The organism is Herbaspirillum sp. Her4, assembly GCF_057961335.1.
Genome location: NZ_CM176330.1, coordinates 4,055,166 through 4,972,722, shown reverse-complemented (window position 1 = coordinate 4,972,722; position 917,557 = coordinate 4,055,166). Strand labels below are relative to the sequence as shown.

The window sequence follows — 917,557 nt, the reverse complement described above, 5'->3', positions numbered from 1 at the left end:
CTTCAACGATGTCAAGCCGCTGTTCGAACTGATGGGCAAGAACATCACCCTGGTCGGCGGCAACGGCGATGGCCAGACCACCAAGGTCGCCAACCAGATCATCGTGGCCCTGAACATCCAGGCCGTGGCCGAGGCCTTGCTCTTCGCCTCCAAGGCCGGGGCCGATCCGGCACGGGTGCGGCAGGCGCTCATGGGCGGCTTTGCTTCCTCACGCATCCTGGAAGTACACGGCGAGCGCATGGTCAAGCGGACCTTCGCGCCGGGCTTCCGCATCGAGTTGCACCAGAAGGACCTGAACCTGGCCCTGCAAGGCGCCAAGGCATTGGGCATCAGCTTGCCCAATACTGCCGCGGCCCAGGAGCTGATGAACGCCTGCGCCGCCAATGGACTGGCGGGGATGGATCACTCGGCGCTGTGCCGGGCGGTGGAGATCCTGTCCAATCACGAGATCGCCAAGGCCTGAGCGAATGATGATGTCAATGTGAAGTGAGACTGCGTGTATTTCGCCTCGGCTTCACTTCACATCCCGTTCGGACTGAGTAGCCGCGCATGCGGCGTATCGAAGGCGCACAGACGACTGCGCGCCTTCGATACGATCCTGCGGATCTACTCAGTCCGAACGGTTTTTTTGTATCCAACCAGAACAAGAGGATTTCCATGCGCCGACTACGCCAGGCCAAAATCGTCGCCACCCTCGGTCCCTCCAGCGCCACGCCGGAGATGATCCGTGCGCTCTTCGACGCCGGGGCTGACGTATTTCGTTTCAACTTCAGCCACGGCAGCCACGCCGATCATCACGCGCGTTACCAGATCGTGCGCCAGGTGGAGCGCGAAGTCGGCCGCCCCATCGGCGTGCTGGCCGACCTGCAGGGACCCAAGCTGCGCATCGGCCAGTTTGACGGGGGCAGGGCAGTGCTGCAGGCCGGGCAGGTGTTCACCCTCGACCGTGATGCCTCTCCTGGCGACCAGCGCCGCGTCTGCCTGCCCCATCCTGAATTGTTCGAGGCCATTCAAGCCGGACAAAGCCTGCTCATCGATGACGGCAAGCTGCGCCTGCAGGTAGAAGCCAGCGATGGCCATGCCATTCGCACGCGCGTGGTCAATGGCGGCGTGGTCTCCGATCGCAAGGGCGTCAATGTGCCCGATGCGGTCTTGCCGATTCCCGCGCTGACCGCCAAGGACCGCCGTGATCTGGACTTCGCGCTGGAGATGGGCGCGGACTGGATCGCGCTGTCCTTCGTGCAGCGCCCCGAGGATGTGCTGGAGGCGCGGGCGCTGGTGGCGGGCCGCGCGGCCATCCTCTCCAAGCTGGAGAAACCGGCCGCGCTGGAGCGGCTCGATGAGATCGTGGCAGTGTCGGACGCCATCATGGTGGCGCGCGGCGACCTCGGTGTGGAGCTGCCGCCGGAGTGCGTGCCGGGCACGCAAAAGCGCATCCTGCGCGCCTGCCGCCAGCAGGGCAAGCCCATCGTGATCGCCACCCAGATGCTGGAGTCGATGATTGCCGCGCCGGTGCCGACGCGCGCCGAAGTCTCGGATGTGGCCAGTGCCATCTATGATGGATCGGATGCGGTGATGCTGTCGGCCGAGTCGGCCAATGGCAGCTATCCCTTGCAGGCGGTCACGATGATGGACCGGGTGATTGCGGAGGTGGAGAAGGATCCGCTGTATCGCACCCTGATGCAGGCCCAATACGCCACCCCCGAACGCAACCGGCCCGACGCCATCTGCGCGGCGCTGCGCGACGTCACCGGCATCCTCGGGGCCAGCGCCACCGTGACCTATACCAGCTCGGGGCATACCAGCCTGCGCGCGGCGCGTGAACGTCCCGCTGCGCCCATCCTCTGCATCACGCCGCAACTGGCCACGGCGCGGCGGCTGGCGCTGGTGTGGGGCGTGCATTCCACCATCAGCGAAGCCGTGCATGACGAGCGCCAGATGGTCAGCGCGGCCTGCCAGGCGGCGGTGCGTGAAGGGTTTGCGCGCCAGGGAGACCAGATCGCGATCACCGCGGGCATGCCCTTCGGGCAGCCGGGCAGTACCAATCTGTTGCGGGTGGCGGAGGTGTGGGGGTGATTGTTCCGGATGCCCGGCACGACAATGATGAAGCCGTCCAGTGATTCACCGGGCGGCTTCATGCTGTTCTCCGTCGTGGCAGAGTCAGGAATGAAAGCGGTCTTCAGCGCGCCGCCTGCGCCAGCTCCAGGGAAAGACGATTGTGCCGCTCCAGCACCGCCCCCAGGTCAATGGTGGTGAGCTGTCCCTCGCGCACGATCACGCGGCCGTTGATGATGCTGGTGTTCACGTTGGCCGGGGTGCAGAAAACGAGTGCGGCCACCGGATCATGCAGTGCGCCGGCAAAGGCGATCTGGCGCGTATCGAACATCACGACGTCGGCCGACATGCCGGGCTTGAGCGCGCCGATGTCGTCGCGATTCAATACCTTGGCACCGCCCAGGGTGGCCACTTCCAGCGCCTGCCGCGCGGTCATGGCGTCGGGGCCGAAGCCGACCCGTTGCAGCAGCATGGCCTGGCGGACTTCGCCCAGCATGTGGGCACTGTCATTGGACGCACTGCCGTCCACGCCCAGGCCGACCGGTACGCCCGCATCCAGCATCTTGCGGATGGGCGCAATGCCGGAGGCCAGCCGCATGTTGGAACAGGGACAGTGCGCCACGCCCGTGCCGGTGCGGGCAAACAGGTCGATGCCATGCTCGTCGAGCTGCACGCAGTGGGCGTGCCAGACGTCGTGGCCGACCCAGCCGCAATCTTCGGCATATTCCGCCGGCGTCATGTTGAATTTCTCGCGGCTGTAGGCAATGTCGTTGACGTTCTCGGCCAGGTGCGTGTGCAGCGATACGCCATAGTGACGCGCCAGGTCGGCGGCCTCGCGCATCAGGTCGCGTGAGACCGAGAAGGGAGAGCAGGGCGCGACCACGATGCGCTGCATGGCGTGGCGCTGGCTGTCGTGATACGTCTCGATGAGGCGTTGCGTGTCCTTCAGGATGGCAGGCTCTTCTTCCACCACGCGGTCCGGCGGCAATCCACCCTTGGACTGGCCCACGCTCATGGCACCCCGCGCTCCGTGGAATCGCATGCCGATCTGGGCAGCGGCCTCCAGGCTGTCGTCCAGGCGCGTCTGGTTGGGATAAATGTAAAGGTGGTCGCTGCTGGTAGTACAGCCCGACAGGATCAACTCGGCCATGGCCGTCAGCGTCGATACCCGGATCATCTCCGGCGTCAGGCCCGCCCAGATCGGATACAGATTGGTCAGCCAGTTGAACAGCTCGCCATTCTGCGCGCTGGGGATCGCACGCGTCAGGCTCTGGTACATGTGGTGGTGCGTGTTGATCAGGCCCGGGATGACCACGTGATGGCTGGCATCAATGACCTCGTCCGCCTCTTGCGGCAGATCTTCCGTCTTGCCGACCTGCTCGATGACCTTGCCCCGGATGTAAAGCGCACCATCGGCGATCTCTTCACGGCCCTCGTTCATCGTGACCAGGACGCGCGCGTTCCTGATCAACAGCGTCTTGCCTGTTGCTTGCTCTTGCATGATGTTGGACTCCTTCTTGGCTTCCTTGTTGATGTGTTTGACTTGCGGGTCGGCGCAGGTGACAGGGGGGAGTCCCTTTCTTGCCCTATTAACGACTGCGACGGGTGGGGTTGTTGGGAGGGTTTAGGTCCGGTTAATGCTGGTTTTGTGTTGCGTTAAGGTTTGCTTAATGCTGGTGTTTTCGTGTTGTTGAGCTTTGGGTAGTCTGCACGGAATTTCTTCCTGCGCTCTAGCTTAATTACTTTCTCTCTCCGGGCGGAACGGAGCGCCGGGAGCGGCCCGGCAGCCGCTCACTTTTCTTGTCTCGCCAAGAAAAGTAAGCAAAAGAAGGCGACCCCAAAGAGCCAGCCCTCCTGCGGAGGGTCCCGCCGCAGCGAAGCGAAAAGTGGGAAGGATAGAGTCGCTTCGCTCCCACTATCCTTCTGATCCACTTTTCGCTCCGCTGCGGCGGCTGGCCCTATGGGGCCAACACCAACTCGGGCTCGCCTGCGGCATCGCCCTTGTCTTGCTCGCCTGCGGCTTCGGTCGTACTCGCCTGCGGCTTCGTCCGGACCTGTGCTGCAAATTCCCGTTCGGACTGAGTGGCGGCACAGCCGCGTATCGAAGACGCGCAGAACGCTAAATCATATAAATCATTAACGCTTCGCCTCAAAACTGCGCAGGAAATCCAGCAAAATCTGCCCCGATACCTCCGCATCATCCGCCGTCATCGTCTCCAGCGGATTGTGGCTGATGCCTCCATTGCCACATCGCGTAAACAACATGCAGACATCCGTCAGCTTGGCTATCGCCATCGCATCATGCCCAGCCCCCGACGCCAGCTCAAACGGCGTCACGCCGGCACGCTCCGTCGCGGCACGCAACTGATCCATCAGCCACGGCGCACACGGCGCAGCCGCTGCGCTCAAGGTCTCCTCCAGCTTGAAATCAATGCTGCGCCGGCCACAGATCTCCTCGATCTTGCCCAGGATGTCCTTCACCGCCGCCATACGCACCTCATCCACCGCCGCACGTATGTCCAGCGATAACTGGCACGCACCCGGAATCACGTTCGTCGACCCGCGCGGTACCTGCAATTGCCCCACCGTGCCCACCAGCGCCGCATGCTGATCCTGCGAACAACGCTGCTCCACATAAAGGATGATCTCGGCCGCCGCTGCCGCCGCATCCTTGCGCATGTCCATCGGCGTGGTACCCGCGTGGCTGGCCACTCCCTTCAACTCCACCAGATAGCGCGAACTGCCCGCAATCGAAGTGACAATGCCCACCGGCAAATCACGATTGAGCAATACCGGTCCCTGCTCGATGTGTACCTCCACATAGCCCAGGATGTCGGCCGGATCACGCGCAATCTGCGGGATGGCCGCAACATCATGGCCCGCCTGGGTGATCACCTCGCGCATGCTGATGCCATCCTTGTCCTGCAGGTCCAGCAGTTTCATGTCGAAATGGCCGGTCACCGCATTGCTGCCCAGGAAGGTGCTCTTGAAACGCACGCCTTCTTCTTCCGAAAATCCAATCACCTCGAAATGGAAAGGCAAGGTCTCGCCACGTTCATGCAAATGCTTCACCACCGCAATGGGCAGCAAGATTCCCTCGCGCCCATCGTACTTGCCGCCATTGCGCACCGTGTCGTAGTGCGAACCGGTGAGCAAGGTCCTGGCCTGCGGATCCGTGGAAAGATAACGCCCCACCACGTTGCCCACCGCATCGATATGCACATGCATGCCCGCCTCGCGCATCCACTGCGCAATCTGCTGGGCAGTACGCTGGTGCGTCTCGGTGAGATAAGTACAGGTGAGCGCGCCTTCGTCTTCCGACAGGGCGCCGATTTCTTCAGCCCACTGCATCACCGTGGCCCCCATCGCCGGGCGATAGCCCAGCAGGTCGTTGATGCGCATCTCGGCAATGCGGCCGATCTGGCGCAGGGCTTCACGCACTTCGTCTTCCGGCTGGTTGCGCAGGCGGCGCGCAAACGTGGCGATGATCTGCTGGCGCGTCAGGCCCGCACCAGTAGGACCCTTCACCGCCAGGATGAAGGGAAAACCGAACTTCGCGTTGTAGTCGGCATTGAGCTGTTGCAGCCGGGCAAATTCTTCCGGGCTGCACAGGTTCAATCCAGCCTTGGCCTGCTCACCCGTGGACTCGGCCGTCAGCTCGCCGGCAATCGCGGCGCGGCCAGCCAGTTCGGGGTGGGCGCGGATCAGGCCCAGTTGCTCGGCGCGGCTGGCGTCGGTCACGACCTTGTGCAAGGCCAGCTTGAAGGCGGTGAGATTGCGGAAGGGACGCTGCAGCGCCGCCCGCTCGGGAATCCAGGGAGAGTGCTCGTAAATGCCGTGCAGGGCGGCGATGAAGGCCGAAGTCTCGGCTGCGTTCAGGTGTTCCAGTGTCGTCGTCATGTGCTGGCCGGTCGGCTCGCCGCCGGCTCCCTCGCTGTGTTCATGGGTGATGCCGCAAAGCCGACGCCGACATCCCTCATGAAAATCAGGATTGTCGGCACCGATTGTTGTCTGCGGCTGTCGTCTCACGGTCTGCGCCAAAGCCCGCCCGGTGCGGTCTGCAGCGCAGATGAGACTTTAAAACATCTTGGCCCGGATGGCATCAACGGTTTCATCTGGGCCCTATGCGCAGCGGCATATCTCACCGCACCCGCTTCAGTGATCCGAACTCTGCGCCGCCGCGACCGCATAGCGGGCCACGTCCTCTTCACTGCCCCGGCCATTGAAGAACAGGTTCAACCCGACCGCCATGGCCGAGGCCAGCAGGATGCCGCTGTGGAAGATGGTGCCCAGCAGATGCGGCATCTTGTCGAAGAAGGTCGGCGCAACGATGGGGATCATGCCCACGCCAATGCTGATGGCGACGATGAAGAGATTGTTGCGGTTGCCGTGGAAATCGACCTTGGACAGGATCTTGATGCCGGTCGCCGCCACCATCCCGAACATCACGATGCCGGCACCGCCCAGCACGAATTGCGGAATCGACGCGGCCACGTGCGCCATCTTGGGGAACAGGCCAAACGCAATCAGGATCACCCCGGCCGCCACACAGACGAAACGGCTGCGAATGCCGGTCACGCCCACCAGCCCGACGTTCTGCGAGAAGGAGGTATAGGGGAAGGTGTTGAAGAGACCGCCGATCACCGTGCCCAGGCCATCCACGCGCAAGCCGCTGGCCAGCGTGCGGTCGTCGATGCGGCGGCCGACGATGTCGCCCAGGGCCATGAACATGCCGGTCGATTCGATCATCGTCACGATCATCACCAGGCACATGCTGATGATGGAGGCAATGTCGAATTGCGGCAGCCCATAGTGAAAGGGCTGGATGAAGGCGAACCAGTCCGCCGCATCCAGCCCGTCAAAGCTGATCTTGCCCAAGGCAAAGGCAATCACGAAACCGACCACCATGCCCATCAACACCGATATGTTGGAGATGAACCCCCGCGTGTACTTGGTGATGAGCAGGATCGAGACCAGCACCACCGCCGCAATCGAGAGCGACAGCGGCGAGCCGTAGTCGGGATTGGGGACTTTCACGAAGACCCCGTCGACCAGCTTGCCGATCACCGGCTGTCCACCTGCGGCCCAGTTGATGCCCACGCCCATGAGCGAGACGCCGATCACCGTGATGACAGTGCCGGTGACCACCGGCGGAAAGTAACGCATGAGCTTGCTCATGTAGGGCGAGGCGAGGATGCAGAATACGCCCGAAGCAATCACCGCCCCGTAGATATGCAGGATGTTCAGCTGCGGATTGTTGGCCATGGCCACCATCGGCCCCACGGCGGCAAAGGTCACGCCCATCATGACAGGCATGCGGATGCCGAATTTCCAGAGGCCGGCGCTCTGGATGATGGTCACCAGCCCGCAGCAGAACAGGTCGGCACTGATGAGGTAGGCGATCTCGGACTTGGGCAGGTTCAGCGCACCACCGATGATGAGCGGCACGGCAATCGCACCGGCATACATCACCAGCACGTGCTGCATGCCGAGGGCAAAGAGCTTGAATACGGGTAGGCGTTCATCCACCGGATGGCGAGTGGCTTGCATGGGATTGTCTCCTGGTATTTTTTATCGATGGAACCTGGCATGTGACCGCGCCGCCGTGATCATTCTGAGAGGGTGACGTGCCTTGCCGCTTGAAGGTGGTTCCGGCCCAGTACCGTGCTCCGCGTCTTGGTGGGGCTTGTGTGCGGATGCCGGTCTGATGCTGGCGATACTAATGCAATCCGGGGAGTGCGATATATAAGCCCCGGCATACCGGCTGGCGCGCCGCCGATATATGCCGGAATGCCCGTTTCCTTTGCCGGAGCGGCCCGGCACCGCTTCAGGCGCGGCCCTGCGCCATCATCTTGGCCGCCGCGCTGACCTGGGCGCGCAGCCATTTGTGCTCGGTGGCCTGGTGCACCCGCTCGTGCCACAGCTGGTAAAAACGCAGCGGCGGGAACTTGATGGGTACCGTATAGCTTTTCAGGCCCAGGAGTTTTTCGTAGAAGCTGGCGAACTGCTGGCCGGCCGTCAGCACCAGGTCGGTCTGCGCCACCATGTAGGGCAGCATGCGGAAGTGCGCCGATTCCACCACCACATTGCGATGCAGGTTCTGCTTTTCGAGGAAGGTATCGATGGTGCCGTGATAGCCGGGCAGGATCTGCGAGGGCGCGGCGTGCGGCAGCGAGAGATAGTCCTCGATGCTCATGGCGTCGCGCGCGGTGCGCTTGGCGTAGGCACAGTCGGCGCGCATCAGGCAGACGATGGGGTCGTCAAACAGCTTTGACAGGTGCAAATGCGCAGGCGGCTCGTCCCAGTTGGCAATCACCAGGTCCAGTTCCCCGTCCGACAGCAGGCGCACGTAATCGGTATCCGGACCCAGCGCGTGGATGACGATGCGGCTGCGCGGCGACTCGCGCCGCAGGCGGGCGATCACTTCGGTGAAGAAGGGCGTGTTCATGTAATCGGGCGCGGCGATGTGGAAGGTACGCTCTTCCTCCTGTGGCACGAAAGCAGTCTTGGGCACGAACAGGCGCTCGGTTTCGTCGAGGATGCGCTTGGCGGGTTTCAAGAGGCTCTCGCCATGCTGGGTCGGCACCATGCCGCGCGCGCCGCGCACCAGCAGCGGGTCGCCGGTCAGTTCGCGCAGCTTGCGCAGCGAGGCTGAAATCGAGGGCTGCGGCTGGTTCAGTTTCAGGGCGACCCGCGATACATTCTTCTCGCAGAGCAGGAGATAGAGGATGCGGATGAGGTGGATGTCGAGATGGTCAGGCAGCCTGGACATGGGAATGTCTCCGGGGTCTTGTGGTGCGGGGCAGGTGACGGTTTTTCGTTCACTCTGGGGCGGCTGCATCGGGGGCAGGCGCATTATCGTTGTCTTGTGCCGGGCCGGCTCGGGCGGCGGCCTGGCGTGATGCGAGCGCAAGCGTCCCACATCCAGGGGGCATTTTTGTATATCGTCATTCGTATGTCAAATATACGTTGATGACCATGTTTTGCGTGACCCTCACGTTTATCTTTCCTGCAACCGTCCCGCATCAGCAGGATGGCCAAAAAAACAGATGGCATCAGCCATCGGGTCGTAGCGGCAGCACGACGGGAGACCAGCCAGGGCGCCATCAAGGCGCCTGCGCTTCCCGGCGCGCGGGAAGCCTTCACTCCACTCATCCAGTTGCAGCCTTGGTACACGCAGGGCGGTGGGAAGACTTCCATGGCGGCCCATTCCTGAGGCAATGCCTCGCCTGTCCGGAGTAGGTCGCGGTGGCGGACAGCAATCCTGCGTGGGGAAGACATGGAAGCACTCCTGGTTTCATATGGCATCGACTGGGCCAACCTGCTGGTCCGCTGGCTGCACCTGATCACGGGCATCGCCTGGATCGGTGCCTCGTTCTATTTCGTCTGGCTGGACAACTCCATCCGCCCGCCCAAGCCGGGCAGCGACCTGGAGAAGAAGGGCGTCTCCGGCGAGCTGTGGGCCGTGCACGGCGGCGGTTTCTACAATCCGCAAAAGTATCTGGTCGCGCCGGCCGAGCTGCCGGAAGAACTCCACTGGTTCAAGTGGGAGGCCTATGCCACCTGGATCACCGGTGTGGCCATGCTGTTCATCGTGTATTACTTCAATGCCTCGGCCATGATGGTGGACAAGTCGGTGGCCAACCTCACCGGGCCGGAAGCCGTCGGTGTGGGCATCGGTACCCTGGTGCTGGGCTGGATCGTCTACGACCTGCTGTGCAAGTCGCCGCTGGGCAAGCGCGAAGGGCTGCTGGGGCTGGTGATGTTCGTCTTCATCGTGGCGGTGGCCTATCTGCTCACACACCTGCTGTCGGGCCGCGCGGCGTATATCCACGTGGGCGCGATGATCGGCACCATCATGGTGGGCAATGTGCTCATGGTCATCATCCCCGGCCAGCGCAAGCTGGTGGAGGCGATGAAGGCCGGCCGCTCGCCCGACCCCATCCACGGCCGCAAGGGCAAGCAGCGCAGCGTGCACAACAACTACTTCACGCTGCCCATACTCTTCATCATGATCAGCAACCACTATGCGATGACCTACACGCATGCCCATAGCTGGCTGGTGCTGGCGGCGATCATGGCGGCCGGTGTGCTGATTCGTCACTTCTTCAATTTGCGGCACAAGGGCAAGGTGTCGGTGGGCTATCCCCTCGCCGGTGTGGCCTTGCTGCTGGCGGTGGCCGTGGCGATTGCGCCGCGTCCTGTCGCACCTGCTGCATCGACTGCACCTGCTGCCTCCGCAGGTGAGGGCGCAGCGCCGGTGGCGGCTGCCGCACCGGACTTTGCCCGCATCCAGGCCATCGTCACCCAGCGTTGCGCCAGCTGCCATTCGGACAAGCCGACCCAGGCCGGCTTCGCCACCGCACCAGCCGGGATGATGCTGCAAACGCCCGAGCTGATTCATCAGCACGCGGCCAAGATCTTCCAGCGCGCCGTCCAGACCAAGGACATGCCGCTGGCCAACATGACCCAGATGACCGATGCGGAACGCACCGAGCTGGCCGCGTGGTTCCAGGCTGGGGCCAAGTAATCGCACCCGATTCCATCAGAGAGCACACATGCAACCCATTACCATCGACGGATTCAACCTCACCGCCGCGCAAGTTGTCAGCGTGGCTCGTGCGCCTCACCTGAAAGTGGCGCTGGCCGATTCTTCGCGTGCCGCCCTCAAGCAAAGCCGCGACTACATCGAATCGACCTGGATGCACGATGAAGCGCCCATGATGTACAGCTTCAATACCGGCGTGGGCCTGCTCAAGGACACCCGCATCAAGGTCGAGCATATCGAGCTGTTCCAGACCCAGCTGATCCGCGCGCACAGTGCGGGCATCGGCGAGCCGTTTTCGGAAGAAGTCAGCCGCGCCACCATGCTGCTGCGGGCCAATGCGTTCGCTTCGAATTATTCCGCGCCACGCGTGGAAGTGGTTGATCGCCTGCTGGCTTTCATCAATGCGGGTATCCACCCGATCATGCCGCAGAAGGGATCGGTGGGTGCTTCCGGCGATCTGGCGCCGCTGGCTTATCTGGCGGCGGCCATTGCCGGGTTTGATGAAGCGGAAGTGATGTATCAAGGCCAGCGCATGCGCGCCACGCAGGCCATCGAGCAGGCCGGCATTGGTCCGGTCAAATTTGATCTCAAGGCCAAGGATGCCTCGGCCCTCATCAATGGCTGTACTGCCTCGCTGGCGGTCGCCATCCTCGCCGCACACGATGCGCGCCATCTGCTGTCCGATGCCTGCCTGTCACTGGGGCTGACGCTGGAAGCGATGCGCGCCGAAATGTCGGCTTTCGATCCACGTATCCAGCAGGCGCGTCCGCATGCGGGGCAGATCAAGACGGCTGAAGTCATCCGCAACTTGTTGAAGGGGTCCACGCGTACTACGCATGAAGCGCGTGCAATACAACTGCCCGATGAATTGCGCCGTACCGATATTCGCTACACCGCGCGCATTCAGGATGTGTATTCGCTGCGCTGCGCGCCGCAAGTGTATGGTCCGGTATTCGATGCGCTCGACTACATCGATACCATCATCGAGAAAGAGACCAACTCCGCCACCGACAATCCGCTGATCTTCAACAAGGAAGACGGCGAAGGTTTCGAAATCATTTCCGGCGGCAACTTCCACGGCCAGTATCTGGCGCAGGCGATGGACTTGCTGGCCATGGCCATCACCGATCTGGGCAGCATCTGCGAACGCCGTATCGCGCGCCTGATCGACCCCACCCTGTCGTGGGGATTGCCGCGCAACCTGATGAGCGGCGTGCGCGGCGTCAACACGGGCTATCCGGTGGTGCAGTGTTCCATGAGTTCGCTGGTGATGGAAAACCGCACCCTGTGCATGCCCGGCAGCGTCGACAGCATCCCTTCCAAGGGCAACAGCGAGGACCACATTTCCAACTCGACCTGGTGCGCCCGCAAGGCGATGACGGTGGTGCAGAACACGCAATACATCGTCGGCGTGGAAATGCTGCTGGCGGCGCAGGCGCTGACCATGACCGAGAACTTGCTCAAGGACTTCAAGCTGGGGCAGGGTACGCAGGTGGCCTATGAGGAGATCCGTCGGCAGATTCCGGCTTGCCTGGATGGCGATCGCTGGTTCCACGACGACGTGCAGGCCGCGCATGGCTTCGTGGTCAGCGGATCGGTGCGGGAGGCGGTGATCGCTGCGATCGGGCGGTTCGTCTGATCCCGCACTGGCTTGCATGAAAAAGGCCGTCCGGTGCAATGCCGGACGGCCTTCGTCTTTGGCGTATCGGGATACGCTAATTTAAAAACGATATAAAACAAATAAACAATTTGGCGTAGTCAGACCTCCGCCCACTGCCGCAGCAGGTTGTGATAATGCCCGGTCAGTCCCACCACTTCGTCGGTATCCCCCAGTTTTTGCCGCAGGCCGACGATGTTGCGGTCCAGTTCGAAGAGCATGCTGCGCTTCCAGTCGTCGCGGATCATGCTCTGGGTCCAGAAAAAGGAGCACACGCGCGCCCCGCGCGTGACCGGTTCCACCCGGTGCAGGCTGGTGGAGGGATAGACGATCATGTCCCCCGCCGGCAGTTTCACTTCATGGGTGCCATAGGTATCGACCACGACCAGTTCGCCGCCATCGTATTCGTCCGGCTCCGACAGGAACACCGTGGTCGAGACATCGGTACGGATGCTGCCGGCCGCATTGGGCAGCATGCGCACCGAGCCATCCACGTGCAGGCCGTAGTGTTCGCCGCCTTCATAGCTGTTGAACAGCGGCGGCATGGTCTTTTTGGGCAGCGCAGCGGCAAAGAAGAGGGGATTCCCGCGCAGTGCTTCCAGGATGATCTCGCCGAGCTGGAATCCCAGCGGCGAATGTTCCGGCAACTGCCGGTTGCGCTTCACGCGCGCCCCCTGGTCGCCCACCGTCGCGCGGCCGTCCACCCAGTCGGCGCGCTGCAGTTTGGAGCGGATGTGGCTGACCTGTTGCGGGGTCAGGAGCTGGGGGATGTGCAGCATCATGATGGAATTCTCCTGTAGCGAATGAAAAAACCCCTCCGCACGGGAGGGGCCGTCAAGTCGCCGATCGCTGGCTCACCGGAGGGGTCACGAACTCTTGCGAGTCAGAGCACAACACCCGGTGAGGGCTTCAATGCCAGGGGCAGGATCAGAACTTGAAGTTGGCGGTCAGCGCCACCGAACGCGGCGTGCCTGGGGTGTAACGATAGCCGCTCTTGTTGATTGCCGCTACGTAGTCTTTATCGAAAATATTGTAGATATTGAGCTGTAGATCAACGTTCTTGTTCACGATATAGCCAACCATGCCATCGAAGACCCAATAGCTGTTGGCGTACTTGGGCGTACCGACCGCACCATCGGTGCCGCGCAGCAGCGAACTGACGTAACGTGCACCACCGCCGACGGTGAAGCCCTGCGGCAGGCGATAAGTGGCCCACGAAGTGAAGGCCTGCTTCGGCGTATAGGCAAGATTGTTCTCGCCGGCGGCCGTGGTGATGGCACCGCTGTTCACCTTGGTATCCATCCAGGTGTAGCCCGCTGCCAGCGACAGGTTGCTGGTCACGTCACCGGTCACGCCCAGTTCGATACCCTGCACGGTCTTCTTGCCGGTCTGGAAGTACTGCAGCGAGGTCGGATCCTGCTCGACTTCATTGGTCACTTCGGTGTGGAACAGGGCCGCCGTGAGGGCCAGCTTCTTGTTCATCAGATCCCACTTGGTGCCCAGTTCGGAGGTCTTGGTCTTTTGCGGGGCGTAGTTGCTGTTGGCCGCGCTGTTGGCCGAGGCCGACAGGGCGAAGTTGCTGCCGCCCGGCGGCTGCTGGGAGGTGGCGTACAGGGCATAGATGCTGCTGTAGTCGGTCGGCTTGTAGATTGCGGCCAGCTTCCAGTTGAACAGGTTGCCCGAGGTCGACAGGTTGGTGATGGTGCCGGCGGCGTTGGAATAGTACGTGGTGCGGTAATGGTCCTCGCGGATGCCGGCGTTGATCGACCACTGGTCGTTGAACTTGACGGTGTCGAACAGATAGGCCGAGACGGTGTCGGTCTTGCCGTCGTTGTAGCCGGTGGCCGTCATCGTGTAGGTCTTGGGGTCGTTCGGATTCGGGTTGTACAGGTTGGCCACCGACAGCGTGCCGCTGCGGGTGAAGGACAGCGCGTGCTGCTTCTCCTGGGTGAATTCGACACCGCCCACCAGCGTGTGCTTGAGGCTGCCGGATTGCAGATCGGCCGTGATGTTGGTCTGGTTGGTGATGATTTCGTTGCTCTGGTCCTTGCGCGTCGGGTTGGAGCGCGACAGGGTCCAGGCCGAGGGATTGCTGGCCGACGGCGTGACCAGGTTGGCCGATGTACCCATGAAGGCGGTCAGCAGGTAATCCTGGCTGGTCTTGGCATAGCGCGTGGTGTTCTGCAGCTTGACGTTCTGCGAGAAGTCATGCTCCACACGCGCCGTGAACATGTCGGCGGTCACCTTGTCGTAGTCGCTCGACAGGCCGTAGAAATTCGACGAGTTCACCCGCGCCGCGCCGCTCAGGAAGGAGCGCGAGGCATCCGGCGAGGTATAGCCCGGCAGGCCGATGGTGGGCACGCCGCCATCGGGCACGTTGTCCTGGTCGATGTGCAGATAGTTCAGGAACACGCGGGTCGGGCTGTTCAGGCCAAAGGCCAGCGAGGGCGCCACGCCCCAGCGGTCGTTCTTGACTTCATGGCGGCCGGGGACGCCGCTGTCCTGCTTCATCACGTTCAGGCGCATGGCGATGCCGCGCTCTTCATCGATCACCTTGTTCCAGTCGGCGGTGGCGCGCTTCTGGTTCCAGCTGCCATAGGTGGCGGAGGAATTGAAGAAGTTGTTCATCTCGGCCTGCTTGGTGACCATGTTGATCGAACCGGTCGGCGAGCCGCGTCCATTGTCGGTGCCCGCCGGGCCCTTCAGGACTTCCACTTGCTGAATGTTGAACATGTCGCGCGAGATCGAACCGAGGTCGCGCACGTTGTCCACGAAGATCGCGCTGGAACTGTCGAAGCCGCGCATGTAGATGGCGTCGCCGGTGTTGGTAGTACCGTTTTCGCCGAGGAAGAAGGTGCCGACGCCCGGGCTGTTGCGCAGGGCTTCGGTCAGCGTGGTGGCGCCCTGCTGGTCGATCAGCTGCTTCTTGATCACGGTCAGGGTCTGCGGGGTGTCGACCAGCGGTTGGCTGTACTTGGCCGAGGAGGCCTTGTCGGCCTTGTAGTCCGATTCCTGGGTGGCGGTCACTTCGACCTTGGGCAGGGCGGTGCTGGTCTGTGCGTGCACGCCCACGGCCGGCAGCAGCAGGGCGCCGGCAACGGCGGCGGACAGACGGGTCGAAGCAAAGGCAGGCTGCGCGTGCTTGCGGCTCTTGATGTAACTCATGGCAGGGTTCCGAGAGAAAATGTTGAGAGTTCTCTTGGCTGGCTATGAGTCGAACGGGCAATCGCATGGTCTGGTGAGACCTGGCAGGCTCCGCCGTAATGGCTGGCGAGATTGTAGTTTTTGTATCTCGTTGATATCGCAATGTTTCAAATTGCTACGAGATTTTTACAATTATAGCCACGGTTCCAAATAAAAGTGATTCTTATTCTAAAAATTTCTGTTCCCTGATCGTCTGCTCTTGGTCTTCCATTCAGAACATCCCGCGCAAAGCCGCACCGCATCCGGGAAGGCGGACGGGGCAAGCCGAAACTACATTTGTTGCATAAAAAACACGAAGCCTCACGGCAGTGCGCTGCGTGATGCAGTGGGCTGGTCGTGAGGGAGGTGTGGGAGCAGTTCAGCGGTGGCGGCAGAACGCCGCCACCGCCGGGCAGGAGATCAGAAGCGGAAGTTGCCGGTCAGCGAGACGGCACGCGTGCCGCCCGGTGTGTAGCGATATCCGCTCTTGTTGATCGCAGCGGCGTACTGCTTGTTGAACAGGTTGGTCACGTTGAACTGCAGCTCCACGGTCTTGTTGATGGCATAGCTGGCCATGGCATCGACCAGCCAGTAGGCGTCGGTCCGGGTGGGCGTGCCCAGCGCATTGCTGTCGGTGCCGCGCAGCAGGCCGTCGGTATAGCGCAGGCCGCCGCCCAGCGCCAGGCCCGGTGCCGCGCGCCAGGTCGCCCAGGAGGTAAAGGACTGGCGCGGGGCGTAGGCCAGGTAGTTCTCGCCGTTGGCGGTGACCACGCGTCCCTTGTTGACGCGGCTGTTCATGCGGCTGTAGCCGGCGGTGAGCGAAATGTCCCGGGTGAGCTCGCCGGTAACGCCCAGTTCCACCCCTTCGGTACGTTTCTCGCCGATCTGGAACCAGGTGTCGGCCAGCGTTCCCGGCTCGATCTCATTGTGCACGTCGGTGCGATAGAGCGCGCCGGTGACGGCCAGGCGGCGGTCGAGCAGGTCCCATTTGGTGCCGATTTCGGCGGTACGGGTCTTTTGTGGCGCGTAGTCGGGGTGGGAGGGATTCCTGCGGCTGGCACTGAGGGCGAGATTGTTGCCGCCCGGCGGCTGCTGCGAACTCGCCAGCAGGGCGTAGACGCTGCTGTAGCCGGTGGGCTTGAAGACGGCTGCCAGCTTCCAGCTCAGCAGGTTGCCCGAGGTTTTCAGTGCAGTGGCGGTGCCGGAGGCGATGCCGTCGAAGGAGGTGCGGTAATGGTCCTCGCGCAAGCCCAGGTTCAGTGACCAGCGCTCGCCGAACTTGAGCGTGTCCAGCACGTACAGCGCGACGGTATCGATCTGGCCCTCGTTGCGGCCGGTGGTCTGGATGCTGACTTCCGATTCGTCGAAGCGGGGATTCGGCTGGTACAGGTTGGCCGGTGGACGGAATCCGTCCACCGTGAAGGCCAGCGCATGCTGGCGTTCGCGCGTCAGTTCCAGGCCGCCAACCAGGGTGTGCCGGATCGTGCCGGTATTGAACTGCGCCGTGGCATGGGTCTGGTTGCTGAGGATCTCGTTGGCCTGGTCGCGCCGCGTGACGATGTTGCGCGCCAGTAGCCAGGTGGTGCGGTCAGTGGCCGAGGGCGTGCGGATGCCGGACTTGTACTTGCCCCGGTCGCTGCCGGTGGCAATGAAGGAGGCCAGGCGGTAATCCTGGTCGGTGCGGGCGTAGCGGGTGCTGTTTTCCAGCTTCAGGGTGGGCGAGAAGTCGTGCTGCACCCGCAGGGTGTACATGTCGGCGTTGACCCGGTCATAGTCGTCCACGTGGCCATAGTAGTTGCTCGGATTCACCTTGGGCGCGTCGCCAATGAAGGGACGCGCCGGATCCGGCGAGCGATAGCCGGGCAGGCCGAGGGTGACCACGCCGCCATCGGGGACGTTGTCCTGCTGCATGTGCACGTAGTTGAAGAGGATGCGGGTGGGGCCGTTCAATCCCCAGGCCAGCGACGGCGCGAAGCCGTCGCGGCTGCTGTGCACCTGGTGGCGGCCGGGTACGCCGCTGTGTTGTTTCATCAGGTTCAGGCGCAGCACCAGGCCCTGATCGGGGTTCAGTACCTTGTTCCAGTCCACGGTGGCGCGCTTCTGGTTCCAGCTGCCATAGGTGCCGCTGGCGCTGACCGCATCGGCCAGTTCGGGCTGTTTGGTGACCAGGTTGACGGAGCCGGTCGGAGAACCCCGGCCGTTGTCGGTGCCCGCGGCTCCCTTCAGGACCTCCACCTGCTGCAGGTTGAAGACGTCGCGCGAGATCGCGCCAAGGTCGCGCACGTTGTCCACGAAGATGGCGCTGGAGATGTCGAAGCCGCGCATGTAGATGGTGTCGCCGGTACTGGTGCTGCCGTTCTCGCCGAGGAAGAAGGTGCCCACGCCGGGCGTATTGCGCAGCACCTCGGTGAGCGTGGTGGCACCCTGCTGTTCCATCAGCGGACGCTTGAAGACCTGCAGCGTCTGCGGCGTATCCACCAGCGGCTGCGTGTACTTGGGGGAGGCCGATTGCTCGGCCTTGTAGGGCGATTCCTTGACGGCATCGACCTGTACCGAAGGCAGTTTGCCGCCAGCGGACTGGGCCTGGGCGGTGACTGCCGGCAGCAGCAGGACGCCCGCCAACGCCGCCGACAGGCAGCAGCTGGATGAGGCAGGAGAGGGCGGGGAAGAGGGGTGCTTTTTGCTCTTGATGAAGCTCATGTCAGGTTCCGAGAGTAAGGGTGGCGAAATCTCTGGGCTGGCGATGAGCGGTGTCCGGGACGATATGAAGCTTTGTGAAAAAAGCGGGATGCGCGTCCGGACGGGGGCTGGCGGTCAGATGTCAGGGGAAATCCGGCCGGCGATGGCGACGTGCCGGGAGCGGATCCGGCTGAGTATAGGAAGCGGGGAGAAAAAAAGAACTCCTGCAAATTTCGATTTTTTGCAGGAGTTTTTGAAGATTGAAATTTGTATCGGAAGCTCGATTTTTTTCAATCAGGAGCGGCCAACTCCTTGGCGCAACGGGCGGCTTCCCGCTGCCGGAGGCGATCAGAAGTGATATTCGGCGCGCACCATCGGTGTCTTGGCCAGCGAGCCCGGCACGTTGCTCGGGTTGCCGAACTTGTTGCGCCAGTACTGGTATTCCAGACCCAGGCGCAAGGTGTTCTTGCCCAGTCCCATGGCCGTGCCGAGGTCGTACATGAGCTGTCCGTCGAAATTCAGTTCGGGCGCAGTCGACCCGCCGAACTCGTTCCTGCCCTTGGCGGCGATGTAGTTCAGGTAGCCCTCGAAGGCCCATCCGCTGCCGCCCAGCGGGATCCCCCAGGCCAGGTTCAGCATCGGGTGCGTGTCATAGGTGTAGCGGCTGCTGATGCCCTTGGGCTGGTTGCTTTCGAACAGCGCCAGCACGCTCACGTTGAGAAAACCCGGCACATCCATCATCAGGGTCGGGCCGACCACCCACATGCGTTTCTTCGAGGCATAGCTGTTGTCGTTCTTGGTGTTCCAGTCGAAGCCCAGCGTCAGGCCCACCCCGCGCGCCGGTCCGAAGGACAGGTCGCGGCCGCTGATCTTGCCGATGTCCAGCGTATGGCGATAGGTGACATAGGCTTCCTGGGCATTGTCATCCTTGCTGTCCGACATCAGCAGGTCGACGTTGAGGAAATTGGTGCCGTACTTGTAGCCGCTGGCATGCTGGAAGTTGACGATGTTCTTGCTGATGTCCTGCGTATTGAAGGGCTCGGCAAACTTCGTGCCGTAACGGTAGCCGATCGAGTTGTCGGCCCAGTCGGCCGCCATGGCGCTGCCGCCGGCCATGAGCAGGACGCCCGCGAGCGTGCCGTGCAGGCGCAGGGATGGAATGGGCATGGTGTCTCCTCCAGTGATGGATGTTGTTTGATATAAATGATTTAAATGATTTAAATGATTGCCGCGCCGGGCCCGTGCTGGTATCTGCGGTCCGGATGTCGGCTCCGGTTTGGCAGGGGGCTGCGCGGTAAGGCATTATGTCCGCTGCATCGATGGCCGGTATAAGCGTACTCGTATAGGGTTCGGCGGGCGGCGGTATATCATCGGCGCTCACGATCACTCATCCATTACACAGCGAAAGGACAGCAACATGGGCAAACTGAGCACGCACGTGCTGGATATCACCAAGGGCAAGCCCGGCGCGGGGGTGAAGCTGGCGCTCTATGCGGTGACTGGCGGCGGCAAGACGCTGCTCAAGCACGCCGTCACCAACAGCGATGGCCGTTGCGATGCGCCGCTGCTGGAAGGCGAGGCGCTGCAGCCCGGCAAGTACGAACTGGTCTTTGCGGCCGGTGATTATTTTGCGGAACAGGGCGTGAGCCTGCCGGAACCGCGTTTCGTCGACGAAGTGGTGATTGCCTTCGGCGTGGCCGATGCCTCGCAGAACTATCATGTGCCTCTGGTGGTGTCGCCGTGGGCTTATTCGACTTATCGCGGCAGTTGATGATGCGCACCTGATTCATCTCTCGAATCGATGAATGAAAAATCCGGCCTTCGCGCAAGAAGCCGGATTTTTTTATTTCCGCAAAAGGCGGCGCAGGCGTGGCGATGCGCAATTCACCCGCGGCTTCTGGTGGCGTGACCGGATGTTGTGCGTGAAGGTAAAAGGGCAAGGATCAGCGCAGCGTGTTTGATGTGGATTAAGGGACGGAGGACGGAAATCGGGTCCAATCACACCTCCTCTCTGTTGTATTTGCGGGCTGCGGCAATATGTCGCAGCCCATTTTTTTTGTTGTTCGCTGCCGCTAACTGCTTGTGCCAAAAGGACTTTCTCCGGATCCGCAAGCCGCTCTTGCCGGACGGCAGCACGGCCACGAGATTGCAGCGCACAGGCTGCGTGATAGATTGCGCCGATGAAAAAACAGGGAGTGCGAACGTCACGGCGGTCGCGGGTGCGGCTGCGCGCGCTTCCCTCACAACACCAAGAAAAGCCAGACATCCTCGCCATGAACACGCTGCCTGTTTGCTCCTCATTGTCTCCGTCTTCGCCGGCTTCTGCCGTCTCCCGTCCGCTTCGCCTGCATCCCTTGCTGCTGGCCGTGCTCTGCGCCTGGAGCGGCAGCACCCTGGCCCAGCAGGCCGCCGCCAGTGACGGCAGCAGCGAGGCCGCCACCCTGCCCACCATCGAAGTGCGCAGCAGTGGCTCGGTCGCGGAGCGCAAGCAACTGCCGCAGACCACGGCCAGCGTCACTGCCGATACCGCTGCCAACAGCATCAACGTCACCGACAGCTCGGATGCGCTGAAGTATCTGCCCAGCCTCTCGGTGCGCAAGCGCTACATCGGCGATACGCAATCCCCGCTGGCCACTCGCACCACGGGCGTGAACGCCAGTGCGCGCAGCCTGATCTATGCCGACGGCATCCTGCTCTCGGCGCTGGTGAACAACAACAATGGCAATGGCTCGCCGCGCTGGTTCATGGTGGCACCGGAAGAGATCGAGCGCATCGACGTGATGTATGGACCGTTTGCGGCGGAGTATCCGGGCAATTCCTACGGTGCGGTCACCGAGATCACCACGCGCATGCCGCAGCAGTTCGAGGCCAGCATCAAGGCGCAATATGCGCAGCAGGATTTCAGCCAGTACGGCGCGTCCGGTACCTATCGCGCGCAGGAGTACAACGTCGGGTTGGGCAATCGCAGCGGGGCGCTGGCCTGGCGCTTCTCGGTCAATCATCTGGACAGCTACTCGCAGCCGGTGACCTACATCACCGCCACCAGCCTGCCGGCCGGCACTACCGGCGCGGTGCTGGCGCAGGATCGTACCGGCAAGAACCTGTATGTGCTGGGGGCCGGCAATCTAACCCATACGGTGCAGGACACGGCGCGGCTGAAGGTCTCCTACGACTTCACGCCAGCGCTCACGGCCACCTATACCCTGGGCTTCTGGCAGAACCAGGCCAGCGCCAATCCGCAGAGTTTCCTGAAGACCGCCAGTGGCGCCACGGCCTACACCAGCGGCTTTTCCAGCAACGACGTGGACCAGCAGCAATGGATGCAATCGCTGGAATTGCGCAGCAAGACCGGGGGCGAGTGGGACTGGCAACTGGCGGCGTCGACCTTGTCCGCCTCGCGTGACCTGACGCGCACCTCGACGGCCACCTTCCCGGCCGGCCAGAGCGGCGGGGCCGGCACCATCGCCGATGCCAGCGGCACCGGCTGGAGCACGGTCGATGCCAAGGGCATCTGGCGTCCACAGGGCAGTGCCCAGGTCATCAGCTTTGGTGCGCATGTGGATCGCTACACCCTGGCCACGCCGACCTGGAACACCAGCAACTGGATCAGCGGTGGCAACGGCACGCTGGCCTCCGACTCGCGCGGCAAGACCGAGACTTCCGCGCTGTGGGCACAGGATGTGTGGCGCTTGTCGTCTTCCCTGAAGGCCACGCTGGGCGCACGGTACGAATGGTGGCGTGCCTTCGATGGCCGCAATGTCTCGACCTCAGGCAGCACCGTCTTCGCGGTGAACCAGCCGGAGGTCAGCCACAGCGGACTCTCGCCCAAAGCCTCGCTGGCCTGGGCCCTGGCGGACGACTGGGTGACGACGCTCTCCACCGGCCGCGCGCTGCGCTTCCCGACCGTGGGCGAGCTGTACCAGAACGTGCTGCTCAATGGCGTCTATCTGCAGGCCAATCCCAACCTGAAGCCCGAGAAGGTCTGGTCCACCGAACTGGCCATCGAAAAGCAGTTGCAGGAAGGGCAGGGCAAGTGGCGCGTTTCGCTGTTCGAAGAGCGGGTGTCGGATGCGCTGATTTCGCAGAGTTCCACCATCGGCAGCGGTGTAGCCTCCTTCACGCAGAACGTGGATCGCACCCGCCAGCGCGGCATCGAGGCGGCCTTCGAGCGCAACGATCTGCTGGTACGCGGTTTCTCGCTGAACGGCAGCGTGACCTGGGTCGATGCCCGCATCCTGGAAAACAAGGGCTATGTCGCCACCACGGCGGGCGCGACCTCGGTGGGCAAGCGCACGCCCTACGTGCCGGAATGGCGCGCCACGCTGGTGGCCAGCTACAAGCCGGATGACCGCTGGACCTATACGGTAGCAGGGCGCTACAGCGGGCGGGTCTACGCGACCGTCGACAATACCGACATCAACACGCACACCTATCAGGGCTTCGATGGCTATACCGTGTTCGATGCCCGCGTGCGCTATCGCATCGACCGCCACTGGAGCGGTGCGGTGGGCGTGGACAACCTGACCAACCGGGATTACTTCCTGTTCCATCCCTTCCCGCAGCGCACGGTCTTTGCCGAACTGAAATATGACTTTTGATGACGGAGGCCGCTGCTGTGGCTGGGTGGCCGGTTGGCCGGGCAGGCCGGAATGAATCCGGCTGCCGGATGAGGTGAGTTGCAGGGAGATGCGGGCGCGGCGTGGACTTAGCTGCCGCGGGCCTTCTCGATGGTTTCGCGGGCCGCTTCCATGAGGGCGGCAGGTTCGGGGGCGTTGGATTCCAGGTAGGAATTTTCCAGCGTGACCGAGAGATTGCTCATCTTCTCCGACAATTCCGCCAGCGCCACGCTGAGCTCACACATCAGGGCCGAGATGTTTTTGGGTGACTGCGTCATTACGTTTCCTTTTCAGATGTCGCACCTTGGCGGCCTGTCCAGGGCGACGAAAAGGGGAAATTCATCGCGCATCAAGCCGGTGCGTACCAATCGATTACGTCGTGAGCTTTGGCTATTCTAAGCCATGCCGGATGCCGGTACGACTGTACCTTGGTCTAAAAGTGCGACAAAAAGTGAAACTTTCTTCATCCGTGTTGCACGGTGGATATGAAGATGGGCCTGCGTTGCCGTCAGGTCATGCTTTGGGCTGCATCATTGCCAGGAAGTCATCGCGGTGGTCTCAGCGCGCGCGCACTGCAAGCACTACCAGTCCCGGCACGGCTTGCTGCATTTCGACGCGCAGGCTTTCTTCACGCACCAGCAGCACCTCCAGGCCCGCCGCTTGCAGGCAGTGTTCGACATAACTGCGCTGGTGGCGGAAGCGGCCGCTGGGATGGAGCGTGTAGGGTGCGGCGTGTTCTTCACCAGCCAGTTCCACCGTGAAGATCAGATGGCCCTGCGGCTGCAGGGAGCGTCGCGCCGCTGCGAAGAAGGACGCCAGCTCCCCGCAGTAGATCAGCACGTCACAGGCGGCGATCAGGCCATAGCGTGCCGGATGGGCTGCCATCCATTCCACCACGTCCGCCTCTTCCAGCGCCGTGTACTGCGGGTGTTGCGCGGCATGACGCAACATGTTGGGGGAGAGGTCCACACCTTCCAGTGCCATTGCGTAAGGCGCGAGGACCGGCGCACACAGCCCGGTGCCGCAGCCGGCGTCCAGCACCGTACTTGGCGTCATCTCCGGCAGGAAGGCGTTGAGCAGCATGCCCAGCACTTCCGGTCCGCGATAGTCCAGGTGGCTGACCAGGTTGCTGTCGAAGTGATCGGCATACTCGTCGAAGCGACGCACGATGTAATCGCGCGGCACGCTGTGGCTGGGCAGACCCGCGTACGCCGCATGCATGTGGCTGGCGATGGGGTGGCTTGGCTCTTCCTGCAGCCACTGGCGGCAGACTTGCGCCGCTTCTTCCATCCGTCCCAGGAAATAGAAGGAAATGGCCAGCAGCTCGCGTGACTTCCCCTCATGCGGAGGCAGCACGAAGGCCAGGCACTGGTAACGCGAACTCTGCATGCGGTCGCCTAGCGCAGCGTAGAGCTCGGCCAGCTGATGCAGGGCTGCAAGGCAATGCGGATCCCGCAGCAAAGCTTGCTCGCAGGCAGCGATGGCGGCCTGCGGCTGATGTTGCGCCCGCCGTGCGGCGGCCAGGTTGGTCCACAGCTGGGCATCGTCGGAGTGCAAGGCCAGGGCTTTTCCATAGGCCAGCTCCGCCTGGTCGAAGCGCCCGCAGGCGAACAGGACGTTGCCCAGATCATTGCTCCAGTCGGTATCGGGCGGGCTGGTGCGCGCGGCTTCGTGCATCAGCGCCAGGCCTTCTTCGTGCCGTCCGCACTGGTGCAGCAGTACGCCCAGGTAGTGCTGGGCCGGGGCGTACTGCTCCTCCATGGCGAGGACCAGGCGATAGTCCTCCTCGGCAGCTTGCAGGCGGCCCGCTGCATGGTGGTTGAAGGCCGAAGTGAAGCTTTCTTCAATCAGCTCTTCCAGGACCCCGGTAGACGGCATGGGTTCGCTCCTTCTCTTGGTATCGGTCATGCGGGGTGAATTCATTGACTCAACGCGGCCAGCGGAGGAAGTGGCAAAGCGGGACTGCCGTCCGTGTCGGCCAGCATCACCGCTGCCGGTGCGGTCAGCGTGAACACCGCCACCGACGCCGTGAGTGTGGCCGCCCGTTCGGTCAGGGCATCGGCGGCGGCAGCGGTCTGTTCGACCAGGGCAGCATTCTGCTGGGTCGCGCGATCCATCTCGGCGAGGCTGAGGCTGACCTGGGAAATCCCCTCGGCCTGCTCACGCGTTGCCATCGCAATCTCGTTGACGGTGGTCATGACGTTGCCGAAGGACTGCACGATCTGCACGATGGCCTGGTCGGCCTCCTTGACCTGTTGCGCAGCTTGGTCGACTGAACCGATCGAGGTGGCGATCAGGTCCTTGACTTCGCGAGCGGCCTCGGCGCTGCGCAGTGCCAGCGAGCGCACTTCCGATGCCACGACCGCGAAACCCCGGCCCTGGCTGCCGGCACGGGCGGCTTCGACCGAGGCGTTCAATGCCAGGATGTTGGTCTGGAAGGCGATGCCGTCGATCAGGCTGACGATGTCGGAAATGCGTCCCGCCCCGGCGGTAACCTGGGCCATCGCCCCGGCGATGCCGCTCATGACCTGTCCGCCGCGCTCGGCATCGCTGGCGGCAGCAGCGGCCAGCGCGTTGGTGCGCTCGGCATTTTGTGCATTGTTGCGCACCGCACCGGAGAGCCGTTCCAGTGTCGCGGCGGTGGTCTCCAGCGTGCTGGCCTGGGCTTGTGTGCGTTGTGCCAGTTCGCCGTTGCCTTGGGCGATGTCGGCGGCCCCGTGATGCAGGTCCCGGGTCGCTTCGCGAATGTCGCCCACGGTACGGGCCACGCCATGCTGCATGCGCTGCAGAGCCGCCAGCAGGACGCCGATTTCATTGCCGGAGATGCCTTGCACCGCCTGGCTCAGGTCGCCATCGGCGATCCGGTCGAAATGGTCGGCTGCGCGTTTGAGCGGCTGCAAGAGCAGGCGATCAAACAGCAGCCAACAGATCGCGATGAGCAGGACCGAGGCCGCCAGCATGGCTACCGCCAGCAGTGTGGCCTGGTCCGAGCGGCGTTCGGAGGCCAGGCGCAGGCCATCCTTGACCTGTTCCGCATGCTGGATCACGGCGCGCAGCGTGGCGGCGAATTCGCGGTCGGCGGCTTCGGCGCTGACGGTGGCGGCGGCGTAGTCCTCCAGCGATACGTCATAGAGGGCGACCTCGCGCAGGTTCAATACCTTGATGTAGCTGTCGTAGGCGGCCGAAACACGTAGCGCTTCCGGTTCGGCCAGTGCCGATGGCGTCAATCCCTGACGATAGCCATCGAAGGCCTTGCGTGCGTCCTTCAGGGCTGCCGAGGCGCGCCGGCTGTAGTCGTTGGACTTGATTTCATCGCCCTTGACCAGATTGATGTAGGCATTGTCCATGTTGATCAGGGTGTTCAGGAACAGCCGCTCGGTGTCATGCAGCGGCTGGATGTGGCGGTCCGAGAGTTCGATCAGCGCGGCGGTGGCGCGGCTGGCCGAGCGCGCACCCTGCCAGGCCATGCCGGCAGCCAGCCACAGCGCCAGCGTCAACAGTCCCAGTACCAGCATCAGGCCGGTACGCAACTTCATTCTGGTCAACATGATGCTTTCCTCCCCGTGATCAACGCAGTCCCAGGCGCCGGTCCAGCGACCAGGCACCGCCACCGCGCGCTATCAGGAGCAGCAGCAAGCCGGCCCAGGACAGGTGCGTGGGCCAGGCATCGGGATAGACGAAGATCTCGATGACGGTGGTCATGCCCAGCAAGGCCAGGGCAGCGCCCCGGGTGCAGAGGCCGAGGATCAGCAGCAGCGGGAAAAAGTGTTCCGCATAGGTCGCCAGGTGTGCGGCCAGGTCGGGCGGTACCAGCGGCAGTTGGTATTCCTCCTGGAACAGGACATAGGTGCTGTCCTTGATGTCAAGGAAACCGCTGACCTTGGTACGGCCCGAGAGGAAGAAGATCGCTGCGATCGCCACGCGGGCGACCAGCGTCAGCACGTTGTCGCTGATCACCCGCGTGGCCAGGTCGGCGGCGCGCGACCACAGCGAGGGAGAGGGCTGCACGTCGGCAGGCAGGGTGGCGGGCTGGTTCATGGAAGTCTCCGTTCAGTGAAACGAGGAAAAGGCATCGGCCTGGATCAACTGGCCCAGCATGGTGCCGATCTCCAGGCCGGGCTCCCGGGCCAGCGCCTGGCCGGCAGCGCTGGCGATGCCGCAGCCATCGCGGCAGGCATCGAGAAAGCGTGATGCGCCCGCACTCAGCGGCTGCCATTGCACCTGGCCGTGCGGCCGCGTGAGCAGGGCTCCTTCGCCCTGCCATTCGGGGGCGATTTCTGTGTCGTCAGCATCGCTGCGGTTGATGCTCCAGATGGTGTAGACCGGATGCTGCGGATCGTGATGCCAGCGGCTGGCGGCATGCGGTACCAGCCTGATGTCCTGGCCGGCGGCCAGCGCCGTGTGCAGGGCCGACACGTCCAGCAGCGGGTCGTCGGCGGCCAGGTGCGCTTCGGTCCAGCAGCGGTCCAGGGTGGCGACGCCCGGCAGGTAGGGCAATTCCCGTGCTGCTTCCAGCGTGCCAAGGAAATCGGCAAAGCCCGCCCCATAGCAGATGAGGCTGGCTTCTTGTGGCAAGTGCTCGCGCACAAAGGCCTGCGCTGCAGACTCCATCCACGGGCTGCCGACCAGCCGGTGCACCGCCGGATAGTTGGCCAGCAGTGCGTCGACGCAGCCCTTGAAGACGGTATTGCGATAGACCGCGAAGGCCGGTTGCGCCAGCAGCGCGGCAACGCCTGGGTCGTCGCTCTGCCCGTTCAGCAGGGCCTGCAGGAAGCTGGCGTAGTAGCGATGGTCGGGGGCATTCATGCGGCTTGCTCCTCGTGCGCGGCAACTGCCGGGTGCAGCAAGGTGCCGGCCATGTTGCGCTCGGTCAGCAGCACGTCGAACGCGGGTACGTTGCCATCCCGTTCGATCAGGGTGGGACGCTCCCCGGTGCGTGCCAGCAGATGCGCGTAGAGCTCCCAGACCGCTGCTGCCACCGGGGCGTCATGGGAATCGACCAGCAGGCCGGGCAGGCTGGCATCGGCACTGTGGCCGGCCAGATGGATTTCGAGAATGTCATCGAACGGCAACTGGTCCAGGTAGTGGCGCGCATCGGTGCCGAGATTGCAGGCGCTCACGTGCACATTGTTGACGTCGACCAGCAAGCCGCAGCCGGTCCGGCGCACCAGTTCGCGCAGGAAGTCCGGCTCGCTCCAGCTGTGCTGCTCCATGTGCAGGTAATGCGACGGGTTCTCCAGCGCGATCCGGCGCTGCAGAACATCCTGGGTGCGGCTGATGTTGTCAGCCAGGCGTGCCAGTGTGTCGTTGGTACGCGGCACCGGCAGCAGGTCGGGCAGGTAGTGGCCGCCGATGCGCGACCAGGCGAGGTGTTCGGAGACCAGCACCGGTTCGATGCGCGCCACCAGTTGTGCCAGTTTGCGCAGATGCAGGGGATCGGGCGCGTCGGGCCCGGCCAGTGACATCGACACCCCGTGCAGGGCCACCGGATGCTGCTCCCGGATCGCCTGCAGCCATGCCAGGCGGGGGCCGCCGTCCATCAGGTAGTTTTCCGGATGGACTTCGAACCACAGTCCCGCTGCCTTGCAGGCCAGCGCTGCATCGAAATGCTGGGGTTTGAGACCCAGGCCGGCGGTGAGGGGTGACGTTGTCATGGCCGATGGCTCCGGAACGATCAGACCGGCTTGAGCGAGCCCATGCCGCGCGGAGTCTTGATCGAGGTGCAGGTGCCGGCCGGGACGTTCTTCCAGGCATTGCCCTGGTAATCCATCTTGGCGGTGCCGGCGCAGGTGGTGCCTTCACCGGCCTTGCAGTCGTTCTGGCCGGCCATGGAGACGCCGTAGCACTTCTCGACGGCGGTCTTGTTCATCGGTTGCTTGTCTTGGGCCATGGCGACGCCGGAGGCGAGGGTGGCGAGGGTCAGTGCGGCGGTGGCGACGAAGTGGTTCATGGTGTGCTCCTGAAAATGGATGAAGTGGAAGATGACACTGACCGGCGTTTCGCTTGCTGCTGCTTTGCGTCCGATCTGCTTGTTAATTCGCAGGGAGTGGCTGGCCGGTTACAGCGTGATGAAGATTTTTTGAAAAAATTATTTTTCGCGTCTGCTGTAACCGCAGCGCTGTTGTGAACGAATACAAAAGAGAGCGCGCCATTGCGCAGTCCGCCCGCAGGGGCACTAAGGGGATGTGAATGAAAACGATGGAACTGGTCAACATGCTGGCAACCGGAACGGGCGAGCCCCCCGGCCCCGTCCAGCGCAGCCTGGTGCGCAACGTGGCCGCGCGCATGGCGGTGGCGCTGGCCCTGGGCCTGATGGGTGCGGCCATGCTGCTGGCCATACTCTATGGGGTGCGCAGCGACCTGCGTGAACTGTTGCAGCAGCCGCTGTTCTGGATGAAGGTCTCGTTCCCGCTGGCGGCCTTGCTGGCCGGGCAGCTGGCGGCTTCGCGCCTGGCCCTGCCGGGCATGCGCATGGGGCTGGCTCCGGCGGCAGGACTGCTGCTGCCACCGGCCCTGCTGTGGCTGGCCGGTGGCAGCTGGCTGGCCCTGGCTCCGCCTTCGCAGCGTCTGGACCTGCTGCTGGGCAGCAGCTGGGAAGTGTGTTCGGCCAATGTGGCCTTGCTGTCGCTGCCCACGCTGGCCAGCATGCTGTGGTTCCTGCGCGGGATGGCCCCCACGCAATTGCGTGCCGCCGGTGCGGTGGCCGGATTGGTGGCGGGTGCCCAGGGCGTGCTAGTCTATTCGCTTTATTGCGTGGAGATGGCGCCGCCGTTCTGGGGCGTCTGGTATGTACTGGGGGTGGCGCTGCCGACGGCGGCCGGCGCCTTGTGCGGCCCGTGGCTGCTTCGTTGGTGATCGGGTGGCATGCCCATGACTGAAAGTCCATTCCTGTTGGCGACTGGCGGACCGGCCGTGCCGGATGAGGTGGCCGGCCGTCCTGGCAAGCCCTCGCATCCCGCCGAGGAGCGCCTGCGCATGCTGCTGCTGGCCGGTCTCGACGGCGACGCCGTGGCCTATCGCCAGTTTCTGGCCGAACTGAGCGGCCGCCTGCGTGCCTTCCTGCGCAAGCGCCTGGTGCATCTGCAGGATGACGTCGAGGATGTGGTGCAGGAAACCCTGCTGGCCATCCACAACGCCCGCCATACCTATCGCCCCGATCAGCCGCTGACGGCCTGGGTGCATGCCATCGCGCGCTACAAGCTGATGGACTTCCTGCGCGCCCGTTCGCGCCGCGAAGCCTTCAACGACCCGCTGGACGAAGAGCACGAGCTGCTCACCACCTGTGACGATGAACCGGCGCAGGCGCGGCGCGATGTCGGTGCGCTGCTGGAGGAACTGCCCGACAAGCAGCGTTTGCCGATCGTTCACGTCAAGCTGGAAGGCCTGTCGGTGGCCGAGACGGCACAACTGACCGGGATGTCGGAATCGGCCGTGAAAGTCGGCATCCATCGTGGCCTCAAGGCCCTGGCCCTGAAGATCCGGGAGAAACTGCAAGCATGAAGACTGAAGACCTTATTTCGATGATGGCCAGCGGCGTGGCACCGGTGGACCGGCGTTTGCCGGTCAAGCAGATGGCCCAGGCCCTGGTGCTGGGCGGCTTGGGTTCGCTGTTGCTGATGCTGAAGATCTACGGGCTGCGTCCCGATCTGGCGGTGATGCTGGGCGTGCCGCTGTTCTGGATCAAGCTGGCCTTTCCCACGACATTGGCCGTGGGGGCCATGCTGGTGCTGCGACGCCTGGTGCGTCCGGGATTGCGCGTGGGTGCCAACTGGGCGGGCATCGCCCTGCCTGCCATGGCAGTGTGGCTCGGTGGCGCAGCCGTGTTGCTCAGTGCACCGGTAGCCCAGTGGCTGCCGCTGCTGATGGGGATCAGCTGGCGCAGCTGCCCGTTCAACATCGCGCTGCTGTCGATTCCACTCTTCATCGGCATCTTCTGGGCCGTGCGCGGCATGGCCCCGACCCGGCTGCGCCTGAGCGGTGCGGTGGCGGGCCTGCTGGCCGGTGCCACGGCGACCATGGTGTATTGCCTGCATTGCCCGGAGATGGGCGTGCCGTTCTGGGGAATCTGGTATTTCCTCGGGATCCTCATTCCGGCAGCACTTGGCCTGCTGCTGGGTCCGCGCCTGTTGCGCTGGTAAGTCCTGGAGAGATTGAGCATGAGCGTGATCCATACCGCATTCGTCGCTGGTCTCAGTGGAGGCTGGCGTATCCTGCGCGTCGACGCCGTGGTCGGCGAATCGCTGGCAATGGCGGGAAGGCTTGCCGTCGCCGGTCCCGGCGAGGCGCAGTCCACCGCTACGCCCGGCGTGCAGTGGCGCCTGGACGGTGCCACCGGTCATGCGCGTTATGCCACGCGGCACGAACTCGATACGCTGGGCGCGGTGCAGCAGGGCCTGGGGCGGCCCGAGGCACGCTGCGCAGCCCTCATCCCGATCCGCAAGAACCCGGCCTGGTGGGCGCTGGCGCAGGATGAGCGCCGCGCGATCCTGGAGGAGCAGTCGCACCACATCGCCATCGGGCTGGAGTACCTGCCACCGATTGCGCGCCGTCTCTACCATGCGCGCGAACTGGGCCAGCCTTTCGATTTCCTGACCTGGTTCGAGTACGCGCCGGAACACGCTGAAGCATTCGAAGAGTTGGTCGCGCGATTGCGCCGGAGTGCCGAATGGCAGTTCGTTGATCGCGAGGTCGATATCCGCCTGGTCTACGATGAGCCTGCCCGACAAGGAGCTGCCGGATGAATCTGCTTTCACTGTGGCAGCGCGCCACCCGCAACAAAGCTGCGCGCCAGGCGGCGCATGACGAGCAGCTGCTGATGAGCCTGTTCCTGTTGGCCTGGGCGGTGGAGGCGCGCGATCCCTATACCGGCGGGCATTTGTGGCGGGTGGCGCGATTGTCGCGTCTGCTGGCGCATTCCGCCGGACTGCCCGCGGAGCAGGTGGCCCGCATCACCATCGGTGCCTTCCTGCATGATCTCGGCAAGATCGGCATCCCCGATGCCGTACTGGGCAAGAAATCGCGGCTGGATGAGGCGGAATACGCGGTCATCAGGACGCATCCCGAGATCGGCCACCGCATGCTGGCGGGCCACCCGCTGGCAGCCCTGGCCGAAGAGGCGGTGCTGCTGCATCACGAAACACCGGACGGGCGGGGCTATCCCTTCGGACGGCGCGGTGAGGACATCCCGCTGGCTGCGCGCATCGTCGGCATCTGCGACGCCTTCGACGCCATGACCAGCACGCGTCCCTATCGCAGCGGGATGCCGATTGCACGGGCCATGGAAATCATCGAGGGTGAGCTCGGCAAGCAGTTCGATGCCGAGTTGGGACGCCGCTTCATCGGCCTGCAGGCCGATGCGGAACTGGCCCACATCGTGGGCCACAGCGATGAGGGCATTCCTCTGCAGCGCTGCCTCTCATGCGGCCCGATCATCGTACGGCCCCGGGAAGCCGTGGCCGGCGATACGCTGTACTGCCCGGCCTGCCATAGCGAATACACCATTGCTCCCAATGAGCAGGGCCTGCTGGCCAGCGGCAAGCAGGATACGGCGCGCGCACTGGCGGTGGCACCCGACTCCGGGCTGATCAGCCGGCTGGTGGGGGAAAGCCGCGCCGCCCTGCCCTGAATGGCGTCCCCATGAAAAAAGCCCGCATGAAGCGGGCTGGTGGTGCGCAAGGCAAGAGGGCTCAGAAGGTTTCCCAATCTCCTTCATCGTCGCCCGCAGGCAGGCGCGACGGTTTGCCAGCGGGCTTGGCTGCGGGAGCGTCGGCCTTGGGCGCGGCTGCTGCAGCGGGTTTGGCCGGGGCGGCCTTGGGTGCTGGAATGGTCGCACGTGCCGCCGGAGCCGCCGCCGGCTTGCGCGGCGCAGCGCTCGGCGACGCGGCAGGTGCCGGGCGTGCGGCCGGCTTGACCGCCGCCGGTGCAGCCGCAACGGTGCGCGCCTGGCTGCCATCAATCTGGAAGCGTCCGACCAGACCGGCCAGGGTGGCCGCCTGATCCTGCAGCGATTGCGCCGCAGCGGCGGCTTGCTCCACCAGGGCGGCGTTCTGTTGCGTCCCCTCATCCATCTGCGTGATCGCACGGCCGACTTCGGCGATGCCGGCGCTCTGTTCCTGGCTGGCCGAGCTGATTTCCCCCACGATGTCGGTGACGCGGCGCACGCTGGCCACCACTTCGGTCATGGTGGCACCGGCTTGTTCGACCAGCTTGCTGCCGATATCGACCTTGGCCACCGAGTCATCGATGAGGGACTTGATCTCCTTGGCGGCCGAGGCCGAACGCTGAGCCAGTGAGCGCACTTCCGAGGCCACCACCGCAAAGCCGCGCCCCTGCTCGCCGGCGCGCGCCGCCTCTACTGCCGCGTTGAGCGCCAGAATGTTGGTCTGGAAGGCGATGCCGTCGATCACGCCGATGATGTCGGCAATCTTGCGCGAGCTGTCGGTGATGCCTTCCATGGTCTGCACCACCTGGCCGACCACGCTGCCGCCCTGGATCGCCACTTCCGATGCCGATTCAGCCAGCTGGTTGGCCTGGCGCGCGTTGTCGGCATTCTGCTTGACGGTGGCGGTCAGTTCTTCCATGGCCGAGGCGGTTTCCTCGATGGAGCCGGCCTGTTGCTCGGTGCGGCTCGACAGGTCGAGGTTGCCGCTGGCGATTTCCTGGCTGGCAGTGGCGATGGTGTCGGCCGAGGTCTTGATGTTGGCGATGGTACTCAGCAGCGAATCGCGCATGCTGCGTACTGCGTAAAGCAGGCTGCTCCGGTCGCCCGGTGCGGTGTCGATGTTGGGGGTGAGGTCGCCTTGGGCGATGCGGTTGGCGACCTCGGCCGCCTTGGCCGGATCGCCGCCGATGGTGCGCAGGATGCCGCGGTTGATCACGATCACCAGCGCTACCAGGGCCGCCGCCACCACGGCAAAGAGGATCGCCATCTGCGTCAGGGTGCGCAGGAAGGCGGCGTTGATGTCATCCATGTACGCGCCGGTGGTCAGGTTCCAGTCCCAGGGCTGATAGGCGATCACGAAGGAGGTCTTGGGCACCGGTTCGGCCGCCCCGACCTTGGGCCACAGGTAATTGACGAAGCTGCCGCCGGGCTGGCTGCCGGCCTTGGTGATCTCGACGAACAGGTTCTTGCCGGCCGGATCCTTGAAGTTGGTCAGGTCCTTGCCGTCAAGTTCGGTCTTGATCGGGTGCATGATGATGATCTGCGCCGAGGTGGAAATCGAGAAGTAGCCGTCGGTGCCGTAGCGCAGGCTCTTCACGGCGGCTTTGGCGCGTTTTTGCGCTTCTTCCTTGGTCAGCGCGCCGGATTCGGCCAGCGCGCCATAGCCCTTGACCATGGACAGCGCGGTCTGGCCGATGTTGGTGAGGTCGTTCTTGCGCTCTTCCAGGCGCACATCGCGCACCATGACGGCGCTGAAGATGGATATCGCCAGCAGTGCGATGAGGCTCAAACCGAGTGGCAGCCACAGTTTTTTACTGAAGGACAACTGGCCCATGATGATATCTCCCATTGTGTAGAGGCGCTCGCTGGCATCGTTGTGCCGGGACGATGGCACCTGGCCTGGCGGGCCGGGTACATCGCCTTGCGTGAGCTTGTTGTTGCTAGGTCAAGTAGTGTGCACGGGCGTTTACGGAAGAAATGCGCGCGACCTTGTCACTCTACGCCGCTGTCGTTGTGCTGAATGGCGGAACAAGAGGCGCAAGGGCATTCATTTTATGAGTTGGCTTGTGCTGCAACGCTTGTTTTCACTGTCCCGCTGCGCGCCTGAGGCTGTACCACAGCTGACCGACCCACTCGCGCAGGGCGTAGCTGGCCAGCTCCAGGTTGCCGGCGCGCGGCAGGTAGTCGGTCAGGCGCGGGCGCGACCGCCCGGCGAACACGGTCGGCGCGGCCTGCACCTGCAAGCCGGTATACGCAAAGACGCGCATGGCGCGCGGCATGTGGATGCTGTCGGTCACCAGCAGGATGCGTTCGATGCCGTCAGCCTTGAGCATGGCGGCGGAATAGCTGGCGTTCTGGGCGGTGGTATCGGCGCGCGTTTCCTGCCAACGCACCGGCACCCCGAAGTCGCGCTGCAGGTTGCGCGCCATCAGCGCGGCTTCACTTTCGGGCGAGCCGTCGGGGCTGCCGCCCGTGACCAGGAGCGGCAAGCCGGTGTGGCGCGCCAGATAGGCCGCGTATTGCAGGCGCTTCATGCCGATGGCGGTGGAGTCATCGCTGCCGCCGTATTCCGGTGCCTGGTCGATCCGGCCCGATCCCAGGACGACGATGGCTTGCGCATTGCCGGCGCCGGCCAGTGGAGCGTATTGCGCTTCCAGTGGCCGGATCACCCACAGGGCACCGATCCGCGTGCTGAGTACCAGCAGGATCATGGCCCCCAGCAGCATCAGCGCCAGGCCTGTGCGGGGTGCGCGACGGCGTAGCCAGAACCCGGCCAGGCACATCAGGAAGGGCGAGACGGGCGGCAGCAGCAGGCTGCTGGCCAGGGCGGAGATCAGGACCGGCAAGGACATGGACATGGGCGGCAGCAAGGGAAGACAGCCCGGCATTGTGCGCGATTGCGTCCGCTTCGGCCAGCCTTGCCGGCAGGCCGATTTGCCTCGCCGCAGGGAATCCCCCAGAATGCGGGATCGCAAAGGGAAGGGCGCATGCCCCGGAGAATGCCGTGATACGACTTGTCTTGTTATTGCTGGGTGCCGATTTCATCCGCCGCAACTGGCATGCACTGGCCGTGGCCGGTCTGGCCTGGGGCACCATCGGCGTCTCGCTGATCATTGACGCGCTCGATGGCGTGCTCAATTTCCCGCTGACCCTGTTCGGCTATCTGCTGCTGGTGGAAAGCCTGGTGACCTTGTGGGTCGCCAACAGCGGCATGGGTGCCCAGAAGACCCTGCGCTATGCCAAGGGCGGGCTGTTCCTGCTCATCGCCGTGCTGGTCATTACCCAACATCAGGCCAGCAACATGGCGCTGGCCATGCTTTTTGGCATTGCCTTCACCATCGGCGGCTCGCTGCAGATCACCTCGGCGCTGGTGGTGCGCTTTCCGCGCTGGCGCATGGCCATGTTCGGCGGGATCGTGCAGATTGCGCTGGCGATTTTTTTCTTCCAGCCCTATCCCACCCATTACAAGGGCACGGTGCCTTACTGCATCGGGCTGGGCCTGGTCTTTGGCGGCTGGAACATGATCTGGCTGGCGCTGCGCAGCCGCATGCTGCCGCAGCAAGCCTCGGCCGATGTGCTGGTTGCGCGCAACAGCGGCGATGACCGCCCGTTCGATGCCGGCTTGCATGACGGTGCGCCGGACCTGCAGGCGCAACTGGGTGCCGGGACGCCGGCCCCGGCAAAGCCGCCTTCCGGAGCACAGCCCCCGCTGACCGTGCACGTGTGGACGCCCGCCGGCAGTGCCAAGGGCCCCGCCCGGCGGCAGCCGCTGATCGACCGCTACATCGCCGCCGTCGACAATCAGGGCGTCATCTCGACCGGCCATGCGGCGCTGGAAATCCTGCCCGAGCTCTACATCAGTCTCTATCCGGCCGAAGAAATCGACCGCTCGCCGGACCAGTTCGCCCGCCTGCTGCGGGCCACGGCCGACAATGACGTCAAGGGCCGCTACCTGACCGACTACCGCAGTGAAGCCGCCGCCTGGTGCGAATCGACCGAGAAGATCGTTTTCCGTGATTACCGCCGTCCCTCGCTGGACCGCTTCTGGCAGCACTACCGCCAGACCGAGATCTACAACCTGACCTATCGCAACTGCTCCAGCACCGTGGCGCATGCGCTGGAGGCCGCGCTGGAAGGCGTCATCGGCGGACGCGACCGGCACTGGTTCAATGCGGTCAGGATGATGTTCACGCCGGAGATCTGGGTCGCCAGCCAGATCCGCAAACGCGCCGTGACCATGGCCTGGACCCCCGGCATGGTGCTGGACTATGCCCGCGCGCTGCGCGCCGTGGTGCATCCGCGTCCGCTGTCCTGGGCCGCATCGCTGCACCTCGCCCTGCGCCAGAGCCGCCGCCTGCGCAAGGCCTGGCGCACCGCGCGCCGCCAGGCCGACGTCAATTCCACTCTTCTCGACAAACCATGACGCTTCCCCTCCCGGTACAGGAACACTGGATCGACGCCGCTGACGGCACCCGGCTGTTTTGCCGCGACTGGCTGCTGCCCGGGGCCACTTCGGCCGTGCAGATGGTGCATGGACTGGGCGAGCACGGCGGGCGCTATGCCGCGCTGGCGCACTTGTTCAATGCGGCGGGTTGCTCGGTGCGCATCTGCGACCATCGCGGCCATGGCAATTCAGGAGGGCGGCAGGGCAGCCTGATCCAGCCGGATGACTTGCTGCGGGACCTGAAGCAGACCTTCGATGACTTCAGCCGCCGCACCCAGTGTACGCCGCTGCTGTTCGGCCACAGCATGGGCGGGCTGGTGGCGGCGCGGTTTGCCACTGGCGGTTTCAGTCCGGTGCGGGCACTGGCGTTGTCCTCGCCGGCACTGGCGCTGGATCTGTCGGGCTGGCAGCGGCTGCTGCTGAAGGTGTCGTCGGCCATCGCGCCGGGGCTGGCCCTGCCGACCGCCTTGCCGGCCGAGCGCATCTCGCACGATCCGCATGAGGTCCGGGCCTACCGGCAGGACCCGCTCAACCACGGCAAGATTGCGCCGCGCATGCTCAATTTCATGCTCGATGCCATGCACCATGTGGCGCGCGATGCCGCCCAATTCACGCGGCCGGTGCTGTTGCAGGTGGCGGGAGACGATGCCTTCGTCGCCCCGCGCGGCAGCCGGGCCTTCTTCGAGGCGTTGCCGGGCGAGCGCAAGACGCTGCACTGGTATGCCTCGGCCTATCACGAGATCTTCAACGAAGAAGCCGGGCTGCGCGAGCAGGCCATGCACGATTTGCGGGAGTGGCTGGGGCAACTGCCGCCTGCGAAGTAAAAACCGGACAAAGCAGGCGGGATGGAAAGATGAACGCTGAAATCAGCGTGAAGAAGGGTTCAGGATTTAACCTGAAATTACGCATGTAAAGCGCCGTGACGGGCTCCGCCAGGAGCCGATCCGGCGCTTTTGTTCATTCAGGGTTGCCCGCTGGGAACGTTGATGAACTGGCAGCGGCTGTCAAAGCCGACGAAGCCGGGCGCGCAGGCGCAGCCTTGCACGGCCAGCAGCAGGGCGGAGGCGGCGAGGAGAGAGGCAAGTCGCTTCATGCTTCACTTTCGTTGCGTTGGCAAAGCTTGCGAGTGTAATGCGCTGCAGCAGCTTTGCAAGTGAGGCCGCGACCTGACATTTACCTGCAGGCGGCTACCAACATTGCACCAGGGAACATCACCCAGATATCAATAATGATGATAATGGTGCAATTTTGCGCCAGAATGGTGCGGATCATGCGGCCGATCCGGACCAAAAGAAAAAGCGGCTTGTCAGCGTTGCAACGCGACAATGACCGCTTTTCAGAACTGCTCCGGGATGCCAGCGGGTCTCCTTGGGGAGACCGGCGATCACCCGGCCAGGAGGCTGCTTACTTGACCGAAATCAGGTAGCGCGCGACCATGGCGCCGATGAGCAGGGTGTACGGGAGGATGTCGGCGACGATGTTCATGGTGAGCTCCGTGAGGAAGAAATTGATCTGTTGCATTGCAATATATTCGCTTCACGGGCGTGCTTCCACTTTTGAATCCCAATACCAGTTATCTGATTTGTGAATAATGTCGCCTTGCGTCGTCAGCGGCGTCCGGATTTAAAAAATATTTCCTTTTAAATCAATGGCTTGATAATTCCGTCTGGCCAGAAGCAACCAGCCCCTGTGATACGGTGTGTCGTCCGCACCACAGGGGCTGAAGTGTAAAACTGCGCAATCCGGCGCAATTTGTTGCGTCGGAGGATCAGGCTTACTTGGCCAGTTGCAGGTTCAGGCCGCGCAATTCGGTACTGATCTGTATCTGGTAGCTGCCGCCCTGGGCGACTTGCAGGGTCAGCTTGTCGGTGGTCGGCCCGGCATTGCTGCCCAGGCTGTTGACGCGTTTGACGCTGAAATCGTAGCTGCCGGGCTTGAGCCAGATCGACAAGCGCTCGCCACCGGCGATCTGGGCCAGCACGACATCGTTGATGGCCAGTTCCAGCATGTCATTGTTGAGCAGGCCGGCGGCGCGCGTGAAGCTGATCTGCGACAGGCCGGCGGCCTGTTCGGTCATGCTCTTGATGTAGACGCGGGCGGCGGGGATATCGCCGCTGGCGGTGCGCTCCACCGGGGTGGTGCAGGCGGTCAGCGCCATGAGGAGGGTGAGGCTGGCAGCGAGGGACTTGATCATGTTCTTCTTCCTTGTGGGCGTGTTCAATGCGGTGCTCAGGAGCGAGAGGCAGACGATAGCACGGCTGGCTGCCCGGTCAGTTGCAGCAGATGTTGTTCGATGGCGAACACGTGGCGGTCTTCGGCGCCCAGGTCGCGCAGGGCCTGGGCCAGCTTGAGCAGGTATTCGCTGTTGCGGCCGCTGGGACCGACCGCACCGGCGATCTGGCGCGCGATCTCCAGTTCGCTGGCCGGGCCGGCGAAGGCTTCATTGTCTTCGGCGGCGATGTAGATCAGGCCTTCTGCTGCCTGGCCGTCCTCGAAGCGCATGGTGGTGGCCAGGCGCAGATAGCCGTTCTTTTCGCGATGATCCAGATGGGCAAAGACTTCTGGCGTGATCAGGTAAGCCATGCCGGCACAGTCGGCGCCTTCTTCAGGCACCAGGGTCACGACCCGGCCCGGTGCCTCGGCAGTGCCGCGGTGATCGTGCGAGCCTTGCCAGAAGCGTCGCGCCCAGCCGGTGATGTGGGCCGGACGGCGTTCCAGATAGGGGAAATCGGCCTTGAAAATGATGGAGCCGTAACCGAACAGCCAGACGCTGGCCTGGTCATCGAAACGGCGCATCTGGCGGTTGATGGCGATGGTGTTGACGGACATGGAGACTGAGCAGGGCGACGGCCGGGCGTCGGAAATTTGCCATTATAGAGGGGAACGGGCAGGCGTTTTTGAGCGAAAACTTTCAGGGATAGTCATCGAATCCTGAACTTTTGCGCATAAAATGCAGCCTGCCGGCCCCCTCTGCTGGCCGCAACGGTCCATGCGGCGGCGCTGTCCGCCTGCCCTTGGGAGGGGAGTGCGGCCATCCGGGGCCTCATCCGAATCTTCAGGGGGAATATCATGCGTGTCGTTGTCATGCTGCTGACGCTGGTCGTCGGTGTTGTGCTGGCCGGTTGCGAAAAGACCGACTTTGAAAAGAAATCCGAATCCGATGCCAATGCGCGCCGGATTTTCAATCTCAAGAAGGAGTCGTCCAAGGACTGAACGCGGCGATTTCCCAAAGAAGAACAGCAGGCACGCGGCCTGCTGTTTTCATTTGCGCGCGACGGATGGTTTCAGTGATGCGCGGCGACCGGGCCCTGCGGAGCGCGCAGCGCCTCGGCACATTCATGCACCAGCGCCGGTCCCTGGTAGATCAGGCCGGTGTACAGCTGCACCAGTGAAGCGCCGGCATCGATCTTGGCGCGCGCATCGGCACCGCTGAAGATACCTCCCACCCCGATGATGGGCAGGGCGTCGCCCACTTCTGCCTTCAGGCCACGGATCACCTGGTTGGACAGTTCCAGCACCGGCTTGCCCGACAGGCCGCCGGCTTCTTCCCCATGCGGCATGCCTTGCACGGCATCGCGGGTGATGGTGGTGTTGGTGGCGATGACGCCATCGATCTGGTGACGCAGCAGCGCGTCGGCAACATTCTTCACTTGCTCCATATCCATGTCCGGCGCGATCTTGAGCACGACCGGTACGTAGCGGCCATGGTGATCGGCCAGGCGGCGCTGGGCCGACTTCAGCTGCGACAGCAGGGAATCCAGTTCAGAGGCCCCCTGCAGCTGGCGCAGGTTCTTGGTGTTCGGAGAAGAAATATTCACCGTCACATAGCTGGCGTAGGGGTAAACCTTTTCCAGGCAGGCCACGTAATCCTCGGCGGCGCGCTCGATGGGGGTATCGGCATTCTTGCCGATATTCAGGCCCAGCACGCCCTGACGTTCCTGGTAGAAGCGCGAGGATTGCACATTGGCCACGAAGGCATCCACCCCGCCATTGTTGAAGCCCATGCGGTTGATCACTGCGCTGGCGGCCGGCAGGCGGAACATGCGCGGCAGCGGATTGCCCGGCTGGGCGCGCGGCGTGACCGTGCCGACCTCGATGAATCCGAAGCCCAGTGCGGCCAGGCCGTCGATGTAGGCGCCGTCCTTGTCCAGCCCGGCGGCCATGCCGACCGGGTTGGGGAAGGTGATGCCCATGACGGTACGCGGATCGGCGGCCGGCTTTTTGGTGACGAAGTCCGTCAGACTGTAGCGCGCGGCACAGCGCAGGGCAGGCAGCACCAGATGGTGCGCGGTTTCAGGTTCCAGAGAAAACAGCAGCGGACGCGCGAGCGCGTAGAGGAATTTGTCGGACACGATGGGACGATCAGGAAAGAAGGGGCCAAAAAACTGCCGCTATTCTAACGCGTGCCACCGCCCATTCCCTGCCTTGGCGGCGTAGTTGCCCCCAATTTGATCCCGCTACCCCTGTTTTTGCAGACGTTGCGCCACAAAGGTGAAGCTTGCTTCAGCCTTCCAGCAGGCTCCATTCCCCTTCATGGAGGGCTTCCAGCGGCTGGTAGTTGGTTTTGTAGGCCATTTTCTGGCTTTCCTTGATCCAGTAGCCGAGGTAGACGTAGGGCATCTCCAGCTGGCGCGCCTGTTCGATCTGCCACAGGATGTTGTAGGTGCCGAAGGACGCTGCGGGCAGGTCGGGATCGAAGAAGGTGTAGACCGAGGACAGGCCGTCATTGAGTACGTCGATGATGCTGACCATGCGCAGGGTGCCGTCAGGCTCGCGGAATTCCACCAGGCGGGTATTGACCTTGCTCTGCAGCAGGAACTGCGCGTACTGATCGCGGCTGTCCTGATCCATGCCGCCGCCGGCGTGGCGGGCGCACTGGTAGCGCAGGTAGAGCTCGTAATGTTCGTGGGCGTAGGTCAGGTTGGTGACCAGGGTTTGCAGGCCGCGATTGCGTTCCCAGGCACGGCGCTGGCTGCGGTTGCGTTCGAAGTCGGCTACCCGGATGCGTACCGGGGTGCAGGCATTGCAGCCGTCGCAGTAGGGGCGGTACGTAAAGATGCCGCTGCGGCGGAAGCCGGTCTTGACCAGTTCCGAGTACACATCTGCATTGATGAGATGGGAGGGGGTGGCCACTTGCGAGCGGGCCTGCTGGTCATCGAGATAGCTGCACGGGTAGGGCGCGGTTGCATAGAACTGCAACGTGGAGAACGGCAAGTCTTTGAGATGCGTCATGTGCGTCCTGTCCTGTCTTGCGGGAGGCCGGCGGCGAGGTCTCTGCTGCCCCGTGCGGTCCCTGGAGTCAGGTTCCAATTTACACCATTTTGATGGCCGCAGTGAAGAACCGCGCCAGGCTCAGTCGCGTCGGGCCGACGGGATGCCGTGCTCCAGCAGGTTCAGCGGTTCCCAGCCACGGATCTGCGGCCACTGGATGGCTGCGCGCAGGTGGCGCAGGAAGTCGCTGCGGGGGATCGGGCGAGCGCCCAGCGAGGCCAGGTGCGAGGTTTCCTGTTGGCAGTCGATCATCTCCACGCCGTGGCTGCGCAGGAAGAACACCAGATGCGCCAGCGCCACCTTGGAGGCGTCGCTCACGCGGGCGAACATGGATTCGCCGTAAAACATGCGTCCGATGGAGACGCCATAGGCCCCGCCGACCAGTTCGCCGTTGAGCCAGACTTCGGAGGAGTGAGCGTAGCCGGCGCGATGCAGGCCGGTGTAGCCTGCCATGATCTCGGGCGAGATCCAGGTGCCCTGTTCATGGCGGCGCGGTCCGGCGCAGCCTTGCATGACCTGTTCGAAGACGGTATCGAAGGTGACTTGCCATAGGCCGTCGCCGTGGCGGCTGCGTTCGATGCGGCGCAGGGTCTTTTTGAGGCTGTCGGAGACGGCGAATTGATCGGTGCGCAGGACCATGCGCGGATCGGTACTCCACCAGAGGATGGGCTGGCCTTCGGAGAACCAGGGGAAGATGCCGTGGCGATAGGCTTCCAGCAGCCGCTGCGGCGACAGGTCTGCGCCGGCCGCCAGCAGCCCGGCCGGGTCGGCGAGGGCGCGGGAGACATCGGGGAAGGGCGTATCGAGGTCCAGCCAGGCGATCATCCGCGTGCTCCTGCGGATCAGATCATGCGGCGGCGGATGTCTTCGGTGTGCAGCGTGAAGCTGCCTTCACCGTTGCGCACGTTCTTGAGATCGGCAAAGAAGGCGCGCAGGGTGAATTCCACCGTGGGGAAGGCGATGTCCTGCCAGGGGATCTGGTCTTCTGTATAGAGGGCCACTTCCAGGCTTTCGACACCGGCCTGGTAGTCGAGGTCGAGCAGGGTGGCGCGGTAGAAGAGGTGGACCTGGTGTACGTGGGGCACGTTGACCAGGGAGAACAGTTCGTGCAGTTGGATGTGTGCGCCGGCTTCCTCTTCGGTTTCGCGGCGGGCGGCGTCTTCGGTGGTTTCGGCGTTTTCCATGAAACCGGCCGGCAGGGTCCAGTAACCGAGGCGCGGCTCGATGGCGCGCTTGCAGAGCAGGACCTTGGTTTGGCCATCCTGATCCCAGACGGGGATGGAGCCGACCACCAGCTTTGGATTCTGATAATGGATTGCACCGCAGTTGCCGCACACATGGCGCAGCCGCGTGTCATCGGGAGGGATCTGCAGGGAGACTGTGTGGCCGCACTCGGAACAGAATTTCATAGAGGCTCGGAAGGTGTCTGTCTATATATATAGTAGGGAAAGGCCCTTGGTGCATTTTCTTGCCGCGGCGACGGGGCGTTGGGACGCTGTCCTGGACGGCTGCGGGAAGCTGCAATGCGGTTAGGAGTGTATCACTGTAAAAAGATTGCAGAAAATGTTTGCATTCCGATTTTACCTGCCCTATAATTGTTTTCTTCAGACGCGGGGTGGAGCAGTCTGGCAGCTCGTCGGGCTCATAACCCGAAGGTCGTAGGTTCAAATCCTGCCCCCGCAACCAGTTTTAGAGACATGCCGCTAGAAGCTAGTAATAGTTTCTCAGCGGCATTGTTGTATTCAGCGTAGATATTCTCGCCTTCGGCGACGACATCGATTTTCCCATAGAGCTCGGCTACCAAAATGCGCGCCTGCTGCACGTCAGCGGCCAGGGCGTTTTCCAGGTTGACCATAGTCTTTTTGATCCTTTCCCCGATTTCTCCTGCAGACGGCCCGTCACTGCCGGCCCTTGGCTTGCTCGCCGCCAGTTGGCCGCGCTCGGCCTCGGCCGCTCGCAGCCGGTCCGCCAGCGCCTGAGAGGCACCGATACTGGCGATCGCATCCACCAGCCGCTGAATTTCCCCGTCCAGCTCCTTGCGCCGGCCCGCCGCCGCTGCGCCGTCGGCCGCACTGCTGCGCTGACGCTCGGCGATGATGGCCTGCACCTGGCGTCGCAACTGTTCCTGCGCGGCCGGCGACAGCAGCTCATCCCGCAAGGTGTCCAGCAGGTTCTTGTCCGCGGTCTCCCGCTTGAAGTGAATGCCCTTGCACACCGCCGGCCCGCGATCCTTCCGGTTGGCGCAGCCGTACAGCCGGGAATTGATGGCCACGATGGCCCCGCCGCAATAGGGGCAGGCCATCAGCCCACCGAACAAGGTCCGCACCGGTGCCCCCTGCTTGCGACCAGGCAGCCGGCCATCGATGCGTTTGCGCACGGTCTGCCACAGCTCGTCATCAACGATGCGCAGCTCGGGCACCTCGATTTCTCTCCATTCCTCACGAGGACGATCCACCCGCTGCCGCTTGCCGGTGTCCGGATCCTTCACCCACTGCGAGCGGTTCCATATATAGAGGCCCTGGTACAGGCAGTTGTTGAGGATCCCACTCCCCTTGTTGGGCGACCCGTAGATGGCCGATACCACCCACGTGCTCGCGCGCGGGGAGGGTACTTTACGGGCGTTGAGCTCATGGGCGATGCGTTGCACGCTCCAGCCTTCGGCGTAGCGCGTGAAGATCCAGCGCACCCAGCCGGCCTGAACATCGTTGACCTGGTACTTGCTGCCGAGGTCGTCGCGCACGATGTCATAGCCGTAGGACTTACCGCCAGCGGCATAGCCGCGTTCGACCTGGCCGGCCTGGCCACGATGCGTCTTGTGCCGCAGATCATCGAGGAACATCTCATTGATCAGTCCGCGCACGCCCCGCATGATCTTGCGACCACCCATGCGGCTGTCGTAGCTGTCGGCCACGCCGATGATGACGATACCGCGGTGCTCCAGGCGGCGCACCAGTTGCTCTTGCTCCACCTGGTCACGTGACAGACGGTCCAGGCCTTCCACGATCAGCACGTCGAAACGACCGTTGAACGCATCCATGAGCAGCCGCGCGCCGCCAGCACGCCGGGCTACCGGCGTGGAGCCGGATACCCCGTCGTCACTGTAGCGCTGGGCCACTTCAAGCTCTTCACGGTCGGCGCGCCGGGTGCAGATGGTGAATTGATCCTCGATGGAGGCCTCGCGCTGCTTGTCGGTGCTATAGCGTGCGTAGATCGCTGTTTTCATGGTGCTGAATATAGAGTGCTTTTTCGGTTTCATCGTCGCCGGATATTTCCGGCGCCTGCTGCAGAACGTCGTTTGCCACTTGCTCAGCCAGCATTCGGAGAAGCTGGCCCCAGGCGGTAGGATTTTTAATTGCGAGCATCCATTCTCCCCCTGTCGATAATGTTCGCGCTGTAGTCGCTCAGGCACAGACGTCTACCTTCGCAGTTCGGGCTATTGCGGCGCACGTCTCCCGCATCATCGCAAGTGAGGATGTCTGCCAAGGGCACGCCACGGAAGAGACCGGCCGGCTCGTTATCCAGCTCCACCCAGGCGAATCGCTCGCCGTTGCCCAGGTGCTGACGAATGACCGACACATAGCCCGCCAGCACGCCATCGTCAGGCGTGTTGAACGTAATGCGGTCGAGGGTCTGGGGTGGCTGCATCACGAAGTCACGCGACTGGTTGGCGGTGGCGATCACATCAAATTTCACGGGTGCATTCATTGCTTCTTCTCCTTGGTTGCCGTAACAGAGCACACGCCAAAGCGATCGACGGCGGCGGCGATCACGTCGCAGCTATGGGCTGCGATGGCGGTGTAGGAATGGCGTGCGCTGGCGGTGCGCACGACGACACGAAACGCGGTCATGGGGCGTTCCCTTTCGTTGGGTTGGGATCAATCGGAAGTTCTGTCACATCGAGCCGGCCGGCCCGCCAGTCGGCGACCTGGCGCGGCGTTCCACGGCGCGGCGATTTATCCGGCACCGGCACCACGCGCGGCCATGGGCATGCCTTGATTGCGTCCCATGAGGCCAGGGCCTGGCGCTGTTCGTCGGCGGTCATAGCTGGCCCTGGCCATGTCGGCATCTCGTCCACCACCGGTCGAGGCCAGGGACATGCGCCCAGGGCGAGCCAGGCATGATCGATCTGGGCGGCTTGGTCGGGCTTGAACATGACCGGCGCTGGTGATGTCTTCGGCTCGAAGGACACATCGGCCGCAAAGTCAGGCCCGGCGGGCTGCGTACAGTTATTTACACGAGTCCAAGGGAACCCCGAACCCGCCGATGCGCGGGCGTCGTGCCCTTGAACTGGTGTCCATGTATGCCGAACGGATTTAAAGACCACCCCGATCATCTGGCGACACTGGACGCCATAGGGCATTACGCGTTCACACTCTTCATAGCGGCCGGTGACAGTCTTGGTTTCTTTCGCCAGGGTGACCATCAGATCGTCGCGCTTCACGATGGCACCGCCTTGGGCACGCAAATAGCTGGCCCAGCATGCACGCTTCTCGCCTTCGACCTTTTGCACTGCATCCCAGGCAGCGGCCATCGCTGGCGGTGCCTCTTGCACCATGTCTGCTGGCACGCGGCGCAGCTCGCGCCAGACGCTCACAGGAGCACCTCCCCACTGCTGGAACTGCCGAATGCCCCAGCGGGCGGCCCAGGCTTCTACGCGCGCCGATGGCGTCAGCTCATAATCACCGGCCGTGTCAGTGGTCACCACGTAGCCTTCCTTTGTCTTGTGGTCGGCCACGCCGTCAATGTTTTTGGCTACATACTTGGCGATGTAGCCGGCGGCGCTGCCCTTCGACCAGTCAATGCGCTTCACGTCAAGACGGCGCTTGAATGCGCCCGGCTCGCCACGGTCCGCGCGCCAGGCATAGCGCTTCATCACGCGTATAGCGCGGCCGGCCACGTCCTTGACGTGTGGGGTGGTGTAGCCCGGCAGAGCGCGCACGAACACCAGCATGTGCCAGTGCGGGCATCCGTCGTGATGCGGTTCGGCAATACGGAAGCCGTACAGTCCGATGCCGCGCCGTGCCAGCGCCGAGCGCGCCAGTGCAGTCATCTTGCCCAGGTACTTGTTAGCCGTGCGCGGATCGGAGCCGTCATATTTAGGATTGGGCTTGCCGCTATGTAGCGTTGCGTGAAAGCGGGACGGACAAGACCATGTGAGGAACAGGCCTTCGTCCTTGCACTCGCGGGCAATGGTTTCAAAGCCATTGATGCGCAGCATGAGCTCACCGCGCCGAATGGTTTTATTGGCGTTGGTCTTCTCGGCCAGTTCTGCAATGCTGAATTCCTGGCCAGCCTCGTTGCGCACCATCGTCGCTTCCAGGGCGGCCGCATTGCGCTTGTTCTGCGCCAAGCGCGACAGCACCGCATCATTGCTGGCATAGGGCTCACCGTGATAGTGGACATAGCCCAAGCGGATATTCCCGCCCTCGAAGGCACGGCCAACCACCTTACGCAGTTGCCGCCGCCACCAGCGTGGGTCCATTACCCGCGCGATGATGGCGCGCAGGTCATCGTCGTCCACCTCTGGCACGTCAATGCCGTAGTCGCTGCATTCTTGCTCGATGATGTCGCGGGCGTGCGTGTCCGAAATCGCCTTCCAGAGCATCTTCTTGACGTTCTCGGCGGCCTTCTCGGCAGTGGCGCAGATTTCGGCGTCATCCTGCGAAAGATCAATTCCAGCGGGTACATACTGGTCAGCGAAGTCGCGAACGAAATCGAGGGCGACCGGCTCGAAGATCCGGCGCCAGTGCCATACCGACATGAGCTCAAGCGCCTGGCTAACAACGCGGCCGCGCCACTTCAGCGGGATGCGTTCCAGTTCGCTGGCAAACTGAGGAGAATCGAGAAAGGCCTTGTGCTGGCGTCGCGTCTTCGCATCGACTTTTCTATACTGCATTGAGGGCTCTTTCGTAGGTCGAGATTGCGCGCAGCACGGCATGGCGCATGGCCAGGCGTTCGGCTTCGGTAAAGGAGTGAATGGGGGATTCCCAGCGGTCCGCCGAGAGTCCTGCCAAGGCCAGGATGTGCCGGCGCACCGGCTTGGCAGTGGCCGCCCAGGAATAGGCGACGCCGATCTGATGGTTTGGCCGCTTGCGTGTGCGCAGCAGCATCATGGCCTTTTCCAGCTCGGCTTTTGCGGCCTCATCACCCGGTGGTGTCGGCACCTGTGCCGCACGCTCGCGCAGCAGATCCGTGGCAGGGCGGAACGACGCATGATCCTTGATACGGGCGCAGCGCATGTTCAGCCTTTCACCCAGCCTAGCGCCGACAGCACGGCCGGCGCCAGCAGCAGCAAGCCGGCAACGAAGTAACTCAGCAGGCTACGCATCACCATTCCCCGAGCAGACCATCAATGCGCTGCAGGCGCGCAGCGAGTCGGTTCGAAATGACATTCTTGCCTTCCCAGATGACGTTCCAGCGCACCTCGTCGATGAGCGCGGCCTTGTGCATCAGCATGCGCTGCGCGCAGCGGAATTCCTTCAGATCCTCATCCATTCGAAGCCTGGTCAAGGTGAGTGCGTTGATGGCTTTTTGCTGATCGGTAATCTTGGCCATGATTTTTTAGGGTGAGCGAATCCCGCGTGCGCCATTCGGCGCACGGCAGGTATTGATTTATCGGGAGTGGGGCGACCGCTTAGACGGTCGCGAGATCTAGCGTCATCTGGTTCTTGGCGGCCAGAAATGCACGCGAGGAAATCGGAATACGCACTTCTGGATTCGGCATGGCCGACATCGACACCGTGCGCGAGACTTCAAGCGTTGCCACGAAGGTATGGCCGCACTCGACGTTCTGACACTGGTACGTGATTTCCTTCATCATCGACGACATGGTGCGGCTCTTAGCCGCGCGCACCGGGCTTTGGCAGTGCGGGCATGGCAGGCTGATTACGCGCATGGTTTGGACTTTCCCCCAACGGGATAGAGCGCCCGGCCCCTGCCGGTGATACGCCTCACGCCGTTTCGTACCGCTGTTTTTACGAGCCATTCCAATGCCTGATCGATGGACTCAAATCCCTCGCGCTGACGGATCGACTCAAGAATTTGGCGTTCACCATCGGATAGCGAGATTTCGTTCTGAGGCATTTTCAGTTACTCAATAGTTGCTTATTCATGCCTTGGTTTAGAACGTCGCGTGGGCTACGCTTTCACCAGTGCCAGATGCGAGGATTTCGGCAGCTTGGCGCATAGCGAGTTGTCGCAGGATGGTCGCAGCAGCTTCGCCTTGATAGTGAGCGAGAGATTCAACGATTGCTTGCTCGTAGTCATCGAGACTGAGCATGTGGCGATGTTTTCTGACACGCTTCGGGTCTGGATACATGGCTTATCCCCTGGCTGTTCAACGGTGGATTTCTTGTTCGTAAGCTTGAATGCCTTTCAGCACCATGAGGCGGAGAAAGGACGAGCGAGTTCGATGGTCTTGAACCGCATAAGCGGATACCTTTTTCGCCTCGTGAGAATCGAGACGAGTGGTCATCACCACGGACGCGACATCTTTCGCGGCCGATACGTCAAGATCATTTCTTTGCAGCAAGGAAATGGCATGTGTAGACATAGGGTAAAATTTGTATACGTCACTTAGCAATGACGTGAATATAGTGGACATAAATCCACATGTCAAACAAAAAGTTGATAAATGTCAGACTTCAAAACACGTCTAAAAGAAGAGCGAAAGCGTCTTGGTCTTAACCAAGATAAGTTCGCTCAGATCGGCGGGGTATCAAGAGACACTCAGGTGAACTATGAAAGCGGCCTCCGCGTCCCCGACTCTGATTATTTGGCAGCCATTGGCGCAGCCGGTGTCGATATCCAATTTCTCTTCTCAGGCTTGACGAAGGAAGATCAACTAAACGTCAAGGAACGAGATCTCTTGACCGTAGCCAGGCAACTCAGTGACGAGAGTTTTTCGGCGGTAATGGCGTTAGCTATGAGCCTTGCGCCAAACGTCCACAAAATGTCACTTGATCTTACCGATGATGAACAAGCTCAACTAGAAATCATGTCGCGTGAGAGCGGCTTATCCGTGGGGGAGATAATTCGAACAATGGTTCTTGAGCAGGCAAATGCGGCTCCAAAATCGGAATCAAGCAATCGCCCACAAGTAACTGTCCATGGAAAAGTCGGTCAGCAAATCAATGGTGATTTCCATGGAACGTTGCACGGTCCAGTTATGAGGAAGAAGATCGTAAAGAAGAAGTGAGGAACGTCGACATCTATGGACTGATTTCGATTTTGGCGCAAGCTGGGGAGCAGCGCTAATTTATTCCGATTTGGTGCACAGTTGTGAGTAAACCACCAAGTGTTTTAATTAGGTTTTCAATGTCAGAAAAAATAGAGGCATCAGGCGATATTGGGCAATTTATCGGGGGTAGCTTTCATGAGGCACCACGATTCAAGAACGTGGTTAATTTGAACTTAAGCGATCTCAAAAAGGAAGCGCAACGAATTACCGAGTACCAACGTAAAAGAATCAATGTGCTGGTCAAGGAGTGGGCAGCGATATGCGGTGATGAAGAGATTGAAATCTATAAGATTTTCATCACTGATTTTGGAATCAGATATTTTCGCGAACTGCCCATCGAGCACTACATGACAGTTAAGAAAACATTGGAAGAATGGATTGCTGCAGGCGTGGCCAAATCCAGTATCGTTCCTGCTGTCCCTGCTGTCCCTGCTGTCCCTGCTGCATCTGCTGTTCCTGCTGCATCTGCTCAGGAAACTATCCCGCTTTCGACTGAGCCAGTTCAAGCTTCGATCGGATGTGCTGCCTGCAAGGAAAAAGATGCATGGTTCTCTCGCTCGCTGCGAGTGATATTTGCGCTGGCGACATTAGTTCTTCTCCTCGCCGCATCGTGTGCGTGGCTGCTGTATCAGATGCCTGCGCCTAATGATGCAATGGATGCCAATGCCCATTGCATCTATGACGGCAAGCCGTATTCGGCTGGCAGCATAATCAAGGCAGCCGATGGATTGCTAAGCCAATGCATCGCTGCGACAGACGGCCGCTCAATCGCCTGGTCACTTGCTAAGTGAGTGCAATCAGCAGCGGAAATCTCATCCGGTGCTGATCAATCTTGATTGTTCTCTGCGATGATCTCGCGGACCTCTTTGATTTTTGCCCACTCCAGGGCTGCAGCACGGTTGGCACTTTGCTTGGTGGCATAGGTCCGTTTCAGCGTCTTAGCGTTGTCGGCCTTGCCTGCCAGCTCGGTGCCCTTGTTGTTTTTCTTCTTTGCTTTGTCATGCCAATCTGCCTTCACTCCGGTGATGCCTTCCTCCGGATCGTGATCAAGCTCGCGCTCTGTATCGGCTTCCTCAGATTTGGTCTCGAACTCAATGCGCGTGGTAAAACCGCTGCCGCTGATGGAATGAGTGACGGTCTTCGATAGCCATTCCGTGGCGTCAATGTCTGCCTTAAATCCGGATACCACCACGGGCGACTGCGGCATGATGCTGGCATCACCAAGCGCCAACTGCATTTCGAAGGTCGCAAGCCCACGTTCAATGCGCTGCCACTCGGCGACAGCTGCAGTGCGCGCATCGGCCTCATTAGCAAAGGTGGTGCGCAGGCGCTTGCTGTTACCGGCTTGGCCAGCGACGACACTACGCCGCCGCCCATACTTCTCATCCATCCAGAACGCGCGCACGCCGCTGTAGGCGTCCGATTCTGAGCTGTGATATCGATGCTGGTCCCCCAGCGCACGCACCACCTTCACCACCGGTAAAGGCTTGCCGCTGGCCGTACGGCTTTCATTGATCGGCATGAACAGCAGCGTGTCATTTTTCACTGTGGCGACGGCATCATATTTCTTGCCCAGGCGGCGCAGTAGCGCGGAATCGCTTTCATGCGTCTGATCCAGGTGCTTGATGGCGATGCCGCGCAACCCGCCCGAAATACCCGACGCCAGGCCATTGCCGGTGGCGATGGCGTCCACCACAGCACCGAGCGTAGTTTCATGGAAACTGCGGTCTCGCTGCTGCCGAAAGGCATCGATCATGCTGGCCGACCTGGCACGGATGGTGAGCCGATCCGGCGCACCACTGTGCTCTATTTCAGAGACCACGAACGCGCCCTTGTCGACCAGCGGCGCCCCCAGCCAGCCAAGCGCAAAATTCAGCTTGGCGCCCTTGGGCGGTATCTTCAGCTTGCCGTCTGAATCGTCCAGCTCGATGTCCAGTTGATCGGCTTCATCACCCCGACACTCGCGCAAGGTGATGCTCATGAGTCTGCCCGAAACGGGGCGGCTGATATCCTTATCCTCGATGACGATGCGGAAGGCGGGTGCGGTGGTGGTCATTTGCCAGCTCCGCCGAACGCACCGACGATGCTGCCGACCGTGGACTTGACGCCGCCGATGGCGCTCCCGACGACATCGCGTGCCTTGTCGGCGATGCTGTTGGTGATGCCGTCGATGTCGACCATGTTGCGCAGATCCGAGATATCGCCCAGGCCCAGCGACGACAGCACGCTATCGTCAGTGCGTTTCAACTTGATGGTGAATTCGATGCGCTTGGCATCGCCGTCGCCATCCAGCACCGTGCGCCCCTCGTCCATGCTCTCGATGACGTAGGAGCCATAGATACGCCCGGTTCCCTGGATCAAGAACCAGCTCTTACCGGTATCGGCCATTAGGCGCAGGGCATCCAGCGAGAAGGCGCTGCCGGTCAGCTCCGGTGCGATCCAGCCCGACAAGGTAATGGTGTCATCCCCCTTGCCGGTGAACTGCACCGCGTCGCGCCGGCCCACGCGCGCATTGCTGGCGAACTTCCATTGCGTCTGCCGCTGCAGCTCTTGATAGGCCAGCGTGGGCAGGCTGAAGACGAACATTCCCAAGACCATCATCATGACGTTTTTCCTTAATCCCAATCTGCAAGGTTCGAGCGCTGGCGCGACGCCTTCATGCGGTCGCGACGGTCCAGCTCGGCGGCCACCGCGCGGGCGATGGTTTGCTCATCCATGCCGGGGGTCGGCTGGATGATGATTTGCACCGTGTCGCCCTGATAGACGACCGGTTGCGCAGCGCCGCCGCTGATCGGTGGCCGGCTATCGAAGGCCATCGCCGGCACGCTGCCCGCGCCAATGGCCACGGCCGCGCCAGCGCTGGCCAGCTTGCCCGCCAGGCTGCTGACCGTAGACAGCGGCCCGTCCTGACCACGATTCAAGCCCACGGCCAGGCCTTGCATGGTGTAGTCGCCCAGCTCGGCAAAGACCCGGCTCGGGCTATGGATGTCGAGCTTTTCCTTGAACCAGCCAATGACACTGGCCCCGGCGCCCAGCACCGCATCCTTGACGGCGCCGATGCCGCTGGTGATGCCATTGACCAGGCCGCGCAGGATCATGGCGCCAAACTCGGTAAATTTAGCCGGCAGCTCAACCCCGAACCAGCTCAGTACGCCAGCAAACGCCTGGTAGAACAGGCCCACCGGGGACCAATTCAAGATCAGCGCGCCCACGCCGGCCAAGCCGCCCGCGAAGGCGCCGCGTACCTGCTGCCACAGGTTGCCGAAGAAGCCGGCAATGGGTTCCCAATTGCGGTACAGCAGATAGGCAGCGGCAGCGATGGCGGTCACGGCCAGGCCAATGGGATTCATCAGGAAGATCCGCCCCAGCCACATGAAGACCGTGCCGACGCCGCGCAGGATCGGCATGAGCAAATTCCCCTGCAGCCCGATCTTGGCGAACAGGACGTGCAACATGGCATAGGGACCGATGATCGAGGCCAGGGCGAGCATCAGCGGCCCCATCACCACCATGATGGCGGCGATGGCACTGAAGGCCACAATCATGGCCTTGGCCGTGGCTGGATTGCGCTCCATGAAGCCGGTCAGCGCCTGGACGGCATTGGCGGCCATCTGCAGGCCAGAGGCGTAGAGCGGCAGAATCTTGGTGCCCAGCTCCAGTTTCAAGTCCGCTACCTTGGACAGGGCTTCCAGTTCCTTGCCGCTGGCCGTGTCCCGCCCGAGCTTGTCGAGCTCGTCGATATTGGCGGCGCCCCGGTTCAATTTCTCGTTCTTGTGGATCTGCGTGCGCTGCTGGTACATCGTGGAAAAGAGCTGCGCGGCCGTGCGGTTCGAGAAGATCCCGCCGATGGCGTCGAGAATTCCCTTTTCGTCCGTGATGCCCTTGCTGGCCAATTGCGGCAGGAGCACTTTCTCCATCCATTCGAATTGATTCTCGCGGAACAGATCCGCGCCCTTGATAGCGCCAGGATTGAGGAACGAGACCTGGCCGGCCTTGTCATGCTTGACCTTGGATTGATCGCCGATCAGGCCCAGGTCCGACAGCATGGCAATGGAACGCTTGGTGGTGCGGCCCTGGTACAGGTTTTGGTAAGCGCTCATCATCGAGGTGCCGACCCGGTTGCCGCCCATTTCCTGCACCAGGGATTCGAGCTGGTAATAGAAGGCTTCATCCTTGATGCCCTTGGCCGCGATACCGCCGGTCTTGATCAGGTTCAACCACTCGCCCGGACCGACCCGGCCGCCCGTGGCAGTCAGCACCTGCTGCACCATATTGGCCTGCTTGGAGAACGTACCAATGTCCTTGGTGCCGTTGCGCATTTCGATGACCTTGAGCATGTCCATGAACTTGCGCTCGTTCTCGGCGCCTTCGGCTTCCCCATAGAAGGCGTGATTGCCGAATTTCATCTTGGCCATCATCGGCGCGACCATTTCGGCGTGGTGCGTGTCACCAAAGGCCGTGATGCCGTCGCGCAGCAATTGCAGGTTGTCGAGCTGGCTGGTGCCGTAGGTTTTCATGTCGCGCGCGAACTTGATCGCCTCGGCCGTGGCCGCCGGCCCCAGGCCGAGCGCACGCACACGGCCGTTCTCGGTTTCGTAGTGTTTCGCCTCTTTCAGGCCGGCCAGCACAGGGGCGCCCATGGCGGCGCCGCTGGCCGTGGCGCCTACGCCGGCGGCCGCCAGGCCGCCCGCCGTGCTGCGCAGCTTGTCGGCGCGCTGGCGCGCGCTGGCCATGACCTGCTGCTGACGATTGCTGGCAGCCAGCTTCTTTTGCTGGGCGGCCAGTTCGGTATTGGTGGCGGCAATGCTGTTCTTGAGCCAGGTCTGCGCGTTGGCAAGCTGGCGCGAACCAACACCCGCATCGGCCAAGCGCTCGCGCAGCGCACGATACTGCGTGCCTTGCCGCTCGCTGGCTTCCTGCAGGGATTTGACGCTGCGCACGGCAGCATTGAATTCACGCGTCATGGCGCGGGTCGGGTTCTCTACACCCTTCATTCGGGCTGCCAGCTCGGTCACACGCTGCTGCGCGGTGGCCAGCTCGGCATTTGTCTTGCGCATGCCCTGGTGCAGGTCGCGCAGGCCGTTGAGGTCGCTTTGTTGCTTGTTCAGCTCGCGCAGGCGGTCGCTGGTGTCCTTCAGTGCCTTACCGGTGTCTCGGGCACCGCCGGCAATCTTCTTCAGCGGGGCGGTGATTTTCTCCATCATGGAGAACACCACCTGCATTTTCAGTTCATTTGCCATTTACTCCGCCCCGCTTCTTACTCGGGCGCGCTCGCGCCACTTCATGAGGTCTGCCAGTTCCAAGTCCTCCATCGCGGCCGGTGGCCAGTGGAATACCGTCGCGATGTCGGCCATGGCGTCTTCTACTTCGATTGGGAGACCAAGGCGCGGTCCGCCTTCGGTGCCAAAAAAACAGAGACCTCCATGCCGCACTTGATCAGGTCGGCCGGATCCATGGCGGCGACGTCGAACTGCGTCAGGGTCGGCTCACTGATGCGCGGCAACACCACCTGCAGGGCGCTCACGTTCATGTTCATGAGATCCATCAGGCTGACGCCGCGCAGGGCACCGGACTTGGGCCGGCGCAGGGTCAGTTCGCTGATTTGGGTATTGCCGCGCGTCAGCGGTTCGTCCAGCTCGACAACAACGGTTTCGATTTTGGGGGCGGTTGCGGTGGTCATGATGTTTCCTTGTCAGATTGGGAATTGGGAGAGACAGGCGGCGAGATGCCGCCTGGCCATTACAGGCCGATGGCCTTGCGGATGTCGGCGCGGCGATCTTCGCCGCCGACGATCTCGATGCCGTTCATGAAATCGAAATCGAACATCACTTCGTTGTCGATGGTGAGCTTGTAGGCGCTCAGGGGCATGCTGAACTTGTGCGAGGTGTCGTCGCCCACCTTGGCATTGCCCATATCCACTTCTTTATAGCGACCGCGCACGGTGATTTCCACCGCCTGCACGGAGCCGTCATCGTCGTTCTGGTATGCGCCTGCGAAGCGCAGTTGCACGGCGCCATGGGACTTGGCCGCGTATTGCTTCAGTGCTTCTTTGACCAGGCCGCCGGCGGTCCACTCCAGTTGGATGGCTTCTTGGCCCAGGTCCACCGAGACCGGACCGGACATGCCGCCCGCGCGGTATTCCTCCATCTTGCGCGACAGCTTCGGCAAGGTCACCTCCGTGGCCATGCCGGCAAAGCTGATGCCGTTCTCGAACAGATTGAAATCCTTCAGTTTGTGGGGCATGCCCATGTCTTGCTCCTATGATGTGAGGACGGGAGACGGCCGGGCGTGCCGGCCGGCTACCCATTAGGCGGCGACGCGCGCGGCGAAGTCGGCCAGGTATTGGTCGGTAATGCGCTGCTGGAACAGCAGGTTCTCCAACGGTGGCACGGGCGTGTAGCCGTAGTCGATGGTCAGCTTGCCGGCCTTCAAGGTGTCCTTGTCGTTGAACTGTTCATCAAACCAGGCTTCACCGTCGATGAGGTAGCCGCTGGCCTTCAGGGATCGGAACTTGGCATTGATGCTGGCCACCAGATCCTTGACGAGCGAGGGCGTCATCGGCAGGTCCGCAAAGACCATGTGCGCTTCGGCAATGGTGTCGGCCAGCACCTGCGCGGTGCGGGTGTAGTTCTCGAACGGGAAGTAACCGCCCTGGATTTCGCAGGTGCGCGAGCCCCAGAAGCGATAGCCGCTCATGTTGATGAGGGTAGTGACTTCCTTGGCATTGAGCACGCCCGCATCGGTGGCCGGGTCCTGCAAATCCCAGAACACGTCCCGGCTGATGCCGGTCGGGCCGTTCACCACCACGTTGGAGAGGGTTTTGTGCCAGCCGGTCTGCTCATCGATCTTGGCGCGCAGACCCAGCGCATAGGCCACGGCCGAGATACTCACATCCGCGTTCGAGGTGGTGTCCCACGAGACGAATTCCGGCCAGATCAGCATCACCTCACGCTGGCCAAACTCTGCACGGTAAGCCGTGGCGGCGACCACCGTGGCGCAGTTCCAGCACGATGCGTAGACGAACGCGCGCAGGGTCTGCGCCAGGGAGGCCAGTGCATTGGTGACCGCCTTTGTATCCAGTCCCGGCGCACCCAGGATGCGCGGCTTGATGCCGAGCTTGGCTTGCGCCGCCAAGAGAGCCTTGGAACCGGTATAGCGGCCCTCCGCCGAGACGCCGCCAATGACCAGGCTGGTTTGCTCGGCTTCGTCGTCGCCTTCGGCCACGCGCACCAGCACCACCAGGGGTTTAGCTTGTGCCGCAATGGCTTCCAGCACGCGGCGCATGGTGCCGCGCTTGCCGGCCTTGGCTTGGGCCGCGACAACATTGGTAATCAAGACGGCCGTGTCCAGCGGGAAAGCGTCTGCATCGGCATCGTCGGCGGTGACGATCACGCCGATGACGGCGGTAGAAACGGTGCGGATGGGGCGTGTTCCCTCGTTGATTTCGATGACACGCACGCCGTGGTGGTAATCGGCTGCCATGGTGGCTTACTCCTCAGAAAAATAGGGTGGAATGTGACTGCCTCAGTTCAGGCTCTGCAGCTCGTCGCGGAGGGCGGACGCAGCTGCCTCAAGTTCCGCCACGCGGGCCTTGTCAGCGTCCGTCCCAGTACCGGCGTAGAGCGCGCGAAGCGGGCGCAAACTGGCCGCGTCGATCTTGTCCAGCTCCGCGAGAATGAGCAGGCGGCGGACAGGCGCGGCATTGTTCTCGGTCAGTTCGGCTCGCCCGGCGGCATTGATCGTGATGGCCTTGCCTTCTGCTTGTCCGCTCAGAAGGTGTGCATATTCTTCGTCCGTGACCTCAACTGCATCGCTAGGGATCGCACCGTGAATGCGCGAGTCGAGAAAACCTGACGTTTGGGAGAAATATTTCATGTGGGCTCCTATCGACCGATGGCGAACCAGGTCATGTTCGTATTGGCGCTACTGGAGAAGGCATTAAAGCCGGTGAGGGACGACGAATTGACTGAGACGACGCCAGTCGAATAGCCGTTCGAGTTCGAAATCATGAGCGTGAGGAGCGAAGTCGGAAAAGCGATTGGAAACGCCCATCCCGTGGCGGCGCCGGCGGTGGACGAGACGTATCCCGTCCCCCATTGCAGAATGAGACCACCGAGCCAGGTCGGAAACATGAAATAGCCTCCAGCCACGCTGTAATAGGAAGAAAAGCCAGCGCGCAGCTTCTTGGGCGTGACGATAGTGGCGTCATCTGTGCCGGCCGTGACCTGTGCTTGCGTCGCGATCTTGGCCGCGCCCATCACCGCCTCGGTCGCCTGCACCAGCTTCTTCGCAATGGCCTTGAATACCTTCAGCGGGGTCATGGTCTTGGTGTCGTCGGTGCCGGCCTCGGCTTCATCAGTCGTTGCCAGCTTGACGATGCCTTGATTGGCTTCTGCTGCCGCGCCCAGCAGCGTTACCACCTTCTCACGCGTCACCACGTATTGCGGATGAGGATCGGCCTTTTGCTCATGCGCGGTCACTGCGTCGTCAGCGTACTTGCGCGTCGCCAGGACCACAGCAGGATCAATCTTCAACTCAACAGCGGCAGTGCTTGCCACCAGTAGGACGACGCGTACCACCTGATCTTTGCCGGCACCATCGGCCAACAGCGGCTTATAGCTGGGCGGGCAGTTCGCCACCGCGCACAGGTTGCCGGCATCATCGAAGATGCCGATTTCGCGCACCCACCAGCCGCCGACGTCGGCCGGCAACACCTGCTCGATGATGATCTGGCTGGGATTTTTCGGATCTTTGTCGAGGGTATTGATCGGGGCGCGGCGCTGCTCTTTGACAAGCGCGGTCTGCTTGCGATCCGGCGCCGGCACGACGCCGTTACCGTCGCCCACAGCCATGTGCGTGAGCTTCAGTGGAATGCCCAGCGCCAGGGCATTGGCGATTCGGGCCTCGCCGATCTCGGTCGGAATAGAAAAATAGGTGCTCATGGGTAGATGCTCATGATTTCAATAATGTGGGTGGCGCAGCCGATGAATGGCCCGCCGGCGGTCTCGATGCTGTCAGGGGACCAGGGATAGACCGTGACGGCCTCGCCAAACTGCGCGTATGCGCCCACGTTGATCTGTCCACGGGTCTCCAGGTGGATATGCAGCCCGGTCAGATGGCGGGATAGCGGCTTGGCGTCGTCAATGAGGCGTTCCATTTCGAGGAACATTTCATCGGTGATACCCGAATCAAGAACGCCGACCTCAAGAGCGAAGGTTCCGCGCGGGCCGCGCGGTTCGGTTTGCCACCATTCACTGATCTTGATGATGTAGCCCAGGGACTCGACCACGCCGCGCACGGCAGCGATGGTGCCCTTGTGCTGGTGGATATAGCGGGCGGCCTTGATCGTACCGCGCTTGATGGCCTCGGGCCAGGTATCGTCCCAGCGATCCACCGAAAAGGACCAGGCCAGGAAGGGCAGCAACTCCGCCGGGCAACGGTCGGGATCCCACAGCAGACGAAGCGGCACCGGTGTGTCGGCCAGGGCGGCGCACGCACGCGCGAGCGCACGCTCCAAGGGCGTGGTATTGGGCGGCAGGGTCGGGACCGGGTTATACATCGTCCACCTCTTCCAGCACCTCGGCGGTGATCCTGATGCCGGTGCAGCGTGCCGCCTGCGTGCGCCCGCACAGGATGTCCTCCGCTGGCGATTTCACGACGACATTGCGCACGCCTTCGACCTTCAGCGCAGCCACGTAGGCATTGCGATAGACGCTATAGCCGAGCGGGCGCAGCGGCTTGGAGATGGCGGCCGCGTTCGACCGGGCGGCGTTCAGAGCGATGGGCGCCTCTGGACCTTTCTCGACGTACACCACCGCTTCCAGCTCGTAATCCGTGACCTGGCCCTGTACTACCGAGACCAGATCGCCCAGGGGCCGGACATCCTCGGCCGATAGTGCGGCATCGACGGTTTGCAGCAGGTCAGCCGTCGCCTGCCAGTCATCCGAGTTCGCCAAGACGGCCACCACGACTTCGCACGGTGCCGGGCTGACGGCGCGCGCGTCCAGCACGCGGCCGTCAGCACTGCGCGCATGGAATTCATAGGCATTGCGCGGGCCGGCCGTCGAGAGCGCGTCAGGCGCTTCCTGAATGCGCAGGCGGTACGCATCGTCGCCTTCCATTACCTCGGCTACCGGTGGCGAGGCGTCCGGATCAGCCTCGACCAATACCAGGCGTTTGACGTTGGTATTGGCGCCGATCTGGTCGAGATCTGCTCCGATGGCAAACGACAACATGACTGCCTTGGCGGCATCGTTGACGCGGTTGCGCAGCAACAGCTCTTGATAGGCGTTCTCCTGCAGCAGCTTGGTGGCCGGTTCAGACTCCAGGGACAGCACATTGGCAGCGGCCTCGCGCTCGTCTTCCGGCAGCAGCGTCAGCACGGCCGCCTTGCGACTGGCCAGGATGGTTTCGAAGTCCAGGGTTTCCAGCACTTGCGGTGCCGGCAGCAGGGACAGGTCGATGGGCGAGCTCATTGCGTCGTCCCTTCACGGACCTGCACGGAGAATTCAACAGCGGTGCCATTGGTCACGCCCTGCAGGACCACGGAGACTGCGCCGCTGGCGTCCCGGTTGAGGTTCACCGACGAAAGAGAAATGCGCGGCTCCCACAGCGTCAGGCGATAGGCCACGGCCGCATAGATGCGCATGATGGTCACGCCATTCAGGGGCTGGTCGATCAGCTCGGGGATTTCCGATCCATAGGCACGGCGGTAGATGCGGGTGCCCAGCGGCGTCATGAGGATATCGCGCACGGATTGCCGGATGTGATCCAGCAGCGATAGGCTGCTGCCGGTGGATGCATTCATGGCGATCATGGCAGCGGCGCTCCCGACTTCTCATCGCCGCGCTTGATCTCGCCGTGCGGGTGATTGCGCAGGCTGATATTGCCGGCCTTCACATCGCCGGTCGCGTTCACCTCGCCATCGATGACCATTGCGGCGCCACTGTCACCGCCCTGGACCTTGGCGCCATTGTTCAATGCGCTGAAGCCTTCCACCACCAGATTGCCCTTGATGGTCACATTGCCGGTGCAGGTGGTTTGTGGCGCGTCGGCGGTCACCGCATCGGCTTTTACCAGGGCTGAGCTACCAGCCGGCAGGATGGCCGACAGTGAGTGCTTGCTGAAATCGTAGAGCACCACGGCACCATCCGGGTAGTGGATGGCGCGGATGTTGAGGGAGGTTTGCGGCGCGGGCGATTCGGCCGAGAACAGGCCGGCCAGCACTTTACCTTGGGTCAGATCGCCATTGGGCGAGAGGACGATGACTTGCTCGCCGATGGATGGCGGGCACCAATCGATGACATCACCAGCACGCAGCGCGATCCACTGCAGCCAGGTGGTGAGCAGGGAGGGTGACAAGCGCACGCGCACCTTGTCCGCGTTGATCTCGGCAATTTTGCCGGTGCGGATCAAATTGGGGATGGTGCGAACGAGTTCGGAGAGGTCGGGCGTCATGCAACCCATGTTGCCGGATCGCGCGTGGGAAGGCACGCAATGATGGGTTGATAACGGCCTATCTGACTAAGCGGGAATCTCGTTCGAAGATTCCCCGCTTAGTAAAGAGTTTTTATGGCGGTGGTGGCGGGCCAAATTTTCCGCCCGAGAACTGGTCGTCTATTGCCGGAAACTGTTGATCGAAAAGGAGTTTCTGTTCAGCAGAGAACATTCCGTAAAGTTTTCGAAGAGAAGAGAGCTTTCTTTCTAAATCAGTTAGATGTCTCTTGGAGATAGCAAGCTCGCGCTCAGTGCGTTCAATTGCTGCAAGATTACTGACAGGTGCCTCCGGGCGAGCGGCATCTGGTTTATATGATTGGATAAAGATAAGCCATGCCGCCTTTTGCTTCGTCGTCAGTTTCAGCTTTTCTTGTAGTTCGACTTGTCTTTTAAGGCGAATTTCATCCTCTTTTCGTGGGTCATACCCGCCGGGAGGACGGTTGTCGAGACTCTTACCGTTGTCTTTGGGAGGAGCTGGTGGCTGCTGAGCATATGAATTCGATCCGAGTATCGAGAACAGTGCACAGAAGCACAAGAAATGCCCGGCGGATTTTAACTTCGCGGAAAACATATGAGGTTGACTCCCAGTTCTTGATACGGAAAGTTTCAGCATACAGGGAACACCTAGTCCATCACAACTTATCGTATTGGGCTGAAACATTCAATCCACCATCAAAATCGATGTCTATCTCCGATTGCGTTGGATTTGAGCCGGATTATATTTTGATACCCGATTAACTTGTTCAAAGAGAACATCTAAGGTTTATTGGCAAGATGACGCAACAGGCTTTCTCGCAACAGCGTTCCGTCAGCACGATTGAAGCCCAATAGGGGGCGGGCTGGATACTTGTAGCTTGGGCCACGCGGCGCTACCTTATCCGGCAGACCCTCATGATGTACGCGTGCGATACGCGCCACCTTGCCGAAAAAGCCGACCGATGCCTGATGGGCGTCTGCCTGGACTCGCAAGAAGGTGTTCGTCCGCAGCTTGTTGAACATCGCTGCCTTCTGCCTCTTGATCCGACCAGACTTGCCACGCAACTCCTTGCGGTTCTTGCGCGCAGGATAGGGCGTGCCATCGGGCGCTACCTGCTGGGCGATCAGGCGCGCATGCTCGCGGCGTAGATCATTGGCCACCTGGCGCACCAGCTGGCGCCGTTGCGTCGGCTGAACCTTGGCGATCAGGGCACCGGCCCATTCTTCCAGGCGTTGCAGATCATCACTCATGGCAGCCTCGGCACGTCCCATTCGGCCAGCAGGCTATCGCCCTGGTAGAGCTGCCAGAAGTCATCAGCGAATGGCGGCGTGAGATGAGGCTCGGCCACGTGGATGATCTCCAGCCGCCCGCCGTCCTGTCGTTTCACGATGGTGCGTTCCGTGAGCGCCAGCTTGATCGACAGATCGAGCGAGTCCGCGCTATTCATGTCCACTTCGAAGCGGATGGCCTTCTTGGCATTTTCCGGGTTGGCAAAGGCTTCTCGCTGATGTACCCGCATCCAGGCCAGTAGGGGAACGAACACCAGATCGAGGTCCAGGCCAATGTCGGTCAAGATCAGGTTCAGCACATAGTCATACTCGAAAGATAGGCCGGCCGTGCCGGTCGCACGCGAGCCGCCCTCATCGATGAAGATGTGCAGCTTGTCCGGATTCTGCGCCAGATCCTTAATGGCCTTGCGTAGGTAATCCCGCAGGTTATTTGGCTTGTACATTCAGTTTCTCGCGCAAGGCGTTGTAGGCATCGATCAGGGCATTGCTTTGTCGGATGGCGTCATCGCCTTCGCTGGCGATGTCGTCAAGAAACTCTGCTGCCGCTGGCGTAAGTTCGGCTCGCGCTTCTTGGCCAGCTCCGCTGGCAGTGCTGGTATCTGTGCAACTGGCCCCGGGGGGCACTGCAGCGAGGACGGGGACTGACAGCCGGATAGCGCCGCTGCGCACGCCAGCAATAAAGGTATCTTTTTCATGGCGGGCAGAATCTCTCTCTTGGGTGAGCTTGTCGGTAATGGCCTGAATAGCATCGCGCGCGTTGCGCTCGGCCTTCAGCACCTGTTGCGTGCGTTCGGCCCTGGCGTCCGCCGCTGCCTGACTGGCCACAGCAATACCGGCCTTCAGCTGGTCAATGTCGGCATTCTTGCGCCATCCCTGGATGGCCCAGGCAGATGCAAAGGCCACCGCCAGCAAGCCGACGCCGAGCCCGGCACGCAACCGGGTGCGCCAGGCATCGGTCAGCGTCATGCCAACACTCCGCCGGCATCCAGGAAGGCCAAATGCAGCTCCTCGCTGGTTTTCAGGGTCGGCAGCACGATGGCTTCGCCGCCTTCCCGCGTAAATGCCTTTTCGAGATCCACATAGCGATGCTCGAACTGCCCATAGCCGGCACCCGGCAAGGACGCCCAGATGTTTTTGCATTTGGCGATGGCGTCGGCCAGGCGGCCGGCGTCGATATCAGGTAACGCCCGGCATTCCTTGATCTGCTGCAGGGCGATGGCGTCTTGCACCTCCGGCCCGAACCCGGTCAGCCCGAGCTGCTTGCGATAGATATCGTAGTAGCGCATCAGCAACTGATAAGCGCCGGCCGCCGTGGACCAATTCTTGATGCGAGGAATCCAGACGCGCACGCGCGGGTGGTCGGCGTAGCTGGTGAAACGGGTGCGGCCGACGATCTGGTCATAGCCGCGGTCGCGCGTGGTCGGCGAATTGGACGTGCCTTCAGAGAAGCGCAGCATGCCCAGGAAGGCGCGGCGGTTGTCGGTAGCGTTCACAGCGTTTCCTTCACGTCACGCGCCAGTTCGGCAATGTCCTTGCCCTGGCGGCGCTGGAACCACAGCGCCACGGCCCGCGTAATCCACCAGGCCGGCGCGCCGACCATCAGATCGACCGGCTTCGGCCCCAGCACGGCGGCAATCGTCGGCACATGCTGCAGCAGCACCGAGAACGCCAGGTCGCCGAACATGATGGAGAAGGCGCCAGCGCATGCCAGACGCACCACGAATTCCTTTTCGTTGAACGAGCCATCGGCATTGCGCGGGGGCAGGACGATATAGAGCAGCGCGGCACCGACCATGCCGAGCACGGCCTTGATGCCGTAGATTTTCAGGATGGCAGCGATGCCACCAGCGGATTCTGCTGCCATAACGTGGTTTCCCCTTGTCAGTGTTTTCGTATTCATGTTGTCAGTCCCACAGGCTGATGCTGTCTTGTACGGTGCTGGGCGCTTCTACTGCAGTGGGCAGCGTGACCATCGTTCCCGCTGGCAGCACCGCCCCGAAGGCGGCCAAGGATGGATTGAGCGCTAACGCTTGCTCCACATAGCCGCTACTGGCGCCCAGGTAGCGAAACACCAACGCATCGAGCGTATCTCCCTGCTGGCTGCGCACCTGCATCAGATCAGCTCCACGGTCGCATGCGTGCGCCCGAGAATGTCGTTGATCGCCCAATGGCCGTTACGGCGCTGCACGTCCGGCGCCGTGTCCATCCATTCCATGTTTTTCTTGTCGGTCAGCGCACTCGCGGTGGTGTCGTAGTCGCGATAGCTCTCGAAGATGTCAGCCTTGGCGAAGCTGTAGACTGCCCGGCGGTAGTGCGCGATGTACTGGCTTTCACCGTCCACCTTGAGCGCGGGCACCTCTTCCAGCTTCTGGATGCCACTGGCCAGGTGGCCCGCCTGCCATTCGCGCAGCAGCCGATTGGTGGTCAGGATCGCGTCCACCAAGGCCGGGCGTAGGCGCGCGTCCGTCACCGTCGAATCCAGCCGCATGGCGTCCCGCATGGCCGGCATGCTGATGTCGGGGAAAAAGCCGTCATTGGTGATGGCCTTCACATCGGCCGGCACGGTTGGCCCTGCCGTTACCGGCACCTCGTCGATATAGCTCATGGTCTTGAAATATGTGGGGGGCGGTGGCCGAGACATCCGACGAACAATGTCGCTTCCGTCTCGGGCCGCCCCTGCGCCGTGGGGTGCTCTTTACTTGACCGGTTCGGCGAACTTCTTGAGTCGCCGCTCCAGCCGCTCGATTTCCTTCTTGACGCCGGCCGCCTGGTGCAGCTCGCTCGCACGGGTGAGGTGCTGCAGCGAAGCCGTGGCACGGTCAGCCGTGGCCGCCGTGATGTTCTCGGAATCCACCTGATTGACCAGCTCCAGCAGGGCCAGGCCCAGCGCCTTATGCACCTTGGCGCGCGCTTGGTCGGGCGTATCGGCATTGCCGGTCATGGCCAGTACCTGTTGCAGGATCTCGGCCGCGCGGGCCGGGTCATCCTTCAGCTTGCCGCCCAGGCTGGCACCGGCGAAATCGTCCTGCAGCAGCGTGGGCAAGGTGCGGTTGTAGCGATCCGGCAAAGTGAACTTGTGTTCCAGCGCATAGGCCGAGAGCTGCAGGGCGCGCTCGTAGTCGCCGACATCGATGTGCCACACCAGCACATTGACCAGCACTTCGTCGTGGGCGCCACGGCCGCCCGACAGCACGCCATCAATCCAGTCCTGATAGGCCGGCAGTAGGGTGGCCTTCATCTCGATCTTGCGTTCGATGGATTGGATGTTGGACAGCGTGCGCCGGTCCTCATGCAGCTTCATCAGCATCAGCTCATAGGCGCTACCCGTGGTCACGCCGCCCGGCTCGCCGGCGGACGCCGCCAACTTGCCGAGCATGCGCTCGCGGTGGCGCGCGGCGGGAGACAGGCGAGACATCAGGCACCGCCCGCTGCCGCATCCTGCAGCACCACGTTTTCCACCAGGGCGGCCAGGCCCTCGTCCTCGATCACATAGGCGTCGTTCGAAGACTCGTAGTTCTCGATGCGGTCGGCCTTCGGTTCGTCCACCACGCGACGGCGGCGGCCGCCGTTCTGGAAGTAGATAGACAGGTTGTCCAGGCGGGTAATCAGCATGGCATTGGCCGGGAAGGACGGCACGCGCACTGCCGGCAGGCCGCCGATACGCTTCTGGCTGATGATGATGTCTGCGGCCAGGGTCTCAGTCGGGGCCTTGTCCTTGTTGATCAGCGGGAAATACTTGTCGTGCAGCAGTTCACGGCCGACGATGACCACGAGGCCCGTATCGTCCTGATACCACGGATCCAGATTGGTCACCGCGTCATACACGGCAGCATCGAGGTTCGCGTAGTCCGCACCGGCACCACCGCCGATGATCACCTTGCCGGGCAGGTCCTGGCCGACCAGGCCCATGACGCGCTGTGGAGAGTTCTCGCGGATCTGTTGCAGCCAGCCCTTGTTCACGTCCTGCAGCAGCGGATACTGGGTCAGATTGGTATCGGCCGCGACCTTCACGCCGTTGAAACCGATCATGATGCGGTCCAACGCCTGGCGCTTCAGGATCGCATTGGCCACGCGGGTCTGGAAGTCTTTGAACTTGGCCCAGGCATCCAGCTTGGCATAGGTGATGTGGGTATCGAAATTGGTTTTCTCGCAGCGATAGCGGGTATTCGTCATGGCCGACGCATCGCGGGTGCTGCGGCGCTTGTCGCCGCGCGTATCGGTGCGGCTGGCGATGGGGCCGGACACGCCCAGGCCGATTTTCTCGCCTTCCAGCTCATCCACGCCGATGATGTTGATGCTGCCCAGGAATTCGGACGATTCCTGCATCTTGTCTTCCAACTTCTGCTGCACGCTCGGATCCACCGAGAAGGTGGCATGGACGGCACCGCCGGCAACATCGTTGAGCGTCGCCAGGCGCGAAGTGTAGGCGTTATAGGCGGCGCGGGTCTGATTCTTCATGTGTTCTGCTCCAGTGAAATGCGGAAATGGTGTACTTGGTCGGCCGGCAGCTTAGAACTCGGTCTGCACGGTGCCGCTGTTGCCGCCACCGGTGGCCGGCGGGCGCTGTACGTTGCTCTTGTCGGTCAGGTTGATGGTCTGGCGGAATTGCTCGGCAGCGGTCGATTCGTCGCCCACGCGCTTTTCCAGCTTCTCCAGGCGAGCCACAGCTTCGGCCACATCCTTGCCCGCCTGCGCGGCGGATTGTGCGAACTCGCCGACCTTCTCAGCCACGGCGGTCATCGCGGCAACCACATCGGTATGCTGGGCATCGGCCTTCTTCTCGCCGCCGCCGATGCGGCTGAACAGTTGCTTGATGGTCTCGGCCACGCTCGGGCCGTCTTCTTCGAATTCGAGCTTGGCCTCGATAGCTTCAGAGAACAGGTTCTCCGGCTTCAGCTTGCGGGGAGTGAAAGGCGAGGCCTTCGGATTGGTGGCCGAGAACTGCAGAATCTCGGTGCCCAGGCTCGCGGGGCTGTCGGTCACGGCCAGGCCGACCAGATAGGAGCTGCCGGTATCCGCAAACTTGTCGGCCAGCTCGATGCTGGTGAAGATCTTCTGGCGATCCTTGTTCATGGCGATCAGCGCAGGCGTCGGCTCAATCTGAGCGAACAGGGCCAGGCGCTTGCCGTTCTCGGTGTCGACCTCTTCGGCCTTCAGCGCCAGCACATCACCGTAGGCCTTGAACGGACCATCAGGAAGCAGGCTGCGCAGGTGTTCCACCCACACGCGAGCGCCGTAGGTCTTCACGTTGTAGCTGTCGGCCATTTGTTGGATTTGCTCGCGGCTGATGCTACGGCCGTCGGTGGTCGCGCCTTCGGTCGCGACGCGGAAAAATTTGCTCTTGGTTGCCATGAGTTTTCGCGCTCGTTATCGGTTGATCGGATAACGTCATCTTCTGCCGATGGGCGAAATGCATCAATCAAGTGAGGGTTGAAAAGGGGGATAGCGACTCGGCAAAGTCCCCGCTACGCGCGCGCGCCGCCTACGCTTGCGGCATGTTAGAAATTCCAGAAGACATCAAGGACAACATCGACCAGGCGACAGAGCCTCGGCACGTTGCGCGCCGGCTCTACTTCGAGGGCTGGCGCATCTCGTCGATTGCGCGCCATCTGAAGATCAAGCGATCTACCGTCAATAGCTGGAAGCACCGCGATGCATGGGAAAAGGTCTCGCGCCTTGAGCGCGTAGAGATTGCCCTTGAAGCGCGCATAGTGCAACTGATCGCCAAGGAAGTAAAGGGCAATGGCGAGTACAAGGAGCTTGATGCGTTGATGCGTCAGCTTGTGCAGGCCGCACGCGTGCGCCGCTACGAGCAGCCGGGCGGCAATGAGACTGACCTTAATCCCAAGATCGCCAATCGCAATGCCGGTCCGAAGAAAAAGCCGGTGCGCAACGAGTTCAGCGAAGAGGCGCAGCAGCGCATCGTCGAGGCATTCAACGATTCGCTGTTCGACTACCAAAAGGTCTGGTACCGAAACGGCAGTGAGCGCACGCGCATCATCCTGAAATCGCGCCAGATCGGCGCAACGTGGTACTTCGCGCGCGAGGCGCTGATTGATGCGATCCAGACCGGGCGCAATCAGATTTTTCTGTCGGCCTCGAAATCGCAGGCGCACGTCTTCAAGCAATACATCATCCAGTTTGCAAAGGACGCGTGTGGAGTGGAGCTATCGGGCGATCCTATTGTGCTGCCGAACGGCGCGCACCTGTATTTCCTCGGCACGAACGCGAGAACGGCCCAGGGCTATCACGGCAATTTCTATTTCGATGAATTCTTCTGGACGCACAATTTCACCGAGCTGAACAAGGTCGCGTCCGGCATGGCCTTGCACAAGAAGTGGAGAAAGACCTACTTCTCCACGCCTTCGGCCACCACGCACCAGGCCTATCCATTCTGGACCGGGGAAGCATTCAACAAGCGCCGCGCCAAGGGCGAGAAGGTCAACATCGATGTGAGTCACAAGCGGCTGTCGTCCGGCTTCACCGGCGAGGACAAAATCTGGCGGCAGATCGTCACGATCATGGACGCGGCCGCCGGTGGCTGCGACCTGTTCGACATCGATGAACTGCGCGACTTCGAATACTCGCCGGATCAGTTCGACAACCTCTTGATGTGTAACTTTATCGACGATTCCGCGTCGGTATTCCCGCTGGCCGACTTGCAGCGCGGCATGGTTGATTCGTGGGTAGATTGGGACGACTACAAGCCGTTCACGGCACGCCCATTCGGCCATCGCCCTGTGTGGATCGGTTATGACCCGTCCTTGACCGGCGACAGCGCAGGCTGCTCAGTGATTGCGCCACCGCTGGTCCCCGGCGGCAATTTCCGCATCCTTGAACGCCACCAGTGGCGCGGCAAAGATTTTGCGGAACAGGCCGCGCTCATCAAGGAAATGTGCGGCCGCTACAACGTGCAGTACATCGGTATCGATACCACTGGGATGGGCGTGGGCGTCTATCCGCTGGTGAAGCAGTTCTTCCCCGGCGCCACCGCCATCAGCTACTCGCCCGAAGTCAAAACGCGGATGGTGCTGAAGGCACAAAACATTATTCGCAGCGGCCGCCTGCAGTTCGATGCCGGCTGGACGGACATCGCGCAGTCCTTCATGGCCATTCGCAAGATCCTCACGCCCAGCGGGCGCGCTGTCACCTATGACGCCGGTCGCTCGGAAGAAACCGGCCACGCTGACTTGGCCTGGTCGGTCATGCACGCCCTCGACTATGAGCCCTTCGAAGGCACCACCGCTAACAACACCTCTTCCATGGAGTTCTTCTGATGAAACACAGAGCACGCCGCCCCGCGGCTGCATCCGACAACACCCTGCCGGCCAAGGTAGAGGCAACGCCGCCAGTCGTTGAGGCATTTTCTTTCGGCGACCCGTCACCCGTGCTGGAAGGCCGCGACATGCTTGCCGATGTTGAGTGCTACCGCAATGGCGATTGGTACGAGCCGCCCTTGAGCATGGTCGGTCTGGCCAAGTCCTTGAATGCCAGCGTCCACCATGCCAGCGCGATCTGGTGCAAGGTCAATATCCTGGCGTCGACCTTCCAGCCGTCCGCCGTCTTGTCGCGCGGCGATTTCACGCGCCTGGCATTGGACTTTCTGCTGTTCGGCAACTGCTACGCCGAGCGGCGCGAGAGCATGACGGGAAAGCTCTTGAACCTCAAGCCGGCATTGGCCAAATACACACGCGTCGGCGTAGAGCCAGGGCGGTATTTCTTCGTCAATGGCTGGCGCGATACCTACGAATTCGAGCGGGACGGTATCTGGCACCTGCAGGCGCCCGACATCAATCAGGAGGTGTATGGCGTGCCGCAATACGTGAGCGCGCTGCAGTCAGCCTGGCTCAATGAATCGGCCACGCTCTTCCGCCGACGCTACTACCTCAACGGCTCGCACGCGGGCTTCATCCTCTACATGACCGACACCGCCAGCAACGTCAATGACGTGGACAAGCTGCGCGAGGCGATGCGCAACAGCAAAGGGCCGGGCAACTTCCGCAATCTGTTTGTGTATGCACCAGGCGGCAAGAAAGATGGCTTGCAGATACTGCCGGTTTCCGAGATCGCGGCCAAGGACGAATTTTTCAACATCAAGAACTGCACGCGCGACGACGTGCTGGCCGCGCATCGCGTGCCGCCGCAATTACTCGGCACCATGCCTAACAACACTGGCGGATTCGGCGATGTGACGAAGGCCGCCGCCGTCTTCGGCTGCAACGAGATTGAGCCTTTGCAGGCGCAGTTTCTTTCCTTGAACGAGTGGGCTGGCCAAAACGTAGTTTGGTTCCGCCCCTATCAACTTCCGACCAATGAGGGCAAATAACCATGAGCGATCACGCAGATAACGCTGACAACAAGATCTATCGTACTATCGCCGCCGGCCTGGCAGTCGCCCGACGCGCGCCAGCTCTTCAGCCAGACTGCCGCTGCCATTTCTGTGATGAGGTGGTGTCGCCGGATTTGCTGTTCTGCAATATCGACTGCCGTGATGACTATCAGCGCGAGAAAACTGCCTTGCAGCGAGCCGGCCTGAGCAGCAGGTGAGTCAATCGGTAGAAATAAAAAGGCCGCGCAGCAAATGCTACGAGGCGAAGATGCAAGCGTAGGGGCATCCTGCGTTGCATTGGGGAAGCCCCCGAGTAGGGGGCGTCAGAATGTAGCATATTGCGGCCTATTTCGCATTTCTAAATGTTTTTCAAGTCCTTGATTTAGCTGGTGCAATGAAATAGATTGAAATTTCCTCCTCCAAATCAGTGTGGTGGTTTGGTTTAAGCCCGCCTGCCAACCGGTAGCGGGCTTTTTAAGTGTTTTAATGCGCCCACGGTTGAGTTTATGCAGAGTGTCGAGTGAAGATTCAACAGTCCGGGGCGCCTGATTAGGAAGTTGGATCGGCTTGGCTAGGATGGGCGACGCAGACGCGGTTGCGTCCCTCTCTCTTGGCGAGGTATAGCGCATTATCGGCCGCATTGAGCACATCCTCCACGCGTTGATGCTTTTCGCGATCCAGGGTCGCGACGCCAATACTGATGCTTATCGCCTGCAGTGGGCTGGCTGAGTGAGCGATCCGCTGGCTGTATATTGCCTCGCACAGCCGCTGGGCCATCAGCAACGCGCCCTGTTCATCGGTCTGCTCCAGCAGCACTATGAATTCCTCGCCGCCATAACGTCCTGCGCAGTCGTTCTGTCGCTGCAGGTTTTTCCGTAGCACTGTGGCTACGGCTTGCAGGACTGTGTCGCCCATTTCGTGGCCATAGGTATCATTGTAGAGTTTGAAATAATCCACATCGATGAACAGCAACGAGAAGCCCGTAGTGGGACTTCGCTTGCTACGTTGCCAGGCGGCCAGCAATACTTCATCTAGGGCACGCCGGTTCAGCAGGCCCGTTAGGCCATCGTCACGGGCTTGACTTTCAAGTTGCTTCTCGGACGCTATACGCTTGCGTAGCTCCCCTCGCACAAGCAGGAGTAGCAAGCCTGCCAATGCTGCGAAGATGAGCAGCAACAGCAGCACGGAGTTGAGTGTGTCGTACCAGTTCTTGAAGATGAGCCTCTCGGCGCGCCCGAGGAGGACAACCAGAGGCGCATCCGGAATGCGCCGAAACGTGTAGAGACGCGTCACCCCATCGTTAGTGGAGCGCGCGAAAAAGTTGCCGTCATTCTCGGAGAGCATTGCCTTTAGACGCTGAAAATTCGGTCTATTGCTGATTTCTCGACCGATGACGGATGCGCTGTAGGGTACCCTCATGTAGGTCACACCGTCGTCCGAATACAAGGAAATCACGCCGTCTTCGCCTAATGTTAGCCCCGTGAACAGGTCGAGGAAATACGCCATGTCCAGTGCCATCACCACGACGCCGTTGAAGGATCCATCCTCGCGCGTGAGACGCTTGGACAGTACTACTACGGGCAACTCATTGCCTAGATTGGCATTGATCGGGCGCGAGATGAAAAGCCCAGCATTGACACGGTCTCGATGAACTGCGAAATAGGCGCGCTCGGAATAGTTAATGATGACCTGAGGCGAGGTAGACCGACGTGACGTAACACGTACGTAGCCATTGGCATCTAAGACGGCGAGAGCGGTGATATGACGGGCAGTGTCTGTGCTGCCGAAAAGGTAGACATAACGCTCCTCCTCAGTTGCGAGTGTATGGCTCAGTGGATGTTCATAGCGGTACGCTAGCGTGTCCATGGCCAGCGAGAGGACCTCCATATTGCGAGAAATGGCGCGCTGGACGATGAGCGTGACATTGTTGGCCTCAGTTACCGCCGATATGCGGGCCTGCTTGTAACCTTCATATAGCGAAGTACCGCAGATGGTTAGGACCATCACGATAACGATGCCCAGGATGACCGCTAGATATTTTTTCAACTGCCCCATTTTATTCTCCCCAAGAATACAAATGCAATTTACCCAACTTTCCCAGCAACGAAGTATTTCCATTGGGAAATTTAGATGTCTCATAACGGGCGGTATGTGACAGTTTGTGAGCTTGTAGCCTCAAGGAGGCGCTTCCCCCTATTGCCATAAAGATATTGCTAGATTAGCAGGATCTGGGGATCTGTTACACAACGATGCGAGAGAGGTGGAGAGGACGAAGGGCGCGGACAGGACAGGGCGGCCGGTAATCAGGAGCAGCTGTAATGGATTGCAATACTGTTTATAAATACAGTGGCGATCAACTTCGCAGCCTGCGCGCGCGGTTGCCCCCACCCCGCGCCTGCTCGCTACATTGGTCGGTTTTGACTCAAAATTGCGCCAAGAGCCGGAGCCCGCCTGGTGGTGCTTAGCGGGCAGTTAGAAGGTGGTCTAATTTGACGCATTTTGATGCACCATCGCTAGACTTGGGAGAAATGTGCGATCATCGAAAATTGCTTGATTGAAAATACCTGGTCCCTATTTTTCGGACCCCCAATATTGAGAGGTGATGATGGCTAAGGCCGTTAGCAAAGAGGGCGCTAAAAGCTTGTCTGCCAACGTACTGGCAAACGATGGCATTTTTATGGAAATACCCTTGGATGATTTGCTCTTGGATGAAAGCAATCCTCGATTTGGCAAACAAGCTGGTAATTTTCGAGGCCAGGAAAAGGTGCTTGACTACATCGTCGACAATTTCGGCGTAGACAATCTATTGTCATCGCTTTCCATCAATGGCTTCTTTTCGGCGGAGCCGCTGATCGTATATCCGGATGGTCACGGCAAATACATCGTTGCGGAAGGTAATCGAAGACTTGCAGCTTGTTTGATATTGGCAGGCGATAAGCGTGCGGTAAACCAGCCTGCGCGCGTTCGAGCATGGAGCGGTCGAGCTAAGAACGCGTGGTCTAAAACTACTAAGGTCGCCGCACGGAAATACGAAGGTGCCGAAGCTGCTGCCAGGTTACTTCCGTACCTTGGCGTTCGACACCTCGTGGCGTCTCAGCCTTGGGATTCGTACGCAAAGGCAAAATGGATTTCCGATGTGGTTGAGCGCGAGGAAATGACCATCGAGCAAATTAGCGAAGTCATCGGTGATAAAAACCGTACTGTCGAGCGCTTGCTAGAAGGATATAACTTTGTAAACCAGATTATTGACGCCGGTAAATTTAACCCCAAGAACAGCGTCCGACGGGGAAGAGGAAGTAATCCCGATTTTCCTTTTTCTTGGGTCTACACGCTTTTGGACACAGCCGGTGTGCGGGCATGGCTGGAGCTCGGGGATCGCAGTACAACGAAAAAAAATGTTCTGAAGGCTGCCAAGATTGAAGATGGTGCCAATACGCTGCGATATCTGTTAGGGGATAGCAGTCAGGGCAAAAACCCCGCTATTACGGATTCCCGAGAGATTGGCTTGCTTGCTTCGGCTATCGGTGACGAAAGCAAACGTGCGCTGTTACGTGAGGGTTATTCAGCTTCCGAAATTGATCGGCTTTCGATGCCAGCCACTGATCTTCTGGTGGATTATTTGAATAAATCATATGCAGCATTAACGCAGATCCATGGTCTCCTTTCCAGTGGGAAGCTCGACAAGAATGACGCGATGAATCATATCCAAAAGGTTAAGCAAATCGAAGCGCTGGCTAAGTCGATTGTTCACACGATTGTGGAATAAGAAATGACGCGTGATACTTTTTCATGGGACAAGCGGCATCAGTTGTTGTCAGTGGCAATAAATGCCGATCAATCAGAGAGAGCTGCAATTTCGTATGGAACAGCCCCAGCATCAGCCGGCATTGAAGATGATCGAATCGGCGGGACGTTCGATGACGCTTTGATTGACGGCAAAGACGATGGAGGCGGTGACTGGATTGAGGGGGAGAAATTGGTTGAGGTGGCCAGCGGTGATACTCTGGCTGAGATTCAACGACGAGCAGATATTTTAAAGGATGCATATCCTTTTGAAATTGATGGGAGTTCTTTGCGCTATCGCGGCAGTCATACGGGGATGTACGAATTCTGCCTGGCCGTTACCCTAGCGCCGGATATTCGGAGTAAACCTCTCAACCGACTTCCAATGAACTTCGAACTGGTCATGTCGGAGGTGGTTCGGAGCTATCTTGGTACTCCCGCACGGTCGTATAGGACCGGCTGGCCGCCTCACGATGAGAAGTTACGGCCTAAGAAATTTAAGGCAGTGATGAATCGACTTCATGAGCAATCGGGGGAATGGTGGTGGAATCCGGAAGAGCCAAATCCAGATGATCCAACGCATGTTCAGGCGAAAGATGAGGGAGTCGATTTTGTGGTTTGGTCGCCGATGGACGATGCAAGGCCTGGGCAGGTTTTTATTGTTGGTCAATGTGCTTGCGGCGACGACTGGGATACGAAGCTAAATGATGTCGAGCCAGCGAAACTATCGAAATGGCTGAGACCAGTTACGGCCGCAGCTTTCTTGAGGGCTTTCACTGTGCCTCGACACATTCCTGGCTATTACATATTTAGGGAATGCAATACGCGAGCCGGTGTGACCTTCGATAGAGCCCGAATTGCAATGATCGCGGAGTCACCGCCAAACCGTTCTTTTTTCGCGTCACAGAGTAAATCGCTCAAGCTAGACAATGATATCAAGCTCGTAATTCCAGACTACGAGCATGTCGCTCGTGCGGCATAACTTCGAAAACGCGGTTAGTCCCAAATTGCCGGCAAGTTGCCGGCAACTGCAGCAAACAAAGGGGGCGGTACTGCGTTTCCTACGACTCGATATTTCATGGCGAGAGATACGGAGTCTTCATTAGGAAACACAAAATCGTTTGCAAAGCCTTGCAGGCGCGCCGCTTCTCTGTACGAGAAACGCCGAGCTCTGCCTTCTCTCTCGAACTCCCATTTGTCAGTATGAATGCGTCGCAGAGGCGGGCTTATTGGATGTAAGGGCATATGCCGCATATGGCTTACGATTGTCTTCGATATTTCCGTCCAGTCACGACGGCGATTCCGTGACAAGTAGTACCAGTGGAAAGGGTCTTCGCAAAATTCGCCCGTCGGCCATTCTGGCAATCCTTGGAGAGCATTGCGAATGGAAACAAATGGAACCTCATCGGTACCGTGTGTCGGATCGGGAAATTCGTACCATGTATCGAAATCGCCTCTGATACCTACAATCAAGATTCTCTTACGCTCTTGTGGTACCCCATAATCGTTGGCGTTGAGTTGACTCCACGTGACGTTATAACCATGGGGGCCCGTAGACCTAAACAGATCGATCTGGTCTTTAAGCAGATGTGAATAGGTCGAACTCTTCATTCCAGAAACATTCTCGACAATGAATGCTTTCGGAAGGATTTGGTCGAGCGCTCGGACGAACTCCCGATAGAGATAATTGATTTTCCGATCAGCTTGGCGAGCCCCACCTTGCGAGAAGCCTTGGCAAGGGTAGCAACCGACGAGCAGCTCTGCAGCCGGAAAGTCTTTTATTTCGGTGATCGATCCCAACCGGTAATCGGTCTCGGGATGGTTAGCTAGATATGTGTCGCGAGCATAGGAAATGACGTCATTCGCCATGACGACATCGAATCCTGCTTGGATTAAGCCGGCGTCTGAACCGCCGCAACCAGTAAACAATGAAACAGCAGTGGGCATCTTGATCCTTTGTAAGCCCCATATTATAGCGATCAACGGAAATTTGCCGAAAGTTTCATCCGAGAAAATTAATATTATGACAATATTGCTCTGAACCGGATCTATGGAGGAAAGTTGACCTACATTTCGAAAGACAATCAAGCTTTGCTGTGGAGTAAATTGCCCAAAGGACTGGGCACTAAGTTAGCTTCGCTCGTTGTCTCTGAATAACAAATCCCGCCCCCGCAACCAGTTTTAGAGACATGCCGCTAGAAGCGATCAAAAGCTTCTCAGCGGCATTGTTGTATTCAGCCCAGACATTCTCGCCATCGGCGACGACATCGATTTTCCCATAGAGCTCGGCCACCAGTATGCGCGCCTGCTGCACGTCAGCGGTCAGGGCGGTTTCGAGGTTGGCCAGTGTCTTCCGTATCCTTTCTCCGATTTCAGCAGCCGATGGCCGGCCCGGCCCTTGGCCTGGTCGCCGCCAGCTGCGCCTGCCCGAGCGCAGCAACAAGTCTTCATCCATTGGCTGTTAGTTTTGCTTCTGCTTACTGCCTGCGTCAGTAGAGACAGAAAAAATTGCAGGCAATGCGTGCTACATCGAAGGCAAGGCATACACGAGTGGCAGTTTCATAAGGATAGATGGCGGTCTGATCAACGAATGCATATACGACGCGACCATCAGCAAATCATTGTGGTCCAAGCAGCGATAGTAAATCCAAGCTGCTTCCCGAGATGATCTCCCTGCTTTCCTATCTTCGCGCACTCCAATGCAGCGCGACTTTTAGCGCCTATCCTTGGTAATCAATTGGTGTGTCTTGACGTGCAGGCATTTGATATGTCACGTCATGAAATGCAAGATGTCTCGGAAATTGAAGCGTTTAAATCTTGGAACGCCTTGCAGATTTCAGTTGTAATAAAAATGCGACAGCACGAAACAGAGCGGCAACCTAGCCATTGCATGATGTTTTCCATGGCCCAGCGATTGACGGGGCCACTACCTGACCAGGAGAAAACCATGCGCCGCTTTTTGATTGCTATCATGTTGATGTTCTCGTTGAATGCATACGCAGCCGATCGTTACGATGGCATCCCTGAGCGTTTCTTGTCTCTGTATCAATCTGGAAAGCCGATGGAAGCGCTGGACTACCTCACGAAGACATCTCCCTATGCGAAGGAGCTTTCTGACCAGATCCGGAGTCTGCGCGAAGTGGTTAAGACCTACCAACAGTCAATGGGGAAGTTCGGTGACGCCGAGATGATCTCGGAACGCACCATCGGCACCCGTTACGTCTACATGAAGTACATGTTGAACTATGAACGCCAGCCTGTTCTGTTTGAGCTGACTCTGTACCGCTTCAAGGATCGCTGGGCTCTCCAGAATGTCTCTTTTAATGCCAACTTCAACGAGGAGATTGCACGCGAGTCGAACGCTACAACGGCGAAGTAATGTAGATGAGGTTGTAAAGGCCAACGATGATTTAGAGGAAAACCCCTGCTGGAGTTTTCCTCATTTTTATTCTTGATGAATCTTGCTTGTTTTCCGAGATGATCTCGCGGACCTCTTTGATTTTGGCCTGATGTAGAGCCGCGGCACGTTTCGCACTTTGCTTTATGGTGTAAGTTCGTTTGAACGTTTTCATATTGTGGACCTTGCTAACCAGCTCAATGCCCTTGTTCTTCTTTTTGGCTTTGTCCGCCACTCCGCTTTCAAGCCGGTGATGCCTTCCTCTGGATCATGATCGAGCTCGCGCTCAGTGTCGCCCGGTTCGGCTTTTTTCTTGAACGCGATGCGCAAAGTAAAGCCGTTTCCCGTGATGGAATGCGTGCCGGTCTTCGACCACCATTCCGTAGCATCGATCTCTTCCTTGGGATCAGAAACTACTACAGGCGACTGTGGCATGATCCTGGTAACACCTTGAGCTACCGGTCAGATTTTCCTTCGACCCGATTGCGACCGTTCGCTTTGGCTCGATAGAGATGTTGATCAGCCTCAAAGAGCAGGTTCTCGGTCGAGATGTTGCTGGCAATCTCCAAGGTGGACACGCCGATACTGACGGTGATAGTCCCGAAAGAAGATCCATTGTGTGGAATTGCGAGATCTTGGATTGCTTGTCTTAGTCTTTCACCAAATATCAAAACATTATTTGGAGACATGCCAGGCAGAATGCATACAAATTCTTCCCCTCCGTATCTCGCGGCCAATTCATTCGTCGATTGAATCAATGCGCTGATCGTGGCCGCTACGCGTTTTAAGCAATGATCTCCTTGTATATGCCCGTATAGATCATTGAATGCTTTGAAATAATCGACGTCGATAAGAACCAAAGAAAAAGGAATGTTCTGTTCTAGCGCACGTTGAAGCTCTCTTTTAAACACCTCATCAAAATAGCGTCGATTCGCTATTTGGGTCAGGTCATCGGTAATGCTCAGCAAATAGATTTGCTTGTTCAGCGCGAGCAGTGAGGCTTCAGTACGCTTCCTTTCAGAGATATTTCGAACGATAGAGCAATTAAATCTTCTTCCTTCAAATTGAACCAGGCTTGCATTCACTTCAATTGGAATAATCTGGCCAGATTTGTTCCTGTTGGTCGTTTCCAGACAAACGGTCTGCTTTATCTCAAGCTCCTTCCAATGATCTTTCCAGCGTACCTCGTCAAAGTCTGGATCAATATCACAGACCCTCAATTGACTTAGCTCTTGAGATGTATAGCCTAAAAACTCTGTGGCAGCCTTATTGACGAATACGTAAAATCCGTCTTCGTCGAGCCAAATAATCATGTCGCTCACTGCGTCAATTGAATATAACGCTAGCTCGGCACCAAGTTCCGTTAATGTCGATCTCATTTACTTATACGCCTTGATGCCTCTGAAAGGCTGCCGGGAAAATTGGGTAGTCGACATTATATTTAATTTCTTTGAGACATCCTTCGCTCCAAACAGCGGAATAAATGGCTTCATTATGGCCGTTGACCCTCAGTGAAGTGCTTTTCGCCTCGGCAGGTTCTTTTTCGTTTCTTGGAAATGTCTGTGTCAGTCGTTTCCCCGCCTCGGCTGGAAGCCCGGAGTCGCTGCCGCCGCCGTCAAAGAGAAGGGCCCTGGTGCACCTGAATCGCCTCCCCGCGGCAAGCAGCCCTCTTCGTGATAGCATCCGACACATTATTCACACCAAGGAAAGCCGCCCATGTCAGAACTGGAACAAGACCCCTGGATCGTCCGTGCCGAAGAGTTGAAGACGCAAATGGAATCCCTGCTGGTCGCGCAGCTGGAAGAATATGAAAAGATGACCGCCAAGCTCGAACAGTGGAAGCAGAATCCCGGCGGCTCCTGGCTCACCGAGGCGGATTACCAGCCTTGGCAGGAAGCCCTCAAGAAGCTCGAAGCCGCGCAGCGCGAATTCGATGGCCACATCAGTACGCGCGTGAAGAAATAAGCATCACCTCGCCCGCCCATCGCGCGGGCACAAGAACAACGCCGTGAGCACTGAAGCACACGGCGTTTTTTCTTTCCGCTCAGGAGGTTCCAGCTTCTCCATCCGCCTCCCCTGTGCCTGCACTTGCATTGGAAGTCGAAGCTGAAGCTGAAGCCGAACGCCTGCGCCGCCGCTTGCTCCAGCGCCGCGCACGGTCCACCACCACCTCCATGAACTGCTGGGCCGTCTCGGGTTTGAGCAGATATTCCACGGCTCCGGCTTCCAGCAAGGCAGGCATCTCCGGCGGATAGTCACTGTCCGGAAATACCACGATCGGCACCGCACGCGTGTCGCGGCCCGCCTTCATGGCCTGGATGAAGTCCAGGCCGTTGTTTTCCATCATGCCTGGGTCCAGAAAGATCATGCCCGGCAGCTGCATCTCGCCATCCGCACGGCGCTGCAACAGTCCCTCGATGGCCGCGTCTGCTTCGTCAACCCACTGCAATACACAATGAAAATTGTTGCGCCAGAGCGCAAAGCGCGCCAGCTCTACTGCTTCGCCGTTCGACTCAATCATCAGTATGATCGGCGGTTTCATGGTCTAGTCCTTCTCTTGTAGTGACCCTGATCACCATTCCTGTGCCGCGGGAATCCATGCTGGCCTCTGCGGGCGCTTCTCCGGGCACAAAACTTCATCTGCAGTCTGACAAAAATGCGAAAAAGCTCCTAGCAGGAAATTCCTGATAAGCGCTGTTGTCACTGTCTGCAAGACGGTTGAGCGAGTTTCAATTGGCTCTGGAGGCAAATCCTTGCCGGCGGGCATCCAGGCCTCTGCCGTCAAGATCCTTCATCTCCCCAACCCCTATCTGCATTGCGGTGTAAGCTAAACCTTCATTGGCACGCCAGCGAACCCGGTTGCATCATGCAGTTCCTGTCAGGTGAGATTGTGAAAATCGGGGAATTGATCAGCGCGGGCACCGTTTGCCTGGACCGGCCGCTATGCCAGCATGCGCCCGCCGTGGCACGCCGCTTGCTGCACTTCTGAGGGAACATGCAGCCTGCTGTCCTGTTGACCGCTGGCCCGCCGTTCCGGATTTGAACAGGCACACCATCATCATGAATGCACCACTGACATCAGCCGCCGCGCAACCGACCGAGGCGACGCTGGACATCCTCAAGACCCTCATCGGGTTCAACACCATCAGCCGCGAATCCAACCTGGGCCTCATCGAATGGGTCCGCGATCTTCTCGAACGCCACGGTGCCACCACCCGCCTGACCTATGACGCCGAACGGCGCAAGGCCAATCTCTTTGCCACCCTGGGCGATACCGGTCCCGGCCGCTTCGGTACGGTCTTCTCCGGACATACCGATGTAGTGCCGGTCAAGGGACAGAACTGGGATACCGACCCCTTCGTGGCGCATGTGGCCGATGGCAAATTGTTCGGCCGCGGCGCTTGCGACATGAAAGGTTTCATCGCGGTCTGTCTGGCGCGCCTGCCGGCCATCGCGCAGGATCGCCTGCACACACCGCTGCACTTTTCGTTCTCTTACGATGAAGAAGTGGGCTGTCTGGGGGTGCGCGAATTGCTGGCTGACCTGCAGCAGAACGACATCAAGCCCACCGGCGTCATCATCGGCGAGCCCACCATGATGCAGCCCGTGATCGCGCACAAGGGCAAGCGCTCCTATCGCTGCTCGGTGCATGGCCATGCGGCGCACTCGTCCTGTCCGCACCTGGGCATCAACAGCATCGACTATGCGGCCATGATGCAGCTGAAGATCCGCGAGATCGCGCTGCGCGTGCGCCATTCGGAAGCGCAGGATTACGACTTCGACGTGCCGTATTCCTCCATCGTCACCACGCTCTCCAATGGCGGCAACGCGCCCAACATCATTCCGGACAAGGCCGAGTTCGTCTTCGAACACCGCTTCCTGCCCGGTATCGATCCCGCCGGGGTGTTCGACGAAGTGAAGCGTTATGCAGAACAGGAAGTGCTGCCGCAGATGCAGATCGAAGGTGCGCAGGGGCGCATCGAATTCGAAACGCTGACGGCCTATCCGGGCATGAGCACGTCGCCCGATGATCCGCTGGTGAGTTCGGCACTGCGCATCCTGGGTAGTGAACGTGCGCGCAAGGTCGGCTTCGGCACCGAAGGCGGGCTGTTCGGTCAGGCCGGCATGCCGGCGGTGATCTGCGGGCCGGGCGACATCATCCATGCGCACAAGCCCAACGAGTTCGTGACACTGGAGCAATTGGCCCGATGTGAAAGTTTCTTCGACAACTTCGTCGCTTCGGCGCATCTGAAGGCGGTTTGATCGCTTCAGCATCTTCGCCGGAATGAACAAAGGCGCTTGCCCGTGAGGGTCAAGCGCCTTTTTTCCGGAGCGGGGAAGAGTCAGGCCGGAGCGCGAACGCGCTTGTCCAGCGAGGCCGAGACGGCCACCGTCACCAGGCCCAGCAGGGCGAAGACCGAGCCGATCAGGGGCAGGTCGGTCAGCGGCAGGCCAGCCGAGATCGCCAGTCCACCGACCCAGGCGCCAGTGGCATTGCCGAGGTTGAAGGCCCCCTGGTTGAGGGTCGATGCGAGGTTGGGTGCGCCGCGTGCGGTGTCGAGCACGCGGATCTGCGCACCGGGCACCACCGCAAAGGCGAAGGCCCCCCAGGCGAACATCGTTGCCAGCGTCGGCCACTTGTAATGGCTGGTGAAGGAAAACAGCCCCAGCACGATGGCAATGCACAGGAACACGCCGCACATCACCGGCATCAGTTTCCAGTCCGCCAGCTTGCCGCCGACCAGGCCCCCCACGGTGATGCCCGCACCGAAGAGCAGCAGCACCCAGCTTTCTTCACGGGCGCTGAAGCCGGTCACGTCCAGCAGGATGTAGGCGATGTAGGTGATCACGCTGAACATGCTGATCGAGGCCAGCGTCGAGGTCAGCAGCGACAGCTGCACGCGGGTATCGATGATGGAGCGGAACTCCTGGAAGATATTGCCGGCCTGCATGGGGATCTTCTTGGGCAGCATGGTCCACAGCATGACGGCGGCCAGCACGCCGATGCCGGTCACCACGCCGAAGGTGGAGCGCCAGCCCGCCGCATGGCCGAAGGCGGTGCCCAGCGGCACGCCCAGGATGTTGGCCACGGTCAGGCCGGTGAACATCAGCGCCACTGCCTGTGCGCGCTTCTGCGGCGTCACCAGTTCTGCTGCCACCACCGAGCCGATGCCGAAGAAGGCGGCATGGCAGAAGGCGGTGACCACTCGCGCCACCATCAGGAACGGGTAATTGGGGGCCAGCGCGCACAGCACATTGCCGAGGATGAACAGGCACATCAGCCCTACCAGCGCCTGCTTGCGCGGCCACTTGGCAGTAAGGATGGCGAGGATGGGCGCACCGGCGGCGACGCCCAGGGCATAGCCCGAGACCAGCATGCCGGCGGCCGGAGCCGTGACACCCAGATCAAGCGCAACGTCGGGCAGCAGGCCCATGATGACGAATTCAGTGGTGCCGATGCCGAAGGCGGCAACGGCGAGGGCAAACAGGGGCCAGTTCATGCGCAGTCCAGGTGGAGGGTGGAGAGGAGGAGGGCGCGGCCAGGGCAGACCGCGCAAAGCCGCAAGTTTACCGTTGGATGGAAATCGCTGCAGGACTCAAGCCGGATCGGCCGCCAAGGGGCGGCCAAACCAGCTCTTCAGGAAGGACATCAGCGCGCCATATGCCGGCAGGAAGAACAGCAGGCTGATGGCGATCTTGAAGCCGTAATCGACCAGCGCGATCTCCACCCAGTGCTCGGCCATGAAGGGATCGCTGCTGCGCCAGAAGGCGATGGAGAAGAAGGCGATGGTGTCGCTGGCATTGCCGAAGATCATCGATACCGACGGTGCCAGCCACCAGTGGCGCGAAGCCCGCAGGCGATTGAACACCTGCACGTCCAGCACCTGCCCCAGCACATAGGCCATGAAGCTGGCCGCCGCGATGCGCGCCACGAAGACATTGAAATGCGCCAGCGCGCCGAAGCCCTGCCATTGGCCCATGTAGAAGAGAGCCGAGATGCCGTAGGAAATGAACAGGGCCGGCAGCATCACCGCGAAGATGATGCGGCGGGCCAGTGGCGCACCGAAGAAGCGCACCGTCAGATCGGTCGCCAGGAAGATGAAAGGAAAGCTGAAGGCGCCCCAGGTGGTATGCAGCCCGAAGATCGAAACGGGCAATTGCACCAGGTAGTTGCTGGAAGTGATCACCAGAAGGTGGAACAGGGAAAGCCAGGTCAGCAGCGCGGCATGGCGGCGCAGGTCGAGAGTCGTCATATGAACCTTTTTGATGAATGGGGGCGAGGGAACCCATGGAATACGTCCGGCCGCCGCGCGGGCAATGGCCGCCGAAGACCGGACAGAAGGGGCAGGATTTTATCACAAGGCCCGGTCCCGGCCCTTGAGGTAAACTCTTGCGCTTTTGGGCAGGTGCAATGAACAGCAAGAAGGCAACCCTGATCGGTTTGAGCGCCGTGCTCTTGTGGAGCGCCATCGTTGGCCTGATCCGCGGCGTGAGCGAACATCTCGGTGCCACCGGCGGCGCGGCAGCCATCTATACGGTGGCCTCGCTGATCCTGATGGTGGCGGTCGGTTTCCCGCGCCTGTCCAGCTTCCCGCGCAGGTATCTGGTGTGGGGCGGCGTGCTGTTCGTGGCGTATGAACTGTGCCTGTCGCTCTCGATCGGCTACGCCCATAGCGGCCGCCAGGCCATCGAAGTGGGGATGGTCAACTACCTGTGGCCGACCTTCACGCTGGTGGCGGCGATTCTCTTCGGCGGGCAGCGCGCGACGCTGCTGGTGGTGCCGGGCTTCATCCTGTCCATGCTGGGTATCTGCTGGGTGCTGGGCGGCAATCAGGGCCTGGATCTGCCGGTCATGCTGGCCAACATCCAGGACAATCCCCTGAGCTATGGCCTGGCCTTCATCGGTGCGCTGATCTGGGCGGCCTACTGCACCGTGACCACCCGCATCGCCGAGGGCAGGAACGGTGTGACCCCTTTCTTCATGCTGGTGGCCTTGGCCTTGTGGGTGAAGGTCCTGCTGGGCGGTCATGCCGCTGAACTTTCCTTCAGCGTGCCCGCGCTGGTCTATCTGCTGCTGGCGGCTGCCGCCATGGGGCTGGGTTATGCGGCCTGGAATGTGGGCATCCTGCACGGGAACGTGACGGTGCTGGCGGGGGCTTCGTATTTCATCCCGGTGTTGTCCTCGGCACTGTCGGCCGCGCTGCTGCGTGCGCCGCTGCCGCCGTCGTTCTGGGTCGGCGCGGCGCTGGTGTGCGCCGGATCGATTCTGTGCTGGCGTGCCACCTCCGCAGGACGCAGAGAGGCGTGATCTCCCGATCTGATCCGCAGAGTTCACTGCCCCGGCATGCTGCCAACAAATTTTTACATCTCATGGGGCTTTCCTGACGCCGTTGTCATCAATGCGTAACGGCGAGGTCATCTTGACTGCCTAGACTCCTGCTTTTTTCAGAGCAAGGCCGCGCGACGCGGCAAGAGTCATGCTGTCATCCCTTCCTCTTTCTCCACAGCGCACGGTACCCGGTGCGGCCATGCTGCGCAGAGCGCAGCCGGCGCTGCTGGTGCTGGCTGCGCATCTGGGCTTGCTGTGGCTGGCCACGCAGATGCACGCCTTGCCAGCGTCCACCGCCAAGCCACCGGTACCGCCCACCGTGATGCTTGCGCTCTTCGAATCCGCACCGCAGCCGCCCTTGCCTGCGACATCACCGCATCCGGCAGCCCCCGTGCGCACCGTGCCATTGCGGCCGGCACCCATGCCGCACACCCGTCAGGCCGTGGCACCCGCGCCGGCCATGGTCACTTCTGCTGATACGTCATCTGCGCCATCTGCTCCTTCCTCGCCAACTGCTCCAGCGTCTGCGCCCGAGGCCGCCGCTGCCCCGGTGACGCCGGTCGCCCCGATGATCCGCCCGCCCGTCATTACCAGCGGCGTTCAGTACCTCACTGCACCGCAGCCGGTCTATCCCGCTGCGGCCCGCCGTCGCGGCGATGAAGGCGAGGTGCTGCTGCGCGTGCTGATCGATGCCCAGGGCGGGGTGGAGCAGATTGCACTGGAACGCTCTTCCGGCATCGCCAGCCTCGACCAGGCCGCGCGCGAGGCCGTCCGGCGCGCACGCTTCCAGCCCTATGTGGAGCAGGGCAGGGCGCTGCCTGCCTATGTGGTCGTACCGATCAAATTTCAATTGACGCAGTAACCCCGAACGAAAGGAATCAGCAATGGATGCAAGTCCCTACGGCCTCACGGCCCTGTGGTCGCAAGGCGATGTCGTCACCAAGGCGGTGGCGCTTCTGCTGACGATGATGTCGATGGCCTCGTGGTATGTGATCGTGACCAAGGCCCTGCAATTGTGGCGCTACCGTACTCCGGCGCACGCCGCAGGCCACGCGTTCTGGGAGGCCGGTAACGTCGCCGCCGGCATCACCCTGCTGGGCCGCGACAATCCCTTTGCCGCGCTTGCCAGCGCCGGCCAGGGCGCAGTCGATCATCACACCACGCACCAAGGGCAGTTGCAGGATCGTCTGCCGGTCAGCGAGTGGGTCACGCTGTCGCTGCGCCAGGCCATCGATGAAGCCTCGGCCAGCCTGCAGTCGGGCATGGCGGTGCTGGCCTCGGTCGGTTCGACGGCTCCCTTCGTGGGCTTGTTCGGCACGGTCTGGGGTATCTACCACGCCCTGGTTTCCATCGGCAGCAGCGGCCAGGCCAGCATCGACAAGGTCGCCGGTCCGGTCGGCGAAGCGTTGATCATGACGGCGCTCGGGCTGGCAGTGGCCATTCCCGCCACCTTTGGCTACAACGCGCTCCTGCGCGGCAACAAGAGCATCCTCGCGCGACTGAACAAGTTCGGTTTCGAACTGCATGCGCTGTTTGTCACCGGGGCGCGCGCCGATGCCGCTTCGGTCGCGCCGGAACAGGCCCCGGCCCTGCGCCTGCGCACGCGGGGAGCTGCATGATGGGCATGGGTTCCCTCTCCGATTCGGACGATGACTTCAATCCCGAGATCAACACCACCCCGCTGGTGGACGTGATGCTGGTGCTGTTGATCATCTTCATCATCACGGTCCCGGTCATGAACAACGCCGTCAAGATCGACCTGCCGCGCGCCACCGCCCAACCCGATACGCTCAAGCCGGACAGCATCAACCTCGCCATCGATGCCGACGGCAAGACCTTCTGGAATGACGAACCGGTCGATCAGGCGCAACTGCAGGCTCGCATCAGCAAGGCAGCCTCCGCACCGCAGCCGCCGGAACTGCATCTGCGAGCAGCCCGCACCACACCCTACGAAAAAGTGGCACAGGTGATGGCCATGGCACAGGCAGGCGGGCTGGCCAAGATCGGTTTCGTGACTGATCCACGGCCATGAACCCGATAGCGACCCGATAAAAAAAGAAGACTGGCCGGCATTGCCCGGTCGGCCCATTGCATAGCCAAATCAACTCCCTCTCTCTCCACATCCACTGCGAGTCCGACATGAATTCCACACGCATTGCCCGTTTCCGTCCGTCCACCATGCGCCGTGCCCTGCTCGGCGCCGGCCTCCTGCTGGGCAGCGCCGGCCCGCTGATGGCGCAGGCCGATGACAGCGTGCTGCCCCAGATCACCGTCACCGACAGCGCCGACAAGAAGAAATTGGCCGAGAAGGTCAGCAGCGGTGCCCTCGGAGATCGTTCCGAACTGGAGACGCCGTTCTCCACGCGTGCGGTCAAGAGCGACGAGATCGAAGACCGCCAGGCCACCTCGCTGGCCGAGGTGCTGAAGTACGACGCCAGCGTCAGCAACAACAGTCCGGTCAATGGCACGCACCCGGCCACCATCTCGGTGCGCGGCCTGCGTCTGGATGATCTGAACGGCTACAAGATCGATGGCCTGGCCAACATCAACCGCGGTACCGAAATGCCGCTGGAGATGTTCGAGCAGGTGGAAGTGCTCAAGGGCTTGTCCGGCTTCATGTATGGTTTCGGCTCGCCGGGCGGGATCATCAATTACGTCACCAAGCGCCCGACCGATGACACCTTTTTTGCCACCGATCTCGGCTATGCCAGCGGCGGTACCTGGAAGGAACATGTCGATGCCGGCGGGCGCTTTGGCGAGGACCAGCGCTTCGGTTACCGCGTCAACCTGGTCAACGAAAGCGGCGATACCGAGGCCGACCACGGCAGCATCAACCGCCAGTCCATCGGCGCATCCTTCGATGCCCGCCTCACCAGCGACCTGACCGTGCGGCTGGATGCCATCTACCAGCGCCGCATCGCCACCGGCGGCACCGATGTCATCGTCAGCGGATTCAGGATTCCTTCGCCGCTGGATGGCACGACCCGGCTCTACAGCAATGGCTCCTTCACCGATGTCGATTACCGCCTGGTGACGCTGAGCGCCGACTACCGTCTTTCGGATGACTGGAAGGCCAGCGTCGCCGTGCGTCACTCCGAATCGGTACGCATCTACAAGAAGGACCAGTACTACATCACCAGCAACAGCGGCAATTACCGTGACCGTGTGACCTCGGAATACCACTGCTATGAATTCAACGAAGCGCAAGCCATGGTGCAGGGCAAGGTGCGCACCGGATTCCTCCAGCATGAGCTGGTGTTCGGCGCGATGGCGCAGAACCTGCTCTCGACCTCCTCGGTCAATACGCCCAAGCCTTACATCGGCACCGGCAACCTGTATGCGCCGACGATCTACTCGGCCGACAGCGTCAACTACAGCGGCGGCACGTATCGCGATGAAAAGACCACCCAGACCGCGCTCTTCGCCAGCGATACGATGAAGTTCGACGAGCGCTGGTCGGTACTGGCCGGTGTGCGCTATACCAACTACATCGATACCGCCTACAGCACTGCCAACACCACCAGCGCGCGCTTCACCGCCAATCCGCTGAGCCCGACGGCAGCCGTGATGTACAAGCCGCGCGCCGATACCACGGTCTACGTCAGCTATGCCGAAGCACTGGAGCAGAGTGCCTCCGCACCGACTACTACCGTCAATGCCAACCAGACCTTCGCGCCGATCAAGAGCAAACAGGCCGAAGTGGGCGTCAAGACCGAGCACGATGGCTGGAACGGCAGCCTGGCACTGTTCCGCATCGAGCGCGGCTCGCAGTACATCAACAGCGCCAACGTCTACGTGGCCGATGGCCAGAGCGTGTATCGCGGCGTGGAAGCCAATGGCTCGCTGCAGCTCACGCGTGATTTGAGCCTGGATGGCAGCGTGATGGTCATGGGCTCGGAGATCACTCATGCGGCGGCCGCGGTCAACGGCAAGCGTGCCGTCGGTGCGGCCGATATGCAGGCCGGGGCGCAACTGAGCTATCGCGTGGCGGCCTTGCCGGGCTTGCAATTGCATGCCGGCGCGCAGTATGTCGGCACCATGGCGCTGGATTCGGCCAATGCCAACATGCTCTCGCCGTACAGCCTGTTTGATGCCGGGCTGAACTATCGCACCCGCATCGGTGGCCACATGACGACCTGGAGCGCCAACATCACCAACCTGGCCAATCGCAAGTACTGGACCTACTATCAGGAAACCTACCTGAACGTGGGTGCGCCGCGTACCCTGAACCTGAACGTGCGCGCAGACTTCTGAGTGCCAAGGTTTTCCTGATTCGGAAAGGATGAAACAACATGATCGGTGGCCTGTTCTCCAATCAGCCCGCAAGGGCCTGTGTCTGGCTGACCGGCTTGCTGCTGGCCGCCAGCCTGGCGCAGGCCGCCGATCGTGATGATCGCCAGACCAAGACCCCCTACGCACCACGCCAGACGATGGCCAGCCTGGAGCCGGTTCCGCCTGGATATGAACCGGTGTTCACGCAACTGCTGGCGCGCCATGGATCACGCGGCCTGACAGGGATGAAATCCGATCTGGCCTTGTATCGACTGTGGCAGCAAGCCGAACAGGAGGATGCGCTGACCCCGTTGGGCCGCGAACTGGGACCGGCCTTGCAGGCCATGCTGCGCGCCAACTTCCTGCTGGGGGCCGGGGTGCCAGGCATCAGCCAGCCCGGCTATGGCAACGAGACCCGGGCCGGCTTGCAGGAGCATGCCGATCTGGCGCACCGGATGGTGCAGCGCCTGCCCGGCTTGTTCGATCAGGCCGGCAGCGCCGGGCGCGCGGTGGTCGTGGTCAGTTCCGGCAAGGATCGCGCAGTGGACAGTGCCGAGGCCTTCACCCGGGCGCTGCTGGTGGTCCGCCCTGGTCTGCGCGACCAGGTGCAGGGGCCGTCCAGCGATGCCTATCTGCTGTATTTCCACCGTTTGCCCAAGACGCCGCCGGCAGAGAACTCCGGCGCGGATGCTCAGCAGGCGCTGCGCCTGCAGACCTGGCGCGACAGCCAGGCCTACCAGGCTTATGCCCGCAGTCCGGCCTTACAGGCGCAACTGGCCCGCATCCGGCAGGATCCGCGCTTGCAGGAGGTGGCCGATGTGGTCCTGGCACGGCTGTTCAAGCCGGATTTTCTGAGCCGGCTGGGGCAGGGGAGATACCGTTTCAGCAACAGCGGCACGCTGACATTTACCAGCGCCGATGGCCGTTACACCAACACGCTGACCGGCGATGGCCGCAGCGTGATCGGCAACGGCTTGCAGGCCGCCTGGGCGCTGTATGACCTTTATGCCATCAGTGCCGGCATGCGCAGCGAACTGGAGCAGGCTGGCAGCGATGTGAAGGAGTTTGAACGATTCATGCCGCCGTTGGCGGCGCAGCGTTACGCCGAGGCTGAAGATGCTGAAGACTTCTACAGCAAGGGGCCGGGCATGGTGGAGCAGGGCGATGTGACCTGGCGCATGGCGCGCATCCTGCTGCAGGATTTTTTTGATGAGGCCGATGCCATTGAACGCGGTCAGCGCCGCCATCTGGCCAAGCTGCGGTTCGCCCACGCCGAGATCGTGATCCCGCTGGCTGCGCTGCTGGGCCTGCCCGGCGCATCGCAGCAGGTGGCTGAGCGCGAACCCTATGCCCCGGCCAGCAATGGCTGGCGTGGTGCGCAGATTGCGCCGATGGCTGCCAACCTGCAATGGGAAATGTTCGCCAATGCCGCAGGCCGCACCGTGGTGCGCCTGCTGTACAACGAAGCGGAGATGGATTTCAAGCCGGACTGCGATGCTGCGCGGCTTTCGCCGGGCAGCCATTACTACGACTATCGCGCCTTGCGGGCCTGTTACGGATCGGCCCGCAAGGCCGAAGAGCACAATCAGAACTGATAGCTCACGCCCACCCGCAGCACCGGATACAGGTTGTAGCCATGCACCTTGTCGCTGAGCTGGGCGTTTTCGGCCGCCACGTCGGTGGCCAGGCGTGCGCAGATTGCGGCGGGGGCGTTGCAGCCGGAGTTGCTGACCGAAGTCGAGGCATTGCCCTGGAACATCACGCCCAGGTCGGCCGTGAAGCCCCAGCCCGGCTTGGCCGGGGCGACTGCGTTGCCCCAGCCCAGGCCCACGTAGGGCGCGAACTTCTTGAAATCGATGCGGCCATCGACCTGGCCTGCCTGTGAAGCGGTATAGACGTTGCCATTGATGGTATAGATGCCGTTGGCCTTGGGTTTGCCGGTGGCGTCGATCTTGTTGCCGTTGTAGACCACGCCGCCGGAGAGACGGAAGCCGTTGTCGAACGGGAACCAGTCCAGCAGCGCATCGAAGGTGCGCAGCTTGGCTTTGGCATCGTAGTTCACATCATTGGTGCTGGAGTTGAAGGAATAATCAAAATAGTTGACCCCGAAGCGGGCATTGAGCTGTTGCGCCAGCGGCACGCTCAGGTGGACGCCCACGCCGGTAGTGCCGAGTTCGCCACTGAGGCCGAGATTGGCGGCCTGGGCGGTGCTGCCAAGGGCAGCCAGGCTGATGAGACAAGCGCAGGAAAGTTGGAAACGGTGCACGAAGAAATCCCCCGGGATTGAAGATGAAAGACGGTCAGATGCCGTCCATCGCAGCCTAGGGTTTGGCGCATCGCTCTGTAAAGCGCGACAATACCGAAATGCAATCAAAAAGCGGCAGGACGAAGACGCCGCGTGACATTGGCACCACAGACGGCGGTTTCAGGCTTGCTGTAGATGCCACTCTGGCAACAGGTCCTGCCCCTTTGATGCACATCAATGCGGTCCTGCAGTGATCTGTCTATTCTGCAAGCTCCAGTCAATACCAGCTCGCCCGGTGGGCTCGCGGCCCAGCGCATGTGCGCGCCGCGTCAGTCCGGCGTGGCAGCCGGCCAGGAGCATCGCATGCAAGTCGCCCATCCGTCCATCCTGCATCCATCCGCCAGTCTCGCCGGCATGAACAAGGCCGTCCTGCGCAAAATGGACCAGCGTGGTCCGCGTTACACGTCCTATCCCACGGCAGATCGCTTTTCGAGTGACTTCGCCGTCACCGACTACCTGCATGCGGTCTCCGACCGCCGCAACATGAGCGCCTGGCGGGCGCTGTCGCTGTACCTGCACATCCCGTTCTGCGACACCATCTGCTATTACTGCGCCTGCAACAAGATCGTCACCAAGAACCGCGCCAAGGCCGCGCTCTACCTGAGCTACCTCAAGCGCGAGATCAGCATGCAGGGCTCGCTTTTCTCCGGCATGAACCAGGTCGAGCAGCTGCACTTCGGTGGCGGTACGCCGACTTATCTCTCGGACGAGCAGATGTCGGACCTGATGAACCATATCCGCCACAGCTTCACGCTGGCTCCGGATCACGTCGGTGAGTATTCGATCGAGATCGATCCGCGCACGGTGTCGGTGGCGCGTGTCCACAAGCTGCGCGAGCAGGGCTTCAACCGCATCAGCCTCGGCGTGCAGGATTTCGATCCGGAAGTCCAGCTGGCGGTCAATCGTGTGCAATCCGAAGAACAGACCCTGCAGATCATCGCTGCCGCGCGTGAAGCCGGCTTCCGCTCGGTCAGCATCGACCTGATCTACGGGCTGCCCAAGCAGAACGTGATGTCGATGTCGCGCACGCTGGCCAAGGTCATTGCCGCCAGCCCGGACCGCATCGCTGTCTACAACTATGCGCACATGCCGGCGCTGTTCAAGACCCAGCGCCAGATCAAGGAAGAAGACCTGCCCAGCGCCGACAGCAAGCTGGACATGCTCTCGCTGTGCATCCGCCAGCTGACCGGCGCCGGTTACGTCTACATCGGCATGGATCACTTCGCCAAGCCCACTGACGATCTCGCCATCGCCCAGCAGCAGGGCCGCCTGCATCGCAATTTCCAGGGCTACTCCACCCATTCGGAGACCGACCTGGTCGCGTGCGGCGTCTCGGCCATCAGCGCCGTGGGCGGCAGCTACAGCCAGAATGAAAAGACCCTGGACGGCTATTACGCCCGCCTGGAAAATTCCACGCTCCCCATCGCCCGCGGCATCCAGCTGGGCATGGACGACGTGCTGCGCCGTCTCATCATCCAGCGGCTGATGTGCAATTTCGAGCTGTCGATCAATTCGCTGGAGATCGCCTATCCCATCGTCTTCCGCGAATACTTCGCACCGGAGATGGAAAAGCTGAAGCAACTGGAAGAGGACGGCCTCATCAATATCGAACCCGAATGGATCACGGTCGAGCCCAAGGGCCGTCTGCTGATCCGCAACATCTGCATGGTGTTTGACCGCTACCTGAACCAGGACCGCGAAAAAGCCGCAAGCCAGAACAAGGACACACCACAGCGTTATTCGCAGACCGTGTGAGCGGGGCGCGTCGATGAACCTGCTGCCGATCTTCCTGGTAGGCCTGATGGGCAGCGTCCACTGCATCGGCATGTGCGGCGGCATCATCGGTGCGCTCAGTTCAGCCGCGCCGCCGCGTGCCCCGGCGGTCGCTACCCAGGCGCTGGCCATGGCCGCAGCGCCGGGGCGTGCTGCGCATCGCATCATTCCCCTTCATGTCGCCGGCTCTGCCCAGGTCCAGGCCTTCGGGCAGGATCTGGTGCGCGTGCTGGGCTACAACCTCGGTCGCCTGTCCAGCTACGCGCTGGCCGGCGCACTGGCCGGCGGCATCGCCGCCGGCCTGCTGCGCGGTGCCGATGTGCTGGGCTGGCTGGCACCGGCGCAGACGGTGGCCTACGTCATCACCAATCTTGTCCTGATCCTGCTGGGGCTGTACCTCACCCAGTGGTGGAGCGGCCTGTCCCGCATGGAGCAATGGGGTAGCGGTCTTTGGTCCCGACTGCGTCCCCATGCAGCGCGGCTGGTGCCAGTGGATACGCCGGTCAAGGCGCTGCTGCTGGGCAGCCTGTGGGGCTGGCTGCCGTGCGGGATGGTCTACAGCGCCTTGCTCACCGCCCTCATGGCCGGCAGCGCCGTGCAAGGCGCGCTGACCATGCTGGCCTTCGGGGCGGGCACTTTGCCGGTGCTGCTGGTGGCCGGCATGTCCGGTGCACGCTTGCGCCAGTTGGCTACGCGCCCTTGGGTGCGGCGCAGCGCCGGCGTGATCGTCTTGGCCTTCGGGTTGTTGGGTTTGCTGCGTGCCGCCGAGATTGGCGGCCTGGGCATTGCGCGCGGCTGGATCGACGTGTTCTGTGTCAGTCCGGTGCACGGAGGATGAGCATGCACAACGACGGGAGTGATGCGGCGAACCTGTGTTTCCATTGCGGCCAGACGGTGCCGGCGGGGGAGTCCTGGACGCTGGACATTGGTGGGCTCAACCGGACCCTGTGCTGCGTGGGCTGCCAGAGCGTGGCCCGGCTCATCGTCGAGAGCGGATGTGAAGATTTCTACCTGCGGCGGACCGTTCCCTCTGCCCGCATCGATCCAGAACAGTTGCTGCCGCCAGAGCTGGCCCTGGTGGATCTGCCCGTGCAGACAGCCGATAGTGAAGTTTCTGACGCAGGGGACCACGCGCAGGAACTGGTGCTTTCCATCGATGGCTTGCGCTGCGCCGCCTGCGTCTGGCTGATCGAGAAATACCTGGCCCGGATGCCCGGCATCGACATGGCCGAACTCAACGTGGCCAGTGCGCGCCTGCATATCCGCCGCGATCCTGCGCGCTGTTCTACTTCCACCATCCTGCGCGGCCTGCACGGCCTGGGTTATACGGCCTATCCCTTTGATCCGCTGCGCCAGGGCGAGCAGGCGCGCCGCGCCGGCCGCCGCCTGTTCCGCCAGTTGTTCATCGCCGGGCTGTCGATGATGCAGGTGATGATGTATGCCATCCCGGTCTACATGACGCATGAAGGCATCGATCCCGACATGATGGCGCTGATGCGCTGGGCCAGTCTGTTCCTGACCATTCCGGCGGTGTTCTATTCGGCCTTGCCGTTCTTCACAGGTGCCTGGGCAGGACTGCGGGCGCGTGCGCCGGGCATGGACCTGCCGGTGGCGATCGGCATTGCTGCGGCCTTCACCGGCAGCGCCATCGCCACCTGGCGCGGCGAGGGCGAGATCTGGTTCGACAGCGTGAGCATGTTCATTTTCCTGCTGCTGGCCAGCCGCTACCTTGAGACTGCCGCGCGGCGCAAATCGGCGGCCGCGCTGGAGCGCATGCAACAGGCTTTCCCGGCGTCGGCGCTGGTACTGCGCGGGTATCCGCTGCAACGTGAGACGACGCTGGTGGCCGCCAGCCAATTGCAGGCCGGTGACGTGATCTTGGCTCGCCCCGGTGACACCATCGCCGCCGACGCCTGTCTGCTCGAAGGCGTGGCTGAACTGGACCTGGCGCTGCTGTCAGGCGAAAGCCGTCCGCAAGCTTTCCAGCCCGGTCAGGAAGCGGCCGGCGGCGCGGTCAACCTGAGCCAGCCGGTGCTGCTGCGCGTGGTGCGCACCACGCGCGAGAGTACGCTCGCGGCCATTACCCGTCTGGCGGAGCAGGCCGGACAGGGCAAGCCGGCACTGGCGCAGTGGGCCGACATCGTGGCCTCGCGCTTCGTGGTGGCCTTGCTGCTGCTGGCGGCGATCACTTTCATTGCCTGGCATCTGATCGATCCGGCGCGCGCCTGGGCTACCGCGATTGCGGTGCTGGTGGTGTCCTGCCCTTGCGCGCTGTCGCTGGCCACGCCATCGGCCCTGGCTGCCGCCACCGACCGCCTGCTGCGCGAAGGCACGCTGGTCGTGCGCGGCAACGTGCTGGAGACCTTGCAGCGTGCCGATACCATCCTTTTCGACAAGACCGGCACGCTCACGCAAGGCCGGCCGCAGATGACGGCGTTGTGGAGCTGCATTCCCCAGGCGCAGGCCCTGTCGGTCGCCGCCGCCATGGAGCGCGGCAGTCTGCATCCGCTGGCCAAGGCGCTGGTGGAGGAGGCCGACCGTCGCGGCAGTGCAGCTTGCGACGTCGCCGAACTCGGCTCCGTCACGGGGGCGGGCATGCACTGTCTCATCGACGGTGTTCCGTATCGCCTGGGCGCGCGCCGCTTCGTGGCCGAGATCGCAGGAGAATCCATGCCTGCCGAACTGAACCAGCCCGCTGCGGCAGCGGCCGGTTCGGTCTATCTGGGCAACAGCCAAGGTTGGCTGGCGCGCTTCGACCTGGCCGATGCATTGCGTGCGGATGCCGTGGATACCGTGGCTGCGTTCCGTGCGCAGGGTTTGCGGGTGATCCTCCTGAGCGGTGACCAGCCCGAGGTCTGCGCCGAGGTAGCAGCGGCCGTCGGTATCGACGAAGTGATCGCCGGCTGCACGCCGCAACGCAAGCTGGAGGTGGTGCGCCAATTGCAGCAGGGCGGGGCGGTGGTGGCCATCGTCGGCGATGGTATCAATGACGCCGCCATGCTGCGCGCAGGCGATGTCTCCTTCGCGATGGGCAAAGGTGCGGCTCTGGCCCAGGTCAGTGCGGATGCCGTCATCATGAGTGATCGCCTGTCGGCCGTCGCGCAATGTGCGCAGATGGCCCGCCGGACCATGCGCATCGTGCGCCAGAACCTGGTGTGGGCCAGCGTCTACAACTTCCTCGCCATTCCGGCAGCGGCCTTCGGGCTGCTTGATCCGTGGATGTCGGCGGTGGGCATGTCGGCCAGTTCGCTGCTGGTGGTCGGCAATGCACTGCGCCTGAGCCGTGCCACGAGCGCGGCACGGCAGATGCCGGCAAGTGCTCCAGCGGTCCAGCCAGCGCTGGCGGGAGGGGCCTGATGGAAGCGCTCTATCTCCTCATTCCACTCAGTACCTTGCTGGTCTTCCTGGCGATCTGGGTGTTCTTCCGCGCCTCCGACAGCGGTCAGTTCGATGATCTCGAAGGACCGGCCATGCGCATCCTCCACGACGACGACATTGCCCCGCAGCAGGACCGGCACGATCCCGCCTGAGCTGCTCTCGCGCCTGCCCGTTCGTGCAAATAACGCCGCAATTGCCTGCATTTTTCTTTGGCTCTCTTTCCACTTGATACACGTCAATGCCCCCCGGAGGCTTGCCCCGTAAGCTCGTATTGAACAGTACTCAACAAAGTGGGGAGAGTTTCGTGAGCAAAGAAAATAGCTACAACTACACGGTTGTGCGCCAATTCACCGTGGCGACCATCCTGTGGGGCGTAGTCGGTATGCTGGTCGGCGTGATCATTGCCGCCCAGCTGGCATGGCCCGAATTGAACATGGGGATTCCCTGGCTGAGCTTCGGCCGGCTACGTCCCTTGCATACCAATGCAGTGATCTTTGCCTTCGGCGGCTGCGCGCTGATGGCAACCTCGTATTACGTCGTGCAGCGCACCTGCCAGGTGCGGCTGTTCTCCGACTTCCTGGCGGCCTTCACCTTCTGGGGCTGGCAGCTGGTGATCGTCGGTGCAGCCATCACGCTGCCAATGGGACTGACTCGCGGCAAGGAATACGCCGAGCTGGAATGGCCCATCACCATCCTGATCGCCGTCGTCTGGGTGGCCTACGCCGTGGTGTTCTTCGGCACCCTCGTCAAGCGCAAGGTCAAGCACATCTATGTGGCCAACTGGTTCTACGGTGCCTTCATCATCGCCGTGGCCATCCTGCACATCGTCAACGGCATGACCATGCCGGCCACGCTGACCAAGTCGTACTCGATGTACAGCGGCGCACAGGATGCCATGATCCAGTGGTGGTACGGCCACAACGCGGTGGGCTTCTTCCTGACCGCCGGCTTCCTGGGCATGATGTATTACTTCATCCCCAAGCAGGTCAACCGTCCGGTCTATTCCTACCGCCTGTCGATCGTGCACTTCTGGGCACTGATCTTCACCTACATGTGGGCCGGTCCGCACCACCTGCACTACACCGCATTGCCTGACTGGACCCAGTCGCTGGGCATGGTGTTCTCGCTGATCCTGCTGGCACCGTCCTGGGGCGGCATGATCAACGGCATGATGACCATGTCGGGCGCCTGGCACCAGTTGCGCACCGATCCCATCCTGAAGTTCCTGGTGGTCTCGCTGTCCTTCTACGGCATGTCCACCTTCGAAGGTCCGATGATGGCCATCAAGACCGTCAACGCCTTGTCCCACTACACCGACTGGACCATCGGCCACGTGCACTCCGGTGCCCTGGGCTGGGTCGGCTTCGTCACCATGGGGGCGATGTATTACCTGATCCCGCGCCTGTCCGGCAAGACCCAGATGTGGAGCAAGGACCTGATCGAGATCCACTTCTGGGTCGCCACCATCGGCATCGTGCTCTACATCGCCGCCATGTGGATCGCCGGCGTGATGCAAGGCCTGATGTGGCGTGCAGTCAATGCCGACGGCACCCTGACCTACAGCTTCGTCGAAGGGGTCAAGGCAACCTACCCGTATTACATCATTCGTCTGATGGGCGGCCTGATGTACCTGTCCGGCATGCTGGTGATGGCCTACAACACCTGGCGCACCATGCGCGGCACCGAACTGGCTGTCGCACCGATTCCTGCCGTGACCAACGCTGCGCACTGATTGGGGGAAAGTATGAAGTTTTCGCATGAATGGATTGAGAAGAACCCCTGGCTGCTCATTGGCCTGGTGCTGCTGGTGGTCAGTGTGGGTGGCCTGGCCGAGATCGTGCCGCTGTTCTTCCAGAAATCGACCACCGAACCGATCGCCGGCCTCAAGCCTTATTCGGCCCTGCGCCTGGCTGGCCGCGACGTTTACATCCGCGAGGGCTGCTACAACTGCCACTCGCAGATGATCCGCCCGCTGCGCGCCGAGACCGAGCGTTATGGCCACTACTCGGTAGCCGGCGAGTCGGTCTATGACCACCCCTTCCAGTGGGGTTCCAAGCGTACCGGCCCGGACCTGGCCCGCGTCGGTGCCCGCTACAGCGATGAATGGCATCGCGCCCACCTGCACAACCCGCGTGACGTGGTACCGGAGTCCAACATGCCGGCCTACCCGTGGCTGGAGCAGGCCAAGCTGGACAACTACGACATCGTCTCGCGCATGAAGGCATTGAAGCGCATCGGCGACCCGTACACCGAAGAAGACATCAAGAATGCCCCGGCCGAACTGGCCGGCAAGACCGAACAGGATGCGCTGATCGCCTACCTGCAAGGCCTGGGCATCCTGATCAAGGCGGAGAGATAAGATCATGATTGAAATGTTGACCGACCCACGCAGCCTGATCACGCTGATCAGCTTCATCACCTTTGCCGGCATCCTGTGGTGGACCTATGTCGGCCACAAGCCCGCTGATTTCAAGCAAGCCGAGATGATCCCCTTCGCCGACGGCGACATCGGCCAGCCCGCTGCCGACAGCAGCGACAAGGAGGTGCGTCATGGCTGATTTCACCAGTGGTTTCTGGAACATCTGGATCATCGTCCTGACCGTGCTGGGCATCGCCGGTTGCGCGCTGCTGCTGTGGCAGCAGTCGAGCTGGAAGGTCAAGAAGGGCGACCAGCCGGTTGCCGGTTCGACCACCGGCCACGTCTGGGACGACGACCTGACCGAACTGAACAACCCGCTGCCGCGCTGGTGGATGTGGCTGTTCTACATCACCATCATCTTCTCGGTGGGCTACCTGATCGCCTATCCGGGCCTGGGCAACCTGCCCGGTACCCTGGGCTGGCGTTCGACCGGCGAGCATGATGCCGACGTCAAGCAGGCCGAAGCCAAGTACGGACCGCTCTTCGACAGCTACCTCAAGAAGGACCTGAAGGTGGTGGCCGCCGACCCGCAGGCCCATGCCATCGGCGAGCGCCTGTTCCTGACCTACTGCGCGCAGTGCCACGGTTCGGATGCGCGCGGCAACAAGGGCTTCCCCAACTTGACCGACAACGACTGGCTGCATGGCGGCACGCCCGAGATCATCAAGGAAACCATCCTCAAGGGCCGTCACGGCGTCATGCCGCCCATGGCTGCGGCGGTGGGTACCGACAAGGATGTCGACAACGTCGCCAACTATGTGCTGAGCCTGTCCAATTCGGCCCATGATCCGATCAAGGCCGAACTGGGCAAGTCCAAGTTTGCCGCCTGCATGGCTTGCCACGGCCCTGGCGGTGTGGGCAACCAGGCCCTGGGCGCGCCCAACCTGTCCGACAAGATCTGGCTCTATGGCGGCAGCATCGACACCATCAAGGAGACCATCAACAAGGGCCGCGACAACACCATGCCGGCGTTTGGCGAATTCCTCGGTGAACCCAAGGTGCACGTACTGGCGGCCTATGTCTGGAGCTTGTCCAACAAGCCCAGCAATGCGGAGGCCAAGTAGGCCCCGATGAGCAGTTGAACCCGCGCCGGGGCCGACGCAGACACAGAGTTGCGCGGCCCCGGCGTTCTTCGTGATGGCCATATCGGCCGCGCCCGGCCAAGGGGCGCATGACAGAGAGCGAAAGCAGAGCAGGCAAGACCATGAACAAGGCCGCAATGACACCCAGGCAGGGCAAGGAAGGGGACCCGCCACCCGAGGCAGGAACGCAGCAGGATTTGCCGACGAAGGAGAGCAAGGATGAATACGCCGTCATCCGCATGTATGCCGCGCGTGAACAGATCTACCCGCGCGAGATCCAGGGACGCTTTGCCAGCCTGCGCTGGCTGTGCGTATTCCTGACGCAGCTGGTGTTCTACGGACTGCCGTGGATCAACTGGAACGAGCGCCAGGCCGTGCTGTTCGACCTGGCCTCACGCAAGTTCTACCTGTTCGGCCTGGTACTGTGGCCGCAAGACTTCATCTGGCTGGCCGCGCTGCTGATCATCTGCGCCTTCAGCCTGTTCCTCTTCACGGCCATCGCCGGCCGCGTCTGGTGCGGCTACGCCTGTCCGCAGACGGTCTACACCGAGATCTTCCTGTGGATCGAACGCCGCATCGAAGGCAACCGCAGTGCCCGCATGCGCCTGGACCGCCAGCCCTGGTCGTTCGACAAGCTCTGGCGCAAGTCCGCCAAGCACCTGGCCTGGGGCGGCCTGGCCCTGTGGACCGGCATCAGCTTCGTCGGCTACTTCTCGCCGATACGCGAGTTGCTGCCGGAAATCGGCCAGTTTGCGCTGGGCCCGTGGGAGAGCTTCTGGATCGCCTTCTACGCCTTCGCCACCTATGGCAATGCCGGCTGGATGCGCGAGCAGGTCTGCAAGTACATGTGCCCCTATGCCCGTTTCCAGAGCGCCATGTTCGACCGCGACTCCCTGATCATCACCTATGACAACGCCCGTGGCGAGCCGCGCATGCCTGCGGCCAAGGCCGCCAAGCTGCAGGAGGGACGCAAGGCGGGCGATTGCATCGACTGCACCATGTGCGTCCAGGTCTGCCCGACCGGCATCGATATCCGCCAGGGCCTGCAATACATGTGCATCGGCTGCGCGGCCTGCGTGGACGCCTGTGACAGCGTGATGGACAAGATCGACCGTCCGCGCGGCCTGATCCGCTATTCCACCGAGAACGCCATCGAGCAGGGCTTCTCGACGCCGGAAATCCGCCGCCGCCTGTTCCGTCCGCGCATCCTGATCTACACCGCCATCCTGGGTGCGGTGATCGCGCTGTTCCTGGGCTCGCTGGTGGTGCGCACGCCGCTGAAGCTCGATGTGATCCGTGATCGCGGTTCCATGGGCCGCGAGGTGGAGGACGGCATCATCGAAAACGTCTACCGCTTGCAAGTCATCAACACCGATGAGCGCGGCCATCGCTATCGCATCAGTGCGAGCGGCATCGAAGGACTGACCGTCGATCCGGCCGGCCCCATCGAACTGGCCGCCACCCAGACCCTGATGGTGCCGGTGCGGGTGAGGGCGCCGCATGGAGCGGGTGAGTCCGGCTCCAACAAGATTCATATCGAATTGCAGGCAGAGGACCAGCCGGCGCTGCATGTCAGCGAGAAGGCCGTGTTCCTGGTGCCGCGCCGCTGAGTGCGGCAAGCGTTGCAACACACGTGAACCAAACTTCATATCGAGAGGAAACCATGACCACCATCTCCCCCAAGCTTGGCAACACCGCTCCCTGGTACCGCCACCGCTGGCCCTGGCTGCTGATGTCCGGCCCGGCCGTAGTGGTGGTAGCGGGGATCTTTACCGCCTGGCTGGCCATCTCGCGGGCCGATGCCCTGGTGGCCGACGATTACTACAAGCAGGGCAAGGCCATCAACAAGGACCTGCGCCGCGATCATGAGGCGCAAAGGCTGGGCGCGGCCATCGGCATCGCCTATGACCCGGCCGCTGCCGTGCTGCGCGGCCGCCTGCAGCTGCGCCAGGTGCCTGCCGTCGGCGAAGAGGGCCAGACCCTGGTGCTGAACCTGGTGCACCCGACCCAGCCGGCCAAGGACCGCACGCTGCTGGTGCGTCCGGCCGCCGATGGCAGCTTCTCGGTACCGCTGGCGGAGATGGAGCAGGCACGCTGGCGCCTGGTGGCCGAGGACAGCAGCCATCGCTGGCGCCTGCACGGGTCCTGGGTGTGGCCGCAACAGCGCAGCATCGAAATGAATGCGGAGGCCTACGCACCGGCCGAATAATGCGCTAAGCTGGAGTGAAGCCGGCTTCAAGACCGGCCATCTTCGGATGAAACTTCATGCGTCAAGGAGACAGCCATGCGCAAACAGCAACGCAATCTTGCCATCGTGGTCTGGGTGGCTTTCCTGATGGCCATCGCGGCCGAGGGCGTGTTCTTTTCCCTGTTCAATCCCGAGGAGCTGGCCATGGTGTCCGGCCACGAATGGGAAGCGCTGGGCGCCTATACCGTCGGGTTCTTCTGTTTCTGGGGAAGTTTCGCCGTCTGCGGCCTGCTGGCCGTGAGGCTGACGCGTGCCCTGCCGAGAGAGCGCTTACGTCATTACGTCCAGGGCTGAACGCCCTGGAACGCTTCAATCAACACTGAATTGACTTGGGTTGGCTTGAAGTCGGTGCTGCCACCAATTTCAAGCCTGCAAGCCTTCAGCTGGCTGCTCGCGCGGTAGCTGCTGCCGCCGGTGCCGGTGTGCAGGCATCGACGCCGGCCGCCAGGCGCTTGAGCGCGGCCAGGTCCACCACTTCCACATCGCGTTGTTCCACCGCCAGCAGGCCTTGCTTGCGGAACTTGGAAATCAGGCGGCTGATGCTTTCGATGGTCAGACCCAGGTAGTTGCCGACGTCCTGACGCGTCATGCGCAGCTGGAAGCGCGTCGAGGAATAGCCGCGTGCGGCATAACGTGAAGACAAATTCACCAGGAAGGCAGCAAAGCGCTGCTCCGCACGCATGTTCCCCAGCAGCATGATGACGTTCTGTTCGCTGGTGATCTCGTGGCTCATCATGCGATGGAAGTGACGCAGCAGATGCGGGATCTGGCCGAACAACTGTTCCAGGCGGGCAAACGGGATCTCGCAGACTTCACTGTCCTGCAGGGCCACTGCATCGCATTGATGCTGCTCGGTGCTGATGGCATCCATGCCCAGCAGTTCGCCAGGCATCTGGAAACCGGTGATCTGGCGGTCGCCGTCGAGGTTTTCCTGATAGGTCTTGAAATGGCCCACACGCACGGCGTAGAGCGCGGTGAAGCGGTCGCCGATACGGTACAGGAAGTCATCGCGGGCGACCTTGCGGCGGCCGATGATCTTGTCCAGGCGTTTCATGTCGGATTCATCCAGGCCCATGGGCAGGCACAGCTGGTGCATGCCGCAGGCGGTGCAGCTGCGCAGCGCAGAGCTGGCGGCGGCTTCGCGCGCGGCAGTCAGCGGCGAGCATTGGGTCAGGGGCGCGGCGGCGTTGTTGGCAGCGGCGAGCGAAGTGGAGTGGCAAGGCTGGTTCATACGATGTTCCCGGCGGACTTGTGGCAATCGAATGACTCGATTTTAAGTGCGCGGAACGTGATAGGCAGCACAGTATTCCCGAATCAGACGGCATTTCTTGTCCCAGATCAAACTTGGTCCAAGTAGGCGCCCGAAAGGGCGGGCAGGCTTACCGTGTGATGGCGGATTTCACCTAAAAACATCAGAACTGACGGCCAATGACGACGGCTGACAGTACGTGGAAGAGAAGCGGCCTTGATGGGGGAAAGTGGGCGGTATCGCGGGGTTACCGGGGACCCGCGAATGCCCCTCCATGCGACCGTCTTGTTGTTGAAACTTCAGAACCTTCGTGGCTTCCTGAATGGGGCTGCCTTGGCTTATGTTCAGGCTTCTGCCGTAGGCTTGCTCATGTCCGGCAATGGCAGCGGAGTGCTGGTCGGGCGGCCACGATAGTCGGTCCAGCACAGGCGCTTGAAGTCATACAGCTTGCAGCGGCGCGCCGTGTCGAAGTACCAGCGCCAGGAGAAGCGCTGGATCACGATACGGCCGGGCAGCATGGTTTCCAGTTTCTTCTGGGCTTGCTTGAGGCGATACAGCGGCACGCTCATGTCCACGTGGTGCGCGGTGTGTTCCATGATGTGATGCAGCAGCGAACCCCAGTAGCGGCCAAAGGTCAGGTGCACGGTAGTGGAAACGAAGGGCTGCGCAGCGGCCCAGGTGATCTTGTCTTCATACCAGGCCACCGAGGTATGCGTATGGTGCACATACACCACGAAGCCGATCATGGCCTTCCAGAACAGCAGCGGAATCGCAAAACCGGTCACCAGCAGGGTCCAGAAGGATTGTTCAGTCGCCTGCGCGGCCCAGGCCAGGCCGGCGATCCAGACGACGGCGACGGCGGTCACCAGTACGCCATCCCACATGAATTCGGCGCGGCGAGTGGGCATCTGCTTCTTCGACGGGAAGTACATGCGCTTCCACCACATGTCGATCATGTAGTACAGGCCGGGACCGAAGCCGCTGCGGTAGATGCGCTCCAGGCGCTGACGCCAGCGCGGCAGGGCGCGGAATTCTTCCAGCGAGCGCGGCTGCCAGACGAAATCAAAACCCTTCAGGTTGGTATAGCCGTGGTGCACCACATTGTGACCGACTGCCCACAGGCTATAGGGCGTGAGCGAGGGCATGAACAACAGGCGGCCGAGCCAGGTATTGAGCTTGCGGCTGGGCGTGAAAGCCTGGTGGCAGGCATCGTGACCGAGGATGAACAGGCGGCCGATGATGAAGCCATTGACCACGCCCAGCGCGATCTTGGCCAGCAGCCACGGGGCCCAGACGATGGCCGCCAGGCTGGCACCGAACAGGCAGAAATCCAGCACCGACAGTGCCAGGGCGATGGCCGTGCTGCGCTGGCTGATGGGGATCACCCAGGAGCGGATGATCTTGCGATGGGGCATCGGCGCGCCGGGCGCGACCGGGGTATTGGGGTGCGAAGTCGTCGACATCGTAATTAACCTCTTCCTACTATCAAACGGTGGACGGGCGGAGCATGCCGCAGGAGACTGCTCCAGCTAACGCTGCAAGGGCGGATGGCGTTGCAAGAAATGGCGGCCGGGAAACCGGTGGCGGGGACGTTAGCGCGGATCCCAAAAAACAACGCGACCGGTCATCATCGATGACGGATCGCGCCGTTTGGGTGCGGCAAGAATACCTTAGAAACGGTAGCCCACGCCAACGCCGATCAGCCACGGGTCGATCTTGACGCTGGAAATCTTGGCGCCGGAAGCAGTCTTGACGTCGCTGGAGATCTGCACCTTCTTGATATCGAAGTTGATCAGCCAGTTCTTGTTGATCTTGTAGTCGGCACCGATCTGCAGGGCACCGCCGACGCTGTTGCTGTCCAGTTGCAGGCCGTTGGCCAGATCCACGCCGGAGATGCGGGTGTAGTTGATACCGGCACCGACGTAGGGGCTGAAGACTGCTTCAGGCATGAAGTGGTATTGCAGCAGCAGGGTTGGCGGCAGGTGCTTGAAGGTACCGATCTTGGTGCCGTCCAGACGCACGTCCTGCTTTTGCGGATAGGTCAGCACCAGTTCGGCGGCGATGTTCGGGGTGAAGAAGTAGCTGATGTCGAGTTCCGGAATCACCTTCTCGTTGATGGTGATGCGGTCCGAGGCGCCGGTGCCGCCGACCGGGTCGGACTTGTTTTCCGGGCTCAGATCAACGGCACGCACGCGCACCAGCCACGGGCTTTGCGCTTCTTGCGCGAACACGGGAGCAGCGGCGAAGGAGGAAGCCAGAGCGGCAACGGCGGCAGTGATGGTGACGATTTTTTTCACGGTGTTTTACCTGTCGAGTGAGGATGTCCGAAAGGTACGCGTGAAGCTTTCTGCAGGCTTTGATGCCGATCAAGCGCGTGGATACATCGGGCAAAAATGCCCTCGCAGGCGGGAACTTGCCACGCAAAAACGACACAAGCCCCGGCCTGCTTGAACAGGCTGGGGCTTGGTGTGCAGCGTGGCGGATATCCGGATCGCTATCAGGATATCCGCCTGTGCGCGGGGATTCCGCTTACTCCTTGTAACGCGCTTCGCGGGCCAGCTTGGTCAGGTTTTCCGGATCTTCGAAGGCCTTGTAATAAGCGTTCAGTGCCGGGGCACCGCCGAGGTGGGCATACAGCACGCGCTGGCCCTTGAAATGGCCCTTCTTGGCCATGTCGATCAAGCCATCGATGGATTTCCCTTCATACACCGGATCGGTCAGCATGGCTTCCATTTCGGCGGCGGTACGGATGGCGGCGATGGTCTGCTCGCTCGGCAGGCCGTAGGCCGGGCCGCTGTAGTCGGGGATGATCTCGATGTCGGCATCGCGCACCACCACGCGCTGGCCCCCCTTGGCGGCGATCAGTTCGCTGGTGTCGTTGGCGATCTTGGTGACGGCGCGGCGGGTCATGGCTTCATCGTCGGCGGTGTCGATGCCGATCACGCGGCGGCGCTTCTCCTGGGCGGCGAAACCGACCACCATGCCGGCCTGGGTGGAACCGGTACAGGTCGCCACCACGATGTTGTCGAAGAAGATGCCCAGCTGCTGTTCCTGCATCGCCACTTCGTCGGCGAAGTTGGCATAGCCCAGGCCGCCCAGCGGGTGGTCCGATGCGCCGGCCGGAATCGCATAGGGCTTGCCGCCCTTGGCGCGCACTTCTTCCAGGGCACGGGCCCAGGTGTCCTTCTCGGTGGTGGAGTAGCCATAGCCGCCCATGATCGGGTTGCCGCCCATGATGCGGGTCAGCAGGATGTTGCCGACCTTGTCGTAGACCGGATCATCCCATTCCAGCCAGGTTTCCTGCACGGTATAGGACTTCATGCCCACGGCGGCAGCGGCCGCGCAGACCTGGCGCGTGTGGTTGGACTGGATGTTGCCGATCGAGACCAGGGTGTCGCAGCCCTTGGCCAGGGCATCGGCCACCAGCCATTCCAGCTTGCGGATCTTGTTGCCGCCGAAGGCCAGGCCCGAGGAGACGTCATCGCGCTTGGCCCACACTTCCACGCCCAGCATGGCGGACAAGCGTTCCAGCTTGTGGATGGGGGAGGGGAAGAAGCCCAGGGTCTTGCGAGGGAAGAGTTTGTCGAGTGCCAGCATGGAGTGCTCCGGTTCAGTTGGATGGTCGAAAGGGGTCCGAATCTGGTTCGATTCATGGTGAATCGCCGGGATCAACTTTACGCCGGAGGATTAAAATGGTGCTTCCGAATTTATGGCATGATTCGTGATGAAAAAGCGATGTAAATTATTTCATGCAAAGAAAATTGCGATAAACAAGATTTAAGAGAAAGATTCATCATGTCACTGGACCGCATGGACAAGCGCATCCTCAAGGCGCTGCAGAAGGACGGCCGCATCGGCAATGCCGAGCTGGCCAAGAAGCTGGGCATGAGCGCCACCGCCTGCTGGAACCACACCAAACGGCTGATGGATGAGGGCTATGTGAAGGAAGTGCGCGCCATCCTCGACCCCGAGAAGCTGGGCCTGCCGGTGCTGGTGACGGTGGGCGTGGTGCTGGACCGTTCCACTCCCGAAAGCTTTGCCGAGTTCGAGAAAGCGGTGCGCGAGATCGCCGCCGTGCAGGAGTGCCTGCTGCTGGCCGGGGAATTCGACTACTGGATCAAGCTGCGCGTGAAGGACCTGCAGGCCTTCAACCGCCTGCACGCCAATACGCTGCTGCGGCTGCCGGGCGTGCGGCAGTTGCGTTCATTCTTCGTGCTCAACGAAGTGAAGAACAATCCGGAACTCGTGGTGGAATGAGGACTCTGCGTTCCTTTCACGCCCACCCTATACTGCATCTTTTGTCTTCACCCTCAAGGATCTGCTGATGACCACTTCTGCTCCTGCCACCCTGCGCGGCCTCTATCCTCCCATCGAACCGCATGACCACGGCCTGCTCGACGTCGGCGACGGCCACCAGGTCTACTGGGAAGTCTGCGGCAACCCCAAGGGCAAGCCGGTGGTCTTCCTGCACGGTGGCCCCGGTGGCGGTTGCGGTCCTTCGCACCGCCGTCTCTTCAACCCGGAGAAATACCGCATCGTCCTGTTCGACCAGCGCGGCTGTGGCCGCTCGCTGCCGCATGCCAACCTCGACGCCAACACCACCTGGGATCTCGTGGCCGACATCGAGCGCCTGCGCGAACTGCTGGGCATCGAGCGCTGGCAGGTCTTCGGCGGCTCCTGGGGCAGCACGCTGGCGCTGGCCTACGCGCAGACCCATCCGCAGCGCGTGACCGAACTGGTCCTGCGCGGCATCTTCCTGTTGCGCCAGGCCGAGCTGGATTGGTACTACCAGGAGGGCGCTTCGTGGATGGTGCCGGATCGCTGGGACGAATTCCTGGCCCCGATCCCGGCCGCCGAGCGCGGCAACCTGGTGCATGCTTACCGCAAGCGCCTCACCGGCGACGACGAAGCCGCCAAGCTGCAGGCCGCGCGTGCCTGGAGTCGCTGGGAAGCCAGCACCATCACGCTGGTGGCCGATGAACGCCTGATCGATTCCTTCAACGATGCGCAATTCGCGCTGGCCTTTGCGCGCATCGAGAACCACTACTTCTTCAACAAGGGATTCATGGAGGAGGGACAGTTGCTGGCCAATGCCTCGCGCCTCGAAGGCATTCCCGGCGTCATCGTGCAGGGCCGCTACGACCTGGCCACCCCTGCCAAGTCGGCGTGGGACCTGCACCAGGCCTGGCCCGGTTCGCAATTGCACCTGATCGACAGCGCCGGTCATGCTTACAACGAACCCGGCATCCTCGATCAGTTGATCGCGACCACCGATCGATTCGCCGAACTGTGATGCCATGGCGGTGAACGCGGCCAGCGATCTGGCCGCGCAGTCTGTCTGACGCTCTCCTTTGCGGGAGCGTTTTTTTTTACCTGTTCGTTCGTTTCAGCTTTTCTTGCGGCTGCGTTTGGCGGGTAGCTCATCCGTTGCTGCGGCTGGCACAGGGGCGTTCGAGGAATACACCTCTTCCAATTCAGCCAGCCGATGGTTGAGTTTACCCAATACAGTGGTCAGCGCTCCGATTTCCTCTTGGCTCAGGGCAGCGAACAGTCCGTCGACGAAGGTTTTTTTCACCGGCTCCGAGGCCCGCAGCACTTCTTTTCCCGACGCTGTCAAAGCGATGTATTTGACCCGGCGGTCAGTGGTGTCGCCATTGCGCTGGACCAGTCCGTCGCGCTCCAGGGCATCGATGGCCTCGGTGATGGTGCGCGGCGCGAAGCCAAAGGCCGTGGCCAGGTCGGCCGCGCGCACCGGGCTGTTGCGTTCGATGTGGCCGAGCATCTTGTTGCGCGCCAATGAGGCTCCTTCGCCGGCCATGAGCTTGTCCAGCGTGCGGTGCGAGCGGATGTAGAAGTCGCGCAGCGCCTCGGCGGCACTGCTGCTGTCATCGTTTGTAAAGCCTGTAGACATGATTTTTCCAGATACCATATCATATGGTACCTCATTATTTTCCCCGTTCGGTTGGGGAAAGCTGTATTGACCCCGTATTGCCACTGTATTGGTGCTGGCGCGCGAAGTGTATTGCTCCGTATCAATACAGTGTTGCCCAGTGTATTGATTCAGTTAGCAGCCCTCCGCGCCCAGATATTAGGATAAAAAAGATGACCGACGCCACACCCAGCAACACACCGAGCACTGCAGAAGCCAGTCCCTCCCGGCCGGATGCCTCCACCAACGGCAGCAACAAGAACAACGCTCCCAAGAAACGCATGAGTCCGCGCGCCCGCTTCATCCTGCGTACGCTGGGCTTGCTGGTGCTGGTGATCGTGGCGGCCTGGGTGCTGTACTACCAGTTCCGCGGCAAGTATCTGGAGAGCACCAACGATGCCTTCGTCCAGGCCGACAGCGTGACGGTGTCCTCCAAGGTGACCGGCTATGTCGACCAGGTGCTGGTGGCGGACAACCAGATCGTCAAGGCTGGCCAGCCGCTGGTGCGCATCGATGCGCGCGATTATTCGGCGCAATCCGCCCAGGCCAAGGCCCAGATCGACGCCGCCAGCGCCAGCGAGGAAGCTGCCCATGCCCAATTGGCCGAGCAACAGGCCGCCATTGCGCAGGCCAAGGCCCAGCTTGCCTCAGCCGATGAAGATGCCCGCTTCGCTACCGCAGAAGTGGAGCGCTACACCCCCTTGGCGGCCTCCGGTGCCGAAACCCGTGAACGCCTGACCACCCTGCGCAACCAGCAGGCCCAAGCCCGCAGCACGGTCGCCGCACGTCGTGCTGCGCTCGATGCGGCGCAGCTGCGCGTACGCTCGCTGCAGGCCCAGGTGCGCCAGGCGCAGGCCCAGGGCGAGACGGCCAAGGCGCAATACGATGCTGCCAGCGTCAACCTCGGCTATACCGAGATCCGCGCCGCCGTCGATGGCCGCATCGGTGACAAGCAGGTCCGCGTCGGCCAGTTCGTCTCGCCCGGTACGCGCATGATGACCGTGGTGCCGACCCGCTTCTACGTCTCGGCCAATTTCAAGGAAACCCAGATCGGCATCATGCGCATCGGCCAGCCTGCCATCATCAAGGTCGATGCCTTGCCGGGCGTGGAATTCCACGGCCATGTGGAAAGCCTCTCGCCGGGTACCGGCGCCCAGTTCTCGCTGCTGCCGCCGCAGAATGCCACCGGCAACTTCACCAAGATCGTCCAGCGCGTGCCCGTGCGCGTGGCCGTCGATGCTACGCCGGAAGAAACCCGTGCCTTCGTGGCCGGCCTGTCGGCGACGGTGGAAGTCAACACCATCGCGGCCAAAGATGAATTGCGTGAACTGCGCGAACGCAACAGCGAGACCAACGCCACCCGCAAGGAGTCGCAGTGAGCGGCGCGGCCCCCGCCCAGCCCATCGGGCAGGGCGCCCAGCCGGAGAAAGCCGATGCCTCCGCCTGGCTGGCGGTTGCGGCCGGCACGCTGGGTGCGCTGATGGCCACGCTGGATATCTCCATCGTCAATTCCTCGCTGCCCACCATCCAGGGTGAAATCGGAGCTTCAGGCACTGAAGGCACCTGGATCGCCACCGCCTACCTGGTGGCCGAGATCGTCATCATCCCCATGTCGGCCTGGCTGGAACGGCTGCTGGGATTGCGCGTGCTGCTGCTGACGGCGGCCAGTCTCTTCACCTTGTTCTCGGTGCTGTGCGGCCTCTCGACCACGCTGCCGATGATGATCGTGGGCCGGGTCGGACAGGGTTTCACCGGTGGCGCGCTCATTCCCACCGCCATGACCATCATCGCCACGCGCCTGCCGCGTTCGCAGCAGCCGGTCGGCAATGCCCTGTTCGGTGCGACCGCCATTCTCGGTCCGGTGCTGGGGCCGGTGATGGGTGGCTGGTTGACCGAGAACGTCAGCTGGCACTATGCCTTCTTCATCAACCTGCCAGTGGGTGCGGCCCTCATCACCTTGCTGCTGGTGGCCATTCCCTATGAACGTCCCAAGTTCGAACAATTGGCTGAGGCCGACTGGTTCGGCATCGCCGGACTGGCACTGGGGCTGGGTGGGCTGACGGTGGTGCTGGAAGAGGGCGAGCGCGAGCAGTGGTTTTCCTCCCCGGATATCCGCTGGCTGGCGGCCACCTCCGTACTCGGCTTCATCCTGCTGGCCATCGGACAGGTGCGCGCGCGCCATCCTGTGATCCAGCTGCGGCTCTTGCGCGACCGCCAGTTCGGTTCCGTGGTGATGATGGCCATGATCGTCGGCGTGGCGCTCTATGGCACGGCCTACGTGATCCCGCAATTCCTCTCCGGCATTGCCGGCTACAACTCGCTGCAATCGGGCTGGATCGTGCTGCTCTCGGGCGTGCCGATGATCCTCATGATGCCTTTCACGCCCTTGCTGATGCGGCTGGTGGATATCCGCATTGCCGTGGGCACCGGCTTCCTGCTGCTGGCCACCTCGGCCTTCATTGAGACCGACCTGAGCCCGCTGTCCTATGGCGGCTCCTTCGTGGCCTCGCAGCTGATGCGCGGGGTGGGCACGGTGCTGGCGATGCTGTTCCTGAATCAGGCGGCGATCCGCTCGGTGCCGCCGTCGCAGGCCGGGGATGCATCCGGCCTCTACAGTGCCGCGCGCAACCTGGGTGGCTCGCTGGCGCTGGCAGCCATTGCCGTGATCCAGGACCAGCGGCTGTGGCTGCACAGCCGCCGCCTGGAAGAAAGCCTCAACGCCAATTCCGACCTGGTGCAGTCCGGCATCGCCGCGCAAGCCCATCTGCTGGGCGGGCAGGATGTGGCAATCCAGCTCATGGGCGCGACCATCCAGGCGCAGGCGCTGACCATGACCTATGCCGACCTGTTCTGGATGCTGGGCGTGGCCATCCTCTGCGTGACTCCGCTGGTGCTGTTCCTGCGCCCCTTGCCGACCAATGCCGCACCGGTGGCTTCTCATTGATGATCAACATGGACAAGACTTCCTCTTCCTTCCCGGCCGTGCGCCTGATCGCGCTGGCGGCCGCCGCGCTGCTGGCCGGCTGTTCCGCCCTCGGACCGGACTACGCCGGCCCGCCCGAAGCCGCCCCGCAAGCGGCACACAGCCAGCAATTCGTCCGCGGCGGCGACAGCGCCAATAGCGCCGCGCCGATCAATCAATGGTGGCAAGGCCTGGGCGACAGCGAACTGAACAGCCTCATCGAGCGCGCCCTGCAAGCCAATCCAAATCTGGGCGTGGCGCGTGCCCGTCTGCAGCAATCGCGTGCGGGGCTGGCGCTGGAACAGGCCAATGCCGCCCCCAGCGTCGGTGCTTCGGCCCTGGCCGGACATGCGCGCCTGCCGCCGGCCAACCTGGGCGCGCTGACCGGCGGCTCCAGCTCCGGCAATGGCTCGCCGACCAGCGCCAATCTCTACAGCGTGGGTTTTGATGCGAGCTGGGAGATCGATCTTTTCGGTGCCCGCCGCCGCGCGGTGGAAGCGGCCACGGCCACGGCCGATGCGGCGCAGGCCTCGCTGGCCGATGTGCAGGTGAGCCTGGCCGCTGAAGTGGCCAATGCCTACATCAGCCTGCGCGACCGCCAGCTGCGTCTGTCGCTGGGCCAAGAAGCGGTGCAGGCGCAGGAGCAGATGCTGCAGCTGACCGGGCAGCGTGTCGAGCGCGGCACGGCCTCTTCGCTGGATCAGCTGCGCGTGCAGAACCAGCTTGATGCCAGCCGTGCCGACCTGGTCCCGCTGCAGGCCGAGCGCGATGCCTACCTCAACCAACTGGCCACGCTGCTGGGACAGGAGCCGGGCACGCTGGACAGCGAACTGGCGGCCACAGCCCCCGTGCCGCTGCCGCCGCAGCAGGTGGCGGTGGGAGATCCGGTCTCGCTGCTGCGTCGTCGTCCTGATGTCCGCGCTGCTGAACGCACGCTGGCCGCCGATACGGCCAAGATCGGCCAGGCTGAAGCGGCGCGCTATCCGAGCCTGAAGCTGTTCGGCGTGATCGGGCTGGGTGGAACACATCCTTCGGACCTGACGCGCCTGGATGATTTTGCGGCGCTGGGCGCACCCATGCTGAGCTGGAATTTCCTCGACTTTGGCCGCGCCAAGGCACGTGTCACGCAAGCAGAGCGTTTGCGCGACGAGGCCGAGATGAAGTATCGCCAGTCCGTGCTGGAAGCCCTGCGCGATGCCGAGGATGCGCTCTCGCGCTTCCGCTATGGCCGGGTGAGCGTGGCGACCATCGCGCGTTCCAAGGTCTCTGCCGACCGTGCGCTGGTGTTGGCGCGGCAGCGTTATCAGGCGGGTACCGGGACGCTGATCGAAGTGCTCGACACCACGCGGCAGCAGATCACCGCGCAGCAGAATCTGTTGCAGGCCGAGGCCAATCTGACGCGCAGTTTTGTGGGAATTCAGAAGGCGCTGGGGCTGGGGTGGTCGGAGGAAGCGCTCTGACATGCGGCAGCCGATACGGGTGATGAGCCCCGTATCAGCCACCTCCGTTTTCTCCGTTTTCTTCACATCGCCGCAGGCTGCAATGCCTGCGGCGATTTTCTTATCCGCTCTTTTGCTCGGTGCCTTTGCATGGACGGCACTGACGCTTCTTCCTTTTGGCAGTGACCCGCAGACGGGTTTCGCGCGTCATCCTCCCTTCGGTCGCCCCCTCACCTGAGGTACGAAGCTTCACCTCCCTCCGGCCAGAACAGCACCAAAAGACAATGTCCAGAAAGACCTTGTCCCCCGACAATGCGCCCCTACAAAAGCCGGTCCGAACCGGCACCAAGGGGCGACGACAAGAAGGACGGGGGACGGGTTTGCCTTCCCGATGACCCGGCCAATTCCAAAAGATCGACCGAGGAAGGGAAGATGAAACACAAAAAGAAGCAGGACAAGTCCGCCTGCACCACGCCGCCCGCCGGCTTGCGCCTACACCGTCTCTGCACCGCCGTACTGCTGACCCTGAGCCCGGCCCTGAGCCTGCCCGCTGGCGCCCAGAGTTTCGTCAACTACGATGGCAGTACCACCACCGACGCTGCCGCCGCCCTGGCCAGCTGGACAGGCAACAAGGAATTCCAGACCGATTGGGGGCTGGGGGCCATGAATGCCCAGTACGCCTACGCGGCCGGCTTCTCGGGCCTGGGCATCAAGCTGGGCGCGGTCGATTCCGGGCTATTGCTGTCCCACGCCGAGTTCGTCACCCGCAACGTCAAGGCCTTGGCCGTCACCGGCACCTACGCCAATGACGGTTCGCAATATCAGGACGGCAGCCAGGCCTGGAAAGCAGGGGACGCCTTCAGCACCACCGGCGCACTGAGCAAACTCAACGACAAGCACGGCAGCCACGTCTCCGGCACCATCGCCGCGGCCAAGAACGGCGCGGGCATCATGGGGGTAGCCTTCGCCAGCGACTACCACATCACCAATACCAACGGCACCGACAGTTCGGTCTATGGCGTGAACGTGGACTACAACTACTTCAAGGCAGCCTACGGCAACCTCGCCAATGCCGGTGTGCGGGTCATCAACAGCAGCTGGGGCAGTGCGGATTCGCGGGACGACTTCGGCAGCATCGGCGGCGTGGCCGCAGCTTACGAGCGCCTGCAAGGCGGTAACAAGAAAAGCTGGCTGGACGCCGCCGCCGATGTGGCCAAAGAATCCAACACGCTGATGGTCTGGGCGGCCGGCAATACCGCCAAGGCCAACGTCAATATCCGCTCGGCACTGCCTTACTTCCGGCCGGAACTGGAGCAGAACTGGATCGCGGTGGCCGCCATCAACGCCAGCTCGGTGCTGCCCAGCTTCTCCAACCAGTGTGGACTGGCCAGGTACTGGTGCGTGTCCGCCCCCGGCTCGGCCATCACCAGTCTGAACATCAATTCCGACACCGACCTGGTCAACGCCTCCGGCACCTCCATGGCCGCCCCGCACGTGACCGGCGCACTGGGGCTGCTCATGGAGCGCTATCCCGACCTCGACAACCAGGCCATCCGCACCATCCTGCTGACTACCGCCAAGCATCTGGGCAGCGGTCCGGCGGACGTGCCCAATGCCATGTTCGGCTGGGGCGTGCCGGACCTCAACAAGGCCTTGAATGGTCCGGGGCAACTGCTGGGCGTGTTCAACGCCAACATCGCCGCCGGCCGCAGCGACACCTGGAGCAACGACATCTCCGAAGCCGCGCTGATCCAGCGCAAGAGCGATGACCGTGCCCAGCTGGCAGCCCGTGAGGCCGCCTCGCCGGATGCCCTGCAGGCGGCCGCTGCCAGCGCGGCGGTCCAGATCGCATCGAATGTGGAGAGCGGCTATGGCCAGGCCATGACACTGGTGCAGACACGCGCGCAGCGCAATGCCACCTTCCAGGCCAGCAAGAAGAAAGAGGACAACACTGCCTTCCAGCAAGCCGACAAGGCAGTCGCCGCCAATCCGCTGGCAGCGGCGCTGCTCAAGCAGTCCGGCAGCGGTCCCACGCTGAGCAAGGAGGAGTTGATGGCCAGGCTGATCGCCGCAGATCCGGCCACGGTGGCGCTGGGCGACTATCACGCCCAGGCCACCTATCTCGACGCCGCCCGCAAAAAGACCGATGCCGATTACGTCGGCAGCCTGGTCAAGACAGGCGAGGGCAGCCTCACCTTGTCGGGCAACAACAGCTATTCGGGGGGCACCCGGCTGGAAGGCGGCACGCTCGGCGTGGCGTCTTCCACCGCGCTGGGTACCGGCCCGCTGGCCATGTCCGATGGCACCACCTTGCGTGCGGCGGCCGACCAACTGGCCTTGGGCAATGTGGTCAGCGTCAGTGGCGAAGGGCGCTTCGATACCCAGGCTTTCACGCTGACGCTCAATGCCGGCATCGCCGATGGCCGCAGCAGGGGCAGCCTGGTCAAGCAGGGGGAAGGGACATTGCACGTGCTCGGTCCGCTCAGCTACAGCGGCAACACCACCATCGCCGCCGGCACATTGAGCGTACCGGCCTTCAGCCTGACGGCGGACCAGACCCTGACCGTGGCCGTGGCCAGTGCCAGCCAATACGGCAAGCTGGCAGTCACCGGGGCGGCCAGCTTTGCGCCCGACGCGCACCTGGCCGTGGATGTCTACAAGACCGCCAGTCTGGGAAGCGGCCAGACACTGGCCGGCGTGGTCACGGCCGGCAGCCTCACCGCACCGCGCCTGAATGTCACGGACAATTCCCTGCTGTTCGACTTCAAGCCTGTGGTGTCCGCTACTGCGCTTGACCTGAACATCGTCGACGCGAACAGCATTCAGCAGGTCGCCCAGGCGGTGCTGACGCCGGATGCGGGGGGGACACCGACCCCTGCCATACAAGCAACGGGCACGCAGCCGGCCGCTACACCTGCTCCGCCCGTACAGCCAACGAACACGGATGCGTCCAGTACACCGGCTTCAACCGTACAGGCGACCAGCACGCAGGCGTCCAGTACACCTGCGCCAGCCGTACAGGCAACTGGCACACCGGCATCCACTGCGCCAGCGCCAGCTCTACAGGCAACTGGCACACCGGCATCCACTACGCCAGCGACAGCTGTACAGGCAACTGGCACACCGGCATCCACTACGCCAGCGCCAGCTGTACAGGCCACGAGCACTCAGGCGTCCACTCCACCTGCACCAGCTGTACAGGCCACGAGTACTCAGGCGTCCACTCCACCTGCACCAGCTGTACAGGCAACGAGCACTCAGGCGTCCACTCCACCTGCACCAGCTGTACAGGCAACGAGTACTCAAGCATCCACTGCACCGGCTCCAGCTTTACAGGCTACGACCACCCAAGCGTCCACCACGCAAGCTCCAACTGGTCCGGCCGCAAATAAACCAGTACCGGCAGCGCCAGTGGCACCGGCATCCTCACCAGCAGCACCAGCAGCACCAGCAGCACCGGCGGCACCGGCGGCACCGGCGGCACCGGCGGCACCGGCGGCACCGGCTGCAGCATCGGCAGCACCCGCAACCCCTGCAGCAGCATCACCGGCTCCAGCGCCCGCCCCCACAGTGCGCCCCTCGGCCACACTCATCGCCGCCGCCACGGCCGCTGCACGGGTCGCCCCGGTACTGGACCGCCAGATCCGGCAGCCCTCCACGGCGGACATGGCCCAGGTGGTCACTGCCCTGGGCCGCATGCCCGACCCGGAAAGCCTGCTGCGTGCCGCCAGCCAGACCCTGCCCAGGGACGTCAGTGCCAGCGCCATCCGTGGCACCATGGCGTCCCTGAACCGCGTCATCGCCACCCGCACCGAGAGCGGCAACATGGGCAGCGCAGCTGCAGGCAGCGGCGTGTCCTCAGGCGAGGCAGGCGGCGACCGCCAGGTGTGGATCATGCCCTTCGAGTCGCGCACCAACCAGGGCGACCGTGGCGGCGAGTCCGGCTTCAGCGCCAGCACTTCGGGCCTGGCCGCCGGTGCCGAGATGGAGTTCGACAGCGCACGCGCCGGCCTTTCCTACGCCTATGCCAGCACCAGTGCCAGCGGCAATACCGCCATCACCGGCACCGGCAGTCGCAGCCGCATCGAGTCCAACATGGTGGCCCTCTACGGCAGCTTCCCGCTGGGAGAGATATCACTCGGCTGGCAAGCCGACCTAGGCCGCAACGGCAACCGCCTGGACCGCCAGATGCAGTTCGGTGGCCTCAATCGCATCGCCAGCAGCCGCTTCCAGAGCTGGCATGCGCATTTGGGCACGAACGTATCGTTCACGCTGCCGCTGAGTGAAGCAATGAGCCTGGTACCTGCCCTGCAGCTCGACTACACCCGCCTGCAAAGCCCGTCCTACGCCGAGAACGGGGCAGGGGACCTGAACCTGTCGGTGCAGGGCAAGCGCAGCCAGGCGCTGTTGCTTGGCACGGCGGCGCGTTTGAATTACGCGCTGACGCCAGGTTCGCAGATCAGTACCTACCTCGGTGCCAGCTATGACGTCATCAACGATCGCGATGACCTGGTGGCCACCTATGCCGGTGCGCCGGGCCAGTCCTTCACCACGCCCGGACCCGCTCGCTCGCCGTGGTTGTTGAAGGCGGGTGTGAGCTATCGCTTCAAGCTGGTGGAAGCGGCCGACATCTTGCTGCGCTTCGATGCCGAAGGCCGCAGCGGTTTCATCAACCAGTCGGCGGCGATCAAAGCCAGCTGGCGCTTCTGAGCGATGCAGTGACCTGCTGAAAAGCTGAAAGAAGAAACAACGCGGCCGCTCCTGTAGCGGCCGCGTTGCGTTGTTGCGTTTTACAGGTCCTTGCTCAATTCCGCGACCAGATAATCCAGGAAGATCTCGACACTGCGCGGCAAGGTCCGTCCGGCCAGCGTCTGTACTTCCACAAAACGGCCATCGGTCGGACAGTCGCGGATCGGCCGCATGGTCAGTTCACCGCGCTCGATGCGGTAGCGCACGGTGACGTCGCCGGTGATGGAGAGCGCGTCGTTATCGAGCACGTAGTTGTGCAGCGACTGGATGTAATTGCTGGTCATCACCGGTTCGATCACCACTTGCTGGCGGCTGCAGGCGATGTCGAACAATTGCCGCAGCGTCGTGGTCGGGTCGGGCAGGGCCAGGGGATAGGGTTTGAGCTGGCCCAGCGACACATGGCGGAAGCGCGCCAGCGGATGATCGTTGCGCATCACCAGCGCAATGGGGCCGGGCTGGCGGTGCACGACCTTGATCTCCGGCTCGGGCAGTCGTGCGAAGGTCAAGCCGATATCGGCATTGCCTTCGCGCACCTGGCGCGACACGACTGCCGGCGCGCCCACGAAGAGCTGGAACACGAAGCCCGGATATTTTTTCTGGAAAGCGTTGATCAGGCGCGGCAGGAAATCGATCGCAAAACCTTCCGAGGCCGACAGCCGCACACGCCCGCTGCGCAAGCCTTTCAAGGCCTGCAGGTCGGCCACCACGCGGTCGGCTTCAAGTGCCATCTTGCGCGCATGCGCGGCCAGCATCTCGCCACCCGCCGAGAGCACCATGCCGCGTGGACGGCGTTCAAACAGAACCGTATCGAGCGTTTCTTCCAGGCTGCTGATCTGGCGGCTGATGGCCGAGCTGGCCACGTTGAGGCGCTGCGAGGCTTCGCTGATGGAACCGCAGCGGACTACTTCGAGAAAGTAGCGCAGCGCGGTGTCTTGCAGTTGCTGTGATTTCATCCGGTGACTCCTTCCGTCCTGACCAAGGCTGACCGGCACTTTACCCGGTCGGTGCAAATAATTTCGCGCTTTATTTGGTGCGTGCTTCACGGCTTTGGTGCAGTGCTTGCGGGCTGGGCGCGCACTGCGATGCTGCACCTGCTCCACGCCCCGCAGCCCAGCAGCGATGCGGCTTTTGCCAGGGTGGTCTCATTGTGGTGCAGCATTTTTGCGTTCTGGATTCGGCAACGCAGGCTTAGAAATTTGATGATTGTGGCATCGATAAATCCTAGCCTAGTATCAGCCCCGACGTCGCGATTTTTTCTAAATTGTCTTATTCGAACGAAGGGGCAGGAATGAACGCACTACCGAAATCCCTCATGCGCTGGTCACGTTGCGCGGTATTCATGGCGGGGGCCATGAGCGCGATGGCAGCCCATGCCGGCAAGGCCAACGACACCCTCATCTACGCTTCCGACAGCGAAGTCGAGAACATCAGCCAGTACCACAACAACCTGCGCGAAGGCGTGATCCTGGCGCACCTGATCTGGGACACCCTGATCTATCGCGATCCCAAGACCAACGAGTACAAGCCGCAACTGGCCACCGCCTGGAAGTGGGAGTCGCCCACTGCGCTGGTGCTGGATCTGCGCCAGGGCGTGCAATTCCAGAACGGCGACAAGTTCAGTGCCGACGATGTGGTGTTCACCTTCAACTACGCCGTCTCGCCGGAATCCAAGGCGGTCACACGCCAGAACACCGACTGGATCAAGAGCGTCGACAAGCTGGGCGAGTACCAGGTCCGCATCAACCTGAAGGGGCCGTTCCCCGCTGCCCTCGAATATCTGGCCGGTCCGCTGCCGATCTATCCGGCGGCCTACTTCAAGAAGGTCGGGCTGGAAGGATTTTCCAAAGCTCCCATCGGTACCGGTCCCTACAAGGTCACCAGCGTGATCCCGGGGCAGGGCGTGACCCTGGTCAAGAACGGCAACTACTTCAAGGACAGCCCGCAAGGCCAGCCCTCGATTGGCAACATCAAGTTCGTGGTGATCCCCGATCCGGAAACGCGTGCCGCGCAGCTGATGACCGGGGCCATCGACTGGATCTGGCGCGTGCCGCCCGACCAGGCCGATTCGCTCAAGACCAATCCCAAGCTGACCGTGCAGAGTGGCGAGACCATGCGCGTGGGCTTCATCACCCTGGATGCGACCGGCACCTCCGCGCCCAATTCTCCCTTCAAGGATGTGCGCGTGCGCCAGGCGGTCAATCACGCCATCAACCGCAAGGGCTATGCCGAGAACCTGATGCGCGGCGGCAGCCAGCCGGTCTATACCGCCTGCTTCCGCACGCAGTTCGGCTGCGACAGCAATGCCGCCATCAAGTTTGACTACAACCCGGCCAAGGCCAAGGAGCTGCTGGCGGCGGCCGGTTATCCGAACGGCTTCGATACCGACATCTACGCTTACCGCGAGCGTGAAATCGCCGAAGCCATCATCGGCGACCTGCGCAAGGTCGGCATCCGCGCACGGCTGCATTACATGAAGTTCGCGGCCCTGCAGACCGAATACCGCAGCGGGAAGACACCCATGAGCTTTTATTCATGGGGCTCCTTCTCCATGAACGATACCTCGGCCTTTGCCGGAGTCTACTTCAAGGGCGGGGCCGATGACATCACCAAGGATCCGCAATTGCAGCAGTTCCTGCAGACCGCCGATACCTCCATCGATCCGGCTGTGCGCAAGGCCAATTACACCAAGGCGCAGGAACTCATTTCCAAACAGGCTTACGTGGCACCGATGTTCTCCTACTCGACCTTCTATGCCTTCAATGCGCAGTTGAAGTTCCAGGGATATCCGGACGAGTTGCCGCGCTTCTACGAAGCCTCCTGGAAATAAACCCGGTGGCGCACGCCCTGCGTGCGCCGCTCCTGACGTCATCCGCCCAGCTTTTGCAAGGAAGGATCGCCATGTTGATCTACCTCCTGCGCCGCCTCGCCATCGCCTTGTGCGTGGCGCTGACGGTGTCCGTCGTCAGCTTTACCTTGCTGCATCTCTCCGGCGATTTGGCGGTCTCCATCGCCGGGCCGGAAGCCACGGCGGCCCAGGTCGAATCGGTGCGTACCCAGTTCGGCCTGGACCGCCCGCTGACCACGCAATACGTGGACTGGCTGGGCCGCGCCGTGCAGCTCGACTTCGGCAAGTCCTTCTACTTCCAGGGGCCGGTGATGGAAATGATTTCCGAACGCCTGCCCATCACCTTCAAACTCGGCGGCAGCGCCTTGCTGCTGGCGATCCTGACTGCCATTCCATTGGGCGTGCTGGCGGCGCTCTATCGCGATACCTGGCTGGATCGCACGGCGCTGCTGATCGCCGTGGTGGGGCAGGCCATGCCCAGCTTCTGGTTCGGCCTGACGCTGATCCTCCTCTTCGCCGTCACCCTGCACTGGCTGCCGGTGGCCGGCAACGAGAGCTGGCAGCATTTCATCCTGCCGGCCGTGGCGCTGGGCTACTACGCCATGCCGGCCATGATGCGGCTGACCCGCTCGGGCATGCTGGAGGTGCTGGGCTCGGACTACATCCGCACGGCGCGCGCCAAGGGGCTCTCCAAATCGAGGGTGGTGTTCAAGCATGCCCTGCGCAATGCGGTCATCCCGGTGGTGGCGCTGGCGGCAGTTGAGCTGGGGTTCATGCTGGGGGGCTCGGTGGTCATCGAGTCGGTCTACTCGATGCAGGGCCTGGGGCAACTCGCCTGGGACGCCATCTCGCGCAACGACTATCCGGTGGTGCAAGCCGTGGTGCTGATCATCGCCATGTTCTATATCGGCCTGACCTTCCTGGCCGATGTCATCAATGCGCTGCTGGACCCGCGCATCCGTACCCGCTGATCTTGTCTGGAGACGACATGAGCGTTACCTCATCATCCACTTTGCCGCCCCCTGCCGTGTTGAGTGCGGCCTTGCCACCGCTGCCGGCATGGCGCCGCAAGCTGCGCCGCCTGCTGGGCCATCGCGGCCTGGTGCTGGGGGCACTGTTCCTGGCCATCATCGTGCTGGCGGCCATCTTCGCACCGCTGCTGGCGCCGCATGATCCCTTCGAGCAGGATGTCACGGCGCGCCTGATCCCGCCGGTGTGGCAGGCCCAGGGCAGCTGGGAACACATCCTCGGTACTGACAAGCTGGGGCGCGACTATCTCTCGCGGCTGATCTTCGGTGCGCGCGTCTCGCTGACCATCGGCATTGCCGCCGCGCTCATCTCGGGCCTGATCGGCACCACCCTGGGCGTGCTGGCCGGTTACTTCAGCGGACGTACCGATGCCGTCATCAGCTATCTCATCACCACGCGCCTGGCCATGCCGGTGGTGCTGGTGGCGCTGGCCATGGCCTCGCTGGTCGGTGGCTCGCTGAAGGTGGTGATCGTGCTGCTGGGGCTGTTGCTGTGGGATCGCTTTGCGGTGGTCACGCGCTCGGCCACGCAGCAATTGCGCGATGCCGAATTCATCGCGGCCGCCAAGGCCATCGGGGCTTCGACCCCCTACATCCTGCTGCGCGAGATCCTGCCCAACATCATGGGTGCACTGATCGTGGTGGCGACGCTCGAAATGGCCCACGCCATTCTGCTGGAGGCCACGCTGTCCTTCCTCGGACTGGGCGTGCAGCCGCCCACGCCGTCGTGGGGCCTGATGGTGGCCGAGGGCAAGACCTACATGTTCTTCAAGCCCTGGGTGATCGTCATTCCAGGTGTGGCGCTGGCGCTGCTGGTGCTGGCGATCAACCTGGTCGGCGATGGCCTGCGCGATGTCAATGCGCCCGACGGCCGCAACTAACTGAGGGTTCACGCAAGGAGCACACCATGAGCATATTGCTGGACGTGAAGAACCTGAAGGTGGACCTGCCCACCGAAAACGGCATGCTGCATGCCGTGCGCGGCATCGATTTCCAGGTGCGCAAGGGAGAGATGCTGTGCCTGGTCGGCGAGTCCGGCTGTGGCAAATCCATGACTTCGCTGGCCTTGATGGGACTGCTGCCGCGCAAGGCGCAATGCAGTGCCGACCACATCCTCTTCGATGGCGCGGATCTCAACACCATGAGCGAGCGGCAGCGCATGCAGTTGCGCGGCAAGCGCATGTCGATGATTTTCCAGGAGCCGATGACGTCGCTGAACCCCGCCTATACGCTGGGCAACCAGCTTTGCGAGGCGATGCTGCAGCAGCCGGGCGTCACACGTGGCGAGGCACGCGAACGTGCGCTCTACCTGCTGCACCGGACCGGCATCAGCAACGCCGAAGACCGCCTGCGCCAGTATCCGCACCAGCTCTCCGGCGGCCTGCGCCAGCGCGTGATGATCGCCATGTCGCTCATGTGCAGCCCGGACCTGATCATCGCCGACGAACCCACTACCGCACTGGACGTGACCATCCAGGCGCAGATCCTGCGCATGATCCGCGAACTGCAGCAGGAGTTCGGGACTGCGGTCATCTTCATCACGCATGACCTGGGCGTGGTCTCGCGCATCGCCGATCGCGTGGCCGTGATGTATGCGGGGCAGGTGGTCGAAACCAGCGGCGTGGCGCAACTCTTCGCGCAGCCGCGCCATCCCTATACGCGCGGCTTGCTCAATTGCATCCCGGTGCGCGGCAAGACCTTGCCGGGCAGCAGGCTGCAAGCCATTCCGGGCGTGGTGCCCAGCCTGGTCGGGCAGGTCAGCGGCTGCGCCTTCCGCAATCGCTGTACTCTGGCCGACAGCGGCTGCGAACAGGATCCGCCCATGGTGCAGCAGGGCAGCCCTGCCTTGCCGCATGAGGCGCGCTGTTTCAAGCTCGATGTGCCGGTATCGGCGATGGAGGTGGCAGCATGAACACTTTGTTGAAACCACGGCCACCGCTCGACGATATTGCGCTGGAGCTGTGCGCCTTGTCGAAGGTGTATCCGCTCAAGCGCGGGCTGTTCCAGGCACCGGGTGAACTGAAGGCGGTCGATGACGTGTCGCTGCGTCTTTATCGCGGCGAGACGCTGGGCCTGGTTGGCGAGTCCGGCTGCGGCAAGAGCACCCTGGCCAAGATGCTGCTGGGCCTGCTGGCGCCGACCTCGGGCAACGTGCTCATCAACGGCCAGGAGGTCGATCCGACCGAGCGTCGCGCGCATGCACGTCACATCCAGCCGATCTTCCAGGACCCGTATTCGTCGCTCAATCCGCGCAAGACCGTGGGCGAGATCGTCGGCCTGCCGCTGAAGCTGCATGGCATCGGCAACGCTACCGAGCGCAATCGCCAGGTGCGCCAGATCCTCGATCTGGTGGGCATGCCGGAGCGCACCCACACGCAATATCCCAACCAGCTCTCCGGCGGCCAGCGGCAGCGGGTGGCGATTGCGCGGGCACTGATCCTGCGGCCCGACATCCTCATCTGCGACGAACCGACCTCGGCGCTGGATGTGTCGGTGCAGGCGCAGATCCTGAACCTGCTGCTGGATCTGAAGGCCGAGTTCGGGCTGACCTACCTGTTCATCAGCCACGACCTGGGCGTGGTGGAGCACCTGGTGGACCGGGTGGCCGTGATGAACAAGGGCAGCATCGTGGAATTGGCCTCACGTGAACAACTCTTCAGCGATCCCCAGCATCCGTATACCCGCATGCTGCTGGCCTCGGCGCTGACGCCCGATCCGGGCCTGGGTATTCCGGCGCTGGCGGCAGCCGCCTGAACACATGAACCAAACTGAAAAAAACCAAGGAGCAGCAGCATGAGCAGAGCACAAGCCATCGCCGGCGTACAGGCTTACTTCGACGACGGCCGTTTCATGGAAACCCTGAAGCGCCGCGTGGCCATCCGTACCGAGAGCCAGGAAGCGGCCAGCCTGCCCATCCTCTACGACTACCTGCGGCAGGAGATCACGCCTTATCTCGTCACGCTGGGATTTGACTGCGAAGTGATCGACAATCCGTTGCCGGGCGGCAGTCCCTTCCTGATCGCCGAGCGCATCGAGGAGGGGGCCGCCTTCACCTTGCTGACCTACGGGCATGGCGACGTGGTGCGCGGCTATGACAATCAATGGCGCGCCGGCCTCTCGCCGTGGGAGATCGTGGTCGAGGGCGAACGCTGGTACGGACGCGGCATCGCCGACAACAAGGCCCAGCACACCATCAACCTGGCCGCGCTGGAAGAAGTCATGAAGGTACGCGGCGGCAAGCTCGGCTACAACGTCAAGCTGATCCTGGAAATGGGCGAGGAAACCGGGTCACCCGGCCTGAACGAAGTCTGCCGCCAGTATGCAGAGCGCCTGAAGGCTGATCTCTTCATCGCCTCCGACGGCCCGCGCGTGAACGCTCCCACGCCGACCATGTTCCTGGGCTCGCGCGGCGGCTGCAACTTTGATCTGACCTGCCATCTGCGCGACGGCGGCCATCACTCCGGCAACTGGGGCGGCCTGCTGCGCAATCCTGGCGTGCGCCTGGCCAATGCGATCGCCTGCCTGGTCGATGAACGCGGTGCCATCCGCGTGCCGGCGCTGCTGCCGGATGCCTTGCCCAACAGCGTGCGCAAGGCTCTGGCCAGCGTCAAGCTGGGCGGCGGCCCCACCGATCCGGAGATCGATCCGGATTGGGGCGAGCCCGACCTCACGCCCGCCGAGCGCGTCTTCGGCTGGAATACGCTGGAAGTGCTGGCCTTCAAGACCGGCAATCCGGAGGCGCCCGTCAATGCCATTCCGGGGCGTGCCACGGCGCATTGCCAGATCCGTTTCGTGGTGGGCAGCGATGATGCGCATTTCATCGAACACATCCGCGCGCATCTGGATGAACACGGCTATGACGATGTGCAGGTGACGCTGTCGGGCGTGCAGTTTTCCGCGACCCGGCTCGATCCGGATGATGAATGGGTGCGCTGGGGCCTGGCCTCGTTGCAGGAGAGCACCGGCAAGACACCGACCTTGCTGCCCAACCTGGGGGGCTCGCTGCCCAACGATGTCTTCTCCGAGACCCTCGGCCTGCCGACGCTGTGGGTGCCGCACTCCTATCCGGCCTGCTCACAGCACGCGCCCAACGAGCATATACTGGCCAGCGTGTCGCGCGAGTCGCTGCAGCTGATGGCGGGCCTGTTCTGGGACCTGGCCGAGCAGGGCCGCGATGTGCTGGCGCGCCGCCCATCCCCCACGGAGAAACAATGAGTCACCCGCATGAACACGCCCTGTGCGAGGTCGCCGACCTGCACGATATCCACGACGAAATCACCGGCATCCGCCGCCATCTGCACCAGCATCCCGAACTGTCCTTCGAGGAAGTCGATACCGCCGCCCTGGTCGCCGCGCGCCTGGAAGAGTGGGGCTTTGCCGTCACCCGCCACATCGGCGGCAACGGGCTGGTTGCCACCCTCAAAGCCGGCACCAGTGCCCGCAGCATTGGCCTGCGCGCCGACATGGATGCCTTGCCCATCCACGAAGAAACCGGCCTGGACTGGGCCAGCGTGAAGCCCGGTGCCATGCACGCCTGCGGCCATGATGGTCACACCGCCATGCTGCTGGGCGCGGCCAAGCACCTGGCCCGCACGCGCCGTTTTGACGGCACGCTGCACCTGATCTTCCAGCCGGCCGAGGAAGCCGGCTTCGACAGCGGCGCGCAGAAGATGCTGGCCGATGGGCTCTTCCAACGTTTTCCCTGCGATGCCGTCTTCGGCATCCACAATCATCCGGGCGTGGAAGCGGGCACGTTCATGTTCAGGAGCGGCCCCTTCATGGCCGCCTGCGATACCGTCAAGATTCGCCTCACCGGGCGCGGCAGCCATGCGGCACGTCCGCACTTGTCGGTCGATCCGGTGGTGGCCGCAGCCAGCCTGGTGATGGCCTTGCAGACGGTGGTCTCGCGCAATGTCGATCCGATGGAAACGGCGGTGGTCACGGTCGGCAGCCTGCATGCGGGCAAGGCGTCCAACGTGATTCCCGAGTTCGCCACGCTGGAGTTGAGCGTGCGCTCCTTCAAGCCCGAGGTGCGCGCATTGCTGGAAGAACGCATCCGCTGCTTGGTAGCGCTGCATGCCGAGAGCTACGGTGCGCGCGCAGACATCGAGTACCTGCGCGGCTATCCGGTCCTGGTCAACAGCGATGCCGAAACCGAATTCGCCCGCAGCGTGGCCGAGGAACTGGTGGGGGCGGACAAGGTGATCGCGCCCTTCGGTCCGATCGCCGGCAGCGAGGACTTTGCCTACTTCCTGCAACAGCGCCCGGGATGCTTCTTGCGCGTGGGCAACGGGCAGGGCCAGCCGATGCTGCACAACGCCGGCTACGATTTCAACGATGCCAACATCCCCGTGGGCGCCGCCTTCTGGACCCGGCTGGTGGAGCGCTGGCTGCCCGTCAACGCGGTCTGAGCGGGGCGTCGGGCGGCTTATGCGGCAACAGCATAAGCGCATGACGAATGCTTCGTTTTCAGCAGATGCGTGGCCGGGTACATTGAGGGCGTCTCCTCAGACGTCCTTGGACTTGGACAATTCGAGCCTGAACCCGCCATGCGCAAGCCTGGCGGGTTTTTTTTCGTCTGTTTCCCTGCGGCAGGCCGGCTTGAAATCCACGTAACTTTTAACGGTCATGGAAGAGCTTGATGCGCCGCAAAGCCAGATGGTTGCTTGCTGTCGAGCTGGCAAGCCGCGTTGCGGGATCAGGAATTCCCCGATGTTCGCAGTCACGTTGGGCCACTACCATGGGAACCAATGAAACACGGTCTGTGCTCCGGACCCCCGACCATACAGTGGGGTCGTGACTGGCACGCAAGACCTTGACCAAGTATCTTGCCTGTGGAGCCAGCAATGCATTTCGTTACCGAATCCGTACCGGGTGAAATCACCCTGATGTTCATCAGTTACCTGGTCTTCTGCACCGTGCTGATGTATCTCTTCGTCAAGACCGACAAGGAGTGGGGCAGCCTGGAAGTGTCGCTGGATGACATCGGCCAGCGCGACCAGCAGATCATGGCCGCGGCCATGCGTTACGTAAAGGTGGATGCCGAAGACCGTTCGCTGTTCGACAATGGCCTGACCCGGCCGTCGCTGCAGCACTGTGCACAGTATCACGATGTCGATTGCACCTGCTTCATGCAGGCGCCGAAGAAGCCGGATTGAAACCCAGGAGAGACGTGCCTGGGGGCGAGGGAGTGCAGGGGAAGTGAAGTGAGGGGGAGTGAAGCAGCAAAGGCAGTACCGTTGCGTGGCATTAGGGGTAGTGCCCGCAACAGCAGCAAGTATCCGCAGTAGCAGTGAGCAGTAAGCTTCAGTTGTAAGCAGTACAGCAGTGAGCCAATGTCGTTTCGTTTTGCAATTGATTTGCAGTGCGTACCAGCAGTTGAAGTAGCCGTAGAAGTAGTAGCAATAGTAGTAGCAGTAGAGTTTTGCGCAGTAAACATGTCTTGAGGGTGGAACGGCAAGTCGTGAAGCCGCTTTTGTTCCAAAGCGCGTCACGCAACGGGAGTGTGCAGTCCGGCACACCCGTGGAGCGGCCTAGCGGCTTGCCCGTTCTTTTCCATGAGAAAATAGCGCCCATGCAAAGCTCACATTCCTCCGCGCAGAACCTGCGCCCATTGATCCCCCTGGCCGATTACCAACGCATCTTCCGCGTCATCCATTCCGTGCTGCACAGCGTGGAAGCGGACATCCCGGCTGCCAGTTTCTTCTTTTCCGTCACCGCCGCCCAGATCCTCAAGAAGTTCTACAAGCGCAATGCCTTCCCGGTCGCCGGTGCGGCCTTCTACCTGATTCGTGAAGATGGCGGCGGCGCGCTGTCCTTTGGTTCACTGGGGGAGGACGGCCAAAGCGTCACCAGCCACCAGGATGCTTTCCACGCCTGGGTGCAGTGCGACGGCTATGCGCTGGACTTCATGGCACCGCTGTTCCAGGAACTGCTGGTTTCGGCCGGCCACCCGCTGCCGGTACCGCGCCAGATGTTCCAGAAAGACCTGCAGCGCATGAGCGCGGACGTGCAGACGCTGGCCAAGCCGGGCGACTTCTACCTGGCTTCCAACCTGGAACTGACGCGCGAGCTGCTGCAGCAGTTCATGGCCAAGAAGGCACTGACCAATCTCTCGCAACTGTGCCTGGAATGGTTCCGCAAGCCGCCCAAGGCGATGCCGGACGACCTGGCCCTGCAAGGCGCCGATGGCGAAGTCTCGCGCATCAAGCTGCAGGCCACGGCCATCGAAGGCGTCTGGTAAGACGTTCGTCGTTTTTCTTCAGCAGTTTCTTCAGGGAATGTCATGGAGGCGGACGCCTCCGAGAGGAGGGTGTGCTGGACAGATGTCCAACACACCATGCGATCATGCATATCGGTTGCATGTACCGCACTAGGGTTCACACTATAGTTCGTCGTTATGACGGCTTCATGACATTTTCGGTATCACTTTCGGTATCACTTTTCTCCCGGCCGCTGCCGCTCTCGCTTTTTCCTTCATATCCCCTGTGCACTGTCATGGCGCGGTCATACGCGGCCACTAGACTTCAACACGTCTCCTCTGACCCTGTGCAGATGTTGTTGCCTGCGATGCGAGCGCGTCGCAGGCTTTTTTCTGCGGGTCAGCCAGTTTCTCCCAGCTTCATGCTTCACGCCCAGGCCGGACAGTGGCGTCGTAACCCGGCAGGTCGCACACGTAATGGAAGCCGCGGTCCTCCCTTCCCGTCAGGCGCAAGCTTGTCGGTGCGCGGCGCGGGGTGCGTCCCTCCCTTCCGGGCAGGCTCCGTCAGCGGGGCCTGCCCATCGCTTTCTCCTTTCCCCGCCTCCCGCTTTGCCCGCCGATTGCCCATCTGCTGCCCTGGTGGTGAATTCCCTTTGCAATCAACGACTTGATGCGCTTACCCAGCGCTTTTCCACAGGCTTGCTCCCAAAAAATGTGGATATCCATGCAAGGGCTGCAGGCCAACAGGCGTTGCCCGTCTCGTATCATTTTTCATAAAACCCTTAACAATCAATGGCTTGAGTGGCTTGTCCAGTGCTTTTCCACAGGCTTGCTCCCAAAAAGTGTGGATATCACCCCGCTCGGCCAGTCTGGGCGCGGCTTTGCGGCGGACGGACTGGTGCGCCAAAAAACTGCCCGGGTTTGCATCTGAAATGGTTTTTCCTTTGTAATCAATTACTTGGATCTCTTGTCAAGCGCTTGTCCACAGGCTTGCTCCCAAAATGTGTGGATATCCTGCCGGAAGCGCCTGGCGATGCCGTATTTCGAGTCCGGAGCAAGCTGAAAAGCCAAGGTCGGGCGTATTTGGGTGGTCTTTGCCAGCCGCAGTTGCGTTAATGAAAAGTTGTTTGGAATCAACGGCTTGAGTGGCTTGTCAAGTGCTTCTCCACAAGCTTGCTCCCAGAAAATGTGGATATCCTTGCAGGTCCTGCAACGCTTATCGGGTCTGCCGGGCTGCCCGTTTTTTGCCTGCTGCTGCCTCGGCTAAGGAAAGTCCTTTGCAATCAAGACCTTGCCTGACTTGCCCAGCGCTTCTCCACAGGCTTGCTCCCAAAAAATGTGGATATCCGCTCAAGGGACGGGGACAAGTCAGGGCCGCGAGATGGGCGGAAGGCGACTGCACCATTTCTGCGCGCTGCCGAGGCGGGAGGGAAAAGTACTGAAGAATCAAGGGCTTGGGTGGCTTGTCAAAGCCTTGTCCACAAGCTTGCCCCCGTAAAATGTGGATAAGGCCTGCGCAGGGCAGGCCTTGGAGGAGGCAGAGGAGAAACTGGGGATAAGCCGTCGGGCGACGACTCAGCTCTTGTCCGGCGCGCTGTAGGGTTCGACGCTGACCGCTTTCATGCTGTAGCTGGATGCGCCCATGGAAGAATCCGAGCGTTCCACCTTGAGCACGCCGCTGATCCACACCGCATCCATGGTGCGCACATTCTTGACGGCCTTGGCGCTCTTGACGTGAATGATCTGGTTGGCCGGCGGTGGCGGCACGTGAATGCAGGCACCGAAGTAGGGGACCAGCAGGAATTCCTTGAGTGCCTCGCCTTCCCGGTCCAGGGATACCACAAAGCCGGGCAGGCGTACCGGCTTGCCTTCCATGGCCGGGTCGACCGGGGCATCCTTCCAGTATTTCTTGGCCTTCCACAGCGCCGCATCGGCACGCGGATCGTCATCGGTCATCTGGTCCAGTTTCAAGCCCTTGAAGGGGGCCATCGGGTCCCAGTCCTTGGGGATCAACGATTCCCAGGCGATCTCCTGGAAGCCGTTCACCATCTTGCCCGAGGCCTGGTAAGGCTTTTCGGTCACGGTGGCACTTTGCTGCAACTGGTCGCCGACCTTGTAGGGGCCGTTGGATGCGTCCGCCACGCCCGGCACGGTGCTGCCGGCATCGGCGCGTGCCGTGACGGCGGGGACCGCGCCGGCCAGCGCGGCAGACGTCGCCGCGGCTGCGCTGACCGCTGCAGGCGCGGCCGCCGGGGCCGCGTGGGCGTTGACTTGCGAGAGCAGGCGCACGCCGAGCCCGGCCCACAGGCCGGCGACCACGATGCCGCCTATCCAGTAAAGAGTCTTCATATCATGGCTTCCAGATCAGAGTCTTGGTGTCAGGCCGTCCGACAGGCTCAGGCGATACGCGCGCCAGGCCGGCAACAGGCTGGCCACCAGTCCGGCCAGCACGGTCCAGAGCAGCAATTGTAATTCGCCTGCCGCCGGCCAGGCGGGATGCAGGGTAATGCCGAACTGGTCAGCCAGCATCGGCCCCAGCACCCAGATCAGTCCGCTCAGCAGCAACAGCCCCGCCAGCACGCCGCACAGCATCACGCCCAGTCCCTCCACGCACAGCAGCCACAGCACATCCAGCGGACGCGCCCCGACCGAGCGCAGGATGGCCAGCTCGCGCCGCCGCTCGCCCAGGCTGGCCAGGATCGCCGCCACCAGCCCGGCCAGGCCGACCACCACCACCATGCCCGAGACCACCAGCAAGGCGTTCTCGCCGATACCGACCACGTCCCATAACTGGTCCAGCGCCACGCCCGGCAGCACGGCCATCAAGGGCTCCTTGAAGCCATCGCCATCGGCAATGGCGCGCTGCACGGCGAACACGCGGGCGCGGCTCTTCAGGCCCACCAGGACGGCGGTGATGCTGGTCGGCGTCAGGTTGAATTTCTTCACGAATTCGGCCGGGATATGCACCCCCGGCAAGGGCGCACCGCCTTCCCAGTCAAGGTGGATGGCCTGCATGCCATCCAGGCCGATATGTACCGTGCGGTCCACCGGGGTGCCGGTGCGGGCCAGGATGCCGACCACCTTGAAGGGTTTGTCGGCGTGCTGGGTCAGCCCGAGACCACCCATGCCATGGGCCAGGACGATGACGTCTCCGAGGTGATAGTGCAGCTTGTCGGCCACGTCCGCCCCCAGCACGGCATCGAAGACGCCGGCAAAGGGCTGGCCTTGGGCCAGCTTGAGCGACTGGCCGCTGCCATAGCGGAAATGGGCGAAGTAATCGCCATTGGTGGCCAGCACCGGGAAGCCGCGATGTGAATCGCCCAGCGAGATCGGGATGGTCCAGGCCACCGCCGGATTGCGCGCCAGGGTCTGGGCACTGTCCCAGCCCATGTTGTTGGTGGCCCCGCCGATGCGGAAGATGGCGTACAGCATCAGCTGGATCGGACTGGTTCGCGCACCGACCACCAGGTCCGTGCCGGACACCGATTGCGAGAACCCGGCCCGCACTTCATGGCGTACCCGTTCGATGCCGAGCAGCATGGTGGTAGAGAGGGCAATGGCCAGCAGCATCAGCCCCAGCGTGAAGCGCCGGTTCCAGGCGCTGCGCGCGGCCAGTCGCAGGAGCAGCTTCATGCTGCCTCCTCGGGACGGGCGGCCTGGTTCAACTGTTCCAGCGCGATGCGGCGGTTGAAGCGTTCGGCCAGGCGCTGGTCGTGGCTGACGAAGACCAGTGCTGCGCCGCTCTGCGCACATTCGCGCTGCAGCAGGTCGAGGAAGGCTTGCTGGCGGTCACTGTCCAGGGCCGAGGTCGGTTCATCGGCGACGATGATTTCCGGACGGCCGATCAGCGAGCGCGCGGCGGCCACGCGTTGCTGCTGGCCGATGGAGAGTTGGGTCACGGGGCGCGTCCACAGGCCCGGTGCCAGATCCAGCGCCGCCAGCAGGGATTGCGCCACGCCCTTGAGATCGGCCCCTTGCTGGCCGGCGCGCTCCCTGCGGTAGGACGAGAACTGGCAGGGCAGCAGCACGTTGTCGAGGATCGACAGGTAAGGCAGCAAATTGAACTGCTGGAAGATGAAACCGATGTGATCCACCCGGAAGCGGTCCCGCCGCGCTGCAGAGAGGCTGTGCAAGGGCTGGCCCAGGACTTCCACGGTGCCGGCTTGCGGCACGATGATGCCGCCGATGGCGGCCAGCAGGGTGCTCTTGCCGCTGCCGCTGGGGCCGCTGACGAAGACATGTTCACCAGCTGCGACCTGGAAATGCGGCAAGGCCAGCGCCGGGTGTGTCTGGCCGGGCCAGGTGAAGCGCAGGTCGCGCATGGCGATGGCGGCGGCCGGGGAGGGGCGTTCAGGGAGAGTCATGACAACATGAAGGAAAAGCGCAGGAGTGACGAGGCAGAGGGGCCGGGCCGATCATAGCGCCGCTGCCTGTCATTGGGCTGACTGGTTGCCGGGGCAGGTGGCCCCGGCGGGTCGTCGCATCAGTTCAGGGGGATCAGGGCGCTGCCCGGCACCAGTTGCACCGCACCTTGCTTCTTGGGCGTGGCCAGTTGCACGTCGATGCGCTGGAAGCCGGGGAAGGCGGCAAACAGGCCGCTCACATCCACCGTATTGAGTGCGCCGGGGGTGGCGCAGACCAGGGTGAAATCGCCATCGAGGTCGGCATGGCCATCGCTGGGGGCGGGCTCGCTGCTGGCGGGCGTCTTCTCACCCAGCAGGGCCGGTGTCAGCACGGCCGACTCCAGCTGCACTTCGGCCGGCTTGCACTGGGCGGCGGCATCGGTGGCGAACATGCGGTTGACCTCGCGCAGGTTCTTGACGGCGGCGCGCACGGTGTCCTTGTCCTTGCCGCTGCTGGCGGCGTGTTCGAAGCCGACCAGGTTGATCAGCGGGCTGTCCAGGTGCAGGGTCAGGGTGTTGCCTTCCAGGGCCACGTCCAGCTTGCCCACGCCGTGCACGTGCGCGGGATGGTTGCCATGATGGTCATGGCCTTCATCGGCGGCCAGCGCAGGCAGGCTGGCCAGGGACAGCAGGACGAGAGGAATCAGGCGCAACGATGGACGGGATCGGAACATGGGCGGCTTCTTTCTTGTGCTTGTTGTAAAGAGAATTTAAGGGGGGCGGCAAACCGGCAACGCAAGGAAACAGACTGCAAACCAGGGCAGAAGATCCACCCTCAGAGCGGCATTGTGCCCCGGACCACGGGCAGATTTGCAGCGTTGTTACATTCTGCAACAGGGTTGCATTATAATGCCTGCTTTTCCTGTTTCTGCAACTCGGTTGCGCCAACGGGCAAGTGTGCTCTTCCCGGCCTTGCTGGCCGCCTTGTCCGGTGCCCGTGTTGCTTCTTCTCAGATTGCCTGCCGTGTCGTTTCTCTCTCGATTCCTGTTGAAGCAAGGCGTGCTCGCCAGCCCCTGGTGGGAGCGTGTGCTGGCCGTTGTGCCCGTAGTCCTGCTGCTGTGGCTGGGCGTGCACTGGGCCTTGGGGGAGGGCTGACATGGACGCTGCCATCTCGCTGGACAACCTCACCGTCAGCTATCGCCGCCATCCGGCCCTGCACCATGTCAACGGGGCCTTTGCGCGTGGTTCGCTCACCGCCATCGTCGGTCCCAACGGGGCCGGCAAGAGCACCCTGCTCAAGACCATGCTGGGGCTGGTGCGCTGCAATGACGGACGCGTGCATACCCATGTCGATGCACGCCGCATCGCCTACCTGCCGCAGCAGGCCGAGATTGACCGCAGCTTCCCCATCACGGTGATCGACTGCGTGCAACTGGGTTACTGGCAGGCCAAGGGCAACTGGGGCGGCATCGACGCCCCCATGCGCCAGCGTGCGGTGCAGGCGCTGGCGGCAGTCGGGCTGGACGGCTTTGCCGGCCGCCCGGTGTCCAGCCTGTCAGTCGGGCAGTTCCAGCGCGTGCTGTTTGCCCGCATCCTGCTGCAAGATGCCGAGGTGATCCTGCTGGACGAACCCTTCAATGCCATCGACGCCCGCACCACCGGCGACCTGCTGCGCATCATCTCGGCCTGGCATGCCGAACGTCGTACCGTCATTGCGGTGCTGCACGACCACGACCAGGTGCGCCGCGCCTTCCCGCAGACCTTGCTGCTGGCGCGCAATGTGGTGGCCTGGGGCGAGACGGCCGAGGTCATGTGTGAAGAAAACCTGCAGCGCGCCCGCGCCATGGCCGAGGCGGTCGATGAGCATGCCGGCGTCTGCGAGGTGAGCGAGGCGGAAGTGCTGGCCTTGTCGCGCGTGCATGACCATGCGCATGAACATTCACATGGGCATCCCCACGCGCACCATGCCGCCAACCCGGGAGGCCAGGCATGAGCGTACTTTCGACGTTGCAAACGCTGGCCATTTCCCCGTTCCTGGAATTTTCCTTCATGCGCCGCGCTTTGGTGGCTGCTTTTGCCCTGGCGCTGGGCAGCGCCCCGCTGGGCGTGCTGCTGACCCTGCGCCGCATGAGCCTGTTCGGCGAGGCCCTGAGCCACGCCGTGCTGCCGGGTGTGGCGGTGGGTTTCATCTTCTTCGGCCTGTCGTTGCCGGCGCTGTCCATCGGCGGGTTTGCCGCCGGGGTGCTGGTGGTGGCCGTGGCCGGCTGGATCAGCCGCCATACCGAACTGAAGGAAGACGCCAGCCTGGCTGCCATCTACGTGGTGGCCCTGGCGCTGGGCGTGATCCTGATTTCTCGCCACGGCACCCAGCTCGATCTGCTGCACATCCTCTTCGGCAACGTATTGGGCGTGGACAGCGAGGGCCTGGTACTCATTGCCGGTGTGGCCAGCGCCAGCGTGCTGGGCATCGCCGCGCTCTATCGCGGGCTGCTGCTGGAGAGCTTCGATCCTTCCTATATGGCCGTGGGCGGCGGACGCAGCGGCGGCGCGATCTACCAGCAGGTATTCCTGATGCTCGTGGTGATGAACCTGGTCGCCTCCTTCCAGACCCTGGGCACCTTGATGGCGGTCGGCCTGATGATGCTGCCGGCGGTCTCGGCCCGGTTGTGGCACGACACCTTGCCCGCGCAGCTGTGCAACAGCGTGTTGCAGGCGGCGCTGGCCGGGTATGCGGGGCTGCTGATCTCGTATTACGCCTCGGTGCCGTCCGGCCCCGTCATCATCGTCTGCGCGGGCGTGCTGTATGCCGCTTCGCTGTTGTTGGCCCCGCGCGGCTGGCTGCCGCGCCTGTTGCGGCGACCGCACCTGCAGGCCTGAGACTTCACTTTCTCCTGTCTATTGCTGATTTCTTCTGCTTCTCTTTTTCCGGAGTATTCATGAAACTGTTTCGTCCTCTCTCTGTGCTGCTGGCGGCCCTGGCCGTGGCGGCGAGCCTGCCGGCGGCCGCTGCCGAGCGCATTCCGGTGCTGGCCAGCTTCAGCATCCTGGGCGACGTGGTCGCCAATGTCGGCGGTGAGCGCATCGCCGTCTCCACCCTGGTCGGTCCGGATGAAGATGCGCACGTCTTCCAGCCCGCCCCGGATGACATCAAGGCGGTCTCGCGTGCCAAGCTGATCGTGGTCAATGGCCTCGGTTTCGAAGGCTGGATGGAGCGCCTGGCGCAGTCGGCCAATTACCGTGGCCCCATCGTGGTGGCTTCGGCCGGCATCAAGCCGCGCGAGCGCGTGGGGGAGGACGAGGACGATCATGCCCACGGTGCCGGACATGAACATCACGGCAAGGACGACCCGCACGCCTGGCAGGATCCGCAGAACGTGATCGTCTACACCCGCAACATCGTCACCGCCCTGGCCAAGCTGGACCCGGCCGGTGCCGAGGTCTACCGCAAGAATGGCGAGGCCTATGTCGCCAAGCTGCAGGACCTCGATGCCTGGGCTGCACGCCAGTTCAGCCAGATCCCGGATGCCAAGCGCAAGGTCATCACCTCGCATGACGCCTTTGAATACTTCGGTGCGCGCTACAAGGTACGCTTCCTGGCTGCGCAGGGCGTGTCTACCGACAGCGAACCCAGCGCCCGCGAGGTGGCTTCGCTGATCCGCCAGATCCGCAGCGAGAAGATCAAGGCCCTGTTCTTCGAGAACATGAGCAACCCCAAGCTGCTGCAGCAGATCGCCCGCGAATCCGGTACGGCACCGGGCGGCAAGCTGTACGCCGATGCATTGTCGAAACCGGATGGTCCGGCACCGGACTACCTCTCGCTGATGCGCTACAACATCACGCAATTGCTGGAAAAGATCCGTCTCAACTGAGGCGCGACAAATCGCGTATGCTGGTGGCCCCGCGCCGTCGCCCTGGCGGCGCCTGTCACCTTGCATAGGAGAATTCCCGCATGAGCACCGTTACCGTCGTCGCCATCATCACCGCCAAGCCCGGCCAGCGCGAAGCGCTGCTGGCCATTGCCCGTGCCAACCTGGCCGCCGTGCGTGCCGAGGAAGGTTGCATCGAATATGGACTGGTGGTGGATGTGGATGGCTTCGGCCCGAACCAGGCGCCGCTGGGGCCGGATACCTTTGCCTTCGTCGAGAAGTGGAAGGACGAAGAAGCGCTGAAACTGCACTTCACCCTGCCGCACATGACCGACTATCGCGAGAAGTCCAAGGACCTGATCGCGGATCGCAAGGTGCATGTGCTCAAGTCGGCGGACTGATCCCCGCCGCGTTTGTCCCCGCGCCCGGCGCGGGGGCGGACTCCCTCAGTATTCGCCAGGAAAATCCGCCGGCCAGGTCTGCTGCGGATCGAACGAAGACGCTTGGCCCATCTGCTTCAACCACGTGATGAAAGTCTTCAGTGCCGGATTGGTGTCGGCGCTGCTGCGATAGAGCATGTGGTAACCCTCCCCGTGCAGCACGATCTCCGGAAACAGCCGCACCAGCCGGCCTGCGGCCAGATCGTCATCCACCAGCGCCAGCGTGCCCATGCCCACGCCTTGGTCAGTAGCAGCCGCCTGCAGGCTCAGGAAGGAATGTTCATAGACCGTCCCCGGCATCTTGCGCCGCACCGCCACCCCGGCTTTGCCCAGCCACTGCGACCAGGCCGCTGAACGGCTGGAGAGGTGAATCAGCGGTACCTCCACGAAATCGCGCGGGACCCGGATCGGGTGCGTCTCCAGGAAGTGCGGCGAGGCCAGCGGTACCGACACGTCATCCAGGAAGCGCACGCAGTCGTAGCCGCTGCGCTCCAGCGGGCTGCGCCAGATGATGACGTCGAAAGGATCCTTCACATCCTCGAAATACTCCGACATGGTCGTGGTGACGCGCACCTCGATCCGCGGGTTGTCAATCTGGAACTGCGACAGGCGCGGAATCAGCCAGCGCATGGCCACCGAGGGCGCGGCGATCAGGCGCACCACGCGGCTCTTGCCGGCCAGGGACAATTGTTCGGCCGCCAGCGCAATGCGGTCCAGGCTGGCTTTGACCTCGGCATAGAAGGCCAGGGCCGCTTCTGTGGGTTCCACGCCACGCGACTGGCGTAAAAACAACGGTTGTTCGAAATACTCTTCCAGCGTTTTGATCTGCTGGCTGACCGCGCTATGGGTGATGAAAAGTTCATGGGCCGCCAGCGTCAGACTCCGCGTCCGGACTGCCGCTTCGAACACCTTGAGGGCCTTGAGCGGGGGTAAGGATGAAGACATGCTGTAAGAAAAACTTATAGTGGTGACGGAAAATGTTGCTTTGCAAAAGCCGGGGGCGACCTTATTCTTCAATCACCCAAACGTCAAACAGAAGGAATTCATCGTGAACAACGTCAGTATATTGGCAAAAGATGCCGGTTTTTCTAACAATTTGCGCTCTCTGGTCGAGCTGGTGAAGTTTGCTGTCCGGCAAGTCATCGCCGCCCATGCCCTGAAGCCCGTGCGCAACGATGCTACCGACCTGCATGACGCCGCCTACTTCGAAGGCGTGACCGACCACTTCGAGATGGAAGTGCGCCTGCGCCAGCTGGATCACAGCCACCTGCACGCCGTCTGGAAGCTGCAATCGCAGATCTGAATGCCGATGCGGCCAGCTTGATGGCAGCCCCCGCAGCAATGAAGTACCGCAGTACCCGGCAGGACCAGGCCCGATGCGCCTGAAGAACGACGAAGAAGAGACCGGCTCCGCATGCCCGGAGCCGCAGCAGGCAGCCAGCAGTCGCCCACATAGGCAGACCCTGCCCGACGCATCTCCGTAGTACCCGTATTACCCGCAACGGTGGCCTGATGGCCGACAGCACCCCCAACATGGCCAGGTGCACGCTGCGTTGAACACCCCCGATCCCCGCTGCTGCGGGGATTTGTCGTTTACGCGTGTGTTTCCTGAAAAGCCATGCCGTCTTGCCCGCTCCTGACACTTTCCTCTTAACAAAAATGACATCGCGCGGTAGTGGAGCACTGCTATATTTGTCGCGGGGAAAAGAAATATGTTGCTGTTCATGCAGGTTCCGCTTCATTGCTTCTTACAGGGGAGTTCGCCATGTTGTCTTCACTTCGTGCCCGGCTGATCGTCATTTGCGTACTGATCGTGGCGGTGGCCATGATCGTTCTCAGTGGTGCCAACATCTACACCGTCCGCAGCGATACGTTGGAGGGCATTTCCACCCAGACCCGCCAGCTCACCGAAAGCTACGCCGCCAACATCACCGAGTGGGTGCGCAGCAAACGCATCATCACCGGGGCCATGAAGCAGGCCTTGAAGCAAAGCGATGTCCTGCCCATCGTCGCGGCGGCCCAGGAGGCCGGTTCCTTCGATGATGCCTACATCGGCTATCCCGACAAGCGCATGCTGGCCCTGCACCCGATGCCGGCCGGCTACGATCCGACCGCGCGGCCCTGGTACAAGCAGGCGGTCGATGCCGGCAAGCCGGTACTCACTGCCCCCTACGTGGACGCCACCACCGGCAAGCTGGTCGTGACCTTCGCCGAGCCGGTCAGCGACAAGGGGACCCTGCAGGCCGTGCTGGGCTCGGACGTGCAACTCGACAACGTGGTGCGCACCGTGGCCGGCATCAAGCCCACGCCATCCAGCTTCGCCTTCATCGTCGGCAAGGATGGCCTCATCATCACCCACCCCAACAAGGAGCTGGCCCTGAAGCCGGTGTCGGCGCTGGACCAGAATCTCTCCGCCGCCTCGCTGGCCGGGATGAAGCAGGGCGCCAGCGCGACCATCGGCGGCGTACCCTATCTGCTCTTTACGCAACCCATCGACAACACTGACTGGTCGCTGGTGGTGGCGCTGGATTATCGCGAGGCCACGCATGCGGTTGGGGCGCTGATGGCGCTGGCGGTGATTCTGGCCGTGGTGGCCATCGTCGCGGCGGCATTGCTGCTGAGCTACACCATCACGCGCCTGCTGCGCCGCCTGGGCGTGGTGCGCAATGCGATGGAAGAAATCGCGTCAGGTGACGGCGATCTTACGCGCCGGCTCGATACCAGCGGCAAGGATGAACTGGCGCAAATTTCCCGCGCCTTCAATCACTTTGCCGACAAGATCTCGCGCACCTTGCTCGATATCCGGCGCGCCAGCGAGTCTGTGAAGGTTTCTTCCAGCGAAATCGCCAGCGGCAACATGGACCTGTCCGCCCGCACCGAGCAGCAGGCCGGTTCCCTGGAAGAGACCGCATCGGCGATGGAAGAACTCACCTCCACCGTGAAGCAAAACGCCGATAACGCCCGCCAGGCCAACCAGCTGGCGGTGTCGGCCTCGGATGTGGCGGTGCATGGTGGCACCGTGGTGGGCCAGGTGGTCAGCACCATGAGTTCCATCAATGAGTCTTCCCGCAAGATCGTCGACATCATCAGCGTCATCGATGGCATCGCCTTCCAGACCAATATCCTGGCCTTGAATGCTGCCGTGGAAGCGGCGCGTGCCGGTGAGCAGGGGCGCGGGTTTGCGGTGGTGGCGTCGGAAGTGCGTTCCCTCGCGCAGCGCTCGGCCACGGCCGCCAAGGAGATCAAGCAGCTCATCGATGACTCGGTGCAGAAGGTGGAAGCGGGCAGCCAGCTGGTGGCCCAGGCCGGTTCGACCATGGATGAAGTGGTCTCCAGCGTGCGCCGCGTGACAGACATCGTGGGTGAGATCAGTTCAGCCAGCCAGGAGCAGAGTGCCGGCATCACCGAAGTGGGCAATGCCGTGACCCTGATGGATGAGGCGACCCAGCAGAACGCCGCGTTGGTGGAGGAAGCAGCGGCAGCGGCCAAGTCCCTGCAGGAACAGGCGGCTCACCTGGCCGCCGTGGTGGCGGGCTTCAAGCTGGATGAAAGCGGCGGAGCCGCACCGATCACGCCGCCGCCGGTTCATCATGCGGCCCCGCCGCCGGCTGCAGCAGCCCGTCCGGCACCGGTCAACATCACGCCCAAGCCGGCACCGCTGAAGGCCAAGCCCGCCAGCAAGCCTGCGCTGCCGGCCGAACCGGCTGCGCCTGCCGCGCCCAAAGCCGCACCGAAAGCACCGCCCAAGAGCGGTGGTGGCGACGACTGGGAAGAGTTCTGAGCGAGGAAATGGAAGCGGGCCGCCTCAGGCCCGCTTCTTCAGCAGCTGCATGGGCGCAAACAATTGCTGCATGCCGCTGTGCTCGATGAAGCTGAGGTTGTAGGGATGCTCGGCCACCGCGCGCGGGAATTGCGCTACCAGCGGCAGGCCGCTCAGCTGCTCGGCGATCTTCCCCCACAACACCAGCGTGGGCAGGTTTTTTTCCTGTGCCTGGCCATGCTCGGCCAGGGCGCGCAATACCGTTTCAAAGAAGGGCTTCCAGCCCTTGGCATCCTTGAGCGGAGCGATGTGGCTGCGGAACACCAGGCTGGCATTGAGCAGCAGGAAGCCTTGCGCCGTCAGGTTGTCCTGCAGCTCGGCCAGGGTCTGGATGCTGCCTTCCACATCGGCCTGGGCCTGCGCCGCAATGCCGGCCAGCGCATCGCCACTGGTCTGGCCGGCCTGAAGTGCGCCTTCGGCCACCAGCAGCATCTTCATGAAATTGCGCAGCGAGGTCGCCCGATTGACCTGCTTGGACAAGCCCTTTTCCGACCACAGCGAACCCACCGCGCCATCCATGAAGCACACACCGGTGGCACTGGCCGCGCGCGGATAGGGGCCTTCGCCCACCAGCACGTAGCGCACCTGGTCCATGGGCTGCGCGAAGGCTGCGAACAGGCGGCCTTCGGTGGGCAGGTAATCGTCCTGCGCCAGGGTAGGAAGATAAGCGGGATCGGCTTGCTGGATCGCCTCCATGCCGGCGCGCAGGGCGGCATGCCAGGAGGGGTGGGCGGTTTGGATCAGGTCGAGCAGGGGAGCGGGGAGGGCGGAAACGGAAGACATGGAAAATGAAAGGGAGGCACGGCCGTATGAATGAAGTGGCGGCATTGTATACCGCCCGGCCGGCCTCCCCGCAGGATCAGGCGACCGCCGAATCGCTGCCCGATGCACCGAAGAGCTGCTGCTTGAGCAGCTGCAACTGGTCGCGCGCTGCGGCGGCCTTTTCGAACTCCAGGTTCTTGGCGTGTTCCTGCATCTGCTTCTCCAGTCGCTTGATCTCCTTGCTGATCTGCTTCTCGCTCATGGATTCGTAGTTGCGCTTCTCCTCGGCCACCATCATTTCGGTGCGTGCCTGGGCCGGGTTGAAGACGCCGTCGATCAGTTCGCGGATCTCCTTCTTGATGCCGGTCGGCACGATGCCATTGGCGGCGTTGAAGGCCAACTGCTTGGCGCGGCGGCGCTCGGTTTCGCCGATGGCCTTGTGCATGGAATCGGTCACCACGTCGCCATAGAGGATGGCCATGCCGTTGAGGTTGCGGGCCGCGCGGCCGATGGTCTGGATCAGGCTGCGCTCGGAACGCAGGAAGCCTTCCTTGTCCGCATCCAGGATCGCCACCAGCGAGACTTCGGGAATGTCCAGGCCCTCGCGCAGCAGGTTGATGCCGACCACCACATCGAAGGTACCCAGGCGCAGGTCGCGGATGATTTCCACCCGTTCGACCGTATCGATGTCGCTGTGCAGGTAGCGCACCTTGATGCCGTTGTCGGAGAGGAATTCGGTCAGCTGCTCGGCCATGCGCTTGGTCAGCGTAGTCACCAGCACGCGCTCGTCCTTGGCGATGCGGTCGTTGATCTCCTGCATCAGGTCATCCACCTGCGTGGTGGCCGGACGCACGGCGATGATGGGGTCCACCAGGCCGGTCGGGCGCACCACCTGTTCCACCACCTGGTCGGCGTGGGTGTTTTCATAGTCCGCGGGCGTGGCCGAGACAAAGATGGTCTGGCGCATCTTCTTCTCGAATTCGTCGAACTTCAGCGGCCGGTTGTCCAGCGCCGAGGGCAGGCGGAAACCGTAGTCCACCAGGTTCACCTTGCGCGCACGGTCGCCGTTGTACATGCCGTTCAACTGGCCGATCAGCACGTGCGATTCGTCCAGGAACATGACGGCGTCCTTGGGCAGGTAATCCACCAGCGTCGGCGGCGGGTCGCCCGGCTTGGCCCCGGACAGGTGGCGCGAGTAGTTCTCGATGCCCTTGGTGAAACCGATCTCGGTCATCATCTCGATGTCGAAGCGGGTGCGCTGTTCCAGCCGCTGTTCTTCGATGAGCTTGTTTTCCTTGCGGAAGAATTCCAGGCGCTCGGCCAGTTCTTCCTTGATGGTCTCGATGGCGCGCAGCACGGTCGAGCGCGGCGTCACGTAGTGCGAACCGGGATAGATGGTGAAGCGCGGGATCTTCTGGCGCACCCGGCCGGTCAGCGGATCGAACAGTTGCAGGCTGTCGATCTCGTCGTCGAAGGTTTCGATGCGCACGGCCAGCTCGGCGTGTTCGGCCGGGAAGACGTCGATGGTGTCGCCGCGCACGCGGAAGGTGCCGCGGCCGAAATCGACTTCGTTGCGGGTGTACTGCATCTGGATCAGGCGGGCGATGACGTCGCGCTGCGAGACCTTGTCCTTGGCGCGCAGGGTCAGGATCATCTGGTGGTATTCGTTCGGGTTACCGATACCGTAGATGGCCGAGACGGTCGCCACGATCACCACGTCGCGCCGTTCCATCAGCGACTTGGTGCAGGACAGGCGCATCTGCTCGATGTGCTCGTTGATCGAGGAATCCTTCTCGATGAACAGGTCGCGCTGGGGGACGTAGGCTTCCGGCTGGTAGTAGTCGTAGTAACTGACGAAGTATTCCACCGCATTGTGCGGGAAGAATTCGCGGAATTCGCTGTAGAGCTGCGCCGCCAGCGTCTTGTTGGGGGCGAACACGATGGCCGGGCGGCCCAGGCGGGCAATCGTGTTGGCCATGGTGTAGGTCTTGCCCGAGCCGGTCACGCCCAGCAGGGTCTGGTAGAACAGGCCGTCATGCACGCCTTCGACCAGCTTGTCGATGGCCGCCGGCTGGTCGCCCGCCGGGGGGAACACCTGGTAGAGCTTGAAGGGCGAGTCGGGGAAGGTGACGAACTTGCTCTCGTCCAGCTCGGTATTGATGGGGGTCAGTTCAGCCATGGTCTGGGTTGCCTTTGTCGCGCGGGTTCCGGTGTGCCGCCACGGTGCAGGAAGAACCGGCAAGGTCCGCAAGCGGGGCATTGCACACAGGCAAGGTGGAGGCGTGAATATTGATCAAATGCTGCCGGGATGCTGAAGTTCAAGACACAATCTGCGCCTCCGCAGCCGGCAAAACCGGACGCAAAGGCGCGTCAGGAGCCAGCTCATCCACTGGGCCTGACGGCCTGGCGCGGGGTGGGTGCAGATCGGGGTTATGTCGATAGAACATGGTGTCATGCAGATTCAGCAGGCAATTGGGCCTGTCTGTGTCTGTGATTGGCCATCCACATTTGTTAGAATGCAGTGTTGCAAAAAGGTGCACATCCGAATCTCTCCCTGTGCACCCATTTCCTTCTGCAGCGCTTTGTTGCAGCTAACTTTTCATGTTATCACGATGAACGCACCTGTCTCCGCCTCCCTGTTTTCCGCCATCGAAATGGCGCCGCGCGACCCCATTCTGGGCGTGACCGAAGCCTACAACGCCGACCAGAACCCGGCCAAGACCAATCTGGGCGTGGGCGTGTACTACGACGACAACGGCAAGGTCCCCCTGCTGGAATGCGTGAAGAAAGCCGAGGCGGAACTGGCGGCCAAGCTGGCCCCGCGCACCTACCTGCCCATCGACGGCCTGGCCACCTATGACCGCGCGGTGCAGGAGCTGGTCTTCGGCGCCGGCAGCGCCGTGGTGACCGAGAAGCGTGCGATCACCGTGCAAGCCTTGGGCGGCACTGGCGCGCTGAAGCTGGGTGCCGACTTCCTCAAGCACTTCTCGCCGGCCGGTACCGAAGTTTGGATCAGCGACCCGAGCTGGGAAAACCACCGCGCCCTGTTCGAGATGGCAGGCTTCAAGGTCAACGCCTATCCGTACTATGACCCGGCCACCCGTGGCGTGAACTTCGCCGGCATGCTGGACGCCTTGAAGACCATGAAGACCGGCTCGGTCGTGCTGCTGCACGCCTGCTGCCACAACCCGACCGGCGCCGACCTGACCGACGACCAGTGGACGCAAGTCATTGAAGTGGTGACCTCGCGCGGCCTGGTTCCCTTCCTGGACATGGCCTACCAGGGCTTTGGCGACGGCATCGCCGAAGACGGCCAGGTGGTGCGCCGCTTCGCCGAAGCTGGCGGCCCGCTGTTCGTGTCGAACTCCTTCTCCAAGTCCTTCTCGCTGTATGGCGAACGCGTGGGCGCATTGTCCATCGCCGCAGCCAGCGCCGAAGAAGCCGCCCGCGTGCTGTCGCAACTCAAGCGCGTGGTGCGTACCAACTACTCCAACCCGCCGATCCACGGTGGCCAGGTGGTCGCAACCGCCCTGGCATCGCCCGAACTGCGCAAGCTGTGGGAAGACGAACTGGCCGAGATGCGCGTGCGCATCCGCGAAATGCGCCAGCTGCTGGTGGCCAAGCTGAAGGAAAAGGCGCCCGGCCATGACTTCGACTTCGTCATCAAGCAGCGCGGCATGTTCTCCTATTCGGGTCTGACCAAGGCCCAGGTGGATCGCCTGCGCAACGAGTTCTCCATCTATGCCGTCGACACCGGCCGCATTTGCGTGGCTGCGCTCAACACCAAGAACATCGACGTGGTGGTCGACGCCATCGCCAAGGTGCTCTAATTGGCATGCGCGGCCCCGTCTTCGGAGGGGCCGCGCAGGGCGCTTTCTCCTATGAAAAAATGCGCCTTTCCCTGAAAAAAGTTTTGACATGAAGTAAAAATCGCGTCATAATCTTTTTCTCAGCTGTTCCCTGATAGCTCAGTCGGTAGAGCGACGGACTGTTAATCCGCAGGTCCCTGGTTCGAGTCCAGGTCGGGGAGCCAAAGAATGCGAAGGCCTCGCAAGCAATTGCGGGGCCTTTTCAATTAGTGTGAGGCTGGTGTTTTGGTCTCGTACGAAGGGCGGCAGGGCTATGCCGCCACGATGCAGAACGATGTAAAAAATTTTCGTTTTACACTCTGGTAAATCTGAAAAAAATCGTTCATAATCGCGCCCTCAATTGATCCCTGATAGCTCAGTCGGTAGAGCGACGGACTGTTAATCCGCAGGTCCCTGGTTCGAGTCCAGGTCGGGGAGCCAGAATACGAAAGCCTCGCAAGTTTCTTGCGGGGCTTTTTTGTTTTTGGCTTCGTATCTTGTGATGCTCACGCACTGCGCTGGAAACGAGCACAGTTGAGCTGGTTTTTAGCTCACCAGATAAATGCTTCGCCTAGCGTGTCTTCATCTCGTAGCAGTCGCTACCGGCCTTTTCCGTTTCACTTCCTGTCAATTAAACGCTGCTAGAATCGGCATCCCCCGATCAGCCAGGACTTTCCCATGAGCGACCCCATTCGTCTGACCCAATACAGCCATGGCGCCGGTTGCGGCTGCAAGATTTCGCCGCAGGTGCTGGAAGTCATCCTGGCCGGCAGCGGTGCCCAGCATCTCGATCCCAAACTCTGGGTTGGCAATGCCTCGCGCGATGACGCGGCGGTCTATGCCATCGATGAAGAGCGTGGCGTGGTCTCGACCACCGATTTCTTCATGCCCATCGTCGATGATCCCTTCGACTTCGGCCGCATCGCCGCCACCAATGCCATCAGTGACATCTACGCCATGGGCGGCGATCCGCTCATGGCCATCGCCATCCTCGGCTGGCCGGTCAACGTGCTGCCGCCGGAAGTGGCACGCGAAGTCGTGCGCGGTGGCCGCGCCGCCTGCGACGCGGCCGGCATCCCGCTGGCCGGCGGCCATTCCATCGATGCCCCGGAACCCATCTTCGGCCTGGCCGTGACCGGCGTGGTCGAGAAGCGCCACATGAAGCGCAACGACACCGCCAGTGCCGGCTGCCTGCTCTACCTCACCAAGCCGCTGGGCATCGGCATCCTCACCACCGCAGAAAAGAAGGGCAAGCTGCGCCCTGAAGACGTCGGCACCGCGCGCGACTGGATGTGCCAGCTCAACCAGCCCGGCAGCCGCTTCGGCAAGCTGGCGGGCGTGGCTGCGATGACCGATGTGACCGGCTTTGGCCTGCTGGGCCATCTGGTGGAAATGTGTGAAGGCAGCGGCGTGAGCGCACGCATCCAGCACGCGCTGGTGCCCAGCCTGCCGGGCGTACCTTACTACCTGGCCGAAGGCTGCGTGCCGGGCGGCACTGGACGTAATTTCGAGAGCTACGGCAGCAAGATCAGCCCGCTCAGCGAAGCCCAGAAGAATCTGCTGTGCGATCCCCAGACCAGCGGCGGCCTGCTGGTGGCGGTGCGGCCCGAAGCCAATCCGGAATTCCTGGCCACCGCCGCCGCCCTCGGACTGGAACTGGCCCCCATCGGCGAACTGGTGGAACGACAGCGTTACGCCGTAGAGGTGCTTTGATGGCCGATCTGCAGCCCAGCCGCGAACTGTTCCTCAACGATACGCCCATGCTGGATGCTCGGGCACCGGTGGAGTTCGGCAAGGGTGCCTTTCCGACTGCGGTGAACCTGCCGCTGATGAACGACAGCGAGCGTCATCAGGTCGGCCTGCGCTACAAGGAGCAGGGCCAGCAGTCCGCCATCGAACTGGGTCATCAACTGGTCAGCGGAGCGGTGAAGGACGAACGGATTGCGGCCTGGGCGGCGTTCGCAAAAGCGCATCCGGAAGGCTGCCTGTATTGCTTCCGCGGCGGCCTGCGCTCGCAAATCACCCAGCAGTGGTTGAAGAGCGAAGCCGGCATCGCCTATCCGCGCGTGGCCGGCGGCTACAAGGCGCTGCGCCATTTTCTGATGGAAGCCATCGACCAGGCCTTGGCCGAGTGTTCCTTCGTGGTGGTGGGCGGCATGACCGGCTGCGGCAAGACCGACGTGCTGCTGCAGCTCGACAACGCGCTGGACCTGGAGGCTTGCGCCAATCATCGTGGCTCCAGTTTCGGCAAGCGCGCCAGCCCGCAGCCTGCGCCCATCGATTTCGAACACCGTCTGGCCATTGCCCTCATCAAACTGCAAGCGCAGGGACATCACTGGTTTGCGCTGGAAGACGAAAGCCGGCTGATCGGTGCCTGTGCCTTGCCGCTGGCCTTGCACCAGCGCATGCAGAGCCTGCCCATGGTGTGGCTGGAAGACAGCAGGGAAGGGCGCGTGGAACGTATCCTGCGCGATTACGTCAGTGGCCTGTGCGAGGAATACGTGGCGCTGGATCCGCGCCACGGGTTTGAACGCTATCGCGCGCATCTGCTTGCTGCATTGGGCAAGCTGGTCAAGCGCCTCGGCGACCAGCGCTACCGCCGCCTGCTGCAGATGATGGAAACGGCGCTGGCGCGCCAGGAACAAGACGGCGTGGTCGACCTGCACCGCGCCTGGATCGATGCCTTGCTGGCGGAATACTACGATCCCATCTATGCCTTCCAGCGGGAGTCCAAGCGCTCCCGCCTGCTGTTCGCAGGGCAGCAGACCGAGGTGGTCGGCTTCCTGCGCCAGTATCGGCCCTGAATCAATTTACAGCAGGACCACCGCCACCAGCCCGCTGACCACGCCGATGAGCATGGTCAGCAGGGTGACGGTCGTGAGTACGCGCGGCGTGAAGGATTTGCGCAGCATCAGCAGCGACGGCAGGCTGATGCTGGGCAGGGTCATCAGCAACGCCACGGCCGGCCCCACGCCCATGCCCAGCGAAAGCATGGATTGCACGATGGGGATCTCGGCGGCCGTCGGAATCACGAAGAGCGTGCCCACCACCGCCAGCGCCACGATCCACAGCAGGCTGTTGCCCATGCTGGCATCGACCTGCGGGAACAGCCACACCCGCGCCGCGCCCAGCGCCAGCACCACCACGATGTAGACCGGTGCCGTGGTCCAGAACAGTTGCCACAGCTTGCTGCCCCAGCGGACCAGGAAATGACGGCCATCGTCCATCGGTTCATATTCTGCGGCGGCCACCGCATCGAGGGCGGCCTGCGGCAGGGTCTCGGTCTGCGCCACACGTTGCGCGATAAGCGACACACCCACTACCAGCAGCACGCCGGCCACCAAACGCAGCGCGGCAAAATGCCAGCCCAGCACGAAGCCCATGAACACCAGCGTGGCCGGATTGAGCACCGGGTTGGCGATCCAGAAGGCCAGCGCGGCCCCGACCGACACCTGCTGGCGGCGCATGCCCGCCACCACCGGTGCGGCGCAGCAGCTGCACATCATGCCGGGCAGGGCGAACAGGCCGCCACGCAGGGTCGAGCCGAGGCCGGCGCGGCCGAACACCCGCAGCAGCCAGTCGCGCGGCACCAGCACCTGCACCAGCGAACCCAGCAGCACACCCAGCACGGCGGCTTTCCAGATGGCCAGGAAGTAGACCGTGGCATATTCCAGCGCAGCCGACCACGGGGCGGCGGGCGCATTGGCCAGGATGGAGGCGCCAATGCTGTGCTTGTCGGCGGCCACGAAGGATTTCAGGTAGTAGGGGGACCACTTCACATAGTAAAGGCCGATGGCCGCCACCAGGATGAACAGCAGCGGCTTGAGCCAGGCAGAAGAGCCGCGCGAGGCGGAGGATGAGAAGGTCATGGGAAGATCTGGTGGTAAAGAATCGTGGGAGAGCAGGAGAGTGCGCGCATGATACCTGCCGCGCGCCACTTCGTCAGTGCGCCAGAAGGACATGTCAGACAACTGCGGCGCCCCCTGTCACCGGCCTGAAGTGCAGATTCCTTCACATTCAACGCTTGCGTCCGTTTCGTGTCCTGTTATACTGCGCTTGCTGTTGTATGACGTCTTATAACAATCACCCCAACACACAACAATACGCCAAGAGACACTGCCGGCAAGTCCCGATGCCAGTCCGCCCGCGTTCCTGCGGCGGCGCTTCGGGGCCGGCCAGGCGGAGCGGATGGCGAGAGACCTGGAGAATCCAATTGGCGCAAAGCAACACCCCCAGCGGGGCAGCGGCCGGCAAGCCGACCCATATCCGCTACCTGATCCTGTTCCTGCTGTTCGTCGTCACCACCGTCAACTACGCTGACCGTGCCACGCTTTCCATTGCCGGTTCGGCCATGAAGACCGAGCTGTCGCTGGACCCGGTCACCATGGGCTACATCTTCTCGGCCTTCAGCTGGGCGTACGTGCTGGCCCAGCTGCCGGGCGGCTGGCTGCTGGACCGCTTCGGTTCCAAGAAGATCTACATGTGGAGCATTGCCCTGTGGTCTTTCTTCACCTTCCTGCAGGCCGGTGTGACGTGGATGAGCACGGGTGCGGCCGTGATCGCGCTGTTCCTGCTGCGCTTCATGGTGGGCCTGGCCGAAGCGCCGTCCTTCCCGGCCAATGGCCGCATCGTCGCGGCCTGGTTCCCGACCAAGGAACGCGGCACCGCCTCGGCCATCTTCAATTCGGCACAGTATTTCGCGGCCGTGATCTTCACGCCGCTGATGGCCTGGATCGTGCACACCTACAGCTGGCATCACGTCTTCACCGTCATGGGCGTGGTCGGCATCCTGCTGGCCATGGTCTGGGGCAAGATCATCTACAGTCCCAAGGACCATCCGCGCATCAACCCGGCTGAACTGCAGCATATCGAATCCGGCGGCGGCCTGGTCGACATGGACAACAAGAAGGTCGCAGCCCCTTCCACCAAGGGCAAAGGCTACATTCGCCAGTTGCTGTCCAACCGCATGCTCCTGGGCGTCTACATCGGCCAGTACTGCATCAACGTGATCACTTACTTCTTCCTGACCTGGTTCCCGGTGTACCTGGTGCAGGAGCGCGGCATGTCCATCCTCAAGGCCGGTTTCGTGGCCTCGATCCCGGCGGTGTGCGGCTTCATCGGCGGCGTCGTCGGCGGCCTGATTTCGGACCGCCTGATCAAGAGCGGCATGTCGGTCACCTGGGCGCGCAAGATCCCCATCGTGGGCGGCATGCTGTTGTCGATGACCATGATCCTGTGCAATTACGTCGATGCGCAGTGGATGGTGGTGGGCATCATGGCGCTGGCCTTCTTCGGCAAGGGCGTGGGCGCGCTGGGCTGGGCAGTGGTGGCCGATACCGCGCCCAAGCAGATCGTGGGCCTGTCGGGTGGCCTCTTCAACATGTTCGGCAATGTGGCCGGCATCACGACCCCGATCGTGATCGGCTATATCGTCAAGGAGACCGGTTCCTTCTCCGGTGCGCTGGTCTTCGTGGGCATCAATGCACTGGTGACCGTGATCAGCTATCTTGTCATCGTCAAGGAAATCAAGCGCGTCGAACTCAAGGACGTCTGATCCGTTTTACGGGCGGCCGCTGTTGCAGTGGCCGCCCTTCATTTGAATTGCAGCATTCTGTCGCATGGGACTTAGCATGAGCACCGATACCGCCGCCAGCCAGGCATTCACACCGCGCTACATCATGATGAACGACACCGACAATGTCGCCATCGTCGTCAATGACGGAGGCCTGCCTGCCGGCACCGTCTTCCCCGATGGCCTGACCCTGGTCGACCGCGTGCCCCAGGGCCACAAGATCGCGCTGCGCGATCTCAAGCAGGGCGAGGCCATCGTACGTTATGACGTGGCCATCGGCTACGCCGTGCGTGACATCCCCAAGGGCAGCTGGATCGAGGAATCGCTGGTGCAGATGCCCCCGGCGCGCGGTCTCGACAACCTGCCCATCGCCACTAAAAAGCCGGCCCCGCAGCCGCCGCTGGAAGGCTATACCTTCGAAGGCTACCGCAACGCCGATGGCTCGGTGGGCACGCGCAACCTGTTGGCCATCACCACCACCGTGCAATGCGTGGCCGGTGTGGTGGAGCATGCGGTCAAGCGCATCCGCGCCGAGCTGCTGCCCAAGTATCCCAATGTGGAAGACGTGGTGGCGCTGGAGCACACCTATGGCTGCGGCGTGGCCATCGATGCGCCCAACGCCGGCATCCCCATCCGTACGCTGCGCAACATCAGCCTGAACCCCAACTTCGGCGGCCAGGCCATGGTGGTGAGCCTGGGCTGCGAAAAGCTGCAGCCCAACCGCCTGCTGCCGGAAAACATGATCCCCATCCACAAGGCCGGCGAGCCCTATGTGGTCTGCCTGCAGGATGCGGAACACGTCGGTTTCAACTCCATGATCGATTCCATCATGAAGATGGCCGAGGCGCGCCTGACCGAACTGGACAAGCGCCGCCGCGAAACCTGCCCGGCCTCGGACCTGGTGGTAGGCGTGCAGTGCGGCGGCAGCGACGCCTTCTCGGGCGTGACGGCCAACCCGGCAGTGGGCTTTGCGACCGACCTGCTGGTGCGCGCAGGCGCCTCGGTGATGTTCTCGGAAGTGACCGAAGTGCGCGACGGCATCGACCAACTGACCTCGCGCGCGGTCAACGAGGAAGTGGCCCAGGCCATGATCCGCGAGATGGACTGGTACGACAATTATCTGAAGCAGGGCGGTGTCGACCGCAGCGCCAACACCACCCCCGGCAACAAGAAGGGCGGCTTGGCCAACATCGTCGAGAAGGCCATGGGCTCCATCGTCAAGTCCGGCTCCAGCCCGATTTCGGGCGTGCTCTCGCCGGGCGACAAGCTTCAGCAGAAGGGCCTGATCTATGCGGCCACGCCCGCCTCCGACTTCATCTGCGGCACCTTGCAACTGGCGGCCGGCATGAATCTTCATATCTTCACCACAGGCCGGGGTACGCCGTATGGCCTGGCGGCCGTGCCGGTCATCAAGGTCGCGACCCGCAATGACCTGGCGCGGCGCTGGCATGACCTGATGGATGTCAACGCCGGGCGTATCGCCAGCGGCGAAGCCACCATCGAACAGGTCGGCTGGGAGCTGTTCCAGCTGATGCTGGACGTGGCCAGCGGCAAGAAGCGCACCTGGGCCGAACAGTGGAAGCTGCACAATGCACTGACCCTGTTCAATCCGGCGCCGGTGACCTGATCCTTCCTTGGGGCCCGCTTGCGGGTCCTTTTTTTGTTCCATCGTCATGACAACAACAAGATGATTCGCCAGGAGACCGCATGAGCAACACCCTTTCTTCACCTTCTTCCCGCTTCGCCACCTTGATTGCCACTTCAGTCCTCAGCCTGGCCGCCGCGCATGCCGGTGCGGCCACTGTCGCCTACGTCTCCAATGCGGACAGCCAGGACATCTACGTGCTCCGGCTCAATGGCGATGGCAGCGTCAACCTGATCGACAAGGTCGATACCGGCAGCACCGTGATGCCGCTGGCCCTGAGTCCCGATCACAAATTCCTCTATGCCGCGCTGCGCGGCCAGCCGTATTCGGTGGTGAGCTATGCCATTGATCCCGCCAGCGGCAAGCTCAAGGCGCTGTCCAAGGTGCCGCTGGCCGACAACATGGCCAACATCGCCACCGACCGCAGCGGGCGCTACCTGCTGGCCGCGTCCTACTCCGGCAACAGGATCTCGGTCAATGCCATCGGGACGGACGGTACCGTGCAGGCCCCGCCGCTGGCGGTGATCCCGACCGGGAAGAACGCGCATTCCGTGCAGGTTTCTCCTGACAATGCCTTCGTCTTTGCCAGCAACCTGGGCAGCGACGTGATCCTGCAATACCGTTTCGACCCGGCCACCGGCACGGTCACGCCCAACAGTCCGCCGTCGGTCGCCACCAAGGCCGGTGCCGGGCCGCGCCATTTCGTGTTCTCGCCGGACCAGCGTTTCGTCTATTCGACCAATGAGCTGGACGCCACTGTCAACACCTACGCCTACGATCGCCAGTCCGGCACCTTGACCCTGCTGGCCAGCGACTCGGCCTTGCCGGAAGGCTTCAAGACCAGTGAACCGCTGGCGGCCGCCGACTTGCACCTGACGCCGGATGGCCGTTTTCTTTATGCCACCGAGCGCGCCTCCAACACGCTCAGCGCTTATCGCGTGGACCCGGCCAGCGGCAAGCTCACCCGCATTCTCAACATCCCCACCGAAACCCAGCCGCGCGGTTTCAACATCGATCCGCAAGGACGCTACCTGCTGGCCGTCGGGCAGAAGGCCGGGCTGACCAGCTATGCCATCGACCGCGACAGCGGGGCGCTTACGCCGGTCTTCCGCTACACCTTGGGACGCAATCCGAACTGGGTCGAGATCATCGACTTGCCCGGCGTACGCTGATACCTGAAGGGTTTTGCTTCACCCTCAGAAACCTCAATATGTTGTTTTTCGGGCTTGCCGAATGTCATTTCGGCAAGCTTTTTCACATCTGTGCCCCGCCATATGAATCAGGCTTGATCCAGGACAGCCGGCCCCGGGTGTTGCCGGTGCACAATGCGAAAACGGACATTTGCTGACTGCCCTAACCGGGAATTGGGGGAGTTTTGGTGGGTTTGCCGCCGATATGAAGCGCGACGCGGTGTTGTATCGTCTGCGCCATGTTGTTCATTTCACTTGTTGTATCAAAATTAAGCGGAGAGAGGGAATGCGAAATCTGACGGTTCGCTTCAGCCTGATGAGCGCGCTTGCGCTGTTTTCATGCATGATCGTAGTGGGTGCTGCAGTGGGCATTTTTGCGCTGGGCCGCGCCAATGAGGCTACGGAGTACGTGCATGAGATTGCCGAGCACGTCATCGTCATCAATGACGCCTACAAGGACACCACCCGTACACGCTCGGCGCTCACGCGCGCCTATGCCAACCAGAAGGAAAAGAACGATCCTGCCGTCACCGAGGCTGCCCTCAAGAGTGCCCAGACGAGCTACGAGCGCGGCCTCAAATTCGTGGACGAGTTCAGCAAGTTGCCCGATCTGGCCGGCGAGGAGCCGGCGGTCAAGATGGAGCTGATTGAATCGGCGCGTGCCCTGTCCGATTTGTTGGCCAAGGCATCCAGCCAGTTGAAGGCCGGTGACACCGGTGCCTACTCCGACCTGAACGACAAGCAGATCAATCCGGCCGGTGGCCGGTTCTCCAAGGCGCTGGATGCATTCCAGAAACGCGCCATGGAACTCAACGACAATGCGGCCAGCGAGCGCACCCGTGAATACAACATGGTGGTCTGGATGGTGATTGCAGGTCTGATCGGCGCCATGTTCCTGGTGATCGGCGTGCATTTCCTGCTGCGCAACATCGTCTTGACGCCCCTGAACCGCGCCGTGCATCTGCTGGATCTGGTGGCCAATGGCGACTTGACCACCAAGGTGGACGTCCACAGCAACAACGAGATCGGCCGCCTGTTCTCGGCCATCCGCAGCATGCAGCAGGCACTGCTGACCACGGTCTCGCGCGTACGCAGCAGTTCGGACAGCATCGATACCAATGCCAAGGAAATCGCCGCCGGCAACATGGACCTGTCCTCGCGCACCGAGCAGCAGGCCAGCTCGCTGGAAGAAACCGCGGCCTCCATGGAGCAGCTGACCGGCACCGTCAAGCAGAACGCCGACAATGCCCTGCAAGCCAACCAGCTGGCGCATTCGGCCTCCTCCACCGCCAGCAAGGGCGGGGAAGTGGTGTCGCAGGTGGTCGATACCATGCAGGCCATCAATGAATCCTCGCGCAAGATCGTGGACATCATCAGCGTGATCGACGGCATCGCCTTCCAGACCAACATCCTGGCGTTGAACGCCGCGGTGGAAGCCGCCCGTGCCGGTGAGCAGGGCCGCGGCTTTGCCGTGGTGGCTTCGGAAGTGCGCTCGCTGGCCCAGCGTTCAGCCGCCGCCGCCAAGGAAATCAAGTCGCTCATCGATGCCTCTGTGGAGAAGGTCGAGGCCGGCAGCCAACTGGTCGAACAAGCCGGGGCCACCATGGGTGAAGTCGTCACCAGCGTGCAGCGCGTCACTGACATCGTTGGTGAAATCGCCGAAGCCAGCCGTGAGCAGAGCACCGGCATCGAGCAGGTCAACCGCGCCATCACCCAGATGGATGAAGTGACCCAGCAGAACGCCGCGCTGGTGGAGCAAGCGGCCGCTGCGGCCCAATCGCTGCAGGCCCAGGCCACCAATCTGGTCGGCGCGGTCAGCATCTTCAAGATCGATGCGCATCAGGTCGCCAGCCCGGCGGCCAAGCCGCGCCCGGCACCGATGGCACCGCCGCCGGCCCCGGCTGCGCCCGCTGCGCCTGCCTTGAAGCCTGCGCCGCCCGCCCCCGTTGCTGCTGCACCGAAGGCTGCTCCCAAGCTGCCACCTGCCAAGCCGGCCAAGGCCTCGCCGCCTGCGCCGGGCAGCCGCATCAAGGACGATGCACAGGATTGGGAAGAGTTCTGATTATTGGTGCTTCCCTTCACGAAAACCTCCGTCGCTCAGGCCACGGAGGTTTTTTTTCGGCCAGGGCCTGCACTTTCTTTCATATCGCCCAAAAAGGGAGGGGCCGCAGCTGCCTGCGGCCCCTCCCTCGGGTACTGCCGATCAGATCAGCCCGTCTTTATTGCGGACCCAGCTTCTTGATCAGTGCAGCCAGTTCTTCGTGCTCTTCCGGCGTGCAGTCGGTCAGGGGCGTACGCACCGGTCCGGCATCGTGGCCGACGATCTTGGCACCGGCCTTGACGATGGAGACGGCATAACCGGCCTTGCGGTTGCGGATGGCGAGGTAGGGCAGGAAGAAGTCATCGATCAGCTTGCCCACGGTGTCGTGGTCTTCCTTGGCGATGGCCTGATAGAACTCGACGGCGGTCTTGGGAATGAAGTTGAAGACCGCCGAGGAGTACACCGGCACGCCCAGCGCCTTGTAGGCGGCAGCATAGACTTCCGCAGTCGGCAGGCCACCCAGGTAGGTGAAACGGTCACCCAGCTTGCGGCGGATATGCACCATCGGTTCGATCTCGCCGATGCCGTCCTTGAAACCGATCAGGTTGGGGCAGCGGTCAGCCAGGCGTTGCAGGGTCTCGGCATTGAGCTTGCAGACTGCACGGTTGTAGATGATGACGCCGAAGTTGACCGATTTGCAGACCGCTTCCACGTGGGCGGCGATGCCGTCCTGGCTGGCTTCGGTCAGGTAATGGGGCATCAGCAGGATGCCGTGGGCACCCAGGCGCTCGGCTTCCTGGGCGTAGGCGATGGCCGCGCGGGTGGAGCCGCCGGCGCCGGCGATGATGGGCACCTTGCCGCGGCAGGTGTCGACGGCGGTGCGGATGATGTCCGAATATTCACCGGGGACCAGCGAGAAGAACTCACCCGTGCCACCGGCGGCGAACAGCGCGCTCGCGCCATAGGGCGCCAGCCATTCCAGACGTTCGATGTAGGTCTTGGGGCGGAAGTCGCCTTGCTCGTCGAAGTCCGTCAGCGGGAACGACAGCAGGCCGGAAGAGAGGATCTGTTTGAGGTCTTGGGGTGTGTACTGGGACATGGTTTCGCTCGACGCCGTTAGGAATGGGTTGGAAAACGAGGCAAATAGGATGAATGTTGTCTCTGATCTTCTTGTATCCAATTAGGATATCAGTCATCGTACAACATAAGATTTCAGAAAGCCAGTACTTTGTTGTGATGGTTTGCGCAGGGTGGAGGGCGGGATTTCCGGCCGGCCGGGCCGAGGAGATCGTCGGATGGCGGGGGCTTGCTGAAGAGGGGGGAGAACGGAAGCGGCCGATCCGTGCAGCACGGACCGGCCGGACTTGCGCGGGATCAGGCGTTGCCGGCGGTGCCCGATTCAGCTTCCTGCTGCGCGCGGCGCAGGCGCTCGCGGCTGTTGGTGAGGTGATTGCGCATGGCGGCGCGGGCGGCTTCAGCATCGCCGCGGGCGATGGCCTCATAGATGTCTTCGTGCTCGCGCTGTACCCGCTCCAGGTAGCTGGCCTGCTGGTCATGCGCCAGCTCGGCGGTATTGATGCGCTTGCGCGGGATCACCCCCATGCCGAGATGGCTGATGATCTCGATGAAATAACGGTTGCCGGTGGCATTGGCGATGGCGAAGTGGAAACGGAAGTCCGGGCCCACGGTGTCGCCGCCGCTTTTCTGGTTGGCGTGGAACAGGTCCAGCGCCTCGCGGACTTCCTGCAGCTGGGCATCGCTGCGGCGCGATGCGGCCAGGCCGGCGGTTTCGGTCTCCAGGCTGATGCGCAGCTCCAGCAGCGCCAGCAGGTCGCGCATGGTGGTGATGGTGGCCGGGTCGATGTTGATGTTGGAACCCTTCTTGACCTCCAGCACGAAGGTGCCGATGCCGTGCCGCGTTTCCACCAGTCCGGCTGCCTGCAGGCGCGAGATGGCTTCGCGCACCACGGTGCGCGAGACGCCCTGGGTCTGCATGATCTCGGATTCGGTGGGCAGCTTGTCGCCCGGGTTGAGGCTGCCGTTGGAGATCATTGCGGTCAGCGCCGCCACCACTTCCTGCGAAAGGCTCTGGGGCTTGCGGCGCGGGCGCAGCAGCGGGTTGGGGGTATCGCTTACATCCATATCGTTTTATTTCTCGGGAGCGCTGGCAGACCGGATTGTGAATGGTTGTGATCGGTCCGCATCAGGCGGGGTGAACATAGTCGCGCCATCTTACCAGATCGATAAGCCGCCACGACGCCAGGACCAGCCGTAGCCGTGAGAGTAGCGCACTTTGCGCAAGAGGTCAGACAAGTTTCAGGTGAATTTGTCGACGGCTTGCGCCAGGCCGGGTTTTGGCCGATATGAAGGAAAAGGCAGGGTACCTGACAGAATTACTCGGGTTTGCTATACTTGACTCAAATATTCGGGAATTCAGGGTAACCGGCCCCGCCGGTGCATTTGTTTCTGGAGCGAACTTCATGCGTCTTACCACCAAAGGCCGTTTTGCCGTGACTGCGATGATTGACCTGGCTTTGCGCCAGGGCAAGGGCCCCGTCACGCTGTCGGCCATCAGCGAGCGCCAGGAAATTTCTTTATCATATCTGGAGCAGTTGTTCGGCAAGTTGCGGCGTCACCAGATCGTCGAGTCCGTGAGGGGGCCCGGCGGTGGTTACAATCTCGCCCGCAAGGCGGCTGACGTGTCGGTCGCCGACATCATCATCGCGGTGGACGAACCCCTGGATGCAACCCAGTGCGGTGGCAAGGAAAATTGCCACAGCGCGGCGCATCCGGGCGGCGCACGCTGTATGACGCATGAGCTGTGGTCCACCCTGAACGAGAAGATGGTCGAGTACCTGGATTCGGTATCCCTCCAAGACCTGGTGGACCAGCAAAAAGAACCCAAGGCGGCCGAACACCGTGCCGCCGACTCGCAGAGCGTGGTGGTGATGCACCGCCCGCAAGCCGCAGCCTGATTTGGAGCAAGGACCTTATGAACGCACCCCTGGAAAAAAGCCTGCTGGAGACCATCAAGGCTCCGCACTTCCCGATCTACATGGACTACTCGGCGACCACCCCGGTCGATCCGCGCGTGGCCGACAAGATGATTCCCTACCTGCGCGAGCAGTTCGGCAACCCCGCTTCGCGCAGCCACATGTATGGCTGGACCGCAGAGAAGGCCGTGGAAGAGGCGCGTGAAGAAGTGGCCAAGCTGGTCAACGCGGATTCGCGCGAGATCATCTGGACCTCCGGTGCCACCGAGAGCAACAACCTGGCCATCAAGGGCGCGGCGCAGTTCTACAAGTCCAAGGGCAAGCACATCATCACCGTCAAGACCGAGCACAAGGCGGTGCTGGATACCTTCCGCGAGCTGGAACGCGTGGGCTTCGAAGCCACCTACCTGCAGCCCCAGGACAATGGCCTGGTCACGGTCGAGCAGATCGCTGCCGCCGTGCGTCCGGATACCATCCTGGTGTCGGTCATGCTGGTGAACAATGAAATCGGCGTGATCCAGCCGGTGCCGGAAATCGGCGAGTTCTGCCGCTCCAAGGGCATCATCTTCCACAGCGACGCCGCCCAGGCGACCGGCAAGGTCAAGATCGACCTGGAAAACTGGAAGGTCGACCTGATGAGCTTCTCGGCTCACAAGAGCTACGGCCCCAAGGGTATCGGTGCGCTGTATGTGCGCCGCAAGCCGCGCGTGCGCATCGAAGCACAGATGCACGGCGGTGGCCACGAGCGCGGCCTGCGTTCGGGCACCCTGGCTACCCACCAGATCGTGGGCATGGGTGAAGCCTTCCGCCTGGCGCGTGAAGAAATGGACAGCGAACTGTCCCGCATCCGCGCGCTGCGCGATCGCTTGGCCAAGGGCCTGCAAGAGATCGAAGAGACCTACATCAACGGCGACATGGATCATCGCGTGCCGCACAACCTGAACGTGAGCTTCAACTACGTGGAAGGTGAATCGCTGATCATGGCCATCAAGGACATCGCCGTTTCGTCCGGTTCGGCCTGCACCTCGGCCAGCCTGGAGCCGTCCTACGTGCTGCGCGCCCTGGGCCGCAGCGACGAACTGGCGCACAGCTCGATCCGCTTCACCATCGGCCGCTTCACCACCGAGGAAGATATCGATTTCACCATCCAGCTGATCAAGAGCAAGGTCGGCAAGCTGCGCGAGCTGTCCCCGCTGTGGGACATGTACAAGGACGGCGTGGACCTGTCCACCATCCAGTGGGCGGCCCACTAAACCAGGATTCTGCCAGCCATCGCCAGCAGCCGCAGCAGGGCAGGGGCGATGGCCGAAACCATCATCTAGGGAGCAAAGAACATGTCTTATTCCGAAAAAGTACTCGACCACTATGAAAACCCCCGCAACGTCGGCGCCTTCGAAAAGGGCGACGACACCGTAGGCACCGGCATGGTCGGCGCGCCGGCCTGCGGCGACGTGATGAAGCTGCAGATCAAGGTGGGCGCGGATGGCGTCATCCAGGATGCCAAGTTCAAGACCTACGGCTGCGGTTCGGCCATCGCTTCGTCTTCGCTGGTGACCGAATGGGTCAAGGGCAAGACCCTGGACGAAGCCCTGTCCATCAAGAACACCCAGATCGCCGAAGAACTGGCCCTGCCGCCGGTGAAGATCCACTGCTCGATCCTGGCCGAAGACGCCATCAAGGCTGCCGTGCAGGACTACAAGGCCAAGCACGGCGAACAGCAGCAAGCCGCCTGAGCGGCTTGACGGGCAGGACAGCAAGGCCGTTTTCGATTTCGTAAGGCAAGCATCATGGCAATCACGTTGACAGAGAAGGCAGCAAAACACATCAGCCGCTACATGGAGCGCCGTGGCAAGGGCATCGGCCTGCGCCTGGGTGTGCGCACCACCGGCTGCTCCGGCCTGGCCTACAAGCTGGAGTATGTGGATGAACAATCGTCCGAAGACACCGTCTTCGAGTCGCATGGCGTGCGCGTCTTCGTCGATCCCAAGAGCCTGCCCTACATCGATGGTACCGAGCTGGACTTCGCCCGGGAGGGACTGAACGAAGGATTCAAGTTCCAGAATCCGAACGTCAAGGATGAATGTGGCTGCGGCGAAAGCTTCCGCATCTGACCTGGATCTTCAGTTTCTTGTCGATGCCGTCGTACCGGCTTTGTGGTGCAGGCGGCCCCAGTGCTTAGCCGGACCGTGATAGCCCTGTGACAGCCTCGTGATTGCTCCCTGCGGGGCCGACCTGGTCACCGTCCGCCGTCCCTGATGTGCCAAGCCTGTTGCAGTCCGACAGGCTTTTTATTTTTCAGCCATGCAAAACCACTTCGATCTGTTCCAGCTGCCGCAACGTTTCGCCATCGACCAGAAGGCGCTGGAGCAGGCTTTCCACAGCGTGCAGGGCCAGGCGCATCCTGACAAGTTCGCACACGCCAGCGATGCCGAAAAGCGCGTGGCCATGCAGTGGGCCACACGTGCCAACGAGGCTTACCAGACGCTGAAGAACCCGTTGAAGCGCGCCCGCTACCTGTGCGAACTGCACGGCGTAGACCTGCAGACCGAATCCAACACCGCCATGGCCCCCGCTTTCCTGATGCAGCAGATGGAATGGCGCGAGACGCTTGACGACGCCAAGGCCGGCAAGGACATCGATGCCCTGGAACAGCTCAACACCGAACTGCTGACCGAGAAGAAAGCCGAGATCGCGCGCATCGAAGCGCTGCTGGATGCGGGTGACTACGCCGGTGCCGGCAAGCTGGTGCGCCAACTGATGTTCCTCGACAAGTTCGGGGCCGAGATCGGCGATGCCTTCGCCCTGATCGAAGGCTGACCGGAGACCCATGATGCCCGATCTGTTCCTGTTCCTGCTGGCCGCGATGACGCTGACCCTGGCACCGGGTCCGGACAACATCTACGTGCTCACGCGCGGCATCGCCCAAGGGCGCAAGGCCGGGCTGGTGGCTGCTGCCGGGTTCTGTTCGGGACTGATCTTCCATACCCTGCTGGCCGTGCTGGGCTTTGCCGCCCTCATCAAGGCTTACCCGCCGGCCTACCACGCGCTGCAATACGCGGGTGCCGCCTATCTGGCCTATCTGGGTGTGCGCACGTTGCGTTCGGCTTCCAGCGGCATCGCGATGTCGGCAGACGGGCAGGGCGCTGCTGCGGTCCCGCTGCGCCGCATCTATTGGCAGAGCGTGCTGGCCAATATGCTCAACCCGAAGGTGACGCTGTTCTTCATCGCTTTCCTGCCGCAGTTCGTGCAGCGCGAGGCTGGTCATGAAGCCCTGCAGATGCTGATATTGGCGCTGGTGTTCATTGTTCAGGCCTTCGTCATCTTCAGCGCCATCGCGCTCTTTTCCGGTGCCGTCGGTGCGGTCTTCCGCCGTCGCGCTTCCGCTTCCGTTCATCTGAATCGCCTGGCAGGCTGTGCCTTCATCGGCCTGGGCATCCGGATGGCCTTACCCGAATAACGGCGAGTCACTTCGCCCCAACGCTCCACGACGAGTCCACACCTTATGGCTTTACTGCAGATTTCCGAACCGGGCATGTCCACCGCGCCACACCAGCGTCGTCTGGCCGTCGGCATCGACCTGGGCACCACCAATTCGCTGGTGGCGACCGTACGCAACAGCATTCCCGAAGTCCTGGCCGATGATGACGGCCGCGTGCTGCTGCCCTCGATCGTGCGCTACCTGCCCAACGGCCATGCCAACATCGGCTACAAGGCGCAGGCCGCGCAGACCATTGATCCGCGCAATACCATCGTCTCGGTCAAGCGCTTCATGGGCCGTGGCCTCAAGGACATCGCCCACGCCGAGAACATGCCCTATGACTTCCAGGACCAGCCCGGCATGGTGCAGATCAAGACCGTGGCCGGCGTGAAGAGCCCGGTGGAAGTTTCGGCCCAGATCCTGGCCACGCTGCGCCAGACCGCTGAAGATGCCCTGGGCGACGACCTGGTGGGTGCCGTCATCACCGTGCCCGCCTACTTCGACGATGCCCAGCGCCAGGCCACCAAGGACGCGGCGCAACTGGCCGGTCTCAATGTCCTGCGCCTGCTCAATGAACCGACGGCGGCCGCGATCGCCTACGGCCTGGACAATGCCTCCGAAGGGATCTTCGCGGTCTATGACCTGGGTGGCGGTACCTTCGATATTTCCATCCTCAAGCTCACGCGCGGCGTCTTCGAAGTGCTGGCGACAGGCGGCGATTCGGCCTTGGGCGGGGATGATTTCGATCATCGCCTGTTCTGCTGGATCAGCCACGAGGCGCAACTGCAGCCGCTGTCGGATGAAGACACGCGCCTCCTGATGGTCAAGGCGCGCGAAGTCAAGGAGCTGCTCTCCACCAAGGATGAAGTGCAGATCGATGCCGTGCTCAAGTCCGGCGAAGAAGTGCACCTGTCGATTACCGCCGCACAATTCAACGAGATCACCCAGCACCTGGTCGCCAAGACCATGGCCCCGGTCCGCAAGGCCCTGCGCGATGCCAGCCTGACGGTGGAAGACGTGGATGGCGTGGTGCTGGTCGGCGGTGCTACCCGCATGCCGCACATCCGCCGCGCGGTGGGCGAGTTCTTCAAGACCAATCCGCTGTCCAACATCGACCCCGACAAGGTGGTGGCGCTGGGTGCGGCCGTGCAGGCCAATCTGCTGGCCGGCAACCGTGCGCCGGGTGACGACTGGCTGCTGCTGGACGTGATCCCGCTGTCGCTGGGCATCGAGACCATGGGTGGCCTGGCCGAGAAGGTCATCCCGCGCAATTCCACCATCCCCTGTGCCCGCGCCCAGGAATTCACCACCTTCAAGGATGGCCAGACCGCCATGGCGATCCACGTGGTGCAGGGCGAGCGCGAGCTGGTGGCCGACTGCCGTTCACTGGCCCGCTTCGAGCTGCGCGGCATTCCGCCGATGGCCGCCGGTGCGGCGCGCATCCGCGTGACCTACCAGGTCGATGCCGATGGCTTGCTGGCGGTGTCGGCGCGCGAGATGACTTCGGGGGTGGAAGCCTCCATCACCGTCAAGCCTTCGTATGGCCTGGGTGACGATGAAATCGCCCGCATGCTGCAGGAATCCTTCAGCTCGGCCGATGAAGACATGCAACGCCGCGCCCTGCGCGAAGAACAGGTCGAAGCCGAGCGCATCGTCCTGGCCACCCGTTCGGCCCTGCAGGCCGATGCCGCGCTGCTGTCGGAAGCCGAGCGCGTGGCCATCGAAGCGCAGATCGACGCCGTGACGGCCGCCGCGCAAGGTGCGGATCACCTCGCCATCAAGGCGGCGGTGGATGCGCTGGCGCATGGCACGGAAGAATTCGCCGCACGGCGCATGGACCGCAGCGTGCACGCCGCGCTGGCCGGCAAGAAACTGGACGAAGTCGCGTAAGCGATGTCGTCACCCCGAATACTGTAGACACGATAGACAAGACACGAGAGCCACCATGCCCCAGATCGTCATCCTCCCCCATCCGGTCCTTTGCCCTGAAGGCTCGGTGATCGATGCCCCCGCCGGCAAGACCCTGTGCGATGCACTGCTGGACAGCGACATCGACATCGAGCACGCCTGCGAAAAGTCCTGCGCCTGTACCACCTGCCACGTGGTCATCCGCGAAGGTTTCGAGACCCTCGGTGATCCGACCGACAAGGAAGAAGACCTGCTGGACATGGCCTGGGGCCTGGAAGCGACGTCCCGCCTGTCTTGCCAGGTGGTGCTGGGCGAAGACGACCTGACCGTCGAAATCCCCAAGTACACCATCAACCACGCTTCGGAGAATCACTGATCTTCCGAGGTTTTCGTTCGGTGCCATGGCACCGGGGAGACTGACATGAAATGGACTGATACCCAGCAGATCGCCGAGGAACTCTACGACAAGTTTCCCGAGGTCGATCCCAAGACCATCCGCTTTACCGACCTGCATCGTTGGGTGATGGAGCTGGAGGGGTTTGAGGATGATCCCAATCGCTCTGGCGAGCGCATTCTGGAAGCCATTCAGGCGGCGTGGATTGCCGAGGCTGAATGACTCGGACAGCTGCTGTAAAAGCGAAAAACCGCATCGATTCGATGCGGTTTTTTCACGTTTGACGTATCTGCGATCTCTGCAAAATATCAGATGAAGAGATCAGAAATCCCTCTTGCCCCCGTAGTGTATTGTGGAAAAATTTTCTCCAATGCCTGATCCGGGATGCGCATATGCCGCTCTGACAGCGCACACAAGACCGCGCGAAAATCGGTCGTGATCGCCAGATCGCGCCCTTCGTTCAAGGCCGTCTGATTCAGCCCCGGCCACTGACCATAAATCTTGCCGCCGCGCAGATTGCCCCCCATCAGCCACATCGCATTGCCGTGGCCATGATCGGTCCCGCCGTTGCCGTTCTCCTTGAAGGTGCGGCCGAATTCGGACATCACCACGATCACCGTGTCATTGAAGGCTGGCCCCAGTTCACGCGCCAGCGTGGCCAGGCCCGTGGCCAGCGGCGACAGACGTCCAGCCAGTTGGCCGGTCCCGTTGCCTTGTCCGATGTGCGTATCCCAGCCCCCCACGGCCAGGAAGGCCAGGCGGATGCGCGGATCATGCCGCATCAGCCGGCCCAAGCGTGCCGTATCCATGGAGAGGCCATTGGGCAGCGGCGCGCCGTTGTTGGCCATCTGCTGCTCCTGGCTGTTGATCTCGGCCATGAGCTGCTTGCGCGCGGCCATGCCATCGCGATAGGCCTTGCCCAGCGCATCATCACCGCCATACAGCGGATCGAAGACCTGGCTCCAGCGCGGCTGGTCAATCATGCTCGGACTCGTGGCATCGCGCCCGGTCTGCAGATTGGCCGCCACGTTGTGGCCGCTCAGGATGCGCGGCGTGGCGCTGCCGACGTTGATGGCCTGCAGAGGCGACTCGGCCGGCGGCAGGTAATCCATCACCCGGTTGAGCCAGCCATCGCGCGTGCTGTGCTGGCCGGGTGTGCCGGTTTCCATATAGTCCTGCGCTTCGAAGTGCGAGCGCGAGCCATCGGGCGAACCCGATGCATGCACGAAGGCCAGCTGCCCGCTTTCCCAGTACGGCATCAGCGGCTGCAGCGCCGGATGCAAACCGAAGTAACCGGTCAGGTCCAGCGCGCCGTTGGCCTGGCCGGGACGTGCCACCGCAATGGTCGGACGCGCCTGGTAGTACAGCGGATCGCCATGCGGCACCACCACGTTGAGGCCATCGACGGCCCCGCGCAGGAACACCACCACCATGCGCGGCGCACCGTCACCCTGGGCATGCGCGCGCGGGGCAGGGGAGCCGTAGGCCACCTTGCCGGGTGTGTGGTTGCTGCGGCTGATGGTCTGGTCACCGGTCGGCACGACAGCACAGCCGGACAAGCCGATCGGCACCAGGATGGCGCCGCTGCCGGCAGCGCCCAGATAACGGAGAAAATGGCGGCGGTTCATGCTGGCCTCCAGCGGTTAGCGTTTCATGAAATCGGGACTGCCCAGGACCAGGCCGGCACGCTGGTTCTCAGGTGCGGCATTGATCTGTGCGGCGGTGGCCGGCGTGATCGCCGGGCCGAGGGTGCGCAGCAAGGCCGCTGCGTCCAGCGGCGGCGCCTCCGTATTGGAGGGCGCAGGCGCGCCTTCCACGCGGGCGATCGGTGACTTGCCGCTGGCCAGGTTGCCGGCCAGATTGATCCGCCGCAGCAGCGCGCCGGGATTGAGCCAGGCCGCCTGCGAATACTTGTAGCCCTCGGGCGTGAGCCAGCCGTACAGCGGCATGCCGAATTGCCCCAGTTCGCCATTGACCGGCTTGGGATTTCGCACCGGAATATCACCCGCGCGCAGGGCCGAGACCACGAACTGGTACGGCGTCTTGAATTGCGTCTGGTAATTGCTGCGGGCCCAGAATTGCGGACTGTCGAACAGGGTCTGCAACACGGCCCGGATATCGCCATGGCTGGCCAGGAATTTCTGCGCCAGCTTGTTCACCAGCGCCGGATCGGGTTGGTCGGCGACGAAGTATTCCACCAACTGGGTCGAGATGAAGCGTGCCGTCGACGGATGATTGGCCAGGATGTCCAGCGCCGCTTCGCCTTCCTGATAGCCGCTCGCCTGCAGCGGTTTGCCGAGGAAGATCTTGGGGCCGTTGTCATGCCGTTGCGCGGCGAAGCGGAAGGGCGAGGCACCGGCCTTCATGGCGTCCACATCGATGGTCCAGCCGGAGAGGATGCGCGCCAGCGTGATCACGTCGGCCTGCTGATATCCGCCATTTACGCCCAGCGTATGCAGCTCCATCAGCTCGCGTGCATAGTTCTCGTTGAGCCCCTTGAAGCGGCCGCGCGCACCGGGCGTGCCGGCACCGCTGGAGAGCCAGTTGTCGAGGTAGTAGAGCATCGCCGGATGATGCGCCACCGCCCCCAGCAGATCGCGGAAGTTGCCCAGGGCATAGGGGCGGATGGCGTTCTTTTCATAGTCGCCCACCCAGTAGCGCACCCACTCCTTGCCTTCGAAGACGTTGAAGTGATTGGCCCAGAATTCCGTCATGACTTCTTCCAGCTGGCGCGGGCTTTCGCTGGCCTGCAGCAGCCGCGCCATGTGGAATTGCGGCGTCAGTTCGCGCGGCGCGCGCTGGCGCGCGGCCTGCTGCTCTTCCTTGCTGGCGCTGCGGTCGAAGGAGGGCGGGCCATAGTCGACGAACAACTGTGCCGGCGTCATCTGCAGCCCCGGCAGCGCCGCCAGGCGCGCCTGCAAATCATCGGGCAGGGGGATGCGCTCTGGATGCAGTTGCTGGTCGATGTAGCGTTTTACGCCCATGCGCTCCACCTGCTCCAGATCGCCGGGACGCGGCCCATAGGCGAGCCGGTTGAGTACGTGCAGGGCGCGCTCCTGTTCCGACAGCGGGGCACTGGTGGAAGTCGGCCCAGCCGCCTGGGCCTGCCCCAAGGTGCAGGCAACCAGTGCCAGCATCAGCCAGGCTGAACGTGAAGGAAAAAGCTGCTTGAAGGGCGCTTGCATCGACGAGCCTCGCGAGGTCGAAAATTGGGGAGAACAGCTGCAGGCCAGTATGGTGATGGACTTGCACGCGGGCTGTAATAAAGTGTAATGCGCGGGTCTGGCCGCACCGCGATCCCGTGCTGCTGCGGCCGAGCGCCACTGTAGCGCAGCAAGCATTGTTCTTCATACAGGGTGTTACAAAGCTGACGCCTTCGTCAGCTTCCCGCAAGCGCGGTAAAGTATAAAAATTCTGCGATTTGTCACTGTTTTTCAGACGATTCTTATGCGCCGGAAGGCGGCGCTCGACCACAATAACGCCTTCGTCAGCGGCTGCATCAGAAGGGGGGCTGATGATGCACCGCAGCGGCTTCACATGATCAGAATACGAGGGGATAGCGCATGACATGGACCTTGGCATCGGCGTTGCGCATCGCGCTGCTGGACGACCACGCCGTGGTGCGTTACGGCCTGGCCAAGCGTCTGGCCGAGGAGCCGGATTTCACCGTGGTCGGCGCGTTCGCCACGAGCAAGGAGCTCATGGCAGCCCTGCGCGCCTCGCCGGCCGATCTGCTGCTGATCGATTATTCGCTGGGCAGCAATGACATCGACGGTCTCAACCTGATCCGCGCCTTGCGCGTGCGCTTTCCGCGTTCCAAGATCCTGGTGACCTCGGCCCACAGCAGCCCGGCGACGGTGGCCATGGCGATGAAGGCGGGGGCACGCGGTTTCGTCAGCAAATCGCAGGAGCTGGCCGAACTGATCCTGGCCATCCGCACCATCAGCCGGGGACGCGAATATCTCAACAGCACCATGACCCGCGAGCTGGCCATCATGCAGGCCGCCGAAGCGGCCACGCGCAGCCAGCCCGAAGTACGCCCGCCGCGCCGGCGACCGCGCGGCACCGACGTCTCGCCGGACTCGCTGTCGGACATGCCCAGCCTGTCGCCACGCGAACGGGAGGTCCTGCGCTGCTGCCTGGACGGCATGTCGGTCACCGACATCGCGGAAAAATTCGCACGCAGCGTCAAGACCATCAGCGGGCAGAAGCAATCGGCCTTCCGCAAGCTGGGCGTGCGCAGTGACAACGAACTGTTCAAGATCGAATACCAGATCAAGGAGCTGTAAATGCCGCACCAGAGGGAAAGCGCCACTACCGGGCAACGTGAACCGGCCGTGCTGCTGGTCGATGATTCCGTCACCATTCGTTACGCCATCCAGAACCGCCTGCAGCGGCTCGGCTGCCAGGTCGATTGCGTGGCCGATGGCGGCAGCGCATTGGCCGCCATCCGGGCGCGGCCCTACGGGCTGGTGCTGCTGGATTGCTTCCTGCCCGACATCCCCGGTCAGGAAGTCGCCCGCCAGGTGCGGCAGCTGGAACAGACGCAGCGCCAGCGTCCTTATACGCCGCTGATCGGCATTTCCGCCGAAACCGATGCCCTGCATGTGCAGCGCTGTCTGGACAGCGGCATGGACGGCATGCTTCCCAAGCCCCTGCAGACCCAGGCCATCCGGCGCCTGCTGGCCCTCTGGTGCGATCTCGACAATGAAGAGGATGGCCAGGCCATGACGCCTGAACAGGAATATGGACAGGATCTGGACCGGCTCTTCCTGCAAACCACCCGCAACGATCTGGCGGCGCTCGAACAGGCCAGCCTGCAGGGCGACAGAGGAAGGATGGTGCAGCTCGCACATCGCATGAAGGGAGCCGCCCTGACCATGGGCCGGCTGGAATTGGTGGCGCTGCTGGATTGCGTGGAAGAAGCGCTGCGCGCCGAGGCCGATGGCCAGGCCGCCATCAGCCTGCTGCTGCAGTCGCTGGCCAGTGCCCTGCAGGCGCGCAGCCTGCAGGCCTGATTCCGTCAGCTTCGTTCAGGCACCCGCCCACGGCAGGCCGGCCTTGCACCAGCCCTCGATGGTCTTGCGGTGGCCGTTGGCGTCCTTGTTGCCTTCAAAGCCTTCCAGGATATCGAAGCACTGCGTGTAGCCGTTTTCCGTGGCCAGCTTGGCGGCATGCTTGGAACGCACGCCCGAGCGGCACAGGAACAGCAGCACTTCACCGGGCCGGGCGACTTCCTGCAGTTGTTCGAGGAACTGCGGATTGGGCTTGCCCTCGGGGTAGAGATTCCATTGCACGGCCAGATGCTGTCCGGACGGGATCTGGACCACGCCGACCCAGTCACGCTCGGCGCGGGTGCGCACGTCGACCAGCTTGATGGCGGGATCGGACTGCAGCAGGGCCAGGGCTTCCTGCGGGGTCACGGCACCGGCATAGGGCAGTTGCCCGTCGGTCGCGCGTTGGGTGGCAGTGCTGAGAATCGAATCGTTGCTCATGGGTAAAGCCTCTGAAGAAGAAAGAAGCGCGTACAAGGAAGCGCAGGAATGCCGGTGAAAGCCCCTGAAGCGCAACGAAGCCAGTGAAGGCAATGTGCACCCAGGGGAGATGATTTTAAACAATATAAACAGTTAGGCAATTTTCCCAAGCTGGTGCACGCATGGCAGTTCATCCGGGGCTGCCCCAACACGGCGCATGCGCTATAGTGGTGCAATTCATGTCCAAATTCACGGATATGCATTTTATTGGTGCATTATTGGTAAATTGCACTAAAATAATGCATATCTGCAGTGCCTCTGCACCGCGTGCAGCGCCCCAACTGGCGCGTCCTCCCTAAAAACTTCCATTATTGGCGCACCCGAAAGGTTGGTGGCATGGAATCTGCTATCATCCGCGACTGAGTTCGGCGCAAGACCGTTGTATCAAATGCAAAGATCCAGTCGCAGAAAACGGCTCAACACCCCAATTTATACTACTTCCTCGTTTTAGGAGATTCGCATGGCAAGGACGGCCGCAGAGGTTTTGAAGATGGTGAAGGACAACGAAGTCAAGTTTGTCGACTTCCGTTTCGCTGACACCCGTGGCAAGGAACAGCACGTTTCCGTGCCTGTTTCGCATTTCGACATCGACAAGTTCGAATCCGGTCACGCCTTCGACGGTTCGTCGATCGCCGGCTGGAAGGGTATCGAAGCCTCCGACATGCTGCTGATCCCGGACCCGAACACCGCCAACATCGACCCGTTCATGGAAGAGACCACCCTCTTCATGCAATGTGACGTGATCGAGCCGTCCGACGGCAAGGGCTACGACCGCGATCCGCGCTCCATCGCCAAGCGCGCTGAAGCCTACCTGAAGTCCTCCGGCCTGGGCGACACCGCCTACTTCGGTCCGGAACCCGAATTCTTCATCTTCGACGGCGTCCGTTGGGGTGCCGACATGTCCGGTTCCTTCGTCAAGATCGACTCCGAAGAAGCTTCCTGGAGCACCGGCGCCAAGATCGAAGGCGGCAACTCCGGCCACCGTCCGACCGTCAAGGGCGGCTACTTCCCGGTTCCCCCGGTCGACAGCTTCCAGGACATGCGTTCGGAAATGTCCCTGATCCTGGAATCCCTGGGCATCCCCGTCGAAGTGCACCACCACGAAGTCGCTGGCGCTGGCCAGAACGAACTGGGCACCAAGTTCTCGACCCTGGTCGAGCGCGCTGACTGGACCCAGACCCTGAAGTACGTGATCTGGAACGTCGCCCACACCTACGGCAAGACCGCAACCTTCATGCCCAAGCCGCTGGTTGGCGACAACGGCTCCGGCATGCACGTGCACCAGTCGGTCTGGAAGGATGGCAAGAACCTGTTCGCTGGCGACGGCTATGCCGGCCTGTCCGAGTTCGCGCTGTACTACATCGGCGGCATCATCAAGCACGCCAAGGCCCTGAACGCGATCACCAACCCCGGCACCAACTCGTACAAGCGTCTGGTCCCCGGCTTCGAAGCTCCGGTCAAGCTGGCCTACTCGGCCCGCAACCGTTCCGCTTCGATCCGTATCCCGCACGTGGCGAACCCGAAGGGCCGCCGCATCGAGACCCGTTTCCCGGATCCCCTGGCCAACCCGTACCTGTGCTTCTCGGCCCTGCTGATGGCCGGTCTGGATGGCGTGCAGAACAAGATCCACCCGGGCGAAGCTGCCACCAAGGACCTGTACCACCTGCCGCCGGAAGAAGACAAGCTGATCCCGACCGTCTGTGCTTCGCTGGATGAAGCCCTGGAGCACCTGGACAAGGACCGCGAGTTCCTGACCCGTGGCGGCGTGTTCACCGACAGCATGATCGATGCCTACATCGAGCTGAAGATGCAGGAAGTCCAACGCTTCCGCATGACCACGCACCCGATCGAATTCGACATGTACTACTCGCTGTAATCGAATCCGCATCCGGAGAAAAAGGGGAAGCTTGCTTCCCCTTTTTTTATGCGCGGCGTGCCGCCTGCTGCAGGGCAGTGCGCCCGAAAATTGCTAGTCAAAACAGATCCAGTACAACATCCGCCGCGGCAAGCCTTTGCAAGATGCAGCCAGACCGGCACGAGACGACATGACCCCAGGCATCAAGAATCCTCCCATGAAGACACCGCTCCCATCCCTCGATGGCCTCGACCTGCTGGCCTCGGCCGTGATCATCCTCGATGCCAATGGCGGCATCGTCTACGCCAATGCCGCCGCCGAGAACCTGCTGGAGAGCTCCTTCAAGGTGCTCTCGCAGCAGAAGCTCTCGGAGCTCTTCCTCAATGGCAAGGAGCTGACCGCGCTGTTCTACCAAGCCATCGAACACCAGTTCGCCGACAAGCGCCTGGACCTGGTGCTGGAGCGTGCCAACCGCGAGCCGCTGCAGGTCCACACCATCGTCACGCCCCTGGACAGCACCGACTGGCCGGTGCTGCTGGAGCTGCGCGAGAACGTCCAGCAACTCAAGCTGGACCGCGAAGAGCGCATGTTCGACCAGAGCCAGGCCAACAAGGAACTGATCCGCAACCTGGCCCACGAGATCAAGAATCCGCTGGGCGGTATCCGTGGCGCCGCCCAGCTGCTGGAGCTGGAGTTGCCCGAGCGCCACCTCAAGGAATTGCGCGAATACACCCAGGTCATCATCAAGGAAGCCGACCGCCTGCAGACCCTGGTGGATCGGCTGCTGGCCCCGCACCGCCACCCGCACATCGTGGGCGACGTCAACATCCACGAAGTCTGCGAACGCGTGCGCAGCCTGGTGATGGCCGAATTCCCGCAGGGGCTGACCATCAAGCGCGACTATGACCTGTCGATCCCCGAATTCCGGGGCGACAAGGAGCAACTGATCCAGGCCGTCCTGAACATCGTCCACAACGCTGCGCAAGCGCTGGCCGACCGCATCCGTGCCGGTGATGGCGAGCTGATTCTGCGCACGCGCGTCTCGCGCCAGGTGACGCTATCCAAGGTCAGATACCGGCTGGCACTAGACTTGCATATCATCGATAACGGTCCGGGCATTCCTCCCGACATCCAGGAAAGAATCTTCTATCCGCTGGTGTCGGGTCGCGAGGGAGGCAGCGGACTGGGGCTGACCCTGGCGCAGACCTTCGTGCATCAGCACATGGGGGTCATCGAATGCGACAGCCGGCCCGGTTGTACCGATTTCAGAATACTTATACCGCTGCCGTGAGCATGGCCGCAGGCGGCGCGCCAAAGCCGAGTGGATGCAGAGCATCCGGTCCACCAAGGGGGCTGCGGACAGGGCGTCAGAAGCGCCGTGGATCGCGGGAGCATTAACAGCATGACCAACGCAGGAAGAAGTTATTTATGAAGCCAATCTGGATTGTTGACGACGACGAATCGATACGCTGGGTGCTCGAAAAAGCCCTGGCCCGAGAAAATCTCGCCACGCAGAGTTTTTCCAGCGCACGCGATGCGATGGCAGCCCTGCAGAACGGCACGCCGCAAGTGCTGGTGTCCGACATCCGCATGCCCGGTGCCTCCGGCCTGGAACTGCTGCAGACCATCAAGGCCAAGCACCCCGGCATCCCGGTGATCATCATCACCGCCTTCTCGGACCTGGATTCGGCGGTCTCCGCCTTCCAGGGCGGCGCCTTCGAATACCTGGCCAAGCCCTTCGACGTCGACAAGGCGGTCGAACTGATTCGCCGCGCGCTCGACGAGAGTCTGCGCGAAACCGACATTGAGCAGGGTGCAGCCCAGACTCCCGAAATCCTCGGCCAGGCACCGGCGATGCAGGACGTCTTCCGCGCCATCGGTCGCCTGTCGCAATCCAATGTGACGGTGCTCATCACCGGCGAATCCGGTTCCGGCAAGGAGCTGGTGGCGCGTGCCCTGCACAAGCACAGCCCGCGCGCCAGCCAGCCGTTCGTGGCACTCAACACGGCGGCCATCCCCAAGGACCTGCTGGAATCCGAACTGTTCGGCCATGAACGCGGTGCCTTCACCGGCGCGCAAGCCATGCGCCGTGGCCGTTTCGAGCAGGCCGAAGGCGGCACGCTGTTCCTCGATGAAATCGGCGACATGCCGCTGGACCTGCAGACGCGCCTGTTGCGCGTGCTGTCCGACGGGCACTTCTATCGTGTCGGCGGCCATCAGTCGCTGAAGGCCAATGTACGCGTCATTGCGGCCACTCACCAGAACCTGGAGCAGCGTGTACGTGAAGGTTTGTTCCGGGAAGACTTGTACCACCGCCTGAACGTGATCCGCCTGCGCCTGCCCAGCCTGCGCGAACGCAGCGAAGACATTCCCATCCTGGCCCGCTACTTCCTGGCACAGAGCGCGCGCCAGCTCGGCGTGGAAGCCAAGCGCCTGTCGCCGCAGGCGATGCAGTTCCTGTCGCAGCTGGAATTCCCCGGCAACGTGCGCCAGCTGGAAAACCTGTGCAACTGGATCACCGTGATGGCCCCGGGCCAGACGGTCGAGATCAAGGACCTGCCGCAGGATCTGGTGGAAGAACGCGTCCATGCACCGCAACCGGCGCAGACCGTTTCCGCGCCCGCCTCGGCGGCTGCCGTGGCCGCACCGGTGGCGTATGCCGATCCGGCGTCCGCCGCTGCACCGGCGGATGCGGCGGCCGGCAACTGGATCTCGCTGCTGGAAGTGGAGGCGGCGCAGATGCTGGCCTCCGAACAGCCCGAGGTGATGGACATCCTCGGTCGCCAGTTCGAAGCAGCGCTCATCAAGATCGCCCTGAAACATACCCACGGCCGCAAGAACGATGCTGCCGTGCGCCTGGGCATCGGCCGCAACACCATCACCCGCAAGATCCAGGAACTGGGGATCGGCGGCGCGGAAGACGACTGATCCGCAGCGACACCATCAAGCAGGGGAGGTCTGCCCGCGTGCCGCCGCGTGGGCAGCATCAGCAAGGGGAAGAGGCGGCGGCCAAAAAAAAGGAAATGGCCTGGATCGCGAGATCCAGGCCATTTTTATTGATGCTGCTGATAAACGATTTATAAAATTTAAATCATTTGGTCAATTCAGCAAGAGGGGCGCGTTCACATGGCCAGGCGCGGCATGTGCGGCTGGCCATTGGTCGCCAGAGCGGGCGTGAGCGGTGCAGCCTGCAGGAGCTGCGCATCGATGCGGAACACCGAGGCCGCCGCCGTCAATTGTTCGGCCTGTTGCATCATGGCCTGGGCGGCAGCAGCGGCCTGTTCCACCAGGGCGGCGTTTTGCTGCGTGACCTGGTCCATCTGCAAGATGGCTGCATTGATTTGCGTGATGCCGGCGCTTTGCTCTTCCGAAGCATGCGCGATGTCGCTGATGATGCGGGTGGTATCGACCGAGGCGCGCATGACTTCGGCGATGGTGCCGCCGGCCTTTTCCACCAGCGTCGTGCCGCTCTGGATGCGCCCCACAGAGCCTTCGATGAGTCCCTTGATTTCCTTGGCGGCACTGGCGCTGCGCTGGGCCAGCGCGCGCACTTCGGTGGCCACCACGGCGAAGCCGCGGCCGTTCTCGCCGGCGCGTGCCGCTTCCACGGCGGCATTGAGGGCCAGGATATTGGTCTGGAAGGCGATGCCTTCGATGACGCTGATGATGTCCGACATCTGGTGCGAGCTGACGGCGATCTCGCGCATGGTGCTGACCACTTGCGCGATTTCCGTTTCACCACGGCGGGCCACATCGGCACCGGCACTGGCGACGTGGCTGGCCTTGCGGGCGTGGTCGGTATTCTGCTGCACGGTGCTGGTCAGCTGTTCCATGCTGGAGGCAGTTTCCTCCAGTGAAGCAGCCTGCTCTTCGGTGCGCTGCGAGAGATCGGTATTGCCCTGGGCGATTTCGCGTGCGGCCACGTGGATGGCACCGCTGGCCTGCTGGATCTGGCCGACCAGACCGGCCAGCTGTTCGCGCATGGTCATGAGCGAATGCATCAGGCTGGCGCGGTCACCCTTGCGCAGTTGCAGTTGCGCGCTCAGGTTGCCGGCGGCGATCTGGGCCGACAGCCACATCGCTTCGGCCGGCTCGCCACCCAGCTGGCGCGTCAGGCGGCGGCTGATCAGCAGTGCGATCAGCAGGCCGATCAGCGCCGATGCCAGGGTCAGGCCGATGATCAGCATGCGGCTGCCGGCATAGGCTTCGCGCGCGCTGGTGGCGGCCTCGGCGACGCCCTTTTCGTTGACGGTGATGAGACGCTGGATCTGCACTTCCATCGCCGCGCGCAGCGGGAAGAGCTGGTCTTTCATGATGTCCACGGCCTGCTCCTGCTTGCCTTGCTCAAGGGCGGCCAGCATCTGCTGGCTCACGGCCAGGTACTTGGGCAGCAGGGCCTGCAGCTCGTCGTAGGCGGCTTGTTCCTCAGACGTATGGATGAGCGGACGATACTGGTCGGCGGCGCTGGTGTAGCGTCCCAGCGAGGCGGTCAGGCGCGTGCGGGCATCCTGCATGCGCTGCGCATCATTGGCGGTGAGCGCACGATACTGGGCCAGGTTGAAGGCGCGGATCTCGGCCTGCATGGTCTTGGCCGTGGCGACGCTGGGCATGAGGTTGGTCTGCACTTCGTTGAGCTGTGCGTCGACGGTATTGAGTCCGTACCAGGCCGCCGCACCGAGCACGGCCATGAACAGGATCAAAACGGAAAAACCCAACATAAGCTGGGTGGCAACTTTGGTCTGTCTGAAATTCACGATATCCCTCAGGGGCTGGCCTGCCGCCACTGACGGCAGACGAAGGGTGGATGATGATTCCGGCGCAGGCGCAAGGCCTGCAAGGGAGAGCGGCAGTGCCGTCAGGATGGGCTCCGGGGGAAGCGCTCTGAACTTTAATGGCAGTCTTGCCCAAATTCAAGATGAATTTGACGAGGTGATGCCAAACGGAAACACTCTTTCAATTATGCTTATCAATGCATAAATATGGATTGGCAACAAGTTGACCGAAGTGCCACCGCAGCTCGATCAAGATTGACTAATTGCGTAGTGCGCACCCGATGACCAGTCCCTCAAGAAAAATGGCCAGGATCGGGGGATCCTGGCCATTGGGCGGCTGTGCCATGTACGGATCGGCAGTCGCTGCAGCAGCGCCTGCCGATCCGTTCAAAGGCGGTAAATGATTTATATCATTTATCTGTTTTTGGTCAGCGCAGGCGCAGCACGAAACGTGCGGCCAGCGTGGCGATCAGACTCAGCACTGCGCCGAAGATGACGAAGTAGCTCACCGACAGCTTGTTGCCGGTGAAGTCGATCAGCCAGGTGATGATGAGGCCGGCGAAGCCGCCGAAGATGGTGACGGCGATGTTATACGCCAGCGACATGCCGGTGCCGCGCGTGGCCACCGGGAAGATGTCGGCCAGCAGGGCCGGCATGGAGGCGAAATACATGGTCATGAGCACGCCGATGACGGTCTGCAGCAACAGCAGTTGCAGGAAGCCCGGCGAGTTGGTCAGGAACACGAACATCGGATAGGTCAGCACGATGTACAGCGCGCTGCTGGTGATCATGAAGGGCGTGCGGCCGATCTTGTCGGACATCGCGCCCACCAGCGGCGAGCCGATGAACATGATCAGGCCGGCCACCGACATGGCGGCAAACGAGGACCAGGCCGGCAGGCCCAGCTGCTTGACCGCATAGGTCGGGATGTACAGCGACAGGTACACCGAGACGGTCGCCATGATGACGCTGCCGGCACCGATCAAGAGGCGCATCTTCTGGTGGGCGAAGGTATCGCGCAGGGGTGCATCGGTCTTTTCGCTGGATTCCTTGAACTCGGGTGCTTCATCCAGATGGCGGCGGATGTAGATGCCGGCCGGTGCGATCAGCAAGCCGAAGATGAACGGCACGCGCCAGCCCCACGAGGCCAGTTGCTCAGGTGTGAGCATGTTGTTGAGCACGGCGCCGAAGATGGCCGCCAGCAGCAGGCTGATGCCCTGGCTGGCCACCTGCCAGCTGGAGAAGAAGCCACGGCGATGCGGGGCGTGTTCCACCAGGAAGGCGGTGGAACTGCCGAACTCGCCACCGGCGGAGAAGCCCTGGATCATCTTGCCCAGAGCGATGCCGGCCGGTGCCAGCAGGCCGATGCTGGCGTAGCTGGGCATGAAGGCGATCATGGCCGTGCCGACCGTCATCAGCATGATGGACAGCATCAGCGCCGCCTTGCGGCCTGCGCGGTCGGAGTAGGCACCCAGCACCACCGCACCCAGCGGGCGCATGAAGAAGGACACGCCGAAGGTGGCGAAGGTCAGCAGCAGCGAGACACTGTCATCGCCGGTCGGGAAGAACTGCTTGGCGATGACCACGGCGAAGGCGCCATAGATGAGGATGTCGAACCATTCGAGCGCATTGCCGATGGAGGACGAGATGATCGCACGCCGCGCTTGCGGATGCGTGGTGCCGGCGCCAGGCGCCGCGGTGTTGCTGGTCATGGAGACTCCCTGATGGATACGTGGATGGAGGAGCAGCACGCCGTTCTGACCCTGGCGGAGCAGAAGGCTGCCTGGCTGTGTATGGATGGTTGTGGGCTCCCTGTGACGGCCGGGGCCGTTACAGCGGGCGAGGATAGGCGGCGCGATGCGGCACTGTCAAGGCGCAGTGCGGGGGATTATCAGGAGGCAGGACGCACACCTGATTTTGCGAAATCATTTTCTCGTTTCCAGTGCCTGCAGCCTCATGATGGCTCCCTGTTCTGCGCTTCCGTTTCCTTGAGCTTGCGCCACAAGGTCGTACGGCTGATCCCGAGATGGCGCGCAGCCGCGGCACGGTTGCCACGGAAGCGGCGCAGTGCAGCTTCAATGGCGTCAGCGTCGGGGACGATGTCGGACGTGGTCAGCTCATGGGGGGCCACCACTTCCGCCGTGTTTGACAGCAGCGGCTGCGCCATCCCCGCCAGTTCCGGCGCCACCCGCTGGATCAGCGCGGGTGTCAGCGCCTGCAGCGGCTCTGCGGCCAGGAACAGGGCCAGCCGTTCCATCAGGTTGCGCAGCTCGCGCACATTGCCCGGCCAGTCATACGCGGCCAGCAGTGGCGCACAGCGCAGCAGCTCCGCGCCCAGGTTGGCGTGCGGCCGCGCATCCAGTGCCGCCAGCGCATGCTTGAGATGCCATTCAGCCAGTGCGGCAATATCCTCGCGGCGCGCCCGCAAGGGCGGCAACTGCAAACGCAGTACGCTGAGCCGGTAATACAGGTCTGCGCGAAAACGTCCTTCACGCACCCGCGCTTCCAGATCGCAGTGGGTGGCGCTGATGATGCGCACCTGGACCGCAATGGGCCGCGTGCCGCCCACGCGCACGACTTCGCGCTCTTCCAGCACGCGCAGCAATCGCGTCTGCAGTGGCAGCGGCATCTCGCCGATTTCATCGAGCAGCAGCGTGCCGCGATGGGCCGCTTCAAAGACACCGGCCCGTCCGCCACGGCGCGACCCGGTGAAAGCGCCTTCCTCATAACCGAACAGTTCGGATTCCAGCAGCGATTCGGCCAGCGCGCCGCAATTGATGGCCACGAAGGGGTGGGCTGCCTGGGTCTTGCCCTGCATGCGCGGATGAGCACGATGGATGGCTTGCGCCGCCAGTTCCTTGCCGGTGCCGGTCTCACCCTGGATCAATACGTTGGCCGGCGAGCGCGCAAAGAGCGTGATCGACTGACGCACCGTTTCCATCACCTCAGAATCGCCTCGCAGATCCTTGAGGTGATGCCGTGCGCGCAGGCTGTCGGCCACCGGCAGGCTGGGGCCGCGCGTGCTTTCCAGTTGCGTCAGCCGCGCCAGTTCCAGCGCATCTTCAAAGGCCTGCCGCACCGTGGCCGAGGAGTAGAGGAAGATCCCCTGCATCCCCGCTTCCTCGGCCAGGTCGGTGATGAGCCCGGCCCCGACCACCGCCTGCACGCCGCCGGCCTTCAGTTCCTGCACTACGGCGCGCGCGTCTTCTTCGGTGGCATAGGTGCGCTGGGCAATGTCGAGTCCGAACATCTGCTGGAATTCGGTCAGGGCCGGCATCGCCTCCTGATAAGTGACCAGCCCGATGCGCGGGCTGATCTGGCGGGCACGGGCCAGTGCCTGCATCACGTCGAAGCCGCTGGCGCGCGCCACCACCACCGGCACCGGGAGGCGGCTCTTCAGATAGGCACCGTTGGAACCGGCCGAGATCACCACGTCGCAGCGCTCGCTGGCCAGGCGCTCGCGGATGGCGCGCACGGCCTCGTCGAAGCCCAGATGTATGGGCTCGATGTCGGCCACGCCGTCGAATTCCAGCGTGATGTCGCGGAAGAGTTCGGAGAGGCGCGACACGGACACGGTCCAGATCACGGGCTTGTCGGCCAGGCGGTCAGCGGGGGCAGGGCGTTTCATGGTGGGCGTTCGCGGCGTTTCGGTGAAACGTTAATGTAACACTGGTGAAACGGCCAGGGTTGTGGAACATCAACCCGACAGAAGGCGGGTACGCCCGGAGAGCGCACCGGAAGGGAAGCCTGCCAGCCTTGTCCGGCGCTGGTTTCAGACGATATGAAGGTTTTTTCATGCCTTGCGCCATGCAATGCTGCACTGCGATGGCACGGCCGTTGCAATGGTGAACGCACATGTCGCAGGACGGGTGTGATGCAGCCCCGCCCGCCGCAGTCAGGCAATCCCGACTTTCCGTATTCCAACCTCATCGAGAAGGTGTCCACCATGGCTCTCCACTCCGCAGGCGCAGCGTTCCGCCAGGCCGTCCAGGAAGAATCCCCCTTGCAAGTCATCGGCGCGATCAACGCCAATCACGCCCTGCTGGCCAAGCGTGCCGGCTTCCGCGCGATCTACCTGTCCGGCGGCGGCGTGGCTGCGGGTTCGCTGGGCCTGCCTGACCTGGGCATCTCCAACCTGGATGACGTGCTCACCGACGTGCGCCGCATCACTGACGTGTGCGACCTGCCGCTGCTGGTGGACGTCGATACCGGCTTCGGTGCCTCGGCCTTCAACGTGGCGCGCACCGTGAAGTCCATGATCAAGTTCGGCGCGGCCGCCATGCACATCGAAGACCAGGTCGGCGCCAAGCGCTGCGGCCATCGTCCCAACAAGGAAATCGTCACCAAACAGGAAATGGTGGACCGCATCAAGGCCGCCGTCGATGCCCGTACCGATGAGAACTTCGTCATCATGGCGCGCACCGATGCGCTGGCGGTCGAAGGGCTGGACGCCGCCATCGAGCGCGCCGTGGCCTGCGTCGAAGCAGGTGCCGACATGATCTTCCCGGAAGCCATCACCGACCTCGCCATGTACAAGCAGTTCGCCAATGCGGTGAAGGTGCCGATCCTGGCCAACATCACCGAATTCGGCTCGACGCCGCTGTTCACCGTCGACGAATTGAAGGGCGCCGATGTGGGCCTGGTGCTCTATCCGCTCTCGGCCTTCCGCGCCATGAACAAGGCCGCCGAAAACGTCTACCAGGCGATTCGCCGCGACGGCACCCAGAAGAACGTGGTCGATACCATGCAGACCCGCATGGAGCTCTATGACCGCATCGATTACCACAGCTACGAGCAGCGTCTGGATGCGCTGTTTGCCCAGCAGAAGAACAAGTAAAACATTACCGCAAGACCGAATACCCCCTTCCGATAATCAGTTTCGAGCCAATACAGACTACGAGGAGAACACGATGAGCGATCAGCAAGCCCCTGGTTTCAAGCCCAAGAAATCCGTTGCCCTCTCTGGCGTGACCGCCGGCAACACCGCCCTGTGTACCGTCGGCAAGACCGGCAATGACCTGCACTATCGCGGCTACGACATCCTGGACGTGGCCGACAGCTGCGAGTTCGAGGAAATCGCTCACCTGCTGGTGCACGGCAAGCTGCCGACAGCGGCCGAACTGCGCGCCTACAAGGCCAAGCTCAAGGCCCTGCGCGGCCTGCCGGCCAACGTCAAGGCGGCACTGGAATGGCTGCCTGCCGCGTCGCACCCGATGGACGTGATGCGCACCGGCGTCTCGGCACTGGGTTGCGTATTGCCCGAGAAGGATGACCACAACACCCCCGGCGCGCGCGACATCGCCGACCGCCTGATGGCGTCGCTCGGTTCCATGCTGCTGTACTGGTACCACTACAGCCACAATGGCAACCGCATCGAAGTCGAGACCGATGACGATTCCATCGGCGCGCACTTCCTGCACCTGCTGCACGGCGAGAAGCCTTCCGACGCCTGGGAGAAGGCCATGCACACCTCGCTGATCCTGTACGCGGAACACGAATTCAACGCCTCCACCTTCACCGGCCGCGTCATCGCCGGCACCGGTTCGGACATGTATTCGGCCATCACCGGTGCCATCGGCGCACTGCGCGGCCCCAAGCACGGCGGCGCCAATGAAGTGGCCTTCGAGATCCAGAAGCGCTACGACAACCCCGACGAAGCCGAGGCCGACATCCGCCGCCGCGTCGAGAACAAGGAAGTGGTGATCGGTTTCGGCCACCCGGTCTACACCATCTCCGACCCGCGCAACAAGGTCATCAAGGAAGTGGCGCGCAAGCTCTCCAAGGAAGCTGGTTCGACCAAGATGTTCGACATCGCCGAACGCCTGGAAACGGTCATGTGGGACATCAAGAAGATGTTCCCCAACCTGGACTGGTTCTCGGCCGTGTCCTACCACATGATGGGCGTACCGACCGCGATGTTCACGCCGCTGTTCGTCATTGCCCGCACCTCGGGCTGGGCGGCGCACATCATCGAACAGCGCATCGACAACAAGATCATCCGCCCCTCGGCCAACTACGTGGGACCGGAAGACCTGAAGTTCGTGCCGATCAGCAAGCGCAAGTAAGACCAAGCAAGACGAAGTGCCCGCGCAGTTGAGTCATCAGCGGATGGCGCGGGCATGAGGGGCAAGAGAGGGAGAGGGAGCAGCAAGAAGAAGGAAGCGGCGGCCGGCGCGTGTCGGCCGCCGCATTCCCCGGGACAGTGGCAGTGCGCAGGCAGATTTGTAACAAGCGTTACATGTGGTCGAGTCAGATGCAATAACTTGCTAAGATGCGGTCGGATCTTTTTCGCCCCCGCGTCCACCCCTGACTCTCCATGGATCATCCGATGATTGCTGCCATCGTTTCCCGCCGTCTTTCCGCATTGCCCCTGACTTCCTTCGCACTGGCCGGTGCCGTGGCTGTTGCCCTGTCCGCCTGTTCTTCCACGCCCGTGCCGGTCACCGAGACCAAGCCGGTGCTGCCGCAGCTGCTGCAGTCGCCCGCTGCCACACAGCCGAGCTGGGCCACGCAATTGAAGACCGGTGCCTTCAGCTGCGAGATGGGCAACAAGGTGGAAATCCGCATGGATGGCCGCGTGACCGATGGCGTCACGCTGGTGTGGAAGGGCAGCAGCTACATGATGAACCCGGTCAGCACCTCGACCGGTGCAGTGCGTCTGGAGAACAAGGGCGAAGGCCTGGTGTGGATCCAGATCCCGTCGAAGTCCATGCTGCTCAATTCCAAGATCGGGCAGCAGCTGGCCAACGACTGCCGCACGCGCTGACAACGCAGCGCCGCGCCGTCGTGCAGGTCTGACGTCGGCGCGTTCTTTCCACCTCGCATTTCCTCCTCCCTTGTCATGCCGATGGCGTCTTGCTGTCGGCATCGCTCCTGCTTGATTTGAATCATCGAAGACCGCTGATGCAAGCGGCGGATTCAGCCCCTCGTAAGATTCAGGTGCAAGACTGGTTTCATCGTCGCATGAGGGCCACGCATGGCAAACAGGTTTTTGCCCATGCACCAGAGCCACGCGACCATCGGCCTGCAAGGCACGCTGCGCAAGGCCGACAGCGGTTTTCAATTCGAGAGACATGAGGAGACGTCATGCAATACGAGGATTTCTATCGCCGTTCCATCGAGCAGCCTGAAGCCTATTGGGCAGAAGAAGCGCAGCGCATTCATTGGGACAAACCGTTCACCCGCACGCTCGATTATTCCCGCGCACCGTTTGCGCGCTGGTTCATCGGCGGCACCACCAATCTTTGCCACAACGCGGTGGATCGCCATCTGGGCGAGCGGCCGCATCAGGCGGCGCTGATCGCCATCTCCACCGAGACCAACACCGAACGCGTCTACGACTTCGCCGAGCTGCATCGCGAAGTGCAGGCCATGGCCGCCACCATGCTGTCGCTGGGCGTGCGGCGCGGCGACCGCGTGCTGATCTACATGCCGATGATCGCCGAGGCGGTCTTCGCCATGCTGGCCTGCGCCCGTATTGGCGCGGTGCATTCGGTGGTGTTCGGCGGCTTTGCCTCCAACAGCCTGGCCTCGCGCATCGATGATGCGCAGCCGACCCTGATCGTCTCGGCAGATGCCGGTTCGCGTGGCGGCAAGGTGATCCCGTACAAGGGTTTGCTCGACGAAGCAATCAACCTGGCGCAGCACAAGCCGCAGAAGGTTTTGCTGGTGGATCGCGGTCTGGCGGAGATGGCGCGCACGGCGCAACGCGACGTCGACTACGCGCCCTTGCGTGAACAACACCTGGACCAGCCGGTGCCGGTGGCCTGGCTGGAATCGAATGAAACCAGTTACGTGCTCTATACCTCCGGCACCACCGGCAAGCCCAAGGGCGTGCAGCGTGACGTGGGCGGCTATGCCGTAGCGCTGGCCTCGTCCATGCAGCACATCTTCTGCGGCAAGCCGGGCGAGACTTATTTCTGCACCTCCGATATTGGCTGGGTAGTGGGCCATTCCTACATCGTCTACGGGCCGCTCATTGCGGGCATGGCGACGGTGCTTTATGAAGGCTTGCCGATCCGGCCCGATGCGGGCATCTGGTGGAGCATCGTCGAGAAATACAAGGTCACGCGCATGTTCTCCGCACCGACGGCCATCCGCGTGCTGAAGAAACAGCCGGCCGAATGCATGGAGCGCTACGACACGTCTTCGCTCAAGGCCCTTTATCTGGCCGGCGAGCCGCTGGATGAAACGACGTCGAGCTGGATCTCGGGCGCGCTGAAGGTGCCGGTCATCGACAACTACTGGCAGACCGAATCGGGCTGGCCCATCATCTCGATTGCCAAGGGCATCAGCGACAAGCCGACGCGCCTGGGCAGTCCCGGGGTGCCGATGCCGGGCTATCGGCTGGCCATCCTGAACGAAGCGACCGGCGCGCCTTGCGCGGCTGACGAGAAGGGCGTGGTGGCCATTGAAGGCCCGCTGCCGCCGGGCTGCATGCAGACCGTCTATGGCGACGATGAGCGCTTCGTCAACACCTACTGGCGCAGCCTGCCGCGCGAGGTCTACTCGACCTTCGACTGGGGCATCAGGGACCAGGACGGTTACTACTTCATCCTGGGCCGCACCGATGACGTCATCAACGTGGCTGGCCATCGGCTGGGCACGCGCGAAATCGAGGAGAGCATCTCCAGCCATCCCAACGTGTCCGAAGTGGCCGTGGTCGGCGTGGAAGACAAGCTCAAGGGGCAAGTCGCGATTGCCTTCGCCATTCCCAAGCAGGCCGATGCGATTGCCACGCCCGAGGGGCGCCGTGCGCTGGAAGCGGAAATCATGGGCGTGGTGGACAAGCAGATTGGCGCAGTGGGCCGCCCGGCGCGGGTGTTTTTCGTCAGCGGCTTGCCCAAGACGCGCTCGGGCAAGCTCCTGCGCCGGGCCATCCAGTCCATCTGCGAAGGACGCGATCCGGGCGACCTGCCCACCATCGAGGATCCGGCGGCGCTGGAGCAGGTGCGGGCGGTCATCAAGGACTGACTCGCAATTCCATCATGAAGGCACGGCGTCCCTGCAGCGGAGCAGGGACGCCGTGCCTGGCGTAATTTGGTTACACTGACGGCTTTCGCTTTTCCACGATTGCGTCCCGCCCATGTCGCCCTCCATCCGCCCGGCCACCGCTGCCGATGCTCCCGCCCTCTGCGGCATCTACAACCATTACGTGCAGACCACCGTGATCAGCTTCGAGACCGAAGCGGTCAGCGTCGAGACCATGGCCGCGCGCATTGCCGATGTGCAGGCTGATTTCCCCTGGCTGGTCTTTGAAGAGCAGGGCGAGGTGCTGGGCTATGCCTATGCCAGCAAGTGGAAGCCGCGTGCGGCTTACCGGCACTCGGTGGAGAGCTCGGTCTACCTGCGCCACGATGCGGGCGGACGCGGCATTGGCAAGCAGCTTTATCGCGAACTGATTGCGCAGTTGAAGCCCCTGGGCGTGCATCTGGTCATCGGCGGCATCGCCCAGCCCAATCCGGCCAGTGTGGCGCTGCATGAGAGCGTGGGCTTCGTGGCCTGTGGCGTATTTACGGAAGTGGGTTACAAGATGGGACGCTGGATCGACGTGGGATACTGGCAACTCAAACTGCAAGAGGCCCAATGATGAGATCGACCCGAGCCGCCAGCGCCATCGAGCGCCTGAATGAACGTACCGAATCGCGCGAGTACTCCATGCTGCGCACCTCCGATGAACGTTTCATCCTGACCCGGCGCGTGGCCGGGCAGCCGCTGGAGAAGCTCAACGAGGCCATGGAGCTGGATGATTTCGTGCGCTTCGTCAACGCCCAGGGACCGCAGAAGGCCAAGCGCGTGAGCAAGCTGGATGTGCAGTTCGAGAAGAACATGCGCAACAAGAAGGAACAAACGCCACCTGAAGGTGGCGTTGAATAGTCTCTGGTACGCGCTTCAATGAAAAACGGCAAATGATATAAATCATTTGCCGTTTTTTTATGTCTGGCGGCGTGGGCGCTTCAGTCTGCGAGGGTGGCGATCACCGGTGCGTGATCCGAGGGTTGTTCCCACTTGCGCGGGACCTTGTCGATCACGCAGGCGGTGCAGCGCGGCACCAGTTCTTCGGACAGCAGGATGTGGTCGATGCGCAGGCCGCGGTTGAGGCGGAAGCCCATCTGGCGGTAGTCCCACCAGCTGTACATCTTTTCCGGTTGTTCGAAAAGACGATAGGAATCCGTCAGGCCCAGGGCCTGCAGCTTGCGGAAGGCTTCACGTTCCGGTTCGGAGACCAGCACCTGCCCTTGCCAGGCCACCGGGTCGTGCACGTCGCGGTCTTCGGGGGCGATGTTGTAGTCGCCCAGCAGGGCCAGGCGCGGGTTCTTCGCCTTTTCCTGGGCCAGCCATTCGTGCAGGGCGGCCAGCCAGCTGAGCTTGTAGGGATACTTTTCGGATTCCAGCGACTGGCCGTTGGGAATGTAGGCACAGACATAGCGCACGCCTTCGATGGTGGCGGCGATGATGCGCTGCTGTTCGTCGGGGAAGAGCGGGTTGTTCTTGACCACGTCGTTCATCGGATGGCGCGAGAGGATGGCCACGCCGTTGTAGGTCTTCTGGCCTGAGAACTCGACCAGGTAGCCGGCGGCGGCGATCTCGGCTGCGGGGAACTTGTCGTCGGTCAGTTTGGTTTCCTGCAGGCAGAGCACGTCGACCGGGTTTTCTTCCAGCCATTTCAGCACTTGCGGCAGGCGGACCTTGAGGGAGTTGACGTTCCAGGTGGCGATTTTCATGGGGACAATGCAGTGGTGAATCGGAGGCGGGCCGTGCGCATCATGGCCGATGCGTCGTGGACAACGGGCGACATCTTACCGCATTCACCAAGGCGGCAGGTTGGACGAGGTCGGCCGAGACCGAAGACTTCCCCCAAAACAGAAGGGGAAGGCCCTCGCAGACATTCCCCTTCGTTGTGCCATTGCCGGCCCGCAATCCGGGCCAAGCAATCAGATCCCGAGCATTACGCCGGCATCATCTGCGCATTCATCTGCACCTTGTCACCCTTGTCACCCGCCTTGCGACGACGATAGGCCGCGAAGCCGATCAGGCCCAGGCCGCCGATCATCATGGCGGTGGTCGAGGCTTCCGGGACCGGTGCCACGCTGATGTTGCCGGCGAAGCTGCCGCCCGCCGAGCCCAGCACGGTGCCGGCCACCGACAGGGTGTACAGGCCGGAAGTCAGGCCATTGGTGCGCAGGCTGAAGATCTGCAGGTCACCGCCGGACAGTTGGGTGCCGGTGTAGGTCTGGCCGTTGCCGCTCAGGGTGAAGCTGCTGATGCCCACGCGCGAGAGGCCGTCCAGGGCGATCGACACCATGGCCGAGGAAACCGACGCGCCGGCACCGCCGATGTTGAAGGTGAAGTTCTCCAGGAAGGTCTGGCCAGTGGTGCCATCGCCGAAGCGGGCGTTGAAGGTCGACGTGGCGTCGGTCCACACCAGCGTGCGCGTACGCTCCAGGTCCGCGGCGCCAGCCGAGGATGCCATGGCGACGAATGCGGACGCGACAAGGAAACTGCTCAACAGTTTTTTCATAAAAGACCTCTTTCCAGTTCGATTGATTGGTGGGTATTCGATTGGTATTTGATTGCGAAAGCACTGCAAGGGGGATAGCGATCCGACAGGTTTTTTTATTGGTGTTGGCGAGGCCGGAATCCTGTCTCTGTTTGTGATATTTGTTCATCGAGACGGAGTGAGAATAATGGAAAAATGCTAACGTTAGCAATAAATTATTACGCTTTTCCTGTCTCTCCTGTTGTGATGTAGGAATCCATGAAGCCGCGCCGGTAAAGGGTTTCCGACGAAGTATGGATTCTCTTGAGGCAATTAATTTGGATGCGGAAACTAAGTTTTTAGGGAAACATGAACTCCTTCTCATGAGCTGAAAAACAGGACGAAATTTGCGTCAGAAAAAGTGACGCATGAACATATTCGGGAACTATTTACGCAAGGGAAGCGCGGCCGTAATGCTGAGGATCACGCGAAAAAAATTCGCAAGGAAGTCCAGCTCATCCGTAGAGAAAAAGTGCGCTGTGCGCAGAGCGCGCTTAAGCGGAACTTGACGGCCCTTGACTACACCACAGCGCGGGTGCAGTAGCGGCAAGCGAGGACATCAGAAGACAACGAAGAGAAGAAGAGAAGAAGAGAAGAAGAGAAGAAGAGAAGAAGAGAAGAAGAGAAGAAGAGAAGAAGAAAAATCGGGAGAGCAGGTACGGCAGCGCCGCTACCTGAAGCCGGGCAACGCGCCGGCTTCGGGCAGGGAGGAGAAGTGGCTTACTTGAAGCGATAGCTGACCGCCACGATGGCGGTGTCATCGGTGTGGCGGCGCACCAGCGGACTGTCGGCCACCGCGTTGTCCAGCCATTTGCGGCGCAGGTGCAGGTTGAGGTGCCAGTCGCCGGTCAACGGGACATCGGCGGCCAGGCCCAGGGTCGGGCTGGTGGAGGCACCGGCGCTGTACTGGCGCAGGCCGCTGGCGGCCGCTTCGCTGGAAGTGACGCCGACGAAGTAATCGTTGTAGCTGCCGCTGCGGTATTCGACGCCGAGCTGCGGATAGAGGGTCACCGGACCCAGGTCGATCTGGGCCGCATAGATGGCCTCGGCCAGGGTGCCATGCGACTTGTTGAAGTCACGGAAGACGTTGAGGAAGAAACCGCCGATGGGCGTTTCCTGATAGGTGCCGATGCCGAGCGGAATCGGATCCGAACGGCGCTGCAGGCCCCGCTGGGCATCGAAACCGTCCAGGCTCACGCGCCCGGCCAGTTCCAGATAGCCGTAGCCCATGCGCACCGTCTTGACGCCGAAGGTGTCGAGCCGGGCAAAGAAGCGCCCGTAGTCGGCATAGGCATAGGGCAGGACGTGGTTGCTGCGGTCGGCATCGGGGCCGTTGCGGTCGACGCGGTAGACGCCTGCGCCGATGTCACCGGTGAGACGGTCCTGCAGTTGCAGGGGATCGGACGTGGCGGTCGCGGGAGCGGCTTGCTGAGCCAGAACGGGGAGGGCGCAGCAGGCCAGCGTGAGCATGGCGAGTATGTTTTTCATGATGGGCAGTGGAGTGGGGGGAGCAAGCGGCATTGTAGCGGTCAGCGGGGCGCTGCGGCATCCGCTCACGAAAATGGCCTGCCGCGCAGGCAGGCCATGGCTGTCATGGGCAATTGGCGCCGGACGCAGGCGGCCCGGCACGGTTCAGTGCATCAGGACTGCTGCAGGGTCGGGTAGTCGGTATAGCCTTCCGCACCGCCGCCATAGAGCGTGGCCTGGTTGATCTCGGCCAGCGGTGCGCCGGCCTTGAAGCGTTCCACCAGATCCGGATTGGCGATCCACGGGCGGCCGAAGGCGACCAGGTCGGCAAGATTGCGGTCGCGTGCCTTCACGGCCATCTCCAGGTCATAGCCATTGTTGGCGATGTAGATGCCCTTGAAGAGATCGCGCAGGATCTGCAGGTCGAAGCCACCTTCGACTTCGCGCGGGCCGCCGGTGGCGCCCTCCACCACGTGCAGGTAGACCAGCTTGTAGCGGTTCAGCTGCTCCACCACATAGCTGAAGAGGGCCTTGGGATCGCTGTCGGCGATGTCATTGGCCGGGCTGATGGGCGACAGGCGGATGCCCACGCGCTCGCTGGGGATCACCGAGGTCACCGCTTCCACCACTTCCAGCAGCAGGCGGGTACGGTTCTCGATGCTGCCGCCGTAGTTGTCGGTGCGCTGGTTGGTCTTGTCACGCAGGAACTGGTCCAGCAGGTAGCCGTTGGCGGCGTGGATTTCCACACCATCGAATCCTGCCTGCAGGGAGAGTTGCGCAGCGATCTTGTATTGCTCGACGATGGCGGGCAGTTCAGAGGCATCCAGTGCGCGCGGTTCCTCGAAAGGCTTGAAACCGCTCTCGGTGAAGGCATTGCCTTCCGGCTTGATGGCCGAGGGCGCGACCGGCAGCGCGTTGCCGGGCTGCAGGTCAGGGTGCGAGATGCGGCCCACGTGCCACAGCTGCAGGAAGATGCGGCCGCCCTTGGCGTGGACGGCGTCGGTGATCTTCTTCCAGCCGGCCACGTGCGATTCGTTGTAGATGCCCGGGGTCCAGGCGTAACCCTTGCCCTGTGGCGAGATCTGGGTGGCCTCGGCGATGATCAGGCCGGCACCCGCGCGCTGGGCATAGTATTCGGCCGCCAGTTCGGTAGGCACGTCGCCCGCCTTGGCACGGCTGCGGGTGAGCGGCGCCATGACGATGCGGTTCTGCAATTGCACCGCACCCAGTTGCATGGGCTTGAAGAGGTCACTGTGAAGATGGGCATTGGTATTGGCGTTGGTCATGCTGATCCTTTCTTGTTGGCATTCGTTGGGATGAACTGCGTCGACCTTGCTACCGACCACGGCGGGGGCGGCAGTGTTCCGGAAAAAGTTCACAGTCTAGAGGGGAACGCGCAGCCTTGCAGGCGGTCGCTGCGGCTTTGCTGGTCAGCAATGTTCAGCGTGAGACCTGGTCCAGCCAGGGCCCCAGGCGGGTCTGCGCATCCTGGCGCGCAGCACGGTTGGCCTCGACCGACTGGCGTGCACGGCCCGGGTCGTCGAAGTCATGCGTGGCTCCCGCATAGAGCGTCACCACCGGCGGCGGTGCCTGGCGCAGGCGGATGGACTGGCGCAGGACGCGCTCGCAGGTCAGCGGCGAGACTTCCTCGTCGGCGCTGCCCAGCAGCACCTGCATCGGTTTGTCGAACTCGGGGTGGGACGACAGCAGGGCCTGCTTGCCGCATCCCGGATAGAACACCAGCGCGGCGGCGAAGGAGGGCGCATCGTCCGCCGGCCGCGCAGCCTGGCGCTGCATCACGTTCAGTGCCGTGCTGCCGCCATTGGACCAGCCTTGCAGCATGATGCGGCGGACATCGACTTCGCTGCGCGTGGCCAGCCATTGCAGCGCTCCTTCCGCATCCAGCGGCCGAACGGTGAGTTCATTGACGGCGGCGCGTTCGGGCGCACCATGCGTATGGCGGCCAAAGCCATGGGCCACGCCGCGCGGCCCGAAACTGTCCACCAGCAGGACCACGTAGCCGCTTGCCAGCCAATAGCGCGTCCAGTCCAGATGGCGGGCGGTCAGCGTGCTGGCATCGCAGGGCGAGGGGATGGCCGGGCCGATCTGCGTGCATGCCGCATTGACGCGGGAGGAATACAGGCCGGCGCGCCCGTGCAACAGCACGATGGCCGGATGCGGGCCGGCACCGAAGGGATCGTAGAGATAGCCGGTGAGGGTGGTTTTACCGTCAGATGAAGGAAAACGCACGGTCTGTGCGGGCGGCATCGGCGCGTCTTGCGCCATGGCCGGTCCCGGCAGGATCAGTCCAGGGCTGGCAACCAGCAGTAAAAAGATGAAAAAAAACCACCGCAACACGGCGTGCTGCGGTGGTCTTGCCAGGGCGGCGTCCGGGGCGGTCCGCGACAGGAGAGTGGTCATGGCGTGGCCGGTTCCGTCTCCGTGCCGCAGGCCCATCAGGCGCGTGCCGACTTGGCGCGCGCCTGGTTGAGCAGCCAGGTCGTCAGCAGCGGCACCGGGCGGCCGGTGGCGCCCTTGGCCGCGCCGCTCTTCCAGGCGGTGCCGGCGATGTCCAGGTGGGCCCAGGTGTACTTGCGGGTGAAGCGCTCCAGGAAGCAGGCTGCCGTCACGCTGCCGCCGGGCTGGCCGCCGATGTTGGCGATGTCGGCGAAGTTGGACTTCAACTGCTCCTGGTAGGCGTCCTGGATCGGCATGCGCCAGGCGGTATCGCCGCTTTCCTTGCCGGCCGCCAGCAGGGCGTTGGCCAGCTGGTCGTGGGTGTCATCCTCGCGGGTGAACAGGCCCGTGTTGTGATGGCCCAGGGCCACCACGCAGGCACCGGTCAGGGTGGCGATGTCGACCACGGCAGCCGGCTTGAAGCGTTCCACATAGGTCAGCGCGTCGCACAGGATCAGGCGGCCTTCGGCGTCGGTGTTCAGGACTTCGATGGTCTGGCCGGACATCGAGGTGACGATGTCTCCCGGCTTGGTGGCGCGGCCCGAGGGCATGTTTTCGCAGGTCGGGATGACGCCGATGACGTTCAGTTTCAGGCCCAGTTCGGCGATGGTACGGAAGGTACCCAGCACCGAGGCGGCACCGCACATGTCGTACTTCATCTCGTCCATGTTCAGACCCGGCTTGAGGGAGATGCCGCCGGTGTCGAAGGTGATGCCCTTGCCGACCAGCACCACGGGTGCATCCTTGGCCTTGCCGCCCAGGTGCTTCAGGACGATGAACTTGGGCGGCTGGTCGCTGCCGTTGGTGACCGACAGGAAGCTGCCCATCTTGAGCGCTTCGAGCTGCTTGCGCTCCAGCACTTCCACGCCCAGCTTGAATTCCTTGGCCAGTTTCTTGGCGGTCGTGGCCAGGTAGGTCGGGGTACAGACGTTGCCGGGCAGGTTGCCCAGTTCCTTGGTCAGTGCCATGCCGTTGGCCAGCGCCACGGCCTCGCCCAGGGCGGCCTTGGCGGCAGCGCCTTGCTCGGCGGCGACCAGCAGGGTGATCTTCCTGACGCCGGTGGGCGCCGGGTCCTTCTTGCTCTTCATCGTGTCGGAACGATAGACGGCGTCACGGCCGGCCAGCACCACGGTGCGGATGGCCCAGTCCAGGCCACGGCCCTTGATGCCATCGAAGGGCAGGGCCAGGGCGGCATCGTCACAGCCCAAGGTGGCCAGGGCGCGCACCAGGCCGCCGCTGGCAGCGGCAAAGTTCTTGTCAGCGCCCTCGTCTTCGTTGCCCAGGCCCAGCAGCACGATGCGTTCGGCGGCGATGCCGGTCACGCCGCGCAGCAGCAGGGTCGAGCCCGGCTTGCCGGAAATGTCGCCCGACTTCAGCGCGGCGCTGATGGCGCCCAGCTTGTCGAGGGCACCGGCGGCCTTGGACAGCTTGCGGTTTTCATAGATGCCAACGACCAGTGCGCCGGTCTTTACGCCCGTCAAGGCGTTTTTTGCGTCCAATGTTTTTGTGCTAAAGTCCATCGTTCGTCCTTTATATGAATTACTTGGCGATTATAGAGCCCATTTCGTCGCGACGCGCGCATGAGTTCTGTCAGGTGAGCCAGCCTCGCACACGATGCCGGGCACCGGCCATCCCTACAACGATCCCGACACCAGAAACCAAGCCAGCATTCCCATGATTTTCCAACGCGCCCTACGACGCGAACTGACCAGCACCGCAGGTGGGGTCTTCACTACGCTGTTCACCATCACGCTGACGGTGATGCTGATCAAGATCCTCGGCCAGGCCGCAGGCGGCCAGGTTGCGTCGCAAGACGTGCTGGCCCTGATCGGCTTCCAGTCGCTGAACTACATGCCCATCATCCTGATCCTCACCGGTTTCATCTCGGTGCTGCTGGTGATGACGCGCAGTTACCAGGATTCCGAGATCGTGGTCTGGTTCGCCTGCGGCATGTCGCTCACGCGCTGGATCGGGCCGGTGATTCGCTTCGGCTGGCCCATCGTGGCCCTGGTGGCGGCGCTGTCCTTCGTGGTGACGCCCTGGGCCAACGAACAGAGCAGCGAATACCGCAGCCGCTTCGAACAGCGCGAGGACATCGCCCGCGTCTCTCCCGGCAAGTTCCAGGAGTCGGCGGCGGCCAACCGGATCTTCTTCGTCGAGGGTATTTCCGGCGATGCCTCCAAGGTGCGCAACATCTTCGTCAATACCATCAACGCCGACGGCAAGAACAGCGTGGTCGTCGCCAAGGAAGGCGAGACCCAGATCGATCCTGATGGCGAGAAGTTCGTGGTCATGAACAAGGGCCGCCGTTACGATGGCTCGCCCAGCCTGCCGGATTTCCAGATCGTCGATTTTGAACGCTATGGCCTGCTGATCGGCAACCAGTCGCAGAGCGCCGCCGGCGAACGCTCGGCGCGCGCCTTGCAGATGAAGGAACTGCTGGCCAAGCAGGACGGCTATGCGCGCGGCGAACTGCTGTGGCGCATCGCCCTGCCGCTGATGGCGCTGGCGCTGATGCTGCTGGCCATTCCGCTGTCCTTCGTGAACCCGCGTGCCGGCCGTTCGCTGGGGCTGCTGGTGGCCTTGCTGCTGTTCGTCGTCTACTCCAATACGGTCAGCGTGTTCCAGGCTTCGGTGGCGCAGCAGCGCATGAGTTTCGTGATGGCCTGGTGGCCGGTCCACCTGTTCGTGGTGGCGCTGATCGTGGGCATGTTCGTCCTGCGCCTGAACATCAATCATCCCTATCACCCATCCCGGATGTGGAGCCGAGTGCGCCGCGCCCTGACGTTCAAGCGCGAGGCCTGAGATGAGAGTCATCCAACGTTATTTCACTGCCGAGATCACCCGCTCGGTGCTGTTCGCACTGGCGGCCTTCCTGGCGCTGTTCGCCTTCTTCGAGATGATGGGCCAGCTGGAGCAGGTCGGCCGCAATGGCTACAAGCTGCAGCAGGCGGTGTTCTATGTGCTCATGGGCTTGCCCGGCAATGTCTATGAACTGATGCCGACGGCGGTGCTGATCGGTACCATCTACACGCTCTCGCAACTGGCGGCGCGCTCGGAATTCACCATCATGCGTGTCTCCAGCATGTCCACCGGCATGGCGGCCAAGGTGCTGCTGCGCATCGGTGTGGGCTTTGCGGTGCTGACCATCGTGTTCGGCGAACTGATCGCGCCCAAGGCGTCCGAGTGGGCCGAGAAGCTCAAGCTGCAGGCGCAGGGGGCATCGATGTCTTCGCAGTTCCGCTCGGGCATGTGGGCCAAGGACGTCATCAAGGACAACGGCCTGGAAGGCAACGTCACCGGCAGCCGCTTCATCAACATCCAGACCGTGCAACCGGATGGCCGCATCGAAGGTGTCAAGCTGTACGAGCTCGATACCGACTTCCACATGGCGCGCATGGTCGTGGCCAAGGATGGCATCTACGAGGGCAATCATCAGTGGCTGCTCAACGACGTGGTGCAATCGGACTTCGTCGGCGGCAAGGACCGCAAGATCACCGAGCCGGTCAAGACCGTGAAGCTGCCGCAGCTGAAGCTGGTGTCGGAAGTGACGCCGGAAATTCTCTCGGTGCTCTTCGCCGATCCGGACCGCATGTCGGCTTATGACCTGCTGGCCTACACCAAGCATTTGGAAGCCAACAATCAGCGCACCGACCGTTACGAAATCGCGTTCTGGAAGAAGATCGTTTATCCGCTGTCGATCTTCGTGATGCTGGCGCTGGCCTTGCCGTTTGCCTACCTGCATTTCCGTGCCGGTGGCGTGAGCCTGAAGATCTTCACCGGCATCATGATCGGCGTCTGCTTCCAGCTCATCAACAGCCTGTTCTCCCATCTGGGTCTGCTCAATACCTGGCCGGCCTTCATGACCGCAGCCTTGCCCAGCCTGCTGTTCATGGTGCTGGCCATTGGCGCGCTGTGGTGGGTGGAACGGACCTGAGTCCGTCCTGCGATTTCGTTTATTTAGCCTGAAAGACTGCTGCACATCATGAGCCAAGCCACCTCCCAAAGCCTGATCCTGTTCGCCCACGGCGCTCGCGACCCTGCCTGGGCTGCGCCTTTCGAGCGCCTGCGCGCGCTGACGCAGGCGGCCATGCCGGGGACCAGCGTGGAGCTGGCCTTTCTGGAACTGATGCAGCCGGACCTGCCGACCGTGGCGGCGCGGCAGATTGCCGCCGGCAGCCGGCGCGTGACTGTCATTCCGGTATTCCTGGGGCAGGGCGGCCACGTGCGCCGTGATCTGCCGGAACTGCTGGAGCAATTGCGCCAGGCGCATCCGGGTGTGGACGTGCGCACCGTCGCTGCAGTTGGCGAGGATGAGGCGGTGTTGCAGGCGATTGCGGCGTATTGCGTGGGGACGGTCAATAGCTGATCCGGCGGTCAGCACTCCTGGATGCGACGATGGCCCGGAAACGGGCCATCTTTTTTTGCCGGGGCGTGAGCGCTTCAGAACAGGCGAGCGCCGTTGGGCACGGCCTGGTCGGGCTTGAACAACACTACCTCGCCCTGGGCGTCAGGAAAGCCCAGCGTCAGGACTTCCGACATGAACTTGCCGATCTGACGCGGCGGGAAATTCACTACCGCCGCCACTTGGCGGCCGACCAGTTGCTCCAGCGTGTAGTGGGTGGTGATCTGGGCACTGCTCTGGCGCACGCCGATGCCCGGGCCGAAATCGATCTTCAGTTTGAACGCAGGCTTGCGTGCTTCAGGGAAGGCGTCTGCGGCGATGATGGTGCCGATGCGTATATCGACCTTGAGGAAGGCCTCGAAATCGATGGCAGCAGCTGCAGGGGCGGCAGGGTCGTGGAGCAGGTGCATGAGCTTCAGTCCCGATCCGCCAGCGCCGGCCCGATCATCACCAGCACCGGCCCGCTGCAGGCCTGCAGTCCGGCTTCCAGGCCGGCCAGTTGCAGATGGTAGATGTGCTCGTCAGGACGGCTGCAGTTCTCCACCACCACGACCGGCGTATCGGGCGCATGGCCCAAAGCCAGCAAGCGCTGCGCAGTGGCCGTGGCTTCGCGTCCGCCCATGTACTGCACCAGCGTATCGCCATTGGGCATGCGCACTTCATCCGGCTCATCCACGCCCGTGCTGGAAGTGAACAGCGAGACGCTGCGCGCAATCCCGCGCCGCGTGAGCGGACGCTTGGCGGCGGAGGCGGCTGCCAGTGCGGCAGTAATGCCGGGGACGATTTCGTAAGGGATGTGGTTGGCTTCAAGCGCCCGCATCTCTTCATCGGCACGGCCGAAGAGCATGGGGTCGCCGCCTTTGAGGCGCACCACGCGGCGGTACTGCTGCGCGGCTTCGACCAGCTTCTGGTTGATGACGGGCTGGGCCGTGGAACGTTGGCCGCTGCGCTTGCCAACCGACACCTGCACGGCGTGCGGGCACAGGGCGAGGATCTCTTCGGTGACCAGGGCATCGTGCAGCACGATGTCGGCCTGCGCCAGCAGGCGCGCAGCGCGTACCGTCAACAGGTCAGCGGCCCCGGGGCCGGAGCCGATCAGCCACACCATGCCCGGATGCTCCGGGCTGGGGGCGGGTGAATCGGAAGAAGGTGAAGTCGCTGCCTGTTGGGTGGCCATGGCCTGGTCGAAGAGACGATTGCGGATCGAAGGAAATTCAGTCGATCCGAATCATACCAGCGGCCACCGTCTGGTGGCTCACTTCGTCGATCAGGATGAAGGCACCGGTGGCACGGATGTCCTGGTAGGCATCGGCCGCGATGGGCTGCTGCACGTTCACGCTGATGCGGGCGATGTCATTGAGCTTGAGCGTATCGGCGGGACGGCGTTCCTGGGTGTTGATGTCCAGCAGCGTATCGACCTTGGCCACGCGCGCCGCCACCTGCTTGGTGGTGTGCTTGAGCCAGTACTTGCGGCGCAGGTCCAGCGGTTCTTCGGAGAGCCAGCACACATCCGCGTTGACAGTCTTCAGGATGGTGGAGGGCTGTGCCTCGGCTGCCAGCAGGTCGCCGCGCGAGATGTCCAGGTATTCGTCCAGCAGGAGGGTCACTGACTGGCCGGCCGTGGCCGATTCCAGTGAACCGTCCAGGGTCTGGATGTCCTTGACGGTGGCGCTCTGGCCGCTGGGCAGCACTACCAGCTTGTCACCCTTGGCCACCTTGCCGGCTTCGATGCGGCCCATGTAGCCACGGAAGTCATTGGCTTCATGGCCGTTGTGGCGCGCCACCAGCTGCACCGGGAAGCGGAAGGCTTCCTCGTGCGCATCTTCATACACCGACAGCGACTCCAGCAGGGTGATCAGCGTCGGACCCTGGTACCAGGGCATGCGCGCGCTGGCCTCCACCACGTTGTCGCCGGCCAGCGCCGACAGCGGGATGGGGTGCACATCCTTCAGGCCCAGTTGTTGCGCGAACTGCTGGTAAGCGCCGACGATGCGGTCATAGACGGTCTGGTCGTAGTCCACCAGGTCCATCTTGTTGACGGCCACGATCACGTGCTGGATCTGCAGCAGATGGGCGATGGTGGAGTGGCGCTTGGTCTGGGTCAGCAGTTCCACGCTGCCATCCTCGCCCAGCTTCACCTTGGACACGTCCACCAGGATGATCACGGCGTCGGCAGTCGAGGCACCGGTCACCATGTTGCGGGTGTACTGCTCATGGCCCGGGGTGTCGGCGATGATGAACTTGCGCTTGGGAGTGGCAAAGTAGCGATAGGCCACGTCGATGGTGATGCCTTGCTCGCGCTCGGCTTCCAGGCCATCGGTGAGCAGCGACAGGTCCACCGTGTCGCCCACGGTACGCTTGTGCTTGGCGCGCGAAATGGCATCGAGCTGGTCGGCGAAAATGCCCTTGCTGTCGAACAGCAGGCGGCCGATCAGGGTGCTCTTGCCATCGTCCACGGAACCGGCGGTGATGAAGCGCAGCAGGCCGCGTTCGTGCGGTTGCGCGGAGGCCTGGGCCAGTTGTGCTTGGGTTGCGGCGGCGTTCATCAGAAATATCCTTCCTTCTTGCGTTTTTCCATCGAGGCTTCGGACGTCTGGTCGTCCATGCGGGTCGCGCCGCGCTCGGTAATCTGGGTCACTGCGGTCTCGGCGATGATGGCTTCCACGGAAGCGGCATCGGAAGACACCGGGCAGGTGCAGGAGATGTCGCCCACGGTACGGAAGCGCACGACCTGCTTCTCCACGGTCTCGCCTTCGCGCGCCGGGGTGAGGTCGGTGAGCGGCACCAGCAGGCCATTGCGCGGAATCACCTCGCGCTCATGGGCAAAGTAGATCGAGGGCAGGGCCAGCTTTTCGCGGGCGATGTACTGCCACACGTCCAGCTCGGTCCAGTTCGAGATGGGGAAGACGCGCATGTTCTCGCCCGGATGCACGCGGGTGTTATACAGGTCCCACAGCTCGGGGCGCTGGGCCTTGGGGTTCCATTGGCCGAATTCGTCGCGGAAGGAAAAGATGCGTTCCTTGGCGCGGGCCTTTTCTTCATCACGGCGCGCGCCGCCGATACAGGCGTCGAACTTGAATTCTTCGATGGTTTCCAGCAGCGTCACGGCTTGCGCGGCGTTGCGCGAATCGGTTTGCGGGTTGCGCAGGCGCACGGTGCCGCGCTTGATCGAATCTTCCACCGAACGCACCACCAGGCGCTCTCCCAGTTCAGCGGCGCGGCGGTCACGGAATTCGATGACTTCCGGGAAGTTGTGGCCGGTGTCGATGTGCACCAGCGGGAAGGGGAACTTGCCGGGACGGAAGGCTTTCTCGGCGATGCGCAGCAGCACCACCGAGTCCTTGCCGCCGGAGAACAGCAGCGCCGGGTTGCTGCACTCGGCCGCGACCTCGCGCATGATGTGGATGGCTTCCGATTCCAGCCAGTCGAGGTGACGGTTGCTGGCGTTGTCCAAAAAGAGGGTGTCTACCGCAGTGTTCATGCCGGACCTTCCGATGCGTTGCTTGTTGTTGCTTTGATTGAATTCTGGTTCAGCTCGCTGCATGCGCCTTGATGCGCACCAGCTTGCCGTCGACCACGTGCAGGCCGCATTCCTTGGAGTCGGGGTTCTCCCACCACCAGCGGCCGGCGCGGATATCTTCACCGGGCTGGATGGCGCGGGTACAGGGCTCGCAGCCAATGGACGGGTAACCCTGGTCGTGCAGCGGGTTGTAGGGCACGTCGTTGGTGCGGATGTAGTCCCACACGTCCTGTTCCGACCAGTCGGCCAGGGGGTTGAACTTCTCCATGCCGTGGGCTTCGTCCCGTTCCTGCACGTGCAGCTCGGCCCGCGTAACCGATTGCGCGCGGCGCTGGCCGGTGACCCACGAGGCCTTGCCCTGCAGGGCGCGATTGAGCGGCTCCATCTTGCGGATGTGGCAGCACTCCTTGCGCAGTTCCACGCTGTCGTAGAAGGCGTTGGCGCCGTGCTTCTGCACGTAGGCTTCCACCGCCTCAGGCTGGGGACGATAGGGCGCGACCTCGTAATCGTAGGTCTCGCGGATGCGGTCCAGCATGCCTACGGTTTCCTTGTGCAGGCGGCCGGTTTCCAGGGTGAAGATGCTGATGCGATCCTGCAGCTGGCCGCGCAGGATCAGGTCGGTCAGCACCATGTCTTCGGCCGCCAGGCTGGAGGCCAGCGCCGCCGGGGCGTACTCGGCGGCGATGCGTTCCAGCGTGGCCTGGGTCTTGGCGATGAGTTCTTGCAAGCCTGGGGTAGCCATGGGCTGTCCTTCCTTCTTCACGATCGCGCCTCAGTCAGCGGTCTGCACGGTTTCGCGCTTGACGCGGCGGAACAGCGGGTTCTTCTCATCCCAGGAGGTCTGGTACTTTTCGGAGAAGTCGGTCAGGCCCTTGACGGCATCGTGGATGTTCTTGTCGGCACGCACGGCGAAGGCGTCGAAGCCCACGCGCTGCATGTAGAACAGCTGGTCGCGCAGCACGTCGCCGATGGCGCGCAGCTCGCCGGTGTAGCCCAGGCGGGCACGCAGGTTGTAAGCGATGGAATAGCCACGGCCATCGGCGAACTTGGGGAAGTCCACGGCGACGACCGTGAAGCTGTCCAGCTGGCCCTTCAGTTCTTCCGGACGTTCATCGCTGGCCAGCCAGACGCCGATCTCGGCGCGCGACTTCAGGGCCTCGCCCTGGGCCTGCCACACCTTCAGCGGCACGATCACGCGGCCTTGCGGCACGGTCACGGTGTCTGCGGTCTCGCCTTCAGCCAGGCGCAGGACGGTCCAGTCGTCGCTGACGACGGTCTTGTTCTTGATGATTTCAGGCATTTGCGTCTTCTCCTGCGACATACTCGGCCGAACGGATCGGCGTTGCGTAAACGAACTCCTTGAACGGGGTCACACCGATGCGGCGCACGGTGTCGATGAAGCGTTCTTCCTCGGTGCGCTGCTTGACGTACACCTGCAGCAGGCGGTCGATCACGGTCGGCATCTGGGTGGCCGAGAACGAGGGGCCGATGATCTTGCCGATCGAGGACTCGTTGCCCTGGGCGCCGCCCAGCGACACCTGGTACCACTCGGAACCATCCTTGTCCACGCCCAGGATGCCGATGTTGCCCACGTGGTGGTGGCCGCAGGCGTTGATGCAACCGGAGATGTTCAGTTCGATGTCGCCGATGTCATGCTGGAAGTCGATGTTCTCGAACTTCTCGGCAATGGCCTGGGCGATCGGGATCGACTTGGCATTGGCCAGCGAGCAGAAATCGCCGCCGGGGCAGCAGATGATGTCGGTCAGCAGACCGATGTTGGGCGTCGCCAGGCCATGCGACTTGGCGGCCTTCCACAGGGCATACAGGTCGGATTGCTTGACGTCGGCCAGCACCAGGTTCTGTTCGTGGGTCACGCGCAGTTCGCCGAAGCTGTATTGATCAGCCAGGTCGGCCACGAAGTTCATCTGGTCGGCAGTGATGTCGCCCGGGGGTACGCCCGGCTTTTTCAGCGACAGGATCACGGCGGCATAGCCGGCCTGCTTGTGCGCCTTGACGTTGCGCTTGATCCAGTTGGCGAAGCCACGGTCTTCGGCCTTCAGGCGTTCGTATTCCGCATCCATGGCCGGCAGCGTTTCGTAGGCCGGATCGGTGAAGAACTTGGCCACGCGCTGCAGTTCTTCTTCGGTCAGGGTGGAAGGGCCATCCTTGATCTCGGCCCATTCTTCTTCCACCTGGCGCGCGAACTCCTCGGGGCCGATGGCCTTGACCAGGATCTTGATGCGCGCCTTGTACATGTTGTCGCGGCGGCCGTACTGGTTGTAGACGCGCAGGATCGCTTCCAGATAGGACATGGCGTGCTTCCAGGGCAGGAAGTCACGGATCACGCTGCCCAGGATGGGGGTGCGGCCCATGCCGCCGCCCACCAGCACGCGGAAGCCCACTTCGCCGGCTTCATTCTTGATGACGTGCAGGCCGATGTCATGTACCGCGGTCGCGGCGCGGTCTTCGGCAGCGCCGCTGATGGCGATCTTGAACTTGCGCGGCAGATAGGCGAACTCGGGGTGGAAGGTGCTCCACTCGCGGATCAGTTCGGCGTAGGGGCGCGGATCGACGATTTCGTCGGCGGCCACACCGGCCAGTTCGTCCGAGGTGGTGTTGCGGATGCAGTTGCCGGAAGTCTGGATGGCGTGCATTTCCACGCTGGCCAGCTGTTCCAGGATTTCAGGCGACTCTTCCAGCTTGATCCAGTTGAACTGGATGTTCTGGCGGGTGGTGAAGTGACCATAGCCGCGGTCGTACTTGACGGCGATCTCGGCGAACTTGCGCAGTTGATTGGAGGCCAGCATGCCGTAGGGAATGGCGATGCGCAGCATGTAGGCATGGCGTTGCAGGTAGAGCCCGTTCTGCAGACGCAGGATGCGGAATTCGTCTTCGGCCAGCTCATCGGACAGGCGCCGACGCACCTGGTCCCGGTATTGTGCGACTCGCTCTTTGACGATCAGGTGATCGTATTGGTCATAGCGGTACATCTTGTCTTCCCTGTTAACGTCTTATGGGCGACCGGATCAGGGTGCGCCCGATTGAAAATGAGCCTACCAAATCAGCTTGACTGCAACGCTCGTCAGCGTAATGGCCAGCAGGCCGCGCAAGAATTTCTCCGGCACCGCTCGCGCAGCGAGCGATCCGATGGTGATGCCCGGCACCGATCCCAGCAACAAGGTCGCCAGCAGTTCCCAGTTGATCGAACCCAGCCACCAGTGGCCCAGCGCCGCAATCGCGGTCAGCGGCACGGCATAGGCAATGTCGGTGCCGGCAATCTCCGCCGGAGACAGGCGAGGATACAGCAACACGAGCAAGGTGGCGCCGACGGCACCGGCACCGATGGAAGAAATCGTCACCAGCGTGCCCAGCAGGGCACCGGCGGCGATGGTGGCGTTGGCGAGCGTGGCACCCTGCAGCTGGCGTTGCGGATGGGCATTGAGCCAGGCTTGCATGCGTGCGCGGAACAGCAGGGCCACCACGGTCAGGAACACCGAGATCGCGATCGAATAACGGATGGTCAGGGCGATGCCGTCGCTGACGGCGCCGAAATGCTTGAGCAGCAGGGTGGTCACCAGCGCAGCGGGCAGGGCGCCATAGGACAGGCGGCGCACCACATCCCAGCGCACCGTACCCTTGAATCGGTGGGCCAGGGTGCCGGCGGTCTTGGTCGCGGAGGCAAAGGCCAGGTCGGTGCCCACGGCCACCGAAGGATGAATGCCGAACAGCAAGGTCAGCAGCGGTGTCATGAGCGAGCCGCCACCGACCCCGGTCAGTCCGACCAGCAGTCCTACGGCAAATCCGCTTACTACATAAGAAACAGTCATAACACCTCGCCCATTAGTCTGCGAATCGTAATAAACTTATGTTTCAAACCAAACTACATAGTATTTATTTGCTTATATACGCCTTTGGCATATGGAAATGCGCCAAACGAGGCAGGTAAGGCCGGTGAGGCCAGCAAGGCAGGCGCGGTGCGCCGCCATACCAGGTAGAAGCGAAGGAATTCCCTCATGAATCTTCATCAATTCCGTTTCGTTCGTGAAGCGGTAAGGCAGAACTTCAACCTCACGGAGGCCGCCAAGGCTCTGTATACCTCGCAGCCCGGGGTCTCCAAGGCCATCATCGAGCTGGAGGAGGAGCTGGGCGTGGACATCTTCACGCGCCACGGCAAGCGTATTCGCGGCCTGACCGAGCCGGGCCGCGCGGTGCTGCGCTCGGTCGAGCTGATCATGCAGGAAGTGGATGGCCTCAAACGTATCGGCAAGGAATTCGCCGCCCATGACAGCGGCAGTTTCACCATCGCCACCACCCACACCCAGGCGCGCTATGCGCTGCCCAAGGTGGTGCAGGCCTTCACCCAGAAGTATCCGAAAGTGCATCTTTCATTGCTGCAGGGCAATCCCAAGCAAATCACCGAGATGGTGCGCAACGACCAGGCAGACATCGCCATCGCCACCGAGGCGCTGGCCTCAGGCGAGGGATTGGTCTCGCTGCCTTGTTATCAGTGGGAGCATGTGGTGGTGGTGCCGCCGGATCACCCCTTGCTGCAGTCCAGAAGCCTGACGCTGGAAGAGATTGCCGGCAATCCCCTGATTACCTACGATTCCGCTTTCAGCGGCCGCAGCAAGATCGACCATGCCTTCTCGCTGCGCCAGTTGAAGCCTGACGTGGTGCTGGAGGCCATCGATGCCGACGTCATCAAGACCTACGTGGAGCTGGGCATGGGCGTGGGCATCATCGCCGGCATCGCCTTCGATGCCGAGCGTGACCGTGGCCTGCGGGCCATTCCGGCCGGCCACCTGTTCGGCACCAATGTCTCGCGGGTTGCCTTGAAGCAAGGTGCGTATTTGCGGGGATATGTCTATACCTTCATTGAATTGCTGGCACCGACCCTCAATCGCAAGCTGATTGCGCAGGTCATGGAAGGCGAGAAGGACATGTATGAACTTTAAGGCGTAAGGCCCGGCGCCGAGCAGTGCGCCAGGCCTGAAACAAAACGGCCGGATCCTTGCAGATCCGGCCGTTTGCGTTTGCAGCGCTGGGCGGCAATCTTATGCCACCGCCGTGCGCTCCAGGTCGCGGCAGCCATCCAGCAGGAAGGACAGGCCCACCACCAGCACCAGTTCACCTTCGGCCGAACGGGCCGTACCGGTGATGCCGGCAGTGTGGATTGCGGTCAGCGGCTTGATCACGAGATCGGCCGTGCCTTCCACCGATTCCACGCCCAGGATGTAGGGGTGGGGAACCGCCATGACGATACCCACTCGCTCATTGCCCGGCTCGTAGCCCAGCACGCCGGCCAGCGAATTGACCGGCAGCGGACGGCCCTGGTCGCGCAGCACCGGTGCGCCACCGACTTCGTCGAAGGTTTCCGGCAGCTCGACCACGCGCTCCACCACCGCCATCGGCAGGGCCAGCGGAGCACCGGCGCAGCGCACCAGCATGGTCGGGATGATCGACAGTTCGATGGGCAGGCGGATCGAGAACTTGGTACCCTTGCCGATGGTGGATTCGATGCGGATGGTGCCGCGATGCTTTTCCACCGCCGTCTTGACCACGTCCATGCCCACGCCGCGTCCGGAGACGCTGGAGGCCACTTCCTTGGTGGAGAAACCGGGCAGGAACACCAGCTGCAAGGCTTCGTCGGAGGTCAGCGCCTGGTGTTCGTTGATCAGGCCCTTGGCCAGCGCCTTGTTGCGCAGCATGTCCGGGTCCATGCCCTTGCCGTCATCGAAGACTTCGATCATGACGCTGCTGCCGGCCTGCCAGGCGTTGAGCGAAATGGTCGCCTTGTTGGGCTTGCCGGCCGCGGCGCGGTCCACTTCGATACCGTGGTCCAGCGAGTTGCGCAGCATGTGCACCAGCGGGTCGTAGAGGCTGTCCACCACCACGCGGTCGACTTCGGTTTCGGCACCGGTGATGACCAGGTCGACGTCCTTGCCGAGGTCCTTGGCCAGTTCGCGCACCAGTCGGGGGAATTTCTGGAACAGGCGGCCGACCGGCTGCATGCGCGTGGACAGCGTGGCGCGTTGCAGTTCGCTGGAGTAGCGCGAGGCGCGGCCCAGGGTTTCGGCCAGGGTCGACATCAGGGCCGCAGCGGTCCCTTCGAACTTGAACTGCTGCAGCTTTTCCAGCAGCACGGCAGCCTGGTTGGCGGCCTGCACCGATTCGCCGGCCACTTCCAGCAGGGCGTCCAGCTTGACGGCATCGATACGGATGCTTTCTTCCTTGGCCCCGCCAGGGGAATCGGTGGCGCGGCGATTCTGCTGTGCCGGCGCGGCGGCCTTGGGCTCGCCATCGGCTGCGGGCGCGGCAGGCGCGGCAGCAGCGGGTGCCGCTGCGGCAGCAGCCACCGGGGCCGCCTCGGCGCTACCCTCCGCGACCGGCGCGGCAGCCGCACCGGGCACCAGGGCCTGGTAGAGGGCGGGCCAGTCCAGTTCGCCATTCTTCATCACGCTGGCACTGCCATCGACGCTGACGGCGGCCACTGCAGCGGCGGCTGCGGGCGCGGCCACCGGTGCTGCGGCTGCCGGGGCAGGCGCTGCTGCCGCTGGGGCAGGGGCCGGCGTGGATTCGCTCTTGCCTTCGATGGCCTGGGTCAGGATGTCCTTCAGTTCGGCCGGCATCGAGGCCAGGCTGTCGGGTGCGGCACCGTTGGACAATTCGGTCAACTGGTCGGCCACGAAGCCGCTGGCCTGCAGCGCTGCTTCGATGGCCAGCGGCGTGACCGGGGCCTTGCCGGTGCGCAGCGCATCGAACAGGTTTTCGGTCAGGTGGCAGGCCGACACCATGGCCGGCAGGTTCACGAACCCGGCGCCACCCTTGATGGTGTGGAATGCGCGGAAGACCGCGTTGAGGATTTCAAGGTCATCAGGATGTCGTTCCAGCGTCAGCAGGTGCTCTTCCACGTTGGTGGCGAGATCCAACGCTTCAACGACAAAATCCTTGAGCATTTCGTCATCCATTAGAACCCCAGGCTATCGAGTAAGTCGTCCACATCGTCCTGACCCATGGCGGTGCCGCCCACGGAGGGGCCATTCATCAGGGTTACCGGTTTTTCCGCATCGATCTGCGCCTTGACTTCCGGCGGTGCATTGTCGCGCAGCAGTTGCGCCAGCTCGCGCTCGGCGGAAGCGGTGATGGCCACGATCTTCTTGATCAACTGGCCGGTGATGTCCTGGAAGTCCTGGGCCATCATGATTTCCAGCATGCGCGCCTTTTCCGCCTCGGTCGATTCCATCACCGAATTGGAGAACTTCTGCGAGTCGCCCGCCAGTGCCTTGAATTCCTCGATGTTCATCTGGCCGGCATACAGCTTGGTCCAGCGCGCGTTGATGTCCTTGGCTTGCTCCTGCAGGCGGTCTTGGGCCGGCATGCCGGAGTCCAATGCATTGAGCACCTTGTTGGCGGCCTGCTCGGTGAGGGTGGCGATGTGTTCCAGACGGCTCTGGGCGTCGCCGATCTGCTCGGCCACGTCGGTCAGCGAGCGGTCGTAGCCGAGTTCGCGCATGGAGTCGTGCAGCAGGCGCACGATACCGCCCAGGCGTTCGTACATGGGCTTGTCGCTCTGGTCCTCCTGTTCGCCTGCAGCCGCTTCTTCGGTGCCGGCGGCGGCGGGGGCGGCGGCAGCGGCAGCCGGTTCGGCAGTCATGCCCGGTAGCGTCTGCGAGGAAATTTCGTCAAACAATGCTTCCAGATCAACGTCGTCGCTCATGATTACTGATTCTCCCAACAAAGGTGTGCGCTCGTCGGCGCACTGCTGTGCAAAGTTGCCCGTAGGCGGATCTAATGCGTCGTTCCGGGAGGCACAGCCACTACCACCGCCCCGATATCAGACAGATATCGGCAGCCAGAGGCAGTCTCTGAAGGCCCGCAGACCACGACAACGTTCAGGATGACAGTGAGGCCGGCCGACCACGCAAGGGTCCGCCGGTCGACGATGCCATGGCGCCGAGTATAGGACCGCTTGGCGTGATCTCATCGGCCAAACAGCGAGTGAAATCCCCCATTTGTTTCAATTTTTCGGCCCCACCACAAAAAATTGGCAAGAACCGCGATTCAAATGTTTTTTGATAGAAAAATCGAATTTTTTCTATATATCACTGCTGAGGATGGATTTTATCCGGCTTTTTCCTGAAAGCAATTGCGGCTGTCCCGCTTGTGCTGATTTACATCATCTGGGTGCTGCGGCTTGTGGCGTGTACGCCGCACGCCTACAATGGCGCGGTTTTGGTGCCCGCCGGCGTGTCCTCGCCGGCAGTTAAACGGGAAACACGCGCCAGGCCGCCTGCAGCCAGCAGGGCGGTCAGCCAAGGTGTACTGCCCCCGCAACGGTAACCAGGTGCCGGCGACGATGTGACGATGCGTCACGTCTCGCCGGCGAGACCTCTTCCACGCCACTGTGTTTTTGCGCGAACGTTCACTTCGCCACATGGGAAGGCCGATGGTCATGCCTGCAGTCCGGAGACCGGCCAGAACAGGAGGAGCCCGCACAACCAATACTGGTGCGGTTTTCCGTTGATTGCGGCCCGCGGGGAGGCTGGCTGCACAGATTCTTGACCTGATTTTTCATGCATATCGCTTATTTCCAGGCCCGCTGTGGCGGTCCTCGCCCCCGTATTGCCCTGCGCACTGCCAGTGCGCTGATTCTTTCGGCTTTCGCTGCCTCGACCCACGCCGCCGATACCAGCCAGCCGCTGTCGGCGGTAGTGGTCTCGGCCTCGCGCTTCCCCAATGATCCGGCATTCCCGCCGGTCGCTGCCACCGTCATCACCGCCGAGCAGATCCGCGAAGCCGGCATCGACAACGCCAACGAAGCCATCCGCAAGCTGGGCGGCGTCTACGGGCGCCAGAGCCTGTCCGGCCCGCGCGACTTCCCGCTGGACCTGCGCGGCTTCGGCACCAATGGCGACCAGAACATGGTGGTGCTGGTCGATGGCGTGCGTATTTCCGAGAATGAACTGGCCACGCCGCTGCTGTCGGCGATCCCCATCGAGACCATCGAGCGCATCGAGATCGTGCGCGGCGGCAGCAGCGTGCTGTATGGCAGCGGCGCTACCGGCGGCACCATCCAGATCATCACGCGCCGCCCGCAGGCCAATACCGTGCGCGGAACCGTGATCGGCGAAGTCGGCAGCAACGGTCAGCGCGCCGGCCGGGCAGCGGTTTCGCGCGGCTGGGACAACATGTCCATCGACGCCAGCTATGCCAAGTCGCATGCCGACAACTGGCGCGACAACAGCAAGTCCGATCAGGAAAATTTCAGTACCACGGTGCAGTGGTTCGCCAGCGACTGGCGCTTCGGCCTGCGCGCCAACTTGTCGCGCGCCGATTTCGGCCTGCCGGGCAGCCTGAGCCAGGCGCAATATGACGCCAATGCGCGCCAGACCAGCAAGCCGCTGGATCACGGCTCCTATGACAATGACAGCATCACCGCCTTTCTGGAGCGCCGCTTCGGTGCCTTCGACGTGGCGGCCGAGCTGTCGCATCGGGAGAAGATTTCGCGCTCCACCTATGTCAGCAGCGGCTCCACCGCGCAAGCCAACATCCGGACCACCCAGTTCTCGCCGCGCCTGCGTCACGTGCTCGACAGCGGCCTGTGGAAGAACGAAGCCATTGCCGGTGTGGACCTGGCCGAATGGAGTTCGGCCACCAATGCCAGCTATGGCAACAGCGATGCCTCCCAGCATTCGAAGGCGCTGTACCTGCGCGATGAAATCGAGTTCGACCGCAACGCCCGCCTCGCTGCCGGCGTGCGCCGCGAGCAGTTCACCCAGCAGAGCGATTCCGGCGCCTATGGCCGCACCAGCGCCGTCAATGCCTGGGATCTGCAAGCCAGCTATGCGCCGCTGCCGCTGCTGCGCGGCTTCGTCAAGACCGGCCAGAGCTATCGCCTGGCGACTGCCGACGAGAACGGCTTCACGGCCTTGCCCAGCGGTGCGGTCCTGAAACCGCAGGTCTCGCATGACCTGGAACTGGGCGCGACCCTGGGCCATACGGCGCGCCAGGTGACGCTGCGCTGGTTCCGCCATCGCGTGCGCGACGAGCTGTATTATGACCCGACCGCCAACGGTGGCTTCGGGGCCAACAGCAACCTGGCCCCCACCCGCCATCAGGGTGTGGAACTGGAAGGCCGCGTGCAACTGACCGAGAGCTTGGGCTGGAGTGCCACCTACCAGCACATCAATGCGCGTTTCGAGGAGGGCGACAACAGCGGCAAGCAACTGGCGCTGGTACCGGCCAATACGCTGTCGACCCGCCTGAACTGGAAGTCCGGACAGCAAAGCGCCGACGTCGGTGCACGCTGGGTGGACCGCCAGCGCATGGGCAACGACTTCGCCAACACCTGCGCGCGCATGCCTTCGTTCACTACCTTCGATGCGCGGTATGCGGTGCGTGTCAGCGCCTGGGAATTTGCCGTCACGGGGACCAATCTGGCTGATCGCAAGTATTACTCGCAGGCGTATGACTGCAGTGGCGGGGCGGTCTCGGGCATCTATCCGGAGGACGGACGGGCCCTGAAATTCACCGCCCGCTACGACTTCTGATGCTGACCTGATCCTGGCCCCGATGCGACGTTACCTGCCTGTGCTGTGCACCTTGCTGCTGCTGTCCCTGCTGGCCTTGTCGGCGGCGGTGCTGTGCGGCAGTACTGGCTGTTTGCGTCCTTCGGCCTCCGCCGACCAGGTGGCGATGCTGCTGTCGCTGCGCGTGCCACGCGCGCTGACCGCCTTTGCCGTGGGCGGCGCGCTGGCCCTGTCGGGGGCGCTGATGCAGGTACTGTTGCGCAATCCGCTGGCCGATCCCTATGTATTGGGCTTGTCGGGCGGTTCGGCGGCCGGGGCCTTGCTGGCCATGCTGGCAGCCCTGCGGCTGGGCTGGCCGGTACAGGCCGTCACCGCACCCGGCGCCTTGCTGGGCGCGGGGCTGGCGATGCTGCTGCTGTTCGGGCTGGTGCGCCCCTCGCTGCGGCATCTGGCGGTGTCTCCCTTGTTGTCCAGCCAGCGCCTGTTGCTGACGGGTGTGATGCTGGCAGCGGGATTCGGTGCGCTGATTTCGCTGGCGCTGTCGATTGCGCCGGATGCGCAGTTGCGCGGCATGGTGTTCTGGCTGATCGGCGACCTCGACGATGCGCGCCTGCTGCCGTTGATGGCACCGGTGTTGCTGCTGGCATTGCTGTGGAGCTGGCGTCATGCGCCCTCGCTCAATCTGCTGGCACGCGGCGATGCCTTTGCGCAGTTGCTGGGCGTGCCGGTGATGCGGCTGCGGGTGATGCTGCTGTGTGTGGCGGCCGCGTGCACGGCCAACGCCGTGGCCATGGCAGGGACCATCGGCTTCGTCGGACTGGTGGTGCCGCATGGCTTGCGCCTGCTGGTTGGCAATGACCAGCGCCTGCTGCTGCCGGCCTGTGTCCTGGGCGGCGGGGCCATGCTGACGCTGGCGGATTTGCTGGCGCGTACCGTGGCCGCACCGGTGCAACTGCCGGTGGGAGTGATCACGGCACTGGTGGGCGTGCCAATGTTCCTGTGGCTGCTGGCGCGGAGCCGCCCATGACGAATATGACGCATTCTTCAGTGCCCGTTCTGCAAACCCGCCAGCTGGCGGTGTGCGCGGGTGAGCGTGTCCTGCTGCAGGCGCTGGACTGGCAGGTGCGCGCGGGTGAATTCTGGTGCGTGCTGGGGCGCAACGGGGTCGGCAAAAGCAGCCTGCTGCATGTACTGGCCGGCTTGCAGGCGGCGCATGCCGGCGAGGTTCTGCTGCAGGGAAGGGCGCTGTCGTCCTTTTCGCCGTCGCAACTGGCCTTGCAGCGCGGCCTGCTGTTGCAACATCAACAGGATGCGTTTTCGCTGCCGGTGCTGGATGCCGTCATGGCGGGCCGCTTTGCCCATGGCGATGGCTGGGGCGGGCCGGAGAAGGACAGCGCGCTGGCCTTGTCCGCCCTCGGACAGGTCGGCCTGTCCGGCCTGGCGGGGCAGGATCTGTTGCGGCTGTCCGGCGGGGAGCGCCAGCGCGTGGCGCTGGCGACCTTGCTGGTGCAGGCTCCCGCGCTCTGTCTGCTTGATGAACCGACCTCGCATCAGGATATCGCGGCCCAATTGCAGCTAATGCAATTGCTGCAGGAATGGGCGCGGGAGGGCAGAGCCGTGGTGGCCAGTTGTCACGATATCAATCTGGCGCGGCGCTTTGCCTCGCATATCCTGCTGCTCGACGGCAGCACCGCGCACGGCGGCCCTGCGGAAGCCATCCTGCAGCCTGCAGCGCTGGAGGCGGCATATGGATGCCGCTTCTTCCCGGTCGCGAGCCCGGACGGTGTGGTGTTCGTGGCGAGCCAGGGTGAGCAGGAGAAGCGCAAGGTTTGAAGGAAGCTTCGTATTCTCATCTGCTGATATGTTGTATTTCGGCAAAAAATCTCAAAAAAGTTACTTAAAGGTACTTTACCAAGATTTACAAGTTCTCATCCCTCGATATAATTGCCGCCGGGGAATGCCCTGACAAAGTTTTGACAATTATTTGGGAAGATCAAGAATGAACAAGAATATCGCAGCAGCAGTTACAGCAATCGCAGCAATGATGGCCGCCGGTTCGGTGGCAGCGCAGACCGTTGACAGCGGCGTGTACATCGGCCTGGAAGGCGGCGTCGCCACCATCAGCAGCATCGCTACCCCGACCAACGGCGTGAAGACCTCCGAAACCAACGAAACCGGTGCCCTGCGCGCCCTGGTTGGTTATCAGATCAACAAGAACTTCGCGATCGAACTGGGTTACTTCGCCACCGACGACTTCAAGCAAGACGGTACCAACCGCACCGGTACCGTGCGTTACAACGTCAAGGCTGACGTCAAGGGCGCCGATCTGTCCGTGATCTACAAGTTCACCGAATTCGTGCCGGGCCTGTATCTGAAGGCGGGTGCGACCCGCTCCAAGGTTTCCCTGGAACTGAGCCAGCCGTCCGGCACGAGCTCCTTCTCGCAAACCGGTACCGGTTACCTGTACGGCCTGGGCTATGAGTTCGCCGTGGCGAAGAACGTTGGCATCAACGTTGGCTACACCCGCTTCGAAAAGCTGGGTGGCGAAAGCGACAACAAGATGAATCTGTACTCGGCTGGCGTGAAGTACAAGTTCTAAGCTTTACCTGCAGTTTTGCGGGTCTTGAAATCCCTCCCTGGTGGAGGGATTTTTTTCGTTCGCGCGATCCACTGACGATTTGTCTTCTCGCTGCTGGTCTAGCAGGCTTTCCCTGATGATCCCATCAAGGGCAGCGCCAAACTTTCTTCCATTCCCGAAAAGCTTTTGGAGTGACATCGAACTCCGTCGACAAAGCAGTTGAACTTTGGTGTCAGACAGCCATGACAGCCTTGTTGCTCATTAATATCGCGCCGGCTTTCCGGTTCCTCTTTCTGGATCGGATGGCAATCTCCGCGCCGGTCTGGTGCCGTTGCGGATCTGTCAAACATGCACTTACTTTGTCGGGGTAATGATGAGCAAAATCAAATTGCTGGTGTCCGGGATGATGCTGCTGGTGGCTACCGCTGCATCGGCGCAGGCGGTCAAGGCCGAGCGGGGATTCTATGTGGGCTTGGAAGGCGGGGCCGCCACTTACGATACCGATATCGAACGCGACCGTGATGTCCGCGAGAACAATGATGCCGGCCTGGTACGACTGGGCGTCGGATATCAGTTCAATCCCAATTTTTCGGTGGAGGCTGGTTATTTCCGGATCGGGGATGCAACGCTGGAATATCGCGACCGATTTTCCCGGGATTTTTCCAGCGGCGGTGTGAAGGGCTTCGATCTGCTGGCGACCTATAAATTCACCGGTGGATTGCCAGGCGTGTATCTCAAGGGCGGGCTTACCCTGGCAACGCTGACTGAGAACGGGTCATATGAATTCAATGATGGCTACACGTCATCGGTCAGCCATACCCGTGCAAGCGAATCGGGAGCCGGCTATCTGTTGGGGCTGGGCTATGAGTATGATGTGACCAAAAGTGTCAGCCTCAACGGCGGTTATACCCGCTATCAGAGCCTGGGCGGCAATTCCCATGCTGACGTCAATCTGTTCAGCCTGGGCCTGAAATATCGCTTCTGAATACCTTCAGTCTGAAGCCGCACATCCCTCCTCGTGAGGGATGTTTTTATTGAGCGCTTGTTGTTGCTTGCCGTGCCTGATCCAGCTTCCCGCACACTTCCTGCGCCGCCTCCAGCACCCGTGGCCCGGCGCGGTTCAGCCAATCCGCATTGACGGTATGGAGCTGCCCGTCGCGCACGGCTCGCAGGCGGGGAAAGGCCTTCCAGCGCTCCAGCGGCTGGTCGCGCGCATCGCCTGCCGTGAGAATCACTTGAGGGTCTGCTGCCAGTACCGCTTCCACACTGACCGTGGGTGCCAGTTGCGGCAGATCGGCGAAGATGTTGCGCCCGCCGCACAGGCGCAGCACCGACGACACCATGTGCTGGCCGTTGAGCGTCATCAGAGGCTGGCTCCAGATCTGATAGAACACGCTCACCGGCGTACGGCCGCGATATTGCGCTTCCAGCTGCTGCCAACGCGCACGGAAGGCAGTCGCCGCCGCTTGGGCGGTGGCCTCGGAACCGGCCAACTGGCCCAGTCGTTCCAGCGAAGTAGCGATCATGCCGAAATCGGCCGGCTGGCTCTCGAAGACGGGAATGCCCAAGCTGCGCAGGCGCACCAGTTGCAGGGGTTTGTTGCCGCTGTGCCAGGCCACGACCAGATCGGGCTTGAGGCTGGCGATGCGCTCCAGGTCGAGCGCGTTGTAGCCGCCCAGGTTGGGCAGCCGGGCAGCTTGCGGGGGATAGTCGCTGTGATTGCTGACACCGACGATCTGCTCGCCGGCGCCAGCGGCGTACAGCAGTTCGGTGACATGCGGCGCCAGGCTGACGATGCGCCGCGCCGGTTGGGGCAGGGTGACGTTCTGGCCCAGGTCATCCTGGACGGTGATGCTGGCGTGAGCCGCGCCGGCCGCCAGCAATCCGGTAAGGGAGAGCAGCCAGGCCGCCAGCGCACGCATGGATCAGATTTCCAGGTTGTCGATCAGGCGCGTGGCACCCAGCTTGGCGGCAGACAGCACGACCAGCGGCGCCCCTTGTTCCATGTCGGCTGCTGAAGGCGGCTGCAAGTCGATGCGCTTGCGCACGGCCACGTAGTCCGGCTTCCAGCCACGGCCGGCCAGGCGTTCCATGGCCAGTTGCTCGACCAGGGCGACGTTGTGCTGGCCGCCGCGCACTTCGTTGGCGACGTCGTTGAGCACCTTGTAGAGCAGCGGCGCTTCGGCGCGTTCTTCGGCCGACAGGTAGCCGTTGCGCGAGGACAGGGCCAGGCCGTCGTCGGCGCGGTAGGTTTCGGCGCCCACGATTTCGGTCGGCAGGGCGAACTGGCGCGCCATGTTGCGCACGATCATCAACTGCTGGTAATCCTTCTTGCCGAAGACGGCGACGCGCGGCTGCACGCAGGAAAACAATTTCATCACCACGGTGGAGACCCCGGTGAAGAAGCCGGGACGGAATTCACCTTCCAGGATGTTGCCCAGGTCATTGGGCGGCTGCACGCGGTATTCCTGCGGTTCCGGGTACATATCCTTTTCGGTGGGGGCGAAGAGGACGTAGACGCCTTCCTTTTCGAGCTTCTCGACGTCGGCCTGGAAGGTGCGGGGATATTTGTCGAAGTCCTCGTTGGGGCCGAACTGCAGGCGGTTCACGAAGATCGAGGCCACCACCGGGTCGCCGTGGGTGCGCGCCAGGCGCATCAGGGACAGATGGCCTTCGTGCAGGTTGCCCATGGTCGCCACGAAGGCGGTGCGCAACTGGCCGCGCAGGTGGTCGCGGAGTTCTTCGATGGAGGAAATGATTTTCATGCGGATTCTCTGGTTGCGGGCGGACCGTCGCGTGGCTTGTCGCTCAAGCCTGCGCAGCCCGGCCCCGGTTGCCGGTCGGCTGCGCCCGCTCAGCTGGGCGAGTACGACAGTCTGACATAGATGGGCGCGAAGGCTTCGGCCTGGGTGATTTCGATGAGCGTTTCCTTGGCCAGTTCGAGCAGGGCGATGAAGTTGACCACCACCACCGGCACCCCGCGCGAGGGATCGAAGAGGTCCGAGAACTCGACGAAACGCGCCGACTGCAAACGCCGCAAGATGCCCGTCATGTGCTCGCGCACCGACAGTTCTTCGCGGCTGATGTGGTGATGCTGGGTCAGCTTGGCGCGCTTGAGGATATCGGCCCAGACCGCCTTGAGGTCGTCGATGTCGACCTCGGGCCAGCGCGTGACCACGGTCTGCTCGATGTGGACCTGGGTGCGCACGTAGTCGCGGCCGACTTGCGGCAGCTGGTCCAGCTCCTGGGCGGCCAGCTTGATCTGTTCATATTCCAGCAGGCGGCGCACCAGCTCGGCGCGCGGATCTTCCGGCTCCTCGCCGGGCTCGGCCTTCTTGGCCGGCAGCAGCATGCGCGACTTGATCTCGATGAGCATGGCGGCCATCAGCAGGTACTCGGCGGCCAGTTCCAGGTTCTGCTTGCGGATCTGCTCGACGTATTCCAGGTATTGCGCGGTGACTTGCGCCAGCGGAATGTCGAGGATGTTGAAGTTCTGCTTGCGAATCAGGTACAGCAGCAGGTCCAGCGGACCCTGGAAGGCTTCCAGGAAGACTTCCAGCGCATCCGGCGGGATGTAGAGGTCATTGGGCAGCTGGAACAGCGGTTCTCCGTACAGGCGTGCCAATGCCACGCCGTCGATCACGTCGGGCGTGGTGTCCTGCTGGCCTGCGGGGGTGATGTCGATGGCGTCGGCGCTGGGTTCCGCGCCGGGCTGGCCGGCGGGGTCCAGGCCACCTGCTTGAACCGTCATGCGAACAGCTTAGTGGCTCTGGTAAACGTAGGGCTGCTGGGCCACGCGCGAAGCCTTGTCACGGGCGGACTTGTCCAGGTCCAGCGGTTCCTTGTCCCACAGCAGGGCGCGGCCGGCGCGTTGGGACTCTTCCAGCTTCGGGTTCTTCGTCTTCAGTTCGTCGATGAACTGGGTGATTTCAGATACGTAGGTGGTCTTTTTTCCGAAGAGCATGATATTTTCAGGCCAAATGTTACACAGAAGCCGTATTTTACCTTGTCTTCATCAGGGATAATCAATTACCTATGCGTGAACCCATCTTCACCCGCCTGCGTCGCCACGCCGGTCATTTCGGCGCTTTGCTTGTCGCTCTGGCCATGTTTGGCTGCGACCGCAACGGCAATCCCATCGAGGAGTTCGGTTTGGACAAGTTGCAAAAGGGTGTTTCCAGCGAAGCCGACGTGCGCGGCGTAATGGGCCAGCCCGATACCGTCTGGGAAGACGGTGGCGGGGCCAAAACCCTGGAATACCCCAAGGGACCGGAAGGCATCCGGACCTGGATGTTCCGTATCGGGGCCTCCGGCACGCTGATCGACTACACGCAGGTGCTGACGCAGGAACATTTCGACACCATCCGTCCGGGTATGACAACTGAGCAGATCCGCCGCGAATTCGGCCGGCCGCGCAGCGTGGTGCAGTTCACCCGCAAGAACGAGGAAGTGTGGGACTGGAAGTATCACTACGTGCACGAGGACCGGCTCTTCAACGTGCATTTCGACATCACCACCAAGCAGGTCGTGCGCACCTCGATTTCTGAAATCTCGGGCCACTGAAGCGCTGCGGGTTCAGCGTATCCCCGCCCGCATGAACGACTGCACGAACTGCCGCTGGAACAGCAGGAACGCCAGGAGCAAAGGCGCAGAAGTCATCAGCGTGGCCGCCGTGATGATGGACCAGTCCACCCCCTGGTCGGTGGAGGAGAACACCTGCAGCCCCACCGTCAGCGGGCGCGATTCCACTGAATTGGTCACGATCAGCGGCCACAGGAAGTTGTTCCAGTGGGTACTGACCGAGACCAGCCCGAAGGCGATATAGATCGGCTTGGCCAGCGGCACATAGACCTGCATCAGGATCTGCCAGGCCGAGGCGCCTTCCACGGTTGCCGCTTCATCCAGCTCGCGAGGCACCGTCTTGAAGGTCTGGCGCAGCAGGAAGATGCCGAACGCCGAGGCGAAGTAGGGCAAGCCAATCGAGAGGATGGTGTCGCGCAGACCCAGCAGGTTCATGGTCTGGTAGTTCTCCACGATCAGGATGTCGGGCATCACCATCAGTTGCAGCAGTACCAGCATGAACATCACATTGCTGCCCCGAAAAGTGAAGCGGGCAAACGCATACGCGGCCAGCGTGGCCAGCACCAGCTGCGCCGCCAGGATCATCGTCACCAGCAGGAAGGTGTTGAGGAAATAGCGTGGAAACGGCGCGGCATGCCAGGCGTTGGCAAAATTCTGCAGCGTCAGCGGCGCATCCGGCACGAAGCGGGTGGCGTAGGCGGCCGGATGGAAGGCCGTCCACAGCGCATACAGCAGCGGCAGCAGCCACAGCAGCGCCAGCACCCAGGCAGAGACGGTTTCCAGCGCGCGATGGCGCTCAGCGAAGGGTGAGGTAGGCGCGATCATTGATAGTGGGTCCTGCGGTCAAGTACACGAAACTTCACCAGCGCAATCAGTCCCAGCAGGGCCAGCAGCACTACCGTCAGGGCTGCGGCGTAGGAAGAATCCCAGAAGGCGAAGCCAACTTCATAGATGTAGTACAGCAGCAGGGAGCTGGCATTGTCCGGCCCGCCCTTGGTCATCACCACGATGTGGTCCACCAGGCGGAAGGCGTTGATGAGCGCATTGATCAGCACGAACAGCGTGGTGGGCATGAGCAGCGGGAACTGCACGCGCCAGAAGTATTGCCAGCGCGACGCCCCTTCGAGTGCGGCGGCTTCGGCCAGCACCGGCGAAATCTGCTGCAGGGCGGCCAGGTAGAAGATCATGAAGAATCCCGCCTCCTTCCACACTGCCACCACCATCAGCGCACCCAGCACGGTCTGCGGATTGCCCAGCCAGTTGTGCGAGGGCAGGCCCAGCGCGCCGGTGATCTGCTCCAGCAAGCCATATTGCGGCGTATAGAAGAACAGCCAGATATTGGCCACCGCGATCATCGGCAGCACCGTCGGGGTGAAATAGGCCAGGCGCAGTATGCCGCGCCCGGCCAGTTTCTCGTTGACCCACAACGCCATCAGGATGGCCAGGGCGATGGCCAGCGGAATGGTGCCGAGGGCGAACCAGAGGTTGTTGCACAGGGCCTGCCAGAACACCGGATCCTCCGCCATCAGCCGGTAATTCTCCAGCCCGACGAAGACCGACGGGCGGGCTCCCTTGGGCGTGGAGAAGAAGCTGTGCCAGAGCGTGGCCAGCGCCGGATAGTGCGTGAAGGCGATCAGCAGCACCATGGCCGGTGACAGCAGCAGCCAGGGCAGCACGGAGGAGGGCAGGCGTTTCATCGGCAGGCCTTGTGCAACGGACCGCGCTTAGCGGCCGTAGGCGCGCAGGATGCGCTCGGCTTCGCGCTGGGCATCCTTCAGGGCAGCCTCCGGGGTCTTGGTGCCGGACAGCGCTGCCTGCAGGTTGTCGTTCAAGGCCTTGGTCACACGCTGGTTGTCGTGGGTAGACAGTTCAGCCACGCCATACTTCATCTGCTCGCGCGCCACGTCGGCGGCCGGGACGTCCTGCAAATATTTCTTCATTTCCGGGGTATCCCAGGCATCCTGGCGCGGGGCCACATAGCCGGTGGCAATGGACCACTGTGCCGCGCGTGCCGGCTCGGTGGCGAAGCGGATGAACTTCATGGCGGCCTGCTGCTCGGCCGGCGAAGTCTTGTTGAAGACGTAGAAGTTGCCGCCGCCGGTGGGGCTGCCCGGATGCTTGATGCCGGGCAGCATGGCCACGCCGAAGGGGAAGCTGGCGTTGGTGCGGATGTTGGTCAGGTTGCCGGTGGTGGTCCAGACCATGGCAGCCTTCTGCTCCAGGAAGTCCTTGGGCGTGGTGCCCCATTCGATGGAACCGGCCGGCATCACCTTGTCTTTTGTGGTCAGGTCGACCCAGTGCTGCAGGGCCTGCACGGCGCCCGGCTTGTCGAAGTAGGTCTTGGTGCCGGCGCTGTTCATGAGGATCGTGTCATTGGAAGCGGTCATGGCCTGGAACATCCAGTAGCCGAAGCCGGTGGAAGGAATCTTCACACCCCACTGGCTGACGTTGCCGGCGGCATCGCGCTTGGTCAGCTTCTTGGCGGCTTCCACCATCTCGTTCCAGTTGGCCGGGGCCTTGTCGGGGTTTAGGCCGGCTTCCTTGAACAGGTTCTTGTTGTAGTACATCACGATGGTCGAGCGCTGGAAGGGAATGCCCCAGGTCTTGCCTTCGGTCTGGCTGTTTTCCATGAAGCCCTTGTAGAAGCCGTCGATCCACTTCTTGTCTTCGGCGCTGCTGGCCAGGCTGTCGATGGGGACGATGGCGTTCTCGTCGATCAGGGTGAAGAGATCGGTCGAGAGCAGCACGGCCAGGGTCGGCGGGGTGCCCCCCTTGAAGGCGGTCAGTGCCTTGACGATGCTTTCCTGGTAGGTGCCGGCATAGATGGCCTTGACCTTGATGTCGGGATTGGCCTTCTCGAAATCGGCCACCATGCTGTCGATGGTCTTGGTGACCGCACCGCCCACGGCGACCGGGTAATAGAAGCTGATCTCGACCGGATTGGCGGCCAGCACCGGCGCACAGAAAGCGGCTGAGACAGCCAGGGCGGCCAGGGACTTGAGGAAGGTTCTACGCATGATGCATCTCCATGAGGTGGATGGGTTGGCTTGCTGCGGAAATCGTTTTACGGATCAGGACCGGCGCAGGCCGCTCTCCTGTTCGAAGAAATACTGGTCGCGGGCATCCCAGGCCAGGTGAACCGTTTCGCCCGCGTTGAACCGGTGTTGTCCGGGCGCGCGCACCAGCAGCGAGGCGCTGCCGATGCGCGCGCCGATGATGGTGTCGGCACCGAAGTATTCGACCGTTTCCACCTGGGCGGACGCAGTGGCCTCGCTGGCCGCTGCCAGGCGGATGTGTTCAGGGCGCAGCCCGAGTTGCAGGGGTATTTGGCCGAGCTCGTGCAGCACCACGTCGCTGCCGACAATGGCCAGGCCTTGCGCATGCGCTTGCAGGGGCAGCAGGTTCATCGGCGGCGTGCCGATGAAGCGGGCGGCAAAGGCCGTGGCCGGCTGGGCGTAGAGATCGGCGGGCGCTGCGTCCTGTTCGATGCGGCCTTCGCGCAGCAGGATCACCTGGTCGGCCATGCTCATGGCTTCGGTCTGGTCATGGGTGACGTAGACCATGGTCATGTTCAGCTGCTGCTGCAGGGCGCGGATCTCGCGGCGCATTTCCTGGCGCAGCTGCGCATCGAGGTTGGAGAGCGGTTCATCCATCAGGCACACCGGCGCATCGGCGATGATGGCGCGGCCCAGCGCCACGCGCTGCTGCTGGCCGCCGGAGAGCTGCGCCGGGCGGCGCTCCAGCAGGTGCGACAGGCCGAGAATGTCGGCCACGCGCTGCAGGCGCGACGCATGGCCTGCACGCGGCTCCTTGCGCACGCGCACGCCGAAGAGAATGTTGTCGCGCACGCTCAGGTGCGGGAACAGCGCATACGACTGGAACACCATGGAAATCTTGCGCTGCGCCGGGGGCAGTTGCGTGACATCGCGGCCGCCGATGTGGATGCTGCCGGAAGTGGGTTTGTCCAGTCCTGCGATCAGGCGCAGGGTGGTCGACTTGCCGCAGCCGGAAGGCCCCAGCAGGACGGTGAATTGTCCCGATTTGACCTCGAAATCGATGTTGCTCACCGCCTGGGCTTGACCCCAGTGCTTGCAGACGCCCTGCAAGGAGATGGCTGCCATGCTGGTTTCCTCGTGGAGATGTGATCACGCCGCCGCGCCGCTGCGGATCTGCTCCACCAGCAGGCGCGCGCTCGGTTCGTCGATGATCAGTTCGTTGATGAAGCCGCCGCGCAATGCAGCTTTGAGGCCCGGCAGCTTGCCGGTGCCGGAGACCACGCACAGCGAATGCGCGGCGCGCGCAAAGCATTCCATGTCCGGGCCGCTGTTGCGGGCATTGAAGGCCACATCGCGCCAGGAACCATCGGCGCGGAAGAAAACCGTGGCGATGTCGCCGACCAGGCCTTCGTCGCGCAGGATCTGGCGTTCTTCTTCACCCAGATAGCCAGCGGTATGGATATAGCTGCCGGTGGCCTCCGCCCCGATGGAGAACAGCAGGATGGAGGCGCGTTCCTGCAGGTCGCGGATGGCCTTGATGCTCTTTTCTCGCCATAAAGCCGTGCGCGTTTCGGGATAGTCGAAAAAGGCCGGCACCGGCAGGTGATGGGCGCGCGCACCATAGTTCTGCGCAAAGCGCGAGACGATGGATTCGCTGAAGCTGTTGATGAAGCTGGCACCGCTGCCGGAGCCATTCAAGGCGACCACGTCCACGTCATGCACATGGCGCGGCAGCAACTGGTCGGCGATCTGTGCCACGGTCGTGCCCCAGGCCAGGCCGATGACGGTGCCCGGCGTGACCAGGGAATTGACGTAGGCAGCAGCGTGGCAGGTGACCCGCTGCAGGGTTTCCTTGTCGGTAGCTGCCGCCGCCACCGGCACCACCTGGATCGACCGCAGCCGATAGTGATGGGCGATGGCCGCTTCCAGGCTGCCGGAGACCTGCTGCGGATCGTGTACGCGGATTTCCACCAGGCCACGGTCCAGTGCGAAGGACAGCAGGCGTGAGACGGTCGCGCGCGAAGTACCGATTTCGCTGGCAATCGCGGCGGTGGTCATGTTCTGGAAGTAGTAGAGCCGCGCTACGCGGACCGCCATGTAGGCAGTTTCCTGTCTATCCCCTTGGGCCATTGTTGTTGTGCTTACCAGTGAATGTGAACTTTTGGCGCATGCCCTCGGACTGCCCCCCGGCAGTCCAGGCGGACTGGGCCTCCTGACAACGTTTTCACGATGGTAGCGAGCGATTGTTACCGCTTGATGAACAAACGTTCCAATTTGCCGGGATGGCGGGGAGGCAAAAGAAAAGCGACGCACCAGGCGTCGCTTTCAAGAGGGATCACAGGACGAGAAACATCAGTGCCGCATCACGCGCCGCATCACGATGGGCGGGGCTTCCTGCGGATTGGCGCGGGTGTATTCCAGTTCCGGCGCGATCTCGAAGCCGAAGGCGGCATACAGGTCTACCAACTGCACCTGATCGGTGCGTACCGCCAGCCGCAATTCGCGCACATCGGCTGACTGGGCACGATGGATCAGGGCTTCCATCAGGTGCTGGGACAGGCGTTCACCCCGGAACGCCGGGGCGATGCCCATGCGGCGGATTTCCCAGACATCGCTTTCGGTGTCCAGAGGCAGCCAGCGCACCGAACCGGCGGGCGTCTCGCCACTGAGCAGGATGAAGGCACCGCCATGCTGCAGGTCTTCCTGCACATGGTCGGGTGCCTCGCGATGGCCCGAGGAACTGGGCGCAACCTTGTTGGCCCAGCTGTGACGGGTCAGTTCGGCGATCAGACTGGCATCTTCCGAGGTGGCTTCACGTATCACCAGGTTCATGACGTTCTTTCCTCCTGCACAGGCAATCGGCGGCGAATGCCTCAGCGCACGCGCATGCCCGGCTCGGCACCCGGCCAGGGGTTGAGCACATAGATGCCCGGATTGGCTTTCTCGTCCTTGGCGGAGGCGGCCAGCACCATGCCCTCGGAGACCCCGAACTTCATCTTGCGCGGCGCCAGGTTGGCCACCATCACGGTCAGCTTGCCGACCAGTTCTTCCGGCTTGTAGGCCGAGGCGATGCCCGAGAAGACATTGCGGGTGCGGCCTTCACCGACATCCAGGGTCAGGCGCAGCAGCTTGGTGGAGCCTTCCACCGCTTCGCAGTTGACGATCTTGGCGATGCGCAGGTCGACCTTGGCGAAGTCATCGATGGAGATTTCCGGCGCCAGCTCTTCGATGGCGCTTTCTGCCGCTGCGGGTGCGGCTGCAGGCGCTTCCGGCGCTTCGAACAGGGCATCCAGCATCTTGGGATCGACGCGCTGCATCAGGTGCGAATAGGCATTGATGACGTGGCCATCGGCCAGCGGCACGGCCACATCGCTCCACTGGAAGGGCTGGACCTGCAGGAAGGCTTCCACCTGGGCGGCCAGTTGCGGCAGCACCGGCTTGAGGTAGACGGTCAGGATGCGGAAGGCTTCCAGCAGGCGACTGCAGACTTCGTGCAGTTGCGCATCCTTGCTGCTGTCCTTGGCCAGTTCCCAGGGCTTGTTGGCGTCCACGTAGGCGTTGATGGCGTCGGCTTGCTCCATCACCAGGCGCAGGGCCTTGCCGTATTCGCGCTGCTCGTAGAGGCTGCGGATCTCTTCAGCCACGCCTCGCAGCTTGACCAGGAAGGCATCGTCAGCGGTGGCCCACTGGGTGGAAACACGACCTTCGAAGCGCTTGGCGATGAAACCGGCAGCGCGGCTGGCGATGTTGACGTACTTGCCGATCAGGTCGGCGTTGACGCGGGCGACGAAGTCGTCCGGGTTGAAGTCCACGTCTTCCACCTTGGCATTCAACTTGGCGGCGATGTAGTAGCGCAGCCATTCCGGGTTCATGCCGATATCCAGGTAGCGCAGCGGCGAGATGCCGGTGCCGCGCGACTTGGACATCTTCTCGCCGCTGACCGTGATGAAGCCGTGCGCGAACACGTTGGTCGGCGTCTTGCGGCCGGCGAACTTGAGCATGGCGGGCCAGAACAGGGTGTGGAAGTAGGTGATGTCCTTGCCGATGAAGTGATACTGCTCGGTCTTGTCATCGGCCATGAAGGCGTCGAAGTCGCGGCCGGTCTTGACGAAGTAATTCTTCAGCGAAGCCAGGTAGCCGATGGGCGCGTCCAGCCAGACGTAGAAGTACTTGCCCGGTGCGTCCGGGATCTCGATGCCGAAGTAGGGCGCGTCGCGGCTGATGTCCCAGTCGCCCAGGCCGCCTTCGCCGTCCAGCCATTCGCGGGCCTTGTTGGCCACTTCCGGTTGCAGGCGGTTGCTGTCCAGTGCCCATTCGCGCAGGAAGGCCACGCACTTCGGATCCGAGAGCTTGAAGAAGAAATGTTCAGACGACTTCATCACCGGGGTTGCGCCCGAGAGGGTCGAGTAAGGATTCTTCAGGTCGGTCGGCGAATAGACCGCGCTGCAGTTCTCGCAGGAGTCGCCGTACTGGTCCTTGGTGCCGCACTTGGGGCATTCGCCCTTGATGTAACGGTCCGGCAGGAACATGTTCTTCACCGGATCGTAGAACTGGTCGATGGTCTTGGTGGAGATCAGCTTGGCCTCGTCGCGCAGGGCGCGGTAGATCTCCTGGGACAGTTCGTGGTTCTCGGGGCTGTCGGTGGAGCTCCAGTTGTCGAAGGCGATGTGGAAGCCATCCAGGTACTGCTTGCGGCCGGCGGCGATGTTGGCCACGAACTGCTGTGGCGTGATGTTGGCCTTTTCGGCGGCGATCATGATGGGCGCGCCGTGGGCGTCGTCGGCACCGACGAAGTGCACCTCATTGCCCTGCATTCGCTGGAACCGGACCCAGATATCGGCCTGGATGTATTCCATGATGTGGCCGATGTGGAAAGCGCCGTTGGCGTAGGGGAGTGCGGTCGTGACGAAGAGTTGGCGAGGTGCGGAAGTGCTCATTGGCGATACGGACGATGCAAGTAGGTTAAGGCGCGTGCGCGCCGAAAAAGCAAGAAAGCTGCAAGAAAACTGCCATGAAAGAGGGGCATTCTATCAGTCAGAGGGCCTTGGGCGCAGTAGTTGCTCCATTGCAATCAAAGTGAAGCTTTGTGCAAGGGTGGTTTGATTGCCGCACAGGGCGGCCCTGGCGCGATTGGTTTAGACTTGCGGGTTCTGAGCAAGGAGAACCAATGAGCATTACCGTGGAAGAGATCAAGGCGGCCCTGTTGCAGGTGATCGACCCCAATACCGGCAAGGACATGATCCGTGGCAAGGAAGCCCGCAACATCCGCGTCGAGGCTGGCCGCGTGCTGCTGGATGTGGAGCTGGGCTATCCGGCGGCCAGCCAGATTGCACCTATCCGCCAGCTGGTCGAAGAGGCGCTGGGCAAGCTGCCGGGCGTGACCGCAGTCGAGGCCAACGTCTACTTCAAGATCGTGGCGCACGCGGTGCAGCGCGGCATCAAGCTCAAGAGCAACGTCAAGAACATCATCGCCGTGGCCTCGGGCAAGGGCGGGGTGGGCAAGTCCACCACGGCGGTCAACCTGGCGCTGGCGCTGTCGGCCGAGGGCGCGCGCGTGGGTATCCTGGATGCCGATATCTATGGTCCTTCGCAGCCCATGATGATGGGCATCTCCGGCCAGCCCGAGACCAAGGATGGCAAGACCATGGAGCCGCTGGAAAACCACGGCCTGCAGGTCTCGTCCATCGGTTTCATGATCGATCCGGACGAGCCCATGGTCTGGCGCGGCCCCATCGTCACGCAAGCCCTGCAGCAATTGCTGGACCAGACCAACTGGCGCGACCTGGATTACCTGATCGTCGACATGCCGCCGGGCACTGGCGATGTGCAGCTGACCTTGTCGCAGAAGGTGCCGGTCACCGGTGCGGTCATCGTCACCACCCCGCAGGACATCGCTCTGCTGGATGCCCGCAAGGGTTTGCGCATGTTCGAGAAGGTTGGCATCCCCATCCTGGGGATCGTGGAAAACATGAGCATGCACGTCTGTTCCAACTGCGGCCATGCCGAGCCCATCTTTGGCGTGGGCGGTGGCGAGAAGATGTGTGCGGACTTCGGCGTGGACTTCCTGGGGGCCTTGCCGCTGACCATGGAGATCCGCCAGCAGACCGATTCCGGCAAGCCTACCGTAGTGGCCGATCCGGATGGCAAGGTCGCCGAGATCTACAAGGCCATCGCCCGCAAGGTGGCCGTGAAGGTGGCCGAGAAGGCGCGCGACATGACCAGCAAGTTCCCCAGCATCGTGGTGCAGAACGACTGATGTCCGCCCCGGGGCGGCCAGCCGGCATGGCGTGCCGCCCTGCAAAGGCGTTAAAATGACGCCTTTCCGAATTCCTTTGCTTGACCGATGGCCGGCCCTGGCATTCCAGGACCGGCCTGATTTTTACTCGCTATCATGACTGCCACTCAAGTTCGTACCCGTTTCGCTCCCAGCCCCACCGGCTACCTGCACCTGGGCGGTGCCCGCACGGCGCTGTTCTCCTGGGCCTATGCCCGTCGCTTCGGCGGCACTTTCGTGCTGCGCATCGAAGATACCGACGTTGAGCGTTCCACCCCGGAAGCGGTGCAGGCCATCATCGAGGGCATGCAGTGGCTGGGGCTGGAGCATGACGAAGGTCCGTTCTACCAGATGAAGCGCATGGATCGCTATCGCGAAGTGATCGCCCAGATGCTGAAGCAGGGTACGGCCTACTACTGCTACTGCACCCCGGAAGAAGTGGAAGCCATGCGCGAGCGCCAGCGTGCGGCCGGCGAGAAGCCGCGCTACGACGGCACTTGGCGTCCCGAGCCGGGCAAGACCTTGCCGGCGATCCCTGAAGGGCGCAAGCCGGTGGTGCGTTTCAAGAATCCGCAAGACGGCGAGGTGAGCTGGAATGATGTGGTCAAGGGCCCCATCACCATCTCCAACCGTGAGCTGGACGACTTGGTGATCGCCCGTCCGGACGGCACGCCGACCTACAACTTCTGTGTTGTGGTGGATGATTGGGACATGAAGATCACCCACGTCATCCGTGGCGACGACCATGTGAACAATACGCCGCGCCAGATCAATATCCTGAAGGCTCTGGGCGGCACGCTGCCCGAGTATGGCCACGTGCCGATGATCCTGGGGGCGGATGGCGAAAAGCTGTCCAAGCGCCACGGTGCGGTGAGCGTGATGGATTACCCGGCCCAGGGCTATCTGCCTGAGGCCATGCTGAACTATCTGGCGCGCCTGGGCTGGAGCCATGGTGACGACGAGATTTTCTCGATGCAGCAGTTCTGCGAATGGTTCGACCTGGATCACCTGACCAAGGCGCCGGCGCAATTCAATCCGGAAAAGCTGAACTGGCTCAACAACCACTACATCAAGCTGGCCGACAACGCTCGCCTGGCGGATCTGGTCCGCCCGCTGCTGCAGGCACAGGGTGCGGTATTCGAAGGTGCGCCTGATCTGGCGGCCGTGATTGCTCTGCTGAAGGATCGCGCCAATACCGTCAACGAGATTGCGGCTGCGGCGCTGATGTTCTATCGCCAGCCGGCCCCGGATGCGGCCCTGGTGGCCCAGCACATTACCGAGGCGATCAAGCCGGCGCTGGCTGACTTTGCCCAGCGCGTGGCGACGGTGGAGTGGAGCAAGGAAGCGATTGCGCCGATGATCAAGGAAGTGCTGGCTGCGCACGGCATCAAGATGCCACAGCTGGCGATGCCGTTGCGTTTGATCGTGGCGGGGCAATTGCAGACGCCGGCCATTGACGCCGTGCTGCAATTGTTTGGCCGTGAGGCTGTAGAGGCACGCTTGGCGGCATATCTTTGAAAAAAAGAAATTATTTTTCAAAAAGCTGTTGTCTTTTGAAAAGAGGTATTGCATAATCTCGCTTCTTCGCAACGGGGGTATAGCTCAGCTGGGAGAGCGCTTGCATGGCATGCAAGAGGTCAGCGGTTCGATCCCGCTTACCTCCACCAGCGACCCGCAGATGTTTGGCGGTGATATTTCAGGTGAAGCTTGAAGTGTAGAAGTAAGAAGTAATGTGAAGTACCTGCTTGTCCCCTTCGTCTAGAGGCCTAGGACATCACCCTTTCACGGTGAGTACGGGGGTTCGAATCCCCCAGGGGACGCCAGATTTTGATATCTGCGCTGTCACCCAGCAGGCAGCGCAGGTATGTAGCGGTACAGTGTCCCCTTCGTCTAGAGGCCTAGGACATCACCCTTTCACGGTGAGTACGGGGGTTCGAATCCCCCAGGGGACGCCAGGTTGTGAGGCAGTCCGGTTGCCGCCGGATTGTTGGAAAGTTGAAGTAGTCTGATTGATCAGGCTACCTTGAGGTTGGATAGTCCGGAGTTTGGGACTTTTCCTTTCGCAGGGGGTATAGCTCAGCTGGGAGAGCGCTTGCATGGCATGCAAGAGGTCAGCGGTTCGATCCCGCTTACCTCCACCAGCGACCCGCATGGAAATGTGGGGTGAATTGGCGGAAGAGCTGATTCGAGGAATGTTGTAGTTGTGACCGTTTTGTCCCCTTCGTCTAGAGGCCTAGGACATCACCCTTTCACGGTGAGTACGGGGGTTCGAATCCCCCAGGGGACGCCAAATAAAAAAGCCCGCGCAAGCGGGCTTTTTTGTTTGGTGGCACCTAGCGATGTGCTTGAGCACATCGCGGGGGGGATTCGAAAGGTTTCGCTTGCAAGCGAAACCGGGCCCGCGGCACGTGGGCGAATCCCTCGCTCGCGCAGCGAGCGTTAGAGGAATGTTGAGCGCGCACCTGAGGCGATCCAAGCCAACCCAGTCAACCGAAAGCCCGCGCAAGCGGGCTTTTTTGTTTGGTGTGAACCATCCCAATTTATTTGACACTCTTTCGATGAGTGGATGGGGTGTTAGGTGGAGCAAGGCTTACGGCAAGGCAACGGGATTTCAGTTGGACATATAGAGGGAGCTGAAGCAGGTAGAAAGCGCGAGACGATGTGCAGGCAGGCGCAAAAGCGTTACTTAAGGGTGGATCGACGGTATTTGTAAAGCGTCCAAAAATGGCTCGCAGGATTGGACCGATTCGCGGGGGGCAGGCAAACACGGCCAGATTATGCCAACCAGACCTAACAAGTCCTTAGCGCCGCAACATTGCATCGAGGGGCGGGGCTTATCCTGATCCTGCCTCCGAATCTGGCTCAGGCATCTAAGATGGTTGCCCAATCGCTAAGGATTAAAAACTAGGAGAGGTTTCATGCCGCCTTGAAATGCAAAATGCTCGACGTGGTGCACCGAGCATTTATGTCGCAGAAACCCTGCAAAGCCATTTTAGGACTGGCCCCTACTTTCCTTTCGCAGGTGGCTTATGAACAGGTAATGTCGGATGCTTGGGCTTCGTGGGAGGATTTACATGGTGTCTACGATCATCTTGTCCATCTTCTCGTTTTGGTTTTGGTCCTGGTTTTATGAATGTTGACATCATAGCTCCCGAATAGTAACGACGTTATGGTCAATACGTAGCGTACAAGTGGCTTATGCAAGTACCACAAACCGGACGCCCTATCTCAGCGGCATTAGCCCGAGCATATGCCTCGGACTGACATGCAAAGACAGTTTGCGCCGATTCTTGCTTTTTCATCTTCTTGCAAATTGAATAAACAGGAACAGAGCATTTGCCAGGCTCCGTCATCTCCCCTTCGAACAAATGATATTCGTGAGTATCACGACGTTTATGCATTGTATAAACAGCCATATCACATCGCCTCCGTTAAAATATCTAGGCCAACTTGCGCAATTATTAGAAGTGAAAAATGAACAAAAAGTCAAGCTTGTGGTTTGATAAATAGATGCAATGCGGAGCGTTGCTGGTAGGGAAATTTTTCAGATTTTTTTATCGTCTGACGAATCAGCTATCAGACCAGGGACCTCTTCTGATAAATTCTCTTTATTGCTATTTAGCCATGAGAGAGCGATATGCCGATGAATTATGAGCAATATCAAGAAGAAGTTACGGCGGACATCGCGGATGTTTTAGCGAATGCACAGTGCCAACCAATTTTGTTTATTGGCTCCGGATTTACTAGGAGGTATGCCAATGGGCCAAACTGGCGAGAGCTCCTGTCTTCGCTGGCTAATCAATGCCCTGTCATTGAGAAAAATTTTGCTTACTACATGCAAACTTATGGAAATGATCTTAAGAAGATCGGATCTGTTTTTGCAGACGCTTACCGAGAATGGGCTTGGGGAGATGGAAAGAGTAACTTTCCTGAGGAATATTTCACTACACAAGCACCCAGTGATATTTTCTTGAAGCACGCAATTGCTGAACTTTTAAAAAATATTGGCCCGGATACAAATGGCTCTTATGGTTCGCCGGAGTTAGATGCGGAAATCAAAGCGCTTAAAAATATAAGCCCGCATGCGATCATCACGACAAATTACGACGAACTAATAGAAACGCTCTTTCCAGATTATGAGCGCGTAATCAGTCAACAGATTATGCGAAAAGGCTACCTGTCAATCGGTGAAATTTTCAAAATACACGGGTGCCGAACAGTTCCGTCATCAATCGTGATAAGTGAGGCGGACTATACGAGATTTTCTGAAGACCACAAGTACCTCAGCGCAAAGCTATTGACATATTTCATTGAGCATCCGCTCATCTTTATTGGATATAGGGCGGACGATCCTAATATCAAATCGATTCTTTACGATGTAGATCGAATGGTGCGAGCTGAATTTCAGCTAGTACCTAACATTTATATATTAGAGAGAAATGAAAAAATAAATGATGAGTCATATCCGGCGCGTGACAAAGTAATCTCGGTCGCAAACGATGTAAATATTCGTATAAAAAGCATCTCCGCATCATCATTTGAATGGGTTTTCAACGCTTTTGGGCAAGCAGGAAACCTAGAGAAAATAAATACAAAATTACTCCGTGCGCTCATGGCGAGATCAGTTGAACTGATTAGAACGGATATTCCTAAAAAGCATGTGGAAATCAATTTTGAACAACTTGAGCACGCTGTGGATTCTGGCGAATCTTTCGCCAAACTATTCGGCGTGACTTCATTGTCAGATCCATCAAAAGTTAATCTCAGCTACAAATACACGCTTACAGGAGTAGCGCAACAATTAGGTTTCAAAACATGGCACAAAGCAGATGAATTAATAACTCTGCTAAAAGATGAAACTGGTTTTGATATGAAATCAACTGACACGAAATACCATATCAAACTAAAAATGGGTCACGCTTCCACCTCTATGTTTCATAAATATAGCGATGCGGCGGTTGATCTTTTACGCAAACTAATGACCGGAAGTGAGTACGAATTAGACTATGAACCGGTAGATCCAGAGCAAGTCATGAAGCAAGCAATGTGATGCAATAAAACATGAAGCCACAAAAAATTGTGAGGTTTTTATCTCACCTAGCGATGTGCTTGAGCACATCGCGGGGGGGATTCGAAGGGTTTCGCTTGCAAGCGAAACCGGGCCCGCGGCACGTGGGCGAATCCCTCGCTCGCGCAGCGAGCGTTAGCCTACGATTGAGCGCGCACCGAACGCAATCCAAGCCAACCCAGCCAGCCGAAAGCCCGCGCAAGCGGGCTTTTTTGTCTGCTGGCACCTAGTGCATTTGTCTCCCCAGTAACATTTTCCCCCCGGCATTTTGCGCTATCCTCCCGGCAAACCTCACCGCAGGAGCCTTCATGACCGCAGCCGCCCATCTCGACATCGACCCTCGTGGCCTGGCCACGCTGACCCTCAACCGCCCTGATGTCCACAATGCCTTCGACGATCAACTGATCGCCCACCTGATCGACCTCATCAACGAGGCGCGTGACGACAAGCGTACTCGCGTCCTGCTGCTGGCCTCCACCGGCAAGTCCTTCTCCGCCGGTGCCGACCTGGCCTGGATGCGCCGCATGGCCGACGCCTCGCGCGAGGACAATCTGCGCGATGCCCGCAAGCTGGCACTGTTGATGGAAACCCTCAACAGCTTCCCGGCACCGACGGTGGCCAAAGTGCAGGGCGCGGTCATGGGTGGTGGTGTCGGCCTGGTCTCCTGCTGCGACATCGTGGTGGCTTCCGAGGCGGCCTTCTTTGCGCTTTCCGAAGTCAAACTGGGCCTGGCTCCGGCGGCCATCAGCCCGTACGTGATCGCCAAGATGGGCATATCGCAGGCGCGCCGCTTCTTCGTCTCGGGCGAGCGTTTCTCTGCCGTCCGCGCCGCCGCTATCGGCCTGGTGCATGAAGTGGTGCTGGCCCAGGAACTGGATGCCAAGGTCCTTCAAGTGATCGATACCTTGCTGGCCAACGGACCACAGGCCATGCGCGCCGCCAAGCAACTGGTACAGGTCGCCAATCCGCTGCAGTTCACGCCTGAACTGGCGGAATATACGGCCGGCGTCATCGCCGACCTGCGCGCCTCCCCGGAAGGGCGGGAGGGCCTGCGCGCCTTCCTCGAAAAAGACGCCCCGGCCTGGACACGCGCTTCATCTTCAGCAGGATAAACATGAAATCCATGCACGTAGCTATCGCCGGTGCCGGTCCGGCCGGATTGGCCATGGCGCTCTACCTCAAGCGCGCCGGCCATCGCGTCACCTTGCTGGAGCGCTTCGTTACGGCCGCGCCAGTCGGTTCCGGCCTTATCCTGCAGCCCACGGGACTGACGGTACTGGAAGACCTGGGCTTGTTCTCGCGCATCGCCGCGCTGGGCCAGCGCATCGACCGCCTCTACGGAGCTGATGCCCGCAGCGGCAAGACGGTGCTGGATGTGCGGTATGACGCGGTGCGCGGAGGACGCTATGGCATTGCGGTCCATCGTGCGGCCCTGTTCGGCGTCCTGCAGGAAGCGGCGCAACGGGAAGGGATCGAAGCCGAAACCGGCCATGAGATCAACGGCCTGGAACAGGGCAGCGCAGGTGCCAGCCTGAGCACTGCGGATGGCCGCCGCATCGGTCCCTTCGATCTGGTCATCGATGCCAGTGGTGCCCGTTCGCTGCTGCGCCGCCACGCGCTCAATACCTGCGAGCCGAAGCGCCTGCCCTATGGTGCCTTCTGGGTTTCCTTGCGCGCCCGGCCCGGCCTGTCGTTCGGTGTGAATTCGCTGGTACAGCGCTATCGCCGCGCCAGCACCATGATCGGGGTGCTGCCCATCGGTCGCCCGAGGCTGCAGGATGATCCCATGGTGGCCTTCTTCTGGAGTACCAAGCCGGACCAGGTGGAGCAGCTCAAGCAACGAGGGCTGCAAGCATGGAAGGAGGGAATTCATGCGCTGTGGCCGGAATGTGAACCCTATCTGGCCCAGATCGATGGCTTCGAACAGATGACGCTGGCGCGCTACGGCCATCACACCCTGCCTTCGCCCTATGGCCAGCGGCTGGCCATCATCGGCGACGCTGCTCACTCCACCAGCCCGCAGCTGGGGCAGGGGGCCAACATGGCCTTGCTCGATGCACGAGCGCTGATTCATGCCCTGCAGCAGTCCGATACGCTGCAACAAGCGCTGCCGCGCTATGCCGCCTCGCGACGCCGCCACGTGCGGACCTTCCAGGCGATGTCGGCGATGTTCACGCCGTTCTACCAGTCCGATTCGGTGTGGTTGCCCTGGGTGCGCGACCAATTGGCGGCGCGCTTGTCGGTAGTGCCGCCCGCACCGCAAATGTTGGCGCGGATGGTGGCCGGCACGTTGGTCGATCCCTTCACGTCGATTGGCTTGCAGGAGCGCGACTGGAACATGGCACCCCAGCCCTCGGCCCTGGGCTGATCGCGTTCAGCCCGGGAAGACGTTTTCCTTCACTTGCGCTCTTCGCGGCAGAACAGGCGGCCGCGGCGCTGGCAGCGTTCGCGTTCCTCGGGCGTCATCGCTTCCCAGCGTGCCTGCATGAAGCGGCGCTTCTCATGCCAGCCGCCATGCCGCCCGCGGAAACCGCCGAACAGCACCCGGCACAGCACCAGCAATCCCAGCGCCCGCCAGAAGCCGATCTCGGCTACGCCCGGGAAGATCGGCGGCATCACCCAGTTCCACAGCAGCATCACCACCACGCCCAGCACCGGCACGCACAGCAGGCACAGCAGGAGTTTCACGCCCCAGCGGCGCGGATCACGCCCGCCACGGAAGCCACGATCGCGGCGCGCCGGGGTGGGGGGATTTTGAGGCATGTCGTTCTGTTCCATTACATCTCCAATTCGTCATAAACCGCCTGCAAGCGCTCGCGCAGATGCAGGACTGCATAGCGCTTGCGCGCCAGCAGGGTATTGAGGCTGGTGCCACTGGCAGCAGCCATTTCCTTGAAACTGAGGCCATCGAGTTCGTGGGCAATGAAGACCTCGCGCTGCGCTGGCGGCAATTCGTCCAGTGCCGCCTGCAGGGCCTCGATCAGCGCCGCACGCGCATAGGCCGCTTCCGGACCGCCATCGCTGGCCGGCAGCACCAGGTCCAGCCGCCAGCTGTCTTCGCCACCCTCGACTTGCTCGATGTCGTGCGCCTCGGGCAAGGGCTCTTCCTTCTTCTTGCGGAAGCGGTCGATGATGCGGTTGCGTGCCACCCGGAACAGCCAGGCGCTGACCTGCTCGATGGGCTCCGGCAGGCGGTAGGCCTGGACGAACTCGTAGAACACTTCCTGCAGGATGTCTTCGGCCTCGCCGGCGTCCGCCACCCGGCGGCGGATGAAGCCGCCCAGCCGGCTGCGTTCGCGCATGACGGTGGCGGTGATCTCGCGGTCCTGGTCGCTCATCGGGGAGAGGGTGGAAATGGGCTGCATGCCCTGAAGACGGTTGTTCTCAGGGCATATTGTGGCTCGGCAGGAAAAAATGGGGGGAAACTGCGAAGGGGAAATGAAGAAACAAGCAAAACCAGCGCGTTTGCGCGGGGAGCCATGGCCCTGCAAGCCGCTCCCCGCCTGAGGGTCCAGCCCTTACAGTTCGATGCGCGTGCCCAGCACCTGCAGGAACTGCGCCAGCCACGCCGGATGTGCCGGCCAGGCCGGGGCCGTGACCAGTTTGCCGTCGGTGATGGCGGCATCCACGGCGATATCGGCGAATTGCCCGCCGGCCAGCTTTACTTCCGGCGCGCAAGCCGGATAGGCCGAGACCTTCTTGCCTTCCAGCACGCCCGCCGCAGCCAGCACCTGCGGACCGTGGCAAACGGCGGCGATGGGCTTGTCAGCCTTGGCGAAGGCTTGCACCAGCTCGATCACCTTGGGGTTCAGGCGCAGGTATTCCGGGGCGCGGCCACCGGCCACTACCAGCGCGTCATAGCCTGCCGCGCTGACATCGTCGAAGCTGGCGTTGAGGGCGAACTGGTGGCCGGGCTTCTCGGTATAGGTCTGGTCGCCTTCGAAGTCGTGGATGGCGGTTTTGATCTTGTCGCCGGCTTTCTTGCCAGGGCAGACCGCGTGCACAGTGTGGCCGACCATCTGCAGGGCCTGGAAGGGCACCATGGTTTCATAATCCTCGGCGAAATCACCGGTCAAGAGCAGGATTTTCTTTGCAGCCATCGTCATCTCCTTGGGATAAGGCCGCCGGCGCGGGGAGGGACCGGGCGGCCGGGTTGAAACACATCTTGTTGCGGGCTCGCTTGGGCAGGATTCACTCCAGCCAGCGCATCCGGCGCGACTGTCCCATCAGGAAGTCGCGGTTGAGCTCCACGCAGTCGCGCAGGTAGCTCCACAGGGCTGATACCCGCGCCACATGGCGCTGCTCGCTGGAAGCCACCAGCCAGAAGGTGCGGGTGATGGCGATCTGTTCGGGCAGTACCGGCACCAGCTCGTCGGACTGCTGCGCCAGGAAGCAGGGCAGGATCGCCAGCGCGCGGCCGGCGCAGGCCGCCGTGTATTGCGCTACCACGCTGGTGCTGCGGAAGGCCCGGAAAGCGTCGGGTGCCACCGTATCCTTGTAGCGCAATTCTTCACTGAAGACCAGGTCATCGATATAGCCGATGAAGTTATGTTGCGCCAGGTCATCCATGGTGTGAATCGGCGCGTGCCTGTCCAAGTACTTACGTGAAGCATAAAGCTTCAGGACATAGTCGGACAGTTTTGTGACCACGTAATTACCCGACAGCGGCCGTTCGATCGACACGCTGATGTCGGCCTCATGCTTGGACAGATTCACGAAACGCGGCATCGGCAGCATGTCCACCGTGATGTGGGGATTGCGGGCACAGAAATGCGCGATGTGCGGTGCCAGCACGAAGGTGCCGAAGCCTTCGGTCGCGCCTAGCCGCACCTGGCCGGAGAGCTTGCTGTTGTGTCCGCCCAGTTCTTCAGTGGCGGCATAGAGGGTGCTTTCGACCTGCTCCGCATATTCCACCAGCCGGTAGCCGTCGGCGGTGAGCTTGTAGCCGTGGTTGTTGCGGTCGAAGAGCTGGCTGCCGACCTGCTCCTCGAAGCGCTTCATGCGGCGCGAGACGGTGGAGTGGTCGATGCCCAGCTTCTTGGCGGCATCCACCAGGCCCTGGCTGCGGGTGAGTTCGAGAAAGATCCTGAGGTTGTCCCAGTCCAGCATGTGGTCTCCATGGTTGCATCGCCGCCGATGTGCATCAATGCAAAAGCGTTTTGTCTTTGTGGTTATTGTATCGATAAATACGCACATGCAGAATAGCGGGGCCGTGATGCCGCCCGGGAAGACAGAGGCGACAGACGGCAGGAGACAACGGCAAGACCCGGCGTCCATGAACGCGGGCAGGTCCGACAACAATCACAAGATCAAGGAGACAAGATGTCCAAGAACGCTTTCAGCCGTTCCCTCACGGCTGCGGCCGTGGCCTGCACGGTGTCGCTGGCCACCACGGCCATGACGGCCATGCCCGCTCGCGCCCAGGATGCCAATACGGTCAAGATCGGCGTGCTCACCGACATGTCCGGCCCCTACTCGGCCATGGGCGGCCAGGGTTCGGTGGTGGCCGCCAAAATGGCGGTGGAAGACTGCCTCAAGAATGAATGCAAAGGCATGAAGATCGAGATCCTCTCGGCCGACAACCAGAACAAGCCCGACGTCGGCGTGACCCGCGCCCGCGAATGGCTGGACCGCGACAAGGTCGAGGCCATCGCCGATCTCACCAATTCCTCGGTGGCGCTGGCGGTGCAGAAGCTGATCAAGGAAAAGGGCGGCATCGCCATGTACAGCGGCCCGGCCACCGGTGCGCTGACGACGGCCGAATGCGCCACCAACGGTTTCCACTGGATGTTTGATACTTACTCGCAAGCCGCCGGTGCGGCAGCGGCGCTGACCAAGCTGGGCAACAAGTCCTGGTACTTCGTTACAGTGGACTATGCCTTCGGCCACTCGCTGGAGAAGGATGCGTCCGATGTGGTCAAGGCCAATGGCGGCACGGTGGTGGGTTCGGTGCGCCATCCGCTCAATGCCTCGGACTTCTCCTCCTTCCTGCTGCAGGCGCAGGCCTCCAAGGCCCAGGTGATCGGGCTGGCCAATGGCGGCACCGATGTGGTCAACGCCATCAAGCAGGCCCGTTCCTTTGCCGTCGGCGGCAAGGACCAGCGCCTGGTGGCGCTGCTGGTGTTCCTGTCTGACGTACATGCGCTGGGGTTGGAGGCCGCGCAAGGCCTGGTCTATACCGATGGCTTCTACTGGGATTACGACGAGCAGACCCGCGCCTTCTCCAAGCGCTTCGAAGCGCAGTTCAAGAACATCAAGCCGACCATGGTGCAGGCCGGTGTCTATTCCAGCGTCTACCAGTTCCTGAAGGCGCGCGCGGCCGCCAAGACCTCGGACTGGAAAGTGGTGGCGCAGAAGATGCGAGAAATTCCGATCTCCGACGCCGTCATGCGCAACGCCTCCATCCGTCCGGATGGCCGCGTGATCCACGACATGTACCTGTACCAGGTAAAGACCCCGGCCGAGTCCAAGGCCCCGTGGGATTACCTGAAGCTGCTGTCGGTGATCCCGGCCCAGCAGGCCTTCCGTCCGATGGACGCGGCCTGCCCGCTGGTCAAGCAGTAATGCCTGTGGCCGGGAGCTGCTCCCGGCGTTGCTCTCCCCATCCTGTTCACCTCTTCTCAATGGAAATTGCAATGAGCCAAGCCAACATCCCCAACGTTCCCCTGTACCTCAACGGTGAAAAGGTGCAGTCCACTTCCAAGGAGTGGCGCGACGTGCTGAACCCGGCCACCCAGGAAGTGGTGGCGCGCGTGCCCTTCGCCACCAAGGAAGAAGTCGACCGGGCCGTGGCCAACGCCAAGGAAACCTTCAAGACCTGGCGCAATACTTCACTGGCGCAGCGCATGCGCATCATGCTGAAGTTCCAGCAACTGCTGCGCGAGAACATCGCCCCGCTGGCCGAAATGATCACCCGTGAACACGGCAAGACCCTGCCGGACGCCGAAGGCGAAGTCATGCGCGGCCTGGAAGTGGTGGAGCACGCCTGCTCGATCACCTCGCTGCAACTGGGCGAACTGGCCGAGAACGTCGCCGGCGGCGTGGACGTTTATACGCTCTACCAGCCGCTGGGCGTGGGGGCGGGCATCACCGCCTTCAACTTCCCGGTGATGCTGCCTTGCTTCATGTTCCCCATCGCCGTGGCCTGCGGCAATACCTTCGTGTTGAAGCCCTCCGAGCAGGACCCGACTTCCTCGCTGTTCCTGGTCGAGCTGGCCAACCAGGCTGGTCTGCCGCCGGGCGTGTTGAACGTGGTGCATGGCGGTCCGGACGTGGCCAACATGATCTGCGACCATCCCGATATCAAGGCGGTGTCCTTCATCGGTTCCACCCATGTCGGCACTCACATCTATCGCCGCGCCAGCGAAGCCGGCAAGCGCGCCCAGTGCATGATGGGCGCCAAGAACCATTGCATCGTCTTGCCCGATGCCCCCAAGGACCAGGCCATCAACAACCTGCTGGGCGCGGCTTTCGGTGCGGCTGGCCAGCGCTGCATGGCCAATTCGGTGGTGGTGCTGGTGGGTCAGACACGCGAATGGATTCCCGAGATCGTCGAACGCTCCAAGGCCATGAAGGTCGGACCGGGTACCGACCGCAAGGCCGATGTCGGCCCGCTGGTCTCGAAGGCGGCCAAGGAACGGGTCGAACGCCTCATCGCCAGCGGCGTGGAGCAGGGCGCCAAGCTGCTGCTCGATGGCCGCAATTGCAAGGTGGCCGGCAGCGAGAACGGCAACTTCGTGGGACCGACCCTCTTCACCGGCGTCAAGCCCGAGATGGACATCTACGCCCAGGAAATCTTTGGCCCGGCCATGTGCATCGTCGAACTGGAAACCCTCGATGAAGCCATTGCCTTCATCAACGCCAACCCCAACGGCAACGGGACTTCCATCTTCACCAGCTCGGGCTATGCGGCGCGCAAGTTCCAGAACGAGATCGACGTCGGCCAGGTCGGCATCAACGTGCCCATCCCCGTGCCGGTGGCCTACTTCAGCTTCACCGGTTCGCGTGCGTCCAAGCTGGGCGACCTCGGCCCCAACGGCAAGCAGGCCGTCACTTTCTGGACCCAGACCAAGACCGTCACCGCCCGCTGGTACGCGCCCGATGAAGAAGCCGGCCAGGTCAACACCACCATCACCCTGAAGTAAGGAGAGCAGCATGAGCGCCAACATCGTCTTCATCGGCCTGGGCAATATGGGTTTGCCGATGGCGCAGAATCTGGTCAAGGCCGGTTTTTCGGTCAGCGGACACGACCTGGTCAAGGCCAGCGTGGACAAGCTGGTGGAGGTCGGCGGCAAGACCGAGGCCGACTCCATGGCGGCCGTGGCCAAGGCCGACGTGGTCATCACCATGCTGCCGGCCAGCCGTCACGTGGAATCGCTCTACCTGGGCGATGCCGGGGTGCTGGCCTCGGCCAAGCCGGGCGCGCTCTTGATCGACTGTTCCACCATCGCTCCGGAAGCGGCGCGCAAGGTGGCGGCAGCGGCCAAGGCGCGCGGCTTCGAGATGCTGGATGCGCCGGTCTCCGGGGGCACCAACGGGGCGACGGCAGGCACGCTGACCTTCATGGTGGGCGGCAGCAAGGAGGCTTTCGAAGCCGCCCAGCCTTATCTGCAGAAGATGGGCAAGGCCATCTACCATGCCGGTGAAAGCGGCAGCGGCCAGACCGTCAAGGTGTGCAACAACATGCTGCTGGGCATCCTCATGATCGGGACGTCGGAAGCGATCCGCCTGGGCATGGCCAATGGCATGGATCCCAAGGTGCTGTCGGAAATCATGTCCAAGAGCTCGGGGCGCAACTGGACGCTGGAAGTCTACAACCCTTGCCCCGGCGTGATGGACACGGCGCCGGCCTCCAAGGGCTATGCGGGCGGATTCGGCGTGGACCTGATGCTCAAGGACCTGGGGCTGGCCGTGGAGAATGCGCTGGCCACCAACTGCGCCATTCCGCTGGGATCGACGGCACGCAATCTGTACGACATCCACAGCATGAACGGGGCAGGCAAGCTGGACTTCTCCAGCATTTTCAACATGCTGGGCAAGGCACAGTAAATCCGTATCACTCAGGCAGTAAAAAGGGACAGCCTCTTGCGGGGCTGTCCCTTCGTTTTTCTGCGTGCTGATGTGCAGCTTATTTCTTCACTTCATCCTCGATGTGGGCCCGGATGATATCGGCGAAGTTGGCATCGGCCGTAAAGCCCAGCGCCTTGGCGCGCTTGGCTTCGAAGGCACCGGGCCAGGAATTGACGATGCGTTTGATGGCTTCGTCTTCCTTCCATTCGATCAGTTGCACCACTTCCTTGCCGGCGACCTGTTCCAGGGCCTCGACCATGTCCTTGACGGTCACGCACAGGCCGTCGATGGAGAGGAAGCGGGCCAGGCCCAGGTCAGCGCCATTGATTTCATGGCCGTGGATCAGGTTGGCGATGGCCTGGCGCGGCGACATCAGCCACATGCGGGTATCGGGCGTGACCGGGCAGACCGAAGGCTGGCCATTGAGTGGCTCGCGGATGATGCCCGAGGCGAAGCTGGAGGCCGCCTTGTTGGGCGCGCCCGGACGCACCGAAATGGTCGGCATGCGCAGCGCACGGCCGTCAATGAAGCCCTTGCGCGAATAATCCTGCACCAGCAGTTCACCCATGACCTTTTGCGCACCGTAGGAGCTTTGCGGCATCAGCAGGGTGTTGTCGGGGACCACGGCCGGCAGTTCGCCGCCGAACACCGCCACTGAACTGGTGAAGACCACGCGTGGCTTGGTACCCAGGGCACGGGCGCGCTCCAGGATGACGCGGGTGGCATCGAAGTTGATCTTCATGCCCAGGTCGAAATCGGCCTCGGCGTGACCGCTGACGATGGCGGCCAGGTGGAAGATGGACTGCGTCTCGGGCGTGATGACGCGCTCGATCACGGCGGCGTCGGCGATGTCGCCGGTGACGGCTTCGATGCGCGGATCAGTGAAACCCTGGGCCGGAACCACGTCCAGCAGGGTGATGCGCTTGATCTCTTGCGGCTGGCCGTCGCGGCCGGTCAGAGTGCCGCGTTGCAGCAGCTGGCGCGCCAGTCGGCTGCCCAGGAAGCCGGCGCCGCCGGTAATGACGATATGCATGTGTTCTCCTCGTGATCTGTCGTCGGAATAGGGGGATATGAACGCTTGAGCGAAACCCGTGCAGCGCATTATAGCGGAAGTTGTAATACAACTTTGAGAATATGAAGCGGAAGTCACAAAAGCCGATGCCTGCGCGGTATCATGCGCGCCATGAAGACATCCTCCTCCTCCAGGCCGCAGGCGTCGGCGCTCGCCTCCATGGCCGCTGCCGCGCGCGGCAAGACCACGCTGGCAGACCATGTCACCAGCGTACTGGCACAGCAGATCCGCAGCGGGGAATTCGCCCCGGATACACGCTTGCCTTCGGAGATGGAGTTGACCGAACGATTTTCGGTGAGCCGCACGGTGATCCGCGAAGCCATTTCACGCTTGAAGTCCGAGGGGCTGGTCGGTTCGCGCCGGGGCAGTGGCACGGTGGTGCTGCCGGTGACGCAGGCCACGCCCTTCCGGCTGGACCTGAATGTGGATGATGGGCGCGACTCCATCCAGGCGGTGCTGCGGGTGATCGAACTGCGGCGCGGGGTGGAAGGGGAGATGGCTGCCCTGGCGGCGCAGCGCCGCACGCGCGCGCAGAACCTGGCGATCCAGCAGGCCTTGCAGGCCATCGATGCAGCGGCTGCGGCGGGGCGCGATGGCGTGCAGGAGGATTTCGCCTTCCATGCTGCCATTTCCAATGCCTCGCACAATCCGCTCTACACCTCGCTGGTGCAGTTCCTGAGCCAGTTCCTGCATGCCGCCATCCGCGTGTCGCGCATGAACGAAGCGCGCAGCAATGAGTTCGTGCAGCAGGTACGCGCCGAGCACGCGGCACTGGCGCAAGCGATCAACGACGGCAATGCCGAGGCCGCGCGGGCAGCGGCCTTGCGCCATATGGAGCAGTCGGCCCTGCGCCTGCAGGCGGCCGACAGGGCCTTCTGGGCCAGCGCGGAAGGACAGGCGGCGGCGCGGGACCTGGCGCGGGTGAGGAGTGGAGGTTGAGCGGGACAGCGGGCAAACTGTCTACCCGTTCGCCCTGAGTAGACGCGCAGCGTCGTATCGAAGGGTTCACTGGCCGTGAAACTGCGCTGCGCCCCGTCGGCGCGCCTTCGATACGCGGCGATGCCGCTACTCAGGACGAACGGTCAGTGGATTGCCCGGCAAACAGGTATTAAACAGGCATAAAAAAACGCTGCACCAGGCAGCGTTTTTTTATTGGCATCGGCAGACGATCAGCCGCGCACGACCTTCTTGTACTCGTTGGTGCGGGTGTCGATTTCGATGTCGTCATCCTGGCTCACGAACAGCGGCACCATCACGGTGATCTGGTTGGCTTCGATGGCGTTTTCGATCTTGGCTTCCTTCAGGACGTTGCCCGAAGTGTTGCCCTTGACGGCCGGTTCCGAGTAGGCAACCTTGCGCACGATGGTGGTCGGCATTTCGACCGAGATGGCCTTGCCGTCGTAGAAGACAGCTTCGCACTGCATGCCGTCCTTCAGGTAGCCGATGGCGTCGCCCATGTTCTCGCCTTCGATTTCGTACTGGTTGTACTCTTCGTCCATGAAGACGAACAGCGGGTCAGCGAAGTACGAATAGGTCACCGGCTTCTTGTCCAGCACCACGACGTCGAACTTGTCGTCGCCACGGAAGACGCTTTCCTGCGGGCTGTTGGTCAGCAGGTTCTTCATCTTCCACTTGTAGGTGAAGCCGGTACGGGAAGAACCGTTGACGTCCGAGCGCAGGACGATCATGGGCTTGCTGTCGACCATAATGATGTTGCCGACGCGGATTTCTTTTGCAAATTTCATAGCGATGTGTCGTGAAAAGTAGGTTTTTTCAAACTGTCAGTAGCCCACTGGTAAAACTTCTAAAACTTCACCGCAAGCCCACGTACGATTGAATTCCAAACTGCGTTAAAACGGTAGCCCGCTATTTTAACCCATTTTCCGTGCTCTTCCACTCTTCCAGGGCGAGCCGGCGGGCGAAGCCGAGCAAATTGTCCATCCAGTCGCCATTTGCCAACAGCTTCTTTACCCATTGTTCAGCCTGGCCCGACAATGCCGGCAGCTCGGCCTGCAGCGTCTGCCACGTTGCCCGCCAGTCGAGGTCGCCCGGATAAGCGCCATTCCAGGCCCGGTTGAGATCGGTCACGGCGGGCGTGGCCGGGTCGTAAATCTTCAGGAAGGCGTTGAGCTTGGTGTGGTGCAGGTTCTTGTCCTGGTGATAGATGTTCCAGACGAAGGGGCGGCCGGCCCATTGGGCGCGTGCGAAGGAATCTTCACCTCGCACGAAATTGAGGTCGCAGCTCCACAGCAGGCGGTCGTAATCGGTCTGTGCCACGAAGGGCAGCACACGTACCGTCAGTGCGCCCTGCGTGGCCACCGTACCGGCGCGCATCGGTGCGTTCAGGAAAGCCTCGACCTCCGCGCGGCCTACGCCTTCCGGCACGAGGCAGGTGACCGCGTGGGGCGAGGCTTGCCAGGCTGCAAACAATTCGGCAATCGGGGCGTAGTCGTAGCAGAACAGAGAGACCTTGCAGGCCTGCGCTTCGGCCGCGGTCACGCCCAGCCCGGCCAGGAAAGCCGGGCCTTCATTGTTGGCCAGGAAGGCCTGTCGCCGGGCTTGCAGGTCGGCTTCGAAGCTGAGCCCGCCGGTTCGTTCATTGAAGCCGGGGAAGAAGAAATACTTGGTCAGCTTCAGCGAGCGATGCGGGGAGGGCAGGGTGTGGCAGCCTTCGACCCAGGGTTCGGCGGACAAGCCTTCCAGGTTGAACCAGACGGGCTTGGGCGAGCGCTGCGCCATGGCTTCCACATAGCCGGGCGGGATCTCGCAGCCGAAGAATTCAATGACGATATCGGCCACATCGTCCGCCGTGAACTGACCGTCCTGGCCACGCCAGTGCTGCACCGTCACGCCGCTGACCTCTTGGGTATCGGCCAGCGTGTCCACCGTCGGCCAGATGCGCCGGAAGCTCACCAGGTCATCCACCCACAGCCGCACCGCGAGCCCGTGCTCATGTGCCAGCTGCCGCGCCAGGCGCCAGCAGATGCCGATATCGCCATAGTTGTCGACGACCTTGCAGAACAGGTCCAGGGAGCGCAGGGGATTGGGGTGGGAATTCATCGATATGCAGGAAAATGCGGATGCAGGCCGCATGATACCGGCTTGGCGCAGGGACCGACGAAGCGAAATGAACAACACAGACAAATTTTTTCAAATTAAATAGCTTGCAATTCAATTTTGAGCGGTTTAATATGCAACACATGGACAAGACGCACACCACGAATCTCCCGGACGCACTGATCGACGAAGCCCTGCTTCTCGACAACCAGTTGTGTTTTGCGATGTATTCGGCGTCGCTGGCCATGACCAAGGCCTACAAGAAGATCCTGGCCCCGCTGGAGATCACCTATCCGCAATACCTGGTGATGCTGGTGCTGTGGGAAAAGGATGGCGTCACGGTCTCGGAACTGGGCACGCGCCTGTTCCTGGATTCTGGTACGCTGACACCGCTGCTCAAGCGCATGGAAAGCATGGGTTTGCTTCACCGCAACCGGGATGCGGGCGATGAGCGCCGGGTGGTCGTGAGCCTGAGCGATGGCGGCCGCGCGTTGCGTGAGAAGGCCAAGGCCGTACCGCAGCAGATGAGTTGCATGCTGCCGGCGCTGGACCAGATCAAGGCGCTGGTGGTGGAGCTGAAGCAGGTCCGCAAGGGCCTGATCGATGCCGAAGATGAATGAAAATGTAACAAGCTTTGTGTTTTATATTGTGCGCAATAATATAGGTAATTATTTATATCGTTGATGCAGCCGAACTGAATAGCGCAACCTCAGCAACACCAGAAACATCAGCAAGACCGCAAGTGAAGCAGCAAGAGATTGGCAAGCCAGTGATGACCAAAAGTGAATCTTTAGGCATCACATCCCTCGAACGAAACCCGTCAAGGGTGACGACAACCTGAACTTTGAAAGGAAATACCATGCCTTCGAACAAGATTGAAAAAGCCCTGTACACCGCCACCGCTACCGCCACTGGCGGCCGTGAAGGTTCGGCCAAGTCCTCCGACGGCGTGCTGGACGTCAAGCTGTCGACCCCCAAGGAACTGGGCGGCGCCGGTGGTAACGGCACCAACCCGGAACAGCTGTTCGCGGCCGGTTACTCGGCTTGCTTCCTGGGCGCGCTGAAGTTCGTCGCCGGCCAGGCCAAGGTGGCTCTGCCTGCGGATGCCAGCATCACCGGCAAGGTCGGCATCGGCCAGATCCCGGGCGGTTTCGGCATCGAAGCTGAACTGAACATCTCGCTGCCGGGTATCGACCAGGCCGTGGCGCAAGATCTGGTGAACAAGGCCCACCAAGTGTGCCCGTACTCCAACGCCACCCGTGACAACATCAACGTCACCCTGAACCTGGTGTAATGGCTGGGTTCGGCTTCCTGCCTGATCCGGGCGGGAAGGCGTAAAAAATCGCCGCTGCGACCTCTGTCCCAGCGGCGATTTTCATGGGCGATCAGGAAAGATCAGACCGCGCCGCGTGTCTCTACATACAGCGCATAGAGAGAGTGGCTGCTCGCCATGAACAGACGATTTTTCTTGGTGCCGCCAAAGACCAGGTTGGGGCAGCGCTCTGGCAGATGGATGTGGGCGATGGCTTTGCCTTGCGGGTTGAATACGCGCACACCGTCGAGTTCTTCAGCCTTGGCGTCCAGTGCGCCGTTGCTGCCCCAACCGCACCACAGGTTGCCATCCACGTCGATCTTGAAACCATCGATCCCGCCAGGGCCGTTGGCATCGATCACCAGGCGGCGGTTGCCGATGCGGGTGCCGTCACTGCTCATGTCGTAGGCCCAGATGACGCGGCTGGGCGTGGCGCGCGATTCGTTGATGTAGAGGATCTTTTCATCCGGAGAAAACGCCAGGCCGTTGGGGCCGGCGAGTTGGTCCGTGATCAGCGAGACCTTGCCACTGCGGCCGTCGATGCGATAGACCGAGTGCGGCAATTCGGATACCTGCTTGTCGCCTTCCCATTCCCCGGCGATGCCGAAGGGCGGATCGCTGAACCAGATCGAGCCATCGGATTTGCAGATGATGTCGTTGGGCGAGTTGAAACGCTTGCCATTGTAGTTGTCGGCCAATACCGTGATGCTGCCGTCGTATTCAGTGCGGGTCACGCGACGGGTGAGGTGTTCGCAGGCCAGCAGGCGCCCCTGGCGGTCACGCGCCAGGCCGTTGCTGTTGTTGGACGGCTGTCGGAATACCGAGGTCGTGCCAGTGGTTTCATCCCATCGCATGATGCGGTTGTTGGGAATGTCGGAAAAGAGCAGGTAGCGTCCGTCGCCAAACCAGACCGGCCCCTCGACCCAGCGAAAACCGGTGGCCAGCCGTTCCACACTGGAACTGAACAGGCGGTACTTGAGGAAACTCTTGTCGAGTACCTCCACGCTGGGATCCGGATAGCGCTGGCTGGGAATGAACTCGCCATTCTGGGCGCGGCCGCTGATGGCGGTGGCTGCCAAGCCAAGCCCGGCCATCAAGGTTGTACGACGAGTTGGGCTAAAATTGGCTGAAGTGTTCTTGTTGTGCTGCGACATCGAAGTCTCCATGGACAGGGATGGTCGTTCCACGTCAACGCGACGAGGGCGATCCAGAAAGCCTAATGGCGGGGAATCGAGGAAGACAGCGTCGCCCGGGGCGGGCTACTGGCGCTGGTGGACATCTTCCCTGGCGCGGACCTGTCAGTGCAATAGTCCGTTCTTGTGGTAAGACATCGTACATCATGGATTGCCATTTGACAATCCGACTGCCGAATTGACAAAGGAGGGCCCGCGGCAGCGAGAGCGCGACCGCAACGGGCGCGACAGCCAGGCGGGGACTGACTCAGGCCTGCCCAGCCGGCTGTCTCACCACCTGTTGCAGCAAGGTACGGGCGACGCAGCGATGGAAGGGCATAATCGCCGCCAGGTAGGCCTTGCCCAGCAGGCGTTTGGTGCGCACTACGGTAGTCACGGTGAGCCACTGGTCGTCGTCTGCCGACTGGCCGGTGGCGGCCGGCGACTTTTCGACGCACAGCCGGAAATCCAGGTGACGGTCATCCATTCCCATCACGACCCTGGCCGGCTCGGCCAGCAGCAGGGGAAACCCGGCCGGCCCGCCGCCATGGTCGCCGGCCTGCTTGAGGCCCAGCGGTGCCATCAGGCGATCACGCAAGCGTATCAATGCGCTGACCCAGGCAGGCTGGGACGCCATCATGCGGGCTGCGATCTCGGTCGTATTCAATTTGGCCAGTTGTGGCGTGAGGCGGATGCGGTAACTGTCGGCAAAACCGGCACCTGGCAACAAGGCCCAGTGGCGCGGCGCGGGCGCGACTTCTTCGGTGTGCGAGGCGGGGGAGGCAGGCATGATGGTCTCCAGGCAAGTTGAAAAAAGGCCGGCAGCGACGCTGCCGGCCTTGCTCCTGCGATCACTCGATCATGTGATCACGTGAGGATGCGATCCCCCGAGCCTATCTGCCGTTGCGCCGCTGCTTTTCCGCCGCACGGGCGCTGGCGAAGCGCTCGTGGGTTTCCTCGGCCTTGCGGCGGCCGAAGGCATAGTTGGCTTCCAGCCACATGACGTTGATGATGCCGAAGGCTAGGGCCAGGCCGATACCGAGTATCCAGGCGAAATACCACATGATGTTCTCCTCGTTGCAGTTTGCGATTGCGCGTAATCAATACGCCGTGTGTTCGTTCTCGTGAATGTCCTTGGCCGTGACCTTGCCCTTGACCACGCGATAGACCCAGCCGGTATAGACGATGATCAGCGGCAGGAAGATCAGCACCATCCAGAACATCAGGCCCAGGGTCTTGTGGCTGGACACCGCATCCCACAGGGTCAGGCTGCTCTTCGCATCCAGCGAAGAGGGCATGACGAAGGGGAACAGCGACATGCCGGCGGTGAGGATGATGCCGGTCACCGACAGGCCGCTGGCGATGAAGGCCAGGCGGGCACTGCGCACCAGCGCCAGCAAGGCCGCCAGTACCGCACCGGCCACGCCCAGCGCCGGGAACAGCTTGGTCACGGGCCACTTGGCGTAGTTGTCGAACCAGGCACCGGCGACCACTTCCACCGTCTTGGCCAGGGGAGTGAAGGCGCTGTTGGCGTCCGGCATGGAGGTGATGCGATAACCAGGCATCTGGGCTACCCAGAAGCCGCCGGCCACGAACAGCAGCACCGTCACCAGCGCCGCACCGATGACGGTCTTGCGCGAACGCTCCCCCACGGCGGCCTCGGTCTTGACGAAGGCGAAGGCCGCGCCGTGCATCAGCAGCATGGCCACCGACAGCAGACCCGCCAGCAGGCCGAAGGGGTTCAACAGGGCAAAGAAGCTGCCGGTGTATTCGACCCGCATGGTGTCGTCATAGTGGAAGGGCACACCCAGCAGCAGGTTGCCGAAGGCCACGCCGCAGATCAGGGGCGGCACGAAACCACCGATGAACAGGCCCCAGTCCCAGGCATTGCGCCAGCGCGGATCGGCCACCTTGCTGCGGTAGTCGAAGCCCACCGGACGGAAGAACAGCGAGAACAGCAAGACCATCAGGGCGATGTAGAAGCCCGAGAACGCCGTCGCATACACCAGCGGCCAGGCCGCGAAGGTGGCGCCGCCGGCGGTGATGAACCAGGTCTGGTTGCCCTCCCAGGTGGGGCCGATGGAATTGATCAGGATGCGGCGCTCGGTGTCGTTCTTGCCGGCGAAGGGCAGCATCATGCCCACGCCGAAGTCGAAGCCGTCGGTCAGGGCGAAGCCGATGATGAGTACGCCCACGAAGGCCCACCAGATCAGCTTGAGTGTTTCGTAATCGAAGATCATTCTGCTTTCCTCATTTCTTCTGGTGGCTTAGTGGCTGCCGGCATTGGCCGACGGATTCAGGGGCGGCGGCAGGACATCGCCGGGGCTCTTTTCATGACCCTTGGTTTCCCAGTAGTACTGGCCGGTATGCAGGCTGCTCGGGCCCAGGCGTGCGTACTTCACCATCAGGATCATCTCCACCGCCAGCAGGAAGGTATAGAACAGGATGAAACCGGCCAGGCTGAAGTAGAGGCTGCCCGGCTGCAGCGAGGAGGCCGACAGGTGGGTCGGCAGGATGCCGGCAATGGTCCAGGGCTGGCGGCCATATTCGGCCACGATCCAGCCGAGTTCAGCAGCGATCCACGGCAGCGGGATCGAGATCACGGCCAGGCGCAGCAGCCAGCGTTGCGGCGCCAGCTGCTTCTTGGCCAGGAACCAGAACGAGGCGGCGAAGATGAACAGGAACAGGAAGCCCAGCGCCACCATGCCGCGGAAGGACCAGAACAGCGGTGCGACCTTGGGGATGGTGTCATTGACGGCCAGGCTGATCTGTTCGGGCGTCGCATCGACGACGTTGTTGGTGTACTTCTTCAACAGCAGACCATAGCCCAGGTCCTTCTTGAGCTTGTCGAATTCCGCGCGGGCTTCGGGGGACTTGTCGCCCGCCTTCAGCTTGGCCAGCGCCGCATAGGCCAGCATGCCGTTGCGGATGCGCGCTTCGTGTTCCTTCTTCAGATCCTTGATGCCCAGCACCTGCGTATCGGCCGAACGGGTGGCGATCAGGCCCAGCACATAGGGAATCTTGACCGCGTAGTCGGTGCGCTCTTCCTTGTCATTGGGCAGGCCGAACAGGGTCAGACCGGCGGGAGCGGGGTGGGTATCCCACTCGGCTTCGATGGCGGCCAGCTTGACCTTGTTGACTTCACCGGCGGTGTAGCCCGATTCGTCGCCCAGCACGATCACCGACAAGGTCGCGGCCAGGCCGAAACCGGCCGCCACCGCGAAGGAGCGCAGCGCGAAGGCGGTATCGCGGGCCTTCAGCAGATACCAGGCCGACACGCCCAGCACGAACATGGAAGCCGTCACGTAACCAGCGGCCACGGTGTGCACGAACTTCACCTGCGCCACCGGATTGAAGATCACGTCGGTCATGCTGACCAGTTCCATGCGCATGGTCTCGAAGTTGAATTCCGCGCCGACCGGATTGTTCATCCAGCCATTGGCGATCAGGATCCACAGCGCCGACAGGTTCGAGCCCAGCGCCACCAGCACGGTGACGATCAGGTGCTGCTTGCGCGAGAGCTTGTCCCAGCCGAAGAAGAACAGGCCGACGAAGGTCGATTCCATGAAGAAGGCCATCAGGCCTTCGATGGCCAGCGGAGTCCCGAAGATGTCGCCCACATAGTGCGAGTAATAGGACCAGTTGGTGCCGAACTGGAATTCCAGTGTGATGCCGGTGGCCACGCCCATGGCGAAGTTGATGCCGAAGAGCTTGCCCCAGAAGCGGGTCATGTCCTTGTAGATCTGGTTGCCGGTCATGACATAGACCGACTCCATGATGACCAGGATCCAGGACAAGCCCAGGGTGAGGGGGACGAACAGGAAGTGATAGAGCGCCGTGACGGCAAACTGCAGCCGTGACAGCGAGACGACTTCATCGATGGGAACCATGTTGTGTTACTCCGTTTGTTGTTTGGCGGACAGGTCTTGGGACTGGTACTGCTGTTGTGCGGTGGCTGGCTGCGGCGTGGTGAAAGACAGCATGCGCTGCTCCACGCGCTGTACCGGCATCTGCATGTGCTTGGCTTCGGGATGGGCGAAGAAGGTCTTGGCCAGCACCGTAATGAGGGCAATCTTGACCACCAGCAGCAGGGTGATCTCCACCCCCAGCGGCAGCTGGGTCAGGCGTGGCCAGCGCCACGGGCGTTTGCGCAAGGATGTGGTGAGTTGCATGCGGATTACTCCTTTTCGTTGCTGCTGCCGCCGACGCGGAACTTGTCGCGCACGTCCAGCAGCTTCTTGACCTTGGAACCCATCTTCATCAAGGACACCAGCGTCTCCGGCGAGAGGCGCTGCACATCGTCGAACCAGGAACTGGAAAGTTCGATCAGTTCATACATCTCGCGCATGCGCTTTTGCACTTCCTTGTCATCCTTGCTGCCGGGCGCTTCCAGCAGGGCGTCGCGCAGCATGGAGAGGGTCGGCTCGATTTCGCGGCGGCGGCGTTCTTCCAGCAGCACCTTGAAGATGTCCCAGATGTCGCCCGGCGGTTCAAAATATTCACGGCGGTCACCGGGTTTGTGCAGCAGCTTCACCAGCCGCCAGGACTGCAATTCTTTCAATCCCATGCTCACGTTGGAGCGCGAAAAACTGAGGTACTCGGCGATCTCGTCAGCATTGAGCGCGCGCCCGCAGATGTAGAGCAGGGCATAGATCTGGCCTACGGTGCGATTGATGCCCCAGCGGCTGCCCATCTCGCCGAAGTGGCTGATGAAGCGCTGCATGAGCGGGCTGAGTACGTTGTTTTCCATGTCGAAGTCTTTCGAAATTTCAGTAATTACTGAAATTTAAAGCAATTGCTTGACCCATCGCAATGTCACGCACCTGTGTATTTGCTGATAACAGTTATCACGGATGAGAATGACGCGCGCCCGGCGCGCAAGGCGCGGGCGAGGGCCGTCTGCAGGCTCAGAGACTGACAGGGGTGAAGGCGCTTATTAACGTCTCTTCATGACGACATCGCGTCTTGTGAACTTCCCGGTTTCACAAGGACGCAGCCCTGTTCAGCATCATGTTGCGCTGCATGAACGTATTTTCACGCTTTCCTACAAAGCCAGAAGGATTTGGCTGATAGGAAACCTGATGCGGATCAAATAAGGTGCATTTGCAGCTCAGCCGTAGCGTGGAAAGGGGTTGGAAAACGACATCTCCGCCACGCTACAGGTGAAGTACTGAGTGCAACTGAGTACGACTGAGTGCAAGCGTCCACCGGGTTTCTTCACCTCGGTGGCGAAGGGCTGGCGGGCTGGGGTTGCCCGTGGCGCACGCATGCTGCGTCCTCTTTTTCCAAGGATGAATATTTATGCTGGGTTTCGATTTCCGCGTGGCCAGGATCGTCTGGACCGTCTTCCTGGTGGCCTTGCTGCTTTATGTCACCTATACCATTTCGGCCACCGTGCTGGTGCTGGTGTTTGCCGTCTTCTTCAGTTACCTGGTCTATCCGCTGGTGGAGCAGGTCGAGCGCGTGCGCCCGGCCAAGGTGCCGCGTGCGGTCTCCATTGCGGTGGTGTTCGTGCTGGCCATCGGTATCGTGGCAGCCGTGGCGACCATCTTCGGCGCGCGCATCCAGGAGGAAGCCCTGCGCCTGTCCGAGCAACTGCCGGCGCTGCTGCGTTCCAATGATGCGGTGTCCAAGATCCCGTTGCCGGGCTTTGCCGAACCGCTGCGCGCACGCATCCTCGGCTTCATCCGAGACCAGCTCGCCAACGGCACCGACCAGGCCATGCCGCTGGCCAAGCAGTTCGGGGTGGGCGTGATGCATGCGGCCAGCAACCTGATCTACCTGGTGCTGGTGCCGGTGATCAGCTTCCTGCTCATCAAGGAAGCGCCGGCCATGCGCGATGAAATCCTGTCCTGGATGAACCGTTCCAACCGCAAGCTGTGGGATGGCATCATCAAGGATCTCGACGTGCTGCTCTCGCGCTACGTGCGCGCGCTGCTGTTCCTCTCCATTGCCACCTTCGTGGCCTACAGCATCGCCTTCTCGCTCATGGGCGTGCCCTACGCCATGCTGCTGGCGGGCCTGGCGGCGGTGCTGGAATTCATTCCCTTTGCCGGTCCGCTCGCCGCCAGTGCGGCTGCCCTGGTGGTGGCCGGCTTCAGCGGCTATGACCACTTGCTGTGGCTGGTGGGCTTCATCGTGGCGTATCGGGTGTTCCAGGATTACGTACTGAATCCTTACCTGATGAGCGAGGGCGTGGAAGTGAGCCCGCTCATGGTGATCTTGGGCCTGCTGGCCGGTGACCAGCTGGGCGGGGTGGCGGGCATCTTCCTGTCGGTGCCGGTGATGGCAGCCTTGAAGATCATCTTCACGCGTGCCTCGGCGGCCCAGAAAGCAAGACGTGCGGCCGAAGCCCGCGAGGCTGAACTGGCGGCCCAGGCCGCGCAGGAAGCGCTCAGGTCGGCAGAGGTGGCGGAACCTGCAACTGTCCCGCCTGCGCTGCCGCCGACGGGAAGAACAAGCTGAAGCGAATCCAGCCCGGCTGCGGACATTCGACCGCAGCCGTGCCGCGATGCAAGGCCATGATGGCCTTGACGATGGCCAACCCCAGGCCGTTGGATTCGGTAAAGGCGCTGCGCGAACGGTCGCCGCGATAGAAACGGTCGAACATGCGCGCCATCGCATGGGGCGTGACGCCTTCGCAGCGGTTGTCCACCAGGATGCGGCTGCCGCTGGCGTCGTTCTCGGCCTGGATGCGGATGACGCTGTCGGCCTCACCGTAGCGCACCGCATTGATGACCAGGTTGTTCACTGCCCGCCGCCACATGTCGCGGTTGGCGTGGCAAGTACCCTGGGCCTGCAGTTCGAAGCGCAGGCCGCGTTCGTCGGCGATGCCTTCGAAGTAATCGGTCACCTTGCCCAATTCTTCATGCAGGTCCAGCGCGCTGCATTCCACGGCCAGCGTCGCATGGTCGGCTTGCGCCAGGAACAGGATGTTCTCGACGATGCGCGAGAGCCGCTGCAATTCCTCCACATTCGATTCGAGCAATTGTTCATATTCTTCCAGGCTACGCCGTTGGCCCAGGGCCACCTGGCTCTGGCCCATGAGCACGTTGATGGGCGTGCGGATCTCGTGGGCCAGGTCGCCGGAGAATTGCGCCAGGTGGTCGTAGCCAGCCTCCAGCCGGTCCAGCATGGCATTGAAGGAGAGCGCCACGCGCCGCAGTTCGGAGGGCATGCCGTCCTGCTCCAGGCGGGTGGAAAGGCGGTCGGGCGTGATCTGGGCGGCGCGCTGGCTCATCGCTTCCAGCGGCTGCAGCCCGCGCCGCAGCAGCAGGAATCCCAAGAGCGAGGTCAGCAAGATGGCAGCGCCCGCCGCACCGGCAATGCGCCAGCGGTAGCTGTGCATCATGCGGCTTTCCTGCACCATCACATAGGCGGCCACGATCTCCACGCGGTCTCCGCCTGCACCACCCTTGCCCACATCGGCCAGTGCCGAGACCCAGCGTACCTTCACGCCATCGGGGCGGAAGCTGGTCTGCAGGCTGGCCGAACTGACCGGGCGGCCCACCGGAAGCGGGGTCATCTCAGGCGGCTGCAGATGATCGGGATTGCTTTGGATGAAGGGCGCTTCACCCTGACGGCGAAAGATGCGCACATCCTGCTCATTGCCCATCATGCTTTCGAAGAGGGCCGGGCGCTGCTCCATCTGCTCGACGTTGTAGAGGTCGTGCATCAGGTTGCGGAAGTGTTCCACGCGCCCGATCAGGGCCTGGTCGGCCCGTTGCGACAGGGCGACCCCGGCCGCGCGATCCAGGTAAAAGCCCAGGCCGGTGACCACCAGCGCAGTCATCAATGCGAACAGGGCGGTGACGCGGGAAGTGAGGGTCCAGCCGTGTACGGGTGTGTCACCGGCGTTCATGGGTTTTCCGAAAACATGTAGCCGACGCTGCGCACGGTGTGGATCAGTTTCTTCTCGAAGGGCGCATCGATCTTGGCGCGCAGGCGCTTGATGGCGACATCGACCACATTGGTGTCGCTGTCAAAGTTCATATCCCAGATCTGCGAGGCGATCACGGACCGTGACAGTGCCTCGTCCCGGCGCTTGATGAGCAGGTGCAGCAGCATGAATTCCTTGTTGGTCAGGGCAATATGAATGCCCTGGCGCGTGACCTTGTGGCGCACGTGGTCCAGCTGCAGGTCGGCGATCTCATAGACCTCGGCCTCGCGCGTGACGCCCCGGCGCAGCAGGGTGCGGATGCGCAATACCAGTTCAGTGAAGGAAAAGGGTTTTACCAGGTAGTCGTCGGCCCCCAGCTGCAGGCCGCGGATGCGGTCTTCCACCTGGTCCTTGGCGGTCAGGAACAGCACCGGCAGGTCGCGCTTGCTGCGCAGTGCGCTCATGACCTGCCAGCCATCCAGGCCGGGCAGCATCACGTCCAGCACCACCAGGTCGTAGTCCTGTTCCAGTGCCATGTGCAGGCCGTCACTGCCGGTGCGGGCGAGGTCGACGGCGTAGCCGGATTCGCGCAAGCCTTTGCGCAGGTAGTCACCGGTCTTGGGGTCGTCTTCGATTACCAGGATGGCCATGCTGTGGGAAACCGTGTTTGGTGGAATGGACGGGAAGCGCCGCTGCAAAGGCGGCCCGGATCGGAGAGAATGAACCGGAAAATGCACTCGATTCTAGCAATGGAGGGATTTTTCTTCATGACAAAATTGTCATCAAAATGCCACCCGCGCGTCACCGCGCCGCTTTTACCATGGCATCTCATCGGCGAGGTCCAGGCCTTGCCTCCGCTTTGCATTCACTTCCTTTTTTGCCGGAGCGCACCATGCTGATCAAGATTCGTCCCGACCAGATTGACATCCCGACCGCCTCCGAGATCACCCCGCGTGATCTCTACCTGTCGCGCCGCAGCTTCATGGCGCGCGTGGCGGCCGGTGCCGCCCTGGCCGGCGGCATGGGCGCGCTGCCGCAGGCCTTCGCCCAGCAGGGCAAGAAGCTGCCGGCCCAGCTCAATAACGCCTTCGCGGTCATGGACAAGCAGACCGCCTACAAGGACGCCACCAGCTACAACAACTACTACGAGTTCGGTACCGACAAGGCCGATCCGGCCAAGAATGCCGGCAGCCTGAAAACCAGCCCGTGGACCATCGACATCGAAGGCGAGGTCAAGAAGCCCATGACCCTGGACCTGGATGCCCTGACCAAGCTGGCCCCGCTGGAAGAGCGCATCTACCGCATGCGCTGTGTGGAAGGCTGGTCGATGGTGATCCCCTGGATCGGCTATTCGCTTTCGGCGCTCATCAAGAAGGCCGAACCCACGGGCAATGCCAAGTATGTCGAATTCGTCACCCTGGCCGACAAGAAGCAGATGCCGGGCCTGTCCACCCCCATCCTGAACTGGCCGTATCGTGAAGGTTTGCGTCTGGATGAAGCCAATCACCCGCTCACCCTGCTGACACTGGGCATGTACGGCGAAGTGCTGCCCAACCAGAACGGCGCGCCGGTGCGCATCATCGTGCCGTGGAAGTATGGCTTCAAGTCGGCCAAGTCCATCGTCAAGATCCGCTTCGTCAAGGAAGAACCCAAGACCGCATGGAATCTCTACGCTCCGCAGGAATATGGCTTCTACTCCAACGTCAACCCCAACGTGGACCACCCGCGCTGGTCGCAGGCCACCGAGCGCCGCATCGGCGAAGACGGCTTCTTTGCGCCCAAGCGCAAGACGCTGATGTTCAACGGATACAACGACGTGGCCAGCCTGTACACCGGCATGGACCTGCGCAAGTTCTTCTGAGGATCGGATCAGGCATGCAGCTCGCTCCGGCCGCCTTGCGCAATCTCAAGCCACGCGCCGTGACGGGGCTGTGGTGGCTGTTCCTGGCCCTGGCCTTTGTTCCGCTGGGGCGGCTGGTGGTGCTGGGTTTCACCGGCGGCCTGGGGGCCAACCCGCTGGAATTCATCACCCACAGCACCGGCGACTGGACCTTGTATCTGTTCTGCATCACCCTGGCAGTGACGCCCCTGCGCAAGATCACCGGGCTGAACTGGCTGGTGCGCATGCGCCGCATGCTGGGGCTGATGGCGTTTCTGTATCTGTGCCTGCACTTCACGACCTTCGTCTGGTTCGATCACTTCTTCGACCTGGGCGAGATCTGGAAGGACATCGTCAAGCGGCCCTTCATCACCGTGGGCGTGCTGGCGCTGCTGCTGTCGATCCCGCTGGCCATCACCAGTACCAACGGCATGGTGCGACGCCTGGGCGGCAAGCGCTGGCAGGCCCTGCACCGGCTGGTCTATGTGATCGTGCCGCTGGGCGTGCTGCACTACTGGTGGGACAAGGCCGGCAAGAACCTGATCGCCCAGCCGCTGTTGTTTGCGGTGCTGGTCGGGGTGATGCTCGCTTTGCGCCTGCTGTGGCGGCGCAGCGGCGCATCGGGCACGCCGGGAAAGCCCGTGCGGCGCTGAATGCTTCATATCTTGTGCGTTTGACCTGATCGTCCTAGCCGATTTTCTGATTTTTCCCTGCCCTGTCGGAGCCTGCCATGTCCCTGTTCAAACCTGCCGTCCTGGCCTCTGCGGCCAGCCTTTGCCTGGCGCTGGCCTGTGCTTCCACTTTTGCTGCCGAAGCGGCGGTGGCGGTGCCCGCTCCCAGTGGCAAGGCGGTGCTGGCTTCCACCGCCAACACGGCCACCGTGGTCCTCGCGGGTGGCTGCTTCTGGGGTGTGCAGGGGGTGTTCCAGCATACCCAGGGCGTGTTGCAGGCGGTGTCCGGTTATGCCGGCGGCAAGGCCGATTCGGCCACGTATTCCATGGTCAGTTCCGGGACCACCGGGCACGCCGAAGCGGTACAGGTGACCTACGATCCGCGCAAGATTTCCTATGGCCAGATCCTGCAGATCTATTTTTCGGTGGCGCATGACCCGACCCAGCTCAACCGCCAGGGCCCGGACCATGGCACGCAATACCGTTCAGCCATCTTCACCGCCAGCGACGAACAGGCCCGGGCCACCCAGGCCTACATCGCCCAGATCAATGCCGCCAAGGTCTTCAGCGCTCCCATCGTGACCCAGGTGACGCCGCTGCAAGGTTTCTACCGGGCCGAGGATTACCATCAGGATTACGCCACGCTGCATCCGAACCAGCCCTACATCGCCTACAACGACCTGCCCAAGATCAGCAACCTGCAGAAGATGTACCCGGCCATCTATCGTGCCGATCCGGTACTGGTGTTCAAGCGCTGACGCAGTACTGCGGCAGGGATGAGACAATACGCGGGTTTGTCTCATCCCGCCTGCCATGAACGCCACTCAATCCCTGCGCCTCGCCCTCGACCATTTCCACCAGGATGATTACGCCGCCGCCGAACAAGTGCTGTTCGGCTTGCTGGAGACCCATCCCCGGCACAAGGATGCGCTGCAGCTGCTGGGCAGCGTGGTGGCCGCGCAAGGACGTTTCGAAGAAGCCGCCCTGGCCTGGCAGCAGGCCTTGCCGCTGGTCGACCCCGACAGCGAGGAAGCGCTGGCCCTGCGCTATCGCCTGGGGCGCGCCTTCTACGAGCAGGGGCGATATGAAGACAGCTTCCTGCTCTATCGCGACCTGATCGAGGCGGGGCATGAACGTCCCGAGTTCTTCGTCGCCGCCTCGGCCGCCTTGCAGGGCATGTCGCCCTCCGGCAAGAACGATGGCCAGGCGCTGGCCTTGCTGGAAGAGGCACTGCGGCGCAATCCCGATGTTCCCGATACCTGGCACCGCAAGGCGCGCCTGCATGATCGCGCCGGCCAGTGGGAAGCCGCACGCGAATGCCTGCGCCAGGTGCTGCTGCGCTTCGATGATCGCGCGCAATACTGGCTGGATGCAGGCCTGATCGAACATGCCTTGGGTGACTACGAGGAAGCGCTGCATTATTACGATCGCGCCCTCATTCTCGACCCTGACCTGGTGGATGCCCACGTCAGCCGTGGCACCACGCTGGCGCGCCTGCGTGACCACGAGGAAGCCATCGACAGCTTCCGCCGCGCCCTGCGCATGGATGGCAAGGACGCCGATGCCCATGTCAACCTGGCCTTGTCGCTGCTGGTGCTTGGCCGGCTGGAAGAGGCTTTGCCGCTCTACGAATGGCGTTGGGAAGGACGCGGTGCCGATCCTTATCGCCACGCCGCCATCCCGCCCTGGAACGGCGGCAGCTCGCTGGCCGGCAAGCGCATCCTGCTGTGGGCCGAGCAGGGGCAGGGCGATACCATCCAGTTCAGCCGCTACGTGCAGCAGATCGTCGAGGCCGGGGCCGAGGTGGTGTTCGAGGTTCCGGAAAGTTTGTTCACCCTGATGCAGGGCTTGCCGGTGGCCTCGCGCATTCAGCTGGTGCCGACCGCAGGCGCCTTGCCCGCGATCGATTATCAGTTGCCGCTGATGAGCCTGCCGCTGGTGTGCAATACGGCGATGGACAACATCCCGGCACCGGTGCCTTACCTGAACGTTCATATCGACCTCAAGCGGCAGTGGGAGCAGCATATCGACGCGCTGGCACCGCGTGCGCCGGGGCAGGTGCGCGCAGGCATCATCTGCTCCGGCAACCCCGGCAATGCCAACGATGCGCGCCGGTCCATTGCGCTGGAGCGCTTTGCGGCTCTGGCCAAGGCGCGTGACGGGGTGTCCTTCTTCATCATCCAGCCCGATCTGCGCACCGCCGATGCGCAATGGCTGCAGCAGGCCGGGCCGCAGTGGCATGCGGTAGGGGAGGGCATTCGCGATTTCGCCGATACGGCCGCTGCGCTTTCCTGCATGGACCTGGTCATCAGCGTCGATACGGCAGCCGCCCACCTGGCCGGCGCGCTCGGCGTGCCGGTCTGGATCGCCTTGCCCTATGCACCGGACTGGCGCTGGTTCCTGCAGCGCCATGACTCGCCCTGGTATCCGACGGCACGGCTGTTCCGCCAGCAGCGTGCGGGCGACTGGGATGAGGTCATCACCACCTTGCGTGCCGCCTTGGCGGTAGCGTCGTTTTCTTCCTGAGCGTGCCGGAACCCGTGCAGCGCTTCCGGCTGCAGACGTTCTTGGCAGGGTCTGCAGCTGTTCTTCATTAATCTTTGTAGTGTTTCTCGAATTATTTCGAGGTCGTATGAAGATTTCTGCACCATCGGACAATTCGTTCCCCCCCGTCCTTTCCGCGATCATCCAAGCCAATTCTCGTCACCCGTCATCGCAGCCGGCCGGCTGCCCTGCCGCCTTTGCGGCTGCTGCCCGGCCAGTGTGCAGGTGCGTGAAGTACGGCGCCCGGCGCCGTCTTCCCGCCTGCCGCGAGACCTTCCTCCCTGGACGAGATCAACCTGAAATGAGCGCAGATGAACGACATCCTCCCCCTTGGCGGCGCGTGCGGCCCGCAGTCTTCCTCCACCTTGCCGCGCCCGCGCTGGCCCAACCGGCTGGCTGCCGTGATGGCGATGTCACTGGGCTTGTTGAGCCTGCCGGCGGGCGCTGTCAGCCTGGGTGATCTGGTCAAGCAAGCCGCTTTCAACAATCCCGCCGCGGTCGCTCGGCAACGTGCCGTCGACGCCGCTGCCGAAGGTATCTCGTCGGCCAAGTGGCAATTCTTCCCGACACCGTCCATGTCGGTCGAACGCGCCGGCGTGACCAGTTCGCGCGACATTTCGTACAACGGCGACGATACCGTGGTGACCCTGCGCCTGCAGCAGACCCTGTGGTCCGGCGGCCGCCTGACGGCCCAGCTGGAACAGGCCGGACACAATCATGAATCTGCTGGCGAAGCCCTGCGTGAACAGCGTTTCCGCCTGGCCGAGCAGGTCATTTCGCAATACAGCCTGTGGGTGCGTTCGGATCTGGCCACCGAGGCCAATCAGAAGAATCTGAAAGCGCTGGAAGATTTCCTCGCACAGAGCCAGCGCCGCGAGAAGGAAGGCGCCGCTGCGCGCGTCGACGTGACGCTGGTGCGCGGCCGCCGCGACCAGGCACTGACCGACCTGCTGGGAGCCAAGGCCAGCCGCCAGTCGGCGCGGCTGCAACTGGAACAACTGGTCGGCCTGCCGCTGAGCGATGAAGAGCTGCGTGCCGATGTGGCGAAGATGTCCGTCAGCGAGGATCTGCCCGCACTGACCGAGAGCATGCTGGAGAGCAGCCCGCTGCTCAAGCGCCTGCGCGCTGATGCCAAGGTCCAGGAGTCGGCCATCCGGATCCGCAGTGCCTCCTACTGGCCCGAAGTCTATGCCCGCCTGGAGCACCAGCGCGGCAACTTCAGCGTGCCTCACACCCCCAATGCCAACCGTGCTTTCATCGGCATGCAGATGCAGCTGGGGGCCGGCCTGTCGCTGGGTTCGGAAGTGGCCGCCGCGCAGGGCCGCTATCAGTCGGCGCTGCTGGCCGTGGATGCGGCACGGCTGGAACTGATCTCGCAGATGGCCGCCACCTACACCGAGTATCAGCAAGCCGAGGCGCGTGCACGCAATCTGGAAGACGTCGGCGTATCGTCCGAGGAGGTGCTGGCTTCCTATACCCGCCAATATCTGTCGGGCCGGCGCTCCTGGCTGGACGTGATGAATGCCGCCCGCGAAGTGGTGCAGACCGATCTGCAGAAGGCCGACGTCACGGCCATGATCATCGCGGATGGCCGCAAGCTGCAATTGTGGGCGTATGGCCTGGACCAGGTACGCTGACCATCAATCCCGTGCGCATCCGGTGCGGTGCGCACGGCGACCGCAAGGGGAACTGCGGCAGGGGGGGAGCATGATCACCAAAGCGCAGTTCAAGCGCGCCATCGAGCGCGAGGAATTCAGAGTCGTCTATCAGCCCATCGTGGTACTGGCCGACGGCCGCTGTGCTGGCGCGGAAGTCCTGGTGCGCTGGCAGCGCGAGGACGGTGCACTGTTGCCGCCGGACCGTTTCCTGGCTGCGGCGCAGCGGCACGGCTACCTCAATGCCATCACCGACCGGGTACTGCAACAGACCGTCAGCGACCTGGCCCCCACGCTGCGCGCTCATCGCTGCTTGCATGCGGCCGTCAATATCCCGGCCCAGGATGTCAACAGCGGCCGCATCCTGGAGGTGCTGGATGCCGCGCTGGACGGCACCGGTATCGTGCCGGCCCAACTCTGGCTGGAAATCACCGAGAGCAGCAGCATGGAAACCCTGCCGAGCCGCGAGACGCTGTCCCGGGCGCGGGAGCGGGGGCATCTCATTGCGCTGGATGATTTCGGGACCGGCTATTCCTGCCTGCGCTATCTGCACGAACTTCCATGTGATGTGCTCAAACTGGATCGTTCCTTCGTCATCGGCATCGGCACGGATCACGAGCATCCGGTGCTGGCCTGCATCATCGACCTGGCCCGCAAGCTCAAGCTGAAGATCGTCGCGGAAGGCGTGGAAACGCCGGTGCAGGCGCGCTATCTGGAGCAGGCCTGCGTTGACTATGCCCAGGGCTGGCATTACGCACGGCCGATGCTGGCCGCTGAATTTGCGCGCTATTGCGATCGGGCAGCGAGCCCGGCGGGTTCGCCACTGTCGCCGCTGTCGTTGCACGCCGCGGAATCGCCGTTGTCTTCTCTCGCGGCTGGCGGCTCCGCGGAGGCCGTGGTGGTGCCGGATCTTCAGTCCTCGCACTGAGCTTGCGCGGGCTGTGCGCACAGGCGTCCTTTCCTGTCTGGTCTTTCCTCTCCGTTGCTGTTGATGTCGTCCACTCGACGTTGCCTTCGATAGTTCATTCCGTCTGCACCATCAGACAATTTGTTAAGCGCAAAATGTTAGATAAAGTTAGTACGGCGTCGATGTTAATGGTCTGGCGGAGACGCTGTCACCAGTGCTGACTGATTGTCGGTGATCAGGTGGCGAATGGCACCAAGCTCCCCTCGGGTTCAACATGATTCGAGGGGAGTTCTCTTTTGTGTATCCAGATATGAAGAGGCTTTCCAGGATCTTCCGTATTTCTTTGATCCTCGCGAAAGTGGTCCTGGATTTTCTCTTCACTCGTCGACAGGAAGGGCGTCCATCGTTCCAGAGTGAGGTTTGTTCTCTGATCGACTGAAATCGTCATTTACTTAGTTTTTTCGAGACTACAAATATGTCTGAAATGAACTAAAGGACAATTAAATCTTTATATATTTTCACAGATCATTAGGCCCATTGACGATCTGCCGCAGCGCCTGATTCCGGACGAGATCTCCCTCGGTTTTGCCCGCTGTTGCTGAGATGGCAAAGCAGCAACGATGACGCATCCCGGTCATTTCTGGCATCGCGCGACACATCGTCCGAGGGGTTCTCTCCCGTTTTTCGCTCTCACTGTCGATCAAGCCGAGTACGTCCGCATCGTCCGCATCGTCCGAATACGCGCCGTCGACAGTCCTTCCCCTGAAGGAAGGCCGATCGTCGCGACTGATATCAAACCAAACGAATCGCCATGAGAAAGAATATTCATTCCTGTCCCAGTTCGCCCCCCGTTGCCGGTGCGGTGCGCCGCGCTGCGGCCAGCAAGATGTCCGGCGCAGGCTGCACGGGCCTGTATCCAGCTGCCTTGCTGGTTTCCCGGGAGGCCTGTCATGAGTGAACTGGCGTCTTCCTTGTCATGGGCCGTGATGACGGCAGCGCGACGCCACGGTGTGGTGATCGACAGCGTCCGGCTCAATGCCGCCATCACCCAATCGATGGTGAAAAGCGGCGCAGCGGCCATCGACATCAACAGCCTCTGCGCTGCCCTGAGCCTGTCCAAGTCGCAGCATCTGGCCAAGCCGGACCGCGCGCAGCTTCCCATGCTGGGCGTGGTGCGCGAGCGCGGCTGGGGTGTCATCGCCGACCAGCGTCCCGATGGCCGCTGGATTTTCATCAGTGAAGAGGGCCATGCTTTGGTCAGCGACAGTGATCTGAGCGAAGGCGCCTACAAGCTCGATTTCGCCCCGCTCGGCAACAAGCCGGACCAGCACGGTTTTGAACGCGTCTTCAAGGAAGCGCTTGGCGAATACCGTCCCATCATCCTGGAAGTGGTGATTGCCTCGGTGGTGATGAGCGTCATCGCGCTGGGGGCCTCGGTCTTCTCGATGCAGGTCTATGACCGGGTCATTCCTACGCACGGCGTGGCTACGCTGATCGTGCTGGCCATCGGCGTCTCGCTGGCCATCGTCTTCGAGCTGGGCATGAAGTTCGCGCGCTCTCACATCATGGACAGCGTGGTCTCCGGCCTCGATGCCAAGCTCTCGCAGGCGCTCTTCGAACGCTTGCTGTCGGTCCGGGTGGACCAGTTGCCAGGTTCCGTCGGCAGCCTGGCCGGGCAACTGCGCGGATATGAACAAATTCGCTCCTTCTATACCTCGCAGACGCTGTTCACCCTGGTCGACCTGCCGCTGGGCCTGCTGTTCGTACTGGTGATCGCCTTCATCGCCAGCCCCTGGATGGCGCTGGTGCCGACCGTGTTCGGGCTGGCGGCCATCGGCATCGGCTACCTCTCCAATCGCAAGGTGGTACGGCTGGCCGACAAGAGCGCGGCGGCCTCCAACCTCAAGACTGGCCTGCTGGTGGAGACGGTGGAGGGCGTCGAGACCATCAAGTCCGGTTCCGGCGGCTGGAAATTCCTCTCGCGCTGGATCGACGTCAGTGCCGAGTCCATCCGCAGCGACATGGCCATGCGCGCCATCGGCGACCATGCCGGCTATATCGCTGCCATGCTGCAGCAACTGAGCTACTCGACCACCGTCATCGTCGGCTCCTTCCTGGTCATCAACGGCCAGATCACCATGGGAGCGTTGATCGCCTGCTCCATCCTGGGTGGCCGCATCCTGGCCCCGGTGGCCATGATTCCCGGCCTGATGGTGCAGCGTGCGCATACCAAGGCCACCCTGGCCGGACTGGAAAAGATCTATGCCCTGCAGACCGATCAGGGCAACGAGCGCCAGCTGACCCCGGACAGTCTGCGCGGCGAGTTCCGTGTGGAAGAGGTGAAATTCACCTATGCCGGCAGCCTGCTCAATGCCATGAGCATTGACCAGCTGAGTATCCGTGCCGGGGAGCGCGTCGCCATCCTGGGACCGATCGGTGCCGGCAAGTCCACCATCCTGCGCCTGCTGTCCGGGCTGTACCGGCCCCAGCAGGGCCGCATCCTGATCGATGGCCTGGACATGGCCAACATCAACCGCCTGACGCTGAATCAGCACATCGGCTATCTCCAGCAAGACCACCGTCTCTTCGTCGGGACCCTGCGCGAGAACCTACTGATCGGCCTGCCCGATCCCGGCGACGAAGTGCTGCGCCAGGTGATGGAGCGCACCGGCCTGCTGCGCCTGGTCTCAGCCCATCCCAAGGGACTGGACCTGCCGATCCAGGAGGGCGGGCGCGGCCTGTCCGGTGGCCAGCGCCAGCTGGTGGCCTTCACCCGGCTGCTGCTGTGCCGGCCTGACATCTTCCTGCTCGATGAACCCACGGCCTCCATGGATGAAGACCTGGAGCGTCACTGCCTGGGCGTGCTCAATGAAGAAATCAGCGGTGGCCGCACGCTGGTGGTGGTTACCCACAAGCCTGCCTTCCTGCCCATGGTCGAACGCGTGATCGTGGTGGTGGGCAACCGGATCGTGCTCGACGGCCCGCGCGATGCCGTCCTGGCCCGACTGCGCGGTGATACCGCCAGTGCGGGGAATGCCGTCGTCGCCTGAGGTTCGCCATGACCATGAGCTTGAAAATGAATAAACCCGATCCCCATCACTCCCTGGTCTCGGCGCGCTGGATGTTGCGCCTGTCCATGCTCAGTGTCTTGCTGCTGCTGGTCTGGGCCGGCCTGAGCCACATCGATCAGGTCACCCGCGCGCAAGGGCAGGTGATTGCGGTCTCCCGTACGCAGTCGGTGCAGGCCCCTGATGGCGGACCCGTCAAGCAGATCCTGGTGAAGGAGGGGGAGGCCGTCAAGCAGGGGCAATTGCTGATGGTGCTGGAGCAGGACCGTATCCAGACCTCCCTCAACGACAGCCGCGCCAAGGTCGCAGCGCTGCGCATCAGCCTGGCGCGCCTGAACGAAACCTTCATCAAGCACTTTGAGTGGAACGCCAGCCTCGAACAGAGCTTCACCATTTCCTCTGCGGCCGTGGAAGGCTTGTCGGAGTCCAACCGCATGGCGTTCTATCGCGTGGTGGCAGTGCGCAATCATCTGCTGTCCATCGGCGTCCCGGCCGCGCGCATCCGCCAGCGTATCGAACCGGTTCCGGCAGCACGCCAGTCCGGCACGGAAGGTCTGGAAATCCGTATCCAGAAGACCGAGTGAGGAGGCCCGATGTCAGATGCCGCAAGTTCCATCGAGGACGCCCTGATGGGCAAGACCACCTATACGCTCGACGTGATGCAGGCCGGCACCGCCTTGCGCAAGATTCCCATCGAGACCATCCAGGACGTGCGCAGTCTCGGCATCGACCTGTTGCTGGTGCTGCGCAGCGGTGGCCAGATCCTGTTGCGGGAAGGTGCGCTGGATGCCCTGGTCAATCCGGACCGGCGGCTGCAGTTCAGTGATGGCGTGCTGACCCTGCAGCAGATCTTCATGCAGAGTGAACAGTTCGACTTCCTGCATCAATCCGGATCCGCTACTGGCGCGGAAGTGCCGGCGGCCGATGTGCATGTGCCGCTACCGCCGCAGCCGATCGTGGTACCTGGACCGGCGTTTCCGTTCGGAGGCTGAGCATGGACGCGCCCATCGACAACGCGCCGCCCCAGACGACGCCTGCTGCCAAGCAAGCCATCGGCGAACGCCTCAAGGCCACGCGTCAGCTGAGTGGCCTGAACCAGCGCGACTTCGCCAGCCGGCTGGGCACCTCGGGTGCCTACATCAGTTGCGTCGAGCTGGGGCACAGCATGCCCGGTGGACGCTTCCTGCGTTCGCTGCACCGGGAGTTCGACGTCAACATCAATTGGCTCCTGACCGGCCTGGAGCAAGAACTGCCGCCGCGCCATGGTTTTCACATCAAGGTGCTCATTGGTGACTACGTCCGCGCATCGGAGCGCGGCAAGTCGCTGGTCATGGCGGTCGCGAGCTTCCTGGTAAGCCGGCGCGGCTGAGAGCGGTCGCCGGTTACGCCCCCGCTGCTGCCGTCCGGCGGGGGTGTCACTGGTTCGGCACGGGGCTGCTGGCCTCGGCGCAGTCGTGGGGACGGGGATACGGGCGGCTCACGCGGGTGCGTCCGTTCAGAGGAGAAGACATGTTCAGTGAAGAAATCGGGGGGAGGATCAAGGAGATCCGCCTCGCCCACGGCCTGAGCCAGCGCGAGCTGGGTCAGCGCCTCAATACATCGACCGGCCACATCAGCTGGCTGGAAGCCGGCAAGGCCATGCCGGGCGGGGAGCTGCTGTTGCAGCTCTACCGCGAATTTGCGGTCGATCTCAACTGGCTGCTGACCGGCAGCGAGCCGGACGTCCTGCCGCAGGAAAGCGATTCGGACGTCAGGCTACTGGTCGACCATTACTGCCGCACGGACGTGCAAGGCCGCGAGATCATCCGCACACTGGCCAGTTACGCCGGCCGCACTGCGGCCTGAGCGATCTGCATGGCCGCTGCGCAGATACCCCGCTCGGAGGGGCGGTCAGCCTCCCGCTGCGTTGGCCGGCGACGCATGTGCTGCGGCCGCGAGGATGGCGGCGCGCGCCTGTACGTCGCGGTTGAGTCGCCAGACCAGTACCGAGGCCAGCAGCGTGGTACCGACGATGACATAGCCGACGACGTCGAAATGCTGCAACCGGCCATCGGCCCCCAGCGTGACGATATGTCCGGCCACGATTGAGGCCACACCCCCCGAGAGCTGCTGGATGGAGGCGCTGATGGCATTGAAGGAACCGCGCTGGGTAGTCGCGGGGACCGAAGAGACCAGGGCCTGGAATGGAATCATGCGCGAGAAGATGCCCAGGAACAGGACGGCATTGACCAGCACGATCATCGGTACCGTCACCGGTCCCAGATGCGTGTAGATCAGCACCATGATGATGGACAGTACGGCACCGAAGACGAAGACCCGGAACTTGCCCACCTTGTCGGCCGCGCGTCCGATCAGCGGACCGAAGGCGATGGTGCACAGGCCGGTGACCAGATAGACCGTCGGCAGGTGATGCAGGTCGATGCCCAGGTTGCCGACCAGATAGGCGCTGCTGAACGGCATGAGCATGAAGCCGCCCGTCATCAGCAGGGCCGTGGTGGCAAACGCGGTCAGGTAGCGTGGCTCGGTGATGGTGTGGTAGAGGTGCATCCACGCCGTGTGTTCCTGCTTGAGCTTGAGGTGCCCGTCCACCGGTTGCATCTTGAAGCTGACCACGATCCCGCCCACTGCGCCCAGCGCGGCCATGGCCAGGAACGGGACATGCCAGTTCCAGGTATTGGAGAGATAAAGCCCGATCGGAATGCCCAGCACCTGGCTGGCCGCGAAGGCCGTCTGGATGATGCCCATGACGCGTCCCCGCAGCTGCGGCGCGAACAGATCGGTGGCGATGGCCAGCGTGATGGAGCCGATCACGCCCCCGAACAGGCCCGTGACGATACGCGCGATCAGCAGACTTTCAAAACTCTGCGCCAGACCGCACCACACGGTCCCCAGCACGAAGCCGGAATAGAAGAACAGCAAGAGCCGCTTGCGGTCGAAGCGGTCGGCAAAACCGGCCGTGAGCAAGCCCGAGGCCCCGGCGCTGAAGGCATACGCCGATACCACCAGCCCGAATTGCTGCGGCGTGATCTGCATGGCGGGCATGATCACGGCACCCAGGGGCGACATCAGCATGAAATCGAGAATGACCGCAAATTGCAGGAAGGCCAGCAGACCGACGACGGTCTTCTGGTAGCGCGTGAACCCCGCCGGGGCGGGCGGACTGGCAGGTTGGCGGGGAGGATGCTGACTCAAAGTGACTCCTTGGCGGATGGTCTTGTTGGCTTGTTGAAATCTTGGCCGGCGAACCGGCTGCTGCGTCGCGCCTCGCTAACGATGGCAGGCGGCCGTGTCGTCGCTGACGAATGAGCGGCCGCGATATTGTGCCATTCACAGGCGGGCGGACGATCGGACCAATGCAGCAGGCCGGCTGGGCTGGGTTGCAAGAGTAGGTGCAAGACTCGGCCAAGGCAAGCCGCTGATGTAAAGACCGCACAAAGGGTCAGGAGGTTGTGTTCAGCTTTCCTGGCGGCACCTCAATGAAGAAGGGCGAGGCCCGCTCCGCCGGCCCCGCCCTCAAACTGCTCAATCTGCTGGCCGACAAGGGCCTGCAGGGGTTGCTCTGGACTTCAGGCCAGAAACTTCACCTGTCCCTTACTGCTTGAGCAGGCTGCACCGGGAATCCGCCACACTGGTGAAGGCTTGTTCACCTGGGATGGTTTCCAGCAGCTTCAGGTAATCCCAAGGCTTCTTCGACTCGGCCGGCGACTTGACCTGGTACAGATACATGTCGTGGATGTTGCGCCCGTCGGCGCGGATGTAACCCTTGTTGTAGAAGTCATCGATGCGCGTCTTCTTCAGTTGCGCCATCACCTTGGTGGCATCATCGGTGCCGATGGCCTCCACCGCCTTCAGGTAGGTCATGGTGGCCGAGTAGGCGGCCGCCTGGTGGGTGCTGGGCATTTTCTTCATCTTCTGGTAGAAGCGCTCGGCAAACTTGCGCGAGGGCTCGTCCTTGTCCCAGTACCAGCTGTCGGTCATCATCAGGCCCTCGGCATTGGCCAGTCCCAGCGCATGGATGTCGTTGATCACCATCAGCAGACCTACCAGCTTCATGGTCTTGGTCACCCCGAATTCCTTGGCGGCCTTGATCGAATTGACGGTATCTTCGCCCGCATTGGCCAATCCCAGGATCTGCGCCTTGGACGCCTGCGCCTGCAGCAGGAAGGACGACAGGTCCGAGGATTGCGGCGGATGTTTGATCGACCCGACGACCGTGCCGCCATTGGCCTTGACCACGGCACTGGTGTCATTGGCCAGCGAATGGCCGAACGCATAGTCCGCCACCAGGAAGAACCAGGATTTGCCGCCCTGCTTGATCACCGCACTGGCCGTGCCCTTGGCCAGCGCCACCGTGTCGTACTCATAGTGCACGGTGTAGGGCGTGCATTCCTCGTTGGTCAGGCGGGCGGTCCCGGCGCCGATGTTGATGTAGACGCGCTTCTTCTCGGCCATCACCTTGTTCATCGACAAGGCCGTGGCCGAATTGACGCCGCCGATCAACATGTCCAGCCCGCGTTCGTCAGCCCATTCACGGGCGCGGGTGGCGGCGATGTCGGCCTTGTTCTGGTGGTCCGCCGAGAGTATCTCGACGGGTTTGCCCAGCACCTTGCCGCCATAGTCGGCGACCGCCATGCGGATGGCTTCCAGCCCGCCCAGTCCATCCGTATCGGCATAGGGGCCGGACATGTCGGTAATGAAGCCGATGCGTACCGCGTCATGGGATACCTGGGCCATGGCCGGCCCTGCAAAAACGCCTGCAATGGCACAGGCGGCTGCCAGCCTGCGCAGCGTGGTCGATGGGATCATGTGCTTGTCTCCTCGTTGTGATCGGCCGCTGGGCGGCTCGGGTCGTTCTGTTTTTCGTGCTTCAGCGGCGGCGTTCGGCCAGCAGCGATCTGGCGTAGTCCACCCGGACGTCGTGGCCAGCCACCATCTGCTGCACCAGCCAGTCCATCTCATGCGGTTCGGCCCCGGCGGCCAATGCGATGTTGCGCGCGTGCAGTGCCATGTGGCCGCGTTGTATGCCTTCAGTCGCCAGCGCGCGCAGCGCGGCCATGTTCTGCGCCAGCCCCACCGCCACGGCGACCTCGGCCAGCTCCTGCGCCGATTGCACGCCCAGGATCTTCAAGGCCGCCCGTGCCGCCGGATGTGTCTTGGTGGCACCACCCACCAGGCCCACGGGCATGGGGATTTCCAGCGTACCGACGAGGTCGCCATCGGCGGCAATTTCCCAGTGCGTCAGCGAAGTGTAGCGGCCATGGCGGCAGGCGTAGGCGTGAGCCCCGGCCTCCACCGCGCGCCAGTCATTGCCGGTGGCGACGATGACCGGATCGATGCCGTTCATGATGCCCTTGTTGTGGGTGGCGGCGCGGTAGGGATCGACGGCCGCAAATTCATACGCATCGACGATGCCATCAATGACTTCCTCGCCACTGTATGCGCTGGTGGCCAGCACCTGGGCAGAAACCTTCACCCTGGCCCGCGCCAGCCGCAGATCGGCCAGGTTGGAGAGGATGCGCAGCCGCACCTTGCCGCCGGTGATTTCTTCGATATGTCCGGCCACCGCTTCGGCCATGGTGTTGACGGTATTGGCGCCCATTGCATCGCGTACGTCGACGATCAGGTGCGTGACCACCATGGCACCGCGCCGGGTATCCGGGAAGACATGCACTTCGACGTCGCGGCAGCCGCCGCCCAGCTGGTTGAGCAACTGATCGCGGCTGTTGGCGATGTCGATGATGGCCTGGCGGTCCTTGAGGATGGCCAGCCGCGCGCCGTGCGGATCGGTCACCCCGAGCAGCTGGATCTGGGCGCGCATGAGCGGCGTGCTGCTGGAGGTCTGGAAGCCGCCGCAGGCGCGGACCAGCTTGGCCATGAAGGACGCTGCCGCCACCACCGAGGGCTCTTCGACCGCCATCGGTACCAGTACATCGCGGCCATTGAGCTGAAAATACCCGGCCACACCCAGCGGCAGCTGGAAGGTGCCGACCACGTTTTCAATCATGCCGTCGGCCGTGGCCAGCGGCAGGCCTCCGGGCTGGCCCAGCAGGATCTGCTCGGACTCGCCCAGCCCGGCCAGGCGCGCAACCTCAGCCAGGCGTTGCGGCGGGGTCAGGCTGCGGAATCCGGGCAGGCGCGAATCGGTCGCGGAGTGTTTGTCACTGTGCATGCGGTGGTCTCTCTTTTCGTCGTTATATGAAGATCTGGAATGGGCGGCAGGCTGCGCGCCCCCCGTCCAGCGCTGGCAGAATAGCAAGGGTGTACCATTGCGCATGGGTACAGTTGCTGCCAACAGCAGGGCAACTGTACCCAGGACAATCCCTTTGCATTGCAGCAAGTCCCGACGACGCGGGCCGGGCGAGCGAGTACCTGCCTGCTTTTTGGAGAGTCTTATCCGTGACCATCCCCCAGACACTCACCCAGACCCTGGTTCAACTGATCCGTCGCCAGATCGCCGAGGGTGCGCATGCTCCCGGCAGCCGCCTGCCGTCGATCCGCGAGCTGGCCGCCCGGCATGGCTGTGCCAAAAACACCATCGTCAACGTGTTCGAGGAATTGACGGCGCAAGGCGTGGTCGAGCCCCGGCGCGGCTCCGGCTTCTTCGTCTGCGCCACGCCGCCGCGCCCGAAGGAAGAAGAGGAGGGCAGCCTGAGCCGCGCCATGGACGTGGTCTGGCTCATGCGCGAGCAGTTGAAGCACGACCCCGGCCATCTGCGCCTGGGCGATGGCTTCCCGCCGGTGGAATGGCTGCACGATGTGCGGCTGGACAAATTCCACCAGAAGGTGGTGCGCACCGGCATGGGTGCGCTGTTCGGCTACGGCAGCCGCTTCGGCTACCTGCCGCTGCGCCAGCACCTGGTGCAGAAGCTGGCGCAGCATGGCATCGAGGCCGCCACCAGCCAGATCGTGCTGACCCACGGGGCCAACCAGGCGCTCGATATCGTGATCCGCAATTTCATCCGCCCCGGCGATCGCGTGCTGGTCGATGAACCGGGCTACTACATGTTGTACGGCAAACTCAAGCTGTCCGGTGCGCGCATCATCGGCATCCCGCGCCATGCGGACGGGCCGGATATCGAGGCCCTGGAACGCGAACTGAAGCTGCCCGGCAAGCCGCCGCTGTTCTTCACCCAGTCGCTGGCGCACAATCCCACGGCCTCGGACACCTCTCCGCACAAGGCGCACAAGATCCTGCAACTGGCCGATCGCCACGATGCCCTGATCGTGGAGAACGATGCCTTCGCCGACTTCAAGCCGGCTACCGCGCCGCGTATCGCCACGCTGGACCAGTTGCGCCGCACGCTCTACATCGGCAGCTTTTCCAAGTCGGTGTCCGCCGCGCTGCGCGTGGGCTTCATTGCCTGCCACCGTGATCTGGCCAGTGACCTGGCCGACATCAAGATGCTGGTCCACATGAGCAGTTCCGAATACTGCGAGCGCACGCTGGACGTGATCTTGTCCGACGGCCACTTCAGCCGCCACACGGCGCGTCTGCGCGAGCGTCTGGCGCACGCCACCGACGCCGCCTGCCACCAGCTGCAGCAACTGGGGGCAGAGTTGTTCTGCGCGCCTCAGCAATCCATGTACCTGTGGGCGAGATTTCCCGCTTTTACGGATGCCCGGCCACTGGCGCAGGCCCTAATGGCGCATCACGTGGTGCTGGCTCCGGGCAGCATCTTCCATGTCGACCCGGAACACAGCGTGCCATGGTCCCGCTTCAATGTCGGACAGCTGTCGGACCCGCGATTTGCCGCCGCCATGGCCAGGTTGCTGGATCAACAAGCTTGAATTCCCGCATGCTGGGGCAATGCCGGCATGGTTTCCGCGCCGTCGGGAAGAGAACCGCCATTGCCCGTCTGTTCGGGGCTTAGTTGTCTTGTTCCACTTGCCCTCGCGTGCCATAGTGCTGGACGACGGCAGTCGGGGACTGCCGTGCTGACAACAATAATCAAGATGACATTGCGAAGTCCTCGCCCGGAGGCTTCGCTAGGGACGGAAAAGACATGAATATCCTTGGCAACATGAATATCGGCAAGCGCCTGACCTTGGGCTTTGCCGTGATCCTCGCGTTTTCCGCCATCGTGGCGGGTATCAGCCTGTGGCGACTGGAGCAGGTGTCGACGGCCACGCGCGAGATGATGAACGATCCGCTCAAGACTGAACGCCTCATGGGCGACTGGTATACCAACCTGACCGCCGGCATTCGCCGCACCCTGGCCATCGCCAAGAGCAGTGATCCGTCGCTGGCAGCGTATTTCGCGGAGGAAGCCGCGGCCTCCACCAAGAGTTCCTCGGAGTACCAGAAGCAGGTCGAGGGCTTGCTGGTCACCCCCGAAGAAAAGGCGCTGTTCCAGAAGATCGGCGAGCAGCGCAAGGTGTACCTGTCGTCGCGTGACCAGATCGTCAAACTGAAGGCGGCAGGCAACGTGGAAGAGGCCATGCGCCTGCTGGACACCGTCTTCGTGCCCGCCGCCGCGACCTACCAGAAACTGATGCGCGAGATGGTCGACATCCAGCGCAAGGATATCGACGATACCGCCAAGGAAATCGACAACATTGCGGCCCAGAGCCGGATCCTGATTGTGGTGCTGGAGGGCCTGATCCTGTTGCTGGGCATCGTGCTGGCGCGCACCCTGACGCTGGGTATCACCAAGCCGCTGCAGACGGCGGTGGTGGTGTCGCGCAAGGTGGCCGAGGGCGACCTGGCGACCCAGGTGCAGGTGACCTCGCGCGACGAAACCGGCCAGCTGCTGCAATCGCTCAAGGACATGAATGACAGCCTGCGCGGCATCGTCGCCAATGTGCGCACCGGCACCGATACCATCAGCACGGCCTCGGCCGAGATCGCGGCCGGCAACCTCGACCTGTCCGGGCGCACCGAACAGCAGGCCAGTTCACTGGAAGAAACTGCCTCGGCGATGGAAGAACTGATCTCCACCGTGCGCCAGAACGCCGACAATGCGCGCCAGGCCAGCCAGCTGGCGCAATCGGCCTCCAGTGTGGCCGAGCAGGGCGGCGGCGTGGTCAGCCAGGTGGTCGATACCATGGGGGCCATCAATGCCTCCTCGCGCAAGATCGTGGACATCATCAGCGTGATCGACGGCATCGCCTTCCAGACCAACATCCTGGCACTCAACGCTGCCGTGGAAGCGGCGCGCGCCGGGGAACAGGGACGCGGCTTTGCGGTGGTGGCTTCCGAAGTGCGCTCGCTGGCCCAGCGTTCGGCCTCGGCGGCCAAGGAGATCAAGGAACTGATCAACGATTCGGTGGAGAAGGTCGGCGACGGCAGCCGCCTGGTCGAGCAGGCCGGCGTCACCATGCAGGAAGTGGTCAGCAGCGTGCGCCACGTGACCGACATCGTGGCCGAGATCAGCGCCGCCAGCGCCGAGCAGACCAGTGGCATCGAGCAGATCAACCTGGCCATCACGCAGATGGACCAGGTAACCCAGCAGAATGCAGCGCTGGTCGAGCAGGCTGCGGCCGCAGCGGCTTCGATGCAGAACCAGGCGGGACGGCTGGCGCAGATGGTCAGCGTGTTCCGGATCAATGAGGGCGAGACGCTGGTGCGGCGCGAGATCGACGTCACGCCGGCCGGCCCGACGCTGCCGCACTGAGTGGCTGCGGACCCATGACAAACGGCCCCTCGCGGGCCGTTTGTCATTCCAGCGACGGCTGCGGCGTCAGGTCTTCAGCGCTTTGAGGGCGGCCTGATAGCCCCACCAGCTGGCTTCTTCAAACAGTGAAAAACCGGAGAGGTCGGCATGCGCGAAGAGGATCTTGCCGTCTGCCTGCTGCAATTTTCTCAGTCCGGCATTGCTGCGGAAACCGGGCGTGGGGATCGCCATCGCATGTGCCCGCAGCGTGATATCCACGCGCTCCACCGCAGCACCGAATTGCCAGCCATACGCCTGCTGCAAGTCTTCCATGGCCAGTGCCAGCAACTGGGCCGGCGTGGCCTGGTCCATCCAGCGCCGGGCCTGATCCGGGGCCAGATGCGTCAGCGCCACATAGGAGGTGAATACCGTCTGTTGCGGCGGATGGACGCGGATATCCTGATGGGTCGAAACGACATAGCCCAGGCCCGGTTCACGCTGGACCACGTTATCCCAGGACAGCGGTGCCTCGGGTTTTTCCTTGGGGAAGCGCTTGAGCAGGAAGTTGGCCACCAGCCACGGCGCGCGGGCCGGCAGGTGCTGCGCGGGATCGAAGCCCAGCGTGGCCATGGCCGGTGTGATGCGCGCCGCGACGAACAGCGGCATGGCGCAGACGGCCTTGCGCGCGCGCAGCAGGAAGCTGGTGGCCTGGCCATCGCGCAGGACCATGCAAAGCGCTTCGATTCCACGCGAAGTTTCTTGCAGCTGCAGCACCGTGCCGGGGCGGCGGCGCGGGCCGATGCGGCGCGCCAGTCCCTCGGCCAGCGGCTGCAAGCCACCCGGCCAGGTCAGCCAGGCGCCGTCGGCGGCATTGGCCGCCTGGCCGCTGCGGCTGCAGAAATAATGCAGGCCGGCCCAGGCCGAGACCTGGTCGTAGCGTGCGCCGTAGTCGTCACGGCAACCGTAGTTGGCCAGCCAGTGCAGGGCAGGGGAGCGATAGCCTTCCTGCTCCAGCCATTGCCGCATGGTGATGCGGTCCAGCGCCAGCCAGCGCGGGTCATCCGAGGCCTGCGCGGACGGCAGCATGAACGCGCGCCGGCCCCGGGCATCGCGGCTGGCGCGCAGGCTGTCCATGCTGCGGTTGAAACGATCCAGCTCTTCCTGTTCGCCCGGCTGCAAGGGCGGCAGCAGGCCTTCGTACCAGTGCCCGTCGACCAGCAGCCGTTCATCCGGTGCGTGCAGCAGATAGCGTTCGTCGTAATAGGGGCGCTCGGCCTGGGCGTCACGCAGGATCACGCCCAGGTCGGCGAGAATTTCGCGCACGTGCAGGCATTCCTGTGAGGGCAGCGGCAGATAGTGGGCCCCGGTCGGGCAGGCGTATTCACCGGCCTGGCCGTAGCGTGCCCCGGCGGCATTGCCGTCGGCTTCCGGGCCGTCGATCACGAGAAAATCCTGATGGCCCGAGCGTTCCAGCTTCCAGGCTGCGGTCAGGCCGGCCACTCCCGAGCCGAGGATGGCGATGTCGGTCTCGATGATCTCCGAAGGGACCGGCAGGCGGCCGGGATGCCTGGCCAGATCGCGCAGGAAGTGGCCTTCCGCGCGGCCCGGTGTGCGAATGCCGGGATCGACTTCCCGCCATTTCTGCAGGACGCCGCCCGCGCCCAGCGTGGCCGCGCCCGCCGCCACCGCTGCGCCCAGAATGAAGCTGCGCCGCTGCATCAGCGCACCACCTGATGCCAGTCCTGCTCGAAGTAGCGCACCAGCGACTGGTTGTTGAGCCGGTTGGGCTCGACCTCTACACGCGGCATGTCGGGCGGGAAGCGGAACATCTCGGCCGTGGTGGCCCCGTTGAGATAGCGCATCGGCTGCGCATAGGTGGTGGGTGCAACGTAGTCACGCTGCGGCGAAGCCAGGATGAAGCCCCATTCACCGAAGGATGGTACGTAGAGGTGATAGGGATAGGTCTTCCATTGCGCCTCGCGCAGCGTGGCGTCGATGGACCAGTAGGCATGCGGGGCGAAATAGGGCGAAGTCGCCTGCACCACGATCAGGCCATTGGCCGAGATGTGCTTCTTGAGCACGCCGTAGAACGGCACCGAGAACAGTTTGCCCAGCGCAAAGCTGGAAGGATCGGGGAAGTCGACGATGGCCAGGTCGAAGGTCTGCGTACTGTTCTGCAACCACACGGCCGCATCGGCATTGATGACCTTCACGCGCGGATCGGACAACGCGCCCTTGTTCAGCGCCACCAGTTCCGGACGTTGCCGGAAGGCTTGCGTCATCGCCGGATCGAGATCCACGAGCGTCACCTCCCGGATACCGGGATGGCGCAGGATCTCGCGCAGGGCCAGTCCGTCGCCTCCGCCCAGCACCAGCACCGACCGCGCCCAGGGCAGGGTGGCCAGGGCCGGATGCACCAGGGCTTCGTGATAGCGGTATTCGTCACGTGAAGAAAACTGCAGATTGCCATTGATGTAGAGCCGCAGATCATCCTTCCAGCGGGTGATCACCAGGCGCTGGTAGGGGGTGCTGGTGGAATAGATGACTTCATCGCCGTACATGCCGTGCTCGCCCCATTGCACCAGCCGGTCCGAGGCGGCAAAGCCGGTCCCCAGCAGGAACAGCACCAGGCAGGCCCGCAGCAACTGCCGCTGTGCCTGCTGCAGTTCGGCGCGGAAGACGTAGATGGTCCACAAGCCCACGGCCACGTTGCTCATCCCGAACAGGAAGCCGGTGCGCGTGAGGCCCAGATGCGGCGCCAGTACCAGCGGAAACAGCAGCGACACGGCCAGTGCACCCAGATAGTCGAAGGTCAGCACCGTGCTCACCAGCTCGCGGAAGGCGGTCTGGCGAGCATTGAGGGCGCGCATGACCAGCGGCACTTCCATGCCCACCAGTGCGCCGATCAGGAACACCACGCTGTAGAGCAGGATGCGAAAAGGCGCTGCCGACCACGAGAAGGAGAGAAACAGCAGCGCCGCCGAGAGGCCGCCGATCAGTCCCACCATGATCTCGATGTCCACGAAGCGCGCCAGCACGTCTTCATCCTTGACGTATTTGGAGACATGCGCGCCCACCCCCATGGCAAACAGATAGCAGCCGATGATGGTGGAGAACTGCAGCACCGAGTCCCCCAGCAGGTAGCTCGACAGTGCGCCTGCAATCAGTTCGTAGGCGAGGCCGCACGAGGCGACCACGAAAATCGACAACACCAGTATTCTGTTGATCATGAATTTTTTTATGGCTTAATATGCGGGTCTTGATGCCACCACGCGAGAATCGTTTTGCCTGCCATCCTCAACTACGCGCTTCATCTCTTGCTGGCCGCTATTCTATTGGCGGTCTTTTTCAAGGTATATACCTGGGTCACTCCTTATGATGAAGTCTTGTTGATCCGACAAGGCAACCGTGCTGCGGCGATGTCGCTGGGAGGCGCCATGGGCGGCTTCTCGCTCACCATCGCCTCCTCCATCCTGCATACCAACGATTACCAGCAATTCTTTGCCTGGGCAGCCGGTGCGCTGGTGGTGCAACTGCTGGCTTATCTGGTGACCACGCGCGGACTGCGCATTTCACGCGAACATATCGAAACCGACAATGTCGCCTTCGGTGGCCTGATGGGCACGATCTCGCTGTGCATCGGGGCCATCAATGCGGCCTGCATTTCCTGACCTCTTCGTTGTTCATCCTTCATCCCCCCGGAGTACCGCATGAATCTCGGATCATTCATCAAGAAGCAATTCATCGATGTCCTGCAATGGAATGAGGACCAGGAAGGCGTGCTGGCCTGGCGCTATCCGATGCAGGATTTTGAAATCCAGAATGGTGCCACCCTGACGGTGCGCGAATCGCAGCTCGCTGTCTTCGTCAACGAAGGGCAGGTGGCCGATATCTTCACCCCCGGCAATTACACGCTCACCACCCGCACCCTGCCGGTGCTGACCAACCTGAAGAATTGGGACAAGCTGTTCGAGTCTCCCTTCAAGTCGGATGTCTATTTCTTCAGTACCCGCCTGCAGACTGGTCGCAAGTGGGGCACGCCGCAGCCGATCACGATCCGCGACAAGGATTTCGACATGATCCGCGTGCGTGCCTTTGGCATGTACTCGTATGCCCTGTCGGATCCGCGCGTGTTCTTCTCGCGCATCAGCGGCACCCGCGAGGTGTACACCCGCGAAGACTTTGAAGACCAGCTGCAGGGCATCCTGCTCTCCACGCTGGCCAATTCCCTGGGCAATGCGCAGAGCGCCTTCCTCGACCTAGCGGCCAACCAGACCCTCATGGCCAACACGGTGCGCGACGCCATGGCCCTGAGTTTTGCGCAATACGGCCTGACGCTGGACCAGTTCAACATCGCCAGCTTCAATCTGCCGGATGACCTGCAAGTGGCGCTGGACCAGCGCATCGCGGCCGGCATGAAGGGCGGGCTGGATGCCGCCAAGGCCGCCGGTTATGCGCGCGTCCAGGCGGCCGAGGCAATTCCGATTGCGGCCGGCAACGAAGGTGGCCTGGCAGGACTGGGGGCTGGATTGGCCACGGGCGTCTCGATGGGGCAGGTCATGGCCGATGCCCTGGGGACTGGCGCAGCGGGTGCTCAGGGCCACGCCGCCGCCGCTCCTGCGGCCGCCGCCGGCCCGACACCCGCGGAGCGGCTGGGCCAGTTGAAGCAGTTGCTGGATCAAGGCCTGATCAGCGCCGCCGATTACGATGCCGCCAAAGCCGAGGTCCTGAAGAAACTGATCGGCTGAAGGTGCGCCTGCATTTTCCCCACATGCTTCCCGCCGGCAGGCGGGCCTGCGCCTGCCGGCGCTTCTCTGGTTGACTCATGCAGACAGCAAGCTGCCCCAATTGCGGGGCACCCACTGAATTCAAGTCGCTGGCCTCGGTCATGGCGGTGTGCAGCTATTGCCGCACCACCGTCTACAAGGACGGCTCGGCTGCCCACACGCTGGGGCAGGTCTCCGAGGTGCTCGACGATTATTCGCCCATCCAGATCGGCACCAGCGGATTCATCGAGGGCCAGGCGTTCACCGTGGTCGGACGCATCCAGCTGCAATATGACGGCGGCTTGTGGAACGAATGGGCCCTGCAGGTCGGCGATGGCCAGCAGGAATGGTGGCTCTCGGATGCCTCAGGGCTCTATACCGTGACCCGGCGCACCGCCGGCACGCAAACCTGGCCGCGTTTCGACGAACTCAAGCCGCTGACCCGCGTGGAGATCGGCGGCATCCCTCATGTGGTGGGCGATGTGCGGACCGCCCGTTGTACCGGCGGCCAGGGCGAACTGCCGCTGGGGCTGCGTGACGGATGGCAGGCGCGCGTAGCGGACCTGCATGTGGCGGATCGCTTCGTCACGCTGGATTTCTCCGATGAAGAAGTGCCGGTGCTGTACCAGGGCAAGAGCGTCACGCTGGAATCGCTCAAATGTGAATTCCTGCGCGACGACGATACCGTGCGCGCCGGGAGCTATCGCTATCAGGGCAAGCTGGGGTCGATGACCTGCCCCTCATGCGGCACCGCCATTCGCTTCCTGCCGCGCCAGACCGAACACCTGGTGTGCCAGTCCTGTCACAGCCAGATCGCACTGACCGGCGTCAAGGCCGAGGTGGTGGCCGCACAAGAGAAGATCGCGGCGGCCGCGCTGACGCTGGAACTGGGTACGCAGGCCACCATTGCCGGTGCCAGGTTCGAAGTCATCGGTGCCATGCGGCGTACCGATGATGACGAGCAGTGGACCGAATACCTGCTGCACAACGAGCGGCGCGGCTTTCTCTGGCTGGTCGAAGCCGACGAGGGCTGGAGTACCGCGTCGGTGCTCCAGACCTGGCCGGACATGTCGGGTGCGGATGGTGTCACGCAGGGCCGCTTGCGCCTTCCCTTGCAATACGAATTCGAGGCACGGGTCACTTATGCGGTCGGTGCCTTCAACTGGAAGGTATCCGTGGACGACGTCACGCGCGTGCTCCAGTACGGCAAAGGGAGCAAGAGCATGACGCTGGAAGTGACGGCAGAGGAAGCCACTTGGTCCGAAGCCAAGCCGGTCTCGCCCGACCAGCTCAGGGCCTGGCTGGGCAAGGAAGTCGCGTCCGAGACTGCGCGCGCTGCACCGGGCATGTCCTTCATGACCCTGGCGCACGTGATGGCGGTCCTCTTCGTGATCCTGAATTGCATTCCCATTCTTGGCTACGATCATTTCTGGAGTGGCCTCATTACCTTGACCCTGATCTACGCCCCGGCCTACAAGCTCGACGGGAATGATTTCTGATGAAGATCCTCTTCGTGCTCTACGCCTTGTTCATCATCGCGATCTCGACGCTGTACAACTGGGGCTCGACCAGCTTCTCCAGTTCGCGCTCGTCCTCCGGCAGCAGCTGGTCGTCCTCCAGTTCGGGCGGATCCTGGGGCGGCGGAGGTGGGCACAAGTGAGCGCCAACGCCTTCCCCGCCCGTGGCCAGCATCTGCTGGCCGATCTGGATGGCATCGACGCTGCGCGTCTGTGCGATCCCGTGGCGATCGAATCCCTCTTGCGGCAGGCGGCGGCTCATGCCGGGGCGACCGTGCTGCAGGGCCATTTTCATCACTTCGGGCCGCAGCAGGGCGTCACCGGCGTGCTGTTGCTGGCCGAATCCCACCTTTCCATTCATACCTGGCCGGAAGCGCGCTTTGCTGCGCTCGACATTTTCCTGTGCGGCGCATTGCAGGTGGAACAGGCGCTGGAGATCATCGTGGCGGGGCTTCAACCTGAACAGCTGCATCGCCAGCTGATCGAGCGTCAGGTACGCCTGCTGCCGATGGCGACGTGCGCCTGACATATCACGGGTATTGATCAGGGTTGCAGTAGTCACGCTGCAAACCAGGCTGGGCGCGGTTCCGGCGATGATCGACAAGGCCGGAATTTCGTTGGTCAGGCCATTTTCTTTGTCTTAAGATGCGCGCTTTTCATTCTGCCAAGCGTGAATCATGTGGACTGTCACTTGCCCGTCCTGCGAGAAGTTCGTCGAATTCCACAGCCTGGCCTCGACCATGGCGGTGTGCGTGTACTGCCGCGCCGTGGTCGACAGGCGCAATCAGAAGACCCGTGGCGCCTCCAGGGTGCCGGCCCTGGCAAAGGGCGCCGGTCCGCTGCCGATCGGCCGAACGGGCTGCTTCGAAGGGCGCGCCTTCAGCATCGTGGGACAACGCCAGTGGCGAGCTGGCGCGCGTGTCTGGAACCAGTGGTGGCTGAAGATGCAGGGCGACTCGCTGGAATGGCGCTTGCTGGAATCCGGGGGACGCTACGCCATCGTCTCCCGGGTCGATCTTGAGCAAGCCTTGCCGAGATTCGATCAACTCAAGCCACGCATGCGCGTGAAGTTATTCGACCGAAGCTGGGTGGTCAGTGCGGTGCGCGATGTAGCTTGCAGCGGTGGCGAGGGCGAATGGGCCATGACCCGGTCTGCTCGGCAGCGCGCGCGCATGGTCGATCTTGAGGCGGGCGATGGCGTCCTGATGCTGGACTATTCGCTCGGCGATACGCCCGTGCTTTATCTGGGAAAGCGGATGGCGCTGGAGGCGCTGATCAGTCTGCCTGAGCGCGCCGCACAACAGGATTCCGTTCCCTCGCACGGTGTGGCCACACATCCGTCGAGCGAGGACATCGAACTGAGTCCGATGGGATCGGCGCATACGTCGGTGGTGTGCTACCTGGTGATGACCCTGGGATTTTACTGGGCCAGCGACTTCATCTGGAGCATGCGCCAGACCTGGGTGTTCCTCCTGACCTTGGCCGCGGTGTATCTGCCTGCGCGCTTGCTCAAGGCGATGGGAGAAAAAGGGCAGGCCCAATCCGTGCTGCGAGGCTACGCGATCTATGCGGTCATCGTCACGTGCGTGGCCCTCGTCCATCAAATGATTCAGGCAGAGGAAGAGGACTACTCAGTCTCCTCAGGCAGTAGCTGGGGCGGCAGCGCGGGACACAAGTGAGCCGTCAGGGATCAGAGGCGCTGCTTCCAGTAGTCCGGCTGCGCATAGGCGTGCCGCAGAAAATCCACGAAGGCGCGAATGCGCAGCGGCAGGTGCCGACGCTGCGCGAAGACCGCATAGATGGAAGGGGCCGGGGCAGCGAATTTGTCCAGCACGGTCACCAGTTCGCCGGCCTCGATCGCCGCACCCACCTCCCACATCGAGCGCCAGGCCAGGCCACGCCCGGCCAGCGCCCAGTTGTGCAGCACCTCGCCATCATTGCAGACCATGTTGCCGCCGACCTTGTAGACGCTGACCTTGCCCGATTGCTTGAGCGTCCAGCCGCGCTGGCTGCCTTCGCTGCTCATGGCCAGGCAGTTGTGGCGCACCAGCTCATCAGGACTGGCCGGCGTGCCGTGACGGCGCAGGTAGGAGGGCGCAGCGACGATCACCCGATGGTTCTCGGCCAGCTTCACGCTCACCAGGTTGGAGTCGGTCAGGGTGGCGATGCGGATGGCGACGTCGATGCCTTCCCCGATGACGTCGGCGATGCGGTCGTTCAGGTTCAGCGTGAGGGTGACATCGCGGTGCTCGGCCAGGAAGGAGGGGACCAGCGGTGCCACGTGCTGGCGACCGAATCCGGCCGGGGCCGAGATCAGCAGTTGCCCGCTGGCGCGCGCGCTGCGTTCGGACACCGCCGATTCGGCATCTTCCAGGTCGGCCAGGATACGCTGGCAGTCTTCCAGGAAGGCCGCGCCTTCGTTGGTCAGCACGATCTTGCGCGTGGTCCGCTGCAGCAGTTTCACGCCCAGGCGCTCCTCCAGCGCATCCAGCCGCCGGCCTATCATGGCCGGGGCGATGCCCTCGGCGCGGGCGGCCGCCGACAGGCTGCCCCGGGCGGCTACCTCTGCAAAGGTCGAAATCTGCTTGAACTGGTCCATGCCTGCACTCTCCAAACGCCTGAAAACAGGCGGCAAAGCCGCGCCGGAACTGGTGCGGCGGGTTGCAGCCATTATCGGCTCACTTGTGACTAAAACGCAAAGATAAATTGATAAAAGCTTTCACTCATATCGATTTGGTTTAAATATACTGCGTACATAAAGTGTCTGATGCGATGCAAAAAGCTGCACGGTCTCAGGCACAATCATGAAAACAAGATCACCCAGTCCATTTTTCTTTTTGAGGAGTCCAGCATGACGCAACTGAAGCTGCCCACCGGCATGGAAATCTCCGGCGAGATCAAGCCGGGTTACGAGAACGTCCTGACCTTTGAAGCCCTGTCGCTGGTCGCCAAGCTCTCGCGCGCCTTCGAAGGCCGCCGCCAGGAGCTGCTGGCTGCCCGTGCCGAGCGCGTCAAGCGCCTGGACGCCGGCGAGCGCCCCGACTTCCTGAAGGAAACCGAATCCATCCGCAGCGGCGACTGGAAGATCGCTCCCATCCCCGAAGCCCTGAAGTGCCGCCGTGTGGAAATCACCGGCCCGGTCGAGCGCAAGATGGTCATCAACGCCTTCAACTCGGGCGCGGACAGCTACATGACCGACTTCGAGGATTCCAACTCCCCGGTGTGGGACAACCAGATCAGCGGCCAGATCAACCTGTACGATGCGATCCGCCGCACCATCTCGCTGGAATCGAACGGCAAGAGCTACAAGCTCAACGACAAGATCGCCACCCTGGTGGTGCGTCCGCGCGGCTGGCACCTGGATGAAAAGCACGTCACCCTGGACGGCAAGCGCATCTCCGGTGGCATCTTCGACTTCGCCCTGTTCCTGTTCCACAACGCCAAGGAGCAGCTGGCACGCGGCGCCGGTCCGTACTTCTACCTGCCCAAGATGGAATCGCACCTGGAAGCGCGTCTGTGGAACGACATCTTTGTGATGGCCCAGAATGAAATCGGCCTGCCGCAAGGCACCATCAAGGCCACCGTGCTGATCGAGACCATCACTGCCGCCTTCGAGATGGAAGAAATCCTGTACGAGCTGCGCGAGCACAGCGCGGGCTTGAATGCCGGCCGTTGGGACTACATCTTCTCCTGCATCAAGAAGTTCAAGAACGACAAGGACTTCTGCCTGGCCGATCGCGCCAAGGTCACCATGACTTCGCCCTTCATGCGCGCCTACGCCCTGCTGCTGCTGAAGACCTGCCACAAGCGCGGTGCCCCGGCCATCGGCGGCATGAGCGCGCTGATCCCGATCAAGAACGATCCGGAAAAGAACGCCATCGCCATGCAAGGCATCATCAACGACAAGCGCCGCGACGCCACCGACGGTTACGACGGCGGCTGGGTGGCTCACCCGGGCCTGGTCGAAGCTTCCATGAAGGAATTCGTGGCCGTGCTGGGCGATAAGCCCAACCAGTTCGAAAAGCAGCGTCCGGACGTCGAGGTCAAGGCGGCCGACCTGCTGAACTTCCAGCCCGAAACCCCGATCACCGAAGCCGGCCTGCGCTACAACATCAACGTCGGTATCCACTACCTGGGTGCCTGGCTGGCCGGCAACGGTTGCGTGCCCATCCACAACCTGATGGAAGATGCCGCCACCGCCGAAATCAGCCGTGCCCAGGTGTGGCAGTGGATCCGCAGCGCCAAGGGCAACCTGGAAGACGGCCGCAAGGTCACCGCCGACATGGTGCGCGCGATGATTCCGGAAGAGCTGGCCAAGGTGAAGCAAGTGGCAGGCGATGGCCCGACCTATGACCGCGCCGCCAAGATCTTTGAAGAAATGTCCACTTCCGAGACCTTCGCCGAGTTCCTGACGCTGCCGCTGTACGAAGAAATCTGATTCAGATCCGCTTCAGCGCAAATGAAAATCCCCGCCACTCGCAAGAGGGCGGGGATTTTTTTGATGCGCATCGCTTCACTTCATCAAAGCGAAGGACGAAAAAAATCCCCGACGAGTCGGGGATTTTTTTTTCAGCTTGAAAGCTTAAGCAGCCGGAACGATGTTCGAAGCTTGCTTGCCCTTCGGGCCGGTGGTCACTTCGAAGGAAACGCGTTGGTTTTCCTTCAGGGACTTGAAGCCATTCGACTGAATAGCCGAGAAGTGAGCGAACAGATCTTCGCCACCTTCATCGGGAGTGATGAAACCAAAACCCTTTGCATCGTTGAACCACTTGACGGTACCAGTTGCCATTACGGACTCCTAAATTTAATTGATTGGGGCTTGCGCCCGGCTCTTTATCGTTACTCGGGAGGAATGACAGCGAAGAACCGCACTACCAGCTCGAATCCTAACGACGCGACGATTATACTCATTAAATCGAGAATGCAAGCCATTTTCGGTACGAAACTTCCATTAAAAGTTTTAATGGCTGATTCTGGTGCTTTAGATTTCTTTCAGTGCCGGGAAATGGTGCGCAGAACCGGCTTCAATCCCTTGTCTGGTGCGGGTTTCGGCGTGTCAGTGAATGTCCTACGTGCGCTTGTCGGGAACTTTCTGACGCCGCTTTTCAGCCGTTTTGCCGGTGGATCAGCACAACCGCTTCGGTCGCAATCCCTTCTTCACGCCCCAAAAAGCCCATTTTTTCATTGGTTTTGGCCTTGATATTCACTTGCCCTTCAGAAATCCCGAGGTCGGCGGCGACGTTGGCCACCATGGACGGGATGTGCGGTGCCATCTTGGGCGCCTGGGCGATGATGGTGGCATCCACGTTGCCCACGGCGTAGCCGGCGGCGGCCAGGCGCTTGGCGGCTTCGCGCAGCAGCACGCGCGAGTCGGCTCCCTTGAATTGCGGATCGGTATCGGGGAAATGGCGGCCGATGTCACCCAGCGCGGCTGCACCGAAGAGCGCGTCGGTGATGGCGTGCAGCAGGGCGTCGGCATCCGAATGGCCCAGCAGGCCCTTTTTGTGCGGGATGGTGACGCCGCCCAGGATCAGCGGGCGGCCTTCCACCAGCGCGTGGCAGTCATAGCCCTGGCCGATGCGGAAAGGGAAGGGGGAAGAAGCGTTCATGCGTGCGGACCTTTCAGGAAGAATTCAGCCAGCGCGGCGTCCTGCGCCAGCGTGACCTTCAGATTGCGGGGGCTGCCCTCCACCAGGCGCGGACGCAAGCCCAGCATCTCGATGGCGCTGGCGTCGTCGGTGATCTCGCCCAGGCGGCCTTGTTCTTGCGCCTGATGCAAGGCGCGCTGCAGCAGGGCATAGGGAAACATCTGCGGGGTCTGTGCCGCCCACAGGCCGGCGCGCGGCACGGTCTCCTGCGAGCGGGCAGGGGCGCCGCCATCGCCGCGCTTCAAGGTGTCGACGACCGGCACCGCCAGCAAGCCACCGATTTCATCGTCTGCCAGGGCATCCAGCAGGCGATCCAGCAGCGGCGCGTCCAAACCGGGGCGGGCGGCATCATGAACCAGCACCCGGTCGGCATCGGCCACCCGGTCACGGATGGCGTTGAGGCCATTGAAGACGCTGTCCTGGCGCGTTGGCCCGCCTACCCGCAGGATGCTCACGCGTTGCAACAAATCTGGCGTCATCACGGAGTCAATCCAGCCATCCTCGGCACTGACCACCACGAAGGTATGGGCGATCCGTGGGTGGTCCGCGAAGGTCTGCAGCGCATGCAGCAGCATGGGTTTGCCTGCCAGCGGCATATATTGCTTGGGGATCTGGACGCCCATACGCGCGCCCACGCCTGCGGCGGGAATGAGCGCAAAGTGGCGGGGCGGGGAAGAAGCGGACTGCGAAGGGTTCATGCCATGCACCTGGCCCGACGCCCGCCTGGCGGCGGCTTGCGATGGGGCCTTCGTTTATAATGAGAGGCTGAATTCTAATGCCAATCCCTTGCAAGCGACCGGCATTTTGCGGCGCTGCCAGCATGGCCACCGCGGCCGGGCCTGCGCCGTTGCCTTGCTCGAATCAAGTCCAAACCAAGCCGATCCTCCCGATCCTGATGTCTTTCGACCCGAAAAAAAGCCTGCCCAAAGCAGGTGTGCGTTTCCAGCCTCCCGCCGTGCACGGTTCTGCCGATGCCTATCTGCTGGCCCAAGCCGCGCTGGCCCTCAAGGCCGAAGGCCGCATGCTGGCCGTGGTGGTGGCCGGGGCCACCGATGCCCAGCGCCTGCTGGCTGAAATCCCATGGTTCCAGCCCAAGGAAGGCGAGCGCCTGCGTTGCCACCTGCTGCCGGACTGGGAAACGCTGCCCTATGACGCCTTCTCGCCGCACCAGGACCTGGTCTCCGAACGCCTGGCCACGCTCTATGAAGTGCAGTCCGGCCAGTGCGACCTGCTGATCGTGCCGGCCACCACAGCCTTGCTGCGCATGGCGCCGCCGCAGTTCCTGGCGGCCTATACCTTCTTCTTCAAGCAGGGCGAAAAGCTCGATGAGGGCAAGCTCAAGTCCCAGCTCACCCTGGCCGGTTACACCCACGTGGGCCAGGTCATGTCGCCGGGCGAATATTCAGTGCGCGGCGGGCTGATCGACATCTTCCCCATGGGCTCGGTGCTGCCCTATCGCCTGGACCTGTTCGGCGACACCATCGAGACCATCCGCACCTTCGACGCCGATACCCAGCGCTCGCTCTATCCGGTGCCCGAAGTCCGCCTGCTGCCGGGCCGCGAATTCCCCATGGACGAGGCCTCGCGCTTGGCCTTCCGCAATCGCTGGCGCGAGGTGTTCGAGGGCGATCCGTCGCGCTCGGCCATCTACAAGGACATCGGCAACGGCATCGCCTCGGCGGGCATCGAATACTACCTGCCGCTGTTCTTCGAAGAGACGGCCACGCTGTTCCAGTACCTGCCAGCCAATGCCATGTTCGCCACCGTCGGCGACATCGAACAAGCCATCAAGCGCTTTTGGAGCGATACCCGCTCGCGTTGGACTTTCCTTCACGCCGACCGCGAGCGCCCGGTGCTGGAGCCGCGCGCCCTCTACCTGGACGACGAAGATTTCTTCACCCTGCTGAAACCCCACGCCCGCTGGGTGCTCAAGACCGATGATGCGCCTTCGGCCATCTCGGCGCCGCTGCCCAATATCGCCGTGAACCGCCGTGCGGAAGACCCGCTGGTCAACCTGCGCAGCTTCCTGCTCAAGGGGGCCGAGCGTGTGCTGATCTGTGCCGAAAGCAATGGCCGGCGTGAAACCCTGCAGCAGTACTTTGCCGAATACGACCTGCATCCGGCGCTGTGCGATGACTGGAATGATTTCCTCTCCGGCAATGAGCCGCTGATGCTGGGCGTGGCCCCATTGCATGCCGGCTTCGTCACTGCCGGCGGCCTGGCGCTCATCACCGAGACCGAGCTGTACGCCGGCAGCGGCCGCCGCGTCGGTAGCCGCAAACAGCAGGCCGCCACCGATGTGGAATACATGGTGCGCGACCTGTCGGAGTTGAAGATCGGCGACCCGGTGGTCCACAGCAGCCACGGCATCGGCCGCTACATGGGCCTGGTCAGCATGGACCTGGGGGAGGGCGAGACCGAGTTCCTGCATCTGGAATACGCCAAGGAGACCAAGCTCTACGTTCCGGTGTCGCAACTGCACGTGATTTCGCGCTACTCCGGTGCATCGCCGGAAGATGCACCGCTGCACGCACTGGGCTCCGGCCAGTGGGAAAAGGCCAAGCGCAAGGCCGCCCAGCAGGTGCGCGATACGGCCGCCGAACTGCTGAACCTGTACGCCCGCCGCGCGCTGCGCCAGGGCCATGCCTTCCAGTATTCGGCGCATGACTATGAAGCCTTCGCCGACAGTTTCGGTTTTGAGGAAACCGCCGACCAGGCCGCCGCCATCAATGCCGTCATCAAGGACATGACCGGCGGCAAGCCCATGGACCGCCTCATCTGCGGCGACGTCGGCTTCGGCAAGACCGAAGTGGCCCTGCGCGCCGCCTTCGTGGCGGTGATGGGCGGCAAGCAGGTCGCCATTCTCGCGCCGACCACGCTGCTGGCCGAACAGCATGCCGCCACCTTCGCCGACCGCTTCGCCAACTGGCCGGTCAAGATTGCCGAACTGTCGCGCTTCCGCACCGGCAAGGAAGTCACGCAAGCCATCAAGGGCCTGGGCGATGGCACCATCGATATCGTCATCGGTACTCACAAGCTGCTCTCCGATGAAGTGAAGTTCTCGCGCCTGGGCCTGGTCATCATCGATGAAGAACACCGTTTTGGCGTACGCCAGAAGGAAGCCCTGAAATCGCTGCGCGCCGAGGTCGATGTGCTCACGCTGACCGCCACGCCGATCCCGCGTACGCTGGGCATGGCGCTGGAAGGCCTGCGCGATTTCTCGGTGATCGCCACCGCGCCGCAGAAACGCCTGGCCATCAAGACTTTCGTGCGCGCCGAGCAGGAATCGACCATCCGCGAAGCCTGCCTGCGCGAGTTGAAACGCGGCGGCCAGGTCTACTTCCTGCACAACGAAGTGGAAACCATCGCCAACCGCAAGGCCGCGCTGGAACAGCTCTTGCCGGAAGCGCGCATCGGTATCGCGCACGGGCAAATGCACGAACGCGACCTGGAGAAGGTGATGCGCGACTTCGTGGCGCAGCGCTTCAACATCCTGCTCTGTACCACCATCATCGAGACCGGCATTGACGTGCCGACTGCCAACACCATCATCATGCATCGCGCCGACAAGTTCGGCCTGGCGCAGCTGCACCAGTTGCGCGGCCGCGTCGGCCGTTCGCACCACCAGGCCTATGCCTATCTGCTGGTGCAGGATGTGCAGGGCTTGTCCAAGCAGGCGCAGCGCCGGCTGGAGGCGATCCAGCAGATGGAGGAACTGGGCAGCGGCTTCTATCTCGCCATGCACGATTTGGAAATTCGTGGTGCCGGCGAGGTGCTGGGCGACCATCAGTCGGGCGAGATCCACGAGATCGGTTTCCAGATGTATTCGGACATGTTGAACGAAGCCGTGCGCGCCCTGAAGGATGGACGCGAACCCGACCTTGCCGCACCGCTGTCGACCACCACCGAGATCAACCTGCATGCGCCCGCATTGCTGCCCAACGACTTTTGCGGCGATGTGCATGAGCGCCTGTCGCTCTACAAGCGCTTCGCCAACTGCGAGAAGGCCGACGCCATCGACGCATTGCAGGAAGAACTGATCGATCGCTTCGGCAAGCTGCCCGATGCCGCCAAGGCCCTGATCGAAACGCACCGCCTGCGCATTGCCGCCAAGCCGCTGGGCATCATCAAGATCGATGCCCATTCCGAAGCGGCGCTGCTGCAGTTCGTTCCCAACCCGCCGATCGACGCCATGCGCATCATCGAGCTGGTGCAGAAGAATCGCCAGGTCAAACTGAATGGCCCCGACAAGCTGCGCATCACGGCCAACATGCCGGACCTGAATGCCCGCGTGCAGCAGGTCAAGGCGACCATGAAAGCACTCACCGGTTGAGTGCTTTTCTGGCCGCGCTACAACGAATCCCATCGCACCCATGAATCAACAGAACAACATGAACCTGATCCTGCAAGCCCCCAAGCAACACGCCGTGCCGTCTTCCGCCATCGAGTCCATCGCTGCCCTGGCCGGTGGCCGCGCCGAGCGCATTGCAGACGACCGCGTACCGGATGCCGATGCTTGGCGTGTGGCTGGCGTGAGCCAGAGCGATGCGCTCAAGGCCAGCATCGATGCGGCTTGCCTGCAGGCGCGCCTGGACTATGCCTTCATCGACGAGGGCCGCAAGCTGTCCGATTTCCGCCTGGTGGCCATGGACATGGATTCCACCCTCATCACCATCGAATGCATCGACGAGATCGCCGACATGCAGGGGTTGAAACCGCAGGTGGCCGAGATCACCGAAGCCGCCATGCGCGGCGAGATCGAGTTCAACGAAAGCCTGACCCGCCGTGTGGCATTGCTCAAGGGGCTGGACGCAGGCGCGTTGCAGCGTGTCTACGATGAGCGCCTGCAATTGTCGTTGGGCGCGGAAAACATGCTCAAGGCAGTGCAGGCCGCCGGCCTCAAGACGCTGCTGGTCTCAGGCGGATTCACCTTCTTCACCGACCGCATGAAAGCACGCCTGAAACTGGACTACACCCACGCCAACACGCTGGAAGTGGCCGACGGCAAGCTCACCGGCAAGGTGGTCGGCGGCATCGTCAATGCCGACGAGAAACGGGCGACAGTGGAACGCATCTGCCGCGAGATCGGTGCCGAACCAAGCCAGGCCATCGTCATGGGCGATGGCGCCAATGACCTGCGCATGATGGGCATCTCGGGCCTGTCGGTGGCCTTCCGCGCCAAGCCGGTGGTGCGTGCCCAGGCCAGCGTGGGCTTGAATTTTGTGGGCTTGGACGGCATCTTGAACCTGCTGGCCTGACGTCGGGGCCGGCTTCCCCCTCATTTCAGGAGACGCGATGAACCAGGAACTGGTATTCGACCCACAGACCCAGACCGGCCGTGACCTGGTCTGGTGGCTCTACCTGGCGCATGCCGCCTGCCTGGTGTTTTCGCTGGGCATGCTGTCGTGGCTGCCCCTGATCGTCAATTACCTCAAGCGCGGCGACGTGCGCGATACCTTCCTTTACACCCACCATCGCTGGCAGATCCGTTCCTTCTGGTGGTACCTGTTCTGGCTGTTCGCCGGCGGCGTGCTGTGGGCGACGGTGATCGGAATCCCGGTGGCGATTCTGGTGTTCTCGCTGGCCTGGATCTGGAAAGCCTACCGCCTCATCAAGGGCTTCCTCGACCTGCAGGACAACAAGCCCATGCCGGTGTGATCCCGCCGATCGGCTGACGCACTCAAACGGCACCTTCGGGTGCCGTTTTTATTTCCTTCGGGCAAAGAATCATTGCGCAAGGGATAATAGTGATATTGAAAGATTTCAATGATAATCTCGAAGTATTACTAGGCCGCACTAATCCGCAACCGATCGCACTAGATGGCCCGGGTTAGCCACAGGCGAACTTTCGTTCATGCGCACCTCACGAAGGCGCGCCAGGGCGGGGTGCTCATTCCAAAGGGGGAAAACTGCGCATGAAGAACTGGACGATCAAGCAACGCATCCTCGGGAGCTTCGGGCTCATCCTGCTGCTGATGGCACTGATGGCCGGGATTTCGGCGGTCAACCTTGGCCACATCGAGAAGGGGGCGACGGCGCTGCGCAACGACTCCACCCCCGGTCTCTACTACAGCACCCAGATCAACGCTGCGTGGTACGAAAACCTGCTGATGACCCAGCAGATCATTCAGATCGATGCCAATGATGCCGAGCGCCAGGCTGACCTGGCACTGCTGCGCCGCAACGCCGAACGCCTCGACCGCTTGCAGGAAGATTACGACAAGACCATCTTCAGCGATGCTGACCGCAAGCTCTTCGAGCAATTCAAGGAGACGCGGCAGAAGTACCGTGCCGTCGTCAGCGAGGTGCTGAAGATGGACTTCAGCCAGCGCGCCCCGATCGACAAGATCGTCAACGAGCAGATTCGTCCGCAATGGCGTACCGGCTATCAACTGACGCAGCGCATGGTCGAGACCAACAAGGGCATCGCCGACGACGCCGCCCAGCGCATCGGCGATGCCGTCAACTCGGCCCAGTTCACCCTGATGAGCGCGCTGATGGCAGCGCTGCTGGTGGCGCTGGTGTGCGGCTTCTTCCTGATGCGCGCCATCAACGAGCCGCTGCAGAAGCTCATGGGCCTGCTCGACATCATGCGCTCGGGCGATTTCTCGCGCCGCGTGGCGCTGGACCGCAAGGATGAGTTTGGCGTGCTGGGCAACGGCTTCGACCGCATGACCGATGAGCTGACCGCGCTGGTTTCGCAGGCGCAGAAGTCCTCGGCACGCGTGGCGACGTCGGTCACCGAGATCGCCGCCACGGCCCGCCAGCAACAGGCCACCGCCGCCGAAACGGCCGCCACCACCACCGAGATCGGCGCGACCTCGCGCGAGATTCACGCAACCTCGCGTGACCTGGTGCGCACCATGAATGAAGTGTCGGTAGTCTCTGAACAGACTTCGGCGCTGGCCGGCAGCGGCCAGGCGGGCCTGACCCGCATGGGCGACACCATGCAGAACGTGATGGATGCGGCCGGTTCGGTCAGCGCCAAGCTGGCCATCCTCAACGAGAAGGCGGGCAACATCAACCAGGTCGTGACCACCATCACCAAGGTGGCCGACCAGACCAACCTGCTGTCGCTGAACGCCGCCATCGAGGCCGAGAAGGCCGGCGAACATGGCCGCGGCTTCTCGGTGGTGGCCACCGAAATCCGCCGCCTGGCCGACCAGACTGCCGTGGCGACCTACGACATCGAAGTCATGGTCAAGGAAATTCAGTCGGCCGTGGCAGCCGGCGTGATGGGCATGGACAAGTTCTCCGACCAGGTGCGGCGCGGCATGCAGGATGTGCAGACCGCCGGCAGCCAGCTGTCGCAGATCATTGCCCAGGTGCAGGCACTCGCACCGCGCTTCCAGATCGTCAACGAAGGCATGCAGGCCCAGGCCAGCAGCGCCGAGCAGATCAACCAGGCGCTGGTGCAGCTCTCCGAAGCGGCCCAGCAGACCGTGGAGTCGCTGCAGCAATCGAGCCAGGCCATCGACGAACTGAACGTGGTCTCCAATGAATTGCGCAATGGCGTCTCGCGCTTCAAGGTGACGGACTGAGCGCCGCACCTGTCCCGCCCAGCGTGCTCATGAGCCAGTCCCTGCATCTGCTGTTTTCCCTGGGGGAAGAGCGCTATGCCTTGCCCACCGCCGAGGTGGCAATGGTATTGCCGCTTTCCCCCTGCAAATCGCTGCCCGGCGCACCCGCATGGGTAGCCGGGCTGCTGCCGTATGGCAGCGGCCACGTGCCGGTGATCGACCTGTCCATGCTGGCGCTCGGTCATCCCGCTCCGGCGCGCGTGAGTACGCGCCTGGTGCTGGTGCATTACCGCCACGCGCAGGCGCTGCCGGTGCTGCTGGGCCTGATCCTGCCGCAGGCCACCGACACGCTGCGCCTTGATCCGGCCCACTTCACGCCGGCCGCCGTCCGCAATGAGGGGGCGCCCTACCTCGGGCCTGTCATGCCGTATCAGGGCGGACTGCTGCAGCGGGTGCAAGTGGGCGACCTGCTCGACCCGGCTACGCGCGCCTTGCTCTACCCGGAGGTGCCGGCATGAAGAGCCTGCCGCTGATCGCCGACAAGCTCAAGGCCGTCATGGGCCTGGACATGGCCACCGTCGGCAGCAGCCTCATCGAACGGGTGGTGCGCGAGCGCATGGCGGCGCTGGGCATCGCGGACGATGGCCACTATCTGGCACGGCTGCAGGGGTCGGCCGCCGAGTTGCAGGCCCTGATCGAACTGGCCGTGGTGCCGGAGACCTGGTTCTTCCGCGACCGTGAAGCCATTTTCGCCGTGGCGCGGCTTGCGCGGGAGCGGCTGCTTTCGCAGCCCGATGTGCCGGTGCGTATCCTGAGCCTGCCATGCTCCACTGGCGAAGAACCGTATTCGGTCGCGATGGTCCTGCTGGAGGCGGGCGTCATGCCGTCGCAGTTCGTCATCGACGCTTACGATATTCGTACCCGCTCGCTGGAGATCGCGGCGGCCGGTGTCTATGGCCGCAATTCCTTCCGGGGACAGGCCCTGGGTTTCCGGGATCGCCATTTCATGACGGTGGAGCAGGGCTGGCAACTGCAGGAAGCGATCCGGCGCCAGGTGCGCTTTGCGCCCGGCAATCTGCTGGCACCGGATTTGCTGCGGCAGGCTGCGCCTTACGATTTCATCTTTTGTCGCAACGTGCTGATCTACTTCGAGCGCGAGGTGCAGCGCCAGGTGGTGAGCCTGCTGGAAAGCCTCATGAAACCGGATGCCGTGATCTTCGTCGGCCCCGCCGAAGGCGGACTGATGCTCAGTCCGCGTCTGGAGTCGGCCGGCATTGCACTGGCCTTCGGTTTCCGCAAGCGCGTGGCGGTGGAGAAACCGGCCTGGCGCGAGACGGTATTGGCAGCAGCGCAGCCGCTGTTGGCTGCGCCTGTTCCGGCACGCCGGGCGCGTCCGGCCGCGTCGGCGTTGGCCGCTGACTCAGGAATCAACGCCTTCGCTGCGCCCGTGCCAGCACCGCTGTCAGCAAGCAGCCAGCCCTTGCTGCAGCGTGCCCGCTCGCTGGCCGATGCAGGGCAGTTCGCGCAAGCCGCTGCCTTATGCGAACAAGCGATCGAAGAGCAGGGGCCGAGCGCAGACGCTTTCTATCTGCAGGGACTGATCCACGATGCCGGCGGTGATGCCGGGCAGGCCCAGCGTTGCTACCGCAAGGTGCTGTATCTGGCACCGCAGCACCAGGCGGCTTTGCTGCAACTGGCCGCCCTGCTGCAGGCGCAAGGTGATACCGCCGGAGCCGAGCGCCTGCGCCAGCGCGCCAGCCGTGTGACGACGACCGAGGAGCCGCATCATGGCTGAGCCGACGCTGACCCCGCCGCACGCGCCCCTCGAGGATTGCTGGAACCGCATCGGCACCAAGGGCGACGGCAGCTGCCCCGAACTGGCGCATCACATCCGCTGCCTGAACTGCCCGACTTTCGCGCGTGCCGCCTTGCAGCAGCTCGATCGGGTGGCGGCATCCCGCGAGGTGGCGCAGCAGTGGGCGCGCGCTGGTGCGGCCGAGGAAGATCAGGAAGATCGCAGCGTGCTGGCGTCGGCCCTGGTGGTGCGCATTGCCGGTGAGTGGCTGGCGATTGCCACGTCCGTGGTGCAGGAAGTCGCCGGGAGCCGGCCCCTGCACAGCTTGCCGCACCAGCGCAACACCGCCATTGCGGGCGTTGTGAACATTCGCGGCAGCCTGCGCATCTGCGTCTCGCTGGCCCGGGTGTTCCAGCTGCCCGATGACACGCCGGCCCCGCATCTGCTGGTGGCGGCGCATGAAGGGCAGATCCTGGTGTTCCCGGTGGAAGAGGTGGCCGGGGTTCATCGCTATGCAGCCGAAAGCCTGGCCCCGGTGCCGACCACGCTGGCCCAGGCGGCCATCCAGTACACGCGCGGCATGGTGGAGTGGCGCGGTCGTCCCATCGGCCTGCTCGACCACGAATTGCTGTTCTACGTACTCAACCGGAGCATGACATGAGTACGCCCGATCTGAGCCAGATGTCCATGCTGGACCTGTTCCGCTTCGAGGCGGAAAGCCAGATTGCCCAGCTCAATACCAGCCTGCTGGCGCTGGAGCAGCAACCGACGGCGGCCGAGCATCTGGAAGCCTGCATGCGTGCCGGCCATTCGCTCAAGGGCGCAGCCCGCATCGTCGGCCTGGAAACCGCCGTCAAGGTAGCCCACGTGCTGGAGGACTGCTTCGTCCTGGCGCAACAGGGCAAGCTGCGGCTGGAGAAAAAACATATCGATGTGCTGCTGCGCGGGGCCGATCTGCTGGGACGGATCGCCTCGCCACCGGACGGCGACGAAACCTGGGTCGACCACGCCGGCAGCGCCGAGGTACAGGCTTTCCTGCAAGCCTTGCCGGCCGTGATGAGTGGTGCGGATGCCGATCCCTGGCCTGCGCCCTCGGCCGCACTGCAGGAGGCCTTCGCCGCCGAGGCGGCCCCGCAGCCACCAGCGCCGGCACCGTCGACCGTAGTGACGGAGCCGCCACAATCCGGAGCAAGCGCGCCCATCGTCAACCAGACTGCTGCCGCGCGCGCCGTGCGCGTCAGTGCGGACAGCCTGGACCGGCTCCTGAGCCTGACCGGCGAATCGCTGGTGGAATCGCGCCGCCTGAAACCCTTCTCGGCCAGCATGCTGCGCATGAAGCGCGTGCAGCGCGAGGCCGTGCAGGCACTGGACCTGCTGCAACAGAAGCTGGCCGCCAGCCAGTTCGACGAATTCGCCCAGACTACGCTGGCCGAATTGCGCGCGCTGATGCAAACCAACCAGCAACTGCTGGGTGAACAATTGATTGCGCTGGATGCCTTCGACCGGCGTTCGGTCAATCTCTCGCAACAACTGTATGACGAGGCGCTGGCCTGCCGCATGCGGCCCTTTGCCGATGGCACCGCCGGCTTTGCGCGCATGGTGCGCGACGTCGGCAATGCGCTGGGCAAATCGGTGCGGCTGGACATCAGCGGCACCGCCACCCAGATCGACCGCGATATTCTTGAAAAGCTGGAAGCACCGCTCGGCCACCTGCTGCGCAACGCGGTGGACCACGGCATTGAGGACGGCAGCACGCGCCGTGCGGCCGGCAAGCCGGAGCAGGGTGTGGTGCGGCTGGAGGCAAGGCACAGTGCGGGCATGCTGTTGATCGAGGTGGCCGATGATGGTGCGGGCATCGATCTGGACGCATTGCGCCGCACGGTGGTGATGCGCGGCCTGGCGACCCAGGACATTGCCGAGCGCCTGTCGGACGCCGAATTGCTGGACTTTCTGCTCTTGCCCAGCTTCAGCCTGCGCGAGACCGTCACCGAGATTTCCGGACGCGGGGTCGGTCTTGATGTGGTGGCGGACATGCTCAAGCAGGTCCGCGGCACGATCCGTATCACCACACGGCCGGGGCAGGGCAGTCGTTTCCTGCTGCAGTTGCCGCTGACGCTGTCGGTGATTCGCAGCCTGCTGGTGGAGATCGCCGGTGAACCTTATGCGTTTCCGCTGGCCTACGTAAATCGGACCTTGCGTTTGGCGGCCGAGGCCCTGCAGACCCTCGAAGGCTACCAGCACTTCAGCCACGCCGGCCGTCAGGTCGGCCTGGTCAGTGCGCACCAGGTGCTGCAACGTGGCCAGTGGCGCGTCCGAGACGGCAGTGTCTGCGTGGTGGTGATCGGCGAGGAGGAACACAGCTACGGCATCGCGGTCGATGCCTTCCTGGGCGAGCGCATGCTGGTGGTGCAACCGCTGGATGCACGCCTGGGCAAGATTCCCGACATCCTGGCCGGTGCGCTGATGGAAGATGGCGCGCCCTTGCTGATCCTGGACGTGGCCGACTTGCTGCGCACGGTGGAAAAGCTCACCGCCTCGGGACGGCTGCAGACGGTCGACGCGGATCCTGCCGGTGCGGCGGCCGTGGCGGTGCGCAAGAAAGTACTGGTGGTGGACGATTCACTCACCGTGCGCGAACTGGAACGCAAGCTGCTGACCAACCGGGGCTATCAGGTCACGGTGGCAGTGGATGGCATGGATGGCTGGAATGCCGTGCGTGCCGAGCATTTCGACCTGGTCATCACCGATATCGACATGCCGCGCATGGATGGCATCGAGCTGGTCACCCTGATACGCGGCGCGCCGCAATTGCAGGCGCTGCCGGTGATGATCGTGTCGTACAAGGACCGTGAAGAGGATCGGCAGCGTGGCCTGACAGCCGGGGCCGATCATTATTTCACCAAGAGCAGTTTCCATGATGAAAGCCTGTTGCAGGCGGTCATGGATTTGATTGGAGAGGCGACAACGTGAAGATCGGCATTGTCAACGACACCCCCATGATGGTGGAAGTGCTGCGCCGGGTGATTGCCGAGAGTGGCCGCCACGAATTGATCTGGATCGCCCGCGATGGCGAACAGGCGGTGCAGATGTGCGCCTGGCAGTTGCCCGATGTGGTGCTGATGGACCTGCTCATGCCCAAGATGGATGGCGTGGAAGCCACCCGCCGCATCATGCAGGACACCCCGTGCCCGATCCTGGTGGTGACCTCCGACATGGACACCAGCGCCGCCAAGATCTATGAAGCCATGGGCTATGGCGCGCTCGATGCCACCCAGACCCCGGCGCTCATCGGCGCGGCCGGCAAGCGCGATGCGGCGGCGTTGATCGAGAAGATCGACCAGCTCGGCTGGCTCAGCCCGGACGACATGGCCGCCCCCGTGCGCCTGCCGCTGCGTCCGCTGGCCCCGAATCTCCAGGGCGACCTGGCTCCGCTGGTGGCCATCGGGGCGTCGGCCGGCGGACCGGCCGCGCTGTCGGCCCTGCTCAAGCAGGTACCGCGTGAATTCCCCGGCAGCATCGTGATCGTGCAGCACATCGATGCCGCCTTCGCGCCCGGCATGGCGCAGTGGCTGCAGCAGCAGTCGGTGCTGCGCGTGCGCCTGGCGGTCGAAGGCGATCTGCCGCGCCGGGGTGAAGTCCTGCTGGCGGGCAGCAATCATCATCTCGTCTTCAAGGAGGGCAGCCGTCTCGCGTATGTCGCGGGCGCGCCTACGGATGTCTACCGGCCCTCGGTGGACGCGTTTTTCCATAGCATCGTGCGCCATTGGGATGGCAAGGCCACCGGCGTGCTGCTGACCGGCATGGGCCGCGATGGCGCAGCGGGCCTGAAGGCCCTGCGCGACAACGGCTATCACACCCTGGCGCAGGATCAGAAGAGCTGCGCCGTCTACGGCATGCCCAAGGCCGCCGTAGCGCTCAACGCCGCCGTCGATGTGCTGCCGGTCAGTGCCATGGCGGCACGGCTGCAGGCGCTGCTGGCCGGGGCGTGACGCAACTGAAATGAAGGAAAGCATGATGAGTTCGGTGCAAGCAACCGACACCCCGGGTGGCGGCCCCGTATTGCCCGCCGACGACTACAAGATCATGGTGTTGCTGGTGGATGACCAGGCCATGGTCGGGGAGGCGATCCGCCGCGCCCTGGCCAGGGAAGAGAACATCGACTTTCACTTCTGCACCCGCGCCGATGAAGCCCTGGCCGTGGCCGAGAAGACCCGTCCCACGGTGATCCTGCAGGACCTGGTGATGCCGGGCGTGGATGGCATGACCCTGGTGCGCCAGTACCGTGCCAGCGCGGTGCTGGCCAACGTGCCGATCATCGTGCTGTCCTCGCGCGACGATGCCGAAATCAAGCGCGATGCCTTCGCCGGCGGTGCCAACGATTACATGGTCAAGTTGCCCGATGTGATCGAACTGGTGGCGCGGCTGCGCTATCACTCGCGCTCCTACATCAACCTGCTGCAGCGCGATGCGGCCTACCGCGCGCTGCGCGAGAGCCAGCAGCAGCTGCAGAAGAGCAATTTCGAGCTGCAGCGCCTGACCAACACCGATGGCCTGACCGGCATCGCCAACCGCCGCTATTTCGACGACTACCTGGGCGCTGAATGGCGCCGCGCCCGGCGTGACGGACTGCACCTGTCACTGCTGCTGATCGACGTCGATTTCTTCAAGCTGTACAACGACAACTATGGTCACGTCGCCGGCGATGCGGTGCTGCGCCGGGTCGCGCAAACGCTCGATGAAAGCATCCAGCGTCCGGCCGACCTGTCGGCCCGTTTCGGCGGCGAGGAATTTGCCATGATCCTGCCGCGCACGTCGCTGGAAGGAGCGCAGGCCCTGGGCCAGAAGCTGTGCCAGCTGATCGAGGCGAACCAAGTCCAGCATGAGCGCTCCAAGGTCAGTGCCTGGCTGACCGTAAGCATCGGTGCGGCTACCATGGTACCGGCACCGGAGCAGGACATCCGCGAACTGATCGAGATGGCCGACCGCCGTCTCTACCTGGCCAAGCAGCAGGGCCGCAACCGGGTGGTCTGGCAGGATGGCTGAACGGACAAGACAAAAAAGGCAGCGCGCGTCGTCTGCGCGCCGGCCACACGATAACGACAAGGGAAGGAAACCAGCATGCGCATCATCGCCAGCCTGGAAGAACTGAAATCGCTGGCAGGCCAGGAAGTGGCCACCAGCGAATGGATTGCCGTCACCCAAGAACAGGTGGACCGCTTTGCGGAGGCCACCGGCGACCATCAATGGATCCACGTCGACCCTGAACGCGCGGCCCGCGAGCTGCCCTACGGTGGCACGGTGGCGCACGGATTCCTGACACTGGCGCTGCTGCCGCGCCTGCTGTCGGAATCCATCAGCCTGGGGCCGGATGTACGCATGCTGCTCAATTACGGCCTGAATCGCGTACGCTTCCCGGCACCCCTGCCGGTGGGCCGAAAAGTGCGCGGCATCATCCGCCTGGAATCCACCGAGGACATCCCCGGTGGCGTGCAGCTGGCCTGGCGCATTACCGTGGAATGTGAAGGGTCCGACAAGCCCGTTTGCGTGGCGGAATTCCTGGTGCGCCGTTACTAGGCGAATCGCTCCACCTGACTGCGCGCATCCTCGCAGAAGCTCATGCAGAGTGTGGCCTGATGGCATCGTCCTTGCCTGCCAGCACGGTTATTCATGCGGGGCTGGAGGAGAAACTGCCACGCATTGTCATAAGGTGCTAATGTCCATCCATACAGCGGCGCATCCGGTGTCGCCGCTGCGTCCTTGCCGATCCTGTTTCTCATGATGTCAGAACGCCCGCCCGTACAGGTTGACGCCGATGCCGAGTTTTACCGGAAGGCGCTCGCCTTCAACAACCTGACGCTGTCCTACATTGCCCGCGGTGCGCCGCTGGAGCAATTGCTGGACCGCATCGCCAGCGGTTTTTCGGGCAGCTATCCGCAACGTGCGCTGGCCATCTTCCTGTTCGATCCCCAGGCCCGCCGCCTGCAAGTAGGTGCCGCCCCGCGCGTGGCGCCGGTTTTCCTGGCCGAGCTGACGGCGCTGGCGGTGGACGATCCCGACACCCCGCAGTTCTGGCATGCCCTGACGGCCCTGGCGGCACGCCATGAACGCTCCCTGCTGGAAATGCTGCCGCTGCGTTCCTTCGCCGGCGGGGTCGCCGGCATCCTGACCATCTGCGCCGCCAACGATGCGCCGGGCGACGCCTCCCATCTGGAGCAGGCGTACCGCGACACCGTGGGCGCGGCCGTGTCGATGGCCATGCTGGCGATCGAGCGCTCCCTGGTGCCGGTCCATGCGCGGGTCAAGAGCGATCCGCCCGGCGAGGCCGACGAGCGCATGGCGCTGGCCATCGAGGGTAGCGGTACCGGCATCTGGGACCGCAATGCCGTCACCGGCGAGATGTATTATTCGCGCGGCTGGAAAGCCATTCTCGGCTACGAGGACTGGGAGCTTTCCAGCCATCTGCAGGATGCCTACCAGCGCATTCACCCGGATGACCTGCCTTATGTGCAGGAGACCATTCGCCAGCATTTCGCCTCCCGTTCCGATACTTACCAGGTCGAGCACCGCATCCGCTGCCGCGATGGCAGCTACAAATGGATCAGCAGCCGCGGCAAGGTGGTGGCACGCGATGCCGAGGGCAATGCGCTGCGCATGATCGGTACCACCACCGACATCACTGAGGTGCGGCGACTGACCGAGAAGCTGGCCAAGAGTAGCCGCATGCTCGATTACCTGACCAGTGAAATTCCCGGCATGGTGTTCCAGTTCCGCGTGCCCCCGGGCGAGCGGGGTTACTTTACCTACGTCAGCGAAGGCGCGCGCGAAACCTACGGGCTCACCCCCCAGCAGTTGCTGGAAACACCCGTCATCATCGATACCGTCATTCATCCTGAAGACATGCCGCTCTATGAAGCGGCGCGTCAGGCGGTGCTGGCCGGTGCTTCGCACTGGATGCTGGAGTTCCGCGTGATCACCCCCGGCAACGGTGTGCGCTGGCTGCGCGGCCAGGCACGGCCGCGCCGGCTGGAGGATGGCACGACGCTGTGGCATGGCTTCATCAGCGACATCAGCGAAAGCAAGGCCTTCGAACTGGAACTGCAGGAATTCGCCCTGACCGATTACCTTACCCAGCTGCCCAACCGCCGTTTCTTCATGCAACGCCTGCAGGAAGAGTACAACCGCCTCCAGCGCGGCGTGCTCGACACGGCCGCGGTACTGATGTGCGACCTGGATCACTTCAAGCGCATCAACGACAGCCTCGGTCACGCCGTCGGCGACCAGGTCCTGAAGCATTTTGCGCAAGTGCTCAGGAGCCAGCTGCGCAAGACCGACACCGCCGGACGGCTGGGGGGAGAGGAGTTCGCGGTGATCCTGGCCGGCGCCAATCTGCACGCCGCGGCCGAATTCGCCATGCGCCTGCAGGCCAGCTTTGCCAGCCAGCCGATGCTGCATGAGGGCAGGGAAGTGGAGGTGACGCTGTCGATCGGCATCGCGCTCATGCAAAGCGATTGCGCCGGCCAGGAGCAGGTCCTGCGCGCCAGCGACGATGCCCTTTATCGCGCCAAGGAAAAAGGGCGCAACCGTTTCGAGTTTGCGCCCTTTGCCTGTCCCTGATGCGGTTGCCGCAGGCGGGCCGGATAGCCGCCCGCGGCAATGTACGATCAGCGTTTCTCGTACTGGCTTTTTCCGAACAGCAATTCCTTGGCCTTGTCATCGTGCAGCGGCTTGCGCTTGTCGGCCAGCACGGTCACGCCGCGCTGCACCGCCGGACGTGCGCTGATGGCATCGAACCAGCGCTGGACGTTGGGGAAGTCCGCCAGATCGATGCCCTGGTTCTTGTGCGAACGGGTCCACGGGAAGCAGGCGATATCGGCGATGGTGTAGTTCTCGCCAGCCAGGTAGGCGTGCTGGCCTAGCTGTTTGTCCATCACCTGGTACAGGCGGCGCGCTTCGTTGCTGTAGCGGTTCACGGCGTATTCGATCTGCTCCGGCGCATACAGGCGGAAGTGGTGCGCCTGGCCCAGCATCGGACCGAGCCCCCCCATCTGGAACATCACCCATTGCAGCACTTCATACTTCTCGCGCACGGTCTCGCCGAGGAAGCGCCCGGTTTTGCCAGCCAGGTAGATCAGGATGGCACCGGACTCGAACAGCGAGATCGGCGCACCGTCCGGACCATCGGGATCGACGATGGCGGGGATCTTGTTGTTGGGCGAAATCTTCAGAAATTCGGGCGTGAACTGGTCACCGGCACCGATATCGATGGCATGCGCGGTGTAGGGCAGGCCGCACTCCTCCAGCATGATGTGAACCTTGTGGCCGTTGGGCGTAGCCCAGCTGTAGACGTCGATCATGGCGTTCCTTTTTTGCGTGTCGTGTTGAGGGGGGAAGTCACGTTACGGAAAATATATAAACGATTTGCGCACCAGTCGTGTTACAGCTTGGCCAGCCGGTCCAGCGCCAGTTGCAGCGTCTCATCCTTCTTGGCGAAGCAGAAGCGCACGATGCCCGATTCCCTGGGCGTGTTGTAGAAGGCCGAGACCGGAATGGCGGCCACGCCGATTTCACTGGTGAGCCACTTGCAGAAGTCGGCTTCGGACTGGTCCGAGATGGCGTCGTACTTCACGCACTGGAAATAGGTGCCTTGCGAGGGCAGCAATTCGAACCGGGTGTTGGCCAGTCCTGCGCGGAAAAGGTCACGCTTCCTCTGGTAAAACGCCGGCAAATCCAGGTACGGTGCCGGGTTCTTCATATACTCGGCCAAGCCATACTGCACCGGCGTGTTGACGGTAAAGACGTTGAACTGGTGCACCTTGCGGAATTCGGCAGTCAGCGCAGCGGGGGCCGCCACATAGCCGACCTTCCAGCCGGTGACGTGATAGGTCTTGCCGAAGCTGGAATTGATGAAGCTGCGCTCAGCCAGCTCCGGATGGCGCGCCAGCGATTCATGCGGTTGGCCATCGAAGACCATGTGCTCATAGACTTCGTCGGAGAGGATCAGGATATCGGTGCCGCGCACGATGTCGGCCAGCGCGGCCACGTCGGATGCGCGCATGACGCTGCCGGTCGGGTTGTGCGGGGTGTTGACCATGATCATGCGGGTCTTGGGCGTGACCGCTGCGCGGACCTTGTCCCAGGGGATGCTGTAACCCGCCGCGCCCACTTCCATCTGCACGAACACCGGCACGCCACCGGCCAGCTCGATGGCCGGCACGTAGCAGTCATAGACCGGCTCAATCACGATCACTTCGTCACCCGGATGCACCGCGCACAGCACCGAGGTCAGGATGCCCTGGGTGGCACCCGCCGTGACGGTGATCTCGGAGACCGGATCATAGCGATGGCCGTAGAGCCGCTCCACCTTGTCGGCGATGGCTTCGCGCAGCGGCAGCACGCCGGCCATGGGCGGGTACTGGTTCAGGCCGTCCTGCATGGCGCGGGTGACCGCATTCACCAGGGCCGGGTCGCAATGGAAATCGGGGAAGCCCTGTCCCAGGTTGACCGCGCCTTTTTCGCTGGCCAATGCAGACATGACGGTGAAGATGGTAGTGCCCACCTTGGGCAGCTTGGTGACGATGTTGGGGGTGCTCATTGCAGCGGGCTCGTTCTTGTGATGATCGCAAGCCCGCTATTCTAGCCGCATTCGCGGCGACCTTCAGGTGGCCGCATCAAGGAAGGCGTCGGCACGCCAGAGCTGGGGCGGTACGATGGCAAACAGGCCGCGCTTGACGGTGCGCTTGCCGAGCTTCAGGACGGCCTTGTCCTTGCTCACCAGCACGTGGGCCTGGCATTGCAGCGCCAGTTCGAGGAATTTCTGGTCGTCGCGATCGGTGCAGATGGGCAGGCCGAAGGTGTTGACCTGGGCCAGCGGCAGACACCGCAGCAGGCGGTCGAATTCAGCGCAGATTGCGGGTTTGGTCTCGGCAGTGACCGGCAGATGCGGATAATCCAGCACGGCCAGCCACTCGCTGCGGCAATCCTCGCGGGTGTAGGCCTCCACGGTCCCTTGTTCCAGCGCGGACTGCAGCGCCGCCCAGCGCGGATCGCGGAAGACGAACAGGTCGAGGCAGACATTGGTGTCCAACACCACCCGCTGACGTCCGGCGGGGACGTCAGCGGGTGTGCCGGAGGAAAAGGACGGTGCAGGGGAGAGAGAAGGTGTTGCCTGGATGCTCATTGAATTGAAAACTAGTTGTCGATGCCACGTTGTCCGGGTGGCGGCGCTTCCTGCTTGCCGAAGAGCTCGCCACCGGCTTCGAGCGCATCATACCCCTGATCGGTGACGCGCCAGAAATTGTGCATGTCGACCGCCGCCAGGCCGCGATCATAGAGCAGGCGCAGATGATGCAGGATCACCTCCGGGGCCACCTGGCCGGGCAGGGCACTCTGGATCTTTTCCACGTCGCCGTAGAGGGTACCGAAGGATGCCAGTTGCTTCAGGATTTCGCCCATGAGGGCTTTGTCGCGTTTCATGATGTCCTCCTTGCCGATGGCCGGCGGGATCAGGCGGGCAGCCTGTGCAATTCGTCTTGCTTGTTCACCATGGACAGCGAAATGCCGGCAAAGTGCCGACAGACTGCCCCTGCAAGAGCACCGGTTGACTGCAACAGTGCGCTCCTGACAGCTTGCATGCTGCCAGTCTTGTTGATTAACGGCAAGTCCGCTGTCCAACTTGAACAGGCCTCCATCCCCCGGCCGGCTCAGAATTGTTCCCAGTCCCCCTCCTCCGCGGACGGGGCCTTGGCCGCCTTGCCGGCCTTGGGTGCAGGGGCGGCTGGCAGTGCCGGTGCCGCTGCGGCTGTGCGGACGGCCGGCTTGGGTTGCGGCCGGGGCTGCGGTTTGGGCGACAGTGCAGCAGACCGCGCAGCCACCGGGGCCGCCTGCGCGGCGGCATGGGCGCGCTCCAGCTTGAACACGCTCACCAGTTCCGACAGCCTGCCCGCCTGCTCCTGCAGCGAGCCGGCCGCTGCGGCGGCCTGTTCCACCAGCGCGGCGTTCTGCTGGGTCACCTCATCCATCTGGGTGATGGCCAGGTTGACCTGCTCGATGCCATTGCTTTGCTCGGAACTGGCGGCGGTGATCTCGCTGACGACGTCGGTGACGCGGCGCACGCTGGCGACCACTTCGGTCATGGTGCTGCCGGCTTGCTCCACCAGGCGGCTGCCGGTATCGACCTTGGCCACGGAATCATCGATGAGGGTCTTGATCTCCTTGGCGGCGGCCGCCGAGCGCTGCGCCAGCGAGCGCACCTCGGAGGCCACGACCGCGAATCCGCGGCCCTGTTCGCCCGCGCGGGCCGCTTCCACGGCGGCGTTCAGCGCGAGAATGTTGGTCTGGAAGGCAATGCCGTCGATGACGCTGATGATGTCCACGATCTTGCGCGACGAAGCATTGATCGCCCCCATGGTATCGACTACCTGCGACACCACGCTGCCGCCCTGGGTCGCCACATCGGAAGCCGAATGCGCCAGCTGGTTGGCCTGGCGGGCATTATCGGCATTCTGCTTGACGGTGGAGGTGATCTCTTCCATGGCCGAGGCGGTTTCCTCCAGAGAGCTTGCTTGCTGCTCGGTACGGCTGGAGAGGTCGAGATTGCCGCTGGCGATTTCGCGGGAGGCGGTATTGATGGTGTCCGTTCCTTCACGAACCTGCGTCACGATACGCAGCAGGCTGTCGTTCATGGCCTTCAGCGAGCCCATCAGGCGGCCGGTTTCGTCACGTCCGGCAGGCTGGATATGTACCGTCAGGTCGCCTTCGGCCACCCGCTCGGCCACGTGCATGGCTTCCTGCAAGGGGCGCGAGACGATCCGGGCCACCCAGGTCGCCAACAGCAGGCCCAAGCCGATGCAGGCGGCCAGCAGTACGCCGATCAGCAGGCGGGAATTTTCATAGCGGACCTGGGCATCGTGGTCCGTCTTCTCGCTGGCGTCGATATTGATGGCCACGGCCTTGTCCATGTTCTCGAACAAGCGCAGGTAGACCGGCGTGATCTGTTTCATCAGCAGCTCGCGTGCGGCATCGGTCTGTTGCCCGCGGACCAGTTTGGCCAGCTCCTGATGCTGTTTGGTGAAGACTGCCAGATCGCTCTTGATGGCCGTGAAATAGGTACGTTCGTCGGGCATGTTGACCAGTGGCTCGTACTTGTCGAGCGCCTTGTTGAGCCCGGCCAGCATGTCGCCGATGATCTTTTCATTGGCTTCCACGTTGGCCTCGTTGCCGGGCAGCAGGTGCTGCAGTTGCACGGTGCGAATGCGGGCCAGTGCCACCTTGGCTTCCAGCGGATAGCGCACGCTGGGCAGGGAATTGGTCGCAATCTCGGTGGACGCATCGTTGACGCGCGAGAGTTGCACGATGGAAAACACCCCCAGCACGCCGGTCAGCAGCAGGATGGTGGCGAAGGTCAGGAGCAGCTTGCGGGCGATGCGCAGATCGTAGAACCAGTTCATGGCGTTTCCTTGGTGTGGGATCAGATGGGATGCGGCGCGGCAATGCAGGCGGGGGCTCGGGCGATGGATGGCGGGCAGAGGCGGATTGCCATTTACGTCCAATGCTTCAGTGTAGGAGCCGGGTGCCAGGGATCAAAGCCCCAATAGCCGGGGTTTTGTTGTCCAAATTTTCATATCGGCTCCAAACCACGCTACCGCACGCAAGTGCCGCGCTTTGGGTATGATGGCGGCCACCTTGTCCCAACCTGATCATTGGATGAACGCCTCATGCTGATTGTTTTGTCTCCCGCCAAATCGCTGGACTACGACACGCCGCCCACCACCGACCTCCACACCACACCGGCCTTCGTGCCGCGCTCGGCGGAACTGATCGAGGTCCTCAAGACCAAGTCGCCGGCCGAGATCGGCAGCCTCATGGGCATCTCCGACCAGTTGTCGGTGCTCAACGTGAACCGCTATGCCAGTTGGTCGCGCAAATTCACCACCAAGAACGCCAAACAGGCGGTGCTGGCCTTCAACGGCGATGTCTACGAGGGGCTGGATGCGGGCTCGCTCAAGGCCAAGCAGCTCGACTACCTGCAGAACCACGTGCGCATCCTGTCGGGCCTGTACGGCATGCTGCGTCCGCTGGACCTGATGCAGCCGTATCGCCTGGAGATGGGCACCAAGCTGGCCAATCCGGGCGGCAAGGATCTCTATGCCTTCTGGGGCAACGAGATTACCGAAGCGCTCAATGACGAACTGGCGGCACAGAAGACGCCGGTGCTGGTGAACCTGGCTTCGGAGGAATACTTCAAGGTGGTCAAGCCCAAGCTGCTCAAGGCGCAGGTGATCTCGCCCGTGTTCGAGGACTGGAAGGGCGGCAAGTACAAGATCATTTCCTTCTACGCCAAGCGGGCGCGCGGCCTGATGGCGCGCTATGCCGCCGAGAAGAACATCAGCCAGCCGGAAAAGCTGAAGGCCTTCGACGTCGAAGGCTATGCCTTCGCGCCGGAAGCCTCCAGCGAGAGCAGCTGGGTGTTCCGCCGCAAGCTGGAAGGCTGAGCGCGCTGTGGCAGAAAGCAGGCAGGCTGCCTGCCTTGGCCAATAAAAAACCCTCGCCATCTGCATGGCGAGGGTTTTTTATTGGAGCTTGTCGCTGAGGCTGCCCGGATTACCAGACCTTCCACCACGGCTTGGCCTTCTGCTTGGGGCCGCCGTTGTACCAGGGGCTGTTGGGGTAGGTGGCCTGGATGATGCGTTCGGTATCTTCCTTCAGCTTGGTCTGGCCCAGGGCTTCGTAGGAGCGCATCAGGATGAACAGCGCCTCTTCATTGGCCGGGGAGTCCGGATACTGCTTGATGGCTGCCTGCGCACGGTTGGCGGCCGACACGTAGGCACCACGGCGGAAGTAGTAGTTGGCCACGTGGACGTCGTACTGGGACATGGCATTGACCAGGTATTTCATGCGGGCAATGGCGTCCGGGGTGTACTTGCTTTCCGGGAAACGTTCGGCCAGCAGCTTGAACGAATCGAAGGCGTCACGCATGGCCTTGGGATCGCGCTCGGTATTGTCCTGGTCGGTGAAGGTGTCGAAGATGCTGGTGCGATCATTGAAGTTGATCAGGCCACGCAGGTAATACATGTAGTCTACATTGGGGTGGTTCGGGTGCAGCTTGATGAACCGGTCCACCGCAGCCAGGCCTTGTGCCTGCTCGTTCTGGCGGTAGTAGGCGTAGGCGATGTCCATCTGCGCCTGCTGGGCGTAGGTGCCGAACGGGTAGCGCGATTCCAGCTTCTCGAAATACTTGATGGCCTTGTCGTAGCCGCCGGCATTCAGTTCATCCTTGGCTTCCGAGTATAATTTCGAGGCAGACCAGCCGACCGTCTCGTCTTTTTGTTCCGGCAAGAGGCCGCAGGCGGTGAGCGAGAGGGCAAAACCGATGATGAAGAACTTCAATAAGATTTTGTGCATGACTCTTGTGTGCTTGTCTGGGACTATCAGTTGTGCATGGCGCTGAGCGCCTACCCGAGCCGGCTGCATCGATACCCGAAATACAATCAACCCGATCCGGCGATTATAGCTGATGTCACGTAAGAAACCCCTTCCGATTACAAATGGCGATGAGCCTGTAAAGACCGACCTCCCGCTGGAGGACGATTTCGATGACGGCGAGCAAGCCGGCGACGAAAGCGTCTCCGGCCTGGAGCCCCTGAGTTTCCGCCTGGATGACGAGGTCATCGGCCAGCGGCTGGACAAGGTTCTGTCCGGCCTCATGCCCGAATTCTCGCGCAGCCGCATCCAGCAATGGATCGAAGACGGCCACGTCACCGTCGACGGCGCGCCCGCCAAGGGCAAGATGACCATGCTGGGCGACGAGCTGGTGGAGGTGGCACCGCAATCGGTGCCGGCCGACCAGCCCTATGCCCCTGAAGCCATGGCGCTGGACATCCTGCACGAGGACAAGTCCATCATCATCCTCAACAAGCCTGCCGGCCTGGTGGTGCATCCGGCGGCCGGCAACTGGAGCGGCACGCTGCTCAACGGCCTGCTGCATCATTGCCCGGGCCTGGCCAACGTGCCGCGCGCCGGCATCGTGCACCGGCTGGACAAGGAAACCAGCGGCCTGATGGTGGTGGCCAAGACCCTGGCCGCGCAGACCGACCTGGTGCGCCAGTTGCAGGCACGCAGCATGAAGCGCCAGTATCTGGCCCTGGTGTGGGGGCTGCCGCAGCTCTCCGGCACCATCAACGCGCCGATGGCACGCCATCCGCGCGACCGCATCAAGATGGCCGTGTCGCAAAGCATGCGCGCCAAGCCGGCGGTGACCCATTACCGGCGCCTGGCCACCGGCGAGATCGACCGCAAGCCGGTCAGCCTGGTGCATTGCCGCCTGGAAACCGGCCGTACCCACCAGATCCGCGTGCACCTGCAGTCGCTGGGTTTCGCGCTGGTGGGCGATGCGCTCTATGGCAAGCAGCACCTGGCCTCGGTCTTCCCGCGCCAGGCCCTGCTGGCCGGGCGCCTGGGCCTGGTGCATCCGACCTCGGGCAAGTTCCGCCAGTGGGCCGCGCCCTTGCCGGCGGATATCGAAGCCCTGCTCAAGAGCGCCAACATCGATCCGGCCCTGGCGGTGATCCCCGAGATGAGCGAGGAAGCCGATCCGGTCCTGGGCGACTATGACGAAGACGATGACGACTATTGAGCGAGCCCGTCCATGGAATTGCTGATCCCCGACTGGGCTGCGCCTGCCAACATCGGTGCCCTGACCACGCTGCGTGCAGGGGGCTTCAGTCCCGCGCCGTATGGCGACGGGCAGGGCGGGGGCGGCCTGAACCTGGGCACGCATGTTGACGATGACCCGGCGCTGGCAGCGCGCAATCGTGCGCTGCTGCGCCGTTTGTTGCCGTCCGAACCGGCCTGGCTGACGCAGGTGCATGGCGTCGCCGTACTGGACGCCGCCGCATTGCCCGATCAGCCCACGGCAGATGCCTGCATCAGCAGCACGCCCGGCGCGGTGTGCGTGATGATGACGGCCGATTGCCTGCCGGTGCTGTTCTGCGACCGCGCCGGCACGGTGGTCGGCGCGGCCCATGCGGGTTGGCGCGGACTGGCCGGCGGCGTGCTCGAAGCCACCGTGGCCGCCATGCGCGCGCGCGGCGCGCAGGACATCATCGCCTGGCTGGGGCCGGCCATCGGGCCGGAACAGTTCGAGGTCGGTGCCGAAGTGCGCGAGGCCTTCATTGCGCAGCAGGCAGCAGCGCAACATGCCTTCCGCGCTTATCCGGGCCGTCCCGGCAAGTACCTGGCCGACATCTATCAGCTGGCCCGCCAGCGGCTGGCCAGCATGGATGTGCATGATGTCAGCGGTGGCGGTCTGTGTACCGTGAGCGATCCGCGTTTCTATTCCTATCGGCGTGACAAGACGACCGGGCGCATGGGCTCGTTGGTCTGGCTCAAATGACGATGGCGGCTCTGCGGAGCCGCCATTTTTCTTGATGCCTCACGGGTGGCGCTGCAAGGCATGGATCAGTTCGCGCGTAGGTCCCGGCAAGCCCTCCAATCCGCGCACGCAGATGAGCAGCTGGCGGCGGCTCCAGCCATCGGTGAGCGGGATGGCGCGAATGTCCATGTGTGCCGCGCAGTCCTGGGCCGCCGTCGCCGGAATCACGGCCACGCCGACCTGATGCTCCACCATCCGGCAAATGCCGTCGAAGCTGCGCAGCCGCACGCGGTATTGCAGACGCCGCCCGGCACGCGTGGCGTGGCCGGAGAGATGCTGCTGCAGGGCGCTGTCGCCCGACAGCCCGACGAAATCCTCTCCCAGCAATTCGCTGAAGGCCAGCGACTTGCGGCGTGCCAGCGCATGCTTCTTCGATAGCACCGCCACCAGATGATCCTGGCGGAAGGGATAGGTCTGCAGCGGCCCGCTATCCGTGGAGTCGGCGATGATGCCGACATCGGCCACCCCATCGACCACCGCTTGCACCACTTCATAGCTCAGTTTTTCTTCCAGTTCGATATCGGTGTGCGGATGGCGCGCGAGGAAGCGCGCCAGCACCTCCGGCAGGAACTCGGTCATGGCCGAGGTATTGCACAGCAGGCGGATATGGCCTTTCAAGCCTTGCGCATACTGGCCCAGTTCATCGCGCAATTGTTCCATCTGCTGCGCCATCATGCGCGCGTGGTGGGCCAGCGCGCGGCCGGCATCGGTGGTCTGGACGCCGCGCCGGCCGCGCTCCAGCAAGGCGGTGCCCAGAGCATCTTCCATGTTGCGGATGCGCGCGCTGGCCGAGGCCAGCGCCATGTGGGCGCGTTCGGCCCCGCCAGTGATGCTGCCGCTTTCCACGATGTGCAGGAAAAGACGCAGGTCGGAGAGTTCGAAGCGATGGCTCATCGGCGTACGGGGTCCGGAAAGGAGTGGTCGCGAGATATTGTGCCTTCGGCCAGGCCGAAGGCTGGCTAAGTGTATTCCACATTTCCAGCGCGGGCGAGGACTGGCAGACTGGAATCCCTGATCTTCCGCTGCCTGCCATTCCCGGCCATTTTCCTGTCATGCCCAGCCTGCTTTCCCTCGTCGACATGAATGCCACCATGCTTGCCATGAGCCTGGCGGTATTCCTGCTGGCCGGTTTCGTCAAGGGCGTGATCGGTCTGGGCTTGCCGACGGTGGCGGTCGGATTGCTGAGCCTGGTGATGCCGCCGGTACAAGCGGCGGCCTTGCTGATCCTGCCGTCGATGGTCACCAATGGCTGGCAGCTGGCCACCGGGGGCGCGTTCCTGATGCTGGCAAAACGCCTGTGGACGCTGCTCGCCGGCGTAGTGACCGGCACGCTGGCCGGTGCCGGCTTCATGCGCGGCGATGGTGGGCGGCATGCCATCGTGGTGCTGGGCGTAGCACTGATGCTTTACGCGCTGGCCGGTCTGGCGGCGTGGACGCCCACGGTGCTGCCGCAGCGGGAACGCTGGTGGTCGCCCGTGATCGGTCTGGCCACCGGCTTGGTCACGGCGGCCACCGGCGTGTTCGTGATTCCGGTCGTGCCCTATTTGCAGGCGCTGGGTTTGCCGCGTGACCAGTTGATTCAGGCGCTGGGCTTGTCCTTTACGGTCTCCACGCTGGCCCTGGCCGTCAACCTCGGGCAGGGCGGAGCCTTCAGTGCAGGCGTAGGCTGGGCCTCGCTGATCGTGCTGGTGCCAGCCTTGTTGGGCATGGCCATCGGTACCCGCGTGCGGACCTGGGTGCGTCCCGCTACCTTCCGTCGCTGCTTCTTCATCGGCTTGCTGCTGCTGGGAGTGCACCTGGCCTGGCATCTGGTCGATCTGACGGGAGCAGCGCGATGAGCCTCGGCCCCCTCCATCCCTGCGGCTGGCAGATCGAAGGCCCCAAGCAACGCCAGGCCAACGAGGTCCATGTCTATGCCTGGCTCGATGGCAGCATGATCGCCATGCTTGATTGTGAGTTACGTGACAGTGGCGGGCTGAAGTTACGGATGGCCTATGTCTCGCCCCCCTGGCGCGGATCGACCGTCTTGCGCGACATGCTTGCCGTACTGAAACCCCGCTATCGCCAGATTGCCCTGCGACGAGTGGCGCGGCACTGAGGGGATGGTGGACGTTTTGCTGAGTTTTGCTGAACGCTCCCCCGGCATGATGCAGTGCGCAAACCGGCACGCTGCGCGGGCTGCGGACTCACGATGATGGTGCGCGATGATCCCGTTTTCTAAGTTTTTGGAAGAGACCCTGGATGTGCGCCGGCTCATGCAGCGGGATCGCGCGGCGCCTCGTCCTTGATGATAGACTCGCGTTTAACGGAACTGTCATCTTTGATTTCTTCCTTGCGCTCAGCTGTCAATTTCTTCATCTTTTGACGATTCCGCTTGCGTTGCGGCGTACCCATCAGGTATAAAACGATGGTCAGGGGAATTATCCCGTACAGCAGGAAAGTGGCGACGCCAGCGACCGCCGACTGTTCGGTGATCGACATCATGAAGACGACGTAGAGCCATGCGATAGCGACGATGACCATGGTGAAATGCGCGTCGAGACAAACCGTAACGATACGCGAAAATTGCAGATCCGAGCATGAACAAGCAGAATCCGCAGCAACCTTCTCCCGATGTATCCGCGTTGCTGGCACAGATGTCCGATCCGAAGTTCTGGACCTCGCTGCAGTCCCAATTCCAATCCCAGTTCGAGCAGTTCAAGTCGCATTTGCCGCCCATGCCCGCGATGGCGGGGATGCCGCAGATGCCGGGCTTCCCCGGCGGCGCCATGCCGCCCGGTGCGGGACAGATCGATCCAACGGTTCTGCTCAAGCAGCTCGGCGAGCACGGCGCGACGCTCGATCCTGCCGATCTGGTCCGCCTGCAGCAGGACTACACCCGCGAATTCGGCGAGCTGTGGCAATCCGTGCTGGCTGCGAAGACGCCCGCCATCACTGATCGCCGTCTTTCCGCGCCGGCCTGGCAGGAACATCCTTACTTCGCGTTCCAGGCGGCAGCCTACCAATTGAATTCGCGCTTCCTGCTGGCGCTCGCCGATGCGGTCAAGGGCACCGAGAAGGTGCGCCACAAACTGCGTTTTGCGGTGCAGCAGATGATCGATGCGATGTCGCCTGCGAACTTCCTCGCCACCAACCCGGTGGCCCAGCAAAAGATCCTGGAAACGCGCGGCGAGAGCCTGACGCAAGGCATCGCCCAGTTGCTGGCCGACCTGCAGAAGGGCCATATCTCGCAGACCGATGAGACCGCGTTCGAAGTGGGTCGCGACGTCGGGGCCAGCGCCGGTTCGGTGATCTTCGAGAACGAACTGTTCCAGCTGATCCAGTACGCGCCGTTGACCAAGACCGTGCACGCGGTACCGCTGCTGATCGTCCCGCCCTGCATCAACAAGTTCTACATCCTCGACCTGCAGCCGCAGAATTCGCTGGTGCGCTATACGGTAGAGCAGGGTCACACGGTGTTCCTGATTTCCTGGCGCAATGCCGATGCCGCCGTCGAGACCGCCACCTGGGAAAACTACGTGGACGACGCCGTGGTGCGCGCCATCCACATCGTCCAGGAGATCAGCAAGCAACCGCAGATCAATGCCCTCGGCTTTTGCGTGGGCGGCACCATCCTGTCCTGCGCGCTGGCGCTGCTGGCTGCGCGTGGTGAAGACCCGGTCGCCAGCCTCACCTTGCTGACGACCTTCCTCGATTTTTCCGATACCGGTGCCATCGATGTCTACATCGACGACATGCAGCTGGCCCTGCGTGAGCAGATGATTGGCAAGCGCGGCCTGATGGCCGGGCGCGATTTCGCCAGCGCCTTCTCCAGCCTGCGTCCCAACGACCTGCTGTGGAACTACGTCGAATCGAATTACCTGAAGGGCGAGAAGCCCAGCGCCTTCGACCTGCTGTACTGGAATGCCGACAGCACCAACCTGCCGGGTCCGATGTTCTGCTACTACCTGCGGCACATGTACCTGGAAAATGCGCTCAAGGAGCCGGGCCGCCTGACGGTCGGCGGCGAGAAGATCGACCTGCGCAAGATCAGCGCGCCGGCCTTCATCTACGCCTCGCGCGATGACCACATCGTGCCCTGGAAATCGGCCTACGCCTCGCTGGACCTGATCAATGCCGGCAAGCGCAGCAACAACCGCTTCGTGTTGGGCGCCTCGGGCCACATTGCCGGCGTCATCAATCCGGCGTCCAAGAACAAGCGCAATTACTGGGTCAACGACAAGTCCAAGGCCGGCAGCGATGCCGATGCCTGGATTGCTGGCGCGACCGAGCATCCCGGCAGCTGGTGGGGCGAGTGGGCGACGTTCCTGGCCAAGCAGGGCGGGCGCAAGGTGGCCGCACCCAAGGCGCCGGGGTCGACGCGCTACAAGGCCATCGAACCGGCGCCGGGCCGCTATGTGAAGGCCAAGGCTGACCAGCTGGTGGGCTGACGTGAATCTGCCAGCCGGCCAGGAAAGACCACAGAAGCCGGCGGCATTGATGAAAAGAGGGCGGGGACCCTGACGGGCCCGCCGACAGAGAGAGACGGCCAGCAGCGCATCCGCGGCGTTGCCGGGCCTGACAAGACAAAGGAGCCTTCTTCGCAGGAAGGACTTCCACCAATGCGGCGCACAGCAGACGCGAAAGAGGGGGGGCAGGGCTTACCCCAATAAATCACCATCCCTATAGGAGGCAACATAATGAGCAAGCGTATCGCATATGTGACCGGCGGCATGGGCGGCATCGGAACCGCCATCTGCACCCGTCTGTGCAAGGACGGCTACACCGTGGTGGCCGGCTGCGGCCCCAATTCCACCCGCAAGGACACCTGGCTGGCGACCATGCGCGCCCACGGCTATGACATCCACGCATCCGAAGGCAACGTCTCGGACTGGGAGTCCACCAAGGCCGCCTTCGAGAAGGTGCGCGCCGAGATCGGCGAAGTGGACGTGCTGGTCAACAACGCCGGCATCACCCGCGACGGCCAGTTCCGCAAGATGAGCAAGGGTGACTGGGACGCCGTCATCGACACCAACCTGAACTCGCTGTTCAACGTGACCAAGCAGGTCATCGAGGGCATGTGCGAGCGTGGTTTCGGCCGCATCATCAACATCTCCTCGGTCAACGGCCAGAAGGGGCAGTTCGGCCAGACCAACTACTCCACCGCCAAGGCCGGCATCCACGGCTTCACCATGGCGCTGGCGCAGGAAGTGGCGACCAAGGGCGTGACCGTCAACACCGTCTCGCCGGGCTACATCGGTACCGACATGGTGCGCGCGATCCGCCCGGAAGTGCTGGAGAAGATCGTCTCCGGCATCCCCGTCAAGCGCCTGGGCGAGCCGGAGGAAATCGCCTCCATCGTCGCCTGGATCGCTTCGGCTGAAGGCGGTTACGCCACCGGTTCGGACTTCTCGCTCAACGGCGGCCTGTACATGGGCTGATGCCGTCCTCGACGGCCACGCACGCGGCAGTGCCGCAAGCGTGGCCGTTTTTACGTGTGCCGCAGGCTGGGATTTTGTCAGTCTGGCACGTCAGAGCTCCCCTTTTGCCGCTCTTCACCCCTATAATGGCTTGCGTTGCTGCCCTGCAAAACGCAGGCGGCAGACGGCAGAAGAGTGAAGAAGCAAGGAGAGGACAGCGCAATGTCCCGGACGCCCGCGGGTGAGGACTGCATCGAAGCCTCCCGCACCGCTGCAAACCAAGGCCGGCAAGACGGCTGCAATGAGAGAGAGACTGGACTTCAGATGACTACTGCAAAAAATTCGGCAGATCGCTTGATCAAGAAATACCCCAACCGCCGTCTTTACGATACCCAGACCAGTTCCTACATCACGCTGACCGACGTCAAGCAACTGGTGCTGGACAATGAGGAATTCACCGTGGTCGACGCCAAGAGCGGCGATGACCTGACCCGCAGCATCCTGCTGCAGATCATTCTGGAAGAAGAGTCGCACGGTGTGCCGATGTTCTCCAGTGGCGCGCTGTCGCAGATCATCCGCTACTACGGCCATGCCATGCAGGGCATGATGGGCAACTACCTGGAAAAGAACATCCAGACCTTCATCGACATCCAGAACAAGCTGGCCGAAAATTCCAAGGGCTTCTACGAAGGCAAGCCCTTCAGCCCCGAGATGTGGACCCAGTTCATGAACGTGCAAGGTCCGATGATGCAGGGCATGATGAGCAACTACATCGAACAGAGCAAGAACCTGTTCATCCAGATGCAGGAGCAGATGCAGAGCCAGACCAAGAACATGTTCGGCACCTTCCCCTTTGGCGCGCCCGGCACGCCGCCGGATCAGAAGAAGTAGGCGGCCTCCCGGCCCCTTCAGCAAACGGCCCCGCGCGGGCCGTTTTGCTTTTGTGGCGTCGCCGCCCGTCCGGACCAGCCAAAATCGGGCGCAATCGGGCGGACGATGTACAATAGCGCCCTGATTTTTAAAGCATTTTTCGCTGTTTCCCGTATTTTCGGCCGTTTGCGGCCCGTCTCACTGAGCCTTCTGCCATGTCCAACCCGTCTTCTCCCGCCACCCCGGCCCTGCCCAAGGTCGGCTTCGTCTCCCTCGGCTGCCCCAAGGCACTGGTCGATTCCGAACAGATCCTGACCCAGCTGCGTGCCGAAGGCTACGATACCGCCAAGTCCTATGACGGTGCCGACCTGGTGATCGTCAATACCTGCGGCTTCATCGACGCCGCCGTGCAGGAGTCGCTGGGCGCCATCGGCGAAGCCCTGAACGAAAACGGCAAGGTCATCGTCACCGGCTGCCTGGGTGCCAAGAAGGATGCCGACGGCGACGACATCATCCAGAAGATCCACCCCAAGGTCCTCGAAGTCACCGGCCCCCACGCCGTGGGCGAAGTCATGCAGGCCGTGCACAAGCACCTGCCCAAGCCGCATGCGCCCTTCATCGACCTGGTGCCGCCGCAGGGCGTCAAGCTGACCCCCAAGCATTTTGCCTATCTGAAGATTTCGGAAGGCTGCAACCATCGCTGCAGCTTCTGCATCATCCCCTCCATGCGCGGCGACCTGGTCTCGCGTCCCATCGCCGATGTCATGCTGGAAGCCGAGAACCTCTTCAAGGCCGGTGTGAAGGAATTGCTGGTGATCTCCCAGGACACCAGCGCCTATGGCGTGGATGTGAAGTTCCGTACCGGTTTCTGGAACGGCAAGCCGATCAAGACCCACATGACCCAACTGGTCGGTGCCCTGGGCGAATTGGCCCAGCAGTACGGCGCCTGGGTGCGCCTGCACTATGTATATCCGTACCCGCACGTGGACCAGATCATCCCGCTGATGGCCGAAGGCAAGATCCTGCCCTACCTGGACGTGCCGCTGCAGCATGCCCACCCGGACGTGCTCAAGCGCATGAAGCGCCCCGCCAATGGCGAGAAGAACATCGAGCGCATCCAGGCCTGGCGTGCCCTGTGCCCGGACATCACGATCCGCTCCACCTTCATCGCCGGCTTCCCCGGCGAGACCGAGGCCGAATTCGAGTACCTGCTGGACTTCTTGAAGGAAGCCGAGATCGATCGTCTGGGCTGTTTTGCCTATTCCCCGGTGGAAGGCGCGACCGCCAACGACATCGCCAACCCGGTGCCGGAAGAAGTGCGCGAAGAACGCCGTGGCCGTGTCATGCAGCTGCAGGAAGAGATTTCCAAGAAGCGCCTGCAAGCCAAGGTCGGCAAGACCCTGCGCGTGCTCATCGATGAAGTGGACCGCAATGGCGGTACCGGCCGTACCTATTCGGATGCGCCCGAGATCGACGGCGTGGTCTATGTGAAACCGCCTTTCGAACCGCACCGCAAGCTGGAAGTGGGCCAGTTCGTCGACGTGCGCATCACCGCCGCCGACGCCCACGACCTGTGGGGCGCAGCTGAGTGATGCGAGCGCTCCTGATGGCGCTGGTGCTGTGCAGTGCCAGCGGACTCATGCCGGCGCGGGCCGCAGCATCCGGCCCCGCTGCCAATGCGCCTGAAGGTTCGCTGCAGCAGACCCTGATGACGCACGCCCTTGTGCTGCGCGGCCAGATCGACGGGCGCGACATCCAGCTCTCGCTGCAGCCCAAGAAGAACGAAGATGGCCTGGAAGGGCGCTATTTCTTCTTTGGCGGTTCGCCCGAGATTCTGGTGGCCGGAGAGGTCGATGGCGATGACCTGCTGATGGAGGAATCGGTCAACGGCAAGGATGTGTCCGGTCAATGGGAAGGGCACCGCCAGGGCCAGTCCATTACCGGGACCTGGTCCAGCGCCGATGGCAGCATCAGCAAGCCCTTCGCCTTGCAGTTGCCCTGACGCTTGCCCGGCAGCGAAGGCCAGACTGCGGCGCTGTACGGGCGATATGAAGCTGTGTTCACGCTGTTCTGCCATGCCCGCCATTTCTCGGGCTTTTCCGGCCGCTTCTGTTGCTTTCGATGTGAACAAGCTGCGCGTATAGTGAGACCTTTGCGCCCCGTTCCTGGGGCGCGATCGTTTCCAGAGGCAGACCCGTGTCCGATTCCAACGCTACGTCCCCCGCATCTTCTCTTCCGCTTGATCCCCAGACCGCCCTGGTCCACAGCAGCTACCGCGCTCCGGACGGCTTTGAAGCCTTCCCGGTCGGCATCCATCACGCTTCCACCGTGCTGTTCCCCAACGTGGCCGCCATGCGTTCGCGCGACTGGCGCGAAAAGCTGGGCTATACCTACGGCCTGCACGGCACCCCGACCAGCTTCGTGCTGGAAGCGCGGCTGGCCGAGATCGAGGGCGGCACCTATTGCCGTGTCACCCCCAGCGGCCTGGCGGCCATCGCGATGGTCAACTTCGCCTTCCTGAAAACGGGAGATGACGTGCTGCTGCCGGATAACGTCTACGGCCCCAGCAAGGACCTGGGGCAGTGGCTAGAGCGTGATTTCGGGATCACCGCACGCTTCTACGACCCCATGGTCGGCGCCGGCCTGGCCGAGTTGATCCAGCCCAATACACGCCTGGTGTGGACCGAAGCACCCGGTTCGGTCTCGATGGAAGTGCCTGACATCCCGGCCCTGTGCCGTGCCGCGCATGAAAAGGGCGTGCTGGTGGCCATCGACAATACCTGGGCGGCCGGCATCGCCTTCAAGGCCTTCGAGCACGGCGTGGACATCGTCATGCAAGCGGTCACCAAGTACCAGTCCGGCGGCTCGGATGTCCTCATGGGCGCGGTCATCGTGCGCGACCAGGCCCTCAACGAGAAACTGGAACTGGCCCACATGCGCCTGGGCTTCGGCGTGGGCATGGACGACGTCTACCTGGTCCTGCGCAGCCTGTCCTCGATGCGCCTGCGTTTCGAGGCCCACGATGCGGCCGCGCGCAAGGTCGCGGCCTGGCTCAAGCAACGCCCGGAAATCGTGGCGGTGCTGCACCCGGCCTTTGAAGATTGCCCAGGACACGCCCACTGGAAGCGCGACTTCACAGGGGCGGGCGGTCTGTTCTCGGTGATCTTCGATTCCCGTTACAGCGAAGAGCAGACTGACCGCTTCGTCGACAGCCTGCAGCTCTTCAAGATCGGCTACAGCTGGGGCGGTGCCCACAGCCTCTGCGTGCCCTACCGTATGCGCGGCATGCGCCACCAGTGGCAGCGAGAAGGCGTGCTGGTGCGCTTCAACATCGGGCTGGAAGCCCCCGCCGATCTCATTGCCGATATCGAGCAGGCCTTGAGCAAGCTCTGAGTGGCCAGCCCTGCTCGGCTGCCGGTGTCGGCAGCGGGGCAGGGCGCGTCTGATGGCCGACAAGGTTCAGTTTGCACAAAAGAAATTGAATAAAGGTAAATGCTGCATCTGTTTATCGTTTTGCCGCACTTGGCAGCGTCATAAAATGGTAGCAATTCTCGATACGGTGGCTTCTCGACGGTCTTTGACGTTGCGCAAAAATCATCAAAGCGGGTAAATATATGCAAGTTTTCTGGGTGTTCTTGCTGAAGCCATCTACAGTGAACTGCCCAAAAAACTGGATGAGCTAGTCGTCCCCAAGCAACAAGACGGCGTTTGGCATCGAATATTTACAACTTATTTTGTTGCCTGGAAGACAATTTTCTTTTGTCATTTCAACCAGGAAACCTTTTGATCAGGAAATTCCTGATTGGCGCGCAAAGTCACGAGCCTCCTCGCTCTTTGGCTGCCAGAATGGAAATCTTCACCAATATCCCGCAGTCGTGTAAGACGGAAACCTACAAGATGCTCGGGCTTCTCTCCGTCTAAAAATACCGACCAAGTCTAATTTCCCGCCTGTCCTGCCCCCCTCAGAATTGGCTTGCAGTCAAGTAAATGTAAGCGATTGTAAGCAGCTCGATGCAGCGTTCAGCCGCGTGAGCCGTAGGAAGTACTTACCGAGGTGGGGTGCAAATGAATACCAACGACATGATGGCGGAGATCCGCGATGCCAACCTGAGCTATCTCATGCTGGCGCAGCAAATGATCCGTTCGGACAAACCGACCGCAATCTTCCGTCTGGGTATCAGCGCCGAGATCGCCGATCTGATCGAAGGCTTGTCCAACGTGCAGATCATGAAGCTGGCGGCGACCAACATGATGTTGACCCGTTTCCGTTTCGACGACGGCGCCATCCTCGGCATGCTGACCAACTACAACAAGGACAAGAGCCTGGCGCAGTCACACGCAGCCATCCTGATGGCCTGCCAGCCCGGCGAGCAAATTTCGTAAAACAACAAGACAAAAAGCATGGCCGGCGCGGCCAGAGACAGTCAACGCGCCGGAGGGGAAGACGTTCTACAGAGTTATTCAGTTTCGGTCTTGCATTCATGCCTGAAAGTTCGCCCGCCCGGGGCCGGCGAATTGGGGTCAGGCAGTTTTATTACGAAATCACCGGGGGGTTGCACCATGGCTAAAAAGAGCGTTGTGACAGAGGCGCAGGAAATTCAGTTGGCCATTGAACTGATCAATCTGGGGGCACGCCTCCAGTTGCTGGAATCGGAAACCTCGCTGTCGCGCGAGCGACTGCTGAAGCTGTACAAGGAATTGAAGGGTGTCTCGCCGCCCAAGGGCATGCTGCCGTTCTCGACGGACTGGTTCATCACCTGGCAGCCCAATATCCATTCTTCGCTGTTCATCAACATTCACCGCTACCTGATCGAGCATGCCCGCATCAGTGGCATCGAGGCCGTCATGAAGGCCTACAAGCTCTACCTGGAGCAGGTCGGCTACAACGATGCCGGCGAGCCGGTGCTGTCGCTGACCCGTGCCTGGACGCTGGTGCGCTTCTTCGAAAGCAAGATGCTCATGACCACGCCCTGCTGCAAGTGCCACGGCCACTTCGTGGTGCATCGCCTGGACCTGCATCAGGACTACCTGTGCGGCCTGTGCCACATGCCCTCGCGCGCCGGCAAGACCAAGAAGGCCAAGGATGCGGTCATCATGGGGCTGGTCGAAGGCGCCATGCCTGTTGCTGCTTCCGCGCCCCTGGGCACCGAGCCGGTGCTGGCCGCCGTGGCCTGAGCCGGAACAGGGATGTACCGATGCCTTGCTGCTGGCGAGCAGCAGGGTGGTAATGGGCCAGGGTGTTCAACCAAAAAAGAATAAGGCCGATTGCCTCGATGTCCGAACCTGAGAATCACCCCGGTGCCGGGCGCAGGCCCCTGTGGCAGGCGCCGGCCATCCAGGCCTTGCTGCTGTTCGTGCTGGGCCTGATTGGTGCCAACGTGCTGGACGTGCTGTTCCAGCGCGCCGGTCTCGCTCCTCTTTCCCCCCTCCAGACTTCCCTGCTGCATGGCGTGATCGCTGCGCTTCTGGCACGACTGCGCCGCATGGCCGCGTGGTGGTGGCTGATCCTGCTGGTGTTCCCGCTGGCGGCGTTGGGCGTGGGTCAGTTGCACCTGCCGTCGTGGGTGTTCCTGGCGGTGTTCCTGTTCATGCTGGTGCTGTTCTGGTCGACCTTTCGCAGTCAGGTGCCGTTCTACCCTTCCGGGCAGAGTGCCTGGGATGCCGTGGCGGGTCTCTTGCCCGAGGGGCGGCCGATCCGTTTCATGGATATCGGCAGTGGCCTGGGCGGTGCCGTCCTGGACCTGTCGCGCCGCCGGCCCGAGAGTGAATTCACCGGCATCGAGATTGCGCCCTTGCCGTGGCTGGTGAGCCGGCTGCGGGCGGCACTGGCGGGCAATCGCTGCCGCTTCGTGCGCGGCGACTACCTGCTGCTGGATTTTGGTGACTATGACGTGGTGTTTGCCTATCTGTCACCGGCGGCGATGGAGGCGCTGTGGCACAAGGCGCGCGCTGAGATGAAGCCGGGGACACTGCTTCTGAGCTACGAATTTCATATCCCCGGTACCACTCCGGATGTGGTGGTCGAACCGGAGCACGGGGGCAGGGTGCTGCACGGATGGCGCATGTGAGGCGACACAGGTAAAGAGACCCTTTACAGGGGCTGCGAGACGCGACGTATCAAGTTTGCGCCAATTCAGCCGTAAATCGAAAAGGAAGGGCGTTTTTCGGATATGTATTCCCCCATTTGCTTGACTGGAATACCTGTAATCTGACGAACGTGAAAATACACTCAACGCCACAGGGACGGGAGTAGGCACTTGCTAGTCATCATTGGATATATCGTGGTCATGGGGTCCGTCTTCGGCGGCTTTGCCCTGTCGGGCGGCCACCTGGGGGCACTGTTCCAGCCACTCGAACTGCTCATGATCGGCGGCGCCGCGCTGGGCGCTTTCCTGGTCGGTAACAACAACAAGGCCATCAAGGCCACCATGAAGGCTTTGCCGACGGTCTTCAAGGGCAGCACCTACACCAAGGCGCTGTACATGGAACTGATGGCGCTACTCTTCGAGATCCTCACCAAATCCCGTAAAGAGGGTTTGATGTCGATCGAAGGCGACATCGAAGAGCCGGAAAGCAGCCCCATCTTCAGCAAGTACCCTGGCGTGCTGGCGGACCATCACCTGATCGAGTTCATGACCGATTACCTGCGCCTGATGGTGTCGGGCAACATGGATGCGTTCCAGATCGAAAACCTGATGGACAACGAAATCGAGACCCACCATCACGAGGGCGAGATTCCGGTGCACTGCATCGCCAAGCTGGGCGACGGCATGCCGGCCTTCGGTATCGTGGCGGCGGTGATGGGCGTGGTGCACACCATGGAGTCGGTGGGTATCCCTCCCTCCGAGCTGGGCATGCTGATCGCGCACGCGCTGGTCGGTACCTTCCTCGGTATTCTGCTGGCCTACGGTTTCGTGGGCCCGCTCTCCAGCTTGCTGGAACAGAAGCTGCACGAATCGACCAAGATCTACCAGTGCGTGAAGGTGACGTTGCTGGCGAGCCTGAATGGCTATGCGCCGGCACTGTCGATCGAATTCGGCCGCAAGGTCCTGTTCTCGACCGAACGTCCGACCTTCCTCGAACTGGAAGAGCACGTCAAGCAGGCCAAGGGCAAGTAAGCGGTCGGCAGGCCGGCCAGGGGAGGCCGGCAGGCAGGGCGATTCACACAGACATCAGTATTGAAGCAGGAGCACAGGCATGGCCGACGAAGGTCTACGTCCCATTATCGTCAAGCGGATCAAGAAAGGCGGCGGGGGTCACCATGGTGGCGCCTGGAAGATTGCGTACGCCGACTTCGTGACCGCGATGATGGCCTTCTTCCTGCTGATGTGGCTGCTGGGATCGACCGCCAAGGGCGACCTGAACGGGATCGCCGAATACTTCAAGACGCCGCTGAAGGTGGCCATGGCCGGCGGTTCCGGCAGTGGTGATGCCAACACGGTGCTGCCCGGCGGCGGCAAGGATCTGACCCGCCAGGACGGCCAGCTGCGCAAGGGCGAGAACGATGTGGTCTCGCGCAAGCAGAACCTGAAACAGGCACAGCAGGAGCTGGAACGCGCCGAGCGCACCCGGCTGGAAGAACTGAAGTCGCGCCTGGAAAAGGCCATCGATTCCAATCCTACCTTGAAGCAGTTCAAGAACCAGCTGTTGATCGACATCACCTCGGAAGGCCTGCGCATCCAGATCGTGGACGAGAAGAACCGTCCCATGTTTGCCCTGGCCAGTGCGCAACTGCAGCCCTATACCAAGGAGATCCTGCATGAGATCGGCCGCACATTGAACGACGTGCCCAACAAGATCAGCCTGTCCGGCCACACCGATGCCACGCCTTATTCGCGCGGCGAGAAGGGCTACAGCAACTGGGAACTGTCGGCTGACCGCGCCAATGCTTCGCGCCGCGAACTCATTACCGGCGGCATGGACGAATCGAAGGTGCTGCGGGTGGTGGGCTTGTCCTCGGCGGTGCTGCTGGACAAGGAAGATCCGTTCAACCCGATCAACCGCCGCATCAGCATCATCGTCATGAACAAGAAGGCGGAAGAACTGGTGGAAAAGGATAGCGGCTCGTTGAACGTCCCCACCGATGCCAGCGATGAAGATGTGCAGCAAGGGCTGAGTGCGCCGGCCAAGAACTGATAACAGATGCCACGCCGGCGCGGGTGCGCGCGGTTTGCCAATGAAGCAGAAGTGTTCCAATTGAACAGGGGAAGAGAGCCGGATATGCCGACCAAGACCATGCTGCAGGAGCTCAAGCGCTTGTTGCTCGATACTGCCAGCGGCGGCAGCCGCCAATTGACGGAAGTGGAGTCGGACCTGGTCCAGACCAACATCCTGCTGGGCGAAGCCATCGGCAAGCTGGGCAACAGTTTCATGGAGCTGCATCGCGCGGTACAGATACAGCAATCCATCCTGGAAGGCCTGATGAACGGCAGCGGTCAGTTCGACAGCGCGAGCATCGATCAGCTCAAGGCCACCCAGGGCGAAGTCAGCCACTACGTCAACGCGGCCGTGACCGGCTTGCAGTTCCAGGACATGACCAGCCAGCTGCTGGAACGCATCGTGCGCCGCGTGATCGGCCTGCGTGAAGCGCTGGGGGTCCTGAGTGCGAACAGCTTCGAGATCGTCCCCGAGCAGGGCCAGACCGACGAAGAGGTCAAGGAATTGCTGGCCAGCACGGTGCAGGCGATTGAAGAGCGCCTCAACATGCTCGATACCGGGCTCTGGAAAGCAGTGCGCCAGACCCGCATGGAAAGTGGCGACATCGAGCTGTTCTGATCGGTGGCTGGCTGAGTGGTACAAGATTGAACTAGGTCATTCCGGCCTTGGCTGGGCGTTAGGTCGGTGGCCAAGGGTGCGGCATAATGCATACGCGCATGAGCCTTATTGAAGAAACAGGGAGTAACGATGTCCAAAACGATTCTCGCAGTAGATGATTCCGGGTCACTGCGTCAGATGGTGGTATTCAGTCTGAAAGCTGCGGGTTACAACGTGACCGAGGCGGTCGACGGGGTGGACGCGCTGGAAAAGGCCAAGACGCATACCTTCGACCTGGTCCTGACCGACCAGAACATGCCGCGCATGGACGGCCTGACGCTGATCCGCTCCCTGCGCGAGCTGACCAGTTACGCACGTGTGCCCATCCTGATGCTGACCACCGAGTTCAGCGACGAGATGAAGGCCAAGGGCAAGGCCGCCGGTGCCAATGGCTGGCTGGTCAAGCCCTTCGATCCGCAGCGCCTGACCGAGGTGGTGCGCAAGGTGATCGGCTGATCGTTTGCCGGGACAAGAAGATACGTACTGCATCCAGCATGGAGCCCAGGCATGAGCATTGATATGAGCCAGTTTTTCCAGGTCTTTTTCGACGAGGCCGAGGAAGGCCTCGCGGAAATGGAAAAGCTGTTGTTGGCCGTCAATGTGGCGTCTCCCGATCCGGAGGACCTCAACGCGGTGTTTCGTGCCGCACATTCGATCAAGGGTGGTTCGTCCACCTTCGGCCTGACCGATATTGCCGAAGTCACACACGTTCTGGAGTCGCTGCTGGATCGCATCCGCCAGGGCCAGATGAAGCTGACCTCGGAACACGTGGATGCCTTCCTGGCCGCCAAGGATGTGCTCAAGTCCATGCTGGACGGGCACAAGCATGGTGCCGAGGTGGATCAGGACGCGGTCGGCAATGTCCGCATGCTGCTGGAGGAATTGTCCCAGGGCCGGCGTGCCTCGGCTGCGCCGAAGACGGACGCGGCGGCGCCCGCCGGTGCCGTGGTCGGACCCGGCGGCGTTAGCCGCTACCGGCTGGACATGCCGGAAATCAGCGACAAGGATGCCGAGGCCCTGGCCGACGAGCTGGCCATGTTGGGCAAGCTGGAGAAGTCCAAGTCACCCGAGGGGAAGTGGATCTTCATCCTTGATACGGCCGAACCGATCGATGACGTGGTCGCCATCTGCGCCTTCATCGTCAACGTGGCCGATCTGAAGGTGTCGCAGGCCGTCGATCCTGCCCAGGGCAGTGACGAAGAGCGCGGTTATGGTTTCTTCGACAATTTCGTGACCCAGGAAGAGCGTGAACGCGCCCAGGGTTATGGTTTCTTCGACAACCACACCGCCATCGAAGACAAGGAACGCGAGCAGGGTTACGGCTTCTTCGCTCCCTTCGTGCCGCTGGACATCAGCGCCAAGAAAAGCGAGGGTGACGCCCATGCGAATGGCACCGCCGGCACTGGCGGTCACGGCAATGGCAACGGTAACGGCAACGGCCATCACGACGACGGCCATCTGCAGGGTGACCACGGCGGTGAAAAGAAAGCGGCCAAGGGTGGCGGCGGACAGGAATCGTCGTCGATCCGGGTCAGCATCGAAAAGGTCGATCAGCTCATCAACCTGGTCGGCGAACTGGTGATTACCCAGGCCATGATCGAGCAGCGCGTTGGCAAGCTCGATCCCATGCATCACGAACATCTGCTCAACAGCGTCAGCCAGTTGAGCCGCAATACCCGCGATCTGCAGGAATCGGTGATGTCGATCCGCATGATGCCGATGGATTACGTCTTCTCGCGCTTCCCGCGCATGGTGCGCGATCTGGCGCACAAGCTGGGCAAGCAGGTCGAGTTCGTCACCCACGGCGCAGCCACCGAGCTGGACAAGGGCTTGATCGAGCGTATCGTCGATCCGCTTACCCACCTGGTGCGCAACAGCATCGACCACGGCATCGAACTGCCTGACGCGCGCCGCGCAGCGGGCAAGGGCGAGGCAGGTGTGCTGGCCTTGTCGGCCGAGCACCAGGGCGGCAACATCATCATCGAAGTCACCGACGACGGTGGCGGCCTGAACCGCGACAAGATCCTGGCCAAGGCCAAGCAGCAGGGCATGCCGGTCACCGACAGCCTGACCGATGCTGAAGTGTGGCAGCTGATTTTCGAGCCCGGCTTCTCCACCGCCGAGCAGGTGACCGATGTCTCCGGGCGTGGCGTGGGCATGGATGTGGTCAAGCGCAACATCCTGGCCATGGGTGGCGCGGTGGATATCCGCTCCAGCAAGGGCTTCGGCACCACCATTTCGATCTCGCTGCCGCTGACGCTGGCGATCCTGGACGGCATGTCGATTCGCATCGGTGAAGAAGTTTACATATTGCCGCTAGGATATGTGGTTGAATCTTTGCAGCCTTTGCCGCAAGATATCAAAGAGATTTCCGGTCAGGGCCAGGTGCTGCGTGTGCGCGGTGAATATCTGCCACTGATCCCGCTTTATCAGATTTTCAACATCGAGCCTTCATTTACCGATCCTTCGCAAGGATTGGTGGTCATTTTGGAGTCAGATGGTAAAAAGGCGGCACTTTTCGTGGATGACCTGATCGGACAACAGCAAATCGTTGTGAAGAACCTGGAATCCAACTACCGAAAGGTCGCCGGCATTTCCGGAGCTACCATTCTGGGCGACGGCGGCGTTGCCCTGATTGTCGATGTGGCAGCCTTGCTGCGATCCAGCCGCCAATTGAATGACGAATCTGTATTTTCCTGATTTTTAAAGGGCCTCAACATGTCTGACACTGCAACCAAGAATCTTTCCGGCTTCGGCGAAAAGACCGACAGCAACGGAAACGAATTTCTCGCCTTCACCCTGGGCAAGGAAGAATACGGCATCGATATTCTGAAGGTTCAGGAAATCCGCGGCTACGAAGCCGTGACCCGCATCGCCAATTCGCCCGACTTCATCAAGGGCGTCGTGAACCTGCGCGGCATCATCGTCCCCATCGTGGACATGCGCATCAAGTTCCAGCTCGGCGAGCCGACCTATGACCAGTTCACCGTCGTCATCATCCTGAACATCGGCGGCCGCGTCGTGGGCATGGTGGTCGACAGCGTGTCCGACGTCATCACCCTGACCCAGGAACAGATCAAGCCGGCACCGGAGATGGGCACCACCTTCGACTCCGACTACCTGATCGGCTTGGGTACCCTGGAACAGCGCATGCTGATCCTGGTGGACATCGACAAGCTGATGTCCAGCGCCGAAATGGGCCTGATCGAAAAGCTGGCTGCCTGAGTCTTTGAGTCTTTGAGGCTCTGCAGGCCGGCAGTACGGGATCCGGAGGAGACGCAGTCCGGATCTGGCGTCCATCGTCATTCGGTACCGCAGGAAAAGCGGGCATCATAGCCCGATACAGAAGAGAAAAAGGCATCCGCCGTGTGGTGGATGCCTTTTTTATGGGTGCTTTTCAGCGCCTGTGAAGCTTTAGGCGCGCCGGCCATGCCCGGAATCGCGCGTCCTGCCTCCCGGCAGGACGTTTCTTCATCTCTCAGTGGAAATGCTCGACCGGAGGAGGCGTATCTTCCGGCATTTCCGCGTGCACCAGTTCACCTTCGCGGTCAGGGAAGAGCGGTGCGCCACAGTCGTCGCAAAACTCCATGGTGAAGCGTTCTGCATGATGCTTGATGTGCACGATGCCGCATTCGCGCAGCACCGTCAGGATCTGCTGCAGCGGGCTGGTGGGGATGCCTTCCAGCAGACCGGCACCGGTCGGGATCATCATGGGCAGATCTTCGCCACTTTCCTGTTCATACAGCGGCCAGACCGTGCCATAGACCACGGTCGGATCGCCGCCGATGGAAAAACCGATGCGGTATTCATCGATCTGGCCATTGATGTCCTCGGAGAAGCCGCCGATGCTGGCGTGCAGTTCGGAGGAGGAAATGTCCAGGGTCTGCGTCAGGAAGTAATCGGCGGCGCGGATGGAGGCCGGGCGAATGCGCTTGTCGGCCTCGCGGCAGCCGAAGAAATAGGCTTGCGGCAGCAGCAGTTCGACGCTGCAGCCCGGCAGCAGGCGCGTGAAGAGCGGGGTGGCCTGCTGGGTCCAGGCTTCGAAGGCGGCCTCTTTCCGGGCCGAGAAGTGGCTCTGCTGTTCGCTTTCCTGCCAGTGGAACAGGGCTTCGCCGGCCGGCACCACCACGGCGGCGATGACGTAGCGGGTATCGGCCAGGAAGGCGGCAGTGGGCGGCTGTTCACCGCGCAGCTGCACCGGGCCGGTCTTGAGGGCGGTCTGGCCCATCTGGCGGGTCAGGGCGAAGACGTCGGCGTGTACGCGCGGCAGCTGCTCGATCGAGAACAGGCTCGGTGCCAGTGCCAGGCGGGCCTCCTTGGCCAGTACGTGGGCATGCAGGTGCGCGCCGATGGCGGTAAGCAGCTCGCCGCCGATGGGGCCGGAGGCGATGGCAAAGCGGGTCCAGGCCAGCACCGGCAGCACCAGCAGCTGCACGTCATAGTCCTGGCCTTCGTGTTCCAGCGAGGTGGCTTCGCTGCCGGCCTCGACGGCTTCGATCAGGATGTCGTAGGCATCCAGGTCGGCCTTGAAGAGATGATCCAGGGCAGCATCGATGAGGCCCTGCTGGCCGGCCCGCAGCAGCTTGTTGAGCAGGGCGTCCAGGGGTTTCAGCCAGGCGCGCTCTTCGAGCCGGCTGGAGGCCTGCGCGATGGCTTGCGCAAAAGTCACCAGATGCTGGCTGTCGGCAGAAAGCTTGGAGGAGGAACGTTTGGCGGGACGACGCATGTAGGCTATCTGTATCTGTGGAAACGAAACCGCCTATTGTAGATGATTTGTCAGTCCTGTCAGCCGCCGCGGCCATTGCACAGCGCCAAGGGGCAATAAAAAACGCCGGACGAATCCGGCGTTTCTGTACTGCAGGGGACTACGGACGCTGCTTAGGCTGCGAGCAGATGACGCAGCACGAACGGCAGGATGCCGCCATGCTTGTAGTAGTCCACTTCGATCGGGGTGTCGATGCGCAGCAGCAGCTTGACTTCCTGAGTCTCGCCGTTCTTGCGATGGATCACCAGGGTGGCTTCCTGTTGCGGCTTGATCTCGCCTTCCAGGCCCTTCAGGTCGAAGCTTTCTTCACCGGTGATGCCCAGCGACTGCACGCTGTCGTTGCCCAGGAACTGCAGCGGCAGCACGCCCATGCCGACCAGGTTGGAACGGTGGATACGCTCGAAGGAACGTGCGATCACGGCCTTCACGCCCAGCAGCTGGGTGCCCTTGGCAGCCCAGTCACGGGAGGAGCCGGTACCGTACTCTTCGCCACCGAAGACCATGGTCGGGGTACCTTCAGCCACGTACTTCATGGCGGCGTCGTAGATCGACATTTCTTCACCGGAAGGCTGGTGAATGGTGATGCCGCCTTCAACGCGCGAGCCGTCTTCCTTGGCCGGAATCATGAGGTTCTTGATACGCACGTTGGCGAAGGTGCCGCGCATCATGATCTCGTGGTTGCCGCGGCGCGAGCCGTAGGAGTTGAAGTCCGCCTTCAGCACGCCATTGGCTTGCAGCCACTTGCCGGCCGGGCTGGATTCCTTGATGGAACCGGCCGGGGAGATGTGGTCGGTGGTGATCGAGTCGCCGAACACGCCCAGGGCGCGGGCACCGCTGATGCCGGTGGCAGCAGCCTTGGGCTCTTCGCTGAAGTTCTCGAAGAACGGCGGCTCGGCGATGTAGGTCGAGCTCGGCCAGTTGTAGACTTCGCCCTTGGCGACGCCCTTGATGGCTTCCCACAGCTTGCCGGGAGCGCCCTTCACATCGGCGTAGTTTTCCTTGAAGGTCTTGGCGTTCATGGCGAACTTCAGCAGCTTTTCGATCTCTTGCGAGGTCGGCCAGATGTCGCCCAGGTAGACGTTCTTGCCGCCCTTGCCCTTGCCGACCGGTTCGGTCATCAGGTCACGGGTGACATTGCCGGCGATGGCGTAAGCCACGACCAGCGGAGGCGAGGCCAGGAAGTTGGCGCGGATGTTCGGGTGGATACGGGCTTCGAAGTTGCGGTTGCCCGACAGCACGGCGGCCGCCACCACGTCGTTCTTGACGATGGCTTCGTTCATGGCCGGGGTCAGGTCGCCGGCGTTGCCGATGCAAGTGGTGCAACCGTAGGCGGTCACGCCAAAGCCCAGCTTTTCCAGGTAAGGCAGCAGACCAGCCGCTTCCAGGTACTTGGTCACCACGCGCGAGCCAGGCGCCAGCGAGGTCTTGATGTGCGGGGCCACCTTCAGACCGGCTTCCACGGCCTTCTTGGCCAGCAGGCCGGCTGCCAGCAGCACGCTCGGGTTGGAGGTGTTGGTGCAGGAGGTGATGGCGGCGATCAGCACGTCACCGTTGTGCACATCCACGCCGTCGGCGTTCTTGTAGGACGCGGTCAGGTCTTCGGCCTTCTTGTTGAAGCCGTTTTCAGCGGTCGGCTTGGTGAAGAGGTCGGAGAAGGTCGACTTGACGTTGCCGATCTCGATGCGGTCTTGCGGACGCTTCGGACCTGCCAGCGATGGGGCAACGGTGCCCAGGTCCAGCGAGACTTCCTGGGTGTAGTCGATCTGGCCGGCCTTGGGCACGCCGTACAGGCCTTGCGCCTTGAAGTAGGCTTCGAAGGCGTCGATCTCGGCCTTGGTGCGGCCGGTGCCCTTGAAGTAGTCGATGGTGGCGTCGTCAACCGGGAAGAAGCCCATGGTGGCGCCGTATTCCGGGGCCATGTTGGCGATGGTGGCGCGGTCGGTCAGCGACAGCGATTCGGTACCTTCACCGAAGAATTCGACGAACTTGCCCACGACCTTGGTCTGGCGCAGCAGTTCGGTGATGGTCAGCACCAGGTCGGTGGCGGTGACGCCTTCGCGCAGCGCACCGGTCAGGTTCACGCCGACCACGTCCGGGGTCAGGAAGTAGACCGGCTGGCCCAGCATGCCGGCTTCGGCTTCGATACCGCCCACGCCCCAGCCGACCACGCCGATGCCGTTGATCATGGTGGTGTGGGAGTCGGTGCCGACCAGGGTGTCAGGGTAGTAGACACCGGTCTTGTTGTGCACGCCGCGTGCCAGGTATTCCAGGTTGACCTGGTGCACGATGCCGAAGCCCGGGGGCACCACGCCGAAGGTGTCGAAGGCTTGCATGCCCCACTTCATGAACTGGTAGCGCTCGTTGTTGCGCGAGAATTCCAGCTTCATGTTCAGGTCCAGTGCCTTCTTCTCTCGGAAGTGGTCGATCTGCACCGAGTGGTCCACCACCAGATCCACCGGGACCAGCGGTTCGATGTTCTTGGGGTTCTTGCCCAGCTTGCTGGCGACGTTGCGCATGGCGGCCAGGTCGGCCAGCAGCGGCACGCCGGTGAAGTCCTGCAGCACCACGCGGGCCACCACGAAGGGGATCTCATCCACGCGGGCGGCCTTGGCACCCCAGTTGGCCAGTTGCTTGACGTGTTCTTCGGTGACCTTCTGGCCATCGCAGTTGCGCAGCACCGATTCCAGCACGATGCGGATCGACACCGGCAGACGCGAGATATTCACGCCCAGCGACTTTTGCAGGGCGGGCAGGGAGTAGAACTTGCCCTTCTTGGAACCGGAAATCGGGAATTCCTTCAGGGTGTTCAATGTGTTGCGAGACATGGCCTCTTCTCCTTAATTTGGCAATTTAGTGATGCTAGCTAGTCGAATCCGGTTTGCGCTGCAATGGTGAACTGCGGGGTGCTGCCTGATTCTGTGATTCTGTGTTGCTTGATACGCGATGAGCTGGCGGTTGCCTGCCGGCTCAGTTCTTCTGGGGTGCCGCGGCGACGGTGGCTGCCGGTGCTGCTTCGGCGGCCTTGATCTGCTCGGCGTTCTTGCATTCATTGGCCAGTTGCTGGCCCTTCTTGGAGTCCAGCAGCAGGCCCTTGGCCGGGATACCGATCCAGACCAGGCCCATCTTGCGGTTTTCGAAGCGGTTGGCGCCGGTGGTGGTTTCCACGCGGGTCAGGCGGTGGATGCGCTTGTCCCAGCGGATGGCGATGTGCTTGTCGTCGGCTTCGTTCTTCCAGATGGTCAGCTTGTGCCCCATTTCGCACTGGAAGTCGGCCGACAGGGTGCCGCCCAGTTCGGGTTCGCTGTCGTCATCTTCGGCGTCGGAAGAGAACGGCATCTTGGCGGCGGGGGCTGCTGCAGCTGCAGCAGCGGCCTTCTTGGCCGGCGCCTTCTTGACGACCTTTTTCTTGGCCGCCGGTTTGGTATCGGTTTCAGCGTGCGCCGCAGTGATGCCGGCGGTGGCGAAGAGGGCGCCCAGCAGGGCGATGAGAGTCAGGTGCTTTTTCATGGACGTCGGTCGAAACAAGTTTACTGCGTGGTTGAGGGGGAGTCGCCGCGGGCGAACCAGGGTGCAGTCTCCGGCGGCAGCGCGGTGCCGGTGGCGTGCGCGCGTTGCAGGATACTCCAGTAATAGCGATAACTGGCGCGGTCGTGCAGGTTGCCCTGATGCTGGATCGGGCCCCACTGCACCGCCTGCGCCTTGAGCAAGATCTGTGCCGCCAGGTCGGCTTCTTCCGTGGCCGGGGACATGGCCTGCACGATCGGGCGAATCTGGTCCGGATGGATGCTCCACATCCGGGTATAGCCAAACTCCTGTGCCGCGCGGCGCGCATCGTCAGCCACGGCGGCGGGATTCTTGATGTCGGTGGTCACGTTGTGCGACGGCACCTTGCCGTGCGCATGGCAGGCGGCAGAAATTTCCAGCTTGGCGCGGCGCACCAGCGGATGGTCGAACTGTCCGGGCGAGCGCATGGCGCTGCCGGGAATGGCGCCGTAATGGGCCGACACGAAATCCATCACCCCGAACGACAGCGACTGCACTTGGGGCAGGGCGGCGATCTTGCCGGCGTCGGCCAGGGCAGCATGGGTCTCGATCAAGACCTGCACCGGCAACTGCGCACGGCCGGCCGCATTGGCGGCACGGTTGATGCTCTCCAGGGCACGCAGCACGTCCTCGATGCCTTCAGGCTTGGGCAACATCACGTAAGCCAGCTCGCGCGCAGCGGCGCCGCAGATGATGGCCACGTCCTGCTCGAAATGCGCATGGCCCACGTCATGCAGGCGCGCGCCGATGCGGCGGTGGACATTGCCGGGGCCGGTGATGAGCGAGGCGACCAGTTCGGCGTGCGCGGCTTCATTGCCGGCGGCAGCGCCATCTTCACAGTCGAAGGTGATGTCGAACAAGGGACCGAGCTCCTGCTGCAGGGCCATCGACTTGCGCATCAGCTTTTCAGAGCCGGCGTAGTGATCGCACACCGGAAGCGAGACCGGTTGCTGGGCACCTGGGAACAAGACCTGGGAAGGATGCATTGCTGCGATTGAGAGCGGGGTAAGGTTGTCGGAACGGGTGATGTCACGTACTGCAATACGGCGATGCTGCAAAACGATCGGCGCGGCAGCCGGCAAGGGCCGCCGCGCCGTGGTCAATTAGCCGACCAGATGCTTGACGCCTTCGCGTTCTTCCAGCAGTTCCTTGAGCGTGATGTTGATGCGCTCTTGCGAGAACTCATCGATCTCCAGGCCCTGGACGATCTTGTACTCGCCGTTTTCGGTGGTCACCGGGAAGCCGAACATGGTGCCTTCGGGGATGCCGTAGGAACCGTCGGACGGGATACCCATGGTGGTCCACTTGCCGTTGGTGCCCAGCACCCAGTCACGCACGTGGTCGATGGCGGCATTGGCGGCCGAAGCGGCCGAGGACAGGCCACGGGCTTCGATGATGGCGGCACCGCGCTTGCCGACGGTGGGCAGGAACACGTTCTTGTTCCATTCCTGGTCGTTGATGGTGTCCTTGACGGAAGCGCCATCGGCGGTCGCGAAGCGGTAGTCGGCGTACATGGTCGGCGAGTGGTTGCCCCACACGCACAGCTTTTCGATGGCCGAGACCGGCTTGCCGATCTTGGCAGCCACTTGCGACAGGGCGCGGTTGTGGTCCAGGCGCAGCATGGCGGTGAAGTTCTTGGCCGGCAGGTTCGGGGCCGACTTCATGGCGATGTAGGCGTTGGTGTTGGCCGGGTTGCCGACCACCAGCACCTTGACGTTGCGGGATGCGACTGCGTCCAGTGCCTTGCCTTGCACGGTGAAGATCTGGGCATTGGCTTCCAGCAGGTCCTTGCGCTCCATGCCGGGGCCACGGGGACGGGCACCCACCAGCAGGGCGATGTCGGCATCCTTGAAGGCGGTCATCGGATCGCTGTGGGCGGTCACGCCAGCCAGCAGGGGGAAGGCGCAGTCGTCGATTTCCATGATGACGCCCTTGAGCGCCTTCTGAGCCTTCTCATCAGGGATTTCCAGCAGTTGCAGGATGACCGGCTGGTCTTTGCCCAGCAGGTCGCCGTTGGCGATGCGGAACAGCAGGGAGTAACCGATCTGACCGGCGGCGCCGGTGACGGCAACACGCATGGGGGCTTTAGCCATGTTGAATCTCCAAAAGAGGTGATGAAAAAAAGCATTCAGACTGCAGCGAAGCGCAGCTTGCGGTCGCGTCGCGCAAGGCGCGGCAGGGCCGTGTAGCGGTGGCTTCTGGTTTGCGCATGAAAATGCGCGACTTCCTCGAATTCTTGTTAGGCCGCCATGATACCGTCGAAAACGCAGCGAGTCAGTTGGTTTCGGACCGGGCTCTGCCGACAAATCAAAAACCTGTCAAACTTGTGTTCTGCCTGCAGAAAACCACCGCATCGGAATGATCTTGATGAGAGCGATTCTCGTTATCGTCTACTGGCCGGTACATCGCTTCCTGCCTGCCTTGCGGCTCTTCAGGTTGCTCGCGAGTGTAGGCTTGCGAAAGACTGCTGTCAATCAATATCTTATGTCTTATATAAGACATATTATTGCCTAGTTTTTGCTGGACGCCGGAAGGAGTTTTGTGGTGAAATTCGAGGTTATGAGCTCGATCCTGCCCAATTCAAACAACGTCGACGCGCACGCCGCGGGGGCGGGTGTTGCCAGTCCGGCGCCCACCTTCAGTCCGTTGTACCAGCAGATCAAGGCGCTCATCATGCAGCGCCTCGAAGCCGGTGAGTGGAAACCCGGTGAGCTCATTCCCAGTGAAGTCGAACTGGGCAGTCGTTTCAAGGTCAGCCAGGGCACGGTGCGCAAGGCCATCGACGAACTGGCAGCCGAAAACCTGGTGGTGCGCCGCCAGGGCAAGGGAACCTTCGTTGCCACCCACCACGAGACCCAGGCGCAGTTCCGCTTCCTGCGGCTGATGGCCGACAGCGACGAGCCACAGCGTCCCGAAAACAAGATCATAGAAGTCAAGCGCGTTCGCGCCTCGGCCGAAGTGGCCCGTCAGCTCGACATGAAGTCGGGTGACTCCGTCATTTTCATTCGCCGTGTCAAGTCCTTCAACGGCACTCCCATCATCCTCGAAGACATCTGGCTGCCTGGTGCCATTTTCAAGGGGTTGACGGCCGAGCGCCTCATGGAATACCGCGGGCCCTTGTATGGCCTGTTCGAGTCCGAGTTCGGCACGCGCATGATCCGTGCCGAAGAACGCATCCGTGCCGTCGGGGCGGATCCGGATGCCGCAGAGTTTCTGGGCGTAACGCCCCAAACGCCGTTGCTGAGTGTGGAGCGGGCTTCATTTACCTATGGCGACAAGCCGGTGGAAATGCGGCGCGGTCTGTACCTGACGACGAATCATCATTACCAAAGCGAGTTGAGCTGAGCAAACCGAAACCGGTCATGATCGGGTGCTGGCGGGTCCTGCCTGCCCAGCGCAGAAGGGCTGGTGTCAAGCCTTTTCGGCATGCTGCGAAGCGCAATAAAAGTTGATGGTGATTTCGAAAATCGGCGAAAATTGCATGATTGTTTTAAACTGAGGAGAACCTTGTATGTCTGAAGCCGCTAAACCACAACGGCCGCAATTTCGTAACATACACCTAACCCAAATTGCCGGCTATCGCATGCCTCTGGCAGCCATCGTCTCGATCATGCACCGCATCAGCGGTCTGTTCCTGTTCCTGATGCTGCCTTTCATCCTGTTCCTGCTGGACAGCAGCCTGCTCTCGGAAGGTACTTTCGCCTATCTCAAGGGCTTCGTCTCGGGCTGGTTCGTCAAGCTCGTCATCCTGGCACTTTCCTGGGCCTACCTGCATCACTTCTGCGCCGGCATCCGCCACCTGATCATGGACAACCACGTTGGCCTGGACAAGGACAGCGCACGCAAGTCCTCGGCAACTGTCCTGGTGGTCAGCATCGCGCTGATGATCCTGGTCGCATTGAAACTGTTCGGAGTGTTCTGAAAATGGCTGATAACAACATCGGACCCAAGCGCCTGGTCGTTGGCGCCCACTATGGCCTGCGTGACTGGCTGGCGCAACGCGCGACCGCCGTCGTGATGGCCGTCTACACCGTCATCCTGCTGGTGTGCTTCTTCACCTCGACCAACTTCAGCTACCAGGGCTGGGCGGCGCTGTTCTCGCATCAATGGTTCAAGGTGGCCACCTTTGCCGTGTTCATGGCGCTGTTCTTCCACGCCTGGATTGGCGTGCGTGACGCGCTGATGGACTACGTCAAGCCCGTTGGCACCCGTCTGGTCCTGCAAGTTGCCACTATCGTGTGGCTGATCGGTTGCGCTGGCTACGCTGCGCAGATTCTCTGGAGAAACTAATCGTGGCTGCTATCAAATCCGCCATCACTACCCGCCGCTTTGACGCGGTCATCGTCGGCGCCGGTGGCTCCGGCATGCGCGCCTCGCTGCAACTGGCCGAAGCCGGCCTGAACGTCGCTGTCCTGTCCAAGGTCTTCCCGACTCGCTCGCACACCGTGGCTGCCCAAGGCGGCATCGGCGCTTCGCTGGGCAACATGTCCGAAGACAACTGGTACTGGCACATGTTCGATACCGTCAAGGGTTCGGACTACCTGGGCGACCAGGATGCCATCGAGTTCATGTGCCGCGAAGCACCGAAGGCCGTCTACGAGCTGGAACACTTCGGCATGCCCTTCGACCGCAACCCGGACGGCACCATCTACCAGCGTCCCTTCGGCGGCCACACCGCCAACCTGGGCGAAAAGCCGGTGCAGCGTGCCTGTGCGGCCGCTGACCGTACCGGTCACGCGCTGCTCCACACCCTGTACCAGCGCAACGTGCGCGCCAAGACCCACTTCTTCGTGGAGTGGATGGCGCTGGACGTGATCCGCAACGAAGAGGGCGATGTCCTCGGCGTGGTGGCGCTGGAAATGGAAACCGGCGAAATCATGATGCTGCACGCCAAGACCACCCTGTTCGCCACCGGCGGTGCAGGCCGTATCTGGGCGGCATCGACCAATGCCTTCATCAACACCGGTGACGGCATGGGCATGGCCGCACGTGCCGGCCTGCCGCTGCAGGACATGGAGTTCTGGCAGTTCCACCCGACCGGCGTGGCCGGTGCGGGCGTGCTGATTACCGAAGGCGTGCGCGGTGAAGGCGGCATCCTGATCAACAGCAACGGTGAACGCTTCATGGAGCGCTATGCGCCGACCCTGAAGGACCTGGCACCGCGTGACTTCGTCTCGCGTTCGATGGACCAGGAAATCAAGGAAGGCCGCGGCGTTGGTCCCCACAAGGATCACGTGCTGCTGGATCTGCGCCACATCGGTGCCGACACCATCAAGAAGCGCCTGCCCTCGATCCTGGAAATCGCCCACAAGTTCGCCAACGTCGATGCGACCAAGGAGCCTATCCCTGTCGTGCCGACCATCCACTACCAGATGGGTGGCATCCCCACCAACATCCACGGTCAGGTGGTCGCGCCCAAGGGCGGTTCGATGAAGGAAGTGGTGCAGGGCATGTACGCCATCGGCGAATGCGCCTGCGTCTCGGTGCACGGCGCCAACCGCCTGGGTACCAACTCGCTGCTGGACCTGGTGGTCTTCGGCCGCGCAGCTGGCAACCACATCGTCGGCAGCCGCCTGCAGGACCAGAGCCACAAGCCGATCCCGGCCGGTGCCCTGGACCGCTCGCTGGAACGCATCGCGCACCTGGAAAGCAGCACCGGTTCCGAGCGCGTGCAGGACGTGGCCAACGACATCCGTGCCACCATGCAGAAGTACTGCGGCGTGTTCCGTACCGATGCCCTGTTGAAGGAAGGCGTTCAAAAGATCATGGAACTGGATGAGCGTCGCAAGCACGTCTCCTTCAAGGACAAGTCCAAGGTCTTCAACACCGCCCGCGTGGAAGCGCTGGAACTGGACAACCTGATCGAAACCGCCAAGGCCACCATCACCTCGGCCGAAGCCCGCAAGGAATCGCGCGGCGCCCACGCGCAAAGCGACCACGAGCAGCGCGACGACGTGAACTGGCTCAAGCATACGCTGTGGTTCTCCGAGGGGAATCGTCTCGACTACAAGCCGGTCAACATGCAGCCGCTGACCGTCGAGACTTTCAAACCTAAAGCACGTACTTTCTAAGAGGTCGCAACATGACTCGCACCCTGAAATTCAAGATCTACCGTTACGATCCGGACAAGGACGACAAGCCGTACATGCAAGACCTGACGGTGGAGCTGAAGCCCACCGACAAGATGCTGCTCGATGCCCTGCAGCGCATCAAGTCCGACGTTGACGATTCCCTGGCGCTGCGCCGCTCCTGCCGCGAAGGCGTGTGCGGTTCCGACGCCATGAACATCAATGGCAAGAATGGCCTGGCCTGCATCACCAACCTGAACGAACTGACCGAACCCATCGTTCTGAAGCCGTTGCCCGGCCTGCCGGTGATCCGCGACCTGATCGTGGACATGACGAACTTCTTCAAGCAATACGACTCGATCAAGCCCTACCTGATCAACGACAGCATCCCGCCCGAGAAGGAGCGCCTGCAGTCGCCCGAACAGCGTGAAGAGCTCGATGGCGTCTACGAGTGCATCCTGTGCGCCTGCTGCTCGACCTCCTGCCCGTCGTTCTGGTGGAACCCGGACAAGTTCGTCGGCCCGGCCGGCCTGCTGCAAGCCTACCGCTTCATCGCCGACAGCCGCGACGAAGCCACCGGTGCGCGCCTGGACAACCTGGAAGACCCGTATCGCCTGTTCCGTTGCCGTTCCATCATGAACTGCGTCGATGTCTGCCCCAAGGGTCTGAACCCCAACAAGGCCATCGGCAAGATCAAGGAACTGATGGTGCGCCGTTCGGTGTAAGCCGGATCGGCGTGTTGCCTGCCAGACCCGCCGTCCATGGCGGGCGGCAGCAAGGGGGAGCAGGGCTGGAAGCGGCTTCCCCGACCGGTTCCTTCGGTTTTGGTCCGGTTGAAGTGAATGGAAAGACTAGAAATGAGCGAGTTCATGACTGAACAGCGTCACCAGGATGATCCGGCCAAGCGGGCGCGACTGCGCTGGCGTGCGCGCCGCGGGCTGCTGGAGAACGATCTGATCCTCACCCGCTATCTGGATGCCAACGAGGCCCAGATGAGCGATGACGAGGTGGATGCCTTCTCGCGCCTGATGGACCTGACCGACAACGACCTGATGGACTTGCTGCTGGCCCGCAAGGAGCCGGAAGCGGCAGTTGACCTGCCCCAAGTGCATGCGTTGCTGAAGAAACTGCGTACTGCCTGACTGTTGCACGAATATTGCGCCTGGCCACAAGCCAGACCGATTTTGCCCGATCGCGGCCTGTTTCCACTCGCCACCCGGCGCATCTGAACCACGATGACGCCCGGCTTGCGGTCGCGGCGTTTGATTAACGGTTTCACCATCCCAGCAAAAGGAAAAGCTATGTCCAATACCGATATCAAAGCTACCCTGTCGTTCTCCGACGGCTCTCCGTCCGTAGATTTTCCTATCTACAAGGGCAGCATCGGCCCTGATGTGATCGATATCCGCAAGCTCTACGGCGCTACCGGCAAGTTCACCTATGACCCGGGCTTCATGTCCACCGCTTCCTGCAACTCGTCCATCACCTACATCGATGGCGACAAGGGTGAACTGCTGTACCGCGGCTACCCGATCGAACAGCTGGCGGTGAACTGCGACTTCCTGGAATCCTGCTACCTGCTGCTGCACGGTGAACTGCCCAACGCCACCCAGAAGGAAGAATTCGTCAAGACCGTGACCCAGCACACCATGGTGCACGAGCAGATGAACTTCTTCTTCCGTGGCTTCCGCCGCGATGCGCACCCGATGGCGGTGCTGACCGGCTCGGTGGGCGCACTGTCGGCCTTCTACCACGATTCGCTGGACATCTCCAACGCCAACCACCGCGAAGTCTCGGCGATCCGCATGATCGCCAAGCTGCCGACCCTGGTGGCGATGGCCTACAAGTACAGCATCGGCCAGCCTTTCGTGTACCCGCGCAATGACCTGTCCTACACGGCCAACTTCATGCGCATGATGTTCGCCAACCCGTGCGAAGAGTATCAGGTCAACGAAGTCCTGGTGCGCGCACTGGACCGCATCCTGATCCTGCACGCCGACCACGAACAGAACGCTTCGACCTCGACCGTGCGCCTGGCCGGCTCCTCCGGCGCCAACCCGTTCGCATGTATCGCCGCCGGCATCGCCTGCCTGTGGGGTCCTGCCCACGGTGGTGCCAACGAAGCCGCCCTGAACATGCTGGAACAGATCGGCTCCGTCGAAAACATCCCCGAGTTCATCAAGCAAGTGAAGGACAAGAACTCCGGCGTGAAGCTGATGGGCTTCGGTCACCGCGTCTACAAGAACTACGACCCGCGTGCCAAGCTGATGCGCGAAACCTGCTATGAAGTTCTGAACGAACTGGGCCTGCACGACGACCCGCTGTTCAAGCTGGCCATGGAGCTGGAAAAGATCGCCCTGGAAGACGACTACTTCGTCTCCCGCAAGCTGTACCCGAACGTCGACTTCTACTCCGGCATCGTGCAGCGCGCCCTGGGTATCCCGACCTCGATGTTCACCTGCATCTTCGCCATGGCCCGTACCATCGGCTGGATCGCCCAGTGGAACGAAATGATCTCGGATCCGGAACAGAAGATCGGCCGTCCGCGTCAGCTGTTCGTGGGCTCGCCGCGTCGCGACGTGACCCCGATCGACAAGCGCTGATTGGCGGATGTTGTCCGTCTGCCTTGTCGGACGGACAACTAAGGCATCGCAACGCCGCGTTTCCCGTCTCCCGGGAGTGTGTGGAGGGGGGCAGCGAGGCCCGCGCAGCAAGGCTTTGCGGGCGGGCGTTGGCGGGCGGAAACGCCCGTTGCTTCATGTTTCAAATAAAAAAGCGAATCCCTTAGGATTCGCTTTTTTATTTGATATTAGGAGATATAATTCCGATGCGCTGACTGGATGACGTACAGAAGTTCAGGTAGACAAGGTCCTTCCCCCACAACTTGATGCAATCCGCTAACCGGTCAGGCCGTGTCGCGGAAGGTGTAGAAACCCGCTAATCTCGCGAAGCGCGAAGAAAGGTGAGCAAATGACAAAGCTCTACGAGCAATACAACATCAACTCCTACCTGTTCGGTGGGAATGCTCCGTACATCGAAGAACTGTACGAAGCCTACCTGAACAATCCCGGCTCCGTCCCTGACAACTGGCGTGCTTACTTCGACGCCGTGCAACACGTTCCCGCCACCGACGGCTCCACCCGTCCCGATGTGGCCCACGCTCCGGTGATCGCTTCCTTCGCCGAACGTGCCAAGCAAGGCCCGATCCGCACCGTCATCGCTTCTGCCGACTCCGACATGGGCCGCAAGCGCGTCGCTGTCACCCAGCTGATCGCCGGCTACCGTGACCTCGGTTCCCGTTTCGCCAACCTGGACCCGCTGCAACGCCAGGAACGCCCCAACATCCCCGAACTCGATCCCTCCTTCTACGGCTTCACCGATGCCGACATGGACATCGTGTTCAACATCAACAACACCTACTTCGGCCCGGAAACCGCTTCCCTGCGCGACCTGCTGCAGATGCTGCGCGACACCTACACGCGCTCCATCGGTGCCGAGTTCACCTACATTTCCGACATGTCGGAAGTGCGCTGGCTGGAAGAGCGTCTGGAGCCGACCCGTGCCGTGCCCAGCTTCTCCTCCGAGAAGAAGAAGCACATCCTGGAGCGCCTGACCGCTGCTGAAGGCCTGGAGCGCTACCTCCACACCAAGTACGTCGGCCAGAAGCGCTTCTCGCTGGAAGGCGGCGAGTCCTTCATCGCGTCCCTGGATGAAACCATCCAGCGCGCCGGTGAAAAGGGCGTGCAGGAAATCGTGATCGGCATGGCCCACCGTGGCCGTCTGAACGTGCTGGTCAACATCCTGGGCAAGACTCCGCAGGAACTGTTCTCCGAATTCGAAGGCCGTCACGCTGACGACCTGCCGGCCGGTGACGTCAAGTACCACCAGGGCTTCTCCTCGGACGTGTCGACCCCTGGCGGCCCGGTCCACCTGTCGCTGGCCTTCAACCCGTCCCACCTGGAAATCGTCAACCCGGTGGTCGAGGGTTCGGTCAAGGCGCGTATGGATCGCCGCGGCGACAAGGATGGTTCGCAAGTGCTGCCGATCCTGGTGCACGGCGATGCCGCCTTCGCCGGCCAAGGCGTGGTGATGGAAACCCTGAACCTGGCACAGACCCGTGGCTACGGCACCGGCGGTACCGTTCACATCGTCATCAACAACCAGATCGGTTTCACCACTTCCGATCCGCGCGACTCCCGTTCGACCCTGTACTGCTCGGACGTGGTCAAGATGATCGAAGCCCCGGTGCTGCACGTCAACGGTGATGATCCGGAAGCCGTCGTGTTCGCCACCCAGATCGCTGTCGACTACCGCATGAAGTTCAAGAAGGACATCGTGGTCGACATCATCTGCTTCCGCAAGCTGGGCCACAACGAGCAAGATACCCCTGCTCTGACCCAGCCGCTGATGTACAAGAAGATCGCCCAGCACCCTGGTACCCGCAAGCTGTACGCCGACAAGCTGGTGACCCAGCAGACCATCCCCGCCGATGGCGGCGAAGAGCTGGTCAAGGCTTACCGCGCTGCGATGGATGCCGGCAAGCACGCCATTGATCCGGTACTGACCAACTTCAAGAGCAAGTACGCCGTCGACTGGCTGCCGTTCCTGAATCGCAAGTGGACCGATGCGGCCGAAACCGCCGTGCCGCTGGCTGAGCTGAAGCGCCTGGCCACCAAGATCACCTCGGTGCCGGAAGGCTTCAAGGTGCACTCGCTGGTCGAGAAGGTCTTGAACGACCGCGCCGCCATGGGCCGTGGCGAAATGAACCTGGACTGGGGCATGGGTGAACACCTGGCCTACGCCAGCCTGGTTTCTTCCGGCTATGCCGTGCGCCTGACCGGCCAGGATGCCGGCCGTGGCACCTTCACCCACCGTCACGCCGTGCTGCACGACCAGAACCGCGAACGTTGGGATGCCGGTACCTTCATCCCGCTGCAGAACGTGGCTGAAAACCAGTCCACCTTCACCGTGATCGACTCGGTGCTGTCCGAAGAAGCCGTGCTGGCCTTCGAATACGGCTACTCGACCGCGGAACCGAACACCCTGACCATCTGGGAAGCCCAGTTCGGCGACTTCGCCAACGGTGCCCAGGTCGTCATGGACCAGTTCATCAGCTCCGGCGAAGTGAAGTGGGGCCGTGCTTCGGGCCTGGTGCAGATGCTGCCCCACGGCTACGAAGGCCAGGGTCCGGAACACTCCTCGGCACGTATCGAGCGTTACCTCCAGCTGTGCGCCGACAACAACATGCAGGTCGTGCAGCCCACTACCGCTGCGCAGATCTTCCACCTGCTGCGTCGCCAGATGATCCGCCTGTTCCGCAAGCCGCTGATCATCATGACCCCGAAGTCGCTGCTGCGTAACAAGGACGCCGGTTCGCCGCTGTCCGACCTGGCCAAGGGTTCGTTCCAGACCGTGATTCCGGAAGTCGATGAAACCATCGACGCCAAGAAGGTCAAGCGCATCGTCGCCTGCTCGGGCAAGGTGTACTACGACCTGGTCAACGCCCGCAAGGAACGTGGCCAGGCTGATACCGCCATCATCCGCGTCGAGCAGCTGTATCCGTTCCCGCACAAGGCCTTCGCGGCCGCGTTGAAGCAGTTCCCCAACTTCAACGAACTGGTGTGGGCACAGGACGAGCCGCAGAACCAGGGCGCATGGCTGCAGATCCAGCACAACATCTTCGAGAATCTCTCCGAAGGTCAGAAGCTGGCCTATGCAGGCCGCCCGGCCAGCGCCTCGCCGGCCGTCGGTTACTACGACAAGCACTACGCACAGCAAAAGGCGCTGATCGAAACCGCCTTCGCCAAGCTCAAGGGCTTTGTGCTGACCAAGTAATCATCGATGCAAACGGGACGCGCTGCGAGGGCAGTGCGTCCCTGTTTCCATAAGAACGAAATCACCCGAAAATCGGAGAATCCTGAAAATGGCTCAAATCGAAGTAAAAGTCCCGCAGTTGTCGGAATCCGTTGCCGAAGCAACCCTGCTGCAATGGCACAAGAAGGTTGGCGAACCGGTGGCCCGTGACGAAAACCTGATCGACATCGAGACCGACAAGGTCGTGCTGGAACTGCCCTCGCCGGACGCCGGCGTGATCACCCAGATCATCAAGGCCGACGGCGCCACCGTCGTGGCCGGCGAAGTGATCGCCATCCTGGACACCGACGCTTCCGCGCAAGTGGCCCCGACCGAAGTCAAGGCTGCCCCGGCACCGCAATCGACCAACGAACCGACCCCGGTTGCCGCTCCCGAGCTGGCCTCCAAGGGCGACGTCGCCATGCCTGCCGCTGCCAAGCTGCTGGCCGACAACAACCTGTCGACCTCGCAAGTCACCGGCACCGGCAAGGATGGCCGCGTGACCAAGGGTGATGTGCTGGGTGCCCTGTCGGCTCCCGCCGCTGCACCTGCTGCCGCTGCCAAGCCGGCCCTGGCGCAAGTTGCTGCCCCGGTCAAGGCTGGCCTGGAAAGCCGTCCGGAACAGCGCGTGCCGATGAGCCGCCTGCGTGCCCGCGTGGCCGAGCGTCTGGTGCAATCGCAATCGACCAACGCCATCCTGACCACCTTCAACGAAATCAACATGCAGCCGGTCATCGACCTGCGCAACAAGTACAAGGACAAGTTCGAGAAGGAACACGGCGTCAAGCTGGGCTTCATGTCCTTCTTCGTCAAGGCAGTCGTGCACGCCCTGAAGAAGTACCCGATCGTCAACGCTTCGGTCGATGGCAATGACATCGTCTACCACGGCTACTTCGACATCGGCGTGGCCGTCGGTTCGCCGCGTGGCCTGGTGGTGCCCATCCTGCGTGATGCGGACCAGATGTCCATCGCTGACATCGAGAAGAAGATCGGTGAATTCGGCCAGAAGGCCAAGGACGGCAAGCTGTCCATCGAAGAACTGTCGGGCGGTACCTTCACCGTCTCAAACGGCGGTACCTTCGGTTCCATGCTGTCGACCCCGATCATCAACCCGCCGCAATCGGCGATCCTGGGCATCCACGCCACCAAGGAACGTGCAGTGGTTGAAAACGGCCAGGTCGTGGTCCGTCCGATCAACTACTTCGCGCTGTCCTATGACCACCGCATCATCGACGGCCGCGAAGCCGTCCTGTCGCTGGTCGCGATCAAGGAAGCCCTGGAAGATCCGGCCCGTCTGCTGCTGGATCTGTAAGCAACCGGCCATCACGGCGTGAGCGAGGCGCTGAACGGCCCCCAGGCATTCAGCGCCTTTTTGCATCCGCTTTGGACCAAGAGATCAAAGCGGATGCGCACAACGAATCAGGAATACACACATGAGCAAGAATTTTGACGTAGTCGTCATCGGTGGCGGCCCCGGCGGTTACATCGCCGCCATTCGCGCAGCGCAACTGGGCTTCAACACCGCCTGCATCGACGAATGGAAGAACGAAAAGGGCGGCCCCGCACCGGGCGGCACCTGCACCAACGTCGGTTGCATCCCCTCCAAGGCGCTGCTGCAATCGTCCGAACACTACGAACACGCCAGCCACGGCTTCGCCGAGCACGGCATCGAAGTCAAGGGCCTGGGCCTGAACCTGGAAAAGATGCTGGGCCGCAAGAATACCGTGGTCAAGCAGAACAACGACGGCATCCTGTACCTGTTCAAGAAGAACAAGGTCACCTTCTTCCACGGCCGTGGCTCCTTCGTCAAGGGCGATGCCAATGGTTACGAGATCAAGGTCGCCGGCGCTGCCGAAGAAACCATCACCGCCAAGCACGTCATCGTGGCGACCGGTTCGAACGCCCGCGCATTGCCGGGTGCCGAGTTCGATGAAAAGCTGATCCTCTCCAACACCGGCGCACTGGCCATCTCCGAAGTGCCGAAGAAGCTGGGCGTGATCGGTGCCGGCGTGATCGGCCTGGAAATGGGTTCGGTCTGGCGTCGCCTGGGCGCGGAAGTGACCGTGCTGGAAGCCCTGCCGACCTTCTTGGGTGCCGTCGATGAACAAATCGCCAAGGAAGCCCACAAGCTGCTGACCAAGCAAGGCCTGGCGGTGAACCTGGGTGTGAAGATCGGTACCATCAAGGCTGGCAAGAACAGCGTCTCCGTGGAATACACCGATGCCAAGGGCGAAGCCCACACCGGCGAATTCGACAAGCTGATCATCTCGATTGGCCGCACCCCCAACACCATCGGCCTGAACGCCGAAGGCGTGGGCCTGAAGCTGGACGAGCGCGGCTTCATCGCCGTGGATGGCGACTGCAAGACCAACCTGCCCAACGTGTGGGCGGTGGGTGACGTGGTGCGCGGCCCGATGCTGGCGCACAAGGCCGAAGAAGAAGGCGTTGCCGTGGCCGAGCGTATCGCTGGCCAACACGGTCACGTCAACTTCAACACCATTCCCTGGGTCATCTACACCTCGCCGGAAATCGCCTGGGTCGGCAAGACCGAGCAGCAGCTCAAGGCCGAAGGCGTGCAGTACAAGGCCGGTACCTTCCCGTTCCTGGCCAACGGCCGCGCCCGTGCGCTGGGCGATACCTCGGGCATGGTGAAGTTCCTGGCCGATGCCAAGACCGATGAGATCCTGGGCGTGCATATCGTCGGCCCGATGGCTTCCGAGCTGATCTCCGAAGCCGTGGTGGCGATGGAATTCCGTGCGTCGTCGGAAGACATCGCCCGTATCTGCCACGCTCACCCCTCGCTGTCCGAAGCGACCAAGGAAGCGGCCCTGGCCGTGGACAAGCGCGCATTGAACTTCTGATGCGCGATCAGTGCGACAATACGGGTCGCCGACGCCCGGCCAGCCCCTGGGGCTGGCAGCGTCCGAGTTGCCCGCATAGTGCGCATTGAGATGCCAACCCAATGGGCGAGCCTGGCTCGCCCATTGTCGTTTTACAAGACCACACCATGGATGTCCGTCAATTCTACGAACAGTCGCTGTCCCAGCGCGGTTATCAACCTGATGAAGCGCAGTTGCGCGCCATTGAGCGGCTGCAGCGCGCCTATGAGGAGTGGGTCGCCTACAAGGCCCAGCGCGCCTCCGCCTTCAAGCGCCTGATCAGCCGCCCGGCCGTGCCGCGCGGCGTCTACATGTGGGGCGGGGTAGGGCGCGGCAAGTCCTTCCTGATGGACAGCTTTTATTCCGTGGTGCCGGTGGTGCGCAAGACGCGCCTGCACTTCCACGAATTCATGCGCGATGTGCATCGCCAGCTTGATGAACTGAAGGGAATTTCCGACCCCCTCGATGAAGTCGCCAAGCGCATCGCCAAGAAGTATCGCCTGATCTGTTTCGACGAATTTCACGTCTCCGACATCGCCGATGCGATGATCCTCTACAACCTCTTGAAGGGGCTGTTCGATCACGGCGTGTCCTTTGTGATGACCTCCAACTATGAGCCCAGCACGCTCTATCCGGACGGCCTGCACCGCGACCGCATGCTGCCGACCATTGCGCTGCTGCAGGAAAAGCTGGACGTCATGAACATCGATGCCGGCATCGACTACCGCAAGCGGGTGCTGGAGCAGGTGAAGGTGTACCACACGCCCCTCAACGCCAAGACCGATGAAGAATTGCGCACCGCCTTCGCCTCCGTGGCCGAGGCGGCTGATGAAGATCCACGCGTCCACATCGAGGCTCGCGAGATCCGCGCCCTGCGCCGTGCGGGCAGTGCGATCTGGTTCGACTTCGCTACGCTGTGCGGAGGCCCGCGATCGCAGAATGACTACCTGGAACTGGCCAGCCGGTTCCAGACCGTGATCCTGTCTGGCATTCCGCGGATGTCCGCGGCCATGTCTTCGGAAGCGCGCCGCTTCACCTGGCTGATCGATGTCTTCTATGACCACAAGGTCAAGCTCATCATGTCCGCCGCGGTGGAGCCGGACGAGCTTTACACCGTCGGTACCCTTTCCAACGAATTCCACCGTACTGTTTCACGTATCATTGAGATGCAGTCGAAGGAATACCTGGATGCGGATCGCCGCTCGATTGCCGACAGCCTCTCCTGAACAACCACCTGATGAACAAGAAATCCATGCAAGGTCTTTTTGCCGATGCCAAAGGCGTCACTTCTTCCCTGTGCGGCCTGATGCTGGCCTTGGCCGCCGGTGCCAGCATGGCGCAAGGGCAGGCATCGGCCAGCGCCACGTCCGGCGCACAGCCGGGACGGATCCAGGCGCAAGCCCAGGGACAAGTCAGCCCGTCCGATGCCGGTGCGACACCACAGGCTGCTCCTGTTGCCCCCGCGCCCGTCATGAGCCGTGAACGCTTCGACGAACTGGAAGCGCGTGCGCCGATTGCGCAGCGTTATCCTGCCGGCTCCATCAAGTCCGACGAAGCGGCACAAAAGGCGCTGGATGAAGCCGCCGAAGACCGGCAGGTGGCCGAACTGCGCTACATCCTTGATCAGCGTGCCTGCTATCCCAAATTCCTGGTCTCGGACTGCCTGGAAGCCGCGCGCGACCGCAAGCGCCTGACCGACAAGGGCATCAAGGCGGTGGAGTACGAGGCCAAGGTGTTCCAGCGCCAGGCCACCGTGGACGACCGTGATCGTTCACTGGCCGAGCAGCGCGCCAAGGACGAGGAAGATTCCGCCCGCCGCCTGGCCGACCAGAAGCAGAAAGAAGCCGATTCCGCCCGCAAGGTCCAGGAAAGCCGCACCAAGAACAGCGAAGTCCAGCAACGTATCGACCAGAACAAGAACGTGCCGGCCGATTACCGTGTGCGTCAGCACGAGGCGGAAGTCCAGCGCCAGCAGGCTGAGGAAGCCGCGCGCGCACCGTCGCGCGCCGCCAACGCCGCCGAACGTCAGCGCCGCATCCAGGAAGCCGAGGAGCATCGCCTGGAAGTGGAGCGCAAGAAGGCCGAAAACGAGCGCGAACGTGCAGAGCGCAAGCAGAAGCAACAGCAGGACCAGCAACAGCAGCAATCGCAGCAGCCCGCCGCCAAGTAAGGCGTTCTGACGCTGGCCCCTCCGTCCGCAGGCCCATGCCGATTTGGCGTGGGCCTGCGGGTGCATTACACTAGCAAGCACATCAGCAACCAGCCGCCATCATGACCAGTACGCATCGCGAAGACATCCAGCGCCGCATCATCGAACTCGAAGTCGAGCACCGTGATCTCGATAGCGTGATCGACATGCTCATCCGCGATGCCCGTTCGGAGGACCTGCAACTGCGCCGCCTCAAGAAGCGCAAGCTGCAACTGAAGGACCACATTGCGCTGCTGAAGATGCAGCTGGTCCCCGATATCCCCGCCTGAGCCCCGCTGCGCGCCTGCTCCTGCTGGCGAGCTTCTCGAAATCCGCGGTCCACGTTCCTGTGTCCTTCATGCGAGTCGGGGGTAGGCTGCCGACTCCGCGTAAAATAGCGCCTTGTTCCCAATGACGTGCAAGATGCGCCGGTATCGCCGATGCCTGCGCCACACGTGTTCTTCTACAGGCTTGCCGCAGTGACAGCTCCCGAAGCCCCCGCCCACAACGCCGACAGTCGCACCGCTCCCGCCGGGACGGAGGGCGCTGCCCCCGAAGAACCAGGTCTCCATGATGCCGAGGTCGAGCGCCTGTTCGGTGAAGGCGGTCCCTTGGGCGGTGCCGTTGGCAGCTATCGCCCGCGTCATGCCCAGACCGAGATGGCCAAGGCCATCGCCGACGCCATCGCCAATCAGGGTACGCTGATCGCCGAGGCCGGTACCGGTACCGGCAAGACCTTTGCCTACCTCGTCCCGGCCTTGCTGTGGGGCGGCAAGACCATCGTCTCCACCGGCACCAAGACGCTGCAGGACCAGCTCTTCAATCGTGATATCCCCACCGTGCGCAAGGCCTTGCATGCGCCCGTCTCGGTGGCGCTGCTCAAGGGGCGCAGCAATTATGTCTGCCACTTCCACCTGGAGCGCACCCTGCAGAACGGCCGCCTGACCGCGCGCGAGGATGTGGGCTACCTGCGCGAGATCTCGCGCTTCGTCAAATCCACTTCCTCCGGCGACAAGGCCGAGCTGACCAAGGTGCCGGAGACGGCTTCGGTATGGAATCTGGTGACCTCCACCCGCGATACCTGTTTCGGGGCTGAATGCCAGTACTACCAGGATTGCTTCGTCATGAAGGCGCGCAAGGAAGCGCAGCAGGCTGATGTGGTGGTGGTCAATCACCACCTGTTCTTCGCTGATGTGGCCCTGAAGGACACCGGCATCGCCGAACTGCTGCCCTCGGCCAATACCGTCATCTTCGACGAAGCGCACCAGTTGCCGGATACGGCCACGCTGTTCTTTGGCGAGACCATCTCCACCTCGCAGATTCTCGAACTCTGCCGCGACGTGCTGGCCGAAGGCCTGTCGCACGCCCGCGATGGCGCTGACTGGGCGCGCCTGGTCGCTCCGGTGGAGCGCGCGGCACGCGATCTGCGGCTGGCTTTCCCGGAAGAATCGGTACGCCTGGCGCTGAACCAGATTGCGCCTTCCAGCGCCTTCTTCCCGTCGCTCGACACGCTGAAGGACTGCATGGACGACATGATCGCCGTGCTCGAAAAACAGGCCGAACGTGCCGAGACCATCGAGCAGTGCCGCGACCGTGCCAATGAATTGCTGCGGCAGCTGGAAAACTGGGGCACGCCCGACGAACTGGCCAAGATCCAGGCCGAAGCCGCCGCCAAGGCAGCGGCCAAGCCCGCCGACAACAAGCGAGCAGGCGAGGGTGAGGAACAGGAAGATTCGCCCGCGCAGAAACCCTTCTACGTGCTCTGGGTGGAAGCCTTCCAGTCCTCGCTGCAGCTGCACCGCACGCCGCTGTCGATCGCGCCCATCTTCAACAAGCAGCGCGAGGGTACGCCGCGTTCATGGATCTTCACGTCGGCGACGCTGGCAGTGAAGAAGGATTTCAATCACTACGCAGCCCAGATGGGCCTGTGGAATGCCCCTGCGCAATCCTGGCCGAGCCCTTTCAATTATGCCGAGCAGGGGCTGCTGTACGTACCGCAGAACCTGCCACAGCCGAATTCGTTTGAATACACCGATGCCGTCATCGATGCCGCACTGCCGACCATCGAGGCCGCCGGCGGCCGCTGCTTCTTCCTGTGCACTACGCTGCGTGCAGTCAATCGTGCAGCGGAGCGGCTGCGTGCCGAGTTCGAGGCGCGCGGCCATGATTTCCCGCTGTTCGTGCAGGGCGAGGCGGGACGTACGGAGTTGCTGGACCGTTTCCGCGCTGCGGGCAATGGCGTGCTGATCGGTAGCCAGAGCTTCTGGGAAGGCGTGGATGTGCGTGGCGACGCACTGTCGCTGGTCATCATCGACAAGCTGCCGTTCTCGCCACCGGATGATCCGGTGCTGGCGGCCCGTATCAGCGAAATGGAAAAGCAGGGCCTGAACGGCTTCGTGCACCATCAGCTGCCGGCGGCCATCATCAACCTGAAGCAGGGCGCGGGTCGCCTGATCCGTGACGAGGGCGACCGCGGCGTGCTGATGATCTGCGATCCGCGCATCATCACCAAGAATTACGGTCGCCGTATCTGGCAGAGCCTGCCGCCCTTCAAGCGCACCCGCGAGCTGGAGGTGGTACAAGCCTTCTTCCGCGAGCAGGATGCACGCCGCGCCGCTGCCGCCGCCGGCGAGGACGCTGCGGCGGAGGGTTGAGATGGCAGATCACACCTCGCTGGTGCCGGTGCGCGCCTCCGAACTCGCCCTGGGCCGCCCCGCGCCCTGGCCGATCTACAACGATGCCGGCAAGCTCCTGCTGGCACGCGGTACCTTGATCGACACACCGGATCAACTGGCCGGGCTGATCGAAAACGGTCTCTACCGCAATGCCAACTGGATTGCCGAGCCGGATACCGAATCCGTACCGTTGCCGCAGGCACGCGACGTCTTGCGCAAGAAGCAGGGTGGCAAAAAACCTTTGAAGCCCTCTGCGGCAGTGCGCGGCCAGGAAACCGTGATCACGCTTGACGAGGTGCGCTGGCAGATCGGCGATACCTTGTGGCTGCAATTTGCCGACGATGCCGCGCAGCGCTATGCGGTGTCATTGGTGGGCTGCTTGCCCAACCGCAGTATCCTGGTGACAGCGCCACAAAAGGAGGGCAAGCAGCTCTTCGTGCGGGAAGGCCAGGGCTTCGTGGTGCGCGCCCTGACCGGTCGCCGCGCCTATGCTTTTGCGGCGCAACTGCTGAAGTACCAGCAAACTCCTTTCGTTTACCTTCATGTCTCCCTGCCCAAGGAGGTACGTTCCACCGTCATCCGCCAGGCCACCCGCGTGCCTGTCGGGGCGGAAGGCTATCTCGCGGTGGATGGCAGCCAGCCGCTGGCCGCCAGCGTGATCGACCTCAGTTTGGCTGGGGCTTCGCTGGTGGCGACCTCGCTTTCCGGCAAGGTGGCGGCAAAGAAGGGCGTGACGGGCCAGCTGCGTTTCGTGGCCTCGGTGGCGGACCAGCAGTTGCCGCTGGAACTGCCGGTGGTCCTGCGGACGGTGGAGTCTTTGGGGGAGGCCGATTTCCATCAGTACGGGGTGGAATTTGCGCAACTGACGGTGCGCGACAAACTGGTGCTGTCAGCCTATGTCTATCAGGAACTGACGCTGCAGGAATAGACGACGCAACAGGGCAGGAGAATGTCAGGAGGAGGGGCTGTCCAAAGCTCGGCTTCGGTTAAAATTCAGGCCATGAAAATCCTCATCAGCAACGACGACGGCTACCTGGCACCCGGCATCAATGCCCTGGCCGAAGCCCTCGCACCGATCGCCGACATCACCGTGGTGGCCCCCGACAGCAATCGCTCGGGCAGCTCCAATTCCCTGACGCTGGATCGCCCGCTGTGGGTGGAGCAGGCCGCCAACGGCTTCTACTATCTCAATGGCACGCCTTCGGACTGTGTCCACGTGGCGCTGACCGGCTTGCTCAAGGAGCGTCCTGACCTGATCGTCTCCGGTATCAATCAGGGCCAGAACATGGGCGACGATACGCTCTATTCCGGCACGGTGGCGGCGGCGACCGAGGGTTTTCTGTTCGGCATTCCTTCCATTGCGTTTTCGCAACTCCACAAGGGCTGGGGCGAGCTGGAGTCGGCCGCACGCATCGCCCGCGAGATCGTTGAGCGCCGCTTCGACAGCCTGCCCAAGCCTTACCTGCTCAACGTCAACATTCCCAACCTGCCGTATGCGCAGATCAAGGGCTGCGTGGCAACCCGTCTGGGCAAACGCCACATGTCCGAGCCGGTGCACAAGCTGACTGACCCGCATGGCCGGGACCTGTACTGGATCGGCCCGGCCGGGGCCGCCAAGGATGGTGGCGAGGGCACCGATTTCCATGCGACGGCCAATGGCTACGTCTCCATCACGCCGCTGCAGATCGACCTGACGCACACCGCGCAACTGGACAATCTCAAGAAAGCGCTTGCATGAGCGACAAGCCCAGCCGCTTTCCGCTGAGCCTGTCCTCGGTGGTCGACAAGAAAAAGACCGCCAACGCCGGGCGGGATGCGGCTGGCCGGCCTCAGGCCACGACCCAGACGGCGGCCAAGAATGCCGCTCAGTCATCGCAGCGTGCGGCCTTGAAGCCGGTGCAGCAGGGCCTGGCCCAGGCGCTGCGTCCGCCGCCGGCACCACCGCGCGCGCCGGTAGCGCCGGCCCAGCCGCTGCTGAGCGCCGCGCCGGTGCCGCGCACGGCCGTCAGGAACGTCATGACGGTGACCCAGACCAATGCTTCCCATCATGCCTCGCCGCTGGCCTCGGAAGCGGTGCGCAAGGCCATGGTGGCGCGCGTGGCCAAGCAGGGTGTGGCCGATGCCAAGGTGCTGGCCGCGCTGGAGGCAGTGCCGCGCCACATGTTTGTGGAACCCGGCCTGGCCAGCCAGGCCTATATCGATGCGTCGCTGCCGATCGGCCATCACCAGACCATTTCGCAGCCCTACATCGTGGCGCGCATGATCGAACTGATGCGCCAGAATCGCCATGGCGGCCGCCTGGACCGGGTATTGGAGATCGGCACCGGCTGCGGCTACCAGGCCGCCGTACTGTCGCGGGTAGCAGGCGAGGTGTATTCCATCGAGCGCATCAAGCCCTTGCATGAACTGGCCAAGACCAATCTGCGTCCCTTGCGCGTGGCGAACATCCGCTTGCATTACGGAGATGGTATGCTTGGCCTGCCGCAAGTTGCGCCGTTTGATGGCATCATCCTCGCGGCGGCAGGTCTCGAAGTGCCGCAGGCCCTGCTGGAACAGCTCGCCATTGGCGGCAGGCTGGTAGCGCCCGTGGGCGAACGCCAGCAGGTGCTGGAACTGATTGAACGTGTCGGCCAGCGCGACTGGCGCCGTACCACCCTGGAACAGTGCCATTTCGTGCCGCTGCGGCCGGGAACGGTGTAGGTCGGAAAAGCCCGGCATGAGCAGGACGCAATGAGCAAAACCGGCGGATATCAGGTCCGCCACGCATCATCGAACAGGGAACGGGCGGCAACAAGCACAAGCATCCAAGCCGCGGGTCGATGAAAAGAGCGGATGGGCAGGCGAGGGGGCCGCATTTCCCTGATGAACTTCTGGCGCTGGCTGCGTGTCAACTAGCGTCGTACAAAATCTAACGTAAGAGCATGAAGAAAATTCGTTTGGCTGTATTGGGCAGTGTCGTCAGTTTGCTGGCCGCCTGCGGCTCGACACCGAATCAGCAGCCGGCGCCCGTCGTCGAGCGCACGTCGAGCACCGCCAAGCCGGCCGATGCTGCTGCCGCTCCGGTGGTGCCGGCCCCGTCGGGACGTGGCTATTACACGGTCAAGAAGGGCGATACCCTGTATCGCATCGCCCTGGACGTCGGGCAGAACTGGCGCGACATCGTCGCCTGGAACAATCTGACCAACCCGAACGACATCAAGGTCGACCAGGTGCTGCGCGTGGCGCCGCCCGATCGTGCCGGTCCGGCCCAGACGGCGACCGTGGCTGCCGCGCCGGGCGCAGGCCTGGATGTGAAGCCGCTGGGTGCACCAGGCGCCGCCGCACCGGCTGCAGCACCGATGGCCTCGGGCAGCAACAAGACTGGTCCGCGCGGTGACAAGCGCGCCTACTCGGAAAGCGCCCTGGCTGAACTGGAAAAGCCTGATGCTGCACCGGCAGCCGCACCTGCTGCAGCCCCTGCGGCTGTCGCCAAGCCGGAAGCGCCGCATGCAGCGGACAAGCCGGCGGCAGCCAGCCAGGCGCCGGTCGCCAGCGATGATGAAGGCGTGACCTGGATGTGGCCGGCCGACGGCAAGGTGATCGGCACCTTCGAAGGCGGCAAGAAGGGTGTGGACATTGCAGGCAAGGATGGCCAGGCCGTGCTGGCAGCAGCCGGTGGCAAGGTCATGTATGCCGGTAGCGGCATTCGTGGCTATGGCAACCTGGTGATCATCAAGCACACCAACAACTTGTTGTCGGCCTATGCCCACAACAAGACCATCCTTGTCAAGGAAGGCCAGGCGGTGATCAAGGGACAGAAGATCGCTGAAATGGGCAAGTCCGACAGCGACAGCGTCAAACTGCATTTCGAGATCCGCCAGCAGGGTAAACCTGTTGATCCTTCAAAATACTTACCGCCACGCTAGCGTATGACAAGCAATCGCCGCGATCACTTGCCAGACCAGGGCCCTCGTGAAGAGGATATGGACGATCCCATCGAGGAGATCGATGAACCGGAAGTGATTGACGGCGATGCTGCCGAGCAGCCCCAGGAGGCTGCCCCGGCCGAAGGCGTGGACGAGCTCAAGAAGGTGCTTGCCGCTGAACTCTCCACCGACACCACCCAGCATTACCTCAACAAGATCGGTGCCAAGCCGCTGTTGACGGCGGCCGAAGAGCTGCATTTCGCCACCCAGGCCAAGGCCGGCGAATTCGAGGCGCGCCAGAAGATGATCGAGCACAACCTGCGGCTGGTAGTGTCAATCGCCAAGCACTACATCAACCGGGGCGTGGCCCTGCTGGACCTGATCGAAGAGGGCAACCTCGGCCTGATGCGCGCCATCGACAAGTTCGAGCCTGAGCGCGGTTTCCGCTTCTCTACCTACGCCACCTGGTGGATCCGCCAGAGCATCGAGCGCGCCATCATGAATCAGGCCCGTACCGTGCGGCTTCCCGTGCATATGGTGCGCGAGCTGAACCAGATTCTCCGCGCAAAATATCACCTCGAAGCGCAGCAACGTGACGGAAGAGACGCCAGCGCCGAAGACATCGCGCACCTGGTCGACCGCCCGGTGGAAGAGGTGCAGGATGTGCTGGCCCTGTCCGAACATGCAGCCTCGCTGGACACCCCGCTCGATAACGACCCGCAGGCCAGCCTGATGGATCTCTTGCCCAGTGCCGTCGAAGAGCATCCGGACACCCGTGCCGAAAGCCAGGAAATGGCCTTGCTGATCCGGGAGTGGCTCAAGAGCTTGTCCGAAAAACAACGTGTAGTGGTGGCCCGCCGCTTCGGCTTGGACAACGACGATCCCTCGACGCTGGAGCAACTGGCGGGCGAGATGGGCATCACTCGTGAGCGTGTGCGCCAAGTGCAGCAGGAGGCTTTGGTCAAGCTCAAGCGGCTGCTGACCTCGCGCGGCGTGAGCCGCGACGCGTTGTTCTAGGGCGCTTCCTCTATATTGCAGTGGTTTTCGCGGGCCGGCGCGGTCCGGATGCGCTTGCTGCTTCCCTCGCGGTCCCGGATCGCGGACAATACCGCTTTTGTTTTCGGCAGCGGGCTTCGGTCCTACCCTGTGGTTTCCCTCATGCAACAAGACATCATCATTGAAATCAAGTCGCTCGACATGGACGGGCGCGGCGTTGGTCATCTCCAAAACGAGGATGGCACGCAAGGCAAGGTCATCTTCGTCGAAGGCGCGCTGCCGGGCGAGCGGGTCAGTTTCCAGTCCTATCGCAAGAAACCCAAGTGGGAAGCGGGCGTGATGACCACGCTGCATAGCGAGTCCTCGCTGCGGGTGAAGCCCAGGTGTGACTATTTCGGCACCTGCGGCGGCTGTGCCATGCAGCATCTGGAGCCGTCGGCCCAGGTCGCCATGAAGCAGCGCGTGCTGGAAGACAACCTCTGGCACCTGGGCAAGACCAAGGCCGAGGTCATGCTGCGTCCCATCTATGGTCCCACCTGGGGTTATCGCTATCGCGCCCGCATCTCGGTGCGCCACGTGGCCAAGAAGGGTGGGGTGCTGGTGGGCTTCCATGAAAAGCGCTCGTCCTTCATCGCCGATATGAAGACTTGTGAAATCCTGCCGCCCAATGTGTCGGCCATGCTGGTGCCGCTGCGTGAACTGGTGGCAGCGCTGTCGATTCGTGATCGCATGCCGCAGATCGAGCTGGCCGTAGGTGAGGGCGACGATGGCAACAAGGTTACCGTACTGGTGTTGCGCATCATGGAGGCGCTGAGCCCGGCCGATGAAACCCTGCTCAAGACCTTTGCCGACGAGCACAAGATCGAATGGTGGCTGCAGACCAAGGGACCGGATACGGCAGCGCCATACTATCCCACCGAATCGCGCCTGCAGTACACCTTGCCTGAATTCGGTATCCGCATGCCGTTCAAGCCGACCGATTTTACCCAGGTGAATCACCAGATCAACCGCGTTCTGGTGGCCCGTGCGCTGCGCCTGCTGGATGTGCAGCCGCAGGATCGCGTGGCTGACCTGTTTTGCGGCTTGGGTAACTTCACGCTGCCCATCGCTACCTTGGCACGCGAAGTGGTCGGGATCGAAGGCAGCACGGCCCTGACCGAGCGCGCACTGGACAATGCCAAGGTCAATGGCGTCGATGCCAAGACCAGTTTCTATTGTCGCAACCTGTTCGAAGCCAAGCCGGAGGATTTCGTGGCGCTGGGCAAGTTCGATCGCATGCTGATCGACCCGCCACGCGAAGGTGCCATGGAAGTCTGCAAGGCCCTCGTGGAATTGCCATCGGAACAGCAGCACCTGAAGCCCAAGCGTATCGTCTACGTCTCCTGCAACCCGGCCACGCTGGCGCGTGACGCCGGCATGCTGGTGCATCTCGGCGGTTATGCGCTCAAGTATGCTGGCGTAGTGAACATGTTCCCGCATACGGCCCACGTGGAATCCATCGCCGTGTTCGATCTGCCCGAGTGAGGTCGAGGGCGGCAGACGAAAAAAATGCCGGCTTGCGCCGGCATTTTTATTTCATTTGAAGCAATATTCGCGAGATCAGTCTCGGTTGCCGCCAACGATGCCCAGGATGGACAGCAGGTTGGCAAAGACGTTGTAGACGTCCAGGTAGATCGCCAGCGTGGCCGAAATGTAGTTGGTTTCGCCGCCGTTGACCACCTGTTGCACGTCATACAGGATGTAAGCCGAGAAGATGGCGATGGCCACCACCGAGATGGTCAGTTGCAGCGCCGGCAGGTGCAGGAAGATGTTGGCCAGCGAAGCCACCAGGATCACCAGCACGCCTGCGAAGAGCCACTTGCCCATGCCCGAGAAGTCACGCTTGGAGACGGTGGCGATGGTGGCCATGCCGCAGAAGATGATGGCGGTGCCGCCAAAGGCCGTCATGATCAGTCCGGCGCCGTTGGAGAAGCCCAGCGTGTACTCGATCAGGCGCGACAGCATCAGGCCCATGAAGAAGGTGAAGCCCAGCAGGAAAGCTACACCCCAGCCGGTATTCTTGGTCTTCTCGATCGCGTAGAAGAAGCCGAAGGCGATCGCCAGGAACAGCACGAAGCCGATCATCGGGCTGGCGGCAAACAGGCTGAAATGCATCTGCACGCCCAGCCAGGCGCCCAGCACGGTCGGGATCATCGACAGCGCCAGCAGCCAGTAGGTGTTGCGCAGAACGCGGTTGCGGGTGGCCAGACTCGTGGTCGAGTGGCCGAAGGTCGTGTCCAGTTGATTCATATGTCCTCCGAAGCGTTGAATGCGAGCCAGAGAATAGCACGATGGCTCACTGCTAAGACAAGTCTTCCCTCGCTCTGGTTCGAGATGCGGGCACTTTATGTGAGGCCGTTATCTCGCGCATCCTGGCTGGTTTCAATGCGCTACTGCCCGTATGCCGTGTCAAAGCAGGTGAATTGACATGATATCTGATGGTTTCATGCTAAAATACAAGGTTCATTGAATTAACAATTATTGGCTTTAAGCCTTTATTTTTATTGGAGTTTTTCTCATGGCAATTGAACGCACCCTGTCGATTATCAAGCCTGACGCCGTCGCCAAGAACGTGATCGGTCAGATCTACAGCCGTTTCGAAAACGCCGGCCTGAAGGTCGTCGCTGCTCGCATGGCCCAACTGTCGCGCGCTGAAGCTGAAGGTTTCTACGCTGTTCACCGTGAGCGTCCTTTCTTCAAGGACCTGGTGGACTTCATGATCTCCGGCCCGGTGATGATCCAGGTGCTGGAAGGCGAAGGCGCCATCCTGAAGAACCGCGACCTGATGGGCGCAACCGATCCGAAGAAGGCTGAGAAGGGCACCATCCGCGCCGACTTCGCCGACTCCATCGACGCCAACGCCGTGCACGGTTCGGACGCTGAAGAAACCGCCAAGGGCGAAATTGCCTACTTCTTCCCGGCGCTGAACGTTTATTCGCGTTAATCTGTTCCTGTTTTTCATCGGTCTTCCGGGCCGGGGCGGAAACCGGCGCTGCAATCCCTGTCGCGTCTTTCTGCCTTGGTCCCGACCGCAAGCATCATGACTACAGCTCTCACCAATCTGCTGGATATGGATCCCGCGCAACTCGTCGCCTACTGCGGCGAGTTGGGTGAGAAGCCGTTTCGTGCAAAGCAGTTGCAGCGATGGATACACCAGTTCGGCGTGTCTGATTTCGATCAGATGACCGACCTGGCCAAATCGCTGCGCGACAAGCTGAAGACCCGCGCCGAAGTCCGTGCGCCGGCCATCATCAGCGACCATACCTCCACCGATGGCACACGCAAGTGGCTGGTCGACGTGGGCCAGGGCAACGCGGTGGAAACCGTGTTCATTCCTGAAGAAAACCGCGGCACGCTGTGCGTTTCGACGCAGGCGGGCTGTGCAGTGAATTGCCGCTTCTGCTCCACCGGCAAGCAGGGCTTCAACCGCAATCTCACCGTGGCCGAAATCATCGGCCAGCTGTGGATGGCGGAATTCGAATTGCGCAAGACCAAGGGCATCGAAGGCGGCCCCAAGGGTGAGCGCCAGATCACCAACGTGGTCATGATGGGCATGGGCGAGCCGCTGCTCAACTTCGAGCCGACCGTGACCGCCTTGCGCCTGATGCTGGACGACAATGCCTATGGCCTGTCGCGCCGCCGCGTCACGCTCTCCACCAGCGGCGTGGTGCCGATGATCGACAAGCTGTCGCAGGAGTGCCCGGTGGCGCTGGCTGTCTCGCTGCACGCGTCCAACGATGTGCTGCGCGATTCGCTCATTCCGCTCAATCGCAAGCACCCGCTGCGCGAGCTGATGCTGGCCTGCAAACGCTATCTGGAATTCGCGCCGCGCGACTTCATCACCTTCGAGTACTGCATGCTCGATGGCGTCAATGACACCGACACCCATGCGCGCGAACTGGTCGCGCTGGTGAAGGAAGGCGAGACCGCCATCCCCTGCAAGTTCAACCTGATTCCCTTCAATCCCTTCCCCGAGTCGGGCTTGAAGCGCTCGCACAATCCGCGCATCAAGGCGTTTGCGCAGATCCTGATGGATGCCGGCATCGTGACCACCATCCGCAAGACCCGTGGCGACGACATCGATGCCGCCTGCGGCCAGTTGGCCGGCGAAGTGAAGGATCGTACACGGGTGCAGGAACGCATGCAGAAAATGGCCGAATACCAGGCCAAGTTCGGCAAGGACTTTGGCCGCATCGTGGAGATCTCCGGGTGACGGCAGGGTGGTCCCATGTCCTTGCTGGTCCTGCGGTACCAGCCTTCGCCGCCACGGCGAGGGATCAGCTGCCGCTTTTTACAGAATGGGTAACGGGGGCGTCGATGTTGCGCTGGGGCGCAGGCATCGCACGTCCTTTTTGTGTTTTTGCTGAAATGATCGTCCGTTCTGCCGTTATGGTTCAGGATGGGCTGAAGTTGTCGAATTTCCCCGGAGGGACGCGGCAGGAGCCGCGCAGGGACGCTCCAGAAGAATCCGGCCAGGGCCGGCTAAAAAAAGCTTTTCCATGTGGAGCATTTGATGAGTGATCAACAAATGAACGAAATGTCGTCGCAGCAACCGCAAGATCCTGGTCCATCGTCCCCGGCCCAGGTCTTGCCCGGCGCCGCGCTGGCGGCAGCGCGTCAGAAGAAGGGCTGGACCATCGAGCAGGCAGCCAGCCTGGTGAAGCTGGCCCCGCGCCAGATCCTGGCGATCGAAGCGGATAACTACGCAGCCTTGCCCGGCCTGGCCGTCGCGCGCGGTTTCGTGCGCAGCTATGCCAAGGTGCTGGGGCTGGATGTGAATGCCGTGACGGCTTCCTTGCCGCAGGAGTCGGCCGTGCAGCAGCGCGACCACATCGTGCCGCAGCACCAGCTCTCCACGCCGTTCTCGGAAGGTCCGCTGCCGGCCATGATGATGAGCACGCGCGGCAACAGCTCGGCCTTGCCCATCGTCGCCGGTGTGGTGGTGGTCGCCCTGTTGGCAGGCGCGGCAGCCGTGCGCTGGACTGAACTCGGTGCCAATGTGCCGCAGTTGGCCTTCCTCAAATCGCATCACGAGGAGGCAGCAGCAGCGTCGGGCACCTCTCCGGATGCGCAGAATGTGCAGTCGGCCGAGACCGCTTCTTCCACCGAGACACCGGTGAATGCCCGCGTTGAAACAATCACGTCCGCACCCGCCGAGGAGCCCGCCAAGCCTGCTGCTCCCGTTGCGGAGGCACCTGCACCGCTAGTTCAGGCCCCGGTGGCGGCCAAGCCGGAACCGGTCCAGGCCGCCACGCCGGCAGCCAGCCAGCCGGCATCCACGCCGGCCCCGGCGGCTGTGTCTGCCGCATCGGCTGCGCCCGCCCAGATGGCCTCGACCACTGTCCCCAGTGGCCTGAACATCGTCAACAGCAAGGATTTGCTGCGCCTGACCTTCCGCGAGGATTCCTGGGTGGAAATCCGGCGTGCCGACAAGAGCACCGTGATTTCGCGCCTGCTCAAGGCCGGCACCACCGAGACCTTTGATGTCTCGGACGCCACGACCCTGATCATCGGCAACGCCGCCGGTGTTGACGCCAGCCTGCGCGGCCAGCCGCTGGACCTGAAAACCCCGGGCGGCAGCAATGTTGCACGCCTGAACCTGAACTGAGTCGACTGCCATCATGTCTTCCTTCCCGATCGCCTCCGGGCCGCTGGCCCGCCGCAACAGCCGCCGCGTGGTCATCAGCCATGGGGCGCGCGAGATCATCGTGGGTGGTGGTGCCCCGGTCATGGTGCAATCCATGACCAACACCGACACTGCGGATGCCATCGGGACGGCCATCCAGATCAAGGAACTGGCCCGGGCCGGCTCCGAGATCGTGCGCCTGACCGTCAATACGCCCGAGGCCGCCGCAGCCGTGCCGGCCATTCGCGAGCAGCTCGACCGCATGGGCGTGGATGTGCCGCTGGTGGGCGATTTCCACTACAACGGCCACACCCTGCTGACCGACTATCCGGAGTGCGCCCAGGCGCTCTCCAAATACCGTATCAATCCCGGCAACGTGGGCAAGGGCGCCAAGCGCGATACCCAGTTCGCCCAGATGATCGAAGTGGCCTGCAAGTACGACAAGCCGGTGCGCATCGGCGTGAACTGGGGCAGCCTGGACCAGGCGCTGCTGGCGCGCATCATGGACGAAAACGCCGGTCGTGCCGAGCCGTGGTCGGCCCAGGCGGTGATGTATGAAGCCTTGGTCACCTCGGCCATCGAGAACGCCCAGCGCGCCGAGGAGCTGGGCATGTCGGGTGACAAGATCATTCTGTCCTGCAAGGTTTCCGGCGTGCAGGATCTGATCGCGGTTTATCGTGAGCTGGCGCGCCGCTGCGACTACCCCCTGCACCTGGGCCTGACCGAGGCCGGTATGGGCAGCAAGGGCATCGTGGCCTCCACGGCGGCGCTGTCGGTGCTGCTGCAGGAAGGCATCGGCGACACCATCCGCATCTCGCTGACCCCCGAGCCGGGCGGCGACCGGACCAAGGAAGTGGTGGTCGGCCAGGAAATCCTGCAGACCATGGGCTTGCGCAAGTTCACCCCGATGGTGATCGCCTGCCCGGGTTGTGGCCGCACCACCTCGACCGTGTTCCAGGACCTGGCCGACAAGATCCAGACCTTCCTGCGCGAGCAGATGCCGGTCTGGAAGGGCAAGTATCCCGGCGTGGAAGCCATGAACGTGGCCGTCATGGGCTGCATCGTCAATGGTCCCGGTGAGTCCAAGCACGCCAACATCGGCATCAGCCTGCCGGGCACCGGCGAGTCGCCGGCGGCACCGGTGTTCATCGATGGCGAAAAGAAGATGACCCTGCGCGGCGAACGCATCGCCGAGGAATTCCAGAAGGTGGTGCTGGAGTATGTCGAATCGCATTACGGTCAGGGCAGCCATTCCTGACCACCGTGGAGCCCGCCACCATAGGGCGTTGCGGGCCATGCAGTACACTTGCGCTGGTGCGTCGCACGAAAGATGCGTCAGATACCAGTTTCCAGAAATGAAGTAAAAAGTAAAAACTCCGGGTTTCGGTATGTCAGAACAAAAGAAAGTCGAAAAAATCGTTGGCGTCAAAGGCATGAATGACATCCTGCCGGCAGACGCCCCGTTGTGGGAGCTGTTCGAGAACACGGTGCAATCGGTACTCAAGAGCTACGGTTTCCAGCAGATCCGCACCCCCATCGTCGAGCCGACCGCGCTGTTCGCGCGCGGCCTGGGCGAGGTGACCGACATCGTCGAGAAGGAAATGTATTCCTTCACCGATTCCATGAACGGCGACAACCTGACTTTGCGCCCGGAAAACACCGCCGGCGTGGTGCGCGCTGCCCTGGAACACAACCTGACCTATGACGGTCCCAAGCGCCTGTGGTATGTCGGCCCCATGTTCCGCCATGAGCGTCCGCAGCGCGGCCGTTATCGCCAGTTCCACCAGGTCGGCGCCGAAGCCGTGGGTTTCAGCGGCCCGGACATCGATGCCGAACTGATCATGATGTGCCAGCGCCTGTGGGATGACCTGGGCCTGTCCGACATCCGCCTGGAACTGAACTCCATCGGCAACGCCGAAGAGCGCAACAAGCACCGTGCCGACCTGATTGCCTACTTCGAACAGCACAAGGACCTGCTGGACACCGACGCCCAGCGCCGCCTGCACGCCAACCCGCTGCGCATCCTGGATACGAAGAATCCTGCCATGCAGGAGATGGTGAACGCCGCCCCCAAGCTGCTGGATTACCTGGGTGAAGAATCGCGCGCGCACTTCGAGGGCGTGCAGAAGATCCTGCGCCACAACAACATTCCCTTCACCATCAACCCGCGCCTGGTGCGCGGCATGGACTACTACAACCGTACCGTGTTCGAGTGGGTCACCGACCAGCTGGGCTCGCAGGGCACGGTCTGCGGCGGTGGACGCTACGATCCACTGATCGAAATGTTCGGCGGCAAGCCGACCCCGGCCTGTGGCTTCGCCATGGGCGTGGAACGCCTGCTGGAGCTGATGAAGGCCAATGGCGAGCAGTATGCACCGAACCAGTGCGACGTCTATCTGGTCCATCAAGGCGAAGAAGCACAGTTGCAATCTTTCGTTCTGGCTGAACGTTTGCGGACTGCCGGGCTCGATGTTGTGCTACATTGCGCATCGTCCAATGGTGGTGGTTCGTTCAAGGCGCAGATGAAGCGCGCCGACGCCAGCGGTGCTGCCTTTGCCGTGATCATCGGTGAAGACGAGCTCAAGGCCGGGACTGCCACCGTCAAGCACATGCGCGAAGGCAATGCCGAGGAAGGGCGTGCCAACCAGAGCAACATGGCCTTCGACGGCGTGGTCGACTACATCGTGGAACAGATCGTCGGCGATCACGACCATGATCACGACCACGTGCACTATCACCCCTGAAGACCCGTCCACCTCGACCGTCAACTTATCTAAACGCAGAGTTACATGGCATACGATCTCGAAGAACAAGAACAGCTTGATTCCATCAAGGCCTGGTGGGCGAAATACGGCAACCTGGTGACCTGGGCGCTGATCATCGCGCTGGCCGCCTACGCCGGCTGGACCGGCTGGAACACCTGGCAGGGCCGCCAGTCGGCGCAAGCCTCGGTGCTCTACGAAGAACAGCAGAAGTCGCTGGCAGCCAAGGACAATGCCAAGGTGCAACGCGCCGCCGCCGACATCCAGGACAAGTTCAGCGGCACCGCCTACGCCGAGATGAGCGCCCTGGTGGCAGCCAAGTCGGCCTTCGATGCCAATGACCTGGAAGCGGCCAAGAAGCAGCTGCAATGGGTGATCGACCACGGCCGTGGCAAGGAATACAAGGCCATCGCTGCCGTCCGCCTGGCGGGCGTGCTGCTCGATGCCAAGGCGTATGAGGAGGCGCTGAAGGTGCTGTCGGGTGACTATCCCGCGCAGTTCGCCGGTGCCATTGCCGACCGCAAGGGCGATGTGCTGGCCGCCCAGGGCAAGCGCGACGAAGCCCGCAGCGCCTACAAGCTGGCGCTGGAAAAGAGCGACGCCAAGGATCCGGGTCGTCAACTGATCCAGATCAAGCTCGACGCCATCGGAGGCGAAGCGCCCAAGGCCTGAGGCCGGCGCTCGCGCCACTGAAGAATGCTCCGGGTCCCGGTTCGCTGTGGCGCACCGGTGGCCTGGCGGGTTGCAGATGCAACCCCGAATTGAATCGCAATCCCACCGCGAATCCATCCATCGCTTAGAGGAAACAGAATATGCGTAGTGTGACAGCCACTGCTGCCAAGGCAACATCCTTTGCTCGATCCCGTAGCGCCTGCAAGCTGGCGCTGAATGTGGCCGCCATGGCGGCTGTGGTGGCCTTGTCCGGCTGCTCGCTGTTCTCCAGCAAGAAAGATCCGAATCCGCCGGCCCCGCTGGTCGAATTCACCCAGAAGATGCGCGCCCAGGCTGCGTGGACGGTATCGGTCGGCAAGGCCGGCAGCTACCAGTTCAGCCCGGCTTTCGCCGCCGGCAGCGTGTTTGCCGCCGCCAATGATGGCACCGTGGTGCGCATCAACGCCCAGAATGGCCAGACCCTGTGGCGCAGCCGTGCCGAAGGCAACCTGACGGCTGGTGTCGGCAGCGATGGCAGCACCGTGGTGGTGGTGGCCGAGAAGGGCCGTATCCAGGCCTTCGATGCCGCCTCCGGCAAGCCGACCTGGAGCGCTCAGGCACCCAGCGAAGTACTGTCGGCTCCGGCCGTGGGCGAGGGCCTGGTGGTCATTCGCAGCATCGACAACCGCGTGACCGCGTATGATGCCGACAATGGCAGCCAGCGCTGGATGGTCCAGCGCAACGTGCCGTCGCTGACCCTGCGCAATGCGCCGGGCATCGTGATCGGTTCGCAGACCGCCTTCGTGGCCCTGCCGGGTGGCCGTCTGTCGGCCCTGGCACTGAACAACGGCGGTCCGCGCTGGGAAGTGCCGGTGGGCGATCCGCGCGGTACCACCGAACTGGAACGCATCTCCGACGTGTCGGGCGTGCCGGCGCTGGGTTCGCGTGATATCTGTGCGGTGTCGTACCAGGGGCGTATCGGTTGCTTCGATTTGCTCAACGGCAATGTGCGCTGGATCAAGGAGTTTTCCAGCGATGTCGGCGTCAATCTGGATGACGCCTACGTCTATGCGGCCGATGTCAATGGTGCCGTCACCGAGTTCGCACGCGATACCGGTGCCGTCATCTGGCGCAACGACCGCCTGAAGAATCGCCAGCTGTCCAGCCCGATCGCAGTGGGCAAGGCGGTGGCGGTGGCTGACTTCCAGGGTTATATTCACTTCCTGTCGCGGGAAGATGGTGCCTTCGTGGCCCGTCTGGCTACCGACGGCAGTGCTGTCCAGGCGCCTCCGGTTTCGACCGGCTCGTCTGTCGTTTTCCAAACCAAATCAGGAACCGTGGTCTCCGTCGTCGCTGAATAAGTGACGAACGACCCCCAAGAAAAGAAATGAAACCGGTAATTGCACTTGTAGGCCGTCCCAACGTCGGCAAATCGACGTTGTTCAACAGGCTCACCCGCAGCCGCGATGCGCTGGTGGCGGACCTGCCCGGCCTGACGCGCGATCGTCACTACGGCGAAGGCCGGGTCGGCGAACGTCCGTTCCTGGTGATCGATACCGGTGGCTTCGAACCCGTCGCCAAGGACGGGATCATGTATGAGATGGCCAAGCAGACCAAGCAGGCGGTGGTCGAGGCCGACATCGTGGTGTTCATCGTCGACGGCCGCCAGGGATTGACGCCGCACGACAAGACCATCACCGACTTCCTGCGCAAGTGCGGCCGTTCCGTGCTGCTGGTGGTCAACAAGTCCGAAGGCATGAAGTACACCTCGGTCACCGCCGACTTCTATGAGCTGGGCATGGGCGATCCTTACGTGATCTCCGCTGCCCACGGTGATGGCGTGGCCGACCTGGTGGAAGAAGCCCTGGATCAGGTCGACGCCCAGCGCGCCCAGGAGCCCGAAGCCGAGGAACCGGCCGTGCGCGGCACCAAGATCGCCATCGTCGGCCGTCCCAACGTGGGCAAGTCGACTTTGGTCAATACCCTGCTGGGCGAAGAGCGCGTGATCGCCTTCGACATGCCGGGCACGACCCGTGATTCCATCGAGATTCCCTTCGAACGCGAAGGGCGTCATTACACCCTGATCGACACCGCCGGTATTCGCCGCCGTGGCAAGGTCTTCGAGGCCATCGAGAAGTTTTCCGTGGTCAAGACCCTGAAATCGATTTCGGACGCCAACGTCGTGCTGCTGCTGCTGGATGCGCAGCAGGATATTTCCGAGCAGGATGCCCACATCGCCGGTTTCGTGCTGGAGTCTGGCAGGGCGCTGGTGGTCGGTGTGAACAAATGGGATGGCATGGAAAGCGACCAGCGCAACCAGATCAAGATGGATCTGGAGCGCAAACTGAATTTCCTTTCCTTCGCCAAGTTCCACTTCATTTCAGCCCTGAAGTCGACCGGCATCGGTCCGCTGATGAAGTCCATCGACTCGGCCTATGCTGCCGCCATGGCCAAGCTGAGCACCCCGCGCCTCACGCGCGCACTGGAAGAGGCACTGGAACACCAGCAACCGCGCCGCAAGGGTTCGATCCGCCCCAAGCTGCGCTATGCTCACCAGGGTGGCCAGAATCCGCCGGTGGTGGTGATCCACGGCAATGCACTGGAAGCCATCGACGACAACTACAAACGTTATCTGGAAAAGCACTTCAGGGAAACTTTCTCTCTGGTGGGCACTCCACTGCGTATCGAGTTCAGGTCGGGCAAGAATCCTTTCATCCGGCAGGAAAAATAATCGTAAATCCTGCTATTCGATCAATGTTTTTGGCGTTGGAGCCAAAATCGTTTAAATTGAATAGCATAAAGTTGGTCAAGCACTTGATTTTCCTTGAAGTGCCTCCAAGTCCTAATCACAACAACACCGTGGAGCTGCCATGAGCAACAAAGGGCAATTGTTACAAGACCCATTCCTGAACGCATTGAGAAAAGAGCACGTTCCCGTCTCTATCTATCTGGTCAACGGCATCAAGCTGCAAGGCCATGTGGAGTCTTTCGATCAATACGTGGTCCTGCTGCGCAACACCGTTACGCAAATGGTTTACAAACACGCCATCTCTACCGTCGTGCCTGCACGTGCGGTCAACCTCAGTCTCGAATCCTCGTCCGACGAATAATGGTCTACCTGGCCGGCTTGACGCCGTGGGCATTTTGACATGCGTGCCGCGTTAGTCGGCTTGGACTTCGGCAAGAACGATTTCGCCGCTAGTCTGGATGAGCTCTTCCTCCTGGCAAAATCGGCTGGTGCGGAACCGGTGATCACCATCACCGGCCGCCGTGCCAGTCCGGATGCCGCTCTCTTCGTTGGTACCGGCAAGGCACAAGAAGTCGCTGACGCCGTCGCCGACCTCCAGCTCGAACTGGTCATTTTCAATCACGCTCTTTCACCGGCCCAGCAACGTAACCTGGAGCGGGTGCTGAAGGTGCGTGTGCTCGACCGTACCAGCCTGATCCTCGACATCTTCGCCCAACGGGCCAAGAGTCACGAGGGCAAGGTGCAGGTCGAACTGGCCCAGCTGCAGCACCTGGCGACCCGCCTCATTCGCGGTTGGACCCACCTGGAGCGGCAGAAGGGCGGTATCGGCCTGCGCGGTCCCGGTGAAACCCAGCTGGAAACCGACCGCCGCCTGCTGGGCGAGCGCGTCAAGGCGCTGCGTGCGGTGCTGGCCAAGCTGCGCCGGCAACACGCCACGCAGCGCCGAGCGCGCGGACGCAGTGAAACCTTCTCGGTCTCGCTGGTGGGTTATACCAACGCCGGCAAGTCGACCATCTTCAACTCGCTGGCCAAGGCCGGCGTGTATGCCGCCAACCAGCTTTTCGCCACACTGGACACGACTTCCCGTCGCGTCTACCTGGGCGAGGTCGGGCATGTGGTGATCTCGGACACCGTGGGTTTCATCCGCGAACTGCCTCACCAGCTGGTCGAGGCATTCCGGGCCACCCTGGAAGAGACCATCCACGCCGACTTGCTGCTGCATGTGGTGGATGCTGCCAGCCCGGTGCGCATGGAACAGATCGAGCAGGTCAACCTGGTCTTGAAGGAAATCGGTGCCGACCACGTGCCGCAGATCCTGGTCTGGAACAAGATCGACGCCGCCGGTCTGGAACCGACGGTCGAGTATGACGAGTATGGTAAAATCCAGCGGGTTTTCGTCAGTGCCAAGTCTGGTGCTGGCCTGGATCTGCTGCGCGAAGCGATCGCCGCTTCGCTCAAGGCCGCCTTGGAGGCCAGGGGTCGCAGCCGTTCCCAGCCAGTCGATTCCGAAGACATGCACGCTTGAGCCGTTCGAGGGGACGGTTCGTTGCACGTTCCTGGCGCGCATTCCTCCTAGATTCTCTTAATCCATCACTTCAGCCGGAACGCAAACGCATGCTTGTGTCTTTATTCAGGAAAATCGGTGTCAAGTTTTCGTTGAACGACCCCCAATGGGGACGTGGTTCGCAAAACGACAACCGCGAGAATCAGAATAACGGAAGTAACGGCGACAAACGGCCCGAAAAACCGTCCGGCAACAACGACGGCCCGCCTGACCTCGACCAGCTCTGGCGCGACTTCAACCAGCGCATCGCCGGCCTGTTGGGCCGCAAGGGCGGTGGCGGTTCCGACGGCGGCAACGGTGGCGGCGGCTTCAATCGTGGCGACGTCAAGGGCGCCGGCATCGGCGTGGGCGTGATCGCCGTGATCGTGGCCTTCCTCTGGCTGGCCAGCGGCTTCTTCATCGTGCAGGAAGGCCAGACTGCCGTGGTCACCACCTTCGGCCGCTACAGCCACACTACGCTGCCGGGCTTCAACTGGCGCTGGCCGTATCCCATCCAGGGCCACGAGATCGTCAACATGTCGCAGGTCCGTACCGCCGAAATCGGCTACCGCGGCAACGTACGCAACAAGCAGCTCAAGGAATCCCTGATGCTGACCGATGATGAAAACATCATCGACATCCAGTTTGCCGTTCAGTACAAGCTCAAGAATGCCGCCGAATGGCTGTTCAACAACCGTGACCCGGATGATTCCGTGCGCCAGGTTGCCGAAACGGCCATCCGTGAAATCGTCGGCCGCAGCAAGATGGACTTCGTTCTCTACGAAGGCCGTGAAAAGGTGGCGCTCGACGTGAGCCAGCGCATGCAGCAGATCCTGGATCGCTACAAGTCCGGCGTGCAGATCACCAACGTCACCATGCAGGGCGTGCAACCGCCTGAACAGGTGCAAGCCGCCTTCGACGACGCCGTCAAGGCCGGCCAGGACCGTGAGCGCCTCAAGAACGAAGGCCAGGCCTATGCCAACGACGTGATCCCGCGCGCCTCCGGTGCCGCCTCGCGCCTGCTGGAAGAAGCCGAAGCCTACCGCTCCCGCGTGACCGCCAACGCCGAAGGTGATGCCTCGCGCTTCACCCAGGTGCAGGAAGCCTATGCCAAGGCCCCGGCCGTCACCCGCGACCGCATGTACCTGGAAACCATGCAGCAGATCTTCGCCAATACCACCAAGGTCATGGTCGATGCCAAGAATGGTCGCAACCTGCTGTACCTGCCGCTGGACAAGCTGATCCAGCAAAGTGCCGGCGACGCGGCCCCGGCCAGCGGCAAGGCCCCGGCATCGTCGACCGTACAGCCCTCGGCGGGCGCGGCGTCCACCACTTCGACTGCAGGAAACGACACTGTGTATTCTTCCGAGCTGATGCGAGATTCGAGAAACCGCGATCCCCGTGATGCGCGTGATAGGGAGGTGCGCTGATGGGCCGCCTCGTCACTTCCGTCATCGTCGCCGTCGTGGCGATCTGGCTGGCTTCGTCCACCATCTTCGTGGTCGACCAGCGTTCCTCGGCCATCGTCTTTGCCCTGGGTGAAGTCAAGCAGGTCATCAGCGAACCCGGCCTGCACTTCAAGCTGCCGCCGCCGTTCCAGAACGTGATGTACCTGGACAAGCGCATCCAGACCCTGGATACCCCTGACGCCGACCGCTTCATCACCGCCGAAAAGATGAACGTGCTGGTGGATGCCTACGTCAAGTGGCGCATCGTCGATCCGCGCCTGTATTTCGTCAGCTTTGGTGCCGATGAGCGCCGCACGCAAGATCGCCTGTCGCAGATCGTCAAGGCTGCGCTGAATGATGAAATTACCAAGCGCACCGTGCGCGAAGTGATTTCCAGCCAGCGCAACAACGTCATGGATGCCATCCAGGCTCGGGTGGCCAACGAAGCCAAGCAGATCGGCGTGGAAGTCATCGACGTGCGCCTGCGCCGGGTGGACTACGTGGACCAGATCAACAACTCGGTGTTCGAACGCATGAAGTCCGAACGTGTGCGAGTCGCCAATGAGCTGCGTTCCACGGGTGCTGCCGAATCCGAAAAGATTCGCGCTGACGCCGATCGCCAACGTGTGGTGATCCTGGCCGAAGCCTATCGCGAATCCGAAAAGATCCGTGGTGCCGGTGACGCCAAGGCTTCCCAGATCTACGCGCAGGCCTTCGGCCAGAACCCGGACTTCTACAAGTTCTATCGCAGCCTCGAAGCCTACCGTGCCAGCTTCAAGAACCGTCACGATGTGATGGTGGTGGATCCGAGCTCGGAGTTCTTCAAGTACTTCAAGGGAGTCGGCGGCGGCAATACCAGCGCTGCGAAGAAGTAAAAATCCGCTTATCAGGCGATAATGTGAACAGTTCTGCGCCGCCGCGTATTTCCGGCGGGCAGGGCAAACCGGATGGATGCCGCTGGTAAAGGGCATCTTTCCTTTTTTGGTCGGACACAATGTGCCAGGGTGCAATTTTCCCGGTGTGCAAGAAGAGGGGCGGCAGGCATTCCCGGACCGCCCCGATTGTTCGTCTGGGCGGCTGCTTCTGATCTGGCTGTCCGAACCACGCAAGTACGCAAACCGTTTTTTTCTGCTTTGACTTTTGTTTATGCCTAACTGGCTTCTTCCCGAAAACATCGCCGATGTCTTGCCCTCCGAAGCGCGCAAGATCGAGGAACTGCGCCGGCGCCTGCTCGACAATTTCCGCCTCTATGGCTATGAAATGGTCATGCCGCCGCTGCTGGAATACCTCGAATCGCTGCTCACCGGTGCCGGCCAGGATACCGACCTGCGCACCTTCAAGCTGGTCGACCAGCTCTCCGGCCGCACCCTGGGCGTACGCGCCGACATGACCACGCAAGTGGCGCGCATCGACGCCCACCTGCTCAATCGCGCCTCGGTCACGCGCCTGTGCTATGCCGGCAGCGTCCTGCATACGCGCCCGACGGGCTTGCACGCTACCCGCGAACCGATCCAGATCGGTGCCGAGATCTATGGCCACGCCGGTATCGAAGCCGACGCCGAGATCCAGGAACTGGCCCTCAATTCGCTGGCCCTGGCCGGCATGCGCACCATCCGCCTGGACCTGTGCCACGTCGGCGTGCTGCGCGCCATCATCGCCAACGATGCGGGTGCCAAGCGTGACGAAGCCCAGCTCTTCGGGCTGCTGCAGGCCAAGGATGTGCCGGGTCTGAAGGAAATTACGGCCTCCTATCAGGAAGGCACGCGCGCAGCCTTGCTGGCGCTCCCCAACCTGTACGGCGACATTTCCGTCATCGCGCGCGCGCGCATCACCTTGCCGGCGCTGCCGGGCATCGGCCAGGCGCTCGACGAGCTGCAGGCCGTAGTGGAACTGGCAGCCGGCCATGAAGGCGCGGCTGTCACCATCGATCTGGCCGACCTGCGCGGCTATCATTACCACAGCGGCGTGATGTTCTCAGCCTATGTGCCGGGCCTGCCCAATGCGGTGGTGCGCGGCGGCCGCTACGACCATGTGGGTGAAGCCTTCGGCCGTGCACGGCCGGCTACCGGCTTCTCCCTGGACCTGCGTGAACTGGCACGACTGATGCCGGGCGCAGAACGAAAACGCGCCATCCTCGCCCCTTGGGGCAGGGACGCCGGTCTGCGTGAGAAAATAGCGCAATTGCGGCAAGCGGGAGAGATCGTGATCCAAAGCCTTCCCGGCCACGAACACGATCAGGACGAATTCGATTGCGATCGCGCACTCGATTTCAGCAATGGAAACTGGATTATCAAAAACTTGGGTTGAGTCATGTTACAGAACAGCAATGCAAAGAATGTCGTCGTCATCGGTACGCAATGGGGCGACGAAGGTAAGGGCAAGATCGTCGATTGGCTGACCGATCACGCCCAGGGCGTGGTGCGTTTCCAGGGCGGCCACAATGCCGGCCACACGCTGGTCATCGGCGGCAAGAAGACTGCGCTGCAACTGATTCCCTCGGGCATCATGCGCGAAGGCGTGGCTTGCTACATCGGTAACGGCGTGGTGCTGTCGGTGCCCGACCTGCTGCGCGAAATCGACAAGCTCGAAGCCGCCGGCGTGGAAGTTTGCTCGCGCCTGAAGGTGTCGGACGCCTGTCCGCTGATCCTGCCGTATCACGTGGCGCTGGACGTGGCGCGTGAAGCGGCCCGTGGCGTGGACAAGATCGGCACCACCGGCAAGGGCATCGGTCCGGCCTACGAAGACAAGGTGGCCCGTCGCGCCATCCGCGTGGCTGACCTGCTGAACGAAAAGCGCTTTGCCGAAAAGCTGCTGGCCAACCTGGATTACCACAACTTCGTGCTGACCCACTACCTGAAGACCCAGCCGGTGGACTACCAGAAGACCCTGGACGATGCCCTGGCCAACGTGCCGCGCATCAAGCCGATGGTCACCGATGTCTCCAGCGACCTGTACGCCATCCACAAGGCCGGCGGCAAGATCCTGTTCGAAGGCGCGCAAGGCAGCCTGCTGGACGTGGACCATGGCACCTATCCGTTCGTCACCTCCAGCAACTGCGTGGCCGGCAATGCCGCCGCCGGTGCGGGCGTGGGTCCGGGCATGCTGCACTACATCATGGGCATCACCAAGGCCTACACCACCCGCGTCGGTTCGGGTCCGTTCCCGGCTGAACTGCCGACGGACGCCGGCACCGGCAAGCACCTGGCGTCGGTCGGCCATGAATTCGGTACCGTCACCGGCCGTGCGCGCCGCTGCGGCTGGTTCGATGCCGCCTTGCTCAAGCGCTCGGTGCAGATCAATGGCGTCTCCGGCATGTGCCTGACCAAGCTGGACGTGCTCGATGGCCTGGAGTCGCTGAAGCTGTGCACCGGCTACAAGCTCAACGGCAAGACCGTGGACATCTTCCCGGTCGGCGCTGAAGAAGCCGCTGCCTGCGAGCCGATCTACGAAGAAATGCCCGGCTGGTCCGAGACCACCGTCGGCGCCAAGACGCTGGACGCTCTGCCGGCCAACGCCCGCGCTTACATCAAGCGCATCGAGGAACTGGTGGGCGTGCCCATCGACATGATCTCCACCGGCCCGGACCGCGAAGAGACCATCGTCCTGCGCCATCCGTTCAAGTAATTCACCACGCAATCGCCCGCAAGGGCACAAGGCACTACGAAGCAATCAACAATATGAAGATCTCTGACGACAAAGACCTCTGGGTCTCCTGGGACGACTACAACCGCCTGATCGAACGACTGGCATTGAAGGTCTACGAATCCGGCTACCAGTTCGACCAGGTGCTGTGCCTGGCGCGCGGCGGCCTGCGCCCGGGTGACGTGATGTCGCGCATTTTCGATGTCCCGCTGGCCATTCTCTCGACCAGCTCCTACCGGGAAGCGGCCGGCACCATCCGCAGCTCCCTGGACATCGCCAAGTACATCACCATCACCAAGGGAACCCTGGGTGGCCGCATCCTGCTGGTGGACGACCTGGTTGATTCCGGCGTCACCCTGCAGAAGGTGATGGTCCACCTGAAGGAGCATTACCCGTCCGTCACCGAGATCAAGAGTGCCGTCCTTTGGTGGAAGGCCTGCTCGGTCGTGGAACCCGATTTCCACATCGACTACCTGCCGACCAATCCCTGGATTCACCAGCCGTTCGAAGAATATGACGGCCTGGGCCCGCATCAGCTGGCGGCCTGGATCAAGAAGGGTGCCTGATCGTTCGCTTTGGTTTGATTGAAGCTGATGTCAGACGTGAAAAGAGCTTGCCGCGGCAAGCTCTTTTTTTCGTCTGTTGATGACCGGTGCAACGCTTCAGGACCACGGAATGATCTTGCGTTCCTTGAAGGTATCGAAGAGTTGATAGAACATCTGCTCCGTCTCCACATACTCGTGAAAGCCCAGGCGCCGGGCCTTGCTGCCATCGCCGAACATGTCGTAGTCCCACGAGAACACGAAGTCGGCAAATTCCCATGCCGACAGTGAAGCATAAGGATGCTGCTTCAAGCCATGTGCTGTGACGATCCTTTCCCACAACGGCGCCTTGTCCGCCATTACCTCGGCCAGTTTCAGCGGCAGCGGCGTGCCCACTTCCATGCCGAAATAACGGGCGATCTTCGGCCACATCTCGCTCCAGCGGAACAGGTCGCCATTGCCGATGTTGAAGGCCTGGTTGGCAGCCGCTTCGGTGGTGGCGGCCCAAACGGTGCCCTTGGCCAGCAGGCGGGCATCGGTCATTTCGACCAGCTTGTCGTAAGCCCCCGGTTTGGCGGGAAAGCGCAGCGGCAGCCCCAGCGCCTTGCTCATGCAGGCATACAGCGCAATGGCCAGCGCCAGGTTCATCGGGTTGCCCAGGGCCGCGCCGCCCACGACCGCCGGACGCGGTGCCGACCAGCTCCAGCAGCGGCCTGACTCGACGCGCCGCTGTTCCAGCCAGCGCTGCTGGTCGAACATGAACTCGGGCGGCATGAACTGCGCTTCGCTTTCGCGCGCCGGCGTCTTGAAGGGACCGAGATGGCCGCCATAGACCTTGTAGCCCTGCATCAGGCTGATATGGCGCAAGCCGGGCGCGTGGGCTTCCACCGTCTGCACCGTGTTCTGCAGCATGGCCAGGTTGGGGGCCACCAGTTCGCTCCAGCTGGGGCGATGCTGATAGGCCGCATAGAACACGTGGGTGACGTGTTCCAGCGGGGCCAACTGGTGTCTGGCATCGCTGGCGTCGAGCAGATCCACGGAAACGTGGCGCAGTCGTTCCTGCTTGCGGTGCTCGCCACCCCGGCGCGACAGGCCGATCACCTCCCACTGCGGCAGGGACAGCAGGTGCGCGATCAACTGGCTGCCGATCACGCCGTGGGCGCCCACTACCAGGGCGGTCTGGCGCTGCGGCGGGGAAGTGCTTGGGGTCTGGGTCATGGCGGGCTCCGTCAATCAGATGGGGGTAGTCCGTTCGGTACGGGTCAGCGCGGCCGGTCGTGCATCCATCTTCCAGCTCACCAGGGCCACGGCAATCCCTGCCAGCGGCAGCAGCGCCGCCACGTAAGGCACCGCATGCAGGCCCGGCCCATGATCGATGGTCACGCCACCCAGCCAGGCACCCGCAGCATTGCCCAGGTTGAAGGCCGCGATATTGGCCGAGGAGGCCAGGTTGGGCGCACCGGTCGCCTTTTCCAGCACGCGCATTTGCAGTGGCGGCACGGTGGCGAAGGCCGCCATGCCCATCAGGCCCACGCCGATGATGGCGGCGATCTTGTTTTCATTGGTGAGCCCGAACAGCACCAATACCACCGCCAGCAGCACCAGGCTGCCCAGCAGGGTGGCCATGAGCTTGCGGTCAGCCAGCTTGCCGCCGGCCAGGTTGCCGATCACCAGTCCCAGGCCGAACAGCAGCAGGATGGGCGAGACCGCCGAGGCCGGGAAACCGCTGATGTCGGTCAGGATCGGGGCGATGTAGGTGAAGGCCGCGAACACGCCGCCAAAGCCCAACACCGTCATCAACAGCCCCAGCATGACCTGCGGACGCATGAGCACGCGCACTTCCTTGCCGAAGTCGGCTTCTTCACCGCCTTGCGAGCGCGGCACCAGCACGGCGGTCGCAGCCAGCGCGATCACGCCGATGACGGTGACGGCCCAGAAGGTGGCGCGCCAGCCATAGATCTGACCCAGCCAGGTGCCGAAGGGCACGCCCAGCACGTTGGCCACCGTCAGGCCGGTAAACATCAGGGCGATGGCCGAGGCCTGCTTTTCCTTTGGGACCAGGCTGGTGGCGACCACCGAACCGACACCGAAGAAGGCACCATGGGCGAAGGAGGCCACCACGCGCCCGATCATCAGCGTGGCATAGCCCGGCGCGATGGCGCAGGCCAGGTTGCCGATGACGAAGACCACCATCAAGGCGATCAGCAAGGTCTTGCGCGGCAGCCGTCCGGTGGTGGCCGTGACCAGCGGGGCGCCCACGAACACGCCCAGCGCATAACCGGTTACCAGCAGACCGGCCGAAGAGAGGCTCACGCCCAGGTTGGTCGCTACTTCCGGCAGCAGGCCCATGATGACGAACTCGGTAGTCCCGATGGCGAATGCGCTGATGGTCAGCGCCCAAAGTGCAATTGGCATGGCAATCCTTCCAGAATGAGGAGTAATGAGGGTTTCCGGCTGCCGAACCCGAAATGGAGTCGCAGCGATGTGAAGGATTGTGCGCGCAGTCTTTGTTGAGAAAAATGCCGTTACAATCAAAGAATATTTGATCCGGAGTCAACAATGAGCATTCAGTCCGAGGAATTGCGCACCTTCGTCGCGGTCGTGGAGGCCGGCACGCTCTCGGCTGCGGCCGAAGTGCTGGAGCAGACCACGTCCGGGGTGAGCCGCGCGCTGTCGCGGCTGGAGGAGAAGCTGGGCGCGAGCCTGCTGACCCGCACCACGCGCCGTATGGAGCTGACCGAAGAGGGCGAAGCCTTCCTCGAACAGGCGCGCGCCATTCTGGCCGCCATGGAGCAGGCCGAAGACACGGTGCGCATGCGCACGCGCAAGCCGGTCGGGAAGTTGCGCGTGGATGCGGCCGTGCCTTTCATGCTGCACTGTGTGGTGCCGCATGTGGGCGCTTTCCGCGCCGCCTATCCGGAGATCGAACTGGAGCTGACCACCAATGACCGCTTCATCGACCTGGTGGAGCAGCGCGCCGACATCGCCATCCGCATCGGCGAGCTGCAGGATTCCACCCTGCATGCGCGGCCGCTGAGTTCAGCGCGCCTGAACATCGTCGCCAGTCCCGATTACCTGGCCCGCTCCGGCGCGCCGGAGTCGGTAGAAGCGCTGGAGCAGCATCAGCTGATCGGTTTTTCTCAGCCCGACAGCCTCAATCACTGGCCGCTGCGCCACACTGCGGGAGACCGCTATCAGGTGCGTCCGGCGATTCGCGCCTCGAGCGGCGAGACCATTCGTCACCTGGCGCTGCAGGGGCAGGGCATTGCCTGCCTGTCCGACTTCATGACCGCGGCCGACCTGGCGGCAGGCCGCCTGGTGCGCCTGCTGGATCATTACGATAGCGGCTTCCGCCAAAAGATCTCGGCGGTGTACTACCACAACACCCAGCTATCGCGCCGGATCAGCTGTTTTCTGGATTTTTTGCAATGCAAGCTGTAAATCGGAAACGTTTTGCCGTTATTCCAGTCTGAGCGCCAGCACTGCCGCAAGGGGGAAGGATCCTGTGGCTGTCATCACGACAAGATTGATCCGGAGAGAACAAGATGAAGCACACGGAAAACGGCATGGCCACAGGCCGTCCATCGATCGCGGCGATGTGCCGCGCACCGCTGCAAGGGCTGCTGCTGGCCGGAGCGGCCTTGCTCAGCCTCGGCACGGCCACGGTGCTCACCGCACCGGCTGCGCATGCGGCCAATGCCAGCGTGCTGTCCTTTTCGCCGCAGGGCGAAGTGCAGCGCATCCGCCAGGTGCGCGCGCGCTTCTCGGAATCGATGGTCAAGTTCGGCGACCCCAAGGCGGCCTCGCCCTTTGATGCCGATTGCGCCATCAGCGGCACGGCACGCTGGGCCGATGACAAGAACTGGGTCTACGACTTCGAACGCGACTTGCCACCCGGTACCCGCTGCAGTTTCAATTTGCGCGCGGATGCCCGTTCCGTCGCCGGCAACACGGTCAGCGGCAAGACGCGCTTCCAGTTCAGTACCGGCGGCCCGGCGGTGAGCCGCGTCGAACCCTACAGCGGCGCACAGATTGCGGAAGACCAGGCCTTCATCCTGTTCCAGAACGGGCCGGCCACCGAGGCTACCGTACGCGACCATCTGTATTGCGAAGCCGAAGGCATCAATGAGCGCATCCCCACCAAGGCCGTCGGCGACGCTGATCGCAAGGCCTTGCTGCAGCAGTTCGCCAAGGGCTCGGACCCGGCGTCGGTTACCATCGTGCAGTGCCAGCAGCGCCTGCCCAACGAGGCGCACGTGAAGCTGGTCTGGGATCGTGGCATTGCCGCTGCCAATGCGCCTTCCATCGTGACCTCCAAGCCGCAGGTCTTCAATTTCCAGGTGCGCAGCGAATTCGCCGCCAGCCTCTCGTGCCAGCGCGAGAATGCCAACGCTGCCTGCTCGCCCATCCTGCCGGTCATCTTGTCGTTCTCGGCCCCGGTGCCGCGCAAGCTGGCCGAGCAGGTGGTGATGAATGCCACCACCGGCAAGATCAAGCCCACGCTGGAAGGAGACAAGGACGAAGCCGTGCGAGAGCTGCGCTTCAAGCCGCCGTTCCCGGAGAAATCCGACTTCACCATCAGCCTGCCTTCCGGCTTCAAGGATGAAGATGGGCGCACCCTGGCCAATGCAGGGGCCTTCCCGCTGAAATCGGCGCTGGCGGATTTCCCGCCGCTGGCCAAATTCCCGGCCGCCCCCTTTGGCATCATCGAGCTCAACGCTGATCCCACACTGCCGGTCACACTGCGCCGCGTGGAAGCCGGGCTGCTGGTGCGTGGCAAGGACGGCCGCGCCATGCCAGGCCAGGTCGCCGACCTGAAGGTCGATGGCGACAAGGCCGTCATCGCCTGGCTCACGCGCCTGAACAAGTATCACGAGAAGTGGGGCGATCCGAAGAAGGTGGATACGCGCAGCGTCAGCCTGCTGGCCAAGGAACCCGGTGCGAAGAAACTCGATCTTCCCGCACAGAAGGACGCGAAGGAGGGCGAATGGCCCTTTGAAGTGATCGGCATTCCCCTGAAGGATCCGGGCTTCTACGTGGTAGAACTGGAATCCCAGAAGCTGGGCGCGTCGCTGCTGGGCAAGCCGCAGCCGATGTATGTGCGCACCAGCGCGCTGGTGACCAACCTGTCGGTGCACGTCAAGCTGGGCCGCGCCAATGGCGCCGTCTGGGTAACCCGGCTGGACGATGCCAAACCGGTAGCAGATGCCGAGATCCGCGTCTCCAATTGCGACGGCACCCAGCTCTGGCAGGGCAAGACCAACGCCAGCGGCGTGGCCATGATGCCGGTGCTGGAAGATGCCTGCGTGAACCGCGGCTACAGCGCGGAGAACGCCGACAAGATCAGCGGCCTCTTCGTGAGCGCGCGCAAGACCGACGAGAAGGGCCGCCAGGACATGGCCTTTGCGCTGACCTCGTGGAATGAAGGCATCGAATCCTGGCGCTTCAATTTGCCGACCGACATGGACAAGTCGGCCACCACCCGCGCCACTACCATCTTCGACCGCACCCTGTTCCGTGCCGGCGAGACGGTCTCGATGAAGCACGTGATCCGCACCGAGACCATGCAGGGCTTCGGCCTCATGCGCAAGGAAGACCTGCCTACGCGGGTGCGCATCAGCCATCTCGGTAGCGGCCAGCAATACCAGTTCGCGCTGAACTGGCGCGGCAACAAGAGCGCTGAGACCAGTTTCACCCTGCCCAAGGAAGCCAAGCTGGGCAGCTACGAGGTCGTGCTCGACCAGGGCACGGTCGATCCCGCTGCCAGCAGCAATGCCAATGGCCAATCCGATGACGGCGACAATGAAGCAGGCTATGGCCGAGGCACCTATGTGACCGGCAGCTTCCGCGTCGAGGAATTCCGCCTGCCCCTGATGCAGGGACGCATTACGCCGCCCAAGGGTGCGCAAGTGGCCATCAAGGAACTGCCGCTGGATCTTCAACTGAACTACATCAATGGCGGTGCCGCCGCCAACCAGGCGGTGCAGGTGTCGTCGCTGTTGCGGTCACGTTCGGTCAACATCGCTGGCTACGACGGATTCTCCTTCGATGCGCCGCGTAATGACGATGACAGCAATGCTGATGACCAGAAGATCGTCGCCGACAAACTCGCCGTCACGCTCGACAAGAACGGTGCCGGCCGCGCCGTCATCGGCAAGCTGCCCGCGCTGCAGCGCCCGCAGGAACTGCTCACCGAGATGACCTACAGCGATCCCAATGGCGAAGTGCAGACCATCTCCAACGTCACGCCCTTGTGGCCGTCGGCGGTGGTGGTGGGCCTGCGCACCGGCAACTGGGTTTCGGTGAAGAAGAAGCTCACGCTGACCGCCGTCACGCTCAATACTGCAGGCCAGCCGCAGGCCGGTGTGCCGGTGGAAATCCGTGGCCTGGCCCGCAAGACCAATTCGCACCGCAAGCGCATGGTCGGCGGCTTCTACGCTTATGAAAACGACGAGAGCAAGCAGGACCTCGGCAAGCTTTGCTCTGGCAAGAGCGACCAGCACGGCATGTTCACCTGCGATACCGAATTGTCCGAAGCGGGCAATGTAGAGCTGATTGCCAGCGCCAAGGATGGCAATGGCAATGCGGCTGCCGCCCGTTCCTCGGTGTGGGTCACCGGACGCGGCGAAGTCTGGTTCGATGGCGAGAACCAGGACCGCATCGACATCCTGCCCGAGAAAAAGAATTACCAGCCCGGCGAGACCGCCAACTTCCAGGTCCGCATGCCGTTCCGCTACGCTACCGCGCTGGTCGCGGTGGAGCGTGAAGGCGTGATCGATACGCGCGTGGTGCAGCTGTCCGGCCAGGACCCCACCATCAGCGTACCGATGAAGGCCGAGTATGGTCCCAACGTGTATGTGTCGGTGTTGGCCGTGCGCGGCCGCATGCGCGAGGTGCCGTGGTATTCCTTCTTCATCTGGGGCTGGAAGGAACCGATCAACTGGTGGCATGAATTCCGCGAATACCAGGGACCGGGCCCCATCGTCGATCTCTCCAAGCCGGCCTGGAAATTCGGCATCGCCGAAGTCAACGTGGGTGACGCGGGCCATCGTCTGCAAGTGGCCGTCAGTACTGACAAACCGGCTTATCCCATCCGCGCCACGGCCAAGGTCCAAGTGCAAGTGAAACTGCCCAACGGCAAGCCCGCCGCCGGTGGTGAATTCGCCCTGGCCGCCGTCGATGAAGCCCTGCTGGAACTGCAGCCCAATGGCAGCTGGGATGTGCTGCGCGCCATGCTGCAACGTCGCAGCTACGGCGTCGAAACATCAACGGCCCAGATGCAGGTGGTTGGCAAGCGCCACTACGGCAAGAAGGCCACGCCCGCTGGCGGGGGCGGTGGCCGGGCGCCCACGCGTGAACTGTTCGATACCTTGCTGGTATGGAAGCCCAATGTCACGCTGGATGCCGAGGGCCGGGCACAGCTGGATGTGCCGCTCAATGATGCGCTGACTTCCTTCCGCATCGTCGCCATCGCCGAGAATGGCATCAGCGATTTCGGCACCGGCAGCATCAGCATTCGCTCCACGCAGGATGTGCAGGTCATCTCCGGCCTGCCGCCGCTGGTGCGCGAGGGCGACAACTTCAACGGCAGCGTCACCGTACGCAATACCACCACGCACGATATGACGATCAAGGTCGCCGCGCGTGCGCAAGGTGGTACTGCAGCGGGCGCGCTGACACTGCCTGAACGCGAGGTGAAGATTGCAGCCGGACAGTCTGCCGAAGTCATGTGGCCGGTGCAGACGCCGGAAGGCATCAGCCAGCTGGCCTGGGAAATCAGCGCCCAGGAGCAGGGCGGCCAGAAAGCGCGAGATGCGATGAAGTTCACCCAGCGCGTCGTCCCCGCCGTGCCGGTCACGGTGCAGCAGGCCACGCTGTTCCAGCTGGACAAGAGTGCCGCCATCAACGTCGCGCGACCCGCCGACAGCCTGCCGGGACGCGGTGGCCTGGCGCTCTCGCTCAAGCCCAGCCTGGCCGGTGGCAGCGATGCGCTCACGCGTTACTTCGTCAACTATCCCTTCGCCTGCCTTGAGCAGAAGACGTCCAAGGCCATCGGCCTGCGCGATGAAGCGGCATGGCAGAAGATCGTGGCCGACCTGCCGACCTATCTGGATGGCGATGGCCTGGCGTATTACTTCCCGCCCAGCGACAGTGGCGCGCGCCGCGGCAGCGATACGCTGACGGCCTATCTGCTGGCTGCCACCAACGAAGCCGGCTATGCCATCCCGCAAGCCAGCCGCGACAAGATGCTGGATGGCCTCGCGGCCTTCGTGGAGGGCAAGGTGATGCGCGATTTCTGGTCGCCGCAAAAGGATCTGGACGTGCGCAAGCTGGCCGCCCTGGAAGCGCTGTCGCGCTACAACCGTGTGCAACCCGCGATGCTGGGTTCGATCCAGATCAATCCCAACGTCTGGCCCACCTCGGGCCTGCTGGACTGGATCGGCATCCTGCAGCGCGTCTCTGCCATCCCCGAGCGCGACAAGAAGCTGGAGCAAGCCGACCAGATCCTGCGTGCCCGCCTGAACTTCCAGGGCACGCGCATGGGCTTCTCCAATGAAGAGGGCGATTACTGGTGGTGGCTCATGAGCAGCGCCGATGCCAATGCCAACCGCCTGATCCTGCTGGAGCTGAACAACCCGGCCTGGCGCGAGGACATGCCGCGCCTGATCGCCGGTGCCATCGGCCGCCAGCAGCGCGGTCACTGGAGTACCACCACGGCCAACGTCTGGGGCAGCCTGGCGCTGGAGAAATTCGCTCGCAAGTTCGAATCCGAACCTGTTACCGGCACCACGCGTGCCACGCTGGAGCAGAACGGCACCAGCACCGCCACCCAGAGCCTGGCCTGGAGCGGTGCCGCCAACGGCGGCAAGCTGCAGCTGCCCTGGCCGGAAGGCAGTGCGCAGGGTGGCAGCGTGCGCCTGACGCAAGAGGGCAACGGCAAGCCCTGGGTGACCTTGCAGAGCCTGGCAGCGGTCCCCTTGAAGCAGCCTTTTGCGGCCGGCTATCGCATCACCCGCAAGGTCGAGGCCATCGAGCAGAAGCAGGCCGGTGTATATACACGCGGCGATGTGCTGCGGGTGACGCTGGACATCGACGCGCAAGCCGAGATGACCTGGGTCGTGGTCAGTGATCCGGTGCCGGGCGGTGCGACCCTGCTGGGCTCCGGCCTGGGCCGCGACTCGGCCATTGCGCAGGGCAAGCAGGAGGCCCCGCGTGACCGTGGCATGGGCTCGCTGGCCTATGAAGAGCGCAGCTTCGAAGCCTATCGCGCGTATTACGAGGCCATGCCCAAGGGCCGCACCAGCATCAGCTACACGGTGCGCCTGAACAATGCGGGTGAATTCAATCTGCCGCCCACACGCGTGGAAGCGATGTATGCGCCGGAAATGTTCGGTGAAGTCCCCAATGGCAAGCTGGTCGTGAAGGCGTCGCAGTGATGCGCTTGACCGCAGGCACCCTCCGGCCCGGCGCGCTGGTTTCGATCAGCGCGCTGGTGCTGGCTCTGCTGATGCCCACCGCAGCCAGTGCCGTGCCATCGTTCAGCGAAGTACAGCGCGACTTCCTGCCGTCGGAAGCCAGCCTGCTGGACCGCAACGGTGAGCTGTTGCAGCGCATGCGCGTGAACATGGACGAGCGCAAATTGTCCTGGGTCAAACTGGAAGACGTATCCCCGGCGCTGCGGCATGCCCTGGTGGCCTCCGAGGACCGGCGTTTCTACCAGCACAGCGGCATCGACTGGAGCGCTGTAGCTGCCTCGGCCTGGGGCAACCTGTGGAATACGAAGACACGCGGTGCCTCCACCATCACGATGCAACTGGCGGGTTTGATCTATGACGATCTGCGTCGCAAGTCCGGTGCGCGTTCGCTCACGCAGAAAGTGTCGCAGGCGTGGATTGCACAATCGCTGGAGCGGAACTGGCGCAAGGACCAGATCCTGGAAGCCTATCTCAACCTGGTAGCCTTCCGGGGCGAGCTGGTAGGCGTGCATGCGCTGTCGCGCGTGATGTTCGGCAAGCATCCGAGCGGACTCGACCAGGGCGAGGCGGCCATCGCGGTCGCGTTGATCCGTGCGCCCAATGCGACGCCGCGCCGCGTGACCGAACGCGCCTGCGCCATTCTCAAGGAAGAGGGCGCAGGCGAGCAGTGCAGCGGCATGGATGGCCGCACCGAGCTGGCGTTGGCGCGCGTGTCCGCCAAGCGTGATTTGCCGGGGACGAGCGATTCACCGCAGCTGGCGCCGCATCTGGCCCGCAAGCTCTTGAATGCACCGGGGCAGCAATTGCGTTCCACGCTGGATGCGCCCTTGCAGCGCTTTGCCACGCAAGCCCTGCGTCATCAACTGGCCGGACTGGCCGAGCGCAACATCGAGGATGGTGCCGTCATCGTCATCGACAATGCCACCGGCGAGGTGCTGGCCTGGGTCGGTTCCAGCGGCCCGCTGTCGGCGGCGGCCAATGTGGATGGGGTGGTGGCGCAGCGGCAGGCGGGCTCGACGCTCAAGCCTTTCCTCTACGAACTGGCCATCGAAAAGAAATGGCTGACGGCCGCGTCCCTGCTGGATGATTCTCCGGTCAACCTGGCCACCTCGGCCGGGCTCTACATTCCGCAGAACTACGACAAGCAATACAAGGGTCTGGTGAGCCTGCGCACGTCGCTGGGTTCCTCGCTCAATATCCCTGCGGTGCGCACGCTGGTGATGGTGACGCCCGAGCGCTTCTTCCGGCGCTTGCAGGCGCTGGGTTTCAACCTGCGCGAGAGCGGTGATTATTACGGCTACAGCCTCGCGCTGGGCAGCGCCGACGTCACGCTGGCCAATCTGGCCAATGCCTATCGCGTGCTGGCCAATCAAGGCCGCTACACGCCCTTGCGCACCCGGCTCGATGAAGCGCGCACGCCAGCGCGTACCACGCAGGTGATGGATGCCGATGCGGCCTACATCGTCGGCGACATCCTCTCCGACCGCAGTGCGCGCGCGCGCACCTTCGGCCTGGAGAATGCGCTGTCCACCCGTATCTGGACGGCGGTCAAGACCGGTACTTCAAAGGACATGCGCGACAACTGGTGTGTCGGCTATTCCTCGCGTTATACCGTAGGGGTATGGGTCGGAAACGCTTCCGGTGCGCCGATGTGGGACGTGTCCGGCGTGACCGGTGCGGCACCGGTGTGGCAGGAAGTCATGCAATATCTCCATGAACGTGGCCGCAACGGCGCACGCGAAGCGGGCAATGGACCACCCGCCAAACCGGCTGGTGTGCAAGCGCAGATGATCCGTTACGAGCAGGATGTGGAAGCAGCGCGCACCGAATATTTTTTACCGGGCACCGGCCAGGCCGAGATCCGCCTGGCGCATGCGCGCGATATTCGTCCCGCCATCACTTATCCCACCACAGGCATGCTCGCAGCGCTGGACCCCGATATCCCGCCGGCGCGTCAGCGCATCCGCTTCCGCGCGCAGGGCGCGCCTGCGGGCAGCCGCTGGATGCTCGATGGCAAGCTGATGCCGCAGGAGGTCATGCAGGCGGGCAGGGTACAGGCGCAGAAGGTGGCGGCCAACTTCACGGCCGCTGGGGAAGAAGCCTTGGACTTCGACTGGATGCCCTGGCCCGGCAAGCATGTGCTGGTGCTGCAGGACAAGCAGGGCAAGGCGCTCGATAGCGTGCGCTTCGAGGTCCGGGGTGCAGTAGTGCGCAATGAGCCCAAGGCAGGCGGGACGGCGCGCAGATAAAGCGCGCGACTGCGTCCTGCACTGATCGTTGTCGAGCCATTTCTAGCGCTTGCTGCCCCGCTTGCCGGTCTGCAGCAGTTCGCGCATTGCCTGCAAAGGCAGTTCGCGGCTGCGGCCCCGGCGCAGCACCAGGGAAAACTGCGACTGGTAGCCAAACTCGGAAGGCAGCAAGACTTTCAATCGTCCCTGCTCGACCCATGACTGCGCATAGTGCTCCGGCAGATAGCCGATGTAGCGGCCCGAGAGGATCAGGATCAACTGCGCTTCCATGCTTTCCACTGTGGCCACGCTGCGCTTGAAACCGTGCCGGCTCAGCTCGGTCTGGCTCCAGTAACTGCGGCTGACCACGCTCATTTCCGAGACGGCCGAGGCGCGCAGGTTGCGCTGCTGGAAGCAGGGGTGCCGGTCGCTGCAATACAGCCACTGCTGCTCGCGGTAGAGCGGCTGATAGATCAGGCCATTGGCCTTGGCGGGGAAAAAGCCCACCGCGATGTCGAGTTCATTGTCCAGCAAGCCCTTCTGCAGTTCGTAGGGGCTGCGGATGAGCAGGTTCAGGTGCATGCCCGGAAACTTGCTGGAAAACATCCCGATCGCCTCCGCCATCGGCAGGGAGGGATCGGTCACCGTCGTATCGAGCACCCCTATCGTCAGCGTGCCGCCCAGTTCGCCCTTGAGCGACTGGGTATAGCGTTCGAAACTGTCCACCTCCCCCAGCACACGCAGCGTTTCCGAGAGCAGCAGTTCTCCCTTGTCCGTGAGCGCGAAACCACCCCGTCCACGCCGGCAGACGGTAAAGCCGACATCGCTCTCCAACTGGGCCATGTAGGTGCTGATGGCCGAGGTCGTCAGGTTCAGCTCCTGCTGGGCCCGGGCGAATCCTTGGTGGCGGACCACTGCGGCGAATATGCGCAGCAACTTGAAATCGATGCCTGGGGTCATGGATAAATCGTCTTTGCATGAAGGAGGGCGGCGCGTTCAGTGCCCGAAATCAGTTTCGAATTCTAACAACTTATTATTTGATTACAGCTATCTTTTGATAACTATCGGCCATTGTATATTCGCTTCGTCGCAGCCTGCTGTTGCTGCCAGAACAAGGGTGATACGCAATGTCCAAAGTCTTCCACCAGCCCCAAAGCGGCAACGACATGCCGCGCTTTGCCGGCCGTTCGACCATGATGCGCCTGCCCGCGATGGACAGCGCCGAGGGACTGGATGCGGCCTTCATCGGCGTGCCGCTCGATATTGGCACCTCCCTGCGCGCCGGGACCCGCTTCGGTCCGCGCCAGATCCGTGCGGAATCGGTGATGATCCGCCCCTACAACATGGCCACCGGTGCCGCACCCTTCGATTCCCTGTCGGTGGCCGACATCGGCGACGTCGCTATCAATACCTACAACCTGCTCGAATCGGTCCGCGTCATCGAAGAAGCGTATGACGGCCTGTTGGCGCATCCCGTCATTCCGCTCACGCTGGGCGGCGACCACACCATCACCTTGCCTATCCTGCGCGCCATTGCACGCAAGCATGGCCCGGTGGGCCTGGTGCACGTCGATGCCCATACCGACACCAATGACGACATGTTCGGCGAGAAGATCGCCCATGGCACCACCTTCCGCCGCGCCGTGGAAGAGGGCTTGCTCGACTGCAAGCGGGTGGTGCAGATCGGACAGCGTGCGCAGGGCTACGCCAGCGGCGATTTCCAATGGGGTGTGGACCAGGGTTTCCGCCTGGTGCAGGCCGAGCAATGCTGGCATCGTTCGCTGGCGCCGCTGATGGAAGAAGTACGCGCCCAAATCGGGACCGGTCCGGTTTACCTGAGCTTCGACATCGACGGCATCGACCCGGCCTGGGCACCCGGCACCGGCACCCCCGAAGTGGGCGGGCTGACTTCCATCCAGGCTCTGGAAATCGTGCGTGGCTGCCGTGGCATGAACCTCGTGGGCTGTGATCTGGTGGAGGTCTCGCCTCCCTATGACGTGAGTGGCAATACCTCGCAGCTGGGCGCGAACCTGCTCTACGAAATGCTGTGTGTGCTGCCCGGCGTGACCTACCGCTGAGAGGCCGGCCATGGAGCTGAAGATCATTCGCAGCGGCTGGGGCATGCAAGAACCCTGGAGCCGCTGCGTGGCCGAACTGCGCGAGGCCGGCTGCAGCGGCCTGGAAGCGCGCCTGCCGATGGCGCTGCAGGAGCGGCGCGCATTGCGCGACCGCCTGCAGGCCGAGGCGCTGGATTACATCGCCATCGTCTTCAGTGGCGTGGACGTCGTTCCGCGCCAGGCCGACCGGCCGGAGGTGCATTTGCAGCACCTGGCGCGCGCCTTCGATGCGGCGGCGGAACTGCAGCCCCGTTTCGTGAACCTGCTGGCCGGCAACGACCGCTGGCCCTTGGCGGAACAAGTCGATTTCCTGGGACGGGCGCAGGCCCTGGCCGATGATGCGGGCGTGCCTTGCAGTTTCGAAACCCATCGCGCCAGTTCGCTCTACAGTCCCTGGATCACACTGGACATCGTGCGCCAGCTGCCCCGGCTGCGCTACACCGCCGACATCAGCCACTGGGTCGTGGTCTGCGAGCGCTTGCTGGATGACCCGCTGGATGACCTCACGCCCTTCCTTGAGCGTGTACACCATGTGCAGGCGCGCGTGGGCTATGCGCAGGGGCCGCAGGTCCCCGATCCGGCCGCACCCGAATACGCGCTCGAGCTGGCGTTTCATCAGCGCATCTGGGAGACGATCTGGTCTTTCCAGCACGCCAGCGGCTATGCCACCAGTACGCTCACGCCGGAGTTCGGTCCGGACGGCTACCTGCATCTGCTGCCCTATACCCGCAGCCCCGTGGCTGACTTGTGGCAGCTCAATCGTTGGATGGCGCAGCAGGAGCGCGCGCATTTTGCACGCTGGTCACAACAGCATGGCATCGGTTCTTCGTCATCAACGCAGTCGTCTTCTACCGCAGGAGTTTGAACATGCATACCGGACAGCGCAATTTCACGGCCTTGCCCGTGATCGATATCAGCGGCCTTTATCGCGACGAGCCGGCACAGCGCCAGGCGGTTGCCGATCAGCTGGGAGCGGCGGCGCGCGAGGTCGGATTTTTCTACATCACCGGCCACGGGATCGATCCGCAGTTGATCGCCGGCCTGCGCGAGGCCAGCCGCGCGCTGTTTGCGCAGCCGATGCCGTGGAAGATGCGCTATTACATCGGCGATGCCTGGGGCCACAAGGGCTATGTGCCCGAGGGCGAAGAGGTCTATTCCAAGGGCCGGCCCGATCACAAGGAAGCCTTCGACATCGGTTTCGAGGTGCCGGATGACCACCCGCTGGTACTGGCCGGCACGCCCCTGATCGGCAACAACAAATGGCCCGAGCTGCCGGGTTTCAAGGAGGCCGTCTCCCGTTATTACGAGGCGGTGTTCGCGCTTGGCCGCACCTTGTTCCGTGGCTTTGCCCTGGCGCTGGGCCAGCCCGAGGATGCCTTCGAGTCCCTGGTGACCTGTCCGCCCTCGAAGCTGCGCCTGATTCATTATCCGGTCGACCTGGAAGCGGTCGATGCGCCCGGCATCGGTGCCCACACGGATTACGAATGCTTCACCCTGCTGCTGGCCGATCAGCCCGGCCTGGAAGTGATGAACGACCAGGGCGCCTGGATCGACGCGCCACCCTGTTCGGTGGTCGGCGAGGAAGCTTTCGTCATCAATATCGGCGACATGCTCGAAGTGATGACCGCGGGCGCCTTCCCCGCCACGTCGCACCGCGTGCGCAAGGTGCAGCAGGAACGCTATTCCTTCCCGTTATTTTTCGCCTGCGACTATCACACGCGCATCCGCCCCTTGCCGCAATTTGCCAGCGGATCTGAAGACGCGACCCGTTACGGTGAGCTGTCCATCGGAGAACACATGTATTCGCAGGCTCAGCAGACCTATACCTACCTCAAGCGCAAGGTGGAAGCAGGCGAGTTGGCGATGTCTGCGGACGCATTGAAGCCCGGCAGTTTTGGTTATACCCGGCCCCGGACGACGGCCGGTCATTGAGATCTCGTCCACATTTCTTTTTTAGCCCGCTTACAGAAGGAGTTCCGCGCCATGACCTACACCGCCCGCCGCATTTCGTTCAAGCGCAACCTGCTCACGCTGGCCCTGTCAGCCTTGCTGCCGGTAGCAGCGTCCGCGCAGACTATGGTCCCCGGCCAGCTCAAGGTCGGCATGGAAATCACCTACCCCCCTTTTGAATCCTGGCAGGGCGACAAGGTTGTCGGTTTCGATCCGGACATCGCCGAGATGCTGGGCCGGGAATTGAAGCTCAAGCCTTCCTTCATCGATACCAAGTTCCCCAGCCTGATCCTGGGCCTGGGCGGTGGTCAGTTCGATGCGATCATTTCCGGCATGTACATCACGCCCGAGCGCACTGCTCAGGCTGATGCCATTGCCTACGGCAAGACCGGTGCGGCCATCATGGTGGCCAAGGACGGCGGCGTCATGCCCAAGAGCGAAAACGACCTGTGCGGTCTCAAGGTCGGCCTGCAAGCAGGGACCAGCTGGGTCAACGCCTTGAAGAAACTCTCGGCCGAATACTGTGTGCCCCAGGGCAAGCCCGCCGTGGCCGTGAGCGAATTCCCGACCGCGCCGGAAGCCTCGCAGGCCCTGCTGTCGAAGAACATCCAGGCCCAGATGGAAATCGCCGGTGCCGCCAAGATGCTGGCCGAGCGCAGCAAGGGCCGCATCGTCATCAGTTCGCCGGCACTGGTGTATCCGCAGACGCTGGGCATCTACGTCAAGAAGGGCAATACCGTCCTGTACCAGGCTTTGCAGAAAGCGTTGGCAGCAGGCCATGCCAGCGGGGAATACGCAGCCCTCATCAAGAAATACGATCTTGAGCCCGTGGCGGTAGCCAAGTAACGTCGACCTTGAACCACCGGGAGCTCTCGCATGGCATTGGATTGGTCGTATTTCTGGTCCCTCTTTTCAATGGGGATCTTCTGGCGCGCGTGTCTCACGGTGGTCGAACTGGGTTCGCTGGTGTGGGTACTGGGCATGGTGCTGGGCTTCTTGCTGGCCTGCGCCCGCACCTCCGGCACGCGCTGGATCAACTGGGCCGCCGGGCTGTATATCTGGCTCTTTCGCAGCCTGCCGCTGCTGGTCGTGGTGGTGGTGGTCTTCAACCTGCCGCAAATTTTTCCGCTGACCCGCGCCGTTGTCGGTGATCCCTTCTTTGCCGGGCTGGTGGCCATGGTGCTCACTGAGGCCGCCTACATGGCCGAGATTCACCGCGGCGGCCTGCAGTCGGTCGCCCGTGGCCAGCGCGAGGCCGGACGTGCGCTGGCCTTGAGCCTGTTCGGCACGATGCGGCTGATCGTCATTCCGCAGGCGTTCCGGATCGCCTTGCCCACGCTCATCAACGAATATGTCACCATCATCAAGCTCACCTCGCTGGTATCGGTGATTTCCCTGCCCGAGCTGCTGATGACGGGCCTGCGGCTGTATTCGCAGAATTTCCTGGTGATGGAAACCCTGCTTGGCGTGGCCGTGTATTACGTGTTGCTGGTGACGCTCTTCAGCACGCTGCTGGCTTGGTTCGAACGCCGGCTGGATCTGCAGAAGCGCCGTCCCGCAACCCTGGTCGAGGCCGACTGCGCGGTCTTGCGCAAGCAGCTCGGCAGCTCGCCGGTCGCGCCGGCGGCCAGTCATGCTGCAGGCCAGCCGAGCGCATTGGAGCTGGTCAACATCCACAAAGCGTACGGACCGCATCAGGTGCTCAAAGGAGTGAACCTGAGCGTACGCAAGGGCGAGGTGATTTCCATCATCGGCCCCTCGGGTTCTGGCAAGACCTCGCTGATCCGCACCATCAATGCGCTGGAAAAGATCGACCAGGGCGAGATCATTATCTTCGGTGAAGGCTATATCAGCGCCAATGCCTCGCTCGACAGCAGGCTGGTGCGCCATGGCATCGGCCGCATCGGGATGGTGTTCCAGGGATTCAACCTGTTCCCTCATCTGAGCGTGCTGGAGAACGTATTGCTGGCACCGCGTTACCATCACGAGCCGGCCGATCCGGCGCTGCGCCAGACCCGGGCCCTGCAACTGCTGGACAAGGTGGGCCTGCTGGCGCACCAGCACAAATACCCGCACCAGCTCTCCGGCGGCCAGCAGCAACGGGTGGCCATTGCCCGGGCGCTGGCCATGTCGCCTGACGTGATGCTGTTTGACGAACCGACCTCGGCACTGGACCCCGAACTGGTCGGCGAGGTCCTGAAGGTGATTCAGGATCTGGCCCAGGAGGGCATGACCATGGTGATCGTCACGCATGAGATGGACTTTGCGCTGACCATCTCGGACCGCGTGCTGTTCATGGAAAACGGCCTGGTCCAGCTGGATGCATCGCCCCAGCACATCCGCCAGGCAACGACTACCGACGCCGCGACGCTGCGCGTGCGCCGCTTCATGGGATTGGACGCTTGAGATGACGATGACTACTGACGAACTCAGCCTGCGCCGCGACCTCGCCGCCGCTTATCGGCTGGCCGCGCTGTTCGGCTGGGACGACACGCTCTACACGCATTTCTCGGTACGGTTGCCGCGTGCAGCCCATGCCGCACCGGAGGATGACCGCTTCCTCATCAATCCCTTCGGGCTGATGTTCGATGAAGTGTGTGCCAGCGACCTGCTGGTGGTAGATCTGCAGGGGCGCGTGGTATCGGGCAAGGCTGATTACAACGTCGCCGGCTTCACCATCCACAGCGCCGTACACATGGCGCGCGAGGATGCCCACTGCGTGCTGCATACCCACACGCTGCCCGGCATGGCCGTGGCGGCCTGCGAGCAGGGGCTGCTGCAGCTCAACCAGATCAGTACCGAGTTCCACCAGCGGGTCGGCGTGCATGCCTATGAGGGCGTGGCCTTCGATCTGGATGAACGTACACGCATCCAGCAATCGCTGGGCAACAACATCGCCTTGCTGTTGCGCCACCATGGCCTCTTGTCAGTGGGGGCCACGGTGGCCGATGCATTTGCGATCATGTTCTACCTCAATCGCGCGTGCGAGATCCAGATGGCTGCCGCGCAAATGGCCACAGTCGCCGGACCGGTTACCGAGATTGCCGCGCACTTGAGCCAGCACGCCTGCGAGCAGCTGCAAAGCGTCGAACATGAGCGCCAGATCCTGTGGCAAGCCTGGCTGCGGCGCCTGGACCGACTGGATCCTTCCTACCGCGACTGAGGGCCACGCCATGCCGACCTTGTTGATTTGCAGCGCGACCGATGACCTCAGCGACCTGCACGCGGTGTTTCGTGAAGAGGCCGCGCGCCGCATGCCGGAGCTGCAAGTGCGGCTGTGGCCGGACCTGCCCGATGCGGGCGATGTGGAGGCGGTCGCCGGCTGGTATCCGCCGGCCGGGGTCATCGAGCGCTTGCCCAATCTGCGCCTGATTTCTTCCATTGCAGCCGGAGTCGATCATGTGCTCGGCGCTGCGCGGGCTCACCCTCTTGTGCCGGTGTGCCGCATCGTTGATCCCGCGCTGGCGGCAGGAATGGCCGAGTACGTCTTGTGGGCCGTGCTGTATTACCACCGCGCGCTGGACCAGGCGCTGCAGCAGCAGGTACAGCGTGTGTGGAAGATCCCGCCGCAAAAGCCGGCGCATCAGACCCATGTCGGCCTGATGGGGCTGGGTGCTCTGGGGAGCCATCTGGCCGGGGTGTTGCGAGGCCAGGGTTTCACTGTCAGTGGCTGGTCACGCTCCGTGCATCACATCGATGGGGTAAGCACCTATGCCGGTGACGATGCGCTTCATGCATTCCTGCAGGCACCCGATATCGTGGTCTGCCTCCTGCCGCTGACCGATGCCACCCGCAAGCTGCTGGGGCGCGACGTATTTGCGGCGATGAAGCCGGGTGCAGCGCTGGTGCATTGCGGCCGCGGAGAGCATCTGGTGGAGGACGACCTGCTGGAAGCACTGGACCGGCAGCATTTGCGCGGGGCGGTGCTGGATGTCTTTGCGCAGGAACCGTTGCCCGCATCAAACGCGTTGTGGTCGCACCCGCGCGTGGTGGTCACGCCGCATATGGCGTCGAGTGCACAGCCTGCGGTGATCGTCGGACAGATTCTGGACAACGTGCAGCGGGTACGCAGCGGGCAGCCTGTGCTGAATGGTGTTGATCGCGGTCTCGGGTATTAGGGCCCACCGGAAAGCTGCCTCACCTGAATACGTGAACATGCAGTCCATGGGCCGGCCTGCGCCCATGGACCCGGCAACATCACTCAGGGTTGCGGAATCAATTGCGGCGACACCTGTTGCGCATGAGCCGCAAACAGGTGTTCGGCATCCAGTGGTAGCAGATAGCCTTCCTGCACCAACTTGTCGCCAGCGGCCTTGATCTGCGCGGCATAGTCTGCCCGGCCATGGTAGCGCTGGTCGAGTGCAGGCCGGGGATCACTGCTGCTCCTGCTCGCACCACTCACGGCGAAAGGAATTGCGCTGCCCAGCGAAGAACAGGTTTCCCCTTGCGCGTGGCCGCCGGCGCGCAGGTTCCATCCCGTGTAAGTAGCCAGTGGTACTGCCACTTCCGGCTGGGCGATGCCGCCCAGCTCATTGCCATCGGCATCAACCTTGGGCACCAGAATGCGGTAGGGCCGCGTCACATCCACGACCGGGATGGCGTTGCGATAATCGGTGACGGCCAGCGGATTGTGGATGCCGCTGTAGGCCAACTGCAGTGGGGTTGGCGTGACTGTCCCTGAGGAGTCGGCCAGTGGTACCAGTACGTTGTCCAGTGCAGGGAAACCGATCGAGGCCTGGTCCGGCGTGACCGCCGTGCCGTTGGCCACCGTGGGGTAGCGCGAGGGTGGCGGCAACCGGTCTTTCGCCAGCCAGTTTTCCATCGCCGGAATCATGGCGCGCAGCACGGGAGCCTGCGTTACGGGGCTGGCCGGGAACTGGCACATGCTGTCCTTGCCGTTCCGCTTCACCACGCCATTCCTGATGCCGGCTCCGCCCGCGTGCTGGGTGCCTGAGATCAGGTAGTAGCGCACGTTGTCCGGCAAGACCAGATCCTTGCCCGCGCCGTCGGTCACCACCAGTGCACCGCGTCCTCCCCACCATTCAAAACTGCCATCGATCTGCATGATCTTCGGGCAAGTCGCGCTGGCAGTGCATCGCTTGAGCAAGCCGTCGGTCGCGCCACTGACGGGATCTTTCATCACGTTGTAGGCGAAGGGAAACTGGTCGCCCGGCATCCAGTGTTCTTCATGGCCCTTGGACCAGCGGCCTGGCTGGGAAAAGCGTTCATTGATCCAGGTGCGGCGTCCGCCCGGGATGATGGCCATCATGCCGTCGAAGACCTTGTTGCCCTGCGCATTCTTGTTGAATCCCATGTAGAGGAAGTCGCGCATGAAGCGGCCCGACTGTGAAATACCTTCACCGATAGTCAAGTCAACATTGCGCTTGTCGCGCGCCGTGCAGGACTGTTGGTCGACGCAGGCGGCGTTCTTCATATCGTTGAGGGGATTAGCCGTGCCGCTGGCATCGGCAGGCGCATCGCGCAGGAAGCTCACCAGGTCGCGGACCGCGGCAAAGCCGATCGCCATCACCTTGGGATGGGTGGCGGGATAGACGAAGCTGTAGATGCTGCCCTGGTCGGCGGGCACGGCCCCGCCTGCGGGGCCGGGGACTGCAGCGGGCGGAGTGAAGACCACGTTCACGCTGCCGTCCGCCTTGGGTTCGTAATGCCAGTCGGTCACCGGCGCAGAAGGAGCCTGGTAGTCCTGCTGGCCCTGCGCATTGCGCCAGGTCTGGCGCACGGTGAAACTCACTTGCGATTTGTCACGCAGGGAGGCAGGTGCGTACGAGAGTTTGAATTCGTTGTGTCCCTGATGAAAGTCGGGGATGTATTCTTCGCGGCTCAGACCGGTGATGGCGGAACCATCCTTGTTCGTGACCACCGGGAATTGTGTGCCCAGTGCGCCGTCGATGGCCGCGCCGGATTGCTTCAGATCACCCTGCCATCCACTCCAGACGATGGTGTAGCCGGCGCGCAGCAGGGAAGGGTAGGTGTCGCCGGGAGCCGGGCCGTTGCGCAGGGATTTGCCGCCGATGAAGAATTCCTCGGCCAGCTTGCGGCCGCGATTGGCCACGTCATAGAAGAGCACGCGACGTGCCTGGGTCGCCGACTTCGGACGCAGGATCACGAAGTCGGTCGTGTAGGAAACGTAGCCATGGGCGTCTCTGGGGGCCTTGTCGAGATCGGTGATGCTGGCATTGTCCGGGTGAAGCGGATTGAGCTTGCCGTGCACGACGCCCGAGATCAACTGGTAGGGGCCGGCCGCACCGGCTGGCGTTGCGCCACCGAAGGCATCGGCGGTCTGGGTGATTTCAAGCTGGTCGATGTAGCCGGACGGCCTGGCTGGTGAGTTGGCGGCGAGCGCCTGTCCCGTGGCTGCCGTGCCAGCTACGAGGGCCAGCAAGGTGAGGGTGGTTTTCATGGTCTCCGTAATTTTGTGGGAACGAGGAAGACCAAGCCTACCGCAAACTGGGATGACGGGTTTTATCGCTAACGCCAACGTCAATCCAATGAGGAAGCGATTTATGGATGAGCTGGGAATACAAAGTTGCTTCAGCCATTTCACGAAGTTGGTCCCGGCAAACCGCTGATGCCTGCCGGATCGCATATACCTCCCCTGCCACCGCCTCCCGGTTGGATTCCCTCGAAGCGGAAATAGGCAGCCCCGCCTGTTATTGCAAAGCGGGAACTAGTTCCCTCCGTCCCTCTCAAAGACGCACGCGCCATTTCCCCATGGCACGTAACAAATAATTAAGAAGCCTCACGTCGGATAACTCAGTTGCAATCCTGCGGCCTTCGCAGGGATGGCACGTTTGCCGAAGCATCCATTCGCATATCTTCGTTCCTGTAAGTCGATAGTGTTGCTGCATGGATATTCTGCGCGTAATCAGCATGCCAGCCCCGTCATCAAGCGCCGTGCTCGTGTGCCGATGTCGTATTGGAGATAAGCTTGAACGACCAACTCTCAACTGAGCCGATGAATGGCCACGCCGCACTGGCAGCGCCATGGGACGGCGTGTTGCAGCAACTGCATCGCGAGATTGATCAGCGTGGCGACGGCCGGTGTTTCGTCTGGGTTGACCCGGCCCAGGGCGAGCCCGAACTGGGAGAGGTCGACCCCGGCCTGCGCGTTAGCGTACCGATCGTGCATCCGCATTACGATCAGCGCTTCGCCCCCTATCTGGTGCCATTGAATCTGAACCGCTTCGGCGACGATTGTGTTTTCGCAGCCAGCATCGAACTCGCTTGGACGGCATGGAGCACGCCATTTCTGATGGCCCGCAGAGGAATGCCCATCAGTGGCTGGATCGTCAGTGACCTGGGTGCGCGCGAGGTTGCCGCGTATTGGGGAAGACACTGCTATCTGCATTTCGTGCATGGACGGACGCACCTTTTGCGTTTCCATGATCCCGGCGTGCGCGAGATGCTATGGCAGGACCTCGACGCCCGGCAGCGCGCCTTGCTGCTGCGCCCGGTAAACGCGGTCTTCTCATTGAACCGGCATCAGGCATTGGAGTCCTTCAGTGCAGCCTCGACGCCGGTCGCAGGGCTGGGTGCGGATGCATCCAACCGCCCTGATGAACAGTTGCAGCTCAGCGAGCAGCAATGGCAAAAGGTGAATGACTATGCCACCGTGCACGCCGCTTGGACCTATCTGCTGGGCGAAAACCTGGTCGGCCGTGATACCCCGGTTACCGAAGCCTTGCGACATAGCCTGGGCGCTGCTTCTTCTTATGGCGTGACGTCGGCGGACGACCGGATGCTGTTTCTGGTCTGTGGCTTGCGCTATGGCATCGGCTTTCACAATCACGTGCGCATGGCCGAGGTCTGGCGGCGCACCGCCAGCGGCGAGTCGCTGGTCGATGCCATTGAAGCCGTGTCCGGCCGCCCCTTCGAGCAACTGTCCAGCTATCTAATTGATTGAGTGATCGTCATGGCTTGCACCAACCCTCAACATCCCGACTGTCGAAACTGCAACAAGGATGGACTGGCGATTCTTCCGGTCCGTTATGCTGTCGTCCCGCTCAACATCCCGGGCGACATCCCGGCACCGCTGGGCAACAAGGTCACCAGCACCGCGCTGACGAACTACAAGTATGTGTTGCGCACGTTGCGCGCGGGTTTCGTCTACTTGTTCTATGAGCGCCACCCCTCCAACATCACCATCAAATGGGAGGCCTATGCTGTCTCCCCCGAGGGGACGTTGTGGAAGCGGCCCTCTCACCTTTACCCGGAGCCGGTCGCCACGGAACCAGTGTGCTCCCGAAGTGGTGACAATATTCCCGCATCAGTGATTCACATCGAGAAACCTGCCAAGTGTGGCCGCGTCTGGATAGCGTTTTCACAGCATGCATGGAGTGAGGCCACCTTCAAGGCTTTTGCCAACGACATCAAACTGCGCGATCAGCGCATGCAGACCTTTATCCCCAAGCTGTGGGTCAGTCAGGGTGGCTATCGTCACGGCATGGTCGCCACCGAAGGCAACGTGCAGAAGGTGCTCGAATACAACCCGGCCTATTCGCCCGACCTGCTCAATGAGAAGACCGCCACCGGTGTATTCGGTCGTAAGAACGGCACCTATGACCACGCAAAACTTCAGGCCAATACGACGATCCATCGATCCTTCAGCCGCAAAGACCAGGCCAAGCCCCTGGTGGCCAAGATGGAAGAAATCTGCACCCACGGCAAGGGCGAGAAATACAAGCCCATGATCATGGGCGTGTGGGACGCGCTGGGCATTGGTGTCGAACTCAACAACTTCCGCAATGAACCAGCGGGGTGGATGCATCGCTACAACACCGAGCTTCCGTTTCAGATCGATGGCATGCTGACCATCAGCAGTCTGAAGGATCTCCTGGAAAATCACGCAGGTGCCGTCGTCGATCGCAATGCGGATCTGGCCAGGCAGCGCGCGCAGCAGCATGACTTTGCCAAGGAACGGGCCGATGCCCAAAAGCTGCCCGCCGAGGCCAGGGCAAAGCGTCTCAAGGCAATCGAGGTACAGGAGTACGTGCAGTCCAAAGGCGTCGAAGTGGACAACGTCTACGAGAACCGCATCATGCACGCCACCATGCTGCCCGACGCCGCGCGCGACAAGGAGTATGCCCAGATCAAGGCCGATGCCGATACGGTGGTGACGTCGCGTGCCGCCTACAGGAAAGGCCGCGTTGAAAAAGCCTGGCCGCCGTATGCGGAGAAACTCGACATGAAGGCCTACGAGACCTTCAAGAAGAATTTCGAAAGCTTGCAGGATGAAGCCACGGCCCTGATCGAAAAGCGCACCGCCGACATGCTCGCGTGGATGCAGTCCCGGCATTTCCTGGATGGGCTGCGGGAGTACCACGGCGACGATATCCAGGATGCCGTCGCTTTCGAATCGCATGTCAGCGAAGTCACATTCCTGTTGAATACGACCAAGAGCGGTCGCGGCAAGATCGAAGAATGGGTCAATGATCTGCAGATCGCGGAATCCAACCTGATGTACCGTCTGTTGAGCATGAACCAGGATGCGGCGCGAACCGAAGTCTCGCAATTCCTGACCCAGGCCGAGACGTTCAGGAGCGAGCAGACCGCAGCCACGGTATGGAACTGGTATGCGTATATCCAGAAGTCGATGAAGGCCATCGCGGATTTATACAAGAAAGCGGCAGGCGTCTATAACGCCAACGAAAAGGCAAAGGCCGGTACCAACGTGGCTTTCAACGTGAAGCTTGAGCCCTACCGGCAGTTCGGCATCGACAAGACGGCCTCCACCTTCGGTGATTTCATCTTCAAGAAATTCAGACTCGACGGCAAGATGGCCGACATGGCCTGCGAGAAGATCATCCAGAGCTGGTTTGGTTTGCGTGCGGGTGTGGAAGTGGCTGCGGCGGGTGCGCTGGCCGATGCGCAGGCGCGTTATGCCATGAGCGGTCGGCTTGACATACTGGAGCGCGTGCGTGCATCCAAGAACCCGCTCTCGCCGGAGGTTCCTGAAAAGGAAACGGTGTCGTCCAGGACGCTCAAGCGTGACTGGGCCGCCTTCCGCGATTCAGAGAAGAGCGCCAGTGCCATGCGTGATGCACGCATGGCGTTGGTGGTGTTGCTGATCGAGAGCGGGAATTTCGCGAAGATGATGCATGACTGCATTGAGAAAGGAGATAGCAAGAGTCGGGCTGGACTGGCAGCTTCTTCGATGACGATCGCTAGCGGCGTCATTGATATCTGGGGGGTGGCGGTCAAGGAAATGCAGACGGCGAATGCGACGTCCTATCAAGTGATGAAGTTGGGTGGTGCGGGCTTAAGTGTTGCTGCGGGAATTATTGGTGTGGTCTTTGATTTCCAAGATATGCAAAAGGCAGGTAGCAGAGATCAAGCGGGAATCTATATGCTCTACTTGGCCAAAATCATTTTTGGTGTGGCTAATATTTTGGCGACTGGGGTCTCAGCCTTTACATACGCTGCGCCTGTCATTTTGAGATTGGGAGGGCGCGCAACGGTTGCGGAGGCGCTAGATCTGGCGGCCACTAGGGCTGCGTCTGTTATTGCTTGCCGAATCCTCTTTATGTCAGCAGGGATGTGGATTGGTGCACTCGTATTTGTTGTGCAGGTGGCTATTTGGGTCTTGAGCGATGACGATTTGGAGACTTGGTGCACGCTATGCGTTTTTGGTACAAAAAAGGGGGCTCAGGCCGCTTACAAGGATGCGGCCAAGCAACGTGATGAACTAGGTAAGGCATTGATCTCAGTAGGAGTTGGTTGATGGAAAAATACTTGCAAACGCCCGGGCAACAAGATGGCTTGATGAAAATAACCGGCACGATAAAAGGTTATGTCAGCAAGAGGGACGAGGCCAGCTTTGTCTTGACCAGGAAAGACAAAACCGGAATGGGTATGGTCGCTGTTGCGCTGGCAGCCACGGGCATTGGAGGGCAGGCGATCGGGACTGCCTCTAACGCCGCCAATATGCAGGAAGAGGCAGACTATGTGGAATTTGAGCTCGATGGGCGACCTGTCAAGGGCTGGCTATGGCGCAGTCCCTTCAAGGAAGGGGATGCGGTAGATGCAGTTGTCACTTGGCAAGGAGCGCATTTTGAGTTAGTGGCGCTTGCCAATCCAGGGGATAGAGTAATCGCGCTTTATCCACATTGTGTAAGAGGAAGACGTGCTTTTTATGCATTGGTTTTTCGCTGGTGGTTTATTTTTTGCGGAATAATCACGCCAGTCAGCACGTCTCTTCTTATTTGGTTGTCCGGTTCTTACAGATATCTTTTTTCGCTGCCTTTTTGGGGAGCATGGGCTGGAATAGCGCTAGGGTGGACCTTCGTTATTTTCATGTTAATGCGCCAATGGATCCCTTTCGGCAAAGCGGCGCAACGTGTCTTTTCAGTGTTGGGCTTGAAAGACCCATCCGGTGTTGATCTGAAGAAAACCACCCGGTCGCAACGCAAGCCGAGCGATCCGCCAGAAATGGGCGCGTTCTTCTTTCGTTATTAAATGAATTTGAAATGCCTTCTATGGAAAAAAACGCTGCATGTCAGGTAACGCTTGGCCAGGTTGAAACCGGCGAACTGATCATGATCAGCGGAACAATCCGGCATTACAGCTGCGAGCGAGGCGAAGCGAGCTTTGTTCTCACGCGCAAAGACAAAGCCAGGATGGGCATGGTCTCCGTTGCCTTGGCTGCGGCAGGAATGGGCGGGCAGGCGATCGCGACTGCCTCAAACGCAGGCAGTCTGCAGGAAGAAGCCGACCACGTTGAATTCGATCTGGATGGCAAGAAAGTCAGAGGCTGGCTATGGCGTAGCCCATTCAAAGAGGGCGACATCGTTGATGCTGCTGTTGTTTGTCAAGGGGAATATTTCGAGCTGGTCGCACTGGCCAATCCTGCTGACCGGACGATTGCCTTATATCCGCACTGCGTGCGAGGGCGGAGCGCCTTCTATACGTTGGTTTTTCGTTGGTGGTTTATTTTTGCCGGCATATACCCCGCTATTTTCTCCTTTCTTTTCTATTCTTTCGAACCATTTAAACGCTATCTCTTTCAACTTCCTTTTTGGCTTTGTTGGGGAGGTCTGATAGCAAGTGCAACCTTTGTTATTTTCATGCTGATGCTGCAATGGACGCCATTTGGGAAAGCGGCGCAACGCGTATTTTCTGTACTGGAATTAAGAGATCCATCAGGCGTCGACCTTAAAAAGACCTCCAAGGCACAACGCAAACCGGGTGATCCGCCAGAGATGGGCGCATTCTTCTTTCGTTATTAAATGAATTTGAAATGCCCTCTATGGAAACAAACGCCCCATGTCAGATAACGCTTGGCCAGGTTGAATCTGGCGAGCTGATCAAGATCAGCGGCACGATCCGGCATTACACCTGCGAGCGAGGTGAGGCGAATTTCGTTTTGGCCAAAAAAGATAAATACAGAATGGGCATGGTTGCGGTTGCTCTGGCAGCCACCGGCATGGGGGGGCAGGCCATAGGGACAGCGACGAACGCGTCACGGATAAATGAAGAGGCTGATTTTGTTAGCTTCGAACTCAATGGAAAGCGGGTGAAAGGCTGGCTGTGGCGAAGTCCATTTTCTGAAGGTGATGATGTGGATGTAGTGGCCGTTTGGCAAGGAGACTATTACGAACTCATGGCCATGGCAAAGCCCTCCGAAAGGCTTATTGCTTTGTATCCGCATTGCGCACGTGGAATAGGCGCTTTCTATTCGTCGGTGTTGAAATGGTGGTTTGCGTTTGCGGTATTGTTCGGGCTTGCCTCAACGGCAGTAGCGCTTTGGGCAGTCGGGCGACCAGAATTTATCTTTGGTGAAGATTTTTGGATAACTGGGGCAGGTGTGGTAGCTGGTCTAAGCTTCGTCACTTTTATGCTGGCGAGACAATGGGCTCCATTTGCCAAGACATCGCAGCGAATATTTCAGGTACTTGGATTGCCCAGTCCGGCCTCTGTTGATTTGAAGAAGACAAGTAAGGCACAACGTAAGCAGGGCGATCTACCAGAAATGGGGGCATTCTTCTTCCGGTATTGAGCAAATCAGCATCTCGCCGGGCGCCATTCACATGATGGTCGAAAGCCCAGTCTGGAGGCTTCTGCCCTCCTGAAGCGGAGGTTTTCTATTTCAAGTACTGAAGGATCAGAAAATAGCGACTGATAAAAACTGGGCAAAGCGTTGATCGCAGTAGGAGTCGGATGATGGATCAGTACTTGGAAGTGCCAGGCCAAGATAATGGCCTGATAAAGATAAGTGGTGAAATAAGAAATTATGTCAGCGAAAGAGGTGAGGCTAGTTTTGTCTTGACCAAGAAAGACAAGACAGGAATGGGTATTGTCTCCGTAGCCTTGGCTGCGGCAGGCATGGGAGGACAGGCGATAGCGACTGCTTCAAATGCGGCCAGTCTGCAGGAAGAAGCCGACTACGTGGAATTCGATCTGGGCGGCAAGAAAGTCAAAGGCTGGCTATGGCGGAGCCCATTCAAAGGAGGCGATGTTGTCGATGCAGCGGTTGTTTGGCAAGGAGAGTATTTCGAAATGGTCGCACTTGCCAATCCAGGTGATCGGACGATAGCGTTATATCCGCATTGCGTTCGAGGACGGCGTGCCTTCTATGCGTTGGTTTTTCGCTGGTGGCTTATTTTTGCTGGTGTATATCCAGCAGTTTTCACCTGTCTTGCATTTTCTTTCGGACGTTTGAGCCGGCATTTTTTTCAGCTTCCTTTTTGGCTTTGTTGGGGCGGTCTTGTTGTAGGTATAACCTTTGTTATTTTCATGCTGATGCTGCAATGGACGCCATTTGGGAAAGCGGCGCAACGCGTATTTTCAGTACTGGGATTAAGAGATCCATCAGGCGTGGATCTAAAAAAGACTACCAAGGCACAACGTAAGCCGGACGATCCGCCAGAGATGGGCGCGTTCTTCTTTCGTTATTAAATGAATTTGAAATGCCCTCTATGGAAACGCGCGCCCAATGCCAGGTAACGCTTGCCCAGGTTGAAACCGGCGAGCTGATCAAGATCAGTGGCACGATTCGGCACTACACCTGCGAGCGCGGCGAGGCGAGCTTTGTTCTCACGCGCAAAGACAAAGCCAGGATGGGCATGGTCTCCGTTGCCCTGGCTGCGGCAGGCATGGGAGGACAGGCGATTGCGACTGCCTCAAATGCGGCCACTCTGCAGGAAGAAGCCGACTACGTCGAATTCGATCTGGGCGGTAAGAACGTCAAAGGCTGGCTATGGCGGAGCCCGTTCAAAGAAGGCGATGTCGTCGACGCAGCCGTTGTTTGGCAAGTAGAGTATTTCGAACTGGTCGCACTGGCCAATCCTGCTGACCGGACAATTGCGTTATATCCGCACTGCGTGCGAGGGCGGCGTGCCTTTTACATGCTGGTTTTTCGTTGGTGGTTTATTTTTTCTGGAATATTTTCTCCTGCGGCCATCTTATTCGTTTTTCTAGCGTTCGGTTTTAATCGCATTATTTTTAAGTTCCCATTTTGGCTCGCATGGGGGGGGCTTGCATTTTTTTGGACCTTTATTATTCTCATGCTGATGCTGCAATGGACCCCATTCGGTAAAGCGGCGCAACGTGTATTTTCCGCGCTGGGATTAAAAGATCCATCAAGCGTATATCTCAAAAAGACCACCAAGGCACAAAGCAAGCCGGGCGATCCGCCAGAGATGGGGGCATTCTTCTTCCGGTATTGAGAAAATCAACTCCTCGCCGGATGCCATTCATATGGTGGCCAAAAGTCCAATCTGGGAGCTGCTGCCCTCCTGAACTTGGTGCTTACTATTTCAAGTATTAAAGTGACAGAAAATAGCGACTGATAAAAACTGGGCAAAGCGTTGATCGCAGTAGGAGTCGGATGATGGATCGGTACTTGGAAACGCCAGGCCAGGCAGATGGCCTGATAAAGATCAGTGGCGAAATAAAAAATTACGTCAGTAAGAGAGATGAAGCCAGTTTTCTCCTGACCAAGAAAGACAAGACAGGAATGGGCATGGTCTCCATTGCCCTGGCTGCGGCAGGCATGGGAGCGCAGGCAGTCGCGACTGCATCAAACGCGGCCAGTCTGCAGGAAGAAGCCGACCACGTTGAATTCGATCTGGATGGCAAGAAAGTCAGAGGCTGGCTATGGCGTAGCCCATTCAAAGAGGGCGACATCGTTGATGCTGCTGTTGTTTGGCAAGGAGAGTATTTCGAGCTGGTCGCACTGGCCAATCCTGCTGATCGAACGATTGCGCTATATCCGCACTGCGTGCGAGGGCGGCGCGCCTTCTATACGTTGGTTTTTCGCTGGTGGTTTATTTTTGCTGTCATATTTCCGACAGTTGTCGCCTTTCTTTTCTTTTCTTTCGGACGTTTTAGCCGACATCTTTTTCAACTTCCTTTTTGGATTTTGTCGGGAGGGCTGATGGCAAGTGCAACCTTTGTTATTTTCATGCTGATGCTGCAATGGACGCCGTTCGGTAAAGCGGCGCAACGTGTATTTTCCGTGCTGGGGTTAAACGACCCATCAGGCGTGGATCTAAAAAAGACTACCAAGGCACGACGTAAGCAAGGCGATCCGCCAGAGATGGGCGCATTCTTCTTCCGCTATTAAATGAATTTGAAATCCCCTCTATGGAAACAAATGCCCCATGCCAGATAATGCTCGGTCAGGTTGTGACCGGCGAGCTGATCAAGATCAGCGGCACGATTCGGCACTACACCTGCGAGCGCGGCGAGGCGAGCTTTGTTCTCACGCGCAGAGATAAGGCCAGGATGGGCATGGTCTCCGTTGCCCTGGCAGTGGCAGGCATGGGAGGACAGGCCATTGCGACTGCCTCAAATGCGGCCAGTCTGCAGGAAGAAGCCGACTACGTGGAATTCGATCTGAATGGAAAGGAAGTCAAAGGTTGGCTATGGCGTAGCCCATTCAAAGAGGGCGATGTCGTCGATGCTGCGGTTGCTTGGCAGGGGGACTATTTTGAATTAGTCGCACTCGCAAAGCCATCTGACCGAATGATTGCACTGTATCCACATTGTGTACGAGGGAGGCGTGCTTTTTACACGCTTGTATTCCGTTGGTGGATAGTTTTTGCAGGAATATTTCCACCTGCTTGCACGTCTTTGATCATCTGGGCGTCAGGATTTAATGATTTCTTTTTTGAGTTTCCGTTCTGGGCAACATGGGCCGGTTTTTCGGCAGGTTGGACTTTTATTATCTTCATGCTGATGCGGCAATGGATCCCGTTTGGTAAAGCTGCGCAACGCGTATTTTCAGTACTGGGATTAAAAGATCCATCAGGCGTGGATCTCAAGAAGACGACCAAGGCGCAACGCAAGCAAGGCGATCCGCCAGAGATGGGCGCATTCTTCTTCCGTTATTAAATCAATTTGAAATACCTTCTATGGAAACAAACGTCCCATGTCAGGTAACGCTTGGCCAGGTTGAAACCGGCGAGCTAATCAAGATGAGCGGCACGATCCGGCATTACACCTGCGAGCGTGGCGAGGCGAGCTTTGTTCTCACGCGCAAAGACAAAGCCAGGATGGGCATGGTCTCCGTTGCCTTGGCTGCGGCAGGCATGGGAGGACAGGCGATCGCGACTGCTTCGAATGCGGCTAGTCTGCAGGAAGAAGCCGACTACGTGGAATTCGATCTGGGCGGCAACAAAGTGAAAGGCTGGCTATGGCGTAGCCCATTCAAAGAGGGCGATATCGTAGATGCGGCGGTTGCTTGGCAGGGTGAGTACTTTGAGCTGATTGCAGTTGCAAAACCAGCGGATCGGTTAATTGCTTTATATCCGCACTGCGTGCGAGGTCGGCGTGCTTTTTACGGATTGGTATTTCGATGGTGGTTTATTTTTGCGGGAATATATCCTCCAGTATTCACTTTTCTTTTGCTGTGGCTCGGCGGAATGACAAGAGCTCTTTTCAAGCTTCCGTTCTGGATATCTTGGGGTGGATCTGCGGCAGGTTTCACCTTTGTCATATTTATGCTGACGCTTCAGTGGACTCCATTCGGAAAGGCAGCACAACGCGTATTTTCCGTTCTTGGATTAAATGATCCATCAGGCGTGGATCTCAAAAAAACCACCAAGGTACAACGCAAGTCGGGCGATCCGCCAGAGATGGGTGCATTCTTCTTCCGGTATTGAATGCGCCCAGAACACAAAAGTCCGACTGACTTTCGTCAATCGACCTTTTCTATTTTGCTGCCCACGGAGGACCTCGGTCACGTCCCGCGACCCCGTCCGGCCGTGCAAGGCCGGACTTTCTCGTCCCTCCCGCAAAGCGCGCAGGCGCTTTGCTCGTGTGCCCCAAAACGCAAAAGGCCGGTTGATTTTCATCAACCGACCTTTTTTGTTTTGGTGCCCACGGAGGACCTCGATCACGTCCCGCGACCCCGTCCGGCCTTGCAAGGCCGGACTTTCTCGTCCCTCCCGCAAGGCGCGCAGGCGCCTTGCTCGTGGACCCCAAAATACAAAAGGCCGACTGACTTGCGTCAATCGACCTTTTCTATTTTGGTGCCCACGGAGGGACTCGAACCCCCACACCTCGCGGCACATGGACCTGAACCATGCGCGTCTACCAATTCCGCCACGTGGGCCTTCTGCAAATGCGTTCAAACTGCATTGCTTGAAAGAGGCTGCATTCTAAGCGACAACTTTTAAGTTGTCACCTATTTTTTAAAGTTTTTTATTCCAAAAAAACTAATAAAAAAATCGACGCTCAAGAGAGAAGAAGACCCCTGAAACCTAACAAATTGAAAAAGTGACTTTTGAATAAAACCACCAAAAAATTACACTATTTTCTGACCGAAGAAACGCAAAAGGTCGGTTGATTTTCATCAACCGACCTTTTATGTCTGGTGCCCACGGAGGGACTCGGTCACGTCCCGCGACCCCGTCCGGCCTTGCAAGGCCGGACTTTCTCGTCCCTCCCGCAAGGCGCGCAGGCGCCTTGCTCGTGGACCCCAAAATACAAAAGGCCGACTGACTTTCGTCAATCGACCTTTTCTATTTTGGTGCCCACGGAGGGACTCGAACCCCCACACCTCGCGGCACATGGACCTGAACCATGCGCGTCTACCAATTCCGCCACGTGGGCCTTCTGCAATCAGCGGTGACTTGCTGTGCTTGAAAGAGGCTGCATATTAAGGCCTATCAGGCTGATGGTCAACACCTAATTGAGAAATTTTTTATTATTTTTTCTCCAGCCCCGCCACATGCAACAGATCAAGCGCATCAGCCCCCCAGATAAGCCTCCACCACCTTCGGATTGCCCAGCAGATTCGCACCGCTATCCTCCAGCACGATCTTGCCCGTCTCCAGCACATAGCCGCGTTGCGCAATGCGCAGCGCCTGGCGCACGTTTTGTTCCACCAGCAGCACCGTCATGCCGGTCTTGTTGATCTCCTGCACGATGCGGAAGATTTCCTGGATGATCAACGGGGCCAGCCCCATCGACGGTTCATCCAGCAACAGGACCTTGGGCTTGGCCATCAGCGCACGGCCAATGGCCAGCATCTGCTGCTCACCACCCGAGAGATTGCCCGCCAGTCCGGCCGCACGGTTCTTCAAGACCGGGAAGAGGGAATACACCCACTCCAGATCACGCGCCACGCCGTCCTTGTCCTTGCGCGTATAAGCGCCCAGGGCCAGGTTCTCTTCGACGGTCAGCGTGGTCAGCGTCGCACGGCCTTCGGCCACCTGCACCACGCCGGATTCGACGATGCGGTGCGGCGACATCTGCAGCAGATCCTGCCCGTTGAGCAGCACACGGCCACGCTGCGCCTTCACCAGGCCGGAGATGGCCAGCAGCGACGTGCTCTTGCCGGCACCATTGGCACCGACCAGCGCGGTGATCTCGCCTTCGTTCAGGGAAAGGCTGATGCCCTTGACCGCTTCAATGTGGCCATAGGCCACCGCCAGGTCCTCGACCTGCAGAATGGGTTGCTTGTTGCCGCTGGCGCTCATGCTTCTTCCTTGCCGAGATAGGCCTCGATCACTTCCTGGTTGTTCTTGATCTGGTCCGGGGTGCCCTCGGCGATGATCTTGCCGAAGTTCAGCACAGCGATGCGCTCACACAGGCCCATGACGAAACGCATGTCATGCTCGATCATGAAGATGGTGAAGCCACGCGCCTTGATGTTGACGATCTCGCTCATCAGCTCGGTCTTCTCGGCCGGGTTCATGCCAGCCACCGGCTCGTCCAGCAACAGCAGCTTGGGTTTGGTCGCCAGCGCACGCGCGAACTCCAGCTTGCGCTGCTCGCCATAGGACAGACTGTCGGCCAGCATGTGCGCCTTGTGATCCAGGCGCACCCAGGACAGCAGTTCCAGCGCACGTTCACGGGCTTCCTGCTCGGCACGGCGGAAGCCGCCGAGATTGAAGAGCATGCTGGCCACGCCATAGTTCAGGTGCTCGTGCATGCCGACCACCACGTTCTCCAGGAGCGTCATTTCCTTGAACACGCGGATGTTCTGGAAGGTGCGGGCAATACCGCGCTCGGTGATCTTGTGCGGAGCGACGGCACCGATGTCGTCGTCATTGAAACGGATGCTGCCGGAAGACGCGCGCAGCAGGCCCGTGATGAGGTTGAAGACCGTGGTCTTGCCGGCACCGTTGGGGCCGATCAGGCCGAAGATCTCGCCTTCCTTGACGTTGAAGTTCACACCCTGCAGCACTTGCAGGCCGCCGAAGTTCTTGCTGATGTCGTTCAGTTGTAAAAGCATTACTTCACCTTCTTCTCAGCGTTGCGGCCTAGGAAGGCGCGGATGCGGCGCGGGTCCCAGATGCCCTTGGGCAGGTACAGCACCACCAGGATCAGGATCAGGCCATTGATGGCCAGGCGGAAGTCCTTGAAATGACGCAGCACTTCCGGCAGCAGCGAAAGAATCGTCGAGCCGATCATCGGACCGATCAGGTTGCTGGTGCCACCGAAGACGGCCATGGTCAGGATGTCGACCGCGTTCTCGAAACCATAGTTGTTGGGGCCGATGGTGAAGGTGAAGTGCGCGTTGAGGCCACCAGCAACACCCGCAATGGCAGCACCGATGACGAAGGCCAAGAGCTTGTAGCCGGCCACGTTCACGCCCATCAGGCGCGCTGCGACTTCATCTTCCTTGATGGCCTCGAAGGCGCGGCCGGTCTTGGAGCGGCGCAGGCGGGCCAGCGCATAGATCGTCACGCCCAGCAGCAGCACGATGTGCCACCACTCGGTGATCGGCGGCACGCCGTTCAGGCCCATCGGGCCACCGGTGATCTCCAGGTTGAGGACGATCACGCGGACCACTTCGCCAAAGCCCAGCGTGGCCATGGCCAGATAGACGCCCGAGAGGCGCAGCGTCGGGATGCCGATCACCAGCGCCACCAGCGAGGGCAGCACGCCGCCGGCGGCCAGCGCGATGGGGAAGGGCATGTCGAACTGCATTGTCAACAGTGACGCAGTGTAAGCACCGATGCCCATGAAGGCCGCATTGGCCAGCGACAGCAGGCCGCAGGACAGGGTGACGTAGATCGAGAGTGCCAGCATGGCGTTGACGCCGATGCTGAAAATGACTGTGTTGTAGGTGGCCCAGAAGCCATCCCACCATTCCATGAAGCCCATCTTATGCCTTCCTTTCCAGCACTTTGCCAAACATGCCGGAGGGTTTTACCAGCAGGATCAGGAACAGGAGGCCAAACGCCACCGCATCGCGGAAGTCGCTGGAGATATAGGCCACCGTCAGCACCTCGGCAAAGCCGAGGAAGAGGCCGCCGATCATGGCGCCACGGATATCGCCCATGCCGCCCAGGATGATGACGGCGATGCCCTTGTGCAGCATCGGCTGCCCCATGAAGGGCGAGATCGCATTGAAGGACACGCCCACCAGCACGCCGGCCGCACCACCGAGGGCCGCAGCGGCAAAGGAGGTCAGCAGGAACAGGCCTTCGACGTTGATGCCCAGCAGGTAAGCCGCCTTGGGCGACTCGGCGATGGCGCGCAGCGCGCGGCCGAGCTGGGTCTTGCGCATCACGCCCAGCAGCACCACCATCAGCACGAAGGCGATCACGATGATCGCCACCTGCACTGCGGTGATGTGCAGGTTGCCCAGGCTCACGCTGTCTTCGGGGATGGTGCCCTGGGGGAAGCGCTTGTTCTCGGCACCGAAGATGCCCTGCGAGATGTTGGTGATCATGATGGCCACGCCAATGGTGGCGATCATGGGGATCAGGTGGGGCGCATTTCGTTTGCGCAGTGGCTTCAGGACCAGCACGTCGATGATGAGGCCGAGGGTGCCGGTGGCCACCATGGCCAGCAGCAGCGCCACCCACAGGGGCAGGGCCATCTGCTCCACCAGCAGCAGGGCGGCATAGCTGCCCAGCATGAAGATGGCGCCGTGCGAAAGATTGATCACGCCCAGTACGCCGAAGACCAGCGTGAATCCGAGCGCGAAGAGCGCGTACACGCTGCCCAGCGAAAGGGCATTGATGAGCTGTTGTTCTAACATTGGAACCTGCGATAGGTGATGGGAGACCATGCGCCGCGCCAGCAAATTTGCACGACCGTGCATGCTGCGCGGGGCCCTCCCTCGTTGCGTCGTAGTGCCGGGTTCAACTCGCCCGCGTCATGCGGCAGTTGGTGGTTCCCCGTTCCGGCCTGGCGATTTGCTTCATATCCCCTCCCAGGCGGGCAGCCGGCGGCTGTTGCCGGCTGCGCCCGGGTGAGCGTCGCTTGCGGGTGGCTTGCCGGTTGCCCGGCAGGCCGCCCAGCCAGCGTCACACGGCGTGCTTACTTCAGCAGGACGAACTTGCCGCCCTTGGCGATGTTGACGATGGCTTCCTGGTCCGCATCGAAGCCGACCTGCTTGCCTGCCACCGCCGGTGCTGCGCGGAAGGCGAACTTGCCGGTGGCGCCGTCGATCTTGACTGCCGGCAGTGCAGCGCGCACGGCGTCGCGGTCCTTGGCCAGGTTGCCGGAGAGCTTCACGCTCTTGATCGCATCGGCCATGATGTACATGGCGTCATAGGCTTGCGCGGCGAACTGGTCAGGGTCGGAACCGAACTTGGCCTTGTAGGCGGCAATGAACGCCTTGTTGGCCGGGGTCTGGTTCTCGGCCGACCACGGGCTGCCCATCAGGGTGTTGTCGCCGGCATCCTTGGCGATCTCGAACAGCTTGGGCGAGTTCAGGCCGTTGCCGCCGATGAAGGGCTGCTTCATGCCCAGCGCGCGGGTTTGCAGGATGATGTTGGCGGCTTCTTCAGCCAGGCAGGAGCAGACGATGGCGTCCGGGTTGCCGGCCTTGATCTTGGTCAGCTGGGCCTTGAAGTCGACGTCGCCCTTGGCATAGGCCTCGGTGGTGGTGACGGGGATCTTCTGCTGTTCCAGGGTGGCCTTGAAGACGTCATAGCCGGACTTGGTGAAGGCGTCGTCGTTGCCGTAGATCACGGCGACCTTCTTGATGCCGAAGTGCTTCACGGCCGCCTTGACGGTGACGGGCAGCACGTCGGCTTCCATCACGGAATTGCGGAAGGTGAAGGGACCCATGGCAGTGATGCCGTCAGCGGTATTGCTGGTGCCGAACACCACGACCTTGGCGGCGTTGGCGATCGGGTCGGCAGCGAAGGCCGAGTTCGACAGGGTGGGGCCGAAGACGGCCAGTACCTTGTCCTGGAAGATCAGCTTCTTGAAGACGTTGATGGCTTCTTCCTTCTTGCCTTGTTCGTCTTCTATCACCAGGGCCAGCTTGTCGCCGTTGACGCCGCCCTTGGCATTGATTTCTTCGGAAGCCAGCGTGAAGCCGTTCTTGATGGCCACGCCATACTTGGCGGCCGGGCCGGTCAGGGCTTCGGCCACGCCCAGCTTGATGTCGGCGGCCAGCGCGGCCGAGGACAGGGTGGCACCGATCAGCAGGGCCGGAATGGTCTTGAGCATGGTATTGAATTGCATCGAGTTCTCTCCTCAGTTAGATATTGTAGAAATCGTCCGCATCACGGAGCGCCGTGCGCAACAGCGCGGCGCGACGTCATGTGGCGATTCCTTCATCGAGGATGATGCAAAAGACGCCCGGGATGGCCGGGACTTGTGCTCCATCCTCTGAAGACCGTTGTGTGGTCTCTTTCGATACAGCTGCCACAGCATACCCGAAAAGGCAGGCTGCGCCAGCGATTACAACCCGCTGCAACGCGCCCGGGTAGGGCGCGCCACAGCGGCATGCGAATGTCGTCCGGCCGGCGGACGAGGGTGGTGCGAGATGGTACTTAGTTCAGTTCCTTGCGCAGTTGCGCAATGGCTGCACGCACCTGGTTGGGTGCGGTGCCGCCGATGTGGTCACGTGCGGCCACCGAGCCTTCGAGCGTCAACACGGCAAACACGTCGTCACCGATCAGCCCGGAGAAGGCGCGCAGGTCGTCCAGCGACAGGTCGGCCAGGTCGCAGCCCTTGTCCACGCAGGTCCGCACGGCGTGCGCCACGGCTTCGTGGGCGTCGCGGAAGGGCAGGCCCTTCTTGACCAGGTAGTCGGCCAGGTCGGTCGCCGTGGCGTAGCCCTGCAGGGCGGCCGCGCGCATGGCTTCGGGCTTGACGCTGATGCCGCGCGCCATGTCGGCGAAGATGCGCAGGGTATCGGTGAGCGTGTCGACGGTGTCGAACAGCGGTTCCTTGTCTTCCTGGTTGTCCTTGTTGTAGGCCAGGGGCTGGCCCTTCATCAGGGTCAGCAGGGCGATCAGGTGGCCGTTGACGCGGCCGGTCTTGCCGCGCGCCAGTTCGGGCACGTCCGGGTTCTTCTTCTGCGGCATGATGGACGAGCCGGTGCAGAAGCGATCCGCGATGTCGATGAAGCCCACGCGCGGGCTCATCCAGATCACCAGCTCTTCGGACATGCGCGAGATGTGCGTCATCACCAGTGCAGCGGCGGCGCAGAATTCGATGGCGAAGTCACGGTCCGAAACGGCGTCCAGCGAGTTGCGGCACACGTCGTCGAAGCCCAGGGTCTTGGCCACGCGCAGGCGGTCGATCGGGAAGGTGGTGCCGGCAAGGGCAGCTGCGCCCAGCGGCAGGCGGTTGATGCGCTTGCGGGCGTCGATCATGCGTTCGGCATCGCGGCCGAACATCTCGACATACGCCAGCACGTGGTGGCCGAAGGTGATCGGCTGCGCCACCTGCATGTGGGTGAAGCCCGGCAGGATGGTGTCGGCGTGCTGCTCGGCCAGGTCCAGCAGGGCCAGGCGCAGATCGCGCAGCAGGCCGATGATGTCGTCGACCGCACCGCGCATGTAGAGGCGGATGTCGGTGGCCACCTGGTCATTGCGCGAACGGCCGGTGTGCAGGCGCTTGCCGGCGTCGCCGACCAGTTCGGTCAGGCGCTTTTCGATGTTCAGGTGGACGTCTTCCAGGTCCAGCAGCCATTCGAACTGGCCGGACTCGATTTCACCCTTGATCTGGGCCATGCCACGCTGGATCTCGGCGTAATCGGCCGCGCTGATGATGCCCTGGTGGGCCAGCATCTCGGCGTGCGCCAGCGAGCCCTGGATGTCGACCTGGGCCATGCGGTTGTCGAAGAACACCGATGCGGTATAGCGCTTGACGAGATCGGAGACGGGTTCAGAAAAGCGAGCCGACCAGGCTTCGCCCTTTTTAGCAAATTGGTCTGTCATATAGGGAATTCCGGAGAATGGGCGATTATAGCAAGCACAACTGCGCCAGGCCACGGCCATGCAGCCGGAAATGCTGCGGCACGCGGATTTTTCGCATTTCATCACCGGACTGTCGCACGCTTTTTTCATCCGTTCCCAGCGGGTGGTTTGGAAAAGCTTTTCTCGACATCAAAGCAGGCAAAGTTTCCGGATGGCATCATTTTTGCTTGTTGTTTTTGCGCAAGCTCTGCTGAGACCCTAAAAAGCCGTGGGCTACTGACATTTGCTGACGCTATACTCAGGGTGCGATGACTTATCCGGGGGAAGTTCTGCAGGTTTCCGGAGAAGATCAGGGCTGCCAGCCACGGCGCAGCCAGGATGATGCCGGCACCGGCCGGTGTCGTGGGGGCATCGTCCAGCTGCACAATGCCAAGGGGGTGGTCCTGTCAAGCGCTCAAGCGAGATGTATGGGGGTCGTCTTACAGGAGAGAAGCATGAATTTGGAAGCACTGTTTCAGCAGCAAACTGCCTTGCCGAGTATTCCCAAGGTGGTGCAGGAAGTCATCGAAAGTTTCAACAACGAATCGGTCTCGATTGAAGAGATCGCCAAAAAGCTGGCCGCAGATCAGGTCCTGAGCGCGAAGATCCTGCGCCTGGCCAATTCATCCTATTACCACGTCTCGCGCACCATCGGCACCGTCGATGATGCGGTGCTGATGCTGGGGTTCATGACGGTTCGTACGCTGGTGGTAAGCACCGGCATGGCTGGCAGTTTCAAGAAGCTACCCGGCGTGGACCTGAAGCTGTTCTGGCGCTACAGCCTCGATACGGCCATCGTCGCCAAGTGGCTGGCCAAGCAGAAGCAGGTCAAGCTCAATTCCGATTTCGCCTTCACGGTCGGCCTGATGCATGCCATCGGCCAGCTGGTGATGCACGCCGGCATGCCCGAGCAGGCGTTGGAGGTGGACAAGGTCGCCGGTCCCCTGGATGCGCGCCGCCTGGATGTGGAGCGCCAGTCCTTCGGCTACGACTTTGCCGATGTGGGTGCCGAACTGGCACGCCGCTGGCGTTTCCCGGACGAGTTCGCCAAGGTCATCAAGGCCTTCCCGCAGCCGCTCAAGGGCGAGTTCGATCCCTTCGCCGCGGTCGTCCACCTGGCCGCCTGGCGCGCCCGTGCCGAGGAAAACAAGTACTCGGCCGACGAACTGGAATCGACCTTCCCGACGGAAGTGGCCGCCAAGCTGGGGCTGAGCCTGTCCACCTTCACCGAGGACATGCCGCCCCTGGCCGAACTGGGCGAGGGCATGCAGGAACTGATTTCCTGAGCGGCCTGATCCGCCGCAACAGGGCAGGCCGGAGAGCGCCGAAGTACGGTGGTTTCCGGCCGATGTGAAGCAAAAGGACGTAAAAAACGACAATGCCGGCTCCCGCAAGGGGCCGGCATTGTCGTTGGTGAAGGGTACTGTCAAAACCCGGGAGGCGCGTGGCCGGCCCGGAGTCTCGGTGTTTCCTCAGTAATTCAGCTTGGCGTCCAGGAAGTTGAGCATGGAGCGATACGCCTGGCTGCGCGCATCCGGGTTGCCGCCGCTGGTGACGCCTTCGCCGCGCTTGCCCACGCCGGCCACATCCATGCGCACGTGCACCGGCAGGCCGGGCGCGTCGAAGTCGTGATAGGTATCGGGATAGAGGCGCAGAGCGATCTCCGTGTCGCTGCCCTTCATCTTCTCTTCGATGGCTTCGCAGGCCTGGGGCGGCGTCCAGTCATCGTTCTCGCCCATCAGGATCAGGAGCGGTGCGGCCGGTTTGAAGGGCTCGCTGGTCTTGGCGTACGGGCGGCAATCCGGATAGAAGGCCACGGCGGCGCGCGGCTGGATCTTGCGCACGGCGACGTCGGTTTCGGCCAGGTTGATCGAGGCCAGCAGGGTCGACGCGCCATGCGACCAACCCAGCAGGGCGATGCGCTTCACATCCACATCCGGCTGCGAAGTCACCCAGTGCAGGGCGGCCTGCACGTCATAGCGGCGGTTCATCGCGCTGACTTCGCGCTGGGCTACGGTGTCCTGGCAGGTGGAGCGGCGGCCGCGCGGGGTGAAGCTGTCCGGGAACAGCACGTTGTAGCCGGCGTCGCTGAGCACGCGTGCCATCGCCAGGTGGCGCGGCGTGAATTCCCCCTTGCCATCCTTGACCATGCTGTACAAGCCGCCGCAGCCATGCAGGGCGATCACGGTCGGTGCCGGGCCCTTGGTGGTAAGCGACTTGCGTGCCTTGATCCAGACGCCATAGAGCGCGGTGGCCTTGCCGCCCTTGCTGTCCACGCTGGTGAGCGAGACGCGGCGTGCTTCCAGTGGTGGCGGCGGTGCCGAATTGGGCGCGGCCTGCGCCCAGGAGCCGATCACGGCCAGCGATGCTGCAATGCAGAACGCAGCCAGCGGTTTTCCCCAATGTCGCATGATGTCTGATTCCCCGTAGTGATGCCCAATCGTTGCCCGACGGCCTTTCCCGTCAACGGGGAAAATGGTCGCTGAAGCAATAAGCTTCACGGATTGCAACGACTGTATGTATTTGAATTCTTCAGCTTGTATTTTACAAAAGCGAAGCGTCATGCGGCAGGGAAGATGCGTTTTTGCGGTGCAAAAATCTGATCCATCACAAGAGCGCGCCTGCACCTGTGCGTCGCCCGCAACAGCTTGTCGCTTCGTCAAATGTCATATGAGCCATCTGTTATCGGCATGCAAACGCTGAACTTGAGACGGGGCGTCTCTGATACGTCATGCTTGTCAGTGCAGGAGGAGGGGAGGCTGGTGCGCCCGAGTCAGCATCGGGCGCGCCGGCCGGTCGCACGATGCTGCCGGGAACTTTCATCCGTGGCGGCATCGTGCCGGACGATCTCAAAGATCGATATTGAGGGTGATGGCGGCGTTGCGGCCTGGTTGCGCGGCGCGCTGGAACAAGACGGATTGCGAAGTGGTCAGGCCGCGTACCGTGGCGTAGTCCCAGTATTTGCGATCGGTCAGGTTGTAGATGCCGGCGTGCAGTGTCACATGCTGGTTCAGCTTCCAGTAGGTCGACAGATCCAGCAGCGCATAGCCAGGTACGTTGACGTAAGCGCCGCTGGTGGAATAGACCGAGACGTCGTCGGCGCTGGCACGCTTGGATTTCACGGCCGTCATGATCAGGCTGCCGCCGTAGCGGGCGCCGGGATCATCATAGGCCACACGCACGGTGCCCTTGGCGGGTCCCACCGAGTTGACCGAGCCACTGACACCGGCGTCATTGCGCGAACGGCCGGCTGATACTCCGGCGCTGCCCCCCAGGCTGTAGCTTCGCAGCGCACTGGCATAGGTCCCCAGGCGCAGTTGTGCGGAGACTTCTGCGCCGTAGATATCGACGTTGGCGATGTTCTGCAGGCGATATGCCAGCGACGTGCCGCTGTAGGTGGTGGTCTGGTAGTCGATGAAGTTCTTGTATCGTGTGTAGAACAGCGAGCTGTTGAGGGTCAGGCCATCGATCAGCTCGCCCTTGGTCCCGAGTTCAAAGGCGTCGCTGGTCTCGTTCTTCAGGTCGGGATTGCCGAGGATGGCGTACAGGAAGGCCGAGCTGGCGTAGGTCGAGGAATCATAGGTTCCGGTTTTTTCTGCGGCAGTGGCCACGCGTACCCCGCGGCTGTATTGGGCAAAGAAGTCATAGCTCGGTGTGAGCGCATAGGCAAAGCGCAGGCTGGGGGCAAGCAAGGCCGTATGGTCTGTGCTGACCTCGCTGGCGGCACTGCCGACGTTGGCCAGGTAATGGCTCAGGTCGCCCGGCCGGGTTTGCCAGTATTCAGCTCGCAGGCCCGGCGTGAGCGTGGCGCGTGGAGAGAGGTGCCATTCGTCGCGGACGTAAGCCACCAGCTTGTTCGTGCGCGTCTGTGCCATGCGGTCCTTGCTGTAGGGATAGCCGCTGACCGAATTGCCGGTGGCGTTGGTGATGCGCGCTTCGGTCCAGGGACGCTGCTCGTCCGTGCTGGTGAAGGACAGGCCATAGAACAGTTCGTGCGTTCCCATGCGCTTGCTGGCGTCCGCGCCCAGTCCGACGCTGGTGGTGGCCAGATAGGTGTCGATGTAGCGGGTATAGCTGTTGGTGGAATTGGCAGCGATGGTGTAGTCCTCTTTCTTGCTGTCCTGATAGAAGGCATGTACGCGCAGCTTGTCAAAGGCGGCGATGCTGCCAGCCGCCGGGGTGTATTCATCCTCCACTTGCAGGCGATGACGACGGGTCGTGGAGTACTGCGTTGCACCGGCCGGATAGGCGCTATAGGTGCTGCCGTCAAGATAGCGGTTGTCGGCACGATCATAGAGGTCCAGTGTCACGCCCAGCTTGTGGTGCGCCAGCCCTTCATAAAACGCCTTGAACAGCACTGCGTCGGAATGCCAGTCGTCACGGTTCGCATCGCTCACGTCCTTGGACCGGGTCAGTGCGCCATCGCGATTCGAATACAGGGCCAGCAGTTTCCAGTCGCCCATCTTCTGTGCCGTGGTCAGGGATTCTGCCCAGGCCTGGTCAGCGGAGGTGTAGCCGAGTTTGGCACCGAGATAGCTGTTCTTGCCGTCGCTCAGATAGTCGTCCGGCGATCTGGTCTGGAAGGAGACGCGTCCGCCCAGGCCGGTGGCGCCATTTTCGCCGGAAGACGTGGTCCCCGAGATGATGTCGACGCGACGGAAGACCTCGGGGTCGATATAGTCGCGACCGATACCCACCCCTGTGGCCTTGAGCCCATCCGGCAAGGGGACGGCCGCTGGCAGCTCGATACCGTCGATATCCAGTCCGACCCGGTTGCCCTCGACGCCACGGATGTTGTAGCCCGAGGTGCCGCTGCCGTCCCACAGGTTGGCGGCTCCGCTCAGTGCCGAAGGCGCGCTCACGAGAGGCTGGTAGCGGATCACGCCCGCCATGTCGGTGACCCCCGCATTCTGCAGGTCATCGGCGCTCAGGGATGTGCTGCGGGAGGCCCTGTCTGCTGTCACGCTGATCGGTGGCAGGGCGCTGTCGCGGCTGGCGTCCTCTGCGGCGTGAGCCGGGCTGATCATGAGCCCGGCCAGTGCCAGGTGGATGGAGATGGTCAGGACCCGCGGAACGGGACGCGCCAGGTTTTGCGCGGTCGTGCTGCGCGCGATTGCTGCAATCATTGCTTCCTCTTCTAGTCTTGTGTGCGCCGTCGGTATTGGCGGTGCGGCGGCGTGATGGGTCGTCGACTGGCTGACGCTGTCTTCATCGATACCGGCGGGTGGACTAGAACAAGTGGCTGGCTAAATCTAAATCAATTCATCTCTCGCAGAGAGGTCGCGATTTTAAAATTAAGTTTTTGCAAAGGCAACGCAATTGATAATCATTTGCAATTAGAATCTGCTGGTCCGAGTCGGGTGTGTCCACGTCGGTTTGTTTTTGATCAATCGTCCACGTCATGACTACTTCCACTTCACTTGCCATCCCTGCTTCCCCGTCCACCTCAACCGAAACCGTTCCCGTTCCTGCTGCCGCCCCGGAGCTGGATCGCGCCGCGGCGTTGAAAGAGGCTACCCGCGCGGCCCACGAAGCGCTGGATGGGAGCATCATGCGTTTCAACCCCTTCGCATCGCTGCAGCGCTATGGCGGCTTCCTGCAGATGCAATACGCGTTTCATCGCGATGTAGCAGCCTTGTTCGAGGATGCTGCCTTGAACCGTCTGTTTCCAGATCTGCAGGCACGCTCGCGGCTGGCACAGGTAGCGGCCGACCTGCAGGACCTGGGCTTGCCGCTTCCGGTGCTGTCGGCGCCGGTGTTTTGCGCGGATCGTTTCTCCCTGCCTGTGGCCATCGGCTGGTTGTATGTCGAGGAAGGATCCAACCTCGGTGCGGCGTTCCTCTACAAGATGGCGGCCGGGCTGGGCCTGGATGGCAACCGCGGAGCGCGCCACCTGGCGCCCCACCCGGAAGGCAGGGCCCCGAGCTGGCGCGGTTTCGTGGCCCAGCTCAACGCCATTGAGCTTGACGCGGTCGCGGAACAGCAGGTGATCCAAGGGGCGAGCGCTGCGTTTGCGCAGGTGACCTCGTATGTCGGTCGGTTCTGCCGCGCGCCACTGACGGAAAATGCGACGTGACCGGGGGCACGACCGAGGCTGAACCGAAGCGCCTGACTCGTCACAGACTGGTGGCGTGGGCCTGGCTGCTGTTGGCCTATGCGAGCCTGGCGGTGGGTGTCATCGCCATTTTCATCCCGGGCTTGCCTACCACGGAATTCATCCTGCTCTCGGCATGGGCTGCCAGCCGTGGTTCGCCGCGTCTGCAGCGCTGGCTGGAGCAGCATCGCCTGTTTGGTCCGATGATCCACAACTGGCGCCATGGCCGTGCCGTGACGATACGTGCCAAGGCGACTGCCTCACTGACGATGACGCTCTGCCTGATCATCATGGCGTTGACCATCCAGCGCCGCTGGATCCTCCTGTTGGCGGCGCTGGGCATGGCAGTGGGGGCCGCCTGGATGTGGTCGCGTCCCGAGCCCGGTGGTGCGGGCACCGACGGGTCCAGAGACTGACAATGCGTTGAATCATAAAAAAATCCCCCGTTACGCGAAGGTATCCGGGGGATCGGGGCCCGTCCCTGATGATGGCAGGTCGGTCCCGTTGCGCAGCGTGAGGCTTCGCCGGCAGGCGTTGCAGTTTAGCCAGTATTGCGCAAGCCGGCGGCCACCCCGTTGATGGTGAGGTGGATGCCACGCTGCACGCGTTCTTCCGGCGCACGCTTCGCTGCAGCCGTAGCGCGGTGGCGCTTGATCAGCTCGACCTGCAGGTGGTTCAGCGGATCGAGATAGGCGAAGCGGTTCTTGATCGAGCGCGCCAACAGCGGATTGCCGGACAGGCGTTCCTTGGTGCCGGTGATGGCCGAGAGCACGCTGCTGGTACGTTCATGCTCGCCGGTGATGCGGCCGAAGATCGTGGTACGCAGCTTGCGGTCCGCCACCAGTCCGGCGTAGCGCGAGGCCACGGCGAGGTCGGTCTTGGAGAGCACCATGTCCATGTTCGACAGCAGGGCGGCGAAGAACGGCCATTCCTTGCACATGGCGCGCAAGGTGGCCAGGCGTTTTGCGCTCTCCTTGGCGTTGCCGGCTTCTTCCAGCCAGCCCGCGACCGCGCTGCCGAAGCCATACCAGCCCGGCAAGAGCAGGCGGCACTGGCCCCACGAGAAGCCCCAGGGAATGGCGCGCAGATCCTCGATGCGCTGGGTCGCCTTGCGCGAGGCCGGGCGCGAACCGATGTTCAGTTGCGCGATCTCGGCGATGGGCGTGGCCGCGAAGAAGTAATCGGTGAAGCCCGGGGTCTCGTACACCAGGTTGCGATAAGCGCGATAGGCACGCTCCGACAGTTCTTCCATGACGCGCTCGAATTCGGCCAGCTTCCTGGCTTCCTTGCCATCGGTGGCGGCGGGCATCAGGCTCGCTTCAAGGGTGGCGGCGACCAGCAGCTCCAGGTTGCGGCGGCCGATTTCCGGATTGGAGAACTTGGAGGCGATGATTTCACCTTGCTCGGTCAGGCGGATCTGGCCGTTGACCGTGCCCGGCGGCTGCGCCAGGATGGCCTGGTAGCTCGGACCGCCGCCACGGCCGACGGTGCCGCCACGGCCGTGGAACAGGCGCAGCTTCACGCCGGCTTCATTGAACAGTTCCACCAGCTGGTTCTCGGCCTTGTAGAGTTCCCAGTTGGAGGTGAGGAAGCCGCCATCCTTGTTGGAATCCGAATAGCCCAGCATCACTTCCTGCAGCTTGCCGTGCTTGGCGATCAAGCCCTTGACCTGCGGCAGGGTCAGCCAGCCGCGCATGATCTCGGCCGCACAGCGCAAGTCGGGAATGGTCTCGAACAGCGGAATGACCATCAGCTCCAGCTCGTGCAGCTGGTTGCCTTCGATGTGCAGCAGCCCTGTTTCCTTCTGCAGCAGCAAGACTTCCAGCAGGTCGGACAAGGTCTCGGTGTGCGAGATGATGTAGTTGCGGATCGCGCGTTCGCCATAGCGGCGGCGAATTTCGCGCGCGGCGCGCAGGATGGTCAGCTCGGAATTGGTTTCGTCGGCGTACTGCAGGTAGGGCGAATACAGCAGGCGCGGCTTGGACAGTTCACCCAGCAACAGGGCGATCTTGCGTTCTTCGGTCAGGCCCGCATAGTCGGCCTCGACCTGAGACTTGGCAAACAGCTCGGCCAGCACGCGCTCGTGCACGTCGGAGCTCTGGCGCATGTCCAGCGTGGCCAGGTGGAAGCCGAAGATTTCCACGGCACGCTTCAATCCGGCCAGGCGCGGCTTGACCAGCGCGGCACCGTGGTGGGCCTGCAGCGAGGCCACCAGCACCTCCAGTTCGGCCACGCATTCGGCCGGGCTGGCGTAGGGCGCAGCGGCGCCGATTTCCTGGCGCAGGATGTTGACCACGCCCAGCGAACGGGCCGTGGCGGCCAGGCGCGCGTAGATGCCGATGAGGGCACGACGGTAGGGTTCGTCGGCGCGGTGCTCGGAGTGGTCCGGCGAGGCATCGGCCAGGGCCAGCAGTTCCGGGCTGGCCGCGACCATCAGGGTGGAGATGGACATCTCGGCCCCCAGCGTGTGCACTTCGTCGAGGTAGTAATCGAAGATGGTGGTGGACTGGCGCTTCAGCGCATGCTGCATGGTGGCGGCATTGACGTTGGGGTTGCCGTCGCGGTCGCCGCCGATCCAGCTGCCCATCTGCAGGTAGGGCGGCAGCTCCACGGCGCGGGTCTTGGCGCGCGAGGGGAACTGGCTGTCGATCTCGGCTTCGATGTCGTCATACAGCGCCGGCAGTTCGCGCAGGAAGGTGATGCGGTAGTAGGAGAGGGCGTTCTCGATCTCGTCGGCCACCGTCAGCTTGGTATAGCGCAGCATGCGCGTCTGCCACAGCGTGGCGATGCGTGCGCGCAGCAGTTCGGTGTTGTGGCGCAGCTCGCGCGGGGTGAGCGGCAGGTCGCGTTCGGCCACCAGGCGGGCAATCTCGCGCTCGGCATCCAGGATGGACTTGCGCTGCACTTCGGTCGGGTGGGCGGTCAGCACCGGAGACACCAGGGCTTCCTTCAGGAAGCTGCGCACTTGTGCGCCCGAGACGCCGGCATCATCCAGGCGCGACAGTGCATAGGCCACGCTGCCGGGCTGGGCTTCGGAACCGGCCAGCAGGTGCGCGCGACGGCGGCGGTTGTGGTGCTGGTCTTCGGCGATGTTGGCCAGGTGCGAGAAATAGGAAAACGCGCGCACCACCGAATTGGTCTGGTCGCGGGTCAGTTTCTTGAGCAGCTTGTCGAGCTCGGCACCGGCCTTGGCATCGGATTCGCGGCGAAAACGCACGGCGGTCTGGCGGATGGTTTCCACCACCTCGAAGACTTCATCGCCTTCCTGTTCCCGCACGACTTCGCCCAGCAGGCGTCCGAGCAGGCGGATGTCTTCCTTCAGGGGCGCATCCTTGTCGGTGCTGCGGGCGGGTTTGGTGACGGTCTTGCTGGCCGGGCTGCGCTTGGCGGCAGTGGTGGCGCGGGGCGTGGAAGGAGTGGAACGGGCACTGCGTGGTGTTGGATTTTTAGTCGCCATGATCAACGGTTGCTGCGGTTTTCGGAGGAGAAAGTCGTGCTTGTGGATCGGATTGCCGTGGGTGTGCGTGCTAGAATTTGCCTCGTTTTTGGTGTGCGTCTCGCTTCTGGTCGCTGTGATCGATGTGCGTTGCTGCTTGCCCTCGATCGCTTTTTTAATCGTATTGTTCAGTCTGGATGCGCCGGTCTCCTGCTTTCCTTGTCTCCTCGGCCGCGGGTGCCACGACTGAATCGGAAAGCCCGTCTTGAAAGAATTTCCTCCTTCCAACATCGTCATCGTCTCGCGTGAAAGCCGCCTCGCCATGTGGCAGGCCGAGTACGTGCGGGACCGTCTGGCCGCATTATATCCGCAGTGCAGCATCAATATCCTCGGAACCACCACCCGTGGCGACCAGATTCTTGATCGCGCGCTTTCCAAGGTCGGCGGCAAGGGCCTGTTCGTCAAGGAACTGGAAGTGGCCATGGCCGAAGGCCGCGCCGACCTCGCCGTGCACTGCCTGAAGGACATGCCGATGGACTTGCCCGAAGGCTTCGAGCTGGCCGCCATCCTGGAACGCGAAGACGCGCGCGACGCTTTCGTCTCCAATGACCATGCCTCGCTGGACGCGCTGCCCGATGGCGCCATCGTCGGCACCAGCAGCCTGCGCCGCCAGGCCATGATCGCCGCGCGCTATCCGCAACTGGTGGTCAAGCCGCTGCGCGGCAATCTCGATACCCGCCTGGCCAAGCTGGATCGTGGCGACTACGCTGCCATCATCCTGGCCGTGGCCGGCCTGAACCGCCTGGGCCTGAAGGCGCGCATCCGCTCCTTCCTCGATCCCGAACAAAGCCTGCCCTCGCCCGGGCAGGGCACGCTGGCCATCGAGATCCCCGAAGGCCGTGACGACATCAAGCGTCTGCTGGCCCCCTTGCACGACGAGCAGGCAGCCGTGGTCTCGGCAGCCGAGCGTTCGGTCTCGCGCATCTTCGGTGCCAGCTGCCAGATCCCGCTGGCGGCCTACGCCACGCTGGACGGTGACCGCCTGCACCTGCGCGCCATGATCGCCACCCCCGATGGGGCACAAGCCGCTGCCGCTGAAGCCGAAGGTTCGCCGGATGCGCCCGAGGCGCTCGGTGCGCAAGTGGCCGAGCTGCTCAAGTCGCGCGGTGCCGATGCGATTCTGGCGGCCTGCAAGGCCCAGGCTGATGCCGCTTCGGCCTGAGACAGCTGCACCGTTGCCGGTGGTCGTGACGCGGCCACTGCAACAGGCCGGCGGCTTTGCCGAGCGCGTGCAGCAGCTGGGCCGGCGTGCCGTGGTATTTCCGCTGCTGGCCATCGGCCCGGTCGACGATGACAGCGAACTCAAGGCCACGCTGGCACGCCTGCACGACTTCGCGCTGGTGGTCTTCGTCAGCCCCAATGCCATCGATGCCGCCTTTGCCCATCTGCAGGGCTGGCCGCGTGATGTGCCCATCGGCATCGTTGGGGAGGGCAGCAGGGTGGCCTTGCGCGGACATGGCGTCGATAGCGCCAACGCCACCATCTACGGCCCGCAGCGCGCCGACAAGATGGATTCCGAGGAATTGTTCAAATCCCTCCCGTTGGAACAATTGCGCGGCAGGCGTGCTCTGATCGTGCGCGGCCAGGCCGGCCGCGATTTCCTGAGTGAAGCTTTGCAACAACAGGGCGTGGAAGTCGAATTCCTTACCGCCTACCGTCGCCTGGCCCCCGAACTGAACCCGCAAAGCCGCCTGCAACTGCTGGATTTGCTGGACGGTGGTGCCGACTGGGTCATCACCAGTTCCGAGGCCTTGCGCAATTTGCTTCACTTGGCAAGACTAGCCGGGGGCGAGGAACGTGTGGTAAAACTGCAACGACAACGCATCGTCGTCTCTCACCACAGGATCGCCGAGACCGCGCGGGAGCAGGGTTTCGTGCAGGTGGTCCTGACCGGGTCGGGAGATGAACGCCTGCTTGCCGCCCTTGTTCCACCCGCTCCCTGAGTGGCCGCGTAATTTGCCGCGTTACAATCCAGCCCATGAACGAACAGCAACCCACTCCCCAATTGCCGGAGCCTCAACCGCAAGCCAGCCACAGCGCTGGTGCTGCGGCCCCGCAGGCGTCCTATACCTTCACTCCTCCGGATGGCACGGCCGTGCTGCGCCGCCGCCAGCGTGCGCAGACCATCGTGCTGCTGCTGGTCATCGCCGGCCTGGGCGCACAGTGGTGGGTCTCGCATGCCGAACTGCGCGACCTGCGCAGCGAAGTGGCGCAGCGCCTGCAGAATGGCGACAACAGCAGCAATGAACTGAAGGGCGTGCTCAAGGCCGTGCAGGAGAGCACCAAGGAACTGCAGTCCAAGGTCAGCGTGCTCGACAGCAAGCAGGCCGAGTCCCAGAGCCAGCAACTGGCGCTGGAACAGATGTACCAGGACCTCAACAAGAACCGCGACGACTGGGCCCTCTCCGAAATCGAGGAAGTCCTTTCCACCGCTGACCAGCAGCTGGAGTTGGCCGGCAACGTGCAAGGCGCGCTGATCGCCCTGCAGAATGCCGATAAAAGCCTGTCGCGTTCGGACAAGGCGCAGTTCATCGCCATCCGCCGCGCCATCGCGCGTGACATCGAACGCCTGAAGGCCCTGCCGACAGTGGACATCGCCGGCATCGCCGTGCGTCTGGACAGCGCCATCGGCCAGGTCGACAACCTGCCGCTGCTGGTCGATGAGCGTCCGGTGGAGTCGGCCAGCGAGCCCAAGCCGCAGCCGGTGAAAATCGCTGCCGCCGAGAAGCCTGCCGCCAAGGGCGATGCCGCCCATGCCAAGACCAAGGCCGAAGCTGCGCCTGCCGAAGCGTCTGCCTGGTCGCAATGGCTGGCCGGTGCCCGCGAAACCTGGCGAAGCATGAGCACTGAAATGTGGTCCGAGCTGCGCCAGCTGGTGCGCATCCGCGAAGTGCAGACGCCGGAAGCGATCCTGCTCTCGCCGGGCCAGGCTTACTTCGTGCGCGAGAACCTCAAGCTGCGTTTGTTGAATGCACGCCTGGCGCTGCTGTCGCGCAACGAGTTCGCCTTCCGCAATGACCTGTCCTCGGCCCAGGACACCATCGCCAAGTATTTCGATACCCGCGCCAAGCAGGTCCAGACCACGCAGGCGCTGTTGAAGCAGGTGCAGGGCAGCAATGTCTCCATCCAGTTGCCCACGCTGGCCGAAAGCCTGAACGCGGTGCGCAACTACAAGGCCCGTCCGTGAGCCGCTGACGGGAACCTGATATGAAAATACTGCTCTGGCTTCTGACCCTGTTTGCCTCCGCCATCGGCCTGGCCGTGCTGGCGCGCTTCAACCCCGGCAATGTGGTGCTGTTCTATCCGCCGTACCGGATTGACCTGTCCCTGAACTTCTTCATCTTCGCCGTGCTGGCGGTGTTCCTGACCATCTACGTGGTCATCCGCGCCATCCGTCTGACGCAGAAGCTGCCCGGCCGCGTGATCGCCTATCGCCGTGCCAAGCGCGAGAATGAAAGCAACAAGGCCCTGCGCGATGCCCTGAAGGCCTACTTCGAAGGCCGCTTCGGCCAGGCCGAGAAGTCCGCCACGCGCGCAGCCGACCTGCCCGACAACGCCGGCATCGCCGCCCTGATCGCCGCCCGCGCCGCGCATCGCATGCGCCAGGGCGACCGCCGCGACATCTGGCTGGCCAGCACCGAAGTCGATCCGACCTTGAAGGCTGCGCGCCTGATGACGGCGCTGGAACTGCAAGTGGACGAACACCACTTCAAGCAGGCGCTGGAAACGGTGGAAGAGTTGAACGCCAATGGCACGCGCCACATTCAGGCCCTGCAATGGGCGCTGAAGGCCAACCAGCAAGCCAAGAACTGGCCCGAAGTGCTGCGCCTGGTGCAGACCCTGGACAAGCGCAATGCCCTGCATCCGGCCTTGTCGAACCGCCTGCGCGAGCTGTCTTACGATGCCTTGCTGTCGGACCGCTCGCACGATGCCGAATCGATTCGCCTCTTGTGGAATGGCGTGCCCGGCGTGGACAAGCTCAAGCCCTACATCGCCGCACGTGCCGCCCACGCCTTCTCCAGCCGTGGCCTGCATGACGAAGCGCGCAGCCTGCTGGAACGCGCGCTGGCCGCCGACTGGGATATCCGCCTGCTGCGTGCCTATCGCGAATCGACCGCCGAAGCCGGCTCGCCGGCCCTGCTGTCGCAGATCGAGCATTGCGAATCCTGGTTGTCCAAGAATCCGACCGATGCCGAACTGGCGCTGACCCTGGGCATGTTCTGCCTGCGCCAGAAGCTGTGGGGCAAGGCCCAGCGCCATCTGGAACAAGCCCTGTCGGACGCCATCGAACCGCGCACCGTACGCGAATCGCACCTGGCCCTGGCCCAGCTGCACGAGGCGCTGGACCAGCCGGATCAGGCCGCCGGCCACTACAAGCAATGCGCCCTGGCCACGGCCATCCGCTGAACTTGTTGCGCTGGTGAATGACCAAGGCGGAAGCGGCGCAAGCCCTTCCGCCTTTTTCATGTGCGCTGCCGGGCACTGTCATGTTGGCGTAAGTTGCACCGGCCAAGATGCCGGTCTGAGCCTGAATGCCGCTATAATTGCCGCTTTCCGGTGTTTGGCATGCCAGAACTGAGCATTAAGCCCCGTTTAATGCTCATTGCATCGGGCATTAAACAAGATGCCCTTGGCGCTGCCGGCCCGAAAACCGCTTTTCGTTTCTTTCCCTAGTGAGAATCCCATGAGCCTGAACAACGTCCCCGCTGGCCGCGACCTGCCCAATGACTTCAACGTGATCATCGAAATTCCGATGAACGCCGATCCGATCAAGTACGAAGTGGACAAGGACACCGGCGCCATCTTCGTCGACCGTTTCATGGGCACTGCCATGCACTATCCGTGCAACTACGGCTACATCCCCCAGACCCTGTCGCAAGACGGCGACCCGGTCGACGTGCTGGTGATCACCCCGTTCCCGCTGATCCCGGGCGTGGTGGTGCGCTGCCGTCCCATCGGCGTGCTGAAGATGGCCGATGAATCGGGCATCGACGCCAAGCTGCTGGCCGTGCCGGTCGACAAGATCCTGCCGATCTACACCCACTGGCAAAAGCCGGAAGACCTCAACGAACTGCGCCTGAACCAGATCAAGCACTTCTTCGAACACTACAAGGACCTGGAAAAGGGCAAGTGGGTCAAGGTCGAAGGCTGGGAAGGCCCGGACGCCGCCCGCGCTGAAATCCTGGCCGGTGTGGAAGCGTTCAAGAACGCCAAGTAATTCCCCGTCAGCAAGACATAAAAAATCGCCCGACAGGTTTGCCCCTGTCGGGCGATTTTTTACGTCGATTACCAAGACCACCGTTCGGACTGAGCAGGCCCGAACGGGCCGTATCGAAGGCGCTCCGTCAGCGGATGTCCGCCGCAGTCTCGTCTTCGATACGACGCTGCGCGTCTACTCAGTCCGAACGGTGGGGGCGTGCGCAGTGCAAGAGCAAAAACTTAGTCCAGCTTGGCCGCGTGCTCGCGGGTAGCGTGGAAAGTGATCTCCGGCCAGCGTTCCTGGGTCAGGCGCAGGTTCACGCCCGAGCTGGCCAGGTAAGCCAGGTTGCCGGCTGCATCGATGGCCAGGTTGGCACCGGCCGAGGACTTCTCGAAGTCGGCCAGTTTCTTCTTGTCATCGCAACTGATCCAGCGCGCGCTGCTGATGCTGGTGCCTTCAAACACCGCATCCACGCCATATTCGTTGAGCAGGCGGCTGGCCACCACTTCGAACTGCAGCACGCCCACTGCGCCCAGGATCAGGTCGCTGCCGGTGACGGGCTTGAAGACCTGCACCGCGCCTTCTTCGCCCAGCTGCTGCAGGCCCTTGTGCAACTGCTTGATCTTGAGCGGATTGCGGATGCGTGCCACGCGGAAGAAGTCCGGGGCGAAGTAGGGAATGCCGGTGAACTGCAGCATCTCGCCTTCGGAGAAGCTGTCGCCGATCTGCATGTTGCCGTGGTTGGGCAGGCCGATGATGTCGCCGGCATAGGCTTCTTCCACCTGTTCGCGGCTGGAGGCCATGAAGGTCACCACCGAGGACACCTTGATGTCGCGGTTCAGGCGCAGGTGCTTCAACTTCATGCCGCGTTCGAAGCGGCCCGAGCACACGCGCAGGAAGGCGATGCGGTCGCGGTGCGCCGGGTCCATGTTGGCCTGGATCTTGAAGACGAAACCGGAGAAGGGCTCTTCGGTCGGCTTGACCTCGCGCACGGTGGCGTCGCGTCCGCCCGGACCCGGCGCCCAGTCCAGCAGCGCATCAAGGATCTCGCGCACGCCGAAGTTGTTGATGGCCGAACCGAAGAAGACCGGCGTCTGCACACCGGCCAGGAAGTCTTCCAGGTTGAAGGGGTGGGAGGCGCCATGCACCAGTTCCACTTCCATCTTGAGCTGTTCGATTTCCAGCGGGAACATCTCGGCCAGCTTGGGATTGTCGATGCCCTTGATGATTTCCACGTTGCCGTTGGCGCGTTCTTCACCGGCCTTGAAGAGCATGATCTCGTCACGCAGCAGGTGATACACGCCACGGAAATTCTTGCCCATGCCGATCGGCCAGGTCACCGGTGCGCACTGAATCTTCAGCACCGACTCCAGCTCATCGAGCAACTCCAGCGAATCGCGGGTCTCGCGGTCCAGCTTGTTCATGAAGGTGATGATGGGCGTATTGCGCATGCGGCAGACGTTCAACAGCTTGATGGTCTGTTCTTCCACGCCCTTGGCGGCATCGATCACCATCAGCGCCGAGTCCACGGCGGTGAGCACGCGATAGGTATCTTCCGAGAAGTCCTGGTGGCCCGGGGTATCGAGCAGGTTGACCACGTGGTCGCGGTACTCGAACTGCATCACCGAACTGGCCACGGAAATGCCGCGCTGCTTTTCGATTTCCATCCAGTCCGAGGTCGCGTGGCGGCCGCTCTTGCGGGCCTTCACGGTACCGGCCAGCTGGATCGCGCCCGAGAACAGCAGCAGCTTTTCGGTCAGCGTGGTTTTACCGGCGTCGGGGTGGGAGATGATGCCGAAGGTGCGGCGGCGCTTGACTTCGCGCGCGATCAGGTCGGACGAGACCTTGGTGGCGGCGCCGGACGCGCTGGCGTTGTCTGCATCAGCGGCCTCAGGAGCGGTGGCGGCGACTTCGGGGAGTTCGTTGCTGGGTTCTTGCATGGCGGATCGGTCGGGGTGGGAGCCCGGCGGAACGCGGCCCCTGGCGCGGCTGGACGATCCAACCCGCTTGGCCTTGAGCGGCGCGCACTGTTCCTTTGACAAGGAGGCGGCGCACGCCCTGTTCCGACAGCTCTGGAAAACCCGAGATTATAACTGAAGCGGCCCGCTTGCCCGCATGTTTGCCGGGAGGCAACGTGCGCGCGGCGGGCCGCTCAGGCGATCACTGGCGGGGCAGAGGCGTTGCAGGATCAGGAGCGTTCATCACGGCGATCCTCGCGCCGCTGATGGGCGTCGCGCTGCTGGGCCTGCTGCTGGCGCGCCTGCTGTTCATGCTGCGCGGCCTGATGTTGCTGCTGTTGCTGACGGACTTGCTCCATCTGGCGATGCTGCTGCTCGCGCTGCTGGTTCATCATCTGCTGCTGGCGTTGCTGCTCCTGTTGTTGATGCTGGCGCATCTGCTGCTCACGCTGTTGCTGCTGCAATTGCTGTTGCTGCATCTGCTGCTGGCGTTGTTGCTGCTGTTGCACCTGTTGCTGGCGCTGCTGCCACTGGCGTTCCTGGGCCTGCTGCTGTTGGCGCTGCTCCTGCGCTTGCTGATCGCGCTGGTGTTGCTGGTCGCGGATCATCTGCTCACGCTGGCGCTGCTGGTCATTGGCCTGCTGTTCACGCTGGCGTTGCTGATCGATGGCCTGGCGCTGGCGGAATTGATCCTGCTGGGCCAGTCGCTGCTGCACGTTGTCGGCCACCGGCAGCGGACGCGGCGTATTGGCCGGGAAGGGCTGGCCCGCTTGCGGTTGCGGACCATGTCCATTCCACGGCGGCACGTGCTGCGCCTGGACCAGGTTCTGTGCCTGCGGACCGGCCAGCGGACGCTGTCCCGGCGGCGGGGCCAGCGCAGGGGCCGGTTGCTGCGCAAAACGGCCGCCGGCGTAACGCGGGTCGTGATGCCACACCACCGGCCGCTGGTTCATGCTCACGTTGCGGTTCACGTTGATGTTGTTGTTGACGTAGCGATTGTTGATGACGTTGGTGTTGTTGACGTTGTTCACGTTGGTCACATTGGTGACGTTGTTGATGCGTGTCTGCGTCACCATCACCTGGCGCTGGCGCCAGTCGGGACGCGCATCGCCAAACACCGCACTCATGACGCCAATGCCCACCCCGAAGCTGATGCTGGCCGAGAAGCCCGGCTCATAGCTGGGCGGACGATAACGCGGCGGTGGCGCCCACACCACCGGCGGAGCCGATGGCCACCACCAGCTGCCATACACCACGGTCGGGTTGTAATACGGCACGTAGACCACCTGCGGATTGACCGGCACGATCTCGATCACTTCATCCTGCACCACCACGCGCTGCTGCGGGCTGGATTCCAGCGTGCCGGCGATGCGGGCGCGTTCGCGCAGGTTCTGTACCGTATCCATCACCGAGGGCTGCTGGGCGAGGAAGGCCTGTCCCAGCTGCTGGGTCCAGTCGAGGCGATCATTGAGCATGGCCAGCACCGAGGGGAACTGCACCAGCGCCTTCACGCTGGGATCCCACGGCATGGGGGCCACGGCGCGCGCCAGGCCCTCGCCCTGCAGACCGGGTCGCGCTTCGACGAAGCGCTGGGCCTGCACCACTTCCAGCGGATAGGTCGAGGCCATCAGCACCTGGGCCAGCAGCGAATCGGGATAGAGCGCCACCGGGGCCAGCATCTGGTCCAGCTGTTGCTGGGTATAGACGGGCGCGGGCGGCGGTGCATAAGCGGTCTGCGCCTGCACGGGCAGGCCCGAGACCAGAGAGAAGACCAGGCAGGTGGCCCAGGCCAGGGATGTCTTGTTCACGTTGTTCTCCTTGCGCGATGGCGTGCACCCGGAAGAGGAAAAACAAATTGCCAGGTCCGGCGCACTGAGGTGAGCCTATGGTCTGCCAGCTCGGAGAGACGAGGTGTAACGGAATTGCAAGCGATGTTTCAGCGCCGGGTCGGCTGAGCCTCGCGGGTTGCCGATGGGAAAGCCTTGCGCAAGGCAGGGGAGCCTGTGGCATCATGAATGGCCACGGAACAAATCTCATCAACGGAATCGATCAATCGAGCGGTTTTCATGCTTCGCGCAGATCAATCGCCACGCTTCCTTGCACGCGCTGCAGCGGCCGGACAACCAGGGCCGGCGTGCCTTTTCTTGTTGAAGAGAAACGTTCTAAACAGTTTTCGCAGTACCCGCAGTACGTACCAAGGCAAATTTTTTACGACAACAAGCCATCAAGCAAGGAACGACCATGAGCCATCACCTGATCTGGCGGCGCGATGATTTCCTCATCGACACCGATCCCGACCGGCTGGACATCCCCCTCATCCACGACGTACTGACCCATTCGAGCTGGTCTCCCGGCATCGACCTCCACACCGTGCGCACGGCGCTGGCCAACAGCCTCTGCTTCGGCCTCTATCGCGGCAAGCAGCAGATCGGCTTTGCCCGCGTGGTGACCGATCACGCCACCTTCGGCTACCTGTGCGACGTCTTCGTCGTCGGCGATCTGCGCGGCCAGGGCCTGGGCCGCTGGATGATCGAATCAGTCAACCAGCATCCCACGCTGCAGAAACTGCGGCGCGTCATGCTGACCACATCTACCGCGCCGTGGCTGTATGCCAGCTGTGGTTTCGAGGCCATCAATCGCGGTGACTTCGTGTGGCATATCTCGCGTCCGGATATCTACAAGCAGGGCGTGCAGCAGTAAACCGGCATTCCCGGTCCAGCGGAGCGCAGGGTGGCTCCGCTGAGTTTCCTTGCCGGTCTTCGCTGGCTTTGCCAGTAAACTTAGTTTTTCAGCGCTTTCCCTTCCTTGTTCCTCTCTCGCTTCGCGCCAGACGATTCCTGCGGCGTGCGATGCGATGGCTTCGCCGGTCTCCTCCTTCCGTTTCCCTTCCTAATTATTTTTCTTCCATTCGCCTTGTAAAAAGGGCGTCTCCGGGGCATGCAACTTAGTTTTGATGAAGACTTGATCCAGTTCCGGTCGCAATGGCTCAAAGATGATCCGCATCAAGAAGCGGCCAGATGTGAATTTTCATCATTTTTTGCAGACTTATAATTTTGGCATTCATTCATTTCAGCTCATCGACCCGCTGCGCCATGCTGCGCACCCACGAATCCTGACCATGACCATTGCCAACAAACTCCGTCTGCTTCTGCTCGCCGTCGTCCTCGGCCTGGCCAGCCTCACCGGCTTGAGTATCTATCACAGCAACCGCATTGCCGATGCTGCCAGCTATTCGTCGTTCAACACGGTCCCCAGCCTGCTGGTGCTGGGGGAGGCGGGTGAAGCGGTCTTCCGCATCCGGGTTGGCATCTGGCGCTATGCCGCTGCCACGGATGCCGCCACGCGCGCCAAGCTGGAGAAGTCCATGAACACGAACCGCGACAAGGTCATCGCCGCCTTCGACCGCTACGAGAAGGAGGACCTGTCGGACGCCACCGACCGCCAGCTGCTGCAGGCGGACCGTGATGCCTTCGCCGATTACGAGAAGAGCCGCCAGGCCGTCATCGCCCTGGGCGCTGAAGGCAAGACCGAGGAAGCCTTGCATGCGGTCGAGCACCAGGTGGTCCCGCCCGGTGACAAACTCATCAACGCCCTGACGGCCCATCGCCGCTACAACGAGCAGCTCGGCCAGCAAGGCGTGCAGGCGGCGCAGTCCAGCCTGCGCTCGGCGGTGGTTCAGGCGGTGTTGATGAGCCTGGCCGTGTGTGCAGTGGTAGCGGTGGTGAGCCTGCTGATTTCGCGCACCATTTCCACGGCACTGGGGGAGGCCATCATGACGGCCCGCGCCATTGCCACGGGCGACCTCAGCACCCGCATCCGCCGCCGCGCCAATGACGAAGTCGGCCAGTTGATGCAGGCCATCCAGCAAATGAGCGACAGCCTGGTGCGCATCGTCAGCAACGTGCGCAACAGTGCCAACACCATCGCCACCGCCACGGCGGAAATCGCCGCCGGCAATCTTGACCTGTCGGCGCGTACCGAAGCCCAGGCCGGTTCCATCGAAGAGACCGCGTCGGCCATGGAGCAACTGACCGCCACCGTGCGCCAGAATGCGGACAACGCCCAGCAAGCCAATGTGCTGGCGACATCCGCCTCCAGCGTCGCTACCGAGGGTGGCCAGGCGGTGCAGCAGGTGGTGCAGACGATGGACGAGATCAATGCCTCCTCGCTGAGGATCGTGGACATCATCAGCGTGATCGACGGCATCGCGTTCCAGACCAATATCCTCGCGCTCAATGCTGCCGTTGAGGCGGCGCGTGCGGGCGAGCAGGGACGCGGGTTTGCGGTAGTGGCGGCCGAAGTGCGTTCACTGGCCCAGCGTTCGGCTGCGGCTGCGCACGAGATCAAGGAACTGATCGATGATTCGGTCGGCAAGGTGGAGAGCGGCAGCCGGCTGGTCGCACAGGCAGGCGAGACGATGCAGCACGTGGTCGACAGCGTGCGCCGCGTGACTGACATCGTTGCCGACATCACGGCCGCCAGCGCCGAGCAGAGCGATGGCATCGTGCAGGTCAACCAGGCCATCGGTTTGATGGATCAGGCGACACAACAGAATGCGGCGCTGGTGGAGCAGGCGGCTGCGGCCTCGCAGTCGATGCGGGAGCAGGCTGCCGGCCTGGCCGAAGCGGTGGCGGTGTTCAAGCTGGCGCATGAGGTGCAGATGCTTGGAGAATCTGAAGCGGACCGTAGCCGAGCCAGCAAGTCCTTGGCTGGCGAGTTGCTCGCGTTGCCCCGCTGATCAGGCGAATGAAAAGAGAATGTGTTCTGACCGAAGCCCCAATCTGATGAGGGCATCCTGGAGAGTCAGGATGCCCACTATTCCCCAACGTATCTCGCAGATTTGATTTGAACAGGCCCTAGGATGCGAAATCATCTAGCCGCGCAATGCGCGATCCAGCCAGGTCAATGCGAGACACCAACTTGGCCAGACAATCTGAGAAGCCCGCACTCAAGGCATCGGAATTTCGCATTCTCTCAACAAATTCCTTCGCCATTGGCAATGCCGCTTTCCACGCTGCGTTCGAGACATCATTGTTGATGTTCAGCGTGAGTTCGCGCACAGGCAAACCACCTCCCGAGGTCGGCGCAAAGGCCATGCAGGTCATGTCGTACGCTGGGGCAATCAGATAAGGACGCCCGTGCTCGGCCATGAACGACAAATTTCCTCCATGCATGTCGGTGTTCGCGATCAGCGTCCCGAACACCCACAGCACTTCCGTTTGTGTCACCGCTTGGTGCTCGACGACGCCCTCTCGCGCCAGCGCACGCACTACCTGAGGCCAGTTACCTGCGCTGCCGACGAACTCAGCATCCAGTGCTTGCAGTGAGAACAGTGCTCGACGGCCAAAAGGCCCCACCCGATCGAAACGGCGCACTTCCAAAAAGCGTTGAGTCCCGTGATCAAGCACAGCCGAACGCGCCGCAGCGATCCCATGATCGTGCAAGACTTCCAGGGCAAGATGCTCAGCCAAAAGCAAATCTCGCCAGCGCTCGCTGATCAGTGTCTCGGTAAGTGCCGTGAACTTGACAATGACATGCGCCGGACCTGCATCACACTCGGCGTACGTCGTGAACTTGGGTTGTTCGCCGCCGGCCGACGAACCGTAATGCTCACCACGCGTTGCAGCGGCGGCCAATTCAGCATAGGTCTGCGCCTTCCCCTCCTGCGAGACGGGTTGCGGATCCGGGGCGTTGACGAAATGGTCGCGGGCAGTCTGACCCAGCAAAAGATTGCCCGGCAGGTCTTCACCGTGCAGCAGCAAAGCGCGCATGACATGGCTATCGTTCCAGTCGGTCAATCGGGCAGGCAGGCCCATCTGAACCCCATGTTGCAAGTTATAGGCGCGCCCCAGGTAGCCCTGCGGCCGCATGTCAAAGAGCCACCATGGCAGGCCATCGGTATGCAAATGCGTCCCGTCCGATTGCGCCATCACGAAACCTTCGGGGTGTACTGGAATGAGCGTGCCGAGCTCTCGCAGCTGTCCACCGGGCGATACCCGATAGACGGAGGCTTCCAAATCTTGGCGCGTGGTATCGCGCAATGCATATTGAATAGATCGAGCAGCGCCAAATGGAATCAAATCACCCTCCAATGTCCGCAGGGCTCTCGACAAGGTCGGTTGGCTCACGCCAAGCTCAGTCATCAATTCACGGGCTGTTCGCACCCCTCGCCTCAGATGGACGCGGGCGCGATCTCCAAGCTCAGCAGCAGCGTTTGCCATAATGAATGAATAGATAATTGAATAAATAAATGGTAGCACAAAGAGGGTAGCCCTGTGCCGCCTCAACCTTCGTCAGCGCAAGCGTCTGTGCCTGACGCCCGTCTTCTGCCGACGGTCAGCAGTGGTCATGAGATGTGAGCGTTGGTGATCCTTAGTTGGGCTAAGGTTCGTGCTGCCCGTTTGGGCAAGCATTCTGCAGTGACCCACTCATGCGCCCAGGAGAGCCGAACATGACCATTGCCAAGAAGCTGTACCTTCTCATCATCGCCGTCATTGCGGGCCTGTGTGCGCTGGCGGCCTTGAGCATCTACCAGAGCTACCGGGTGTCGGCGGCAGCCGGTTATTCGACGCACAATACGGTCCCCAGCATTCTCGCTCTGGATGAAGCGATCGAGGCGGTTTACGCGATACGGCTGAATGTGGCGCGCTACTTCATCGAGCCCACGACCCGGGACAAGATTTTCCCCGTCCTTGAGTCACTGCATGAAAAGGTGCAGGCCGCCTTTCTCAAGTTCGAGAAAGAATGCATCTCCGACGCGACTGACGCAACGATGCTGGAGCAGGACCGTGCTGCCTTTGCCGATTACGAGAAGGCACGACACCAGACCTTGGCCCTGGTCGAGACCGGGCAGCCGTCCGAACTGCAGCGCGCGCGGGAAGAGCTGCTGGTCCCCGCCGGCAACCGATTGATGAAAGCCCTGATCGAGCACAAGCAGTACAACGCTCAACTGGGCCGCCAGGGGATGGAGAATGCGGCTTCCATTCTGGAATCGTCCATCGTCATCATCGTTGGCGTCAGCCTTTTGATCGGCACGCTGGTGGTGGGCTTGAGCCTGCTGCTGGTGCGCATGATCGCGACTTCGCTACGCCACGCTACGCATGTGGCCGAAGCCATTTCCCGCTACGACCTGACCAGCAAGATCGAACACGCTGCCCGTGATGAAATCGGCCATCTGATGCAGGCGCTGGGCCGCATGAACGACAGTCTGCGCAAGATCATGGGTGGCGTGGGTGACAGCACTGGCACGATCCAGGTGGCCGCGCGTGAAATCGCCACCGGCAATCTTGACCTGTCTTCCCGCACCGAATCGCAGGCGGGCTCGCTGGAAGAGACGGCCACCGCCATGGAGCAACTGACCGCCACCGTCCGCCAAAATGCGGAGAACGCGCGCCAGGCCAGCGAACTGGCGATCTCGGCCTCGGCCGTTGCGGCCCAGGGGGGCAAGGTGGTGGATGAAGTAGTGCTGACCATGGAGGCCATCAATGCCTCGTCGCTGAAGATCGTGGACATCATCAGTGTGATTGACGGCATCGCTTTTCAGACCAATATCCTGGCCCTGAATGCAGCGGTGGAGGCAGCGCGTGCAGGCGAGCAGGGGCGCGGTTTTGCGGTGGTGGCCTCGGAGGTCCGTTCGCTGGCCCAGCGTTCGGCCACGGCTGCCAAGGAGATCAAGGAACTGATCCAGGATTCGGTCGACAAGATTAGTGCCGGTGGCCGCCTGGTCACGGAGGCGGGCAGCACGATGGCACAGGTGGTGACGAGCGTGGGGCGGGTCACCGATATCGTCAGCGAGATCAGCGCGGCCAGCACTGAACAGAGCCAGGGCCTGGAGCAGATCAACCAGGCCATCGGGGCCATGGATGAAGTCACGCAACAGAATGCGGCGCTGGTGGAGCAGGCGGCTGCGGCCTCGCAATCGCTGCAGGAGCAGGCGGTGCAGCTGGCGGGTGCGGTGCAGGTCTTCAAGCTGGATCGTGAACGGGAGCTGGCCATTGACCTGGTGTCCGGGGAGACTATCCCGGAGCGGGCTGCCGATCTGCTGCTGGTGGGTGGGCGCGTGCAGGCTTGAGGGCGAGAGGGACGCTTGGCGGCGTCCCTCTTTTGTTTCTTCTCTTTCTCTTCTTTCTTTTCTTCAGGGCGACGGCAATGTCGTCTTGAGTCACAGCGTTTTCACTTCTCCGAAATGCCTTCGGGCTTAAGTATTTGCTGCGATTGATTCCAGCGGTCGAACAGGTCCGTAAATTCATTTCCTGTCGCTGACTTGCACACCATCCCGTTGCCGGAACAAGAGCAGAAAGGGCTGTTCTCATTTTTTCCTTCCACCACTTTTTGTGTATAGACGTTCCGTAGAAAATCGCTGGGCGAAGTTTGTGGCGTTATCGGAAGACATTTTTCGCTTTGATCGCTGAAATTAGTTCCGCTTTTGCTGACTGGATATGGCGAGGGGTAAGCAGACTTAAAGCCTATTGCGGCGCTTTTTTCGTAAGGACGATGGTGACCAGTGTTCGCGGTGGAAGGCAAGGCCGGAACCTATTTCTGTCAAACCAGTCTTTTCCCATATTCCGAGAAATTCACTAAGAGATGTTTGAAGTGGTGCCATTTGGTGAGGAAGCCGCTGAGTGACCCAGATACTTTCTCGGCCCAAGCTATGCTTAAGCTGATTTGGAAAAGGTGCGTGCTGAATGTCAGAAAAAGATAAAGTCCAATCGCGTACAAACAACACGGAGGGCTCCTGTAAGGAGTTGCGATGCGACTGCGACACCATGTGGTCTCTAGTTCAGCAGAAATGCACTATGCGAATGTGCCAATTGAGGGGCGCGCGTACCGGAAGCCTATTGGAAAAATTTAACGTACGCGCGCGGCGCATATCAGCGACCTATGCCCGTTTTTACCTTGAACTGGAGGAAGGATGTAACGAAGAACTCAAGGGGCGATTCTATTGGATGGCTTTAGGTGCATTTGCCAGCAAGACGGTAGCCTGCTCGCTGGAACTCTTGCGTGTGCAAATGCTCCCTTCCGTATTTGATGGGCTGGGTAAAGGAAACTTTTGGCTCTTTCAAGATATCGCTGGCTGGCATTGGTATTACACGCTTTATCGTAACTCCGTCAATCCGTGTTTCGAAGCGAGAGATGCATCTTCTTATCTTCACCCTGTGCAACTCCAAGTGGCGAAATATCCATGGAAGGACAAAGCTCTAAAAAAAATAAAAAACATGAGGATTTCGGCGCATATCAAGCTGGCTTTCCAGAAAGTGGAAGAGTTTGAAAGTGAAACGAACGTTTTAAAAAAGGCTTCTATTCAGCTCGCTAATCTAATGGCTGTTGCAGACCATGAGCAGCGAGAAATTTTACAACCTCTGATTTACGATGAGCGGTGCTTTTCTGGGTGGGTCGCAGCACAGCGGTCGATATGGCTTAATTGGGCTAGTCCCAAGCTCAGTCTTGTTTTTTCTAGCGCATGCGACACTCGCGAAGCGCATCTTGAATCGTTGGCCAGCGACGATACTGTGTTGGAAGATGTGGAGAGTCGTATGATTTGGATCAAGCGCGCAGCCGATAGCTTTCATTCCCTGATGCAAAACAAGTCCCACTACATAGAGGCGGAGTTGCTGTCCATGGCCGGCTGGGTAACGATGGAAGACAGGCAGCCACCCCTAATGACACCACCCCAGCTTCATCGCCCATAATATCTACCCAATGCCACGCTCATTTTTGTTAATCATCGCGATATTTTTTGCACTACCACTACGCGGCTACGCGCAAGGAAACGGAATGCTGATGCCATCGAATATAACGATTCAGGTGAATGACCCTGTTGATACTTTTATGCGGCAGGCTCCATCGGCGATCAAGATTCTGAAACAACCGGCCGGCTTGAACTTCTATGTCCTGCAATGGGGGAAATCCCAGCTTGGCAAGGTGAGTATTCAGTTCGGTTCCAGGTCTGTTGATATTGCGGACGTCCGGCTGCTTCAAGGTGAGGAAAATCTGGATTTCCCCGAAGAGCACATATCGAACTGGAAAATTTACCTGGGACTTTCAAACGGCAGCGAGTTAAGTCATGAGCAGGCGAAGAAAAAGATCTATGCGCTGTTGAATACCCTTGCTGGCAAGGGCTGGCGTAACTTGATCGACCCGGATGATCCTCGCTTGGTCGGGCGAGAACGGTTCGAGTATGTGATCAATCACTCGCCGGCCAGCGGTCTGAACATTGACTATGTGCCCACGATGGATGAATGGATGAGGCTCGAAAATCTTAGCCACTGGTCGTTTCATGCCGACGGCAGTTTCTTGACGGTCACAATGCAGCGGGATCAGGACGCGCTGGACATGACGAAACCCGGTCATTACATTTTGGTATTGAATCTTATGGGTGAGAGCGAGGGCTTTCGTGCTTATGTCCCTCCCAAGGCGAAAACGCAGTGGCGCAGCGAGATTGCGCCCTTGTGGAAGGCATTGCATGAGCGGCGCATTCAACGAGAGGCACAAGCTCGCAGGGAGGGGAAAAGAATCGATGCGGCCTACCAAGATCCGCCACTTCCCGGGCGTTGAGCGCACAACTCAAGTCCGAATGATGGTTTGCTGGTGAGCAGCTTGCTTCACAGGCATTGTAAGAAGAGGGACGCGACGCAACGTCCCTTTTATTTTTCTGTGCTTCAACACCGAATCAGAGATATCTCGCCGACGGCGATGCCGTGCTTCGGTGAATGGACCTCACTTCTCCGGCATGCCTGACGAGTGATGGCTGGTGATCAGCCACTCCCTGCCATTCCATTCATAGGTAAAGCTGTAGCGTGCATGTACGACCTGGCCGGTAGTGCCGAAGGTGAAGCTCTAGAGGCCGGCATCGATCGCGGTGTTGCAGCCTATCCAGAGCCAGCGCTGGTCGATCTTGCCTACCGGTTTGTTGTGGAGGAAGTGTTCGAAATAATCGATGCGCTCTTCGTTGGTGAACCGGGGCTTGTTGGACACGGTGGGCAAGAGCAGGGCGCGCGGGGCGTAGTTTTCGGCGACGGCTTCGGGATCGAGGGTTTGCAATGACGCATTCCAGCGGTCGAAGAGGGCGGCGATTTCTTTGCCTGTGGTTGATTTGCAGACCACGCCGGTGCCGGGGCCGGCGAAGGGCAGATCGGGAGCGGGGCTGCTCGACGGGGTCGAGGCGCAGCCGGTGAGGATGAGTGCCAAGGCTGATGCGGAAAGGACTGTTTTCATTTTTCCCCCTGTTAATTTTTATGTTCAGGTGTTCCGCTGAAGATCGCTGACCGGAGTTGGCGTCTTCAGCGCTGGCTATTTTAAGCGGCGGGATTGGTTTTTGCTGAGAAATCGTCAGTGCTTCGATGCAGCGCCTGATTGCAGGAGAGTCATGTAGGAAGGGGGGGGGCGCGGTTGTTCTTTCGCTCAACGAGTTTTACGACACAGCTGTCTCGCATGGTTCGGAGACTGCATGTGCTCAGGGTAGCGGGGCAACGGGATCGCGATATTTTCGGTCGATCTCCATCCCGCGTGCGATCGCCGCTGCCTCGTTTGCAGCACGCTCGTTTTCCAGTTGCTTCAGCGCCGCAGGGAGCAAGCTTCTCCATCGCAGTCTATCCTTCGGAGCAACATAAGCGCGAAAGTGTTCGTTGCGACCCGTCAGCGCAATGAGCAGTAAATAAACGTGAGGCTGTTTTGCATCCGCCTTTTCCTTTCCGCGGCGCATGGACACGGTCAGGAATGCATCATTTCCTTGGAAGGACCAGTGACTCATGTCTTCCAGTGCCATCCACTCCTGCAGCGTGGGTTCGTAATCGACGTTGAGGTTGCTGGCGGATGACTGATGGATGACATAATCGAAGCGCTCCTTGCCCGTCAGACGGGGATCATCGCCGTCAATGAGTGGCGTCCAGCCCTTGGCCGCAATGCCCCGAAGAAATGCGTAAACCGTTTTCCTGGCCTGGTCATCGCTGATCTGTGGCATTGCCGAAACGTCGGCAATGATGTTCCATGAGGTGATGTTCTCCTCGGGGAACCAGCGATCATCTGCACCTTGCAGGGACCTGACATGGGGCACTTCAATCGATTTCTCGCCTTGATCGATGAGGACTTTCCCTAGCTTGGGTGGCTTCCAGCTGAGAGTATGGAAGTTGACGCCGGGGGGATTCGTGACGGTCTTGAGCGCAAGCGGGGCTTGCTTGCGCAGTGTTTCCATCACGATGTTGGGAGCGATGCGGACAATTTCAGGCGCCGATGCGGCGGTCTGCCCTCGCGCCACCATTGGCGAGATCGTCATGAGCAGGCAGAGCAAGAATCCGCGCGGAGACATGTTCATCATGGTTCGGGTGGCCTTCTTGAGCGTAGCACCTGATCGCAAAGGGGATAGCTGAGAACTGAAACTGGCCTGCCCTGAGGGACTCGAACCCCCGACCTATGGCTTAGAAGGCCATTGCTCTATCCAGTTGAGCTAAGGGCAGTTCGGCGTGGCTGGCGGTGATGCTGCGCCGATGCGCTACCGCCAACGATCCAGAAAAGAAAACGGGCTGTCACAGACAGCCCGTTTTTGATGAGTGGTCGGAGTACAAGGATTCGAACCTTGGACCCCCTGGTCCCAAACCAGGTGCGCTACCGGGCTGCGCTACACTCCGAGAAGCGAGATAATAGCAGCATCTCTTTCAAATGGTCAACAAAGAATGCAAATTCTTCAAACAAGACCCTAAGCCGCCGTCTCCCGCTCCCGTGCTTCGGCCTCGCCCTGCACCCTGATCTCCACCATCAGCTTCTTGATCTCCGGCACGCACGAGCCGCAATTGCCGCCCGCTTTCACACACGCCGTCACCTGGCTCACCTCCGTCAATCCCTGCGCACGGATCGCATTGCAGATGGTGTTGCGTCCCACACCAAAACACGAACACACCGTCGGCCCGGCGTCAGCACCTTTCTCAATCGGCTGACCCACGAGCAGGCCGACGCGGTCAGCTTCTTCCAGCTTCTCCTTGGCAAACAGTCCCGCCAGCCACGAGCGCGAGGGCAGGTCAGGGCGCGCCGACATGAACAGGCACATGTCGATGCGATCATCCACCACATGCACCGCGCGATAGCTGCCATCGCTCAGGTCTTCATACTCCAGCCAGTCCGCATCATCGGCCTGCACGCCCAGCAGCCCCCTTGCCCACGCGGTGTGGTCGCTGATGTGATTGCGGCCGGCCAGTTCATATCGCACAAAATCCCGGCCCTGCACGCGTGTCCAGTGAGTGATGTCATCCAGATCCAGCGCATGGCGCGTGAGGATGAAGCCATGCCAGCCCACGCGGAATTCTTCGATCGCCACCGGCGTGTGCTTGAACTCCGGCTCGCCCGAGACCGGATCGACCACCGGATTGACCACCGCACCCACACGCGCATCGGAGGCCGACTGCCCGTTCCAGTGAATCGGCACGAACACATTGCCGCGCGGGATGCCGCCACCATGCTGCACGCGCGCCACCATCGCGCCCCAGCGGCTGCTGATGCGCGCCAGACCACCTTCGCGCACGCCATACAGCAGCGCATCCTGCGGGTGCAGGTCAATGAAGGATTCCGGAATATGGCTGGCCAGCGTGGCCGACTTGCCGGTGCGCGTCATGGTGTGCCAGTGATCGCGCACGCGGCCGGTGTTGAGGATCAGCGGGTAATCCTCGCAAACGGCGTGGCCCGGCGTGCGCGGTGCGGTCGGTACAAAACGCGCGCGCCCATCGGCGTGGGTGAAACGATGATCTTCCAGGACGCGTGCCGTGCCGCTGATGCTGCCATCAGACAAACGCTGCACGGGCCACTGGATCGGTGCCATTGCGTCATAAGCGGCCTTGTCCATCCCGGTCAGGCCGGAGAGATCGAAGATGCGGCGTGCGCGGTGTTCACCTGCTGCATCGGCCTCGCCATTGCGATGCGCAGAGAGGCGCGCGTGTTCATCAAAGATCGCATGCGGGCCGTCGAAATCAAATCCCGCAAAGCCCATGCGCTGCGCGACCTCGCAGATGATCTGCCAGTCACCGCGTGCCTCGCCCGGTGCCGTGAGGAAAGCCCGTTGCCGCGAAATGCGGCGTTCGGAATTGGTCACCGTCCCATCCTTCTCGCCCCAGGCCAGCGCCGGCAGCAGCACATGGGCCAGTGCATTGGTATCGGTTTGCGTGATGACGTCGGAAGACACCACCAGCTCGCACTTCTGCAGCGCCCGCTGCACCAGGTCGGCATCAGGCAGGCTCACCAGCGGATTGGTGGCCATGATCCACACCGCCTTGATGCGGCCTTCCTCGATGGCGCGGAACATGTCCACCGCCTTGAGGCCCGGCTTGTCCACGATACGCGGGGATTGCCAGAACTCCTGCACGATCTCGCGATGCAATGGCTGGTCGAGGTCCATGTGCGCGGCCAGCATGTTGGCCAGTCCGCCGACCTCGCGTCCGCCCATGGCATTGGGCTGGCCGGTGATGGAGAAGGGGCCCATGCCGGGCTTGCCGATGCGGCCGGTGGCCAGGTGGCAGTTGATGATGCTGTTGACCTTGTCGGTGCCGACCGAGGATTGGTTCACGCCCATGGAAAAACCGGTGACGACTTTCTCGGTCTCGGCAAAGGCTTCGTAAAAGTCCAGCAAGTCCTGCAGATCCACCTTGCAGATGCGCGCTACCGTGGCGGGATCGGCGCACTCGGCATCGGCCACTGCCAATGCCTCGTCGAAGCCATTGGTGTGCGCGGCGATGAAGGCGTTGTCCCGCAGGCCGCGATGGGCGAGGTAACTCATCAAGCCATTGAAGAGCCACACATCCGTGCCCGCCTTGACGGGCAGGTGCAAGTCCGCCAGTTCGCAGGTCGCGGTGCGGCGCGGATCGATCACGATCAGGCGCAGGGCAGGGCGGGTCTCCTTCAGTTTGGCGATGCGCTGGAAGAGGATGGGGTGGCACCACGCGGCATTGGACCCGACCAGCACGATCAGGTCGGCCAGCTCCAGGTCTTCATAGCAGACCGGCACCAGGTCTTCACCGAAGGCGCGCTTGTGGCCGGCCACCGCCGAGGACATGCACAGCCGCGAATTGGTATCGATGTTGGCGCTGCCGATGTAGCCCTTCATGAGCTTGTTGGCGATGTAGTAGTCCTCGGTCAGCAATTGTCCCGAGACATACAGGGCCACGGCGTCCGGACCATGTTCGGCGATGACGGCAGAGAACTTGCTCGCCACCTGGTCCAGCGCCTGATCCCACGATACCTGTTGCAATGCGCCCTGCGCATCGCGCACTTGCGGATGCAGCAGGCGGCCATCCAGATCCACCGTTTCGGCGAGGGCCGAGCCTTTCACGCACAGGCGGCCGAAGTTGGCCGGATGCTGCACGTCGCCCTGTACGCCAATGCGGCCATCCTCCTTGAGCGAAGCCGTCACGCCGCAGCCCACGCCGCAGTAGGGGCAGGTAGTCGAGGTGGTGGCCACGGCCAGGGCCAGCGGGGTCTGTGCAAGATTCATTGGTATCCTCTGTTACTAATTGCCGTGGTCGCCGCAATGGCTAGGCAGCATGCTGGCACATGGCCTGTCCAAACGGCAGTTCGCGCCGGAAGGCGCTGATGTCCCGTCCACTCTGGATCAGGTCGAAGTACCACGGTCCGTCTTTGACATCACCATACAGCACCGCACCGATGAGGCGCGAGCCGCGCAATACCAGGCGCTTGTAGATGCCGCGTCGCGGGTCGCGTACCACCAGATCTTCGGTATCTTCACCGCCGATGAAATCGCCTGCCGAATACAGATCCACGCCGGTGACCTTGAGCTTGGTCGCCGTGGCCTGCTGCACATAGCGGCGATGGCCGGCACCGGCCAGATGCGCACCGCACACGCGCGCCTGGTCCCAGATCGGGGCCACCAGTCCGAAGGTGGCCTTGCGGTGCTGCACGCATTCACCCACGGCATAGATACGCGGGTCATAGGTCTGCAGGGTGTCGTCAACGATGATGGCGCGCTCGCAGTGCAGGCCTGCCGACTTGGCCAGCGCAATGTTGGGGCGCACGCCCGCCGTCATCACCACCAGGTCGGCCGGAATACTGCTGCCATCCTTGAAGCGCACGGCGGTCACGCGATCCGGGCCGACGATTTCGTCCGTATGGGCGTTGAGGAGGAAGCGCAGGCCCTTGTCTTCCAGCGCTTTCTTGAGCAGGGCGGCGGCGGGCTTGTCGAGCTGCTGGTTCATCAGCGCATCCGTCACATGCACCACCGTCACGTCCATGCCCTGGCGCATCAATCCATTGGCCGCCTCCAGCCCGAGCAGGCCGCCGCCGATCACTACCGCATGGCGATGCGTGCGCGCGGCTTGCAGCATGGTGTCCACGTCCTGGATGTCGCGGAAGGCGATCACGCCCGGCAGTTGATGGCCCGGCACCGGGATGATGAAGGGTGTGGAGCCGGTGGCCAGCAGCAGGCGGTCGTATTTCACCGCGAGGCCGGATTGCGCGTGGACGGTACGCTGGCGGCGGTCGATCTGCACCACCGGGTCGCCTGCATGCAGGGTGATGCCGTGTTCGTCATACCACGCGCGCGGGTTGAGCATGATGTCATCGATGCTCTTGTCACCGGCCAGCACCGGCGAGAGCATGATGCGGTTGTAGTTGCCGTGCGGCTCGGCACCGAAGACGGTGATGTCGTAGAGATCCGGTGCGAGCTTGAGCAATTCCTCAACCGTGCGCATGCCGGCCATGCCATTGCCGACCACCACCAGCGAGGGCTTGGCGGTCGTCATCTCAGCCACCGATCCAGACTTTGCCTTCATCGATGCGCGCCGGCCAGGCGGGTACCGAATTGGCAGGTTCTTCCAGGCATTGCCCGGTGGTGAGATCAAAGTGATGCTTGTAGATCGGTGAGGCCACCACGATGCGTTCGCCCAGGTTGCCCACCAGGCCGCGCGAAAGCACGGCGGCCTGGGCGTTGGGATCGTAATTGCCGATGGCGAAGACGCGCGGCTGCGGCTCGCCCTGGCTGCGGTCGATCACGTGGAAGATGGCTACCTGCTGGTCACCGATCAGCGCGGCCACGCCCGTGTTGGGGACGATCTCGGCCAGTTCGCAGACGGGGGTCCAGTGCTTGATTTGTTGGTCGCTGTGCATGCGGTGCTCCTGATGGTTGTACGGCGGGTGCGCCTTCGATACGCGGCGTTGCCGCTACTCAGGACGAACGGTTCTTTGTCCATTGACGCCCGTTCGGACTGAGTAGTCGCGCAGCGATGTATCGAAGGCGCGACTACGGCCGGATATCACACGGTCTCGACGACGACCGGAATATCGAGCAGCTTCTTCTCGGCCACCGTGGCCGGACGGATCTGGCCGCGTTCCTCGACGAATTTGATGTTGCCATCGGCCGCCTTGCTGTTGACGAAGTGACGGAAGCGCTTGCGCGTTTCCGGATCGGTGACGGCCTTCTTCCATTCGCACTGGTAGGTGTCGACCACGCGCTGCATCTCGGTTTCCAGCTCGGCGGCGATGCCCAGCTTGTCCTCGATGACCACGCTCTTGAGGTAGTCCAGTCCGCCTTCCAGGTTCTCGCGCCAGGTGCTGGTGCGTTGCAGGCGGTCGGCCGTGCGCACGTAGAACATCAGGAAGCGGTCGACGTAGCGGGTCAGGGTTTCTTCATCCAGGTCGGAGGCGATCAGTTCGGCATGGCGCGGCTTCATGCCGCCATTGCCGCAGACGTACAGGTTCCAGCCCTTGTCGGTGGCGATGATGCCCACGTCCTTGCCCTGCGCCTCGGCGCATTCACGGGTGCAGCCGGAGACGCCGAACTTGATCTTGTGCGGCGAACGCAGGCCCTTGTAGCGGTTTTCCAGGCGCACGGCAAAGCCCACGCTGTCGCCCACGCCATAACGGCACCAGGTCGAGCCGACGCAGGATTTGACGGTGCGCAGCGACTTGCCGTAGGCGTGGCCGGTTTCGAAACCGGCGGCGATCAGTTCTTCCCAGATATCCGGCAGCTGGTCCACGCGGGCACCGAAGAGGTCCACCCGCTGGCCGCCGGTGATCTTGGTGTAGAGGCCGTATTTCTTGGCGATCTGGCCGACCGCGATCAGGCCATCGGGCGTGACTTCGCCACCGGCCATGCGCGGCACCACCGAGTAGGTGCCATCCTTCTGGATGTTGCCGAGGAAGTAGTCGTTGGAATCCTGCAGGCCGGCGTGTTCCTTCTTGAGCACGAAGTCGTTCCACAGCGAGGCCAGCACATTGGCCACCATCGGCTTGCAGACATCGCAGCCCAGACCCTTGCCATGCTTGGCCAGCAGTTCATCGAAACTCCTGATCTGGCCCACGCGCACCAGGTGGTGGATTTCCTGGCGGGAGTAGGGGAAGTGTTCGCAGACATGGTTGTTGACGGCCAGGCCCTGCTTCTTCATCTCCGCCTTCATCACCTGCGTGACCAGCGGCACGCAGCCGCCGCAGGCGGTGCCGGCCTTGGTGCAAGCCTTCAGGTCGCCAATCGTCGTGACACCCGAGGCGACCGCTGCACACAGCTGGCCCTTGGAGACATTGTTGCAGGAGCAGATCTGCGCCGATTCCGGCAGGGCGTCCACACCCAGGCCGGGTTTGGCCTTGCCGTCGGATTGCGGCAGGATCAGGAATTCCGGCGACTCCGGTAGCTCGATCTTGTTGAGCATCATCTGCAGCAGGGTGCCGTATTCGGCGGCATCGCCCACCATCACCGCGCCCAGCAGATGCTTGCCCGATTCGGAGACCACGATCTTCTTGTAGATCTGCTTGCGTTCGTCGGTGAACTGGTAGGAGCGGCTGCCGGCTTCCTTGCCGTGCGCATCGCCGATGCTGGCTACGTCCACGCCCATGAGCTTCAACTTGGTGCTCATGTCGGCACCGTTGAAGGCCGGCACTTCGATGGCGTCATCGCGGTGCGAGAGCAGGTGCTTGGCCGCAGTGCGGGCCATGTCGTAGCCGGGAGCGACCAGACCAAAGATCTTGCCGTTCCACAGGGCGCATTCACCGATGGCATAGACGGCCGCGTCCGAGGTGAGGCAGCTGTTGTCGATGACGATGCCGCCACGGTCACCGACCTTCAGGCCAGCCTGGCGCGCCAGTTCGTCACGCGGGCGGATGCCGGCGGAGAAGACGATCATGTCGGTTTCCAGGTGCGAGCCATCTTCGAAATTCATGCGATGGGTGTGCTGCTTGCCATCGACGATCTCGACCGTGTTCTTTTGCGTATGGGCGGTCACGCCCAGTTCCTCGATTTTCTGGCGCAGGATGCGGCCACCGCTTTCATCGACCTGCACCGCCATCAGGCGCGGCGCAAATTCGACCACGTGGGTTTCCAGCTTCAGGTCACGCAGGGCCTTGGCGCATTCCAGGCCCAGCAGGCCGCCGCCGATGACCACGCCGCTCTTCGAACGGCTGCCGCATTCCAGCATCGCTTCCAGGTCTTCGATGGTGCGATAGACGAAGCAATCCTTGCGCTGGTTGCCCGCCACCGTCGGCACGAAGGGATAGGAGCCGGTGGCCAGTACCAGTTTGTCATAGGACAAGGTCTCTTCTGCGCCGGCCACGTTGACCACCACCTGCTTGCGTTCCAGGTCGATGTGCCGCGCCTTGGCGTTCAGTTTGAGATCGAACTGCACCGGGCTGCGGCCGGCGTCGAAGAAACCGGGTGCCACCAGCGACAGATCTTCCGCGCTCTTGCCTGCAAAGAATTCGGAGAGGTGCACGCGGTCGTAGGCCGGACGCGGTTCTTCACAGAGGATGGTGACCTTGAGGTCGCCTGCGCCGCTCTCGGCCAGGCATTCCAGGAATTTGTGGCCGACCATGCCGTGGCCGATGACGATGATGTTCATGGGTGCTCTCCTCAGGCTGCAACTTTGCTGTCGGCCAGGGCGGCATCGCCGCTCTTGTCCGACGCGGTGAAACGGATGGCCACTGCGCACAGTGCCGAAATGGTCACCAGCACGCCCAGCATCGACAGCGTCTGCTGGGTGTTGCCCAGGCCCTTCATCAGGAAGCCCGCGGCCACTGCACCGACGTTGCCACCGGCACCGATGATGCCGGCCACGCCGCCGAGTGCCTTGCGGTCGATGAAGGGCACCAGCGCATAGGTCGCGCCGCAGGCCATGTGGGTGAACAGGCCGAAGCACAGCATGGCGATGACGGCGGCCACCACGCTGCCGGCATGGGCGAACCACAGCAGGCCCAGGCCTTCGCCCAGCATCATCACGAAGAGCAGGGTGGCGCGGCGGTTCAGGCCGCCACGCAGGGCCACCTTGTCGGAGATGTAGCCGCCCAGGGCGCGGGCAAACAGCGCCAGCAGGCCGAAGCTGGCGGCGGCGATGCCGGCCGACTCCAGCGAGAGCTGGAAGTGGTCCACATAGTAGATGGCGGCGATGTTGTGAATGAAGATTTCCACGCCGAAGCAGGCACCGTAGGTGATGAAGAGCATCCAAACGCGATAGTTGGCGGCCGCTGCACGGAAGCTGGCCCAGCCGCCGCGCTTGCCGCTTTCGATGGTCACGCCGGCGGCGCGCAGTTCGTCATAGTTGCCTTCCGGGCAGTCCTGGGTAAAGCGCCAGTAGAGCGCGGCCATCACCAGCATCAGCACGCCCGGCACCAGCAGCGCCGCACGCCAGCCCCAGCCTTGCGAGACGCCCAGCATCAGCATGGCGGCCATCAGCAGGGGCATCACGCCCTGTGCCACGCCGCCGCCCGCATTGCCCCAGCCGGCCGTGGCCGCATTGGCCGTGCCGACCACGTTGGGAGCGAACATGACCGAGGTGTGGTACTGGGTGATGACGAAGCTGGCACCGACGGCACCGATGAGCAGACGGAAGAACAGGAAGCTCTCGTAGCTCTGCGCGAAGGCCACGCCGATGACCGGCACGGCACCGGCCAGCAGCAGCCCGGTATAGGCCTTGCGCGGACCGAAGCGGTCGCACATGGGGCCGATGATGAGGCGCACCAGGATGGTCACGGCCACGGCGGCGATGTTGATGTTGGCGATCTGGCCGGGGGTGAGGTGGAATTCCCCCTTGATGACCGGCATCAGCGGCGCGCAGGCGAACCAGGCGAAGAAGCAGACGAAGAAGGCCATCCAGGTCAGGTGGAAGGCGCGCATCTGGGGCGTGCCCAGGGAGAACAGCGCGATACGATTGGATTTGCTCATGTCGGGGTCCCGTAAAAACAAAAAGGCGCCCGCTCGAATCCGAGGCCTTGCCTCGTTTCAAGCGGACGCCATTGTCCGTATGCATTGCAGATCCATCGTTAGATCGGCATCAAAGTGGTGGATCGTCCTTGATCCTGATGGACATTGAGCAAAGGCCGTGCCAGCCGCAGGGTTTTGGCGGGGAGGCAGCACGGGCGCGGTTTTGCGGAGTGGAAGGCGGAAATGAAGTGCGGCAGTAGCGCGGGACCCGATCACCGATATATATCATTGCATGATGTATTCGAGTGCAGTCTGCGCGTTCGTGGTGCAGTGCATCGTTGCAGTGCATGAGGGGTGACTGGGGGCCTGGGTTTTCCCCTCTTGCCGAACGGCATCAGTCTTCTTCGCGCGCGCTGATGTCGGCGCGTTCGTCGTCGGTCTTGCGCAGCCATCGGCGGTGCAGGAAGTGTTCCAGCGGACGGCCTACGACGAACAAGGTCAGGATCAGACCCGTCGCCATCAGCGCCACGCGCCACCAGCCGGCGCCGCAGACGATGCCCACGGCAGCGGTCACCCAGATCGATGCCGCCGTGGTCAGGCCGCGTACCTTCTCGCTGCGCTGTTCATGGATGATCACGCCCGCGCCAAGGAAACCAATGCCGGTGATGACACCCTTGGATGGCACGGCTGACCGCATCGCGGCTATGCACATCGGACTCCAGCGAGAAGTCCATGGCGGCCATCGTGACCAATGCCGATCCCAGCGCCACCAGGCCCAGGGTCTTCATGCCGGTCGGCTTGCCGCGCAGGTTGCGGTCGATGCCGATGACGCAGCCGATGAGCATGGCGAACAGGAGCCGGTAAAAAATTTCCAGATGATCGGTCATGGACAGGCGCGGGCAGTGAGCGAAGGCGACATTGTACCCTCCCGCCACGCGCGTTTTCACCGTCGAACGACTGCTGGCTGCAGCCATAAAAAAGCCCCGTCAGCTTCGACGGGGCAAATCATGCATGGCGGGAGGCATGAAGACTTCGCCATGCTGCGCTCAAGCATCAAACAACAGGAAACTACGGAGACAACAGAAACAACTACACAACGAAACAACAGGAACTACGGAGACAACAAAAGCTGGAAAAGGTCATCAGAGTATCTGAGTCATCTGCGCATTGCTGCGCAAGCGATCAGGAGCCCGAGCCGCCGGCGCCACCGGTGCCGCCGCCATTGCCGCCCGGCGAGGTGCCCAGCGGGCCGTTCTTCGAGTCAGTGGTATTGGCGTTGTTGCCGGAGCGGGAATTCTGGCTGCCGCTCTTCATCGACTTGTCCATCGCCTTGTCCGACTTGTTGTGGCTGCGCATGCTCTTGCCGGAAGAGGAGCTGCCCGACTCAGTGGCGCTGTTGTTGGGCGTGGTCTGTGCGCCGGTAGCACCTGCTGCGCCCGAGCCAGCACCTGCTGCGCCCGAGCCAGCACCTGCTGCGCCCGAGCCAGCCGCGCCGGAACCGGCTGCACCACCGCTGGCACCGCCGGCATTCTGTGCGAAGGCGCCGGTGCTGAAGGCAGCCACTACCAGGGCAGTGCCGAGGAATTTCAGGGTCGGTTTGGACATGGAGATCTCCTAAGGTTGTTGTGGGGGGCGTCCCGCCATCGCGAGCCGTTGGAGCCATACTAGGTCCTGCGCCGAATGCGGGCAGTCGGACGCTGTTTCAATCGCGTGTCGGTGCTTTCGTACCGGGATGACGGCGCTTGTTGTTGAGCCACGCAGGTCAACGCGCCGTTTGGAGGTAAGGTTCAGGAGGCTTTGACCTCAGGGCAGGGTCTGCCGCAACTCGCTGGGGCTGATCCCGTAATGCTGCCGAAAGCGCATCGCAAAGCGCGAGGGCGAGTCATAGCCGCAGGCCGAGGCAATGTCGGCGATGGGCAAGGACGAGGCCTGCAACTGGTCCAGCGCCAGTCCCAGCTGCACCTTGTCCAGCAATTCGCGGAAGCCGGTCTGCTCGCGCGCCAGCCGCCGCCGCAGGGTGGAGACGCTGCAGTGAAAAGCTTCGGCCACGCGCTCCAGGCTGCGTTCTTCCGGGGCCAGCATCAGCAGGTGCTGTTCGATGTGATGGCTGATGGCGTCACCGCGCTCGCGCAGCAGGCCGCCGATGGCGCCGCGCAGGCTCAGGGCCAGCAGCAGGCCTTCGGCTGCCTGGCATTGCAGTTCGCTGGCGGCTTCTTCGCGGATGCAGTCCTGCAGATGGCGCCAGGCGCGCAGGATGTCGGCATCCTGCGCCACGCTGCTGACCGCGCTGGCATCGCGCGCCTGTACGCCCTGGCCGGGATAGTGCAGGCGAAAACGCTCGATCAGTGCCGGCGGCAGGGACACCATGTCGGCCGCATATTCGCCGCCCTTGGGCAGGTTGGCGACATTGACCTGGGTACCGGCGGCGATGAGCACCAGCACATCCTGCCCGCACAGCAGATGGCGATGGCCCCATTGCATGCGCTTCTTGCCCTGGCGTACGTGGCAGATGCTGGCCAGGCCGATGAAGACCTGGCGCAACTGCTGTTCGTGCCGGGCGCGGATGCGTGTCAGCGTGGGGCGGGTGCCATGGGCGAAGGGCAGGATGGCGATGTCACTTTGCATGCGGGAATCAGCGTCCGTAGGTGGCGGTCAAGCGGGCCTGGCCGAGGGCCGCGCCGTTGAGGAAGAAGCCGAGCATAGCACCGCTGGCTTGCGCATCCAGTGGCAATTTTTCGGTGTTCAGTGCCCAAATGACGAATTGATAGCGGTGCGGCTTGTCGCCCGCTGGCGGGCAGGCACCACCGTAGCCGCTGCTGCCGAAATCGGTACGGCCCTGGATGGCACCCGCGGGCAGGCCGCGGCCCTGGGCATCGATGCCGGCCGGCAGGCTGGTGGTGGAGGCCGGCAGGTTGAACACGGTCCAGTGCCACCAGCCACTGCCGGTCGGGGCATCCGGGTCATACACGGTCACGGCGAAGCTCTTGGTGCCGGCCGGGGCGTTGGACCAGGACAACTGCGGCGAGCGGTTCAGGCCGCTGCAGCCGAAGCCGTTGAAGACTTCCGCGTTCGACAGCGCCTTGCCATCCTGGATGTCGCGGCTGGTCACGGTGAAATCGGCAGCGTGGGCCGACAGTGCAGAAAACGTCAGGGCCAGCGTGGCTACGGAAAAGCGGAAAAAGGACATGAATGCGCTCCGGTCAAGGTTGAGGAGCGCCCATGGTAGAGGGCCGGCAGCGGCGACATGGTGCAGAAAACGTCAGCCTCGGTGCAGAAAGCGTCAACGCGCCCAGAGCCCTGCGTGCCGCGTTGTCAGAACAGGTTCAGCGAAATCAGGAAGTCCAGTCCCTGGAACAGTTCGACATAGCGGCTGGCCGCCGATTCATTGATCACGATGAAGCGGGTGAAATCGAACAGCGCCGGTTCCAGCTGCGCGTCGATGGCTTGCTGGGCCGCGAAGCTGGCGTAGCTGAGGCCGAAGCCGTAGAACTGCTGCTTGAACTGCGGATTGAGATTGGCCTCGTCGACCGGGTGGAATTTCATGACCAGCCGCGCATGCTGGCTGGCCACCAGTGCCTGCATGGTACGCAGCGAACTCATCAGGCCATGCAGGTTGCGCTGGGCCTCTTCGCTGTGCTGGCCGCAGCGCGCCACCATGTTGATGATATTGGGCAGGAAGCACAGCCAGTGGCGCTCCGTCTCGCGCAGTCCGCCCTGAGGTTCGAGGCTGATCGTGCGTACCTGCGGCAGGCCCGCAAAGGCTTGCGGCGAGACCCGGTAGGCGCCGCCATATTTCGGGCTCTGCGCATCGAACCAGATGGCGGGCATCGCATTGACCTGCAGGACGGCTTGCGGTGTGAGGCCCAGGCGCTGCATCAGCACGGGTTTGGCTTGCAGCATGTGCAGCAGTGCGGTGGCATCGACGGCGGCATTTTGGGCCGGTGCGGCCAGCAGGGGATTGCAGGAGGTGTTGCCTTCTTCCAGGTAGCACACGGTCTGCACCGCTGCCGCCAGCTTGAGCAGCTTGCCCAGCAGGAAGCCGGTGTGCGGCACGAAGATGCGCAAGGGCGTGAAGGTGGCAGGCAGGGCCGCCACCATCCCCTCCAGAAACGCCACGGTGCGTGCCGGATCCCAGATGCCGTCGTCGATGACGCTGACGTAGGGCCCCTCCCATTGCATGCCACGTCCGCAGACCACCAGCGGCGCGCGCACTTCTCCCTCGCGCTGCAACTGCCGGGCGATGGAATAGGTGATGGGGCTATGCAGGTAGACGATGTCCATGGAAGAGCAATGGCGCGGCCGGAAACGCGCGCCTGATGAGGCCAGGGCGGGATGATGGCCGCCTCGGCCTGGCTGCACCATGGGAAGATGCTTCACAAACGTAACGGGATGTAACGAGAGGCGCGCTCGGTTTCAGCGTGGACGCAGCGCCTCTACCAGCGCATCGGACACGTAATGCGGTCCGTCGAAGAGCCAGACCCGATACCCGCGATAGTGCTGCAATTGCGGCGTCAGCTCCTCCACGGTGGCACTGCGGAATCCGCCTCCGGGTTGCGGGCGGAAGGCCTCGGCGATGATCCGCACCCGCGCCGGCCCCAGCCGCTGCGACAGCACCTGCACGTAGTGCAGCGCCACCTGCGGCTCGCGGGCATAGACGCCGACGCCATCCTGGAAGAACACGCCGACATCCGGCGGCAGCCAGCTCAGCAAGCCGGCGGCCAGTGCTTCGGGCCCCACATTGGCACTGTCGTAGACGCTGATCCACAGCGGTCGCGGCAACTGGCCGAGCAGCTCGCCCAAGCGGGCTGCCTCGGTCCAGGTCGGATCGATCTCCACCGGGAAGTACCAGCCGCTGACCTTGAGCGGCGTGGACAATCTTGCCAGCCTGGCCGATTGCGCGATCAGCTGCGGAAGGTCGGCGCGGGCCGCAGCTTCATCGAAGCGGCCGGCCAGTCCGAGGATCACCTCCTGTGCCCATGGTTCGCGCGCAATGCGCTGCCAGTCGGGCAGGCGTGGCACGGTCGGCAAATCACTGCCTGCAACAAAGGCCTGGCCATCGACTGCGCTCCATTGCACCAGCAGGGTTCGCGCTCCCAGTTTTTGCCACTGGCCGCGTGGTTCGACGGTGGCATTGTCGGGCTGCCAGACGATGCCCTCGATCTCGCCCTGCGCTTGCGCGCGCAGGTCACAGCCGGCGCAGGCGGCCAGCAGGCACGCCGAGGCAGCGGCCAGCAGGGCGCTACGCCGCAGCGGGGAGGGCAAGGGTGCCGGTGGCATGCACTTCATGGGAGGACCTGCGGTTCACGAGGACTCAGTAGGACAGCGTGGTGCTGAAGAAGAATCCCTGCGCCCGTTCATCGCCGCCGACGCGCCAGCGATACTGCAGCGACAGGTCCACATAGGAACGCGGTGCATGATAGCGATCGCCCCGGAACCAGTAACGCAGGTTCACCCCCGGACCCATGCCGATGGCGGTGCGATGGGTATTGAGCGAATTGAAGTCGGCGTTCAGGCTCAGATGCGGGAACAGCACCAGCTGATCGCTCACGCTGTCGAGCCGGAAACTGCGTCCGGTCTGGACCGAGGCCAGACCATAGGTCTGCGGATTGCGCAGGTAGCGGCCGACCTCGCCATACCATTGCGTGGTCCACCAGTCAGGGCGATCCACTCGCAGGTCGGTACCGATGCCATCGGAATAGGCCAGCTGCACCAGCCAGTCGGCGGCGGACTGGCTTCCCAGCGGGATCAGCCGTCCCAGCGACAGCACCAGGTTCTGGCTGGCCAGCGGCTTCCAGCGCGCGCCTACGGTGGCTTGCGCAGTCTGCGTGCCAGTCGCACCGCCGGACTGGTCCTGCAGAGTCTGGAACACGCGTGCGAACAATTCGACCGGACGGCCGCCCTGATAGCCGAAGGGCCGCCAGTAGGCTTCCGCTCCGGCCTGCAGGGTGCTGTCGGTGGCGGAGGCACCGGGACGTCCGCCATTGCCGGCGCTGGGGCCGCCGCCGTTGTGCGTGAGCGAGGCGATGAAGCCGCCGCTGCGATCGATGGTGGAGATGCTGCGACGGGTATCGAAGCGCTGCTGCGGCGTCTGCTGCAGGCTGCCATCGTTGGCACGGTCGACGCTGCGCTTGAACCAGCCCAGCGCGGCGTCATCGTCACCGGCATCGATGGCGGCATACCCCGCATCGGAAAGTGCGCGGGCGGGAAGGGTGCCGCCCGCATCGGCTCGACGGAAGGCGTCCCGGGCAGCGGGGGCATCCCCCGCCTGGGACGCCAGGTAGGCCAGTTGCAGATCATCCAGTCCATCCAGCGCGCCGCCATCGCGCGCGGCGAGGAAGCGTTCACGGGCTTCGCGTGGATGACCGGTGCGGGCCAGCAGCGCGATCTCGGTCTCGACCGGCAAGCCGCCTTGCGCCAAGGCCGCCTCACCATCGGCGCGGGCACCCGCGCTATCTCCCAGTTGTGCGCGCAAGGCAGCGCGCCTTGCCAGCAAGGGGCCATCTGCACCCTGTGCCTGCAGGGTGGCGCTGATGGCCTGCTCGGCTTGCTGATCCTGTCCACCAGCCTGCAAGGCATCGATCAGCAGCAGGCGGTATTCGGCATTCTGCGGTGACAGGGCTACGGCCTCGTTAGCTGCTTGCGAGGCCTGTGCGTACTGTTGCTGCTGCATCGCCTGGTAGCCACGTGTGGCGGCATCAAAGCCGGCATCGCGCGCTTGCGCGCCAAACGTCACGTGGCAGGGATTGACGTTTTCTGCACCATCGCGGCTGCAATCCAGTGCTGGCACGGGGTACTGGCGCGACGATACCGACGGGTTGCGCTGTTCGGCACCGAGCGCCGCCAGCCGATAGCGTCCCAGTGCCTGGGTGGCCTGCTGGCGCGTCAGGCGCAAGCGCGCAGCTTGGCGTGCATCGATTGCGGAGGCGAGCGTGTCGGGATCAAGATCGTTCAGCACATCCAATGCCGCCTGCGGTTGTTGCATGGCCAGTTCGGCATCGGCCTGCAGAATCCCTGCATCCAGTTGTTCAGCGGCGCTGCTGTCGCTGGTTGCCAACCGGCGTGCCTGTGCGAAGTCGGCGCGGGCGGCATCGGCCTGGCCCAGACGCACGCGGGCATAGGCGCGCAGCAGCAGCGGGCCGGGCTGGCGTTCGTCCATGGCATGGGCTTCGTCGGCGGAGCGCTCGGCCTGCGCGATCTGCTCGTTGTGCAGCAGGGCTATCACCAGCATCAGGCGATATTCCATTTCCTGCGGTGCCAGTGCCACGGCCCGGCGGGCAGCGTCCAGCTCGTCCTCTGCGTGGTTGTCGGCCTGTGCCCGGAAGACTTCGGCCGCTGCCATGGCGGCGCGTTCGCGTTGCAGTTCCAGCTGGCGGCGCAGCAGCGGGCGTTGGTCCGTGACGTTGTCCGCGCCTTGGGCCAGTACTTCGCTGGCGCGGTCGTAGTCATGGGTCTCGATCAGCGCATTGCCCAGCAGCAGCCAGTAGGCGGTATTGCGCGGGGCGGCTGCCACGGCCTGGCGTGCCAGCGTGACGGCCTGCTCGTAGCGCTTGCCATCATAGGCGCGATAGGCGGCAGCTGCGGCCGCATAGCCGGGGTCGCGCGCCGTGCCACGCCTGGCGCTCATTCCGGCGTGCTGCTGTTGGCGCAGTTCGCGCAATTGACGGCGCAAGGCCATGGAATCCGGGCGCAGGCGTATCGCTTCCTGCAGTTGCGCCTGCGCCTGCCCGAACGCACCGCGCGCCGCCGAGGCATAGGCCTGCTGGGCCAGGCGATAGGCCGGGCCGGACAGCGGCAGTTCCACCACCGCCGTTTGTGCCAGCGCCGTGCCGGTGGTGGCAGCAGCACCGCTGACCAGCAGCAGGAGCAGCAGGGACAAGGTCTTGTTCTTCATCGTGTCTTCTTGTTTTGGTGATGAGGGCGGGGCTCAGGCAGGCTGGCCGCCTTGTGCCAGCCAGTCGCGCTGACGCCGTACCGCCTCTTCGATGGCCTCGCGCGAGATCACGGCTTCATTGACCAGGTAGTCGCCGATACGGCCATGCAGGTCGGGACGATAGCGCTGCATGGCCGCATCGAAGATCGGGCGCGACAGCAGGCCGCTGGCGATCAGCAGGTCGCCCAGCAGCGGGACGCGTGCTTCGGTGCGGGCCGGGTCGAAGGCATTGTCCTGCCCGCGCAGCAGGCGCAAGCCGGCAGCGATCTCGGACTCGCGCGCCACCATGGCGAAGGGGGCGCGGCCCAGGACCGCTTCCAGCTCGGCCCGAGCGGCATCGGTCAGCGCACTGGCCACGGCCACCCGCGCCATGCCCTGGTCGGGCCGGCCTTCCTTGCCGGGGCCGAGGTAGAGCGTGCGCAGGCGGGCGCAGATTTCCACCGGCAGTTCGCCCGCATGGCGTTGCACGCGTTCCCGCGTGAGGCTCACGCGCGGCAGGCCTTCTTGATAGGCCAGTGCTTCGGCCAGGGTTTCTTCATCCAGCCAGCCATGGCTGACCATGACGGTCCCCAGCGGCAATTGCGTGCGGCGCTGTTCCTCCAGCGCCATCGACAGCGTGGCCTCGTCGACTGCCTGCCAGGTCCGCAGCAGGTCACCCAGGCGCAGGCGCACGCGGCTGGCGATGCCATCCGTGGGGAAGTCGTGCATGGTCTTGTCCCAGGCCAGTGCGCGGCCCGCGAACAGGTACAGCAGGAACAGCCGCCACGCGCGCGCCACGGCCATGAAGTTGACGAAGTTGGCCACCACCATGCGCGGCAGGGCCATCAGGCCGTGACGCCAGCCGTACAGCTCGGTGGTGAAATAGAAACGGTGCAAGGCACGATTGAGCATCGCCAACGCATTGAGCGTGAGCACGGTGCGCCACCAGCCGTCACCGGCCAGCAGGGGAGGGTAGAACACGTCCCACCACTGGAAAGTGGTGGCCGCCGAAAACAGGATGAACTGCAAGGCCAGTACATAACCCAGCATGCTGACGAAGGCCGTGACGACGCCCTTGCGGTCATGCAGCAGCAGATAGCGTGCCGCCAGCGAGCCGCGCCACTCCATCTGCTCCCAGCTCTGCAGGCCGATGCCGATGACCCAGCGCGCCTTCTGGCGATAGGCCTGTGTGAAGGTGTCGGGGAAATATTCGCGCACCGCCAGCGGCATTTCCAACGTGCTCTCGGCCACCTGCTCGCGCTTGCCGAAGAACCAGGGTTTGCGGCGTACCTTGAACTTCACGGGGAAGCGCGCAAAGATGGTCTGCATGCCCATCTGCGAGAGCTTGGTGCCGACCTCGTAGTCTTCCGTCAGGCTGGACACGTTGAAGGGCTCCCCATCGGAGGCCTGCATCAGGCCATGCAGCGCCTTGCGCGAGAAGCAGGTGCCGACCCCCGCCGAGGGTACCAGTCCGGCCACGCTTTCGCGCACCATCATGTCCTTGGCATGGCTTTCGGCGAATTCGTCCATGTAGGTACCCGCCACCAGTTCAAACCATTCGCGCTCCAGCGAGGCTACCGGCAGCTGGATCATGTCCTTGCGCGGCAGCAGGTAGTTGAAGAACTTCAGTTCCATCGGGTGCAGCACGTCTTCGCTGTCGTGCAGGACCACACCGGCGAACTGCATGCCCAGTCCGGCTTCGCTGGCGAAGATGGTCTTGACTACCCAGTTCAGACAATCGGCCTTGCAGGTCGGACCGGCATGCGGCACTTCCACCCGGTGCAGTTGCTTGTAGCGCACCCGCATGCGCTCCACCTCGTCAATGGTCTCGCGGTCGTTGACGTAGGTGCCGACGAAGATGTGGTAACGCCGATAGTCCAGCACGGCCACCATGTCCTCGATCATCTGCGCGATGACGTCCGCTTCCATCCAGGCCGGCACCATGATGGCGATGGGCTGCTCATCGCGCTGCCGCAGCTGTTCCACCGTCAATGGCGTGCGCACGCGCTCGATGGTGAACCGGCGCCACAGGCGGCGCGACCAGTACCAGAGGTCGAAGAACAGGTCGTCCAGCGCCGACAGCAGGATCAGCAGGGCCACCACGGCCGCCGCAATTTCCAGTGCCGCGTAGTAGTTGGCGAACAGGAAGTTGAGCTGGGCCGTGGCATTGGCTGTGGTGAACATGCGCCGTCCTCAGTCCTGGCCGGCGTCGCGCGGCGTCGCCTGGGCTTGCTTGCGCTGGGCTTCCTGCTCGGCCATGCGACGGCGGCGCGTGCGGCTGGCCAGGATCAGCAGGAGAATGAACAGGCCGATGATGGTCAGCGGCACCACCCACCACAGGATGTCCGGAATGGTCAGCGAGGGGGCGTCCTGCACCGCATCGCGGCCGCTGGCGTCATTGGTGTCGATCTCCGCCAGCAGTCCGGTCGAGGAGACGGCTGCCACATTGCCGGACGACAGCGCAAACGGTTTGGCCACCAGCGGCCGTTCCTTGCCCACGCTGTGCCAGACCACACCTTGCTGGCCGTTGGTCTTGGCGACCTCCAGGATGCCGAGGCGGTCGAAGCCGGTGACGTCGAGCATGGGCTTGGCGCTGCTGTCATTCATCACCAGCGTATTGCCCTTGACCTGCACGATGCCCTGGGCATCCTTGAAGGGCAGGTCAAACGCCAGGAAGCTGCCCGAAGGAGCGGCCTCCTTGCCGTCGTCCACCACGGTCATTTGGGTGCGGTCGGCGGGCAGGCCGGCGCTGGAGGCGACCATGATGACGCGCTGCAGGCTGGCCGGCACGTCGTCCAGATAGCTGTGCGGCACCAGCAACTGCGCACCGGCGGCGAAGCGGCGGACCATGCCGGTGAAGTTGGCTTCGTCCTGGGCCTTGTCCAGTTTCAGGTGGCTGGATCCCAGCACTGCCACCGGGAAGGCCTGGGGCGTTTCACGGCAGTTGTCGCTGGAGGGCTGGCGCACGAAGGACACGCGCAGCTGGTTCTGTGCAGCCAGCGCACCCGGCGGGATGCGCGCGATGATGCGCTCGCGCTGGCCGTCGGCCTGCAGGCTGCGCGCTCCCAGCAGCACATCGTTGAGGAACACCGAGGCCACCGGCGGCGTGCGCGTGGCACCCGGCGCGGCCGAGACATCCAGTACCAGTTCGGACGGCAGGCGGCCGTCGCTGGCGACTTCGGCGATATCGAAGGACGCACTCCAGTCGGCGCGGCTGAGCACATCGATGCTACCCGGCGCACCGCCCAGGTTTTTCAGCAGGATGAAGTCTTCACCCGTCACCGGCTTGTGCGCCGTGCGCGCCACCAGCGAGGCGGCACCGCTGATGTTGCGCCAGTAGCGGTCGAACATCTGTGCAAAGGCGGGGCCGGACTGCGCACCCGCCAGGATCACCGGATGGCCGAAGGCTGACGACAGCCGCAGTTCACCTGCCTGCAGGCTGGCGGACTGCGGCTGCACGCGGGCGCGCCAGGCGCTGAAGGCCGGCATGGCTTCGGGCGCGCTGGCCTGCACCTGCTGCTGCAGGGCGTTCATGGCGCTGTCGATACCGGAGAGCAGCGCTGCATCGGCCACCACGATGTCGGCCCGCACCTGGTTGCGACCCAGGGCCAGCAAGGCGCCGACTTCGGCGGGATCCTTCAGGGCATGTTGGCCGCTGCCCTTGAGCGCGGCAAACGCGGCAATGCCGCGCAGCCCATCGGGTACGTTGAGGCGGCTCAGGTCGATCACGTCACCCACGCGCGGCAGCACCGTCACCGTACTGTGCTTGCCCGCGCGTTCCAGCGCCACACCGATGCGCCAGGCGCTGTCGTAGCTCTGTGCATCCAGCTGGCGTCCCGCCACCATGATGGAGGTCAGGGCCGGCAGCGCCCCCCAGGCGGTGCGCAGGTCGCCGATGGCGCGGCTGTCGTAGCGGTAGCTGAAGGAGGAATCGGGATTCACCTGCAGCACGTTGCCGGGCGTACGCGGGTCGGCGCATTGCGACAGGCCGGAGAGCATGGTGGTCCAGTTCACGCCCATGCGCACGAATCCATTGGCGCGAGGCGCGCCGTCGATGCCCAGCGCCAGGCTGGCATCGCCCTGATCGGCCGTCATCGCACGCGCCGCGACCGGATAGGTATCGATGGCCACGACCATGGTGGTGCGGCCGCCGTCGGCGCGCAGATACTTTGCGTCCAGTTTCAGATTGGCATCCGCCAGCGGCACATTGGACGGCACCGGCAGATAGAGTTCGCGGCTGCTGTCATTGGACGCCAGCACCAGCGGCGAGGTAATGCCCAGTGAGGCCAGGGTCTCGCGGCGCTCGATCCAGGTGTCGTCAGTCAAGGTGCGGAAAGCGTCAGCGGCGGCGTTGTTGCCTGTGGGGGCGGCCAGCAGGACCGGCGAAAAGCCGGCGGCAAGCACGGCGACGGCCAGCGTCATGAACATCGGCGTTCCCGCGGCCAAGCGCAGGCGGCGCGCAGCCGCTGGCTGGGGGTGGTGGCGTGCAATCATCAGATTCCTGTCGCAAGAGGGACCATCGGTCCGCGTAGTCCGGACCTTGTGGCGTTTCGTTGAATTGTTTGTTGTTCGGTTGCGTGGCTCGGTTGCGTGCGGTAGGAGCGGAGGGAGGTCAATTTGGTTGCATGTTCGATATCACTCTTTACACCTTGCAGCACGCGGACACTTTCCTTGTGTCCATTTTTCCGTGATTTTTTGCTTGAAATGGCGAGGCAGAAAAACTAAGTATTCAGGGCGATTGCCGTCTGACATCGCCCGGAGGGGCGCATGGGAAAAGGGGCGCTGCTGGCTGATTTCGCCTGAGGAGAAAAGGCGGGGTAACGCAACACTGACAAGGATGTTTGTGAGAATTCCCTACATCAGGGGACGTAAAAAATATTTTATATTGTTTGATTTCACTCGGTTCTGGCCGGGAAAACTTTCCATAAAAAACTAAGTAAACGGGGCGACGACACAAATCGCAACGTCTCGCCGCCCATGGCTTGCGAATGGATGAGTCAGGCGGAGAAGGGCTGGAAGTTGCGTCCGAGAATGGCATCGACGATGCGGGCACAGGCCTGTCCGTCGCCATAGGGATTTTGTTTGCGTGCGAAGCTGCGCCAGAGCCGGTCTTCGCTCAGCAGGGTGGCCACGGTATCGATGATGCGGCCGGTATCGGTGCCGACCAGTTGCACGGTGCCTGCGGCCACGGCCTCGGGGCGTTCGGTGACGTCGCGCATGACCAGAACTGGCTTGCCCAATGCCGGCGCTTCTTCCTGGACGCCGCCGGAATCGGTGAGGATCACGTGGGTGCGCTGCATCAGCCGCACGAACTGCAGATAGTCCAGCGGCTCGATCAGATGCAGGTGAGGCAGGCCGGACAGCTCCTGCATGACGGGGCCGCGCACGTTGGGATTGAGGTGCACCGGGTAGACGATCTGCAGGTCATCGCGTTGCGCCAACTGGGCCAGTGCGCGGCAGATCTGCAGGAATCCGGTACCGAAGTTCTCGCGCCGGTGGCCGGTGACCAGCAGCAGGCGGCGTTCGGGCAGCAGCGATGGCAGGGCGGCATCGAGCTGGGCGCGAAGCCCGGCATCGGCATCGATGCGGGCCACTGTCATCTGCAGGGCATCGATGACGGTGTTGCCGGTGACCACGATTTTTCCCTGCAGGTTTTCTGCTTCGAGGTTGCGGCGCGACTGCGCGGTGGGGGCGAACATCAGGTCGCTGACCACGTCGATGGTGCGCCGGTTCATCTCTTCCGGCCAGGGCTGGTGCATGTCATGGGTGCGCAGGCCGGCCTCCACGTGGCCGACCGGGATGCGCCGGTGAAAGGCCGCCATGGCCGCCACCATGGCGGTGGTGGTATCGCCGTGGACCAGCACGCGGTCGGGCCGGGTCTGCTCCAGCAGCTGGTCGATGCCGGCGAAGAGGCGCGCGGAGAGGCCGTTGAGCGTCTGGTCCGGCACCATCACATCGAGGCTGTGATCGGCCTCGATGGCGAACAGCTCCAGTACCTGCGCCAGCATCTGCTTGTGCTGGCCGGTGGCGCAGACGATGGAGTCGATGGCGGGCTCGGCATCGAGGGCCTTGACCAGCGGTGCCATCTTGATGGCTTCGGGGCGGGTACCGAAAATCGACAGTACCCGCAGAGGGCGGCTGGGCGTGGCGTGGTCCATGATGCTCCAGTAAAGGCTGCGTGAGCGCGCCTGTTTCAAATCGTGGTGGTGACCGGCGTTGGGCTGTTCTTGTTGATTGTTGGCATCAGCTTGGTGCGCGGAGTGGTGGGGCCATCCGATAAGCAGAGACAGCCCGGGATGTGGGACAAGACCTGCGAAGATTTGGTTCTGGCGGCACGGCGAGGCTTGGACGGAGCGTACGCTTATCGTCATTGCGCCCGGGCGAGCTCGGCTGGTCCGGGCGCAGGACTTACGGTGAGGGGGCGGCGAGATAGTTGCGGCGCTGCCGCTGGTGGCGTATTGAGAGCAAGTGAATGACACCCCTGGAGCGGGCATAGAGCACCAGGGTATCCTTCATGACGTACTCTCGTACCTCCGTGTGGCGGGCCAGTCTGCCCAATTGCCGTTCGAGGAGGCGCAGAGCGCTGTGGACTTCGGTTGATTGCCCGGCGCCGCCTTGAATCAAGGGGCGGAGCTGCGGAAAACTTTCCAGATTGGGGATGACGGTCGCGATCAGTTCATCCAGCAGCTGGTCATAGGCATCGGTTGCCTCATTGGCGTCGAGGAAATCCTCGATCTGCGCCAGCCCGCGAAGGAAATACGTCGTGACCTCGACCCGATGCGGGACGGCCACCTTGCACCTCAGCGCGTGGTCTTGGCAGTGCGGCGGCGTTTGAGGCCGTTGAGGGCGGTGCGGGCATCGTCCACATGACCGGCCGCGACATCGGCCAGCCCGGCGCGGGCATCTTCAATGGTCAGCAGGTGCAGGTGCTCCCGCTCCAACTGATGGTAGTAATCCAGTCGCTCCGCATCGATCAAGGCGACGTAGCTGACGCCGTTCTTGGTAATGATTTTCTCTGTGCCCGCCTTGACCTGATCCGCCAGTTCGGAAAGTTGGGCCCGGGCTTGCGTCAGCGTAATCACGTCAGTGGAAGAAAAGGCCATCTCGGACCTCCTAAAATGATGTACAGATTCCTGTACAGTATAGAGGCCTGCCTTGCTGGGTGCTTGTGTGCGCATGATGTCACTCCTTGGGTGGGAGAGGCGCATGCGCGCGCAAATTGCCTGGTCTGGCAGCGACATCGTGAAATCAATCCGCTTTCCTCGCATTTTTTGATTGTCTGCCACTTCCATCACCATTGGCCGCCCATGAACCTCACCCCCCTCGCCATCCTCCTGGTCTTCCAATGCCTGGGCGAAGGCACCGCGCAATTGCTGGGCCTGCCCATTCCCGGTCCGGTGATCGGTATGCTGCTGTTGCTGATCGCCTTTCTCTCTTCTTCACGCCTGGCGCAGCTGATGGAGCCGACCTCATGGGGCATCCTGCAGCACCTGTCGCTGCTGTTCGTGCCGGCCGGCGTCGGCGTGATTGCCGCTGCCGGCCAGCTCAAAGGCGATCTGCCGGCCATCGCGGTGGCGCTGGTGGTGAGCACGGTCCTGGCCATCGGCGTCGGCGCGCTGGTGACCAATGCGGCGATGAAGCGCTTCTCTGCGGCTCGCCAGCCGGATCACGATGAGGAGCCGCACTGATGCACGGCCTGGCCCGTCTGACCGATGTCTGGGTCTACCTGGCGGCCTCGCCGCTGCTGGGGCTGACGACCACGCTGGTGGCCTATCTCGTGGCACTGTGGATCTACCGGCGGCTGGGTTACCACCCGCTGGCCAATCCCGTGCTGATCGCCATCGTCATCGTGGTCAGCATCCTGGGCATCACGCATACGCCCTACAAGACATATTTCGAAGGCGCGCAATTCGTGCATTTCATGCTCGGACCGGCCACGGTTGCGCTGGCCATGCCGCTCTACAAGCAGTGGCACAATTTCCGCCGCGCAGTGCTGCCGCTGATGCTGGGGCTGGCCGCTGGTTCCGTGACGGCCGTGGTCTCGGCGGTCGGGATCGCCTACGCCATGGGGGCCTCGCGCGACATCGTCATTTCCATGGCACCCAAGTCGGCCACCACGCCGATTGCCATGGCCATCTCGGAACGTTTCGGCGGCCTGCCGTCGCTGACCGCCGTGCTGGTGATCTGCACCGGCATCCTGGGCGCGGTCCTGGCACGCTACGTCCTCAACTTCCTGCGCATCGAGAGCCATCCGGTACGCGGCTTCGCGCTGGGCGTGGCCTCGCATGGCATCGGTACCGCGCGCGCTTTGCAGGTCAGTGCGGAGATGGGGGCCTTTGCCGGATTGGGCATGGGACTCAATGGCGTCTTCACCGCCGTGCTGGTGCCGGTGCTCATGCCGCTGTTCCTGCGCTGGACCGGAAATTGAGAATGAACTAAATAATTTAAATTTAAGTTACTTGCTTCGGGCACCATGGCGGTACCTTGAACTGCTCCACCAGAAAATCACGCATGCGCTGCACCTTGGGCGGCAGATGCGTGCGGGTCGGGTAGAGCGTATGCACCACCAGCTGCTCGCCGGTGCTCCAGCCTTCAAACAATTCCACCAGTTCACCGGACTGGATTGCCGCGTTGACGATGAAGTCCGGCTGGATCGCGATTCCTTGGCCGGCCATGGCCATGGCACGGCAGGTAGCGCCATTGTTGACGTAGACGGTGGAGCGCACGCGCACCGTGCAGGTGTCGCCGTGCTCATGCTTGAAATGCCACTCATCGCCGCCGTTGCGGTAGCTGTAGGAGATGAAGGGATAGTCGCGCAGTTCCGCCGGACTCACCGGCGTACCGTGCCGCTGCAGGAAGGCCGGCGAGGCGCAGGCAATCATGCGCACCGGTGCCAGCGGCCGCGCCACCATGCAGCTGTCACCGAGGGTACTGATGCGGATGGCCATGTCGAAACCTTCCTCAAGCAGGTCGATGGTGCGGTCAGACAAGGTGATGTTGAGCGTGATCAGCGGATTTTGCTCGGTGAACTTGCCCCATAGCGGAGCCAGTTGCTCCACGCCGAAATCCTGCGGAGCGCCGATGCGCAGCCGTCCGCAGGCCTGGTCGGAATTGAGCCCGACTTCGCTCTCCACATCCTGGATGGATTCCAGCAATTCCTTGCAGCGCGAGAAGTAGACGCGGCCCTCATCGGTCAGCGAGAGTCGCCGCGTGGTGCGGTGGAGCAGGGGGATGCCGAGGAACTGTTCCAGCTCCGAAACCTGCCGCGAGACCGCCGGTTTGGACTGGCCGGTCACCTCCACGGCGGCCACGAAGCTGCCGCTCTCGACCACGGCGACAAAGGTTTCCATCGCTTGCAACTTGTCCATGGCTGCCTTCCGATCCGCAAGAAAAATACCGGTCAGATTGCCACAGCAGCGTGCGCCTGCCCATGCTACGTTCGGATAATGGCGCGTCCGGAAAATTCGTTCATCGCACCGTGGCGGCCCACGCCACCACTTCGCCCGCCAACCGCGCCGAGGCGCTGCCAAAGGCGCTGACCACCTCCGGCACCTTGCTGCCGGCCACCGCTTCCACCACCGCAAAGCGCCGCGCCGCCAGTTGCTGGCGCGTGGCGGTGTCGACCAGTCGCGCGTCATAGACGATCACCACGCTGGGCGCGCCGTTGCGATATTCCGTCTGGAAGGCGTTGAGTGCGCCATCGAGTTCGACCTCGGCCGCGATGTTGGCATTGTCGCCGGACAGGCGCGGGAAACGTCCGTCGGCCTGGAAGGCATCCAGCAGGCGGTCGCGCAGCAACTGCGGTGCCGGATCACTCCAGCGCACGCCGGCATAGGACTTGACCACGTCGCCTTCAGGCAGCACCAGGATGCGTTCGCTGTCGATGCTGCGACTGGCCGCCGGAGTGGCGATGCGCAGCGCGCGATAGGGCGTGCCGGTGCTCGCCGCATGGGTCGAAGCCAGTGGCGGCAGGCGATAGACCGCCAGCGGATCGGACTTGGGAAGAATCGAACACGCGGTCAGGGCCAGGCTGGCGGTCACCAGGGCGGTGCGCAGGAGCGGGGTCATCATGGTTGGAATTCCTGAAGATTGTCTTGGCCCAGCAGGTAGGCACCGGGATTGCTTTCCAGCTTGCGGCTGATGGCCCGCACCGAGGCCAGGGTACTGCGCAGTTCGGTAATGGCCGGCCCGATCTCCGCCACGCCCTGGGCACCGTTGTTGAGGGCGGCCTGGTTCTGCTGGATCAGCTTTTCGATCTGCTGGCTGCTGGCCGCCAGCGAACGCATGGCTTGCTGCAGGTTGCCCATGGCGTCATTGCCGCGTGTGGCCAGCAACTGGTTGGCCGACTGCATGGCCAGATTGGCCTGGCGCGCCGCTGCCGCCAGTTCCTGCATGGCGGTGCCGACGTTGCCGCGCTGGTTGGCCAGGGTATCGGTCAGCTGTTCCAGGTGCGCCAGGGTCTGGTTCAGGCGGCGGGCGTTTTCCGGCGCCAGGAACTGTTTGGCGTTGAGCAGCACTTCATTGACGTTGGAGAGCAGGTCCTCGCCGTTGGAGAGCAGCGCCGACAGCGGCGAGGGCGAGGCGATGATGATCGGGTCATTGCCATCCTTGGACTCCAGCCGAGGACTCTCGGGCGAGCCATTGGTCAGCTGGATCAGTGCGGTGCCGGTGATGCCGGCCAGGGCCAGCTTGGCGCCGGTGTCTTCCTTGATGGGCGCCTTGCCGGTCACACGGATGCGGGCGCGCACCTTGCGCGGGTCGGCCGGGTCCAGGCTCAGGCCGACCACGTCGCCCACCTTGATGCCACTGTACTGCACGGGGCTGCCGCGCGAGAGCCCGCTGACCGCCTCGTTGAAGATGACCGTGTAGTAGTCGACGTCGCGGTCCTGGCCGACCTTGGTCAGCCACAGGCAGAACACCAGTGCCGCCAGGGCGACCAGGATGGTGAAGAGTCCGATGAGGACGTGATGGGCACGCGTTTCCATTAGGCGTTTCCTTGATGCGTTGGGGTGGCCGAAGCACGCAGTGCGGCCTGGCTGGCGGCCCGTCCGCGCGGGCCCTGGAAGTATTGCCGTATCCACGGATCATCGAAGGCCGCCACGGCCTCGATGCGGTCGGCCACCAGCACGCGCTTGGCCGAGAGCACGGCAACACGGTCGCAGATGGCATAAAGGGTGTCCAGGTCATGGGTGACCAGGAACACGGTCAGACCCAGCGCATCGCGCAGGGTCAGGATCAGGCGGTCGAAGGCGGCGGCGCTGATGGGGTCGAGGCCGGCGGTCGGTTCGTCCAGGAACAGGATGTCCGGATCCAGCGCCAGCGCTCGGGCCAGCGCGGCGCGCTTGATCATGCCGCCCGAGAGTTCTGCCGGAGTTTTGTCACCGGCGGCAATGGGCAGACCGGCCAGCGCCAGCTTCATCGCCGAGACCCCACGCGCCTCATCGGCATCGAGTCCGCCGTATTCGGTCAGGGGCAGGGCGATGTTTTCCAGCACGGTCAGCGAAGAGAACAATGCGCCCTGCTGGAACAGCACGCCGAAGCGACGCTCATACTGCGAACGAGCTTCGGTGGACAGTGCAGACAGATCCTGTCCGAACACTTTCACCTGTCCGGCCGCAGGACGTTGCAAGCCGACGATACTGCGCAGCAGGACCGATTTGCCGGTACCGGAACCGCCCACTACGCCCAGGATTTCACCGCGCCGCACCTGCAGGTCCAGCTGGTCATGGACCACTTGCGGTCCGAACTGGTTGCGCAGACCGCGCACGTCGATGATCGCTTCGACGGCCTGATCGTCGTGCGCCGGGGTCACCATCCCATCTCCATGAAGAACAGGGCCGCCAGTGCATCCAGCAAAATCACCACGAAGATCGACTGCACCACGCTGGAGGTGGTGTGCTGGCCCACCGACTGGGCGCTGCCGCTGACCTTGAAGCCTTCGTTGCAACCGATGATGGCAATCACGAAGGCAAACAGCGGTGCCTTGACCATGCCCAGCACGAAGTGGCGGATGCCCACATCCTGCTGCAGCAGCGAGAGGAACATGGTCGGGCTGATGTCCAGCGACAGCGCACACACCATGGCCCCGCCGAAGAGGCCCGACATCATGGCGATGAAGGTGAGCAGGGGCATGGAGATCAGCAGCGCGATGATGCGCGGCAGGACCAGCAGGTTGATCGGGTCCAGTCCAAGGGCGCGGATGGCATCGATTTCCTCGTTGGCCTTCATTGAGCCGATCTGCGCCGTAAAGGAACTGGCGGTGCGCCCGGCCATCAGGATGGCCGTCAGCAGCACCGCGAATTCGCGCAGGAAGGAGAAGGCCACCAGGTCCACCGTATAAAGGCTGGCGCCGAAATCGGCCAGCACGGTCGCCCCCAGGAAGGCGACCACGGCACCCACCATGAAGGTCAGCAGGGAGACGATGGGGACCGCGTCCAGCCCGGTCTGTTCCACCTGGGCCACTACGCCCGTAAAGCGCCAGCGCGAAGGACGCCAGAACGAGGCCGCCAAGGTCTGCAGGCACAGTCCGGCAAAACCCAGCAGGCCGCGCGAACAGGCGCGCAGGTTGAGGGTGGCCACGCCGGCCCGTTCCAGCATGTCGGTAATCCAGGCCTGCGGCGGCGGGGCGGCCTTGGGCATGGCGATCGCCTTGGCCTCGGCAACTGCGGCCAGCAGGCCGCGCCAGGCGCGCGGCAGATTGCTGTCCTCGCCGGTCTGGCGCAAGGCTGCGGGCACGCCCAGCAGATCCACCAGCAGCTTGGCGCCCACGGTGTCAAAGGCGGTCAGTGCAGAAAACGTCAGCACCAGCTGATCGTCTACCGCCGGCCGCTGCTGTGCGATCTGGTGCGACAGCGCGCGGTAGTTGCGCAAGGTCCAGTCGCCTTCCACGTGCAGCACAGGCGGGCTGGACGGTTCGAGGCGGAAGGTGGCGGCGTTGTTCAAATCAGGTCAGGCCAGCGAGGGCAAGGTTGGAAGAGGGCAGTGTACCGAACTTGCGCGCCACTGCGCAAAAAGCGTCAGCGGGCCGCCGCAAGTATGGCATGGGCACCAGCTTCGCGCCAGCCGCAATGACCCGCGCGGGCACTATCCCAAGAGGTAATTGCTGCGGGGGGAAAGGGGCTCCTACCATGTGCATTCCCTGGACCCGGCCAGTGCCATTCTCCTCCCTCCACCCGGCAGAAAGCACCCGGGATGATTTGACGTTTTCTGCACCATGCCGCGTGCGGCACGCTTCTCATGAAAAAACTCGTCTTCACTCTTTCCGCCCTGGGGCTGCTCAACGCCAGCCAATGTGCCCATGCCCAGACTTCCGGCGTCACCGTCTATGGCGTCATCGACATGAGCCTGGTCTATGCCAGCAAGGTCGGTGTCGGCAACAACAGCCGCGTCAGTGTCGACTCCGGTGACGCCATGGCTTCGCGCATCGGCTTTCGCGGCCGCGAGGAACTGGGTGGCGGACTTGCGGCCATCTTCCAGCTGGAAAACGGATTCTCCGCTGACGACGGTGCCATGGCCACTCCGGGCAGCCTGTTCGACCGCAAGTCGGTGGTCGGCCTGAGTGGCCATGTCGGCACGCTGACCATTGGCCGCCAGACCGACTATCTGGAAGAGATCGGCCTGCAATACAGTTCCTTCCAGATTTTCGGGGGTGGGGGTGTGCGTGCCGGTCACTTCAACAGCCTCGATCGCCTGACCGGCGCACGGACCAGCAATTCGCTGCGCTTCGATACGGCCGACATCGATGGCTTTACCGGCAGCCTGTTCTACGGCTTCGGCGAGGTCGCAGGAACGACTTCGGCGGGACAAGCCTTCGGCGTCGGGGCCAACTATCGGCGGGGTAATGCGGGCATCGGTGCCGCTTACTACCAAAGCAAGCTGGCCGCGGATACGCCGCCGTCCAGTGCCGGTGATACCGACCTCAAGACCTTCACCCTGGGGGCCAGCTACCAGGCCGGTCCGGCCAAGCTGTTCGCGGCCTGGTCACAGGTGCGCCGCCCGACCCAGCAGCCGCTGGCGGCGAGCGGACTGGTGGCCATCACCAGCGCTACCCGCGCCAATGTGTTCGACGTCGGCGTGGATTACGCGATGGACGCCAAGCTGCACCTGCTGGGCAGCGTCATCCATGACCGTGCCGATCTGTCCCGTGCCAGCGGTGGTGCTACGCGCGGACACACCACGCAGCTCAATGTCGGCATCGACTATTTCTTCAGCAAGCGCACCGATCTCTATGCCATGGCCAGCCGCCAGTCGGCCAGCGACGTGCTCAATCCCGGCGTCATCAGCGCGGCCTATTCGTCGGCACCGGCGGACGACAGCAGCCAGAATGTCCTGCGTATCGGGCTGCGGCACAAGTTCTGAGAGTGCCGAAAAACATAGCCGAAAACGGCAAAACAGCCTCCGCAGTGCGGGGGCTGTTTTGCTTTTGAGCGGTGCAATCCGGAGACATCACGGGCAAAGAAAGGCTGCATGCGGGAAGAGAGCGCAGTCTGCGCGCGCCGCAGGACCTCGTCCGGCGCGCAGGTTTGCCAAATCGGGCTACGCCGCTGCGGGAAGGGAACGCAATAATCCATCACACCCGTTCCACACCGACACGTTCCGACCATGACCTCCACTCGTTTCCGTTCCCGCCTGCTGCGCAAGGCGGTCTTGTCTACGCTTTCCGTAGCCGGCCTGGCCACTGCCTTGCTGGCGCCGCTGCCGGCCGCCGCCCATGGCGCGGCCGCGCACATGTTGCCGCTCAAGAAAACCCTGGAAGATTTCGGCGCTACCGTGCGCTGGGATGCCTATGCGGGGCTGTGGACCATCCAGCGCAACAGCGTGACCGTACGCGTCAAGCCGCGCGCCACGACCGCGCTGGTCAACGGCCAGAGCGTGAAGCTGCCGGTGCCGCTGGTGATGAAGAACGGACAGCCCTATGTCTCCGACGAATTCATCAATACCGTCTTTGCACCTAGCCTGGACAAGACTTTCCAGATCGAGGCGGTGCCGCATCCGCTGAACCCGCTCAGCGCCGATGAGATCAATGCCACGCTGGATGTCTTGAAGGCCAGCGGCCGCTGGCAGCCGTCCTATCGCTTTACCGAAATCACGGTGGCCGAAGCGCCCAAGGAGCAGGTCTGGAAATTCGCCCTCGGCGAACGCGGACAGACCTTTGCCCGGCGCGCCGATTTCACTTTGCTAGATGGCAGCCAGGTGATCGAAGGTACGGTGGATCTGGGCCAACGCAGCGTGACGCGCTGGGAGCCCAAGACCGGCGTGCATGGCATGGTGCTGGTGGATGACTTCGCCACCGTCCAGAATGCGATGGAAACCAGTCCCGACTACGCCCAGGCGCTGGCCAAGCGCGGCATCACCGACATCAAGAAGGTGGTGGCCACTCCGCTGACCGTGGGCTACTTCGGCGGCAAGGATGCCTTGCAGGAAAATGCCCGCCTGCTCAAGGTGGTCAGCTACCTGGATGTCGGCGACGGCAATTACTGGGCGCATCCCATCGAAAACCTGGTGGCGGTGGTCGATCTGGTGCAGAAGAAAGTCATCAAGATCGAAGACAACGGCGTGATCCCGGTGCCGATGAAACCGACCGGCTACGACGGCAGCGGCCGCGCACTGGTGCCGCCGCCCAAGCCGCTGGACATCAGCGAGCCCGAGGGCAAGAACTACACCATTACCGGCAACACCCTGCGCTGGCGCAACTGGGAGATGCACTTCAAGCTGGATTCGCGCGTGGGGCTGATGTTCTCTACCGTCACCTACAACGACCACGGCAAGAAACGCCAGATCATGTACGAGGGTTCGCTGGGCGGCATGATCGTGCCTTACGGTGATCCGGACGTGGGCTGGTATTTCAAGGCCTACCTGGATTCGGGCGAATACGGCATGGGCACGCTGACCTCACCCATCGAGCGCGGCAAGGATGCCCCTGACAACGTGGTGCTGCTCGATGCCACGCTGGCCGACACCAGCGGCAAGCCGCGCACCATCCCGCGCGCCGTTGGCGTCTTCGAACGCTATGCCGGTCCGGAATTCAAGCACCAGGAATACGGCCAGCCCAATCTGTCAGTGGAGCGGCGTGAGCTGGTGATCCGCTGGATCAGCACGGTCGGCAATTACGACTACATCTTCGACTGGGTCTTTGCCGAGAATGGGACCATCGGCATCAATGCCGGCGCCACCGGCATCGAAGCGGTCAAGGGCGTGAAGTCTTCGACCATGCGTGACGCCAGCGCGGCCGAGGATACCCGTTACGGCACGCTGATCGATCACAACATCGTCGGCACCACGCACCAGCACATCTACAACTTCCGTCTCGATCTGGACATCGACGGGGAAGGCAATTCGCTCACCGAAGTTGATCCGGTGGTGTTGCCCAACACCCGGGGCGGCCCGCGCAGCAGCACCATGCAGACCGTGCAGCGCACCGCAGAGACCGAGCAGCAGGCGGCGCAGAAATTCGATGCATCGACCATTCGTTTGCTGAGCAACCCGAACAAGTTCAACAAGGTCGGCAATCCGGTCTCTTACCAGCTGATCCCGTATGCGGGGGGTACGCACCCGATTGCCAAGGGCGCCAACTTCTCGCCCGATGAATGGCTCAACAAGCGTCTGAGCTTCATGGACCGCCAGCTGTGGGTGACCCGCTATGACCCGCAGCAGCGCTTCCCGGAAGGCAAGTATCCGAACCGCTCGCACGAGGACACCGGCCTGGGTGCCTTCGTCAAGGACAACCAGTCCATCGTCAACCAGGACGATGTGGTCTGGCTGACCACCGGCACCACCCACGTGGCGCGTGCCGAAGAGTGGCCCATCATGCCCACCGAATGGGTACACGTCCTGTTGAAGCCCTGGAATTTCTTCGACGAGACGCCCACCCTCGGCCTGAACAAGAAGAAATAAGGCTTCCCCAAGCCGGCAAAGCTTGACCGTCCGTGCTCCGGCCCGACGGTCTTTTTTCACAAGGAGACTCCATGCATATCGCATCCAACATCATCGGCGGCCAGCTGCGCACGGGCAGCCGCCTGCTCGATTCGCACAATCCCGCCACCGGCCAGGTCATGGGCCGCTTCCCGCACTCCGATGCCATCGAGGTTGCGGCAGCGGTAGCCGCCGCACGCCGGGCGCAGCCGGGCTGGGCAGCCTTGTCACTGGCGCAGCGGCGCGAGCATCTGCAGCGCGTGGCCGATGCCATCGCTGCCAATGCCGAACGGCTGGCCACGCTGGTGACACAGGAACAGGGCCGTCCGCTGGGTGGCGTCGGTCCGGATCAGGTGCCGGGCTCGCGCTTCGAACTGTGGGGCTGCGAGGCCTGGACGCGCGCCACGGCCAGCCTGGAACTGGCCCCGGAAGTGGTCTTCGAGGACGAGACCCGGCGCGACGAACTGCATCGCAAGCCCTATGGCGTGATTGCCGCCATCGCACCCTGGAACTGGCCGCTGATGATTTCCATCTGGCAGATCATCCCGGCGCTCTACACCGGCAATACGGTCGTGCTCAAGCCCTCCGAATACACCAGCGTCTGCGGCCTGGAACTGGCGCGCGTGATTGCGGAAGCACTGCCGGCCGGCGTGCTCAATACCGTCAGCGGCGATGGCAGCGTGGGCGCCCTGCTGGTGGAGGATGCGAACGTCAACAAGATCATGTTCACCGGATCCGGTGCGACCGGTGCGCGCATCGTTGCAGCGGCCGCGCGCAACCTCACGCCGACCACCATGGAACTGGGTGGCAATGACGCGGCCATCGTGCTGGAGGATGCCGATCCCAAGGCGATTGCGCCGGGCCTGTTCTGGGGCGCCTTCCTCAACATGGGCCAGACCTGCGCCTGTGCCAAGCGCCTCTACGTGCCCGATGCGCTGCATGACCGGATCGTGGCCGAGCTCAAGGCCATCATTGCGGCCACGCCCATGGGCGACGGCTTGCAGCCCGGCATCGCCATGGGGCCGGTACAGAATCCCATGCAGTTGAAGAAAGTGGCGGCGCTGGTGGACAGTGCCCGTGAAGAGGGCGCCACCATCGTCTGCGGTGGCGTGCTGCCGGATGGAGCGGGCAATTTCTATCCGCTCACGCTGGTGACCGAGATCCGCGATGGTGCGCGTCTGGTGGACGAGGAACAGTTCGGGCCGGTGCTGCCCATCATCCGCTACAGCGATCTGGAGCAGGCCATCGCCAATGCCAACCGGCTCGACGTCGGCCTGGGCGCGTCGGTGTGGAGCAGTGATACGCAGCGTGCTGCCGAAGTGGCTACCCGATTGCAGGCCGGGACGGTGTGGGTGAACCAGCACGGCATGGTCCATCCCATGGTGCCCTTTGGCGGCAACAAGCGTTCGGGTTGGGGTCTGGAATTTGGGCAGGAGGGATTGAAGGGTGTCACGCAGCCGCAAGTGATCAGTTTGAGAAAATAACCGTACGGTGTTGTATCAAAAAAGGATATCCGCGGATATCCTTTTTTTGTGGCAGGCGCGATGTGATACCCGCGCGTCCAGGATGGAATGTTCAGCGCGTCACGCTCGCCTCCAGCTTGGCCTGCCCGCCCTTGCCATAAGCGATCGGCCGTTCGGCGCGCCCATCCTGCAATTCCAGCGTGGTCAGCGCATCGCGTGCCACAGCCTTGATGCGCCATTGCCGTCCGTCGTCCTCGCTCACCAGCAGCGCACCGGAGAGCGAGCTTGCCATGACCTGATTGCCTTCGCTGCGCAGTGCTGTGATGGAGCCGCTGGTGGGCGAGGCCAATACCTGCCAATGCTGCCCGCCATCCTCGCTGCGCAGCAGCTTGCCGCCCAGGCCACCAACGATGATGGCCCCGGAGGCAGTGACCACGCCGCTCCACAGCGAAGCCTTGCTGCCCGTGGCCAGCGCCTCCCAGTGCTGGCCGCCATCGGGCGAGCGATACAGCACGCCTTGCTCGGCCGCGACGAACAGCGCGCCATCGCGGCCGGGGAAGATGCGCAGCAGGTTCAGGTCGCCGCGCTGCTGGCCCGGTGCCGTGGGCAGCTTGACTTGCTGCCAGCTCTTGCCGCCATCGCGCGTATGCAGCAGCAGCGACCACAAGCCGGCCGCCCAGCCCTCATTGGCATTGGCAAACCAGACCGAGAACAGTGGCTGGTCCACGCTGGTGTCGCTGCGCTGCAGGGCCCAGGTCTTGCCGCCATCGGCGGTGTGCAGGATCACGCCGCCGTGGCCGGCCGCCCAGCCCTGCTCGGTGCCGGCGAAACTGACCGAGGTCAGCGTGGTATCGACCGGTACCTTGTCGGCCTGGCGATAACTGGCACCGCCGTCGTCGGAGAGGATGATGTAGCCATAGGCGCCCACGGCCACGATGCGGCTGCCGGCACGGGTCGCGCCCAGCATCATGTTGTGCAGGGCATGCGCATCGGAGCGCGCCGGTGACAGCGTGACCGCTGCGCCGGCCTGCGCGAATGCGCCATGGGAGACGCCACCGGCCAGCAGGGCCAGCGCCAGCGCCACAGAATGTTTGCGGAAATAGATCATGACTCGTCCTTGCGATCGGTAATCAGTGCGCCAGGGCGCTGTTGAGCTTGATGGGCGACTTGCGCGGGAACATCTTCTCCAGCACCACTGCAAAGGCGGGCAGGGCGGTCATCGCCATGACCAGGTTGACCAGGAACATGAAGGCCAGCAGCTTGCCCATGTCAGCCTGGAACTTGAGGTCGGAGAAGGACCAGGTGGCCACGCCGATGGCGAGCGTGATGGCCGTGAAGATGGTGGCGATGCCCACTTCCTGAATCGCGTTGTGCAGCGCCTGTTCAATGGGCAGGCCGGCGGCCAGATGCAGTTGCAGCCGGTTGTAGATGTAGAAGGCATAGTCCACGCCGATGCCCACGGCCAGTACCATCACGGGCAGCGTCGCTACCGTCAGGCCGATCTGCAATTGCTTCATGAAGGCGTAGCCGATGAAGGTGGCCACCGTCAGCGGCAGGCAGCAGGCGATGATGGCGCGCCAGTCGCGATAGACCGCAAACACCAGCAGCACGATGGCGCCGTAGACATAGAGCATCATGGGCAGCTCGGATTTTTCCACTTCATCGTTGACGGCCGCGATCACGCCCGCGTTGCCGGCGGCCAGGCGGATTTCCAGTCCGGCCAGCTTGTGCTGGTCGCGATAGGCCTTCACCGCCTGGATCACGCCATTGATGGTGGCAGCCTTGTGGTCGGCCAGGAACAGGTGGCTGGCCAGCATGTTGCAGTCCTTGGAGAGGAAGCCGCGCACACGCCCGATCTCCACCGCCAGCGCGGCATAGTTGGCGGCATCCAGCGGCACCGTGAACATGGCTGGATTGCCCTCGTTGTAACCCTCGTTATAGATCTTCATCTGGTCGGCGAAGGAGCTCACGGACAGCACGCCCGGCACGTGCCGCATGACCGTATCGAACTGATCCTGATAACGCCCGAAGCTGACGTTGTCGCACGAATTGGAAGGCGTCGACAGGATCACCGTCAGCCAGTCCAGCCCGTTGCCGTAATTGTCCGCGATCCAGCGGGCATCGCGGTTGTAGCGTGCGTCGGCATGCAGTTCAGGTGCGCCCGGCTGCAGCGTGCCGACCAGGCGGTCATGGCTGTACCAGGCCGAGCCGGCCAGCACCAGCAGCGTGATGACCACGATACTGCGCGCCACGCGCGGCTGTGCCGAGCGTGACAGCACGGCCAGCCAGCGGCCTCTGGCCTGCTGGGCGCGCATGGCGCTGTCGGCATAGGTCTTGCCGACCTTCAGCAGCGAGGCCGCCAGCGGCAGCATGACCAGGTTGGTGATGATCTTGTAACCCACGCCGATGGATGCCGTGATGGCCAGTTCGCGCACCATCGGAATCGGGATCATCACCAGCGTGACGAAGGACACCAGCGCCGTCACCAGCGCCAGCACGCCCGGAATGAGCAGGCCCTTGAAACTGGCGCGGGCCGCCGCTTCGCAGGACTGGCCGCCGGCGATGCCGCGCACGATGGTATTGATCTGCTGCACGCCATGCGAGACGCCAATCGCAAACACCAGAAAAGGCACCAGCACCGCCAGCGGATCGAGCCCGTAACCGAGCAGGCGCAGCGTGCCGAACTGCCACACCAGCGACACCAGCGAACAGGCCACCGGCAGCAGCGTGAAGGGCAGCGAGCGGCAATACCAGTAGACCGCGATGGTAGTCAGCAGCAGGGCCATGGCGCAGAATTTGAGCACGCCTTCGGCACCATCGGCCACGTCGCCGATCTGCTTGGCAAAGCCGATGATCTGCACTTCGAAGTCGGCGTTCTCGTATTTCGCGCGCAGGTCGTTGAGCAGTTTGTTGTAGGCCAGATAGTCGACCTTGTCACCCTTGGCATCGAACTCGTTGATCTCGGCCACGATCATGGCGCTGTCCTGGTTGCGCGAGATGAGGGTGCCGACGAAGCCCCCATTGACGGCCGTATTGCGGATCTGTTCGATGGTCTCCGGCGTGAGCGCCGAGGGGATCACGGTGCCCGGGATGACGGGGTCGGCGCGGAAACCCTCCTCGGTGATCTCGTTGACGAAGGTGTTGGGCGTCCACAGCGACTGCACGCCGAGCCGGCTGATGTTGGGCAGGAACATGACGGCCTGCGTCATCTCGGACAAACGGGTCAGTCCCTCCCTGGTCCAGATGCTGCCCTTGCGTGCGCGCAGCACGATGTTGAGGCGATTGGCCCCGAGCACGTCATCGCGGTATTGCTTGAAGGTGTCGATGTATTCGTGATGGGTCGGCATCTGTTTTTCAAAGCCGGCGTCCATGCGCAATTGCAGCGCGAAATACGACAGCACGGCGGTGAAGGCCAGCAGCAGGGCCAGGATGGGAATGCGCAGGCGGAACAGGCTGGCTTCGAGTCTATCCAGACTGAACAGGGAAGGGGCGTTGGCCATGGTGCGGTGGTCTCGGGTCGGAGTTCAAAAACGCGGGCCGCCCGCAGGCGGCTTCAAGCAAAACGGGATTGCACGTCAATGCGCCCGGACCGTGGAGGGCCCGGGCGCGCGGCCTCAGAAGTTGCGGCTGATGGTCATGCCATAGAAGCTGCGGTCACGCAGCGGTTGATCGAACACGCTGGCTCCGCCCCAGAACTTGGCGAAGTTCAGCGCCACCTGCCACTTGGCCGGGTTCTGGGTGAAGGTCACGGTGAAGTTGGCCATCTTCGCGCCTTCCATGAAAGTCGCCGTGGCATTGGGCGTGCGGCCCTTCACGGCATGGAAGAAGTAGATCTCGGGGATGACCTGCCAGCCCGGGATCACCGAACCATCGTAGACCCAGCTGAAGTCGAAGTTGTAGCCATACGAAGTCGCGCTGCCCACGCCGGATGTATTGCCGCCATTGGCCAGCGTGTTGCTGGCATTGGCCGTGGTGTCATAGCCCCAGCCCCACAGGCCCGCAGCCACCGGGATGCCGCCATACGCGTTCTTCAGGTTGGGATACTTGATGGCCACCGCTTCCACCATCAGCGTGGCGGTATCGGCCCCCAGGGTTTTGAGCACGGCACCGTGTTCGCTGGGGGTCAGGCTGAGCATGCCGGTGATGGCCAGCTGGTATTTCTCGGTCTCGATGTAGCACTTGCCATTGGTCTGGCACAGGCCGCCATTGGCGTTCTGCACCGAGCCGTTGAGCGAGACCGCATCCTTGGGCCGATACGACAGTTCCGTGCCGATGGCCCAGTTGCCCAGCGGGAAATTGGCCGAGAGGCCGACCATCTTGCGGTCTTCCAGATAGGAATAGCCCAGGCCGCTGGCGGTATTGGCGGTCGATAGCACGGGCGACTTGTCGTGGTAGTTCATCACGTACAAGCCGAAGTTCACATCGGCACCGGGCGGCGTATAGCGCAGGGCCACACCATATTGGCCGGTGGAGCGCGGACGGCCGGTGACCGGCACACCCAGCGCATCGGCACCGCTGCCCACGGTGGCGGTCGACCAGTAGCTGCCCACGGGCGGGAAGTAATTGCTTTCCCAGCCTTGCTGCACATAGGTTTCCACCGAGAAGCCACGGCCCAGGCCGGTGGCGAAGTTGACCATGGGGGCGGGCAGGATGGCTTCCTTCAACTGCGTGCCCGGATTGGACAGGCGCATCAGGTCGATGGCATTGGTCTGGTTGATGCCGCCCGCGATGAAAAGGCTCTCGCCCCAGTTCACCACCTGATTGCCGACGCGGATGCGGGCGCGTTCCTCGCCCAGGTCGAAGGACTTGCTGACCCACAGGTCCAGCAGGCGCACCTTGGAATGCAATTCATTGGTGGCGTCATCCGACAGCGCACGGCCGGTGGTATTCGCTCCGCTGATGTTGCCGGTGCTGCGAGTGGCCGAGTAATCACGCAGCCAGCTCACGCGGCCCAGGAATTTCACGTCTTCCGGCATGTTGAGCAAAAGCTCATGGGTGCCTTTGAGATAGGTGGTGAAGCGGTCGCCCCGGTTGTAGTTCAGGTCGCCCTGGTCGTTGAGCGAGGACAGCGCATCGGCGCAGCCACCCGGTGCACTGGGGCCGGAGGCGGCCGCTGCACTGCCGCCGCTGCTGCCGATGATCAGGCCGCAGGATTGCTTGCTGGCGCGCACGCCCACACCCAGCGAGACCGTGGAATCGAAATTGCCGGACACCGTCTCACCCTCGAAGGTGATGGCCTGTGCCGCGCCACTGCACAGCGTGGCGGCGGCCAATGCGATGACTCTGGTTTGCAGATGATTTTTCATTGTTGTTCCTCTCCCGTTGCGGATGCCGTCTCAGGACCGCTCAGCGATCGCTGATGGCACGCAGGTTGTCGGCGCTGTAGAAGCTGGCCTTGGCGCGCGGATTGCCCTTGCCGTCGACTTCCCAGGCCATGTCCTTGCCGGTGCCGGCCGCGTGCAGGTCGAACACGTAGCGGCCTTCGGCCAGGTTGTATTGCGCGAAGCCGGCCTGGTCGCAGCTGCCGGTCTCATAGACCGGGATCACATAGGCTTCGCGGTGCTTCCACAGCTTGCCTTGTGCGTCGTAATCATCGGCGGCGACCAGGTTCCAGCTGTCCTCGTCAACATAGAAAGTGCGCTTGGGCGCGAGGTGGCGCACGCCGGCCTTGACCGTGGCTTCCACCACCCAGACGCGGTGCAGCTCGTAGCGGCGGGCGCTTTCGGCGATGGACTCGTCACCGGCCACGTCTTCGAACTTGGCCTTGAAGTCGGTGGCACCGAAGCTGCCATACGGCACGTACATTTCCTTCTTGCCGACCAGCTTCCAGTCGAAGCGGTCGATGGTGCCGTTGAAGACCATGGGCTCATCCAAGGTGTACTGGTTCTCCATGCCGATCTGCGGCGAGTCGTAGGCGTAGGAGGGCATACGGCGCACGCGGCGCTGGCCGGGGAAATAGTAAAAAGTTTCGCCGCCGGCCTGGTTGAGGAAGGTGGTCAGCGACAAGGCTTGTCCGGCCAGCGCCGTGGGCGAGTTGTAGGCGAAGTAGGTGTAGTACTCCACCGGCGGCAGGGTCGAGAGATTCACGCTGCCCTTGGCGGCCCAGGGGAAGAACATGGTCTGCTGCGACCCCGCCTTGATCCATTCGCTGCTGCCCTTGCGCGGTGAGACGGCGGTGATGGTGGACTTCCATTCCAGGGCCACACCGCGATAGCGCATCTTGCTGTTGTACATGACCTCTTCGCCGCTCTTGGGCACGGGGAAGGGAATGCCCGGCACCACCGCCTCGGCCAGGCTCCAGCCATCGGCACCGAGCTTGGCGCTGGTGTTCTTTTTGGTGTTCTCCACCACGAAATCGGGAGCGCTGCAGTAGCGGTGGCTGGGATAGACATCCATCTTGTACCCCTTGATCTGCTTGATCAGTGCGACCTGGCCGGCGCTGAGCTTGCTGGCGTACTTGTCGACGTTGGAGGCATCGATGGTCTCGGTTTTCTTCTCGTCCTTGTACTTGAAGAAATCGCGGCGCAGCTTGCCGTAGGACCAGCCGGGCAGGACCACGTTGTCTTCCTTCCAGTCCGGCACGCCGTTGCCGCCGGCTTTCTCGCCGCCCAGCGGCGTGAGGCTGCCGCCGAGGTCGGCGGGCGTGGCGGCCTGCGCGAACGTGGCAGCCAGCGCCAGGGCCATGGCGCTCATGTGGATGACCTTCATTGCTGTTCTCCCTTGTTGTGATGCGGGTGTGCGTTGGCCGGATGCGCTGCCGCGCAGTCCGGATGGCGGACCGCTCCCAAGGCGTGGAGGCCTTTCCTATTGCCACAACCCGTTCGGGTTGCGTCTCATGTCTGACAAAACGCTGACAGAGTGGAAAATTGACTCGCTTATGGCGTTGTCCTGAATAGGTGGTTTTTTGGGAGCAGTGGACGAGGGAGAATGTAGAAGGGGCCACCTCGGTACTGTTAGCCGCTTTTAGCAATTTTCGGGAGGAACGCCCGGAGGGGATGGTGCAAAACCAGACGGCCCCGCTGTAATCGGCTTTGAAAAAGGCTTGCAGGGCGAGGCTGACCGATTTGTCCGGCAGGATGTTGAGGGGCGAAGAATGGAGCGGATTATTCCCTTGTCGTTGAATTGACCTGTGACAAAAACAAGATTGTTGCCGGAAACAATATTAATCAACCAACTGGTCGGTTTTATCGCGAGAAAAGCTCGTATTTTGAGGCGGACTTGCCCGGAGCACGCGCAGATGGTGATGCGTGCTCCGGGTGCAAATGAGAGTGGACGATGGAGGAGGTGGACCAAGACAGGGCAGCTTTGCCAAAAATGGCTAGACCTCTGCCCCAAAATTGCCCAGGGCAGCGGCACAGTCCATATTGGTAACGGGCGTTACCAATGCGGACTGTGCCGGCAGACTCAGGATTGTGCGGCCGTTTTGATGACCGTTTCCGAAGGCAGGACGCCGAACATCTTCTTGTATTCCGAGGCGAAGCGGCTGGGATGGTTGAAACCGCACAGGGCGGCCAGGTTGCCGATGGTGTCGTGGCCGCGTTCTTCGCCACTGCGCCGCTTGATTTCGCGATGCGCCGCGTTCAGGCGCAGCGCCTTGAGGTACTGCAGCGGCGAGATGTCGAGCCGTTCCTCGAAACAGTATTGCAGGGTGCGGCGGCTCACGTGGGTGGCGCGGCAGACATCGAGGATGCCGATCTCCTCGCCCGCATGCGTGCGCATGTAGTCGATGGCGTTCTGCACGATGCGTTCGCGCCGCTGGCGCGAGGGCAGGGTCGATTCCAGTTCGTGATGGCCCTGGTTCAGCGAGAGCGCCAGCGCCACGTTGCTGATGGCAGTGGAAGCCAGCGCACGCGGGCTGATCGGCCGCGTGGCCTTGCCCGCTGGCGTGTTGAGGAGATCGAAGGCGACCGAGAAGTAATGGCGCAGCATGCCCGCCGTGGCTGCGTCGAGCTGCAGCACGGACAGGTCCAGCCATTTGCGCACGCTGGCTTCATCCTGCTCGTGCAGCTGCGACAGGAACAGCTCGCGCTGCACCGAGATGCCCAGCAATTCGATCGGACCGTTGGTGCGGATGTGGTGTGCCCGGCTGCCATCGAGCACGATCAACTGGTCCTGCGTGAGCGGCCGGCCGTTGAGCAAGTGGCCTTGGGCGCTGGTGTTGCAGATGCCGATGACCATCTGCTCGGGCGGCGGCACGATGCGTTCGTGCAGGGCGGTGTTGGTGGTCTCGCGGATGAAGCAGAACTCGTCGGTCTGCACCATGGCCAGCGCGCCGACGAAACGGCCACTGCCCAGTTGCTGGTACTCCTGCTCCCATCCGGTGAGCGTACTGGCTTGCTGGTCCACATCCGAAAACTGTTCGGCGTGAACGGAAAAATGGTCGGCATGCATGGCGCGGGCTCCTGTTGTTTTGTGTCAGACGATGCAAATTTCGCACCAGCCTGTCAAACATCCGGAAACGGCAAGCAAGACGCTCATCGGCGCCGCAAAGCAGGTCTGCGGGCGGCGAGGGGCAGGATGATTGATTTCCGTCTCCGTTGTCTCGGAGCACCTTCGAGGGTGGCTCTCGGACTTTCAATTTTTTTCGCCAATCTACTGAATCACAGGGTAAAGCACAAGGGCGCATTCGTCACATTGGGATTCTGGAGTATTGCGGCGGGCAGAGCATTCGTGGTAGCGCGGCGATGTGTCTCAAAAATGAAAATAAGCTCGCTTCGTTCTGTACCTAGGTGAAGTTTCGTGCGCGCCGTCCACGGACAGAAAGCTTCATATCGTTTCCGCTTGATCTTTTTGATTGGCGCTGCATGTCGCATGGGGCGGCGCTTTTGCGCGCTGCGTCGCGGAAAAAACTTTCATTTGGCCTGCAAGCCGCATGGGGCGGGGACCGCCATTTTCAGCGGCATGGCGGCCCTTTGGTGCGATTTACGGGGAAGCTGTGCCGGGGTTGAATTGCCACGGGGCAAAACTGTTTTGTCTTTCAGCAAAAGTGGCCGGGTTGACACCATGTGTCGTCCGCCGACGGAAGCTGCCCTGGGGAGGGCAAGCTTGCAGTGACAACAGAGCTGCGGCATGTCGCCGCGCCGGTCGCTGCGCACCCCGGACCACGAAGGGAGGAAAGACGGACGTTTTGCCCCGCCTCCACGCATCGGCTGCACTCCGTTCAGGGAAAACAACATGAAAACAATAAACGAACACCGCAAGGATATCCTGCCTGTCATCACGCTGGTGACGCCCGAGAAGCTGCTGGCGCACCTGTCCGGCAAGACGCGGGCGGCAGCGCCAGCGGTCCGCGTTGCAGCTGGCGGCACGCCTGTGCCGAAGAAGGCGGAAGCCGTGGCGATGAGCCCGGCCGAGTTTGCCGTCAGGGGCTCGGACAACGCCGGCCTGCCATCGCGCAGCTTGCTGTGGGAGGCATCTTCCACGACGAGCACGGGCAGCACTTCCGCGCCGCTTGCTGCGAGCAAGGCTGCGGGCAGGAGCCCTGGCCCGATGCCTGGCGAGTCCAGACCGCTGCCGCCGCCGCCTTCATCTCTTGCGTCGGTGGACGTCACTGAGGCTGCAGTGGCGCATGGGCTGCCCGAGAAGACGGCGCTCACAGCGGGTGCGATCTCTGTCGCATCTACCCAGACGGCCGGCGGCACGGCTGCCGGGATGGCCGGCGCACCGGCCGCCACCGCCGCTGCCACGGCCACTTCCACGCCATCCCTTGCGGCGCTGGTGGCGCTGTCGCTGGCAGCCCCTGCGCCCAGGAGCGTGCGGCCCCCGGCCATGTCCCCTGCGGTGCTGGCACCCGCCTGTCCGGTCGCGCCGGCCCCGGTGTCGGTGCAGACGGGTCAGCCGGTTCCGGTGTATGTGCCGGTTCTGTTGGATGGCCAGGTGATGCTCTGTCCCATCGATCTCTACTGCCCCGCGCTCATGCCGCTGGCAAGCTTGCCAGCAATCATCACGCGCGGCACCACCACGGCACCTGCCAACGCATCGGTCCCAGTTCCTGCCGCCGCGTCCGCACCGGAGGATTCTTCCAATGCGCCCGCCGTTTATCGCAAGGCGGGCCGCTTCGATCCGGGCAGCTTCCTGCCGCAGCAGGCCTTCAGCGAAGGCCACGTGAGCGAGGCCGATTCCAGGAATGAGGTGAGCGATCGCAGCTGGCGCATTCTCGATGCGCGTCTGCAAGGCGTGACTGCGGCTCAGCTCGCAGCGTTGGACGGCAACCGGGATGGAGAACTCAGTGGCGCGGAATTGTCCGGCCTCATGGCCTGGTCCGATGCCAACCAGGACGGCATCGGCCAGCCCGGCGAGATCAGCGCGCTGGCCGATGCCCTGCAGCGAGTGCAACGCGATGCACTGCGGGCCACTGATTACGGCATCTTCACTGCCGGCAATGCGCGCTTGCAGGCCAGTGCCGCCGAGGAGAATCCGCCGGTCCCGTCCAGCAACTACCGCACCCTGCGCGACAACGACAACAGCATGCCTGTGCCCGGCGGCGGGGTGATCAATTTCCGGGCCAACCAGTTCAAGATCGTCAGCAGTGCGCCGGGTACTCTCATCGGCACCGATGGCGCCGACCTGCTCAGCGCCAGCAACAACGGACTGGACTACGCGCTGGGCATCGATCCGGCACGGCTGACCACCCTGCTGGCCGGTGACGGCGACGACAAGGTCTTTGGCCGCAACGGAGCCGACATCCTCTGGGCAGGCAATGGCAACGACAGCGTCAACGGCTTCGGCGGCAATGATCGGATCTATGGCGAAGACGGCGATGACCAGCTTTCCGGCGGCGAAGGTGACGATCTCATCGATGGCGGTGCGGGCAATGACAGCATGTTCGGAGGCTGGGGCAATGACAGGCTGCATGGGGGCGATGGCGATGACACCCTCATGGGCAACGATATCGGCAACGCGTCCCTGTTCGGATTGACGGTCCTTCCCTCGGACGACGATGTGATCTTCGGCGGAGCGGGCAATGACAGCCTGATGGGCAATGGGGGCAACGACCAGCTCCGGGGCGGCACCGGCAACGACAAGCTCTATGGCGGCGAGGGCAATGACCAGCTCCATGGCGAAGAGGGGGACGACCAGCTGACCGGGAGCAATGGAGACGACATCCTCTACGGCGGTGACGGCAATGATTACCTGGTTGGCAGCGACATCCGCGCCAACTGGCTGGAACCATTGCCGGCCAGCGTGGTGGGCAATGACAAACTTCATGGCGGCGCCGGCGACGATACCCTCATCACCGCCGGAGGCGATGACTATCTCGATGGCGGGGCCGGCAACGATCACATGGAAGGCGGCAGCGGCAACGATACCTACGTCGTCAGCAGTCCCGGCGATGTGGTGCTGGAGCGCGACAACGGCGGCTACGATACGGTGCTGGCCGGCAGCAGCTATGCGCTGACCGAGTTCGTGGAAGAACTGCATCTGCTCGACGGTGGCAACTACAACGCCGGTGGCAATGGCCTGGACAACCTCATCGTGGGCAACAGCCAGGACAACGTCATCGACGGCGCTACTGGTGCCGATACCATGATCGGGGGCAAGGGCAGCGACAGCTATTTCATCGACAACCCCGGCGACAAGGTGATCGAACTGGCAGGCGAGGGTATCGATACCGTCTACTCCCGCATCAGCACTACCCTCGGGGAGCACGTCGAGAATCTGGTGCTGCTGGACGCGGGCACACCGCAGCGCGCCAGCATGGACGGCAAGCCGGTGCTGGTCTATGGCGCGCCGCATGACTACCACCTCGACTACGACCAGGGCGGCGATATTGCGGGTTACGACGGCACCTGTGGCGAGGCCAGCATCGCCAACCTGCTGACCATCGCCGGACAGTCCGTCAGCGAGCCCGATGTAGTACGCCGCGCGATCCAGATGGGCTGGTGCACGCCCAAGAATGCCAGCGGCATGGGAGGCGGCACGAATGTCTACGAACGCAGCAAGATTCTGGACAGCTATCACATGGCCCACCAGATGTTCACCAGCTATGAGGAGCAGAAGCTGCTGGATGCCCTGCAGGCAGGCCGAGGTGCCATCATCGGCGTGTGCTCGTCACGGCTGTGGGGGCATGGCGACAACGGCAGCCCGGTACGCAGCGATCACGTGATCACGCTCACCGGTGTGGTTTGCGATGAGGCCACGGGTGTTGCGCAAGGCGTCTACATCACCGATTCCGGCCAGGGCAATGCCAGCGACATGTGCCGTTTCCTGACCATGGAGCAGCTGCGTTACGCGGCCAATGTCGACGGCGCGAATGCGCTCATCACGGTGGCACCGATCAAGATGACCGACGCCAGCCTCAACGGCAGCGGCAATGCGCTGGACAACCAGCTGGTCGGCAATCGCGGCAACAACATTCTCACCGGCGGCCGTGGCGACGATACGCTGGCAGGCCAGGCCGGCAACGACACCTACGTCTTCAGCCGCGGGGATGGCCAGGACCTGGTGGCCGACAACGATGCCACCAAGGGCAACCTGGATACGCTGCAGTTCACCGACATCAGGCAGACCAACCTGTGGTTCCGGCACGTGGGCAATGACTTGCAGATCGACGTCCTGGGCGGACAGGACCAGATCACCGTCAAGGACTGGTACGTCGGTGGTGCAAGCGGCAGCGACAACCACATCGAGCGCATCAGGACCGCCGAGGGTTACACCCTCTACGACAGCGATGTGGAAAAACTGGTGCAAGCCATGGCCAGCTTCGCGCCGCCGGCGGCGACCCAGACCGAGTGGCGCAGCGGCGATTCCAGTGCGGACCAGGTGCTGTTGACCGTGACCCACTGAGCCCGGACCCACGGTCTTTCAAGGCGGCCTGCAGCAGGGCAGCGGCCGCCCTTGACCCACCCTCCTCGAAGCAACCCTCTCGGAAATCCTATGAACCAGACGGACCACGACCCCGGCCAGGCGGGGACGGACAGCGGCTTGCTGTGCCTGATCATGCTGGCCAAGCTGCACGGCATCGCAGCCGATGCCCGGCAATTGCAGCACCGATTCGGCCGCCAGCCCTTCAACGTGCAGACCATCCTGCTGGGCGCGCGCGCACTGGGCATGAAGGCGCGCGCCATCCGCCAGCAAGCGGCCAGGCTGGAGCGCACGCCGGTACCAGCCATTTGCGTCGATCACGCCGGACACTTCTTCGTGCTGGCCAAGATCGACGCCGCGCCTCAGGAGGCAGCGGGCGCGCCCTTGCGCATCCTGATCCAGCGGCCGGGGCAAGCACCGCAGGTCCTCACGCGCAGCGAATTCATGGCGCTCTGGGGCGGCCAGGTGATCCTCATGACCAGCCAGGCCAGCTATGCGGGCGAGTCCTCGCGCTTCGATTTCACCTGGTTCATCCCGGCCGTGGTCAAGTATCGCAAGGTGCTGGCCGAGGTGCTGCTGATCTCGCTGGTGCTGCAGATCATCGGCCTGGTGACGCCCCTGTTCTTCCAGGTGGTGATGGACAAGGTGCTGGTCAACCACGCCATGATGACGCTCAACGTGATTGCGGTCGGCCTGATCGCCGCCACCATTTTCGAAGCCCTGTTGACCGGGATTCGTACCGCCATCTTCGCCAAGGCCAGCAGCAAGATCGACGTGGAACTGGGCGCGCGCCTGTTCGCCCATCTGCTGAGCCTGCCGCTGGCCTACTTCCAGGTACGCCGCGCGGGTGACTCGATTGCCCGCGTACGCGAGCTGGAAAACATCCGCAGCTTCCTCACCGGCAATGCCATGACGCTGGTGCTGGACCTGATGTTCTCCTTCATCTTCCTGGCGGTGATGCTCTGGTACAGCGTGCCGCTGACGCTGATCGTGCTGGCTTCCATCCCGGTCTACCTGCTGTTGTCCCTGATCTTCACACCGGTGCTGCGCGCACGCCTGAACGACAAGTTCAACAAGAGCGCCGAGAACCAGTCCTTCCTGGTGGAGACCCTGACCGGCATGGACACCGTCAAGGCCCTGGCCGTGGAGCCGCACTGGCAACGCAAGTGGGACCAGCAGCTGGCCGGTTATGTCGCCGCCGGTCTCACCACCACCAATATCAGTCTTGTAGCCAATGGCGGCGTGAACCTGGTGAGCAAGCTGGTCAGCGTGGGCATCATGTGGATGGGCGCGCTGCAGGTGGTGGACAACACCCTGACCGTGGGCGAACTGGTGGCCTTCAACATGCTGGCAGGCCAGGTGGCGGCGCCGATCCTGCGCCTGGCGCAGCTGTGGAACGACTTCCAGCAGATCGGCATTTCCATGAGCCGGCTGGCCGATGTGCTCGATGCGCGCAGCGAAGTGGCCGGCCAACGCACCCGCCTGCCGCGCGTGAGCGGTGCGATTGCGTTTGAGCGCGTAAGTTTTCGCTATCGTCCCGAAACGCCGGAAGTCATTCGCGGACTGACGCTGCAGATACAGCCGGGAGAGGTGATCGGCATCGTCGGCCGCTCCGGCTCCGGCAAGAGCACGCTGGCCAAGCTGGTGCAGCGGCTCTACGTCTGCGAGAGCGGACGCGTGACCGTCGATGGGCAGGACATCGCCATCATCGACACCGCCTCGCTGCGCCAGCAGATCGGCGTGGTGCTGCAGGAGAACACGCTGTTCTCGCGCTCCATCCGCGACAACATCGCCCTGGTCGATTCTTCCGCGCCGATCGAGCAGGTGATCGCCGCCGCCAAGCTGGCCGGAGCGCATGACTTCATCTGCGAACTGCCCGAGGGCTATGACACGCTGGTCGGCGAGCAGGGCAGCGGACTGTCCGGCGGACAGCGCCAGCGCATCGCCATTGCGCGCGCACTCATCAGCAATCCCGGCATCCTCATCTTTGACGAGGCCACCAGCGCGCTGGACTACGAATCCGAAAAAATCATCCAGGACAACATGCGCCAGATCTGTGCCGGGCGCACCGTGCTCATCATCGCGCACCGCCTGTCGGCCGTGCGCGATGCCGACCGCATCGTGGTCATGGAGCGCGGCAGCGTCGTCGAGAGCGGCAGCCATGAGGAATTGCTCATGCTGCCCGACGGCATCTATGCGCATCTGTGTGCGCTGCAGGCCGGCAAGCCATTGCAAGGGGAGACACCATGAGTCTGCATCATCGTTCCCGGGCCTGGCTGGCGCTGTGGCAGCGCTATGGGCGCGTACTGCGGCATGCGTGGCGCCAGCGCGATCCGCGCAAGAGCGGCTTCTACAACGAGCAGGAAGCCGAGTTCCTGCCGGCCGCGCTGTCGCTGCAGGAATCGCCCGATTCGGCCAGCCTGCGCTGGACTGCGCGCCTGCTCATGGCGATGGTCTTGCTCACGCTGCTGTGGTCGCTGGTGGGCCACATCGACATCGTGGTCAACGCTACCGGCAAGGTCATTCCCTCGGCCCGGATCAAGACCATCGCGTCCATCGAGGTGGCCAGCGTGCGCGACATCCTGGTCAGGGAAGGACAGCGCGTGCGGGTCGGCCAGATCCTCATGGAACTGGATGCCACCAGCAGTGATGCCGAACGCGACAAGGCCGCCGATGCCTTGGCTCAGGCGCGGTTGCAGGTGGCGCGCGCGGCGGCCATGATGCAGGCGGTGCAGGAGCTGCAGGCGCCGCAGCTGACGGAGGTTGGCGGCGCAGGCCGTGCGCAGCGGGAGTCGGCCGAGCGCCAGTTGCAGGGGCAGTACCAGGACTTCCGGGCGCGACTGGCCCGGATCGATGACGAGATAACGCGCTATGCAGCGGCCTTGCAGTTGGCCAGCGCGCGTGCCGCTGATTACAAGGAGCTGATGGCCGACAACACTGTCTCGCGTCATGCATGGCTGGAGAAGGAGCAAGCGAGGGTGGATCTGCAAGGCCAGTTGAGCGAGGCCCGCAACCAGCGCACCGCGCTGCTGGCGCAGACGCAGAAGGAAGCCCACGACAGTCGCATCGAAGCCGAGAAGATCATCGAATCCGCACAGCAGGACCAGCGCCGCGCCGAAGAGCGCAGCCGCCTGCTCACGCTCATGGCCCCCGTCAGCGGCACCGTGCAGCAGCTGGCCGTGCATACCGTGGGCGGTGTGGTGGCGGCGGCCCAGCCCTTGATGCAGATCGTGCCGGAGGAGGGCGACATCGAGATCGAGGCCTGGCTGGAGAACAAGGATGTCGGCTTCGTGCGCATCGGGCAGGAGGTCGAGGTCAAGATCGATGCCTTCGACTACACCAAGTACGGTACCGTCCCGGCGCGTGTGGTGCATGTTTCGCGCGATGCCATTCAGGATGAGAAGAAGGGCCTGGTCTATTCCGCGCGCATCCTGCTTTCCCGCAACAGCTTGAATGTCGATGGACGCAGTTTGCCGCTGTCGGCCGGGCTGGCCGTCAATGTGGGTATCCGGACCGGCAGCCGGCGCGTGATCGAGTATGTGCTGTCGCCGTTGATGCGGCATCAGAAGGAGGCTTTGCATGAGCGTTGATGACTCTTTGCGACCGCGCCATGCGGTAACGGCCCTGATCCTGATGGTCTCGCTGCTTGCGGCACCGGCTGGTGCCGCCCCGCCTGCGCGCTTCGATCCCTTGCTGGCACGCCCGCCCGAACTGGACAAGGGAAAAATACTGCCCGGCGACGACCGGCCAACGGGCTGCGCAACCAGCCCCTTCACGCCGGGCAAGGTGCTCACGCTGGTCGATGCGGTGGACCTGGCGCTGTGCCATCAGCCCCAGGTACAAGCCTCATGGGCCGCGATCAAGCTGCAGTCGTCGCAACTGGGCGAGGCGCGTGCAGCCTACCTGCCCACTCTCGGGGCGGGTGTCGGCCAGTACCGCGAGAGCGCCACGTCGGACCAGGGCAGCAGCAAGCGCTCGATCGGCACGCTGTATGCGACGCTGACCTGGCGCCTGCTCGACTTCGGCGGGCGCAGTGCCAACCAGCGCGCGGCCGATGTGCTGCTGCAGGCGGCCTCGGCCAGCCAGGACGCCACCCTGCAGAAAGCCATGGGCAATGCCGTCAGCCTGTATTACGACGCCCACAGCGCGCGCGCCGCACAGCAGTCGCGCGAGCGCAGCCTGGCGCTGGCACGCCAGATCCTGGAGGCCGCCATCAAGCGCGAGCAGCGCGGCGTGGGTGCCCTGCCTGAGACCTTGCAGGCACGCACCTTCGTGGCCAGGGCCGAGCTGGAACTGGCGCGCGCCATCGGCCAGTACAAGCGCAGCGTGGTGATGCTGGCCGTGGGGCTGGGTTTGCTGGACGAGGCGGGCGACGTACCGGTCATCACGTTGTCCTCGGAGACGGAGGAGGATCCGCTCGGGCTGGAGCAGAACCTGCCGGGCTGGCTGCAATCGGCCCGGCAGTATCACCCGGCGATCCTGGCTGCACGCGGGCAGGTGGAGGCCGCCCGCGAGAAGGTGAGAGTCGCCGTGGCCGACGGCCTGCCGACGCTGGACATGACGGCCAGCCGTTACATCAACGGCCGTCCGAACCAGCCCGGCAGTCGCGGCGATCGCGATACGGTGGTCGGACTGAACCTGACCATCCCGATCTTCGATGGCTTTGCCAACGGCTACAAGGTCGATGGCGCGCAGGCCCAACTGGAGATGCGCGAGGCCGAGCTGCGTGAAGTACAGGCGCAGGTGCTGGGCGACATCGCCACTACCTATGCAGAGGCGACCACCGCCTTGCGCAGCATGGCCTCTGCACGCGGCCTGCTGGAAGCGGCGCAGCGCTCGGTAGAGTCGGTGCGGCGCAAGTACGACACGGGTGCGGCCGATATCGTGGAGATGCTCAACGCCCAGACGGCCCTGGCCGATGCCGAATTGGAACGCATCCGTGCGCTGGGAGAGTGGCGCTCGGCGCGATTGCGCCTGCTGGCCAATGCCGGCGAGATGGGGCGGGTCAGCTTCACCAAGGCCGCACGCCGGTGAGCGCGCGCGACCGGTGGCGCAGGCGAATCAGGTTGCCTGGCCTGGGCGCGCTGCGCGGCGCCAGGTCTGCCAGCCGACCAGCATCGACAGCGCTGCGCCCAGCGCGAACACCAATCCGGAGGCGGTGCGCTGCTCGATGGCCAGGGTCAGTACGGTGGGCATGAGCACCACGCCGATGAATCCGGCAAACACGCACAGCCCGGTGGCCCGGCCCACTTGGGCGCGCGGCACGAGGATGGCGATCTCCGAGAACAGCACGCCATTCCAGGCCACCACGGCCACCCCGAGCGCGGCGGCGGCCGCATGGAACATCAGCACCGGTGTGGGCGCAAAGGCCGACCATGCGAGAATGGCAAAGCCCAGCGTGCCCAGCAGGCCGGAGACGGCCAGCATGCGCAGCGCCGGCACGCCGCGGTCAACGCAGCGGCCCCAGATCAGCCGGAACACCACGCCCACGAGATTGAACAGCGTCAGCAGCATGGCGGCCTGCTCGATCGACATCTGCTGGAAGCCGTGCAGGAAGGGCAGCAGCATGGCAATGGCAGTGACCTGCAAGCCCGAGAACAGGAAGGCCACCAGCGTCAGGATGCGCAGTGGCGGATGGCTGCGCAGCAGCGACCAGACGCTCTCTGCGGATGCCGCGCCTTTGCTGGCTGCCGGGGCCGGGTCGAGGTCTTGCGCCGACTTGCTGTTGAAGGCGATCGCACCGAGCAGGCCGATCAGGCCCGGCGCCACGAAGGCCCACAGCAGTCCGACGTGCTGCGTCATGACCGGCACCAGCAAGGCCGCCAGTGCAGCGCCGGCGGGGACGCCGCTTTGCCGGATCGAGAACAGCAGGCTGCGGTTTTTCAGCGGGCCGCTCTGGCTGAGGAAGTAGGAACTGGCGGGCGTGATGCCGCCGTAGCCCATGCCCATGAGTACGCTGCCGGCCAGCACCCCTGTCACGTGGGTGGTCGCGATGAGGAGCATCCCCAAGGCGCAGAGCGCCAGGCACCAGCGGCTGGCCTGGAATGCGCCGAGACGATGGACGCGGTTGCCGAACCAGATCGATGAGCAGGCCGCCGCCGCGTAGAGCACCGCCGTGTAGACCCCGACCCAGCGGACGGAAATGCCCAGCGTCTCGGCCAGCAGGGGCGAGATGGTCAGCACGGCGGTCGCGGCAAAGGAGGTGGCGATCTGGATGGCGGTCAGCAGGAGCAGGGCGGTGAAGGGATGCATGGACAAAATCGCGTTACCGGACTGGCCGGAAAAAATAAGGATGCCTGCGCTTTCCCGCACGGCAAATCCGTTGCGGCCAGGCATCAAGACCATGATTGTAGGAAAAGACACGCGTTCATGCTTTTCCTGATAGTGTCGGACAGCGGAAGCCTGATAGCCTGAAGCCGGGACGCAGTGACAGCAGAGGGCCGCAGCGGAGCGCGAGGCTCCCCATCGCCACGCATCACCACGCATCACCACGCATCACCACGCAATATCAGGCGATATCAAGCGATATCAAGCAAGACGGGGAGCACCAGCCAGAGCGCTTGGCTCACTACAGCACGCGCAACAGCGGCGGGGAAGGGGAAATGCGATTTCTCAACAAACATCACCAGTGGAAGATCGGGCAGCTCATCGCGGGCGCGCTGATCTGTTTCCTGGGCTGCCTGGCGGCGTTCGGCGCGGCCGGTTTTTTCTGGCTGCAGCATGACCTGGAAGAGAAGATCGTGCAGCCGCTGCTGGAGCGCGAACTCAATCGCGTGCTGGAGGGCTTCCGCTCCGAGTACCTGGCGGGCGGGGTGTTCATCAAGCAGATGCAGGGCCTGATGCTGGAATCCTCGATCCCCTTGCATGGCGATCTGCGTTCGCTGGCCCGCTTCATCGAGTCATTGGCGCGCCGCGAGAATGCCGAGGAGCCGCGCTTTTCCTACATCCAGTTCGGCAACAACCGTGGCCAGCTGATTGCTGTCAATCTCAAGGGCTACGGCAGCCTCGACTACTACCTGCAGGATGACGCCCATCCCGGCCTGCAACACTTCGACCAGCGCCCCGACGGCGAGCACCTTGCGCCGTTGTCCGTCACGCCCGACTACGACGCCCGCCAGCGTCCCTGGTATGTGAATGCCACCGCCGAATGTCCACAGGTCTCCGCGATCTACTTCAGCATGGGAGCCGATGCGCAGTGGAATGCGTCCATGACTTGTCCCGTCAATCGCTCGCCGGAAGATCAAGGCGTGATTGCCGTCGATCTCTCGCAGGCGCGGCTGCAGCATCTGCTGGATGCGGCAGTCCAGCAGTCGCTGGTGGCGGGGGTCTTCATCGTCGATGACAATGAACGTGTATTGCTGCAATCGGACCGCCTCAGTGCCGCCGACAAGCGCTTCCTGATCGACCAGCCGCCGGGCAGCCGCGCGCGTTTTACCGAACTGGCCATTGCGCGCCTGGCGGACCGTTCGCGCATGGTCAATCTCAAGACCGATGCCAACGGCAAGTTCCTGATTTACCAGCAGCCGCTGTCGAAGATCGACGGCGCACCCGCTGAACTGGCCGGTTACCGGGTGCTGGTGATTTCGTCCCGCTCCGAACTGCTGTCGGTGTTCGATGGCATCTTCTGGATCAGTTGGGTCGCACTCGCGGTCATGCTGGTCGGCGGCCTGGTGCTGATCCGCCTGTATCGCGGCAGCATCACTTCGCCGCTGATGCGTCTGCGCCATCAGGCCGAGCAGGTGGCTTTTCGCGAGGCCAGTGGAACGCATCGCTTCGATCTGCTCTATCCCAAAGGCTGGGCCATCGAGGAAATCGTCTCGGTGCAGGATGCCGTCGAGCGCATGGCCGGCAATCTCTACAGGCTGTATCACGAACTGCGCGACAAGGTCGACCGCGATCAGGAAAGCGGCCTCCTGAGCCTGATCGGCGCAGCCGAGCGGCTGGAGCAGAGCGCGTGGGAACAGGCCACGGTCTGCATGGTGGAGATCAACAACTATGTGGTCCTGGCCGATACGCTCAACAAGGTCGCGCTGCGTCACCTGTGGCAGAGCCTGTGCCAGCAGGTGTCTCCTGTGTGGGGTGACTTTGCCGCCCAGCGGCTGGTCCGCTGCCGCTACAGCGAAAGCCGCATCGCCGTGGTGATGCTGGGTGCGCCTGTCGACCATGAAGACATGCTCATGCGCCTGCGCAGCAAGTCCGAACTGGTGCTGTCGACCGGTGGGGCGGAAGAGGTGCGCGTATTCCTGAGTTTTGGCGTGAGTATTTGCGAACAGCGCAGCAAGGCCGCCATGGAAAAGAGCCTGGCCAATGCCGCCATTGCATTGCGCCAGGCGCAGCAGCCGGGCGGTGGCGGTTACTGCGTGTTCCAGCCGGCCATGCTGGCGCGCGAAGAACGGGTGCAGGCGCTGTTGGCGGCCATGGATGCCGCCACGCTGGAGGCTGAGTTCAGCATGGTCTACCAGCCCATCTGCGATCTGCGCAGCGGGGCGCTGCACGGCGTGGAGGCACTGATGCGCTGGCACTCGCCGGCCTTCGGCGCGGTCTCGCCAGCCGAATTCATTCCGCTGGCCGAACGCAGCGAGCGTATTTCGCAGCTGGGTGCGCTGGCCTTCCGCAAGGTGGCGGCCGATGTGGCGCAGTGGCAGGCGCTGGGCATCCTGCCGGAAGGATTCACGGCGCACGTGAATGTTTCGGTGCGGCAGGCGATGAACGTGCACTTCTTCGAACAGGTGCGCGACATCGTTCTCAATGCCGGCGTGGCTCCGCCGATGATCACGCTGGAGCTTACCGAGAGTCTGCTCATCGATGACTCGCATCATCTGCAGGCGCAGTTCCGTCAGTTGAGCACGTATGGGTTCGGACTGTGCCTGGATGATTTCGGCACTGGCTATTCCTCCTTGTCGACGCTGCACAATTTTGATTTCAACTGCGTGAAACTGGATCGCTCCTTCATCCTGCGCGTGAGCGAAGAGGGGTGCGCCTCGTCGCTGCTGCCGGCCATCATCGGCATCGCGCGCTCGCAGCAGATGGAGTGCGTGGCCGAAGGCGTGGAGACCGAGGAGCAGGCCGAGCTGCTGCGAGGCATGGGCTGTGCGTTCGTGCAGGGTTATCTGTTTGCGCGGCCGATGGCGGCGCAGGCGCTGGTGGTGTGGATAGGTACTCGGGACCGGGCGTGAACGCCGTTATCCGGTTGAGTCGATTGCCGGAGTATTTCAGCGATCTTTGGCGGCAGGCGGTAGCGGCTGACGTATGACACGCGGCCGCTTTTTTGGCAGGCAAAGGTTCGTCATGTCTTCCTGGGGGATCTGGATCTGTGCTTCATGGCGTCGGTGCCGCTGGCGCAGGTGATCGCGCGTTTGCAGGAGAAGGGCTGGCCGATCATTGAGGGGCCGGTGTTGCGGACGGGGGCGATGCATGGATGAAGTTCGAAACGATCTTGCCCGGCAACGCTGATGCGGCATCATCGTTCAAGCGGATACACACAGTCCGCCCGGCAAGGCTCCAGAAAAGAGGTGCGCACCGACTTGACCAGGCCGATGTAATCCGAGCGTTTGTTCCTCGTGTAGACGATGTGAATGGCCTCGCCATACGGCCTGGGCTCGAGATCCCAAGCCCAGTAAGTCTTGCCGTTCTCCGCCTGGAAGAGGAAGAACTGCCCGGTCTTCGGAAGCTCCACAGGTTGACGCAGCGTTCTGGTCAGCAGCGCACTCTGGCTGCGCAGCACCCTGCTCAGGCGCGCATGCGCCGGTCCGGGCAGAACACGTCGTGCCGCCCTTCCATTTTCGCCCGATTCAGCTTCGCCGCGCAGCGACGCGTCCAGCGCGGGTGGCTCGTCGCCCATAGCCAGAAAATGCCAGTAGATGTATCCGAAGTAATAGCCCTCCCTGCCGAGACGCCATATCGAGGCCGACTCTCCCGTGTTATCAATATCGCCCTCGGCGTCGGCAAAAAATGCGGCCAGACCGGCCGGCCAGAAATACTTGTGCGGCCATTCCGCCGTGACGAATGCGTCATTTGTCTCCTCGCTGCTCATCCGCTTTTGCAAGGCCTTGCAGGCGGGATGCCGACAACGCTGATCAGTCGTGATCACGGTCTTCATGGAGCAGACGGTACGCATCCGATATCGGCCATTCGCCTCTTTCTCGAACTGGTGGATATTGAGCCCCTCGTGGTCACCGTTGACGGTGGAGACGAGGTAATTGATTCCTTCGAAGCGCACGAAATAGGGCGAGAGCAGAACGCCATTGTTGACGCTGCCCTTGTCGATCAGGCGCTGCGATTGACCGTCCTCCTGCTTGCCGAGCTCAAAAAACTGGATGAGGGCAAAGCGTCCTGATCCATTCACGTTCCAGACGTACAACTCATCAACCCCGTCATTATCCGCGTCCACAAGGGCAGCGCCGTTGTCATAGTCGGTCCAGGAGAGCAGATCAATGTCAGAGCGATCGATGAGGGCTTTTTCCACGGCATTGGGTTCACGTGCCGGGTTCGGCAGCGTGGGATGCCGGGGGTCTTTGAGATACGGGGTGAGTGCCGCGCAAAGATTGTCTGCCGATGCGGCCCATGCTGGCGCAGAACTCGCCAAGAGGAAGATCAGGCAGATGATTTTTCTTGTTAGTGAATTCGCTGGTGACATCGGGGCGAGAAACGAGGTGGGATGACGTTGATCAATGGGTGACAGGTTGAACTGTAGCAGCCCGATGTTCACTTGTCGTTACCCGATATCAGGATCGGGAGTGGTATCAAAACTATGGCCTGTTCACATTCAGTCTCCGAAAGCGAGAGCTGGTCAGGTGTGGTCTGTCTAGGCGCGGCCACGCGTCGTAGCGCTGTTGCGGCGACGATCTCCAACAACGGCAGGCGACCCATCCCACGTCTGCATATGAAATGAGCTCTAGAGATATGAACGCGGTATTAAGTACTAAGACGTTTTGAAATTCGGATGAATTTGCCGGCATAAATGGAAACGGGCCCATTCGGGCCCGTTTCCATCATGTCCTGGCGGAGGCTGTGTCCGCTAAGGTTTTGTACGGGGATGTCCAAGGATGTTCTGTAATTGGTTGATTATAAACATTTATGTATCCTCTTGTTGTCCAGGTTTGTCCGAGGATTTCTCTTGAAATCCATTGCTTTATGTGGGCACAATGTGGGCAGACTTTACGTGAGGGGAAGTGAATTGTGCCAAAGCGAGCCAAGGAATTAACTGCGCTAGCCGTTAGTAAGATAAAAGAGCAAGGCCGGCATGCAGTGGGCGGTGTTGATGGGTTGCATTTGCGTGTTTCATCCGGCGCGCGAGCGTGGGTGCTGAGGATTCAAATTGGCGATAAGCGCCGAGATCTAGGGTTGGGAGCATATCCTGCGGTCTCGCTCGCAGAAGCACGAGACCTCGCACGGGACTACCGGAAGAACGTACAAAACGGAATTGATCCGTTGGCTCACAAGCGTCAGCTGAAAATCGCGTTACGCAGCCAGCAGGCTAGCGAAAAAACTTTTAAGCAGTGCGCGGAAGCCTATATTGAAGCTAAATCTGGCGAATGGAAAAATCCGAAGCATCGCCAACAATGGAGTAACACGCTGGCCAGCTACGCCTACCCGTATTTGGGTCAGCTACTTGTCTCAGAGGTCGATTTGCAGCATGTGTTGGAGTGCTTAGAGCCAATCTGGAAGACCAAGAATGAAACAGCAAGTCGATTGCGTGGCCGAATAGAGGCAGTACTAGATTTCGCTACGGTTCGGAAGTATCGATTCGGTGAGAATCCGGCTCGTTGGAAGGGCCACCTAGATACTATATTGCCAGCACCCTCGAAGGTGCAGAACGTGAAGCATCACGCCGCGATGGCGCTGAATGATGTCGCAGAATTTTTCGCAAGGCTGCGCCAAAAAGAAGGTTTGGGCCCAAGAGCTCTGGAGTTCTTGATCCTGACGGCTGCAAGATCAGGTGAAGTTCGTGGCGCTACGTGGGCAGAAATTGATCTAGAGAACCGGGTGTGGATCGTGCCAGCAACTCGCATGAAGGCGAGGGTGGAGCATCGTGTACCGCTCTCAGATGACGCTGTCGAATTGCTCGGAAAGCTACCTCGTTTAGCTGACTCTCTACTGGTCTTTCCTTCGCCGCAAGGCAAGCAACTTTCTGATATGACTTTGACCCAATTGATGCGACGTATGGAGGTTGCCGCCGTTCCCCACGGCTTTCGCTCCACATTTCGAGACTGGGTTGGCGAGCGGACATTCTATCCGCGAGAGCTCGCCGAGCAAGCTCTCGCCCACACGTTGGAAAGCAAGGTCGAGGCAGCTTATCGGCGCGGAGATGCATTAGGTAAGCGACGAGTGATGATGAACGATTGGGCGAACTACCTGAAATTAGTGCCGAATCGCTGAATATGCGCCGTCCGCTCTGTGATGATGACGTGCATTTGAATAGATCCTTCCTCATCTCTTACGAGTAATAAAGCTCCACCTGTGGCGCCGGACACGTCTTCGTCGAGACCGATCGCTTCAAACTGGATGAACCGCACTACAACAACGGCCGCACCGTGCCCCTGAGGTAGGTGAAAGCATGGCCGCGAAGCGGCGTGGAATGTCTCGCTGCTGGTGGCCGTGCCGGCACGCTATCACCTGCTCAAGCACAAGCGGATTCCGTTGGAAGACCTGCTGCAATTCCCGCCGGTGGTGGGTGATCTACAGGCGTGCGAGGGCACGCGCGGCAGATCGAGCGCCTGTTGCGTCGCTCCGAGCGCGAACCCCTGATCGCCGAGCGTGTGGCCTCTTTCGATTTGATGATGGTGGTGGTATCGGCGGGCTTCGCCCTGGGCCTGGCCGGTGCGCCGGACATCGCGGCAAGCCGAGAACTTGGCGTTGTGGCCCGGCCTTTGGCTAGGCGCCTGATGCCACCGAAATTCTGAAGGTGCGCGGTGCATATTTCGGTCACTACTGGACACCTGGTTCAGTCTGAACTGGACACTCAGATCGGAACCAGGTGGACATTGTGACGGAAGTCTGGACAAGCAGCCGGCAACACAAGCATTGAAACGGCCACATGGACAGTTCTTTGGCAACGTGGACTTATTTAGACTTCAGCAAGTGACTACTTGCCGCGCAGTTTTCTCATTGACTCCCCTTTCAGCTGGATCTTGTAAGCCTGATGGACAACACGGTCCAAGACCGCGTCCGCTATTGTCGGGTCCGGGAAGAAACCACGCCAATTTTCCACTGGATACTAGCCGGTGATGAGTACTGATCCCGTACGTGAACGCCTGTCGACCACGTCCAGCAGCACTTGCGCAGCTGCGGGCGTCATCTCTCCCATTCCGAAGAAGTGTGATGTTGCATCGAATACTGACCCGGAATTTGCATCGAATCTTGACCCTCATGAATTTCTATTATTGTGCAGTTGGCCGGTTATTTGATTTTCCTTTTTTGATGTCACGCGTCGAACTATTTTTAAAACGATAGCTGTCATTGCCAGTTTCGACTATGTGGCAGTGATGAGTAAGTCTATCTAGAAGTGCGGTCGTCATCTTAGGGTCGGCGAATACCGATCCCCACTCTCCAAAACCCAAATTAGTAGTGATAACTAGGCTGGTTCGCTCATAGAGCTTACTAATGAGGTGGAATAGTAAAGCACCACCAGCTTGACTAAAGGGAAGATAGCCCAGTTCATCTAATATCACCAAATCGGTATAAAGAAGGCGGTTCGCGAGATGACCAGGGCGGCCTTGCTGTTTCTCCTGCTCAAGAAGATTGACGAGCTCAATCGTGGAGAAGTATCGAACTCTCGCATCATGATGCTCTATTGCCTGAATCCCGAGAGCACTTGCAAGATGAGTCTTTCCGGTTCCTGGGGTAATCCCCCCATTTCTAACGTTTGCCAGAAGTAGAAACGTCAAGCAGCCATGGCCAGCCGCTGTTTCGGGGTAAATCCGCCCAAGGCCATGTTAGGGCGTTCATGGTTGTAGGTCCACATCCAGTTGCTCGCAAATTGCTGAACGTGCTCCAAATCATCCCACTGATACTGAGATAGCCATTCATAGCGCACAGTCCTGTTGAACCGTTCCACATAAGCGTTCTGCTGCGGCTGGCCCGGCTGGATGTACTGCAGCTCAATGCCCGTTTGCTGTGCCCACTGTGTAATTGTGGTACTCAGGTACTCCGGGCCGTTGTCGCATCGAATGGCGCTGGGTTTACCGCGCCATTCGATGATTTGCTTCAGGCTACGAATCACTCGCTCCGATGGTAGCGAGAGATCCACTTCGATGCCCAGTGCCTCTCGATTAAAGTCGTCGATCACATTGAACAAGCGGATGCTTCGCCCATCTGCAAGCTGGTCGTGCATGAAGTCCATCGACCAGGTCTGGTTGCAGCCACTAGGTACAGCAAGCGGCCTAGGTACTTCGCGGACCAACCGCTTGCGCGGTTTGATACGCAGGTTCAACTCCTGTTCGCGATAGATACGGTAGACGCGCTTATGATTCCAGCCAAAGCCACGGACGTTGTGCAGATACAGGAAACACAGACCAAAGCCCCAACTGCGGTGGTTATCGGTCAGTCGGAGCAACCAGTTTGCGATCTCTTCATTCTCTGGCTTACGCTTGCTGATATAGCGATAACAGGTTTCGCTTACCTTAAACGCCTGACAGGCAAGCTTGATCGGCACACCACGTTCTTCAACAACGCGCTTGGCCATCTCGCTGCGACGAGATGGCCTTACCAGTTTTTTTCGAGCGCCTCTGCCACAATCTCGGCCTTGAGCTTTTCCTCGATGTACATTTTGCGCAGCCGGGCGTTCTCCGCTTCGAGCTCCTTCATGCGCGCCATCATCGATACATCCATGCCGCCGTACTTCGAGCGCCATTTATAGAACGTCGCTGTACTGATGCCTAGTTCGCGGCAGATGTCCGGAACACCAAGGCCTGCTTCAACACGCTTGATCGCCTCGATAATCTGGCTGTCTGTGAACTTCGATCTCTTCATTTGTAGAACTCCTCTGTGAGAATATTCTACTTCTGGCGGCGTTGGTTTTAAGGGAGGATTACCCTGGGCCACCAACGAAAACGATGTTTTGCCGTGACTCCAAAAAATTGCAGGTATGGAGTTTTCGGATTAATGCTTCATTAACTTCGCTGACACTAAAATCGAAACCGTTCAGGTCTCGGTAAGCTGGAAACTTAGCTATCTTCATTTGGTAAGCCAGCGATCGAACTTCTCGTTCAGAAATTTCTGCCTTGACCAAATCCGCAAGAAAAGGAAGTGCAGCGTGGAATGCGGGAGATTCTTGCGACGCCAAATCTGCAATGGCATGTGCCATTCCTCGTAGTTTGAGAATGCGAAACATCTCCAAAATTGCCTCAGGCTGCGTCGACATGATCATCCTCCTTCGTTCTCAAGGTATCGTATCTTCCAACGTCGGCTGCAGGCTCTATACTTAGTTGTAGTGCTTGTGGCGCAGTAATCTTCGGGGCTGGAGCTCCATCCAAGAGGCGACTAAGAACGTTAAGCACGATTTGCTTCGAGGGCGCCCCGCTTGCCAACGCCGTTTCAACAGCGGATAAAACAGCTTTCTCATCGTGGAACATAACCAAGGCCAGGATCTCCACCATTTCTCGATCTCCTCCCGGCCTTTTAAGCAAGATTGTTTGCATTTCTTTGAACGCCGGCGGAAGTTCGGAAAATGGCGCACCATTACGCAGAGCGCCGGGCTTTCGCTGTAAGACAGCGAGATAGTGCCTCCAGTCATAAATCGTCTGCCCGGGGCCATGATCACGATTGATAACTCTAACGTGCTCCGCAATCGTTTTCCCCTCGGCTATGAATAGCAACCGGTCTGCATAAATACGCAGACTTACTGGCCGATTCGCGAATGACGAAGGAACGCTGTAGCGGTTGCGATCGAGTGTAACCAGACACGTCGGCGAGACACGCTTTGACTGTTCGACGAAGCCGTCAAACCTTTTCCCCATGGCCAAAAGATGCGGTCGCTCGGCTTCCCATACAGACCACACGCTTTCGTCTAATTCCGGGTGTTTGATTCCCCTCCATAGTCGCTTGCACTCCTCAGCCAACCATTGATTAAGGGAATCCAACGTGGGGAACGATGGTACCTTTTGCCAAATCCGGCTTCTGCTATCCCTGACATTTTTTTCAATCTGCCCCTTTTCCCAGCCGGACGCAGGGTTGCAGAACTCGACGTCAAACAAATAGTGATTGGTCATGGCTAGGAACCGTGCGTTCACATCTCGTTGCTTACCTGTCCGCACTTTATCAACGGCTGTTTTCATGTTGTCGTAAATGCCACGACGGGGCACCCCGCCCAGTACATCAAATGCATGTGCATGTGCATCGAAGAGCATTTCGTGAGTCTGTAGCAGATAGGCCCGGAGGAAGAAGGCTCGGCTATGACTAAGTTTGAATTGCGCAATTTGCAGCTTTGTACGTTCGCCGGCAATGACAGCCCAGTCCTCGCTCCAGTCGAACTGGAAAGCCTCTCCAGGGGCGAACGAAAGCGGAATGTATGTTGATTTGCTCGCAGAATTGACCCTCTCCAATTGACCCACCTTCCACTGCCTTCCAAAGGCAGCCACACGATCGTACGACCCCTCGTATCCCAGTTCTTTCAGCTCCAGGAACATCTGTTTCAGGGTTCGTCTTTGCTTTCGAGATTTGGCTGCTTCAGCGGTTAGCCATGTGGATAGCCGAGGTACGAATTCATCGAGCGAACTTGATGATTGCCTTGTGGGATAGGACGGTTCAACTGCTTCCGATCGAATGTATCGTCGAACCGTGTTGCGGGAAATGTCGAGCCTGCGGGCGATTTCCCGAATTGAGATGCGGTCTCTGATGTACCAGCGTCGAATAATTCCACGTAGGGCCACGTCTATCACTCCGTTCTCCCGCTCGCAGTCATGAGCAGGATTGTGGTCTAAACATGGGTCAACTTAGGGTGCAAATTTCCTGGATAAGTGGGTCAGTTTTCAGTGCAATTCAACATGGGTCAATTGGCATGCAATTGACCCATATGCACCTCACAAGAGCTTACAGGGCAAAGCTTTCCGCGCGGTTTCATGTCTTTCGAATGCAAATGGGATGGCATAGTTGGCAGATGCGATTTGACCCACCAACGTTATTTGGAGGAAGACCACATGTCTGAGAGCCGGTTATTCAATGTTCATATGGATAACGTCTCTTTTTGGCGGAGGCTGTGTAAAAACGTAGAATTTTTGAATTGACGAAAAAAACGACTTCTCAGATCGATCGCTATTCAATTTTCTCGATGATGGGAAGGGTTTCCCTATCTATGATTTTTCGCGAATTTGTGTTTTCACACAGCCTCGGCCGATTGCGGGCATCATGAGCGATAGGCCATCGGTACGAAGTAGTTTTTTGGGTCTTCTGCTGTCCAGGTCGACTGAACTAGAAGCGCCCACGTCGCCGAACTAGGTGTTCACCATCACTGAAATACGCACGCGGCGGCGTGGTGTCATGGGAGATTGGCTGGCGATGCTTGCCACGGCAACGCGGGCCTACAGTTGGCTGATCTCGGCCTGCACAGCAGTATCAGCCACCTCGGCATGACGAATGAACGGACTGTAGACCGGTGCATTCGGCTTCAAAGCCTGGCCGTCAGTGAAATCCTCATTTCGATTGAATGGAACCGAAGGCCAATCTGTCCAGCGGGCCAGCTTTGCCTGATATTCAAGGGACTGTTGTGTCAATTGATCCCGTTGGCGGTTTTCTTCGTCTGCAACCAGCCCTCCCCGAACGCCATAGATTAAATGCGGCTCAAGGACATCAAAGCCGACGTAATGCAACGAGTACATCAATGGCCAGAGCATCAAACGCATGTCGCCGTCACGTCCATTCGCCGCGCAGGCTTGCATCGACGCACCAGCGGTGGAAACGAGCAGTGCTTTTTTCCCTCGCATCGAGCCGTCTTCATGCCGCATATCACTTTTGTACAAGCCGCCGTAGACGAACACACGATCCAACCAACCCTTGAGAATTGCAGGCGCACCGAACCACCAAAAAGGGAAATGGATGACCACGGCATCGGCTCGCGAAAGCAGACTGATATGACGCTCGACTGTGCTGGGTAACCTCTTCATGTCCCAGTGATGGCGCTGCTCCTGCATAGCGTCGAACTTGTCAACATCCTTTCTGGTAGAGTAGTGCCAATCGGCCTCGCGGGGGTCGAAATCTTCACCATACAGATTGATCAAGGTGGCCTCATGGCCTAGATCAAGCCACGTTTGGCGCGTTTTCTCGGCAAGATGGGCATTCAAGGATTGTTTCTCTGGATGTGCTAGAACGATCAGTACATGCATGGCGGGGCTCCTTATGAATATGCCGCAATGCTGTACTCGAACGTTCCTTCTGACAATTACGCACTTTGAGGCAACCACGATGGCTTGTCCGGGCGATGTCTATGCGAGCAACTGCTCTGCGCGCGATGCGCTTGCATTGATCTCGGGGAAATGGGTGATGCTGATCCTACCGGCTCTAGCTGCCCGGCCCATGCGAAACGGGGGAGTTGCTTCGGCGTATCGAAGGCATCTCACAGAAGGTGTTGACCCAGACACTCAGGCAATTAGAACGAAATGGCCTGATCGAGCGATTAGAGGTGGTGGCGAAACCAGCCCATGTCGAGTATCGGCTGACCGCTGTTGCCTGCTCTTTAGTCGACACTCTGGCTGCACTTGATCGGTGGGCAGAACACCATTTTCCAGAGCTGGACGCAGCGCGGGAGCGCTATGACGACGTACATTCGGCCGAGTAGCCAATGCGTCGGTGCTGGCAACGCGGGCGGTGCGCTGTCAGTCGAACCTGTGCAGTAGGACCGTCGATTTCTTGGAAAAACGGCAGCTTGTCTTCAGATCATCCAGGACATTGTTCCCAGCACCGATTGGCAAGCCCAGTCAGAAAGGAAACAAGTTCTCAGCGATGAAGTCCACAAATGCTTTGATTTTCGGAGAGAAGTGACGGCCTGAAGGCCACAGCACATGGAAGACGATGCTTTCGTGGTTGTACTCGTCGAGCACGGTAATTAGCTTGCCGCCTTACAATTGCTGGCGCACTGCAATCTCTGGAAGGCAAGCGATGCCCAGCCCTTGCTCGGCAAAACATAGCTGAGGATCGAGCGTGTTGGTCCCCATGCTGATCGGCAATTCAATCGCCGGTATATCAGTGGTGGGTGTGACAGGCCACGTGTCCAATTTTCCCGTACTTGGGAAGCGATACAGCAAACACGCGTGACTGGTTAGATCGGCAGGCTTGTGCGGAACGCCGGCCTAACTGAAATAGCTTGGTGTGCCGACGATCACTCTGCGGCAGGAGCCAAGACGCCGCGACAGCAATCGGGAATCACTAGGCTCACCGGTGCGAATCACCGCGTCGAAGCCCTCGTCAATGACGTCTGCCAAGCGATCCGAATATTCGAAGTCCAGTTCAATGTCTGGGTAGAGCCGCTTGAACGTAGCAAGCTTCGGCACAAAAAGCGTACCGAGCGACGGCAGGCTTATCCACCGGCTGGCGACGGTAGACTGGCGCCACACATCGCCACCCCAATCGGGATATCCTGGCTGATAGGGCCAGGACGGCGTGTATTCGTCCTGCAGGATGGCGGCGTCAAGCCCATCAAGCTGATGACGATCTTGAACGTCGAGGCTGGCGTGAAGCGCTCGGCGCATTCGCCGCTCCTAAGGACAGGGCCCCGCTCGGACGCATCGGCTACGATCGTGCATATCGTCCGTGCTGAAGCCGCCCTCGAGCAAGCCAGATATATGCACGCAAACTGTTTCAGCGTTACAAAAAGAACTTGCAAAAGGTCTCGGGTCCACGCATGCATTGAAATATGACCCACTGGAGGCAATGTCGATGCGACTCAACCGGCATTGACAGGTTCGACTCAAAGGCTCCTGCAGCTAGTCGAGAATTGCTTCATAGTCCTGTTTGCTTGCATGATGAAAGGTGGCGATTTCGTCCCAATGAAGGGACATGAGCATTCCGTGCCAATCAATAAGTAGACGAAGAATGGAAAAAATACAGATTGAGTTCATGCTGGAAAGTGATCGACTGAAGGCACAAGAGAATATTGATATTTGGTCCACAGACTATTTGCTAAAGAAGGAATTCTCGAAGAGCAGAAATGAAAGAGTATCCTTTTTTTCCCCATGGCCGTTCTATAGAAGTCGGATGTCGGTGCTGATCCGCGAAGGAATGAGTTTTGAACGGCGCAAAGAAATATTTCCTAGCGAGTTTGACCTGGGAAATTTTCGTGACGTCGCCGCTGAAAATCAGTCGTACGCCGCATTATTGAGAGACATAGAGGGTGTCGGAACATCTTCTGAGCGCGGCAAGAAGTTGGAAATGAGGCCTCAAGAAAAATTCGACACCATTGTTGAACGCATTGAGGAATTCACCGGAAGAACCATTGAGCAACATTTTGAGACCGATAAGAGCATTGTTCTCAAAGTCATAAAATTGCTATCGCAATTCTCAACGCAACGATACTCGAGGTTAATGCAACTCCTCGAACCACCAGTGCCGGAAGGTAACTTTTCGCTTTCATTTCGTACTCATTCTCCCTTTGTAGGGAATCAAGAGCAGAGTTGGATGATCGGAGATCTAAAAGCAAGACTTAGTGCAGAGCTCAGCGATGATTTTTTTCTTGGGCTGGAGAATCTAACCTCTGAGGTCTTCGACCGCATCACTGTTCTGGCTCAGGCGGTCTCCGATTTTGCTCTGGCAAGTGGGATGCCGGCCTCTCAGCAACTAGTGATGTACCAGCAACTTGGCTCTCTCATCACCGAATTGGAGATCTTTGACTATGAAGAGCCGGACGCGACCTATAGGCTTCGTTTGGATGAGGAACTGTTCTTCCATATGCACACGCTCGAACATGCGCATTTTGCCGTAGGTTATCGGCGGTTGATTAAGCAGGCAATTCCTCCGGAGGGCATCAAGGCAGTACCACGCGAAGTTGATGCACTGTTGAAGCGCGTTTGGGCAGAAGAAGATGCGGACTCGAATGCACCCGTTTTCCTCTTGATAGACACGGCGGATTTGCTGAGTAGTATTCGCGACGATGTTTTAATTATTGTCAGCAAGACTCTTGGCTTTGACGTAGATAGGAAGAGCTATGCCAAAAATATTATCAAGGCCCAGCACCTTCTGATCAATTTCTATATATCTCGCTCGAAAGGGCTTGCGATTGACTTGAGTAGAACAGCTACCTCCTTTCGGTATTGCATCGCCGCAGTTGCGGCAATCTATTTCACCGCCAAACGGGGAGGTGAGCTACAGCCCTGGTGGTTAGGACGTGAGGGAGCGAAGAGCCCGTTCATCGGCCCGGCCAACAAGAAGACCTGGCTTGAGGTCAAATACGGTAAGGACGATATCTCTGAGGAACACCGGCTCATTTGGGAAAACAGGTTTGAATGGTTTTCTCGCGCCCTTACGGGCAGTTCTGCATTGGTCGAAGCTGAATTGGAATTCAAGGCAATCTTGGTCGACAAAGTATGGCGGCTCTATTCCACGCGGAACATCAACTTCGTTGAACAGGGATTCGAAAACATGGGATATCTTGTCGACGCGTTTTTGCCCTATTTTTTGACTCAAACGCAGCTAAGAGGATAGTTATAAAAGTTTCCATTTTGAAACCTTATAAATTCTCCACTCTGCATGTAAATTTGCTTAGGTCATCCTATTTGTGTCCAACCGGAACTACTTAGGTTGGGGTATACATCTAGGAGAATTTAGTGAACGCAAACAAACCTCTTACCTATCGCGGCGCCCAAGTGGATGCAATGTTGGGCATCAGCAGGTCTACCCGCTACGCCCGTCAAGACCCGAAATCCAAACAATACGATCCGTCCTGGCCCTTACCCGTCAAGCTTTCAGAGCGCTCGAGGGGCTATCTGGTGAGCGAAATTGAGGCATGGCTCGCGGCCCGTCCTCGTACCCGTTCTATCTAAGGAGAGTGTCATGCTTAATGATCTCCCTCCTGACGTCCCTCTTGACGCCATTCCCCCTGCGGCAGGTGATGTCGCTCTTGCTTTGGCTCGAGGTGGCGCTTCACCAGATATGACAGCTCTCATTGCAAATGTTGCTGTCCCGGGTTTGTCCCATGCTGTTGCCACTACTCGGTGGCCCAATGGTCAACCTATAGGGCTTAGCCTCAGTGGGAAGCTGTTGGCTCCTTCTAGTTCAGGTAAGTCTTTGCTGCAGAAGCATTTTTTGGGCTTCGCGCAACGTTACATTGCCGAAAAATACGCAGAGGAGCTCAGTACGTTTTTTATGTCCGATGTTGATCGGAAGTCATTTTTTGAGGCACTCAGCGACTTGCCCGTTTCGATGCTGGTATGCGATGAGGGTGATCAGTTGCAAGATTTGTTACGACATCCAGGCTCACTGGCGAAATTGATCAGCGGAGAAACAATCCGTTATGCGCGGACGTCGACAGGGCGCTTGGAAATTCCGTCTCCTGAGGTCGTTCTGCTTGCCAGTGAGCAACCTGAGATCTTTGAATTACACCGCCATCAATGGATTGGGGGCGTCGGCTTGGGAAATCGCTTTCTCTGGGCCTTCTCGGACGGTCCAACACCTGGCACACCTATGCACGACATATGGATTCCGCCATCGGTGGAAGAGCGCTTCAATCGAAGAGTTGAGGCCAGTATTGACCATACGGTAGATGCGTTGCGTTCTGGCAAACGGCCTGAAATGGTGCTCACGGATAAGGCCGCAAAACATCTTGCGGGCCTGAGCTATAAGTATCAACAGAGCAATACCTCAACGGTTCTTGGATATATCCGGCGTCATCCAGAACGGACTCTACGGCTCGCCGGCGCATATGTTGCATTTGAGAAGGGGCCGGGCGCAGATATCTCTTGCGAGATGATCGAACGTGCGGAGGCTGTTGATGACTATTCGATCTGGTCATTCACACAAATTGCCAACCCACGCCCCAAGCCGACACAAGTTGAAATCGATGCACAGATTTTGGAACGTGCGCTTATTCTTGGTTATCGAGATACGAGCTGCTGGAGATTCCCTCACGCTCAGTTGCGTACGTATGCCATTAATCTGGGGCTGACTGCGGGACGCTTTGGAAAGGCGTTGGCTCATTTGGCAGTTAATGACGTGCTTACTGTGACTATCCGCCGCAAGGCCACTTGGGTTGAAATGAATCTCCGAAATCCTAGGCTGCGCTTCGACTAACAATTCCCGCTCCTGCGAACCAGGGCGTCCCGGCATGCCGCCGGGCACCCCGTGACCTCAAATTGCCATAGTGGAGAGTTTGGGTACAAATCTTTGTACGGTAAGCCTTTGCGATCGATTTTATGGCATAGCCGTTTTTTGGTCGGGAGACCTTGGTTTGCGTGAGCAACTTTTTGAAAGGCGGTGGTTGATGCTGTTGGGAAAGTGTTCACTAAACGCGGCGTAACTTGATAGTGCGTACCGAATTCGAAAAACCCCGGTTTTCGGGAGGTTTGAGCAGCCCATTTCCAGGGAAATGGCTCATTAAAAAAACTATCGAATTATGGATTTTAATAAGATTAAATAGATAAATATATAAGGAGTATGAGCTCGTACCGATAGAGCAAGAGCTTCTCATAAATACGAGCTGATGCTCCTGATGAAGGAGCATAGATGACTGACTTGTTTGCAGTGGATCCCTACTACGTGTTCGATGAACGGGAGTCCCTCAATTTTGAGATCAATGGTGTGGTGGCCGAGTCTGGCCCCCATAGTGTGTTAAGCGATAGCTTGATTGCGATTCCGGACCTCGCCAAATTCATGCAGTTGGTTCTGGACACGAAGGAGGTTGCATTCGTCTTCCAGCAGATTCGAGGGCGACGCTACATGGAAAGGAAGTTGCCTCTGGCACATTACTTCCCTCAGTTCTATCGCGTTCCATATCTCTACTCATTGGGGCTGGAATACAGTCCTGAGATCCAGTTGCTGGTGGATCATTTCAATGAGCATCGTATCAGCGAGTGTCTTTTCAACAGTCCGTCTCACTCTGTGTATGACGACAAGAAGGAGGGGGATGTTTTTAATGAATTCATCGAGTTTTTGCGCATCAAGGCAAAGGAGAACGATACTAAGAAGAGACTGAGGGACTGGCATAGAAACCCGGTAAAGCAGGCTCAAAGGGCTCGCCGCTATACCAATTCGCTGCTGAGGAAGTTTGCCAAGCTTTTGGTGATTCGGGTAGATCTTTACTTCCGGGAAACTAGTCTGGAGGATCAAAAGGCTAGGGAAGCGGCCGTTGTCAGGTTAGACCGCGCTGCGTCGATTGAGCGTGGGGACTGGATGGGGCGCGAAGATGCCGCTCAAGATGCAGAAGCAGATCAGTTCGCCCGAGTAAGTATTCAGAGAGCGGTTGCAGATCAAAAAAAATTCATCCAAAAAATGAAGGGTAACGCGACCTTCAAGGCGAAGGTCGGACAAATCCGGAAGACCGAATGGTCGTCTTGGGGCGGCTACCATTTCCACTGGGTATTTTTCTACGACGGTTCGAAGGTCGACAACGATTACCTGATTGCCAAGCGTATTGGTGAGCATTGGGAAAAGGTGACAGAAGGGCGTGGTTTCTTTCACAATTGCAATCAATCCCCTTCGCGGTACAAGAACCGTGGCATTGGTATGGTGGAATATCACGACAAAGAAAAGGGCGAATATTTGCACAATGCTATCGCGTACTTAGCAAAAAAAGATCAGCTTGTGAGAGCGAAAGAGCCTGGTGGTCGCAATTTTCAAACTGGCAATTTGGAAGAGCCGTCAGGTCTTGGACGTCCGCGTAAAAAACGTAAATAGTAGTGAAAAGGCAGGTGACGTGTAATGCGCCATCTGCCTTTTCCAGATTTGATCGCGATATAGTGAATATTCGCATCAAAACTTCCACCGATTTGCATCGCAACCTTGTCATCTGATCGCATGACAAACAGGTCGTTTCGGCTGGCTCTTCGCGCGATTCATATCCCAGTTTTTCAAGTCTAGGAACATCTGTTTCAGGGTTCTTCTTTTCTTCCGTGATTTGACTGCCTCCGCGCTCAGCCAGGCGGAAAGTCTAACCGCCGCCACGACATTCGGCGAGATGACCGGCAAGTAGCTGGCGGGCGCCCGGATGGCCGACAGCACCAAGGCGATGCGCAAGTGGCGCAAGGGAAAGTTTTTGGCACATGTAAGTTTCTAGCTAAAAACGACGAGCCTCATGAAGTTACTGAACTTTTCTTGCCTCCAGTAGAGGACGTATAGGGTTGACGGTCGACTTGAATTACAGGGTATTCAATGAGAGATTTCGACAGGGTTAAGTGGGTACTCAACCCCGCTTCACTTTAGTCATCTACGCAATTGCGCTTTTTTGGCCGCCTCTGGCAGGCTCTGTCGGCTGCGTATCGTCCGTAGATTTTGAGAAGATCTAGGGGCTAAATAAATCGTTACACTTCTCTGGTAATCAGGAATTATATGTTGCAAGTAATCAACTGATTTATTAGAATTTTTTTACTAAATTCACAACATGAATTCTCGTGATTCATATCAAAAAAACGATAAAGTTGCTGCTGCCTTTTCGGCGTTACAGACTGAAGGTGTCGCATCGTCTATTAGATAGTCTGGGTGGCGTATCTCGCTTCCTTATGCGCGCGCTAGATAAGCAACTGTCATCTGAGCAGCTTGCGGAGGTGACTGGTTTGTCGCCGCAAATATTGCTGCAACAGTTGCGTTTCCTTGAACAGCATGGCTTTGTGGCCATCACCGGAGAAGGCGAGGCACCCACGTTGGCAGAACGCGGAGCGCGTATGGTTGAGGTGGAGAACATGCTGTGCGGTTTCGATCCGGAGGTGTGGCTCGATTCGTTCACGCTACGCCGTAAGGATATCCATCTGCTGCTCACATCCGAACCCGAGTTGTTGCTGCACATGCCCGACAAAGCCGACTTCGACGATGCCTCCATTCTGACGTTGCCTGAAAGAAAGTACAGTTATCGGCATTTCGATGAAGCGGGTCGGCTGCGCAGGCTGATGGAGCGGGACGTACTCGGTGCCGTCCTCGAATATCACTGGCCCGAGGCTGCCGCGCTGATTGGCGAAGAGATGGAGCATTGGGAATATACCCTGCAAGGCCAAGGGGATGATGGCTCAAGGCGATATCTGCCAGTCGCGTATGCACCGGACGAGTTCCGTCTGCGACCGCACGGCGGCAACGCCGATGAGCGTGTATCGCTGCCGCCGCTGTTGCTACCAGTGCTGGGATTAACTCACCGCTATACTCGTGCCGAGGGCTTTCCGTGGGAGGTGCCGGTGCCGCCAGCGACTACACTATATCTGGAGAGGCTGAGTCACGAGACGCTGCAGAGATTTGTGCCTGCTGCCCCAGAAAATGCCATGGATAGTGTGGCCATGCCCGTTTCTGCCTGCGTGAACGGCCCCTTGCCCGAGCAGTTGCAGGGAGTGGTTGTGCCACCTGGGCTGTCGGCGGTGCTTAGCGTTAGCTTGCACCATACCTTGTGTCATATGGACCACCTCGAACTTAGCCGGCAGATGCAGAAGTATCACGACATTCGTCTGTTCTCGTCCAACTATCGCCATAATGAAACGGAACCTGCATGATCGCCGTCGATATCTTTGCCGACATTTACGGACTGGACGACACGCAACGCGAGCGCAGTCACCGCGTCGCGGGCGCGTCGAAGTCACTGTTCATGATGGCACGTTCAGGGGCGTCAGCCGCTAGTCCGATGATTTTTGTTGATGCTGCCTTGGCCACGTTGGACGCTGTGGGTGCCTACGCACGTTATTGCCAAGCCAAAGAGGTTACCGCACAACTGAATGCGGAAGCCGACAAGCTAGGTGCTTTGCTGGGGGAGTTGCACAAACAACTGAAGATGAAGGCGACTGTGGCCGAAGTGCAGTTCACCCAGGCATTGCACTCACTACGCCTTCGCTTGCAGCAGCAGACGCTTGAAATTGAACTGAGCCAAGAACGCTTCAGCAGCTTCTCCCTCCAGATCAAGTTATTGGGGCAGGCCATCGCCAAGCAACGGCTCAACGCCGCGCCTAATTGCTTGCCATTGTTGCAGCTTGAAGCCGCCTATTATCAACTGGTTGACGCGCAGTTGCAGACCGCGCTGGACCTGATCAAGGAGTGAGGAATTGTTCATGAAAAAACCTACGCCCAAAAATACTCCGCGAACCAAGGACGGAGATGGAAAGATCCCGGCTCAGACGCTAAGCAAGATACTCGACGTCGGCAAGGTCGCCTTGACAACTGGCGACAGCATTGTGGGGTTGTTCAAAGAAAAGGAGCACACCAAGCAGGTATTGGCCGAAGCGGCTGCCAGAGTCGCGGAAGCGCAGGAGGTCACTAAACAGACAGTTGTGAATGCCAGCATCCAGATCACTGACATCCATCGCTCGCATCACGAAAACGTCATGAGGCACGAACAGGAGATGGCGAAGCTGCAGGGGCAGCGGGAAGACGCCCGTGTACGCAATCGCGCTAGCGAGCGCCTGCTCGACAAGCTTTTGGACGAACCGGGCAACAAGGAAATACTGGCCGAAGAGTACCGCGCAACGATTACTAGCGACAAGAAGCCCTGATCTATGGTGCCGTTTTTTATTGCCGGTGCGGTCGTGCTGGGGGCTACCGCGCTGGCATGGCTGCTTGACGAGGAAACCAAAGAAGAACGCAGCCTGCATGATGGCTTGCGCCGTCGCAATGCCGATTTGCGCAGCCAGTTATATTCCGAGCCGGGCGAGAGCGCAAAGGCGCTAGCGGTGCGCCGCAGGCAAGCTGCGTTGACGCTGGCGACGAACCAGCGCGCATACTGCGACGGCTACCGGCGCAGACTGGAGGAACCAGCGCAGGAATTTCGCGCGCTGGCCGCCGCGCTGCAGGCAGATTTGGCCGACAGCTCGATAAGTCCTTTCCGCCGCAACTCGCTGCGCCTGCTGCAGGCGCGCCTTGAAGATACGCGCAACCGACTCGAAGCCTACCAACGTTATTGCGACTGGTATGGCGAACAGATGGACCGGATGCTGGCCCGCGACCGCTACGACAGCATCTTGTCGTTTCCCGATCCGCAGTCGCGCTTGCCGGAAAACTGGTACTACAACGGCAAAGTCGCACTGGCATCCGTGGCCGAGCTGACCGGCATGCTCAACAGCTACGGACAGAGCTTGAAGCTCCAGACGGAGCAGGTCGGCGAACAGCAATACAGCGACGCCAGGCAGCGCGCACTGATGCTGCAGTATCCGGATCAGGAAGCAATACCGGTGCAGATGAAAGGAGGGAAGAATCCTCGTTACTTCAAGGGCTGCATATTGCGCGGCGCGCTGCATGTCGAGCACATCCTTGAGAAACTTCCGTGCAGCGCTTTTGTGGAACGTACTGTCTCCGGCAAGAACGGCGACGGCTATATCGTGCGTTGCTACCCCAGCTTCTATCCTGTCGATAAGCAGCAAAGCCTGAGCGGCGGCATCATCGCTTTCCTGCCGCGCGCGGAGGCCAGTTTCCCCGGCAAGCGCTACAACGCGGGCGCGCGGTTGCAGGTGTATCCGCATTATTTTGATCTGTTGCTGAGCACCGACGCAGTGACTGTAACCGAGCAGGTGGAGTCGCTGGAGCTAGGTGGCGGCAGCGCCGCCCCGGTGTTCCTGCATGTGGATGGCGCCGAGCATGACCTGCATCCCTTGCTACAGGAGCCCGATGCGGTCTGGCAACTGCGGGCCTACATGGATGCCGCATGTGGGGGATTGGTTACCCTGCAGTTCGGTGCGTGGCAGATTGCTGCCGAGGTTTGTGAAAAGGACAACCAGCTGCGGGTGACAGGCCTGAACCGCACTGGCGTTGACAGTGTGCGGCTGGATCAGTTGCCTTTTTCGATACGGCTGATCAGCGCCGATCTGAAGGACAGTGTGTTTTGCGATGGACTGCAGTTCCACAAGTTCCTGCAGTTCTGTCGGCAGCAGTCGTTGTTTAGAGGAGACGAAGCAGCAAGGAAGGCCTCCGGAAAATTTTTCGAGCGCTGGAACAAAGTCACGGAATTTCTGATTGACGAGGAAGGCTACCGCAGCTTTTCCCTGTCGCCGCAGGCGGAGCCGGCAGAATCTGAATGGGACTGTGCGTGTCCGGTCCACCTGCACGACATATTGCAGGATTTGATCGACGATACACAATCGCTACCCCGCTTGTATCTTGAAGAGTGCTACGCGAACCGCAGCGGAGAACGTCGGTGGCTGCAAATTGGCGAGGTGGAGGGCTTGCCGGAAACGCTAGGTGGGGGCGTGTTCCGTCTGTCGCATAAAGGCATCATGCGGCCGACGCCAGAGCAAGGTTATCAGTCGGTGGCGCCGGCCCAAGTCCGGCTACGCTTCCCGAACGGCGGCGACCTCGCTAATCTGGGGCGGCAGAAGCGAGCGTTGCAGGGATTCATGGGCGGACGGTTGTTGAACCGGACCTTACAGCAATTGTTGCTGATGCCGCAGCGTTACGTCCCGGAACCCGACCCTTACTGGACCGCGCGCATTGCCGAAGGCTTGCAATGGCAAAATTCCAACTGGGCCGACCCGGCCAAGGCGACGACCGCCAAGCGGGTGGTGGAACAGGCGTTGGCCGAAAGTAATCTATATTTGATCCAGGGGCCGCCGGGAACCGGCAAGACGACCTGTATCGTCGAGTTGCTGCACCAGATATTTGAGGCCCATCCCGACACGCGCGTGCTGGTGGTTTCGCAGCAAAATACGGCAGTGGACAATGCGTTGCACCGATTCCTGGAGCGCTATCCAAAAGCTGTCGGCAATGTGCTCCGCATCGCCAATAAGACGGCCAGAGTGCTATCGAACCTGCAGCATGTGACAACCGAGGCTATTCTCAAAGACTATCTCGAGGACCGGCGCGAGGACGAGCGTCTCTCCCGCCTTGACATGCCTGCTCGCGCGGAATGGATACACGCATGGATAGACACTGTGTACCGTCCGCAAAACCGCGAGCCGTTCGACGCTGAGTTGAGCGAACTGTTGGTCGGCGGTTACAGGCTGGTCGGCGCAACCTGTGTTGGACTTGCGTCGCGCCGTCACGGGATGGACAGATTGACGTTTGACATCTGTATCATTGATGAGGGCGGTCGTTCGACAGTACCTGAGTTGTTGATACCTCTGATGCGGAGCCGCAAGGCGATCATAATCGGCGACCACTACCAACTGCCTCCAAGCATAGCAAGTCGGCTGCAAGAGCCTTCCGCTAAGGAACATTTACCATTCCTGGAGCAGACTTTTCTCAAAACCAGTTTCTTTGAGCATCTTTACGAGAACCTGCCGCCTCTTTGTCGAGGGCGGCTGGTCGAACAGTACCGCATGGTCGAGCCCATCGGCGATCTGGTGGCAGACTTGTTCTACAGCCACGGCGGAGAGCGCGGCCTGTTCAACGGGAAGCAGCATGACCGAGGTGAATTTCTAGATCCGGTGCATACGCTACGCTGGATTAACGTCGATGCGGGAATGCAGGAGAAAGAGAATGGTGTCGGTCCGAGTTTGTTCAACCGTGGCGAGGCGCAGACCTTGGTGGATTTTCTTTTGTCCGCGGCACGCAAGCTGAACCATCGCAAAAAACACCTTGGCAACGCTTTTCTGCGCAAAACGGTGGCTGTGATCACCCCCTATGGAGCGCAGAAACGCTTGATCAAGGACTTGCTGGCCAAGCATGCCACCATCGAACAGATGATGCAGGTGGATGTCGATACGGTCGATAGTTTTCAAGGAAGTGAAGCCGATATCGTGCTTTACTCAACCGTGCGCACTCACGGCAATATCAACTTCCTATTGGATCGACAGCGTCTCAATGTGGCTTGTTCGAGGGCGCGGGAAAATCTGGTGTTTTTCGGTGCCACAAAATTTCTGCGTGAGCGCGAGGCACGCAGCAAGAAGTTCTTGTTCAGCACGATCATGGAACGCGCAAAATACGACCATGGACCATCCACGATTTCAGACAAGCCGCAGGCACGTCATGCGCAGACAGCGCGTAAGCGCACCTAAGCTGGATGGCCAGGGTGCATACCAAATCCGCAGGCACTAAGGCTTTCTATTGGGGCGTGCGGTAAGTTTGACATCAACGCTTACGTTATCCGCTTTTGAAGTGAACCCCTCGGGCTGGACCAAGGCCCGGAGATGAAGTGAGACGCTTGTCGATCTTCTTAGGAGGAGCGACATCATGGCATCACGAGGTCCATATCGGTGGCACAGCTCGCAATTCAAGATACAAATCTGCAGCGATATCCGCAGTGAATCGCACCGGCTGCACTAGACACTTTCCAGTCTGTTGAAATACTGCTGTTCGAACTGTACCGGAGAGACGTTGCCGCTATAGGAATGGCGACGTTTGGGGTTGTAGAACATCTCGATGTGGTCGAGCACATCTGACCGTGCTACGTTACGGTCAGCATAGATACGGCGCTTAATGTGCTCACGTTTCAAGAGCTGGAAGAAGCTCTTTGCCACTGCATTGTCGTGGCAGTTGCCGCGCCGGCTCATGCTGGGCACCAGATTGTGCGACTTCAGGAATGCCTGCCAGTCATGACTGCCCTGGTCTGAGTGCACAATGACCTTCTGCTCCGGATTCCTGTGCCAAACTGCCATCAGCAAAGCATCCATTGCCAAGTTGCGGTCAATACGCGAGCCTATCGACCAGCCAATCACCTAGCGTGAGAACAGGTCGAGCACCACGGCCAAATACAGCCAACCCTTGTGAGGGCGGATATAGGTGATGTCCGTAACCCATGCCCGGTTCGGTGCCGGCACATCGAACTTCTGTTGTAGATGATTCGGGGCAATGACTGCCGGCTTGCCATAGCGCCCCGCACGACGGCGATAGCCAGTCTGGCACTTGAGGCCTTCTGTGCGCATCAGGCGATAGACCCGATGCTTGCCACAACGCTCACCCAAGTCGCGCAGATCGGCCGTAATCTTGCGATAGCCATAGACCCCGCCAGATTCAAGCCACGATTGCTTGATGAGTCCCAGGAGTCGCCGGTTCTCCTTGGTCCTCTCGGATTCCGGTTGTGCCTTCCAAGCGTAGTAGCCGCTGGGATGGACGCGCATTACGCGGCACATCGTGCGAACGGCATGCTGGGGTTCGTGAGCCGGGCCTGTACATAATTTTGTGTAAACGGACTATTGGCAGGAAACTGTCGCCTTGTCCGGAGCCACAATGAGCAAAAAGAAACACGACGTACCAGAAGAATTACTGGCTGGATTGCTAGCCAATTACAAGAATCCCGAAGATTTAATAGGTGAAGAAGGCCTGTTGAAGCATCTCACCAAGCTGGTGGTGGAGCGAGCCCTGGAAGCCGAACTGAGCGAGCACCTGGGCCATGAGAAGCACGGGAGCGTAGCCAATGAGTCGGGCAATACCCGAAACGGCAAGAGTCGCAAGACGCTCAAGGGCGAATTTGGCGAGTTGCCAATCGAAGTTCCTCGGGACCGTCATGGCAGCTTCGAACCGAAGCTGGTAACCAAGCATCAGACGCGCTGGGCCGATTTCGACGACAAGATTATTTCGCTGTATGCCCGTGGCATGACAGTAAGAGAGATTCAGGCGCACCTGGAAGAGATGTATGGAACCGAGGTGTCACCCAGCCTGATTTCATCGGTCACTGACGCCGTTGTCGATGAAGTCAAAGCCTGGCAAGCCAGGCCATTGAATCCAATTTATCCCATCGTTTATCTGGACTGTATCCATGTCAAAGTGCGTGAAGGAACGGTGCGAGTAAAAGCCGTCTACCTGGCCATCGGCATCACCATGGACGGTGAGAAGGAGGTGTTGGGACTGTGGCTAGCGCAAACGGAAGGCGCCAAGTTCTGGCTACAGGTTGTCACTGAGCTGCGTAATCGGGGTGTGCAAGATATCTTCATCGCTTGCGTTGACGGCTTGAAGGGCTTCCCGGATGCCATCGAAGCTGTGTTCCCGAAGACCACGGTGCAGCTGTGTATCGTCCACATGGTCCGGCATAGCTTGAATTACGTCTCATGGAAACGACGTCCGGAGGTGGCGGCTGACCTACGATTGATTTACCAGTCGGCAACCGCCGAAGAGGCCGAACTCCGACTCGGTGAATTCGAAGAGAAATGGGATGCAGAGTATCTGCCTATCGGCCAATCCTGGCGGCGCAACTGGCCACGTCTGATTCCGTTCTTCGACTTCCCACCAGAGATTCGAAAGGTCATCTATACGACCAATGCCATCGAGTCAGTCAACATGAGTTTGCGCAAGCTGACTAAGAACCGGGGCTCGTTCCCCAGCGATGAGGCGCTGATTAAACTCTTCTTCCTGGCCCTGCGCAACATCAGTAAAAAGTGGACGCTGCACATCCGAGATTGGAAAGCTGCACTGACTCGGTTTACTATCCAGTTCGGTGAACGTATCTCTATGAATTAAACGAAATCCCGTTTACACAAAAATTCGGACACGCCCGTATGAGGGCGAGTCAGATCGAGATCATCGGTGCGATCGATTGGACCCCAGACCACGTGGAGTAATGCTCTTCTTGTTGCTCACGCACGGCGCCCGCCGCACGGGCTCGTACCTCAGGAGAGAACTTGCTTGATTTCTTGTTCATGGCTCTATTCTCTCAAGAGCCAGAGCCTCCTAAAAATCCGAGGCGTTTCAATTCAATCCAAATTCAATGACTTGGTTGCTTCTTGGAAAAATCTGAGTTGGTTTGATGGCAGCTTTGAAGGCATTCAATAGCGTTTAATGTCACCCGAAATACTTGCGGCATTGGTGATGAAGGCTGTGAAATTCTGAGATATGATTTCTACGCAGGGGAGTCAGAAAGGCGCGAAATTGGCTCTGATACTAACTCAAATGAAAGAGCGTCATGGATCCGGTTTCAATGATTCTGGCATTAGCACTTCAACATCCAGAAGTCGCAACACGAGCGGCTAATACGTACAACACGCCCGGCCAAATAGACAGCACGAAGCTAGAGGTCAGCATCGCAGATTTCGCGATGCAAACTTTGAACTGCTATCACCGCACCGCCAGGTTTCGCGGCGTGGATGTAGCTGCTGTGCCCTGGGCAGAACAATCAAAGTTTGGCGCTCAAGCGTCGGCTGTACTGCGAATTAGCTTCACAGGACTCAGCAACCAACCTTACCAAATGATCGTCGCTGCGATGGCCAATCAAAGGAACTATCGAACCTTTGTAATTGGAGAGAACTCATTGGTGCCATACAACAAGCGGTGTCCTTTGGAAAACTGGACTTTTGCTGGCTGACAGTCAACCTGCGGTTAAACGACGGACATCTTAGAGATACAGACCAAGAATGCTGTGCAAATTCGGTGGAAAAACACAGAGGTGTTGATTTGCGAGAGCATTTGACCCAGTTTGAGTGGCAAGTGCCAAGGCCCGAGCGAGGTGGAAGATCATGGTCCGGAGTCAAGTGCTCACGAAAATAAACACCGTTGTTTCTGTACCTGAGAAAAACTCCTCCTTCACCTCAGAAAACTCCTCTTCAGACTCCTCAAAGAGCCCATTGGCCAATCCTGCCTTTGCAGCTAAGTCCAGTGCCATCTGGTCAAAGCCGGCTTCCATTCGCCGCTGATGCAGATCCCACTTGCTGAATAGCCCCTTCCAAGGCAATTCCCTCCCGGATTGTCAGAGCCACGTAGTAGATCGGCGTCCGGTGCGATTGCGCGGTGCTCTTTCCGCGCAGTCTCAGTTCAAGCGGTAAGGAGGCAAGCAGACCACCCGAGACCGCTCGGTAGTACTGCAGCCTGGCGGTCAGGGTACGGATACTGTTGTGCAGAAGCGTAAGGACGAGCAGTCTCTTTCGAAGATTGCAGAAAACTTGTTAATTAGGGGAAAAGCACTGTGTGCAAATTGGGAAAGTTGACAAACTTAAGAAAATGCACAAAAATGTAGTTGACGTTTGTCAAAATGTGCACAAAAAAGGAGCCTACGTTGATTCCTTCCCCCGCTACTTTTCATCCGCAATTAACCGTTGAGCGCTTGGCAATAATCGGGAAATTATTACTTGAAGAACTGTCTGGTATCGAATCAACGCTTACGAGTGAAGTAGATGACGGTTACACAAGAGGTTGCTCTACTTTTGGTCGACAAAAAAATCGAATCAAACTCGTAGCAAGATCGGGCAAATATGATTGGTTGACTTTGGCTAATTTGGGACATGATTTAGTTTTTAAAATTGGCGGTATTCCATGTCGTTTTAGTAATGACGATCCTGAAAAGCCTCACAAATTTGCCGTCTTAGCTGCTAATGTCCATCAAGTTTCCTTTTTTGAGGAGACGGAGGTCGGACAGCCATGTCGCTTTTGTTTCGTGATCGATCGTGGCGCATCGGAAAATGAAGATGCGCGGGTTGTTTTTCTGGGTTTTGATGAGCAAAACACGGTTCGTTGCCGTTGGGAGTCTGATCGGGTGCGCACTCTGCACGATACTGCGCCTCATATTCCATTGCCTGCAGATATTCCAAGGCCCAGTATCCTTCCGAAGAAGGAGTCTAATAATGTCGCACAATCCTTTGGGTCATGAGCATTGAATTTATCGGTTCTAATTTACGTCTAGCACGCTTATTTAATGGCCTTTCTCTTCAGGAACTAGGCGATAGCATCGGGTTATCAAAGCAATTTCTAAGTCGTCTAGAGGCGGGTGTTGGTGAAAGTCCGAGCCTAGCCTTAGAAGCAAATTTGGCGAATGAACTCGGGGTTTTCCCCGAGTTTTTTCATTTCGTTGATCCCATGCCGATCACTGATGAACAGTGCCATTTCCGTAAGCAACTGACGACAAAAGTCAGCCTTCGGCAGGTTGCAAGAGCGAAAGGCGAAATGCTTAAAAGATTGGTCGGGATTTTGGATTCGCAATTGGATCTACCTACCTATAAATTTACCGAATACGAGCCTATTGAAAATGAGGCAATCGAACTAGCGGCAGAACGGGCTCGTGTCGATTGGGGCTTGGGTTTCGGCCCCATTTCAAATATGGTTCGAGTTGCCGAGGCAGCAGGGGCCGTAGTGCTGCGACTTCATGAAATGGCTCCTGAAATTGATGCCATTTCGTTTGCAACGAGGCGTCCCGTAATCGCATTAAATGCTGCGGGAAAATCGGCTTGTCGGGAGAGATTTGGTATCGCCCACGAAATTGGACATTTGTCTTTGCATATAGGCATACAAACCGGAGATCGCTTGACAGAGCAGCAAGCCAATCGATTCGCGAGCGCTTTTTTAATGCCGCGAGCGACTTTCGTGGCAGAGTGCGCTAGAGCACATCGTGGCACCCGATTTTTGAATTGGACAGTCTTGTCTGAGGTGAAGCTGCGATGGGGGGTCTCTAAGGCAGCCATTCTCTATCGAGGACGTCAACTTGGCGTCTTTTCGGAAGAGCAGTACAAATCTGGTGTTGTTACGTTAAATCGACATGGTGAGGCACGCGGTGAAATTGAGGATTCTCAAGTTCCCTTTGAGGAGCCAGAGGTGTTACTGGAAGGGATGAGGGTTTTGGAAACTACATGCGCGATGCCGAAGGTTGCCATTGGGCGGATGATGAATGTTCGCCCACAGATTCTAGATAGGCTGCTACAAGCGTCTACGCCAAAGCAAGTGCCTCTCCCAATGAATGTTGTTAGCTTATTTTAAGGCTACTTGGCCTCGTAAAGAGTAAGGTTCCGTCCCGATCAGCTTCCGCGGTGGAGAGTCGGTGATGGAGGCATAGGCAAAATATCCCTTATATTGTTTCCTATCCACGCTTTACTCAAACAGCAATTTTGTCTGGTGTACTTTACTTTACTGGCTCGTCAATAAGCGTGTGAGCTATCGATGCTGATTGACTCTTCCCTCTAGCAATTTCATGGTCGCATCGTGGAATCCGGATGCCTACCTGATACCCCTATAATGGGGAACTCTTTAAATTGCACTTGGTTAATATGCTTAATTCACTATACATTTCGAATTTTCGGTCACTGCAAGATTTCGAGGTCCAGAATCTAGGGCGCGTCAATCTTATTGTTGGTACCAACAATTCAGGAAAGTCTACGGTTTTAGAAGCATTGAGAATCTTTGCAGGTAATGCCAACCGCCGATTGCTTGAAACATTGGCGTCTGAGCATGATGAAAAAAGCCGACTGAACGGGTCCGAGTCAGAAGAGCTGGACGCAGAATTACCGTTTGCGGCCTTCTTCACCGGACGACAGTATCCAAGTGACGAATCCTCCATGATTGTCATTGGGCAATCAAAAAATGATCCGCAAGCCTTGCGTGTTCGACATGGATTTCTTCGAGAATCAGAGGAAACAGTCGAAATCGATGGCGAAACAATCACGAGGACGGTTCGTCGACCAATTAGCAAGGATGAGGCGTTTTCCTCTACCGATGCCATAATTTCTCAAGCCTTGTTTATTTCAAAAGGCCCTCATACTTATCGTCTTCGATTTGACCTATCAGAATTTCGCATCCGAAACACATCGGCAGACCTATCGTCGATAGAGATGCCTTGCGGTACGGTTCCGACCCGCTTTGTGACCATTGATGAGCTTGCCGCCGAATGGGATCGAATTGTTTTGGGTGAATATGAAGCCACGGTACAAAAGGCCTTAAAAATAATTTCCCCTGATATAGAAAACTTGGCTTTTGTCGATGCACCTAGCGAGACACGTCGCAAGAACACTAGATACGCCAAGGTTCGTCTTAGTTCGGCGGCAAAGCCTGTCCCTCTGAGTAGCATGGGCGACGGCGTTATGCGAATTTTGCAGTTGGTGCTTAAAGCGTATTCGGCTCAGGGCGGACTACTTCTCATCGATGAATTCGAAAATGGATTGCACTACAGTGTCCAAGACAAGGTCTGGCAGATGTTATTCACAATTGCCGAAAAATTTAACATTCAAATTTTTGCTACGACTCACAGCAGAGATTGCATCGAAAGCTTCTCAAGAGTTGCCATCGATATGAAGAAAACAGAAGGAGTGTTATTCCGAATGGGGCGAAGTGTTCGCGAGGAAGACCATGGCAGGATTATTGCGACCGCCTTTGATGAAGATCAGTTGCAAAATATTACCCAGGCTGATATCGAGGTTCGTTAATGGCTGCTACTCAACGTATTCTATTGGTCGAGGGGAAATCTGACGAGGCTTTCTATGGTGAGATTTGCAAGTCAAGGGCGTTAAGCCTTGATATCAAAGTAGCTCCTCCCAGGCTCGTAGGTGGACGCTTCAATAGCAAAGAAGGCGTTTTTCAATTATTGCCAACACTGCTTAACCAATTTTATGACGGGCGTTTAGAAAGACTAGGTGTTGTCCTAGATGCAGATTATAAGGTTGAGCATGGTCTAGGTTATTTTGAGACTCTGGAGCGTATGAAGTCTATCGTCGAGCCATATGGCTTCGTGTATCAAAACCAGGCGGGGATTGCTGGCTCAATATTCCGTAGCAAAGATAACTTCCACGATATCGGTCTATGGGTAATGCCTGACAATCAGAGCGAAGGCATGTTGGAAGACTGGATTAAATCTGGAGTAATTGCAGGTGAGCAATCTTTGATGGCGGCTGCAATACAGGCGACACAATCCGTGCAGCCCAAGAAATTCAAGCCAATTCATAGCACCAAAGCGGAAGTCGCAACTTGGCTCGCTTGGCAGGACAAGCCTGGTAGAGGATTGGAGTATTGCGCGCAGGCGAATCTGCTAGATACAAGCGCTCCGCAGTTCTCCAAATTTGCGGGGTGGTTAGGGCACGTTTTTTCGTGATAAAAATCTGATATTCGAGTTGCTCGATCGCATGACAAACACGCCGTTTCGGCTGGCTCTTCGCGCGATTCGCTGAATACCGGAATGCTGTCGAGCGTGTGATAGCTCTCTCATGTAATCCCTTGTGGGGCAATGGTTCAATGCCTGTCCTCGACCTGTCCGGCTAGCCGGCCTCTGGCCGAGCATGAGCGACCTGGGCCAGGCCATCCGCCACCAGGTGCTGGGCTGGGTCGGCGTGCCCGACTGCGTCGGCATAGGTGCCACCAAGACGCTGGCCAAGCTGGCCAACCGCATCGCGAGAAGCAGCCACAATTCGCCGGCGTGTGCGACCTGTCCAGCCTGCCGCCGGCCGAGGTCGACCAATTGCTGGCAAAGATTGAACTGGGCGATGTCTGGGGCGTGGGCCGACGCATCACCGAGCAGCTCGCGCGCCTGCAGCAATTGGCTTTTGAATCTCAGACTGATCAAACCGCCTTGATGCCACTTATCGATGATTTAGAAGCCGTTGCTGAAGAGGCGAAATAGTCCGAAATCGGCCAGAAGCGGATTCCTGTAGACGATGCTAGGAGGGCGGCGCACCAGGTCCGCTATCGGCCAGAAGCGGACGCTGTCACTGGCTGAGTTTTGCCACACACTTGTACTGCGTCCGTGAAGAACCTAGCTGCCCAATCAAACCGAACCCAGCATGCGTGAATTTCCTCCGATTGATCGACAGGCTGAGATGGCCGCATCTCAGACAGTCTTCTTCACCGATGCAGAATTTGAAGGACGACCAGTACGAACGAGTCGCGCGAACTATCTCGCATTCTTATCGATGCGAGGGACGGAGGTGGAAGGCGAAGTCAACAAGCTTCGGGCGATGTTTGCCGAGTACCTGCCCGAGGTGCTTGAGCGAGACGTTATCTGCCTGCTGACTTCGAGGAACTGGCGCAACCACAACATCGCCTGCGCTGCTATAGCCGCCGGTTTCGTTACTGATAGCTCCCTTGAGGCACTGTGGAAATGCATCCATGATGGAAGTTGGACGTCCCCCCAGTTGGTTGCCACTGCCGCTTATGTCGATTCAAGCTTTTCGGTGAAGGCGCTTCATCTGTTGGCTGACGACTCAACCTATTTCAAGTCGCTCGTCCCTCTGGCAGCAATTTTCGCTGCAGAGCATGACGTGACAAGCCTGCAAATCTGTCCAGTGGCAGCCATCGTACAAAAGGCCCGCACGATCGACCGGGATAACTCGGGAGCGATTGGCACACATTGGTTAGCGAATCTGCGAACAGTTTTCGGTTTAGATTTCAAACGATGGGCATGAACGATTGCTTCGAAGTTGCATTCGGGGGGGGGCCGCACGTCCGCAATCGGCCAGAAGCGGACCTTAGTCGCCAGACTTGCTTTTGGGTAATAAGCCTGTTTTTCAGCTTATTCTGAAGGGTAGATAACGGACAAATCCCGCCCCCACGCCCATCAACCACCTTCGCATGATTTGCGGAGATGCATACTGGATTCCACATCCGGCCACCCCGATTTTTCTTTGAGCTGAGATGTCTGCTATCGGCCAGAAGCTGCCGTTCGACGAATGATTTCTGAACGGATCACTGACGACAGCTATTGACCAGATGCGCTATTGTAAAAGGTCAACGCAAAGGCCGAAAAGCGAGACTTACATCCCCTGTAGTCGGCAGCGGTAACTCCCTACTTCTCATGACACATTCATCACTAGCCACCGATGCAGTAGCTACGATTTCAATCGAAATAGAGGCTAATGGACCTAATGGTGATCTGAAAGGTAGCCTCATGCTGCCACCGGGCAGCACGGATGTAGCACTCATCATCCCCGGGTCCGGCCCCATCAACCGGGACGGCAACAGTATCCTAGGGATAAGAGCTCAGCCATACAGGCTTTTGGCCGAAGGGCTGGCGCAGGAGAGAATCGCCAGTGTCCGCACCGATAAGCGGGGAATGTTCGGTAGCCGCCAGGCGATTGCCAACCCTAATGGAGTAAAGCTAGACGATTACGTCCAGGACACGCGGAATTGGGTGAGCGCCATTCACCAACGGACGAGCAGCCAACGTATCTGGTTGATAGGACACAGCGAGGGTGGTTTGATCGCGCTCGCCACCTTGGCTACACACATTCCGTTCATCTGCGGACTAGTTTTGATCGCCACGCCTGGCCACCCCCTTGGAGACGTATTCAAGCGACAGATCGCATCGAACGCCGCCAACGCGCCTATCGTCGACGCAGCGATCGAGGCGATCGACATGCTGGAAGCAGGGCAAAATATCCGGCTCCAAGCACTGCCGCCCTCCCTGCAAAAGTTATTTCATCCGGAGGTGCAAGATTTTTTGATCAGCCTTTTTGCCGTTGATCCTGCAAAGCTCATCGAAAAAATTCAAGTGCCAGTGTTGATTGTGCAAGGGGAGCGTGACCTTCAGGTAGAGATGGCAGATGCCGAGCGACTTAAACAGCATCATCCATCAGCTAGCTTGGCAGTTTTTCCTGATGCAAATCATCTGATGAAACCGGTCGCAATTGATGATAGGGCCGCCAATCTTGCAACCTACTCGGATCCTGATCTACCCTTGGTGCCAGACTTTGTAAGGACAATTTCTCAGTTCATATCAAACAGGCTCTGATGAGTCCGCAATCGGCTAGGCTCAGACTTCTGACGCTTCGTTCTTGCCATCCACTCATCACTCTGCCTCAGTTGATTGCAGTTAAAGTGTCCGAAGCATCTCCTCGATATGCAATTACCGACATTAGAGGAAAGAAACTAATGCGTTTCTCTATCTCTTGGTTCGTCTACATCCTGCGCATATGAGAAAGAAATATACTCAGCAGCTTTACGCAATCTTCGTTTGAAAATCTAATGTCTGGTAGGAGCTCCTTATATGGCTTGTTCGGATTATCTACAACCCACGACAATGAACGAACAAAGTCTTCCTTTTGCTCGCCAACAACCCGACTTAAATAGTCAGGGCGTAGGTATCGGATCAAGGATTTTTTCTCTTCATTTACTTCTGAGATATGAAATGTGAAATAGAGAATTATGCGAAGGAAAGGGATCACCTCGTCCGGGATAGCTGAATTATTTTCCATATTCTCAATTAGTCGTAGGTTGGAGCCAGTGGAATCTGGTTCGCATTAGAACGCCTCTGTTCGGTTGATTTGCGAGAAATTGCCCCACGGTGATTTTGTCGGTCCCAAGATCAGGCCAAGGTGGCAGACAGTGGCACCAAATCAAGAGGTAATGCAAATCAGCAGTCCGCGAGTCATAACTGCAGCCAAGCACTCATCGATGGCCTGGTCCTTTTACCCTGGGGAAACAAGATTTTCGAACATCTCATCAAGAACAGAATTAGCGCTAATCATGTCAGGTTTCTTAAACTAATGTAGCGATGGGAAGCTTAAGCAATATCGAGAACAGACCTTCAGTTAATTTTGGCTGCAGTTGGCCAGAAGTGGCCCTTGTGCACAAAAACTGCGCCGCGAATTCCGGCTATTCTTGTGGGTGAAAATAATCCTGTTTTAGCGATCGGAACAAGCGAACGTTCCGGGATGCCGCGAGAGTCTGAAAATGTACGAACTTTACGGTAATCCCCCCATTTCTAACGTTTGCCAGAAGTAGAAACGTCAAGCAGCCATGGCCAGCCGCTGTTTCGGGGTAAATCCGCCCAAGGCCATGTTAGGGCGTTCATGGTTGTAGGTCCACATCCAGTTGCTCGCAAATTGCTGAACGTACTCCAAATCATCCCACTGATACTGAGATAGCCATTCATAGCGCACAGTCCTGTTGAACCGTTCCACATAAGCGTTCTGCTGCGGCTGGCCCGGCTGGATGTACTGCAGCTCAATGCCCGTTTGCTGTGCCCACTGTGTAATTGTGGTACTCAGGTACTCCGGGCCGTTGTCGCATCGAATGGCGCTGGGTTTACCGCGCCATTCGATGATTTGCTTCAGGCTACGAATCACTCGCTCCGATGGTAGCGAGAGATCCACTTCGATGCCCAGTGCCTCTCGATTAAAGTCGTCGATCACATTGAACAAGCGGATGCTTCGCCCATCTGCAAGCTGGTCGTGCATGAAGTCCATCGACCAGGTCTGGTTGCAGCCACTAGGTACAGCAAGCGGCCTAGGTACTGCGCGGACCAACCGCTTGCGCGGTTTGATACGCAGGTTCAACTCCTGTTCGCGATAGATACGGTAGACGCGCTTATGATTCCAGCCAAAGCCACGGACGTTGCGCAGATACAGGAAACACAGACCAAAGCCCCAACTGCGGTGGTTATCGGTCAGTCGGTGCAACCAGTTTGCGATCTCTTCATTCTCTGGCTTACGCTTGCTGATATAGCGATAACAGGTTTCGCTTACCTTAAACGCCTGACAGGCAAGCTTGATCGGCACACCACGTTCTTCAACAACGCGCTTGGCCATCTCGCTGCGACGAGATGGCCTTACCAGTTTTTTTCGAGCGCCTCTGCCACAATCTCGGCCTTGAGCTTTTCCTCGATGTACATTTTGCGCAGCCGGGCGTTCTCCGCTTCGAGCTCCTTCATGCGCGCCATCATCGATACATCCATGCCGCCGTACTTCGAGCGCCATTTATAGAACGTCGCTGTGCTGATGCCTAGTTCGCGGCAGATGTCCGGAACACCAAGGCCTGCTTCAACACGCTTGATCGCCTCGATAATCTGGCTGTCTGTGAACTTCGATCTCTTCATTTGTAGAACTCCTCTGTGAGAATATTCTACTTCTGGCGGCGTTGGTTTTAAGGGAGGATTACCCAAGGACTGCGCAGCAAAACCAGTAGCCGTAAAACTCCTGCGTCAAGCTGATGGGATATGGCACGTTGCCGTCATGGTCGTGAAGTAGGATTTTTGTACGGGCACGGCGACCTCCTGGCGTGCCCGTATTTATGTTCCGAGTTGGAGGTCACTGCTTGCTCGCTAAGCCACCGATGGCTGGCTACTCAATCGGCCATTAGATGGTGCCAGACGCCGCCAGAAGGTGGCACACCTATTTTGCCATTAGCTGCCTCTGCCGTTCGCCAGTTGCTGGCAACCTTAAATGCCAAATGATGGCTCCTCTAATCGGCCACTTGATGGCCTCCTTAAACGGCCATTCACTGGTACCGCTAAAAGAAGAATACGTGGCTCACTTACGGCCAATATTCACTGGCGCAGGTGTGCACATGGTGGGGCGTGTGAAACGCAATTGGGTGGTGCAGCTAAATGCAATTGGGTGGTGCACTTATTTGCAATTAGGTGGGGCGTTTGAATTGCAACTGCATGGTGCTTTTAAGCGCAACTAGATGGGGCAAGTGGGTGCAAATATTCAAACCATTTCGGACTGGACCTTGATCCGGATCGTTTAGGGACATCAGGACAGATCATCGCATTTGGCCGTGATGAAGACACCAAGCGCCTTCTTGCCACATCCTTTGAGTCCTTTGTTGAGGACACGATTCTGTGGTTGGGGCTCGCCACATGGGATGGAGAATGCCTTGAGGCCCCCGTTGCGTGCTGATCTGGAAATTTGCATAGTCCTACATCTGCGTTTCTGAAGTAGGCATGAATGGCTGCAATCGGCCAGAAACGGACATTCTTAGCCAAAAAAATAAATAGTTAATGAGATATGAAAAGAGAGAGCCGCAATTTGCGGCTCTCTCTTTGTGGACTCAATTGCAGTTGCGGAGCTCCTGGAAATCAAAATCCGCCAGTTTCGCCCATCCAATCGATTTTCCCGCGTTCGGATTGCTACCATCCGCGCCTGGTACTTCCGCCAGTTGCACCAGACCATTGGCTTGATTGATCACCTTGAAACCATCGAGCTTCGTGAGGAGGCTGCTGGCGCTTTTGACGTCAGCGGCACTATAGATAGGGATGGGTTTCTTGAGCTTCATATTGCCATTCTTTTGAATCTCGTACTTGGGAAACACGCATTGACCAACACTATTGGCAGCGAACGTATTCAATGAGAGCAGCGCCAGGGCTGCGGTTGCGAACAGCTTTTTCATAAAGATCTTTCTTATTGATGAGGGAAGGGAGTTACTTGCGGCTCGCCATACCGGCGAGATACATGTAGCGAGAAGCTGTGGATTCGTACAGGCACATCAAGTTGCCATTGCAGTAACCGTCCACCTTGTTACCCCAAGCAGCCTGATCGTTTTGGAGCTGCTGCTTTTGTTGTGGAGTGAGCTTGGGCGAAGTCATGAGGAACTGATAGTTCTGCTTGATCAAGCTGACATTAGACTCAATCGCGTTTTGGTAGCAGTTTTGCTGCTCCCGACGCGATGGCCGGCTATCACAATAGCCATTGCCGGCAAGTGTCGCAGACGAGGCCATCAATAGGGCTACCAGCATGGGTGCTGAAGTCTTCATCCTGGAGCTCCTCAGTTCATCGTACGGATTGCCACCAGGATCAAGAAGATACCCAGCAGCACGTACTTCGATTGCTTCGGAACCGTCTGCAGCTTGCCCTCCTTCTCGAAGTAGATGTCGCCTGTGAAGGCGATCAGGAGCGTGATAGGCATGAAGATGATGGCCGACAGGATGACTAGCCAGCGCTTGCGATACCAAGGTACTTGGTCGTAGGAGGTGTAGGCGCTGGTAGTGGCAGTCTGGTTGGGCGCACCGCATTTAGGGCATGCAGGTGCGGTTTCGTGCAGTTGTTGTTGGCAGTGCGGGCAATTCACAAAGTTAGACATGGTTTTCCCCTAGTTGGAATGAAATGGCTTTACGAGCCGATCAGAACGAGAAAAGAGACGGTGGCTACAACGATTGCCGTCACAGAGATCCCTTTACCGGGTTTCTTTTGTTGCAAATTAATGGCTCCGGCGGTCAAGGCCACGAACGCTATGGCGCAGCCTCCGACGAGTTGATCGTGGTCGAAACGGTTCACTTGGATGGCGCAGATGGCCGCGAAGATGGCCGAGACGATGCTGATGATGGCCAGCCAAAGTGAGCCGCTGGCGGCTCCAGTCGTTTGCGTTCGAGGAGCCCCGCAATGTGGACAGAGCGGGGCGGTGTCGTGGATTTCCTTACCGCAGCCGCGGCAGAAGACCATTGGCATTTCTGCTCCTATAAAAATGGCAATAATGCCAATTTATGTGATGTTTATAGTTACATTGTAACTTTAAAGTTCCTATTTTAATCCGAAACATGGGCTGATCATTACGCAGGTGCGTAAAAGGTCACATATGGATGAGATTGAAAGAGCTGCGCTTGTCAAAGCTGTGGGAAAAGCAATTGCAGCGAAGCGGGTTGATAACGGTCTCTCCCAAGAGAACGTCGCCGAGATTTTGGGAATTAGCCGCGAGGCAGTGTCCCGAATGGAAACAGGCGTTGCGATTCCATCCTTAGTAAGGTTGGCTGAGCTCGCGGAGATTTTTGGATGTGCCATAGAGGAGTTGCTGACGGAAGCTTCGAACCGCAAGCTTGATCAAGCTAAGCACATCACAGAGCTGTTGGAGGACCTAAGTCAGGAGAAGCGGGATCTATTGCTTAGTGTCATTAAGCAACTGATCTCCGGTTTCTCGGAGAAGTAAGCTCATGAAGATTGGGAGACCTTTGCTTTAATTTTTTGGCTTAGTCTCGGTAGTTCCGCCCCAGAAAAAAACTCCTCCCGCACCTCCGAAAACTCCTCCTCAGACTCCTCAAATAGTCCATTAGCCAATCCCGCCTTTGCAGTTGAGTCCAACGCTATCTGGTCAAAGCCAGCTTCTATCCGCCGCTGATGCTGCTCCTTAGCTTGCTTTATCGCGTCCACTAGCGAGATTCCTTCCCGAATCGTCAAATCCACGTAATAAATCGGCGCCCGATGCGACTGCGCGGTACTCTTTCCGCGTAGCCGCAGTTCCAATGGCAATGAGGCCAGTAAGCCACCCGAGACCGCCTGGTAGTACTGCAGCCTGGCGGTCAGGGTACGGATACTGTTGTAACCGGTCGTGCGGAAGATGAAGGTACCCAGTTCATCGGCGGCGTCGATTTGCACGTTCAAGCGACCATAGGGTTTGCACTGGCCTTGACCAAACTCACAAGTATCTGGGCCGGAGCAGGGTAGGGAGCTTACGCCCTCCGAAGTCAGACGTCGGCAGTGCATGCCATTGCCAGTGCACAGCGGCCGGCCAGCATGCCGATCAAAGAAGCAATAAGAGGCGCGCAGGTTGAGATCGGGCTCGCTGAACATGACGGTGACCGGAATTGCGCGCAGCTTCTCGGCAGGTGATGCCTTGCGATAGATGGCATCCAGCGGGTGCGGTGCCCAGCCATCATGCGTCTGTACCTGGCTCGTGATGGTGAATTGATCGTCTTTCTCAGGTACGCGGCGTCCGTTTTTCTCGACCATCTTGCCTATAGAGATTCGCCCTAAGACGGGCGGCGTGATGCAGAGACCTTTAATCATGAGTGCTCCATAAGCGAAAGCCATGCATCCGAGGATGCTTGGCTACTAGGGGTGAATAAGAAAGCGGCGGCTGCCGGCCTTGGGCGAGAGGTAGGATTTGACTAGGTCCGGGTGATCCGCTTGCAGCCGGTCCGTATCGAGCTGGGCACCATCCTTGCTGCGCTTCCAGCTCACCGAACCCGTTTCGAAAAGCGCTCGGCTGGAGCTGCCCATCATTTGCTGGATGGTTTGCTTCAGCTGCTGTTCAACCTTGTCGCGGGTCGCAATCTCTTCCCGGATGGCCTGCAGGTCGGCAAACACGGCCGATATAGGCCGGTTGTCGCGGAAGTCCGCCACATCTCCGTAGTCGTGCGGGTAAAGAGATCGCAAGGCACGGTCGGCTGATTCCGATCCATCGGCCGGCGGCTGAGTATCGGTTTCCACGTAGTTCCAGAATTCCCGCTCGAGCTTGATGAGGCCATCAATCATTTCCTCATCGCGCTCGATGCGGTGAATCCGGATCTCCTGCCCACAGATCAGAACACAAACGTCTGCCGCAGCTTTGCCGGTAACGGCCAGCTGGTGCTGCACTTGGCATTGCACGTATTCCGGGACACCTTCGCGCCAAGCTCGGGCGCCGTACTCGCCGGCGGTTTTGCACTCTAGGATCTGTACGTCGGGGGCACCTAAAATCTCGCGATCGATATTGGCCAGCATCCATGCCTTGTCTGGATCAGGGTGTTGGAGGACGGCATTGATCTTGCGTACCTTATTCCCAGTTTCGTGGGTGTAGTGCGCGGCGACAATGGGCTCCAGAAGGCTTCCCCAATAAGTGGGACTAGTCCGATCGCCCGGATCCTGCTGTGGCAGCATATGTGACCGGCCGGTCTTGATCATCCACAGTTCCAGCATGGATTGATGAGGATTTAAGCCAATGGCCGCCGCGGCATCTGAACTGCCAATCCCGCGACGGCGTATCGAGAGCCATTCTTCCCGTGAGAGATCGTGCGTTTTAACCAGGCGTAAGGCGGCCCGCCCAGGCCGCCGTGTCGACGGTACGGTTGTAAAAGACATGGAATTCCTTTCGAGAAAAGAAAAGCCCGGGCACTATGCCCGGGCATTATGTCGCAGAGAGGTTGGTCAGCTAATCAGGGAAATTGCCTGATCGAAGGCCTCGCTCTTGAGATTGGCGCCTGTACCGAACCAGGCTGAATCGAGTCGATAGTCGGTACTCCTGGCGCGCCGCTCGTGGTCGACGAACTCGGTAACCGCGTTCAACAATCCGAAAGCGGTCCCTTTGGCGGAGGCCAACTCGGCGCCGCGGCCATGGCCCGAGTAGAGCTCAAGGACCTTCTTCACGGCGCGCTCATTGGTGAACTTGGCGGCTGGATCGGTTAGCAGCGCTGAGACAAATGCCTCGGCTTCAGTGCTCTTGACCTTGCGCTCCGAAAGCTTTTTCATCTGATAGATGAAGTCATCCCAAGAAGCCGATGATAGACCAAGCTGGCCTTTGACCACCTTCGGATCGAAGGTGGTGGAGTGGGGCACTTTGACTGCTGCGTTACCGCCTCTGAGCGCGATGGCCAGGGTGTTGTTGCACACCACACGAATGCTTGTGAACTGGGCGGTGGTGGCGAGCGTGCCGTCGCATCCAGTGGCCAGCAGCAGGTAGCCGTTCATGGTGTCATTTCCCTTAATGTTGGCCGACATGTTCGTCTTGGCTAAAGCCCAGACTTTTTTGCCACCTTTCAAGACCCCTGCCGTTTCCAGTGTGAATCCATGGGCTTTGGTCAGATCCCGATAAAACTCCAGCACATCACGAGGTTGGACAACCTGGAAACGCTGAGAAACGACGGACAGAGCTGCACCGGTATCGGAGCGATAGAGCACCTTCTGCTCGTCGAACGGCACATGGGGGGCGCCCTCACTTGGTATGAAATAGACAGGCGATTCCTGGATTTGCCACTCCATGCCGGCTTGCTTGGCCCAGACGGAAATGGGGGACTTGGCAGACAGCTGATTGCCCAGGCCGTGCCAAGGTGTTTCATTGGCATAGGCCATGGTTTCGATAAGATGAGCCACGAATTACTCCTTATAGACGTGTTTATACCTGCCGTGAGGCATAGCGAAAAAGAGAACTGCAAGAATTAGAGCGGTTCGGTCTCGTCAGAGAACGAATGTGCGCAGTCGGCGCATTGATAAGTACCCAGTATGGTGCGGTCTACCATCTGGCCTAGCTTGGTCCCCGCGATGCAGCCGGCAGTCCCGCCGGCCAAGGCACCGATGATGGCCCCTGCAACGCTACCGACTGGCCCAACGATGGCTCCGACCACTACGCCGGTCTCTGCTCCCGCCCAGGCATTGGATAGCCCGGCAATGGCACCCGCAGTCGTTCCGATGATGCTGCCGGCACGTTCACCTGCGCGTTGTAGATGAATGTTGGGAGACCGGCAGTGAGGACATGTAGCGGTCATGGATCATCCTTGTGCTGCGAGAATGATTGTCATGAAGAGGGCATTGCCGAGCAGGCTAAGAATGAGAATGACACGAAGAATTGGCATATAGGCTCCAGATGAAATGGCGATAGAGTCGGCAATAATGTTCCGATCTCACTGGAAGAATATGAGGTTGAGATTTTTTATAATCCAATTAAGACCGTTCGCTTCAGCAAACAGTGGAGGGCGGTTCAGGTGGTAAGGAATAAGTCTGGTAGCAATCAATTCCCGTCATGCTTTCTATTTGCTGGCGCCAAGTTGTGGACTTGACGTGACAGCAACTTACAGTTTCATGTATCGTAGAGTTCCAAAGATAGTTGTGCCAATGCTATGTTTTTGACTTAGACGCTAGCATCCGGGGGATGCATTGCTCAAAATTCCTAAGTCATAGGACCCCATTGTGCATATTGACCACCGTCTATTTGCCGGATCTTTTGGGTTTCGGTGGCCACGCTTTCGAGGGATGGTGCGGGTTGCCAACAGAACTGTATTAATAGAAATTGCCCTCTGGGGGAGAGGATCATAAATGAATAGTCAATCGCTGCTGGACGGCGTGCCAGGATCCGTCATTGCGACCGGCACCTTCCTGACGTTATTAGTATTAGCTTTCGTTTTGATCTTCATGGTGCCCGGAATCCAGCACTGGCGTCGACTGAAGGGCGTCTTGAAAAGGCTCTCTCAACTGGGAAATGATGCAGCACTTCCAGAGCTGCGGAAAGTATTTGATCAGGACAAGGCCTTGACGCACCTATGGAGTGAATACCAAGAATCATTGCACCTTCAGCAAGAAGAGCGCGATGGTCAACTTGTCGTCAGGGCCGCACGAGCTACGCTTCCGGCTGAGATGTTCTTCAACGCTCAGATCGTCGTTGATAGCCGTTTGCGGACAGAGTTTTTCAAACACCTTCCGGGTTTGTTCACCGGTATTGGGATTATTGGTACGTTCAGCGGCCTTATCGATGGTCTACGTGCTTTCAAGGTCAGTGAAAATGCTGCCATGGTACGGACCAGCCTCGAATCGCTCATGCACTCGGTTGGCGAAGCGTTCCTCGTCTCTGCAGCCGCCATTTGCGCAGCAATGATCGTAACCTTTATCGAAAAGCTGCTGCTGGCGTCGCTCTATCGATATACCGACGAAATTGCCCATGACATCGATGCACGATTCGAGTCGGGTGCGGGAGAGGAGTATCTCTCGCGCTTGGTCAAGGCCTCGGAGGAATCCGCCAGTCAGTCCAAGATCTTAAAAGATGCGCTCGTACAGGAATTGGGCGAGCTGTTGCGTGAACTGACGGCCGCGCAGATCGCGGCGAGTGCGAAGTCGGCTCAGGAGCAAGTAGAGGCCACACGACTTGATAATCAGGCGCTAGGAAAAACTATCGCCGAAAGCATTCACCAGAGCCTGAAGGCTCCCTTAGAGGACATCGCCAATACCGTCAAGACCGCAAGCGGAGACCAGAGTGCTTCTGCCGTCAGCATGCTGCAAGATGTGATGGTGAGCTTCAGTCAGCGGCTCAATGATCTTTTCGGCGGGCAGATCTCCGGTCTAAGCGATTTGAATCAGCAGACGGCGCGAAGCATTCAGGATGCGGTCGGGACGCTGCAGGCACTCGTTTCTAACATGGAGGCATCCAACCAGCGTTCGGCTGACGCGATGGCAGAACGGATGGCCCAGGCGGTCGAAAAGATGGAGACGCGGCAAGAGGCAATGAATGCGCAGTCCGCTGCTTTCGTGGAGCAGATACGTCAGCTTGTGGCCAGCTCGCAGTCGGAAACGAATCAGCGTCTTCACGCCACGCTAGAATCGATCGGCACGCAAATGGCCTCCATGATAGCCCACCTCAACGAATCACAGACTCAGGTCTTCGAAAGCAATCGTGCACGCGAGCAAGCGATGTCCGACCGGGCAAGCGAGGCTGTGTCTGTGATGTCCCACTCTATTGATTCGGTGGTCAAGGAGCTGGGGGACGCGATCGCGAAAATGACGCAGAGTGTTGCTACCTTGAGCAGTGCTACCTCAACGTCTATCGACAAGCTCAATACCGGCGCTGAGATGTTGGGGGCAGCCTCGCGTAACTTTGCGGCCGCAGGCGAGCGCGTGTCCGGTGTGCTGGAGCAGACGGCCATTGTCTCCGGCAAACTGGTCGAGAGCTCCGGAGCGCTGACAAGTGGGTCGTCAGCGCTCCAAGAGGTCCTGAGGGACTATCGTCTCCAGCGTGATGCGATAGGCCATCTGGTGACTGAACTCCGCAGTGTCGTTGAATCCGCTCATCGGGAGGCCTCGCTGACTGCCGACGTGCTCTCACGTATTGAGGGAGCGGCAACGCGCCTGGGCAACGCGCAAAAGATGGCGGATGAGTATCTTGACGGCGTCAGCAAAGTGCTGGGCGAGGCGCACAACTCATTTGCTACAGAAGTGACCAGGACCTTGAACAGGGCAAACACCGAGTTTCATTCGAAACTCACGCAGGCTGTCGGATTGCTGCATTCTGCCGTTGGAGAACTGGAAATTACGCTCGCATCCATGGGCAATCTGACTCCTGCGCGAGGTTAAGCGATGATGGGGCCGAAAGTTGTCATTAAGCGAGGCAGCCGTGACGAAGCGGAAAAACCCTTCTGGATTTCCTTTGCCGACTTGATGACTGCACTAATGGTGCTATTTCTCGTCGTCATGGGCGTTGCTTTGCTGGCCGTAACCAAGAATGTGACAGAGCGTGAAAAGAAAGAAGAAAGGCATCGCCAAGACATCGAGCGCATTCTGGATCGCTTTGAGCAAGCGGCCAAGCGCCATCAAGGCATCAAGATCGACCGTAGCCGTAGCGTGATCGATTTCGGTGAGCGGGCCCGTTTTGTCAAGGCTCGATATAACCTCACTGCCGAGCAAGAGGCTGTGCTCCGCCAGTTCGTTCCGGAGATTCTGAGCCTGGCGAACGACGACTTGGGACAGCGCGTGCTCAAACGTGTGGTCGTCGAGGGCTATACCGACAAGACCGGTAGCTACCTGAGCAATTTGAACCTGAGCTTGCAACGCAGTCAGAGAGTACTGTGCACGATGTTTGCAATGACCGGCCCAAGCTTGCTTTCCGAGGAGCAGAAGGAGAGCGTGCGAAGATTGTTTCTTGTTGGGGGTTATTCGTTCAATGCCGCCAAGGATACGGACGATGAAAGCCGTCGCGTAGAAATGCGCATTGAGTTTCTTGGGGTAGACGAGGCACGTCCGGAGTCCCCGCGGCAAGCGGCCAATTTCGGTGAGTGTGCTTTGCAATGAGTGCACTTGCCCATCTCGCCGCGTTATTACATCCGGCCCTGGAAGAAGGGGGGCGGTTAATGAGTGTGGACTCTGGCATCGACGACATCATTGCCCAGATGACGACGAAATCAAAATCACGTAAATCCGGCCATGTCGTGGACGACCATCTGCTCTACACCGTCAAGCAATTCTGGGATAGCCAGGAGGTGAGGTCTTTCCGGGATGCGTACTTGCTGTCGTGGGGACTTTGTCTGCCACACCGGCCTCAGGGAGCATGTCTTCTAGAAGATCAACCTCGCTTGCAAAAGGTCCTGGACGGCATTGATGCGTGGCGAGAAAATCCGCGGGCGTATCGGCGTTGTTACCAAGGATTAGTCAAGAGTTACTTCACTTACGATGGGCTGGCAGAAAGCACACCAGCCACGGGAATGGCGAATTGGAAAAAACTGCGGAATTACTTGCTGGATCGGAACAGTCTCGTCAAGGACAAGTCCCTCAATCCGGAATGGGTCGATACCGCCCTGGGCAATAGACAGTTGTTCAGTGATCGTCCGTGCGAGCCTTATGTTGAGGCTCTGTTGCGCGGAGATAGCAGAGCGATCGATCACTTGTGCGAGCAACTGGGAATCAACAAAGCATCGTGGTTTCTTCGTGAGCTGGTCCTGGCGCAGGTTCAGGCCGCCACTAAGCTCGGACACGCGGAGTTCCAGGCCTTGCTGCCTCGCCTATTGGCGCTGCTCGGCACAAACCAGGTCTTACGTGACCGAGGCATGGTCATGGTGTTGGATCGGTACGTCGAGGTTCCAGGGATGGTGTTGCATCAGGGTCTGAGGGATCAGGCTGTCGCGTGGTGGGGTAATCCATGGTTGTCATCTCATGAGACCGAGTGGGGCGGTGTAACTCCTGCTGCGCGCGCCATGGTTGTTGATTGGCTCAAGCTCGATCTTATCGAGACCTTCTTTACGAAGTTGGCGGAAGACGGTTTCGCTGATCCTCGGCGGATGAATTTCTGGAAGCGCTACGTCAAGGCGATTGATGATATTGAGTTTGCGTTAGGTTCGACAGCACGGAATTCGAGGGAGCGGGACATGGTTTTGTTGCGCCACAAGATGAAAGGGCTGTTGTGTGACCTGGATGCCAATGGCACGAACAACGCGTTCATTATGCGAATGGGGCCGTTGGTCGCTGTTGAATTCAGCGGACTCGGGAATGCATTTTATGGATACGATGCACGTAAATCCGTGCCCTTCGATACCTCCGAGCTACTCCGGCTGGATGTCAACGGGCAGAACTCGCTCAAGCACAGGGGAAAAAGTCTTCTAAGGATGAGCCATAAAGATGGCATTCACAACTGGAGTAAATGGGAGGAGATGTTCGCCGCGACTCTCCGTGCGGAATTTGGGATCACCCCTTCTGTGCCGACAGCGAGCGGAGGTCGCACTGCGCGCGACTCTACTCGGGTAGAAGAAGTCGACCACTTGAAGCAGGACTATTCATCGTTCGCCCTCCAACGTTTGAAAAATAGGTATGGCTTCCAGATTGAGGACAAGACGTCCCGTGGCGGCAATCTTTGGGTCTTGACTGATACAGCCAATGAGAAGGTCAACGCCACGTTGACGCACTGGGGATTCCACCACAAGCCTGGAAAAGGCTGGTGGAAGTAAGGGGAAACATGTTCAAGCTATTCAAGCAAGCAAAGGCCCAACCATCCACCGAGGCGCGTTGGGCTCGGAAACTGTCAGCGGTCGGCGTGATGTTGACTGCGGGTTCGTCGAGCAATGATGGCGTCTCCATTGAGAGTCCCGTATTGTCAGGATTTTTGACGCAGCTCGTGGATGACGGTTTTGCTATCGAGCACGAGGGTGGCTTCCTGCTGGGATGGGACGCGTTGTACGCGGCGATGAGTCAGCCTAACTACTGTGACTTGCAGTTACTGCTTCAACTTCCGGACTTCGCGACGGTTCGGCCATCTCTGCGCAGCAGTCATGCCTTGACGGATCCACATTTCACCATTGCATTGGCTGGGTGGTCCCGTGAAGATGGGACCCAAATTCGCTTCGAAGTCATGGGCCCCTTGTTGGACGATGGTCGAACGCAGTCACTCATGTCACCTGCGCAGTGGCTGCTGTTCAAGGAGGTCGTTACCTTTGCCCGGCGCGCCGATGCAGAGCGAAATGAGCTGGTCCATCGTCAGACATGGGGACGCATCCGCCAATTGGCGATCAATGCCAATGCGATGTTGGACGATTTTCTCTATCGCTGTGTGGTCTTGACGCCAGAGAAACTCCATATTGGATTGCGTCGCTCAGACACTGTGGCAGACGACAGTGTCATCGAGATTGAGCCCGGCTTTGACGGAGTTCCTCCCAATTGGCTTGACATGTTTGATCGGGCGCGTGAGGTCAAGGATCGATATGACATCAACACGACAGAGGGCGTCCTCCAGGTGTTGGTCACTCCCGCGGTGCGCGCAGTGCTGCAGGAGATAAAGCGGCTACCGGGGCGACGTGTGGCAGGAAGTCGCGCACAGGCTTTTATACTGAATCCCTATGCGGCGCTTGGGCAGGACGCAGTGGATGTCATCGAAGAAGCACAATTCGAGAAGGCGAGGGAAGACGCCGGTATCAGCTATGAACGGTTCACTCCGATATTTGAGCGCGATGGAACTGGTTATCCCCTGAAGGCGGGTTTGCTCATCGAGACTGCAGATCGCGGAGGCCCGATCGCGTCCGAGACTCAATGGCTGACCGAGCAGCAGCTCGCCGAGTTTGGGGCCGCCCTCCATAGGGCGATGACATTGGATTTCCAACTCCTTGCTTGGGATGGTTATGACTTGGTCGTGGATGGAAATGCAGAACAGCACTACCGAGATCTGAAAGAGGCGTTGGAGCGCCGGCAAGTCTCTTCGACCTTGGTGTCTTATTCTCAAGTGTATGACTTGAGCGGCTATTCCGCCCGTATTGAGGGTATCGGTATAGAGAAGCCTTACTATTCGCCTTACATTGCCAAGAGGCAAGAAGAAGGCGAATGGTTCCCCGAGAATATAAAGCCTGTGATTGTCGTCACTCCGAAGGACGGTGGTGATTCTGTTGCTGTTCCGACCAGCAAGACTGAGATCGAGAAACTTAAGAAGGACTTGCAGGCAGCGCACGCAGCCGGTTCTTCTGAAATTTCCGTGCCGTGGGGTGGCGAACCGCTATCACGGGATGAAGCGCAGAGGATCATCGACATCTTCGACGCGCTGTTCAAGGATATCGAGGCCGGCAAACCTATCGATACAGGCACAGCGGCCGGATCAAAAGGAAGCAAGCCGCTTGTCAAGAAGCAGCTCATGCTGCGAGCGAATATTCAGTCTCTCGACTACGAAGAAATGCGGCGAGAGGCGCTGCAGGCGGTTCCCAAGGAGCCGCGATTGCCGAATGGGATTCGGCCGGAATATTCGCTGCTGCCGCACCAACGGGCCGGATTGGCCTGGCTGCAGCATCTCTTCGGCTTGCAGGCGGAGTATCAGGTCCGAGGTGCCGTGCTGGCGGACGATATGGGATTGGGCAAGACATTTCAGTTGTTGGCCTTGATGGCATGGCTGCTGGAACGCGACCCGAACATGCCGCCCATGTTGGTGGTTGCACCGGTATCGCTGCTGGAGAATTGGGCTGAGGAGGCCGATAAATTCTTCGTACCTGGCGCATTGCCCCTGCTGACTGCCTATGGCGATAGACTGAGTGAACTGCGTGTGCCACGTTCGCAGATTGACCAGCGCTTGCTGGCGGAAGATGGGTTGGTGAAGTTTCTGCGTCCAGACTGGATAGGGCAGGCCAAGGTCGTATTGACTACTTATGAGACCTTGCGCGATCTGGAATTTTCGTTTGCTGCGCAGAAGTGGTCACTGATGGTATGTGATGAGGCGCAACGCATCAAGAATCCCGCCGCTATGGTAACGCGGGCGGCCAAGAAGCAGAACGTCGCATTTAAGATCGCATGTACGGGCACTCCTGTCGAGAACACATTGGCCGACATGTGGTGTCTTTTCGATTACGTGCAACCGGGATTGTTGGGAGCGCTGAATGATTTTGGTGAACGCTACCGAAAGCCAATCGAAGCGAAGACGGACGATGAAAAAGCACGAGTGGAAGAGCTACGCTCCAAGATCGAGCATCAGATTCTAAGACGTCTCAAGGCTGATGTGGCTTCTGACTTGCCGCCAAAGATCATTGTTGAAGAATGTCGCAAGCTCCAATTGTCGACTGTCCAACGAAATCTCTATGCAAAAGCCATTGATGGCTTCAAGAGACGAGCGGACGCTGGCGCGGTCTCTCCTTTCAAGAATCATCTCGGTCTGCTGCACTACCTGCGCTTGATCTGTACGGATCCTCGTCCTCATGGGCTCAACGTCTTCAAGCCGGAGCCAGTCCAGGAGTATCGCGACAAAGCGCCAAAGCTAGATTGGCTGATAAAGCAATTGAAGGACATAGAAAGCAAGGCGGAAAAGGTCATCGTCTTCTGCGAATTCAGAGAAATACAACGTCTCCTTCAGCACTATATCGAAGTCGAATTTGGCTTCCGGCCTGACATCATCAACGGCGACACCAGCGCCTCCGCAAGTCATGTAGACAGTCGCCAGAAGCGCATCAAGGCGTTTCGGGACAGGAAAGGTTTTGGCGTCCTTATTCTGTCTCCTGTGGCTGTCGGATTTGGCGTCAACATTCAGGCGGCAAATCACGTCGTGCATTACACCCGTACTTGGAATCCGGCCAAGGAGGATCAGGCGACGGACCGCGCATATCGCATTGGCCAGACCAAGCCAGTCTACGTCTACTACCCGGTGGTTCAGTCAGACGACTTCGTTACGTTCGATGTCAAGCTTGACCATCTTCTTGCTTATAAGCGAGAGCTAGCGGGAGACATGCTCAATGGCGCAGGGGATGTGAAGCCTGGTGATTTCAATATCGCGGATGTTGTGCCAAGCGCGGACGCAGCCGAGATTGATGAGCGCGTTACGCTGGATATGGCGCTAAGGATGAGTTGGCAGCACTTCGAGTGTTTGACGGGCGCTTTGTGGCGGAAAAAAGGATATGACTGCTACCGCACTCCTGGAACCAGTGACAACGGTGTGGATGTCGTTGCGCTTCTAGGAAGCAAAGGACAATTGCTTCAGGCTAAGACCAGCGGGACGGATGGTACGGCACTTGGATGGGATGCAGTCAAGGAGGTTGTTGCAGGGGAAGCCTTCTATCGGCGTCGACATCCGCATGTCGACTTTGACAAGCTTTGCATCACCAACCAATTCTTCAATCGCCAGGCGCATGAGAACGCCATGCTCAACGGCGTAGAGTTGCTGGAGCAGCCGCAGCTCTTGCAATTGCTGAAGGCCCACACTGTTACGTTGCTTGAGGTTGAACGAATTCTGTATGCCGAATGGCAGGTATCAGAAGATAGTGCATAGTACGCTCGCACATTATGCGGCTGCTAGCCGCGCAAGAATATTCGGCGCAGCTAATTATTTTTTGGTCGTGGCGGAATATCGTCTGGTTTATCGATATCGATATCGAAATCGTAAGCAGCTTGTTCAATCTTCTTCTGTACCCTCTTAAAGAAGCGATCGGGTACTGATGGACTCACAGAGCGGGCATCTGTTGATTTGCTCGCAGAATTGACCCCCGCCATCTAACCCACTTTTCACTACCTTCCGAAGGCAGCTACGCGGTCATACGCCCCCTCATATCCCAGTTCTTTCAATTTGTTTAAGGGTTCTTTTTTGCTTCCGTGATTTGACTGCCTCAGCGCTCAGGCAGGTGGAAAGTCTGGCCGTGGCGTTTTTTTTAAGGAGATCCAACTCCATCGTCAGCTGGCCTACCTTCCGTTCCAACGCGGCAATATGTGCCTCGTACTCTGGAACTGTCGACGCAGCAGCATCTTCTGCATCCAGTGCACCGCAATCAAACTGCCCTAGCCACATCTGCATGAGATTGGCCGACAAATTATGGGTCTTGAGCGCCTCGTGTCGCCCAATCTTGCCGCTGCGAATATCGCTGCAGATCTGTATCTTGGATTGCCGGCTGTGCCGCCGATAGGGACCTCGTGAGGTCATGATGTCGCTCCTCCTGAGACGGCTCGACAAGCGTATCACTTCTTCCCAGTGCCTGGTCCAGCCCCAGCGGTTCACTCCATAAATGGGTCAGTTTTCGACGCAATTCAACATGCAGAGCCTAAACGCGAATCGGAGCACGGGAGGATGCGGCTGGAGAGTCAAAAATACATCTAGAAAGGTGCGCTGGAGTCGCAACTGAAACATTACAGATTTAAGCCTCCGCTCTACCTCTTCTGAAACGGAGGGGCATGGAGCGGCTGATAACCGGTACGTTCGCAAATGGAATCGAGATGCTAAAATTAAAGCTTGGCTTTACTCAACGTACTGCGGGTGCAGAGGGGCAGAAAGGTCGCCAATAGCGTCATTTTTATCACCATTCTGACGATTTTTTCGCTGTCGCTATCCGTTCGCTGGCATGACACATGCCCGATGCGATTGACTACGATCAGTCTACGCCAGTAAGCCGTCGGCTGGGCTAGTTTGGGTTCGATGGATGGTGTCGCAGGAGGTAGTCAGCAAGGTTGACTGCTTGGTGTGGTGATCGTAAGAAGACCATCTGGTCAGGGTTGGGGTGTAGTCGGGATTCCGGTTTAGAGGCTCCATAAAGCATACTTAATAAAAAGCAAAGGCTAAAGAAGTGAGTGACCAGTTTTTCAAACAGCCTATTCTTAATTCTCCTTACGGCTATCCGTCTTTGCATTGGGAGCTCGATGAGAAGGGGCAACCTACACAGCAAATCGTCGAATCACGTCGAGCATCGAGCTTCATTAGTCCTATTCCTAAGCCGCGCCGTCATTATGGTGAGCAGACGACTTTGGCGCTGGATGAGGTCGATAACCTTTCTGACGACGGCCAGCGCTACCGCCACTCTGAGCTGATCAATTCGGTACGGCGCGAGGTAGATGCTTGGCGTCGCTTGCCATCGACTCAGTGGCGCGTCACCCCCGAAACAGCTCGGTTACTGGAACATTGGCGTAGCCACAAATTCGCTGGCGTGCGCCCATTCTTCTGTCAAATCGAAGCTGCAGAGACCGCCATCTGGCTGACCGAGGTCGCTCCGCAGCTGGGTAAGAACGGCGAGCGCTTTCTCGATCACCTGAAAAAGGTAAGCAACGATGCCAATCCTGGCTTGATGCGTTTGGCACTGAAACTAGCAACTGGTGCTGGTAAGACCACGGTCATGGCTATGCTCATCGCATGGCAGACGGTCAATGCGGTGCGGCATCCACAAAGTAAAAAATTCACTCGCGGGTTTCTACTGGTCGCGCCTGGCCTGACTATCAAGGATAGGTTGCGTGTTCTATTGCCAAATGATGCGGACAGCTACTATGCCAACCGTGAAATCGTGCCACGCGACATGTTGGCCGATTTGGACAAGGCCAAGATCGTTATTACCAACTATCACGCTTTCAAGCTGCGCGAGCGCATCGAGTTGTCCAAGGGCGGTCGCCGGCTGCTGCAAGGCCGTACTGGCAGTGAGCTAAATACGCTGGAAACTGAAGGCCAGATGCTTCAGCGAGTTATGCCGGAATTAATGGGGCTAAAGAACATCCTCGTCATCAATGACGAGGCGCACCATTGCTATCGAGAAAAACCTCACGCAACTGAGGGCGATGATCTCGATAAAGATCAGAAGGCCGAAGCTGAGGATAACAACGAAGCAGCGCGGCTGTGGATTTCTGGCTTGGAAGCAGTCAACCGCAAGCTCGGTCTACAGCAGGTACTCGATTTGTCGGCCACACCTTTCTTTCTGGCCGGCTCCGGATATGTCGAAGGCACACTCTTTCCCTGGACGATGAGCGACTTTTCGCTGATGGACGCTATTGAGTGCGGCATCGTCAAGTTGCCACGCGTGCCTGTGGCAGATAACATTCCCGGTGCAGAAATGCCCATCTACCGCGAACTCTGGAAGCACATTGGCAAGAAGATGCCGAAGAAGGGGCGCGGCAAGAATGCCCAGCTCGACCCATTGGCAATCCCAGTGGAATTGCAGACCGCACTGGAAGCTCTGTACGGCCATTACATCAAAACATACGAAGCGTGGAAGCAGGCGGGTGTCAAAGTTCCACCATGTTTCATCGTGGTCTGCAACAACACTGCAACTTCTAAATTGGTGTTTGATTACATCTCCGGCTTCGAGCGTACGAATGAGGACGGTTTCATTACGCGCGTGCCGGGACGGTTGGAACTGTTCCGTAACTTCGATGAGCATGGAGAGCCGCTAGCGCGCCCGAATACCTTACTAATCGATAGTGAACAACTCGAATCCGGCGAAGCCTTGGACGATAACTTTCGAGGGATGGCTTTAGACGAGATTGAACGCTTTAAGCGCGAGATAATCGAACGCACCGGCGATCGCCGCCAGGCCGAGAACCTGAGCGACAGCGAATTGCTGCGAGAGGTGATGAACACTGTCGGCAAGCAGGGCCGATTAGGCGAACAAATCCGCTGCGTGGTGTCGGTGTCCATGCTCACGGAAGGTTGGGATACCAATACCGTTACCCACATCCTCGGCGTACGTGCGTTCGGTACCCAACTCCTGTGCGAGCAGGTGATCGGTCGTGCTTTGCGTCGCCAGTCCTATGAATTGAACGAGCAAGGCTTCTTCGACGTGGAGTATGCCGATGTGTTCGGTATTCCCTTTGACTTCACAGCCAAGCCAGTCGTCGTCACGCCGCCCAAGCCCCGTGAAACTGTAACAGTCAAGGCGCTACGTCCGGAACGCGACCATTTGGAAATCAGATTTCCACGCGTGCAGGGCTATCGCGTCGAATTGCCTGAAGAGCAGCTCGAGGCCGAATTCAATCACGATCACCACCTCAGCCTAACACCCGAGATGGTAGGCGCGACCAAGACTCATAATGCGGGCATTATTGGCGAAGCGGTGGAGCTGGATATTAAGCATCTGGGAGACGTGCGTCAGTCCACTCTGCTGATGGAGCTGACCAAGCATTTGCTTTTCCAGCATTGGCGTGACCAAGGTCAGGATGCACCGATTGCCTTGTTCGGCCAGCTCAAGCGCATCGTGCGGCAGTGGCTGGAAGAGTGCGTGGAATGCAAGGGAGGTACCTATCCGGCGCAATTGATGTACCGCGAACTGGCGGATATGGCCTGCCAGCGTATTACGAAGGCAATTACTGCGAAGGAACTGACGAAAGGCCGGCAAGTTAAGGCTATCCTCGATCCATTCAACCCTACAGGCAGCTCCGCGCATGTGCGTTTCAATACCTCTCGCCCAAATAGCGAACGCTGGGAGACACTCGGAATAGAGAATCAGCCGAAGAATCAGGTTAATTGGGTCATTCTAGACAGTGGGTGGGAGGGGGAGTTCTGCAGAGTCGCCGAGTCCCACCCCAAAGTGCGTTCCTACACCAAGAATCACAACCTCGGCCTGGAAGTACCCTACCGCTTTGGTTCGGCTAATCGTATTTACATTCCGGACTTCATTGTGCAAGTAGACGATGGTCGCGGCCCAAATGACCTACTGAATTTGATAGTGGAGATTAAGGGCTATCGACGTGAGGACGCGAAGGAAAAAAAATCCACTATGGACACCTACTGGATTCCCGGCGTAAATCACCTCGGCACACACGGTCGCTGGGCCTTCGTCGAGTTCGGCGACGTATACGAGATGCAGGATGAATTCGCCAAAGAGATCGAAGCGAAGTTCAACCAAATAATTGAAGCGGCTGTGTCCGTGCCGAGAAACAAGGAACATTAAAATGGCGACAAAGAAAATACAGACGCCTGCCAAGAGTATCGAGCAGATCACTCATACAGAGGCTAAACGTAAGAATATTCCGACTGTGGAACATCAGTCGGTGATGCAGCATCACGAGCAGGCGCCAGTGCAAGTGGCCTATCCGCGTGCCAACAAGCAATGGCTTGATGAACTCTGCGCCATGCGCGACGAGGGTAGCGCTTCCCCGGAATTCCAGCAACGACTCAACCGTGATCTTGACCCGCAACTGATCTGGCGCGGTAAGGATCAGCAGGACTGGTCCGACCTAGTAGTTAACGCGCCCCCGTTATACATCCAGGAAAAGGTCAAGCCCAAGGCGCTGATCGACGAATTGCGGCGCCAGACCGGAGTCCGCCGTGAGGCCATCGGGATGCAGCAGGAGACGCTGGATCTGTTCGGAGACTTCAACGGCCTGCCTGATGGTGCAGATCGAACCGAGTTCTATCAGCACGAAGGTCATTGGCAGAACCGTATGATTCTGGGTGATTCCTTACAGGTTATGGCCAGCCTCGCCGAGCGTGAGGGACTGCGTGGTAAGGTTCAGTGTATCTACTTCGATCCGCCGTATGGCATCAAATTTAACAGTAATTTCCAATGGTCAACTACCAACCGGGACGTGAAGGACGGTAACGCCCAACACATCACTCGCGAACCTGAGCAGGTCAAGGCATTCCGGGATACTTGGCGTGACGGTATCCATTCCTATTTGACTTATCTGCGTGACAGGTTGATTGTGGCAAGGGACTTGTTGACTGAAAGCGGTTCGATATTTGTGCAGATCGGCGAAGAAAATGTCCACCGTGTTCGCACCGTTCTAGATGAGGTTTTCGGTGATGTGAATTTCGTCAGCCAAATCAACTTTAAGACAACTGGTGGTGCGGGCTCACCTAGTGGTGGTACTGAAACACTCGCGTCAGTTAACAATTTCATTCTTTGGTATGCAAAGAATGCTTCAGTAATCAAGTATCGGCAGCTTTATCGGATGAAAGGGGAGTTGGCTGGCGGTGCTGCGGCTTATAATAAGCTTGACTTTTTTGATGCGAAAGAGCGTCGGACAGCATCTGAGGCTGAGAGAGAAGCACCATTGGAAGGCTCGCGTCTTTTTCGCTGGGATAATCTTACTAGTCAAAGCTCAGGAGGTCCACAGTTCTTCGACGTCAATCTGGATGGGGCAACTATACCTGTTGGAAAAAGCGGCTGGAAGACAACTTCCGCTGGCATGGAGCGTTTGAAAAAGGCGAAGCGCGTTGGGCTAGCAGGAAAAACCTTAAGCTATGTACGGTATGTCGTGGATTTTCCTGTCTACCCCTTGAACAATTCTTGGGATGATACGGTGACAGCAGGCTTTGCGTCCGATAAGGTGTATGTCGTGCAAACCAATCCGAAAGTGATCGAACGCTGCATTTCGATGACTACTGACCCAGGTGATTTGGTACTCGATCCAACGTGCGGTTCCGGTACAACTGCGTACGTGGCCGAACAATGGGGCCGTCGCTGGATCACGATTGACACTTCGCGGGTTTCACTAGCTTTGGCGCGTGCTCGAATTATGGGGGCACGCTACCCCTTCTACTTACTCGCCGATTCCCGGGAAGGGCAGCAGAAAGAAGCCGAAGTTAACCGCAGTGCGCCTTCTAGTCACGTCACCTACGGCAACATAGCTCATGGCTTCGTATATGAGCGCGTACCGCACATTACTCTTAAATCCATTGCCAATAACGTCGAGATTGATGTTATTTGGGATACCTTCCAGTCTCAGCTGGAACCGTTACGCGAAAAAATCAACACAACTCTGAAAAAAAGTTGGCATGAATGGGAAATTCCACGAGAAGCTGACGCCAAGTGGAGCGAGGCCGCGAAAAAGCTGCACGCTGATTGGTGGCAGAAACGTATCGCCCGCCAAAAGGAAATCGACGCTTCCATCGCCGCCAAGGCTGAGTTCGAATACCTCTACGACAAACCTTACGAAGACAAGAAGAAGGTGCGAGTGGCTGGACCTTTCACCGTGGAATCACTTAGCCCTCACCGCGTACTCGGGGTGGACGAAGAAGATAACGTGATCGACCATGTGGCCGAGACTCAGGCTGAATTCGGCCAGGACTTTGTTAGCCTTATTCTGTCAAATCTTCGAACCGCCGGTGTCCAGCAGGCGCACAAGTCTGACAAGATCGAATTCATCTCACTGGAACCTTGGCCTGGTGAATTGGTCTGCGCCGAAGGCCGGTATCTGGAAAGCGAACAAGTGAAGCGTGCTGGCATTTTGATCGGACCAGAATTCGGCACGGTCTCCCGCGCGGATCTGGTAGATGCAGCCCGCGAAGCCGGTGATGCCAACTTCGACGTGCTCATCGCCTGCGCTTTCAACTATGATGCGCCGGCCAGCGAATTCAGTAAGCTGGGCCGCATCAACGTGCTCAAGGCTCGTATGAACGCCGACCTGCACATGGCCGAGGACCTGAAGAACACTGGCAAGGGAAATCTGTTCGTGATTTTTGGCGAGCCGGATGTGGATGTGCTCGACATCCAAGGCCGCAGTATTCGCAGATACGATGGCAAGCGTGATGTTATCGAGGTACCTGACGACGGCCAACTTTTGGTGCGCATCAACGGTGTGGACGTATTCCATCCTAGTACGGGTGAAGTGCGCAGCGACGGTGCAGACGGCATAGCCTGCTGGTTCCTGGACACCGACTATAACGAGGAGTCCTTTTTTGTCCGCCATGCTTACTTCCTTGGCGCGAACGACCCATACAAAGCTCTGAAGACTACCCTCAAAGCGGAAGTCGACCCCGACGCTTGGGCCACGCTCAACTCCGATACTTCGCGTCCTTTCCCTAAGCCGAGTAACGGTCGGTTTGCTGTGAAGGTTATTAATCACCTCGGCGATGAGGTAATGAAGGTATTTAAGGTGAACTAATGGAATTCAGGATCGCCGATACTTTCACTGTCAGCCTCGCCCGCTTGAACGCTGATGAGCAGAAGGCTGCCAAGACTACAGCCTTCGATTTGCAGATCGATCCGAGTGGCAAGGGTATGAGTTTTCATAAACTTGAAAAGGGAAAGGACCCAAACTTCTGGTCAGTGCGCGTGAGCCGTGATATCCGCCTTATCGTTCACAAGACAGCAGGTAGCCTGCTGCTGTGTTATGTCGATCATCATGATAAGGCTTATCAATGGGCCGAGCGGCGCAAACTTGAAGTCCATCCGACCACAGGCGCGGCACAGCTCGTCGAGATCCGCGAACGTATAGAGGAAATCTTCGTTCCGAAGCACATCGAAAAAAGCACACCGGCATCACGGAAGAAATCAAATTTCTTCGCGGGCTATCGCGATGCACAGCTGCTGTCCTATGGTGTTCCTGAAGAATGGCTGGCCGATGTTAAGGCCGCTGACGAGGATTCGCTGCTGGAATTGGCCAACCACCTCCCCGGTGAAGCTGCCGAAGCCCTAATCGAACTGGCGACCGGCGGTACGCCAGCGTTGCCGGAAGTGGCGAGCAAAGGAGCCGATCCATTTCAACACCCCGATGCACAGCGCCGCTTCCGCATCATGGCTGATATGGAGGAGTTGGCTCGCGCCCTTGAGTATCCATGGGACAAGTGGACAGTGTTCCTTCATCCGGCGCAGCGACAGCTCGTCGAACGGAGTTACAACGGAGCGGCACGCGTGTCCGGCTCAGCTGGTACAGGAAAAACTGTGGTGGCTTTGCACCGCGCTGTACATCTGGCACATAAAGACGAAGATTCGCGTGTTCTGCTTGCAACGTTTTCCGATACGCTGGCTAATGCGTTGCGCGGCAACTTGTACCGACTTATCTGGAACACTCCGAAACTCGGCGAGCGCATCGACGTTGCTGCGATGAAGGCCATTGGGGTTCGCTTGTATTCAAAGGAATTCGGAAAGCCGATATTCGCTAGCGGCTCTGAAATTTCAGCCCTGTTGAAGACTGCCGCAATGCAGATCGGTGGCCTGAAAGTCAGCACTGCTTTCCTAGTCTCCGAATGGGAGGATGTGGTAGATACTTGGCAGGTTGATGACTGGGAGAGTTACAGAGATGCCAAGCGGCTGGGCAGAAAGACGCGCCTATCGGAGGTGCAGCGCGCCTTGTACTGGCAGGCATTTTCCCAGGTGAAGGCCCAATTGAAGGTGGCTGGAAAAATTACCACCGCTGAAATGTTTGCTAGGCTTGCTGAAATCATGGCACAGCGAAAACATCCGGTATTCGATTACATCGTCGTGGATGAGGCGCAGGATATAGGTGTACAGCAATTGCGCTTCCTCGCAGCGATCGCCCGCAACCGAGTAAATGCACTTTTCTTCGCCGGTGACCTCGGTCAACGCATCTTCCAGACACCATTCTCTTGGAAACATCTGGGTGTTGATGTGCGTGGTCGATCACGCACGCTCAATATTAATTACCGCACATCGCACCAAATTCGTTCACAGGCTGATCGTTTGCTCGGCCCTGAGGTATCCGATGTGGACGGTAACGTTGAAAGCCGCAAGGGTACGATTTCAGTGTTTAATGGACCAGAGCCGGCCATCCGCAGCTATGCCGATGCGGAGGCAGAAATTCAAGCAGTCGGCGCATGGTTGAAGCAATGCAACAGGAGTGGCGTGCTGCCGCACGAGATAGGAGTCTTCGTCCGATCAGAAAGCGAATTGCCTCGCGCTCAAGCAGCGGTAAAAACCTCGGATCTTTTAGGACGTGTGCTTGGGAAGAATATGGCAACGGAGGAGGGCTTCGTTAGCATCACCACCATGCATTTGGCAAAGGGGATGGAGTTTCGCGTGGTGGCTGTTATGGCCTGCGACGATGAGATTATTCCTTCGCAGGCGCGAATCGATGCGGCTGTAGGTGAGTCAGAACTGACTGAGATGTATAACACAGAGCGTCAATTGCTGTATGTCGCTTGCACTCGTGCCCGCGATCAACTGCATGTCTCTGCTGTGGAGCCGGGGTCAGAATTTTTGCAGGACTTGAAAAAGTGATTCTTTCGCTTTGCATCGAGGGACTTGAGTAGATACACCACCTAGTCCATATAGCACTGTCGCTGAATAGGCTGGGCGCTGCTGCCTTTAATTAGGTAGCCGATGCAAAGGCTACCCTTGAAAGACCCCAAATTGCCCTGTCCGTCGCCTTCTATCCAATGTTCTTGAGCAGCTAAGGAGGGGACGCAGGAAATTCAAAGCAGAATACTCAAGATTGTTGATCTCATATTGACTCCTTGTAAGTCATAAGAAAATCACGGTTCTATTTCTGACGGTTCTTGGACCGTTGCTCCGCACGATCTTTTGGGCTCGCCACGTCCGCTACCACCTTACCGGTCAAGATGGCAGTGTGAATATTCTCGGTAAAAGCACCACGTAGTATTCTTGAAAGGCACCATCTTCTCCACACAAGAGGCACCATCCAATCTCCCCAAAAGGAACCAGGTTGAGTATCCTAGGTTCCGCAAATGAGCAATGAATGGGGAAATTATGGGGTGGTTGAGCGCGACCTGGGGCGCATTACTCAAAGTGCTGGAGAGTCCGTCGGCATCTGGTTGGGTTCAGGCTATTGGCGCAATCTTGGCGCTTGCCATCGCGGTCTGGATTCCGACGCGGCAGTCTAAGCGGGACCGCAATGAACGTGTTTCGTCGCTGCTAGCCGTTGCCGAAGCCGCACACACGCACGCACAGAATATCCGGGCTGCGATTACGCGATCCGACTTTGAACGTGCGGAGCTAAGTATCTCGTTGTGGGCGGTTTACGATCGGACGATCATTGACGGCATTGTTAGAGCGTTGCAGTCGGTGCCTTTGCATGAACTCGGGCGCCGAGATGCAGTGATTGCTATGCTGGCTTTGACGGATCAAATGGTCTTTCTGGGGAAGGCCGTGGAGATACTTATTAAGGGGCCCGCTCAGCACCCGGAGTTGTCGAGGGCGCTGGAGGCGGCAAGTGACTCACAGACGCGGAGAGCGCTCTTCACGCAGGGATTTGGTGCATTGGCGCTGAACGTCACGACTCACCTTGACCGGATTGATCAGTGCTACAAGACGTTAGCTGATCGATGAAAACCAGCCAGACCAGGAAAGGAGAAAGCTATGACGATGCGCACATATCGCTATTTCGTCTGTCCTCAAAGGCATGAGGGCAATGAAAGAACTTCCGAAAACGATCAGCCGTATTCCGACGCTTGGGAATCCGTACAAATCACGGGGATGAAAGAAAGTGGGAAAGATTCCCAAGGATATGCAACCTATACGTGCGCAACGTGTGGTATGGCCATGTCCATTCGAGCTAAGTAGGAATAGGATGTTGAAGAAAATTCTGGTTGTGGATCTTGAGGCGACTTGCTCCGATGACGGCTCAATCACGTCAGAGGAAATGGAAATCATCGAAATCGGGGCTTGTTGGGCAACGGAGTCCGGCGTTGTACTTCAGCGATTCCAACACTTCGTGAGGCCGTTGCAACGGCCAATACTGACGCCTTTTTGTACGTCGCTGACAGGCATCTCTCAGCAAGAGGTAGATAGCGCGCCGCTCTTTCCTGTGGCTGCGCAAGCGCTGCGCGATTTTGTAGCGGAAACGAGCTCTCTCGATCCAGTCTGGATTAGCTGGGGAGCTTACGACTTCAAGCAGATGCAGAGGGATTCGGAGCGGCATGGTATTGCTTCACCGCTGACCATGCCTCATCAAAATGCCAAGAGATTGTTTGCCAAGGCTCAGCGTATCGGGAAAGAGGTAGGCATGGCAAAGGCCTGCGCGCTTGCCAAGATCGAAATGGAGGGACAGCATCACAGAGGACTCGACGACGCTGTGAACATCGCCAAATTGATGCCTTGGATCCTGGGAAGCACCCATCTTGGCGTTCCCAACGTTCCGGTTTTGTAAGCTAGGACTTTGCTATGGCGTTTAATGTTTTCATCGATACCGAATTCACGGATTTCCTCGATCCGCAGCTCATAAGCATCGGCCTCGTAGCCGAGAGCGGCGAGGAGTTTTATGCCGAACTGCCCTATGACATCAAGGCGTGCAGCGCTTTTGTGAAGGAGGCGGTGCTTCCTTTGCTGGGGTACGCCCCGCATGCGGAAGTGGCAATGGAAGATTTATACGGGGAGATAACGCAATGGCTTCGTATCGTTCGGCCCACTAACGAAGACGTCTTCATTTGCTACGACTACCAGACAGATTGGGATCTATTTTATGACGCGTTGGACGGCAGAGTTCCGCCCTGGTGCAAACGTCGCCTCGTGGCAGATCGAATCAACGAACTCCTCCGATATGAGTATCACAAACAAAATCGATTGCCCGAACATCATGCCCTGAATGATGCCAAAGCAAATTGCTATGCCTTCAGAGAACCTACCTGATTAAAAAGAACTTCGCCCTGAGTAGAAAAGGGCGAAGCTCTCATGTCACCAGACGAACAAAGCCGGCCTGTTCATCTGCACACGGTCAGGTCACCTGCTCAGGCGGCGCGGCGCGACGCCGGAACGATAGGTAAGCCATTCCAAGACGCGCTTTTGAAGCTCAATGCAATCACGCCGAACTTCCGGCCGGTTGCACGCGCCGCTGCTTCAGCTGCGTTCTGCACCGTCTGCAAATTAGCTTGGCTATTCTGCAGCGTGTAGGTGGCGTCGGGGAGTTGATACAAATTTCCCGTGTCACCGCGAATGGCACGCGAAAAACCGGCGCGCTCCATCTGCTGATGCAGAGTTTCATAGTGGCTCCACTGAGCATCGTGGAGCTCGATTCTTACCAAATAACTTTCGTACATTTCGCACTTCTTTCTGCCATTGGCATTAAAGAACGCGTGCGATCCAATGCAGCCCATTTAGATTAGATTGACAAATTAGCTCAATTTCTTCATAATAGCTGCCTACCTATTCATTTGTTAGCGGATCGCTACGTTCCGTTTCAAATTTGCCTTGTGCGGGAACACTCGGCGTCTCTCACCCGTCATTTCTGGCGGGTGTCCTTGTTAGCACTCAAATGGTCTGAGTGCTAATTCCTATTATAAGCACATCCGTGGTCACCTTGTCCAGTTTACTGTTGTTTTGAACAGTACTTCTGCGTCCGCACCTCGTTTAACCCCAAAATCCGCGTTGTATTTGCCTTTCGTTTCAATAATAATTGAATTATTGATATATTGAATTGAGGGCTGGCTATGGAAACAAAAACTGTCATTACCGCTCTGGCCGCGTTGGCTCAAGAGTCACGTTTGGCCATCTTCCGCTTTCTCGTTCAGGTTGGACCAGAGGGCAGCGCTGCCAGCAAGATCGGAGACGCCCTAGGCATCGCTCCATCCTCTCTGTCGTTTCACATGAAAGAGCTGTCGCATGCCGGTCTGGTGACTTCGCACCAAGAGGGGCGCTTCGTCATCTATGCCGCCAACTACACCGCCATGAACGATGTTCTGGGGTTTCTCACCGAGAACTGCTGCGGTGGCAACGTGTGCTCGCCTGTGAGTGCATGCTGCGAGCCAGCCGCTACTGCCGAATAATCAATGCCTGGAACCGCCAGGCCTTCACGCCAAAGAAGTCACCATGTCCACTAGCCAACAGAAGACCTACAACGTTCTTTTCCTCTGCACCGGTAATTCGGCTCGCAGCATCATGGCCGAAGCACTGCTCAACACCATGGGCAACGGCCGTTTCAACGCCTACAGCGCAGGCAGTCACCCGGCCGGCGCCGTTAATCCGCTGGCGTTGGAACAGATCCACGCGACTGGTTATCCGCTGAATGACCTGCGCAGCAAGAGCTGGGACGAGTTTGCGGCACCGGATGCCCCAAAGATGGACTTCATCATCACGGTTTGCGACAACGCCGCTGGCGAAGTATGTCCGATCTGGCCAGGACAACCGATCTCGGCCCACTGGGGATTCGAAGATCCAGCGGCTGCTACCGGCACCGACGAGCAAAAGCGCGCCGTATTCTCGAAGGTTGCCCGCCAGATCATGACCCGCGTGAACATCTTCGCCAGCCTGCCGTTCCACACGCTCGAAAAGACCTCGATCAAGCGTGAGATGGACGCTATCGGCGCCACCCCGGTTTAACCTTACGGCAGGAGCCATTGGGCTCCTGCCTCTCTGACTCCTCTTCTTCGACCAAGGAAAGAAAGTGCTGGCCGCTTTTGTCATCTTCCTGCTCACTCTGATTTTTGTCATTTGGCAGCCCAAGGGGCTCGGCATTGGCTGGAGCGCGTGCGCTGGCGCGGCCGTGGCTTTGGCTGCCGGCGTCATTCATCTTTCGGACATCCCGGTTGTCTGGCACATCGTCTGGAACGCCACGGGTACCTTCATCGCCATCATTATCATCAGCCTGCTACTGGACAAGGCCGGCTTCTTTGAGTGGGCAGCTTTGCACGTAGCCCGGTGGGGTGGTGGTCGCGGCCGCATGCTGTTCGTACTGCTGATCCTGTTGGGCGCAGCCGTATCTGCCCTGTTCGCCAACGATGGCGCTGCGCTGATCCTGACGCCGATCGTCATCGCCATGCTGCTGGCGCTGCGATTCTCGCCCCAGGCGACGCTGGCCTTTGTCATGGCGGCCGGCTTCATCGCCGACACAGCCAGCCTGCCGCTGGTGGTGTCCAACCTGGTGAATATTGTCTCGGCGGACTTCTTCAAGATCGGCTTTGCAGAATATGCCTCGGTCATGATCCCCGTCGACATCGTGTCAGTCGCGGCGACGCTCATCGTGCTCTTCCTCTACTTCCGTCGCGATATCCCCGCAAACTATGACCTGACCCAGGTTCCGGATCCCGTTGCGGCCATCCATGATCGGGCAACGTTCGTCGCCGGCTGGTGGGTGCTTGCGCTGCTGCTGGTGGGTTTCTTCTGGCTGGAAGGCCTCGGTGTGCCCATCAGCGCCGTGGCGGCGGTTGGTGCACTGATCCTCTTGGCAGTTGCAGGCAAAGGCCATGTCATTTCCACGCGCGAGGTCATCAAGGGTGCGCCCTGGCAGGTCGTGTTCTTCTCGCTGGGGATGTACCTGGTTGTCTATGGGCTGCGCAATGCGGGCCTGACGGACTACCTGACAAGCGTGCTGAACGGCTTTGCAGAGCACGGCGTCTGGGGCGCTGCCCTCGGTACCGGCTTCTTGACGGCTTTCCTGTCGTCGATCATGAACAACATGCCGACGGTGCTGGTGGGCGCACTGTCGATCGACGCCACCACGGCCCAAGGCGTGGTGAAGGAAGCAATGGTCTATGCCAATGTCATTGGCAGCGACCTTGGCCCCAAGATCACCCCCATCGGTAGCCTGGCGACCTTGCTCTGGTTGCATGTGCTGGACAAGAAGAGTATCCACATCTCATGGGGCTATTACTTCCGGGTGGGCGCGATGCTGACGCTGCCCGTCCTGCTGGTGACGCTGTCCGCCTTGGCACTGAGGTTGGGGAGCTGAAGTGGAGGCCCGCAAATCGACCTGGCTGATTCCCTCGCTTGGGCTGACCCAGATTGTCTGCTGGGGATCGATGTTCTATGCCTACGGGATCTTGATGCAGCCGATGCAGACTGAGCTGCAGCTCTCCAAGCCAGTCGTGGTCGGAGCTTATTCCCTTGCGCTGCTCATTTCGGGGCTGATGTCGACGCTGGCCGGCAGCATCATTGACCGCATCGGTGGTCGATTGCTGATGGGTGCAGGAACCGTATTGGCCGCCTTGATGCTGGCGGCCATGTCGTTCGTTCACGATGCGCTGTGGCTTTATCTCATCTGGGCGGTAATCGGGCTGGCCATGAGCGCGACGCTATACCAGCCGGCGTTCGCCGTGTTGACCCAGGTCTTCCAAGCAGATTTCCGCCGCGCCATCACGATGTTGACGCTTTTTGGTGGCTTTGCCAGTACCGTCGCCTGGCCGCTGACCCAATGGTTGCTGGAGCAGTATGGCTGGCGGACGACGTGGCAGATTTACGCGGTGGCCAACCTGGTGATCTGCCTGCCGGTTCACATGTTGCTTCCAGCAGCCAGGTCTATTCAGAAGACCAAGGCCGCCGCCAATAAGGATTGGGACCTGAAGGCTGTGCTACGGCAACCGAGTTTTTATGCAGTGACGACGGCCGTGACCTTGAACGCCCTGGTGTTCTCGGCAATGTCGTTGCACTTGATGTCGATTTTGCATGATCGCGGAATGACACCGTACTATGCCGCCGCAATCGGAGCGATGATTGGCCCCATGCAGGTGTTGGGCCGAATCCTGGAGACCACGATCGGGAAGAAGGCCAGCACCAGGCAGACGGGCCAGTTTGCCATTTCCTTGCTGCCAGTAGCTTTGCTTCTGCTCTATGCCCCAGCTGACTGGCTGGTGCTCTACGGACTGTTTGCCATCCTGTACGGCATGGGCAACGGCGTCATGACTATCGTTCGCGGGACGCTGCCAGCTGAGTTGTATGGCCGTGAGGCCTACGGCGCCATCAGCGGCGCGATGGCAACTCCGGTCACGATCGCTTTCGCAGCCGGTCCGTTCGTCGCATCGCTCCTCTATAGCGTCGGAGGCGGCTATCCCGGTGCCATAGCTGCCCTGGTTGCCATAGCGGCGACGGGAGCAATTCTCTTCTTTTTCGCTACGGCGGCGATTCGCCCGCAATCAGAGCCGATTTCACAATAGGACCTCACCATGACGATCATCTATCACAACCCCGCATGCGGGACCTCCCGCAACACCCTGGCCATGATCCGCAACAGCGGCGAAGAGCCGACCGTGATTGAATACCTGCAGCATCCGCCCAGCCGCGAGCAGCTGGTCAAGATGATTCAGGATGCCGGCCTGACCGTTCGTGAGGCCATCCGCCAGAAAGGCACGCCTTATGCTGAGCTGGGTCTGGATGACATTACCTTGACCGACGATCAACTACTGGATGCAATGCTGGCCAATCCCATCCTGATCAACAGACCGTTCGTCGTGACGACCAAGGGAACCAGGCTATGCCGTCCGTCCGAGTTGGTATTGGACATCCTCCCGAACCCGCAACAAGGCGCTTTCACCAAGGAAGACGGCGAAGTCGTGATCAATGCGGAGGGCCAACGTGTCGCACCAGGTAACTGATCTGCCTAACGTCGATCCCGGCCAGTTCAAGGTGCCTGCGATCGGTGACTTCTCGAAAATTGGCGCGTCGACCCACCGGCCACGCTTTCTCCTGCTGTACGGATCTGTTCGTGAACGTTCTTATAGCCGATTACTGACCATGGAAGCTGCCCGGCTGCTGGAAGCGATGGGCGGCGAGGTCAAGATATTTGATCCCCGCGGCTTGCCGTTGCCGGATAGTGAGCCGGAGACACATCCGAAGGTCGTGGAACTGCGCGACCTGGCCAACTGGTCCGAAGGCATGGTTTGGTGCTCGCCTGAGCGCCACGGCGCCATGACAGGCATCATGAAAGCCCAAATCGACTGGATTCCGTTGTCGCAGGGAGCCATTCGTCCTTCTCAAGGCAAGACGTTGGCCGTCATGGAGGTATCTGGAGGTTCGCAGTCCTTCAACGCCGTCAATCAAATGCGGATACTCGGCCGCTGGATGCGGATGCTGACCATTCCTAATCAGTCATCGGTGGCCAAGGCCTATCAGGAGTTCGATGACGCCGGCAGGATGAAGCCGTCGCCATACTACGAACGCGTGGTCGACGTGATGGAGGAATTGTTCAAATTCACGTTGTTGACGCGCGATATTTCACCATTTTTGACCGACCGATACAGTGAGCGCCGAGAAACTGCCGAGGAGCTGTCCAAGCGCATGAATCAGCGCGCCATCTAAGAAGTGGCATGCCGCCATGCGGACCACGCTCCTCGGCAGTATTGCAATTACTGCTTCTCGCTCTTCTTCCCCCCACGTTTGGAGACCGGTGCGTTAGCGCTACGCATCGAATCTCCATTCAATTACTTGATCCAGAATGGTGCGAGCCATTGCTCGGAAGCCGTGAGCCGTCATCACCTCCTTGGCATAGCCCATTCCCCGCAGGGTTGCATTGACGGTGTTCTCGCTCATGCAGCGTTCACCAGTACGGATACTGGGGAAGACATAGCACCCATGTCCGCTGAGGGCATGGAGGCCGCGCAGCACCTCTACTGCTTGAGTAGGTAAAGGGACTAGATGCTTCCCCTCCCATTTTCATCTTGATTGCAGGAATACGTCGCAAGGGAAGTTTAAGGTCGGGTTCGGGTATTTGACCGCAGCGAGTCAGAGCTAAGCTAGCATTGCGAGCACTTGAGGTCGCTAAGAGAAAAATCCGCCATTTGACGCGTGTACGATATTTTTTTATGTGGGCTTTTATGTGGGATCAAAAGAAAAACGGGCCGAAAAGGCCCGTCCTATATGGTGTTCTGGCGGAGGCTGTGAGATTCGAACTCACGGACGGGTCACCCCGTCGGCAGTTTTCAAGACTGCTGGTTTAAACCGCTCACCCAAACCTCCTTGCGTGGCAGCCGGGCATGTTGCCCGTCGCACGAGGGCCGCATTATACATCACATCACTTGCTTTGCATCCACCCTTTCCGGCATGCAAGGCATCCGCCCACCAGACGACCCGGCATCCCGCTCAGAATGTCCCCGGATAAGCGCCCCCATCCATCAGCAGATTCTGCCCCGTGATGAACCCCGCCTGCGCACTGCACAGATAAGCGCAGGCATCCCCGAACTCGGCCGGATCGCCAAAGCGTCCCGCCGGATTGAGCTTGCGCCGGTCCGCCAGCACCTCGTCCACCGTGCGCCCGCTCTCCTTTGCCGCCCCCGTCGCAGTGGAACGCAGGCGATCCGTCTCGAACGGCCCCGGCAGGAGATTGTTGATGGTCACGTTGTGCGCCACCGTCTTGCGCGCCAGCCCCGCCACAAAACCCGTCAGCCCCGAGCGCGCGCCATTGGAGAGCCCCAGGATATCAATCGGTGCCCGCACCGCACTCGACGTGATGTTGACGATGCGCCCGAAGCCGCGCGCGATCATCCCATCCACCGTCGCCTTGATGAGCTCAATGGGCGTCAGCATGTTGGCGTCGACCGCCGCGATCCAGTCATCCCGCGTCCACTCACGAAAATCGCCCGGCTTGGGTCCGCCGGCATTGGTCACCAGAATGTCCGGGGCAGGGCAGGCGGCCAGCGCCAGGGCGCGTCCTTCCGGGGTGGTGATGTCGCACGCAACCGTGGTGATGATGGCACCGGTGGCAGCGGTCTCCGTGCGGATGGCCTGGGCCGTTGCTTCCAGTGCCTCCGCGCCGCGCGCCAGCAGAGTGACGTGCACGCCTTCGCGCGCCAGCGAGAGTGCGCACGCACGGCCGAGGCCCTTGCTCGATGCGCAGACGAGGGCGGTTTTACCTTTGATGCCGAGATCCATTCTGTCTTCCTTTGCTTGAGGGGGATGGCAGGAAAGCACAGCCGCCGGGACAGCCCGGTCCGCCTGCGCTACACTGTCGGGCCTGATCGGCGGCGCTATTTCTTCATCACCATGTAGATGGCCAGCGCAATGAGGGCTACCACGCCCATCTCCAGCGCAAACACGATGACGCCGCTCATGTCAGTCTCCTTTTTTATCCTTCGATGCGGCCACTGCACCTTGCAGCCGGCCAGCAGAGGCATCACTGTACACCGATGACGGCTTCCTTGTTTTTCTCCGGCGTAGTCAACTTCCTGCTCGGCGGCCTGCTGGGCGCCATGGGCGGTCTCTTCGGGATCGGCGGCGGTCTCATCGCCATCCCCGTGCTGGGCTACCTCTACGGCATGGACCAGCAACTGGCCCAAGGCACGGCACTCGTGATGATCGTGCCCAACGTCGTCATCGCCTTCTGGCGCTACAAGCAGCGCAATCACATCCAATGGAGTACCGCCGCCATGATGTGCGTGCCGGCTGTCTTCACCACCTATGTCTCGGCCCGCATCGCCACGGCCATGGCGGCGCGCAGCCTGCATGTCTGCTTCGCCGCCTTCATGGGACTGCTGGCGCTGTATTACTTGTGGACGCTGTTGCGCAACAAGCGCAGCGTGGAATCGTCCGTGATCCTCTCGCGTCGCTACATTCCGCTGGTGGGGATGGCTGCCGGCGCCTCGGCCGGCTTCTTCAGCGTGGGCGGCGCCATCGTCGCCGTGCCCTTGCTGACGGCCTTGTTCGGTGTGACGCAGACCGCCGCGCAAGGACTGGGGCTGGCCATGGTCACGCCCGGTACGCTGGTGGCGCTGTGGACCTACGCCCAGGCGGGTCATGTAGACTGGTCAGTGGGGATTCCGATGGCGCTGGGCGGCGTGCTCAGCATCTCCTGGGGCGTGGCGCTGGCACACCATCTGCCGGAGCGACGCCTGCGTATCCTCTTCTGCGCCGCTTTGCTGTTGCTGTCGGTCTGGATGATGATCGCCGGCTGAGGGCCGGCCATCTCCGCCGCTCAGGCGGTGTTTCTTGCGCGTGCGGCGAGCTTGTCTTCGTCGCTCTCCTGCGCCATCTGCTCGCGGATGAAATCCACCAGATTGCGTGCATGCGGCGACAGCGTATCCATGTTCTGGAACACCAAGCTGCGCTCGCGCACGCTCCACGGATCGCTCAACTCCACCACCGCCAACTGCATGGTCTGCTGATGCCGCTGCGCCGCTGATCGCGGCACGATGCCGATGCCGACATTGGTCTCGATCATGCGGCACATGGCTTCGAAGCTGCGCACCTGAATGCGCAGCTTGAGACGCTGCCCCTGTTCGGAAACGATCTTGTTGAGGAAGTGGTGCAGGGTGCTGCCTTCGTGCAGGCCGATGTGTTCGTACTCCAGCGTGTCCTGGAAGGGAACGCTGCCGGCGCCCGCCAGCGGGTGTTCCAGCGCAGTGGCCAGCACCAGCCTGTCCGTCGAGAAGTTGAGTACCTGCAGTCCATCCCCCTGCACCGGACCGGCCACGATGCCGATATCGGCCGTGCCTTCCTGGATGCCGCGCAGGATGTCATGGTTCAGGCGCTCTTCCAGTGAGACGTTGACCTGCGGATGTCTGGCCAGGAACTTGCCCAGGATCTCGGGCATGAATTCGGTCACCGCCGTGGTGTTGGCGAAAATGCGGATATAGCCCTTGATGCCGTTGTTGTACTGCTGCATGTCGCTCTTGAGGTGTTCCACCTGCTGCATGAAGAGCTGTGCGTGATGCAGCAGGGTATGCCCGGCCGGCGTGAGCTGCACGCCCTTGCTCTCGCGATAGAGCAGGCGGGTGCCGAAGCGCGTTTCCAGTTCCTTGATGCGATTGCTGGTGGCGGGCAGCGAGAGATTCATGCGCTCGGCACTGCGGGTGAGGCTGTTGAGTTCAGCAATGAGGATGAAGAGGCGCAGGTCGGTCAGATCGAAAAGCATGATGTCTCCCGGAAAGAGTCGGTGAGGATGCCGCCTGCACTGCGGCAAGCCTGGCCATCCTGTATTGCGGCACGCTTCCGCCATGGGTACGCGCGTGCTCTCGGTGGCTGCCCATGGTACGCCCAATTGCGTCACTGCATGGTGTGAAATACGGACGAGTTGTGACGCGATGCCGCATCTCTATGCTGCGTGTGACTTCAGTTCTGCGTAAGCCCCCCTTCCAAAAATACAGATTGTTCCCGGCGGGTGGACACCGCAGACTCGTGCCCAACCAACAACCACGATGCGAGGAGCCATGTCGCACCCCGACCTCGATCTCGCCCTGCTGCGGCAGTGGCTGGACAAGACCGAAACGCGCCACGACCAGATCAGCCCGTCCTTCGCGGCAGCGCTGGCGGCCACGCTGGACGGTCCGCGCCAGCCGCAGGTCGGCGATGCGCTGCCGCCGCTGTGGCACTGGATCTATTTCTGGAGTGTGTGCCGCCAGTCCGAAGTGGGCGCGGATGGCCATCCGCAGCGCGGTGGTTTCCTGCCGCCGGTGCCGCTGCCGCGCCGCATGTGGGCCGGGGGAAGACTGCGGTTTGCAGCTCCGCTGCCCGTCGGCGCAGAGGCCGAGAAAGTCTCGCGCATCGCCAGCGTGGACGTGAAGCAGGGCCGCACCGGCGCGCTCGCTTTCGTGACCGTGCAGCACACCATCCGTCATCAGGGCCAGCTGTGTCTGAGCGAAGAGCATGACATCGTCTACCGCGATCTGCCGCAGCCGGGCGCCCCGGTGGTGGTGCCGAAGAGCGCGCCCACCGATGCGCGCTGGTCGCGCCGCGTGGAGCCGGACCCGGTGCTACTGTTCCGTTATTCAGCGCTGACCTTCAACGGCCATCGCATCCATTACGACCGCAGCTATGTCACTGAGGTGGAGGGCTATCCCGGCCTCATCGTCCACGGGCCGCTGATCGCCACCTTGCTGGCCGATCTGGTGGCGCGTGAAATGCCGCAGGCGGTGATGCGCGAGTTCAACTTCCGCTCGGTGGGAACCTTGTTCGATACCGAGCCCTTCACGCTGTGCGGCAAGCCTGCTGCCGATGGCAAGAGCGTGGCGCTGTGGGCGCAGAACGAACGTGGCGAGCTGGCGATGCAGGCCGAAGTTCTGCTGGACTGAAACGAAATAAATCATTTAAATAATATAGAGCCGGAGCCCCCTCATGTCGTATCAAGCCGTCCCTGATGCCTACCCCGACCTGCGCGACGCCGTGCGTGACCTGTGCCAGACCTTCCCGCCGGAGTACTGGCGCAAGGTCGACGAAGCGCGCGGCTATCCCGAGCAATTCGTCGATGCGCTCACCAAAGCCGGCTGGATGGCGGCCCTGATTCCGCAGGAATACGGCGGCTCGGGACTGGGGCTGACCGAAGCTTCGGTCATCATGGAAGAGATCAATCGCACCGGCGGGAATTCCGGGGCCTGTCACGGCCAGATGTACAACATGGGTACGCTGCTGCGCCACGGCTCGGAACGGCAGAAGCAGCAATACCTGCCCAAGATCGCCAGCGGTGAACTGCGCCTGCAATCGATGGGCGTGACCGAGCCCACGACCGGTACCGATACCACGCGCATCAAGACGGTGGCGGTGAAGAAGGGCGATCGTTACGTGGTCAATGGCCAGAAGGTCTGGATCTCGCGGGTACAGCATTCCGACCTGATGATCCTGCTCGCCAGGACCACGCCTTTGGATCAAGTGAAGAAAAAGTCCGAGGGCATGTCGATCTTCCTGGTCGATCTGAGGGAGGCCATCGGCAAGGGGCTGGAGGTGCGGCCCATTCTGAATATGGTCAATCATGAGACCAATGAACTTTTCTTCGACAATCTGGAAATCCCTGCCGAGAACCTGATCGGCGAGGAGGGGCGCGGCTTCAGGTACATCCTCGACGGCCTCAACGCCGAGCGCACCCTGATCGCCGCCGAGTGCATCGGCGATGGCTACTGGTTCATCGACAAGGCGAGCGCTTATGCCAAAGAACGCGTGGTCTTCGATCGCCCCATCGGCATGAACCAGGGCGTGCAGTTCCCGATTGCCGATGCCTACATCGAGATCGAGGCCGCCAACCTGATGCGCTACCAGGCCTGTGCGCTCTTTGATGCCCATCAGAACTGCGGTGCCCAGGCCAACATGGCCAAGTATCTGGCGGCCAAGGCCTCGTGGGAGGCGGCCAATGTCTGCCTGCAGACGCATGGCGGGTTTGGCTTTGCCTGCGAATACGACGTCGAGCGCAAGTTCCGCGAGACACGGTTGTATCAGGTAGCGCCGATTTCGACCAACCTGATTTTTTCCTACGTGGCCGAGCACATTCTCGGTCTGCCCCGTTCCTTCTGAATCAGGCCGCCCAAGGGAGTCTCCATGTCGCACGCCAATCGCCCGCTGGAGGGCATCACCGTCATCAGTCTGGAACACGCCATCGCCGCGCCGTTCTGTACGCGCCAGCTGGCAGACCTGGGGGCCCGTGTCATCAAGATCGAGCGGCCCGGTGTCGGGGATTTTGCGCGCGGCTACGATACGCGCGTCAACGGCTTGTCCTCGCACTTCGTCTGGACCAATCGTTCCAAGGAAAGTCTGACCCTCAACCTCAAGGATGAAGAGGGCAAGCGCATCATCGACCAGCTTCTGGGCGAGGCCGATGTGCTGGTGCAGAATCTCGCACCGGGTGCCGCCGCCGGGCTCGGCCTGTCGGCCAAGGCGCTGCACGAGAAGCATCCGGGACTGATCGTGTGTGACATCTCCGGCTATGGCGAGGATGGTCCCTATCGCGACAAGAAAGCCTATGACCTGCTGATCCAGAGTGAAGCCGGTTTTCTGTCGGTCACCGGGACGCCGGATGAAGTGGTCAAGGCCGGATGCTCAATTGCCGATATCGCCGCCGGCATGTACGCGTATTCCAACATTCTGGCCGCCCTCATCAAGCGCGGACGTGATGGACGCGGCAGCCATATCGATCTGTCGATGCTGGAGGCATTGACGGAGTGGATGAGCTTTCCCCTGTATTACGCCTACCAGGGGGCCAGCGCGCCGGGCCGTTCGGGCGCGGAGCACGCCACCATCTACCCCTATGGACCATTCAAGGCCGGTGATGGCAAGACAGTCATGCTGGGCTTGCAGAACGAACGCGAATGGAAAGTCTTCTGCGAGGTGGTCTTGCAGGACGCCGCGCTGGCCACCGATGAACGCTTTTCCAGCAATGCGCGCCGCCATGAACATCGCGAAGTGCTGCGCCAGCTGATCCTGGGCATGTTCGCCGACATGAGTGCGGAGCAGGTGGTGGCGCGCCTGGACCAGGCGCAGATCGCCAATGCGCGCGTGAATACCATGCAGGAACTGTGGCAGCACCCGCAACTGGCCGCGCGCGAACGCTGGACCGAAGTGGATACGCCGGCCGGCAAGGTGGCGGCGCTGCTGCCGCCGGGTGCAAATGACAGTTTCGATTACCGCATGGAAGCCATTCCTGCCTTGGGTCAGCACACCGAGGCCATCCTCGCCAGACTGGGCTATGACGCAGCAGCCATCACTGCGCTGCGCGAACGGGGGGCCGTGTAATGGCACCGCACATCACCACGGCCAGCAGCTACCTGTTCGTGCCGGCCAATCGTCCCGAGCGCTACGTCAAGGCGCTGGAGAGCGGGGCCGATGCCGTCATCGTTGACCTGGAAGATGCAGTCGCCCTGCCGCAGAAGGAGGAAGCGCGCGCCACATTGGCCCGCTGGCTGCGCGGCAATGGTCCGCAGCCGCGCCTGTGGGTGCGCATCAACGCGGCCGACACCGTCTGGCACGGTGATGACCTGTTGACGTTTTCTGCACTATCGATGGCGGGCATTGTTCTGCCGAAGGCAGAGGAGGCCAAGACCCTGTCTGCCATCGCGCGTCGGCTGGGGCCTGGGCGTGGTCTGATTGCGCTGATCGAAAGTGCCGCCGGCCTGGCCGCGATGCGCGAGATTGCCGCCGTGCCGGGGGTGCAGCGGCTGGCCTTCGGTTCCATCGATGCGCAGGTCGATCTGGGCATGCAATGCGGCCCGGAGGAAGAAGAGCTGATGCATTTCCGCATGGAGATGGTGATGGCATCGCGCCTGGCGGGCATCGCGCCGCCCATCGATGGCGTGACCACGGATTTCAATGACGATGCCTTCCTCGCCCGCATGGTGCAGCGGGCCAGGCGCATGGGCTTTGGCGCGAAGCTGTGCATCCATCCGAAGCAGGTGGAGGGCGTGCGGCGCGGTTTCATGCCCGGCGAGCAGGAGCTGGCGTGGGCCGAGGAAGTGATGGCGGCCGTGCGTGCCAGCGATGGTGGTGCGATTTCGCTCAAGGGAAAAATGATCGACAAACCGGTGATCCTGCAGGCAGAGAAATTCCTGCATCAGGCTGGCCGTCTGGTGGACTGAGCCGGGATTGACCTGCGTTGCGCCGGGCAGCGCTCGTGTAATCTAGGCGTTTTCCAACAAGCAGGGAGACGACACCATGAAAATCCAGGCCGCCGTATTGCGTGAAATGACCGAGGCTTATCCATTTGCGGTGAGCCAGCCGCTGAAGATCGAGGAACTCGATCTCGATCCGCCCGGCCCCGGTGAAGTGCTGGTCAAGATGAAGGCAGCGGGCCTGTGCCACTCGGACCTGTCGGTCATTACCGGTGTGCGTCCGCGTCCGGTGCCCATGGCGCTGGGGCACGAGGCATCGGCCGAAGTGGTCGAGGTCGGCAGCGGCGTGAGCGACCTGCGTGCGGGTGACCTGGTGGTGCTGGTCTTCGTGCCGAGCTGCGGTCACTGCCTGCCTTGCATGGAAGGACGTCCTGCGCTGTGCGAGCCGGGTGCGGCAACCAACGCGGTAGGGGAATTGCTCTCCGGCCAGCGCCGGCTGCACGACCGCGTGCAGCATGTGCACCATCACCTGGGCGTGTCGGCCTTTGCTGATCATGCGGTGGTGTCGCGCCGCTCCTGCGTGAAGATCGAGGCGGACATCGATCCGGTACAGGCGGCCCTGTTCGGCTGCGCCGTGCTGACCGGTGTGGGTGCGGCGGTCAATACGGCCGAGGTCAAGGCCGGGACCACGGCGGCCGTGCTGGGATTGGGCGGCGTGGGCCTGTGCACCATGCTGGGCGCGCTGGCCTCCGGTGCCCGCGAAGTGATTGCCGTCGATCTGCATGACAGCAAGCTGGAAGTGGCGCGCGCCTTGGGCGCTACGGCCACCGTCAATGCCCGTGATCCGGATGCGGTGGAGAAGGTCAAGGCGCTGACCAAGGGCGGCGTCGATTACGCCTTCGAGATGGCGGGGTCCGTGCAGGCCATGGAGGCCGCCTATCGCATGACCCGGCGCGGTGGCATGACGGTCACCGCCGGCCTGCCGGCACCGAACCAGAACTGGCCCTTGCAGCAGGTCAGCCTGGTGGCCGAGGAACGGACCGTCAAGGGCAGCTACATCGGCTCCTGCGTGCCGGTGCGCGATATCCCGCGTTACATCGGCCTGTACCAGGCCGGCAAGCTGCCGGTGGACAAGCTCATGGGCGAGCGCCTGGCGCTGGCGGACATCAATCGCGGCTTCGACCGCCTGCACAGCGGGGAGGGCCTGCGTGACCTGATCGTGTTCTAACGCCGGAAGGCCGAGGTCATCGGCCTGCCGGCTTCATCCCCGGAGGAGACATCCATGACCATCATCACAAAGCGGGCGGCACTGACCGCCTGCGCCTTCGCCACGCTGAGCCTGTGGGCCACGGCAGCGCTGGCCCAGCAGACCATCGTCATCAAGTTCAGCCACGTGGTGGCCAATGACACGCCCAAGGGCAAGGGCGCGGAACGCTTCAAGGAGCTGGCCGAGAAGGCGACCCATGGCCGCGTCAAGGTCGAGGTCTATCCCAACAGCACGCTCTACAAGGACAAGGAAGAACTGGAAGCCCTGCAACTGGGCTCGGTGCAGATGCTCGCTCCTTCGCTGGCCAAGTTCGGCCCGCTGGGCGCCAAGGAGTTCGAGGTCTTCGATCTGCCCTACATCTTCCCCAACAAGACCGTGCTGAAACGCGTGACCGAAGGGCCGATCGGGCAGGGGCTGTTCCAGAAGCTGGAGAGCAAGGGCATCAAGGGCCTGGCCTACTGGGATAACGGCATGAAGGTGATGACGGCCAACCGACCGCTGCACAAGGTGGCGGACTTCCGGGCACTGAAGATGCGCATCCAGTCCTCCAAGGTACTCGATGAACAGTTCCGCGCGCTCAAGGCCAATCCGCAGGTGCTGGCGTTTTCCGAGGTGTATCAGGCCATGCAGACCGGCGTGGTGGATGGCAGCGAGAACACCCCGTCCAATGTCTATACGCAGAAGATGCACGAGGTGCAGTCCAACCTGACGGTGTCGGACCACGGCTACATCGGCTATGCGGTGATCGTGAACAAGAAGTTCTGGGAAGCCCTGCCGGCGGACGTGCGCAGCCAGCTGGACGGGGCCATGAAGGAGGCGACGGTGTATGCCAATACCATCGCCCAGAAGGAAAATGACGATGCCTTGGCCGCCATCAAGGCCAGCGGCAAGACCAAGGTCTATACCTTGAGCGAGGAAGAGAAAGCCGAATGGCGGCGCGCACTGCTGCCGGTGCACAAGAGCATGGCCTCGCGTGTGGGGCAGGATCTCATCGATGCAATCTATAAGGAAAGCGAGGCGGCAGGCGTGAAGATGAATTGAGCGCACAGCCCGCAACAGCCGAAAGCGCGGCCTGCAGCGATGCAGGCCGTTTTTTCATGCGGAAGAGCAGGGAAGAAAAAACTTACTTTTTCTTGCGCTCGCGGACGTATTGCTCGGCCGCCGTGACGGCATTCTGCAGGGCTTCCATCTTGGAATTGCCCGGCTTGAAATCGCCGAATTCATGCGTGGTACGGTCCGGAAAGTCGATATGGACGAACGCCGTCCACTTGCCATCGGTACGCAATACGGGAGTCAATTTGATGGTCGCGTCAAAATACTTGCACGCGATAGCGCCTAAGGTGGTGGACATCTTGCTTCGAAGCGGGCGGCGGTCACTGCTGAGGGGGAGGGCCGGCACCTGCAGGTTGGGTGGCAAATCGAGGTGCCATCATGCCACAGCCTGCGCTTTCCTGCCTTGCGCTATTTCAGTCCTTTACCACAATTTACGAGCAAGACGCTTGACGGCGGACGCGGCCTTGTGGGTCTCGCCCGCCAGTCAATGGATGCATGCTGATGAGCTTGACCCTGATACACGAGTCAGTGGGCGCCCAGCATCAGGTCCAGGTTCTGCACGGCGGCACCGGAGGCGCCCTTGCCCAGGTTGTCGAACACGGCGCACAGCAGGAGGTGTCCTTCGGCGGCATTGCCGAAGACGCCCAGCGTCATGTCGTTGCTGTTGTTGTGGCGGGTCGGATCGAGCTGGGCCGTGGCCGCGCTTTGCTCCGCATCCAGCACGGTGACGTGGCGCGCACCGGCGTAATGCGCCTGCAGGGCGGCCCGCAGGCTCTCCAGCGTGGCGTTCGGCGGCAGCAGGCGGGCCTGCAAGGCGATGGACAGCACGATGCCCTGGCGGAAGGCGCCATAGCTGGGCACGAATACCGGGCGCTGCGACAAGCCGGCGTGCAACTGCATCTCCGGCGGATGCTTGTGCGCCAGTCCCAGTCCGTATAGCACGAAGGGCGCGGCTTGCGCGGCCTCCGCCCCTTCGTATTGCTCGACCTGGGCGCGGCCGCCACCGGAATAGCCGGAGACCGCATGGATGGCCAGCGGATAATCGGCGGGCACCAGGCCGGCCTGGACCAGTGGACGCAGCAGGGCAATGGCACCGGTTGGATAGCAGCCGGGATTGGTCACGCGCTGTGCATGGGCAATCGCCTGCGGCTGTTGCGCCGACAGTTCGGGGAAGCCATAAACCCAGCCGGGGCTGGTGCGATGGGCCGAGCTGGCATCGATCACGCGCACCTTGGGATTCTCGATCAGCGTGATGGCTTCGCGGGCAGCGGCATCCGGCAGGCACAGCAGGGCGATGTCGGCGCTGTTGATGGCCTCGGCGCGGCGGGCTGCGTCCTTGCGTTCGGCGGCCGGCAGGGTCAGGATGCGCAGGTCCTTGCGGTCGCGCAGACGCTCATGGATCTGCAGGCCGGTGGTGCCTTGGTCGCCATCGATGAAGATCAGGGGAAGTGTGCTCACGGGTTGCTCCAATGCAGGGAAGACAGGGATGTGCGCCGAAACAGGTCGGCTGGCGCTTGCCGAAGACCTGCATGGTGAACCGGATCGTATAATTGTAAAAGTTGAATATCACAAAGAGATCGTTCAGTTTTCCTGAACGTCGTCCTTTCCACGGGAGTCATGCAATGCGTGAATTGAGCCTGGACCGTCTGCGTACCCTGGTGGCCATTGCCGACCTGGGTTCCTTTGCCGCCGCCGCGCGCGAACTGCACCTGGCTCCACCCACGGTGAGCCTGCACATCAGCGAACTGGAAGAGCGCATCGGTGCGCCGCTGCTGTTGCGCCAGCGCAGCCAGGTGCGGCCTTCCGGCATCGGTGCCACCCTGATCGCCCGCGCACGGCAATTGCTGGCGGCGGCCGACCAGGCACTGGAAGAAGTCGGCCGGCAAGTGCTGGGGCTGGCCGGGCGCGTCAGGCTGGGTGCCTCCACCGGGGCCATTGCCACGTTGCTGCCGCAGGTGCTCGAACGGCTGGGGCAGCGCCATCCCGACATCGACGTGCAGATCCACATCCTGACCTCGCAGGAGACACTGTCGCAGTTGAACGAAGGGCTGCTGGACATCGGCCTGGTGGCCTTGCCACAGTCTCCCGTGAGCGGCCTGACGGTCCGGCCGTGGCGGCGTGATCCGGTGATGGCCTTCCTGCCGGCGGCCTGGCACGCGCCCCGGCTGGTCACGCCGGGCTGGCTGGCCGCGCAGCCGCTGATCCTCAATGCGCCCGAGACGCGGCTCTCGCGTCTCACCAGCGAATGGTTCGCGGGGGCCGGTGAACAACCGGAGGCGCGCATCCAGCTCAATTTCAACGATGCCATCAAGAGTCTGGTGGCCGCCGGTTACGGTGCCACGCTGCTGCCGCATGAGGCCAGCGCGCAAGGGCGGCCGGTGCCGCTGGATCCGCGCATCGTCATGCGGCCCTTGCGGCCAGCGCTGTGGCGGCCCCTCGGTATCGCCCATCGCGCCAGCCAGCTGGAACCGGCGACGCGCCATGTGCTGGAAGCGCTGTGGGAACTCAAGCAGCTCAAGACACCGCGTTCGCCTGCGTAAGCGCGGCGCGTGTCAGGACGGAAAGTGACTGGCGCTGCTGGCCCGCTGCATCGAAATTGCCGTCGTCCAGCCATCGTTCAAAGGCTGCGCGTAGTGCCGGCCATTCGCTGTCGATGATGGAGAACCACGCCGTATCCCGGCTGCGGCCACGATAGACGATGGCCTGGCGGAAGATGCCCTCGAAGCTGAACCCCAGGCGCTGCGCGGCAGCGCGCGAGGGCGCATTGAGGCTGTCGCACTTCCATTCGTAGCGGCGATAGCCGAGATCCTCGAAGACGTGGCGCATCAGCAGGTAGTGCGCTTCGGTGGCCATGCGGCTGCGCTTGAGCAGCGGCGAGAGTGCGATGTGCCCGACCTCGATCACGCCGTGCGCCGGTTCGATGCGCATGAGGGCCAGGGTGCCGATGGCGTCCCCCGTGCGCAGGTCGATCACGGCATGGTGCAGCGGATCCTGCGTGGCCTGCATCTGCATGGCCTGCTGACGGTAGCTGGCGGCGTCGGGGAAGGGGCCGCTCATCATGTAGGTCCAGTCGCGTCCATCCGGGGCGGTGGCGAAGGCGGCGTGCAGTTGCGCGGCGTGGCGATCGGCATCCAGCCGCTCCAGCCGGCAGCTGCGGCCTTGCAGGGTGCGTCCATCGGGACGCGCACGCGGCTGCCAGTCCGGCAGGGCAGGGCCGATGGGTTGCTGGTAATCGTTGCTGCGGACGAGATCGGTCATGGTGGCTTTCATGGCGAGGGAGAGCTGGCACGATAGCGTTTTCGTGGCATCATCAAAAGTGCCACAAGACGATGATTTGATGGAGCCACGAAAACCTGCTTGCCATGCCACTTTCCTTGCTGTCTTCCCCGCTCGATGTGCGGCCCGGCGCTGCTTCGCGCCAGCAGCAATTGCTGGCGCGCTTCAAGCGCGCCATCCTCGGTGGCCAGTTGCCGCCCGGCAGTCGCCTGCCTTCCACCCGCAGCCTGTGCGAGCAGTTGCAGGTAGCGCGCAATACCGTGCTGGCTGTCTATGAACAACTGGTGGCCGAGGGCTATGCCGCAGCGGATCGGCAGGGGACGCGCGTGGTGACCCTGCTGGCAGCGCCGGCAAGGCTGCATGCCGTGTCCTCTCCGTCACGCACCGGCCACGCACGCCCATCGCGCCGGGTCAGCACCATGCAGCCCACGCGCGATGCCGGTGACCGCGGGCTGGCCCTCACGCCGGGGATGCCGGCGCTCAATCGCTTTCCGCTCAATGCCTGGCTGCGCGCGCAGGAGCGCGCGCTGAAACGGGCCGGCCCGATGGCGCTGGCCTATGGCGATCCGCTGGGCGAGCCAGCCTTGCGCGAGTCCATCGCACAATATCTGCGGGTGGCTCGCGGCGTGCGTTGCGAAGCGGGACAGGTGGTGGTGACCGAGGGCTCACAAGGGGCGCTGTCGCTGTGCGTGCGGCTCTTTGCCAATCCGGGCGAGCGCGCCTGGCTGGAGGATCCCGGCTATGGCGGGGTGCGTGCCGCCTTCCATGCAGGCGATATGAAGATTCGTTCCATGCCGGTCGACGAGGAGGGCATCCTGATTGCCGAGCGGGCCTGGCGCTCGCCGCCCCGGCTGATCCATGTGACGCCTTCGCACCAATATCCGACCGGCGCGGTACTGTCGCTGGCGCGGCGGCTGGCGCTCATCGCGCGGGCCCGCGAGCACGGCTGCTGGATCATCGAGGACGATTACGACAGCGACTTCCGCCATCACGGCCATCCCATCCCGGCCATGCAGGGACTGGTGCCGGATGCGCCGGTGCTGTATGTGGGCACCTTCAGCAAGACCCTGTTCCCGGGCTTGCGCATCGGTTTTCTGGTACTGCCGTCTTCCGTGGGAGAGGGGGCGGGGCGCGCGCTGTCCGAGTTGTTGCGCGGCGGGCACCGGCTGGAGCAACTGGCGTTGGCGGAGTTCATGGCCGGCGGCCAGTTCGCGCGCCATCTGGGACGCATGAAACGGCTCTATCGGGAGCGCCAGCAGGCTCTGCGGGCGGCCTTGCAGGCGCAGTTGCCGGAGTTCGGCATTTCAGGGGGCGACAGCGGCTTGCATTTGACCTTGCGGCTGCCGCCGGATTGTCCGGATACCGCCGTGAGTACGGCGGCGCGGGCGGCGGGCATGAATGTCGGGGCGCTGTCGTCGTTTTCGGCTGGGCCGGCGCAGGCTGGCAACAACGGGCTGGTGATCGGTTACGGCAATACCTCGCAAGAGCAATACGCCGCGCTGATCAGGCGCCTGGCGGGGATCGTCAGGCGCGTGCAGCGTGATCAGAGCGTGGCCGGCTGATGCAGGCGCTGCTTCACGCAGCGCGTGACCAGGTCCATGTAATCGGCCGCGCGGGCCGGCTTGGCGGCATACCAGATGCGGCTGTCTTGTTCCTGGGCGAAATCGGCGGACATCGGCGCGGCCGTGAACAGCACCAGCGGGATATGCGCCAGTTGCTGGTAGATGCACAGGGTGCGCAGCAATTCATACCCTTCGGTGCCGGTAAAGCTGCGCGGATCCAGCAGGATCAGGGCCGGCAGCTCCTTGCTGCGGCACAGGGCCTTGGTCAGCAGCGAAGAATTGGCCAGTTCGGCATCGTCGAACCATTCGAACTGGCAGGGCAACTGGCTGCGCCAGACGGCGAAGCGGGCGGTTTCGATGGCGTCCAGGTCGGCATCGACGACGAGTACGCTGGGCAGGTGATGGGTCAGGGACATGGCAGCCTCCTTGCTGGTATGGAGGCATCTTAGGGGAGAGGCTGCGGGCAGGGTATCAGGAGCTTCCTGATGGGCTGCGCAGGTGTTGCCGGCAGCCCCGGTGCGGATCGAAATCAGGCGCTTTCGCGGGCGCTGCTTTCGAATTGCCTGGCATATTCGGCACGGCGCGCCTGGTCCGATTCGATCAGCAGGCGATAGCGGGTTTCCGATACGCGCTGCTGCAGCACCGCGGCATAGCGCTCGCGCTGCAGCCACTCGATGATGATCGAGGCGGTGGCGACGATGACCATGTAGACCAGGATCAGGAAGATGTCCTTGTCGTTGAGCCCGTCCATCGTGTAATACGGCTTGCGGAAGAAGAACATGGCCGTGGGGATGCTGATGGCCAGCAGGCCCAGGGAATACAGATAGCCGAACAGATAGCTCATCACGATGCAATTGACGGCAAAAAACAGCATCGACAGCGATTCCTCGACAAAAGGCGCCAGCGCATAGCGCAGCCCGAAGGCGGCGACGAAGCCGAACGTACTGACGTACAACGGCCTGAAGCCCTGCGGGCGCCAGCTTTTGGCGTTCTTGAGTCGGATCAGGCTCATGATGGTCTTGGAGTGGGGGCGCGTCGTATCCATCTTGGTTCACATTGCACGGTGGTGCAATGGGCTCATGTTAAGAATGCTGTCTGTCAAAAGACTTACTGGCGGCCAAATTGCCGGGCTGCGTTGTATCTTCACATCAAGTCAGTGCCGTCTGTCCTTCAGCGGCGAGGCATGGGCGAGATACTTGCGCTTCATCTCGTTGCCGTGGATCTCGATGCTGCGCTTGATGAACATCACGGTTTCGTTGGTGACGATTTCACGTTCATTGTCGACGGTGATGATGTGATAACAGTCGCCCAGCCAGATCACCTTGCGTACCTCGGCGTTGATCTGTTGCAGGATCAGCTCGGCATTGCGCGGCGATGCGGTTTCATCGTCGATGGAGTGAATGATCAGGGTATCGGTGCGGACCAGGGGCAGGGATTTGCGCACGAAAGCGATCATGCGCAGGGCGGCGCGCAGGTGGCGTGCCGGGATGGCAGCGGCACCGACGGCGGCCACGCCATCCTTTTCCAGTGCGGCGGCCACACGGCGGCGCATCTCGTAATTCTTGATGCCGTAGGGTTCGCTTTCCTTGTAGGACCAGTTGCGCACGCCCATGTCATAGACCACGGTCAGCATTTTCCAGTACCAGGGCACTGACCAGCCATCGTATTGCAGCACCGGCGAGAGCAGCACCACCGACAGCAGTTCCTTGCTGCGCGCCGCCACGGCCAGCGCCAGCGTCGCGCCCATGGACAGGCCGCACAAAGAGACGGTACGGAATTCTTCCTTCAGGCGCGCCACCCGGCTTTCGACCACGGCGCACCAGTCTTCCCAATTGGGCGAGACGCGCGGATTGGTCAGGGCAGCGGAATAGTTGTCGATGTTGAGCGGGATGACGGTACAGCCAGCCTTCTTCAGCTGCTTGGGGATGGACCCCATTTCCAGCTGCGAACCGCACAGGCCGTGCAGGAGGATGACCGCATGCTCCTTGTGCGGGCCGCCGTGTCGCTCTTCAGGCTGAGGTTGCTCGACAGGCTCGGCCGCTGTGCTGGCCGGGCTGCTGGTATCGGTGGATGACAGTGAGTCCATAAATCTTCAAACGCTTTTCGCGCCCCGTGGGCGCCGCCCGGCGAATTCTTCGCCCCCCGTTCAGTACGAGTAAGCGGGTCGACGCTTCAGCGTTCTGTTTCCCGACTACCAACTCCGCTGCCGTCCAGGCGGATGACTTTTCGCGAAAGTCTAACTGCCTCGTTGAAATGTTGCCAGCGTTTATCAATTGCCTTCCCGGAAACGCCGGGTGACGGTGGCCTGGCATGCCATCCGGCAGGAAAATGACAATCTGATGTCAGGATAACGTTGTAAAGACGCAATTGGTGCACAAATCTTCATATCCAGCACCAAAAGACAAATACCGGGCGGTTAAACGACAACAAAGAAAAAGCCCTTCGAGGCGACTCGAAGGGCTTGATATCCGCGCCCGGAGACCGGGCGAAGGCGCTGTTGGACTTAGCCGCGGCCTTCCAGGCGGCCATTGACCACGCGCACCTGGTCGCCGACACGCCAGTTTTCGCTGGTTTGCGGGAAGCTGCGGGTCTTGCCATTGTCCATGCGGACGTCGACGACGTAGCTCGTGGTGGAGCGCACGTTCTTTTCCACTTCGTTGCCGGCGTAACCGCCGCCGACGGCACCGGCGATGGTGGCCAGGGTACGGCCGGTACCTCCACCGATCTGGTTGCCCAGCAGGCCGCCGACCACTGCGCCGCCAGCAATACCCACACCGCTGGTCGGGACGCTGTGGCGCACGGTCCGCACGCCGATCACTTCACCGCAGCTGCTGCAAACGGCCGCGGCGCGCTGGGCCACGGGGGCTGCTGCCTGGGCCGGGTAGGCGCCCTGTTGCGGCTGGTAAGAGGTGGATTGCGGAGCTTGTTGCTGCACCAGCGGTTGCTGGCCCTGGGCGGCTTGGCCCGGCTGGCCGGTTTGCTCCATGGCCGCGACCTGCTGCGGCGAATTGGCGCTCTTGGAGCTGGGCAACAGACCCGTCATCGCGGCCACGCCGATCAGGCTGACCAGAATCACGGCCACCGAGGCACCGGCGACCAGCGGATGAATCCGTCCCGACGAAGCAGGTGCGGAAGGCTGGCTCACGGCGTTGTTGCTTGCGTTCAGGTTTTGCTGGGTATTGGTATTGGCATTGCTTTCCATGATGACCTCTCTAGTTGTTCTGTTGTCGTTGATGAGTGGATGACTGGATTATGGAGTGGTCATGGGCCAAAAAAAATCCCGATTCTGTGTCAGTTGTAAGGACTTGTAATCCTGCAACAGTCGGTCTGGACACGGGTTTGCGGCAAGATAACGCTGCTCTAGAGCAATCGAAGGGCGTTTCAGGCGGGAAGGGAGGGGCGTGCAGGGGGGATGGGGTTCCGCATCCCAGGCGGGATGCGGAGACAGCAAGGCGGGATGCGCCAACGCGGGAGCGGCGCAGCGCCGTCCCGCGTGACGATCAGTCTTCGCGGCGCAGGTGCGGGAACAGGATCACGTCGCGGATGTTGGGCGAGTCGGTGATGAGCATCATCAGGCGGTCGATGCCGATGCCGCAGCCACCAGCCGGCGGCATGCCGTATTCCAGGGCACGGATGTAGTCGGCGTCGTAGTACATGGCTTCCTCATCGCCAGCGTCCTTGGCGGCCACTTGCGCCTGGAAGCGGGCGGCCTGGTCCTCTGCGTCATTCAACTCGGAGAAGCCGTTGGCGATCTCGCGGCCGGTGATGAACAGCTCGAAGCGCTCGGTGATGCCGGCGACCGTGTCGGAAGCGCGCGCCAGCGGCGAGACCTCGACCGGGTAATCGATGATGTAGGTCGGGTTCCACAGCTGCGATTCGGCCGTTTCTTCGAACAGCGCCAGTTGCAGCGCGCCGATGCCGGCACCGGCCAGCGGGGCTTGGTCGGTCTTGACGCCGAACTTCTTGAGTTCAGTGCGCAGGAAGTCGATGTCGGCCAGTTGCGCTTCGGTGTAGTTCGGGGCGTACTTCAGGATCGCGCCGGTGATGGTCAGGCGGTCGAAGGGCTTGGACAGGTCCAGCTCGCGGCCCTGATAGGTCAGCACGGCGGTGCCGTGGGCGTCGATGGCGGCCTGGCGGATCACCTGTTCGGTGAAGCCCATCAGCCACTGGTAATCCACGTAGGCAGCGTAGAACTCCATCATCGTGAATTCGGGGTTGTGACGCGGCGAGACACCTTCGTTGCGGAAGTTGCGGTTGACCTCGAAGACGCGCTCGAAACCGCCCACCACCAGGCGCTTCAGGTACAGCTCGGGGGCGATGCGCATGAACATCTGCATGTCCAGCGCATTGTGGTGGGTGATGAAGGGCTTGGCCGCCGCGCCGCCCGGGATCGGGTGCAGCATCGGGGTTTCCACTTCCATGAAACCGTTGGTTTCCATGAAGCGGCGGATCGACGACATCGCTGCAGTACGCGCCTTGAAGGTGCGGCGCGTCTCTTCGCTCATGATCAGGTCGACATAGCGCTGGCGGTACTTCATTTCCTGGTCGGCCAAGCCGTGGAACTTGTCCGGCAGAGGGCGCAGCGACTTGGTGATCAGCTTTAACTTGGTGACCTTGATGGACAGCTCGCCGGTCTTGGTCTTGAAGAGGGTGCCTTCAGCGCCCAGGATATCGCCCAGGTCATAGTGCTTGAAGGCGGCCATGGCTTCTTCGCCGGTGACGTCGCGGGTCACGTAGAGCTGGATGCGGCCGTCGGCGCGCACGCCCGAGGCGTCCTGCAGGGTGGCGAAGGCCGCCTTGCCCATGACACGCTTCAACATCATGCGGCCTGCCACGGTGACCTGGACCGGTTCGGCTTCCAGCGCTTCATTCTCCAGGCCATCGTACTTGGCGTGCAGGTCGGCGGCATTGTTGGCCGGGCGGAAATCGTTGGGGAAGGCGACGCCCTGCTCGCGGATGGCGGCCAGCTTGGCGCGGCGCTCGGCGATGATGCTGTTCTCGTCGGCTGCCGGCTGGGCGGCGGGGGTGTTTTGCGTGGTCATGGTTGGAATTCTTGAAGGTTGAACGGTCAGATCAGCCAGAGCAGGCCGCGCAGCAAGGCCGCGCGGCCACCGGGATCAGACGCCCTGTTTCAGCGAGGCCGCGATGAAGTCGTCGATGTCGCCATCGAGGACGGCCTTGGTATTGCCGGTTTCGAAGTTGGTGCGCAGGTCCTTGATGCGGGACTGGTCCAGCACGTAGGAGCGGATCTGGTGGCCCCAGCCGACGTCGGTCTTGGAGTCTTCCAGCTTCTGCTGTTCGCTCATGCGCTTGCGCAGTTCCAGTTCGAACAGCTTGGCGCGCAGCATGTCCCAGGCCTCGGCCCGGTTGCGGTGCTGGCTGCGGTCGTTCTGGCATTGCACGACGATGCCCGTCGGGGCGTGCGTCAGGCGCACGGCGGAGTCGGTCTTGTTGATGTGCTGGCCACCCGCGCCGGAGGCACGGTAGGTGTCCACCCGCACATCAGCCGGGTTGATCTCGATCTCGAAGGATTCATCCACTTCGGGGTAGACGAACAGGCTCGAGAAGGACGTATGGCGGCCATTGGACGAGTCGAACGGCGACTTGCGCACCAGGCGGTGCACACCCGTTTCGGTGCGCAGGAAGCCATAGGCGTATTCGCCCTCGACCTTGATGGTGGCGGTCTTGATGCCGGCCACTTCACCGTCGGACTGTTCCAGGATTTCGGCCTTGAAGCCCTTGCGCTCGCAGTAGCGCAGGTATTGGCGCAGCAGCATGGAAGCCCAGTCCTGGGCTTCGGTACCGCCGGCACCGGCCTGGATGTCGATGAAGCAGTTGTTGGCGTCCATGGGGCCGCTGAACATGCGGCGGAATTCCATGTCTTCGACCAGCTTCTTCAGGGTCTCGGCATCGGCTTCGATGGCGACGATGGTGTCTTCGTCCTTTTCCTCGCGTGCCATCTCGAAGAGGTCACGCGCATCGGTGAGCTCGCTGTCGATCTTGATGAGGGTGTGGACGATCGCTTCCAGCGATTTCTTTTCCTTGCCGAGGTCCTGGGCCCGCTTCTGGTCGTTCCAGACGTTGGGATCTTCCAGTTCGGCGTTGACTTGTTCGAGTTTCTCCGACTTCACATCGAAGTCAAAGATACCTCCGAAGCTCGGTGGCACGGGTGGCCAGATCATCGAGCAAGGATTGGAGGGAATTGAGGCGTTCTGCTTCCATGATGGTTTCTTTTGCGATCAAACCTCGAATTATACAAGAGGAGGAGGGCAGTTTCACCCCCGTCACGCGCCTGTCATTTTCCGTCGCTACCATCGGCGCGCTTGTTTGACTGACAAAATACTGACGGGTGCGTCCGCCGCTGCCCGACATCTGCTAGCCACCACCGGAGAATCCTCGATGAGACAGCCTGCCCCCACCGCCACTCCCGCCGTCGCCGACCAGCCGCAAGCCGGCCGCCGCAACCTGCTCAAGGCCTTGGGCGCCGCGCCCCTGCTGCCGCTGGCGGGCGGCCTGTCGGCCTCGGCCCTGCTGGCCGCCTGCGCCACCCCGGGTGCGGGCAAGCCCTTCGCTTCGGCGCGTTTCACCGGCATGCCGGCCCCGACCCTGGACAACCCGGCCGCCATGGCCGCCACCACCGTCGGCTCGGCCCTGGAAGTGACTTTTGCAGATGGCAGCAAGCAGAGCTACAAGCTGGCCTATCAGCCTTTCTTCATGACCGGCGACATGGTCCCGAACGGCAAGGGCGGCAGCATCCTCGCCGGCGGCTACCTGGACATCAACAACCAGCCCATCATCGACCGCTCGGTGCCGGGCAAGGAGCGCCAGTTCTATTCCGACTGCCCGGACGGCTCTTCGCTGCTGACCGTGGCCGGTGCCAAGGTGCCGGGCGTGAAGGGCAATGCGGTATTTGCCGTGGTGCAATTCGAATACACCACGCGCGACCAGAAGCAGGCGGCCATGTACGGCCAGCTGCCGTCGCCCATCGCCGTGCTGACCCTGGACCAGGATCCTTCGTCGGGCAAGCTGTCGCTGGTGCAGTACCACAATGTTGATACCTCCCAGGTCAACGGCCTGTGGATCACTTGCGGTGCCAGCCTGTCGCCCTGGAATACGCACCTGTCGTCGGAAGAATATGAACCGGATGCCTCTGCCATCGCCTCCAATCCGCAATTCAAGGCCTTCAGCAAGAACCTGTATGGCGACGAAAACCGCGCCAATCCCTATCACTACGGCCACCTGCCGGAAGTGACCGTCAACCCGGACGGCACCGGTTCCATCAAGAAGCACTATTGCCTGGGCCGCATCTCGCACGAGCTGGTACAGGTCATGCCGGACCAGCGTACCGTGCTGATGGGCGACGATGCCACCAACGGCGGCCTGTTCATGTTCATCGCCGACCGCGCCGCTGACCTGTCCGCGGGCACGCTCTATGTGGCGCGCTGGGAGCAGGTCTCGGGCGTTGGCCCGGGTGCCGGCAAGCTGTCCTGGGTACGCCTGGGCAGCGCCACCAGTGCCGAAATCAAGGCCATGGCGGACCGCTACAAGTCCTCCGACATCATGGACATCCGCACCACTGATCCGGCTGACGGTTCCTTCTCCAAGATCCCGTTCAATGGCAAGTTCAACTGGGTGCGCGTCAAGCCGGGCATGCAGAAGGCCGCCGCCTTCCTGGAAACCCACCGCTACGCGGCACTGGCCGGTGGCAGCCTGGGCTTCACCAAGATGGAAGGCACCACCGTCAATGCCCGCGACAAGATCGCCTATTCGGCCATGTCCTATGTGCAGACCTCGATGCTCAATGGCTCCGGCCACATCAAGGTCGAAGGCCCCAAGGCCGGCGCCGTGTATGCCCTGAACCTGCGCGGTGGTCAGCGCGATGCCGGTGGCAATGCCATCGACAGTGAATGGGTGGCCATCGACATGGCTCCGCCGGCTGCCCTGGTGGGCGTGGACCTGAAGACCCCGGATGCCTTGGGCAACCTGGCCGACCAGGAACACATCGCCAATCCGGACAACATCAAGTTCTCCGAAAAGCTGCGTACCTTGTTCATCGGCGAAGACAGCGGCATGCACGTCAACAACTTCCTGTGGGCCTACAACGTCGATACCAAGGCGCTCACCCGCGTGCTGTCCTGCCCGGCGGGCGCTGAATCGACCGGCCTGCATGCGGTGGACGAGATCAACGGCTGGACCTACGTGATGAGCAACTTCCAGCACGCCGGCGATTGGGAGAAAGGCTTGCACGACAAGGTCAAGGACACCCTCGATCCCCTGGTGCGCGCCAACTTCAAGGACCGCTTCGGTGCCACCGTGGGCTACCTGACCGGTTTGCCGCAGACCGGCAAGGCCTGATGTGAAGCAAAAGGCTTCAGCCTGAAGGGGGCGGACGGAACGCATTCTGCTAGGATCAGTCTTAGGGCCTGTTCACACTTAATCTGCGAGATGCGTTGCCCCCAGAAGGCGGGGTGGCAAGGCGCGCGTCAGGGCTGGTGGTGGTGCCACCAGCCCTGACGTGCAACGCGGCCAGCGCGCCTTCTGGGGGCAACCCTCCGGGAGAGGTCGCAGATTAAGTGTGAACAGGCCCTTCGCTCGTTTCGTCCCGCCCGCCGATGACCAGAAAGCTGTTCTCCCTTCTGCCCCTGTCCTTGCTGTGCGCCACCCTGTTGGGCGGCTGCGCCTCGCCCCCCGCGCCGCATGGCGAAGTCAAGGGCGCCGAGGCCAGTTCACGCGAGATGGGGCAATCCGACAGCAACCGTGTGGCCACGCTGGCCATGCGCGCCAATCTCGATAGCCTGTACCTGCTGATGTCCAAGCTGTATCGGCGTAACCCGGCCGAATGGAAGAAAACCGCCGCCACCCGCGAGGAGGCGGAGAAGAAAGTCAAACTAGCCATCGAGCAGCGCCAGGCCTGGCCCGAATTGCAGGGCAAGCGCGACATCCAGGCCATGACGCTGGCCCTCTCACCGGAGTTCAAGGGGGATCGGGTCGCGGCTTTCATCGATGCCACTGCCGACATGATCATCGTCGCGCATGGCAACAAGATCGAATTCTTCCTGGTCGACGGGCTCGACGCCCAGCATCTCTACAATGCCGCGCGCAATGTGGAAATCGCCGCCTGGATTCTCTCCAGCCGCAGGAACGCCACCGGTGCGCCGCTGCTGCTGTCCGACGAGATCGGCAGCGAGGCACGCAACCTGAGTTTTGAACGGGAATTCGGCAAGATCGTCGGCCGTCTCGACCTGATGGCCGAATTCATGACCGAGCGCTATCGCCGCGCCGGCATCAGCTATGTGCAGAACCTGCTGGGCGGGTCATTCCTGCAGTTCCTCCCGGTGCGCTGAGTTCTCCTGGCACTCCCGGCCAAGCCGGTGCAATCACGTAGCAACCGCGGCCATTGCCCTTGGCGGCATACATGGCCTTGTCAGCGGCCTGCAGCAGGCTGTCGGCGTCACAGCTGCCATCACACACGGCGATGCCCACTGATACGCCCAGCTGGTACTCGCCCTGCGCCAGGTGCAGTGGTTCGGAGACCACCCGGATGCATTTTTCGGCCAGTACCTGCGCGCCGTTTTCATAGGGCTGGCCGAGGTCGGTGATGAGCAGCACGAATTCATCCCCGCCCACACGCGCCAGCGTGTCGCCGTGGCGGGCCACCTGGCGCAGCCGCCGCGTGACTTCCTGCAGCACCTGGTCACCGGCCTTGTGGCCGAGGGTATCGTTGATCGGCTTGAAGCCATCCAGGTCGAGGAACAGCAGCGCCACCCCATTGCGTTCGCGGCAGGCGTGAGTGAGTGCGGCTTCCATGCGTTCGGCCAGCATCATGCGGTTGGGCAGGCCGGTGAGTACATCGTGATGCGCCTGGTGCTGCAATTCCGCTTGGTGCAGCTTGAGGCGCGACAGCAAGCCGTTGAAGGCCATGGTCAGGTGGCCGACTTCATCGCGCCGTTCCACTGGCAGCGGCGACAAGGGCAGTTCGCCGCGCGTCATGCGGTCAGCCAGCGCGGCGGCGCGGCGCAGGGGACGGAAGAACCACAAGTAGGCCAGCGTCACCAGCAGGATCACCATCGCTCCCTGGATCAGCCCGCCGCGTCCGATCAGCGCGCGTGTACGCTCCACCGTCGGCAGGGCGTCGGCCAGCGGCAGCGTCACGGCCACCAGCCAGCTGGTACCGGGGATCGACGCGAAAGCCTTGATTTCATTGATGCCATTGGCGGCCAGGCCGACGCCATTGCCGCGGAAACCCTGTTGCAGGGCACGGTCCATCAGCAGGTCCTTGCCGACCGGGGGCAACTGGCTGTAGACCAGGGCTTCGTCACTGGAGGCGATGATCAAGCGCTGGCTCGGTGAAATCAGCAGGAAGCTGCCGGTCGGCCCCAGCCGGGCCCGTTGCAGATGGTCAAGGAAGCCCGGGGCATTGAGTTCGGTGCTCCCCCCCAGTACGCCGACGATCTGGCCCTGGGCATTGCGCAGCGGGGTGAGCATGGCGATGATGGGTTTGCCGCTGGCCGGGCTGACCAGGGGCGGGCAGATTACGGTCGCCCCTTGCAGCACCCTTTCGAAATCAGTGTACTGGGTCAGGGAGAGCGCGCGGCGCCCATTGAGCGTGGGGTAGTCGACCACGATGAGCCCATTGGCATCGGCCACGAACAGGCCCTGGGCAAACAGCGGCTGCAGCTCCTGGTGGTCCTGCAGCCAGGCGCGGATGGCGGTACGGTCGCCCAGCATCGGCGAGGGCATGTGCTGCGCCAGGCGCTCCAGATAGCGCGCACGTTCCTGCACGCGGTAGCCGATGTCTTCGGCCAGATAGCTGGCGATGGTGCTTTGCTGGTCGGCGGCGACATGGGCCTGCTCCTTTTCGAGAAAGCCGATCAGGATGTGATAGCGCAGGAGCGCGCTGCCCACGATCAGCAGGAGGCCGAAGAGGACGAGACGAGTCACCAGGCTGCAATGGATGCGCTTGAGCTTCATTCAGGGGTTTGCTGTTGTTGTTATTCCTCGGAGCGCCCGTGTTGTCCACTTCCCTCAAATCGATTCGGAAGTCGCTCCAAGCCAACATTGTGCCACTGCAACGTTGCGATTGTTGGCTTTTTTTACGCTTGTTTCCATGCCGCAATCCTTGTCTGGCGCGGGTTCGCGGCCAGACAAGGGTGTGATGATCCGTCAGTTTTCCAGCAGGAAGCGGCTGTGTCCGATCAGGCCGGCTCAGCGTGCTCCACCATCAGCTGCACCGTGGTTTTGCCGTTGTACTCATTGGCATCGAGCCGGAAGGCAACCTGGGCGTGATCGGGCAGGGCATCGGTATGGCCGAACCAGATGGCATCGTACTTGCGGCCCCCCTTTTCCAGCTGCAGCTTGAGGTGCTTTTCCTTCAGGATGCGCTGGCTGAGTACGCGGAAATGGTCGCAGAACACCGGCGGGGCGAAGCCCTGGCCCCAGACCTGCTGATCCATCAGGGTGATGAATTCGACCGAGTAATAGCTGTCCTCCAGTTCACCATCAGTCTCGATGACACGTTCCAGCTGGTTCTGCGTGAGCCAGTCGCGGCCGACCGCCTCAAAGGCCTGGGAGAAGGCATCGAAGGCGTCGGCATGGATGGTCAATCCGGCCGCCATGGCGTGGCCGCCGAACTTGGTCATCACCGAAGGCGCGTGCTTGGATACCAGGTCCAGCGCGTCGCGCAGGTGGAAGCCGGCAATCGAGCGGCCCGAGCCCTTGATGAAACCTTCATCGCCGGGCGCGAAGGTGATCGTGGGGCGGTAGAACTTGTCTTTCAGGCGCGAGGCCACGATGCCGATCACGCCTTGGTGCCAGGAGGGATCAAAGATGGCGATGGTACGGCGGTCGGCCGGATTGAAATCGTCCAGCAGCAGCAGGGCGGTGTCCTGCATGCCGGCCTCGATGTCGCGCCGTTCGCGGTTGATGGCATCGAGTTGCTGGGCGATGGCCCAGGCCCGGCCTTCGTCATCGGTAGTGAGGCATTCGATGCCCAGCGACATGTCGGCCAGGCGGCCGGCTGCGTTCAGGCGCGGGCCCACGGCAAAGCCGAGGTCGAACGGGGTGGCGCGGCGGGCTTCACGGCCGGCGGCGCGGAACAGGGCGGCGATGCCGGGATGCATCTTGCCGCTGCGCATGCGCTTCAAGCCTTGGGCCACCAGGATGCGGTTGTTGGCATCGAGCTTGACCACGTCGGCCACCGTGCCCAAGGCCACCAGGTCCAGCAGGCTGTCCAGGCGCGGCTGGGTCTGGGCATCGAACAGGCCGCGCTTGCGCATCTCGGCGCGCAAGGCCAGCAGCACGTAGAACATCACCCCCACGCCCGCCAGGTTCTTGCTGGGGAAGCCGCACTGCGGCTGGTTGGGGTTGACGATCACGCGTGCGTCCGGCAGGGCGTCGCCCGGCAGGTGGTGGTCGGTCACGACGACGTCGATGCCGCGCCGCTTGGCTTCGGCCACGCCGTCGATGCTGGCGATGCCGTTGTCGACGGTGACGATGATGTCGGGATTCTTCTCGCGCACGGTCAGTTCGACGATCTCGGGTGTGAGGCCATAACCGTATTCGAAGCGGTTGGGCACGATGTAGTCCACCTGCGCGCCCAGCAGGCGCAGGCCGCGCAGGCCGACGGCACAGGCGGTAGCACCGTCGCAGTCGTAGTCGGCGACGATGACCAGCTTCTTGCGCTCGGCGATGGCGTCGGCCAGGTAAATGGCGGCCGCCTCGATATGCAGCAAGCCGGAAGGCGCAATCAGGGCATTGAGCTCGCTGGCCAGTTCGCGCGCAGTGGACAGCCCGCGCGCCGCGTAGACCCGCGCCAGCACCGGATGCACGCCTTCGGCGATCAGTTGCTCGGCTTGGGAGATGTCATAGGAACGGGTGGTGACGCGAATCATGCCGACAGCCCCGCCAGTGAAGCTTTACGCCAGAACCGGCGCAGTGCGCCGCGCGTGACCGCCACTTCCTGGCTGCGGTCAGCGCCGGTCAGGATCAGGTTCAGCGATTCCAGGCTGCCGGCCTTGAGCGACACCAGCAAGGGCGCCAGCCAGTCGCGGTCCAGGTGTTCCAGATGCTGCAGCCACAGGCCCCATTCCTCGGCCAGTGCCGCTTCGGCCAGCGCATCCAGTACCAGCAGGCGATGGCCACTGCCTTGGGCCACTTGGGCCGCACCACCGTCGGCGCGCTCTTCGCCGAAGGCGCGCAGCCAGCCGCGCAGGCCGAAGCGGGCGGCGTAAGTGGCGTCGGCGCGTACGCCAGCATCGGCTCCACCCCAGATCCAGATCGAATTGATGGCCTTCTGGCCGCGCATTTCGCGCTGTTCATTGAGCGACTCGGCAAACCACTGCATCTGCACTTCGTTCTGCAGCTTGCGCCAGGCCAGTTCGCCCGGTCCTTCCGGCATCCAGATGTCGACGTTGCGCCCGCTCGCGGCCGAGGGCGTGGAGGTGCGCAGCCCGGCCCAGGCGTCGGCCCGGATGAACCAGGTGCGGGCATCGCCATAGACCAGCTCATGGCCGATCTCGGTGAACAGGGGCAGGGCGGCGGCAAACAGGCGGCGCGATTCGTCCTCTTCCAACTGCAGCTGGCCGATGTCGGTCAGCACCAGGTGGTCACGCGCCACGTGGATGTGGGCCGGATGCAGCACGAACCAGTGACCGGCCGCAGGCGTGTGACCCAGGCGCTGCATCAGCGCGCTGGCGGCGGCGGGGCTGGAATCCTGGGGCGCGGGCGGCAGGCCGAAGCGCCGGGCCAGCCAGTGCTCATGCGGCAGGGCGCGCGAAAACGGGTCATGCGCCAGGCGTGGCGCAGCCTTGCCACGGCCCAGCAGCATGGCCAGGGCCGGTGCCTGGCTCTGCCGCAACAGGTCGCGCGCCAGTTCAGCCGGGGGCAGGGCAAAGGGAATGAGGATGTCGAGTTGATTCATGGGGCGCTATTTTAGCGGCTGGCGCGCCGCTTGGCCCCGGTTGCCTGAACAAGGCTTCACTTCAAAGCGGGGTCAGCCATTGTTCCAGGCCTTTTTTGCACGCTGGCGCACCAGCATGCGCACGCTGTCGGGCATGGGCGTGCGCGCGCCATTGGTCTCGGCCGAGAGCCACAGGCTGTCTTCGAAGAAGGGCAGCATGCGCGGCGTGATGAAGCGGCTGCGGATGCCGTTGACGTGGCGGTCGCCCTGCGCGGTCTGCTGGGTGATGTAGAAACGCTGCGGCACCACCAGGTGCAGATACTCCTTCGCACGCGTCATGGCCACGTACAGCAGGCGCCGCTCCTCGGCGATCTCGGCCTCGCTGCCGGTGGCCAGGTCCGACGGGATGCAGCCATCGACCACATTGAGCACGTGGACCGAGCGCCATTCCTGGCCCTTGGCGGAGTGGATGGTGGAGAGCGTCAGGTAATCCTCGTCGCGGTAGGGCGGAGCGGAGAAGTCGCTGCTGGCTTCGGGCGGATCCAGCGTCAGTTCGGTCAGGAATTTCTCGCGCGAGGCATAGCCATTGGCCAGCGCGGTCAGTTGCTCGATGTCGGCAGCGCGGGCGTCGGCGTCTTCATAGCGCTGCTCCAGGTGCGGCAGATACCAGTCGCGCGCGGCCTGGATGTCGGTCGGCCAGCTGGCACTGGCGCGGCGCATCAGGTCGTAGGTGTCGGCAAAGGCCTGCCATTGCAGGGCGATACTGGCGGGTGCGCCGAAGTTCAGCAGCGCATCGGCCGGGTCGCTGGCGGCGGCCATGAGGTCCAGTACCTTCCTGGCCGTAGCGGGACCGACCCCGGGAATCAGTTGCAGCGCCCGGAAGCCCGCCATGCGCCCGCTGGGATTGTGCGCCAGGCGCAGCAGCGAGAGCAGGTCCTTGATGTGGGTGCTTTCCAGGAATTTGAGTCCGCCGAACTTCACGAAGGGGATGTTGCGCCGGACCAGCTCCAGTTCCAACGCCGCGCTGTGGGTGGCGGTACGAAACAGCACCGCCTGGGATTTCAGGGTGAGCCCTTCTTCACGATGCGCCAGGATGCGGTTGGCGACCCAGCGCGCCTGTTCGGCCTCATCCGGGATGACCACCAGTTGCGGCTTCTGTGAGGACGGCTTGTCGCTCCAGAGCTGCTTGACGTGCCGTTCCGGCGCATCGGCGATGACGGCGTTGGAGGCCTGCAGGATGGGCTGCGTGGAGCGGTAATTCTGTTCCAGCGTCAACAGCCGCGCCGGCTGGGTGAACAGCTCGGGAAAATCGAGGATGTTGCGCACCGTCGCGCCCCGGAAGGAATAGATGGACTGGGCATCGTCACCCACGGCGGTCACGCCGGCGCCATCGGGCTTCATTCGTTGCAGGATCTCGGCTTGCAGGCGGTTGGTGTCCTGGTATTCATCCACCAGCACATGATCGAAGCGCGCCCCGACCGATTGCGCAATCTCGTGGTCGGATAGCATGTCGGCCCAGAACAGTAGCAGGTCGTCGTAATCGAGCACGTGCTGTGCTTCCTTGGCCTCGACATAACGGGTAAAAAGTTCGCCCAGCAGCCTCTCCCATTCCCGGCACCAGGGGAATTGTGTCTGCAGCACGGTGCCCAGGTCTTGCCGGGTATTGACCGCACGTGAATAAATCGACAGGCAAGTGCCCTTCAGCGGAAAACGCTTGTCGGTAGAGGACAGCCCCATCTCGTGGCGCAGCAGTCCGATCAGGTCTTCGGAATCGCCGCGATCCTGGATGGTGAAGTCTTCTTCCAGGCCGATGACGGCCGCGTACTCGCGCAACAGCCGCGCGCCGATGGCGTGGAAGGTGCCTGACCAGGGCAGTTGCGGCGGGCTGTCGGTGGCCGCCAGCCCCAGCACCTGGCGGATCACCTGGCCCACGCGCCGGCCCATGTCGGCCGCCGCCCGGCGCGAGAAGGTCAGCAGCAGGATGCGTTGCGGGTCGGCCCCGTCGAGGATCAGCCTGGCCACCCGGTGCGCCAGGGTATTGGTCTTGCCCGAACCGGCACCGGCCACGATGAGCAGCGGCGGCTGCTGTGCTGCTGGCAAGGCGCTGCCATGCTCGACCGCCTCGCGCTGCTGTGCGTTCAGGCGCGCAAACGGGTCGCGCTCGCCGGTGGGCGGGCTGCTGGTGTCGGGGACGTCCTGGGCGAGTTCGGGTGGCATGGTGCGGGGAAATTCATATCGGCGATGGCTGGGCAAGGAGATACTGTATATATAACCAGTCCCCGATGCAACATCAGGCACATCCACTATATGAAACATCTTGGCGCGAACCTCTGCCGTAGAAGTGAATCTACAGGCTTCACGGCAGACGACCGACGGGTCCGGCGCGAGTATGGAGCAGATGGCCAGGGATGGGCCATGACTGCAAACTGTGGCAAACTTCGCGCTTTGTCTTCGCCCGTGTTGGCGTGCGGCCAGAGGATTGCGTCCCGGAACCGGGAGGCGAGGCCACTGGCAGCACATTGTGCAGGCCCTCTCCCGGAGCAATTTTGAGTCTGATTAAAAACCTGCCGTTCGAATGGCTGGTCGGCATCCGCTACACGCGGGCCGGCAAGCGCAGCGGCCGCAACAGTTTCATTTCCTTCATTTCCCTCATTTCCATGGCCGGCATCGCGCTGGGCGTGGCTGCCCTGATCGTGGTGCTGTCGGTCATGAATGGTTTCCAGAAGGAAGTGCGTGACCGCATGCTTTCCGTGCTGGCCCACATCGAAGTCTTCGATGCCTCCGGCTCCATGAAGGACTGGCAGGCGGTGGCCAAGCAGACCTTCCAGAACCCCGAGGTGCTGGGCGCTGCGCCCTATGTATCAGGCCAGGCCATGATGACGCGTGACGACAACCTGCGCGGAGTGCTGGTGCGCGGCGTGCTGCCCGAGGAAGAGCCCAAGGTCTCGGACGTGGCCAAGCAGGTCAAGCAGGGCAGTTTCGATTCTCTGAAACCCGGCGAATTCAACATCGTGATCGGCGGTGAGCTGGCGCGCGGCATGCGCGTGGGCCTGGGCGACAAGGTCACGGTGATCGTGCCGCAAGGGCAGGTGACCCCGGCCGGGGTCTTGCCGCGCCTGAAGCAATTCACGGTGACCGGGATCTTCGAAGCCGGCCATTATGAATTCGATTCGTCGCTGGCCTTCATCCAGCTGCAGGATGCCGAAACCCTGTTCCGTATGGATGCCCCCACCGGCGTGCGCCTGCGCATCCGCGACATGCTGCAGGCCCCGGAAGTGACCCAGCAGCTGGCGCGCACCCTGAGCGGCGACCTGTACCTGCGCGACTGGTCGCAGCAGAACAGCAACTGGTTCGCGGCCGTCAAGACCGAAAAGCGCATGATGTTCATCATCCTCGCGCTCATCATTGCGGTGGCGGCCTTCAACCTGGTGTCCACGCTGGTGATGACGGTCACCGACAAGCAGGCTGACATCGCCATCCTGCGCACGCTGGGGGCTTCTCCCGCCTCCATCATGAATATTTTTGTGATTCAGGGGGCCCTGGTCGGCCTGGTCGGTACGGCCATCGGCGTCGGCCTGGGAGTGGTGGTGGCACTCAATATCGACGTGCTGGTACCGGCCATCGAGCGGGCTTTCCACGTACAGTTCCTGCCCAAGAGCATCTACGTGATTTCTGAATTGCCATCCGAACTGATCTGGTCGGACGTCTATACCATCGGCGGTCTGGCCGTGGTGCTGGCCTTCCTGGCTACCCTGTATCCGAGCTGGGCAGCCGCTCGTGTCAAACCGGCGGAGGCGCTGCGCTATGAATAACAACGATCCGATCAAGAATCGCCAGGCCGTGCTGTCGTCGCGCGGCCTGGGCAAGACCTTCACTCAGGGCAAGTATTCGGTGAAGGTATTGGGCAATGTCGATATCGACGTCTACCATGGTGAACAAGTCGCCATCGTCGGTGCCTCGGGCTCCGGCAAGTCGACTTTGCTGCACCTGCTGGGCGGGCTCGATACGCCCAGCACCGGCACCGTCAGCCTGTTGGGCAAGGATTTCGCCAGCCTGGGCGAGAGCGAGCGCGGCACGCTGCGCAACCAGTCGCTGGGCTTTGTCTACCAGTTCCACCATCTGCTGCCGGAATTCTCGGCGCTGGACAACGTGGCCATGCCGCTGATGATTCGCCGCGTCAAGCGGGCCGAGGCTCAGGAGCAGGCGCGCGAGATGCTGGAGAAGGTCGGCCTGGCGCAGCGCGTGACGCACGTGCCGGGCGAGCTTTCCGGGGGCGAGCGCCAGCGGGTGGCCCTGGCGCGCGCGCTGGTGACGCGTCCGGCCTGCGTGCTGGCCGATGAGCCGACCGGCAATCTCGACCGCAGCACGGCCGATCGCACCTTCGAACTGATGATCGAACTCTCGCGCACGCTGGGCACGGCCTTCGTGATCGTGACCCACGACATCGAACTGGCAGGCCGCTGCGCGCGCGTATTGCGCTTGTCCGACCAGGGCCTGAAAGTGGCCGGTCAGCAGCCTTGATGCATTCCGGGTAAGCTATCGCCTTTGACGCCGCCGTCTTGATACAAGACGGCGGTGTGCTTTTGAAGACACGAATACCTGTACAGACGGAAACTGGAGCAAGACAATGAACACCCGCCAATGGCTAGAGACCCTGGTCGCCTTCGATACCACCAGCCGCAACTCCAACCTGGAACTGATCACCACCGTGCGTGACAGCCTGGAAAAGCAAGGCATCTCCTCCTGGCTGGCGCACAACAAGGAGCAGACCAAGGCCAACCTGTTCGCCACCTTGCCCGCTACCGCCGGCGCCAATGCCGGCAGCACTGAAGGCGGCATCGTGCTCTCCGGCCATACCGACGTGGTGCCGGTGGATGGCCAGAAATGGGATACCGATCCCTTCAAGTTGACCGAGAAGGATGGCAGCCTGTTCGGCCGCGGCACTTGCGACATGAAGGGTTTCATCGCGACCTCGCTGGCGCTGGTGCCGGAATTCCTGGCCATGCCGCGTGTAAAGCCGATTCACCTGGCGTTTTCCTATGATGAAGAAATCGGCTGCATTGGCGCGCCCGTGATGCTGGAAGAAATCGTCAAGCGCGGCATCAAGGTCGATGGCTGCGTGGTGGGTGAGCCCACCAGCATGAACGTGGTGGTGGCGCACAAGGGCATCAACGTGTTTGCCTGCAAGGTGCACGGCAAGTCCGCGCACTCGTCGCTGACCCCGCAGGGCTGCAACGCCATCGAGCACGCCGCACGCCTGATCTGTGCCATCCGCGATTTCGCCGATGGCTACAAGGCCAATGGCCCGTATGACCAATTCTTCGATGTGCCCTTCAGCACCATGACCACCAATCAGATCCGTGGCGGCATCGCGGTCAACACCATTCCCGAGCTGTGTGAATTTACTTACGAATTCCGCAACCTGCCCGGCATGAGCGTGGCCGACATCCAGGCGCAGATCGACAAGTATATCGCCGAGGTGCTGCTGCCCAAGATGCGCAGCGAATTCCCGGAAGCCCGCGTGGAGATCGACAACTTCGCCGGCAGCCCGGCGCTGGAAGCGGTCGAGCAGGCGGCCATCACCGAGCTGGTGCGCGCACTGACTGGGGATCGCGAAACCCGCAAGGTGGCCTATGGCACCGAAGCAGGCCTGTTCCAGCAGATCGGCATCCCGACCATCGTCTGCGGTCCTGGCGACATCGGCAATGCCCACAAGCCCAACGAGTTCGTGACACTGTCGCAGATGGAGCGCTGCGAGCAGTTCCTGCGCAAGCTGGGCAAGTCGCTGCAGCCGGCCTGATCAAGCCTGATCGGTGCGGCCGGGTAGCGTGCTAGACGAAGGACGCGAGCGATCGCGTCCTTTTTTCATGTCCGCGCGTGAAGGATCTGGTATTTCTTTACCATTGTTAATTACTGCAAGAGGGCGTTAGACGGTAAACTGCGCGGGTTGAAGCCGGTTCAAACCGGCTATGCTGTTCAAACAACAAGACGCTTCGGGGGAAGCGAGCCGCATCAGCAGCCTGGCTGAATCATGCGATCGCGGCCCCTGCGGCGGGTGTCGTTATCCGGAACCGCTGCCCTGAGGCCGGTCTTCCGATTTTCGCCAAGCCAGCACATGTGGGTCGATACGCACTGCCATCTCGACGCCGGGGAATTCGGCGAACGTTCCGCTGCCGTAGCCGCCGAGGCTGCGCAGGCCGGCGTGCGCGCCATCGTCATTCCCGCCATCGCCAAAGTGAACTTCAAGGAAGTCGGACGGCTTGCGCGCGAAGTCGGCAATGCCGTCTATGCGCTGGGCATTCATCCGCTTTACGTCCCCACTGCCAAGGAATCCGATCTGGAGATCTTGCGTACGGCCATCGGCGAGGCGCTGGACGATCCGTTGTTCGTGGGGATCGGTGAGATCGGGCTGGATTTCTTCGTGCCGGCCCTGAAAGAAGCGCCGCTGCGCGAGAAGCAGGAATTCTTCTTTGCCGAGCAGCTCAAGCTGGCACGCGACTTCGACCTGCCGGTGCTGCTGCATGTGCGGCGTTCGCAGGACATCATCCTCAAATACCTGCGCCGCATCCGCGTGCCGGGTGGCATCGCCCATGCCTTCAATGGCAGCGACCAGCAGGCCCGGACCTTCGTTGAGCTGGGGCTGCACCTGGGATTTGGCGGCGCCATGACTTTCCCGCGTTCGCTGCAGATCCGCCGGCTGGCGACCGAATTGCCCTTGTCCTCGATCGTGCTGGAAACCGACGCGCCGGATATTTCACCGGCCTGGCGGCATCCCGGCATCAACACCCCGGACCAGATCCCGCGCATCGGTGAAGTCCTGGCCGAGCTGCGCCAGCTGCCGCTGCAGGAGATCGCCGCCGCCACCACCGCCAATGCCCGGGCCGCGTTGCCGCGCCTGGCGCATGCAGGATTGCCGCTCTGATGCGCGCGCTGATCATCGGGTTTGCCATCGGCGTGGGATTGCTGCAGGTGCAGGGCCAGTTGCCGGGCACCGAATGGTATGCGGTCGGGCTGGTGCTGGCGCTCTTGCTGGGTTTGACGGCCTGGAAGTTCTGGCAGCCCTGGCTGCGGGTGCCCCTGTTGCTGACCTGTGGTGCCTGGCTGGGCTTCCTGTGGGCGGCTTCCTTTGCCCTGTATTACCTCGATCAGGAGCTCCCCAAAGCCTGGGAAGGACGTGATATCACCGTCATCGGTACCGTCGCGGATTTGCCTGCGCATACCGAGCAGGGCGTGCGCTTCCGTTTCGATGTGGAGCAGGTGGTGGTACAGGGGGGCGTGAAGCCGCCGGTGCCGCCCCGGCTGGCGCTGTCCTGGTACGGCAACCAGCGCTACCAGCAGCCCTCCGAGGATGGCGAGCAGGCCGCGCCGCCTAGGATGGCCGTGCCCGACCTGCGGCCGGGTGAGCGCTGGCGCTTGCAGGTGCGGCTCAAGCGTCCCCATGGCAATACCAATCCGGATGGCTTCGACTACGAGCTGTGGCTGCTGCAGGACGATGTGCGAGCCACCGGCTACGTGGTGGGCCGTCCGGCGGCCTCGGGTGCTGCGCTGACGGCGCTCAATCGCCGTGTCGACGACTTCGTCTGGACGCCTTCCCATATGATCGACAGCGCCCGCGGCTGGCTGCGCGACCGCATCTACTCGGCGCTGCCCGGCGCCCCCTATGCCGGCGTGATCGCAGCGCTGGTCATGGGCGACCAGCGCGGCATCAACCAGGCGGACTGGACCGTGTTCAATCGCACCGGCATCGGCCATCTGATGGCCATCTCCGGCCTGCACATCACCATGCTGGCTGCCTTGTGCGGCGGTCTGGCAAGCTGGCTGTGGCGGCGCTCCTTCTTCACGGGGGCGCAATTGCCGCTGCGGCTGCCGGCCCAGAAGGTGGCGGTGATCGTCGGGATGGGGGCGGCGTTCATCTACGTGTTGCTGGCCGGGTTCGGGGTGCCGGCGCAGCGCACGCTGTACATGCTGATCGTGGTCGGGATCGCTTTCTGGCGCGGCCGCATCGTGCGCGTCTCGGTGGTGCAGTGCCTGGCCTTGGCACTGGTCTTGCTGCTGGATCCCTGGGCGGTGCTGTGGCCGGGCTTCTGGCTTTCCTTCGGTGCGGTGGCCTTGTTGCTGTATGGCTCGGTCGGGCGCATGCAGCCGCCGCAGGCCATGGCCGCTGCCGCTTCGCACAAGCACTGGTGGTCGGCGCTGCTGCAGCGGATCAAGCAAGCCGGTTATGCCCAATACGTCGTCACGCTGGGACTGGTGCCGCTGACGGTGCTCTTGTTCGGACAATATTCGCTGGTCAGCCCGATTGCCAATGCGGTGGCCATTCCGCTGGTCTCGCTGGTGATCACGCCGCTGGCGCTGCTGGGCAGCATCCTGCCGGCCGTGCTCGCGCAATTCGTGCTGCAGGTGCCGCATCAACTGCTGGTCTGGCTGGCCGAATTCCTGCAGGGGCTCAATGCCATGCCCTGGGCCGTGTGGCAAACGCCGCTGCCCAGCACCTGGATGTTTGCCCTGGCCCTGGGCGGAACCCTGCTGGTGCTGGCACCGCGCGGCTGGCCGGTGCGCTGGCTGGGCCTGTTCGGCTGGTTGCCTTTGCTGCTCAATGCCCCGGTAGCGCCGGCGGAAGGAAGCATGCGTGTGACTGCCTTCGACGTCGGGCAGGGGATGGCGGTGCTGGTGGAGACGCCGGGCCATCGCCTGCTCTACGACACAGGCCCGTATTACACGGCCGAGTCGGACGGGGCCACGCGGGTGATCCTGCCCTACCTGCGTGCGCGCGGGATCGACCATCTGGATCGCGTGGTGATTTCACACAATGACAACGATCATTCCGGCGGGGCGGTATCGCTCTTCAGGCATTTGCCGGTTGACAGCGTCTATTCTTCGCTGTCGCCGGACAGCCCGATCCTGCGCGCCGCCCCCGAGCACACGCGCTGCCAGGCCGGACAATCCTGGAACTGGGATGGCATCGGCTTTACCGTGCTGCATCCGGATGCAGCCAGCTATGACAGCGACAAATGGCGGCCGAATGCCCGCAGTTGCGTGCTGAAGGTGCAGATCGGACGGCAATCGGTCCTGCTGGCCGGGGATATCGAGGCGGTGCAGGAAGATGAGCTGGTGAGCGGGCCGCTGGCCGACCGCTTGCCCTCCACGGTGTTGCTGGCTCCGCATCATGGCAGCGGTACTTCGTCCACCGAACCTTTCCTGCGCGCGGTGCGGCCGGAACTGGCGGTGTTTCAGGTCGGCTATCGCAACCGTTTCAATCATCCCAAGCCGGAAGTCTATGAACGTTATGGCCGACTCGGCATTCGCCGCCTGCGCACTGACGAAACCGGCGCGCTGACCATGACCTTGGGCGACCAGTTGCAGGTGGAGCAATACCGCAAGCAGCACGCACGTTACTGGTACGAGCAGTGATGCCCTTGGGCGGGGTCGGTCCTGCCTGATCCTTCATTTCGCGATGCGGGAAAATAGCACGCTCGCGGCGCTGGCCGTTTTGCTATGCTGCGGCCATTGCCCAGCCTGTGCCTTTCCATGAGCCATCCTATTCTTCATTTCGCCCACGCCAACAGCTATCCGGCGGGGACTTACGGCATGTTCTTCGAGCAGCTGCGCGCCCATTACGATGTGCGTGCCTTGCCGATTCACGCCCACAATCCGCGCTTCCCGGTCGATGACGGCTGGCGTACCCTGGCCCGCGAGCTGCGCGAGGAGCTGGAACGCAGCTACACCGAACCGGTGATCCTGGTCGGCCATTCCATGGGCGGTATCCTGGCGCTGATGGCTGCGCGCAAGCGGCCTGCGCTGGTGCGCTGCGTGGTGCTGCTGGATTCGCCCATCGTGGCTGGCTGGCGTGCGCACCTGCTGCGTCTGGCTAAAATCCTCAAATACGAGAGCCGCCATTCGCCCTCGGTGGCCTCGGCGCGCCGCCGCGACAACTGGCCCGACATGGAAGCGGCTTATCAGCATTACGCTGCCAAGTCCCTGTTTGCTGCCTGGCCGCAGCAGGTGCTGCGCGACTACGTGCAGCATGGGCTGGTGCCCCAGCCGGGCGGGGGCGTCAGGCTGCGCTTTTCGCGCGAGACCGAAACGGCGGTCTACCGCACCATTCCGCATCACCTCGGGCGTCTGGCGCGCCAGACCTATCCGGTGCCGGTGGGCTTCGTCGGTGGCGTCGATTCGGTCGAGTGCCGCCTGGCCGGACTGGACGCCACGCGCCGGCTGGTCGGGCCGAATTTCCTGCAGATCGCCGGAGGGCACCTGTTCCCGATGGAGTCACCGGTGGAGGCGGCCCAAGCCACGCACGCCATGATCGGGCAGCTGTTGCAGGGCAGGGGGCTTGAAGTTGAATAGCGCGGAGATGAACCAATCTGCCGGGATGATGGTCAAGAAGCCATTCCCGGCGGCCGGGCATGTTTTCCTGCTGCAAGTTTGTCGATGGCGAGACACTAATCGCAAGCAGGCTTAAAAAACGAGCCGGTTTTGGGGTATAATTTGAATTTCCCGCATGTGCCGTTCGGCACTCATCTGTAATGACCAAGTTTGTATTTGTCACTGGCGGCGTCGTGTCTTCCCTGGGTAAAGGGATTGCCGCCGCGTCCCTGGCTGCGATCCTCGAATCGCGCGGCCTCAAAGTCACCCTCCTGAAGCTCGATCCCTACATCAACGTCGACCCCGGCACGATGAGCCCGTTGCAACACGGTGAAGTGTTCGTCACCGATGACGGCGCCGAAACCGACCTCGACCTAGGACACTACGAGCGTTTCATCTCGGCCAAGATGAAGAAGGTGAACAATTTCACCACCGGCCAGGTGTATGAATCGGTGATCCGCAAGGAACGCCGTGGCGAATACCTGGGCAAGACCGTCCAGGTGATCCCGCACATCACCAACGAGATCCAGGAATTCATCCATCGTGGTGCCGAAGGTTTCGAAGTGGCGCTGGTGGAAATCGGCGGTACCGTCGGTGACATCGAGTCGCTGCCCTTCCTGGAAGCTGCGCGCCAGCTGAGCCTGCGCTCCGGCCGCAACGCCACCGCCTTCGTCCACCTGACCCTGGTGCCGTTCCTGGCCTCGGCCGGCGAACTCAAGACCAAGCCTACCCAGCACAGCGTGCAGAAGCTGCGCGAGATCGGCATTTCGCCCGACGCGCTGCTGTGCCGTGCCGACCGCCGCATTCCTGACGACGAACGTGACAAGATCTCCCTGTTCTCCAACGTCGCCGCCGACGCCGTCATTTCGGTGTGGGATGCCGATAGCATCTACAAGATTCCGCAGATGCTGCACGACCAGGGTTTGGATACCATCATCTGCGAAAAGCTGGGCCTGTCGCCCAAGCCGGCCGATCTGTCGATGTGGGACAAGCTGATCGATGCGCAGAACAATCCGTCGCACGAAGTCACCATCGGCATGGTCGGCAAGTATGTCGACCTGACCGAGTCCTACAAGTCCCTGACCGAAGCGCTGCGCCACGCCGGCATCCATACCGGCAGCCGCGTCAACATCGAGTACCTGGATTCGGAAGAGATCGAAGCCAACGGCACCGATAGCCTGAACAAGTATGATGCCATCCTGGTCCCGGGCGGCTTCGGCAAGCGCGGCGTGGAAGGCAAGATTGCCGCTGCCCGCTACGCCCGTGAGAACAAGGTCCCGTATCTGGGCATCTGCCTGGGCATGCAAGTGGCGCTGCTGGAATATGCCCGCAACAAGGCCGGCCTGTCCAAGGCCAACTCGACCGAGTTCGATCCGGATACCGAGCAACCGGTGGTCGCTCTGATCGACGAATGGCAGAATCATGATGGCAAGGTCGAGCGTCGCGATGCCAATTCCGACCTGGGCGGCACCATGCGCCTGGGCGCGCAGACCTGTGCGGTCAAGCCGGGTACCCTGGCGGCCGAGATCTATGGCGACAGCGTGACCGAGCGTCACCGCCATCGCTATGAAGCCAACAACTTCTATCTGACCCGCGTGGAAGAAGCCGGCATGGTGGTCTCGGCCCGTACGCCGACCGAAGACCTGTGCGAAATCATGGAACTGCCGCGCACCGGCGAGAACGCTCACCCGTTCTACATCGGCGTGCAGTATCACCCGGAGTTCAAGTCCACCCCGCGTGATGGTCATCCGCTGTTCATTTCGTACATCCGTGCAGCACTGGCGCACCACGCGGCCTTGAAGGGCCAGGCATAAGCTGCTGGCCTGATGCGTGAAACGGCTGCCGTCGGGCGGCCGTTTCAACATGGGCGCCCCCGGCCACCGGGCCTGCACCCGCCAACAATTTTTAAAACCTCGATGGAGATCTGGAATGAGTGCAATCGTTGATATTATCGGCCGCGAAGTGATCGACTCGCGTGGCAATCCGACCGTGGAATGCGACGTGCTGCTGGAATCCGGCGTGCTGGGCCGCGCTGCCGTGCCTTCGGGCGCCTCCACCGGTTCGCGCGAAGCGATCGAACTGCGCGACGGCGACAAGAGCCGCTATTTCGGCAAGGGCGTGCTGCAAGCCTGCGAAAACATCAACACCGAGATCTCGGAAGCCATCATGGGCCTGGACGCCAATGAGCAAGCCTTCCTGGATCGCACCCTGATCGACCTGGACGGCACCGAGAACAAGAGCCGCCTGGGTGCCAACGCCATGCTGGCCGTCTCGATGGCCGTGGCCAAGGCCGCTGCCGAAGAATCGGGCCTGCCCCTGTACCGTTACTTCGGTGGCAGCGGCTCCATGCAGATGCCGGTGCCGATGATGAACGTCATCAATGGCGGTGCCCACGCCGACAACAACCTGGATATCCAGGAATTCATGATCATCCCGGTCGGCGCACCGAGCTTCCGTGAAGCCCTGCGCTACGGCGCCGAGGTGTTCCACACCCTCAAGAAGATCCTGCACGACCGTGGCCTGGCCACTTCCGTCGGCGACGAAGGTGGCTTCGCCCCGAACGTCTCGAGCCACGAAGAAGCCATCAAGCTGATCATCGAAGCCATCGAGAAGGCCGGCTATGAGCCGGGCACCCAGATTGCCCTGGGCCTGGACTGCGCCGCTTCCGAGTACTACAAGGACGGCAACTATCACCTGGCCGGTGAAAACATGGTGCTGACCCCGGCGCAAAAGACCGGCCTGCTGGCATCCTGGTGCGACAAGTACCCGATCATCAGCATCGAAGACGGCATGGCCGAGAACGACTGGGCCGGCTGGAAGCTCTTGACCGAAACCCTGGGCAAGAAGGTGCAGCTGGTGGGCGACGACCTGTTCGTCACCAACACCAAGATCCTCAAGGAAGGCATCGACAAGGGCATCGGCAACTCGATCCTGATCAAGATCAACCAGATCGGCACCCTGACCGAGACCTTCGCCGCCATCGAAATGGCCAAGCGCGCCGGCTACACCGCCGTGATCTCGCACCGTTCGGGGGAAACTGAAGACTCGACCATCGCCGATATCGCCGTGGGCATGAACGCTCTGCAGATCAAGACCGGCTCCATGTCGCGTTCGGATCGCATGGCCAAGTACAACCAGCTGCTGCGTATCGAAGAAGATCTGGGCGACATCGCCAGCTATCCCGGCCGCGCTGCGTTCTACAACCTGAAGTAAACAAGCTTGCGGTGCCGACCCTGAAGGCAGGCACCGCATCGAGAGCTCCCGGCTATGCGCCTGATCATCCTTTGCCTGTCCTTCCTGCTGGTCGTGATCCAGTATCCTCTTTGGCTGGGGAAGGGTGGTTGGTTCAAGGTCTGGGAGCTCGACCGCCAGGTTCAACTGGCACACAAGAAGAACGACGAACTCAAGGAACGCAACGCCAAGCTGTCCTCTGAAGTGGACGACCTGAAGCAGTCCAAGGGGGCCGTCGAGGAACGTGCACGCTTTGAGCTGGGCATGATCCGCCAGAACGAAATCTTCATTCAGCTGCTCGATGGCAGCTCCGGCAAGCCTGCGGCAGCCGTCAATCCGAATCCCTACATGCCCGGTTCCGGGCAGCCCAACAGTGTCTCCGTGCCGGCCAATGCGCCCGCCGCCGGTGGCCGTGTCGCCACGCGCTGAGCACCTGCAGTTTTTTCCTTCACATGCGTCCTGATACCCCGCTGGTGTGGCTTGGCCTGAGCACCACGCCACTGGAACTGGTCTCCTTCGCGCTGGCCGTGATCACGGTCTGGCTCAATATTCGCCAGAATCACTGGGCATGGCTGTTTTCGATTCTCTCTTCGTTGTTGTACGCGGCCGTCTTCGCCGATGCGCGCCTCTATGGCGACGCCGGCTTGCAGTTCGTCTTCGTGGCAGTGTCAGTATGGGGCTGGACGCAGTGGCTGCGTGGCGGCGACCAGCACCAGGCTTTGCAGGTATCGCAGTTGGCCGCACGTGGCTGGGCAATCATGGCAGTCGCCTGGCTGGGCGGGTGGCTGCTGCTGTCCTGGTTCCTGCAGCGTTATACCGACACCGATGTGCCGCATATGGATGGCTTCCTCACGGCGGGCAGCCTGGTCGGGCAGTTCCTGTTGTCTCGGAAGAAGCAGGAAAACTGGCTGGTCTGGATCGCGGTGGACGTGCTCTACGTCGGCCTGTATCTCTACAAGCACCTGACGCTCACCGCCATCCTGTACGCACTGTTCGTGCTGATGGCGATGGCCGGCTGGCGCAGCTGGCAGCGTGCGCTGGCGGACATGCGGCGCTGAAGCGCCGGCAGCGGATCCCTTCAGTCCGGCGACGGCAGGCTGGGAGCGTCCGCCGGCGGATCGGCAAAGACGATGCGGTTCTTGCCGGCATTCTTTGCCTTGTACAGCGCCACGTCGGTGCGCTTGAGCAATTCGGCCTGGCTCTCGCCGGGATGATAGACCGACACGCCGGCACTGAAGGTAATCAGCAGGCGCTGGCTTTCATGCATGAAGATGCGCTTGGTCAGTTCGCGCTGTACGCGGGTGATGATCTGCACCGCATCCTGCGGGCTGGTCTCCGGCATGAGGATGACGAACTCTTCGCCGCCGAAACGCGCAATCACATCCAGCTTGCGCAAGGTTTCCCGGATCACCTGCACCAGGTGCACCAGCACTTCGTCGCCGGTGGCGTGACCATGCGTGTCATTGATGCGCTTGAAATCATCCAGGTCCAGCAAGGCCACACACAGTGGCGTTTCGCGGCGCAGGGCGTTGGCGATCTCGCGATCCAGGGATTCATCCATGCCGCGCCGGTTGAGGCTGCCCGTCAACTGGTCTTCGCGCACCAGTTCACCCATCTGCTGCAATTGCTGTTCCAGCGCCTGGATACGTTCTTCGGCTTTTTCCACTTCCTGGCGCGCATCGACCATGGCGTCGCGCGAGCGGGTGGCTTCTTCCTGGGCCTTCTGCGTCTCGGTCATGATTTCGCTGAGCACGCTGTTGAGGTCAGCGATGTTGCCGGCCTGGCTAATCTGCTGGGAGAAGCCGCGAATGGTGCGCTGGTAGTTGTCGGTGGTGGAGACCATGGCCGAGAGCCGGTCCACGAAGGTCAGCATCATGTTCTTGACCACCACTTTTTCTTCGGACAGCGTGTTCTTCAGCAGGCCCTGCTTGTAGATCACTTCCTTGAGGTTCTTGGTGGCGTCGGCCAGCGAGGTATTGCTGAGCGGACCGGCGATCAGGCTCTGTACGGTTTCGATCTGGCTCGACAGCCAGGAGCCTTGTTCCAGTAGCCCGTTGATGTTTTCCAGCAGCAGCTGGAACAGGCGCATCAGCAATTCCTGCTGCTGGGCCATGTCGTCGGTCTTGAGCTCGATCTGGAAGCTCAGCTGCTTGACGCGGGTGATGATCTCGTTCATCGCCTGCTCGGAGAACGCCATTTTGAGATCCTGGCCGCTGTTGCGCGACTCGTTGGCCAGTTCCGGTGCGGTCGAGAGCAGCGAGGGCAGGTTGAAGACCAGGATGCGCGCCAGCATTTCGCGCAGCATCTTCTCCTTGATGCTGTCGCGGATGAATTGCCGTTCCAGATCGATCGGCACCAGTTCACCATGCGGCACGGCCGGTTTGGCCGGTACGATGGGTCGGCTCTGCCAGTTGGCGTCAGCGAACTCGATCAACTGGCGCTCGAACTCGGTCCAGTCGCCATTCTCGCGGGCGCGCACCAGGCGCGTGCCCAGCAATCCGTTTTCCCCTGGCTGGCGCGAGAGCTTGGTGGCGAAGGTGCTCAGTACCGACTCGGCCGTCACGCCGGGCATGCCCCCCTGGATTTCCTCGTAGGCGATGCGATAGGCATCCGGGGTAGGCGAGATGCGACGCGCCCCAAGCCTCTGGAAAGCTTCTCGGGCGATCTCGACGGGCGTGAGCGTGGTCGGTTTCTTGGACATGCCGGCTGGTGACTGTATTGTTGGTGTGATTGTCTGTGTGCCACGGGGAATTTCCTACGGTATCGGCGCAGGTAGGCATTGCTTGAGCACGGCCTTCCACCCCGATCATCGTGCGGACGCAGCCTGGTCTCCCCCCTCAGTTGCAGTCCGTTGCCGCTCGCCCGGAAGGGAGAGGCAAAAATGACAACTAATTGTACGTCAGCGCCTGTTCTCTGGATGCATTTAATAGGAGGAGAAAAGCCCCTTTCCAACTGGTAAGCCAGCGCTTCCCGCGTGACGGGAGCGTGGCGATGGCTTACTCGACCAGATTGTTCTTGAGTGCGTAGTGGGTGAGTTCCGCGTTGTGGCGCATCTTCATCTTGGCCAGCACGCGCGAGCGATACATGCTGATGGTCTTGACCGACAGCAGCAGTTCGCTGGCGATGTCGCTGACGGTCTTGCCGGAGGCGATCATGACCATGGTCTGGTATTCCCGGTCGGAGAGGGTTTCATGCAGCGGGGTGTCGTGGTCGAAGCCGATCTGGTTGGCCAGTTCCTGCGCCAGCGAGGGGCTCACGTACTTGCGCCCGGCCGCCGCCTGGCGGATGGCGGCCAGCAGCTCACCCGGGCTGGCCTGCTTGTTCAGGAAACCGGCGGCCCCCGCCTTGAGCGAGCGGATCGCGTACTGGTCTTCGCGATGGATGGACAGGATCAGCACCGGCAGGTCCGGTTGTTCCTTGCGGATCTGCTTGAGGATATCGATACCGCTGCGGTCGGGCAGCACGATGTCCAGCAACATGACATCGCCATTGCCTTCGCGGGCCAGCTTGATGGCCTCCAGCCCGTTGGCGGCATTGCCGGCCACGACGATGTCCTTGCTGCCGGCGCAGATCTGGCGCAGGCCTTCGCGCACGATGGCGTGGTCGTCGGCGATCAGGACCTTGATGGCGGCGGTGGATTTCTTGCTCATGGGCGGACGGCGACACTCCTCTGGAAGCCTTGCTGCATGCTGCTGAAGGCGAGGGCGTATTCTATAGCGTTCATTCAGTGTGCGACAGGTATGCAGATATGTACGCGAGAACCATGTCCTGCGCGCGCCTCCCATGCGGCGCTGCCGCCCAGGGCTGCGGCGCGCTGGCGCATGTTGCCCAGGCCATGGCCACGCCTGCCATCGCGCCCGGTAGCGGCGGGGTCGAAGCCACGGCCGTTGTCGTCGATGTGCAGATGCAGGCTGTCGCCGGTCTGCTCCACGCGAACCTCGACCTGACTGGCGGCAGCGTGCCGCGCAATATTGTTGAGTGCCTCCCGCAGGATGCGCAGCAGGCTCAGTACCAGGAAGTCGTCCTGTACTGCCAACTGATCCGTGGCCAGGAACCGGCAATCCACTCCGCTCTGGCGGCTGAAGTGGCGGCACTGCCAGCGCAGGGCATCGGCCAGGCCGAACTCGACGATGGGCGGATGCAGATCGTCAATGATGCGCTCCATGCCCTCGCGTGCCTGCTGCAGCAATTGCGCCGCGTAGTCGGCTTGGGGCAGGGCGGCATGGCGCTCCAAGGCCAGCTGTTCGCGCAACTGGCCCAGCGCCATGCCGATGCCGGTCAGCTGCGCGCCCAGCTCATCATGCAGATCGCGGGCGATGCGCGTGCGTTCTTCTTCACGTAGGCGAAAAGCGGCGGACAGGGCGGGGGCAGCTGGATCGGACATTCGGGGCGGATCAGGTCAACGGTGGTGAATATTCCTTCATAATAGCTGTGAGGGACCGGCTGGTCATCCATCCTGCATCAATAGCGTAGATGCGCCGTTGGCGTTCGGTGGCCGTGGCGTTCAGGACCCATCGGATGAAGAGGGAAGAAAAGCCGAATTTCTCGTCAGGCAAAAAAATTTCACAAAGGGCCTTCCCAAACGGGAAAACATGCTGCTATAATTTTGTTTTTCGCGGCTGTAGCTCAGCTGGATAGAGTACTTGGCTACGAACCAAGGGGTCGTGGGTTCGATTCCTGCCAGCCGCACCAGATTTAAAGGGTCCATCGCAAGATGGACCCTTTTGTCTTTTCTGCTTCCGTTTTTGTTTTTTCGGTGTCTTCTCTGTGGTGCCGCTCCGTGCGGCAGGCGGGGTGTCGTCGCAGGATCAGCCTGGTTCTGTTGTCACCGGAGGATGTTGCAGCCAGTAATTCACGGTCTGGTTGATCAGCAGCATGAACTCCCTTGCATCCACCGGTTTGACCAGATAGTCATTGGCCCCCGCTTCTCGCGAGCGGGTGGCGTCGGTTTCGTCGTAGGACGTGGCAAACATGATGACCGGGAGGGCCTGCGTATGTGGCTGGCTGCGCAGCATGTGCAGCAGGTCCAGGCCTTCCATGCGCGGCAGGCGGGGTTCCAGCAGGATCAGGCAGGGCAGGGTGTCGGGGTGGTGTTGTGCTTGCGGGCTGAACAGCGATTCCATGGCCCGCTCTGCATCTTCGAACCAGCCGAAGTCGCACTCCAGCTTGCTGCGCCAAAGGCTGAAGCGCGCCAGTTCCACCGACTCCGGACTGGGATCGACCATCAATATGCTGGGGCGAGACATGCGTTATGTGCGGGACTGGGTATTGTTTTTTGAATGTTGCATTTCTGATTTCCGGCAAGTTTGACATAGCAGGGTGCAGAAATCCATTATTGAATACGCTCGCCAAGCCCGGCAGTGCTTGAGTCTCCCCGATACGACGCATTCCGCCGCGAGCGCGTGATACCGCAGTGAGCTTACGTGAGAATTACAACGCAAGCTTGACTGCCCCCTCCCGACGCCTTTTGCCGCGCTCCTCGGCCTCGATACTGGATCATTCAATTTCTGAATGCCAGATATGCGTGAATAAAATCTCGCACTGCAGCATTTTTTCATTGCTGCTCGGCTATATTCCTGACAGCCGCGTCACAGCTTGAGACGAAATTACGTCGTAAACCGTCATCGCGTACGTGGCGGCGATGCTTCCGGTGCGTCGCACAAAAAATCCAAAAAAATCAGGACAGGCATTCAACAAGGGGAGTGCAATGAAGGTGTCGCCACGACGAAACAGAAAGGCCTTGGTCATCGGGGGCGGGGCGCCCAATTCGACCTTGATTGCCGGGGCACTGGCGGCCTTCCTCGCGGAAGGGGTGGAGTTCGATGTCATCTCGGCCTCCGGTGCCGGGGTGCTCATGGGCTTGCTGGCGACCGCACCACGCGACGCCGCGCCGCAGGACGCACTGATGCAATGGGCGGAAGTGGGTGTGGCCGACAGCATCTACAAGCTGTTCCCGGTCAACTACAAGGTCTTCAAAAAGCCGGGGGCGCAGGCGGAGAACTACCGCGATGCCATGCTGGCGCAATGGCAGCAGATGCCGGGCCTGGCCGCCTCGCCCTTCGCCGCCATGTTCAATCAACACTTCGCCGACGCCTCGGCCAAGTGGAATGACTGGATGCATCTGATGATGTCGGCCTTGTCACCTTCCGACCTGCATTCGGGCAGCCTGGGACTGTGCGCCCATCTTCCCTTCCTCGAGCAATCGATCGATTTTTCGGCGGTGCCGCAGATGCGCCCCGAGTTCTACATCAACGCCTACAACCTCGACCGCCACCAGATGCAGATCTGGAGCAAGGAGCAGATCACGGCGGCGCATGTGCGGGCCTCGCTGTCCTTTCCCTTCCTGTATGCACCCACCGAGATCGATGGCGAGCACTACATCGAAGGCGCGGCGCTCGATACGCTCAACTTCACGCCTTTCATCACCGATCCGGCCACCGGCGTGGCGCCGGCCGGTGAGGTCGATACTCTGGTGGTGCTGGACATCCTGGGCGAGGATCGCCTGATCCGCAAGCCGCGCAACCTGTATGACGCCTGGGTGCGTTCCATCATCACGCCGCTGGTCAAGATCTCCCAGACCGAGCAGCGTCTCTTCGAGCTGGAACACAACCGTGATCCCGCGACCGGCGCGCCGCTGCGCCAGGTGCTCAAGGTCGATCTGATGGCCGGTGTGCCGCAAGATCACTGGCCGCAGGTGCTGGACTGGTCCGCTTCCAACATGCAGCTGCTGTTCGGCGTGGGATATCGCGCCGGCGTCGACTTCTGTCGCCAGCACGGCGAGCTGCTGGGTGCCGTGGCGCAGGATGCGCCGCTGGCGGCATAAGCGGGCGGGTTGGCCAGCGGGCCTGTTTCTTCATCTCCTTGTTTCGTTCTGTAGCTGAACCGGCGCGCTGCGGCGCGCTTTCCTTTCTCCGGTGAATTTTCCATCATGACCATTACCAAGCGCCTCATCCTCACTCTCTCGACAGCCCTGCTGGCGCTGCTGTTCGTCGGTGCCGACGGACTCTGGCAATTGCAGCGCGCCCAGCAGCGTCTGGAACTGATCCAGAACCGCATCATTCCGGGCATGGACAGCCTCAACCTGCTGAAGGGCTATCTGGCCGATTCACGCCTGGCCGGCTATCGCCTCTCGGTCTTTGCCAACCTGCCCGACAAGACCGCGTTGCAGAAGGCGGTCGATGCCTCCAACAAGGCGCTGGATGAGGAATTCGCCCACTATGAGCGCGATCTCATCTTTGATGAGAAGGACCGCGCCCTGATCCAGGCCGACAAGGCCAACATCGAGGCCTACCGCAAGGCTCTGGTGCCATTCTTCGCCGCGGCTTATGCCAATGACATGGACGGCGTGCGCGTCACGCTGCAGGCCGGGACACCGCTGGCGGTGTCGGCGGCTGCTGCCAAAAAGGGTTTCGACGACCACATTCTGGTGGGTCGCCAGATGATCGATACCCTCAAGCAGGAGAGCGATGCCGCCTATGCCTTCGCATTGCGCGCGATGATCGCCGTGATCGTGGTGGCGGTGCTGCTGACCGGCGTGCTGGGCATCCGCACCCTGCGCAGCGTCACGCGCAGCCTGGGCAAGATCCAGCAGACCTTCGAGCATGTCAGCCAGACGCTGGACCTGTCGCGTCCGGTGCCGGTGGAACGCATGGATGAAATCGGCCGCACCGCTGCTGCCTTCAACAAGCTGCTGGCCCGCATTGTCGATGTGGTGGCGACGACCCGTACCTCGACCGATTCGGTAACCGTGGCGGCGCGCCAGATTGCCGCCGGCAATGCCGACCTGTCGGCCCGTACCGAACAGCAGGCGGCAGCGCTGGAGGAAAGCGCGTCCAGCCTGGAGGAGCTGACCTCGGTGGTGCTCCAGAACACCCAGAACGCCCGTCAGGCCAATGAGCTGGCGCAATCGGCGTCGCACATCGCCTCGCAAGGCGGTGACGTGGTGCGCCAGGTCGTCGATACCATGAACTCCATCAATGCCTCCTCGCGCAAGATCGTCGACATCATTGCGGTCATCGATGGCATTGCCTTCCAGACCAATATCCTGGCGCTCAATGCGGCAGTGGAGGCGGCCCGTGCCGGAGAGCAGGGACGCGGTTTTGCCGTCGTTGCCTCTGAAGTTCGTTCGCTGGCGCAGCGCTCGGCCGCCGCTGCCAAGGAAATCAAGGAGCTGATCGACGACTCCGTGGACAAGGTCGGCAGCGGCAGCAAGCTGGTCGAGCAGGCGGGCGCCACCATGAGCGATATCGTCGACAGCGTGCAGCGCGTGACCCAGATCGTGGGCAACATCGCCGACGCCAGCGAGGAGCAGAGCGCCGGCATCACCCAGGTCAACCAGGCCATTTCGCAGATGGACCAGGGCACCCAGCAGAATGCGGCGCTGGTGGAAGAGGCGGCCGCAGCAGCCCAGGCCTTGCAGGGCCAGGCGGAAAAGCTGGAGAGCGTGGTCGCTGTCTTCCAGCTGGAAGGGCGCGCAGCCATGCCGGTGCGCAGCGTGGATGTGAAGCCCGTTGCGGCTCCGCGAGCGCCGGTAGCGTCCGGCCAAGTCCCTGCGCTGGAAGAATTCTGAGCGCTGAGTTCCGAATCCTGACTCCCGGATTCTGAACCCGGCACCGGTGGCAGCCTGCCGCTACCGGCGCACTCCGCACCCTGAAAAACCGCCCGGTTTCAACGCCGGGCGGTTTTTCATTCTTCACCTGTTTTTGCGCTTTGGTCAGCATTGCTGTGAAGGATTGCACTAAGGTGCGGCGTCGGCTGCCTCAAAGGGTGATATACTTAATGCTAATCATTATCATTTGTCACCAGGAGAATATGCAATGATCGGTTTCAAGAAACTGGCGGTCGCCGCAGCACTCGGACTGTGCTTTGCAGGTACCGCTTCGGCCGCCGAATACCCCATCGGCAAGCCGCAGATCCAGAACGGCTTTGAAGTCAACGCCGTCTACCTGCAGCCGGTGAAGATGGAGCCGGACGGCATGATGCGCAAGGCAGAGGAATCCGATATCCACCTCGAAGCCGATATCCGCGCCGTGGCCAAGAACCCCAATGGTTTCGCCGAAGGCGACTGGATGCCTTACATGGTCATCAAGTACGAACTGACCAAGGTCGGTTCCACCAAGTCCATCAAGGGCGACATGATGCCCATGGTGGCCAACGACGGTCCGCACTACGGCGACAACGTCAAGCTGGAAGGCCCGGGCAAGTACAAGCTCAAGCTGACGATCTCCTCGCCGCAAGCCAATGAACACGCCCACTTCGGCCGTCACGTCGACAAGGAAACCGGCGTCGGTCCGTGGTTCAAGACCTTCGAGCTGAACTACGACTTCACCTTCGCCGGTATCGGCAAGAAGGGTGGCTACTAAGCAGGTCGCCTGGTCTTGATTCAGACCGCACGTTTGCAGTGATGCGATGCCGGTCCGCGCCGTGATGGCGGACCGGCTTCACCGTTTTGAGAGTTCCGGAGTTTTCATGATCGCAAGAATCGTCCGACTGATCTGCCTGTCCCTGGCTGCGATGGCCATGCTGGGCAGCGCCGTGCAGGCCAGCGCTTCCGACCTGCTGACCTTCAAGCTGGAGATGCAGGATGGCAAGCTCATCCCGCCGCGCATCGAGGTGCCGGCCGGACAGCGCATCAAGATCGAAGTGCACAACATCGGCAAGTCTGCCGCCGAGTTCGAAAGCGTCGAACTGCGCAAGGAAAAGGTGCTGGCACCGGGGGCCCAGTCCTTCGTGGTGATCGCTCCCTTGCGTCCGGGTGAATACAAGTTTTTCGATGACTTCCACCTCAACATGCCGCCCGGCGTGATCGTCGCCAAGTAAGAGGGGATGCGCGCAAGCAGTATCGAAGCAGGGAAGTCCAGGTTTTCAGGAAGGGAAGAGTTTCATGGGACAGGTCATGTTCATCGTCTGGCGCGAAAGCGTCGAGGCGCTTCTGGTGGTCGGCATTCTGTATGCCTGGCTGAAGAACGGTGATGTCGGCGCACGGCGCGGCATTCCCTATCTGTGGGGCGGCGTGGTTGCCGGCGTGGTGCTGGCGGGTGCCCTGGGTGCAGCGCTGCTGGGCTTTTCGGAACTGCTCTCGGGCGACGCCCAGACCTACTTCCAGATTGCCATCGTCCTGATTGCGGCGGTTCTGATCGTGCAGATGGTGTTCTGGATGCGCAAGCACGGCCGCACCTTGAAGAAGGAGATGGAAAGCTCCATGCAGTCCAGCTATGAAAGCGGCAACTGGTGGGGCGTGTTCGTGCTGGTGATGCTGGCGATCGCCCGCGAAGGCAGCGAGACTGCCGTTTTCCTGTACGGCATTGGCCTGGGCCAGCAGGATGCCAGCACGGCGTCGCTGGTGCTGGCAGGCGCGATCGGTTTCGGGCTGGCTTTCCTGACCTTCTATCTTCTGCAGCTGGGCGGCAAGATTTTCTCCTGGCGGCGTTTCTTCCAGGTCACCGAAGTGATTCTGCTGTTGCTGGCGGCCGGTTTGCTGGTCACCGGCGTGGAAAAGCTGTTCGACGTATTGCTGGAAAGCTCCGACATGCTGGCCTCGGCCAACTGGACCATGACCCTGACTGGCCAGATCTGGGATACCTCGGCGCTGCTGGATGACTCCACCACCCTGGGCAGCCTGGTCTCGACCCTGACCGGCTACCGCGCCCGGCCGGCGCTGCTGTCGGTGATCGTCTACGCCCTTTACTGGGTCGTGGTATGTTCGTTCCTCTATCGAAAACCCCAGCCTCAGCTCAAGAGCAAGAGGCAGGAAGCCGTCTGAACCTCATGACAACCTGTACGCAATCGCCGACTCTGCTCACGCGTACCGGAGACTGGATGCGCCGTCATGGCGCATTCATCCGAGGCCTGCAATGGATCGTGGTGGCCGTCTATGCACTGCTGATCCTGGTCCCGGTGTTCCTCCCGCTGCCTGATGAAACCGCGCATCTCTGGTCCAACCTCACCCTGATTGCCCAGTTCGCCTTCTGGGGCATCTGGTGGCCCTTCGTGCTGGTCAGCATGGTGCTGATGGGCCGTGTGTGGTGCGGCGTTCTATGCCCGGAAGGGGCGCTGACCGAGTTCGCCAGCCGCCATGGACGCGGACGTGCGATTCCCAAATGGGTACGCTGGGGCGGCTGGCCCTTCGTGGCCTTCGCCCTGACCACCGTGTATGGCCAGATGGTCAGCGTGTACCAGTATCCGAAGGCGGTGCTGCTGGTGCTGGGCGGCTCCACCGTTGGTGCCCTGATCATCGGCTACCTCTATGGCCGCGACAAGCGCGTCTGGTGCAAGTACCTGTGCCCGGTCAATGGCGTCTTCGGCCTGCTGGCCAAACTGGCCCCGGTTCACTACAAAGTGAACGAAGATGCATGGCGCGCCTCCTATCATCCCGAGCACAAGATCATTCCCATCAATTGCGCGCCGCTGGTCCCCTTGCGCAATATGAAGGGTGCTTCCGACTGCCATATGTGCGGCCGCTGCAGTGGCCACCGCGATGCGATTGCCCTGAGCTTCCGTCCGCCTGCCGTCGAGGTGGTGCACTTCGGCAAGACTCAGAACAACCTGTGGGAAAGCGCCCTGGTGCTCTACGGCCTGCTGGGCATCGCCATCGGTGCCTTCCACTGGACGGTCAGCCCCTGGTTCATCGCCATCAAGCAGGACATCGCCACCTGGCTGATTGACCGCGACATCATGTGGCCTTTCGGGACCCAGGCACCGTGGTGGCTGCTGACCAATTACCCGCAGCAAAGCGATGTCTTCACCTGGCTCGATGGCGCCATGGTCGTGGGCTACATTCTCGCCACCGGCCTGGTGCTCGGCACCGGGGTGGCGCTGATGTTCGGGCTGGCCACGCGCCTGCTGGGCAAGTGGGAGTGGAGCCGCTTCAACCACCTGGTACAGGCATTGATCCCGCTGGCGGGCTGCGGCGTCTTCATCGGCCTGTCGGCGACCACCATCAGCCTGCTGCGGGCCGAGCACTGGCCGGTCTATTGGGCCAATGACGTGCGCGCGGCGCTCCTGACGGTCATGACGCTGTGGAGCCTGTGGCTGTGCTGGAAAGTGGTGGCGCGCCATGCCACCCATTGGGTTCAGCAAGTGCTGGCGATGCTGCCGCTGATCGGTGGCCTGGCGCTGGTCAATACCGCCTGGTGGCTGATGTTCTGGGGCTGGTAAAGCGTCTTCCGCAGCCGTGATATGAAGGAAAATGGCAGGCTTGCTCGCAAGCCTGCCATTTTTATTTGCGTCTTATTTGATCTTGGGTCCCGCAAGCTATGTGAAGTTGGCGACCGAAGCAGTACAATCGCTGCCTTTTCAAGCCAATTGCCGGAGTTTAATTTACATGAGCACCTTGCCCGCCTGTCCCCAATGCCAGTCCGAATTCACCTATGAGGATGGCAGCCAGTTCGTCTGCCCCGAATGCGGCCACGAATGGAGTGCCCAGGCTGCTCCCGCCGAGCAGGCCCGCGTCTGGCGCGATGCCTCGGGCAACGTGCTGCAGGATGGCGATACCGTCACCGTCATCAAGGACCTGAAGCTCAAGGGCGGCGGTGGCGTGGTCAAGATGGGCACCAAGGTCAAGAACATCCGCCTGGTTGAGGGCGACCACGATATCGACTGCAAGATCGACGGATTCGGCTCCATGGGCCTGAAGACCGAATTCGTGCGCAAGGCCTGATCCTGGCCTGCATCCTGAGCGGAGCCCTGCAAGCCGGGCCCGCTCTCACGTAGAATGGCGGTTTGCCTGCAGCCTATGTATACATAAGCTTGCGGGTTTCCCGATCAAGACAACAACGAAACCGCCATGGCCCGTCCCCGCTTCCTGCCCGATAACATGACCCTGATGCTGCTGGCCGTCGTGCTGACCGCATCCTTCCTTCCCTGTACCGGCCAGGTGGCCGAGGCCTTCGACGGGCTGACCACGTTCATGATCGGCCTGCTGTTCTTCATGCACGGGGCCAAGCTCTCGCGGGAAGCCGTGGTGGCCGGGTTCACGCACTGGAAGCTGCACGTCACCGTGCTGCTGTGTACCTTTGCGCTGTTCCCCCTGATCGGCCTGGCACTGAAGCCGGTGCTGCTGCAATTCATCACGCCCGAGCTGTATCTGGGCTTGCTGTTCCTGTGCGTATTGCCCTCTACCGTCCAGTCTTCGATTGCCTTCACCTCGGTGGCGCGCGGCAATGTGCCGGCGGCGATCTGCGCGGCGTCCGCCTCCAACCTGCTGGGCATCTTCCTCACGCCGCTGCTGGTGGGCGTGCTGGTGGTGGCCCATGATGGCGGCGGGCATTCTTCGCTCGATTCCATCCTGAAAATCGTTTATCAATTGCTGCTGCCCTTCGTGGCCGGCCAGATCGCGCGTCCCGTCATCGGCCGCTGGGTCGAGCGCAACAAGTCCTGGCTCAAGTTCGTCGACCAGAGCTCCATCCTGCTGGTGGTCTATGTGGCCTTCAGCGAGGCAGTGGTGCAGGGCCTGTGGCACCAGGTGCCGGTGTCGATGCTGGTGGCCTTGCTGGTCATCAATGCGGTGCTGCTGGCCATCATCATGGGGCTGACCACCTTCGGTAGCCGCCGCCTGGGCTTCAACAAGGAGGACGAGATCACCATCGTCTTTTGCGGCTCCAAGAAGAGCCTGGCCTCGGGCGTGCCCATGGCCAAGGTGCTGTTTTCCAGCGGTGCCATCGGCATGGTGCTGTTGCCGGTGATGCTGTTCCACCAGATCCAGCTGATGGTGTGTGCCGTCATGGCTGCGCGGTATGGTGCGCGTGACGAACAGGTGAAGGCGGCCGTGGCTACTGAAAGTGGCGGCGACTGAGAGTCCCGGGCGCTGTATCCGCCAACAAAAAAAATGACCGGCAAGCCGGTCATTTTTTTTGCTTTGGCGGTTCGCCCGTTTCGGCTCAGGGCGCCGGATTGGGCTGCTTGCGGTGGATGGCTTCGATGCCCGCCAGCACCTCGTCGCTCAGTTGCACCTGGGCGCTGTCGATGTTGCTGCGCAGTTGTTCCAGCGTGGTCGCGCCGATGATGTTGGAGGTCAGGAAGCGGCGGCTGTTGACGTAGGCCAGCGCCATCTGCGCCGGATCCAGTCCGTGCTGGCGCGCCAGTGCCACGTACTGCGCGGTGGCGCTTTCCGCTTGCGGATTGTTATAGCGCACGAAGCGTTCGAACAGCGTCAGGCGGCCACCGGCAGGACGTGCACCGTCCAGGTACTTGCCGCTCAACATGCCGAAAGCCAGCGGCGAGTAGGCCAGCAGGCCGACTTGCTCGCGATGGGCGAATTCGGCCAGGTTCACTTCGAAGCTGCGGTTGAGCAGGTTGTACGGATTCTGGATGGTGACGATGCGCTCCAGTCCATGCTGCTCGGCCGCGCGCAGGAATTGCGCCACGCCCCAGGCGGTTTCGTTGGACAAGCCGATGGTGCGGATCTTGCCGGCCTTCACGAATTCAGAGAGCACCGTCAGCGTCTCTTCGATGGGCACCGTGGTTTCATCTTCCACATGCTCGTAGCCCAACTGGCCAAAGCTGTTGACGCTGCGGTCGGGCCAGTGCAACTGATACAGATCCACGTGATCCAGTTGCAGGCGCTCCAGGCTTCCATGCAGTGCATCGGTGAGGCCCTTGCGGTCCAGCTCATTGTCGCCGCCGCGGATGTGGCGCGGGTTGTGTGGTTTGCGGGCGGGGCCGGTGCACTTGGTGGCGATCAGCAACTGGTCGCGCTTGCCGGATTTCTTCAGCCAGGTCCCGAGATAGCGTTCAGTGAGTCCTTGCGTTTCCGCCTTGGGCGGGACCGGATACATTTCGGCGGCGTCGATCAGGTTGATGCCGCGTTCGACGGCGTAGTCCAGTTGCGAGTGGGCGTCGGCTTCCGTGTTCTGCTCGCCCCAGGTCATGGTACCCAGAGTGATGAGACTGACCTTCAGGTCGGTGCGGCCGAGTTGGCGGTACTGCATGCGGATTCTCCTTGTGATGCGCAGGCAGGGACCGGGGCGTGTCCTGCCGGCTGGCGCGGGATCGGGTAGTATAGCGGCGCTCGTCCTGCCTTGCAGGGCAGGGCCGCAGCGGCGCCAAGACCGCTCGCGCCAGGCCGGTTGCCGCTTGCAGTGCCCGGACTCGATAACGCCAGAACACTTCCTTCCCATCCACGAGACATGTCAGTTCCTTCCCCCAGTATCCCCCCGGATGAAGCCGCCGAATCCCTGCGCCATCACACCCCATTCAAGCTCTTCTGGTGCGCCAGCGTCGCATCCACCATTGCCCTGCAGATGCAGATCGTGGCGGTTGGCTGGCAGGTCTACCAGCTCACCCACAGCGCCTTCGATCTTGGTATCGTGGGCCTCGTGCAGTTCATTCCGTCGCTGATCCTGGTGTTCGTGGTGGGCCATGTGGCCGACCGCTTTGATCGCCGCAACGTTGCGCGCGTCAGTTCGCTGGTGGAAGCCGCCGCTGCCGCCACGCTGGCGCTGGGCAGCCTGCATGGCTGGCTCAGCCGCGAGATGATTTTCGTGATCGTGGCCATCATCGGTGCGGGCCGGGCCTTTTCCAAGCCGACCATGTCGGCGCTGCTGCCCAGCCTGATGTCGCCCAAGGCCTTGCCGGGCGCGGTGGCGGGCTCGGCCTCGGCGACCCAGTTCGCCATCATCATCGGCCCGGCGCTGGGGGGCTTTCTCTACGTGGCGGGACCAGCGGTGGTGTATGCCAGCAGCTGCGCGCTGTTCATTGCATGCAGCGTATTGTTGTCGCTGATCCGGCGTCCGGCCCAGGTCGCGGCGGCCCAGACTGCACCGGCCAAGCCGACCGGGGCCAGTCTGTCGTCGGTGTTCGCAGGACTGGCTTTCATCCGCAGCAAGCCCGCCATCTTCGGTGCCATCTCGCTGGACATGTTTGCCGTGCTGCTGGGCGGTGCTACCGCCTTGCTGCCGGTCTTCGCCAACGACATCCTGCATACCGGTGCGGTCGGCCTGGGTCTGCTGCGCTCGGCACCGGCGGCCGGGGCCTTGATCGTGGCGCTGCTGCTGGCGCGCTTTCCGCTGGGCGGCAGGGTAGGGCGCACCATGTTCATCGCCGTGGCCGTGTTCGGATTGGCCACCATCGTGTTTGGCCTGTCACGCTCCTTCCCGCTGTCGCTGGCCGCGTTGGCGGTGCTGGGCGCAGCCGACATGATCAGCGTGGTGGTGCGCTCGTCCTTCGTTCAGCTGGAAACGCCGGACGCCATGCGCGGCCGCGTTTCGGCCGTCAATTCGGTCTTCATCGGAACGTCCAATCAGCTCGGAGAATTCGAATCGGGCCTCACCGCCGCCTGGTTCGGTGCGGTGCCGGCCGTGCTCATCGGCGGGATCGGCACGCTGCTGATCGTGCTGCTGTGGATGCGCCTGTTCCCCTCGCTCTATCAGGTCGACCGGCTGGCCGCACGCCAGTCCTGAAGCCGGCGGCAAGCAGTCGCGCGCTCACGGCGGATCGCCCTCGGTCACCAGCATCTGGCTGGACTGGCGCGTGAGCTCCTGCTGCATCACCAGCATCTGCAGGAACTGCGCATAGGGAACCGGCTTGCTGAAGTAATAGCCCTGGTACTCATCCGAGCCGAACTCGCGCAGCGCCTGCAACTGTTTCTCCGTCTCCACGCCTTCGGTCACCACCTTCAGGTTCAATGCATGGCTCATGGCGATGATGGCCTGCACGATGGCGCTGCTGTTGGCATCGTCGGGAATGTCGTTGATGAAGGATTTGTCGATCTTCAGCGTATTGACCGGGAAACGCTTGAGATAGGCCAGCGAGGAATAGCCGGTGCCGAAGTCGTCAATGGAAATGGTGAAGCCTTCTGCACGGATGCCATCCATGATCGCGATCGCACGGTCGCGGTTGTGCATCACCATGCTTTCGGTGATCTCGAACTCCAGGCAGGCTGGTGGCGTGCCGTGGCGCTGGACTACGCTCTTGATGTCTTCCAGCAGATGTTCATCGCCGAACTGGCTGCCGGTCAGATTGATGGAGATGCGTCCGCACACCAGTTCGCGTTCCAGCATCAGGCCGATGTCGCGGCAGGCCACGTCCAGCACCACCAGGCCGATCTGGTCGATCAGGCGGGTCTCCTCAGCCAGCGGGATGAATTCACCGGGCGGCACCAGGCCGCGCACCGGATGCTGCCAGCGGACCAGGGCTTCCGCACCGACGATGCCGCCGGTGGCCAGGTTGATCTTGGGCTGGTAGTGCACCACGAACTCGGCGCGTTCGATGGCGCGGCGCAGTTCGGCTTCCAGCGCGATGCGCTCTACCGTATTGGTGTTGACCTCGTCGGAGAAGAAGCGATAGTCATCCTTGCCATGGTGCTTGGCGCGGTACATGGCAATGTCGGCATTCTTGATGAGCGTTTGCGCATTGTCGCCATCGCCCGGATAGGTGGCGATGCCGATACTGGCCGAGAGCATGGCTTCCTGGCCGTCGATGATGAAGGGCTTGCGCGCCTCGGTGAGCAGCTTCTGTGCAATCTCGCCCAGTTGCAGCGGATCGTCGAAGTCATCCACCAGCACGATGAATTCATCGCCGCCCACGCGCGCCAGGATATCCAGCTCGCGCAGGGTATTGCGGAAGCGCTGGGCGATCTCCTGCAGCACCGCTTCGCCGGCCTCGTGACCGAAGGTATCGTTGATGTTCTTGAAGCGATCCAGGTCCATCAGCAGCACGGCCACCATGCCGTTGCGGTGCTCGGCGTGGGTAATGGCATTGGAAACGTGCTGGGTGCACAGGAAGCGGTTGGGCAGGCCGGTCAGCTCGTCATAGTGCGCCAGGTGGCGGATGCGCTCGTCGGCGCGGCGGCTCTCGATGGCCACGCTGGCGAGGTCGGCGGCGATGTTGGCCAGCTGCAGGTATTCATTGCTGGGGGCCTGGTTTTCCTTGAGCAGGGCAGCGAACACGCCCAGCAATTGGCCTTCCTTGCCCATGATGGGCCAGGCCCCGCAGGACGGGTAGATCTCTACATCGATGAGCACCCGCAGGTGTTCGGTCACCGGATCGCGCGCGATGTCGGTGACGATGCAGGGTCCGCGCCGCAAAGCCGCTTCAGCGCCGACGCCGCAGCCATGACGGATCGGCATGCCCTGCAAGGCACGCAGCAGGCGTGGCGGATAGCGCTTGCTCAGCACGGAAGTGAAATGCGAGGCTTGCTCATTGACCAGCATCACGCAACTGGCCCCATAAGGAATCTGTGCATCGGCAAAGCCGATGATCTCGTTGAGGATGCCGTCCAGGTCATCGTCGGCCATTACCATGTGCAGCACCCGGTTCTGTTCGCTCTGCAGCAGCTCGGCGCGCTTGCGGGCGCTGATATCGCGCAGGATGGCGAAGATCGCATAGCCACGATCGAATTCGGCGCGGTTGAGGGTAACGTCGGTATGGATGATCTTGTTGCGGCGGACCGTTACCCATTCGAACTGCTGGGGTTGCCCCGCGAGCACCCGGCCGACCAGCTCATCGATGTCCGGCTGGTCGGGCTGGCGCGCCTTGTGGCGAGAAAACAGGCCGACCTTGCGGCCGATGATGCGGTCCTTGTCCGGCACGCCGAAGAAGCGCAGCGCGGCCGCATTGCAGTCGAGGTAGCGCAGCTCCGAGGAGATCAGCACGATGGGATCGCTGCCTTCTTCGTAGAGCTTGCGGTAGCGGTATTCGCTGCTCGAGAGGGCGTGATCCAGGCGGCGCTGGTAGCGGTAGTACACCAGGAAGGCAATGAGCGCGATGAGGATGAAACCAAGGATGCCGGTGGTCAGCAGGATGCGGTTTTCGGTGCGGCTGCGCCATGGCGAGAGCACGTCTTCCATGCGCCGCGCATAGACCGCCACCAATGACCATTTGTCCAGGCGCTTGTAGGAGAACGACAGCGGTTCGCCGGTCAGATGCGAGATCTCTTCGAACGACCCTTCCTCGGCCCCGGCACGGATGCGTGCCATGCTTTTGGCATCGGCCAGGCTGACGCTGAGCCAGCGCTCTTCGAAAGGCGAGCGCAGCATCATCGAGCCGCTGTCGGTGCGCAGCGAGACGATGGCCTCGAAATTGGTGATGCGCTTGTAGAAGTCGAAGAAGGTTGCAGCCTTCAGTTCGGCCACCAGCAGGCCGATCGGGCGGCTGCTGCGGTCGTAGAGATTCATGGCCACCGGCAGCACCAGGTCGCGGTTGTAGCGACTGCGCATGAGCTGGCCCACGAACAGGTTGGGCCGGGCCGGATTGCCGTCCACGTGGGTCAGCTTGTGGTCTTCGGGGATGCTGGTGGTGTCGAAGGGGCGCAGCGAACTGGCACGGGTGTTGCCGTTGCGGTCGATGTAGCGCAGCACCATCACGGTGGACAGCCGCTGTTGCGTGTCCGACAGCAGTCGGTACAGCGCCTGGTCGTCGTCCAGCAGGTCGGGGCCGGCGACGTGGATTTGCTCGGCGGCGGACCAGAGCAACTTGTCGAGTTCGCCGAAGATGCGTTCAGCGTGTTCCTGCACGCTGCGCACGGCCGCCATCGAGCTGGCGCGCTCGGCATCGATGGTCAGCTGGCGGTCCTGGCGGATTTCCCACCAGGTCTGCACGACAATGAACGACCCGACGAAGCCGACGAACAGCAGCAAGGTTTTCAGGGTGTAGCCTGGGCGTCCTGGCGATTTGTTCTGTTTTCCCATGTGACCCACTATCACATTACCTGTCGTTAGGCAGCAGATTGCTGCACGTCCCTTGGCCCGGAAAGATGCCGGACGACCGTTTCGACAGCCCTCGCACGCAATCGGCACGTTCCTGCCAGCGGAACGGCGGCGGCTGACGCGGGCATGGTGGATAGCCCTTGTCAGTGCGGCAAGCCGCGCGCGTTCACACGGTGTGATCGCGCTTACGCCAAAATTACGTGGATGCCCCCACTTCGTGATACGCGAGGTGTCAGTATGCCACCTCGTGTCCTGCTGCGCTTTGTTGGCGCTTGTCCTTGCTTTGTGCCCTTGTTGTGCGCTGATCAATGGCCGCTGCGCCAGCCACGTTCACCGTTTGTTTTGTAGCAACCTTACCGCAAGCTCAGGGCTTTGTCATCCTGCGCGCAACGTCGCTGCAACGCGACAGCGTGATTTTCATGTCAGATGGAAATTTTCACTTGTTCTGGCATCAACATGAAGGATGTTAAGCGTGGCAGATGCGTTTTCGTTTGCAATGCGATAATACCGCTCAGTCGGAAGTTTCACAGGCATCACCAGTTTTACTGAATTTTCCTGACGAGGCCCAACTGGTCGGTCGGGAAGTTTTACTTCAATCATCACGCAAAGGACCCATCCCTATGAAGACAAGAGCAGCGGTAGCATGGCAGGCAGGCAAGCCCTTGACCATCGAGGAAGTCGAACTCGGCGGCCCCAAGGCCGGCGAAGTCCTGGTCGAGATCAAGGCCACCGGCATCTGCCATACCGACTATTACACGCTCTCGGGCGCCGACCCGGAAGGCATCTTCCCGGCCATCCTCGGCCACGAAGGCGCGGGCGTGGTGGTCGATGTCGGCCCGGGCGTGAAGTCGCTCAAGAAGGATGACCATGTCATCCCCCTGTACACGCCGGAATGCCGCGAGTGCAAGTTCTGTCTGTCGCAGAAGACCAACCTGTGCCAGGCCATCCGCGCCACCCAGGGCCGTGGCCTGATGCCGGATGCCACCAGCCGCTTTTCGCTGGACGGCAAGCCGCTGTTCCACTACATGGGCACCTCGACTTTCTCCAACTACATCGTCGTACCGGAAATCGCTCTTGCCAAGATCCGTTCGGATGCGCCTTTTGACAAGGTCTGCTACATCGGCTGTGGCGTGACCACCGGCGTAGGTGCGGTGCTGTTCACCGCCAAGGTGGAAGCGGGTGCCAACGTGGTGGTGTTCGGTTTGGGCGGCATTGGCCTGAACGTCATCCAGGCGGCCAAGATGGTGGGGGCCAACAAGATCATCGGCGTCGACCTGAATCCGGCGCGTGAAGCCATGGCGCGCAAGTTCGGCATGACCGACTTCATCAATCCCAAGGATGTGCCCAACGTGGTCGATGCCATCATCGGCATGACCGATGGCGGCGCCGACTACAGCTTCGAGTGCATCGGCAATACCACCACCATGCGCCAGTCGCTGGAGTGCTGCCACAAGGGCTGGGGCCAGTCCATCATCATCGGCGTGGCCGCAGCCGGCCAGGAGATCTCGACCCGTCCGTTCCAGCTGGTGACCGGCCGCGTGTGGAAGGGCTCGGCCTTCGGTGGCGCGCGTGGCCGTACCGACGTGCCGAAGATCGTCGACTGGTACATGGAAGGCAAGCTCAACATTGATGACCTGATCACGCACAAGCTGCCGCTGGAGCGCATCAATGAGGGCTTCGACCTGATGAAGAGCGGCGAGTCGATCCGCTCCGTGGTCGAGTTCTGAGGAGAGCGCGATGCTGGAGACTCTCTCCGAGCACGGCTGTTTTGGCGGCGTGCAGGGCTTTTATCGCCATGCCTCGCCCGCCATCGGGCTGGATATGCGCTTTTCGGTGTTCGTGCCGCCGCAGGCGGGGCAGGGCGGTGGCAAGTTGCCCGTGCTGTTCTACCTGGCCGGGCTGACCTGCACCGAAGAAACCTTCATGATCAAGGCTGGTGCGCAGCGTGTGGCGGCCGAGCTGGGGCTGATCCTGGTTAGTTGCGACACCAGTCCGCGTGGCGCGGGCATTGCCGGTGAAAGCGACAGCTGGGACTTTGGCGTGGGTGCGGGATTCTACCTGGATGCCACACAGACGCCGTGGAGTCAGCGCTACCGCATGGAAAGTTACGTGGTCGAGGATTTGCGCCTTGCCGTGCTGGAGCACTTCCCGGCCGACCCGCAGCGCATGGGCATCTTCGGTCATTCCATGGGCGGGCATGGCGCACTGACGCTGGCCTTGCGACATCGTGATCTGTACCGCTCGGTATCGGCCTTCGCGCCGATCGCCGCGCCGGTGCACTGCCCGTGGGGGCAGAAGGCCTTCAGTCACTATCTGGGCGAGGATCAGGAAAGCTGGCAGGCGCATGACGCCAGCGAGCTGATGCGCAAGCTCTATGCGCCTTTCCCGCAGGGGATCCTGATCGATCAGGGGCTTGCAGACAAATTCCTGATCGAGCAGCTGCAGCCGGAACGCTTCGAGGCAGCCTGCAAGGAAGCCTCACAGCCGCTGACCTTGCGTCGGCATGCGGGGTATGACCATGGGTATTACTTCATCGAGAGTTTTGTGGAAGATCATTTGCGCTTCCATCATGCCAATTTGATGGCTTGAACTCGCTTGAGCTGGAATGAAGGGCTGACGATCCACATCGTCAGCCCTTATTTTTTCTGCGGCCTTCCACACGCTCTGCCGGGCTGTGCTGTTTGTATCGCGGCAGGCTCCACCCGCTGCCGCGGGCAGCACAGTTGCCGCAGACAAGATCAAGGGAATGGCCAGCGATTCTGGTTGTGCGTGAGATTGAAAATTCACTCAATCATGTTTCTGATAGCGCTGCATTGGGGCGATTGCTTGTCCAGGGAGCATTCGAGATTGGAATAAGGTGATGCCGATTTCTCGCCCGCGCACTCGTGGATGTGCTCCCAAATATAGGCTGGACCTTCGCCGCCGGGAAAAGCTGCGCTTCTCCCATCGGCACTCCAGAAAAATACGGAGCGGCCCATCCCGACCGACCCTTGGGAATACGCGGTAATCGGAATGATGGGCCAGGTACTGTCTCTCACGACTTTCTTGGAGCGCAGGTCAACGACGGTGTAAAACGCATCGCCGTCGGAGAGCGTGAACAGGGCGTAAGGATCCAGCCAAGACCACCTTTCGCCGCCGCGGAATGCGTATTGGATCAGGGCGCACTTGGCCCCCGGATTGACCAGAATGGTCTGCGGTTCGATGGCGGGGCGGATCAGTTGAGGGACTTTGCGTAAAAGGAGATAGCTCGCCAGGAGTGCGAGGGTAACTAAAGCAAACAGTTTTGTAGAACGTCTAAATGGCATGGCTTAAAACAAGTACTGATTCAATAGAACGTTCTGAGTTTGTTAATCATAAGGACAAGTTCCTCTCGATTCGCCCAGGGCATAGAGCCGAACAAAGACTTGCTTGATCTTTCTCCAATGCCCGTGATATCGAGCGCGGTTGAAATCATGGACGTCCCTAGCGAATACGCCAATGCTAGAGACAATTTCAGCCCATTCATGAAAAAACCGGCCCAATCGGACCGGTTCCGTGGAAACAAGGCGGCCAACCCGCCTGTACATGATCAGACGAAAGCATCCGTCACAACATGCTCCCCCAGCATGAACGCATCGGCCACATGCCGCAGCGGCGCCACATCCACATCGGACGATCCGCTGCGGATCAATTGGCAGAAATGTGCATACAGCGAGGGATACTCCCCCTCCACCGGCAGCTCGCACGGCGCATCGTTGATCCAAAGTTCATGTCCGCCCTTTTTCAGGTGGACCCGGGTGCTGTCGGTCTCGATGACGATGTCCCAGGTCTGTTCACCCGTCTGGCGCCAGTCGAAGTCCGCTTGTACATCCGTGCCCAGGGCATCGGTAAAGCCCAGGCGCGCGGCAATCGGCGTCTGGCGGTTGGATGGCACTTCCAGCGTGGCCTGCTTCAGGAACATCGCCTGCGGCAGGATCTCGGTGACGATCGACAAGGCATTGATGCCCGGATCGAACACGCCCAGGCCGCCCGGCTGCCAGATCCATTCCTGGTCCGGGTGCCAGTGGCGCACGTCTTCACGCCAGATCACCTTGACCTGGCGCGGCGCATGTTCCTGCAGATGGCGCTTGACCACCTGCACCGCCGGCGCATGGCGCGAGTGCCAGCTGGCGAACAGGGTCACGCCTTTGTCCGCCGCCAGGTTCTTCAGCGACTCGACTTCGGAGAGCGTGGCACCGGGCGGCTTTTCCAGGAATACGTGCTTGCCCGCGCTCAGTGCTTCTCGTGCGGCTTCATAGCGGTACTGCGGCGGCATGCACAGGGAGAGGGCCTCGATGGCCGTGCCCGAGGCGAGCATCTCGGCCATGCTCTTGTAGGCGGTCACGCCCTCGATGCTGTGGTTGCGGCTGGCGGTCGCGACCAGCTTGAAATCGGCATTGCCGGCAATGGCCGGGGCATGCTGGTCATAAACGATCTTGCCGACGCCGGCGATGGCGAGCTGGATGGGTGTCATGGTGTCCTTGCTTATTATTGGTTACATGAAGGGGAGGGGCCACAGATTACCAGCGTTGATGCACGTACGGTGCAATGTCATGCAGATAGAGTTCGCGCAGCGCCTGCATCACCTCATCCGTGATCGGCGGCAGGGCGCTGGCCGCACTGTTGGACTGCGCCTGCGCGACGTTGCGTGCACCGGGGATCACGGTGCTGATGGCGCTTTCCATCAGGATCCAGCGCAGCGCGAATTGCGCCATGGGAACACCCTGCGGCAGCAGCGCGCGGATCTTCTCCACGGCGGCCAGTGCGACCTCATATGGCACGCCCGAGAAGGTCTCGCCGACATCGAAGGCTTCGCCGTGGCGGTTGAACTGACGATGGTCGTCGGCGGCAAAGGTGGTCTGCGCATTCATCTTGCCGGTCAGCAGGCCCGAGGCCAGCGGCACGCGGGCGATCACGGCGATGTCGCGGCGCTGCGCTTCCTGCAGGAACAGCCCGATGGGGCGCTGGCGGAAGATGTTGAAGATGATCTGCACCGATTTCACGTTCGGATATTCGATGGCCTTGAGCGCTTCTTCCACCTTCTCCACCGAGACACCGTAATGGCGGATCTTGCCGGCCGCGACCAGCTCATCCATGTAAGCGAACACTTCCTGCTGGTAATACACCTCGGTGGGCGGGCAGTGCAGTTGCACCAGGTCCAGGCAATCGACCTCCAGGTTCTTGAGCGAACGGTCGACGAAGGCGGTGAGATTGTCCTTGTTGTTGTAGCCGCTGGCCACATGCGGCGAGAGCCGGCGGCCGGCCTTGGTGGCCACGAACGGACGTGCGCCGCCGCGTTCCTTCAGGACTTGCGCAATCAACTGCTCGGAGCGGCCATCGCCATAGACATCGGCCGTGTCGATGAAGGTGACGCCCGCATCCAGTGCGGCGTGCAGCGCGGCCTTGGCATCCTGGGAGGAAACGTCACCCCACGAACCGCCAATGGCCCATGCGCCAAATCCGATTTCGGAAACTTCCGCACCCGTGCGGCCAAAGCGTCTTGTTTTCATGCCGGTACTCCTTTTGAGCATTCCAAAAGCCGTAGTTATACCGCGCACCACGCGCGAAGGTGGCTGGTTTAAGATGAGCCAGATTCATTCCTGAAGTGATTTCAATTCATTCATGTCCCTCCTCGACCGTATCGAATTTTCCGATCTGCGGATCTTCGTCACCATCCTGCGTACCGGCAGTTTCAAGGCCGCCGCGATCCAGCTTGGCCTGACGCCCTCGGCCACCAGCCATGCCATGAAGCGGCTGGAAGAGCGGCTGTCGACCCAATTGCTGTACCGGTCCAGCCGCGCGATCTCGCCCACGGCGGCCGGCAGTGAACTGGCGACCAGGCTGGAAGAAGGATTCGAGCAGATCGCGCAGGCGCTGGGCCAGCTGGAAAGCTCGGCAGAGGGGAGCCTGGGCGAATTGCGCATCAACGTCTTCGCCGATGCCGCCCATCTGCTGATCGAACCGGCCATTCCCGAATTCGTGCGGCTATGTCCCAAGGTCAAGCTCACCATCGTGGTCGATGACAAGCCCATCGACATCGTCAGCGAAGGCTATGACGCCGGCATCCGCTACGGCCACTACGTGCCGGAGGGCATGGTGACCGCGCCGCTCACGCGCGCGCATCGCTGGGTGGCAGCGGCCTCGCCGGCGTATCTGGATCGGCATGGACGGCCACTCACATTGGAAGACCTGCAGCAGCACACCTGCCTGCAATTGCTCTTGGGCGACAACTCGAGCTACCAGTGGGAATTCGGCCGTGGCAAGCACCGCCAGCGCATTCGCGTGCCGGGCCTGGTGACGATCAACAATACGGCAGCCACCATCGCGGCGGCCAAGGCCGGGGTGGGTATCGCCTATCTGCTGGAGGGAAGGATCAGCAAGGAAATCGATGAAGGTTCGCTGGAAGCCATCCTGGAAGAATGGGCGGCCCCCAGCGAGCCGTTTCACATGTACTACAGCAGCCGCCGCCATGCGCATCCGGCCTTGCGCAAGCTCATCGACATCATTCGCCTGCAGCACGGCCTGTCGCGGCTGCGGTAGCCGCCACAGGCCGGCCAGTTCAGTGTGCCGCCGACGCTTCGGCCGCACCCGCGCCGCCCTTGGAGGGCTTGATGATCCAGATCAGCGGGATGATGACGATGAAGATCACCGCCGAGACATAGAAGATGTCATTGATGCCCAGCATCGCCGCCTGGAAGGTGATGGTCCGCTCCAGCATGCCGGCCGTCTGCTCGGCGTTCAGGCCCAAGGTGCTGCTGATGTTGTTGACGGTCTCCTGCAGCCAGGGGCTGTAGGGGGTGGCGTGTTCGGTCAGCTGTGCGTGGTGCATGATGGTGCGGTTGTTCCAGGCCGTGGTCGAAATGGAGGTGCCGACCGCGCCGCAGAACACGCGCACGAAGGACGACAGGCCGGCCGCCGCCGGGATGCGTTCCGGTGGCAGGCCGGAGAGCAGCAGCACCGTCAGCGGCACGAAGAACATCGCCGTCGGAATCCCCTGCAGCAGCGTTGGCAGGATCACCGTCATCTGATCCACCTGCAGGTTGTAGCGCGAGCGCAGCCAGAACACGATGGCAAAGCCGATGAAGGACGCCGTGGCCACCTTGCGCGCATCCACCAGCGGCAGGAAGCGTCCGATGAGCGGCATCAGGATCACCGCGAAGATGCCGATCGGTGCGGTCGACAGCCCCGAGTCGATCGAGCGATAGCCCAGGTATTGCTGCAGCCATTGCGGCAGGATCACCAGGTTGCCGAAGAAGACCCCGTAGCCGATGGAAATGGCGATGGTGCCGCCGGCGAAATTGCGCCGGCCGAACAGGCGCAGGTCCACCACCGGATGGTCATTGTTCAGTTCCCACACGACGAAGTAGGCAAAGGCGATCAGCGCGATGATGCCCAGCGTGACGATGGTGGGCGAGGAGAACCAGTCCAGGTCCTTGCCCTTGTCGAGCATGATCTGGAAGGCCGCGACCCAGGTCACCAGCAGCGCCAGGCCGATCTTGTCGATGGGCAGCTTGTGGGTCGGCGTCTCGCGCGAGCGGTAGATGGCCAGCGTGACGCCGGCGGCAATCAGGCCCACCGGGATGTTGATGTAGAAGATCCAGGGCCAGGTGTAGCTGTCGGTGATCCAGCCGCCCAGCGCGGGGCCAGCCACCGGTGCCACCACCGCCGTCATGCCCCATAGCGCCAGGGCGAAGGAGGATTTCGATTTGGGGTAGGCCCCCAGCAGCAGCGATTGCGACAGCGGCACCATGGGGCCGGCCACCAGGCCTTGCAGCACGCGCGCGGCCAGCAGGATGGGCAGGGTGGGCGCCAGGCCGCACAGCCAGGAGGCCAGCACGAACAGCAGCACCGAGGTTACGAACAGGCGCACCGCGCCCAGGCGCTGCGTCAGCCATCCGGTCAGCGGGATCGAGATGGCGTTGGCTGCGGCAAATGAGGTGATGACCCAGGTGCCCTCATCGACCGATACACCCAGGTTGCCCGAGATGGTCGGAATGGCGACGTTGGCGATGGAGGAATCCAGCACGTTCATGAACACCGCCAGCGACACCGACAAGGTGCCCAGCACCAGGTTGGCACCCGTCAGCGGCGGTGGCGGCGTGTAGGGTTTGGGGGGAGTAGTGGCCATAAGGCTTGATCAATGTCCGGTGAAGGTCGGGTAGGGACAGCCGCACCCCATCAGGTGTGCGGCACCGCCACCGGTGCGGCGGCCGCCTTGCTCTTGCGCGCCTGCGGCAGGCCGCTGGCGTTGTCGCTGATGATGCGCTCGACGATGGCATCGGCCTGCTTGCCGAGGTCGTCATAGACATTGGTCTGGTAATTGGTCGGCACCGCTTCCAGCGCACGGCCATCGCCATGGATGTCCACGGTGGCGGTGGTGGACAGGCCGATGCGCAGCGGATGTGCGCGCACCTGTTCCGGATCGAGCGCGATGCGCACCGGCACGCGCTGCACCACCTTGATCCAGTTGCCTGTGGCGTTCTGTGCCGGCAGCAGCGAGAAGGCGCCACCGGTCCCGGCCGAGAAGCCGATCACGGTGCCCTTGTACTTGACGCTGGAACCGTAGACGTCAGCGATCACTTCCACCGGCTGCCCCAGGCGGATGTGCTGCAACTGGCTTTCCTTGAAGTTGGCGTCGATCCAGATCTGTTCCAGCGGCACGATGGCCATGAGCGGATTGCCGGCCGCGATGCGCTGGCCGACCTGCACCGAACGCTTGGAGACGAAACCGGAGACCGGTGCCACGATGTTCACGCGGGCATAGTTCAGGTAGGCATTGCGCACGGCGGTGGCCGCCTGCAGCACGTTGGGGTGCTCGGTCACGCTGGTGTGGTCGGTCAGGGCGCGGTTGGCGGCTGCAGCAGCGCGGGCCTGGTCGAGTGCGGCGACGGCGCTCTTGACGGCGTCGCGCGCGTGCGAGACGTCTTCCTGCGAGACCGCACCGGAAGACAGGCCAGCCTGGCGGCGCTGCAGGTCTTCCCGGGCACGGGCCAGGTTGCTGTCGGCTGCGGCCACATTGGCGGCGAGCGTGTCGTTGTTCAGGAACAGCTGGCGCGTTTGGCGCACGGCTTGGGCCAGTGCGGCCTGGGCCTGCTCCAGCGCGAGCTTGGTGTCAGCTGCATCGAGTGCCACCAGCGGCTGGCCGGCCTTGACCACTTGCGTGTCGTCGGCCTTGACGGCCACCACGGTGCCGCCAACCTGGGCGGAGATCTGCACGACGTTGCCGCCGACATAGGCGTCATCGGTTTCTTCAAAGAAGCGGGCATGCAGGAACCAGTACAGGAAACAGGCGATGGCGATCACCAGCAGGACCAGCGTGAGCAGGATCAGCTGACGCTTGCGCTTGCCGTTGCCATTTCCGTTGCCATTGCCATTGCTGTTGGCTTGCGGGTTTTGTTGGGTGGTGCTGTCACTCATGGAGGACTCCGTTCTATCTTTTTGTAGTCGGTCGATCAGCCCCGCCGCAGCAGCGGGGCCGTCCCGGTCACCGGCGGCAGGGTGGAGAAGCCGGTGGCGGGCTGGGTTCAGTTCATTGGCTCAGGTCGTCTTGGGGCAGGCTCATCGCGACGGCGGCGGGGCTGCCGCCAGTCCGGCCTGCTGGGCGTCGAAACCGCCGCCCAGAGCCTTGTAGAGCGCCACTTGCTGTTCACGGCGCTGGGCTTCCAGCGCCACCAGCGACTGGCGCTGGGCCAGCACGCCCGTTTCCGAGGACAGCAGCGTCAGTTGCGACACCAGGCCCAGGCGATAGCGTTCGCGCGCCAGGTCGTAGGCACGCTCGGCGGCTTGCAGCGCTTCACGGCGGATCGGCAGCTGGCGCTCGATGGAATGGATTGCCGCAATCTGGCGCGCCACATCGGCATAGGCATCGTTCAAGGTCTTGTTGTAAGTGGCGACGGCCAGCTCATAGTTGGCGTATTCGCCCTTGAGCCCGGCCCGCAGTGCGCCGCCTTCGAAGATCGGCAGCGTGATGGCCGGACCGAAGGCGATGCTCTTGCTGGCGGCCGTGAAGGGATTGGCATCGACCAGACTGTCGAAACCGATCATGGCGCTCAGGTTGATGTCCGGATAGAAACGCGCCTTGGCGACATCGACACCACGGCTGGCGGCTTCCACCTGCCAGCGCGCGGCCACGATGTCGGGACGGCGGCCCAGCAGGTTCAGCGGCAGGTCGGCCGGCAGGCCCGGCGTGGCCAGGTTCTGCAGGGCGGGCGGGGCCAGTTGCAGGCCGCGGTCCGGTCCCTTGCCGCTGAGCGCGCCCAGCTGCTGGCGCAGCAGCACGATCTGGCCGGCATTCTGTTCCAGCTGGGCGCGGGCATCGGCACTGCTGGTGCGCGACTGGTTGCGTTCGATCTGGCTGTCCAGACCGGTCTTGACGCGGTCGGCGGTGATGGTCTCCAGATTGCTGCGCTGCTGTACCGTGCGCTGCAGGATGTCCTGTACCGCATATTGGGCCGCCAGCTGGCTGTAGACCGAGACGATCGAGGCCGTCAGTGCCAGGCGTGCTTCCTGCTCGCTGGCCTGGGCCGCCTTCTCGCTGGAGATGGCTTGCTCCAGGGCAGACTGGTTCTTGTTCCAGAGGTCAAGCTCATAGCCGACGTTCAGGCCAGCCTTTTTTTCGTTGTACCAGTTGCCACCGTAAGGCGGCGGGTAGATCGAGGTACTGGAAAACTGATTGCGGATGACCGAGGCTTCGGCGTTCACGGTCGGCAGCAGCGGTGCACCGCGTGACTCAGCCAGTGCGGCCGCTGCACCGATGCGGGCGCGCGCCTGTTGCAGGCCGGGATTGGCGGCGAGAGCGTCCTCGATCAATGCGGTGAGCTGGGCGTCACCGAACTGGCGAACCCAGTCGCTGCCCGGCCATTGCCCGTTGGGGGCGCCCGGATTTGGATCGGAGAGGCTGCGTGTGGTACTGAAGTCGCGCGCCTGAGCCAGCTGCTTGTCGCTGCCGATGCCCTCGAAGCTGGCACAGCCCGCCAGGCCGATGGCCCCGATCAGCGCGGCCAGCACGGCGCAGGCTGCCTTCGCCCGCGGCCGGGTGGCGGGCGAGATGATGCGTTGCATAGAATTCTCCACGAAGAATGTTTGGCGATACGAGTTGTTTTTCGAGTTTTGCGATACGCGCCGCGACGTTCCGACAGCCTTCAGTCGCGAAGACTCGCAGGACCGGGCCGATGGGGCAGGCAGCGCTTGCCTGGATTTACGAGTACCATGACGGGGTCGGGCGAGTAAAAACTCATTTTTCGTATTATACTTCGATATACGAACAATCACTCACGTTGCGAATTCGCGTCGGGGGCGGGCGAATTCCTCACCAAAGCTGCCAATGAAACTGCAACCCAGAAAAGAACCACGCCAGGCACGTTCCCGGGCGATGGTCGATACCATCCTTGATGCCATGTCGCGCGTGCTCGTCGAGCGTGGCTATGCCAAGACCAATACCAATCTCGTGGCCGAATCGGCCGGCATCAGCGTCGGTTCGCTGTACCAGTATTTCCCCAACAAGGATGCGCTGATCTTCGCGCTGCGCGAGCGCCACAGTACGCGCATGCTTACGCTGTTCGAAGACGTGGTGGCGCACATCGATGCCTCCGGGACGCTCTCGGGCGATTTCGAGAAACTGATCAACGCACTGGTGGCGGCACACCTGCTGGAGCCGGAACTCAATCGCATTCTCGAAGAGGAATTTCCGGCCTTCAACCTGCCGGTCTCGCAGGAAATCCGCCAGGGCTTCTTCGATTCCATCCGCCGGGTGCTGGAAAAGCACCGCGCCACCATCACGCCCCCCGATCTGGATGTGGCGACCTTCGTGGTCCAGCGCATGCTGAAGGCGCTCATCAAGGCGGTGGTGCTGACCGGTTATGGCGGTGTCTCCCCGGCCAGCGTGCGGACCGAGATCCTGCCCGCAGTGATCGGCTATCTGACCGCTCCGCGCAGTCAGTAGCGCGACATCAAATGATCTGGTTGCTGAGGGGCATCCAGTATTGAAATTCACGGGCATAATTGTCAGAGTGAAGATTAAAACGGCGAATCGAGGCGGCCACCGAGGGAGGGAAGGCCGCTGATCCTGAAATATTGCACGGCAGCAAGTCAGAAACTCCCCGATATCCATCTCTCAGGGTTTCCGTATAGTGCGGGGATGGATGGCAGGATGCGCTGTTGCCACGGTCGCCGCCGGTCATCTTCATTGCCCTTATTTTTCAATGACAGCGATATGCAGAAAAAGAACATGCGCCGCGCCCCCCTCCTGGCTCTCTTCCTGTTGTGGGCAGGAACGTGGGCCCTGAGCGCTCAGGCCGCCGTCTCTGTGCAGGTGCTCGACAGCGCCGGCCAGCCCGTGCCCAATGCCGTGGTCTATGCCGAACCGGCGGGTGGCGGAGGAGCCATCAAGGCGGCGCGCCAGGTCGAGATCGAGCAGAAGAACAAGACCTTCATTCCTTTGGTGACGGTGGTGCAGACCGGGACAGCGATCCTGTTCCCCAACCATGACAACGTCCGGCACCATGTCTATTCGTTTTCCCCGGCCAAGACCTTCGAACTGAAGCTGTATTCGGGCGTGCCGGGCAGTCCGGTAGTGTTCGACAAGGCCGGTACCGTGGTATTGGGTTGCAACATCCACGATGAAATGGTGGCCTACGTGCAGGTGGTCAACACTCCGCATTTCGGCGTGAGCGAACGTAACGGCGTGGTCAAGCTGGAGGGCATCGCCAATGGCCGCTACACGCTCAAGGCCTGGTATTTCACCATGGGACCGAACCAGGCCGCCGTCGAGCAGCCGCTGGAAGTACAGGGAGACGGCCGGGCCGTCATCAAACTCAACGTCAAGGCGGTGCCGCTCTGAAGCGGCGGCATCACGCCAATCTGAACAACAGGAATCGGGGCCGGGGTGCGTCTTTACCGTCTGGAAAGCAAGATCGTCGCGCTGTTCATCATCCTCATCGTGGTGGTGCAACTGGCCGGCTTCGTGGCGATCCGTACCGCCATTGATCGCAATGCGCGCAGCGCCATCAGCGAGGAACTGATCATTGGCGAGCGCGTCTTCACACGCCTGCTGGACCAGAATGCCCAGAAGCTGACCCAGGGCGCACGTCTGCTGGCCTCCGATTTCGGCTTCCGCCAGGCCATCGGCACCGATGACCGCGACACTATCGCCTCGGTACTGGCCAACCACGGGGCGCGCATCGGTGCGTCCATGGGCATGCTGGTCGGCACCGATGGCCTCATCCACGCGTCCACCCTCGAATATCCCGATACCGACCTGCAGCGCAGCAGCCTGGAACTGGTCCGCAAGGCCGGCAACGGCAATGGTGCGGCCGAGAGTGCCGTGGTCGGCGACAACCTGTTCCAGATCGTGGCGGTGCCGATCAAGGCTCCGGTCACCATCGCGTGGGTGGTGATGGGCTTCCCCGTGGACCGCGACCTGGTCAACGACATGCGTGCGCTGTCGCAACTGCAGGTCTCCATCCTGGTGCGCCAGCGTGGCAGCGCGGGCTGGACGGCCGATGTATCGACCCTGCCCAAGGCAGAAGCGCAGATGATGGCCAAGGAGGCCAGCAGCCCGCAGATGGGCCAGGCGGGTGCCACCGACCTGCAGATCGACGGCAACCAGTATCGTGCCCGCGTGCTGCCGCTGGCACGCGCCAGCAATGGCCAGGAAGCGGTGGCCGTATTGCAGCGCTCGGTGAGCGAGGCGGTGGCTCCATATCAGCGTCTGCAACTGATCTTGCTCAGCATCACCGTGCTGGGCGTGCTCGGTGCGGCGGTCGCCAGCGCCGTGATGGCGCGCCGCATCACCAGTCCCCTGCGTGACCTGGCCACTGTGGCCAAGCGGCTGGGGGAGGGCGATTACAGCGAAGGGCTCTACATTCGCCGGCAGGATGAAATCGGCCGTCTGGGTGCGGCCTTCGAAACCATGCGCTCGGAAATCGCCAGCCGCGAACTCAAGATCAGCCGGCTGGCGTATCAGGACCAATTGACCGGCCTGCCCAACCGGGTGCAATTCGGCGACCTGCTGCGCGAAGCGATTGGCCAGGCGCAGGCGCTGCCGGGAGGCAGCTGCCACATCCTCATGATGGACCTGGACCGCTTCCAGCAGGTCAACGATGTGCTCGGCCACAGCTTCGGCGACGACCTGCTGCGCCAGGTAGCGGCACGCCTGGACGCGCAGCTACTGTATCCGGGGGCCAAGGTGGCGCGCCTGGGCGGGGATGAGTTCGCCATCCTGCTGCCGGGCGTCGATCTCGCTGGCGCGCTGGATCAGGCGGCACACATCCTGCGTGCGCTGGAACAGCCCTTGTCGCTGCAGGAACAGACCGTGGACCTGGGGGCCGGCATCGGCGTGGCCGGCTATCCGGCCCACGGTGACAGCAGCGAAGTGCTGCTCAGCCGGGCCGAGGTCGCGATGTATACCGCCAAGCGCAAGGGCAATGGCGTGACGATCTACGATCCGGCCATCGACCAGAGCAGCCAGGAAAGCCTGTCGCTGCTGTCCGAACTGCGCCGTGCGCTGGAACGCGACGAATTCATGCTCTATCTCCAACCCAAGCTGGACCTGGCCACGGGTGCCGTCGTCGGCGGCGAAGCGCTGGTGCGCTGGGTGCATCCGGAGAAGGGCTTCATCGGTCCGGATAACTTCATTCCGTTTGCCGAGACCACCGGTTTCATCCGCATGCTGACCATCTGGATGATGGAAAAGGTGGCGGAGCTGTCGGCCCGGTTGCAGGCGCAGGGGCTGCGCCTGAAGTTCTCGGTCAACCTCTCCACGCGCGATCTGCTGGATCAGGAATTGCCGACTGCCTTCGGGGCCATCCTCGAACGCCATCGCCTCACGCCCGCCGCGCTCTGCCTGGAAATCACCGAGAGCGCCATCATGGATGATCCGGCGCGCGCCCAGAGCACGCTGGACCGGCTGGCCGCCATGGGCTTTGCCCTGAGCATCGATGACTTCGGTACCGGCTATTCCTCGCTGGCCTACCTCAAGCGCTTGCCGGTGGATGAACTGAAGATCGACAAGTCCTTCGTCATGAAGATGGCGCAGGATCAGGATGACGCCAAGATCGTGCGCTCCACCGTGGACCTGGGCCACAACCTGGGCTTGCGGGTGGTGGCCGAAGGGGTGGAAAGCGAAGAGGTCTGGTTCCTGCTGCGACAGATGGGCTGCGACCAGGGACAAGGGTATTTCATGGGCAAGCCGATGCCGGTGGAGCGCTTCCTGGAGTGGCTGCAGCAATGGCGGGCGCCGGAGATGCTGGATCAGTCGGAAAACGTCGCAATATGAAGGATGGCGCGAGGGGTCGCGCCAGCAAAGAATCACCAAGAGGGGGCAGGGGACAGCATGAAGAAAATCACCAAAAGTGGCGCGTTCGCGCTGCTGGCGACACTGTCTGCGCCGGCGTTGGCGCAGCTCAGCGATGCTGACCGCGAGGCCTGGATGCAGGCCCAGCAGCGCAAAGCCGCCCAAGCCATGCGCGCCGCGCCGGGCCCCGTCAGTTCCGGCGCGGCAGCCACTGCCCCCGAACCCGCTGCCGATCAGGACAAGACACGCTGGATGCCCGATCTCGGCAAGCTCACCGCCACCGGCGGCGTGATCCAGGTCGAGGGGGCCGGCGGCGGTGGTCTGACGCCCTGGGCGCTCATCACCGGCTATGGCACGCGCGACAGCTATGGTGCCAACGCCCATTACACCTATCTGTCGACCCAGGACTACACGCTCAAATCCTACGGCGTGGCCGTGGGGATACTGGACCGGTTGGAACTGTCGCTGGCCAAGCAGGAGTTCTACGGCAGCTTGGCCCCGTTGGCCGATCTCAAGATCACGCAGGACATCGTGGGCATCAAGCTCAAGCTGGCCGGTGACGCCGTCTATGATCAGGACCGCTGGCTGCCCCAGATCGCCGTCGGTGCCATGTTCAAGCACAACAACGGCATCGGCGGGCTGGGCACGGTGACCAGCGTCAAGCAGCTTGGCGCGGCCAGTGATGCCGGCATCGACTATTACCTCTCGGCCACCAAGCTGCTGCTGGAGCAGAGCCTGCTGCTCAACGGTACGCTGCGGCTGACCAAGGCCAACCAGATGGGACTGCTCGGTTTCGGCGGCGACCTCAATGACCGCTACCAGGCCATGGGCGAGTTTTCGGCGGCCTACATGATCAACCGCAAGCTGGCGCTGGGTATGGAATACCGCATGAAGCCGCGCAACCTGGCGGCCGACCATGAGAAGGATTATTACGATGCCTTCCTGGCCTGGTTCCCCAGCAAGAACCTGTCGATGACCCTGGCCTACGTGGCGCTGGGTGACATCACCGTCTACAACCCCAAGCGGCAACGCGGCGTCTATCTGTCGCTGCAGGCCGGTTTCTGAGCGCACGGGAGCCGCGATGAACAAGTTCAGAATGCAGCAAGCCGCGCTCGGACTGGCCCTGGCCTGTGCCCTCGGCCTGGCGCAGGCCCAGACCCGGACTCCGGCCACGCCCGATGACAGCCTGTTTCGCGCACTGGGCGGCTTGCCCGTGATTGAGCGGGTGGTGCAGGATTTCATGGACAACATGCTGGCGGATGCCCGCATCCGCCATACCTTCGACAATTCCAGCGTCAAGCGCGTCAGGGAAAAGCTGGTGGAGCAGTTCTGCCAGCTCAGCGGCGGTGGTTGCATCTACACCGGGGATCCCATGCGCGAAGTGCACCAGGGTCTCAAACTGAGCAATGCCGACTTCAATGCCCTGGTGGAAGATCTGCAATTGGCCATGGACAAGAATGGCATCCCCTCCCGCACCCAGAACCGCCTGCTGGCGCTGCTGGCACCCATGCAGCGCGAGACGGTCAGCCGATAGCAAAAAATATTTTGTGGCGGCGGGAATAAAGCAGGGCCGCCTTCCGTATACGTCGGCATGGGTATGGCACATCGCGCAACCCGACCACGAAAAGGAAACATCATGAGACTGCTCGCAACTTCCCTGCTGGCGCTGGCCTGCGCCTCGGTTTCTTTCACCGCCTCGGCCCAGAGCGCCGGTGTCAAGACCATGGACGGCATCCTGGTCGACGCCAGCGGCATGACCGTCTACACCTTCGACAAGGACACCGCCAACAGCGGCAAGAGCGTCTGCAACGGCCCCTGTGCCAAGCTGTGGCCGCCGGTCGCACCGATGGGCATGCCGGCCGCGCCGTATTCCACGGTGACGCGCGACGATGGCAGCGCCCAACTGGCCTACCAGGGCAAGCCGCTGTACCTGTACGAGCCCGACAAGAAGCCGGGTGACCGTACCGGCGACAACTTCAAGGACGTCTGGCACGTCGTCAAGCCCTGATCGTCCTTCAGACCCTCCGGCCCGCCATGTTCGGACGCACCGCCAGGCTGCAGCGCCAGCAACGGGAACGTCAGGCCGACGAGCAAGCCATGCTCGCCTGCCTGCCGCGCCTGCGGCGGTACGCCCGCGCGCTGACGGGCGGGCGCGACAGTGCCGACGACCTGGTGCAGGACACCCTGGAGCGCGCCTGGCAGAAGCTCGACAGCTGGCAACGCGGCAGCGACATGCGGCCCTGGCTGTTTGCCATCATGCACAACCTGCACGCCGACCAGCGCCGCCAGCCGACGCTGGTCACGGTGGACCTGGAGCAGGCGGCAGACGCTGCGGCCCCGGCGTCGCTGGCCGAACACGGCTTGGCCCTGGATCTGGAAGCGGCCCTGCAGCTGCTGCCGGCGGAGCAGCGGGAAGTCCTGCTGCTGGTGGTGCTGGAAGAGATGCGTTATGAAGAAGTCGCGGCCACGCTGGGCATTCCGACCGGGACCGTGATGTCCCGCCTGTCGCGCGCCCGCGAGCGTCTGCGGCAATGGATGGAGGGACCCGGCGGGCAGGGTGAAGCCGGTGCGACCCTGAAGGTGGTGAAATGAAGACCCCGGCATTCCCCGAAGAAGATTTGCACGCTTACACCGACGGCCAGCTGCCGGCGGCGCGTGCCAGCGAGATGGCCGCCTGGCTGGAGCAAGACCCGGCACACGCCGGGGATCTGCACCGCGTGCGCGCCTGGCGCGCCCAGAACCGCGCCTTGCATGCCCATTACGACCCGGTCCTCGAAGAGCCCCTGCCGCCGCGTCTGGCTGCAGCGGTGCTGGCCGGGGCGGGCGAACCGCACCGCCGCCGCGATGAGGCTGGCGAGGGGGCGGCCAATGGACCGTTCTGGTGGCGTTATGCGGCCATGCTGTTGCTCACGCTGGCGGGGGCTGCGGGCGGCTGGCTGGCGCATGACCTGACCGGCGGCGGCCGCGCCCGCACGCTGGCATCCGCGCCCGTGATGCTGGCACGTCAGGCCGCGGTGGCCCATACCGTCTTCAGTGCCGACTTGCGGCGGCCGGTGGAAGTCGGAGCCGATCAGGAACAGGCCCTGGTGACCTGGCTGTCGCGCCGGCTGGGCGTGAACGTGCGCGCCCCCAAGCTGGCGCCGCTGGGGTACGACCTGATCGGTGGCCGGCTGCTGCCGGGGCAGAGCGGTCCGGTGGCGCAGTTCATGTATCAGGATGCGGCCGGACAGCGGCTGACCCTGTATGTCTCGCACGACCAGGTGCAGAACAGCGAGACCGGCTTCCGCTTCGCTCAGGAAGGCAAGGTCAACGTCTTCTACTGGATCGATGGCCAGTTCGGTTATGCGCTGTCGGGCGGCGTTGCACGCGCGGAACTGTCGCGCATTGCCAGTTCGGTCTACGAGCAACTGGTGCCATTGCCGCCCGCGCCGTCACGCTGAGCACCTTACGGCGGACCTTGTTCCGACTTGAGGTTTACACATGCAAAAGCAGGTAAGGACTGGGCAACTCCCGTCAAGACTGTCTGCTTGCCTGCCGCTAACACATTTACCCATGACGTAAAGCCTGATCAACCATGGTGGGGGGATGTGGAAACATGCTAGATCAGGCTGACGCCATGGTCCGGTTGCACTTCAGACAAGGAGTTTCATATGGAGCTAGCAACTATCGCCAGCGGTGCAGCAACGGCCTGGCTGGTCGACAAGGCGGCGCAGTCCGTCGGCATCGATCTGGGCAAGGTCGCCAAGGCGGCAGTGGATGATGTGGTAGGTGTCGCGACGACTGTGGCGCGCCTGCCGGCCAATGTCAACATTGGACGCATCATCAATACCATCGTCTAGGTGGCCAGGGCTTGCTGCCTTGGCGTTCGCTTGATCGCACCCTTCGGGGTGCGATTTTTTTTGTGCGGGCTTTGGGGGCTTTTCAGGCTACGGTCAAGGTCAGGCATCCGAGGGAGGCGGCTGCAGGCCGCACCTGGATCTCGATGTCGTAGCCCAGCCGTGTCAGACAGTCCATCAGCTTGCGCTCGGACAGGTTGCTGAAGTCGCCGCGCATCATGCCCGACACTTTTGGTTGTGGAATCCCCATGCGTTGCGCCGCCGCCTGTTGACTCAGTCCCAGTGAACGCATCGCCTTGCGGATTTCGATGACCAGACCAGTCTTGATGCGCAGCTTGTCGGCATCCGGCAGACCAAGATCGGCGAAGACATTGCCGCTGCTGCGGAGGATGTCGGTTCCCTCAACGATTGTTTTTTGCATGATGACGTAGCTCCTCGGCTCTGGCAGTAGCGATCTTGAGTCTGGTCCGGATGATTTCCATGTCCGGCTGGGGTGTGGCTATTCCGCTTTTGCTTTTCTTCTGAAAGCAGTGCAGTACGAACACGGCTTCTTCGAACTTCACGGTGTAGACAGCCCGGAAGGTGTCGCCAATATGGTCTTCCAGAATCTCCAGCACGCCGGCACCGCTGAAACCGTTCAATATCTTGGTTTTTTCATAGCGCTCGCCCATTTGCGCCAGCGACAATGCGAAGCCGAAACGTTGGCGGACTTCCGCTGGCAATGCCAGCAGATCCTTGTAGCTGCTCGCGATCCATTCGAGTGGTTTCTCATTGATAAACATCGTAGCAGGCTATACCTGTTCAGGTAAATGGCTAGCTGGCTGCGATTTTTAATGGGAAGTTCTCGAACAACCTTGATACGAGTCGACGTTCGCGTGTGAGTATCTCGAAATTTTTCTTGATTGATGTAAAGAAACAGCGTCCAATGCCGTAATCAAGGCACCGGGCGACGCATCCTGTTTCCCGGTATCCCCCAAAAGGAGAGCACCATGGATGTCAATCAAATCGCATCACTGGCCACCAGCATGGCTGCGGCGAAGACTTCGGATTCGGTCAACGTACTGATGCTGAAGAAAGCGCTCGACAGCCAGGCTTCTGCCGCCGTGGGCCTGTTGCAGGCATTGCCGCCGTTGCCGGCCAACCCGAACATCGGGCGCAACGTCAATACCACTGCCTGAACACCGTCCTCTTGAAATCGCAGTCCTCGCCGGACTGCGATTTTTTTTTGTGCGCATCGTCGGATCGCCGCCTCTGCCAATTCTTCAAAAGAACAATATATTGTTCGTTTAATTAAATGCATAATCTATTATTCTTGATTTCGTGCGGATGTCTAATATAATGGTTATATGTAAAAAGAACCATTTAATTGGATCTTCTGATGACCAATCTGCAAGACATCGGCCGCCGCATCCGCACCGCGCGTAAGGCACGGGGGATGACGGCTGTCGCGCTGGCCGCGCTGGCCGGAATGCACCGTAACACCTTGCTGGCGCTGGAAACCGGGCGCGGCAACATCGAACTGGTCAAGCTGCTGGCCCTGTGCGAGGAGCTGGAGCTGGACCTGCTGCTGTTGCCGCGCCAAGCAGCGCCGCTGCGCGCCGCCGAGGCGCAAGGCGCTGGCAGCCAGACCGAACTGGGGGCGCGGCTGCAAGCGCTCATGGGCGAAGGAGGCGAGGCGTGAGCATGCTGCGTTCCCTGCGCCTCCGCCTCGGGCAGACCGAGGTCGGCTCCTTGTTCGCCCTGGATGACGGGCGCTGCTATTTCCGTTTCGATGACGCCTATGCCTTGCAGGGGGACGATCGTCCCGTCCTCTCGCAGCTTTATCTGGCCTCCACTGAAGAGCGTACCCGCGCCCAGTTGCTCGATCCCACGCTGGCGGCCAACCGGGGGGATGGCCGTGGCGGATTGCCTCCCTTCTTCCAGAATCTCCTGCCCGAAGGGCAGTTGCGCAAACACCTGATCCAGCGCGCCGGTCTCGCTCCGGACGATGAATTTGGCCTGCTGGCCTACTGCGGACGCGATCTGCCCGGCGATGTCTCGGCGCTGGCCGAAGAACTGGATGAACGCGGTCTCGGCCGCCTGCTAGGGCAGGGTCATGACAGCTACGAGATGAGTTCCGGCCAGTTGCCGGTACCCGGCGGGGAATCGCTCTCCGGCGTGCAGCCCAAGCTGGCGCTGGTGCGGGAGAGCGGGGGGCGCTACGTCATGCGTTCCAAGGATAGCCAGGGCAGCCATTTCATCGCCAAGCTGCCGGCTACCGACTATTCCAACATGCCGCAGGTGGAGTTTGCCTCGCTCACCCTGGCCGCTGCCGCTGGCGTGCAGACTTGCCGGTTCAGCCTGGAGCCGCTGTCGGCCATCGGCGATCATCTGCCGTTCGGCCTGCGCAACGACGCCAGCCGTTTCCTGCTGGTGCAGCGCTTTGATCGCGATGCACCCACGCCGACCGGACGCTTGCACATGGAAGATTTCGCCCAGGTCACCGGTACCGCGCCGGCGGCCAAGTATGTCGGCACCTATGCGGCCATCGGCGTGGTGCTGTTGGAGCGCAGTACGCGCGGTGCCGAGGATGTCTACGAATTGCTGCGGCGGATCAAGGTCAACGAGCTGCTCGGCAATTTCGATGCGCACCTGAAGAATTTCAGCCTGCTGTACCACACGCCCCAGCAGGCCGCGCTGTCGCCGGCCTATGACATCGTTGCCTACGCCGCTTACGTGGGTGGCGATGGCCATGCGCTGGCCTTCGTACCGGGACAGAAGGGCAAGCAATTGCTCACGCCCGCCATCCTGCGCCAGCTCGCCAACCTGTGGCGGCTACCGGAGCCACGCTTGCAGGCGGTGCTGGTGGACACGGTGGAACGCGCCATGACGCAATGGCCGGCCCTGATTGAGAGCCTGCCCTTCACCGACGCACAGCGAGGCAAGCTGCTGGCGCATCTGGAGGCCAATGCCAGCGTGGCCGCCTGGCGCCGCCGCGCCGCGCGCAGGAAGCCTGCCAGCGCGGAGGGCGCATGAGGCCCACGCCCACCCTGCCCATGCGCGAGGGCTTGTCGCCCAGCTACCTGTGGCTGCAACCTGGGCCCTGGCGCGACATGCTGTCCTTCCTGGGCGAGCGCTTTACGGCCGTCCCCGAATCGATCTGGCGCGAGCGCCTGCTGCGGGGGGAGGTGCGCAACCAGCAGGGTGAAGCATTGCGCCCGGAGTCACCCTATCGCAGCGGCGATTGCATTTTCTACTACCGCGAATTACCCGAGGGTGAAGCGCGCATTCCGGTGGAAGAGAAGATTCTGCATCTGGACGACCATTTGTTGGTAGCCGATAAACCGCATTTCCTGCCGGTGATCCCGACTGGCCGCTTCGTGCAGGAAACCCTGCTGGTACGGCTCAAGAAGGCCACCGGCCTGCAGGACCTGGTCCCCATCCACCGGCTGGACCGGGAGACGGCCGGGGTGATCGTCTTTTCGCATCAGCCGGCCAGCCGGGGCAAGTATCAGTCCATGTTCCAGCAACGGTCCATGTTCAAGGTATATGAAGCGATTGCCCCGCTGCGGGCGGATCTGGCGTTGCCACGGGTGCACCGCAGCCGGGTGGAAGAGATCCCTGAACAGTTCTTCAAGATGCATGAGGCCGAAGGTACGCCCAATTCGGAAACCCACATTTCCCTGCTGGAGCAGCGGGGAAAATTCGGCCTCTACCAGCTGGAACCGGTCACCGGACGGCGTCACCAGTTGCGGGTGCACATGGCCTCGCTGGGCATTCCCATCCTCAACGATCTGTTCTATCCGCACGCCGTGCCCGTGGGCGTGGCCGATGATCTGGACAAGCCCCTCAAACTGCTGGCCCGTTCCCTGTTCTTCATCGATCCGCTCGATGGCAGCGAGCGGCATTTCGTCAGCCAGCGCAGCCTGTAGCCGATGCGGTAACGCCGATCAGGCGGCCGACTTGAGCTGATGCAGGGATGCCACCAGGTCAGCAAAGCGCTGTCCCTGGATCATGATGTGCTGGCGCAGCACCTCGACGGTGCGTTCCGGGTCGCCGGCGATGATGGCATCCACCACGGCCTGGTGTTCGTCATAGGACATCCTGAGACGATCCCGCACCCGCAACTGCAGGCGGCGATACGGCCGCAGGCGGCGGTGCAGGGCGCGCGCCTGCTCGGCCAGGAAGCCATTGTGGCTGCCGGCATAGATGTGGTCGTGGAAGGCTTCGTTCAGGTAAAAATAGGCATCCGGATCGCTGGCATCGCGCGCCGCCTGGCAGGCCTGGTGCGCCGCCAGCAGCTCGGCATGCTCGGCCGGCGTCATGCGGCGCGCCGCCAGGCGGCCGCACATGGCTTCGAATTCGGCCATCACTTCAAACATCTCGATCAATTGCTGCGGGCCGATCTCGGCCACGATGGCCCCCCGGCGCGGCCGCATCTCGACGATGCCCATCGAGGCCAGCTGGATCAGCGCCTCCCGGATGGGCGTGCGCGAAACACCGAATTCCTCGGCCAGCGAGGTTTCATCCAGATGCTGGCCCGGCGCCAGCTTGCCGACGGCGATCAGCTCTTCAATCGATTCGCGCAGGGTTTCAGAACGGGTCTTTGGCGTGTCCATGGTGTGTTGCCTCTAAAACAAGCATTGTAAAGGGAAGGGCTTCCACGGGATTAATGCTTGACAATGTATGCTTTTCGCCTGAAATTGTATACACGATGAGAGCATAAAAACACAGTAGTTCCATCAATTCCTGGAGGAGATACCAGCATGACCGCATTCACCCGTCGCCATTTCCTTGGCACCCTGGCCGCTGCACCGCTTGCCGCCGCCATGCCCGCCGCCTGGGCGCAAACGGGCAGCCTGAAGATTTCTCACCAGTTTCCCGGCGGAACGCTGACAGAAGGCGACTTCCGAGACCGCCTGGTGCGCATGTTCGCCCAGCAGGTGAACGAAAAGACCAAAGGCGCCTTGAAGTTCGAGATCTATCCCGGCTCCTCGCTGATGAAAACCAACGCCCAGTTCTCCGCCCTGCGCAAGGGTGCGCTGGATATGTCGCTGGTGCCGCTGAACTATGCGGGCGGCGAAGTCCCCGAAACCAACATCGGCCTCATGCCCGGCCTGGTGACCTCCTACCAGCAGGGCGCCGCCTGGAAGAATGCCGAAGTAGGCAAGGAACTGGCCCGCATCCTGGGCGAGAAGGGCGTGGTCATTGTCAGCTGGATCTGGCAGGCCGGCGGCGTAGCCTCGCGCGGCAAGCCCATCGTCGATCCGGCCGATGCCAAGGGCATGAAGGTGCGCGGCGGTTCACGCGAGATGGACCTGATCCTGAAGGAAGCGGGGGCCGCCGTGGTGACCCTGCCGTCCAACGAAATCTACGCCGCGATGCAGACCGGCGCGATGGATGCGGCGATGACGTCGTCGACTTCCTTCATGTCCTTCCGCCTGGAGGAGGTGGCCAAGTCCCTCACGACCGGGCGCGACAAGGCTTACTGGTACATGTTCGAGCCGCTGATGATGTCCAAGGCCGTCTTCGAACGCCTGCCCAAGGACCAGCAGGCCGTCATCATGTCCGTCGGTGCAGACATGGAACAGTTCGCCACCAAGGCTGCCCAGGCCGACGACATCGCCGTGGCCCAGGTCTACCAGAAGGCCGGTGCCAAGGTGGTTGACCTCAACGCCGAGGTCGTCAAGAAGTGGCAGGACATCGCCCGCAATACCGCCTGGAAGGACTTCGCGGCCCGCAATGCCAACTGCGCCAAGCTGCTGGCCCTGGCGGAGAAGACCGTATGAGCCACGGCTTCGAGATGCCCGGCGCGGCGGCCACGCGCCCGGCCGTGCCGGCCAGCGCCCCGGTGGCCTGGCTGGCGGCCTTCCTGCAGGGCTACCACCGCGTGGCCGTGTTCCTGGGGATGATTGCGCTGCTGGTCACTTCCTGCATCCTCACCTATTCGGTGGTGGTGCGTTACTTCTTCCATCAGCCGACCGACTGGCAGGATGAAGCCTCGGTCTTCATGCTGGTTGGCGTGATCTTCCTGTGCTCTGCTTATGTGCAGTCGCTGCGCGGGCACATCGGCATCGAGGCGCTGGCCGGCTTGCTCTCGCCGCTGGCCAACAAGGTGCGCATGTTCATCGTGGATGTGGTGTCCTTCCTGTTCTGCGCCTTCTTCACCTGGAAGTCGTGGACGCTGTTCCATGAAGCCTGGGTGGAGGGGCAGACCACGTCGTCCACCTTTGCGCCGCCGCTGTGGATTCCGTATTCCCTGATGGCGCTGGGCATGAGCATGCTGACGCTGCAATTGCTGGTGCAGGTGCTCACGCGCATCACCGGCACCGTGCCTGCTGCAACGTCCGGAGGTGCGCAATGAGTCCGCTGACCCTGGGTGTGCTCTATGGCGTGGTCACCATCCTGGTGATGTGCTCGGGCATGCCGATTGCCTTTGCGCTGGGCGTAGTGGCGACCGGCTTCATGTATTTCTTCATGCCGGAATCGTCGCTGGATACCATCACGCAAAACGTTTATGAAGAAATCGCTTCCATCACGCTGCTGTCGATTCCGCTCTTCATCCTGAAGGGGGCGGCCATCGGCAAATCTCCTGCGGGCAAGGACTTGTATTCGGCCATCCACGCCTGGTTGAACAAGGTGCCGGGCGGGCTGGGCATCGCCAACGTGTTTGCCTGCGCGCTCTTTGCCGCCATGGCCGGTTCATCGCCGGCGACCTGCTCGGCCATCGGCTCGGCGGGCATTCCCGAGATGCGCCGTCGCGGCTATTCACCGGGGTTTGCCGCGGGCATCATCGCCGCCGGTGGCACGCTGGGCATCCTGTTGCCGCCGTCCATCACCATGATCCTGTATGCCGTGGCTGCCGAGCAGTCGCTGGGACGCCTGTTCCTGGCCGGTATCGGGCCGGGCGTGCTGCTGGTGATCCTGTTTGCGGGTTATGCGGTCTTCCGGGCGCGCAAGGAATACAAGCTGGCGCATGCCGTCTACACCGCCGGTGGGGCCAAGTCGGCCTATCTGGATGACGAACATTTCACGCTGGCCCAGAAAGTGGAAATGCTGCCGCGCGTGCTGCCTTTCCTGATCTTGCTGATCGGCGTGATGGTCGCCCTCTATGGCGGACTGGCCACACCTTCCGAAACTGCTGGCCTGGGCGCGCTGCTGGCGCTGGTGCTGATCGCGGTGGTCTATCGCATCTACAAGCCCAAAGAGATCGCGCCCTTCCTCAGTTCCACCATCAAGGAATCGGGGATGCTGCTGCTCATCATCGGCATGTCGCTGCTGTATTCCTACGTGATGAGCTACCTGCACATCAGCCAGTCGGCGGCGCAATGGGTGGTCGACCTGCACTTGTCGAAGTGGCTGCTGCTGGCCGTGATCCTGGGCATGGTGATCGTGCTGGGCTTCTTCCTGCCGCCGGTGTCGATCATCCTCATGACCGCGCCCATCATCCTGCCGCCGCTCAAGGCCGCCGGTTTCGACCTGATCTGGTTCGGCATCGTCATGACGGTGGTGATGGAGATGGGCCTGATTCACCCGCCGGTGGGGCTGAATCTGTTCGTGATCAAGAACATCGCACCCGATATCGCGCTAGGCGATGTCATCAAGGGTACGATTCCTTTCCTGGCGCTGATGTTTCTCGCGGTCCTGCTCTTGTGCATGTTCCCGGGCATCGCGACCGTATTGCCTGATCTGTTGATGGGAGCCAAGTAAATGAGTAGTAGCGAACGCGTGTGGAATGCGCGCCAGAAGAACCGTGAACAGCGGCTGGCGCGCGTCACCGCCGCATTGGGTAGCCAGTTGCAGGGCAAGATCGCGCCTGCGGACAAGCTGGCAGAGCTGCTCTATGCGGTGCTGGAAAGCGGCGACCGGGTCTGTGTCGAGGGCAACAACCAGAAGCAGGCCGATTTCCTGGCCAAGGGCCTCGCGGCGCTCGATCCGGCACGGGTCAAGGGCTTGCACATGCTGTTTTCGGTGCTGGCCTTGCCGGAACATCTGGACGTGTTCGAGAAGGGCATCGCCGACCGGCTCGATTTTTCCTTCTCCGGTCCGCAGGCCGGCCGCCTGGCCAAGCTGGCCTCGGCCGGCAAGCTCAACATCGGTGCCATCCATACTTACCTGGAGCTGTTTGGCCGCTACTTCGTCGACCTGACGCCGCGCGTGGCGCTGGTGGCGGCGCAGGCGGCCGACCGCCACGGCAATCTCTATACCGGGCCCAATACGGAAGATACGCCCGCCATTGCCGAAGCGACGGCCTTCTCCAGCGGCATCGTCATTGCGCAGGTGAACGAAATCGTCGATGAGCTGCCGCGCGTGGACATCCCGGCCGACTGGGTCAGCTTCGCCATCAAGGCCCCCACGCCGCATTACATCGAACCGCTCTTCACGCGCGACCCGGCGCAGATTTCCGAGATCCAGGTGCTCATGGCGATGATGGCCATCAAGGGCATCTATGCCGAATACGGCGTGCAGCGCTTGAATCACGGCATCGGTTTCGATACCGCCGCCATCGAGCTGATCCTGCCCACCTATGCCGAATCGCTGGGCCTGCGCGGCAAGATCTGCAAGCACTGGGCGCTCAATCCGCACCCTGCACTCATTCCTGCCATCGAGGCCGGGTTTGTGGAATCCGTGCACTCCTTCGGCTCCGAGCTGGGCATGGAAGATTACATCCGCGCACGGCCCGATGTCTTCTTCGTCGGACCCGATGGCTCCATGCGCAGCAACCGCGCCTTCTCGCAGACGGCCGGCCACTATGGTTGTGACATGTTCATCGGATCGACCTTGCAGATCGACTTGCAGGGCAATTCCTCCACAGCCACGCTGGGCCGCATCGCCGGGTTTGGCGGTGCCCCCAACATGGGCGCGGATGCACGCGGACGCCGCCATGCCAGCGAAGCCTGGCTCAAGGCCGGCCAGCAGGCACGTGCCGGACGCAATACCATTCCGCGCGGCCAGAAGCTGGTGGTGCAGACGGTGGAGACCTTCCGCGAGCACATGCAGCCGGCTTTCGTCGAGAAGCTGGACGCATGGCAGCTGGGCGAGCAGGCCAAGATGCCGATTCCTCCCGTGATGATCTATGGCGACGATGTCACCCACATCCTCACTGAAGAGGGCATCGCCAACCTGCTGCTGTGCCGTACCGAAGAAGAGCGCGAGCAGGCCATCCGCGGCGTGGCCGGTTATACGGCCGTCGGCATGGGCCGCGACAAGCGCATGGTGGAAAACCTGCGCGACCGTGGCATCATCCGCCGCGCAGAGGACCTCGGCATCGACAAGCGCATGGCCACCCGCGACCTGCTGGCGGCCAAGAACATGAAGGACCTGGTGCGGGCCTCCGGCGGGTTGTACAACCCGCCCAAGCGCTTCCGCAACTGGTGATTTTCCCGCAATGAAAGCGACACTATGGAAACTTTGACTTTTCGCTTCGAGCACGGCCAGCGTCGCCTCAAGGCCACGCCTGAACTGGTCGGCGTGGTCAGCTCGGGCAATCTGGAAGTACTGATCGAGCATGCGGCGCTCAACGGTGCCTGCGCCATCGAGGTCAAGACCGCTGCGCGCGGCTTCGGCACCATCTGGGAAGCGGTGATGACCGACTTCCAGCAACGCTGGCAACTGGCCGATACCCGCATCTCCATCAACGACATGGGGGCCACGCCGGCCGTGGTCAGCCTGCGCCTGGACCAGGCCGTGGAAGCCATGGTGGAGGAGGGCGCATGAGTGCGAGCTATCTGGAAGCCACGGCGCGCGAGCGCATCCTGGCGGTGCTCGACGCCGGCAGCTTCAAGGAACTGCTGCCGCCCGCGCAGCGCGTAGTCAGCCCCCATTTGGGTCAGCTCGATGCACCGGTCTCCTTCGATGATGGCGTCATCATCGGCGAAGGCCTGCTGGGTGGAAGCGCCGTGATGGCCGCCGCGCAGGAAGGCGGATTCATGGGCGGGGCGGTGGGCGAGGTGCATGGTGCCAAGCTGGTGGGCCTGCTCAAGCGCGCCATGGCCAGGCAGGCCGCAGGCGTGATCCTGCTGCTGGAAACCGGCGGCGTGCGCCTGCATGAAGCCAATGCCGGGCTCATCGCCGTCTCCGAAGTGATGCGTGCGGTGCTGGAAGCCCGTGCCGCTGGCATCCCGGTGATCGTGCTGGTCGGTGGCGCCAATGGCTGTTTCGGCGGCATGGGCATTGTGGCGCGCTGTGCCAATACCATCATCATGTCCGAGGAAGGGCGGCTGGCCATGTCCGGTCCGGAAGTGATCGAGACTGCCAATGGCGTCGAGGAATTCGATTCGCGCGACCGTGCCCTGGTCTGGCGTACCACCGGCGGCAAGCATCGCTACCTGATCGGCGATTGCCAGCAACTGGTGAGCGACGACATTGACGCCTTCCGCACGGCAGCCATCGCCGCGTTGTCCGCCGTCAGCGATGCGAAGCTCACGCTGTCCCGGCTGGAAGCCGAGCAGGAGATGCTGCGCCGTCGCATCGCCACTTTCGGCCATGCCGAGGACCCGATGGATATCTGGGCCGAGCTGGGCGTGGCCCGACCGGAAACGGTACCGATGCTGGAAGCCGCTGCCTTCACCGCCATGGCCGAGCGCCTGCGCATCGTTTCCAAGGCCTGAGAGGAATTCATGAACCAGACTGTTACTCAACCCCAGGTCGACTGGCGCGCACTGGCGCAGGACTTGTTCCCGCAAGGCCACGCGATCACCGAGCAGGATCACTTCCTCTCCGGCACGGCGCAGGTGGATGGCCGTACCGTCACCGTGGTCGGTACCACCGGGCATACGCCCATCGGCATCGAAATTGCGCTGGCCCAGGCCAGTGCGATCCTGCAGACGGTGCGTGAACATCCCGGCCGGCCCATCGTGATCCTGGTCGATACCCAGGGCCAGCGCCTGCGCCACCGCGATGAAATGCTGGGCATCAACAGCTACATGGCGCATCTGGGCAAATGCGTGGAACTGGCGCGCCGCCAGGGGCATCGCGTGGTCGGGCTGGTGTATGACCAGGCGCTGTCGGGCGGCTTCATCACCAGCGGCCTGATCGCCGATGCCTGCTATGCCTTGCCGGAGGCGACCATTCGCGTCATGGGCCTGCCAGCGATGGCACGCATTACCAAGGTGCCGGAAGAACGGCTGACCGAGCTGGCCAAGAGCAATCCGGTGTTTGCGCCCGGACCTGAAAATTATTTGCGCATGGGCGGCGTTGCCGAGATCTGGAATGGCGACCTCGCCAAGGCGCTGGCCGATGCGCTGGCCCAGGATCGCAGTGCCGACACGCGTGCGGCCACGGGTCTCGAACGGGGCGGGCGCAAATGGGCGCAACGCGTCATCGATGCGGTCGCCAACGATACGCCCTTGAACGGATGAGCATGCCGTCCGCGTCCGCTCTGGCCGACTCGCGTCATCACCTGCTCTGGCTGAGCGAGGCGGGTTGGTCGCGCCTGCTGGCCGGTGGCAGTGATGCACGCCAGCAGGCCACGCTGCAGCACTGGCAGCGCATGCGCTGGCCGCTGATCGTGCGTCGCCGCGACGTGGAGGCCAAGGACGAAGAGATCTGTGCCGGTATCGCCTTGCCGCCCGATGCGCAGGGCAACAAGCCGCGCATCGCGCTGCGGGTGAGGGCCGATGAAGTGGCATCAAGCCGCGCGCCTTTCCTGCTGCGCGACATCGTCGCTGCGCGTCTGGCCGGTCTGCCGGCCGCGTGGCAGGCTGGGCTGGCGGAGTTGCAGGAGCACATGGAGCGCGCCGGTATTGCTCTCTCTGTATTCGGTTCTCTGGCCTGGCAGGCGGTGACGGCGCAAGTTTATCTGCGCAGCAGTTCCGACATCGACCTGCTGTTCCAGCCGCGCAGCCAGGCCCAGCTGGAAGCAGGCGTGAGGCTGCTGGCCTGGCAGGCGATGTTCCTGCCGCTGGATGGAGAAATCGTGTTTCCTGACGGGGCCGCCGTGTCGTGGAAGGAATGGCGACAGGTCGCGGTGCTGGGCAGCCATCCCGAAGGCCAGGTGCTGGTCAAGCGGCCAGCCAGCGTAGCGCTCGAACGCGTGGGCGCACTGCGCGCCAGCCTGCCGCAGGAGCAGACATGCGCCGCCTGATGCAGCATCCCGATACGCTGACCCCGCCGCTGCACCATACGCAGAAGCGCCGCGCCGCCCGCGAGAACCTGGCGTTCTGCCGCCAGCTCGCGCGCCTGGCGGTGCGCAGCCTGTACCAGGAACTGGTGCTCTATCCCAAGCCCGGCCTGGTCTCGCGCGTGGACAATGGCAGCCACACCGACATGACGGCCGAGACTTTCCTGCGCAGTCTGTTTGCGCTGCGCCATTACTTTTTCCAGATCGCCGCCGCAGGCCTCGACGGCGCGTCTTTCCGCACCCTGCAGACGCTGGCGATTCACGCCGAAGAGCGCATGTTGCGCGCCACCGGCGGCATCAACACGCATCGCGGCGCGATCTTCGCGCTGGGCATGCTGTGCGCGGCCACGGGATATGCGCGGGGCCGTCACATGCCCCTGCAACCGGCCACCCTCCGCGCCACTTTGCTGATCCAGTGGGGCGATGCACTGGCCCGCCATAGCGCGGCAGCGATGCCGTGCGGCCAGCACAGCCATGGCCAGCGCGTGGCCGCCGAGCATGCCGTGGGCGGGGCGCGAGAGGAGGGCGCGCTGGGCTTCCCGGCGGTGTTCGAGGTGGCCTTGCCGCAATTGCAGGCCACGCTGGCGACCGGACGCGATCTGTATCACGCCCGTATCGATGCGCTCTTTGCGCTGATGGCGCATCTCAGCGATACCAATGTCTACCATCGCGGCGGGGCCGAGGGCGCTGCCCTGGTTCGCAGTCGCAGTGCGGCCTTCCTGGCGGCGGGCGGTACTGCGCTTGCCGGTTGGGAAGCGCGGGCGCAGGACTGCCATCGCGAATTCGTCACCCGCCGCCTGTCGCCGGGCGGCGCGGCCGATCTGCTGGCGGCGGCTTGCCTGGTCCATGAGGTTTGCAACTTATGAGTCTGCGCCTGGCTATCCTGTGTCCGGGGCAGGGCGCGCAGCATGCGGGCATGTTCGATCTGCTGCGCGAGGATCCCGTGGCCAGCGCTTTCCTGACGCAAAGCGATCTGTCGTCGCATCTGCAAGCGCCGGTGGAAACGGTGCTCAACGATCCTGCGCAGCTGTACGCCAATCGCAACGCCCAACCGCTGATCGTCGCGGCGCAACTCGCCGCATGGCAAGCGTTGCGGGAGCCGTTGTCAGCCTGCGCGGGCGCGCCGTTGGTGGTGGCGGGTTACAGCGTGGGCGAACTGGCCGCCTATGCGGTGGTCGGGGTCCTCGATCCCGCGCAGTCCGTCGCGCTGGCAGCACGACGCGCTGCAGCGATGACCGAGGCGGCCAGCGTGCAACCGGAACAAGGCTTGATGGCCATTGGTGGACTGCCGCTTGCCGTGACACAGGAATGCCTGGCGCGGCATGGTGGTTACGTGGCCATCGTCACTGGCGAAGACACGCTCATCGCCGGTGGCACCGGGAAGGCCCTGCAAGCTGCTGCGGATGAGCTTGCTGCCGCCGGTGCGCGGACTTCAACGTTGCCCGTCGGGCTGGCCTCGCACACCCCGTTGATGCAGGCGGCCACGGACTCGTTTGCGGCAGAGCTTGCCGCACTCCAGCTGCGCTCGCCCGGTCCGGCCTTGCTGGCGGGTGTCACCGGGCAGGCGATTGCCGATGCAGCGCAGGCGCGAGCACTGCTGGTGCGACAGCTGGTCGAGCCCATCCAGTGGGCCGGCTGCATGGATGCCATGGCTGAGCGTGGCGTGACGGTCGCGTTGGAACTGGGGCCTGGCGCGGCACTATCGCGCATGCTGCGCGAGCGCCATCCGCAGATGGCCTGCCGTTCGCTGGCGGACTTCCGCAGCCTCACGGGCGCGCTGGCATGGCTGCGTCGGCAAGCTGACTGAATCGGCGTGCGGTCCGCCCTCGGCTGGCTTCTGCGCCATGCTGGTGCTATCGTGAAATGAAGAATTCTTCGATTGTCCATGCGCCTGTCGGATCCGGCTGACAGCGCAACCCGCTTTGTGCAGTTCAGTCCATCGCGGCGGCGAACCAATGCCCGAACCCTCAGTCGCATCTTGAAGCAGTGCCCATGTTCAACCCGACCAGGAGGCCCCAAGATGAAAGTCGATGTGTACAAGCGCCCGGACGGCGACGGTTTGTTTTCCTACCTCGTCCTGCCCCACGAAAAGCCGATGCCGGAAGAGGTGACCAATACCGACTGGCAGCTCCACGAGCAAAACGTGGACTTTGAGCGCGACGGCAAGCGGCATTTCACGCTGGAGCCGGAAGATGCCTTCATGCAGATCGGCGAGAAAGGCTACGCCATCACCCATCTGGACCAACGCAGCGGCGACGGCGCGGCCTGAGACCCCAGGCTATCGGCCCATCCGCAGAGGAGATCATCATGCCCACTGAACAAGTAGGCGATTACGAAGTGGAATACGCTGGCGTGCGCCTCATCGGCGGCGACGAATGGGTGGCCCAGGTGGCCATCTTCGGCCATTCCACCAATCCCATGCACCGCAACCCGGTGTTCCCGGTGCAGCGCGTGCTGCCCGACCAGACCTTCGCCGATGAAAAGTCGGCCGAGGAGGGCGCGCGCCAGGCTGCGCATGACCTGCTGGAGAAGCAGACAGCGCGGCATTGACCGCCGTTTCCCACTAACGAAGCCCGATCCGCCTGTTGGCGCATCGGGCTTCTTCGCATTGATTGGACGCTGATGGCATGGAATTCGCATGCTGACGGCAGCGGCTGATGAGTGGCAGGCTGCTCACTCTGCTGTTTCGCAATAAAATGGCGTTGATTGCATTTTCCTTCACGTCTTCCTTTTCCTCGTCCGGCCAGGTCCCCCTCATGAAACCGCCTCTGCTCGTCCTGATTCACCTTTCCGAAGAAAGCACTGCCACCATCGCCGCCCACTACGACATCCTTTACGCGCCGGATCGCCCGCGCCGTGACGCGATGATCGCCGGTCCGGCAAAAAAGGTAGCGGTGGTGCTGACCAACGGCTCCACCGGCCTGACTGCCGACGAAATGCGCGCCTTGCCCCATCTGCAGCTGGTGTGCGCCCTGGGTGCCGGTTTTGAAAACATCGACGCCGCCCATGCCAAGGCGCATGGCATCGAGATCGCCACCGGTGCCGGTACCAACGAGGACTGCGTGGCCGACCATACGCTGGGCCTGCTGCTGGCCATCCTGCGCAACATCCCGGTGCTGGACCGCTACACCCGCGACGGCGGCTGGCGCGAAACCATCCCCCTGCAACCGCAGCTGGCGGGCAAGCGGGTAGGCATCGTCGGCATGGGCAATATCGGCAAGAAGATCGCCCGCCGCGCCGCTGCCTTCGATGCCGAGATCGCCTACTGCAACCGCAAGAAGCGTGATGACGTCGATTTCCACTACTTCGCGGACGTGGCCCAACTGGCCGGCTGGGCCGACTGCCTGATCGTGGCAGCGCCCGGCGGCACCCAGACCCATCACCTCATCAATGCACGCGTGCTGGAAGAACTCGGTCCCAAGGGCTACCTGGTCAACATCGGCCGTGGCAGCATCGTCGATACCGAGGCCTTGGCCGCGGCCCTGTCGGCCGGCCGCCTGGCCGGTGCCGGGCTGGATGTCTACGAAGGCGAGCCCAAGCCGCCGGCCGCCCTGATCGGCCTGCCCAATGTGGTCCTGACGCCGCACATCGCCGGCTGGTCGCCGGAAGCCATCAGTGCCTCCGTGCGCCAGTTCCTGCGCAATTGCGAGGAGCATTTCGCAGCAGCCGAGCCGGTGGTGCGGGCCTGAGCGGGCGGCTGCGCGACAGCTGACGCGAGTTTTTTTGCCATAGCCGGGCTGGCTGGCCGATAATGTCGGCCGCGGCCGGGGTGCTTTCCTCCACGAGAGCGTCCCGGCCGGTCGCCTGCGCGCGCTCGGGGGAGCGTGCCGGCGCACGGCACCCCGGTGTCATTTCATTCCAAGATCAACCCATCGCCATCACACTACAGAGAGAGCCACGCACCATGGATCTGCCATCTCACCAACTCACCATGACGGTCCTGATGACCCCGGACATGGCCAACTTCGCCGGCAACGTGCACGGGGGCACCATCCTCAAGCTGCTTGACCAGGTGGCCTATGCCTGCGGCAGCCGCTACGCCGGCCAGTACGTGGTGACCCTGTCGGTGGACCAGGTGATGTTCCGCCAGCCCATCCACGTGGGCGAGCTGGTGACCTTCCTGGCCAGCGTCAACCACACCGGCAAGTCGTCCATGGAAATCGGCATCAAGGTGGTGGCCGAGAACATCCGCACCCAGGAAACGCGCCACGTCAACAGCTGCTTCTTCACCATGGTGGCCGTGGACGACCAGCGCAAGCCGATCCCGGTGCCGCCGCTGCGACCCTTCTCGCAGGAAGAAAAGCGCCGCTTTGACGCCGCCGTGATCCGCAAGTCGCTGCGCCAGGAACTGGCGCGCCGCTACGAGGAAGCCAAGCCCGGCACGGACAAGGCCAACTGAGCCTTTCGGATCGCGCAATGTAAAAGGGGATGAGCCTGTGCTCATCCCCTTTTTTGATTCCGGCCGGACTGGCGCTCAGTCCAGATGCACCACTACCGAGCCAAGCACGCCCAGCTCGGCCAGCACAGTCTGTCCTGCCCGCACCGGCATGGGCACGATGGTGGAGCCGGTGGCAACCAGCTGTCCGGCCGCCAGCGTCAGGCCGTACTCGCGCAATTCATTGGCCAGCCAGGTCAGCGCCACGCGCGGATCGCCCAGCACCTGGGCACCACTGCCGGTGCGCCTTTCACCGCCTTCGATGGTGGCCGAGGTCGCCAGCGTGGACAGGTCCAGGCTGCGCCAGTCGATGCTGGCCGGTGCGCCCAGCACGAACTGGTCGGCACAGCTGTTGTCGGCGATCAGCTGCGCTGCGCCCACTTCGCGGAACAGGTCATACCGGGTATCGGGAATCTCGATGGCCGGATGCACCGTGGCGACGGCCGCCATCACTTCTTCCTGCGTGTAAGGCGTATTGCGTGGCGCGAGCGTGCTGCCCATGCGGAAGGCCACTTCCACCTCGGCCACGCGCATCAGGTTGTCGCCCAGCGTGATGCGGGCACCGCTGCGGTGAATGCGCTCGGCCAGCAGGCGGCCAGCCAGTGGCGCGTCGACCTTGAGCAATTGCTGTCCGCCGGGACCGGTGGCGGCGTTCTTCCAGCCGGCCAGCGGCGCGAAGCTGCGCGCTTCCAGGCGGCGCTGGATGTCATAGGCCTGACGCCGGTCCCCCGGCTGCAGATGCGCCGGCAATTGCGGGATGCGGCGGTTGTGCGCCCAGCAGTCCCACAGCAGGTCGGCGGCTTCCTGGCATTGTGAATCGGTCAGCACGGCGGTCTCCCCAAAATGAAGGCTTGTGTTCAGACGCTCAAGGGGCCGAGTGCGCCGATGGCGATGGTCAGCAGGCCCAGGCACAGGTTGATGCCTACCAGCATGCGCACCTGGCGCAGTGCGCGCGAGGCGCGGTCCCAGTCTTGCTGGGCGGCCGCCAGCTTGAGTCGGCGGAAGGGGGCGAAGAAGATGTGGGCGAAGATCAGCATCATCACGATGCCGATGCCAGTCATGGCGTGGACATAGGGCGGCAACTTGGCAGCGCCAGCGCCCATCATGGCCATCATGTGCAGGCCGCTGCCCAGCACCAGTGCGATGGCGACCCAGACCCAGATGAAGAAATTGGCCAGCACGGCCGCCATCAGGCTCAGCCGCTGCTCCGGATGCAGCACGCCCAGCGCGGGGCGCAGGGCCATGTGGGCGAAGAACATGCCGCCGACCCAGATCGTCAGGCCCAGCAGATGGAAGAATTTGGCAAACAGCATGGCGCTCCCGTCAGAAAAGTTCATATGCATCCGTGGCGCATTGTCGCATGAGTGGGAACACGGCGTATCGTCAGCCGGGCGAAACCGCCAGCTTGTGGTAATGTCTTGCAGAAACTTCATCACCAATACTACTCACTCATCGGGCGCTTCTTTGCGCCGCCATCCGGGGGGACGGTCACACCATGTCGAATACGAGCTTCAGCGGCACCACGCTCAGTGCCATCTTCTTCTATCCGATCAAATCCTGCGGCGCGCTCTCCCTGAGCCGCGCCGAGATCAGTCCGCTGGGCCTGGCGCTGGACCGCCACTGGATGCTGGTGGACCGCCAGGGCCAGTTCCTGACCCAGCGCACGCATCCGGCGATGGCCTGCATCACGCCCGCTTTCGAGGGCGATGCGCTGGTGCTGCGTGCGCCCGGCATGCCAGCGCTGCAGCTGGTCGCTGCCGGCCAGGATGGTGCCACGCTCGCCGTCAAGGTCTGGGACAGCCGGGTCGAAGCGCTCGACCAGGGTGAGCAGGCGCGCGAGTGGTTCTCCGCCTACCTGCAGGATGACGCCCGCCTGGTGCGCTTCAATCCGGCCGTCAAGCGCGCCTGCAGTACCCGCTGGACCGGCGAGCATCGGGCCACGACGCAGTTTTCGGATGGCTATCCGCTGCTGGTGATCGGCCAGGCTTCGCTGGATGACCTCAACGCCCGGCTCGCTGCCAAGGGCGCACCGGCCTTGCCCATGGATCGCTTCCGTCCCAACCTGGTGATCGCCGGTTGGGAGGCCTATGAAGAAGACTTCATCGATACCGTGCGCCTGGGCAGTGAAGACCGTCCGGTACAACTGAAGCTGGTGAAGCCTTGTGCTAGATGTCCGATCCCCGGCATCGACCAGCACAGCGGCCAGCGCGATCCGCAGTGGCCCAATGAACCCATGGACACGCTGGCCACCTATCGTGCCAATGCCAGGGTGAATGGCGGTCTCACCTTCGGCCAGAATGCCATCGTGATCGGCGGGGAGGGCGGCGTGATCGAGGTCGGCCAGGCCTGCGAGTGGGAACTGAATTTCTGAGCGTCCCGGCGGGTAGCCCCGTCAATCTCAATCCAAACTCAAGCCATCTCGGCAGTACCGCAGCAAGGAACAAGATGATCAATGCATTGCGACAATCCCTCCTGCTCGCCCTGGCTCTGGCGGGCGCGGGGTGCTTTTTTGCCAGCGGCAGCGCTGCGGCCCAGGCACGTACCGTGCTGATCGGCCTGGCCGCGCCCATGAGCGGCCCGTCCGGCAGTACGGGCGTGAGCCTGGAACGCGCCGCCCAACTGGCGGTGGACGACCTCAACAACAGCAAGCCCGTCATCGCCGGCGAGCCGGTGCTGTTCAAGCTGCTGCCGCAGGACGACCGGGCCGATCCGCGCACGGGCGAGCTGATCGCCGATTACTTCGTCAAGAGCAAGGTGGCCGCCGTAGTCGGTCACTGGAACAGTGGCGTGGGCATCCCCGCCGCACGCATCTATGCCGCGGCCGGCATTCCGCACGTGGCCCCCGCCGTAACGGCCCCGGCTTACACGCAGCAGGGCGACGCCAGTGCCTTCCGCATCGTGCCGCACGACGGCGAGGGCGCGCGCCTGACCGCCGACTATGTCGTCCGCGAGCTGAAAGGCGTCAACGTCGCCGTGATCGATGACAGCACGGTGTTTGGCTCCACTTACGCCGATGAATTCGTCAAGTCGCTGACGGCCTTGCAGGGCAGGGTCACGGGACGCTATGCGGTGAGCAGCAAGACCTCCGACTTCAACAGCGTCCTGCGCAGCATCCGCGACAGCCATCCCGACGTGGTCTTCTTCGCCGGACTCGATGCCCAGGCCGCGCAACTGGTACAGGACCTGCGGCGGTTGCAGATCCGCGCCCCGCTGGTGGGGATCGGCGGACTGGTGGGGCCGACCTTTCTCAAGCTGGCCGGTGCCGCCGGGGAGGGGGTGAGCGTGGTGGAACCGGGACTGCCTTCCTACAAGGGCCCGCAGTGGAGCCATTTCGAACAAGCCTGGAAGGCGCGTTATCAGGACGAGATCTATCTCTATGCGCCCTTTGCCTATGATGCCGTGCGCGTCATCGCGGCCGCCATGCGCGAGGCCGATTCGGTGGAGCCGGCCAAGGTCACGGCCAGTCTGCACCGGATTCGATACAAGGGGATTTCCGGCACGATCGCCTTCGATGCCCAAGGCAACTTGCGCGATCCCGTATTTACCTTGTATCGCGTCAGTGGCGGACGGTGGCGCGTCGTGCGCAGCATCGGCAATCCGGACAGGAGTTGAGGGCGATCGAAGAATTCGAAGAACATTGTCGCTGCCAAAAACAATGCCGCCCGGATGAACCGGGCGGCATTGCTGTTTGTGAAGAGCAGGGGGCGGCTTACTTCTTGGGACGTCCCACCTTCAGCGGGGTCAGGCTGCCGAGGATGTCCTTCAATTCGTTGATCTTGAGGTTCTTGATCAGCGACACGCCGATACGCAGCAGGTCGCTCTTCTTGATCTCGACACCGGACTTCAGGCAGGTCTTCTTGACCTGGGCCAGCACGGCGTACTCGTTCTCGGGCATGGTGAAGCTGTCGCGCACTTGCTTGACCTTCTTGGCCTTGGGGGCTTTCTCGACTTTTTCCACCTTCTCTACCTTCTCGGCCTTGACCGGCTTGTCGGCCTTTTCAGGCTTGGCGACTTTCTCGACCTTCTTTTCGGCCTTGGGGGCTGCCGGTGCAGCTGCTGCAGCGGCCGGCTTGGCGGCTGCGCGGGTGGCGGGCTTGACGGCTGGTTTCTTCACCGCGGCGGGCTTGGGGGCTGCCGGCTTGGCGACAGGTTTCTTGGTTTCGGTTGCTGCTGCTGCGGCTTGAACTCTGGTGGCCATGAACGCTCCTCTGAAAATTGATATAAACAATATATATTTTTTGCGCCTTTGCCGCAACATTCCTGCCGCCTGGCAACGATTTCATCGTCGTATTTCGATGTTGCAAACGTTTTCAGGGGTGCGGTGACCACAGCATACGCGCCTGGCCGTATTGCGGCGAATTACTTGTCCCGGGCGAAATGAACTTCTCCAGATTCATGGCCGCGATGCTAGCAAGTCCAGGTTAAAACTCTGTGACAAAGGTCAAAACAATTTATACGAAGCGCAAAGCCACAAAAAAAAGCAGCCCGGCCTTGCGGACGGACTGCAATCAACAACGCTCTCTACCGGGGACTTACATGATGCTGTTGGCGACGGCTGGCAACTTATCGCTGGAGACCGGTGTGCTGCCAGGCTGGTTGCCGGCAGCAGTCTTCAGTGGGGTCACGGTGGCCGGGCCCTTGGGCTGGGCGGCCTGCGCCAGATCGTTCTGGCTGGTGAATTCCTGCAGGAACTGGGCGAAGCCGGTGCCGACTTCCTTGTGCTTGAAGCCCATGGCGACGGCTGCCTTCAGGTAGCCCAGCTTGGAGCCGCAGTCGAAACGCTGGCCTTCGTAGCGATAGGCCAGGATCTGTTCCTGTTCCAGCAGGGCAGAGATGGCATCGGTCAGCTGGATTTCGCCACCGGCACCGGTGCCGATGTTTTCCAGGCGCTCGAAGATGGCCGGGGTCAGCACATAGCGGCCCACGACGGCGAGGGTCGACGGTGCGTCTTCCGGCGACGGCTTTTCGACGATGCCGCTCAGCAGCTCGGTACGCTCGCCGTGTGCAGTGCCGCTGACGATGCCGTACTGGCGGGTTTCTGGACGCGGTACGTCCTGCACGGCCAGCAGGCTCTTGCCTTCACGTTCGTACAGTTCGGTCATCTGTGCCATCACGTTTTTCTGGCCGGGAGCGGCATCCATGAAATCGTCAGCCAGCAGCACGGCGAAGGGCTCGTCACCCACCAGCGGCTTGGCCAGCAGCACGGCGTGGCCCAGGCCCAGCGGCTCGGCCTGGCGCACGTAGACGCAGTTGATGTGCTTGGGAATGACGTTGCGGATGGTTTCCAGCAGCTTCACCTTGCCGGCGGCTTCCAGTTCGGATTCCAGCTCATAGGCCTTGTCGAAGTGGTCTTCGATGGCGCGCTTGTTGCGGCCGGTGATGAAGATCATTTCGGTAATGCCCGCTTCCACCGCTTCTTCAACGGCGTACTGGATCAGCGGCTTGTCGACGATGGGCAGCATTTCCTTGGGCTGTGCCTTGGTGGCGGGAAGGAAGCGGCTGCCGAGGCCAGCGACGGGGAAAACGGCTTTGGTGATTTTTTTCATGGTAAGTCCAGTTTTGGTTGAGTGAAGGGCGTGACACCCAAAGGCACACAATGCAGGCTTGCTAGCGACTCGCGCCTCCTCACGCCTGTCTGTTGTTCTTGATCATCTTCATTTGCAAAAATGCGCGGCATCCCTGAAACAGGGGCGCGACGCCGGGGAAGGCATGGCTCAATGCATGCGCCGCAGTCTCCAGAAGGGAAGCGCGCGGCTGACGGCGCGTTGCCGGTACAGCGGCCGCTGCCTGCTCATCGACCAGCGCGATGCGCTGCGGCAGGCTGCCTTCGTTGAGTTGGTCCAGCACCGAAGCCAGCTGTGGTGCCTTCATCGAAATCTGATGCAGCATCTCGGCCGATTCGCGGGCGTAGCGGGCATAGTGTTCGACGAAATCAGCGCCCTCGGCGGCCTGCGGTGCAGTGCCGAAGGTGTTCAGCGCGAAGGCATTGGCAAAAACGGGTGACGGACGGGCACTGGTTTCGGTGGCGGACATGATGGCGGCTCTCTTGGAAATCGGGCTGGCGAATGCGGTATTGGGCAGGCGCGGCGGCAAGCGATGGATGCTGGGTTCGATGCTGCACTGCGCTTATGTGCAGCAAGAGTAAAAAAACTCGCGCTTCCTCTCTATAGGAATGCCGCCTTTTGCGATGTAGGAAAAGAGGAAGGCACGGCCGTGACCGCTTTGCGCGCCGCAAACCAGCGTGGCCTGGCGCTGATCGGCTCAACAGCGCCACATGCCGGGCTTGTCCTACAAGGAAATGGGCCGCTGTCCGATACCTTGCCGACGCGCGCTTTTCTATCATCACGTCATCTGTTGCGCAGAGCGCTTGCAGAGAAGTGGAAGCAAGAGGAAGCCCCTGCATTGCACGGTTTCCGACATCAACCCAAGAACGACAGAACGATTGAAAGGGAACATCATGGAACACGGACTCATCGCATGGCTGATCATTGGTGCCGTTGCCGGCTGGCTGGCCGGTGTGCTGGTCAAGGGTGGCGGCTTCGGTCTGCTGGCTGACATCCTCATCGGTATCGTCGGTGCCGTCATCGGTGGCTGGCTGGCGGGGCTGCTGGGCATCGCCGTGGGTGGCGGCATCCTGGCCTCCATCGTCACCGCGACGCTGGGTGCCATCGTGCTGCTGGTGATCGTGCGCGCCTTCCGGCGAGCCTGACCATGCCTGCACGCGGCCACGCCTGAAGGGGCGCGGCCGGTGTTTCTGCCCTGACCGAATGCGTCCGTGCCTTGGCCCGGACGCGTTTTGCTTTTCGGCAAGAAGCTTCATGCGTCAGCGGCACCCGCGCATCGCCGTGGCCCGCAAAGCCCCGTGAACAGTGCCTCGCGCCAAGCTTTCTGCAAGAATCTTCATATCGATGCTGCAGCGCGCCATCCTGGCGTTACAATGTCCGGGACGTTGAAAAAAGATCAAGTAGCGAAGTGGCCGTGCCACCTCGTTTCCTCAGATATCCATTCATCCAGAACAAACCTATGAGTAGCGTCAATCCCCTCGCCGGCAAGCGTGCCGCACCCTCAGCCCTGGTGAACCTGCCGGTGCTGCTGTCGAACTACTACAGCCTGCGTCCCGATGTGGCCGAAGCCAGCCACCGTGTGGCTTTCGGTACCTCCGGCCATCGCGGCAATGCCAATCTGCACAGCTTCAATGAATGGCATGTGCTGGCCATCACCCAGGCCATCTGCGACTACCGCAAGGAGCAGGGTTTCAAGGGACCGCTGTTCCTGGGCATCGATACCCACGCCCTGTCGGAACCGGCCTGGCACAGCGCACTGGAAGTGCTGGCCGCCAATGAAGTGGTGACCATGCTGGCTGCGGGCAGCCCCTATGCGCCCACGCCAGCCGTCTCGCACGCGATCCTCACGCACAACCGCGTGCACCGTGACAAGCTGGCCGATGGCATCGTGGTCACGCCCTCGCACAACCCGCCGGACAATGGCGGTTTCAAGTACAACATGCCCAATGGCGGTCCCTCGGATTCCAACGTCACCAGCTGGATCGAGAAGCGCGCCAATGGTTATCTGGAGCAGAAGCTGGAAGGCGTGCGCCGCATCAGCTTCGAGAAGGCCCTGAAGGCCGAGACCACGCGCCGCTACGACTATCTCGACAACTACGTCGGCGACCTGCCCAACATCATCGACCTGGGGGCCATCTCGGCGGCCAACGTCAAGATCGGAGTGGATCCGCTGGGCGGTGCCGGGCTGCATTACTGGTCGGCCATCGCCGATCGCTACAAGCTCAACCTGGAAGTGGTCAACACCGATGTCGATGCCAGCTTCCGCTTCGTGCCGCTGGACTGGGATGCGCAGATCCGCATGGATCCGTCCTCGCCCTATGCCATGAGCGAGCTGATCGCCCTGAAGGATCGCTTCGACGTCGCCATGGCCTGCGACACCGACCATGACCGCCACGGCATCGTCGCCAAAAGCACCGGCCTGCTGCCGGCCAACGACTACCTGTCGGTGGCGGTGTATTACCTGTTCCGCCATCGTCCGGCCTGGCGTGCCGATGCGGCCGTGGGCAAGACCTTGGTGTCGAGCCAGATGATCAATCGCGTGGCCGATCACCTGGGCCGCAAGCTGCTGGAGATGCCGGTCGGTTTCAAGTGGTTCGTCGATGGCCTGTACGACGGCAGCCTGGGCTTCGGTTGCGAGGAAAGCGCTGGCGCCTCCTTCGTGCGTTTCGACGGCCAGCCCTGGAGCACCGACAAGGACGGCATCACTGCCGCCTTGCTGGCCGCCGAGATGACCGCCCGCACCGGCAATGATCCCGGCCAGATCTACCAGGACCTGACCCGCCAGCTGGGTGCGCCCGTCAATGGCCGCAAGGAAGCCGCCGCCACGCCGGAGCAGAAGGCGCGCCTGTCCAAACTGTCGCCGCAGGATGTGACGTCGACCGAGCTGGCCGGCGAGACCATCCGCGAGGTGATGACGACCGCACCGGCCAACGGCAAGCCCTTCGGCGGCCTGAAGATCGTCACCGACAATGGCTGGTTCGCGGCCCGTCCTTCCGGCACCGAGAGCATCTACAAGATCTATGGCGAGAGCTTCCGCGACCAGGCGCATCTGGACCGCATCTTCGCCGAAGCGCAAGAAATCGTGACGCGCGCGCTCAAGGCCAGCTGAATGCGCTGACGTCCTGCATTGCGCATGCCGATGACGCCGCCACCCCTTGGGGCTGGCGGCGTTTTTTTTCCGGCCTTCCTACAGGCGAATGGGCCGATGTCTGGCTGAGGGCAGGGCAGGGGCTTCGTAAGATGAGGTATTGTTTGCCACCTTGTCAGGAGGACCGCCATGAACCTGCCTCGTCCGGATCTCGCTGCAGAGTCCGCTGCAGCGCAGGGCGCGCGACCACCGGAAACCCCGGCAGCCGCACTGCTGCGTCCACCCGGCACGCCGCCTGCGCCGTCAGGCGCGCCCGTGCCGGATCACATCGTGGCCGATCCCGGCCATGTCGTTGAGCCCGACGGCACCGAAGACCCGCTGGCCAATGCCGATGATGGCTTGCTGCCCATGCTGCCGGCACGGCCCGGCGACCACACTACCCCTTTACCCTCAGAGGAGAACACCATGCACAAGCCCCAGGACACCCCGCCGGTCGAGGTCCCGCCGCTCGATCCGACGCCGCCTCAGGACCCGATTCCCCATCAGAACCCGATGGCCGGCCAGGGTTGAGCTTGCCTGCCGGATCTGCCACCCGAATTGCCCTGTCCGAGGAGGTCTTTTTGTACCATTCCCTGCACACTCCCCAAGAAACCCCGCCGGTCAACGAGCCCAACCTGCCGCCGCCGGCACTGCCCGATGATGAGCCGGTGCCGGTGCAAGATCCGCCCGACAATCCCCGGCCTTCCGACAAGCCTTTGCGCATGTAGGTAACTGTTCCAGAGCGGCAGACAGCGCTTGCGAGGCAGGCGCGCCGTTCGCCGGTACGCTTCCTGCCGTCGGTCGCGACCTTGCTTTTTGCTTTTTCGTTCATCTCTTGCCAGCTATTGAGCGTGCAACCTGCCGTTGCGCGGCCATTGCGACTGCGCACTGTCCTTTTCTTTCATATCGCCCCGAAACCGCCGTGATTTCGGCCCTCATCGACACCGCTGCAGTGTTCCATCCCGCCTGCGATTCTTTCGCGTTGATTGAGACTTTTCTCGTTCAAGCCGCTTTGCATTTGTGAAAGCATCTGCTTTTTGCGGAGACCGCAGATGAATTGAGCAGGACTGCCACCTCCGCCGTCCTTGTCAGGAGTGGCACCTTGTATCCCTATCCTCCGCAGTCCATGGGTTTTCCCGCTGGCCGCCGCCACACCGTGCTGGCGGCGCTTCCTCTGCATGTGCTGGTACGCCTGCAGCCAAGCGGCAGCAGCACCGCCCGGGTGCTGTGCGAGCCGGTCAAGGCCGGGCCGGCTGCCGGTGCGCAGGCCATGGTGCTCTACCTGTCTGCCTTTGATGCGCATCTCGATGCGCTCTGGCTGGGTCTGGCCGTGGAGGATTACCAGGTACTGCCGGTGGCGTCCTTTTCCCCCGATGAACTGGTGGCGCGTCATCAGGGCCACTTGCCGTACTGCCTGCATCTGGCATGGGGCGCGCACGATGGCCGCATCGCCGTGCGCGCGCAGGGCGACCCGGTGCGGCTGTCGTCGGCGCGCGTGGCCCAGGTGTCGGCGAGCATCGACAGCATCCCGCTGGACATTGGACTGGCCGATCTCGAATGCCACGCCCGGCTATGGGAGTGCGCCGGTCTCTACGCCCATGCGGAGACAGCGGCCCGGCTGGAACAACTGAACCCGCAGCAGCGCCACCGGCATGCCGAGCGGGCCATGGAGCGCATCCCGGGCCGTACTGAACCGGGCCGGGAAATCAACCAGATCGCGCTGTATGACGCCGAATCGGCGCAATGGCACTTCGTCGCCCTCGATTTTCTTGCCGAGATGGTCGCCGGGCCGCGCTGAGGCCGTCGCGAGGCGACATCGGCCTTCCGGCATTGGCACCGGGCGCACAACAGGGCGCACGCCGTCCATGGCAAGTGACTTGTTCCTGCTCATTGAGAGTTTTCTGATATCCATGGCATTGCCCTTCTGCAACCATGGTGGCCGGTTGTGTTTCTGCTGCAGCCGATCTGATCCGCCGTCTGTTGAAGGAGCTGTCAATGATTTGCTTCCTTGCCCATGCCTCTCCCTGGAAGAAGTGCGCGCTGCGCTGCCTGCCCTTGGTCCTGCTGTTCGTCTGTCTGGCGGCGCTGCCCGGTCCGCCTTCGCCGCCCGAAGAAGTGCTGGCCAGTTGCCTGGCCGTAGACCATTTTCCCCTCAGCCGGGTCAGCATCGATCCGGTCGCAGGGCGGGTCGAGGTGATGGAAAGCGGCCCGGCATCCCCCTACAGCCTGTATCTGCCCGATGGCGACAATCGCCAGTGGCGCATCGGTTATGCCAGCGGCAAGCCCCCCGGACGTGACTATCTGTTCGTCAATTCCCATCGCGGCTACCTTGACCGGGCCATCGGCCTGTCACCGGAGCGCGCCCCCCGGCTGTCCCGCCCGCAAAAGGCCTCGTTTGCCGTGCTGGGCTTCCTGGGGGATCGCTACCTGTGCCTGATGGAAGTGCACGGGCACGGTCCCCGGTCCGGCCAGCGCTCGGTGTACGTGGCGCGCATTCCCACCCGCATGGGGGCGGAAATGAGCCTGTATTACAAGCTGGCGGCTTCGCCTGCCTTGCCGCAACTGCCGGCTGCTTCCTCCAGTGCTTCCCCCTCATCCTCCTCACCGCTCCAGCCCGCCTTGCCCCGCTGACGTTGCCGCCAGCCCCGTACAGGCTGACAATGCAGGTTGCCCAAGCCCGCCCCCGCCTTTATACTTCGCCCCTTAGCATTGCTTCTGGTATTCCTGTGCGCAGCCGCGCCTGGAATTGAAACGGGAAGCCGGTGCGGCCGGTGCCACAGCACCGGGCCAAAGCCGGCGCTGCCCCCGCAACGGTAAGCGAGGAAGGACACGCACTACGCCACTGTGCCCCGCGCATGGGAAGGCGCCTGTCCCGAAGCCCCAGGCTTCCCCTCGCCAGCCCGGAGACCGGCCCGAGGCAAGTTCTTGAATGCATCGCGGAGGGCGATCATGCGGAAAGCTTCCATCATTTCCCGCTGGTGTGAACCGGTGCCGTCAGCCGACGGCGGGATTGTGCTTGGGCGCTCGCCGTGTGGCTTCCTTCGTTTCATCCACCTGTCAAGGAAAGCGCATGTCCACTCCCTCCGGTCTCGACGCTCGTCACACCGCTGATTCTTCCTCTTCCAGCCGCTCCGGCAGCCAGGTCTGGCGCGACCGCATCGCGCCCTCGCTGCTGGCCTTCGCGCTGGGCGTGGCGCTGATCTACGGCGCCGGCTTCGCCTCCAAGGTCGAGCTGCACAATGCCGCCCACGATGGCCGCCACTCGGCCGGTTTCCCCTGCCACTGAGGAGCGGACGATGAACTGGACCGTGTTCCGGCGCATGGCATCGGCTGTGGTGGTGGCAGGCGCTTTATCGGGCGTGCTGCTGTCGGGCGTGCAGCAATTCCAGGTCGAAAAGATCATCCTCAAGGCAGAGGAATATGAAAAGGCCGGCGAATCGGCGGCCCCCGCGGCCGATGACCACGCCCACGAACCCGCCGGCCAGGCGGCTGCGCACGAGCACTCGCATGCGAACGCACATGAGCACGAACACGCGCATGACGCCAATGCCTGGGAGCCGGCTGACGGCGCCGAGCGCACCGGCTACACCGTGCTGGCCAATGTCAGCATGGCGGTCGGTTTCGCCCTGATGCTGGTGGCGGCCTTTGCCCTGAGCGGACGCCAGATCAGCTGGCGCAGCGGTCTGCTGTGGGGCCTGGCCGGTTATGGCGTGTTTTTCGTCGCGCCCTCGCTGGGCTTGCCGCCGGAAGTCCCCGGTACCCTGGCCGCACCGCTGCAGGCGCGCCAGCTCTGGTGGGTGATGACCGCCGCCATGACGGCGGCCAGCCTGGGCTTGTTCGTCTTCACCCGTGGCTGGCTGTGGAAGCTGGCTGGCGTCATGCTGCTGGTGGTGCCGCATTTCATCGGCGCTCCTCAGCCGGAAGTGCATGGCAGCGTGGCCCCGGAAGAACTGGCACAGGCCTTCATCCGCGCCACGGCGGCAGCCAATGCGGTGTTCTGGCTGGCGCTGGGCGGGTTGACCGGTTTCTTCTATCGCCGCTTCGGCTGATGGGCCGGCCCTGACGGGCCCCTGTCCGGCGTTGCTGCGCCGGGGAAAGTAAAGCATCAAAGCCATGAGAACTCATCATCGTCACGTGCTCATGTGCGTGGGTCCGCGTTGTACCGACAACGGCGTGCTGGCCGAAGCCATGTTCGGCGTACTGGGCGATCAGATCGACGCCCGCCCCGAGCTGCGTGTCAAGCGTACCCGTACCCACTGCATGGTGGCCTGCAAGGCGCAGGCCCCGGTGGTGGTGGTCTATCCCGAGGGCGTGTGGTATCGCTGCGAGGATGCCGCCGCCATCGAGCGCGTGGTGGTGGAGCATCTGGAAGGCGGACGCGAAGTGAGTGACCTGGTCTTCCATCGCCTGGGCAGCGGCGATGTGTTGCCGGAAGCGGAGGTCTCCGATGCCTGATCCCATGGCCCGCATCGTCCTGCTGACGCACGCCCCGACCGACCTGGCGCTGCTGGCTGCTGCACGCGCGCAGTTGCCGGCGGAATTCCCCGCCGTGGCGGGCTACGACCTGCAAGCGCTGCAATCCAGCACCGATGAGCAGGGTCAGCCGCTGCGCACGCTGGCGACCCTGCTGCGCGCGGAGCTGGCCAGCGCGCAGGTGATCGTGCTGCGCGTACTCGGACGGCTGGGTGCAGTGGCCGGTTTTCCTGAATTGCTGCGGGCCGCGCGCGCCGAAGGGCGGCAGCTGATCGTGCTGTCGGGTACCGGCGAGCCCGATGCCGAACTGGCCGCGGCTTCCACTGCCGCACCTGACGTGCAACAGCAGGCGCTGGCGTATTTCAACGGCGGCGGCAGCGTCAACCTGGCGCAGCTGCTGCGCTGCCTGTCGGATCGCCTGCTGCTGAGCGGCTACGGCTACGAGCCCGCGCAGGCCTTGCCCGAACACGGCCTCTACCATCCCGACCTCGAACAGGACGCCCGCCTCGACGACTGGCTGGCCCTGCGCGCTCAGGCCCCGGCGGGCAAGCCGGCGGTGGGCATCATCTTCTACCGGGCGCATTGGCTCTCGGGCAATACCGCCTTCATCGATGCGCTGGTGGCAGCACTGGAGGCGCGCGGCATGGATGTGCTGCCAGTGTTTACTTCCTCGCTGCGGGTGTCGGCCAGCAGTGGGGCAACGCTGCCGCCTGCGCTGGCGTATTTCGCCGAGGGCCGGGTCGATCTCATCATCAACACCACCAGCTTCGCCATGGGCGAGATTACGGCAGGCGGCATCACGCCGGCGGGCTGGTCGGTCTCGGTGCTGGAGCAGTTGAACCGCCCGGTGCTGCAGGCCATCGCCAGCGGCATGACGCAGGACCAGTGGCAGCATTCCACGCGCGGCATGAATCCGCTGGATGCGGCCATGAACGTGGTCCTGCCCGAATTCGACGGCCGCATCATCGGTGTGCCGCTGTCCTTCAAGCACACCAGTGAAGCGGGCGTGGTGCAGTACCAGGCCCTGCCGGACCGCGTGCGCCGCATCGCCGGGCTGGCGCAGCGGTTGGTGCGCCTGCGCTGCACGCCCAATGCAGAAAAACGCATCGCCTTCATCTTCACCAATTCCAGCAGCAAGGCCGCGCAGATCGGCAATGCCGTGGGGCTGGATGCGCCCGAGTCGCTCATGGCCGTGCTGCGCGCGCTGGCAGCAGATGGCTATGCCATCGGCGATCTGCCCGACACCGGTACGGCCCTGATCCACGAACTGGTGGACCGCTGCTCCTACGACGACATCCTGCTCACCGAAGACCAGCTGCGCCGTGCTGCCGCGCGCATCCCGGCGGCGCGCTATGCGCAATGGTTTGCCGCCTTGCCCGCCGCCTTGCAGGCCAGGATGCAGCGCCAATGGGGCGCCGCGCCCGGCGAGGCTTACGTGCACGACCAGCATCTGGTGATCGCCGGGCTCGACCTCGGCAATGCCTTCGTGGCCCTGCAACCGCCGCGCGGCTACGGCATGGATCCGGACGCCATCTATCACCAGCCCGACCTGCCGCCCACGCATCACTACTACGCCCTGTACCGCTGGCTGGATGAAGAATGGGGCGCGGATGCCATCGTCCACGTCGGCAAGCACGGCACCCTGGAGTGGTTGCCGGGCAAGGGCGTGGGCCTGTCTGAAGAATGCTTCCCGGATGCCTTGCTGGGCGACGTGCCACTGTTCTATCCCTTCATCATCAACGATCCCGGCGAAGGCTCGCAGGCCAAGCGCCGCGCCCATGCCGTGGTGGTGGACCACCTGACGCCGCCCATGACCACCGCCGACAGCTACGGCGCGCTGGCCCAGCTCACGCAGCTGGTGGACGAGTATTACCAGGTCGAGGTGCTCGATCCGGCCAAGCTGCCGCTGCTGCAGCAGCAGATCTGGGAGCTGGTGCGGCAGACCAATCTGGATACGGACCTGCAGTACAAGCTGCTGCATCATGACCACGATCATGACCATGAGCACGGGCACGACCATGGGCATCACCATCATCACGGACATCATCATCACGATGACCATGACCATGCGCACGACGACGGCGCGCTGCCGCACGCGCTGAGCGAACTGGATGGTGCCGGTGTGGCGCACCTGATCGAGGATCTCGACGGCTACCTGTGCGAACTGGGTGCCGCCCAGATCCGCGACGGCCTGCACATCCTCGGCCGCATGCCCGATGCGCAGCAACTGCCGGACATGCTGGTGGCCCTGACGCGCCTGCCCAACCAGGACCTGCCGGGCCTGCAGGAAGAAGTGGCGCGGCTCTTCGGCCTGTCGCTGGATATGCTGCTGGAACACAAGGGCCGCCGCCTCAACATCGACGATGCCTTGGCTCGCACGGCCGGGCGCGCCATCGTCACCCGCGCCGACGCGCTCGAAGCCATCGATGCGCTGTGCCTGTCGCTGATGCAGGCCCTGCAGCAGCACGGCTTTGCAGTGCCTGCCATCGAGGCCGTGATCCAGGCCTTGTTCGCGCCGTTGTTCAGCGCCCCGGCCGAAGAAAAACCGCGCCTGCAACCGACCCTGCAAAAAAGTGCGGGCAGCGTGCTCGGCGGCATGCGTGCCATGGCGCGACCGGCTGCGCCGGTCAAGCGCGCAGCACCGGCTGCTCCGATCAAGGCTACCGACACCAGCGCAGTACGCCGCATCCTCAGCTTCGCCTGCGAGCAACTGGTACCGCGCCTGCAGCGCACCGATGAAGAAATCAGCAACCTGCTAAACGGCCTGCGCGGCGGCTACATTCCGGCCGGACCCAGCGGTTCGCCCACGCGCGGCATGGCGCATATTCTCCCGACCGGGCGCAATTTTTACTCGGTCGATCCGCGCAGCGTGCCCTCGCAATCGGCTTGGCGCGTGGGCCAGCAACTGGCGCGCGAAGTGCTGGAGCGCCATCACCGCGAGAGCGGCGACTATCCCGAGAGCGTGGCCATCAGCATCTGGGGCACCAGCGCCATGCGGACCCATGGCGACGATGTGGCGCAGATCCTGTCATTGATGGGCGCGCAGCCGGTCTGGCGCGAAGGCAACCGGCAGGTGGCCGGGGTCGAACTGATCCCGCTGGATCAATTGCAGCGTCCGCGCATCGACGTGACCACGCGCATCAGCGGCTTCTTCCGCGATGCCTTCCCGCAGCTGATCGAACTGATCGACGATGCTGTGCAGCTGGCCATCGCCGCCGACGAGCCGGACCACCTGAACTTCGTGCGCAAGCACTACCTGCGCGATCTGCAGCAGGCCATGCAAGGCGGACTGGGCCAGGCCGAGGCAGCGGCGCAGGCGGCCTATCGCGTCTTCGGGGCCAAGCCCGGCAGCTACGGCGCCGGCATCCTGCCGCTGATCCAGGAAAAGAACTGGCAGGACCAGGCCGATTTCGCCGAGGCCTACATCAACTGGGGCGGCTACGCCTACGGCCGCAAGGTGCAGGGCGCGGACCAGCGCGAGGCGTTCCGCCAGCGTCTCTCCGGTGTGCAAGTGGCCTTGCACAACCAGGACAACCGCGAACACGACATCTTCGACAGTGACGACTACCTGCAATATCACGGCGGCATGATCGCCACCATCCGCGCCTTGTCCGGCCAGCAGCCGCGCCACTATTTCGGTGACAGCCACGACCCGCAGCGCGCCGCCGTGCGCGACCTGAAGGAAGAGACCCTGCGCGTCTTCCGGGCGCGCGTGGTCAATCCCAAGTGGCTGGCCAGCATGCGCCGCCATGGCTACAAGGGCGGCCTCGAGTTGACGGCCACCGTCGATTACCTGTTCGGCTACGATGCCACCGCGCAAGTGATGGAAGACTGGATGTATCAGCAACTGGCCGAGACCTATGGTTTCGACCCGGCCATGCGCGAGTTCCTGGAGCAGGCCAATCCCTGGGCCCAGAACGCCATCGCGGAGCGCCTGCTGGAAGCCGCCAGCCGTGGCATGTGGCAGACACCTGCAGTACAGACCATCGAACAGTTGCGCTCACTGTACCTGCACAGTGAAGCCCTGCTGGAAGCACGCGGTGAAACCGTGCGCGGCAGCGAACACACCAAGGACATGCAATGACGGCGTTCAATGCCTATCCCTTCGCGGCCATCGTCGGCCAGCCCCTGCTGAAGCAGGCGCTGCTGCTGTGCGCGGTCGATCCCGGCATCGGTGGCGTGCTGGTGCGCGGCGACAAGGGCACGGCCAAGAGTACCGCTGCCCGTGGGCTGACCCAGGTACTGCCACCGATCACCCTGACCGAAGGCTGTGCATTCCAGTGCGCACCGGGCCAGCCGGCCAGTGCCTGTACAGTTTGCAATACAGACCCGGTACAGCGCCAGGACACCGTGCCCTTCGTGACCTTGCCACTTGGCGCCACCGAAGACCGCGTGCTTGGTTCGCTCGACCTGCAGCAGGCGCTCCAAGGTGGCCAGCGCGCGTTCCAGCCCGGCCTGCTGGCTGCGGCCCATCGCGGCATCCTCTACATCGATGAAGTCAATTTGCTGGCCGACCACCTGGTCGATGTGCTGCTGGATGTGGCCGCCATGGGCGTCAATTCAGTGCAGCGCGAGGGGATCTCGATCAGCCATCCGGCGCGCTTCACGCTGATCGGCACCATGAACCTGGAAGAGGGCGATCTGCGGCCGCAATTGCTGGACCGCTTCGGCCTCATGGTGGAAGTGAGCGCACCGACCGACAAGACCGTGCGCGCCGAGGTGGTACGCCGACGCATTGCCTTCGAGACCGATCCCGCCGCCTTTGCGCAGCGCTGGCAGCCGCAGCAGGACGCCTTGCTTGCGCAGGTGGCCGAGGCTCAGCGACTGCTGCCGGACGTGGTGCTGGACGATACCATGCTGGAGCTGATCAGCCATCTCTGCTGCGAGTTCGAAGTGGCCAGCCTGCGGGCCGACATCGTCATGCACAAGACCGCCCGCGCCATCGCCGCCCTGCAAGCCCGCACGCGGGTCACGCCCGACGACGTACGCGAGGCCGCCTTGCTGGTGCTGCCGCATCGCCGCCGCCGCAAGCCCTTCGAGCAGACCGGCATGGACGAGGACAAGCTGGATGACCTGGTCGATCAGGCGCGCCAGCCCGAGCCGCCGCCGCCGCAAGCTGAACATGGCGATACCCGAGGCGAAGATGCGGCAGAGACGCCTCCCTCCGATGAGCCGCAGCAGGAACAGGAGCAGGAAGGCGAGGGCGGACAACAGACCTTCGCCGTTGCTGCAGCGGGTACGGCCCGCAGAATCAGCGTGGCTGCGACGCCGCAATCGGCCGCCAATGCAGCCAGCGGCCGCCGCAGCGCAGTCGCCGATGCCAACCGGGGCAACGCCGTGCGCGCCGTGCCCGACGCGAATCCTGACCGCCTGGCCATCGGTGCTACTCTGCGCAGTGCCGCCGTGCGCGGCGCGCTGGCGGGCGAGACGGATGGGCCCCTCACCGTCACGCGCGATGACCTGCATTGCCAGGTCCGCAGCGGGCGCGGTGCCAACCTGATCGTCTTCGTGGTCGATGCGTCCGGCTCCATGGCCGCACAACGGCGCATGGAAGCGGTCAAGGGCGCGGTGCTTGCGCTGCTGACCGATGCTTATCAGCGCCGCGATCAACTGGCCGTGATCGCCTTCCGTGGCGAGCAGGCGCAATTGCTGCTGGCCCCGACCCGTAGCGCCGATCTGGCCGAGCAGGGCTTGCGCGAACTGCCTACTGGTGGTCGCACGCCCTTGCCGCATGCGCTGCAACTGGCGGCGCAAGTGCTGCAGCAAGCCGCCCAACAGAGCGCGCAGGAAGCACCGCCGCTGCTGGTGATCCTCTCCGACGGCAAGGCCAACGTCAGCCTGCCAGGCAGCAGCGGCGACCCGTGGACCGAAACCCTGCAAGCTGCACAGACGCTGGCCGCACAGGGTGTGCCGGCCCTGGTGCTGGACACCGAAGCCGGTTACCTGCGCCTGGGCCGTGCGGCCCAGTTGGCCGAGGCGCTGGGTGCGCCTTGCCTGACCCTCGAACAATTGACCGGCGACGCCCTGGCGTTGACCGTGCGTGCGCAACTGGGCGTGCGCTGAACAAGGAAAACACATGATCATCTGCATCGGTGCCGGCCCCGGCGACCATTCCTACCTGACGATGCGCGGCGCGGAACTGATCCGCAATGCCGACGTGGTGGCCGGCTTCAATGCCGTGGTCGATGTGGTCAAGGACCTCATCCCCGCCAGCGCGCAGGTCGTGCTGATGGGTTATCGCGACCAGGTCGCCAAGCTCGACGAAGTCGCCGCCCTGCATCACGCGGGCAAGCGCTGCGTAGTGGTCTTCATGGGCGATATCCACTTCAGCGGGTTCCAGTACCTGGAGCGCGTAGAGCGCGCCTGCGGCCATCGCGTGGAGACCTTGCCGGGCATTTCCTCGGCGCAGATCCTCGCTTCCAGGGCGCGGGTGTGCTTTGATGAAACGACCTTCATCACCTTCCACCGGCGCGGCGACCTGGAGCCCTTCAAGCGCCACCTGGTGAACGTATTGAACGATGGACGCAATGCCATCGTCATCCCTTGTCCGTGGGATGCGGCGCGCTCCTTCATGCCGCGTCACATTGCGACTTATCTGCTGCAGCAGGGCGTCAATCCCGAACATCCCACGGAAGTCTGGGAAAACCTGACCCGGGGCGACGCCGAGTGGCACGGCAAGCTGGCCGATTGTGCCGACAAGGAATTCAGCGACATGAGCATCATGCTCATCCGTACCTTGACGCCCATGGACAGCCAGATCGAACCGCCGCCGGAGAAGGTGGCAGCGGGAGCCCCGGCATGAGCGCCACGCGCCAATCGGCTGTCGTGATCGCCGGCCACGGCAGCCGCGATCCCGATGCCCTGCGAGAATTCGAGGCATTGGTCGCGCTGGTGCGGGATCGTGCCGAGGGCCGCATCGTGCGCCATGGCTATCTGGAATTTGCGGCCCCCACGATCTCGGAAGCGGCCGCTGCCTGCGTGGCCGACGGTGCCACCGAAGTGGCGGTGGTGCCCGGCGTGCTGCTGGGCGCACGCCATGCCAAGAACGACATGCCGGCCGAACTGCTGGCCCTGGCCCGCGATTATCCGCAGGTCGATTTCCATTTCGGCGCGCCCATGGACCTGCACCCGCTGCTGCTGCAACTGGTGCAGCAGCGCGTGGTGGAAGCCGAAGCCGGTTCGGAAGAAATCATCCATCGCCAGGATGCCTGCCTGGTGCTGGTCGGCCGTGGTACCACCGACCCGGACGCCAATGGCGAGATCGCCAAGCTGGCGCGCATGGTGCAGGAAGGCATGGGCTTTGGCGGCGTCAAGGTCTGCTTCTCGGGCACGGCCACGCCGCTGGTGCGGGACGGCTTGTCCCAGGCCGCTGGCGAAGGCTGGCAGCGTCTGGTGGTGTTGCCGTTCTTCCTCTTCGATGGCGTGCTGGTCAAGCGTATCTACGCTGCTGCCGATGAACTGGCACAGCGCGAGCGAGGCGTGGAAGTGCTCAAGGCCGCCTATCTGGGCGTGCATGCGCACGTGGCCGATGTGATGCTGGAACGCGCGCGTGATGCCGCTGAAGGCCGTGCCGCCATGAACTGCACGCTCTGCAAGTACCGGGTGCAGATCGTCGGCTTCGAGCAGCAGGTCGGCGAGCCGCAGCGCGCGCATCACCTGCAGGTGCGCGATCTGTCCGCGCGCGAGCAGCTGGCGCAGGCCACGGCAGGCACGGCCCCTTACGTGCCCCATCCCATCGAAGCGGAAAGCATGGAGATCATCCAGGCCGGACGCGACTGGAGCGGCTTCCCGCCCGATCACCTGACGGTCTTGCAGCGCCTGGTCCACACCAGCGGCGACTTCGCCGTGGCCGATGAAATCTATTTTTCCGCCGGTGCCGTACAGGCCGGCATGAAGGCCTTGCTGCGCACCAAGCGGGTAGTAACGGATGTGACCATGGTCCAGACCGGCCTCAAGCGCGCCGTGCTGGAGCAGCTGGGCGTGGAAACCTGGTGCGGCGTGCACGATCCCGAATCGCACCTGATGGCGCAGAACCTCGGCATGACCCGCTCGGCCGCCGGTATCCGCCGCGCCTGGCAGAAGTTTGGCAACGACATGGTGCTGGCCATCGGTGATGCGCCGACAGCCATCACCGAGGCGGTGCGCCTGATCCGCGAACACGGCTGGCGGCCGCAACTGGTGATCGGCCTGCCGGTCGGCTTTGTCGGCACGCGCGAGAGCAAGGATGAACTGCGCCGCTGCCTGCAGGTGCCGCGCATCACCAACAGCGGTACGCGCGGCGGCTCGCCCTGGGCGGCCAGCGTGGTCAATGCACTGATGATCGATGCCATCGCCTGGCTGGTCGCGCAGGAAGCGCAGAGCGAAGGCGTGCAGTGAAGGAGGCCAGCGGCGAGCTGCAGCGTGCCGAGTACGACCTGTCCGTGCTGGCGCCCAATGGCCTGCGGCGCGGACGCAGTACCGGCAGTTGCGCCACCGCTGCGGTGCGTGCGGCCTTGTATCGCCTGCTGGCAGGCATGACGGTACAGCAGACCGAAGTGAGCCTGCCGGATGGCTTGCATTACCTGAGTGTGCCGATCCAGTCCGTGAGCATGATCGATGCCGATACCGCGCAGGCGGAAGTGCTCAAGGACGGTGGCGATGATCCCGACAACACGCACGGTGCGACCATTGTGGCGCAGGTGCGGCGCAATGCCGGGGGCGAGATCCGCTTCTTCGCGGGCGAGGGCGTCGGCACGGCCACCATGCCCGGCCTGCGCGTAGCGGTCGGTGAGCCGGCCATCAACCCGGTGCCGCGTGCCATGATGCGCGCGGCCGTGACGGAGGTGCTGGCGGAGCTGCAGCCTGAGGCAAGCTCTTGCGGATTCGACCTCACCATCGGCTGTCGCGAAGGTCTCTCGATTGCGCCCAAAACCTTCAATCCCAAGCTGGGCATCGTCGGTGGCATTTCCATCCTGGGCACCTCGGGCATCGTGGAGCCGATGTCGATGGCCTCGTGGATCGCCTCCATCGAGGTCTACATCCGCGTCGCCCTGGCCGCCTGCGCGTCGGGCGATGCGGTGGCTTACCTGCCGGGCAAGATCGGCCGCGTCTTCGTGGCACAGACGCTGGGCCTGCCCGACAAGCGCAGCGTGCAGATCGCCAATTTCCTCGGCGATGCGCTGGACTTCACGCAAAAGGCGCTGGCCGAAGAGGAACGCACGCTGCCGCTGCTGTGGCTGGCGGGGCATCCGGGCAAACTGGCCAAGGTGCTGGATGGTGTATGGGATACGCACTCCAGCAAGAGCAACATGGCCATGCAGGGCGTGGCCCGCGTGGCCGAAGAAATGAACGCGGCGGGGCAGGGCGTCTGCTTTGACGCCGCCCTGCTGCAGCAGATGAAGGAAGCCAATACGGTGGAAGCAATCATAGAACTGGTGCGCCAGCAGGATGCCGCGTTGTCGCGCCGCCTCTGGTGCGAGATCGAAGCCCGCATTGCGGCGCTCACCCAGGCGCGCGTGCCGGCGGTTGAACGCATCGTGGTGCGGCTGTTCGATCTGGACGGACGGCAACTGGGAGAGGGCGCATGAGCGGGCGTCTCACGGGGATCGGTGTCGGTCCCGGTCCGGCCGGCTATCTGCCGCTGGCGGCACTCACTGCCCTCCGCTCGGCCGACGTGATCTACATTCCGCGTGCGCGTGGCGCGGACTTGTCGGTGGCCCTGCAATGCCTGGAAGGCGTGGAGTTCGACCGCAGCCGCCTGTGCGAAATCGAATTCAACATGGATCCGGATCGCCAGGTCCTGCAGGAACATTACGCGCAACTGGGCCAGCAACTGGCGGCGCAACTGCGTGAGGGCCTGCAGGTGGTATATCTCACCATCGGTGATGCGCTGACCTATTCGACCTACGGCTATGTGCTGGCGGCCGTGCGTGACCTGTATCCCGGGTGTGATTGCGTGACGCTGCCCGGCATCACCAGCTATGCCGCTGCTGCTGCCGCGCTGGAATGGCCGCTGGGGGTGGGCAAGGAGCGCACGTTGATCCTGCCCTGTCCGGAAGACGCCGCCACCCTGCGCACCGAGATCGAAGGCCATGACATCGTCGTGCTGATGAAAGTCGGTGCGCGCCTGCCTTGGGTGCTGGCCTTGCTGCGGGAGATGGGCATTGCGCAGCACTGCGGCTTCGCCCGTCGCATCGGTCTGGAGGGCGAAGTGCTGGCCAGTGACCTCACCGCGCTGGATGCGGCAGAAGCGAGCGGCTATCTCGCCGTGCTGCTGATCCGCAAGACGGCGCAGGCGCAGCGCCATCGTGCGCCCCAAGAGAATTCGAAAGGAAATGCATGAAAGTTTATTTCGTAGGGGCCGGCCCCGGTGCGGCCGACCTCATCACCCTGCGCGGTGCGCGCCTGCTGGGCCAGGTGCGCATGGTGCTGTATGCCGGTTCGCTGGTGCCGACCGCCTTGCTGGAACATTGCCACCCCGAGGCCGAGATCATCGATACCGCCGCCCTCGATCTGGAGCAGCAGCAAGCCTGCTACGTGCGTGCGCAGGAGCAGGGCATTGACGTGGTGCGACTGCATTCGGGCGATCCCGCCATCTACGGCGCGACTGCCGAACAGATGCGCCGCCTCGATGCGCTGGGCATTGCCTATGAAGTGGTACCGGGCGTGTCGTCCTTCACCGCTGCGGCAGCGGCGGTGTCGGCTGAACTGACCAAGCCGGAGGTGTCGCAGAGCGTGATCCTGACGCGGGTGTCGGGACGTGCTTCAGCCGTGCCGGAATCGGAGTCGATCGCTTCGCTGGCGGCACATCGGGCCACCATGTGCATCTTCCTTTCCGGTCCGCACCTCAAGAAGATCGTCAACGACCTGCTGCTGCACTATCCGCCGGAAACGCCCGTGACCCTGGTCTATCGTGCGACATGGCCGGAGCAGCGCATCTATCAGGGCTCGCTCGACAAGGTGCTGGAAGAGAACAAGCGCGGCGAGTGGAACCTGACCACCATGATGCTGGTGGGGGCCGCCCTGAACAAGGAGCAGGTCGCCGAATCCAGTCTCTACTCCAAGGACTTCACGCACCTCTTCCGCGTGGTCAAGAAGAACAAGGACGCCGCATGAATCCCCCCGTCGCCCCGGCTGAACTCGGCCTGTGGCCGGTGCGTGCCGAGGCGGCGGCGCTGGCTCTTTACCTGCAGGACAGGCTGGGCGGCGAGCTGTATCAGCCGTGGCTGCAGGCCGAGGGCGGACTGTCGCAGCGGCAGCAGTTTGCGCTGGCCTATCGCCGCCATCGTCAATGGATCATGATCGGCGCCACCGGCATTGCCGTGCGCTTCCTGGACGGCCTGCCGCAGGACAAGCACAGCGATCCGGCGCTGGTGGTGGTCGATGAGGTGGCCCGTTTTGCCATCGCCTTGCTGGCCGGACATGAAGGCGGGGCCAACGGACTGGCCTACCGCGTAGCGCAACTGACGGGGGCGCAGCCGGTGGTGACGACCGCCACGGAAGCGGTCAAGCCGCTGGTACTGGGCATCGGTTGCCGCAAGCTGGCCTCGGCGGAACAGATTGCCCTTGCCGTGGCGCAGGCGCTGGACCTGTGCCCCGGCACCTTGCTGGCCCAGGTGCGCGAAGTGGCCACCATCGACATCAAGGCGCAAGAGCCCGGCCTGCTGGCCTTTTGCGCCACCCATGACTTGCCGCTGCGCGTGATTGCACGCGAGCAGATCGCCCAGCGCGCCTGGGTCGGCAAGCCCTCGGAGTGGGTGCGCCAGAATGTAGGCGTGGACGGCGTATGCGAACCGGCGGCCTTGATCGCCAGCCCGCGTGGCCGTCTGTTGCTGGGCAAGACCGCGCTGGACGGGGTGACCGTAGCCGTGGTGGATGACGCCGATGCTTGGCGGACATTCAAAGACAAGCTGTAAAACATGGAAAGTATGCAGATGGAAGTCGTCAAGAAAAAAGGCGTATTGAACCTGGTCTCCGTAGGCCCCGGTTTTGAAGAGATGATCATCCCGCGCGCCATCGAGGCCTTGCGCGACAGCGAGGTCATCGTCGCCTACGAGTTGTACCTGCGCTGGATCGCATCGCACATCGAAGGCAAGGAAATCCACACGCCGCCCCTCACGCAAGAGCGCGAGCGCGCCTTGCTGGCCATCGAGCAGGCCCGCGCCGGGCGCCGCGTGGCGCTCATCTCCAGCGGTGACATCGGCATCTACGCCATGGCCGCGCTGGCCTTCGACGACATGCGCGAGGACGATACCTATGAGGTCAACGTCATTCCCGGCGTGACCTCGGCCAATGCCTGCGCTTCGCTGCTGGGGTCGCCGCTGTCGCATGACTTCGCCACGCTGTCGCTGTCGAATCTGCTGTGCCCGTGGTCCTGGATCGAACAGCGCGCCAGCCACATCGCCCAGGCCGACCTGGCCTGCGTGCTCTACAACGTGCAGAGTGCCGGGCGGCAGGAGGGCGTCTATCGCATCCTGCAGCTGATGCTGCAACACAAGGCTCCGCATACCCTGTGCGGGGTCGTGCGCAACGCCTATCGTCCGGGCCAGCAGGTGTCCATTCATCGCCTGGATGAATTGCCGGGCCTGCAGTTCGACATGCTGACCTCGATCGTCATCGGCAACCGCTTTACCCAGCGCAAGCGCGACTGGATCTTTACGCCGCGCGGCTACAACGACTGGAGCGAAGAATCACAGGCCGCTGAAGTGGCGCAACTGCCGCCGCAGGCGGTGTGGGTCTTTGCCGGTACCAGCGATGGCAATCTGGTGGCACGCGAGCTGGCCGGGCAGGGCGAGCGGGTGGTGATCTCCACGGCGACCGCTTATGGCGGCGAACTGGCCAGCCAGGATTGTCCGGGGGCTCACGTCTGGTCCGGCCGCCAGGGCGTGGAAGCGCGTCGCCAGGCCTTGCGCGAGAGCCAGGCGCGCGTGCTGGTGGATGCCACGCATCCGTTTGCGGTGCAGATGTCGCAGCAACTCATGACACTGGCCAAGGAGTTGGCGATACCGTATCTGCGCTACGAACGTGCTAGCGACCTGGCCGCCGATGATCCGCACGCCTGCGCCGACATGGAAGAAGCCGCCACCCGCGCCATCGCCATGGGCCGCCGCATCTTCCTGGCCACCGGCTCCAAGGACCTGGGCAGCTTCGTGCAGGCGCCCGGTGCGGCCGACAAGCAATGGTTCGCCCGCGTCACCGCCGATCCGGACTTCATCAAGCGCGCGCTGGAACTGGGCTTGCCGCGCGCCCACCTGTGCGCCATGCAGGGACCGTTCTCGCAGGCCTTCAATGAAGCGCTGTGGCGGGATTGGGGCATCGACTGCGTGGTCACGAAGGATTCGGGCGAGGCCGGTGGCTATCGGGCCAAGGTGGAGGCGGCGCGCGCCTTGGGCATCCCGCTGTTGACGGTGCGCCGGCCAGCGCTGGCCTATCCGCAGGTGGCCCATGATGTGCCGGCCCTGCAGGCGCAACTGGCGGCACTGGCCGGGGGCTGAAGATGGCCAGCGTCTTACCTTCCTTGCCGCCACCATTGCCGCCGATACCAGTAACAGTGGTGACGGGTTTCCTCGGTGCCGGCAAGACCACTTTGCTGCGCGGCCTGGTCCAGCGTCGCCAGTCGCGCCGCTTGGCCTTGCTCATCAATGAATTCGGCGAGGTCGCCATCGATGGCGACCTGCTGCGTGCCGAAGGAGATGCGCAGGGTCATGTACAGATCCAGGATTTTGCCCATGGCCTCATCGCCTATGGCGACGATGAACATTTCGTCCCCGCCATGCTGGCCCTGGCCGCACGGCGGGCACAGATCGATCACGTGCTCATCGAGACGTCCGGCCTGGCCCTGCCCAGTGCCGTCATGGAAGTGCTGCAATCGCCGGAACTGGCCCCGCACTTCGTGCTCGATGCCACGCTGGCCGTGGTCGACACGCCGCTGCTGCTGGAAGAAGCCTTTGCCAGCGGCGACGCCGTGCGCGATGCGACGGCGCAGCTGTTCCGCCAGCAGCTGGAATGCGCTGACGTGGTGGTGTTGAACAAGATCGATGGCATGGAAGAAGCGCCGCTGCTGCAGGCTGAGGAGACCGTGCGCGCATTGGCACCGAACGTGCGTTTCCTGGAGCTGGCCTATGGAGCGAGGCTGGACATCCGTCTCGCACTCGGCTTGCGCCTGCACCAGGCAGGCAGCACCGTGCATCACCATTACACGCCGGTGGGCATGCCGGGCGAACGCTCCACCGTGGCAGCGGACCAGTGGCGCTTCAATGGCCATGCACACTCCGGGCTGGGCGCGCACAGCCATGGCTTGTCCACCCACAAGCATTTCCATGAGCAGGATCCCGGCTGGCAATCCTTTACGCTGCGCAGCCAGGCAGCGCAGGAGCCGGAGTCCCTGCGCCGTGCCGTGGTGGCCGTGGCGCTGGACCAGCCCATCCTGCGCACCAAGGGTTTCATCGCCACTGCCGAGGGCAGCACGCAATTGCTGCAAGCCGTGCGTGCGCGGGCCGTCGTGGCCGGCGCGCAGGGCGGCAAGAGCGCGGGACGATCGGAACTGGTCTTCATTGGCTACCACCCCAGTCGCACGCGTGTGGCGCAGTTGCTGTCGTCGCTGACCGGCACCGAATGGATTTGAATTTGTTGCAGTACCAGGAAAGAACCTCACCATGAAAACCGATCCCGAATCGCACAAGCGCATGACCCAGCGTCACAAGGAGGGCTTCGAAAAGAAGAAGGCCGCCGCCCAGAAGGAAAAGGGTCTGCTGATCGTCAACACCGGTACCGGCAAGGGCAAGTCCAGTGCCGCCTTCGGCATGGGCATGCGCATCCTCGGCCACGGCATGAAGCTGGGCGTGGTGCAGTTCATCAAGGGCGCGCTCTACAGCGCCGAGCGCGACTTCCTGGGCGGGCACGCCAACTGTGACTTCCACGTCGTCGGCGAAGGCTACACCTGGGATACCCAGGACCGCGACGCCGACATGCGCACCGCCGCGCGCGGCTGGGACGAGGCCGTGCGCATGATCGGGGATCCGAGCTACGACATGGTGATCCTGGATGAACTCAACATCGTCCTGAAATACCAGTACCTCGATCTGGAGGAAGTGCTGAGTGTCTTCGCGGCACGCCGCGAGATGCTGCACATCGTCGTCACCGGCCGCCATGCGCCGGAGGCCTTGATTGAACAGGCCGACCTGGTCAGCGAGATGCGCCCGCTGAAACATCCCTACAAGGAGCAGGGCGTGAAGGCGCAGAAAGGCGTGGAGTTCTGATGTCTGCCCCGCAATATCGTTGCCCGGCCCTGTTCATCTCGGCCCCGGCCTCGGGCCACGGCAAGACCACCATCACCGCCGCCCTGGCACGCCTGTACCGGCACCAGGGCAAGCGGGTGCGGGTGTTCAAGACCGGACCGGATTTCCTCGATCCGATGGTGTTGCAGCAGGCCAGCGGCCAGCCGGTGGCCAACCTCGACCTGTGGCTGGGCGGGGAGGATCACTGCCGCCGCCAGGTGGCACTGGCCGCCGCCGAATCCGATGTATTGCTGGTGGAAGGCGTGATGGGCCTCTTCGATGGCGAGCCCAGCAGTGCCGATCTGGCGCAGTTGCTGGGCATTCCCATCGTGGCCGTCATCAATGCGCGCGGTATGGGCCAGACCATCGGCGCGCTGGCGCAAGGCTTGCTGGCCTATCGTCCCGAGCTCAAGTTCGCGGGGGTGCTGGCCAATGGCGTGGCAAGTCCGCGCCATGCGCAGATGCTGCGCCAGGGCCTGCAGAATGCACGGCCTTCAGTGCCGCTGCTGACCGGCTTGCAGCGCGACATGCAATTCGCCTTGCCGGAGCGCCACCTGGGCCTGGTGGCTGCGCCCGAGATCGCCGATCTGGATGCGCGCCTGGATGCCGTGGCCGAAAGAATGTCCGCTACTTCACTGGCCAATCTGCCTCCGGAAGTGGACTTCGGTACGCCCCCGCCGGAACGCGCATTCCCGCGCCTGCTGGAGGGCAAAACCATCGCCGTGGCGCGCGATCTGGCGTTTTCCTTCATCTACCCCGCCAACCTCGATCTGCTGGCGCTGATGGGGGCCAGCGTGACCTTCTTCTCGCCGCTGGCCGATGAAGCGGTCCCGGAGTGCGACGCGGTCTGGCTGCCGGGCGGTTATCCGGAATTGCACCTGCCAGCCTTGCAGGCCGCGCAACGCACCCAATCCAGCCTGCGCGCCCATGCCGGGGCCGGCAAGCCGCTCTATGCGGAATGCGGCGGCATGCTGTTCCTGCTGGAGACGGTCATTGCCGGTGACGGTAGCAGCGGCCAGCTGTGCGGCATCCTGCCCGGCCAGGCCACGGTGCAGCCGCGCCTGCAGGGACTCGGTTACCAGACCTTGCAACTGAACCTGCCCGGTGCAGTCGGCGAGCATCTGCGCTGCCATACCTTCCACTATTCGCGTGCGGTGGTCGGGGCGGAATTCATCGCACGCGGCGAGCGTCTCTTTGATTCTTCCGAAGGGGAAGTGGTCTATCGCCGTGGCCAGGTCACCGCCAGCTATCTGCACGCCTATTTCCGTTCGGCGCCGCGCACGGTGGCGGCGCTGCTGGGAGGGGCGGCCTCATGAGCGAGGGCGTCTCTCACCGCTATCCGCAGGCGCAGATCGATGCGGTCTACCGTGTCATTCGCGAGCGGCGCGACATGCGCCATTTCCTGCCCGATGCGGTCGCGCCTGAACTGCTGGAACGCCTGCTGCAGGCGGCTCATCACGGTCCCAGTGTGGGCTTCATGCAGCCGTGGCGTTTCATTCGCATCCGCAGCCAGGCGCTGCGCCAGCAGATCCATGCCCTGGTGGAGCGGGAACGCATCGCCACTGCCCGCGCACTGGATCAGCGCGAAGACGAATTCATGCGACTGAAGGTGGAAGGCATCCGCGAGTGTGGCGAGGTGCTGGTCGCAGCCCTGATGGACCAGCGCGAGGCCCATATCTTCGGCCGCCGCACCCTGCCGCAGATGGACCTGGCTTCGCTGTCCTGCGCGCTGCAGAACATGTGGCTGGCCGCCCGTGCCGAAGGGCTGGGGATGGGTTGGGTGTCGCTCTTCGATCCGGTGGCACTGGCGCAATTGCTGCATCTGCCGGAAGGCGCCGAACCGGTGGCGGTGCTGTGCCTGGGCCACGTGCCCGCTTTCTATGACAAGCCCATGCTGGAGCAGGAGCAATGGGCGACCCGCCAACGTCTGCAGGACCTGGTCTTTGAAGACCGCTGGCCCGCGCAAGGAGCATCACAAGCATGACTTCCCCAATCTCAACCCGACATCGCAGCCTCATCTTCGGCGGCGCCCGCAGCGGCAAGAGTGCCCACGCGGAACGCCTGGCCCTGGCGGCGGCGCAGTCCGGTCCGCAGGAGATCGTCTATCTGGCCACCGCCAATCGCGCCGCCAGCCGCGACGATGCCGAGATGCAGGAACGCATCGCCCATCACCAGCAGCGCCGCCGCGAGCTGGGCGGCCACTGGAGCACCGTGGAAGAACCGCTGGCATTGGGTCAGGCGCTGCGCAGCCTGAGCCGGCCCGAGTCCGTGGTGCTGGTCGACTGTCTCACCGTCTGGCTGGCCAACCTGCTCTTCGCCGAGGGCGTGGACTATCCGGAGGTAGGGCCGATCACGCCGCCGCTGGCCTTTACGCAGCAGCGCGCGGATTTCCTGCGCGCCTTGCAGGACGCGCAGGGTAGCGTGATCCTGGTCTCCAATGAAGTGGGTATGGGCATCGTGCCGCAGGGGGCGATCTCGCGCTGGTTCGTCGATGAGGCAGGGCGCCTGAACCAGGCTGTAGCGGCCCTGTGCGAACGCGTGCAATGGGTGGCGGCCGGCCTGCCGCTGACCTTCAAGGACCATCCATGTTGAGCGGGCTGTCGTGGCCCGCGCTGGGCGCATTGATGGCGCTGGGCATCGCGCTGGACCTGCTGCTGGGCGAGGCGCGGCGCTGGCATCCGCTGGTCGGCTTCGGCAACCTGGCCAAGTGCATCGAGGGCAGGCTCAATCACGCTCCCGCGCTGCGTCTGCGCGGTGTGCTGGCCTGGTGCCTGGCGGTGTTGCCGCCGGTGCTGGCTTGCGCCTGGCTCATTGCCGTATTGCCGGGATGGCTGGCCGCGCTGGCGCACGCGGCGCTGCTGTATTTCTGCATCGGCCTGCGCAGCCTGCGCGAACATACGCTGCCGATTGCGCAGGCGCTGGCGCAAGGCGATCTGCCACTGGCACGGCGGCTGACCTCGTACATCGTCAGCCGTGATACGCGTGAGTCCTGCGAGGGCGAGCTGGCCAAGGCGGGCGTTGAATCCCTGCTGGAGAATGGCAACGATGCCGTCTTCGGCACCTTGTTCTGGTTTCTGGTGGCGGGCGGTCCGGGGGCGTTGTTGTTCCGGCTGGCCAATACGCTGGATGCCATGTGGGGCTATCGCAATGCGCGTTTCCTGTATTTTGGCTGGTCTGCCGCCCGCATCGATGATGCCCTCAACTGGCTGCCCGCCCGCCTGACCGCGTTCTCCTATGCGTGGCTGGGCCAGCGCCGCCAAGCGCTGGATTGCTGGAAGGCGCAGGCACCCGCTTGGAGCAGCCCCAACGCCGGCCCCGTGATGGCGGCCGGTGCCGGCGCACTGGGGCTGGCCCTGGGTGGACCTGCCATCTACGACGGTGAAGTGGAAGAGCGCCCTCCGCTGGGACGCGGCCTGCCGCCGCAAGGGCCGGACATCGTGCGCGCCTGGCGTCTGGTGGCGATGACCACGGCGCTGTGGGTGGCCGTGGTCTGTGCGCTGGCGCTGCTGAGTTTGGCTACCGGAATGGGAGCGCACCATGCTTGAACACGGCGGCAATCTCAACGACGCGGCACGCCATTATGGCCGTCCGCGCAGTGACTGGCTGGACCTCTCCACCGGCATCAATCCGCGTCCTTACCCGGCCCCTGCACCTGCGCCCGATGCATGGCATCGCCTGCCCGAACCTTCGCACGCGCTGGAACAGGCTGCCTGCGCGTATTACGGGGCGCCTCGCCTGCTGGCCGTGGCGGGTACGCAAGCGGCGATACAGGCATTGCCGCAACTGCGCCTGCAACAGCAAGGCCGACCGGCACAGGTGGTGGTCGCGGCCCCCATCTATGCCGAACACGCCCACTGCTGGCGGCGTGCAGGGCATGCCGTGCGGGAGGTGCCGTATGACGATCTGGATGAGGCGGTCCGTGAGTCGCACTGCGAGGTGCTGGTCCTGTGCAATCCCAATAACCCGACCGGTGCGATGGTGGCACCGGAGGATGTATTACGCTGGGCGGCGCTGCTGGCCGCACGCGGTGGCTGGCTGGTGGTCGATGAGGCCTTTGGCGACACCGTGCAAGGCCACAGCGTGGCCGCCCACAGCGGCCAGCCTGGCCTGATCGTGCTGCGGTCGGTCGGCAAGTTTTTTGGCCTGGCCGGTTTGCGGCTGGGTTTCGTGGGGGCTGCGCCCGCCGTGCTGGAGGCGCTGGCCGATTGGCTCGGTCCCTGGTCCATCAGCGGCCCGGCCCAGCAGATCGGCAGCGCCGCGCTGTGTGATCGACCATGGCAGGCCGCCACGCTGCAGACCTTGCTGGCCGAAGGCGAACGCCTGCATGCGCTGCTTGCGCAGCACGGCATCCGCGCCAGTGGTACGGCGCTGTTCCAGTGGTGGCTCGAGCCCGAGGCGCAGGTGTTTCATGAATCGATGGCGCGTGCCGGCATCTGGGTGCGCCTCTTCACGCGCGGCGCCGGTGGCATTCGGCTCGGCCTGCCGCCGGATGAAGCGGGCTGGACGCGTCTGCAAGATGCCTTGAACACATGGAGCCAACGTGGCTGATTTTCCCTTTCACACCTTGATGATTCAGGGCACCACGTCGGATGCCGGCAAGAGCACCCTGGCCGCTGCGCTGTGTCGCCTGCTGAAGAAGGATGGCATCGGCGTCGCCCCCTTCAAGCCGCAGAACATGGCCTTGAACAGCGCCGTCACCAGCGACGGTGGCGAGATCGGACGGGCCCAGGCCCTGCAGGCCCAGGCCGCCGGCATCGCGCCCCACACCGATATGAACCCGGTGCTGCTGAAACCTTCCAGCGATACCGGCGCTCAGGTCATCGTGCATGGCAAGGTGCGCGCGGATATGAACGCCCGTGACTATCACCGCTACAAGACCGAAGCCATGCAGGCCGTGCTGCAATCCTACGAGCGTCTGCGCACGCAATATGCCTGCGTGATCGTGGAAGGGGCGGGCAGTCCGGCCGAGATCAACCTGCGCGCGCGCGACATCGCCAACATGGGCTTTGCGGAAGCGGTCGATTGCCCGGTCATCATCGTGGCCGACATCGACCGGGGCGGCGTCTTCGCCCATCTGACCGGCACGCTCGATTGTCTTTCCGAGAGTGAGCGAGAGCGCGTGATCGGCTTCATCATCAATCGTTTTCGGGGCGATATCAGTCTCTTGCAGGCCGGCCTGGATTGGCTCGAAGCCCGCACCGGCAAGCCCGTGCTGGCGGTGCTGCCTTACCTGCACGGACTGCATCTCGATGCCGAGGATGCCGTGGCGGCCACGCAGGAGAGCAAGGGCGATTTCCGCATTGTGGTGCCGGTCTTTCCGCGCATCAGCAACCACACCGACTTTGACGCGCTGCGCGCCCATCCCAGTGTAGACCTGCGTTTCATCGGGCCGGGTCAGCCGGTGCCGCCCGCCGATCTCATCATCCTGCCCGGCAGCAAGAACACGCGCGGTGACCTGCGCTGGCTGCGGGAACATGGCTGGGACACGGCCATCGCGCGGCACCTGCGCTATGGCGGCAAGCTCATCGGCATTTGTGGCGGCTTCCAGATGTTAGGGGAGAGCGTGGACGACCCGCATGGCGTGGAAGGCGCACCCGGCAGCAGTGCCGGCCTCGGCTTGCTGCCCATGCGTACCGAATTGACGCGTGAGAAGAAACTGCTGCAGGTCAGCGGCCAGTGCGCCTTCGGAGAGACGGCTGCAACGGTCAGTGGCTACGAGATCCACATGGGCGTGTCCTCCGGCCCGGCGCTGGGGCGTCCTGCGTTCGTGATCGACGGGCGCGGCGAGGGTGCGCAATCGGAAGATGGTCAGATCCTGGGCAGCTACCTGCATGGCATGTTCGATACGCCGCAAGCCTTCGGTGCGCTGCTGGCCTGGGCCGGACTGGCGGGAACGGAGCCGGTGGATCTGGACGCGCTGCGCGAAACAAGTCTGGAGCGTCTGGCCGAGTCCTGCCGGCCCTTGTATGACGCCCTGCAGCGGGTGCCGACGCGGTTTGCGCTGAAGTAATACGGCAGGCCAGACGCACGTCTGATTGTCTGGCGCTGCCGGGAGGGGTGGCTTGCTAACGCAAGGTGTACATCAAGGTGCCATAGCCGGTCTGATCGTAACCACCACTGTTGGGTCCGTAGTCGCCGCCGCCTCCCTCTGGCCGCACCTTCTCGGCGAAGCGTTGCACGGCGGGCGCGGGCAGGCCTTTGAGCACCACATAGTGCTGGTACAGCAGTTCCCAGATCGGACGCAGTTCGCCACGGCCTGCGGGTGAGATGGTCTCCTGCGTCACGTCGCTGTTGTGATAAGGCGTGAAGGGAACGGTATCGCCCAGGTTGTAGCGCGCCACATATTCGGCACCGCGCAGCAGCCGATTGTTTTCGTAGCCGAACAGGTCATCACCCTGGTTCCAGGCCATCTGGCAGAACGCGCCGGCAAGGGCCAGGTCCAGCAGGCTGTGTCCCTGGTCGCGACCGCTTTCCTGGATCTGGCCAAGACCGTCGGGATAGAGCGTCCAGACCAGATTGTTGATGGCACCATTGCCGGCTCCCTGCTTGAAGTAGCGGACGGCTTCCTGGTAGAGATCGTGGCGATCGGCCAGGATCCCGATCGCCATCATCGAACTCATGTTGGCGAGGTCCCAGTTGGCCCAGTAGTGATCGATGCGGGCTCCATTGTGGCGGGTGAGGAAGTCGTGATTCATCGGGTAGAAGACCCGCAGCATCATGTCCTTGAACGCGTTGAAGCCGCCGCCCGGCCAATGTGGATAGTCGCGCAGGAGTTCTCCCGCGTTGGCCAGCTGGTAGCCATAGATGCCCGATGCCAAAAAACGGTCCGAACTGCCTTCGATGGCTTGCAAGGTGCTGGCCCATGCGTCAAGCAGGAGCGTCGCGCGCGCGGCATAGCGATCGTCGCCGCTGATTTTCCAGCGCAGGGCCAGGGCATAGGCTGCGGCCGCATCGTTGAAGAGGCGGCTGTAGTTTTCTGCATGTCCGGCTCCATCCTTGCCGCGATAGATCACGGGGACCGCCGCCGGCTGCCAGTCGAGGCCGGCGTGGCGGTTGCCGGTGAGGCGCTGCCAGCCTGCAGTCCAGGGCTGGTCCATGGCGGCCAGGCGGGTCTTGATCCGGGTGAAATCGGCGGTGGTGTGCAGGCCGCCCGGATGAACGAAGGCGCTGCCTTCGGCCAGCGCCAGCGGCGTGCATCCCGCGCACAGGCAAAGCAAGGCGGTACGCAGTGTGGTTCGGGTGGTCTGCAAGAAAATTGTCAGCATGGTGTGCGCGTGAAGGGGCGATAGTGGAGTGTCCTGCAAAGCCTGGCATCACTGAACCAGGCTCGTCCTCTGACTGCGTTACGTTGGCCGGGTTCAGCTCAGATCACAGACGTTTCACTTGCCTTGTCCTGTGAATGGTGGCCTGCCCCGGCGGCCCCGGTGTCACGGTGCGGCGTGTCAGCCAAAGAAAATCCCGGCCTTGCGGGCCGGGATGCGGTTGGGGGAGTGGCGGATAAGAATCAGGCGAGGGCTTCCTTGGCGGCTTCTTCCGGGGTGAGGCCATCGTAGTAGAGGTCAGTGAACCATTCGACCTGTTCCTCGATGTGCTCTTGTGCCTGGTCCAGCGTGGCACCGCCCTTGACCAGGAATTGCTCGACTTCGGTACACCATTGGATCAGGGCTTCGGTTTCCGGGTCCAGTTTCTCTTTCTTGGGCATGTTGACTCCTTTGCTTCGGTAATGATGGGCGTGAGTGCCCTGTGCAAGGATAGGCCAAACCGGCCATGCGTGCGCACTTTTATTGGGCCGGGTTCATTGCAGCAACTGGCTGCCGCTGGCCGCCGTGATACTGCTGGCCAGCACCGCCGCCGCCGATCTCGTCTCCACCCCCAGCTTCACGAAGATATGTTCCAGGTGCTTGTTGACGGTACGCGGACTCATGCCGAGGATCTCGGCGATGTCGCGGTTGGTCTTGCCCTTGCCCAGCCAGAGCAGCACGTCGCTTTCGCGCGGCGTCAGGCGTGCGCCTTCCAGAGTGGCCGGCAGGACCATGAGCTCTTCGCCGCGATGCGCCGAGCCGGCGATCTTCTCCTCCAGCACCAGGCTCACGCCATGACCCTGGCCCGGACCGGAGAGGGTGATGTGCAGTTCATCCTGTTGCTGGCGCACGATCAACGGCGGTACGTGATCCAGGCTCTCGCCCTGGCGCTGCCGTACCAGCTGCTCGTTGAGCCAGACCTGCAAGGGCCCGGGCAGCTTGTGACTGGCCGGTGCCGCCGGACCATAGTATTTTTCCAGCCACTGTGAGGCCTTGCTGGTCTGCCACATTGGCAAGCCATTGCCGCCCAGAACGATCACTGCATTTGCCGCATGTTCCAGCATGCCGCGCGTCTGCGTCATCATGCGCGCAGTACGGATATGCGCACCAATGCGCGCCACTACCTCCTGCGGACGGATCGGCTTGGTCACGTAGTCGATGCCGCCGACCTCGAAGCCGCGCACCACGTGCTCGGTCTCCGACAGGCCCGTCATGAACACCACCGGGACATGCGCCACGCGCTTGACCTGCTTGATGCGGCGACAGGTCTCGAAGCCATCGATGCCGGGCATCATCGCATCCAGCAGGATCAGGTCGGGCGTGATGTGATCCAGCCGCTCCAGCGCCGCCAGGCCGTCGGTGGCGACCAGCACGATGTGGCCGCTCTCATCGAGCGCGTCGGACAACATGGCCAGGTTGTCGGGCATGTCATCGACGATCAGTACCACGTGTCTATCGAACGTCGTTGAGATCATGTCGGATCAGCTCCTTGATGCGGGTGACGTATTCGTTCAGTCGGAATTGCTTGACCAGCTGCCGCAGCTCGGTGGTGAAGGGCAGGTAGGCCGGCTGCTGGCGCTCCATGGCGTCGAGCTGGCGCAGGATTTCCTTGGCGTAGCCGATGCTGCCCAGTTCCAGCAGGGTGGCCAGCTTGTCTTGCGGTGGCACCAGCATCAGGGCCTGTGGCGCCGCAGATGGCGGTGGCACTTCTGCCGGCACAGCAGGAAGGATGCTCGCCACCCAGTCCAGTTGCAGATGCTGGCGGATCTTGCCCAGCAATTCGTGATACGAGACCGGCTTGACCACGAAGTCATTGACCAGCGGCGGCTCGTTGCGCTCATGCAGGTTCTCGAAGGCATTGGCCGAGACCAGCAGGATGGGCAGCTGCGTGAGCCCGCGTGCGCGGATGGCGCGGGCCACCGTCCAGCCATCCATCTGCGGCATGGCGATATCCAGCAGGATCAGGTCCGGGACTTCGCGTCCCAGACGCTCCATGCAGGCCAGTCCGCTGTCGGCTTCGCTCACCACGAATCCCAGCGGCATGAGCATGTCCCTGAGCAGGCGACGTTGCGAGGCCTGGTCGTCCACCACCAGGATGTGGCGAGAAGGACCGGCGTAGCCCGACATCTGGTCTTCCAGCTTGATGCGCGGGCGCGGGACGTGTATTTCAGGCAGGTAGATCTTGAGATGGAAACTGCTGCCGTGGCCGACCCTGCTCTGCACGCTCAGTTCGCCGCCCATGATGTGCACCAGCATGCGGCTGATGGCCAAGCCCAGGCCGGTGCCGATGTCCTCGCGCAGATTGGCGGCGCTGCTGCGCTCGAAGGGCAGGAAGATGCGTTCCAGGTCATCGTCGGCAATGCCGATGCCGCTGTCGATCACATCGAAATACGCGATCTCGCGGGCGTAGCGCAGTTTGAGCGTGACGCCGCCGTGATCGGTGAACTTCACCGCGTTGCCCAGCAGGTTGATGAGGATCTGGCGCAGCCGCTTCTGGTCCGCGTGCACGATCTGCGGCAGGCGTCCGGATTTCTCGAAGCGGAAGTGCAGGCCCTTCTGTTCGGCCTGTGGCGCGAACATGCCGACGATCTGTTCCAGGAAGGCTTCCAGCGCCAGCTCGTCCGAGGCCAGCCGCATCTTGCCGGCTTCGATCTTGGCGATGTCGAGCAGGCCATCGATGAGACTCAGCAAATGTTCTCCACTGCGGCGGATGATGGCGATGGCTTCCTTGCGGGCCGGCGGGATGGTGGCGTCCACGTGCAGGATCTGTGCATAGCCGAGGATGCTGTTCAAGGGCGTGCGCAGTTCGTGGCTCATGCCGGCCACGAAGCGGCTCTTGGCCAGGTTGGCCGATTCGGCGGCTTCCTTGGCGCGCTGCAGTTCGGCATCGGTCTGCTTGTGGGCTTCGATTTCCTGCAGCAGCAGGTTGGTCTGGCGCTCCGATTCTTCCTGGGCCACGGCGCGGCTTTCATTGGTGAGCACCAGCCACCAGGCACCGACGCCAACCACTACCAGCAGCAGGCAGAACAGCTTGATGAAGACGCCCCGCAACGAATCCGGTGCAGACAAGCTCAGCCCGGAGAGATCGGCCATCTGCTGGAAATACAGCATCCACAACACGATGGCCAGCCCGCCTGCCAGCAGCCCGAAGACACTCAGGTAATGCCCGATACGCGTATTGAGCTTGAGTGCGAAGCGCGCCGGGATCAGCTGGCGCAGCGTATGAAGAATCTGGTTGGGCAGGCGTGCGCGGGGCGTCTTGCAGCGGTCCTTGCAGCGTGCATCGAGTGAACAGCACAGCGAACAGATGGCCCCCTGGTAGGCTGGACAATGCGCCATGTCCGGCGTCTCGAACGCATTGCCACAGATCACGCAATCCAGTACCGAGTGCGCCTGTCCGGGTGTGACGGGCCGATAGTTCTGCTCGCACAGCGTATCGCGCCGCGCGATGTAGTAGCGGCTGCCGGTGGCCAGCGCGATCAGCGGCGCCGTCACCAGCGCCGTCCCCAATGCGATGAAGGGTGCCATCGCGGCAATGGTCTTGCCCATCACGCCCGACATGGCCAGTGTGGAGAGCAGGGTGGCAATCACCATTGAACCGACACCAACGGGATTCACGTCATACAGGTGAGCGCGCTTGAATTCAATGTGCGCCGGGCTCAGGCGCAGCGGCTTGTTGATGACCAGATCGGCCACCACGGCCCCGATCCAGGAGATGGCCACCAGGCTGTAGAGCGCCAGCACGTGTTCCAGCGCATTGAACACCCCCAGCTCCATGAGCAGCACCGCGATCAGCACGTTGAAGACCAGCCACACCACGCGCCCCGGATGGCTGTGCGTGAGGCGCGCAAAGAAGTTGGACCAGGCCAGCGAGCCGGCATAGGCATTGGTGACATTGATCTTGATCTGCGACACCACCACGAACAGCACCACCGCCCCCAGCGCAAAGGCCGGATTGCCGAACACGTACTGATAGCCGATCAGGTACATCTGGGTCGGTTCCACGGCACGTGCCATCGGCACTTCATGCTGGATGGCGAGGAATGCCAGCAGCGTGCCGCCCAGCATCTTGGCCCCGCCCAGCAGGATCCAGCCGGGTCCGGCCAGCAGCAGGGCGCTCCACCAGCGGCCGCGATTGGCGGCAGTCTTCTGCGGCAGGAAGCGCAGGAAGTCCACCTGTTCGCCTACTTGCGCAATCAACGAGAAGGCCACCGTGGCGGCCGCGCCGAAGAGCGTGAGGTTGAAGGAGCTGCCTTCTTCGGCGCGGCCGGCAAAGCTCATCAGATTGGAGAGCGCCTCCGGTTCCTTGTACAGCACGCAGGCATAGGGCAGTACCAGCAGCACCAGCCACAGTGGCTGGGTCCACATCTGCAGGCGATTGATGAGGGTGATGCCGTAGGCCACCATGGGGATGATGATGAGCGAACAGAGCACATAGCCATACACCAGCGGCAGGCCGAAATAGATCTCGATGGCCTGCGCCATGATGGCCGCTTCCAGCGCGAAGAAGATGAAGGTGAAGCTGGCGTAGATCAGCGAGGTGATGGTCGAGCCGATGTAGCCGAAGCCGGCGCCGCGCGTGAGCAGGTCCATGTCCACTCCGTAGCGCGCCGCGTAATAGCTGATGGGCAGGCCGGTGGCGAAGAACAGCACCATCACGCAGACGATGGCCCAGAAGGCATTGGTGAAGCCATAGCTCAGAGTGATGGCACCGCTGATGGCTTCCAGCGCCAGGAAGGAGGTGGCACCCAGCGCCGTGTTGGCCAGCCGGAATTCGGACCAGCGGCGAAAGGACAGCGGCGTGTAGCGCAGCGCGTAGTCTTCCAGCGTCTCGTTGGCGACCCAGGTGTTGTAGTCGCGCCGGACCTTGACGATGCGTTGAGTGGCGGGATGGGTCACGTTGGCTCTTGGTGGGGTCGGGGGTTCCGGTGGGTCATGTCCGTCAGCGCCTTGTCAGTGTGCTGCAGCGCAGGCTGACTGTCCGGCTCGTGTTTATGTCCAAGCAATTTTCAAACCATTCGGAGCAAGAGGGCATACGTCAAATGACGTAGATGCCTGTCTGCATGACATGAGAATTCACCAAGAAAAGGCAGCCGGCATGGACGCCGTCGCCGCGACCCGACGCCCTGCACGCAAAGTGCGCACCAACAGCAGGCAAGCCATGATCAAAAGCTGTGCAGGCCGGCAGGTCGCACCAGCAGGGGGCTTACGTCAAACAACGTATTGTTGCGCTGCACCTGCGAACCTATTCTGCGCCTCAGAACGAAGCGCCGGAACCGCGTGATGTAAGGGGTCTTCCGAGCTGCGCCACTGCCGGGGCAGTGACTTGTCCGGTCTTCGTTTCACCGCTTGCATGACGCCACGATGGCCCAGACCGAGTCCAACAACAACGCCCGAAAGGAGTACCGCATGTCGCATTCCTCGTCTTCCAATCCTCCCTCGCTCCCACGCCGCAAGATCCTCATGGGCCTGGCCGCCGGGGCGGCAGCAGCGGCCCTGCCGGGCATGGCCTCGGCCCAGCAGTATCCGACCGCCAAGGTCAACACCACCAAGCTGGCCATCACCGATACTGAAGTCACGGTCGGCCAGCTGCACTCGGCCACCGGCACCATGGCCATCAGCGAAACCGGTTCGATCCAGGCCGAGCGCCTGGCCATCGACCAGATCAATGCCATGGGCGGCATCCTCGGCCGCAAGATCAAGATCATCCAGGAAGACGGTGCCAGCGACTGGCCTACCTTCGCCGAAAAGGCCAAGAAGCTGCTGGAAAACGACCGCGTGGCCGCCGTCTTCGGCTGCTGGACGTCGGCCTCCCGCAAGGCCGTGCTGCCGGTGTTCGAGAAGGACAACGGCCTGCTGTATTACCCGACCTTCTATGAAGGCCTGGAGCAATCCAAGAACGTGTTCTATACCGGGCAGGAGGCGACGCAACAGGTGCTGGCAGGCCTGAACTGGGTGGCCAAGGAAAAGAAGGCCAAGACCTTCTTCCTGGTCGGCTCGGACTACATCTGGCCGCGTACTTCCAACAAGATCGCCCGCAAGCACATCGAGAACGTGCTCAAGGGTTCGGTGGTGGGCGAGGAATACTACCCGCTGGGCAACACGCAATTCGGTTCGCTCATCAACAAGATCAAGTTGAAAAAGCCCGACGTGATCTTTGCCGACGTGGTCGGTGGCTCCAACGTCGCTTTCTACAAGCAGTTGAAGGCCGCGGGCGTCACCGCCAAGACCCAGAACCTGCTGACCATCTCGGTGACCGAGGATGAAATGCTGGGCATCGGCGGCGAGAACGTGGAAGGCTTCTTTGCCTCGATGAAGTATTTCCAGAGTCTCGACAACGCCAACAACAAGAAATTCGTGGCCGAATTCAAGGCCAAGTTCGGTGCCAATTCGGTCATCGGCGACGTCACCCAAGCAGCCTATCTTGGCCCCTGGCTGTGGAAGGCTGCCGTGGAAAAGGCCGGCAGCTTCGATGTCGACAAGGTGGTGGCCGCTTCGCCCGGCATCGAACTCAAGACCGCGCCCGAAGGCTACGTCAAGGTCCACGAAAACCATCACCTGTGGAGCAAGACCCGCATCGGCGAGGCGCAGAAGGATGGCCAATTCAAGGTGGTCTACGAGTCCGAGCTGATCGAGCCGAATCCCTTCCCCAAGGGCTACCAGTAAGGCGGTCCGGCCGGTGCCGCACCGGCCCTTCGTGCAGCAAAGCGGCGGCGTCTGTAGTGACATGCGGGCGCTGCCGCCCATTTCTCCAATCGGCAACTCTGCCCCGTCGGGAGTCATCATGGTTTCTCTATCCGAATTCGGCGCCATCTTCGCCATGCAGGGCTTCAATGGCCTCTCGGTTTTCTGCGTGCTGCTGCTGATGGCGCTGGGCCTGGCCATCATCTTCGGGCAGATGGGCGTGATCAACATGGCCCACGGTGAATTCCTCACCATCGGCGCCTACATCACCTACCTGCTGTCGCACCTGACCACCACCTATGCGCCGGCCTTGCAGCCGTTCTATTTCTTCGTGGCCATCGTGCTGTCCTTCGCCGTGGCCTATGGCGTGGGTTATCTCACCGAGCTGCTGCTCATCAGCCGCCTCTACAAGCGTCCGCTCGATACCCTGCTGGCGACCTGGGGCCTGTCGCTGGCGATGCAGCAGACCTTCCGTTCCATCTTCGGCGCCAAGGAAGTCAGCGCCACCTTGCCGGACTGGCTCATGGGTTCCTTCAAGCCGACCGATGCCATCGACATCCCCTTGAACGGTCTCTTCATGATGGGCCTCACGGTGCTGCTCACCGGTGCCATCTTCGTATTGCTGTTCCGTTCACGCTGGGGCTTGCAGGTGCGGGCAACCATGCAGAACCGTGTCATGAGCGGGGCCGTGGGCATCAATACCCGCAAGGTCGACCGCACCACCTTTGCACTCGGTTGCGGGGTCGCCGGCGTGGCCGGTGCGGCTTTCACGACCATCGGCTCCACCGGCCCGACCAGCGGATCGCTCTACATCGTCGATACCTTCCTGGTGGTGGTCTTCGGTGGCGCGCAAAGCCTCATCGGCACCATCGCCTCGGCCTTCTCGATTGCACAGACGCAGTCCACGGCGGAATTCTTCCTGACCGGTTCCATGGCCAAGGTGCTGACCTTGTCGGCGGTGATCCTGATCCTGATGTTGCGTCCGCAAGGGCTGTTCTCGGCGAAGGTGCGCAAATGAATCTGAAAGATGGCCACTCCCGATCCAACTACATGAGCGAGGTCCGATGATGAATGCAGCCTGTGAAAAACTGCTGGGCGGGCGCTCCGGTGCGCTTGGCCTGCTGGTGATGGCGGTACTGCTGCTGGTGGTGTTCCCGCTGACGATGGACATGTTCCGTCTCAACCTGGTGGGCAAATACCTGTCCTACGCCTTCGTGGCCGTGGGCCTGGTGCTGTGCTGGGGCTACGGCGGCATCCTCAGCCTGGGGCAGGGCGTGTTCTTCGGCCTGGGCGGCTATTGCATGGCCATGTTCCTCAAGCTCGAAGCCTCTGACCCCATCAGCACCAAAATCCAGTCCACGCCGGGCATCCCCGACTTCATGGACTGGAACCAGATCACCGCCTTGCCGGCCATGTGGGAGCCCTTCCATAGTTTTGCCTTCACGATTCTTGCCGTGCTGGTGGTGCCGACCGCGCTGGCCATGCTGATCGGGCTGGCGATGTTCAAGCGCCGCGTGGGGGATGTGTATTTCTCCATCGTCACGCAAGCCATTGCGGCCATCCTGTCCATCCTCATCATCGGCCAGCAGGGGCTGACCGGCGGCGTCAATGGCATCACCGACCTCAAGACTTTGATGGGCTGGGATATCCGCACCGACCATGCCAAGCTGGTGCTGTATTTCGTCAATGCGGGACTGCTGTTCGGCTGCATCCTGTTCGGCCGTTACGTGCTCGGGTCCAAGCTGGGCCGCCTGCTGGTGGCCATGCGTGACAAGGAAGAACGGGTGCGCTTCTCCGGCTATGACGTGGCCAGCTTCAAGGTCTTCGTCTTCTGTGCGGCGGCCATGTTCTCGGCTATCGGCGGGGCCATGTTCACGCTGCAGGTGGGTTTCATGTCGCCGTCCTTCGTCGGTATCGTGCCCTCCATCGAAATGGTGATCTTTGCTGCAGTGGGTGGCCGCATGTCGCTGCTGGGCGCGGTGTATGGAACGCTGCTGGTGAACTTTGGCAAAACCTACTTCTCCGAAACCTTCCCCGAACTGTGGCTGTTCCTGATGGGCGGTCTCTTCATCGCGGTGGTGATGTATTTCCCCAATGGCCTGGCCGGTCTCTGGCAGACCCAGGGCAAGCGCCTGATGGACAAGCTGCGCGGTCAATCCAAGCCGGTAGCACCCGTTGCTGCAGAAGCCGCCAAGCCGGTTTCCCGAGCAGCTACCCCTGAACCCAAGCGCGATGGCATCGAGCCGGGCGCGACCCTGGAGGCCAGCAAATGAGCGAGAACGTCATCGGTTTCGAATCGGACGCCCATCCGGTCCTGGCCATCGAAGACCTGACCGTGTCTTTCGACGGGTTCAAGGCAGTCGACAAGCTCAATCTCTACGTGCAGCGCAATGAGGTGCGCGTGGTGATCGGCCCCAACGGCGCAGGCAAGACCACGGTGCTGGACTTGATCTGCGGCAAGACCCGCGCCACCTCCGGCAGCATCAAGTTCAACAATCACGAACTGACGAAGATGAGCGAGCACGCCATCGTGCGGGTAGGCGTGGGACGCAAGTTCCAGACCCCGTCCATCTACGAGAACCTGTCCGTCTTCGAGAACCTGGAGATGTCCTTCCCGCGTGGCCGCAAGGTGTTCGGTGCACTGACCTTCAAGCGTTCGCCGGATGTGGTGGCGCGGGTGGAAGCGGTGGCCGCCGAGATCTTCCTGGACGAACAACTGCATACGCAGGCCGACCTGCTCTCGCACGGCCAGAAGCAGTGGCTGGAGATCGGCATGCTGCTGATGCAGGAGCCGGAGCTCTTGATGCTGGATGAGCCGGTGGCCGGCATGAGCGTGTCCGAACGCGAAAAGACCGCCGAGCTGCTGGGCCGCATCAGCCAGGGCCGCTCGGTGGTAGTGATCGAGCACGACATGGATTTCGTCAAGAGCATCGCCCACAAGGTCACCGTGCTGCACCAGGGAAAAATCCTGGCCGAAGGCAGCATGGAGAAGGTGCAGTCCGATCCCAAGGTGATCGATGTCTATCTCGGTCACTGAAATTTCCTCACCCTCGGAGCCTGCCATGTTCAAAGTCTCGCAACTCGCCTCCGGCTACGGCCAGAGCAAGGTCATCCACGATGTCGACTTGTCGGTGGCCAAGGAAGAAATCGTCGCCGTCATGGGCCGCAACGGCATGGGCAAGACCACGCTGTTCAAGACCCTGATGGGCATCCTGCCGCTGCGCGGCGGCAGCATCAGCATCGATGGCGTCGAACTTGGTGGCCTGGAAAGCCACCAGCGCGTCGAGCGCGGCGTGGCCTACGTGCCGCAGGGACGAATGATCTTTTCGCACATGACGGTGCTGGAAAACATCCAGACCGGCTTGCCCGCATCGGCCAAGGGCAAGGTGCCCGATGAACTGTATTCGCTGTTCCCGGTGCTGTATGACATGCGCACCCGCAAGGGCGGCAATCTGTCCGGCGGGCAGCAGCAGCAACTGGCCATTGCGCGCGCACTGGCGACCAACCCGCGCGTGCTGCTGCTGGATGAACCGACCGAAGGGATACAGCCTTCCATCATCAAGGACATCGCCAAAAGCCTCAAGGAAATCCGCAAGATCCGTGCGCTCACCATCGTGGTCTCGGAGCAGGTGCTGAGCTTCACGCTGGAGATTGCGGACCGTTTCCTGGTCATCGACAAGGGCCGCTTCGTCTACGAGGACACGCGCGAGAACGTCGATGCGCCCACCATCAGCAAGTATCTGTCGGTCTGATCCGACCGTCTTTTCAGAGGAGCAAGCCCATGCGACACGGAGATATTTCAGCCAGCCGGGACGCCGTCGGCGTGGCCGTGGTGAACTACAAGATGCCGCGCCTGCACACGCGCGGCGAGGTACTGGAGAACGCCAGGAAGATCGCCGCCATGCTGGTCGGCATGAAGCAGGGATTGCCGGGGCTGGACCTGGTGGTGTTCCCGGAGTATTCCACCCACGGCATCATGTATGACCGTGAAGAAATGTTCGAGACCGCCGCCACCATCCCCGGCGACGAGACCGCCATCTTTTCGGAAGCCTGCCGCATCGCCGGCGTGTGGGGCGTCTTTTCGCTCACCGGCGAGCGCCATGAGGAGCATCCGCGCAAGGTGCCCTACAACACGCTCATCCTCATCAACGACCAGGGCGAGATCGTGCAGAAGTATCGCAAGATCATGCCGTGGACGCCCATCGAGGGCTGGTATCCGGGCGATACCACCTACGTCTGTGACGGCCCCAAAGGCTTGAAGATCAGCCTCATCATCTGTGATGACGGCAACTATCCCGAGATCTGGCGCGACTGCGCCATGAAGGGTGCGGAACTGGTGGTGCGCTGCCAGGGCTACATGTATCCGGCCAAGGAACAGCAGATCATGGTCTCCAAGGCCATGGCCTGGATGAACAACCTCTATGTGGCCGTGGCCAATGCATCAGGGTTCGATGGCGTCTATTCCTACTTCGGCCATTCGGCCATCGTCGGTTTCGATGGCCGCACGCTGGGCGAGTGCGGGACCGAGGAGATGGGCATCCAGTATGCCGAACTGTCGGTCTCGGCCATCCGCGATGCACGCCGCAACTGGCAGTCGCAAAACCACCTCTACAAGCTCCTGCATCGCGGCTACACCGGCAAGATCAATTCGGGCGAATCGCCGGCGGGCGTGGCCGAGTGTCCTTTCGACTTTTATCGCACCTGGGTCAACGACCCGCAGGCTGCGCGCGCCCAGGTCGAGGCATTGACGCGCAACAGTGCCGGTACGCCCGAATGCCCGATGCCGGGGATTCCCACCGAGCCGGCAGCCTGAGGCCGAAGGCGCAAGGCCTCATCACACATCCACCACCAAGGAGATCGCATGCAACACTTCAAGATCAAGCCCGGCGTCCCGCTGGCAGAGCAGGCTGAACTGGGTCACAACCGCTGGCACCCGGACCTGCCGTTCCTGGCCTCGGTCAAGCCGGGTGAATCCATCCTGATCGAGTCGCTGGACTTCCTCGACGCGCAGATCCATGACACCGACGATGTCTCCGACGTCAAGAACGTCGACCTCACCCGCGCCCATCCGCTGACCGGTCCCTTCCATGTCGAGGGCGCAGAGCCGGGTGACCTGCTGGTGATCGACCTGCTGGACATCAAGCCGGTCACACCGGTCGGTTTCTCGGGCGTGTTTGCCAAGGAAAACGGCGGTGGCTTCCTGGCCGACTATTTCCCGGAAGCCGACAAGGCCATCTGGGACCTGAAAGGCTTGTATGCCACCTCGCGCCATATTCCGGGCGTGCGCATCGCAGGCCTGACTCACCCTGGTCTGATGGGTTGCCTGCCTTCGCATGACCTGTTGGCCGAATGGAACCGCCGCGAAGCGCCACTGGCCGCCAAGGGCCTGGCGCAGCCGCCCAACCCCAGCACCGCCGTGCTGCGCGGCCTGACCGGTGCCAAGTTCGACGAGATGGCCAAGGTCGCCGCCCGCACCGTGCCGCCGCGCGAGCATGGCGGCAACACCGACATCAAAGACCTGTCGGCGGGCACCCGCATCTTCTTCCCGGTGTACGTGAAGGGCGCAGGCTTCTCGATGGGGGATTTGCACTTCTCGCAGGGTGACGGCGAGATCGGTTTCTGCGGCGCCATCGAGATGGATGGCGTGAGCCACGTCGGCTTCGATCTCATCAAGGGCGGCATGGCCAAGTACAACATCACCTCGCCCATCTTCATGCCCAGCATCGTCAAGCCGCATTACGAGCAGTGGCTGACCTTCGAAGGCATCAGCGTGGAAAACGGCGTGAACTACTATCTCGACGCCACCGTGGCCTATCGTCAAGCCTGCCTGAAGGCCATCGACTACCTGACCCACTTCGGCTACACCGGCAGCCAGGCCTACATGCTGCTGACCGCCGCGCCGGTGGAAGGGCGCATCGGCGGCATCGTCGACATTCCCAATTGCGCCTGCACGGTGGCCTTGCCGACCTCCATCTTCGATCAGGACATCACGCCCAAGGGCATGCTCAACGACAAATCCTATTGGGGCCGCAAGGGATAGCGATCAACGCAGTGACGTGTGTGTTCCCGGCCGGGCGCAGGCCTGACCGGGTTTTTTCGTGATAACGGATTGGTGAAGGAGTCCCCATGCCCTTGTATGACATTCGTTGCAGCCATTGCGAAGGCATCTTCGAACGCCTGATCCCCTTGCAGGGATTGCACGGCCAGACTTGCTGTCCCTATTGCAAAGAGGAGACGGCCGCCTCACCCATGCCCACGGGCGGTCATGTCGGCTTGCAGGTCAAGCATCGCTGGCAGCCGCGCAACGGTGCCGAGCAACTGGCCGGGCAGGGGGCGACCGGGCCGGGCACCCATGCAGGGGCAGGCCGCAGCAGCGTGCTGCACAACTGCAAGGGACACAGCTGCAGCATCTGCGCGACCTGAGGCAGGCCGGATTGCTCCAGTTACTCCAGCATCGCGTCCAGCCCCGCCGTCAGTTCGGTGAGCGAGGGCATGGCGCGCTCGGCCTTGTCGGGATCGTGTTTCACCAGCACCGGCATCCAGGCCGGATCCACGCCCAGCTTCTTGCCCACGGCCACCGGATAGGTGGCCAGTGCGGCTTCGTCATCCAGTGACAGCACAGTCACGCGCGCGGCCCACGCGCCCAGGTGTACCCAGGCAGCGGCGCGGTCGAGCCGGCCCGCCGCCAGCGGATCAGGCACCGAGCGCAGTGCCGTGACCAGCGCTTCAGGGAAATTCCAGATCGCCGCCAGTTCGGCCGAGACATCGGCGTAGTGAAAGCCCCAGGTCTGCTTTTCCCGTTCGGCGCGGTCGGCGTCGAGCACGTTGCATTGCTTGTCCAGCGAGGCGACTGTCGCGGCGGCCACCGCATGCAGTTGCAACTGGCCGATGCCATGCATCATGCCGACGGTGAAGACAGCATCGCCATTGTCTTCGCCGTGGATGCCGGCGTGCATGGACAGCCAGCGCGCTGCCACCGCGGTGTAGAGGGTATGTCGCCAGAACTGCGGCAGCTCCATGCCGCGCGTGCTCTTGAAAGCCGCCACCATGCCGTTGCCCAGCACCAGATTGCGCACCATGATGAAACCCAGCATGCGCAGCGCATCGTCGACCGTGCCGATGGTGCGCGAAGCGTGAAAGAACGCCGAGTTTGCCAGTCGCAGCAGTTTGGCGGTGAGCGTCGGGTCGGCCGCAATCTGGTGGGCGATATCCTGGGCCGAGACTTCCTCGCTGTTGAAGCTGGTCATCAGCTGCTGCACGACCTTGGGGATGGTCGGCAGCTTGCCGGGCTGGTCTACCAGGCTCTTGAGCTCCATGACAGTTCCTCCATGCAATGGTTTGTGTGGTTTTTGCAGGCAATTCCGGGAATTGCGGTTCCATTGTCGCAGAGTTCGGACGATTTGCTGACGATCCAGGTCAGTATGATGGAAGTCTCACTTGACCGGAGTGCACCCATGGCAAGCCGCAAGACGTCCGACCCGCATCCTCCCGAGCAGCCCGTCACGCCCGCCGGGGCGTGGGGAGATGTACCGAATTATGTGCAGGATTGCGTACAGCGCAGTTTCCTTTTCCTCGATACCTTGCTCGACCGTGGCAATGACTACCTGGAGCATCTGGAGCAGGGCACGCCGCCGCTCCTGAAATTCGATCACGAACTGGTGCTGGACGGTCACGACCTGCCGCAGCCCTGCAATTACGCCTTGCTGCGCCTGCAACCGCCGCCGGGCCTGCCGGTCGATCCGCAGGCACGACCGGTGGTGGTGGTCGATCCGCGCGCCGGACACGGCCCCGGTATTGGCGGCTTCAAGTTCGATTCGGAAGTGGGCATGGCGATGAAGGCCGGGCATACCGTGTATTTCGTCACTTTCCGGCCCGAGCCCGAGGAGGGCCAGACGCTGGTCACCGTGATGGATGCGGAGGCGCGCTTCCTCGAAGAAGTGATACGCCGCCATCCGCAATGCCCGGCCAAGCCGGTAGTGATCGGCAATTGCCAGGCCGGCTGGGCCATGATGACGCTTGATGCCGTGCGGCCCGAGCTGTTCGGGCCGCTGATGATGGTCGGTGCCCCGGCCTCCTACTGGGCCGGCAGCTCCACGCTCAATCCCATGCGTTACAGCGGTGCCAACCTCGGCGGGACCTGGCTGGCCTCGCTGGCCGCCGATCTCGGGGCTGACCGCTTCGATGGCGCCTACTTGGTCGAGAACTTCGAGAAGCTCAATCCGGCCAATACCTTCTGGAGCAAGTATTACAACCTCTGGGCCGGAGTCGACCAGGAGGCAGCGCGTTTCCTGGAATTCGAACGCTGGTGGGGCGGTTTCTTCCGCATGACCGGGGCCGAGATCGAGGCCATCACCGAGAATCTGTTCGTGGGCAACAAGCTGGCGCGCGGAGAGCTGGAGGTCAAGGGCAGGGCAGTCAATCTGCGCGACATCACTGCGCCCATCGTGGTCTTCGCCTCCTGGGGGGACAACATCACGCCGCCGCCGCAGGCGTTGAACTGGATCATCGATGTCTGGGGCGACGAGCGCGCCATCGCCGCCGCCGGCCGCACCATCATCTATGTGCTGCACGAGAGCGTGGGCCATCTGGGCATCTTCGTGGGTGGCTCGGTGGCCCTGAAGGAGCATGACCAGCTGGTCAGCTCGCTGGACGTGATCGAGAGCCTGCCGCCAGGTCTCTACGAAATGAAGCTGGAACGCAAGGATGGCCGCACTGCCCAGCGCTGGGATGCGCTGGAGCCTGGCGATTACACGGTGCACTACGAGCACCGCACCATGGAAGACCTGCGCAAGCTCAATCCCGAGGGCCGCGAGGAAGAGTCGCTGTTCTCGACCATCAGCCAGTGGTCGCAGCTCAATGCGCAGTGGTACAAGACCTGGGTCCGGCCCTGGGTGCGCATGACGGCGACCCGCGACAGCGCCAATACGCTGATGCGAATGAATCCCTTGCGCATGCAGCGGCAACTGTTCTCGGACAAGCATCCGGCCGCCGCCTTCATTCGCCAGCAAGCTGCTGCCGCGCGCACGCACCGGGTACAACTCGACCCCGACCATCCGCTGAAGCAATACGAACGCCGCATGGCGCAGAAGATCACCGACGAGCTCAATGCCTGGCGCGACCAGCGCGATGCCCGCACGGTACGGATGACGCGCCAGCTGTTCGGTCCGACCGGACTGGGTGCCTGGCTGCCGCCGCGCGAGCCGGATGCCGATCTGGCCCAGCGCTGGGCGCAGCAGGAGCTGGGAAGCTACCGTGATACGGTCATTGGCCAGATAGCCGACGGCGGTTTTGCCGAAGCGGTTTGCCGGATCGTCATCGCCGGCATGGTCTCCATCGGTGCGTTCGAGCGGCGCAGCCTGCGTCTGGCCAGGCTGCTGGCGCAACTGCCGAACATGCATGCCAGCGTGTCGCCCCAGACCAACTGGGTGCAACTGTTGAAGGAGCAAGCGCGTATTACGGCGGTGGCCCCGGTGGAGGCACTCAATGCACTCGGGCAGATGCTGCCCGATGCGGCCTCGCGCGAGCGCGCGCTGGCGCTGGCAGCGGCGGTGATGATGATCGAACCGACGCTGGCCAATCCGCGCTCGGAAATCATTGAACTGCTGGTCGGAACGCTGGAGGTCGATCCTGATCGCGTGATCGCGCTGGCCCGCAAGCTGACCAAGGCCATTGGTGAAGACGGTGATGCGCTGACCTTGCCGTCGTCCGACGAGGAACCGGCGCGACCGGCGGCCGCACCGCGCAAGCGGGCGGCACGCGCGCCTGCGCCCGTGGCCAAGCCGGCCAAGGCGAGTGCGCCGCCAAAGCCGGACAACAGCGCGCCTTCGGCCAAGCCTGCCAGCGCCAAGGCCAAGACCTCTGCCAAGACAACGAAGTCTGCGCCTGTCGCCAAAGCCACGGGGACCGCCAAGACCACCCGGAGCGGCACACCGGCGCGCACGCGCTCCAAGCGCAGTTGAAATGCTCAAGGCCGGGGTTCACGTTGCCCCGGTTGGATGGTCTCATGGCTTGCCGAAAGTCCCGGCGGGCAGGTTCCACATGGCCTGCTCGCTGGTGGACAAGGCCACCGCGCCCCCCGCCAATGCCGCACGCGCATCGTCTGCATTGCAGACGAAGCCCGACGCGACGATGGGCGGAAGCACGGCGCGGTCCGCCGGCTTGAGTTGCGTGAGCATCGGTGCCGGCATCAGTTGCACCAGGTTGGGTTCGCTCTGTTCGAGCGCCTTCAGGCTGCGCGGCCAGGTGGTGCGATCGGTCACGAAAACCTTCTGCATGGTGATCATGCCGGCCCGGCTGGCCCGCAGCAGCGTGGCCACCCGCGTTGACACCAGCGACGGTACGCCCAGGGCGACCAGATAATCGATGGCGGCCTTGTCCTGCGCCAGTCCTTCACAGGTATCCACATTGAGCATCAGGAACTTGCCCGCATCCCGGACACGGGTGCTGAGCGCCTGCAACTCACGCAACTCCACGTTGGCAACGATGCCGACTTCAGCGGCGCTGGCGAGAAAGGCAGGGAGGTGCTGGGTTCCATAGAGCGCTGCCATGACCGGATGCCGCCTGAGCCTGGCTTGCAGGGAGCGGTCCTCAGAGGAGGCGGGCTGAGAGGCCGGCGCGGCGGCGGCGCGTGCCGGGGAACGAGGGGGAGAGGGAGAGCGCATGCAAGGTTCCAGAGTAAAAAATGAGAAGCAAGAAAGAAAGGCGAATGGAAGACGCGCGGCTAAGGTGCGGTTTCCTGGCGCACATGGTCCAGTTCGGCACACAGCCGTGCCTGCCACCGGGCACGGCGGCAGGCACGCTCGGCGTAGTCGATGCGTGGCTTGAAGACGGCCTGCAACCGGGTCCGGGCGCAGGCCTGGTGCAAGTCATCCCACAGCAGGCCATGGCTGCCGGCCAGGAAAGCGATGCCGCGCAGGCTGGCGTGCGCACTCTGGTGGGTGCGGCAGGTGGTTACGCCCGACAGGTCGGCTTGCAACTGCAGCAGCAGGTCGCTGCTGGCCAGCGTGCCGCCGTTCATGATCCGCGAGACCGGTAGTCCGGCCGTGTCGGCGCTGGCACTGACGCACGCGGTCACCGATTGCGCGATTCCCTCCACCAGCGCATGTGCCACTTCGGCGCGGCCCGTGGCCAGCGACATCCCCTGCAGGGCTGCTCGCGCTGCGGGTTGGCGTTGCGGTGACTGCATCCCGGCCAGCGCCGGCAGGAAGCTGACGCCGCCGGCCGAACTCACGCTGGCCGCCAGGGCCAGCAGCTGGCGCGCATCCGGAAACCAGCGCAGGCGCTGGCAGGCCCAGGTGAGGGCGGCACCGGTGGTGGCGGTGTAGCTTTCGAGGGCGAAGTGGGAGACGCCGTTCTGACGCCTGGCGGTGACTACTACGCTGCCCTCGGCGGTGCTGTCGGCGGGGGCGAGTGCAACGCGCGGGCCGACCAGCACGTCGATGAAGCTGCCGGTGCCGTGCTGACACAGCGCTTGGCCGGGTTCCAGGCAACCCTGCCCGATGGCAGCGGCCAGTTGATCTCCGGCGCAGGCGCGAATCGGCAGGGCGGTACCGAGTAGGGCAGCGTCGCTGCGGCCGTAGTCGTCGGCATCCTGGCACAGCGCTGGCAGCAGCGTGGCGGGGAAGCCGAGCGCCTCCAGCCAGTCCAGCGCATACGCATGCGCGTCCAGCACATAGGCATTGCAGGCCGTGGCATTGGTCGCGCTGGTAGCCAGCAGGCGGCGGCCGCTCAGTTGCCACAGCAGCCAGGTGTCAATGCCGCCAAAGCCCAGCCGTCCTTGCGCCCAGGCACGCGCCACGCGCGGCTGATGGCGCAGCAGATGGGCCGCCCAGAGGTAGGGCGAGCGGCTGCCGACCGGTCGCCCCAGACGCGGTCGCAGCCGCTGATCCCAGTGCGGTGCCAGTGCCGCCAGTTCGGCCGCGTGCCGGCTGTCCTGCCAGGACAGTGCCGGTGCCAGCGGTTCTCCGCTCACGGTATCCCACACCACGGCGCTGGCGCGCTGGTTGCACAGGCCGATGGCGCGCACCCGCAGCCCCTTCTGGCGCGCCTGCTGCAGGCTGGCGCGGCACGCGGTGAGGGTCTGCTGCCAGATCAGGGCCGCATCCTGTTCCACCACGCCGCTGCGCGCGGAGTGCGTGCGCAAGGGGCGTCGTTGCAGGCAGGAGACCAGGCCATCGGCCGTCACGATCGCCGCGCGGGTGCTGGAGCTGCCGGCGTCGATGGCGAGGATCCCGTCACGGCTTTTCATGGCGGCTTCTGTCGACAGGAACGGGCGCACTGCTGCCGGTGGCGTGGCCGGAGCGGTAGGGGCGGGAGTCAATCAAGGCGGCGACATCGTCGATGTCGCGCAAGGGGACTGCGGTGTGCACAGGGCTCTCCTGAAGTTGACTGCAAGAGGCCTGCGCACTGCGCGCGTGAAGAGACCATCTTGCAGATGGTCTCTTGTGTGAATTATCTGCCGGGCAATTCTATGAGCCCGGCGACGGGCTTGTCAACGACCGCAAAAGGGGGGCGCGGCAGCCGATCTCGCCTGTTTTCAGGGGCGTTCACCCCTTGCCAGACGTGCCCGGACGTGGGCCACGATCTGCGGCAGGTCGGCCACCGAATCGATCACGTAGTGCGCGCCGGCGGCGAGCAGGCGTGTTTCGGCGTGTGTCTTGAGGCGCTCGATTTCCTCGGTCGGCGAGGCGTCCAGTTCGGCACGCGTAAGCCCCACTTCATTGCCCGAAAGGGAGAGGCCAACGCTCCACATGCCGGCGCGAATACCTTCCTCAATTCCCGGCACCGTATCGTCGACCTTGATGCAACAGGCCACGTCATCGATCTGCAGCGCCAGTACGTTGGCCAGCGCCATGTAGGGGCCCGGACGGCCACCGGCCTCCAGTTCGTCGCCGGCCACCACGTGGTCGGGGCGCAGGCCTTCCTCGGCCGCCATCGGCAGCAGCACATTCAGCACCTGGCGCGGATAGCCGGAGCAGGAACCGATTTTGAGACCCTGGCCGCGCAGCCAGGCCAGCACCTGCGCCGCGCCCGCGATGGGCTGCGAATACTGGCCGACCTTGGCGATCTGCATCGGCATGAAGCGGGCATAGATGGCATCGATATCCGCCTCCGTAGGGGCATGGCCAGTGCGTTGTTGCCATTGCGCCGCCAGCGAAGGCTCCTCCAGCAGCAGACGGATGTGTTGCCACTTGGATAATCCCATGGGCCCCCGCGCCTGTTGCAGCGTCAGCGCGATGCCGAAGCTCTGGAAGGCATCCACGAAGATCTGCGTCGGCGCCAGCGAACCGAAATCGACCAGTGTGCCCGCCCAGTCGAAGATGACGGCTTGCAGGGTGCGGCCGGGGCCGGAGGCGGGGATCATGGATTCTCCTTGGAAATGCAGTGACGATGGCGGACAAGCAGGCAAGGCAGGCCTGTGAAGGTGGCCGCCGGGATGGAGAAGAGCTTAACCCCTGTTTGTGACGGGCTTGTTATCGATATAATCCATGAAATTGGTTGATACTATTGATAGGATCTATAGATGACACCCTCCCAACTACGCGCTTTCCTGGCCGTGGCGCGCCATCGCGGCTTTTCGGCGGCGGCCCGGGCGCTGGGCGTGAGCCAGCCCACGCTGACGACCCAGGTGCAATCGCTGGAGCGCGAGCACAACGTGGAGCTGTTTTTCCGCCGGGGCCGGCGCGTGGATCTGTCCGAAACCGCCCAGCGACTGTTGCCGATCGCCCAGAACATCGCAGAACTGGAACTCGATGCGTTGAACCTGCTGGTCAATTCGGGCGCGCTGCACGTAGGCCATCTGCGCATCGGTGCAGTCGGTCCTTTCCACGTGATCGAGATGGTCGATGCCTATCGCGCCCGCTATCCCAAGGTTGAACTGTCGATCAAGCTGGGCAATTCGGCGCAGTCGCTGGCCGACCTGGCCAATTACGTGACCGATGTGGCGGTGCTGGCCAGCTTCAATGATGATGCGCGCTTTCATTCTGTTCCTTATGCTGATCACGCGGTGGTGCTGTTCGCCCATCGCAGCCATCCGTTCTACCAGCGCGAGGCGGTGTCGTTGGCCGAACTGGACCAGCAGCCGCTGATCATGCGGGAGCAAGGTTCTACCACGCGGCTGGCGCTGGAGCAGGCCTTGCAGCAGGCCGATGCGCAGCCGCAGGTGGTCATGGAAATCGGCAGTCGTGAAGCGTTGCGCGAGGCGGTGGCGCGGGGCCTGGGCTTGGGGGCCGTGTCCGAGGCAGAGTTCATTCCAGATGAACGTTTCCGGATGGTGCGCATCGCGGGGGATCCGGTGTCCACGCATACCTACGTCTATTGCCTGGCCGAGCGCCGCGAAGGGCGCCTGGTCGGTTCCTTCATGAAGATCGCCCAGCGCGCCTGACACCGCGGCCACTGTCGCGGAGGCTTTGGCTTATCATTACGGATTGTTCATTTTCTGACCAGGAAGCGCGACCGTGATCAAGCCCATCGCCATGTTGACACTGAAGGATCATGCAGAAAGCGCCGATCCGGCCACCACGCTGCTGCGCCAGGTGCATCACTACGTGAATCATGCGTTCTGAGGCCGGCATGAGTCTGTCCATTACTGACATCTTCCCGCAGGGGAATCCGTATCTGGAAGCACTGGGCGTGGTGGTGCTGGAATACGGCAATGACCGCGCCGTCATGGCACTGAAGCTCAAGCCCGAGTTCATGAACAGCTGGCATGTGGCCCAGGGTGGCATCAGCATGACCTTGCTGGACGTTGCCATGGGCCTGTCGGCCCGCGCCGGCGCTCCCGATGCCAAATCCTCCGCGACCGTCGAGATGAGCACCAGTTTCCTGCAGCCGGCCGGGCACGCAGGGGACACCATCATCGCGCGCGGCCACACTTATCACCGCTCCACCACCATGTGCTTCTGCCAGGCCGAACTGTTCAACGGCGATCGCCTGGTGGCCAAGGCCATGGGCACCTTCAAGCTGATTCGCCGCCTGGATATCTCGCGCAAGCTGGATCAGGAGTGAGCGGAGCACGCTGTTCTTTTTTTGCAGGAAATCCACCATGAAAATCACCACCGGCAGCTGGGAGCAGCTGCGTGCGCAGGCCCAGCCGATTCGCTTCGAGGTCTTTGTCGATGAACAGAAGGTGCCCGCCGAGATCGAGCTCGATGAGATGGACCCGCATTGCGTACACGCCGTGGCCTATGACGATGCTGGCCAGCCGCTGGCGACCGGCCGCTTGCTGCCGGACGGGCACATCGGCCGCATGGCCGTGCGCAAGGCCGGGCGCGGCCAAGGCGTGGGCGGCGCCGTCTTGCAGGCCTTGATTGCCGCGGCTCGTGCACGCGGTGACGCCGAAGTCATCCTCAATGCCCAGGTGCATGCCGAGGGCTTCTACCAGCGCCATGGTTTTGCCCGCGAGGGTGAGCAATTCATGGAAGCCGGCATCCCCCACATCACCATGCGCGCGCGACTGCAAGGGTCGGCCGCTTGATCGTCCTGCTCAAGCTTGCGAGGCCGGCGGCGGCATCGCCGGACGGCTCTCGTCCAGTCTGAAGTAGCACAGCTGGGCGGTCAGTTCGCGCGCCCGTTCGGCCACCATTTCCGCAGTGGTGGCCAGTTCCTCGGAGGCGGCCGCGTTGCGCTGAGTAGTGTCATTGAGCTGCATCACCGCCGAACCGATTTCTTGCACCCCTTCCTCCTGCAGGCGCGCCGACAGCGTGATCTGGTTGATCTGCTGCGAGGCTTCACGGATGCCGTTGAGCGTACCGGCGGCCAGGCGCTGGCTGGTGGCCTCGGCCAATTCCACGCTTTGCTGGGCAATCACGCTGATCTCCTGCGCGCTGCCCTGGCTGCGCTCGGCCAGCTTGCGGATTTCAGCCGCCACCACGGAGAATCCGCGTCCGTGTTCTCCCGCGCGCGCCGCCTCGATGGCGGCGTTCAAGGCCAGTAGATTGGTCTGGTAGGCGATGTCGTCGATTACGCCGACCTGGCGCGCGATGCCGCGCATGGCCGCCACCGTGCTCTGGACGGCCGCGCCGCTCTGGTCGGCATCGGCAGCAGCGTTCAGGGCGATCTGGTCGGTGCGGCGGGCATGTTCTCCGGTCTGCTGGATGGCCAGGCTGATGTTGCTGATGGCGCTGTGTACTTCTTCCACGGCGGCCGCCTGCTCGTTGGAAGCGCTCGCCAGGTCCTGGGCAGTGGCATTGAGCTGGCGGGCAGAGTCGCCCAGGGCCTGCGTCAGAAGCGTGACGCCGCGCAGGATGTCGGTGAGCCGTTCGCGCATGCCTTGCATCGCGTACAGCAGGCTGCTGCGGTCCCGGCGGCGCAGGGTGACCGCCACGCCCAGATTGCCTTCGGCGATCTGATGCACGATGTCGGCGGCGTAATCCGGCTCTCCACCCAGCTGGCGGCGCAGGCTGATCATGATCCACAGCGCAATGGACACGCCGATGGCCAGCGCCAGTCCGGCGATCTGCAGGTTGTGGGTGCGCAGTTGCCGATAGTCCTGCAACGCCGCCTCATAAGAGGTGCGCGTAAAACTTTCCTGCAACTGGCCCAGGGTGGCCAGCTGCGTCGCCAGGCCGGCCAGCTCGCTGGTCAGCGGGGTCCAGCGGCGGTTGGCCTGCAGCGGCTCGTTGCTGCGCAACAGGTCCAGCACCACGGCGCGCTCGGCGACGTAGCGCCGCCAGCTTTGCTCGAAGCGTTCCGCCTCGGTCTGTTCCTGAGGTTCCAGCCGCGTCGCCCGGTAAGCTTGCCAGCCTTGCTCAAAGGTCGCATCCAGCGCCGGGATGCGTTCCAGCAGGGGTTTGATGCGATCGCTGCTGGTGCCGTTGCTGTCGTCAATGGCCGGAGCGGGCAGGTTGGCGATCATCAGGGCGCGGCCCATGACGTCGCGGTTCAGGTAGAGCGCGTCGCGCACCCGGGCGATGTGGATCAGCGCCATGGTGCGGTCTTCATAGACGTAGCGCAGCTTGTCGTTGCTGGACGCCATGCCCTGTATGTCGCGCCAGGCCAGCAGGACTACGCTGCCGCACAGTACCGCCACCAGGATCGCCAGGCGGGCGGTGACCGTCAGTTTTCGTTGCACGATGTTTTCCTTGTAAGTGCCGACTGCATCCGGAGAAAGAATGAACCGTTCAGTCCGGCACAGAATATAGCGAATTTTGTTGCTATGCAGAATGAAGAATAAAGCAGTTTGCGTGCCTCTTTAGTGACGCTATGTGGTTTCCCACAATACCCGCCCGGAAATGACTGCGAGATACTTGCGGCCGAACCGGGGAGGGGGAGTTCTCCCGGACAAACAATAAGTACCCGCCAGAACGGACGACGATCCGACAACGGCAGGCGGCAGGTCTCCACGGACCCGCCGGTCATCCATGTTTCAAGGAGAAAGCACTATGTCGGCGCAAAAACCGCCCCTTTACAAATCCCTGTATTTCCAGGTCCTGTGTGCCATCGTGATCGGTATCGCGCTGGGTCACTTCTATCCGTCTACCGGTGAAGCCATGAAGCCGCTGGGCGATGGCTTCGTCAAGCTGATCAAGATGATCATCGCGCCGGTCATCTTCTGTACCGTCGTCATCGGCATCGCCGGCATGGAAGACATGAAGAAGGTCGGCAAAACCGGCGGCCTGGCCCTGCTGTATTTCGAAATCGTCAGCACCGTGGCACTGATCATCGGTCTGTTGCTGGTGAACTTCCTGCAACCGGGCGTGGGCATGAACGTCGATCCGGCTTCGCTGGATACCAAGAGCATCGCCGCCTACACCGCCCCGGGCAAGATGGGTTCGGTGACCGACTTCGTGCTGGGCATCATCCCCACCAGCATGGTGGACGCCTTTGCCAAGGGTGACGTGCTGCAGGTGTTGCTGGTGGCAGTGCTGTTCGGCTTCGCGCTGCACAAGTTCGGTGGCCGCGGCACGCTGGTGTTCGATTTCATCGAAAAGATCTCGCACGTGCTGTTCTCGGTGGTGGGCGCGATCATGAAGGTAGCCCCGATCGGAGCCTTCGGCGCAATGTCCTTCACCATCGGCAAGTACGGCGTCGGTTCGCTGTTCTCGCTGGCCAAGCTGATGGGCACCTTCTACCTGACCTGCCTGCTGTTCATCTTCGTGGTGCTGGGCATCATCACCCGCCTGCACGGCTTCTCGATCTGGAAGTTCGTCAAGTACATCAAGGAAGAACTGCTGATCGTGCTGGGTACCTCGTCCTCGGAATCGGTGCTGCCGCGCATGCTGGCCAAGATGGAAAACGCCGGTGCCAAGAAGACCGTGGTCGGCCTGGTGATCCCGACGGGTTACTCCTTCAACCTGGACGGTACCGCGATCTACCTGACCATGGCCGCCGTGTTCATCGCCCAGGCGACCAACACCCCCATGACCTTCGTGCAGGAACTGACGCTTCTGGGCGTGCTGCTGCTGACCTCCAAGGGGGCAGCCGGCATCACGGGTTCGGGCTTCATCGTGCTGGCGGCGACGCTGTCGGCCGTGGGCCACGTGCCGGTGGCCGGTCTGGCGCTGATCCTGGGTATCGACCGCTTCATGTCGGAAGCTCGCGCACTGACCAACACCATCGGCAACGGCGTGGCCACCCTGGTGGTCGCCAAGTGGAGCGGTGAACTGGACAGCGAACGCCTGACCAAGGTCTTGAACAACGAGACCGTGGAAGACGCGCAAGCCCCTGAAGCCGTCCTGGATCGTACCGAAGCCAAGATGCATCACTAAGCAGGGAGGCGGGAAGCATTCCCGCACCCATTGCCTCGTCGGCCCCATCTTCGCGTCTTAGTTGGCGTGGCGATGGGGCCGATGTTTTATGGCCGCACCGCCTGCATCACGAAATCCACAAACGCCCGCACCCGCGCCGACAGATGGCGATTGTGCGGATACAGGATGGAGAAACGCCGGGTACGATGCCCGGCCGACTGCAGCACTTCCACCAGCTCGCCCCTTTGCACGGCGGCTTGCGCGATGAAGTGATAGATCTGGAACAGGCCCCCGCCGGCAATGGCCCAGTTGACGCAGCCCAGTACGTCGTCATGGATGCGCTGCCGGCTCCGGAAATGAAAATCCATGTCGCGCCCTTGTCCGTCCTTGAAGATCCACGGCATCGCGCGTCCGGTACTGGGCAGGATGAACTGGATGCAGTCGTGCTGTTTCAGCGCTTCCACGTCGCCGGGCGTGCCGCGCCGGGCCAGATAGGAAGGGGCCGCAAAGACGCCCAGCGTGGCTTCCTCCAGCGTGTGCGCGATCAGCCGCGAATCCTGCGGCACGCCCAGGCGGATGGCCAGGTCATAGCCCTCTTCGACGAAATCGATGACGCGGTTCGCAATGCTCAATTCCACCTCGATCTGCGGAAACGCCGCCTGGAAACGCGGCAGCAACGGCAGCAGCCGATAGTGCGCATAAGGCGTGCCGACGCTGATGCGCAGCGGGCCGCTGGGCACTTTCTGCTGGCCGGTGAGGATGCGTTCGGCCTCGGCGATCTGTTCCAGCGCCTGGCGGCACTGCTCGTGATACAGCTCGCCCTCGCGGGTCAGCCGGATCTGGCGCGTGGTCCGGGCGAACAGCCGTACGCCCAGACGAGCTTCCAGCCGGCTGATGGAACGGCTCACCGAGGCCGGCGTCAGGCCCAGCGCCTCGGCGGCGGCCGTGAAGCTGCCCAGTTCGGCGGCTTTGCAGAACAGTTCGATGCTGCCTAGCTGGACGGGATCGAAGTTGCGCATTTGTTCAATGATGTAATGAATGAATTGAGAGGGATGGAGTTTATCTTTGTTTGTGATGGGAATACAGTGATCGGCAGTCTGGCAATGCCGCTTTGCTGCAGATGCCGTCCCTCCCTCGTGAAGAAAGGAACACCATGAAGAAGCCCAACATCCTGATGATCGTCACCTCCAGCAGCCGCATGGGTGACACCGACAAGCCCACCGGCCTGTGGGCCGAAGAACTGGCAGCCCCGTACTACGCCCTGGTGGATGCCGGTGCCTCGGTCGTCATCGCCTCCACCGCCGGTGGCAAGACGCCGATCGATCCGGGCAGCCTCAAGCCGCAAGGCCAGAACGATGCCATCGTCGAACGCATGCTGGCCGATGCGGAACTGCAGCAGCGCATCGCGGCCACGCGTGCGCTGGGCGAGATCGAAGTCGGCGCGTTTGATGCGGTGTTCTTCCCCGGCGGCCATGGCACCATGTGGGACCTGCCCACCGATGCCAACGTCAAGAAGACCGTCGAGAGCGCCTATGCCGCCGGCAAGTTCATTGCTTCAGTCTGCCACGGTGCCGCTGGCCTGGTGTCGGCCGTGAAGGCCGATGGCAAGCCGATGGTGGCTGGCAAGCGTGTCAATTCCTTCACAGATGCCGAAGAGCGCGAAGTGGGACTGGCCGAGGTCGTGCCCTTCCTGCTGGAGAGCCGTCTGCGTGAACTGGGTGCCGTCTTTGAGGGGACCGACAACTGGCAGGTGTTTGCCATCCGTGACGGCCAGCTGATCACCGGCCAGAATCCGCAGTCTTCCGAGCGCGTGGCTGAAATGTTGTTGGAAGCGCTGGAACTGGGTGCCTGATTTTTCCTGTCGTCTGCTGGTTGAAAGGCTCGTCCCATGCGGGGCGGGCCTTTATTTTTCCGTGCCGACGATGCCCTTGACGAACCAGCGCTGCGCCGCCACCACGAACACGGCGGGGATCACGATGGCCACCAGGGCCGCCGCCATCAGCAGGTTCCACTGCGGCATCTGCCCGCTTTCCACCGGCAGGAAGCTGGCCAGCGCGAGGGTGATGGTGCGCATCTGGTCATGGCTGGTGATGACCAGGGGCCACATGTAGTCTTTCCAGGTATTGATGAAGACGATGGATCCCAGCGCCGCAAAATTGGTTTTCGACAGCGGCAGGAGGATATCTACGTAAAAGCGCCACGGCCCGGTCCCGTCGATGCGCGCCGCTTCCACCAGTTCGGGCGGGATGGTGCGGTAGAACTGCAGAAACAGGAAGGTTCCCGTGGCGGACGCCACCAGCGGCAAGGACAGGCCTGCATAGGTATTGATCAGGCTGATCGACGGCACCGCATGCTGTCCGCTCAGGCCCAGCGCCTGCAAGAGGCTGCGCAGCGGTTCGAACAAGTCGGAGGCCGCTGCATAGGTCGGGACGATGCGTACTTCCAGCGGCAGCAGCAGGGCACTGAACAGCAAGGCCAGGATCAGGCCCCGGCAGCGCGGCTGGAAGTAGGTCACTGCAAAAGCCGTGACCGAGGACAGCAGCAGCTTGCCGGTCACCACCAGGGCGGCCACCAGCAGACTGTTGAAGAGATGGCGCCACAGGTCGATGCGCTGCCCCACTTCGCGCAGATTGTCCGGCAGCGCGGTGCCTGGCATGAGCGGCATGCCCTGGCTGATCCACTGCTGGCTGGAGACGCTGGCCGAGCACAGAATCAGGTACAGCGGCCCCAAGGCCAGCACTACGCCCAGCCCCAGGATGCAGTAGGCCAGCGCGGTCATGCGCGGATGGCGCTCTACCATCGTCCTGCTCCCTGGCGGAAGAAGCGCAGCTGCAACACCGTGAGCGCCACGATGAACAGCATCAGGATCACCGACAAGGCCGATGAGCCCGAGAGGTCCAGCCCGATGAAGCCATCCGAATAGATCTGATAGGCCAGGATCGCCGTGCTGCGGCCGGGTCCGCCTTGGGTCAGTGCGTCCACCAGCCCGAAGCCGTGGGTAAAGGCCTCTATCACGTTCAGGACACCGGCCAGCAGCAGTGCCGGTGCGATCATCGGCAACTGGATATCCACGAAGCGCCGCCACGGGCCAGCCCCATCGATGGCGGCGGCTCCCGTCAGATCGGCAGGAATCCGCTGCAAGGCGGCAGAAAACAGGATGAAGTTCAGCGGCACCTGGGTCCAGGCGAAGGCCGCGATCAGTACCAGCATGGCTTGCTGGCCAGCCAGATGGGGTGCCCACAGGCCCGGCCAGAGGTGGTTGAGAAAAGCCAGCAAACCGGTAACCGGATTGATCAAGACCTTCAGCACGATACCGACCACTACCCCGGCCACGGCATAGGGCCAGATGAAGATGCTGCGCAGCAGGCGCTTGGCGCGCACATCCAGTTCCAGGCAGGCCGCCAGTGCCAGGGCGAGGGTCACGGCGAGCAGGGTGCTGCCGGCCGTGAAGACCAGCGTGGCGCGCAGGGAGGCATAGAAGCCGTCATCGGTGAGGATGCGCAGGTAGTTGTCCAGTCCGACGAAGCGCGAACCGTTGCCGAAGGGACGTACCAGATAGAAGGACCAGGCGATCGCCTTGACGGCCGGCCACAGGAAGAACAGAAACACGATCAGCATCTGCGGCGCGGCCAGCAGCAGGGGGAACCAGCGGGCAGGGAAGGCGGGGCGGGTATCCATGATGTGTGCTAGCGCCGCGGTGCAGGGGAATCGGCGGGGGCATAGGTGAGGCGGAAACGCTGCAGCAAGGCATCCCCCCGGCGGCGCGCCTTGGCCAGGGCACTCGCCATGTCCTGCTGGCCGGCCAGTGCGGTCTGCACCTGCTCGGTCCAGGCCAGCCGCAGCTGCGGGAAGAAGCCCAGGCGCGGTCCGACTCCTGGCTGGCCAGCGTTCGCATCCAGCGAATGAATGCCCGCCACCACCGACGCCGGATAGTGCCCCGCGTCGTCCATGATCTGGGCTGCCACCTGGCGGGTAACGGGCAGATAACCGGTCTGCCGCACCAGCAGACGCTGGTTCTGCGGTTGCTGCAGATAAGCGATGAAGGCCGCCACGGCCGCATAGACCTGGTCGTCAAATCCCTTCATCACCCACAGCGAGGCGCCGCCGGGTACGCTGTTGTGGCGCTCGCTCCCGGCATGCACCGGCAGCGGCAGTACTGCCAGTCCGGGCAGGCCGCTGCGCGCCACGGCATGCCAGGCGCTGGTGGAGTCGAGCAGCATGGCGCATTCCCCGGTAGTGAAGGCCAGGGTATGACGCCCGGTGCGGGTGGCGGCGGCTTCCACCAGCAGATGCTGTTGATGCCAGCGCTGTACCTGCTGCATGAAGCGCAGATGCAGTCCCTGGTCGAACAGATAGTGGGTGGCCAGGCTCCGGTGGCCGTTGTCTTGGTCGGCCAGCGGTGCGCCCTCGATGGTGCTGACCTGCTCCAGCAGGATCCAGGGATTGAAGTCGCTCACCAGCGGACAGGTCTGGCCAGCCGCGCGCAACTGCCGTGCGGCCTGCTCCAGTTCACTCCAGGTGGCGGGCAGGGTGTTGATGCCGGCCTGCTGCAGCCTGGAAGTGTTCAGGTACAGAACAGCGGTGGAGACATTGAAGGGCAGGGAATCAAACTGCCCCTTGGCATCGGTGTAATAGCTGCGGATCGCGGGCAGGTAATCCTGCCAGTCCACGTGGTAGCCATGCGCGGCCATCAACTGGTGGACCGGCACGATGGCTCCGCTCAGCATCATGTCCAGCGTGCCGACATCGTAGATTTCCACCAGCGCAGGTTGTTGCGCGGCGCGATAGGCGGCGATGGTCTTCTGCATGGTCTGCTCATAGGAGCCGGGCGTGACACAACGTACCTGATGCTGCTTTTGGGCGGCATTGAAGTCGGCGCATAGTTGCCGCACGGCCTGCGCCATGGGACCGCTGTGACTGCTCCAGAATTCGAAGCTGGCCGACTGCGCGCGCGCCGCCGCCAGGACCAGCAGCAATGCCATGCCGTGCCGTAAGAGGGAGAGGCGGCAGCGTGCGCGGCCTTGACGTGCAGGATGTTTCACATCACCGGGCGGGTACTGTCGCGGATCACCAGGTGCGTCGAGAACATCTTCTGCACCAGGGCCGCCTGGGCGGCGGCCGCATCACCGGACTGGTTGCGCTGCTCCTGGCGCAGCTCGATGCGTTCCAGCAGCAGCTTCACGGCAAACTCGCACATCTCCAGCATGGGCGCGTCCACGCTGGTGAGGGACGGGATGCTGAAGTCGGCATAGCGCATGTTGTCGAAGCCCACCACGCTGATCTCTTGCGGCACCTTCACGCCAAGGTCGTAGAGCGCCTTGAGCGCGCCCAGCGCCATGCGGTCATTGCCGAGGAAGATGGCGTCCGGACGCTCGGACTGGTGACAGAGCTGGGCGGCCGCGCGATAGCCGCTTTCCAGCGACCAGTCTCCGGTCACTATCCATTCCGGGCGCGGCGTCAGGCTGCACTTTTCCAGTCCGTCGAGATAACCGAAATAGCGCGCTTCGCTGGAAGTCGGTACGCCGTCCTCGCGCGATTTTCCCTGTTCATGATCCTTGTGCGGCCCGGTCACCAGGGCGATGCGGCGGCAGCCGGTGCGATAGAGGTGTTCGACCACGGCCAGCCCGGCCTGCCGGTCCGATTGCACGACGTGGTGACAAGCCGGGTCGGCCATGCCATAGACCACGCAGGGGTAGCCCAGCCGATGCAATTCATTCACCACCGGATTGCCGGCGCGATTGACCATGGCAATCATGCCGTCGATGCGTCCGGCCAGGAACAGGTCGCGCACATAGACCAGCGAGGCTTCGTCTTCGCGCATCAGATTGCGTTGCAGGAGCGTATAGCCGGCGCGATCGGCTGCGCGGGTGAGGGTCTGCACCACGTTGTGGTAGTGGGTGTCCTGGGTGCGCTCGGAGCGTTCGTCGTAGGACGAACCATTGAACATCACGCAGGCCAGCGTGCGCGTGGAAATGTTGCGCAGCGAGCGGGCGGCCACGTTGGGGATGAAATTGAGCGAATCGATGGCCGCTTGCACCAGCTCGCGCGTCCTCGGGGCGACTTTCTCCGGGTGGTTCAGCACCAGCGAGACGGTCTGGAAACTGACACCGGCCGCCTTGGCGACATCCTTGATGGTGAGGCGACTCATGAACGGAGCGGTTGGCGCAAGCGCAGCGAGGACGGGGAGGAGCGGAGCAGGCAAGTCATGTCAGGTCGGCGTCGGGTTGCGGCGGCGCAAGAGCGTGCCGCGCTGCGCAATCATATATGACGCCATGCACAACCGGACCGGCTCTCCGCCAAAAATGTTTTTGCGACAAGGGCATCGGATGTAATCACGAGGTCACAAATCTTCGAGAAAATACGAGTCTATTGGAACGTTCTAATGTAAAGCAACTGAAATAAAGTTGCTAAAAAAGAATAATGGCAGGGGCTTATTGTAAAGACTGCCATTTTTTTCTTTCTGAAATTAGAACGTTCTATAAATGATAGCCCGCTTCGCATCCCGCCGCCGTGGCTGATCCGGATGCGCACGCCTTCTCGCCATGACTTGTTTTTCAGGGGAATACCATGTCTTACCGCAGTGGAAGTCCGCAGTACCGACGTTTGTCTTTGATGAGCCTGGCGATGCTGTCGGTGCTGCCGCTGCTGGCGCGGGCAGCCGATGACGCCGCCCCGCCCGCTACCACGGCCCAGGCCGATGGCGTGCCGGCAGCCCAGGATGGGAGCGTCAAGCGCCTTGACAGCGTGGTGGTCACGCGCAAGCGCAGCCAGACCAGTGCAGCAGTGGCCGGCAAGCAGGTGGAAGAGCGTGTGATGGACAGCGTGACCCGCGAGCAGGTGGAGCGTCTGCCGGATTCCACGGTGACCGATGTGGTCAAGCGCGTGGCTGGCGTATCGGTCAGTTTCAACCCGGATAATGTGAACGGTCGTGACAAGGCCCAGTTCATCGCCATTCGCGGTCTCGATGGCAGCTACAACAACGTCACCATCAACGGTGCGCCGCTGGCCTCGGTCGACCAGACCACCCGCAGCGCCCGTACCAACATGCTGCCGGCCTCGATGGTCAAGGAAGTGCAGGTCTTCAAGACCTGGACTCCCGACATGGATCCCAATGCGGTCGGCGGCTCGGTCAACATCGTCAGCCGCAGCGCCTTCGATAACGGCGGCAAACCCATGTTCAGCGCCACCGGTGCCCTCGGCCACGCCGGCGGCAGCGGCAAGGTCGCTTCGGGCGCGGAGGGTCTGGCCAAGAAGTCGGATGTCACCTTCAGCAACACCTTTGGTCCGGACAATCGTTTCGGCTACGTGATCTCGGCCAATTTCGAGAAGGAAAATACGGTTTCGATCGGTCACATGACCACCGACAACATCTTCTACAACTATTACAACGCCAACGGCAGCATCGCCAATCCGGCGGCATCCGGCGGGCCCAACACCGGCAACGGTTTCCCGGTGCCGCAGCAGTTCAAGTATTGGCAGCACCTCAAGAACAGCGAGACCAGCGGCTTCAATGCCAAGCTGGAAGGGCGCTTCACCCCGGATGTCTACGGCTTCCTGGGTTTTGGCTACAACAGCGATTCCACCCACATCCTGCGCAATGAAACCTTCATCGACGACAGCCGCAGCACCGGCAACAATCCGGTCCTGAACCAGACCGCCACCAGCGGGCAGTTCGCGCGCGGCGAGGCCGAAGCCGGCTATGCTGCCTCCACCATCAAGCGCACCACATCGGCCCTGCAGGGCGGTCTGGACTGGAAGCTGGACGACAGCCAGGTGCTCTCGCTGCGTTCTTCCTACTCGCAAGCCCAGCACCGCGAGCCGCGCGAGCTGGCCAAGTACATCTTCGCCAATTTCTCCTATCCGGGGGCGGGATCGGCACCGGTCCTGAGCGGTACCAATGCGCTGGGCATGAGCTACAACACCTCCGGTTTCGAGCCTTCGGTCGCACTGAACAATCCTTCCAACTTCACCAACCTGAACAACTGGCAGGCTTATTACTGGCGCAAGGAGATGGTCAGCATCGATGATCAGGTCGGCGACGTGAAGCTGGATTACCGCTGGAACATGGACCAGGATGCCCGCGGCCTGGGGGCCGGCGTGGGCGTCGATTATCGCCGCCTGGAGCACAGCTATGACTACGTCAACAACCAGTACTTCCCGACCTCGGGCGGGCTGACGCTGGCCGGCAATGGTTCGGTATCCGGCACCATCATGCCCTACAGCGGCGGCTTGCCCTTCATCCTGGTCAACGGTGCCCAGGCCTGGCAGCAGTTCGCGGCCAACCAGGGACAGATCGCCGCCAGCAGCGCCAACAGCGTCAACAGCCTGCAGAGCAATTACTCGCACAGTGAACAGACCGCCGCGCTGTATGCGATGGGGTCCTACCGGACCGATCGCTGGAGCGCATTGTTCGGCCTGCGCCAGGACAATACGAATCTTTCCACCACCGGCAATGTGCGCAACGTCAGCAATGGCAGCACCACCTGGGTGTCGCAGACCAAGGATTCCAGTTACAACTATCTGCTGCCGGCAGCGTCGCTGGTCTTCAGCGCCACCGATGCCGTCAAGCTGAAGCTGGCGGCGAGCCAGACCATCGGCCGTCCCAACTACGATGCCTATGCGCCCAACACCACGATCAGCCAGAACACCGATGGCTCGGTCACCGTGACCCAGGGCAATCCGGACATCAAGCCGCGCGAATCGACCAACCTCGATGCCTCGGCCGAGTGGTACCTGCCCAATTCCAGCCTGGTGTCGCTGGCGGTGTTCAACAAGAAGATCAAGAACGAGATCTACACCCTTTCCAGCCAGGGCACTCTGTTCTACAACGGCGCGACCCGTGCGGCCTCGATCACCCAGCCGGTCAATGCCTCCAGCTCGCGTATCAACGGCGTGGAACTGAGTTACGTGCAGAGTTCGCTGGGCTGGATCAGCCCGGCCCTGCAAGGCCTGGGCTTCAGCGCCAACCTGAGTTTCCTGGACGGCCGGCTCAACGCCGCCACCAGCAGTGGCGGTACGCGCACCATCCAGAACCTGGTCAACCAGCCCGACCAGATCCGCAACCTTACCGTGTTCTACAACTACCAGAAGCTGGATCTTTCGGCCGCCTACAACTGGACCGGCCGCAGCCTGCGCCTGGTCGACGCCAGCCTGCCCAGCCAGGATGTCTACTGGCAGGCCCGCAAGCAGATCGACCTGCAGGCCCGTTACGACCTGGGCGGTGGCTGGCGCGCCTTTGCCGAGGTGGCCAACCTGACCAATTCGCCGGTGACCAGCGTCACTGGTCCCAACAAGGACCAGCTCAAGGACACCTTCTCCATGGGCCGGATGATCTGGCTCGGAGTGAACTACAGCCCCAAGAACCTGTGATGCATTGTTTTGTTTGACTCACCCTTTGTACCTCCCCCCTGTAAGGAAACGCCATGTCCAATCTTGAACAACTCCTGGAACTGAGCCGCCAATCGATGGGCATCATTCCCGTCCTGGCCCTGTTGCTGCTGGTCGTGCTGGCCGTCTCGCTCGAGCGCTTCATCTTCTTTGCCCGCTGCCTGCCGTCGGGCAAGCAGATCGACCAGGCGCTGCTGCGCGCCGATCACCGCAGCGACGCCGCCTTGCAGGAGATCGTCCAGCGCTATCGCAACACGGTCTTCGGCCCGACCCTGCATGCGGCCGTGGAGTCGCGTGCACTGGCCTCGGGCGAGGCCATGGATCGTTACATCGACGAGGCCATCGTACGGACCATGCCCGAACTGGACCGCGCACTGTGGCTGCTGGGTGCGGCCATTACGCTGGGCCCGCTGATCGGCCTGCTCGGTACCATCATCGGCATCACCGAATCCTTCAACGTGCTGGGCACCGCCGGCAGCAGCAGCGGGGCGGTCACCAACGGGATCGGCCACTCCTTGCTGGCCACGGGCTGCGGCTTGCTGGTGGCCATCGCCGGGGTGGCGGCCAATAGTTACTTCTCCAAGCGAGTGCGCCTGGCGCTGCTGGAGCTGGATCTGATCAAGCTGGTCTTCATCAAGCAGCACTGTCTGCTGGAAGAATCCATCGTGGTGCGTCAGGCCGGAGAGTCGCCAGCCGCCGGGCAGGGCAAGCCCGTCATCAAGCGCGCCGCCGAGGTCGTCTATGCCGGAGCCGCATCATGAGCCGCACCCGCTACCTGCAGTCGGATGAGCCGCATATCGAGATCATCCCGATGATCGACATCATGATGTTCCTGCTCATTTTCTTCATGGTGACGATGCTCAAGATGATCGATGTGAGCGGACTCAAGATCAACGTTCCGCAAGCCGCCAGTGCCGCCACGCTGCCCAGCAAGTCGCTCACCATCGTGGTGGACAAGACGGGGGCCATGTTCTTCGAAGGCAAGCCGGTCGAGCATGATGCGCTGGTTGACCAACTGAAAGAGCGCGCCCGGACCGCCAAGCTGGAAGTGCTGGTGGCGGGCGACAAGGATGTATCGCTGGAAAACCTGCTGCACGTGATGGATGTGGCCCGCGCTGCCGGGGTCGAAGACATCGGCATTGCGGCCAAGCATTGAGGTGGATATGCGTCATTCCATGACCCTGCCGCGGTCCGCCGCGCCGTCATCTTCCTGGCAGGATCAGCCACCCGCCGTACCCGCCGGCAGCGCCCTGCGCTGGCCGCTGGCGGTCGGCGTGGCGGTGGCGGTCGAGTGCGCCATCGTGCTGCTGGCCTGGCCCAAGGCACAGGTGCCCGAACCTCCACCCGAACCGGTCAAGGTGATGAAGCTGGTGAGCATTGCCGAGGCACCGCCGTTGCCTGCGCCCACACCGCCGACACCGGTACCTCCGACGCCCAGGCCGCCGCCCAAACCGGTCCCGCCCAAGCCAGCGCCCACGCCGAAGCCGGCTCCGGTGGTGCCCGCACCGAGCGCGCCGTCTCAGGAGGCGCCGGCCCCGGTGTCTCCCAGTCAGCCTGCCCCTGCTGCCGCTGCGCCCAGTACGCCGCCGGCACCGGCGGCGCCTGCGCCCAAGGCCCAGCCCGGCGAGGTACGGCGCGGTCTGGTGCCGCTGAAGCGGGTTGAGCCGGACTACCCGCCCAAAGCCCTGGCCAGCAATACCGAAGGTGTGGTGGTGGCCCACCTGACCATCGAGAAGGATGGCTCGGTCAGCGCCGTGCAGATCGTGCGCGCGCAGCCGCCCAAGCTGTTCGACCAGGCCGCGACCAAGGCGTTGATGCAATGGAAGTTCTCACGTACCGATGAGCCGGTGCTGGGTGAGGTCGAACTGCGCTTCAGTCTGAACTGAGCGTAACAATACGAAGATTGCGAGATTCGCCGATGAACAGAAAATCCCCCGGCCGCCGCCATTTCCTCAAGAGTGCTGCCCGCACCGGCAGCGCGGCGCTGGCACTGACGGCCTTGCCAGCCAGTATCCGCAAGGCGCTGGCAGTGGCCCCCTCGTCACCGACCGGCACCATCAAGGATGTGAAACACGTGGTGATCCTGATGCAGGAGAACCGGTCCTTCGATCATTATTTCGGCTGCTTGAAGGGCGTGCGCGGCTTCGCTGATCCTATCCCGCGTCCCTTGCCGGACGCCAGTCCGGTGTTCCACCAGCGCGATCCGCAGGGCCGGCTGGTGCTGCCGTATCGCATGGAGATGGCCACCACCAGTGCCGGGCGCGCCGGCGGCAATCTGCCGCATGCCTGGAAGGATCAGCACGCGGCCTGGAACCGCGGCGACTATGACAAGTGGATCGAGGCCAAGAAGGACACCGTGACCATGGCCTACTTCACGCGCGAAGACCTGCCTTTCCACTACGCGCTGGCCGATGCCTTCACCATTTGCGATGCCTATCACTGCTCGGTGCTGGGGTCGACCAATCCCAATCGCTTTCACATGATGAGCGGCGGCATCGACCTGCAGGGCAGGGCAGGTGGACCCATGACCTTCCAGCCGCGTACCGGCAGCTGGTCCGGGGTGCCGGGCGAGCGCCGCAACGGTGCCGACAGCTTCCGCTGGACCACCTATCCGGAGCGGCTGGAGCAGCATGGCGTGTCGTGGAAGGTGTATCAGGGGACCGATGACCTGCACAAGGACCACGGCGACTATCCGAGCGACTTCAACGTGCTGCAGTATTTTTTCGCGCAGTACCAGAATGCCGCGCCCGATTCGCCGTTGTGGCAGAAGGCCTGCAGCAAGTTCACGCTGGCCGACCTGGCGCGAGATGTCAACGGCGGCACGCTACCGCAGGTATCCTGGCTGATGCCGCCCAAGCTCAGTTGCGAGCATCCCGACCGCACTCCCGGCTACGGCGCGCATTACATCAGCCAGGTGCTGGACATCCTCACCGCCAATCCGGCGCTGTGGAGCAGCACCGTACTGCTGGTGAACTACGACGAGAACGATGGCTTCTTCGACCACGTGGCACCGCCCACGCCGCCGCTGCATGCGGGGCAGGGGCAGTCCACGGTAGAGGTCAGCGGCGAATTCCATCGGCTGGGCGACTACGTCAACCCGGCCGATGACCTGCCCGCCGGGCTGGGGGCGCGGGTGCCGATGATGGTGATCTCGCCCTGGTCCAAGGGCGGCTATGTGTGCTCGGAAGTGTTCGACCATACCTCGGTCATCCGTTTCCTGGAGCAGATCTTCGATGTGCACGAACCCAACATCAGCCCATGGCGGCGCGCGGTGTGCGGGGATCTGACCTCGGCCTTCGATTTCAGTCGCCGCGACGTGGCCAGTCCGGTCTTGCCCGACACCTCGGCCTATCGCGCGCTGTCGGATGCGCAGGCCCGCCTGCCCGCACCCGTTGCGCCTGCCAGTCCGATGATGCCGCAGCAGGAGCGCGGCATGCGGCCGGCGCGGGCCTTGCCGTATGTGCTGGCGGTGGATGACCGGCCGCTGCCACAAGGGGGCGCTCTGCAGCTGGAGTTCCTCAACCCCGGCAAGGCGGGTGTGGTCTATCAGGTGTATGCCCGTCAGGAGAGCGAACGCTACCAGACCTTCACCGTACAGCCGGGCAAGGCACTGACGGCGCAATGGCGCGGCGTCGGGCCGGCGGGCGTCTACGACCTGAAGGTGTACGGCCCCAACGGTTTCCTGCGCGAGCTGCGAGGCAGCCTGGACGCTGGCGGCGATGCCGGGCCGGTAGTGCAGGTGCGCCATGATGGCGAGCATGGCGAGCTGGTACTGGCCTTGACCAATCCGGGTGCGCAAGCCGTGCGCCTGGTGCTGCGGGATCAGGCCTACGGGCAGCCTGCGCGTACGGCTGCGCTGGCACCGGGGCAGTCGGCCACGCTGCGATGGCCGCTGCAAAACAGTCACCACTGGTACGACCTGCTGGTTCAGAGCGAGGACAGGCCGGGTTTTGCGCGCCGCCTGGCGGGCCATGTGGAGACCGGGCGTCCGTCCTTTTTCGTCACCTAGTCATTTCTTCATGGGTCATTTCAGGACAGCCCATTTTTACATTCATTCATCTACCAGGAAGTTTTCATGCATTCTCTTGGCCGTTTTCTCCTCACCTGTACCTTTTGCCTGCTCATGGATCAAGCTCTCGCACAAGCAGCACCCCTTGCCTGGCGTCAGTCGGCGCTGACCACCGCGACCGGCCCGGTGCTGGTGTCCTCGCACCGCAGCTGCTGGACTGAAACCTCGGAGAATTCGCTCGATGGCATCCGTCGCTGCATCGCCGAAGGCATCGATATCGGAGAAATCGATGTCCGCACCACGCGCGATGGCGCGTTGGTGCTGATGCACGATGAGACCGTGGATCGCACGACCAACGGACATGGCGCGGTGGCCGACCTTACGCTGGCCGAGATTCAGGCCCTGCGGCTGTATGCGCGCGGCGGTGGCAAAGGCGCGTCCCTGACCGCGCGCCGGGTGCCTACGCTGCAAGAAGCGTTGGCTGCGGCGCGCGGGCGCATCCTGCTCAATCTGGATGTGAAGGCGGCGGACATCGGGCCGATGGTGGCGGCGATCCTGGAGACGGATACCGCGCGCGACGTGCTGCTGAACATCAATGCAGGTGTCGATGCGCAGCAGGTGGCCTGGGCCCGTTCGCTGGGCATTGCCGTGCAGACGCTGTATTTCGATGAAAAGACCGGAGCGTCAGCGCGCAGCGGGCAATTGCAAACCATGGCCCGACAGGAGCCGACGGTGTTGCAGATCATCTTCCGTGATCCCGCCGTAGTCGGCGAGGCAGTTCAGGCGATCGGGCGCAGGCCGGTACGCCTGCTGGTCAACACCATGGCGATCGACATCGACAGCGGCCGGCCCATGGATCTGGCCGGACCTTACCTCGATACGGTGTCGGTGGTTCATCCCGAGCAAGTGTGGGGCAAGCTCATCGCCAGCGGGGTGAGCATTATCCAGACCGATGAACCGCAGCGATTGCTGGCGTGGTTGAAGCGCAAGAAGTTGCGTTGAGAGCGGCACCGGGCGGCGGGAGCAATCCCGTTGGCCCGGTATCGCCAGGTATGGACGAAAAAAAAGCCCACGACCTTGCGGTGTGGGCTTCAATCCAATTCTTTAGGAGGAAATTGGAGGAGACAGGTGCAACTTTACTGCTCCGCACCAAATTCAGCCAATTTATCTTTCGTATATCAGATATTCGATTTGCTTATTTCTCGATGGGCTCATGTGAAGCCGAATCATCACGCCGGGCGTGTGGTTTCACCCTGCAGCCCGTCTTCTGGTGAAGCTTCCTGCACACGTGGTTTGCACGGAATCTTGCAAGCCTTGTCCGTGGCCGGCTCGGCACTATATTGCATCGCCATAGGATCGACCACGTGCTCGGTCAGCACCGGCTCACCGACGATGGGCACGCGCATCACCGTCGAGCAGCGGGTACCGTAGTCCGGAGAGCGAATGAAGATGGGCGAGAGCATGCGCTCCTTCTCCAGCCCCACCCCGGTATCGGGCAAGCGGCAATCATTGGCGCGAGTGCCATCGGTGAGCATCTCGAAGAAGGTCTCTTCCGGCGCGCCTTGGCACAGCAGGCTGGCGAACTGGGCTTTGGCGCGGGTGAGCTTGGGCCAGGGAGTGTCGAGCAAGGCGTTGGAAACGCCGTAGACGCCATACTCCAAAGGCTGTCCGTTGCGCGGATCCTCCTGCCCCCGGTTGGAATACCACACCATCGTTTCCCGGTTGCCCAGCAGCAGGTTGAAGCCGTTGTAGCGTTGCGCTTGCGGTTCGATCTGGCGCAAGTAGGCTTGCGGATCAAGGTCTCCGGCCAGATAGTCGGCCACCAGTTGCCCGCGTGTGGGCGCATCGGCCCGTCGCTCCGAAGGTGCGCGCACATTGGTGAGCGCCGCAAAACGTCCGTCCCGGGTCACGCCCAGCCAGGTACCGCCGCCTTGCAGATCGCGCCCGGCGTAAATGTGGGGATGGTCGTTCCACCAGCCGGCATCGGCGGCGGGGCGGGCATAGAACTCGTCCCGGTTGGCCGCCAGGATCAGCGGCATGCCGGGGATCACTTTCCAGGCGAAGATGATCAGGCACATGGCGCGACATCCTCGAAGTGCTCGACGTGGCGTTCGCCGCTGATGAGCGCCGCTGCGCCGGAATCTGCCAGCGCGCGGTCCAGGGTCCGGGTGAAGTCCTCAGCGGAAGCGGGCAGGATGCCCTGGTAGATTTCCATCCAGGTCTGCAGGCCGTCTTGTTCGCCGGGACGACGCTTGAGCGCGCCGGCGATGCCCAGGCGCGCTTGCAGCATGGCTTGCACGCCTTTGATCTTGCCGAACAGGGTAGTCGCGTTCGCACTGTCGACCCGATAGTAAATGTAGAGATCCATGGATGCGTCCCTATGGCTGCGGTGTGGCTCAGGCGGCGCGCCGCTTATTGCGGATCGGCCAGCTCATAGGGAAGGGCGTGGAAATGCAGGGCCGGGCCATCGGCGGCACCAAGATGCACGGCATCCTCGGCAGCGGCCAGTTTCATTTCCACCAGAGCCAGTGCGTGCTCCGCATCCAGCGCTTCGGCGTTGACCACCATGCCGCAGGGCTGCCCCGGATCGGCGGCAGCGAAGACTTCTTGCCCGGCGCGTGCCTCGGCGCTGGCAATGGTGGCCAGCATGGTACGGCGCTTGAGCTTGCCCAGGTACTGGCTGCGCGCCACGATTTCCTGGCCGGGATAGCAGCCCTTCTTGAAGTTGACGCCGCCGATCAGTTCGAAATTGATCATCTGCGGGACAAACTGCTCCTGCGTGGCTTGCACGATCCCCGGCACGCCCGCACGGATCTCCGACAGCCGCCAGGCCAGGCTGGCCGTCGGGGTCAGATGCTGGGCCAGCTTGGGCCAGGCGGCGGTGAGGATGTCGACCGGCGCGATCCACTGGTAGCGCGGGCTGCCGGCGGCATCGGCCAGGCGGATCAGGGTGCCGTGGCTGTTGTCGATCTTGGCGTAGGGGGCCGCCGGCAAGACCGGGAACCATTCAGCGAGGGCATTGGCCGTGGCCGGGCCGACCAGGCCAAGCACGGCACGTTCGGCACTGGCATCGGCCAGTTTTGCCTTGGCACGCATCACGAACATCTGCAAACGCTTCTGGATCGCGGGCTGCAGGCTGCGCGGCAGTTGCAGCCAGATGGCCTGCTCGTCGCGCCAGATCAGGAAGGTCGCCAGCACACGGCCCTTGGGGGAGCAATAGCCGGCCAGGCGGGCCGCACTGCTGTCGAGCTGTTGCACATCATTGGTGAGCTGCCCATGCAGGAAGCTGGCGGCGTCCTCGCCGGTGGCTGTGATCAGGCCCAGGCTGGTGAGCGGGGCCATGAAGCTTTCCAGGCTTTGCGGTGCCGGGGCGGTCGGGCCAAAGCCCGTGATGTCGCCACTCTCGGCGTCGAACTGGGCGCCTTGTTGCGCCAGAAAGTCACGCCAGCCGGAGGGCGAAGAAGTCATGTCTGTCATAAAGGAAATCTTTTACGGATTACGTCTTGCCGGTCGGTCGGTCCGGCAAATTAGGCAACTGTCGTGCCAGCGATTATCATTGATGCCTCGATTATAGTGATCTCCGATAAATCGCGTCGGAGCAACAAGGATTTCGCCTCTGGTATGAAGAAGTTATTTGTGACATTGCTGGTGCTGGCAGCCTTGGTGGCAGGGGCAGGCGTCTATTGGTCCAAGCAGCCCATCGTGGAGCCGAACGGACAAGTGATTGCCTTCACCATCACGCCGGGCGCGGGCGTCAACGGCGCTGCCCAGCAGATTGCCGCGGCCGGGGTGCCGGTCAACCCCGACCTGTTTGCCCTGTACGCGCGCCTGTCCGGCGAAGGCGGCCGCATCAAGGCCGGCAGCTATGAAATCAAGCCCGGCTACACGCCGCAGCGCCTGCTGCTGCAACTGGTGCGCGGGGAATTCGCCCAGGAAGCGCTGACGGTGATCGAAGGCTGGACCTTCAAGCAGATGCGTAAGGCCATCGCCGATCAACCCGCCCTGAAGCACGACACCGCCACGTGGACCGATCAGCAGATCCTGGCCAAGCTGACCAACGAATACACCTATCCGGAAGGCCTGTTCTTCCCCGATACCTACCTCTTCGCCAAGGGGGCCAGTGATATGCAGGTCTACAAACAGGCCTTCGCCCTCATGAGCAAGAAGCTCAACGAAGCTTGGGCGCGGCGCGACCTGTCGCTGCCGTACCGTACGCCTTATGAGGCGCTGACCATGGCTTCCATCGTCGAGAAGGAGACCGGGCAGAAATCCGAGCGTGGCATGGTGGCCGGGGTCTTCGTCAACCGCCTGCGCACCGGCATGCTGCTGCAAACCGATCCGACCGTGATTTATGGCATGGGCGACCGTTACCAGGGCAAGATCCGCAAAGTCGACCTGCTCACCGACACCCCCTACAACACCTACACGCGCGCCGGTCTGCCGCCCACGCCGATTGCCTTGCCCGGAGCAGCCTCTCTGGCGGCGGCCTTGAACCCGGACAAGACCGAGGCCTTATACTTCGTGGCGCGCGGGGATGGCACCAGCCATTTCTCCAGCAACCTGAACGAACACAACCAGGCCGTCAACCGCTACCAGCGTTGAGCCAGTCTTTCTTTTACCGTTTCATTCATTGAGTAGCGATACCTTCATGGCATCAGGCAAATTCATCACCTTCGAAGGCATCGACGGCGCCGGCAAGTCGACCCACATTCCTTTCGTGACCCGGCTGCTGCGCGAGCGCGGCATGACTGTGGTCGCCACCCGTGAACCCGGCGGCACCGACCTGGGCGAACGCCTGCGCGAGCTGGTCCTGCATCACAAGATGCATCTGGAAACCGAAGCCCTGCTGATGTTCGCCTCGCGCCGCGAGCATCTGGCCCAGGTCATCGAGCCGGCCCTGGCACGCGGCGACTGGGTCATCTCGGATCGTTTTACCGATGCCACATTCGCCTACCAGGGCGGCGGCCGCAAGCTGGCGCTGGACAAGCTGGACAGCCTCGAACAGTGGGTTCATCCCCATCTGCAACCGGATCTGACCTTGCTCTTCGATGTGCCGCTGGAAGTGGCGCGGGCGCGGCTGGATGCCGAACGCGCGTTGGACAAGTTCGAGCAGGAGAAAGCCGATTTCTTCGCCAATACCCGCGCCGAATACTTGCGCCGCGCCGCGCAGTTCCCGCAGCGTTTCCGCCTGATCGATTCCACGCGTCCCATCCCGGCGATCCAGGAAGAACTGCGCGCCATCGTGGCAGCGCTGTGAGGGAGGCTGCATGTCCGTGACTTCTTCCGACGGTTTGCTGCCCTGGCAGGGCGAGAGCTGGCGTCAGTTGCAGCAACTGCGTGAGCGCCTGCCGCATGCGCTGCTGTTCTATGGCGCGGCCGGTACTGGCAAAACGCAGTTTGTCGAAGCCTTCGCCAAGTCCCTGCTGTGCGAATCGCCCACGCCAGAGGCTCATGCCTGCGGCGTATGTGCCTCCTGCAACTGGTTCTCGCAATCGAATCATCCTGACTACCGGCGCGTGCGTCCTGAAGTACTGGACGATGAGACCGCCGAAGACGAGGCAGGTGAAGAAAAGAAAACCGCCAAAGCCAGCAAGGCCCCCTCCAAGGACATCAAGATCGACCAGATCCGTGCGCTGGCCGATTTCATGAACGTTTCCACCCACCGCTCGGGCTTGCGGGTGGTGATGCTGTATCCGGCCGAGGCGCTCAACACCGCCGCCGCCAATGCCTTGCTCAAGACGCTGGAAGAGCCGCCGCCGGGCACCATGTTCCTGCTGCTGTCCAATCGCCTGGACCGCTTGCTGCCGACCATTCTGTCGCGCTGCCGCAAGTTCGCCCTGACCGCACCCGGCCATGACCAAGCGCTGGCCTGGCTCAAGCAGCAGGGCGTCAAGGATGCCGATGCCTGGCTGGCCGAGCAGGGCGGGGCACCGCTGGCCGCGCTGGAAGCCGCCCAGGGCGAGGGCCGTGATGCCCTGGATGAATTGCTGCGCCACCTGGCCCAGCCCGGCGTGGACGGCGCCTTGCGCGCTGCCGACAAGCTGCAGAAAACGCCGGCCGCCGACTTGGTCGGCTGGGTACAGCGCTGGCTGTATGATTTGCTGTCGCTGAAGTCGGCCGGGGTGGTGCGCTACTACCCGCGGTATGGCAAGGAACTGGGGCGTCTGGCCGAGCGGGTCGATGCGCTGGCCGTGTCCAAGGCCCTGCGCGGCATGGGCGATCGCCGCGCCATTGCGGATCACCCCTTGTCGGCCAAGCTGTTCATTGAGGAAATGTTGATCGATTACGCGCGCTTGTTCGATTGACGCCGCGTCGATCAGGCCGGGCCTGCGGCAAATCGCCGCGCCTGGCGGGAAGCGGCGTGCCGGACCGTATAATTCCGGCATGATGTCGCTGACCTCCTTCTTCATTCCCGTCTCCGAGCAGATGAACCAGCCGCAGCACCTGTTGCTGTCGCGGCTGTTCTGGCTGCGCTGGGCCATGGTGGCGGGCGAGCTGCTGGTGCTGGCCGGGGCGCATGCCTGGCTGCATATCGCCTTGCCCTTGCCGGCGCTGCTGGCCTTGATCGGCCTGCAGGCCCTCATCAACGCTGCCACCTGGCTGCGCATGCGCTGGGCGCGGCCGGCCGAGCAGGTCGAACTGTTCATTCAATTGCTGCTGGATGTGGCGGTATTGACGGCGCTGCTGTATTTTTCGGGCGGTTCGACCAACCCCTTCGTTTCCTTCTACCTGCCGGCACTGGCGGCAGGCGCTGCCACGCTGGCCTGGCCCTATGCCTTGCTGCTGGCCCTGTGTGCGCTGGGATGCTATTCGGGGCTGGTGTACTTTTACCAGCCGCTGCACATCCACGACCACGGGCAGGCGATGGCCTATCACCTGGCCGGGATGTGGATCAACTTCTCGATCTCGGCCTTGCTCATCACCTGGTTCGTCAGCCGCATCGCAGCGGCCGTGCGCTTGCGCGACGGCCAGCTGGCACAGGCCCGCGAGCGCCAGCTGCAGAGTCATCGCATCGTCGCTCTCGGCACCCAGGCTGCCGGTGCCGCCCATGCGCTCAATACACCGCTGTCCACGGTAGCAGTGATCGCTGGCGAAATGCGCCGCGACATGGCCAGCAATCCCGCGCTGGCGGCCTATGAGGAAGACGTGCGGGTGGTCGAGGAACAGATCGCCGTCTGCAAGGCCGCATTGGAAAACATGCGGCTCGACGCCGATGCCCAGTTGCGCAATGAAGACAGCGCGCCCATCACGCCCTGGCTCACCAGCCTGCTGGAAGGCTGGCGGCTGCGCCATCCGGCCGTGCTGCTGGTAGCTGAGGTGCATCAGCCGGGCTGGAAGGCCAGCCAGTTGCAGGACCTGTCGCAGATCCTGCTGACCTTGCTGGACAATGCGGCCCATGCCGTGCGCGGCCTCGGCCACCAGGGCGAAATCCGCATCCGCCTGGCACCGGCCGAGGCGGGCGAGGGCGGATCTGCCGCCTCCGGCAAGCCGGGGCGCACCATGGCGATCATCGAGGTCTCCGACAATGGCGCAGGCATCAGCCCGGAACTGTTGCAGCGCCTGGGCCACGGGCCGGTGGCCAGCAGTTCGGGCGGTTCCGGCATCGGACTGATGCTGGCCACGGCCAGCGCCACCCACCTGGGCGGCAAGCTGAAGCTGCGCTCGTCGCCGGGGCAGGGCACGGTCGCGCAGTTGCGCTTCCCCCTGGTCTGAACCGCCATCCTTCATTCTTCTGGTTTTACGGATATCCCCATGAGTGCCGCCTTCCTGATCCTCGATGACAATGACGTCTTTGCCAGCACGCTGGCACGTTCGCTGGCACGGCGCGGCTTTCGTGCCGTCGTCGCCCATACCGGCGAAGAGGCCCTGGATGCCGCGCGCCGCGAGCGTTTCGACTACGTCACCATTGACCTGCAGCTGGAAAAGGATTCCGGCCTGCAATGGGTCGGGCCGCTGCGCCAGGCGCTGCCGGAGGCGCGCCTGCTGGTGCTGACCGGCTATGCCAGCATCGCCACCACGGTGCAGGCCATCAAGTCCGGCGCAGATAACTACCTGGCCAAGCCGGCCAATGTGGATTCCATCCTCTCGGCGCTGTCGTACGTGGCCGAAGGCGAGGCAGTCGATGAGCCCGTATTGCCGGTGGAAGAGGCATCGCCATTGTCGCTGGAACGTCTGGAATGGGAGCACATCCAGCGCGTGCTGGCCGAGCATGAAGGCAATATTTCCTCCACCGCACGGGCGCTGAACATGCACCGCCGCACCCTGCAGCGCAAGCTGGCCAAGCGGCCGGTAGCACGCTGAGCCGACATCGCGGGGCTCTGTAACGAAAGGTAAGCGCCCGGCAAGCAGGGGCGACAGCCTGTCGGCATGGCTTTACAATAGCGGCCATGTATATCGATTCCCATTGCCACATCAATTTTCCCGACCTGGCGGCGCGCTTGCCCGAGATCTTCGGCAAGATGGCCGACAACCAGGTCAGCCATGCCCTGTGCGTCTCGGTGGACCTGCCGGATTTCCCGCAGGTGCTGGCCCTGGCCGAACAATATCCCAACGTCTACGCCTCGGTCGGCGTGCATCCGGACTACGAAGACACCCCCGAGCCGACGCTCGACGAGCTGATCCGCCTGGCGGACCATCCGCGCATCGTGGCCATCGGTGAAACCGGGCTGGATTACTACCGCCTTCAGGGTGACCTGGAGTGGCAGCGTGAACGCTTCCGCACCCATATCCGCGCCTCTCGGGCGACTGGCAAGCCGCTCATCATCCACACCCGCTCAGCGTCGGAAGACACCATCCGCATCCTGCAGGAAGAAGGTGCCAGCCCGAAGGCGGGCGGCGTGGCCGGGGTCATGCATTGCTTCACGGAATCACAGGCGGTGGCCGATGCGGCCATTGAACTGGGTTTCTACATTTCCTTCTCCGGCATCGTCACCTTCAAGTCGGCCAAGGACCTGCAGCAAGTCGCCCGCACCATTCCGCTGGAGCGCATGCTGATCGAAACCGATTCGCCCTACCTGGCACCGGTTCCGTTCCGGGGCAAGACCAACGAGCCAGGTTACGTGCGCCATGTCGGTGAATTCATCGCCGACCTGCGCGGCATCAGCGCGGCCGAAGTGGCGCGCCAGACCTCTGACAATTTCTTCAAGCTGTTCGGAATCAAGCCATGACCCTGCTGGAAAAGCTGCGCGCCCGCTTCGGCGGCATCGGCCGTATCGTCCTCTATACCTCGCTGCTGTTGCCGGGAGCCGCCCGTGCGGGGGCGTATGAAGATTATTTCCAGGCCATCCGCATGGACAATGTCTATTTCCTCAAGCAGCTGATGCAGCGCGGCATGGGGCCCAACCTGATCGAGCCCAAGCGCGGCTATACTGGCCTGATGCTGGCCATCCGCGAAGATTCGATGAAGGCTTTCGACGTGCTGGTCAATGCGCCCGATGTGAACCTGGAAGCCCAGGCCACCAACGGTGACACGCCGCTGATGCTGGCCTCCTTCTACGGCAATATCCCGGTGGTCAAGCTGTTGCTGGCGCGTGAGGTCGAAGTCAACCGTCCCGGCTGGACCGCCCTGCATTACGCCGCCATCAATGGCAGCTCCGAGATCGTCAAGCTGCTGCTGGATGCCTCGGCCTATGTCGATGCCGAGTCCCCCGATGACAAAATGACGCCCGTCATGCTGGCCGCCATGCGCGGCCGCGTTGCGGCAGTGGAAGTGCTGCGCGACAACGGCGCTGACCTCACGCTCAAGAACAAGGATGGCTTGACTGCCATGGACCTGGCCCGCCGCTACGGGCAGGAGGGCGTGATCGACGTGCTCAACGTCAAACCGCGCCAGTAAGCCGCACATTCGGTCCCGCAAAAGGAAACGTCCCGGCCACCTCACGGTGGACCGGGACGTTTTACATGGTCTGCTGCTTCAGCGCACCAGGATCTGCGGACCGACGTCCTTGATGTCCTTGGTACCGGTCAGGGCCATACTGACGTCGAGTTCCTTGCGCATGATTTCCAGCATCTGCGACACGCCATCGCCGCCCATGGCGCCCAGGCTGTAGAGGAAGGCGCGGCCGATCATGGTGCCGCGTGCGCCCAGGGCGACCGCCTTCAACACATCCTGGCCGGAGCGGATGCCGCCGTCGAACCAGACTTCGATCTGGTCGCCCACGGCTTCGGCAATGGCGGGCAGGGCTTCGATGGAGGACATGGCCCCATCCAGCTGGCGGCCACCGTGGTTCGAGACCACGATGGCATCGGCACCGCTTTGCACGGCCAGTTTGGCATCTTCCACATCGAGGATGCCCTTCAGAATCAGCTTGCCGCCCCATTGCTGCTTGATCCAGGCGACATCTTCCCAGTTCAGGGTCGGGTCGAACTGGCTGGCGGTCCACTTGGACAGTGTCTGCACGCCGCCGGCACCTTCACCGCCCTTGATGTGGCCGGCCAGGTTGCCGAAGGTCTTGCGGCCGCCCAGTGCACGCAGCGCCCAGCCGGGCTTGCTGGCCAGGTCGAGCAGGGTGTCGAGGGTCAGCTTGGGGGGCACGGACATGCCGTTTTTCAGGTCCTTGTGACGCTGGCCGAGGATCTGCAAGTCCAGCGTCAGTACCAGGGCCGAGCACTTGGCGGCCTTGGCGCGGTCGATCAGGGACTGCACGAAGCCACGGTCGCGCATCACGTAGAGCTGGAACCAGAAGGGTTTCGTGGTCACGCTGGCCACGTCCTCGATGGAGCAGATGCTCATCGTGGAGAGGGTGAAGGGAATGCCGAACTTCTCGGCCGCGATGGCGCCCAGCATCTCGCCATTGGCCCATTGCATGCCGGTCAGGCCGGTCGGGGCGATGGCCACCGGCATGGTCACGTCGTGGCCGATCATGGTGCTGCGGGTGCTGCGCTCATCGACATTGATGGCAACGCGCTGGCGCAGCTTCAAGGCGGCCAGATCCTTGGTGTTGGCGCGATAGGTGCTCTCGGTGTAGGAGCCGCTGTCGGCGTAATCGTAAAAAGCCTTGGGAACGCGCTTCTTGGCCAGCAGGCGGAAGTCTTCGACACAGGTCATGACCGGCATGGTGTTTTCTCCGTTGTTATGGTGGGCGGCGAGGGCCGCCTTGTGTTGGGCTTGCAGACACGAACCGGAATCGGGCTGCGGACAAAAGGACTGCAGAATGCCCGTTATGCTAGTGCATACCCGCTGGGCTTGGGGTGAATCCCTTTGCCGCCATCCATGAAAATTTTACGGTCAGGCCGCCAGCAGCCGCGCCGCCGCCATGCCGCTGCGCACCGCGCCTTCCAGCGTGGCAGGGTAGTCACCTGCCACATAATCCCCGGCCAGTGCCAGTCCGGCGGGCATGCCGGTATTGTCGGGCCGCTGCAGGCCGGGTGTGCAGGCGAAGGTGGCGCGCTTTTCGGTGATGACGCGGCTCCAGCCGGGCGTGGCCAGGGCCGCGTCGCCGAAGTCGCTGGCCAGTTGGCGTGTGATGCCTGCAGTCAGTGCCGCGTGGCCCTCGGCGATGGCCTGGCCGGCAGCGCTGACGACGACGGCCAGCAAGCCTGCCTCACCGCCCAGTTGTCCGCGATCAAAGACGAACTGGCCCCAGGCCTGGCGCTGCGGATCATCGGCCAGCGCCAGGAACGGGGCGGGCAGGCGCACGCCAGACGGGTATTGCAGGTAGCAGGTGGTGATCGGTTCGTGTTCCAGTGCTTGCAGGAGCGCCGTGTCATGCAGACCATCCAGCAACTGGGCGACGGCGTCGGGGCCGGTGGCCAGCACCACCCCGGCGAATTCGCCCAGGCTTTCAGCGGCGCGGTCTTCCAGCCGCCAGCTGCCCTCGTCATTGCCCGGCAGCAGGCGTGCCACGGCCACGCCTGCCTGCACCAGACCGCCGCGCTTGCCCAGATAGGCCGCGGCCGCATCGGGTAGCAATGCGCTCAGGTCAACGCGGGGGATCAGCATGTCGGAGGCGGCGCGGCGCGCGCCCAGGCTGTCACGCAGCACGTTCAGGAAGACTTGCGCCGAAGCCCGTTCCGGCGCGGTATTGAGCGCGGCGATGCACAGCGGACGCCACATCAGCCGGATCAGGCGCGCGGTCTGCTCATAACGTTCCAGCAGCTCGGCCACGCTGCAATCCTGATGCAGCTGCCAGCCCATCCAGCGCGCCGTGGTGGAAAAGCGCGCCAGCGCCAACTTGTCTTCACGCGCCAGCCCTTTGGCCCGCAGCAGCGCCACGGCCACATGCCAGGGGGCCGGCAGGCGGGGTGCCACGAAATCCATGCCCTCGGCCCCCGTGGCCAGCGGATAGCGCATCTGCAAGGGCAGGCGCAGCAAGGCGCTGGCCGGATCGACGCCGACCTGCTTCATCAGCGCCAATGTCGAGCGATAGGCCCCCAGCAGGATGTGCTGGCCATTGTCGAGCGTGCGCTCGTCCAGTTCTACCCGGCGCGCGCGGCCGCCCAGCGTACGGGCAGCTTCGAACAGGCTCACGCGATGGCCGCCGGCGGCCAGCGCCACGGCAGCAGCGCACCCGGCCCAGCCGGCACCGATGACGGCGTAGTGACGCGGGGCGTTCATCGGGAAAACACCTGTTCAGCCGAAGACATAGGTCTTCCAGGCCAGCCAGAGCTTGCGGATGGGGGTGAGCGAGATGCGCTGGTTGAGCACGTGGTAGCCGTCGCGCGTGATCTCGTCCAGCAGGGTGCGATAGATGGCGGCCATCATCAGGCCGGGGCGCTGGGCGCGGCGGTCCTCCTTGGGCAGCAGGGCGAAGGCTTCGTCATAGACCGCCTGGGCGCGCTCGACCTGGAACTTCATCAGTGCCTCGAAGCGCTCGCTGTGGCGGGCGTTGAGGATGTCGGCAGCAGTGACGTTGAATTGCTGCAATTCATTGACGGGCAGGTAGATGCGGCCCTTGCGGCCATCCTCGCCGACATCGCGGATGATGTTGGTGAGCTGGAAGGCCAGCCCCAGCTTTTCGGCAAAGAGCAGGGTGCCGGGCTGGGTATGGCCGAAGATGCTGGCCGAGAGCACCCCGACCACCCCGGCCACGTGCCAGCAGTAGCGCTGCAGGCCGGGATAGTCGAGGTAGCGGGTTTGGTCCAGGTCCATTTCCATGCCATCGATGATGGCTTGCAGGTGTTCTCCCTTGAGCTGGTAGGTCGCCACGTGCGGATGCAGGGCCTTGGTGACCGGGTGCGTGGGCTGGCCTTCGAGCATGGCGGCGATTTCCTTGCGCCACCACATGAGCTTGGTGCGGGCCACCATGGCGTCCTCGATTTCGTCGACGGTATCGTCGACCTCGCGGCAAAAGGCGTACAGCGCCGTGATCGCCAGCCGGCGCTGCGGCGGCAGGAACAGGAAGCTGTAATAAAAACTGGAACCGCTGGCGGCGGCCTTCTGCTGGCAGTATTCGTCTGGAGACATGGATGCGTGGCGGGCGGTTGAAGCATGGGGCAGGTAGCCTGACGGCCCCCTGCGGCAAAGGCGCTATGCTAGCCGAGTGCGCCCGGCAGGGCAAATGCCGGCTGCCGTTGACCCGGCCTTGAAACGGGGCCTGAAACCCGTCTATTGCGGCCCCCGGCGTTGTCCATTAAGCTCGGGTCAAGCGCATTCCGGAAAAACAAATTCACATGACATCAAATCCGGATGAATTCTGCCGTTAATCTAACCAGACGTGGCGCTGCAGTGGTCAACCCCGCTTGCAGCGCGGCACATCGGCAACCCCGGCCATCGACGATGGCCCCCTGGAGGCTGGAGACAATATGGACAGACTGGAAATCTTTCGCAACATCGCCTCGCAGGCTGGTCGCGGCGAGCTGGTATTCCCGGCCAACGTCAGCGCCTCGCTGAAGCTGCAAAAGGCCCTGGCCGACCCGGACTGCCATCTGGAGCTGGCTGCCAAGCTGGTGATGGCCGAGCCGCTGGTGTCGGCGCGTACCGTGGCCATTGCCAATTCGGCGGCCTACAACCGTTCCGGCGGCGAGATCAACAACGTGCGGGCGGCCGTGATGCGGCTGGGCTTCCGCACTTTGAACACCATCACGACGTCGGTGATCGTGCGCCAGTTGGGGCGGACCATCAACAATCCCGGCATGCGCATCAAGTCGGCCCAGCTGTGGGAGCACTGCGCCCACGTGGCGGCCACCGCCTATGTGCTGACCTCCAAGCTGACCAAGGCCGATCCGGAGACGGCGATGTTTGCCGGCATTGTGCATGAAGTGGGTGGCTTCTACCTGCTTTCGCGCACGGATGACTTCCCCGGGCTGCTCGACGGCGGCACCGAGGACTGGATGGAATACGGGGAGAAGATGATCGGCCGCGCCGTGCTCAAGAAGCTGGGCGTGCCGCAGCCGGTGGTCGATGCCATCGAATCCCTGTGGCACGGCGTGCGGGTGCTGCCGCCGCAGACCATCGGTGACGTGCTGCTGCTGGCCAAGGAACTGTCGCCGGTGCCCTCGCCGCTGCAACGCACCGTGGTGGCCGAAGCCGGCATCGGTGGCGAGAACCTGGTGGATGATTACATCGGCGACCGTTCGCTGCGCGAGATGCTGGATGATTCCGAAGAGCAGATCCGCACCCTCACCGCTGCCTTGCTGGTCTGAACCAGTACGCGACCGCTTCTTCTTGAAGCCCTGCCTGGCCAATGTACCGGGCGGGGCTTTTTCATTCCGGCTGCGATTTATCGGGTCAGGCCGCGCCAGCCGATGATAAGCCAGTCCGGCTTGCCCAGCTTGGGGCGCTGGCGGAAGACATCGCCTTGCACCGCCTCGATGCGCTCCAGGATGCGCAGTCCGCCTTGTACCACCATGCGCAGTTCCAGTCCGATACGGCCCGGCAGGCGGCGCGCCAGCGGGGCACCGGAAAGCATCAGTTCCCGCGCCCGCGTGACCTCGAACTGCATCAGTTGCTGCCAGCGCTGGTCGCTGCGGGCTTGGGCGATGTCGTTTTCATTGATTTCGAAGCGCTCCAGGTCCTCGAGTGGCAGGTAGATGCGCGTCTTTTCCCAGTCAATGGCGACGTCTTGCCAGAAGTTGATGAGCTGCAAGGCGCTGCAGATGGCATCCGAATCCTGGAGATTTTCTTCATTTGCCTCACCGTACAGGTGAAGCATCAGGCTTCCTACCGGGTTCGCAGACCGGCGGCAGTAGTCCAGCAGGTCCGTATAGCGGGGGTAACGGGTGGTCACCACATCCTGGCGGAAGGCTGAGAGCAGGTCGCGGAAGGGTTGCAACGGCAGGGCATGGTCGACGATGGTCTGCTGCAGCCGCTTGAAGATCGGATGGGTGCAGGGCAACTGCTGCTGGATCAGGTCGAGCTGCGCGTCGTAGGCATGCAGCGCGGCCAGCCGCTCTTCGGGCCGGGCGTCGCCTTCATCGGCGATGTCGTCGGCGCTGCGGGCGAAGGCATAGATGGCGGTGACGGCCGGGCGCAGGCGCGCCGGCAGCAGCAGCGAGGCAACGGGGAAGTTCTCGTAGTGATCGACGGCCATGGGGCGCGCGACTCAGTCGAACTTGTCCTTGAGCAGCGCCTCGATGGTGGCGATGCGGGTTTCGACCGTCTCCAGCAGGGCCTTGGGCATGGTGCCACCGGCATTCAACTGCGCGGCCAGCGAGCGGGCGATGCCCATGGCGCCTTCGGTGAACTGCTTGCCATCCTTGGACAGCACGGCCGCGGCCGTGAAGAGGGTGGAGAACAGGATCTGGTCAGCGGTATTGTTCTCGATGAACTTGTTGAGCAAGGCGTTGTGGCTTTGCTTGAGTGCGTCGAATTCTTCCTGGGTGGGCATGGCGGGTCCTCACTGGATGGCGCGGCTGGTGCAGGAAAGGTTCGCGCACCAGCCAGCAAAGGCGCGGATTGTAGCAGTTCAGCACGCCGCTGCGCGCAGGCGGTGTGCAATCGGCCCCGGGGCACGTGGATCGTGAAAAAAAAGCCGGGAAATGAAGTTTTCTCCGGGAGCCCATTGCCGCCGCCCGCCGGGGGCAGCAGCCTACAGAGCTGGTGAAGCAATTTGCAAAAAAACGGAAGCCGGCAGCGAGGTCTGATTCGCTACCGGCTTGCCTGGGGCCTGCCGTTCAATGCGCAATGGCCCCAATCGGGCCCTCCATCAATGGCTGACCGCCAGCAAGACCTTGCCGTCGCCTCCCTGCGCCTGCGCCCAGGTAGTCTGGGTCGCTGCCGGCGGAGCGAAGCTGGCCATGGCTTGCACGAGTTTCTCGACATCAGTGTCCAGCAAGGATTTGCCGTCGGCGGTCTTGATGCGCTCGATGTGGTTGTCGGTCGTCCCGGCAGCGCCGGCATACCAGTCCTTCACCGTCACCTGGTCGGTCGTGCCCAGCACCTTGATGCGCAGGTCCTGGCCGGTCTTGCTGAACCACAGGTTGTCCTGCCGGGCGTCGGTGAAGCTGAGCGTGTCGACATTGCCCTTGGTGGCATCGTGGTCGTAAACCGCATCCTGGCCGTCGCCCTTGGCGAAGCGATAGCTGTCGTTGCCAGCCCCGCCGATGAGCAGGTCATTGCCCTTGCCGCCTGTGAGGACATTGTCGCCGCCGTTGCCGGCCAGGATGTTGTCAAGGCCGTTGCCGGTGGCATTCACGTTCTGCCCCCAGAGCTTGACCGCCTGGTCGGTGGTCAAGGTGTCGGCCGAGGTGACATCGGTGGCGTAGCGCAATTGCCGCAGCGTGACGTAACGGCTCATGTCGTCCGCTCTGCCGCGTCCGGAGTCGGCAATGAAGAAGCCGGCAATCTGCTCGGTATCGACCGCGTAGGCCACCCCGGTAACCGTGACGCAGTGGTTGCTGCGGTTGTTGCTGGCCATGGGCATGTCCCAGAGCCGGCTGGCATTGACGCTCAGGCCGACCGCCTTGCCCTCCTTGATGCTCCGGGCGACTGCCATTTCATCGAAACCATGCGTGATGGTAGCGTCAATACCGAAATCCTTGAGCAGGGCCTGCTGGCCCTCCGTGTAGGTGCCGCCCCGGTGCTCCGGCAAGGGGGCGATGACGTCGCAGAGCATTTCGTCGATGGCGCGGGTGACCACTTCCTTTTCCGTGAGGGGCCGGCCGGCCAGCACGCTCATGTTGGCCACGACCGTCTCGCCGCAGGTGCCCAGGAAATCGGGGACGGCATCGCCCTGCGCGTAGTCCAGCTGGTAGGACTTCGGCATGCCGTACACCAGCACGTTGACGCCATTGATCACCGCGCTCTGCGGCTTGGTGGCATCGATCAGGACCAGGTTCTCGACATTGTCGGCAAGCGTGGTGCTGGCCGTCGCATAAACCGTATCGATGCCTTCGCCCGCCTTCTCGACCACGCGGTCGCCGCTGTTGTCGACGTAATAGCTGTCATCGCCCTTGCCGCCGGTCATGATGTCGGCACCGCCCAGGCCATCGAGGATGTTGTTGCGGTCGTTGCCGGTGAGCCGGTTGTTCTGCGCATTGCCGGTGGCATCGAGGTTGTCGGCTTCCAGTGCCAGGTCCTGTTTGTCGCTGGCCAGGGCGATGTGCTTCCTGACCTTGACGCCGGGCAGTTTGTGTTGCGAGCCTTCGTCGTCGCCGAACGGGGCGGGGGCGGTGAAGCTGTCCAGGTAGTGCGCTGCCAGTGCATTGCCGCCGGATGCAGCAGGCTTTGCCGGTGCGGTCAGCCCGGTCTGGGGGGGCAGTTTGCCATCGGCTGCGGCTTGATCCAGGGCGGTGCCGGCCCCGCTATTGGCCCTGTTGAAGGGCTTGATGGCGTCATTGGTGGTGATGGTGACGGAGCCGCTGGCGTTGGTGCAATCGCGCAACGTCTGCAAACTGACGTAGCGGCAGGTGTCGGTATCGCGCCCCCGGCCGGAATCGGTGATGTAGAAACCGTCCACCGCGCCGGTTTGCGCGCCGTAGCCCACGCCGATGATGGCGATCATGTGATCGGTCATGCCGACGTTTTCCGGAATGTTCTTGGCCCAGAGGTTGCTGCCATTGACCGTGACGATGACGCCTTTGCCCGCGAGGATGTCGCGTGCCACAGCGTTTTCGTCGAAACCCTGAGTCAATGTCGAGGCCAGGCCAAATTCCTTGAGCAGGATCAGTTCGTTTTCCGCACTGATGGTGCCGCGCTTGGTGGTGGATTTGCTGGTGGTATCGCACAGTTTTTCGGCGATGGCCTTGTTGACGACGTCCTTTTCCGTTACGGACATGCCGGCGATGGTGGCCAGGTTGGCGATGCAGACCTCGCCCGACGTCCCTTCATAGCGGGCGACCGCATCCCCCTGGTTGTAGTCGAGATCATGGGAGAAGGCAAAGGGATTGCCATAGGTCAGTACGTCCGGGCCGGTGATGAGCTTGTGTTGCGGTTTGGCCGGGTCGGCCATCCTGGGATCCTCGGGCAGCGCCAGCTTCTTGATCGGATCGACAGTATAGAAACCCGAACAACCGGACTGGAAGTGCGCGGCCTTGTCCAGTTCGCTCAGTGAAACGTAGCGTGCGGCATCGCCGGACCGTCCGCGTCCCGAGTCGACAATATAGAAGCCTTGCAGGGCACCGGTATCGGCCGCATAGACAGCGCCGGTCAGGTTGATCATGTGATTGACGTTGATCAGTTCCAGCAAATTCTTGTCCAGATCGGCACCCCACAGCTCATAGCCGTTCACGCCCATGAGCACACCTCTGCCCTCCTTGATGAGGGCGGCCAGTTTGTTGGGATCGTAATCCGTGATGGCCTCGACGGGCATGCCAAAGCTTTCCAGCAGCAGGCGTTGCAGCCCGGCGACGGTACCACCGCGCTGGCCGGGATTGGAGCTGACGGTGTCACACCAGCCGTTGTCGATGGCTCTCTGGACGACGTCCTTTTCGGTCACATCCCGACCGGCGATCATGAGCAGGTTGGCGATGCTGGTTTCCGAGCAGGTACCCATGTAGCCCGGGACGGCATCGCCCTGGGCATAGTCCAGGTCTACATAGGACTTCGGGTTGCCGTAGACCAGCACGTCCTTGCCGTCGATCTTGTCGCGCTGGGCTGGCATGGTGGTGGGGACTGGCAGTTTTTCCGGGGTGGTCGGCTTGAGGTTGGCGGGCGCTGGTATCTGCAGGGGGGCTGGTGCCGGCGCAGCGGGGGCAGGCTTGCTGCCGACGGCTGCAGGAGGGTTGGCATGGGCGCTGGGTGGGATCACCACCGGCGGCGGCGAAACCGGGGCCAATGTTGGGGTAACGGCAGGTTTGGCGGGGCTGACCGGCTTGTCGAGGCTGATGGACTTGTCAGGAGTCACGGGCTTTTGGAGGCTGGCGGGCGCGTCGACGCTGACGGGCTTGTTGCTTGCGGGCTTGCTGCTGATGGGTGGCGGTGCGATATCCGGTTTGACGTTGACCGGCGTTTGGATGGGCGACGGCTTGGCTGCTGCCGGTTTGGTGGGGCTGGCCAAGGGCGGCGCGACGACGGGCTTGCTCGCAATGGCTGGCTGCTTGGTGGCCGGTGGTGTGGCGGCGGTCTTTTCCGGTGGATCGAAGAGCTTGATGTCGGGAGAGATCGGCGCAAAGATGATTTTGGTGACGCTGCCGGTCTTGATCTGGACGAAGCGCTTGTCGATACGGGTGATGACCGGATGCGAAAGCGACGATGCTGCCTTGGGTTGATCCTGCGAGGTGGTGGTTGACACGGGTTCCCTTTCAATTACGCCGGTAAAGGCGAAGGCGTTCGGGGAGAGTCTGCGCATGCTGCGTCTTTCCCCGGGGACGTGTTGCCTGCCATGCCGCCTGGCCCTGACGCTGGCCGGAAGGTGCCAGCGCCGGGCTGGCACGGTGCAGCAAGCTTGCTATATGAATTTTGTTGTCCCGGGGCGATTCAATCGGATTGAAATGCTTCGGTAAATCGCACAAAAGTGCCATTGGCCGGTTGACAAGAGCTGGCTGGAACGGAAATGCCAACGTGAGGGGACTGATGGTCGTTCAAAGCGGTGGCAGTGAGGACTGGAAGAGGGGGAGGCGGGGAGGGGGCATGATATTTTTTTCATGCCGGTGCGGCCTGTGCCGGATGTGCGGCTTAGCGGTCTGTTGCTTGCATTTCATGCTCAGCAGCCAACGCCAGGAACGCCGAGCGTGACATCCTGCGCGCCTGTGCCACCGCGTCAATACGTGCCAGCAGGCCCTGGGGCAAGCTCACATTGAGCCGCACGGCCTTGGTATTGACGCGCGACAGGTCGATCTCCACCAGCATCCAGTAGCCGCCCTGGAATTGCTCATCGCCGGCCCAGTCTTCGGGGGCGCTCGGATGTGGGATCGGTTCGGTTTCTCCATGGAAGTGCGCTTCCACGGCTTCCTGTGCAGCCGCAGGCAGGTCTTGCAGCTTGTCCGCACCGGTGAAGCAGCCGGGAAAATCAGGGAAGGCTGCGCCGTAGGCACTGTCGGCATCCTTGTGGACGTAGATGGGGTAGAGCATGGATCCTCCTGATGGCCTCACTTCAGGCCGGCTTGCTTGAGAATGCTGTTCTGCGTGGCCAGCGGCAGATCCTTCTTCGGATGCGGTACCGTCACCTTGCCGGGCTTGGTGGGGTGCTTGAACTGGTGATGCGAGCCAACCGTATGCACCAGGCTCCAGCCGTCGGCCTTGAGTGGTTTGATGAGGGTTGCGCTGTCCATGCAGTGCATTGTGTATTTTACACACGATTACACAAGCTGGCTGTTGGTGCGGGTTGGGTGCTGAAAGTGCCCCTGTTCCCCGAGGTTCATTTCCTTGAAATCTTGCCGCGAGACGAATGCTGGAGGTCAGACGGCGCGCTGTCATCAGGTGGGCATTTTCATGCCAAACCGGGGTCAACACATTAAAAGCAATAGCTGGCCGGGATGGCCAAATCTTTGGTTTCAATGTGATTGTCTGGTGCGAGGAGGGGGACTCGAACCCCCACACCATTGCTGGCGTCAGGACCTAAACCTGGTGCGTCTACCAATTTCGCCATCCTCGCTGAAGGGGGTCGGGCACCGGTGCGATAGCAGTCTGGCAGGGCTTGCGCCGCAGACCTGCCGCTACCGATGCAGGTAGCAATTTGTCAAAGCGCGCCATTGTACTGCAAGGTGTTGTCACTGTGGGCGTTTTTCTGTGCGGACATTTTTGTGCCGCCGCTGATCGGTAGTACCATGCCGCATCTTCTTCCAGCCAGCAGGTTTACCATGACACGCTATCGTCACTACAAGGGCGGCATCTATGACTATATCGACGAGGCCATCCTCGAAGCCGACCTCACGCCCATGATCATCTACCGCGCCGCCGACGGCCGCCTTTGGCTGCGTCCGCGCGATGTCTTCTTCGAAACGGTCGAGGTCGATGGCAAGCAGGTGCCGCGTTTCGAAAAGATTGAGGACTGATCCTGCCCGTAGCTACGGGTGGCTGCTGCGATTCGATGCAAAACCGCGTCGCTGGCCGATGCAAGCTGAACAATGCGCGCGCATGACGGTCTACTTCACTCCTTCATAAATTCAATTCACCTTATTCGGGCATCCTCATGAAACATCAAGCACGCGTCCTGGCCGGGGCGATCTTCTCCGTGTTCGCCCTTGCCGCCACCATTCCCCATGTGGCCTCGGCCGAAGAACTGGCCGATGTCAGCACCGCCTTCCGCTGGCTGGGCAAGAACGACCGCGTGGTCATCGAAGCTTATGATGACCCCAAGGTGCAGGGCGTGACCTGTTACGTCTCGCGTGCCCGCACTGGTGGCGTCAAGGGCACGGTCGGCCTGGCCGAGGACAAGTCGGAAGCCTCCATCGCCTGCCGCCAGGTGGCGCCGACCCTGCAATTCCAGGACAAGCTGCCGGTCCAGGAAGACGTCTTCAGCGAGCGCATGTCCATTCTCTTCAAACGCCTGCACGTGGTGCGGGTGGTCGATGCCAAGCGCAATACGCTGGTCTACCTGACCTATTCGGACAAGCTCATCGATGGCAGCCCGATGAATGCCGTCACCGCCGTGCCGGTGGCACCTTCCACGCCGATTCCGGTGAAATGAGGGAAATTCTCTAAATTCTTTACGCCGGACTTTGCTGGCAGGTAATCCGTCGGCTGGGGTGATGCGTTGGCGGGCCGCGTCGGTGCTGGTCTGGCGGGCTTTTCAGGTGATTTGGTGCTGTTTGCAGCGTGGCAAGCCCATTTTTGGACTATCGGCGCTTTTTGCGTATAAAATAGCGAGCTTTAGCGCGGCCGGGCAGGGCGCTTTTCGTCTGCAGTCTGATGATCGGGATGAAAGACAGCATGCTCCGGCTTACGGAATTCTTAACATTTGGACGATTTAAATGGCAACTGCAGTCGAAACCCTGAGCAAACTCGAACGTCGTATGACCCTGTCTTTCCCGCTGGCCGATGTTCAGGCTGAAGTGGAAAAGCGCCTGAAGGTGCGCGCCCGTACCGCCAAGGCACCGGGTTTCCGTCCGGGTAAAGTGCCGATGAAGATGGTTGCCGCCCAGTTCGGCTACCAGGTCGAAACCGAAGTCCTGAACGACAAGGTCGGCCGCGCATTCAACGACGCCGCCGTCGAAAACAACCTGCGCGTGGCAGGTTTCCCGCGCATCGAACCCAAGACCAGCGAAGAAGCCGGCGAAGGCAAGCTGGCCTTCGACGCCACCTTCGAAGTCTATCCGGAAGTCACCCTGGGCGACCTGTCCGGCGCTGAAGTCGAGAAGACCACCGCGGCCGTCTCCGACGCCGAAATCGACAAGACCATCGACATCCTGCGCAAGCAGCGCGTGCACTACCACGTCAAGGGCGAGCAAGGCGCGCACGGCGACGGCGGTGCCGACCAGTCGGCCCAGAACGGCGACCGCGTGACCGTGGACTTCGTCGGCAAGATCGACGGCGTCGAATTCCAGGGCGGCAAGGCCGATGCCTTCCCGTTCGTGCTGGGCGAAGGCCGCATGCTGCCGGAATTCGAAGCAGCCACCATCGGCCTGAAGGTCGGCGAGTCGAAGTCCTTCCCGCTGGCTTTTCCCGAGGACTATCACGGCAAGGACGTGGCCGGCAAGACCGCTGAATTCACCATCACCGTCAAGAAGATCGAATGGGCCCACATGCCTGAAGTCGATGCAGTCTTCGCTCAATCCCTGGGCATCGAAGACGGCGATCTGACCAAGATGCGCGAAGACATCAAGAAGAACCTGGAGCGTGAAGTCACCGCCCGCACCAAGGCCAAGACCAAGGACAGCGTCATGAACGCCCTGATCAAGGCGTCGGAACTGGAAGTGCCCAAGGCCCTGATCGACCAGGACGTCGAGCGCCTGTCCGAAATGGCCCGTCAGGACATGGCCCAGCGCGGCATGGACCCGAAGGTCATGCAACTGCCCAAGGAACTCTTCACCGCCCAAGCCGAGCGCCGCGTGCGCCTGGGCCTGATCTTGGCTGAAGTGGTCAAGCAGAACAAGCTGGAAGCCACCGAAGAGCAGGTCAAGGCCCAGATCGAAGACTTCGCCCAGAGCTACGAAGATCCGCAACAAGTGCTGAAATACTACTTCTCCGACCGTCGCCGTCTGGCCGAAGTCGAAGCTCTTGTTTTGGAAGAAAACGTCGTCAACTACGTTCTCGGCAAGGCCAAGGTCTCGGAAAAGCCGGTTTCGTTCGACGAACTGATGGGTAATCAGGCGCAAGCGTAATCCGGTTTTCTCTAGTAGTATCAGAAAACTCTTACGCTTAAGGATGCATACATGACAGGTCTGATGAAGCAATCTGCACTGGATACCCAAATGCTCGGCATGGTGCCGATGGTGATCGAACAGAGTGGCCGTGGCGAACGCGCTTACGACATCTATTCGCGCCTGCTGAAGGAACGCATCATTTTCCTGGTCGGACCGGTCAATGATGCGATGGCCAACCTGATCGTGGCCCAGCTGCTGTTCCTGGAAAGCGAAAACCCGGACAAGGACATTTCCCTGTACATCAATTCGCCTGGCGGTTCGGTATCGGCCGGCATGGCGATTTTCGACACGATGCAGTTCATCAAGCCGCAAGTGTCGACGCTGTGCACGGGTCTGGCTGCCTCCATGGGCGCTTTCCTGCTGGCTGCGGGTGCCAAGGGGAAGCGTTTCTCGCTGCCGAACTCGCGCATCATGATTCACCAGCCTCTGGGCGGCGCCCAGGGCCAGGCATCGGATATCGAGATCCAGGCACGTGAAATCCTGTACCTGCGTGAACGTCTGAACACCATCCTCGCTGAGAAGACTGGCCGTAGCGTCGAGCAGATCAGCAAGGATACCGATCGCGACAATTTCATGTCGGCCGAGGCCGCCGCGGAATATGGCCTGATCGACCAGGTGCTGACCCAGCGCGCTTGAGTTTGCGTCATCGCATTGGCGACGATCCAACGCGAAAAATGCCCGAACGTAATACGGTTCGGGCATTTTTTTTGTCCAAATTTTGACGAAATTGGCACAGAGCGGCTTTTCGGGTTCTATTTGCTTGATAAATGGCACCTGGGCTGACATATAACGGTCATACGGCAGTCCTGTGAAGCAATTTGGGACAGCAAAAATGACCAAGCCGTGACGAATCCGGATTTCGCGGGTATGATCGGGTCGTAACTTTTACTCTAGTAGCTCTATGTCCGAGAAAAAATCTTCCAGCGGCGAAAAACTGCTTTATTGCTCCTTCTGCGGCAAAAGCCAGCATGAAGTGAAGAAGCTCATCGCCGGTCCTTCGGTCTTCATCTGCGACGAATGCATCGACCTGTGCAACGACATCATCCGTGATGAAGCCGCCAGCGTGGAAAGCGTCACCGGCACCAAGTCGGATCTGCCAACCCCGCAGGAAATCACCGACCTGCTGGATCAGTACGTGATCGGACAGGCTACTGCCAAGCGCATCCTGTCGGTGGCGGTCTACAACCACTACAAGCGCCTGAAGCACCTCGGCAAAAAGGATGACGTCGAGCTGGCCAAGAGCAACATCCTGCTGGTGGGCCCGACCGGTTCCGGCAAGACCTTGCTGGCACAGACTCTGGCACGCATGCTTAACGTCCCGTTCGTGATCGCGGATGCGACCACGCTGACCGAAGCCGGCTATGTCGGCGAGGACGTCGAGAACATCATCCAGAAGCTGCTGCAGAACTGCAATTACGAAGTCGAGAAAGCCCAGAAGGGCATCGTCTACATCGACGAGATCGACAAGATTTCCCGCAAATCGGATAACCCGTCCATCACCCGCGACGTCTCCGGTGAAGGCGTGCAACAGGCCCTGCTGAAACTGATCGAAGGCACCATGGCATCGGTGCCGCCGCAGGGTGGCCGCAAGCATCCGAACCAGGACTTCGTGCAGATCGACACGACCAACATCATGTTCATCTGCGGCGGCGCCTTCGATGGCCTGGCCAAGATCATTTCCGACCGTTCCGAAAAGAGCGGCATCGGTTTCTCGGCCAGCGTGAAGAGCCAGACCCAGAAGAGCAATTCGGAAGTGCTGTTGAATGCCGAGCCTGAAGACCTGGTCAAGTTCGGCCTGATCCCGGAACTGGTTGGCCGTCTGCCGGTGATCGCAACCTTGAACGAGCTGGATGAAGAAGCCCTGATCCAGATCCTGATCGAGCCCAAGAACGCGCTGATCAAGCAGTACGCCAAGCTGTTGCAGATGGAAGGCGCCGAGCTGGAAATCCGTCCGGCCGCCATGCATGCCATCGCCAAGAAGGCCCTGGCGCGCAAGACCGGCGCACGCGGCCTGCGGTCCATCCTGGAGCACGCCTTGCTGGATGTGATGTATGAACTTCCTAGCGAGCAGAACGTCGCCAAGGTGGTGGTCGACGAGAACACCATCACCAATGGTGCCAAACCGCTGTTGATCTATCACGACCAACCCAAGGTCTCGGGCGGCTGATTGCCCGGCAAGTGATGTAAAGAGCAGTAAAAGGAAGGCCCTCGAGTGGGGCCTTCCGGAAGCAAGAAGCCACCACGAAGTCCGGTCACCGCAAACACGGTAAAATAAACCGGCGCACATAACTGGCTTCCATCGAAAAGCCACCCGGAGCTAGCTTCGCGTGTGGCTTTTTTATTTTGTTGCGATCATGACAACGCGCAGCTGGTGAATATTTCTTCCACCGGACTTGTGTTTTGGTCACTCGTGCCAACATCATTCACAGTACTTATTGATAAGGCCCGCCATGACGACTCCTATACTCACAGAACAATCGCAATTGCCGCTGTTGCCCTTACGGGATGTGGTTGTCTTCCCGCATATGGTGATTCCGCTCTTCGTCGGCCGCCCGAAGTCGATCAAGGCGCTGGAAGCGGCCATGGAGCAGGGCAAGAGCATCATGCTGGCAGCCCAGAAGGCCGCCGCCAAGGATGAGCCTTCGGCCGAAGACATTTACGAAATCGGCTGCGTGGCCAATATCCTGCAGATGCTGAAGCTGCCTGACGGTACCGTGAAGGTGCTGGTCGAAGGCGCGCAGCGTGCCCGCATCCATCACATCAGCGAACTGGAAACCCACTTCGTCGCCGACCTGACCCCGGTCGAATCCGAGCAGGGCGACGAGGCCGAAGTCGAAGCCATGCGCCGTACCATCGTGCAGCAGTTCGACCAGTACGTGAAGCTTAACAAGAAGATCCCTCCCGAGATCCTGACCTCGCTGGCCGGTATTGATGACGCCGGCCGCCTGGCCGACACCATCGCCGCGCATCTGCCGCTGAAGCTGGAGCAGAAGCAGGTGATCCTGGAGATCTTCAACGTCACCAAGCGCTACGAGCATCTGCTGGGGCAGCTGGAAGGCGAACTCGATATCCTGCAGGTGGAAAAGCGCATCCGTGGGCGCGTCAAGCGCCAGATGGAAAAGTCTCAGCGCGAGTACTACCTGAACGAACAGGTCAAGGCCATCCAGAAGGAACTGGGCGAAGGCGAAGACGGTGCCGATCTGGAAGAGCTGGAAAAGAAGATCGCCGCTGCCAAGATGCCCAAGGAAGCTCTGGAAAAGGCGCAATCCGAGCTGAAGAAGCTCAAGCTCATGTCGCCCATGTCGGCCGAAGCGACCGTGGTGCGCAACTATATCGACACCCTGGTGGCGCTGCCCTGGAAGAAGAAGTCCAAGGTCAACAACGACCTGACCAATGCCGAGAAGGTGCTGGAAGGCGATCACTATGGCCTGGAGAAGGTCAAGGAACGCATTCTGGAATACCTCGCCGTGCAACAGCGCGTGGACAAGCTGAAGGCACCGATCCTGTGCTTCGTCGGTCCCCCGGGCGTGGGCAAGACCTCGCTGGGCCAATCCATCGCCCGCGCAACGAACCGCAAGTTCGTGCGCATGGCCCTGGGTGGCGTGCGTGATGAAGCCGAGATCCGTGGCCACCGCCGCACCTACATCGGTTCCATGCCGGGCAAGATCCTGCAGAGCCTGTCCAAGGTCGGCGTGCGCAACCCGCTGTTCCTGCTGGATGAAATCGACAAGCTGGGGATGGATTTCCGTGGCGATCCTTCGTCGGCCCTGCTGGAAGTGCTGGATCCGGAGCAGAACCACACCTTCTCCGACCACTACATCGAAGTTGATTTCGACTTGTCGGACGTGATGTTCGTGGCGACTTCGAATTCCTTCAACATCCCGCCGGCGCTGCTGGACCGGATGGAAGTGATCCGCCTGTCGGGTTACACCGAGGACGAGAAGACCAGCATTGCGCAGCGTTACCTGCTGCCCAAGCAGATCAAGAACAACGGCCTGAAGGAAGGCGAGATCAGCGTGGCCGAGTCGGCCATCCGCGACATCATCCGCTACTACACTCGTGAAGCCGGTGTGCGTTCGCTGGAACGCGAAGTCTCGAAGATCTGCCGCAAGGTGGTCAAGCTGCTGTTGCTGAAGAAGCAGGAGAAGAAGGTCACCGTCACCTCGCGCAACCTGGACAAGTTCCTGGGCGTGCGTCGTTATGATTTCGGCATGGCCGAGAAGGAAAACCAGATCGGCCAGGTGGTCGGCCTGGCCTGGACCGAAGTCGGCGGCGACCTGCTGACCATCGAAGCGGTGAACATGCCCGGCAAGGGCCAGATCATCCGCACCGGTACCCTGGGCGACGTGATGAAGGAATCGATCGAGGCCGCACGTACCGTGGTTCGCAGCCGTGCCCGCAAGCTGGGCATCAAGAATGAGGTGTTCGAGAAGAGCGACATCCACATCCACGTGCCGGAAGGTGCGACGCCCAAGGATGGTCCGTCGGCCGGTATTGCGATGACCACGGCGCTGGTGTCCATCTTCAGCGGCATTCCGGTGCGTGCTGATGTGGCGATGACCGGTGAAATCACGCTGCGCGGCGAGGTGCTGCCCATCGGCGGTCTGAAGGAAAAGCTGCTGGCGGCGCATCGCGGCGGCATCAAGACCGTGCTGATTCCTGAGCAGAATGTGAAGGATCTGGCCGAGATCCCGGACAACGTCAAGAACAAGCTGGAGATCATTCCGGTGCGCTGGATCGACAAGGTCCTGGAAGTGGCACTGGAACGCCAGCCGGTGCCGCTGACGGAAGAGGAAGCGATCGTCGAAGCAGCCGTGAAGCCGAAGGAAGGCGCGACGGATCCGGTTGTGAAGCATTGATCCTGCGGGAGTCATCCGCATTGAAAGGCACCTCAGTTGAGGTGCCTTTTTTATGTCCCAAAAGGATTCATGTATCGGGCTATGGGAATGAAATAAAAAATCTCACTGAAAATCGCGTCATGGTTGCACCTTGGCTTGACAGTGCTGCTGATGGACTTGTTTAATAGCCGCTGCGGAAAATTTCCGTCAGGCAAGCGATGGTGAGGAGGGCTCTGTCGCGCTGTGTTGGAGCCGAAGCACCGTCGTTTGAAATCAAACAAACCAGAAACTTGTTCGAGGGGCGTAAGTGAATAAAGGCGAACTGATTGAGCACATTGCCGGCGAGGCAGACATCTCCAAGGCAGCAGCAGGACGAGCAGTAGACGCATTCATTGGTGCAGTGAAGACCACGCTGAAGAAGAACGGCACGGTCACCCTGGTAGGTTTTGGCACTTTTGCAGTGGGCAAGCGTGCGGCGCGTACGGGCCGCAATCCTCAGACGGGCGCCGCGCTGAAAATCAAGGCATCGAAGGTTCCTAAATTTAAAGCTGGCAAAGCTTTAAAAGATGCTATAAAATAATGTTCTTTCGTTGCTGAGGTAACAAAGCAACGAGACTGACAAGTTTGCCGGGGCGCTTAGCTCAGTTGGTAGAGCGGAGCCCTTACAAGGCTTAGGTCGGGAGTTCGAGCCTCTCAGCGCCCACCAGCATCTTGCAGTCAGCACCAGTTTAGGAGCGGTAGTTCAGTTGGTTAGAATACCGGCCTGTCACGCCGGGGGTCGCGGGTTCGAGCCCCGTCCGCTCCGCCAAATAAAACGCCTCGTTCGCAAGAACGGGGCGTTTTTGTTTTTGCGCAGCAAAAACCTGCGGAGCGGAGGGAGCCGCCTGCGCGGCTCCCGGCGGGGCGAGAAGGGAATCGCTTGCAAGCGATTCCGCGGCCTGCGCTAGTGTAGGAGAGCCCCGTCCGCTCCGCCAAATAAAACGCCTCGTTCGCAAGAGCGGGGCGTTTTTGTTTTTGCGCAGCAAAAAGCTTCACTCCACTCATCAATTCCCACCCGGTGGCATCATTTGTCTCTCCTGACAAAATTACGCGACACGTATCAAATAAATGTGAGTTTCAAGTACTTTTCTCCACGGAAATGTTTACACTGAAGCGGAATTTGCAATTTCTCAAAAAACAGGAGACCGGCACAGCCGGGGCAAACAATGTTTTTGAGGGAACCCGGCCCCTGCAAGCAGGCCGAGGAAGAAGGGCACAAGCCGCTCCCCAAAGATGTGAAGAGAACCCAAGAGACGCATTGCGGATTCGCAAAGTGGTGCAGTGTCATGGGCACGCAGGGCAATCAGCGACGACTCGGGACAAAGTCGTTCAGCCAGGGCCTGCACGTGGGCATCAAATGGGACAAACAAGGGGGTAGCGATGAAGCTCGCCAATTTCAACATTGGCGTCCGCCTGGGCGGCGCTTTTGCAGTAGTCTTGCTGCTGATCATGGTGACGGCCATGGTCGGCGTCAGGAACCAGTCTTCCAACAACGCTGAAATCAACAGCATCGTCAACGAGAAGTACCAGCTCATCGCCTTGAGCAACCAGATCAAGAACAATGGCTACAAGGCCAATGCGGTGCTGTCCAACATCCTGCTGGCGACCACGCCTGAGGCTTCGGCGAAGTACATGGATGAGTACGCCGGCCTGCGAAAGGCCAACACCGAGGCCTACAAGCAGCTCGAAGGCATGCTCGATTCCGACAAGACCAAAGCGCTCTACGCCGAGCAGACCACCGCCCGCTCGGCCTACGGCGTAGCCGTGCGCAAGTTCTTCGAATTGATGAAGACCGGCGAACGCGCCGAGGCGACCACGCTCTTCCAGGGCGATCTGGCGCGCCTGCAGACGGAGTACTTCGTCATGGTCGACAAGATGGTCAATTCGCTGGCCCAGGAAATGGTCGAAGATTCCCGCCAGGTCGCTGAGGACGGCCACCTGGCCGTGATCCAGATGATCGTGCTGGCCGCCGTGGCCGTGGTACTGGCGTCGGTGATCGGCGTGCTCATCACGCGCTCCATCACCGCCCCCGTGCGCCACGCCGTGGTGCTGGCCGAAGCGGTGGCCCAGGGCGACCTGTCCTATCGCCTCAATGCTGCCGGCAAGGACGAGATCAGCCGCCTGCTGCAGGCGCTGCAGCACATGAGCGATAACCTGCACGATACCGTCTCCAACGTGCGCAACGGCACCTCCGCCATCGACATGGCCGCGCGCGAACTGGCGCAAGGCAACCTGAGCCTGTCGGATCGCACCGAACAGCAGGCCAGCTCGCTGGAAGAAACCGCTTCCGCCATGGAGCAGCTGACCTCGGCCGTGCGCCAGAATGCCGACAATGCCCGCCAGGCCAGCGAACTGGCAGTCTCCGCCTCGGATGTCGCGGTACGCGGTGGTGCCTCGGTGGAGCAGGTGGTCAACATCATGACCGCCATCAGCACCTCTTCCGGCAAGATCGCCGACATCATCACGGTCATCGATGGCATCGCCTTCCAGACCAACCTGCTGGCGCTGAACGCGGCCGTGGAAGCGGCCCGCGCCGGCGAGCACGGACGTGGCTTTGCGGTGGTGGCCAGCGAAGTACGCGGCCTGGCACAGCGCAGTGCCGTGGCCGCCAAGGAAATCAAGTCGCTCATCGAAGGCTCGGTCGGTCATGTGAAGGCCGGCAGCAGCATCGTCGAGCAGACCGTCGCCACCATCGATGAAGTCATCGCCAGCATCAAGCACGCCACCGACCTCATCACCGATATCAGCGCCTCCAGCAAGGAGCAAAGCGAGGGCATCGAGCAGATCAACCAGGCCATCAGCCAGATGGACCAGATGACCCAGGAAAACTCGGCCCTGGTGGAACAGAATGCGGCCGCCTCCCAGGCACTGCAATCCCAGGCCGAGCAGCTGTCGGCGCTGATGGGCCGCTTCCGGCTCAGCGAGTTGCTGGCCAACGGCCAAGCTGGCGGCCATGCCGCTTCCTCGCGCAAAGGTCCGCGCGAAAAGGTCATCCAGCCCGAACTGTCGCTGATCCAGGGCTGATGCTTCACCCGGGCGGCGTGCCTGCCGCCTGAACCGGTATCTGCGAGGAGACCGCGCCCGCTTCGTCACGCCGGGCGCGACAACAACAAAGTGTCCCCCTGCACGCTGCTGCCGCACCCGGCCTGAAAAGGCCTGGCAGCCGGCTGGCAGGAGCGGACACGTCCGTTGCGTGCGTCGCCGCTGCTCAGGGCGCTGCACGCAGTCCGCCCCCGACCCAGCCCCGAAAGGTTAGCCATGACGCTCCACCATTCCCACGCCGGCAGCACCGAGCAGATGTCCGATGCGCGCCAGGCCCTGGCTCACGCCCGCATACAATCCTTCATCGAGGCCTATCGCCATGAGGGTTACCGGATCGCTGACATCGATCCTCTGGGCACGCTCTCGGTGCCCGAGATCCCCGCCTTGCTGCCCCAACATCACGATCTGAAGGATGAGGACCTGGCGCTGGGCCAGCACCGCTTTCTGGAGGGGCTGGGCCTCACCAATGTGAAGGAATTGACGCATTTTCTGAGTCGGCTGTATTGCGGCCCGCTCGGCCTCGATGCCAGTGGCGTACGTGATGAGTCCCGCCGCCAGTGGCTGTTTGCACGCCTGGCCGCGCGCGACCCGGGTGCCGATCCTGCAACTGCCGAGCGCGCCGCCATCCTGGCCCGGCTGGCTGCGGCCGAACAGTGGGAGCACTACCTGCAGCAAGATTATCCGCACGCCAAGCGCTTTTCGCTGGAAGGCTGCGAAGCGCTGCTGGTACTGATGGATGCGCTGGCCGAGCGCAGCAGTTTCTATCAGCTGGAGCAATTGTTCCTGGCCATGCCGCATCGCGGCCGTCTCAACCTGCTGGTGAACCTGATGCAGATGCCGGCGGCCGATATCGTGGCGTATTTCGACGCGGCGAGCACGACCGCAGCAGCAGCCGGCGCAGTGGATCTGCCTTACCATCTGGGGGCCGAGACCGTGCGCACCACCGCCCATGGTCAGCTAGGTCTGTTCATGGCGCACAATCCCTCCCATCTGGAAAGCGCCTATCCGGTGCTGTTGGGCATGGTGCGCGGCTACCGCAGTGCGCATCCGCAATCACCCATGCCGGCCTCGGTGGTGATCCATGGCGATGCTGCCTTCTGCGGCCAGGGCGTGGTGATGGAGTCGCTCAAGCTGTCCCTGCATCCGGGTTACAGCGTGGGCGGCACGGTCCACGTGATCGTCAACAACCAGATCGGCTTCACCACGCCCAATCCGCTTGATCCCCTCAATCATGGCTACTGCACCGACATCGCCCGCATCGTCGGCGCGCCAGTGCTGCACGTCAACGCCGACCAGCCGGAGACGGTACTGCGTGCTGCGCGGATCGCTTTCGACTATCGCATGCAGTTTGGCGCCGATGTGGTGATCGACCTGGTCGGCTATCGTCGCTGGGGGCATGCGGAACAGGATACGGCGACCGTGACCCAGCCCCTGCTGCACGGTTTCATCGACAAGCATCCGCCGGTCACGCAGCTCTATGCCCAGGCCGGGTGGCCCGGTTCGGACGACGGCGCGACGTTGCTGGCGGTGAGCAGCCAGCAAGTGCTCGCAAGCTTCCGCAACAGTCGTCCATCCGCCCCGGCGGCGCAACGGAGGGCGCCCGCCTTGGCCGTCAAGCCCGACGCGCCGGACCTGCTGCGCCTGCGCCAGTTCGTGGAACGCATGACGCGCTTGCCGGAAGGCTTTGCTGCACATCCTGCAGTCACGCGGCTGGTTGCGCAGTGGCAGGACAGCGTCAGCTCCAGCGATCACGCGTGCAGCTGGAATTTCGCCGAAAACATGGCCTATGCCTCCTTGCTGTGGGAAGGGCAGGGGCTGCGCATTTCCGGTATGGATGTGCAACGCGGCACCTTCATGCAGCGCCACGCCGTCTGGCATGCGATCGACGCGGCGCAAGGCGTGCAGCAGGCCTTCTGGCCCCTGAGCCAGGTGGCTGCGCCCGGTACGGCGCTGGAGGTGGTCAATTCACCGCTGAGTGAAGAGGCAGTGGTTGGCTTCGAATATGGATTCAGCGTACAGGCGGGGCCCGGTACGATGGTCATCTGGGAGGCCCAGTTCGGCGACTTCGTCAACGGTGCCCAGATCATGATCGACCAGTTCATCGCCTCCGGTCGCGGCAAATGGGGCTACCCCTCGGCGCTGACCGTGCTGCTGCCGCACGGCTATGAAGGCGTGGGGCCGGAGCACTCGACCGGCTACCTCAGCCGGATGCTGCTGCTGTGCGCGCAGGAGAACATGCGCGTGGCGTATCCGTCCAGTTCGGCGCAGTGGTTCCACCTGCTGCGTCAGCAGGCACTGCAGGGCGACCGTCCGCTGGTGGTCTTCACGCCCAAATCGGTGCTGCATGGCGAAGTACGTTCGCAGTCGCCCTTGTCGGCCCTGTTGCAGGGGGACTTCCAGCCGCTGGTGGAGGATGCCGATGCGCCGCCGCCCGCACAGGTGCAGCGGGTGGTCTTGTGCAGTGGCAAGGTCTGCTACGACCTGGCCGACGGCCGCCGCAAGGCGGGCGACACGCGCACTGTCCTGCTGACCGTGGAGCAGCTGCATCCCTTCCCCGAAGACAGGCTGGGTGCTGTCTTGCGCAGCTATCCGCAGCTGGAGGAAGTGATCTGGGTACAGGAGGAAGAGCGCAAGCAGGGGGCCTGGCTGTGCGTGCGGGATGCCATCGAAGCGGCCTTGCCGTTGCAGGTGCGTCTGCGAGCCGTAACACGGCCGGATACCGATGCCGGTCCGACGGCGTCCAAGGCCCGCCACTATGCCCAGCAGGCGGCGCTGGTGCAGTCCGTATTCCCTGCATGAACGCATCAGGCCGACGCGCCAAACCACGACTCGGCGGATGAAAAAAAACGGTGTACTTCATCATGAAGTACACCGCCCACCCCCTCCGGTTTCCCCGGTATGCATCGCAGCTGATGTTGTAGTCCGCGCCTTGCAGGATCGTCAAGCTGCAGCGCAATGCTTGCAGTGCAATCCTTGTGTCAAAAGCGCGTCAGGCCATCCTGTCAGCGTTCAATCCTTGAATCCTTGAATACTTCCGTCGTTCAGTAGGTCAGCGTCACGGTCACGGTATCCGAGTAGGAACCGGCCAGCGGCGTCTGGGCCGCCGGGATCTGGCCGTAGACGGTCAGGGTCTGGGTCAGGCCGGAACCGGTGCCGGTCAGGGTATCCGTGCCGATGGTCGAACCCCAGTTGTTGCTGCGGGCCGAATCGCGGTACAGCGCATAGTTCAGGGTGCCGCCGCCGGCTGCGCTCATCTTGCGGTTGCTCACGCTGGCACCGGTGCCGGTACCGGCGTCCAGACCAACGTTGTAGGCCGTGCCGTTGGTGCACAGCACGGTGATGGTGCCGGACTGGTTGACCACGCTCTGGGTGTAGGCGCCGAAGGCGATGGCCGAACCGACCACGGTGCAGGCGGCGACCACCGAGGCGCTGATGGTCAGCGTGCCACTGGCAGTGGCGGCGAAGGAAGCCGGTGCGCTGGAAGCCAGCACGACAGCAGCGATGGAAGCAGCGACGATGCGATTTTTCTTGATGAAGAACATTTTGTTTCTCCTGGTCTGGCTGCCCCGTCCTCGCCCCTTGCAAGAACTTCCCTGTGCAGCGTTGGTATGGAGATACTTTAGTTTCTGGAGCCCGGATCAGACATCCGGCTATTCCCTATCACCCTGTCAATTTTCGTCAGGGAAAACCTGAATCGCAACGAGAACGTTTATCAAGCACATCAGCAATTCTCCACCTGCTTTGTCGGTTCCGCTCAGTAGGTGATGAGCACCGTCAGCGTATCCAGATAGCTGCCAGCCTTGACGTTCTGGCTGCCCGGTACGCGCCCGTAGACGGTGTAGGACCTGCTCACCGGCGTGAGGACCTGCAGCAGGTAGCCGTCGCTGACGAAACTGGTGCTGGAGGAACCATCGCCCCACACGGAGGTGTGCGCGGCGTCGCGATACGCCTGGTAGTTGAGGCTGTTGGCGCCGCTGAGCATCTTGCGCTGGGCATAGGCACCGCTGCTGCCTGCGCTGAGCTTGACGGTATAGGCGATCAGCAGCGATGCAGTCGCCTGGCAGGTGATGGTGATGTTGCCGGTGTTGTCGAGGTTGCTGCTGGATTGCGGGTCGTAGAGGCCGAAGGACACCGGATTGGACGCCGCCGAGCAGAGTTGCTGGGCCTGCGCCGGACCAGCGGCCAATGCGATGAGCAGCGCCAGCGCAGCCAGGGACACGGAATGGATAGTGTTCTTCATGTGCTCTCCACGATGCAGGCCGCCCTTCAACGGCAGGTCACGATTTCATCGCTCATGCCACCTTCGCTGCGTGCCGGCGGCGTCAGCATGGCCTGGCAGCGGGCTCCGGATGGCAGCAGTACGTCCAGCGTGTTGACCGGCCCCAGTTCCTGCAGATAGCTCACGCCGTCATAGCCGACCGGTGCCTGCAGGCCGCTCTCGCGCACGCGGATGGAGGAGCCGAGCGGAATGAATTCCCCCGCGGCGTCTTTGAGGATGATGGTCACGTCCGAGGCGCGCCGGGCGTTGAAATGCACCACCACACCGGAGCGGTCGCGCGGCTTCACGTACTGGTCTGACTGGTCCAGTTGCAGGGTCAGCGGCAGGTCCAGCACGTCCACCGAGATCTTGTTGACGTCATAGGCACGCAGGTCGGTCAGCAGCAATTGGCCGTTGTCGTCGGTGCGGCCGGCGTAGCGGTTTTCGTTGTAGATGCCGACATTCTTGACCCCGCTGGCATTGACCACCGCGAAGCTGTCCTCGATCCAGTCGGTGGCGAAGGCGCTGCCATCCATGAAGGCCAGCGCACCGCGCGCACCCAGGCGCTGGCTGGTGGCACCGTTCGATTGCGAGGCTGCCGCGCTGACGCTGCCGTAGCGGCTCTTGTAGTTGAGCTGGCCGATGCGCTGCCGATAGCTGCCCTCGGTATCCTGCAATTGCCAGCCGAGATCGCCGATGGCCACCGTCGAGCGGCTGGCTTGCAGCGTGCTGGTGCGCTGACCGTTATTGTTGCTCACGCTGGCCCCGGCCACGTTGCGGCCGCCGAAGGGGATGATCAGCCCGATGGTGGCACCGTAGCCGCTGCTGCGAAAGTCGCGATAGGCCGTGAGATAGAAATTGGACGTGTTGCCGACCGATTTGAACCAGGTCACCGTCACGGTCTCGCTGTCTGCCAGATTGCTGGTGCCGAGGTCGGTGAACAGCAGCGGACTCTTGCTGCGTGCATAGGCCATGCTCAGCGAGCCATATTCACGCAGGTTCAGGCCCAGCGTCGCCAGCGTGGCGCTGCGCGAGACCGGGGCCCCCTGCAGCGCACCGATATCCTGATAGCCCCGCGTGGATTGCGTGCGCGACAGCGACAGGCTGACCGGATCGGCATTGCGCTCGATGGCCAGCGAGACTTGCTGGCCGGAATTGCCCTCGCTGCTGCTGGCCGCCAGCGAGCTGGCCAACACCGCGCGATTGCCCAGGTTGAAGACCGCGCCGCCGCCGGCCAGCTTGAGACTGCGCATGGCTTCGGCATGCCCTTCCAGGGTGAGCCAGTCGCTCATCCCATGGCGGGCCGTGCCGGAGAGAGCGAACTGTCCATAGTCATTGCTGCGCAGACCGTAATTGCGCCGCACCCAGCCGCCTTCGGCCGAATAGGACGACAGGCCCGGTTTCAGCAGCCGGTCGGTGGCGTAGAAGTTGATGGTGCGGAAGGTCTGGCGACCCAGTTCGTCAGTCACCGCCACGGCGATCTGGCCGGCTCCGCTGGCGATGGGCGGCTGGCGGATCTCGAAGGGACCGGGCGGCACCGGCTGCGAGAGCTGGCGCACGCCGTTGACGAACAGGTCGACGGTCGAAGGGACTACCGTTTCGCCGCCCAGCGACGGCGTGGGAAAACGCACCAGGTCCGGCCGCAGGTTGAAATCCGATGCGTACTGGAAACCGCCCAGACGCACCGAGCGGCTCCAGGCCAGGCTGCTGTTGATGACATCGCCCAGGCGATAGCGGGTGAGCGTGGCCGGGTCCGAATAGGTGTAGGTCGATTCCAGCCGGGCCGACACCCCGCCGCTATTGCCGGTATAGCCCAGCCCGGTAGAGCTGAACACGCTGCTACCGGAGAACCAGCGCGCATCGAACAGTCCGCCCAGCGCGTGCTGGTTCTGGCTGCTGGATGCCAGCAGGTCGTAGTTCAGCACCAGCCCCTGTCCGCCGGGTGACAGGGGGACCTTGCTGGCGATGCTGGCGGCGTCGATGTCGGTGGTGTTCATGAAACGGGCCGGGACCATCAGGTTGATCTTGGCACCGGCCTCGTCGAGGTCGACTGCCGTCGTGAGGGCGCGCAGGGCGATCAGCTCCTCATCCGCGCCATCGACGCGCAGCTTGAGGCTGCGCAGTTCCGATGCCGTGGCATACAGTGCCTGCTGGCGGCGCGTGAACTGCGCTACCAGGCTGGTGTTGCGTCCGTTGATGGAAACCTCCAGCAACAGGATCTCGTCACCCGGCTCTGCGGCCCGCGCCAGCGCCACCATGGCCAGGCAGCAGACCAGGATGAGGGAAGCAAGCCAGCGTGTCGCGCGAATCAAGGTGCCACGGTGATTTCGGCATCAATCGGCCCGGCATCGCTGTTGGCAGTCAGCTTGACTCGGCTGCCCACGGCAAGCGGGGTGTCGCTCTCGATCAGGTATTGCCGGGTGATGCCGGCCAGGGTGTAGGGATTGCCCCCGCCCGGCGCGCTCAGCTTCTTGCCATTGGGCAGCGTCAGCGCCAGGTCCAGCAGGCGTGCGCGGCGGTTGCCGCTGTTTTCGACCAGCAGGCGCAAGGGCTTGCCGGCGCGCAGCTGATACTCCAGCTGGGCCTTGGGCGCGGCGGACGGTGCGATGAACACCGGCATGGAAATGCGGAATTTGAAATTGATGGTGGCTCCCTCGGTGGCGGCGGGGATTTCATCGATCAGCAGGCGATAGGCGATCTCGGTCGGTGCGGCCGGCTGCTTGGCCACCACCCGGATCACCTGCGAGGCACCGGGGGCCAGATTGAACACGGGGGGACTGAGGATCAGGTTCTGCGTGGGTTGCAGCTCATCCTTGCTGTCGGCCTGCTGCCAGTCATAGGCGCGCAGTTGCAGGGAGACATTGTGATTGTCGTTGTTGACGATCTTGATCACGCCGGCCGTGCGCGAGGACGACAGCTCCAGCACCACCGGAGCGATCTCGAAATTGGACGCGTGGGCCGCCTGCCATCCCCCCGCACTTGCCAGGCAAGCCAGCGCCATTACGCGCACCAGCTGCCCCCCTATGGATGCTGATCTCGTCACGCTGCGACATCTCCACTCTGGTTGTCAGATCGTTGTCAGTTTTTTGCTAGATTAAAACGAAACTGGTCAAAAAGTGTGAAGAAAGTTGCAAGCCAGCCACAGAATGTGATCAACAATCAACAAAAAATTTGCTCATCAGTAACTTGGTGGCGCCAGCGACAGCGCTGCGGGCAAGAAAAATGGCGCGTCTCCGTGAGGAGTCCGCGCCATTGTGTTGGCCTGCCGGCGCTGCGCCGGCGTTCTCCGAATCAATAGGACAGGGTGATGGCCACCACGTCGCTGTAGCTGCCCGCACGGGCGGTCTGGCCACCCGGGATGTAGCCGTAGACCGGGATGTTCTGGTTGCTGCCGTTGCCCACCCCGGCCACCGTATCGCTGCCAGTGCTGTTGCCCCAGGAACGGGTGCGCGCAGCATCCTGATACAGGCCGTAGTTGAGGGTATTGACGCCATCGGCAGTGCTCAGCTTGCGCGTCGCGACGTTGGCACCGCTGCCGGTGCCGGCATCCAGGCTCACGGTGTAGCTGGTGCCGTTGGAACAAGCCACGCCGATCTGCGCATTCTGCTGCAGGGCGCTGGCTGCATAGCTGCCGAAGGGCAGGGCGGCGCTCTGGACCGCGCATTGCGAGGGGACGATGGCGGAAATTTCCAGGTTGCCGGTGGAGGAAACAGCCAGTGCATCCAGATTGATGCAACTCAGGAGGCCGGCAGCCAGAAGCAGGGAATGTGAATTTTTCATCGAAATACGCGCCGGCAGAGCTCGGGCCCAAGCCCGGAAAAAACGGGTAAATGTCGGAATCTATTATAGAATTAATTCGAATAAACAATAGGAAAATGCCGGATAGCTGGGCTTGATGCGCATCGCATGGCGCATTTGCGCAACAGCGTTTTCCACGAATTTGAAGATGTTGGTTCCATTTGCTGACAGAAAGAAAACAGTTGATATCGGATAGGCCGTATTCCGGTATCGGGACAGGCAGCAAGGAGACACTTCAGCCGCCCCCTCACCACCCTGGCGCAGACAGGATGGCCGGGCTGCTGCGGGGGGGAATGGCTACGCCGCATCCAGGTGCGTGTGCATGCGCGGTTCCCGGCAACACACAGTATGAATACCCGAGCAGCCTGCTCAAGGCGTGCTGCATTCGGGCAGGTGGTCGGGTAACCGGCTCGCAAGCCGGAAGCGTGACTGGCAGACCAATGAAACGTGAACCATGCCGATAACCAGACAAAGCGGACTGGCCCGCGCCAGCACCGGCATTTTCTTTCTGCTGGCCCTGTTGCTCTCACTGGGCGTGGCAGCTTTTTCGTACCACAGCGTGCGTGACTTCGAGCGGCGTGCCGTCTGGCTGCAGCATAGCTACACGGTGCTCAACAAGCTGGAAGAAGCCAACTCGACCCTGCGCGACGCAGTCAGCAGTTCGCGCGGCTTTGCGCTTTCGGGTGAGCAGGAATACCGCAACAATTTCGAGACCGGGGTGCGTCATGTCAACGCACTGCTGCAGGATCTGCGCCGCCTGCTGAGCGACAACCCGCGGCAGGCTGTTTTGCTCAGTCAGACCGAAGACCTGGTGATGCAGCGCCTGACGCTGTCGCGCCAGCTGATGGAACTGAGCCAGGAAGAGGGCCGCGCGCGCGTGCTGGAAGGCAGGGAACTGGGGGAGCGGATCCGCGGCGGCTTCGAGCAGATGAAGGGCAACGAGAACGCATTGCTGGCCACGCGCGCGCATGACACGGCCATGAGCGCCAATCTGACCATTTTCATGGTCATCAGCGGCAGCCTGCTCAGCATTGCCTTGCTGCTGCTGGTTTATCGCAAGCTGCGCAAGGAAATGTCGCGCCGGGTCGAGGCCCAGCAGCGCGCACAAGCCTATTCGGACGAGATCGAGGATCTCTACAACAACGCGCCCTGCGGCTATCACTCGGTCGACGAGACCGACAAGCGCATCATCAAGATCAACGACACCGAACTGAAATGGCTGGGCTACACGCGCGAACAGGTGGTGGGCCGCTTGACCCAGACCGACCTGCTGGCCCCGGCCAGCGCCGCGCGCTACGAGCGCGAGCTGCAACCCCAGTTCCTGCTCAGGCGCGAGATCAGCGGCATCGACCTCAACTTCCGCCGCGCCGATGGCAGCGAATTCACCGCGCTGGTCAATGCCACCGCCATTCCCAGCCGCGACAACAGCAAGCTCATCAGCCGCACCGTGATCTACGACATCTCCGAACGCAAGCGCGCCGAGGAAGAGATCGAGGCCCTCAATGCCGACCTGGAGCGCCAGGCCCAGCACCTGCACAACGTGAACAAGGAGCTGGAGAGTTTTTCCTATTCGGTCTCGCATGACTTGCGCGCGCCGCTGCGTGCCATCTCCGGCTATGCCATGATCCTCGAAGAGGACTACGCCCACGCCATCGACGAGAAGGGACGCGAGCAGCTGCAGGTGATCCGCCGCAACGTGCGCAAGATGGATGCGCTGATCAACGACCTGCTCAAGCTGGCCAAGTCCACCACCGGTGAACTGACCTTGCAGCGCTTCTCGATGGACGAACTGGTGGCGCAGGTGGTCGCTGGTCTGCAGCAGGAAAACCCCGGCGTGATCTTCGACGTGCCGCGTCTGGAAGGTGCGGTCGCCAATCGCGGGCTGATCGCGCAAGTATGGGAAAACCTGCTGTCCAATGCCGTCAAGTTCAGCAGCAAGAGCGAGCAGCCGCGCGTGTGCGTGACCATGCAGGCCAATGCGGACGAATACGTCTACGGCGTCCATGACAACGGCGTCGGCTTCGACATGCGCTATGCGCACAAGCTGTTCGGCACCTTCCAGCGATTGCATCGTCAGGAGGAATATGCCGGCACCGGCATTGGCCTGGCGCTGGTACAGCGCATCGTGGTGCGCCACACCGGCCGGGTCTGGGCCGAGAGCAAGCCCAGGGAAGGGGCCAGCTTCTACTTCGCGTTGCCGCGCAAGGGCGTGCTGCCCAGCCTGGGCGAAGCCCGCCGATCGTCCGATGAGAATTGAACCGACTCAACCGTGAGCCTGAAGGAGAACAAGGTCCCATGAGCATTCCGCTACGCGTACTGTTCGTCGAAGACATGGAAGAAGATGCCGTGCTGATGGTGCGTGAGCTCAAGCGCGGCGGCTTCGATCCGACCTGGGAACGGGTCGACGACGAACAGGCCCTGCTGGCGGCGCTGCAGGCGCAGCGCTGGGACATCGTCATCTCGGATTACTCGATGCCGATGTTCTCCGGCGTCGAAGCCTTGAAGCTGGTCAAGGCCGACAATGACCAGACGCCCTTCATCATCGTCTCCGGCGTGATCGGCGAGCAGACGGCAGTGGAGGTGATGAAGGCGGGGGCTCAGGATTACTTCCTGAAAAGCGCCATCGCCCGCCTGCCGCACGCGGTCGACCGCGAACTGCGCGACGCCCAGGCGCGGCGCAAGCAGCGCGCCAGTGCCCAGGCCCTGCGCGAGATGCAGGCGCGCTTCAATGCCTTCATGAATGCGGCTCCCATGCCGACCTGGATCAAGGATGCGCAGCTGCGCTACAGCTACGTCAATCCGGCGCAGTCGGCCTTCTACGGCATGACCCCGCACGACATGGATGGCATGACCGATGCCGAGCTGATGACCACGGGCGGGGCCGAAGCCTCGCGTGAGTACGATCGTAAGGTGCTGGAAGAAAAGTGCGAGCTGCACACCCAGGAAACCGTGTTCGACCACAACCACAATGCGCGCATCCTCGACGTGGTGCGTTTCCCGATCAGTGGGGAAGGCAAGGGCGACATGGTGGCCGGCCTGGCCATCGACGTCACCGAGCGCGAACAGTCGCGGCGCGAACTGGAACTGGCGATCCAGCGCCAGCAACTGCTGTCCTCGCGCGTGATCGAGGTGCAGGAGCGCGAACGCCAGCACCTGGCGCGCGGCTTGCATGACGACGTCGGGCAGTCGTTGACCGCCCTGAAGATCAACCTGGAAACCATCAAGAAGACCGGCTCGCTGGAAGGCCCGTCGCTGCAGAACGGCATCGACATCGTCACCGCCGTGCTGGCCCAGGTACGCAGCCTGTCGCTGGATCTGCGCCCGCCGCAGCTGGACAATCTGGGCCTGATTGCCGCCCTGCGTTCCTACGTGGAACAGAAGTCCAAGCTGGCCAACGTGAACGGCTGGTTCGAGAGCAGCGGGCATGATGAAGAATTGCACCACGACATCGAGAACACCGCCTTTCGCATCGTGCAGGAAGCCGTCACCAACATCCTGCGCCACGCAAAGTGCCAGAACATCTGGGTCAAGATCGACCGCCAGCAGGACCAGGTGTACCTGAGCATTCGCGATGACGGCAAAGGCTTCGACATCGAGCGTGCCCGCAGCAATGCCATTTCCGGTACCAGTTTCGGCCTGCTCAACATGGAAGAGCGGGCGGTGCTGGTAGGCGGTTCCATGGACATCACTTCGGCGCCCGGCGCAGGGACGGAAATCGTCATGCACCTGCCGGTCGCCCCCATCGTAAGGAGAATGTAAATGCTGACCCGAATCATGCTGGCCGACGACCACGCGCTGGTGCGCAGCGGCATCAAGGCACTGCTGACCGCCATGCCGGGTGTGGAGGTGGTGGGCGAGGCGTCCGACGGTGCCGAAGTCATCGAGATGATCCCGCAGCTGAAACCCGACCTGGTGCTGCTGGACATCGCCATGAAGGGCATGAACGGCCTGGAAGCGCTGCGCCGCCTGCGGGGCGAGTATCCGACCATCCGCTTCCTGATGCTGTCCATGTACGGCAGCGAGGAATACGTCATGCAGGCCTTGAATGCCGGCGCCAACGGCTATCTCTTCAAGGATTCGGCCGCCACCGAGCTGGAAAAAGCCCTGTATGAAGTAAAACATGGGCGCCAGTACCTGGATTCGCACATCTCGCGCGAGGCGCTCGATAACTATATGAAGCGTGTTGCACAAAACGGCACGCCGGTCGAAGTGCTCACCCCGCGCCAGCGCGAAATCCTGCAATTGATTGCCGAAGGCAACAATACCAAGGAGATCGCCTACCAGTTGAACGTCAGCGCCAAGACCATCGAGACCCACCGGGCGCAGCTGATGGAGCGCCTGGACATCCGCGACGTGCCCGGCCTGGTGCGCTATGCGATTCGTACCGGCATTGCCACGCCGGACAAGTGACAAAAAACCTGAGTGAAGAGATCTTCACATTCAGGAAATTTCTGATTTTTTTTGAAAATGCCTGTGCAATAATCCCCTGACAGTACGGAGATCGGCGTCGGTACTGGTTTCAAGCAGACCGCCGAGGCTGGAACCAGGCCGCAGGGCAGTGGCAGCAGTGAAATGCACTGCCCGCAGCTGCGTCGGGGATGGACGGGGCAGGCGGCAGCAACGCGATGCAGGGTGGCCGGGATGTGGTCATCCAGACAAGAAGTGTTCCAGCTTGAAATTAATTGAAGAAAGCGATCCATCCATGGATATCGAGCAATATGACATCATCCTCGTCGACGACAGCCCGGAAGTGGCTGAGTTGACACGCCTGGCGCTGGGCAGCCGCAAGCTGGCTGACAAGCTGACCTGGTTTGCCGATGCAGAGCTGGCGGAGGAATTCTTTTTCCAGGGGGAATATGCGAGCCGCAAGGATCTGCATCCCTACCTGATCCTGCTGGACCTGAACCTGCCGCTGATGAGCGGTCACGATTTCCTGAAGATCATCAAGTCCAACGCCGCCACTTCGCACATTCCGGTGGTGATGTTCTCTTCTTCCGACGACCAGCGCGACATCAACCAGAGCTACGAACTCGGTGCCAATGGCTACGTGGTCAAATCCACCGATCCCAAGGAATTCATGGGCACGGTGGCCGATACCGGCATTTACTGGCGCAACCGCAATCGTCCGGCGCGCGGGGATGAGCCCGCCCGGTCCACGCCCTGAGAGCGACGCTACCCCAACGAAAAAGCGCGGCCAGGCCGCGCTTTTTTCATGTCCTCAGGTTCCGGACCGCAGCAGCGTTTCATCCCGGAAATTGCCGCAGCCCTTCCAGGTCATTGATGGTGATGCTGCCGTAGTCGACCTTCAGCAGCCCGGCCTTTTCCAGCACCTGCAAGGCCTGGTTGGCGCGCTGGCGCGAGGTGCCGGAGAGGTTGCCGACTTCTTCCTGCGAGATCTGCAGGTTCAGCCCGATGCCGGGATTCAGATAGGGATTGAACAGCGCCGCCAGGCAGCGGGCCACGCGGGCATCCGGCTCCAGCATGCGGTCGTATTCCACCAGCGAAATGAAAAGCGCCAGGCGCTCGTTCAATTGCGTCACGAGAAAGCGGTTGAAGGGAATGCTGTTGTCCAGCAGCCAGAGATAGGTGGCCTTGGGCATGTAGAGCAGTTCACTTTCGCGCAGGGCCACCACGTCGTACTTGCGCGGTTCGTCCTTGAGCAGCGAGCCTTCACCCAGCCAGCCGCCGTTGGCCATGCCGGCGAAGGAGACGGTCTTGCCTTCGGGCGAGACGCTGCTCATCTTCAGCAAGCCCTCGTGCACGCCGATCCAGTGCGCCACCGGATCGCCCTTGCGGCAGACGTAGCCCCCGGCCGGGATCTTGCGGCTGACCACCTCGGCTTCCACCCGGGCCAGCTGTTCTTCGGTCAGCGCCTGCGCCCAGATGCTCTTGGTCAGCATGCGTCGAATTGATGTCTCCATGATGATGCGTCGCAATATCGAAAGTTTTGTCAATTGTCGGTGAGATGACATCCACTGGCAACCACTGCCTCTACTATCATCGCAAAAAAGGCCCAGGCAAAAGTCTGGCCAATCATAGAGACAGGACAGCTGGCATGCCCGACACAATGACTGCCGCAGTAAGAGCAGCGTAAGCCGGGCAGCACAGACTGATCCGACACCGGGTTCGTATCCTCATGCAATCCCATGAAGGAAACGGATCTTTCGAACCTGCACAAGAAGGTGGGAAATGGTGGAGACGAGACAAGACAAGGAAGCCGCGACCTTTCCGCGGCTGCTGCTGGCGCATGCCCAACGACGGCCCGAACGGGCGGCCTTCCGCGAGAAGGACCTGGGCATCTGGCAGACCACGACCTGGCGCCAGGTGGCCGACGAGGTGCGCAGCTTTGCCTGCGGCCTGGCGGCCCTGGGATTCAAGCGCGGCATGAGCCTGGCCATCATCGGCAACAACTGCCCGCGCCTGTACTGGGCCATGAGCGCGGCCCAGGCGCTGGGTGGCATGCCGGTGCCGCTGTACCAGGATGCGCCTGCGGCCGACATGGCCTACGTGCTGGCCGACGCCAACGTCGACTTCGTCATGGCCGAAGACCAGGAGCAGGTCGACAAGGTCTTCGAGATCAAGGAAAACCTGCCCCGCATCGCCCACGTCATCTATGACGACGAACGCGGCATGCGCAACTACCACCAGCCCGAGCTGCTGTCCTTCGCCCGCGTGCAGGAACTGGGCCGCGCTTACGAACGTGCGCATCCGGGTTACTTCGAGCAGGAGGTGGCGGCGGGTTCGCCCGATGACGTGGCCATCATCCTCTACACTTCCGGCACCACCGGCAAGCCCAAGGGCGTGTGCCACTCGCACCGCGCGATGATCACCACGGCCACCACGCTGGTGGAGTTCGATCATCTCGATGAGAACGACGATATCCTCTGCTATCTGCCGCTGGCCTGGGTCGGTGACTTCCTGTACTCCTTCGCCCAGCAGCACGTGGCCGGCTTCTGCCTCAATTGCCCGGAGTCGCCCAATACGGTGATGACGGACCTGCGCGAGATCGGCCCGACGTATTATTTTGCGCCTCCGCGCGTGTACGAAAACATCCTCACGCAGGTGATGATCCGCATTGAGGACGCCGGCTGGATCAAGCGCAAGATGTTCCATGGTTTCATGAAGGTGGCGCGCCGGGTCGGCATGCGCATCCTCGATGGCAAGCCGGGCGTGTCGCTGGTGGATCGCCTGCAATACGCCATCGGCGACCTGCTGGTGTATGGACCGCTCAAGAACGTGCTCGGCATGTCGCGCCTGCGCGTGGCCTATACCGGCGGCGAGGCCATCGGGCCGGACCTGTTCGACTTCTATCGTTCGCTGGGCATCAACCTCAAGCAGCTCTATGGCATGACCGAGACCTGCGTGACGGTGTGCATGCAGCCCTCGGGCGACGTCAAGCTCGATAGCGTGGGCCGCCCCATGAAGGGCGTGGAAGTGCGCATCGATGCCAATGGCGAAGTACTGGTGCGCTCTCCGGGCCTGATGAAGGAATATTTCAAGCGGCCCGATGCCACCGCCGAAGCCATCGACCAGGACGGCTACTTCCACACGGGAGATGCAGGTTTCTTCGACAGCGACGGCCACCTGAAAATCATCGACCGCGCCAAGGATGTCGGCAAGATGGCCTGCGGCAGCATGTTCGCGCCCAAGTACATCGAGAACAAGCTGAAGTTCTTCCCCTTCATCAAGGAAGCGGTGACCTTCGGCAATGGCCGCGAACAATGCATGGCCTTCATCAACATCGACATGGATGCCGTGGGCAACTGGGCCGAGCGCCGCAATCTTCCCTACAGCGGCTATACCGACCTGGCCGCCAATCCGGCGGTCTACGACCTGGTGCGTGAATGCGTGGAAAAGGTCAACGCCGACCTGGTGGCCGATCCTTTGCTGGCCGATTCGCAGATCCATCGCTTCCTGATCCTGCACAAGGAACTCGATCCCGATGACGAGGAGCTGACCCGCACCCGCAAGGTCCGGCGCGGCTTCATCGCCGACAAGTATGCGGTCCTGATCGAGGCGCTCTATGCGGGCCATGCGTCGCAGTACATCGAGACCCAGGTCAAGTTCGAGGATGGCCGCCAGGGCATGATCTCGGCCGACCTCAGGATTGCCGACGCCAAGACCTTCAAGACGCTGCAAAGCGCCGCCTGAGCAGCACGCAGTCCCGTCCCGGCGGCTTCATCGCTGCCGGCTTGCAGCGTAGCCCGACCAGACCACTGCTGAATGAATCCGACCATGAAACGACACCTGTCTTCCGAAATCCTGCCCGCGGGCCTGCCGCCCGTGACCAGCCCCGATGACGAAGCCCCTGCGGTTGCCGCCAATGGCCGCCGTATCGGCGAGGTCATCCTCGACCTGCAGAACATTTCGCTGTCCTTCGGCGGGGTGAAGGCGCTCACCGATATTTCCTTCGATGTGCGCGAGCATGAGATCCGCGCCATCATCGGACCCAACGGCGCCGGCAAGAGCTCGATGATCAACGTCATCAACGGCGTCTACCATCCGCAGAAGGGCAGCATCCTCTATCGCGGCCAGCCGCGCCTGGGCATGCATCCCAGCAGCATCGCACGCCAGGGCATCGCCCGGACCTTCCAGAACATCGCGCTCTTCAAGGGCATGACCGTGCTGGACAACATCATGACCGGCCGCAACACCAAGATGCGCTCGGGGCTGTTTTCCAATGCGCTGTGGTGGGGCGCGGCCCGCAACGAGGAAATCGAACATCGGCGGAAAGTCGAAGAAGTGATCGATTTCCTTGAAATTCAGCACATCCGCAAAACCCCGGTGGGACGCCTGCCGTACGGCCTGCAAAAGCGCGTGGAACTGGCGCGCGCACTGGCGGCCGAGCCGCACATGCTGCTGCTGGATGAACCCATGGCCGGCATGAACGTGGAAGAAAAACAGGACATGTGCCGCTTCATCCTCGACGTCAATGACCAGTTCGGCACCACCATCGTCCTGATCGAACACGACATGGGCGTGGTCATGGATATCTCCGACCGCGTCGTGGTACTGGACTACGGCAAGAAGATCGGCGACGGCACGCCCGATGAGGTGATGAGCAATCCGGAAGTCATCAAGGCTTATCTCGGGACTTCCCACTGAATGTGAAAACAATATAAATAATTAAAAAAATATGGACATGGCAGGCAAGGAGACGACATGCAATTCTTCCTCGAAGTCACCCTGAGCGGTTTGCTCTCGGGGCTGATGTATTCCCTGGTGGCGCTGGGTTTCGTACTGATCTACAAGGCTTCCGGCGTCTTCAATTTCGCCCAGGGCGCGATGGTGTATTTCGCCGCGCTGGCGGTGGTGGGCCTGATGGAGAAGGGCATGCCGATGTGGGCGGCCATCATCGGCGCCTTCGTGGTGATGATCCTGGTGGGTCTGGCCACCGAGCGCTTCGTCTTGCGCAAGCTGGTCAACCAGCCGCCCATCACGCTCTTCATGGCCACCATCGGCCTGACCTTCTTCCTCGAAGGGCTGGGGCCCTTGCTGTTCGGCAGTGAGGTGCGGCCCATCGACCTGGGCATCGTCGATGAACCGATCCAGTCGGTGATGGACAGCATCGGTATCGGCATTTCCAAGTTCGACCTCTTCGCCTCCGGCATGGTAGTGGCGCTGGTGGCGGCACTGGCGCTGTTCTTCCAGAAGACCAAGGTCGGCCGCGCCCTGCGCGCGGTGGCCGATGATCACCAGGCGGCGCTGTCACTGGGCATTCCGCTGCAGCACATCTGGGCCGTGGTGTGGGGCGTGGCCGGCTTCGTGGCGCTGATTGCAGGCTTGCTGTGGGGCTCGCGCAATGGCGTGCAGTTCGCGCTGACCATGACGGCCCTGAAGGCACTGCCGGTGCTGATCCTCGGGGGCTTCACCTCGATTCCCGGGGCGATCGTGGGCGGGCTCATCATCGGTGCTTCCGAGAAACTGGCCGAGATCTATATCCCGCCGGTCATGCAGGATGCCTTCGGCGGCAACTTCGGTGGCATCGAAGGCTGGTTCCCTTACGTGTTCGCGCTGCTGTTCCTGCTGGTGCGACCGGAGGGACTGTTTGGCGAGCGCCATATCGACCGCGTATGACAATCTGCTGATTCCAAGGTTGGCGATATGTCGCCACGGGTGTCATGCAGGAACAAGGAGAACGCAATGCTGTACCGTGAAGCAGGACAATTCAAGACAAGCTACATCGCCGACAGCCAGATCTTCCCGATCCGCCAGGATCGCATCATCTTCACGCTCTTCATGGTGTTCGCCTTCGTGGGCGTGCCGCTGTTGGGCAGTGAATACTGGTTCTCGGCCATCCTGGTGCCGTTCCTGGTGTTTGCGCTGGCCGCACTGGGCCTGAACGTGCTGACCGGTTACGCCGGCCAGCTTTCACTGGGGTCGGCGGCCTTCATGGCCGTGGGCGCCTATGCGGCCTACAACTTCCAGTTGCGCGTCGAGGGTATTCCCATCGTTGCCACGCTGCTGCTCTCGGGGGCCTGTGCGGCCATGGTGGGTGTGCTCTTCGGGCTGCCCTCGCTGCGCATCAAGGGCTTCTACCTGGCCGTGGCCACGCTGGCGGCGCAGTTCTTCGTGGTGTGGGCACTGACCAAGTTTCCCTGGTTCTCCAACAATTCTTCATCCGGCGTGATCAGCACGCCCAAGATCGATTTCTTCGGCATCGCCATCGATACTCCGGTGCGCAAATACCTCTTCGTGCTGGCCGTGGTGAGCGTGCTGGCGCTGGTGGCCAAGAACCTGGTGCGCTCCTCCACGGGACGCGCCTGGATGGCCGTGCGCGACATGGACGTGGCGGCCGAAGTGATCGGCATCCCGCTCATGCGCACCAAGCTGACCGCCTTTGCCGTGAGTTCCTTCTACTGCGGCGTGGCCGGTGCCCTGTATGCCTTCTGCTACCTGGGCTCGGTGGAGCCGGACGGTTTCTCGCTGGACCTGTCTTTCCGCATCCTCTTCATGATCATCATCGGCGGCGTGGGCAGCATCCTCGGTTCCTTCCTGGGCTCGGCCTTCATCCTGCTGCTGCCGATCTTCCTGGACAACGCATTGCCGCCGCTGGCGTCGCTGTTGCACCTGCCGTTCACCAACGCGACGGTCTCGCATATCCAGATGATGGTCTTCGGTGCCCTGATCATCTTCTTCCTGATCGCCGAGCCGCACGGGCTGGCGCGGCTGTGGCAGATCGCCAAGGAAAAACTGCGCTTGTGGCCGTTCCCGCACTGAGCGCCGCAAGGACCGGATTGAGGTAGGCGGAGACCGGAACACCGGTCTCCGATCAAAGTCGGCAACGACAACAACAAGGAGACGAGACCATGAAAACCATGAAGCATCTGCGGCAGTGGCTGCTGGCCACCGCCTGCGCCGCCAGCCTGCTGGCCCCGGCGGCGCCGGTCCTGGCGCAGGCCAGCGACCAGTTCATCGCCATCCCCAGCTACCGGGTCGGGCCGTATGGCACCAATGGCCAGTCGTATTACGGCGGCTATGTCGATTACCTCAACTACATCAACCTCAAGGAAGGCGGCGTCAACGGCGTCAAGCTGTCCTGGGAAGAGTGCGAGACCGAGTACAACAACGCCAAGGGCGTGGAGTGCTACGAGCGCATGAAGAACAAGAACCAGGTCACGCGCGGCACCGCCATCAACCCCATGGCCACTGGCATCTCCTATGCGCTCATCGACAAGACCGCCGAGGACAAGGTACCCCTGGTGATGATCGGCTACGGCCGTACCGATGCGGTGGATGGCTCGGTGTTCCCGTATGCCTTCCCGCTGGTGACCACCTACCAGATGCAGGTCTCGGCCATCGTGAAATACCTGGCCGGCAAGAACAATGGTTCGCTGGCGGGCAAGAAGATCGTGTTCCTGTATCACGACTCGGCCTATGGCAAGGAACCCATCGTGGCGCTGCAGGCGGAGTCCTCCATCGGCAAGTTCAAGCTGGTGGAAATCCCGGTGGCCCACCCCGGCAACGAGCAGGGCGCACAGTGGCTGCGCATCCGCCAGGAGAACCCGGACTACGTGATCTTCTGGGGTTGGGGCGTGATGAACCAGACCGCACTGAAGGCCGCGCAGAAGGTCGGCTATCCGCGTGACAAGATCGTCGGTTCCTGGTGGGCTGGTTCGGAAGAAGACACCATCCCCGCCGGTGACGCCGCCAAGGGCTACCTGTCGGCCACCTGGAACGTGGCCGGCAAGGATGTCCCCGTGATTGCCGACATCGACAAGGTGGTCTATGGCGCGGGCAAGGGCAACATGCAGGACAAGAACAAGCTCGGCTCCATCCTCTACAACCGGGGCGTCTCGGCGGCCATTGCCACCGTGGAAGCGGTGCGCACGGCCCAGGACAAATACGGCAAGGGCAAGGTCATGAGCGGCGAGCAGGTGCGCTGGGGCTTTGAAAACCTCAACATCACCGATGCCCGTCTGAAGGCCCTGGGGGCGACCGGCCTGCTGCCTGAAATCAAGACCTCGTGCGACAACCATGAGGGCTCGGGCAAGGTCAAGATCCAGCAATGGGATGGCACGAAGTGGGTGCTGGTGTCGGACTGGATCGAGGGCAACAAGAACCTGATCCACCCGCTCTTCAAGGCCTCGGCCGCGAAATACGCAAAAGAAAAAGGCATCACTCCTGCCTGCATGAAGTAGGCGCTTGCGCCGGCGGCTCTGCACGTCTCCCACGGCCGCCGGTGCTTTTTTGGGAATGCGAACGACCATGAATGCCACACCGATCCAGACCAGTGCCGCGCCTTCCGCCGCTACGGCAGCGGTGGCCAAGGCGCTGGCCATCAACAACATCGAAGTGATCTATGACCACGTGATCCTGGTCCTGAAGGGCGTCTCGCTGGACGTGCCGGAAGGCAAGATCGTGGCGCTGCTCGGGGCCAACGGCGCCGGCAAGAGCACCACCCTGAAGGCCATCTCCAACCTGCTGCACGCCGAGCGTGGCGACGTCACCAAGGGCAGCATCGAATTCCGGGGCGAGCGCGTGGACCGCATGACGCCCAATGACCTGGTCAAGCGCGGGGTGATCCAGGTGATGGAAGGACGGCATTGCTTCGGTCACCTGACGGTGGAAGAGAACCTGCTGACCGGTGCCTACACGCGCGGCATCAGCAACGCCGAAGTGAAGCACGAACTGGAAAAGATTTACGATTATTTCCCGCGCCTGAAGGTGCGCCGCAAATCGCAGTCCGGCTATACCTCGGGCGGCGAGCAGCAGATGACGGCCATTGGCCGCGCCATGATGGCCAAGCCTTCCATGATCCTGCTGGATGAACCCTCGATGGGGCTGGCGCCGCAGATCGTCGAAGAGATCTTCGAGATCGTCAAGGATTTGAACAGCAAGGAGAAAGTCTCCTTCCTGCTGGCCGAGCAGAACACCATGGTGGCGCTGCGCTATGCCGACTTCGGCTACATCCTCGAAAACGGCCGCGTGGTGATGGAAGGTGCGGCCAGTGAACTGGCCGATAACGAAGATGTGAAGGAATTTTATCTGGGCGTCTCCGGTGGCGGCCGCAAGAATTTCCGCGACATGAAGTTCTATCGCCGCCGCAAGCGCTGGCTGGCGTAAGGGGAGGGCATCATGTCCGATCCGACACAGGTACTGGCCGAACTGGATGCGCTGGAGCGGCGCGATCCGCAGCAGCGCGAGCAAGCACTCATGCGCGCCTTGCCGCAACTGGTGGCGCGCGCGCAAAGTGCGCCGGGCTGGGCGCGCATTCTCGCTGGCGTGGACGCGGCGGCGATCACCTCGCGCGCGGCGCTGGCGCAACTGCCGGTGACGCGCAAGTCCGACCTCAAGGAACTGCAGACCCGCGAGAGCCCCTTCGGCGGTCTGAACACGACCCCGGCGCGGCAGTTGCGGCGGCTCTTCGTGTCGCCCGGCCCGATCTTCGATCCCGAGGGGCAGGGGGCGGACTGGTGGCGTTTTGCCAGTCCTATGAAGGCGCTGGGATTGCAGGGCGGGCACATCCTGCAGAACTGCTTCGCCTATCACTTCACGCCGGCGGCCTTCATGGTCGAGGGCGCGGCGGCGCGGCTGGGCTGTGCGGTGATCCCGGCCGGCATCGGCCAGACCGAATTGCAGGTCAATGCGATGGTAGCGCTGAAGCCGGATGCCTATGTCGGCACGCCCTCGTTCCTGAAGATCATCATCGAGAAGGCGCGCGAGATGGGCGCCAATATCAGCAGCGTGCAGCGCGCCCTGGTCAGCGCCGAAGCGCTGCCGCCTTCGCTGCGCAGCTGGTTCCATGAACACGGCGTGCCGCAGGTGCTGCAGCTGTATGCCTCGGCCGACATCGGCAACATCGCCTACGAGACCATGAGCGAGGGCGCGGTGCATCCCGGCATGGTGCTGGATGAATCGCTGATCCTGGAAATCGTGCGGCCCGGCACCGGCGATCCGGTGGCCGAAGGGGAGGTCGGCGAGGTGGTGGTGACGTCCTTCAATCCCGACTATCCGCTCATCCGCTTCGGGACCGGGGATCTGTCGGCGGTGGTGCAGGGCATTTCTCCCTGCGGCCGCACCAATACCCGCATCAAGGGCTGGATGGGGCGCGCCGACCAGACCACCAAGGTGCGCGGCATGTTCGTCCATCCCTCGCAGGTGGCGGACGTACTGCGCCGCCATGGCGATGTCTTGCGGGCGCGGCTGGTGGTGTCGGGCGAGATGGCCAATGACATCATGACCCTGCATTGCGAAGTGGGGGACCCGGAAGATCCGGCCATCGATGTCAATGCGCTGGCCGGTAGCCTGCGCGAGGTGACCAAGCTGCGAGGGGATGTGTTGCTGGTGGCGCCGGGGACTTTGCCCAACGATGGCAAGGTCATTGAGGACGCCCGCAAATACGAATAGGACGGGCAGAGATTTCCCTTGCGCTCACCCTCTACCGTTCGGACTGAGTAGCGGCGCAGCCGCGTATCGAAGGCGCTCCTCCCGCGATTCATCATGAAAAAAGCGGCGGCGTCGGTGCGCCTTCGATACGGCCCTGCCGGGCCTACTCAGTCCGAACGGTAGGTGGTTGAGTGGGATATGGCGGGTAAATGAAGATTGATGTCTGGAATCAGGCTTTCAAGCAGGGTTTGCGCTTGTGCACGTGAAGCTTCGCGCATAAAATCGGCAACGGAACATTGGTTCCAACGTCGCTCGGACGGTTCCGGGCGCTGACGTGAAAGACACCCATGACGCAATCCGCCGATTCGCGCGATCCCTCGCGCACGCCTGCAGTATCCTCTTCTCCTGCTACTTCCCCGGACGCCTTCCCGGTCAGCTTCCCGCGCATCGAACGCCTGCCGCCCTACGTCTTCAACATCACTGCCGAACTCAAGATGGCCGCGCGTCGCCGGGGCGAGGACATCATCGACATGTCGATGGGCAATCCCGATGGCCCCACGCCGCCGCACATCGTCGAGAAACTGGTGGAAGTGGCGCAGCGGCCCGATACCCACGGCTATTCCTCCTCCAAGGGCATCCCGCGTCTGCGCCGGGCGATTGCGCACTGGTATCGCAGCCGCTACGAAGTCGACTTCGATCCCGACAGCGAAGCCATCGTCACCATCGGTTCCAAGGAAGGGCTGGCGCACCTGATGCTGGCTACCCTCGACAAGGGCGATACCGTGCTGGTGCCCAATCCCAGCTACCCCATCCACATCTATGGTGCGGTGATTGCCGGTGCCAACATTCGCTCGGTGCGCATGAGCCCGGGCGTGGATTTCTTCGATGAACTCGAACGCGCGGTGCGGGAGAGCTATCCCAAGCCCAAGATGATGATCCTGGGCTTTCCCTCCAATCCGACCGCGCAATGCGTGGAGCTGGAATTCTTCGAGCGGGTGGTCAAGCTGGCGCGCGAACACCAGATCCTGGTGGTGCATGACCTGGCCTATGCCGACATCACCTTCGATGGCTGGAAAGCGCCGTCCATCATGCAGGTGCCGGGTGCGCGGGAGGTCGCGGTGGAATTCTTCACGCTCTCCAAGAGCTACAACATGGCCGGCTGGCGCATCGGCTTCATGGTCGGCAATGCGCGCCTGGTGGCGGCGCTGGCGCGCATCAAGAGCTATCACGACTATGGCAGCTTCACCCCGGTGCAGGTGGCAGCCATTGCGGCGCTGGAAGGCGACCAGTCCTGCGTGGAGGAGATCCGCGCCAATTACGAAAAACGCCGCAACGTGCTGGTCAAGGGCCTGCATGAGGCGGGCTGGATGGTCGATGTGCCCAAGGCCTCGATGTACATCTGGGCGCGCATCCCGGAACCGTATCGCCAGTTCGGTTCGCTCGAATTCTCGCGCATCCTGCTAGAACAGGCCAAGGTCTGCGTCTCGCCCGGCATCGGTTTTGGTGAATATGGCGACGAGTACGTGCGCTTTGCCCTGATCGAGAATGAATCGCGCATCCGCCAGGCCATCCGTGGCATCAAGACCATGTTCAAGAACGCCAAGGGCGGCTGAAGGCCGCGCGCCGGGCCGGTGTAAAGGCTGGAACTGCATCGGCCTGGCGTGTGTCATACAACACTCTTCACCCCCTGACTGTTCTATATGATGAAAAAAATAATATTCGCCAGCCTCATCGCGCTGGGCGCGTCGGCAGCGGTGCTGCCGGTTGCCCAAGCGCAAGTCTCCGTGAACATCAACATCGGCGCACCGCCGCCGCCGCGCGCTGAACCGCTGCCACCCCCGCGCCATGGCTATGTCTGGGCGCCCGGCTTCTGGGATTGGGATGGCTACCGCCACATCTGGCGCGAAGGCCACTGGGTGCGCGAGCGTCCCGGCTACGTCTATGCGCAGCCGGTCTGGCGCCAGGGACCGCGCGGCTGGGAACTGGATCGCGGTGGCTGGCGCGGTGGTCCGCCGCCGGGAAGGGGTCCGCGTCATGATGATGGCGATGACGACCACCGTGGTCCGGGACGCGGGCGCGACTGCCCGCCGGGCCATGCGCGCAAGGGTGAGTGCTGAAGCTCGCCGGTTTTGATTTGAATTGAAGTGATGAAACGAAACGGCCGCAACGTGAAGACGTTGCGGCCGTTGTCGTTGGCGGGTTGCGCTGAGGCGGACGGGATCAGATCTTTTCCATCAGCGCCGAGACCGCAAAGGAAACGATGCCCGCCGTAATGCAGATGACCGCCAGGCGGTAGTGCGGAATCAGCTTGCCGATCCACGGCAGCAGGAAATACAGGACGATGGCGATCAGGATGCTGGTCAGGAGTCTTTTCATTGTCTTGGCGGGAGGGTTGAACGCTGGGGCCTATGATAGTGCGGTTTGACCTGCGATGGCGCATCAGCCGGGCGACAGGCCCTTCATGCCGGGCCGTGTCGGTGCCGGGGCAGCCGGCACAGGAGGCTTGGCCGGAGCAGCGCCCGTCGGCGTGACCGTGGTCGCAGGCGCGGCGGCGGGCAGCGGCGTTGCTCCCGGTGGCAGGTTTTCATCGACCTGCTCGTTCTGGCGGCCACCGCCGTGGGCATTGAAGAAGTTGATGACGGTGCGCGAGGTATCGAGGTTCTGCGAAGACTTGCCGCCATTGACGATGGGCACTACGCCACCCGGCCAGGCATGGCCGCCCCCCTTGACCTCGTAGAGCACCACGGCCTGCGGGTCGCTCTTGCTGGCATAGGTGTACTGGCGGATGGTGGTGCCATCGTTGGCGGTATCGGGAATGTCAGTGACCGTCGGGCGCGGGTTGGCACCATCGGCCTTGACGAAGGCTTCGATGCTGCGCGCCACCGAGATGCGCGGCAACTGCGAGACTTCCTGCTTGCCGATGCCGCCCAGGAAGGGAATGAAGGGATCATCGCTGCCATGGATGTGCAGCAGCGGCATGGGGGCTTTGACGGCCTCGGGCGGCACATCCAGCACCGCGCTGACCACCGCCACTGCCTTGAACAGTTCAGGCGCTTCGGCGGCCATGCGATAGGCCATCATGCCGCCATTGGACACGCCCACCAGGTAGATGCGCTGCGGATCGGCCAGCCCATCCTTGACCAGCTTGTCGATCAGGGCGCGGAGGAAGGCCACATCATCCACCTTGTGCATCTGCGCGTAACCGCAGCATCCGCCGGAATTCCAGGTACGGGCGTCGATGGCCAGCCCGGTGCCGTTGGGGTAAACGATCATGTAGCCCGCCGCCTCGGCAATCTCGGTCAGTCCGGTAGCGCGCGCCATCAGCGAGCCGCTGGAACCGCTGGCGTGCAGTGCGACGATCAGCGGCTGCGGTTCACCGACGGCATTGCGTTCGGAAAAATAGGCGCGTGAGAGATTGCCGACGCGGATCGTCTTCAAGGAAAGATCGATCGCCTGTGCCGGCAGGCTGGCCAGCAGCGGCTGTGCGCACAGTGCGCACAGCGCTGCCAGCAAGTGGCGGCGCAAGCGGCGGGCGCGATCAGGTGGGCGAGACGGAAAGCGGTTCGTCATGGCAGGCAGGATGCGGTCGCGGGAATGGACGCCATGTTAACGTGCAGGCCACGGTGGCGCAAAGCGATTTACACCCTGCGCCCCGGACCTGGCCATCAACGCGGGGCGGGTCAACCGCGCGCCGGGATGTTGAGACCGCGCACCACGGCCGGACGGGCCACGAAGGCTTCCAGCGCACGGGCCACATGGGGGAAGTCCTGGAAGCCGACCAGCTCGGCCGCTTCGTAGAAGCCGATCAGATTGCGGATCCACGGGAAGGTGGCGATATCGGCGATGGAATACGCATCGCCAGCCAGCCACTGGCTCTGGCTCAGGCGCTTGTCCATCACGCCCAGCAGGCGTTTGGATTCGTTGACGTAGCGGTCGCGCGGACGCTTGTCTTCGTATTCCTTGCCGGCAAAGCGGTGGAAGAAGCCGAGCTGGCCGAACATCGGACCGACGCCGCCCATCTGGAACATCACCCACTGGATCACCTGATAGCGCGCAGCGGGATCGGCCGGCAGGAACTGGCCGGTCTTCTCGGCCAGATAGAGCAGGATGGCGCCCGATTCGAACAGCGGCAGCGGCGCACCATTGGGACCGTTGGGGTCGATGATGGCGGGGATCTTGTTGTTCGGATTGAGCGACAGGAATTCCGGCGACAGCTGGTCATTGGTCTCGAAGCTGACCAGGTGAGCCTCGTAGGGCAGGCCGGTTTCTTCCAGCATGATCGAGACCTTCACGCCATTGGGCGTGGGCAGCGAATACAGCTGGATGCGGTCGGGATGTTGCGCCGGCCATTTTTGATTGATGGCGAAGGCGGACAAAGCGTGACTCATGAGATCGGACTCCTAGGCAACGGATATGTGGAGATCGCGGTCCTGAGCGAATTTTTCGAAGGCCTCGACCGTCACCGGCCGGCAGAAGTAGTAGCCCTGGTAGGCATGGCAGCCGGCATCGGCCAGGAAGGAGCGCTGGGCATCGGTTTCCACGCCCTCGGCGATCACCCCCAGTCCCAGGCTCTGGGCCAGGTTGACGATGGTCTTGGCTATCGAGGCGTCGTTGGGATCGATCAGGACATCGCGCACGAAAGACTGGTCGATTTTAAGCTGATTCAGCGGCAGCCGCTTGAGGTAGGACAGCGAGGAGTAACCGGTACCGAAATCGTCCAGCGAAAACTCCACGCCGTAAGCCTTCAAGGCAAACATCTTCTGGATGATGTCTTCGACGTTGTCCACCAGCAGGCTCTCGGTCAGCTCCAGTTTCAGGCGGCGCGGATTGGCACCGGTACGGTCGATGATGTCCAGTACGGTCTGCACGAAATCATGCTCGCGCAATTGCGGCGCGCTGACGTTCACGGCGATGCTGAGCTCGGCCATGCGCGGCCGCTTGGCCCAGGTGGCCAGCTGCGTGCAGGCGGTCTCCAGCACCCAGTTGCCCAGTGACAGGATCAGCCCGGTTTCTTCGGCCAGCGGAATGAAGTCGCCCGGTGGCACCATGCCGCGCTGCGGATGCTGCCAGCGCACCAGCACTTCGGCACCCGTGACGCGGCCGCCTTCGACCACCTGCGGCTGGTAATGCAGCAGCAGCTGGTTGCCCTCGATGGCCTTGCGCAGGCCGGCTTCCAGCGTGGCGCGTTCCAGCACGGCCGTCTGCATGGCGGGATCGAAGAAGCGCAGCGCATTGCGGCCGGTTTCCTTGGCCTTGTACATGGCCAGGTCGGCCTGCTTCATGAGCTCATCCACCGAGGCCGCACGGCCCAGGAAGACGGTGGCGCCGATGCTGGCGGTGGTGCGGTATTCCACCTCGTCGAGCTGGTAGGTTTGGCCCAGTGCTGCCAGGATTTTCTCGCCGATGGTGCGGGTCTGGGTCGCGGCTTCCTGCTGGGTGTCGTTGAGCCCCTCCAGCACCACCACGAATTCGTCACCCCCCACGCGTGCCACCGTATCGTTTTCACGGACATTGGCCAGCAGGCGCTGCGCCACCTGTTTCAACAGGGTGTCGCCCTTTTCGTGGCCGACCGTGTCGTTGAGCGTCTTGAAGTGATCCAGGTCGATGAACAGCAGCGCACCGCAGGTGCGCGTACGCAGCGACAGCGCGATGGCTTGCTTGAGGCGGTCCAGCAGCAGGGTGCGGTTGGGCAGGCGGGTGAGAGCATCGAAGAAGGCCAGTTCGCGGATGCGCTCCTCGGCCAGTTTGCGGTCACTGATGTCGTGATGCGTGCTGACGTAGTGGGTGACCTGGTTGTCCTTGTTCTTGACGGCGGAGATGGTCAGCCATTCGGGGTAGACCTCGCCGTTCTTGCGGCGGTCCCAGATTTCGCCCTGCCACTTGCCGAAGCGCCGGACACTCTCGCGCATCTCCTGGAAGAAGGCCGGCCCGTGGCGGTCCGAGCGCAGCAGGTTGGGGTGCTTGCCGACGATTTCCTCGGCGGTATAGCCGGTGATCTCCGTGAAGGCCTTGTTCACGCGCAGGATCTTGCTGTTGGCGTCGGTGATGAGCATGCCTTCGCGCGAATCGAAGGCCACCGCCGAGATGCGCAGTTCGGCTTCAATCTGCTTGCGGTCGGTGATGTCGCGCGCGCTGGTGCGGAAGCCCGTGAAGCTGCCCTGGGCATCGGCAATCGGGGCCGACGACAGCGAGAGCCAGAACACCGTGCCATCCTTGCGTACGCAGCGGAATTCCACGTCTTCGCGCTTCTGGCCATCCATGCAGCGCGCCAGTTCGGCGCGGATGCGGCGCTCGTCATCCGGATGGACGATGCTGCCGATGAAGTCCGGCATGGAGAGGCATTCCTCCACGGTATAGCCGGTGTAGTCGCGCACCGCGTGATTGATCCAGCGCGGACGGCCATCCAGGCCCCACCAGACTTCCCAGTTGACGGTGCAATCGGCGATGGCGCGGAACTGCTCTTCGCTGGCGCGCAGCTCGACGGTCATCTTCTGCGCCAGGCGTACCGCGCGCTTGCGGCTGGACATCATGAGCCAGGCCAGCAGCGCCAGCGTAACGCTCATGGCGATGCCGGTGACGGCGATGAGCTGCTCGGCATTGCGCCCGAACTGGGCGGTGAAGGCATCGGTGGTGCTCATGGAGAGCGTCCAGTTGTGGTTGGCCACCACCAGGTATTCATCGGCCTGCAGGCGCGGGCGATGCATCGGTCCGCTGGCCAGCGGCGATTGGTAGAGCAGGGCTTGCGCTTCCTGGGTCACGCCGTCATAGAGGGTGAAGGCAATGGTGCGGCTGTTTTCGCCATACAGGCTGGCGATCACGTCGCTCATGCGAAAAACGGCATGCACCCAGCCGATCAGGCTGGCGCGGCGCTCGGCAATGGTGGACTGCGGTTTGCTGCGCTCGTACAGCGGCAGGTACATCATGAAGGCGGGTGCTGCCGGCCCTTCATTACTCAGTTCAATCTTGCCGGAGACGGTCGCCATGCCGGAGTCGCGCGCCTTTTCCATGGCGGCGCGCCGCACCGGATCGGCCCACTGGTCATTGCCGAAGGCGATGCGGTTGCGGCCTACATAGGGCTCGCGCAGGATGGTCGGGGCATAGGCAGTGCGGCTGCCGCTCGGACGGATCTTGTAATCGGCCACACCCTGGCGCGCCATGCGGGCCAGATGCGCGTCGAGCTGCGCAGCCGGTACCCATTCTTCGATGGCGATGGCCTGGATACCGGAGAAATTGGCGTCCAGGTTGAGCGCGTCAACGTAATCGCGGAACTGGTTGCGGTCGATGTTGCCGGTGGCCGAGATCAGGCCCTGCACCCCATGCAGCATCTGTTCGTAGGACGCCATGCGCTGCTCGATGCGGCTGACCGTCTCGCGCAGCACTGAGGCGAACTGCGTGTGGACTTCCTTGGCGGCGGCTTCGCGCTCGTGGTCCCATGCGGTCCAGGTGACGCCCAATCCTGTGGCCAGGATGATGACGGGGAGCAGGATCTGGCGTATCCAGTTCACGGCTTGCTCTGGAATTCGACCATGGCTGCCGCCAGTTCAGGATTGAAGTACTTGCGGAAGATGCGCAGCACCGTGCCGTCTGCCAGCATGCCGTTGACCAGGGCGCGCCACTTGTCCAGCTCGGCCGGCGCAAGCGCCTTGCGCGACATGATCAGACCGTGCGGTACGGAAGGATCCTCGAAGCTGATGATGGTGGTGGCCTCGCGAATGCGTTTCTCTTCCACGACCGGGTAATCGAAGGGCTCCATGATCATGCCCTGGATGCGGTTCTGCAGCAGCGCTTCATAAAGCGGTTCCAGGCCACCGGCCAGGGTAACGCGATTGGCAGCCGTAAGCTGGTCCACCATGCGGTTGGCATTGCTGCTGTAGCGGAAGCCGCGGATGACGCCGAGCTGGAAACGATCATTGCGCGCGACGTCGGCCAGCTGAGTGATGCCGGCATCCTTGCGCACCAGCAGGTAGTACTTGTTGCTGAAGTACCAGGCGAAGGCGGCGAACTTGTCGCGTTCCGGATTGGTAATGCCGGACAGGCTGAAATCGAGTGCCCCCGATTCGATCAGCTGCCAGATGCGCGCACGCGACATCAGGCTGACATTGACCTTGCAGCCGCTGCGGCGGATCAGCTCATCGGCGAAATCCTTGTCGATGCCGGTATCGGTGGCCGCCGAGTAGAGCAGGCCGTGATCGTGCAGCGCCAGCGTATAGGGACGCGAGCAATCGGGACCGGCAGCGTGGGAAGGGGAACAAGCCAGCAGGGCAGTGAAAAGTGTGGCCACATTCGCACAGGCACGCACTGCGCGATTGCGAAAGAGTCGACTGAAAATACTGCCCCCTATGTAGACGCCACCCTATGGACGAAGCAATACGAGCGTGGCGCGAACTTCGCGATCTCGCGCCCGACGCACTGCCGTGTCGTCCTTCCCTGAAATCACCGCATGAGAGCGGTGTCCTGTCCTGTAGTTTTGACTCTGCCGTCCGTGGAGACGGTGGTGTGATCACCAGCTCTGCTGACATGCTGGAGACGCCAGCAGAAACGGCACTGCACCAAATGCCGAGCGATGTTACCCGAGCAGATTCCATTGCGCAACAGAATGCATCCGCCGCTGCTGCGGCAGGCTGGATGCGGCCGCGCGCCATGTGCACGGGAGTGCAGAAAGGCATGGATGAGCTGACAGGAAAGCCGGGTGTCATGCACAAAAAAACCGGAGTTTCCGCCATGGAAACACCGGTCTGTCTGTGAGGATTTCGGGAGATCACGATGTCTGATGTCGGGATGACAGGGACATCGCTTGAAGCATTGTTCCGTTCAGATGAACATGCCGCCCGAGACCTCTACGCGCTGGGCGTTGATCCAGCCATTGTTCTCACGCAGCAGTGAAGCGATTGCCGCGCCGATGTCATCCGGCACGCCGACCCGGCCCAGCGCGGTCTGGCCGGCGATGAAAGCGTTCAGTTCGGCATTGTCACGTACGCGGCCACCGCCGAAATCGGTCTCGATGGCGCCCGGTGCCACGGTGTTGACGGCGATGCCACGCGCGCCGAATTCCTTGGCCATGTAGCGCGTCATCACTTCCACGCCGCCCTTCATGGCGGCATAGGCCGCATAGCCCGGCAGGGTGAAGCGGGCCAGCCCGCTGGAAATGTTGATGATGCGGCCACCATCGGCCAGCAGCGGCAGGAGCGCCTGGGTCAGGAAGAACGGCCCCTTGAGATGCACCTTGTAGAGCGCATCGAAGTCCGCTTCGCTGGTCTCTGCGATCGGGCCATAGATGCCCATGCCGCCGTTGTTGACCAGATAGTTGAATTGGCGGACCTGCCACACCCGGTACAGTGCATCGGACACTTGTTGTGCGAAGGCCGGCACACTTGCGCTGTCGGCCAAGTCCAGTTGCAGGGCCACCGCCGGTACACCCAGGGCTTCGATTTCTGACACCGTGGCATCGGCAGCAGTACGGTTGCCGACATATGTCAGGAGGATACCCACGCCTTCGCGGGCCAGGTGCAGGGCGGCGTTCTTGCCCAGGCCGCGGCTGCCGCCGGTGATCAGGGCGATGCGGGGAGTAGTGTTGCTGGAAGCGGTTGCTGCGTTCATGTGAGGCTCCTGAAGTCGTTGAGGAAAGCAATGCAGGGGATGTTGCAAGACCACGGAGCCCAGTATATTGAGAAGAAATTCCAGAATAAATTTCGGATTTACTATTAGACTTTTCAGAATTGAATAATAATCAGGCGGGCACATGAACCAGTTGGACACCCTCAAGATCTTCCAGCGCGTGGCCGAACTGGCCAGTTTCAGCGGTGCGGCGCGCCAGCTCGGCCTGCCCAATGCCAGCGTCTCGCTGGCGGTGCAGCAGCTGGAACAGATGCTGGGCACGCGCCTGCTCCAGCGCACCACGCGGCGCGTGCAGCTGACCGCCGATGGCGAAGCCTTCTACCGGCGCAGCCAGGAGTTGCTGGATGAATTCGAATCCCTGCGCGGCATGTTCCGCGCGGGCGGGCAGCCCTTGAGCGGCAAGCTACGGGTCGACATGTCCAGTGCCATGGCGCGTGAAGTGGTGCTGCCGGCCTTGCCGACTTTTTTGGCGCAGCATCCGCAACTGGAGATCGAGCTGTCAGCCAGCGATCGTCGTGTCGATCTGGTGGCTGAAGGATTTGATTGCGTGCTGCGTACCGGCACGCTGGACGATTCCTCGCTGGTGGCGCGGCCCATCGGCCATCTGGTGCAGATCAACTGCGCCAGCGCGGCCTACCTGAAACGGCACGGCACACCGCGCACCCTGGAGGATCTGGCCCATCACCAACTGGTGCACTACCGCCAGGTGCTGGGCGGACGTTCACCGGGATGGGAGTGGTTCGACGGCACCCAGACCCGTATGCTGCCCATGGCCGGCAGCGTCACGGTCAACAGTACGGAGACCTATTACGCCGCTTGCCAGGCCGGCCTGGGCCTGATCCAGCTGCCGCTGGTGGGCGCGCAGAAACGCAAGATGCTCGACGGCGGCAAGCTGGTGGAAGTGTTGCCGCAATATCGTCCGGCGCCCATGCCGATCAACCTGCTTTACGCCAGCCGGCGCCATGTACCGGCACGGCTGGCGGAGTTCATGGACTGGCTGCATGCGCTGATCTTTCCGCTCACGCAGGAGGGCGGCCTCACACGCTGAGCTGCCCGCTCAGGCCAGCATGGTCTGTCCGGCCGGATCGATGGTGACCGTGCCGCGTCCGATCTCGATGACGCGTCCGCCGACCTGGATTGCCCCATCCGCATTGACGGTCAGGCGCAGCCGCGAGGGTAGATCGACCGCCGCGCCCTGGTCGATGGCGTAGTGGGCGGGCAGGGTGGCACCGGTGGCAATGAGCCAGCCGCCCAGATTGGCGCAGGCCGAGCCGGTGCCCGGATCTTCGGCCACTCCGCCGCCTTGCTTGGTGAAGAAATAGCGGGCCAGCACCTGGCCTGGTGCGTCTTCATCGAAGGCGAACACATAGGCCGTCTTGCGTCCCAGACTGCTCACCGGCCAGCGCTCCAGCAGCCCGCTGTCGGGCCGGGCACGGCGCACCGCTGCGGGCGAACGCAGGGGGATCAGGAACTGGTCGGCGCCGGTATCGACCCAGATCGGATCGGCTGCCAGGTCGCTTTCCTCCAGCGCCAGCAGGGCGGCCACTTCGGCACGCGAAAGCGGCGATGGCGCGGTGCGCGGGCCGCCGGGGCAGGGGGCGGTGAAGGTCCAGACATCCCCTTGGGCATGCACCGGAACCACGCCGGCCTTGAACTCCAGGCGCAGCGCGTCACCCGTTCCCAGCAGATCACGCACCACCTGCGCCGTGCCCAGCGTGGGATGGCCCGCGAAGGGCATCTCGTAGCCGGTGGTGAAGATGCGCACCCGCGCATCGGCCACCGCCGAGGGCAGGATGAAGGTGGTTTCCGAGAGATTGAATTGCAGGGCCAGCGCCAGCATGGTGGCCTCATCCAGGCCGCGTGCATCCTCGAACACGCACAGGGGATTGCCGCCGAAGGTGGATTCGGCGAAGACGTTGAGCAGGCGATAGGCGTAGGTGGCAGGCATGGAGGTCTCGCAGCAGGTTCATAAAACTTCCGCATCGGCAGAAGCAGGAAGGCCGATTGTAGCCACGGCCTTCACTGCGAGACAGGTACAGTTCAGTCTCCTACGCCAATACAGTCACGGCCCAACTGTTTGGCGCGATACAGGCGGCGGTCGGCCTGTTCCAGGAAGGCGATGCGCTGGTCCATCGGCGAAGGCACGATGGTGGTCACGCCCTGGCTGATGGTGACGTGGGTCGAGATCTGCGACTTGGCGTGCGGGATGGCGGCCTCGTTGATGATCGCGCGGCAGCGCTGGGCCACTTGCAGGGCGGCCTTCTCGTCGCAATCCGGCAGGATCAGCACGAATTCCTCGCCGCCATAGCGGGCAAAGAAATCGCGGCTGCGGGTCGCGCTCTGGCTCAGCAGCTGGGCTACTTGCCTGAGGCACTCGTCCCCCCGGATGTGGCCGTAATGGTCGTTGTACTGCTTGAAGTAATCGATGTCGAGCATGATCATCGACAGCGGCGCACGCGTGTTGACCGCATTGGCCCATTCCACTTCCAGCGCCGAATCGAACATGCGGCGATTGGCCACGTTGGTCAGGCCGTCGCGATAGGACAGCGCCTCCAGTTCCTTTTGCAGCTCGACCAGGCGCGCTTCGGTCTTCTTGCGTTCGGTGATGTCGAACATGAAGCCGATCAGCGCATTGGGGCTGCCATCGGGATTGCGCACCACGTGCACCACATCGCGGATCCAGATGTGCTCACCATCGCGGGTCAGGGCGCGGTAGTCGGCTTCGTGATCGGCACCGGCCTTGGATTGCGAGATGCAGAAGTTGACCACGGCCTCGCGGTCTTCCGCATGGATGCGCATGGCCCAGTCATCGGCCGTCTTCCAGCTCTCCGGGGTCCAGCCCAGCAGCTGTTCGATCTGCGGGCCGATGTAGGCGAATTGCATGGTGCTCCAGTCGATCTTCCAGGGAATCGCCTTGGTTGATTCCAGCAGGGTTTTGTAGACGGCGCTGTCGGGTTCCATCTGTTCTTGGATCGAGTTGCTCATGATTCCTGGTCGCGAGGTGGTGGTAACGGAGTTGTTGTCGGGAAATGCTGCCACAAGGCAGCACAAAAAATTTGCCGGCAAGCATAACGCGTCTTGCTGTCAGGACGATGAAAAAATGCGCTCAAGCGTGCAGCTGTCCACTCAAGTTTCTGCAGGGCAATCGCCGGAAGTCGACGCGCGCCATGTGTGCAGGGCTATCGTTTTTCCTTATACCCCTATCCTCATTCGGTATTTCCGCCTTCCCCGCTCCTGCGGATAGACTTCAGTCACAGCAGTTTTCGAGACGGAGATTGTTGTGTGGACCGCTACCACGGTCGATGTGTCTGGCAGTGATGTGCCGTACCCGGTGCAGTAATGGCAGACGCTATCTGAAACAAAAATTTTGGAGACAAGCAATGCAATTTCGTTCGGCAGCTGAGCCTGCCGCAGCGGCGACGCCAACCGTAGAAGGCGTTCGCGACTGCGCACAGGCTGTGACCCCAGTGAGCGCTCACTCGCCGGTCCTCGACCAGACACCCGGCACCCCCGCGACGGACGGCTTGCATACCGTCACCGCACACTTGACTGACCGGACAGGTAACCGTACCGGACCAGTTTCAGACACTTCCGGACTGGCCCCTGTCAGTCTGGACGACAAATACACCGCCACCGAAGGTGCCATCTACCTCTCCGGCATCCAGGCGTTGGTGCGTCTGCCGATGCTGCAGCAGATCCGCGACCGTGCGGCGGGCCTGAATACGGCCGGTTTCATTTCGGGCTATCGCGGCTCGCCCCTGGGCGGACTGGATGAAGCCCTCTGGCATGCCCAGGCGCACCTGGCCGCGCACCGCGTGAAGTTCCAGCCGGGCGTGAACGAAGACATGGCTGCTACTGCCGTCTGGGGCACGCAGCAGGTCAGGCTGATCGGCCCGTCCGACTATGACGGCGTCTATGCCATGTGGTATGGCAAGGGCCCCGGCGTGGACCGCTGCGGCGATGTGCTCAAGCACATGAACCACGCCGGCACCTCCGCCCAGGGCGGCGTGCTGCTGGTGGCCGGGGACGATCATGGGGCCTATTCGTCGACCCTGCCGCACCAGTCCGACCACATCTTCTCGGCATCGATGATTCCGATGCTCTATCCCTGCAACGTGCAGGAATACCTGGACCTGGGCCTGCATGGCTGGGCCATGTCGCGTTATTCCGGTTGCGTAGTGGGCTTCAAGGCGCTGGCCGACACGGTGGAATCGAGCGCTTCGGTGGATGCCGATCCTTTCCGCGTCGACATCCGTCTGCCGACCGATTTCGTCATGCCTGCGGGCGGACTCAATGCACGGCTGTCGACCGATACCCTGGGCGTACAGGCGCGCAAGCAGGAAGCGCTGATGCAGGATTACAAGATCTACGCCGCGCTGGCCTACGCCCGCGCCAACCGGCTCAACCGCGTGATGATCGACAGCCCCCGTGCGCGGCTGGGCATCATCGCCTCGGGCAAGTCCTATCTCGATGTGCTGGAAGCTTTATCGGAACTGGGCATCGATGAAGCCTTCGCAGCCGAGATCGGATTGCGGCTGTTCAAGGTCTCCATGCCCTGGCCGCTGGAGCCGGATGGCGTGCGCGAATTCGCGCAGGGCCTCGATGAAATCCTGGTGGTGGAAGAAAAGCGCCAGATGGTGGAGTACCAGTTGAAGGAGCAACTTTACAACTGGCGCGACGATGTCCGTCCGCGCGTGATCGGCAAGTTCGACGAGAAGGGCGAATGGGTGGCTCCGCGCGGCGAATGGCTGCTGACTTCCAAGGCCGATTTCTCTGTGGCGCAGATCGCCCGCGTGATCGCCGCACGCATTGCGCGCTTCCATACCAGTGACCTGATCAAGGCGCGCTTGGCCTTCCTCGATGCCAAGGATGCGGTGCTGACCAAGGCCGTCAACACGCCGCCGCGCCCGGCTTACTATTGCTCGGGCTGTCCGCACAACACCTCCACGCGCGTCCCCGAGGGCAGCTTCGCGCTGGCCGGGATCGGCTGTCACGTCATGGCCACCGCCATCTATCCGGAATTCAACAAGCTGACCACCCACATGGGCGGCGAGGGTGCGCCCTGGATCGGGCAAGCGCCCTTCTCCAAAGTGCCGCACGTATTTGCCAACCTGGGCGATGGCACCTATTTCCATTCGGGTTATCTCGCCATTCGCGCCGCCGTGGCCGCGCGGGTCAACATGACCTACAAGATCCTGTACAACGATGCCGTGGCCATGACCGGAGGACAGCCGGTGGACGGGACAGTCTCGGTGCCGATGATCGCGCAGCAGATGGCCGCTGAAGGCGTGCAGCGCATCGCGCTGGTGTCGGAGGACATCAGCCGTTACACCGGCCGCAACGGTTTGCCGGCGGCGGTGAGCCTGCATGACCGCAAGGAGATGGATGCCGTGCAGCGCGAGCTGCGCGAGATTCCGGGGGTGAGCGTCATCATCTACGACCAGACCTGCGCCGCCGAAAAGCGCCGCCGCCGCAAGAAGGGAGAATTCCCTGACCCCAACGAACGGCTCTTCATCAATGCGGCCGTGTGCGAGGGTTGCGGCGATTGCGGCGTGCAGTCCAACTGCACTTCGATCCTGCCGCTGGAGACGGAGCTGGGCCGCAAGCGCGTCATCGACCAGTCTTCCTGCAACAAGGATTACTCCTGCGTGAAGGGCTTCTGCCCCAGCTTCGTCACCGTGACCGGCGGGCAGTTGAAGAAGTCGCGCACCGGCGTCCACAAGAAAGGCGCGACTGACGATTTCGGCGCGCTGCCCGAACCGGCCATCCCGTCTTGCGAGACGCCGTTCAACATCCTCATCAACGGCATCGGCGGTACCGGGGTCATCACCATCGGCGCACTCATGGGCATGGCCGCGCATCTGGAAGGCAAGGGCGCGTCGGTGCTGGACATGACCGGCATGTCGCAGAAGAACGGTTCCGTGACCTCGCACGTGCGCATCGCTGCACGGCGCGACACCATCCGCGCGCAGCGCATCGCCACCGGGGAAGCTGACCTGGTGCTGGGTTGCGACATGCTCACGGCGGGCGCTTTCGATGCCATTTCCAAGATGCGCCCCGGCCGGACGCGGGCGGTGGTCAACCTGCACCAGCAGCCGCCGGGCCAGTTCGCCAAAAATCCTGACTGGCAATTTCCGTTCGAGGAGGTCAAGGCGCTGATCCTGGAATCGGTCGACCAGCAGGCCGACTTCATCGATGCCACACGCCTGGCCACGGCCCTGATGGGCGACGCCATCGCCACCAATCTCTTCATGCTGGGCTATGCCTGGCAGCGCGGTGAACTGCCCTTGAGCGAGGCCGCGCTGCTGCGTGCGATTGAACTCAATGGCGTGGCGGTCCAAGCCAACCAGACCGCTTTCCGCTGGGGCCGCCGTGCCGCAGTCGACCTGCGCCGCGTGGAGCAGATTGCGGTGCTGGCCCAGCCGGTGGTGGTACACCTGCCGCAGTCGCTGGACCAACTGATCAAGCGCCGGGTGGCCTTGCTGACCGGGTATCAGGATGCCTCCTACGCCGCCCAATTCGCCGAAGTGGTTGCGGCCGTGCGTGCCGCCGAAGCGCCGCTGGGGAGCGACAAGCTGACCCTGGCCGTCGTCCGCAGCCTCTCGCGCCTGATGGCTTACAAGGATGAATACGAGGTGGCGCGGCTCTACACCAACGGCCAGTTCCAGAAGGACCTGGCGCAGCAGTTCGAGGGCGATTTCACCCTCAGCTTCAACCTGGCACCGCCGATCTTCGCGCGCAAGGATGGGCAAGGGCGATTGGTGAAAGCGCGCTATGGCAGCTGGATGATGACGGCCTTCAAGCTGCTGGCGCGCTGCAAGGGGCTGCGCGGCGGTGTCTTCGATTTCTTCGGGCGTACCGCAGAACGGCGCATGGAGCGTGCGCTCATCGTGCAATATCGCCAGATGGTGCTGCAGTTGCTGCCCGCGTTGACGGCGGACAACCTGGCCGAGGCCATCGCCCTGGCGCAGTTGCCGGAACAGGTGCGCGGCTTCGGTCATGTCAAGGAGCAGGCGGTACAGGCCATGCAGGGGCGGCAGGCGGAATTGCTGGCAGCGTTTGCGCAGGCAGGCAAGAAGCCTGCCGCCCCGAGTGCAACGCCGGCCGCAGCCTGACCGGCCCTGACCGCTTCGGCATCGAGATCGGCCAATGTCGCGCCGGTGACAACTGTCCGGCGCGAATTCCATTAAGCTTGGGCGCAAAGCGGGAAGCCAAGCGCCCAACCCGCATTGCCTGGCAAGAACAACGAACAGGAGACAAGCATGGATTTTGAACTCAACGAAGACCAACTGGCCTTCCAGCAAAGCGCGCGCGATTTCGCTGCGCGCGCCATGGCCCCCTTCGCCGCCAAGTGGGACGAGGAGGCGCACTTCCCGCTGGACGTGATCGCCAAGGCCGGCGAACTGGGCTTCTGCGGCCTCTACACCCCGGAAGAGGTGGGCGGCCTGGGCCTCTCGCGCCTGGATGCCACGGTGGTCTTCGAGGAGCTGGCGCGCGCCTGTACCTCGACGGCAGCCTATCTCACCATCCACAACATGGTCAGCTGGATGGTGGCCACCTGGGGCCATGCCGAACTGAAGGAAGAATGGTGCGAGCAACTGGCCGCCGGCCAGAAGATCGGCTCCTACTGCCTCACCGAGCCGGGCTCGGGATCGGATGCTGCATCGCTCAAGACCACGGCGCGCCGGGTCGATGACTTTTATCTCATCAATGGTTCCAAGGCCTTCATCTCGGGCGCGGGCAGCACCGACCTGCTGGTGGTGATGGCGCGCACCGGCGGCCCCGGCGCGCGCGGCGTCTCGGCCATCGCGGTGCCGGGCGATACCCCCGGCATCAGCTACGGCAAGAAGGAAAGCAAGATGGGCTGGAACAGCCAGCCCACGCGCACCATCAGCTTCGACAACGTCAAGGTGCCGGTGGGCAACCTGCTGGGCGAGGAGGGCGAGGGCTTCGTCTTCGCCATGAAGGGGCTCGATGGCGGGCGCATCAACATCGCCACTTGCTCGGTCGGTGCGGCGCAGGCAGCGCTGGATGCGGCCCACGCCTACATGAAGGAACGCAAGCAGTTCGGCCGTCCGATTGCCGACTTCCAGGCGCTGCAATTCAAGTTGGCCGACATGCAGACCGAACTGGTGGCCGCGCGCCAGATGGTGCGGCTGGCGGCGGCCAAGCTGGATGCCGGCTCGCCCGAAGCCACCACCTATTGCGCCATGGCCAAGCGGCTGGCGACCGATCTGGGCTTCCGCGTCTGCAATGAGGCGCTGCAATTGCATGGCGGCTATGGCTACATCCGCGAATATCCGCTGGAACGCTATTTCCGCGACGTGCGGGTGCATCAGATCCTGGAAGGCACCAATGAAATCATGCGCGTCATCATCTCGCGCAACCTGCTCGGCCGCGACACGCTGGACGACATCCGCTGACCCCTCACAAGGAAACGCATGAGCACCTATACCAACCTGAAGCTGGAAAAATGCGGCCACACCGCCGTGCTGACCCTGTCTAATCCCCCCGCCAACACTTGGACCCGTGAAGCCCTGGCCGACCTCACGCGCCTGGTCAAGGACCTCAACGCCGACCGTGAGATCTACACCCTGGTGGTGACCGGCGAGGGAGAGAAATTCTTTTCCGCCGGCGCCGACCTCAAGCTCTTCGCCGATGGCGACAAGGCCATGGCACGCGAGATGGCGCGCCGCTTCGGGGAAGCCTTCGAGACCTTGTCGGGCTTCCGGGGCGTTTCGATTGCGGCCATCAATGGCTACGCCATGGGCGGTGGCCTGGAGTGCGCCCTGGCCTGCGACATCCGCATCGCCGAAGAGCAGGCCCAGATGGCCTTGCCGGAAGCCGCCGTGGGCTTGCTGCCCTGCGCGGGCGGCACGCAGAACCTGCCGTGGCTGGTCGGTGAAGGCTGGGCCAAGCGCATGATCCTGTGCGGCGAACGCGTCAATGCCGAGACCGCGCTGCGCATCGGCCTGGTGGAAGAGGTGGTGCCCAAGGGCCAGGCGCGCGAACGTGCGCTGGCGCTGGCCTTGCAGGCTGAGAAGCAGAGCCCGTCCTCTGTCGCGGCCAGCAAGCAACTGATCCAGGGGGCGCGTCACAATCCGCTGGGCACTATCCTTCAAACCGAACGCGAACTCTTCGTCGATCTCTTCGATACCCAGGACCAGAAGGAGGGCGTCAATGCCTTCCTCGAAAAGCGCGCGCCGAGCTGGAAAAACGCCTGAACGTTTCGGCACATGGCCTGACGTTTTGTGCACCATGACCTGTTTTTGACGCGGCAAATGCGCCGTCGGAGCGGGCGTGGTGCGATGGCCTTGGGCTAGACTGGCAGCCTTGATCCACGTGATCCAATTGATCCATCCGATCCCGTCGAGGCTTTCCATGTCATCACGTATTGCCGCGTTTCTGTTCTCCCTGCTGACGTTGTCCTGCCTGCCCGTTGCGGCGGGTGCTTCCGAACTGTCGGACAAATTGTCCCAGCCCGATCATGTCCTGATCATGCGCCACGCGCGTGCGCCGGGCATTGGCGATCCTGCAGGATTCACGCTCAATGACTGTGCCACGCAACGCAATCTCAACGATGAAGGCCGCGAACAGGCGCGCAAGATCGGCAACTGGCTGCGTCAGCAAGGCGTAAGCCGCGCCATCGTCGCCAGCAGCCCCTGGTGCCGCACCAAGGAGACCGCCAGCTTGCTGGGTTTCGGTACGCCCGAGGTGCAGGATGGCCTGGCCTCCTTCTTCAACGATGCGGCCCAGGGCGAGACCGCCAACCAGCGACTGGAGCAGTACCTGCGCACGGCTTTGCCGGGCAAGGGCAGCCGGGCGCTGATCCTGGTCACGCATGACGTGAACATCGGCCGCTGGACCGGAGAAAGTGTGGCCTCGGGAGAAATGGTGCTGGTGCGGGTCGATGCCAGCGGCAAGCCCATATCGCACAAGGTCTACGCGCGGCCGGACTGATCCGCCGGTCTTCGCCAAGCACAACGGACGCCGCAGCGCTGCATGCCCTGCGGCGTTTTGTGTTAACGTGACCGGCTTCGTCGTCACGTCCGCCTGCGCCCATGTCCATCGTCTACCGTACCGACCTTCGCCTGACCGCCGATCAGTTCATCGACATTCTTTCCCGTACTTCGCTGGGCCCGCGCCGTCCGCTCGAGGACCGCGAATGCATGGAGGCCATGGTCACCCATGCCAGCCTGACCGCGACCGCCTGGGATGGCAAACTGCTGGTCGGTGTGGCGCGCTGCGTCACCGATTTCGTCTACGCCTGCTATATGTCGGAGCTGGCCGTCGATGAGCAGTACCAGCGCCGGGGCATCGGCAAGGAATTGATCCGCGCCGCCCGCAGCCGCCTCGGTCCGCGCTGCCGCCTGCGGTTGCTGGCCGCCCCCGATGCCACCGACTACTACAGCCATATCGGTTTCGCCCACAGCCCCCGCTGCTGGGAGCTGACGCCCGGAAATGAACTTAAATAACGTTATAAATCATTTATAAAGAATTGCCATGATCGAGATTCAAACCTATCGCCCGGAACACGCACAGGGCGTGGTCGAGGTCATCCTGCCCATCCAGCAGGATGAGTTCGGTATTCCCATCACGCTGGAAGGGCAGCCCGACCTGAAGGATATTGCCGGTTTCTACCAGAAGGGCCTCGGCAATTTCTGGGTGGCGGTTGATGGCGGCAAGGTGGTCGGCACCATTTCCCTGCTCGATATCGGCAACGCCCAGGTCGCGCTGCGCAAGATGTTCGTGGCGGCCAGCCATCGCGGCAAGGAGCACGGCACCGCCGCGCGGCTGCTGGAAGGGGCCATCGCCTGGGCGCGTGCGCAGGGCGTGCGCCAGATCTTCCTGGGTACCACGGACAAGTTCCTGGCGGCGCATCGCTTCTACGAGAAAAACGGTTTCCGGCTCATCGAGAAGAGCACGCTGCCGCCCGCTTTCCCGGTGATGGTGGTCGATACCCGCTTCTACGCGCTGGATTGCTGAAGCGCTTGCGAGGTCACAGCCGGCGCTGGCTGTCGACCCCGAAGTAGAACCATTCATTGCCCGGCAAGGCGCGCGGATTGGGGAAGACGATGTAGCCGTCGCCCGCTGCCAGCACCGCCTGGCCATCGTGCCGGTGGCCGATCACTTCACCCTGCTGCACGCGGTCGAAACTGGACCATTCCCGGGTGAAGCGGTCCTCGGCATGTTCCATGTCGATCACGTCCACCAGGCGGATCAGCTGGATATCCGCCACTGGCGGCTGCGGGGGCGCATCGATCATGCCGTGCAGTGCCAGCGTCTGCAGGATCGCGCGATAGGCGACTTCCGGCGCTTGCGGATCATCATGCTGGCCGCATTCCAGGGTCACGCCGTATAAACCCTTGCTGCGCGCGTATTCGGTGGTGCCCACGCCATACTGCCGGTCCAGCAGGTCGGCCGAGACCGCATGGCCTTGCTGGCGGCGGCGTTCCACCCCGCGCACATAGGCCCCCATCCATCCTTCCACCACGCGCTGGCAGCCCAGGTGCGCGACCATGCGTGCTTCGGCGGCGGCATGCGCGAAGGGTTCGACCTCGCCGTCATTGTCTTCCGGGCCGAGCATGGCGAAGGGCATGCCGCCGGTATGGAAGGAATGCAGGTCGAGCAGGATCTCGTGTTCATCGATCCACGGACACAGCACGTTGCAGAGCTGGTCCTCGAAGTTGGCGGGGGCCGGATGCGGGCGCAGGTTGCGGTTCAGGTTGCGGTCACCCTGGCGTTGCTGTTTTTCATAGGCCAGCGGATTGGTCACCGGCACCAGCGTCAGCAGGCCGCGCTGCAGGCGCAGTTGCCCGCTGTCGAGTTCACGCTGCAGGCGGGTGATGGCCTGGGTGCCGCAGGTTTCATTGCCGTGTACGGCACCGAGGATCAGCAGGCGCGGGCCGGGCGTGAAGGCCGCATATTGCAGCCTGCGCAGGGAAGAAGGAAGGGAATCGGACGTCATCGGGTGGCATGTACAGGAAGCAGAAAGGGCAACGATACCCCGGTTCGGGCGGCGCTGCCAGTCGCCGCTGCCCGGGATCAGCGCAGCAGCTCCTGCCAGCCGGGTGTCACGGCAGTCGCCACGGCGTCGTGCGCATGCAGGCTTTCGAAGTGCGACACACGGACGGAGCAGGCAGCAAAGCGCGCTTCCAGTGCTTGCCGCAGTCGGCGCGCAGCATCCTCCACGTACATCAGGTTGGCCCCATTGGCCAGCGCAAAGGCCTGCTCATCCGCGCGCCGCACGGCGGTCTGCACGGCCGTGCCCAGTGCGGCTTCGGCGGTATCGATCAATTCCAACAGCGGGAACTGCGCGGCATCGCCGGTGATGGCAATGCTGAGCTCCGCCTCGCTGCGCTGACTGTGCGGCGTGGCCAGACTCGCATGGCGGGCGAGCCAGCCCAGCGCGGCATCGCGGCCGATGGCCTCGTGCTGCGCGAAGTCGGCGGCAAAGGCATCCTGCAGGGCCTGTCGCGACAGGGCGGCCGAGCAGGGGCAGGTGGAGGAATAGGTGATGCGCACCGTCAAGCGGAGCGCCAGCGTGGTATCGCACAATTGCGCCGTCAGCGTGACCGGATAGCTCTTCCATCCAGCCAGCTCCGGCGTGACCAGCGCGGCCCGCTGCTGCAGCAAGGCGAAGTCCAGCCGCAGCAAGGCGGCGCGTGACTGGCAATCGGCGTGGCTCTCGCGCATCTGGCGCAGCAGTTCATGCACAGCGGCCGGCGTGAGGCGCGATCGAGCGGCGAAGGCGTCCAGCAGCAGGTACAAGCGCGACATGTGGATGCCCTTGGCCTGCGGATCGGGCAGGTCCACCGCCACTTCGGCGCTGGCCGGCAGGGGCGTGCCGTCGGCCAGCCGCAGCGGCAGGGCGATGCCGCACATGCCTACCCATTGCAGGGGCAGGGCGATGCTGGCGGGTTCATCGCGGGCGACGTCGGGCAGGGTCGCGCGCTGGCTGATGAGGGTCATGCCGATCACTCCCAGCCGGGGAAGGGATCGGCCATGCGCGCCCAGCCCATCGGACCTTGCGCCATCTCGGCATCGCTCAGCAGGCAGGCTTCCAGCTTGGCCGTCAATGCGGCCTGATCCATGTCCATGCCGATGAGCACCAGTTCCTGGCGGGCATCGCCGACGTTGTCATCCCATTGTTCGAGGATGAAGTCGATGGACTCCTGATCCTGCGGCCACTTCTCGCGCGGCACGGCGGCCCACCATTTGCCGGCCAGCCCGTGGCGGCAGACGGCACCGGCCTGCGACCATGAACCCGCATGGGCCGGGCGGGTGGCGAGCCAGAAGAAACCCTTGGAGCGCACCACGCCCGGCCATTCGCTGTTGACCAGATCGTGGAAGCGCTGCGGATGCATGGGCCGGCGCGCGCGCCAGGCGAAGCTGGTGATGCCGTACTGTTCGGTCTCCGGGACGTGCTCGCCACGCAGTTCCTGCAGCCAGCCCGGGGCCTGGCTGGCTTGTTCGAAATCGAACAGGCCGGTGTTGAGGACCTGGTCCAGCGCGACCTTGCCAAACTCCGATGTGACGATGCGCGCACGCGGATTGAGCTTGTGCAGGATGGCGTGCAGGCGCTCCAGATCAAGCGGCGAGACCAGGTCCAGCTTGTTGAGCACGATCACGTCGCAGAACTCGATCTGCTCGATCAGCAGGTCGACCACGGTACGGCCGTCTTCCTCGCCCATCGATTCGCCACGCTCCTGCAGGCTGTCCTGAGAGCTGTAGTCCTTGAGGAAATTGAAGGCGTCCACCACCGTGACCATGGTGTCCAGCCGCGCCACATCGGCCAGGCTGGCCCCCTCTTCATCGGTAAAAGTAAACGTCTCGGCCACCGGCAGCGGTTCGGAAATGCCGGTCGATTCGATCACCAATTGGTCGAAACGGCGCTCGCGGGCCAGCTTGCGCACTTCCATCAGCAGGTCTTCGCGCAGGGTGCAGCAGATGCAGCCATTGCTCATTTCCACCAGTTTTTCTTCCGTACGCGACAGATCCGCGCCGCCATCGCGCACCAGCGCGGCATCGATGTTGACTTCCGACATGTCATTGACGATCACCGCTACGCGCCGGCCTTCGCGGTTGTGCAGGATGTGGTTGAGCAGGGTGGTCTTGCCGGCACCGAGGAAACCGGAGAGCACCGTCACGGGAAGCCGGCGGTCGCCGGGCTGGCGTTGGAGGGAGGTCATGGCGAGTGTGAAATCAGCGTAAGGGTGGAGGAGCAAGCGATGCCATCAGCGAAACTGATGACAGATTTTTCGAGATAAATGCAACTGAGTTGCGAATATCTCATAAATGCAACATTGTTGCAAATAGTGGGTGCGGTGTGCGCGCCGGTCACGCATCTGAGAGAGGGGTTGCCAGTGGGCGTCCGCGGGAAGGAAAGCCCGGCTTGTGCTAGCATGTCGCCTCGCAACAAGGAGGTTTCATCACATGTCCCAGATCTTCCCGTACAAGGGAAACGCCGTCATCCCGGAGATCAAGAAGCTCGACAACGGCAAATTCATGGCTTGCTTCGTGATTCACGAGGGCAAGGATGGCAGCGGCAAGCTGCGCTATCAGCGCAAGGCGCCCACCAATGAATTCGATACCGAAGACGAGGCGATCGCCTACATCCTCGATTTTTCGGGCGACTGGATCGACGAAAATCCCATGTGATCCCGCCGCGCGCCGTTGCCACGGTGCTGCAGATCACAGGCAGGAAGAGCCGCACGGAATGTGTTCCGTCGGCTCTTTTTCATTGGGGCTGCGACAAATTGCCACATTCGCAGGGACCGTCGTACGGCCTACAATCGCGAGCCTGTTCCCGTTTTCGGCGCTCCCCGCCCGTCTTCATGACCACCTCCTTCCAGCCCGCCGGCGATGGCACCGCCAACGCCGCCAGCGCGACCGCTCGTACTGGCGATGCCCATCGCTCCGCCTTGCACGCCGTGCTGCTGCGCCTGCATTTCTACATCGGCCTGTTCGTCGGCCCCTTCATCCTGGTGGCGGCGCTGACCGGTACGCTGTACGTGCTCACCCCGCAGATCGAATCGCATCTCTACGCCTCGCAGCTTTACAACCAGAGCCGGGGCGAGGCCCGGCCGCTGGCCGAACAGGTGAAGGCCGCGCAGGCCTTCCTGGGGCCGCAGGCGCGCCTGTTCGCGGTGCGCCCGGCCAAGGCGCAGGGATGGAATACCCGCGTGATGTTCACCCAGCCCGGCCTGGGCGACTCGGAAAGCCGGGCCATCTTCGTCGATCCGGTCAGCCTGCAGGTCAAGGGCGACCTGATCGTCTATGGCACCAGCGGCGTGCTGCCTTTGCGCACTACGCTGGATTACCTGCACCGCAACCTGATGCTGGGCGACTTCGGCCGCAACTACAGCGAGCTGGCCGCTTCATGGCTGTGGCTGGGTGCGTTGGGCGGAGTGTGGCTGTGGTGGCGAGGTCGCCAGCGCCGCACTGGCAGTACGGTGCGCGCGCCGCGTCCCATGAACGCGCGCCGGCTGCATGCCCTCGTAGGGCTGTGGATCGTGTTGGGGCTGGTGTTTTTCTCGGCTACCGGCCTGACCTGGTCACGCTGGGCCGGTGAGCGCGTGAGCCAGATGCGCACGCAGCTGGGCTGGATCACGCCCTCGGTCTCGACGCAATTGCAGGCCGGTGCCCCGGCCATGTCCATGGGTGAACACGCCGATCACATGGGCGCACATGGCATGCAGATGCCCATGCCGGAGGCCAGTGACCCGGCCCGTTTCGACATGGTGCAGCAGATTGCCCGCGCGGGTGGCATCGACTCTTCCGAGATCGAAATCCGCCCACCGCGCTCGGCCCAGCAGGCTTGGGTGGTGCGGGAGGTGGATCGCTCCTGGCCGACCCAGGTCGATACGGTGGCCATCGATGCCGACCGCATGGCCATTACCAGCCGGGCCGATTTCGCTGATTTTCCATTGATCGCCAAGCTGATCCGCTGGGGCGTGGATGCGCACATGGGAGTGCTGTTTGGCGTGGCGAACCAGATCCTGATGGCCCTCTTCGGCGTGGCCCTGACCGGGCTCATCGTGCTGGGCTACGTGATGTGGTGGCGGCGCCGCCCGGCGGCGGGTGCCAGCCTGGCTCCGTTGACGCAGGCGGTGATGCGCCTGGCGCCCCTGCAACGCCTGACGCTGGCTGTGCTGGCCCTGCTGCTGGGCTGGAGCCTGCCGTTGATGGGGGCCAGTTTGTTGCTGTTCCTGCTGGTGGATGTGATCCGTTATTCCCGCGCACGCCGCGCGACGGTCTGATCATTCGCTGAGCAGGCCATCGGCGGTCTGCTCGAACCACTCGCTGCCGCGTTGCACGAAGGTCTGCGACGCGGCCAGCGCAAAACTCTTCACATCGGGCTTCCAGCCCAGCCGATGCACCACGATCTGGTGTGCTTCCACCTGCAAGACGTTGAAGGAATTGCTTTCGCCGCGCCCACGGGTGGAGGTGGCCGTACCCGCCTGCACCACCAGCGCCGAATAGCCGGGAATGTGATAGCGCCCGGCGCTGCTCACGGCCGAACTGGTATGCACGTGACCTGCCAGCAGCAGGTCGGCGCCGCACAGCGCGAAGGCACGCATGGCCGGTACCGCCTGGCCGACCAAGCCGTGATGCTGCGGGCCGGGCGGCAGGTCGAAGGGATGATGGGTGACGATGATCTTGACCAGGTGATCGCCCACGCCAGCCAGTTCGCGCCGCGCGTGTTCGATCTGTCTGTCGTTCACGCGGCCATCCTGGATGGTCAGGGAACGTGCGGTATTGATGCCGACCACGGCGATTTCCTCGTCCACATAGCGCGGCTGCAGATCGGCCGTGATGTGGCGCTTGTACTTGCGCAGCGGCTGCAGCAGGCGCGCCGCCACGTTGAAGAGCGGAACGTCATGATTGCCCGGCACCACCAGCTGGGGCTGCGGCAGCGCATTGAGAAACTCCCTGGCCTGCTTGAACTGGATGCTGCGCGCGCGTTGGGTGAGGTCGCCCGAAACGACCACCAGGTCCGGCTTGAGCTCGTGGACCTGGGCGATCAACGGTTCGATGATCTCCGGATCGGTGCGCCCGAAATGCAGGTCCGACAGATGGATGAGGGTACGCATCAGTTTTCCCCCAGCAATTTGTCGAGCAGGCCGGGTTCGCGGGGGGCGGCCGCTTGCGGGGCGGCGAGCTGCGGCACGATCACGGTCAAGGAGGCCGGACGGATGCGGTAGTGCAACGGTGTCTGCATCAGGTTGACTTCGCCATCGGTGGCCACGCGCATGCGTTTCTTGTGCGTCTCGATATGGATCTCGCTGCAGGTCAGCACATCGAAGTCATGCGCTTCACGCAGGCGGCCGAACAGTGCATGCAGGGCCAGTCGCAGCAGGCCCAGGCGGCCGGTGCGGTGGCACACGTACAGACTCAGCTGGCCGTCGGTGAGGGTGGAGCGCTTGCCGATGTCCAGGCCGCTCATGAGGTACTCGTTGTTGCCGATGAAGACGAAGGGCGTGCGCCGCCAGTGTTCCTTGCCGTCGATGGACAGCCGCACGCGCAGGAAGGGATAGCGCCGCAGCGCGCCCATGGCGGCCCAGGTGAAGGCCAGCCATTTGCCACGGCCCAGGCGAGCCTGCTGCTTTTCACGTTCGCGCACGATGTCGGGATAGAGACCCAGGCTGGAATTGTTGATGAAGGGCGCACCATTGACCTCACCGCTGTCGACCTGGAGCTTGCGCCCGGTGGCGATGTTGGCGATGGCCTCGTCCAGCGTCAGCGGGATGTTGAGGTCTTTGGCAAAGTGATTCAGCGTGCCCAGCGGCAACACGCCCAGCGCGCTCTCGCAGTGTGGATCGGCCAGCAGGGTCGAGGCCACGGCATTGACGCTGCCATCGCCGCCGCCCACGGCGACCACCGCGATCTTGTCGCGCACGGCATCGCGGGCGGCCTGCAGCATGTCTTCGCCGCTGCGCGCCAGATGCACCACGGCGTGCAGGCCGTGACGGGCGAACTCTTCGGTGATGTGCGCGGCCAGTTGCTCGGCGTGGCCGCCACCGGCACGGGCGTTGATGGCAGCCACCACGTCAGGGCGGCGTGCTGCGTCGGGGTGGCCATGGCTGGCGGGCAATTCCTGGGTCGTGTCTTGTTCTGTCATCCGCAGGCGAGTAAGAAGGTGGTTTCAGAGCCCGTTGGAGCGCGGCTGCGCGTAATAGTGCCGCTGCCATGTGAAAACCACGGTCGTCCACAGCGCGAACCAGGCCGTGCCCAGCAGCATCGCACCCAGTACGTCGCTCAGGAAATGCGCGCCCAGGTAGACCCGGCTGAAAGCGGTCAGCGCCACCAGCAGCAGGGCTGCGCCGATGACGGCGGCCTGCACGCCGCGCTCGCCGGTCTTCAGGCGCGCACCGATGGCGGCCGTCACGCCCGGCTGGTTGAGCAGGTAGGCGGCCAGCATGGCGTAGAGCAAGGTGGCGCCGATCGTGTGTCCGCTGGGAAAGCTGTAGCTGTGCAGCACCAAGATGGGATCGTCAAAGCTGGGACGCAGGCGCGCGAAGATGTGCTTGAGCGTGAAATTGCACAGCATGCCGCCGGGCAGCACCAGCAGCAGGTCGGTAACCCAGGCCCAACGCTGCTTGCGGACCATGTGCCACAGCAGCAGTGCGCCCATGACCAGCACGCCGATGGTGCCATGCAGATGCGTATAGCCGAGGACCAGTTCGGTCAGGGGCGAGAAGGCATGCTGGTTGAACCAGTCCGCCAGTTGCTGATCCAGACGCGTGAGCGCGCCCTTGCTGCTGACTTCGTAGGCGATCAGCGCGAACAGCATGACCGTGGCCAGCGCGGCCATCAGGCCTGTGGTGAGCGGCAGTCCGAGGTGGTGGTCGCGCGCCATGCGGGCGCGCAGGAAACGCTGGAGGGAGGGAGAGGTAGAAGAGTGTCGTTCTGTCATCCGGCCATTCTAACCTCAGCCCCCCGTGCCCCGGCAAGGGGCTGGAGGGTGCCGGTCTGGTCAGGCGCAGGGATCGTTGCCCAGCGCGATGGCACGCAGGGCAGGCAGGTCGCACAGTTCGACGTCGCGGTGGTTGACTTCGATGACGCCGGTTTTCTTGAAATTGGTCAGCAGCCGGCTCACGGATTCCACGGCCAGGCCCAGGTAGTTGCCGATTTCCTCGCGCGTCATGCGCAGCTGGAAACGGGTCGAGGAATAGCCACGGCTGGCGTAGCGCGAGGACAGGTTGAGCATGAAGGCCGCCATCTTCTGCTGCGCGGTCATGCTGCCCAGGGTCAGCATGACGCGTTGCTCGCGCGAAATCTCCAGGCTCATCATGCGATGGAACTGGCGCAGCAGCGTGGGCATGTCGCGGAACAATTCTTCCAGGCGCGTAAACGGAATCTCGCAGACTTCGCTGTCTTCCAGTGCCACGGCTTCGCACAGATGGTGCCCGGCGCCGATGGCATCCATGCCCAGCAATTCGCCGGCCATCTGGAAACCGGTGATCTGCTGGCCGCCATTGGTATTGCCCTGGAAGGTCTTGAAATGGCCCAGGCGGATGGCGTAGAGCATGTCGAACTTGTCGTTGAGGCGGTACAGGCTTTCATCGCGCTTGACCTTGCGGCGGCGGTTGATGACCTGTTCCAGCCGCTGCATGTCGCCCTGGTCCAGCCCCATCGGCAGGCACAGCTGGTGCATGCTGCAGGCCGAGCAGCTGGCGCGCAGGGCGTGCAGGGTGAGCGGAGGCGGCGAATGAATGGGCGTGTGGGCAGGTAAGCTGGACATAAGCGTTGGATTTTCCTCTATGTTGTGGCGGCGTCGGCTGGCCAGGTCTTGGCGTGATGATTTGTGATGCGCCACATTGTCATGCAGCTGCGCAGCTATTTTTCCCGTACTTTTACCACAGTTCTTGCCTGCAAAACGCATACGCAGGGGGAGCAATCAAAACTTTCATCGGAGCAAGGGTAAACTTGCTTTTCGGTTACGTCACCCTGTTTGCGCTTGGCGGGCCGGGCTATTTCACCAGTTTCAGGACCGCCCGGAACTGCGGATGCGCGCTGTGCTGCAGCCATTCGTAGGCCACCATCTCCAGTGTGACCGGGATGGCACCGGCGGCGCGCAGGCGCTCGAAGGCGGCATCGCGGTCCAGCGGACGGCGCGAGCCGCAGGCCTCCAGCAGGGGCAGCACCGTGTAGCCCTGTTGCAGCAGGGAAAGCGCAGTCTGCAGCACGCAGATGTGGGCTTCGCAACCGGCGACGATGAGCTGCCGTACGGCCGGTGGTATGACCGGCAGCAGGCCGTCCGCGCAGGCATCGAAATGCTGCTTGGAGAGCGTCTTGTCGCACAGGCGGGCAATATCCGGATGGTTGTGGCCGAGCTTGTCCGGCATCTGTTCGGTGGCGATGACCGGCACCCCGAGCAGGCCGGCAATGGCGGCCATGCGCACGGTCTGCGCCAGCACCGCCTGGCCCTCGTGGATGGCGGGCAAGAGTTTTTCCTGGGGATCGATCACCAGCAGGGCGGATTGATGAGCCTGGATCAGCATGGAAGTCCTGTCATGTGGGCTTGGCAGAAATTGAAGGTCTTGTGTCATTGACGCCAAGCGGGTGGGAATCCGACAATTTTTCCATCATTGACCCTTCGGAGCAAATCCATGCGCGCCTCCTTGTCCACCGATTCCCATGGCGGTAGCCGCAATGCCGCCATCCTGGCTTTGTGCCAGGGCCTGTTCACCTGCGCCATCTCGATCGACCTGACCCTGACCGCGCTGACCGGCTGGCAACTCGCTCCGGACAAGGCGCTGGCAACCTTGCCGTTCGCCCTCATCACGGTGGCCGGTGCCGTGGTGACCTGGTTTGCGGCGTTCTTGATCCAGCGCCTGGGTCGCCGCTGGTCCTTCGTGCTGGGAGCGGCCAGTTGCTGTGTCGGCGGGCTGATCTCGGTGTGGTCGGTCTGGCACGGGCAGTTCTGGACCTTCTGCGTCGGCACGGCGCTGGTCGGTGTATTTCAGGCATTTGCGCAGTATTACCGGCTGGCGGCCGCCGATGCGGTCGCCGAAGCGGCCAAGAGCCGTGCCATTTCCACCGTGCTGGCCGGGGGCGTCATCGCGGCCCTGGTCGGCCCGGCCCTGGCGGCCTGGAGCAAGGATTGGTTCCCGGCGGCATTGTTTGCCGGGGCCTATCTGGTGGTGGCGCTCATGGGGCTGTTGTCGGTGCTGGTACTGGTGCTGTTCTATCGGGATCAGGCCGAACCGGCGGCCGTTGCGCAGTCGCAATCTGACCTCGCCCCCGCGCGCCCGCTATCGGCCATTGCACGTACGCCGGTCTTCATGGCCTCGGTTGCCAACAACGTGGCCGGCTCCATGGTGATGATGTTCATCATGACGGCCGCACCCCTGGCGGCGGTGGCCTGCCATCACGGCATTGATGATGGTGCGGCCATCATCCAGTGGCACCTGATGGGCATGTACGCTCCCTCCTTCTTTGCCGGACGCCTGATCCAGCGCTTCGGCCTGGGACCGGTGCTGCTGGCAGGGCTGGGCATGAACCTCGGCTGCGCCGTCATCGCCATGCTCTCGACCACGCTGCCCGCTTTCTACGTTGCCTTGCTGCTGCTGGGCGTGGGCTGGAATTTCATGTTCGTCGGGGGCACTACCTTGCTGGCGCAATCCTATACCCCTTCGGAACGCGCCAAGACCCAGGGGCTGGCCGAGCTGATGCGCTATGCCGCGACGGCGCTGGCCACGCTGGGTGCCGGTCCCTTGCTGGCCCGCTTCGGCTGGGAAACGCTCAATGCGGCCATCCTGCCGGTGCTGCTGGTGTCGGCGCTGGTCACGCTGCGCTGGATGTGGGCCCAGCGTACTGCGCGCACGGCGCTGGTGACGGGCCTGCGCTAACATCGGAGCATGATTCCAATGAACCCCGTCCTTTCCGCGCAGGCCGCACAGGCCCCGCGCAATGTGGTGCTGCTGGCTTATGGCGGCATGAACCTGCTGGATCTTGCCGGCCCGATGCAGGTGCTGGCGACCACCAACCGCCTGCAAGGCCGTGAAGTCTATCGCCTGCATGTGGCCTCGGCAGAGGGCGGCGCGGTGACCACCAGCGCCGGCCTGCCGGTGTTGACGCAAGCGCTGTCTGCGCTGGACGCGCTGCTGCGCGCTGAGGAACTGCACACCTTGATTTCGCCCGGCGGCAGCGTGGGGGACAGCTTCCGCATCGATCCCGCCCTGGTCGCGTGGATCCGCGCGGCCGCGCCGCTGGCCCGGCGCGTCTGTTCGGTCTGCACCGGTGCTTTCCACCTCGCCGAGGCGGGCGTGCTGGACGGCTTGCGGGTGACGACGCACTGGGATTCGGCCGAAGATTTGCAGCAGCGTTATCCCGCACTGGACGTGGATGGCGAGCCCATCTACATCCGCCAGGGCCGCATCTGGACCTCGGCGGGCGTCACCGCCGGTATCGACCTGACACTGGCGCTGGTGGAACAGGACCTGGGCCACGCCGCTGCGATTGCGACGGCCCGCCAGCTGGTGATGTTCATCAAGCGTCCGGGCGGACAATCGCAATTCAGCACGCCGCTGGCTTCACAGGCCACCGGGGCGGGCCGGTTTGCCGAGCTGCATGCCTGGATCGCCGGCAATCTGGAAGCAGATCTGCGGGTGGAGAACCTGGCGCGCCAGGCCAACATGAGTCCGCGTACCTTCGCGCGGCTGTATGTGGCCGAGACCGGCCGCACGCCGGCGCGCACGGTCGAGCTGATGCGGCTGGAGGCGGCGCGCCGGGCGCTGGAAGAAACCCGGCTGCCGCTCAAGCGCATTGCCAGCCAGTCCGGCTACGGGGAAGAACAGAACCTGCGGCGGGTCTTCCTGCGCCAGCTGGGGGTGAGCCCGGGGCAATACCGCGAGCGCTTCGCGGCCCAGTGATCTACTGCCCCACACCGCGCAGGAAACGTTCCTGGTGGTGTCGGACTCCCTCGCGGATGCGCTCCCAGGTGCGTACAGGGAAGTCGTCCGGCAGTTCGCCTTCGGCCACCGCCAGGGCATGCTCGGCGCCTTGCACCAGCGCCAGCATCGCCTGCCACACTGGTTCACCGCCGTGCTGCAAGGCCAGCTGCCGCCAGTGGCGGGCTTCGATGGTATGGAAGTGGCGATGCGGATTGCGTCCGCGCAGCAGCATGGCAGGACCGGCCTGCCGGGCGCGGAACTGGTTCGGCCCTTTGCCGAAGTAGGGCCACATCGACAGCACGTCATACAGCGGCGTCATCTCGTAACGGCCGCCCGCATGCAGGTGCAGCGAGAAATTCTTGGCATGGCCGTCGGTGGCCGCCAGCAGGAAGAAGGCCAGTTGCGCCAGCAGGAAATACGTCTTGTCGCCGCCCTGGCTGCTGGCATTGAGCAGGCCCAGGCACTGGTTCAGGCCGGGACCGCCCTGGCTTTCATACTTCATCGTCGGTGGCAGGCCGAAGGCCTGGCAGAAATCCTCCTGCGGCAGGCGGGCGATCCAGCCCTCCTTCATCCTGACGCGGTCGAAACGCTCCACCGCCAGCACCGTATGTCGCCCGAAATGTTCCACCCGCGCCGGGGCCACCGGCAGACCCATCGCTGCCAGGATGCGGGAGCACAGCCATTCGTTGTAGACCGAGTCGCCCGCATCGACCCGCTGCATCACGCCGCCGATCAGGCCCAGCGGCAGCTTGATGATGTGGGTGGTCGGCGTGGCCCCCAGAGGACGGCACCACTTGCCGCGATGCCAGGTCAGAGCGGTCTTTTCCTGTGCACCTGCGATCGAGATGCGCAGCGCATCTTCCTGTGCGCTGGCCGGGGGGGAAGACAAGGGCAGGGCATACAGCAGTTGTTCGAGCATCGCCTCATCCAGACGCTCGCAGTGGATGCTGCGCCAGCCTTGCGGTTCCTGGTCCGGTGGCAGCAGTTGCAGGGCGCCGACGCAGTCGCGTCCCAGGGCCTGCAAGAGGTCGAAGACTTCAGTGGAGGGCAGGCGATAGCGTTGCCGCAGCCGTTCGCGAATATCTGCGTTGTCCGGGAGCAGGTTGTCGAAATAGTTGCGCACGCTGTCGCCGCGCAGCTCGCCCGAGGCGGTCAGCGGCAGGGACAGCGACAATGGACGGAAATGCGACGAGCGCACCCACGTGGGCGCATAGCGGAAGCGATGCACCTGGCGTTCCACGCTCCAGGTACCGACCAGCTCACCGTTCATCCAGGCATGCAGCATTACCAGGAGCCCTGTTTGCGTGAGGGGATGTAGACAGCTCCCGCTTCCCCGACCGCATGGACCGGCTTGTCTGCCGCGTGGACATGCAGCTTGAGACCGGCCCCCAGTGTCGACAGGAGCAACAGCATCTGCTCCACGCTCACTGCACCCGGATTGGCTTCGATCTCGGCAATGCGCGCCTGGCTGATGCCGATGCGCTCGCCCAGTTGCGCCTGGGTCATGTGCCGCTGCTTGCGCAAGGCACGCAGATGCTCGCGCAACTGGATGGAGAGGCTGATGGGAAAATCGTTGGCCATGGAGCTGTCCTCAAGGCAAGGATGCAGCCGCAACGGTGCGCATGGCGGATGGCCAGGCTGCGCGGCTGTTGAGGAAAATATAGGGCAAGAGCGATAAAATTACAATATAAGAAATGTCTTGTTTTTGGTTTTTATCGTTTTAATCCTATAAATCAACATTATCAGCTTTGGCTTGTATTCATGTCTGCGTCGGGTCGCTTGGGGCCAAGGCCGTCAATGCCGCCAGCGAATCCAGCCACCACGACAGCGCCGGGCCAGCCGGATGGTCCGGTTTGTAAACACACTGGATCGGTAGTTCCGCTCCTTGCGGCGGATGGTGGATGGTGCTGATGCTGACCAGCCGGCCGCGGTCCAGGTCATTCTTGACCACGTGCAGCGGCATGTTGCCCCAGCCCATGCCGGCACGCAGCAGGGCATGCTTGGTGCCGAGATCACTCATGCGCCAGGTCAGCCGCGAGTGCACCGAGAAATCCTGACGCGCAGTGAGTTCGCTGCGGTCGGACAGCACCAGCTGGGTTTGCTGCTGCAGGAGCTTTTCGGAAATCCTTCCCTTTACCTTGGCCAGCGGATGGTCCGGTGATACCACCGCCACCAGTTGCACGCTGGGCAGCGTGATGCGCAGCAGGTTGGGCGGCGTGGTCGGCAGTGTCCCCAGGATGCCCAGCATGGAGCGTCCGTCAATGACGCGCTCGGCCACCGCCCCCAGTGCTTCCACCTCCAGTCGTACGGTCACCGCCGGGAAGGCCACGCGAAAGCGCTGCAGGAGGTCCACCAGACAATCCGTAGGAAAAAACACATCCACCGCCAGTGACACTTCAAGTTCCTGCCCGCGCGCATAGGAATTGGCCCGCACCTGCAGCGAATCCACGTGATCCAGCACCTGCCGGGCATCGGCCAGCAGGGCCACGCCGGGGCTGGTCAGCTGTGGCCGGTAGCCGCTGCGGTCGAACAGCAGCACGCCCAGCTGGTCTTCCAGCGTGGCGATGGCATAGCTGACGGCCGACTGCGCCCGCGACAGCTTGCGCGCGGCGGCCAGGAAGCTGCCGCTGTCGGCCACCTGCACGAAAACCCGCAACTGATCCAGCGACAGACGCTCAATATTCATAGACCCCTCAAGCTACGATGAAGTGACGAAGTGCCAACTATATCTAAAATTTAGATCGTGATTATAAAAAGATAATCAGTTTTAGCCGAAGGCGAACTTGCCTATTCTGTCGTCACTGGCTGCAGCGAATGCATCACCGGGCAGAGCACAGCGCGAGAGCCGGTCAGAGATTGGCGTCAGGCAATAACAAGATTCAAGGCAACACGGCATCACAATTCAAACATCGTCGTTCACCCAACATCAGAGAGGCTTACCATGATTACCAACTTCACCACTTTCCGTATTGGCCGCGTCCTGCTGGCTTCCTTGTTCGTCATTTCGGGCATTTTCAAGATCGTCGGCTTTGCCGGCACGGTCGGCTACTTCGGCAGCCTGGGCCTGCCGGTACCGACCCTGGCCGTGCTGGTCACCATCCTGGTCGAAGTCGGCGGCGGCTTGCTGCTGATGACCGGCCGCGGCGTGCGTCCGGTGTCGCTGGTGATTGCGCTCTTCACCGTCGGCGCAACCCTGTCGGCCCATCATTTCTGGACGCTCGAAGGCGCTGCCGCCCAAGGCCAGATGATTCACTTCCTCAAGAACGTGGCCCTGATCGGTGCACTGTTGCTGGTGTCCTCGATCGACCCGCAAGCCCAGCCGGAAGAGAGCCGTTGAGCCTGATGACCGCCCGTTCCAACCATCGACCATGATTCACCGGCCCGCGCCCACGACGTGCGGGCCTCTACAGGAGAGACAAGCATGAGCACCCCCTACACCCGTCAAATCGAACGCCTGGTCAACGGCATCCCTACCCAGGATGGCGCCGGCGTGAGCCTCACCCGCGTGCTGACCCACGACCTGCAGCGCCGCCTGGACCCGTTCCTGATGCTGGACGCCTTCCACTCGGACGAGCCCGGCGATTACCTGGCCGGTTTCCCCGACCACCCGCACCGCGGCTTCGAAACCGTGACTTACATGCTGGCCGGCCGCATGCGCCACCGCGACAATGCCGGTAACGAAGGCTTGCTGGAACCGGGCGGCATGCAATGGATGACGGCCGGCCGTGGCCTGGTGCACTCGGAGTTGCCGGAACAGGAAAACGGCCTCATGAGCGGCTTCCAGCTGTGGGTGAACCTGGCGGGCAAGGACAAGATGACCGATCCCGGCTACCAGGACATCCCCTCGGCAGGTATCCCCGAGACCGAGCCGCAAGCGGGCGTGAAGGTCCGCGTCTTGGCCGGGACCGCCTTTGGCGTGGCTGGCGCCATCAGCCGCGAGACCACCGAGCCGTTGTATCTGGACCTGAAGCTGGAAGCCGGCGTGACGCTGGACCTGCCGATCCCGGCCACGCACAATGCCTTCCTCTACGTGTATGAAGGCAAGCTGGCCGTAGGTGCGGCAGGCAGCGAGACCCGTGCCGCCGAGGCTGGTCGCATGGCGGTGCTGTCCAACGTGGCGGGCGCCGCGGGTGTGACGGTGCGGGCAGAGCAGGGCAGCCGCTTCCTGCTGATTGCCGGCAAGCCCTTGAATGAGCCGATTGCCCAGTGGGGCCCGTTCGTGATGAATACTCGCGAACAGGTGGAAGCCGCCATCGACGATTTCCGCGCGGGTCGTTTCTAAACCCTTGATTCATCCGAACCCCAGCGGCGGGCAGCCAAGTGCGCCCGCCGCCACAGGAGAGCACCATGAGCAACATTCTTCACCAGATCCACGGCCTGACTCGCGACATCGGTTTCCCGGTCCGGCGACTGCTGCCGGCGGCGGCTGCACGCACGGTCGGTCCCTTCGTCTTTTTCGATCATATGGGGCCGGTGGAATTCGATGCCGGCACCACCGAAGGCGATGTCCGCCCGCATCCCCACATCGGCCTGGCCACCGTGACTTACCTGTTCTCGGGCGCCATGATGCACCGGGACAGCCTGGGCGTGGTCCAGCGCATCACCCCGGGCGCGGTCAACTGGATGGCTTCGGGACGCGGCATTGTCCATTCGGAGCGTATCCCCGACGATATTCGCGAGCAGAAGGTGCCGGTGCATGGTCTGCAGATGTGGGTGGCGTTGCCGGCCGAGCAGGAAGAGAGCGAGCCGCTGTTCCGTCATTACGCCTCGGAAGACATGCCTGAGGCGCAAATCGGCGGTGCGCGTCTGCATGTGCTGGCGGGTTCGGCGTTCGGCGTGAGTTCGCCGGTGGCCACGGCCAGCCCGACGCTGTATGTGGCGGGCAGCACCACGCAAGGGGCCGAGCTGGAGATTGCCGCCGACGTACAGGAACGCGCGGTCTACGTGGTCCGTGGTGACGTGACGCTGGACGGCGAGCGTATGGAGCCGGGTACCCTGGCCATTCTGGCACCGGGTGCGGCAGTGGCGCTCAAGGCCGTGGGAGAAACGGTGTTCATGATCCTGGGCGGCGCACCGCTGGATGGTCCGCGCTTCGTGTGGTGGAATTTCGTGGCGACCTCGCGCGAGAAGATCGAAGCGGCCAAGCTGGCGTGGAATGGCCGTGACAAGAACGTATTCCCGGATATTCCCGGTGAGACTGAATGGATTCCGCTGCCGGCGCATTGATACGCAGTGATCCAAAAAGAAAACTGTCTGTCGCCCTGGCGGCGACAGGCAGTTTTTTGTCCGATCAAAGGTAGGCTGGATTGACGGTCAGGATATCCTTCGCACACGCCAAGGCTGCTTCGCATTGCGATTGCACGACGCTCGCCACGCGCTGCGTCATGCGCGGGTCTCCTCCCTGCGCCAGCACTTCGTGGCAGATGTCCGGCAATTTTTTCAGGCTGAGCGTGGCCAGCTCCTTGAGCGCATTGACGACCAGCCTCGGTGCAAGGGCGCACTCATGCGCCATCAAGGCCCAGTCGAAAGCACGAATGGTGCGCGGATCAAAATTGTCGCCCACAGCCATCGCCAGTTGGTCGGCCACCTGAGCGTCAATGAGCGCCAATCCCGACACCATGTCATAAGCTGGCGCCAGGACCAGCCGATTGGCATCGCTGAAGAAACTCAGGTTTTTGGCGTGCGCATCGGTATTGCCGATCAATACCTGGAAGATGAGCCAGCGCAGGAAGCCAAGCTTGGCGGGGCCGGTCGAGTGCATCAGGTCACGGTCACCAAGCAAGCGGAAGAAGCGTTTGAGCGAGGCGCCATCGCGTATCTCCTTGACGTCATCGCCATCGCCAAAGGGGCGTTCGTATTTGAAGTCGACCGGAAGTCCCAGGGCCTGACAGCCGTCTATGCATTGTCGGCGCAAGACTTGCGCGCCGTCGGCCTGCGCTGCTTGCATGTCCCCCCGGGCGCGGACACGATCAAATCGCTCAACCACCAGTACCGGCTCCGGTACGTGCGCCAGTCTCACCGCAGCCGCCCTGACGCCCACCGCGTCTGCCAGCAGCATGCACATCAGTTCGTTGGTGGTCATGCCCGCGAGCTGCCGGCTGACCGGCTCCGGCTTGAGGATGTGGGTGGAAGACTGTTGCAGCGTTTCCGGCAGAAACCACGCATCGCCCTGCTGGAGGACGGCCAGTTTGTCCTGATAACCGGCGATGGACAGCCTGACCCGGCCATCCCATACCGTGAAAGGATGCTCTGGCCGGGCCCGGATGCGCTGCGAGAGTTCCTCCGATGACAGCCGCCTGGCTTGCCGCTCGTCCTTGTCGTGGGGCGTAACGGCGTTGGCGGTGAAGACCAGCGCGCCCGCCGACTCGCGGCCGAGTGCATGCAGCAGACCCGCCAGGTTCGCCTTGGAGAGATGGTAAGTGGCCACAGCGTCGTCCAGCGCCTTTCCTTCCGGAAGCAGGTTCTGGAAGAAATTGCGCACCTCCATGCTGTGACGTTCCCTGCTTTCTGCCTCGGGACGAATCAAGGGAAGGGCCGGTGACAGGGCATGGCCGGATTGCGTCCAGTCATCGTCGTAGCGCAAGGAAAACAGGTTCTCATCGGTGTGGTGCCAAAGCTCGCCGACCCGCACTCCACTCATCCAGATGTTGAGGAACATGCTCATCGATGCCACGCCGGGAACAAGCGCGGGAGTTCTTTCTCCGCAGTGTGTCGTTCCTCTGCCGAGACCGAGAAGAACGAAACGCCCAGGCAATCCGCCACATCAAGCATCTTGCCGATGCTTACCGTCGGCTTGCCCGATTCAATGTCACTCAGGGTTTGGATGGACACGTCCGCCAGTGCGCAAACGTCGGCAATTCGCATCCCGGCTGCTTTACGTGCGGCCCGGATGGCAGCGCCGAAACCTGCTGCGTCGTTGATTTTTCCAAAATATTCTGGCTTTGCCATATGCCCTCCGTATTCTGCTATAGAAGAATATCAGGTTTCTCAATGGATGAATTCACTTAATATTCTATCAAAATAGAATTTTTCATTGCGGGGGAACGTATTTCGGGAAGGTGAGTGATAAATTCTGCTATGGCAGAATAATTTGCACCGATTTTGAAGGATAAGGCATGCAAGATGATCGAATTGATACCGACCACCTGAAAACAAAACCGCCTGCGGCATTCCAGCGACAGGCGGTTTGTGATCGGCCGTTGCAGCCGTTCATGAGCTGACCGATCAGATCAGCCCGATGATGCGCCCCATCTCGGTGATGTAGGGGCTGTCTTTGAGCACCTGGTTTTCCAGGCTGTCGGCGGCTCGGCGCAGGGAGTGCCAGGTATCGCCGACCTGTCCCGCATGCGGCTGCGGTTCGCTCAGGTGCTGGCGCAGACGGGCGATGTCTTCGCGCAGTTGGTCGGCTTCGGTGCTGCCAGCGGGCAGTTTCTGCAATTCCGCCTCGAACTGGCCGACCATGTCCAGCAGGCGCTGGTGGTCGAACGCTGGGGTTTGCATGGGCTCGCTCATGGATTCTCCTTCGGTGATGGACCGGCTCCATCATAGGCGCATCGCGCCCGGGCCGGCAAAAAAAGCACCGGGTTTTTGCCCGACATCAAGTTCTGCTATTTGGGTTCGGCCACGGGGCACAAGTTCCGGCAGCGCGGCGCACAGGCCATGCTTTGTTACACTGGCGGCTGTTTTTGCACGGCGCTTCCTGTGCCGCGCTCGCTGATCCCCTGATTCATGACCATACACGACGACATTCCCGCTTTCATCACCTGGACCACCGGTGCCACTTCACAGCAACTGCGCTGGCATTCCGAGGCCGGCAATCCGCCCCCCAAGCGCGTCGTCGAGGCGGACGACCAGATGGCCGCCGATGCCGCCTACAAGCTGGCCTGTGAGGGTACCGGCCTGCTCTGGCGCGGCGACTTCCAGAATGCACGCCAGCTGCTGCAAGCCCTGGGCCGACGTGTGGACCGCGCCCGCGAGCGCGCCCAGGCCAAAAGCAAATCCAAAGCGGCCACCGCCGAGAGCCCGGCGCAAGCCTTCCATCATCATCGCCAGATGCAGGCGCAGCGCGCACGCATCCTGGGCATGCTGCTCATTCCCGTCGATCCCGGTTTCGTGGTGCCGCTGCGCCGTGCGCCCGACGTGCAGGCCGCCTGCCGCGAAGCCTATGCGCCCTCGCTGCAGGGCACATCCTTTGCGGTCTCGCTGCGCGAGCTGCAGGGGCTGATCGGTGCGCATGAGTGGCGCAAGAAGGGCGTGGAGATCGGCGCGCTGGGTAGCCGCATCCATCCGTGGTATGGCGTCTTCTCGCCGGTGCGTGGCGAGTACGTGGACCTGGTGGCCAAGGCCCCGCTGCCCTCGACCGAACTGGCCTTCGATATCGGCGTGGGCAGTGGCGTGCTCTCCGCCGTGCTGGCCCGGCGCGGCGTGCGCAAGATCATCGCTACCGACATGGACCCGCGCGCGCTGGCCTGCGCACGCGAGAACCTGCAAGGGCTGGGGGTCTTGCCGCAGGTCGAATTGCAGGAGGCCGACCTGTTCCCCTCCGGCCGCGCACCGCTGATCGTCTGCAATCCGCCCTGGCTGCCGGCGCGTCCCAGTTCACCGATTGAACACGCGGTCTACGATCCGGACAGCCGCATGCTGCTGGGCTTCCTGAAGGGACTGTCCGATCACCTGACCCCGCAGGGCGAAGGCTGGCTGATTCTCTCCGACTTCGCCGAACACCTGGGTTTGCGCGCCCCCGGCATGCTGGCCGAGGCGATTGCCCAGGCCGGGTTGGAAGTGCTGGCACGGCACGACATCAAGCCGCGCCACGGCAAGGCAGTCGATCGCGATGATCCGCTGCATGCGGCGCGCAGCAAGGAAACCACCAGCCTGTATCGCCTGCGCGCCCGCGCCTGAACGCACCTCATGCCAGCAAGGAGACACCATCCATGAACATGATCCGATGCCTGCCGCTGCTGTTGGGTGCGCTGCTCCTGCCGGCCACGGCCCAGGTCACCACCCGCGATCTGGGCGGCCATTACGGTCCGCAGCAGGGGGTGCCCGTTCCGGTACCGGTCCCTGTCCCGGTGCCGGATGCGCTGAATCGCAACCCGCAGCTGAGCGAACCCATCACCACCTCCGGCAACAGCTGCGCCTGCCAGGTAGCCGAGACCAGTGGCAGCGCTTGCATGATCTTCCTGCGCACCAATGCGGCTGACTGGATTGCCCGCAATGCGCCGCAGACGCCGTTGCGCTCGTCGGCCAGCGGACGTTACTACGATGCCTCCTTCGCGCTCGCGGCCAGCGCCTGCGCGGCACGCAAGGTGACACCCGGCAGTGTGAAGGTACATTGGCTGGATCGCCGCAATGCGATCCTGGAATGGAAATAGGGCGCTGATTCGCGCTCAGCGCCTCAGGCCGGCTCCTGCCAGGCCGGGAAATCCAGCAGGACCGCAAAATGCCCGTCGGGCAGGTAAGCAAAGCGCATCTCGCCCGCATGCGCGCGCATGACTTCTTCCACGATGGACAAGCCCAGGCTCGCCCCCATGCGGTTCTCTCCGCGCGGGGCGAAGGGCTTGCGCAGTCGCTCCCAATCCTCGGCAGCAATCCCCGGCCCGTCATCGATGAAGCTCAGGCGATGGCGCTGGCCATCGCTGTCCAGCCGTACGTGCAACAGCCCCGGCGCACCGTATTGCACGGCGTTGTCGAGGATGTTCTTGATGGCCTCGCCCAGCGCAATCGGGTCGCCCTGGATCAGGCAGGGCAGGGGCGGCACATCCAGCGCCAGGTCGTGCGGCGTGCGCGCGCGATTGGAAAGCACTTCCGTCATCTGCGAGCGCACCAGGTCGGCCAGATCGATGCGTTCCTGCAGGCGGCTGTCATTGCGATGCTGGACCATGGCGTGATTGATGAGCTGGTTCACCAGCGCGCCCAGGTGGCGCGTGCGCTCGCGCAGCAGCGCCAAGTGGCGTTGGCGCTTCTCCTCGCTAGGCTCGGTGGCCAGCAGTTCCATCTGCGCCACCAGGGCGGTGACGGGCGTACGCAATTGATGCGCGGCATCGCCGATCACGCGGCGCATGGTGGCGCGGTGGACCACCAGCCTCTCCATGAAGGCATTGATGGCCGAGACCAGCGCATGGGTCTCGGCAGGCACGGTTAACGACAGGGGTGAAAGATCGTTCAGGTCCCGTTCACGGATGGCCGCCTCGATGCGCTTGAGCGGTGCCAGTGCCTGGTACAGGGTGAACATCGCTGCCAAAATCGTCAGGGCGCTCATGGCCACGATCACCACCAGCGCCTTGCCGCCCAGGCTTTGCGCAAAGGACATGCGCGCGTTGTTGGTCTGTGCCAGCACGATCACGGCCCAAGGATGGGCGCTGTCGACCGGCATGCGCCGCCCGATGATGGCCATGCGCACCGGCGTGCCCAGATAATCGCCGTCGCGCAACAGCGGGCCTTGTTCCAGCTCGTTCCAGGGAATCTCCGGACGGAATTCGGCATCGCCCGCGATCACCCGGCCACGCGGATCGAAGACCGCATAGATCGCATGGTCCCCGGTGCCCAGCATCGACAGCGCCGCCAGCGGCACATCGACATTGACCTCGCCATGGTCGTACCAGGTGTTTTCGGCGATCTGCAAGGCACTGCCGGCCAGGATGCGGTCATAGGCCTGGCGCGCGGCCAGCTGGGTCGAGATCCAGATGGCGATGAGCAGCACGGCGGCGCTCACCAGCAGCACCGCGCCTACGCGCACCACCAGCCGCGTGTAGAGCGAGCGTCCGGCGACGACGTGCGGCGAACGGCCCAGCATCAGTGCAGGGCAGCGGCCGGGGTGGACGCGGAAGCTTCACCGGCGGCCGGGGCGTGCAACACCAGCTGATAACCGAGGCCGCGCAGGGTGCGGATTTCGAAGGCGGCAGCGGCCAGTTTCTTTCGCAGGCGCGCCACGTATTGCTCGACCGTGTTGGCGTTGGGCGTGTCGTCGACCGTGAAGAGGCGATCCATCAACTCATCCTTGTTGAAGATGCGCCCCGGCCTTGCCGCAATGATTTCCAGCAGCGTCACCTCGCGCCGGGTCAGCTCGATGGGCTGGCCGTCCAGCGTGGCGGTGCGGCTCTTGCGGTCGATGCACAGGTTGGCACAGTGCAGCAGGTTGGTCGATTCGCCGCCGCTCCGGCGCAGGAGCACGCGGATGCGCGCCTCCAGTTCGCGGAAGTCGAAGGGCTTGACCAGGTAATCGTCCGCCCCCAGGTCCAGTGCGCGCACGCGCTCTTCGATCTCGCCGCAGGCGGTGAGCATGAGCACCGGCGTGTGCTGGCCGCGCGCGCGCAATTGCTCCAGCAGGGCGAAGCCATCGGTCTGCGGCAGCATCACGTCCAGGATCAGCAGGTCGAAGGCCTCGCCCAGGCGGCGCGCGGCGTGGCCGCCGTGGCTTTCCCATTCGACCGTGTGGCCGATGCGGGCCAGGTGGGAAACGATGGCCTCGGCCACGTCGGCAGTGTCTTCGACCAGCAGGATGCGCATGGGATCTCCAGTGTTGTTTTTCGATGCCGCAGCTGTTGGACGCTGCTTGGGCAGGTCGTCATTGTATGTCCGAACCGCTCACGAAAAGAAGACGTCAGGATTTAGTCAGATTCGTTACAGCTTGGCGGCCTAGCATCCGTTCCAGCATCAATAATTCTTATAAATCATTTGGAGACTGGCATGAGCGACCCTGCCCAAGCTGCGGCTATCCTCGACCCATCGCGTCCGCTGTTGGAAATCGATCGCGTCACCCTGCAATACAAGACCACCGATTCACTGGTCACCGCTACCCAGAACGTCAGTTTCAACGTCCATCCGGGCGACCGCTACATCCTGCTGGGTCCTTCGGGCTGCGGCAAATCGACGCTGTTGAAGGCCATCGGCGGCTACCTGCAGCCGACCTCGGGGGCGATTCGTCTCAAAGGGCGGGAAGTGCATGAGCCCGGTCCGGACCGCATGATGGTGTTCCAGGAATTCGACCAGCTGCTGCCCTGGAAGACGGTGCGCCAGAACGTGGAATTCGCGCTGCACGCCAGTGGCCGCCTGCAAGGCAAGGCCGCCGCCGAACGCGCCGAGTACTACATCGGCAAGGTCGGCCTGGCCAAGTTCATCGACAGCTATCCGCACATGCTCTCCGGCGGCATGAAACAGCGCGTCTCGATTGCCCGTGGCATGGCCATGGAGCCGGATGTGCTGTTGATGGACGAACCCTTCGCCGCGCTGGATGCACTGACCCGCCGCAAGATGCAGGATGAACTGCTGCGCCTGTGGGACGACACCCAGTTCACGGTGCTCTTCGTGACCCACTCGATCGAAGAGGCCATCCGCGTGGGTACCCGCATCCTGCTGCTGACACCGCATCCGGGCCAGGTCCGCGCCGAACTCAACAGCATCGATCCCGGCCAGCTGGGAACGGCTGCCCAGGCCGAACTGGAAACCCGCATCAACGACATGCTGTTTGCCCATCACTGAGCCGCGCCGGAGACTTCATCATGCAAACCAATCTGCCCTTCGTCCGCCCGGAAATCCTGGTGGACCCCAATCCCCATGCCACTGCCGAAGTGCAGCGGCCGCTGTCGGCCTTCGAGTCCCTGTATCGCATGGGCTGGCTGCGCAAGACCGTGATCCTGCTGGTGCTGGCCCTGATCTGGGAAGTCTATGGCCGCTGGCTGGACAATGCCTTGCTGTTCCCCAGCTTCAGCGAGACGGTGCAAGCCTTCCTCTCCGGCATCGGCAGCGGCGTGCTGCTGCAGCGTGCGGCCGTGTCGATGCAGACCCTGCTGGTCGGCTATGGCCTGGGCATCCTGCTGGCCGGGCTGCTGACCACGGTGGCCATCAGCTCGCGCATCGGCAATGACCTGCTGGAAACGCTCACCTCGATGTTCAATCCGCTGCCGGCCATTGCGCTGTTGCCGCTGGCGCTGATCTGGTTCGGTCTCGGTACCGGCAGCATCATCTTCGTGCTGGTGCATTCGGTGCTGTGGGCGGTGGCGCTCAATACGCATGGCGGCTTCCGGGCGGTGTCCAACACGCTGCGCATGGTCGGCCAGAACTATGGATTGCGCCGCTTTTCGCTGGTGAAATCGATCCTGATCCCGGCCGCTTTCCCCAGCATCCTGACCGGCCTCAAGGTGGGCTGGGCCTTCGCCTGGCGTACGCTGATCGCGGCCGAGCTGGTCTTCGGCGTCTCCTCGGGAGCGGGAGGCCTGGGCTGGTACATCTTCGAAAACCGCAACCAGCTGGAAACGGCCAATGTCTTCTCGGGCCTGTTCTGCGTGATCATCATCGGCCTGGTGGTGGAGAACCTGATCTTCGCCCAGATCGAGAAGCGCACCATCCGCCGCTGGGGCATGCAGCACTGAGCTGCCGGGCTGCGGACCTTGCCTCCATACAAGGTCCGCGCAAGCCATACATCAACACGCAACGATCCATACAAGACCGATAAACTGACGACCTTCAGGAGACAAGCATGCAACGACGTACCTTCACCAGCCTCATGATGGCCAGCGCCCTGGCGCTGTCCGCCGTATCCGGCACGGCCCGCGCGGAAGCGCAGGAAGTGCGCATCTCGCACGGCTACGGCCTGCTGTACCTGCCGCTGATGGTGATCCGCGACCAGAACCTGGTGGAAAAGCACGCCAAGGCCATGGGCCTGGGCGAGGTCAAGACCAAGTGGGTGCTGCTCGACGGCGGCAACGTCATCAATGACGCCATGCTGGCCGGCAACCTCGACATCGCCGGCACCGGCGCACCGGGCTTCGTGACGCTGTGGTCCAAGGCGCATGGCATTCCGCGTTCGGAAGTGGTGGGACTGGGTGCGCTGTCGACTTCGCCGCTCTGGCTCAATACCAACAACCCCAACGTCAAGTCGCTGAAAGACTTTACGCCCAAGGACAAGATCGCCATTCCCGGCATCAAGACTTCGCTGTCGGCCGTGCTGTTGCAGATGGCGGCGGCCAAGACCTTCGGCATCGAGAACTACGCCAAGCTGGATCCGTTGACGGTGAGCCTGTCGCATCCGGAAGCGATGGCGTCCCTGGTCTCGGGCAAGACCGAGATCACGGCGCACTTCACCTCGCCGCCGTTTTCCTACCAGGAAGCCAAGGCCCCGGGCATCACCCGTGTGTTGAATTCCACCGACGTGCTGGGCCACATTACGATTGACGTGGTCTTTGCGCTGAAGTCCTTCACCGACAAGAATCCCAAGCTGACTCAGGCTTTCATGGCCGCGCAGGAAGAGGCCAACGCCTACATCGCCAAGAACCGCAAGGGCGCAGCCGAGATCTTCCTGCGCGTCTCCAAGCTGAAGCTGCCGCAGGAAGAAGTGGAGCAGATGCTGGCGGACCCGGGCACCGAGTTCACAAGCACCCCGGTGGACATCATGCAATACGTGATCTTCATGGGCAAAGCCGGCACCATCAAGACCAAGCCCGCGGTGTGGCATGAGATGTTCGTGCCGGTGTTCAAGGAGCGCAAGGGTAGCTGATTCGACGCGGCAACCCCGGACAGGGGTGTATTTCGTATGGTGTGTGGCGATCGCCGCTGCAACGTAGTTGCGAGCTCAGGCGCGCAAATGCTTCAATCGATACCTCATCGTGGTCATCAACACGAGGCAGAAAAAAGCCATGCCGAACGCCAGTTTGGCACTGGCGACGTTTTCTGCCCGCGTGTCTCGTGAGTGGATGACGAAGACCTCACGACCTTCCAGGAACACCCGCACCAAGTCATTCCCACATACCTGCGACTGGACATGCATGCCGTTGCGGGCGTTTTCCAAGGCGTTCCATGCACCCCCATGGCCGTGGCGGAGTGGCCAGGAAAGTGCGTATTGATGCGTGCCATCCAGCAGGAAATCCGAGTTGGCCGTTTTCTTGAGAATGCCTGTTCTCGTGGCGAACTTGCATGGAAGTCCGATTGGCTTTTCGAAGTACGAATAGCTTCCCATGACGATAAAGATGATCGTAAAACACAGACTCATCCAGAGAATGGAGTGCGTCTTCTGAATAGCAGAGAGCGGGTCTTTGGCTTTGGCTGCCATGTGGAAATCCGATTCAGATCCTTGGACGTTGAGCTCATCACAATAAGGCGAACCCGTCGTGTTTCGCCAGGATAGATTGTCGGTCCGATGTGTGCAGTGATGCGCGCTGCCGATTATCGCAGAGATGGTAAGGCAACTTATGCAAGTTCAGTCTTGAAAAATTCGCACGTTTTATGTTAAACTTGCAGACAATTAATCATTATTGGTCTCGCGCCGAGGTGTCATCATGCAAAGCTGGACTCTTGAGCAATTGCGTACTGCAACGGAGGCGGGCGGAGTTTCTGCCGTCAGGTTGCAGGCCGAAGGCGGCGGGTTCTACGTCCGGATTACGACCAAGAACAATGCGGAAGCCGTACTTTCGCATGCGCGCAGCGATGAACCGCGTACGTTTCCCAATCCGCTTCCTGCCATTACCTTGTTGCGCAAGCTTGGCCTGATGGTAGGCACATTTGATATTTCCAACTGGAATCCCGAGCTCAAGCCGTTGGCGCGTACACGGCCCGATCGCGCCGCAGCCATGAAGAACGCCAATGAAGCCGTCGAACATGATCGCTGGTTCCGCGCTCAAGTGGAACAGGGATTGGCCGAAGCCGATGATCCCGCGACCCAATGGATAAGCCAGGAGCAAGCGCAGGCAAGTTGGTCCGAAAAACGGGCCAATTTGTTGAGGCAGGTGAAGAGGGGGAAGTGATTGATTTTACGTTGGCTTCCCAGGGCGTTTCTTGACCGCGATGCTTTGATCGATTACATCGCTCAACATAATCTCAGCGCTGCGATTGATCAGGGCGACAAGATTGAAGATCAACTTCTTCATCTTCTTGCGCATCCGCTTCTGGGGCGAGCCGGACGCATAAACGGTACCCGCGAGTTGGTCATCAGTGGCACTCCCTTCATTGCTGTTTATCGTTATCGGCCACGTCAACGTGTGATCGAAGTCATTCGTCTTCTTCATGGCGCGCAGCAGTGGCCGCCTGAGGACGACTGAAAGCAGTCGCGTCTTCGCCTGCCGGCGCATGTCATTTGAATATGCCCGACATTTTGCTTACGTTTCTTCATGCCGAAAAACACCGCCCTCCACTGGATCGTCGATGAAGACCGTCTCTTCACCGACATGGCCGATTCACCCGACAATCCTTGCACTGCCTGTGGTGGCTGCTGCGCGCATTTCCGGGTGTCGTTCTATTGCGGCGAACTCAGCGATGGATTGGGCGGCATGGTGCCGGTGGAACTCACCAGCAAGGTCAACGACACGCTGGCCTGCATGAAAGGCACGGAAAACGGCCATGGCCGCTGCATCGCACTGGTCGGGGAGCTGGGCAAACCGGGCGTGGGATGCCGCATCTACCCGCAGCGGCCCAGCACCTGCCGTGAATTCTCTCCCTGGGAGCCCGACGGGCAACCCAATCCCGCCTGCCAGCAACGACGCGCAGCCCTGGACCTGCCCGCGCTGGCTGCCTTGCCGCCGGAACAGGCAGCACCCCTCGCCACCGCCTGAGGCTCAGTCGCCCGCTGCCTCGCCGCACAGTGCGGCCAGCGCATCGCCCAGCGATTCGGGCCGTCCCTCGAACAGTCGTTGCAGCGCTTGCGGATCGGCCAGCAACGCATACAGCGCACTGCGCGCAGCATAGTCGGTCGCCATGCGGACTGCCGCCAGGATGTAGTCGTCCAGCGTGGCGGCAATGGTCCAGTCGGGAAGTCCGATACGGCGGAACAGCCCCTCATCGATGTGTTCGAAAACCTCCGGCCCGGTCTTGCAGACACCCGGCAGTCCTACCGTGAAGGCATCGATGATCCCATTCGTATTGCCGAAGGGCAGGGGCGACAGGAACATGTCGCACTGGTTGAAGAGCGACAGGTACTGCTGGTAAGGCTGGTGCGGATAGACTTGCGCGCTCGGAACGTAGCGCAGGATCAGCCGTTGCAGCTGCGGATAGAGCAGCCCTTGTGCCTGCCCCACCAGGAAATGTAGCCGCACTTCGCGCGCCGCACCACCTGGCACTTGCGCCGACAATTCCACGATGCGCTGGCAGGCCATCAGGAAGCGCGGGTTCAGTTTCATGGTGGTGGCGGCCACGGCCACGTTCACTACCGGCTGATTGCGCCGCTGCAATTGCGGCACGATGAAGGGCACGGCCGAGGGCCGGTAGGGTTGTCCGTCGGCAGGCAGGCGCAGCAGTTGCTCGCTGAAGCAGGCCGGGTCGCCGATGAAATCCTCTTCCACGCTGATGTAGTCGATGCGCGGCGAGCAGGTGGTCGCCGGATGCCCGAGCGCCGCCACCTGCAAGGGCGCCACGCGCAGATTGGCGGCGAACATGGTGATGGGGAACATGCCCACGCTGGGCATGTAGAACACCCGCGGTCGGTGCGCCGTGGCAATCTCGCGCAGCGTCTGCAGGCTGGCCATCAGATTGCCCGGCTGCGCCAGCGTGATGAATTCATCGAAGACGGCACGGCCCAGTTCGTCGGTATTGGCCGCGTAGCCCAGGGCCACCACGTGGAAATGACGGCGCGCCGCTTCCAGGGTCTTGGAGTGGGTGCGATAGATCGAATGCCCGCCCGAAAACCATTCCAGCAAGACCAGCATCACCGGCTTGCCATTGACGCGTGCATCGCCGGTCTGCGAAAGGTCGTCCAGCCCTTCGGCATCCAGCTTCCTGCGCAGCAGCTGGTTGATTGCGCCCTTGATGCGATGGCGCTGCGGCAGGTCCGCGTAGCTGCAGTGCATGTAGACATCATGCAGGACGGCCACCGGCAGGCCGTCCAGCGATTCCAGCTCGGGCAGCCGGTCAGGCAGCCACTGCAGCAGCGCTTCACGCTTGGAGTGCGCCGCCGGCGTACCGAGAAAACGCGGCGACATCAGCGCCAGGAAGAGGGCGGCGGCCAGCGGCTTGTTTTGCGCCCACAGGGCTTCCACATCCAGTGCCAACTCCGACTCGGGCGAATACAGCAGACAGAATTTCACCAGGTCCAGCGGCTTGACCTCGAACACCTGGGCCTGTGGCCCGCCGAAGTTGAGCGAGCGCAGGATGTGGTCGGCATTGATGAAGTGGCTGGCACCGAAGAGGGCCGCCAGCCAGCGCTGGAAGTGGATCAGTTGACCGAAGCCATTGGGGCTCAGGTGAAAGCCGGGATCTGACAGCAGGGCCGAGATGGCACCGGTGATGCGGGTCAGCGTGTGCTGTTCCAGTTCTGCCTGGGTTACGGCCGGGGAGACCTGCAGCGAAAACTTGCCGGCCAGCTGGCCATACTGGCGGTCAATCAGTTGCAGCAGGCGCACCAGTTCCCGTGCCGCAGGTTCCTGCTGGCGCGCGTAACAGAGGTACTCGAAGTTTTCCAGGGAGAAAATGTCGTCTTGGCTGGCCGTCATTGTGTTCTCGTTGTCGGGCTTGGGCTGCCGGCATTGTGCCGTCTCTCCGGGTTCACTGCCAGTGCTTTGGAGCCTGTTCCCATGCAATCTGCGAGAGGCGTTGCCCCCACAAGCCTAGTGCTGAGCCGGAGGCTCCTGCGCGGGCTGCGCAAAGATCAGGCCCGGCGCCAGCGGAGAACGATACAAGCGCGGCGCCCCGTGGGCCGCGTCCGGAATCACCTGCTGCGGATGGTGTATCGGGATCTGCCATTGCCCGGCCAGAAACTGTTCATAGTCCCGGTACGCCAGTTGCCGCGCCAGCCGCGTCGGTCCCTGCAGCGCGGCGCCGCAGGAGCGGTCGAGGAAGCGATGCTGCGGATCGACATCACGCCCGCCCACCAGGTAGCGCACGTCACGAGCCGCATAGCGTGCCCATAGCTGGCGCGCCTCCAGATGCTGCTGCACCAGGTAAGCGGGAGGCTCGACGAGACCGTAACGGTAGCGGTCGTAATGCGGGCAGGAGGCCGCTGCCGGTACCGCGAATGCGCCTGCCTGCGGACGTTCCGGGCTCACGTAGAGATAGGACGAAGGACTGGAAATGATGTAGCGCACCTGAATCCCGGCGGCCTGCAAGGTCTCCGTGACCGGATTGAGCAAGGCGTAGCGCTGCATCAGCTGGGCCCCGGCGGAATGGCCGATCAGGACGATCTCGCGCAGGTCGGGAAAGCGCCGGGGTTCTGCCAGCCAGCGCACCAGGTCATCCAGTGCCGCGAAGCTGCTGATCCCCGTGACGCCTCGAATGGAGGCTGCTCCTTGCATCCAGCCGTTGCCGGCCCAGATCGGCATGCCCGGCAAGAGACCGGCATCCTTGCTGGCCATGAAGTTGGGTGCCAGCAGCAGTGTATTGCCTGAAGTCAACGCTGCCTGCTGCAGCAGGTGTTGACCGAGGGCAAAGTAGTCAACCGCATTGCGCTTGACCCCGTGCACTATGATGACGGCGCGCTCGACATGGCTGGGGAGATTGTTCAGATCGGCGTTGGCATAGACGGCCATGGTGTAGGGCGTGCTGCTCAGCGAGAGCGCCTGACGCGCCTGCGCAGGGGCGGGCGGGGAGGACGATGAGGACTCGGCTGCTGCTGGCAACGCCCACAAGGCGGCGATGAGCAGGGCAGAAAATCGGACTGAGCGGACCAGGGGGACTAAGCGGACCATCGGCGTGCCATAGGTTCAAGTGCAGGCTTGCATGCGAATGCATATGTGCAGAATATACCTCGTTGCGGCATGGCCGGTCGTGCATGCCTCTCGTTTTATCGTACCGGCGGGTGGCGATCAGTGCCGGGTCCGTGCCTGCAGCATGGCCGACGGCGTCTGCCCGAACAGCTTCTTGTAATCGCAGGAGAACTGGCTGAAATTGGCAAAGCCCCAGGCGGCCGCGATGTCGCCGATGCTGCCCACGGCCTGGCTGCCATCACCTTCGCACAGGGCCCGGCGCACGCCGTTCAGGCGCAGCGACCGCAGATAGCTCATGGGGCTGATGCCCAGTACATCCTCAAAGCAGTATTGCAGCGTACGGCGGCTGACATGGACCGCTTCACACAGCATGGGCACGGTCACCGGACTGTCCTGATGCGCCATGGCGAACTCGCGCGCATCGTTGACGATGCGGCGGCGGCGCAGGAAGCTGGCCCCCGCTTCAGCCTCGATCTCGCCTTCATCGAGCATCGCCAGCAGCGCCACCAGCACCGCTTCCTGGCGCAGCTGCAGGGCGGCGTGCGCTTGCGCACCGCTGGCCTGTCCGGCCAGGGTCAGCAGGGCAGCGATCTGCTGGCGGCACTCCTCCAGCCCCTGGTGATCGACTTTCAGCAACTCTGCCTGGCCCAGACGTTTCCAGTCCAGCGATGCCATGCAGCCCAGGCGTGCCGCGCTGGACTGCAGGGCATCGCGCTGGACCACGATGCCATAGATCTCGTGTGCCTCCGGCGTGACCAGTTCGAATTCGCAGGCGCCGGGCCGCGTCATCACCACATCCTCGCCGACCTGGCGGCCGTTGATGCGCATGCCACTGGTGCGCACCTCGATGCCGAACCAGAAGGCGTCCGGCCACACCTGGCAGGACTGCCGCACCGCGCGGCTGCTGGCCTCGCGGAAGATCTGCAGGCCGCTGCTCTGCCATTCCTGCAGCACGCCTTCGAAAGCGCCGCAGGTGATCTGGTCGTAGCGTTGCTCCCAATCGGTCAGGTTGTGCGCATGCTCATCCACGTCGCGCGCGATGGCGGTGCGCAATGCCCGCTGGCTGTGCGTGGCAGGTGTGTCAGCTTGGGACAGTGCGAGAGTGGGCATGGACAGGCTCCTTGATCGACGGGGCGGCGGGCAAGCCGCGCAGTTTTGCCGAATTTCGATAACGCCGCTGAAATCGCCGTTGCTATATTGCGTCGGCAGGGCAGCGCATTGCGCGAAATCAAGCAAGCGCCATGCCCGCCCGTCCTTTCACAGGGGCCGCCATGCAGCGGTTCCGCCTTCGCGCCAAAGGGAGAATCCGATGAATGCAAGCTCTTCAGGGCAGGGGCACACGCTCAAGCCCGTCCTGTCCACCCTGCAGCTCTGGGCCATTGCGGTCGGGTTGGTGATTTCCGGCGAATACTTCGGCTGGAGTTATGGCTGGGCCAGCGCCGGCACGCTGGGCTTCACGGTCACGGCGCTGTTCATCGCGTCCATGTATGCCACCTTCATCTTCAGCTTCACTGAACTCACCACCTCGATTCCCCATGCGGGCGGGCCGTTCGCCTACAGCAAGCGCGCCTTCGGGCCGGTCGGCGGCTATCTGGCCGGGGCCGCCACGCTGATTGAATTCGTCTTTGCGCCACCGGCCATCGCACTGGCCATCGGCGCCTACCTGAATGTGCAGTTCCCCAATATCGATCCCAAGCTGGCGGCACTGGGGGCGTATCTCGTGTTCATGACGCTCAACATCGTCGGCGTGCAGATCGCGGCGACCTTTGAATTGTTCGTCACGCTGCTGGCGATCTTCGAGCTGCTGGTGTTCATGGGCGTGGTGGCGCCGGGCTTCTCGCTGGCCAATTTCACCAAGGGCGGCTGGTCCGGCAGTGATGCCTTCAGCATGGCGGCGGTGCCGGGCATGTTCGCGGCGATCCCGTTTGCGATCTGGTTCTTCCTGGCCATCGAAGGCGTGGCCATGGCGGCTGAAGAGGCCAAGGACCCCAAGCGTTCCATTCCCATCGCCTACATCACCGGCATCCTCACGCTGGTGGTGCTGGCCATTGGGGTGATGCTCTTTGCTGGCGGTGCGGGCGACTGGACCAAGCTGGCCAACATCAACGACCCGCTGCCGCAGGCCATGAAGCTGATCGTCGGCGACAACAGCAACTGGCTGCACATGCTGGTGTGGCTGGGCCTGTTCGGGCTGGTGGCGTCCTTCCACGGCATCATCCTGGGCTACTCGCGCCAGATCTTTGCGCTGGCCCGCGAAGGCTACCTGCCGGCGTATTTCGCCCGCGTCCATCCGCGTTTCAAGACGCCGCACCGCGCCATCCTGGCCGGCGGGGTGGTGGGGATCGCCGCCATCTACAGCGATGAACTCATCAAGATCGGCGGCCAGACGCTCACGGCCAACATCGTCACCATGTCGGTATTCGGCGCCATCCTGATGTACATCCTGTCGATGCTCTCGCTGTTCCGCCTGCGCCGCGCCGAGGCCGGCCTGGAGCGGCCTTTCCGGGCACCGCTGTATCCGTACTTCCCGGCCTTCGCGCTCTTCGGTGCGCTGGTGTGCATGGCCACCATGATCTATTACAACCCGCTGATCTTCGGCATCTTCGTCGCCTTGCTGGCACTGGGCTATGCCTGGTTCCTGGCGACGGCACGCCAGCGTGCGGAAGGGGCGGCGGCGGTTGCAGAATTCTGAACGATATAAAACTTTTATACCGATAACTCCATACCGATCATTCGACAGGGCCATCATGAACAACAATCACAAACCGACGACCGACACCGCCGCACCCGCTCTCAAGCGCCGTGGCTTCCTGGGCGGCCTGCTGGCGGCTGCGGCCGGTGGCGCACTGGCCACCATCGCCACGCCCGGCCAGGCGGCCGCCCGCGCTGAAGTCGCGCTGGACCGTGCCAAATGGGCGGCCCGCAATCACGAGATGGTGGCGCAGATGATCGCCGAGCATGGCAAGCTGTCATCCGGTTACCAGAGCGGCAAGCGGCCCTATGCCGTGTTCGACTGGGACAACACCAGCATCATGAATGACTGCGAAGAAGCGCTGTTGATGTACCAGATCAATACGCTGTCTTTCAAGCTGACACCAAACGAGTTCGCGGCCATCACCCGTCAGAATGTGCCACCGGGTCCGTTCAGCAAGGACTTCAAGAATGCGGCAGGCAACATCGTGGATCTGGAAGCGATCTGCGCTGACCTCGATGCGGATTATGCGTTCCTGTACGCCAACTACAAGGGCATGGCCGGCAGCAAGAGCTTGGAAGAAATCACCGCCACGCCGGAGTTCCAGGACTTCCGTACCAAGCTCTACTACCTCTATGAAGCCGTCAACGATACCCATGGCGTAGCCGTCGGTTATCCGTGGGTGATCTACTTCTTCGCCAACATGAGCGTGGCCGAAGTGAGCGCGCTGGCCGAAGCCTCCAACGATGCTGCGCTGGGCGCGGCGCTGACCAAGGTCAAGTACACCAGCCCGGCCGATCGTGCGGGCAAGGCGGGCGTGGTGAGCGTGTCGCACTTCCATGGCATCCGCCTGTGCACCGAAATCGCCACCTTGATGGACACCCTGCGCCGCAATGGCATCGACGTCTATGTCTGTACCGCCTCGCTGGAAGATGTGGTGGCCGTGTTTGCGACGCACCCCAAGTATGGCTACCACGTTACCCGTGAAAACGTCATCGGCCTGCGCCTGGAGCGCAGCGGGCAGAGCTTCCGCAATGCCTATCTGAAGGAGTGGCCGCTGACCTGGGGGCCGGGCAAGACGGTCGCCATCAAGCAGGTGCTGGTGGCGCAAAAGGGGTATGGTCCGCTGTTCGTGGCGGGCGACAGCGATGGCGATTACGATATGCTGCGTGACTTCCCCGAGACCCGTTATGGCCTCATCGTCAATCGCATGAAGAACGGCAAGATCGGTGAGCTGTCCAAACTCGCGGCTGACCAGATCAGTGCCGCCAAGCCGCGTTTCCTGCTGCAGGGACGCCAGGAGTCGACCGGCAACTGGCTGCCGGCCGAAACCAGCATCAAATACGGCAAGACCGCACCGCAACTGCTGACCAGCTGATCGGACAGCAGCGGGGCATGACGCACCGCTGCCTCAGCGGGCAGCGGTGACCAAGGAGGAGCATCATCATGGCCGAACACCGTTTCCGGCACAGTGTGGGTAGCGCCAGCTACGTGTTTCGTGATCTCAAGGAAGTGATGGCCAAGGCCAGCCCGGCGCGTTCCGGCGATCTGCTGGCCGGTGTGGCGGCGGGCAGCGCCGAGGAGCGCGCCATTGCCCAGATGGCGCTGGCGAACCTGCCGCTGAAGACTTTTCTCGACGAGCCGCTGATCCCTTACGAAGAGGATGAAGTCACCCGGCTGATCCTCGACAGTCACGACCGTGCCGCCTTTGCGCCGATCGCGCACCTGACGGTGGGCGATTTCCGCAACTGGTTGCTGGCCGATGACACCGACAGCACGGTGCTGGCCGCCGTGGCACCCGGGGTGACGCCAGAGATGGCAGCGGCCGTCTCCAAGATCATGCGCAACCAGGACCTGATCCTGGTGGCCAAGAAGTGCCGCGTGGTCACGGCCTTTCGCAATACCATCGGCTTGCCCGGCCGCTTGTCCACCCGCCTGCAGCCCAATCACCCCACGGATGACGCCAGCGGCATCGCCGCCAGCATGCTCGATGGCCTGATGTATGGCAACGGCGATGCGGTCATCGGCATCAATCCCGCTACCGACAACGTCCCGCAGGTGGTCAAGCTGGTCGGCATGATGGCCGATGTGATCGCGCGTTACGAGATCCCGACGCAATCCTGCGTGCTCACCCACGTCACCAACACGATTGCCGCCATCGAGCGCGGCGCGCCGGTGGATCTGGTGTTCCAGTCCATTGCCGGGACCGAGGCGGCCAATCGCGGCTTCGGCATCGACCTGGCCATCCTGGGCGAGGCGCGTGAGGCTGCGCTGTCGCTCAAGCGCGGCACGGTCGGCGACAACGTGATGTATTTCGAAACCGGGCAGGGCAGTGCGCTGTCGGCCAATGCGCATCACGGCATCGACCAGCAGACCTGCGAGGCGCGCGCGTATGCCGTGGCCCGCGCCTTCAAGCCGCTGCTGGTCAATACGGTGGTGGGCTTCATCGGGCCGGAATACCTGTATGACGGCAAGCAGATCATCCGCGCCGGACTGGAAGACCATTTCTGCGCCAAGCTGCTGGGCCTGCCCATGGGCTGTGACGTCTGCTACACCAACCATGCCGAAGCGGACCAGAACGACATGGATGTGCTGCTGACCTTGCTGGGCGTGGCGGGCTGCACCTTCGTCATGGGCATCCCCGGTTCGGATGACATCATGTTGAATTACCAGACCACTTCCTTCCACGATGCGCTGTATGCGCGGCGGGTACTGGGTTCGCGGCCGGCGCCGGAGTTCGAGGCGTGGCTGCACAGGATGCAGATCTTCAATGCGGGTGGCCAGGAGCAGGCATTCCGCCTGCATGCCGACATGCCCCCCGGTTTTCGCGAGACCTTGTTGCGCCTTCAATGACCATGGACGACAAAGAAGCCATTTCACCGGAAGGTGCAGAAAACGTCAGCCCCGGTGCAGAAAACGTCACGGCCAATCCGTGGGAGGCATTGCGCCGCTTCACTGCTGCGCGCATCGCCCTGGGACGCAGTGGCGTAAGCCTGCCGACCGCGCCGCAACTGGCTTTCCAGCTGGCGCACGCGCAGGCGCGCGATGCCGTACATCTGCCGCTGGATGTGGCTGCGCTCAAGGCACAATTGCAGCAGCAAGGTCTCTGCGCAGCCGAAGAAGTGATTGATGTGCAAAGCGCGGCAGCGGACCGGCTGGTCTACCTGCAGCGGCCGGACTTCGGGCGCAGGCTGTCGGAAACATCGCGCCAGCAATTGCTTGAGCGTTTTGGCACCGAGCCGCAACGGCGCTTCGATGTAGGCTTCGTGATCGCCGATGGCTTGTCGGCGCTGGCCATCGTGCGCAATGCCGCGCCTTTCCTGGCGGAGGTGATGCAGCGTATTGCGCCGGAAGGATGGTCGATGGCACCGCCCGTGATCGTGCAGCAGGGACGGGTGGCGGTGGCCGATGAAATCGGGGAGTTGCTGGGTGTGAAGCTGGTAGTGATCCTGATCGGCGAACGTCCGGGGCTGAGTTCGCCGGACAGCATGGGTCTCTATCTGACCTGGATGCCCTCGCGCGGACTCACCGACGCCAGCCGCAATTGCATCTCCAATGTGCGGCCGGAAGGTTTGCCCTATCCGGAAGCCGCCTACAAGCTGCATTACCTGATGGCGCAGGCGCACCAGCGTGCCCTGTCAGGCGTGGCCTTGAAGGATGAGACGGCCAGCGAGGGTGAGGCACTGGATGTGCGGCGCAACTTTTTGCTCGGTGACGCTCGATGAAGAGATTGCGCATTGCAGCCCGCTGATGCCCCACTCACCGTTCGTCCTGAGTAGCGGCCGTGCCGCGTATCGAAGGCGCGCCGTCCTTGCGCCTTCGATACGCCGCACGCGTGCGGCTACTCAGTCCGAACGGTAGAGAGTACATCGGCAGGCCTCATCGACCTGATGCCTATAAAACGAAAAGGCCGCGAACGTTCGCGGCCTTTCCTTTTTTGCGCGGGGAGGGCGATGCATCCCTCCCTCCAGCATCGACGCTTTACACCGATTCCAGCGCCTGGTTCAGCGTGGCGCTCGGACGCATCACGGCGAAGGTCTTCTCACGATCCGGCAGGTAGTAGCCGCCGATGTCGACTTCCTTGCCCTGCACCGAGTTCAGCTCTTCGACGATCTTCTGCTCGTTCTCGGACAGTGCCTTGGCCAGCGGGGCGAACTGCTTGGCCAGTTCGGCATCGTCCTTCTGTGCGGCCAGTTCCTGGGCCCAGTACAGTGCCAGGTAGAAGTGGCTGCCACGGTTGTCCAGCTCACCGGTCTTGGGCGAAGGCGACTTGTTGTTGTCCAGCAGCTTGCCGGTGGCAGCGTCCAGGGTCTTGGCCAGGATCTTGGCGCGGGCGTTGCCGGTCTTGATGCCCACGTCTTCGATGGAGACGGCCAGGGCCAGGAATTCACCCAGCGAATCCCAGCGCAGGTGGTTTTCACCGACCAGCTGTTGCACGTGCTTGGGGGCCGAGCCGCCGGCACCGGTTTCGAACATGCCGCCACCGGCCATCAGCGGGACGATCGACAGCATCTTGGCCGAGGTGCCCAGTTCCATGATGGGGAACAGGTCGGTCAGGTAGTCGCGCAGGATGTTGCCGGTCACCGAGATGGTGTCCAGGCCGCGGATGACGCGTTCCAGGGTGTAACGCATGGCGCGCACTTGCGACATGATCTGGATGTCGGCACCGGTCAGGTCGTGATCCTTCAGGTAGGTGTTGACCTTCTTGATCAGTTCGGCTTCGTGCGGACGGTACGGGTCCAGCCAGAAGACGGCCGGCATGCCGGACAGGCGGGCACGGGTCACGGCCAGCTTGACCCAGTCACGCACCGCAGCGTCCTTGACCTGGCACATGCGCCAGATGTCGCCTTCTTCCACGTTCTGCTCCAGCAGCACCTGGCCATCCAGGGTGACGATGCGCGCCACGCCGGCCTGGGCGATTTCGAAGGTCTTGTCGTGCGAACCGTATTCTTCTGCCTTCTGGGCCATCAGGCCGACGTTGGGCACGGTACCCATGGTGGTCGGGTCGAAGGCGCCGTTGGTCTTGCAGAAGTTGATGATTTCCTGATAGATGCGGGCGAAGGTCGATTCCGGCAGCAGGGCCTTGGTGTCTTCGGTCTTGCCAGCGGCGTTCCACATCTTGCCGCCAGCACGGATCATGGCCGGCATCGAGGCGTCGACGATCACGTCGTTGGGGGCGTGCAGGTTGGTGATGCCCTTGGCGGAGTCCACCATGGCCAGGCGCGGACGCTTGGCTTCATCGGCCTTCAGGTCGGCCAGCACTTCGGCCTTCTTGTCTTCGGGCAGGGTGTTGATCTTTTCGTAGACGCCGGACATGCCGTTGTTGGGGTTCACGCCGATCTCGGCGAACAGCTTGGCGTGCTTGGTGAAGGTGTCCTTGTAGTAGGTACGCACGGCGTGACCGAAGACGATCGGGTGCGAGACCTTCATCATGGTGGCCTTGACGTGCACCGACAGCAGCAGGTCGGTGTCGAAGGCGTCCTGCATCTGCTCTTCGTAGTAGGCACACAGGGCCTTCTTGCTCATGAACATGCTGTCGATGATTTCACCGGCTTGCAGCGAGATCTTCGGTTTCAGGACGATGGTTTCGCCGGACTTGGTGACCAGGTCCATCTTGACGTCCACGGCCTTGTCCAGGGTCAGGCTCTTTTCGCCGGCGTAGAAGTCGCCGCCGTGCATGTGCGCCACGTGGGTACGCGAGGCCATGGACCACTTGGCCATCGAGTGCGGGTGCTTGCGGGCGTAGTTCTTGACGGCGTTGGGCGCGCGGCGGTCGGAGTTGCCTTCGCGCAGGACCGGGTTCACGGCGCTGCCGGTGACCTTGGCGTAGCGCTTCTGCAGGGCCTTTTCTTCTTCGGTGCTCGGGTTTTCCGGATAGTCGGGCAGCTTGTAGCCGCGCGCTTGCAGTTCGCGGATGGCCGCTTGCAGCTGCAGGATCGAGGCGCTGATGTTGGGCAGCTTGATGATGTTGGCGTCGGGGCTCTGGGTCAGTGCGCCCAGTGCGGCCAGGTTGTCGGGGACTTTCTGTTCATCGGTGAGGTACTCAGGGAATTCAGCCAGGATACGCGCAGCCACCGAGATATCGCTTTCGACGACGTCGATGCCGGCCGCGGCGGTGAACTTCTTGACGATGGGCAAGAGCGAGTGGGTCGCCAGATAGGGTGCCTCGTCGGTCAGCGTATAGATGATGGTCGGGTTGCCAGTAGTCACGATGATGTCCTTGCGTTGGTGTGTTGATGTGCTTTGGTGCGATCCCCGCAGCGCCGGATGGACCGCCCTGGCTCTGTCGGCCTGGGCTGGCGCCACCTCCTTGTCGGCTGTGCTGCGCGGAAATTCGTCTCCCGGGGCGGCATGGCTGGCGTACTGCTGCCAGAAGGCCGCGGCAAAAAACAGCGGTAGTTTACTCCTAAGCGGGGCGAAATGCTTCAACTCTTATATAAGACTTGAAGAAATTTTTGCTTTTCGAAGGATTGCTGCCCCGTTCTCAATCCCTTGGCATGACTCTGCTATTGTCGTGGACACACTTTTTGTTCGTGTCCGGCAAAATGCCGTACAATTCATTTCATGGGAAAACGCATGACGCCAGCTGCCGCCACTGCTCGACTGGAAGCCCGGATCAGCCCGGAGCTTCAGCAATTGCTCAAACGTGCCGCCGAGATTGAAGGACGCACCTTGACCGACTTTGTCATCGCTGCCGTCCAGGAAGCGGCGCAGAAGGCGGTCGAGCAGGCCGAAGTCATCCGTTTGTCCTTGCAGGACCAACAGCGCTTTGCCGAGGCGCTTCTGGCTCCGCCACCACCATCGGCAGCACTGCAGCGCGCCATGGCGCGCCATGACAAACTCCTGCGCAGCGAAGAATGACGCGCCTGCCGTTGCTCGTGACGGCGCTCGATCCCGCCCTTCACGACCTTAGCCGCTTTGACTGCGGCACGCCTGCCTTGAACCGCTATTTGCGCGAACTGGTGACACAGGATGTCCGGCGCCGCGTGGCTGCCTGCTTTGTCGCAGTGGACGACGAACAGCGGGTGGCCGCCTATTACACGCTGGCCAGCGCCAGCGTGCCGCTGGTGGGCCTGTCCGATGAGATGCGCCGCAAGCTGCCTCGCTATGGCGCCATTCCTGCCATCCGTCTCGGTCGTCTTGCGGTCGACCGGGAATTCAAGGGCCGGGGCCTCGGTGGTGCTTTGCTGGTCAATGCACTGCGCCGGGCCGTCGCGGCGGAGATTCCGGGCGCGGTCTTGGTGGTCGACGCCAAGGATCCGAAGGCGTCAGCCTTTTACCGCCACCATGGTTTCATCGCCCTGCAGGATGCACCGCTCACGCTGTTCTTGCCCCTCGCGTCAGTGCGTTAAGCAAGCGGCATTTTCTCCGGCAGGCCATAAAAAAGGGCCGCAATTCTGCGGCCCATCCCAATAGCTAGTACAAGAACCTGTCTCAGGCCGTCACTGCCTGCCGTGCCGCCTTGTTGCGATACAGGATCAGGGTGGCGATCAGCCCGCACACTGCAGCCGTGCTCATCCAGAGGCCAGGCGCTGCCTTGTCGTGGGTCATTTCGATCAGGCCAGTCGCAATGGCCGGCGTGAAGCCGCCGAAGACGGCGGTAGCCAGGCTGTAGGCCAGCGAGAAGCCCGCAGTACGGACGTCAGCCGGCATCACCTCGGTCAGGGCCACCACCATCGCGCCGTTGTAGCTGGCGTACAGGAAGGACAGCCACAGTTCCACCATCAGCATCTTGGCGAAGCTGGCGTCATGCACCAGCCAGTTCACGGCCGGGTAGGCGGTCAGAATGGTCAGGACGGTGAAGGTCACCAGGATCGGGCGACGGCCAATGCGGTCCGACAGCGCGCCCATGATGGGCAGCCAGATGAAGTTGGACAGGCCCACGCACAAGGTCACGATCAGGCTCGCTTCGGTGGAGAGCTTCAGCACGTTCTTGCCGAAGGTCGGGGTGTACACCGTGATCAGGTAGAACGACACGGTGGTCATCGACACCAGCATCATGCCGGCAATGACCAGCTTCCAGTTCTCGATCATGGAACGGAAGATCTGGCCGGTGCTCGGACGATGCTTGCGGCGCATGAACTCTTCGGTTTCCTGCAGCGAGCGGCGGATCACGAACAGCACCGGCACGATCAGGCAGCCGATGAAGAACGGCACGCGCCAGCCCCAGTCACCGACCTGGGCCGGAGTGAGCGTCGTCGAGAGCATGTAGCCGATGGCCGCTGCCACGATGATGGCCACCTGCTGGCTGGCCGACTGCCAGCTCACATAGAAGCCCTTGTTGCCGGGCGTGGCCATTTCGGCCAGGTAGACCGACACGCCGCCCAGTTCCACACCGGCCGAGAAGCCTTGCAGCAGGCGGCCGACCAGCACCAGCATCGGGGCCAGCACGCCGATGGTGGCGTAGGAGGGGACGAAAGCGATGAGCATCGTGCCCAGGGCCATCAGCGCCAGGGTCACGATCAGGCCCTGGCGGCGGCCGACGCGGTCGACATAGGCGCCCAGGATGATGGCGCCCAGCGGGCGCATCAGGAAGCCGGCGCCGAAGGTCATGAAGGTCAGCATCAGCGAGGCGAACTCGTTGTCGCTGGGGAAGAAGGCCTTCGAGATGTGGGTCGCGTAGAAACCGAACAGGAAGAAATCGAACATTTCCATGAAGTTGCCGCTGGTCACGCGCAGCACGGTGGAAAACTTCGATTGCGAAGAAGTGGATGTCGTCATGATATGTGCCTCGTTATCTGTTGGGCGGACCGTGTTGATTCCGGTCTTGCGCCTGTCTCGTACTGCCATGCGGCAGCTTGTGTCAGGATCTTTTTTTGTGGGGACAGCTATTGCGCCGCCGATTCTATGCCCGAAAGTGATCCGTGGGACCCACTTGCGGCGCTGCGCAAGCAAATATCGTTTTTTTCGATAGCTGGATGAAAGCTTCAGCGCGCATTTCCATCGCAAAAAGCTGTTCGCACGGCAAGCTGCGGTGGGTCAAGGCGATCCGAAGTGAATTATGGTGCAATGCGGCATTGCACATGACTTCACGCAACCCAGTTCATCCATGAAAGGTTCCCATGAAAACCGCCGTCTTCAGCGCCCGCCGCTACGACCAGACCCTGCTCACGCGCGCCAATACCGCGTCCGGCGCTGCGCATGAACTGGTGTTTCTGCAAGACCGTCTCGATCTCGATACGGCACAGCTGGCCAGCGGCTGCCAGGCCGTGGCGGCCTTCGTCAACGATGACCTGGGTGCTGCCGTCCTGGAACGCCTGGCCGCTCTGGGCGTGCGTTTCGTCACCACACGCTCCACCGGCTTCAATCACATCGATACCCAAGCCGCGCGGCGGTTGGGTATCACGGTGGCGCGCGTGGCCGATTATTCACCTTACTCGGTGGCCGAGTTCGCCGTGGGCCTGCTGCTGGCGGTGAACCGAAAAATCGCGCGCGCCAGCATGCGCACCCGCGAAGGCAATTTCGAGCTGGAAGGATTGATGGGCTTCGACCTGCACGGCAAGACCGTGGGCGTGATCGGTACCGGCAAGATCGGCGCACTGTTCGCCCGCATCATGGCCGGATTCGGCTGCACCGTGCTGGGTAGCGACGTGCATCACAATCCGGACTTCGAGGCTCTGGGCGGACGCTACGTGCGCCGCGAGGAGCTCTTCGCCGCCAGTGACGTGATTTCGCTGCATTGTCCGCTCACTGAAGCCACGCGCTATCTGGTCAATGCCGAGACCTTGGCCCTCGCCAAGTCCGGCTGCATCCTGGTCAACACCAGCCGCGGCGGGCTGGTCGATACCGAAGCCGCGATTGCCGCCTTGAAGAGCGGCCAGTTGCGCGGCCTGGCCATCGATGTCTATGAACAGGAGGCCAGCCTGTTCTTCCAGGACCTGTCCTCGACCATCATCACCGATGACGTGATCCAGCGCCTGGTCTCCTTCCCCAATGTCATCGTCACCGGTCACCAGGCCTTCTTCACCGAGGAAGCCATCGGCCAGATCATGCAGACCACCATCGCCAACCTGAATGATTTCGCCGCGGGCAAGCAACTGGGCGAGCGTCTGGTGGCCTGATCAGCTCGCATGGCGGCCGGCGTCGAACAGCGAGCCGAGCTGCTCGCCGATGCGCGGACGCAGGTGTTCATGCACGCGCTGGATGATGTGTTCGGCATCGTCGGCGCCATAGGTCTGCGCCAGCTGGCGATGCATGTCGAAATGCAGGTAGAGCAGTCCGCGCAGACTCTGGAAAGCAGTCGGATGGGCCTGCCCGCAAACCAGCTCGTTGTTGTCCATCACCTGGTTCAGTACGCCCGGATCGAACAGGCGTACCTGGCAGATTACGGCGCAGCGGACGATCTCCAGGTCCAGTGCTTCCAGTTCCTGGGTCAGTTCTTCGGGAGTGTGGCGCTCGGCGCTCAACTTTTCGCTCATGGCGGTCTTTCGGAGGAGGAGGGGAGTCCTCAGGATAGCATTTGCTGCAACGCGGAAAACTTGTCGAAGATCAATCTTTCAGGGATTGCCAGCGCGAGCCAGGTAAATTTTGCAAAGAGCTTCACGCTGCTGCAGCATGGCGCTCATAAGGAACAAAAGGGCGATGGCGGATCGCCCGCCATCGCCCCTTCAGCGCGCCTTTCGGCCAGACAGGATCACTCCAGCGCGGCAGCCGGACCGAAGAATTCATATCGGCTCTGAGCCGCCGGTACACCGAGCGCGCCCAGCGCACGCTTGATGGCTTTCATGAACGGCTTGGGGCCGACGAAGTAGGCGTCCACGTCCCGCGTTTGCGGTAGCCATTGCTGCAGCAGAGCCGCATCGATGAAGCCGGTGGCGTAGGGGGCCGGATCGCCTGCGCGCGCCCGTTCATAGCAGAAATGCGCCTGCAGTTGCGGGTGTTGCGCCGCCAGTTCTTCCACCTGACGGCGGAAAGCATGCACGCCGCCATGGCGCGCCGCATGGATGAAATGTACCGGGCGACCGGTCGGCAGCGCCGCTGCCAGCATGGTCATCATCGGCGTAATGCCCACGCCGCCGCTGATGAGCACCAGCGGCTTGTCACTGGCCGTGAGCGTGAAGTCGCCGGCCGGCGGGAACAGTTCCACCACCGCGCCCACATGGATCTCGTCGTGCAGATGGCGCGAGACCTTGCCCTCGGCTTCACGCTTGACGCTGATGCGGTATTGCAGCGGCTGCCCCTGCTGGCGCAGCGGGGCCGACAGCGAATACTGGCGGCGCTGTTCCAGCCCGTCCACCACCATGCGCAGGCCGATGTACTGGCCCGGCTCAAAGTCCAGCAGCGCGCCGCCATCCTTGGGCATGAAGTAGAAGGAGGTGATCTCCTCGCTCTCGGCCACCTTGCGCGTGACCACGAAATTGCGCGCACCGCGCCAGCCGCCTGGCGCGGCGGCCTTGGCGTCATATTGCTGGCGTTCGGCGCCGATGAGGATGTCGGCCAGCTGGCCATAGGCGGCAGCCCAGGCATCGATGACGGCATCGGTGGCGATCTCCGCGCCCAGCACTTCACGGATGGCACGCAGCAGGCAGTCGCCGACCATCGGGTAGTGCTCGGGCTGCACCTGCACGGCGACGTGCTTGTTGATGATCTGCGCGGCCAGCGGGCCCATTTCTTCCAGGCGATCGATATGCCGCGCGTACATCAGTACGCCATTGGCCAGCGCACGCGGCTGGTCGCCGCTGGCCTGGTGGGCGCGATTGAAGAGGGGATGAACCTGTGGGTAGTCGCGCATGAGCATCTTGTAGAAGTGCGTGGTCAGCGCCTCGCCGCCCGATTCGAGCAGGGGGACGGTGGATTTGACGATGGCGAGTTGGGCATCGGTAAGCATGCGGGACCTTTCTGTTGGAAGCGGTGGAGGAAGTTCCGGAATGTCCGGGACCCTCTTGCTATTACAAAAGGTGTGCCACTTTCGAATGCCAATAAAATCAGGAACTTGCGAGCGGTTGGTGTATTTATGACCTGTGTCATAATGACCGATCAATCTTCCTTCGGAAGTCAATATGACCTCAAAAGTCCTGCTCGACGCCTTGCTCCCGCTGGTAGCCGACCTGTCGCGCCAGATCGATGACCGCGAGCGCTATCGCCGCCTGCTGCAGACCTTGCGCACGCTGTTCCCCTGCGATGCTGCAGCCTTGCTGCGACTGGAGGGCGAGCTGCTGGTGCCGCTGGCCATCGACGGACTTTCCAGCGATACCTTGGGCCGCCGTTTCCGCATCGCCGACCATCCGCGCTTCGGCGTGCTGCTGGCCAATCTCGGGCCGACACGCTTTCCTGCCGATTCAAGCCTGCCCGATCCCTATGACGGTCTGGTCGATGGCTTGAATGACGCCCATTCCGGCGCGCTGGAAGTGCACGATTGCATGGGCTGTGCGCTCTCGGTCAATGGCCGCCCGTGGGGCTTGGTCACGCTGGATGCGTTGGGTGCAGGGCGCTTCGATGGCGTCGACATGGCCTCGCTGCAAGCTTTTGCGGCGCTGGCGGCTGCCACCGTGCATGTGGCCGAACGCATCGACGACCTGGCCGCCGCTGGCGAACAGGCACGCCAGCGCGCCGAAGCCTATCGGCTGGGGCTGGAGGAGAGCCAGGGCAGGCGCGAACTGATCGGCCAGAGTCCGGCGCAGCAACAGCTGCTGGATGAGATCCGCATGGCCGCCCCCAGCGACATGACGGTGCTGGTCACCGGCGAAACCGGCACCGGCAAGGAACTGGTGGCCCACGCCCTGCATGCAGCCTCACCCCGTGCGCACAAGCCCATGATCAGCCTGAACTGCGCAGCCTTGCCCGATACGCTGGTCGAAAGTGAATTGTTCGGCCACGTGCGCGGGGCTTTCTCGGGAGCGGTTGCAGACCGTCGCGGCAAGTTCGAGATGGCCGATGGCGGTACGCTGTTTCTGGATGAGGTCGGGTAGCTGCCGCTGGCGGTGCAGGCCAAGCTGCTGCGGGTGCTGCAGAGCGGGCAGCTGCAGCGGGTCGGTTCAGATCGCGAGCACCGCGTGGACGTGCGCCTGATCGCTGCCACCAACCGGGACCTGGCCGGGGAAGTGAAGCGCGGCCATTTCCGCGCGGATTTCTATCACCGCTTGTCGGTGTTCCCGATCCGCGTGCCGCCGCTGCGCGAGCGCGGACGCGATGTGCTGCTGCTGGCCGGATATTTCCTGGAGCAGAACCGGGCGCGGCTGGGCTTGTCCAGTCTGCGCCTGGCAGCCGATGCCCAGCGCGCGCTGCTGGACTACGCCTGGCCCGGCAACGTCCGCGAACTGGAACACCTGATCGGGCGCAGCGCCCTGCGCGCCCTGGCATCGCAGCCAAAACGACCCGCCATCCTGACGCTGGATGCGGCGGCGCTGGAGTTGGGGCATTCCGCCCGCCCGCTAGCCTCGCCTGACACTGCGGCCAGCGCCCAAGCTGAACCCGCGCAGCCGGGCGAAGGCCTGCGTGCAGCCGTCGAGCGCTTCGAGCGCAAGCTGGTCAGTGAGTGTCTCGAACGCCATGGCGGCAACCTGGCCGCGACGGCGCGGGAGCTGGGGGTGGACCGGGCCAACCTGAACCGGCTGGCCAGGCGTCTCGGACTGCGTTGAGCCGAGGGGAGGGTGGTTTACGGTCGATATGAAGAAAAAGAAAAGAAAACGGCCGGAATCCGTCAGGGCAGGCTGCCCATCATGATTCCGGCCGTGGCGGCGTGAAGCCTGGTGTCAAAAAGCCAGAGCGGAGAACAGCCTCAGGCGTCTTGACGCTCCACATCCAGTTCTGCCAGCTGGCCGCGAATGCGGATGGCCGTCAGGTTGCGGGCGGCAGCGGCATCGTCGTTGACGTGTTGCAGGTCTTCGGGCGGTGCGCTGATGACCTTCACGGGTGCGCCTGTGGGTGCAGTGACGGTAACGCCGGGGTTGAGTTGCGACATGATGATCTCCAAGGGATGAAAATCTCGTGCAGGCCCGCCGGAACGAATCAGGGCGGGCAGGGCTGCCATCGATCATGCGTAGCGTCGCAACGCATATGAACGTTTTGGCAAGCCAGATGATGCAATATTAGCCGGTTTGGTTGCGGTGCAACAGGTATTGAGCGGCTTAAATTTTTGTAGGAAGACACGCACTGTTGAAGACCGGCAATCCTTGTTTTCCGGCAATGGCAGGGCGGTTCCGGGCAAATTTGCTGCGGAGCAAAAAACGAGTTGATCTAATCGGTCGTCTGTCGTGCGCGGGATGGCTTTCCCGCCTGCTGTCCTACGCAAGCTGCTGGCGTTGGCCGATGCCGTCCGCGCAATGGGCCGGCTAGCCTATGGATTCGCCTCATCGTCCGATGAGCCCATCCCCATCAGGAAGGAGTTTCCATGACCGAACGCAAGCAAGACAATTCCAACACCTACAAGATCATCGAAGTCGTCGGCAGCTCGCCCAACGGCACGGATGAAGCGATCCGCAATGCCCTTGCCGACGTGGCCAAGACTGTCAAGAACGTGGACTGGTTCGAGGTCACGCAATGCCGTGGCCATGTGGAAAATGGCAGCATCGGCCATTTCCAGGTGGGCTTGAAGATCGGTTTCCGCGTCGAATCCTGAGCGATCAAGGCCGATGCCATGGATGAGGGATACAGGGAGGCAATGCGCATCGCCACCGGATAGCGATGTTCAATTTGCGCCTGAGGCATCGGCTCGTTAAGCTGAAAACTCTTCGCACCCTGCGCCCTGAACCCTCGATCCAGGGCGTTTCAATGACGGCACCTTGAGCCGCTTTTCCCCGTAAATCATTTAGCCATTCAGGTAGCTCATCTGGCGGTGCAGCGTGGCGAGCTCTTCCGTGATTGAAGAGCGCAAGCCGGCTGTGCGATGCCGGCTTGTTGCTTTATGGTGATCGTCGATGCATTGAGGCGTGGGCATTTTCGCCGCGCTGCAACAGTAGGATTCATCCTACGCCATCTCAGGCCGCTGTCCGATAGTGAGCGGATCTGCCGATCCGTATAACGTAATCATCGGCGCTCAAAAGACTGTCCAGTCCAACACAACAACAAGGACGTGTTTTCGCCCCGGCCCCCGGATCAAGCCACGGCCAGGACGAAGACCTATGCGATGCGACGAGCCAAGGGTGCTTTCCATCTCAGGTGCTTTCACACATTAGGGGTCCATCTTGCAAGCTCGAGTTCTGTTAGTCAGCTCAGAGGCCGTACCGCTCGTCAAGACCGGTGGCCTGGCCGACGTGATTACCGCGTTGGCCGTATCGCTGCGCAAAGTCGGCATCGATGCCAGCATCCTCATGCCCGCCTATCCGGAGGCGGTCCGCAATCTCGGTGACACGGTGCAGATCGGACTGAAGCACGGCCTGCCCGGCGGTGCCGGCCGGATTCTGCGCGGCACCATCCCCGGTACCGACGTGCCGGCGCTGTTGCTGGATACGGCGCGCTTCCGCCAGCGCGGGGCCAATCCTTACGTAGATACCGACGGCGTAGAGTTCAGCGACAACGCGCTTTGCTTCGCCGATCTGTCGCATGCCGCTGTGGCCATCTGCGCTGGTGAAACCAGCCTGCCGGTGCCGCACGTGGTGCATGCCAACGACTGGCACGCGGGTCTGATTCCCTGCCTGTTGAAACTGCGCGGGCTGGATCACATCGGCACCATGCTGACCATTCACAATCTGGCTTTCCAGGGCAATTTCGCGCTGGAGTCGGCCGAGCAGATCGGCATTCCCCAGCATCTGCTGACCGGCGACGGCGTTGAATACTGGGGCAAGCTGTCCTTCCTCAAGGCCGGCATTCGTTTCTCCGATTGCGTCTCCACCGTCAGCAAGAACTACGCGGAAGAGATCATGACCCCGCGCTTCGGCTGCGGCATGGACGGCATTCTTTCCTTCCGCAAGCTGGATCTGCGCGCCATTCCCAATGCCATCGATGCTGAACTGTGGAATCCCGCCGATGATCCGCTCATCGCCCGCAACTTCAGTATCGGCAACATGAAGGGCAAGGCTGCCTGCAAGCGCGATCTGCAAAAGCTCTTCGGTTTGCCAGTGGATCCCTTCGCACCTGTCATGGGCCTGGGCTCGCGCATCTCGCATCAGAAGATGGCCGATGTCGTCATCGAAGCGCTGCCCGGCATCATGGAGCGCCATCCGCGCCTGCAGGTGGTGATCCTGGGTTGTGGTGATCACGACTACGAAGCCGCCTTCCTTGATCTGGCCGAGCGTTATCGCGGCCGCATCGCGGTCCACATCGGCTATGACGAGCGCCGCGCGCACGCCCTGCATGCGGGCAGCGACATGTTGCTGCACCCAACCCGCTTTGAACCTTTCGGCCTTACTCCCCTGTATGCCATGCGCTACGGTGCCATCCCCATCGGCTCGCGCGTCGGTGGCCTGGTCGACACCGTGTGCGATGCCGACCGCGATCCACAGCGCGCCACCGGCGTCCTGTTCGAAGGCGAGAGCGCCGCCGACATGCAGCACGCCGTGGAGCGTGCCTTCGCACTGTACAACGACACCGAGCGCTGGCAGAGCGTGCAGCGCAATGCCATGAGCATCGACTGCGATTGGGCTGGCCCGACCCGCGCCTACATCGACGCCTATGCGCACGTGGCCGACATGGCGGTGCGCCCGTTGTTCGCACCGCGTCCATTGTCGGTGGAACGTCCTGCTGCCCAGGCGCACGCCCAGCCGGAGCGCATGGTCAGTCCGGCGGCCGCCATCGCTGCGGCACTGGCCGGCGTGGTCGGCGTACCGGCCGCCGTGGCGGCTGCCTGAACGACGAGGCGCCGGGGCGATTGCGCCGGCGTTGCGCCCCTTGTGATTCTGTTTTGATCCTTACCCGGTCCGCATGGACCGGGCACGGAGAGTGTTTGCCGGCGCGCCGCCCTCAGCGCGCCGGTTTTTGATTCCGCTGTTTTGATTCCGCTGTTTTGCGATGTTTCGATCAACCCCGATAACAACAACAGGAGTGTGCATGTCCGGCATGTCTGTCACGGCATATAGGGCGTCCACGACGCCCCAGGAAGAGACTTCCGACGCCAGCTCGGCCGCCCCCGGTTCCGCTTCGGCGCAGCCGCCGTCTTCTTCTCATTCCTCTCATCCCCCTGAATTCCCGGAACAAACCGCCTTGTCCCTTTCCCTTGAAGAGCAGGGCCTGCTCGAAGCCTTGCTGGCCGGTCGCCTGACCCAGCCCTTCGGCTTGCTCGGCCCGCGCTATGCCAGCCAGTCCAGTGGCGTTTCTGCCATCCGCGCCTTCCATCCCGGGGCCGCCGCGGTACGTGTGCGATGCCGGCACAGCGGCGCGCTGCTGGGTGAGTTGCAGCAGTTCGAGCTGCATGGCCAGCCCAGCGGTTTCTTCAGTGGTGTGGCCACCGGTCTCGACCAGCGTCGCCATCAAGTGCCTTATGTGCTTGAAGTGGACTGGTTGATCCCGGACGGCAGCCGCAGCGTACAAAGCACGGAAGACCCCTATGCCTTCGGCCTCCTGCTCGGCGAGCTCGACCTGCACCTGTTGCGCGAAGGCCGGCATCGCCAGCTGGCTGATTGTCTGGGCGCACGTCCGATGGACATCGACGGCGTGCCCGGCACGCGTTTCGCGGTGTGGGCACCGAATGCCGAGCGTGTCTCGGTGGTCGGCGACTTCAACCAGTGGGACGGCCGCCGCCACGTCATGCGCCTGCGCCATGAATCCGGCGTGTGGGAACTGTTCATCCCGCGCATCGGCCCCGGCGATGTCTACAAGTACGAAATCCTGGGCCGCGATGGTACCTTGCTGCCGCTCAAGGCCGACCCCGTCGCGCGCGCTACCGAACCCCCGCCGGCCACCGCCTCGGTCGTGGCGGATGCCCGTCCTTACCTGTGGCAAGACCAGCAGTGGATGGCCGAGCGTGCACAGCGCCAGTCGCTGTCGGCACCGATGTCCATCTATGAGCTGCATCCTGCGTCGTGGCGGCGTATCCCCGAACAGGCGCACCGCAACCTCAGTTGGGATGAGCTGGCCGATGAGCTGATCCCCTATGTGGTCGGCATGGGCTTCACCCATATCGAACTGATGCCGGTGATGGAACACCCCTTCGGCGGTTCCTGGGGCTACCAGCCCATCAGCATGTTTGCCCCCAGTGCCCGCTTCGGCAAACCGGAGCGCTTTGCGGCCTTCGTCGACCGTTGCCACCAGGCCGGTATCGGCGTGTTGCTGGATTGGGTGCCGGCGCATTTCCCCAGCGACCAGCATGGTCTGGCGCAATTCGACGGTACCGCGCTGTATGAGCACGCTGATCCGCGCGAAGGTTTCCATCAGGACTGGAATACGCTGATCTTCAACCTCGGCCGCAATGAAGTGCGCGGCTTCCTGATCGCCAGCGCCCTGGAATGGATAGAACACTTCCACGTGGACGGCCTGCGTGTGGATGCGGTGGCCTCGATGCTGTATCGCGACTACAGCCGCAAGTCCGGCGAATGGGTGCCCAACATCCACGGCGGCCGCGAGAACCTGGAGGCCGTGGCCTTCCTGCGTGAACTCAATACCGTGGTGGCGCAGCGCTGCCCCGGTGTGCTGATGATCGCCGAGGAATCGACCTCCTGGCCCGGCGTGACCTCCGAGGTCAGCAACGAGGCCGACCATCACGGCCTGGGTTTCAGCTACAAGTGGAACATGGGCTGGATGAACGACACCCTGCGCTACATGCAGCATGACCCGCTGTTCCGTCGCTATCACCATCACGACATGACATTCGGTTTGCTATATGGATTCTCGGAAAACTTCATCTTGCCGATATCGCACGATGAGGTGGTCCATGGCAAGCGCGCGCTGCTCAACAAGATGCCCGGCGACGAATGGCGCCGCTTCGCCAACGTTCGTGCGTATTACGGATTCATGTGGACGCATCCCGGCAAGAAGCTGCTGTTCATGGGCAGCGAGTTCGGCCAGCCTGACGAGTTCGACCATGACAAGTCCCCCTACTGGCACCTGCTCAACGAACACGGCGACCATCCTGCCGGCCATCGCCAGTTGCGCCAGCTGGTCAGCGACCTGAACCATCTGTATCGCAGCGAGCCCGCCTTGCACCAGCGCGACTGCCGCGCCGACGGTTTCTCCTGGGCGGTGGGCGACGACAGCGTCAACAGCGTGCTGGCGTATTTCCGCTATGCCGATGACGGTCCGCCAGTGCTGATCGTGGTCAACCTGACCCCGGTACCGCGCACCCATTACCGTATCGGCGTGCCACCGATTGCGCCCGGCCATCATGGCGTCTGGCGCGAAGTGCTCAATACCGATGCCGCCGTCTATGGCGGCAGCAACAGCGGCAACATGGGCCAGGTACAAGTGCAGGAATTTGGCTGGCACGGCCACCCGACTTCCATCGAACTGAACCTGCCCCCGCTATCCACCCTGATCCTGCGTAGAGAGTCCTGATAATGAGCGTCGCCTTTCCTGATCGCCTGATGCCAGGCTTGCCTTACCCCCTCGGTGCCACCTCCGACGGCCTGGGGGTCAATTTTGCGGTGTTCTCGGCCAATGCCACTCGCATGGACCTCTGCCTGTTCGACCCCTCCGGCAAGCGCGAACTCAAGCGCATCACGCTGCCCGAATGTACCGATGAAGTGTGGCACGGCTACCTGCCCGGTGCCGCGCCCGGCCTGGTCTATGGTTTCCGTGCCCACGGTCCTTACGAGCCGACCAAGGGCCATCGCTTCAATCCCAACAAGCTGCTGCTGGATCCGTACGCCAAGCGCCTGGTCGGCCAGGTGCGCTGGACCGATGCGCTCTATGGCTATCGCCTGCACTCGGCGCGTGCCGACCTGTCCTTCGATCGTCGCGACAGTGCCGCCGCCATGCCCAAGGCCATGGTCACCGATGATGCCTTCGTGTGGGAACACGATCGCCTGCCGCAGGTGCCGTGGAACAAGACGGTGATCTACGAGGCCCACGTCAAGGGCATTTCCAAGATGCGCGATGATCTGCTGCCGCATGAGCGCGGCACCTTCGCCGCCTTGTCCGATCCGGCCTTCATCGATCACCTGCTGCGCCTGGGTGTCACCACCCTGGAACTGATGCCGGTGCACGCCTTCCTGCAGGACAGCTTCCTGATCGAACGCGGCCTCTCCAATTACTGGGGCTACAGCACGCTGTCGTATTTCGCCCCGGAGCCGTCCTACATGTCCATGGGCGATCCCAACGAATTGCGCATGGCCGTGCGCCGCCTGCACAGCGCCGGCATCGAGGTGATTCTCGACGTGGTGTACAACCACACCAGCTGCGGCAGCGAACTCGGACCCACGCTGTCTTTCCGTGGCCTCGACAACGCCAGTTACTTCCGTCTGCTGCCGGGGCAGGAGCGCTATCACATCAACGATACCGGCTGCGGTAATACGCTCAATCTGTCGCATCCGCGTGTATTGCAGATGGTGATGGATTCGCTGCGCTACTGGGCGCAGTCCTTCCATATCGACGGCTTCCGTTTCGATCTGGGTTCCACCTTGGGACGCGAGCCGCATGGCTTCGATCCGGGTTCGGGCTTCTTCGATGCGCTGTTGCAGGACCCGGTCCTGTCCAAGCTCAAGCTGATCTCCGAACCTTGGGATATCGGCCCCGGCGGCTACCAGCTCGGCAATCATCCGGCGCGCTTCGGCGAGTGGAATGACAAATTCCGCGACGACATGCGCAAGTTCTGGAAGGGCGATGAAGCCATGCGCGGCGGCTTTGCCCAGCGCATGATGGGCTCGGCCGAACTGTTCGAGCACAATCGCCGCAAGCCTTGGGCGACGGTCAACTTCATCGCCTCGCACGATGGTTTCACGCTGCGCGATCTGGTCAGCTACAACGGCAAGCACAACGACGCCAATGGCGAGAACAACAACGACGGCCACAACGACAACGCGAGCTACAACTGGGGCGCTGAAGGCGAGACCGATGATCCCGCCATCCAGGCCACCCGCGCCTGTGTGCAGCGCTCCATGCTGGCCTCTACGCTGCTGGCGCAGGGCACGCCGATGCTGCTGGCCGGTGACGAGTTCAATCGCAGCCAGGGCGGCAACAACAATGCCTATTGCCAGGACAACGACATTTCCTGGATCAACTGGGAACAGGCCCGCTCGCCAGAGGGTGCAGCGCTGACCGCCTTCGTCGGCCGCGTGACCGCGATCCGGCGCGACTTCGACGTCCTGCGTGCGAGTTACTTCCTGCATGGCAACCAGATGGTGGCCGATGGCTTGCCGGATGTGGCCTGGTTCGATGAATCGGCGCAACCGGTCACCAGCGAAGACTGGAACAACCCGGTGGCGCGCGCCATTACCTTGCAACTGGCGGGCAAGCGGTTGGAGCCCCATAAACAGCTGAGCTCACGCTTGTACGACGCCGCCAACGTGGGCGCGGACGGGCCGGGCGAGGCGCAGGAAGTGCCGCCTGATGTGCTGATGATCTTCGTCAATGCCGGTCACGAGCCCATCGAATTCAGCTTCCCGCGCACCGAGGGCGAGTACTTCCTGCTGCTCGACTGCGCCCAGCCGACCGGCATGCCGGAAGGCGAGGGCGGCCAGGTCAAGGTCGACGGCAGCGCCTCCGTGCAGGTCCAGGCGCACACCCTGCAGGTGTTTGCCAACCGGCCCCTGCATCTGTCTTCGGCCATCTATCCGCTGGCCGCCAATGAATGGATCAAACGCAACGAATGGGGAGAACGCGCATGAGTGCCCGCTTTTCCGTGAAGCTGCCGTTCGGCGCGCAGGTCACCGCGCCCGGCCAGGTGCGCTTCCGCGTCTGGGCACCCGGTGCCGACGCGGTCGCGGTGGACATCACCGGCCGTGGCCGCCTGCCCATGAGCGCCGAGGATGCGGCCTCCCCGGCGTGGTACGTGCTCGAGACCGAGTGTGATCCGGGCACCCTGTATCGCTATGTGTTCCAGACCCGCGAGCAGGGCGAAGTGAGCGCACCGGACCCGGCCTCGCGCGGCCAGGCCGGCGATGTCTTCGATCCCAGCGTGGTGGTCGATCCGGAAGCCTTCCTCTGGCAGCACACTAACTGGCAGGGCCGTCCGTGGGAAGAGACCGTGCTGTACGAATTGCACCCGGGCGCAATGGGCGGCTTTGCCGGCATCCAGCAGCGCCTGGCCGAACTGGCCGAGCTGGGCATCACCGCCATCGAACTGATGCCGGTGGCCGAATTCCCCGGGGCCCACAACTGGGGCTATGACGGCGTGCTGCCGTTCGCGCCCGATGCCAGCTATGGCACGCCGGACCAGCTCAAGGCGCTGATCGATACCGCGCACGGACTGGGCATGATGGTCTTCCTCGACGTGGTCTACAACCATTTCGGGCCGGATGGCAACTACCTGCACAGCTATGCGCCGGATTTCTTCCGTCATGACATGAATACCCTGTGGGGTGCGACCATCGATTTCCGCCGGCCGGAAGTGGCGGACTTCTTTACCCAGAACGCGCTGTACTGGCTGCAGGAATATCGTTTCGACGGCCTGCGCCTGGATGCCGTGCACGCCATCTGCGAGCCCGATTGGCTGGTGGCGCTGGGCCAGCGCGTCCGTGCCGAGATCGGCAATGAACGCCATGTGCATCTGGTGCTGGAGCATGACGGCAACGCCGCGCATCTGCTGGGCTATACCGCTGCCGTCGAGGCCGAGGCGGAAGTGGCCGAGATCGGCCAGGTGCGCGAGCGCTCCAGCCATGTCTACGATGCGCAGTGGAATGATGACGCCCATCACGTCCTGCACGTGCTGCTGACCGGGGAGGACAGCGGCTACTACAGCGCCTATGCCGAGGCCCCCGCCGAGAAACTGGCGCGCTGCCTGCAACAGGGCTTCGTCTATCAGGGCGAGGTTTCGCCGTATTCCGGTGAGCCGCGTGGCGAGCCCAGTGCGGACCTGCCGCCCACGGCGTTCGTCAATTTCCTGCAGAACCACGACCAGATCGGCAATCGCGCCTTCGGTGAGCGCCTGACCGTGCTGGCCCATCCGCTGGCCTTGCACGCCGCACAGGCCCTGATCCTGCTGGCACCGCAGGTGCCGATGCTGTTCATGGGCGAGGAATTCTGCGCGGTGCAGCCTTTCCTGTATTTCACCAGCCATCGCGACGAGGAACTGGTGAAGGCAGTGCGGGAAGGGCGCCGACGCGAGTTCGCGCGCTTCCCGCAATTTGCCGATCCCAAGCTGCTGGAGCAGATTCCGGATCCCAACAGTTTTGCCACCTTCGTGTCCTCCATTCCGGAGCCCGGTCCGGCACCCGGTTCGGCGGCTTGCCTGCGGCGCGTCGCCGAACTGCTGCACATTCGCAAGCTGCACATCGTGCCTTACCTGCGTGGTGCCAAGTCGCTGGAGGCGCGCGCCATCGGTCCCAAGGCCGTGCATGCGCGCTGGCAACTGGCCAATGGCAGCGTCCTCAACATCACGGTCAATCTCGACGAAGCGCCGCTGCAGGAAGCCCTGGACGATCTGGCCCGGCCGGCCGGAGCCGACGTGCTCTTCGACAGTGGCAGCGCACTGGAGGCGCTGGCCGCCGGCAGCTTCCCGGGCCATGCCATCCTGGCACTGCGCGAACCTCCGGCCGCCGCCGAGGCCGGGAGCGCAGCATGAACGCCGCCCTGCGCCAGCCGGCTGCGTCAGCGGCCCCCGAACTCATTGCCCCTGTGAATTCGTCCTCGTCTGAAAACGATTTATATCGTTTGGCAGAACGTGCCGGCATTGCGGTCCACTGGATCGACGCTTACGACCAGCCGCAGGTCGTGGCCGATGAGGCTTTGCAGGCCATCCTGGAAGCGCTGGGCCTGCCCTGCGCTACGGCCAGCGACTGCCGTGACAGCCTGGCGCAGCTCGACCGCGAGCACGCGGTAGGCTACCTGCCTCCGCTGTTGACGGGCGTACAGCATCAGCCGGTTGCACTGCCTGCGCATTCGCGCTTGCATGGACTGTCCTGCCGCGTGGAGCTGGACAACGGTGCCCGCCTGACCCTGCTGATCTCCTCCGATCTGAACGCGCCGCCGACCTTGCCGCCCATCGATGTCCCCGGCTATCACCGCCTGCTGGTGGCAGGTCACATCCTGACGCTGGCCATCGCACCGCCGCGTTGCTACACCATTGCCGATGCACTGGCCGAGCAGGGCCGCGAGCGCGGCTGGGCGCTGGCTGCGCAGGTCTATGGCTTGCGCAGCGACAGCCTCAAGGAAGCGCGCAAGGTCTATGGCGACGGCGGCATCGGCCACTTCGGCGCGCTGGCCGAGCTGGCACCGCTGGCCGCGCACTATGGTGCTGCCGCGCTGGCGATGTCGCCGGTGCATGCCATGTTTGCCGCCGATCCCGGCCGCAGCAGCCCGTATTCGCCGTCCAGCCGTCTGTTTCTCAATCCGTTTCTGATCGATCCGGCCGGCATTCTCGGTGCTGATGCCCAGGCCCAGGTGCTGGCCGAGGGCGGCTCGGAAATGATCGCCGCGCATGAACGCCTGCAACAATCCAACCTGATCGACTGGGCGCGCGCCGGTGCGCATCGCATGACGCTGCTGCGCCGGCTTCATGCGCTGTTCCGCACCGAACATGCCGGCGATGCCACGCAGCAGGCGGCCTTCGCCGCCTTCCAGCTCGAAGGCGGTGCCGCACTGCGCGCACACGCCTTGTTCGAAGCCTACAGCCACCACCTGAGCAGCCAGGGTGTCGCCGGTTGCTGCGACTGGCGTCAATGGGGCGAGGCTGGCCGCCATCCCGATACGCCCGAGATGCAAGCCTTTGCGGCCGAGCATGCGGGCGAGATCGACTTTCACCTGTTCCTGCAATGGCAGGCGGCACGCCAGCTGGCAGAGGCCCAGCACAGCGCTCGGGTGGCGGGCATGGCCATCGGTCTCATCGCCGATCTGGCCGTCGGTGCCGACAATGGCGGCAGCCAGGCCTGGAGCCATCAGGACGAGATCGCCGCCGGCCTGACCGTCGGCGCGCCACCGGATCGCCTGGCCCCGCAGGGCCAGAACTGGGGGCTGGGCGCGTTTTCGCCACTGGCCCTGCGCCGCACCGGCTATCGTGCTTACCTGTCCATGCTGCGCGCGACCTTCGCGCAGGGCGGCGGGGTCCGCATCGACCACGTGCTCGGCTTGAACCGCCTGTGGTTGGTGCCGCAGGGGAGAGAGGCCGATGCCGGGGCCTATGTATCCTTCCCCCAGCAGGACATGCTGCGCCTGATTGCGTTGGAGTCCTGGCGCTATCGGACCATCGTCATCGGCGAGGACCTGGGCACCGTGCCGCCCGGCTTCGATACCGTGCTGGATGAGGCGGGTGTCTCCGGTATTCGCGTGCTCTGGTTCCAGCGTGAGAAGACGGGTTTCCTGCCGCCCTCGGACTGGTCGCGTCAGGCCATTGCCGTGACGACCACCCACGACCTGCCGACGGTGGCCGGTTGGTGGTCCGGTGCCGACCTGGCCTGGCGCGAGCGTCTCGGCCAACTGGAGGACGGCTTGCCGGCCGCCCGTGAGCAGCGCCGCGAAGAGCGCAGCCAGCTCTGGCAAGGACTGGTGCAGCAGGGCTGCGCGAGCGGCCCGCTGCCCGAAGCTGCGCCGGCCCTCAATGAAGGCGACGAAGAGTCCGCCTTGCCCGTTGCGCTGGACGACTGTGCCATGGTGGTCGATGCCGCACTGGATTACGTCGCCGCCACGCCTGCCTCGCTGGCCGTGGTGCCGGTGGAAGACATCCTCGGCCTGACTCAGCAACCCAATCTGCCCGGCATGACCGAGCCCCACCCCAACTGGCGTCGCCGCTTGCCGGAAGACACGCCGCAACTGTTTTCCGCCTACGCCGCCAAGGCCAGGCTGGAGCGCCTGCGCCGCGTGCGCGGCGGCACCGCCAAGGAGATTTGATGCCAGCCCCTTCCGTATCGCCAGACCCTGCGGCGCACAGCAGCATCCCGCGCGCCACCGCGCGGCTGCAGCTGCACCGTGATTTCCGTTTCGAGCAGGCGGCCGCGACGGTGGACTACTACCACCGCCTGGGCATCAGCCACTTCTATCTTTCACCCATCCTGGTGGCGCGCCCGGGTTCCACCCATGGCTATGATGTGGTGGATGCCACCCGCATCAATCCCGAACTGGGGGGCGAAGCCGGACTGCGCCAGTTGCACCAGCGCTTGCACGCACAGGGCATGGGCATCGTGGTCGACATCGTGCCCAACCACATGGCCGTGGGCCATCACAATGCGTGGTGGCAGGACGTGCTGCGCTGGGGCCGCCACAGCCGCCACGCCGAATGGTTCGACATCCATTGGGACAGCCCCGATCCGGCCCTGAGCGGCAAGGTCCTGCTGCCTTTCCTGGGACAACCCTACGCGGAAGCGCTGGAGGCGGGCGAGCTGGTGTTGCGCTTTGACGCCGACCACGGCGAGCTGCAGATTGCGCATCACGACAATGTGTTCCCGCTGACGCCCACGGATTACGCCGCCGTACTGGAGACGGCAGGCAGTGCGCGACTCAAGGATGTGATCGCTGCCTTTGCCGCCATCGATCCCGCGCAGGAGGGCAAGGATGGCCGCGCCGATTCCGCCCGCGCGCAATTGCGCGCCCTGGCCGCCGATTCCGAGGCGTTGGCCGACATCGATGCCGCGCTCGCTGCGTTCTCGGCCAGCCAGCCGCATGGCCTCAGTGCCATGCATCAATTGCTGGAGCGTCAGCACTATCGTCTGGCGTACTGGCGCAATGCCGCCGATGAGATCAACTGGCGGCGCTTCTTCGAAGTGAGCGAACTGGTGGGCATGCGCGTGGAGCGCGAAGACGTCTTCGAGGCCATGCATGCAGAGATCTTCCGGCTTTATGCCGAGGGCATCATCGATGGCTTGCGGCTGGACCATATCGATGGCCTGACCGATCCTGCTACCTATTGCCTGCGTCTGCGTGAGCGCCTGCGATCGCTGCGCGCCGGTCACGAACCCTATCTGATCGCCGAGAAGATTCTGGCCGGCGACGAAAGCCTGCCACCCGGTTGGCAACTCGACGGCACCACCGGTTACGAGTTCATGGACCAATGCGCAGCGGTGCTGCACGATGGCGAAGGCGAGCCTGTGCTGGACGAACTCTGGCGCGACATCGTCGGCGAATTGCCGGTGACGGCCGATCAGCTGCAGAGCCACGGTCCGGGCGAGTTGTGCCATTTCCCTACCATCGTGCAGGAGGCGCGGCGCAGCTTCCTGGTGCGCAATTTTGCTGCGGAATTCAATGCCCTGACGCTGTGCCTGCACCAGCTGGCGCGCAGCGCCACGCAGACGCGCGACCTGACGCTCATGTCCATCCGCCGTGCAGTGGCCGAGCTGCTGGTGCATTTCCCGGTCTACCGTACCTACGCCAACGAGCAGGGCATGCCGGCCGGGGAGCGCGAGCTGCTGGCCGCTACCGTGCAGAAGGCCGAGTCCACGCTGCATGCGGCCGACCATGCCACGCTGCATGTGGTGGAAGGCTGGCTGGGCGGGGACCTGTTGCTGGATAGCCGCGATGCGCATCGCCGCGCCCTGCAGCTGCGTGCCATGGCGCGATTCCAGCAACTGACGCCACCGCTGACGGCCAAGTCGATGGAGGACACGGCCTTCTATCGCTTTGGCCGACTGCTCTCGCGCAATGAAGTCGGTGCCGAGCCGGCCCATCTGTCACTGTCGGTGTCGCACTTCCACCGGCTCGCGGCCAGACGCGCCGAGCAGACGCCGGGCAGCCTGCTGGCCACCGGCACCCACGATCACAAGCGCGGGGAGGATGCCCGCATGCGGCTGGCCGCGCTCTCCGAAATTGCCGAGGAATGGTCCACGGTGCTGCGTCACTGGCACCAATTGAACGCGCCCATCGTGGCGGCGACGGCGGGCCAGCAGGGCGGCATCGATGCAGTCGATGAATGCATGCTGTACCAGACATTGGTCGGTGCCTGGCCCGACGGCATGCGTGCCGGTGACGATGACCTCAGTGCACTGGGCGAACTGGCCGAGCGCGTGATCGCCTGGCAACGCAAGGCCTTGCGCGAAGCCAAGCGCCGCAGCGACTGGGTGGTGCCGCAGACTGACTACGAGGCGGCCTGCGAGCGCTTTACGCGCGCGCTGCTGTGTGATCCGGGACTCGATCCGCGCCATCATCCTTTCCTCACCGAGCTGGAAGATTTCGTGCGCCGGCTGGCACCGTTGGGCACGGTCAACAGCCTGTCGCAGACGATGCTCAAGCTGACCTCGCCGGGCGTACCGGATTTCTACCAGGGCAGCGAGCTTTGGGATTTGAGCATGGTCGATCCCGACAATCGTCGTCCGGTGGATTTCGCCTTGCGTGAACGGCGTCTGGCCGACGCCGTCAGCCGGCCGGTGTCGCTGCGCGACTGGCAGAGCGGCAGCGCCAAGCAGCAATTGATTCACGCTGTGCTGCAGTACCGGCGCGATCATGCGCTCCTGTTTGCGCAGGGTGCTTATGTTCCGTTGACTACCCACGGCAAGCTGGCGCGGCACGTGATTGCCTTTGCCCGGCTATTGCCGGTGCAGGAAGGGGGCGAGCACGCGCTTGAGGCAACATTGGTGATCTGCACGCGCCTGGCCGGTCATCTGCTGTCCTTCGAGGGACGCCGCGAAGAGGCCTTGCCGCTGGTCTCCGCCGAGTCGTGGGGCGATACGCGCATCGCCATTCCGCAGGTCCTGTCGCATGCTGGCGGCGGCATGCGCCGTTGGCGCAGCGTGCTCACCAGTGGCCAGGGTGAGCTGGAGGAGTGCGCCATGCCTGATGGCGAACGGGGCGGCAGCATTGTGGTGGCTGACATTCTGGGCAGCCTGCCGGTGGAATTGCTGGCGTTGCGTGTGAATTGAGCCGTAGCGTGAAGAGCCCCCGAACAACCGATTGTTCGGGGGCTCTGAGTTTCACGGATGGCGCTGCGCTTGTGTGCGTCGTCACGCATGACTTCCTCTTTTCCTACATGGAAATGTTCCGCCGTCCGATGTCGTGCATTCGTCTCCGGCCACTACCATGACGCGATACCGGCATCTCCGCCGGCCCCGCCATGTTGTACAAGGAGTTTGCGCATGACCAAGTTGCCCGCCGCCGATCTGCAGCTGCCGCTGTTCACCTATGGCCAGCGCCAGTCGCTGACCGAGAAGAGCGCCTGGATCGCCCTGCAGGAACACCATCAATACAGCGCCCGCCATTTCCGGCTGGAGCGTCTCTTCGCCGCCGATGACAAACGCGGTGAAAAACTGGTGGCCGAAGCCGCCGGCATCTATCTCGACTATTCCAAAAACCTGGTCACCACCGAGACCATGACCCTCCTGATGAACCTGGCGCGCCAGTGCGACCTGCAGGATCGCATCGAGGCCATGTTCCGCGGTGACCGCATCAATGCCACCGAGCAGCGCTCGGTCTTGCACACGGCCCTGCGCACGCCTGCCGACGCACGCCTGGTGGTCGAAGGCGAGGACGTGATCGCATCGGTGCAAGAGGTGCTTTCCCGCATGGAGGCCTTCGCCGAACAGGTCCGCAGCGGTGCATGGACAGGCCACACCGGCCGTCGCATTCGCCATGTCGTCAACATCGGCATTGGCGGCTCCGACTTAGGCCCGATGATGGCGTACGAGGCATTGCGACCCTATGCGCAACCGGACCTGTCTCTTCACTTCCTCTCGGACGTGGACGGTGCCGCGCTGCTGGAAACGGTGCGCCACCTGCCTGCCGAGGAGACGCTCTTCATCGTTTGTTCCAAAACCTTCACCACGCTCGAAACCACCACCAATGCGCGCGCGGCGCGCGACTGGCTGGTGCGGCAGTTGGGCGAGGAAGCGGCGGTGGCCCGTCATTTCGTCGCGGTGACGACCAACATCGAGGAGGCCAGCCGCTTCGGTATCGATCCGCAGAACATGTTCGGTTTCTGGGATTGGGTCGGCGGCCGCTATTCGATGACCAGTGCCATCGGCCTGTCCACCATGATCGCCATCGGGCCTGAACATTTCCGCGAGATGCTGGCCGGCTTCCATGCCATGGATGAACATTTCCGTACCGCCCCGCTGGAAGCCAACGTGCCGGCCATCCTTGGCATGCTGACCGTCTGGTACACCAATTTCTTCGGTGCCACGAGTCAGGCGGTGTTGCCTTACAGCCAATACCTGAAGCGCCTGCCGGCCTACCTGCAGCAGCTGACCATGGAGAGCAACGGCAAGCAGGTGAATTTGCAGGGCGATGCCGTGGACTACCAGACCTCGCCGGTTTACTGGGGTGACAATGGCATCAATGGCCAACATTCCTTCTACCAGTTGCTGCACCAGGGCACGCAGATGATTCCCTGTGATTTCATCGGCTTCTGCCAGCCGGTGGAAGCGCTTGGCGACCACCATGCGCTGCTGATGGCCAACATGTTTGCCCAGGCTGAGGCACTGGCCTTCGGCAAGAATGCGCAGCGGGTGCGGGAAGAGGGCACGCCGGAATCCTTGACGCCGCATCGCGTCTTCTCTGGCAACCGTCCCAGCAACAGCATGCTGGTGGAGCGGCTCACGCCCCACAGCCTGGGCACGCTGGTGGCCTTGTACGAGCACAGCGTCTTTACTCAGGGCGTGATCTGGAACATCGATTCCTTCGATCAGTGGGGCGTCGAGCTGGGCAAGCAGCTGGCCAAACGTACCGCGCGCCAGTTGCTCGATCCTGCTGAACCGCTGCACCATGACAGTTCCACCAACGCCCTGATTCGCCGTTATCGCAGCGCCTGGTCCGATCAGAACGATTGAGCCGCGCTGCCCGCCCTTGCGCAGGAGAGACCATGAGCACCATCATCGCCGCCCGTTTCGATTTGCAGGAAGACGCCACGCATGCGGTCTCGGTGCTGGAAGAGGCCGGCTTTGCACGAGACCGGATCAGCAGTTTTTTCGTCAACCCGGCGGGCCAGCATGACCGCTTTGCGGTCGGCGGCGATCGCGACAAATCACCCGGTGCCGAAGATACCGACCGCGGTGCCGCCGTCGGTGTTGCAGCGGGCGCCGGTGCGGGAGCGGCTGCCGGTCTGGCCACCGCCCCAGTGACGGGCCCGCTCGGCCCCGCCTTGGGCGGTCTGGTCGGCGGCCATCTCGGTGGCTTGGTCGGCAGCCTGGCCGCGACCGATGAGGTCACGCCGCCGCGGCGTCTGGCAGGGATGCTGGTAGCAGTCGCCGTGGAGGACGAACCACAATGCCTGCAGGTCATCCGCCTGCTGCAAGGCGTGGACGGCAGCGATCTGGAACGCGCCGAGGGCAACATCCGCGCGGGCGACTGGACCGACTTTGATCCGCTTTCCCAGCCGCAGCCCGTCAATGCGTAGGGGCGCAGGGCTCCACGCCCCAGGCGCCGAATAGCCTAGTTTCATCCGAGCCCGGCAGTGTCCTGCCGGGCTTTTGCATTGACGCTTGCCATCGCGCACACGTGCGGGCATATTGTGAGTTTATAATCGTGCGTAACAATTGATTACCAGAAACGCACGCCTGCGGGGCCGGATCAACGTGACCCATGGTCCGCAAGCAAACCGGGACGTGCGCAGGACAGAACAACAAGGAAACGCCGAAGGGGGCGCACTGCAGGTCAAGCCCGATGCCGTCCGATGCAGCCTGGCATTCGCCGGGCAGCGAGTGGTGGCAGCGCTGGACCGGTGGCTTTGCACCGTAAGAATGATCATGAAGCGGGCGAATGCACATGAGATTGCTGACCAAGGGCTTGCTGATCGTTGCCATCCCAAGCCTGTTTGAAGTGCTGCTGCTGGGAGCGCTGTTCAAGGTCCAGGCCGATGCCGGGGATGCCGAGGGCTGGGCCTCGCATTCCCTGCAGGTGATGAACAAGGCCGCCGAACTGCGGGAGCCGATGCTGCTGGAGGCAGTGCGCGTGCGCAATGCGGTTCTGTTGGACCTGCCTGACACCCTGAGCCGGGGCGACCTGTGGGCCGACATCGAGGTCAAGACCGGCGAGCTTGCGCGTCTGGTTGCCGACAACGCGTCGCAAAGCGCGGCGGTACGCACGGTGCATGAGTCCATTGCCAGTTACCGCAGCTGGGACGACGGTGCCCGCGAGCGCCTCATGCGCGGCCAGCGCGACGACCTGATGCGCCAGTTGCGCGACGAACAGGGCGCACACCGGCTCTCCACCTTCCTCAATCTGCTCGACAACTTCGTGGCCGAAGAGCGGCGTCTGGGTGCCGAACGCAGCGAGCGCCTGCAGGCGGCACGCCGCTCGCAGACCTGGCTGCTGATCTTGGCGGTGCTGGTTTCCATCGTGACGGCCGCACTGGCCTCGCTGGCGTTTACGCGCAATATCAGCACCCGCATCGGCGTGCTCACCGGCAATGCCCGCCGCCTGGCCGATGGCCAGCCGCTGGCGGCGCGGGTAGGTGGCCATGATGAGATATCCCTGCTCGACGATGCCCTGCATCGCAGCAGCGAGCGCCTGGCCGAAGCCGCGCGCCAGGGCCAGGGTTACCGCGAGGAACTGGAGCAGCGCGCGCGCGAACTGGCCGACGTCAACACCGACCTGCGCCAGCAGACCCAGGACAATGAGATGTTCATCTACAGCGTCTCGCATGACCTGCGCTCGCCGCTGGTGAACCTGCAGGGCTTCAGCAAGGAGATCACCCATGCCACCCGGGATCTGCTGGACGAGGTGGATCGCCTGGCCCTGCCCGAACCGGACCGGCAACGCCTGCGCACGCTTGTCGAAGAGGACATCCATACGTCGCTGCGCTTCATCCAGAATGCCGTGACACGCTCGGCCGGGATTATTGACGCCATGTTGCGACTGTCCCGTGCGGGCCGTGTTGAATACCAGCCGGTGATGCTGGACATGCATGCCATCGTTACCCGCATCGTCGCCGCCATGAGCGGCAGCATCCGCGCCAAATCCGCCCGGGTCGAGATCGAAGCGGACCTGCCGCCGGCCTATGGCGATCCGACCTCGGTAGAGCAGGTGCTCGGCAACCTGGTGGGCAATGCCGTCAACTATCTTGATCCGGGCCGTCCGGGCCACATCACCATCGGTCACGTGCCGCAGGCCGACAGCGTGGTGGCGGCACCCAGTCTGGTGACCTATTTCGTGCGCGACAACGGGCTCGGCATTCCCGCCGCCTACATGGACAAGATGTTCATCGCTTTCCAGCGCCTGCACGGCAACGCCGCCAAGGGCGAAGGCATCGGCCTGGCGCTGGTCAAGCGGGTGGTGGAGCGGCACGGCGGGCGCATCTGGGTGGAATCGGTCGAAGGGCAGGGCAGCTGTTTCTACGTCGCCCTGCCGGCCCGCCCGCCGGTGTTCTGAAGGCATTCGAACCGTATCGGACAAAACAGGGATCAACAACGGACAAGGGGGAACGAGATGGCCACAGAGCAGAGCGTCAACATCATCCTGGTCGAAGACGACGACGGCCATGCCGTGCTGGTCGAGAAGAACCTGCGGCGCGCCGGGCTGGTCAACGGCTTCCAGCGCCTGCGCGACGGGCAGGAAGCGCTGGACCATTTTTTCGGGGGCGAGCTGGGGCGGACCGACCTGCAGCAGGTGGTGGTGCTGCTGGACGTTAACATGCCACGCGTGAATGGCGTAGAGGTGCTGCGGCGAATGAAGCAGGACGCGGCCACGGCAGCCGTTCCGGTGATCATGCTGACCACGACCGACGATCCGCGCGAGATCGCCCATTGCTATGAAGTGGGCTGCAATGTCTACATCACCAAGCCGGTGGAATACGACGACTTCATCGAAGCGGTGCGGCGGCTGGGCTTCTTCCTGCAGGTGGTCAAGCTGCCGCCGCCGGGCGCGCCGGTGCGGGAGAGCGATTCCCGATGAGCGGTGCGACCGTCCATGTGCTGGTACTGGAGGATGACGAAGGCCTGCTGGCTCTGGCCGGCCGTGTGCTCAGGAAGCAGGGATACCGTGTCACCGCCGTGGCCGATGCCGAGTCCGCCCAGGCGGCCGTGCAACAGGATCGGCCCGACCTGCTGATCGTGGACTACAACCTGCAGGCGCTGGACAGTGGTCTGGATTTCTTCCGCAGCCTGCGGGCTGCGGGCATGGGGATCCCGGCCATCATGGTCTCGGGCATGTCGGATGAAATGCGCATCATCGAAGCCTTGCGGGCTGGCGTAGCCGATGTACTGCCCAAGACCAGCGATTACCTCGACCACTTGCCGCAATGCGTGCAGCGCGTGCTGGCGCAGCAGCGGCAGGCCGGTGATGCCGGGCAGAATGATGAGCGGCTGCGCCAGCTGCAGGCCGAGCGCGACGCGCTGCTGGCTGAGGTGCAGGCGGCGCAGGCCGAGATCGAGCGCCTGCGCAGCGCACGCGATGCCTTCCTGCGGACGCTGTCACAGGAACTGCGCCCGCCGCTCAATGCCATCCTCGGCTGGACCGATTACCTGCTGCAAGGCGGGACGGATGCCGCCAACCTGCACAAGGGCTTGCAGGTGATCGAGCGCCATGCGCGGGCGCAGTCGCAGTGGGTGGAAGACCTGCTTGCCCGGCACCGCGTCCTCTCCGGCGCACTGCCGGAGCAGGAGCGGGACTGGCCTTGATGCGCCATCCAGCCGGTTCAGGCCGGCAGGATGGGCAAGGTGACGGTGAAGGTGATGATGTGGTGATCGCAGTTGAGGTCGATCTTGCCGCCGTGGCCGTTGACGATCTCGCTGACGATGTACAGGCCCAGTCCCAGTCCGCGCGCATTGCGCTGATTGCCCATGGATTCCTTCTTGTAGGGCTTGAACATGTGCTCGCGCACCGCCATCGGGATGGCCGGACCGTGGTTGGAGACCGAGAGCGTCAGTACGTCGTCGCGGCGGAACACGATCAGGGTCGAGGGCGTACCGATCTCGCCATGATGGCGGGTGTTCGACAGCAGGTTGGAGACCACCTGGCTGATGCGGTCGCCATCGAGTTCGATTTCGCCGCAGTCTTCCGCTTCGAGGATGATCTCGTTGTCGGGGTAGGCCATGCGCGCTTCGTTGACGATCTCGGTGACCATCTTGCGCACATCCACCGGACGGCGCTGGATGTCCAGCCCCATGCCGCTTTGCAGGCGGCTGATGTCGAGCACCTGGGAGATCAGGCGATGCATGCGGCTTGACGAGGACGAGATGCGCTTGCTCAGGTTGGAGCTGGATGGCGAATGCTCGCGCACCTCGATCATGCGCGCGGCCATCATGATGGCCTGCAGCGGATCGCGCAGGTCATGGCCCAGCGTCGCCAGCAGGGTTTCGCGGGCGCGCTTGACCATGTTTTCGTTGGACAGCGCCACTTCCTGGAAGTCCATTCGCAACTGGTTGGCGATTTCGGTTTCGGTCTTGGCCCACGGCAGGCTCTTGCCGCGTACCGTTTCCTTCCAGACCGCGAAGGAGCCGCGCGGAGTCAGACGCGGACCGAGCGGACCGATGCTGTATTTCTTTTCCGGATTGCCGCCCCAGCGGACGTCTTCCACCTGCTCGGTGCGGAACCAGAAGGCGTAGCCATCCTGTTCGCGATAGAAACGCACGGCCAGCACGCCGCAGATATCGCCCAGCGCCGCCTTGAGTGCCGGCACATCGGCCCCCAGCGCACTGGTGGAGAAGAAGTCGCCCGGCTCGTTTTCGTTGAGCCAGTTGATGAGCGCGTTGACGCCTTCGCGCGAGGGAGCCTTGCCGAAGACCTGGGTCTTGCGCTCCATGGAGATGGCGCCACCGTGCGCATTCATCAGACGCAGGAAGCCCTCATGGTCAGCCGCCAGGGCCAGCACGATGTCTTCCCGGTCGGTGACCTGGGCCACGATCTTGCGGCGCAGGTCGGCGCTGTACTCCAGCGCACGGGCGCGCTCGCCGTTGAGATTGCGTTCCACCAGGGCACTCACGAATTGCGAGAGCAGCTGGCATGACATGCGCACCGCATGCGGCACCAGGTGCGCGCTCATGTGATGGCAGGCGATCAGGCCCCACAGGCGTTCGCCGATCACGATCGACAGGCTCATGGAGGCACCCACGCCCATGTTGCTGAGGTATTCGATGTGCACCGGCGAGACGCTGCGCAGCATGCTGTGGCTGAGGTCCAGCGGACGGCCGGTGAGCGGATTGTGATCCGGTTCCAGCGCCACGGTGGAGGCTGTCACATCGGCGATCAGGCGGATCGGATTGATGACGTACAGGCGGCGTGCCTGCGCCGGGATGTCGCTGGCCGGATAACGCTGGCCGAGGAAAGGTTCGAGGTCCTCGCGCTTGTGCTCGGCGATCACTTCGCCGCTGTCGTCATGCAGGAAGCGATAGGCCATCACGCGGTCGAAGCCGGTGATGCGGGCGATCTCGTCGACCGCCAGCGTCAGCAGGTCTTCCACGCCGGGCTGGCGCTGGATGCGCTGGATGGCCTGATGCGCGGCCAGGGCGAACGACTCCAGCGACAGGGCATCGGCGGGACGCTGTTCAAATTCGGCGATGAGCACGCCTTCGGATTTGTGCGTGACCAGGTCGAAGGCACCGGAGGCCAGCGTGATCATGCGCGAGTCGACGTAGCCATGGCGGTCTTCCAGTGCCGCCTGGATCACGGCGCGGGCCGCAGCGTTGAGATGGGCCTCCTCCAGGGGCTGTCCCACCTCCGGCAAGTCGCCCAGCAAGGCAGCGGCATTGGCGCTGCGCGTGGCAAGCTTGCCCTCGGGCGTAAAGCACAGGAGGGCACCATGATTCTGGATGGATCCGGGGATGTGGATCGGCTCCTGATCACAATTGCTCAGGTCGACCGGTCGCCGGCGGCTTGCGTGATACGGATTGCTCATTCACTACTTTCTCGATGCCTGCACTGCAGGACGTCGAACTGCCGATGCGCGCGCGTCGGCAAGGTGGGGGGGCGAAAGCAAGGGCATCCGGGAGACCCCGGTCTCACGTCCGGCAGATGCTGGCTCATGACCAGTGGCTGCGATGGCAAATGATGCGCATTCTTGGCTTCGGGAAATCCCAATTATAGGCGTCATCGCAAAGTTGCGTGCAGGCTGAACAACATTTAATTCCACCGCGCGACAAGTGTCGATCCGGGCAGTATCGCCGTCAAGGGGGTTCTTCCACTTTGTCCTACAAATCAATCGGGCGCAGTCCGATAGGACTCATCCGTGCGAGGTTCTAAGATCCTCAAAACTCGCAGAAACAACGCGGCAAGGTCGGTCTTCCTGCAGGATGATCGGATCCGATTGATGCCACATGGGAAAAGAAAATTCCGGTCCTGCGCTGTGAGCACTTTTGCAGTGACAATTCGTGGACAACGGCTGCATCAGCCTCTTCCAGTTTGGGCGGACGCGGCTAAAATGAATTGTCATCGGAAGCGGGAGGCAGCAGGGCAGCCGGTGAACCATCAGGGAGCGAACACCCCATGCTGTCGATGAAACACAGGGAAAAAATCGATCGCAGTGTCGGCCAGACGACACGATTGGTCGATCAGTGGCAGCGCGAGCGCCTGCATGCGCAGGTCCTTCGCGATGCCGCACAGGACAAGCTGACGTTGCAACCAGCCCGGCGCAAGTGGTCAGCGCCGGATCTTTGAGCAGGGTAGCCTCATGGACAAGTCTGATTCCACCCATCCTTATGATCCGCTGATCGCCATTGCCCAAGGCGACTGGACGGCCTACCGCAACCATATCGCCTCGCAGGGCCACGCCGCGGCGGATGCCGAGCCCGAACCACTGGCGATGCCGGCTTACCCCGAACCGGCGCAGGACACCGCCGGACAGCCACTGCACGGCGAGGAAGATATCCTCGCCTACCGGCGGCGCTGTGCGCGGGCTTACATCGGCATGAACGGCCGTCTCGGCGGCCGTGCCTACCGGCCCAACGAGCCCGTGATCCTGACCCAGGAAGCGGTACAGGAACTGGCCGAACTCAACCGCCTGCTGCGTGAGGAGCGGGCGTTGAAAAAGAAAAGCCAGCCCGACAGCTGAGCGCGCCTTGCGCCAATTGCATCAGTTGAATATTCCCTTCGCGCGCCGTCCTGCGGGAGGGTTGCGCGTAGGTGCGCGGCGCAATTTCATGTAGGAAAACAGGAAGACTGCGCAGATGCCTGTGCCATGCGCCGTTGCGGCCGGTGGATGTTTTTCCGTGGGCTGAGAGCGGCCCCGGAAGCGGCACCGGCTTCCCGTATAATCATCGGCGGCACGCAGCAGGCGCGCCGGGTGCTTGCGCCCGTCTTCACGGGCCTGCTCCAAGCGGATGCGAACAACAATGAAGGGACCCGCGGGAGCATGACGGCGCAAGCCTCGTCTCTCGCGAGACCGACCTCGGTGCTCAAAGCTAGGCTTAAAGGTAAGTTTCACGACATGGCAGACATTTCTTGGTTGCGCGGCACAGGCCTGGCCGCGCAGATCGTCACGGCAACCGACTGGACCACAAGTCCCCTGGGTGCGCCGGCGCAATGGTCGCCGACCCTGCGCACCTCTCTCAACATCGCACTGCATTCACCCCTGCCGAGTCTGCTGGTCTGGGGCACAGCACGCCAGATGCTTTACAACGATGCCTTCGCGGCCTGTATCGGTACGGCCCATCCGGCGGCCTTCGGTGCGCGCCTGAGCGAGTCCGCGCTGTGGCGGGGTGCCGCGCGCCTCTGCGAAGCGGCGATCGGTGCGGCCTTCAAGGGCCAGCAACAGCAACTGGGCCGGGTATCGCTGTTTGCCGATACCGCGGCAGCAGCGGGCACACCCGATCAATGGGACCTGACTTGCGTGCCGGTGTGGGAAGACGCGGCCGATGATCAGCCCGCGCAAGTGGCCGGCGTGCTCTGCACGCTGGTGCGCTCTACCGGTCTGGATGCCGCGCTGGCGCACACCGACATGCTGCGCGACCTGATGGAGCAGTCGCCCAGTTTCAAGGCCGTGGTGCGCGGTCCGCAGCACGTATTCGAACGCGTCAATGGGGCCTACTTCAAGCTCTTCGGTGACCGGCCGGTGTTGGGCCTGCCGGCGCGGGAAGCGCTGCCCGAGCTGCTGGACGAAAACCTCTACGAATTGCTGGACCGCGTCTACCAGACCGGGCAGACCTATACCGAACGCGGTGCGCGCCTGTTCCTGCGGCGCGCGCATGAGACCGGTTTCGAGGGGGCCGTGCTGGATTTCGTGTTCCAGCCCATCAAGGGCGCCGATGGCCAGGTGGCCGGGATCTTCATCGAGGGCAATGACGTCACCGAACGCTTCGTGGCCGAAGAGCGCCTGCGCATCGTCGACCGCGCGGGCGGGATCGGCATCTTTGAATGGTTCCCGGTCTCCGGCAAGCTGGCGGTCTCGGATCGATTCCGCCGCTTGTGGGGTCTGCCGGCCGAAGGTGAGGTCACCTCGCAGCAACTGGTGGACATGATCGATGAAGAATTCCACCCGAACCTGGGCACCTCGCGCATCAAGGAAGGCGGTCCGCGCAATCCGCTGGAATATACCGAATACCACATCACCCGCCCCGACGGCGAACAGCGCTGGCTGGCGCGCAAAGGCGAGGTGGTGCAAGACGATCCGCGTGCCGGTTCGCGTTATGTAGGGGTGGTGTTCGACGTCACCTCGCGCAAGCTGATGGAGCAGGCACTAGCCGCTTCCGAAGCCAGCGTGCGGGCCAACAATGCCTTCGTGCGCCAACTGCTGGATTCCACCCACCAGGGCTTCTTCTCGATCGACCGCGAGGGCATCGTCACGCTGTGCAATGCGGCCTTCCTGAAATTGCTCGGCTATGCCGGCGAGAAGGATGTGCTGGGCCGCTCGATCCACCAGGTGATCCTGACCTCAGCCGACGATGGCAGCGGCGCGCGCGGCGAATGTGCCGTGCTCAAGGCCGCCCGTGACGGCGTGACCACGCACGTGGAGAGCGAAGATTTCCTGCGCGTTGATGGCAGCAGTTTCCCGGTGCAATACCAGGCCCATCCGGTCTGGCAGGATGGTGAGCTGCAAGGTGCGTTGTGCACCTTCATCGATCTGACCGAACGGCGGCGCGGCATGCAGGCGCTGTCGTGGAGCGAGAATCGCCTGACCGCCATCTTCAACCAGGCCTCGGTGTGCTTCTCCGAACTGGACCTGGAGGGCCGCTATCTGCGCGTGAACCAGGCGCTGTGCCGCATGCTGGGCCGCACCGAGGCCGAGATGCTGCAGATGACCCTGGCCGACGTCACTCATCCTGATGACGTGCCGATGAACATGACGCTGTTCAAGCGTTGCATTGCCGACGGCAGTTCCTTCACGCTGGAAAAGCGCTACCTGCGTCCTGATGGCAGCGCGTTCTGGGTCTCCAGCGACATCAGCCGCATCGTCGACGGTGAGGGCAGGCCACAGGCCATGATCGCGGTCTCTACCGACATCACCGAACGGCGTCGCGCCGAAGACGCCCTGCGCGAACTCAATGACACGCTGGAGCAGCGCGTGGTCGAGGAGATCCTTGAACGCAGCCGCGCCGAGGCGGCGCTGCGCCAGATGCAGAAGATGGAAGCCGTGGGGCAGCTGACCGGCGGCGTGGCGCACGACTTCAACAACGTGCTGCAGATCATCGGCGGCAACCTGCAGTTGCTGCAGACCGATCCGCGCCTGGATGACCGCAGCCGCCAGCGCGTGCGCATCGCCATTGGCGCGGTCGATCGCGGTGCCAAGCTGTCCTCGCAGTTGCTGGCCTTTGCCCGCCGCCAGCCGCTGCAGCCGCGCAGCATCAATCTGGAACGCGTGGTGCTGAACATGGATGACCTGCTGCGCCGGGCCGTGGGCGAGAACATCGAAATCTCCACCGTCATCACGCATGATCTGTGGAATACCATGCTCGACCCCAATCAGGTCGAGAACCTCATCATCAACACCGCCATCAATTCGCGCGATGCGATGCCCAATGGCGGACGGCTCACGCTGCAGATCGACAATGTGCAACTGAGCGATCCCGCCTTCCTCTCGCAGGCCGACCTGCCGCCGGGCGATTACGTGGAACTGCAGATCTCCGACAACGGGGCCGGCATGTCGCCCGAGGTGCGCGAGCGTGCCTTCGAGCCCTTCTTCACGACCAAGCGCGAAGGTGAGGGCACGGGTCTGGGTCTGTCCATGGCCTACGGTTTCGTCAAGCAGAGCAAGGGCCACATCAGCCTGCACAGCGAAGCGGGCAAGGGCACCACGATCCGCATCTACTTCCCGCGCTGCATCGATCAGGAAGTGGTGATCGACGACAACCGCGACATGGAAGTGCGCGGCGGCGACGAAACCATCCTGGTGGTGGAAGACGATCCCAACCTGCAACTGACGGTGATCGATACCCTGTCCTCGCTGGGCTACCGTGTGCTCAAGGCGGACAATGGCGAACGCGCGCTGGCCATCCTGCAGAGCGGCATTCCGGTCGACCTGATGTTCACCGATGTGGTCATGCCCGGCAGCGTGCCGGTGACCGAACTGGCGCGCCAGGCACGGCAGTTGTTGCCGGAGATCGAGATCCTGTTCACCTCCGGCTATCCGCGCGACGCCATCGTCCATGAAGGGCGGCTGGATGCGGGCGTGGAACTGCTGTCCAAACCATATCGCATCAACCAGCTGGCGCAGCGCATCCGGCAGATGCTGTCGGGCCGGGCGCATCGCGTGGAACTGGCACAGCTGACGCGCGAGCGCGACCAGGCTAATGCCAGTGCTGACGCCAATGCCATGCTCCACGTCCTTCCGGTAGGCGGCAGCCATCGCCAGCCCGACGGCCAGGATACGCATTTCGATCAGGCAGGCAGCGCGGGCAGCGTGGTGATGGCACCGGAAACTGAACCCGTCGCCGGGTCCGTCAGCGGCCTGCGTCTGCTGGTGGTGGAAGACAACATCGACTCCCAGCAACTGGTGTGCGAATTGCTGGAAACGCTGGGCCACCAGGCACGCGGCGTGATCAGCGCGGAGGATGCGCAGCAGGCGCTGGGCGAGCAGAGTTTCGATGTGCTCTTCACCGACGTCAATCTGCCCGGCATGTCCGGCGTGGACCTGGCCAGGAGCGCGCTGGAGCGCTTCCCGGAAATGGCGGTGATCTTCGCCTCCGGTTATGGCGCGATGGTGGCGCGCAATGTCGGCTTCGCCTCGCATGCGCTGCCCAAGCCCTACGATATCGACCAGCTGCAGGAGATACTCAAGAAGATCGCGACGGCGTGATGTCTGCAGCGTGATGCCCGGCGAGAGCGCGTGGGGCAGGGCGGGTTCCTTCCTGCTGCCGGGCGCAGAACATGGCCTGCTCATCCCGGTGAGCGGGCCATTTTTTCGTGGCGATCATTCGTCGTCTTTGGTTGGCGCGATCCTGGCCAACTGCTGGGTCGCGATGAGCAGGGCACCACATGAAGTTTTCATCCCTTCCACGGCCACCCGTCGGCCCAGGTATTCGTAGTTTTCTTCACCTGGCAGGATGATGAATTCACATCGGCATTTCGGACAGTAGCCGCGATGGCCCACCCCGGCCATGGGCTTGCCGTACAGCTTCACATTGTCAAATCCTTGCTGGACAACGCCGCCATGCGAGGTCGGATCGTCGAGGCGGATGATGGCCCTGGTCATATGCACTCTCTTTCACAGGAGGAAAAGCAGGGAAGATAAAGCCATCGCTCAGCCTGTGGCGCATAGGCGGCAAGAGATCAATCACAATCAGTAATTTTTGCAGCACTGCGTCGAATCATTTCGAGAAGTCAGGGCAGGGACTTCAGAAACTTTGTAAGGAAGGTTTCCTTTTTCTGTCATATTCCATAAAATAAATAAGAACTATTATCGTTCGTATTAAATAAAATGAATATGAAGAGGAATCCCTTGCTCCAGTCGTCCCTGCGCGCCCGCCCCAGCGCCATGTCCCGTGCTCTCCGTCCGGTGTTCATCAGCATGGCGTTGGCCGGCGCTCCTGCGCTGGTGCTGGCGCAGTCCGCCACCGACAGCGCGGCCGCTGCCGCCAATGACAGTAGCGCCGGCCAATTGCCGACCGTGACCGTCTCGGCCCCTGCTGCAGGCGAGGGAACGCAGCACCTGCAAAGCCAGTCCAGCGCCGGTGCGCTCGGATCGCGTTCGCTGCTGGATACACCCTTTTCCGTTACCAGCATCACGGCTGCGGATCTGGCCGACAAGCAGGTCAACAAGCTCGGCGATCTGTTCTACAACGAGGCCTCGGTCAGCGACAACAGCGGTGGCTACAGCGCCTGGGCTTCGTACATCACCATTCGCGGCTTGCCGGCGGACTGGCAGAATTCCTTCCGCATCGATGGCAAGCCCTTCCTCGGCTATGGGATCACGCTGCCCTACGATCACTTCGAGCGCGTCGACCTGCTCAAGGGCTCGGCCGGTTTCATGTATGGCTTCGGCTCGCCGGGCGGGGTGCTCAACTACGTCACCAAGAAGCCGACCGACACCCCGGTGCGCAGCGTCTCGGTGGGCTATACCAGCAACAGCATCTGGAGCGAGCACGTCGATCTCGGCGGGCGCTTCGGCAACGACAACATGTTCGGCTATCGCCTCAATGTCACGCATGACCAGGGCGAGACCTTCAATGAAGGCCACATCCGCCGCAATTCCGCTTCGCTGGCGCTGGACGGACGCCTCACGCGCGACCTGACCTGGGATTTCCAGGCCATCTGGCAGAACAGCAATTCCACCGACCAGACGCCGTCGGTCGTCACCAGCAGCCTGACCGGCAGCCGCCTGCCGTCGGTGGTCAGCGGGGCCGACAAGACCCTGGTCGGTCCGGGCCAGCATCTCGATACCAACTTCCAGCTCTACCAGACCGGGCTGACCTATCGCATCAACCCGGACTGGAAGGCCAACCTCAGCTACAGCCACAGCACCTCCAAGCGCTTCCGCAACGAGGACATCGCGATGCTCTCGGATGCCGCCGGCAACTACACCGACTGGCGCTCGGACAGCCGCGAAGGCCACACCTTCGACCAGTGGCAGGCCATGCTGGAAGGCAATGCCCGCACCGGCAGCATCGATCATCAGCTGGTGCTGGGGGCCTCGTGGCAGAAGCAGGTCAATGATTACTCGATCAGCTCGGTGTACAAGCAGATCGGTACCGGCAATCTCTATACGCAGAACACCAATGCGTATTACAGCAGCACCGAGCTGCAGACCTATCACAACGCCATCATCACCCAGCAGGCGGTCTTCGCCAGCGATACGCTGAACTTCTCGGAGCGCTGGTCGCTGCTGGCCGGTGGCCGCTACAACCAGTTCCGCCAGGATAATTTCAGCACCAGCGGCACCCTCAGTTCGCGCTACGACAAGTCGGCCTTGACGCCTACGGTAGCCTTGATGTTCAAGCCTGAGCGCAATACCACCGTCTACACCAGCTATGTGGAATCGCTGGAGCAGGGCGGCGTACCGGGCGTGACCAACACCAACTACGGCAGCCAGCTGAAGCCGCTCAAGAGCAAGCAGTACGAGGTCGGGGCCAAGACCGATCAGCAGAACTGGAGTGCCACCGCTGCGCTGTTCCGTATCGAACGCGCCTCGGAATACACGCTCAACGGGGCGCTGGTGCAGGATGGCCAGTCCAACTACCAGGGGCTGGAACTGGGCGCAGCCTATCGTCCGACGGCGCAGTGGCAAGTGGCCGGCAGCCTCATGCTGCTGGATGCCAAGTACGACAAGGGCAATACCTACAATGGCAATCGCGTGGCCGGTGCGCCGCGCAACATGGCGACCGCATCGGTCGCCTATCTGGTGCCGCAAGTCGCTGGCCTGAAGCTCTCGGCCGATGCCAAGTTCACCGGCAGCACCATGGCGCGCGCGGCCAACGACATCGAGCTGGCCAGCTATACGCTGTTCAACCTCGGTGCCAGCTACACCACGCGCATTGGCCAGCACGACACGACTTTCCGGGCCTCGGTGAACAACCTGCTGGACAAGCGTTACTGGCAATACCAGTACGAGAACTACATCAAGCCGGGTGACCCGCGTACCTTCAGCGTGTCGGCCAAGGTCGATTTCTGATGTGGTCATGGTCGCCCTCCCGGCAGTCCCTGAATCACTCCGCCAATTAGCCAGGTAATCCAGCCCATGCGCGCACTCCTCGTCCTCCTCCATCGCTGGTTCGGCCTGGCCGTGGCCGTGTTCCTGTTCATCGCCGGCGTGACCGGTGCGCTGATCTCCTGGGATCACGAACTGGATGCCTGGCTCAATCCGCAACTGTTCCATGCCCGCAGCGCCGACCGTCCGGACGCCGGGCAGCCCATGCCCGGGCTGGAACTGGCGCAGCGCGTGGAAGCGGCCGAGCCCAAGCTGCGCGTGACCTATGTGCTCACCGAAGCCGAGCCCGGCCATACCATCAGCATGATGGTCGAACCGCGCCTGGATCCGGCTACCGGCAAGCTGCCGGTCCTGGATTACAACCAGATCGCGGTCGATCCGGTGACCGGTGAAATACAGGGCCGCCGCATGTGGGGCGCGATTTCGCTGGCGCGTGAAAACCTGCTGCCTTTCCTCTACAAACTGCATTACACGATGCACCTGCCGGACATGGGCGGGATCGAGACCGGCATCTGGCTGATGGGCATCATCGGGATCGTGTGGGCGCTGGATTGCTTCATTGCGCTCTATCTGTCCTTCCCCAACTGGCGCAGCTGGCGCAAGTCGCTGGCCTTCCGCTGGCGCGAGGGCGGGCACAAGCTCAACTTCGACCTGCACCGCTCGGGCGGCGTCTGGATCTGGGGCTTGCTGCTGGTGTTGGCGGTGACGTCGGTGTCGATGAATCTGGAGCGGCAGGTCATGCGTCCGATTCTGCAAAGCGTTTCCACCCTGACTGCGGGCCCCTTCGACACGCGTAAGCCGATTGCGCCCGAGAAGGTGCCGGAACCGCGTATTTCACGCGAGGAAGCGGTGGCGCTGGGACGCGCGCAAGGCGAGAAGCTGGGCCTGACGGAGCCGGTCGGCGGGGTCTTCTACTCGGGAATGTTCGGGGTCTATGGCGTGGGCTTCTTCCAGCCTGGCAATGACCATGGCGATGTGGGCCTCGGCAATGCCTGGCTGTATTTCGATGCCATGAGCGGCGCCTATGAAGGCGGCAAGATTCCGGGACGCGGCAGTGCAGGCGATATCTTCCTGCAGGCGCAATTCCCGCTGCATTCCGGCCGCATCCTCGGGCTGACGGGACGCGTGCTGATTTCCTTGATGGGCGTGCTGGTAGCGATGCTGTCGGTCACCGGGGTGATCATCTGGGTGCGCAAGCGCCGTGCCCGCCTGCAGCAGCGCGAGCGCCTGGCCGCCCAAAAGACACCGGCCCGCGAGGGGCCGGTGGTGGAGGCGCGCTGAATCCGCGCAAGTGTCGCTGACGGTGTCAGTGTGCCATCAGCACCGGCAGCGTCATGGTCTTGAGGATGGTCAGCGTCACGCCGCCCAGCAGCACTTCGCGGAAGCGGGTGTGTCCGTAGCCGCCCATGACCAGCAGGTCGGAGCCCTTGTCGGCAGCCAGCGAGAGCAGGGCATTGCCGATATCGAGCGTGGTCTGTTCCTGTGCCACTTCCACCTTCACGCCATGGCGCGCCAGATAGAGCGCGATGTCGGCACCGGGCTGTTCACCGTGGGTGCCCAGGCGCTTGTCGGAGTTGAACAGCACCACCGTCACGTTGTCGGCCTGGCGCAGCAGGGGCAGGGCGGCCGTGATGGCGCGGGTCGATTCCATGCTGCCATCCCAGGCGATCAGGGCATTCTTGCCTACCTGCTTGAATTCACCGGCGCTGGGGATGATGAGCACCGGGCGCGGTGAATTGAGCATGACGTACTCGGGCAGGTCGGTGAGGAAACTGTCATCGGCATCGTCCAGGTCGGCCTGGCTCACCACTACCAGGTCGGCATAGCGCGCCTGCAGGGCCAGTCCACCCTCGGCGTCGTCATCGACGAAACGCTTTTCGCAGGAGGGCACGCCCACGCTGTTGGCGATCTTGTCGAAATTTTCCAGCGCGGCCAGCGCGCGGTCGCGGAAACCATCCATCTGCGCCGCGATGTAGGCCGCGCCTTCCATGGTGATGAAGCTGGAGATGCCGCTGACGGCGCTGCCGATCAGGTGCGCCTGCTGTGCGCGGGCCAGCTCGGCGGCAATGCGGATGCGCTGGGCGGCGTGGCGCGACTGGTCGACGTGGACCAGGATGGACTTGTAGCTCATGGTGGCTCCTCGGAAATTCGTGGGGGAAGACATCCGGGGCGGGATGCCATGCAGGCAGATTAGGCCGGGCACCTCCATGCGTCCAGCGCAAATCCCGGGCTGCTTGACGCATGTCAATCGTAGCCCGCTCCTCTTGTAGGGAAGCATCCTTGGCTTGTTTCCATACAAGCACGATGGTTGCGGTATGCTTGTCGGCTTTCGCAACCTGCCTGCCGATCCGGGACTGTCCATGCCATCCATCTTCCACCTGGCCTACCACGTGCGCGACCTCGACCAGTCGCGCCACTTCTATTGCGACCTGCTGGGTTGCGCCGAAGGGCGCAGCACCGAAACCTGGGTCGACATCGATTTCTTCGGCCATCAACTTTCGCTGCACCTGGGTGAGCCGTTTGCCGTGAGCAACACCGGCCATGTCGGCCATCATCTGGTGCCGATGCCGCACCTGGGCGTGATCCTGCAACTGGATGAATGGCAGCAACTGGCGGATCGCCTCAGCGCCAGCGGGGAGGTGCAATTCGTGCTGGCCCCGCAGATCCGCTTTGCGGGCGAACCGGGCGAGCAGGCCACGATGTTCTTCCTCGATCCCTCGGGCAACCCCATCGAAGTCAAGGGCTTCCGCGATCTGGCGACGGTGTACGCGAAATGAGTGCGCCCGCGCCCATCCCCTTCGTCAGCCAGAGTGATCCCGCTGCGGTAGCGTCGTGGTTGCAAGCTTTGCGCGCGGCCATGCCGGAGGAAGAGATCATCGCCTTCAGCGAGCTGGACGAAGACCAACGCGCGCAATGCCGCGTGGCCATCGTCGCCAATCCTGATCCGGCGCAGCTGAAATTGCTGCCGCAACTGCAGTGGGTGCATAGCGTCTGGGCCGGGGTGGAGCGGCTGGTGGCCGATCTCGGACAGAGCGACTTGCAGATCACGCGCCTGGTCGATCCGCGCCTGGCCGCCACCATGGCCGAAGCCGTGCTGGCCTGGACGCTCTACCTGCATCGCGACATGCCGCATTACGCGCGCCAGCAAGAGGCGCGGCAATGGCAGCCGCTGGACTATGTGCTGCCGGAGCAGCGCCGCGTCGGCATCCTCGGCCTGGGCACGCTGGGTGAAGCGGCAGCCGTGGCATTGCGCCAAGCGCGATTCCCGGTGCTGGGCTGGAGCCGCAGTGCGCGCAACGTGCCGGACGTGCGGACCTGCAGCGGCATGGACGGGCTGGCGGAGATACTGGCTCAGACTGACATTCTGGTTTGCCTGCTGCCTTTGACGGCCGAAACGCGCGGACTGCTGGATGCAGCGCGGCTGGCACTACTACCTCCTCAGGCACAGCTCATCAATTTCGCACGCGGGCCGATCATCGATGATGAGGCGCTGCGCCAGGCGCTGGATGCAGGCAGATTGCGTCACGCGGTGCTGGACGTGTTCGCCACCGAGCCCTTGCCGCCGGAGGCGTGGCCCTGGTCGCATCCTGCAGTGACGGTGCTGCCGCATTGTTCGGCACCGACCGATTCGGGTACCGCTTCAGCCATCGTGGCCGCCAATATCCGCCGCTATCGCAACACCGGCGAGATCGCTGCCAATGTCGATCTCAAGCGCGGTTATTGAGCCATTGAGCCATCGCGCCATTGAGTGCAACCGGCGCGTTCACTGGCGCGCGATGGTAAAGCCGATGGTATTGTGCCCGCCACTGCTGCTGGCAAAAGCGCGCCCGCCATGCATGCGGGCCACTGCCTTGACGATGGCCAGCCCCAGGCCGTGGCCGTGGCTGCCGTTGATGTCCTGGCGCGCGCTGTCGACGCGGTAGAAGCGGTCGAACAGGCGTGGCAGGTGTTGCTCGTCGATGGCCGGGCCGGGATTGGTCACGGCCACGCGCACCATCTCTTCGCCGCCGGAAATGTCGATGCGCAATTGCGCGCCCTGCGGCGAATGCTGGATGGCGTTCTGGATCAGGTTGGTCAGGGCGCGCTTGAAGAGCGCCGTTTCCATGGTGGCTGTGGCCTCCAGATCGCCCGCCACGGTGATGGACATGCCGGTGTCATCCAGCACGAACTCGAAGAAATCCACGGTCTTCTGCACCGCTTCGGCGACCCGCACCGGTACCCGGGCAGTGGCCGCTTCGCCCTGGTCGGAGCGCGCCAGGAACAGCATGTCGTTGACGATGGAACGGATGCGGTCCAGCTCTTCCAGGTTCGATTGCAGCACGTCCTTGAATTCCCCCGCACTGCGTTCGCGCGCCAGCGCCACCTGGGTCTCGCCGATCAGGTTGGCAAGGGGCGTGCGCAATTCATGGGCCACGTCCGCATTGAAGGCCTCGAGCTGGGTATAGGCCTGCTCGATGCGTTCCAGCGCACCGTTGAAGGCATCGGCCAATACCGACAATTCTTCCGGCAAGGCTTCCACCGGCATGCGAGCTGACAGTTTGCGTGGCGAAAAGCTTTGCGCGCGCGCCGACATGCGCCGCAGCGGGGCCAGCCCCGCTCGAGCGATCCAGTAGCTGGAGATGACCGCCAGCACGATGCCCAGCAGCGAGGAAATGCTGGTGGCCAGCAGGAAGGTGCGGCGCATCTCGAAGTAGGGAGCCCCATCGACACCGACCGTCACGCGCACTTCAGGACGATCCTCGAAGGCCGGCAGGGTGCGCGTCATGATGTGCAGTGGATAGGCGCGGCCCGGCAGGTGCAGGCGGCCGACCTGTTTGCCGTCGGCATGATTGATGGCCGAGGGCGCGAGCCGCGTCAGGTCGCCATAGGTGTAGCGGGGATCATCGCTGGCGATCCAGAAGAACACGTGCTGGTCGGCCTGCGAGAGCGTCGACAGTTTCAACTGTACGCGGGCCCAGCGCTCGGTATTGCCGGCGCGCTCGATCTGGTAGCTGATGTCATTGAGGGTGGTGAAGAGGGCATCGCGCTCATGGCGCAGCAGTTCCCCCTTCAGGACGGTGTAGAGCACCACGCCGGCCACCGCGAAGATCAACAGGGCCGACGCCGCCGACATCAGCACCAGCCGCGCGGTGATGGATTGGCGCAGCGGCAGGCGGCGCTTCTTTGCCGGCGCGGCAGCGGTCTCACTCATCGCCGGCATCGGAGGTGGCGCGCGGCTCCAGCACGTAGCCCATGCCGCGCACGGTATGCAGCAGCTTCTGTTCGAAGGGCGCGTCGATCTTGGCGCGCAGGCGCTTGATGGCGACTTCCACCACGTTGGTATTGCTGTCGAAATTCATGTCCCAGACCAGTTCGGCGATGGCGGTCTTGGAGAGGATCTCGCCCTGTCTGCGTGCCATCACGGCCAGCAGGGCGAACTCCTTGGCGGTGAGGTCGATGCGCAGCCCGCCCCGGAAGGCCTTGCGCGAGATCAGGTCGATCTGCAGGTCGCCGATGCGCAGCTGCGGCGCTTCCTGCACGCGGCCACGGCGGGTCAGGGCCTGCAGGCGGGCCAGCAGTTCCAGGAAGGAGAACGGCTTGATGAGGTAATCATCGGCGCCGTCATGCAAGCCCTTGATGCGGTCTTCCACGCTGTCGCGCGCGGTCAGCATGATGACCGGCGTCTGCTTGACGGTACGCAGCGAACGCAGCACGGCAAAGCCATCCAGGCCCGGCAGCATCACGTCCAGCACGATGACGTCGTAGTCATGCTGGATCGCCAGGTGCTGCCCGTCGATGCCGTTGCTGGCCACATCCACCGCGCATCCCTGCTCGGTGAGGCCCTTGCAGAGGTATTCGGACATCTTTTGCTCGTCTTCGACTATCAGGATCTTCATTCGGTCTCCACTGGCCGCGCCGGGAACATTCCCCGGCGCCGGCCCATGCCGGATTCTACCTTCCCGGCTCCCCTTGTTGATGAACAGCTACGGAGTCAATGTTCCTGTGCCAGGCGCGCGGCCTTGCGTTCCTGCCTTGCCTTCTTCTTGCGTTCGTACCAGTAATGCGCACGGTCCAGGTAAAGGTAGACCACCGGCGTGGTGAAGAGCGTGAGCGCCTGCGACAGCACCAGGCCGCCGACCATGGCATAACCCAGCGGACGGCGCAGCTCGGAGCCGGCACCATGGCCGAGCATGAGCGGCAGGCCCGAGAGCAGGGCGCACATGGTGGTCATCATGATGGGACGGAAGCGCAGCAGGCAGGCCTGGTAGATCGCTTCTTCCGGCTTCAGGCCCTGGGTGCGCTCGGCGGTGAGGGCGAAGTCGATCATCATGATGCCGTTCTTCTTGACGATGCCGATCAGCAGGATGATGCCGATCAGGGCGATCACCGACAGGTCGTAACCGCCGATCATCAGGATCAGCAGTGCCCCCACGCCGGCCGAGGGAAGCGTGGAGAGAATGGTCAGCGGATGGATGTAGCTCTCGTAGAGCAGGCCCAGCACGATGTAGACCGCGATCAGGGCGGCCGCGATGAGATAAGGCTGCGAGGCCAGCGAATCACCGAAGGCCTTGGCCGTTCCCTGGAAGTTGCCCACCAGGGTCTGCGGCACGCCCATCTCGTCCTTGGTTTTCTGGATGATGTCTACCGCCTCGCCCAGCGAGACGCCCTTGGCCAGGTTGAAGGAAATCGTCACCGCCGGGAACTGGCTCTGGTGGCTGATCGACAGGTAAGAGGTCTTGGTGGTATCGACCTTCACGAAGGTCGACAGCGGCACCTGCTGGCCGGTCAGGGGCGAGGTCAGGTAGAGTTTGTCGAAGAGTGCAGGATCCTTCTGCAACTGTGGCGTCACCTCCAGAATCACGCGGTAGCTGTTGATCTGCGTGAAGTATTGCGCCACTTGGCGCTGGCCGATGGCGTCATAGATGGTGGCATCGATGAGCGAAGGCGAAATGCCGAAGCTGGAGGCGCGTGCCCGGTCGATGGTGATGACCGCTGCTGCTGCCTGGTTCTGCTGGTCGGAGGCCACGTCGGTCAGCTGCGGCAATTGGCGGAAGCGATCCAGCATGCGCGGTGCCCACACGTTCAGTTCATCGAGGTCGGTGTCGGTGATGGTGTACTGGTACTGGGTGCGCGAGAGACGGCCGCCGACGTTGATGTCCTGGCTGGCCTGCATGAACAGGTTCACGCCTTGCACCTTGGCCACCTGCGGACGCAGGCGCGCGATGACTTCGTCGGCATTGGTGGTGCGGCCTTCATCCTTGGGTTTCAGTGCGATGAAGAATTGCCCGGTATTGAAGGTGGTGGAACCGGCGCTCATGGCAAAGCCGATTACGTCCGGATCCTTGCGCACCACCTCGGCCACCTTCAGCAGCCGTTCCTGCATGGCCGCCGAAGACGTATCCTGGGCCGACTCGGCAAAGCCGACGATGACGCCATTGTCCTGCTGCGGGAAGAAACCCTTGGGGATGAAGATGAACAGCACCACCGTCAGGGCCACCGTGGCGATGAAGCTCATCAGCGTGATGAACTGGTGCTTCATCACCACGTCGAGCCCGCGCTTGTAGCCATTGAGCATGGCATCGAAGCAGCGTTCGAACCATTGATATAGCTTGCCGTGCTGACGGCCATGCTCGTTCTTGAGGAAGCGCGAGCACAGCATGGGTGTGAGCGTGAGCGAGATGATGACCGAGACCGCAATGGTCAGCGTGACCGTCACCGCAAATTCGCGGAACAGCCGCCCGACGATGCCACCCATCAGCAGCAGCGGAATGAATACCGCCACCAGCGACACCGAGATCGAGATGATGGTGAAGCCGATTTCGCCCGCGCCCTTGAGGGCCGCTTCCAGCGGCGACATGCCTTCCTCGACGTAGCGGTAGATGTTTTCCAGCATGACGATGGCGTCATCCACCACGAAACCGACCGCAATGGTCAGCGCCATCAGTGAGAGGTTGTCGAGGCTGTAGCCGACCACGTACATGACCCCGGCCGTGCCCATGATGGCCAGCGGCACCGTGACCGACGGGATCAGCGTGGCCGCCACATTGCGCAGGAACACGAAAATCACCATCACCACCAGCGCGATGGTGAGCACCAGGGTGAATTCCACATCCTCCACGGAGGCGCGGATGGTCTGGGTGCGGTCGATCAGGGTGTTGACGTTGATCGCCGCCGGGATGGCCGCGCGCAGGCGTGGCATGGCGGCCTTGATGCGGCCCACGGTCTCGATCACGTTGGCACCGGGCTGCTTGGTGATGGCCAGCACGATGGAGCGGCCATTGCTGATGGTGTGATCGGCCGTATTGGCCGCACCGGCGAAGGCCCAGGCGGCGATCTTGTTGTTCTCCGGGCCGTCGATGGCGATGCCGATGTCCTTGACGCGGATCGGCGCGCCATTGCGCCAGGCCAGGACCATGTCGTTCCACTGCTCGGCCTTGAGCAGCTGGTCGTTGGTATAGACGGTGAAGGCCTGGCGCGCGCCATCGACCGTGCCCTTGGGCTGGTTCACCGTGGTGGTGGCGATGACGCCGCGAATTTCTTCCAGGCTGATGCCCAGCGTAGCGATCTTGGCCGGATCGACCTGGATGCGCACGGCCGGTTTCTGCTGGCCGTTCACGCTCACCAGGCCCACGCCTGAGATCTGCGAGATCTGCTGGGCCAGGATGTTGTCGGCATAGTCGTTGACCACCGTCAGCGGCAGTGCATCGGACTGCACCGACATGATCATGATGGGCGAATCGGCCGGATTGATCTTGCGGAAGGTCGGCGGATTGGGCAGGTTGGCCGGCAACTGGCCGGTGGAGGCGTTGATGGCGGCCTGCACGTCCAGCGCGGCGGCATCGATGTTGCGGTTGAGGTCGAACTGCAGGGTGATCTGGGTGCTGCCCAGGGTGCTCTGCGAGGTCATCTGCGAGAGACCCGCGATCAGCGAAAACTGGCGTTCCAGCGGCTGTGCCACGTTGGAGGCCATGGTCTCGGGACTGCCTCCCGGCAATTGCGCGGTCACCTGGATGGTCGGGAAATCGACCTGAGGCAAGGGCGCGACCGGCAACAGCGGCCACACCGCGATGCCCACCAGCAGGATGGCGATGGCCAGCAGCGTGGTGCCGATGGGGCGCTTGATGAAGGCGGCGGAGACGCTCACTTGGTGCTTCCTTTCGCGTCAGCGTTGGCGGCAGGCGCAGCAGCAACAGCGCCCTTGGCCGGCTGCGGCTTGCTTTCCACGATGCGGCTGCCCGGCTTGAGCTTGTACTGGCCGTCGATGACGACGCGCTGGTCTGCCGTCAGGCCGCTGTCGGCGGCCAGGACGGCGACGCCGTCCTGGATGCGGTCGACCTTGACCGGCTGCATGTTGGCCTTGTCGTCCTGGTCGATGGCATAGACATAAGTGCCTTGCTGGTTGCGCTGGATGGCGGCAGCGGGCACGGTCAGGGCGTTGCTGTGGCTGTTCATCTGCAGGCGGGCATTGACGTACTGGCCCGGCCACAGCTTGTGTTCGGCATTGTCGAAGCGTGCCTTCAACTGCACAGTGCCGTTGGTGGTGTTGATCTGGTTGTCCAGCAGGATCAGCTTGCCGGTGGCCAGTACTTCCTGAGAGTCGCGCGCATAGGCGACCACCTTCAGCGGCTGCTGGCTGTTGCGCTGGGCCCGGTTGATGCCGACCACGGCTTCTTCCGGCAGGGTGAAGACCAGCGTGATCGGATCGATCTGGTTGATGACCACCAGGCCATTGGCATCGGCCGCATGCACGATATTGCCCGGATCGACCAGGCGCGCACCGACACGACCCGAGAGTGGCGCATTGATGGTGGTGTAGCTCAGTTGCACCTTGGCATAGGCCACCTGCGCCTCATCGGTCTTGACCGCTGCCTCCAGCTGCGCCACCAGCGCCTTCTGCGTATCCAGCTGCTGCTGGGTGGCCGCATCCTGGCTGCGCAGGGTGGTGTAGCGCTGCAGGTCCAGGCGCGCATTCATGAGGGTGGCCGCATCCTTGGCCCGTTGCGCCTCGGCCTGCGCCAGTTGCGCCTGCAGCGCACGCGGGTCGATCTGCGCCAGCAGTTGTCCCTTCTTGACCTCCTGGCCTTCCTCGAAGCCGACCTTGTCCAGCTGGCCGTCGATGCGGGTCTTGACGACCACGCTGGCATTGGCGGTGACCGTGCCGACGCCGGCCAGATACAGCGGCAGATCGCGCTCCTGCACGCGGGCCACCGAGACCGATACCGGTGGTGCTGTCTTGGCTGCGGGCTGATCGGCTGCGGCGGCGCGTTGCATCGCGCTCCAGCCGCCGACGCCGGCGGCCAGGATCAGGGCCGTCGCCACGACGATGGCCAGCGGGGAGCGTTGCGGAGTCGGGGGAGTCTTGGGGGAGTTGGGTGAGGTGGTCATGCCTGAAACTCGTCCTGGAAAATGCACATGGGATTCGGAAGATGGGCCGCGCACATCAGCGCGCTGCCATCGGTGCCTGCACGCTGGCCGGATCGGTCTGTCCGACCTGCCAGCCGCCGCCGGTGGCCTTGATCAGCGCCACGCTGGCGACCAGCTGGCGGCCCAGCAGGGTGACTGCGCTGCGCTGGTTGGTCAGGGAGGTGGCCTGGGTGGTGACAACCGACAGATACGTCACGGTGCCGGCCTGGTACTGGCTCATGGCCAGCCGTTCGGCCAGCTGCGCCGATCTGACGGCCTGGGCCTGGGCCGCGCTTTCCTGATCCAGCACGCGCAGGGTGGAGAGGTTGTCTTCCACGTCCTGCAAGCCGGCCAGGACGGTCTGCTTGTATTGCGCAGCGGCAGCGTCATAGGCGGCCATCGCGGCGTCGTTGCGGGCAGTGCGCGCGCCGCCATCGAAGAGCGTCTCGGCCAGCGCTGCACCCAGCGACCAGACGCGGCTGGGCGTGTTGAACAGGTCGGCGAACGAGGCGCTGTTGTAGCCGCCGGTGGTCGACAGGGTCAGGGTCGGGAAGTAAGCCGCACGGGCCACGCCGATATTGGCGTTGGCGGCAGCGGCCAGGCGTTCGGCATTGGCGATGTCGGGGCGGCGCTCCAGCAGGTCGGAGGGCAAACCTGCCGGAATCTGCGGCAGGCTGGCCTGCAGGCGCAGGGCATTGGCATCCATGCCGCTGTCGGTGGCCGCCGCCGCTGGCAGGGGAGCCAGGCTGAAGGCCGCCGGTGCCTTGCCGATCAGCATGGCGATGGCGTGTTCCAGCTGGTTGCGGGTGGCGTCCAGGTCGATCAGTTGGGCCTGGGCCGAGCGCAGCTGCGTCTCCGCCTGGGCGACGTCGGAACGCAGGGCGGTACCGGCTTCGTATTGATGGGTGGTCAGTTGCAGCGAGCGGGTATAGGCCTCGACCGTGCGGCGGTACAAATCCTTTTGCAGGTCCGTCACGCGCAGTTGCAGGTAGTTCTGCGCCAGCGTGGCCTGGATCGCCAGGCGGGCCGCGGCCAGGCTGGCGGCGCTGGCCTGGGCGCTGGCATCGCCGGCCTCGGCACCGCGCCGGATGCGGCCCCAGACGTCCGCTTCCCACGAGGCATTCAGGCCCACGGTGTAGCTGTCGCCCAGGCGTTGCACGCCGTTGGTATTGGTCTGCGCCCGGGCCGCACCGGCCTGCGCGCCGACGGTCGGCCACAGGCTGGCGCGCGCCACGGCGGCTGTGGCCTGGGCCTGGCGATACTGGGCAGCGGCTTGCTGGATGGTTTGGTTGGCGGCGTTGGCCTGATTGATCAGGTCGTTGAGGATGGGATCGCCATAGGCTTCCCACCAGCGTTGATGGTCATCGGCCTGGCGCGGCGCGGCCACTTTCCAGGGGCCTTGTTCCTTGTAGGCCTGGGGCAGATCCATGGCCGGGCGCACGTAATCGGGCCCGACCGCGCAGCCGCCCAGCAGCGCTGCCAGCACCAGTACCGTCATTCCCTTCTTGGCGCGGAAGGGGGAGTGTTGTGGGGGATGAGTGAAATGACGAAGACGGGCGCTGGCTGCGACGCGGCGAAACGGGACGACCATAGGGCTCACGATGATGGCTTGCGGATGAAGGACTGGCCGGCCACGCGGCACCCCTCAGCACCCGAGGCCGACCCCTGCTTACGACGCTAATGTAAGCTCGGCCGCTCAACGCGAGGCTGACATCAACATGACAATTTTGTCAGCCAGGACGTACACCGACATAGGCAGCCCGCGGCCGGATCAGGCTGCCGCTGCGGCCCTGTTCCAGCGCATGGGCGATCCAGCCCAGCGAACGCCCCAGCGCAAACAGGCCGAAGGCACTGCCGGGCGGCAGGTGCAGATGGCGCCGCACTGCGGCCAGGGCAAAGTCCACCGAGGGGGGATGGCCGGTCAGTTCGCGGACCACGTCGATGGTTTGCTGCCAGCGCGGATGGACCGGCAGCAGCGGTGCCAGCAGGGCGGAAGCGCGCACGTCACCCTGTGGATAGAGATGGTGGCCAAAGCCGGGCAGCTCTTCGCCGCGCGCCAGCCGCTGGCGCAGGCTGGCGGCGGGATCGTCCTGTTCATCCAGCGTCTCGAGCAGGGCTTCGACACGCGCCGTGGTGCCGCCATGCAGCGGCCCGGACAGCGCGGCCAGCCCGCCGATGACGGCCGCCTGCAGGTTGGCGCCGGTCGAGGCGATGCATCGGGCAGTAAAACCCGAGGCATTGAGTTCATGGTCGGCGCACAGCACCAGGGCACGGCGTATCAGCTGCGCACCGGCCGCATCCAGTCCCCAGGCGCTGGCACATTGCTGGTGCAGGGGCGCGGTGGAAGGCGCCGTTCCAAGCAGGCAGGCCGCCAGGCGGCGTACCAGCAAGCCGCAGCTGGCCAGCTGGCGCGGCAGCGGCAGGTGCCATTGGGCGCCGATGTCTTCGGCGCAGGCCAGGGCAAACAGCGGCAGCAAGGTCTGCTCGGCGCGGCCTGCGCTCCACTCGGACTGGAAGCTCTCCATCCGTGGCGGCCGGGCCGGCGCCACCGGGCCAAAGGCATCCTCCACCGTGCAATCCCAGAGCAGGGCGGCAACCTCTTCGACGCTGGCCTCGGCGCTCAGGGTCACGGCATCATGGCCCCGGTAATAGAGCCGGCCGTCTTCGATCAGCGTGAGCGCCGATTCCAGCACCGGCAAGCCCCAGTCCAGTGCTGCCCGCGCCACCTCGCGCGGCTTGCGTCCACGGAAACGGCTGGCGGCCAGCCGCTCGACCTCGGTGGCCAGGTAGCGGCGGTCGCGGGCCTGCCCGCCGGGATGGGCGTGCAGCAGGCCGCGGCTGACGTAGGCGTAGAGCGTCTGGCGGGATACGCCGAGCAAGGTGGCGGCCTCGGAAGAGGAAAGATAGCGGCTCATGGGGGCCCTGAAAGACAGACAAGTTGATTAAATTAATCAATATTGACGATTAATTCAAGGCTAGTATCCTGCAGTCATCGCCCTTTCATTCCGAGGATTGCCATGACATCCCTTTCCCCCTCGCAAGCCATGCTTGCCACGATGTGGAACGCCCTCGACGGCGATCCTGACGCTCTTGCCGCCGTGGGCCTGACGGGCGAGGGCGGTTTGCCGTCGGTGTTTGCCACCACCGACCTGGCCCAGGCATCGGTGGCGGCATCCGGACTCGCGCTGGCCGGGCTGGTCAGCGGTGCCGGCGGGGCCTTCCCCGAAGTGAACTGCGATCGCCGCCTTGCAGCAATGTGGTTCAGCAGCAGCCTGCGGCCCGAGGGCTGGGCGCCGCCGCCTTTGTGGGATGCGGTAGCGGGCGATTACCGCGCCGCCGATGGCTGGATCCGCCTCCACACCAACGCCAGCCATCACCGTGCTGCAGCCCTGGCAGCGCTGGGCCTGGATGCAGGGCAGGCCACGCGCGAGGACGTGGGTCGTGCCGTCTCGGGCTGGCGCGCCAGCGAACTGGAAAGCGCCGTGGTAGCCCACGGTGGCTGCGCCGCCGAAATGCGCAGCCAGGTGCAATGGGCAAGCCATCCGCAAGGCGCGGCCGTGGCGGCCGAGCCGCTGGTGGCCTGCCGTTACTTCGATGCGGCTGCGGCCGCGCCGCGCCCGGTGGACCCGGTGCGGCCACTGGCCGGGGTGCGGGTACTGGATCTGACGCGGGTGCTGGCCGGCCCGACTGCCACGCGTTTGCTCGCCGCTTTCGGGGCCGATGTGCTGCGCATCGACCCGGCCTCGTGGGAGGAGCCCGGCGTGGTTCCCGACATGACGCTCGGCAAGCGTTGCGCCGGACTGGACCTGCGCCAGCCAGCCGGGCGCGCCGTGCTGGAGGCGCTGGTGCGGCAGGCCGACGTGATGGTGCACGGGTATCGTGCCGATGCCCTGGAGCGCCTGGGGCTGGGTGCGCAGCGGCGGCGCGAACTGAACCCCGGGCTGGTCGATGTGGCCCTCAATGCCTACGGCTGGAGCGGTCCGTGGTCGTCGCGGCGCGGCTTCGACAGCCTGGTGCAGATGAGCAGCGGCATTGCCGAGGCCGGCATGCGCGCCGCCGGCAGCGACAAGCCGGTACCGCTGCCGGTGCAGGCGCTGGACCATGCGACCGGTTATCTGATGGCGGCGGCCGCCGTGCGCGGGCTCACCCGGCGCCAGACCGGTGGCGGCAGCCAATACCGCTTGTCGCTGGCCCGTACTGCCCGCCTGTTGGCCGATTATCCGGCCGCCTCAGGCCAATCGCCGCTGGCCCCCGAAACGATGGCCGATGTGCATCCGCATCTGGAAATGACCGTCTGGGGCCCGGCCCGGCGCCTGCGAGGCCCGCTCAGCGTGGGGGCGGCCGAGATGGCGTGGGACCGGCCGGCCTCGCCCTTGCGCAGCGTCCAGCCCGCATGGAGCTGATTTCATTTAGCATGGTGGTCTTCGTGAAAACAAACAACGAGACGGCAACATGAGCTTCCCCCTCAAACAACTGGCAGCAGCCAACAAGGGCCTGCTGGCCTTCATCGCGCTGATGGTGGTGTTTCGCAGCGCCATCGCCGACTACAACGTGGTGCCCAGCGGCTCCATGCTGCCGACCGTGATGGTGGGCGACCGCATCCTGGTCGACAAGCTGGCCTATGACCTGCGCCTGCCGCTCACCCACATCAGCCTGCTGCGCCTGGGTGAACCGCAGCGTGGCGATATCGTCACCATC

The 917,557-nt window shown here is 62.3% G+C and carries 800 protein-coding genes, 17 tRNA genes, 12 pseudogenes and 2 riboswitches (2 of these 831 only partly in view); of the genes and pseudogenes, 487 read left to right on the top strand and 342 right to left on the bottom strand.

Annotated elements, in window-relative coordinates; translation table 11 throughout:
* Together ACWFUC_RS22540 and pyk are read left to right on the top strand one after the other, a co-directional pair.
* A protein-coding gene (locus ACWFUC_RS22540; RefSeq protein WP_343724619.1) for a 2-hydroxy-3-oxopropionate reductase crosses the window boundary here: on the top strand, positions 1-463 show its 3' portion. The gene continues 425 nt to the left of window position 1, outside the view; the window shows 463 of its 888 coding nt (coding positions 426-888); its start codon lies beyond the left edge, outside the window; its stop codon occupies positions 461-463.
* A 194-nt stretch (positions 464-657) separates the two neighbouring features.
* A complete protein-coding gene (gene pyk / locus ACWFUC_RS22535) occupies positions 658-2,076 on the top strand; it encodes a pyruvate kinase (protein ID WP_489623365.1) in 1,419 nt (472 codons plus the stop codon).
* A gap of 103 nt (positions 2,077-2,179) precedes the next feature.
* Here pyk and ACWFUC_RS22530 read toward each other — a convergent pair whose 3' ends face one another.
* The 4 genes from ACWFUC_RS22530 to ACWFUC_RS22515 all read right to left on the bottom strand — a co-directional run bounded on the left by ACWFUC_RS22530 (position 2,180) and on the right by ACWFUC_RS22515 (position 8,827).
* Positions 2,180-3,556, bottom strand: coding sequence for an 8-oxoguanine deaminase (locus ACWFUC_RS22530; RefSeq protein ID WP_489623364.1), 1,377 nt, complete (start codon positions 3,554-3,556; stop codon positions 2,180-2,182).
* A gap of 635 nt (positions 3,557-4,191) precedes the next feature.
* Positions 4,192-5,955 carry an allantoate amidohydrolase gene (locus ACWFUC_RS22525; protein ID WP_310839770.1) on the bottom strand — a complete coding sequence of 588 codons (1,764 nt, stop codon included), beginning with the start codon at positions 5,953-5,955 and terminating at the stop codon, positions 4,192-4,194.
* Between the two features lie 255 nt (positions 5,956-6,210).
* The gene (locus ACWFUC_RS22520) at positions 6,211-7,605 is read right to left on the bottom strand and encodes a nucleobase:cation symporter-2 family protein (protein WP_121044866.1); all 1,395 of its coding nucleotides are present in this window, start codon (positions 7,603-7,605) and stop codon (positions 6,211-6,213) included.
* Between the two features lie 277 nt (positions 7,606-7,882).
* The gene (locus ACWFUC_RS22515; RefSeq protein WP_034332623.1) at positions 7,883-8,827 is read right to left on the bottom strand and encodes a LysR substrate-binding domain-containing protein; all 945 of its coding nucleotides are present in this window, start codon (positions 8,825-8,827) and stop codon (positions 7,883-7,885) included.
* Positions 8,828-9,334: 507 nt separating this feature from the next.
* Here ACWFUC_RS22515 and ACWFUC_RS22510 point away from each other — a divergent pair.
* Together ACWFUC_RS22510 and ACWFUC_RS22505 are read left to right on the top strand one after the other, a co-directional pair.
* Complete coding sequence (locus tag ACWFUC_RS22510; protein WP_489623363.1) at positions 9,335-10,585, top strand: urate hydroxylase PuuD; 1,251 nt, start codon at positions 9,335-9,337, stop codon at positions 10,583-10,585.
* 28 nt (positions 10,586-10,613) lie between these two features.
* Entirely contained in the window at positions 10,614-12,242 is a 1,629-nt protein-coding gene (locus tag ACWFUC_RS22505) for an HAL/PAL/TAL family ammonia-lyase (protein ID WP_489623362.1), read from the top strand.
* A 119-nt stretch (positions 12,243-12,361) separates the two neighbouring features.
* Here the strand turns inward: ACWFUC_RS22505 and ACWFUC_RS22500 are convergent, their stop codons facing one another.
* The 3 genes from ACWFUC_RS22500 to ACWFUC_RS22490 all read right to left on the bottom strand — a co-directional run bounded on the left by ACWFUC_RS22500 (position 12,362) and on the right by ACWFUC_RS22490 (position 18,143).
* The gene (locus ACWFUC_RS22500) at positions 12,362-13,042 is read right to left on the bottom strand and encodes a Fe2+-dependent dioxygenase (RefSeq protein WP_489623361.1); all 681 of its coding nucleotides are present in this window, start codon (positions 13,040-13,042) and stop codon (positions 12,362-12,364) included.
* 145 nt (positions 13,043-13,187) lie between these two features.
* Positions 13,188-15,425, bottom strand: coding sequence for a catecholate siderophore receptor Fiu (locus ACWFUC_RS22495; protein ID WP_489623360.1), 2,238 nt, complete (start codon positions 15,423-15,425; stop codon positions 13,188-13,190).
* Positions 15,426-15,863: 438 nt separating this feature from the next.
* A complete protein-coding gene (locus tag ACWFUC_RS22490) occupies positions 15,864-18,143 on the bottom strand; it encodes a catecholate siderophore receptor Fiu (protein WP_489623359.1) in 2,280 nt (759 codons plus the stop codon).
* Here ACWFUC_RS22490 and ACWFUC_RS22485 point away from each other — a divergent pair.
* A complete protein-coding gene (locus ACWFUC_RS22485; RefSeq protein ID WP_489623358.1) occupies positions 18,142-18,480 on the top strand; it encodes a hypothetical protein in 339 nt (112 codons plus the stop codon). The genes ACWFUC_RS22490 and ACWFUC_RS22485 overlap by 2 nt on opposite strands.
* Here ACWFUC_RS22485 and ACWFUC_RS22480 read toward each other — a convergent pair.
* Positions 18,471-19,289 carry an outer envelope protein gene (locus ACWFUC_RS22480; RefSeq protein WP_134222932.1) on the bottom strand — a complete coding sequence of 273 codons (819 nt, stop codon included), beginning with the start codon at positions 19,287-19,289 and terminating at the stop codon, positions 18,471-18,473. The genes ACWFUC_RS22485 and ACWFUC_RS22480 overlap by 10 nt on opposite strands.
* Positions 19,290-19,539: 250 nt before the next feature.
* Between ACWFUC_RS22480 and uraH the strand changes: the two genes are divergently transcribed.
* Positions 19,540-19,893 (top strand): hydroxyisourate hydrolase, encoded by a 354-nt coding sequence (gene uraH, locus ACWFUC_RS22475; RefSeq protein ID WP_034333215.1) that lies wholly within the window; start codon positions 19,540-19,542, stop codon positions 19,891-19,893.
* Between the two features lie 34 nt (positions 19,894-19,927).
* Positions 19,928-20,083 (top strand): hypothetical protein, encoded by a 156-nt coding sequence (locus ACWFUC_RS22470; RefSeq protein ID WP_158601279.1) that lies wholly within the window; start codon positions 19,928-19,930, stop codon positions 20,081-20,083.
* Between the two features lie 37 nt (positions 20,084-20,120).
* Here the strand turns inward: ACWFUC_RS22470 and ACWFUC_RS22465 are convergent, their stop codons facing one another.
* A complete protein-coding gene (locus ACWFUC_RS22465; protein WP_489623357.1) occupies positions 20,121-20,330 on the bottom strand; it encodes a hypothetical protein in 210 nt (69 codons plus the stop codon).
* 65 nt (positions 20,331-20,395) lie between these two features.
* Here ACWFUC_RS22465 and ACWFUC_RS22460 point away from each other — a divergent pair, with 65 nt between their 5' ends.
* On the top strand, positions 20,396-22,720 hold the full coding sequence (locus ACWFUC_RS22460) for a TonB-dependent receptor (protein ID WP_489623356.1): 2,325 nt from the start codon (positions 20,396-20,398) through the stop codon (positions 22,718-22,720).
* 107 nt (positions 22,721-22,827) lie between these two features.
* Here ACWFUC_RS22460 and ACWFUC_RS22455 read toward each other — a convergent pair whose 3' ends face one another.
* The 7 genes from ACWFUC_RS22455 to ACWFUC_RS22425 all read right to left on the bottom strand — a co-directional run bounded on the left by ACWFUC_RS22455 (position 22,828) and on the right by ACWFUC_RS22425 (position 28,688).
* Positions 22,828-23,016 (bottom strand): hypothetical protein, encoded by a 189-nt coding sequence (locus ACWFUC_RS22455; protein WP_034333213.1) that lies wholly within the window; start codon positions 23,014-23,016, stop codon positions 22,828-22,830.
* Between the two features lie 280 nt (positions 23,017-23,296).
* A complete protein-coding gene (locus tag ACWFUC_RS22450) occupies positions 23,297-24,616 on the bottom strand; it encodes a class I SAM-dependent DNA methyltransferase (RefSeq protein ID WP_489623355.1) in 1,320 nt (439 codons plus the stop codon).
* A gap of 41 nt (positions 24,617-24,657) precedes the next feature.
* On the bottom strand, positions 24,658-26,286 hold the full coding sequence (locus ACWFUC_RS22445; RefSeq protein WP_489623354.1) for a methyl-accepting chemotaxis protein: 1,629 nt from the start codon (positions 26,284-26,286) through the stop codon (positions 24,658-24,660).
* A gap of 19 nt (positions 26,287-26,305) precedes the next feature.
* The gene (locus ACWFUC_RS22440; RefSeq protein ID WP_489623353.1) at positions 26,306-26,776 is read right to left on the bottom strand and encodes a DoxX family protein; all 471 of its coding nucleotides are present in this window, start codon (positions 26,774-26,776) and stop codon (positions 26,306-26,308) included.
* Positions 26,777-26,788: 12 nt separating this feature from the next.
* On the bottom strand, positions 26,789-27,544 hold the full coding sequence (locus tag ACWFUC_RS22435; protein WP_489623352.1) for an HvfC/BufC family peptide modification chaperone: 756 nt from the start codon (positions 27,542-27,544) through the stop codon (positions 26,789-26,791).
* Positions 27,541-28,392 (bottom strand): MNIO family bufferin maturase, encoded by an 852-nt coding sequence (gene bufB, locus ACWFUC_RS22430; protein WP_489623351.1) that lies wholly within the window; start codon positions 28,390-28,392, stop codon positions 27,541-27,543. Before bufB ends, ACWFUC_RS22435 begins: the two co-directional genes overlap by 4 nt.
* Before the next feature lie 20 nt (positions 28,393-28,412).
* Positions 28,413-28,688, bottom strand: a complete 276-nt coding sequence (locus ACWFUC_RS22425) for a BufA1 family periplasmic bufferin-type metallophore (protein WP_034336271.1) — start codon at positions 28,686-28,688, stop codon at positions 28,413-28,415.
* Between the two features lie 239 nt (positions 28,689-28,927).
* Between ACWFUC_RS22425 and ACWFUC_RS22420 the strand changes: the two genes are divergently transcribed.
* The 5 genes from ACWFUC_RS22420 to ACWFUC_RS22400 are packed head-to-tail and all read left to right on the top strand — an operon-like array spanning position 28,928 to position 32,363.
* Complete coding sequence (locus ACWFUC_RS22420) at positions 28,928-29,593, top strand: DUF1109 domain-containing protein (RefSeq protein ID WP_489623350.1); 666 nt, start codon at positions 28,928-28,930, stop codon at positions 29,591-29,593.
* A gap of 15 nt (positions 29,594-29,608) precedes the next feature.
* Positions 29,609-30,238, top strand: coding sequence for a sigma-70 family RNA polymerase sigma factor (locus ACWFUC_RS22415; RefSeq protein WP_489623349.1), 630 nt, complete (start codon positions 29,609-29,611; stop codon positions 30,236-30,238).
* Positions 30,235-30,876, top strand: coding sequence for a DUF1109 domain-containing protein (locus ACWFUC_RS22410; protein WP_489637365.1), 642 nt, complete (start codon positions 30,235-30,237; stop codon positions 30,874-30,876). Before ACWFUC_RS22415 ends, ACWFUC_RS22410 begins: the two co-directional genes overlap by 4 nt.
* 18 nt (positions 30,877-30,894) lie before the next feature.
* Positions 30,895-31,479, top strand: coding sequence for a chlorite dismutase family protein (locus ACWFUC_RS22405; RefSeq protein ID WP_209534350.1), 585 nt, complete (start codon positions 30,895-30,897; stop codon positions 31,477-31,479).
* Positions 31,476-32,363, top strand: coding sequence for an HD-GYP domain-containing protein (locus tag ACWFUC_RS22400; RefSeq protein ID WP_489623348.1), 888 nt, complete (start codon positions 31,476-31,478; stop codon positions 32,361-32,363). Before ACWFUC_RS22405 ends, ACWFUC_RS22400 begins: the two co-directional genes overlap by 4 nt.
* A 61-nt stretch (positions 32,364-32,424) precedes the next feature.
* Here the strand turns inward: ACWFUC_RS22400 and ACWFUC_RS22395 are convergent, their stop codons facing one another.
* Positions 32,425-34,233 carry a methyl-accepting chemotaxis protein gene (locus ACWFUC_RS22395; protein ID WP_489625572.1) on the bottom strand — a complete coding sequence of 603 codons (1,809 nt, stop codon included), beginning with the start codon at positions 34,231-34,233 and terminating at the stop codon, positions 32,425-32,427.
* 250 nt (positions 34,234-34,483) lie between these two features.
* Positions 34,484-35,257, bottom strand: a complete 774-nt coding sequence (locus ACWFUC_RS22390) for a YdcF family protein (RefSeq protein WP_420840832.1) — start codon at positions 35,255-35,257, stop codon at positions 34,484-34,486.
* Positions 35,258-35,403: 146 nt separating this feature from the next.
* On the opposite strand from ACWFUC_RS22390, the gene ACWFUC_RS22385 reads away from it, so the two are divergent.
* Together ACWFUC_RS22385 and ACWFUC_RS22380 are read left to right on the top strand one after the other, a co-directional pair.
* Entirely contained in the window at positions 35,404-36,822 is a 1,419-nt protein-coding gene (locus ACWFUC_RS22385) for an HdeD family acid-resistance protein (protein ID WP_489637364.1), read from the top strand.
* Positions 36,819-37,667, top strand: coding sequence for an alpha/beta hydrolase (locus ACWFUC_RS22380; protein WP_489623346.1), 849 nt, complete (start codon positions 36,819-36,821; stop codon positions 37,665-37,667). The genes ACWFUC_RS22385 and ACWFUC_RS22380 overlap by 4 nt, the downstream gene beginning before the upstream one ends.
* A 137-nt stretch (positions 37,668-37,804) precedes the next feature.
* On the opposite strand, the gene ACWFUC_RS22375 is transcribed toward ACWFUC_RS22380, so the two are convergent.
* The 3 genes from ACWFUC_RS22375 to ACWFUC_RS22365 form a co-directional block, all read right to left on the bottom strand.
* The gene (locus ACWFUC_RS22375; protein ID WP_256497413.1) at positions 37,805-37,936 is read right to left on the bottom strand and encodes a hypothetical protein; all 132 of its coding nucleotides are present in this window, start codon (positions 37,934-37,936) and stop codon (positions 37,805-37,807) included.
* A 681-nt stretch (positions 37,937-38,617) separates the two neighbouring features.
* Positions 38,618-39,037, bottom strand: a complete 420-nt coding sequence (locus ACWFUC_RS22370; protein ID WP_039784805.1) for a hypothetical protein — start codon at positions 39,035-39,037, stop codon at positions 38,618-38,620.
* A 35-nt stretch (positions 39,038-39,072) separates the two neighbouring features.
* Complete coding sequence (locus ACWFUC_RS22365; protein ID WP_134222924.1) at positions 39,073-39,672, bottom strand: gamma-glutamylcyclotransferase; 600 nt, start codon at positions 39,670-39,672, stop codon at positions 39,073-39,075.
* Between the two features lie 240 nt (positions 39,673-39,912).
* On the opposite strand from ACWFUC_RS22365, the gene ACWFUC_RS22360 reads away from it, so the two are divergent.
* Entirely contained in the window at positions 39,913-40,056 is a 144-nt protein-coding gene (locus ACWFUC_RS22360) for a hypothetical protein (protein ID WP_157845704.1), read from the top strand.
* A gap of 71 nt (positions 40,057-40,127) precedes the next feature.
* Here ACWFUC_RS22360 and ACWFUC_RS22355 read toward each other — a convergent pair whose 3' ends face one another.
* From ACWFUC_RS22355 to ACWFUC_RS22340, 4 genes are all read right to left on the bottom strand, one after another.
* The gene (locus tag ACWFUC_RS22355; RefSeq protein WP_489623345.1) at positions 40,128-41,195 is read right to left on the bottom strand and encodes a quinone-dependent dihydroorotate dehydrogenase; all 1,068 of its coding nucleotides are present in this window, start codon (positions 41,193-41,195) and stop codon (positions 40,128-40,130) included.
* A 151-nt stretch (positions 41,196-41,346) separates the two neighbouring features.
* Positions 41,347-42,075: an arginyltransferase gene (locus ACWFUC_RS22350; protein ID WP_034341208.1), complete on the bottom strand. Its 729-nt coding sequence runs from the start codon at positions 42,073-42,075 to the stop codon at positions 41,347-41,349.
* A gap of 120 nt (positions 42,076-42,195) precedes the next feature.
* On the bottom strand, positions 42,196-42,939 hold the full coding sequence (aat, locus tag ACWFUC_RS22345) for a leucyl/phenylalanyl-tRNA--protein transferase (protein ID WP_489623344.1): 744 nt from the start codon (positions 42,937-42,939) through the stop codon (positions 42,196-42,198).
* A gap of 17 nt (positions 42,940-42,956) precedes the next feature.
* A complete protein-coding gene (locus ACWFUC_RS22340) occupies positions 42,957-43,523 on the bottom strand; it encodes an NUDIX hydrolase (protein ID WP_489623343.1) in 567 nt (188 codons plus the stop codon).
* A 200-nt stretch (positions 43,524-43,723) separates the two neighbouring features.
* Here ACWFUC_RS22340 and ACWFUC_RS22335 point away from each other — a divergent pair.
* Positions 43,724-43,800: transfer RNA gene (locus ACWFUC_RS22335), tRNA-Met, on the top strand.
* Here ACWFUC_RS22335 and ACWFUC_RS22330 read toward each other — a convergent pair.
* From ACWFUC_RS22330 to ACWFUC_RS22290, 9 genes are all read right to left on the bottom strand, one after another.
* On the bottom strand, positions 43,757-45,337 hold the full coding sequence (locus ACWFUC_RS22330) for a recombinase family protein (protein WP_489637627.1): 1,581 nt from the start codon (positions 45,335-45,337) through the stop codon (positions 43,757-43,759). The genes ACWFUC_RS22335 and ACWFUC_RS22330 overlap by 44 nt on opposite strands.
* Positions 45,309-45,476, bottom strand: a complete 168-nt coding sequence (locus tag ACWFUC_RS22325; RefSeq protein ID WP_489637363.1) for a hypothetical protein — start codon at positions 45,474-45,476, stop codon at positions 45,309-45,311. Before ACWFUC_RS22325 ends, ACWFUC_RS22330 begins: the two co-directional genes overlap by 29 nt.
* Positions 45,463-45,819: a hypothetical protein gene (locus tag ACWFUC_RS22320; protein ID WP_489637362.1), complete on the bottom strand. Its 357-nt coding sequence runs from the start codon at positions 45,817-45,819 to the stop codon at positions 45,463-45,465. The genes ACWFUC_RS22325 and ACWFUC_RS22320 overlap by 14 nt, the downstream gene beginning before the upstream one ends.
* Entirely contained in the window at positions 45,816-45,962 is a 147-nt protein-coding gene (locus tag ACWFUC_RS22315) for a hypothetical protein (protein WP_008330650.1), read from the bottom strand. The genes ACWFUC_RS22320 and ACWFUC_RS22315 overlap by 4 nt, the downstream gene beginning before the upstream one ends.
* Positions 45,959-48,010 (bottom strand): replication endonuclease, encoded by a 2,052-nt coding sequence (locus ACWFUC_RS22310; protein ID WP_489637361.1) that lies wholly within the window; start codon positions 48,008-48,010, stop codon positions 45,959-45,961. Before ACWFUC_RS22310 ends, ACWFUC_RS22315 begins: the two co-directional genes overlap by 4 nt.
* On the bottom strand, positions 48,000-48,353 hold the full coding sequence (locus ACWFUC_RS22305; protein ID WP_121043107.1) for a hypothetical protein: 354 nt from the start codon (positions 48,351-48,353) through the stop codon (positions 48,000-48,002). Before ACWFUC_RS22305 ends, ACWFUC_RS22310 begins: the two co-directional genes overlap by 11 nt.
* Before the next feature lie 88 nt (positions 48,354-48,441).
* Positions 48,442-48,669, bottom strand: coding sequence for a hypothetical protein (locus tag ACWFUC_RS22300; protein WP_489637360.1), 228 nt, complete (start codon positions 48,667-48,669; stop codon positions 48,442-48,444).
* Positions 48,670-48,748: 79 nt separating this feature from the next.
* Positions 48,749-49,009: an Ogr/Delta-like zinc finger protein gene (locus tag ACWFUC_RS22295; protein WP_121043111.1), complete on the bottom strand. Its 261-nt coding sequence runs from the start codon at positions 49,007-49,009 to the stop codon at positions 48,749-48,751.
* Between the two features lie 225 nt (positions 49,010-49,234).
* On the bottom strand, positions 49,235-49,432 hold the full coding sequence (locus ACWFUC_RS22290) for a hypothetical protein (RefSeq protein WP_171940833.1): 198 nt from the start codon (positions 49,430-49,432) through the stop codon (positions 49,235-49,237).
* 315 nt (positions 49,433-49,747) lie between these two features.
* Between ACWFUC_RS22290 and ACWFUC_RS22285 the strand changes: the two genes are divergently transcribed.
* Positions 49,748-50,311, top strand: a complete 564-nt coding sequence (locus ACWFUC_RS22285) for a helix-turn-helix domain-containing protein (protein WP_171940834.1) — start codon at positions 49,748-49,750, stop codon at positions 50,309-50,311.
* 83 nt (positions 50,312-50,394) lie between these two features.
* The gene (locus ACWFUC_RS22280; protein WP_489637359.1) at positions 50,395-51,144 is read left to right on the top strand and encodes a hypothetical protein; all 750 of its coding nucleotides are present in this window, start codon (positions 50,395-50,397) and stop codon (positions 51,142-51,144) included.
* Between the two features lie 35 nt (positions 51,145-51,179).
* Here ACWFUC_RS22280 and ACWFUC_RS22275 read toward each other — a convergent pair whose 3' ends face one another.
* From ACWFUC_RS22275 to ACWFUC_RS22160, 24 genes are all read right to left on the bottom strand, one after another.
* Positions 51,180-52,409 carry a contractile injection system protein, VgrG/Pvc8 family gene (locus tag ACWFUC_RS22275; protein ID WP_489637358.1) on the bottom strand — a complete coding sequence of 410 codons (1,230 nt, stop codon included), beginning with the start codon at positions 52,407-52,409 and terminating at the stop codon, positions 51,180-51,182.
* Entirely contained in the window at positions 52,406-52,957 is a 552-nt protein-coding gene (locus ACWFUC_RS22270) for a phage tail protein (RefSeq protein WP_489637357.1), read from the bottom strand. Before ACWFUC_RS22270 ends, ACWFUC_RS22275 begins: the two co-directional genes overlap by 4 nt.
* A gap of 11 nt (positions 52,958-52,968) precedes the next feature.
* On the bottom strand, positions 52,969-55,593 hold the full coding sequence (locus ACWFUC_RS22265) for a phage tail tape measure protein (RefSeq protein WP_489637356.1): 2,625 nt from the start codon (positions 55,591-55,593) through the stop codon (positions 52,969-52,971).
* Positions 55,594-55,707, bottom strand: coding sequence for a GpE family phage tail protein (locus ACWFUC_RS22260; protein WP_121043124.1), 114 nt, complete (start codon positions 55,705-55,707; stop codon positions 55,594-55,596).
* Positions 55,708-55,715: 8 nt separating this feature from the next.
* Positions 55,716-56,033: a phage tail assembly protein gene (locus ACWFUC_RS22255; protein ID WP_489637355.1), complete on the bottom strand. Its 318-nt coding sequence runs from the start codon at positions 56,031-56,033 to the stop codon at positions 55,716-55,718.
* A gap of 59 nt (positions 56,034-56,092) precedes the next feature.
* Entirely contained in the window at positions 56,093-56,602 is a 510-nt protein-coding gene (locus ACWFUC_RS22250) for a phage major tail tube protein (protein ID WP_112076923.1), read from the bottom strand.
* A 57-nt stretch (positions 56,603-56,659) separates the two neighbouring features.
* A complete protein-coding gene (locus tag ACWFUC_RS22245) occupies positions 56,660-57,835 on the bottom strand; it encodes a phage tail sheath protein (RefSeq protein WP_489637354.1) in 1,176 nt (391 codons plus the stop codon).
* Positions 57,836-57,877: 42 nt separating this feature from the next.
* Positions 57,878-58,228, bottom strand: coding sequence for a hypothetical protein (locus ACWFUC_RS22240; RefSeq protein ID WP_489637353.1), 351 nt, complete (start codon positions 58,226-58,228; stop codon positions 57,878-57,880).
* A gap of 8 nt (positions 58,229-58,236) precedes the next feature.
* A complete protein-coding gene (locus ACWFUC_RS22235) occupies positions 58,237-59,295 on the bottom strand; it encodes a phage tail protein (protein WP_489637352.1) in 1,059 nt (352 codons plus the stop codon).
* Entirely contained in the window at positions 59,292-59,912 is a 621-nt protein-coding gene (locus tag ACWFUC_RS22230; RefSeq protein ID WP_489637351.1) for a phage tail protein I, read from the bottom strand. The genes ACWFUC_RS22235 and ACWFUC_RS22230 overlap by 4 nt, the downstream gene beginning before the upstream one ends.
* On the bottom strand, positions 59,905-60,828 hold the full coding sequence (locus tag ACWFUC_RS22225; RefSeq protein ID WP_489637350.1) for a baseplate assembly protein: 924 nt from the start codon (positions 60,826-60,828) through the stop codon (positions 59,905-59,907). The genes ACWFUC_RS22230 and ACWFUC_RS22225 overlap by 8 nt, the downstream gene beginning before the upstream one ends.
* On the bottom strand, positions 60,825-61,169 hold the full coding sequence (locus ACWFUC_RS22220) for a GPW/gp25 family protein (RefSeq protein WP_489637349.1): 345 nt from the start codon (positions 61,167-61,169) through the stop codon (positions 60,825-60,827). Before ACWFUC_RS22220 ends, ACWFUC_RS22225 begins: the two co-directional genes overlap by 4 nt.
* Complete coding sequence (locus ACWFUC_RS22215) at positions 61,166-61,810, bottom strand: phage baseplate assembly protein V (protein ID WP_489637348.1); 645 nt, start codon at positions 61,808-61,810, stop codon at positions 61,166-61,168. The genes ACWFUC_RS22220 and ACWFUC_RS22215 overlap by 4 nt, the downstream gene beginning before the upstream one ends.
* Positions 61,811-61,922: 112 nt before the next feature.
* On the bottom strand, positions 61,923-62,462 hold the full coding sequence (locus ACWFUC_RS22210; RefSeq protein WP_489637347.1) for a hypothetical protein: 540 nt from the start codon (positions 62,460-62,462) through the stop codon (positions 61,923-61,925).
* Positions 62,463-62,605: 143 nt separating this feature from the next.
* The gene (locus tag ACWFUC_RS22205) at positions 62,606-63,076 is read right to left on the bottom strand and encodes a phage virion morphogenesis protein (protein ID WP_489637346.1); all 471 of its coding nucleotides are present in this window, start codon (positions 63,074-63,076) and stop codon (positions 62,606-62,608) included.
* Positions 63,073-63,558 (bottom strand): phage tail protein, encoded by a 486-nt coding sequence (locus tag ACWFUC_RS22200; protein WP_489637345.1) that lies wholly within the window; start codon positions 63,556-63,558, stop codon positions 63,073-63,075. Before ACWFUC_RS22200 ends, ACWFUC_RS22205 begins: the two co-directional genes overlap by 4 nt.
* Complete coding sequence (locus tag ACWFUC_RS22195) at positions 63,542-64,081, bottom strand: lysis system i-spanin subunit Rz (RefSeq protein WP_489637344.1); 540 nt, start codon at positions 64,079-64,081, stop codon at positions 63,542-63,544. The genes ACWFUC_RS22200 and ACWFUC_RS22195 overlap by 17 nt, the downstream gene beginning before the upstream one ends.
* Entirely contained in the window at positions 64,078-64,608 is a 531-nt protein-coding gene (locus ACWFUC_RS22190) for a glycoside hydrolase family 24 protein (protein WP_310840696.1), read from the bottom strand. The genes ACWFUC_RS22195 and ACWFUC_RS22190 overlap by 4 nt, the downstream gene beginning before the upstream one ends.
* The gene (locus tag ACWFUC_RS22185; protein WP_008332336.1) at positions 64,605-64,979 is read right to left on the bottom strand and encodes a hypothetical protein; all 375 of its coding nucleotides are present in this window, start codon (positions 64,977-64,979) and stop codon (positions 64,605-64,607) included. The genes ACWFUC_RS22190 and ACWFUC_RS22185 overlap by 4 nt, the downstream gene beginning before the upstream one ends.
* A gap of 40 nt (positions 64,980-65,019) precedes the next feature.
* Positions 65,020-65,229, bottom strand: a complete 210-nt coding sequence (locus tag ACWFUC_RS22180) for a tail protein X (RefSeq protein ID WP_489637343.1) — start codon at positions 65,227-65,229, stop codon at positions 65,020-65,022.
* Complete coding sequence (locus ACWFUC_RS22175) at positions 65,229-65,720, bottom strand: head completion/stabilization protein (protein WP_489637342.1); 492 nt, start codon at positions 65,718-65,720, stop codon at positions 65,229-65,231. Before ACWFUC_RS22175 ends, ACWFUC_RS22180 begins: the two co-directional genes overlap by 1 nt.
* 90 nt (positions 65,721-65,810) lie before the next feature.
* The gene (gene gpM / locus ACWFUC_RS22170) at positions 65,811-66,530 is read right to left on the bottom strand and encodes a phage terminase small subunit (RefSeq protein WP_489637341.1); all 720 of its coding nucleotides are present in this window, start codon (positions 66,528-66,530) and stop codon (positions 65,811-65,813) included.
* The gene (locus tag ACWFUC_RS22165) at positions 66,530-67,573 is read right to left on the bottom strand and encodes a phage major capsid protein, P2 family (RefSeq protein ID WP_489637340.1); all 1,044 of its coding nucleotides are present in this window, start codon (positions 67,571-67,573) and stop codon (positions 66,530-66,532) included. Before ACWFUC_RS22165 ends, gpM begins: the two co-directional genes overlap by 1 nt.
* Before the next feature lie 51 nt (positions 67,574-67,624).
* Positions 67,625-68,467, bottom strand: coding sequence for a GPO family capsid scaffolding protein (locus ACWFUC_RS22160; RefSeq protein ID WP_489637339.1), 843 nt, complete (start codon positions 68,465-68,467; stop codon positions 67,625-67,627).
* Positions 68,468-68,610: 143 nt separating this feature from the next.
* Between ACWFUC_RS22160 and ACWFUC_RS22155 the strand changes: the two genes are divergently transcribed.
* The 3 genes from ACWFUC_RS22155 to ACWFUC_RS22145 are packed head-to-tail and all read left to right on the top strand — an operon-like array spanning position 68,611 to position 71,662.
* Positions 68,611-70,392 carry a terminase ATPase subunit family protein gene (locus ACWFUC_RS22155; RefSeq protein ID WP_489637338.1) on the top strand — a complete coding sequence of 594 codons (1,782 nt, stop codon included), beginning with the start codon at positions 68,611-68,613 and terminating at the stop codon, positions 70,390-70,392.
* Positions 70,392-71,441, top strand: coding sequence for a phage portal protein (locus ACWFUC_RS22150; protein ID WP_489637337.1), 1,050 nt, complete (start codon positions 70,392-70,394; stop codon positions 71,439-71,441). The genes ACWFUC_RS22155 and ACWFUC_RS22150 overlap by 1 nt, the downstream gene beginning before the upstream one ends.
* A gap of 2 nt (positions 71,442-71,443) precedes the next feature.
* Positions 71,444-71,662, top strand: coding sequence for a hypothetical protein (locus ACWFUC_RS22145; RefSeq protein ID WP_489637336.1), 219 nt, complete (start codon positions 71,444-71,446; stop codon positions 71,660-71,662).
* Positions 71,663-71,993: 331 nt separating this feature from the next.
* Here the strand turns inward: ACWFUC_RS22145 and ACWFUC_RS22140 are convergent, their stop codons facing one another.
* The gene (locus ACWFUC_RS22140) at positions 71,994-73,499 is read right to left on the bottom strand and encodes a sensor domain-containing diguanylate cyclase (protein WP_489633752.1); all 1,506 of its coding nucleotides are present in this window, start codon (positions 73,497-73,499) and stop codon (positions 71,994-71,996) included.
* A 547-nt stretch (positions 73,500-74,046) separates the two neighbouring features.
* Between ACWFUC_RS22140 and ACWFUC_RS22135 the strand changes: the two genes are divergently transcribed.
* Entirely contained in the window at positions 74,047-75,210 is a 1,164-nt protein-coding gene (locus ACWFUC_RS22135) for a hypothetical protein (RefSeq protein ID WP_489637335.1), read from the top strand.
* 3 nt (positions 75,211-75,213) lie between these two features.
* Positions 75,214-76,209, top strand: coding sequence for a hypothetical protein (locus tag ACWFUC_RS22130; RefSeq protein WP_489637334.1), 996 nt, complete (start codon positions 75,214-75,216; stop codon positions 76,207-76,209).
* Positions 76,210-76,223: 14 nt separating this feature from the next.
* Here ACWFUC_RS22130 and ACWFUC_RS22125 read toward each other — a convergent pair whose 3' ends face one another.
* Both ACWFUC_RS22125 and ACWFUC_RS22120 read right to left on the bottom strand, forming a co-directional pair.
* The gene (locus tag ACWFUC_RS22125; protein WP_489637333.1) at positions 76,224-77,174 is read right to left on the bottom strand and encodes a DNA cytosine methyltransferase; all 951 of its coding nucleotides are present in this window, start codon (positions 77,172-77,174) and stop codon (positions 76,224-76,226) included.
* 178 nt (positions 77,175-77,352) lie between these two features.
* Positions 77,353-77,682 (bottom strand): hypothetical protein, encoded by a 330-nt coding sequence (locus ACWFUC_RS22120; protein WP_489637332.1) that lies wholly within the window; start codon positions 77,680-77,682, stop codon positions 77,353-77,355.
* A gap of 312 nt (positions 77,683-77,994) precedes the next feature.
* On the opposite strand from ACWFUC_RS22120, the gene ACWFUC_RS22115 reads away from it, so the two are divergent.
* On the top strand, positions 77,995-78,606 hold the full coding sequence (locus ACWFUC_RS22115) for a hypothetical protein (RefSeq protein ID WP_134136153.1): 612 nt from the start codon (positions 77,995-77,997) through the stop codon (positions 78,604-78,606).
* Positions 78,607-78,795: 189 nt separating this feature from the next.
* On the opposite strand, the gene ACWFUC_RS22110 is transcribed toward ACWFUC_RS22115, so the two are convergent.
* Positions 78,796-79,059 (bottom strand): hypothetical protein, encoded by a 264-nt coding sequence (locus tag ACWFUC_RS22110; RefSeq protein WP_489623291.1) that lies wholly within the window; start codon positions 79,057-79,059, stop codon positions 78,796-78,798.
* Positions 79,060-79,079: 20 nt separating this feature from the next.
* A complete protein-coding gene (locus ACWFUC_RS22105) occupies positions 79,080-80,003 on the bottom strand; it encodes a GGDEF domain-containing protein (RefSeq protein WP_489623290.1) in 924 nt (307 codons plus the stop codon).
* 337 nt (positions 80,004-80,340) lie between these two features.
* Here ACWFUC_RS22105 and ACWFUC_RS22100 point away from each other — a divergent pair, with 337 nt between their 5' ends.
* Complete coding sequence (locus tag ACWFUC_RS22100; protein ID WP_134222917.1) at positions 80,341-80,589, top strand: hypothetical protein; 249 nt, start codon at positions 80,341-80,343, stop codon at positions 80,587-80,589.
* A gap of 79 nt (positions 80,590-80,668) precedes the next feature.
* On the opposite strand, the gene ACWFUC_RS22095 is transcribed toward ACWFUC_RS22100, so the two are convergent.
* Positions 80,669-81,166: a response regulator gene (locus ACWFUC_RS22095; RefSeq protein WP_489623289.1), complete on the bottom strand. Its 498-nt coding sequence runs from the start codon at positions 81,164-81,166 to the stop codon at positions 80,669-80,671.
* A gap of 518 nt (positions 81,167-81,684) precedes the next feature.
* Between ACWFUC_RS22095 and argE (ACWFUC_RS22090) the strand changes: the two genes are divergently transcribed.
* On the top strand, positions 81,685-82,887 hold the full coding sequence (gene argE / locus ACWFUC_RS22090) for an acetylornithine deacetylase (protein WP_134222915.1): 1,203 nt from the start codon (positions 81,685-81,687) through the stop codon (positions 82,885-82,887).
* Between the two features lie 80 nt (positions 82,888-82,967).
* Here argE (ACWFUC_RS22090) and ACWFUC_RS22085 read toward each other — a convergent pair whose 3' ends face one another.
* Together ACWFUC_RS22085 and ACWFUC_RS22080 are read right to left on the bottom strand one after the other, a co-directional pair.
* Positions 82,968-84,125, bottom strand: coding sequence for an MFS transporter (locus tag ACWFUC_RS22085; RefSeq protein WP_039784817.1), 1,158 nt, complete (start codon positions 84,123-84,125; stop codon positions 82,968-82,970).
* A gap of 96 nt (positions 84,126-84,221) precedes the next feature.
* Positions 84,222-84,878, bottom strand: coding sequence for a 7-cyano-7-deazaguanine/7-aminomethyl-7-deazaguanine transporter (locus ACWFUC_RS22080; RefSeq protein WP_039784818.1), 657 nt, complete (start codon positions 84,876-84,878; stop codon positions 84,222-84,224).
* Positions 84,879-85,036: 158 nt separating this feature from the next.
* Here ACWFUC_RS22080 and yddG point away from each other — a divergent pair, with 158 nt between their 5' ends.
* From yddG to ACWFUC_RS22050, 6 genes are all read left to right on the top strand, one after another.
* Positions 85,037-85,933, top strand: coding sequence for an aromatic amino acid DMT transporter YddG (gene yddG / locus ACWFUC_RS22075; RefSeq protein WP_489634459.1), 897 nt, complete (start codon positions 85,037-85,039; stop codon positions 85,931-85,933).
* Positions 85,934-86,102: 169 nt separating this feature from the next.
* The gene (locus ACWFUC_RS22070; RefSeq protein ID WP_489623287.1) at positions 86,103-86,816 is read left to right on the top strand and encodes an energy transducer TonB; all 714 of its coding nucleotides are present in this window, start codon (positions 86,103-86,105) and stop codon (positions 86,814-86,816) included.
* Between the two features lie 22 nt (positions 86,817-86,838).
* Entirely contained in the window at positions 86,839-87,573 is a 735-nt protein-coding gene (locus ACWFUC_RS22065) for a MotA/TolQ/ExbB proton channel family protein (protein WP_489623286.1), read from the top strand.
* Complete coding sequence (locus ACWFUC_RS22060; RefSeq protein ID WP_489625570.1) at positions 87,573-87,986, top strand: ExbD/TolR family protein; 414 nt, start codon at positions 87,573-87,575, stop codon at positions 87,984-87,986. The genes ACWFUC_RS22065 and ACWFUC_RS22060 overlap by 1 nt, the downstream gene beginning before the upstream one ends.
* Before the next feature lie 107 nt (positions 87,987-88,093).
* Positions 88,094-90,208: a TonB-dependent siderophore receptor gene (locus tag ACWFUC_RS22055; RefSeq protein ID WP_489637331.1), complete on the top strand. Its 2,115-nt coding sequence runs from the start codon at positions 88,094-88,096 to the stop codon at positions 90,206-90,208.
* 38 nt (positions 90,209-90,246) lie between these two features.
* Positions 90,247-91,821, top strand: coding sequence for a histidine-type phosphatase (locus ACWFUC_RS22050; protein WP_489623285.1), 1,575 nt, complete (start codon positions 90,247-90,249; stop codon positions 91,819-91,821).
* Here the strand turns inward: ACWFUC_RS22050 and ACWFUC_RS22045 are convergent.
* Positions 91,812-92,366 (bottom strand): AsmA family protein, encoded by a 555-nt coding sequence (locus ACWFUC_RS22045; RefSeq protein WP_134224133.1) that lies wholly within the window; start codon positions 92,364-92,366, stop codon positions 91,812-91,814. The genes ACWFUC_RS22050 and ACWFUC_RS22045 overlap by 10 nt on opposite strands.
* 468 nt (positions 92,367-92,834) lie before the next feature.
* On the opposite strand from ACWFUC_RS22045, the gene hemN reads away from it, so the two are divergent.
* The 11 genes from hemN to ACWFUC_RS21990 all read left to right on the top strand — a co-directional run bounded on the left by hemN (position 92,835) and on the right by ACWFUC_RS21990 (position 103,725).
* The gene (gene hemN, locus ACWFUC_RS22040; RefSeq protein WP_121042220.1) at positions 92,835-94,286 is read left to right on the top strand and encodes an oxygen-independent coproporphyrinogen III oxidase; all 1,452 of its coding nucleotides are present in this window, start codon (positions 92,835-92,837) and stop codon (positions 94,284-94,286) included.
* Between the two features lie 13 nt (positions 94,287-94,299).
* On the top strand, positions 94,300-95,142 hold the full coding sequence (locus tag ACWFUC_RS22035; protein ID WP_489623284.1) for a sulfite exporter TauE/SafE family protein: 843 nt from the start codon (positions 94,300-94,302) through the stop codon (positions 95,140-95,142).
* 2 nt (positions 95,143-95,144) lie between these two features.
* A complete protein-coding gene (locus ACWFUC_RS22030; RefSeq protein WP_489623283.1) occupies positions 95,145-97,661 on the top strand; it encodes a heavy metal translocating P-type ATPase in 2,517 nt (838 codons plus the stop codon).
* Entirely contained in the window at positions 97,661-97,834 is a 174-nt protein-coding gene (gene ccoS / locus ACWFUC_RS22025; protein WP_489623282.1) for a cbb3-type cytochrome oxidase assembly protein CcoS, read from the top strand. Before ACWFUC_RS22030 ends, ccoS begins: the two co-directional genes overlap by 1 nt.
* A 152-nt stretch (positions 97,835-97,986) precedes the next feature.
* Complete coding sequence (gene ccoN, locus ACWFUC_RS22020; RefSeq protein ID WP_134222906.1) at positions 97,987-99,414, top strand: cytochrome-c oxidase, cbb3-type subunit I; 1,428 nt, start codon at positions 97,987-97,989, stop codon at positions 99,412-99,414.
* A gap of 12 nt (positions 99,415-99,426) precedes the next feature.
* Complete coding sequence (gene ccoO / locus ACWFUC_RS22015; RefSeq protein ID WP_039784824.1) at positions 99,427-100,041, top strand: cytochrome-c oxidase, cbb3-type subunit II; 615 nt, start codon at positions 99,427-99,429, stop codon at positions 100,039-100,041.
* A 4-nt stretch (positions 100,042-100,045) separates the two neighbouring features.
* A complete protein-coding gene (locus ACWFUC_RS22010) occupies positions 100,046-100,240 on the top strand; it encodes a cbb3-type cytochrome oxidase subunit 3 (RefSeq protein WP_121042212.1) in 195 nt (64 codons plus the stop codon).
* Entirely contained in the window at positions 100,233-101,165 is a 933-nt protein-coding gene (gene ccoP, locus ACWFUC_RS22005) for a cytochrome-c oxidase, cbb3-type subunit III (RefSeq protein ID WP_039784826.1), read from the top strand. Before ACWFUC_RS22010 ends, ccoP begins: the two co-directional genes overlap by 8 nt.
* 140 nt (positions 101,166-101,305) lie before the next feature.
* Positions 101,306-102,793 carry a cytochrome c oxidase accessory protein CcoG gene (gene ccoG, locus ACWFUC_RS22000; protein ID WP_489623281.1) on the top strand — a complete coding sequence of 496 codons (1,488 nt, stop codon included), beginning with the start codon at positions 101,306-101,308 and terminating at the stop codon, positions 102,791-102,793.
* Between the two features lie 53 nt (positions 102,794-102,846).
* Positions 102,847-103,392: a FixH family protein gene (locus ACWFUC_RS21995; RefSeq protein WP_489623280.1), complete on the top strand. Its 546-nt coding sequence runs from the start codon at positions 102,847-102,849 to the stop codon at positions 103,390-103,392.
* A gap of 75 nt (positions 103,393-103,467) precedes the next feature.
* A complete protein-coding gene (locus tag ACWFUC_RS21990) occupies positions 103,468-103,725 on the top strand; it encodes a hypothetical protein (RefSeq protein ID WP_039784829.1) in 258 nt (85 codons plus the stop codon).
* A gap of 85 nt (positions 103,726-103,810) precedes the next feature.
* Here the strand turns inward: ACWFUC_RS21990 and fnr (ACWFUC_RS21985) are convergent, their stop codons facing one another.
* From fnr (ACWFUC_RS21985) to ACWFUC_RS21970, 4 genes are all read right to left on the bottom strand, one after another.
* Positions 103,811-104,662: a fumarate/nitrate reduction transcriptional regulator Fnr gene (gene fnr / locus ACWFUC_RS21985; RefSeq protein WP_039784830.1), complete on the bottom strand. Its 852-nt coding sequence runs from the start codon at positions 104,660-104,662 to the stop codon at positions 103,811-103,813.
* 362 nt (positions 104,663-105,024) lie between these two features.
* The gene (locus ACWFUC_RS21980; protein WP_134224132.1) at positions 105,025-106,095 is read right to left on the bottom strand and encodes a fatty acid desaturase; all 1,071 of its coding nucleotides are present in this window, start codon (positions 106,093-106,095) and stop codon (positions 105,025-105,027) included.
* A gap of 255 nt (positions 106,096-106,350) precedes the next feature.
* Positions 106,351-106,977 carry an OmpW/AlkL family protein gene (locus tag ACWFUC_RS21975; RefSeq protein WP_489623279.1) on the bottom strand — a complete coding sequence of 209 codons (627 nt, stop codon included), beginning with the start codon at positions 106,975-106,977 and terminating at the stop codon, positions 106,351-106,353.
* A 232-nt stretch (positions 106,978-107,209) separates the two neighbouring features.
* Entirely contained in the window at positions 107,210-108,277 is a 1,068-nt protein-coding gene (locus ACWFUC_RS21970; RefSeq protein ID WP_039784832.1) for a 1-aminocyclopropane-1-carboxylate deaminase, read from the bottom strand.
* A gap of 198 nt (positions 108,278-108,475) precedes the next feature.
* Here ACWFUC_RS21970 and ACWFUC_RS21965 point away from each other — a divergent pair, with 198 nt between their 5' ends.
* Both ACWFUC_RS21965 and pip read left to right on the top strand, forming a co-directional pair.
* Positions 108,476-108,937: an Lrp/AsnC family transcriptional regulator gene (locus ACWFUC_RS21965; RefSeq protein ID WP_017454720.1), complete on the top strand. Its 462-nt coding sequence runs from the start codon at positions 108,476-108,478 to the stop codon at positions 108,935-108,937.
* 67 nt (positions 108,938-109,004) lie between these two features.
* On the top strand, positions 109,005-109,973 hold the full coding sequence (gene pip, locus ACWFUC_RS21960) for a prolyl aminopeptidase (RefSeq protein ID WP_489623278.1): 969 nt from the start codon (positions 109,005-109,007) through the stop codon (positions 109,971-109,973).
* Positions 109,974-110,066: 93 nt separating this feature from the next.
* On the opposite strand, the gene ACWFUC_RS21955 is transcribed toward pip, so the two are convergent.
* Entirely contained in the window at positions 110,067-110,591 is a 525-nt protein-coding gene (locus ACWFUC_RS21955) for a MarR family winged helix-turn-helix transcriptional regulator (RefSeq protein ID WP_489623277.1), read from the bottom strand.
* Between the two features lie 191 nt (positions 110,592-110,782).
* Here ACWFUC_RS21955 and ACWFUC_RS21950 point away from each other — a divergent pair, with 191 nt between their 5' ends.
* From ACWFUC_RS21950 to ACWFUC_RS21935, 4 genes are all read left to right on the top strand, one after another.
* Positions 110,783-111,988: an HlyD family secretion protein gene (locus tag ACWFUC_RS21950; protein WP_489623276.1), complete on the top strand. Its 1,206-nt coding sequence runs from the start codon at positions 110,783-110,785 to the stop codon at positions 111,986-111,988.
* Positions 111,985-113,553: an MDR family MFS transporter gene (locus ACWFUC_RS21945; RefSeq protein WP_134136131.1), complete on the top strand. Its 1,569-nt coding sequence runs from the start codon at positions 111,985-111,987 to the stop codon at positions 113,551-113,553. Before ACWFUC_RS21950 ends, ACWFUC_RS21945 begins: the two co-directional genes overlap by 4 nt.
* Positions 113,553-115,031 (top strand): efflux transporter outer membrane subunit, encoded by a 1,479-nt coding sequence (locus ACWFUC_RS21940; RefSeq protein ID WP_121042190.1) that lies wholly within the window; start codon positions 113,553-113,555, stop codon positions 115,029-115,031. The genes ACWFUC_RS21945 and ACWFUC_RS21940 overlap by 1 nt, the downstream gene beginning before the upstream one ends.
* 411 nt (positions 115,032-115,442) lie before the next feature.
* On the top strand, positions 115,443-119,720 hold the full coding sequence (locus ACWFUC_RS21935) for a S8 family serine peptidase (protein WP_489623274.1): 4,278 nt from the start codon (positions 115,443-115,445) through the stop codon (positions 119,718-119,720).
* Between the two features lie 80 nt (positions 119,721-119,800).
* On the opposite strand, the gene ACWFUC_RS21930 is transcribed toward ACWFUC_RS21935, so the two are convergent.
* Positions 119,801-120,712, bottom strand: a complete 912-nt coding sequence (locus ACWFUC_RS21930) for a LysR family transcriptional regulator (RefSeq protein WP_489623273.1) — start codon at positions 120,710-120,712, stop codon at positions 119,801-119,803.
* Positions 120,713-121,047: 335 nt separating this feature from the next.
* Between ACWFUC_RS21930 and ACWFUC_RS21925 the strand changes: the two genes are divergently transcribed.
* From ACWFUC_RS21925 to ACWFUC_RS21885, 9 genes are all read left to right on the top strand, one after another.
* Positions 121,048-122,586, top strand: coding sequence for an ABC transporter substrate-binding protein (locus ACWFUC_RS21925; protein WP_489623272.1), 1,539 nt, complete (start codon positions 121,048-121,050; stop codon positions 122,584-122,586).
* A 71-nt stretch (positions 122,587-122,657) separates the two neighbouring features.
* Complete coding sequence (locus ACWFUC_RS21920) at positions 122,658-123,575, top strand: ABC transporter permease (protein ID WP_121042182.1); 918 nt, start codon at positions 122,658-122,660, stop codon at positions 123,573-123,575.
* A 17-nt stretch (positions 123,576-123,592) separates the two neighbouring features.
* The gene (locus ACWFUC_RS21915; RefSeq protein ID WP_489623271.1) at positions 123,593-124,513 is read left to right on the top strand and encodes an ABC transporter permease; all 921 of its coding nucleotides are present in this window, start codon (positions 123,593-123,595) and stop codon (positions 124,511-124,513) included.
* A 26-nt stretch (positions 124,514-124,539) separates the two neighbouring features.
* Complete coding sequence (locus ACWFUC_RS21910; RefSeq protein ID WP_489623270.1) at positions 124,540-125,544, top strand: ABC transporter ATP-binding protein; 1,005 nt, start codon at positions 124,540-124,542, stop codon at positions 125,542-125,544.
* Positions 125,541-126,386: an ATP-binding cassette domain-containing protein gene (locus ACWFUC_RS21905; protein ID WP_310839786.1), complete on the top strand. Its 846-nt coding sequence runs from the start codon at positions 125,541-125,543 to the stop codon at positions 126,384-126,386. Before ACWFUC_RS21910 ends, ACWFUC_RS21905 begins: the two co-directional genes overlap by 4 nt.
* 39 nt (positions 126,387-126,425) lie before the next feature.
* Positions 126,426-127,847: a M20 family metallopeptidase gene (locus ACWFUC_RS21900; RefSeq protein ID WP_489623269.1), complete on the top strand. Its 1,422-nt coding sequence runs from the start codon at positions 126,426-126,428 to the stop codon at positions 127,845-127,847.
* On the top strand, positions 127,844-129,043 hold the full coding sequence (locus ACWFUC_RS21895) for a M20 aminoacylase family protein (RefSeq protein WP_489623268.1): 1,200 nt from the start codon (positions 127,844-127,846) through the stop codon (positions 129,041-129,043). Before ACWFUC_RS21900 ends, ACWFUC_RS21895 begins: the two co-directional genes overlap by 4 nt.
* 435 nt (positions 129,044-129,478) lie before the next feature.
* Positions 129,479-129,790, top strand: a complete 312-nt coding sequence (locus ACWFUC_RS21890) for a hypothetical protein (RefSeq protein WP_489623267.1) — start codon at positions 129,479-129,481, stop codon at positions 129,788-129,790.
* A 416-nt stretch (positions 129,791-130,206) separates the two neighbouring features.
* Positions 130,207-130,875 carry a DUF2026 family protein gene (locus tag ACWFUC_RS21885; protein ID WP_489623266.1) on the top strand — a complete coding sequence of 223 codons (669 nt, stop codon included), beginning with the start codon at positions 130,207-130,209 and terminating at the stop codon, positions 130,873-130,875.
* Positions 130,876-132,408: 1,533 nt separating this feature from the next.
* Here the strand turns inward: ACWFUC_RS21885 and ACWFUC_RS21880 are convergent.
* The 4 genes from ACWFUC_RS21880 to ACWFUC_RS21865 all read right to left on the bottom strand — a co-directional run bounded on the left by ACWFUC_RS21880 (position 132,409) and on the right by ACWFUC_RS21865 (position 135,910).
* The gene (locus ACWFUC_RS21880) at positions 132,409-133,182 is read right to left on the bottom strand and encodes a DUF3299 domain-containing protein (protein WP_489623265.1); all 774 of its coding nucleotides are present in this window, start codon (positions 133,180-133,182) and stop codon (positions 132,409-132,411) included.
* Positions 133,183-133,197: 15 nt separating this feature from the next.
* Positions 133,198-134,466 carry an ABC transporter permease gene (locus ACWFUC_RS21875; RefSeq protein ID WP_489623264.1) on the bottom strand — a complete coding sequence of 423 codons (1,269 nt, stop codon included), beginning with the start codon at positions 134,464-134,466 and terminating at the stop codon, positions 133,198-133,200.
* On the bottom strand, positions 134,463-135,197 hold the full coding sequence (locus tag ACWFUC_RS21870; protein WP_134222889.1) for an ABC transporter ATP-binding protein: 735 nt from the start codon (positions 135,195-135,197) through the stop codon (positions 134,463-134,465). Before ACWFUC_RS21870 ends, ACWFUC_RS21875 begins: the two co-directional genes overlap by 4 nt.
* A gap of 119 nt (positions 135,198-135,316) precedes the next feature.
* Positions 135,317-135,910 carry a DUF2796 domain-containing protein gene (locus ACWFUC_RS21865; RefSeq protein WP_134222888.1) on the bottom strand — a complete coding sequence of 198 codons (594 nt, stop codon included), beginning with the start codon at positions 135,908-135,910 and terminating at the stop codon, positions 135,317-135,319.
* Positions 135,911-136,200: 290 nt separating this feature from the next.
* Here ACWFUC_RS21865 and ACWFUC_RS21860 point away from each other — a divergent pair, with 290 nt between their 5' ends.
* The 5 genes from ACWFUC_RS21860 (at position 136,201) to ACWFUC_RS21840 (ending at position 139,444) form a co-directional block, all read left to right on the top strand.
* On the top strand, positions 136,201-136,332 hold the full coding sequence (locus tag ACWFUC_RS21860) for a hypothetical protein (RefSeq protein ID WP_256497406.1): 132 nt from the start codon (positions 136,201-136,203) through the stop codon (positions 136,330-136,332).
* 1 nt (position 136,333) lies between these two features.
* Positions 136,334-137,170 (top strand): metal ABC transporter ATP-binding protein, encoded by an 837-nt coding sequence (locus ACWFUC_RS21855; RefSeq protein ID WP_489623263.1) that lies wholly within the window; start codon positions 136,334-136,336, stop codon positions 137,168-137,170.
* Positions 137,167-138,054 (top strand): metal ABC transporter permease, encoded by an 888-nt coding sequence (locus ACWFUC_RS21850; RefSeq protein WP_489637330.1) that lies wholly within the window; start codon positions 137,167-137,169, stop codon positions 138,052-138,054. Before ACWFUC_RS21855 ends, ACWFUC_RS21850 begins: the two co-directional genes overlap by 4 nt.
* 59 nt (positions 138,055-138,113) lie before the next feature.
* The gene (locus ACWFUC_RS21845) at positions 138,114-139,046 is read left to right on the top strand and encodes a metal ABC transporter substrate-binding protein (RefSeq protein ID WP_489623262.1); all 933 of its coding nucleotides are present in this window, start codon (positions 138,114-138,116) and stop codon (positions 139,044-139,046) included.
* An 80-nt stretch (positions 139,047-139,126) separates the two neighbouring features.
* The gene (locus ACWFUC_RS21840; protein ID WP_039784852.1) at positions 139,127-139,444 is read left to right on the top strand and encodes a putative quinol monooxygenase; all 318 of its coding nucleotides are present in this window, start codon (positions 139,127-139,129) and stop codon (positions 139,442-139,444) included.
* Between the two features lie 45 nt (positions 139,445-139,489).
* On the opposite strand, the gene ACWFUC_RS21835 is transcribed toward ACWFUC_RS21840, so the two are convergent.
* Positions 139,490-140,428 (bottom strand): LysR substrate-binding domain-containing protein, encoded by a 939-nt coding sequence (locus tag ACWFUC_RS21835; RefSeq protein ID WP_034335739.1) that lies wholly within the window; start codon positions 140,426-140,428, stop codon positions 139,490-139,492.
* A 19-nt stretch (positions 140,429-140,447) separates the two neighbouring features.
* On the opposite strand from ACWFUC_RS21835, the gene ACWFUC_RS21830 reads away from it, so the two are divergent.
* Together ACWFUC_RS21830 and ACWFUC_RS21825 are read left to right on the top strand one after the other, a co-directional pair.
* A complete protein-coding gene (locus tag ACWFUC_RS21830; RefSeq protein WP_489623261.1) occupies positions 140,448-140,786 on the top strand; it encodes a hypothetical protein in 339 nt (112 codons plus the stop codon).
* Positions 140,787-141,248: 462 nt separating this feature from the next.
* Positions 141,249-143,264, top strand: coding sequence for a methyl-accepting chemotaxis protein (locus tag ACWFUC_RS21825; RefSeq protein ID WP_489637329.1), 2,016 nt, complete (start codon positions 141,249-141,251; stop codon positions 143,262-143,264).
* Positions 143,265-143,288: 24 nt separating this feature from the next.
* Here ACWFUC_RS21825 and ACWFUC_RS21820 read toward each other — a convergent pair whose 3' ends face one another.
* Positions 143,289-144,086 carry a uracil-DNA glycosylase family protein gene (locus tag ACWFUC_RS21820; RefSeq protein ID WP_489623259.1) on the bottom strand — a complete coding sequence of 266 codons (798 nt, stop codon included), beginning with the start codon at positions 144,084-144,086 and terminating at the stop codon, positions 143,289-143,291.
* Positions 144,087-144,162: 76 nt separating this feature from the next.
* Positions 144,163-146,244 (bottom strand): excinuclease ABC subunit UvrB, encoded by a 2,082-nt coding sequence (gene uvrB, locus ACWFUC_RS21815; RefSeq protein ID WP_489623258.1) that lies wholly within the window; start codon positions 146,242-146,244, stop codon positions 144,163-144,165.
* A gap of 433 nt (positions 146,245-146,677) precedes the next feature.
* Between uvrB and ACWFUC_RS21810 the strand changes: the two genes are divergently transcribed.
* The 5 genes from ACWFUC_RS21810 to mnmH all read left to right on the top strand — a co-directional run bounded on the left by ACWFUC_RS21810 (position 146,678) and on the right by mnmH (position 150,717).
* Positions 146,678-147,895, top strand: a complete 1,218-nt coding sequence (locus ACWFUC_RS21810; protein WP_489623257.1) for an amino acid aminotransferase — start codon at positions 146,678-146,680, stop codon at positions 147,893-147,895.
* 127 nt (positions 147,896-148,022) lie between these two features.
* Positions 148,023-148,098: transfer RNA gene (locus ACWFUC_RS21805), tRNA-Asn, on the top strand.
* A 180-nt stretch (positions 148,099-148,278) separates the two neighbouring features.
* Positions 148,279-148,354: transfer RNA gene (locus tag ACWFUC_RS21800), tRNA-Asn, on the top strand.
* Positions 148,355-148,591: 237 nt separating this feature from the next.
* Complete coding sequence (gene selD, locus ACWFUC_RS21795) at positions 148,592-149,626, top strand: selenide, water dikinase SelD (RefSeq protein ID WP_420105454.1); 1,035 nt, start codon at positions 148,592-148,594, stop codon at positions 149,624-149,626.
* Entirely contained in the window at positions 149,626-150,717 is a 1,092-nt protein-coding gene (mnmH, locus tag ACWFUC_RS21790; protein WP_489623256.1) for a tRNA 2-selenouridine(34) synthase MnmH, read from the top strand. The genes selD and mnmH overlap by 1 nt, the downstream gene beginning before the upstream one ends.
* A 6-nt stretch (positions 150,718-150,723) precedes the next feature.
* Here mnmH and ACWFUC_RS21785 read toward each other — a convergent pair whose 3' ends face one another.
* Positions 150,724-151,782, bottom strand: a complete 1,059-nt coding sequence (locus tag ACWFUC_RS21785) for a permease (protein WP_121042145.1) — start codon at positions 151,780-151,782, stop codon at positions 150,724-150,726.
* A 344-nt stretch (positions 151,783-152,126) separates the two neighbouring features.
* Between ACWFUC_RS21785 and ACWFUC_RS21780 the strand changes: the two genes are divergently transcribed.
* The 4 genes from ACWFUC_RS21780 (at position 152,127) to ACWFUC_RS21765 (ending at position 158,382) form a co-directional block, all read left to right on the top strand.
* On the top strand, positions 152,127-153,467 hold the full coding sequence (locus ACWFUC_RS21780; RefSeq protein ID WP_489623255.1) for an MFS transporter: 1,341 nt from the start codon (positions 152,127-152,129) through the stop codon (positions 153,465-153,467).
* Positions 153,468-153,543: 76 nt separating this feature from the next.
* Positions 153,544-155,112: a galactarate dehydratase gene (gene garD / locus ACWFUC_RS21775; RefSeq protein WP_121042141.1), complete on the top strand. Its 1,569-nt coding sequence runs from the start codon at positions 153,544-153,546 to the stop codon at positions 155,110-155,112.
* An 80-nt stretch (positions 155,113-155,192) separates the two neighbouring features.
* Positions 155,193-156,302: a lactonase family protein gene (locus tag ACWFUC_RS21770; RefSeq protein ID WP_489623254.1), complete on the top strand. Its 1,110-nt coding sequence runs from the start codon at positions 155,193-155,195 to the stop codon at positions 156,300-156,302.
* Between the two features lie 304 nt (positions 156,303-156,606).
* Positions 156,607-158,382 (top strand): methyl-accepting chemotaxis protein, encoded by a 1,776-nt coding sequence (locus ACWFUC_RS21765; protein ID WP_489623253.1) that lies wholly within the window; start codon positions 156,607-156,609, stop codon positions 158,380-158,382.
* 157 nt (positions 158,383-158,539) lie between these two features.
* On the opposite strand, the gene kdgD is transcribed toward ACWFUC_RS21765, so the two are convergent.
* Positions 158,540-159,460, bottom strand: coding sequence for a 5-dehydro-4-deoxyglucarate dehydratase (gene kdgD, locus ACWFUC_RS21760; RefSeq protein WP_088757000.1), 921 nt, complete (start codon positions 159,458-159,460; stop codon positions 158,540-158,542).
* A gap of 275 nt (positions 159,461-159,735) precedes the next feature.
* On the bottom strand, positions 159,736-160,503 hold the full coding sequence (locus ACWFUC_RS21755; RefSeq protein ID WP_489623252.1) for a FadR/GntR family transcriptional regulator: 768 nt from the start codon (positions 160,501-160,503) through the stop codon (positions 159,736-159,738).
* 338 nt (positions 160,504-160,841) lie between these two features.
* Between ACWFUC_RS21755 and iscR the strand changes: the two genes are divergently transcribed.
* The 9 genes from iscR to iscX all read left to right on the top strand — a co-directional run bounded on the left by iscR (position 160,842) and on the right by iscX (position 167,356).
* Entirely contained in the window at positions 160,842-161,336 is a 495-nt protein-coding gene (gene iscR / locus ACWFUC_RS21750; protein WP_034331344.1) for a Fe-S cluster assembly transcriptional regulator IscR, read from the top strand.
* Positions 161,337-161,353: 17 nt separating this feature from the next.
* Positions 161,354-162,607 (top strand): IscS subfamily cysteine desulfurase, encoded by a 1,254-nt coding sequence (locus ACWFUC_RS21745; protein ID WP_489623250.1) that lies wholly within the window; start codon positions 161,354-161,356, stop codon positions 162,605-162,607.
* A gap of 81 nt (positions 162,608-162,688) precedes the next feature.
* The gene (gene iscU, locus ACWFUC_RS21740; protein WP_034331342.1) at positions 162,689-163,087 is read left to right on the top strand and encodes a Fe-S cluster assembly scaffold IscU; all 399 of its coding nucleotides are present in this window, start codon (positions 162,689-162,691) and stop codon (positions 163,085-163,087) included.
* 54 nt (positions 163,088-163,141) lie between these two features.
* Positions 163,142-163,465, top strand: a complete 324-nt coding sequence (gene iscA, locus ACWFUC_RS21735) for an iron-sulfur cluster assembly protein IscA (protein ID WP_006712826.1) — start codon at positions 163,142-163,144, stop codon at positions 163,463-163,465.
* A gap of 190 nt (positions 163,466-163,655) precedes the next feature.
* Positions 163,656-164,171, top strand: a complete 516-nt coding sequence (gene hscB, locus ACWFUC_RS21730; protein WP_134136110.1) for a Fe-S protein assembly co-chaperone HscB — start codon at positions 163,656-163,658, stop codon at positions 164,169-164,171.
* Between the two features lie 13 nt (positions 164,172-164,184).
* Positions 164,185-164,811 carry a LysE family translocator gene (locus tag ACWFUC_RS21725; protein WP_121042131.1) on the top strand — a complete coding sequence of 209 codons (627 nt, stop codon included), beginning with the start codon at positions 164,185-164,187 and terminating at the stop codon, positions 164,809-164,811.
* 45 nt (positions 164,812-164,856) lie between these two features.
* Entirely contained in the window at positions 164,857-166,722 is a 1,866-nt protein-coding gene (gene hscA / locus ACWFUC_RS21720) for a Fe-S protein assembly chaperone HscA (protein WP_343726095.1), read from the top strand.
* Positions 166,723-166,777: 55 nt separating this feature from the next.
* On the top strand, positions 166,778-167,116 hold the full coding sequence (gene fdx, locus ACWFUC_RS21715) for an ISC system 2Fe-2S type ferredoxin (RefSeq protein WP_088756995.1): 339 nt from the start codon (positions 166,778-166,780) through the stop codon (positions 167,114-167,116).
* A gap of 45 nt (positions 167,117-167,161) precedes the next feature.
* A complete protein-coding gene (iscX, locus tag ACWFUC_RS21710) occupies positions 167,162-167,356 on the top strand; it encodes a Fe-S cluster assembly protein IscX (RefSeq protein ID WP_034331339.1) in 195 nt (64 codons plus the stop codon).
* 86 nt (positions 167,357-167,442) lie between these two features.
* Here iscX and ACWFUC_RS21705 read toward each other — a convergent pair whose 3' ends face one another.
* Positions 167,443-168,762: a DUF1501 domain-containing protein gene (locus ACWFUC_RS21705; RefSeq protein WP_489623249.1), complete on the bottom strand. Its 1,320-nt coding sequence runs from the start codon at positions 168,760-168,762 to the stop codon at positions 167,443-167,445.
* A gap of 15 nt (positions 168,763-168,777) precedes the next feature.
* Entirely contained in the window at positions 168,778-170,271 is a 1,494-nt protein-coding gene (locus tag ACWFUC_RS21700) for a DUF1800 domain-containing protein (protein ID WP_489623248.1), read from the bottom strand.
* 426 nt (positions 170,272-170,697) lie between these two features.
* Here ACWFUC_RS21700 and ACWFUC_RS21695 point away from each other — a divergent pair, with 426 nt between their 5' ends.
* Both ACWFUC_RS21695 and ACWFUC_RS21690 read left to right on the top strand, forming a co-directional pair.
* Positions 170,698-171,423: a response regulator transcription factor gene (locus ACWFUC_RS21695; protein WP_134136105.1), complete on the top strand. Its 726-nt coding sequence runs from the start codon at positions 170,698-170,700 to the stop codon at positions 171,421-171,423.
* Positions 171,424-172,152, top strand: coding sequence for a response regulator (locus ACWFUC_RS21690; protein ID WP_121042121.1), 729 nt, complete (start codon positions 171,424-171,426; stop codon positions 172,150-172,152).
* Positions 172,153-172,167: 15 nt separating this feature from the next.
* Here the strand turns inward: ACWFUC_RS21690 and ACWFUC_RS21685 are convergent, their stop codons facing one another.
* On the bottom strand, positions 172,168-172,629 hold the full coding sequence (locus ACWFUC_RS21685) for a rhodanese-like domain-containing protein (protein ID WP_204725676.1): 462 nt from the start codon (positions 172,627-172,629) through the stop codon (positions 172,168-172,170).
* Positions 172,630-173,128: 499 nt separating this feature from the next.
* Here ACWFUC_RS21685 and glnA point away from each other — a divergent pair, with 499 nt between their 5' ends.
* The 3 genes from glnA (at position 173,129) to ntrC (ending at position 177,451) form a co-directional block, all read left to right on the top strand.
* Entirely contained in the window at positions 173,129-174,544 is a 1,416-nt protein-coding gene (gene glnA / locus ACWFUC_RS21680) for a type I glutamate--ammonia ligase (protein WP_034331334.1), read from the top strand.
* A gap of 196 nt (positions 174,545-174,740) precedes the next feature.
* Positions 174,741-175,814, top strand: a complete 1,074-nt coding sequence (gene glnL / locus ACWFUC_RS21675; RefSeq protein WP_034331333.1) for a nitrogen regulation protein NR(II) — start codon at positions 174,741-174,743, stop codon at positions 175,812-175,814.
* A gap of 137 nt (positions 175,815-175,951) precedes the next feature.
* Positions 175,952-177,451: a nitrogen regulation protein NR(I) gene (ntrC, locus tag ACWFUC_RS21670; protein WP_121042117.1), complete on the top strand. Its 1,500-nt coding sequence runs from the start codon at positions 175,952-175,954 to the stop codon at positions 177,449-177,451.
* Between the two features lie 194 nt (positions 177,452-177,645).
* Here ntrC and ACWFUC_RS21665 read toward each other — a convergent pair whose 3' ends face one another.
* On the bottom strand, positions 177,646-179,211 hold the full coding sequence (locus ACWFUC_RS21665) for a methyl-accepting chemotaxis protein (protein ID WP_489623247.1): 1,566 nt from the start codon (positions 179,209-179,211) through the stop codon (positions 177,646-177,648).
* Here ACWFUC_RS21665 and ACWFUC_RS21660 point away from each other — a divergent pair.
* Positions 179,210-179,500: a hypothetical protein gene (locus ACWFUC_RS21660; RefSeq protein WP_166675014.1), complete on the top strand. Its 291-nt coding sequence runs from the start codon at positions 179,210-179,212 to the stop codon at positions 179,498-179,500. The two genes, ACWFUC_RS21665 and ACWFUC_RS21660, sit on opposite strands and share 2 nt — an antisense overlap.
* A gap of 223 nt (positions 179,501-179,723) precedes the next feature.
* On the opposite strand, the gene ACWFUC_RS21655 is transcribed toward ACWFUC_RS21660, so the two are convergent.
* On the bottom strand, positions 179,724-181,007 hold the full coding sequence (locus ACWFUC_RS21655) for an MFS transporter (RefSeq protein ID WP_121042112.1): 1,284 nt from the start codon (positions 181,005-181,007) through the stop codon (positions 179,724-179,726).
* A 242-nt stretch (positions 181,008-181,249) separates the two neighbouring features.
* Entirely contained in the window at positions 181,250-182,923 is a 1,674-nt protein-coding gene (gene prpR / locus ACWFUC_RS21650) for a propionate catabolism operon regulatory protein PrpR (RefSeq protein ID WP_489623245.1), read from the bottom strand.
* A gap of 318 nt (positions 182,924-183,241) precedes the next feature.
* Between prpR and prpB the strand changes: the two genes are divergently transcribed.
* From prpB to ACWFUC_RS21620, 6 genes are all read left to right on the top strand, one after another.
* Positions 183,242-184,132, top strand: coding sequence for a methylisocitrate lyase (prpB, locus tag ACWFUC_RS21645; protein ID WP_121042346.1), 891 nt, complete (start codon positions 183,242-183,244; stop codon positions 184,130-184,132).
* Positions 184,133-184,205: 73 nt separating this feature from the next.
* Entirely contained in the window at positions 184,206-185,360 is a 1,155-nt protein-coding gene (prpC, locus tag ACWFUC_RS21640; RefSeq protein WP_039784877.1) for a bifunctional 2-methylcitrate synthase/citrate synthase, read from the top strand.
* Positions 185,361-185,623: 263 nt separating this feature from the next.
* Positions 185,624-186,061: a hypothetical protein gene (locus ACWFUC_RS21635; protein WP_209583748.1), complete on the top strand. Its 438-nt coding sequence runs from the start codon at positions 185,624-185,626 to the stop codon at positions 186,059-186,061.
* Positions 186,062-186,381: 320 nt separating this feature from the next.
* Positions 186,382-188,268, top strand: coding sequence for a propionate--CoA ligase (locus tag ACWFUC_RS21630; RefSeq protein WP_489623244.1), 1,887 nt, complete (start codon positions 186,382-186,384; stop codon positions 188,266-188,268).
* Positions 188,269-188,380: 112 nt separating this feature from the next.
* Positions 188,381-188,884, top strand: coding sequence for an arsinothricin resistance N-acetyltransferase ArsN1 family B (locus ACWFUC_RS21625; protein WP_034330172.1), 504 nt, complete (start codon positions 188,381-188,383; stop codon positions 188,882-188,884).
* Positions 188,884-189,171: a hypothetical protein gene (locus tag ACWFUC_RS21620; RefSeq protein ID WP_134224130.1), complete on the top strand. Its 288-nt coding sequence runs from the start codon at positions 188,884-188,886 to the stop codon at positions 189,169-189,171. Before ACWFUC_RS21625 ends, ACWFUC_RS21620 begins: the two co-directional genes overlap by 1 nt.
* An 80-nt stretch (positions 189,172-189,251) precedes the next feature.
* Here ACWFUC_RS21620 and xth read toward each other — a convergent pair whose 3' ends face one another.
* Complete coding sequence (gene xth, locus ACWFUC_RS21615) at positions 189,252-190,019, bottom strand: exodeoxyribonuclease III (RefSeq protein WP_034330165.1); 768 nt, start codon at positions 190,017-190,019, stop codon at positions 189,252-189,254.
* Positions 190,020-190,243: 224 nt separating this feature from the next.
* A complete protein-coding gene (locus ACWFUC_RS21610; RefSeq protein ID WP_489623243.1) occupies positions 190,244-190,816 on the bottom strand; it encodes an FxDxF family PEP-CTERM protein in 573 nt (190 codons plus the stop codon).
* A gap of 533 nt (positions 190,817-191,349) precedes the next feature.
* Here ACWFUC_RS21610 and ACWFUC_RS21605 point away from each other — a divergent pair.
* Entirely contained in the window at positions 191,350-191,562 is a 213-nt protein-coding gene (locus ACWFUC_RS21605) for a hypothetical protein (RefSeq protein ID WP_489637328.1), read from the top strand.
* Here ACWFUC_RS21605 and ACWFUC_RS21600 read toward each other — a convergent pair.
* From ACWFUC_RS21600 to ACWFUC_RS21585, 4 genes are all read right to left on the bottom strand, one after another.
* On the bottom strand, positions 191,555-192,322 hold the full coding sequence (locus tag ACWFUC_RS21600; protein ID WP_489623241.1) for a MipA/OmpV family protein: 768 nt from the start codon (positions 192,320-192,322) through the stop codon (positions 191,555-191,557). The genes ACWFUC_RS21605 and ACWFUC_RS21600 overlap by 8 nt on opposite strands.
* A gap of 152 nt (positions 192,323-192,474) precedes the next feature.
* A complete protein-coding gene (locus tag ACWFUC_RS21595) occupies positions 192,475-193,587 on the bottom strand; it encodes an alkene reductase (protein ID WP_489623240.1) in 1,113 nt (370 codons plus the stop codon).
* A gap of 154 nt (positions 193,588-193,741) precedes the next feature.
* Positions 193,742-194,587, bottom strand: a complete 846-nt coding sequence (locus ACWFUC_RS21590) for a dienelactone hydrolase family protein (protein WP_489637327.1) — start codon at positions 194,585-194,587, stop codon at positions 193,742-193,744.
* A 170-nt stretch (positions 194,588-194,757) separates the two neighbouring features.
* Positions 194,758-196,278, bottom strand: coding sequence for a leucyl aminopeptidase (locus ACWFUC_RS21585; RefSeq protein ID WP_134136089.1), 1,521 nt, complete (start codon positions 196,276-196,278; stop codon positions 194,758-194,760).
* 154 nt (positions 196,279-196,432) lie between these two features.
* Here ACWFUC_RS21585 and lptF point away from each other — a divergent pair, with 154 nt between their 5' ends.
* The 3 genes from lptF to ACWFUC_RS21570 are packed head-to-tail and all read left to right on the top strand — an operon-like array spanning position 196,433 to position 199,127.
* A complete protein-coding gene (gene lptF / locus ACWFUC_RS21580) occupies positions 196,433-197,563 on the top strand; it encodes an LPS export ABC transporter permease LptF (protein WP_489623238.1) in 1,131 nt (376 codons plus the stop codon).
* Between the two features lies 1 nt (position 197,564).
* Positions 197,565-198,695, top strand: coding sequence for an LPS export ABC transporter permease LptG (gene lptG / locus ACWFUC_RS21575; protein WP_489623237.1), 1,131 nt, complete (start codon positions 197,565-197,567; stop codon positions 198,693-198,695).
* 48 nt (positions 198,696-198,743) lie between these two features.
* Positions 198,744-199,127 (top strand): sirohydrochlorin chelatase, encoded by a 384-nt coding sequence (locus ACWFUC_RS21570; protein WP_034335076.1) that lies wholly within the window; start codon positions 198,744-198,746, stop codon positions 199,125-199,127.
* 74 nt (positions 199,128-199,201) lie between these two features.
* Here the strand turns inward: ACWFUC_RS21570 and ACWFUC_RS21565 are convergent, their stop codons facing one another.
* From ACWFUC_RS21565 to ACWFUC_RS21530, 8 genes are all read right to left on the bottom strand, one after another.
* Positions 199,202-199,573, bottom strand: coding sequence for a tRNA-binding protein (locus tag ACWFUC_RS21565; RefSeq protein WP_121042096.1), 372 nt, complete (start codon positions 199,571-199,573; stop codon positions 199,202-199,204).
* A 5-nt stretch (positions 199,574-199,578) separates the two neighbouring features.
* Entirely contained in the window at positions 199,579-200,340 is a 762-nt protein-coding gene (gene cobA / locus ACWFUC_RS21560; protein ID WP_489623236.1) for a uroporphyrinogen-III C-methyltransferase, read from the bottom strand.
* 37 nt (positions 200,341-200,377) lie between these two features.
* Positions 200,378-201,709: a sulfate adenylyltransferase subunit 1 gene (locus tag ACWFUC_RS21555; protein ID WP_489623235.1), complete on the bottom strand. Its 1,332-nt coding sequence runs from the start codon at positions 201,707-201,709 to the stop codon at positions 200,378-200,380.
* Complete coding sequence (gene cysD / locus ACWFUC_RS21550) at positions 201,709-202,644, bottom strand: sulfate adenylyltransferase subunit CysD (RefSeq protein ID WP_034335061.1); 936 nt, start codon at positions 202,642-202,644, stop codon at positions 201,709-201,711. The genes ACWFUC_RS21555 and cysD overlap by 1 nt, the downstream gene beginning before the upstream one ends.
* 49 nt (positions 202,645-202,693) lie before the next feature.
* Positions 202,694-203,425: a phosphoadenylyl-sulfate reductase gene (locus ACWFUC_RS21545; RefSeq protein WP_204726693.1), complete on the bottom strand. Its 732-nt coding sequence runs from the start codon at positions 203,423-203,425 to the stop codon at positions 202,694-202,696.
* A gap of 30 nt (positions 203,426-203,455) precedes the next feature.
* Complete coding sequence (locus ACWFUC_RS21540; protein WP_489623234.1) at positions 203,456-203,983, bottom strand: DUF934 domain-containing protein; 528 nt, start codon at positions 203,981-203,983, stop codon at positions 203,456-203,458.
* Complete coding sequence (locus ACWFUC_RS21535; protein WP_489623233.1) at positions 203,976-205,673, bottom strand: nitrite/sulfite reductase; 1,698 nt, start codon at positions 205,671-205,673, stop codon at positions 203,976-203,978. The genes ACWFUC_RS21540 and ACWFUC_RS21535 overlap by 8 nt, the downstream gene beginning before the upstream one ends.
* A gap of 63 nt (positions 205,674-205,736) precedes the next feature.
* Positions 205,737-206,510: a sulfite exporter TauE/SafE family protein gene (locus tag ACWFUC_RS21530; RefSeq protein ID WP_121042086.1), complete on the bottom strand. Its 774-nt coding sequence runs from the start codon at positions 206,508-206,510 to the stop codon at positions 205,737-205,739.
* A gap of 186 nt (positions 206,511-206,696) precedes the next feature.
* Here ACWFUC_RS21530 and ACWFUC_RS21525 point away from each other — a divergent pair, with 186 nt between their 5' ends.
* A complete protein-coding gene (locus ACWFUC_RS21525) occupies positions 206,697-207,638 on the top strand; it encodes a CysB family HTH-type transcriptional regulator (RefSeq protein WP_034333711.1) in 942 nt (313 codons plus the stop codon).
* A gap of 99 nt (positions 207,639-207,737) precedes the next feature.
* Here the strand turns inward: ACWFUC_RS21525 and ACWFUC_RS21520 are convergent, their stop codons facing one another.
* Together ACWFUC_RS21520 and ACWFUC_RS21515 are read right to left on the bottom strand one after the other, a co-directional pair.
* On the bottom strand, positions 207,738-209,651 hold the full coding sequence (locus tag ACWFUC_RS21520; RefSeq protein ID WP_489623232.1) for a chemotaxis protein CheA: 1,914 nt from the start codon (positions 209,649-209,651) through the stop codon (positions 207,738-207,740).
* Positions 209,651-210,400, bottom strand: coding sequence for a protein phosphatase CheZ (locus tag ACWFUC_RS21515; protein ID WP_489623231.1), 750 nt, complete (start codon positions 210,398-210,400; stop codon positions 209,651-209,653). The genes ACWFUC_RS21520 and ACWFUC_RS21515 overlap by 1 nt, the downstream gene beginning before the upstream one ends.
* Before the next feature lie 499 nt (positions 210,401-210,899).
* Positions 210,900-211,176, top strand: a riboswitch (cobalamin riboswitch).
* An 80-nt stretch (positions 211,177-211,256) separates the two neighbouring features.
* Between ACWFUC_RS21515 and ACWFUC_RS21510 the strand changes: the two genes are divergently transcribed.
* The 5 genes from ACWFUC_RS21510 to ACWFUC_RS21490 all read left to right on the top strand — a co-directional run bounded on the left by ACWFUC_RS21510 (position 211,257) and on the right by ACWFUC_RS21490 (position 216,775).
* Complete coding sequence (locus tag ACWFUC_RS21510) at positions 211,257-213,233, top strand: TonB-dependent receptor family protein (protein WP_489623230.1); 1,977 nt, start codon at positions 211,257-211,259, stop codon at positions 213,231-213,233.
* Between the two features lie 22 nt (positions 213,234-213,255).
* Complete coding sequence (locus ACWFUC_RS21505) at positions 213,256-214,239, top strand: FecCD family ABC transporter permease (RefSeq protein WP_343742326.1); 984 nt, start codon at positions 213,256-213,258, stop codon at positions 214,237-214,239.
* Positions 214,240-214,244: 5 nt separating this feature from the next.
* Entirely contained in the window at positions 214,245-215,045 is an 801-nt protein-coding gene (locus tag ACWFUC_RS21500) for an ABC transporter ATP-binding protein (RefSeq protein WP_489625569.1), read from the top strand.
* Between the two features lie 208 nt (positions 215,046-215,253).
* Positions 215,254-215,811, top strand: a complete 558-nt coding sequence (locus tag ACWFUC_RS21495; protein WP_489623229.1) for an outer membrane beta-barrel protein — start codon at positions 215,254-215,256, stop codon at positions 215,809-215,811.
* A gap of 352 nt (positions 215,812-216,163) precedes the next feature.
* Positions 216,164-216,775 (top strand): porin family protein, encoded by a 612-nt coding sequence (locus ACWFUC_RS21490; protein WP_489637326.1) that lies wholly within the window; start codon positions 216,164-216,166, stop codon positions 216,773-216,775.
* A 46-nt stretch (positions 216,776-216,821) separates the two neighbouring features.
* Here ACWFUC_RS21490 and ACWFUC_RS21485 read toward each other — a convergent pair whose 3' ends face one another.
* From ACWFUC_RS21485 to ACWFUC_RS21470, 4 genes are all read right to left on the bottom strand, one after another.
* Positions 216,822-217,712: a cobalamin-binding protein gene (locus ACWFUC_RS21485; protein ID WP_489623227.1), complete on the bottom strand. Its 891-nt coding sequence runs from the start codon at positions 217,710-217,712 to the stop codon at positions 216,822-216,824.
* Between the two features lie 3 nt (positions 217,713-217,715).
* Positions 217,716-218,555, bottom strand: a complete 840-nt coding sequence (gene panC, locus ACWFUC_RS21480; RefSeq protein ID WP_204726688.1) for a pantoate--beta-alanine ligase — start codon at positions 218,553-218,555, stop codon at positions 217,716-217,718.
* Positions 218,556-218,644: 89 nt separating this feature from the next.
* Positions 218,645-219,541 (bottom strand): segregation and condensation protein A, encoded by an 897-nt coding sequence (locus ACWFUC_RS21475; RefSeq protein ID WP_134222841.1) that lies wholly within the window; start codon positions 219,539-219,541, stop codon positions 218,645-218,647.
* Between the two features lie 9 nt (positions 219,542-219,550).
* A complete protein-coding gene (locus tag ACWFUC_RS21470) occupies positions 219,551-219,754 on the bottom strand; it encodes a DUF3460 family protein (protein ID WP_034337181.1) in 204 nt (67 codons plus the stop codon).
* A gap of 71 nt (positions 219,755-219,825) precedes the next feature.
* Between ACWFUC_RS21470 and bamE the strand changes: the two genes are divergently transcribed.
* Positions 219,826-220,353, top strand: coding sequence for an outer membrane protein assembly factor BamE domain-containing protein (gene bamE / locus ACWFUC_RS21465; protein ID WP_489623226.1), 528 nt, complete (start codon positions 219,826-219,828; stop codon positions 220,351-220,353).
* Positions 220,354-220,365: 12 nt separating this feature from the next.
* Here the strand turns inward: bamE and ACWFUC_RS21460 are convergent, their stop codons facing one another.
* From ACWFUC_RS21460 to metG, 7 genes are all read right to left on the bottom strand, one after another.
* Entirely contained in the window at positions 220,366-221,196 is an 831-nt protein-coding gene (locus ACWFUC_RS21460; protein ID WP_209535709.1) for a carbohydrate ABC transporter permease, read from the bottom strand.
* Positions 221,193-222,068, bottom strand: coding sequence for a carbohydrate ABC transporter permease (locus ACWFUC_RS21455; protein WP_489623225.1), 876 nt, complete (start codon positions 222,066-222,068; stop codon positions 221,193-221,195). Before ACWFUC_RS21455 ends, ACWFUC_RS21460 begins: the two co-directional genes overlap by 4 nt.
* A gap of 27 nt (positions 222,069-222,095) precedes the next feature.
* Positions 222,096-223,388 carry an ABC transporter substrate-binding protein gene (locus tag ACWFUC_RS21450; protein ID WP_121042064.1) on the bottom strand — a complete coding sequence of 431 codons (1,293 nt, stop codon included), beginning with the start codon at positions 223,386-223,388 and terminating at the stop codon, positions 222,096-222,098.
* Between the two features lie 54 nt (positions 223,389-223,442).
* Positions 223,443-224,492, bottom strand: coding sequence for an ABC transporter ATP-binding protein (locus tag ACWFUC_RS21445; protein ID WP_121042062.1), 1,050 nt, complete (start codon positions 224,490-224,492; stop codon positions 223,443-223,445).
* A gap of 24 nt (positions 224,493-224,516) precedes the next feature.
* A complete protein-coding gene (locus tag ACWFUC_RS21440) occupies positions 224,517-225,497 on the bottom strand; it encodes a sugar-binding transcriptional regulator (RefSeq protein ID WP_489623224.1) in 981 nt (326 codons plus the stop codon).
* Positions 225,498-225,719: 222 nt separating this feature from the next.
* On the bottom strand, positions 225,720-226,199 hold the full coding sequence (locus ACWFUC_RS21435; RefSeq protein ID WP_039784909.1) for a GNAT family N-acetyltransferase: 480 nt from the start codon (positions 226,197-226,199) through the stop codon (positions 225,720-225,722).
* Positions 226,200-226,240: 41 nt separating this feature from the next.
* Positions 226,241-228,304 carry a methionine--tRNA ligase gene (gene metG, locus ACWFUC_RS21430; protein ID WP_489623223.1) on the bottom strand — a complete coding sequence of 688 codons (2,064 nt, stop codon included), beginning with the start codon at positions 228,302-228,304 and terminating at the stop codon, positions 226,241-226,243.
* A gap of 230 nt (positions 228,305-228,534) precedes the next feature.
* Here metG and apbC point away from each other — a divergent pair, with 230 nt between their 5' ends.
* The 10 genes from apbC to ACWFUC_RS21380 all read left to right on the top strand — a co-directional run bounded on the left by apbC (position 228,535) and on the right by ACWFUC_RS21380 (position 237,077).
* A complete protein-coding gene (apbC, locus tag ACWFUC_RS21425; protein ID WP_134136079.1) occupies positions 228,535-229,623 on the top strand; it encodes an iron-sulfur cluster carrier protein ApbC in 1,089 nt (362 codons plus the stop codon).
* Positions 229,624-229,758: 135 nt separating this feature from the next.
* Positions 229,759-231,159 (top strand): glutamate--tRNA ligase, encoded by a 1,401-nt coding sequence (gltX, locus tag ACWFUC_RS21420; RefSeq protein ID WP_489623222.1) that lies wholly within the window; start codon positions 229,759-229,761, stop codon positions 231,157-231,159.
* A 73-nt stretch (positions 231,160-231,232) separates the two neighbouring features.
* Positions 231,233-231,308, top strand: a tRNA-Ala gene (locus ACWFUC_RS21415).
* Between the two features lie 80 nt (positions 231,309-231,388).
* Positions 231,389-231,464, top strand: a tRNA-Glu gene (locus ACWFUC_RS21410).
* A gap of 56 nt (positions 231,465-231,520) precedes the next feature.
* Positions 231,521-231,596 (top strand) — tRNA-Glu (locus tag ACWFUC_RS21405).
* A gap of 110 nt (positions 231,597-231,706) precedes the next feature.
* Positions 231,707-231,782, top strand: a tRNA-Ala gene (locus tag ACWFUC_RS21400).
* 73 nt (positions 231,783-231,855) lie between these two features.
* Positions 231,856-231,931, top strand: a tRNA-Glu gene (locus tag ACWFUC_RS21395).
* A 1,347-nt stretch (positions 231,932-233,278) separates the two neighbouring features.
* Positions 233,279-234,691: an SIR2 family protein gene (locus ACWFUC_RS21390; RefSeq protein ID WP_489637325.1), complete on the top strand. Its 1,413-nt coding sequence runs from the start codon at positions 233,279-233,281 to the stop codon at positions 234,689-234,691.
* A gap of 326 nt (positions 234,692-235,017) precedes the next feature.
* Positions 235,018-235,821 (top strand): enoyl-CoA hydratase-related protein, encoded by an 804-nt coding sequence (locus ACWFUC_RS21385; RefSeq protein WP_489623218.1) that lies wholly within the window; start codon positions 235,018-235,020, stop codon positions 235,819-235,821.
* A 2-nt stretch (positions 235,822-235,823) separates the two neighbouring features.
* The gene (locus ACWFUC_RS21380; RefSeq protein WP_489623217.1) at positions 235,824-237,077 is read left to right on the top strand and encodes an FAD-dependent oxidoreductase; all 1,254 of its coding nucleotides are present in this window, start codon (positions 235,824-235,826) and stop codon (positions 237,075-237,077) included.
* Between the two features lie 29 nt (positions 237,078-237,106).
* Here the strand turns inward: ACWFUC_RS21380 and ACWFUC_RS21375 are convergent, their stop codons facing one another.
* From ACWFUC_RS21375 to ACWFUC_RS21360, 4 genes are all read right to left on the bottom strand, one after another.
* Complete coding sequence (locus ACWFUC_RS21375; protein WP_287027658.1) at positions 237,107-237,487, bottom strand: hypothetical protein; 381 nt, start codon at positions 237,485-237,487, stop codon at positions 237,107-237,109.
* The gene (locus ACWFUC_RS21370) at positions 237,487-238,074 is read right to left on the bottom strand and encodes an RNA polymerase sigma factor (RefSeq protein ID WP_034329923.1); all 588 of its coding nucleotides are present in this window, start codon (positions 238,072-238,074) and stop codon (positions 237,487-237,489) included. Before ACWFUC_RS21370 ends, ACWFUC_RS21375 begins: the two co-directional genes overlap by 1 nt.
* A 153-nt stretch (positions 238,075-238,227) precedes the next feature.
* Positions 238,228-238,809 (bottom strand): DJ-1/PfpI family protein, encoded by a 582-nt coding sequence (locus ACWFUC_RS21365; RefSeq protein ID WP_034329926.1) that lies wholly within the window; start codon positions 238,807-238,809, stop codon positions 238,228-238,230.
* Between the two features lie 91 nt (positions 238,810-238,900).
* Positions 238,901-239,818, bottom strand: coding sequence for a LysR family transcriptional regulator (locus ACWFUC_RS21360; protein WP_489623216.1), 918 nt, complete (start codon positions 239,816-239,818; stop codon positions 238,901-238,903).
* 213 nt (positions 239,819-240,031) lie between these two features.
* Between ACWFUC_RS21360 and ACWFUC_RS21355 the strand changes: the two genes are divergently transcribed.
* From ACWFUC_RS21355 to mmsB, 3 genes are all read left to right on the top strand, one after another.
* A complete protein-coding gene (locus ACWFUC_RS21355; RefSeq protein ID WP_489637324.1) occupies positions 240,032-241,273 on the top strand; it encodes an ABC transporter substrate-binding protein in 1,242 nt (413 codons plus the stop codon).
* Between the two features lie 71 nt (positions 241,274-241,344).
* Positions 241,345-242,853 carry a CoA-acylating methylmalonate-semialdehyde dehydrogenase gene (locus ACWFUC_RS21350; protein WP_489637323.1) on the top strand — a complete coding sequence of 503 codons (1,509 nt, stop codon included), beginning with the start codon at positions 241,345-241,347 and terminating at the stop codon, positions 242,851-242,853.
* A gap of 10 nt (positions 242,854-242,863) precedes the next feature.
* Entirely contained in the window at positions 242,864-243,757 is an 894-nt protein-coding gene (mmsB, locus tag ACWFUC_RS21345) for a 3-hydroxyisobutyrate dehydrogenase (protein WP_489623214.1), read from the top strand.
* Between the two features lie 79 nt (positions 243,758-243,836).
* On the opposite strand, the gene denD is transcribed toward mmsB, so the two are convergent.
* Positions 243,837-244,811, bottom strand: coding sequence for a D-erythronate dehydrogenase (gene denD / locus ACWFUC_RS21340; RefSeq protein ID WP_034331837.1), 975 nt, complete (start codon positions 244,809-244,811; stop codon positions 243,837-243,839).
* Positions 244,812-244,952: 141 nt separating this feature from the next.
* Here denD and ACWFUC_RS21335 point away from each other — a divergent pair, with 141 nt between their 5' ends.
* Entirely contained in the window at positions 244,953-245,789 is an 837-nt protein-coding gene (locus ACWFUC_RS21335) for a FadR/GntR family transcriptional regulator (RefSeq protein ID WP_489623213.1), read from the top strand.
* A 230-nt stretch (positions 245,790-246,019) separates the two neighbouring features.
* Here the strand turns inward: ACWFUC_RS21335 and ACWFUC_RS21330 are convergent, their stop codons facing one another.
* Positions 246,020-246,595 (bottom strand): elongation factor P, encoded by a 576-nt coding sequence (locus tag ACWFUC_RS21330; protein ID WP_017451702.1) that lies wholly within the window; start codon positions 246,593-246,595, stop codon positions 246,020-246,022.
* A 121-nt stretch (positions 246,596-246,716) separates the two neighbouring features.
* Positions 246,717-247,910 (bottom strand): elongation factor P maturation arginine rhamnosyltransferase EarP, encoded by a 1,194-nt coding sequence (gene earP / locus ACWFUC_RS21325; RefSeq protein WP_489623212.1) that lies wholly within the window; start codon positions 247,908-247,910, stop codon positions 246,717-246,719.
* Between the two features lie 131 nt (positions 247,911-248,041).
* Between earP and ACWFUC_RS21320 the strand changes: the two genes are divergently transcribed.
* Positions 248,042-248,527, top strand: coding sequence for a MarR family winged helix-turn-helix transcriptional regulator (locus ACWFUC_RS21320; RefSeq protein ID WP_034331832.1), 486 nt, complete (start codon positions 248,042-248,044; stop codon positions 248,525-248,527).
* A gap of 239 nt (positions 248,528-248,766) precedes the next feature.
* A complete protein-coding gene (locus ACWFUC_RS21315; protein ID WP_039785041.1) occupies positions 248,767-249,201 on the top strand; it encodes an organic hydroperoxide resistance protein in 435 nt (144 codons plus the stop codon).
* Between the two features lie 101 nt (positions 249,202-249,302).
* Here the strand turns inward: ACWFUC_RS21315 and ACWFUC_RS21310 are convergent, their stop codons facing one another.
* From ACWFUC_RS21310 to ACWFUC_RS21280, 7 genes are all read right to left on the bottom strand, one after another.
* A complete protein-coding gene (locus tag ACWFUC_RS21310) occupies positions 249,303-250,313 on the bottom strand; it encodes an SMP-30/gluconolactonase/LRE family protein (RefSeq protein ID WP_489623211.1) in 1,011 nt (336 codons plus the stop codon).
* A 346-nt stretch (positions 250,314-250,659) separates the two neighbouring features.
* Positions 250,660-251,181, bottom strand: a complete 522-nt coding sequence (locus tag ACWFUC_RS21305; RefSeq protein ID WP_489623210.1) for a DUF2867 domain-containing protein — start codon at positions 251,179-251,181, stop codon at positions 250,660-250,662.
* 103 nt (positions 251,182-251,284) lie between these two features.
* The gene (gene cydX, locus ACWFUC_RS21300) at positions 251,285-251,455 is read right to left on the bottom strand and encodes a cytochrome bd-I oxidase subunit CydX (RefSeq protein WP_008330178.1); all 171 of its coding nucleotides are present in this window, start codon (positions 251,453-251,455) and stop codon (positions 251,285-251,287) included.
* Positions 251,456-251,491: 36 nt separating this feature from the next.
* Entirely contained in the window at positions 251,492-252,631 is a 1,140-nt protein-coding gene (gene cydB / locus ACWFUC_RS21295) for a cytochrome d ubiquinol oxidase subunit II (protein ID WP_489623209.1), read from the bottom strand.
* A gap of 27 nt (positions 252,632-252,658) precedes the next feature.
* Positions 252,659-254,281 (bottom strand): cytochrome ubiquinol oxidase subunit I, encoded by a 1,623-nt coding sequence (locus tag ACWFUC_RS21290; RefSeq protein ID WP_489637322.1) that lies wholly within the window; start codon positions 254,279-254,281, stop codon positions 252,659-252,661.
* Positions 254,282-254,287: 6 nt separating this feature from the next.
* Positions 254,288-254,563 carry a cytochrome oxidase putative small subunit CydP gene (cydP, locus tag ACWFUC_RS21285; RefSeq protein WP_489623207.1) on the bottom strand — a complete coding sequence of 92 codons (276 nt, stop codon included), beginning with the start codon at positions 254,561-254,563 and terminating at the stop codon, positions 254,288-254,290.
* A 5-nt stretch (positions 254,564-254,568) separates the two neighbouring features.
* Positions 254,569-255,141 carry a GbsR/MarR family transcriptional regulator gene (locus ACWFUC_RS21280; protein ID WP_088753293.1) on the bottom strand — a complete coding sequence of 191 codons (573 nt, stop codon included), beginning with the start codon at positions 255,139-255,141 and terminating at the stop codon, positions 254,569-254,571.
* Positions 255,142-255,692: 551 nt separating this feature from the next.
* Between ACWFUC_RS21280 and ACWFUC_RS21275 the strand changes: the two genes are divergently transcribed.
* Positions 255,693-256,856, top strand: coding sequence for an AI-2E family transporter (locus ACWFUC_RS21275; protein WP_489623206.1), 1,164 nt, complete (start codon positions 255,693-255,695; stop codon positions 256,854-256,856).
* Here the strand turns inward: ACWFUC_RS21275 and ACWFUC_RS21270 are convergent.
* Positions 256,786-258,252: a heavy metal sensor histidine kinase gene (locus tag ACWFUC_RS21270; protein ID WP_489623205.1), complete on the bottom strand. Its 1,467-nt coding sequence runs from the start codon at positions 258,250-258,252 to the stop codon at positions 256,786-256,788. The genes ACWFUC_RS21275 and ACWFUC_RS21270 overlap by 71 nt on opposite strands.
* Positions 258,249-258,920 (bottom strand): heavy metal response regulator transcription factor, encoded by a 672-nt coding sequence (locus ACWFUC_RS21265; protein ID WP_121042020.1) that lies wholly within the window; start codon positions 258,918-258,920, stop codon positions 258,249-258,251. The genes ACWFUC_RS21270 and ACWFUC_RS21265 overlap by 4 nt, the downstream gene beginning before the upstream one ends.
* A gap of 242 nt (positions 258,921-259,162) precedes the next feature.
* Between ACWFUC_RS21265 and msrP the strand changes: the two genes are divergently transcribed.
* From msrP to ACWFUC_RS21210, 11 genes are all read left to right on the top strand, one after another.
* On the top strand, positions 259,163-260,131 hold the full coding sequence (gene msrP, locus ACWFUC_RS21260; protein WP_034334017.1) for a protein-methionine-sulfoxide reductase catalytic subunit MsrP: 969 nt from the start codon (positions 259,163-259,165) through the stop codon (positions 260,129-260,131).
* Between the two features lie 14 nt (positions 260,132-260,145).
* Positions 260,146-260,802: a protein-methionine-sulfoxide reductase heme-binding subunit MsrQ gene (msrQ, locus tag ACWFUC_RS21255; protein WP_402707234.1), complete on the top strand. Its 657-nt coding sequence runs from the start codon at positions 260,146-260,148 to the stop codon at positions 260,800-260,802.
* A 77-nt stretch (positions 260,803-260,879) separates the two neighbouring features.
* Complete coding sequence (gene msrA / locus ACWFUC_RS21250) at positions 260,880-261,578, top strand: peptide-methionine (S)-S-oxide reductase MsrA (RefSeq protein ID WP_121042007.1); 699 nt, start codon at positions 260,880-260,882, stop codon at positions 261,576-261,578.
* Positions 261,579-261,633: 55 nt separating this feature from the next.
* Positions 261,634-263,346 (top strand): tetratricopeptide repeat protein, encoded by a 1,713-nt coding sequence (locus ACWFUC_RS21245; protein ID WP_489623204.1) that lies wholly within the window; start codon positions 261,634-261,636, stop codon positions 263,344-263,346.
* 329 nt (positions 263,347-263,675) lie between these two features.
* The gene (locus ACWFUC_RS21240; protein WP_489623203.1) at positions 263,676-265,001 is read left to right on the top strand and encodes a TolC family protein; all 1,326 of its coding nucleotides are present in this window, start codon (positions 263,676-263,678) and stop codon (positions 264,999-265,001) included.
* A 70-nt stretch (positions 265,002-265,071) separates the two neighbouring features.
* Positions 265,072-265,947: an EAL domain-containing protein gene (locus ACWFUC_RS21235; RefSeq protein WP_489623202.1), complete on the top strand. Its 876-nt coding sequence runs from the start codon at positions 265,072-265,074 to the stop codon at positions 265,945-265,947.
* 929 nt (positions 265,948-266,876) lie between these two features.
* The gene (locus tag ACWFUC_RS21230) at positions 266,877-268,976 is read left to right on the top strand and encodes an ATP-binding cassette domain-containing protein (protein ID WP_489637321.1); all 2,100 of its coding nucleotides are present in this window, start codon (positions 266,877-266,879) and stop codon (positions 268,974-268,976) included.
* A 26-nt stretch (positions 268,977-269,002) separates the two neighbouring features.
* Positions 269,003-269,578, top strand: a complete 576-nt coding sequence (locus ACWFUC_RS21225; protein ID WP_489637320.1) for a biotin/lipoyl-containing protein — start codon at positions 269,003-269,005, stop codon at positions 269,576-269,578.
* 9 nt (positions 269,579-269,587) lie between these two features.
* The gene (locus tag ACWFUC_RS21220) at positions 269,588-269,986 is read left to right on the top strand and encodes a hypothetical protein (protein WP_039785067.1); all 399 of its coding nucleotides are present in this window, start codon (positions 269,588-269,590) and stop codon (positions 269,984-269,986) included.
* Positions 269,987-269,988: 2 nt separating this feature from the next.
* On the top strand, positions 269,989-270,363 hold the full coding sequence (locus ACWFUC_RS21215; RefSeq protein ID WP_134222813.1) for a helix-turn-helix domain-containing protein: 375 nt from the start codon (positions 269,989-269,991) through the stop codon (positions 270,361-270,363).
* A gap of 140 nt (positions 270,364-270,503) precedes the next feature.
* Positions 270,504-270,839 (top strand): helix-turn-helix domain-containing protein, encoded by a 336-nt coding sequence (locus ACWFUC_RS21210; RefSeq protein WP_039785071.1) that lies wholly within the window; start codon positions 270,504-270,506, stop codon positions 270,837-270,839.
* 45 nt (positions 270,840-270,884) lie between these two features.
* Here ACWFUC_RS21210 and ACWFUC_RS21205 read toward each other — a convergent pair whose 3' ends face one another.
* Positions 270,885-272,186: an MFS transporter gene (locus tag ACWFUC_RS21205; RefSeq protein ID WP_134136051.1), complete on the bottom strand. Its 1,302-nt coding sequence runs from the start codon at positions 272,184-272,186 to the stop codon at positions 270,885-270,887.
* 257 nt (positions 272,187-272,443) lie between these two features.
* Between ACWFUC_RS21205 and ACWFUC_RS21200 the strand changes: the two genes are divergently transcribed.
* Positions 272,444-272,596 carry a hypothetical protein gene (locus ACWFUC_RS21200; RefSeq protein WP_489623200.1) on the top strand — a complete coding sequence of 51 codons (153 nt, stop codon included), beginning with the start codon at positions 272,444-272,446 and terminating at the stop codon, positions 272,594-272,596.
* On the opposite strand, the gene ACWFUC_RS21195 is transcribed toward ACWFUC_RS21200, so the two are convergent.
* Positions 272,586-273,800 (bottom strand): ABC transporter substrate-binding protein, encoded by a 1,215-nt coding sequence (locus ACWFUC_RS21195; RefSeq protein ID WP_489637319.1) that lies wholly within the window; start codon positions 273,798-273,800, stop codon positions 272,586-272,588. The genes ACWFUC_RS21200 and ACWFUC_RS21195 overlap by 11 nt on opposite strands.
* Before the next feature lie 61 nt (positions 273,801-273,861).
* Entirely contained in the window at positions 273,862-275,163 is a 1,302-nt protein-coding gene (locus ACWFUC_RS21190) for a hydroxymethylglutaryl-CoA reductase, degradative (protein WP_489623198.1), read from the bottom strand.
* 227 nt (positions 275,164-275,390) lie between these two features.
* Between ACWFUC_RS21190 and ACWFUC_RS21185 the strand changes: the two genes are divergently transcribed.
* On the top strand, positions 275,391-276,782 hold the full coding sequence (locus ACWFUC_RS21185) for an aminotransferase-like domain-containing protein (RefSeq protein WP_489623197.1): 1,392 nt from the start codon (positions 275,391-275,393) through the stop codon (positions 276,780-276,782).
* A gap of 215 nt (positions 276,783-276,997) precedes the next feature.
* Entirely contained in the window at positions 276,998-278,608 is a 1,611-nt protein-coding gene (locus tag ACWFUC_RS21180) for a methyl-accepting chemotaxis protein (RefSeq protein ID WP_489623196.1), read from the top strand.
* 66 nt (positions 278,609-278,674) lie between these two features.
* On the opposite strand, the gene ACWFUC_RS21175 is transcribed toward ACWFUC_RS21180, so the two are convergent.
* Both ACWFUC_RS21175 and ACWFUC_RS21170 read right to left on the bottom strand, forming a co-directional pair.
* Entirely contained in the window at positions 278,675-280,306 is a 1,632-nt protein-coding gene (locus tag ACWFUC_RS21175; protein WP_489623195.1) for an FAD-dependent oxidoreductase, read from the bottom strand.
* A complete protein-coding gene (locus ACWFUC_RS21170; protein ID WP_209535384.1) occupies positions 280,306-281,817 on the bottom strand; it encodes a polyamine aminopropyltransferase in 1,512 nt (503 codons plus the stop codon). The genes ACWFUC_RS21175 and ACWFUC_RS21170 overlap by 1 nt, the downstream gene beginning before the upstream one ends.
* 54 nt (positions 281,818-281,871) lie before the next feature.
* Here ACWFUC_RS21170 and ACWFUC_RS21165 point away from each other — a divergent pair, with 54 nt between their 5' ends.
* From ACWFUC_RS21165 to ACWFUC_RS21140, 6 genes are all read left to right on the top strand, one after another.
* Positions 281,872-282,258, top strand: coding sequence for a DUF350 domain-containing protein (locus tag ACWFUC_RS21165; RefSeq protein ID WP_039785084.1), 387 nt, complete (start codon positions 281,872-281,874; stop codon positions 282,256-282,258).
* 39 nt (positions 282,259-282,297) lie between these two features.
* Positions 282,298-283,335, top strand: coding sequence for an SPFH domain-containing protein (locus tag ACWFUC_RS21160; RefSeq protein WP_034335119.1), 1,038 nt, complete (start codon positions 282,298-282,300; stop codon positions 283,333-283,335).
* A gap of 77 nt (positions 283,336-283,412) precedes the next feature.
* Positions 283,413-284,852, top strand: coding sequence for a DUF4178 domain-containing protein (locus tag ACWFUC_RS21155; RefSeq protein WP_489623194.1), 1,440 nt, complete (start codon positions 283,413-283,415; stop codon positions 284,850-284,852).
* Positions 284,852-285,013, top strand: coding sequence for a hypothetical protein (locus ACWFUC_RS21150; RefSeq protein ID WP_157845714.1), 162 nt, complete (start codon positions 284,852-284,854; stop codon positions 285,011-285,013). Before ACWFUC_RS21155 ends, ACWFUC_RS21150 begins: the two co-directional genes overlap by 1 nt.
* Complete coding sequence (gene speD, locus ACWFUC_RS21145) at positions 285,010-285,396, top strand: adenosylmethionine decarboxylase (protein WP_121041987.1); 387 nt, start codon at positions 285,010-285,012, stop codon at positions 285,394-285,396. Before ACWFUC_RS21150 ends, speD begins: the two co-directional genes overlap by 4 nt.
* 151 nt (positions 285,397-285,547) lie before the next feature.
* Entirely contained in the window at positions 285,548-286,549 is a 1,002-nt protein-coding gene (locus ACWFUC_RS21140; RefSeq protein WP_489623193.1) for a hypothetical protein, read from the top strand.
* Positions 286,550-286,560: 11 nt separating this feature from the next.
* On the opposite strand, the gene ACWFUC_RS21135 is transcribed toward ACWFUC_RS21140, so the two are convergent.
* Positions 286,561-287,469 carry a LysR family transcriptional regulator gene (locus ACWFUC_RS21135; protein WP_121041985.1) on the bottom strand — a complete coding sequence of 303 codons (909 nt, stop codon included), beginning with the start codon at positions 287,467-287,469 and terminating at the stop codon, positions 286,561-286,563.
* Between the two features lie 252 nt (positions 287,470-287,721).
* Between ACWFUC_RS21135 and aceB the strand changes: the two genes are divergently transcribed.
* Positions 287,722-289,308 (top strand): malate synthase A, encoded by a 1,587-nt coding sequence (gene aceB / locus ACWFUC_RS21130; RefSeq protein WP_134222805.1) that lies wholly within the window; start codon positions 287,722-287,724, stop codon positions 289,306-289,308.
* Positions 289,309-289,452: 144 nt separating this feature from the next.
* Here aceB and ACWFUC_RS21125 read toward each other — a convergent pair whose 3' ends face one another.
* The 3 genes from ACWFUC_RS21125 to ispD all read right to left on the bottom strand — a co-directional run bounded on the left by ACWFUC_RS21125 (position 289,453) and on the right by ispD (position 291,216).
* Entirely contained in the window at positions 289,453-289,659 is a 207-nt protein-coding gene (locus tag ACWFUC_RS21125; protein WP_006464465.1) for a cold-shock protein, read from the bottom strand.
* Between the two features lie 316 nt (positions 289,660-289,975).
* Complete coding sequence (gene ispF, locus ACWFUC_RS21120) at positions 289,976-290,479, bottom strand: 2-C-methyl-D-erythritol 2,4-cyclodiphosphate synthase (protein WP_039785097.1); 504 nt, start codon at positions 290,477-290,479, stop codon at positions 289,976-289,978.
* Positions 290,476-291,216 (bottom strand): 2-C-methyl-D-erythritol 4-phosphate cytidylyltransferase, encoded by a 741-nt coding sequence (ispD, locus tag ACWFUC_RS21115; RefSeq protein WP_489623192.1) that lies wholly within the window; start codon positions 291,214-291,216, stop codon positions 290,476-290,478. Before ispD ends, ispF begins: the two co-directional genes overlap by 4 nt.
* 197 nt (positions 291,217-291,413) lie before the next feature.
* On the opposite strand from ispD, the gene mfd reads away from it, so the two are divergent.
* From mfd to ACWFUC_RS21055, 12 genes are all read left to right on the top strand, one after another.
* Positions 291,414-294,851 carry a transcription-repair coupling factor gene (mfd, locus tag ACWFUC_RS21110; protein WP_489623191.1) on the top strand — a complete coding sequence of 1,146 codons (3,438 nt, stop codon included), beginning with the start codon at positions 291,414-291,416 and terminating at the stop codon, positions 294,849-294,851.
* Between the two features lie 40 nt (positions 294,852-294,891).
* Positions 294,892-295,776 carry a phosphoserine phosphatase SerB gene (serB, locus tag ACWFUC_RS21105; RefSeq protein ID WP_310159116.1) on the top strand — a complete coding sequence of 295 codons (885 nt, stop codon included), beginning with the start codon at positions 294,892-294,894 and terminating at the stop codon, positions 295,774-295,776.
* Positions 295,777-295,813: 37 nt separating this feature from the next.
* Entirely contained in the window at positions 295,814-296,176 is a 363-nt protein-coding gene (locus ACWFUC_RS21100; RefSeq protein ID WP_034337781.1) for a DUF4870 family protein, read from the top strand.
* 257 nt (positions 296,177-296,433) lie between these two features.
* Positions 296,434-298,059, top strand: a complete 1,626-nt coding sequence (locus ACWFUC_RS21095) for a methyl-accepting chemotaxis protein (RefSeq protein WP_121041977.1) — start codon at positions 296,434-296,436, stop codon at positions 298,057-298,059.
* 29 nt (positions 298,060-298,088) lie between these two features.
* The gene (locus tag ACWFUC_RS21090; protein ID WP_134222800.1) at positions 298,089-298,556 is read left to right on the top strand and encodes a chemotaxis protein CheW; all 468 of its coding nucleotides are present in this window, start codon (positions 298,089-298,091) and stop codon (positions 298,554-298,556) included.
* A complete protein-coding gene (locus tag ACWFUC_RS21085; RefSeq protein WP_489637318.1) occupies positions 298,553-299,833 on the top strand; it encodes a CheR family methyltransferase in 1,281 nt (426 codons plus the stop codon). The genes ACWFUC_RS21090 and ACWFUC_RS21085 overlap by 4 nt, the downstream gene beginning before the upstream one ends.
* Entirely contained in the window at positions 299,826-300,494 is a 669-nt protein-coding gene (locus ACWFUC_RS21080; protein ID WP_489623189.1) for a chemotaxis protein CheW, read from the top strand. The genes ACWFUC_RS21085 and ACWFUC_RS21080 overlap by 8 nt, the downstream gene beginning before the upstream one ends.
* Entirely contained in the window at positions 300,491-302,803 is a 2,313-nt protein-coding gene (locus ACWFUC_RS21075; RefSeq protein WP_489623188.1) for a hybrid sensor histidine kinase/response regulator, read from the top strand. Before ACWFUC_RS21080 ends, ACWFUC_RS21075 begins: the two co-directional genes overlap by 4 nt.
* Positions 302,800-303,822 (top strand): chemotaxis response regulator protein-glutamate methylesterase, encoded by a 1,023-nt coding sequence (locus ACWFUC_RS21070; protein ID WP_134222796.1) that lies wholly within the window; start codon positions 302,800-302,802, stop codon positions 303,820-303,822. The genes ACWFUC_RS21075 and ACWFUC_RS21070 overlap by 4 nt, the downstream gene beginning before the upstream one ends.
* A gap of 25 nt (positions 303,823-303,847) precedes the next feature.
* Positions 303,848-304,876 (top strand): GGDEF domain-containing response regulator, encoded by a 1,029-nt coding sequence (locus ACWFUC_RS21065; protein ID WP_489623187.1) that lies wholly within the window; start codon positions 303,848-303,850, stop codon positions 304,874-304,876.
* 75 nt (positions 304,877-304,951) lie between these two features.
* Positions 304,952-305,407 (top strand): MaoC family dehydratase, encoded by a 456-nt coding sequence (locus tag ACWFUC_RS21060; protein WP_034331529.1) that lies wholly within the window; start codon positions 304,952-304,954, stop codon positions 305,405-305,407.
* Positions 305,408-305,608: 201 nt separating this feature from the next.
* On the top strand, positions 305,609-307,447 hold the full coding sequence (locus ACWFUC_RS21055; RefSeq protein ID WP_489623186.1) for a sensor domain-containing diguanylate cyclase: 1,839 nt from the start codon (positions 305,609-305,611) through the stop codon (positions 307,445-307,447).
* A gap of 47 nt (positions 307,448-307,494) precedes the next feature.
* Here ACWFUC_RS21055 and ACWFUC_RS21050 read toward each other — a convergent pair whose 3' ends face one another.
* The 5 genes from ACWFUC_RS21050 to ACWFUC_RS21030 all read right to left on the bottom strand — a co-directional run bounded on the left by ACWFUC_RS21050 (position 307,495) and on the right by ACWFUC_RS21030 (position 312,279).
* Entirely contained in the window at positions 307,495-308,187 is a 693-nt protein-coding gene (locus tag ACWFUC_RS21050) for a glutathione binding-like protein (protein ID WP_039785271.1), read from the bottom strand.
* An 80-nt stretch (positions 308,188-308,267) separates the two neighbouring features.
* Positions 308,268-309,425 carry a pyridoxal phosphate-dependent aminotransferase gene (locus tag ACWFUC_RS21045; protein ID WP_489623185.1) on the bottom strand — a complete coding sequence of 386 codons (1,158 nt, stop codon included), beginning with the start codon at positions 309,423-309,425 and terminating at the stop codon, positions 308,268-308,270.
* 63 nt (positions 309,426-309,488) lie between these two features.
* Positions 309,489-310,010, bottom strand: coding sequence for a putative toxin-antitoxin system toxin component, PIN family (locus ACWFUC_RS21040; protein WP_489623184.1), 522 nt, complete (start codon positions 310,008-310,010; stop codon positions 309,489-309,491).
* Between the two features lie 11 nt (positions 310,011-310,021).
* The gene (locus ACWFUC_RS21035) at positions 310,022-310,306 is read right to left on the bottom strand and encodes a hypothetical protein (protein ID WP_489623183.1); all 285 of its coding nucleotides are present in this window, start codon (positions 310,304-310,306) and stop codon (positions 310,022-310,024) included.
* A 227-nt stretch (positions 310,307-310,533) separates the two neighbouring features.
* Positions 310,534-312,279 (bottom strand): methyl-accepting chemotaxis protein, encoded by a 1,746-nt coding sequence (locus ACWFUC_RS21030; RefSeq protein WP_489623182.1) that lies wholly within the window; start codon positions 312,277-312,279, stop codon positions 310,534-310,536.
* Between the two features lie 267 nt (positions 312,280-312,546).
* Between ACWFUC_RS21030 and yaaA the strand changes: the two genes are divergently transcribed.
* On the top strand, positions 312,547-313,323 hold the full coding sequence (gene yaaA, locus ACWFUC_RS21025; RefSeq protein ID WP_121041951.1) for a peroxide stress protein YaaA: 777 nt from the start codon (positions 312,547-312,549) through the stop codon (positions 313,321-313,323).
* Positions 313,324-313,432: 109 nt separating this feature from the next.
* Here yaaA and ACWFUC_RS21020 read toward each other — a convergent pair whose 3' ends face one another.
* Positions 313,433-314,233 carry an outer membrane protein assembly factor BamD gene (locus ACWFUC_RS21020; protein WP_134222791.1) on the bottom strand — a complete coding sequence of 267 codons (801 nt, stop codon included), beginning with the start codon at positions 314,231-314,233 and terminating at the stop codon, positions 313,433-313,435.
* Between the two features lie 112 nt (positions 314,234-314,345).
* Between ACWFUC_RS21020 and ACWFUC_RS21015 the strand changes: the two genes are divergently transcribed.
* Positions 314,346-315,464 carry an RluA family pseudouridine synthase gene (locus ACWFUC_RS21015; protein ID WP_039785279.1) on the top strand — a complete coding sequence of 373 codons (1,119 nt, stop codon included), beginning with the start codon at positions 314,346-314,348 and terminating at the stop codon, positions 315,462-315,464.
* A gap of 12 nt (positions 315,465-315,476) precedes the next feature.
* The gene (gene pgeF / locus ACWFUC_RS21010) at positions 315,477-316,223 is read left to right on the top strand and encodes a peptidoglycan editing factor PgeF (protein ID WP_489623181.1); all 747 of its coding nucleotides are present in this window, start codon (positions 315,477-315,479) and stop codon (positions 316,221-316,223) included.
* Positions 316,224-316,262: 39 nt separating this feature from the next.
* On the opposite strand, the gene ACWFUC_RS21005 is transcribed toward pgeF, so the two are convergent.
* A complete protein-coding gene (locus ACWFUC_RS21005; protein WP_121041943.1) occupies positions 316,263-317,156 on the bottom strand; it encodes a LysR substrate-binding domain-containing protein in 894 nt (297 codons plus the stop codon).
* A 158-nt stretch (positions 317,157-317,314) separates the two neighbouring features.
* Between ACWFUC_RS21005 and ACWFUC_RS21000 the strand changes: the two genes are divergently transcribed.
* Together ACWFUC_RS21000 and ACWFUC_RS20995 are read left to right on the top strand one after the other, a co-directional pair.
* Positions 317,315-318,100, top strand: a complete 786-nt coding sequence (locus tag ACWFUC_RS21000) for a sulfite exporter TauE/SafE family protein (RefSeq protein ID WP_276838370.1) — start codon at positions 317,315-317,317, stop codon at positions 318,098-318,100.
* On the top strand, positions 318,097-318,360 hold the full coding sequence (locus tag ACWFUC_RS20995; protein ID WP_489623180.1) for a hypothetical protein: 264 nt from the start codon (positions 318,097-318,099) through the stop codon (positions 318,358-318,360). The genes ACWFUC_RS21000 and ACWFUC_RS20995 overlap by 4 nt, the downstream gene beginning before the upstream one ends.
* A 155-nt stretch (positions 318,361-318,515) precedes the next feature.
* On the opposite strand, the gene ACWFUC_RS20990 is transcribed toward ACWFUC_RS20995, so the two are convergent.
* Positions 318,516-318,785 carry a hypothetical protein gene (locus ACWFUC_RS20990; protein ID WP_489623179.1) on the bottom strand — a complete coding sequence of 90 codons (270 nt, stop codon included), beginning with the start codon at positions 318,783-318,785 and terminating at the stop codon, positions 318,516-318,518.
* Positions 318,786-318,841: 56 nt separating this feature from the next.
* Here ACWFUC_RS20990 and phaC point away from each other — a divergent pair, with 56 nt between their 5' ends.
* The 15 genes from phaC (at position 318,842) to ACWFUC_RS20915 (ending at position 334,570) form a co-directional block, all read left to right on the top strand.
* Positions 318,842-320,692, top strand: coding sequence for a class I poly(R)-hydroxyalkanoic acid synthase (gene phaC, locus ACWFUC_RS20985; RefSeq protein WP_489623178.1), 1,851 nt, complete (start codon positions 318,842-318,844; stop codon positions 320,690-320,692).
* Between the two features lie 249 nt (positions 320,693-320,941).
* A complete protein-coding gene (locus ACWFUC_RS20980) occupies positions 320,942-321,682 on the top strand; it encodes a 3-ketoacyl-ACP reductase (protein WP_121041937.1) in 741 nt (246 codons plus the stop codon).
* A 303-nt stretch (positions 321,683-321,985) separates the two neighbouring features.
* Complete coding sequence (gene phaR, locus ACWFUC_RS20975; protein WP_008329998.1) at positions 321,986-322,552, top strand: polyhydroxyalkanoate synthesis repressor PhaR; 567 nt, start codon at positions 321,986-321,988, stop codon at positions 322,550-322,552.
* Between the two features lie 194 nt (positions 322,553-322,746).
* Positions 322,747-324,123: a 30S ribosomal protein S12 methylthiotransferase RimO gene (gene rimO / locus ACWFUC_RS20970; RefSeq protein ID WP_489637317.1), complete on the top strand. Its 1,377-nt coding sequence runs from the start codon at positions 322,747-322,749 to the stop codon at positions 324,121-324,123.
* Positions 324,123-324,533: a hypothetical protein gene (locus ACWFUC_RS20965; protein ID WP_489623177.1), complete on the top strand. Its 411-nt coding sequence runs from the start codon at positions 324,123-324,125 to the stop codon at positions 324,531-324,533. Before rimO ends, ACWFUC_RS20965 begins: the two co-directional genes overlap by 1 nt.
* 194 nt (positions 324,534-324,727) lie before the next feature.
* Positions 324,728-325,924 carry a cystathionine beta-lyase gene (locus tag ACWFUC_RS20960; RefSeq protein WP_489623176.1) on the top strand — a complete coding sequence of 399 codons (1,197 nt, stop codon included), beginning with the start codon at positions 324,728-324,730 and terminating at the stop codon, positions 325,922-325,924.
* Positions 325,925-326,596: 672 nt separating this feature from the next.
* Positions 326,597-326,914, top strand: coding sequence for a flagellar transcriptional regulator FlhD (gene flhD / locus ACWFUC_RS20955; protein ID WP_034334003.1), 318 nt, complete (start codon positions 326,597-326,599; stop codon positions 326,912-326,914).
* 177 nt (positions 326,915-327,091) lie between these two features.
* Positions 327,092-327,706: a flagellar transcriptional regulator FlhC gene (flhC, locus tag ACWFUC_RS20950; protein ID WP_034334002.1), complete on the top strand. Its 615-nt coding sequence runs from the start codon at positions 327,092-327,094 to the stop codon at positions 327,704-327,706.
* Positions 327,707-327,804: 98 nt separating this feature from the next.
* A complete protein-coding gene (locus ACWFUC_RS20945) occupies positions 327,805-328,599 on the top strand; it encodes a class I SAM-dependent methyltransferase (RefSeq protein WP_134136008.1) in 795 nt (264 codons plus the stop codon).
* 189 nt (positions 328,600-328,788) lie between these two features.
* Entirely contained in the window at positions 328,789-329,649 is an 861-nt protein-coding gene (gene motA, locus ACWFUC_RS20940) for a flagellar motor stator protein MotA (RefSeq protein WP_088753345.1), read from the top strand.
* Positions 329,650-329,728: 79 nt separating this feature from the next.
* Positions 329,729-330,667, top strand: coding sequence for a flagellar motor protein MotB (motB, locus tag ACWFUC_RS20935; protein WP_039785307.1), 939 nt, complete (start codon positions 329,729-329,731; stop codon positions 330,665-330,667).
* Between the two features lie 84 nt (positions 330,668-330,751).
* The gene (locus tag ACWFUC_RS20930) at positions 330,752-331,306 is read left to right on the top strand and encodes a hypothetical protein (protein ID WP_039785309.1); all 555 of its coding nucleotides are present in this window, start codon (positions 330,752-330,754) and stop codon (positions 331,304-331,306) included.
* A 129-nt stretch (positions 331,307-331,435) separates the two neighbouring features.
* Positions 331,436-331,801 (top strand): response regulator, encoded by a 366-nt coding sequence (locus ACWFUC_RS20925; RefSeq protein WP_006463269.1) that lies wholly within the window; start codon positions 331,436-331,438, stop codon positions 331,799-331,801.
* Positions 331,802-331,852: 51 nt separating this feature from the next.
* Complete coding sequence (cheA, locus tag ACWFUC_RS20920) at positions 331,853-334,045, top strand: chemotaxis protein CheA (RefSeq protein WP_489623175.1); 2,193 nt, start codon at positions 331,853-331,855, stop codon at positions 334,043-334,045.
* A gap of 18 nt (positions 334,046-334,063) precedes the next feature.
* Positions 334,064-334,570: a chemotaxis protein CheW gene (locus ACWFUC_RS20915; RefSeq protein ID WP_006463271.1), complete on the top strand. Its 507-nt coding sequence runs from the start codon at positions 334,064-334,066 to the stop codon at positions 334,568-334,570.
* A 253-nt stretch (positions 334,571-334,823) separates the two neighbouring features.
* On the opposite strand, the gene ACWFUC_RS20910 is transcribed toward ACWFUC_RS20915, so the two are convergent.
* The 5 genes from ACWFUC_RS20910 to ACWFUC_RS20890 all read right to left on the bottom strand — a co-directional run bounded on the left by ACWFUC_RS20910 (position 334,824) and on the right by ACWFUC_RS20890 (position 341,746).
* Positions 334,824-336,071 (bottom strand): DUF2863 family protein, encoded by a 1,248-nt coding sequence (locus tag ACWFUC_RS20910; RefSeq protein WP_489623174.1) that lies wholly within the window; start codon positions 336,069-336,071, stop codon positions 334,824-334,826.
* A gap of 152 nt (positions 336,072-336,223) precedes the next feature.
* Positions 336,224-338,935 (bottom strand): aconitate hydratase AcnA, encoded by a 2,712-nt coding sequence (gene acnA, locus ACWFUC_RS20905; RefSeq protein ID WP_489637316.1) that lies wholly within the window; start codon positions 338,933-338,935, stop codon positions 336,224-336,226.
* A gap of 142 nt (positions 338,936-339,077) precedes the next feature.
* Entirely contained in the window at positions 339,078-339,617 is a 540-nt protein-coding gene (locus tag ACWFUC_RS20900; RefSeq protein WP_034333994.1) for a hypothetical protein, read from the bottom strand.
* Positions 339,618-339,637: 20 nt separating this feature from the next.
* Entirely contained in the window at positions 339,638-340,639 is a 1,002-nt protein-coding gene (locus ACWFUC_RS20895; protein WP_489623172.1) for an HpcH/HpaI aldolase/citrate lyase family protein, read from the bottom strand.
* Between the two features lie 117 nt (positions 340,640-340,756).
* A complete protein-coding gene (locus ACWFUC_RS20890) occupies positions 340,757-341,746 on the bottom strand; it encodes a malate dehydrogenase (protein ID WP_034350453.1) in 990 nt (329 codons plus the stop codon).
* A 116-nt stretch (positions 341,747-341,862) separates the two neighbouring features.
* Between ACWFUC_RS20890 and ACWFUC_RS20885 the strand changes: the two genes are divergently transcribed.
* The 21 genes from ACWFUC_RS20885 (at position 341,863) to rlmD (ending at position 365,741) form a co-directional block, all read left to right on the top strand.
* Positions 341,863-342,015, top strand: coding sequence for a hypothetical protein (locus tag ACWFUC_RS20885; protein ID WP_209566882.1), 153 nt, complete (start codon positions 341,863-341,865; stop codon positions 342,013-342,015).
* Between the two features lie 197 nt (positions 342,016-342,212).
* On the top strand, positions 342,213-342,998 hold the full coding sequence (locus tag ACWFUC_RS20880) for a GntR family transcriptional regulator (protein WP_034333992.1): 786 nt from the start codon (positions 342,213-342,215) through the stop codon (positions 342,996-342,998).
* A gap of 166 nt (positions 342,999-343,164) precedes the next feature.
* Positions 343,165-343,575, top strand: a complete 411-nt coding sequence (gene sdhC, locus ACWFUC_RS20875) for a succinate dehydrogenase, cytochrome b556 subunit (RefSeq protein WP_039785325.1) — start codon at positions 343,165-343,167, stop codon at positions 343,573-343,575.
* Between the two features lie 2 nt (positions 343,576-343,577).
* Positions 343,578-343,943, top strand: coding sequence for a succinate dehydrogenase, hydrophobic membrane anchor protein (gene sdhD, locus ACWFUC_RS20870; protein WP_088753354.1), 366 nt, complete (start codon positions 343,578-343,580; stop codon positions 343,941-343,943).
* Positions 343,944-343,945: 2 nt separating this feature from the next.
* Entirely contained in the window at positions 343,946-345,724 is a 1,779-nt protein-coding gene (gene sdhA / locus ACWFUC_RS20865; RefSeq protein ID WP_034333989.1) for a succinate dehydrogenase flavoprotein subunit, read from the top strand.
* A gap of 11 nt (positions 345,725-345,735) precedes the next feature.
* Positions 345,736-346,446: a succinate dehydrogenase iron-sulfur subunit gene (locus ACWFUC_RS20860; protein WP_006463281.1), complete on the top strand. Its 711-nt coding sequence runs from the start codon at positions 345,736-345,738 to the stop codon at positions 346,444-346,446.
* A 132-nt stretch (positions 346,447-346,578) separates the two neighbouring features.
* Positions 346,579-346,863, top strand: coding sequence for an FAD assembly factor SdhE (locus tag ACWFUC_RS20855; protein WP_008329929.1), 285 nt, complete (start codon positions 346,579-346,581; stop codon positions 346,861-346,863).
* Positions 346,864-347,022: 159 nt separating this feature from the next.
* On the top strand, positions 347,023-348,324 hold the full coding sequence (gltA, locus tag ACWFUC_RS20850) for a citrate synthase (protein ID WP_034333988.1): 1,302 nt from the start codon (positions 347,023-347,025) through the stop codon (positions 348,322-348,324).
* A gap of 367 nt (positions 348,325-348,691) precedes the next feature.
* Positions 348,692-351,556, top strand: coding sequence for a 2-oxoglutarate dehydrogenase E1 component (locus ACWFUC_RS20845; RefSeq protein ID WP_489623171.1), 2,865 nt, complete (start codon positions 348,692-348,694; stop codon positions 351,554-351,556).
* An 88-nt stretch (positions 351,557-351,644) separates the two neighbouring features.
* Complete coding sequence (gene odhB / locus ACWFUC_RS20840; protein ID WP_088753356.1) at positions 351,645-352,886, top strand: 2-oxoglutarate dehydrogenase complex dihydrolipoyllysine-residue succinyltransferase; 1,242 nt, start codon at positions 351,645-351,647, stop codon at positions 352,884-352,886.
* 121 nt (positions 352,887-353,007) lie between these two features.
* On the top strand, positions 353,008-354,435 hold the full coding sequence (gene lpdA, locus ACWFUC_RS20835; protein WP_121041913.1) for a dihydrolipoyl dehydrogenase: 1,428 nt from the start codon (positions 353,008-353,010) through the stop codon (positions 354,433-354,435).
* A gap of 146 nt (positions 354,436-354,581) precedes the next feature.
* Positions 354,582-355,679 (top strand): cell division protein ZapE, encoded by a 1,098-nt coding sequence (gene zapE / locus ACWFUC_RS20830; protein WP_134135996.1) that lies wholly within the window; start codon positions 354,582-354,584, stop codon positions 355,677-355,679.
* A gap of 11 nt (positions 355,680-355,690) precedes the next feature.
* The gene (locus ACWFUC_RS20825; protein WP_489623170.1) at positions 355,691-356,623 is read left to right on the top strand and encodes a hypothetical protein; all 933 of its coding nucleotides are present in this window, start codon (positions 355,691-355,693) and stop codon (positions 356,621-356,623) included.
* Between the two features lie 101 nt (positions 356,624-356,724).
* A complete protein-coding gene (locus ACWFUC_RS20820) occupies positions 356,725-356,931 on the top strand; it encodes a YdcH family protein (protein ID WP_006463294.1) in 207 nt (68 codons plus the stop codon).
* A 150-nt stretch (positions 356,932-357,081) separates the two neighbouring features.
* The gene (yoaA, locus tag ACWFUC_RS20815; protein ID WP_489623169.1) at positions 357,082-359,295 is read left to right on the top strand and encodes a DNA repair helicase YoaA; all 2,214 of its coding nucleotides are present in this window, start codon (positions 357,082-357,084) and stop codon (positions 359,293-359,295) included.
* 1 nt (position 359,296) lies between these two features.
* A complete protein-coding gene (locus ACWFUC_RS20810; protein ID WP_121041907.1) occupies positions 359,297-360,244 on the top strand; it encodes a flagellar brake protein in 948 nt (315 codons plus the stop codon).
* 72 nt (positions 360,245-360,316) lie between these two features.
* Positions 360,317-361,054 (top strand): 5'/3'-nucleotidase SurE, encoded by a 738-nt coding sequence (gene surE, locus ACWFUC_RS20805; RefSeq protein WP_121041905.1) that lies wholly within the window; start codon positions 360,317-360,319, stop codon positions 361,052-361,054.
* The gene (locus tag ACWFUC_RS20800; RefSeq protein ID WP_134222775.1) at positions 361,051-362,016 is read left to right on the top strand and encodes a protein-L-isoaspartate(D-aspartate) O-methyltransferase; all 966 of its coding nucleotides are present in this window, start codon (positions 361,051-361,053) and stop codon (positions 362,014-362,016) included. Before surE ends, ACWFUC_RS20800 begins: the two co-directional genes overlap by 4 nt.
* Before the next feature lie 221 nt (positions 362,017-362,237).
* Complete coding sequence (locus ACWFUC_RS20795; protein ID WP_489623168.1) at positions 362,238-363,221, top strand: peptidoglycan DD-metalloendopeptidase family protein; 984 nt, start codon at positions 362,238-362,240, stop codon at positions 363,219-363,221.
* 3 nt (positions 363,222-363,224) lie between these two features.
* Complete coding sequence (gene rpoS / locus ACWFUC_RS20790; RefSeq protein WP_489637315.1) at positions 363,225-364,238, top strand: RNA polymerase sigma factor RpoS; 1,014 nt, start codon at positions 363,225-363,227, stop codon at positions 364,236-364,238.
* A gap of 141 nt (positions 364,239-364,379) precedes the next feature.
* Positions 364,380-365,741 (top strand): 23S rRNA (uracil(1939)-C(5))-methyltransferase RlmD, encoded by a 1,362-nt coding sequence (rlmD, locus tag ACWFUC_RS20785; protein ID WP_489623167.1) that lies wholly within the window; start codon positions 364,380-364,382, stop codon positions 365,739-365,741.
* A gap of 75 nt (positions 365,742-365,816) precedes the next feature.
* Here rlmD and ACWFUC_RS20780 read toward each other — a convergent pair whose 3' ends face one another.
* On the bottom strand, positions 365,817-366,506 hold the full coding sequence (locus ACWFUC_RS20780) for a Bax inhibitor-1/YccA family protein (RefSeq protein WP_039785351.1): 690 nt from the start codon (positions 366,504-366,506) through the stop codon (positions 365,817-365,819).
* 268 nt (positions 366,507-366,774) lie between these two features.
* Here ACWFUC_RS20780 and ndk point away from each other — a divergent pair, with 268 nt between their 5' ends.
* The 15 genes from ndk (at position 366,775) to ACWFUC_RS20705 (ending at position 383,243) form a co-directional block, all read left to right on the top strand.
* Complete coding sequence (gene ndk / locus ACWFUC_RS20775) at positions 366,775-367,200, top strand: nucleoside-diphosphate kinase (RefSeq protein WP_034333977.1); 426 nt, start codon at positions 366,775-366,777, stop codon at positions 367,198-367,200.
* 96 nt (positions 367,201-367,296) lie between these two features.
* A complete protein-coding gene (gene rlmN, locus ACWFUC_RS20770) occupies positions 367,297-368,469 on the top strand; it encodes a dual-specificity RNA methyltransferase RlmN (protein WP_121041897.1) in 1,173 nt (390 codons plus the stop codon).
* 300 nt (positions 368,470-368,769) lie between these two features.
* On the top strand, positions 368,770-369,864 hold the full coding sequence (locus ACWFUC_RS20765; RefSeq protein ID WP_489623166.1) for a RodZ domain-containing protein: 1,095 nt from the start codon (positions 368,770-368,772) through the stop codon (positions 369,862-369,864).
* A gap of 13 nt (positions 369,865-369,877) precedes the next feature.
* Positions 369,878-371,140 carry a flavodoxin-dependent (E)-4-hydroxy-3-methylbut-2-enyl-diphosphate synthase gene (gene ispG / locus ACWFUC_RS20760; RefSeq protein ID WP_204726644.1) on the top strand — a complete coding sequence of 421 codons (1,263 nt, stop codon included), beginning with the start codon at positions 369,878-369,880 and terminating at the stop codon, positions 371,138-371,140.
* 130 nt (positions 371,141-371,270) lie between these two features.
* Complete coding sequence (hisS, locus tag ACWFUC_RS20755; protein WP_039785359.1) at positions 371,271-372,626, top strand: histidine--tRNA ligase; 1,356 nt, start codon at positions 371,271-371,273, stop codon at positions 372,624-372,626.
* Between the two features lie 45 nt (positions 372,627-372,671).
* Positions 372,672-373,316, top strand: coding sequence for a YfgM family protein (locus ACWFUC_RS20750; protein ID WP_489623165.1), 645 nt, complete (start codon positions 372,672-372,674; stop codon positions 373,314-373,316).
* Positions 373,317-373,456: 140 nt separating this feature from the next.
* Positions 373,457-374,656, top strand: coding sequence for an outer membrane protein assembly factor BamB (gene bamB, locus ACWFUC_RS20745; protein WP_134135984.1), 1,200 nt, complete (start codon positions 373,457-373,459; stop codon positions 374,654-374,656).
* A 26-nt stretch (positions 374,657-374,682) separates the two neighbouring features.
* A complete protein-coding gene (der, locus tag ACWFUC_RS20740) occupies positions 374,683-376,026 on the top strand; it encodes a ribosome biogenesis GTPase Der (protein WP_039785362.1) in 1,344 nt (447 codons plus the stop codon).
* A 139-nt stretch (positions 376,027-376,165) separates the two neighbouring features.
* On the top strand, positions 376,166-376,405 hold the full coding sequence (hfq, locus tag ACWFUC_RS20735) for an RNA chaperone Hfq (protein WP_006463311.1): 240 nt from the start codon (positions 376,166-376,168) through the stop codon (positions 376,403-376,405).
* Between the two features lie 39 nt (positions 376,406-376,444).
* The gene (gene hflX, locus ACWFUC_RS20730; protein WP_121041887.1) at positions 376,445-377,569 is read left to right on the top strand and encodes a GTPase HflX; all 1,125 of its coding nucleotides are present in this window, start codon (positions 376,445-376,447) and stop codon (positions 377,567-377,569) included.
* Positions 377,570-377,658: 89 nt separating this feature from the next.
* A complete protein-coding gene (hflK, locus tag ACWFUC_RS20725) occupies positions 377,659-379,017 on the top strand; it encodes an FtsH protease activity modulator HflK (RefSeq protein ID WP_489637314.1) in 1,359 nt (452 codons plus the stop codon).
* Positions 379,017-379,910, top strand: a complete 894-nt coding sequence (gene hflC / locus ACWFUC_RS20720) for a protease modulator HflC (protein WP_134222767.1) — start codon at positions 379,017-379,019, stop codon at positions 379,908-379,910. Before hflK ends, hflC begins: the two co-directional genes overlap by 1 nt.
* 271 nt (positions 379,911-380,181) lie before the next feature.
* Complete coding sequence (locus tag ACWFUC_RS20715) at positions 380,182-381,342, top strand: ATP phosphoribosyltransferase regulatory subunit (RefSeq protein WP_134222766.1); 1,161 nt, start codon at positions 380,182-380,184, stop codon at positions 381,340-381,342.
* Between the two features lie 3 nt (positions 381,343-381,345).
* On the top strand, positions 381,346-382,659 hold the full coding sequence (locus ACWFUC_RS20710; RefSeq protein WP_088753376.1) for an adenylosuccinate synthase: 1,314 nt from the start codon (positions 381,346-381,348) through the stop codon (positions 382,657-382,659).
* Between the two features lie 53 nt (positions 382,660-382,712).
* Entirely contained in the window at positions 382,713-383,243 is a 531-nt protein-coding gene (locus ACWFUC_RS20705) for a phosphoribosyltransferase (protein ID WP_034332511.1), read from the top strand.
* 96 nt (positions 383,244-383,339) lie between these two features.
* Here the strand turns inward: ACWFUC_RS20705 and ACWFUC_RS20700 are convergent, their stop codons facing one another.
* Both ACWFUC_RS20700 and ACWFUC_RS20695 read right to left on the bottom strand, forming a co-directional pair.
* A complete protein-coding gene (locus tag ACWFUC_RS20700; RefSeq protein ID WP_489623164.1) occupies positions 383,340-384,437 on the bottom strand; it encodes an SDR family oxidoreductase in 1,098 nt (365 codons plus the stop codon).
* Between the two features lie 15 nt (positions 384,438-384,452).
* The gene (locus ACWFUC_RS20695; protein ID WP_288067413.1) at positions 384,453-385,634 is read right to left on the bottom strand and encodes an MFS transporter; all 1,182 of its coding nucleotides are present in this window, start codon (positions 385,632-385,634) and stop codon (positions 384,453-384,455) included.
* Positions 385,635-385,778: 144 nt separating this feature from the next.
* On the opposite strand from ACWFUC_RS20695, the gene ACWFUC_RS20690 reads away from it, so the two are divergent.
* The 3 genes from ACWFUC_RS20690 (at position 385,779) to pbpC (ending at position 394,944) form a co-directional block, all read left to right on the top strand.
* The gene (locus tag ACWFUC_RS20690) at positions 385,779-386,660 is read left to right on the top strand and encodes a LysR substrate-binding domain-containing protein (RefSeq protein WP_209535467.1); all 882 of its coding nucleotides are present in this window, start codon (positions 385,779-385,781) and stop codon (positions 386,658-386,660) included.
* 104 nt (positions 386,661-386,764) lie between these two features.
* A complete protein-coding gene (locus tag ACWFUC_RS20685; RefSeq protein ID WP_489623163.1) occupies positions 386,765-392,656 on the top strand; it encodes an alpha-2-macroglobulin family protein in 5,892 nt (1,963 codons plus the stop codon).
* Positions 392,656-394,944: a penicillin-binding protein 1C gene (gene pbpC, locus ACWFUC_RS20680; RefSeq protein ID WP_489623162.1), complete on the top strand. Its 2,289-nt coding sequence runs from the start codon at positions 392,656-392,658 to the stop codon at positions 394,942-394,944. The genes ACWFUC_RS20685 and pbpC overlap by 1 nt, the downstream gene beginning before the upstream one ends.
* A 42-nt stretch (positions 394,945-394,986) precedes the next feature.
* Here the strand turns inward: pbpC and ACWFUC_RS20675 are convergent, their stop codons facing one another.
* A complete protein-coding gene (locus ACWFUC_RS20675) occupies positions 394,987-395,883 on the bottom strand; it encodes a LysR family transcriptional regulator (RefSeq protein ID WP_134222760.1) in 897 nt (298 codons plus the stop codon).
* 167 nt (positions 395,884-396,050) lie between these two features.
* Between ACWFUC_RS20675 and speB the strand changes: the two genes are divergently transcribed.
* Genes speB through ACWFUC_RS20640 form a run of 7 tightly spaced genes read left to right on the top strand, consistent with a single transcriptional unit; the run spans position 396,051 to position 403,108 of the window.
* Positions 396,051-397,001, top strand: coding sequence for an agmatinase (speB, locus tag ACWFUC_RS20670; protein ID WP_489623161.1), 951 nt, complete (start codon positions 396,051-396,053; stop codon positions 396,999-397,001).
* 10 nt (positions 397,002-397,011) lie between these two features.
* Positions 397,012-397,905, top strand: coding sequence for a sugar phosphate isomerase/epimerase family protein (locus tag ACWFUC_RS20665; protein WP_489623160.1), 894 nt, complete (start codon positions 397,012-397,014; stop codon positions 397,903-397,905).
* Between the two features lie 2 nt (positions 397,906-397,907).
* Positions 397,908-398,972 carry an isopenicillin N synthase family dioxygenase gene (locus tag ACWFUC_RS20660; protein WP_489623159.1) on the top strand — a complete coding sequence of 355 codons (1,065 nt, stop codon included), beginning with the start codon at positions 397,908-397,910 and terminating at the stop codon, positions 398,970-398,972.
* A 51-nt stretch (positions 398,973-399,023) separates the two neighbouring features.
* A complete protein-coding gene (locus ACWFUC_RS20655) occupies positions 399,024-399,836 on the top strand; it encodes a transporter substrate-binding domain-containing protein (RefSeq protein WP_489623158.1) in 813 nt (270 codons plus the stop codon).
* 30 nt (positions 399,837-399,866) lie between these two features.
* The gene (locus tag ACWFUC_RS20650; RefSeq protein ID WP_489623157.1) at positions 399,867-401,396 is read left to right on the top strand and encodes an amino acid ABC transporter permease/ATP-binding protein; all 1,530 of its coding nucleotides are present in this window, start codon (positions 399,867-399,869) and stop codon (positions 401,394-401,396) included.
* 7 nt (positions 401,397-401,403) lie between these two features.
* Positions 401,404-402,153 (top strand): class II aldolase/adducin family protein, encoded by a 750-nt coding sequence (locus tag ACWFUC_RS20645; protein WP_489623156.1) that lies wholly within the window; start codon positions 401,404-401,406, stop codon positions 402,151-402,153.
* A 10-nt stretch (positions 402,154-402,163) separates the two neighbouring features.
* Positions 402,164-403,108, top strand: coding sequence for a 2-hydroxyacid dehydrogenase (locus ACWFUC_RS20640; protein ID WP_489623155.1), 945 nt, complete (start codon positions 402,164-402,166; stop codon positions 403,106-403,108).
* Between the two features lie 83 nt (positions 403,109-403,191).
* Here ACWFUC_RS20640 and ACWFUC_RS20635 read toward each other — a convergent pair whose 3' ends face one another.
* Positions 403,192-405,411: an alpha/beta hydrolase domain-containing protein gene (locus tag ACWFUC_RS20635; RefSeq protein ID WP_489623154.1), complete on the bottom strand. Its 2,220-nt coding sequence runs from the start codon at positions 405,409-405,411 to the stop codon at positions 403,192-403,194.
* 528 nt (positions 405,412-405,939) lie between these two features.
* On the opposite strand from ACWFUC_RS20635, the gene ACWFUC_RS20630 reads away from it, so the two are divergent.
* The 10 genes from ACWFUC_RS20630 to ACWFUC_RS20585 all read left to right on the top strand — a co-directional run bounded on the left by ACWFUC_RS20630 (position 405,940) and on the right by ACWFUC_RS20585 (position 416,113).
* Entirely contained in the window at positions 405,940-406,914 is a 975-nt protein-coding gene (locus ACWFUC_RS20630) for a DUF4123 domain-containing protein (RefSeq protein WP_489623153.1), read from the top strand.
* Positions 406,915-406,923: 9 nt separating this feature from the next.
* Entirely contained in the window at positions 406,924-409,731 is a 2,808-nt protein-coding gene (locus ACWFUC_RS20625; protein ID WP_489623152.1) for a T6SS effector BTH_I2691 family protein, read from the top strand.
* A complete protein-coding gene (locus ACWFUC_RS20620; protein ID WP_489623151.1) occupies positions 409,731-410,465 on the top strand; it encodes a putative type VI secretion system effector in 735 nt (244 codons plus the stop codon). The genes ACWFUC_RS20625 and ACWFUC_RS20620 overlap by 1 nt, the downstream gene beginning before the upstream one ends.
* 11 nt (positions 410,466-410,476) lie before the next feature.
* Positions 410,477-411,235, top strand: coding sequence for a putative type VI secretion system effector (locus ACWFUC_RS20615; RefSeq protein ID WP_489623150.1), 759 nt, complete (start codon positions 410,477-410,479; stop codon positions 411,233-411,235).
* Positions 411,236-411,246: 11 nt separating this feature from the next.
* Positions 411,247-412,005: a putative type VI secretion system effector gene (locus tag ACWFUC_RS20610; RefSeq protein WP_489623149.1), complete on the top strand. Its 759-nt coding sequence runs from the start codon at positions 411,247-411,249 to the stop codon at positions 412,003-412,005.
* A gap of 161 nt (positions 412,006-412,166) precedes the next feature.
* Entirely contained in the window at positions 412,167-412,904 is a 738-nt protein-coding gene (locus tag ACWFUC_RS20605; protein ID WP_489623148.1) for a putative type VI secretion system effector, read from the top strand.
* An 11-nt stretch (positions 412,905-412,915) separates the two neighbouring features.
* A complete protein-coding gene (locus tag ACWFUC_RS20600; RefSeq protein WP_489623147.1) occupies positions 412,916-413,674 on the top strand; it encodes a putative type VI secretion system effector in 759 nt (252 codons plus the stop codon).
* A 161-nt stretch (positions 413,675-413,835) separates the two neighbouring features.
* Entirely contained in the window at positions 413,836-414,573 is a 738-nt protein-coding gene (locus ACWFUC_RS20595; protein ID WP_489623146.1) for a putative type VI secretion system effector, read from the top strand.
* A gap of 20 nt (positions 414,574-414,593) precedes the next feature.
* Positions 414,594-415,343 carry a putative type VI secretion system effector gene (locus ACWFUC_RS20590; protein WP_489623145.1) on the top strand — a complete coding sequence of 250 codons (750 nt, stop codon included), beginning with the start codon at positions 414,594-414,596 and terminating at the stop codon, positions 415,341-415,343.
* 20 nt (positions 415,344-415,363) lie between these two features.
* Positions 415,364-416,113 (top strand): putative type VI secretion system effector, encoded by a 750-nt coding sequence (locus tag ACWFUC_RS20585; RefSeq protein ID WP_489623144.1) that lies wholly within the window; start codon positions 415,364-415,366, stop codon positions 416,111-416,113.
* A 367-nt stretch (positions 416,114-416,480) separates the two neighbouring features.
* Here ACWFUC_RS20585 and ACWFUC_RS20580 read toward each other — a convergent pair.
* From ACWFUC_RS20580 to argH, 8 genes are all read right to left on the bottom strand, one after another.
* Positions 416,481-416,565, bottom strand: a tRNA-Leu gene (locus ACWFUC_RS20580).
* A 415-nt stretch (positions 416,566-416,980) separates the two neighbouring features.
* Positions 416,981-417,065: transfer RNA gene (locus ACWFUC_RS20575), tRNA-Leu, on the bottom strand.
* A gap of 137 nt (positions 417,066-417,202) precedes the next feature.
* Positions 417,203-417,934, bottom strand: a complete 732-nt coding sequence (locus ACWFUC_RS20570) for an ABC transporter ATP-binding protein (RefSeq protein ID WP_088753394.1) — start codon at positions 417,932-417,934, stop codon at positions 417,203-417,205.
* Positions 417,931-418,692, bottom strand: coding sequence for an ABC transporter ATP-binding protein (locus ACWFUC_RS20565; RefSeq protein WP_039785419.1), 762 nt, complete (start codon positions 418,690-418,692; stop codon positions 417,931-417,933). The genes ACWFUC_RS20570 and ACWFUC_RS20565 overlap by 4 nt, the downstream gene beginning before the upstream one ends.
* Positions 418,692-419,567, bottom strand: coding sequence for a branched-chain amino acid ABC transporter permease (locus ACWFUC_RS20560; RefSeq protein WP_034335500.1), 876 nt, complete (start codon positions 419,565-419,567; stop codon positions 418,692-418,694). The genes ACWFUC_RS20565 and ACWFUC_RS20560 overlap by 1 nt, the downstream gene beginning before the upstream one ends.
* 1 nt (position 419,568) lies before the next feature.
* On the bottom strand, positions 419,569-420,450 hold the full coding sequence (locus tag ACWFUC_RS20555) for a branched-chain amino acid ABC transporter permease (protein ID WP_034335502.1): 882 nt from the start codon (positions 420,448-420,450) through the stop codon (positions 419,569-419,571).
* A gap of 281 nt (positions 420,451-420,731) precedes the next feature.
* A complete protein-coding gene (locus ACWFUC_RS20550) occupies positions 420,732-421,889 on the bottom strand; it encodes an ABC transporter substrate-binding protein (RefSeq protein WP_034335504.1) in 1,158 nt (385 codons plus the stop codon).
* Between the two features lie 311 nt (positions 421,890-422,200).
* A complete protein-coding gene (argH, locus tag ACWFUC_RS20545) occupies positions 422,201-423,595 on the bottom strand; it encodes an argininosuccinate lyase (protein ID WP_287019641.1) in 1,395 nt (464 codons plus the stop codon).
* 473 nt (positions 423,596-424,068) lie between these two features.
* Between argH and ACWFUC_RS20540 the strand changes: the two genes are divergently transcribed.
* Positions 424,069-424,899, top strand: coding sequence for an HDOD domain-containing protein (locus ACWFUC_RS20540; RefSeq protein ID WP_489623143.1), 831 nt, complete (start codon positions 424,069-424,071; stop codon positions 424,897-424,899).
* Positions 424,900-425,085: 186 nt separating this feature from the next.
* Here the strand turns inward: ACWFUC_RS20540 and ACWFUC_RS20535 are convergent, their stop codons facing one another.
* Both ACWFUC_RS20535 and ACWFUC_RS20530 read right to left on the bottom strand, forming a co-directional pair.
* Positions 425,086-426,024: a dienelactone hydrolase family protein gene (locus ACWFUC_RS20535; protein ID WP_286866946.1), complete on the bottom strand. Its 939-nt coding sequence runs from the start codon at positions 426,022-426,024 to the stop codon at positions 425,086-425,088.
* 438 nt (positions 426,025-426,462) lie between these two features.
* On the bottom strand, positions 426,463-428,739 hold the full coding sequence (locus tag ACWFUC_RS20530; RefSeq protein ID WP_489637313.1) for a TonB-dependent receptor domain-containing protein: 2,277 nt from the start codon (positions 428,737-428,739) through the stop codon (positions 426,463-426,465).
* 275 nt (positions 428,740-429,014) lie between these two features.
* On the opposite strand from ACWFUC_RS20530, the gene ACWFUC_RS20525 reads away from it, so the two are divergent.
* Entirely contained in the window at positions 429,015-429,689 is a 675-nt protein-coding gene (locus ACWFUC_RS20525) for a biliverdin-producing heme oxygenase (RefSeq protein WP_489623141.1), read from the top strand.
* Positions 429,686-430,123 (top strand): YbaN family protein, encoded by a 438-nt coding sequence (locus tag ACWFUC_RS20520; protein WP_489623140.1) that lies wholly within the window; start codon positions 429,686-429,688, stop codon positions 430,121-430,123. Before ACWFUC_RS20525 ends, ACWFUC_RS20520 begins: the two co-directional genes overlap by 4 nt.
* Positions 430,124-430,248: 125 nt before the next feature.
* On the opposite strand, the gene ppc is transcribed toward ACWFUC_RS20520, so the two are convergent.
* Complete coding sequence (ppc, locus tag ACWFUC_RS20515; protein WP_121042324.1) at positions 430,249-433,164, bottom strand: phosphoenolpyruvate carboxylase; 2,916 nt, start codon at positions 433,162-433,164, stop codon at positions 430,249-430,251.
* A 244-nt stretch (positions 433,165-433,408) separates the two neighbouring features.
* On the opposite strand from ppc, the gene hemC reads away from it, so the two are divergent.
* The 5 genes from hemC to ppa all read left to right on the top strand — a co-directional run bounded on the left by hemC (position 433,409) and on the right by ppa (position 438,421).
* Positions 433,409-434,365 carry a hydroxymethylbilane synthase gene (hemC, locus tag ACWFUC_RS20510; RefSeq protein ID WP_489623138.1) on the top strand — a complete coding sequence of 319 codons (957 nt, stop codon included), beginning with the start codon at positions 433,409-433,411 and terminating at the stop codon, positions 434,363-434,365.
* Positions 434,349-435,146 (top strand): uroporphyrinogen-III synthase, encoded by a 798-nt coding sequence (locus ACWFUC_RS20505; protein ID WP_489623137.1) that lies wholly within the window; start codon positions 434,349-434,351, stop codon positions 435,144-435,146. The genes hemC and ACWFUC_RS20505 overlap by 17 nt, the downstream gene beginning before the upstream one ends.
* 35 nt (positions 435,147-435,181) lie before the next feature.
* The gene (locus ACWFUC_RS20500; protein ID WP_489623136.1) at positions 435,182-436,390 is read left to right on the top strand and encodes a uroporphyrinogen-III C-methyltransferase; all 1,209 of its coding nucleotides are present in this window, start codon (positions 435,182-435,184) and stop codon (positions 436,388-436,390) included.
* 20 nt (positions 436,391-436,410) lie between these two features.
* Positions 436,411-437,610: a heme biosynthesis protein HemY gene (locus tag ACWFUC_RS20495; RefSeq protein ID WP_121041830.1), complete on the top strand. Its 1,200-nt coding sequence runs from the start codon at positions 436,411-436,413 to the stop codon at positions 437,608-437,610.
* A 277-nt stretch (positions 437,611-437,887) separates the two neighbouring features.
* Positions 437,888-438,421, top strand: coding sequence for an inorganic diphosphatase (ppa, locus tag ACWFUC_RS20490; RefSeq protein WP_006463345.1), 534 nt, complete (start codon positions 437,888-437,890; stop codon positions 438,419-438,421).
* A gap of 221 nt (positions 438,422-438,642) precedes the next feature.
* Here the strand turns inward: ppa and ACWFUC_RS20485 are convergent, their stop codons facing one another.
* Positions 438,643-440,343, bottom strand: a complete 1,701-nt coding sequence (locus ACWFUC_RS20485; RefSeq protein ID WP_034333328.1) for a peptide chain release factor 3 — start codon at positions 440,341-440,343, stop codon at positions 438,643-438,645.
* Between the two features lie 248 nt (positions 440,344-440,591).
* Entirely contained in the window at positions 440,592-442,169 is a 1,578-nt protein-coding gene (locus ACWFUC_RS20480; protein WP_489623135.1) for a DUF3300 domain-containing protein, read from the bottom strand.
* Between the two features lie 433 nt (positions 442,170-442,602).
* On the opposite strand from ACWFUC_RS20480, the gene ACWFUC_RS20475 reads away from it, so the two are divergent.
* Both ACWFUC_RS20475 and ACWFUC_RS20470 read left to right on the top strand, forming a co-directional pair.
* A complete protein-coding gene (locus ACWFUC_RS20475; protein ID WP_489623134.1) occupies positions 442,603-443,061 on the top strand; it encodes a GNAT family N-acetyltransferase in 459 nt (152 codons plus the stop codon).
* Between the two features lie 418 nt (positions 443,062-443,479).
* On the top strand, positions 443,480-445,099 hold the full coding sequence (locus tag ACWFUC_RS20470) for a methyl-accepting chemotaxis protein (RefSeq protein ID WP_489623133.1): 1,620 nt from the start codon (positions 443,480-443,482) through the stop codon (positions 445,097-445,099).
* 118 nt (positions 445,100-445,217) lie between these two features.
* Here the strand turns inward: ACWFUC_RS20470 and yjjJ are convergent, their stop codons facing one another.
* Positions 445,218-446,582, bottom strand: coding sequence for a type II toxin-antitoxin system HipA family toxin YjjJ (yjjJ, locus tag ACWFUC_RS20465; protein WP_489625568.1), 1,365 nt, complete (start codon positions 446,580-446,582; stop codon positions 445,218-445,220).
* Between the two features lie 230 nt (positions 446,583-446,812).
* Between yjjJ and ACWFUC_RS20460 the strand changes: the two genes are divergently transcribed.
* Positions 446,813-448,432 (top strand): methyl-accepting chemotaxis protein, encoded by a 1,620-nt coding sequence (locus ACWFUC_RS20460; RefSeq protein WP_489623132.1) that lies wholly within the window; start codon positions 446,813-446,815, stop codon positions 448,430-448,432.
* A gap of 101 nt (positions 448,433-448,533) precedes the next feature.
* Here the strand turns inward: ACWFUC_RS20460 and ACWFUC_RS20455 are convergent, their stop codons facing one another.
* On the bottom strand, positions 448,534-448,884 hold the full coding sequence (locus tag ACWFUC_RS20455; RefSeq protein ID WP_489623131.1) for a hypothetical protein: 351 nt from the start codon (positions 448,882-448,884) through the stop codon (positions 448,534-448,536).
* A gap of 314 nt (positions 448,885-449,198) precedes the next feature.
* On the opposite strand from ACWFUC_RS20455, the gene ACWFUC_RS20450 reads away from it, so the two are divergent.
* Complete coding sequence (locus tag ACWFUC_RS20450; RefSeq protein WP_276838301.1) at positions 449,199-450,050, top strand: DUF2515 family protein; 852 nt, start codon at positions 449,199-449,201, stop codon at positions 450,048-450,050.
* 85 nt (positions 450,051-450,135) lie between these two features.
* Positions 450,136-450,915: a hypothetical protein gene (locus ACWFUC_RS20445; protein WP_489623130.1), complete on the top strand. Its 780-nt coding sequence runs from the start codon at positions 450,136-450,138 to the stop codon at positions 450,913-450,915.
* A gap of 162 nt (positions 450,916-451,077) precedes the next feature.
* Here ACWFUC_RS20445 and ACWFUC_RS20440 read toward each other — a convergent pair.
* From ACWFUC_RS20440 to ACWFUC_RS20340, 21 genes and pseudogenes are all read right to left on the bottom strand, one after another.
* A pseudogene (locus ACWFUC_RS20440) lies at positions 451,078-451,575 on the bottom strand (SgcJ/EcaC family oxidoreductase).
* Between the two features lie 238 nt (positions 451,576-451,813).
* Positions 451,814-452,674 (bottom strand): hypothetical protein, encoded by an 861-nt coding sequence (locus ACWFUC_RS20435; RefSeq protein ID WP_209581348.1) that lies wholly within the window; start codon positions 452,672-452,674, stop codon positions 451,814-451,816.
* 62 nt (positions 452,675-452,736) lie between these two features.
* Positions 452,737-452,813, bottom strand: a tRNA-Arg gene (locus ACWFUC_RS20430).
* 94 nt (positions 452,814-452,907) lie between these two features.
* Positions 452,908-452,984: transfer RNA gene (locus tag ACWFUC_RS20425), tRNA-Pro, on the bottom strand.
* A gap of 68 nt (positions 452,985-453,052) precedes the next feature.
* Entirely contained in the window at positions 453,053-455,830 is a 2,778-nt protein-coding gene (locus ACWFUC_RS20420) for a molybdopterin-dependent oxidoreductase (protein WP_489623128.1), read from the bottom strand.
* A 40-nt stretch (positions 455,831-455,870) separates the two neighbouring features.
* Positions 455,871-457,094 (bottom strand): NAD(P)/FAD-dependent oxidoreductase, encoded by a 1,224-nt coding sequence (locus ACWFUC_RS20415; protein WP_051156323.1) that lies wholly within the window; start codon positions 457,092-457,094, stop codon positions 455,871-455,873.
* Position 457,095: 1 nt separating this feature from the next.
* Positions 457,096-457,458, bottom strand: coding sequence for a nitrite reductase small subunit NirD (gene nirD / locus ACWFUC_RS20410; protein ID WP_034337836.1), 363 nt, complete (start codon positions 457,456-457,458; stop codon positions 457,096-457,098).
* 146 nt (positions 457,459-457,604) lie between these two features.
* Entirely contained in the window at positions 457,605-460,178 is a 2,574-nt protein-coding gene (gene nirB, locus ACWFUC_RS20405) for a nitrite reductase large subunit NirB (RefSeq protein WP_489623127.1), read from the bottom strand.
* A gap of 11 nt (positions 460,179-460,189) precedes the next feature.
* Positions 460,190-461,497, bottom strand: a complete 1,308-nt coding sequence (locus tag ACWFUC_RS20400) for an MFS transporter (protein WP_121041806.1) — start codon at positions 461,495-461,497, stop codon at positions 460,190-460,192.
* Positions 461,498-461,870: 373 nt separating this feature from the next.
* A pseudogene (locus ACWFUC_RS20395) lies at positions 461,871-462,363 on the bottom strand (MgtC/SapB family protein).
* 295 nt (positions 462,364-462,658) lie between these two features.
* Positions 462,659-463,081 (bottom strand): hypothetical protein, encoded by a 423-nt coding sequence (locus ACWFUC_RS20390; RefSeq protein WP_489637312.1) that lies wholly within the window; start codon positions 463,079-463,081, stop codon positions 462,659-462,661.
* Positions 463,082-463,279: 198 nt separating this feature from the next.
* Positions 463,280-464,101: a helix-turn-helix transcriptional regulator gene (locus tag ACWFUC_RS20385; protein WP_039785463.1), complete on the bottom strand. Its 822-nt coding sequence runs from the start codon at positions 464,099-464,101 to the stop codon at positions 463,280-463,282.
* 7 nt (positions 464,102-464,108) lie between these two features.
* Positions 464,109-464,663, bottom strand: coding sequence for a YbhB/YbcL family Raf kinase inhibitor-like protein (locus ACWFUC_RS20380; RefSeq protein ID WP_204726608.1), 555 nt, complete (start codon positions 464,661-464,663; stop codon positions 464,109-464,111).
* Positions 464,664-464,788: 125 nt separating this feature from the next.
* On the bottom strand, positions 464,789-465,838 hold the full coding sequence (locus tag ACWFUC_RS20375; RefSeq protein WP_489623125.1) for a hypothetical protein: 1,050 nt from the start codon (positions 465,836-465,838) through the stop codon (positions 464,789-464,791).
* Between the two features lie 51 nt (positions 465,839-465,889).
* Entirely contained in the window at positions 465,890-466,762 is an 873-nt protein-coding gene (locus tag ACWFUC_RS20370; protein ID WP_489623124.1) for an alpha-amylase family protein, read from the bottom strand.
* 25 nt (positions 466,763-466,787) lie between these two features.
* The gene (locus tag ACWFUC_RS20365; protein WP_489623123.1) at positions 466,788-469,367 is read right to left on the bottom strand and encodes an NfrA family protein; all 2,580 of its coding nucleotides are present in this window, start codon (positions 469,365-469,367) and stop codon (positions 466,788-466,790) included.
* A gap of 33 nt (positions 469,368-469,400) precedes the next feature.
* On the bottom strand, positions 469,401-471,569 hold the full coding sequence (locus ACWFUC_RS20360) for a glycosyl transferase family protein (protein ID WP_489623122.1): 2,169 nt from the start codon (positions 471,567-471,569) through the stop codon (positions 469,401-469,403).
* Between the two features lie 9 nt (positions 471,570-471,578).
* Positions 471,579-473,879: a hypothetical protein gene (locus tag ACWFUC_RS20355; protein WP_489623121.1), complete on the bottom strand. Its 2,301-nt coding sequence runs from the start codon at positions 473,877-473,879 to the stop codon at positions 471,579-471,581.
* Between the two features lie 503 nt (positions 473,880-474,382).
* Positions 474,383-475,543, bottom strand: coding sequence for a non-hydrolyzing UDP-N-acetylglucosamine 2-epimerase (gene wecB / locus ACWFUC_RS20350; RefSeq protein ID WP_489623120.1), 1,161 nt, complete (start codon positions 475,541-475,543; stop codon positions 474,383-474,385).
* Between the two features lie 250 nt (positions 475,544-475,793).
* The gene (locus ACWFUC_RS20345) at positions 475,794-476,177 is read right to left on the bottom strand and encodes a type II toxin-antitoxin system RelE/ParE family toxin (protein ID WP_489623119.1); all 384 of its coding nucleotides are present in this window, start codon (positions 476,175-476,177) and stop codon (positions 475,794-475,796) included.
* An 8-nt stretch (positions 476,178-476,185) separates the two neighbouring features.
* Entirely contained in the window at positions 476,186-476,488 is a 303-nt protein-coding gene (locus ACWFUC_RS20340; RefSeq protein ID WP_039785476.1) for a type II toxin-antitoxin system Phd/YefM family antitoxin, read from the bottom strand.
* A gap of 204 nt (positions 476,489-476,692) precedes the next feature.
* Between ACWFUC_RS20340 and ACWFUC_RS20335 the strand changes: the two genes are divergently transcribed.
* Together ACWFUC_RS20335 and ACWFUC_RS20330 are read left to right on the top strand one after the other, a co-directional pair.
* The gene (locus ACWFUC_RS20335; protein WP_489623118.1) at positions 476,693-477,073 is read left to right on the top strand and encodes a CidA/LrgA family protein; all 381 of its coding nucleotides are present in this window, start codon (positions 476,693-476,695) and stop codon (positions 477,071-477,073) included.
* A complete protein-coding gene (locus tag ACWFUC_RS20330; protein WP_121041775.1) occupies positions 477,073-477,813 on the top strand; it encodes an LrgB family protein in 741 nt (246 codons plus the stop codon). The genes ACWFUC_RS20335 and ACWFUC_RS20330 overlap by 1 nt, the downstream gene beginning before the upstream one ends.
* 22 nt (positions 477,814-477,835) lie before the next feature.
* Here the strand turns inward: ACWFUC_RS20330 and ACWFUC_RS20325 are convergent, their stop codons facing one another.
* The 5 genes from ACWFUC_RS20325 to ACWFUC_RS20305 all read right to left on the bottom strand — a co-directional run bounded on the left by ACWFUC_RS20325 (position 477,836) and on the right by ACWFUC_RS20305 (position 482,327).
* Positions 477,836-478,753 (bottom strand): LysR family transcriptional regulator, encoded by a 918-nt coding sequence (locus tag ACWFUC_RS20325; protein WP_489623117.1) that lies wholly within the window; start codon positions 478,751-478,753, stop codon positions 477,836-477,838.
* 100 nt (positions 478,754-478,853) lie between these two features.
* Positions 478,854-479,456, bottom strand: a complete 603-nt coding sequence (locus ACWFUC_RS20320) for an ABC-type transport auxiliary lipoprotein family protein (RefSeq protein ID WP_489623116.1) — start codon at positions 479,454-479,456, stop codon at positions 478,854-478,856.
* Positions 479,453-480,370: an MlaD family protein gene (locus tag ACWFUC_RS20315; RefSeq protein ID WP_039785481.1), complete on the bottom strand. Its 918-nt coding sequence runs from the start codon at positions 480,368-480,370 to the stop codon at positions 479,453-479,455. The genes ACWFUC_RS20320 and ACWFUC_RS20315 overlap by 4 nt, the downstream gene beginning before the upstream one ends.
* On the bottom strand, positions 480,370-481,200 hold the full coding sequence (locus ACWFUC_RS20310) for an ABC transporter ATP-binding protein (protein ID WP_034339621.1): 831 nt from the start codon (positions 481,198-481,200) through the stop codon (positions 480,370-480,372). The genes ACWFUC_RS20315 and ACWFUC_RS20310 overlap by 1 nt, the downstream gene beginning before the upstream one ends.
* The gene (locus ACWFUC_RS20305) at positions 481,194-482,327 is read right to left on the bottom strand and encodes an MlaE family ABC transporter permease (RefSeq protein ID WP_121041767.1); all 1,134 of its coding nucleotides are present in this window, start codon (positions 482,325-482,327) and stop codon (positions 481,194-481,196) included. The genes ACWFUC_RS20310 and ACWFUC_RS20305 overlap by 7 nt, the downstream gene beginning before the upstream one ends.
* Before the next feature lie 294 nt (positions 482,328-482,621).
* Between ACWFUC_RS20305 and ACWFUC_RS20300 the strand changes: the two genes are divergently transcribed.
* The 3 genes from ACWFUC_RS20300 (at position 482,622) to ACWFUC_RS20290 (ending at position 487,780) form a co-directional block, all read left to right on the top strand.
* Entirely contained in the window at positions 482,622-483,743 is a 1,122-nt protein-coding gene (locus ACWFUC_RS20300) for a porin (RefSeq protein WP_489623115.1), read from the top strand.
* Between the two features lie 243 nt (positions 483,744-483,986).
* The gene (tynA, locus tag ACWFUC_RS20295) at positions 483,987-486,278 is read left to right on the top strand and encodes a primary-amine oxidase (protein ID WP_489623114.1); all 2,292 of its coding nucleotides are present in this window, start codon (positions 483,987-483,989) and stop codon (positions 486,276-486,278) included.
* 71 nt (positions 486,279-486,349) lie between these two features.
* Positions 486,350-487,780, top strand: a complete 1,431-nt coding sequence (locus tag ACWFUC_RS20290) for an aldehyde dehydrogenase family protein (RefSeq protein WP_489623113.1) — start codon at positions 486,350-486,352, stop codon at positions 487,778-487,780.
* 91 nt (positions 487,781-487,871) lie between these two features.
* Here the strand turns inward: ACWFUC_RS20290 and ACWFUC_RS20285 are convergent, their stop codons facing one another.
* From ACWFUC_RS20285 to ACWFUC_RS20265, 5 genes are all read right to left on the bottom strand, one after another.
* On the bottom strand, positions 487,872-488,867 hold the full coding sequence (locus tag ACWFUC_RS20285) for a WD40/YVTN/BNR-like repeat-containing protein (protein ID WP_489623112.1): 996 nt from the start codon (positions 488,865-488,867) through the stop codon (positions 487,872-487,874).
* A gap of 22 nt (positions 488,868-488,889) precedes the next feature.
* The gene (locus ACWFUC_RS20280; protein WP_489623111.1) at positions 488,890-491,259 is read right to left on the bottom strand and encodes an efflux RND transporter permease subunit; all 2,370 of its coding nucleotides are present in this window, start codon (positions 491,257-491,259) and stop codon (positions 488,890-488,892) included.
* A 114-nt stretch (positions 491,260-491,373) separates the two neighbouring features.
* The gene (locus tag ACWFUC_RS20275) at positions 491,374-493,065 is read right to left on the bottom strand and encodes a DUF1302 domain-containing protein (protein ID WP_134222715.1); all 1,692 of its coding nucleotides are present in this window, start codon (positions 493,063-493,065) and stop codon (positions 491,374-491,376) included.
* Positions 493,066-493,105: 40 nt separating this feature from the next.
* Positions 493,106-494,467 carry a DUF1329 domain-containing protein gene (locus ACWFUC_RS20270; RefSeq protein WP_134135914.1) on the bottom strand — a complete coding sequence of 454 codons (1,362 nt, stop codon included), beginning with the start codon at positions 494,465-494,467 and terminating at the stop codon, positions 493,106-493,108.
* Between the two features lie 696 nt (positions 494,468-495,163).
* Positions 495,164-496,150, bottom strand: a complete 987-nt coding sequence (locus tag ACWFUC_RS20265) for a helix-turn-helix domain-containing protein (protein WP_134135913.1) — start codon at positions 496,148-496,150, stop codon at positions 495,164-495,166.
* Between the two features lie 783 nt (positions 496,151-496,933).
* Between ACWFUC_RS20265 and ACWFUC_RS20260 the strand changes: the two genes are divergently transcribed.
* From ACWFUC_RS20260 to ACWFUC_RS20245, 4 genes are all read left to right on the top strand, one after another.
* Positions 496,934-500,545 carry a calcium-binding protein gene (locus tag ACWFUC_RS20260; RefSeq protein WP_489623110.1) on the top strand — a complete coding sequence of 1,204 codons (3,612 nt, stop codon included), beginning with the start codon at positions 496,934-496,936 and terminating at the stop codon, positions 500,543-500,545.
* Between the two features lie 90 nt (positions 500,546-500,635).
* Complete coding sequence (locus ACWFUC_RS20255) at positions 500,636-502,813, top strand: type I secretion system permease/ATPase (RefSeq protein WP_489623109.1); 2,178 nt, start codon at positions 500,636-500,638, stop codon at positions 502,811-502,813.
* A complete protein-coding gene (locus tag ACWFUC_RS20250; protein ID WP_489623108.1) occupies positions 502,810-504,153 on the top strand; it encodes an HlyD family type I secretion periplasmic adaptor subunit in 1,344 nt (447 codons plus the stop codon). The genes ACWFUC_RS20255 and ACWFUC_RS20250 overlap by 4 nt, the downstream gene beginning before the upstream one ends.
* Positions 504,143-505,597 carry a TolC family protein gene (locus ACWFUC_RS20245; RefSeq protein WP_489623107.1) on the top strand — a complete coding sequence of 485 codons (1,455 nt, stop codon included), beginning with the start codon at positions 504,143-504,145 and terminating at the stop codon, positions 505,595-505,597. The genes ACWFUC_RS20250 and ACWFUC_RS20245 overlap by 11 nt, the downstream gene beginning before the upstream one ends.
* Before the next feature lie 27 nt (positions 505,598-505,624).
* On the opposite strand, the gene ACWFUC_RS20240 is transcribed toward ACWFUC_RS20245, so the two are convergent.
* Entirely contained in the window at positions 505,625-506,815 is a 1,191-nt protein-coding gene (locus ACWFUC_RS20240) for an MFS transporter (protein ID WP_489623106.1), read from the bottom strand.
* 350 nt (positions 506,816-507,165) lie between these two features.
* Here ACWFUC_RS20240 and ACWFUC_RS20235 point away from each other — a divergent pair, with 350 nt between their 5' ends.
* Both ACWFUC_RS20235 and ACWFUC_RS20230 read left to right on the top strand, forming a co-directional pair.
* Positions 507,166-509,739 (top strand): EAL domain-containing protein, encoded by a 2,574-nt coding sequence (locus ACWFUC_RS20235; RefSeq protein WP_489637311.1) that lies wholly within the window; start codon positions 507,166-507,168, stop codon positions 509,737-509,739.
* Between the two features lie 123 nt (positions 509,740-509,862).
* Positions 509,863-509,973 (top strand): annotated as a pseudogene (locus ACWFUC_RS20230) (VOC family protein); the annotation flags it as partial.
* A 50-nt stretch (positions 509,974-510,023) separates the two neighbouring features.
* On the opposite strand, the gene ACWFUC_RS20225 reads toward ACWFUC_RS20230, so the two are convergent.
* Positions 510,024-511,271 carry a hypothetical protein gene (locus tag ACWFUC_RS20225; protein WP_489623104.1) on the bottom strand — a complete coding sequence of 416 codons (1,248 nt, stop codon included), beginning with the start codon at positions 511,269-511,271 and terminating at the stop codon, positions 510,024-510,026.
* A gap of 470 nt (positions 511,272-511,741) precedes the next feature.
* Here ACWFUC_RS20225 and ACWFUC_RS20220 point away from each other — a divergent pair, with 470 nt between their 5' ends.
* Both ACWFUC_RS20220 and ACWFUC_RS20215 read left to right on the top strand, forming a co-directional pair.
* Positions 511,742-512,941, top strand: coding sequence for a tyrosine-type recombinase/integrase (locus ACWFUC_RS20220; RefSeq protein WP_489637310.1), 1,200 nt, complete (start codon positions 511,742-511,744; stop codon positions 512,939-512,941).
* A gap of 154 nt (positions 512,942-513,095) precedes the next feature.
* Positions 513,096-513,444, top strand: a pseudogene (locus tag ACWFUC_RS20215) (LysR substrate-binding domain-containing protein); the annotation flags it as partial.
* Positions 513,445-513,647: 203 nt separating this feature from the next.
* On the opposite strand, the gene ACWFUC_RS20210 reads toward ACWFUC_RS20215, so the two are convergent.
* From ACWFUC_RS20210 to ACWFUC_RS20185, 6 genes and pseudogenes are all read right to left on the bottom strand, one after another.
* Entirely contained in the window at positions 513,648-513,773 is a 126-nt protein-coding gene (locus ACWFUC_RS20210; protein ID WP_252695101.1) for an ATP-binding protein, read from the bottom strand.
* Between the two features lie 169 nt (positions 513,774-513,942).
* Positions 513,943-514,404: pseudogene (locus ACWFUC_RS20205) on the bottom strand (ATP-binding protein); the annotation flags it as partial.
* Between the two features lie 41 nt (positions 514,405-514,445).
* Positions 514,446-515,533, bottom strand: a protein-coding gene (locus ACWFUC_RS20200) for an IS3 family transposase (RefSeq protein ID WP_489637309.1) whose coding sequence is annotated in 2 segments (ribosomal slippage) — positions 514,446-515,281 and positions 515,281-515,533 — 1,089 coding nt in all. Because the reading frame shifts where the segments join, the coding sequence is not laid out codon by codon here.
* Between the two features lie 61 nt (positions 515,534-515,594).
* Positions 515,595-515,924, bottom strand: a pseudogene (locus ACWFUC_RS20195) (ATP-binding protein); the annotation flags it as partial.
* Positions 515,908-517,440 (bottom strand): IS21 family transposase, encoded by a 1,533-nt coding sequence (gene istA / locus ACWFUC_RS20190; protein WP_489637308.1) that lies wholly within the window; start codon positions 517,438-517,440, stop codon positions 515,908-515,910. The pseudogene ACWFUC_RS20195 and the gene istA, both read right to left, overlap by 17 nt.
* Before the next feature lie 639 nt (positions 517,441-518,079).
* Positions 518,080-518,880 carry an NAD(P)H-dependent oxidoreductase gene (locus ACWFUC_RS20185; protein WP_489637307.1) on the bottom strand — a complete coding sequence of 267 codons (801 nt, stop codon included), beginning with the start codon at positions 518,878-518,880 and terminating at the stop codon, positions 518,080-518,082.
* Between the two features lie 239 nt (positions 518,881-519,119).
* Here ACWFUC_RS20185 and ACWFUC_RS20180 point away from each other — a divergent pair, with 239 nt between their 5' ends.
* Positions 519,120-519,332, top strand: coding sequence for a winged helix-turn-helix transcriptional regulator (locus ACWFUC_RS20180; protein WP_489637306.1), 213 nt, complete (start codon positions 519,120-519,122; stop codon positions 519,330-519,332).
* Positions 519,333-519,843: 511 nt separating this feature from the next.
* Here the strand turns inward: ACWFUC_RS20180 and ACWFUC_RS20175 are convergent.
* Entirely contained in the window at positions 519,844-520,044 is a 201-nt protein-coding gene (locus ACWFUC_RS20175; protein WP_489637626.1) for a LysR substrate-binding domain-containing protein, read from the bottom strand.
* A 27-nt stretch (positions 520,045-520,071) separates the two neighbouring features.
* Positions 520,072-520,355: pseudogene (locus tag ACWFUC_RS20170) on the bottom strand (penicillin-binding transpeptidase domain-containing protein); the annotation flags it as partial.
* 230 nt (positions 520,356-520,585) lie between these two features.
* Between ACWFUC_RS20170 and ACWFUC_RS20165 the strand changes: the two are divergent.
* From ACWFUC_RS20165 to ACWFUC_RS20130, 8 genes are all read left to right on the top strand, one after another.
* Complete coding sequence (locus ACWFUC_RS20165) at positions 520,586-522,190, top strand: hypothetical protein (RefSeq protein WP_489637305.1); 1,605 nt, start codon at positions 520,586-520,588, stop codon at positions 522,188-522,190.
* A gap of 122 nt (positions 522,191-522,312) precedes the next feature.
* Positions 522,313-522,528 (top strand): helix-turn-helix transcriptional regulator, encoded by a 216-nt coding sequence (locus ACWFUC_RS20160; protein ID WP_489637304.1) that lies wholly within the window; start codon positions 522,313-522,315, stop codon positions 522,526-522,528.
* Positions 522,529-522,538: 10 nt separating this feature from the next.
* Positions 522,539-523,774 carry a DUF3987 domain-containing protein gene (locus tag ACWFUC_RS20155; RefSeq protein WP_489637303.1) on the top strand — a complete coding sequence of 412 codons (1,236 nt, stop codon included), beginning with the start codon at positions 522,539-522,541 and terminating at the stop codon, positions 523,772-523,774.
* A 432-nt stretch (positions 523,775-524,206) separates the two neighbouring features.
* Complete coding sequence (locus ACWFUC_RS20150; RefSeq protein ID WP_489637302.1) at positions 524,207-525,376, top strand: YagK/YfjJ domain-containing protein; 1,170 nt, start codon at positions 524,207-524,209, stop codon at positions 525,374-525,376.
* A gap of 713 nt (positions 525,377-526,089) precedes the next feature.
* Entirely contained in the window at positions 526,090-527,169 is a 1,080-nt protein-coding gene (locus tag ACWFUC_RS20145; protein ID WP_489637301.1) for a hypothetical protein, read from the top strand.
* Positions 527,166-527,708, top strand: coding sequence for a hypothetical protein (locus ACWFUC_RS20140; RefSeq protein ID WP_489637300.1), 543 nt, complete (start codon positions 527,166-527,168; stop codon positions 527,706-527,708). Before ACWFUC_RS20145 ends, ACWFUC_RS20140 begins: the two co-directional genes overlap by 4 nt.
* A 10-nt stretch (positions 527,709-527,718) precedes the next feature.
* On the top strand, positions 527,719-528,159 hold the full coding sequence (locus ACWFUC_RS20135) for a hypothetical protein (protein WP_489637299.1): 441 nt from the start codon (positions 527,719-527,721) through the stop codon (positions 528,157-528,159).
* 3 nt (positions 528,160-528,162) lie between these two features.
* A complete protein-coding gene (locus ACWFUC_RS20130) occupies positions 528,163-531,591 on the top strand; it encodes a DEAD/DEAH box helicase (protein ID WP_489637298.1) in 3,429 nt (1,142 codons plus the stop codon).
* Positions 531,592-531,855: 264 nt separating this feature from the next.
* On the opposite strand, the pseudogene ACWFUC_RS20125 reads toward ACWFUC_RS20130, so the two are convergent.
* A pseudogene (locus ACWFUC_RS20125) lies at positions 531,856-532,692 on the bottom strand (IS3 family transposase); the annotation flags it as partial.
* Between the two features lie 70 nt (positions 532,693-532,762).
* On the opposite strand from ACWFUC_RS20125, the gene ACWFUC_RS20120 reads away from it, so the two are divergent.
* A complete protein-coding gene (locus tag ACWFUC_RS20120) occupies positions 532,763-533,989 on the top strand; it encodes an IS256 family transposase (RefSeq protein ID WP_489637297.1) in 1,227 nt (408 codons plus the stop codon).
* 58 nt (positions 533,990-534,047) lie between these two features.
* Here ACWFUC_RS20120 and ACWFUC_RS20115 read toward each other — a convergent pair.
* Positions 534,048-534,170 (bottom strand): annotated as a pseudogene (locus tag ACWFUC_RS20115) (IS3 family transposase); the annotation flags it as partial.
* Between the two features lie 261 nt (positions 534,171-534,431).
* Between ACWFUC_RS20115 and ACWFUC_RS20110 the strand changes: the two are divergent.
* Positions 534,432-534,830: a hypothetical protein gene (locus ACWFUC_RS20110; protein WP_489637296.1), complete on the top strand. Its 399-nt coding sequence runs from the start codon at positions 534,432-534,434 to the stop codon at positions 534,828-534,830.
* Between the two features lie 195 nt (positions 534,831-535,025).
* Here ACWFUC_RS20110 and ACWFUC_RS20105 read toward each other — a convergent pair.
* Positions 535,026-535,368: pseudogene (locus ACWFUC_RS20105) on the bottom strand (recombination directionality factor); the annotation flags it as partial.
* Between the two features lie 149 nt (positions 535,369-535,517).
* On the opposite strand from ACWFUC_RS20105, the gene ACWFUC_RS20100 reads away from it, so the two are divergent.
* From ACWFUC_RS20100 to ACWFUC_RS20070, 7 genes are all read left to right on the top strand, one after another.
* A complete protein-coding gene (locus ACWFUC_RS20100) occupies positions 535,518-536,108 on the top strand; it encodes a hypothetical protein (RefSeq protein WP_489637295.1) in 591 nt (196 codons plus the stop codon).
* A complete protein-coding gene (locus ACWFUC_RS20095; RefSeq protein WP_489637294.1) occupies positions 536,105-537,208 on the top strand; it encodes a helix-turn-helix domain-containing protein in 1,104 nt (367 codons plus the stop codon). The genes ACWFUC_RS20100 and ACWFUC_RS20095 overlap by 4 nt, the downstream gene beginning before the upstream one ends.
* 287 nt (positions 537,209-537,495) lie before the next feature.
* The gene (locus tag ACWFUC_RS20090; RefSeq protein WP_489637293.1) at positions 537,496-538,647 is read left to right on the top strand and encodes an AAA family ATPase; all 1,152 of its coding nucleotides are present in this window, start codon (positions 537,496-537,498) and stop codon (positions 538,645-538,647) included.
* Entirely contained in the window at positions 538,647-539,309 is a 663-nt protein-coding gene (locus ACWFUC_RS20085) for a DUF3226 domain-containing protein (protein ID WP_489637292.1), read from the top strand. Before ACWFUC_RS20090 ends, ACWFUC_RS20085 begins: the two co-directional genes overlap by 1 nt.
* 321 nt (positions 539,310-539,630) lie before the next feature.
* Positions 539,631-539,834, top strand: a complete 204-nt coding sequence (locus ACWFUC_RS20080) for a hypothetical protein (RefSeq protein ID WP_489637291.1) — start codon at positions 539,631-539,633, stop codon at positions 539,832-539,834.
* Between the two features lie 160 nt (positions 539,835-539,994).
* Positions 539,995-540,615 (top strand): hypothetical protein, encoded by a 621-nt coding sequence (locus ACWFUC_RS20075; protein WP_489637290.1) that lies wholly within the window; start codon positions 539,995-539,997, stop codon positions 540,613-540,615.
* Between the two features lie 482 nt (positions 540,616-541,097).
* Positions 541,098-541,940 (top strand): alpha/beta hydrolase, encoded by an 843-nt coding sequence (locus ACWFUC_RS20070; protein WP_489637289.1) that lies wholly within the window; start codon positions 541,098-541,100, stop codon positions 541,938-541,940.
* Between the two features lie 997 nt (positions 541,941-542,937).
* Here ACWFUC_RS20070 and ACWFUC_RS20065 read toward each other — a convergent pair.
* The 5 genes from ACWFUC_RS20065 to ACWFUC_RS20045 form a co-directional block, all read right to left on the bottom strand.
* Positions 542,938-544,025 (bottom strand): IS3 family transposase gene (locus tag ACWFUC_RS20065; protein ID WP_489637288.1). Its coding sequence is split into 2 segments (ribosomal slippage): positions 542,938-543,773 and positions 543,773-544,025, totalling 1,089 coding nucleotides; the frame shifts between segments, so codons are not numbered across the junction.
* A 956-nt stretch (positions 544,026-544,981) separates the two neighbouring features.
* Complete coding sequence (locus ACWFUC_RS20060) at positions 544,982-545,320, bottom strand: hypothetical protein (protein ID WP_489637287.1); 339 nt, start codon at positions 545,318-545,320, stop codon at positions 544,982-544,984.
* A 31-nt stretch (positions 545,321-545,351) separates the two neighbouring features.
* Positions 545,352-545,684, bottom strand: a complete 333-nt coding sequence (locus ACWFUC_RS20055; RefSeq protein WP_489637286.1) for a lysozyme inhibitor LprI family protein — start codon at positions 545,682-545,684, stop codon at positions 545,352-545,354.
* A gap of 11 nt (positions 545,685-545,695) precedes the next feature.
* Complete coding sequence (locus tag ACWFUC_RS20050; RefSeq protein WP_489637285.1) at positions 545,696-546,010, bottom strand: hypothetical protein; 315 nt, start codon at positions 546,008-546,010, stop codon at positions 545,696-545,698.
* A 29-nt stretch (positions 546,011-546,039) separates the two neighbouring features.
* Positions 546,040-546,375 (bottom strand): hypothetical protein, encoded by a 336-nt coding sequence (locus ACWFUC_RS20045; protein ID WP_489637284.1) that lies wholly within the window; start codon positions 546,373-546,375, stop codon positions 546,040-546,042.
* A gap of 127 nt (positions 546,376-546,502) precedes the next feature.
* Between ACWFUC_RS20045 and ACWFUC_RS20040 the strand changes: the two genes are divergently transcribed.
* On the top strand, positions 546,503-546,850 hold the full coding sequence (locus ACWFUC_RS20040; RefSeq protein ID WP_489637283.1) for a helix-turn-helix domain-containing protein: 348 nt from the start codon (positions 546,503-546,505) through the stop codon (positions 546,848-546,850).
* A gap of 2 nt (positions 546,851-546,852) precedes the next feature.
* Here ACWFUC_RS20040 and ACWFUC_RS20035 read toward each other — a convergent pair whose 3' ends face one another.
* From ACWFUC_RS20035 to ACWFUC_RS20025, 3 genes are all read right to left on the bottom strand, one after another.
* A complete protein-coding gene (locus ACWFUC_RS20035) occupies positions 546,853-547,707 on the bottom strand; it encodes a recombination directionality factor (protein ID WP_489637282.1) in 855 nt (284 codons plus the stop codon).
* A 45-nt stretch (positions 547,708-547,752) separates the two neighbouring features.
* Positions 547,753-548,760, bottom strand: a complete 1,008-nt coding sequence (locus ACWFUC_RS20030; protein WP_489637281.1) for a YqaJ viral recombinase family nuclease — start codon at positions 548,758-548,760, stop codon at positions 547,753-547,755.
* A gap of 66 nt (positions 548,761-548,826) precedes the next feature.
* The gene (locus ACWFUC_RS20025; protein ID WP_489637280.1) at positions 548,827-549,768 is read right to left on the bottom strand and encodes a DUF932 domain-containing protein; all 942 of its coding nucleotides are present in this window, start codon (positions 549,766-549,768) and stop codon (positions 548,827-548,829) included.
* Between the two features lie 939 nt (positions 549,769-550,707).
* Between ACWFUC_RS20025 and zorA the strand changes: the two genes are divergently transcribed.
* From zorA to ACWFUC_RS20005, 4 genes are read left to right on the top strand one after another with little or no spacing between them, the layout of a single operon-like run.
* Positions 550,708-552,732: an anti-phage ZorAB system protein ZorA gene (gene zorA, locus ACWFUC_RS20020; RefSeq protein WP_489637279.1), complete on the top strand. Its 2,025-nt coding sequence runs from the start codon at positions 550,708-550,710 to the stop codon at positions 552,730-552,732.
* 3 nt (positions 552,733-552,735) lie between these two features.
* Complete coding sequence (locus ACWFUC_RS20015; RefSeq protein ID WP_489637278.1) at positions 552,736-553,446, top strand: OmpA/MotB family protein; 711 nt, start codon at positions 552,736-552,738, stop codon at positions 553,444-553,446.
* Complete coding sequence (locus ACWFUC_RS20010; protein ID WP_489637277.1) at positions 553,443-555,092, top strand: EH signature domain-containing protein; 1,650 nt, start codon at positions 553,443-553,445, stop codon at positions 555,090-555,092. The genes ACWFUC_RS20015 and ACWFUC_RS20010 overlap by 4 nt, the downstream gene beginning before the upstream one ends.
* Before the next feature lie 8 nt (positions 555,093-555,100).
* On the top strand, positions 555,101-558,871 hold the full coding sequence (locus ACWFUC_RS20005; protein WP_489637276.1) for an SNF2-related protein: 3,771 nt from the start codon (positions 555,101-555,103) through the stop codon (positions 558,869-558,871).
* 273 nt (positions 558,872-559,144) lie between these two features.
* On the opposite strand, the gene ACWFUC_RS20000 is transcribed toward ACWFUC_RS20005, so the two are convergent.
* Complete coding sequence (locus ACWFUC_RS20000) at positions 559,145-559,516, bottom strand: transposase (protein WP_489637275.1); 372 nt, start codon at positions 559,514-559,516, stop codon at positions 559,145-559,147.
* Between the two features lie 637 nt (positions 559,517-560,153).
* Between ACWFUC_RS20000 and ACWFUC_RS19995 the strand changes: the two genes are divergently transcribed.
* From ACWFUC_RS19995 to ACWFUC_RS19970, 6 genes are all read left to right on the top strand, one after another.
* Entirely contained in the window at positions 560,154-563,237 is a 3,084-nt protein-coding gene (locus ACWFUC_RS19995; RefSeq protein ID WP_489637274.1) for a BPTD_3080 family restriction endonuclease, read from the top strand.
* 1 nt (position 563,238) lies between these two features.
* Complete coding sequence (locus ACWFUC_RS19990) at positions 563,239-566,175, top strand: site-specific DNA-methyltransferase (RefSeq protein WP_489637273.1); 2,937 nt, start codon at positions 563,239-563,241, stop codon at positions 566,173-566,175.
* On the top strand, positions 566,175-568,250 hold the full coding sequence (locus tag ACWFUC_RS19985) for a UvrD-helicase domain-containing protein (protein WP_489637272.1): 2,076 nt from the start codon (positions 566,175-566,177) through the stop codon (positions 568,248-568,250). The genes ACWFUC_RS19990 and ACWFUC_RS19985 overlap by 1 nt, the downstream gene beginning before the upstream one ends.
* A 474-nt stretch (positions 568,251-568,724) precedes the next feature.
* Positions 568,725-569,318, top strand: a complete 594-nt coding sequence (locus tag ACWFUC_RS19980) for a hypothetical protein (RefSeq protein WP_489637271.1) — start codon at positions 568,725-568,727, stop codon at positions 569,316-569,318.
* A 241-nt stretch (positions 569,319-569,559) separates the two neighbouring features.
* Positions 569,560-570,138, top strand: a complete 579-nt coding sequence (locus ACWFUC_RS19975; protein ID WP_489637270.1) for a 3'-5' exonuclease — start codon at positions 569,560-569,562, stop codon at positions 570,136-570,138.
* Between the two features lie 14 nt (positions 570,139-570,152).
* Positions 570,153-570,617 (top strand): 3'-5' exonuclease family protein, encoded by a 465-nt coding sequence (locus ACWFUC_RS19970; protein ID WP_489637269.1) that lies wholly within the window; start codon positions 570,153-570,155, stop codon positions 570,615-570,617.
* Between the two features lie 98 nt (positions 570,618-570,715).
* Here ACWFUC_RS19970 and ghoS read toward each other — a convergent pair whose 3' ends face one another.
* On the bottom strand, positions 570,716-571,024 hold the full coding sequence (gene ghoS, locus ACWFUC_RS19965) for a type V toxin-antitoxin system endoribonuclease antitoxin GhoS (RefSeq protein WP_489637268.1): 309 nt from the start codon (positions 571,022-571,024) through the stop codon (positions 570,716-570,718).
* 390 nt (positions 571,025-571,414) lie between these two features.
* On the opposite strand from ghoS, the gene ACWFUC_RS19960 reads away from it, so the two are divergent.
* From ACWFUC_RS19960 to arsH, 6 genes are all read left to right on the top strand, one after another.
* Positions 571,415-571,750, top strand: a complete 336-nt coding sequence (locus tag ACWFUC_RS19960) for an ArsR/SmtB family transcription factor (RefSeq protein WP_489637267.1) — start codon at positions 571,415-571,417, stop codon at positions 571,748-571,750.
* A gap of 43 nt (positions 571,751-571,793) precedes the next feature.
* Positions 571,794-572,303 carry an arsenate reductase ArsC gene (locus ACWFUC_RS19955; protein WP_489637266.1) on the top strand — a complete coding sequence of 170 codons (510 nt, stop codon included), beginning with the start codon at positions 571,794-571,796 and terminating at the stop codon, positions 572,301-572,303.
* 64 nt (positions 572,304-572,367) lie between these two features.
* Positions 572,368-573,651, top strand: coding sequence for an arsenic transporter (locus tag ACWFUC_RS19950; RefSeq protein ID WP_489637265.1), 1,284 nt, complete (start codon positions 572,368-572,370; stop codon positions 573,649-573,651).
* Between the two features lies 1 nt (position 573,652).
* Positions 573,653-574,852 carry an MFS transporter gene (locus tag ACWFUC_RS19945; RefSeq protein ID WP_489637264.1) on the top strand — a complete coding sequence of 400 codons (1,200 nt, stop codon included), beginning with the start codon at positions 573,653-573,655 and terminating at the stop codon, positions 574,850-574,852.
* A gap of 9 nt (positions 574,853-574,861) precedes the next feature.
* A complete protein-coding gene (gene arsC, locus ACWFUC_RS19940; RefSeq protein ID WP_050470556.1) occupies positions 574,862-575,290 on the top strand; it encodes an arsenate reductase (glutaredoxin) in 429 nt (142 codons plus the stop codon).
* Entirely contained in the window at positions 575,256-575,993 is a 738-nt protein-coding gene (arsH, locus tag ACWFUC_RS19935; RefSeq protein WP_489637263.1) for an arsenical resistance protein ArsH, read from the top strand. Before arsC ends, arsH begins: the two co-directional genes overlap by 35 nt.
* Positions 575,994-576,113: 120 nt before the next feature.
* Here the strand turns inward: arsH and ACWFUC_RS19930 are convergent.
* From ACWFUC_RS19930 to ACWFUC_RS19915, 4 genes and pseudogenes are all read right to left on the bottom strand, one after another.
* Positions 576,114-576,338: pseudogene (locus ACWFUC_RS19930) on the bottom strand (tyrosine-type recombinase/integrase); the annotation flags it as partial.
* A 222-nt stretch (positions 576,339-576,560) separates the two neighbouring features.
* Positions 576,561-576,650, bottom strand: a tRNA-Ser gene (locus tag ACWFUC_RS19925).
* Positions 576,651-576,773: 123 nt separating this feature from the next.
* Positions 576,774-577,562, bottom strand: a complete 789-nt coding sequence (locus tag ACWFUC_RS19920; protein ID WP_134135905.1) for an SDR family oxidoreductase — start codon at positions 577,560-577,562, stop codon at positions 576,774-576,776.
* A gap of 95 nt (positions 577,563-577,657) precedes the next feature.
* Entirely contained in the window at positions 577,658-577,804 is a 147-nt protein-coding gene (locus ACWFUC_RS19915) for a hypothetical protein (RefSeq protein ID WP_157845819.1), read from the bottom strand.
* A gap of 12 nt (positions 577,805-577,816) precedes the next feature.
* Between ACWFUC_RS19915 and ACWFUC_RS19910 the strand changes: the two genes are divergently transcribed.
* Complete coding sequence (locus ACWFUC_RS19910; RefSeq protein ID WP_039789598.1) at positions 577,817-578,581, top strand: sulfite exporter TauE/SafE family protein; 765 nt, start codon at positions 577,817-577,819, stop codon at positions 578,579-578,581.
* Positions 578,582-578,601: 20 nt separating this feature from the next.
* Here the strand turns inward: ACWFUC_RS19910 and ACWFUC_RS19905 are convergent, their stop codons facing one another.
* On the bottom strand, positions 578,602-579,540 hold the full coding sequence (locus ACWFUC_RS19905; protein WP_489623103.1) for a LysR family transcriptional regulator: 939 nt from the start codon (positions 579,538-579,540) through the stop codon (positions 578,602-578,604).
* 295 nt (positions 579,541-579,835) lie between these two features.
* Between ACWFUC_RS19905 and ACWFUC_RS19900 the strand changes: the two genes are divergently transcribed.
* From ACWFUC_RS19900 to ACWFUC_RS19875, 6 genes are all read left to right on the top strand, one after another.
* Positions 579,836-580,696, top strand: coding sequence for an HTD2 family dehydratase (locus ACWFUC_RS19900; protein ID WP_489623102.1), 861 nt, complete (start codon positions 579,836-579,838; stop codon positions 580,694-580,696).
* Between the two features lie 43 nt (positions 580,697-580,739).
* Positions 580,740-581,906: an acyl-CoA dehydrogenase family protein gene (locus ACWFUC_RS19895; protein WP_489623101.1), complete on the top strand. Its 1,167-nt coding sequence runs from the start codon at positions 580,740-580,742 to the stop codon at positions 581,904-581,906.
* A 24-nt stretch (positions 581,907-581,930) separates the two neighbouring features.
* The gene (locus ACWFUC_RS19890; protein WP_489623100.1) at positions 581,931-583,121 is read left to right on the top strand and encodes a CaiB/BaiF CoA transferase family protein; all 1,191 of its coding nucleotides are present in this window, start codon (positions 581,931-581,933) and stop codon (positions 583,119-583,121) included.
* Positions 583,121-583,960, top strand: coding sequence for an aldolase/citrate lyase family protein (locus ACWFUC_RS19885; RefSeq protein WP_134135899.1), 840 nt, complete (start codon positions 583,121-583,123; stop codon positions 583,958-583,960). Before ACWFUC_RS19890 ends, ACWFUC_RS19885 begins: the two co-directional genes overlap by 1 nt.
* 76 nt (positions 583,961-584,036) lie before the next feature.
* The gene (locus ACWFUC_RS19880) at positions 584,037-585,161 is read left to right on the top strand and encodes a zinc-dependent alcohol dehydrogenase family protein (protein WP_489623099.1); all 1,125 of its coding nucleotides are present in this window, start codon (positions 584,037-584,039) and stop codon (positions 585,159-585,161) included.
* Between the two features lie 54 nt (positions 585,162-585,215).
* Entirely contained in the window at positions 585,216-586,241 is a 1,026-nt protein-coding gene (locus ACWFUC_RS19875; RefSeq protein WP_489623098.1) for a TRAP transporter substrate-binding protein, read from the top strand.
* An 82-nt stretch (positions 586,242-586,323) separates the two neighbouring features.
* On the opposite strand, the gene ACWFUC_RS19870 is transcribed toward ACWFUC_RS19875, so the two are convergent.
* Both ACWFUC_RS19870 and argC read right to left on the bottom strand, forming a co-directional pair.
* Entirely contained in the window at positions 586,324-586,551 is a 228-nt protein-coding gene (locus tag ACWFUC_RS19870; RefSeq protein ID WP_039785514.1) for a hypothetical protein, read from the bottom strand.
* 227 nt (positions 586,552-586,778) lie between these two features.
* Positions 586,779-587,711 (bottom strand): N-acetyl-gamma-glutamyl-phosphate reductase, encoded by a 933-nt coding sequence (gene argC / locus ACWFUC_RS19865; protein ID WP_489623097.1) that lies wholly within the window; start codon positions 587,709-587,711, stop codon positions 586,779-586,781.
* Positions 587,712-587,875: 164 nt separating this feature from the next.
* On the opposite strand from argC, the gene ACWFUC_RS19860 reads away from it, so the two are divergent.
* Complete coding sequence (locus ACWFUC_RS19860; protein WP_034334253.1) at positions 587,876-588,793, top strand: LysR family transcriptional regulator; 918 nt, start codon at positions 587,876-587,878, stop codon at positions 588,791-588,793.
* On the opposite strand, the gene ACWFUC_RS19855 is transcribed toward ACWFUC_RS19860, so the two are convergent.
* Positions 588,768-589,511, bottom strand: coding sequence for a GNAT family N-acetyltransferase (locus tag ACWFUC_RS19855; protein ID WP_489623096.1), 744 nt, complete (start codon positions 589,509-589,511; stop codon positions 588,768-588,770). The two genes, ACWFUC_RS19860 and ACWFUC_RS19855, sit on opposite strands and share 26 nt — an antisense overlap.
* A gap of 104 nt (positions 589,512-589,615) precedes the next feature.
* Between ACWFUC_RS19855 and pdxR the strand changes: the two genes are divergently transcribed.
* A complete protein-coding gene (gene pdxR, locus ACWFUC_RS19850) occupies positions 589,616-591,091 on the top strand; it encodes a MocR-like pyridoxine biosynthesis transcription factor PdxR (protein ID WP_489623095.1) in 1,476 nt (491 codons plus the stop codon).
* Here the strand turns inward: pdxR and ACWFUC_RS19845 are convergent.
* The 6 genes from ACWFUC_RS19845 to prfB all read right to left on the bottom strand — a co-directional run bounded on the left by ACWFUC_RS19845 (position 591,073) and on the right by prfB (position 597,313).
* Positions 591,073-591,507, bottom strand: coding sequence for a response regulator (locus ACWFUC_RS19845; protein WP_489623094.1), 435 nt, complete (start codon positions 591,505-591,507; stop codon positions 591,073-591,075). The two genes, pdxR and ACWFUC_RS19845, sit on opposite strands and share 19 nt — an antisense overlap.
* 113 nt (positions 591,508-591,620) lie before the next feature.
* Positions 591,621-592,136, bottom strand: a complete 516-nt coding sequence (locus ACWFUC_RS19840; protein WP_209566801.1) for a DUF4118 domain-containing protein — start codon at positions 592,134-592,136, stop codon at positions 591,621-591,623.
* Positions 592,137-592,244: 108 nt separating this feature from the next.
* Positions 592,245-593,177: an alpha/beta hydrolase gene (locus ACWFUC_RS19835; RefSeq protein ID WP_489623093.1), complete on the bottom strand. Its 933-nt coding sequence runs from the start codon at positions 593,175-593,177 to the stop codon at positions 592,245-592,247.
* Between the two features lie 417 nt (positions 593,178-593,594).
* A complete protein-coding gene (locus ACWFUC_RS19830) occupies positions 593,595-594,293 on the bottom strand; it encodes a glycine zipper 2TM domain-containing protein (protein ID WP_489623092.1) in 699 nt (232 codons plus the stop codon).
* 298 nt (positions 594,294-594,591) lie between these two features.
* On the bottom strand, positions 594,592-596,133 hold the full coding sequence (gene lysS, locus ACWFUC_RS19825) for a lysine--tRNA ligase (RefSeq protein WP_039785523.1): 1,542 nt from the start codon (positions 596,131-596,133) through the stop codon (positions 594,592-594,594).
* Positions 596,134-596,208: 75 nt separating this feature from the next.
* Positions 596,209-597,313 (bottom strand): peptide chain release factor 2 gene (gene prfB / locus ACWFUC_RS19820; RefSeq protein ID WP_100245601.1). Its coding sequence is split into 2 segments (ribosomal slippage): positions 596,209-597,231 and positions 597,233-597,313, totalling 1,104 coding nucleotides; the frame shifts between segments, so codons are not numbered across the junction.
* A 177-nt stretch (positions 597,314-597,490) separates the two neighbouring features.
* Between prfB and ACWFUC_RS19815 the strand changes: the two genes are divergently transcribed.
* Complete coding sequence (locus tag ACWFUC_RS19815; RefSeq protein WP_489623091.1) at positions 597,491-599,446, top strand: PhoX family protein; 1,956 nt, start codon at positions 597,491-597,493, stop codon at positions 599,444-599,446.
* A gap of 257 nt (positions 599,447-599,703) precedes the next feature.
* On the top strand, positions 599,704-600,435 hold the full coding sequence (locus tag ACWFUC_RS19810) for a hypothetical protein (protein WP_489623090.1): 732 nt from the start codon (positions 599,704-599,706) through the stop codon (positions 600,433-600,435).
* Here ACWFUC_RS19810 and ACWFUC_RS19805 read toward each other — a convergent pair.
* From ACWFUC_RS19805 to ACWFUC_RS19790, 4 genes are all read right to left on the bottom strand, one after another.
* On the bottom strand, positions 600,377-602,062 hold the full coding sequence (locus ACWFUC_RS19805; protein WP_489623089.1) for a diguanylate cyclase domain-containing protein: 1,686 nt from the start codon (positions 602,060-602,062) through the stop codon (positions 600,377-600,379). The two genes, ACWFUC_RS19810 and ACWFUC_RS19805, sit on opposite strands and share 59 nt — an antisense overlap.
* 224 nt (positions 602,063-602,286) lie before the next feature.
* On the bottom strand, positions 602,287-603,981 hold the full coding sequence (gene recJ / locus ACWFUC_RS19800; protein WP_121041691.1) for a single-stranded-DNA-specific exonuclease RecJ: 1,695 nt from the start codon (positions 603,979-603,981) through the stop codon (positions 602,287-602,289).
* Positions 603,978-605,009 (bottom strand): hypothetical protein, encoded by a 1,032-nt coding sequence (locus ACWFUC_RS19795; protein ID WP_204726570.1) that lies wholly within the window; start codon positions 605,007-605,009, stop codon positions 603,978-603,980. Before ACWFUC_RS19795 ends, recJ begins: the two co-directional genes overlap by 4 nt.
* Before the next feature lie 72 nt (positions 605,010-605,081).
* Entirely contained in the window at positions 605,082-607,205 is a 2,124-nt protein-coding gene (locus ACWFUC_RS19790; RefSeq protein WP_489623088.1) for an ATP-dependent helicase, read from the bottom strand.
* 329 nt (positions 607,206-607,534) lie between these two features.
* On the opposite strand from ACWFUC_RS19790, the gene ACWFUC_RS19785 reads away from it, so the two are divergent.
* The 10 genes from ACWFUC_RS19785 to pnuC all read left to right on the top strand — a co-directional run bounded on the left by ACWFUC_RS19785 (position 607,535) and on the right by pnuC (position 619,642).
* Positions 607,535-608,800: a lipoprotein-releasing ABC transporter permease subunit gene (locus ACWFUC_RS19785; RefSeq protein WP_489623087.1), complete on the top strand. Its 1,266-nt coding sequence runs from the start codon at positions 607,535-607,537 to the stop codon at positions 608,798-608,800.
* Positions 608,793-609,509: a lipoprotein-releasing ABC transporter ATP-binding protein LolD gene (lolD, locus tag ACWFUC_RS19780; RefSeq protein ID WP_039785536.1), complete on the top strand. Its 717-nt coding sequence runs from the start codon at positions 608,793-608,795 to the stop codon at positions 609,507-609,509. Before ACWFUC_RS19785 ends, lolD begins: the two co-directional genes overlap by 8 nt.
* A 106-nt stretch (positions 609,510-609,615) precedes the next feature.
* A complete protein-coding gene (gene argE, locus ACWFUC_RS19775; protein ID WP_134222683.1) occupies positions 609,616-610,788 on the top strand; it encodes an acetylornithine deacetylase in 1,173 nt (390 codons plus the stop codon).
* A gap of 315 nt (positions 610,789-611,103) precedes the next feature.
* A complete protein-coding gene (locus ACWFUC_RS19770; RefSeq protein ID WP_034341257.1) occupies positions 611,104-611,910 on the top strand; it encodes a TatD family hydrolase in 807 nt (268 codons plus the stop codon).
* On the top strand, positions 611,910-614,399 hold the full coding sequence (locus ACWFUC_RS19765; protein WP_489623085.1) for a DNA internalization-related competence protein ComEC/Rec2: 2,490 nt from the start codon (positions 611,910-611,912) through the stop codon (positions 614,397-614,399). Before ACWFUC_RS19770 ends, ACWFUC_RS19765 begins: the two co-directional genes overlap by 1 nt.
* A 117-nt stretch (positions 614,400-614,516) precedes the next feature.
* Positions 614,517-615,335 carry an alpha/beta fold hydrolase gene (locus ACWFUC_RS19760; RefSeq protein WP_286863835.1) on the top strand — a complete coding sequence of 273 codons (819 nt, stop codon included), beginning with the start codon at positions 614,517-614,519 and terminating at the stop codon, positions 615,333-615,335.
* Between the two features lie 179 nt (positions 615,336-615,514).
* A complete protein-coding gene (gene pyrG / locus ACWFUC_RS19755) occupies positions 615,515-617,167 on the top strand; it encodes a CTP synthase (protein WP_310837392.1) in 1,653 nt (550 codons plus the stop codon).
* A gap of 115 nt (positions 617,168-617,282) precedes the next feature.
* A complete protein-coding gene (eno, locus tag ACWFUC_RS19750; RefSeq protein WP_039785546.1) occupies positions 617,283-618,566 on the top strand; it encodes a phosphopyruvate hydratase in 1,284 nt (427 codons plus the stop codon).
* A 54-nt stretch (positions 618,567-618,620) separates the two neighbouring features.
* A complete protein-coding gene (ftsB, locus tag ACWFUC_RS19745) occupies positions 618,621-619,013 on the top strand; it encodes a cell division protein FtsB (protein ID WP_034332070.1) in 393 nt (130 codons plus the stop codon).
* Between the two features lie 23 nt (positions 619,014-619,036).
* A complete protein-coding gene (gene pnuC / locus ACWFUC_RS19740; RefSeq protein WP_489623084.1) occupies positions 619,037-619,642 on the top strand; it encodes a nicotinamide riboside transporter PnuC in 606 nt (201 codons plus the stop codon).
* 20 nt (positions 619,643-619,662) lie between these two features.
* On the opposite strand, the gene ACWFUC_RS19735 is transcribed toward pnuC, so the two are convergent.
* The 3 genes from ACWFUC_RS19735 to ACWFUC_RS19725 all read right to left on the bottom strand — a co-directional run bounded on the left by ACWFUC_RS19735 (position 619,663) and on the right by ACWFUC_RS19725 (position 622,968).
* Complete coding sequence (locus tag ACWFUC_RS19735) at positions 619,663-621,285, bottom strand: GGDEF domain-containing protein (RefSeq protein ID WP_034332073.1); 1,623 nt, start codon at positions 621,283-621,285, stop codon at positions 619,663-619,665.
* A gap of 295 nt (positions 621,286-621,580) precedes the next feature.
* A complete protein-coding gene (locus tag ACWFUC_RS19730) occupies positions 621,581-622,234 on the bottom strand; it encodes a response regulator (RefSeq protein ID WP_121041669.1) in 654 nt (217 codons plus the stop codon).
* Between the two features lie 74 nt (positions 622,235-622,308).
* Entirely contained in the window at positions 622,309-622,968 is a 660-nt protein-coding gene (locus tag ACWFUC_RS19725) for a sensor histidine kinase (protein ID WP_489623083.1), read from the bottom strand.
* A gap of 231 nt (positions 622,969-623,199) precedes the next feature.
* Here ACWFUC_RS19725 and ACWFUC_RS19720 point away from each other — a divergent pair.
* Positions 623,200-623,276: transfer RNA gene (locus ACWFUC_RS19720), tRNA-Arg, on the top strand.
* A 116-nt stretch (positions 623,277-623,392) separates the two neighbouring features.
* Here ACWFUC_RS19720 and ACWFUC_RS19715 read toward each other — a convergent pair.
* Positions 623,393-623,830 carry a response regulator gene (locus ACWFUC_RS19715; protein WP_209534664.1) on the bottom strand — a complete coding sequence of 146 codons (438 nt, stop codon included), beginning with the start codon at positions 623,828-623,830 and terminating at the stop codon, positions 623,393-623,395.
* A gap of 461 nt (positions 623,831-624,291) precedes the next feature.
* Between ACWFUC_RS19715 and ACWFUC_RS19710 the strand changes: the two genes are divergently transcribed.
* The 8 genes from ACWFUC_RS19710 to ACWFUC_RS19675 all read left to right on the top strand — a co-directional run bounded on the left by ACWFUC_RS19710 (position 624,292) and on the right by ACWFUC_RS19675 (position 632,376).
* Complete coding sequence (locus tag ACWFUC_RS19710; RefSeq protein ID WP_121041664.1) at positions 624,292-625,407, top strand: patatin-like phospholipase family protein; 1,116 nt, start codon at positions 624,292-624,294, stop codon at positions 625,405-625,407.
* A 105-nt stretch (positions 625,408-625,512) separates the two neighbouring features.
* On the top strand, positions 625,513-627,153 hold the full coding sequence (locus ACWFUC_RS19705; protein ID WP_489623082.1) for a methyl-accepting chemotaxis protein: 1,641 nt from the start codon (positions 625,513-625,515) through the stop codon (positions 627,151-627,153).
* A 247-nt stretch (positions 627,154-627,400) separates the two neighbouring features.
* Complete coding sequence (locus tag ACWFUC_RS19700) at positions 627,401-627,946, top strand: iron transporter (protein WP_039785564.1); 546 nt, start codon at positions 627,401-627,403, stop codon at positions 627,944-627,946.
* Between the two features lie 106 nt (positions 627,947-628,052).
* Entirely contained in the window at positions 628,053-628,403 is a 351-nt protein-coding gene (locus ACWFUC_RS19695; RefSeq protein WP_039785565.1) for a cupredoxin domain-containing protein, read from the top strand.
* Between the two features lie 64 nt (positions 628,404-628,467).
* Complete coding sequence (locus tag ACWFUC_RS19690) at positions 628,468-629,346, top strand: FTR1 family iron permease (RefSeq protein ID WP_134222675.1); 879 nt, start codon at positions 628,468-628,470, stop codon at positions 629,344-629,346.
* A gap of 56 nt (positions 629,347-629,402) precedes the next feature.
* The gene (locus ACWFUC_RS19685) at positions 629,403-630,740 is read left to right on the top strand and encodes a 4Fe-4S binding protein (protein ID WP_489625567.1); all 1,338 of its coding nucleotides are present in this window, start codon (positions 629,403-629,405) and stop codon (positions 630,738-630,740) included.
* Positions 630,741-630,906: 166 nt separating this feature from the next.
* Positions 630,907-631,242 (top strand): zinc ribbon domain-containing protein YjdM, encoded by a 336-nt coding sequence (locus ACWFUC_RS19680; RefSeq protein ID WP_034330597.1) that lies wholly within the window; start codon positions 630,907-630,909, stop codon positions 631,240-631,242.
* A 126-nt stretch (positions 631,243-631,368) separates the two neighbouring features.
* Complete coding sequence (locus tag ACWFUC_RS19675) at positions 631,369-632,376, top strand: bile acid:sodium symporter family protein (RefSeq protein ID WP_489623081.1); 1,008 nt, start codon at positions 631,369-631,371, stop codon at positions 632,374-632,376.
* 85 nt (positions 632,377-632,461) lie between these two features.
* Here ACWFUC_RS19675 and ACWFUC_RS19670 read toward each other — a convergent pair whose 3' ends face one another.
* Positions 632,462-633,511 (bottom strand): NADP(H)-dependent aldo-keto reductase, encoded by a 1,050-nt coding sequence (locus tag ACWFUC_RS19670; protein ID WP_489623080.1) that lies wholly within the window; start codon positions 633,509-633,511, stop codon positions 632,462-632,464.
* Between the two features lie 198 nt (positions 633,512-633,709).
* Here ACWFUC_RS19670 and ACWFUC_RS19665 point away from each other — a divergent pair, with 198 nt between their 5' ends.
* A complete protein-coding gene (locus tag ACWFUC_RS19665) occupies positions 633,710-634,981 on the top strand; it encodes an MFS transporter (protein ID WP_489623079.1) in 1,272 nt (423 codons plus the stop codon).
* Between the two features lie 24 nt (positions 634,982-635,005).
* On the opposite strand, the gene ACWFUC_RS19660 is transcribed toward ACWFUC_RS19665, so the two are convergent.
* Positions 635,006-638,209: an EAL domain-containing protein gene (locus ACWFUC_RS19660; protein WP_489623078.1), complete on the bottom strand. Its 3,204-nt coding sequence runs from the start codon at positions 638,207-638,209 to the stop codon at positions 635,006-635,008.
* A gap of 638 nt (positions 638,210-638,847) precedes the next feature.
* Between ACWFUC_RS19660 and ACWFUC_RS19655 the strand changes: the two genes are divergently transcribed.
* Positions 638,848-639,954 (top strand): S-(hydroxymethyl)glutathione dehydrogenase/class III alcohol dehydrogenase, encoded by a 1,107-nt coding sequence (locus tag ACWFUC_RS19655; protein WP_013234687.1) that lies wholly within the window; start codon positions 638,848-638,850, stop codon positions 639,952-639,954.
* Positions 639,955-639,964: 10 nt separating this feature from the next.
* Complete coding sequence (gene fghA / locus ACWFUC_RS19650) at positions 639,965-640,816, top strand: S-formylglutathione hydrolase (RefSeq protein WP_489623077.1); 852 nt, start codon at positions 639,965-639,967, stop codon at positions 640,814-640,816.
* 194 nt (positions 640,817-641,010) lie between these two features.
* Here fghA and ACWFUC_RS19645 read toward each other — a convergent pair whose 3' ends face one another.
* The 3 genes from ACWFUC_RS19645 to ACWFUC_RS19635 form a co-directional block, all read right to left on the bottom strand.
* The gene (locus tag ACWFUC_RS19645) at positions 641,011-641,532 is read right to left on the bottom strand and encodes a hypothetical protein (RefSeq protein ID WP_489623076.1); all 522 of its coding nucleotides are present in this window, start codon (positions 641,530-641,532) and stop codon (positions 641,011-641,013) included.
* A 263-nt stretch (positions 641,533-641,795) separates the two neighbouring features.
* On the bottom strand, positions 641,796-642,719 hold the full coding sequence (locus ACWFUC_RS19640) for a Gfo/Idh/MocA family protein (RefSeq protein ID WP_489623075.1): 924 nt from the start codon (positions 642,717-642,719) through the stop codon (positions 641,796-641,798).
* 46 nt (positions 642,720-642,765) lie between these two features.
* Complete coding sequence (locus tag ACWFUC_RS19635) at positions 642,766-643,755, bottom strand: aldo/keto reductase (RefSeq protein ID WP_311433671.1); 990 nt, start codon at positions 643,753-643,755, stop codon at positions 642,766-642,768.
* Between the two features lie 112 nt (positions 643,756-643,867).
* Here ACWFUC_RS19635 and ACWFUC_RS19630 point away from each other — a divergent pair, with 112 nt between their 5' ends.
* Positions 643,868-644,785, top strand: coding sequence for a LysR family transcriptional regulator (locus ACWFUC_RS19630; RefSeq protein ID WP_489623074.1), 918 nt, complete (start codon positions 643,868-643,870; stop codon positions 644,783-644,785).
* A 19-nt stretch (positions 644,786-644,804) separates the two neighbouring features.
* Here the strand turns inward: ACWFUC_RS19630 and ACWFUC_RS19625 are convergent, their stop codons facing one another.
* The 3 genes from ACWFUC_RS19625 to ACWFUC_RS19615 all read right to left on the bottom strand — a co-directional run bounded on the left by ACWFUC_RS19625 (position 644,805) and on the right by ACWFUC_RS19615 (position 649,306).
* On the bottom strand, positions 644,805-646,373 hold the full coding sequence (locus ACWFUC_RS19625; RefSeq protein WP_134222666.1) for a DHA2 family efflux MFS transporter permease subunit: 1,569 nt from the start codon (positions 646,371-646,373) through the stop codon (positions 644,805-644,807).
* Positions 646,374-646,423: 50 nt separating this feature from the next.
* A complete protein-coding gene (locus ACWFUC_RS19620) occupies positions 646,424-647,662 on the bottom strand; it encodes an HlyD/EmrA/EmrK family protein (protein ID WP_134135863.1) in 1,239 nt (412 codons plus the stop codon).
* A gap of 141 nt (positions 647,663-647,803) precedes the next feature.
* The gene (locus tag ACWFUC_RS19615) at positions 647,804-649,306 is read right to left on the bottom strand and encodes an efflux transporter outer membrane subunit (protein ID WP_209581535.1); all 1,503 of its coding nucleotides are present in this window, start codon (positions 649,304-649,306) and stop codon (positions 647,804-647,806) included.
* 262 nt (positions 649,307-649,568) lie between these two features.
* Between ACWFUC_RS19615 and ACWFUC_RS19610 the strand changes: the two genes are divergently transcribed.
* Entirely contained in the window at positions 649,569-650,186 is a 618-nt protein-coding gene (locus ACWFUC_RS19610) for a TetR/AcrR family transcriptional regulator (protein ID WP_039785668.1), read from the top strand.
* Positions 650,187-650,193: 7 nt separating this feature from the next.
* On the opposite strand, the gene ACWFUC_RS19605 is transcribed toward ACWFUC_RS19610, so the two are convergent.
* On the bottom strand, positions 650,194-650,430 hold the full coding sequence (locus ACWFUC_RS19605; RefSeq protein ID WP_166675072.1) for a hypothetical protein: 237 nt from the start codon (positions 650,428-650,430) through the stop codon (positions 650,194-650,196).
* 41 nt (positions 650,431-650,471) lie between these two features.
* Between ACWFUC_RS19605 and ACWFUC_RS19600 the strand changes: the two genes are divergently transcribed.
* The 8 genes from ACWFUC_RS19600 (at position 650,472) to ACWFUC_RS19565 (ending at position 657,376) form a co-directional block, all read left to right on the top strand.
* Entirely contained in the window at positions 650,472-651,083 is a 612-nt protein-coding gene (locus tag ACWFUC_RS19600; RefSeq protein ID WP_232729613.1) for a methylamine utilization protein, read from the top strand.
* A gap of 45 nt (positions 651,084-651,128) precedes the next feature.
* Positions 651,129-653,519: a putative bifunctional diguanylate cyclase/phosphodiesterase gene (locus ACWFUC_RS19595; protein ID WP_489623072.1), complete on the top strand. Its 2,391-nt coding sequence runs from the start codon at positions 651,129-651,131 to the stop codon at positions 653,517-653,519.
* 57 nt (positions 653,520-653,576) lie between these two features.
* Entirely contained in the window at positions 653,577-654,602 is a 1,026-nt protein-coding gene (locus tag ACWFUC_RS19590; RefSeq protein ID WP_489623071.1) for a DUF3034 family protein, read from the top strand.
* Between the two features lie 16 nt (positions 654,603-654,618).
* Complete coding sequence (locus tag ACWFUC_RS19585) at positions 654,619-655,071, top strand: group I truncated hemoglobin (protein WP_489623070.1); 453 nt, start codon at positions 654,619-654,621, stop codon at positions 655,069-655,071.
* A gap of 102 nt (positions 655,072-655,173) precedes the next feature.
* On the top strand, positions 655,174-655,545 hold the full coding sequence (locus ACWFUC_RS19580) for a COG4315 family predicted lipoprotein (RefSeq protein ID WP_134222660.1): 372 nt from the start codon (positions 655,174-655,176) through the stop codon (positions 655,543-655,545).
* A 26-nt stretch (positions 655,546-655,571) separates the two neighbouring features.
* Positions 655,572-656,129, top strand: coding sequence for an RNA polymerase sigma factor (locus tag ACWFUC_RS19575; protein WP_051156335.1), 558 nt, complete (start codon positions 655,572-655,574; stop codon positions 656,127-656,129).
* On the top strand, positions 656,126-656,977 hold the full coding sequence (locus tag ACWFUC_RS19570) for an anti-sigma factor family protein (protein ID WP_134222659.1): 852 nt from the start codon (positions 656,126-656,128) through the stop codon (positions 656,975-656,977). The genes ACWFUC_RS19575 and ACWFUC_RS19570 overlap by 4 nt, the downstream gene beginning before the upstream one ends.
* A 210-nt stretch (positions 656,978-657,187) precedes the next feature.
* Positions 657,188-657,376 (top strand): hypothetical protein, encoded by a 189-nt coding sequence (locus ACWFUC_RS19565; RefSeq protein ID WP_034331488.1) that lies wholly within the window; start codon positions 657,188-657,190, stop codon positions 657,374-657,376.
* A gap of 82 nt (positions 657,377-657,458) precedes the next feature.
* Here the strand turns inward: ACWFUC_RS19565 and ACWFUC_RS19560 are convergent, their stop codons facing one another.
* Positions 657,459-657,794 carry a helix-turn-helix domain-containing protein gene (locus ACWFUC_RS19560; RefSeq protein WP_489623069.1) on the bottom strand — a complete coding sequence of 112 codons (336 nt, stop codon included), beginning with the start codon at positions 657,792-657,794 and terminating at the stop codon, positions 657,459-657,461.
* Positions 657,775-658,155: a type II toxin-antitoxin system RelE/ParE family toxin gene (locus ACWFUC_RS19555; protein ID WP_489623068.1), complete on the bottom strand. Its 381-nt coding sequence runs from the start codon at positions 658,153-658,155 to the stop codon at positions 657,775-657,777. The genes ACWFUC_RS19560 and ACWFUC_RS19555 overlap by 20 nt, the downstream gene beginning before the upstream one ends.
* A gap of 207 nt (positions 658,156-658,362) precedes the next feature.
* Here ACWFUC_RS19555 and ACWFUC_RS19550 point away from each other — a divergent pair, with 207 nt between their 5' ends.
* From ACWFUC_RS19550 to ACWFUC_RS19535, 4 genes are all read left to right on the top strand, one after another.
* A complete protein-coding gene (locus ACWFUC_RS19550) occupies positions 658,363-658,551 on the top strand; it encodes a YjfB family protein (RefSeq protein WP_039785682.1) in 189 nt (62 codons plus the stop codon).
* Positions 658,552-658,751: 200 nt separating this feature from the next.
* Positions 658,752-659,054 carry a helix-turn-helix transcriptional regulator gene (locus tag ACWFUC_RS19545; protein WP_489623067.1) on the top strand — a complete coding sequence of 101 codons (303 nt, stop codon included), beginning with the start codon at positions 658,752-658,754 and terminating at the stop codon, positions 659,052-659,054.
* Positions 659,051-660,388 carry a type II toxin-antitoxin system HipA family toxin gene (locus tag ACWFUC_RS19540; protein ID WP_489623066.1) on the top strand — a complete coding sequence of 446 codons (1,338 nt, stop codon included), beginning with the start codon at positions 659,051-659,053 and terminating at the stop codon, positions 660,386-660,388. Before ACWFUC_RS19545 ends, ACWFUC_RS19540 begins: the two co-directional genes overlap by 4 nt.
* Complete coding sequence (locus tag ACWFUC_RS19535; RefSeq protein WP_489623065.1) at positions 660,385-661,284, top strand: pseudouridine synthase; 900 nt, start codon at positions 660,385-660,387, stop codon at positions 661,282-661,284. Before ACWFUC_RS19540 ends, ACWFUC_RS19535 begins: the two co-directional genes overlap by 4 nt.
* 18 nt (positions 661,285-661,302) lie before the next feature.
* Here the strand turns inward: ACWFUC_RS19535 and ACWFUC_RS19530 are convergent, their stop codons facing one another.
* Positions 661,303-661,971, bottom strand: a complete 669-nt coding sequence (locus tag ACWFUC_RS19530) for a GntR family transcriptional regulator (RefSeq protein WP_134135855.1) — start codon at positions 661,969-661,971, stop codon at positions 661,303-661,305.
* 147 nt (positions 661,972-662,118) lie between these two features.
* Between ACWFUC_RS19530 and dctP the strand changes: the two genes are divergently transcribed.
* The 14 genes from dctP to ACWFUC_RS19460 all read left to right on the top strand — a co-directional run bounded on the left by dctP (position 662,119) and on the right by ACWFUC_RS19460 (position 673,872).
* Positions 662,119-663,141 carry a TRAP transporter substrate-binding protein DctP gene (gene dctP, locus ACWFUC_RS19525; RefSeq protein WP_209534682.1) on the top strand — a complete coding sequence of 341 codons (1,023 nt, stop codon included), beginning with the start codon at positions 662,119-662,121 and terminating at the stop codon, positions 663,139-663,141.
* The gene (locus ACWFUC_RS19520) at positions 663,138-663,716 is read left to right on the top strand and encodes a TRAP transporter small permease (RefSeq protein ID WP_134135853.1); all 579 of its coding nucleotides are present in this window, start codon (positions 663,138-663,140) and stop codon (positions 663,714-663,716) included. Before dctP ends, ACWFUC_RS19520 begins: the two co-directional genes overlap by 4 nt.
* On the top strand, positions 663,713-665,062 hold the full coding sequence (locus ACWFUC_RS19515) for a TRAP transporter large permease (RefSeq protein WP_121041604.1): 1,350 nt from the start codon (positions 663,713-663,715) through the stop codon (positions 665,060-665,062). Before ACWFUC_RS19520 ends, ACWFUC_RS19515 begins: the two co-directional genes overlap by 4 nt.
* Entirely contained in the window at positions 665,063-666,730 is a 1,668-nt protein-coding gene (gene mdcA / locus ACWFUC_RS19510) for a malonate decarboxylase subunit alpha (protein WP_489623063.1), read from the top strand.
* A gap of 24 nt (positions 666,731-666,754) precedes the next feature.
* The gene (mdcC, locus tag ACWFUC_RS19505; protein WP_121041600.1) at positions 666,755-667,069 is read left to right on the top strand and encodes a malonate decarboxylase acyl carrier protein; all 315 of its coding nucleotides are present in this window, start codon (positions 666,755-666,757) and stop codon (positions 667,067-667,069) included.
* The gene (locus ACWFUC_RS19500) at positions 667,066-667,962 is read left to right on the top strand and encodes a biotin-independent malonate decarboxylase subunit beta (RefSeq protein ID WP_489623062.1); all 897 of its coding nucleotides are present in this window, start codon (positions 667,066-667,068) and stop codon (positions 667,960-667,962) included. Before mdcC ends, ACWFUC_RS19500 begins: the two co-directional genes overlap by 4 nt.
* A 9-nt stretch (positions 667,963-667,971) precedes the next feature.
* A complete protein-coding gene (gene mdcE, locus ACWFUC_RS19495) occupies positions 667,972-668,712 on the top strand; it encodes a biotin-independent malonate decarboxylase subunit gamma (RefSeq protein WP_489623061.1) in 741 nt (246 codons plus the stop codon).
* A 2-nt stretch (positions 668,713-668,714) separates the two neighbouring features.
* Positions 668,715-669,437, top strand: a complete 723-nt coding sequence (gene mdcG, locus ACWFUC_RS19490) for a malonate decarboxylase holo-[acyl-carrier-protein] synthase (protein WP_489623060.1) — start codon at positions 668,715-668,717, stop codon at positions 669,435-669,437.
* Positions 669,425-670,339 (top strand): triphosphoribosyl-dephospho-CoA synthase MdcB, encoded by a 915-nt coding sequence (gene mdcB, locus ACWFUC_RS19485; protein ID WP_489623059.1) that lies wholly within the window; start codon positions 669,425-669,427, stop codon positions 670,337-670,339. Before mdcG ends, mdcB begins: the two co-directional genes overlap by 13 nt.
* Positions 670,336-671,280 carry an acyltransferase domain-containing protein gene (locus tag ACWFUC_RS19480; RefSeq protein WP_489623058.1) on the top strand — a complete coding sequence of 315 codons (945 nt, stop codon included), beginning with the start codon at positions 670,336-670,338 and terminating at the stop codon, positions 671,278-671,280. Before mdcB ends, ACWFUC_RS19480 begins: the two co-directional genes overlap by 4 nt.
* Before the next feature lie 213 nt (positions 671,281-671,493).
* Complete coding sequence (locus ACWFUC_RS19475; protein WP_039785709.1) at positions 671,494-671,742, top strand: DUF6139 family protein; 249 nt, start codon at positions 671,494-671,496, stop codon at positions 671,740-671,742.
* Between the two features lie 38 nt (positions 671,743-671,780).
* On the top strand, positions 671,781-672,023 hold the full coding sequence (locus ACWFUC_RS19470; protein WP_489623057.1) for a hypothetical protein: 243 nt from the start codon (positions 671,781-671,783) through the stop codon (positions 672,021-672,023).
* Positions 672,024-672,229: 206 nt separating this feature from the next.
* Positions 672,230-673,162 (top strand): 2-hydroxyacid dehydrogenase, encoded by a 933-nt coding sequence (locus tag ACWFUC_RS19465; protein ID WP_489623056.1) that lies wholly within the window; start codon positions 672,230-672,232, stop codon positions 673,160-673,162.
* Positions 673,163-673,377: 215 nt separating this feature from the next.
* A complete protein-coding gene (locus ACWFUC_RS19460) occupies positions 673,378-673,872 on the top strand; it encodes an acyl-CoA thioesterase (protein ID WP_489623055.1) in 495 nt (164 codons plus the stop codon).
* Positions 673,873-673,947: 75 nt separating this feature from the next.
* Here ACWFUC_RS19460 and ACWFUC_RS19455 read toward each other — a convergent pair whose 3' ends face one another.
* Together ACWFUC_RS19455 and ACWFUC_RS19450 are read right to left on the bottom strand one after the other, a co-directional pair.
* A complete protein-coding gene (locus ACWFUC_RS19455; RefSeq protein WP_489623054.1) occupies positions 673,948-674,736 on the bottom strand; it encodes a 2-keto-4-pentenoate hydratase in 789 nt (262 codons plus the stop codon).
* Between the two features lie 29 nt (positions 674,737-674,765).
* On the bottom strand, positions 674,766-675,221 hold the full coding sequence (locus ACWFUC_RS19450; protein ID WP_134222644.1) for a CopD family protein: 456 nt from the start codon (positions 675,219-675,221) through the stop codon (positions 674,766-674,768).
* 182 nt (positions 675,222-675,403) lie between these two features.
* Between ACWFUC_RS19450 and ACWFUC_RS19445 the strand changes: the two genes are divergently transcribed.
* Both ACWFUC_RS19445 and ACWFUC_RS19440 read left to right on the top strand, forming a co-directional pair.
* Complete coding sequence (locus ACWFUC_RS19445) at positions 675,404-676,279, top strand: MOSC domain-containing protein (RefSeq protein ID WP_489623053.1); 876 nt, start codon at positions 675,404-675,406, stop codon at positions 676,277-676,279.
* A gap of 86 nt (positions 676,280-676,365) precedes the next feature.
* A complete protein-coding gene (locus ACWFUC_RS19440) occupies positions 676,366-677,520 on the top strand; it encodes a branched-chain amino acid ABC transporter substrate-binding protein (RefSeq protein ID WP_489623052.1) in 1,155 nt (384 codons plus the stop codon).
* 97 nt (positions 677,521-677,617) lie between these two features.
* On the opposite strand, the gene ACWFUC_RS19435 is transcribed toward ACWFUC_RS19440, so the two are convergent.
* From ACWFUC_RS19435 to ACWFUC_RS19425, 3 genes are all read right to left on the bottom strand, one after another.
* A complete protein-coding gene (locus tag ACWFUC_RS19435; protein WP_288064682.1) occupies positions 677,618-678,106 on the bottom strand; it encodes a hypothetical protein in 489 nt (162 codons plus the stop codon).
* 334 nt (positions 678,107-678,440) lie between these two features.
* On the bottom strand, positions 678,441-679,454 hold the full coding sequence (gene galU, locus ACWFUC_RS19430; RefSeq protein ID WP_121041574.1) for a UTP--glucose-1-phosphate uridylyltransferase GalU: 1,014 nt from the start codon (positions 679,452-679,454) through the stop codon (positions 678,441-678,443).
* A 79-nt stretch (positions 679,455-679,533) separates the two neighbouring features.
* Positions 679,534-679,941, bottom strand: a complete 408-nt coding sequence (locus ACWFUC_RS19425) for a hypothetical protein (RefSeq protein ID WP_198516508.1) — start codon at positions 679,939-679,941, stop codon at positions 679,534-679,536.
* A 424-nt stretch (positions 679,942-680,365) separates the two neighbouring features.
* Here ACWFUC_RS19425 and ACWFUC_RS19420 point away from each other — a divergent pair, with 424 nt between their 5' ends.
* From ACWFUC_RS19420 to ACWFUC_RS19295, 26 genes are all read left to right on the top strand, one after another.
* The gene (locus tag ACWFUC_RS19420) at positions 680,366-680,617 is read left to right on the top strand and encodes a GlsB/YeaQ/YmgE family stress response membrane protein (protein ID WP_017450312.1); all 252 of its coding nucleotides are present in this window, start codon (positions 680,366-680,368) and stop codon (positions 680,615-680,617) included.
* 314 nt (positions 680,618-680,931) lie between these two features.
* The gene (pgm, locus tag ACWFUC_RS19415; RefSeq protein ID WP_039787969.1) at positions 680,932-682,581 is read left to right on the top strand and encodes a phosphoglucomutase (alpha-D-glucose-1,6-bisphosphate-dependent); all 1,650 of its coding nucleotides are present in this window, start codon (positions 680,932-680,934) and stop codon (positions 682,579-682,581) included.
* Between the two features lie 168 nt (positions 682,582-682,749).
* The gene (locus ACWFUC_RS19410; protein WP_252695850.1) at positions 682,750-683,130 is read left to right on the top strand and encodes a hypothetical protein; all 381 of its coding nucleotides are present in this window, start codon (positions 682,750-682,752) and stop codon (positions 683,128-683,130) included.
* 50 nt (positions 683,131-683,180) lie between these two features.
* Positions 683,181-683,327 (top strand): hypothetical protein, encoded by a 147-nt coding sequence (locus ACWFUC_RS19405; protein ID WP_166675071.1) that lies wholly within the window; start codon positions 683,181-683,183, stop codon positions 683,325-683,327.
* A 374-nt stretch (positions 683,328-683,701) separates the two neighbouring features.
* Positions 683,702-684,397 carry a hypothetical protein gene (locus ACWFUC_RS19400; RefSeq protein ID WP_209581579.1) on the top strand — a complete coding sequence of 232 codons (696 nt, stop codon included), beginning with the start codon at positions 683,702-683,704 and terminating at the stop codon, positions 684,395-684,397.
* A 197-nt stretch (positions 684,398-684,594) separates the two neighbouring features.
* The gene (locus ACWFUC_RS19395; RefSeq protein ID WP_489623051.1) at positions 684,595-685,230 is read left to right on the top strand and encodes a hypothetical protein; all 636 of its coding nucleotides are present in this window, start codon (positions 684,595-684,597) and stop codon (positions 685,228-685,230) included.
* A 68-nt stretch (positions 685,231-685,298) separates the two neighbouring features.
* Positions 685,299-685,529: riboswitch (cobalamin riboswitch) on the top strand.
* A gap of 140 nt (positions 685,530-685,669) precedes the next feature.
* On the top strand, positions 685,670-685,885 hold the full coding sequence (locus ACWFUC_RS19390; RefSeq protein ID WP_121041568.1) for a CbtB domain-containing protein: 216 nt from the start codon (positions 685,670-685,672) through the stop codon (positions 685,883-685,885).
* A 10-nt stretch (positions 685,886-685,895) separates the two neighbouring features.
* Positions 685,896-686,648, top strand: a complete 753-nt coding sequence (locus ACWFUC_RS19385) for a CbtA family protein (protein WP_489623050.1) — start codon at positions 685,896-685,898, stop codon at positions 686,646-686,648.
* A 64-nt stretch (positions 686,649-686,712) separates the two neighbouring features.
* Positions 686,713-687,054 (top strand): (2Fe-2S) ferredoxin domain-containing protein, encoded by a 342-nt coding sequence (locus ACWFUC_RS19380; protein WP_489623049.1) that lies wholly within the window; start codon positions 686,713-686,715, stop codon positions 687,052-687,054.
* Entirely contained in the window at positions 687,047-691,156 is a 4,110-nt protein-coding gene (locus ACWFUC_RS19375; protein ID WP_489623048.1) for a cobaltochelatase subunit CobN, read from the top strand. The genes ACWFUC_RS19380 and ACWFUC_RS19375 overlap by 8 nt, the downstream gene beginning before the upstream one ends.
* Entirely contained in the window at positions 691,153-693,135 is a 1,983-nt protein-coding gene (locus ACWFUC_RS19370; RefSeq protein WP_489623047.1) for a putative cobaltochelatase, read from the top strand. Before ACWFUC_RS19375 ends, ACWFUC_RS19370 begins: the two co-directional genes overlap by 4 nt.
* A gap of 13 nt (positions 693,136-693,148) precedes the next feature.
* Positions 693,149-693,874, top strand: a complete 726-nt coding sequence (locus tag ACWFUC_RS19365) for a cobalt-precorrin-7 (C(5))-methyltransferase (RefSeq protein ID WP_252695857.1) — start codon at positions 693,149-693,151, stop codon at positions 693,872-693,874.
* Complete coding sequence (locus ACWFUC_RS19360) at positions 693,871-695,448, top strand: precorrin-8X methylmutase (RefSeq protein ID WP_209534714.1); 1,578 nt, start codon at positions 693,871-693,873, stop codon at positions 695,446-695,448. Before ACWFUC_RS19365 ends, ACWFUC_RS19360 begins: the two co-directional genes overlap by 4 nt.
* A complete protein-coding gene (gene cbiD / locus ACWFUC_RS19355; RefSeq protein ID WP_489623046.1) occupies positions 695,445-696,638 on the top strand; it encodes a cobalt-precorrin-5B (C(1))-methyltransferase CbiD in 1,194 nt (397 codons plus the stop codon). Before ACWFUC_RS19360 ends, cbiD begins: the two co-directional genes overlap by 4 nt.
* Positions 696,635-697,393, top strand: coding sequence for a precorrin-2 C(20)-methyltransferase (gene cobI, locus ACWFUC_RS19350; protein WP_489623045.1), 759 nt, complete (start codon positions 696,635-696,637; stop codon positions 697,391-697,393). Before cbiD ends, cobI begins: the two co-directional genes overlap by 4 nt.
* Positions 697,390-698,166: a precorrin-4 C(11)-methyltransferase gene (gene cobM, locus ACWFUC_RS19345; RefSeq protein ID WP_034339136.1), complete on the top strand. Its 777-nt coding sequence runs from the start codon at positions 697,390-697,392 to the stop codon at positions 698,164-698,166. The genes cobI and cobM overlap by 4 nt, the downstream gene beginning before the upstream one ends.
* Positions 698,163-698,966, top strand: a complete 804-nt coding sequence (locus ACWFUC_RS19340) for a cobalamin biosynthesis protein (RefSeq protein WP_489623044.1) — start codon at positions 698,163-698,165, stop codon at positions 698,964-698,966. Before cobM ends, ACWFUC_RS19340 begins: the two co-directional genes overlap by 4 nt.
* A gap of 18 nt (positions 698,967-698,984) precedes the next feature.
* Positions 698,985-700,544 carry a precorrin-3B C(17)-methyltransferase gene (cobJ, locus tag ACWFUC_RS19335; protein WP_489625566.1) on the top strand — a complete coding sequence of 520 codons (1,560 nt, stop codon included), beginning with the start codon at positions 698,985-698,987 and terminating at the stop codon, positions 700,542-700,544.
* 2 nt (positions 700,545-700,546) lie between these two features.
* Positions 700,547-701,674 carry a CobW family GTP-binding protein gene (locus tag ACWFUC_RS19330; protein ID WP_121041546.1) on the top strand — a complete coding sequence of 376 codons (1,128 nt, stop codon included), beginning with the start codon at positions 700,547-700,549 and terminating at the stop codon, positions 701,672-701,674.
* A gap of 31 nt (positions 701,675-701,705) precedes the next feature.
* Positions 701,706-702,308, top strand: coding sequence for a cob(I)yrinic acid a,c-diamide adenosyltransferase (gene cobO, locus ACWFUC_RS19325; protein ID WP_489623043.1), 603 nt, complete (start codon positions 701,706-701,708; stop codon positions 702,306-702,308).
* Positions 702,308-703,642, top strand: a complete 1,335-nt coding sequence (locus ACWFUC_RS19320; RefSeq protein WP_310158573.1) for a cobyrinic acid a,c-diamide synthase CobB — start codon at positions 702,308-702,310, stop codon at positions 703,640-703,642. Before cobO ends, ACWFUC_RS19320 begins: the two co-directional genes overlap by 1 nt.
* On the top strand, positions 703,639-704,310 hold the full coding sequence (gene bluB, locus ACWFUC_RS19315; protein WP_489623042.1) for a 5,6-dimethylbenzimidazole synthase: 672 nt from the start codon (positions 703,639-703,641) through the stop codon (positions 704,308-704,310). Before ACWFUC_RS19320 ends, bluB begins: the two co-directional genes overlap by 4 nt.
* Positions 704,307-704,918: a bifunctional adenosylcobinamide kinase/adenosylcobinamide-phosphate guanylyltransferase gene (gene cobU / locus ACWFUC_RS19310; protein ID WP_489623041.1), complete on the top strand. Its 612-nt coding sequence runs from the start codon at positions 704,307-704,309 to the stop codon at positions 704,916-704,918. The genes bluB and cobU overlap by 4 nt, the downstream gene beginning before the upstream one ends.
* Positions 704,912-705,871 (top strand): adenosylcobinamide-phosphate synthase CbiB, encoded by a 960-nt coding sequence (gene cbiB, locus ACWFUC_RS19305; RefSeq protein WP_489623040.1) that lies wholly within the window; start codon positions 704,912-704,914, stop codon positions 705,869-705,871. The genes cobU and cbiB overlap by 7 nt, the downstream gene beginning before the upstream one ends.
* Positions 705,864-706,874: a threonine-phosphate decarboxylase CobD gene (gene cobD / locus ACWFUC_RS19300; protein ID WP_489623039.1), complete on the top strand. Its 1,011-nt coding sequence runs from the start codon at positions 705,864-705,866 to the stop codon at positions 706,872-706,874. Before cbiB ends, cobD begins: the two co-directional genes overlap by 8 nt.
* Positions 706,867-708,336: a cobyric acid synthase gene (locus ACWFUC_RS19295; RefSeq protein ID WP_489623038.1), complete on the top strand. Its 1,470-nt coding sequence runs from the start codon at positions 706,867-706,869 to the stop codon at positions 708,334-708,336. Before cobD ends, ACWFUC_RS19295 begins: the two co-directional genes overlap by 8 nt.
* Positions 708,337-708,391: 55 nt before the next feature.
* Here ACWFUC_RS19295 and ACWFUC_RS19290 read toward each other — a convergent pair whose 3' ends face one another.
* The 4 genes from ACWFUC_RS19290 to ACWFUC_RS19275 all read right to left on the bottom strand — a co-directional run bounded on the left by ACWFUC_RS19290 (position 708,392) and on the right by ACWFUC_RS19275 (position 714,526).
* Positions 708,392-709,591: an alginate lyase family protein gene (locus tag ACWFUC_RS19290; protein ID WP_209581622.1), complete on the bottom strand. Its 1,200-nt coding sequence runs from the start codon at positions 709,589-709,591 to the stop codon at positions 708,392-708,394.
* A gap of 239 nt (positions 709,592-709,830) precedes the next feature.
* A complete protein-coding gene (locus ACWFUC_RS19285) occupies positions 709,831-710,028 on the bottom strand; it encodes a hypothetical protein (protein WP_008329502.1) in 198 nt (65 codons plus the stop codon).
* Positions 710,029-710,121: 93 nt separating this feature from the next.
* A complete protein-coding gene (locus ACWFUC_RS19280; protein WP_489623037.1) occupies positions 710,122-711,102 on the bottom strand; it encodes a response regulator in 981 nt (326 codons plus the stop codon).
* Positions 711,080-714,526: a hybrid sensor histidine kinase/response regulator gene (locus ACWFUC_RS19275; RefSeq protein WP_489623036.1), complete on the bottom strand. Its 3,447-nt coding sequence runs from the start codon at positions 714,524-714,526 to the stop codon at positions 711,080-711,082. Before ACWFUC_RS19275 ends, ACWFUC_RS19280 begins: the two co-directional genes overlap by 23 nt.
* A gap of 510 nt (positions 714,527-715,036) precedes the next feature.
* Between ACWFUC_RS19275 and urtA the strand changes: the two genes are divergently transcribed.
* The 8 genes from urtA to ACWFUC_RS19235 all read left to right on the top strand — a co-directional run bounded on the left by urtA (position 715,037) and on the right by ACWFUC_RS19235 (position 722,734).
* Entirely contained in the window at positions 715,037-716,293 is a 1,257-nt protein-coding gene (gene urtA / locus ACWFUC_RS19270; protein WP_039788032.1) for an urea ABC transporter substrate-binding protein, read from the top strand.
* Positions 716,294-716,411: 118 nt separating this feature from the next.
* Positions 716,412-717,329: an urea ABC transporter permease subunit UrtB gene (gene urtB / locus ACWFUC_RS19265; RefSeq protein ID WP_039787923.1), complete on the top strand. Its 918-nt coding sequence runs from the start codon at positions 716,412-716,414 to the stop codon at positions 717,327-717,329.
* 49 nt (positions 717,330-717,378) lie between these two features.
* Positions 717,379-718,584, top strand: a complete 1,206-nt coding sequence (urtC, locus tag ACWFUC_RS19260; RefSeq protein ID WP_489625565.1) for an urea ABC transporter permease subunit UrtC — start codon at positions 717,379-717,381, stop codon at positions 718,582-718,584.
* A complete protein-coding gene (gene urtD / locus ACWFUC_RS19255; RefSeq protein ID WP_489623034.1) occupies positions 718,581-719,348 on the top strand; it encodes an urea ABC transporter ATP-binding protein UrtD in 768 nt (255 codons plus the stop codon). Before urtC ends, urtD begins: the two co-directional genes overlap by 4 nt.
* 25 nt (positions 719,349-719,373) lie before the next feature.
* A complete protein-coding gene (gene urtE / locus ACWFUC_RS19250) occupies positions 719,374-720,063 on the top strand; it encodes an urea ABC transporter ATP-binding subunit UrtE (protein ID WP_034332312.1) in 690 nt (229 codons plus the stop codon).
* A gap of 29 nt (positions 720,064-720,092) precedes the next feature.
* On the top strand, positions 720,093-721,124 hold the full coding sequence (locus tag ACWFUC_RS19245) for an aliphatic amidase (protein WP_209534742.1): 1,032 nt from the start codon (positions 720,093-720,095) through the stop codon (positions 721,122-721,124).
* A gap of 48 nt (positions 721,125-721,172) precedes the next feature.
* Positions 721,173-722,351, top strand: a complete 1,179-nt coding sequence (fmdA, locus tag ACWFUC_RS19240; RefSeq protein WP_489623033.1) for a formamidase — start codon at positions 721,173-721,175, stop codon at positions 722,349-722,351.
* Between the two features lie 86 nt (positions 722,352-722,437).
* A complete protein-coding gene (locus ACWFUC_RS19235) occupies positions 722,438-722,734 on the top strand; it encodes an FmdB family zinc ribbon protein (RefSeq protein ID WP_034333572.1) in 297 nt (98 codons plus the stop codon).
* A gap of 20 nt (positions 722,735-722,754) precedes the next feature.
* Here the strand turns inward: ACWFUC_RS19235 and ACWFUC_RS19230 are convergent, their stop codons facing one another.
* On the bottom strand, positions 722,755-723,627 hold the full coding sequence (locus ACWFUC_RS19230) for an HDOD domain-containing protein (RefSeq protein ID WP_489623032.1): 873 nt from the start codon (positions 723,625-723,627) through the stop codon (positions 722,755-722,757).
* Between the two features lie 138 nt (positions 723,628-723,765).
* On the opposite strand from ACWFUC_RS19230, the gene ACWFUC_RS19225 reads away from it, so the two are divergent.
* The gene (locus tag ACWFUC_RS19225; protein WP_489623031.1) at positions 723,766-726,270 is read left to right on the top strand and encodes a DUF3141 domain-containing protein; all 2,505 of its coding nucleotides are present in this window, start codon (positions 723,766-723,768) and stop codon (positions 726,268-726,270) included.
* A gap of 42 nt (positions 726,271-726,312) precedes the next feature.
* Here the strand turns inward: ACWFUC_RS19225 and ACWFUC_RS19220 are convergent, their stop codons facing one another.
* The 4 genes from ACWFUC_RS19220 to phnX all read right to left on the bottom strand — a co-directional run bounded on the left by ACWFUC_RS19220 (position 726,313) and on the right by phnX (position 729,674).
* Positions 726,313-726,858 (bottom strand): glycerol-3-phosphate responsive antiterminator, encoded by a 546-nt coding sequence (locus tag ACWFUC_RS19220; RefSeq protein ID WP_489637262.1) that lies wholly within the window; start codon positions 726,856-726,858, stop codon positions 726,313-726,315.
* Positions 726,859-727,031: 173 nt separating this feature from the next.
* Positions 727,032-728,558 carry an FGGY family carbohydrate kinase gene (locus tag ACWFUC_RS19215; RefSeq protein ID WP_489623029.1) on the bottom strand — a complete coding sequence of 509 codons (1,527 nt, stop codon included), beginning with the start codon at positions 728,556-728,558 and terminating at the stop codon, positions 727,032-727,034.
* Complete coding sequence (locus tag ACWFUC_RS19210; protein WP_489623028.1) at positions 728,545-728,679, bottom strand: hypothetical protein; 135 nt, start codon at positions 728,677-728,679, stop codon at positions 728,545-728,547. The genes ACWFUC_RS19215 and ACWFUC_RS19210 overlap by 14 nt, the downstream gene beginning before the upstream one ends.
* Before the next feature lie 167 nt (positions 728,680-728,846).
* A complete protein-coding gene (gene phnX, locus ACWFUC_RS19205; protein WP_489623026.1) occupies positions 728,847-729,674 on the bottom strand; it encodes a phosphonoacetaldehyde hydrolase in 828 nt (275 codons plus the stop codon).
* Between the two features lie 159 nt (positions 729,675-729,833).
* Between phnX and ACWFUC_RS19200 the strand changes: the two genes are divergently transcribed.
* The 3 genes from ACWFUC_RS19200 (at position 729,834) to ACWFUC_RS19190 (ending at position 731,786) form a co-directional block, all read left to right on the top strand.
* A complete protein-coding gene (locus tag ACWFUC_RS19200; protein WP_489623025.1) occupies positions 729,834-730,694 on the top strand; it encodes a LysR substrate-binding domain-containing protein in 861 nt (286 codons plus the stop codon).
* 188 nt (positions 730,695-730,882) lie between these two features.
* On the top strand, positions 730,883-731,317 hold the full coding sequence (locus tag ACWFUC_RS19195; protein ID WP_489623024.1) for a PaaI family thioesterase: 435 nt from the start codon (positions 730,883-730,885) through the stop codon (positions 731,315-731,317).
* A gap of 37 nt (positions 731,318-731,354) precedes the next feature.
* Positions 731,355-731,786, top strand: a complete 432-nt coding sequence (locus ACWFUC_RS19190) for a GNAT family N-acetyltransferase (protein WP_134222603.1) — start codon at positions 731,355-731,357, stop codon at positions 731,784-731,786.
* Positions 731,787-731,795: 9 nt separating this feature from the next.
* Here the strand turns inward: ACWFUC_RS19190 and ACWFUC_RS19185 are convergent, their stop codons facing one another.
* On the bottom strand, positions 731,796-733,382 hold the full coding sequence (locus tag ACWFUC_RS19185; RefSeq protein ID WP_489623023.1) for a methyl-accepting chemotaxis protein: 1,587 nt from the start codon (positions 733,380-733,382) through the stop codon (positions 731,796-731,798).
* Positions 733,383-733,692: 310 nt separating this feature from the next.
* Here ACWFUC_RS19185 and ACWFUC_RS19180 point away from each other — a divergent pair, with 310 nt between their 5' ends.
* The gene (locus ACWFUC_RS19180; protein WP_121041495.1) at positions 733,693-735,018 is read left to right on the top strand and encodes a dicarboxylate/amino acid:cation symporter; all 1,326 of its coding nucleotides are present in this window, start codon (positions 733,693-733,695) and stop codon (positions 735,016-735,018) included.
* Positions 735,019-735,104: 86 nt separating this feature from the next.
* Here ACWFUC_RS19180 and ACWFUC_RS19175 read toward each other — a convergent pair whose 3' ends face one another.
* Positions 735,105-736,016, bottom strand: coding sequence for a LysR family transcriptional regulator (locus tag ACWFUC_RS19175; protein ID WP_489623022.1), 912 nt, complete (start codon positions 736,014-736,016; stop codon positions 735,105-735,107).
* A gap of 134 nt (positions 736,017-736,150) precedes the next feature.
* Here ACWFUC_RS19175 and ACWFUC_RS19170 point away from each other — a divergent pair, with 134 nt between their 5' ends.
* On the top strand, positions 736,151-736,849 hold the full coding sequence (locus ACWFUC_RS19170) for a type 1 glutamine amidotransferase domain-containing protein (RefSeq protein WP_034329554.1): 699 nt from the start codon (positions 736,151-736,153) through the stop codon (positions 736,847-736,849).
* A gap of 51 nt (positions 736,850-736,900) precedes the next feature.
* Here the strand turns inward: ACWFUC_RS19170 and ACWFUC_RS19165 are convergent, their stop codons facing one another.
* The 4 genes from ACWFUC_RS19165 to ACWFUC_RS19150 are packed head-to-tail and all read right to left on the bottom strand — an operon-like array spanning position 736,901 to position 741,145.
* On the bottom strand, positions 736,901-737,797 hold the full coding sequence (locus tag ACWFUC_RS19165; protein ID WP_489623021.1) for an ABC transporter permease subunit: 897 nt from the start codon (positions 737,795-737,797) through the stop codon (positions 736,901-736,903).
* Positions 737,791-738,675 carry a carbohydrate ABC transporter permease gene (locus ACWFUC_RS19160; RefSeq protein ID WP_204726520.1) on the bottom strand — a complete coding sequence of 295 codons (885 nt, stop codon included), beginning with the start codon at positions 738,673-738,675 and terminating at the stop codon, positions 737,791-737,793. The genes ACWFUC_RS19165 and ACWFUC_RS19160 overlap by 7 nt, the downstream gene beginning before the upstream one ends.
* 8 nt (positions 738,676-738,683) lie before the next feature.
* Positions 738,684-739,979 (bottom strand): extracellular solute-binding protein, encoded by a 1,296-nt coding sequence (locus ACWFUC_RS19155; RefSeq protein ID WP_489623020.1) that lies wholly within the window; start codon positions 739,977-739,979, stop codon positions 738,684-738,686.
* 56 nt (positions 739,980-740,035) lie between these two features.
* The gene (locus ACWFUC_RS19150; protein WP_489623019.1) at positions 740,036-741,145 is read right to left on the bottom strand and encodes a LacI family DNA-binding transcriptional regulator; all 1,110 of its coding nucleotides are present in this window, start codon (positions 741,143-741,145) and stop codon (positions 740,036-740,038) included.
* Positions 741,146-741,564: 419 nt separating this feature from the next.
* Between ACWFUC_RS19150 and ACWFUC_RS19145 the strand changes: the two genes are divergently transcribed.
* The 6 genes from ACWFUC_RS19145 to ACWFUC_RS19120 all read left to right on the top strand — a co-directional run bounded on the left by ACWFUC_RS19145 (position 741,565) and on the right by ACWFUC_RS19120 (position 749,395).
* Positions 741,565-744,366, top strand: a complete 2,802-nt coding sequence (locus ACWFUC_RS19145; RefSeq protein WP_489637261.1) for a TonB-dependent receptor — start codon at positions 741,565-741,567, stop codon at positions 744,364-744,366.
* A gap of 53 nt (positions 744,367-744,419) precedes the next feature.
* Positions 744,420-745,145, top strand: coding sequence for a MotA/TolQ/ExbB proton channel family protein (locus ACWFUC_RS19140; protein WP_489623017.1), 726 nt, complete (start codon positions 744,420-744,422; stop codon positions 745,143-745,145).
* Positions 745,142-745,540 (top strand): ExbD/TolR family protein, encoded by a 399-nt coding sequence (locus ACWFUC_RS19135; protein WP_134222592.1) that lies wholly within the window; start codon positions 745,142-745,144, stop codon positions 745,538-745,540. The genes ACWFUC_RS19140 and ACWFUC_RS19135 overlap by 4 nt, the downstream gene beginning before the upstream one ends.
* A 19-nt stretch (positions 745,541-745,559) precedes the next feature.
* A complete protein-coding gene (locus ACWFUC_RS19130; RefSeq protein WP_286868995.1) occupies positions 745,560-746,270 on the top strand; it encodes an energy transducer TonB in 711 nt (236 codons plus the stop codon).
* A gap of 32 nt (positions 746,271-746,302) precedes the next feature.
* Positions 746,303-748,393 (top strand): phosphocholine-specific phospholipase C, encoded by a 2,091-nt coding sequence (locus ACWFUC_RS19125; protein WP_489623016.1) that lies wholly within the window; start codon positions 746,303-746,305, stop codon positions 748,391-748,393.
* A gap of 114 nt (positions 748,394-748,507) precedes the next feature.
* On the top strand, positions 748,508-749,395 hold the full coding sequence (locus ACWFUC_RS19120) for a glycerophosphodiester phosphodiesterase family protein (RefSeq protein ID WP_489623015.1): 888 nt from the start codon (positions 748,508-748,510) through the stop codon (positions 749,393-749,395).
* A 227-nt stretch (positions 749,396-749,622) separates the two neighbouring features.
* On the opposite strand, the gene ACWFUC_RS19115 is transcribed toward ACWFUC_RS19120, so the two are convergent.
* The 3 genes from ACWFUC_RS19115 to ygfZ are packed head-to-tail and all read right to left on the bottom strand — an operon-like array spanning position 749,623 to position 751,870.
* Positions 749,623-750,471 carry an NRDE family protein gene (locus tag ACWFUC_RS19115; RefSeq protein ID WP_489623014.1) on the bottom strand — a complete coding sequence of 283 codons (849 nt, stop codon included), beginning with the start codon at positions 750,469-750,471 and terminating at the stop codon, positions 749,623-749,625.
* Entirely contained in the window at positions 750,462-750,761 is a 300-nt protein-coding gene (locus ACWFUC_RS19110) for a DUF4936 family protein (RefSeq protein ID WP_489623013.1), read from the bottom strand. Before ACWFUC_RS19110 ends, ACWFUC_RS19115 begins: the two co-directional genes overlap by 10 nt.
* 44 nt (positions 750,762-750,805) lie before the next feature.
* Positions 750,806-751,870, bottom strand: a complete 1,065-nt coding sequence (gene ygfZ / locus ACWFUC_RS19105) for a CAF17-like 4Fe-4S cluster assembly/insertion protein YgfZ (protein ID WP_489623012.1) — start codon at positions 751,868-751,870, stop codon at positions 750,806-750,808.
* A gap of 144 nt (positions 751,871-752,014) precedes the next feature.
* Between ygfZ and mltG the strand changes: the two genes are divergently transcribed.
* The 7 genes from mltG to ACWFUC_RS19070 all read left to right on the top strand — a co-directional run bounded on the left by mltG (position 752,015) and on the right by ACWFUC_RS19070 (position 758,228).
* Positions 752,015-752,995: an endolytic transglycosylase MltG gene (mltG, locus tag ACWFUC_RS19100; RefSeq protein ID WP_039787874.1), complete on the top strand. Its 981-nt coding sequence runs from the start codon at positions 752,015-752,017 to the stop codon at positions 752,993-752,995.
* A gap of 46 nt (positions 752,996-753,041) precedes the next feature.
* Positions 753,042-753,650: a dTMP kinase gene (gene tmk, locus ACWFUC_RS19095; RefSeq protein WP_489623011.1), complete on the top strand. Its 609-nt coding sequence runs from the start codon at positions 753,042-753,044 to the stop codon at positions 753,648-753,650.
* 10 nt (positions 753,651-753,660) lie between these two features.
* Positions 753,661-754,698: a DNA polymerase III subunit delta' gene (locus ACWFUC_RS19090; RefSeq protein ID WP_489623010.1), complete on the top strand. Its 1,038-nt coding sequence runs from the start codon at positions 753,661-753,663 to the stop codon at positions 754,696-754,698.
* 79 nt (positions 754,699-754,777) lie between these two features.
* The gene (locus ACWFUC_RS19085; RefSeq protein ID WP_489623009.1) at positions 754,778-756,106 is read left to right on the top strand and encodes an ATP-binding protein; all 1,329 of its coding nucleotides are present in this window, start codon (positions 754,778-754,780) and stop codon (positions 756,104-756,106) included.
* A 39-nt stretch (positions 756,107-756,145) separates the two neighbouring features.
* Entirely contained in the window at positions 756,146-756,694 is a 549-nt protein-coding gene (locus ACWFUC_RS19080) for a response regulator transcription factor (protein ID WP_034331579.1), read from the top strand.
* Positions 756,695-756,780: 86 nt separating this feature from the next.
* Positions 756,781-757,560: a TatD family hydrolase gene (locus ACWFUC_RS19075; protein WP_134222583.1), complete on the top strand. Its 780-nt coding sequence runs from the start codon at positions 756,781-756,783 to the stop codon at positions 757,558-757,560.
* On the top strand, positions 757,557-758,228 hold the full coding sequence (locus ACWFUC_RS19070) for an ankyrin repeat domain-containing protein (RefSeq protein ID WP_034331576.1): 672 nt from the start codon (positions 757,557-757,559) through the stop codon (positions 758,226-758,228). Before ACWFUC_RS19075 ends, ACWFUC_RS19070 begins: the two co-directional genes overlap by 4 nt.
* A gap of 78 nt (positions 758,229-758,306) precedes the next feature.
* Here ACWFUC_RS19070 and ACWFUC_RS19065 read toward each other — a convergent pair whose 3' ends face one another.
* The 3 genes from ACWFUC_RS19065 to hpnD all read right to left on the bottom strand — a co-directional run bounded on the left by ACWFUC_RS19065 (position 758,307) and on the right by hpnD (position 761,798).
* Positions 758,307-759,449 (bottom strand): alpha-hydroxy acid oxidase, encoded by a 1,143-nt coding sequence (locus ACWFUC_RS19065; RefSeq protein ID WP_034331575.1) that lies wholly within the window; start codon positions 759,447-759,449, stop codon positions 758,307-758,309.
* Between the two features lie 171 nt (positions 759,450-759,620).
* Positions 759,621-760,949 carry a hydroxysqualene dehydroxylase HpnE gene (hpnE, locus tag ACWFUC_RS19060; RefSeq protein ID WP_134222582.1) on the bottom strand — a complete coding sequence of 443 codons (1,329 nt, stop codon included), beginning with the start codon at positions 760,947-760,949 and terminating at the stop codon, positions 759,621-759,623.
* 15 nt (positions 760,950-760,964) lie between these two features.
* Positions 760,965-761,798 carry a presqualene diphosphate synthase HpnD gene (hpnD, locus tag ACWFUC_RS19055; RefSeq protein WP_034331572.1) on the bottom strand — a complete coding sequence of 278 codons (834 nt, stop codon included), beginning with the start codon at positions 761,796-761,798 and terminating at the stop codon, positions 760,965-760,967.
* A gap of 338 nt (positions 761,799-762,136) precedes the next feature.
* Between hpnD and ACWFUC_RS19050 the strand changes: the two genes are divergently transcribed.
* On the top strand, positions 762,137-762,976 hold the full coding sequence (locus ACWFUC_RS19050; protein WP_034331571.1) for an HDOD domain-containing protein: 840 nt from the start codon (positions 762,137-762,139) through the stop codon (positions 762,974-762,976).
* A gap of 77 nt (positions 762,977-763,053) precedes the next feature.
* Here the strand turns inward: ACWFUC_RS19050 and hpnC are convergent, their stop codons facing one another.
* The 6 genes from hpnC to ACWFUC_RS19020 form a co-directional block, all read right to left on the bottom strand.
* Positions 763,054-763,863 carry a squalene synthase HpnC gene (gene hpnC / locus ACWFUC_RS19045; RefSeq protein WP_489623008.1) on the bottom strand — a complete coding sequence of 270 codons (810 nt, stop codon included), beginning with the start codon at positions 763,861-763,863 and terminating at the stop codon, positions 763,054-763,056.
* 12 nt (positions 763,864-763,875) lie between these two features.
* Entirely contained in the window at positions 763,876-764,160 is a 285-nt protein-coding gene (locus tag ACWFUC_RS19040; RefSeq protein ID WP_006463927.1) for a hypothetical protein, read from the bottom strand.
* A gap of 318 nt (positions 764,161-764,478) precedes the next feature.
* Positions 764,479-768,003: a calcium-binding protein gene (locus ACWFUC_RS19035; RefSeq protein ID WP_489637260.1), complete on the bottom strand. Its 3,525-nt coding sequence runs from the start codon at positions 768,001-768,003 to the stop codon at positions 764,479-764,481.
* Positions 768,004-768,386: 383 nt separating this feature from the next.
* A complete protein-coding gene (locus ACWFUC_RS19030; protein WP_489623006.1) occupies positions 768,387-768,782 on the bottom strand; it encodes a type II toxin-antitoxin system HicB family antitoxin in 396 nt (131 codons plus the stop codon).
* A 17-nt stretch (positions 768,783-768,799) separates the two neighbouring features.
* Positions 768,800-768,982, bottom strand: coding sequence for a type II toxin-antitoxin system HicA family toxin (locus tag ACWFUC_RS19025; protein ID WP_489623005.1), 183 nt, complete (start codon positions 768,980-768,982; stop codon positions 768,800-768,802).
* A 236-nt stretch (positions 768,983-769,218) separates the two neighbouring features.
* Positions 769,219-769,305: transfer RNA gene (locus ACWFUC_RS19020), tRNA-Leu, on the bottom strand.
* 205 nt (positions 769,306-769,510) lie between these two features.
* Between ACWFUC_RS19020 and ACWFUC_RS19015 the strand changes: the two genes are divergently transcribed.
* The 11 genes from ACWFUC_RS19015 to ACWFUC_RS18965 all read left to right on the top strand — a co-directional run bounded on the left by ACWFUC_RS19015 (position 769,511) and on the right by ACWFUC_RS18965 (position 782,733).
* On the top strand, positions 769,511-769,705 hold the full coding sequence (locus tag ACWFUC_RS19015; RefSeq protein ID WP_204726496.1) for a DUF1653 domain-containing protein: 195 nt from the start codon (positions 769,511-769,513) through the stop codon (positions 769,703-769,705).
* Positions 769,706-769,842: 137 nt separating this feature from the next.
* The gene (locus ACWFUC_RS19010) at positions 769,843-770,340 is read left to right on the top strand and encodes a CreA family protein (RefSeq protein WP_489623004.1); all 498 of its coding nucleotides are present in this window, start codon (positions 769,843-769,845) and stop codon (positions 770,338-770,340) included.
* Between the two features lie 283 nt (positions 770,341-770,623).
* On the top strand, positions 770,624-771,973 hold the full coding sequence (gene tig, locus ACWFUC_RS19005; RefSeq protein WP_034350407.1) for a trigger factor: 1,350 nt from the start codon (positions 770,624-770,626) through the stop codon (positions 771,971-771,973).
* Between the two features lie 51 nt (positions 771,974-772,024).
* Positions 772,025-772,651 (top strand): ATP-dependent Clp endopeptidase proteolytic subunit ClpP, encoded by a 627-nt coding sequence (gene clpP, locus ACWFUC_RS19000; protein ID WP_034341328.1) that lies wholly within the window; start codon positions 772,025-772,027, stop codon positions 772,649-772,651.
* 265 nt (positions 772,652-772,916) lie between these two features.
* The gene (gene clpX / locus ACWFUC_RS18995) at positions 772,917-774,182 is read left to right on the top strand and encodes an ATP-dependent Clp protease ATP-binding subunit ClpX (protein WP_121045673.1); all 1,266 of its coding nucleotides are present in this window, start codon (positions 772,917-772,919) and stop codon (positions 774,180-774,182) included.
* 283 nt (positions 774,183-774,465) lie between these two features.
* A complete protein-coding gene (lon, locus tag ACWFUC_RS18990) occupies positions 774,466-776,874 on the top strand; it encodes an endopeptidase La (RefSeq protein ID WP_134222577.1) in 2,409 nt (802 codons plus the stop codon).
* Between the two features lie 286 nt (positions 776,875-777,160).
* A complete protein-coding gene (locus ACWFUC_RS18985) occupies positions 777,161-777,433 on the top strand; it encodes an HU family DNA-binding protein (RefSeq protein ID WP_008329418.1) in 273 nt (90 codons plus the stop codon).
* 50 nt (positions 777,434-777,483) lie between these two features.
* Positions 777,484-777,559: transfer RNA gene (locus ACWFUC_RS18980), tRNA-Val, on the top strand.
* Between the two features lie 25 nt (positions 777,560-777,584).
* Positions 777,585-777,661: transfer RNA gene (locus ACWFUC_RS18975), tRNA-Asp, on the top strand.
* A 611-nt stretch (positions 777,662-778,272) separates the two neighbouring features.
* On the top strand, positions 778,273-779,916 hold the full coding sequence (locus ACWFUC_RS18970) for a methyl-accepting chemotaxis protein (RefSeq protein ID WP_489623003.1): 1,644 nt from the start codon (positions 778,273-778,275) through the stop codon (positions 779,914-779,916).
* A gap of 234 nt (positions 779,917-780,150) precedes the next feature.
* Entirely contained in the window at positions 780,151-782,733 is a 2,583-nt protein-coding gene (locus ACWFUC_RS18965) for a 2-oxoglutarate dehydrogenase E1 component (RefSeq protein ID WP_489623002.1), read from the top strand.
* 242 nt (positions 782,734-782,975) lie between these two features.
* Here ACWFUC_RS18965 and ACWFUC_RS18960 read toward each other — a convergent pair whose 3' ends face one another.
* The 5 genes from ACWFUC_RS18960 to ACWFUC_RS18940 form a co-directional block, all read right to left on the bottom strand.
* A complete protein-coding gene (locus ACWFUC_RS18960; protein WP_039787206.1) occupies positions 782,976-783,476 on the bottom strand; it encodes a Csu type fimbrial protein in 501 nt (166 codons plus the stop codon).
* A gap of 212 nt (positions 783,477-783,688) precedes the next feature.
* The gene (locus tag ACWFUC_RS18955) at positions 783,689-784,174 is read right to left on the bottom strand and encodes a Csu type fimbrial protein (RefSeq protein ID WP_489623001.1); all 486 of its coding nucleotides are present in this window, start codon (positions 784,172-784,174) and stop codon (positions 783,689-783,691) included.
* 26 nt (positions 784,175-784,200) lie between these two features.
* The gene (locus ACWFUC_RS18950) at positions 784,201-786,504 is read right to left on the bottom strand and encodes a fimbria/pilus outer membrane usher protein (protein WP_489637259.1); all 2,304 of its coding nucleotides are present in this window, start codon (positions 786,502-786,504) and stop codon (positions 784,201-784,203) included.
* Positions 786,501-787,235 (bottom strand): fimbrial biogenesis chaperone, encoded by a 735-nt coding sequence (locus ACWFUC_RS18945; protein WP_489622999.1) that lies wholly within the window; start codon positions 787,233-787,235, stop codon positions 786,501-786,503. The genes ACWFUC_RS18950 and ACWFUC_RS18945 overlap by 4 nt, the downstream gene beginning before the upstream one ends.
* 248 nt (positions 787,236-787,483) lie before the next feature.
* On the bottom strand, positions 787,484-787,972 hold the full coding sequence (locus tag ACWFUC_RS18940; RefSeq protein WP_204726493.1) for a Csu type fimbrial protein: 489 nt from the start codon (positions 787,970-787,972) through the stop codon (positions 787,484-787,486).
* Positions 787,973-788,444: 472 nt separating this feature from the next.
* Here ACWFUC_RS18940 and ACWFUC_RS18935 point away from each other — a divergent pair, with 472 nt between their 5' ends.
* From ACWFUC_RS18935 to ACWFUC_RS18920, 4 genes are all read left to right on the top strand, one after another.
* Positions 788,445-790,247, top strand: a complete 1,803-nt coding sequence (locus tag ACWFUC_RS18935) for a sensor histidine kinase (protein ID WP_489622998.1) — start codon at positions 788,445-788,447, stop codon at positions 790,245-790,247.
* A 38-nt stretch (positions 790,248-790,285) separates the two neighbouring features.
* Positions 790,286-791,749: a hybrid sensor histidine kinase/response regulator gene (locus ACWFUC_RS18930; protein ID WP_034334328.1), complete on the top strand. Its 1,464-nt coding sequence runs from the start codon at positions 790,286-790,288 to the stop codon at positions 791,747-791,749.
* Complete coding sequence (locus ACWFUC_RS18925) at positions 791,750-792,400, top strand: response regulator (protein ID WP_008329401.1); 651 nt, start codon at positions 791,750-791,752, stop codon at positions 792,398-792,400.
* Positions 792,401-792,692: 292 nt separating this feature from the next.
* Entirely contained in the window at positions 792,693-793,154 is a 462-nt protein-coding gene (locus tag ACWFUC_RS18920) for a response regulator (RefSeq protein WP_134222571.1), read from the top strand.
* 79 nt (positions 793,155-793,233) lie between these two features.
* Here the strand turns inward: ACWFUC_RS18920 and ACWFUC_RS18915 are convergent, their stop codons facing one another.
* A complete protein-coding gene (locus tag ACWFUC_RS18915; protein WP_489622997.1) occupies positions 793,234-793,890 on the bottom strand; it encodes a Crp/Fnr family transcriptional regulator in 657 nt (218 codons plus the stop codon).
* A 289-nt stretch (positions 793,891-794,179) separates the two neighbouring features.
* Here ACWFUC_RS18915 and ACWFUC_RS18910 point away from each other — a divergent pair, with 289 nt between their 5' ends.
* The 9 genes from ACWFUC_RS18910 to ACWFUC_RS18870 all read left to right on the top strand — a co-directional run bounded on the left by ACWFUC_RS18910 (position 794,180) and on the right by ACWFUC_RS18870 (position 804,936).
* A complete protein-coding gene (locus ACWFUC_RS18910) occupies positions 794,180-796,141 on the top strand; it encodes an AMP-dependent synthetase/ligase (RefSeq protein WP_489622996.1) in 1,962 nt (653 codons plus the stop codon).
* Between the two features lie 72 nt (positions 796,142-796,213).
* Complete coding sequence (locus ACWFUC_RS18905) at positions 796,214-797,095, top strand: ABC transporter ATP-binding protein (RefSeq protein ID WP_034334319.1); 882 nt, start codon at positions 796,214-796,216, stop codon at positions 797,093-797,095.
* Positions 797,096-797,152: 57 nt separating this feature from the next.
* Positions 797,153-798,067 (top strand): branched-chain amino acid ABC transporter permease, encoded by a 915-nt coding sequence (locus ACWFUC_RS18900; protein ID WP_013234543.1) that lies wholly within the window; start codon positions 797,153-797,155, stop codon positions 798,065-798,067.
* 66 nt (positions 798,068-798,133) lie between these two features.
* A complete protein-coding gene (locus ACWFUC_RS18895; RefSeq protein WP_039787190.1) occupies positions 798,134-799,210 on the top strand; it encodes a branched-chain amino acid ABC transporter permease in 1,077 nt (358 codons plus the stop codon).
* 89 nt (positions 799,211-799,299) lie between these two features.
* Positions 799,300-800,631, top strand: coding sequence for an ABC transporter substrate-binding protein (locus tag ACWFUC_RS18890; protein ID WP_204726489.1), 1,332 nt, complete (start codon positions 799,300-799,302; stop codon positions 800,629-800,631).
* Positions 800,632-800,698: 67 nt separating this feature from the next.
* On the top strand, positions 800,699-801,556 hold the full coding sequence (locus tag ACWFUC_RS18885) for an ABC transporter ATP-binding protein (RefSeq protein ID WP_187697641.1): 858 nt from the start codon (positions 800,699-800,701) through the stop codon (positions 801,554-801,556).
* A 12-nt stretch (positions 801,557-801,568) separates the two neighbouring features.
* A complete protein-coding gene (locus ACWFUC_RS18880) occupies positions 801,569-802,840 on the top strand; it encodes a phenylacetate--CoA ligase family protein (RefSeq protein WP_489622995.1) in 1,272 nt (423 codons plus the stop codon).
* A gap of 326 nt (positions 802,841-803,166) precedes the next feature.
* The gene (alaC, locus tag ACWFUC_RS18875) at positions 803,167-804,432 is read left to right on the top strand and encodes an alanine transaminase (RefSeq protein WP_034331604.1); all 1,266 of its coding nucleotides are present in this window, start codon (positions 803,167-803,169) and stop codon (positions 804,430-804,432) included.
* A 90-nt stretch (positions 804,433-804,522) separates the two neighbouring features.
* Complete coding sequence (locus ACWFUC_RS18870; RefSeq protein WP_371925459.1) at positions 804,523-804,936, top strand: YXWGXW repeat-containing protein; 414 nt, start codon at positions 804,523-804,525, stop codon at positions 804,934-804,936.
* 103 nt (positions 804,937-805,039) lie between these two features.
* Here ACWFUC_RS18870 and ACWFUC_RS18865 read toward each other — a convergent pair whose 3' ends face one another.
* The 5 genes from ACWFUC_RS18865 to ACWFUC_RS18845 all read right to left on the bottom strand — a co-directional run bounded on the left by ACWFUC_RS18865 (position 805,040) and on the right by ACWFUC_RS18845 (position 811,100).
* Positions 805,040-805,195: a hypothetical protein gene (locus tag ACWFUC_RS18865; protein WP_166675069.1), complete on the bottom strand. Its 156-nt coding sequence runs from the start codon at positions 805,193-805,195 to the stop codon at positions 805,040-805,042.
* 63 nt (positions 805,196-805,258) lie between these two features.
* Positions 805,259-806,389, bottom strand: coding sequence for a CE1 family esterase (locus ACWFUC_RS18860; protein ID WP_489622994.1), 1,131 nt, complete (start codon positions 806,387-806,389; stop codon positions 805,259-805,261).
* 110 nt (positions 806,390-806,499) lie between these two features.
* Positions 806,500-807,207: a glutathione S-transferase N-terminal domain-containing protein gene (locus ACWFUC_RS18855; protein ID WP_039787184.1), complete on the bottom strand. Its 708-nt coding sequence runs from the start codon at positions 807,205-807,207 to the stop codon at positions 806,500-806,502.
* A 12-nt stretch (positions 807,208-807,219) separates the two neighbouring features.
* Complete coding sequence (locus ACWFUC_RS18850) at positions 807,220-810,324, bottom strand: bifunctional diguanylate cyclase/phosphodiesterase (RefSeq protein WP_489622993.1); 3,105 nt, start codon at positions 810,322-810,324, stop codon at positions 807,220-807,222.
* Positions 810,321-811,100, bottom strand: coding sequence for a substrate-binding periplasmic protein (locus tag ACWFUC_RS18845; RefSeq protein ID WP_240733717.1), 780 nt, complete (start codon positions 811,098-811,100; stop codon positions 810,321-810,323). Before ACWFUC_RS18845 ends, ACWFUC_RS18850 begins: the two co-directional genes overlap by 4 nt.
* A gap of 215 nt (positions 811,101-811,315) precedes the next feature.
* Between ACWFUC_RS18845 and ACWFUC_RS18840 the strand changes: the two genes are divergently transcribed.
* The gene (locus ACWFUC_RS18840) at positions 811,316-811,564 is read left to right on the top strand and encodes a hypothetical protein (protein WP_489622992.1); all 249 of its coding nucleotides are present in this window, start codon (positions 811,316-811,318) and stop codon (positions 811,562-811,564) included.
* A gap of 66 nt (positions 811,565-811,630) precedes the next feature.
* On the opposite strand, the gene ACWFUC_RS18835 is transcribed toward ACWFUC_RS18840, so the two are convergent.
* A complete protein-coding gene (locus ACWFUC_RS18835; RefSeq protein WP_489622991.1) occupies positions 811,631-812,416 on the bottom strand; it encodes an SDR family NAD(P)-dependent oxidoreductase in 786 nt (261 codons plus the stop codon).
* A gap of 142 nt (positions 812,417-812,558) precedes the next feature.
* Between ACWFUC_RS18835 and ACWFUC_RS18830 the strand changes: the two genes are divergently transcribed.
* Positions 812,559-813,482: a LysR family transcriptional regulator gene (locus ACWFUC_RS18830; protein ID WP_489622990.1), complete on the top strand. Its 924-nt coding sequence runs from the start codon at positions 812,559-812,561 to the stop codon at positions 813,480-813,482.
* Between the two features lie 9 nt (positions 813,483-813,491).
* Here ACWFUC_RS18830 and ACWFUC_RS18825 read toward each other — a convergent pair whose 3' ends face one another.
* Positions 813,492-814,382 (bottom strand): PhzF family phenazine biosynthesis protein, encoded by an 891-nt coding sequence (locus tag ACWFUC_RS18825; RefSeq protein ID WP_489637258.1) that lies wholly within the window; start codon positions 814,380-814,382, stop codon positions 813,492-813,494.
* 92 nt (positions 814,383-814,474) lie between these two features.
* Entirely contained in the window at positions 814,475-815,395 is a 921-nt protein-coding gene (locus ACWFUC_RS18820; protein ID WP_134136537.1) for a GGDEF domain-containing protein, read from the bottom strand.
* Positions 815,396-815,958: 563 nt separating this feature from the next.
* Here ACWFUC_RS18820 and ACWFUC_RS18815 point away from each other — a divergent pair.
* The 6 genes from ACWFUC_RS18815 to ACWFUC_RS18790 all read left to right on the top strand — a co-directional run bounded on the left by ACWFUC_RS18815 (position 815,959) and on the right by ACWFUC_RS18790 (position 823,420).
* Positions 815,959-819,549, top strand: a complete 3,591-nt coding sequence (locus tag ACWFUC_RS18815) for an indolepyruvate ferredoxin oxidoreductase family protein (RefSeq protein WP_489625564.1) — start codon at positions 815,959-815,961, stop codon at positions 819,547-819,549.
* A 147-nt stretch (positions 819,550-819,696) separates the two neighbouring features.
* Complete coding sequence (locus ACWFUC_RS18810; RefSeq protein WP_121045654.1) at positions 819,697-820,857, top strand: acyl-CoA dehydrogenase family protein; 1,161 nt, start codon at positions 819,697-819,699, stop codon at positions 820,855-820,857.
* 18 nt (positions 820,858-820,875) lie between these two features.
* Positions 820,876-821,658: an enoyl-CoA hydratase gene (locus ACWFUC_RS18805; RefSeq protein WP_039787174.1), complete on the top strand. Its 783-nt coding sequence runs from the start codon at positions 820,876-820,878 to the stop codon at positions 821,656-821,658.
* Between the two features lie 157 nt (positions 821,659-821,815).
* Entirely contained in the window at positions 821,816-822,394 is a 579-nt protein-coding gene (locus ACWFUC_RS18800) for a histidine phosphatase family protein (protein ID WP_489622988.1), read from the top strand.
* Between the two features lie 101 nt (positions 822,395-822,495).
* Positions 822,496-822,909, top strand: a complete 414-nt coding sequence (locus ACWFUC_RS18795) for a GNAT family N-acetyltransferase (RefSeq protein WP_134136486.1) — start codon at positions 822,496-822,498, stop codon at positions 822,907-822,909.
* Positions 822,910-822,937: 28 nt separating this feature from the next.
* Complete coding sequence (locus ACWFUC_RS18790) at positions 822,938-823,420, top strand: GNAT family N-acetyltransferase (protein ID WP_489622987.1); 483 nt, start codon at positions 822,938-822,940, stop codon at positions 823,418-823,420.
* A gap of 13 nt (positions 823,421-823,433) precedes the next feature.
* On the opposite strand, the gene ACWFUC_RS18785 is transcribed toward ACWFUC_RS18790, so the two are convergent.
* From ACWFUC_RS18785 to zigA, 3 genes are all read right to left on the bottom strand, one after another.
* Positions 823,434-824,402 (bottom strand): M14 family metallopeptidase, encoded by a 969-nt coding sequence (locus ACWFUC_RS18785; protein WP_489622986.1) that lies wholly within the window; start codon positions 824,400-824,402, stop codon positions 823,434-823,436.
* 77 nt (positions 824,403-824,479) lie between these two features.
* The gene (gene folE2, locus ACWFUC_RS18780) at positions 824,480-825,406 is read right to left on the bottom strand and encodes a GTP cyclohydrolase FolE2 (protein ID WP_489622985.1); all 927 of its coding nucleotides are present in this window, start codon (positions 825,404-825,406) and stop codon (positions 824,480-824,482) included.
* Between the two features lie 5 nt (positions 825,407-825,411).
* Positions 825,412-826,626, bottom strand: coding sequence for a zinc metallochaperone GTPase ZigA (zigA, locus tag ACWFUC_RS18775; protein ID WP_489622984.1), 1,215 nt, complete (start codon positions 826,624-826,626; stop codon positions 825,412-825,414).
* A gap of 244 nt (positions 826,627-826,870) precedes the next feature.
* Between zigA and ACWFUC_RS18770 the strand changes: the two genes are divergently transcribed.
* The gene (locus tag ACWFUC_RS18770) at positions 826,871-827,095 is read left to right on the top strand and encodes a hypothetical protein (protein WP_034331366.1); all 225 of its coding nucleotides are present in this window, start codon (positions 826,871-826,873) and stop codon (positions 827,093-827,095) included.
* A gap of 176 nt (positions 827,096-827,271) precedes the next feature.
* Positions 827,272-828,696 (top strand): PepSY-associated TM helix domain-containing protein, encoded by a 1,425-nt coding sequence (locus ACWFUC_RS18765; RefSeq protein ID WP_489622983.1) that lies wholly within the window; start codon positions 827,272-827,274, stop codon positions 828,694-828,696.
* On the opposite strand, the gene ACWFUC_RS18760 is transcribed toward ACWFUC_RS18765, so the two are convergent.
* The 5 genes from ACWFUC_RS18760 to ACWFUC_RS18740 form a co-directional block, all read right to left on the bottom strand.
* Positions 828,697-829,530, bottom strand: a complete 834-nt coding sequence (locus ACWFUC_RS18760) for a metallophosphoesterase family protein (protein WP_402708319.1) — start codon at positions 829,528-829,530, stop codon at positions 828,697-828,699. It abuts the gene before it with no gap.
* Positions 829,530-830,558 (bottom strand): diacylglycerol/lipid kinase family protein, encoded by a 1,029-nt coding sequence (locus ACWFUC_RS18755; protein WP_489622982.1) that lies wholly within the window; start codon positions 830,556-830,558, stop codon positions 829,530-829,532. Before ACWFUC_RS18755 ends, ACWFUC_RS18760 begins: the two co-directional genes overlap by 1 nt.
* 24 nt (positions 830,559-830,582) lie before the next feature.
* Positions 830,583-831,353 (bottom strand): phosphatase PAP2 family protein, encoded by a 771-nt coding sequence (locus tag ACWFUC_RS18750; protein ID WP_489622981.1) that lies wholly within the window; start codon positions 831,351-831,353, stop codon positions 830,583-830,585.
* Between the two features lie 60 nt (positions 831,354-831,413).
* Complete coding sequence (gene fnr, locus ACWFUC_RS18745) at positions 831,414-832,181, bottom strand: fumarate/nitrate reduction transcriptional regulator Fnr (RefSeq protein WP_121045643.1); 768 nt, start codon at positions 832,179-832,181, stop codon at positions 831,414-831,416.
* 229 nt (positions 832,182-832,410) lie between these two features.
* A complete protein-coding gene (locus ACWFUC_RS18740; RefSeq protein ID WP_286869836.1) occupies positions 832,411-832,941 on the bottom strand; it encodes an isochorismatase family protein in 531 nt (176 codons plus the stop codon).
* A gap of 108 nt (positions 832,942-833,049) precedes the next feature.
* Between ACWFUC_RS18740 and ACWFUC_RS18735 the strand changes: the two genes are divergently transcribed.
* Positions 833,050-834,291: an MFS transporter gene (locus tag ACWFUC_RS18735; RefSeq protein WP_489622980.1), complete on the top strand. Its 1,242-nt coding sequence runs from the start codon at positions 833,050-833,052 to the stop codon at positions 834,289-834,291.
* Positions 834,292-834,309: 18 nt separating this feature from the next.
* A complete protein-coding gene (locus tag ACWFUC_RS18730) occupies positions 834,310-835,314 on the top strand; it encodes a GlxA family transcriptional regulator (protein ID WP_252695924.1) in 1,005 nt (334 codons plus the stop codon).
* Between the two features lies 1 nt (position 835,315).
* On the opposite strand, the gene ACWFUC_RS18725 is transcribed toward ACWFUC_RS18730, so the two are convergent.
* From ACWFUC_RS18725 to ACWFUC_RS18715, 3 genes are all read right to left on the bottom strand, one after another.
* Positions 835,316-836,626: a HipA domain-containing protein gene (locus tag ACWFUC_RS18725; protein ID WP_121045639.1), complete on the bottom strand. Its 1,311-nt coding sequence runs from the start codon at positions 836,624-836,626 to the stop codon at positions 835,316-835,318.
* Positions 836,620-836,916 carry a helix-turn-helix transcriptional regulator gene (locus tag ACWFUC_RS18720; protein ID WP_489622979.1) on the bottom strand — a complete coding sequence of 99 codons (297 nt, stop codon included), beginning with the start codon at positions 836,914-836,916 and terminating at the stop codon, positions 836,620-836,622. Before ACWFUC_RS18720 ends, ACWFUC_RS18725 begins: the two co-directional genes overlap by 7 nt.
* Positions 836,917-837,094: 178 nt before the next feature.
* Positions 837,095-838,021 (bottom strand): LysR family transcriptional regulator, encoded by a 927-nt coding sequence (locus ACWFUC_RS18715; RefSeq protein ID WP_402708332.1) that lies wholly within the window; start codon positions 838,019-838,021, stop codon positions 837,095-837,097.
* A gap of 255 nt (positions 838,022-838,276) precedes the next feature.
* Between ACWFUC_RS18715 and ACWFUC_RS18710 the strand changes: the two genes are divergently transcribed.
* The 3 genes from ACWFUC_RS18710 to ACWFUC_RS18700 all read left to right on the top strand — a co-directional run bounded on the left by ACWFUC_RS18710 (position 838,277) and on the right by ACWFUC_RS18700 (position 840,561).
* A complete protein-coding gene (locus ACWFUC_RS18710; protein WP_121045636.1) occupies positions 838,277-838,672 on the top strand; it encodes a DoxX family protein in 396 nt (131 codons plus the stop codon).
* An 84-nt stretch (positions 838,673-838,756) separates the two neighbouring features.
* Positions 838,757-839,617 carry a pirin family protein gene (locus ACWFUC_RS18705; RefSeq protein WP_489622978.1) on the top strand — a complete coding sequence of 287 codons (861 nt, stop codon included), beginning with the start codon at positions 838,757-838,759 and terminating at the stop codon, positions 839,615-839,617.
* Between the two features lie 65 nt (positions 839,618-839,682).
* On the top strand, positions 839,683-840,561 hold the full coding sequence (locus ACWFUC_RS18700) for a pirin family protein (protein WP_286864235.1): 879 nt from the start codon (positions 839,683-839,685) through the stop codon (positions 840,559-840,561).
* A gap of 64 nt (positions 840,562-840,625) precedes the next feature.
* Here the strand turns inward: ACWFUC_RS18700 and ACWFUC_RS18695 are convergent, their stop codons facing one another.
* The 3 genes from ACWFUC_RS18695 to ACWFUC_RS18685 form a co-directional block, all read right to left on the bottom strand.
* Entirely contained in the window at positions 840,626-841,999 is a 1,374-nt protein-coding gene (locus ACWFUC_RS18695; RefSeq protein WP_489637257.1) for a HipA domain-containing protein, read from the bottom strand.
* Positions 841,996-842,283, bottom strand: a complete 288-nt coding sequence (locus tag ACWFUC_RS18690) for a helix-turn-helix domain-containing protein (RefSeq protein WP_489622976.1) — start codon at positions 842,281-842,283, stop codon at positions 841,996-841,998. The genes ACWFUC_RS18695 and ACWFUC_RS18690 overlap by 4 nt, the downstream gene beginning before the upstream one ends.
* Positions 842,284-842,559: 276 nt before the next feature.
* On the bottom strand, positions 842,560-842,835 hold the full coding sequence (locus tag ACWFUC_RS18685) for a hypothetical protein (protein WP_286864230.1): 276 nt from the start codon (positions 842,833-842,835) through the stop codon (positions 842,560-842,562).
* A 228-nt stretch (positions 842,836-843,063) separates the two neighbouring features.
* Between ACWFUC_RS18685 and ACWFUC_RS18680 the strand changes: the two genes are divergently transcribed.
* The gene (locus ACWFUC_RS18680) at positions 843,064-844,236 is read left to right on the top strand and encodes a 50S ribosomal protein L11 methyltransferase (protein WP_489622975.1); all 1,173 of its coding nucleotides are present in this window, start codon (positions 843,064-843,066) and stop codon (positions 844,234-844,236) included.
* A gap of 32 nt (positions 844,237-844,268) precedes the next feature.
* Positions 844,269-844,709, top strand: coding sequence for a hypothetical protein (locus ACWFUC_RS18675; protein ID WP_134222540.1), 441 nt, complete (start codon positions 844,269-844,271; stop codon positions 844,707-844,709).
* A gap of 23 nt (positions 844,710-844,732) precedes the next feature.
* Here the strand turns inward: ACWFUC_RS18675 and ACWFUC_RS18670 are convergent, their stop codons facing one another.
* Together ACWFUC_RS18670 and ACWFUC_RS18665 are read right to left on the bottom strand one after the other, a co-directional pair.
* Positions 844,733-846,130, bottom strand: coding sequence for a sensor histidine kinase (locus ACWFUC_RS18670; protein ID WP_489622974.1), 1,398 nt, complete (start codon positions 846,128-846,130; stop codon positions 844,733-844,735).
* The gene (locus ACWFUC_RS18665) at positions 846,130-846,843 is read right to left on the bottom strand and encodes a response regulator transcription factor (RefSeq protein WP_134136473.1); all 714 of its coding nucleotides are present in this window, start codon (positions 846,841-846,843) and stop codon (positions 846,130-846,132) included. Before ACWFUC_RS18665 ends, ACWFUC_RS18670 begins: the two co-directional genes overlap by 1 nt.
* A gap of 180 nt (positions 846,844-847,023) precedes the next feature.
* Here ACWFUC_RS18665 and ACWFUC_RS18660 point away from each other — a divergent pair, with 180 nt between their 5' ends.
* The 3 genes from ACWFUC_RS18660 (at position 847,024) to ACWFUC_RS18650 (ending at position 849,829) form a co-directional block, all read left to right on the top strand.
* Positions 847,024-847,815 (top strand): ABC transporter ATP-binding protein, encoded by a 792-nt coding sequence (locus tag ACWFUC_RS18660; protein ID WP_134136471.1) that lies wholly within the window; start codon positions 847,024-847,026, stop codon positions 847,813-847,815.
* Positions 847,816-847,835: 20 nt separating this feature from the next.
* Positions 847,836-848,705: an ABC transporter permease gene (locus ACWFUC_RS18655; protein ID WP_489622973.1), complete on the top strand. Its 870-nt coding sequence runs from the start codon at positions 847,836-847,838 to the stop codon at positions 848,703-848,705.
* Positions 848,706-848,812: 107 nt separating this feature from the next.
* A complete protein-coding gene (locus tag ACWFUC_RS18650) occupies positions 848,813-849,829 on the top strand; it encodes an ABC transporter substrate-binding protein (RefSeq protein ID WP_310837699.1) in 1,017 nt (338 codons plus the stop codon).
* 75 nt (positions 849,830-849,904) lie between these two features.
* Here ACWFUC_RS18650 and ACWFUC_RS18645 read toward each other — a convergent pair whose 3' ends face one another.
* The gene (locus ACWFUC_RS18645) at positions 849,905-850,381 is read right to left on the bottom strand and encodes a hypothetical protein (protein ID WP_134136470.1); all 477 of its coding nucleotides are present in this window, start codon (positions 850,379-850,381) and stop codon (positions 849,905-849,907) included.
* Positions 850,382-850,607: 226 nt separating this feature from the next.
* On the opposite strand from ACWFUC_RS18645, the gene ACWFUC_RS18640 reads away from it, so the two are divergent.
* From ACWFUC_RS18640 to ACWFUC_RS18630, 3 genes are all read left to right on the top strand, one after another.
* Positions 850,608-851,072 carry a hypothetical protein gene (locus ACWFUC_RS18640; protein WP_034335887.1) on the top strand — a complete coding sequence of 155 codons (465 nt, stop codon included), beginning with the start codon at positions 850,608-850,610 and terminating at the stop codon, positions 851,070-851,072.
* Positions 851,073-851,366, top strand: a complete 294-nt coding sequence (locus ACWFUC_RS18635) for a type II toxin-antitoxin system RelE/ParE family toxin (RefSeq protein ID WP_083859711.1) — start codon at positions 851,073-851,075, stop codon at positions 851,364-851,366. It begins immediately after the preceding gene.
* A 69-nt stretch (positions 851,367-851,435) separates the two neighbouring features.
* Entirely contained in the window at positions 851,436-851,876 is a 441-nt protein-coding gene (locus ACWFUC_RS18630; protein ID WP_489622972.1) for a YkgJ family cysteine cluster protein, read from the top strand.
* 3 nt (positions 851,877-851,879) lie between these two features.
* Here the strand turns inward: ACWFUC_RS18630 and ACWFUC_RS18625 are convergent, their stop codons facing one another.
* The 3 genes from ACWFUC_RS18625 to ACWFUC_RS18615 form a co-directional block, all read right to left on the bottom strand.
* On the bottom strand, positions 851,880-853,748 hold the full coding sequence (locus tag ACWFUC_RS18625) for a peptide transporter (protein ID WP_489622971.1): 1,869 nt from the start codon (positions 853,746-853,748) through the stop codon (positions 851,880-851,882).
* Positions 853,749-853,862: 114 nt separating this feature from the next.
* A complete protein-coding gene (locus ACWFUC_RS18620; protein WP_489622970.1) occupies positions 853,863-854,939 on the bottom strand; it encodes an alpha/beta fold hydrolase in 1,077 nt (358 codons plus the stop codon).
* A 117-nt stretch (positions 854,940-855,056) separates the two neighbouring features.
* A complete protein-coding gene (locus ACWFUC_RS18615; protein WP_489622969.1) occupies positions 855,057-856,067 on the bottom strand; it encodes a helix-turn-helix domain-containing protein in 1,011 nt (336 codons plus the stop codon).
* 199 nt (positions 856,068-856,266) lie between these two features.
* On the opposite strand from ACWFUC_RS18615, the gene eat reads away from it, so the two are divergent.
* From eat to eutC, 4 genes are all read left to right on the top strand, one after another.
* Positions 856,267-857,649: an ethanolamine permease gene (gene eat, locus ACWFUC_RS18610; protein WP_489622968.1), complete on the top strand. Its 1,383-nt coding sequence runs from the start codon at positions 856,267-856,269 to the stop codon at positions 857,647-857,649.
* 55 nt (positions 857,650-857,704) lie between these two features.
* Positions 857,705-859,027: an HAD family hydrolase gene (locus ACWFUC_RS18605; protein ID WP_489622967.1), complete on the top strand. Its 1,323-nt coding sequence runs from the start codon at positions 857,705-857,707 to the stop codon at positions 859,025-859,027.
* 68 nt (positions 859,028-859,095) lie between these two features.
* Positions 859,096-860,502, top strand: coding sequence for an ethanolamine ammonia-lyase subunit EutB (locus ACWFUC_RS18600; protein WP_034330614.1), 1,407 nt, complete (start codon positions 859,096-859,098; stop codon positions 860,500-860,502).
* Entirely contained in the window at positions 860,499-861,374 is an 876-nt protein-coding gene (eutC, locus tag ACWFUC_RS18595) for an ethanolamine ammonia-lyase subunit EutC (RefSeq protein ID WP_489622966.1), read from the top strand. Before ACWFUC_RS18600 ends, eutC begins: the two co-directional genes overlap by 4 nt.
* A gap of 256 nt (positions 861,375-861,630) precedes the next feature.
* Here the strand turns inward: eutC and ACWFUC_RS18590 are convergent, their stop codons facing one another.
* The gene (locus ACWFUC_RS18590; protein ID WP_121045616.1) at positions 861,631-863,859 is read right to left on the bottom strand and encodes an NADP-dependent isocitrate dehydrogenase; all 2,229 of its coding nucleotides are present in this window, start codon (positions 863,857-863,859) and stop codon (positions 861,631-861,633) included.
* Between the two features lie 366 nt (positions 863,860-864,225).
* Between ACWFUC_RS18590 and ACWFUC_RS18585 the strand changes: the two genes are divergently transcribed.
* Both ACWFUC_RS18585 and ACWFUC_RS18580 read left to right on the top strand, forming a co-directional pair.
* A complete protein-coding gene (locus ACWFUC_RS18585) occupies positions 864,226-864,510 on the top strand; it encodes a type II toxin-antitoxin system TacA family antitoxin (protein ID WP_489622965.1) in 285 nt (94 codons plus the stop codon).
* Positions 864,507-865,001: a GNAT family N-acetyltransferase gene (locus ACWFUC_RS18580; RefSeq protein ID WP_489622964.1), complete on the top strand. Its 495-nt coding sequence runs from the start codon at positions 864,507-864,509 to the stop codon at positions 864,999-865,001. Before ACWFUC_RS18585 ends, ACWFUC_RS18580 begins: the two co-directional genes overlap by 4 nt.
* A gap of 82 nt (positions 865,002-865,083) precedes the next feature.
* On the opposite strand, the gene ACWFUC_RS18575 is transcribed toward ACWFUC_RS18580, so the two are convergent.
* On the bottom strand, positions 865,084-866,370 hold the full coding sequence (locus ACWFUC_RS18575) for an MFS transporter (protein WP_121045611.1): 1,287 nt from the start codon (positions 866,368-866,370) through the stop codon (positions 865,084-865,086).
* Between the two features lie 341 nt (positions 866,371-866,711).
* On the opposite strand from ACWFUC_RS18575, the gene ACWFUC_RS18570 reads away from it, so the two are divergent.
* Positions 866,712-867,710, top strand: a complete 999-nt coding sequence (locus tag ACWFUC_RS18570) for a 2-hydroxyacid dehydrogenase (protein ID WP_489637256.1) — start codon at positions 866,712-866,714, stop codon at positions 867,708-867,710.
* Here ACWFUC_RS18570 and ACWFUC_RS18565 read toward each other — a convergent pair whose 3' ends face one another.
* Together ACWFUC_RS18565 and hmpA are read right to left on the bottom strand one after the other, a co-directional pair.
* Positions 867,711-868,067 (bottom strand): hypothetical protein, encoded by a 357-nt coding sequence (locus tag ACWFUC_RS18565; RefSeq protein WP_489622962.1) that lies wholly within the window; start codon positions 868,065-868,067, stop codon positions 867,711-867,713.
* Positions 868,068-868,282: 215 nt separating this feature from the next.
* Positions 868,283-869,476, bottom strand: a complete 1,194-nt coding sequence (hmpA, locus tag ACWFUC_RS18560) for an NO-inducible flavohemoprotein (protein WP_489622961.1) — start codon at positions 869,474-869,476, stop codon at positions 868,283-868,285.
* Between the two features lie 172 nt (positions 869,477-869,648).
* Here hmpA and norR point away from each other — a divergent pair.
* Positions 869,649-871,226: pseudogene (gene norR, locus ACWFUC_RS18555) on the top strand (nitric oxide reductase transcriptional regulator NorR).
* Between the two features lie 140 nt (positions 871,227-871,366).
* Here the strand turns inward: norR and ACWFUC_RS18550 are convergent.
* A complete protein-coding gene (locus tag ACWFUC_RS18550) occupies positions 871,367-871,549 on the bottom strand; it encodes a hypothetical protein (RefSeq protein WP_121045607.1) in 183 nt (60 codons plus the stop codon).
* Between the two features lie 429 nt (positions 871,550-871,978).
* On the opposite strand from ACWFUC_RS18550, the gene ACWFUC_RS18545 reads away from it, so the two are divergent.
* From ACWFUC_RS18545 to ACWFUC_RS18490, 12 genes are all read left to right on the top strand, one after another.
* Complete coding sequence (locus tag ACWFUC_RS18545; protein ID WP_034330632.1) at positions 871,979-872,206, top strand: dodecin; 228 nt, start codon at positions 871,979-871,981, stop codon at positions 872,204-872,206.
* Positions 872,207-872,771: 565 nt separating this feature from the next.
* Complete coding sequence (gene glgA / locus ACWFUC_RS18540; protein WP_489622960.1) at positions 872,772-874,373, top strand: glycogen synthase GlgA; 1,602 nt, start codon at positions 872,772-872,774, stop codon at positions 874,371-874,373.
* A gap of 199 nt (positions 874,374-874,572) precedes the next feature.
* Positions 874,573-877,011 (top strand): 1,4-alpha-glucan branching protein GlgB, encoded by a 2,439-nt coding sequence (glgB, locus tag ACWFUC_RS18535; protein ID WP_489622959.1) that lies wholly within the window; start codon positions 874,573-874,575, stop codon positions 877,009-877,011.
* A 2-nt stretch (positions 877,012-877,013) separates the two neighbouring features.
* Complete coding sequence (gene glgX, locus ACWFUC_RS18530) at positions 877,014-879,281, top strand: glycogen debranching protein GlgX (protein ID WP_489622958.1); 2,268 nt, start codon at positions 877,014-877,016, stop codon at positions 879,279-879,281.
* Positions 879,278-881,176 (top strand): malto-oligosyltrehalose trehalohydrolase, encoded by a 1,899-nt coding sequence (gene treZ / locus ACWFUC_RS18525; protein WP_489622957.1) that lies wholly within the window; start codon positions 879,278-879,280, stop codon positions 881,174-881,176. Before glgX ends, treZ begins: the two co-directional genes overlap by 4 nt.
* Positions 881,173-883,437, top strand: coding sequence for a 4-alpha-glucanotransferase (gene malQ / locus ACWFUC_RS18520; RefSeq protein WP_489622956.1), 2,265 nt, complete (start codon positions 881,173-881,175; stop codon positions 883,435-883,437). Before treZ ends, malQ begins: the two co-directional genes overlap by 4 nt.
* The gene (gene treY, locus ACWFUC_RS18515; RefSeq protein ID WP_489622955.1) at positions 883,437-886,394 is read left to right on the top strand and encodes a malto-oligosyltrehalose synthase; all 2,958 of its coding nucleotides are present in this window, start codon (positions 883,437-883,439) and stop codon (positions 886,392-886,394) included. Before malQ ends, treY begins: the two co-directional genes overlap by 1 nt.
* A 213-nt stretch (positions 886,395-886,607) precedes the next feature.
* Positions 886,608-888,296: a glucose-6-phosphate isomerase gene (gene pgi, locus ACWFUC_RS18510; RefSeq protein WP_489622954.1), complete on the top strand. Its 1,689-nt coding sequence runs from the start codon at positions 886,608-886,610 to the stop codon at positions 888,294-888,296.
* A 32-nt stretch (positions 888,297-888,328) separates the two neighbouring features.
* Complete coding sequence (locus ACWFUC_RS18505; protein WP_489622953.1) at positions 888,329-888,862, top strand: hypothetical protein; 534 nt, start codon at positions 888,329-888,331, stop codon at positions 888,860-888,862.
* Between the two features lie 368 nt (positions 888,863-889,230).
* The gene (locus tag ACWFUC_RS18500) at positions 889,231-890,835 is read left to right on the top strand and encodes a sensor histidine kinase (RefSeq protein WP_489622952.1); all 1,605 of its coding nucleotides are present in this window, start codon (positions 889,231-889,233) and stop codon (positions 890,833-890,835) included.
* A gap of 57 nt (positions 890,836-890,892) precedes the next feature.
* On the top strand, positions 890,893-891,357 hold the full coding sequence (locus ACWFUC_RS18495; RefSeq protein ID WP_489622951.1) for a response regulator: 465 nt from the start codon (positions 890,893-890,895) through the stop codon (positions 891,355-891,357).
* Complete coding sequence (locus ACWFUC_RS18490) at positions 891,354-892,082, top strand: response regulator (protein ID WP_489622950.1); 729 nt, start codon at positions 891,354-891,356, stop codon at positions 892,080-892,082. Before ACWFUC_RS18495 ends, ACWFUC_RS18490 begins: the two co-directional genes overlap by 4 nt.
* A gap of 17 nt (positions 892,083-892,099) precedes the next feature.
* On the opposite strand, the gene ACWFUC_RS18485 is transcribed toward ACWFUC_RS18490, so the two are convergent.
* Positions 892,100-894,298 (bottom strand): ATP-binding protein, encoded by a 2,199-nt coding sequence (locus tag ACWFUC_RS18485; protein WP_204726463.1) that lies wholly within the window; start codon positions 894,296-894,298, stop codon positions 892,100-892,102.
* Positions 894,299-894,885: 587 nt separating this feature from the next.
* Between ACWFUC_RS18485 and ACWFUC_RS18480 the strand changes: the two genes are divergently transcribed.
* The 3 genes from ACWFUC_RS18480 to ACWFUC_RS18470 all read left to right on the top strand — a co-directional run bounded on the left by ACWFUC_RS18480 (position 894,886) and on the right by ACWFUC_RS18470 (position 899,629).
* Positions 894,886-895,056, top strand: a complete 171-nt coding sequence (locus tag ACWFUC_RS18480; protein WP_157845750.1) for a hypothetical protein — start codon at positions 894,886-894,888, stop codon at positions 895,054-895,056.
* Between the two features lie 13 nt (positions 895,057-895,069).
* Positions 895,070-895,450: a hypothetical protein gene (locus tag ACWFUC_RS18475; protein ID WP_039787088.1), complete on the top strand. Its 381-nt coding sequence runs from the start codon at positions 895,070-895,072 to the stop codon at positions 895,448-895,450.
* Positions 895,451-895,825: 375 nt separating this feature from the next.
* A complete protein-coding gene (locus tag ACWFUC_RS18470; RefSeq protein WP_489622949.1) occupies positions 895,826-899,629 on the top strand; it encodes a hybrid sensor histidine kinase/response regulator in 3,804 nt (1,267 codons plus the stop codon).
* Between the two features lie 114 nt (positions 899,630-899,743).
* On the opposite strand, the gene ACWFUC_RS18465 is transcribed toward ACWFUC_RS18470, so the two are convergent.
* Positions 899,744-900,025, bottom strand: coding sequence for a PAAR domain-containing protein (locus ACWFUC_RS18465; protein ID WP_134136447.1), 282 nt, complete (start codon positions 900,023-900,025; stop codon positions 899,744-899,746).
* A gap of 282 nt (positions 900,026-900,307) precedes the next feature.
* Here ACWFUC_RS18465 and ACWFUC_RS18460 point away from each other — a divergent pair, with 282 nt between their 5' ends.
* The gene (locus tag ACWFUC_RS18460; RefSeq protein WP_245201975.1) at positions 900,308-902,440 is read left to right on the top strand and encodes a TonB-dependent siderophore receptor; all 2,133 of its coding nucleotides are present in this window, start codon (positions 900,308-900,310) and stop codon (positions 902,438-902,440) included.
* Positions 902,441-902,506: 66 nt separating this feature from the next.
* A complete protein-coding gene (locus tag ACWFUC_RS18455) occupies positions 902,507-903,757 on the top strand; it encodes a PepSY-associated TM helix domain-containing protein (RefSeq protein ID WP_489622948.1) in 1,251 nt (416 codons plus the stop codon).
* Positions 903,758-903,782: 25 nt separating this feature from the next.
* On the opposite strand, the gene ACWFUC_RS18450 is transcribed toward ACWFUC_RS18455, so the two are convergent.
* Positions 903,783-904,607, bottom strand: coding sequence for a universal stress protein (locus ACWFUC_RS18450; RefSeq protein ID WP_121045592.1), 825 nt, complete (start codon positions 904,605-904,607; stop codon positions 903,783-903,785).
* 229 nt (positions 904,608-904,836) lie between these two features.
* Here ACWFUC_RS18450 and ACWFUC_RS18445 point away from each other — a divergent pair, with 229 nt between their 5' ends.
* Both ACWFUC_RS18445 and ACWFUC_RS18440 read left to right on the top strand, forming a co-directional pair.
* Entirely contained in the window at positions 904,837-905,253 is a 417-nt protein-coding gene (locus ACWFUC_RS18445) for a VOC family protein (protein ID WP_034341547.1), read from the top strand.
* The gene (locus tag ACWFUC_RS18440) at positions 905,250-906,200 is read left to right on the top strand and encodes a 2-hydroxyacid dehydrogenase (RefSeq protein ID WP_489622947.1); all 951 of its coding nucleotides are present in this window, start codon (positions 905,250-905,252) and stop codon (positions 906,198-906,200) included. The genes ACWFUC_RS18445 and ACWFUC_RS18440 overlap by 4 nt, the downstream gene beginning before the upstream one ends.
* 39 nt (positions 906,201-906,239) lie before the next feature.
* On the opposite strand, the gene ACWFUC_RS18435 is transcribed toward ACWFUC_RS18440, so the two are convergent.
* The 6 genes from ACWFUC_RS18435 to ACWFUC_RS18410 all read right to left on the bottom strand — a co-directional run bounded on the left by ACWFUC_RS18435 (position 906,240) and on the right by ACWFUC_RS18410 (position 915,774).
* On the bottom strand, positions 906,240-907,667 hold the full coding sequence (locus ACWFUC_RS18435; protein WP_489622946.1) for a heavy metal sensor histidine kinase: 1,428 nt from the start codon (positions 907,665-907,667) through the stop codon (positions 906,240-906,242).
* Positions 907,660-908,352 carry a heavy metal response regulator transcription factor gene (locus ACWFUC_RS18430; protein ID WP_034341551.1) on the bottom strand — a complete coding sequence of 231 codons (693 nt, stop codon included), beginning with the start codon at positions 908,350-908,352 and terminating at the stop codon, positions 907,660-907,662. Before ACWFUC_RS18430 ends, ACWFUC_RS18435 begins: the two co-directional genes overlap by 8 nt.
* A 95-nt stretch (positions 908,353-908,447) precedes the next feature.
* Positions 908,448-911,600 (bottom strand): efflux RND transporter permease subunit, encoded by a 3,153-nt coding sequence (locus ACWFUC_RS18425; RefSeq protein WP_489637255.1) that lies wholly within the window; start codon positions 911,598-911,600, stop codon positions 908,448-908,450.
* Entirely contained in the window at positions 911,597-912,841 is a 1,245-nt protein-coding gene (locus tag ACWFUC_RS18420) for an efflux RND transporter periplasmic adaptor subunit (RefSeq protein WP_489622945.1), read from the bottom strand. The genes ACWFUC_RS18425 and ACWFUC_RS18420 overlap by 4 nt, the downstream gene beginning before the upstream one ends.
* Before the next feature lie 55 nt (positions 912,842-912,896).
* The gene (locus ACWFUC_RS18415) at positions 912,897-914,357 is read right to left on the bottom strand and encodes an efflux transporter outer membrane subunit (protein ID WP_489622944.1); all 1,461 of its coding nucleotides are present in this window, start codon (positions 914,355-914,357) and stop codon (positions 912,897-912,899) included.
* A 232-nt stretch (positions 914,358-914,589) separates the two neighbouring features.
* Complete coding sequence (locus ACWFUC_RS18410) at positions 914,590-915,774, bottom strand: citrate synthase family protein (RefSeq protein ID WP_489622943.1); 1,185 nt, start codon at positions 915,772-915,774, stop codon at positions 914,590-914,592.
* 102 nt (positions 915,775-915,876) lie between these two features.
* Between ACWFUC_RS18410 and ACWFUC_RS18405 the strand changes: the two genes are divergently transcribed.
* The gene (locus ACWFUC_RS18405) at positions 915,877-917,262 is read left to right on the top strand and encodes a CoA transferase (protein ID WP_489637254.1); all 1,386 of its coding nucleotides are present in this window, start codon (positions 915,877-915,879) and stop codon (positions 917,260-917,262) included.
* A gap of 49 nt (positions 917,263-917,311) precedes the next feature.
* A protein-coding gene (lepB, locus tag ACWFUC_RS18400) for a signal peptidase I (protein ID WP_286869228.1) crosses the window boundary here: on the top strand, positions 917,312-917,557 show its 5' end (the start). Its footprint extends 447 nt past the window's final position; only the first 246 of its 693 coding nucleotides appear in the window; its start codon is at positions 917,312-917,314; its stop codon lies beyond the right edge, outside the window.

Coding starts and splice junctions, on each gene's coding strand:
- pyk (WP_489623365.1), top strand. CDS start 658: ATGCGCCGACTACGCCAGGCCAAAATCGTCGCCACCCTCGGTCCCTCC.
- ACWFUC_RS22530 (WP_489623364.1), bottom strand. CDS start 3,556: ATGCAAGAGCAAGCAACAGGCAAGACGCTGTTGATCAGGAACGCGCGC.
- ACWFUC_RS22525 (WP_310839770.1), bottom strand. CDS start 5,955: ATGACGACGACACTGGAACACCTGAACGCAGCCGAGACTTCGGCCTTC.
- ACWFUC_RS22520 (WP_121044866.1), bottom strand. CDS start 7,605: ATGCAAGCCACTCGCCATCCGGTGGATGAACGCCTACCCGTATTCAAG.
- ACWFUC_RS22515 (WP_034332623.1), bottom strand. CDS start 8,827: ATGTCCAGGCTGCCTGACCATCTCGACATCCACCTCATCCGCATCCTC.
- ACWFUC_RS22510 (WP_489623363.1), top strand. CDS start 9,335: ATGGAAGCACTCCTGGTTTCATATGGCATCGACTGGGCCAACCTGCTG.
- ACWFUC_RS22505 (WP_489623362.1), top strand. CDS start 10,614: ATGCAACCCATTACCATCGACGGATTCAACCTCACCGCCGCGCAAGTT.
- ACWFUC_RS22500 (WP_489623361.1), bottom strand. CDS start 13,042: ATGATGCTGCACATCCCCCAGCTCCTGACCCCGCAACAGGTCAGCCAC.
- ACWFUC_RS22495 (WP_489623360.1), bottom strand. CDS start 15,425: ATGAGTTACATCAAGAGCCGCAAGCACGCGCAGCCTGCCTTTGCTTCG.
- ACWFUC_RS22485 (WP_489623358.1), top strand. CDS start 18,142: ATGTCAGGTTCCGAGAGTAAGGGTGGCGAAATCTCTGGGCTGGCGATG.
- ACWFUC_RS22490 (WP_489623359.1), bottom strand. CDS start 18,143: ATGAGCTTCATCAAGAGCAAAAAGCACCCCTCTTCCCCGCCCTCTCCT.
- ACWFUC_RS22480 (WP_134222932.1), bottom strand. CDS start 19,289: ATGCCCATTCCATCCCTGCGCCTGCACGGCACGCTCGCGGGCGTCCTG.
- uraH (WP_034333215.1), top strand. CDS start 19,540: ATGGGCAAACTGAGCACGCACGTGCTGGATATCACCAAGGGCAAGCCC.
- ACWFUC_RS22470 (WP_158601279.1), top strand. CDS start 19,928: ATGAAAAATCCGGCCTTCGCGCAAGAAGCCGGATTTTTTTATTTCCGC.
- ACWFUC_RS22460 (WP_489623356.1), top strand. CDS start 20,396: ATGAACACGCTGCCTGTTTGCTCCTCATTGTCTCCGTCTTCGCCGGCT.
- ACWFUC_RS22455 (WP_034333213.1), bottom strand. CDS start 23,016: ATGACGCAGTCACCCAAAAACATCTCGGCCCTGATGTGTGAGCTCAGC.
- ACWFUC_RS22450 (WP_489623355.1), bottom strand. CDS start 24,616: ATGCCGTCTACCGGGGTCCTGGAAGAGCTGATTGAAGAAAGCTTCACT.
- ACWFUC_RS22445 (WP_489623354.1), bottom strand. CDS start 26,286: ATGTTGACCAGAATGAAGTTGCGTACCGGCCTGATGCTGGTACTGGGA.
- ACWFUC_RS22440 (WP_489623353.1), bottom strand. CDS start 26,776: ATGAACCAGCCCGCCACCCTGCCTGCCGACGTGCAGCCCTCTCCCTCG.
- ACWFUC_RS22435 (WP_489623352.1), bottom strand. CDS start 27,544: ATGAATGCCCCCGACCATCGCTACTACGCCAGCTTCCTGCAGGCCCTG.
- bufB (WP_489623351.1), bottom strand. CDS start 28,392: ATGACAACGTCACCCCTCACCGCCGGCCTGGGTCTCAAACCCCAGCAT.
- ACWFUC_RS22425 (WP_034336271.1), bottom strand. CDS start 28,688: ATGAACCACTTCGTCGCCACCGCCGCACTGACCCTCGCCACCCTCGCC.
- ACWFUC_RS22420 (WP_489623350.1), top strand. CDS start 28,928: ATGAAAACGATGGAACTGGTCAACATGCTGGCAACCGGAACGGGCGAG.
- ACWFUC_RS22415 (WP_489623349.1), top strand. CDS start 29,609: ATGACTGAAAGTCCATTCCTGTTGGCGACTGGCGGACCGGCCGTGCCG.
- ACWFUC_RS22410 (WP_489637365.1), top strand. CDS start 30,235: ATGAAGACTGAAGACCTTATTTCGATGATGGCCAGCGGCGTGGCACCG.
- ACWFUC_RS22405 (WP_209534350.1), top strand. CDS start 30,895: ATGAGCGTGATCCATACCGCATTCGTCGCTGGTCTCAGTGGAGGCTGG.
- ACWFUC_RS22400 (WP_489623348.1), top strand. CDS start 31,476: ATGAATCTGCTTTCACTGTGGCAGCGCGCCACCCGCAACAAAGCTGCG.
- ACWFUC_RS22395 (WP_489625572.1), bottom strand. CDS start 34,233: ATGGGCCAGTTGTCCTTCAGTAAAAAACTGTGGCTGCCACTCGGTTTG.
- ACWFUC_RS22390 (WP_420840832.1), bottom strand. CDS start 35,257: ATGTCCATGTCCTTGCCGGTCCTGATCTCCGCCCTGGCCAGCAGCCTG.
- ACWFUC_RS22380 (WP_489623346.1), top strand. CDS start 36,819: ATGACGCTTCCCCTCCCGGTACAGGAACACTGGATCGACGCCGCTGAC.
- ACWFUC_RS22375 (WP_256497413.1), bottom strand. CDS start 37,936: ATGAAGCGACTTGCCTCTCTCCTCGCCGCCTCCGCCCTGCTGCTGGCC.
- ACWFUC_RS22370 (WP_039784805.1), bottom strand. CDS start 39,037: ATGATCAAGTCCCTCGCTGCCAGCCTCACCCTCCTCATGGCGCTGACC.
- ACWFUC_RS22365 (WP_134222924.1), bottom strand. CDS start 39,672: ATGTCCGTCAACACCATCGCCATCAACCGCCAGATGCGCCGTTTCGAT.
- ACWFUC_RS22360 (WP_157845704.1), top strand. CDS start 39,913: ATGCGTGTCGTTGTCATGCTGCTGACGCTGGTCGTCGGTGTTGTGCTG.
- ACWFUC_RS22350 (WP_034341208.1), bottom strand. CDS start 42,075: ATGACGCATCTCAAAGACTTGCCGTTCTCCACGTTGCAGTTCTATGCA.
- aat (WP_489623344.1), bottom strand. CDS start 42,939: ATGATCGCCTGGCTGGACCTCGATACGCCCTTCCCCGATGTCTCCCGC.
- ACWFUC_RS22340 (WP_489623343.1), bottom strand. CDS start 43,523: ATGAAATTCTGTTCCGAGTGCGGCCACACAGTCTCCCTGCAGATCCCT.
- ACWFUC_RS22330 (WP_489637627.1), bottom strand. CDS start 45,337: ATGAAAACAGCGATCTACGCACGCTATAGCACCGACAAGCAGCGCGAG.
- ACWFUC_RS22325 (WP_489637363.1), bottom strand. CDS start 45,476: ATGCTCGCAATTAAAAATCCTACCGCCTGGGGCCAGCTTCTCCGAATG.
- ACWFUC_RS22320 (WP_489637362.1), bottom strand. CDS start 45,819: ATGAATGCACCCGTGAAATTTGATGTGATCGCCACCGCCAACCAGTCG.
- ACWFUC_RS22315 (WP_008330650.1), bottom strand. CDS start 45,962: ATGACCGCGTTTCGTGTCGTCGTGCGCACCGCCAGCGCACGCCATTCC.
- ACWFUC_RS22310 (WP_489637361.1), bottom strand. CDS start 48,010: ATGCAGTATAGAAAAGTCGATGCGAAGACGCGACGCCAGCACAAGGCC.
- ACWFUC_RS22305 (WP_121043107.1), bottom strand. CDS start 48,353: ATGCGCTGCGCCCGTATCAAGGATCATGCGTCGTTCCGCCCTGCCACG.
- ACWFUC_RS22300 (WP_489637360.1), bottom strand. CDS start 48,669: ATGGCCAAGATTACCGATCAGCAAAAAGCCATCAACGCACTCACCTTG.
- ACWFUC_RS22295 (WP_121043111.1), bottom strand. CDS start 49,009: ATGCGCGTAATCAGCCTGCCATGCCCGCACTGCCAAAGCCCGGTGCGC.
- ACWFUC_RS22290 (WP_171940833.1), bottom strand. CDS start 49,432: ATGTATCCAGACCCGAAGCGTGTCAGAAAACATCGCCACATGCTCAGT.
- ACWFUC_RS22285 (WP_171940834.1), top strand. CDS start 49,748: ATGTCAGACTTCAAAACACGTCTAAAAGAAGAGCGAAAGCGTCTTGGT.
- ACWFUC_RS22275 (WP_489637358.1), bottom strand. CDS start 52,409: ATGACCACCACCGCACCCGCCTTCCGCATCGTCATCGAGGATAAGGAT.
- ACWFUC_RS22270 (WP_489637357.1), bottom strand. CDS start 52,957: ATGATGATGGTCTTGGGAATGTTCGTCTTCAGCCTGCCCACGCTGGCC.
- ACWFUC_RS22265 (WP_489637356.1), bottom strand. CDS start 55,593: ATGGCAAATGAACTGAAAATGCAGGTGGTGTTCTCCATGATGGAGAAA.
- ACWFUC_RS22260 (WP_121043124.1), bottom strand. CDS start 55,707: ATGGCCGACATCGCGACGGTATTCCACTGGCCACCGGCCGCGATGGAG.
- ACWFUC_RS22255 (WP_489637355.1), bottom strand. CDS start 56,033: ATGACCACCGCAACCGCCCCCAAAATCGAAACCGTTGTTGTCGAGCTG.
- ACWFUC_RS22250 (WP_112076923.1), bottom strand. CDS start 56,602: ATGGGCATGCCCCACAAACTGAAGGATTTCAATCTGTTCGAGAACGGC.
- ACWFUC_RS22245 (WP_489637354.1), bottom strand. CDS start 57,835: ATGGCAGCCGATTACCACCACGGCGTGCGTGTCATCGAAATCAACGAG.
- ACWFUC_RS22240 (WP_489637353.1), bottom strand. CDS start 58,228: ATGAAATATTTCTCCCAAACGTCAGGTTTTCTCGACTCGCGCATTCAC.
- ACWFUC_RS22235 (WP_489637352.1), bottom strand. CDS start 59,295: ATGAGCACCTATTTTTCTATTCCGACCGAGATCGGCGAGGCCCGAATC.
- ACWFUC_RS22230 (WP_489637351.1), bottom strand. CDS start 59,912: ATGTATAACCCGGTCCCGACCCTGCCGCCCAATACCACGCCCTTGGAG.
- ACWFUC_RS22225 (WP_489637350.1), bottom strand. CDS start 60,828: ATGAGCTCGCCCATCGACCTGTCCCTGCTGCCGGCACCGCAAGTGCTG.
- ACWFUC_RS22220 (WP_489637349.1), bottom strand. CDS start 61,169: ATGATCGCCATGAATGCATCCACCGGCAGCAGCCTATCGCTGCTGGAT.
- ACWFUC_RS22215 (WP_489637348.1), bottom strand. CDS start 61,810: ATGACGCCCGACCTCTCCGAACTCGTTCGCACCATCCCCAATTTGATC.
- ACWFUC_RS22210 (WP_489637347.1), bottom strand. CDS start 62,462: ATGCTGAAACTTTCCGTATCAAGAACTGGGAGTCAACCTCATATGTTT.
- ACWFUC_RS22205 (WP_489637346.1), bottom strand. CDS start 63,076: ATGAGTGATGATCTGCAACGCCTGGAAGAATGGGCCGGTGCCCTGATC.
- ACWFUC_RS22200 (WP_489637345.1), bottom strand. CDS start 63,558: ATGTACAAGCCAAATAACCTGCGGGATTACCTACGCAAGGCCATTAAG.
- ACWFUC_RS22195 (WP_489637344.1), bottom strand. CDS start 64,081: ATGACGCTGACCGATGCCTGGCGCACCCGGTTGCGTGCCGGGCTCGGC.
- ACWFUC_RS22185 (WP_008332336.1), bottom strand. CDS start 64,979: ATGGCAGCAGAATCCGCTGGTGGCATCGCTGCCATCCTGAAAATCTAC.
- ACWFUC_RS22180 (WP_489637343.1), bottom strand. CDS start 65,229: ATGCAGGTGCGCAGCCAGCAGGGAGATACGCTCGATGCGTTGGTGTTT.
- ACWFUC_RS22175 (WP_489637342.1), bottom strand. CDS start 65,720: ATGAGCTATATCGACGAGGTGCCGGTAACGGCAGGGCCAACCGTGCCG.
- gpM (WP_489637341.1), bottom strand. CDS start 66,530: ATGTCTCGCCTGTCTCCCGCCGCGCGCCACCGCGAGCGCATGCTCGGC.
- ACWFUC_RS22165 (WP_489637340.1), bottom strand. CDS start 67,573: ATGAAGAATCAGACCCGCGCCGCCTATAACGCCTACACTTCGCGCCTG.
- ACWFUC_RS22160 (WP_489637339.1), bottom strand. CDS start 68,467: ATGGCAACCAAGAGCAAATTTTTCCGCGTCGCGACCGAAGGCGCGACC.
- ACWFUC_RS22155 (WP_489637338.1), top strand. CDS start 68,611: ATGTTAGAAATTCCAGAAGACATCAAGGACAACATCGACCAGGCGACA.
- ACWFUC_RS22150 (WP_489637337.1), top strand. CDS start 70,392: ATGAAACACAGAGCACGCCGCCCCGCGGCTGCATCCGACAACACCCTG.
- ACWFUC_RS22145 (WP_489637336.1), top strand. CDS start 71,444: ATGAGCGATCACGCAGATAACGCTGACAACAAGATCTATCGTACTATC.
- ACWFUC_RS22140 (WP_489633752.1), bottom strand. CDS start 73,499: ATGGGGCAGTTGAAAAAATATCTAGCGGTCATCCTGGGCATCGTTATC.
- ACWFUC_RS22135 (WP_489637335.1), top strand. CDS start 74,047: ATGATGGCTAAGGCCGTTAGCAAAGAGGGCGCTAAAAGCTTGTCTGCC.
- ACWFUC_RS22130 (WP_489637334.1), top strand. CDS start 75,214: ATGACGCGTGATACTTTTTCATGGGACAAGCGGCATCAGTTGTTGTCA.
- ACWFUC_RS22125 (WP_489637333.1), bottom strand. CDS start 77,174: ATGCCCACTGCTGTTTCATTGTTTACTGGTTGCGGCGGTTCAGACGCC.
- ACWFUC_RS22120 (WP_489637332.1), bottom strand. CDS start 77,682: ATGGATGAAGACTTGTTGCTGCGCTCGGGCAGGCGCAGCTGGCGGCGA.
- ACWFUC_RS22115 (WP_134136153.1), top strand. CDS start 77,995: ATGTCACGTCATGAAATGCAAGATGTCTCGGAAATTGAAGCGTTTAAA.
- ACWFUC_RS22110 (WP_489623291.1), bottom strand. CDS start 79,059: ATGCCACAGTCGCCTGTAGTAGTTTCTGATCCCAAGGAAGAGATCGAT.
- ACWFUC_RS22105 (WP_489623290.1), bottom strand. CDS start 80,003: ATGAGATCGACATTAACGGAACTTGGTGCCGAGCTAGCGTTATATTCA.
- ACWFUC_RS22100 (WP_134222917.1), top strand. CDS start 80,341: ATGTCAGAACTGGAACAAGACCCCTGGATCGTCCGTGCCGAAGAGTTG.
- ACWFUC_RS22095 (WP_489623289.1), bottom strand. CDS start 81,166: ATGAAACCGCCGATCATACTGATGATTGAGTCGAACGGCGAAGCAGTA.
- argE (WP_134222915.1), top strand. CDS start 81,685: ATGAATGCACCACTGACATCAGCCGCCGCGCAACCGACCGAGGCGACG.
- ACWFUC_RS22085 (WP_039784817.1), bottom strand. CDS start 84,125: ATGAACTGGCCCCTGTTTGCCCTCGCCGTTGCCGCCTTCGGCATCGGC.
- ACWFUC_RS22080 (WP_039784818.1), bottom strand. CDS start 84,878: ATGACGACTCTCGACCTGCGCCGCCATGCCGCGCTGCTGACCTGGCTT.
- yddG (WP_489634459.1), top strand. CDS start 85,037: ATGAACAGCAAGAAGGCAACCCTGATCGGTTTGAGCGCCGTGCTCTTG.
- ACWFUC_RS22070 (WP_489623287.1), top strand. CDS start 86,103: ATGCTGTCATCCCTTCCTCTTTCTCCACAGCGCACGGTACCCGGTGCG.
- ACWFUC_RS22065 (WP_489623286.1), top strand. CDS start 86,839: ATGGATGCAAGTCCCTACGGCCTCACGGCCCTGTGGTCGCAAGGCGAT.
- ACWFUC_RS22060 (WP_489625570.1), top strand. CDS start 87,573: ATGGGCATGGGTTCCCTCTCCGATTCGGACGATGACTTCAATCCCGAG.
- ACWFUC_RS22055 (WP_489637331.1), top strand. CDS start 88,094: ATGAATTCCACACGCATTGCCCGTTTCCGTCCGTCCACCATGCGCCGT.
- ACWFUC_RS22050 (WP_489623285.1), top strand. CDS start 90,247: ATGATCGGTGGCCTGTTCTCCAATCAGCCCGCAAGGGCCTGTGTCTGG.
- hemN (WP_121042220.1), top strand. CDS start 92,835: ATGCAAGTCGCCCATCCGTCCATCCTGCATCCATCCGCCAGTCTCGCC.
- ACWFUC_RS22035 (WP_489623284.1), top strand. CDS start 94,300: ATGAACCTGCTGCCGATCTTCCTGGTAGGCCTGATGGGCAGCGTCCAC.
- ACWFUC_RS22030 (WP_489623283.1), top strand. CDS start 95,145: ATGCACAACGACGGGAGTGATGCGGCGAACCTGTGTTTCCATTGCGGC.
- ccoS (WP_489623282.1), top strand. CDS start 97,661: ATGGAAGCGCTCTATCTCCTCATTCCACTCAGTACCTTGCTGGTCTTC.
- ccoO (WP_039784824.1), top strand. CDS start 99,427: ATGAAGTTTTCGCATGAATGGATTGAGAAGAACCCCTGGCTGCTCATT.
- ACWFUC_RS22010 (WP_121042212.1), top strand. CDS start 100,046: ATGATTGAAATGTTGACCGACCCACGCAGCCTGATCACGCTGATCAGC.
- ccoP (WP_039784826.1), top strand. CDS start 100,233: ATGGCTGATTTCACCAGTGGTTTCTGGAACATCTGGATCATCGTCCTG.
- ccoG (WP_489623281.1), top strand. CDS start 101,306: ATGAACAAGGCCGCAATGACACCCAGGCAGGGCAAGGAAGGGGACCCG.
- ACWFUC_RS21995 (WP_489623280.1), top strand. CDS start 102,847: ATGACCACCATCTCCCCCAAGCTTGGCAACACCGCTCCCTGGTACCGC.
- ACWFUC_RS21990 (WP_039784829.1), top strand. CDS start 103,468: ATGCGCAAACAGCAACGCAATCTTGCCATCGTGGTCTGGGTGGCTTTC.
- fnr (WP_039784830.1), bottom strand. CDS start 104,662: ATGAACCAGCCTTGCCACTCCACTTCGCTCGCCGCTGCCAACAACGCC.
- ACWFUC_RS21980 (WP_134224132.1), bottom strand. CDS start 106,095: ATGCCCCATCGCAAGATCATCCGCTCCTGGGTGATCCCCATCAGCCAG.
- ACWFUC_RS21970 (WP_039784832.1), bottom strand. CDS start 108,277: ATGCTGGCACTCGACAAACTCTTCCCTCGCAAGACCCTGGGCTTCTTC.
- ACWFUC_RS21965 (WP_017454720.1), top strand. CDS start 108,476: ATGTCACTGGACCGCATGGACAAGCGCATCCTCAAGGCGCTGCAGAAG.
- pip (WP_489623278.1), top strand. CDS start 109,005: ATGACCACTTCTGCTCCTGCCACCCTGCGCGGCCTCTATCCTCCCATC.
- ACWFUC_RS21955 (WP_489623277.1), bottom strand. CDS start 110,591: ATGTCTACAGGCTTTACAAACGATGACAGCAGCAGTGCCGCCGAGGCG.
- ACWFUC_RS21950 (WP_489623276.1), top strand. CDS start 110,783: ATGACCGACGCCACACCCAGCAACACACCGAGCACTGCAGAAGCCAGT.
- ACWFUC_RS21940 (WP_121042190.1), top strand. CDS start 113,553: ATGATCAACATGGACAAGACTTCCTCTTCCTTCCCGGCCGTGCGCCTG.
- ACWFUC_RS21935 (WP_489623274.1), top strand. CDS start 115,443: ATGAAACACAAAAAGAAGCAGGACAAGTCCGCCTGCACCACGCCGCCC.
- ACWFUC_RS21930 (WP_489623273.1), bottom strand. CDS start 120,712: ATGAAATCACAGCAACTGCAAGACACCGCGCTGCGCTACTTTCTCGAA.
- ACWFUC_RS21925 (WP_489623272.1), top strand. CDS start 121,048: ATGAACGCACTACCGAAATCCCTCATGCGCTGGTCACGTTGCGCGGTA.
- ACWFUC_RS21920 (WP_121042182.1), top strand. CDS start 122,658: ATGTTGATCTACCTCCTGCGCCGCCTCGCCATCGCCTTGTGCGTGGCG.
- ACWFUC_RS21915 (WP_489623271.1), top strand. CDS start 123,593: ATGAGCGTTACCTCATCATCCACTTTGCCGCCCCCTGCCGTGTTGAGT.
- ACWFUC_RS21910 (WP_489623270.1), top strand. CDS start 124,540: ATGAGCATATTGCTGGACGTGAAGAACCTGAAGGTGGACCTGCCCACC.
- ACWFUC_RS21905 (WP_310839786.1), top strand. CDS start 125,541: ATGAACACTTTGTTGAAACCACGGCCACCGCTCGACGATATTGCGCTG.
- ACWFUC_RS21900 (WP_489623269.1), top strand. CDS start 126,426: ATGAGCAGAGCACAAGCCATCGCCGGCGTACAGGCTTACTTCGACGAC.
- ACWFUC_RS21895 (WP_489623268.1), top strand. CDS start 127,844: ATGAGTCACCCGCATGAACACGCCCTGTGCGAGGTCGCCGACCTGCAC.
- ACWFUC_RS21890 (WP_489623267.1), top strand. CDS start 129,479: ATGCATTTCGTTACCGAATCCGTACCGGGTGAAATCACCCTGATGTTC.
- ACWFUC_RS21885 (WP_489623266.1), top strand. CDS start 130,207: ATGCAAAGCTCACATTCCTCCGCGCAGAACCTGCGCCCATTGATCCCC.
- ACWFUC_RS21880 (WP_489623265.1), bottom strand. CDS start 133,182: ATGAAGACTCTTTACTGGATAGGCGGCATCGTGGTCGCCGGCCTGTGG.
- ACWFUC_RS21875 (WP_489623264.1), bottom strand. CDS start 134,466: ATGAAGCTGCTCCTGCGACTGGCCGCGCGCAGCGCCTGGAACCGGCGC.
- ACWFUC_RS21870 (WP_134222889.1), bottom strand. CDS start 135,197: ATGACTCTCCCTGAACGCCCCTCCCCGGCCGCCGCCATCGCCATGCGC.
- ACWFUC_RS21865 (WP_134222888.1), bottom strand. CDS start 135,910: ATGTTCCGATCCCGTCCATCGTTGCGCCTGATTCCTCTCGTCCTGCTG.
- ACWFUC_RS21855 (WP_489623263.1), top strand. CDS start 136,334: ATGGACGCTGCCATCTCGCTGGACAACCTCACCGTCAGCTATCGCCGC.
- ACWFUC_RS21850 (WP_489637330.1), top strand. CDS start 137,167: ATGAGCGTACTTTCGACGTTGCAAACGCTGGCCATTTCCCCGTTCCTG.
- ACWFUC_RS21845 (WP_489623262.1), top strand. CDS start 138,114: ATGAAACTGTTTCGTCCTCTCTCTGTGCTGCTGGCGGCCCTGGCCGTG.
- ACWFUC_RS21840 (WP_039784852.1), top strand. CDS start 139,127: ATGAGCACCGTTACCGTCGTCGCCATCATCACCGCCAAGCCCGGCCAG.
- ACWFUC_RS21835 (WP_034335739.1), bottom strand. CDS start 140,428: ATGTCTTCATCCTTACCCCCGCTCAAGGCCCTCAAGGTGTTCGAAGCG.
- ACWFUC_RS21825 (WP_489637329.1), top strand. CDS start 141,249: ATGTTGTCTTCACTTCGTGCCCGGCTGATCGTCATTTGCGTACTGATC.
- ACWFUC_RS21820 (WP_489623259.1), bottom strand. CDS start 144,086: ATGTCTTCCGTTTCCGCCCTCCCCGCTCCCCTGCTCGACCTGATCCAA.
- uvrB (WP_489623258.1), bottom strand. CDS start 146,244: ATGGCTGAACTGACCCCCATCAATACCGAGCTGGACGAGAGCAAGTTC.
- ACWFUC_RS21810 (WP_489623257.1), top strand. CDS start 146,678: ATGAACGCACCTGTCTCCGCCTCCCTGTTTTCCGCCATCGAAATGGCG.
- selD (WP_420105454.1), top strand. CDS start 148,592: ATGAGCGACCCCATTCGTCTGACCCAATACAGCCATGGCGCCGGTTGC.
- mnmH (WP_489623256.1), top strand. CDS start 149,626: ATGGCCGATCTGCAGCCCAGCCGCGAACTGTTCCTCAACGATACGCCC.
- ACWFUC_RS21785 (WP_121042145.1), bottom strand. CDS start 151,782: ATGACCTTCTCATCCTCCGCCTCGCGCGGCTCTTCTGCCTGGCTCAAG.
- garD (WP_121042141.1), top strand. CDS start 153,544: ATGAGCACCGATACCGCCGCCAGCCAGGCATTCACACCGCGCTACATC.
- ACWFUC_RS21770 (WP_489623254.1), top strand. CDS start 155,193: ATGAGCAACACCCTTTCTTCACCTTCTTCCCGCTTCGCCACCTTGATT.
- ACWFUC_RS21765 (WP_489623253.1), top strand. CDS start 156,607: ATGCGAAATCTGACGGTTCGCTTCAGCCTGATGAGCGCGCTTGCGCTG.
- kdgD (WP_088757000.1), bottom strand. CDS start 159,460: ATGTCCCAGTACACACCCCAAGACCTCAAACAGATCCTCTCTTCCGGC.
- ACWFUC_RS21755 (WP_489623252.1), bottom strand. CDS start 160,503: ATGGATGTAAGCGATACCCCCAACCCGCTGCTGCGCCCGCGCCGCAAG.
- iscR (WP_034331344.1), top strand. CDS start 160,842: ATGCGTCTTACCACCAAAGGCCGTTTTGCCGTGACTGCGATGATTGAC.
- ACWFUC_RS21745 (WP_489623250.1), top strand. CDS start 161,354: ATGAACGCACCCCTGGAAAAAAGCCTGCTGGAGACCATCAAGGCTCCG.
- iscU (WP_034331342.1), top strand. CDS start 162,689: ATGTCTTATTCCGAAAAAGTACTCGACCACTATGAAAACCCCCGCAAC.
- iscA (WP_006712826.1), top strand. CDS start 163,142: ATGGCAATCACGTTGACAGAGAAGGCAGCAAAACACATCAGCCGCTAC.
- hscB (WP_134136110.1), top strand. CDS start 163,656: ATGCAAAACCACTTCGATCTGTTCCAGCTGCCGCAACGTTTCGCCATC.
- ACWFUC_RS21725 (WP_121042131.1), top strand. CDS start 164,185: ATGCCCGATCTGTTCCTGTTCCTGCTGGCCGCGATGACGCTGACCCTG.
- hscA (WP_343726095.1), top strand. CDS start 164,857: ATGGCTTTACTGCAGATTTCCGAACCGGGCATGTCCACCGCGCCACAC.
- fdx (WP_088756995.1), top strand. CDS start 166,778: ATGCCCCAGATCGTCATCCTCCCCCATCCGGTCCTTTGCCCTGAAGGC.
- iscX (WP_034331339.1), top strand. CDS start 167,162: ATGAAATGGACTGATACCCAGCAGATCGCCGAGGAACTCTACGACAAG.
- ACWFUC_RS21705 (WP_489623249.1), bottom strand. CDS start 168,762: ATGAACCGCCGCCATTTTCTCCGTTATCTGGGCGCTGCCGGCAGCGGC.
- ACWFUC_RS21700 (WP_489623248.1), bottom strand. CDS start 170,271: ATGCTGGCACTGGTTGCCTGCACCTTGGGGCAGGCCCAGGCGGCTGGG.
- ACWFUC_RS21695 (WP_134136105.1), top strand. CDS start 170,698: ATGACATGGACCTTGGCATCGGCGTTGCGCATCGCGCTGCTGGACGAC.
- ACWFUC_RS21690 (WP_121042121.1), top strand. CDS start 171,424: ATGCCGCACCAGAGGGAAAGCGCCACTACCGGGCAACGTGAACCGGCC.
- ACWFUC_RS21685 (WP_204725676.1), bottom strand. CDS start 172,629: ATGAGCAACGATTCGATTCTCAGCACTGCCACCCAACGCGCGACCGAC.
- glnA (WP_034331334.1), top strand. CDS start 173,129: ATGGCAAGGACGGCCGCAGAGGTTTTGAAGATGGTGAAGGACAACGAA.
- glnL (WP_034331333.1), top strand. CDS start 174,741: ATGAAGACACCGCTCCCATCCCTCGATGGCCTCGACCTGCTGGCCTCG.
- ntrC (WP_121042117.1), top strand. CDS start 175,952: ATGAAGCCAATCTGGATTGTTGACGACGACGAATCGATACGCTGGGTG.
- ACWFUC_RS21660 (WP_166675014.1), top strand. CDS start 179,210: ATGAACAGGATCAAAACGGAAAAACCCAACATAAGCTGGGTGGCAACT.
- ACWFUC_RS21665 (WP_489623247.1), bottom strand. CDS start 179,211: ATGGCCGTGCTCGGTGCGGCGGCCTGGTACGGACTCAATACCGTCGAC.
- ACWFUC_RS21655 (WP_121042112.1), bottom strand. CDS start 181,007: ATGACCAGCAACACCGCGGCGCCTGGCGCCGGCACCACGCATCCGCAA.
- prpR (WP_489623245.1), bottom strand. CDS start 182,923: ATGAAACGCCCTGCCCCCGCTGACCGCCTGGCCGACAAGCCCGTGATC.
- prpB (WP_121042346.1), top strand. CDS start 183,242: ATGGCTCTCCACTCCGCAGGCGCAGCGTTCCGCCAGGCCGTCCAGGAA.
- prpC (WP_039784877.1), top strand. CDS start 184,206: ATGAGCGATCAGCAAGCCCCTGGTTTCAAGCCCAAGAAATCCGTTGCC.
- ACWFUC_RS21635 (WP_209583748.1), top strand. CDS start 185,624: ATGATTGCTGCCATCGTTTCCCGCCGTCTTTCCGCATTGCCCCTGACT.
- ACWFUC_RS21630 (WP_489623244.1), top strand. CDS start 186,382: ATGCAATACGAGGATTTCTATCGCCGTTCCATCGAGCAGCCTGAAGCC.
- ACWFUC_RS21625 (WP_034330172.1), top strand. CDS start 188,381: ATGTCGCCCTCCATCCGCCCGGCCACCGCTGCCGATGCTCCCGCCCTC.
- ACWFUC_RS21620 (WP_134224130.1), top strand. CDS start 188,884: ATGAGATCGACCCGAGCCGCCAGCGCCATCGAGCGCCTGAATGAACGT.
- xth (WP_034330165.1), bottom strand. CDS start 190,019: ATGAAAATCGCCACCTGGAACGTCAACTCCCTCAAGGTCCGCCTGCCG.
- ACWFUC_RS21610 (WP_489623243.1), bottom strand. CDS start 190,816: ATGAAAAAACTGTTGAGCAGTTTCCTTGTCGCGTCCGCATTCGTCGCC.
- ACWFUC_RS21600 (WP_489623241.1), bottom strand. CDS start 192,322: ATGAAAAACATACTCGCCATGCTCACGCTGGCCTGCTGCGCCCTCCCC.
- ACWFUC_RS21595 (WP_489623240.1), bottom strand. CDS start 193,587: ATGACCAACGCCAATACCAATGCCCATCTTCACAGTGACCTCTTCAAG.
- ACWFUC_RS21590 (WP_489637327.1), bottom strand. CDS start 194,587: ATGGCGCAAGACGCGCCGATGCCGCCCGCACAGACCGTGCGTTTTCCT.
- ACWFUC_RS21585 (WP_134136089.1), bottom strand. CDS start 196,278: ATGGACTTTAGCACAAAAACATTGGACGCAAAAAACGCCTTGACGGGC.
- lptF (WP_489623238.1), top strand. CDS start 196,433: ATGATTTTCCAACGCGCCCTACGACGCGAACTGACCAGCACCGCAGGT.
- lptG (WP_489623237.1), top strand. CDS start 197,565: ATGAGAGTCATCCAACGTTATTTCACTGCCGAGATCACCCGCTCGGTG.
- ACWFUC_RS21570 (WP_034335076.1), top strand. CDS start 198,744: ATGAGCCAAGCCACCTCCCAAAGCCTGATCCTGTTCGCCCACGGCGCT.
- ACWFUC_RS21565 (WP_121042096.1), bottom strand. CDS start 199,573: ATGCACCTGCTCCACGACCCTGCCGCCCCTGCAGCTGCTGCCATCGAT.
- cobA (WP_489623236.1), bottom strand. CDS start 200,340: ATGGCCACCCAACAGGCAGCGACTTCACCTTCTTCCGATTCACCCGCC.
- ACWFUC_RS21555 (WP_489623235.1), bottom strand. CDS start 201,709: ATGAACGCCGCCGCAACCCAAGCACAACTGGCCCAGGCCTCCGCGCAA.
- cysD (WP_034335061.1), bottom strand. CDS start 202,644: ATGAACACTGCGGTAGACACCCTCTTTTTGGACAACGCCAGCAACCGT.
- ACWFUC_RS21545 (WP_204726693.1), bottom strand. CDS start 203,425: ATGGCTACCCCAGGCTTGCAAGAACTCATCGCCAAGACCCAGGCCACG.
- ACWFUC_RS21540 (WP_489623234.1), bottom strand. CDS start 203,983: ATGCCTGAAATCATCAAGAACAAGACCGTCGTCAGCGACGACTGGACC.
- ACWFUC_RS21535 (WP_489623233.1), bottom strand. CDS start 205,673: ATGTACCGCTATGACCAATACGATCACCTGATCGTCAAAGAGCGAGTC.
- ACWFUC_RS21530 (WP_121042086.1), bottom strand. CDS start 206,510: ATGACTGTTTCTTATGTAGTAAGCGGATTTGCCGTAGGACTGCTGGTC.
- ACWFUC_RS21525 (WP_034333711.1), top strand. CDS start 206,697: ATGAATCTTCATCAATTCCGTTTCGTTCGTGAAGCGGTAAGGCAGAAC.
- ACWFUC_RS21520 (WP_489623232.1), bottom strand. CDS start 209,651: ATGGATGACGAAATGCTCAAGGATTTTGTCGTTGAAGCGTTGGATCTC.
- ACWFUC_RS21515 (WP_489623231.1), bottom strand. CDS start 210,400: ATGAGCGACGACGTTGATCTGGAAGCATTGTTTGACGAAATTTCCTCG.
- ACWFUC_RS21510 (WP_489623230.1), top strand. CDS start 211,257: ATGCATATCGCTTATTTCCAGGCCCGCTGTGGCGGTCCTCGCCCCCGT.
- ACWFUC_RS21505 (WP_343742326.1), top strand. CDS start 213,256: ATGCGACGTTACCTGCCTGTGCTGTGCACCTTGCTGCTGCTGTCCCTG.
- ACWFUC_RS21500 (WP_489625569.1), top strand. CDS start 214,245: ATGACGCATTCTTCAGTGCCCGTTCTGCAAACCCGCCAGCTGGCGGTG.
- ACWFUC_RS21495 (WP_489623229.1), top strand. CDS start 215,254: ATGATGGCCGCCGGTTCGGTGGCAGCGCAGACCGTTGACAGCGGCGTG.
- ACWFUC_RS21490 (WP_489637326.1), top strand. CDS start 216,164: ATGAGCAAAATCAAATTGCTGGTGTCCGGGATGATGCTGCTGGTGGCT.
- ACWFUC_RS21485 (WP_489623227.1), bottom strand. CDS start 217,712: ATGCGTGCGCTGGCGGCCTGGCTGCTCTCCCTTACCGGATTGCTGGCG.
- panC (WP_204726688.1), bottom strand. CDS start 218,555: ATGAAAATCATTTCCTCCATCGAAGAACTCCGCGACCACCTGCGCGGC.
- ACWFUC_RS21475 (WP_134222841.1), bottom strand. CDS start 219,541: ATGACGGTTCAAGCAGGTGGCCTGGACCCCGCCGGCCAGCCCGGCGCG.
- ACWFUC_RS21470 (WP_034337181.1), bottom strand. CDS start 219,754: ATGCTCTTCGGAAAAAAGACCACCTACGTATCTGAAATCACCCAGTTC.
- bamE (WP_489623226.1), top strand. CDS start 219,826: ATGCGTGAACCCATCTTCACCCGCCTGCGTCGCCACGCCGGTCATTTC.
- ACWFUC_RS21460 (WP_209535709.1), bottom strand. CDS start 221,196: ATGATCGCGCCTACCTCACCCTTCGCTGAGCGCCATCGCGCGCTGGAA.
- ACWFUC_RS21455 (WP_489623225.1), bottom strand. CDS start 222,068: ATGAAACGCCTGCCCTCCTCCGTGCTGCCCTGGCTGCTGCTGTCACCG.
- ACWFUC_RS21450 (WP_121042064.1), bottom strand. CDS start 223,388: ATGCGTAGAACCTTCCTCAAGTCCCTGGCCGCCCTGGCTGTCTCAGCC.
- ACWFUC_RS21445 (WP_121042062.1), bottom strand. CDS start 224,492: ATGGCAGCCATCTCCTTGCAGGGCGTCTGCAAGCACTGGGGTCAAGCC.
- ACWFUC_RS21440 (WP_489623224.1), bottom strand. CDS start 225,497: ATGGCCCAAGGGGATAGACAGGAAACTGCCTACATGGCGGTCCGCGTA.
- ACWFUC_RS21435 (WP_039784909.1), bottom strand. CDS start 226,199: ATGAACCTGGTGATACGTGAAGCCACCTCGGAAGATGCCAGTCTGATC.
- metG (WP_489623223.1), bottom strand. CDS start 228,304: ATGAGCACTTCCGCACCTCGCCAACTCTTCGTCACGACCGCACTCCCC.
- apbC (WP_134136079.1), top strand. CDS start 228,535: ATGAGCATTACCGTGGAAGAGATCAAGGCGGCCCTGTTGCAGGTGATC.
- gltX (WP_489623222.1), top strand. CDS start 229,759: ATGACTGCCACTCAAGTTCGTACCCGTTTCGCTCCCAGCCCCACCGGC.
- ACWFUC_RS21390 (WP_489637325.1), top strand. CDS start 233,279: ATGCCGATGAATTATGAGCAATATCAAGAAGAAGTTACGGCGGACATC.
- ACWFUC_RS21385 (WP_489623218.1), top strand. CDS start 235,018: ATGACCGCAGCCGCCCATCTCGACATCGACCCTCGTGGCCTGGCCACG.
- ACWFUC_RS21380 (WP_489623217.1), top strand. CDS start 235,824: ATGAAATCCATGCACGTAGCTATCGCCGGTGCCGGTCCGGCCGGATTG.
- ACWFUC_RS21375 (WP_287027658.1), bottom strand. CDS start 237,487: ATGGAACAGAACGACATGCCTCAAAATCCCCCCACCCCGGCGCGCCGC.
- ACWFUC_RS21370 (WP_034329923.1), bottom strand. CDS start 238,074: ATGCAGCCCATTTCCACCCTCTCCCCGATGAGCGACCAGGACCGCGAG.
- ACWFUC_RS21365 (WP_034329926.1), bottom strand. CDS start 238,809: ATGGCTGCAAAGAAAATCCTGCTCTTGACCGGTGATTTCGCCGAGGAT.
- ACWFUC_RS21360 (WP_489623216.1), bottom strand. CDS start 239,818: ATGCTGGACTGGGACAACCTCAGGATCTTTCTCGAACTCACCCGCAGC.
- ACWFUC_RS21355 (WP_489637324.1), top strand. CDS start 240,032: ATGTCCAAGAACGCTTTCAGCCGTTCCCTCACGGCTGCGGCCGTGGCC.
- ACWFUC_RS21350 (WP_489637323.1), top strand. CDS start 241,345: ATGAGCCAAGCCAACATCCCCAACGTTCCCCTGTACCTCAACGGTGAA.
- mmsB (WP_489623214.1), top strand. CDS start 242,864: ATGAGCGCCAACATCGTCTTCATCGGCCTGGGCAATATGGGTTTGCCG.
- denD (WP_034331837.1), bottom strand. CDS start 244,811: ATGCATATCGTCATTACCGGCGGCGCCGGCTTCCTGGGCAGCCGACTG.
- ACWFUC_RS21335 (WP_489623213.1), top strand. CDS start 244,953: ATGCGCGCCATGAAGACATCCTCCTCCTCCAGGCCGCAGGCGTCGGCG.
- ACWFUC_RS21330 (WP_017451702.1), bottom strand. CDS start 246,595: ATGAAATTTGCAAAAGAAATCCGCGTCGGCAACATCATTATGGTCGAC.
- earP (WP_489623212.1), bottom strand. CDS start 247,910: ATGAATTCCCACCCCAATCCCCTGCGCTCCCTGGACCTGTTCTGCAAG.
- ACWFUC_RS21320 (WP_034331832.1), top strand. CDS start 248,042: ATGCAACACATGGACAAGACGCACACCACGAATCTCCCGGACGCACTG.
- ACWFUC_RS21315 (WP_039785041.1), top strand. CDS start 248,767: ATGCCTTCGAACAAGATTGAAAAAGCCCTGTACACCGCCACCGCTACC.
- ACWFUC_RS21310 (WP_489623211.1), bottom strand. CDS start 250,313: ATGGCCGGGCTTGGCTTGGCAGCCACCGCCATCAGCGGCCGCGCCCAG.
- ACWFUC_RS21305 (WP_489623210.1), bottom strand. CDS start 251,181: ATGCCTGCCTCCCCCGCCTCGCACACCGAAGAAGTCGCGCCCGCGCCG.
- cydX (WP_008330178.1), bottom strand. CDS start 251,455: ATGTGGTATTTCGCCTGGATACTCGGTATCGGCCTGGCCCTAGCCTTC.
- cydB (WP_489623209.1), bottom strand. CDS start 252,631: ATGATCTTCGATTACGAAACACTCAAGCTGATCTGGTGGGCCTTCGTG.
- ACWFUC_RS21290 (WP_489637322.1), bottom strand. CDS start 254,281: ATGGTTCCCATCGATGAAGTCGTCTCGCTGTCACGGCTGCAGTTTGCC.
- cydP (WP_489623207.1), bottom strand. CDS start 254,563: ATGCAACTCACCACATCCTTGCGCAAACGCCCGTGGCGCTGGCCACGC.
- ACWFUC_RS21280 (WP_088753293.1), bottom strand. CDS start 255,141: ATGGAAAACAACGTACTCAGCCCGCTCATGCAGCGCTTCATCAGCCAC.
- ACWFUC_RS21275 (WP_489623206.1), top strand. CDS start 255,693: ATGCTGGGTTTCGATTTCCGCGTGGCCAGGATCGTCTGGACCGTCTTC.
- ACWFUC_RS21270 (WP_489623205.1), bottom strand. CDS start 258,252: ATGAACGCCGGTGACACACCCGTACACGGCTGGACCCTCACTTCCCGC.
- ACWFUC_RS21265 (WP_121042020.1), bottom strand. CDS start 258,920: ATGGCCATCCTGGTAATCGAAGACGACCCCAAGACCGGTGACTACCTG.
- msrP (WP_034334017.1), top strand. CDS start 259,163: ATGCTGATCAAGATTCGTCCCGACCAGATTGACATCCCGACCGCCTCC.
- msrQ (WP_402707234.1), top strand. CDS start 260,146: ATGCAGCTCGCTCCGGCCGCCTTGCGCAATCTCAAGCCACGCGCCGTG.
- msrA (WP_121042007.1), top strand. CDS start 260,880: ATGTCCCTGTTCAAACCTGCCGTCCTGGCCTCTGCGGCCAGCCTTTGC.
- ACWFUC_RS21245 (WP_489623204.1), top strand. CDS start 261,634: ATGAACGCCACTCAATCCCTGCGCCTCGCCCTCGACCATTTCCACCAG.
- ACWFUC_RS21240 (WP_489623203.1), top strand. CDS start 263,676: ATGAACGACATCCTCCCCCTTGGCGGCGCGTGCGGCCCGCAGTCTTCC.
- ACWFUC_RS21235 (WP_489623202.1), top strand. CDS start 265,072: ATGATCACCAAAGCGCAGTTCAAGCGCGCCATCGAGCGCGAGGAATTC.
- ACWFUC_RS21230 (WP_489637321.1), top strand. CDS start 266,877: ATGAGTGAACTGGCGTCTTCCTTGTCATGGGCCGTGATGACGGCAGCG.
- ACWFUC_RS21225 (WP_489637320.1), top strand. CDS start 269,003: ATGAATAAACCCGATCCCCATCACTCCCTGGTCTCGGCGCGCTGGATG.
- ACWFUC_RS21220 (WP_039785067.1), top strand. CDS start 269,588: ATGTCAGATGCCGCAAGTTCCATCGAGGACGCCCTGATGGGCAAGACC.
- ACWFUC_RS21215 (WP_134222813.1), top strand. CDS start 269,989: ATGGACGCGCCCATCGACAACGCGCCGCCCCAGACGACGCCTGCTGCC.
- ACWFUC_RS21210 (WP_039785071.1), top strand. CDS start 270,504: ATGTTCAGTGAAGAAATCGGGGGGAGGATCAAGGAGATCCGCCTCGCC.
- ACWFUC_RS21195 (WP_489637319.1), bottom strand. CDS start 273,800: ATGATCCCATCGACCACGCTGCGCAGGCTGGCAGCCGCCTGTGCCATT.
- ACWFUC_RS21190 (WP_489623198.1), bottom strand. CDS start 275,163: ATGCACAGTGACAAACACTCCGCGACCGATTCGCGCCTGCCCGGATTC.
- ACWFUC_RS21180 (WP_489623196.1), top strand. CDS start 276,998: ATGAATATCCTTGGCAACATGAATATCGGCAAGCGCCTGACCTTGGGC.
- ACWFUC_RS21175 (WP_489623195.1), bottom strand. CDS start 280,306: ATGCAGCGGCGCAGCTTCATTCTGGGCGCAGCGGTGGCGGCGGGCGCG.
- ACWFUC_RS21170 (WP_209535384.1), bottom strand. CDS start 281,817: ATGATCAACAGAATACTGGTGTTGTCGATTTTCGTGGTCGCCTCGTGC.
- ACWFUC_RS21160 (WP_034335119.1), top strand. CDS start 282,298: ATGAATCTCGGATCATTCATCAAGAAGCAATTCATCGATGTCCTGCAA.
- ACWFUC_RS21155 (WP_489623194.1), top strand. CDS start 283,413: ATGCAGACAGCAAGCTGCCCCAATTGCGGGGCACCCACTGAATTCAAG.
- ACWFUC_RS21150 (WP_157845714.1), top strand. CDS start 284,852: ATGAAGATCCTCTTCGTGCTCTACGCCTTGTTCATCATCGCGATCTCG.
- ACWFUC_RS21140 (WP_489623193.1), top strand. CDS start 285,548: ATGTGGACTGTCACTTGCCCGTCCTGCGAGAAGTTCGTCGAATTCCAC.
- ACWFUC_RS21135 (WP_121041985.1), bottom strand. CDS start 287,469: ATGGACCAGTTCAAGCAGATTTCGACCTTTGCAGAGGTAGCCGCCCGG.
- aceB (WP_134222805.1), top strand. CDS start 287,722: ATGACGCAACTGAAGCTGCCCACCGGCATGGAAATCTCCGGCGAGATC.
- ACWFUC_RS21125 (WP_006464465.1), bottom strand. CDS start 289,659: ATGGCAACTGGTACCGTCAAGTGGTTCAACGATGCAAAGGGTTTTGGT.
- ispF (WP_039785097.1), bottom strand. CDS start 290,479: ATGAACGCTTCTTCCCCCTTCCCTTTCCGCATCGGCCAGGGCTATGAC.
- ispD (WP_489623192.1), bottom strand. CDS start 291,216: ATGAACCCTTCGCAGTCCGCTTCTTCCCCGCCCCGCCACTTTGCGCTC.
- mfd (WP_489623191.1), top strand. CDS start 291,414: ATGTCTTTCGACCCGAAAAAAAGCCTGCCCAAAGCAGGTGTGCGTTTC.
- serB (WP_310159116.1), top strand. CDS start 294,892: ATGAATCAACAGAACAACATGAACCTGATCCTGCAAGCCCCCAAGCAA.
- ACWFUC_RS21100 (WP_034337781.1), top strand. CDS start 295,814: ATGAACCAGGAACTGGTATTCGACCCACAGACCCAGACCGGCCGTGAC.
- ACWFUC_RS21095 (WP_121041977.1), top strand. CDS start 296,434: ATGAAGAACTGGACGATCAAGCAACGCATCCTCGGGAGCTTCGGGCTC.
- ACWFUC_RS21090 (WP_134222800.1), top strand. CDS start 298,089: ATGAGCCAGTCCCTGCATCTGCTGTTTTCCCTGGGGGAAGAGCGCTAT.
- ACWFUC_RS21085 (WP_489637318.1), top strand. CDS start 298,553: ATGAAGAGCCTGCCGCTGATCGCCGACAAGCTCAAGGCCGTCATGGGC.
- ACWFUC_RS21080 (WP_489623189.1), top strand. CDS start 299,826: ATGGCTGAGCCGACGCTGACCCCGCCGCACGCGCCCCTCGAGGATTGC.
- ACWFUC_RS21075 (WP_489623188.1), top strand. CDS start 300,491: ATGAGTACGCCCGATCTGAGCCAGATGTCCATGCTGGACCTGTTCCGC.
- ACWFUC_RS21065 (WP_489623187.1), top strand. CDS start 303,848: ATGAGTTCGGTGCAAGCAACCGACACCCCGGGTGGCGGCCCCGTATTG.
- ACWFUC_RS21060 (WP_034331529.1), top strand. CDS start 304,952: ATGCGCATCATCGCCAGCCTGGAAGAACTGAAATCGCTGGCAGGCCAG.
- ACWFUC_RS21055 (WP_489623186.1), top strand. CDS start 305,609: ATGATGTCAGAACGCCCGCCCGTACAGGTTGACGCCGATGCCGAGTTT.
- ACWFUC_RS21050 (WP_039785271.1), bottom strand. CDS start 308,187: ATGATCGACGTCTACAGCTGGGCTACGCCCAACGGCCACAAGGTTCAC.
- ACWFUC_RS21045 (WP_489623185.1), bottom strand. CDS start 309,425: ATGAGCACCCCCAACATCGTCACCAAGCTGCCCAAGGTGGGCACTACC.
- ACWFUC_RS21040 (WP_489623184.1), bottom strand. CDS start 310,010: ATGAGCATCCAGGCAACACCTTCTCTCTCCCCTGCACCGTCCTTTTCC.
- ACWFUC_RS21035 (WP_489623183.1), bottom strand. CDS start 310,306: ATGAAACGCGACAAAGCCCTCATGGGCGAAATCCTGAAGCAACTGGCA.
- ACWFUC_RS21030 (WP_489623182.1), bottom strand. CDS start 312,279: ATGAACTGGTTCTACGATCTGCGCATCGCCCGCAAGCTGCTCCTGACC.
- yaaA (WP_121041951.1), top strand. CDS start 312,547: ATGCTGATTGTTTTGTCTCCCGCCAAATCGCTGGACTACGACACGCCG.
- ACWFUC_RS21020 (WP_134222791.1), bottom strand. CDS start 314,233: ATGCACAAAATCTTATTGAAGTTCTTCATCATCGGTTTTGCCCTCTCG.
- ACWFUC_RS21015 (WP_039785279.1), top strand. CDS start 314,346: ATGTCACGTAAGAAACCCCTTCCGATTACAAATGGCGATGAGCCTGTA.
- pgeF (WP_489623181.1), top strand. CDS start 315,477: ATGGAATTGCTGATCCCCGACTGGGCTGCGCCTGCCAACATCGGTGCC.
- ACWFUC_RS21005 (WP_121041943.1), bottom strand. CDS start 317,156: ATGAGCCATCGCTTCGAACTCTCCGACCTGCGTCTTTTCCTGCACATC.
- ACWFUC_RS21000 (WP_276838370.1), top strand. CDS start 317,315: ATGCCCAGCCTGCTTTCCCTCGTCGACATGAATGCCACCATGCTTGCC.
- ACWFUC_RS20995 (WP_489623180.1), top strand. CDS start 318,097: ATGAGCCTCGGCCCCCTCCATCCCTGCGGCTGGCAGATCGAAGGCCCC.
- ACWFUC_RS20990 (WP_489623179.1), bottom strand. CDS start 318,785: ATGGTCATCGTCGCTATCGCATGGCTCTACGTCGTCTTCATGATGTCG.
- phaC (WP_489623178.1), top strand. CDS start 318,842: ATGAACAAGCAGAATCCGCAGCAACCTTCTCCCGATGTATCCGCGTTG.
- ACWFUC_RS20980 (WP_121041937.1), top strand. CDS start 320,942: ATGAGCAAGCGTATCGCATATGTGACCGGCGGCATGGGCGGCATCGGA.
- phaR (WP_008329998.1), top strand. CDS start 321,986: ATGACTACTGCAAAAAATTCGGCAGATCGCTTGATCAAGAAATACCCC.
- rimO (WP_489637317.1), top strand. CDS start 322,747: ATGTCCAACCCGTCTTCTCCCGCCACCCCGGCCCTGCCCAAGGTCGGC.
- ACWFUC_RS20965 (WP_489623177.1), top strand. CDS start 324,123: ATGCGAGCGCTCCTGATGGCGCTGGTGCTGTGCAGTGCCAGCGGACTC.
- flhD (WP_034334003.1), top strand. CDS start 326,597: ATGAATACCAACGACATGATGGCGGAGATCCGCGATGCCAACCTGAGC.
- flhC (WP_034334002.1), top strand. CDS start 327,092: ATGGCTAAAAAGAGCGTTGTGACAGAGGCGCAGGAAATTCAGTTGGCC.
- ACWFUC_RS20945 (WP_134136008.1), top strand. CDS start 327,805: ATGTCCGAACCTGAGAATCACCCCGGTGCCGGGCGCAGGCCCCTGTGG.
- motB (WP_039785307.1), top strand. CDS start 329,729: ATGGCCGACGAAGGTCTACGTCCCATTATCGTCAAGCGGATCAAGAAA.
- ACWFUC_RS20930 (WP_039785309.1), top strand. CDS start 330,752: ATGCCGACCAAGACCATGCTGCAGGAGCTCAAGCGCTTGTTGCTCGAT.
- ACWFUC_RS20925 (WP_006463269.1), top strand. CDS start 331,436: ATGTCCAAAACGATTCTCGCAGTAGATGATTCCGGGTCACTGCGTCAG.
- cheA (WP_489623175.1), top strand. CDS start 331,853: ATGAGCATTGATATGAGCCAGTTTTTCCAGGTCTTTTTCGACGAGGCC.
- ACWFUC_RS20915 (WP_006463271.1), top strand. CDS start 334,064: ATGTCTGACACTGCAACCAAGAATCTTTCCGGCTTCGGCGAAAAGACC.
- ACWFUC_RS20910 (WP_489623174.1), bottom strand. CDS start 336,071: ATGCGTCGTCCCGCCAAACGTTCCTCCTCCAAGCTTTCTGCCGACAGC.
- acnA (WP_489637316.1), bottom strand. CDS start 338,935: ATGTCTCGCAACACATTGAACACCCTGAAGGAATTCCCGATTTCCGGT.
- ACWFUC_RS20900 (WP_034333994.1), bottom strand. CDS start 339,617: ATGAAAAAGCACCTGACTCTCATCGCCCTGCTGGGCGCCCTCTTCGCC.
- ACWFUC_RS20895 (WP_489623172.1), bottom strand. CDS start 340,639: ATGCATCCTTCCCAGGTCTTGTTCCCAGGTGCCCAGCAACCGGTCTCG.
- ACWFUC_RS20890 (WP_034350453.1), bottom strand. CDS start 341,746: ATGGCTAAAGCCCCCATGCGTGTTGCCGTCACCGGCGCCGCCGGTCAG.
- ACWFUC_RS20885 (WP_209566882.1), top strand. CDS start 341,863: ATGAAAATGCGCGACTTCCTCGAATTCTTGTTAGGCCGCCATGATACC.
- ACWFUC_RS20880 (WP_034333992.1), top strand. CDS start 342,213: ATGAGCTCGATCCTGCCCAATTCAAACAACGTCGACGCGCACGCCGCG.
- sdhC (WP_039785325.1), top strand. CDS start 343,165: ATGTCTGAAGCCGCTAAACCACAACGGCCGCAATTTCGTAACATACAC.
- sdhD (WP_088753354.1), top strand. CDS start 343,578: ATGGCTGATAACAACATCGGACCCAAGCGCCTGGTCGTTGGCGCCCAC.
- ACWFUC_RS20860 (WP_006463281.1), top strand. CDS start 345,736: ATGACTCGCACCCTGAAATTCAAGATCTACCGTTACGATCCGGACAAG.
- ACWFUC_RS20855 (WP_008329929.1), top strand. CDS start 346,579: ATGAGCGAGTTCATGACTGAACAGCGTCACCAGGATGATCCGGCCAAG.
- gltA (WP_034333988.1), top strand. CDS start 347,023: ATGTCCAATACCGATATCAAAGCTACCCTGTCGTTCTCCGACGGCTCT.
- ACWFUC_RS20845 (WP_489623171.1), top strand. CDS start 348,692: ATGACAAAGCTCTACGAGCAATACAACATCAACTCCTACCTGTTCGGT.
- odhB (WP_088753356.1), top strand. CDS start 351,645: ATGGCTCAAATCGAAGTAAAAGTCCCGCAGTTGTCGGAATCCGTTGCC.
- lpdA (WP_121041913.1), top strand. CDS start 353,008: ATGAGCAAGAATTTTGACGTAGTCGTCATCGGTGGCGGCCCCGGCGGT.
- zapE (WP_134135996.1), top strand. CDS start 354,582: ATGGATGTCCGTCAATTCTACGAACAGTCGCTGTCCCAGCGCGGTTAT.
- ACWFUC_RS20825 (WP_489623170.1), top strand. CDS start 355,691: ATGAACAAGAAATCCATGCAAGGTCTTTTTGCCGATGCCAAAGGCGTC.
- ACWFUC_RS20820 (WP_006463294.1), top strand. CDS start 356,725: ATGACCAGTACGCATCGCGAAGACATCCAGCGCCGCATCATCGAACTC.
- yoaA (WP_489623169.1), top strand. CDS start 357,082: ATGCCTGCGCCACACGTGTTCTTCTACAGGCTTGCCGCAGTGACAGCT.
- ACWFUC_RS20810 (WP_121041907.1), top strand. CDS start 359,297: ATGGCAGATCACACCTCGCTGGTGCCGGTGCGCGCCTCCGAACTCGCC.
- surE (WP_121041905.1), top strand. CDS start 360,317: ATGAAAATCCTCATCAGCAACGACGACGGCTACCTGGCACCCGGCATC.
- ACWFUC_RS20800 (WP_134222775.1), top strand. CDS start 361,051: ATGAGCGACAAGCCCAGCCGCTTTCCGCTGAGCCTGTCCTCGGTGGTC.
- ACWFUC_RS20795 (WP_489623168.1), top strand. CDS start 362,238: ATGAAGAAAATTCGTTTGGCTGTATTGGGCAGTGTCGTCAGTTTGCTG.
- rpoS (WP_489637315.1), top strand. CDS start 363,225: ATGACAAGCAATCGCCGCGATCACTTGCCAGACCAGGGCCCTCGTGAA.
- rlmD (WP_489623167.1), top strand. CDS start 364,380: ATGCAACAAGACATCATCATTGAAATCAAGTCGCTCGACATGGACGGG.
- ACWFUC_RS20780 (WP_039785351.1), bottom strand. CDS start 366,506: ATGAATCAACTGGACACGACCTTCGGCCACTCGACCACGAGTCTGGCC.
- ndk (WP_034333977.1), top strand. CDS start 366,775: ATGGCAATTGAACGCACCCTGTCGATTATCAAGCCTGACGCCGTCGCC.
- rlmN (WP_121041897.1), top strand. CDS start 367,297: ATGACTACAGCTCTCACCAATCTGCTGGATATGGATCCCGCGCAACTC.
- ACWFUC_RS20765 (WP_489623166.1), top strand. CDS start 368,770: ATGAGTGATCAACAAATGAACGAAATGTCGTCGCAGCAACCGCAAGAT.
- ispG (WP_204726644.1), top strand. CDS start 369,878: ATGTCTTCCTTCCCGATCGCCTCCGGGCCGCTGGCCCGCCGCAACAGC.
- hisS (WP_039785359.1), top strand. CDS start 371,271: ATGTCAGAACAAAAGAAAGTCGAAAAAATCGTTGGCGTCAAAGGCATG.
- ACWFUC_RS20750 (WP_489623165.1), top strand. CDS start 372,672: ATGGCATACGATCTCGAAGAACAAGAACAGCTTGATTCCATCAAGGCC.
- bamB (WP_134135984.1), top strand. CDS start 373,457: ATGCGTAGTGTGACAGCCACTGCTGCCAAGGCAACATCCTTTGCTCGA.
- der (WP_039785362.1), top strand. CDS start 374,683: ATGAAACCGGTAATTGCACTTGTAGGCCGTCCCAACGTCGGCAAATCG.
- hfq (WP_006463311.1), top strand. CDS start 376,166: ATGAGCAACAAAGGGCAATTGTTACAAGACCCATTCCTGAACGCATTG.
- hflX (WP_121041887.1), top strand. CDS start 376,445: ATGCGTGCCGCGTTAGTCGGCTTGGACTTCGGCAAGAACGATTTCGCC.
- hflK (WP_489637314.1), top strand. CDS start 377,659: ATGCTTGTGTCTTTATTCAGGAAAATCGGTGTCAAGTTTTCGTTGAAC.
- hflC (WP_134222767.1), top strand. CDS start 379,017: ATGGGCCGCCTCGTCACTTCCGTCATCGTCGCCGTCGTGGCGATCTGG.
- ACWFUC_RS20715 (WP_134222766.1), top strand. CDS start 380,182: ATGCCTAACTGGCTTCTTCCCGAAAACATCGCCGATGTCTTGCCCTCC.
- ACWFUC_RS20710 (WP_088753376.1), top strand. CDS start 381,346: ATGTTACAGAACAGCAATGCAAAGAATGTCGTCGTCATCGGTACGCAA.
- ACWFUC_RS20705 (WP_034332511.1), top strand. CDS start 382,713: ATGAAGATCTCTGACGACAAAGACCTCTGGGTCTCCTGGGACGACTAC.
- ACWFUC_RS20700 (WP_489623164.1), bottom strand. CDS start 384,437: ATGACCCAGACCCCAAGCACTTCCCCGCCGCAGCGCCAGACCGCCCTG.
- ACWFUC_RS20695 (WP_288067413.1), bottom strand. CDS start 385,634: ATGCCAATTGCACTTTGGGCGCTGACCATCAGCGCATTCGCCATCGGG.
- ACWFUC_RS20690 (WP_209535467.1), top strand. CDS start 385,779: ATGAGCATTCAGTCCGAGGAATTGCGCACCTTCGTCGCGGTCGTGGAG.
- ACWFUC_RS20685 (WP_489623163.1), top strand. CDS start 386,765: ATGAAGCACACGGAAAACGGCATGGCCACAGGCCGTCCATCGATCGCG.
- pbpC (WP_489623162.1), top strand. CDS start 392,656: ATGCGCTTGACCGCAGGCACCCTCCGGCCCGGCGCGCTGGTTTCGATC.
- ACWFUC_RS20675 (WP_134222760.1), bottom strand. CDS start 395,883: ATGACCCCAGGCATCGATTTCAAGTTGCTGCGCATATTCGCCGCAGTG.
- speB (WP_489623161.1), top strand. CDS start 396,051: ATGTCCAAAGTCTTCCACCAGCCCCAAAGCGGCAACGACATGCCGCGC.
- ACWFUC_RS20665 (WP_489623160.1), top strand. CDS start 397,012: ATGGAGCTGAAGATCATTCGCAGCGGCTGGGGCATGCAAGAACCCTGG.
- ACWFUC_RS20660 (WP_489623159.1), top strand. CDS start 397,908: ATGCATACCGGACAGCGCAATTTCACGGCCTTGCCCGTGATCGATATC.
- ACWFUC_RS20655 (WP_489623158.1), top strand. CDS start 399,024: ATGACCTACACCGCCCGCCGCATTTCGTTCAAGCGCAACCTGCTCACG.
- ACWFUC_RS20650 (WP_489623157.1), top strand. CDS start 399,867: ATGGCATTGGATTGGTCGTATTTCTGGTCCCTCTTTTCAATGGGGATC.
- ACWFUC_RS20645 (WP_489623156.1), top strand. CDS start 401,404: ATGACTACTGACGAACTCAGCCTGCGCCGCGACCTCGCCGCCGCTTAT.
- ACWFUC_RS20640 (WP_489623155.1), top strand. CDS start 402,164: ATGCCGACCTTGTTGATTTGCAGCGCGACCGATGACCTCAGCGACCTG.
- ACWFUC_RS20635 (WP_489623154.1), bottom strand. CDS start 405,411: ATGAAAACCACCCTCACCTTGCTGGCCCTCGTAGCTGGCACGGCAGCC.
- ACWFUC_RS20625 (WP_489623152.1), top strand. CDS start 406,924: ATGGCTTGCACCAACCCTCAACATCCCGACTGTCGAAACTGCAACAAG.
- ACWFUC_RS20620 (WP_489623151.1), top strand. CDS start 409,731: ATGGAAAAATACTTGCAAACGCCCGGGCAACAAGATGGCTTGATGAAA.
- ACWFUC_RS20615 (WP_489623150.1), top strand. CDS start 410,477: ATGCCTTCTATGGAAAAAAACGCTGCATGTCAGGTAACGCTTGGCCAG.
- ACWFUC_RS20610 (WP_489623149.1), top strand. CDS start 411,247: ATGCCCTCTATGGAAACAAACGCCCCATGTCAGATAACGCTTGGCCAG.
- ACWFUC_RS20605 (WP_489623148.1), top strand. CDS start 412,167: ATGATGGATCAGTACTTGGAAGTGCCAGGCCAAGATAATGGCCTGATA.
- ACWFUC_RS20600 (WP_489623147.1), top strand. CDS start 412,916: ATGCCCTCTATGGAAACGCGCGCCCAATGCCAGGTAACGCTTGCCCAG.
- ACWFUC_RS20595 (WP_489623146.1), top strand. CDS start 413,836: ATGATGGATCGGTACTTGGAAACGCCAGGCCAGGCAGATGGCCTGATA.
- ACWFUC_RS20590 (WP_489623145.1), top strand. CDS start 414,594: ATGGAAACAAATGCCCCATGCCAGATAATGCTCGGTCAGGTTGTGACC.
- ACWFUC_RS20585 (WP_489623144.1), top strand. CDS start 415,364: ATGGAAACAAACGTCCCATGTCAGGTAACGCTTGGCCAGGTTGAAACC.
- ACWFUC_RS20570 (WP_088753394.1), bottom strand. CDS start 417,934: ATGAGCGCCAGCGGCAACAAGCAACCCATTCTGCAGGTCGAGGACCTG.
- ACWFUC_RS20565 (WP_039785419.1), bottom strand. CDS start 418,692: ATGCTTTTACAACTGAACGACATCAGCAAGAACTTCGGCGGCCTGCAA.
- ACWFUC_RS20560 (WP_034335500.1), bottom strand. CDS start 419,567: ATGGGCTTCATGGAATGGTGGGATGGCTTCTGGGCCACCTACAACACA.
- ACWFUC_RS20555 (WP_034335502.1), bottom strand. CDS start 420,450: ATGTTAGAACAACAGCTCATCAATGCCCTTTCGCTGGGCAGCGTGTAC.
- ACWFUC_RS20550 (WP_034335504.1), bottom strand. CDS start 421,889: ATGCAATTCAATACCATGCTCAAGACCATTCCGGCCCTGCTGATCGGT.
- argH (WP_287019641.1), bottom strand. CDS start 423,595: ATGACAGACCAATTTGCTAAAAAGGGCGAAGCCTGGTCGGCTCGCTTT.
- ACWFUC_RS20540 (WP_489623143.1), top strand. CDS start 424,069: ATGAATTTGGAAGCACTGTTTCAGCAGCAAACTGCCTTGCCGAGTATT.
- ACWFUC_RS20535 (WP_286866946.1), bottom strand. CDS start 426,024: ATGCGACATTGGGGAAAACCGCTGGCTGCGTTCTGCATTGCAGCATCG.
- ACWFUC_RS20530 (WP_489637313.1), bottom strand. CDS start 428,739: ATGATTGCAGCAATCGCGCGCAGCACGACCGCGCAAAACCTGGCGCGT.
- ACWFUC_RS20525 (WP_489623141.1), top strand. CDS start 429,015: ATGACTACTTCCACTTCACTTGCCATCCCTGCTTCCCCGTCCACCTCA.
- ppc (WP_121042324.1), bottom strand. CDS start 433,164: ATGGCGACTAAAAATCCAACACCACGCAGTGCCCGTTCCACTCCTTCC.
- ACWFUC_RS20505 (WP_489623137.1), top strand. CDS start 434,349: ATGCCGCTTCGGCCTGAGACAGCTGCACCGTTGCCGGTGGTCGTGACG.
- ACWFUC_RS20500 (WP_489623136.1), top strand. CDS start 435,182: ATGAACGAACAGCAACCCACTCCCCAATTGCCGGAGCCTCAACCGCAA.
- ACWFUC_RS20495 (WP_121041830.1), top strand. CDS start 436,411: ATGAAAATACTGCTCTGGCTTCTGACCCTGTTTGCCTCCGCCATCGGC.
- ppa (WP_006463345.1), top strand. CDS start 437,888: ATGAGCCTGAACAACGTCCCCGCTGGCCGCGACCTGCCCAATGACTTC.
- ACWFUC_RS20485 (WP_034333328.1), bottom strand. CDS start 440,343: ATGCAAGAACCCAGCAACGAACTCCCCGAAGTCGCCGCCACCGCTCCT.
- ACWFUC_RS20475 (WP_489623134.1), top strand. CDS start 442,603: ATGAGCCATCACCTGATCTGGCGGCGCGATGATTTCCTCATCGACACC.
- ACWFUC_RS20470 (WP_489623133.1), top strand. CDS start 443,480: ATGACCATTGCCAACAAACTCCGTCTGCTTCTGCTCGCCGTCGTCCTC.
- yjjJ (WP_489625568.1), bottom strand. CDS start 446,582: ATGGCAAACGCTGCTGCTGAGCTTGGAGATCGCGCCCGCGTCCATCTG.
- ACWFUC_RS20460 (WP_489623132.1), top strand. CDS start 446,813: ATGACCATTGCCAAGAAGCTGTACCTTCTCATCATCGCCGTCATTGCG.
- ACWFUC_RS20445 (WP_489623130.1), top strand. CDS start 450,136: ATGCTGATGCCATCGAATATAACGATTCAGGTGAATGACCCTGTTGAT.
- ACWFUC_RS20435 (WP_209581348.1), bottom strand. CDS start 452,674: ATGATGAACATGTCTCCGCGCGGATTCTTGCTCTGCCTGCTCATGACG.
- ACWFUC_RS20420 (WP_489623128.1), bottom strand. CDS start 455,830: ATGAATCTTGCACAGACCCCGCTGGCCCTGGCCGTGGCCACCACCTCG.
- ACWFUC_RS20415 (WP_051156323.1), bottom strand. CDS start 457,094: ATGACGACCGCCAAGCCCTCGCTGGTGGTGGTCGGCAATGGCATGGCC.
- nirD (WP_034337836.1), bottom strand. CDS start 457,458: ATGCACAGCGACCAACAAATCAAGCACTGGACCCCCGTCTGCGAACTG.
- nirB (WP_489623127.1), bottom strand. CDS start 460,178: ATGAACATCATCGTCATCGGCCACGGCATGGTCGGCCACAAATTCCTG.
- ACWFUC_RS20400 (WP_121041806.1), bottom strand. CDS start 461,497: ATGAGCAAATCCAATCGTATCGCGCTGTTCTCCCTGGGCACGCCCCAG.
- ACWFUC_RS20390 (WP_489637312.1), bottom strand. CDS start 463,081: ATGTCCAAACCGACCCTGAAATTCCTCGGCACTGCCCTGGTAGTGGCT.
- ACWFUC_RS20385 (WP_039785463.1), bottom strand. CDS start 464,101: ATGCAAAGTGACATCGCCATCCTGCCCTTCGCCCATGGCACCCGCCCC.
- ACWFUC_RS20380 (WP_204726608.1), bottom strand. CDS start 464,663: ATGTCCTTTTTCCGCTTTTCCGTAGCCACGCTGGCCCTGACGTTTTCT.
- ACWFUC_RS20375 (WP_489623125.1), bottom strand. CDS start 465,838: ATGGTGCAGCCAGGCCGAGGCGGCCATCATCCCGCCCTGGCCTCATCA.
- ACWFUC_RS20370 (WP_489623124.1), bottom strand. CDS start 466,762: ATGAAGTGCATGCCACCGGCACCCTTGCCCTCCCCGCTGCGGCGTAGC.
- ACWFUC_RS20365 (WP_489623123.1), bottom strand. CDS start 469,367: ATGAAGAACAAGACCTTGTCCCTGCTGCTCCTGCTGCTGGTCAGCGGT.
- ACWFUC_RS20360 (WP_489623122.1), bottom strand. CDS start 471,569: ATGTTCACCACAGCCAATGCCACGGCCCAGCTCAACTTCCTGTTCGCC.
- ACWFUC_RS20355 (WP_489623121.1), bottom strand. CDS start 473,879: ATGATTGCACGCCACCACCCCCAGCCAGCGGCTGCGCGCCGCCTGCGC.
- wecB (WP_489623120.1), bottom strand. CDS start 475,543: ATGGACCACGCCACGCCCAGCCGCCCTCTGCGGGTACTGTCGATTTTC.
- ACWFUC_RS20340 (WP_039785476.1), bottom strand. CDS start 476,488: ATGGCCTTTTCTTCCACTGACGTGATTACGCTGACGCAAGCCCGGGCC.
- ACWFUC_RS20335 (WP_489623118.1), top strand. CDS start 476,693: ATGAACCTCACCCCCCTCGCCATCCTCCTGGTCTTCCAATGCCTGGGC.
- ACWFUC_RS20330 (WP_121041775.1), top strand. CDS start 477,073: ATGCACGGCCTGGCCCGTCTGACCGATGTCTGGGTCTACCTGGCGGCC.
- ACWFUC_RS20325 (WP_489623117.1), bottom strand. CDS start 478,753: ATGGACAAGTTGCAAGCGATGGAAACCTTTGTCGCCGTGGTCGAGAGC.
- ACWFUC_RS20320 (WP_489623116.1), bottom strand. CDS start 479,456: ATGATGACCCCGCTCCTGCGCACCGCCCTGGTGACCGCCAGCCTGGCC.
- ACWFUC_RS20315 (WP_039785481.1), bottom strand. CDS start 480,370: ATGGAAACGCGTGCCCATCACGTCCTCATCGGACTCTTCACCATCCTG.
- ACWFUC_RS20310 (WP_034339621.1), bottom strand. CDS start 481,200: ATGGTGACCCCGGCGCACGACGATCAGGCCGTCGAAGCGATCATCGAC.
- ACWFUC_RS20300 (WP_489623115.1), top strand. CDS start 482,622: ATGAAAAAACTCGTCTTCACTCTTTCCGCCCTGGGGCTGCTCAACGCC.
- tynA (WP_489623114.1), top strand. CDS start 483,987: ATGACCTCCACTCGTTTCCGTTCCCGCCTGCTGCGCAAGGCGGTCTTG.
- ACWFUC_RS20290 (WP_489623113.1), top strand. CDS start 486,350: ATGCATATCGCATCCAACATCATCGGCGGCCAGCTGCGCACGGGCAGC.
- ACWFUC_RS20285 (WP_489623112.1), bottom strand. CDS start 488,867: ATGATCTATTTCCGCAAACATTCTGTGGCGCTGGCGCTGGCCCTGCTG.
- ACWFUC_RS20280 (WP_489623111.1), bottom strand. CDS start 491,259: ATGGCCAACGCCCCTTCCCTGTTCAGTCTGGATAGACTCGAAGCCAGC.
- ACWFUC_RS20275 (WP_134222715.1), bottom strand. CDS start 493,065: ATGAAAAATCATCTGCAAACCAGAGTCATCGCATTGGCCGCCGCCACG.
- ACWFUC_RS20270 (WP_134135914.1), bottom strand. CDS start 494,467: ATGAAGGTCATCCACATGAGCGCCATGGCCCTGGCGCTGGCTGCCACG.
- ACWFUC_RS20265 (WP_134135913.1), bottom strand. CDS start 496,150: ATGCATGCCGACCATTTTTCCGTTCACGCCGAACAGTTTTCGGATGTG.
- ACWFUC_RS20260 (WP_489623110.1), top strand. CDS start 496,934: ATGAAAACAATAAACGAACACCGCAAGGATATCCTGCCTGTCATCACG.
- ACWFUC_RS20255 (WP_489623109.1), top strand. CDS start 500,636: ATGAACCAGACGGACCACGACCCCGGCCAGGCGGGGACGGACAGCGGC.
- ACWFUC_RS20250 (WP_489623108.1), top strand. CDS start 502,810: ATGAGTCTGCATCATCGTTCCCGGGCCTGGCTGGCGCTGTGGCAGCGC.
- ACWFUC_RS20245 (WP_489623107.1), top strand. CDS start 504,143: ATGAGCGTTGATGACTCTTTGCGACCGCGCCATGCGGTAACGGCCCTG.
- ACWFUC_RS20240 (WP_489623106.1), bottom strand. CDS start 506,815: ATGCATCCCTTCACCGCCCTGCTCCTGCTGACCGCCATCCAGATCGCC.
- ACWFUC_RS20235 (WP_489637311.1), top strand. CDS start 507,166: ATGCGATTTCTCAACAAACATCACCAGTGGAAGATCGGGCAGCTCATC.
- ACWFUC_RS20185 (WP_489637307.1), bottom strand. CDS start 518,880: ATGCATGTACTGATCGTTCTAGCACATCCAGAGAAACAATCCTTGAAT.
- ACWFUC_RS20165 (WP_489637305.1), top strand. CDS start 520,586: ATGGAAAAAATACAGATTGAGTTCATGCTGGAAAGTGATCGACTGAAG.
- ACWFUC_RS20155 (WP_489637303.1), top strand. CDS start 522,539: ATGCTTAATGATCTCCCTCCTGACGTCCCTCTTGACGCCATTCCCCCT.
- ACWFUC_RS20150 (WP_489637302.1), top strand. CDS start 524,207: ATGACTGACTTGTTTGCAGTGGATCCCTACTACGTGTTCGATGAACGG.
- ACWFUC_RS20140 (WP_489637300.1), top strand. CDS start 527,166: ATGATCGCCGTCGATATCTTTGCCGACATTTACGGACTGGACGACACG.
- ACWFUC_RS20135 (WP_489637299.1), top strand. CDS start 527,719: ATGAAAAAACCTACGCCCAAAAATACTCCGCGAACCAAGGACGGAGAT.
- ACWFUC_RS20130 (WP_489637298.1), top strand. CDS start 528,163: ATGGTGCCGTTTTTTATTGCCGGTGCGGTCGTGCTGGGGGCTACCGCG.
- ACWFUC_RS20120 (WP_489637297.1), top strand. CDS start 532,763: ATGAGCAAAAAGAAACACGACGTACCAGAAGAATTACTGGCTGGATTG.
- ACWFUC_RS20110 (WP_489637296.1), top strand. CDS start 534,432: ATGGATCCGGTTTCAATGATTCTGGCATTAGCACTTCAACATCCAGAA.
- ACWFUC_RS20095 (WP_489637294.1), top strand. CDS start 536,105: ATGAGCATTGAATTTATCGGTTCTAATTTACGTCTAGCACGCTTATTT.
- ACWFUC_RS20090 (WP_489637293.1), top strand. CDS start 537,496: ATGCTTAATTCACTATACATTTCGAATTTTCGGTCACTGCAAGATTTC.
- ACWFUC_RS20085 (WP_489637292.1), top strand. CDS start 538,647: ATGGCTGCTACTCAACGTATTCTATTGGTCGAGGGGAAATCTGACGAG.
- ACWFUC_RS20075 (WP_489637290.1), top strand. CDS start 539,995: ATGCGTGAATTTCCTCCGATTGATCGACAGGCTGAGATGGCCGCATCT.
- ACWFUC_RS20070 (WP_489637289.1), top strand. CDS start 541,098: ATGCTGCCACCGGGCAGCACGGATGTAGCACTCATCATCCCCGGGTCC.
- ACWFUC_RS20060 (WP_489637287.1), bottom strand. CDS start 545,320: ATGAAAAAGCTGTTCGCAACCGCAGCCCTGGCGCTGCTCTCATTGAAT.
- ACWFUC_RS20055 (WP_489637286.1), bottom strand. CDS start 545,684: ATGAAGACTTCAGCACCCATGCTGGTAGCCCTATTGATGGCCTCGTCT.
- ACWFUC_RS20050 (WP_489637285.1), bottom strand. CDS start 546,010: ATGTCTAACTTTGTGAATTGCCCGCACTGCCAACAACAACTGCACGAA.
- ACWFUC_RS20045 (WP_489637284.1), bottom strand. CDS start 546,375: ATGCCAATGGTCTTCTGCCGCGGCTGCGGTAAGGAAATCCACGACACC.
- ACWFUC_RS20040 (WP_489637283.1), top strand. CDS start 546,503: ATGGATGAGATTGAAAGAGCTGCGCTTGTCAAAGCTGTGGGAAAAGCA.
- ACWFUC_RS20035 (WP_489637282.1), bottom strand. CDS start 547,707: ATGATTAAAGGTCTCTGCATCACGCCGCCCGTCTTAGGGCGAATCTCT.
- ACWFUC_RS20030 (WP_489637281.1), bottom strand. CDS start 548,760: ATGTCTTTTACAACCGTACCGTCGACACGGCGGCCTGGGCGGGCCGCC.
- zorA (WP_489637279.1), top strand. CDS start 550,708: ATGAATAGTCAATCGCTGCTGGACGGCGTGCCAGGATCCGTCATTGCG.
- ACWFUC_RS20015 (WP_489637278.1), top strand. CDS start 552,736: ATGATGGGGCCGAAAGTTGTCATTAAGCGAGGCAGCCGTGACGAAGCG.
- ACWFUC_RS20010 (WP_489637277.1), top strand. CDS start 553,443: ATGAGTGCACTTGCCCATCTCGCCGCGTTATTACATCCGGCCCTGGAA.
- ACWFUC_RS20005 (WP_489637276.1), top strand. CDS start 555,101: ATGTTCAAGCTATTCAAGCAAGCAAAGGCCCAACCATCCACCGAGGCG.
- ACWFUC_RS20000 (WP_489637275.1), bottom strand. CDS start 559,516: ATGACCTCACGAGGTCCCTATCGGCGGCACAGCCGGCAATCCAAGATA.
- ACWFUC_RS19990 (WP_489637273.1), top strand. CDS start 563,239: ATGGCGACAAAGAAAATACAGACGCCTGCCAAGAGTATCGAGCAGATC.
- ACWFUC_RS19985 (WP_489637272.1), top strand. CDS start 566,175: ATGGAATTCAGGATCGCCGATACTTTCACTGTCAGCCTCGCCCGCTTG.
- ACWFUC_RS19980 (WP_489637271.1), top strand. CDS start 568,725: ATGAATGGGGAAATTATGGGGTGGTTGAGCGCGACCTGGGGCGCATTA.
- ACWFUC_RS19975 (WP_489637270.1), top strand. CDS start 569,560: ATGTTGAAGAAAATTCTGGTTGTGGATCTTGAGGCGACTTGCTCCGAT.
- ACWFUC_RS19970 (WP_489637269.1), top strand. CDS start 570,153: ATGGCGTTTAATGTTTTCATCGATACCGAATTCACGGATTTCCTCGAT.
- ghoS (WP_489637268.1), bottom strand. CDS start 571,024: ATGTACGAAAGTTATTTGGTAAGAATCGAGCTCCACGATGCTCAGTGG.
- ACWFUC_RS19960 (WP_489637267.1), top strand. CDS start 571,415: ATGGAAACAAAAACTGTCATTACCGCTCTGGCCGCGTTGGCTCAAGAG.
- ACWFUC_RS19955 (WP_489637266.1), top strand. CDS start 571,794: ATGTCCACTAGCCAACAGAAGACCTACAACGTTCTTTTCCTCTGCACC.
- arsC (WP_050470556.1), top strand. CDS start 574,862: ATGACGATCATCTATCACAACCCCGCATGCGGGACCTCCCGCAACACC.
- arsH (WP_489637263.1), top strand. CDS start 575,256: ATGCGGAGGGCCAACGTGTCGCACCAGGTAACTGATCTGCCTAACGTC.
- ACWFUC_RS19920 (WP_134135905.1), bottom strand. CDS start 577,562: ATGGATCTCGGCATCAAAGGTAAAACCGCCCTCGTCTGCGCATCGAGC.
- ACWFUC_RS19915 (WP_157845819.1), bottom strand. CDS start 577,804: ATGCCTCTGCTGGCCGGCTGCAAGGTGCAGTGGCCGCATCGAAGGATA.
- ACWFUC_RS19910 (WP_039789598.1), top strand. CDS start 577,817: ATGACGGCTTCCTTGTTTTTCTCCGGCGTAGTCAACTTCCTGCTCGGC.
- ACWFUC_RS19905 (WP_489623103.1), bottom strand. CDS start 579,540: ATGCTTTTCGATCTGACCGACCTGCGCCTCTTCATCCTCATTGCTGAA.
- ACWFUC_RS19900 (WP_489623102.1), top strand. CDS start 579,836: ATGTCGCACCCCGACCTCGATCTCGCCCTGCTGCGGCAGTGGCTGGAC.
- ACWFUC_RS19895 (WP_489623101.1), top strand. CDS start 580,740: ATGTCGTATCAAGCCGTCCCTGATGCCTACCCCGACCTGCGCGACGCC.
- ACWFUC_RS19890 (WP_489623100.1), top strand. CDS start 581,931: ATGTCGCACGCCAATCGCCCGCTGGAGGGCATCACCGTCATCAGTCTG.
- ACWFUC_RS19885 (WP_134135899.1), top strand. CDS start 583,121: ATGGCACCGCACATCACCACGGCCAGCAGCTACCTGTTCGTGCCGGCC.
- ACWFUC_RS19880 (WP_489623099.1), top strand. CDS start 584,037: ATGAAAATCCAGGCCGCCGTATTGCGTGAAATGACCGAGGCTTATCCA.
- ACWFUC_RS19875 (WP_489623098.1), top strand. CDS start 585,216: ATGACCATCATCACAAAGCGGGCGGCACTGACCGCCTGCGCCTTCGCC.
- ACWFUC_RS19870 (WP_039785514.1), bottom strand. CDS start 586,551: ATGTCCACCACCTTAGGCGCTATCGCGTGCAAGTATTTTGACGCGACC.
- ACWFUC_RS19860 (WP_034334253.1), top strand. CDS start 587,876: ATGCGTGAATTGAGCCTGGACCGTCTGCGTACCCTGGTGGCCATTGCC.
- ACWFUC_RS19855 (WP_489623096.1), bottom strand. CDS start 589,511: ATGACCGATCTCGTCCGCAGCAACGATTACCAGCAACCCATCGGCCCT.
- pdxR (WP_489623095.1), top strand. CDS start 589,616: ATGCCACTTTCCTTGCTGTCTTCCCCGCTCGATGTGCGGCCCGGCGCT.
- ACWFUC_RS19845 (WP_489623094.1), bottom strand. CDS start 591,507: ATGTCCCTGACCCATCACCTGCCCAGCGTACTCGTCGTCGATGCCGAC.
- ACWFUC_RS19840 (WP_209566801.1), bottom strand. CDS start 592,136: ATGGATACGACGCGCCCCCACTCCAAGACCATCATGAGCCTGATCCGA.
- ACWFUC_RS19835 (WP_489623093.1), bottom strand. CDS start 593,177: ATGGACTCACTGTCATCCACCGATACCAGCAGCCCGGCCAGCACAGCG.
- ACWFUC_RS19830 (WP_489623092.1), bottom strand. CDS start 594,293: ATGGAAAGCAATGCCAATACCAATACCCAGCAAAACCTGAACGCAAGC.
- lysS (WP_039785523.1), bottom strand. CDS start 596,133: ATGACCACGCAAAACACCCCCGCCGCCCAGCCGGCAGCCGACGAGAAC.
- ACWFUC_RS19815 (WP_489623091.1), top strand. CDS start 597,491: ATGAGACAGCCTGCCCCCACCGCCACTCCCGCCGTCGCCGACCAGCCG.
- ACWFUC_RS19810 (WP_489623090.1), top strand. CDS start 599,704: ATGACCAGAAAGCTGTTCTCCCTTCTGCCCCTGTCCTTGCTGTGCGCC.
- ACWFUC_RS19805 (WP_489623089.1), bottom strand. CDS start 602,062: ATGAAGCTCAAGCGCATCCATTGCAGCCTGGTGACTCGTCTCGTCCTC.
- recJ (WP_121041691.1), bottom strand. CDS start 603,981: ATGATTCGCGTCACCACCCGTTCCTATGACATCTCCCAAGCCGAGCAA.
- ACWFUC_RS19795 (WP_204726570.1), bottom strand. CDS start 605,009: ATGAATCAACTCGACATCCTCATTCCCTTTGCCCTGCCCCCGGCTGAA.
- ACWFUC_RS19790 (WP_489623088.1), bottom strand. CDS start 607,205: ATGCCACCCGAACTCGCCCAGGACGTCCCCGACACCAGCAGCCCGCCC.
- lolD (WP_039785536.1), top strand. CDS start 608,793: ATGAATAACAACGATCCGATCAAGAATCGCCAGGCCGTGCTGTCGTCG.
- argE (WP_134222683.1), top strand. CDS start 609,616: ATGAACACCCGCCAATGGCTAGAGACCCTGGTCGCCTTCGATACCACC.
- ACWFUC_RS19770 (WP_034341257.1), top strand. CDS start 611,104: ATGTGGGTCGATACGCACTGCCATCTCGACGCCGGGGAATTCGGCGAA.
- ACWFUC_RS19765 (WP_489623085.1), top strand. CDS start 611,910: ATGCGCGCGCTGATCATCGGGTTTGCCATCGGCGTGGGATTGCTGCAG.
- ACWFUC_RS19760 (WP_286863835.1), top strand. CDS start 614,517: ATGAGCCATCCTATTCTTCATTTCGCCCACGCCAACAGCTATCCGGCG.
- pyrG (WP_310837392.1), top strand. CDS start 615,515: ATGACCAAGTTTGTATTTGTCACTGGCGGCGTCGTGTCTTCCCTGGGT.
- eno (WP_039785546.1), top strand. CDS start 617,283: ATGAGTGCAATCGTTGATATTATCGGCCGCGAAGTGATCGACTCGCGT.
- ftsB (WP_034332070.1), top strand. CDS start 618,621: ATGCGCCTGATCATCCTTTGCCTGTCCTTCCTGCTGGTCGTGATCCAG.
- pnuC (WP_489623084.1), top strand. CDS start 619,037: ATGCGTCCTGATACCCCGCTGGTGTGGCTTGGCCTGAGCACCACGCCA.
- ACWFUC_RS19735 (WP_034332073.1), bottom strand. CDS start 621,285: ATGTCCAAGAAACCGACCACGCTCACGCCCGTCGAGATCGCCCGAGAA.
- ACWFUC_RS19730 (WP_121041669.1), bottom strand. CDS start 622,234: ATGAGCAAGAAATCCACCGCCGCCATCAAGGTCCTGATCGCCGACGAC.
- ACWFUC_RS19725 (WP_489623083.1), bottom strand. CDS start 622,968: ATGTCCGATCCAGCTGCCCCCGCCCTGTCCGCCGCTTTTCGCCTACGT.
- ACWFUC_RS19715 (WP_209534664.1), bottom strand. CDS start 623,830: ATGTCTCGCCCCAGCATATTGATGGTCGATCCCAGTCCGGAGTCGGTG.
- ACWFUC_RS19710 (WP_121041664.1), top strand. CDS start 624,292: ATGAAGGTGTCGCCACGACGAAACAGAAAGGCCTTGGTCATCGGGGGC.
- ACWFUC_RS19705 (WP_489623082.1), top strand. CDS start 625,513: ATGACCATTACCAAGCGCCTCATCCTCACTCTCTCGACAGCCCTGCTG.
- ACWFUC_RS19700 (WP_039785564.1), top strand. CDS start 627,401: ATGATCGGTTTCAAGAAACTGGCGGTCGCCGCAGCACTCGGACTGTGC.
- ACWFUC_RS19695 (WP_039785565.1), top strand. CDS start 628,053: ATGATCGCAAGAATCGTCCGACTGATCTGCCTGTCCCTGGCTGCGATG.
- ACWFUC_RS19690 (WP_134222675.1), top strand. CDS start 628,468: ATGGGACAGGTCATGTTCATCGTCTGGCGCGAAAGCGTCGAGGCGCTT.
- ACWFUC_RS19685 (WP_489625567.1), top strand. CDS start 629,403: ATGCGCCGTCATGGCGCATTCATCCGAGGCCTGCAATGGATCGTGGTG.
- ACWFUC_RS19680 (WP_034330597.1), top strand. CDS start 630,907: ATGAGCACCTTGCCCGCCTGTCCCCAATGCCAGTCCGAATTCACCTAT.
- ACWFUC_RS19675 (WP_489623081.1), top strand. CDS start 631,369: ATGGCCCGTCCCCGCTTCCTGCCCGATAACATGACCCTGATGCTGCTG.
- ACWFUC_RS19670 (WP_489623080.1), bottom strand. CDS start 633,511: ATGCAGTACCGCCAACTCGGCCGCACCGACCTGAAGGTCAGTCTCATC.
- ACWFUC_RS19665 (WP_489623079.1), top strand. CDS start 633,710: ATGTCAGTTCCTTCCCCCAGTATCCCCCCGGATGAAGCCGCCGAATCC.
- ACWFUC_RS19660 (WP_489623078.1), bottom strand. CDS start 638,209: ATGGGAAAACAGAACAAATCGCCAGGACGCCCAGGCTACACCCTGAAA.
- ACWFUC_RS19655 (WP_013234687.1), top strand. CDS start 638,848: ATGAAGACAAGAGCAGCGGTAGCATGGCAGGCAGGCAAGCCCTTGACC.
- fghA (WP_489623077.1), top strand. CDS start 639,965: ATGCTGGAGACTCTCTCCGAGCACGGCTGTTTTGGCGGCGTGCAGGGC.
- ACWFUC_RS19645 (WP_489623076.1), bottom strand. CDS start 641,532: ATGCCATTTAGACGTTCTACAAAACTGTTTGCTTTAGTTACCCTCGCA.
- ACWFUC_RS19640 (WP_489623075.1), bottom strand. CDS start 642,719: ATGACACCCATCCAGCTCGCCATCGCCGGCGTCGGCAAGATCGTTTAT.
- ACWFUC_RS19635 (WP_311433671.1), bottom strand. CDS start 643,755: ATGAAAACAAGACGCTTTGGCCGCACGGGTGCGGAAGTTTCCGAAATC.
- ACWFUC_RS19630 (WP_489623074.1), top strand. CDS start 643,868: ATGTCCCTCCTCGACCGTATCGAATTTTCCGATCTGCGGATCTTCGTC.
- ACWFUC_RS19625 (WP_134222666.1), bottom strand. CDS start 646,373: ATGGCCACTACTCCCCCCAAACCCTACACGCCGCCACCGCCGCTGACG.
- ACWFUC_RS19620 (WP_134135863.1), bottom strand. CDS start 647,662: ATGAGTGACAGCACCACCCAACAAAACCCGCAAGCCAACAGCAATGGC.
- ACWFUC_RS19615 (WP_209581535.1), bottom strand. CDS start 649,306: ATGCAACGCATCATCTCGCCCGCCACCCGGCCGCGGGCGAAGGCAGCC.
- ACWFUC_RS19610 (WP_039785668.1), top strand. CDS start 649,569: ATGAAACTGCAACCCAGAAAAGAACCACGCCAGGCACGTTCCCGGGCG.
- ACWFUC_RS19605 (WP_166675072.1), bottom strand. CDS start 650,430: ATGAAGATGACCGGCGGCGACCGTGGCAACAGCGCATCCTGCCATCCA.
- ACWFUC_RS19600 (WP_232729613.1), top strand. CDS start 650,472: ATGCGCCGCGCCCCCCTCCTGGCTCTCTTCCTGTTGTGGGCAGGAACG.
- ACWFUC_RS19590 (WP_489623071.1), top strand. CDS start 653,577: ATGAAGAAAATCACCAAAAGTGGCGCGTTCGCGCTGCTGGCGACACTG.
- ACWFUC_RS19585 (WP_489623070.1), top strand. CDS start 654,619: ATGAACAAGTTCAGAATGCAGCAAGCCGCGCTCGGACTGGCCCTGGCC.
- ACWFUC_RS19580 (WP_134222660.1), top strand. CDS start 655,174: ATGAGACTGCTCGCAACTTCCCTGCTGGCGCTGGCCTGCGCCTCGGTT.
- ACWFUC_RS19575 (WP_051156335.1), top strand. CDS start 655,572: ATGTTCGGACGCACCGCCAGGCTGCAGCGCCAGCAACGGGAACGTCAG.
- ACWFUC_RS19570 (WP_134222659.1), top strand. CDS start 656,126: ATGAAGACCCCGGCATTCCCCGAAGAAGATTTGCACGCTTACACCGAC.
- ACWFUC_RS19565 (WP_034331488.1), top strand. CDS start 657,188: ATGGAGCTAGCAACTATCGCCAGCGGTGCAGCAACGGCCTGGCTGGTC.
- ACWFUC_RS19560 (WP_489623069.1), bottom strand. CDS start 657,794: ATGCAAAAAACAATCGTTGAGGGAACCGACATCCTCCGCAGCAGCGGC.
- ACWFUC_RS19555 (WP_489623068.1), bottom strand. CDS start 658,155: ATGTTTATCAATGAGAAACCACTCGAATGGATCGCGAGCAGCTACAAG.
- ACWFUC_RS19550 (WP_039785682.1), top strand. CDS start 658,363: ATGGATGTCAATCAAATCGCATCACTGGCCACCAGCATGGCTGCGGCG.
- ACWFUC_RS19545 (WP_489623067.1), top strand. CDS start 658,752: ATGACCAATCTGCAAGACATCGGCCGCCGCATCCGCACCGCGCGTAAG.
- ACWFUC_RS19535 (WP_489623065.1), top strand. CDS start 660,385: ATGAGGCCCACGCCCACCCTGCCCATGCGCGAGGGCTTGTCGCCCAGC.
- ACWFUC_RS19530 (WP_134135855.1), bottom strand. CDS start 661,971: ATGGACACGCCAAAGACCCGTTCTGAAACCCTGCGCGAATCGATTGAA.
- dctP (WP_209534682.1), top strand. CDS start 662,119: ATGACCGCATTCACCCGTCGCCATTTCCTTGGCACCCTGGCCGCTGCA.
- ACWFUC_RS19520 (WP_134135853.1), top strand. CDS start 663,138: ATGAGCCACGGCTTCGAGATGCCCGGCGCGGCGGCCACGCGCCCGGCC.
- ACWFUC_RS19515 (WP_121041604.1), top strand. CDS start 663,713: ATGAGTCCGCTGACCCTGGGTGTGCTCTATGGCGTGGTCACCATCCTG.
- mdcA (WP_489623063.1), top strand. CDS start 665,063: ATGAGTAGTAGCGAACGCGTGTGGAATGCGCGCCAGAAGAACCGTGAA.
- mdcC (WP_121041600.1), top strand. CDS start 666,755: ATGGAAACTTTGACTTTTCGCTTCGAGCACGGCCAGCGTCGCCTCAAG.
- ACWFUC_RS19500 (WP_489623062.1), top strand. CDS start 667,066: ATGAGTGCGAGCTATCTGGAAGCCACGGCGCGCGAGCGCATCCTGGCG.
- mdcE (WP_489623061.1), top strand. CDS start 667,972: ATGAACCAGACTGTTACTCAACCCCAGGTCGACTGGCGCGCACTGGCG.
- mdcG (WP_489623060.1), top strand. CDS start 668,715: ATGCCGTCCGCGTCCGCTCTGGCCGACTCGCGTCATCACCTGCTCTGG.
- mdcB (WP_489623059.1), top strand. CDS start 669,425: ATGCGCCGCCTGATGCAGCATCCCGATACGCTGACCCCGCCGCTGCAC.
- ACWFUC_RS19480 (WP_489623058.1), top strand. CDS start 670,336: ATGAGTCTGCGCCTGGCTATCCTGTGTCCGGGGCAGGGCGCGCAGCAT.
- ACWFUC_RS19475 (WP_039785709.1), top strand. CDS start 671,494: ATGAAAGTCGATGTGTACAAGCGCCCGGACGGCGACGGTTTGTTTTCC.
- ACWFUC_RS19470 (WP_489623057.1), top strand. CDS start 671,781: ATGCCCACTGAACAAGTAGGCGATTACGAAGTGGAATACGCTGGCGTG.
- ACWFUC_RS19465 (WP_489623056.1), top strand. CDS start 672,230: ATGAAACCGCCTCTGCTCGTCCTGATTCACCTTTCCGAAGAAAGCACT.
- ACWFUC_RS19460 (WP_489623055.1), top strand. CDS start 673,378: ATGGATCTGCCATCTCACCAACTCACCATGACGGTCCTGATGACCCCG.
- ACWFUC_RS19450 (WP_134222644.1), bottom strand. CDS start 675,221: ATGCTGTTTGCCAAATTCTTCCATCTGCTGGGCCTGACGATCTGGGTC.
- ACWFUC_RS19445 (WP_489623053.1), top strand. CDS start 675,404: ATGTCGAATACGAGCTTCAGCGGCACCACGCTCAGTGCCATCTTCTTC.
- ACWFUC_RS19435 (WP_288064682.1), bottom strand. CDS start 678,106: ATGGCCACCAGAGTTCAAGCCGCAGCAGCAGCAACCGAAACCAAGAAA.
- galU (WP_121041574.1), bottom strand. CDS start 679,454: ATGAAAAAAATCACCAAAGCCGTTTTCCCCGTCGCTGGCCTCGGCAGC.
- ACWFUC_RS19425 (WP_198516508.1), bottom strand. CDS start 679,941: ATGTCCGCCACCGAAACCAGTGCCCGTCCGTCACCCGTTTTTGCCAAT.
- ACWFUC_RS19420 (WP_017450312.1), top strand. CDS start 680,366: ATGGAACACGGACTCATCGCATGGCTGATCATTGGTGCCGTTGCCGGC.
- pgm (WP_039787969.1), top strand. CDS start 680,932: ATGAGTAGCGTCAATCCCCTCGCCGGCAAGCGTGCCGCACCCTCAGCC.
- ACWFUC_RS19410 (WP_252695850.1), top strand. CDS start 682,750: ATGAACCTGCCTCGTCCGGATCTCGCTGCAGAGTCCGCTGCAGCGCAG.
- ACWFUC_RS19395 (WP_489623051.1), top strand. CDS start 684,595: ATGATTTGCTTCCTTGCCCATGCCTCTCCCTGGAAGAAGTGCGCGCTG.
- ACWFUC_RS19390 (WP_121041568.1), top strand. CDS start 685,670: ATGTCCACTCCCTCCGGTCTCGACGCTCGTCACACCGCTGATTCTTCC.
- ACWFUC_RS19385 (WP_489623050.1), top strand. CDS start 685,896: ATGAACTGGACCGTGTTCCGGCGCATGGCATCGGCTGTGGTGGTGGCA.
- ACWFUC_RS19380 (WP_489623049.1), top strand. CDS start 686,713: ATGAGAACTCATCATCGTCACGTGCTCATGTGCGTGGGTCCGCGTTGT.
- ACWFUC_RS19375 (WP_489623048.1), top strand. CDS start 687,047: ATGCCTGATCCCATGGCCCGCATCGTCCTGCTGACGCACGCCCCGACC.
- ACWFUC_RS19370 (WP_489623047.1), top strand. CDS start 691,153: ATGACGGCGTTCAATGCCTATCCCTTCGCGGCCATCGTCGGCCAGCCC.
- ACWFUC_RS19365 (WP_252695857.1), top strand. CDS start 693,149: ATGATCATCTGCATCGGTGCCGGCCCCGGCGACCATTCCTACCTGACG.
- ACWFUC_RS19360 (WP_209534714.1), top strand. CDS start 693,871: ATGAGCGCCACGCGCCAATCGGCTGTCGTGATCGCCGGCCACGGCAGC.
- cobI (WP_489623045.1), top strand. CDS start 696,635: ATGAGCGGGCGTCTCACGGGGATCGGTGTCGGTCCCGGTCCGGCCGGC.
- cobM (WP_034339136.1), top strand. CDS start 697,390: ATGAAAGTTTATTTCGTAGGGGCCGGCCCCGGTGCGGCCGACCTCATC.
- ACWFUC_RS19340 (WP_489623044.1), top strand. CDS start 698,163: ATGAATCCCCCCGTCGCCCCGGCTGAACTCGGCCTGTGGCCGGTGCGT.
- cobJ (WP_489625566.1), top strand. CDS start 698,985: ATGGAAGTCGTCAAGAAAAAAGGCGTATTGAACCTGGTCTCCGTAGGC.
- ACWFUC_RS19330 (WP_121041546.1), top strand. CDS start 700,547: ATGGCCAGCGTCTTACCTTCCTTGCCGCCACCATTGCCGCCGATACCA.
- cobO (WP_489623043.1), top strand. CDS start 701,706: ATGAAAACCGATCCCGAATCGCACAAGCGCATGACCCAGCGTCACAAG.
- ACWFUC_RS19320 (WP_310158573.1), top strand. CDS start 702,308: ATGTCTGCCCCGCAATATCGTTGCCCGGCCCTGTTCATCTCGGCCCCG.
- bluB (WP_489623042.1), top strand. CDS start 703,639: ATGAGCGAGGGCGTCTCTCACCGCTATCCGCAGGCGCAGATCGATGCG.
- cobU (WP_489623041.1), top strand. CDS start 704,307: ATGACTTCCCCAATCTCAACCCGACATCGCAGCCTCATCTTCGGCGGC.
- cbiB (WP_489623040.1), top strand. CDS start 704,912: ATGTTGAGCGGGCTGTCGTGGCCCGCGCTGGGCGCATTGATGGCGCTG.
- cobD (WP_489623039.1), top strand. CDS start 705,864: ATGCTTGAACACGGCGGCAATCTCAACGACGCGGCACGCCATTATGGC.
- ACWFUC_RS19290 (WP_209581622.1), bottom strand. CDS start 709,591: ATGCTGACAATTTTCTTGCAGACCACCCGAACCACACTGCGTACCGCC.
- ACWFUC_RS19285 (WP_008329502.1), bottom strand. CDS start 710,028: ATGCCCAAGAAAGAGAAACTGGACCCGGAAACCGAAGCCCTGATCCAA.
- ACWFUC_RS19280 (WP_489623037.1), bottom strand. CDS start 711,102: ATGATCTCAACGACGTTCGATAGACACGTGGTACTGATCGTCGATGAC.
- urtA (WP_039788032.1), top strand. CDS start 715,037: ATGTCGCATTCCTCGTCTTCCAATCCTCCCTCGCTCCCACGCCGCAAG.
- urtB (WP_039787923.1), top strand. CDS start 716,412: ATGGTTTCTCTATCCGAATTCGGCGCCATCTTCGCCATGCAGGGCTTC.
- urtC (WP_489625565.1), top strand. CDS start 717,379: ATGAATGCAGCCTGTGAAAAACTGCTGGGCGGGCGCTCCGGTGCGCTT.
- urtD (WP_489623034.1), top strand. CDS start 718,581: ATGAGCGAGAACGTCATCGGTTTCGAATCGGACGCCCATCCGGTCCTG.
- urtE (WP_034332312.1), top strand. CDS start 719,374: ATGTTCAAAGTCTCGCAACTCGCCTCCGGCTACGGCCAGAGCAAGGTC.
- ACWFUC_RS19245 (WP_209534742.1), top strand. CDS start 720,093: ATGCGACACGGAGATATTTCAGCCAGCCGGGACGCCGTCGGCGTGGCC.
- fmdA (WP_489623033.1), top strand. CDS start 721,173: ATGCAACACTTCAAGATCAAGCCCGGCGTCCCGCTGGCAGAGCAGGCT.
- ACWFUC_RS19235 (WP_034333572.1), top strand. CDS start 722,438: ATGCCCTTGTATGACATTCGTTGCAGCCATTGCGAAGGCATCTTCGAA.
- ACWFUC_RS19230 (WP_489623032.1), bottom strand. CDS start 723,627: ATGGAGCTCAAGAGCCTGGTAGACCAGCCCGGCAAGCTGCCGACCATC.
- ACWFUC_RS19225 (WP_489623031.1), top strand. CDS start 723,766: ATGGCAAGCCGCAAGACGTCCGACCCGCATCCTCCCGAGCAGCCCGTC.
- ACWFUC_RS19220 (WP_489637262.1), bottom strand. CDS start 726,858: ATGGCAGCGCTCTATGGAACCCAGCACCTCCCTGCCTTTCTCGCCAGC.
- ACWFUC_RS19215 (WP_489623029.1), bottom strand. CDS start 728,558: ATGAAAAGCCGTGACGGGATCCTCGCCATCGACGCCGGCAGCTCCAGC.
- phnX (WP_489623026.1), bottom strand. CDS start 729,674: ATGATCCCCGCCTCCGGCCCCGGCCGCACCCTGCAAGCCGTCATCTTC.
- ACWFUC_RS19200 (WP_489623025.1), top strand. CDS start 729,834: ATGACACCCTCCCAACTACGCGCTTTCCTGGCCGTGGCGCGCCATCGC.
- ACWFUC_RS19195 (WP_489623024.1), top strand. CDS start 730,883: ATGAGTCTGTCCATTACTGACATCTTCCCGCAGGGGAATCCGTATCTG.
- ACWFUC_RS19190 (WP_134222603.1), top strand. CDS start 731,355: ATGAAAATCACCACCGGCAGCTGGGAGCAGCTGCGTGCGCAGGCCCAG.
- ACWFUC_RS19180 (WP_121041495.1), top strand. CDS start 733,693: ATGTCGGCGCAAAAACCGCCCCTTTACAAATCCCTGTATTTCCAGGTC.
- ACWFUC_RS19175 (WP_489623022.1), bottom strand. CDS start 736,016: ATGCGCAACTTCGATCCCGTCCAGCTAGGCAGCATCGAACTGTTCTGC.
- ACWFUC_RS19170 (WP_034329554.1), top strand. CDS start 736,151: ATGAAGAAGCCCAACATCCTGATGATCGTCACCTCCAGCAGCCGCATG.
- ACWFUC_RS19165 (WP_489623021.1), bottom strand. CDS start 737,797: ATGGTAGAGCGCCATCCGCGCATGACCGCGCTGGCCTACTGCATCCTG.
- ACWFUC_RS19160 (WP_204726520.1), bottom strand. CDS start 738,675: ATGGATACCCGCCCCGCCTTCCCTGCCCGCTGGTTCCCCCTGCTGCTG.
- ACWFUC_RS19155 (WP_489623020.1), bottom strand. CDS start 739,979: ATGGCATTGCTGCTGGTCCTGGCGGCGGCGCGCGCGCAGTCGGCCAGC.
- ACWFUC_RS19150 (WP_489623019.1), bottom strand. CDS start 741,145: ATGAGTCGCCTCACCATCAAGGATGTCGCCAAGGCGGCCGGTGTCAGT.
- ACWFUC_RS19145 (WP_489637261.1), top strand. CDS start 741,565: ATGTCTTACCGCAGTGGAAGTCCGCAGTACCGACGTTTGTCTTTGATG.
- ACWFUC_RS19140 (WP_489623017.1), top strand. CDS start 744,420: ATGTCCAATCTTGAACAACTCCTGGAACTGAGCCGCCAATCGATGGGC.
- ACWFUC_RS19135 (WP_134222592.1), top strand. CDS start 745,142: ATGAGCCGCACCCGCTACCTGCAGTCGGATGAGCCGCATATCGAGATC.
- ACWFUC_RS19130 (WP_286868995.1), top strand. CDS start 745,560: ATGACCCTGCCGCGGTCCGCCGCGCCGTCATCTTCCTGGCAGGATCAG.
- ACWFUC_RS19125 (WP_489623016.1), top strand. CDS start 746,303: ATGAACAGAAAATCCCCCGGCCGCCGCCATTTCCTCAAGAGTGCTGCC.
- ACWFUC_RS19120 (WP_489623015.1), top strand. CDS start 748,508: ATGGATCAAGCTCTCGCACAAGCAGCACCCCTTGCCTGGCGTCAGTCG.
- ACWFUC_RS19115 (WP_489623014.1), bottom strand. CDS start 750,471: ATGTGCCTGATCATCTTCGCCTGGAAAGTGATCCCCGGCATGCCGCTG.
- ACWFUC_RS19110 (WP_489623013.1), bottom strand. CDS start 750,761: ATGGATCTCTACATTTACTATCGGGTCGACAGTGCGAACGCGACTACC.
- ygfZ (WP_489623012.1), bottom strand. CDS start 751,870: ATGACAGACATGACTTCTTCGCCCTCCGGCTGGCGTGACTTTCTGGCG.
- mltG (WP_039787874.1), top strand. CDS start 752,015: ATGAAGAAGTTATTTGTGACATTGCTGGTGCTGGCAGCCTTGGTGGCA.
- tmk (WP_489623011.1), top strand. CDS start 753,042: ATGGCATCAGGCAAATTCATCACCTTCGAAGGCATCGACGGCGCCGGC.
- ACWFUC_RS19090 (WP_489623010.1), top strand. CDS start 753,661: ATGTCCGTGACTTCTTCCGACGGTTTGCTGCCCTGGCAGGGCGAGAGC.
- ACWFUC_RS19085 (WP_489623009.1), top strand. CDS start 754,778: ATGATGTCGCTGACCTCCTTCTTCATTCCCGTCTCCGAGCAGATGAAC.
- ACWFUC_RS19080 (WP_034331579.1), top strand. CDS start 756,146: ATGAGTGCCGCCTTCCTGATCCTCGATGACAATGACGTCTTTGCCAGC.
- ACWFUC_RS19075 (WP_134222583.1), top strand. CDS start 756,781: ATGTATATCGATTCCCATTGCCACATCAATTTTCCCGACCTGGCGGCG.
- ACWFUC_RS19070 (WP_034331576.1), top strand. CDS start 757,557: ATGACCCTGCTGGAAAAGCTGCGCGCCCGCTTCGGCGGCATCGGCCGT.
- ACWFUC_RS19065 (WP_034331575.1), bottom strand. CDS start 759,449: ATGCCGGTCATGACCTGTGTCGAAGACTTCCGCCTGCTGGCCAAGAAG.
- hpnE (WP_134222582.1), bottom strand. CDS start 760,949: ATGAACGCCCCGCGTCACTACGCCGTCATCGGTGCCGGCTGGGCCGGG.
- hpnD (WP_034331572.1), bottom strand. CDS start 761,798: ATGTCTCCAGACGAATACTGCCAGCAGAAGGCCGCCGCCAGCGGTTCC.
- ACWFUC_RS19050 (WP_034331571.1), top strand. CDS start 762,137: ATGGACAGACTGGAAATCTTTCGCAACATCGCCTCGCAGGCTGGTCGC.
- hpnC (WP_489623008.1), bottom strand. CDS start 763,863: ATGGCCGTCGATCACTACGAGAACTTCCCCGTTGCCTCGCTGCTGCTG.
- ACWFUC_RS19040 (WP_006463927.1), bottom strand. CDS start 764,160: ATGCCCACCCAGGAAGAATTCGACGCACTCAAGCAAAGCCACAACGCC.
- ACWFUC_RS19030 (WP_489623006.1), bottom strand. CDS start 768,782: ATGCTCTACCCCATCTACGTCCACAAGGATGCCGACAGTGCCTACGGC.
- ACWFUC_RS19025 (WP_489623005.1), bottom strand. CDS start 768,982: ATGGACAGCGCAACCCTCATCAAACCACTCAAGGCCGACGGCTGGAGC.
- ACWFUC_RS19015 (WP_204726496.1), top strand. CDS start 769,511: ATGACACGCTATCGTCACTACAAGGGCGGCATCTATGACTATATCGAC.
- ACWFUC_RS19010 (WP_489623004.1), top strand. CDS start 769,843: ATGAAACATCAAGCACGCGTCCTGGCCGGGGCGATCTTCTCCGTGTTC.
- tig (WP_034350407.1), top strand. CDS start 770,624: ATGGCAACTGCAGTCGAAACCCTGAGCAAACTCGAACGTCGTATGACC.
- clpP (WP_034341328.1), top strand. CDS start 772,025: ATGACAGGTCTGATGAAGCAATCTGCACTGGATACCCAAATGCTCGGC.
- clpX (WP_121045673.1), top strand. CDS start 772,917: ATGTCCGAGAAAAAATCTTCCAGCGGCGAAAAACTGCTTTATTGCTCC.
- lon (WP_134222577.1), top strand. CDS start 774,466: ATGACGACTCCTATACTCACAGAACAATCGCAATTGCCGCTGTTGCCC.
- ACWFUC_RS18970 (WP_489623003.1), top strand. CDS start 778,273: ATGAAGCTCGCCAATTTCAACATTGGCGTCCGCCTGGGCGGCGCTTTT.
- ACWFUC_RS18965 (WP_489623002.1), top strand. CDS start 780,151: ATGACGCTCCACCATTCCCACGCCGGCAGCACCGAGCAGATGTCCGAT.
- ACWFUC_RS18960 (WP_039787206.1), bottom strand. CDS start 783,476: ATGTTCTTCATCAAGAAAAATCGCATCGTCGCTGCTTCCATCGCTGCT.
- ACWFUC_RS18955 (WP_489623001.1), bottom strand. CDS start 784,174: ATGAAGAACACTATCCATTCCGTGTCCCTGGCTGCGCTGGCGCTGCTC.
- ACWFUC_RS18940 (WP_204726493.1), bottom strand. CDS start 787,972: ATGAAAAATTCACATTCCCTGCTTCTGGCTGCCGGCCTCCTGAGTTGC.
- ACWFUC_RS18935 (WP_489622998.1), top strand. CDS start 788,445: ATGCCGATAACCAGACAAAGCGGACTGGCCCGCGCCAGCACCGGCATT.
- ACWFUC_RS18930 (WP_034334328.1), top strand. CDS start 790,286: ATGAGCATTCCGCTACGCGTACTGTTCGTCGAAGACATGGAAGAAGAT.
- ACWFUC_RS18925 (WP_008329401.1), top strand. CDS start 791,750: ATGCTGACCCGAATCATGCTGGCCGACGACCACGCGCTGGTGCGCAGC.
- ACWFUC_RS18920 (WP_134222571.1), top strand. CDS start 792,693: ATGGATATCGAGCAATATGACATCATCCTCGTCGACGACAGCCCGGAA.
- ACWFUC_RS18915 (WP_489622997.1), bottom strand. CDS start 793,890: ATGCTGACCAAGAGCATCTGGGCGCAGGCGCTGACCGAAGAACAGCTG.
- ACWFUC_RS18910 (WP_489622996.1), top strand. CDS start 794,180: ATGGTGGAGACGAGACAAGACAAGGAAGCCGCGACCTTTCCGCGGCTG.
- ACWFUC_RS18905 (WP_034334319.1), top strand. CDS start 796,214: ATGAATCCGACCATGAAACGACACCTGTCTTCCGAAATCCTGCCCGCG.
- ACWFUC_RS18900 (WP_013234543.1), top strand. CDS start 797,153: ATGCAATTCTTCCTCGAAGTCACCCTGAGCGGTTTGCTCTCGGGGCTG.
- ACWFUC_RS18895 (WP_039787190.1), top strand. CDS start 798,134: ATGCTGTACCGTGAAGCAGGACAATTCAAGACAAGCTACATCGCCGAC.
- ACWFUC_RS18890 (WP_204726489.1), top strand. CDS start 799,300: ATGAAAACCATGAAGCATCTGCGGCAGTGGCTGCTGGCCACCGCCTGC.
- ACWFUC_RS18885 (WP_187697641.1), top strand. CDS start 800,699: ATGAATGCCACACCGATCCAGACCAGTGCCGCGCCTTCCGCCGCTACG.
- ACWFUC_RS18880 (WP_489622995.1), top strand. CDS start 801,569: ATGTCCGATCCGACACAGGTACTGGCCGAACTGGATGCGCTGGAGCGG.
- alaC (WP_034331604.1), top strand. CDS start 803,167: ATGACGCAATCCGCCGATTCGCGCGATCCCTCGCGCACGCCTGCAGTA.
- ACWFUC_RS18870 (WP_371925459.1), top strand. CDS start 804,523: ATGAAAAAAATAATATTCGCCAGCCTCATCGCGCTGGGCGCGTCGGCA.
- ACWFUC_RS18865 (WP_166675069.1), bottom strand. CDS start 805,195: ATGAAAAGACTCCTGACCAGCATCCTGATCGCCATCGTCCTGTATTTC.
- ACWFUC_RS18860 (WP_489622994.1), bottom strand. CDS start 806,389: ATGACGAACCGCTTTCCGTCTCGCCCACCTGATCGCGCCCGCCGCTTG.
- ACWFUC_RS18855 (WP_039787184.1), bottom strand. CDS start 807,207: ATGAGTCACGCTTTGTCCGCCTTCGCCATCAATCAAAAATGGCCGGCG.
- ACWFUC_RS18835 (WP_489622991.1), bottom strand. CDS start 812,416: ATGAACGCAGCAACCGCTTCCAGCAACACTACTCCCCGCATCGCCCTG.
- ACWFUC_RS18830 (WP_489622990.1), top strand. CDS start 812,559: ATGAACCAGTTGGACACCCTCAAGATCTTCCAGCGCGTGGCCGAACTG.
- ACWFUC_RS18825 (WP_489637258.1), bottom strand. CDS start 814,382: ATGCCTGCCACCTACGCCTATCGCCTGCTCAACGTCTTCGCCGAATCC.
- ACWFUC_RS18820 (WP_134136537.1), bottom strand. CDS start 815,395: ATGGAACCCGACAGCGCCGTCTACAAAACCCTGCTGGAATCAACCAAG.
- ACWFUC_RS18810 (WP_121045654.1), top strand. CDS start 819,697: ATGGATTTTGAACTCAACGAAGACCAACTGGCCTTCCAGCAAAGCGCG.
- ACWFUC_RS18805 (WP_039787174.1), top strand. CDS start 820,876: ATGAGCACCTATACCAACCTGAAGCTGGAAAAATGCGGCCACACCGCC.
- ACWFUC_RS18800 (WP_489622988.1), top strand. CDS start 821,816: ATGTCATCACGTATTGCCGCGTTTCTGTTCTCCCTGCTGACGTTGTCC.
- ACWFUC_RS18795 (WP_134136486.1), top strand. CDS start 822,496: ATGTCCATCGTCTACCGTACCGACCTTCGCCTGACCGCCGATCAGTTC.
- ACWFUC_RS18790 (WP_489622987.1), top strand. CDS start 822,938: ATGATCGAGATTCAAACCTATCGCCCGGAACACGCACAGGGCGTGGTC.
- ACWFUC_RS18785 (WP_489622986.1), bottom strand. CDS start 824,402: ATGACGTCCGATTCCCTTCCTTCTTCCCTGCGCAGGCTGCAATATGCG.
- folE2 (WP_489622985.1), bottom strand. CDS start 825,406: ATGACCCTCATCAGCCAGCGCGCGACCCTGCCCGACGTCGCCCGCGAT.
- zigA (WP_489622984.1), bottom strand. CDS start 826,626: ATGACCTCCCTCCAACGCCAGCCCGGCGACCGCCGGCTTCCCGTGACG.
- ACWFUC_RS18770 (WP_034331366.1), top strand. CDS start 826,871: ATGTCCCAGATCTTCCCGTACAAGGGAAACGCCGTCATCCCGGAGATC.
- ACWFUC_RS18765 (WP_489622983.1), top strand. CDS start 827,272: ATGACCACCTCCTTCCAGCCCGCCGGCGATGGCACCGCCAACGCCGCC.
- ACWFUC_RS18760 (WP_402708319.1), bottom strand. CDS start 829,530: ATGCGTACCCTCATCCATCTGTCGGACCTGCATTTCGGGCGCACCGAT.
- ACWFUC_RS18755 (WP_489622982.1), bottom strand. CDS start 830,558: ATGACAGAACAAGACACGACCCAGGAATTGCCCGCCAGCCATGGCCAC.
- ACWFUC_RS18750 (WP_489622981.1), bottom strand. CDS start 831,353: ATGACAGAACGACACTCTTCTACCTCTCCCTCCCTCCAGCGTTTCCTG.
- fnr (WP_121045643.1), bottom strand. CDS start 832,181: ATGTCCAGCTTACCTGCCCACACGCCCATTCATTCGCCGCCTCCGCTC.
- ACWFUC_RS18740 (WP_286869836.1), bottom strand. CDS start 832,941: ATGCTGATCCAGGCTCATCAATCCGCCCTGCTGGTGATCGATCCCCAG.
- ACWFUC_RS18735 (WP_489622980.1), top strand. CDS start 833,050: ATGCGCGCCTCCTTGTCCACCGATTCCCATGGCGGTAGCCGCAATGCC.
- ACWFUC_RS18730 (WP_252695924.1), top strand. CDS start 834,310: ATGAACCCCGTCCTTTCCGCGCAGGCCGCACAGGCCCCGCGCAATGTG.
- ACWFUC_RS18720 (WP_489622979.1), bottom strand. CDS start 836,916: ATGGCCAACGATTTTCCCATCAGCCTCTCCATCCAGTTGCGCGAGCAT.
- ACWFUC_RS18715 (WP_402708332.1), bottom strand. CDS start 838,021: ATGAATATTGAGCGTCTGTCGCTGGATCAGTTGCGGGTTTTCGTGCAG.
- ACWFUC_RS18710 (WP_121045636.1), top strand. CDS start 838,277: ATGATTACCAACTTCACCACTTTCCGTATTGGCCGCGTCCTGCTGGCT.
- ACWFUC_RS18705 (WP_489622978.1), top strand. CDS start 838,757: ATGAGCACCCCCTACACCCGTCAAATCGAACGCCTGGTCAACGGCATC.
- ACWFUC_RS18700 (WP_286864235.1), top strand. CDS start 839,683: ATGAGCAACATTCTTCACCAGATCCACGGCCTGACTCGCGACATCGGT.
- ACWFUC_RS18695 (WP_489637257.1), bottom strand. CDS start 841,999: ATGAGCATGTTCCTCAACATCTGGATGAGTGGAGTGCGGGTCGGCGAG.
- ACWFUC_RS18690 (WP_489622976.1), bottom strand. CDS start 842,283: ATGGCAAAGCCAGAATATTTTGGAAAAATCAACGACGCAGCAGGTTTC.
- ACWFUC_RS18685 (WP_286864230.1), bottom strand. CDS start 842,835: ATGCAAACCCCAGCGTTCGACCACCAGCGCCTGCTGGACATGGTCGGC.
- ACWFUC_RS18680 (WP_489622975.1), top strand. CDS start 843,064: ATGACCATACACGACGACATTCCCGCTTTCATCACCTGGACCACCGGT.
- ACWFUC_RS18675 (WP_134222540.1), top strand. CDS start 844,269: ATGAACATGATCCGATGCCTGCCGCTGCTGTTGGGTGCGCTGCTCCTG.
- ACWFUC_RS18670 (WP_489622974.1), bottom strand. CDS start 846,130: ATGCTGGGCCGTTCGCCGCACGTCGTCGCCGGACGCTCGCTCTACACG.
- ACWFUC_RS18665 (WP_134136473.1), bottom strand. CDS start 846,843: ATGCGCATCCTGCTGGTCGAAGACACTGCCGACGTGGCCGAGGCCATC.
- ACWFUC_RS18660 (WP_134136471.1), top strand. CDS start 847,024: ATGAGCGACCCTGCCCAAGCTGCGGCTATCCTCGACCCATCGCGTCCG.
- ACWFUC_RS18655 (WP_489622973.1), top strand. CDS start 847,836: ATGCAAACCAATCTGCCCTTCGTCCGCCCGGAAATCCTGGTGGACCCC.
- ACWFUC_RS18650 (WP_310837699.1), top strand. CDS start 848,813: ATGCAACGACGTACCTTCACCAGCCTCATGATGGCCAGCGCCCTGGCG.
- ACWFUC_RS18645 (WP_134136470.1), bottom strand. CDS start 850,381: ATGGCAGCCAAAGCCAAAGACCCGCTCTCTGCTATTCAGAAGACGCAC.
- ACWFUC_RS18640 (WP_034335887.1), top strand. CDS start 850,608: ATGCAAAGCTGGACTCTTGAGCAATTGCGTACTGCAACGGAGGCGGGC.
- ACWFUC_RS18630 (WP_489622972.1), top strand. CDS start 851,436: ATGCCGAAAAACACCGCCCTCCACTGGATCGTCGATGAAGACCGTCTC.
- ACWFUC_RS18625 (WP_489622971.1), bottom strand. CDS start 853,748: ATGACGGCCAGCCAAGACGACATTTTCTCCCTGGAAAACTTCGAGTAC.
- ACWFUC_RS18620 (WP_489622970.1), bottom strand. CDS start 854,939: ATGGTCCGCTTAGTCCCCCTGGTCCGCTCAGTCCGATTTTCTGCCCTG.
- ACWFUC_RS18615 (WP_489622969.1), bottom strand. CDS start 856,067: ATGCCCACTCTCGCACTGTCCCAAGCTGACACACCTGCCACGCACAGC.
- eat (WP_489622968.1), top strand. CDS start 856,267: ATGAATGCAAGCTCTTCAGGGCAGGGGCACACGCTCAAGCCCGTCCTG.
- ACWFUC_RS18605 (WP_489622967.1), top strand. CDS start 857,705: ATGAACAACAATCACAAACCGACGACCGACACCGCCGCACCCGCTCTC.
- ACWFUC_RS18600 (WP_034330614.1), top strand. CDS start 859,096: ATGGCCGAACACCGTTTCCGGCACAGTGTGGGTAGCGCCAGCTACGTG.
- eutC (WP_489622966.1), top strand. CDS start 860,499: ATGACCATGGACGACAAAGAAGCCATTTCACCGGAAGGTGCAGAAAAC.
- ACWFUC_RS18585 (WP_489622965.1), top strand. CDS start 864,226: ATGACGCCAGCTGCCGCCACTGCTCGACTGGAAGCCCGGATCAGCCCG.
- ACWFUC_RS18580 (WP_489622964.1), top strand. CDS start 864,507: ATGACGCGCCTGCCGTTGCTCGTGACGGCGCTCGATCCCGCCCTTCAC.
- ACWFUC_RS18575 (WP_121045611.1), bottom strand. CDS start 866,370: ATGACGACATCCACTTCTTCGCAATCGAAGTTTTCCACCGTGCTGCGC.
- ACWFUC_RS18570 (WP_489637256.1), top strand. CDS start 866,712: ATGAAAACCGCCGTCTTCAGCGCCCGCCGCTACGACCAGACCCTGCTC.
- ACWFUC_RS18565 (WP_489622962.1), bottom strand. CDS start 868,067: ATGAGCGAAAAGTTGAGCGCCGAGCGCCACACTCCCGAAGAACTGACC.
- hmpA (WP_489622961.1), bottom strand. CDS start 869,476: ATGCTTACCGATGCCCAACTCGCCATCGTCAAATCCACCGTCCCCCTG.
- ACWFUC_RS18550 (WP_121045607.1), bottom strand. CDS start 871,549: ATGTCGCAACTCAACCCCGGCGTTACCGTCACTGCACCCACAGGCGCA.
- ACWFUC_RS18545 (WP_034330632.1), top strand. CDS start 871,979: ATGACCGAACGCAAGCAAGACAATTCCAACACCTACAAGATCATCGAA.
- glgB (WP_489622959.1), top strand. CDS start 874,573: ATGTCCGGCATGTCTGTCACGGCATATAGGGCGTCCACGACGCCCCAG.
- glgX (WP_489622958.1), top strand. CDS start 877,014: ATGAGCGTCGCCTTTCCTGATCGCCTGATGCCAGGCTTGCCTTACCCC.
- treZ (WP_489622957.1), top strand. CDS start 879,278: ATGAGTGCCCGCTTTTCCGTGAAGCTGCCGTTCGGCGCGCAGGTCACC.
- malQ (WP_489622956.1), top strand. CDS start 881,173: ATGAACGCCGCCCTGCGCCAGCCGGCTGCGTCAGCGGCCCCCGAACTC.
- treY (WP_489622955.1), top strand. CDS start 883,437: ATGCCAGCCCCTTCCGTATCGCCAGACCCTGCGGCGCACAGCAGCATC.
- pgi (WP_489622954.1), top strand. CDS start 886,608: ATGACCAAGTTGCCCGCCGCCGATCTGCAGCTGCCGCTGTTCACCTAT.
- ACWFUC_RS18505 (WP_489622953.1), top strand. CDS start 888,329: ATGAGCACCATCATCGCCGCCCGTTTCGATTTGCAGGAAGACGCCACG.
- ACWFUC_RS18500 (WP_489622952.1), top strand. CDS start 889,231: ATGAGATTGCTGACCAAGGGCTTGCTGATCGTTGCCATCCCAAGCCTG.
- ACWFUC_RS18495 (WP_489622951.1), top strand. CDS start 890,893: ATGGCCACAGAGCAGAGCGTCAACATCATCCTGGTCGAAGACGACGAC.
- ACWFUC_RS18490 (WP_489622950.1), top strand. CDS start 891,354: ATGAGCGGTGCGACCGTCCATGTGCTGGTACTGGAGGATGACGAAGGC.
- ACWFUC_RS18485 (WP_204726463.1), bottom strand. CDS start 894,298: ATGAGCAATCCGTATCACGCAAGCCGCCGGCGACCGGTCGACCTGAGC.
- ACWFUC_RS18480 (WP_157845750.1), top strand. CDS start 894,886: ATGCTGTCGATGAAACACAGGGAAAAAATCGATCGCAGTGTCGGCCAG.
- ACWFUC_RS18475 (WP_039787088.1), top strand. CDS start 895,070: ATGGACAAGTCTGATTCCACCCATCCTTATGATCCGCTGATCGCCATT.
- ACWFUC_RS18470 (WP_489622949.1), top strand. CDS start 895,826: ATGGCAGACATTTCTTGGTTGCGCGGCACAGGCCTGGCCGCGCAGATC.
- ACWFUC_RS18465 (WP_134136447.1), bottom strand. CDS start 900,025: ATGACCAGGGCCATCATCCGCCTCGACGATCCGACCTCGCATGGCGGC.
- ACWFUC_RS18460 (WP_245201975.1), top strand. CDS start 900,308: ATGTCCCGTGCTCTCCGTCCGGTGTTCATCAGCATGGCGTTGGCCGGC.
- ACWFUC_RS18455 (WP_489622948.1), top strand. CDS start 902,507: ATGCGCGCACTCCTCGTCCTCCTCCATCGCTGGTTCGGCCTGGCCGTG.
- ACWFUC_RS18450 (WP_121045592.1), bottom strand. CDS start 904,607: ATGAGCTACAAGTCCATCCTGGTCCACGTCGACCAGTCGCGCCACGCC.
- ACWFUC_RS18445 (WP_034341547.1), top strand. CDS start 904,837: ATGCCATCCATCTTCCACCTGGCCTACCACGTGCGCGACCTCGACCAG.
- ACWFUC_RS18440 (WP_489622947.1), top strand. CDS start 905,250: ATGAGTGCGCCCGCGCCCATCCCCTTCGTCAGCCAGAGTGATCCCGCT.
- ACWFUC_RS18435 (WP_489622946.1), bottom strand. CDS start 907,667: ATGAGTGAGACCGCTGCCGCGCCGGCAAAGAAGCGCCGCCTGCCGCTG.
- ACWFUC_RS18430 (WP_034341551.1), bottom strand. CDS start 908,352: ATGAAGATCCTGATAGTCGAAGACGAGCAAAAGATGTCCGAATACCTC.
- ACWFUC_RS18420 (WP_489622945.1), bottom strand. CDS start 912,841: ATGACCACCTCACCCAACTCCCCCAAGACTCCCCCGACTCCGCAACGC.
- ACWFUC_RS18415 (WP_489622944.1), bottom strand. CDS start 914,357: ATGACGGTACTGGTGCTGGCAGCGCTGCTGGGCGGCTGCGCGGTCGGG.
- ACWFUC_RS18410 (WP_489622943.1), bottom strand. CDS start 915,774: ATGAGCCGCTATCTTTCCTCTTCCGAGGCCGCCACCTTGCTCGGCGTA.
- ACWFUC_RS18405 (WP_489637254.1), top strand. CDS start 915,877: ATGACATCCCTTTCCCCCTCGCAAGCCATGCTTGCCACGATGTGGAAC.